This is a genomic window from Flavobacterium sp. 9R (assembly GCF_902506345.1).
Lineage (GTDB): Bacteria > Bacteroidota > Bacteroidia > Flavobacteriales > Flavobacteriaceae > Flavobacterium.
Genome location: NZ_LR733413.1, coordinates 692,057 through 1,340,000, shown reverse-complemented (window position 1 = coordinate 1,340,000; position 647,944 = coordinate 692,057). Strand labels below are relative to the sequence as shown.

Sequence of the window (647,944 nt, the reverse complement as noted above, 5' to 3'; positions counted from 1 at the left end):
GCAAAAGGCACGCCGTCACCCCACAAAAGGGCTCCGACCGCTTGTAAGCGTATGGTTTCAGGATCTATTTCACTCCGTTATTCACGGTTCTTTTCACCTTTCCCTCACGGTACTGGTTCACTATCGGTCTCTCAGGAGTATTTAGCCTTAGCGGATGGTCCCGCCAAATTCAGACAGGGTTTCACGTGCCCCGCCCTACTCAGGATACCACTATCCTTTACATTCATTACTTATACGGGACTATCACCCTCTTTGGTCCTACTTTCCAGTAGATTCTAATTCTTTATGCAAGAAATGTCGTGGTCCTACAACCCCAACATTGCCGTAACAACATTGGTTTGGGCTAATCCGCGTTCGCTCGCCACTACTTACGGAATCACTTTTGTTTTCTTCTCCTCCGCCTACTTAGATGTTTCAGTTCAGCGGGTTTGCCCACCTATCGGTGTACTATGTCTTCAACATAGTGGGTTGCCCCATTCGGATATCTACGGATCAATTCGTGTGTGCCGATCCCCGTAGCTTTTCGCAGCTTATCACGTCCTTCTTCGCCTCTGAGAGCCTAGGCATCCCCCATACGCCCTTATTTTGCTTATTGTACCAATCTTGTTCTTAAAACAAGACCGTTTTTTTTCGATTTACTAAATAAATAGCAAATCAATTTCCTAATCAAGTTAAAATAGTAGTCCCGGGCAGACTCGAACTGCCGACCCCTACATTATCAGTGTAGTACTCTAACCAGCTGAGCTACGAGACTCTGTTTTTTACTTAATTCTTTATTCAATTTCTTTAAATTAACAGCAAGAGTAATATAATCAATACTTCAGAACCAATGAGTGTGATTCTTTTTCCTTAGCGTGCTATAAGCTAACACTAAGGCTCTAGAAAGGAGGTGTTCCAGCCGCACCTTCCGGTACGGCTACCTTGTTACGACTTAGCCCTAGTTACTAGTTTTACCCTAGGCAGCTCCTTGCGGTCACCGACTTCAGGCACCCCCAGCTTCCATGGCTTGACGGGCGGTGTGTACAAGGCCCGGGAACGTATTCACCGGATCATGGCTGATATCCGATTACTAGCGATTCCAGCTTCACGGAGTCGAGTTGCAGACTCCGATCCGAACTGTGACCGGCTTTGTAGATTCGCTCCTGGTCACCCAGTGGCTGCTCTCTGTACCGGCCATTGTAGCACGTGTGTAGCCCAAGGCGTAAGGGCCGTGATGATTTGACGTCATCCCCACCTTCCTCACAGTTTGCACTGGCAGTCTCGTTAGAGTTCCCGACATGACTCGCTGGCAACTAACAACAGGGGTTGCGCTCGTTATAGGACTTAACCTGACACCTCACGGCACGAGCTGACGACAACCATGCAGCACCTTGTAAATTGTCTTGCGAAAAGTCTGTTTCCAAACCGGTCAATCTACATTTAAGCCTTGGTAAGGTTCCTCGCGTATCATCGAATTAAACCACATGCTCCACCGCTTGTGCGGGCCCCCGTCAATTCCTTTGAGTTTCATTCTTGCGAACGTACTCCCCAGGTGGGATACTTATCACTTTCGCTTAGCCACTGAACTTGCGCCCAACAGCTAGTATCCATCGTTTACGGCGTGGACTACCAGGGTATCTAATCCTGTTCGCTACCCACGCTTTCGTCCATCAGCGTCAATCCATTAGTAGTAACCTGCCTTCGCAATTGGTATTCCATGTAATCTCTAAGCATTTCACCGCTACACTACATATTCTAGTTACTTCCTAATAATTCAAGTCTAGCAGTATCAATGGCCGTTCCACCGTTGAGCGATGGGCTTTCACCACTGACTTACTAAACCGCCTACGGACCCTTTAAACCCAATGATTCCGGATAACGCTTGGATCCTCCGTATTACCGCGGCTGCTGGCACGGAGTTAGCCGATCCTTATTCTTACAGTACCGTCAAGCTGGTTCACGAACCAGTGTTTCTTCCTGTACAAAAGCAGTTTACAATCCATAGGACCGTCATCCTGCACGCGGCATGGCTGGATCAGGCTTGCGCCCATTGTCCAATATTCCTCACTGCTGCCTCCCGTAGGAGTCTGGTCCGTGTCTCAGTACCAGTGTGGGGGATCTCCCTCTCAGGACCCCTACCCATCGTAGCCTTGGTAAGCCGTTACCTTACCAACAAGCTAATGGGACGCATGCTCATCTTTTGCCGTTGTGACTTTAATGTGAAAATGATGCCATTCTCACATACTATGAGGTATTAATCCAAATTTCTCTGGGCTATCCCTCTGCAAAAGGTAGATTGCATACGCGTTACGCACCCGTGCGCCGGTCTCTAGTTCCGAAGAACTATACCCCTCGACTTGCATGTGTTAAGCCTGCCGCTAGCGTTCATCCTGAGCCAGGATCAAACTCTTCATCGTATATTGTTTAAGCTGAATGTTATTCAGCTTCTTTTTATTATTCGAATCAGTTACTCTCGGTTTTATTCTAATCTCTCGATTATCTTACTCTTATTTCTTTGTTTCGATTTGCATCGAAACGGCTGTCAATTCAATATGTCTAGGAACGTATTCTTCTTTNTTGGTTTTTTCTTGGCAGCAAACCAATACTGCCATATTGCTTATAAAATCGAACCCATTTACGAATGTTAGACTCATTTAGACCTTTTTGTTTAGAAACATAATTGCACGAATAATGTTTTTCTAATACTAATTTTACGCATTCAAGTTTAAATGAAGCATCATATCTGACTTTTCTTTCCATAAAAATACCCCCAAATAGTGTCTAACTTTTTGGGGGCAGTCTAAGCAATTGGATTTTTTTTATTTTTAATGCATATTAATTATTTTCTTTAATAAAAAAGAGGATAATTATTCCAAAATCAACATTTATTCGTTTTAAAGTGTTAAGTTTTCATTATTATAATTTTATTTTATTACTTTAGTTTTTAAGTTAACCAAAATGAAAGTAAAGCCCCACTTTAAAACAATAAAAATGAAACAAAAATCTTTAGTAATTATTTGCATCGCGTTCAGTTTATCTTTGTTTGCGCAAAAAAGTAATGGTATTTATGGAGACTCTAATTGGATGAACAATTGGACCAATTTTAAACCTGCAACAGCAGAATACCCAGAAACCAATGAGGTATTGCCAGACATTATCAACAAAGACACCAAACTAGTAAGTACCAAAACCTACCTTCTAAACAACAGAGTGTATGTGACCAATAATGCTACACTTACAATTGAACCAGGTACTGTAATCAGAGGAGGTGTAGGAGATATCGACTATTGTGGAACCTTAATCATTACTCAAGGGTCCAAACTTATTGCCGAAGGGACAGAAAAAGCACCAATTGTTTTTACTTCTGAAAAAGCAGCTACAGTAAGAAAACCAGGAAACTGGGGTGGCATCATCATCCTAGGCAATGCACCCGTAAATAAAATTAACAAAGACAACAAGCATATTTTAACAGATTTCAATCTTGATACTACAAAAGCTACCTATGGCGGTGATAAACCAGAAGATAATTCTGGAAGTTTAAAGTATGTTCGCATTGAATTTGCTGGAAAAAAAATAAACGGTTCAAAAGAAATCAATGCCCTTATCTTAGCTGGTGTTGGAAAAAAAACAGCCTTGAGCCATATTCAAGTTAGCTACTCAAATGGAGATGCTTATCAAATAACTGGCGGTGAAGTAGCTATGAATAACGTAATTTCTTTTAGAAATGATGACGATGATTTTGACTTCTCAGAAGGAACTCAAGCAACACTAAATAATAGTATTGCAATTCGTCACCCTTTTTCATCTGGTTCAGGAAATTCAAGATGTTTTGAAATTGATTCGTATGACAAACAAGAAAATGCAGATATGGCTAAAAAGCTTACGAATGTAAAAGCCAACAATATTACATTTGTAAATATTGAAGAAAATAATCAAGGATTGGTTCGTGAAGCTATCTACCTTAAAGAAAACTGCAATTTGACTTTTACAAATAGTATTGTTTCTGGATTTGCACCTTTTGTATTATTAGGTGAAAAAATAACATTATCTCCAGAAAATTTCGCTAAAATCAATTTAAAAAACATCATTGTAAACCGTTGTAAAGAAAACTTAGTGAGCGAAGAACAAAGCTATAATGGAAAACTAAAATACTGGCCAGACCCAGCTTCAATGGAATTTGAAATTGCAACAACTCCAATTATTGACTTGTTTACTTCAATAGATTTGAAAAACAACCCAGATTTTAGAAAAAAACAAAGTGCTATACTAGTAAACAATCGATAATTAAAAAAACACTAGTAAGTGTTTGAAATCTAACAAAAAACAATAAAAAAATACTTTATTTTTTATCTTTTACTTTTGATTAGTTCAAATTCCTTTATATATTTGCTCAACAAAAAAAAATATGAGAACAATAACAAACAATACTTGGTGGTGGAATTCTTTACGTCAAACGTCGTGAACAAAGCTCCTATAGTATTATTTGAACTATTATAAATAAAAGGCTTGTCATCACGACAAGCCTTTTTTTATTGCCTTGTTTTCAGTAAAAAACCAACAACTAAAAGTCTTAATTAAAAAGATATGAAAGCCTATTTATTAAATACCCATTACAAGCAAATCCTTGCCGACACCATTACACCCGTTAGTGTTTATTTAAAAATTAGAGATAAATTCCCTAACAGTTTATTATTGGAAAGTAGTGATTATCATGGAAACGATAACAGTTTCTCCTACATTTGCTGCAATCCTATTGCTTCTTTTAAAATAGAAAACGAAATCATCACTAAGAATTATCCAGATGGAACTTCAGAAACTATTAACATAGATTCTTCTACCAAAATACCTGAGATTATTCAGAACTTTTCAAGTCAATTTGAATCCAAGAAAAATGATTTTAAATTCATAAATAACGGGCTATTTGGTTACATTGCTTATGATGCTGTTCGCTATTTCGAAAAAGTAAGTATTGCAAAAAAAGAAAACAGCACGACTATCCCAGATGTATATTATGCGGTATACCAAAACATCATAGCCATCAATCATTTCAAAAACGAAGCCTATATTTTTTGTCATAGTTTGGATGGAAAAAATAATATTTCTGAAATCGAACAACTCTTGCAATCTCGAAACATTGCTTCGTATAAATTCTCAAAAGAAGGCGAAGGTTTTTCGAACCTTACAGATGAAGAATTCAAACACAATGTGGCATTAGCCAAAAAACATTGTTTCCGTGGCGATGTTTTTCAATTGGTTTTATCACGACGTTTTACACAAGGTTTCAAAGGCGATGAATTTAATGTGTATCGTGCTTTGCGAAGCATTAACCCTTCCCCCTATTTATTCTTTTTTGACTATGGTGATTTCAAATTATTCGGTTCTTCTCCGGAAGCTCAGATTATTGTAAAAAACAGAAAAGCCGAAATTCACCCTATCGCAGGAACATTCAAACGAACAGGCGATGATGAAAAAGATGCTGTTTTAGCCAAAGCTCTTTCTGAAGATAAAAAAGAGAATAGTGAACATGTGATGCTTGTAGATTTAGCCAGAAATGATTTAAGTCGCAACGGACATGACGTTCAAGTAGAAAGATACCGTGAGGTGCAATTTTTCTCCCATGTTATCCATTTAGTTTCCAAAGTTACAGGGTATTTACACGAAAAAGCCCTAACGTTACAAGTGGTCGCAGACACCTTCCCTGCTGGAACGTTGAGTGGCGCTCCAAAACATAGAGCTATGCAATTGATTGAAGAGTATGAAAAAACCAATCGTGCTTTTTATGGAGGTGCCATAGGTTTTATGGATTTTGAAGGCAATTTTAATCACGCAATTATGATTCGAACTTTCTTGAGCAAAAACCATCAATTGCATTCACAAGCAGGTGCAGGAATCGTAGCAAGCTCTGATGAAGAAAGCGAAATGCAAGAAGTTTATAACAAACTTAGAGCCTTAAATACCGCATTGGATTTGGCAGAGACGATTTAAACATTAAAATTAAAAATATGAAAACAACAATCAGTTGCTTACTAATGATTGTCCTTTTTACAGCTTGTAATCTTGCTGAAAAACAAGAAAAGGCAAAGAAAAATAATGGCATTGAAGGCACTTGGCGACTCGTATCGGCAATTAAAATTATAAAAGACAGTACTTTTTCAACCTTCAATCCCAAAACGAAGATGATAAAAATAATTAATGGCACTCATTTTTCTTTCTTCAACCATGATTTGAATAATGGAAAAGACAGTGCAGCAGTCTATTTTGCTGGAGGAGGAAAGTATACTTTAAAAGATAGTCTTTACACTGAAAATCTAGAATACTTTTCACTTAGAGAATGGGAAAACAACAAATTTGATTTTGTAGTAAAAGTTCAAAATGACACTTTAACACAAAAAGGAATCGAAAAAATTGAAAAACTTGGTGTAGACCAAATCATAATCGAAAAATACGTTCGAGAAAAATAATCAAACAATATGAAAAAAATACTAGTCATAGACAATTACGATAGCTTCACGTACAACTTAGTACATTATTTAGAAGATTTAGATTGTGAAGTAACGGTGTACCGAAACGATGAATTTGATTTGGATGAAATCGCTCATTTCGACAAAATTTTATTATCGCCAGGACCAGGTATCCCCGACGAAGCAGGCTTGCTCAAAGCAGTGATTCAAAAATACGGTCCCACCAAAAGCATTTTTGGAGTATGCCTTGGTCAACAAGCCATTGGAGAAGTCTACGGCGGTACTTTGTCCAATTTAGACAAAGTGTATCACGGGGTAGCTACAACGGTAAAAACGATTGTAAATGACGAACTTCTTTTTGACGGATTAGAACCGACATTCGAAGTGGGGCGCTACCATTCTTGGGTGGTCGATGCGAATGTCCCGGATGTTTTAGAAATCACATCCATAGACGAAAACGGTCAAGTGATGTCTTTGCGTCATAAAACCTATGATGTTCGCGGCGTACAATTTCACCCCGAAAGTGTATTGACTCCTGACGGAAAAAAAATGTTAGAGAATTGGGTAAAAAATTAGTGCTCAGTTTTCGGTATTAAGTAAACAGTCCTTTTTGAAAACAAAACTAAGAATCTTAGTTATTTACAAACTTAGTATTTCATAAAAATGAAAAACATATTAAACAGACTCATCAATCACGAAATGCTCTCTAAAGAAGAAGCAAAAAATGTATTGATTAATATATCCAACGGAAGTTATAATCCTAGTCAAATTGCCTCTTTTTTGACTGTTTATATGATGCGCAGCATTAGCATAGACGAGTTAGCTGGTTTCAGAGAAGCATTATTGGATTTGTGTATCAAAGTTGATTTATCCGTCTACAATGCCATTGATTTATGTGGTACAGGAGGCGATGGAAAAGACACCTTTAACATCTCCACTTTAGCTTCCTTTGTTGCAGCGGGAGCAGGAATTAAAGTTGCCAAACACGGCAATTACGGCGTGTCTTCTATTTCTGGTTCCAGTAATGTACTCGAAAAAATGGGAGTCCAGTTTAGTAACGACGCCTCATTTTTAGAAAAATGTATTGACCAAGCGGGTATTTGCGTGTTGCACGCACCTCTTTTTCATCCTGCAATGAAAAATGTAGGACCCATACGAAAAGAACTGGCGGTAAAAACCTTTTTTAATATGTTGGGGCCGATGGTCAATCCTTCCTTTCCCAAAAATCAATTGGTTGGGGTTTTTAATTTAGAATTAGCCAGAATGTATGGCTATTTGTATCAAAACACCGAGGTGAATTTTACTATCCTGCACGCACTCGATGGCTACGATGAGATTTCATTGACGTGTCCAACCAAAACAATTACCAAAACAATGGAAGGTATGTTGCATCCGACTGATTTTGGTGTGTCTCTTTTGTCTCAAAACGAAATCGAAGGCGGAAAAACCATTGAAGAATCAGCAACTATGTTCCATACTATTCTTTCAGGAAAAGGAACGGAAGCTCAAAACAATGTGGTTTGTGCCAATGCTGCTATGGCCATTGCAACCGTTACCCAATGCACTCCTTTAGAAGGATTTCAAATAGCGAAAGAAAGTTTGCTATCTGGCAAAGGCTTGGTAGCTTTGAACAAACTAAAAGAGTTAAGTAACTAAAAATAGTTTAAAAGTTTAAGGTTTAAAGTGGTTGAAATAGTCCACAACTTTAAACCTTAAACAAAGAAAACTTTAAACAAAAAATTAATGAACATCCTAGATAAAATCATCATCGATAAAAAAAGAGAAGTCCTTCTCAAGAAATCCATCATTCCCGTTTCGCAATTGGAAGCTTCTGTATTTTTTGAAAAACAGACGATTTCTCTTAGCCAAAAATTAAAAGAAAGTCCTTCTGGAATTATTGCCGAACACAAACGTCGTTCCCCTTCCAAATCCATCATCAACAATAATTTTACGGTTGAAGAAGTAGTAAAAGGCTACGAAAATGCAGGAGCTTGCGGCATTTCTGTACTAACCGACGGCAAATATTTCGGGGGTTCGCTAGATGACTTACTCTTAGCAAGAGCCTCGGTAAATATTCCGCTTTTGCGAAAAGAATTTATAGTCGATGAATACCAAATCCTAGAAGCCAAAGCCCACGGAGCCGATTTAATCCTACTCATCGCAGCAGTTTTAACTCGTGAAGAAATTCAATCGTTATCCCAATTTGCTAAAAGTTTAGGACTAGAAGTTTTGCTTGAAGTGCATAATTTAGAAGAATTAGAAAAATCGATTATGCCCACACTGGATATGATTGGAGTAAACAATCGCAACCTCAAAACCTTCGAAGTGAGTTTGGATTTTAGCAAAGAATTAGCCTCCAAAATTCCAAATGATTTTGTCAAAGTATCCGAAAGTGGCATTTCGACTGTTGAGGCGATTCAAGAATTAAAACCCTACGGATACCAAGGCTTTTTGATTGGAGAAAACTTTATGAAAACAGATAACGCAGGCGAAGCTGCCACAAAATTTATTGAAGAGCTATTAGCAATTGGCAATTAGCTTTTAGCTAACTATTAACAACTCCATATTTCCAAACCATTAACTGCTAATGGCTAAAAGCCAAAAGCTAAAAGCTAAAAACAATGAAACTTAAAATCTGCGGTATGAAATACCCTGATAACATACTCGAAGTAGCAGCCCTCCTACCCGATTATATAGGATTTATCTTTTGGAAAAAGTCGGCTCGTTATTTTGAAGGACCTATGCCTGACTTACCCAAATCTATCAAAAAAGTGGGAGTTTTTGTCAACGAAAAAAGTGATAGCATCCTAGACAAAGTAGCCCAATACGATTTACAAGCCGTACAGTTACACGGACAAGAATCGGCATCTTTTTGTTTGGAATTAAAAAATAAATTAGGGACTAGTGTCGAAATCATAAAAGTATTCTCAGCAGATGAAACCTTTGATTTTAACCTATTAAAACCCTACGAGCCTGTTTGTGATTTCTTTCTTTTTGATACCAAAGGCAAATTACCCGGAGGCAACGGAACCACTTTTGATTGGACCATTTTACAAAAGTATCCTTCCTCTAAACCATTTTTCCTTAGTGGAGGCATCGGAATTGACGAAATAGCAGCAGTAAACGAAATTTTGAACACCCATTTACCTCTTTACGCCATAGACGTGAATAGTAAATTTGAAATAGAACCTGGATTAAAAAACATCAATCTTGTAAGGACAATTCGCGAATTGTCCCTACGTAAAAAAAATAAAAAAATGTCATACAACGTAAACGAAAAAGGCTATTATGGTCAGTTTGGAGGAGCCTACATTCCAGAAATGTTATATCCTAATGTAGAAGAATTGCGCCAAAACTATTTGGACATTACAGCTACACCCGATTTTAAAGAAGAATTCAACCAGCTATTAAAAGATTATGTTGGGCGTCCAAGCCCATTGTATTTTGCGAAGCGATTGTCTGAAAAATACAATACCAAAGTCTACTTAAAAAGAGAAGACCTCAACCATACGGGTGCACACAAAATCAACAACACGATTGGACAAATTTTAGTCGCCAAAAAATTAGGCAAAAAACGCATCATCGCCGAAACAGGTGCGGGGCAACACGGTGTGGCCACCGCTACCGTTTGCGCCTTAATGGGATTAGAATGCATCGTTTATATGGGCGAAATCGACATTGCTCGTCAAGCACCTAATGTGGCTCGAATGAAAATGTTGGGTGCTACCGTACGTCCAGCCTTATCAGGTTCTCGTACCCTCAAAGACGCTACTAACGAAGCCATCCGCGATTGGATTAACAATCCCGTAGACACGCATTACATCATTGGTTCCGCCATTGGACCTCACCCTTATCCTGATATGGTTACCCGTTTTCAGAGTGTCATTTCCGAAGAAATCAAATGGCAATTAAACGAAAAAGAAGGTCGCGAAAACCCAGACTATGTCGTAGCTTGTATTGGTGGCGGAAGTAATGCTGCTGGGACATTTTACCATTTCTTAGACCAAGAAGAAGTCGGCATTATTGCCGTAGAAGCTGCTGGAAAAGGTGTCGATTCAGGACATAGTGCCGCTACGAGCAAACTAGGAAAAATGGGAATCATTCACGGTTGCAAAACCCTGTTGATGCAAACCCCAGATGGTCAAATTACGGAGCCCTACTCAATCTCGGCTGGCCTAGATTATCCGGGTGTGGGACCTATGCACGCCCATTTGGCTGAATCTGGTCGTGCCGAATTCTATTCCGTTACCGATGATGATGCTATGGAGTTTGGACTCGAATTGTGTAAATTAGAAGGCATCATTCCCGCCATCGAAACCTCGCACGCCTTGGCTATTTTCAAACAAAAACAATTCAAACCCTCAGATATTGTCGTGATTAGCCTTTCAGGACGAGGAGATAAAGATTTAAATACGTATATTGACTACTTTAAATTGTAGTAGGGCGTTACCACAAGGGTCGGGCTGTACGCTATATCTCTAGGGGCGAACCCCGCCCCTAGAGGATGCCGCTCCCATCCCTAACGCAAACCCTGCATCACCAGAAATGAAGTAGTCATCAACACCAAAGTACTATGCAAAAATTATTTACATACGGAACATTACAGCATCCCGAGGTGCAAGAAGATCTTTTTGGAAGAACACTCAAAGGAACCCCAGAAACGCTTTTGGGCTATCGTGTCAAAGAAATCCAAATCGAAGAAGAATTTGGTTTAATCAACTACCCCATCATCGTTGAAACCGAAAATCCTGAAGATACCATTCAGGGTATTGTGTATGACGTGACGACCAATGATCTTCGCCAAGCCGACCTCTACGAAGGAAAGCATTATAAACGTGTAGAAGTAGTTTTGCAATCCAACCAAAAGGCTTGGGCTTATAGTTTGGTGGTGTAGACAAAAAAACAACCGCAAATTCGCAAATTTTAAGGTATTTACTTTTAAAATATCCGCCACAAATTACACGGATAAACACTAATTCAGAACATTTCTATTATTCCACGAATCCTTAAGAACTGTATAATTAGTGCAATTCAACTTCAAAATTGATGATTTAGTGCCAATTTGTGTTTTTCGTGGCTAACATTTTAAAATGGCAATTTGAGGTAAATACAATTTTAAACTTAACTAAAAAGTCTCGCTTGCATTAGATTTGAGACCAAAAAACATAGAATTTTAGATAGAAAGAATAAATTATGAACAGAATCAATCAAAAATTACAAGAAGATAAAAAAATATTGTCCATCTATTTTTCTGCGGGCTATCCTAACCTGAATGATACCGTTCAAATCATTCAAGATTTAGAAAAAAATGGCGTCGATATGATCGAAATCGGATTGCCATTTAGTGATCCTTTGGCAGATGGTCCGACCATTCAGGCGAGTTCAACGCAAGCCTTGCACAACGGAATGACCACTCAAGTATTGTTTGACCAACTAAAAGACATTCGAAAAACAGTCAACATTCCTTTAGTGATTATGGGATACTTTAATCCGATGCTACAGTATGGTGTGGAAAAGTTCTGTGCTACGTGCGCCGAAATAGGAATCGATGGATTGATTATTCCTGATTTACCTGTAGATGTGTATGCTGACGAATACAAAGCAATTTTTGAAAAATACGGTTTAAAAAACATCTTTTTAATCACGCCACAAACTTCAGACGAACGCATCCATTTTATCGATAGTGTTTCGGATGGTTTTATTTATATGGTAAGCTCGGCTAGTGTAACAGGTTCCAGTGCAGGATTTGGAAACACACAAGAAGCGTATTTCCAACGCATCGCTCAAATGAATTTGAAAAATCCTCAAGTTATCGGCTTCGGAATCAACAATGCCGAAACTTTCCAACAAGCTACTCAATTTGCCAAAGGAGCCATTATTGGAAGTGCCTTTATTACTTATTTAAAAGAAAATGGAACTGCTAACATCAAAGCATTCGTGGAATCCATTCGATAACTAGTCATTAAAATGCTACTAAAAAGAACCACATCCAACGATTCTGATTTTCAAAAGCTAGTCTTGCTTTTGGATGAATTTTTACGGTCTAAAGACGATGAAGATCACGATTTTTATGCCCAACATAACAAAACGGATCACATCAAGAATGTGGTCGTAGCTTATTATGAAGATGAAGCCATAGGCTGTGGTGCTTTTAAAGCATTTGACGAAAAAAGTGTTGAAATCAAGCGAATGTTTGTAGTCGCATCTTTCCGAGGCAAACAAGTAGCGCATCATATTATAGCAGAACTTGAGCAATGGGCCAACGAACTACAATACAACAGTTATGTACTCGAAACCGGCACTAATAACCCTATAGCTATCACATTATACAAAAAATTAGGTTACCACATTATTCCCAATTATGGCCCTTATGAAGGGGTAGCTACAAGTGTGTGTCTAAAAAAAGAAAATCAATGCTAAAGCCAACTCTTGTTACTTTACCAGAAACCAAATTGGTTGGTAAAAAAAGAAGTATGTCGTTAATTGACAATCAAACTCAAGCGCTTTGGCAGGATTTTATGCCAAAGCGAAAAGGCATTACCAACAGAGTAGACAACGATTTTTATTCGGTTCAAAACTACAGCACAGATTATTTTGAAAATTTTAATCCCGCTAAGTCTTTTGTAAAATGGGCGGCTGTAGCTGTGGATACTTTTGAAAATATCCCCAACGATATGGAGTCCTTTATCCTACCCACTGGTCTTTATGCCGTTTTTGAACACAAAGGAATAGACACAGCAATTTTTCAGCAAATTTTTACGGAGTGGCTACCTAACTCTACCTATATTTTGGATCATCGCCCTCATTTTGAACTATTGGGCGAAAAATACAAAAATGGAGATCCAAATTCGGAAGAACAAATATGGATTCCGATTCGCCAACAATAATCGATTTCTTTGATTTTGTTAATACTATGTTAAATAAAAATTAAACAATTGTTTAATTTAAACAGTTGTTTAATTTTGTTTAACAAAAATCAAGGTATTGAAAACCGAATTTACCGAAAAACAAATCCAAATACTTGAAGTAGCTGAAACTCTTTTTGCCGAAAAAGGATTTGATGGCACTTCAATTAGGGATATTTCTAAAGTAGCAAAAATCAATGTTGCTATGATATCCTATTACTTTGGATCAAAAGAACGATTACTGCAGTCGCTTATTGTTTATCGAACTACAGATATTAAAACCCAACTCGAACTTTTACTAGAAGAAGATCTTGAACCTATTGAAAAGGTAAATAAATTGATTGAAATTTATATTAACCGCATCAATAACAACAAGGGAATCTATCGCATTTTACATTTTGAACTCTCGTCCAAAAAAAGAGAACAAAATCTACAAGCCTTTACAGAGTTCAGAAAAGGCAATCTCAAATACTTAGAATCCATTATTGAAGAAGGACAACGAAAAGGGGTTTTTAGAAAAGACATCATTATTCCCCTAATTACACCTACCATTTTGGGAACTTTTTTTCATTTTCATATGAATAAAACCTACTTCGAAAATCTATTGAACTTGACTACAGAAGCCTTGTACAACAATTATATCAAGACGAACTTGACTAAGCATATACAACAAACAATTAAAGCCCTTTTGATTTATGAAAATTAGCCCACTATTTGTCTTTGGGATTTTGTGTTGGGGAACTTCGACGGTAAGCGCTCAAGAAAAAACACATCTTAAGCTAGAAGATGCTGTACAATTGGCTTGGACCAAGAGTAACGAAATATCCCTTGCTACTTCAAAAGTAGCTACCAAAAAATACGAGCTACAAGCCAGCAAAAACAATCAATATCCTGATCTAAAACTCTCAGGTCAATACCAGCACCTAACTAGTGCCAAAATTGATATGAAATCCAGTTCAGGTGGAAGCGGCTTAGCAGCTGGTCCTGTAGATCGTTTAATGCTGGGGCAAGTTACGGCCAGTGTACCTGTTTTTGCAGGTTTCAAAATTCAAAATAATATTGCCTTGCACGACAATCTTTATTTAGCAGAAACTGCCAATGCGGTTCAATCTAAAGAAGAGATTGCCCTAAAAGTCGTTAATTATTATGCTAGCTTGTACAAAGCGCAAAAGACAATCGAAATTCTCAAAGAAAATCAAAAACGTGCCAAACAACGCGTAGTTGATTTTATCGATTTGGAGAAAAACGGTATTATTCCACGCAATGATTTACTAAAATCACAATTGCAAGTTTCTAAAATACAACTCGCAATAGACGAAGCAACAAACAATTTGAATATCGTAAACTTTTATTTGGTCAATCTCCTTAAATTGGATACGAATACTCAAATTGAAATCAAAGAAAGTGATTTTGTCAATTTTCAAATGAACAATGTCCCTTCAGATGAGACGCCAGCTTTAGAAAACAGAAAGGATTTAGAAGCCCTTCGTTTTCAATCAAAAGCCAGCCAATCGAATATCAAAATTGCTAGAAGTGCTTATTTCCCTTCAATAGCAATACTAGGAGGTTACACCGCACTTGAATTACACAATGTGGTTAGTGTACAAAACGCAATGAACATTGGTGTTGGTATTTCCTATGACTTTACTAGTTTACTCAAAAATGATGTTTTGGTTAAAGTTGCTGAAAGCAAGGCAATGGAAGTACAAAACGCTGAAGCTATTTTGACCGATTACATCAAAGTACAGGTACAAAAAGCCATCGAAGATTACCAATTAGCCATCAAACAAGATCTTGTTTATGCGGAAGCCATAGACCAAGCTTCTGAAAATTATCGAATCGTAAAAGACAAATACGATAATGGTCTTTCGAATACCAACGATTTACTAGAAGCCGATGTAGATCAACTTACCGCCAAAATCAATAAAGCCTTAGGCAAAGCCAATATCATTCAAAAATATTACGAATTACTATCGGTAACCGGGCAATTAACCTCAACTTTCAACCCATCAAAAATATAAGTACCAGTCCCATGGAAAAGAAAAAAACAAATATAAAGTTCCTAATTATTACAGTATCATTGTTAGTACTCGGCAGTATTTATGGTATTTACAAATACAATCATGCACAATCGCATGAAGAAACAGATGATGCTCAAATTGAGAAAAACATGACTCCAATAATTCCAAGAGTCCCTGGTTATATTAGCAAAGTATATGTAAAAGACAATGACTTTGTAAAAAAAGGAGATACTTTATTTACGATAGACAAAAAAGATTTTCAGGTTAAAATTGAAGAGGCCAAAGCGGCGTTGATTGGTGCTGAAGGTGGTTTTGAAGTAGCCAAAGCGGATATTGGAAGTGCTTTAGCAAGTATTTCGGTTTCTGAAGCCAATGTACTTTCTGCAGGAGGCAACATCGAATCGGCAAAAATCAGGCTTGGAAGAGCTACTAGTGATTTTGCTCGTTACGAAAACTTATACAAGAATCATACAATTACCAAACAACAATACGAACAGGCTTTGGCAACTAAACAAGAAGCTGAAAGTCAATTGAGAGTGTTACAACAACAACAACGCGCCAGTTCTTTTCAGAAATCAGTGATTGAAGCCAAATCAAAAGTTTCGAACAAACAAACAGAAGTTGCTGCTGCTAATATCAAAAGAACTCAAGCTGTGCTAGATGCTGCCAAATTAAATTTAACTTACACTGTTGTTACTGCAGCAATAGATGGTCAAGTGTCTAAAATTGACATACAACCGGGACAATTGGTACAAGCTGGACAGTCGTTATTTTATGTAATCAATAATGATGAAGCTTGGGTTGTGGCAAATTTTAAAGAAACCCAATTGAACAAAATGGTGATTGGTCAAAAAGTGACGATGAAAGTTGATGCTTACCCAGACTATGAATTTGTAGGAGCTATTACTTCCTTTTCTCCAGCTACTGGTTCAAGATTCTCTTTGTTACCACCAGACAATGCTACTGGAAACTTTGTAAAAACCATTCAACGTTTACCTGTAAAAATTAGCTTAAGCAAAGCTAATGATGCCAATAAAATCAAACTTTTGCGTCCAGGAATGAATGTCGAAGTAGACGTTCATTTGAAATAAATAGCTGTTAGTAATTAGTGATTAGTAATTAGCTGTTAGCAGGCAGACTATTAAGGACTCTTCGCCACGCACTATTCACTAATTACTAATCACTAAGGACTAAAAGCTAATCACTAAAAAAACTAAGAACTACAAAAATGGTACAAACAGAAGCGGACGATTTAGTTGAGTACGGTTTTAGACGAGTAATAATTACCATTACTTGTGTGCTGTGTGCGATGCTTGAAGTAGTTGACACGACGATTGTCAACGTTGCGCTCAACAATATGCGAGGTAGTTTGGGAGCTACACTTACTGATGTGGCTTGGGTAATTACAGCCTATGCCATTGCTAACGTAATTATCATCCCAATGACCAGTTGGTTGTCGCAACAATTTGGCCGACGCAACTATTTTGCGGTATCCATTATTATATTTACTGTTTCCTCTTTTTTGTGTGGAAATGCAACCAATATATGGGAATTGGTGGCTTTTCGTTTCATTCAAGGATTGGGCGGTGGAGCTCTTTTGGTAACCGCACAAACGATTGTTACCGAGAGTTATCCTTTGGCAAAACGCGGTATGGCGCAGGCTATTTATGGTATGGGCGTAATCGTAGGTCCAACCTTAGGGCCACCATTGGGAGGTTATATTGTTGACCGATTCTCGTGGCCGTTTATCTTTTACATCAATATTCCTATTGGGATTATTGCGGCATTGCTTACGCTTTCCTTTATAAAAAGTCCAAAATACGGCGTTAAATTAAAGGCCAATCAAGTCGATTGGTTAGGTATCTTTTTTCTATCGGCATTTATTGGTTCTTTACAATTTGTTTTGGAACACGGACAACAAGACGATTGGTTCAACGATTCTCTTATTGTAGCTTTAAGTATTGTTTCGTTCTTTGGTTTGCTTTTCTTTATTTGGCGAGAACTCACCTACGAACATCCGATAGTTAATCTTAGAGTACTCAAAGACTCCAATTTAAGAATTGGAACCATTATGTGTTTTATTCTTGGTTTTGGTTTATACGGTTCTACATTTATCATTCCTATTTATACCCAATCGATTTTAGGATGGAGTGCTACTGATGCTGGATTGTTATTAATTCCAAGTTCGATAACAACAGGAATTATGATGCCTTTTATTGGTAAAATGATTCAAAAAGGAATCCCACAAACGTATTTGGTTGCCGCTGGATTTTTTGTCTTTTTTGCCTTTACGTATTGGATGCATTTAGTCATCACACCCGATTCTGGAGAAGAGCATATGTATTGGCCGTTAATTTTGAGAGGTGTAGGATTAGGACTTTTGTTTGTTCCCATCACTACCCTATCGTTGTCTACCTTAACTGGAAAACATATTGGTGAAGGAGCAGCCTTTACAGGAATGATGCGTCAATTGGGTGGTTCATTTGGAATTGCTATCATCACCACTTATATCGCTCGTATCAATCAAGAACACCGCGTAAATATGATTGGTTATTTAGATAATACTTCATTTGAAGTACAACAGCGAGTGCACCAATTGCAAATGGGATTTATGTCTAAAGGATATGCTATGAACGAAGCCTTAGCAAAAGCCTATAAAACTCTTGAAATGATGGTGACCCAACAAGCCGCAGTACTCACTTTTTCGGATATATTTTTGTATTTGGGGTATCTGTTCTTGTTTTGCATTCCGTTCATTCTTTTAGTCAAAAAAGGGAAAAACAAAATCAATCCCGCCGATGCGATGCATTAATAAAAAAGCCAATTTCTAGTACTGAAATCGGCTTTTTGGTTTAATAATTCTATAGTCTTTAGCTTTTTTATTCGCTTTTAACACGCGTGGAGTGCAGCATATCAAACTTCCAACCTTTGTCGGTTAAAATGGCTGTGGCGCTTTCTAGCCAATGCAATTTTCGAATGATTTTATCGTCAATGGAAATGGTTGCATAGTTGTGATAAGCCACCCAAGCGGTTTTGTTGGTAACTTTGACATCAATAATTTCAATTTTGTTTACTCGCTTTGGAATGGGCAATTTGAGTTTGGCTTTATTCAAATAGGTTGCAATGGTATCGTTATTCCAAACTTCTCCGTGTTCCAAAAGCAGGAAATCTTTGGTATAGTATTTCTCAATGTTTTTAGCTTCTAATTTTGACCATATTTCGTCAAACGATTCTTGTACTAAATTTTGAAACTGTTTTTTATGGGTTTCAATGGAACCTTGAGCAAATGCTATCGTAGTAAAAAATAGCATCAAAAGTAGGGTGTTACGTTTTTTCATTTTGTTGAGATTATACTATTGCGTTTATTTTTGCAAGGGTTGGAACTAATTTTAGGGTTTACCAAATCTTCCAATTTTCCATTAATAATATTACCAAATCCTTTGTCGTAGCTGTTATGTACAACCAAGTACTATAAAAATAATCGCTTATCATGTATCCTTACAGATTTTAGTGTATCTAGGCATATTTTAAAATCAGAATTATTTTCTAAAATTTTAAAAAGTCCATTTCTAAACTTTAGAATATTTTTCTCGGAATTTGTCAGTTTTTCCAGTTCCTTATATTCACCATCAATAATCCTGATAAATGTTTTTTGATTGTTATTTTTATAAATATAAAAAGAATCTCCAAAACTTGGTATTATCATAGGTTCATTTGAATCTTGTACTAAAATATCTTTCCCAAGCTTATCAATGTTGTTTTTAAAAAATAATTGTACAATTTGATTTTCCTCCTGATTACTCAATTTTACTTTGTGAGAGAATTTATAAAAGGCGATTTTAAAATTTCTTGACTTTAAATCAAATTCATAATCTGTTGTTAAAAGTTTAAAATTGTAATTGGCAAAATCTTCAATCGAAAATTTTCTCTGAATATTAGATTCGGTTTTACTCTGCTGACAACTTACGAAAAAAAGAAAAAAAGATAGTAATATTATTTTAGTTCTCATTTTACGGATTTTGATTTGGTTGCTCATAATGTTCCGCTACTACAGTGGTTTGGTGCTAAATTAAGCCCATTATTCGGATTTGCTATCCCTAAACTTCGGGAACCAAATACAAAATCAACTTACTTGTCAGTTAAATGCTTGAATTGTTTAATAGTTTTACTGTACTGCCAAATATTAGCTATATTTTACTTTTTAATATTCTGGTATTTGACATTATCATTTTTTTTAGCAACATTAATACTCTCTATTTTTTGAATTTTTTCATAAATAGTGTCTACTTTTTTTTCTAACTCATCATTATTCGAAAACACAATTGCAACTATTGCAACAACTAATGAAAGTATTGGAGTAAGAACTGTAAATACGTCTTTAATGTTTTCTTTTATATAGTTTATCCATTCACTTCGATAATAACCAAAAGAGTGGGCGATCATACCATCAGGAGTAATTTCATATAGTGTGTTGTATTCTATTCCATTATTATCAACATCAATGAGTGATGTTCTAAGATGATTTCGTGATTTGAGAAATATAATGAGAATAGAAGCAGTTAAAACAGTAATTTTCATTCTCTGAGCAATTTCAGTTGGACGCATTCTATTTATTCTAACTCCTTCTTCCATAGAATCATCGTAAAGAATTCCTAGTAATTCATGTTTTTTTGTAAAGTGACTCATTTTAAAATTGTTTTTTTAAAGTAAGAGGGTTACTAATAAAGTTTAATTGCAATTAAATTTTCACCTTTTCAATAATTTATCCAATAAATTTTCTCTAGTCATGCTAAGATTTTTTTGTTTATCTGAAGAGAAAATATTTTCTTTTTTTGTAGCAATTAGAACTGCAGGATTTTCAGCAACATTGCCATGAACATTGAAATTAAGTTTATATTCTGAAAATTTAAGAGGCGACTGTCGTCCTCCAAAAAATAATACCAAATCAATTTCACCTTTATTTAAATCACCAATATTAAAAAGTATCTTTTGATAAGTTATTTCTGGCGCTCCAAAATGTAAAATTTTGATTGAGTCACTTTTGAACTGATGCCCTGCTAAATCGTAATTCTGTCTAGTAAGAGGATTTGCTGAAGTTGCTCCTTCAAATATTGCAGAACTAATTACTCTATATGTGATATCGTACTCATTTTGCAGTTCGGAAAAATTGAATAGGAGGATTGATATATCTAAGAAATTACGTCCATCTGGATAATTTCCAAAACGATCTAAATTTATAAAAGCTTCAATATTAGGAAACGAAATTTTTTTAAATAGAGCTTCAATCAAATAATGTGGAGCAGGTTTAGTTTGACCATCAAGCCTTGCCCAATATGTATTTTTATATTGATGTGGGGAATATATACTCTTTTGGATTTCAAAAACATACAAATAATTGCCACTTTCCTCAATAATTTTCACATTGACACCAATTGGAAGTGGAGAAATAGAATCTGAAACTTTGCTAATTAACGAATCTTTATCCAATAATTGGTCAACCAATGACAATGCTCCCTGAAATAAAGTTTGATTTTCATTTTTAATACCTAGTGGTGCACCCCATATTAATATACCTCCTTCTGAATTCAAGAATGCACAAATCCCACGGATTACACCTTCTAAGTTCTTATTTAAACTTCCAAAATAGGGGTGGAAGGATTTAAATTCAATTTTATCAGACTCCTCTTTCGCAGTATCAAAATATCCTTTAATATCAGTGATTACTAAATCGTCTAAGTTTTTCGCAAAATATATTTGTGAAAAATGAATCATGCTTAATGAGTTTTAATTATTTAAAAATAGCAAATAATGTTTCCTTGCTTGAGCTTGTAGCGCAAATGGAAAATAAACGAGTAACTTATCGAAAAACGAGCCATAATATTTAGCAAGTGTTAGGAGTGTTCTATTCTTTATCGCTATTTACCAATAAATAACAAGCACCAATTAATATTAAACCAAAGAAAATTGGTGTGTTTGAAGCAGAGGCATTTCCAGATCCAAAGTAAATCCAAAAACCATCTTCTTTCTTCAAATTGAAACAGTCCAATAGTGTTGTGACGGCAGCAAATCCAACTATTATGATTAATGAATATGCTGTAATTTTCTTTAATAGTTTGTTCATTATTTTAATTTTTTATTTTTAGTGTTCATTTTGGGCATTTAACATTAGTTATATGTTATTTATAAATCAAAAATATTAAATAAAGTAAATGTAATATAATAAAATATTTTAGGTCGACCAGTTTGTTTTAAGTTTCATTGAAATAATAACCGGTAACTTTTTTATACACGCTACACTTTAACCTATTATACCTCATATTTTAAAGTAATCATTTATAAATTAGCGTCTTTATTATCCCAAATATATTCTTTTCCTTACTAAAAACATAAAAATTTTCTGAAATATTATTTACGCTTTTGGCACCTTAAACTCCCGTGATTGCCGCGTGAGGGATAGGAATAAACTACCGAAGTAGTATGGATAGCCCGACCGCAGCCAGACAAAGGGGCGAATAACACGTTTGCTATTCGCCCCTTTGGGTGGATGGGGTCACGCCCCAATTATTTTGAAACAGATTTTGAAACGAAGACTACTTAAACCTATAAGTAATCTAAAGTTTTTGATTGAAGTTCATCGTGATTTCAAAAACCCTATAAGGTAAATAAGGCCATAGAAGTAACTGCCGCCAAGCTGAGTTTAGCGATGCTTTTATCGGGTAAAAACGAGTTGGTTGCCTTTAGTTAAATTAGCATCAAAGGCATAGCCCTCGTAATTGAAGCCTTTCAAATCATCGATGGTTTCTGCTTGGGTGTCGAGGATGTAGCGCACCATCATTCCGCGGGCTTTTTTGGCAAAAAAACTAATCATTTTTAGTTTTCCATCTTTGTAATCTTTGAACTCGGGCGTGATTACGGGCACTTTGAGCGCCTTGGCATCTACGGCAGAAAAATATTCGTTGCTCGCCAAATTGACAAACAGTTCGTCTTTTTTGAGTTCTTTGTTCAACGCTTGGGTTAAGGTGGTTTTCCAGAATTGGTATAAGTTTTGGCTCTCGCCTACGGGCATTTTGGTTCCCATTTCTAAGCGGTACGGCTGAATCAAATCTAAGGGTTTAAGCAATCCGTACAAACCCGAAAGGATGCGCAAGCGGTCTTGTAACAAGGGTAATTGGTCTTCGGAGAGCGTGTAGGCGTCTAAACCAGTGTAAACATCGCCGTCGAAAGCGTACACCGCAGGACGGGCATTGGTGGGTTTGAATGGGGTTTTCCAGTCTTTGTTGCGTTGCCAATTCAAGTCGGCCAATTTATCCGAAATCGACATCAGGCTAGCTAGTTCTTTGGGCGTTTTGAGTTGCAATTCGGCGTGCACGATTTTGGATTGCTTTAAAAAAGCAGGCTGTGTAAAAGTTTCAACGGGTAATTCTTTCTCGAAATTTAAGGACTTTGCTGGCGATATAACAATTTTCATATATGACTTTTCTTTGTTTTCAAAAATACAATTTGAATTTTAGATTTCCGAAGCCTAGCATTGATTTGTTTAATAACTGCATAACATTTGCTAATCCACAGGATTGAAATCTAGTCATTATAAAAATGCATTCAAAACTTAACATAAACAAAAATTATCATTGAATGGAAAGGAATCGAATCAGACATTTTACTGTTCACATAGTTAATGTTGACTAGCCACGGATGCGACGGATGCAACAGATTAAAACGGATTTTAATAGAAGTACTTTTCATAAATTGTTTCATTAGGAGAAATTTTTTTAATACCACATAGAACCATAGAATGCAAAGTTTTAAAAGAATGAAATAGACGTTTTTACTATTCACATAGTTAACGTTGACTAGCCACGGATGCGACGGATGAAACAGATTAAAACGGATTTTTAATCATCGAAATGGTAGAATCTGTATTTTTGAGGCTTTCAATATAAAAGCTATGGATTATTTTTTGATTTGTTTGGTGGCGTTTTTGGGTTCGGGATTGACTTTGTTCTCGGGTTTTGGTTTGGGAACCTTGCTAGTGCCTGTTTTTGGTTTGTTTTTCCCTATCGAAATGGCCATCTTATTAACCGCTATCGTGCATTTTTTGAATAATATTTTTAAACTTTTCTTGTTGGGACAAAAAGCCAACAAACAAGCCTTGCTGGCTTTTGGAATTCCGGCTATTCTTTTTGCCTTTGTGGGGGCGTATCTGCTCTCTTTTTTAAATACTATTCAGCCAATTGGCAGTTACACGCTCGGGAGCCATACCTTTACGCTTTTGCCTATTAAACTCTGTATTGGTCTTATTTTGCTATTTTTTGCTATGTTTGAAATTATTCCAAGTTGGTCGCAACTTACTTTTGATAAAAAATACTTGCCTTGGGCGGAGTATTGAGTGGCTTTTTTGGAGGATTATCGGGTATGCAAGGCGCTTTGCGTGCTGCCTTCTTGATTAGAGCAGGACTAACAAAAGAATCTTACATCGGAACAGGCGTCGTTATTGCTTGTTTGATTGACCTTTCGAGAATGGGTGTCTATGTACAAAACTGGTCGCGAAATTCCGAAAATATTGCTTATCCCTTGGTGATTTGTGCCACGCTTTCGGCTTTTTTGGGGGCTTTTATTGGCAATAGACTGTTAGAAAAAGTGACCTTAAAAAGCATTCAATTGCTCGTAGCGCTGCTACTTATGGTGTTTGCTGTACTGTTGGGCTTGGGAATTTTGTAGTTTGAAAAAAGGCTTTGTCTACCCTTATTTTAGCCACGGATGAAACGGATGAAACGGATTAGAACGGATTTTTAAGCAGTACTAAAATGACTTAAATAGAGATGTTTTTTTTTTTTAAACCACATAGAAACATAGAATTTTAAAGTGTCATAAAAGAAAAATTAGACGTTTTACTTTTCACATAGTCTACTATGTGTGAAATAGTGCTATTTCTATTTCATTCCTTTTCAAATTTGCTTTTATCTATGATTCTATGTGGTTATTTTTTCAATTTTATTCAAGCGATTGGTAAAAAATATTGAATTCGAATAAAACTGACTTTTTACTTTTTAATTAAACCAAAAATCCAACGGATAAAACAGATTATTACTGATTTTCTATTTCAAAAAAACATCCCTAAAACAGCTGTACTTTCTGCTAATTCGTGTACTTCGTATTTCCCTTTTCAAAAGTAAATCCTTGGTATTTTAACGAATACGGCTGAAAACTGAGCTTTTTTAACTACTTTTGCACCCCAAATCGACTAAATCTAAAAAGTATGAATAAATTTTCGCTCTTTTTACTTCTTTTAAGTACTGCATTTGGAACGGCTCAAAACGCTGAAACTTATTTTGATAACATCCGAAATAACGAAGCCCAACTTACGGCTTTCTTTTCTCAAATGCCCAAAGGAGGCGATTTGCACCACCACTATTCTGGCTCTGTTTATGCTGAACCGCTAATAGCCTACGCCATCAAAAATAATTTTTACCTCAATTTAGAGACTTTAGAAGTACAACCCCAACGAGGCACCGATGGAATTTGGGAATCTTTTGAAATGATTCAGAAAAATGGAGCATTACCCTTATATCAACAAAAAATCATCGAAAAATGGTCTATCAAAGACTTCAACGGCATAAGTTACCCTTCTGATAAACAGTTTTTTGAATCCTTCGGAAAATTCCAAGCGACCATTGGAGGAACTTTTGAACAAGGCCTTTTGGAACTTAAAAATAGAGCTATCAAAGAACAAGTGAGTTATATCGAAACCCAATTATCAACGATTCCGTGTGATATGAATACCGAGGATTTGGCTCCTTATAACGAAGAACTCCGAAGCTTGGTCGCCAAAAAAGACGAAAAAGCTGTTTTCAAAGCACTGGACCAATTGTTTGCTACTTTCAACAAAAGAGAGGCCGCAAAATACGCTGCTAATTTCAACACCAATTTTGTTGTCAAAATGCATAACGACCTCAAGATTGATGACACTCAATTTACTATGCGTTATCAAAATTTTGTGTTGCGCTTTATGGAGCCGGTAGATTTGTTTAAGAATTTAGTAATTGCTTTTATTTCAGCTGATAACAGTCCACTAATCGATGGCGTGAATATCGTTTCCCCAGAAGATGGCGCTACTGCAATGAAAGATTATGAATTGCATATGTTGCTATATAAATACTGTCACAGCAAATTCCCAAAAGTAAAATACAGTATGCACGCGGGCGAATTGACCCTTGGATTGGTGCAACCCGAAGAATTGACTTGGCACATCAACTCTGCTGTCTACACTGCAGGCGCGAACAGAATTGGACACGGGGTAGATTTGGCCTACGAAAAAAACAACTACGAGTTACTACGCTATATGGCGAAAAACAAAATCGCTATCGAAATCAATTTGACTAGTAACGAGTTTATCCTGAAAGTGAAAGAGAATCGTCATCCGTTTAGTTTGTACAAAGAATTTGGTGTTCCCATCGTAATTAGTACGGACGATGCTGGTATTTTAAGAACCAATCTCACCGAACAATATGTGCTTTTGGCCAAAAGATACCCACAAGTAAGCTACAAAGACATCAAGGAATATGTGTACAACAGCATCCGTTTTAGTTTTATCGAAGCGTCTAAAGTAAAAGAACAATTACTAGACGATTTGGATTACCGATTTAAAAAATTCGAAGCACAATTTAGGCAACAATAAACTCTAGACAATTTAGGAGTTATAATGAAATCGCAACTGTGCTATTTCAAAAATCCATAAAGAAAATACAATAAAAGAAAGAATTTATTTAATTTTAGAGACTATTACTTTCTAAAATCAAATAAATTTATGGAAAACCAAAAAACAATCTTTCGCTTAAGTGCACTGCTCTTAAGCTTTTGTTTACTTCCCTCGCTTTCAATAGAAGCACAAAATACCGCCAAGAAAAAGGACAAAACAGCGGTTTCTTCTGGTAACACTGCTTACTTCAATGGATTAAAATGGCGTAACATTGGTCCGTTTAGAGCAGGTCGCTCATTGGCAGTAGCAGGTCACGCAGACCAACCTTTAACGTATTACTTTGGAGCTACTGGTGGTGGTGTTTGGAAAACCACCGATGGTGGCAACGAATGGCTAGCCGTTTCTGATAGCACTTTTACTTCTTCCTCTGTGGGAGCAATTACAGTCGCACCTTCAGACCCAAATGTGGTGTATGTTGGGATGGGAGAAGCTGATATGCGCTCTAATATCTCCTTTGGAGACGGTATGTACAAATCTGTAAATGCCGGTAAAAACTGGAGCAAAATTGGACTCGACAAAGCCGATGCTATCGGAAACATCGAAGTGCATCCTAGCAATCCCGATATTGTTTTTGTAGCCGCAATGGGTAATCCGTTTCATTCCAATCCAGAGCGCGGTATTTATCGCAGTACCGATGGTGGAAAAAACTGGAAACTGGTATTGTCTAAAAATGACAAAACCGGCGGAATGGTCGTGCGTATCGATACAAATAATCCAAGAGTGATTTATGCGACACTTTGGGAAGCCTACAGAAATGGACATTCTATGTCTTCTGGAGGAACAGAATCTGGTCTTTTCAAATCTACCGATGGTGGTGACACTTGGAACAACTTAAGTACCAAACCCGGAATGCCAGTAGGGCTTTTGGGTAAAATTGGAATCGCCGTTTCACCTGTAAACTCCAACCGTTTGTATGCTTTAGTAGAAAACGACAAAGGTGGACTGTACCGTTCTGATGATGCCGGTGAACATTGGTCACTCATCAACGAAGACAAAAACTTATGGCAACGCCCTTGGTACTATATGAATTTACAAGCCGAACCAAAAAATGAAGACGGTTTGATAGTGTTGAATGTAGACGCTTGGAAATCCTCTGACGGTGGAAAAAACTTCAAAAAGATACCTGTACAACATGGCGATACACATGATGTGTGGATTAATCCGAAAAACCCAGAGAACTTCATTATTGGAGATGATGGAGGGGCTGAAATCACCTTTAACGGTGGTGCCAATTTTTCGGATATTGACATTCCAACGAGTCAATTTTACCACGTATCCTTAGACAATGATTTTCCGTATAACATTTATGGTGCACAACAAGACAATTCCTCTATTAGAATTCCTTCTAGAACCAATGGTTCCAGTATTGACAGAGAAGATTGGTTTCCTGTTGCCGGTGGTGAAGCTGGATACATTCAAGCCGACCCTACCAATTCTGACCTTACCTATGGCGGTGAATATGATGGACAGTTGAGTAAATACAATTCGAGAACCAAACAAGGACAAGATATTTCTCCTTATCCTGAATCCAACATTGGTTCACCAGCAAAAGCCAAAAAACACCGTTTTCAATGGACTTACCCTATCGTTTTTTCTCCGCATAATCCCAAAAGAATGTATGTGACCTCGCAATATGTGTTGGTTACAGAAGACGGAGGCCATTCCTTTACTGCCATAAGCCCAGACTTAACCCGAAATGACCCAAAAACCACTGGAGACACTGGAGGCCCAATCACCAAAGACCAAACGGGAGCCGAAGTCTATGCTACTATTTTTACTTTTTCAGAAGCGCCAACGGAACAAGGGGTGCTTTGGACAGGCTCTGACGATGGTTATATTCATGTTTCTAAGAACAATGGAGCAAGCTGGGACAAAGTCAACATTCCGACTTCAATGTTACCCGAATTCTCTTTGATAAGCATAATTCACACTTCGGAACATACCAAAGGAAAAGCTTATGTAGCTGCCAATAAATACATGTATGGCGACCGTGCTCCTTACCTTTTCAAAACCACAGATTACGGAAAAACTTGGAAGAAAATCACCGCTGGAATTCCTGCTGATGAATATTGTAGAGTGCTACGCGAAGACCCTAACAAACCTGGCCTTTTGTATGCTGGAACCGAAAGAGGTATTTATGTTTCCTTCAACGATGGGGACACTTGGGAAAAACTGAACTTGAATTTACCTCTTACACCTATTCGTGATTTGCAAATTCACAAACGCGATAAAGATTTGGTTGTGGCGACACACGGACGTGCTTTCTGGATTTTGGATGACATTACGCCTTTACACGAAATAATGGACAAAAAGGTAACTAACGAAAAACACCTTTTCCAACCAAGAACCGCCTACAGAACACAAGGTCGTCAAAGCAATACCCAATCATCTGGAACCAATGCTCCTAATGGTGTAATCGTACGTTTCTATCAAAAAACAAAAGCCACCAAAGAATTGGAACTCGAATTCTTGAACGACAAAAACGAAAGCATCATCAAGTATTCTTCGGTTAAAAATACCAAAGGCGAACCACAAAAAGTAGCCAAAGAATTCCACCAAGACACTGAGAAAGAAAAAGCAGGTTATGTGCCTAACAAAGCCGGAATGAACGTATTTGTTTGGAATATGCGTTATCCAAATGCTACCGAAGTGGAAGGCACTAATGTAATGTGGGCTGGTTCTGGAGTGGGTGCCAAAGTACTTCCGGGCACGTACAAAGTTCGTTTTATCGAAGACAAAAAAATCATCGGGGAGCAAACCTTTGACATCAAAAAAGACCCAAGAGCCGAAGGAACCGATGCCGACTTGAAAGAACAATTCGAATTCCACCAAAAAGTAAACAAAAAAGTAAACGAAGCGCACTTGGCCATCAACAAAATCCGCAAGATTAAAGGACAAATCAATGGATATGTTGGAGCAGTGAAAGATTCGGTTATGGTCAAAGAGATGAAAAAAATGACCGAGCCTACCATCAAATCTTTAGAGGAACTCGAAGCTACTTTGATGCAGCCTAAAGCCAAAGCCCCACAAGACGTTCTGGCCTACCCTATTATGCTAAACGATAAAATGGCGGGATTGGGTTCAAATGTTTCTTCAGGAGACACCAAACCAACCAAAGGCGCTTATGAAGTATACGATGATTTGGCTAAAAAAATTGATATAGCCGTAGCAAAAGTCAATGAAATTGCCACGGTCAAAGTACCCGAATTCAATGCCTTTATCCAACAAAAGCAGATTCCTGCCATAGTGATTGAGGATAAAAAATAAAGAACAAACTAAAATCCAAGCCGTTTCTGAAAAGAAGCGGCTTTTTTTTTCCCAAAAAAAGCCCTTTCTTATTTATTTTTTTTACAAAAAAACCGCCAAGCAAAATTATTTTTTACCACATAGAAGCATAGAATTTGTAGATTTTAAATAGAAAGAAATAGACGTTTTACTCTTCATATAGATGAGCTATGTGAAAAATAGTGCTATTTCTATTTATTCTATGTTGATTTACTTTAATACTCGTTGGGTGAAATTATTTTTTACCACATAGAAGCATAGAATTTCTAGATTTTAAATAGAAAGAAATAGACGTCTTACTATTCATATAGACATTCTATGTGTAAAATAGTACTATTTCTATATATTCTTTACTTGTTTGCTATTAATCTATGGACCTATGTGGTTAATTTTTTTTTATCAAAATTCTTCCAATCAAATTATAGGGCTGATTTAAGTACTATAGTTTTAGCCTGCACTCAGCCATCAAATTGCCGCAAAAATAATTATTGGTACAAAAATTCATAAATACTACAAATTAAGTCGATTCCGTTTCAAATTATCATCAAATTCACGGCTACTTTCTCACTTAAATTTTATAGTTTTATAAAGACAAAAAACAAAGCTTTTTTACTTCTCTAAAAATCTTCGTATGAAAATAGCCCTTTACAGTAATGAATTTCCTCCGCACATTTATGGTGGTGCGGGAGTACATATCGATTTTTTAAGCCAAGAACTGGCCAAACTCGCCCAAGTAGAAGTCCGTTGTTTTGGGGCACAATCCGAAACCACCCAAAATATGCACGTGCAAGGCATCACCTCCAGCTTGACCAAAATGGAAGACCCAAGCAATGAGCACATCAAAATGTTTCATAACCTGAGTAAAAATGTCGAGATGGCACAAGCCACGCCCGAGGCCGACATTGTGCACTGCCACACTTGGTACACCCATTTAGCAGGTGTATTTACACGCGAACTGCTACAAGTACCGCTCATTTTGACCACCCACAGTCTCGAAACCCACCGTCCTTGGAAGGTCGAGCAACTCGGCAACGGTTATTTCCTGTCGCGTTGGTTAGAGCAACACGCCTATGCCTCTGCCGATGGAGTGATTGCCGTAAGCGAACAAATGAAAACCGATGTCATCGAAGCCTATGACGTAGCGCCCGAAAAAGTTACGGTGATTCACAACGGCATAGACCCTGATTTTTACCAACCCACTTTTGATGATGCCTTGTTGACCGAATTAGGCATCGACCCCAACATTCCGTTTGTGCTATTTGTGGGTCGCATCACGCGCCAAAAAGGCATTTCGCAACTCATCGCTGCGGCACAACATTTCAATGCCAATTGCCAAATCGTATTGTGTGCAGGCGCCCCCGATACCCCCGAAATCGCCGCCGAAACCGAACAACTCATCGCCGAGCTAAAAGCCACCCGCGAAGGCGTCATCCTCATCTCCGAAATGCTCCCAAGAGAAAAAGTAAAAGTGCTTTACAGCCACGCCCGCGTTTTCGCCTGCCCCTCGCTATACGAACCCTTTGGCATCATCAATCTCGAGGCGATGTCCTGCGAAACACCCGTAGTAGGAAGCGCCGTAGGAGGCATACCCGAAATCATCGTCGAAGGACAAACCGGATTTTTGGTGCCCCTTGCCCCCGTTTCCCGAACCGATTTTAACCCCGCCAATCCCCAAGCCTTCCAACAAGATTTTGCCACCAAAGTCAATCTCTTGCTCGACAACGAAGCCTTGGCCAACCAAATGGGAAAAGCCGGTCGCGAACGCGTACTCAACCAATTCAGTTGGGCTTCTATCGCCAAAACCACCTTGGCCTATTACCAAGAAGTCATTGACCGTTTCGAAAAAGAAAAAGCATAATTGGGGCGTGACCCCAGTACCACAAAGGGGCGAATAGCAAAGGTGTTATTCGCCCCTTTGCGTTCCTGCGGTCGGGCTATACGCGCTACTTTGGTAGCCAGCTGCTATCCCTCACGCGGGCAATCACAGGAGTTAACAGCACCACCACAACAAACCGTAATCGACAAATTAGCAATGAATATTTCAGAAAATATTTATATTTTTAGCAGGAAAAAGGATATATTTGGAATGACAAAAACTCAAGACCAAAGAGAATAAAACCAAAAAAAATAATAGTCTAAAAAAAGTGGCCACTCTATACTCTCTAGAAGGCAAGGATAACGAAAACTCAACATCTATCATTTTATAAGAACATGGAAAATTTAAAAGAAATTCTAGCTACTCCTAAACAAATAGGTCTTTTATTAGGAGCTGGGGTATCTAAAGCATGTGGACTACCCAATATTCAAGATATAACTAAACTAGTATTAAAAGACATTACTAATGTTAACTTCATTAACATGTTAGACGAAAAGGATACTGTTGAAAATATACTGAACAAAACACAGCAGTTAAGAGTTTTACTAAAAACAGGTAAAGAATTTAATGGCTTAAAGGAAAGTGATATCCTTGAAATTGAAAAGACTATAAAGAAAATTATTTTTGACGAATTGTCAATTGAAACTGATACCGAAAATTTTTATAAATTAGTTCTTTGGTTGAATTTCATAAATCGAGATTACGAAAAAGAGATCTTTACTCTTAATTATGATTTACTAGTTGAAAAAGCACTTGAAAAAGCAAGTCTACCATATTTTAGCGGTTTTATTGGAAATGTAAAGCCCTTTTTCATAACAGATTCAGTTGAAGATTTTCAAGGAGTTTATGTTAAGCAAAGCTGGATTAAACTATGGAAATTACATGGATCTTTGAACTTTGTAAAAGATATAAATGATAAAATATATATTGATAATAATATAGGTAATTCATCAGAAAATCTTTTGATATACCCATCAATGGATAAGTACTTATCATCTAGGAAAGCTCCATATATTTCCTATTTGGATAGACTACGCAAATATCTCATCGATAAAGAAAAAATTGTTTTTGTATTGGGATATTCTTTTGGTGATGACCATATAAATGAAGTTATTGTTAATGGGCTTAATAATAATCATCGTTTATCAGTTATTGCTTTTGCTTATGATGATACCACTTTTAAACAAGGAATAAGTTTGTTAGGTAGTTATCCAAACTTTTCTATTTATACTGATAAGAAAAAATATTCTAATCGAAGAGAAAGTATTTTTCATAGTACTTCTAACATAGGTGATTTTAATAATTTAATCTCTTTGATTGATGAGATTACTTTTTCAAAACCAATTGCTCCCGAACCTAACACAATACCTGAACCATAATGTTAAATATCACAAATAGCGGCAAAATTGGTCACGTTATAGAAGTTAACACTGATAGAGTTATAGTTGAAGTCAGCAATGAACTAGACAATTATAATATAATTCTTAATGGAACTTTGTATCGTATTGGTCAGGTTGGTAGTTTTGTAAAAATTATTAACGGCCTTTCTTGTGTTTATTGCGTTGTTGAATCTTTTTCAACTTATATGCAAACAGGTGATATTGCAATCAATAAGAAAGTGATTAATGTCTCATTACTTGGATTTAAAAATTTAAAAGGTGAATTTGAAAGTGGAGCTAAAATAACACCAAGTATTGCCGATTGTGTTTTTTTGATTGATGAAGACGATATAAATGTTATTTTTAAATCAGATGTCAAATTTCCAATTGAAGTTGGGAAAAATTATTTTTCTAATAGTCTACCTGTTTATTTAAATCTTAATGAATTTGTACTCAAACATTCACTTATAGTAGGTAGTACAGGTAGTGGTAAATCAAATACTGTTGCTTATCTATTAAATAATATAACAACAGAATATAAAAATTCTAGGGTTGTAATGATTGATATTCATGGTGAATATATGAAATATCTTGGTGACAATGCAAATGAATTCTCCATTTATGACCCTGCAAAAAAATTAGTAATACCATATTGGATGCTTAATTTTGATACTCTTTGTAAGTTGTTTGGACTTGGGAACAGTTTAACTTCTTCTTCAATCATAGATATATTTAGGGATAGAATTCTTCAAATGAAAAAAGCATTTATTGATGGAGATCTTGAACTCAAGAAAAATATAAAAATTGCAGATATAAATATTAATTCTCCAATTCCTTTTAATATCAAAAATATTTGGTTTGAGTTTTACAATAGAGGTTATGGTACATTTGACAAAGCTACAAGAGAATTTGGTGACTTCGCATACTTAAAAGACGAAGATGGAAATCCTTTAAGTGGAGATGCTGAAAAATTGATTAAACCTCAATTTGAGCCTTATTCTATGGGAGCAAATAGACCATTTAAGTCAAATGAAGTTCAATATAAAAACATAGCAGATAATATAGAGAATTTATTACGTAATGAAGATTTCAAGTTTGTATTTGGTAATGATGAATATATAAAAGGAGATAAAAGCATAGCAGAATTAATTGCATCTTGGATTGAAAATGACAAACAAATAAGTGTATTGAATCTAAGCGGAATACCATATAATATTTTAGATGTGGTTATTGGGGTACTTTCAAACTTACTATTTGACTCCGTTTATTATACTTTAAAAATTGACGCTAATAAATTTGAAGGCAGACCGTTACTTATTTGTTACGAAGAAGCACATCGTTATTTAAATTCTGGAACTCAGAATAGTTTTTCTCAGAATGCTGTCGAACGAATAATGAAAGAAGGAAGAAAGTTTGGCTTGGGAGCAATGATAATTTCTCAAAGACCTGTTGAGATTCCTAATACCATTATATCTCAAGTTAGCACCTTTATTGCTCTTCGTTTAACTAATAGTGAAGATCAGTCAAAAATTATAAGTTTTGCTCCAAACAATTTTTCTATGTTCCTAAAATCTTTGCCTTCATTAGGTAATGGTGATGCATTTGTAATAGGCGAGTCAATGAAAATACCCATGAAAGTAAAAATACCATTATTAGAAACTGTTAAAAACATAAACTTTGCTTCAAAAATTGGAGCATGGAATCAAGAAAAACCAAAAGAATTAAGTTATAGTGAAACAATAATACGTTGGATGCAAAAATAATAAAAGAAATAATTATGGATTTAGAATGGCAAGAAATTGGGTCTGATTCAGACAATATTGACAGAATTGCTCATGATGGAGTAGATATGTATATAGAATTTAAAAAAGGTAACGGTTATAAATTTTCTAATTTACCATATGAAATTTTTGAAAGAATTTTAAATAAAGAAGTTATTAGTAAAAGTGAGGGTAAACCATCATTTGGGGCAACATTTAATATGTTAGTTCTAAAAAGTGGCTATAAAGGTGAGCAGTATAAATAAACCTCCCGCTCCCTACTCTTCGAAGAATACAATCCGCTGAAGTATACTGCACGAACGTCTCCACTTTAGTGCTACAACTTCAGCAGCAACCAAAAACTATACATAATAAAGACTATGACTGAAAAATTCTTAAAAGCAAAGCATTGGCAATTATTCTTACTAACTTTTGGAATACCAATGCTTTTTCAAATCGTGCTGATGATAACTATGTTTGCAAATATCGGCAGTGGTAATAATCCTGATGTTTCATTGCTATTTAATTACTTTATGTTTTTTCCAATAATTATGATTCTTATTGTGGCAACACAATTTGGTTGGTTTTGGTCTGTGGGCATTGGACTTCAGAGTAAAGTTCCCGAAAATGTAAAAATGAAAACCAAAAAATTTAAAATATTTTTTTTCATTCCGTTGCTATATATCATCCTTCTTTCAATAATTTTTAGTGTGTCTGCGAGCGGAATGATGGAAAACGAAACACCTCCAGCCGTTGAACTAATTATGAGCCTTGTTGTAATTATTATACCCTTACATTTGTTTTCAATGTTTTGTATTTTCTATTCATTATATTTTGTAGCCAAAACATACAAAACGGTTGAATTACAGCGTCAAGTGAGTTTTTCTGATTTTGCAGGAGAGTTTTTTATGATTTGGTTTTACCCAATTGGAATATGGATAATCCAGCCGAAACTCAACAAAATTATTGAAAATGAAAGTGCTGCTCCCAACCCACACCAGATTTAAGTAATTGGCTTTCCCGAAGCTTCTCGAAGCAAACAAACCATTAAATTATGCTGCGCGAACGTCTCTGACTTCGCGCTATTTTTAATCAGTTTGTCCTCCGCAAACACGATTAAAGTCTCACCCAATTTTTCCTAAAAAAATAGAAGAAAAATAATGCATAAAGCGAATGGTTTTGGTATTTTAGCACAGAAATGCACCTATACTAATCACCCGAAATAGCGCCTACCTATTTTTATTATCCAAACCGTTATGTTTTAAATACCTACATCCATTTTTAAATTCCCCCTTATAATCTACCTATAACCTAATTCGAATCCCTTATGAGAAAAAAAAATTACCTCTTGCCAATTTGTGCGTGCCTACTCTTGAGCGCCTGTAGCAAAGATGAAGTAGTACACGTAGTAGATCCTGTAAAAAACATAGGAAATCTTTCTGCCTTGACCTTAGATTTAAAAAACGCAGCGACACGAAGAGATTCTGTCATTGCAAAAGTTGCCATTGCAGATATTCACTATGAAAAATTCCTCAATACGCTAACCTATTTTCCTGATAATCCTGCGGATATGACCGCTGCAGACAAAGCCAGATTCGAAGACCCAAATTTTTGGCCAGTGAATTTGTATATTCCTAGTAAAATCCCAGTAAAAGAATTGGGCGCGACTACTTGGTCTTCCGAAAGAATTGAGGTTCCCGTTGAAGTACAAGAATCACTCAGCCGATCGATGAACTTTTTGAGATACATCATTCATACCAAAATGTTTGCACAAGTATTAGGCGATTATCTTATAGCCGATAGAGGCCGATTGGTCGATACCCGCGAACTGTTAATAATCCTCCGAGAAGGATTCAATAGAATCAACCTTGAACTTACAATTGATAAAAACCAAGCTATGAGCTGGCACGGAATGGTGAGAAACGCTCCACCTGTAAGAATTGAAGCCACAGATGCTTCGATTCCAAGTGGATTTACCCCAAAATTATGGGATCGGCAAACCTGTAATACTTTTAACCGACATATCAGTATGGATAAGTTATTGGATAATCTAGATTACAACAACTTTGAGTGGTTTGATTATGGTGTAGGGTTAAACATTGGGGCAATGATGGCACACGAAGTGATCCATAATATGGGCTATACTCATGCCGATGACGTTAATAAAAACAATGTTTACCAATATTTTACGCAAGAAAAAGATAGTGACGGAATCAATTTTATGAAAGAATTCCCTAAAAAAAGAGAGTTTGATGATCCCTCCTATGCCATTCAAAATACCTTTTACAATATGTTTAGTACATACTTTAACCATAGTACTTGGAAAGGAAAATACGAATCAAGAAGAGTGACCATAACTCCAAAAGAAACTGGTGATCAAAATAAATACACCGCTTTTCCCATGAATTTTTACACTCACGCCAAGATTCTTCGATATGATGTAAAATAAGATTGTTTTTAAAAACTGTAAAAATACCAAAAAAGACCTTTGCGCTTTTTTGGTGTTTTTTTAGGTCATAAATCAAGACACTCGAATCAATTCGTAGGTCAAAAAAAGAAACAATCAAAAAAACTTCACGGAGCTGTTTTTTCGATTTTTTTTCTTGTCAAATAAAAAATATTCACCCCAAGAATAAAAGCATTGGTAATGATAACGGGCCAAGAAAAACCCAACATAAAACCATAAATCACAAACAAAAAACATCCTGCAGAATTGATAATCCTCAAGGTGGTGATATTTTTCATCAAAAATGAAACCATCAAAACAAATGACCCCAAATAACCTACCCAATCAGTAAAAGACATATCCATAACGTATCCTTTTTTAAGAACTAAATTTACTCATTATCAAGGTTTTTCAAAACGATTCACAATATTTTTAAAAATATAGATTATCTCGCTCATCGAAGATTAAAAACTGGTAAAGCATACTGCGAGAATGTCTCCGAATTCTAGCTATTTTTAATTAGGTTATACTCCGCAAACACGATAAAAATCGATAGACATTTAGTATTTTTATGTTTTTGAAAAAAAAGTATAAAATCCGCAAAGTAAAGCAGTTTTCGCAACGAAGAAAATCACCGTTAAAATAAATTTATGAAAAAAATAGTTTTAATTATTTTGTTTTATTTCTTTTCAAATTACGCTTTTAGTTGCGTTTGTGGAATCGAAACATTAATTGAGAGATTTCAAAAATCTGAATTTGTTGCAAAGGTCAAAATAGTAAAAATCACCACTATTGAAAATGATTTTGATTACCAAGACGCTGAAATTGAAATATTAGAGCTCTATAAAGGAGAAAAACGACAAACAATTAAGATATTGTACGCAATTAATAGTTCTTGTGCATTTAATGTTCCAGAAAACTCAACTTGGTTAGTTTTTGCTGATACCTATAATGGAAAATTAAGTTTCGGTTTTTGCTCAGGCTCAAAACAGATAGACAGGAATTTTGATGAAAATGAATATCCAAATGCTCAAAAATATCAAAATCAATCCATTCAAAGACAATTATCAATTCTTACTATTTTAAAAGAAAATAAAGTTACTGATTTTAATGAAAATGGCTTGTGGCTTCTTCGCTCAAAAAAATGTGAAAGCGATTTTAAAGGTTTTGAAGTAAATGATAATACAGCCCTTTATGAAATTAAGGTTAATACTAAATTGAAAATAAAAAAAGTCAAAGCTTTAAAAGAATTTGATAATGCTGATTTATCAAAAGCAATTTTAAAATGTTTATCTAATAACTTTATAATTGGCAATGAAAAAATAAAAAAAATAACTAAAAAAACTAAAATTTATGTTGCCTATGTGTACTACAAAAACGACAATAAAAATGAAAGTTTTATGAGTGAAATTGATTTGTAATACAAAAAATTCTACAAGCAAAAATCAATTTGAGGATAAGATTTAATTTAAAATTGATTAACTATTTTGGTCACTTGATTTACCACCTTTCTAGTGGTCGAGTGCCATATCCACTGAAGTAAATAACATTAGCTACAAACTTAAAAAATGAGAACACGGATTTTAATAGCATTTTTTCTATTTTGTATGATTTCCAATCAATCAATTGCTTGCGATTGTAGAGATTCTAAAGATTTAAAAGAAATTCAAAATAGAGAGTTTAGGAATTCAAAGTATATTTTTATCGGAGAAATTTTAAAAATTGACACTAAAAATCACACTTTTGAAGTCAAAGTTATTGAATCGTTTAAGGGAGCAAAAATTGGAAAAGTGTTTAGAGGAGTATACAACAAATTATGCGGTCCAGTAATAGATGAAGTTGGAAAATGGCTGATTTATGGAACTTCGTACTCAGGAAATACCATTAAAGTAAGTGTTTGTGGATTAACTAGAAGTTTTAAAAATCCTGAACATATTTTTTCTGTAACAAAACCACCAAAACCATTGCCTTCAAATGCATCAAAATCTCAAATTGAAAAGGAAAGCATCGCTTGGAAAGAAAGAGCAAAGGCTGATTTAGCAAAGGAAATTGCTGATTTGAGAAAAAGATGTAAATAAAAGCCAATTACCATAAGTAGATACAACGGATTTGAACCATTGACTTAATTAAAATATGGTTTTGTATTTATGATGTTCACTGATAACTAAATAATATATTATACTTTAGTCTCAAAACAATTGTAGTATCGTTACCAATTAACCCATAGTAGATGCAATGAAAAATCGTGAAATTGTAAGTTCTAGAATTTTAAACTCGCCAGTAGAAAAGGTCTATCAAGCTTTCGAAAATCCAAATCATTTAAAAAATTGGTGGGGACCAGAAGGCTTTACAAACACAATACATGCGTTTGATTTGAGACCTGGTGGGAATTGGATACTTACTATGCAGGGTCCGGAAAAAGGGAACTATGAAAATTCATCTGTCTTTACATCAGTTTTACCAAATCAACTGGTAAGCTGGAAGCGAAAATCACAACCATTATTTGATATGGAAATAGCGTTTGAAAAATTAGAAGAAAACAAAACGCAAATAACATTTAGAATGATTTTCGATACCATCGAAGAATGTGAGAAAATGCGAAAGTTCGTTGAACCTAAAAACGAAGAGAACTTCGACAGATTAGAGAGAGAACTTAAAACGATGTAAAAAAAAGCCCGAATAAAAATTCAATTAGAAAAAAAACAAAAAGGCTTTGGCATAACGCTATAAAAAAAGTGGAATTACAATTTTGAAGTTGTAATTCCACTTTTTATTATTTAGAGATATTCAATTGAAATCAAAAAGACCAAAATTAGGTAGTTAAGATTTGAATGAGCAATCTACTTAACTTATACATTAAAACGGAAATGCATTACATCACCATCTTTAACAATGTATTCTTTTCCTTCTACTTTAAATTTCCCAGCTTCTTTGGCCTTAGCCTCTGATCCGTATTGTACGTAATCCTCATAAGATATTACTTCTGCACGAATAAAACCTTTTTCAAAATCGGTATGGATTACACCTGCAGCTTGAGGAGCGGTTGCACCAATGTTTATCGTCCACGCACGAACTTCTTTCACACCAGCTGTAAAATAAGTTTGTTGTTTCAATAACTTATAAGCTGCACGAATCAAGACAGAAGCTCCTGGCTCTTCTAATCCCATATCTTCAAGAAAAACCTGACGCTCTTCATAGCTTTCTAATTCGGTAATATCAGCCTCAGCTCCAACAGAAAGTATGATAACTTCAGCATCTTCGTCTTTAACTAATTCACGAACTTGGTCCACATATTTATTTCCACTTACAGCAGAACTTTCGTCAACATTACATACATACAATACAGGTTTTGTTGTAATCAATTGAAACGATTCCATCAATACTTCTTCATCATTACTTTGTGGCGTTATGGTACGAGCAGATTTTGCTTGCAACAAGGCTTCTCTAATTCGGTCCAACAAGGCTTTTTCAGTTTGTGCCTCTTTATTTCCTGTTTTAGCAGCACGATTTACTTTTTCTAAACGTTTTTCAACCGTTTCTAAATCTTTCAACTGCAACTCAATATCAATAGTTTCTTTGTCACGAATTGGGTTTACATTTCCATCTACGTGTACAATATTATCATTATCAAAACAACGTAAAACGTGAATAATGGCATTACATTCTCTAATGTTACCTAAAAATTGATTTCCTAATCCTTCCCCTTTACTAGCACCTTTTACTAAACCAGCAATATCTACGATATCAACCGTAGCCATTTGTACACGCTCAGGTTTAACCAATTCTTCCAATTTATTAATCCTTGGATCGGGAACGTTTACCACACCAATATTAGGTTCGATAGTACAAAAAGGAAAGTTGGCACTTTGCGCTTTTGCATTTGATAAACAATTGAACAATGTTGATTTTCCAACATTTGGTAACCCTACAATTCCTGCTTTCATTCTATTTTATTTTCGGTCGATCGATGATCAACAGTTCGTATATTTTTTTTGTGACTGCAAATATACATTTTATATGGTTAGCCAAAAACATAGCCGCTACTAATTACAAATATCATATATAAAGCTTTTTAGAGGAATACTGCTCTTCAAGATACAGCTATACTTTCTATCCGTTGCATTTCCTCTCCAATAATCCAACTTCCTCCTAAGTATTTCTACTTGTTTTTAGTTAAAAAGTCAAAAAAGATAACTTTTTGGTACAACATTCAGATGTACATAAAATTTCATTTAGTCATTTTAAAAAAGTCATCTCATAGGTGACAAATTATTAATGAAATTCCACAAAAAAAGACAAAACAGCAACATTAAGTGGCTCAACAAGAGCATTGTCATTAAAATATAACTTTTTGAGATTATTCTGTTATTTTATTTTAGACTTTTTTAAATAAAATAAACCGATTTGTTGCATATGAAACATTAAAAAAAAGCTTTTTTAGTGTTAAAAAAAAGTTATCAAAAAAAAAGAAGACTACAACGTTATAGTGTCACGAAAACGTCTTCGTATGATAAAATGCATTTTTCAAAGTACAATTATTTTATACTTTAGACCAAAATATATTATCCCTAATTTTTTAATTCAAAAAATACATTTATGAAAAATAAACTACTATTATTTTTGGTATTTCATTTTTTATTGGCTTTTACAACCGAAGGAAAGCCAACAAAAAGAAACACCTCTCCAAAATTATTGGTAGTTCAACTTAACAAAAAACCTACACCTTACAAATACGACCCAACCCCCTTTTTTGCCCCCAAAAAAGCGCTTCTTCTACTTCCTCCTACTGTTACAGGAGGGAGTAGTTGCGGCCCAGGAAGTGTAACCTTGACAGCAACTGTAAGCAGTGGCGAAACTGTAGAATGGTTTACTTCACAAAATGCAACTACACCCATTGCTACAGGACCTGCTTTCACTACTCCCCTTTTAACAGTAACAACTACGTATTACGTACAAGCTAAATCAACCACAGATACTAGTACAAGAGTTCCTGTTGTGGCCATCATACAAAACCAACCGCCTAGCGTGACACTAAGTGTTACCCCAGCAAGTAATTCCACAAATCCAATCTGTGAGGGAACATCACTTACTTTTAATGCAATTGGAGGCGGAGATGTTTTTGAGTTTTCTGTTGATGGAACCGTGCGTCAAGCATTTTCTACAAATAGAACTTTTACCACTACTACTATAACTAATAATCAAACCGTAACCGTTCGCACAAGATATGCTGTTACCTACGATGGCGTTATCAATGAAAATGCTTGGGGAACCGGAAGATATGAAGACAACACTCAAAGTGCTGCATTGTCTACTAATGCAATAAATGGCTACATTAACTCATTACGCATTACACCAACAGAGGACAAACTAGTATTTGGTATCACAGGTAAATTAATAAACTATCGAAGAGTTTTAGTTTTCTTGGATACTAAACCCGGAGGATTTAACGTCTCGAATTACGGAGACGAAAACGGTTCACTCCCCTCTGTTAGAGCCTATAATTTTTTCAATAACAATCCAAGCACCTTTGATAGTTATTTTGAAGCAGACTACTGTCTAGCTATTGCAACAGATATTGGAGAAACCAATTATTATGCGGATATCATCGAGTTAAAAAATCCAAACTCCATAAAAACCTATTTAGGAACAGCTGCAACAGGTGTTCCTTCTGCTGTTATGGGTGTTAACAAAAACAATACTGGAATAACAGATTATAGCAATGGTTTTGAAATAGAACTATTAAAATCCCAACTTGGATATACTGGAAATGATATCAAGTTTTTTGCTTTTACAATGCAAGATAATGACGTAAGTAATTACAACGTTACCAACTCCTTCTTAAGTCCAGAACTAACTAAAACAATTGATTTTGGACGAAATGCCGTAAACTACAATAATGAAACTCCAAACCCAGTGATAGTAAGCGCTTCAGCGATGACTCCTTGCTACTCCTCTGCTAGCATAAGTATGCCAATGGCCGCTGCTCCAACCGTTGCTACGACAGGACCAAATCAATCATTATGTAGCTTAACTTCAAATCCTTTGGGAGCGAACACACCACTTTCTGGAGTAGGAATTTGGACTTTAAAAACTGGGCCAGGAACTGTAACCTTTGAAGATAGTAGTTCTCCAAACTCAACCGCAACTGTAAGTTTACCTGGAACATATGTTTTCACTTGGACTATTTCCAATGGGCAATGTCAATCATCAAGTGCAGATATAACTGCTGTTTTTAATCTTACCAATCCACCTGTAGCAGATGCCAATCAAACGTTTTGTAAAATTGACCAGCCTACAGTAGCTAATTTGATGGTTACTGGTAATGCTGTACAATGGTTTTTAAACAGTACTGGCGGCACAGCACTAAACAGTACTACAGCATTAAGCTCACAGACTTATTATGCTGAACAAACTGGCTCAGCTACACTTTGCGTAAGCACAACACGTACTCCAGTAAGTGTTACAGTGCTAGATCCATCAGTACCTATCACAAATGCAACGCAAACATTTTGCAACACTGCTAAAGTATCCGACTTAATAGCCACAGGAACTAATGTAAAATGGTATTTGCAAAGTACAGGTGGCATAGCTCTTGATCCTACTTCAGATCTTACTGATGGCACTTACTATGCATCACAAACTTTGAATAGCGCCATAAGTTGTGAGAGCACCAATAGAGCCAGTACAATAGTAACCATCACAAAAACGCCTGTTCCTAGTGGTTCAGGCAATCAAATCGTTTGCAATAGCGGAACCATTAGTGACTTAATAGCCTCTGGAACTGCCATCCGTTGGTATGTCAATCCGAGTGGAGGAAGCCCTCTTAACCCAACTACAGCTCTAGTGAATGGCACAACTTACTATGCTTCTCAAACCGTAAACTCTTGTGAAAGCAGTAATAGATATCCGCTTGCCGTAACCATAACAGACCCTGCTTTACCACTATCTGCTGGAAATCAGTCCGTGTGTCAAACCAATCCGATTCAAACCCTTATTCCAGTAGCAACTTCACCAGATGGTGGAACTATTACTTGGTATGATGCACCAACTGGAGGTAATCTTATTGCTTCGCCTTCTTGGAATAGCATAGGGTCAACAACTTTTTATGCTCAAAACAACAGCAATTCTTGTACTAGTACAGCAAGAACTCCTGTTGCGCTTGAAATTAAAGCTGCCCCGCTACTAACTATTACCAATACAACTTGTGCTCCTAACCTACTTACCTACTCGGTTACTTTTAATGCCGCTGTAGGAACAAACATTAGCGTTGTTCCAAATGTAGGTACCGTAAGCGCTTCGGGTATTACTAATATTCCTGCCGGAACTAATATTACTATCAATGCCAATGTTGCTGGCGGATGCAATGAAGTGATACCAATTACTGCACCTGATTGTAGCTGTCCAATTGTTGCTACTCCTAGTGCAAGTGCCAACCAAACTATTTGCGAAGGACAAAATAATCCAACGCTAAGTGTGAGTGTAGCCGCACAAGAAACCGCTGATTGGTATACAACACAAACTGGTGGCACTCCGTTTTTGACTAATGCTTTGAATTTTACACCTACCGTAACTGCCGCTGGGACTTACACGTATTATGTTGAAGCAAGAAACACCACTACCAACTGTACTAGTACAACAAGAGTAGCTGTTACACTAACCATAGAAGGTATTGCTGCTCCTAGCGGTACGGCAAATCAAACTTTCTGTCAAATTGATGCACCAACTATTGCTAATTTAGTAGCCAGTGGCACGAACATAAAATGGTACAATTCACCAACAAGCACAACTCCTTTAGTAAATACTACTCCACTTACTGATGCAACTTATTATGCAACACAAACTGCAACTAATGGATTAGGTTGTGAAAGTGTTAACCGATTTGCTGTAGCAGTAACCATCACAAAAACGCCTGCTCCTAGTGGTTCAGGCAATCAAATCGTCTGCAATAGCGGAACCATTAGTGACTTAATAGCCTCTGGAACTTCAATCCTTTGGTACGCTAATGCAACTGGAGGAAGTCCTCTTAACCCAACTACGGCTCTAGTAAATGGTACTACTTATTATGCTTCGCAAACCCTATCCGCTTGTGAAAGCAGTAATAGATATCCACTTGCCGTAACCATAACAGACCCTGCTTTACCACTATCTGCTGGAAATCAGTCCGTGTGTCAAACCAATCCGATTCAAACTCTTATTCCAGTAGCAACTTCACCAGATGGTGGAACTATTACTTGGTATGATGCACCAACTGGAGGCAACCTAATTGCTTCTCCTTCTTGGAATAGTATTGGCTCCACTACTTTTTATGCTCAAAACAATAGCAATTCTTGTACTAGTACAGCAAGAACTCCTGTCGCGCTTGAAATTAAAGCTGCTCCGCTACTAACTATTACCAATAAAGTTTGTGCTCCTAGCTTACTTACCTACACGGTTACTTTTAATGCCGCTGTAGGAACAAACATCAGCATTGTTCCAAATGTAGGTACCGTAAGTGCATCTACCATCACTGATATTCCTGCTGGAACTAACATTACAATTAATGCCAATGTTGCTGGTGGATGTAATGAAGTGATAACAATTACTGCACCTAATTGTAGTTGTCCAATTGTTGCTACTCCAATTGCAGGTACTAATCAAACTATTTGCGAGGGACAAAATAATCCAACACTAAGTGTAAGCGTAGCCGCGCAAGAAACCGCAGATTGGTATACAACACAAAGTGGTGGAACCCCATTCTTGAGTAATGCTTTGAATTTTACACCTACTGTAACTGCCGCTGGGACTTACACGTATTATGTTGAAGCAAGAAACACCACTACCAACTGTACTAGTACCACAAGAATAGCCATTACCCTAACCATAGAAGGTATTGCTGCTCCTAGCGGTGCGGCAAATCAAACTTTCTGTCAAATTGATGCACCAACTATTGCTAATTTAGCAGCTAGTGGTTCGAACATAAAATGGTACAATTCACCAACAAGCACAACTCCATTAGCCACTAGCACTCCACTTACTGATGCTACTTATTATGCAACACAAACTGCAACTAGCGGATTAGGTTGTGAAAGTGTTAGCCGATTTGCTGTAGCAGTAACCATCACAAAAACTCCTGCTCCTAGTGGGTCAGGCAGTCAAGTGATTTGTAATAGCGGAACCATTAATGACTTAATAGCCTCTGGTACTTCAATCCTTTGGTACACTAATGCAACTGGAGGAAGTCCTCTTAACTCAACTACAGCTCTAGTGAATGGCACAACTTACTATGCTTCTCAAACCGTAAACTCTTGTGAAAGTAATACTAGATACGCACTTGCAGTAACCATAACCAATCCTGCTTTACCACTATCTACTGGGAATCAGTCCCTGTGTCAAACCAATCCGATTCAAACTCTTATTCCAGTAGCAACTTCACCAGATGGTGGAACTATTACTTGGTATGATGCACCAACTGGAGGTAACCTAATTGCTTCTCCTTCTTGGAATAGTATTGGCTCCACTACTTTTTATGCTCAAAACAATAGCAATTCTTGTACTAGTACAGCAAGAACTCCTGTTGCACTTGAAATTAAAGCTGCTCCGCTACTTACTATTACCAATACAACTTGTGCTGCTAACCTACTTACCTACTCGGTTACTTTTAATGCCACTGCGGGAACAAACATTAGCGTTGTTCCAAATGTAGGTACCGTAAGCGCTTCGGGTATTACTAATATTCCTGCTGGAACCAACATTACTATCAATGCCAATGTTGCTGGTGGATGCAATGAAGTGATACCAATTACTGCACCTGATTGTAGCTGTCCAATTGTTGCTACTCCAATTGCAGGTACTAATCAAACTATTTGCGAAGGACAAAATAATCCAACGCTAAGTGTGAGTGTAGCTGCGCAAGAAACCGCTGATTGGTATACAACACAAACTGGTGGCTCTCCGTTTTTGACTAATGCCTTGAATTTTACACCTACCGTAACTGCCGCTGGAAATTATACGTATTATGTGGAAGCAAGAAATACCACTACCAATTGTACAAGTACCACAAGAATAGCCGTTACCCTAACCATAGAAGGTATTGCTGCTCCTAGCGGTGCGGCAAATCAAACTTTCTGTCAAATTGATGCACCAACTATTGCTAATTTAGTAGCCAGTGGTACGAACATAAAATGGTACAATTCACCAACAAGCACAACTCCTTTAGTAAATACTACTCCACTTACCGACGCTACTTATTACGCAACACAAACTGCAACTAATGGATTAGCTTGTGAAAGTGTTAGCCGATTTGCTGTAGCAGTAACCATCACAAAAACGCCTGCTCCTAGTGGTTCAGGCAATCAAATCGTTTGCAATAGCGGAACCATTAGTGACTTAATAGCCTCTGGAACTTCTATACTTTGGTATACCAATCCGAGTGGTGGAACTCCTCTTGATCCGACAACTGCACTAGTAAATGGTACTACTTATTATGCGTCTCAAACCCTATCCGCTTGTGAAAGTGTTAATCGATTAAGTGTTTCGGTAATCATCAATCAACCAATAAGTCCAATAATAAAAAATGAAGAATCTTTTTGCGCTTCTGAAAATGCTACTATTACAAGTTTAACCAATCGAGTTACTAACTCTAATACTGTCAATTGGTATTTAACAACTAACAGCACAACCCCTTTATCGACTACAGAAAAATTAGTAAACGGTACAGTTTATTATGCTGCAACCTATACCAATAGCCCCATATTTTGCGAAAGCAATCCCAGAACTTTAGTCAAAGTAAATATCGATGCTCCTTCAAAACCTGATGGAAATTCAAACCAGTTTTTTTGTAGTTCTTCCCTACCAAAAATAAAAGACTTAATAGTAACAAGTGGGGTAAACATAAAATGGTATGACAACAACAACACGATTTTAAGCGATGATTTCGTTCTAATAGATGGAGGAAAATATTATGCTACACAAACAATTGGCATCTGTGAAAGCGTTGAAAGATTTGAAGTAAATGTTACAATTCTATCTCCACCAACACCAACAACAAATGCAACTACTCAGCTTTTTTGTATAGAACAAAACCCAACATTCAACAGTATTGCTATCACAAAATCGAATCCTTTGTCAAATATAAAATGGTATGATAGTTTGATTGGAGGAAATCTATTGCCAAATGATACTGCTTTACTTAATGGGAACTCTTATTATGCGGTTGAGGAGTCTATCAACCCAATTGTATGTCAAAGCAATAATAGGCTTAAAGTAGACATAATAATTGAATCTGCGTCTACGCCAATAGTTAGTGCAATAGAAGCTCCAACTTGTGCTAAAACTACTGGAAGTGTTATCCTTACTGGATTACCAAATGGCAATTGGGAAATTATACCTTCTAGTGGCGCATCTGTTTTAGGAACGGGTGCAACCTATAAATTTGAGAATTTAACAGCAGGTGTTAGCTATAATTTTAAAGTTAAAACCGCTAATCAATGCGTATCTCAAGCCTCTATTGAAGCAATTATACCCGTTGTTCCACTTTATCCTAATGCAGCAACAATTGACATTACACAACCTACTTGTAATCTCCCTTTCGGAAAAATTGAATTTTCTCAACAAACAGGTATGGAATATAGCATCGGCGGTAGTTATCAAACAAACCCAGTATTTGATAATCTTCAACCTGGAAAATACCAAACAAGTATTAGAAATAGCAATAGCATTACGTGTATGATAAATACTGAAGAGATTGTTATCAATCCGATTCCAAAAACTATTGCTTTTGAACTAAAATCATATTGCTTTAAAAATGAGTTTATAGTAGAAATTATTCCTCTTAACAACAGTTTCTCTTTAAACCAAGTTGAAATTACGTGGATAGACAAGAACCAAAACAGTGTCGGAAATGATGCAAAATTGAACGTAACCAAAACTATTGGTGCGATAGATGATTCTATTTATCCACTTGAATTTACTGCCAAAGTAGCCAATACCGCAACAGGATGCGAAACTAGTCAAACCATCAGCCTATCTTCTATTTTTTGTGATATACAAAAAGGGATTTCACCTGACGGAAATGGCTCTAATGAATACTTTGACCTTTCCACTTTTTCAGTAAAAAACATTAGTATTTTCAACAGATATGGAGTTGAAGTATATCACAAGAAAGACTATAAAAACGAATGGAGGGGTCAAACCAATGATGGTACATCTCTTCCTGATGGAACGTATTACTACATCATAACATTTAATGATGAAACCTCAAAAACTGGATGGATTTATGTTACTAAAAAATAATAAAAACAATAAGAAAGTAATGAATAAAATAGCACTCTCATTGTTGTTTACATTAGGTTTTTTCACAAATGGATGGACTCAACAAGATCCTCATTACACTCAGTACATGTACAATATGAGTGTATTTAACCCTGCTTATGCGGGATCCAAAGAGGACTTGTCGATGGGGATTTTATATAGAAAACAATGGGTCAATATTGAAGATGCTCCAACCACATTTTCTGTTTTTGGCCATCAGCCTGTGGGAAAAAATTTGGGAGCTGGCCTTTCTATAGTTAGCGACAAATTAGGACCAATCTCCGAAAAAAACATATATGCAGATTTATCCTATACACTTCAATTGAATGAATCCATGAAGATAGCTGTAGGGATGAAGACAGGAGCTACATTTCATAGTGTTGACTTGTTCTCACAAATTGCTTCTACACTACCCGATCCTAACGAAGGTATTTTTGGTAGAGATATCAATAAAACGTCCTTAAATTTTGGTACTGGCGTTTTCTTTTACACAGACCATTATTACTTTGGTATTTCTATTCCAAACATCTTAAAAACTCCTCATTTTGACTACAATGGCGAGAGTTACGGCACAGAAGTTAGTCATTATTTCATTACAGGAGGTTATGTTTTTGATTTAAATAGTGATTGGAAATTCAAACCTTTTGCTATGGTAAAATCTTCCTTTGGAGCGCCCGTTTCATATGATGTATCGACTAATTTTTTATATAATAATCAAGTAGAGTTTGGGTTAACCTATCGCAAACAAGATAGTTTTGGTGGAATGGTTAATATCAATATTACACCTCAATTAAGAATTGGCTATGCTTATGATAGTATTATTTCAAATCTAAACTATACCACAAACGCATCTCACGAAATTATCCTATTGTTTGATTTGATCAACTATAAAAAAGTTTCTAGATCTCCTCGCTTTTTTTAATTATTAATTATGAAAAAACTCCTCATTATATTCTTCTTTCTTTTGACCTACAACGCAATGACTGCACAAAAGAGTAGTTGCTCCGCATCAGATTTAATTGAAAGATTAGAATACACCAAAGCAATAGAATTACTTTCAAAATGTATTGATGTTTCTTCAAAAAATACGGCTGGTATGCTTCAATTAGCCAATTGCTATTACTATACTTCTAATACAGAAGAAGCCGAAAAATATTATAAATTATCTTACGAAGTTATTAAAGACAAAGCCACACATTTTAACTATATCGATTGCTTACGTTCCAATAAAAAATATGAAAAAGCCAATGCAGAGATGAAAAAATTTGCATTAAAATATTCATCTGATAGCAGAAGTACAACTTTTCATAAAAAGGACAACTATACTGAAGCATTACTAAACCAACAAAAGAAATACACTGTAAAAAAGATTAATATTAATTCCGATCGAAGTGATTTTGGAGGTTTTCTTACAGACAGTACTTTCTACTTTGTGAGCAGTAGAATAGAACAAAACAAAAAATACGGTTGGAATGAAGAACCTTATTTAGATATTTTTTCTAGTATCAGAAAAAATGACACTGTATTTTCTCAACCTGTACCTGTAAAAGAGCTAAATAGTACCTTTCATGAAGGGCCTATTACAATAACTAAAAACGGAAAAAACATCTATTTCTCTAGTGAAAGTTTCACGGTCAATCAATTTGACAAAATCAAAAACAAAAAGTTAAAAAGTGGTCAAGTTCAATTATTTACAGCCACCAATGATAATGGTATTTGGAAAAACGCAAAACCATTGCCTTTTAATAGTAAACTTTATTCAGTAAGTAACCCAAGTGTTAACTCTATCAATACAATAGTATACTTTTCTTCAAATATGCCCGGAGGAATTGGTGGAAATGATATATGGAAAGTAACTATTAATGCAGACGGAACGTATGGTAAACCCGAAAATTTAGGTCCAAGAATCAATACTGAAGGAGACGAATCCTTCCCTTTTATTGATGAAAACAATTTACTCTATTTTGCTTCGAATGGAAGACTAGGACTAGGTGGGCTAGATATTTACAAGTTAGATTTGAACAATGAAAGTGAGGCCGAAAATTTAGGAATACCTGTAAACAGTTCCAAAGATGACTTTGCTTTCTCTACTTTTTACAACCGAAAAATTGGCTATTTATCAAGCAATAGAGAGGGAAATGACAACATTTATTCTTGTATACCAGATTGTACCAATTATTATGCTGCTGTTCTTACAGATGCTTCTACGAATCAACCCCTAAGTAATGCAAAAGTGATCGTAACCGATACCAACGAGAACCCAATAACCACTTTGCAATCTGACAAAAATGGATGGATTGAGTTTAGAATCGCTTGTGAAAAAAAACCTTATCTAAAAATTTTCAAAGACGGCTTTGTTACTAAGCAGGTCGCTATTGCCCCAACTGTTGATCCTAATTTAAGAATTACTATCCCTATTGAACCAATTGCAGAAGTAGTGGTTACCGACACAGAAATCCACTTTAACCCAATTTTGTTTGAGTTCAATAAATATGAAATCACAAAACAATCAAAAACAATCTTAGATAAACTAGTTTACATAATGAATCAAAATGTGGCTATGAAAATTTTTATTAGAGCACATACAGATAGCAAAGGGACTTCGAAGTACAATATGAATCTGTCTGAAAAAAGAGTTCAATCTACTGTAAACTACATCTTGTCAAAAGGGATTAGTACTACTAGAATATCTGGGAAAGGATTCGGCGAATCTGAACCTAAAATAAACTGCGGTGATCAATGTACCGAGGAAGAACACATCCAAAATCGACGTTCAGAATTTCTTATCGTAAAGGACTAACCAAAAACGAAATCATTTAAACCATACTACCCCAAATTTTAATTCTATAATAACTAACCACCATGTTGCAACTTTTTAAAAAAAACTATCCCCTATTCCTTTTGCTACTATTAGGTATAGGGAGTACTTCTAACTTGTTCGCTCAAAATTTAATAACCAATGGTAATTTTGGAACCTTCAATGCAAGTGTACCAAAACCACCAGCAGTTGGTTATCAAAGTAATTATAATCAAATTAATTACAATCAAGGCAATAGTGTACCTAGAGAGTATGCTATAACTAATGATGCCTTTAGTGTCAATACAACAAATTTTATTTCTATTAAAGACCACACAAATGGGAACGGCACAGGAAATATGATGGTTGTAGATGGAGACAGTAATGAAATTTTTTGGAAACAAAATCCCGATAGACAACTCTTAGCAGGACAAGCCTATGTTTTTAGTTTTTGGATTGCCAATGTAGCTATTTCAGGAAACCCTAAAGCTACCATTCGATTTAATCCTAGTGGTTGTTCAAGCTGTAGCTCCAGTACAATTGATTTAAATACGCTTCCTGCTGGCTGGAATAAAGTTAGTTTTACAATAACTCCTTCAACTACACAGTGGGTTCGTATTGAATTATCGACCGTAGGTGCTGGAGGTGGAGGAAATGATTTTGCCATTGATGACATAAGTTTATTTGGACCTCCACTACCTATTGCAATTTCTAGTTCTAAAACTAATCCATCGTGTATTGCTGCAAGTGATGGAGCAATTATCGCTTATGGCGCTGGAGGAATTCAACCTTATACTTATCAACTTAGCGGAACAGCTACAGCAACCAATACAACTGGAATATTTACAGGTCTTACAGGAGGTACCTATACCGCAACTGTAATAGATTCTGACAGTACACCTAAAACGATTAGTACCTCAGTTATCACCCTGACAGAGCCTACACCTGTTACAATTTCTTCTTCTTCAACAGGATGTATTCTTTCGGGAAACTCAGTCAATCTTACTGCAACTGGCGGAATTGCACCTTATACTTGGACAGCCAACATTGGTGGAAATCCAAGCAGTACATCAAATATGATTACGGTCAATCCTACCACAACCACCACTTATAACGTTAGTTCTACAATAAACTCTACATTAACTCCTTCAAATTTGATAACCAATGGTGATTTTGAGAATTTCAATAACGGATTTTCTTCAGAATATGGTTTTTATACCGTTAATCCGCTAGGAGCTCAAATTGCTTATGGTATCAAAAGTGATCCTTCTCAATGGTATTCTAAATTTGGAAAATATACAGACCACACATCTGGTACTGGAAACATGCTAGTTTGTGATGGAGCTACTGATGGGACAAGTGTGGTTTGGTCACAAACTGTAACGGTTAACCCATCAACAGCCTATAATTTTTCTTTTTGGGCACAAAACTTAATTAACTCAAACTATGCAACTTTTAAGGTAACTGTAAATGACATCCCCATAACCATTAGTCCAACATCAGCAACAAATGTTGGCGCGGCAAGTGATGGTTCAACTGTTGGTGGAGGCTGGACAGAACTTAAAGGAATATGGAATTCTGGAGGAGTAAGTTTGGCAACTATAAAAATTATAGATACGAATACATTAAGTGCTGGAAACGATTTTGCCATAGATGATATTGCATTAATCGCTCAAACTCCAATTAATAAATCTTGTCTACTAACTGCCTCTATAACTTTGACTGTTGGAGGAACTTCACCTATTACGAGTTTTAGCTACACGACACCAATCTGTCAAAATGAAGCCAATCCACTACCTATTCTCGCAACAGGATTTAAAACAGGAGGGAATTTTAGCTCAACTTCAGGATTAGCTATTAATAGCACTACAGGTGAAATTGATTTAGCCAATTCAACTGCCGGAACTTACGTGGTAACCTACGCTGTAAACGCCGATGCGACTTTATGCACCACTGCTGGATCCTCTACTTATACAATCGTTATAAAACCTGTTCCAACAATAACAAGTACACAAAACAACAGCCGATGTGGGAATGGTACCCTACTACTTCAAGCAATCGCAAGCAGTGGTAGTGTTCAATGGTACACCAATGCTACTGGTGGAAGTGCTATTGCTACCGGATCTACTTTTACAACTCCTTCTTTGAGCACAACAACAACCTATTATGTTGACGCTGTTGATAATGGTTGTAGTACAAATAGCCGAACCGCTGTTGTAGCTACAGTTAATTCATTACCTGCAATTCCAACTTTTACAAAAACAGAACCCACTTGCTCCACTCCTTCTGGCACCCTTGTAATTACTGGTCCAACACCTTTAACTGATTACCAATTTAGTCTAGATGGAGGTACATTTACATCTGCAACTACCTACTCCAATTTAATCCCTGGCCCTCACACTTTAGAAGCCAAATTAATTACGACATCATGTAGCTCGGGTACAGTGACAGCATACATTGCCCTAATTCCAAGTGGTCCTACTGCAATAGCGTCAACAATAGCCCCTGCTACTTGCGGAAACAGCAATGGTTCTATTTCATTAGGTGCAGTAACAGGAGGAACATCTGGATTTACTTATAGTTTTGATGGTTCAATCTTTACAGCTACACTTAACTACTCAGGCTTAGCCTCTGGAGATCACACATTAGTAATAAAAGATAGTAATGATTGTTTATCACCTGTCATTTTACTAAACGTTCCTTCTATCAGTTCTGCTGCACAGCCAAGTGCTGTTGCTAGTGCACATCCAACTTGTACAAATGCTAATGCGGGAGAAATCACGGTTACAACTGTCGCTGGGCTTACTTATTCTATTGACGGATCTGATTATAGCAACACTAGCGGTATTTTCTCAGGATTAGCTTCAGGTAGTTATTCTGTTACAGCGAAGAACGCAACAGGTTGTATTAGTCCTGCAACAATTGTTGGAATAAACAACCAACCGATAACTCCTGTTTTAGTAATTACAAATCCAAATCCCGTTTGTTCTCCCACAACGATAGACCTAACAGCTGCATCGATAACAGCTGGAAGTACTGGTGGTGGCACACTTTCTTATTGGACCAATGCAGCAGCCTCAACGCCTTTATTAACACCCAACTCAATAACAAGCTCGGGTACCTACTACATCAAAAGTATTGTTGGAGGAATCTGTTACGATATAAAACCAGTAGTAGTTACTATAAGACCGACAGAAACAATCGCTATATCTTGCGGAACCAGCACCATGAATAGTGTAAGCTTTAATTGGAATGCCATAACCGATTGCATTGGTTTTACCTACACAACCACAGTAAATGGGGCTGCTGGTAGTAGCGGAACGCTTATTGCCACTGCAACAAGTCTTACTATATCAGGATTATCTCCAGGTGATGCAGTGCAATTAACATTAACTCCAACAGGAAGTAATTGTGTTCAAGCTGTAACTTCAGCGCCTTGTTTTACATTGGTTTGTCCTCTCCCAACAGTTGACGCCATCTCTAATACTGTCGTTTGTTCAGGTGATACGATTCCAATTCAAGCATTTACGAGTACACCAATAGACCCAACAACAACCTTTAATTGGACTATAACCAATAACATCGGGAATGCATCAGCAACTGGAACGGGTAACATTCCTTCATTTGTAGCTAACAACACAACAAATTCCCCAATTGTGGGAACAATAACAGTTACAGCTTCTCAAGGAGCATGTACTGGTCCAGCAACAACCTACACCATCACCGTGCAACCTCTGCCTGTAGTTACTATTACTACTCCAGCAGCAGTTTGTGCTCCTACAACAGTAGATATTACAACAGCCTTCACGGCAACTGGAGGAGGTACAATTAGCTATTGGAGAGATGCTGTAGCTAGTATTCCGCTAACAAATCCAAATGCTATAGCTGCTTCTGGCACTTATTATATCAAAAGTACTGTTGGCACAAGTACAACCTGTACAGAAATAAAACCTGTTATTGTGACCATCAGACCAACTGAAGTAATAACAATCGCTTGTGGTACTGCAACTTTGAATAGTGTTACTTTCAATTGGAATTCCATATCTGATGCTACAGGATTTTCATACTCCTCTACAATTAACGGAATTGCTGGACCTAGTGGAACTTTAGCAGCAACTGCAACAACTTTAACTATTCCTGGTTTACTTCCAAATGATGCCGTACAACTAAAACTAACCCCTACGGGCAGTAATTGTGTACAACCTGCAACATCTGGAATCTGCAATGCGCTTCCTTGTAATAATCCTGTTGTAACGCCAATGGTAAATCTTGTCGTTTGTTCGGGAGCAAGTATTCCGCAACAAAGCTTTAGCAGTACTCCTTTAGACTTGATTAACACAAAATACCATTGGAGTATGACCAATAGTATTGGAGCCTCAGCACTTTCTGGAATTGGAAACATCCCAAGTTTTACCGCATTAAACAACACCAATAGTGCAATTACCGCAACTATACAAGTGTATGCAGAACAACTTGGTCCTTGTACAGGTCCAATTATGACCTACACTATCACCGTGCAACCTCAGCCTATAATTACTGTTACTAATCCAGCAGCGGTTTGCGCTCCTGCAACAGTAGATATTACTACAGCTTTCACGGCAACTGGCGGAGGGACCATTAGCTATTGGAACGATGCAGCAGCTAGTATTCCGCTAACAAATCCTAATGCTGTAGCCGCTTCTGGAACTTATTATATCAAAAGCACGGTTGGTTCAAGTACAACATGCACAGACATAAAACCTGTTATTGTAACCATCAGACCAACCGAAGTAATAACAATCGCTTGTGGTACTGCAACTTTGAATAGTGTTACTTTCAATTGGAATTCGATATCTGATGCTACAGGGTTTTCATACGCTTCCACAATTAACGGAATTGCTGGACCTAGTGGAACTTTAGCAGCAACTGCAACAACTTTAACTATTCCTGGTTTGCTTCCAAATGATGCCGTACAACTAACACTTGCACCTACGGGCAGTAATTGCGTACAACCTGCAACATCTGGAATCTGCAATGCGCTTCCTTGTAATAATCCTGTTGTAACGCCAATGGCGAATCTTGTAGTTTGTTCGGGAGCAAGTATTCCGCAACAAACCTTTAGCAGTACTCCTGTAGACCTGATTAATACCAAGTACCATTGGAGTATGACCAATACTATTGGAGCCCCAGCACTTTCTGGAATTGGAAACATCCCAAGTTTTACCGCATTAAACAACACCAATAGTGCAATTACAGCAACTATACAAGTGTATGCAGAACAACTTGGTCCTTGTACAGGTCCAATTATGACCTACACTATAACTGTGCAACCTCAGCCTGTAGTTACTGTTACTAGTCCAGCAGCGGTTTGTGCTCCTGCAACAGTAGATATTACAACAGCCTTCACGGCAACTGGCGGAGGTACAATTACCTATTGGAACGATGCCGCAGCTAGCATTCCGCTAACAAATCCTAATGCTATAGCTGCTTCTGGTACTTACTATATCAAAAGTACTGTTGGTTCAAGTACAATATGCACAGACATAAAACCTGTTAATGTAACCATAAACACACAACCATTGGCTAATCAACCAAATGCCCTTACTATTTGTGATGACAATAATGATGGTTTTGGAATATTTGATTTAAGCAACACAACTTTGTTAAATGAAATAAACTCCTCTACAGGAGTAACCATTAGTTTTCATGAAACACAGCAAAATGCTATCAATAATGTATTTGCGTATACTGGTTTGTATAATAACAATGTAAAAGATAATCAAACGCTATATGTGAGAGTGAGTTCTAATAGTACTACTTGTTACGCATTGACAACGCTACAATTAAAAGTCAATGCCAAGCCTCTTGCTACTCTTTTGGCAAAACCATATGAACTATGTGATGATAATCAAGACGGCTTTATGACTTTTAATTTAAGGTCACTAGATTCACAAATACTAGGAGTAAATAATGCTAGTACGCATACTGTTGCCTATTTCAAAAATAGTACAGATGCCATAAATAATACCAATGCAATAAGTAATGCTTCTAACTACACCAACACAATCCCTAACTCTGAAACAGTATTTGCGAGAGTCACTCACAATACACTTGGATGCTTTGATGTAACAAGTTTTACAATTAATGTTATTGCTTTACCTACAGCAATTTTGCCTACAGAATATATGTTGTGCGATGATGCCTCTGGAAATGAGATTGAGCTTTTTGATTTGACAACAAAAATCAATGAAATTACTGGTGGAAATACTAGTTTAAAAGTTCAATTCTTTCGTTTACAATCAGAAGCAATTGCTAACGCCAATCCGATAACAAATATTACAAGTTTTGCGAATACAATCAATTCACAAACCCTTTTTGTAAGTGTGACAAATACTACAACCAATTGTACTAGTTATACGACACTTACTTTGAGAGTTATGCCTTTACCAAAACCAAACACTACTCCTACTACATTGCAATTATGTGATAGTAGTACTAACAATTTAGGTATCGCAACTTTTGATTTGACTTTAGCTCAAAACGAAATCAAAAATGGTGATATGAGTCTTGTACTTGAATACTATACTAATAAAATTGATGCCGATAGCGGGAATACATCCAATAGAATTAGTAACCCTAGCCAATTTACCAACACGACAGTAAATCAAAACATTTATGTAAGAGTAAGTACATCACCTGCTAATCCAAATGATATCAAATGTGCAACTGTAGTTACACTTCCTCTAAAAGTGAATTTATTGCCAGGCTTTAACAATGTCTCTAATTATGTACTCTGTGAGCCCAATACTGATGGATTCATGACTTTTGACTTTTCAAACAAAACAGTAGAGATGTTGAATACCGTTAGCAACCCTAACGACTATAAAATCAGCTATTTTGATAGCCAAGTAAATGCAATCAATAATACAAACCCTCTTTCCAATTTGTATACTAATACAACTGCATTTAGTCAAAACATTTACGTTAGAATAGACAATTTGATTACAAACTGTTCCAGCACCTCTAATAGTTTGCAATTGATTGTCGAAGAGGGAGCGGCAACTACTAGTGTTACCAATGCTCAAAGTAGTTTCTGTGATACAGATGACACTAATGATGGAAAAATGACATTAAATTTGACAGCATTTAACACCATACTTCTAGGAACAAACCCTGTAAGCAATTATCAAATTACATATTTTACAAGTTTAAATGACGCTCAATTAAATAATAATCCAATACCAAATCCATCAAGCTATTTGAGCGCTATCCCTTTTAGCTATATGGTTTACGCAAGAATAACAAATATAGTATCGGCATCTAAATGCACGGCCATAGAAGCCATTACAATTACAATTAATCCACAAGTGCTACCTAAACCTGTCGACGGAATCATATGTGTTGACCCTATTTCTGGCGCTACAATTAGGGATTACATCATTGATTCCACATTACCAACTACTGGTTATACCTACCAATGGAGTTTTAATGGTACTGTGTTACCTCTTGAACAAAACGCAACTTTAGTGGCGAATAAAGCGGGTAGTTATTCCCTTATTGCCACCAACACGCTTACAGGTTGTAGTTCAAAAGAAGTAAAAATTGAAGTTAAATCATCTCAATCTGCCAATGCTTCGTACATTCTTACACGTTCTTTTTCAAAAGAACAAATGTTCACAGTTAGTGTTAGCAATGGCAATGTTGAAGATTATTCGTATCAATTAGACCAAGGAGAGATACAATTGTCACCTATATTCAATGGAGTAACTCCTGGTCCACATCAAATAACAATTAGAGATTTAGACGGTTGTCAAGAAACTATTTTGGACGCTTATGCTCTTGATTTCCCTAACTTCTTCACACCAAACGGAGACGGTTATAATGATACTTGGAATATTAGTGACCTATCAAACCAACCTAATGCTGTGATATACATCTTTGATAGATTCGGAAAACTCTTAAACGAAATTAGACCTCAAGGTAATGGCTGGGATGGAACTTACAATCGAAATGACCTTCCTGCTACTGACTATTGGTTCAAAGTAATCTTTGAAGAAAATGGTAAAATGGTTGAGTTTAAATCTCACTTTTCGCTGAAACGATAAACTCAAAAAACAAAAATTGACAAATTTAACTCCTCAAAAATACAATGAAATTAAAATTCATATTACCACTAGTACTCTTACTAACTCAACTAACAATTGCACAAGAGGGAATTGCTGTCTACAGTGATTACCTCTCAGACAACTATTACTTACTGCACCCATCAATGGCTGGAAGTTCTAATTGTGCAAAAATTAGACTTACAAGTAGACAACAATGGACTTCACAACCAGAATCGCCAAGATTACAAACACTTAGTTTTAATATGGGAGTTGGTGAACGTTCAGGGATTGGTGCAATCGTTTTTAATGATAGAAATGGATACCATTCCCAAAAAGGATTAAAACTAACCTATGCCCATCACCTACCACTCAATGAAAGCGGTCCAGAATTGAATCAATTATCATTTGGAATGAATGCTGGTATCATTCAAAGTAGTCTTGACGAGACCAAATTTAGTCCCATCTTTGACCCTATTACCCAAGCTGGTGCACAATTAAAGGATTCCTATTTTAATCTTGACGTGGGTTTATCCTATCAATATAATAATTTCTATACCCACGCAACAATAAAAAATATTGTTGCCAATCAAAGACAATTGTATACCGATATTGAATCCGATAATCTTAGAAAATATCTTTTTTCCACAGGTTATATCTTTGGTGAAACGGAACTATTACAAGTAGAGCCTTCCGTTTTATTTCAATTGGTGGAAAAAACCCAAGAGAGTTTTGTCGATATTAATTTAAAACTATATAAAAAGTTAAATGAAGGTATATTGTGGGGAGGCATTTCATACAGAAGAAGCCTAGATGGTGCCACTTACGGTACGAATAACAGCCAAAAACTGCAGAACCTTATTCCAATTCTAGGTGTTAATTATAAAAATGTAATGTTTGCCTATACTTATACATCCTTTGTGGGTAACATACAATTTGCTAGCGGTGGTTTTCATCAAATCACTCTCGGATTGGATGTTTTTTGCAAAAAACTACGCTACGATTGTTTTTGTCCTGCGGTCAATTAATAAAATTAAATGCTTTTATAGCTCAATTTTAACTTAAAAATTGGGCTATAAAAGACACTTCAACCAAATAAAGCAATACAAGAACAGCAATCATTCATTGAATTATTATCTAAAAAAACAAAGAAACATTAAATAGTAATCATCAAAAATAAAATTTAAGTAAATAAAATTAAACGAGTTAACATTTATTTTAATACTTTTATAAAAAGATAAAATACTAACTTAACTGAAAATTTATGAAAAGAATAACTTTACTATTTTTTTTACTTTGCTCCTTTATCTCTTTTGCCCAAAGAGAAGTTACTGGTACCATAAAAGATGCCGAGGGTAACCCAATACCTGGAGTCAATGTAATCGAAAAAGGAACTTCAAACGGAGTTTCAACTGATTTTGACGGAAAGTATAAAATCAAAATTTCTGCAAATGGAGTATTGATTTTTAGTTACGTAGGATACAAAACAACTACCAAAACACCATCGGGAGATGAACTCAGCATTACATTAACTAACGATAATGGACAAGAATTGCAAGAAGTTCAGGTGGTAGGTTCAAGAAACTCTAAACGAACCGTTGTCAATTCAGCAGTTCCCATCGACATCATTAGTGTAAAAGATGTGACTACTCAAAGTGGAAAATTAGAAATCAATGAACTTCTTCAATATGTAGCCCCTTCCTTTAATGCCAATAAACAATCCGGATCCGACGGAGCTGACCACGTAGATCCAGCATCGCTCAGAGGATTAGGACCTGATCAAACCTTGGTTTTAATCAACGGAAAACGACGTCATCAATCGTCATTGATCAATCTTTTTGGTACTCGTGGTAGAGGAAATACTGGAACCGATTTAAATGCCATTCCAGCTGCTTCTATCAAAAGAATAGAAATCCTTAGAGATGGTGCCGCAGCGCAATATGGCTCTGATGCTATTGCTGGAGTGATTAATATCGTACTTAACGACAATGTTGATGAAGTAACTGGAATGATTACTTATGGTGCTTATAATACAAATGCCCAAGGAGATTTCCCTAATGGAACTGCCAACACCAAAGGTTTTAGATTGGATCAAAATGGAAACGGAAATAGCTTTGGAAAAGATCAGAATTTTGACGGTGGTTCAGTAAAAATCGCTGCCAATTATGGTCTTTCAATAGGAGAAAAAGGTGGATACGCCAATTTTACTACAGAATATTTGAGTAAAAATAAAACCTTGCGTCCTGGTTTTGACTTCAGAAAAGGATTTGGCGAAGCCGAAATACAAGGTTTCAATTTATTTGGAAATTTAGCCATTCCGGTTTCAGAAAATTCAGAGTTTTATGCTTTTGGAGGACGTAACTTTAGAGATACCGATGCTTATGCTTTTACCAGAAACGATGGCGAACGAGTAGTTGAAACTATTTATCCTGGAGGGTATACCCCAAGAATCACTTCAAACATTGTAGACAATTCTTTTGCTGCTGGTTTTAGAACCAAAACAGCTAGCGGTTGGAAAATCGACATCAGTAATACTTATGGAAAAAATCTTTTCCATTATTATGTAAAAGGAACCATTAATGCTTCGTTAGAGGAAGCCTCTCCTACCGAATTCGATGCAGGTGGACATAGCCTTATTCAAAATACTATGAATTTTGATTTCTCCAAAAATTATGATTCAGTTTTGAGTGGAATGAACTTAGCCTTTGGTGCAGAATACAGAACAGAAAAATTCAACATTTTTGCAGGAGAGGAAGGTTCTTATGCAACATATGACACCAACGGATTACCTATTACTGATCCTACATCGCAATTTGCTCCAATCGACCCTATTTCTGGAGAAGCAAGACCTGGTGGTTCTCAAGGATTCCCTGGCTATAGTCCTAAAAACGAAGTTGATAAAAATAGAACCAATTTATCCCTTTATGCCGATAGCGAATTAGACGTAACCGAAAATTTTCTAATAAGCGGCGCCTTGCGTTTTGAAAACTACAGTGACTTTGGAAGTACTCTAAACGGTAAATTTTCTACAAGAATAAAAGCATCTAAAAACATCAATTTTAGAGGTTCTATAAGTACTGGTTTCCGTGCACCTTCTTTGGCACAAGTGTATTATAACTTGCGTTTTACTAATTTCTCTTCAAGTGGGGCTTCAGAAATTTTACTTTCACCAAACAATAGCCCAGTAACCAAAGCTTTTGGAATTAATAAGTTAAACGAAGAAAAAGCATTGAATGGCTCTTTGGGTTTTACCGCTACTTTTGGAGATTTTACAGCGACAGTAGATGGTTATTTAATCAATGTAAAAGACAGAATTGTACTTACCGGTTATTTTGATGCATCTAGTTTTAATTTGGGAGTTGATGAAGCGCAATTCTTCATTAACGGTGTAGACACTAAAACTACTGGTTTGGACGTTGTTTTATCTTGGAAAAAGAAAATCAATGACAATTCTTTCTCAGCTTCATTAGTTGGAAACATCAACAATATGAAAATTGATAAAGTAAAAAATGGTAGTTTAGACAAAGAAATTTTCTTTGGCGAAAGAGAAAAAGCCTTTTTACTAGCCTCAGCACCTGACAATAAATTTGGATTAAACCTGAATTATGACAGAAAATGGTTTAATGCTGGTTTGGCTTTTACAAGATTCAGCGAAGTTAAACTGCTAGATTATCAAATGTATGAAGATGTGGCGGGTTATGGTTCTTTCGCAGAACAAATTAAAGCAGCAACAGATACTTATGGCGCAAAAATCGTTACGGATTTGACCTTAGGTTTTCAATTACAAAAACATACCAAATTAAGCATTGGTGCCAACAACCTTTTCAACATCTATCCAGATCAACAAGATGACTGGGTGGAAGCTGGTGGCTACTGGGATGCCGTACAAATGGGTTTTAGTGGAGCCTACTACTATGCTAGATTAGGTTTTAATTTTTAGAGAAAAAAGAAGAAAAAAAAACATCTCAAACTTGAGATGTTTTTTTTTTGCTTTTAACTATTTAGTCCTGAAATAGCGATACATAAAAAAATTGAAGCAAATGAAAAGCTACTGTATTATTAGTTATCATTAGTCTCTGCTAATTCGGCAACCAAATCTTCAGCTTCTAAAGCAGAAGTATCATAGGTAGGTACCGTAGATGCTTTAAGTGCATTGAATCGTTCTAGTGCTTCTGCTTCATCCTCATCTCCACTAAAATAAGGAAAGACATCTACAATTGGTGATTCTGAAATTGCAGGGATAGTATATTCTCCCATTGTATTTTTCATCGCAATCAGCGTATTATCAAAAGCTTCTCTAACATCATTGGCTTGCACCAAAAGATACATATTCGATTTACGTTCTTTACCACTTTCTTCATCAAAAGCCAATAATGAAACTTTCGATTTGAACCAGCGATCAGCATTCTCAAACGGATGGATTTCAGCGTAATTCCCTACTTTTATGTTGGTAATTTTGAATTCTTCACTGATGTAAGCTGCCATTTCTTCATTGATTCTTTTTTCGGCCTCCGTATAAGATAAAGCGTCAACCAAATAGGGTTCAGTGGTAATCTTTTGCCCACCTGTTTCATCAGTTTTTCTATACTTTATTTTGCATTCGTACCAAATTGTGCTCATTGTGATTTTTTTAGGGAGCCAAAGATAGATTTTAACGCAAATAAAAGAACAAATTATTCAAATAGATATTCACAATTTTAAAGTAGAGCAATCAATATCCCTATTTCCAACAAGTTAAAAAAATACCACAAAAACAGATTAAAGTAAAAAACACAACTTTCTGTTAATCCAAATTCTTTCTCCCCAAAAAACCACATATATTCGTAATTTTGCCCCTCATTACAAAAGAAAAAAACATACTTATGGCTACATTTAGCAAACAACTCTCTTTTCGTTGGTCCGATTTAGATCCCAATTTTCATATGCGACACAGTGCGTATTATGATTTTGGCGCACAACATCGTATTGAAATTTTAGAAGAATTAGGTCTAACGTTGCGAGTGATGAAAACCGAACATTTTGGTCCTGTTTTATTTAGAGAAGAATGTGTTTTTAGAAAAGAGATTAACCTTTCGGATACCATTGTTATGCAAACGAAAATTGCAAAAATGAAACCCGATGCTTCACGCTGGTCTATCGTACATGAATTTTACCGAGACGAGGTTTTGTGTGCGACTATAACCGTAGATGGTGCTTGGATAGATACCAAATTAAGAAAATTAGCCCAACCCACTCCTCAAATTGTTGTTGATGCATTGAATTCATTTCCAAAAACTTCCGATTTTATTTCACTTTAAACAATACCGTCTATGTTTACAATAGCTCAGATTAAAGAAGCGCATAATAAAGTAAAATCAGGTGCCGATTTCCCAAAGTACATTCAAGATTTAATCAATTTGGGAGTTATAGGTTATGATACTTTTGTTGCCGATGGTCATGTAGAATATTTTGGCAGTAACAACTACAGAACAACTGCAACAGAAACCTATGATACTTTGGCAGTAGCTACTTCCGCAAATAAAGAACGATTTATAGAGTTTTTAGTAATGCATCAAGAAGGTCAAACCGATTATTTGACTTTTTGCCATCAAGCTGCTCAATGCGGAATCGCACAATGGACCGTAAACATCATCGAAAAAACCTGTACCTATCTCGACAAAAACCAAAACAGTATTCTGATCGAGAAAATACCTCTTTAAAAGAAAAAGGACTTGTATTTAAACTACAAGTCCTTTTTCTTTATTATTCTTCGCTAGTTTCGTGCGTCTTGCAGTAATTGCGCCATCTATCAATACAATCCTGAAAATCTGCTGGTATTTCTGTGTCGAAACGCATCATTTCTCCTGTAGTAGGATGTACAAAACCTAATGTTTTAGCATGCAAAGCTTGTCTCGGTAAGGCTTTAAAGCAATTTTCTATAAACTGCTTGTATTTTGTAAACGTTGTACCTTTTAGTATCAAATGCCCTCCATAACGTTCATCATTAAACAACGGATGCCCAATATGTTTCATATGTGCTCTAATCTGGTGAGTTCTTCCTGTTTCTAACTGACAAGAAATCAAAGTAACGTAACCAAAACGTTCCAACACTTTATAATGAGTAATAGCTGGTTTTCCAATTTCTGGATCATCAAAAACAGCCATTTGCATTCTATCTTTTAAGTGACGTGCTAGGTTTCCTTCTATGGTTCCACTTTCAGCAACAACATTTCCCCAAACCAAAGCAATATATTCACGCTCTGTAGTTTTGGCCTCAAATTGTTTTGCCAAATGTGTCATAGCTGCTTCTGTTTTTGCAACTACTAACAATCCTGAAGTATCTTTATCAATGCGATGCACCAATCCAGGACGCTCGCTACTATTCATTGGCAAATTATCAAAATGATGTGCCAAGGCATTCACTAAAGTACCAGTATAATTGCCGTGACCAGGATGTACCACCATTCCTGGATCTTTATTCACCAATAACAAAGCAGCATCTTCATAAACAATATTCAAAGGAAGATCTTCTGGAAGAATATGATTCTCAAATGGCGGATGCGACAACATCACCGTTATTACATCAAAAGGCTTGACTTTGTAATTGGATTTTACAGGAATATCATTTACAAAAATATTCCCATCCGTGGCAGCATTCTGAATTTTATTTCGGGTAGCATTCTGAATTAAATTCATCAAATACTTATCGATTCTCAAAATGGCTTGCCCTTTGGGAACCTCAAAACGATAGTGTTCAAATAATTCGTCTTCTAAATCTAAGGTCTCGATATTATTGTTCATTCACAGGTGTTTCTGATTCTACTGCAGGAGCTTGTAAACTGTCTTTGGCCGCTTCATCTTCATAAGTAGCTTTTCCATCTCCTAAAACCAAATCAATTTTAGAGGCTTTTAAAACTCGATCTCCAGCTTTTAGATTTCTACCTTTAAAACGCATTTCAAGAACCATATCTTTGGCTAAATTTGGTATATAAGTAACCGTTCCAGCTTCTAATCCTAGTGCTTTCAGAGTAGGCACAGCCTCGCGATACGTCTTTTCTATCAAATTTGGAATTCGGATGGAAGAAAAACCAGAAGAATTAATTTTGATGTATACTTTTCGACCTACCTTAACTTTGGTACCTGGCAAAGGATCTTGCTCCACTACACTAAATTTTGGGTAATCGTCTCTATAGTCTACACTATCCAAAAGGACATAATCTAGGTCTAAATCATCTAACTTCTCCTCTACTTGCTCTTCCGTTAATTTAGCTAAATTAGGGACAGCGATTTCATGTCCATGATCCGTTGTAAACGTTAACCAATGCATAAATAAATAGGCCAAAACAGCAATAATAGCAATGGCTGTAAATAATTGCCCGAAAAAAACGCGACTAGTAAGATACTTACGTAAACTCATAAATTAATTTTTAAGAAGCAACAAAGATAAAGGTATTTCGTTTCAAAAAAAATGATAATTTTGTTTTGAATACGTTTAATCTTTTGATCGATTAAACGGTTAACCGATTAAACATTTAAAATGAAAAATATTGCTATCATCATGGGAGGCTATTCTAGCGAATACAAAATCTCTCTAATCAGCGGAAATGTAGTTTACCAAACTCTAGACAAGACTAAATATAACGGATACAGAATACACATTTTTAAAGAAAAATGGGTGTATGTAGATGCAAATGATGCCGAATTCCCAATCGATCGCAATGATTTTTCTGTAACTGTAAATGGAACTAAAATTACCTTCGATTGTGTGTTCAACGCCATTCACGGTACGCCTGGAGAAGACGGTTTACTACAAGCTTATTTTGAACTTTTAGGTATCCCACAAACGGCCTGTGATTATTATCAAGCCGCACTAACCTTCAATAAAAGAGATTTATTATCGGTTTTAAAACCTTATGGAATTAAAACAGCAACTTCTTATTACCTAAACAAAGGTGACCTTATCAACACAGCCGAAATCGTAAAAAAAGTAGGACTGCCTTGCTTCGTAAAACCGAATAAAGCGGGTTCTAGTTTTGGAATTTCTAAAGTAAAAACAGAAGCCGAACTACCTATCGCTATCGAAGTTGCTTATAAAGAAGATAATGAAATCATTATTGAAAGTTTCTTAGATGGAACTGAAGTATCTGTTGGTGTCATCAATTACCAAGGAAAAATCACTGTCTTACCTATTACTGAAATTGTTTCTGATAATGATTTCTTTGATTATGAGGCCAAATATGAGGGAAAATCACAAGAAATTACTCCAGCTCGTATTTCTGATGAAATGACTCAAAAAGTAGGTGACATTGCAAAACGCGTCTATGAAGTTTTGAAAATGAAAGGCTTTTCACGAAGCGAATTCATAATTGTCGATGGCGAACCACACATGCTAGAAATGAACACTATTCCTGGTCTAACTACCGAAAGTTTGATTCCACAACAAGCGAGAGCTGCCGGAATTTCTCTTGAAGATTTGTTTACTAATGCTATTGAGTTAGCACTAAATTAAGTATCTGAGTGGCTAAAAATTATAAGCCACTAGGTTCTTAGCAACACACAACCTAAAAAAATGAAAAAAGCCATATTCCCAGGATCATTTGACCCGATAACCCTAGGTCACGAAGACATCATCAAAAGAGGCATCTCCCTTTTTGATGAAATCGTAATCGCAATTGGTGTCAATGCCGAAAAAAAATACATGTTTTCATTAGACGAAAGAAAACGCTTTATTGAAGAAACTTTCAAAAATGAACCTAAAGTAACGGTGATTACCTATGAAGGATTGACCATCGATTTGTGTCACAAACTTGAAGCCAATTTTATCTTGAGAGGACTCCGCAATCCTGCCGACTTCGAATTCGAAAAAGCCATTGCTCACACCAATCGCCGACTGTCTAAAATAGAAACCGTCTTTTTATTAACAGCAGCTCGAACTTCTTATATCAGCTCGAGTATTGTGCGTGATGTAATTCGAAACCACGGAGAATACGAAATGTTAGTCCCAGACGCAGTAAGAGTAAAATTACACAAATAGCAACAATCCCCCTGACAAGTTGTAGAAGCTAGTAATTAGCCCTATTTTTGCCAAATAATTAAGAATACTAAAAATGAGTATAGAAAGAGAATTAAACAAACGCAGTGGAGGAAAATGTGAACTTTCAGGTGTTACCGAAGATTTAAAAGTATATCAAATTCTTCCCACTCGAAAAGGTGGACTAGATGAAAGTGTTTTAATCAACGCTACGCTTATTGACCAAATAGAAAATCCTGAAAAAATGGATATTAATCTTTGGAGATGCTTGAATGACAGCATGTGGAGCGAGCACCTTCCGGTTCAAGTTCTTTCTTGGCGAATGTTGAGCAGATTGCGCAATCAAGAATTACTAGACCAAATGTACCTAGACGAAGATGATTTGGCATGGGCTCAAGCAACTGGCGAAGGTGAAGAAGATGAAAATAAAATTATTCACAGAGATAGTAATGGCGTAATTCTAGAACACGGTGATTCTGTAGTCTTAATCAAAGATTTGAAAGTAAAAGGTTCTAGTATGGTGGCCAAACAAGGAACTGCTGTAAGAAATATTCGTTTGGATCATGAAAATGCTGAATACATCGAAGGAAAAGTTGATGGTCAACAAATTGTAATCATAACACAATACGTGAAGAAAATATAATCTTAGCAACTTCAACAAACAAAAAAGTCTATTCTTGAGCAGAATAGACTTTTTTATTTCAATCTTGTAAGCTGAATTATGCTTTTTGGAACAGTTTATCAACTTGTTCTGGCGTCAATGGTTCTGAGATATTATTCGAAACACCTTCTTTACTTGAAACCATAAATTGCACAGTAACTTTACCTGGACCACCAACATTATAATGCAACCAAACATAGTTATTAGGCAATTCTAATTTAATGTCACTTAACGGAGAAGCTGAAAATCCATTGGTGATAATGGTATGCAAACTGTTGTAAGCGTTATCAACATCTTTGAATGTAAACTTTTTTACACTAGCTGCTTCTTCTTCATTTTGCATACTAGCATAATAAACAGTGTACTCATCGCCCATTTTTTGAATATAAAAATTAGAATTTACTCTTCCTAATTTTTCTATTGGCACGGTTTGAAGCACCTTGATTTGACCAAAAGTCACTACACTAAACAACAAAACTGCAATCGTAATAATTTTTTTCATAATTAATTTGGGGTTTATTATTCAACCCTAAAAAAACGGAATAATTATTAAAATTTGATGCTCAGAATTTTAATTTATTAACAATAAAAAATAAAAAATCTTAAAAACCTCATAAAAAACTAGAATACAGTAAATTACAAAAACTAATCTTCTTCTTTTTTGATTACTTTTCTAGCCACTTCAATCTTAAACTTTTTACCTTTCATCTTTTCATCTTTCACTAAACGAAGTAAATCTTTGACTTTATTGTATTTTACAGCTGCAAAAGAGATAAAATCTTTGACTTCAATCAATCCTAAATCACCTTTTTCTAGCTTCCCCTTTTGAGAAAAGAAACCAACAATATCAATCTTATTGAGTTTGTTTTTTTTACCTCCGCTAATGTAAATTGTTTGAAACTGTGGTGGTTTTGGTAACGTTGTCGTAGAACTTAGCTCCAAGACCGGCATAGAATAATCAATGTAATCCAGCTTTTTTTCACTTTCGTTTACAATTAAATAAGCCGTACCAGAGGCCAACATACGAGCTGTTCGGCCATTTCTGTGTGTAAACTCTTCTTCCTTTAAAGGCAAATGATAATGAATAACATGCTTCATTTCTGGAATATCCAATCCACGAGCAGCTAAATCGGTAGTAATTAAATAGCTCATACTCCCATTTCTAAACTGAATCAAAGCACGTTCTCGCTCTTCTTGGTCCATACCACCATGATAGTAAGTAGCATAAATCCCTTTTTCATTCAGCGTATCACTAATGCGCTCTGCAGCATCTCGATGGTTACAAAAAATAATTGCTGCTTCGGATTTCAAAGAGCATATCAACTGGAATAAGGTCATCAATTTATCTTTATCCTTTGAAACAATCATTTGAAGAGATAGATTATTTTCCTCTTTATGTTCAGGTATAAAATCTAAAACCAATGGATTAACAACACGAGTGTATTTAGGAATCTCAATACCAGAAGTAGCCGAAACCAACACACGCTTATTGAGTTTAGACAATTTTCCAATCACAAAAGACATTTGCTCGTGAAACCCAAGTTGCAAAGACTTATCAAATTCATCTAAAACTAAGGTTTGGATTTTATCTAAACGAAAAGTGCCTCTATCTATATGGTCTGCAATTCTTCCCGGCGTTCCTATCAAAATAGCAGGCGGATTACTTAAGTTTTTTATTTCAGTATCAATTGAATGACCTCCATAACAAACGTTTACCTTATAACCTGTACCCATTTTTTTCCAAACTTGCTCAATTTGCAAACCTAATTCACGTGAAGGAACTAAAATTAAACATTGAACAGAGAGAATCTCAGGCTGCAAAAGCACGAAAAGAGGCAATAAGAACGCCAATGTTTTTCCCGAACCTGTTGGGGATAACAATAAAACATTATTTTCATTAATAATCGCATCATGCGAGACTTCTTGCATCTCATTTAAGGCTGAAATCCCCAAATTGGAAAGAATCGGATTGAAATTGTGAGTTGTATTCATATTGCAAAAGTAGTCAAAATAGTTGGCAGTGCCTATTTTAAGCCTTTCACACAATAGTTCCAATCAAACTTTGAGAGAAATAAGTATATTTGACTTTTGTTCAAAATAACAACCTAATGAAATCTATCTTCACCCTACTTTTACTATTCTCTCTTTCTGTATTGTCGCAAAAAAACAATAAATACGACACCTTTTTTGAAAAAGGAAATGGAAATCAATCTGCTACCTACGAGGAAACCATTAAATATTACAAACTTTTAGCCAATGACTTTCCAACGATTAAAGTACAAGAAGCAGGAATGACCGACAGTGGTTTCCCTTTACATATTGTAGTTTTTAATCCTGATAAAGAATTCGATTTTAAAAAAATCACTACTACTAAAGCCGTAATCCTTATTAATAATGGAATTCATGCTGGAGAACCCGATGGTATAGATGCCAGTATGCAATTATACAGAGATTTGGCGCTAGGTAAGATTAAAGCACCTAAAAACACCGTTTTAGTCTGTATTCCAGTTTATAACATAGGAGGTGCATTGAATAGAAATTCAACTTCGCGTGCCAACCAAAATGGTCCAGAAGAATATGGTTTTAGAGGCAATGCTAGAAATTATGATTTGAATCGCGATTTCATAAAATCAGACACCAAAAACACCAAAAGTTTTGTTGAAATTTTCCATTTGACAAATCCCGATGTTTTTATTGATAATCACGTCAGTAATGGCTCGGATTATCAGTATAAATTGACATACATTATGACCCAACACAACAAATTAGGGACAGCTTTGGGGAATTTTTTGAATGAAGAAATGATGCCCGCTATTGTAAATGATTTACAAAAAAAGAAAATAGAAAGCACTCCCTATGTCAATACTTTTTCCGACACACCTGATAAAGGTTTTGGGCAGTTTTTTGAAAGTCCACGTTTTGCAACAGGTTACACTTCCTTATTCAATACTATCGGATTTGTTGTTGAAACACATATGCTAAAAAATTACTCCGACAGAGTAAAAGTAACTTATGAATATATGCGTTCAGCCATCGATTTTACTGATACTAATTATCAAAAAATAAAATTGCTACGCGTTCAGAATGAAGCGCAATATTTACCAAATAAAAAGTACACCATCAAATGGGAACTGGATACCACTAAAAAAACGACTATCCCCTTCTTAGGTTTTGAAGCTAGTTACAAAAAAAGCGAGGCAACCACTGGCAATCGTTTGTTTTATGACCGTACAAAACCGTACAAAAAAGAAGTTCCTTACATCAAAGAATTCAAAGCAGTAAAAGAAATTGAAATCCCTAGATATTATATAATTCCTCAAGGTTTCTGGCCTGTGATTGATTTATTAAAACACAACGGAATCAGTATCAAACCAATAAAAAAAGACACCATAATAACCGTAGAACGGTATCGTATTGCGGATTTTAAAACCACACCCAATGCTTACGAAGGTCATTATTTGCATCGTAATACAAATGTAAAGTCAACGATAGAAAAAGTATCTTTTAGAAAAGGAGATTTTTTAATAACTACACAACAAAAAGGAATAAAATACCTCTTAGAAACACTTGAGCCAGAAGGCGTAGATTCCTTCTTTAATTGGAATTTCTTTGATACGCTATTGCAACAAAAAGAAGGCTATTCTGATTATGTTTTCGAAGATACAGCCGCTCAATTACTAAAAGACAATCCCAATTTAAAATCCGAATTTGAAGCCTTAAAAGCAAAAGACCCTGCTTTTAATAAAAATCCAGAAGCACAATTGGACTGGATATATAAACATTCCGACTATTACGAAAAAGCACATCTCAATTACCCAGTATATCGAATTTTATAGCAAAAAAAAGCTCCTATTTTAGGAGCTTTTCTTCTTCAAATAACAATTTTATATTTTCATAGGAATTTTTTAAGGCCTCTTTGATTTCTTCAGGATTCAACCAGGCTACTTTTTCAATACCCTCCTCTAGTTGTCCTTGTGGTGTTCCCTCAAACTTAGACTGCATTTCAAACCAATGGGTCACTTTGAGTTTGTATTTGCCATTTCGCTTAAAAACATGATAAGTTTTTTGTAACTTCTTTACGATTTCTAATTTATTGACACCCGTTTCTTCTTCAACCTCACGCTTTGCGGTAACTTCAATCTCCTCTCCTTTTTCTATTCCGCCTTTAGGCAAATCCCATTTCCCATTTCTAAAAATAAACAAGACTTCCCCTTTTTTATTATAAACCAATCCACCTCCAGCTTTACAAACTGGTATTTTTGCCTTCAATGTTTTCATAATTTCCCTTTCATCAGGGTGATACAAATAGGCTTTCTGGATTTTATTTTGAAAAATTTTAACTATAATTCGCTCTACATCAATACTATCTAGCAGAAATAATTCAAAATCTGTCTCTTTAGAGATTTGATTTGTCAAAAAAAGTGGTTTGTCGTTAACAAAAACTTTATACATTTGTATTATGATTTTTAATAAAGATACTGCCGAAAAAACAGCCGAATTGCTTTTGCAAATAAATGCAATTAAATTGAATCCCGGAAATCCTTTTACGTGGGCTTCTGGCTGGAAATCTCCTATTTATTGTGATAATCGTCTAATTCTTTCATTTCCAGTGATAAGAAATTATGTGAGAGACGAATTTTCTAAACACATCGAAAAACAATTTGGGAAACCAGATGTTATTGCTGGTGTTGCTACAGGTGCCATAGGCATTGGAATGCTTGTTGCTGAAAGTATGGGACTTCCATTCGTATATGTTCGTCCTGAGCCAAAAAAACACGGTAGACAAAACCAAATTGAAGGCTTTTTACAAAAAGGACAAAATGTAGTTATTGTGGAAGACCTCATAAGTACTGGCGGAAGTAGTTTACAAGCCTTTGAAGCACTAAAAGAAGCTGGAGCTGTAGTAAAAGGTATGGCAGCCATATTTACTTATGGATTTGATGTTTCGGAAGAAAATTTCAAAAAAGCCAATTTAGACTTGTATACCTTGAGTAATTATCAAAACTTACTCAACTTAGCTGTGGCCAAGCAATACATTACAGAAAAAGAGGAAAGCACATTAAGAGAATGGAATGCATCACCATCAACATGGGGTGTCTAAAAATAATACAATTTAATAGATAAAATAATGAATTTAGAAAGCCCAAAAGTTGCTGTATCAAAATCTGCTCAAGAACTTTTTGATTTATTGACAGATGTCAGAAACTTTGAAAAATTAATGCCTGATAACATTGCAAAATTTGAAGTAATTGGCGATGACGCTTTTATTTTTGGATTAAAAGGAATGCCTGAAATCAAACTAAAAATGAAAGAAAAAGTTGCTCCAAACAAAGTAGTTCTTGGCGCAGCTAGTGACAAACTACCTTTTACACTTACCGCTTCGATTGATGCCGTTTCTGACAACAACAGCGAAGTAAAACTGGATTTTGTCGGCGAATTCAACCCAATGATGGCTATGATGATTAAAGGACCTATTGGTAAATTCATAGAAACCTTAGCTACAAATATGACCAAATTGTAAATCATATTTAAAAGACTAAAAAAAAGGCAAAAATTAATTTTTGCCTTTTTTTTTAATACAACATCTGTATTTCTTTTATATCAAATTCTGCAATAGTATCGTCTTCCAAAAGCACTTTTAACTTTCCTATATCAGAAACTCCTTGAATAATCCCCATAAAATGAGACTCATTTTCATCTGCAAAAGGCATAGGAATCCCCTTTTTAAAAAGTAAATGAGTATAATCCTTCCAAAACTGAATTTCATATTCCTTCCAATACACAATTTTTTGTTTAAAAGTATCAACAATCAATTGCAACAACAATTCCCTATCGAATTCGACCTCGCAAACTAAAGATAATGATGTGGCCTTGGGTAAATCAATAAAATTGGTTTGATTGACATTTAGCCCTAAACCAATAATGGACTCTATGCTTCCGTCGCTTTTAATACTGTTTTCAATCAAAATGCCACCAATTTTTTTATTGTATGACATTATGTCGTTTGGCCATTTGATACTTAATTCAGGAACCTTATAGCTATTTAAGGCATCAATAACTGCTAAAGAAAAGACAATATTCAAATGAAACAACTCATTAATATCCTTAAAAACATCTTTTAGCAAAACACTCATTATCAAATTTCTACCTGTCTCAGACTCCCATTTTTGCCCCATTTGGCCTTTCCCTTTGGTTTGGGTTTCAGCGGTAACTACAGTAAAATTAACCGTTTCAGGAAGAACAGAAATACCTTTAAGGAAATCATTTGTAGAATCTATGGCATCGAGTTTGATTAACTTCATTTACTATTTTTTAAAAAACATAATTTAATATTATGTTAAGGTTCAAAAATAATCACAAAAAATGGTAACTTTACAAACTTATATTAAAAATAATTCATGGCGAAAAAGACTATTAATAATGATGTTTTACTAGCAAACATCATCAAAGGAATCGAAGAGGTAAAAGGAAATGATATTGATATTCTTGATTTAAGAGAAATTGACACTGCCGTATGTGATTATTTCATAATTTGCAACGGTACTTCTAATACACAAGTAAACGCAATTGTCAATTCAATTCAAAAAACAGTATCCAAAGAACTTAAAGATAAACCTTGGCATGTTGAAGGAACTGACAATGCAGAATGGGTATTGATGGATTATGTGAATATTGTTGTTCACGTATTTCAAAAGCACATTCGCGAGTACTACAATATTGAAAGTCTTTGGGGAGATGCCAAAATAACAACTATCGAAAATAAATACTAAAGAAACTTAACGTCTAATGGCTAAAGAGAATAATCCAAATTCCAATAAATTTAAAATAAGTCCTTGGTTAATTTACGCGGCGATACTTATCATTTTTCTATTAATAAACTTTGCAACTGGAGGTTCTAGCTTACAAGAAGCCTCACAATTGACATCTTCTAAATTCAATGATTATTTAGAAAAAGGTCAAATAGAAAAAGTTATCGTTTACAACAAATCTGAAGCAGAAGTATTCTTGAATGCTGCTGCTTTGAAAGAAGCTACTCATCAAAAAGTATCTAAAGATGTATTTGACAGACCTAACAAAGGACCACATTATACTTTAGAAATTGGTAATGACCAAATTTTCCAAACCAAATTAGAAAAAGCCGTTAAAGAAGGAAAGCTAAAAGACTTTAACTTTTTACAGAAAAACAATTGGTCGGATATTTTGATTAGCCTACTCCCTATCATCATAATTATTGGAGTATGGATTTTCATTATGCGAAAAATGTCTGGCGGAGGAGCTGGAGGTGGTGGACAGATTTTCAATATCGGAAAATCTAAAGCTAAATTATTCGATGAAAAAACAGATATCAAAACCACATTTAAAGATGTTGCTGGTTTAGAAGGAGCAAAAGAAGAAATTCAAGAAATCGTTGAATTCTTAAAAAACCCAGAAAAATACACCAATCTAGGAGGTAAAATTCCAAAAGGAGCTTTATTAGTAGGACCTCCAGGAACAGGAAAAACTCTTTTGGCTAAAGCTGTTGCAGGCGAAGCTCAAGTACCTTTCTTCTCCTTATCAGGTTCTGATTTTGTGGAAATGTTTGTAGGTGTAGGTGCTTCACGTGTACGTGATTTATTCAAACAAGCCAAAGAAAAATCACCTGCAATTATTTTTATTGACGAGATTGACGCAGTTGGTAGAGCTAGAGGAAAAAGCAATATGTCTGGCGGAAACGACGAACGTGAAAATACATTGAACCAACTTTTAACAGAAATGGATGGTTTTGGAACCAATTCAAATGTAATTGTTTTGGCAGCTACTAACAGAGCTGATGTATTAGACAAAGCCTTGATGCGTGCAGGGCGTTTTGATAGACAAATTTTTGTTGATTTACCAGATATCCGTGAAAGAGCAGAAATCTTTGCCGTTCACTTAGCTCCAATTAAAAAGGTAGAAGGATTAGATTTAGACTTCTTAGCTAAACAAACTCCTGGTTTCTCTGGTGCTGATATTGCTAATGTTTGTAACGAAGCGGCACTTATTGCAGCACGTAACAATAAAACAGCGGTAGACCGTCAAGACTTTTTAGATGCTGTAGATAGAATCATTGGTGGTTTAGAAAAGAAAAACAAAATCATCACTCCAGATGAAAAACGAGCAATTGCGATACACGAAGCGGGTCACGCAACGGTTAGCTGGATGCTTGAACACGCAGCTCCACTAATTAAGGTAACAATCGTACCTCGTGGTCAAAGTTTAGGAGCTGCTTGGTATTTGCCAGAAGAAAGACAAATCGTTAGAACAGACCAAATGTTAGACGAAATGTGTGCAACTATGGGTGGTAGAGCTGCTGAGAAAGTAACCTTTGATAGAATATCGACTGGAGCATTGAGTGACTTAGAAAAAGTAACTCGCCAAGCTAGAGCAATGGTAACTATATATGGATTGAATGATAAGATAGGTAACGTAACCTATTACGATTCTACAGGTCAAAATGAGTACGGGTTCTCAAAACCTTATTCTGATGATACCGCTAAAATTATTGACACTGAAATTTCTGAATTAATTGAAGGGCAATACCAAAGAGCTATCAAAATATTAGAAGAAAACAAAGACAAACTCAACCAATTAGCAGATATTCTAATTGAAAAAGAAGTGATTTTCAAAGATGACTTAGAAACAATTTTTGGAAAACGTTCTTTCGATCAAAATCTAGAAGAAACCGTTTCATAGAAAACGAAGACATAAATCAGCTTTTTTTTAAAATCTTAATTCAAAATCAACTTTTGAATTAAGATTTTTTTATCTTTGACCGATTTCCAATAGATTATTAAGAATAGTAACCCAATATGAGTCTTTTCAGAAAATTTTTTAGTTCTGGTCAAACAAATTCAGATGAAGATAAAGAGATCAATAAAACCTCTTTTGATCAAAACGTCCCTGTTGATGAACAGTTCATCTTTAATTTTAAAAGAAACGGTGGTAAATTTCTATATTGCGATTCATTAAACGAGGTAAAAGAACAATTCGAGAATATATTGGAAGAAAATGATTGGTTCGAAAGTGAAGCACTTTGTTTTGAACCAACCTTATTTCCTATGCTTAAAGAAAATAACATTTTCTTTGACAAACCTCAAAACCCTAAATTTTTATTAGCTACTTGTGAAAACTTAGTTTCTGACGAAGGATCTATTTCGTTTTCTTCAAACCAAATCAAGCAAAAAAAACCAAATGAATTACCTGTAAACATGGTAATTATTGCTCACACAAGTCAAATCATCTCTGGCAAAAGCGAAATTCTTAGTGCAATCAAAAACAAGTACAAAAAAGAATATCCTAGTAATATTACAACCATAAAATATTTCGAAAAAGCACAAGAAGAAGATTTTACTCAGTATGGAAGTGCTGCTAAAAATTTATACCTTATACTACTAGAGGATCTATAATAATGAATGAAACGCTTAAACGATCCTTATCTGGAGCGGTATATATAACTTTATTACTCGCTTCAATTCTTTATTCTACTGAAAGTTTTTTTATACTATTTGGTGTTTTTTTGATCATTGCCTTATATGAATTTTGCAATTTGGTTCAAATGAAAGCTGCGTTGCCTATTGTATTAGGAACGCTACTCTACTCGTTTGTAACCTTGGTAAGTCATTATGCTACCGAAACCACAGCATTTATAAATAGAGCTTTTCAAACTCAAATAAATCTTGAAATAAATATTCAGAAATTAGATTTAGCATTATTGGCTGTAACAATTGTTGTATCTATCAAATGCATATTGTTTTTATTTTATGATTCAGTTCAAAAAGTAAGTACTTCGTCCAAATACTTATACCTACTTGGCTACATTACCTTACCTTTTATTTTTATAACTAAAATTTCGTTTGGTATAAATGATTATAATCCAAAAATCATTATTGGTTTATTCATATTGATTTGGACCAACGATACTTTCGCATACATCGTTGGAAAGTCGATGGGAAAACACAAATTATTTGAAAGAATTTCACCCAAAAAAACTATAGAAGGATTCCTTGGCGGAATTGTTTTTGCAGTTTTTGCAGGATATTTAATTTCAAAATTATACATAGAACCCAAACCTGAATTTAGCCAAAAATCAATTTTAATTTGGACTTTTATTGCTTTAATCGTTGGTATAATGGGAACAATTGGAGATTTAATTGAATCTAAATTCAAACGAATTGCCGAAGTAAAAGACAGCGGAAGTATTATGCCCGGACACGGAGGCATTCTAGATCGACTAGATAGTGTTATATTTGTAGCGCCGATTATATTTTTATTTTACCAAATTTTAAATTATGTTTCATAAAGAAGGAACCCCAAGCATTTTATTAGGAACTACTTTTACAGCAGTTGTCTTGTTATTATCTGATTATTTAATTTCTACAAATTGGATTAAAATGACCATACAAATTGCAACTTTGGTTTTTCTAATTATCATTTTGCAGTTTTTTAGAAATCCAAAACGTACCGTAATTTTAAATGAGAATCAAATTCTTGCACCTGTTGATGGTAAAGTAGTTGTAATTGAAGAAGTTTACGAAGGAGAATATTTCAAAGACAAACGTTTGCAAATTTCAATTTTTATGTCTCCTATCAATGTACATGTTACTAGATATGGTTTAAGTGGTATCGTAAAATTCAGCAAATACCATCCTGGGAAATTTCTTGTAGCTTGGCATCCAAAAGCAAGTGAAGAAAACGAAAGAACTACAGTTGTTGTTGAGAACAATACTTTTGGCGCAGTTTTATACCGTCAAATTGCTGGAGCCTTAGCTAGACGAATTGTTAATTATGCGCAAGAAGGCATGCAAGTCGTTCAAGGAACTGATGCCGGTTTTATAAAATTTGGCTCAAGAGTAGATTTATTTTTACCTTTGGGTACACCAGTTAATGTAGTTTTAAATCAAAAAGCTATAGGCGGTAAAACTATTATTGCAACAAAGGCATAATGACCAACGACGAGCTAGACATACAATTTCAAGAAGCATTTGACAAAGCTTCTAATATGACACAACCATTACCTCCAGATGTAATGTTGCGTTTGTATGCCTATTACAAACAAGCTACTTTTGGAACTTCTAATTACAACAGAAATGATAATTTTGATTTAAGAAATGCATTTAAAACAAATGCTTGGATTCAGATAAGTCATTTAACCCAAGAAGAAGCCAAAACGCTTTACATAGAAACCGTAAACGAATTATTAAAAAATAGTGAATCATGAGAAAACCTTTCTTTTTAATACCTTCTTTTTTATTCGTTTTTTTGTTGACTAGCTGTAATAAAAAAGAATTAATTGAAGTAGTTGAAGTCCCTCTTCCTGCTGCAGAACAAAAAATCACCATAGGCAATCCAGAAGATGTAAAAGCGGACGATGGTTCTTTTCAAGTAGAAGCTTTACCCTATAAATATGATGCCTTATCACCATCTATTTCGGCTTTAGCGTTAGAACTCCATTATTCAAAGCATTATTTAACGTATACCAATAATTTAAACAAAGCCATCAAAGGAACTCCTTTGGAAAACTTAACTATTGAAGAAGTTCTAACCAAATTAGATATCAATAATGCAGATATGCGAAATAATGCAGGAGGGTATTATAATCACAGTCTTTTTTGGAAAATAATGGGACCAAAAGCGGGTGGTGTTCCAAAAGATACATTGGCAGGAGCCATTACTAAAGACTTTGGCTCTTTTGAAAATTTCACAACACAATTTAAAAATACTGCTTCAAAGCATTTTGGTTCAGGTTGGGTTTGGTTAGTGGTAGATCGCGAGGGAAAACTCCAAATTACTAGTACACAAAATCAGGACAACCCATTGATGCCTTTAGTTCCTGTAGTGGGTTATCACGGAAAACCTATTTTAGCTTTAGATATCTGGGAGCATTCGTATTATATAGATTACCAATACAAACGAAAAAATTATATCGATGCCTTTTTTAATGTGATTAATTGGAATAAAGTCAACGAAAATTATCAGGCAACCTTTAAGAAAAAATAAATTAGACGTTGTAAGCGAAAAATCTATTCGAGTTTACAAATTAAATTCCATAAAAAATGCTCCTAATAGGAGCATTTTTTTATGAAACAAAACTAACTTTCTATTGCAATTTTAATATGAAAGATTCTGACGGAGCGATGGCTATTGAAGCCCTACCTTCTCCATTGGTCACTTTTAATTCTGTTTTGTATTTACCATACAATTGGTCTACAAGAGTATACGTACCATCTTTTACATTCCACTTTTCAAGTAAATCGGCTGGAACTCTCATCTCATAGTTACTGGCTATAGTCGAAGAAAAGTTAGCAACTACAATCAATTGCTCCTCTTTTGACCAACGTGCAAAAGTGTATAAATCTTTATCATATCCTTGCACTATATTTCTGTTAGCGCCTTGAATTTCTTGATACCCTCCCATCAAAGCTGAACTTTTTAAAGAAAAACTCAAAAGACGTTTATAAAAATCACGTAATTCTTTTTCACTTGAAGACAATTGACCTCCATCAAATTTACCATTATTCATCCAACGTTGATGATGGGGCACTCCTATATAATCAAAAATAGATGTTCTAGAATGCGTTCCAAAACCAGCGTCTTCTTTACCTGGCTCTCCTACTTCTTGACCGAAATAAATCATAGTAGGTGAAGAACTCAATGTAGTTGAAACAACCATTAAAGGCTTTCCTCTTTCGCCACTACCCGCAAATTCAGGACTAGCTAGACGTTGTTCATCATGATTATCCAAGAAATGAAGCATATGATGTTCGATATCCATCATATTATATTGAATTCCCGAAATTTCATCAGACCACGATCTACCTTGAATTACGTCTTTTAATTTATCGTAAGTTTCAACTTTGTCATACAAATAGTCCATTTTACCCAAATGAATATAATTTCTGTATTCTCTTGGATTGTATACTTCTGCCATTAAAAAAGAATCTGGATTAGCCATTTTTATTGCTGAATTCATATAGCTCCAAAATTCGTAAGGCACCATCTCAGCCATATCGTAACGAAAGCCATCAACACCTTTTGCAGTCCAATACAAAGCAATATCCTTGAATTTTACCCATGAATTTGGTACATTTTTATCTGCCCAAAAAGCAAAATGTTCTTTATAATCTTTTTTGTCAAAACCTGCAGGAAGTTCAGGAAAATCTTTTCCCCCATCAGGACGAATACCGTAATTTACTTTTACCGTTTCGTACCAATCATTCTTATCGGGTTTTGCCATTCTTGAGCCGTTTCCTGTCCATTTTGCTGGAAATTCATCAAATTTTCCATCTGCCAATGGATGATTTTCACCATTAAGTGGTTTCGGAGCATCTGGAACTTCAAAACGAGTATTAGGAATGTAATAAAAATTGTTATCTCTTTTGTATTCAACGCTAACATCGTCATCGGCACCAAAATCTTTAACTCCTTTTGGATTGCTTTTTCCTTCATATTTACGCGCAATATGGTTAGGAACAATATCAATAATTACCTTCATTCCTGCTTTGTGAGTTCTTGCTACCAATGCTTCAAACTCGGCTAATCTATTCGCTGGATTGACTGCCAAATCAGGATTTACATTATAATAATCCTTAACTGCATAAGGTGATCCCGCTCTACCCTTTACTACATCTGGATCGTCATTTGAAATTCCATAAGAAGTATAATCTCGAACCAAAGCATGATGTGGCACTCCTGTGTACCATATATGAGTTACTCCTAAATCTTTAATTTCATGCAAGGCTTTATCCGTAAAATCATTGAATTTACCTACTCCATTTTCTTCAATTGTACCCCAAGGTTTATTGGTTGTATTGGTATTCCCAAATAAACGAGTAAATACCTGATACACCACCTTTTTGTGTTCCGTTGTAGTTGCTTTTTTTTCTGAATTCATTTTTACATCTTTTGTTTTGCATCCTGTTGCTAGCAATAGAGCAGTTGCAAAGAAAATTAAGGCTATTTTTTTAATCATGATAGATAAATTTTACTATTTCTTCATAATTATGAAAAACGAAGAAATAACTATTCGAATTTATAAATTTACAAAAAAAGACCTGAAAATATGCCATTTTAATACATCCTTGTGAAATACCCTTCTTGAATTCATACTACTACAACGTGAGAGTAAACAAAAATGTTAGTAATTTAAAGTATAATAAGATGGTGTTTTTAACAGTAATTTTAACAAACACAAATAAATCATAATAAACCTATACTCCATTGGTTTTTTATAAATTTGACAAAAATTTTTCCCATTGAAGAAACTAGTATTTATTATCCGTTTTTGTTTGATAATTAGCATTACTCCTCACCTCTTGGCTCAGGCTCCAAAAAAAATTGTTGTAGAACATTCAGATTTTTTTGCTGTTAACCAAATTGAAGCTCCAGATGCAGCTTTACTCACAGGAAATGTTCGAATGATTCATGATGGTGTAGTTATGACTTGTAACAAAGCCTACTACTTTGAAAAAGAAAATTACATTAAAGCCTTTGGAAATGTACAGTTGGTTCAAGGAGACACACTTTTCTTAAATAGTAAATATGCGGAATATAGCGGCAACGCAAAAAAAGCGTTCGCAACTGGAAATGCTGTTATGAGTTCACCAGACGCAACTTTGGCTACCGATACCATTAATTTTGATCGCAACACACAAGAAGTATTTTATAATACTAACGGAACGATTGTCAACAAAGAAAACACACTCAAAAGTAAATCTGGAAGGTATTATGTAACACAAAAGAAGTTTCAATTCTTGACGGCAGTCACAATTACGAACCCAACTTATGTTATCAAATCCAATCATTTGGATTATTATAGTAACTCTGGGCATTCCTATTTACTGGGTCCATCGACTATTACCAGCAAAGCCAACTATATTTACACTGAAAAAGGATTTTACGACACTAAGAAAAATTTAGCGCATTTTTTAAATAAATCCTATATCAAATACGACGACCGATTAATCAGGGGAGACAGTTTATATTATGACCGAAATAAAGAATTTGCATCCGCAACGCGAAATGTAAAAATAACTGATTCTATCAATCGAGGTATCGTAAAAGGGCATTATGCAGAAGTTTACAAAAAGCAAGATTCTATGTTTGTGACCAAACGTGCCGTAGCGGTTAACTTTGTAGAAAATGACTCTGTCTATATTCACGGAAAAAAATTAATGGTCACAGGAAAAGAAGGCAATAGAATCATTAGAGCTTTCAACAATGTTCGTTTTTACAAAACGGATATGAGCGGGAAATGCGATTCTATCCATTCTAGCACCAAAATAGCATTGACAAAACTCATTGGTAATCCGATTTTATGGAATGCAGAAAATCAAATTACTGGCGACATAATGCATTTAATTGGAGATTCAAAAACAGAAAAATTAGATTCCTTAAAAGTCCTCAATAACACGTTTATTGTCTCGAAAGACACCTTGGGTACTGGTTTCAATCAAGTAAAGGGTCAGGATTTGTTTGGGAAATTTAAAGATGGGAAACTCCACGATATCGATATTATAAAAAACACAGAAGTCATTTACTATATGCGGAATGACGACAAAGAACTCATAGGAATCAACAAAAACAAGAGTAGTAAAATCAATATTATTTTTGATAAAAATGCCATTGAAACCATCACTTTCTTTAAAGATGTAGATGGCGATATTTTTCCAGAAAAAGATCTTCCAGAAAATGGCAGAAAACTAAAAGGGCTCGTCTGGCGAGGAGACGAAAGAATAAAATCCAAAGATGACATTTTTCCTCCCGAAGAAAACATCGATAATGAAAAAATCATTAAGCAAACCAAGATAGCAAATGATCGAGCGGGTGTTCCTATAAAACCCCGGAAAGAAACATTGAATTACGACAAGAAGAAACCTACAGCAAAGACAAAAAAATAGCTGAGGCAGATTTAAGTATTCAAAAAACATCAATAATAAAGAGATTTTATCCTCTTTATTGCAATAACTTAGAATTAAAATGAATACAGATTTCATCAAATACCAAGCACAGACTTCACCTTACCCATTAGGAATGGAAGTTTCGCATGCCATTGGCTCCTACATTTACGATACAAATAATAAGAAATATTTAGATTTTGTAGCTGGCGTATCCGCTTGTACTTTGGGACATCAAAACAAGCGAGTGAACGATGCAATCAAAAATCAATTAGATAAATATTCGCATGTTATGGTTTATGGCGAGTATTCTCAAAGTCCTTCTGTTGCTTTTTGTAAACTATTAGCTGAACAATTACCTGAACCGTTAAAGAAAACCTATTTAGTCAATTCTGGTACAGAAGCTATTGAAGGTGCCTTAAAATTAGCAAGAAGAACCACCGGCAGAAGCCAATTAATCTCATGCCACAATGCCTATCACGGAAACACTATGGGCTCAATGAGTGTTATGGGTTTCGAAGAAAGAAAGCAAGTATTTCGTCCTTTAATTCCAGATGTGGATTTTATTACCTTCAATAACGAAGCCGATTTAGAAAAAATAACTACTAAAACTGCAGGAATCATCCTTGAAACCATTCAAGGTGGTGCTGGTTTTATTCAACCAGAAAATGATTTTCTAAAAAAAGTAAGACAACGTTGCACAGAAGTTGGTGCCATGATGATTGTTGATGAAATTCAACCTGGATTTGGAAGAACAGGCAAATTATTTGGCTTTCAAAACTACGACGTAGTTCCTGATATTGTAGTTATGGGAAAAGGTATGGGCGGAGGAATGCCTGTTGGCGCATTTACAGCAGCACCAGAAATGATGGATTTATTGAGTCATGATCCAAAATTAGGACATATCACCACCTTTGGAGGTCACCCTGTCATTGCGGCAGCTAGTTTGGCCACCTTGCAGGAAATTACCGAGACAAATCTTATGACAGACGCTTTAGAAAAAGAAAAACTGTTTAGAAGTCTTTTGGTACATCCTTTGATAAAAGAAATCAGAGGAAAAGGATTAATGCTTGCGGCAATGACGGAACACGCCGAAATCACCAACGAAGTAATCTTAAAGTGTCAAGACAGAGGATTAATTCTATTTTGGTTACTTTTTGAAGGCTGCGCTATACGAATAACACCTCCGCTAACTATTTCAGAAGACGAAATTAGAGAAGGTTGTGCCATCATTCTTGAGGTTATGAATGAAGTAGCATTTAGCAAAAACATATAGCTTCAAATGGATACCGAAACAGGTCTAGAAAACAAAAAAGGCTTGTTAATTAAATTGTTCACAACAATTTCAAAAAAACCTCACACTAACACTAAGGTTACCTAATTTTAAATTAGGCAAACTCAAAATAAATTAAGTATGCAATTAAGCAACGAAGAAGAAGACTACAGCTTGTCTTTATCCAAATTTGAGTCGATGTTGAAAACCAACAAAGTGTTCTTTTTTGACTCCGAGGAATTCGAAGAAATTATCCTTCATTACCTTGATATTGGAAAAGCTAACTTGGCAAAGAAAGCCTTAAAACTAGCATTGGACCAACATCCAAAATCTACTGGACTTAAACTAGTTCAAGTTGAAATGTTGGTGTACGATGACAAATTAGACCTTGCCGAAAAAATGCTCAACGAATTGTATGCAATTGAGCCCACAAACGAAGAAATATATATCCAAAAAGCCAATATTTGGTCCAAAAGAGACCAGCATGAAAAAGCTGTTGAACAACTCAAAATCGCTTTAAAATATACTGACGATTATGCAGATGTTTACAACTTAATCGGTATGGAGTATTTGTTTATGGACAATTTAGAATTAGCCAAACAAAGTTTCATACAATGTTTAGAAGAAGATATCGAAGACCAATCTGCTTTGTACAATGTAGTTTATTGCTTTGAATTTTTAGACCAAAATCAAGAAGCAATAGCTTATTTAATAAAATACATTGACAAAAATCCTTACAGCGAAATTGCATGGCATCAATTAGGCCGTTTGCATTATAGCGTTAAAGAATACGAAAATGCCATTCGAGCTTTTGATTATGCTACCCTAATCGACGAAGAGTTTTTAGGTGCTTTTATGGAAAAAGCAAAGGCTTTAGAGCGCTTGAAACAATACGAAGAAGCCATCATAAGCTACAGTCGAACTATAGAACTAGACGACGCTACTTCCTATGCTTTGCTTCGTATTGGAAAATGCCACGAAAAATTAGGTAATAAAGCATTGGCGCTTAAATTCTTTAACCAAACAGTACACGAAGACCCCCTTTTAGATAAAGGTTGGATAGCTATTACTGATTTTTATATGCGTCAAAAAAACTTCCAAAAAGCGCTGTTTTTTGTAAATAAAGCTTTGGCAATTGACAATCAAAATCGTTTGTACTGGAAACGCTATGCCACTATCAATAAACAAATGAACTTCTATGAAGAAGCAGAATTTGGATACCGTAAAGCAGTTGAATATGGTGACTATCAATTAGATACTTGGTTGTTTTGGGTTGATATTTTACAATTTTTAGGAGAGTTTGATACTGCGATACAAACTTTACTACAAGCAGCAGAATTTTTCCCTGATGAAAATGAAGTCGAATATCGATTAGCTGGTTTATACATAATGATACAAGAGGAAACCAAAGGAAAATTGCACCTAAGTAATGCTTTGCGACTCAATTTTGATAATTATATTTTAATAGAAGACTTATTCCCAGTTGTTTGGAACCGAAAAATGGTTCAAAACTATATTGCAAAACATAAAAAATAATAATGATTGATTCACTTAAAATGCGTTTTGGATTACTCGGACGCAATATTAGCTATTCGTTTTCTAAAGGTCATTTTACAGAAAAATTCAAAGACCCTATTTTTGAGGGCTATACTTATGAAAATTTTGACATCCAAGACATCAATTATTTTACCGAATTAATCAAAAACAATCCCGATTTAAAAGGGTTGAACGTTACTATTCCTTACAAAGAAGCGATATTGCCTTTTTTGGATAAATTATCAAAAAAAGCTACTTCAATTGGAGCAGTGAACACTATAAAATTCACAAAAAAAGGAAAACTAAAAGGATATAATACCGACTATTACGGATTCAAAAAATCATTAGAACCACTTTTACAACCCCATCACACAAAAGCGCTGATTTTGGGTACAGGCGGCGCAGCAAAAGGCGTTGCTTTTGCCTTAGATGAATTAGGAATTTTGTATACTTTTGTTTCTAGAGAAAACAAAGAAAAAACCATTCGTTACGATTTATTGAATGAAACCGTGTTTGAAAACCACACGATTATCATCAACACAACTCCACTAGGAACAAGCCCTAATACAGATAATTTTCCTGATATTCCCTATGCATTCTTTACCGAAAAACATATTGCATATGATTTGATTTATAATCCAGCAGAAACTGTTTTTCTAAAGAAAGCCAAAAAACGTGGAGCACAAACCAAAAATGGATTAGAAATGCTTATTCTACAAGCCGAAAAAGCTTGGCGAATTTGGAATAAATAAAATCTTCCATTCTTCATAACAAAACATCAAGTGAATTCATTTGGTGTTTTTTTTTATTTTATAAAAAAATTTCCATAAAAACATTCAAAAAATCAACACAACCATCTAACAATCAATATATTTACTAAATTAGCTTAACATAAATTCATCTTTTTATGAGAAAGCTGTTGCTACTTTTGTGTTTTATACTATCCCATTGGGGAATTGTAAATGCTCAAGACAAGAAAACGATTCGAAGTGAACAAAACCCTTTTTCTGAAGCGAGGTTTACTTATTTTAAAGAAACTATCGTTTTGTTTAATGAGTATTTAGATACGAAAAATGGATCATTTAATACCACCAACTTTAGGATTTTAAAGCCCATTGGAAATCGCGCTTGGACTATTCGTTTTGATGCTCCTTTGATCTCTACGAATTCAAATACTATCAATAAGTCTGGACTTGGCGACCTCAGTTTAGCCACTTCATTTATACCCTATTTAACAAAAAAATCAGGTATAGCAACCCGATTAAAAATTACTTCAAATTCTGCCAACAACCCTAACTTTGGTTCGGGAAAATGGGTGATTTCACCAGCCGTTTTTTATGGAACCTACATCGATACTAACAAAAAGCTGTTGTTGATTTCAGATTTAGAGTATCAATTTAGCTTTGCAGGTTCAAAAAATAGAGCTGATATTCGAACAACTGTACTTGAGAGTACTTTAGTCTATTCTTTTGCCAAAAACTGGATCAGTTCAAACGTTGCTTTTCGTTATAACGAAACAAGACAAGGTTTTCAAAATAGTGCATTTGTAGAATTCGGCAGAAAACTTACACCTGATTCTTTATTTTATATTCATCCAAGTGTAGCCTTTGGAGGTCAAAAATCTTATAATTACGGAATAGAACTTGGAGTCGTTATTTTATACTAAAGTAATTTTCAATAAAAATATCACAAAAAGAGATACTTTTTTTAAAGGATAATCGCTATAAACTAAGGAAAAATTTTGCAATTAGCCAATCCTTTAGTACCTTTCGCATTCTTAAAAATTAACCTTAAACATTTCATAAAATGTTAGAAGAAAAGCATGATAACCTGCCCGATGCAGATGGAAGCCAATTATCAGAATCTATTGATAACCAAAACACTATTGAAAATCCTATTGATAGTGATTCAATTCCTGCATCAAGTTCAGAAGATTCCAATACTGAGAATCAAACTATTTTGGATGCCATTGCTAATACCAATGCAGAAGAAAGCGAAGATGAAACGCTAAAAGAGCGTCACGATATTCCTTTGCTAGATTATGAAGCATTGGATATGGAAACGCTTGTGAATGAACTAAAACAATTAGTCACTACTGAAAAAGTAATGTCTATTAAAGAACATGTTGAGGAAATAAAAAAAGCGTTCTTGGCTAAATATCATCATCTTTTAGAAGAGAAAAAAGAAGAATTCCAAGCAGAAAATACAGATCCAAACGAAACTTTTGAATATCATTTCCCTTTAAAAAGCAAGTTTGATCAGTATTACACCCTCTATAAAGAAAATAAAAACACTCATTTTAAGAGTCTTCAAACCAGTTTAAAAGGCAACCTAGAAACAAGATTAGCCATAGTTGAAGAATTGAGAAATTTAATTGATCCTCAAGCCAATATCAAAGACACCCTAAAACATTTTAACGACTTGAGAGAGCGTTGGAAAAATGCAGGGCCAATTCCTAAAGACAAATACAATCACGTTTGGAACAATTACCATTTTCACGTAGAAAACTTTTATGATTATTTGCATTTAGATCGTGAAGCAAGAGATATTGATTTTAAACATAATCTTGATTTAAAACTCAAAATAATTGCAAGAGTAGAAGAATTGATTCACGAAGAAGATGTAAACAAAGCCTTCCGCGAATTGCAAGATTTACACAAAATCTGGAAAGAAGATATTGGACCTGTTTCTAAAGAACACCGTGATGAAATCTGGAATAAGTTTAGTGAATTAACTAAACAAATGCATGACAAGCGCGAAAAATTGTTCGAAAAACAAAGAGGCTCAGAGCTAGAAAACTTAGCAGCAAAAAAAGAAATCATTGCAAAAATCGAACATTTAGCTACAGAAAAAGTTAATGCTCACGCTCAATGGTTGACGCAAATAGAAAAAGTAGAAGCTTTAAGAAATGCTTTTTTTAGCGCTGGAAAAGTCCCTTCAGATGTAAATGAAGCTACTTGGGCCGCATTTAAAACAGCGGTTAGAAATTTTAATAGCTTCAAAAATTCATTCTACAAAGACATCAAAAAAGACCAAACGGAAAATCTTAACAAGAAAATAGCCTTAGTTGCCAAAGCAAAAGAGCTACAAGAAAGTGAAGATTTTGCAACCACTACTCCGATAATGAAACAAATTCAGGAGGAATGGAAACAAATTGGTCATGTTCCAAGAAAATATTCTGATAAAATTTGGAATGAATTCAAAGAAGCTTGCAATCATTATTTTGCTAAACTAAAAGAGCAACGTAATGAGGAAAACTCCGAAGAAATGGCCGCTTTTGAAAACAAAAAAGCGTATCTAGAGATTATAAAAGAATTCCAGCTTGTTGGAGATCACAAAACGGATTTAGATGCTATAAAAAAACACATCGAAACATGGAAAAACTTTGGTAAAGTTCCTTTTCCAAGAAGACATATCGAAGGCAAATTCAATAAAATTTTAGATGCCTTATTCGACAAGTTGAGCCTTAGCAAAAAGGAGACCGATATGATGCGTTTTTCTAACCGTATGGAAAACTTATCCGAAAGTAATGATGTACGTAAACTAGATAACGAGAAGATATTCTTAATGCGTAAAATTGAAGAAGTTCAAAACGAAATTTTTCAATTAGAAAACAACATTCAATTTTTCACCAATACCAAGAATGCTAAGAAAGAGAATTCAATAGTGCTTGAGGTTAGAAAAAATATTGCTATTCATAAAGAAAGTTTAGAAGTTTGGAAAGAAAAACTACATCAGCTGCGAAACTTAAATTTAGAACAATAAAAAAAATCACATCCCCAATCTAATAGACTGAACCCAAAAGTTTGGACAAATTTATAATTAATTTTGATAATGATGAGCTCGATATTTAGTCGGGCTCATTTTGTTTAAATTGGACTTGGTTCTGTCGTTATTGTAATAGTTTATATATTCTTTGATTTCCATTTTTAATTGCTTTATTGAGGTGTATTTTTTTAGATAAAACAATTCTGATTTTAATATTCCGAAGAAGTTTTCAATAATTGCANATTTAGAGAAGTTGCAGTAGCTGTAGTTTCATTATTATCCCAAAGGAAAGTATAGTCTCCGTTTCCACCAGTAGGAGTTACTGTGGCTTGCGCATTGCTATCACCAAAACATTTAGCAGGAGCTACTTGCACCACGCTGCAGGCGAATACATCAGGTTGTGTGATGGTTACCGAACAAGTAGTTTGACACCCTTTGCTATCGGTTACTGTTACCGTGTGTACTCCAGCATTTAAAGAAGTGGCTGTAGCGGTAGTTTCATTATTATCCCAAAGGTAAGTATACCCACCATTTCCACCAGTAGGGGTAACGGTAGCTTTACCATCAGAAAGACCATTTGCAGTAACGGCAGTATCTTGAACAACGGAACAAGCAATAGCTGCTTCAGGTTGCGTAATGGTTACCGAACAAGTAGTTTTGTACCCTAATTTATCAGTTACTGTTACTGTGTGTAGTCCAGCATTTAGAGAAGTTGCAGTAGCTGTAGTTTCATTATTATCCCAAAGGAAAGTGTAGTCTCCGTTTCCACCAGTAGGTGTTACTGTGGCTTGCGCATTGCTATCACCAAAACATTTAGCAGGAGCTACTTGCACCACGCTGCAGGCGAATACATCAGGTTGTGTGATGGTTACCGAACAAGTAGTTTGACACCCTTTGCTATCGGTTACTGTTACCGTGTGTACTCCAGCATTTAATGAAGTTGCAGTAGCGGTAGTTTCATTATTATCCCAAAGGAAAGTATACCCACCATTTCCACCAGTAGGCGTAACGGTAGCTTTACCATCAGAAAGACCATTTGCAGTAACGGCAGTATCTTGAACAACGGAACAAGCAATAGCCGCTTCAGGTTGTGTAATGGTTACAGAATTAGATTGAGAAGAACAAGAATCACTAACCGTTACGGTATAAGTTCCTGCTGGCAAATTGTTTACCGAAGCAGTAGAACCAACTACTGTATTAGAAGCGTTTTTCCAAGAATAGGTTACCGTTCCCACAGCGCCAGTTACAGTTCCCGCAGTTACAGAACCTGTGCTAGCTCCAAAACAAGAAGCATCCGTTTTAGAAGAAGCTGCTAAAGCTAAAGCTGCTGCAGGTTGTCCAATAGTTACTGAATTAGATTGAGAAGAACAAGAATCACTAACCGTTACAGTATAAGTTCCAGCTGGCAAATTGTTTACCGAAGCAGTAGAATCAACTACTGTATTAGAAGCGTTTTTCCAAGAATAGGTTACCGTTCCCACGGCACCAGTTACAGCACCTGCAGTTACAGAACCAGTACTTGCTCCAAAACAAGAAGCATCTGTTTTAGAAGAAGCACCCAAAGCCAATGCCGCTTCAGGTTGTCCAACAGTTACAGAATTAGATTGAGAAGAACAAGAATCACTAACCGTAACAGTATAAGTTCCTGCTGGAAGATTATTTACTGAAGCAGTTGAACCAACTACTGTATTCGAAGCGTTTTTCCAAGAATAGGTTACCGTTCCCACAGCTCCAGTTACAGCACCTGCAGTTACAGAACCAGTGCTGGCTCCAAAGCAAGAAGCATCGGTTTTAGAAGAGGTAGCTAAAGCCAATGCCGCTGCTGGTTGTCCAACAGTTACCGAATTAGATTGAGAAGAACAAGAATCAGTTACAGTTACAGTATAAGTTCCAGCTGGAAGATTATTAACCGAAGCAGTTGAACCAACTACTGTATTGGAAGCGTTTTTCCAAGAATAGGTTACAGTTCCCACGGCACCAATCACAGCACCCGCAGTTACAGAACCTGTGCTAGCTCCAAAGCAAGAAGCATCTGTTTTAGAAGAGGTAGCTAAAGCTAAAGCCGCTGCTGGTTGTCCAACAGTTACTGAATTAGATTGAGAAGAACAAGAATCAGTTACAGTTACAGTATAAGTTCCAGTTGGAAGATTATTAACCGAAGCAGTAGAACCAACTACTGTATTGGAAGCGTTTTTCCAAGAATAGGTTACAGTTCCCACAGAACCAGTCACAGCACCCGCAGTTACAGAACCAGTGCTTGCTCCAAAACAAGAAGCATCGGTTTTAGAAGAAGCTGCCAAAGCCAAAGCAGCTGTTGGTTGGGTGATTGATACCGATAAAACAGCTGTACTACAACCGTTTTTATCAGTAGCTATTACCGTATATGTTCCAGAACTTAGTCCAGTTAGGTTTTGAGTAGTGGCATATGAATTTCCATCTTTTTTCCAATCATAAGTGTATGGAGCAGTCCCTCCAGTAGGATTATTTAATGTTATTGCTCCAGTAGAAGTACCAAAACAGCTTACATTTGTTTGGGAAGCTAATGTAATAATTGGACAAGGTATATTTGTTGCGGATGTTGAAATGTTTAAAGTTGAGTTTTGACAATTAGTATTTCGATAACTTAGAGATGAAGAACTCACAGTTTTACTTCCGCATACATTTGCTTTTGGTGTAAGTTCATATTTTAGGGTGATTGTCTCAACATTCAAAAAGTCGATGTTCCATGAAATCGATTGACCTGAGACAGATGCTGTTCCCTTTGAAGGTGTAACAGCTCCTATTATAAAATCATTACTAACTGACTCTGTTGCAAATGGGGTTCCAGCAATTTGTTGTGCGATCCAAGAAAGTTGAGTAGATATTTGGTTATAAATTCCAGTTAGGTTCGCTGCGTTTTCTGTAAAAAAAGCACCAGCAGTTTGAATATTATTTAAAGTATATTGCGCGTTAGTTTGATCTGTTCCTGATATTGCACCAAATAAACCAACGGCAAAAATTTGATTATTATAGGTTATTCCTGAAACAACTGTGGTTTTAGCATCGTTAGCTGCTGTAATAGCAGCTTGAATACAGGTCCCTTGCTGACCTCCTGTACAATTACTTCCATTAGCAACATTTTGGTTTGCAACACCATCGGTTAGTAGTACAATACTTCTTGATGTAATACAATCAAAAGTACCTTTTGCAGTTAACTCTTGATCCGCTTTTCTAATACCATCTTCAATATTAGTTGATCCGTTAGCTACTAATGCATTAACATCATCAATTAAGGTTTGTTTGCCAGAAGCTAGTGTTAAAGTTCTTACTAACGAACCACTGCTACCATATTTTACTATTGCGATTTTATTTTTTCCAGTGGGATTATTTGCTGGTAAAAACACATTATTAATGAAACTTATAGCTGCATCCTTTGCATAATCTAGTGGTTCTGGTGTTGGACCATCATCCATACTTCCTGAAACATCTATTACTAGAACAACTTCATTTGGCCTTGCAACTGGATTAGAACCTTGCAATTTTAACTCAACATCAATTTTACCACATACTCCAGGTCTTACAGTAACCGTTTTTGTTGGTGTAATTGTTTGTGAGTTTACAAATCCAGCCATTAAAAGAAAAACAATTAATAAAATTGTTTTTTTAATTTCTTTTATAAATTGGTTAGGGTATAGTTGTCTTTTCATCTTAAACTATTTAATAGTGTTATTTTGGTATGAAATGATGTGTAGTTTTTTACTCTTGGTTAGGATCACTAACTAGCGTATGAAGAATAGTTGATACAGAATAGCTTGAACAATCATTAGATGTTGCAATTATTTGAGTGCAATTCCATTTATTGAAGGGAGTGCCAGAGGGTAATCCAATTTTAGCTAAAAAAGATTTTGTCTCTCCCGGATTTAAACTTAACTCGGTTATAGGATTTGAATCTAGATCCGTAAAAAAAATGGTTAAATTCACATTGCCAGAAGTGGAGCTTCCATCATTATTCGAACAAGAAGCATTGATATTTACAGCTTTCAAAGTATAATTGGCACTATTAAAATTGTCATTTGTTAATTCCAATTTGTATTGTGTTCCTTCTGAAGTTATGCTTCTGGAGTTTCTGCTTTTTTCAACTTGTAATTTGGCCTTGCAAGAGCTTTGAGAATATGAAAAAGTAGTGCTTACTATAAGTAATGCAATAATTATTAAGTTCCTGCTTATAGTAAAGTTTAGTCGAGAAGTGATAATGGAATAGAATAACTGTATTTCGTTTGAAGTAGTTTTAAATTTCATTGCATATAATTTTAAGAAACAATTTATATTTTTATTAACTACCTCAAAATTAGATACAAAGAAAATATTCCCTTTTTTTTTTCTATCAATAACCTAAAAACTCGTTAAAAAGCATTTTTTTGTTATATTTTTTGGTTTATTTAACGCTTGTTAAATTTTACATATTTAAATTCCTACGTATAAATTCCTGTAATGAGTTAAAAATCTAGAATTCAGTATTTTGTCATCTTTTATTCTAAAAAGGGTATAGAATAATTCTGATTTTGTAATCAAGAGAAACACTAAACAATTGTTAATTTATATTTAGTTCAATTCAGACTAAAAAAATAAACGTAATTTAAGTGTCTGAAAAATAGATTTATAGGTAAAAATATAGGCCTGTATCTAAAAGTATTTGAACTAAAAAAACGGAAGCATTATGAAAAATTTAATCTTAGTTCGACACGCAAAATCAAGTTGGGAAACCCCCTTAAAAGATAGGGATAGACCTTTGTCTAAAAATGGGCTACAAGCGGCACATCTCGTATCTAGCTATGTTTCAAAGTATTTGCCTAAAACCTATTTGTTTTGGACAAGTGTGGCAGAACGAGCTTCTCAAACTGCTTTAATTTTTGCTCAAAATTTATCCTATCCTATCGAGAGTATTATTTACAAAGAGGAGCTGTATACTTTTGATGAAAACCAATTAGCTAAGGTGATTAAATCTTGTAAAAATGAATTTGATAGTGTAATTCTTTTTGGACATAATGGGGCAATTACAAATTTTGTTAATAAATTTGGAGACGTTTTTATTGAAAATGTTCCTACATCTGGGTTTGTCTCGCTACAATTTGATGTAGACGATTGGAGTGCCATAGAAAAAGGTAAAACTTTAAAAGTAATAGTTCCTAAAGATTTAAAATAAATTAAGTTTTGATACACAAATATATTGATAGAGAAAAGAGTTGGTTAGCTTTTAACGCCCGTGTTTTGCAAGAAGCAGCCGATGATTCGGTTCCTTTATTAGATAGGCTACGTTTTTTAGGTATTTTTTCAAACAATTTGGATGAATTTTTTAGAGTTCGCTTTGCAGCCATCCGCAGATTGAGTCTTTCTGGAATTTCAGGCGAGAAATATTTAGGAGGTGTTTCAGCTCAACAATTGGTTAAAGAAATTACTGAAATTGTAATTGAACATCAAGCCGAGAGTTTGAACATATTAAATGAAATTGAAAGCCAATTGCAAAAAGAAAATATCTACATCATCAACGAGAATGATTTAGATAAAGATCAGGAAAACTATCTAAAAGATTTTTTCATTCAAAGAGTAAGTCCTGAATTGGTGACTATTATTTTGAATGACTTAGCCGAATTTCCTTTGTTAAAAGACACTTTTGGTTACTTGGCAGTGAAATTGGTTATGAAAAAGGAGGAGGAAGTGCGCTATGCTGTTATCGAAATTCCAAAAACAATCAATCGATTTGTTGTATTACCTTCGAAAAATGAAAAGCAATATGTTATTCTGTTAGACGATGTCATCCGACAAAATTTAAGTAGCATTTTTAATATTTTCGACTATCAAAGCATATCAGCTCATATGATAAAAATTACAAGAGATGCCTCGTTAGACATCGATAGTGATTTGAGCAAAAGTATGATTGAAAAAATTGCTTTGAGTGTAAAAGACCGCCGAATTGGAGAGCCCGTTCGTTTTATTTACGACCAAGAAATAGAGGAGGATACGCTCAACTTCTTCTTGGATAAAATGCATATTGTTTCTACGGATAGTATCATTCCGGGTGGACGTTATCACAACCGAAGAGATTATATGGACTTTCCAAACTTGGGTCGTTTCGATTTATTGTATCAATCTAACGTTCCATTACCAATTCCTGGCTTGAGTCTAGAAGGGAGTATGTTGGATAAGATAAGCGAGAAAGATTATTTGTTGAATGCACCGTATCAATCGTTTTCTTATTTGACAAAGTTTTTGAGAGAAGCTGCATTGGATCCAAAAGTGCTTTCTATCAAAATAACTTTGTATCGTCTGGCGAAGAATTCACAGATTATAAGTTCTTTAATCAACGCTGCCAAAAATGGTAAAAAAGTAACAGTACAAATCGAATTGCAAGCTCGATTTGATGAAGCTTCCAATATTTCATATGCCGAACAAATGAAAACGGAAGGCATAGAATTGATTTTTGGAATCAAAGGTTTAAAGGTACATAGCAAAATCTGCGTGATTGAAAGACAAGAAAAAGACAAAATTAAACGTTACGGTTTTGTTTCTACCGGTAATTTTAATGAATCAACAGCCAAAGTTTATACAGATGTAACCCTTTTCACAAGCCATCAGCAGATTTTAAAAGACATCAATAAAATTTTTGATTTCTTCGATGTAAATTATAGAGTACATCGTTACAAGCATTTAATTGTTTCTCCACATTACACCCGAAGTAAGTTTGTGAAATTAATTGATCGTGAAATAACGCACGCTTTGGCAGGTAGAAAAACCTATATAAAATTAAAAATGAATAGTTTGTCTGACTTTGAAATGATTGATAAGTTATATCAAGCTAGCAAAGCGGGAGTCAAAATCCAATTAGAAGTTAGAGGTATTTGTTCATTGATTCCGGGGGTTCCTGGTTTAAGCGAAAACATTGAAGCAATTAGTATTGTTGATAATTATTTGGAACATTCTAGAGTGTATATTTTTGGAAATGCAGGAATTCCTGAAGTATACATTTCATCGGCAGATTTTATGAGAAGAAACCTAGATGCAAGGGTAGAGGTAACTTGTCCTATCTATGACCAAGATATAAAAAATGAATTGATAGATCATTTTGATTTGGGCTGGAAAGGTAATGTAAAAGCTCGTTATCATTCTGAAAATTTAGACAACAAGTACAAAGAAAGAAATGGTGAGCCACTTTTTAGAGCACAAATTGAGACTTATAAATATTATCAAAATAAACTTGAAGTAATTACTGAAGAAGCATAATGTATTGAATTGTGCTGTTATAAATGAATGAGTGAACATATGATTAAAATTAAAAAATATGCTGCTATTGATATCGGATCGAATGCGATGCGTTTGTTGATTGCTAATATTGTTGAACAAGAAGGAAAAGAAACACAATTCAGTAAGAGTTCCTTAGTGCGTGTTCCTATTCGTTTAGGGCAAGATGCTTTTACAGTTGGAGAAATTTCTCCAGAGAATATTGAAAGAATGTGCGATGCTATGAAGGCATTTAATCTTTTGATGAAGGTACACAAAGTAGAGTGTTACAAAGCTTTCGCTACTTCAGCTATGCGAGAAGCCTATAATGCCAAAGAAGTGGTGGCATTGATTAAGAAAAAAGCCGATATCAAAATAGAAATCATTGACGGTAAAAAAGAAGCGGCTATTATTGCTTCTACCGATTTGCATCATTTATTAAAAACAGATGAAACCTATTTATTTGTAGATGTAGGTGGTGGTAGTACCGAGTTTACATTATTTTCTCACGGCAAGATGATTAATTCTCGTTCTTTCAAAGCAGGTACTGTACGTTTACTGAACGAAATGGTACACGATGTCGTTTGGGAAGAAATCGAAAAATGGATTAGAACCAACACTGCCGATTATGATGAAGTTACTTTGATTGGTTCTGGTGGAAATATCAATAAGTTGTTTAAAATGTCTGGAAAACAACAAGATAAACCATTGTCTTATATATATATCAATTCGCAATATGCCTATTTGAGTTCCTTAACTTACGAACAACGAATTTCGCAATTGGGATTGAATTCAGACCGTGCCGACGTAATTGTACCTGCAACTCGCATTTATTTGAATGCTATGAAATGGAGTGGAGCCCGTCAAATTTATGTGCCAAAGATTGGACTTTCGGATGGTATTGTAAAAGCAATGTATTACGGAAAAATCTAAAAACTGAAGAAGCCAACTAAATAATTAGCTGGCTTCTTTTTTATGATTACAAGCATATACTTAGTAAAGGAAGCACTCTTTTTCTTTTACTTCTTCTAACAATTCCATCATAGCCAAATGAAAAGCACTACCACTACAAATAACACCAATTGCACCACCTATTGGATTGATGAATTCATTTCCTGTGAATTTTGAAATCGTTAAAACAAAGAAAAGAACAGTTAGTGAAAGAAATACAAACGGTTTTACGCATCAACGTGTAACCCAAAAGTAGAACACAACAAATCGATGGCGGGATTTATTTCTTTTAATCGATTATAACGGTCTTGGTCGTTTAGGTTTCTTTTGATTTCGATGCTTTCGTTCACAATTACATCAATAGTGATTTCGTGATTGTGCAAATGCCCTTTCAGATGACCTAAAAGTCCGTGTTTCTGACTTTCAAAATCCAATTTGGAACCTTCATTAGGTAATTCAATTGTAATTCTTGTGCCATCTAATTTTGGGTCGTTAATCAACAATAACGATTCCATAATTCTATAGCCTTTACTACCTAATTTTTGGGCATATTTTGTCCATTGCAACAACATTTCGGTTTCTGTAAATGCTTCTGTAGGGGTATGAACCACTTCTTTTACAATCGATTTGCTGCTTTCTTCAAGCGCTTTTTTGGCACGAATACTCGATAACGAAAATGCCGAAATTTTAGGCTTGTCTGTACTTAAAACAGGTGCTATAGGTGCTGCAATTGCTGGCTTTTCTACTGTAGCTTCTGTGTTTTGAGTTGTTTTAGTAACTGGTGGAGCAACTACTGGAATTTCAGGTGTAGTGGCAATAACAGGTTTAACTACTTCGGTTATCGAATAGTCATTCTTACGGAAATAAGTAGGCGGAATTATGAAAGACTCAGCTTTTTTTTTTCTCCATCAAAAGTGATAGAGGCCAATTGCATCAAACAAAGTTCGACTAGTAATCGCTGATTTTGACTGACTTTATATTTCAAATCACAGTCATTGGCAATTTCGATTCCTTTTAATAAGAAGTCGGCACTGCATTTTTGAGCTTGTACACCATAAAGTTGTTGCGCTTGTTCTCCCATTTCTAACAAACTTAGGGTAGAAGGAGTTTTTGCCACCAATAAATCTCTAAAGTGAGAAGCAAGACCCGATACAAAATGATGCGCATCAAAACCTTTGGATAAAATAGTGTTGAAAGCCAATAACAAATCAGGAATTTTATTCTCCAAAACCAAATCGGTAATATTGATGTAGGTTTCGTAGTCTAAAACATTTAGATTTTCGGTTACAGCCTGTCTTGTCAAATTCGAACCACAAAAAGAAACCACACGGTCAAAAATAGACAACGCATCACGCATTGCTCCATCTGCTTTTTGAGCAATAATGTGCAACGCATCATCTTCAAATTGAATCCCTTGACTTTCGGCAACATCAGCCAAGTGTTCTTTGGCGTCTTTTACCGTAATACGTTTGAAATCAAAAATCTGACAACGCGACAAAATCGTTGGAATGATTTTGTGTTTTTCTGTAGTAGCGAGAATAAAAATGGCGTGTTTTGGTGGCTCTTCTAATGTTTTCAAAAAAGCATTAAACGCCGCCGAAGACAACATATGCACCTCGTCGATGATGTACACTTTGTATTGTCCCGTTTGCGGAGGGATTCGAACTTGGTCAATCAAATTTCGAATATCGTCCACCGAGTTGTTCGAAGCCGCATCCAACTCAAATACATTGAACGCAAAATCTTCTTCAGGGTCATCATAACCGGGCTGGTTAATTTTACGCGCCAAAATTCTAGCACAAGTCGTTTTTCCCACACCACGAGGCCCCGTAAACAACAAAGCCGAAGCCAAATGGTTGTTTTCTATAGCATTCAGTAGCGTATTGGTAATCGCTTTTTGACCTACAACATCCTTAAATGTTTGCGGGCGATATTTACGTGCAGATACTATAAATTGTTCCATTGTTGTCCTATGATTCGAAAGCAAATATAGCTTTTTTGTTTATTTCTTGATGTTCAAAATGGTTTATTTGCCAAAAAATCTTTTCATTTTTTGAATATCCCATTGACAATCAAAAAAATAATGAAGTAAACGATTTACCAGCTGATTTTTCTTGCGCATTCTTTAATTTGAAGGATGATTAGGAGAAGCAATTTCCGTTTTCATTCGCGATTCGTCCTGCTCTCCGCTATATCTTTTTTAGTCCACAGGTTACAAAAACCTGTGAACTAAAAAAGGATGCCGCTGCGATCAGGGCTATTTAAGTACTTCTCTTTTTCATAACGCGTTTACAATCTATTTTAATAAACTAAAATTCAGAATTAAAACAACTAGTCGTGCATCAGCAAAGTAATTACCTCCTAGAAAATTGACTTTAACAAGGAAATCAAGTTTAAAAAAGTTACTTTTGCACCGCAGACCGCCTTATCGTCGTTCGCCTAGGCGAAGGGAGGAAAGTCCGGACACCACAGAGAAGCATAGCGGGTAACACCCGTCGGTTTGGTCTTTACGGACTAGATTAGGACAAGTGCAACAGAAAGTATGTACAGGTAATGCTGTAGTGAAACCAGGTAAACTCTATGCGGTGAAATATCAAGTATATCAGCATTTAAGGGCTTCTCGTTCGTTGCTGAAGGGTAGATAGCTTGAGCTTACAAGTAATTGTAAGTCTAGATAAATGATAAGGGTTTCGTTCTGAATTTTCGGGACGAAATACAGAATCCGGCTTATAGGTCTGCATTTTTTATTTTTTTAGATAAAAAATGAAAAAAAATCATTTTTTATCTTCATCAAAATCACATTTTTAATTTTCTATTTTAAATTCTAATCCAATATTCCGGACACTTTCAATGCTTATTCTTGAATCCTCTTTGAAATATTTCCGTATTTTACTGATGTAGACATCCATGCTTCTTCCCGAAAAAAAATCGTCGTTACCCCAAATCGTTTTCAAAATTTGCTCTCTTTTTACCATTTGATTTTTATGAGTATAGAAAAAATGGATAAGAGAAGCTTCCTTTTCAGTGAGTTGCTGTGTTATAGAATTATTTTTTAGACACAAACGTTTGGTATCGAATAAATATGTACCAATTTGTAACTCATCATCTATTTTTGGAAAATGATTTTGTTTGCTTCTTTTCAAAATATTGTTCAGTCGCAAAACAAGTTCATCAGCCTCAAAGGGTTTTACAATATAATCATCCGCACCCAATTTTAGTCCAATGATTTTGTCTTCTTTTAGCTTTCTTGCTGTTAGAAAAACAAATGGAACATCGGGATTGATTTTAATGATTTTTTCTGCAAGAGTAAATCCATCCATTTTTGGCATCATGACATCAAAAACACAAATGTCGAAGTTTTTGGTTTGAAAAATAGCTAATGCTTCTTCACCATTTTCGGTCCAAGTTATCTCAAATTGGTACAATTCTAAGTATTGTTTGAGAACGCCTGCAAAATCAGCATCATCTTCGGTTAAAAGTACTTTTTTCAATTACAAATTATTAGACTTTAAACATAATTTTAAACTCAGACCCCTTACCTAAATCACTTATAACAGCTATTGTACCTTGATGCGCTTTTATGATTTGATTTACATAATAAAGCCCCAAACCTAGTCCTTTTGCATTATGCAGATTGCCTTGTTCAACTCTGTAGAATTTATCAAACAATAAAGAATGTTTGCTTTTTGAAATTCCAATTCCGTCATCTTTGACACTGATATTGAATTGGTTTTTAATTAATTCCGTTTTGATTGTAATAGTATTACTGCCATATTTTACGGCATTTTCGAGTACATTTAAAATGGCTGTAGTCAAATGAAATTTATCTAAAACCAAAAGGGTTTCTTTAGTATTAAAATGAGCTTCAAGAGTCACTTTTGGAAACGCAACCTTAAAATCGACTACAATAGCGTTCAAAAATGACTCAGCAATGATTTTTTCTTTTTGCAGTTCAATATCATTTTCACCCAATGAATTAGCCATTACTTGGTCAATTAAACTTTGCAGACGATTATTTTGACGTGAAACAGTATTTAAAACACTGCTGAATTGCTCTTCATTGGCACGTATATCTTTTCGCTCCAATATTTTTGTCGAAATTCCCAAAGTGGTCAAAGGAGTTTTGAGTTCGTGCGTGATATTATTGATAAAATCCGTTTTGACGTCACTTACTTTCTTTTGCTTAATTAATGCTTTGATAGCAATTACAAACAGCGTTATTAGCGTAAGAATGGATAGAAGCGATAATAGCAAAATCATTTTCATTCTTTCGAAAATTATCATTTCCCAATCGATTACAGAAACATACATAGAGTCTTCGGTAAGCAATTTATACTCTTTTAATGTTTCATTACCATTGGTGGTGCTAACATAATTTCTAACTAAAAAAGCATTGTTTAAAGACTTTAAGTTACCGTATATTTTGTTCTGTATAAGAGGTTTTTTGGAAAAAATAGTATCTACTTTTTTATGACTGTTATAAATGACAAACTTGTTAAGAACAATAGCAAAATCAATTGAAATATCTGGAAATTCACGTTTGAATTTTAGTTGGATTTTTCGAGTTAATTCACTTCCAGATTCATGATCCAGTAAGGTACTTTCTATTTCAAATTTTGGCTTTTTGGTCAAAACATAATTTTGTGCCAATTGCTTATAGAGCATTTCCTTTTTATTGACGTAAGCCGAATCAATATCACTGTAATCATTTGTTATTTGGGCAATTTTATCTTTGATTTCCGTGTGAAATTGGGCTACTTTATAATCGTAAGTTGTTTTTACCAAATAACATTGCACAACTGATAAAACGATCAGAGCAATAACTGAAAAGGCGATTAATAAATTGATTCTTTGTTTCATTTGGTGAAAATTGAATTCAAAAATAATTCTTTTATTATTCAAATTCGTCATTAACTCCGCATTAACCTTCGATTAACTTAGGAAGTAAGTATTTAGAAGCATTTTTGTAATGTTTTAAATCGTATAACTTACTATTAAATGAATACCAATTTAAGAATTCAGAATACATTAAATATAATTTGTCTTATCGTTTCAGGATTTGGTTACGGACAAAATACTACCGAAAACGACAGTATTTCCAACAAATTAACTGAAGTAATCGTCACTAAAGAAAAAAAAATGTTCACCAATAAAAATGGAAATATCAAAGTTGATGTGGCCAATTCAATTCTTAATTCAACCCCAAATACATTAGATTTATTATCCAAATTACCCAATATTACGATCAGTGCCGACAAAGAAAGTATTACGGTCATCGGAAAAGGAAATCCTTTGATATACATAGATAATCAAAAAGTTGGAATGAATGATTTGAATGCTTTGTCTGTTGACGACATAAAAACCATTGAAATTATCAATAATCCATCCTCGAAATATGAAGCAGAAGGAAGGGCCGTTATTTTGATTACAAGGAAATTTAGCAAAAAAGAGGGTTCACAAACAACTGTATCCGAAGTGGCTTCATTCAAAAAAGAATTCAATAATTATTTGGGGATAAATTCAAGTTTCAAGAAGAACAAATTCGAATGGAAAGCAAATTTTAATTACAACAAATTAAGCCCTTGGGAAAGCCATAAGATCGATTATCAAATTCCTGACGAAGACATAATCTCGAATTATAATGTTGCTACCGCAAATACCAAAAGAAAACAATTCATTTTTGGTGGAGGTCTTTTTTATAAAATTAATGAGGATGATTATTTTTCAATTAATCTAAATAGTAAATTACAGAACGAACTTTTTGATATAAATACAACTACTTATAATAAGAATGGAGATTTAGAAAATAATGTTATAACAGATAGTGACAATAAGGATCAGAAGAATTTTATAAACTCTTTTGTCAATTATTCCAAGAAAATAAAACCAATCGACACACAATTATTTGTTGGTTTACAGTATTCTAATTTTGATCAAGATTTAAGTTCATTGGCTCAAAATAATTTTAATGACACACCATTTGAATGGGCACTAAACAGCAATCAAAAATTTAATGTTGGCGTTTTTTCTGGAAGGATTGATCTTGAAAATAAATTTAAAAATGAAATGAAATTGGAAGTTGGAGGTTTGTATTTATCTGCTGACGCAAATACTGATTTTAAAATTTTTAATTTTGCAACAAACACTACAGTCAGTTCAATATATAATTTCGATGAGAAAAACAGCTCAGGTTATGCTCAATTGTCAGGAACTATAAAAAAGATTGTCTATTCTGTAGGTTTCAGAGTTGAAAACACTGATATTCTAGGGAAATTCAAAAATGATAAAGAGCCATTAATCAACAAGAATTACACCGATTTCTTTCCGAAAGTGCAGTTTGATATCCCTATTAACAGTACTAAATCAATAACCTTAAATTATTCTAAAAGTATTTCGAGACCCAATTATTCGTCAACAAGTCAAGGATCCACTTATATAAATCCATATTTTTTATATTCACGAAATATCAATTTAGATCCAACTATTAACAATCAGATTTCGTCTAGTTTTCAATACAAGGATAAATCCGTAAAACTGAGTTATTATAAAAATACGGATCCTGTTTACAGTAGTTTTACATTTGATAACGAGAATAATATATTGATTTTTAAAGAAACTAATTTTGATAAAGAGTCCGGATTTAATTTAGAATTTACGCTGCCTTTTACTTATAAAATTTGGACATCAACCAATAGTTTAAGTTTTATATTAAATAAAATAGAAGATGATTCAGCTCAGTTTATGACATCAAAACCTTATTTGTATTATTATTCGAGCAATGAATTCAAACTTCCAAAAGGGTATGTCATTTCTGTGTCAGCTTGGGGATCAACTGAACAAAAAGAAGGTGTGTTTGAAAGAAAAGCAATATCTATTATTATGGGTTTAGCAGTTTCGAAAACTTTTTTCACCAATTGGAACTGCATCTTAAGTTATAATGATATTTTGAGCAATACGATTTACGCAGAAAAATTTACCATAAATGATATCAGTTCAAAAGCAAGATATTTGGTTGATGCACATGAGTTTTCGATTGCTGTTAAATATTCTTTTGGTAAAATAAAGTCAGCTGAGTTTAAGGAGAAAAATATCGACGATAATTCTAATAGAATAAGATAATAAGGGTAAAACCCTTGCAATGCATGGGCTTTGTTTGTATAAATTCTTTGGCAAATTAACCTTCGTCTTCTTCAGTTTCTTTTCGATTTGACTCATCATCTAACTCTTCTTCATCATGGGTATTGTTGAATTCAAAAAAGCTGAAAAACGAACCACCATAACTTTTTTGAAACGAAAAATTATCCAAATGCTCCATTTTGGTGTATTTAGAATGCTCGATAATCATCATTCCTTCTTCGTTGAGTAAGTTTTTTTCAAAAACCAAAAGCACCACTTTTTCAAAAGTAGCTTGGTCTAAACCATAAGGCGGGTCGGCAAAAATGATGTCGTAAGTGGTTTTGCAGTTTTCTAAAAACTTAAACACATCGCTCTTGGTAGCCGCAATCGTAAAATCATATTCGGCAGCTACTTGTTTGATGAATTTTACACAACCAAAATCACCATCTACTGAAGTAATTGGATAACTTCCTCTTGAGGCAAATTCGTAGCTAATGTTTCCTGTGCCAGAGAATAAATCCAACACTTTCAATCCTTCAAAACTAAAATGATTGTTCAACACATTGAATAAAGCTTCTTTACTCATATCGGTAGTGGGACGCACCGGCAGGTTTTTTGGCGGTTGAATGCGTCTTCCTTTGTATTTTCCTGAAATGATTCTCATGAGTTGAATAGTATAAAATGTTGTCTGTTGATGGCTTCTGAAAAAGAATTACTACGTTGCAAACTGCTCACATCAAAAAGAGATATGTTTCGGATGTATTGGTAAGCTAGTTGATAGTAGGGACTTTCTTCGTTAATATTTCCCATAATTTCCAATGGAAAATTTTCTGGATTTAAACTTAATTGCTCTGCAGTAAAAAGAATATAATACAAGAAATCTTCGGGTGTGGCGTATTCAAACGAATTAAAAAGCAATAGTTGCTGGTTTTGTACCACTATGATTTCAAAATGACCTGTATTGAAATGAACGACCATTTTTTTATTGTCATTATTTTTGGAAGCTTCTAAAATTTTGGTAACCAAAATACTGTTAGCGTGCTTGTAATCAAATGAACCAAATTGGTCAATAAAAAAATTATTGATGTTCACGTACGGAATGTAAACGGTATTCATTTCGTAATTGGCAATGGTATCGTAGGCAAAAAAATCAGTTTCGAACACTTTGGTGTTGTATTGCAAATAACTTCCTAAATAATTTTCATCAAATAGGGCAGTGGGCACAAACGTAGATAAAGTATTGTTGTGAATGACTACGATTTCGTCATAAGTGTCCTTTAATTCTGGAAAATCGCTAAACGCATCGGCAAAAAGTTCTTCGATTTTGGTCGCTTTGTGAAAGGTGTCAAAATGAACTTCGTTGTAAGAAAGGATTTTTTTATTTAAAGTGTCGAAACAACAAAAAGACAAACCTGTCAACGATACTTGAAGTGCTAATTTTTTGTATTTCTTTTCGGTGATACTCATCTTTTTTTGCTTTTTTTCGACTACGCAAACTTACAAATTTTAATAGCAATAACAATAGCCAAATTCAAGGCGAAATGCAATCTTAATGGTAATTATAAAATAAAATTACACAAAATTAAAGGGTTAGAGCTTTTTCAAACAACAAATAAAACTAAAGCATTTGTGGCTGTGACAAAATTGAAATTGCCTTTGAAAATTGTCTATGCAATAGAAAACTTTCCGTTACTTTGTATCCAAATTTCACTCAATGAATTCCTCTCAATTTTATAGTTTTTTACAGAAAAATTTTCCTTTTCAGCCTACGTACCAACAGGATATTTTTTTTCAGAAAATTGCTATTTTTCTAACTGAAATTGAGAACAATACCATTTTTGTCTTGAAAGGCTACGCAGGAACGGGAAAAACTACGGTAATTTCAACTTTGGTGAATAGCTTGACAGGCATCAACAAAAAAGCCGTTTTATTAGCGCCAACAGGTCGAGCGGCCAAAGTAATTGCTAATTATTCTGAAAAACCAGCTTTTACGATTCACAAGAAAATCTATTTTCCTAAAAAAACATCTGGAGGAGGCGTTTCTTTTACCTTGCAACCCAACAAACATAAAAACACCATTTTTATCGTCGATGAAGCTTCTATGATTTCTGATACCAATTCGGATTCGAAATTGTATGAAAATGGTTCACTCTTAGATGATTTGATTTCGTATGTGTATTCGGGATCCAATTGCAAGATGATTCTTTTGGGAGATACTGCACAGTTGCCTCCAGTGAATCTGGATATAAGTCCCGCCTTAGACATTGATACTTTATCGCTTCATTATAATAAAGAAATTGACCATATCGAACTCGATGAAGTAATGCGTCAAGAAGAAAACTCAGGTATTTTATACAATGCAACAGCTTTGCGTGAATTGCTAAACGATGCCTTTGTGACCGAGTATCAATTTGATTTGAAAAAATTCAAGGATATAATCCGACTTGTGGATGGATACGATATTCAAGATGCGATTCATTCGGCTTATAGCAACTACAGCATTGAGGATACCGCTTTTATAGTGCGTTCCAACAAAAGAGCGAATCAGTACAACGAGCAAATTCGAGCCAAAATATTAGATAAAGAAAGTGAATTGGCCACGGGCGATTTCTTGATGGTGGTTAAGAACAATTACTTTTGGTTGAAAGATTCTGACGAAGCTGGTTTTGTAGCAAATGGTGATATTATTGAGGTATTAGAGATATTCGCAATCAAAGAGTTGTACGGTTTCAAATTCGCGAAGGTCAAAATCCGAATGGTCGATTATCCCAACCAAAAACCTTTAGAAACCGTTTTGTTATTGGATACCATAAAAAGCGAATCTCCTTCTTTAACTTATGAAGAATCGAATAGATTGTACCAAGAAGTAATGAAAGATTACGAAGGTGAAACCAAATACAAACAGTTTCAGAAGGTCAAAGAGAATGAGTATTTTAATGCGCTTCAAGTTAAGTTTTCCTATGCTATCACTTGCCATAAATCGCAAGGTGGTCAGTGGAATACCGTTTTTATAGAACAGCCATATTTGCCCAACGGAATCGACACCGATTATATTCGCTGGTTGTACACCGCAATGACACGTGCCAAAAATAAGCTATATTTGATAGGATTTAAAGACGATAGTTTTGTAGACTAAATTAAAATGAAACAAAAAATAGCACATATTGCTTTGTTAGTGGCTGATTATGATGAAGCCCTTTCGTTTTATGTTGATAAATTGCATTTTGATTTGATTGAAGATACTGCCTTGTCTGAAACTAAGAGATGGGTTTTAGTCGCGCCCAAAGGAAGTCAAGATTTTAGTTTATTGTTAGCCAAAGCCGATGGTGCTATTCAAAAACAAAGTATAGGCAACCAATCGGGAGGGCGTGTTTTCTTGTTTTTAAATACAGATAATTTTGATAGAGATTATCAGAATTTAATAAGTAACAATATCGAAATTGTACGTGAACCCAAAACCGAAGACTACGGTAAAGTTCTTGTTTTTAAAGACATCTACGGTAATCTATGGGATTTGATTCAACGAAATAACTAAACGGTATGCGAAATATAAACGATTTAGATAAAATAGCTAGTTCTTTTTCGACTACCGAAAAGATGCCAGTTTTGTTTTTAGGTCACGGCAGTCCAATGAACGCAATCGAAGAAAATCAGTTTGTTACTGGTTTTCGCAATTTGGCCAAAAACCTACCTAAACCTAATGCTATTTTGTGTGTTTCGGCACATTGGTTTACCAAAGGTTCAAAAGTCACCGCTATGGAAATGCCTAAAACCATTCACGATTTTGGTGGTTTCCCAAAAGAGTTGTTTGAAGTACAATATCCCGCTCACGGATGTCCTGAATTAGCTACGATTACTCAAGAATTATTGCTTCCTACAGTGGTTGAATTAGACCATCATTGGGGATTAGACCACGGAGCTTGGAGTGTAATCAAACATTTATATCCAGAAGCCAATATTCCTGTAATTCAATTAAGTATAGATTATTCAAAACCCACTGAATATCATTTTCAATTGGCGCAACAATTGAGTCGTTTGCGTCAAAAAGGTATTTTAATTATCGGTAGTGGTAATATCATCCATAATTTGCGTTTGGTGGATTTTTATAATTTTGAGAAAGATGATTATGGCTATGATTGGGCTATAGAGGCTCGAGCTACCATTAATTCACTTTTACTAGATGGCAATTTTCAACCATTATTGGAGTATGAGAAACAAAGTCAAGCGTTTCAGTTGGCTATTCCAACTCCCGAGCATTTTTTGCCTTTAATCTATACTTTGGGTTTAAAAGACAAAAGCGAAGAAATACAATTATTCAATGATAAGTTAGTAGCGGGTTCGTTAAGTATGACCTCGGTTCGAATTGGCTAAAGTATTTAATAACATTAGAAAGTATGTATTTTATATATTTGTTCAATCAAACTTTAAATTCAAAAAAAACTTCACCTCTTAGCGCCTTTACGGCAATAAAAATAAAACAATGAAAATAATAGCAGTCATTCCCGCTCGATACGCATCCACACGATTTCCTGCAAAATTAATGCAAGATTTAGGTGGAAAAACAGTCATCAGAAGAACTTATGAAGCCGCAATTAACACCCAACTTTTTGATGATGTGTTTGTGGTAACCGACTCCGATTTAATTTATAACGAAATTGTTTCAAACGGGGGAAAAGCAATTATGAGTATCAAAGAGCATGAGTCGGGGAGTGACCGTATTGCAGAAGCTGTTGAAAATCTCGATGTTGATATCGTGGTCAATGTGCAAGGTGATGAACCATTCATAAATGCCGAACCCTTGGCAAAAGTGATTGAAGTATTTAAAAAGGATACCAACCAACAAGTAGATTTGGCTTCGTTGATGCGAGAGATTACAAATGAAGATGAAATCAATAATCCAAACAATGTAAAAGTGGTGGTGGACCAAAATGGTTTTGCTCTATATTTTTCACGTTCTGTAATTCCTTATCCAAGAGAGATTAATGTTGGTGTGCGCTACATGCAGCATATCGGCATTTATGCTTTTAGGAAACAAGCCTTATTGGATTTTTACAGTTTACCAATGAAATCTCTAGAAGCTTCTGAAAAACTAGAACAACTACGTTATTTAGAATTTGGGAAACGAATCAAAATGGTCGAGACTACTCATATTGGTATTGGAATAGACACTGAAGAAGATTTAGAAAAAGCCAAACAGTTACTTCGTGATTTATAATTAAATTTATGTTTTGTTCCTCACGAATCTATTTCTGAGTTCAACTAATTTTATGAAAAAGAGCTACACTATTTTCTTTTGCACACTGCTAACAGTTTTAGTTGGCTGTAGTGGCTTGCGAAACAATCCATTAAGAGAAACCTTAAAAACACCAAAAGGGATTATTCATCAAGTAATGGAAAATCCCGAAGAGTATGAGGTTCAAATCATTTATTCTCAAATTAAACGAGCTGCTAACGGAAAGGTTTCTTTTATTGATTTTAAGTATAATGTAGATGTAAATCAATATTTCTATCCTGCTAGTACCGTTAAATTCCCTATTGCAGTTATGGCTTTAGAGAAGTTAGATGCTATTTCGAATACCTCTGTAAATTCTACATTTTCTATTGGTGATGAAGCAACCCAGTGGAAAGTTTCAGAAGAAGTTTCAAAGTTGTTTGCAGTAAGTGATAATGAAGCCAGTAATCATTTGTTCGAATTTATCGGATTTGATGATTTGAACAATGGTATAAAAAATAAGGGTTTATCTCCATTTAGAATCACTCATCGATTATCGACTGCAAATTCGGGAAGTAGGTTAATACAACCTATCACTTTGTATAAAGACGATGGTACAGTTGTGAAATTTCCATCAATTGAAGCAAAAGCATTTGTTCCCTTGAAGTTAAAAGGAATTCAAAAAGGAAATGGCTATTTAGAAGGCGAGCAAATCATTCAAAAACCATTTGATTTTTCAGAAAAAAACTATTACCCTTTAGAGACATTGCATAATACACTTAAAAGAGTTGTCTTTCCAGAAGCTTTCGAGGAAAATGAGCGTTTCAAGCTTTCAGAAAAAAGCAGAGAATTTATATTGTTTTCGATGCAAAACTTGCCAAGAAATGCAGGTTATGACCCAAAAGAATATTTTGATGGGTATTGTAAGTTTTTTATGTTTGGTGATACAAAAGAATCTATTCCTGATTACATCAAAATTTACAATAAAGTTGGTGAAGCCTACGGAACACTTACGGATTGTGCGTATATCGTTGATTCAAAAAACAATATTGAGTTTTTAGTATCGGCCACTATTTTGGTCAACAAAAACAAAATATTTAATGATGGAATTTACGAATATGATTCGATTGGATTTCCTTTTTTAGCAGAACTCGGCCGACAATTGTATCAAAAAAGCAAGCAATAATCTAGTTTAAGGTCAAGGCTCCTAAAATTTCCTCGAATAAGAAAGGGCCTCCGGGATATTTCGCGGTATAATCCAAATTCATCCATACTTGCCCACGCTCATCGATGTGATAATGCAACTGTTTCTTGGCGCTTTCTCTCGGGAATAGCTCGTTTTTAATTAAATAATTCATTTTTTCTAAGTCTTCCATCGAGCCAATTAAGATTTCAGGATAAATGTGTCCTTTGGTATGAATTAATCTTGGAGTTCCGCCTATCGCTCTAACACAAGCTGCCATAAGAATGGAATGGTCATCACAATCGCCAGAGAAATACATCAAAGATTCTGTTGCTGTAGCAATATAATCGCCTTCTTTAGGGTCGTGAACGTAATTCCAACGCGAATTGATTTCTTTGAAAACAGCAAAACACTGAATAATGGTTCTGTAATCGCTATATCCTTTTAGATTTCGAAAGTGCTTTGTAGTAGCCATAATGGCAAAATTGCGCACTTTTGGATTTTCATATTCAATGGCGCTCAAAATTTTAGATTTATTTGGAAAGGGAAGGAGTTTGGCAATGATAATATCTTGAGGGTAAGGACTGTCAGACATAGTATAGACCATTGAATTGTAATCTTCAACGACGCTATTAAATCCGTAATTTCCAAAAATGCTCCCGTAAATAAGAACAAAAAAATAAATCAGAATGCCAATCATCATAAAGGTTCTCATAGCGTTAAGAACGAAATGAAGAACAATAAAAACTACCAAAAAAATAAGAATTCGGTCTAAATTAAAAGGCCAATTGAAATCAATAACATTGTGATGAATAATGATAAAAACAGGGAAGGTGATGACCAAGTTCAAAAAAGATATAATAATAATGTCCCAAGGTTTCTTGACTTGAAGTTGGGTTTTTAGCTTATTTAAATCAATTTTTTTTGGGTCTATCATATCTTTAAAAAGGAGTACGATTATACCACTTTTACTATTTCAGCAAATGTACTTTTTTTATCAATAATTCCGAGTTCCAACAATTGATTTTGGACATTGTTTAACACATTTTCACTTAATTGATTTTGTGACCATTCGGTTAGAGCCAACCATTTTTCGAGGTCTTCTTCTTTCTGATGAAAACGTACTGCTAGCTTTTCAATGATATTGGGTAACGATTTAAAATTTAGTGTATTGCTGTTAATTACTTTAAGTATTTTTAGAATTGCTTCAGGCTGTTGATCTAAAATTTCGTCTCGAACTGCAATAACAAAACAAGGCCAAGGTGTGGGGCAATCAGCGATTCTTCTGAAAATTCCTTTGTCAACGAGAGGTTGTGTCATGAATCGTTCCCACATAAAATAATCAGCGGTACCTTCTGTCAAAGCAGTAACAGCTCCGTCAATGGTATTTACAATTTCAAACGACAATGAATTTGCATCCCACTTTTGATTACCAGCATTGACATAAGCCATTAATTGGGAACCAGAACCTATTCTTGAGATGGCAGCTTTAGTACCTTCAAGTTGTGCCAAGTTTTCGTATTTGGATTGTGCTGCAACATGAATTCCCCAAATCAAAGGAGTTTCTACATACACTTGAACTATTTTTGAAGGATTGCCAGCGGTAATATCTTTTACGATACCTTCAGTTAAAATAATAGCAATATCCGTACTTCCATCGCGAAGCATTTGGCACATTTTACCGGTGCCTTCTGGAACATCCGTCCATTGCAAATCGATAGCTTCTTTTTTAAAATCTCCATTTTCTATGGCTAAATGCCAAGGCAAATTAAAATGTTCTGGAACACCAGCTATTCGTATTGTTGTCATTTATTTTTGATTTGGATTAAATAGTTGCCACCATTTCCAATTGATGCCATCTTCAGCCGTATATTCTTCTATAAACTGCATTCCGCATTTGCTTAAGATATGATTGGAAGCACCATTTTGAGCGTGGGTGTAAGCATTCATTTCTTGTATCTTCATTTCATTAAAACCATACTCCAGCCAAAATTTTGTGGCTTCGGTGGCGTATCCTTTGTTCCAAAAGCGCTCATCCAAACGGTATCCGTAATCGTAAAAATTAGTATTTCCGTTTTCTATATGGTCGTTGATGAACTTAATACCTGTCCAACCGATAAATTGTCCGTCTTCTTTTAAAAAAGTAGCAAAGCGGCCAATTTTATTAGTTGCATATTGTTTTTGAAGCGATTCAATTACAGGATATATTTCTGTAATATCTTGAACCGGTTTGTTCCATAAATATTTGTGAACAATAGGATTAGAGTCCATAATAAACATAGCTTCGGCATCGTCAATCGTAAAAGGGCGCAGTATTAATCGGTCGGTTTCGAGAAGTATATCCATATTTTGTTATTATTATTGCGCTAGTTTATTCAGGGTATACAAAATAAGTTCGTCTACGGCCTTATAAGGATCTTGGCTAAAAGTACCGTTAGCGCGGTTGGCAATGATGGCATTCATAGATAAGCAATGATGTCCTAGTAACTTACCGAGTCCATAAATAGCACTGGTTTCCATTTCTAGATTCGTAATGCGATGCCCTTCAAAACTAAAGGAATCCATTTTAGAATTCAATGCTGGATCTTGTATTCCTAATCGCAGCACACGTCCTTGAGGTCCATAAAAACCACCAGCGGTTGCTGTAATTCCTTTGTGAATTTGCTCACTTGCAATTAATTGCTCCAACTCAGGGGAACAACCTATAAAATAAGGCGTTCCTTTTTTCAAATCCCAGTTGGTATGTTCGATAAACGCTTTTTCTAAGCGGGTTTCAGCAATAGAATCGATCAAATAGGAGCGAAGCATGTTGTCTAATCCTAGTCCGTATTGGGCCATGACAAAATGATCTACTGGGATATCAGCTTGCAGAGAACCAGAAGTTCCAATTCTGATGATTCTCAATGCTGTTAAGGTATCTTTTACCTTTCTAGTTTTTAAATCGATATTGACTAAAGCGTCTAATTCGTTGAGTACAATATCAATATTATCTGGACCAATTCCAGTAGAAACCACACTAATTCGCTTGCCTTTATAGGTTCCTGTTTGCGTTTTGAATTCTCTTTTTTGAACGGTAAACTCAATAGCATCAAAGTGCTTAGTGATTTTTTCTACACGATCTTGATCACCCACAAACAGAATTGTAGTTGCAATTTGTTCTGGCTTTAAGTTAAGATGATACACACTACCATCAGGATTGAGTATTAATTCGGAATCTTTTATCATAACCTATGTTTAAATTGTTTAAGGTTTAATCGTTTAATGTTGTTAAACTGAGTACTAAAAGCTGCATACTGAACACTCTATTTTAACCTCCAACTCTTTTTGTTTTAAAGCCTTTTTCTTTTAAAAGAGTCATTATTTTATCGCGGTAATCTCCTTGAATGATAATTGCTCCTTCTTTAAAAGTACCGCCCACACTCAATTTTGTTTTTATTTCTTTGGCTAAAATTTTGAAATCTTCATCGGTTCCTTCGTAGCCTTCTATAATAGTGGTAGCTTTTCCTTTTCGTTTTTCATATTTGCAAATCATCGGTTCTTTTTGCACATACAATTCGCGTGCTACTTCCTCAATGGGTTCGTCAGGAAGGGGCTGATGATCTGGAAAAAGATGTTTTAATTGGTCTTGTAAATCCATAAAATTGAACTTTTGAAAAAATCAAATTCCAAATTCCAAGAAGGTAGGCTTTGGAATTTGGAATTACTGATAGTATGTTTATACTTTTACTTTTTGATTAAACCTAAATCTACCAAACGCTCATACAAATAATCGCCAGCAGTGATATCATCAAATAATCTTGGGTGTTGGTCATCGATGCAATTTTCTAAACAATTCAGCTTCATATCGCTGACAGGATGCATAAAAAACGGAATAGAATAACGTGAGGTTCCCCATAATTCTCTTGGTGGATTCACCACTTGATGAATAGTTGATTTCAAACGATTATTGGTATGACGAGATAACATATCGCCTACATTAATCATTAATTCATCAGGTTGTGCCATAGCATCAATCCATTCGCCATCGTGGTTTTGCACTTGTAGGCCTTTTCCTTGAGCACCCATTAGTAAGGTAATCAAATTAATATCTCCGTGAGCTGCTGCACGAACTGCGCCGTCTTTTGGCTCATCTGTGATTGGCGGATAATGAATAGGTCGCAAAATGCTATTACCATCTTTTACGTATTGGTCAAAGTAAAATTCGTCCAAACCAATAAACAAGGCTAATGCTCTTAATACATAAACCCCGGTTTTTTCAAGCATTTGATAGGCTTCTTTACCAACTGAATTAAAATTAGCTAATTCTGAAACTTCCACATTGGCAGGATATTCGCCAGCGTATTTTGAACCTTCGCTTACATATTGGCCAAAATGCCAAAACTCTTTCAAATCTCCAGCTGAGCGTCCTTTGGCATGTTCTTTTCCAAAAGAAATGTAGCCTCTTTGTCCACCAATACCTGGAATTTCATATTTTTCTTTTACTTCGAGAGGAAGTGTAAAAAAGTTACGAACTTCTGTATACAAGTTCTCAACTAATTCGTCATTCAAAAAATGACCTTTTAATGCTACGAAGCCTATTTCTTCGTAAGCGGTTCCGATTTCATTTACAAATTTTTGTTTACGTTTCGGGTCATCCGAAAGGAAATCACGCAAGTCAACACTAGGAATGTTTTGCATATTATTTGAATTTTGATAATTTAGAAGTTTTTTAAAACTTCTAGTTACAAATGTAAAGAATATTTTCAATTCTGACTTTTTAAAAAATCATTTGAAAATCAAAAAATATAACAAAAATAATCAAAACTGTTATATTTTTATATCTTTGAAGCACTCATAAAAATCGAAAACCATGACTTTTGATAGAAAAGAACTTAGCAACGAACAATTAATTAGTCTCTATAAAAAAATACTGCTTCCTAGACTTATTGAGGAAAAAATGTTAATCTTGATACGACAAGGTAAAGTATCCAAATGGTTTTCAGGCATTGGTCAAGAAGCTATTGCTGTAGGTATTACCGCTGCTTTAGACCAAGATGAGTATATTTTACCTATGCACAGAAATTTAGGAGTTTTTACAGGAAGAGATATTCCGTTACACCGATTATTTTCTCAATGGCAAGGTAAAGCAAATGGTTTTACAAAAGGTAGAGATCGCAGTTTTCACTTCGGTACCCAAGAATATAAAATTATTGGAATGATTTCGCACTTAGGCCCTCAATTAGGAGTGGCCGATGGGATTGCTTTGGCCAATACTTTAAAAAAGAATAATAAAATTACAGCTGTTTTTACAGGAGAAGGAGCGACAAGTGAAGGCGACTTTCACGAAGCTTTAAATATTGCGGCTGTTTGGGATTTACCAGTTCTTTTTGTGATTGAAAATAACGGTTATGGACTTTCAACGCCAACGAATGAACAATACCGTTGTGAAAATCTAGCCGATAAAGGAAAAGGTTACGGAATGGAAAGCCATATTGTGGATGGCAATAATATTTTGGAAGTTTTTACTTTGATTTCAGAATTAAAAGCTTCAATGATTGAGCGTCCACGTCCCATTTTGCTAGAGTTTAAAACCTTTAGAATGCGAGGTCACGAAGAAGCAAGCGGTACTAAATATGTTCCTCAAGAATTGATGGATGTATGGGCAGTGAAAGACCCTGTTGCGAATTACAAAGACTTTTTACTTCAAAATGGCATTCTTACAGAAGCAGAAGATGCTGAAATCAAAGCAAAAATAAAACAGGAAATCGATACCGATTGGGCTTTAGCTAATGCCGAACCTGAAATTGAAGCTAGTTTTGCTGAAGAGTTAAATGATGTTTATCAACCCTACGTTGCAGAAATTGTAGAACCATCAGGAGCTAACGAAAATATTCGTTTTATAGATGCTATTAGTCAAGGATTGAAGCAATCTATGCAGCGCTATGACAACTCTGTAATCATGGGGCAAGACATTGCTGAATATGGTGGAGCCTTTAAGATAACCGATGGTTTTGTAGCTGAATTTGGAAAGGAACGCGTTCGTAATACCCCGATTTGCGAAAGTGCAGTTGTCTCTGCGGCTATGGGATTATCTATTAATGGATACAAAGCCATTATGGAAATGCAATTTGCAGATTTTGTGTCTACAGGTTTCAATCCTATTGTGAATCTTTTGGCTAAATCGCATTATCGTTGGTTAGAAAAAGCCGATGTTGTTGTCCGAATGCCTTGCGGTGGTGGAACTCAAGCTGGTCCTTTTCATTCCCAAACCAATGAAGCTTGGTTTACCAAAACACCAGGTTTGAAAGTGGTTTATCCTGCTTTTCCTTATGATGCCAAAGGATTATTAAACGAATCCATTAATGACCCTAATCCGGTTTTATTTTTCGAACATAAATTATTATACCGTTCTATTTATCAAGACGTTCCAAAGGAGTATTACACTATTTCTTTAGGTAAAGCAGCCGTTTTAAAAGAAGGGGAACAAATCACCATTATTGCTTTTGGAGCCACCGTTCATTGGGCATTAGAAACCTTGGGTAAAAATCCACAGCTTAGCGCAGATTTGATTGATTTAAGAACCTTGCAGCCGTTGGATACCGAAACCATTTTTGCTTCTGTAAAGAAAACAGGAAAGGCAATTATTGTTCAAGAAGACAGTCTTTTCGGAGGAATTGCGAGTGATTTGTCCGCATTGATTATGGAAAATTGCTTTGAGTATTTGGATGCGCCAGTAAAACGAGTAGCCAGTTTGGATTCGCCAATCCCTTTTACTAAGGCGTTGGAAGACCAATATTTACCTAAAGGCAGATTTGAAAAAGAATTGCTGGATTTAATAGCTTATTAATAGCAAAAGGGTTGCTTGTATTTTTGAATATGAGCAACCATTTTATTTTAATAAAGACAGAAACTTTTCTTTTATTAAGTTTATTTCAGCCGAATGTTCGTTTTTCTTTCTTGAAGCAAAATAGAGTTTATTTATCAATGGATTATTCCCTTTCCAAATTAATTGAATTGCCCCGTTTTCTATCTCGTTTTTGCAAAGAAAATCAGGGACTACAGCTAAACCAGCTCCTGAACTTAAACAACGTACAATAGAATTGATATTTGGTACAATGTAATTAGGTCTAAAATCAGGATGCTTATTGAAATTTAATTGCCAAAATTTACGAAGATGCTCCATATCGCCAGTAGTGCCATACCATTTTTGCTGTTTTAACCAAGTTTCGATTTCTAACAAATTCTCATTTTTAAGTATTGCATTAAATTCATTACCGTCAGTCTCATTTCCTCCAATAAGAACAATGGTTTCTTTAGAAAACTCTTGATAATCGATTCCGTTTTTAACTACCATTTGTGGCGTTATGATAAGGTCTAAGATTCCTTTTTCTAAACTTTCTATCATCTCAGGATATAATCCAAATTGAATGATAATATTGAAAGGTAAGCTTGAAACAAATTGTTCTAAAGTAATCTGAAAGGTCTCAAAACACATTCCTACGCTTATGGTTGGTGTGTTTTTTTCGGTGCTTCGCTGAAACGTTTTTTCTGCTTCTTCGAGTTTACTCAATGCTTCAACTATAAAATTGTAAAGTACTTTTCCTCTTTCGGTAGGAATCATTTTTCTGCCACTTCGGTCAAATAATTTGTATCCTACATAATTTTCTAAAGCACTTAAATGTAAACTTACTCCAGGCTGAGATATAAATAGCACCTCTGCTGCATTCGTCAAATTTCCTGTTTTATAAATCGCTTTAAAGGTTCGATACCATTCAAAATTCACCATAACTATTATAATTATAATACAAAGGTATAATTTATATTGTTTTTATAATAGTTAAATGCGTTCTAACTTTGCAAAGTCAAAAAATACAACTTATATCATGAAAAAAATATTTATAATCAATGGTGGACAAAAATTTGGTCATTCAGGTGGACGATTCAATGAAACTATTGCAAATGCCTCTTTGGAGTTCTTCGAAAGCAATCCAAATTTTCAAGTAAAAACGACCAATATTAATGATGAATATAATCCTAAAGAAGAAGTAGAAAAATTTGTTTGGGCTGATGTTATTATTTACCATACTCCAATATGGTGGTTTCAATTGCCTCATGGTTTTAAAAAATATATAGACGTTGTTTTTACAGAAGGTCACGCTAATGGAATTTACAAAAGCGATGGTCGCTCTGCCGAAAATCCAACGATAAACTATGGAACAGGTGGTATGCTAATTGGAAAACAATATATGGTTACCACTTCATGGAACGCACCCAAAGAAGCTTTTACTTTACCAGGGGAGTTTTTTAATCAACATTCTGTAGATGAAGGACCGTTATTTGGTTTTCATAGAATGAATGCATTCGTAGGATTACAACCATTACAAAGCATACATTTTCACGATATTGAGAAAAATGCCAATGTTGAAAAGGACTTAGAAAAATATCAAAACCATTTGGAACAACTATTTTTAAATTAATTATGAAAATAAATCTAACAGCAATTTTAAAAAGTAAGCCTGAGAATATTGATGAGCTTCGTCATATTCTTTTGGATATGGTTGATAAATCCAAATCAGAAATTGCTTGTATGCAATATGAATTGCACCAAGACAAGAATGACAAGTCACTTTTTATTTTTTATGAAGTATGGGAAAATCAAATTGGTTTTGAACAGCATAATCAACAAAGTTACATTCAGTCGTTTTTTCAAAATTCAAAATCATTGCTTCAAGAAGAACCCTTGTTATATTTTACCAATCGATTAGCATAAAAATTTGTGCACTCAGGTAGTTTGATTTAATTTTGGCTCTACAAAATATAGTGTGCATGAAACCCATAAAGGAAAAACTATTAATTCAAGATGCTACAATTCATAAAGTGCAATATGATACGGAGTGGTTTTTCAATTTGGAGGACATCACTTTTTATCTAAAAGAAGACCTTTCGGAGGTAGAATGGATTTATTTGCCAATGATGATAGAAGGGGAGCAAGAAATTGTGAAATGCTGCACGTTTGAAGATATTCTGAGAGGTAGAAAAGAACTATAAACAAAAAGGAGGTACTAATTTTACCTCCTTTTTCTTTTTTATCGATTATTTATTTTGGCTTTTTCTTTAATGATATCACTAATTTTTCTGTTTTCAATTTTGCTTTCAAGCCAAGAAATGATATCCAAGTATAAGAAAGCCCTTTTTTCATAAGTGTTCTTGTCGAGTTCTATGAATCGCTCCTTCATTTTTATAAACTCCTTTTTGATATCACTTGGATAAATTGAGTTTAAGTTTTTCATAAAACGAATAATTTCTTTTTGCACTTCATGCATATCATTCATTTTAATCAAAAATTTATAGGTGTTTTTGATTTGGTTTTCGATGTAAAAATCTTTGCCTAGTTCATAATGAGCAATTAAGCATAAAAGTCTAGAAAAACACATCAAATCCTCACGCATCGATAAGTTTTTGTTGTTGATTATTTTTTCAAGATAATTAATACATTCCGCATATTTTTCGTTTCCGAAATAGATTGAAGCTATCTTGTAATAAAACAACATCTCATGGTGCTCATCCAGATGGTCGCTATGAATTTTTAGTTTGTTCAAAATCTCTGGAATCAAATATTCGCTTTCTACAAATGACCCTTCGAGAATATGATAATTGAGCTTGTTATTATACAAATACAAAAACGACAAGCTAGCTATGTTATCATTTATAGGAAAACGAGCATCTTTGATGGTTTCTTCCAATAAAACCAAGTACTTCTTAAACTTTGATTTATACTTCAGCATGTATAATGACTCCAAAAGATAATTATTTCCTTTTAAGAAAAACACAGGATTCAAATAAATCATATTGGGATTGTCATAAAACAAGGTCACCCATTTAAAGGCATATTTATAACTGGCCAAAAAGTCCTGAACCAAGAAACTACGCCATAAATTGGCATTATAAAACCAATATTTTTCTCTGAAACCAAATTTACTTTCGTCTAATTTGGAGATATGTTTTTTGAAATAATCATCAATGTATTTGTATTCGGCATCACTTTTTACATAGCCCGTTTTTAGCATAATACCATATAGCTGCAACGAAAGATTGGATAGCTTACTCGAAATGGTATTACGATAATTCAACTCTTTAGCCTGCACCACTAGTTCATCTGCACGTCCTTGAATACTTCTAGTGATGTATTGTGACTCGATTAGTTTTTCAAATTCTACAATTTCAAAAGCCATATATTTTTCATCATTCTCAATGGCTAAGGCTTTGGTTTTATCTAAAATTTTTAAGCTTTGTTTATACAATCCTTTATTGTATAAAATAACCGCGAAATCAATTTGTTCACGCAATTGATAGCGAATATTTTGACTTGGAATATTTAAGCGAATGCTAACGAGAATTTGCTTGTACAAATACGATTTCAAATTGGATAATTGCACTTTTTTGATTAATCCATTCTTTAAAATCATTTTTTCATCATAGACTTCTGATTTGTCCAAAATATTGAAAAGCTCGATGAATTTAGTATTTGAACTAGTCTCCAATCGACTGGCAAAAATTTTAAATTGACGTTTTTCAGACTTAGAAAGAGACTTAATCAATACAAATAAAAAATCTTTTTGATGGTTAGCCATTGTAAAATAATGTATATTAAACTATTGAAAATCAATTAATTAAAAACAATTAACTGCTTTTATAAAGAGTATATTTGAATATATTGGTTTTTGTGCTTGTGTAACGAAATCTATTTTTGTTTAGAGATGTGAAATTACATTAAATAAATTAAAATGAATAGAGAGAAAGTTCAAATTTTTGACACCACACTAAGAGATGGAGAGCAAGTTCCTGGATGCAAGCTAGATACCAAACAAAAGCTAGTGATTGCAAATCGTTTAGACGAAATGGGAGTTGATATAATAGAAGCTGGTTTTCCGGTTTCTAGTCCAGGTGATTTTTTATCTGTTTCTGAAATTAGCAAAATTGTAAAAAATGCAACGGTTTGTGGTTTAACCAGAGCCGTAAAAAACGATATAGATGTTGCTGCTGATGCTTTAAGATATGCCAAAAAACCTAGAATTCATACAGGAATTGGTACCTCAGATTCGCACGTAATGCACAAATTGAATACGACAAGAGAAGATGTAATCGAAAGAGCAAAAGCTGCCGTTGCCCACGCAAAATCATATGTTGAAGATGTGGAGTTTTATGCAGAAGATGCTGGTCGTACCGACAATGAATTTTTGGCACGAGTCTGTGAGGAAGTCATCAAATCGGGTGCAACAGTTTTAAATATACCAGATACAACTGGTTATTGCTTACCAGAAGAATACGGTGCCAAAATAAAATACTTGAAAGAAAATGTAAGAGGTATTGAAAATGTGATTCTTTCTTGTCATTGTCACAACGATTTAGGAATGGCTACAGCCAATTCAATTTCTGGAGCTATAAACGGAGCAAGACAAATAGAATGTACTATCAACGGTATTGGGGAACGCGCAGGAAACACGGCACTTGAGGAAGTGGTAATGATTTTTAAGCAACACCCTTATTTGAACTTGGATACCAACATTAATACACGACAATTGAATGAAATGAGTCGTTTGGTTTCTGAAAGTATGGGAATGATTGTGCAACCCAATAAAGCAATAGTGGGTGCCAATGCTTTTGCTCATAGTTCAGGAATTCACCAAGATGGGGTAATTAAGAACAGAGCGACTTATGAAATTATGGATCCCTTAGACGTTGGCGTCAATGAATCATCCATTATTTTGACAGCAAGAAGTGGTCGCGCTGCTTTGGCATACCGAGCAAAAAAAGTGGGTTATGAGCTAACCAAAGTACAATTGGATATTGTTTATCAAGAATTTTTAAAGTTCGCAGACATTAAAAAAGAAGTAGTTGATACCGATATTCATCAAATTATAGCTGCTTGCAAAATAGAAAGCGAGCTAGCAAGAAACTAACCAAGACTATTAAGACCAAAAGATTATGAATTTAAAAATAGCAGTACTTTCAGGAGACGGAATAGGTCCAGAGGTAACAATGCAAGCTAAAAAAGCTTTGAACGCTATTGGTGTGGTTTACAATCACGAATTTGTTTTTGAAGACGCTTATATTGGTGCAATAGCCATCGAAAAAACAGGAAAACCACTTCCAGATCAAACTTTGAATTTGTGTAGAAACACAGATTGTATTCTGTTTGGTGCAATCGGAGATCCTATTTATGATAATAACCCTACTGCAAAAGTTCGTCCAGAACAAGGATTATTGAAATTAAGAAAAGAATTAGGCTTGTATGCCAATATTCGTCCAATAAAAGCTTATCCTCATTTAATGAGTTCTTCTCCTATAAAGAAAGAAGTTTTAGATGGAACTGATTTTGTAGTGTACAGAGAATTGAATGGTGGTTTATATTTTGGTAAAAAAACAACCAACGAAACCGAAACGTATGCTTCGGATTTGTGTGAATATAATGAATCTGAAATTGCAAAAATCACACATTTGGCTTTCAAAGCTGCTCAAGCTAGACGCAAGAAAGTAACATTAGTAGACAAAGCCAATGTATTAGAAACTTCACGTCTTTGGAGAAGAGTAGTTACAGAAATTGCTTCGGAGTATCCTGAAGTTGAATTGAATTTCTTGTATGTAGACAATGCAGCAATGCAAATCATTTTAAATCCAAGACAGTTTGATGTTTTATTAACTGATAACTTGTTTGGTGATATTCTTTCAGATGAAGCAAGCGTTATCTCGGGTTCAATCGGGTTAATGGCATCTGCTTCAATTGGAGATTATCATTCATTGTTTGAACCTATTCACGGTTGTTATACCGAGGCTAAAGATAAAAATATTGCTAATCCAATCGCTTCGATTTTGTCTGTAGCAATGTTATTGGAACATTTTGGATTGTTTGAAGAAGCTAAAAAAGTAATCGCTGCGGTAGAAGCTGCCATAAGCAATCAAGTCGTCACGGTAGATTTAAAGGTAGATTCACGATTTGGAACAAATGAAGTTGGTGATTTTATCGCTAATCACATTATGGATGCAGAAGATTTGTACTTCAAAAAAGATTTTGTGCAAATTGGTCGATCAACTATAGTGTAGTTTTTTGACAAAACATTAAAAATAGAGGATTCATTGTTTTTTTGACCAAACTTTTAGTAGATTTGGACTTTAATAAAAAAAACAATGCAAAAACATAACAATACTATTACCTCTATTATTAATGTCATCGTAATTATTACGCAGGCAAGAGGAATGGTATGATAATATGTTATAAACATATATAGAAAAACCTTCCAGATTCTTGGAAGGTTTTTTTTTACACAAATTTTAAAAAATAGATATACATAAAATGGAATTAAATAAATACAGTAAAACAATTACACAAGACGAAACACAACCAGCAGCACAAGCAATGTTGTACGGAATTGGATTAACTGAAGAAGATTTAAAAAAAGCACAAGTAGGAATTGTAAGCATGGGATACGAGGGAAATACTTGTAACATGCACTTAAATGATTTAGCAAAACACGTTAAAAAAGGGGTTTGGAATGCCGATTTAGTTGGCCTAATTTTTAATACGATTGGGGTTAGTGACGGAATCTCTAACGGTACTGAAGGAATGCGTTATTCATTGGTTTCAAGAGATGTAATTGCAGACTCTATTGAAACTGTTATGGGAGCGCAATGGTATGATTCTATGATTGCCATACCAGGATGTGATAAAAACATGCCAGGAGCTTTAATTGCTATGGGAAGAGTAAATAGACCAGCCATTATGGTTTATGGAGGATCAATTCATTCAGGTGAATGGAAAGGTGAGAAGCTTAATATTGTTTCTGCCTTTGAAGCTTTGGGTAAAAAATTACAAAAAACAATTTCTGAAGAAGATTTTAAAGGAGTAATTCAAAATTCTTGTCCTGGACCAGGTGCTTGCGGTGGAATGTATACTGCCAATACTATGGCTTCGGCTATTGAAGCCTTAGGAATGAGTTTACCATACAGTTCATCGAATCCAGCTTTGAGTGAACAAAAAAGAAATGAATGTTTAGATGCTGGTAAATACATCCGATTGTTGCTTGAAAAAGATATCAAGCCAAGGGATATTATGACTAGAAAAGCGTTTGAAAATGCGATTACGATTGTAGCTGTTCTTGGAGGATCTACAAATGCGGTAATGCATTTAATTGCTATGGCACATTCTGTTGATATTGAAATCACCTTAAAAGATTTTCAAAATATTAGTGATAAAACACCTATGCTAGGCGATTTAAAACCAAGTGGTAAATACATGATGGAGAATCTTCATTATGCAGGAGGAGTTCCAGCAGTTTTAAAGTATTTATTGAAAAACGGTTTGATTCACGGGGATTGTATGACAGTAACTGGTAAAACAGTAGCTGAAAATTTGGCCAATATTCCAGACTTAAATGATGGTCAAGATGTAATACACGAAATACAAAAAGCATTAAAACCTACAGGAAATATTCAAATTTTATATGGAAATCTTGCAGAAGAAGGATGTGTAGCCAAAATAAGTGGTAAAGAAGGTGAATATTTTGAAGGAACAGCCGTAGTTTTTGAAAGTGAATTTGAAGTGATTCCCGGAATAGAAGCTGGAAAAGTAAAACCAGGTAATGTAGTAGTCATTAGATATTGTGGTCCTAAAGGTGGTCCAGGTATGCCTGAAATGTTGAAACCAACTTCTGCCATTATGGGAGCAGGCTTAGGAAATTCGGTAGCTTTAATTACTGATGGAAGATTCTCAGGAGGTTCTCATGGTTTCGTTGTAGGTCATATCACTCCAGAGGCTTATGATGGTGGTGGAATTGCTCTAATCGAAGAAGGAGACGTAATTAGTATTGACGCCGTCAAGAATACGATCAACCTTAAAATTTCTGATGAAGAGTTTGCAAAACGAAAAGCCAATTGGGTACAACCACCACTAAAAGTTACAAAAGGGGTGTTACTTAAATACGCTAGATCGGTCTCTAGTGCTTCAACAGGATGCGTAACCGATAAATAACTAGAAATATTTAAAAAATGAAAGCAATTTCATTTCCAAATAATAATACCAATGGTAACAAATAAAATTTCAGGTGCTGAAGCAATCATCAGATGCCTATTAGAAGAAGGTGTAGACATCGTTTATGGATATCCAGGTGGAGCCATAATGCCTGTATACGATGAATTATATAAATTTCAAGATCAGTTGCATCATGTTCTAGTACGACACGAACAAGGAGCAACGCATGCTGCACAAGGATATGCTAGAGCTACAGGAAAAGTTGGAGTAGCCATCGCTACTTCAGGACCTGGAGCAACTAATTTAGTCACTGGAATTGCCGATGCTCAAATCGACTCTACTCCAATGGTTTGTATTACAGGTCAGGTTGGGAAACATTTATTGGGTTCTGATGCTTTCCAAGAAACAGATATTATTGGAATCTCAACTCCTGTAACCAAATGGAATTATCAAGTTACAGAAGCTTCGGAAATTCCAGAAATCATCGCTAAAGCTTTTTACATTGCTCGTTCAGGACGTCCAGGACCAGTTTTGGTAGATATTACCAAAAACGCTCAGTTTGATGAACTTGATTTTAGTTATACTAAATGCAAAGGAGTTCGCAGTTACTTTCCAAAGCCTGTTTTAGATCACCAAAAAGTTGCGGAAGCAGCTGCATTAATTAATGGTGCTAAAAAACCTTATATCGTTTTTGGTCAGGGTGTGATTTTGGGGCAAGCCGAGGAATTATTAAAAGCCGTAATTGAAAAAACAGGAATACCAGCAGCTTGGACGATTTTAGGTCTTTCTGCTTTACCATCAGATCATCCACTAAACGTTGGTATGCTTGGAATGCACGGTAATTATGGACCAAATATATTGACCAATGAATGCGATGTATTGATTGCCATTGGTATGCGTTTCGATGATCGTGTAACAGGTAATTTAGCCACGTACGCGAAACAAGCCAAAGTAATCCACTTTGAAATAGACCCTGCAGAAGTAGATAAAAATGTAAAAACGGATGTGGCTGTTTTGGGTGATGTAAAAGAATCATTGGCAGCTCTTTTACCTTTGGTAGAAGCTAAATCACACGAAGCTTGGCATAACGAATTCAAAGAAAAATATAAGATTGAACTGGAAAGTGTTATCAATGACGAATTAAATCCAAAGGGCGAAGGAATCTCAATGGGTGAAACCATCGAAATGATAAACAAACATTCCAATGGTGATGCTATTATGGTTTCAGATGTGGGGCAACACCAAATGTTTACCTGCCGCTATTCTAAATTCAATCAATCAAAAAGTAACATTACTTCTGGAGGATTGGGAACTATGGGATTTGCTTTGCCAGCAGCTATCGGTGCCAAAATGGGACAACCAGATCGTGAAGTAGTAGCAATCATAGGTGATGGTGGATTTCAAATGACAATTCAGGAATTAGGAACTATTTTTCAAACTAGAGTTCCAGTAAAAATTGTGGTATTGAATAACGAATTTTTAGGAATGGTAAGACAATGGCAACAGTTGTTTTTTGACAAACGCTATGCGTCTACCGAAATGATTAATCCCAACTTTATTGCGATTGCCGAAGGCTATTATATTAAAGCGAAAAAAGTAACCAAAAGAGAGGATTTAGATGCTGCTGTTGCTGAAATGTTAGCTTCAAAAGAAGCCTATTTCTTAGAAGTAATGGTAGAAAAAGAAAACAATGTATTTCCAATGATTCCTACAGGAGCCTCAGTTTCTGATATCAGATTAAGTTAAAAGTTATGGAAAATAAAACATTCACGATTTCTGTATATTCAGAAAACAACGTAGGCTTATTGAATAGAATTTCAGGCATATTTCTGAAACGACATATAAATATTTTGAGTTTGAACGTATCCGAATCAGAGATAGAAAACGTTTCTCGATTTGTAATTGTAGTAAATACAACCGAAAAATGGGTACAAAACATCGTAGGTCAAATCGAAAAACAGATTGAAGTAATTAAGGCTTTTTACCACATCGATGAAGAGACCATCTTCTTGGAAAGCGCTATTTTCAAAATCGAATCCAGTTTACTTTTTGATGAGCGACAAATTCAAAATATAATCAAAGAAAGTAATTCACAAATTGTAACCGTTTCGAGAGACTTTTTTGTGATTTCAAAATCAGGCAAACGATCAGAAATAGAAGAGTTGTATGCTAAACTAAAACCATTTGGAATCATGCAATTTGTGCGTTCAGGTCGTATTTCAGTTTCAAAAACGAAAATGGAAATTTCAGCAATATTAGAGAATTTATAAAGCAAAAGCTTTCGAAATTACCATAACTAGAATTTCAAAACAAAACCAAATAAAACTATTAATTATAAAATTTTACATTCATTAAATATTAAAAAAATGGCAAATTATTTCAATTCATTACCACTTAGATTACAACTAGAACAATTAGGCGTTTGCGAATTCATGGATCAATCAGAATTTGCAAATGGAATAACAGCTTTGGCAGGAAAAAAAGTAGTCATTGTAGGTTGTGGAGCTCAAGGTTTAAACCAAGGTTTAAATATGAGAGATTCTGGTTTAGATATTTCTTATGCTTTACGTGCAGAGGCAATTGCTCAAAAAAGAGCTTCTTATATGAATGCTGCAGATAATGGTTTTAAAGTTGGAACCTATGAAGAATTGATTCCAAGTGCAGATTTAGTTTGTAATTTAACTCCAGATAAACAACATACTGCTGTAGTAAGTGCTATTATGCCATTGATGAAAGAAGGAGCTACTTTAGCTTACTCTCACGGTTTTAACATCGTTGAAGAAGGAATGCAAATTCGTAAAGATATTACAGTAATTATGTGTGCTCCAAAATGCCCAGGATCAGAGGTTCGTGAAGAGTACAAAAGAGGTTTTGGAGTTCCTACCTTAATTGCTGTTCACCCAGAAAACGATCCAAATGGAGTAGGATTAGAGCAAGCAAAAGCGTATGCAGTGGCTACAGGTGGTCACAGAGCAGGTGTTTTGAAATCTTCTTTCGTTGCCGAAGTAAAATCAGATTTGATGGGAGAGCAAACCATTTTGTGTGGTATGCTACAAACGGGCTCAATTTTGTGTTTTGACAAAATGGTAGAAAAAGGAATCGAGCCAGGTTATGCCTCAAAATTGATTCAATACGGTTGGGAAACAATTACTGAAGCTTTAAAACATGGTGGAATCACTAACATGATGGATCGTTTGAACAATCCTTCTAAAATTGAAGCCTATGAATTAGCTGATGAACTAAAAGACATTATGCGTCCTTTGTTTCAAAAACATATGGATGATATTATTTCTGGTGAATTTTCAAGAAATATGATGATTGATTGGGAAAATGACGATATCAACTTATTATCATGGAGAGCTGCTACAGCTGAAACCAATTTTGAAAAAACACAACCAACTGCTGCAACGATCTCAGAACAAGAATATTTTGACAATGGCGTTTTAATGATTGCAATGGTTAAAGCTGGTGTAGAATTGGCTTTCGAAACAATGACAGAGTCTGGAATCATTGAAGAATCAGCTTATTATGAGTCATTACACGAATTGCCTTTGATCGCTAATACTGTAGCTAGAAAAAAATTATATGAAATGAACCGAATCATTTCGGATACAGCTGAATATGGTTGTTATTTGTTTGATCATGCGTGCAAACCTTTGTTGGTAGATTTTATGCAAGCTATTGATACAAATGTAATTGGTAAACCATTTTCAACTTCAAATGAAGTTGACAATGCAGTATTAATTGCTGTTAATAATAGCATCCGTCAACACCCAATTGAAGAAGTGGGAGCTTGGTTGCGTGAATCAATGACTGCAATGAAAAAAATAGGTTAAAAAACAAGGAATTACCACACAGGGAGCGTGTGCTGAAAAACTATCTTATCGATACTCTCATGGTTTTAGTTTGAATTAGTTATTAAATTTTAAAATTGGGCTAAACGATTTGATATAGTCAGGTTCACTTAACTTCGTTGGGGAGTTAAGTGAATGTAATCCGGAAAAAGAATATATTGTTATAATTAGAGTTAAATTGTTATTTAAAAGGGCAAACTGTTAGCAGTTTGTCTTTTTTTTTTAAAATTTATTGTTCATAAATAGGAAAGATTATAGCAACTTAAATATTGGAATTAGTATATTTGATATTCATTTATCAACATAAGAGTATAGAATTAATATCTTCGCAAAAAATTAATAAAGATGAGTTATTTTAAAATCGAAAATTTAGAACAATATTTTAAACATTATAATAAATCGGTTAGAGAGCCTAGAAAATTTTGGGGAAAAATTGCCGAAGAAAATTTTACTTGGTATCAATATTGGGATAAAGTAGTTGATTTTAATATGGCTACTGCTGAAGTAAAATGGTTTACAGAAGCCAAAGTGAATATCACCAAAAACTGCATTGATCGTCACTTAGCCAAGCGAGGCGAAAAGAATGCCATAATTTTTGAACCGAATAATCCAGAAGAAGCTGCACAACATATTACCTATAACGAATTGCATCAACGAGTTTGTAAAATGGCTAATGTTTTGAGAGAACAAGGGATTTCAAAAGGAGATCGTGTTTGTATTTATTTACCTATGATTCCAGAATTGGCTGTTTCGATTTTAGCTTGTGCTAGAATTGGAGCTATTCACTCTGTAATTTTTGCAGGATTTTCTTCTTCTGCTGTAGCATCAAGAATCAATGATAGCGAATGTAAAATGGTCATCACTTCTGACGGTGGATATAGAGGGAATAAAACCATCGATTTGAAAGGAATTATTGACGAAGCATTAGAGACTTGTCCTACAGTACAATCTGTATTGGTTGCCAAGAGAACGGAGACAACAATTACTATGAAAGCTGGCAGGGATCAATGGTTACAGCCTCTTTTGGATCAAGCGTCAGATAACAATGTTGCAGAAATAATGGATGCCGAAGATCCATTGTTTATTCTTTATACATCTGGTTCTACTGGTAAACCAAAAGGAATGGTGCATACTACTGCAGGTTATATGGTGTACACTTCTTATACTTTCAAAAACGTTTTTAATCACGAAGAAAATGATATTTTTTGGTGTACAGCAGATATAGGTTGGATTACAGGGCATTCTTATACACTTTACGGTCCATTGTTAAATGGTGGAACAACCGTTATTTTTGAAGGAATTCCTTCTTATCCAGATTTTAGTCGTTTTTGGGAAACTATTGAAAAACATAAAATTACTCAATTCTACACTGCACCAACAGCAATTCGATCTCTAGCAAAAGAAAGTTTAGAATTTGTTCAGCGTTTTCCTTTAAAGTCTTTAAAAGTTATTGGTTCTGTTGGTGAACCAATTAATGAAGAAGCTTGGCACTGGTTCAATGATCACGTTGGAGATAAAAGATGTCCAATTGTGGATACATGGTGGCAAACTGAAACCGGTGGTATCATGATTGCGCCTATTTCTTTTGTAACACCAACGAAGCCAACCTATGCTACATTGCCTTTACCTGGTATTCAACCTGTATTAATGGATGATAAGCGTAATGAAATAGAAGGGAATCAAGTAGTAGGAAGTTTGTGTATTAAATTCCCTTGGCCTGGTATAGCAAGAACAATATGGGGAGACCATCAACGCTATATTGATACTTACTTTTCATCGTTCCCAGGTAAATATTTTACAGGAGATGGTGCATTACGTGACGAAGTTGGGTATTATAGAATCACAGGTCGTGTAGATGATGTGGTGATTGTTTCGGGTCATAATTTGGGTACTGCTCCAATTGAAGACGCTATCAATGAGCATCCAGCTGTGGCTGAATCTGCAATTGTTGGTTTTCCACACGATATTAAAGGAAATGCCTTATACGGTTACGTTATCTTGAAAGAATCTGGTGAATCTAGAGATAGAGATAATTTAGTCAAAGAAATTAATCAAATCATTACCGATCATATTGGACCAATTGCAAAATTGGATAAAATACAGTTTGTAACTGGTTTACCAAAAACACGTTCAGGAAAAATTATGCGTCGTATATTACGTAAGATTGCTGAAGGTGATTTCTCTAATTTTGGAGATACCACAACTTTGCTTAATCCTGAAATTGTGGACGAAATTAAAAACAATAGATTGTAATTCTCTTACATACACTATTTTATACAACTGCTTTATTTTACCGATAAAGCAGTTTTTTTATAATAAAAGTGTACTTGTTGCTTCAGTACAAAACATTTGACTAAATTTACCAATATGGTATCTACAGAAGTTGTTATTATTGGAGGTGGATTAGCAGGTTTAACTGCTGGAATTCATTTATCTCAAAAGGGAATTTCAGTAACTATTATCGAAAAAAACGAATATCCAAAACACAAAGTTTGTGGAGAATATGTTTCTAATGAAGTAAGAGGATATCTTGAATCCCTTGCTATTCCAATACAAAGTGCAGAACCCACAGCAATTAATCAATTAGAATTTGAAACCCTTTATGGTGCAAGAATACTTCAAAAGCTTCCTTTAGGGGGTTTTGGCATCAGTAGGTTTACCTTGGATTTTATTATGTACAAAAAAGCCATTGAAAATGGTTGTACTATAATAAATCAAACTGTAGAAAATTGCCGATTTGATGAGAATCATTTCATTATTGAAACAATTGAAAAATCAATTTATAAAGCACAAATTGTATTAGGGGCTTATGGCAAAAGAGCCCAATTGGATTATTCATTAAAAAGAACATTTATCATAAAAAAATCACCTTGGTTAGGGGTGAAAAATCATTATAAAGGTCAGTTTTCTGATAATCTTGTTGGTTTATATCATTTCAAAGGAGGCTATTGCGGAGTGTCGAAAGTTGAAAATGACACTATAAACATTTGTTACTTAACTAATTATTCTTCCTTTCAAAAATACAAAAACATTGCATCTTTTGAAAAAGAAGTCCTTTTTAAAAATAAAAGATTGAAACAAATTCTGGAGAATAGCGTTCAAATATTTGAAAAGCCTTTGACTATTAGCCAAATTTCATTTGAGAAAAAAGAACCTGTTTCAGAGCATATGCTGATGATAGGTGATACGGCTGGACTAATTCATCCTTTGTGTGGTAACGGAATGGCAATGGCAATTCACAGCGCGAAAATTGCTTCTGAATTGTGTGTATTATATTTAAATGAGAAAAAAATAAGCAGAAACGAATTAGAAAAACGCTATTCTAAGGCTTGGAATCTAAACTTTAAAAAAAGATTGGCAATGGGAAGAGTATTGAGTACAATCCTTGTGCAACAAACACTAACATTACTTGTTTTACAAATTGTTGTTTTGTTTCCATTTGTTTTAAAACAAATAATAAAACGGACTCACGGTAATCCTTTATAAAATGAAACTCATTGTTCCTACAAAATATAGAACCACATCGGCTGAAATTATGGACGACTTTACTTTAGAAGGTGAAGAACTTCGAGATGCTTTAGATAAAATAGCTGCAATTAACCAACTTTTAGGTGGCAATAAAATTACTTTAGATGGAGTTAATCAACTACTTAAAAAACAAATATTTGAAAGAGAAATAACAATTATAGATATCGGATGTGGGAATGGTGATATGCTGAGAACATTAGCAAATTATGCGCAAAAATTAAACTTAGATTTTAATTTGATTGGAGTTGATGCTAATGCTTTTACTATCAATCATGCAAAAGAATTATCTAGTGCATTTCCAAATATTTCATTTCGTTGTGAAGATATTTTTGATCCATCTTTTAATGAAATGAATTGTGATATTTTTTTATGTACCTTAACACTGCATCATTTTAAAGATGATGAGATTTTAAAGTTGCTTCGTTTGCTTTATAAGAATGCAAAAATAGGAATAGTAATTAATGATTTGCAACGAAGTGGTTTAGCTTATCGATTATTTCAAGTCTTGTGTTTTGTTTTTAGACTAAATACAATGTCTCGAGAAGATGGTTTAACTTCAATTTTAAGAGGTTTTAAAAAAGAAGAACTAAATCATTTTTCAACGCAACTGAATTTAAAAAAATGGTCCATTCAATGGAAATGGGCTTTTAGATACCAATGGATAATTTCAAAAATATGAGTGTAAAAATATGTACTGTAGCCAAACAATTACCTAGTTATTCTAAGGCTACTGAAGAAATTATTCCTTTTTTAGATGCTTGGTTAGAAGGGCAAGACGAACGATTCATTCGAAAAGTTAAAAAAATTTTTGAAGGTGCAGCTGTAGATAAAAGATATTCTATAATGGATCCTGTCGAAGTTTTTACCAAAACCAGTTTTGCAGAACGAAATGCGATTTATGTTCGTGAAGTAATCAATTTGGGTGAAAAAGTACTTCATAAAGCATTGCAACAAGCACAATGGGAAGCTACTGATATTGATTTTATAATTACTGTAAGTTGTACAGGAATAATGATTCCATCACTCGATGCTTATTTAATCAATAGTTTGCGTTTAAGACAAGACGTTGTTCGTTTGCCTGTAACCGAAATGGGCTGTGCAGCAGGTATATCTGGAATTATTTATGCTAAAAATTTTTTAAAGGCCAACCCAGGAAAAAGAGCTGCTGTTGTTGCTGTGGAAAGCCCAACGGCAACTTTTCAGTTGGATGATTTTTCAATGGCAAATATTGTGAGTGCTGCAATTTTTGGAGATGGTGCAGCTTGTGTTTTACTTTCTTCTGACGAACAAGATTTAGGACCTGAAATCATTGCAGAAGAAATGTATCATTTTTATGATGCCATTGAAATGATGGGTTTTGAATTGACCAATTCTGGTTTGCAAATGGTTCTTGATATTGCTGTCCCAGAAACTATTGCGAATCATTTTCCAACTATTATTCATCCATTTTTAGAAAAACATCAGTTAAATATTGCAGATATAGACCATTTAATTTTTCATCCCGGAGGCAAGAAAATTATTGAAACTGTTGAAACTCTATTTGAAGGTCTTGGGAAAAATATAGAGGTAACAAAATCGGTGTTACGTTCTTATGGTAATATGTCAAGTGCAACTGTACTCTATGTCTTAGAAGAAATAATGAATAAAAAACCAATAAAAGGTTCAAAAGGACTGATGCTAAGTTTTGGTCCAGGCTTTTCGGCGCAAAGAGTTTTATTACAATTTTAAAAAATGGGATCACAAGAAATTATATCCAAATTACCCTACAGAAAACCTTTTTTGTTTGTAGATACCATTATTGATGTTAATGAAAATACCATTAAGGGTAGTTATAGATATGAAGAAAATTTGGATTTTTATAAAGGGCATTTTGTAGACAATCCGGTAACTCCTGGCGTTATTTTGACCGAAACTATGGCGCAAATTGGTGTCGTGTGCTTGGGAATTTTTATTCTAAATGATAACTTTACAAAAGAAAGTGTAATTGCTTTAACATCAAGTGAAATTGATTTTTTAAAACCTGTTTTTCCAGGTGAAACCGTAACTGTCTTTTCTGAAAAAATATATTTCCGTTTTGGTAAGTTAAAATGCAAAATATGGATGGAAAATGAAAAACAAGAAATAGTTTGTAGAGGAATTATTTCTGGAATGATTAAATAAATTTTGAGCTAAAATTGCTAAAAATGAAAAGAAGAGTGGTTATTACTGGTCTAGGAGTAGTTGCTCCAAATGGAGTAGGAGTCCAAGCTTTTACCGAAGCCATCAAAAATGGTACTTCAGGAATTAAGCATGACCCTCAGTTAGAAAAGTTGGCTTTTTCTTGTCAAATATCTGGAAAACCTATTGTTTCTGATGAGTTAGCACTTGAGTATTTTACTCCATTAGAACTTAGAAATTTTAAGGCTTCTGGAATTTTATATGGAGTTATTGCTGGAATGGAAGCATGGAAAAATGCTGGACTTCCCATAGAAACAAATGAAATACCCGACTGGGACAGCGGAACTATTTTTGGCACTGGAACATCTGGAATTGATAAATTTAGAGAAAGCATTTATAAAATTGATGACTTGCAAACCCGTCGTTTGGGTAGTACAGCTGTAGCCCAAACTATGAATAGTGGTGTAAGCGCCTATCTTGGTGGTAAATTGGGATTAGGAAATCAAGTAACAACTAATTCATCTGCATGTACAACGGGTGCTGAAAGTATTTTAATGGGATTTGAGCGGATTCAAGCAGGTTTAGCCAAGCGCATGTTAGTTGGTAGTACAAGTGATTCTGGTCCTTACATTTGGGGAGGTTTTGACGCAATGAAGGTTTGTACTTTCAAGTATAATGATAACCCAGAACAAGGTTCAAGACCTTTATCTGCATCGGCTTCTGGATTTGTGCCAAGCAGTGGAGCAGGAGCTTTAGTTATTGAAGATTTAGAATCTGCTTTAGAGAGAGGTGCAACCATTTATGGAGAAATTATGGGAGGGAATTGTAATTCTGGTGGACAAAGAGGACAAGGTTCTATGACGGCTCCAAACGGTATTGCAGTTCAAAAATGCATAAAAGATGCCTTAGAAAATGGTGGTATTACTGCAGGAGAATTAGATTCGATTAATGGTCATTTAACAGCGACCTCTAAAGATGCATTTGAAATTGAAAATTGGTGTACTGCATTGGATTTAAAAGGTAAAGATTTTCCATATATAAATTCATTAAAATCAATGGTTGGACATTGTCTTTCAGCAGCTGGTAGTATCGAGTGTGTTGCTACAGTTTTACAATTGCATAATGATTTTATTTTTCCAAATATAAATTGTGAAGATTTAAACCCTGACATTCTAGATTTAATAGATACGACAAAAATTCCGCAAATTGCAATACTAAAAAAAATGAAGTATATTGCTAAAGCAAGTTTTGGCTTTGGAGATGTTAATGCATGTATAATTTTTAAAAAATGGAATTCTAATTTCTAAAAAAAACACATTTTTATGAATACAAATCAAGACAATAGAATTGAAGAACTTAAAAAAATCATTAAGCCTTACGTTCAAAATCAAGAAGCAATAGAGACTTTAACTAAAGAAACTGATTTTATAAAAGATTTACAAATTAATTCCGCCAATTTAGTTGACATTGTTTTGGACATCGAAGAAAAGTATGAAATTGTTATTGACAACCCATCAATGGAGCGAATGATAAATGTAAAAGCAGCTCTAGAAATTATAGATGCAAAACTAAACGAATAGGTGTAATATTATGATTGGAAACGACATTGTAGATTTAGTCCAAGCGCGTTTGCAAAGTAATTGGAAACGAAAAGGATTTGCAGAAAAAATATTTACTCAAAAAGAACAAGAGTTAATTTTTTCATCCAAAAATCCTGAAAATATGGTTTGGAATCTTTGGACTAGAAAAGAATCTGCATACAAAATTTTTAATCGAAGTACAAATATTCGGGCTTTTATACCTCACTTAATTGAATGCAATCTTGGCAGTGAAGAATTCGACACGGTAACTATTGAGAAGCAAATTTACTACACTCAAACAGTTATAAATGAAGAATCTATTTATACAATAGCTGTTAGCAACAAAAAATATTTCTCAGAAATACTTCCATTATCGAATGATGTTTGTTTTGAAAAAGAAAATGGTATTCCATTTTTAACCGATAGTGTAACAAATAAAAAAAATCCCATTTCAATTACTCATCATGGAAGATATTGGAAAGGAATAATGTTAAAAATTTAAATCTAATTTATTTTTTAACTTCAAAAACAAAAGTGCGATGCGATAAGCATCTTCCGAAGATGAATTCCTATCACTTTTTGGAATTTTATGCAATGCACAAAGCTCGTCCAAAGAAAACTGCTTATCAGTAATATCGTTAAGTTTTCTATACATCACATCTACATCAAGTGCTTGATTTTTTAAGCGACCACAGCCTAATTTATCCAATGCAGCATCAATCATTTCTACATCAAAATCGATATGGTGACCAATAAGAATTGAATTACCAATAAAATCAACAAACATCTGAATAGCATCCATTTCAACGAGTTTCTTCATTTTGCTATCTACAATAAATTCATTTGATAAACCATTATCATGAAAATATTTGTATTGTAACAAAACTGCCTCAAAACTGTCCCCAATGGAAATACTATTATCTTCAATAGCAAAAGATCCTATAGATAAAATAACATCTTTACTAGGATTCATACCAGATGTTTCTGTTGAAAAAACTATGAATTTATTTGATTTACTATCAAATTTAGACAAGTAATTTTTCCAAAAATCAGGATAATCTTTATTGATATTTTTTAGCCAATCTAACATATTATGAAAATTGCGTAAGTTTAAATTTACCTTTAATTAGTTCTTCTAATTCTTTCATTGGGTATAAAGCAGCTTTTAACTTGTCTTTTTCTAGCTTAGACATATCCGTTATTGAGATGTATTGGCCGGAATCATCATTTCTTAAACCTTCAATTGTTCTATATTTAGACAATGTTATAAATGCATCGGCACAATTTAAATAAATCTCTTCATTTTTAGGATCCGTTATAGCAAGCTGTTTGAATCTTAGATAAGTATTATTAATTCCTTTCAAGTTGTAATGCAATGCAAACAAACGTGCTCCATCAATTAAAGGCATTAGCGCACGTGTTTTTATATCAAATTTATTTCGATTTAAAGAGTCTTCCTCAGTTATAAATTTTTTGAAAAAAGTCAAAGGAGCATTCTTTCTTAAAACATCATTCCCTAAAAAATCAAAAAACAGCGTATTGTTTTTAGCATTTTGAAGCACCACATTACTAATCGCTTCTTCGAGTTTATCATCTCCAAACACTAACTCATAGTCAAAAAAGATACTACTCATATCGTTACTGTTTTCCCCTGGTGTATTCATCCAACTATTATATTGCTTAATCCAATCGGATAGTGATTTACACCATTGCAAATTACTGGCCATATGATTTTGTGCACACAACTGATAACCTACTTTCTCTAAGGTTGCGGTAGTACGTTTAGCCAATTTTATAAAATAGTCTTTTACGTCGCGATATTTTTCTGACGGTACATCTTCAAACACAAGCATACTGTCTTGATCAGTATATAATAATTGTTCTTTTCTGCCTTGGCTACCAATACTTAACCAAACAAAACGAGCAGGAGGGGAGCCTAAATCTAAAATAGATAATTCAACACTTCGCTTAACAATAGCTAAATTAATTTCACTTGCAATATTAGCAACATGATATAATGGTATATTTTTATAAATTGAATTTTGAACTAAATCAGTAAGACGTTCACGGATTTGTTTTAAATCTTTTGCAGCTAATGATCTCTTAATTTCTTTAATCATTACACCAGGGTTACTAGCTTGTGCGATGATTAAGTCGTGTTCAGAAATAATGCCTTTTACAACAGATTGAGTTGTTCCATCTATTGTAACACACAGGTGCGTAACATTATGTTTTAGCATAAGTAACTGAGCTTCAGCTAGCGATACATTTTCTACAACAGTAATAACTGGAGAATCCATTATTTTGTCAATGGTGTCCGTTATCAAATACCTTCCGGTAGCAACCTTTGAACGCATATCGCGATCAGTAACTATACCTATAGGCAAATTATTTTCACAAATAAGCACATTATTTACAATCTCTTCTGTCATTAACTGCGCGATATCTTTTATTATAGTTTGTGCAGTAGTTGTAATTGGAGAAGTATTATAAGTTAAAGATTGAAAGTATTGAATTTCAGACTGCTGATCAGGATAAAACACATTATCAGATATTAACTTACCGCCATAATTATCTTTGTCACTTGCATATCTAGAAGTTGCTGCAAAACTTTCCAGTAAAAAGTTTAAAACCAAAGAGTTATTAGCTACAAAAGGTCTAAATGTACTAATTGGAATAGCATAAATAATGCTTTCTTCGCGAGCTTTAGCAGTCATCATATAATTATTTTTGGCAAAGAACGGTCTTAAACCAAAAATATCTCCCTGATGGCATTTATTTAAAAGTGTTTCTTCTGCATCTGAAATTACAGATAAATTAATTGTTCCAGATGCAACGACATAAAAGCTTTCATGAAGTGTATCGTTAATTTGAAATAACGTTTGATGCTTTTCAAGATTGATTACACGAATATTCGAGGCAATTTCAGATAGTTCATTAAAAGTTAAATTATCAAAAGGTGGGTACTCTTTTAGAAAATCAGCAATGCGTTCAGCAATTGTATTCATAATATTAGTGCAGGTTAATACTATAGTAAAAATAGTAAAATTGAAAACAAAACCAATGCAGTTTTTTAATAACTCATTGATTTACAAATATCTTAATTATTTCTTAAAAAAAACCAAAAACCTTATAAAGATAGCTAGAGTTGAATTACTTTTAATCAAAAATTCTTAAAACCTATTCAATTATGAAATTACAACACAAATCATTAGTCTTTTTTTTCTCACTTTTAATGAGCACTTTTTCTTTTGCACAAAAAAAAGTAGCTAGTCCAGCTGAAACCGTAACAGGAAAAATTAATGGTGCCACAATTACAATTAAATACGGAAGTCCATCTGTAAAAGGAAGAGCTATTTGGGGAGCATTAGTACCATATGACAAAGTTTGGAGAGCTGGAGCGAATGATGCAACTACTTTTGAAACAGATAAAGCTATTTCTATAGAAGGAAAACAATTACCAGCTGGCAAATATTCTTTTTTTGTAATACCAAATGAAAAGGAAAGTATTGTCATTTTTAACAAAGAAGCCAAACAATGGGGATCATATGATTATAAAGCCAGTAGTGATCAATTAAGAGTTACTGTTAAAAATGAAAATGGTGATGCATTAGTAGAAAAATTAGAATACAAAATTATGGAAACCCGAATCGAATTACTTTGGGAAAAGTTAATCATAGGATTTGAGGTAAAATAAAATTCGGATATAAAATTTATAAAAGCACCAATTGGTGCTTTTTTTTGTGCTTTATATCAATTTCGTTAAACTTCCGAGATTTTAATATTTCGAGCAAAGAGCAAGTTGTTTTAAAATATTGAAAATTCTATTTTACATAATATAAATTATAGTTCAAATAATGACAATAGCTTTTAACAGTTATAAAATCAATAACTTACTTAGGAACTTCTTCTTTGATTCTTTTATTTGGACGAATAATCATACGCAACGATTGGTCTTTTGAAAAATAGGCAATCATCCAATGATAAAAAGTATTGATACGGTTTCTATAAGTTATCAATGACATTAAATGAACAAAGAGCCAAATCATCCAAGCAAAAAAACCTTTAAAATGAAGACTTGGTTTTGGTAAATCTACAACAGCTTTGTTTTTTCCAATAATTGCCATTGAACCTTTGTCCTTGTAAACAAATGGTTTAAGTGTGTCTTGTTGAAGTATTTTTTTGAAATTATCAGCTAAATTTAAACCTTGTTGAATGGCAACTTGTGCTACTTGTGGATGCCCTTGCGGAAAATTTTCATCCGTTAATTGTAAACAAGTGTCACCTATAGCAAAAATGTTTGTGGTACCGATTACTTTATTAAATGCATCGGTCAACATTCTTTTTCCACGACCATAACTTTCTGCAGGAATGCCTTCGAATTCTCTGGCTGTTACACCAGCAGCCCAAATTAAGTTCTTTGTTTGAATCGTGTTACCGTCCTCAAAAAATACGGTATCGTCTTTGTAGTCAACTACACGAGTATTCAATTTTACAACTACACCAAGTTTTGTCACCGCTTCGAGTGTATCTTGTTGAGAGGCAACACTCATTGGTGACAATAAAGCCTCACCACCATCGACCAAATAAATATTACTGGCAGATGTTTCTAATTCTGGATATTCTTTGATGAGTATACTTTTTCGCATTTCTGCAAACATACCAGAAACTTCAACTCCTGTGGGACCACCACCAGCAACTACAATAGTTAGTAATTTTCTGCGTTTTCGAATGTCCTTACAAATCGCTGCTTTTTCTAGATTTTTTAACAAGGTATTTCGCATCTCAATAGCGTCGTTGAGCGTTTTCATTGGAATGGCATTTTTCCTTACATTTTCCATTCCAAAATAGCTAGTCTCTGCTCCTGTAGCGAAAACCAATTGATCGTAAACTAATTCTCCATTATTTAGAATAACCTTGTTCTCGTTTGATATAACTTCAAGTAACTCACCTAAGCGAAATTGCAAATTCTTTTTTCCTGCAAAAAATTTACGAAACGGATAACTTATACTTGAAGGTTCTAAAAAAGCTGTGGCTACTTGATAAATTAATGGAGGAAAAAAATTGTAGTTATTTTTGTCGACTAATGTGACAGTAATACCTTTTTCATTAGTTAATGCTTTGGCCAAATTAATACCTCCGAAACCTCCACCAATAATTACAATATGCATCTTTTGCTGATTTAGAAGTTAAACTCACAATAGACAAACATTTTACGCTTTCTATGTGTTATTTCTTTTATTTGTACTCAATAAAAATACAACAATAAATCAGCAGAAAAATTTAGTTTTTGAATTTTTTAACAGGCTTTTCTGTAGGTTCTGTTTTGTTTTGTAACCAATAATTGGCGATTAATTTTTCGATCAATTCTTCTTTGGTAAGATGATGAAAAATAGTTTTGATTTTGGTTTTGAATTCAGCTTCTAACTCGTGATTAGGTTTGGTTTTGAAGATTTGTTTTGCCCATAAAAGTGCGTTATTCTCTTCAATACTAGCCGTTGATGGCTTTTGATATTTGGAAAATTGCAAACCTAATTCTCGTTCAAAATCAGCAATTTCTGCTTCTTCTTCAGCTTGTAAAACGGTTAATGAAAGTCCATTAGCTCCTGCTCTAGCGGTTCTTCCACTACGATGTACGTAAGCTTCATACGTATCTGGTAAATGATAATTCACGACATAAGAAATCGCAGCTACGTCTATACCACGTGCAGCCAAATCGGTTGCAATCAAAATATTGATATGCCCTTGACGGAATTGGTCCATAATTCTATCTCTAATTCCTTGTGACAAACTTCCGTGTAAAGCTCCAGATGAAAATTTATTAATGGCTAAGTTTTTAGCTAATTTGTTAACTGCTGCTTTGGTTTTACAAAAAATTATACCGCGCTCTCCTTCTTTTGTATTCAAAAAATGCATTAAAACATCTAGTTTCTCTATTGGATCCACTATGATATACTTATGGTCAATTCCTTGATTACCCATAGTTTCCATACTAGCACTTACTTGGACTACGTTTTTGTTCAAGTAATTTTGGATGAGTTGTTTTATAGTACCAGGAAGTGTAGCCGTAAAAAGATAGGTTTGATGTTTTTTCGGCAACTCAGCAACAATGGTGTCTAAACTATCCTTTAAAATTGAAACCATTTCATCGGCTTCATCGAGAATCAAAAAGGAAGTTGCTTTTAAATCTAGAGCTTTGCGTTCAATTAAATCGATCAAACGACCAGGTGTTGCAATAACAATATGCGTAGGTTGAGACAAACGTTCAACCTGGGGTTTTATAGGAACTCCTCCGCAAGTAACAGCAATTGAAATAGCAGGTTGGTACTTAGCGAATTGTACTAAATTATCAAAAATCTGATTGCCTAATTCTCTAGTTGGCACTAAAATAACGGCTTGAACCGTAGAATTAGTAACATCAATTTTATCTAAAAGAGGTAATCCAAAAGCGGCTGTTTTCCCCGTTCCTGTCTTAGCAATTCCAACTAAATCGGTGGTATTCGCCAAGGCTAATGGGATAATTTCAGACTGAATTTCTGTCGGTGTTACAATTCCCATTTCGGTAATCGCTTTGACAATGGGTGCTGAAAGCCCTAAATCTGAGAATTGTTTTGACATTTTTTCTGTTTTTGAAATTCTTGTTTGTTTCCTTATATAGCCCGGATGGGAACGGCATCCTTTTCTTTTTTTTCTTTAAAAAAAGAAAAGATACAGTGGACAGCCGGAAAAAGCTCCTGAAAATTAATCCAATTCACTTAAGACTTTTTCTCTGTATTTTTTACCTATTAATAAGGTTAGTTTTTGTTTGTAATCATCAACTAGCCATTCGCGGTAGTTTTTACTGCACTGGCTTAGACATTTTGAATAACGTTTGATGCGACATTCAATATCTTCATCCAATTCTTTGGCTAAGGCTCTGGCTTCTTGAGGTAACTCTGCATTGTCAACACACATAGAAGCATGTTGGTCTAGAGATTTATCAAGAACTACTTTTGAACGCAAATTTTGCTTAATTGCCAATTTATGTTCTTCATCAACATCAAAAGTCACATCTGCAGTATTGCTAAATTTGGCTCTTAATTCTGGAGACATTTGGTATTTGAAATGCAACTCGATTTCGTGGTCATCACGCAAGTTTTCAAGATAAAACTCAGGAGATTTGAAGATATGTTGCCAATTTACTGGTTCACTCCAAAGACCAAAACGTGCTGCATTATTACCTAAATCGATAACTGTAAATTCGTCTTTTCCAGGCAATTTTCTTGAACCACGACCAATCATTTGGAAATAAAGCGTCAATGATTTTGTGGCACGATTCAATATAATGGTTTCTACAGTTGGCTCATCAAATCCAGTAGTCAAAATCCCTACTGAGGTCAAAATAGCATCTGGTGTATGCTTGAACCAATGTAAAATTTCTTTTCGTTCCTCGTTATTACTGGTATTGTCTAAATGACGAATCGGATAACCTGCTTCGCGGAAGGTTTCGTAGACGTACAAAGAGGTATTGATACCGTTATTAAAAATTAAGGTTTTCTTGCCTAAAGATTTTTCAGTGTAGGCATGCAATAATTTTTCTTGCATGGCCATATTGGTATATAAATCATCTGAGGATTTTACGGTATAATCTCCATTGATTCCGACCTTTAGAGAAGTTAATCCCACATCATAACTATAAGTAACAGCACGCGCCAAGAATCCTTTATCGATTAGAGAACCAATGGTATCGCCAACGATTAATTCATCATAGCTTTGGTGCATTGGCAACTTAATGTTCGAACTCAATGGTGTAGCCGTAACTCCAAGGATAAAAGCATTTTTGAATGAACTCAATAATTTTCGGAAGGAATTGTAATGCGCTTCGTCAATAATAACCAAGCCAATATTGTCTAAATGTAGTTTTTCGTCATTAATACGGTTTTTCAAAGTTTCAACCATGGCTACAAAACAAGAGTAATCGTTTTGGTCTGGTAATTCTTTTACTTTACTGTTGATGATTTTGTTTTTTACATCAAATCCTTTAAGCATTTTTGAAGTTTGTTTGCACAACTCAATTCTATGCGTTAGTACGACTACTTTTTTGTCATGTTGTGATAAATACCTGCGAACAATTTCAGAAAAAACTACAGTTTTTCCACCACCTGTAGGCAATTGATACAATAAATGATGATTATTTGGAGCATTATCTATTCTTTCAAAAATTGCATCTATATCTCCTTTTTGGTAGGCATAAAGTTCTTTTTTATCTTCAACTCGAATTTCTAAAGTGTCTTCTAACATTGTATTTTCTTGGATTTTTGCAAAAATACACCGAAAAAAGAGTTAATCAACTACTATTAAAATAAAAAATATAGTTTTGATTAAATAATTTTATTTAAGAGGTACTACAAAATGGATATTTTTTCGATTAAGGTTTCAAAATCATAACGATTTTGCCATTTTTTCGACATTGCTTCGGCGCTAATTCCTATAATTCGTTCTTTGAATTCAATAAAAATTCCGTTTGCAACACAATAATTTGTGGCTTGTTCAAAAGAATTGAACATACTTTTGTAAAAAGTGTCGCTCTTAATGGGATTTTCTGCAGCAAAAGTTTGTGCAATTTCTATTGTATACAGCATTAAATCAGCAACTACAAAAGGGTCAACTCCTAAAAGAATAAAATGCTTAATAAACTTCTGAGCTACAGAGCGTCTCATTTTTGCTCTGGGTTTGCTCTTTCTTCCAGGATTTCTAACCGGAAAATATTCATTGGTGACTTTGAGCTTTGCTTCTTGCAAAAGAGTGTCTTCCTTTGGATTAAAGACAAAATTGTAATAGACTTTTACCGGACTGAATTTTTCATACAATTCCATCACTTGTTCTTCCAATTGTTCTTTCGTTAATTGGGCTACATATTTTTTTAATTCGCGTTTGCTCATTTTCAATCGTTAGGAATTGTAAAAGTAAATAGTTTGACTTTACAAATGCTATAATCAACAAGAATCCTTAATTTTGACACAATAAAAATTACTTAAATTTAGAAAATGCTCAAATTATTCAAAATTACTGCCATTTTAGAAGGATGTTCTTATTTAGTTTTATTAGCTAACATGTTGTTTATTAAACCCAACAATATGGATTTATACAAAACGCTCTTGTATCCGATAGGAATGAGTCACGGTGTTTTGTTCATTGGGTATGTAGTATTAGCCGTTCTATTGAAAAATGCCCAAAAGTGGTCCTTCCCTACTTTTGCAATTATTATTTTAGGTTCATTAATTCCGTTTGGTACTTTTTATATTGAAAAGAAATACTTGAGTAATGAATAAAACCTTAGAACAACTCTTTAATTTCCTCTACCCTATTTTTAGAAAATGGGGATTGGGTTATTCGTTTTCTTCTTATTTGAGTTTGGTATTGAACATCATTATTTTGATTGTTCTAACCTATACTATTTATATGTTTTTCAGGTTTTTGTTTGTTACCGCTATGGCTGTCATTGCGCTAAAAACAAAAACCAAGTTCGACGATTTAATTATATCGAACAAAACGGTGATTTACATCGCACAATTAATTCCGTTTACTTTAATTTATAAATCGGTTCCAATCATTTTAGAACGCTATGATTATTGGGAAGATATATTCGGTAAGCTAGTTGGAGTGTATATTGTTTTACTTGTTCTTTGGATTATAAGAACACTTTTGAATACCACTCAAGAATATCTAAAACATATTCCAAGATACAGCGACAAACCGATTGATAGCTTTATGCAAGTAATCATGATTGTGCTTTGGATGTTTGGGATATCTGTAATTATTTCAAAGCTATTTGGCATCAGTCAAAAAGAAATGCTTACCATTCTTGGAGCGGTATCAGCCATCATCATTTTAATATTCCGAGATACAATTTTAGGTTTTGTAGCCAGTGTTCAAGTAGCTATCAACGATATGGTGCGCATAGGTGACTGGATTACAATGGATCGTTATGGCGCCGATGGAGATGTTATTGAAATCAATTTGGCTACCGTAAAAGTTAGAAACTTTGACAATACCACCACTACAATTCCGACGTATAGTTTGAGTTCTGATTCTTTTCATAACTGGAGAGGAATGCTGAAATCTGATGGAAGGCGAATAAAACGACATATTTTGATTAAAGCGAGTAGCATTCGCTTTCTAGAAGACAGCGAATTGGATGAATTGCAAAAAATTGAACTTATCCGTCCTTATATAGAAACACGAAAAGCTGAAATTGACCGGTACAATCGAGCTAATACTGTAGATAAAAGTTTAGCCATCAACGGAAGAAACATGACCAATTTGGGTTTGTTTAGAAAATACATCAATCAATACTTGCATCAGCATCCGGGATTGAATAAAAATATGGTCATGCTTTGTCGACAATTGCAGCTTACTGCTCAGGGCGTACCATTGGAGGTTTATGCCTTTTCTACTGACAAACGTTTTGAAAATTACGAGTACATTATGGCAGACATCTTTGATCACGTCATTGCTTCTGTAAAGTATTTTCACTTGGAAGTATATGAAATGCCCTCAGAAAGCAATTTTCTAGATTACGAAGTACCAGTAAGAAAAACAAAAGGGACACTTTAATTAGTGTCCCTTTTTTTATAGTCTGTTTTTAACATATTCAATTTGAGTTTTCCCATGTGCTTTTGGTTTACCATCAGGCCCAAGGTTTACCATTGTAGTTTTATCAATTGTTAGTATAGTTTCGCGTGTCATCATGTTTCTGGCTTCGCATTTTAAAACTAATGAAGTATTACCAAATTGTATCACATCAATACCTATTTCGATAATATCACCTTGCCGAGCTGAACTTTTAAAGTTAATCTCCGACATGTATTTGGTTACAATTCGGGAATTTTCGAGCTGAATAATCGTGTACAAAGCCAATTCTTCGTCAATCCAAGCCAATAATCGTCCACCAAACAACGTTCCGTTTGGATTTAAATCTTCGGGTTTTACCCATTTTCTAGTATGAAATCTCATTTTGTTAGGTTTATTTTCAAATTTAAGAAATTACCAAACCACTTTTTGATTAACTTTAAAGAAAAAACAATGAATCCAAGAGATCTTCTGCTAAAGGAATTAAGAGGTGAAGCCATTGGCACAATAACTAATCAGTCCTCTAGCGAGGAAGCCTTTCAAAATCAAACACTTCGACCTATTCTAAAACTTCAAAATGATTTATTTCTAGCTTCATTTGAAAATTATATTACTAAAAATAAAAAGGATTTTTATAGTCTATCCACTGAAAAGAAATTGCTTTTGATAGAAAATTCAATTCAAAAGGATATTAAGTTTAGAAACGCTTTAAAAGGAATTATTATTGGTCTTTTTACTTTAGAAGAATACCAAACCTATATTCAAAATTCATCCAGCTTAAACAAACGAATGATGAATATGCTTATTGAACTTCTCAAAAGCCAAATTCAATTGTTTGAAAAAGCAATGTAAAGCATAAAATGTCATTTTAACGCAATGAAATTCTTTTTCAGCTTTTCATTATATATTTTAACAAGTAAAATAGTATGTAAATTGGATTTTCTTGCTTTTGACTAGCCTATTTTAAAAAAGAGTACTCTTAAAAAAATTAATAAATCGTATTCAATATCTCTTACTACTCTAATTCTTTCATCATTTTGGAAAGAAATAAAAATTTTGTTGCTAAATATTCATTAATGACATTAAATTTTTAATATAAAAAAGAATCTGTCATTTTTTTACTTATTATTGTAATACATTGATAATTATGTTTTTTATTACTAATAACCAATTTTTTTAAATAGTATTCAAAATGGACAGAAGAGAAGCATTAAAAAAAGTTGCCTATTTAATGGGAGGAGCCATTTCTGCAACGACAATGGGCGTTTTGTTTGAAAGCTTTACCGTTTATGAACCAGGAAAAAGCCCTTATTTGTATTCCTTTTCAGAAGAAGAAATTTTAGCTGAATTTGCGGATATAATTCTGCCCACTACTTCAAGTTCTCCTGGAGCTAAAGCTGCCGGTGTTGGAGCAATGATTCCATTAATTATTAAGGATTGTTATCCTCCAAAACTGCAAACTATTTTCAAAAATGGGTATGAGGCAATGTTGGCAAAAGCAAAATCAAAATTCAATAAAGAATTCTTGGCTTTGTCAACTGATGAAAAAATCCAATTGATGAATGATTTGAAGCAAGAAGCTATCGATAGCAACAAAGAACCTTCCTTCTTTTTAATTGCTAGAGATTTGACCATTTTATGCTATTTCTCTTCTGAAATTGGTTGTACTCAAGCTCGTGAATATTTACCAATCCCCGGAAAATATGATGGTAGCGCTCCCTATAAACCAGGACAAAAAGCTTGGGCCACATAAAAAGGACTGGAATTCTATTTTAGTATTAATTCAAAAAAAAGTAACTCGTGAATATCAATACCGATTTAAAAAAGCAAAATACTTATGACGCAATCGTTATAGGTTCAGGAATAAGTGGTGGTTGGGCAGCCAAAGAATTAACCGAAAAAGGACTAAAAGTGCTAATGCTCGAACGTGGAAAAAACATTGAACATATCAAAGACTACGATTCGGCTATGAAAGCGCCTTGGGAAATTCCGTATGCAGGCAAAATGACCGAGGAACAAAAACGTACACATCCTGTACAAACTCGTGATTACCCTTATAATCAAGCAACTGAAAGTTGGTGGGTTAATGATTTGGAATGTCCATATACTGAAGATAAACGCTTCGATTGGTATAGAGGTTTTCACGTAGGAGGAAAATCCCTAATGTGGGGTCGTCAGAGTTACCGCTTGAGTGACCATAATTTTGAAGACAATGCGAGAGATGGTCATGGTAATGATTGGCCGATTCGCTATAAAGATATTGCGCCTTGGTATGATTATGTAGAAAAATTTGCTGGAATTAGTGGGCAAAATGAAGGTTGGCCTTTGTTGCCCGACGGTCAATTTTTACCTCCTATGGATTTGAATTGCGTTGAAAAATCGGTAAAAGAACGTATCGAAAAACATTATAATAAATCTAGAATTCTAACGATTGGTCGTACAGCCAATTTGACTGTCCCTCTCAATGGTAGAGGCAGCTGTCAATATCGAAATTTATGCAGTAGAGGTTGTCCTTTTGGGGCTTATTTCAGTACCCAATCTGCTACTTTACCTGCAGCTATGGCAACCAAAAAACTAACCGTTCGCCCCTACTCGATTGTCAATCATATTATTTATGACAAAGACACCAAAAAAGCCAAAGGCGTTATGGTTATTGATGCTGAGACTAATGAAACGATGGAATTCTATGCCAAAATTGTTTTTGTTAATGGCTCTACTTTGGGTTCTACTTTCATTTTATTAAACTCTACTTCAGAAGCACATCCAAACGGTTTAGGAAATAGTAGTGGACAATTAGGTCACAATTTAATGGACCATCATTTTAGATGTGGTGCAGAAGGAACTGCCGAAGGTTTTGAAGACAAATACACTTACGGACGACGCGCCAATGGAATTTACATTCCAAGATATCAAAACTTTAATGGTGATAAACGCGATTATTTGAGAGGTTTTGGATACCAAGGAGGCGCTAGTAGAGGGAATTGGCATAAAGAAGTCGCTGAATTAGCTTTTGGAGGTGATTTTAAAGAAACGATGTCAAGACCCGCTGATTCTTGGACTATGGGTCTAGGTGGTTTTGGAGAAATGTTGCCTTATTACGAAAATAAAGTCTATATCGACCATTCGAAAAAAGACAAATGGGGACAACCAGTTTTGGCTATTGATTGTGAATACAAGGAAAATGAAGCCAAAATGCGTGAAGATATGATGTATGATGCCGCAGAAATGCTAGAAGCTGCGGGGTTAAAAAATATCAAAACTTATGATAATGGTTGTTTCCCAGGTATGGCTATTCACGAAATGGGAACGGCTCGTATGGGGAACGACCCTAAGGAATCTGTTTTGAACAAATGGAATCAGATGCACGAAGTGAGCAACGTATTTGTAACAGATGGTTCTTGTATGCCTTCTGTAGCTTGTCAAAACCCATCATTGACCTTCATGGCTTTGACTGCAAGAGCTTGTGATTATGCCGTAAAAGAATTGAAAAAGAAAAATATATAGAGACCAATTGTCAAGCATGAGAAAATTAAAAATGGGAATGATTGGCGGTGGTAAAAATGCTTTTATTGGAGCAGTACACCGCATTGCCGCCAACATTGATGGTTCAATCGAATTGCATTGCGGTGCGTTTAGCTCTAATCCTGAACTATCGATAGAATCAGGTCAGGCTTTGTTTTTACCAAAAGATAAATGTTACGGTTCTTACGAAGAAATGATTACCACCGAAGCAAAATTACCACCCAACGAAAGAATGGATTTTGTATCGATTGTAACGCCCAATCATGCACATTTTGTCCCAGCTATGATGGCGTTAGATTACGGTTTTCATGTTGTTTTAGACAAACCAATGACACTAACCCTTGATGAAGCCAAGAAGTTAGCACAAAAAGTAAAGGATACAGGATTGCAATTGTGCCTTACACACACCTATTCTGGTTATCCTATGGTGAAACAAGCCAAAAGGATGATTGTCGATAACCAATTGGGCGCTATTCGCAAAATTATGGTAGAATATCCTCAAGGTTGGTTGAGTACTTCATTTGAAAAGGAAGGCAACAAACAAGCCGCTTGGCGCACCGACCCTTCAAAAAGCGGAATTAGTGGCTGTATGGGGGATATTGGAACCCATGCTGCTCATTTAGCCGAATACATTTCAGGATTAAAAATCACCCAACTTTGCGCTGATATCAATACCGTTGTAGCCAATAGACGTTTGGACGATGATGGCAATGTGTTGCTTAAATTTGACAATGGTGCCAACGGAATATTAGTGGCCAGCCAAATTGCAGCTGGCGAGGAAAACAGTCTTAAAATTAAAGTGTATGGTGAAAAAGGAGGCCTTGAATGGCACCAAATGGAACCGAATACTTTAATCGTAAAATGGCTAGATGCTCCAGCACAAATCTATCGAACAGGAAATGGGTATGTATCTTCAATAGCTGCATTTAATACCAGAATCCCAAGCGGACATCCAGAAGGGTACTTAGAAGCTTTTGCTAATTTGTATAAAAACTTCGCCTTAACCCTTCAAGCCCAATTAGAAGGTAAAGAACCTACTGCTGAAATGCTTGATTTTCCAACTGTTTCAGATGGGGTGCGCGGTATGGCTTTTATAGAAAATGTGATTGCCTCTGGGCTTTCGACTCAAAAATGGACCGAATTTAAAATTTAAATCAATAGAAATGACCACAATGCAAGGCCCAGCCGTTTTTTTAGCCCAATTTATCTCGGATGAAGCTCCTTTTAATTCGTTAGACCGTATTTGTCAATGGGCGGCTGATTTGGGATTCAAAGGGATTCAAATTCCAACTTTGGATGCCCGATTTATCGATTTACAAAAAGCTGCCGAAAGCAAAAACTATGCTGATGAACTTACTGGTAAAGTTGCTTCTTACGGGCTAAAAATATCTGAATTATCGACTCATTTACAAGGTCAATTGGTGGCTGTTCATCCTGCTTATGATGATTTTTTTGATGGGTTTGCCCCTGCTCAAGTACGAGATAATCCTAAAGCTAGACAAGAATGGGCCGTTCAGCAAATGCATTATGCCGCCAAGGCTTCTCAAAATTTAGGTTTAGAAGCTCACGCAACCTTTAGTGGTTCTTTGTTATGGCAATATTTTCATCCTTGGCCACAGCGTCCTCCGGGATTAATTGAAGAAGGATTTAAAGAACTGGCCAAGCGCTGGTTACCCATACTAAATTCCTTTGACGAAAATGGTGTAGATGTTTGCTACGAAATTCACCCAGGTGAAGACTTGTTTGATGGCGAAACTTACGAGATGTTTTTGAAAGCCGTTGATAATCACCAACGCGCTTGTTTGTTGTACGACCCTTCGCATTTTGTATTGCAACAATTGGATTACTTGCAGTATATCGATTTTTATCACGAGCGGATTAAAGCCTTTCACGTAAAAGATGCCGAATTCAATTCCACTGGAAAACAAGGCACTTTTGGAGGTTATCAAAGTTGGCTCAATCGTGCGGGGCGTTATCGCTCGCCTGGTGATGGTCAAATTGATTTTAAAACCATTTTTAGCAAACTGGCGCAATACAATTACAAAGGTTGGGCCGTAATGGAATGGGAATGTTGCTTGAAAAATCAAGAAGATGGTGCGAGAGAAGGTGCCGAATTTATCAAAAAACATATCATTAAAGTTACTGATAAAGCTTTTGATGATTTTGCAGCAGTCAGTACCAACACCGAATTGAACAGAAAAAATTTAGGATTATAAATATAAAAGCAAGAAAAATGAAAATTAAAATAATGGCAGCCATCATTAGTGTAAGTGTTTTGAGCGCTTTTTCTGATTATGTAATTATTCCAAAAAGCAAAGTAGTTCCAACGGAGCAACCTTCAGAAGGTGAAAAGTTAATCGCAAAACAAGACTGCGCTACTTGCCATAAAATTGACAAAAAAGTAATTGGCCCATCGTATTTAGATATTGCCAAAAAATATCCAATGAATGATAAAAACATCAATTATTTATCGGATAAAATTATCAAAGGAGGTTCAGGTGTTTGGGGCGCTATTCCAATGGCTGCTCACGGAGCGTTGAAAAAAGACGATGCCAAAAAAATTGCGAAGTACATTTTATCATTGAACAAATAAATTGAAACCCATCTATGGATCAAGATTTTAACCCAAAAAAAGAGCCCGAATCCACCATTCGTAGGGATTTTCTAAAAAAAGGTGCACTAGCAACGGCAGCCTTTATGATTATTCCTCGTCATGTAATGGGAAGAGGTTTTGTAGCGCCAAGTGACCGATTACTTATAGCGAGTATTGGTGTAGGCGGAAAAGGCCAGTCTGATATTGCTTCGTTTGAAAAAAGCGGATTAGCCAACGTAGCTTATTTATGTGATGTTGACACGCGTAGAGCGTCCAATAGCGTAAAGGCCTTGCCAAAAGCAAAATTCTACAAAGATTGGCGTGAAATGCTCGATAAAGAGCATAAAAATTTTGATGCCGTTTCGGTTTCAACACCCGATCATAATCACGCGATTCAAGCGTTTGCAGCCATGCAATTGGGCAAACACGTGTATGTGCAAAAGCCAATGGCACACGACATTTATGAAGCGCACATGATGACTCAGGCGGCAAGCCGCTATAAAGTGGTGACACAAATGGGAAATCAAGGGTCTTCGAATGATGGTACGCGCTTGCTAAAAGAATGGTTTGAAGCCGATTTGATTGGCGATGTACACACCGTTTACGCTTGGACTGATAGACCCGTTTGGCCACAAGGGATTCCGTGGTCTACGGCAAAAGCCGATATTCCAAAAGAATTGGATTGGGATTTGTGGCTAGGGACAGCGCCAAGCAAAAATTATGTCGACAAACTAGTGCCGTTCAACTGGCGTGGTTGGTGGGATTATGGAACAGGTGCCTTGGGCGATATGGGATGCCATTTGCTAGAAGCACCATTCTCTGTATTGAATTTGAAATACGCAAAAGACGTACAATGCAGCGTGGGTTCTGTGTATGTGGATGAATTCAAAAGAGGGTATTTTCCTGATAGTTGTCCACCATCGAGCCACGTGGTATTGACTTTCCCTAAAACGGATAAAACCAAAGGCGATGTCAAAGTGCATTGGATGGATGGAGGCATTCAGCCAGAACGTCCCGAGGAATTGGGTGCTAACGAAATCTTTGGTGATGGCGGAAACGGAACTTTGTTTATTGGAACCAAAGGAAAAATGATTTGCGACACCTATAGTGAAAATCCAAGATTATTGCCTTTGAGTCGCAATGAAAACCTAAAAATCGCCGAGAAATATCCTCGTGTGAAAGACGGAGCCAGTGGCCACCAAAAACAATGGATTGAAGGATGCATTGCTGGTTATGGCAAAAAAGAATTGAGTTCACCGTTTGAGATTGCTGGTCCATTGACCGAAGCTTTGTTGATGGCGAATCTAGCCGTTCGTGGTTATGATTTGTACAAAGAAGTATTAGGAGAAGATGTGTACCCAGGACGTTCGGTAAAATTACTTTGGGACAATACCGCCAAAAAAGTAACCAATGTAGACGAGGTGAACCAATTTGTAAAACGAAATTACAGAGAAGGTTGGAAAAATTTGAGTTTTTAACTTGTAGCCAAGAATTCAAGTTGTGGCTCTCTAGCCCCGATGGCAGCGGCATCCTTTGCTTTTTTACAGAAAAAGCAAAGATATAGCGGACAGCGGGACTTTGACAACAAAAAAGCCTTTTCCTAACCGCTCCAAATAATTAATGAATTAATAAAAAATCAATTGAAATGAAAAAAATAGTAGCAACGCTTATGGTTTTGGTAATCGCTCAAACCGTACAAGCACAAAAAGGATTTAAACCGATTTTTGACGGAAAAACAACAACCGGTTGGCATACTTACGGCAAAACTACCGTGGGTGCTGGATGGAAAGTAGAAGACGGTGTCTTGCATTTTGACCCCGAAGCAGCCAAAAATGGTCAAGGTGGCGACATCGTAACCGATGCGGAATACGAAAACTTTCATTTGAAAGTGGATTGGAAAGTGGCGCCAAAAGCCAACAGTGGAATTATTTTTTACATCAATGAGAATCCACAGAAATACAAAAATACGTATGAAACTGGTTTAGAAATGCAGGTATTGGACAATGACGGTCATCCTGATGGAAAAATAACCAAACACCGCGCAGGAGATTTGTATGATTTGATTCAGAGTAAATCAGAACCCGTAAAACCTGTAGGTGAATGGAATACCGCTGAAGTAGTTTGTAAAAACGGAAAATTAACTTATGTTTTGAATGGAGTAATTGTCGTAGAGACAGTACTTTGGGACGATGCGTTTAAAGCATTGGTAGCAGGAAGTAAATTCAAAGCTTGGCCAGGATTTGGAACCTTCAAAAAAGGAAAAATTGCCTTGCAAGACCACGGAGACAATGTATGGTACCGTAACATTATGATTAAAGAATGGAATACTATGGAAACCACTACTGGCTGTAAATAGCCCTCACCTACTAACCACTAACCCAAAAACCACCTAGAACTATGAATACAACTATTAGAATCAAATTATCGTCCATGATGTTTATTAATTTCTTCATTTGGGGAATTTGGTTTGTTACTATGGGTACTTATTTAACAAAAGGTATTATAGCAGCAACAGGAGCACAAACCGGATTGGCCTATGGAACACAATGTTTGGGTGCGATTATTGCCCCTTTTATTGTGGGGATGATTGCTGATAAATTTTTCTCAGCACAAAAGATTCTAGGAGTTTTGCATATTATAGGCTCGGTGCTACTCTATTTGTTATCGACTAAATCTACGTTTGATTCTTTTTATACCTTGTTATTGCTGTACATGATTCTTTTTATGCCCACTTTAGCCTTGGTCAATTCCATTTCGATGAATCAAATGACGGATTCTGAAAAAGAGTTTGCAAAAGTTCGTGTTTGGGGAACCCTTGGTTGGATTGCCTCTGGATTAGTGATTGGGGCTATGGCTTGGGAAGCTACACCAGACAGATTGAATATCACTTTTTATGTATCAGCCATAGTATCGCTTTTGTTTGGTATATTTTGTTTTTTCTTACCGAATACGCCACCTCCGAAAGCGGGGCAAAAAGTATCAATCGCCGAAACTTTGGGTTTAGACGCTTTGAATGTTTTAAAGGACAAAAATTACTTAGTGTTTTTTATCGCTTCAATTCTTATTTGTATTCCGTTGGCATTTTATTATGGTCAAGCCAATCAATTTTTGAATGAAATTGGTCTTGAAAGCGCAGCAGCCAAAATGACTATTGGGCAAATGTCGGAAACGGTATTTTTGTTTTTAATGCCTTTGTTTTTTGTGCGTTTTGGTATCAAGCAAATGTTGTTAATCGGGATGTTGGCTTGGGTAGTTCGTTATTTATTGTTTGCTTATGGCGATGTAGGACAAAACATTTGGATGATTTATTTAGGAATTGCACTGCACGGAATTTGCTATGACTTTTTCTTTGTTACAGGACAAATTTACACGGATCAAAAAGCGGGTGCTTCTATTAGATCTTCAGCTCAAGGCTTGATTACGCTTGCTACTTATGGCGTTGGAATGTACATTGGCTTCTACGTTGCGGGACAAATTGTAGACCAAAACAGTGCTGGAGAAGGTATTCACAATTGGAATACGGTTTGGATTTTCCCTTGTTTGTTTGCAGCAGGAATTGCGTTGCTGTTTTTTATCTTCTTTAAAGAAAAGCAAAAAATTGCAGCCAATAACTAATACTCTATTCCAAGATGCCTGATCATTTCAATCGAAGAACCGCTATAAAAAACCTAATTGCTGGAACAGTAGCTATGGGAATTCCATCGTCGCTTTCGGCTATGGCGGTGTCTGACGCATCCCATAGTTCCGATTTTATCCCCAAAGGAAAAATAAACCATTCCGTAGCACGCTGGTGTTTTGGCGATATGGAACTCGAAGCGCTTTGCATAGCTGCCAAGAAAATGGGCATTACAGGCATTGATTTGGTCGGTCCAAAAGACTGGCCTATACTACAAAAACACCAATTGGTATCGACGATGTGCAATGGTGCCGAATTGAATCTCGTAGACGGATTCAACGACCCTAAATTCCATGACCAACTTATAAAAAACTACACCGCTATGATTCCGTTAGTGGCTCAGGCGGGCTATAAAAACCTGATTTGCTTTAGTGGCAACCGCAGAGGCAAAACCGATGAAGAAGGCTGGAACAATTGTGTAAAAGGCTTGCAAACATTGATTCCCTTGGCCGAAAAACACCAAATCACCTTGGTGATGGAGTTGCTCAACAGCAAAATCGACCACAAAGATTACCAGTGCGACAGAACCTATTGGGGCGTAGAATTAGCCAAAAGAATCAATTCACCACATTTCAAGCTCTTGTACGACATCTATCACATGCAAATTGATGAAGGCGATGTGATTCGCACCATCAAGGAAAACCATCAGTATATTGCCCACTTTCACACGGCGGGCGTGCCGGGTCGCAACGAAATCGACGAGACCCAAGAGCTTCATTATCCCGCCATTATGAAAGCCATTGCAGCTACTGGTTTTACAGGTTTTGTGGGACAAGAATTTATGCCGAAACAAAAAGATAAAATGGCCGCTTTGCAACAAGCCATCGCCATTTGTGATATTTAACCCCTAAAAACGAACCATCATGATTAAGCGTAGAGATTTCATCATCAATAGTGGGTTGGCCTTGGGCGCCGTTGCCCTAGCTCCTTCCCTAGCCTTTGCGGCAAAACCCAAAAACATCGGAATTCAATTGTACACCTTGCGCGAAGCCTTTTCCAAAGATGTCAAAGGCGTGCTAGAACACGTTGCCAAAGCCGGCTACAAAGAAGTAGAAACCTACGGATTTGCTGGCGAAAAAGGTTTTTTTGGCACCTCGCCCAAAGACTTTAAAAAAATCCTGAACGACAACGGACTCAAAGCGCCGAGCGGACATTATGATTTTAAAACGTTTATCAAAGACAACAATGCCGACTTCCTAAAAGCCTCCATTGAGTGCGCCAATCAGTTGGGAAGCGAATATGTGGTGATTCCGTGGCTAGAAGACGCTTTACGCAGCCAATTGGACGATTACAAACGCATTGCCCAAAAAGCCAACGAAGCCGCACTTTTGTGCAAAAAAGCAGGACTCAAACTCGCCTACCACAACCACGATTTTGAATTCACGAAATTTGGCAATCAAACCGGTTATGACATTTTGCTACAAGAAACCGACAAGAAATTGGTCGATTTTGAATTGGATTTGTATTGGGTAGTGCGCTCCGGCAACGACCCTTTGCAGTTGTTCCAAAACCACGCTGGTCGCTTCACCATGTGGCACGTTAAAGATAGGGACAAAAACAATCCCGCTTGGAATGCCGAAATTGGCGAAGGCAACATCAATTTCAAAGCCATTTTTGCACAAGCCAAAGCCTCAGGCATGCAGCACTTTTTTGTGGAGCAAGAAACCAACTACTCTCCCAACCCTATGGAATCCATCAAAGCAAGTTGCCAGTACGTTAGTAAGCAATTGCTATAAAATAACACCCTTTTTTATTTGGGCATGACCCCGATGTACACGACCGTGCTAAAAACACAACAGTGCTGCATCGGGGTCGCGCTGTACGCTATATCTCTTGGGGCGAACCCCGCCCCAAGAGGATGCCGCTCCCATCGCTCATGCTAAGTAAGAAATTAGAAGTTAGAGATTAGAAGTTAGAGATTAGAAGTTAGAGATTAGAAGTAATGGTAACAACATACAAAAATGACATACTTTTCAGAAAATATTTATATATTTTTGAGAGAAAACGGTTATATTTGGAGATATGAAGTTTTAATTAAGATTAGACCTATCTCTTTATGTTGAAGTTCATGGGGATGAGTTAGTAAGACTTAAATACAAGTAAGTAAGAATTATTATGAAAAATCTAAATAATGAATAAATCGACAAAAGAATTTGAGTTAATTAGACCTTTATATGAGCGATTTAGAATTAAGGCTACATCATTAATAAAAGAATTAATTTCTGAATCAGACATTGACATTGCATCAATAGAAAGTAGAACAAAAGAAATAGAAAGTTTTGATGAAAAAACTTCAAGACCAGAAAAAAATTATAAAGATCCTATTAAAGAAATTACAGATTTATGTGGCATCAGGATAATCACATATTATACTGAGGAAATCTATAAAATTGCAGAACTTTTAGAAAAAGAATTTGAAATAGACACAGGAAATAGTATTGATAAAACAAAAATCAATAGTCCTGACAAATTTGGTTATTTGTCATTACATTACGTTGTTAAATTGGGAAAAAAAAGAAATACATTAGTTGAATGGAAATCATACAAAGACTTAAAAATTGAAATTCAAATAAGAACTATTCTACAACATTCTTGGGCTACAATTGACCATAAACTTAGGTACAAAACTAAAAGAGAAATCCCTAGTATTTTAAAAAGAAAAATATATAGATTAAGTGCGTTACTAGAATTAGCTGATGAGCAATTTTTATCAATAAAAAAGGAAACTGAAAATTTACAGAATGATATTGATACTTCAATAGATAGTGGTAATTTAAAAATTGAAATAAACCTTTTATCAGTAGACTCATTTTTAAATGCTAATCCAAAAGTTGACAAAATTATTGAAATAGCTTTAAAGTGTGGTTACAAAGAAGATGAAGATGAAATTAATTACACCACAGATACTGATCAATATTTTCTTAATAGACTTATTAATGTTATTAATAAGTCTTCAATAAAATCAATTGAGGATTTAGATAAACTTCTTGATTCTGATAGTGATAAAATTGAAAAAGCATTTTTTGAATTTTTAAATTTATTTAAAACCAAAACAAAAGATGATTTTCATACCATAGGAACTGACTTAATAGCCATTTTAATTATAATGTTAGATGATAATATCGACTTTTCAAATCAAATAAGTTTAAAGGATATTGATTGGAAACCATTTGTTGAAACAATACGGGAAATAAAAAAATAAATACGTCTAATAGTAACTATAACGGATTTGGGCAATTGGCTTAATGAAAAATTTGTATTGTATTTAGAGAATAGCAATAACCGAAAAATAAATCTAAGTTTAGTCATAAACCCACTGTAGCTCCAGAACTTTAGTTGAAAGTATAAAAAACAATTTTGCACAATTATTAACATAATAAAAAGCTCAAAATAATGGAGGTTATTAACTCATTCTTTAGCAACATAAAAGACAAACTTACAAATCCATTTTTTGGAACTCTAATACTAGTTTTAGTTTTACATCATTGGGAGTTATGGTATGCTGTTATTAATTTTGATTCAGATTGTACTTTAGATGATAAATTAATTTTTATTAAAAACTATAGCTCAAACAACTTAACATTAAAAGCCTTTATATGGGATATATTACAATCGATTTTATACATGTTTTTAGGATACTTAATAGTTGTTGCAACTCGAAGTTTAGTACTTTGGGTAGAATTTTGGTTAATGCCTTATATTACTGGTAAAATCATTAACAAAAATGTTGTTAGAAAAAGTGAATATGATAATGTGGTAAATGAGCGTGAACAATACTTTGATCAATATGAAGAGCAAAGAAAAAATGTAAGGGTGTTTTCAAAAACAATAGATGAACAAACTGAACAAATCAAGCAAAAAGATAAGGATCTTTTAATTCAGAGTGAAACTATTAGCAATAAAATAAGAGACCTTGATTTAACTAAACAAAAACTAGAAAAATCACAAAAAGATAATGAGGATAATGTTGCTATAAAAAAGCAGTTACAAAGTTCATTAGATCAACTTAAAAAAAATTACAATTTTAAATTAGAAAAGTTAGAAAAATACGAACATCTTTTTTTTGATGAAGAAAATGAAAAATTCTATTTATCACAAGAAAATTTCCCTCCTGAAGTTAACAAAAAAGTAAATGAATTAAAAGATGAAAATAAATGGCTAACATTTTTAACATTAGGAAGATTTTTCGAAAGCGGAGGAAGTCTTGGTGGTGAAGTACTTACTGAGATGATAAAAAAAGGTTTGGCTTATGAAAGAGATAGTCATGAAAATTTCACACCATTAGGAAGAATAATTTGGCGTTACAGAAAAGTCTTTGGTGCTGAGATTTAAATAAAATAACGCATAAATATATTAGCACAACAATGGTATTGAGTAATAGGCTTAATATAAAATGTTTTGTATTTGGGATGATTTTATAATACCTTTAATTATGTGTCAATTTAGAATAAATTATGATTTTACCATCTGACAAGGAATACACACAGACAAAGCGAATAATTCTTGGGATTGAAAAGATGAAAGCGGAATTTAAGCCTCTTGCTGAATGGATAGACGAAACCTATGATGTAAAAACGGTGAACATTATTTACGACACATTAAACAAGAGACCAAGAATTCAAATTTGCTTTGAATTCGAAGAAGAGAAGAATAAATTTTTAACTGAAAATTTTTCATATTTCGATAAAACAAAGCAAAAAGCTATTGGAGAGAAGTTTGCTGAAATAATTAAACACCAAGGGCTTTATAAAAGCAATAACGCAATTTCAAAAATATTCAGCTTAAACAATAACGAAGTTTATTTGACAGATGATGTATTTGTGGTTTATGGTGCATTTGAACCAATTGCTAAAATTGAGGCTACCTATAAAATCACAAAAGAACTGACTGACAAATTCATTGCTTCTTTCCATAATAAAGATATTTGGACAATCTCAATTGGTTTTACCATTCCAACCTTCTTTATGTTCACAAATGAAAAGGTAAAAAAATATGATAGACCTGAAGTCAAAGAACTATGGGTTAAGAAGTATTATGAGTTTATAAAACCATTTGACGAGTTTAATTACTTCAAAAAAGAGAATATTCAGGTTTTGATTGATAGCAAAGAAAACTTTGATACTAACTACGAAAGTAATTGGTATTATTATTACAAATGATAAGAAATCAACTTAAAATAGTTTTACATCGGATTTGAACAATTGGCTTAACTGTAACAATATCACTCCCAATGCAACTAATGGTTAGATACTTTTATCGTACCATTCCTAACCAATCCACTTTGTGAAACCAGCAACATTTTTAAAAAAGCGTATTTATTGTACTATCCTCGTAACAGTGTTCATTTGGGCGCTTTTGCTTTGGGATTATTTTCACGGAGGCGTGCCCAGTCATCATCTTTTGCAAAACAAGGACTTGCCCTCATTTTCGAATTGGTGGGGCGGTATTTTGCTTCCTTTGCTAACTTGGTTCTTGCTGTACCGCTCGCAAGTGCGACTAGCGAAAGAAGCATCGAGTAGTACTTTACCAAGCAGTTTTGTTGCTTATTTTGTAGGCGCTCTGCTTTTTGGGATGGTACTTTCGGTATTTTTTACGCTTGGTATTAAAGATGTGCCTTTTTATATGCTTGTCGGCTTGTTAGTGCTTGCTTTTTTCTTGCCTATCTACCGAGCAGAATGTTTACTTGGTTTTGTAATTGGAATGACCTTTACTTTTGGGGGTGTACTCCCAATTCTTATTGGAACTATTTTAGTACTCCTTTGCAGCGTTCTGTATTTAGCACTTCGACCTATGGCACTCTTTGTTTACACCAAAATTGCCAACCTACTTCATAAATAATACTTTAATCCGTTGGGTGAAATACAAATAAGAAAGAATTAACCACATAGGAGATTCATAGATTAAAGCAAATCAACATAGAAAAAACAGAAATAGCACTATTTCTCACATAGATGCACTATGTGAATAGTAGAACTTCTATTTATTTCTCAAAAAAACTAAAAATTCTATGCTCCTATGTGGTAAAAAACAATTTGATCCATCGGTTTACATTATTACCAACAATAAAAAAAGCTTTCTGAGCTAGTCCTAGACTTCAGAAAGCTTTTTTATTTTTCATTCTTGGAACTATTCCGTTATATTGTAACTGCCCACATAATAGTTGTTATCCACTTCAAGTGTTGGTTTTTCTGTCGTTCCTAAAGGCAACATTTTCCATTCGTTATTCGGTTCCAAAATTTGTGTGGTGCCATTCAGATAAACTTTTACAGGGAGATTGAAATTGGCCACACTATTCGCCCAACGATACCCCAACTGATTGTTTTTAAAGAAATACTCCAAGGTTGGAATACGCGTATCACGCAAATATTGGTTAAAAACAGGCGTCAAATCTCTACCAATTTTTTCGCTCAAATAACTTTCAATTTGCTGTGTCGTCACTGTTTGATGGTAAAAAGTGGCATTCAAACCACGCAAGATTTCACGCCATTTTTCGTCATTATTTACCACTTGTCGCAAGGTATGTAGCATATTGGCACCTTTGTAGTACATATCTCCAGAACCTTCATTGTTTACATCATAAGCTCCAATAATCGGTTTATCATTTTCGATGTTTTTTCGAATACCGCGCACATAGGTGTAGCCCGCTTCTTTACCAAAGTAATATTCCAAAAACAAACTCTCTGAGTAATTGGTAAAGCTTTCGTGAATCCACATATCCGCGATGTCTTTATAAGTAATGTTGTTCGCAAACCACTCGTGACCAGACTCGTGAATAATAATAAAATCAAACTTCATTCCCCAGCCTGTACCACTCAAATCACGTCCTAAGTAACCATTCAAAAATTTATTGCCATAGGTTACACTACTTTGGTGTTCCATACCCAAATACGGAGCCTGCACCAATTTGTAGCTGTCTTCATAAAATGGATAAGGACCAAACCAATGCTCAAAAGCCTTCAACATTTTGGGTACATCTTGAAATTGTTTTTTGGCTTTATCCAAATCATCACGCAATACATAATACGTACAATCTAAGTCGCCTTTTTCTCCTTTGTATTTTTCAGAAAAAGAGACGTAATCGCCAATATTAATATTCACGCCATAATTATTGATTGGATTCTTAACCACCCAATGAAAGGTTTTGGTACCGTCTTTTTCCTTTTGTACGCTTTGCAAGCGACCGTTAGAAACATCCGTCAAATTCCCAGGAACATTTACATTAATTTTCATTCCCTCATCAACTTCATCATACATATGATCTTTGTTGGGCCACCAAACACTGGCTCCCAAACCTTGACAAGAAGAAGCAATAAACGGATTTCCGTTTTTATCCTTTTTCCAAGTAATCCCTCCATCCCACGGTGGATTGACCGCTACTTTTGGTTTTCCGCCATAAAACACCACAACTTCTTTGGTGATGCCTACTTTTTGAGGAGCCGTTAAAGTAATAAAATAGACATTTCCTTCTCGCTTGTAGGTCAACGGTTTTCCGTCTTGGGTTACATTGGTAATGGCCATCGGATTTTGCAAGTCAATTTGCATCACAGAATTTTCCTGAAGCACTTGATAGCGAATCGTATTCGACCCCGAAATAGTGCTATCCGCTGGATTCACTTTGATAGCTAAGTGATAGTGTTTCAAATCCCACCAAGCACGCTCTTTGGTGATGCTACCTCTAAGACTGTCTTGTCGGGTAAAAGTGGTTTCATTTTTATTCAATAATCCTTGGGCTTTAATGATCGAAAACGAAGTCATCAATAGAAGGATAGCTATTTTTTTCATCAGGTATAGTTTTTTTCAAAACTACATACTTTTTTAGATTTTGCAGTAAAAAAGAAACAAGATTTCCTTACTTATTTCTGTCTTCCTTTCAATACTTCCACTACATCATTCAATTGAAAACCTTTAGCTTGCAATAAAATCAAGTAGTGAAAAAGTAAATCGGCGCTTTCGCTCAAGAACAAGTCATCGTTATCATCTTTGGCTTCAATAACCACTTCAACTGCTTCCTCTCCTACTTTTTGAGCAATTTTGTTGATGCCTTTTTCAAACAATGAAGCCACATAACTCTTCTCAGAATCGGCATTTTCACGACGTGTTTTAATGGTCGACTCCAATTGTGAGATAAAGCCATAATTTGCGGAATTCGCTTCTTGCCAACACGTATCAGCGCCAGTATGACAAGTAGGTCCCACTGGTTTTGCCTGAATCAATAAGGTATCGCCATCACAATCATTTTTGATGGAAACCAATTCTAAAAAATTACCACTTTCTTCTCCTTTGGTCCACAATCGTTGTTTGGAACGGCTAAAGAAAGTTACTTTTTGAGTGTCTATGGTTTTTTGAAGCGATTCTTCGTTCATATAGCCCAACATCAAAACATTTTTTGTTTCAGCATCCTGAATAATCGCTGGAATTAATCCGTGAGCACTTTTTATATCTACATTCATTTTTATTAGTATTAAGTATTGAGAATTAAGTACTAAGACTAAATTCTGACTTCTATAGTATTGTTTTTAAGTTCTTTTTTTAGTGTTTTAATTTCAATTTCTTTGAAATGAAAGACACTAGCCGCCAAAGCCGCATCGGCTTTTCCGTCAATAAAGGTGTCTACAAAATGCTGAATATTTCCAGCGCCTCCTGAAGCAATAATCGGAATATTAACCAATTGCGATAGTTGCGCTAAAGCTTCGTTGGCGAAACCATTTTTGGTTCCATCGTGATTCATAGAAGTAAAGAGTATTTCCCCCGCACCGCGTTGTTCTACTTCTTTCGCCCAATCAAACAATCGGATTTCCGTTGGCACCTTCCCTCCTACCAAATGCACCATCCATTCGCCTTCTATTTGTTTGGCATCGATGGCTACCACCACACATTGGCTACCAAATTTCTGCGCCAAATCATTAATCAATTGGGGATTTTTCACTGCCGATGAATTGATTGATACTTTATCAGCACCATTTTGAAGCAACACTTCCACATCTTCAACAGCCGAAATACCGCCACCCACCGTAAATGGAATATTGATGGTAGCTGCAACTTTTCGCACCAAGTCAATCAAAGTGCTTCGTCTTTCCTCGGTAGCCGAAATGTCCAAAAACACCAATTCATCTGCCCCTTCTTGTGAATAGATTTTAGCCAATTCTACTGGGTCACCCGCATCGCGTAAATCGACAAAATTCACCCCTTTTACGGTTCGTCCGTTTTTAATATCTAAGCAAGGTATTATTCTTTTCGTAAGCATATCGTTGTATATTGTTTGTTGTTTTTGGTTAATGGTTCAATTTTTCAACTACAAACCATTAACTATCAACTATGAACTTAAAATAAAATTTTCTAGTTGTTTCAAGCTAATTCTTCCTTCATAAATCGCTTTACCGATTATTGTTCCTTCACAACCTAGTTCGGCTAATTTAGGCAATTCATCAAAAGTAGAAATCCCTCCTGAAGCAATCAATTTTATCCCTTGGGCTTGTTCCAGTATTTTTTGGTACAAATCAAAACTCGGTCCTTCTAACATTCCATCTTTAGCAATGTCGGTGCAAATAACGTACTGAATACCTTTATTTTGATAGTCTTGTATAAACGGAATCAAATCTTCATTAGAATCCTCCAACCAGCCAGAAACAGCCACTTTTTCGTTAGTAGCATCTGCTCCTAAAATGATTTTATCCGAACCATATTCTGAAATCCATTTTTCAAAAATGGCTCGATTTTTTACGGCTATGCTTCCTCCTGTGATTTGGTTGGCACCACTTTCGAAAGCAATTTTTAAGTCGGCATCGGATTTCAAACCACCACCAAAATCAATCTTCAATTTCGTTTTTGTAGCTATTTGTTCCAAAATTTTATAATTGACAATTTGACTCGACTTGGCTCCATCCAAATCAACTAAGTGCAAATACTCAATTCCGTGTGCCTCGAATGATTTAGCGACTTCCAGTGGATTTTCATTGTAAATAATTTTGGTATCGTAGTCGCCTTTGGACAAACGCACACATTTTCCTTCGATGATATCTATTGCGGGTATTATTCGCATAATTTGTTTACAGTTTAAGGTTTAAAAAGTTGTTTAAAATTTGCTCGCCAACATCCCCACTCTTTTCAGGATGAAATTGAGTTCCGAAGAAATTGTCTTTCTCTAAAGCCGACGAATATTCTAATTCATAGTCTGTCGTCGCAATGGTTTCCTTACAAAGTGGCGCATAAAAACTATGTACCAAATACATATATTCGTTCTCGGCAATGCCTTTGAATAAATCCGATTTTAGATTGTAAATCGTATTCCAACCCATCTGAGGCACTTTTACCTTGGAAGAAAATTTGACTACATCCACATCAAAAATTCCCAAACCTTTTGTATTCCCTTCTTCCGAGGATTGACACATCAATTGCATCCCCAAGCAAATCCCTAAAACAGGTTGTTTCAAGGTTGGAATCAAGGTATCCAGTCCGCTTTCTTGTAGCATTTTCATTGCATAACTCGCCTCGCCCACACCTGGAAAAATGACTTTATCTGCTGCTATTATTTCCTCAGGATTGTTACTCAAAACCGCTTTGTATCCCAATCGTTCTATGGCAAACATAATGCTTTGAATGTTTCCTGCGCCGTAATTTATGATTACTATTTTCATTATTTTAAGTTAGATGTCAGAAGTTAGATGTCAGAAGTTTCTAATTTCCCACTTCTAACTTCCCATTTATTTTACAACATTCCCTTCGTACTTGGTAAAATCATTTTCTCTGTATCGCGTTTCACGGCTACTTTAATAGCTTTGGCAAAAGCCTTAAAAATCGCTTCGATTTTGTGGTGTTCATTGGTGCCTTCCGCTTTGATGTTGATGTTCGCTTTTGCCCCATCAGAAAAGGATTTGAAGAAGTGATAAAACATCTCAGTTGGCATTTTTCCTACCATTTCACGCTTGAATTCAGCTTCCCAAACCAACCAATTTCTTCCGCCAAAATCAATCGCTACTTGTGATAGGCAATCGTCCATTGGCAAACAAAAACCATAGCGCTCAATCCCTAATTTATTGCCTAAAGCTTTAGCAAAAACTTCTCCCAAAGCAATAGCCGTATCTTCAATAGTGTGGTGCTCGTCTACTTCTAAATCGCCTTTGACCGAAATTTCTAAATCCATTTGGCCGTGACGCGCAATTTGGTCCAACATATGGTCAAAAAAAGCAATTCCAGTATCAATTTTGCTTTTTCCTGTCCCGTCCAAGTTCAGTTGAATGGTGATATCGGTTTCGTTCGTTTTTCTAGCAATACTAGCCGAACGAGCTTCTAATTTCAAAAACTCATAAATCACTTTCCAATCGGTAGTTTGCAAAGCAATTACGGGGTCTAATTCCTCTTTTTTACTTGATAATTCTGCCGCTCCCAATCCTTCTTCTTGCTTCAAGAAAATGGCTTTAGCTCCTAGATTTTTGGCCAATTCCACATCGGTCAAGCGGTCGCCTAACACAAAAGAATTCGCTAAATCATAATTCGGATTGTTAATGTACTTGGTCAACATTCCCGTTCTAGGTTTACGCGTTGGCGCATTGTCTTCAGGAAATGAGCGGTCCACAAAAATATCATCAAACAAAACGCCTTCGTTCTCAAAAGCTCTCAAAATAAAATTTTGCGTAGGCCAAAACGTATCTTCAGGAAAACTAGCGGTTCCCAAACCATCTTGATTCGTAACCATCGCTAATTCATAATCCAATTCCTTGGCGATTTTTGCCATATATTGAAAAGCCTTCGGGTAAAATTCTAATTTGCTCAAACTGTCCAACTGATACCCTTCTGGTTCTAAAACTAATGTTCCGTCACGGTCTATAAAAAGTACTTTTTTCATCTTATTTTATATTGTTTATTTGAGCGTGCCCCACCTGATACTTCGACAAGCTCAGTAGGTGGGTCGGGCTTCCGTTCCCGCTTTTTTGTAACTCCGTTCCTCCGTTACAAAAAGAGCTCCACTACATCCCTCACGCAATTTACGGTTCTCTACTACTAAATGGCTAATAAAGCTTCTATCAATTTCTTATTTTCTATTTCTGTACCAATCGTCAATCGCAAACAATTGTCGCAAAGTGGTTGTGTAGTTCGGTTACGAATCACTATGCCTTTCGCAATTAACTCATCGTATCTTTTGTTGGCATCATCCACTTTAATCAATACAAAATTCGCTTCTGTGGGATAGACAACTTCAACAAAATTTACTTTAAGTAACGCTTTAAGTAAAAGTTCTCTTTGCGCAATAATCGAAGCAATTTCTAAATCAATTTTAGCTGGTTGTTGCAAACGTTCAATCGCTCTTTGCTGCGTTAATTCATTAACATTGTAAGGCGGTTTGATTTTATTCAACACCCCAATAATAGCTTCTGAAGCATAGCAAATTCCAAGTCGGATACCTGCCAATCCGTAAGCTTTGGACAAGGTTTGTGTAATGACCAAATTAGGATATGCGTCCAATTCGTTAACCCAACTCGCTTTGGTAGAAAAGTCGATGTAGGCTTCATCAATAACCACTAATCCCTTGAAATTATTCAATAAATACACCACACTTTCGTCCGAAAATGAGTTACCCGTTGGGTTATTTGGTGAACACAAAAAGATGATTTTCGTATTGGCATCAACCGCTTCCAAAATAGCTTCTACATTGGGTTGAAATTCATTGGTCAACAATACTTCTTTGTTGGTTACATCATTCAAATTTGCCAAAACACTATACATTCCATACGTTGGTGGCAATGTGATAATGTTATCGATTTTTGGCTCACAAAACCCTCTAAACAATAAATCTAGCACCTCGTCACTACCGTTTCCAAGTAGGATTTGTTTCTTTTGCAAGCCTTTATTTAGCCCTAAAATCGTTTTTACCGATTGTTGCTGTGGGTCTGGATAACGATTTACTCCATTTTCAAACGGATTTTCATTCGCATCCAAGAAAATCATTTGAGCCGTGTCAAAATCTTCAAATTCATCACGTGCGGAAGAATAAGGTTTCATTGCCTTAACATTTTCTCTAGTTATGGTGTTTATATCAAAAGTATTCATAATATGTTTTTTATTCCTGCAAGGTTTCAAAAACCTTGTAGGTATTAGTTAACAAATAGCAATCTAAAATATAGACCTACGAGGTTTTAGAAACCTCGCAGGACTGTAGTCGAAGCGTCACCGCATTTTTATGGGCTTGCAATCCTTCAGCCTCAGCCATTAGTTCAATAGCAGGTCCTATGTTTTGAATGCCCTCAGCTGTAATTTTTTGAAACGTCATCGATTTCAAGAAACTATCCAAATTGACACCACTATAATTCTTAGCATAACCATTGGTTGGCAACGTATGATTCGTTCCCGAAGCATAGTCTCCCGCACTTTCGGGCGTGTAATTCCCAATAAAAACTGAACCCGCATTACCAATGTTATTTACATAAAAATCTTCGTTTTTAGCGCAAATAATGAAATGTTCAGGCCCATATTCGTCAATCAAGTCTATAGCGATTTGGTCATTTTCAACATAAATCAATTTAGAGTTTTCAATGGCTTTTGTTGCAATGGCTTTTCTTGGTAACACTTCCAATTGGGTTTGGATTTCAGTTTCAACCGCGTCAATTAAGTCTTTTGAAGTCGAGACTAAAATCACTTGGCTGTCAGTACCGTGTTCCGCTTGCGACAACAAATCCGAAGCTACAAAGGCCGGAACAGCTGTGTCATCAGCTACAATTAACAATTCTGATGGCCCTGCAGGCATATCAATGGCAACCCCAAACTGAGTAGCTAATTGTTTCGCTACCGTAACAAATTGATTTCCTGGGCCGAAAATTTTATATACTTTCGGAATTGCAGCTGTGCCAAAAGTCAATCCTGCAATGGCTTGAATGCCACCCACCTTCAAAATTTTGGTCACCCCACACAATTGTGCGGCATAGAGAATCGCTGGATTGATCTTTCCTTTTTTATCTGGAGGTGAACACAACACAATTTCCTTGCAGCCTGCAATATTAGCTGGTACAGCCAACATCAAAACGGTCGAAAATAAAGGAGCTGTTCCACCTGGAATGTACAAGCCAATCTTTTGAATCGGACGTTTTTCTTGCCAACACGAAACACCTGAAGTGGTTTCTACGCTTACACGAGTGGTTTTTTGAGCCGTATGGAATTTCTCGATATTAGATTTTGCCAATTGAATAGCGTCTTGTAATTCTTGCGGAATTGATGCAATCGCCTCATTGATTTCTTCTGGAGTAACTTCAAGATTGTCTACTGCAACTCCATCAAAAAGCGAAGTGTATTTGGTGATGGCTTCGTCACCCTTTTTTTGTACTTCTTTAAAAATTTCTTTTACAGTAGCTTCTATATCATCTACTGTTTTCGTGGGTCTTTCTAAGAGGGTTGACCACGATTCTGGTTTTGGATTGTATATTTTGTTCATTTTTATATTTTTAGTAAAATTCCAATTTTTAAAATTCCAAATTCCAATCGCTAAAATTTGGAATTTGGTTTTTCAGTATTGAATTTAAAATTTTATAGCACCATTTTCTCAATTGGGCAAACCAAAATTCCTTCTGCGCCAACTTCTTTCAATTGATCGATTACTTCCCAAAACGTATCTTTATCAATAACTGAGTGTACACTACTCCATCCCTCTTGTGCCAATGGTAAAACGGTTAAGCTCCTCAAAACAGGAAGAATTTTACCCACAGCATCGATTTTATCATTGGGAATATTCATCAAAATGTATTTGGATCTTCTTGCTCGCAACACCGATTCGATTCTGAATTTCAAAGTATCAATGATCTTTTGAGATTCCTTACTTACTTTAGGTGAAACAGCTAAAACAGCTTCGCTTTTGAAAATAACTTCTACTTCTTTCAGATTGTTTTTGAACAACGTGCTACCACTAGAAACAATATCAACAATAGCGTCGGCTAAACCAATATTTGGAGCAATTTCCACCGATCCTGAAATTTGGTGAATATCTACGGTAACACCTTTGGAATTGAAAAAATTAATTACTGTATTTGGGTAAGAAGTAGCAATTCGCATACCTTCCAAATCTTTTACCGAAGTATAATTGAACGACTTTGGAACAGCTACAGAAACTTTGCATTTAGAAAAACCTAACTTTTGAATTACTTCAATATTTTTCCCTTTTTCAACTAACAAATTATCGCCTACAATAGCAATATCTACTACGCCATCCATAAGATATTGAGGAATATCAGAATTTCTCAAATACAATACTTCAAGAGGAAAATTGGAAGCTTCTGCTTTTAATTGATCGATGCCGTTATCTATTGAAATTCCAGCATCTTTTAGGATTTGAATGCTATCTTCGTTTAATCTTCCTGATTTTTGGATAGCAATTTTTAATGTACTCATTTTAGTTTTTTGTTTAGATTGATAAAATTTGAGTACAACTAAGAAGGTATAAAAAAACCCGTTTGAAGTACTCAAACGGGTTTTAAAATATGATGATTTACAAACATACCATTAACACATCGCTTGAGTGCAATAATGTAAATGATGATGATGTAATTGAATTGCGAACATTGGTTTTATTTTTTTAACGATGCAAATATATAGAAATATTTTTTTGTAAAACTAATTATTTTACAACATTGTGTTGTTTAATTGTTAAATCACTGCTTTTCTTTAAAAAGAAACACCCACTACGACAAGCCAAGAGCAAGTGGTAACGAGTGTTTCAAAAAAAAACCAACTTAATTATTATTATAGAATTATTACAGCTATTAAAGTTGTGGTCCAGCAGCTACTAAACGTTTACCTTCTTCGGTATTAGTATATTGCTCGAAGTTTTTAATGTATTTAGAAGACAAGTCTTTAGCTTTAGCTTCCCATTCTGCTTTTTCTTTGTAAGTATCTCTAGGATCTAAGATTCCTTCGCTCACGTTTGGTAAAGCTGTTGGGATAGTTAAATTCAAGAATGGAATTTTTGCTGTCTCTGCGTTATCAATTTCTCCACTAATGATAGCATCAATGATTGCTCTTGTGTTTTTCAAAGAAATTCTTTTTCCTGTACCATTCCATCCTGTGTTCACCAAGTACGCTTTTGCTCCGTGTTCTTTCATTTTACCAATCAATGTTTTAGAGTACATTGTTGGGTGTAAGGTTAAGAAGGCTTCACCAAAGGCTGGAGAGAAAGATGGTTCTGGTGCAGTAATTCCTCTTTCAGTACCTGCTAATTTAGAAGTGTAACCACACAAGAAGTGATATTGTGCTTGATCTTCATCTAAGATTGAAACTGGAGGCAATACACCAAAGGCATCAGCAGACAAGTAAATGATTTTCTTAGCGTGTCCTGCTTTTGAAGGCAATACAATCTTGTTGATGTGATAGATTGGGTAAGAAACTCTTGAGTTCTCAGTGATACTGTGATCATAGTAATCAATATCTCCGTACTCATCCACAATCACGTTTTCTAACAAAGCGTCACGTTTGATAGCTCTCCAAATGTCTGGCTCATTGTTTTCACTTAAGTCGATAACTTTTGCATAACAACCTCCTTCATAGTTAAATACTCCGTTGTCATCCCATCCGTGTTCGTCATCACCAATCAAGTAACGTTTTGGGTCAGCAGATAAAGTTGTTTTTCCAGTTCCAGAAAGTCCAAAGAATACCGCTACATCTCCATCTTCTCCTACGTTTGCAGAACAGTGCATTGAAGCCATTCCTTTTAATGGTAGGTAGTAGTTCATCATCGCGAACATTCCTTTTTTCATTTCACCACCGTACCAAGTTCCACCGATAATTTGAATTTTTTCTGTTAAGTTGAACATTACAAAGTTCTCAGAGTTTAATCCTTGCTCTTTCCAGTTTGGATTAGTCGCTTTTGAACCATTCATTACGATGAAATCTGGTTCTCCAAAGTTTTCTAATTCATAAATAGAAGGTCTGATGAACATATTAGTTACAAAGTGTGCTTGCCAAGCTACTTCCATTACGAAACGTACTTTTAAACGTGTATCAGGGTTCGTTCCGCAGAATGCATCTACTACATACAATTTTGGAGAAGTTGATAATTGATTTAAAACCAACTCTTTACATTCATCATAAATTAATTTTGAAGTAGCAAAATTTACTTTTTCATCCCAGTAAATGGTATCTTTAGTTACATCATCTTTAACAATATATCTATCTTTAGGAGAACGTCCAGTAAAAATACCAGTTTTAACTGCTACAGCACCAGTTGAAGTATTCGCTCCTTTTTCATATCCTTTTCTTTTTAAAGAAACCTCTGCTTGATACAATTCTTCATAAGATGGATTATATACTACTTCATGATAACCAGTGATACCTAAATTGTGTAGTTCCTGAATGATTTTAATGTTTTTCATTGTGATAATTTTTTATTATTTTTTAACCTTATTTTTTTTATAAATCTCTTAATTTTTGATATTCAAATTTACGACTGTTAAACGTGGAAAAAACTGATATTTATCATAAAATACGATAAAAATTTACGAAAACGATTGCAATTTTATTACTGATTATTAGCACTTTACAGCGAAATCGATTTCATAACAAATTTAGGTATTTATTTTAAAAATAACCCAAATAACTGATTTTTATCATAAAAAAAAATCTACAAAATTGATTCATTTACACTACTTTTATTAATACTAAATTTTAACATTATGTTTGAATGGTTTAGAATATTGTTCACTCCGACGGAAGAGCCGGAGATGGCACAGTCACTGATAGTTTTATTTTTGGCAATAAGTATAGGTTTCTTTGCTGGAAGATTAAAAATTGGCAAAGTTTCTCTTGGAGTATCTGCTGTTATGTTCGTTGGACTCTTTTTAGGACACTTAGGGTACAGTATGCAAGCCGATTTGATTCAGTTTGTGAGAGAGTTTGGTTTGATTTTATTTGTATATGGAATCGGAATACAAGTAGGTCCTACTTTCTTTTCTTCCTTTAAAAAAGAAGGTTTAGTTTTCAATGCTTTAGGGGTTGGAACGGTTTTTCTTGGAGGAATCATAGCTTATCTAATCCATATTTTGGCTAATGTAAAAGTAGAAAATGCAGTAGGCTTAATGTCAGGCTCTGTTACTAATACTCCTGGTTTAGGAGCGGCTAAATCCACTTTGATTGAAATTCAAAAGCAATTGAATCTACCGGCTGATCATTTTTCTGATCCAGCGATTGCTTATGCCATCACCTACCCGATTGGAGTTTTTGGAATTATTCTGCTTATTATAGTTGCCAAAAATGCCTTGAAAATTGACCTTGAAAAAGAGGTCATCTTACTCAAAAAGAAGAATAAAGACCACGAGAATGCTATTGTTCGTCAAAAATGTAGGGTCACAAAATCGGAGGTAATAGGTAAAACTTTCAAACAAGTATTCAAAGAATTTCACATTGATAATGTTATCATTTCAAGACAAAAACAAAGCGGAACTAAAGTCGTTTACTCACCTTCATTGGATTCTGTTATAAAAGCCAAAGACGTTTTAATGGTAGTAGCAAAACAGAAAGACATCAACACCTTTATTGATGTGGTTGGTAAAATTTCAACAGATTTGTTTATTGAATCAGAAGAAGATGTGACTACAAAAATTCTTAGTGTGACTCACAAAACAGCTATTCATAAAACATTGGCCGAATTGGATTTATACAATCAATATGACGTAAAAGTTACTCGTGTTATTCGTTCTGGATTAGAAATTTTAGCACAACCTTCATTGGAATTATTCTATGGCGATACTTTGATGGTAGTCGGTAACAAAGAAGCTATTCAGGAAGCCGAAAAAATCATTGGAAACTCTAAGAAAATATTGCTAGAACCCGATTTTCTTTCTTTGTTTGGCGGTTTAATTTTTGGATTAATCATTGGTTCTATTCCAATTGTAATTCCTTCCTTACCCGTTCCTTTAAAATTAGGTTTGGCAGCTGGACCGCTTTTGGCAGCTTTGTTTATCAGTAGATATGGTGGTGTTGGGGTGATTCACTCGTATATCAACAACGGAGCCATTCACTTTATGAAAGATTTAGGAATTTGTATGTTCTTTGCAGCAGTTGGAATCAAAGCGGGGCACGGTTTTTATGAAAATTTTGTAGCAAACAATGGTTGGATGTGGATTTACTATGGCTGTTTTATCACTTTTATTCCATTGACGCTCTTGGTACTTATCAGTCGTTTTGTTTTCAAGCTCAATTTTTATCAAATGGTGGGGATAATGAGTGGCGCTTATACTGATCCTGCAGCCTTAGCTTTTAGCACCAAATACTTAGATTCTGATATCCCTAATCAATCGTATGCTACCGTTTATCCTCTGGTAACTATTAGTCGAATTCTGGTCGCGCAATTGCTTATTTTACTCTTTGCGAGTTAATCCAAATCTATTTATTTCAATTTCAATAAAAAAAGGATGTCAAACTAATGACATCCTTTTTTTTTCGTTAGTATACAATTAAAATTAATCCTTGTCTTCCATTTGAACATCAGCAGGAATCGCTACTGATCTTATCTCTGTATGACGAATCTCTCCACCTGTTGTTCCAGTTTGTTGTCCCAAAAATACGGCTACCACAGCAATAACAAGCGCTACATAAGTTACCAAAACCGATTTAGCTGATTTTTTGTAATTCAAATACAAACCGGCTAAAGAAGTAACTGCTAATACATACAATGCAATGGCTAGTTTTTCCGCCATTTCTTCGTGTTCGTGAATAATATCGTGACCAATAGTAGGCATATCCTCAACCAATTCCTCTGCTCCTTCTCCGGTTGCCATACTCACTGCAGCAAAAATAGCTGCTACAATAAACAGAAAAAATGCCGTATTCTTGACCGAATTGTTTTTTAACAACAACCCAACCACTAAAATTCCTAATCCTAAAATCGTCCCGATAATAGGAAAATGGTTCACCACTAGGTGCAAATGTGCTTCATTCATAAGTTTTATTTTTAAGTTAATTTTTTTATTCTGCTAAATCAAAAACGCCTTTGGTCAAAATTTTAGTAGAAGCGTTGATGGAAGAATTTGGAAGTATTTCACTAAAATCCTCGTTTTGTTCTCCTAAAGATACGGCTAATTTCTTGAAGGCATATCCATTTTTATTGGTAACCAAAGCAAAAACATAATGCTTGTTGTTCTCTTTCATAATGGCTTCAGAAGGTACCGCTAAGCCTTTTTTAGTATCAAAAATAATAGCCGCTTCTACAAACATACCTGTGAGTAATTTTTGCTTGGATTCATCTTCTAAATGTCCGTGAACATTGATGGTTCTGTCATTTCCTTCAATTGATTTCCCTACCAAATGCACTTCTGCATTAAACACTTCCTTAGTCGCTTCAGGAACAGTAAATTTGATTTTTTGCCCTTTAGTTACTTTCAAAATATCTTTTTCAAACACAGCTAATTCTAAATGCAAGTGGTCTGTATCTACAATTTCCAAAATCACATCTTCAGGATTCATCAGCATCCCCACATTGGCATTCATAATTACAATATCTCCAGAAATGGGAGCGTAAATAGTTATTACCGAGGTGAATTTACCTTTCTCCACCTGAACAGGGCTAATATGCATCAAAATCAGTTTTTGTTTCAAACTCTGATAGGTTGCCAAAGCTCTTTTGTACTCGCTTTCAGCCTTGAAATAGTTCTTTTGTGAGGTTATTTTTTCGTCATACAATGTCTTTTGTCGAACAAATTCCGATTTAAGATACTTTAACTGCTCGGCTACTTCTAAATATTCTTTCTGAATATCAATAAATGCAGTATTTTCAAGAGTTAGCAAAGGTTGTCCTTTACGAACTCTGTCTCCCACCAAAAGTTGTGTGCTTTTGACATAACCCCCAATAAAAGTGGTGACTTTTGCTCTATTTTGAGGCGGAACATCAATCTTGCCAGACACTTTTATGGTTTCGTCAAAATCTTTCATTACAGGGTTGCTAATGACCATTCCAGCGGATTGAAATTGAGCCTGAGTAACTCTGACCAAACCATCGTCTTCTGTTGTTGCAGGTGTAGTTTCTTCTTTTTTGCAGCCGATTAACAGGAGTGTAAAAACTAATATATACAGGTGTTTTTTCATATTGATAAACTAATAATTAAGGTAGTGTAATTCTAATTGATTGCTGTTGAATTGCAGCACAGCTTCTACATATTCTATTTTTATAGACAACGCATTTTCTAAACTCTGAATGTATTGAAAAAAATCAATTTCACCATTTTTATAACTGCTATTCGCCACTTTGATGATTTCCTCAGATAATTTTTTCCCAGTGGCGTTGTAATAATTGATACTTTCTTGGTACTTGGCAATTTCATTTTGCTGTTGACGGATAAATTGCGTCATTTTTTGTTCTTGATTAAGCTTTTGCTCTTCCCAACTTTGCGATTCTAGTTGTGCTACTTTGGTTTTAGAAACATTTCCAGAGAATAAAATAGGAACCGCAATACCCACTTGAAAACCATACAAAGATTGCGACAGACCGTTATTTCGTCCCTGAAAATATTCCAAATTCAAATCGGGTAGCCAATGTTGTTTTTGCAAGCTAATTTGAGATTTGTACATTTTGCTAATACTTTCTAAATAAGCAGTATGAATAGCTTTATTTGATGTAGTATCCAAAGTAGCCATTGGTGCTAATTCTTTCTCAAGAATGCTTATTTTTTCGTCGGATTGCACCAAAGCTTGCAAGGATTCGTATTGTGCTTTTTTCTCAAAATTAATTTGGGTGAGTTTGGTTTTAATTTGTCTGTATTTCGATTGTGCTGTAATTTTTTCTAAATAATTAGTTTCTCCCAATTCGAAACGACGGTCGCTGGCTTTAGAAAAATTCTGGTACAAACTATCCAAATAAGAATACAAGCGCTCCTGATGTTGCCAATACACGATTTGCTCATAGGTTTTGTATACTTGCAGTGAAAGTTTATTTTTTTGAAGTTCATAATTGGCCTTCTCTTTCTCAAATTCTGAGGTATTCGCTTTCTTTTGTACGCCATAAACGGTAGGAAACAAAAAGCGTTGCTGCACTCCAAAAACTTTTAGCGGTAGATTGTTCAAGGCCAAATTATTTTGGTCATACGAATAATACACATTGGTTTTTTCGAAGGTAAAACTGCTTTTGATATTTTCTTGCATTTTATTGACTTGCAATGCTGCAGCTTTAATGCCTTTGTTGTTTTCAAGAGCTTTGGTTATTACCGCTTCTCGTGACATATTGGCGTTTTGAGCAAATCCAAAACTACTAGCCAACAAAAGTAAAATAGCAGTTAGGTGCTTTTTGACTTTTTTCAATTTGGGTCTTTTGAATTCTTTTGAATCAAAAACTTTAAATAAAATCGGCAACACAATTAAGGTCAAAACCGTAGCTGTAAAAAGTCCCCCAATTACTACCGTGGCCAAAGGACGTTGTACCTCTGCTCCTGCCGACGACGAAATCGCCATTGGTAAAAAACCTAAAGCAGCGGCGGCGGCTGTCAATAGCACTGGACGCAAACGGTCGGTTGTTCCTTTCAAAATTAAGGCATTCATATCGGTCATTCCTTGATGTTTTAGTTCTTTAAAGTGTTCAATCAACACAATACCATTCAACACAGCGATACCAAAAAGAGCGATAAAACCAACTCCCGCCGAAATACTAAAAGGCAAATCACGAATCCACAATAATAAAATTCCTCCCACTGCCGATAACGGAATTGCCGAATACACCATCAAAGCTTCTTTCATTGAGCCAAAAGCAAAATGCAACAGTATAAATATCAACAATAAAGCGATAGGAACGGCAATAAGCAATCGGGCTTTGGCACTTTCTAAATTTTCGAATTGTCCGCCGTATTGCACATAATAACCCGCAGGTAACTTAATTTGCGTATCTACAATTTTTTGAATATCGGTCACTACACTTTGTAAATCTCTATTACGAACGTTAATTCCAACTACAATGCGTCGGTTAGTATTGTCACGCGATATTTTGGCAGGGCCTTCAGCATATTCAATGGTAGCCAACTCATTCAACGGGATTTGAGCTCCATTGGGAACCGTAACATATAAGTTTTTCAAGTCCTCAATACTTTTTCTGTTGGTTTGGTCTAAACGAATCACCATATCGAATCGTTTTTCGCCTTCAAACACATTTCCCACTACTTTTCCAGCGAAGCTCAGCGCGATGGCATCGTTCAAATCTTCAATATTTAAACCGTAGCGCGCAATTTTGGAACGGTCATATTGCACGTACATTTGAGGTAAACCTTCGGTTTTTTCTATAATAACATCCGAAGCTCCAGGAACTTTTTTGATAGCGCGCTCAATCTCGTGTGCTTTTCGGGCTAAAACATCCAAATCGGTTCCGAAAATCTTAATCGCCACATCAGAACGGGTTCCAGAAATCAACTCATTAAAACGCATCTCAATAGGTTGTGTAAACTCGATTTCCATATTTGGAATTTGGGCGTTTAATGCTTCTTTTATCTTATCGGCCAATTCATCTTTGGAACTGGCAGAAACCCATTCCGACTTTGGTTTTAGTTTCACAATAATATCACTTTCCTCCATCGACATTGGGTCGGTTGGGACTTCGGCAGCACCAATTCTAGATACGACTTGCTCTACTTCTGGGAAATTTTTCAAAATAATTTTCTCCATTTTAGTAGTGGTTTCGATGGTTTTGGTCAAAGAAGTTCCTGTTTTTAAAACGGGTTGAATCACAAAATCTCCTTCGTCTAAGGTGGGAATAAATTCACCTCCCATAGTACTAAATAAAACACCCGAAAACACCAACAACGCTAGTGCTCCGTACAATACTTTTTTGGTATTTCCCAAAGCCCAAGTAATTGAAGGCAGATACCAAGAATTTAATTTTCGGATGAGCTTCTCTGAAATCGAGTTTGGATTTTCTCTTGTTGGTTTTAAAAACATCGAAGCCACAACAGGAACATAAGTAAAACAGAAAATCATCGCGCCCAATAAAGCAAAGCTAAACGTCATAGCCATCGGTTTAAACATTTTTCCTTCGATGCTTGACAAAGACAAAATCGGAATGAAAACAATCAGAATGATTAACTGACCAAAAATGGCAGAATTCATCATTTTGGAAGCGCTTTTATAGGTGATTTGGTCAATTTCAATTTGACGATTTTCTTTGTTTAATCCTGCCAAATGTGCCGAATTTTGGGCGATTTGAAAGGCAATGAACTCCACTATGATTACAGCTCCATCGATAATAATTCCAAAATCAATGGCGCCTAAGCTCATCAAATTGGCATCGATTCCGAAAATATTCATAAACGAAATGGCAAATAGCAAACACAACGGAATCACCGAAGCTACGACCAATCCAGAACGCCAATTACCAAGCAATAAAACCACCACAAAGATTACAATCAAACAGCCTAAAATTAAATTCTCGGCTACCGTAAAGGTGGTTTTCCCAACCAATTCACTACGTTCTAAAAAACCATTGATATAGACTCCTTCTGGTAGTGATTTTTGGATTTCGGCTACTCTGTCTTTGACATCACTAATGACTTGCTTAGAGTTCGCTCCTTTAAGCATCATCACTTGTCCGAGTACCTTCTCTCCTTCTCCATTTCCTGTAATCGCTCCAAAACGATTGGCGTGACCAAATTGTACTTTCGCAATATTTTTAATCAAAACGGGAAGACCATTGGTGTTTTTAACCACAATGTTTTCAATATCCTGAATGCTATTGACTTTTCCTTCGCCACGAATGAAATAACTTTGATTCGTTTTTTCGATATAAGCCCCACCTGCAATGCTGTTATTCTTCTCTAAAGCGGTAAAAATTTCAGTCAAGCTACAATTCATCGCCTTTAATTCCGAAGGACGAATACTGATTTCGTATTGTTTTAAATAACCACCCCAAGTATTGATTTCGACCACCCCATTAATTCCAGACAATTGTCGTTTCACAATCCAATCCTGAATCGTTCTCAAATCGGTTATGGAATAGTTGTTTTTAAACTGAGGTTTTACCTCCAAAGTGTATTGGTAAATTTCGCCCAATCCAGTGGTAATCGGTCCCATTTCGGGTGTACCAAAACCTTCGGGGATTTTTTCGGAAGCCGCTTTTATTTTTTCAGCGATTAATTGACGAGGCAAATACGTTCCCAAATCGTCATCAAAAACAATCGTTACGACCGATAAACCGAATTTTGAAATAGAACGAATTTCTTTTACGCCCGGCAAATTAGCCATTTCAATCTCGACAGGATACGTAATAAATTGCTCAATATCTTGAGTTGAAAGATTGCGTGAAGTGGTAATCACTTGCACTTGATTGTTGGTCACGTCAGGCACAGCGCCAATAGAAATTTGGAATACAGAGAACAATCCGAAACCAAACACGCTCAAAGTAAACAATAATACAATGAGTTTGTTTTGGATAGAAAATGCTATGATTTTATTTAGCATACTAGTAAATTAAAAATTATACGTTTAGAATCATTAGAACACCAATAATTCAGTAAAAAAGTAATTATCAAAAAAGATAAGTAACGATAAAGATAATTTTAAACTAGTTTAGGCGGTTGCCAAATTGAACTAAATACATTAGAAATATACCATTCTTTGTAAATCGGAAGTGATTGATTTACAACTACTCGTATAGGATTTTTTAAAGTAAAAATAGATTGAGGTTCCTCAAAAGCCAAGACAACCGTATCGAGATTGATGGTTTGACTTTTGAAAGGTAAGTTTTCGTGCTTGTCGTGACCATCGGTATCGGCGTGTTTGTTTAGATTATTGTAGTGACTGATGGTAAAATCGATAAACGAAAAGGCTTGTTCTTGGTTGTGATTTTGATGCTCTAAATAATGCTGATACAAATTGGGAATTTTGAATAACTGCCCTATTTCTGTGTTGGAATACACAAAAACAAATAGAAATAAAAGGGTCGTTATTTTTTTGACAGACATATCCAACTACTTCAAATGGTTACAGCATCAAGCTTTGGTACAAAAGTAAGTGGTAAATATATGAAATATCTTAAGAACGGCTTAAAAAGAGATTAATGAAAACTTAAGACTACTTTAGTTCCCTTGCCAGTTTCACTAAAAATTTCGATATCCATAGGGAGTAATTCTGCAATTCGTTTCACTATAGAAAGTCCTAATCCAGAGCCTTTTATCGTAGGATGATTTGTAGCATTTGAACGATAAAAAGGGTTGTAAATTTTATCCAAATCGGCTTTGGCTATACCAATTCCTTGGTCGGTAATGATGCAGTGGGTGCCTTTTTCGTCTTTATTCAAATCAATTGTGACCACAGTATTTTCTCCAGAATACTTGATGGCGTTACTGATAATGTTTCCAATAATTATCGCTACTAAATAATGATCGGATTCAATGTAATAATCAGCAGTAAATTCACTAACAACGGTTGTTTTCTTTGATTTTATCTTCTCTGAATACATCGTCAAAGTATCCAAAATCAATGCGTTCAAATACACCTTTTCAATTTTTAATTGTTGTTTTTGATTTTCGAAACGCGCCAATAACAATAATTGATCCACCAAGTTATTTACACGATTGACTTCTTTAATACTGTATGCAATTTTTTCTTCGTATTCTGCTTGTGTTCTCGGTTTTCGTATCAATACTTCCAAAGTACCTTTCAAAACCGTTAGCGGCGTTCTTAATTCGTGTGAAGCATCCGAAGTAAATTGTTTTTCTCGCTCTACGGCATTTTCTATTCGATCCAGCAAATCATTTATTGTTTTGGAAAGCGTGTAGAGTTCATCTTTGTTTTGAGGTAAAACGATGCGTCCTTTTAGGTTGTCTTTTGTAATGTTACTAGACGTTTCAGTAATGGCGGTGACAGGTTTTATGCTTCGACCTGCAATCAATCGAGCAATCAGGAAAAGCAAGATGAGTATTAAAGGAAAAGAAACAAAAAGAGTATTGCGTAAATTATTCAAAATCATTTGCGCATCATCTAATGACATTGCTACAAACAGATGACCTACAATTTTCTGTTCGTCATACAGCGGAACTTGAATCTGACGAATGGGCTTTTTGTTGAGATATGTATCAATAAATTTGTTGTCAAAAGGAGCTTTATACATCTTGAGCTGAAGCCCTTTTAAATTGGGAGATTTGTCAATTAATTGATTATTGATATCAAAAAACTGTACAAAAACAGGGTTAACATTTACAGTGTTGTGCTCTCTCGCACGCCATTGATCGACTTGAATTAAATAGGTATTGTTGCGATCGATTTCTATTTCTTCTAAATGCTTTTGAACCTCAGTTTGAATGTCTTCATTGATATGCGTGTTCACATTGTATTTCATACTTTGATAAATCACAATGAAAACGACAGAAATTAAGAGCCCAGTGCTCAAAATATAGTTAAAGGCAATTCTGTCTTTGTATGAAAATGAAAACATATTTATGTGAAATTAATCATTAGCAATATAGCCAACGCCACGAATGGTTTTGATGAGATCTTCTTCTTTGTTCAGATTGAGTTTTTTTCGGATGGCGTTCATAAAAACATCAATAACTCCTGTATCGTATTCAAAATGAATATCCCAAACGTCCTCAATGATTTGATTTCGAGTACAAACCTTTCCTTTATTTTTGATTAAATATACTAATAATTCATATTCGCGTTGCGTAAGATTAACTTCTTGATCGCCCAGCAGCACTTGATGTTTGGAAGGATCAATGCTGATGTTGCCTAAAACCAATAGGTCATTGGAAGCTGTATTTCTAAAATGAATTTTAATTCGTTCAATTAATTCATCAAAACTAAAAGGTTTTTTGATGTAATCATTCGCTCCAGCTTTCAAACCTTCTATCGTTTCTTGTACGGTATCTCTAGCAGTCAAAAATAAAATAGGCGTTTGAATATTGGCTTTTCGAATGGCTTTACAAATGTCTATTCCGTGCATTTTTGGCAGCATCCAATCCAATAAAATAACGTTTACTTTTTGCTGCAAAGCCAAGGCTAAACCTGCTTCGCCATCGTAAGCTACTAATACTGAATAGCCCTCTTCTTCTAAACCTTGTTTGAGAAAATCAGCAATTCCAACTTCGTCTTCTACAATAAGAATTTTCATAGTTATTGCATTAAAAACTTGAACCCAAGTGAAACGATATCAGCTTTCAAACCATCACTCCTATCGTAATGATTGTATCTAAAATCAATATTTTTCAAGCCAAATTTCCAAATTTTTGCTCCTGTAAAAATATCGGTATAATTGACCCCAAATCCATACTGATTGGCATCAAAAGCTGACAAATCAAAATCTGAGGTGTAGTATTGATCCGTTGATAAATGCGTATTGATAGGTGCAAAATAGTCTGAAGCCGTTTGTGTATAATAACGATACATAGGAAAAACCGTAAAGCGATCCGTTAGCTTGATTGGCAATTCAATACTAGCGGTATGTGATTGTATTCCCCAGTTATCAGAATAGAATCGATAATAGGTTCGCAACACAAAGCGTTCATTGATGTAATAATGCAACCTTGCTCCTATGGGTAATTTGAATCTTGAATCTGGTAGGCGTTCAATATCATTGGCCAACTGAAAATTATTGATAAAGGAAGCTGCCACATCTTTGAAATACACCCTTTGATACGGCGTAGATAGCAAACCTTGTTGTTGTAACACATCCAAAAACACCGAAGCTTGCAATTTTTTGTTAATCACTTGCGACAAACTTAACGATACAGAATAAGAATTTCTTTTCTTATCCTTATGGAATTCGAATTGACTCGGATTATAAGCTGTATTTCCAGTAATGGTAAAATAATCAAATATTCCACCGTTCAAATTATCTCCATTATTTTTATAATCCTGTAATTCTTTCGGATAAATAGGTTTCCACGTATCCAAATACGCACTGGCAGAAAGGCTTACTTCAGTATTTTTATCATTAAATTCTTTGGTAACTCCACCACCAAATCCAATAGAAGAATAATCATATTCCACCGAACCAGAAACGTGTGCATTCCAAATTGTGTTTCTATCATCAGAACTTGCAGAATACGATAGAGCCAAACTGGTCAATTGGTCTGATTGCGATGCTCCCGAACTAGATTGCCAAGGGTTTGGTGTATTACTATCAAAAGGATTAATATTACTTGATGATGCAGATGAATAAGCAGAAATACCTATGTCAGCCGTAAGTACTTCATCATCGCTTAATGGCATTGCTACCACTATTGCAGCCGTAATATCTGTCAAGTTTTCGGTTCCGCTACCACCAGAAACAGCTGAATGTATCCCATCTTGTTTGTAATAGCTTAACAAGAAATCAACTTCGGTAGTTTCTAATACTCTTTTCTTAAATCCAACTGCTGTAGTGTCTTTCTGTTGCCCATTGGCAAAGAAAACAATACTCAGTAATAGAATGGATAAGGCTTTTTTCATTATCTATATTTCAATTAAATAAATTATTTTGAGGATTTAGTTGCATCCACAACCACCACCAGTTTTTCCTCCATTAGCCCCAGCAGAAGCTTCTCTGTAGACCTGAAAAGTGGTTTCGTAACGTTCTGATGCTCTTGCAGCAAGCTTCATATCAGGGTCATTTATAGCTACTTTTTCATATTCTTTTACAGAAGTACAAGATTGTAAAGCGGCTACTAGTACACTAGCAAAAAGTAATTTTTTCATTAGTTAAATTTTTTAATATCAATATTTTTAGAGGTATGTATTTCCCCTTTATCGTCAACAATTATACATCCAATGCCTTTTAGCTGGTTGACTAAGTTCAAGCCTACATCAACTCCCAAAACAAAAATCCCAGTAGCAAGAGCATCCGCAATTTCAGTTTGTTTAGCAAAAACAGAAACACTCACCACCCCTTGTGCTGGATAACCCGTTCTAGGGTCGATAATATGAGAATAGCGTTTGCCGTCAAAAACCACAAATTTTTCGTAACTACCCGAAGTCTCCACCGAACTATTCTCGAGAGGGAAAGTAGCAAATACTTTATTTTTATTCATTGGGTTAACAATGGCGACTGTCCAAGGTTTACCTGTCGTTTGATAGCCCCAAGCGTTAATATCGCCCGATACATTTACAATTCCAGAGGTACAGCCTTTTGATAGCAATAAATCTTTGATTTTATCTGCAATATAGCCTTGACCAATACCACCTAGACCTAATTTCATTCCTTTTTCCTTCAAATAAATAGTCTGTGCTTTGGCATCTAAAACAATTTTTTGATAGCCAATTCTAGCCACAGATTGTTTGATAGCTTCGGGAGTTGGCATAGCCTTCATACTTCCGTCGAATTTCCAAATTTTATCCATCGAAGCATAAGAAATATCAAAAGCTCCCGAAGTTAGCTGTGATACTTTTATAGCACGTTCTACCAAATCATAGACTTCCTTATCAACTTTTACAGGTTGAATTCCCGAATTTTTACTGACCTGAGATATTTGCGTCGTTGGAATCCAATCTGAAATTAGATTTTCAATGCGCTTCACTTCGGCAACCGCCATATCAATAAAAATGTTGCCTTGAATGGTATCTTTAGCAACGACAGTCATTTCAAAAGGACTTCCTAGCATATACAATTTTCGCTTGTGGGTCACTTGCCCAAAAGCGAAAATGGATGTCAACAGGAATATAAGAGTTACGTTTCTCATTTTTTCTCTAACGAATGAATTAATTGTATATAATCATTGGCAGGAACATTTTTAAAACCCGTCATTCCTAAAACTTTTCCAGTTTTATCAAGCAATACAACCAAAGGAAAACTTCCGCCACGATTGTATTTTTCGGCTAATTTTTGATTAGCAGCGGTTAAATCGGGTGCCAATTGATTGGCTTTTTTCTTCGGAAAATCGGCTTTATAAATGACCCAATTTTTTTCTGCTTCTTGTTTGAAGGCTTCTGATTTCCAAACTACATTATCTAACTTCATACAAGGCGCACACCAATCAGAACCAGAAAATACCAAAACGATATTTTTGTCCTCTTTGGTAGCTTCTGCTTTTGCTTCATCAAAATTGGTTCTCCAGTTTTGAGAAAAACCACTTGCGGTCAAAAAAAGAAATAAAAGTAGCATTGCATTCTTCATATAAACATTTGTTAAATTCATAAAGTAAAAGTATTATATTTATAGTCAAACTCAACTTGTTGTTACTTATTTTAAGGGAATCTTAATTTTAGTTTACTTTAAGCAAATCTTAAGTCAATCTTAAATGAATCTTAAACCAATTGCAGCAAGACAAGTATAATTTTGAATAAAAATAATATAGAATGCCTTTTTTTAAAAAACTTTCCCTGTTTTACTACTTATCTCTTTTTTATCTTAGTATTAGTTTTGTGTTGAGAACTGTTTTGATGGTTCATCCCATTACACAAAGTTCTTTTACTTTTCTAGAAGTAATTAAAATTTATGGACTAGGACTTTGTTCTGATGTGTTTGTATTTATTATAGCCAGTGGATTTCTGTGGCTCTATTTGATTTTTATTTCCAATTCAAAATACAATAAGCCTTATGGTTATATCATTTTTGGATTACTTCTCTCTTTATTAGGTTATGTAACGTTAGTAAATACTATTTTGGATGAATACGGTGGCGCTTTACCCAAAATTGGAATCACCTTTGTTGGAATTAAGACCGTATTCTTTGGTTTGTATTTATTTTTACCTCAATACCGTGAGCGTTTGCGCTTGTGGATGTTTAGTTTTGTTATCTTTTTATATGTTTTACTGCTTTTACAAAACGGTATCAGCGAATACTTTTTTTGGAATGAATTTGGAGTAAAATACAACTTTATTGCAGTCAATTATTTGATTTATACCAATGAAGTAATTGGCAACATTATGGAATCGTATCCTGTGATTCCTATTTTTACCGCTTTATTTATAGTAGTTGGAGGCATTACTTTTTTCATTGTTAAAAGAACCAAAAGTTATTTGGCTAAGCTTCCTACTTTCAAAGAAAAAATAAGTCTGTCTTTGGTTTACTTGAGCTTGTTTGCGCTTTCGTTTTGGGCAATTCCTACTTTAGCAAAAAAAGAAAATTCGACCAATATTTTCACCAATGAACTACAATCTAACGGAATTTACAAGTTCTATTTGGCATTTATGAACAGTGAATTGGATTATTTTAAGTTTTACAAAACATTGCCAAATAACCAAGCATATACCCTATTACACAATTTACTACCAGAAATTAAAGGAACAACTACTCAGAGAACTGTTACTTCTGACAGTTTAGAAATTAAAAAAAATGTGGTGCTTATTACCATAGAAAGTCTAAGTGCAGATTTTATGAAGCGATACGGTAATGAAAAGAACATCACCCCATTCTTGGATAGCTTGGCTGATAAAAGCTTAGAATTTACCAATATGTATGCAGTGGGCAATAGAACTGTAAGAGGCTTAGAAGCTTTGACACTTTGTTTGCCACCAACAGCTGGTGAAAGTGTCGTAAAGAGGAAAGACAATAAAAATAAGTTTACTACAGCTTCAATTTTTAAAAAGAAAGGATACAAAGTAAATTATTTGTATGGCGGAGACGCTTTCTTTGATAATATGGAATCTTTTTTTGGAGGAAATGGGTATAACATTATTGATAAAAAAACATTTACTCAAAGTGAAATTAGCTTCGCCAATGTATGGGGCGTTTGCGATGAGGATATGGCAAAAAAAGCGATTCAAACTATTAATGCTGATGCAAAAACAGGAAAACCCTTCTTTTCACATTGGATGACTGTTAGTAACCACAGGCCTTTTACCTATCCGAATAATAAAATTGATATTCCAGGAGATGCTAAATCTCGTGAAGGCGGCGTAAAATATACGGATTATGCCTTGCGACAATTTTTTGCAATGGCAAAAAAACAGTCTTGGTTTACCAACACCATTTTTGTAATTGTATCCGACCATTGTGCTTCTAGCGCTGGAAAAATTGAATTGCCATTAGATAAATACAGAATTCCAGCTTTTATCTACAATCCGAGTAAACCAAAAGCTGTAAAATACACCCAACTGATGTCTCAAATTGACATTATGCCAACTCTTTTTGGTGTATTGCATTTTGACTACCAAAGTAAATTTTATGGACAAAACGTACTACAACCTAACTATCAACCAAGAGCTTTCATAGCTACTTATCAGGATTTAGGTCTAATAAAAGAGCAAGTATTAACTATTTTGTCTCCCAAACAAAAAGTAAAGCAATTCGATTTAAAAATGATTCTGAATTCAAATGTTCCGAAGGTTTATGAATCGCATTATGACGAAATTATATTAAAAAATCCAAACCAAAAACTCATCAATGAAACCATTGCTTACTATCAAACTTGCTCAGAAATATTAAAAAATAAGCAATATCAAAAAGAATGATTTCTGAAGGGTTTATTGTAAATTTGATAAAAATCAAACTATGTTTCGCCACCAAGGAAAAAGTAGAACATTCAGTCATAATTTACGACTAGCAACCCTACTATCTTTTGTGGCTGGAGTTGTAAATGTAACTGGAGTACTCGAAATTCAAGTACTCACCACAAATGTAACAGGACATTTCGCCTACTTTTCTGAGCAAATAATGGAACATCAATACTTGGCAGCATTTGCTTTTTTTGTATTCATTCTTTTCTTTCTACTAGGAGCTTTTACTTCAAATTTTATTGTAGAATTAATGACTAAGACGAAACCTGAATTCTCGCACGTCATTCCGTTATCGATAGAAATTGTTTTATTATTCATTATTGGATTATTCGGAGGCTCAGCTGATGCGACAAACCTTCAGGGGAAAATAATTGCCTTTACGTTGCTTTTTGCAATGGGACTTCAAAATGCCTTAGTAACTCGAATTTCGCAATCAACCGTAAGAACAACACATCTAACGGGTTTGTTTACAGATTTGGGTATAGAATTGTCTCAATTGTTTTTTTACACCCAAATTGAAGAAAAGAAAAAACTCAAAAGAAACATCTTTCTGAGAGTATCCATTATCACTTTATTTTTCTTGGGTTGTTTTGTGGGTGGCTTGTTGTACCAAATTATAGCATTAAAAACCCTTTTTTTAGGCTGCTTGTTTTTATTAATTGCTTTGTTTTATGACTATTTTCGATTAAAAATTTATTACCTCAATCGAAAGAAAAACTCCTATTTGGAACGTTATGAATGGAATAAAAAAATTAATGAGCATAATTCATAATTACCAATAAAGCCATTCCAGCGATAAAACCCCACAATAGAATCCCTTGCAATAAAGGTTTGATTCCAACTTGCTTTAAACTTGTATAGTTAAGCCCCGCTCCTATTAAAAAGAGAGTGATAGTTAAACCAACTTTTGATACCGATACCAAAAATGGAGCTACTGTAGCAACGGCTGGAACATAAGTATTTACAACCAAAGCCAAGATAAATAAGAAGATAAAATACGGAATGGTTACTTTCTTTTTTCCATTTTTAAATAAATAAGAAGAACCAATGGCTATAGGAATTATCCACAAAGCTCTAGCTAATTTTACCGTAGTTGCGACTTGCAGTGCTTCTGCACCAAATTTATTAGCAGCACCAACAACAGAACTCGTATCGTGTATTGCAATAGCACACCACAATCCAAATTCGTTTTGCGACAATTGTAACCAATGTCCAATAACAGGAAACAAAAACAAAGCCACAGAGTTTAAAATAAAAATAACTCCGAGAGCTACTGAAGTCTGATTTTCTTTAGACTCCACTACAGGCGCTATGGCTGCAATGGCGCTTCCTCCGCAGATTGCTGTACCACAAGAAATTAAATGTGCTATCTTTTTATCAATTCCAAGCCATTTACCTAAAAGAATCCCTAGAAATAAAGTAGAAAAAATAGATACAATAGTAAAAACTAATCCTTCTTTTCCAGCTGCTATAGCACTGTGTAAGTTCATCCCGAAACCTAGTCCGATAACGGATAATTGCAATAAAACTGAAGTCGCTTTATGATTTAAATGCAAAAAAGGATGCCCTGAAAGATTCGCTATTAATAACCCCAGAAGTAATGCAATGGGTGGTGACACAGAAAAAGTTAAACAAACTATTAAGAGTAGAACAAAAAGAATTTGTTGATTCGTTCTAGAAAGATTTAAAAAGTGTGTGGGTGAAACAGCGCTATGTTTTGATGTAGTATCCATCGTAAAGTAGTTTAAAATTACTTTACAAAGGTCTGACGAATGCATTTAAAAAGCCAATACCAAAATACAATTGACTATAACGACAAGTTATAATAGTCTGAAATATTCCGAATGAACAATTCCGATAAAGTATCGGATTTTCCAACTAAAGTGATGCTATAGAAGAATCGTTCGATAATTAAATCTTCTACATCAAAAACAGTTAATTCTTTGTTTTTCAATTCTTTAGAAACAGCGTGAATCGATATAAAAGCAAAACAATCCGAATGCAATAAATAAGACTTAATACTTTCTGTACTACCTAATTGCATCTCGATTTGCAAATCGGATAATTTGACATTTCGTTGTTTTAGGGCATATTCAATAACTTCAAGTGTTCCAGAACCTCTTTCACGAGTTACCAAACGAAGTGTTTTTAAGGTCGCAATAGCGATTTCATTAGTTTGTGCCAAAGGATGATTGGCTCTACAAACCAATACCAATTCATCTTTCAAAAAAGGAACATATTTAATCGACTGATTTTTAGACTGCCCTTCTACTACTCCAACTTCAATTTCCTTATTGATTAATGCGTTTTCAATTTGCTCTGTATTGCCATTAGTCAAATGAATACTTATTCCTTTTTCTTTTTTGTGAAATTGTGCTAAAATTGGAGAAATAACATATTGCGAAAGTGTTGTGCTTGCTCCAAGTCTCAATAATCCTTGGCGTTTCGTCACAAAAGAGCTCATATCAAACTCAATCTCACGATAAATATCAAATATAGATTTGGTATGTTGTAACAAGAGATGACCCGCTGCCGTTAAAGCAATTTTAGAACCATTTCGTTCAAAAAGCTTCGTTTTGTAGGTTTCTTCCAGTTCTTGAATGTGTTTTGAAACGGCTGGCTGACTGATATACAATTCCGCTGCCGCCTTAGTAAAATTAAGTCGAATTGCTACGGTATAAAATACTTTTAGCCTAAAATCCATCTGTTACATTTAAAAAAGTCCATTTAAAACTATAATAGCCCGTGATATTTACGCACAAACCATTCTGATGTTAAACAAAGTGCAATCAAAATTAAAAGCCAAATCCAATCAATCAAAGGTGATTTGATGACATTTTCTTTTTCAATCGCTTTGTACGATTCATCTGCAAGCAATTGTTGTATCAATTGTTCAACTTGTGAAGGAAGGAACACTTTTCCTTTAGTTTGCTCAGCTAATTGTGATAATTTGGTATAATCAGGAGCAACAAATTGTTTTTCGATATCAAAATCTAGAATTTCAAAACGCCCTGAATAACTGGTTTTGGTATTCAATTCTTTTACAGTAAAGGTATAACTTCCAGCGGAAAGTCCATCTAAATTGACTTGATAAGCATTGGTTCCTTTAAGCAAATCATAATTTTTGGTTTGCTTATTTTTTACGTTTGTTACAGAAATAGTTAGTCGTGCATTGTCATCAAACTCATAATTTTTATTAAAAAACTGAGCGGTAATAGCAATTGCCTCTCCTGAATTATAAAAATTTTCGTGAGTAACAACTAAAGATTTTTTTGAACTATTAGAAGCTAAAAACTGAATGGTTTTATCGATAAAAACATCATATTTTTCAAATGATTGCTGGTCCACGTGAGATTGTAATCGCCATTTCCAGCTATTTTCTCCTAACAAATACGCAGCTCGTTTACCTCCTACTTCAGTAAATGCTAACAAAGGCAAACCTGTATCTATACTTCGTATTTTGGAAGAAAGTAAAACCGTAACATTCTCTTTCGCGGTAATGGTACCAAAAGGATGTGCCAAGGGAGGAAAATTGTCAAAACCTATATTATCCAAAGCAAACAAATTGAATTTTGTATTGAATGACGGTAAGAAATCTTCTTTCTGATTGGTGACTTTAAAATCCAAATCATTTTGTTGTTGATTCAAAAAAATAAAATCTGTAGTCATTCCTGTAACAACTAATGTATTAATACCTGCGGCTTTAGCACTATCAAAAATAGATTTGAAACTTGCATTGGGTTGGTAGAAAATCAAAATATTATAATCCGACAATGATTTGATTTCTTGTAGCTTAACAATACTTACTTTACGTTGTGCATTAGTTTCAATAGCACGTTTAAAAGCACTTAAATCAGGATGATTAATTGCCGAAACCAATCCAACAGTTGTTTTTTGGTCCAATACTTCAACAGCAAAATTCTTGGTGTTATTGTAATTGTTTTTTTCTTTTACACCAGCAGTGATGTTGGCTTTGAATAAATGCAAGCCAATTTTATCAGCAGGTAAAAAAACGGTAACTGTCGCGGTTCTTTGTCCAGCAGTAAAACTTACAGCTTGTTTTAAAATCGTGTTTTTTCCTTCTGAAATTGAAAAATTAGCCGCATTCAAACGCTTTCCAGAATATTGAACAAAAACTTCTACTGGGAATTTATTCTTGTAAAATGCATATTTATTAACATTCAACTGGCTGATTTTTAAATCAAAAACAGCAGTGGTGTCCCCCAGAACTACTGGAAAAACACTGTTTTCTGAATCAAAACTATAAACATAGTCATCTCCAGAAGTTTGGTTTCCATCTGTAAGCAACACTGTGGGGTAACGAAGATTTTTATTCAAATTCATCAAATCTTTAGCTACAACATCCAACTGTGTTTGTTTTCCTTTAAAATTAAAGGTATCTGATGGTTGCAAAGTTGCATCAAACAAAAAGGGTTGCACCTCAAATTTATTTTGCAAGTCTTTATTGGAAACCAATGCTTCATAAACTTTTTCGGCTTGTGCATTAGCTTTCAAAAAAGAAATTGAGCTAGAATTATCTACAACGATAGGCAATGGTGTTTTGATAATTTCTAATTCTGTTCTACTGATGATAGGATTTATCAATAACAATAGAAAACCAAAAATCGAAGCAAAACGCAAAAAAGCCAAAAGCCAATACACTTTAGATTGACTTTTGGCTTTATATAGGTATTGAAAATACGACAAAACAGCAGCTATAACTATTGAAAGAATCAGTAATAGAAGGGTGTTTGTTGTCATATTTTAATTATAATTGTAACATATTCTATCAATATTCTGAGTTGTTTTCAGATTCAATACTGAATACTAAAATCTGAATACTGAATACTTTTTCTAGGTAAGCATTCCACCACAAACGTTCAATACTTGACCTGTAATATAAGCACTCATATCTGAAGCTAAGAACAAGCAAGCATTGGCAACATCCTCAGTAGAACCTCCGCGTTTCAATGGAATACCTTCTCTCCAACCTTTTACTACATCTTCACTTAATTTTGCAGTCATTTCAGTTTCGATAAAACCTGGAGCAATAGCATTACAACGAATGTTTCTTGACCCTAACTCCAATGCTACAGACTTAGTAAATCCTATAGCACCTGCTTTAGACGCAGCATAATTGGCTTGACCAGCATTACCTGAAACACCAACAACAGAACTAATATTGATGATAGAACCTGAACGTTGTTTTAAAAATGTTTTTTGAATCGCTTTTGTCATATTGAAAACCGACTTCAAATTCACATCGATAACTAAATCAAAATCAGCTTCAGACATACGCATTAACAAATTGTCTTTTGTGATTCCAGCGTTGTTAATCAAAATGTCAACTGTTCCAAAATCAGCCAAAACAGCATCAACAAATTTTTGTGCTTCTTCAAAATCAGCTGCATTAGACTGATAGCCTTTTGCTTTGATTCCCATTGCGTTCAATTCATTTTCTAAAGCTTCTGCAGAAGCAACAGATGAACTATATGTAAAAGCAACATTAGCTCCGTTTTTTGCAAAAACTTCAGCTATTCCTTTTCCAATTCCACGACTTGCACCAGTAATTATGGCAACTTTTCCTTCTAGTAATTTCATTTTTAGTCAATATTTGTTTTTCGAAAATGGTTCACTCAATTTCTTCTTATTTTTAGAAAAAGCTGATTTCACTTTCAAAAGATTAATTATTTTCAAGAACTATATAATCTTATCTTTTAATAGGTAAGTATCAAAAGTATTTTTGGAGTGCCAAATATAAGATATTTCCTTTTTAAAAAAAATTAGCCTCCATTATAACCATCATTGCAATGCGAACTACAAAAAAAGTGGTTTGCACCACTTCTTGTTTTGAATGAATTATTTTTCTTTTCTTCTTTTTCGCTCTGCTTTTATCATCGACAATTCACGACTGGTTTGTCCAGCCACAGATGTATTTTCTTCTGCACGTCTAATTAAGTACGGCATCACGTCTTTAACTGGACCAAAAGGTAAATATTTAGCAACATTAAATCCGTTTTCGGCAAGATTGTAACTGATGTTATCGCTCATTCCATACAATTGACCAAACCAGATTCGGTTATCATTGCTTTTGATACCCTTTTTCTCCATCAATTCCATCAATTTATAAGTACTCAATTCGTTATGAGTTCCTGCAAAAATCGACATACTATCTAAATGCTCCATCATATAGGTCACCGCCGCATCATAATTCTCATCAGATGCTTCTTTTGACGCACAAATAGGCGTTGGATAATTCATTTCTTGAGCACGAAGATTTTCTTTTTCCATATAAGCACCACGAACTAATTTCATTCCAATAAAAAACTGATCGCGTTTAGCTTCTTCGTGTATTTTCTTCAAATAATCCAAACGATCCCAGCGGTACATTTGTAATGTATTGAAAATAATCGCTTTTTCTTTGTTGTATTTACGCATCATATCGGTAACCAAATCATCTGCTACATCTTGCATCCAGCTTTCTTCAGCATCAATAAGTAAAGCGACATCTTTAATGTAAGCTTCTTTACAAACAGCATCAAATCGTTCAACAACTTTATTCCATTCTATAGTTTCTTCATCTGTCAAAGGCTTTTTCTCACCTAATTTTTCATACAAAGCCAATCGCCCTAAACCAGTAGGTTTAAACACAGCAAAAGGAATGGCAAGTCTTTCCTTAGCAAATTCAATAGTCTTTAAAGTCATTTTTAAAGCAGCATCAAATTGCTCCTCTTCTTCTTTTCCTTCAACAGAATAATCCAAAACAGAAGAAACTCCTTTGGTATACATTTTATCAACAACCGTCAAACAATCGTTTTCATTAACACCTCCACAAAAATGATCAAAAACAGTAGCTCTAATCAAGCTTTCTACTGGTAAATTAGCTTTAATAGCAAAATTTGTAACCGCTGTACCAATTCTAACCAAGGGTTCACTAGCAATCATTTTAAACAAAAAATAAGCTCTATCTAGTTCTGTATCACTTTTTAAAGCAAAGGCAACTTGTGTATTATTGAATATATTTTTCATTATTTGTTAAATTTTAATGCAAATATAGCTAGAGTTTTGAATTCTATTAACTAAAAATTGCCTTATTTTGCTACTCAAATAATTTGAAAATTATGCAAACTATTACAGCCAACAACTACCCTATTTATTTTAATGAAAACGCTTATGAACATTTGAATCTTTTTTTGAAAGAAAACAAATATTCTAATCTTTTTATCATCGTTGATAGCAATACTACCGATAGCTGTTTGCCAAAGTTTTTACCTTATCTAGAAACAGATTTGACAATAGAAATCGTTGAATTTGAAGCTGGAGAGATAAATAAAAACATAGAAACGTGTATTGAAATTTGGAATGTATTGACCGAATTAGGTGCTGATAGAAAATCGTTAGTAATTAATGTTGGTGGTGGCGTAGTGACTGATTTGGGCGGTTTTGTTGCTTCAACTTTCAAGCGAGGTGTTGACTTTATTCATGTTCCAACAACGCTTTTATCTATGGTAGACGCTTCTGTGGGCGGAAAAAACGGTGTAGATTTAGGTAATCTAAAAAATCAAATTGGAGTAATTAATGTACCAAAAATGGTGTTAATCGACACTGCTTATCTTGAAACGCTTTCTCAAAGCGAAATGCGTTCAGGTCTCGCCGAGATGCTAAAACACGGATTAATTTATGACAAAGACTATTGGGAAAAGTTTTTAGACCTAACTTCGATTGATTTTGCTGATTTTGATGTTCTTATTCATCGTTCTGTAGCTATCAAAAACGAGATTGTAATGCAAGACCCTACTGAAAAAGGTATCCGAAAAGCTTTAAATTTCGGTCATACTTTGGGACACGCCATAGAAAGTTATTTCCTTGAAAGCAAAGACAAAACGACTTTACTACACGGTGAAGCTATCGCGATAGGAATGATTTTAGAAAGTTTTATTTCATTGAAAAAAGGGCTAATTTCAACAACCGAATACCAACAAATAAAACAAACGATAAATAGTATCTACGATAAAATTGTTTTTGAAGAAAATGATCTTGATCCAATCTTAGAATTATTGATTCACGACAAGAAAAATGAATACGGAACCATTCAATTCGCCTTAATTGAAGGTATCGGAGCCATAAAAATAAATCAATTGGTTGAAAACGAATTGATTCTTGAAGCCTTCGAAGATTACAAATCTTAATCTTTTTTTTAATAAAAAGCATTGCATTGCGTATATATTATTTTTTACATTTGCATCGATGAAAAAAAATCAAAAAAATAGCAACAACAAAGGGGATAAAAACAAACAAGAACGATTTTTAATTAAATCTTTCCACCGTTTTTATACTATGATTGGTTGCTTTAATTTTGATCCTTTTCAATACATAAAAACAGAAAACGAAAAACTACAGATTAGGTACGCTAACATTAGAGTTTGAACAGCAATTGATTTAGTTTAAATGCTTAATTAATTTCTATAAATATTCAAAACTAATGAATACAAAATATTCCGACTTAATCAATCAAACATACTATTTCCCTCAGGAAGAATTTAAATTAAATAAGGACAATCTACAGTTTCACAATATTGATTTGATGAAATTAGTAGAAAAATATGGCACGCCATTAAAATTCACCTATTTACCTCAAATTTCCAACAACATAAACAAAGCCAAAAGTTGGTTTCGTAAATCGATGGAAAAAAACAAATATGAGGCAAAATACTATTACTGTTATTGCACTAAAAGTTCCCATTTTGAGTACATAATGAATGAAGCTTTTAAGAACAACATTCACATAGAAACATCTTCTGCATTTGATATTAATATTGTTGAAAATTTGCTAGAAAATGGAAAAATCAACAAAAGTACTTACGTAATTTGTAATGGTTTCAAAAGAGACCAATACGTTGAAAACATTGCTCGATTGATTAATAATGGTCATAAAAATACCATTCCAATTATCGATAATTTCGAAGAATTGGATTTGTTGCAATCGCAAATAAAAAACAAGTTCAAAATAGGAATTCGTATTGCAGCCGAGGAAGAGCCTAAATTTGAATTCTATACCTCTAGATTAGGAATTGGTTATAAAAACATAGTTCCTTTCTACAAGAAAGAAATCAAAGAGAATAAAAAATTGGAACTCAAAATGTTGCACTTTTTTATTAATACTGGGATTAACGATAATGCTTATTACTGGAATGAACTAGTAAAGTGTATTAAAGTATATGTAGCTCTTAAAAAAGAATGCCCAACTTTAGATGGATTGAACATTGGCGGTGGTTTCCCAATCAAAAATTCACTGACTTTCGAATACGATTATCAGTATATGATTGATGAAATTATCAATCAGATTAAAATTGCTTGCGAAGAAGCCGAAGTAGATGTGCCAAATATTTTCACAGAGTTTGGTTCCTTTACTGTAGGAGAAAGTGGAGGTGCCATTTATCAAGTATTGTATCAGAAGCAACAAAATGATAGAGAAAAATGGAACATGATTGACTCTTCATTTATCACAACTTTACCAGATACTTGGGCGATTAATAAGCGTTTTATTATGTTAGCCATCAACCGTTGGAATGATACTTACGAAAGAGTTTTACTCGGAGGAATGACTTGTGATAGTGATGACTATTACAACTCTGAGCAAAATATGAACGCCATTTATTTGCCAAAATACAATAAAGAAAAACCACTTTATATTGGTTTCTTTAATACAGGAGCTTATCAAGAAACCATCGGTGGTTATGGAGGTTTGCATCACTGCCTAATTCCGCAACCTAAACATATTCTGATAGATAGAGACGAAAATGGTATTTTAGCTACAGAAGTTTTTTCAGAACAGCAAACTTCTGAAGATGTATTAAAAATTTTAGGATACGGAAAAAAATAAACATAATTTTAATTAATGTCAAACTTATAAATAGTAAAAATATAAATCAATTTTACTATTTTTGACACTCTAACTATTTGAAAATGAGTAAAGGACCTATCAGTCAGTTTATTGAAAAGCATTATTTGCATTTCAACTCTGCATCCTTAGTTGATGCTGCAAAAGCTTATGAGCAGCAATTAGCCAATGGAGCCAAAATGTTGGTAAGTATGGCGGGTGCAATGAGTACCGCCGAAATAGGAAAAATATTTGCCGAAATTATTCGCCAAGATAAAGTTCAAATTATTTCTTGTACAGGAGCAAATCTTGAAGAAGATATAATGAACTTAGTAGCTCACTCACATTACGAAAGAGTTCCTCACTATCGCGATTTAACTCCACAAGATGAGTGGGATTTGCTAGAGAGAGGATTAAATCGTGTGACTGACACTTGTATTCCCGAGCATGAAGCATTTCGTCGTTTACAAAAGCACATCTACAAAATTTGGAAAGATGCTGACGACAAAGGAGAACGCTATTTTCCTCATGAGTTCATGTATAAAATGTTGCTTTCTGGAGTCTTGGAAGAATATTACGAAATTGACTTAAAAGACAGCTGGATGTATGCTGCTGCTGAGAAAAATTTACCTATTATTGTGCCAGGATGGGAAGATAGTACTATGGGTAATATTTTTGCTTCTTACGTAATAAAAGGAGAATTGAAAGCCTCAACTATGAAGTCTGGTATTGAGTACATGACTTTCTTAGCTGATTGGTATTCTAAAAATTCGTCTAACGGAATTGGATTTTTCCAAATCGGAGGTGGAATCGCAGGAGATTTCCCAATCTGTGTAGTACCAATGTTGTACCAAGATATGGAAATGCACGATGTGCCATTTTGGAGTTATTTCTGTCAAATTTCTGACTCAACAACAAGTTATGGTTCCTATTCTGGTGCTGTACCTAATGAAAAAATCACTTGGGGTAAATTAGATATAAACACTCCAAAATTTATAATTGAGTCGGATGCTACTATTGTAGCACCATTAATTTTTGCTTATTTGTTAGATTTATAGAATATTTTATGAAAAGAGTAATTGTTGATTACGCCAAGCTAACTAACGAAATTTTAAATCTTTTAGTTGAGAAATTTCCTGACGGGTATGATGATTCGGATGTAATTCGTTTCAGAAATGCTAAAAATGAATTAGTTGAAGCAGTTGAAGTACGAACAGAAGACACTATTTACCTTGTTAAGGTAAGCACTAAACTTGCAGATCGTATAGAAAACTTTGATGACGACGAAGATATCGATGCAGTTGTTACTCCAATTAGTGGTTTAGAATTAGATGATGACGATGCTGTTTCTGATGATGACGATGAAGATGATAATTTAGACAAACCAGACTTAGATCCTGAGGACGATGAAGATGGTGACACTGATGTTGCTGACGAGGACGATGAGGATGACGAAGATTAGATTTCTCCAAAAAATACAAAGGAGCTCATAACAAGAGCTCCTTTTTTTATACATTTATACTTCAAATATAAATATAAGCCAAAATGACAATTAATTTACACGCCACTCTCAAAGAGAATTTTGGGTTTGAAAAGTTTAGACCCAACCAAGAAGAAATTATCAATTGTATTTTATCTGGACAAGACACACTTGCGATTATGCCTACTGGTGGAGGAAAATCTATTTGTTTTCAGCTACCAGCACTTGTTTTACCGGGAACTACCATTGTTATTTCTCCGTTAATCGCTTTAATGAAAGATCAAGTAGATAGCTTAAAAGCAAACGGAATCAAAGCATGTTTTATAAATAGTAGCCAATCTTCAGATGAACAACAATTTTATATCGATGCTTTACAGAATAACGAATTTAAACTCGTTTATATAGCTCCTGAAAGCCTTTCCTATTTAGACAATGCATTCAATAAACTCACAATCAGTCTTATTGCAATTGACGAAGCGCATTGTATTTCGGCTTGGGGTCATGATTTCAGACCAGCTTACACGAATTTAGGGTATTTAAAAAACCGCTTCCCCTCTACTCCAATTTTAGCCTTGACTGCCACAGCCGACAAAGCTACTAGAACTGACATTTCAGATCAATTGAATTTGGTTAATCCTAAAACTTTTGTGGCTTCTTTTGATAGGAAAAATTTAAGCCTAGAAGTGAGACCTGCTTTGGATCGCGTCAAACAAATCATTGATTTTATAGATACAAAACCAAATGAATCGGGAATTATTTATTGCTTAAGCAGAAAGACTACCGAAGAACTTGCTGAAAAGCTTCAAAAAACAGGAATTAAAGTAAGTGCATATCACGCTGGGTTGGATAATCGTACACGTTCAACAGTACAAGATGCTTTTATTAATGATGAATGTCAAGTAGTCTGTGCTACCATCGCTTTTGGAATGGGTATTGACAAATCAAATGTTCGCTGGGTTATTCACTACAACCTACCCAAAAATATTGAAGGATATTACCAAGAAATTGGTCGTGCCGGAAGAGATGGTTTACCTTCAGAAACGATTTTGTTTGAAAGCTATGGTGATATGATTCAGTTGCAAAAATTTGCTTCTGAAGGTTCAAATGCCGAAGTACAATTGGCTAAATTGGAGCGAATGAAACAATATGCAGATGCTTTAAGTTGTAGAAGAAAAATTTTGCTCTCTTATTTTGGTGAATTGGTTTCTGAAAATTGTGGAAACTGTGATATTTGCAAAAATCCTCCCGCTTTTTTTAATGGAACCATTATTGCTCAAAAAGCCTTGTCTGCTATAGCAAGATTGAAAGAATCAGAACCACTAGCGGTAATTGTTGACTTTTTGCGAGGCTCAAAAAATACTTCTATTTATGACAAAGAGTATCAGTTTTTAAAAACATATGGAATTGGAATTGATATTTCTTGGTACGATTGGAATCAATACATTATCCAATTGATAAATCTTGGTTTTTGCGAAATTGCTTTTCACCAACAAAACAAAATCAAATTAACTCCTTTGGCAAAAAAAGTATTATTCGAAGGAGAAAAGGTACAACTAACCACTGTACAAAAAATTGAAAAAACTAAAACAGAGACTAAGGAACGTAGTCCGAAAACAGCAACCAATTCTTTATTTGAAATTTTAAGAAAACTACGTTCTGAACTGGCTAAAGAAGAAGAAGTTCCTGCTTACGTAATTTTTAACGATGCAACGCTAAGACAATTAGAAAATCAACGACCCATGAGTGATTCAGAATTTTTAGCAATAGATGGAGTCGGAAAAGCAAAATTGGAAAAATATGGAGATATCTTTATAAAGACAATTATTGAGTTCCAAAAAAATAAAACAACAAAAACCAAAAAAGAATCTACTACATACAAAGAAACATTAGCATTGTTTCAGTCTGGTTTAAGTGTGGATATGATTGCAACTAAAAGAAACTTAGGTGTTAGCACTATTGCGTCACATTTAGCAAAACTTTATCTCGATGGACATCCAATTGATATTGAAAGTTACATCAGCACTGAAGAAATTAGCAACATTAAAGAAGCTAAAACCAAACTTGAATCACCAAATGCTTTAAAGCCATATTTTGACTATTTTGAAGAACAAGTTCCTTATGACAAAATAAGATTAGCACTTGCCATTATTGAAAAAGAAAATCAAGAATGACAACAATTGCTTCCTTTGCTCCAATTGTAGATGCTACAACTGAAATCCTAATTTTAGGTTCTATTCCTGGGATAAAATCGTTAGAAAAAGTTGAATATTACGGAAACAAACATAATCAATTTTGGAAAATCATTTGTACAATATTCAATAATGCGGTCGTACCCGATTGTTATAAAAACAAAGTAGATTTTTTACTTCAAAATCGAATTGGACTCTGGGATGTGGTTCGAAATTGCGAGCGAAAAGGAAGTTTAGACATTGCTATCAAAAATCAAGAAATAAATGATTTTGATACTTTTTTAAACGAACATCCAAAAATTACAACACTTCTATTCAATGGAAAAACAGCTTATCAGTTTTTCTATAAAAAATATGGACAAATAAAAGGCATTACGTATTATGTAATGCCTTCTACAAGTCCCGCAAACACAATGACATTCGAAAAAAAATTAAACGAGTGGTCTTTGATTTTGAGCCATTTATAAATATCGCTCTTCGAACACTTTTTGATGGTGCTTTTGATGTCCGATAATAATAAAACCAATGGCTCGAACCGAAATTTCATTTTCGGAAGCTATACCTATCCTAGCCAATTGTTCATCAGAAAAACTTTTGAACAACAACAAAGTAGCATGACGAACAGCTGATAATTCGGTAAGTAATTCCTGCAAACCTCTTTTGTTAGCATTGGTATTATCTACATAATTATTTTCGTCAAAACCTGGCAAAGGTGTTTTGTCATTTCTAGAAATTCGCAAAGCGCGATAACTGAAAACTCTTTCAGAATCAATGATATGCTGAATTATTTCTTTTATCGTCCACTTACCTTCTGCATAACGATAATCAAATTTATCCATAGGGATATTTTGGACAAATCGAATGAAATCGTGTAATGAAATTTCTAATTCATCGATTAATTCTACATTCATAGCTGCATTGATATAAGTAGCTTGAAATTTTGAATACTCATTAACTGGTAACTGATTTGAATTCATAATTAAAAAATTAAGCAGAGTTTCTACTCGCGTTTGTATTTCCGAAAAGAGATCTAGTTACTATTTTTTCATAAACCTTAATAAGTTCATCATTAGGTTGAGTCGCTTTGTTCAATTCGTTAATTCTTAATAAAGCATATTGCTGTATCGTTAAGAGCGGCAATACAATACGCTCTCTCATATCTATTGAAGCTTTACCATCAGGATAATTTTCCATAAGGTCTTTATGCCCTGCAATTTTCAACAACAAACGTTTTGTTTCTAAAAATTCATCGTAAATGATTTGCCAAAACTCACCAAACTCTGGGTCTTTTCGCATATAAGCTGTTAAAGGAAAAAATGATTTTGCCAAAGACATCATACTATTTTCCAATAATGTTTTTACAAATAATGAATTTTTATATAGATTATTAACTTTATCCCATTCGTTATTATCTTCGAAATACTTCAAAGCGGTACCCACTCCAAAAAAACCAGGAACATTTTGTTTCAATTGACTCCAAGAACCCACGAAAGGAATTGCTCTCAAGTCACTAAATTCTAAATTCTCGGATGTGCTTCGCTTAGAAGGACGACTTCCAATATTTGTTTTTGCATAGTATTTTAAAGTACTCATTTGCTCCAAATACGGTATAAACTTAGGATGATTCTTAAAACTCAAGTATTTTTCATATCCTAATTCAGACATTTTATCCAATATTGCTTTATCTTCCTGAGATAACTTGTTTTTGGTATTATTAAATACCTGATTGGTCACTCCAGCACTCAAAAGGTTTTCTAAATTATATCGACAAGAATCTAAGGTTCCAAAATTTGAGCTAATGGTTTGCCCTTGAATCGTAATCTGGATTTCTTTATTTTCAATTTGAGGACCTAACGAAGCATAAAACTTATGCGTTTTTCCACCACCACGAGCAGGAGGTCCACCTCTACCATCAAAAAATATAGCCTGAACATCATATTTTCTGGAGATTTCAGTAAGGGCTTCTTTTGCTTTATAAATACTCCAATTCGCCATTAAATAACCACCATCTTTTGTTCCATCAGAAAAGCCTAACATTATGGTTTGCTTGTTTCCTCTTCGTTTTAAATGTGCAGCATAAGAGGCATTGGTGTATAATTTCTCCATAATTTCATGAGCATGTTGCAAATCGTCAACAGACTCAAAAAGCGGAATAATATCAATAGTTGCTTCTTCCCAATTGCTTAATTTTATCAAAGCAAATGTTTCTAGAACATTCAATGCACTTTCGTTATTACTAATAATATATCGATTGGCACCAAATTCTCCATTGTTTACTTGAATAGTTTTCACAGCTTGTATTGATTCTAATGTTTGTCTTGTGATGACATTATCAAAAACATTTGGATCTAAATCACCACTAACATTTTCAAGTACTTCAAATTTTTCCTGCTCAGAAAGAGTAAAATAGTTATCAGGAAAAACTTCAGTATTTGACTTTAAATAAAAATTCACGACATCTTTAAAAACTGCATCATGTATTTTGCTGTTTTGTCTAATATCTAAAGTGGCGAAATGAAATCCGAATAAATTTACACGTATCAATAAGGCTTCCAAATCATCTAAATACAATGATTGATGTTGTTCAATAATGATGGTTTTGATTTTATGTATTTGCTCCTTGAATTCTTCTAAAGTGATAAAAATTTCCCCTTTGGAATAAAAAACAGAACGATATAATTTTTGCTCTAATTCAGAAATCAACACATCAACTCCAGAGAAAGTAAGTTTTCGTTTTAAATTTCTAATTTCAAAATAGTAGCACTTTAAAATTGAAGTTCTTAAACGCTCAGCTACTTTAATAGTAATTTCAGTAGTAACAAATGGATTTCCATCTCTATCTCCTCCTGGCCAAAAACCAAGTTTTATTAATGGATTTTGAATAGTCGTTCCATCAAAGACATTTTTTTCTAAATAATGAATCATCTCTCCAGATGTATTATAAAACACATTTTCTAGATACCAAATCAAACTAATTGCTTCATCAAACGGATTAGGCTTTTCGTTTTGAATAAATGGTGTTTTACCTAGTTGCGCTAATAACTGCTTAATTTGAATAAGATCATTTTCTCTAATTGCAGCTGTTAAATCATTAATTATTCCCAAAACAGGACCTGGATAGAACTGTGTAGGGTGAGCTGTCAATACAGTACGTACATTAAAGTTTTCTAAAAAAGCAATTAGTTCTTTTTGCTTGTTTTTAGCATCTGTTTTCTCCTTAATATCACGCAATGAACCCCTTCCTTCCATATTATTTACTGAAGAAAAAGCTGCATCTTCAATTGCATCAAACAGTACAATTTGTCTCTCTATATACTGAATGAAACGAAACATTAAATCGATAGCTTCATCCTCTGTAGCGTTGTTTAAATATTTAGCAGAGAAAAAATCTACAATTTCTTTTGGAGTTTGTTGTTTCTTGAAACCTTTTTCACAAATATCTGTAAACAAAGGAAGTAAAACTCCAGTGTTGTCCACAGAATCAAAAGGTAATGTTATAAAAACACTATTATATATATGATATTTAGACAAAACATCTCTATTGAATCGTTCAATTTTTGGGAGGGTATACATAATTAATTTAGTTGTTTATTTTGGCTTAATAGTTGGTTTGTATGGTGAAAAAAATAAAAATATAACATCAAAAATCATTATCAGCTACTAATGTAACAGTAAGCGGCTATTTTGATTCGTTTAAATTATTTTTTCATAAAAAAACCCCAAGAATCAACTTGAGGTTATATTAAAAATATAGCAATCAAGTCATTACATCTCCTTAAAGATGGTATGCATTAAACGCTTCTTATCATTGATACTTTCTTCTAATGAAATCATTGTTTCTGTTCTGTATACACCATCGATATCATCAATCATGAAGATAACATCTTTTGCGTGTTTAGTATCTTTTGCTCTAATCTTGCAAAAAATATTAAATTTACCCGTAGTTACAGAAGCTACCGTTACAAATGGGATTTCATTAATACGCTCTAAAACAAATTTAGTTTGAGAAGTATTATTTAAAAATACACCAACATAAGCGATAAATGAGTAACCCAATTTATCATAATCCAATACCAAAGAAGATCCCATGATAATACCAGCATCTTCCATTTTTTTAACTCTTACATGTACTGTACCTGCAGAAATTAATAATTTTTTTGCGATATCGGTGAAAGGAACTCTTGTGTTGTCAATCAACATATCTAAAATTTGATGATCTACTTCATCCAAACGAAATTTACTCATAATTCTTTAATTAATATTACTGTTTTAAGGCAAGAATGTCTACAAATATAAGAAAAAATCAATATTTTGATAAAAAAATTAAACTTTAATCATTCCATTAACAAAAACAACCGTGTCATCCAATGAAAAATCGGCTATTTGATTAACTTTAGGCAAATTACCTTGGTTGTCTGAATACAAAGCACCTTGTGCATCATATTCGTAATGACCAAAATAAGAGTCTAAATTATCGATTGCTGCGATGTAAGCTTTAAAATTTACTTTCCCATCAATCAATTCTTCCTTATATTGAACAGCAAAATTCGTTATAATTTCATTACCATCATAATTTATTTTGATATTTTTATACATAAAATCATAAAAAACCACTTTATTTTGAGGAATATTCAAATATTGACTTATTTCATTATCAACTACATCGTTTTCGAAAAGTGTAGCAAAACTCACGAGTAAAGAAATGAAGATATACTTTCTCGTTTCTTCACGTAAATAATCGTCAGGAAAATGCCCTGCTTCAAACAAAATTGTCGGAACACCCAAACTTTGAAACGTATCGCCAATACAATTAATATTAAAAGAATCATCAAAACGCCCCACTTGCCCTGGAATATAATTTTGTAAAACGCTATTAATATTGTTTATAACTCTAATAGCATCAAGTCTTGTTGCATTAATATCTCTTTCTTCATTATAAGAAGGAGCTAAAAAAGACACAGTTGCTGGCTTTCCAGAATCAGCAACTCCAAAAATTGTTCTTTGATCATGAAGATTAAAACAATAATCTGGCTGAAAAACCTCAAAAACACCTCTCAAAACTAAACTTTCAGGCTGCGTCAAGTCTTGAGCATCTCTATTTAAATCAACTTTATTGGCATTTTCACGAGTATACAAATATGCTCCATCAGGATTTAAAATTGGAATAGCCAAAAAAGTGAAGGCCTCCAAAAGCATTTTTGCCAACTCCGTTTCGCTATTCAAAAGAGTAATAAAATCCAAAAGTGCTTTTGTGGTCGTGCTTTCATTACCGTGCATCTGAGACCATAAAAAGATTTTTGTCTTTCCTGTACCAATTTGATAGCTATATATTGGCCTTTCTTGAACAGAGTTGCCTACGTGTTTAACTTGATTATTTGTATTATGTTTTTTTAGAATTGGCAAAATTGCTTCCAAAGTCAAATACCTTCCTTGTACCGATTGTTCCTTAAAATTGAGGAATAAATCTAACGCTTCCATATTTTTATTTTTTGTTTTACAAAAATATACATCTTTAAAATTACAATTGTAAACTATTATTTTTTTTTTAAAATACAATCATACAATTAAAACTATTCAATTTCCATCAAATCGTAAGAGAACAATAAAATACACAAATAATCAATTTAATATATTAAATAATCAATTTATTAAATACTATTATCTAAATTAAAATTTTAATAAATATTAAACTATTAGTCACTATTAATATGCTTAATTTGTTTTATGAGAACAATTAATTACATTTGTAAAGACTCATACTGTCAAAATAATTCACAATGGTAAACTTAGATATTTTCATTAAAAGACTAGAATATATCCTTGACTATTACAGTATGAATGCGGCTACTTTTGCCGATAGAATTGGCGTACAAAGATCTAGTTTGTCTCACCTCCTTTCTGGTAGAAACAAACCTAGTTTGGACTTTGTTTTAAAAATAGTAGAAGAATTTCCGGAGGTAAATCTATATTGGCTTCTAATTGGAAAAGGCAGTTTTCCTGATGAACAAAATTCAAATATAGAAAATCATACACCTCCTATTCTACCCAATCCTTCTGGATCAGAAAAAGAAAAATCTAAAATTCAAGAAGAAAACGCGACAAATGAAGTACCGACAAACTTTTCAATAAGTAGTACTTCAAAACAACAAATTGAAAAAATTATCTTTTTTTACAAGAATGGTTCTTTCAAAGTATACGAACAAGATTAATGTTTTTAAAAGAAGAAAAAACTAATTACCAATCATATCCATTTGTTGGAATTTTTCCTTCTACTCCAACGAAGTGTTTTTTTAACTCATTCAAGTCAGCTTCATAATTAGAAGTTGGAAAAAATGGTTCCCCTAAATTTACTTCTTTTTTTCCAAAATCAAATGCTACTGGAACAATAGGCACTCCTGCCTTTAGAGCTATATAATAAAAACCCGTTTTCAATTGAGATACTTTTTTACGAGTTCCTTCTGGAGCAACCGCTAAACGAAATTCATCTCTTCTTTTAAATATAGAAGCTATGGCATCAACTTTATTCAACCCTCCACTTCTGTCTAAGGGTTCACCTCCCATATATCTAAAATAATAATTAAACGGAAACGTAAAAAGCTCTTTTTTGCCAATCCAATTCATTTCTAAACCAACGATACCTCTTGTAAAAACACCTAAATAAAAATCGTGATTACTAGTGTGTGGCATTACCATCATAACACACTTTTTGACCTCATTTTCGATACCACCAACAATCTTCCAGCCCATTAGGTCAAAAAAGATCCACTTATAAATTTGCTTTTTCATTGTTTTATAAATATTGAGCAAAATAAATGATTAAAATGGTATTTTTGAATAAATTTAATTTGAAATGCTAAAAAAACTTTTTAGTTACCTTATCCCTATAAATATTTACAAATCGAAATCATCTGTTAGCAAAAGCATTGAAGTTACATGGACTAATGGTGAGCTACTGATTGATTCTGAAAACACAAACTATTCCTATGGTAGTTTGCAGCGCATCCTTAGAATAGGACTTCGAAAAATTGGTTTCAATACCATTCAATCTATGGATACTATTTTAGTCCTTGGTGTGGCTGGAGGCAGTGTAATTAAAACATTAGTTAATGAAATCGATTTTAAAGGACAAATTACAGGTGTTGAAATTGATAAAGAAATAATTGAAGTTGCAAATTCTTACTTCCAACTTGACCAAATTCCTAATCTAGAAATAAAAATACAAGATGCTCTCGATTTTGTTTTGAAATGCAAAGATCAATACAATTTGATTATCATTGATGTTTTTGAAGATCTTCAAATGCCTAATTTTTTATTTGAACCTTATTTTAGAGACAAAACTTTATCGCTTTTAAAAGACGGCGGCTACATACTTTTTAACACAATGACACTTAACGAAACCGACAATACTAGAAATAAAAAATTTATTGAAGGTTTTAAAAACACTAAATTCAAAATCAACTCCATCCCAAGAATCGAAAGACACAATGAGTTAATTTTAGTACAGCCAATCAACCAAAAGAGATTTCAAAAAAACTAAGCAAACATTTTATTGATCTTCATAAAAAGTAAAGTCCAAGAAACTTGAGAGCTTTCCAAAAAAAACTCCAAAATCTATTGACTTTGGAGTTTATTAAAATCTGTGGGCGATGAGGGGTTCGAACCCCCGACCCCCTCGGTGTAAACGAGGTGCTCTGAACCAGCTGAGCTAATCGCCCTATTGCGTGTGCAAATATACAGCTAGAATTCGTATTTGCAAGACTTTTTTTTAAAAAAAATCAAAAAAATCAAACCTAATTCTATTAAAACCTCACGTACAGCAATTTAGTTTTAAACAGTAAGTCCATTATTTTTTTGAATTCCATTTTCAGAATGGTACATTTGAAACATAAATAAAAACCAATGGGAAGATTTAAAGAAAACGATTTACCAAAAGCTAAAATCACGGCCTCTTCAATAAACAAAGCCAAAATTATTTTCAAATATGCAGGCAAAAATACTTGGAAATTTTACCTCGGATTATTATTCCTTTTACTAACAAGTGTAACAGCACTAGCTTTCCCTAAGTTTATGGGAATGTTGGTAGACTGTGTTAATAAAAAAGATAGCGGTTTGGCTAATCAAATTGCATTAGGATTAGGATTAGTGCTAATTCTACAATCTGTTTTTTCTTTTTTTAGATTGTCACTTTTCGTAAATTTTACCGAAAATACTTTGGCTAATGTAAGATTAGCATTGTATAAGAATTTGGTCAAATTACCAATGTCTTTTTTCTCTCAGAAACGTGTAGGCGAATTGAACAGCCGAATCAGCAACGATATTAGTCAAATTCAAGACACCCTAACCACGACCATTGCCGAATTTTTGCGTCAATTCATTCTGATTATAGGAAGTTTTGTGATGTTGGCTAGTATCAATATCAAGTTGACTATAATGATGATTTCTGTTGTTCCGCTAGTTGGTGTTGCTGCAGTGTTTTTCGGTAGATTTATTCGTAAATATTCTAAAAAAGTTCAAGATCAAGTAGCTGAAAGCCAAGTTGTAGTTGAAGAAACAATGCAAGGCATTAGCATAGTAAAAGCCTTTGCCAACGAATGGTATGAAATTGAACGCTACACTACAAAAATTAGAGAAGTCGTAAAAGTGGCTATAAAAGGTGGACAATTGCGCGGTTATTTTGCTTCTTTTATTATTGTTTGTTTGTTCGGAACAATAGTAGCCGTAGTTTGGTATGGTGTACAATTAAGCATTGCTGGCGAAATCACTGTTGGTGAATTATTCACCTTTATTCTTTATTCGAGTTATGTTGGTGCTTCCTCTGGTGGCATTGCCGAATTGTATGCGCAAATGCAAAAAGCCATTGGTGCTACCGAACGTGTTTTTGAATTATTAGAAGAAATTCCAGAAAAAATCAATAGCACAGAAAATCAAAATTTTCCAAAAATAAAAGGAGATGTATCATTCGAAAATGTTGCCTTCACCTACCCTTCTCGTAAAGAAATTCAAGTCTTAAAAGAAATAAGTTTTACCGCCTTATCAGGTCAAAAAATTGCTATTGTTGGGCCAAGTGGCGCTGGAAAATCTACTATTGCCTCTTTGTTATTGCGCTTTTATGACACTACAGGAGGTAGTATTACCATTGACAACAAAAATATGCTGGATTATGATTTGGAAGCTTTACGTGGCAATATGAGCATTGTTCCTCAAGATGTAATTTTGTTTGGAGGAACCATTAAAGAAAATATTGCTTACGGTAAACCCAATGCTACCGAAGAAGAAATTATGTTGGCCGCTAAACAAGCCAACGCGCTACAATTCATTCAAGGTTTCCCAGAACAATTTGAAACTGTGGTCGGAGAAAGAGGAATTAAACTTTCTGGAGGTCAAAGACAGCGAATTGCTATCGCAAGAGCATTGCTAAAAAACCCAAGTATTTTGATTTTGGATGAAGCCACTTCATCTTTAGATAGCGAAAGTGAAAAATTAGTCCAAGAAGCTCTTGAGATTTTAATGGAAGGAAGAACAAGCATCATTATTGCGCACCGTTTATCAACGATTCGTAGTGCGGATCAAATTTTGGTTTTAGATCAAGGACAAATTACCGAAAAAGGAACCCATCAAGAATTGATTGCCATAGATAATGGTATTTATAAAAATTTAAGCAACCTGCAGTTTAGCGATTTCTAAAAAAACTTCAAAAAAGGTTTATATTTCGATTTAAAAATTTCACTACAAATTAACAAATGTTATCACTTGAAAAACAATTGATTATACGAATTTTGATTCGTTAAAATCAACGCAACGATAACATTTTTAATTTGTAACAAAATGAAAAACTTAGCCTTTTTAACTGGAGTAATAACTGTTTCATTTTTAATTTTCACAATTGCCTTTTGTCAATTTGAAACTTCTTTTACGATTATGAATATTTTGTTCATAATTGGTAATTTTTTAATTGTTTTGATGGTGTATCGAGTACTGAAAAGTATGACTACTACCTCGAAAACCTTTAATGATTGGTATGAAGATCAACCAAAAATGAAAGATTAAACTAAACTATTTTCTATTCGGAAATAAAGCAAATCTTCAGAAGATGTTAAACAGCCATTTTTATGGAAGCATAACTCAATAATAGGTATATTTTACCTTTTTTAACAGCAGTAGCTTTCATCTTTTTACGGTCAATGGAAGAACCTTTTCCTAGAAAATTAACGGGAATTTTTAATTTTTCAATTTCAAAACTCACTTCAACTTTTTGAGGTAAAACGTCTTTTGCTTTTTGATACTCCAACGCCATTTGATACGCGCCATCTTTTTTGGTATTGATTTCAGTGGTATGCAAACGTTTCGCTTTTTGGTCCAACCATACAGTAGCTATCGAAAAATCGGCTTTAGGATCTGTGGGAATAATGTTAAGGACTTTACAGAGTCTGCCGTTTTTTACTTCTTTTCCCCTATCAACAGTGATATAAGGATATTCCGTTAGACTGTTAAGTGAAAAATCCAATCCTCTTTTGGGCAAAAGCACAAAATCTTTTGCATCAATTTTCATTCTCTTACCACGATTATAGTTTAATGTTGCTTGCTTTGTTGGCATATTAATAAAAGAAATATCAACGTCCAAGACCAATTTCGCAGTGAAAGAAGATACAGAATCCATTCGTTGCTTTAACAACAAAAAATCTTTGTCTATTTGTTGTGAAAAACAAGTAAAGCTAGTAATGACAAAAAGGGCAATGAAAAAATACTTCTGCATTATTCTAGGTCTTTTTTAATGAATAAATAACTACCAAAAAGTGCCGTTGCTACTGTATAAATGAACAATAAAACAGTATTAAAACTTACTTGCTCCCATTCCACTTCAGGATAAAAAAAGTATTGCCAACTGTCAATTAGTTTTACATAAGCCCACTGGTTTAAGAAAGTAGAATTTAAATCTATTTTTAGCAATAAATTAGTAAAAACCAGAAAAAAAGTAGCCGCAATCCAAGTGGCTGTGGCTTCTTTTATAATGATTGCCAATGTCATACTCACCACTGTATAAAACAACATTGAAAAACCTCCAGAAATAAAGGCAAAAAGAATACGCTCCTTCGCTTCTTCATTAGTGAAAAAATTAAGTGATTCTAAATACACAATCAAATCACCTTGTCCAAAAAGCATATTAGACAGCAAAACAGAAGTTAAAGCAAGAAAAGACAAAACAAGAATCGTTAGTTGCAATGCAACCAAATATTTAGACAGGATAAAACTCACTTTTTTCACAGGTTGCAAAAAGGTAGCTTGAAGTGTTTTGTCTTTATATTCTGTGGTCATCATTCCAGATACCAAAATCATCAAAATCAAAGGCAAATGAAACCAAAGTGTATTCAATAACAGATAAATCATTAGATTACCATTCAACAGTTTTCCTTTAAAATAAAAGGATTTTCGAAGGTTTTCCAATAACAATTCTATGATTTCTGTCCCTTGAAAATAAGCTCCCACCAAAACCAATCCTTCGATGATCAAAATGGCGGCCAATGCCCAATAGGTTCTTTGCTGTTTAAAAAGTTTAAACCATTCAATTCTCATTAACTGCCACATCATACCTATATTTCAAAAAGTTCTTTCATACTGTAATCAGGAATACAAGATTCTACACTAATACCTTCAATAAGTAAATCTTGCAGTAGTTTGCTAATTTTATCTGAGTCAATGGCTACCCACACCATTTGACCTCGTATCTTGAATGAATAGTTTTTTAGGGCTTGTGCACTACTTATTCCTTTTCCATACAGAGCATATCCAATGGTATGAGTTGAAAGAATGTCTTGGGTAGGACCACTGTGAATCATTTCACCACCTTTGAGCACATACAAACGGTGGCAGCATTTGGCCAATTCTTCAGTGATATGAGAGGATAAAATAATGGCTAGTTTTTTTTCTTCACAGAGCTCTAATATCAAATCACGCAAAGCAGCCACTCCTACTGGGTCTAACCCATTAAAAGGTTCATCTAAAACCAAAACCGCTGGCTGATTTAACAATGCTATTGCAATAGCCAACCTTTGCTTCATTCCCATTGAAAAACGACTTACAGGATCTTTACGTTTAGCATCAAGTCCCACTTGTAAAAGGCATTCATTAACAAAAGCAGTGGTCGCTTTTATCCCTTGCAAACCAGCAAACAACTTGATATTTTCTGCCGCTGAAAGGTATTCATAAAGACCTGGCTTTTCGATAATTCCACCCAATGGTTTTGCGTGATGTTGAGGCAAGGTTACCGTCCCACTATCTGGTTGAATGAGTCCAAAAATAATTTTGAATAAAGTTGTCTTTCCTGCACCATTGGCCCCCAACAAACCAACCATTTCACCTGGTGCACAATGCATAGAAACCCCGCGAAGTACTTCTAAATTACCATACGATTTGTAAATATTTTGTACATCCATTATTGCGAAATGTTCATTTGGATTGTGTTGAAATTAAACTTAGAACGATAACTTGGTTCCAAAAAAGTACGATTCCAAAACTTCTTTTTAAATAGAAACAAAGGATCATTTACCATAAAATAAGGGATAAAATGATACCATTTTACTCCTTTTTGTGTATAATATTCCATTACTTGTTTTTCCAATCCTAACTCTTCAGCAGCTACGAGTGCAGCCATCCGTTGGCATTTTGAGATGATATAGGTATCACAAATACGTCTGTTAAATCCGTGGATAAAAAACTGATCTTTGGCTCTTTTATAGTTTTGAAAACGAGACCAACCATCCGCTAAGACCAAAAAAATATGGAAAAAGGAGAACAAGAAACATGCTATCCATAAAATGATTAACAACAAACCTTGATGTAACAAAGCATAGCGCAATTGCACACCATAAAACCAAGCTTCAAGAACAAAAAGAATCAAAGAATAATACAACAATTTACCCACCTTCAAATAGGAAATAAATAATGGCGGTTGTTTGGGTAAATTTGCTATAATCATAAATTAAACTGAGGATTTATTTTCTTTGAACTCATTAGTATCAATCACCAAACATTTTCTTTATTGAGTTCTAAATAAATACTTTACCAAAATAAGAAAAAACTATTAATTAAAAACGAAATATTTTTTACAATAGAAAATAAAATATCAGCATAAAAAAATCCACTACCTACTTCAAGAGTAGATAGTGGATTGAAAAAATTGTTGATTAGTTTTATCCTCTAATCAATTTTCTGTATTTCAAACGTTTTGGGGTCAAATCGCCACCTAAACGTTTCTTTTTGTTTTCTTCATAATCAGAGAAACTACCTTCGAAGAAATACACTTCTGAATCGCCTTCAAACGCTAAAATGTGTGTACAAATTCTATCTAAGAACCATCTATCGTGCGAAATAACTACGGCACAACCAGCAAAATTCTCTAAACCTTCTTCAAGTGCACGTAACGTATTTACGTCCAAATCATTCGTAGGCTCATCTAAAAGCAAAACGTTACCTTCTTCTTTCAAAGTCATCGCTAGGTGTAAGCGATTGCGTTCTCCACCAGAAAGCATTGATACTTTCTTGTTTTGCTCGCCCCCTCCAAAGTTGAAACGTGACAAATAAGCTCTAGAATTCACTTGCTTACCCCCCATCATAATCAATTCTTGTCCATCGGCAAAATTTTCCCAAATCGATTTATTTGGATCTATATTTGAATGCGATTGGTCAACATAAGCGATTTTTACGGTTTCTCCAACAGTAAATTCACCGCTATCCGTTTGTTGTTCACCCATAATCATTTTGAAAATAGTTGATTTACCAGCTCCATTCGGACCGATAATTCCAACAATTCCTGCTTGAGGCAAAGTAAAGTTCAAGTTGTCGTATAAAAGCTTTTCTCCAAAAGCTTTGGCAACATTTTTCGCTTCAATCACATTAGTTCCTAAACGAGGACCATTTGGAATATAGATTTCTAATTTTTCATCTAATTGTTTTTGGTCTTCATTCAAAAGTTTGTCGTAGTTCTGCAAACGCGCTTTTTGCTTGGTTTGACGACCTTTTGCACCTTGACGTACCCAGTCCAACTCACGCTCTAAAGTCTTTCTACGTTTAGAAGCCACTTTTTCTTCTTGAGCCATACGATTCGATTTTTGATCCAACCAAGAAGAATAGTTTCCTTTCCAAGGAATACCTTCTCCACGATCTAATTCCAAAATCCAACCTGCCACATTATCCAAGAAATAACGGTCGTGTGTCACTGCAATTACAGTTCCTGCATATTGTGCTAAATGTTGTTCTAACCACAATACAGATTCGGCATCTAAGTGGTTGGTTGGCTCATCTAAAAGCAATACATCTGGTTGCTGTAATAACAAACGACATAAAGCTACACGACGACGCTCTCCACCTGAAAGATTTTTGATTGGTGTATCACCTTCAGGAGTACGTAAAGCATCCATGGCGATCTCTAATTTGGTATCGATTTCCCAAGCACCTAAAGCATCGATTTTGTCTTGTAAAGCAGCTTGACGATCCATTAACTTGTCCATTTTGTCTGGATCAGAATAGTTTTCTTCAAGACCAAACAAGTCATTGATTTGGTTGTATTCTTCAAGAACTGCCATAGTTTCAGCAACTCCTTCACGAACAATCTCAATTACTGTTTTGGAATCATCCAAAATTGGTTCTTGCTCTAAATAACCAACGGTATAGCCAGGTTGAAAAACAACATCCCCTTGATAATTTTTATCAACTCCAGCAATAATTTTTAAAAGAGAAGATTTACCAGAGCCATTAAGACCCAAAATACCAATTTTGGCTCCATAAAAGAAACTCAAATAGATGTTTTTTAATACCGGTTTATCTGCACCTTGATAGGTTTTGCTCAATTTCTGCATCGAGAAAATGACCTTCTTATCGTCTGACATATTTTAAGTTTATTTGTTTATTGTTTTATACACGTCCTTTCAAAGAGCTAAAAACCCAAGCATTGGCTAAAAATCCAATTCCAACCGCTGCAAATCCCCATCCAGATACGTCTCTGTAGCGAAAAGCCCCCAATGCTATAAGTAATAATCCCATTAAAATCATTATAAATGTAGCCCATCCTAAGATGGTATTTTTATTCATTCCCATAATCGTGGTATTTTATTTTTTTTCGGAACTGCAAATATCGTTATTTTTTATAGATTTTGGAACAAAATTCTTATTCCTGATATAAAATCATTGCGCTATGAGCAGGTATAGTGACGGTTTGATTTTGAGTATTCTCCCCTGATTTTAGAGAAATTGCTTCACCATTACAAGAAATTGTCCAAGTTCCTTCCAATGCACTTGTTTTTTCAACAGTATCACCATTATAATATACTCTTATATTTTTCCAAGCATCACCATTGGCATAATTTTTTAATGTATAGCCTACTAATAGAGGATCATTTGTACTTAAAAAATCCAAATGCTGTTGTATCATTTTTTCTGTAGTCATTTTAAAAGCGGGATGCGCTTTACGAAGTGCTACTAAATTTTTATAATAGTGATACAATTCTTTGTTTTCATGTTTCCAATTCCAATCGATTTTGTTAATACTATCTGGGGAATTATAGGAATTCTCAACTCCTTTTTTAGTACGTTTCATTTCAACACCCATATGCAAAAAAGGAATACTTTGAGAAGTCAAAACAATAGTATTCGCCAATTTATCCATTACCACCAATTCTTTTTCAGAAGCAGTAGGATTGGCAATTTTTAGCTTATCAAACAAAGTATTATTATCGTGGCAAGAAACATAACCAATAACTTTAGTTGGGTTATCAGCATATGGAAACTGTGCATAACTTCTGCTTTTATCATACTTTATTTGTGGATGATTAGTAGAAGCAACGATACCAAATTCTACTATTTCTTTGAGATTTTTATTCCCACTTACAAATCCTTTATCTTCAACATTAGACCAATGTCCTTTTACCCCATCTCTTATATCATCTGAAAAAACGGCGATATCATTCAACTGCTTCACATGGTTTTTCAAGGCTCTTTTCTCGAAAGGAAGTGGTGAATCTCCTGCCGTCCAGCCTTCTCCGTACAAGAAAATGGTGGGGTCAATTTTTTTGAGTTCTTTTGAAATCAAATTCATAGTTTCGATGTCATGAATAGCCATCAAATCAAAGCGAAAACCACCAACGTGATGTTCCTTTACCCAATATTTTAGCGATGAAAGCATGAATTGACGCGCCATAATTCTGTCAGAAGCAAATTCATTTCCACAAGCCGAAGCATCGGAACGTTTACCATCAGTCCAATTTCTGTAATAATAACCTGGAACCAATTGGTCAAAAATATCAGTGGAGCTAGTGTGATTATATACTACATCCATCACCAATCGAATATTGGCTTGATGCAACGCAAGCACCATTTCTTTATATTCTTTAATCCTCACCAACCCATCAAAAGGATCGGTTGCATAAGAACCTTCTAGAGCATTATAATTTTGTGGATCGTACCCCCAATTGTATTGTGGCTTATCTAAAGTAGCTTCGTCAATAGATTTGTAATCAAAAACTGGAAGCAAATGAAGATGGGTAATTCCCAATTCTTTTAGATGATCTAATCCAGTACTTTCGCCATAACTATTTTTAGTGTTGGTTTCTGTTAAACCAAGAAATTTACCTTTGTTTTTGATACCTGAAGAGGGATCTATAGAAAAATCACGAACGTGAGCTTCATATAAAACAATATCAGCAACAGATTTCAGTTCAGGCTGTTTGTCCTTTTTCCAATCTGTTGGATTTATACTTTTTGGATTAAAAATTAGCCCACGGTTACCGTTAACCCCAACTCCTTTGGCGTAAGGATCGGGCATTTCTTTAGACCATTTACCTTCATTTTTTGCTTGTAAAGTGTAATAGATATTATGGTAATCTCCTTTTAATTCGATTACCCAAACACCTGTCTTGGTTTCGTAAGTTAAATTTTTTGTAGCAATAGCATTGCCTCCATTGCCTTTTGCATAAAGATGTAACTGAACTTCTTCAGCATTAGGACTCCACAGCTTTAAAATCGTCTTTTGGGGAGAATAAGTAATCCCTAAATCCTCTTTTAAATACACTGGATAAGCATCAAATGAGGTGTATTTTATAGTATTCGTTTTAGAATTTTGAGCTTTAGCCCAGGGCATCATTAAAAGTAATCCAATACTCAAAATGATATTTTTTAATAAAGTAGTCATATGTACTTAATTGAAAATTTTATACAACATTTCTTTTAGCAAGTCACCATTCGAAAGTGCATTGGCTCCTACTCCTTTGCTTTTTACATCGATATCTCGTAAAGAGCCAACAATTTGGCTAACTTTTCTCATCGGATAATTTTTAACCGCCACATCATAATCTTTTAAGAAATATGGATTAACACCTAATACAGCCGCTACATTTTTTGGATTTTTATCTTTCAATCCATGATATTTGAGTAGTTGCACAAAAAAACTAAAAATCAATCCTGTTGTCATTACTAAGGGATTGTCTTTGGGATTTTGTGCAAAATTCTCGGCAATGGTATACGCTTTTAGTTGATTCCTTTCTCCAATCGCTTTTCGAAATTCAAAAACATTAAAATCTTTACTTAAACCTATATTCTCCTCAATATGATGCGCTGTAATGGTACTTCCAGCAGGCAATATGATTTTAAGTTTTTCAAGCTCATTGTTGATTCTGCTCAAATCGGTACCTAAAAATTCGACCAACATCGCTGAAGCTTTGGGTTCGATAGCGTATTTTTTTCCTGCCAATACTCTTTTAATCCAATCTCCAACTTGGTTTTCATACAATTTCTTGCTTTCGTACACCAAACCATTTTTAGCCAAAACTTTGGTGACTTTTTTTCGTTTATCTAGTGTTTTATACTTGTAACAAAACACCAAAACGGTTGTAGGCATTGGATTTTCGGCATAGCTTTCTAACTTATCAATGGTTCTCGAAAGTTCTTGAGCTTCTTTTACAATCACCACTTGACGTTCTGCCATCATTGGATAACGCTTGGCGGTACTTACAATATCTTCTACAGAAACATCACGACCATACAAAACCGTTTGATTAAATCCTTTTTCCTCTTCGGTTAAAATTGTTTCCTCAATATAATCAGATAGTTTATCAATATAATAAGGTTCTTCACCCATTAAAAAATAAATAGGTTTAATATTTCCAGCTTTTATATCGTTAACAATCTTTATTACTTCGTCCATTCTATTTTTATTCGAGTTTCTAATTTCAGGCCTTGTTTCAACAACGTGAAACTTTAGACTCAAAACCTAAAACAATTTTATATTTTTGCAGTATGCAAGAACTTAATTTTCCTTCTTACTCTTTCCGATTCAAAAATAGCGAAAATAAAGTGTCTATTTTTGATGAAATACGTAAAAAGTTTATCATTCTTACTCCTGAAGAATGGGTACGTCAGCATGTAGTTCAATTTTTGATGCAAGAAAAAAAATACCCAAAATCCTTAATAAATGTAGAAAAAGTGCTACACGTTAATGGTTTGCGAAAGCGCTATGATATTGTAATTTTTAATCCTAATGGCGCTATTCACGCATTAATAGAATGTAAAGCTCCACATATCACTATAAGTCAAGCTACTTTTGATCAAATTGCACAATACAATATGACATTACAATCCCAATTTTTGATGGTAACCAATGGTTTGAATCATTATTATTGCACAATGGATTTCGAAAATGAAAAATACGAATTCCTAAGATCAATCCCAGAATATGGTCCTATATCTCAACAAACTTCTTAAATTCAACCATGAAATTAGCCGTAGTTATACTTAATTGGAATGGACAATCTCTTTTAGAACAATTTCTTCCAACGATTATTCAATATTCACCAGAAGCCACCATTTATGTGGCTGATAATGCATCTACAGATAATTCTGTGGCTTACGTGAAAGCTAATTTTCCCTCAGTCAAAATCATTATCAATAAAGCCAATTATGGATTTGCTGGGGGCTACAACGAAGCTTTACAGAATGTAGACGCCGATCTGTATGCTTTGGTAAATTCAGATATTGAAGTTACTGCCAATTGGTTACAACCAATTATCGAAACGTTTAAAAACGAGCCCAAAACAGCTATCATCCAACCCAAAATATTAGACTTTAAAAACAAAGAATACTTTGAGTATGCTGGTGCTGCAGGTGGTTTCATTGACAAATATGGTTTTCCGTTTTGCAGAGGACGTATTTTTGATACGCTTGAAAAAGATAACGGACAATATGATAATAGTATCGAAATTTTTTGGGCATCTGGAGCTTGTTTCTTTATTCGCTCAGAAATTTATCACGAATTAAACGGATTTGATTCCGATTTTTTTGCGCATCAAGAAGAAATCGATTTGTGTTGGAGAGCCATCAATTTAGGTCATATTATAAAATATGTTCCAAATTCCGTTGTTTACCACGTAGGAGGAGCAACATTACAACAAGGTAATCCAAGAAAAACAGAATTGAATTTTAGAAATTCATTGTTTATGTTGACCAAAAATTTACCAAAAGCAACTTTATACCAAACCCTTTTTCTTAGAATGGTATTGGATGGAATTGCAGGGCTACAATTTTTAGCAAAAGGTAAGCCTAAACATTTTTTGGCAATTTTGAAAGCGCATTTCGCTTTTTATCAGTATTTTAGCAAGCAATTTAAAAAGAGAGGAGCTTATCAAAAAAAGTCATATTACAAGGTAAATAGCATCGTCTATACTTATTTTATTAAGAATGGCACTGTTTTTGAAAGCTAGTTTAACAATATTTTATACCTAGGTATTCATATTAAGATTTAACTTTGTAAAACATCATTAAAATAAAAATTATGAGAAAAATAGTAATTGCTTTGTCGGTTTTAACTTTGTTAACCTCTTGCGTGTCCAAGAAAAAGTACACAGATTTGGAAGCTAAAAACAAAGAAACTCAAGATTTATTAAATTCTGCTACAGTTAAATTGAACTCTTGCTTAGAAGAGAAAGCAGGTTTAGCAGCTACTGTAGAAGGTTTGAAAGAGAAGAATCAATTATTGATCAATACTTCAAAAGATATGACAGTTCTTACTACAAAAGGAGCTGAAAACATTGAAAAAGCCTTAGAAACAATCAAAGAGAAAGATTTAAAAATTAGTAGAATGCAAGATGCATTAACCAAAAAAGACAGTGTGACACTTGCTTTGGTGACTAGTTTAAAAAGTTCTGTTGGAATTTCTGATCCAGATATTGAAATTAATGTTGAAAAAGGAGTTGTTTTTATTTCTATTGCTGATAAATTATTATTCAAAAGCGGTAGCTATGAAGTAACTGATAAAGCTAAAGCTGTGTTAGCCAAAGTTGCCAAAGTAGTAAATGACAAGCCTGATTTTGAATGTATGGTTGAAGGTCACACTGATAATGTTCCTTACAGAAGTAATGGAGTTTTATTAGACAACTGGGATTTGAGTGTAAAACGCTCTACTTCTATTATTCGTGTATTAACTAATGATTTAGGTGTAAAACCAGCTCAATTAATCGCTGCAGGTAGAAGTTCTTATGTTCCATTAGTAGAAAATGACACACCTGAGAATCGTTCTAAAAATAGAAGAACAAGAATTGTAGTTTTACCTAAAATTGATCAATTCTATGATATGATTGAAAAAGAAATGAAGAAACAACAATAAATGTTTATTCGATACTATTTAAGAGCGTCTTTATAAGACGCTTTTTTTATGCAAAAAAGGCAGGTCTTTCGACCTGCCCATTATGTACCCTCAATATTGTTTTAATAACCAATTAAATATATCAAGAATAACATACTATTGTATGCTTTAATTTATTTCAATAGAATCATTGTAGTAAATATATGAAATATTGCAAAAAAACAAAGTTTTTATTCAATATTTTAAGAAAAATTCGACATTAAAGCCATTCCCTTTTATAAAATATCTAAAGTCCCTTTTCCTTCCCTTACAACAACTGGCTCATAATCAGACAAATCCACAATAGTTGAACCAATATTATCTCCATATCCACCATCAATCACAATATCAACTAAGTTTTGCCATTTTTCAAAAATCAACTCAGGATCGGTTGTATACTCAATAACATCATCGTCATCACGAATGGAAGTAGAAACAATAGGATTCCCCAATTGTCTAACTAATTCTAAAATAATATTATTGTCTGGAACCCTGATTCCAACGGTTGTTTTTTTCTTGAATTCTTTTGGTAAATTATTATTTCCAGGTAAAATAAAAGTATAGGGACCAGGCAAAGCTCTTTTTAAAATCTTAAAAGTAGCTGTATCTATTTGTCTGACATAATCCGACAGATTACTCAAATCGTGGCAAATAAACGACCAATTGGCTTTTTCTAATTTGATTCCCTTAATTTTTGCAATTTTCTCTAATGCTCTTGAATTGGTTATATCGCAACCCAAACCATATACAGTATCTGTTGGATAAATGACTAATCCACCATCACGAAGTACTTTAACTACTTTCGCAATCGCAGCTTCATTAGGCTTATCTTCGTATATTTTAATAAATTGTGCCATCTCGGATTATGTTTTTATTTGAAAAATCGAATTTATACCAGTAATTTACAGATTTAATAAGTAAAAATAGTACAATTTCTTATAAACTTTTAACTGCTTTTATCCGATCACTTCTAATTTTGCGAATCGCAACAATAATTTCTTAATTCCTCCTACTTCAAACTTAATTTCGGCTTTTTTATCTGCTCCAACTCCTTCTAAGTTTAGAATCTGTCCTTTACCAAAACGTTCATGCATTACTACATTTCCAACCACTAATTGATTGTCAAACAAATTGGTGCTTCCAGAGGAAGTTGAAGTTCCCATTGGCTTTAACTTACGAATAACAGCTTCAGGTTTTGGCTCATTACTAGTAATATACTTAGGAGGTGTACCTGCAACGGGTTTAGCTAATCTTAGTTTTGATTTATCTACATCACCAAAAATATCACTATCAATTTGTGGCTTATAGCGATAATTACTCTCAGCTGGAGTTAAATACTCTAGATACTGGCCATCAATTTCCTCAATAAATCGTGATGGTTCGCTATCTGTTAGTTTTCCCCAACGATAACGAGATTGCGCATAAGTCAAATAAGCTTGATGCTCTGCACGTGTTAAAGCCACATAAAACAATCTTCGTTCTTCTTCTAATTCACTTCGAGTACTCATACTCATGGCACTTGGAAACAAATCTTCTTCCATTCCAACTACAAAGACATGAGGAAACTCCAATCCTTTTGCTAAGTGAATCGTCATTAAAGCTACACGATCTTCATCGCTGGTATCTTTATCTAAATCGGTTGCTAAGGCAACATCTTCCATAAATTCAGACAATGCACCACGAGCTCCATCAATTTCTTTTTGCCCTTCGGTAAAATCTTTAATACCGTTTAAGAGCTCTTCAATATTCTGAATTTTAGCCATTCCTTCTGGAGTAGCATCTTTTTTTAATTCTTGAACCAAGCCTGTTTTTTTAGCGACATGATCGGTAATATAGAAAGCATCTTGATTCTCATTAATGACTTGAAAACTCTGAATCATTGTCACAAAATCGGCTAATTTTTGTTTTGTCCCCGAGTTTAATTTCAAATCAATTTTATCTACATTTTGCATGACTTCCCAAATCGAACGCTTGTAATGATTGGCTGCAATCGTCAACTTTTCGATAGTAGTATCCCCTATTCCTCTCGCAGGATAATTAATCACACGAATCAAAGCTTCTTCATCTTTTGGATTAATTACTAAGCGTAAATAACACAAAACATCTTTGATTTCTTTCCTTTGATAAAAAGACAATCCACCGTAAATACGATACGGAATATCTCTTTTTCTCAAAGCGTCTTCCATTGCTCTAGATTGCGCATTTGTTCTATACAAAATGGCAAAAGCACCGTTATGCAACTGATTTTGCATTTTTTGCTCAAAAATAGTACTTGCTACAAAACGGCCTTCTTCTGCGTCAGTTAAACTGCGATTTACTTTTATTTTGGGACCAAAGTCATTGGCTGTCCAAACCACTTTGTCCAACTTGGTTTTATTTTTATCAATGATAGTGTTGGCGGCCTCTACAATATTTCGGGTAGAACGATAATTTTGTTCCAATCGAAACGTTTTTACCCCTTCATAATCTTTTTGAAAATTCAAAATATTATTGATATTGGCACCTCGAAAAGCATAAATACTTTGTGCGTCATCTCCAACCACACATATATTTTGGAATTTGTCTGATAAAGCACGAACAATTAGATATTGTGAATGATTTGTATCTTGGTACTCATCTACGAGTATGTATCGAAATCTATTTTGGTATTTAGCCAAAACCTCTGGGAATCGAGTTAACAACTCATTGGTTTTCAACAACAAATCATCAAAATCCATTGCGCCAGCTTTAAAACAGCGTTCAACGTATTGTTGATAAATTTCTCCCAAGCGTGGTTTTTTCGACATGGCATCGGCTTCCATCAATTCTGGGTTATTAAAATAGGCTTTAACCGTAACCAAACTATTCTTATAACTCGAAATTCGACCCAACACTTGTTTTGGTTTATAAATATCACGATCTAATTGCATTTCTTTAATAATTGCAGAAATCAATCGAGCAGAATCTTGAGAGTCATAAATCGTGAAATTAGAAGGATAGCCCAGATGATCTGATTCTGAACGCAATATTCTTGCAAAAACTGAGTGAAAGGTTCCCATCCATAAATTCTTGGCTTCAGAAGATCCAACAATCTGAGAAATTCTATTTTTCATCTCTCGAGCCGCTTTATTGGTAAACGTCAACGACAAAATATTGAAAGCGTCAATTCCTTGATGCATTAAATAGGCAATACGAATGGTTAGAACCCTTGTTTTTCCAGACCCTGCACCAGCGATGATAATCATTGGTCCATCTTTTTGAAGTACTGGTTCACGTTGGGCTTCGTTAAGCTGATCGATATATTGATGCATGAATGATTTTTATTAAAGATAGGCAAAAATAAGGATTTAAGTAGGAATTCCGAATGGCTCCCAACAATTTACTAAATTTAAAAGTAATGACTTTGAATACAAAAAAAAAGGCGTAACCAAAATAATGGAAATTCAATGCTGAGCGTTTGAGATCCAGCAATAGTAGATAAATCAGTTTAAGATATTTCTTATATGAAATAAAAAAATTACTAATGGTGATTGATAGTATTGGAGAAAATGTAAACAGAATATAAATACTAATGTCCCGTTTCTATCACATCAATTTGATAAACGTACTTAAGATAGAGAAAGAAAAATGCAAGCGAGAGGAATAAAATAGCAAGCCCAATAACTCCAGTATTGATTTTGAGGCCCGTCTGTGAAATTTCAATATTGGTGTTTTCAGATGCTACATCAATAGTTTCAGATTTTGGTTTAGAAATATTAGATTTTATTTGTATTTCCGTGAGCTTAAATTGTTTATACGACAAGATTAGTCCCATAATTACAATAAAAATTACCATAACAAAAATGATAATACTACTATAGAACTGCCAGGCAAAGCTTCGCTGTTGGTGCATAGCGGCAAAATCATACTGTTTTAACTGTCTAAAAAATTGTATGGAATCTCGTACTGAATCTCCAGTTGGGGTTTCCAACGCAAATTCCAGTTTGGGCGGGCTTTCTACAGTTATCTTTTGTTTCTTTATCGAATCATGAGTTGATAAGAATTCAGTTACTATATCATCCTTCGATTCATTTGCTTTTTGTGCTTGCACATTAACAACACTTGCAAAAAATACTAGTAATAAAAAAAATGTGTTTTTAAATTTCATTTCCATACCATATCATATTTTTTCTTGAGAAATTGGATATATTGAATTCTTAAAGTAATCTTTTCATCAATCGTGGGTTTTGTGTAGGCTTTTTTTTCAATTTTCATATAATCCCCTAGAACGTCTGAAGTATATCCCACAGACTTCATTGCGCCACTTAAAGCAGAAGAAATCCAATCAAGTAACTCATCGGCATACTTTTGTTTACTTTCTAAAGATTTTTTTTTAGTGTTGGATAAGTCAGACGGAAATTGAAGCTTTGGAACACCCATAAATTGCAAAAACATTGGAGCTAATTGCTTGAATTTAAATACAATTTTTCCACTTTTTATCTTTTTGAAAATATTGGGATATGCTTTTTTAAGAATAGCATCACCATTATACATTGAGAGTCCAAAATCTTTTACAGGAAAATCATTAAAATATGGATTCATATCATTAGATGAATCAATAAAGATTGTTATTGGAAAATTAGTTCCAGTTGGTGGTATCTCAATGAGTGACCAATCGTCAACTAACCAAACATTACGCATTTTTGATGTAATAAACGGATCTAATTCGGATGTGTCTGGTGTAACTCCAAATTCAAGCTGATCAACTATTTTTCTATATAAATATTGTCTCACACAAAATTCCTCCAACATTTTGTATTCTTGCGTTAAATTCCTCAAATCTCCTTGTGCTTTACCAATTTCATAAGTCAGTTGATTAACCTGAGAATTCAAACTTTCAACTGGGTCAATTGCTTTTATACTATCCAGAAGATTGAGTACGTCTTTGTCGTCAGATTGAGAGAAAGTGACAAGTGAAGATAAAAGTAAAAAAAGGACTAAATATAATTTCATACTAACCTATTTTAGTATTAATAAAAATGTAGGTTATGAATTATTGCTGGGCAGTGTTACGATGCTAAAAAAAACACAAAATACTGTTAATCAATTAGTTCAAATATACAAATTAATATTAAAATCATTTCATCAATCATGATTATATTCTCATAGTATGGTTTTGTACCTAGTATCAAAATACCATTTAGCTATTGTTATAAAATTGAAAAAGAAACAAAACCATATTAGTTAAACAGAATTGTTTAAATTTATCCAAAACAATTATTATCCATCAACTATGACTAAAAAAAGCTTACTATTTGTTGTTGCAATGCTTATGACCTTTTCTGTCCAAGCTCAAAACAGCAACAAAACACTTACGGAAACCGATTATGAACAAGCGGTAAAATATTTAGGATTCAATACCAATAAATTGGTTTTCAATAGCAACGTAAACCCAAATTGGTTAGCCAATGGTGATTTTTGGTATAACAATACTACTCTCAAAGGAAAAGAAATAGTAGTAATCCATACAGTTGATGGCACTCGAAAAACAGGCTCAGATTTAAAATCGTTACTTCCTGAAAACAACACTCCTACTACCCCAACTTATACAGTTACTCCTTTTGAAGTAAAATCTCCAGACGGCAAAAAAGCCGCTTTTATCAAAGATTGGAATCTTTGGGTCAAAGATTTGGCTTCACAAAAAGAAACCCAACTCACCTTCGATGGCGTAAAAGATTACGGCTATGCCACCGATAATGCAGGATGGAAACATAGCAACAAAGCTATTTTATTATGGTCTCCCGATTCTAAAAAAATTGCCACTTTTCAACAAGATCAACGTCATGTAAAAGACATGTATTTGGTTTCAACCAATGTGGGAGCTCCTAAATTAGAAGCTTGGAAATATCCGCTACCTGGTGATGAAAAAATAATTCAAATTGAGCGTGTGATTATCGAAGTCGAAACGCCAAAAGTTATTCGCTTCAATATGGCTCCCGATCCACGAAGAGGAACCTTATGTGATGATATTTCGTGTTCCGGTTCTTTTGATGATAACGAATGGAATGCTGACGGAACAAAATTAGCCTTTGTTTCTACTTCTCGAGATCATAAAGAAGCCAAAGTCAGAATTGCCAATGCACTAACAGGAGCTGTAAAAGACATCTTTGAAGAAAAAGTGGCTACACAATACGAAAGTGGTCAAGGAAAAGTAAATTGGCATTATTTAGAAAGTTCCAATGAAATCATTTGGTACAGTGAACGTGACGATTGGGGACATTTGTACCTGTATGATGCCAAAACTGGTAAATTAAAATCACAAATTACCAAGGGAAATTTTGTAGTGACCCAACTTTTGAAAGTAGACGAAAAAAATCGTATACTTTATTTTAAAGCCAATGGAAGAGAAACGGGTCGTAATCCTTATTTTAGTCATTTTTACCGAATTGATTTCAGTGGAAAGAACCTTCAATTGCTTACTCCAGAGGATGGAAACCACACCATTTCATTATCACCGAATGGAGACTATTTTGTCGATACTTATTCACAACCCAATGTGGCACCCGTTTCGGTGTTGAGAGCTGCTACTGGAAAACTAATTGCAACCCTTGAAAAAGCTGATATCTCAAAACTAGTAGCAACAGGTTGGAAAGCACCCGAACCCATCAAAGTAAAATCAAGAGATGGCAAATGGGATTTATACGGATTGCTCTTTACTCCTACTCATTTGGATGCAACTAAAAAATATCCAGTAGTTAATTACATTTATCCTGGACCTCAAGGTGGCGGTGTAGGTAGTCGTAATTTTTTCTCTGCTAGAAGTGATCATCAGGCTTTGGCCGAGTTAGGTTTTGTAGTCGTGATTATTGATGGAACTTGTAATCCAGATCGTTCCAAATCATTCCACGATGCCTGTTATGGCAATATGGCCGATAACACTTTAGAAGATCAAATTTCGGGGATGAAGCAATTAGCCACTAAATACCCCTTTATGGATTTAGACAAAGTGGGGATTTGGGGGCACTCAGGTGGTGGTTATGCTACAGCGGCAGCCTTATTTAGATATCCTGAGTTTTATAAAGTAGGAATCTCCGAATCTGGTAATCATGAAAACCGAAATTATGAAGATGATTGGGGTGAACGATACATTGGCCTTTTGACTAAAGATGCCAACGGAAAATCAAACTATGAAGATCAAGCCAATGCTAATTTTGCTACAAATTTAAAAGGAAAATTATTATTAGCGCATGGCGGAATGGATGACAACGTACCTCCTTACAACACTTATCTGGTGATTCAAGCTTTACAAAAAGCCAATAAAGATTTTGATTTTATCCTTTTTCCTAATGCTCGTCATGGTTTTGGTGGAGACACTTTTTATATGATGCGCAAACGATGGGATTATTTCGTAACTCATTTGCTGCAAGCACAACCTCCGAAGGAGTTTTTGATTCAACCGAAATAACAATAATGGCTTAGCACCTAGCGACCTTAGTCACGTTTTTGTAGCAACAAAAAACATTTTACCTATTGTAAAGACAAAAGGAAAAAAATAAACCAAAAAAACGCGCTACGCAACTCATTTTATCTGAGTGTGTAGCGCGTTTTGTTATTCTAAAATGATAAGACTCTTCTTAGAACTTATCATTTTTACTTATCGAATTCCTTTTTGGAGTTAAGACTTAAATAACTTGTCAAGTTCAACATAAAACCAATAGTGGTAATTCCGCCAGCAATTAATCCCATTCTTCCTGAATTTGGATATTCTGACAATAGAAAAAAGGCAACGCCTAGTAGTAGCAAACTTATGATGTAGCTAATCGTTCTCATTAAGAGTTTGTTTTAAGGGTTATATTGCATTGGAATTAAAATCACCCATTGAGTTCTATCCATAATTTGATAAAATTTCGTAAATTAGAGCTAAATATCCACAACTAAAAATAAAAAACATGAAAAACAATTTTTGGATTTACATGATCATTTCGTGTTTGGGATTAGCAAGTTGCAAAAAAGAAGGAGACAATTCAAAAGCAATTGAAGAACCACCTTTGCAAGTAGCTTGTTACCAAGCGGTGTATGAAAAGGACACAGTTACTTTAAAACTTAACACCCTAAAAGATGGAACCATCACCGGTAATATGGTGATGAAAGAATTTGACTCTCCTATTAAAGATGGAACTATCACCGGGAAATTTAGCGGAGACACCTTACTAGTTGATTACGCTTATGTCTCCGGTATTACTGACAAAACGATCTTTAAAAACCCCTTAGCCCTACTCAAAAAAGGAAACGAACTCATCCTCGGTAATGGCAAAATAGAAACGTATTTAGGGAAAACGTATTTTGTAAAAGGTCAACCTATCGATTATGAAAAGGTAAAATATAAATTCTCTGAAACGGATTGTAAAGAATAATTAACACAAAAAAGGAGATAAACATCTCCTTTTTTTATTTGTAAAAAACGTCGTAGGCAAATCGGATTAAGGTGCCAATGACTACCACTAAAAAAAAGATACGGATAAAACTATTGCCTTTGTTGATAGCCAATTTGGCGCCCAACCATCCACCGAGGGCATTACTAGCAGCCATAGGAATCGCAATCGCCCAAATGATTTTGCCTTTAAGCATAAACAAGCAAATCGAACCAAAATTGGTCGCTAGGTTGACCATTTTCGCATTCGCGGAAGCGTGCAAAAAGTCGAATCCCATAATAGCAATAAACGCCACAACCAAGAAACTTCCAGTGCCCGGACCAATGAATCCGTCGTACAGACCCACTACAAAACTGATGGCAACAGCATTGAATAGTTGGCGTTTATTAGAAATATTTTTTTCTATTTGCTGTCCAAAATTTTTCTTGGCAAAAGTGTAAACCACCAAAAACGAGAGCACGACCAACAAAAGTGGTTTCATAAAATCATTGCTCACATACGTCAGCAAAGTCGAACCCAAAAACGCAGAAGGAAATGCCAAAAGCATCATAATTCCGAGTAATTTCCAATTTAAATCCACTTTCTTCAAGTACTGAAAAGCTGCAAAAGAGGTACCACTAAAGGCGGGTACTTTTAAGGTTCCAATTACGGTCGCGACTGAAAGACTTGGCAACAGAATGAGTCCAACAGGTGTTTGTATGAGTCCACCTCCTCCTACTATAGCATCTATAAATCCCGCGGCAAAAGCGGCTAAACAAAGTAAAAGTAAAATGGTAACGTCCATTGAGCGGTGGTTTTTTATTGGTTGCGGCAAAAATAGGGGTATCAAATGATTTTGAGTATCAATTGAGGAAGAAAATTTAAATTTTAACCGTTAGATATAAACATATAAGTCATAACAGTTTTTTAAAATACCTATTTATTTTGAACCATATAAGACAAATAAGGACATATAAGTAGCTATCTGTGGAATTTGTGTCTAGTACTTAACCCCAAGGAGCGCAAAGCTTTACGCGAAGGTCGCTAAGAGAATTACAAAACTTTGCGTTTCTTGGTGTTTTCTTTGTGTTCTTAGTTGTAAAAAAAATTAACCGCAAGGAGCGCAAAGTTTAACCAAATTTACAACTGTAAAAATCCGTAGCATCCGTAAAATCCGTGGCTGAATTTAGTACAAAGTTTAACCGATTACCTAGTCAACCAATTAACCAATAATTCAACTAAGCAACTAAACAATTCTAATTCAAAAAAGTTTATTTTTGTGCCCCAAACCCAATTATACTTATGGACGCAACAAGAATTATTGAACTAGCTAGTTACACTTTACCCTCACTAATTACTGGAGTGGTGGCCTATCAATTTTTTAATTTACATACCAAAGACGAGGCGGGACGTCGTCGTTTTTTATTGCATAGAGAAGCTCAAAAAACGGCTTTGCCTCTACGCTTACAGGCGTATGAGCGTATGACTTTGTTCTTGGAACGCATTAGTTTGAATCAGTTATTGATTCGCATTGCTCCTATTTCGACTGAAAAAAATGATTATGAGCAATTGATTATCGCTCACATCGAACAAGAATTCGAACATAATTTGACGCAACAAGTGTATATGTCGGATGAATGTTGGAGTATTATTTTAACTGCCAAAAACGCAACTATTCAAATGATTCGAATGGCTGCCAAAAAAGAATCTATAGAAAACGCCAATCAAATGCGTGAGTTGATTTTGAATGATTTGTTAGAAAAACAATCGCCTAGTAACGCGGCTTTGGCGTTTATCAAACAAGAAGTAAGTGATTTATGGTAAAATGATTTCGCTGTAGTTTTCATTTTTACTTTGGGCATAATCAAAACCTATTTTCCACCATTTATGCATTTCAGTGCTATCAAATACTAAGGCATTGTCGGTAAGTTGTATGGGGGTATAATACAAGTTGAGTTGTACATTTTTGATGGAAGCCATCATTTTACCCAAAGTAATATCATAGCGTTCTATTTGGTCAAGAGTCACTCTAAAAATATCTATTAAAAGTGAAAAAGGGTTTCTTCCAATCCCAATTCGATTGCATTGATGTTCAGATTCCAAGATGATGACATCAATTTCTGTAGCTCCTCTTGCAATAGCTTCATTAATAGGAACCAAGTTAGAAAAACCACCGTCACCATATTCACAACCGTTTTTCTTCACCAAACTCATAAAGGGAATATAATTACAAGAAATCCAAATCCATTCGCAGTATTCTTCATAAGTACATTCGTGAATGGATTTGTATTCTGAGGCGTTAGTTGAAATATTCGTCACAGTAATAACCACATCGGGTTCGCTATCTTTAAGCGTTTGAAACTCTTCGCGAGTTAAATTGTTTTGAATGAAATGCAAGAGGTTTTTACTTTCTCCAAATGTTCGTCTTCTTTTAAGAAATTGAAGCAAAACATTAAAGTGATTGATTGAAACGGAGGTAAAACCTCTTTCTTTTTTGATTTTAAAAGGATTGATATTAAAAATATCGCTCATTCCAACATTAGTGTAAATCTCTTTGATTTTGTCAACTTTTCCAACAGCCAAATGAGAAATCAGCAAACTACCTGTTGAAGTACCAATGTACATATCGTAGTGCTGCTTTTTAATATTCAATAAAAACTCGGCAACTCCTCCTGCGAATGCCCCTTTACTTCCACCGCCAGAAATCACTAATGCCCTCATATTGGCTTATTACTCGTTCAACAATCTATTGATAATTTCTCGTTCTTTTGGTGGCAAATTCAAAGCCACTTCTTGTAAAGCCTTCCTTTTATTTTCTTGTTTGATTTGCTTTCGGATGGCATCTCGAGCGAATTTAGAAAATTGCCATAAATGATGCGTGGTAGCATTTGCTAAATTTTTCCAAATAGTTGTGTTAAATAAATCTAAGTAAATCAAACTCTCTAAAGCATTCTGACGCGTACTCGCTTCAAAATCTAGAGAAGAATACTGAATCAATTCTTTGGACATAGCGGCAGTATCTGCATTGTAATTGGGCGTATTTAAAGCCAAAGCCAACCATAAAATTCTCAAGTTATAATCGTTAAAACCTATCCAATTTTTGGTTTGGTCCAAATAACGAATTCGGTCATTCTCAAAACTGTTCCATAATTGAAACAATGCTATTTCTTGCGTTTGATAAGAAGCATCTGTTAGTAAGGTTTCATAATCGGCTTTGAAGGCTTCTGGAACTTTGGAAAATAGGTTTGCTATTTTCTGTCGGATAGACCAATTCTTTGTCGCCATAGCCACAGCTAACAACTCTTTTATATCCTCATAGGACTCTTTTCGAAGCTGAAAAATTACACTTTCTTTGACCGTATAATAGACATCCGATTGCAAAACTTTCATCAAAAAATCTTTCTTTTCTGCAAAAGGAGTATTACGATATTGGTCTAGTTTCAATTGGATTTTTATAACTGTATTTTTTTTAAGTAAATCATTAGCTTCTAATGCATTGAACTTATAATCCTCAAGCCATACTTTAGAAAATAATTTGGTATCAAAAGCGGCAACTTTTTCAATTTCTGCAAAAAAATCATTGGTATTTACTGTTTGAAAAGCGTGCTTCTTGAGGTAGTTTTTTATTGCTTTTTTAAAAGCCTTATCTCCTATTTTCTGATGCAAAACAAATAAAGCCCAAGCCCCTTTTTCGTAAAAAGTCAAAGAACTCGCTTTTGCATTCAACACCGGAATAGTATCCGTTCGAGAGGCAAATTTAAGTTGTTGTGCTTTTTCGTATAAATAACTATAAAAATAATCTTCACCGTACAATTCCCTCTCAGCCAACAGCGCATAATAAGTCGCAAAACCTTCTTGCAACCAATGATGTTTGCTGCTCTCAGCAGTTACCAAATCACCAAACCACTGATGCGCCAATTCGTGCGCATTGACATTGGTATATTTTCGGTCGTTAAACCCAACAGCATCCACCACATACCGACTCGAAAAAGTGGTTGCCGAAGTATTCTCCATTCCTGCATACAAAAAATCTCTAACGGGCACCTGCTTGTAATTTTCCCAAGGGTATTTAACACCTATTTCTTTTTCCAAAAAATTAAAAATAGCCTCCGAATGGCGATACGTAGGTTCAAAAAACACCGCATCTTTGGGTTCATAATACCATTCTAAAGGCACGCCAGAATTGGATTGTTGCGTTTTTTTATCAAATCTCCCAATAGCCATCATCAACAAGTACGAACTCATAGGCTTTTGCATTCTATAGCGCCAGTAAGTGTTATTGCCATTCGTTATTTTCTCTTTCAAGGTTCCATTGGCAATGACTTGATAGTTTTTATCAAAGACAATCTCCAAGTTAAAAACCACTTTTTCATTTACATCATCAAAACTCGGAAACCAATTGCTGGTGTATTTCCCTTGTCCTTGCGTCCAAATTTGTAAATTGGCGTTCTCTTCAGAACCTATAAAATACAAGGTTTGCTTGGGTTTGGCATCATAAGAAAACTGCACCCATTTTTTTCCTTTTTTAAACGGATAAATTAACAACAGTTGTTTTCCATTGGTAACAAAAGAAACTGGCTTGTCGTTCAATTTCACATTGGTAAACTGCATATTTTGCGCATCAATCTTAATCGTATCGATGGGTCGCAACACATTAAAATGATAGGTAACAGTACCCGAAATCGTTTTATCCTTTGGGTTAACAAACAATTGAACCTTAGCTGTTTTAAAGTCAACCGATTGCGTTTGTTGTGCAAAAATAAATGAGGTTAAAAAAAGAAAAATATATTTCATCTAAACAGATTTTCGATAGGATTTGAATTTCAAAGTTACAACAGGACTTCGGCTTTTAAAAATATCCGCCACGAATTCACTAATGAATCTCGAATTAAAATGTGTTTTAATGACACGAATTATTAATGTTAATTGATTAATTACGAATAAAAAAAATAACCACACAGAATCATCGATTAAAGCAAATCAACAGATTGTACTAGAATTCGAGTAATTTGATTATAATCATAAAAAATTAGTGGCAATTGGTGTAATTAGTGGCTACTTTCTTAATTTTACAACTTACAAAAACAAACCCCAAATTGAAAACAAAAGCTTTATTTAACTGGAGCAGCGGCAAAGACTCTGCACTTGCTTTATACAAAACACTACAAAATCCCGAGTTCGAAATCGACTGTCTTTTGACGAGTGTCAACCAAAAATACCAACGTGTTTCTATGCACGGTCTTCGTGTTGAATTGCTGCACTCACAAGCTGAAAGCATCGGCTTACCACTCGAAATCGTCGAAATTCCAGAAATGCCCACGATGGAAGTTTACGAAAATGCCTTAGCTACAACTTTGAGCCAACTCAAAACCAGAGGCATCACCCACTCGATTTTTGGCGATATTTTCCTTGAAGATTTGCGCCAATACCGCGAGGACAAACTCGCCACGATGGACTTAAAAGGCGTATTCCCGTTATGGAAAATCCCAACAAAAGACCTAATTCAAGAATTTATCGATTTAGGATTCAAAACCATAGTCGTTTGTGTCAACGAACGCTATTTGGACAAAAATTTTGTGAGCCGCATCATTGACCAAGATTTCATCAACGATTTACCAGAAAACGTCGATGTTTGTGGCGAAAACGGCGAATTCCACACCTTTACTTTCGATGGTCCTTTGTTCAAACAGCCCATTGATTTTGAAATCGGAGAAGTTGTCTACCGAAAATACGAAAAACCAGCCACCACCGATACGTCCGATACCGCTTGCGACACCAGCGCCTCAGATGCCTTTGACTATGGCTTTTGGTATTGCGATTTAATTCCTAATTAAGCATTGTATTAGGAGCAGGAAGAATGGGGCTTTTTAGCCATCAATGGTCCCGTGATTCGCTATATCTTTGCTTTTCTAAAGAAAAAAAGCAAAGGATGCCGCTACTCCCGGGGCTAAAAGGTTACATCCGTACTTTTTGGGTAAATAGTCTTAAAAAAAAGAGAACAATAAAGCAAAAGCTCTAGAGTTCTCTTTAAGGTGCCGTCATAATTGAAATTAACCAAAAAATCAAATTATAAACAATTTAAGCTGTAGCCCAAAGTAGTCATTGTGGTAACAATTGTATCCTACTACAAACTGCATCTCTTAGCTTAGATTGTCATAATCGAAAAAGGTTGCGTCAATTATTTTATTTTTTTTTAGATTTTATCTTTCTTCGAACAACTTAAGAAGCTGAGTCACTGTATTCCAGTTTCTTATCGTAGCAATCAGGTTTAATTTTTTTTCAATATATTTTTGGTCGAATCTCGTTTTTCCGGCACCCACAGCGTATTTAATGTAAATTCTACTAGCATCAATCTGTGCTTCGTCGGGTTTCACTTGACTCATTTTTAAATCGTTGATACTGTCACTTTTCAATTCCATCGAAACAAAAGCCACATACAATTTTTTTAAATCCACTTCTTTTTCCTTCAAAAAAGAATTATTGGCAAAACAAGCCTCCAAATCCAATTTTCCTATCACCACCACAGGAACTTCAAGACCAAGCGCTTTAAATAGTTCTTGCTTAATCGTAAAACCAACTTTTGCAGGATTTTCTTCTTCTGTATCAACAAAAACATTTCCAGACTGAATGTAAGTTTGCACGTTCTTAAAACCAACGGCTTCAAGAGTCGTTTTCAAAACCTCCATTTTAATCATATTATGCCCTGAAACATTGATGCCACGGAGGAGCGCTAAGTGTGTTGTCATTCTTTTTTGAATTAAATTTTAACCTTCACCACTACTTTCTTCACCTTCGAAACCACACCAGCTTTTACACAAGGACGGTGCAAATCTTCGGGGAAAAACAAGGTAAACATACCTTCTTCCACTCGTAATAACGAAGTGTCACCTTCATAAAATGTATAATCCTTTTCTAAGTCTTCTTCCACCATTTTCTGGTTGGTCAAAGGCGCAAAACCCATCAACTCTACTCCACTGATGACGTATTGAATATCAATGTATTTGTGATGCCCTTCTAGCACACATTCGGATTCGTATTTCGTATCATATTCTTGTACAATCGCAAATATTTTATCCGAATCAATTTCGTGCTTTCCTGAGGCAATAGCCTTTAAATCGGTGGTAGTTATAAACTCAAAACCTTTGGCCAAACGTTGAGTCAATTGGCTGTATAATCGGTAATTCTCTATTTTATCAATAACCATATTTCTAGTATTTAGTTTCCAAAGATATTGTGAATTGAAGGAATTTCCTAAACAAACCCATTTCCAAATCTAGAAACAATCTAGTATCTTCGCTTTGCGAAAAAAAAATTGAAAGTAACTCATAACTGACAACTCATAACTGATAACCGATAATTCAAAAATGTCCAATAACCTCCTAGAAACTCCCATCGAATACTTAAAAGGCGTTGGCCCCACTCGCGGGACATTACTTCGCAAAGAATTGGGTATTCACAAATTTGGAGATTTGGTCAATTTTTACCCCAATCGCTACATTGACCGTACCCGTTATTACAAAATCAATGAATTGCAAGGCACCACAGCCGAGGTACAGATTGTTGGTAAAATCATCCATATCAAAACGGTGGAGTTTGGTAAAAATCAAAAACGTTTGGTGGCTACTTTCGTTGACGAGACAGGACAAATGGATTTGAATTGGTTCCAAGGACACAAATGGATTAAGGAGAGCTTAAAACTCAATGAAATGTGTGTTGTTTTTGGGAAATGTACCCAATACGGCAGTCAGTTCAGTATAGCGCATCCAGAAATTGAGTTACTCGCTGAGCACCAACAAAGCTTGCGTTCGGCTATGCAACCCGTGTATCCGTCTACTGAAACTTTGACCAACAGAGGAATTAGCAACAGAGTCATCAACAAAATGATGCAGCAATTGTTTTTGGAAACACAGGCTTTGTTTACCGAGACTTTACCGAAATATTTGCTTGAAGAGTTGAAATTGATTCCAAAGAATGCTGCGTTATTCAATATCCACTTTCCCAAAAGTAGCGAAGCCTTAGCCAAAGCGCAATTCCGTCTGAAGTTTGAAGAGTTATTCTACATTCAGTTGCAATTAATAACCAAAAATTTGATTCGCAAACACAAAATCAAAGGTCATCCCTTTTCAAAAGTAGGAGAATTGTTCAACGATTTTTATCAAAATCACCTGCCATTCGATTTGACAAATGCGCAAAAAAGAGTAATCAAGGAAATCCGAACCGATATGGGAAGCAATGCCCAAATGAATCGTCTTCTTCAAGGAGATGTGGGTTCTGGCAAAACAATTGTGGCTTTTATGAGTATGCTTTTGGCTTTAGACAATGGTTTTCAGGCTTGCTTGATGGCGCCCACGGAGATTTTGGCCAATCAACATTTCATTGGACTTTCAGAATTTGCCAATACCTTAAATATTAATATCAAAATCCTAACAGGTTCAACCAAAACTGCAGCACGTAAAATCATTCACGAAGAACTCGAAAATGGAAGTTTACAAATCTTAATCGGTACTCACGCGCTGTTGGAAGACAAAGTGCAGTTTCAGAATTTAGGCTTAGCCGTAATTGATGAACAACATCGTTTTGGAGTAGAACAACGCTCAAAGTTGTGGAAAAAGAACTCCATTCCACCACACGTTTTGGTGATGACGGCTACACCTATTCCTAGAACTTTGGCGATGAGTTTGTATGGCGATTTGGATGTTTCGGTTATTGATGAATTGCCTCCTGGTCGAAAACCCATTCAAACTGTACACCGTTTTGACTCCAATCGATTGAAAGTTTGGAAATTTATACGTGATGAAATCGCTTTGGGACGACAAATTTATATTGTGTATCCTTTAATTCAAGAATCCGAAAAAATGGATTTTAAAGATTTGATGGATGGTTACGAGAGTATTTCGAGAGATTTCCCCCTACCCGACTATTCCATTTCGATTTTGCACGGTAAAATGAAACCTGCAGAAAAAGATGCTGAAATGAAGCGCTTTGCCGAAGGAAAAACAAATATTATGGTAGCCACTACTGTAATCGAGGTAGGTGTAAATGTACCGAATGCCAGCGTAATGATTATCGAGAGTGCCGAACGCTTTGGACTGTCTCAACTCCACCAATTACGTGGTCGTGTGGGTCGTGGTGCAGATCAAAGTTATTGCATCTTGATGACTTCTTACAAACTGACTAGCGATAGTAAAATCAGAATGGAAACTATGGTCAATACCAATGATGGTTTTGAAATCGCAGAAGTAGATTTGAAATTACGCGGACCAGGAGATATAATGGGAACCCAACAAAGTGGGGTTTTAAACCTTCAAATTGCAGATTTGGTCAAAGACAAAGACATATTGCTTTTGGCTAGAAATTACGCTTTCAAAGTATTGAATGACGACCCTTCTATGCAAAAACCAGAAAACACTATCCTTAGAATGGTTTTTATGGAACTCACTAAGAAAAAAAATATTTGGAACTATATTAGTTAAATCTATTATTAAATTCTCTTTGTTTTTAAGAATTTATGATTTAAAACGAAACGATTCCGAGTTGTTTTATTAATTTGTATGTACAAATGTTAAATTATTTTTTCTTATTATCGCTTTCTTACAAATGCTTTACTTTTGTTTTTGAACTTTTTTTTTCAAACCAATTAAACCATTGGTTATTTCTGATGTCTCATCTAATCAATTAATAAAAAAGCAAGTTTAAAATTCAATTTATCTTACTTTAGAAGGTTAAAAACAAACTGCTTTCCACACCCAAAGAATTACCAAAAAAATAAATGACCTTATGAAAATAAAAAACCTTGTTTACACGCTTTTAGTTCTTATCATTGGAGGTTTTATAGCCTACAGAGTAGTTTCGAATTCTAAAAAAGGAGGCGATTCAAAAGACAAAGGAGGAAAAGACAAACCGATGAACGTAAGTGGAATTGTAATCAAAACACAAGTTTTTGAGAACAACTTATCCCTATCAGGTTCAATAGAAGCAAATGAACAAGTCGAAATTCGAAGTGAAGTTTCGGGAATTGTAGAAGCCATTTCGTTTCAAGAAGGAAGTTTTGTAAATAAAGGTCAAGTATTATTTAAAGTAAACGATCTAGAATTAAAAGCCCAACTCATACAAGCGACAACCAAAGAAGGTTTAGCCGCAGAAAATTCGAGAAGAGCTAAATTACTTTTGCAAAAAGAAGCCATCAGCCAAGAAGAATATGATGTCGCAAGAGCCGAGCACAAATCGACGCAAGCACAAGTGCAATTAATTAGAGCTCAAATTGCAAAAACATCCGTAAGAGCTCCTTTTTCTGGAAAAATAGGATTGCGTTCTATCTCTCCAGGAACCTACATTACACCTACTACTCTAGTTGCGAATTTGGTTAATATCGGGAAATTAAAAATTACCTTTTCAGTTCCAGAAAAATATGCTTCTCAAATTAAGTTAAATACCAACATCACTTTTTCTGTTTCTGGTACCACTGAAAAATACCACGGTGTTGTTTATGCTATCGAACCTGAAGTGGCCACTGCAACCCGAACTTTACAAGTTAGAGCTATTGCCGACAACAAAGAAGGAAAGCTTTTCCCTGGGACTTTTGCTAATGTTGAATTGCCTTTAGATGTTATTAAAGATGCGATTGTTGTTCCAACTGAAGCGATAGTTCCGATTCAAAATGGTAAAAAAGTATTCATTTCTGAAAACGGAATGGCAAAAGAAGTAAAAGTAGATGCTTCTACCAGAACAGATGCTTCGATCTTGATTCTTTCAGGATTAAAAGCTGGAGATACATTACTTACCACAGGCGTAATGGCGTTGAAAGATGAAACACCTGTAAAAGTTAAAATAAAGTAGTGTTTTTTAGTAATTAGTAGCTAGTCATTAGTGATTAGTCATAAACAACTGAAGATTAAAAACCAAGAACAAAAGACTAAAGACTAAAGACTAAGGACTGAAGAACTAACCACTAAGGACTTTAAAAGAAAAAATAAAACAAATGAGTTTATCCACCATAAGCATAAAAAGACCCGTTCTAACGATAGTTTTGAATCTAACTATCATTTTGTTTGGAGTCATTGGCTACAGTTTTTTGGGAGTTCGAGAATTCCCTTCTATCGACCCTGCTCAAGTTTCAGTGAGAACGAATTATACTGGAGCGAATTCAGATATTATCGAATCTCAAATTACTGAACCTTTAGAAAAAGCCATAAACTCTATAGATGGTATTCGAAATGTTACTTCTTCGAGTATTCAAGGAAGTAGTAACATTACTATTGAGTTTGATCTGAGCAAAAATTTAGAGGAAGCTGCCAATGATGTACGCGATAAAGTATCACAAGCTGTTCGTAGCCTACCACAAGATATTGATGCTCCTCCAGTTGTTTCGAAAGCTGATGCCAATGGGGAATCTATTATTTCTATGACGGTTCAAAGTGACACGAGAAATGCATTAGAATTAAGTGATTTTGCTGAAAATGTAATTGCGCAACGTCTAGAAACCATTCCTGGTGTAAGTGGTGTACAGATTTGGGGACAAAAAAGATACGCTATGCGTTTGTGGATTGACCCAGTAAAATTAGCAGCTTATGGGTGTACTGTTGCAGAAGTTCGTACCGCTCTTAATAAACAAAACGTAGAATTACCTTCAGGAAAATTAACAGGAAGCAATACTGATTTAACAGTAAAAACAGTTGGTAATCTTTCTAAACCTGAAGAATTCAATAATATCATCATTCGAAGTGAGGGCGATAGAATTGTCCGTTTTAGTGATATTGGAAATGCTGAACTTGGTGCTGAAAATTTAGAGACCAAAATGAGTCAATCAGGGCTTCCGTTATTGGGTGTGGCGATAGTTCCACTGCCAGGAGCCAATTATTTAGATATTTCCAAAGAGTTTTATAAAGTTTACAATTCTTTGCAAAAAGATTTACCAAAGGATATCAAATTAAACATTGCGATTGACAGTACGATTTTCGTAAAAAAATCGGTAGTTGAAGTAGCTGAAACTCTTGGTATTTCTATCATTCTGGTAATTTTAATTATCTATTTATTCTTTAGAGATTGGGCTATAGCCTTTCGTCCGTTAATTGATATTCCCGTTTCCTTAATTGCAACATTCTTTATTATGTGGCTTTTTGGATTTTCGATTAACGTGTTGACGTTGTTGGCAATTGTTTTGGCTACAGGATTGGTAGTTGATGATGGAATTGTAGTAACCGAAAATATTTTCAAAAAGGTAGAAGAAGGAATGTCGCCTATTGAAGCAGCAATAAAAGGGTCGAATGAAATCTTTTTTGCGGTAATTTCGATTTCGATTACGTTGGCAGCAGTATTTCTTCCTGTTATATTTTTAGAAGGCTTTGTGGGACGATTGTTTAGGGAATTTGGAGTGGTCATTGGTGCAGCAGTACTAATTTCAGCTTTTGTTTCTTTGACATTGACTCCAATGCTAAATGCCTATTTAATGAAAGGTGGGGTTCAAAAGAAATCCAAATTCTATTTGATGACCGAACCTTATTTTGAAAAATTAAACAGTAACTATGCAGAATCATTAGGCCGTTTTATGAAAAAGAAATGGTTGAGTTTCCCTATTTTGATTGCTTGTTTTGGATTGATTTACCTTTTCTTTTCGCTTTTGAAAAAAGAAACAGCTCCTTATGATGACAGAAGTGCCATTGTAATGTCAATGACTACTCCAGAAGGCGCTTCTTATGAATATACTGACCGTTTTATGCAGGAAGTCTCTAAAATTGTAGACGATTCCATTCCAGAGAAAAATGTTTCGCTTATCATAACATCACCAGGTTTTGGAGCCTCTACGGTAAACAGCGGACGTGTTCGTATTGCCTTGAAAGCACCAGAAGAAAGAAAGCGTTCTCAAAAGGAAATTGCAGAACAATTAACCAAAATCACCAAACAATTTCCTGAAGCTAAAACAGCAGTTATTGAGCAACCAACAATTGCCGTGAACCGTCGTGGAGGATTGCCTATTCAATACATTATTCAGGCGCCAAACTTTAAAAAATTAGAAGAGAAAATTCCATTGTTTATGGAAGAAGCCGCTAAAGATTCCACTTTTGCGATTACGGATGTGAACCTGAAATTCAACAAACCTGAAGTCACCGTTACCATCGACAGAGAAAAAGCAGAAAGCTTAGGAATTTCGGTTTTGGATATTGCACAAACCTTGCAACTTTCGTTGAGCGGACAACGTTTTGGTTATTTTATGCAAAACGGAAAACAATACCAAGTCATTGGTCAGTTCAACCAAGAAGACCGTACCAAACCACTTGATATTGCTTCTATGTTTGTCAAAAACAACAAAGGAGAATTGATTCAGATGGACAATGTGGTGACCATTCAAGAACAAAGTAATCCACCGCAATTGTATCACAACAACCGTTATATGTCGGCCACTGTTTCGGCGGGATTAGCGCCAGGCAAAAGTTTGGGCGAAGGAATTGAAGCGATGAATAGAATCAAAGCCAAAGTTTTGGACGATACGTTTACTACTGATTTAGGTGGAGAATCTCGAGATTTTGTAGAAAGTAGTTCAAATACTTCCTTTGCTTTTGGATTGGCTTTAATCTTGATATTTTTGATTTTAGCAGCACAATTTGAAAGTTTTATTGACCCGTTTATTATCATTTTGACTGTTCCGATGGCGGTTGCTGGAGCTTTGTTTTCGTTGTGGTTGTTTAATCAAACTTGGAATATTTTCAGTCAGATTGGAACCGTAATGTTGATTGGGTTGGTGACCAAAAATGGTATTTTGATTGTAGAATTTGCGAATCAATTACGAGAACAAGGCAAACCAAAATTTGAAGCGATTATGGAAGCTTCTGAAGCGCGTTTGCGTCCTATTTTGATGACGAGTTTGGCGATTTCGTTAGGAGCGTTGCCAATTGCTTTGTCACTTGGAGCAGCTTCGACTAGTAGAATTGGTATGGGAGTCGTGATTGTTGGAGGAACCATTTTTTCATTGGTGTTGACTTTATTTGTAATTCCAGCGTTGTATTTGATGTGGTCTAAAGCCAGAAAACATTATCCTGAATTTGACCATATTGCAGAATACGAAGCCGAATCGAAATAATTTTGGCTACGTTTTATGAAAATGAAACGTGTAGTCTAGCCCCGATAGCAGCGGCATCCTTTTTTTATTTTTCTTTTCAAAAATAAAAAAAGATATAGCGGATAGCGGGAGGAATCGTGTTTTGATAACAAATGTGGTGCTCCTCAAATAGAAAATTAGAATTTAATTGGTAGTTGAAAATAAGAAATGAAAAAAAATATAATTGCTTTTTTGGTATTGCTTGGTAGTGTTTTAGGAAATGCTCAAGAAGTATTGACGATAAAAGACGCGGTGGCAATAGCCTTGGAGAATAACTTCGAAATAAAAATTGCGAGTAATAACCTAAACATAGACAAAGTCAATATGTCTGAGGGAAATGCTGGTATGTTGCCTACGATAACGGGTTCCGTGGTGGACAATAATAGGGTTCAAAACAGTTCTCAAACCTTGCAAACGGGTCAGGTAAATTCTTTGAAAAATGCCAAAAATAACAGTTTGAATTATGGTGTGAGTTTGGATTGGACCATTTTTGATGGTCTGAGAATGTTTGCAAGATACGATCAATTGAAGGAATTGCAAAAGTTAGGAGAGACAAGATTAAAGCAAACGATTTTGCTAAAAATTGCTGAAGTAAATGCAACGTATTTTGATTTGGTGCAACAACAACAGCAATTGATAGCCATTGATAGTACCTTACTGATTTCATCGCAGCGATTACAATTGGCTGAAAACCGATTCAAAATTGGGAAAGCTTCAAAATTAGAGGTTTTAAATGCTCAGGTAGATTTAAATACCGATAAAGTAACCTTATTGCGACAAAAAGAATTGTATGCCAATACCAAAATTAAATTGAATCAAATTCTGGCTAGAGATGTCAAGAAAGAATTTACGGTTTTGAATGATATCAAAGTGGATAATTCTTTGGTATTACCACAATTGATTGAACTTGCCAAACAACAAAATCCGCAATTGCAAACCCAAATTATTGCCAAAAATGTTTCGGAATTGCAACTCAAACAAGTCAAAGCCGCTAGATATCCTGTAGTGAGTTTGAATACAGGTTACAATTTTCAAAATACCGAATCAAGTTTGGGATTTACTAGAGAATCTTCTGCAAGAGGATTCAATTATGGTTTTTCTGCAACCTTAAATATATTTGATGGTTTTGCTCAAAATAGAAATGAAAAAATAGCCAAGTTTGAATTAGAAAATACAAAACTAGCTATCGAGCAGCAATCTCAAGTATTGGAATCGCAATTGTCTACGTTTTATCAAACCTATTTGACCAATTTAGAATTAATTAATTTGGAGCAAAATAACGAAGCGATTGCCAAACAAAATCTTGCTATTACAATTGATAAGCTAAAAATTGGTACCATAACTACTATTGAGTTCCGTGCCGCTCAGCTGAATTATGTGAATGCAAGAGTAAGAAATAGCAATGCACAATACCAAGCGAAATTATCTGAAATTGCGCTAAAAGAGTTAGCAGGAAACATCACTTTCTAGTTTTTTTAAATTATTATTTTCCTAATTTCTTTTAAATGAAATCATACAACCCCAAGGATTGGTTTGGATTTATTTTCCATTTCAGCAAAGGTGATACTTTTAGAAAACTAGCCCCTGTTATGTTTTTTATTGGTAGTTATTCAGCTGGAGTTGCTTTTTTAGAAATAGAATATTGGCATTTACCAGAAGATAGTCACGTCAAAAACATTTCGATGATGCACAGTATGCTGGGATTTGTAATTTCGTTGTTACTAGCATACCGAACCAATACAGCTTATGACCGCTGGTGGGAAGGACGCAAAATGTGGGGCGGTTTAGTAAACAATAGTAGAAACCTAGCTATTAAATTGTCTGCTATTTTGCAAGACGAGAAGGATAAAGTATTTTTTAGAAAAATGATTCCTGGTTATGCTTCTATTTTGCAAAAGCATCTCAATGACGAAGAAACTGCACAACAACTGTTTGATGATGTAGATTTAGAAATTGACCATCATAGACACCGTCCTAATCAAATAGCACAAATGCTCTTTAAGAAAATCAATGATTTGTATACTTCCAAAAAAATAACTGGTGACCAACTGATTATTCTAAATAACGAAATCCAATCATTTACAGATATCTGTGGTGCTTGTGAACGCATAAAAAACACCCCTATCCCCTATTCGTACAGTGCATTTATCAAGAAATTCATTTTTATCTATGTACTTACTTTGCCTTTTGGCTATGTTTTTAGCTTAGGGTATTATGTAGTTCCTGTAGTCGTTTTTATTTTTTATGTCTTGGCTAGTTTAGAATTGATTGCAGAAGAAATTGAGGACCCTTTTGGTTCTGATGCGAATGATTTGCCAACTGCAAAGATTGCTTCCAACATTAAAAAGCATATTGAGGAGTTGTTGCAGTAGATTTTTTTTTAGTGTGTTTCAAATTTCAAAACTTATTTTCCTTAAATTTAAAGTTCTGTTTTTGAAAGCATTTCTATGAAAACCAATCGAGCCTTATTGATTCCTCCTAGTCTCACGAATGAAAAGTCGCTAAAAACTTTAGTGGAGAATAGAACGGTATATTCCCTTAATCACTGCGAATTAAACATTTTCGAAACGTATGAATCTTCTCAATTGGTTCCTTTAAAATTCAATGATTTGGTTGTAACTAGTATGCTTCGTGGCAAAAAAATTATGCACTTGTTTGATGACCCCAGTTTTGACTATTTACCAGGCGAAACAGTAGTAATTCCGTCAAATGTTGAAATGAAAATCGACTTCCCAGATGCTTCAAAAAACAACCCAACGCAGTGTTTAGCTTTAGCAATTGACCAAAGCAAAATCAAAGAAACTTTACATTTTTTGAATGAGCGTTACCCAAAAGAAGGAAGTAATCAGTTTTGGCAATTGAACTATCAAAACTATTTTTTCTATAATAATATCGAATTAGCTACGACAATCAACAAATTAGTCAAAGAATGTATGAGTACTGCAATCACTAAAGATGTATTGGCAGATTTGACGTTACAAGAATTGCTAATTCGGATTATTCAAACTCAAACCGTAAAATCTTTTGAAGAAGGAAAAATTCAAGACTCCAATAACTCTATCGCGCAAGCAGTAGAATACATTCGATTAAATTTGAATGGCAATATGAGTTTGAAAAAACTCAGCGAACAATCGTGTATGAGCAGTACCTCTTTTTATCGATTATTTAAAAGAGAGTTAGGAATGAGTCCAATAGAATTTGTTTTGAATGAAAAAATAAAATGCGCGAAACAACTACTAAAAAATCAAACCATTCAAATTAATGAAGTTTGCTATTTATCAGGTTTTGAGGACGCTAATTACTTCACGCGACTATTCAAAAAGTATGAAGGAATAACTCCAAAACAATATCAATTGTTATATGCAAACTAGCTTATTCCATAAACCGCAAAGGTTCTAAATTTTGAGTTTCTTCAGCAGTAAAAAGACGGTACTCAATTCGAAATGTCTTTTTCATTGGAGTTTCTAATGAAAATCCTCCAGCACCAAAACCATCAATCAAATCTAGTGTAAAATGTGCGTGTTTCCAGTATTGGAACAAATCATTATCAACCCAAAATTCAGTATTCTCAATAGTTCCAATGCATACATCCCCTGTGCGTAGGTAGAAGCCTCCTTTTTCAAAACACTGAGGTTGTGTCCCTTCACAGCATCCTCCTGCTTGATACAACATAAGTTCACCGTGTTTTTCTTTCAAAATTGCAATCATTTCAATAGCACTTGCTGTAGCCGTAATACGCTTTATCATAATTCATTCATTTAAAGTAAGAAAACCTGACGTTCACAAAAGCAAAACGCCAGGTTTTTTGATTAACCAATAATCACTATTTAATTTATGTAAAAACTAAAAGAAACCTAATTTATTTTTATCATAAGAAATCAGCATATTTTTAGTTTGGCGATAGTGTCCTAACATCATTTTGTGATTTTCGCGACCAATACCTGATTGCTTGTATCCTCCAAATGGCGCTCCTGCCGGATACGCATGATATTGATTTACCCAGACACGTCCAGCTTTAATCGCTCTTGGAACTTGGTAAATTTCATGAGCATCTCTTGTCCACACTCCTGCTCCTAAACCATACATAGTATCATTAGCCAAGGCAATAGCTTCTTCAGTAGTTTTAAATGTAGTTACCGCTAGAACAGGACCAAAAATTTCTTCTTGAAAAATGCGCATTTTATTATGCCCTTTAAAGATAGTAGGCTGAATGTAATATCCGTTTTCAAGCTCTCCTTCTTGCTTGTTCTCATCGCCTCCTATCAAAACTTCAGCGCCTTCTTCCTTACCTAATTTCAAATAAGACATGATTTTTTCTTTTTGAATAATAGAAGCTTGAGCCCCCATCATACTCGATTTATCCAGCGGATGCCCTAATTTAATTGCAGCAGTTCTTTCTATAACTTTTGCAATAAAGCGATCATAAATAGCTTCGTGAATTAGCAATCTGGAAGGACACGTACAAATTTCGCCTTGATTCAAGGCAAACATCACTGCACCTTCTACTGCCTTATCAAAAAACTCATCATCGGCATCAGCCACGGAAGGGAAGAAAATATTTGGAGATTTCCCGCCAAGTTCAAGAGTTACAGGGATAATGTTTTCAGTTGCATACTGCATCACCAAACGCCCCGTTGCAGTTGAACCTGTAAATGCGGCTTTAGAAACTTTTTTGTTTGTGACCAATGCTCTTCCCAACTCAGCTCCAAATCCATTCACTATATTTACAACTCCAGGAGGCAATAAATCCCCAATTAATTCCATAAGTACCATTATAGAAATAGGTGTACTTTCGGCAGGTTTCAAAACTACTGTATTACCAGCTGCAAGTGCTGGAGCTAATTTCCAAACAGCCATCAAAATAGGAAAGTTCCAAGGAATAATTTGAGCAACAACCCCCAAAGGCTCACTTAAAGCTATGGATACCGTTTGTGCATCTAATTCACTAATTGAACTTTCTTCAGCACGAATAACCCCAGCAAAATATCTAAAGTGATCTATGGCCAATGGAATATCAGCAGCAAGAGTCTCTCGTATTGCTTTACCATTATCAATAGTTTCTACTGTAGCTATATATTCTAAATTATCCTCTATAACCTGCGCAATTTTATTCAAAATTATGCTTCTTTCTGTTACAGAAGTTTTTCCCCAAGTTTTAAATGCTTCATCGGCTGCATCAATTGCTAAAGTCAAATCCTCTTTGGTTGAATGTGCCGCTTGAGTAAATACTTTACCGTCTATCGGAGAAATTACATCAAAATAATTTCCAGCTGTTGGAGCAATGAATTTTCCACCAATGTAATTGTCATACTTTGCCTTAAACGTAGGTCTTTGTGCTATATTACTCATAATTAAAAAGTTTAGTTTGTTCAAAAGTAATCCGATTGTCAACACCAGAATAGCACAATTATTTCAAATAGTAGCATAAAATTAGCATATGTGTATTTTTTATGTATTTATTTTTAATTTATCATTTTTTATATATTAATTTTTTATACATATATCAATAAAAACCACATCATTATAACAAACAAAGCAATAGTAAAAACCAAAAAAAATGTTTCTATCTCAAAATAGCAATCCTTATATTTGCAATCTTATTAAAAATGACAAATGAAGATATCATATAATTGGCTCAAACAATTCATTAAGATTGATTGGAATTCTGAAGAAACAGCAGCATTACTAACAGATTTAGGACTTGAAGTAGAAACTGTAGACAAATACCAATCTGTAAAAGGAGGTTTAAAAGGCATTGTAGTAGGACACATACTTACTTGTGTACCGCACCCAGATGCTGATAGATTAAAGGTTACAACAGTAGATTTAGGAGATGGGACACCCGTTCAAATTGTATGTGGAGCAAGTAATGTAGGTGCTGGACAAAAAGTACCTGTTGCAACTATTGGAACGGTTTTGTATGATAAAGAAGGAAATCCATTTACCATAAAAAAGGGAAAAATACGCGGACAAGAAAGCCACGGAATGATTTGCGCAGAAGATGAATTAGGTCTTGGCGAAAGTCATGATGGAATTATGATTTTAGATGAAACTTTGGTTCCAGGAACTAAAGCAGCCACCGTGTTTAAAATTGAAAATGACGAAGTTTTTGAAATAGGCTTAACACCAAACCGTGCTGATGCTATGAGTCATCTTGGAACCGCAAGAGACCTAAGAGCAGGAATGCTACAAAGTGGTGTTAACGTAGAGTTAATCACACCATCTGTTAGTAATTTTAGAGTTGATAAACGCACTTTAAAAATAGATGTTGATGTAAAAGAGAGCAAATTAGTACCAAGATATTGCGGAGTTACGATATCCGGAATTACCGTAAAAACTTCGCCTGAGTGGTTACAAAATCGTTTAAAAGCAGTAGGAATCAATCCGAAAAACAATATTGTTGACGTAACCAATTATGTTTTACACGATTTAGGACAACCTCTTCACGCTTTTGATGCTAACAAAATTAACGGAAAAGTACAAGTAAAAACGTTGCCTACAGGAACAAAATTCACTACTCTTGATGATATCGAAAGAACTTTGCATGAAGAAGATGTAATGATTTGTGATGACAAAGGACCAATGTGTATCGCAGGTGTATTTGGAGGAAAAAATTCTGGTGTATCCGAAAACACAACAGCAATTTTCCTTGAAAGTGCCTACTTTAATCCAGTAAGCGTTCGAAAAACTGCTAAAAGACATCAATTAAACACCGATGCCTCTTTCCGTTTTGAGCGCGGAATAGATCCAACCATCACAGAATATGCTTTAAAAAGAGCGGCACTTTTGATTCAAGAAGTGGCAGGTGGAGAAATCACATCTGATATTGTGGATGTATATCCAAAGAAAATAGAAGACTTTACGGTATTCTTAAACTTTAGCAAAGTTGCTAAAATCATTGGTCAAGAATTACCAAAAGATACCATCAAACAAATTTTGGCTTCTTTAGAAATAAAAGTAAACAGTGTTTCTGATGCTGGTTTGGGATTAACAATTCCAGCTTATCGAGTTGATGTTCAAAGAGAAATAGATGTAATCGAAGAAATTCTTCGCGTTTACGGATACAACAATATTAGTTTATCCAAAAAAATCAATGCTTCTGTAGCCAATTCACCAAGAACAGAAGATTATAAAGTTCAAAACACTATTGCTTCACAATTGAACGCACAAGGCTTTCATGAAATGATGGCCAACTCGTTGACTACTGCTGCTTATGCAGAACTTTCAACTGTACTAAAAGAAGAACACAATGTAACGATGCTAAATCCATTAAGTAGTGATTTAGCAACAATGCGACAATCCTTATTGTTTTCTGGATTAGAAGCATTGGCTTACAACATCAACAGAAAAAATGCCGATTTAAAACTATTTGAATTCGGAAAATCATACCACAACTACCCTTCTGGTTACGAAGAAATCAAACATTTGACTTTGTTCCAAACCGGAAATAGAAATCAAGAAAGTTGGACACAAGCATCACAACCATCCAATTTCTTTTTATTTAAAGGTTTTGTTACTGCAATTTTAGAAAAATTAGGAATTCAAAAAACCAATTGTATTCCCGTAACTTCTGATGTTTTTTCAGAAGGAATTGCTTTTGGATTAGGCCAAGAAACTTTAGTTGAATTTGGTGTAGTTAAAAAGTCAATTTTAAAGTATTTTGGAATTAAACAAGAAGTTTTTTATGCCGATTTCAACTGGGCACTTGTTTTAAAATTAGTGTCAAGCAAAATTAAATTCACCGATATTCCAAAATATCCAGAAGTTCGTAGGGATTTGGCTTTGTTATTAGACAACGAAGTCTCTTACGATGCTATTTATAAAATTGCAAGACAAACTGAAAAATCATTGCTAAAAGAAATCAACTTGTTTGATGTTTATGCTGGGTCAAATTTACCCGAAGGTAAAAAATCATATGCCTTAAGTTTTACAATTCAAGATACTGCAAAGACTTTAGAAGACGCTCAGATTGATAAAATCATGTCTAAATTGCAAAAGAATTTCGAAACAGAACTTGGAGCAGTTTTGAGATAAATAGTCATTATTTCAAAAAAGCCCAATTCTATAGGAATTGGGCTTTTTATTTTCTAAATAGTTTAAAAAAACTATAAAAGCAAAGGAATTACTGCTTAGGCAACACTACAGTATCAATAACATGTATAACCCCGTTTGACTGATTTACGTCAGCGATGGTTACTTTTGATTTGGTGCCATTTTCATCTGATAAGTACAGAGCATTACCATCCATCCATACAGTTAAGGTTCCACCGCTAACAGTTTTTAGCATTGCTTTTCCATTCCCCAATTGAATCGCTTTGGCTATATCAGCAGCATTCATTTTGCCAGCAACTACATGGTAGGTTAAGATAGTTTGTAGCATTTTTAAATTTTCAGGTTTTACTAATGTTTCTACTGTGCCTTTGGGCAATTTATCAAAGGCTGCATTCGTTGGAGCAAAAACGGTGAAAGGTCCTTTACTTTGTAAAGTTTCTACAAGACCAGCAGCTTTAACAGCTGCAACTAAAGTAGTGTGATCTTTAGAGTTGACTGCATTTTCAACAATGTTTTTTGATGGATACATTGGCGCTCCACCCACCATTACTGTTTTTTGAGCAAAAGAAGTAACAGAAACTGCTACAGTAAAAAATGCAACCGATAAAAAATTTCTAGTTTTCATAATATCTATATTTTAAGTTATATAGACATTTACGGAGTAAAGTGGAATATGGTTTTAAAAGAAGCGTTTTTTTTAAAAAAAATAAAAACATCAAAAATAGGTCTAACAAAAAAAGCCTCGCAAATTGCGAGGCTTTTATATTTAGAAAATCTAGAAATTATTTTTTCTCTGATTTTTCCATTTTAGCTTTCAATGCAGCTAATACATCATTGTTATCTCCTAAAGTTGCAGCTGGTGCATTAGTAGAAGCAGATGAAGTATTTTCAGTTGCAGCTTTCACATTTTTCTCTTCTTCTTCACGGAAGATAGCAGTGTGAGAAGCAACTACTCTTTTGAATTCTTTATTGAATTCAATTACTTTGAAATCTGCAGATTCGCCTTTTTTCAATTTCTTTCCGTCTTCTTTTTCAAGGTGACGAGTAGGAATAAAAGCAACGATATCATCTCCAAATTCTACAGTAGCTCCTTTGTCAACGATTTCAGAAATTTCACCATTGTGGATAGTTCCTACAGCGAATGAATCTTCGTATTGATCCCAAGGATTAGCAGTAGTTTGTTTGTGACCTAAAGATAATTTACGTCCGTCAACATCTAATTCTAACACAACTACGTCTAATTTTTCACCAACATTTACAAATTCAGATGGGTGTTTGATTTTCTTAGTCCAAGAAAGGTCAGAAATGTAGATTAATCCATCAATTCCTTCTTCTAATTCTACGAAAATACCAAAGTTTGTAAAGTTTCTAACGATACCTGTATGTTTAGAACCTACTGGGTATTTAGAAGTAATATCAGTCCAAGGATCTTGAGTCAATTGTTTGATACCTAATGACATTTTACGGTCATCTCTATCCAAAGTTAAAATAACTCCTTCAACGATATCTCCTACTTTTACGAAATCTTGTGCAGAACGTAAGTGAGTAGACCATGACATTTCAGAAACGTGGATTAAACCTTCAACACCTTCAGCTACTTCAATGAAAGCACCGTAATCAGCGATAACTACAACTTTACCTTTCACTTTGTCACCAACAGTTAAGTTAGCATCTAAAGCATCCCATGGGTGAGCGTTTAATTGTTTCAATCCTAATTGAATTCTTGTTTTCTCATCATCGAAATCAAGGATTACAACGTTTAATTTTTGGTCTAATTCAAGAACTTCACTTGGGTGGTTGATTCTACTCCAAGAAAGGTCAGTAATGTGAATTAATCCATCAACACCACCTAAGTCAATAAACACACCATAAGAAGTAATGTTTTTAACAACACCTTCTAATACTTGTCCTTTTTGTAATTGACCGATGATTTCTTTTTTCTGTACTTCAATATCCGCTTCAATAAGCGCTTTGTGAGATACTACAACGTTTTTGAATTCGTGGTTGATTTTTACCACTTTGAATTCCATGTTTTTGTTTACGTATACATCGTAATCTCTAATTGGTTTAACATCAATTTGAGATCCTGGTAAGAATGCTTCAATTCCGAAAACATCAACGATCATACCACCTTTAGTTCTGCATTTTACAAAACCAGTAACGATTTCACCTGTTTCGTTTGCAGCAATAACTCTATCCCATGATTTAATAGTACGAGCTTTTCTGTGAGATAATACCAATTGACCAGTTTTGTCCTCACGGATGTCAATTAATACTTCTACTTTGTCTCCAACTTTTAAATTTGGGTTGTAACGGAATTCATTTAATGAAATAACACCTTCCGATTTAGCGTTGATATCAACGATAACGTCTCTATCTGTAATTCTAACAACTACTCCTTCAACTACTTCTTCTTGATCTGTAGCGATGAAAGTTTTTGATACTAGTTCTTCGAATTCTAATAAGTTTTTCTCATCTACTGCATCGATACCTTCTTCGAAGTTATGCCAGTTAAAATTTGCTAAAAACTCTTCTTGTGATTTTAATTGTTCAGACATGCTGATAAAAAATTTGTATTCTGTTTTTCTTGAGTTTCTTAATGCGAGAGAAAAAACAGAAGTTGTTTTACATAAATAGTTGATACCTAAAGGAAACTCTTATTCACCAAAAGGTGTGCAAAAGTAAAACAATTAATCAATATGACAAAATATTTAATCTTAGATGTTTAGTGCATTCTATGAAAGTAAGACAACCTTATGAACCAAAGTAATTTTCAAACACTATTCTTTAAGGATATTTGTTTCAATGTGCACCATAAAACATAACAAATCAATTAATTACATTTTAAAATCGAAACAACCAGAAAACTAGCAAAATTAAAAAATCACATTATCATTAATTTTGTAGTATTGATTTACTGATTTTATTTAGTTTTGCTTTAGGCAAAATTAGTAAATATGGATATCGTTAAATTCAAAATCACACCCAAAACCATTAAAGTAGAGGTTCGTAATTCAAATAATTACGTGTTTAATTTTAACAGTGCTGTAGAAATCGATAAGCAAGACCGAGACGTTTTATTAAAACTATATAACGCATTAGACCTGTTGTTCAAGAAAGAAACTACTAATGACCCTAAAAATTATATTTCGCCAAATCAAACTAACATCTTAGATCAAATCAAGGAAGTTGGTGCTGCTGATGAACAATTGTAAATCAAAATAAATTAACACTTATAACTAACTTAAATTAAAAAATGGGATCAGGTTTTTTTGCACTTTTAGATGATATCGCAGCAATTATGGATGATGTGGCAGCAATGAGTAAAATTGCTACCAAAAAAACAGCTGGAATTTTAGGAGACGACCTAGCTGTTAATGCCGAAAAAGCTTCAGGATTTGTTTCTTCAAGAGAATTACCCGTTTTATGGGCCATTACAAAAGGTTCGTTTTTGAACAAACTAATCATTCTTCCAATAGCCTTTGTGCTTAGTGCTTTTTCGCCTTTGGCTATTAAAGTAATTCTAGTTTTAGGAGGTCTTTATTTAGCTTATGAAGGTGCCGAAAAAATTTATGAATATTTCTTTCCGCATCATCATCACGAAGCTGAAATTTCATTAACCCAATCTTTTACCGAAGAAGAGATTCTTGCACAAGAAAAAGGAAAAATAAAAGCAGCTATTGTTACAGATTTTATCCTCTCTGTTGAGATTGTAATCATTGCCTTAGGAACCGTTTTAGAGAAATCAATTACAACTCAAATTGCAGTAGTATCCATTGTTGCCATTATTGCTACTATCGGTGTATACGGTATAGTAGCTTTAATTGTTCGTATGGATGATATGGGATTCAAACTAATGCAACTAAGCAGTAAAGAAAATGGCTTTTTGACCAAAATTGGAAACTTTTTGGTAAACGCTTTACCTAAAGTCATTAAAAGTTTAGCCGTAATTGGAACTATTGCTTTAATTATGGTAGCTGGTGGAATTTTTGCTCATCAAATCGATTATTTACATCACGTTCTTCCACAAGTTCCTAGTTTCATCAAAGAGCCTTTATTTGGCTTAGTATTTGGTGGAATTACACTACTCGTAGTAACAATCATAAAGAAAATTTTGGGTAAAAAATAAATAACAACCCTATTTTCAATTAATTACAAGTTAGCTTTTGTTTTATTTACAAAATAAAAGCTAACTTTATTTTTTATACTAATTTTAAAGAAAATGGCGCAAAAAACTATCGAAACAGATCAAAGTGTGGCTGATTTTATTGAAAAATTTGCCGATTCAGAACAAAAGAAAAAGGATAGTCATCAATTAATTGAAATTATGCAGGCTGTTTCTGGTTGCAAAGCTACAATGTGGGGAGCATCAATAATTGGCTTTGGCAAATATCACTATAAATATGAAAGCGGACACGAAGGGAATGCACCGCTACTTGGCTTTTCTCCAAGAAAATCTGCAATTTCGCTGTATGTTTTTACTGGACTCGAAGAGCACGAATCTCTTTTAACAAGTTTAGGAAAATTCAAAAGAGGAAAAGCGTGTTTGTATGTAAATAAGCTCAGCGATATCGATTTGGATCAATTGCAAAAAATTATGAAAGCCAATATCGAATACTTAAAAACTCGGTTCGAGTCATAAATCAAGAATTAGAAAGAGCATTTCACGGAAATTAATAGATTATTATACTGATTAGCAACCACCAACCAAACTTAGCGACCTCAATAAATTTTAAACTAGGAAAATAATTTTATTCTAATGAAAAAGCTTTTTATTGTTTTATTATCCATTTTATTTCCTTCAATAGTTTTCAGTCAAAATGAAAATAAAAAAGAAAAAGACAGTTTATACATTGAAGCAGTAGAAAACAAACTACATCCAGATAAAGTACTTCACGCCGAGCCCCTTTATATTGATTTAATTAGAGATTTAGGTGCCCGAAAAGGCGAAAAAGAATGGAACGTAGGATTTGAACTAAAAGACAACAATACATTTGATTCATACAATGGATTTGTAGAATACGAGTGGGCAGTCATTGATCGTTTAGGTTTAGAAATTGAAGTCCCATTCACTTTTTATTCTCCAAACAACAGCGGTGCTACCATTCCAAAAAATGCCATAGATGGATTAAAACTAGCTACACAATACTCATTTTATGTTTCTGAAAAAAACAAAACCACACTAGCAATTGCCTACTTAAACGAATTCGAACTACCCAGTTTTTCAGATTATGGAAAATCGAAAGCCATAATTGGTAATATTTACAATCCTTTTTTTGTTGCCGCAAAACGATGGGGAAACAATTTTCATACTTTACTTTACACAGGACCCGTGATAGAACACGAATTTGAAAACAATCATATCGAAACTACGTGGCAAATCAATACTAATTTTCATTATATGATTCCTGGAACTAGTAACTTTATTGGAATAGAATTGAACAAAGAAATTCATAATGGCGCTTTCGATATGGTTATAAGACCACAAATGCGTGTTGGAATAATTGACAATTTATTAATTGGTATTGTAACTGGAATCCCAATAAGCAAAGAAAACGAACGCTTTAGTACTTTCTTACGACTAATTTATGAACCCAAAGGCATACATTAAAAACAAAAAAAAATGCAATTCAAAACCAAATCCATCCGCCCATTTATAGGATCCAAAAACTTTACGGAATCTAGACAGTTTTATAAAGATTTAGGCTTTAATGAAAGTATTCTCTCAAGCAATATGAGTTATTTCAGTACCGCTAATTTTGGCTTCTACCTACAAGATGCTTATGTAAAAGACTGGGTTGACAATACTATGGTTTTTATGGAAGTTGAAAACGTTGAAGAATTTTGGGAATCATTAGTAGCATTACATCTGACGAAAAAGTATCCTACTGCCAAATTAGTCCCTATTCGCCATCTCGACTGGGGAAAGGAATGTTTTTTACACGATCCTTCTGGCATTCTTTGGCATTTTGGAGCATTTACTCCTCAATAAAAAATAAATTCTATTTACAATTGAACTTCAACAAAACCAATGATAGCTTGATTACAAACTAAACTTTCATTTTACCTCATTAGAACTCTTTAGAAAAAATAACTACTTTTGCACTCTAAATTTTAAGTTATGCCTAATAAAAAATACAAAATAGCGGTTATCCAATTAAACCTCAACGATGTTGCTGAAAACAACTTAAAAAAATGTTTACACTGGGTTCGAGAGGCAGCAAAACAAGGCGCAGAAGTCATTTCGTTACCAGAATTATATAGCAGTCATTATTTTTGTCAAAGCGAAGATGTAGATAATTTTGCCTTGGCAGAACCTTTATACAGCACTTCATTTATTGCTTTTTCGGCATTAGCCAAAGAATTAGGCGTGGTAATCATTGTTCCTTTCTTCGAAAAGAGAATGGCGGGAATTTATCACAACAGTGCTTACATCATTGATACAGATGGAACCGAAGCTGGACTGTATCGCAAAATGCACATTCCAGACGACCCACATTTCTATGAAAAATTCTACTTTACACCTGGCGACATTGGTTTCAAAGCTTTCCCAACTCAAAAAGGAAAAATTGGAACCTTAATTTGTTGGGACCAATGGTATCCAGAAGGTGCACGACTTACTGCTTTGCAAGGAGCTGAAGTGTTGTTTTACCCAACCGCAATTGGATGGCATCCTTTAGAAAAAGAACAATATGGCGAAAACCAACACGGTGCTTGGATGAATGTTATGAAAGGTCACGCGGTAGCCAATGGTGTGTATGTAGCCGCCGCCAACCGTATTGGTTTGGAACAATACATCGAAGGAACAGCTGGAATTGAATTCTGGGGTTCGTCATTTATTGCAGGACCACAAGGCGAAATTTTAGCACAAGCTTCACACGATAAAGAAGAAATACTAATTGCAGAAGTTGATTTGGATTTACAAGAAAATGTACGTCAGAATTGGCCGTTTTTCAGAGACAGACGAATTGATGCTTTTGGGGACATTACCAAAAGAGCAATAGACTAAATTCAAAAAAATCGCTAAAAAATTAAGCGTCTGAAATTCTAAGAATATTTTAAACTTAGAATCTCAGACGCTTTTCTATTGAAAACCTTGAGTTAATTCAATTCAGGCTGGAAAATCTTAACACTTCCATCCCCTTCACTACTTACGATAACCATACTTTTCTTGTTCGGACTTTTAGCTGCTGGAATAAAAGTAAGTCCTTCAGGTGCATCTCCCGTTTTGATGGCTTGTAAAAACTTGGGAGCGGTTGGAGAAGTTACATCATAAATCATCAAAGCATCGGCTCTTTCTAGACCCACAAAAAGAATTTGCTTATTTCCCATTTTGGTTACATAAACCGCCTCAGGTTCTACTCCTTTATCATCACTTCTATTGTCATCATAAAGTCCCAATTCGTGTGCTTTTTTATCCAATTCATTTTTACTATCAAAAACTAAAGCACCGGTATTGCCATTCCAAATCGAAAATGAACGAGCACCAAAACTTACCAATTCATCAAAATCGCCATCGCCATCAGTATCTCCCATTTTGGTATTAATATTCAAACGTCCCAAAACACCATCCACTTTCATAGCAGCCGCCGTTGGAAAAACCGTTGGATCCAAAACCACAGAAGAGTGATTGATTCTTCTAACATCTACAAAAGCACTGTATTCGCTGGCGTCTCCTTCATTGGCAGTAACCAAATAAGGAATGGAATTACTCTCAAAATTAGCAATCGCATCCGGTTGAAACATTCCTTTCACCCTCCAAGTGGCAAAAGCAATTGCTCCGTCTTTATCGCTTACATCTATAGCGTTATCTGCTAAAGAATAGTCTTTATATCCTAATGGAAAAAGTTGTATGTTCTTTTTGCCTGCCAAATCAATTTTAGCAATTCCATTATTTTCTTGCAAAGTAACCCAAGCCGTTTTTGAATCCGAAGAAATCGTAACATATTCTGGTTCAATATCGTTAGCAAAATTATTGGAAACACTTGCTATACGAAATCCTTTGGTTTTTAAATCGGAAAGTTGCGAACTGAATTGAGCAAAATTTAAAGTCGTTACAGCATAATTCGCAGCAACATCTATAATCGAAACAGAACCTTCTGGATCCAATGAATAGGTATCATTAGGCTCACCTTCATTGGCAGTAACAATAAATTTTCCGTCTGGTGAAAAAGTAATCATATCCGGCAAAGCTCCTACGGTGATTTCTTTAATCAAAGCATAAGTCGAAGTATTAAAAACTACCACTTTTCCTGCCTCCTGTTTATTCGATTTAGACTCTAAAGCTACAGCCAGTTTTCCTCCATAAACCGCAACGCTATTGGCAGCACCATTGTAGGTCGCCATATCAATACTCGTTAGCACAACCGGTTTTGTAGGATCGGTTAAATCAATTACATCAATTTTGTTAGTTGAGCTGTTGTTTACGGTAAAAAGCCTTTTCGTAGTTTCATCAAAAGCGCTAATTTCTGCAGCACCAGTTCCACCAATTGTAATCGTACCTACTTCTTTAAATGAAGCTGGGTTTTCATTATATCCTAATTCTGAGCTAGGATTTTCGTCATTGTCATTTTCACAACCCACTAATAAAAATAAGGCTGCAAATACTGCTAGAGTTTTCTTAATCATTGTTTTAAATTTAGTTTTTTTCAAAAATAGCGCGACCTAAAGGCTCAAGCATTACCTAAATATTATATAATCTTTAACATAAAAAACAAACACAGCAAACCAAGCTTTCTAAAATGTATGAACTTCAATTCTATTTTAATTCTTGGGAATGTTTATCTTTGCCCGAAGTAAAATTGGCATCTATTTATGACTACAACCTCAAGAAGATTTCCCGCAGAATGGGAAAAACAACAAGGAATCCTATTATGTTTTCCACATAACGGAAAAGACTGGCCTGGAAAATACGAAGCGGTACAATGGGCTTTCGTAGAATTCATCAAAAAAGTAGCCACCTACGAAACTGTTTTTTTGGTAGTTGCCGATGAAAATCAAAAAGAAAAAGTCACTGAATTGCTAACAATGGCTACAGTAAATTTAGAGCAGATATCCTTCATCATTCATAAAACCAATAGAAGTTGGATGCGTGATTCTGGTCCAATCATTGTGAAGAACGGTAATCAAAGAGAAGCCTTGAATTTCAATTTTAACGGTTGGGCTAAGTATAAAAACATCAATTTAGACAAACACGTACCGAGTAAAGTTGCTGAACATTTACAACTTCCCTTAACTCAAGTGACTTACAAAGGAAAACCCGTAATTGTAGAAGGTGGCGCCATAGATGTAAATGGACGTGGTACCTTGTTAACTTCAGAAGAATGCTTAATGCATCCTACGATTCAGGTGCGTAACGAAGGCTTTACAAAAGAAGATTATGAAGCGGTTTTTAAAGAATATTTAGGTGTGACCAATGTCATTTGGCTTGGAGATGGTATCGAAGGTGATGACACACACGGACACATCGATGATTTGTGCCGATTTATAAACGAGGACACTATTGTCACCATTATAGAGACTAATCCAGAAGACAGCAATTACAAACCTTTGCAAGACAACCTAAAACGTTTACAAAATGCGAAACTAGAAAACGGTCAAGCACCTGTAATTGTTACTTTACCTATGCCGAAACGCATTGATTTTGATGGATTGCGTTTACCTGCGAGTTATGCTAATTTTTTGATTTTAAATAACTGTGTTTTAGTACCTACTTTCAATGATGTAAATGACAGAGTAGCTTTGAATATTCTTTCAGAATGTTTCCCTGATAGAGAAATCATTGGCATTAGCGCTATTGATTTTATTTGGGGATTTGGAACTTTGCATTGCTTGAGTCAACAAATTCCAAAGTAATACTAAACACTATTTCAATACAGTCCAATCGTATTTTTGTCTTATCGAGCGCAGTCGAGATATAACAAAGGTTCTCGACTGCGCTCGAACTGACAAAATGGACTATTTTATATAATTTAGTGGTATAGATACAAATTTAAAGTAAATAAAAAACGACTGTTAGACAAATCTAACAGTCGTTTTCATTTAATGATAATTGATTATTTTTCTTTGGTAAAAGGAATCACTTGTCCGTTTCCTGTAATCACCATATCAAAACCTGTTTTTGCTTCATTGAACTTGAATTTTAATCCAGCCGCAGGAGCCTCAAATGTATTTGCTTCACCAGTTACTGGAGTCGCTGTAAAAGAAGGGTACCCTGATATTTCAACATTCAAAGCACTATTCTTTTCCGTCAAAGTTATTTTCAAAGGCGCATTGGCTGTAGCATAAACCCCTAAATAATCATCAAGAATAACATCTTTTTCTAATTTACCAGTAGCAGCAGTCCAAGTATTATTAGCAGTATTTGAATCTGGGAACACGTGATCTGGATCAATTACAACACTTTCTATTTCTTCGGTAGAATTGTGTTTGAATGACCAATCCTTGTTACGTTGCCAAATTTCAACTGGTAATTTTACTCGAGTAACTTTACCACTTTTGGTTTTAATATCAACAACTATCGGCATCGCCATTTTTTCGAAATTCTCAATAGTGATAATGATTCCTTTTTTCGGGTCATTTTTCACATATTTTACTGAGTTTACACCTTGATCCAAACGCCAGTTGTATTGGAACCAACCTCTCCAAAACCAACTCAAATCTTCACCAGCAACATTCTCCATAGTTCTAAAGAAGTCATCAGGAGTAGGATGTTTGAAAGCCCATCTTTCCACATAGGTTTTAAAAGCCGTATCAAAACGCTCTGGCCCTAAAACTTGCTCTCTCAAAATCACTAAACCAGAACTTGGTTTAAAATAGGCCAATACCCCAATGTTTTTCTCTTTCATATTATCAGGAGAACTCATAATGGTCTCTAGTTTAGGGCTAGTCAGCATTTCGCTAATTTGGTGCAAATCTGATGGTCCATCTTTGTATTCTCCTTTGTTAAAATCAACACCACTTAAGGAATTGATAAAAGTATTGAAACCTTCGTCCATCCAAGCGAATAAACGTTCGTTAGACCCAACAATCATTGGAAACCAAATATGTCCAAACTCGTGGTCTGTCACTCCCCATAAATCTTTTCCTTTGGACTCCCATCCACAAAAAACAATCCCTGGATATTCCATTCCGCCCTCATTTCCTGCAACATTTGTCGCTACTGGATAAGGATATTCTAACCAACGTTTAGAATAATTTTCGATAGAACCTTTTACGTATTCGGTAGAACGTCCCCAAGCCTCGTTGCCTGCAGATTCTACTGGATAAGCTGATAAGGCTAATGCTTTTTTACCGCTAGGCAAATTCATTCTCGCTCCATCTAGGATAAACGCAGGAGAAGAAGCCCAAGACATATCACGAGCGTTTTTAATTTGATAATGCCAAGTTTTTGTAGCTGATGCATTGTTTTTTGCTGTAGCATTTACTTCATCCGCAGAACGAATCACCACCGTTTTATCACTAACTAAAGCTGCTTTGTATTGTTTGAATTGCTCAGCAGTATAAACTTCAGCTGGATTCAGCAACTCACCTGAACACACCACCATATGATTGGCTGGCGCAGTAATTTTAATATCAAAATTACCATACTCCAAGTAAAATTCTGAAGCCCCTAAATAAGGATTCGTATTCCATCCGCGTACATCATCGTACACACACATACGAGGATACCATTGTGCCATTGTGAAGATTTTTCCGTTTTTAGTTTCCAAAACCCCCATACGGTCAGAACCTTCGTTTGGTGCAATAAAAGAAAACTCGATTTTCAATTTCACACTTCCTCCTTTGGCAGCAATAGCTTCAGGAAGAAAAACTTGCATACGAGTATCTGTAATAATAAATTTTACATCGGTTGCTGTTTTGGCTTTTCCAGAGATAGCTTTAACCGATTTAATTTTAAAACCCGCGTCAAAAATTTGTCCTTGACCTCCATTTCTACTTCCTGTCAAAGGAACTAAAGCCGTTCCCCTTGAATCTTGTTTGAACAAATTCTGCTCTAAATTCAACCAAAGAAAACTTAATTTATCAGGGCTGTTATTAGTATAAGTGATTTCATCTGAACCTATGACTTCATTGGTAGCATCATTTAATTTAGCCGTTAACTGATAATCAGCACGGTTTTGCCAGTAAGCAGGTCCAGGTTCACCACTTGCTGAACGCGTAGAAGTACCGTTTTTAGTATAAAAATGCGGTGCAAACGCATCGTGATAATCGTACTTAGAAACTAGTTCTTTTGTTTCAGCTGGAGCAGGTTGCTGACCAAAAACGGAGAGTACTCCGAAAAAAATGCCCAAGCAAGAAAGCCACTTTGTCTTCATAATATCTATAATTTGTGTTAGTGTAAGCACAAATTAAATGAAAAAATAATTATTTATAACATTAGCTCGAAACAAATTAAGATAATTCTTAAGGTTTAGTGTATTCAGCTTCTCTGTTTATAGGAATATCAATATCTTTACCTTTCATTTATAAAATAAAAAAATCGTGACTACAATTTCCATAAATAACGACCAAATAACGGCTCAATTTAAAACACTTGGAGCCGAATTATTTTCTTTAAAAGATAAAAACAACAAGGAATTCATTTGGGAAGGTGACCCTAATTTTTGGGGAAAGCACTCCCCTATTTTATTCCCAATAGTAGGTTCTTTAAAAAACAATACTTTTGAATATAATGGTAACTCCTATTCACTACCACGTCACGGATTTGCTCGTGAATTGACTTTTGAAGTAATAGATAAAAAGGAGGACAGCGTTACTTTTTCATTACAATCCAATGAAGAAACGTTAAAAAAATATCCTTTTTCGTTTGAACTTCAATTGAGCTACACCCTAATTGGTAGTTCATTGCATTTAGGATACAAAGTCATCAATACATCGGATACTGTACTTCCATTCTCGATTGGTGGACATCCTGCCTTTGCTTTACCAAAAGCATTCGATAGTTACCAATTACAATTTGACGGTTTAGACTCTTTAACTTTTAACTTATTAGAAGAAGGGTTGATTTCGGATCAAACGAAAACCATCGAAATCCCAAATCAACAATTGAATTTGGAGTATCCGTTATTTGAAAATGATGCTTTGGTGTTTAAAAATATACCTTCAAAATCTGTAACAATTTTAGAAGAAAACCAACCCATACTCAAAGTAAACTATGCCGATTTTCCAGACCTTGGTGTTTGGACACCAGTAAATGCTCCTTTTATTTGTATTGAACCTTGGTTCGGTTATTCAGACACCCCAAATAATTCAGGAAAAATTATTGAAAAAGAGGGGATTCAAATGGTCGAGCCAAATTCTTTTTTTGAGTCAAATTATACAATAACGCTGCTTTAAATTAAATAAAATGTTAACCATCAACTTCTCTCCTTTTCCGAATTTAGAAACCGAAAGACTCATCTTAAGAAGAGTGCTGCCTTCTGATGTCAAAGAAATGTTCGAATTGCGTTCCAATCCAGAAACTATGAAGTACATCCCAAGGCCTTTGTTAACGAATCACGAAGAAGCCTTAGCTCATATTCAAATGATGGAAGACAAAATTGAAACCAATGAAGGAATCAATTGGGCTATTACATTAAAAGGTGATGATAAGATGCTAGGAGTTATTGGACATTATCGCATCAAACCCGAACATTACAGAGCCGAGGTTGGCTATATGATTTTACCTGAATATCACGGAAAAGGAATTACTTCAGAAGCAGTTCAATGTGTAGTAGATTATGGCTTCAACACTATGCAATTGCATTCTATAGAAGGGGTAATTGACCCTGAAAATGAAGCTTCTCAGAGAGTTTTACAAAAATGTGGATTCGTCAAAGAAGCACATTTTAAAGAAAATGAATACTTTGATGGTAAATTTATTGATGCTGTAGTATATTCGAAACTTAACCCTATTTAGCATTTAATGATACCCAAAAAGAAGCATAAAAAGATTCTCAGTACATACGCAATGGTCGTAATGTACTGTTTGGGTCTTTTTTTTTCTTTTACAATGCTAATTTTACAGGAATGGCAACATATTCATTACCAAAATCAGCTTAACCAAACTGACAAATTTCAATTGCTCCATTTTACTGCAAAAGAATGGGATGCCAAAGACAATAAAAGAGAGTTTCAGATTAATGGTGTATACTACGATGTGCAATCCATCAGCTACAAAGAAAACGGAGTTGTTGCCAAAGTAGTAAAAGATGAGTTAGAAAATGAAATCAGGCTTTTGCTTACTCAAACTTTTCAAAAACAAAAATCTATTCCTGCTCACAAGAAAAAAGGGCATTTTTTATCCGTACACGAACCTACTTCAACCCAATGGAAAATAGAAAATAGTCCCGAATTTTTCATAACTAAAAATTCGATAAACAATAAAAAAAATATCTGCAATTGGCTTTTAAGCCAAAAACTATTTCGTCCACCCTGCTAGTTTAATTTTTAAATAGATTTTTTATAAAATTAAACCAAAGCAACTATGAAGAAAACAATCACTTTGTTGACTTGTCTATGCTCATTTATGGGCTTTTCGCAAGCAACAAAAGACAGCGTGAATGCTGTTGAATTAAATGAACTAGTGGTCAGCGCTAGACGTTTTGCACAACCAAAAAAGAAAATGACACAGCAATTAGAAACGCTGTCCAAAAAACAAATCGAGTTTCAAAACTTTCAAACCAGCGCTGATGCACTTGCGAATTCTGGAACATTGGCGGTTCAAAAATCACAACAAGGTGGCGGTAGCCCAATCATTAGAGGATTTGAGTCAAGTAGAATTTTATTACTCGTTGACGGCATCCGAATGAACAACCTTATTTATCGTGCGGGGCATTTGCAAAATATTATCACCGTTGATAAAAATATGCTAGAAAACATTGATGTGCTCTTTGGCCCTTCTTCTACCGTCTATGGAAGTGATGCAATGGGTGGAGCGATTTTTCTTCAAACCAAAAACGCCCGTTTACTTGACGAAAATGACAATAAAATGTTTTCAGGAAACGTATTATCTTCTTATAGCACTGTAAACGAAGACAAATCAGGACATTTTGATTTTAATTATGCTGGCAATCGATGGGCAAGTCTAACCTCTTTTTCTTATAATGAATTTGGAGATTTAAGAATGGGAAAAAACAAAAATAGAAATAATGCCTTCTTTGGAGAACGCCCTTTTTATGTAGTAACCAATAACGGAGTAGACACTCAAGTGGCTAACACAAATAAATACATTCAGAAATTCTCTGGCTATACGCAATATGATTTTATGCAAAAAGTAGTTTTTAAGCAAAACGAATCTACTAAACATCAATTGAATATTCAATATTCCACTACTTCTGATATTCCAAGATACGACCGCTTAACAGACACCAATACAGCAGGCAAATTAAGGTCGGCAGTTTGGAACTATGGACCACAAGACAGATTTTTATCTGCCTACAAACTTGTAAAGAAAGACATTTTTGGTTCTACAACCTTGAACTTAAACGCTAGTTATCAACGAGTAGAAGAAAGCAGAATTACCAGAAGCTTTGGCAGTGCCAACCAAACTTCAAGAATAGAAAAAGTAAACGTGTATGCTTTGACTTCTGATTTTAAAACTAAAATTGGGAATGGTGATTTGGTATACGGTGCCGACTTTTATTATGATGATTTGCAATCAAAAGGAATTCGTAAAAACATCCTAACTGGTGTCGAATCCGTTACAGATTCACGTTATCCTGATGGAAAAAACAATACACTTAGAGCCGAAGCATTTGCTTATTTCAATAATGACATTACTGATTTGACAACATTCAATACTAGCTTTAGAGGTGGTTATACACAATTGAATAGCGAAGCAGACACTAATTTTTTCAAACTTCCTTACACCACTGTTAAACAAGAAAATTTCACCTACAGTGGTGCCGTTGGAATTGTTCATAACCCTAGTAAGAATGTGAAATTAGTATTCAATTTCGCCTCAGCTTTTCGAGTACCTAATATCGATGATTTGGCTAAAATTTTCGAATCCGTTCCTGGAAGAGTCATTGTACCCAATCAAAACATAAAACCAGAACAATCTGTAACTGCAGATATGGGCATCACCATTTGGGAAGGCAAACGCTTTCAACTAGAAAATACTTTCTTTTATACTAAATTGTATGACGCTATTGTAACTTCGCCTTTTACACTTAACGGTCAAAATAGCATAATTTATGAAGGACAAGTAAGTCAAATCTACGCGAATCAAAATCAAGGAAAAGGCGAAATTGTGGGGCTGTCAACTTCACTCAAATGGTATCTGCTACCAAAATTACTTTTGTATGGTAACTTCAATTATACCAACGGAAAGGTTGAGAATAATTCAGGTCGATTTCCATTAGACCATATCGCTCCAACCTATGGAAAATCTGGCTTGAGTTATGAAGCCGATAAGTGGATGGTGGATGCTTATGTTTTATACAATGGCAAAAAAAGATTAAAAGATTATTCTCCAAGCGGGGAAGATAATTTACAATATGCGCCAGCCAACGGTATGCCTTCTTGGGAAACCTATAATTTAAAAGGAGCTTATAAATTAATAAACAATCTTACTGTTTTTGCTGGCCTTGAAAACCTATTAGACACCCAATACAGAACCTTCGCTTCTGGAATAAATGCCGGAGGACGAAATTTTTACCTTGGCGGAAAGTATACGTTTTAACCAATTGAAATAACAAGTGTTGATTAATTTATATCTAAAAAATCAACACTTGTTTATTATTAATCCATATTCGGCTCAGAATTTTCCCAAAATTAGATTTACCTTTGCCGCAAATTAAACAAATATGAAAAAAATTATTGCTTTAATATTTCTACTAATAGTCTCTACAAGTTTTAGCCAAACCTATATCAAATTTAATGGTGTAACAGCACTAGTTGGAGTTCCTAATATTGGGGTTGAAACAAGCATTGGGAAAAAATTGACTTTTAGTTTTGATGTAATGGCTTCGTTCTGGAAATCCTTTGATGGTCATCATCCGATGCAATTTTACACCTTTACCCCAGAAGTTCGCTACCACTTCAAAGAAAAATATAAGGGTTGGTATTTTGGTGGACATATAGGTCCTGATATCTACAAAATTCAAAAATGGAATTATTGGAATACCAATAAATACGAAGATGGTTTTGGATATAGAATTGGAGCTACAATTGGTTACAATTTCAAAATCACTGAAAAAATTAATCTAGATGCTTTTGTTGGTGGCGGTTGGCATCAGGGTTTTTATAAAGGATACTACAATGATGGTACACCAGGACGCTATGAAAAAGCAGAAAAATACAACAAAAGCGGGGAATGGTTACCATATCGAGGAGGTCTAATGATTACCTACAAATTGAACTAAAACTTTGACAAAGAGCGCAAGTATAGTTCTTCAACTTTTTTTCTAGCCCAATCCGTTTTTCTCAAAAATGCTAAACTAGATTTTATACTTGGATTGGTAGTAAAACATTTAATTTTAACCAATTCACCTAAAGTATCAAATCCATAAAAAGCGATTAATTGCTCTACTATCATTTGTAAAGTAACACCGTGTAGAGGGTCTTTTGATTGTTGTTTCATAAAGCAAAAATACAATTAATGATTCAAAATAAACATAAAAAAGGTGTTTACAATTTGTAAACACCTTTTTACTTTTTAACTAATCTAAAAGAATCATAATAATTCATCAAAAACTTAATAACTCAAATTCAAAACAGTTTATCATTACAATGGAGTAACTCTTACATAAAAATTGTTTTAAGTTGTATGTCAAAAATAGTAACTAATTCTATGGTAATGAATGATAAAAATCAGGTATTAAAAAAAGAACTAAAACTATATTTCCAATATTTTTATTTTTATCCTACATTTGCTGTCCTATGCTAAAATCAGTTAACATTCTCAACAAAAGAGCGCGCTTTGATTATGAAATAATCGAAACCTACACTGCTGGAATTGTACTTGTAGGTACCGAAATTAAATCTATTCGTTTAGGTAAAGCCAATATTACCGAAAGCTTTTGCGAATTCAGTAATAATGAATTATTTGCCATCAATACATATATCGAAGAGTATGCTTTTGGAAACCAATTCAATCACAAAGCCAGAAGTGAACGTAAATTGCTATTGAACAAAAGAGAGTTAAAAACCTTAGCTCGAAGTGTTCAGGCTAAAGGACTAACTATTGTGCCGCTGAAACTATTTACCAACGAGAAAGGTATGGCAAAACTGCAAATAGGTCTTTGTAGAGGAAAGAAAAATTACGACAAAAGAGAATCTCTAAAAGAGCAAGACACTAAAAGAGATTTAGATAGAATAAAAAAAGCGTATTGATTTTTAACTTTTATTAAGTATAATCGTTATTTTTACTGTTAAAACCAAAAAAATAACGATTATGAAATTGTATTTAACTTCCCTATTTTGTATTTTACTTGTTAGCTGTGGTAGCAATACTGCAATTGTAAACAGTTGGAATGACCCAGAAACGACAATCACGCAAGAACAATTCAAAAAAGTTTTAGTAGTAGCTTTAGTAAAAGACGAAGCAACTCGTAGAACAACTGAAAACAGAATTGCTTCAGCAAATCCTATTTTCAAGACTTCTTTTCAATACTTGAATGGCACTAACCTTCAACTAACAAATGAACAGAAATTAAAAATCCTTAAAGACGAAAACTTTGATGGAGTATTAACTATGCGTTTGGTTAGTACAGAAAAAGAAACCAATTACGTTCCTGGCACAAATACTTCCATTTATTATGGAGGAATTGGAGGAATGTATACTGGAATGTATGGATATGGTTTCGGAAATTGGTATGGAATGTATTCCCCAAATTTCTACTCTCCGGGTTACTATCAAGAAACTACGTATTATATGGTAGAAACTAACATTTTTTCTCTGAGCAAAAACAAATTAATTTGGACAGGGACTACAAAATCATCTTACATCACTGATATAGGATTAACAGTTGATGAAATCATGAAAACACTTTATAAAGAAATGATAAAAGACGGTTCTGTAACAAAAAAGTAGCATTTGAATAACCATAAAAAAAGGGATTTGAAAATTATTTTAAATCCCTTTTTCCATTTAATTTTTATCTTCTAATAAAGGGACAAATCGAAACTCTCCAAACTCGTGCTTTTCAAATTGAGTGGCATTTTTCCGAATTAATAATGTCATTATTTGAACATCTTCCCCTAAAGGGATGACTAACCTACCTCCTATCTTCAACTGAGCCATTAAAGGTTTTGGAATAATAGGCGCGCCAGCCGTTACAATTATACTATCAAAAGGTGCATGCAGTGGCAAACCTTTATAGCCATCGCCAAACGACAAATGCTTGGGCCTTAAGCCTAATTTAGGAAACAAAACTGAAGTTTTTTTGAACAATTCATTCTGACGTTCTACACTGTACACTTTTGCTCCCATTGTACACAAAACAGCCGTTTGATATCCTGAACCCGTGCCAATTTCTAATACTTTATCATCTTTTTTAACCTCCAATAATTGGGATTGAAAAGCGACAGTGTAGGGTTGCGAAATCGTTTGGCCAGCTCCGATAGGAAAAGCCTTATCTTGGTAAGCATAATCCTCAAAACTAGAATTCAAAAAAAGGTGTCTTGGTATCTTACTTATTGCATCTAACACGTTCTTATCAGTTATTCCTTTTTGTTGCAAAAGGCTTACTAATTGATTTCGAAGTCCTTGATGTTTGGCAGTATCTTTCAAATCTAAAACAAATTATTTCGGTAAAAATAAACTAAAAATTCAAATTCCAAATGAAAAAGAAAACCAAATAAAAATTAGCTTTTTTTAATAAAAAGAGGCTTTAATTTGGAATTGTAAAAATTGGAAATTCTCATTAAATTGTTATTTTTGTAGAAAGAACATTCTTATGCTAAAAATTGGAGTATTGGGTGCTGGTCACCTAGGAAAAATACATTTGCGTTTGTTGCAACAATCAGAAAAATACGAGTTGGTTGGTTTTTATGATGAAAATCTAGAAAATGGTCAAAAAATTGAAAAAGAATTTGGCTACAAACAATTCAAAACTATCGCTACTCTAATTCATGCTGTTGATGTCATTGATATCGTTACACCAACGCTTTCTCATTTTAAATGTGCCAAAGTTGCCATTAAATCTGGAAAGCACGTCTTCATAGAAAAACCTATTTCTAATACCGTTGATGAGGCTCTTGAAATTATCGCTTTAGCCAAAGAAAATAATGTAAAAGGACAAGTGGGCCATGTAGAACGATTCAATCCTGCGTTTATTGCTACCAAGAACATGATTGAAAACCCAATGTTTATTGAAGCCCATCGCCTAGCCGAGTTCAATCCGCGTGGGACAGATGTACCTGTTGTACTCGATTTAATGATACACGATATTGATGCCATTCTAAGCGTAGTTCAGTCCAAAGTAAAAAATGTAAGTGCTAGTGGTGTATCTGTTATTAGCGAAACTCCAGATATTGCCAATGCAAGAATTGAATTTGAAAACGGTTGTGTCGCCAATTTAACCGCCAGCAGAATTTCGATGAAGAATATGCGTAAATCAAGATTTTTTCAAAAAGACGCGTATATCTCTGTTGACTTCTTAGAAAAAAGATGTGAAGTGGTTAAAATGAAAGATGCTCCGGAAGTTCCTGGTGATTTCGATATGATTTTACAAAATGCAGAAGGAGTAAAAAAACAAATCTATTTTTCTAATCCAGAGGTAGAACAAAATAATGCTATTTTAGACGAATTAAATTCTTTTGCAGACGCAATTAACAACAATACTACCCCAGTTGTTACTTTAGAACAAGCAACAGAAGCCCTAAGTGTAGCCTATCAAATTATTGATTGTTTTAATAAGCAGTAGGCTTTGAATGGAAAACAAATTAGAAATTAAATTCAGAAACCAAAAACAATCCTTTGAAATTATTGAGGAGGAAATTATAGTTGATTTAGAAACTTCAAAGCATAAGTTAAAATACAATATTCCTCTCGAAGAAATTAAGAAAACTCATTTTATAACTAAATCTAAGGAAGACGGATTCTTTTTAATTTGTTTATTTTCTTTTGCTTTAAATTTTCTATTTCTAAGCTATTTCATTATTGACAATTATAAATTGGGAAATGTGTTTTTACAGAGTAGTCTTTTAACAATTTCTCTAGTACTTATAGCGATTATTAAAGCCTTTTTTGATGGACATAATGAAAAACATATAGATGCATCCAAACTTTTGTATTTTATATATACCAAAAAAAATGCTAACGAGGTAGATCAGTTTATAGAATTGATTTATATCAAACAGAAAGACTACTTTAGAAAGAAATATTTTGTAATTGACACAGTACTTCCCTACAACATACAATACGAAAGATATCTTTGGCTATATACCAATAATTACATCAACGATCACGAATACGAAATTATTAAAGAAGACTTAGACAAGTACTTCAATTTTAACCCAACCATTTAATTATGAAAACAATAGCTGTTATAGGTTCAGGAACTATGGGTAACGGAATTGCCCACACTTTTGCACAAAGCGGATTTACAGTAAAATTAATTGATGTTTCTGAAAAAGCATTAGATAAAGGAATGGCAACCATCGCTGCCAATTTGGACCGAATGGTAAGCAAAGGCACCATTACAGAGGAAGACAAAGCCAAGACCATTACCAATATTATTACGTATACAGACATCAAAGACGGAGTCGTTGGTGTAGATTTAGTGGTAGAAGCCGCTACAGAAAACGTAGATTTAAAACTGAATATCTTCAAACAATTAAATGAAGTTTGTTCTTACAACACCATTTTAGCGACCAATACCTCATCAATTTCAATCACACAAATTGGAGCTGTGGTAAGTCATCCAGAGCGCGTTATCGGTATGCATTTTATGAATCCAGTGCCTATTATGAAATTAGTTGAAATCATTAGAGGATACAACACTTCTGATGAGGTTACCGAAATTATCATGAAATTATCTGAAAAACTAGGAAAAGTACCTGTTGAGGTGAACGATTATCCTGGTTTTGTGGCGAACCGAATTTTAATGCCTATGTTAAATGAAGCCATTGAAACTTTGTACAATAAAGTAGCAGGCGTTTACGAAATAGACACTGTGATGAAACTTGGTATGGGACATCCAATGGGACCATTACAATTAGCTGATTTTATTGGTTTGGATGTGTGTTTAGCTATTTTAAATGTAATGTACGAAGGATTCAAAAATCCAAAGTATGCGCCTTGCCCATTATTGGTCAATATGGTACGTGCTGGAAAGTTAGGAGTAAAATCAGGAGAAGGATTCTATGACTACAGTGAGAGCAAAAAAGCTGAAAAAATTTCAAAAATGTTTTTATAATTTTTTATTCTCTAAAAATAACAAACCCCAAAATCATTTGATTTTGGGGTTTGTTTTTATATAAGCTTTCCAGTTTACAATAACGAATGACTTGTCATCACAGCAGGTTTTTCAATACCCATCAATTCTAAAATTGTTGGAGCAATATCACCTAACACACCATCATTAATTTTTTTCAATTCTTTGTCAACTAAAATAATTGGCACTGGATTCGTAGTGTGCGCTGTATTTGGACTACCATCAGGATTAATCATCGTTTCGCAATTTCCGTGATCCGCAATTACGATAGTAGTATAATCATTTGCCAAAGCCGCTTCAATAACTTCTTTCACACAAGCATCTACTGCTTCACAAGCTTGAATAGCAGCACTCATTACTCCTGTATGACCAACCATATCACCATTTGCGAAATTCAAACAAACAAAATCAACTTCACCTTTATTCAATTCAGGAACCAACGCATCTTTCAATTCATATGCGCTCATTTCAGGTTTCAAATCATAAGTGGCTACTTTTGGGGAATTCCTCAAGATACGAGTTTCTCCCTCAAATGGAGTCTCTCTACCACCGGAGAAAAAGAACGTTACGTGTGGATACTTTTCTGTTTCTGCAATACGAATTTGTTTTTTATTCGCTTTTTCTAAAACCTCACCTAAAGTCTCAGTAATATTATCTTTGTTATAAACCACTTTTACATTTTCGTAAGTTTCATCATAATTCGTCAATGTAACATAATACAAAGGCAGTTTATGCATGTTTTGCTCATGAAAATCTTTTTGAGAAAGAGCTTCTGTTAACTCTCGGCCTCTATCAGTTCTGAAGTTGAAAAAGATTACTACGTCATCAGCCTGAATAGTTGCTAAAGGTTGATTATTAGCATCAACCACTACTAACGGATCAATAAACTCATCTGTAACATCTTTTGCGTAACTTTCTTCAATAGACCCAACAGCATCTTGAGTAGGCTTTCCTGTTCCGTTAACTACTAAATCGTAAGCTAATTTTACGCGTTCCCATCTTTTATCACGATCCATAGCATAATATCTACCTACAACAGAAGCTAATTTAGCTGTAGTTGGTGCCATGAAATCTTCTAAATCTTGGATGTATTGTTTTCCTGACTTTGGATCTACGTCACGACCATCGGTAAAAGCGTGTACAAATATATTTTCTAAACCATATTCTTGAGAAGCCGTAATCAATCCGCGTAAATGCGAAGTATGAGAATGTACTCCTCCATCAGAAACTAATCCTAAAAAGTGTACTTTTTTGTTGTTTTCTTTGGCATAAGTAAAAGCATCAATTAGAACAGGTTCCTTTGCTAAAGTATTATTGGCTACAGCCAAATTAATTTTAGCCAAATCTTGATACACGATTCTTCCTGCACCAAGGTTCATATGGCCTACCTCACTATTACCCATCTGACCTTCTGGCAAACCAACGTTTAAACCATCAGTTCTTAACTGTGCACTTGGATAGTTGTCGTATAGACTATTTATAAAAGGAACATTTGCATTGTCTATTGCAGATACTTTAGGATCAGGAGATTTCCCCCATCCATCAAGAATCATAAGTATAACTTTCTTATTCATGATAATTTTTTTATCAAAGATAAAGAATTTTCAAAAGCCGAAAAAGGTTTCAAAATATACCTAAAAATTTCAATCGTTGTAGGGGATAAATAATCACAAATAAATAGCTAAATATTGAATTTAGCTTTTTACAAATTGATTTTTGATTTCGTTGTAATCAATAAAATAGCGAACGCTTACCGAAAGCGTATGTTGTAATTTTTCATTAGTCAAAAGAGCATCAATATTGTCTTTATAATTTTTATTAATGACATTTTCAAAAGTAGCAGAACTATTTCTGTACAAAAATGAAACTTGGCTTCCAGGAGCAAACCACCAAGAATACGACAAGTCCATATTCCATGAATAAAAACTAGAATTTTTATTTTGATTGTATCCCAAATAATCTACCAATCGACCTTTATCTGTCAATGAAAGAATATTTTTATTTTCCGCATAAGACCAATATTGACGAAGTGATAAATTAAAATTCATTTGACTGTTAATTGAATACTTCCCAGAAATAATATGAGCATATGTAACTACGTTTCGATTAGCGAACAATATCACATTGTTGCCCGAAGAGTCAAAAACATTGCCTAAAACATCTATAAAACCTTTATTATTGTTGCGTCTGGAATAACTAAAATCATAAACCATAGCCAATTTATCATTGAAACGATATCTTGGACTAAGAGTAATCCCAATAAAATCTCTCCCCGGCTCATCTGCTTTTGAATATTCTGGATTGATATCAAAGGCAAATTTATAGTTATAGTTACGAGAATAATAAGCCCAAAAACTGTAGCTTGTGGGCGTAATAACAAATCTTCCAGCTTGACGTGGTTCGTAATAATCATAACGTTCAAATGGATTGCAATTGATTCCAAAACCATAAGAATTATTCTTCAACGTTTCAATATTGGTGTTGATGTTGATATTGCTTCCCTGAACTTGCCCCGTTTCTTTGTTAAATTGAATGAAGTTATTATAGTTCACTCTAAAACCATTAAAACGCTTGGTTGGGTTTAGAATTCGATAATTGGCATTTCCATAAAAACTGTAATAATTCGTCTCAAAATTGATTCCCAAATCATTGTTATCAAAATCTTTGGTATACATATCGGCACCTAAACTATAGCGATAGTTCCCAGATGTTTCTGCAAAGTTTAATTGAGTAGCAATACCCGTTTTAATTTTATCTTCATTAACATAACTGTATTTAAAATCGCCAGACAAGTTGTAGGTATTGGCTTTGGTATTCAAGTCCCAAACCAAAGCAGAAACATTCCCGTCTCTAAAATCACCGTTTCTGGTCACATTAGTATTTACAAACGCAATTGACGAATTTTTTCTAAAACGCTGGTCCAAAACCAAGACATTATAATTCGCTAAAGGTTCTACCACTTCTTTGCGTGAATCTCCCGTTACAGTATTTGTAATAGTTGCTGTGGTCTTTTCAGTAACCGCATTCAAAACTCCAATACCAAGACCACCTTTGGTTCTTCCTGATATTTTTAAAGCATTAATCAAGTTTACACTTGCAGGATTATCTGTAATTATTTCATTTGTTCCTGTGATAGGATAATTAGTCGGTGCGCCACCAATTCGTCGAGAATACAACAAATTCCCTTTGCTAAACAAGTCTGTTCCTTCTGTAAAAAAGGGTCTGTTTTCATTGAATTGTTGTTCGAATGGACCTAAATTTAAAATCACATCATCATATTTGGTTTGACCAAAATCTGGAATCAAAATGGCATCAAGCGTAAACGCATCGTTAATTCCGTACTTCAAATCTAAGCCTCCTTTTAAAGTACCTTTCGTTTTTTGTTGGTCATTGGCATTCAAATAAAACGAAGAATACGGTAAAAAGAACAAACGTGTTGGGGTTTCTATATTTGCTATACCCTTTAAAACCCCATTTTGTTGCGTGAACGTTCCTAATTTTGAGTCAATAAAATTCCAAGAATACTTTTGACGGTCTCTACGTATTTCTCTAAAAAAGTTAACGCCCCAAGTTTGCACTTTTTCAGGAGAAAAACGCAACGCGGCATAAGGAATTCGCATTTCAACTACCCAACCAAAATCGGTAATTACGGCTTTACTGTCCCAAACCGCATCCCAAGAATAATCTTCTCCATTTGAATCTGTTGCCAAACAATCGGCTTGTCCGTCGGCGGCATTGACAAAGAATTGAAAATTTTGCTGTCCGTCATTGTAACCGTTAATGAAAATTCCAAAAAAGTCAGCCGTACCAAAATCATCTCTTTTTGAAATTTCTCTCAAGATTTTATTAGGCTCATTATCATACATCTTTGCAGCGATGTAAATAGCTGTATTATCATAAAGTACTTTAACTTCTGTTCTTCTTTCAGGAATAACAGGTTTTCCGTTATCTGGTTGAAACATCACGAAATCGGTAGCAGAAGCAACTTGTTCCCAAGATTGCTCGTTTATTTTACCATCAATTACTATGGGAGTTGTGATAAACTTTGTTTCGAGGTTTTTCTTTTGGCTATAGCCAAAAAAAGTAAATAGAAGTCCACTGATAAGAAGAAAAAATCTCATAGAATCTGATTGATTGATGATGAATGCGTCTGAATTTCATTAATAGACTTACTAAATTAAAGTTTGTTACAGTTTTACAAACTAATTTTCATTTCATCATTTCAAAACGAATCTTGATTATTAAAAAAGTCATTATTTTGGCTACAAAAACTAAAAGCTATTCTTTATGGTATTGTAGTCAATAAAATAACGAATACTTACAGACAGATTAGTGGTCAAATTGTTATTTAAAACATTTTTGAAATTGGTCGAAAAATTCTTTTCAACAGCATCTGTTCTGTCTAAAGCAAAGTTTCTATATAAAAAAGACAATTGACTACCTGGTGCAAACCACCAAGTATAGGATAAATCAAAGTTCCAAGAATTAAAATTTCGATTTTTGTTTTCGTTGTATAAAGTGTTCGGAGCTAACTTTCCGTCATCTTGTAATGTTAGAAATTCATGATTCCTAGCATAAGACCAATAGTAACGTGCTGTTAAATTTACAGTCATTTTCTCGTTTATTGCATACTTACCTGTAAAATCATGTTGAATGTATTCTCTATTGCGTTCAGCAAAAATAATTCCATCAGTTGTAGTGTCTACCCATCCCCTATCATTTTTTTTATTCAAATAATCGACTGCATAAGCCAACGACAATTTATCATTAAAGCGATACTTTGGACTGGCATAAAAACCATAATTATACCTTCCTTCTTCATCAAATTTAGCACCTGAAATGGTTAAATCAAATGTAAAAGGATGATTTCTGTTCATTTCAATTCCAAAATAAGACGATACTCTTTTGGGAATAAAAACATAACGATTGTACTCTCTAGGCTCGTAAAAATCATATGTTACCAATGGATTAGCAACAAAAGCAAACTCAAAATAGTCATTGTTTAAAGTAGTTCCTTTTAAAACCGTCTTATACCAAGCCTCCTGAAGTTTTCCAAATGTATTTTGAATCTCGGCATTGAATTCTTGTTCTACTTTAAAAGTATTGAAGACTTTGGTTGGATTGACAATTCTATAACTTCCATTAGCTAGAAAACCGTGATAATTGGTATAAAAAATAATCCCTAAATCATTGATATCATAATTTTCAGAAATGTATTTACCTGAAAATAAATAGCGATATTTTCCACTAGTTTTGGCAAAATTTATTGCGGTTTTATAACCGTTATAATCTTGAACATCATTAATAGTACTGTACTTAAAATCTCCATATAAATTATACGAATTTGCTTTGGTACTTAAATCAAATAAAAGCCCAGAAACATTGGCATCTCTAAAACCTCCATTTCGTGTAGTATTCGTATTGATAAAAGTTACCGATGAGTTTTGATTAAAACGCTGGTCAAAAACTAAAACATTATAATTCGTAAGAGGTTCGATTACTTCTTTTCTTTGAGAATTGGTGATTGTATCTCTTATAGTAGCAAATGTTTTTTCGGTAACAGCATTCAAAAAACCAACACCCAATCCTTTTTGGGTTCTACCAGAAACTTTTACTGCATTGATTAAGTCTACCGAATTAGGATAATTGGTAATTTCTTCATCTGGATTAAGATTGACCTCGGTTGTAGGTGCGAGACCAATTCTTCTGGAATAAAACAAATTCCCTTTTGTAAACAAATCGGTTCCTTCAGTAAAAAAAGGGCGGTTTTCTTGAAATTGTTGTTCAAAGGGCTCGAGAATCAGAATGGCATTATCAAATTTAGTTTGACCAAAATCCGGAACTAAAATAGCGTCTAAAGTAAAGGAATCATTTATACCATATTTCAAATCCAAACCCGCTTTAAAAGTCGTTTCTGAACCAATGTCATTTCTTTGATTGTATATGGATGAATAAGGGATTAAAAAAAGTCGGGTTGGTGTATCAATATTAGAAATTCCTTCTAATATTCCAGCTTGAGGAATCACTGCTCCAATTTTGGTATCTACTAAATTCCAAGTATATTTTTGAACATCCCTTTTGATTTCTCGCATGAAATTAATTCCCCAAGTTTGCTTTTCTTGATTTGAAAAACGCAAGGCAGCATAGGGTATTTTCATTTCAACAGTCCAACCAAAATCTGTCAGAACGACTTTACTATCCCAAATCGCATCCCACGAAAAATCCTCAAAATCTTCTGTAGCAAGACAATCCATTTGAACTCCAGCAGCACTAACAAAAAATCTAAAATCTTGTTGCCCATCATTAAATCCATTAATAAAAACAGAAAAATGGTCCGAAACTCCAAAAACATCTCTATTGGTTATTTCTCTTTGAATTTTGGCAGGTTCATTATCATACATTGAAGCTGCAATGTAAATTGCATTGTTATCATAAATAATTTTAATCTCTGTTTTCTTATCGGCACTTATTGGCTTACCATTATCTGGTTCAAACATCACGAAATCAGTCGCTACGTCAGCGTTAATCCAAGCTTTCTCGTTAAATTTCCCATCAATAGTTATGTTTTCCGTAGTAGATTTCGTCACTAAAACTTTTTTTTGTGACCAAACTATATTTTTTGAAATAATCAATAAAACAAGTAAAAACAAGTACTTTTTTTTCATTTTGGGGTGCTTATATACAGTAAAAATATAAAATTTAACATATAAACAAGCTAATGTTAACTTTATTTCACAATATTCTTTTGAAAAATACAAATCGATGAAGTGTTAAATTTTATCGACGTACTACACTTTTTTAATCATAAAAGCGTTTTTGTTGTATATTTGCAAACCAAAAACAAGTGATTAATTAAAAGACAATCAATGATTTATAGCGCTTTCCTTACTATTGCCTTATTCTTTTTGAGTTCCTTTTCAATTAACAACTCAGTATCTGAAGAAAATAAAAATCGTAAAAACAAATTTGAGCATGCAACCAACTTAAAATCCAAAGCTGATTTAATAGTTGAGTCTGTCTATCATAATTTAAACGCTAATCAATTTATCCTTCCTCAATTTGATAGCTTTTCAGAAGCATTAAAAGGCTATTATAGACTAAAAGAAAAAGGATTGGTTAAAAAAGAAATTTTAACCTTAGTTGATTTTAGTTTGTCATCAAATACAAAAAGACTTTGGGTAATTGATTTAGCAACAAATACAGTATTATTTCAATCATTAGTAGCACACGGAAGAAATACTGGAGAAGAGTTTGCAACGAATTTTTCAAATAAAACATCTTCTTTCCAAAGTAGCCTTGGCTTTTATGTAACGGGAGAAGTATACAAAGGAAAACACGGATTGTCTCTTAAATTAGATGGTTTAGAAAAAGGGATAAACTGTAATGCACGTTCTAGAGCAGTGGTTATTCACGGTGCTGATTATGTTTCTGAATCTTTTATCAGGCAACACAAAAGATTAGGCAGAAGTCAAGGATGTCCAGCATTACCAAATGATTTAACTTTACCAATCATTAATACTATTAAGGAGCAGTCGATTTTGTTTATTTATCATCCTTCAAGAAAATCTGAAGAGGTAATAGAAAAATTAAGTTCTTAGTTTTTCATACAAAGCAGCGTCATAATCATAAATATCTTTTCTGAATTGAAGCTTACCATTTAAACTCCAAGCTGTCCAATACCAGATATAAAGATTGTATTTTTTCTCAATTTTCACATAATGTGTTTTTCTTGTGGCAACAACAGAATCAATTTTTTCTTTGGACCAACTTTCAGAATGATTCAAAAAATACCCAGCTAATTCAAGCGGTTTTTCTACTCTAATACAACCCGAACTCAATGAACGATTGTTCAAACCAAATAAGTTACGATGATTCGTATCGTGCAAATAAATGCTATGATGATTGGGAAATAAAATTTTCATTTCTCCAAGCGTATTATTAGGACCAGGCTCTTGGACATATCTATAGTTATGAGGTTTAGAGGCATTCCAATTCTCTGGGGAAACTACATTATTACTCGCATCATAGATTTTAATATTCTTATTTGAAAGATAATTACGATTTCTTTTCATAGCCGGAACTACATCTTCTTTCAAAATAGTTGGAGGTATGGTCCAAGTAGGATTTAACACAACTGTTTTTAAATACGAATTCAATATTGGTGTTTTTCTTTTATTTGTACCCACTACAACTTTCTGAGTAATTGTAGTATCGTTATTTTCTACTACAATTAATTTATAATCCGGAATATTAACAACTATATAATCTTCATCTGGAACCATCTGAAACCATCTCCAACGCTCTAGATTAGCCAAAATTTGCTTCTTCCTACTGGATTTAGAAAAATTTAATGCCTCAATTGTTCCTGCTCCAATTACACCATCTGGAGCAAGTCCGTGTCTCACTTGAAAACGTTTCATTGCAGCAACAGTTTTAGAATCATAAATTGCCGTCAAACTATCTGAACTATTCAAATCATTCCAAAATAATAATCTTTTTTTTATGCTTATAATTTTAGGATTAGTATCATTGGCAACTATTTTATCTGTAAATGCAATAGAAGAAAAATCAGAATCAGAAAACTCCTCAATCAACTCTAAAGCTTTTTTTAATTGATTGTAAACTTTTGAATTTGGCTTGCAACTATCAATTGTTGCTACAAAATCTTTTTTAGCAAATGATTCAGCGAGTAATTCGTTTACATCAAAAGGTGCTCTCTCAATATCCCAATTATTGTATATTTTTTTTGGGTCTAACTTTCCTAGTTTTAAATGAGTTAAAAACAATTGAGTATTTAGAGTTAATACTAAATCATAGTTAATCAAATCCTTCTTTTTAAGAAGAGCGTGTTTATTTTCTAATGCTTCTAAAACTTTTATTTTATAATCATCAGGAAACAACCCTTCTTTATGTGAATCCTTTATGGCATTCAAAACGACTTTACGGAGCATATCTGATTGCCATACGGTTTTAAATCCTGTAGCTCTATAAAATTCAAGTAGTTTTTTATTTTCGAAAGATAAAACTACAGCGCTATCAATTTCAATAGCATTACCTTCTACCTTAATTTTCGGTATAATTTCAGCTTTAGTTTTTATTGTTTTTACAGAAGTGTCTGTTTGTTTATTACAACTTAGCAACAATAAAAAAATAAGCAAAAGGTAAAATTGTTTCATATTAATTGATTTAAACACAACAGAACGAGAATCATAATCATAATTCAAATCCCTCATTTCATTTTGATTTAAAATTGATATACTTTGAAATTATGACTATTTAAAATATATGATTACTAAAACAACTTTCGGGAAAAATAAGTTATGCCTAAAAATCATTTCAAGGCAAAAATGGAAAAAAAAGAGATTTCATCTATCATCACTTTCAAAATAACAACATACAATTGACTATTCTTGTCACACTATTTGGGTGTATTGATACAAAAGTAACTGCTAATTCATTGTTTTCTTCTATGTGCATCATTTTTTTTATAAAAAAATAAATGTATAACAATTTAGTTTTAAATTAATTATAAACAACTGCCTTTTTGGGGTGATTTTTTTTTGTTCTAAAATTTGCAAATAAGTGAAATGTTTATCTATATTTGCACCACAATAATGCGAAAGTAGCTCAGTTGGTAGAGCTCCAGCCTTCCAAGCTGGTTGTCGCGAGTTCGAGCCTCGTCTTTCGCTCTAAGTAGAATTCGATTCTATAAGTTCTTATAAAATTTTTAAATTTTAACTTGACATAAGTTTTAAATTTATTTATTTTTGAAAAAAATTAATGCGAAAGTAGCTCAGTTGGTAGAGCTCCAGCCTTCCAAGCTGGTTGTCGCGAGTTCGAGCCTCGTCTTTCGCTCTTTAAAAAGCCGAAACATTTTGTTTCGGCTTTTTTATTTTAAGCTACTCAAGTCAGAACCTGATTCCAACTCAACAGGTTCTTGGTTTTGTAAAAACAAACGAGCCTTTAAATCTCCTTTTAAAGCAACAACATCTCCTTTTACTTCAAGCCAGCTCCCCTCTCTTAAACCTAAAACTGGTATTGCATTAAAAGCATGAAATTCTTTAATTCTAGTTTCACGTGTTTCTCCCATATGAGTAGAACCTTCAATAGGATCTAAATAATGCGGATTAAGATTAAACGGAACAATACCTAACGTTTGGAAACTTGGAGGATAAATAATAGGCATATCATTAGTTGTCTGCATACTCAAGCCACAAATATTACTTCCTGCACTCGTTCCTAAATATGGTGTGCCTTTTTTTACAGTTTCAGACAATAAATGCATCAAATCAAATTTGTACAACTGACTTACCAAAAGAAAAGTATTACCTCCTCCAGTAAAAATACCTTTAGCATCTTGAATCACTTTTTTAGGATTTTCAAATTCATGAATTCCTCTTACTTCAATATCAATTTTAGCAAATGCCTGAGCAACTTTGAGCGTATATTCATCGTGTGTTATACCACTTGGTCGTGCAAACGGAATAAACAAAATACTTTGACATCCAGCAAAATGCAATTTTAAATCAGCCATTAAATAATCCAAATACCCACCACCGTGCAAAGTAGATGTACTAGCTATAATACAATTTCTCATTTTTCTTTTTTTTTAAAGTGATAAAGGTATAAAAACGAATTTTTAATTAACAAATTTTTACCAAGGCCTTAATAATTATTTGGCAACGGATTGAAATACTTTTACCACAATTCAATTTAAAAGCTGGAATGAAATTTTGGTTGACTTTATTTTTTCAAATAGCCATTCTAACTATTGCTAAGGGACAGCAGCAAAAGGAAATAATGCTATCTGGTACTGTCTTCTTGAACAACAAAGAAATTGAAGATGTTTTTGTCAAAAATGAAAACTCAAACGAAACAACAAATTCTGATGCAAATGGACGTTTTACCATCAAATGCCAATTGGGAGATATTTTGAATTTTTCATCAATAAACACAGAAACGAAAAGAAAAAAAATAACTAAAAGCGAGTACCAATCCAATAGTTTAATCGTAACTATGACTTCAAAAACAATAGATTTAAACGAAGTGATTATCAATAAAAATGCAATTACTGCTGAAAAAATTGGTATCATTCCTGAAAATCAAAAAAAATACACTCCAGCTGAAAGACGCTTAAAAACCGCAGGAGACTTTAAACCCATTCATCTTTTGAGTATCTTAGGTGGCACTTTACCATTAGACCCAATTATCAACAAAATAACAGGAAGAACGAAAAAACTAAAGAAAGAACTTGAAATTGAGAAAAAAGAACGTTTATTAGAACGGCTAAAAACACTTTATAAAGATGATTTTTATGTGATGAATTTAAAAATTCCAAAAACATATATAGATACGTTTAGATATTTTTGTATCGAAAATCAATATTTAGTTTCTTATTTAACTTCTGGAAACAAGCAACTATTAGAGCTATTAATGAGTGAATTAGCGGTTACCTTTAACAAAAACCTATCTAGTGAAGAATAATTTTACCTTTTTAATATTACTTTTTTGGACGTCAATCTTCGTGGGGCAAACCCTCAATGAGCGAACAATTCAGGGTAGAATTTCGGTAGAATCTAATTTTATTGATGGCGTAAACATCAGAAACGAAACTACTCGCCAAGCCACTACAAGCAGAATTGAAGGCTACTTCAATATTCCAGCCAAAGAAGGCGATATTATTGCCTTTAGTGCCGTCAATCTTGAAACCTTAACAAAAGTCATTACCAAAGCAGACCTTTCGAATAAAGAGCTAAAAATTGAAATGACCCTAAAAAGTATCGTTTTAAAAAACATAACCATCAATAGTCATCCTGAAATTACCTCAGAAAAACTAGGCATTCCAAGTGCAACCAAACATTTCACACCCGCCGAAAGAAAATTACAAACAGCCACAAAAGGCAGCCTTGACGGAATTTTAAATGGTATTTCTGGAAGAACTGCAATGCTCAAAAAAGAAGTTCAAGTAGAAAGAAAAGAAAAACTCCTTGAAAAAATAGAATACCTTTTTGAAGAGGAATTTTACATACAAAAACTTAAAATTCCCAAAGATTACATCAAAGGGTTTCAACATTATTGTATCGAAGACCAAGCTTTTGTCAACTCGATGAAGACCAAAAACAAAACAATGAGTGAGTTTTTAATTATCAAACTAGCCGAACGCTACAACCAAATCATTTCAGATGAAAATAAATAAAACGAAAACGCTTTTTTTCTTTTTAGCGACTCAATGTATTTTAGGTCAAGCAAAAGAGGTGAAAACAATTAGAGGAAGAATTTTGGCCAATTCAGGTATTTTCACAGAAATTGAAGTAGTCAACTTAAATTCTGAAAAAAGCGCAAAAGTAAATGAAAATGGGGAATTCACTATTGAGGCAGAAATTAACGATGTTTTATTTTTTGCATCCAAAAGTTTTGAAGCCTATCGAAAAGTAATTCAAGCCAATGATTTTTGTGAAGACTTTATTAGCATTGAAATGATTCCAAAAGGCATCGAATTAGACGAAGTAATTATCAATCAATATGCTACTATCAATGCTCGAGACCTTGGAATTATACCCAAAAACCAAAAATCGTATACCGTAGCTGAAAGAAGATTAAAAGCCAACTCAGGCGGCATAGGAGGATTAATCAATATGCTTTCTGGCAGGAAAGAAATGCTCAAAAAAGAACTAGAAGTAGAGAAAAAAGAAACCAATTTAGCCAAATTAAAACGCTTATTTACTAGTGATTTTTACACAAAATCATTTCATATTGCAGCTGACAAAATCAACACCTTTCAGTATTATTGCATTGAAAACAAAAGCTTTGCGAAGTTAATAGAAACCAATAATAAAGCCCAAATGCTGGTGGCTATGCTTCAATTAGCCTCGACTTTTAATGAACTCAATAGCAATGAAGGAAAATTATAGACTAATCTTGTTCTTCTTTTTTGCTTTTGGAGTCGCTTTTTCGCAAGAAAGAAGCAATTTAAAAGGAAAAGTAGCCAATAGTATGGGAGCTGTTGTGAATGGTTCTGTTGTCAATTTGAGTTCCAAAACAAGAACAGCAATTTCAGAGCAAGGCTATTTTGAAATTTTGGCTCAGCCTAAAGACACGTTACTGTTTGCTAGTTTAGCTTGTATGCCAAAAAAAGTAATTCTTAGCAGCAAAAACTTCGAACTTCCATTTTTAGAAATAGAACTTGAATTATTTGATAACGAGTTAAAAGAAGTTATTGTTCTGAATCAAAAAGAGATTCGACCTTTGAATCCCAATCTTCAAAATTATATCGATAGAAAATACTATGATGACGCTCAATCATCACCTACCAATCCTTTGATGCCACCAACAACAATTGCTAACGGAACTGACTTTGTTCGACTTTTTAAGGATGTCAAAAAGTTATTTAAAAAGAAAGCATTACAAAAAGAGAGAGAAGAAAAACCCATCAATTACTATGTAGAAGTAATCAATAGAGTACACACTGACTTCTTTTCAAAAACCTTACAGCTCAAAGAAGAAGAAATTATCTTATTTCTTTCTTTTTGTGAAGCAGATAAAAACGCTGTAGCTATTTTGATTCAAAACGATTCGTTTCAGTTGTATGATTTTTTGATTAGCAAGAACAAAGAATTTAAAAGTTTAACTACTTTTGGAAAATGAAAAAAACTGCTTTATTCTTCGGACTATTCTTCTTAACCATTAGCCTTTCGTCCTTTGAAATGCATAAATTTTATGTGGCTATATTTCAAGTTCAATTTGTTCCTGAAAAGAAGAGAATACAAATCACTTCTAGAATTTTCTTAGATGATTTAAACAAAGCTTTAGAAAAAAAATACCATAAAAGAACTTCTATTGGAATAGGCACTGAAAAACCAGAAGAACTGCTTTTGCTAAAAAAATACTTTTCAGAAAATTTAATTCTAAAAGTAAATGGACAATCTCAATCACTAAACTACCTATCAAGCGAGGTTGAAGAAGATGTTCTGGTTACTTATCTGACAATTAAAGAAATTACAAAAATTCAAAACCTAAACATTCAGAATTCTTTATTGATGGATTGGAACTCAGAGCAACAAAACATCATGCATTTTACAGCAAATGGCACAAAAAACAGCCTAAACTTTAGCGATTCATCAAAGATACAAATGTTAAAGTACTAATAAAAAGAAAGTAGTTCCGTTAAAATTGCTATTTTCACGGACTTAAATTTCTATTTTATTTATGAAAAAAGCTACCCTACTCCTACTCTTTCCAGCAATGCTGTTTGCCCAAGAAAAAACCACCCCAACACCACCAAAACAACAAGGTAAATACGATACCAATAAGTTCAGCCAAATGTATGATTTGTTGGCTACACCTAATATGTTTCGTACTGCAGCAGGAGCCCCAGGCCCAGCCTATTACCAACAACAAGCTGATTACAAAATAGACATCGAATTAGATGATAAAAATTCAAGATTAAGTGGTGCAGAAACCATTACTTATTACAATAATTCTCCAGACAAACTAGAATACCTTTGGTTACAAATGGACCAAAATCAAGCCGCAAAAAACTCTCAATCACCTCTTGCTGAGAGTGAACGAATTGAGACGACTATGGCTCCAAGTAAATTCGCTAATGAGTACTTAAAACAAGGTTTAGATAGAGGATTTAAGTTAGAGTATGTAAAAGATGCGAAAGGCAATCCTATGACATACACTGTAAATCAAACGATGATGCGAATTGATTTACCAACACCAATGAAACCAGGAGAAAAAATCACTTTTTCTGTAAAATGGTGGTACAACATCAACAATTACCAACAAGATGGAGGTCGTTCAGGCTATGAATTCTTTGAAAAAGATGGCAATAAATTGTATGTAATTGCACAATTTTATCCAAGAATGGCAGTTTACAATGACGTTGAAGGATGGCAAAACCAACAATTTTGGGGAAGCGGAGAATTTGCATTGCCATTTGGAAATTTTGACGTAAACATTACTGTTCCCGCTGATCACGTGATGGAAGCAACAGGTGAATTATTGAACCCCGCAGAAGTTTTTACAGCAGAGCAAATGAAACGTTACGAGCTAGCTAAAAAGAGTTTTGATAATCCAGTAGTAATCGTAACACAAGCGGAAGCGGAAGCTGCTGAAAAAGGATTCTCAACCAAAAAAAAAACGTGGAAATTTAGCGCCAAAAACGTAAGAGATTTTGGAATTGCCACTTCTAGAAAATTCATTTTTGATGCAATGGCAGTAAAACTTAGTGAAAAAACTGTAATGGCTACTTCAGTATATCCAAAAGAAGCCAATCCATTATGGGGAGAGACTTCAACTAGAACCGTTGCTCATACTTTAAAAAGCTATTCATCACATACTTTTGATTATCCTTATCCAAAAGCAGTATCTGTTTCTGCAGAAGACCAAGGAATGGAATACCCAATGATTTGTTGGAATTTTGGTCGTCCAGACGCAAATGGCGTAACGAGTCCACAAGTAAAAAATGGAATGATTGGTGTAATTGTTCACGAGGTAGGACATAACTTCTTCCCTATGATTGTTAACTCTGACGAACGTCAGTGGACTTGGATGGATGAAGGATTGAACTCTTTTATGGAATATATGGCGGAGCAAGAATTAGGTACTAATTTCCCATCCAGAAGAGGGCCAGCAAAAAATATTGTTCCTTATATGAGTGGAGACCAAAAATTCTTAGAGCCAATTATGAGTAACTCTGAAAGTATTATTCAATTTGGAAATAATGCTTACGGAAAACCAGCAACGGCATTGAATATTTTGAGAGAAACAGTTATGGGTCGTGAATTATTCGATCATGCTTTCAAAACTTATGCAAACCGTTGGAAATTTAAACATCCAACTCCAGAAGACTTTTTCAGAACGATGGAAGACGCTTCTGCATTTGACTTAGACTGGTTTTGGAGAGGTTGGTTTTACTCAACCGATTTTGTTGACATAGGAATAAATGAAGTAAAACAATATTATGTAACTGATACTCCAACTACCGAATTAAAAAACGCAAAAGTTCGTAGAGGTCGTTTTGGTGAAGAAAAAGGACCATTTGTGTACTTAGTTGAAGGAACAAATGCTGAATTAAAAGAATCAGATAAAAAAGCATTGAAAGTTGAAGAATTCAAGTTACTAGCTGACTATGTAAATGAAAAATTGACTGCAGAAGAAAAAGCAAGTCTAAATGCACCTAAATTCTTTTATGAAGTAGAATTCAACAAGCCTGGTGGGTTGATTATGCCTATTTTAGTAGAATTAACTTATGAGGATGGTACTACTGAAAACTTTAAATATCCAGCACAAATTTGGAGAAAAAATAATGATACTGCCAAAAAAGTATACGCTACTTCAAAAGCAATTAAAAAAATACAAATCGACCCAAAATTAGAAACTGCAGACATTGATGTTACCAACAACAGTTGGCCAAAAGCAGAAGTAAAATCAAAATTTGATTAAGTAAAATATCATAAACTAACAAGCCCGATTTATTCGGGCTTGTTTAGTTTTATAGAACAACGACTGTCTGACAAAAACGATGTGACAAAAAAACCGTTAAAAAAACAATAAATTTCAACAACACATCAAAGAAGATATACCATGCAGGAGGAAAACAAGTATTAATTTAATAAGTTTGCTTAGTGTTCCTAAATTCTGGAAACTTGCTAAAAAGAATTAATACAAAAGAAATGGCAATAGCTGAAAACTTATTAAGTATAAAAGAATCGCTTCCTGAAAACGTTATACTTGTAGCGGTTTCAAAAACAAAACCCGTAACCGATTTAATGGAAGCCTACACAGCCGGGCAACGCATTTTTGGCGAAAATAAAATCCAAGAAATGGTCGACAAGTGGGAACAAATGCCTAAAGATATTGAATGGCATATGATTGGGCATGTTCAAACCAATAAGGTAAAATATATGGCTCCGTTTGTAACATTAATTCATGGAATCGATAGCTTAAAATTATTAGAAGAAATCAATAAACAAGCTCAAAAAAATAACCGAATTATAGATTGCTTATTGCAAATTTATATAGCCGAAGAAGAATCAAAATTTGGTCTGGATGAAGTAGAATTACAAAATTTACTCAACTCCACTTCTTTCAATCAAATGAACAATATTAGAATAGTTGGATTAATGGGAATGGCTACCTTTACAGATAATCAAAACCAAATCAAAAAAGAGTTTACCCATTTGAAATCTATTTTTGATACCCTACAAAAACTGGAGCCTAAAAACTGCCACCTGAATACCATCTCAATGGGAATGTCAGGCGATTATCCATTAGCTATAGCATGCGGCAGCACTATGGTTAGAATCGGAAGTAGTATCTTTGGCGGAAGATAATTATATACCGTCCCTGATTAAAGATTTAAGATTTATAAACTGATTACTAAAAACTGTAAACTGAACACTGAATTTGTACGCAATACTTGACATAGAAACCACAGGAGGGCAATTTAACGAAGAAGGAATCACAGAGATTGCGATTTATAAATTTGACGGACACGAAATCGTAGACCAGTTTATAAGTCTCGTCAATCCCGAAATTCCAATTCAACCCTTTGTAGTAAAGCTTACTGGCATAAACAATGCTATGTTGCGTTCTGCTCCAAAATTTTTTGAAGTTGCCAAACGCATCATAGAAATCACCACAGACTGTGTTTTGGTCGCTCACAATGCCAGTTTTGACTACAGAATCTTAAGAACAGAATTTCGCAGATTAGGGTATGATTTCAATCTAAAAACACTTTGCACTGTTGAATTGTCTCAAAAACTATTACCCGAACAACCTTCTCATAGTTTAGGAAAATTAGTCCGAGCATTGGGAATTCCAATGGCAGATAGACATCGTGCGAGTGGCGACGCTATGGCAACCGTAAAACTCTTTAAGTTATTACTCGAAAAAGATGTCGAAAAAACAATCATAAAAGAGCTAATCAAAACCGAAATCGAAAAAGGAATCGCTCCAAAACTCTTGGATATTGTACAAAGTATGCCTTCTAGAACCGGAATTTATTACATCCATAACGACAAAGGCAACTTAATTTACATTGGCAAAAGCCGAAATATAAAAAAGAGAATCAACCAACATTTTACTGGAAAATCCAATAAGTGCAAAAAAATTCAAACCGAAGTTTTTGCCGTAACTTATGAAGAAACAGGAAGCGAATTGATTGCATTGCTTAAGGAAAGTGAAGAAATAAAAGTCAACAAACCCATATTGAACCGTGCACAACGCAAAAGTATTTTTCAATTAGCACTTTATAGTGAGAAAGATAAAAATGGTTATTTGAATCTAAAAATTCAAAAATACGATGGACGTAAAAAAGAAATCACTTCATTTTCTTCTTTGCAGGAAGCCAAAAATACCTTGTTCAAGATTACAACTAAATATCATTTGTGTCAAAAATTGACAGGCTTGTATCAATCCAAAAAAGAATGTTTTCAATACGGCATAAAAGAATGTGACGGAGCTTGCATAGGAGAAATCACACCCGAGGAATACAATCAAAGGGTACATCAATTCCTCAAAGAAAATGATTTTGAGACGCAAAATATGATTGTAATAGACAAAGGTCGCAACATCAGCGAGCGTTCCGCAGTACTTATTGAAAACGGAATTTACAAAGGATATGCTTTTTATGATTTAAATTATCAGATTACAAATCCAGAAATATTAAAAAATATTTTAGTGCCTATGCAAAACAATCGAGATGCTAAAAATATAATTCAAAGCCAAATTCGAAAAAGTAAAACACTAAAGATTATCCACTTTTAATAAAGAGCTATTCCTGCTGTACATTGCAACTCCTCGCGATTAGAGTAGTTTTTCTAAGGCATAAAAGGAGCTTCCGTTGGTCGCTCTTTTCTACCAAGAAAAACAAACTCCAATCCCTCCGGGGTTTTCATTCCCATCAGGGCTAAAAAAAATGAAACATTTAATTACCATTATAGGACCCACAGCTATTGGCAAAACCGCTTTGAGTATTCAACTTGCGCAGCACTACAATTGCGAAATTATTTCGTGCGACAGCAGACAATTTTTCAAAGAAATGACCATAGGAACAGCCGTGCCTAGCAACGAAGAATTAAGAGCCGCTAAACACCATTTCATACAAAACAAATCCATTTTTGAGAATTATACCGTTGGAGATTACGAAAGAGAAGCCCTTTCTAAAATCAACGAATTGTTTCAAACCAATGATTATGTGGTATTAATTGGAGGCTCAGGCTTATATGTAGATGCTGTTTTAAAAGGTTTTGATGCTTTTCCAGATATAGACCCAAACGTAAGAACGGCTATTCAATCTCATTATGAAACTGATGGAATAAGCTATTTACAAAAGCAACTTAAGGCTTTAGACCCTATTTATTATGAAAAAATAAACAATGAAAATCCTCAAACATTACTCAATCCACAACGAATGATGCGCTTTGTAGAAGTTTGTGTAGGCACAGGAAAACCTTATTCTTCATTTTTAAATCAACAAAAAAACAATAGAAATTTTAACCCAATTCTAATAGGTCTCGAGGCAGAAAGAGCAATCATCTACGACAGAATCAACCTAAGAGTCGATATAATGATACAACAAGGCTTGGTAGAAGAAGCTCATAATTTATACCCTCACAAATCGTTAAACGCCTTGCAAACTGTAGGATATCGAGAACTGTTCAGTCATTTTGATGGCGAATGGGATTTACCTTTTGCTATCGAAGAAATAAAAAAGAACACCCGACGTTTTTCAAAAAGACAACTCACTTGGTTCAAAAGAAACGAACATACTCAGTGGTTTGACTTTAAAACGGCAACAGCAACAATCACTGACTATATTGATTCACAAATTCAACAAAGTATAACCCTTTAATATCTGTACACCCTTTCTAATTATTATGAAATATTTAAAAGTAATACGTTATCAAAACCTGGTTTTATTAGCACTAATGCAATTAATTTTGCGTTTTGGTTTTTTGAACGAACAAAATTGCGATTTAGCATTAACTAATTTTCAGTACATTTTATTGGTAGTGACAACACTTTTGATTGCTGCAGGTGGCTATGTTATCAATGATATTTTTGACCAAGATACCGATGCCATTAACAAACCCGAAAAAGTAATTGTAGGAAAAAGTATAAAAGAAAGTGAAGCATACAATCTGTACGCTGGACTAACGATTACAGGAGTAATGATAGGTTTTTATCTCTCAAATGTGATTGACAAACCTAATTTTGCAGCATTCTTCATATTAATAGCAGCAAGTTTATATTTTTATGCAACAACATTAAAACAAATGCCAGTAATAGGTAATTTAATAGTAGCTTTGATACTTGCTTCAAGCGTGATAATCATTGGTGTTTTTGATATTTTTCCAGTAACTAATGCCGAAAATCAACGCCAAATGGGACAAGTTTTTAGCATACTACTGGATTATGCCGCTTTTGCTTTCTTATTGCATCTGATTAGAGAAATGGTTAAAGATTTAGAAGATATAGAGGGAGATTACCATCAAGGAATGGGTACGTTGGCTATTCGTTTAGGCATTTCAAAAACTATCAAAGTAGTCGCTTTATTGAGTCTTCTTCCTATCGGGTTATTTCTCAATTATATGTATCACTATTTTGTTTTAAACGATTTACAACTCATCACTATTTACAGTTTGGTTTTTATTATTGCTCCTTTTTTATATTGCACTATAAAAATTACGACTGCAAAAACAAAAACCGAATTCCATCACATAAGTACCGTTCTTAAATGGATTGTATTTTTTGGAATTTTTATATTGCCTATTCTTAATTATAATATACAACAAAATGCTTAAATCAAAATTGTCCGCTTATTCAATTATATTGGCTTCTGGTTCTCCAAGAAGGCAACAATTTTTTAAAGACTTAGATTTGGATTTTGAAATTCGGCTCAAAGAAGTAGAAGAAATTTTTCCAGAAACACTAAAAGCTGAAGAAATAACAAATTACCTATCTATACTGAAGGCCAATGCGTTTGAGGACGAATTACAAGATAACGACCTTCTGATTACAAGTGACACAATTGTTTGGCACAAAAATTGTCCATTAGGAAAACCGAAAGATGCACAAGAGGCCTTTGAAATTTTGAAGTCGTTATCAAACAACACACACGAGGTCATCACTTCGGTATGTTTCAAAACAAAAAACAAAACAGAAGTCATTTCGGAGACCACGAAAGTCACATTTAATGCATTGAGTGACGAAGCAATTCAATATTATTTAGACAATTACCAACCTTTTGATAAGGCGGGAGCCTATGGAATTCAAGAGTGGATTGGATTTATTGGGGTATCAAAAATAGAAGGGTCATATACTAACGTAATGGGAATGCCAACCGATAAAGTATTTGACTATCTAAACAAACTTTAAGTTGAAAATTATGGACTTTTTTAATCAATATCTTAAGGAAGAAATTAGTACAGGAATACTTTTACTCCTTGTTTTTCTAGCTCGAACGTTGATTGCAAAACTAATAAGAAAGTATGCAAAAACGAGCGAAATAATTGAGAGAAGAACTAACTTGGTCATCAAGTACATTAATATATTGATTAATATTTTAGCGGTTATTACCTTAATATTAATTTGGGGAGTACAACCCAAAGATATTTTTATTACCATTTCATCAGTAGCAACAGTTATTGGTGTCGCTATGTTTGCACAATGGTCTATTTTGAGCAATATCACTGCGGGAATTATTTTGTTCTTTTCGTTTCCTTTCAAAATTGGTGATATTATTTTAATACACGACAAAGAATACCTCGTTGAGGGAGAAATTGAAGATATTGGTGCTTTTCACGTAACTATCCGGTCCAAAGAAGGTGAAATGGTTATTTATCCCAATAATTTATTTTTCCAAAAAGGAATTTCAATCGTAAAAAAGAGTTCCTCCGATACCAATAATGAATTTACAGATTAAATTATAATGAATATTAACCAAATCTAAATACAATGAAAGCAATTAAATTATTTATTATTGGAATCTTACTCTTTGGAGCAACTGCTACCAAAGCTCAGGTTTCAATTAACGTTAATATTGGTACACCACCGGCCTGGGGCCCTGTGGGTTATGACAACGTAGCTTATTATTTTTTACCTGATATCCAAATTTATTTTGATATTCGCAAAGGAGAATACATTTATTTTGGTAACGGACGATGGATACGTTCACACAGATTGCCAAGCTATTGTAGGAACTATGATTTGTATCGCGGATATAAAGTGCCTTTAACCAATTATAGAGGAAACACTCCTTATGTATATTACAATGCTCACAAAGTAAAGTATTACAAAGGATACAAAGGAAAACCTCAAAAAGCAAGAGGACATTACAAAGAGGAACATCGTTATGAAGAGCGTCATGACAATCGCCGTGATGACCATAATGATAGAGGTCACGGAAAACATCAAGATAAAGAAAATCACGGAAGAGGAAGAGATTAAGATTTCTTCCTATTTAAACTACTATAAAAACAGTACAGACTATGCTTAAGAAAAGAAATTTTGCTTTACTAGTTGTACTGTTTTTTTCATTTCAGTTGAGTTATTCGCAACAAGAAAAACCAAAAGCGGATAGTGCCAAAATTTACAAAAACATCCAACAATTTTCTGAAAAGAAAAAAGCTACTAGTTTTTTGCATCGCTTAATTTTTAGACCCATAAAACCAAAGCTACCCAAAAAAAAGGTTAGCAAAATAAATTATAGTCCGTATCAAGACAAAATAATTAGAAGCATTACAATAACTACTCTTGACCCTTTTGGAAAAAGCGTACAAAATATCGACACAACCACCTCTCAAAAGGTTCTAAATACTGCTGAGGAATGGGGCAACAAATTACACTTAAAATCCAAAGACTATACTATCCGCAAGGTATTGCTTATCAACGAAAATGAACCACTAGATTCCTTAATGGTTAAAGAAAGTATGCGTTTGATTCGAACACAACGCTTTGTCAACAGTGTGGCAATACATATGGAAATTGTAACCGAAAATCCTGAGTTTGTAGATATTTTTATTCAAGTTTTGGATTCTTGGAGTTTAATTCCAAATGCTTCTTTCAGCAATACTGAAACAACCCTAAAACTTAGAGAGCGTAACTTTCTCGGTCAAGGTCACGAAATTCGGGGGGAATATACCAATCGTTTCAAAGATGGTCAAAACGGTCATTTGTTGCAATACACGGTAAATAATTTCCGAAAAACGTTCATCAAATTACAAGCAACCAATCAAAAAGAGGTATCAAGCAATTACAACAGGAGCTTAGAAGCTTCTAGATTATTTGTTTCTCCTTTGACCAAATTGGGAGGCGGTATACTTTACGAGCAACGTTTCATACAAGATACTTTGGCTGATAAAAATGGTATTTTTGCACAACAACGCTTCAAATACAATACTGATGATTATTGGCTTGGACATGCTTTTTCGCTGGATAACGACAATTCAGAAAAAAGTAAAATCACCAACTTGATTGTGGCTGGGCGTTTTCTGAACATCAATTTTTTAGAAAATCCTCTTGTAGCTTATGACAGCATTGGATTTTATACAGACGAAAAATTACTGCTAACAAGTGTTGGTATCAATGCAAGAAACTTTATCCAAGAACGCTATTTATTCAACAACGGAATTATAGAAGATGTACCTATTGGAAAAGCCTACAGTTTGACCACGGGATATCAAAGAAAAAATCATATTGGGCAGTTGTATGTAGGCTCAAGAGCTTCGTTTGGAAATTACTATCGTTGGGGATTCTTTAGCTTAAATGCCGAATGGGGAGCTTTTTTTCAGAATTCCAAAACATCTCAATCAGCATTCACATTTCAAGCCAATTACTTTACCAAATTATACGAAATTGGCGATTGGAAAATCAGACAGTTCTTAAAACAACGAGTCGTCATAGGTAGCCACCGATTGGCGTCAACTGGAGACCAAATCACTTTAAATGGTGAAAATGGAATTCCCGGATTCAACAATGCCTTGTATGGAACCAAAAAGATGGTTTTTAGTGCGCAAACACAAAGTTATTCCCCTTGGAATCTCTGGGGTTTTCGTTTGAATCCGTTTTTTAATTATACCATTGGAGTCATCGGAAATGATAAAAAAACAAACTTGAAGAATCAAACCTACTCTAGTATTGGATTGGGTTTTATCATTAATAACGACTATTTGGTATTTAGCTCCTTTCAGTTGTCGTTTGCTTACTATCCAACTACTTTTGGTCCTGATGATAAAAACCTAAGAACGAATGCTTTTGAAACCGGTGATTTTGGCTTACTTGATTTTGAGTTGAATAAACCTCGAACAGTAATTTACAAGTAAAGAATAATCCGTTGGGTGAAACTCAACTAAAGTAAAAATATAACCACATAGAATCATAGATATAAGTAAAATTGTTAAAGAATGAATAGAAATAGCTTTATTTCACACATAGTATAGCTATGTGAATAGTAAAATGTCTATTTTTTCTTTAATGAAACTATAAATTCTATGTTTCTATGTGGTAAAAATAATTTCACCTAACAGGTTAAATAAAAATCATTTTATAATTTGCTTTAACCACTCAAACAAAGAAAAATATACTTGTTCCCGAACCTGAAGGGGTGACAAAATCAAATCATGCATTCCGCCTTCTATTTCTATGATAGTACGTTTTGGAGCAACAATCCTCTCTGCTCCTGCTTTAATATCTTTTACATTCAAAATGGCATCTCCTTCAAAAAAAGAAGCATTCCAATCATTGCTATAAATCGATTGGTGAGAATGCATCACCAAAATAGGTCGGGTGAGAATTACTCCATTTTTAATTTTTTTATGCCCTTGATGTATTGCACTAATCCAACCTGCATTTAAAGCAGGAACCAAATGCGGTTTCCAAGCCAAATTGTAATCCCATTCTCCTTTCTTTTCACCATGCAGGCTATGACCATACCATTCTGATATTTTTCCAGGAAGTAACACATCTGGAAAATACTTTCCAAAAAGCGCTACCAGAGGAACTAGCAAGCGCTTTTGATAGCCAGGCATATTCATATCATAAAAAGGACTATTACAAAAAATAGCGTCAAATTTTTCATTACCAACTCGTTCTGAAGCATACAAGGTAACCAATAAACCACCTGTTGAATGGCCCGATAACAAAACTTGTTCATTGCCTTCTTGTCGCATTATAGCTAAAGCTTCATCCAAATCGGTAAAATATTCTGTTAAGCTACGCATGTTATTAATCTTTTGATGGTGCAAAGTAGAACGTCCGTATTTACGCAAATCAACAGCATAAAAATGAAATCCTTTTTCATTAAATTTTTGAGCCATCTCCGACTGAAAGAAATAATCATTAAAACCATGTACATATAACACCGCTTTGTTGCTCGGCATACTGCACTGTTTTCTGATTACAGTTGCAACGACTTTACCTTCATAATCATCGGGTTGGTTAATAGTCGCAAACTCAAATCCGTTTCCTAAATAATCTGATTGATACAATATTGTTTTCATAGCATAAATAAGAAGTGACTCTAAAGTAGTGATATTATCAGTAAAAATAGTAATGCGTGGTGTAAAATCATAAATAATCAGCATTAACAAAAATTAACAAAAATTACCAGCTCTTAATTACTATTTTTGAATCGTATCAATAACAAAAAAATTCTATGCAGCAGTCAATAGTTAAAACGGCATTCCTTTTATTACTATCCACTACCCTAGCTTTTGCACAAAAACCTACAAAACCTAACTCGGTTGAAATTTACAACCAAATTCAAAAACTCAATTTTCTGGGTTCCGTACTCTATGTAGCGGCTCATCCAGATGATGAAAATACCCGATTGATTTCCTATTTAGCGAATGAAACCAAAGCCAGAACTGCTTATTTGTCGCTAACTCGAGGCGATGGTGGGCAAAATCTAATTGGTGCACAACTGCGCGAACTACTTGGAGTTATTCGTACTCAAGAACTTATCGAAGCACGAAAAATTGATGGCGGAGAGCAACTTTTTTCTAGAGCCAATGATTTTGGATTTTCTAAAAACCCTACCGAAACCTTGACGATTTGGGACAAAGAAAAAGTCCTAGCCGATGTAGTTTGGGCGATTCGTAAATTCCAACCCGATGTAATCATTAACCGTTTTGACCATCGTTCTCCAGGAACTACTCACGGACATCACACTGCTTCTGCAATGTTGAGTGTGGAGAGTTTTAATTTGACCAACAATCCTTCAGTTTATCCTGAACAGCTTAAATACCTTCAACCTTGGCAAGCCAAACGCCAGTTTTTCAATACCTCTTGGTGGTTTTATGGCTCACAAGAAAAATTTAATGCCGCGGACAAAACCAATCTAATTGCAATGCAAACTGGGGTTTATTACCCAAACATTGGAAAATCCAATCAAGAAATTGCCGCATTGAGCAGAAGTTCCCATCAATCACAAGGATTTGGAAGCACAGGAACTCGTGGTGAAGAAACGGAATATTTAGAGTTTTTAAATGGTGAAAGAGTCCCTGCTAATGGTTCTCTTTTTGATGGAATTGATACGAGCTGGAATCGTGTCAAAGGAGGAAAAGCCATTGGAGAACTTCTAAATTTGATTAGCAAAGAATTTAATCATAACAACCCTGCGGCTAGCATTCCAAAACTAGTCAAAGCCTACCAAATGATGTTACAGTTAGACGAAAATCATTGGTCGAAACAAAAAGCAACCGAAACCAAAAAAATAATTGCAGCCTGCGCTGGATTATACTTAGAAGCCGTTGCTCCAACGCAAGAAACGACACCTGGAAGTAGTTTAAAATTAAAGATAGAAGCCATCAATCGTTCTGCAATTCCGATGGTTTTAAAAAGTGTGACTACATTGCCCAACCAAATCTCAACGGTACAGAATGCAACTTTACAACCTAACAAACTGCTCAACTTTGCCCTTGATTTGCAACTACCAGAAACCATAGCCTACACACAACCGTATTGGTTGGCTGAAGAAGCTACTGTGGGAATGTACACTGTGAGTAATCCAACTGAAATTGGACTACCCGAAAAAGAAAGAGATGCAAAAGTCGTGTTTACTGTAAGCATTGAAGGTGTTGAAATTCCCTTTGAACGTACAGTAGTTTACAAATACAATGATGATGTAAAAGGAGAAATGTACAATTTCTTGGATATCGTTCCAGAAGCCACATCAACCTTTACCGAAAAAGTTTTGTTGTTTACCAATGAAAAAAGCAAAACCGTTGGTGTGAAAGTCAAAGCTGGTAAAGATGCAATAAAAGGAATCGTTCAATTGGATTTAGGAAAAGATTGGAAAATAAATCCCGCTTTTATCGAAGTAAATTTGGATAAAAAAGGGAACGAAAAAACCGTCTATTTTACCGTAACCCCACCTAAAAACAATCAAGAACTGGTAGCCAAAAGCATTATTGTTATTGGAGACAAACAATTGAACAAAAGCCAAATCAATATCGACTTTAATCATATCACTAAACAACAAGTTCTTAAAAATGCCGAGGCTAAGTTCTTGCGTGTAGATTTAAAAACCAATAATGAAAAAATCGCCTACATTATGGGCGCTGGCGATGAGGTTCCAGCGAGCTTAGAGCAAATGGGCTATCAAGTCACTATTTTGAAACCCGAAGAAATTACTCCAGAGCGTTTGGCTACGTTTGATGTGGTGATGACAGGAGTTCGAGCCTACAATACCGTTCAAGCTCTGGCCAACAAACAATCGCTTTTATTTGATTTTGTAAAAGAGGGTAAAACAATGATTGTTCAGTACAACACGACCGATGATTTAGTGACCACCAACCTTGCGCCTTATCCGCTAAAAGTTTCTCGTGACCGAGTAACGGAAGAAGATGCCGAAGTTCGTTTCTTGGCTCCTAATCATCCGATTTTGAATTATCCTAATAAGATTACAGCCAATGATTTCAAAGGCTGGAAACAAGAACAAGGATTGTACTATCCTAATACGTTTGATGCTGCCTTCACTCCTATCTTATCCTCTAATGACAAAGGCGAAACTTCAAAAAACGGGGCTTTATTAGTAGCACCTTACGGAAAAGGCAACTATATTTACACTGGATTAAGCTTTTTTAGAGAACTACCCGAAGGCGTTCTTGGTGCTTTTAAATTGATGGCCAATACCATTTCTGTAAAATCAGAAACCAAAATGCCTGCTCCAAAAATTAACAACTAACCCCGTACTATGGAACCCAATAAAGAAAAAATTTGGAAAAAGGACTACACCTATGTATTGGTGGCCAATATTGTCTACATATTGATTTTTTGTCTCATTATGAAATTATACGCCTAGCTTATGCAAATATTTGATTGGATTATTTTATTGACCACCCTTTTATTCATTGTCATTTATGGCGTTTGGAAAACCAAAGGAAGTAAAAACGTTGAAGATTTCATTTTGGGTAATAACGAAACGCCTTGGCACGTAGTTGGTCTTTCTGTGATGGCAACTCAAGCCAGTGCAATCACATTTTTATCCACTCCTGGGCAAGCGTATCACGATGGTATGGGTTTCGTACAATTCTATTTTGGATTACCCATTGCAATGGTATTAATATGTGCTACCTTCATTCCTATTTATCACAAATACAAAGTCTATACAGCCTACGAGTATTTAGAAAAAAGGTTTGATTTAAAAACACGTTCCTTAGCTGCGGTTTTATTCTTAGTACAACGCGGATTAGGTACAGGATTAACCATCTATGCACCTGCTATTATTTTATCGGCTATATTGGGTTGGAATTTGACCTATATGAACATTTTCATCGGAATTTCGGTGATTATTTATACTTTTTCTGGAGGAACCAAAGCCGTAAACGTGACGCAAAAACAACAGATGTTTGTCATTATGTTGGGAATGTTCAGTACTTTTTTCCTGATTTTACATTATTTACCCAACGATATGACTTTCTCTAGTGCCTTGCACATAGCAGGAGCCAATGACAAAATGAATATTGTAGATTTCTCTTTTGACCCAGAACAAAAATATACGTTTTGGAGTGGAATTACGGGAGGCTTTTTCTTGGCTTTAGCTTATTTTGGAACGGACCAATCGCAAGTAGGACGGTATTTGTCTGGAAAGTCGGTTCGAGAAAGTCAGATGGGGTTGATTATGAATGGGCTTCTCAAGGTACCAATGCAATTCTTTATCTTATTGACTGGTGTTATGGTTTTTGTCTTTTTTCAATTCAATCCTGTTCCGCTTAACTTCAATCCGAATAACAAAACGGTGATTGAAAATTCGAAATACAAAAAGGAATATCAAGCCTTAGAAAACAAACTTAATGCCTTATCAGAAGACAAAAAAGTTATCAATTTATTGTATATCGACCAATTGAATCAGGATTATGACAATCCTACACTACGCAAGGAATTGGTAGCTTTATCAAACAAAGAAAAAGATTTACGCGACCGCGCCAAAGATATTATTACCAAAGCCGACCCCGATAGCGAGACCAATGATAAAGATTATGTCTTTTTCCATTTTGTGCTCAACTATCTTCCCAAAGGTTTAATTGGTTTGTTATTAGCGGTTATTCTTTCGGCGGCTATGTCTTCAACTGCTTCTGGATTGAGTGCTTTGGCTTCAACCACAGCAATTGATATTTACAAACGTAATCTGAAGACCGAAAAATCTGAGACACATTATTTGAATGCTACGAAGTTTTTTACTTTGATGTGGGGAGTAATTGCTATTCTATTTGCTTGTATTGGAACATTATTCGAGAACTTAATACAGTTGGTTAACATCATTGGTTCTATATTTTACGGTACTGTATTAGGGATATTCTTAGTTGGTTTTTATATCAAAAAAGTACAATCACAAGCCGTGTTTTATAGTGCAGTAATCAGTCAAATTACCATATTTATCATTTACTATTTTGCGATTTTCATCTATCCGAGTGGTGAAGAAAAATTAGGGTATTTGTGGTTGAATTTTATTGGTGCATTACTAACTATTGTTCTATCTATTGTGATTCAAATGCTAGTACCAAAAAAAGAAATAGCCATTGAGGGTGAATAGCTAAATGATAAAAAATCATTGGAAGCTATACTTTTTATAAAACAAATTCTATACAGATGAAAGCTATCAAAAAAAAGAAACTATTGGGAATAAGCTTAGTCGTACTGTTTTTGGCTATGGCTCAAAATACTAGAGCACAAGAAAAAAAGCAAATGGTTCGGATTGCAAAAATAAAAGTGCATCCAAGACATCTTAATGCTTATAACAAAGCTTTAAAAGAGCAAATGAATGCGGCCATTAAGCTAGAATCAGGAGTACTAACTTACTATGCAGTTTCGGATAAGAATGCACCAACTAACATTACCATCTTAGAAATCTATGCTGATACAATTGCTTATCAATCTCACATTGAAACAGTTCACTTTAAAAAATATAAAACTACTGTAAAAGATATGGTACAATCGTTAGAACTCGTGGATGTTGACCTTATTGCAGCAGCAGTAAAAAATAAAAAATGAGTTTTTACACGAACTCCAAAAGCAAAAAAATCCCGTTCTTGTCATAAGAACGGGATTTTTTATAAGATAATAATTGCGAGTTATTTTTTACTCCACTCTGCAATACTGTCTTTGTTCATTTTTACGTAATCTTGATTTTTAGCTGCCTCAGCTGCTGCAAGAGATTGTTTTGCAGTTTCGATAGCACCAGCTTTGTCTCCTTGTTTCGCTTGAATCAATGATTTCAAACGCAAGAACCAAAATGGTTTTTCAGTGCTTAATTCTAAAGCTTTGTCCACATACGTTCTTGATTTTGTAATATCTCCATTAGCTTGGAATAAATATTGAGAAGCGGAAAAATAATCATTCGCTGTTGGACCAGCTAATACTTTTTCAATACTTGCTGTAGCTATTTTTTGAGTTGGTACTTCAAATTTCATTGATACTGAAGAATTTTCCCAAGCCATATCCAAATGTCCTGAATTCAAATCTAGATTATTGATTCCGATAGTGAAAGATTCTACTGCTTTTGGCAAAGCTTCTTCTTTTACAGTAGTTCTCAAAGCCACATTAGCTTCTTTGAATTCTTCTGGCAATCCCCAGTTATCAGTAGTCGTGTAGAAAATAATCTCCCAGCTTTCGATTTTTGGAATAGTGTACAAAGCATATTTTCCTTTTTTCAAGGTTTTACCATCAATCACTACATCATCTGAAAATGAAATAATAGTATTGGCATTTGCCCCAGTTCTCCATAATTTTCCAAAAGGAACTAAGTTTCCAAAAACTGGTCTTCCTTTCGCTGCAGGTCTTGAATACACCACCTCAACATCTGTCAAACCTACTGTTTGCATAATGGTCGCTTTCGGGCTTGGCGCTGGTGTTTTTACTTGTGCTTCAATCGTGAAATTAGCAATAAAAATCGCTAAAGCAATAATAATTTTTTTCATCTGTCTTAATTAAGTTAGTGGCTCAAATTTACAAATAAGATTCAAATATTTTCACAATTTAATTTTAAAAACCAAATTTTGAAACAGTTTTTGCATTCAATTCATTAAAATCGTTTATCACAATATCTGCTGTAACTAAATCTTGGTCTTTAGAATAAAAACTCTGATACCCAACACAGAAAATGCCAGCGGCATTGGCGGCTTTCACTCCATTGGTACTGTCTTCAATAACGATACAATTTTCCTTTGGAGCAGTTGATAAACTGGCTGCGTGCTCAAAAATAGCTGGATGCGGTTTGGATTGTGGAAAATCTTCTCCGCTCACAATATGAGAGAAATATTGATGCAAATTGAAACGAGTAAACACCCTATCAATCGTCACTTTTGAAGCTGATGAAGCTACGATTAACTGCATTCCGTTTTGATGCAAATCTTTAATCAAATTTTCTACGCCATCCAATAAAGTCAAATCCTCTTTGGTATCAAAAGCATCATTGAAGCGGTTGCGTTTTCCTTGAATTAAATCTTCTACTTCTTGTTGTAGACTAAACTGATTTTTCAAAAATTGAAACGTATTACGAGTCGAAAAACCAGTAAAAGAAGTATACATTTCCTCGGGAACGGTAATATTTAATTCGTCAAATAATTGGTAATAAGCATAACGATGAACAGGCTCTGTATCTACAATTACCCCATCCATATCAAAAATCACAGTTTGTATCATATTTTTTTAAGTTGCTAAGTTGCTAAGAAGCTAAGTTTCTGAGTCGATTTGTTTGTATTGAACTAATTACTAGGTTCTAAGGACTAATTCTTCAGTAAATGACGAATAACTGTTTCGGCGGCGTGCAAACCAAAAAGACCTGGCATATAACTGTTAGTTCCGTAAAAAGATTTCTTGAAATTAGAACCATCAGTCATTCGTAAGCTATTGGGGTCTTGAATTTCTGAAGAGAAAACTACTTTCAATTTGTTGATTTTCAACTCTTTTAAACGACGTCTTATGGTTTTGGAGAAGTAACAATTCATTGTTTTGGAAATGTCTGTGACTTTTACTTTTGAAGCCAACATTTTTCCTCCTGCTCCCATACTACTGATGATTTTGACTCTGTTTCTTTTGGCAGATAAAATTAAATTCAATTTTGGCGTTACGCTATCGATACAGTCCAAAACATAATCATAATCGGTAGAAACAATTTCTAAAGCGCGCTCTGGAGATAAAAATTCTTGTACTCGGGTAAGATTAAGCGCTGGATTGATGTCCATTAATCGGTCACCAACGACAGTTACTTTGGGTTGCCCAACAGTGGAATGCAAAGCTGGTAATTGACGATTGATATTGGTAATGTCTACCACGTCTCCATCGACAATGGTCATATTCCCTACGCCTGCTCTTGCCAAAAACTCGGCAGCAAACGAGCCTACTCCTCCTAGCCCCACCACTAGTACATTGGCGTTTTGTAATTTTTGTAATCCTTCGGCTTTAAATAAAAGCTCGGCTCTTTCTGTCCACTCTGCCATATTCTTTGTTTAAAGTTATTCTTTGTTATTTGATTATTTTATAAACATTTGAGTCATTTTAGTTTTTGCTACTTATTATTTTAAGCACAATGAAAGTGCATAAAAGTTAAACTTTCAATGACTGATATGTTTCTTTCTTTTTATTTGAATCTATTTTTATTTTTTTAAATGTTTCCAAAAAATCACCAATCTTCCCTCCTAGCCCCGGTAGGAGCGGCATCCTTTGCTTTTTTTCTTTAAAAAAGCAAAGATATAGCGGATAACGGGACTTTGCTGGCTAAAATGCCTATTTTTCTGCTCCTAAAAACTCATTTTATTCTAAAATCAATCGAGAGTTAGCCCAAAAACTCGCTTTATGTTTCCGTTGATTTGTTGCTGTATGGCTTCAACGGTTGTGTTTTTGTACTGGGCGGCCAAAGCGTAGACTTCTTCGATTCCGTTTTCGATGGTATCGGTTTCTAGAAAGAACTGATTGTCTGGCACTTTTTGAAAAACGCTTGCCAAGGCTGGATTTTGAACCAAATACTTCCCAAAAGACAGATAAAATCCGTTATTGAGTAACGATTGTGCCACGGTTTCGTTCTTTGAGAATCCGTGAATGAGTAGCGGAACGCTGATTTTTAGCTTTTTACTACAAGCAATTACCTCCTGATACGCCGCCACACAATGAATCACCACGGGTTTGTTATACTTTTGCGCCAGATGCAATTGTTGTTCAAAAACGGATTGTTGTAGCTCCAACGGAATGGCAATTCGCTTGTCTAAACCGCACTCGCCCAAGGCCAAACAATTGGGGTCTTGGAGTTGTTGCTCAATGATTTCTAAATCGCTTGCTATCCGTTCCTCCACAATATACCAAGGATGAATGCCTATGGAATAATAGGGAAAAGAGTTCTCGAACTCGTTAGGATACTGATTGACCAACTCGATTCGGTTGGGATTTTGGGTGGCTTCGTGCGTATGTAAATTGAAATACTTCATTTAGTCGTGAAACTTTTTTACTCCTGCATTTATGGCTACTGGCACATCATTTTCAAGCGGTACTATGGGGCAAGAATACTTGTGATTGTATGCGCAGTAGGGATTGTAAGCCGTATTGAAATCGATAAAAATGGTTTCAGTTGTTGGGATTTTCAAATCGATGTAACGTCCGCCGATGTAACTTTCTTTACCGCAAGTCAGGTCAGAAAAAGGCAAAAACAAGTAGTCTACATATTCTTTCTTTTTAGAAAGTTCGATGTTTTGATAAATATTTAGCACTAAATCTTTCCCATCGATTGTGAAATGCGCTTCTCCGAATTTAATATACAAGGGTTTTCTTGTCGTAGAGGTTTTCATTTCGAACACTTTTTCATTAGGCGTACGAACGAAACGAGCTTCAATTTGCAAGTTGGGATTGTAAGGAAAAAAATCCAAGCTTTTGAAAACGGCTAAATCCTCTTTGAGCAAAGGACTTTTTTCAGGGGAAGCATATTCTGCATTGAGTTCTTTTTGGAATTTTTCAACGGCTTCGCTACCTTTTTGAGCTTGTCCGAAAGTCCAATTACAAAAAATAATCATCAATACAAGAAGTACATTTTTCATTTTTAATTCGTTTTTGGCAAAAATAACTTAAAGTTAGCAGTCAGCAAAGTGCTTCCAAACAAAGTTACTACCTTTGGCAAAACGAAAAAAAAGATGCTGACCACTGCCATTCAACGCTATTTTGACAATTACCGAGGCTTTTCGAGAGAAATTTGGATACTTACTTTAATGACTTTTATCAATCGAGCTGGAACGATGGTGTTGCCTTTTTTGTCCAAATACTTGAAAGAAGACCTTGGTTTTTCGTTTGGGCAAGTCGGTTGGATTATGGTATGTTTTGGTTTAGGCTCTATGCTCGGTTCTTGGCTAGGTGGAAAACTATCTGACAAGATTGGTTTTTACAAAATAATGATTTTCAGTTTATTTACTACTGGAGTGTTGTTTTTCTTCGTTCAATATGTCACTTCCTTTTGGGGATTGTGCTTCAGTATGTTTTTTATTATGTCCATAGCCGATATGTTTCGACCCGCGATGTTTGTTTCGTTAGGTACTTATGCCAAACCAGAAAACAGAACGAGAGCCTTGACATTAGTGCGATTGGCCGTAAACCTTGGATTTGCAGCTGGTCCAGCGCTGGGAGGTTTAATCATTATGGGGATGGGTTATCAAGGATTGTTTTGGGTAGATGGTACTTCTTGTATTATTTCTATTTTGATTTTTGCCCTTTTGGTAAAGGAAAAGAAAAGCACTATCGACAAAGAAAAACTGAAAGAAATCAATGCTACAAGAATATCTGTATTTAAAGACACTGTTTTTTGGATTTTCTTGTTTGTGTGTTTCATTACGGCGGTGTTATTTTTTCAACTATTTACAACTTTGCCTTTGTACCATAAAGAACAATTTGGATTGACTGAATTTCAAAGCGGTTTGCTATTGTCGTTGAACGGATTGATTATCTTTTTCCTAGAAATGCCTATCGTAAGTGCGTCACAACGCAAAAATGTGAACAAACTCAAAATCATTCTTTGGGGCTGTGTTTGTATGTCATTTAGTTTCCTAGCATTGTTGTTCAATTTTTGGGTTGGCTTTTTAGTGATTAGTTTATTGTTTATCACTTTTGGAGAAATGTTCATTTTTCCTTTTTCGAATTCTTTTGCTTTGAGCCGAGCTCCCAAGGGACACGAAGGGCGTTATATGGCACTTTTTACGATGAGTTTTAGTTTGGCGCATATCGTTAGTTCCAAAACTGGAATGGATATCATCAGTCGATTTGGCTACCAAAACAATTGGATTTTTATGGCTTTCTTGGGTGCGGTATCCATTTTTGGTTGTGTTTGGGTAATGCGATTGGTTAAAAAAGAAAACCAATAACTACCTATTTTACTGCATTTTGCGATAGTAAATTTTTAACTAACTTAAAATTTAGTTAAATAACTATATTTTTAGTTTGTCAACTACAAAAATAGTTGTAGGTTTGTTTTATCATTAAATCAAACCTAATCAAGATGCAAAAATTAACCAACAAGGAAGAAGAAATTATGCACATTTTATGGAAGCTTAAAAAAGCTTTTGTAAAAGAAATTCAAGCAGAAATCACAGAAGAACAACCCCACTACAACACCCTTTCTACCATTGTCAGAAATCTAGAAGAGAAAGGATATGTGTCGCACAACGCTTTTGGAAATACGCATCAATATTTCCCTGTCGTTAAGATTGAAGACTATCGCAAGAAATTTATGTCGAATGCCATAGAGACATTTTTTGGTAGTTCATATAAGAATATGGTTTCGCAATTTGCGAAAGAAGAAAAAATATCTGCTGAAGAGTTGCGAGAAATATTAGCGATGATTGAACAAAAATAAGCGTTATGGAAACCATCTATCCCTACTTACTAAAAGCAAGCGGTTTAATTGCCTTATTTTATTTGGCTTACTATTTCTTGTTACGAAAAGAAACTTTCTTCACAGCCAATCGCTTTTTCTTACTCGCTGGACTTGGAACAGCTGTGGTGCTTCCGTTATTTTACATTACCAAAATCGTTTGGGTAACCCCTACTCCACTCACTTTTCCTATTTCAGACCTGCCGCTGCAGCAAGCCTCTCCTGAGGAAACCTTTGAAATAAATTGGTATTTGACTGCTATTGCCATTTACATAGTAGGCTCTGCTTTGTTTTTCATAAAATTCGGAATGGATTATTGGAGTTTGAATCGCGTTTTATATAAAACGAAAGCACAACAACAAGCCGACTTCAAACTGATTGATGTTCAGGAGAAAATAGCACCGTTCTCGTATTTCAACACGATTGTTTTCAATTCTTCTTTGTATTCGCCATCAGAATTGCAAAGTATTTTAGAACACGAAAAAGTGCATAGCGAACAGCATCACACCATAGATGTTTTGATTATTCGCTTTTTTAGTATCGTATTTTGGTTCAATCCTTTTATCTGGCTGTACCAAAGAGCCATACTACAAAACCTTGAGTTCATTGCTGATAGCGAGGCAACTAAACGACTTAACGACAAAAAGGCCTATCAAATGGCACTTGTAAAAATAACAACACACGAAAATTGTGTTGCCCTTACCAATCATTTTTATCAATCATTAATCAAAAAACGAATCGTTATGTTAAACAAAAATCAATCAAAAAAATGGAATTCGTGGAAGTATGCGCTGATACTTCCAGCATTAATTGCCTTTGTATTTATCTTCCAAATTAAGGTTTTAGCACAGGAAAAAACAGTAACACACACTACAACATCCAAAACAACAACAGAGGACATCATTTTAGTAATAGACAAAAATACTTCTGATGCCAAGTTAAAACAAGAAGCACAATTACTGAAAGACCTGCACGGCATTAACCTAAAAATTTCGAAAGTTAAGCGTAATGCTAATCAAGAAATTACGGGAATCAAATTACAATTTGATGACAAAAACGGTAACAAAGGAACCAATCAGGTTGACAGCGACCGTCCGATTTCACCTATCACTTTTATAAAAAATACCGATAGCAACGGAAAATCAAGTATCGGATTTTATACTGGAAAAGCCAATCCTAAAGGAAAAATCAATAAAAGAATAGTACTAAATTCTTCTGATGATGAAGAATCTAACTTTGCTTTTTCTTTTAGTGATGACGAAGATGATTTAACTCCACCTGACGCTCCAAGTGTTCCTGATGTAGAAGACGCCATAGACGCACCAGATGTGCCAGATGCTCCAAACGCACCAAAAGTTCAAATCCAAAAAAGGGTAATCGTAACCAGAAGTAAAAATGGTGAAAAACCAATAGTTTACATCAATGGAAAAAAAGTGGATTTCACTATGGAAGAATTAAATTCGAAATTAGACCCTAATTCAATCGAAAGAATGGATGTTTATAAAGGAGACATATCTATTGAAAAATATGGAGACGATGGTAAAAACGGCGTAATCGCAATTACAACTAAAGATGGAAGAACTGAGGTAAATGTGAACAAAATAATCAAAAGAGCTCAAGCTGATATAGAACGTTCTTTTAGTGAAAGAGAAAATATGCAAGCCGATATGGAACGTGCTAGAAAGGAAATGGAGCTGTCAAAAATTGAAATACAAAAAGCAAAAATTGAAATTGAGAAAGCAAAACAAGAAATTCAAAAAGCCAAAAAAGAAATAGAAAAGGCAAAAACTGATACTCAGAAAAATCAGAAAAAATAATCTCAAAAGACGGTCTCATTACAAGACCGTCTTTTTTTATATCTTTGAAAAAAATATTTTTATGTACAAAATTTTAGCTCAAATCAACAAAATACTATTACCAAGTTTTACAAAACAACGCTTAGATATTAGCAAAGCTAAAAAATGGCAAATGGCTATAATAGGCTACAGATATTACGTTACCACCAGAGCATTAGATTGCTAATAGCAATAAATGAATTAATAAGTAATCGCAGCAAAAATTTCGTTACTTCCTAATTTTTCTCTTCCGTTTAAGAAAGTGAGCTCCATAATGAAGTTACACTGAACAATTATACCTCCTAATTGTTCTACTAGTTCACAAACAGCCTTCGCAGTTCCACCTGTGGCCAATACGTCGTCGTGAATAAGCACTCGGTCGCCTTTTTGAATTGCATCTGTATGAATTTCTAAGGTGTCTGTTCCGTATTCTAAAGCATAAGAAGCCGCAATTGTATCATAGGGCAATTTATTGGGTTTACGAACAGGAACAAAACCTGCATTTAACTCTTGCGCAAGTAGCGTTCCAAAAAAGAAGCCTCTACTTTCTACTCCAATTACTTTGTTTATGCCTTTATCTCTCAAGTTCGAAACCAAGATATCCAAACATTCTTTTCTTGCAGAGGTATCAATTAATAACGGAGTAATATCTTTAAATAAAATTCCCTCCTTAGGAAAGTCCTGAATATCACGAATGTACTTATCGACTGTCATTTTTTTTTATTTTTATACAATTTTACTCTTGCAAGTTACACATTTATTCCTATATTTGCACCCGCAATAAGGCACTAGTACTTTTTTAAAAAGTCCCCTTATAAAGCAAAAAAGGCCTCGTGGCGCAACTGAATAGCGCATCTGATTACGGCTCAGAAGGTTACTGGTTTGAATCCAGTCGAGGTCACTCTAAAATTAACGTTAAATCATTCGATTTAGCGTTTTTTTGTGCCTTTTTCGTACTTTTTAGTAAGTTTTAATTTATAAATATAGGCGGTTTGGAAATCCAGCCGGGGTGACTACTCAGGATTCAAACCAAATATAAACTGTTGATTTACAGCTAATAAATTATTTTTACTGCCTTTATTTAACACAATTTAGTATTAAAAAGTAAATTTATGGAATTTGTTGATGAAGATAATAAAGGGAAAATTTCACCAAAAAGGAAAACTAATAAAAGCTTATAAAAGAAGAAATAATATTACAGTTATAAATTTTTCATACATCCATATAACAGTAAAAGAAAAAAACAAATTAGCCACTAATATTAAATTATAATACTATTTCAATACTTCGCAACTTTACTGTTGTATTGCTCTTCATTTACTTGTTCCAGCCAAATCGTCTCCCCTTTTTCCCTCCCAGTAATTGCTATCTGGACAAATTTTGTTTCTGGAGAGGCACCATGCCAATGAGGAGTATCCGGAGGGCATCTCACAACATCACCCTTGCGAATAATAATTTTCTCTTTCCCTATTTCCTGATAATACCCAATCCCATCGATAGCCAAAATAATCTGTCCCGCAGGATGCTTATGCCATTTTGTTCTTGCACCCGGTTCAAAAGTTACGCTACCTACCGCATTCTTATTAATACTGTCATCCAGAACTAAATTATTCAACCAAACTGTTCCTGCAAAATTATTATTTGCAACTTTTTTGCCTTTTGGAAAAATCAAACCAGCATCTGATGTCTTGGTATCAGCCTGTTGTTCTTTGCTATTATTACAGGACATCACTCCTATTGAAATATAAGCTATAAAAGCAATTGACACATTTTTTTTAAAATTTATTTTCTTCATTTTTCCTTTAGTTTAATATTTTGAAACAGCAATTTTTATTAAATTAAATCCTAAAGGTCGGTTTGATAAAAACTTACCAATTTAGTCACGATTTGTGATACATATTCTGGTTTCCAATAGCTTTGTATATGAGTCGCGCCATCAATAATAAAAAGCTCTTTAGTTTTTGCATTTGTTGCTTTGGGAAATGCTTCGTCTGTCATATATTTTGTATCTGCTTTACTTCCGGTTATCATCAACAGGGGCTGATTGATTAAATCCATATTAGTGGCAGCATCCCAAGACATTAAATCCATAAGACTGCTCATGGTATATAAAAAAGTTGAATTTGGGTGCGCATGAGTTCTGTAATAGTACTCATATCCCTCGCGATAAAGATCAGTGTTAGTCTTAGCGATTTCTTCATCTGTTATAGTCGCTACTCCTGCATAGATCATTTTTCCACCATTGGCTTCTTGCGCACGGGCATCTGACGCTTTCTTTAAACGCTCCTGTATAGTTCCTAATTGTGAATTTTGAAAGCCATTACGCCTTACCTCACCCGAATTAAACATACTCAAAGTGGCAACAGCCTTAAAACGTTTGTCTGACTGTGCAGCTTTTAGCGTATAGCCGCCGCCGCCGCAAATTCCCAAAACACCTAGTCGGTTTGCATCTACACCTGCATATTGAGAAATAAAATCGGCCATACCACGGATGTCTTCGATACGGTTTGCAGGTTTATCAGTATGGCGCGGTTCGCCACCACTTGCACCCTGATAGGCTGCGTCGGCAGTAATAGTGATATAGCCCGCCTCAGCCAAACGTTGCGAATACAATCCGGCTGTTTGTTCCTTAATACCGCCGTTAGGGTGAGCAACAACTATAGCAGGATATTTTTTTGAGAAATCGTAATTTGCCGGTGTATACACATTGGCAGCGATTTCAATTCCATTGAGTTTATACTTTACAGGATGGATATTTACTTTTCCTTTTTCATTTTTGATTATGGCTCCGTCATATACCAGAGTAAAAGGATTTTGCTCATATCTCTTTTGGATAGATTGTGCATTTGCCATGTTAATAATCATAATTGTTATTATAATTAATGCTATTTTTTTCATCCTTATTATTTTAAATTTTACTTTTTGCTTTTGAGTACTTCGTTCAAAACTTCCTGGGCAGCAATTGCTTCTTCATTTCCGACTGATGATTTTATAACTCCTATAAACTCCTGCAGCTGATTTGGACTCAACCCAACATTCAGGCATATTTTTAGATGCGAATTCAGCATGGGTTCCACCCCACCAATACTGCTGAGAACCGATACTGTAACAAGTTCCCTTTCGGAATAGGTCAAAATATCCCGCTCAAAAATATCAGCAAAAAGATGTTCCTTCAGAAAAACGTCCATCTCGGGAGCAAATGCCGAATAGCCAGATTTTGGACCATCTTGTGATACTCCCGTAAGTTCTTTCAAGATCACTTTTCCGCGTTCATATTTACTGTGTTCTTCCTTTATAGTTGATGCTTCGGTCCCTACTACATCATTAATTCCTTTGGCTTTGCGTTCCTCCAACACAACCATAAAAGTCTGTAGTCCGCGAATGCTTCGTGGAAAACCACAATAAGCATATAAATGCACCAAACTTTCCTTAATCTGGTTGATTGTTAATCTATCATCCAGCCCACTATTAAGTTCAATTTTTAATTTTTCTAAATCTCCTTTCGCTGTAACTGCGGCAATTCTTATGATAGCTTGTTGTTTTTTATTCAGGTTTTGAACTGCTTCAGTCTGTGCATTCACAGTTGAAACATTTGCGATTATGATTACCAACATTATTAATTTTGAGAGTGCCTTCATTCCGAATTTCTTATTTAATTAAACTTAATTCTTTCAGCCAATTTTGGATTTCTACATCAACCTGTTTTTCCTTTTCACCTTCCATTACAAATAAAATTCCATCCCTTTCTACCCCGCCTTTGGTAGAAAACCCCTCCACAACAGTGCTTTTAGGGCAGAGCTCTTTTACCGTTTCAAAGCTGGTACCAATTCCATAACCCGCATTGGTATTAAATGAGACAATTGTTTTTCCTCCTAAATTGTATTGCTTCAAAAAACTTTTCATTGGTGGTGGCAATTGCATTCCCCAAGTTGGAAACCCCACAAATACCACATCGTATTTTTCAATATTGGCAATTTTTGTTTTAAGCGGAGGCAGATAGCCCGTTTCGTTTTCTTTTGCAACCTGACTCACTATCATTTTGTAGTCTTGAGGATATGGCTTTTCCAATTCAAGCTCCACTAATGTTCCTCCGACCTTTTTATGAATAATCTCTGCCACAACTTTGGTGTTTTTAGTTCGTGACAAATAAACAATCAATACATTTTTATCCGTTAGGGATTCATCCTTATTTGGGATTCTCTCTTGCGCTTTACTACAGCCTGAAAACATAAAAACAAGTGCAGTTGTAATAAACCAAAATGTCGTTAGCTTTTTCATTTTATATCTAATTACTTATCCAGTCCTTTTTCTTTTAACCATTTAGACATAAGATCTGCAATTTGAATATTATTCAGATCGGAAAACGGAAAATGGGTATTTCCTTTAATTCCAATTTCAGGAAGATGAACTACAGTAACATCTCCACCATACTTATTTACCTTATCCCTCCACAATTTCGCCATTTCAAGTCGAACCCTCCAGCCATCCTGTCCTGGATTTTTAATAGGGTTTGATGGAATATTGTCGCCATAATAGATAATGATTGGAATTTTAGTAAGTTTCATAAAATCCGACATTGAAATTCCCGATGCTTCAAGTGTTCCGCCTGCGCTGAGTTTTGGAGCAGGGACTTCCCCTTCAGGGAAAAGAAATCCGCTTCCGGGTTCGTAAGAGACTATGGCTTTTACGTTTTGATTTTGAATAGCTGTCAGCCAGCCCATTCCACCCGAATGAGAATGTGTAACAAGAATAGCGGGGCCTATTTTAGTAAATAAAGCAGACGCTGCACTGGTCATAATAGGTATTTCGATTGGTCCAATACTAGGCGTCATTGATCTGAAATATTGATTGAGTGTCGCTGGATCTTTAGCAAACTGAACACCTTCAAAGTAATTTGGGTAAATACCAATTCTAAATATTCCAAACCATTGCTGCTCATCCGGAGTAGCAGTTATTGTTGCTGTTACAGTACTGCGTCCCGCATCTCCTCTTCTTGGCTGATCCATTACATAAACACCAAAACCTCTTCTTAAAAAAATATTCTGATACCCTTCACGCCCATCGGGAGTTGTTTCCCATGTTTTGGAAAATTGACCGATTCCGTGCCACATGACCAAAGGGAATTTTCTCGCGGTAACAGGAATTTGATAAAAAACATAAGCGTGATCTCCTCGCAATGTTTGACCGGTCGGTGTCGGGTTGTATGGATCAAAAGTACCCGGATTCTCAATTATTGTTCCTCCAACAGCAAAACTACCCTGTTGTTCTATAATCAATGGCTTTTGTTTTTCCTGTGCTATAATTGGACCACTGGCCAACATCAATAATAAACAGGCAGTATTCCAGTAATTATTAATTTTGTTTTTCATCTTACTTTCTTTATTTCTATATAAAAATACTATTTTTTATCATCTGCCAGTTCCATGACATCGAGTCGTGCTTTCCTATTGTCTTTAATAATGCCCGCCGATCCATCTTGCCCAAACTCGAACACCTCATTCTTTATTGTGTCGTAAAAAGTCCATTGCGGCAAACCTTTCGCATTTGGATTTCCAGTTTTGGCGAAGTTGACCCAATAGGCATTCATTATTTTTGCAACTTCCTTATCTTTTGGGGAAATTGTATAACCATTGCCTTCGACAAGATTATCAAATACATATGGAATCTCAGATCCATGAGAAGCTCCGTACTTCATCCTTTCTTTCATGGATAAAGGCACGTATGAGAATAAATACAAATAAGCAGGTATTCCTTTATCTGAAAGAGTTCTTGCTGTAAAACGAGCCGGTTCTGCCCAAACTTTATCTGTGTTTACAAGTGTGAGCATCATGCCGAAGTCAGCTTTACCATCAGGATCATAGGCCTTGGAAACCGCATCTTTGTGACTGTCAAAAACTAAAAACAATTCTTCCTTCGTACCAGCATTCACAAAGCCTGCCGGCACTTCTGCACTGTTCGAACCAATAATTAACGGAACTTTATGTTGCCTCCCCGCTTTATAGGAACTCTCAGCTGTTTCCGTTACCAAACGCCCGTCAAGAATAGGTCCCGAATAAGTAGGTATCCCATTAACAGTTTCTTGTCCATCGTCAACAATTTCAGAAGCTGTGAGTAATCGCAATTTCTTTAGTGCTTCAGCATCTGTACCTTCAATATCATATCTTTTAGCAAAATTAATTCCGATACTTTCAGCAGAAACAGGATAATATGGGTCAGCATTTTCTTTGTCAATCGGTCTGGCGGTGAGTACTCCATCTCGGCCACCTCCAGATTCAATAATCGCTTTTTGAAATAATCCTTTTGCTGACGGAATAGTCATTAACGAATGTATGGATACCCCACCTGCGGACTCTCCGAAGATAGTTACGTTCGTCGGGTCTCCACCAAAAACAGCAATATTTTTCTGAATCCATTCCAGTGCAGCAATCTGATCCATGTAAGCATAGCTTCCTTTATATTCATTTGGATTCTCTTTACTTAAAGCAGGAAATGCAAAAAAACCTAAACGACCCAAACGGTAATTGATAGAAACAAGTAGTACGTCTTGTTTTGCAAATGCAGTTCCTGAAAAACCTGCGCCACTCCCAAACACAAATGCTCCGCCATGAATCCATACCATAACAGGTAATTTTGTTTTTTTTGATGTTGTGGCCGGTTTCCATATATTCAAAAACAAACAATCTTCAGAGGAACTTTTAGACATACCAGAACCTCTGGGCCAGCCTGCTTGTGGACAATCTGCGCAAAATTTAGTTGCATCCCGAACATCTTTCCATGGTATTACTGGCTGCGGTGAACGCCAGCGATTTGCACCAACAGGTGGTGCGGCGTATGGAATACCTTTAAAGACACAAACTTCACCTTCTATTATTCCACGTACATTTCCTGAGACAGTCTGGATCTCTATAGGATCGATTGTCTTTTGTTGTGCATTTAAATATAAAGTCATCCAGAGCAAAATAATGCTAGCAAATAGTTTTTTCATATTTTATAATTTAATTATGGAATGACAAGATTAACTTTTAGCCCTTACTGATAATCTGCTCATTTGCCTACTCTATCCTGTAATTGCTGAGGGTAACGAGCACCAACAATTTCTATATTTTTAAGTGCTGAATCAATATTGTCTAATTCTTCTTTGCTCAAATGAATTTCTGCTCCACCAATGTTTTCATGTAAACGATGCAGTTTGGTAGTCCCTGGAATGGGTACAATCCAAGGCTTTTGTGCTAATAGCCATGCTAAAGCAATTTGTGATTGCGCAGCCGTTTTTTCAGCTGCAATTGATTTTACTAAATCTACTAATGTCGAATTAGCCTTTCTATTTTCTTCAGAAAATCTTGGCACTATGTTTCTAAAATCAGAAGCTTCAAATTTTGTCTCCGCATTTATTGCACCAGTTAAAAAACCTTTTCCCAACGGACTAAAAGGCACAAAACCGATTCCCAATTCTTCTAAAACGGGAATAATTTCTTTTTCTGGTTCACGATAGAATAACGAATATTCACTTTGCAATGCTGAAACTGGCTGTATAATGTGGGCTCTGCGGATAGTATCAACACCAGCTTCTGAAAGACCAAAATATTTAACTTTACCTTCCTGAATTAATTCCTTAACCGCTCCGGCAACTTCTTCGATTGGCACATTCGGATCAACTCTGTGCTGATAAAGCAAATCAATACAATCTGTTTTTAATCTTTTTAGTGAAGCATCAACAACAGATTTTATTCTTGCAGGACTGCTGTCTAATCCTTTTGTAGAATCACCATTCTGAAAACCGAATTTTGTTGCAATTACTACTTCTTTACGAAATGGCTCTAAAGCTTCTCCCACTATTTCTTCATTTATAAAAGGACCGTAACATTCTGCAGTATCAAAAAAAGTAATGCCTTTTTCAAAAGCCGCTCTGATTAAAGTTATAGCTTCTTTTTTTTCTGTTGCTTTCCCATAACCGAAACTTAATCCCATACAGCCAAGGCCTAAAGCCGTAACTTCAAGGCCATTATTTCCTAAAATCCTTGTTCTCATTTTTTTATCTGCTTAATTTAATTATTAGGTGTCATTAGCTTAGTAAACGACAATGAGCCCAGTTTCCATCCATTATTTTCTTTTATATATACTTCCGTTACAACAAACGGATTGGTAACTTCATTTCCTCCCACTACTGCTAATAATGTGATTTTGTTTAAAAGTATCGCCGTATTACCGATTATATTTACTGAAACTTCATGGATATCTGCTTTCTTATAATGAATTCCTCCACTTTTAATCACATTAATTTCTTGTGTTTTTCCCCAACTTCCTCCCATATGAACAAAGACAGATTTATCATCAAACAATGGAGTAAGTTTATCGACATTTTTATCGGCCATCCATTGCCATTTATCTTTAGATAGTTGAATAACTTCTTGTTCGGTCGTATTCTGTGCAAAAGTATTAGCTGTAAATAAAGCGAACATAAGTAGTCCGAAAATTGACTTTTTCATAATGTGATTAATTTTTGATTAGTTTATTTTTCCTTTTTTCTATTTCTGAATTTGATGGGTGTCCCGCACACTACTAAATGTTAAGGCTAAAAGTTTCCAATCATTACCATGTTTTTGATAAACTTCCGTTACAGTAAATTCAGTCACCACATCAGTCCCTCGTACATTGGCCTCAAGTGTAATTCGGTTCCATAAGATTGCCATTTTTCCAAAAGTTTCAATTGCTACATCATGGACTTTCGTATTCTTGTACCAAATTCTACCTGTTTTAATGATATCGAGTTCTTCGTCCTTTTTCCAAGTGCCACTCATATGGACAAATTTTGATTTGTTGTCAAAGAGAGGTTCAAGTTTGTCGACATTTTTATCAGCCATCCATTGCCATTTATCTTTAGAGAGCTGAATAACTTCTTGTTCCGCTTTTGTGTAATTCGTAACTACAGTACTTGTTTTATTTTCTTGAGCTGAGGAATATTGAATACTTGCAATTGCAAACAATGCCATAATAAACATCTTCATATAATCTAATTTAAAGTTAAATTGTAATGGTGCGTTTTAATTTTTATTTCTTTAATGGTGCTTCCACATCAGAAAACGCTTGTACAAAGGCGGGCAATCTTTCACCCAAAATTTGAATAGCATCCAATTGTTTATTGAATTCCTTTAATTCATCTGTAGTAAATTTCACATCTGCAGCTCCAATATTTTCCAACATATGAGCCATCTGTGTTGTACCCGGTATTGGAACAATCCAAGGCTTTTGCGCCAATAGCCAAGCCAACGAAATTTGGGCAGGAGTAGCCTGTTTTTGGGCACCCCATTTTTTTATTAAATCTACAATTTTCAAGTTATTCGGTAGATTCTCTGCCGAGAAACGAGACTCATTTCCTCTAATATCACCTTGAGCAAAGTGTGTATCGGCATCAATAGCACCAGTTAGAAAACCCACTCCAAGCGGACTCCAAGGAACGAAACCAATACCAAGTTCCTCACATAGTGAAATAATTTCTTTTTCTGGTCCACGCCATAGCATTGAATATTCATTTTGAATAGCTGCAATGGGATGAATGGCATGTGCTCGTCTTACAGTTTGAGATCCTGGCTCCGACAATCCGTAATGCAATACTTTGCCTTCTTTTATCAAATCCTGAATAGCCCCAACTACATCTTCAATTGGTACTTGCGGATCTACACGGTGTTGATACAATAAATCTATTCGATCAGTGCGAAGACGTTTCAGCATTCCTTCCACCACAATTTTGATGTGTTCAGGACGACTGTTTAATCCCGGTAATCGCTTACCCGTTTCCTGGTCAATATTCCAGCCAAACTTTGTTTCGATAACTATTTTGTCGCGGAAAGGGGCTATACCTTCTCCAAGAATTCGTTCCACTTCGAAAGGGCCGTAAGCTTCCGCTGCATCAAATAGGGTAACTCCTTTATCAAAGGCTGTTCGAATGATGTTGATCATTTCTGGTCGCGAGGGAATTGTAGTTTGATACGTGCGGGTCATGTTCTGAACACCGAGTCCTATGCTTGAAACTTCAAGAGATTTACCAAGTTTTCTCTTGCTAGGAATTGGTTCCAATGAGTTGTCATTATTGAAAGGTTTAGTTTCCGAATTTGAAGATTGAGCGAAAGAAGATAAAGGCACTAATGCACTTCCGGCTATTGCAAGTCCTGCAGTTTTTAATAAATTTCGACGATTCATAATTATGTTTATTAGAATATTTTATAACACTACTTTATATTCGCTCAGCCATTTTACCATATTTGGATCTCTATGGTCAAAAAACAAACTTTCTTTAGTGTCTAGAGTCTGAATTGCCTCAATATTCTCTGTCGAAAGTTCAAAATCAAAAACATTGAAATTCTGAAGCATTCTTTCTTTACGAACTGATTTAGGAATAGCTACAATATTTCGTTGGATTAGCCAACGAAGTATTACTTGTGCTACACTTTTATCATGTTTATTACCAATTTTAGTCAAAAGATCATTATGGAAAATATTATTTTTCCCTTCTGCAAAAGGACCCCATGACTGGATTTGCACATTGTTTTCTTCTAAGAAGCTTTGCGTTGTGTTCTGCTGATTGAATGGATGCGTTTCTATCTGATTAATTGCAGGTGTAAAACCACTATTTATTATCAAATCCATTACTCTATCTGGATGAAAATTGGCTACACCAATAGCCCTTACCTTTCCCTGTTGATACAATTCCTGCATAGCTTTCCAAGATCCAAATACATCACCATACGGTTGATGAATAAGATATAAGTCCAAATAATCTAGTTGCAACTTATCCAAAGATTTTTGAAAAGCAGCTTTTGTCTGTTCATATCCCGCATCCTGAACCCAAAGCTTGGTCGTGATAAACAATTCTTCACGGGCAATGCCACATTTTTTTATTGCTTTTCCTACAGCAACTTCATTTTGATAAGAAGCCGCTGTATCAATTAAACGGTAACCGCTTTCAATAGCATCTATTACAACTTGCTCACATTCAACAGCATCTGGAATTTGAAAAACTCCAAAACCTAAAATTGGCATTTCAACACCGTTATTTAATTTTACATTAAACATATTACAATTACTTTAAAGTTTTAAACAATTCTGTTACAGCAAATTTCAGAACTAAATGCGAGGGCAATGGTATATGGATTACTGAATCTGCTACCAAGATTACTGATTGAACTCAAACTGCTATTAAAACTACGCACAATTACTTAAATTTGTACAACAAACAATAAAAAAGACATGGAACAAGTATTTAATTTTGAGACCATTAGTGAGTACAATGCTTTTAATAATCATGCAACATTGCACCCTTTGGTTAGCATAATTGATTTTTCAAAAGCAAAGGAAAGAACCGGTTCTAAAATGAACTTCGGGCTTTACTGTGTGTTTTTAAAACAAGTGAACTGTGGCGACTTAAAATACGGTCGCAATTATTACGATTATCAGGAAGGAACTTTGGTTTTCATATCACCGGGTCAGGTAATTGATGTAGAAAACAAAATAGACTATTACCAGCCTGTGGGACATGGATTGGTTTTCCATCCTGATCTGATACATGGTACCTCTCTTGCAAAAAGCATTAATGAATATAATTTTTTCAGCTACAACACTAGTGAAGCACTTCATTTATCAGAACAGGAAAAACAGTTGGTGTTTGATTGTTTTGCTAAAATCGAAATGGAGCTAAAGCAATCGATCGACAAACACAGTAAAAAACTCATAGCTTCTAATATTGAATTGTTTTTAAACTATTGTGAAAGATTCTATGACCGCCAATTTATTACAAGGGATAATGCTAATAAAGGAATCGTTGAAAAATTTGAAGAATTATTAAATAGTTATTTTTCATCTGACAAACCGAATATCCTAGGTTTGCCTTCAGTGGCTTATTATGCCGCTGAGCTAAATTTATCTCCCAATTACTTTGGTGACCTTATCAAAAAAGAAACTGGAAAATCTGCACAGGAATACATTCAAAACAAAATTATTGATGTCGCCAAAGATAAAATATTCGATTCCACTAAAACCATCAATGAAGTAGCTTATGAGCTAGGCTTTAAATATCCTCAGCACTTCACTCGCTTTTTTAAGCAACACGTTGGTAATACTCCTAATGAGTATAGGAGTTTGAATTAGACACAAAAAACACGAAAATTAAATAAAGCTTCGTTTCCATGGTAAGGATGAATCGAAATTATAATATCTCACCGTTAAGTTGCATCTGGGTAATCTCTAACTTTTGAAACTGTAAATAGTTAAATCATTTGTCCAGCTTTTAGTCTCTAATGCAAGACATGATAGGACTATTTTAAATTATGCACATTTTGATTCTTTATAATGGGATATTTGAAAAAGTAATAAAAAAATTAAAGTTGTATTTTTTTTTTCAAATACTCATTCTCATATGATCCAAAAAATATCAATCCCCAACAGGACGTCCAAACCAAATTATTGGTACCATTCAAAGACAGACCCTACATATAATAAGCCAATATCTTCAAATCTTCCATAAAATGATTTGAAATTTGTCCTGTAGGGGTCACTAAAAAACGCAATTGTCTCTTGATAATTGCGTTTTTTGCTTTAAAACACTTCCTTTGCGCATGCCAAACTACAATCTAGACCAACATTACCAAAAAATCATTTATAACAGAGACGAATTAAATCACAATGAATTCGAATGTTGCACGTTTGAAAATTGTGATTTTACGGCTTGTAATTTTATGGATGTTACCTTTATTGATTGTGTGTTTACAAAGTGTAATTTTAATGGAGCACACATCAATCACGTGGCGTTACGAACCGTTACTTTTAACCATTGTCAAATCAGAGAGGTTAATTTTGCAATGTGCAATAAATTAATTTTTGAAGTACATTTTCAACATTGTGTATTAGACTTTTCAAAGTTTTATACTTTAAAACTAAAAGGCACCACATTCAATACTTGTAGTTTACTTGCCGTAGATTTTATGGCAACTGACTTAACCGAAAGTATTTTTGATAATTGTGACCTTTACCGCGCTGAATTTGACAAAGCAATTGCCAACAAAGCGAATTTCAAAACAAGTTATAATTACACTATAGATCCTTCCAAAACCAAACTCAAAAAGGCGATTTTCAGTCTCAACGAAGTAAAAGGCTTACTGTATAAACACGAGATTGTAGTAGATTAACTTTTTATGATTCGACCGTCTTGCATAGTTATCGTTCTATCTGAACGCTCTGCAAAATCATTATCATGCGTTACAATCAATAGCGTCTGTTTCTGCTCATGGGTCAATTGCTTAAAAATATCAAACACTAAGTCGCTGTTTTTTTTATCTAAATTTCCTGTAGGTTCATCTCCCATAATGATTAAAGGATCATTGATTAACGCCCTTGCAATAGCTACCCTTTGTTTTTGTCCACCACTCAATTGATTGGGTAACTTCAAAGCATGTTCGTGCATGTCTAATGTTTTCAGATGCTCCATTGCACGATGCTCCACTTCTTTTTCAGAAAATTTAGCCAATTTCAATCCCGGAAGCATCACGTTTTTAAGTACATTATATTCATTGAGCAAATAATGAAATTGAAAAACAAAGCCAATTTTTTCGTTGCGTATCAAAGCCAATTCTTTATCTGATTTTCCAGTAATCAGTTGATTATTCACAAACAATTGCCCGTCATAATCTGTATCCATAGTCGAAAGCAAATACAACAACGTTGACTTTCCACAACCTGATTTACCAACAATTGAAACAAACTCGCCATGATTGATACTCATATCAATTTCCTTCAATACTTGAAATTTTACGGGATCATAAAAATATTTACTCAATCCGATGGTTTGCAGTACTTTATTTTCCATTTTATTTTCCTCTAATAATTTCTACTGGATCTACTTTGCTGGCTTTTAAAGCAGGAAACAAACCTGCAATAGTCGTGGTGAACAAGGCAAATACAATTCCGATGATATAATACAAAATATTGAAATTAATTGGATACGTTTTGACCGTTGGTAAAGCCGCAGTTTCAAAAGGAATCACATCAATAATTGAAGTAAAAATAAAGCCAAAAATGAGACCAAAAATACCTCCAGCCAAACCAATAATTATAGATAACGAAGTAAAAATCCACTTGACGTCATTTCCTGAAAAGCCAGTCGCTTTCAAAATAGCAATACTGTCCATTTTCTCGTAAATCATCATGTTTAGAATATTATAAATTCCAAAACCAGCCACTATCAACAATACAATCCCAACAGCATAAGAGATAATGGTTCGTACTGAACTGCCAGTCTCAAATTGTGAATTGGCTGTTTGATAATCGATAGTATCTAGTTGATAAGTTACCTGCAATTCTTTGGCTACAACAGGTGCAGAAGCCATATCATATAATTTGATTTGAATATCTGTGATGTAGTTTGTGGCTTCTCCCAACATTTTCTGAGCGGTATCTAAAGAAGTATAGGACATCGTATCGTCTATTTCTGCAATACCAATTTGAGAAATCCCGACTACTTTTAAGGTTGCCAAATTCCCTTTGGATGTGGTGACTTTAATTCGGTCTCCAACAATCAATAGCATTTTATCCGCCAATCCTTTACCTATAATAATACTATTGTTTTGCACCAAATCGGTAATCTTGCCTTCAATAATATAATCGCTGGTTTGAAACAATTTTTCTTCTGCCAAAATAGCTATCCCATTCACAACTCCTGAAATCTCAATAGTTCCCGAATTAAAAAAAACAGGAGCCACTACTTTTGGAGCCACATCAATGATTCGTTTGTCTTCCTTAAGAGCTTTGATAATTGGAATTCCGTTATATATTGATTTCCCTCTATCTTTAGGCTTTACCGACCGGATAAAGTTGGTAGTATTTTTATAGCGATTCGACAAATCAATCGGTTGATTAGCCGTAGGTTTTATTTCGTTATACAAGCGAACATGAGGTGTTCTATTTAGCATCAATCCATCTAATAAATCATTGAGCCCGTTCATAAAACTCACCAATGCAATAAACATAGCGATACTAAACGTAACCCCAATTGCTGCCACAATCGTTTGTTTTAAGCGGGCACGCAACAAATGCAAAGCGATGTTTAAGATAAGTTTGTAGTTCATTAGTTCGGTTTATAAAGCGTTTCGTTGGCTTGCAACCCTTCTAAAATCTCTACTTTTTTGTAATCACTTAAGCCGACTTTTACTTTTCGTTTTTCATCTTTATTGACCAAAACATAAGTCCCATCAATTAGATATTCTTTCGGAATAGTGATGGCCTTTTTTTTGGTTTGAATAACGATATTCGCTTCTGCTGTTAAATTAGGATACAACTTGGGTGGAGCTTTTGTAAACTGAGCTTCTATCTTGAAAGTTCTCGAACGCTCATCCATTATGGGATAAATTTTTGAAACTACTGCATCAAAAACAGTTCCTTTGTAACTATCCATAGTAACAACGATATTTTGTCCCAACACCACTCGAACCATATCGTTTTCATCCACATCAAATTCAAGAATGAAAGTATTGCTTTTCCCAATCGTAGCAATTGGTGTTTGGGGTGTCACCAAAGTACCTTCTTTGACAGGCAGGTCGAACAATTGACCGTCAAATTCACTTTTTACAGCAAAATCGCTTTGACTTTTTTGACTAATTTTTAGATTGATTGCATTTTTACTTTGGTCATTTTGCAATTGGCTTTTGAATTGTGCCAATTGTTTTTGTGCCATTTCAAAATTACTTTTCGAGCTTTTATAGGTTTGCACTACTCTATCAAAATCTACTTGGGAAATCCCTTCATACTGCAATGCTTTTTGATTCCTGTGATAAATAGATTCATCCAAAATTAATTTGTCTTTCGCCGCCAAAACTTTCAACTCTAATTCGGCAATTTTATCTTGAATGTAACGACTATCTTTTTTGCTCAATTCATACGCCAATAAAGCGTTTTGAGTATTCAAATCGGCTTTGTCGCTATCTAGCTCAAACAATAATTGTCCTTTGCTGATTTTTTGACCAACTGCCACTTTTGTTTTTTTCAAAATCCCACTTACAGTAGGATAAACAATGTATTGGTCCTTGGCTTTTATTACGCCAGATGCATAAACACTTTCGGTAATATCGCTTATGGTAGGCTGAATTTCTTGAGATTCTTTTTTGGAACAATTTATTAATAGAAAAAAAACACATCCCAATACTAGTATTAATTTTAACCTCATTTTATATTTTTTGAAACTTATTTATACGAAAACTGATATAAATATACGACTTAAAAAAATGTAAAGAAATAATGATTGTTACATAATTACTAGTTAACAGTAGTCTGAAAAATGATTAATATAAAAACCTTTACTTTTCATAAAAAACGCCCCAAATAGTGTCTAACTTTTTGAGGCAAGTTCAAATTGACTTTGATTTTTAGTATTTTTTGGTATACTAAACTAAAGCTTTTTTAACCAAATCTTTTTTATTGCGTGAAACAGGAATTCGAATCTGATCAAAAAGCAGCAAAGTATAGCCCTCTTCTTTTAGCAGGCTTTTTACGTATTTTTTATTTACCAAATGCGATTGATGACAACGAATAAATCCATAAACACTTAACATTTCATCATATTCATAAAGTGGTACCGTCGAAATAATGGTTTCGCCTTCATCTGTAAAAAATAATGTATAGCTATTTTCGCTTTCACATCGGACTATGTTTTTCACATATACAAAACGGGTTTCTTTGAGCGATGAAATAGCTATTCTGTGATCGGAACTATTATTACTTTGTCTTAAGTGATGAAGCAAATTTTGCAATTGCAGATTTTGATTTTTATGTTTTAATCTCTCGCTTGTTTTTACAACTGCTTTTTTTAACTCTTCAATATCAATTGGTTTTAGTAGATAATCAATTGCCGAAAATTTAATTGCCTGAATTCCATATTGACTAAAAGCCGTTACAAATATTACTTCAAAATCATACAAATTAAGTTCCTGCAAAACCTGAAATCCATCCTTGTCAGGCATTTGAATATCTAAAAAAACCAAATCAGGCTGATTGTTTTTAATGAGTGAAATACCTTCGTTAGCATTTGATGACGAAGCAACAATCATCACTTCTGGACAATATTTTTCCAACAATCTACGCAGATTGGTAACATTGTGTGGTTCGTCATCTATGATGATTCCTTTAATCATTTTTAAGCCAGTTTTTATAATAAACAGTTATCTGTGTTCCAGATAAATCACTTTGAATCTTTATGTCAATTTTCATTTTTGCAGAGGATTGATTAAATAACGTAATTCTATCTTTTACCAATTTTAAACCAAAACCCTTTTGCTCCTCTAATATATCAAAACCTTTTCCATTATCGGCTATTTCAAAAATTAAGTCATCTTCTTTTTTTGAAATAGTGAGCGTTATTTCTGCATTTTCTTTATTTGAAATACCATGTTTTATAGCATTTTCTATCAAAGGCTGCATCAAAAGTGGAAGCGTTTGTACTTCGTGAATATCTATTTTTTCATCAATTGTTAAACGATACAAAAAAGGATTTCGCAACTGTTCTAACTCGATATAATTTTTGATGCTTTTTATTTCTACCTCAAGACTCTGCATTTCCTTTTCACTAGAAATAAGTGTATTTCTTAGTAGTGAACCAAAACCAGCCAAATATTGATTTGCTTTTTCTATCTGATTATCGTTAAGCAAGCCCTGAATAGAACCTAAGGCATTGAATACAAAATGTGGATTAAGTTGGGCATACAGCATTTTTATTTTAGATTTTTGCTCTAATCGCTTTCTTTCTGCTATTTTTCTAATCCAGAAAATATAAATAACCGAAAAAATCAAGAGAGAAAACATTCCAATAACAATCTTAAACCAAAGCGTTTGATACCAGTCGGGTTCAGTGTGAAATCTATAAACAGCTACATATTGTGGATTGTCTTTGTACTGGACTTCAAGTTTATATTTTGCTCCAGATTCTTTTAATTCCAAAAAAATGATACCATTCGACTTTGTCCAATCACCAATTTTTGAATTTATGCTAGTGCGGTATTCAAAACTATTATGAGTTCTTTTTTTACCATTTGGCTTTCTAAAAACCAAACAAAACTTTTCATTTTTAAAATGCCTGTTTGTATTTCCTATTATTCTTGGAAAATAATCTTCAGGCCAATCATCATAAAAATTTGATTTATCTAAGAGTCTATCTTTTTGCAATTTCTCTATTGATTCCTGAATAAAGCTTTCAAAACTTTCTGGTTTATTTAAGTCTAACGAAATCGTTTGTATAATAAAAGGTTTTCTAGCGCTTTCTTTTTTCTCAAGATTCAATTTTAGAAAACTTTCCTGTCCTTTTTTTCTAAATAAAATTACTAGCTTATCGCCATTAATTAATGAATCTTCATAAGGAACATAACCCTTCTGAAAATAGTCTCTCCCATCATAAAGAACATTTCTTTCATTATACTTTTTTGACTGAGTGACAAAAGTCCAATTAATTATGGTTTTATTATTTTTTAAAATCTTAATTTCTAGATTTTCAATTCTATATAAATCGTTATTAGCTTTGAGAGAGTCTATATGAAAATATCCTACAAAAAGTGAATTACAATCAGTCGTTATTTTAAGCCTAATTTTTTTACCTAATACTGTAAAATAATACCCTTTATTTGATAAATCAGTGAAGGTTCCTGATTCTTTATTAAGTCCTCCCCTTTTCTCATTTGGCGCAATATATTTATTAATGATAAAATTATTTTCAAATAGAACAGCAGTTTCATTTAAAATAAAATATTCATTCGCTGGGAGATGCTCAATTGTCTCTTCTGATTGGGCTATACTTAATGAAGAAATGAAGAGTAATAAGTAAAAGATTTTTTTCATAGTTTCATTTTTATTGAATAATACATTTTTTTATGAAGCAAATGTAAATGCACTATCTCAATAAAAACTGGAGTTCTTGAATTTGGCAACATCCGTCTTGAATCAAACAAAATACAACAACCTAGAGTTTTTTCTCCATCACATAATCCTCCATCAAGTAGCCATGTTCTAGCTCGATATTTACCTCGCTAGTGATAGAAAAACCCATTTTTTCATAAAACGTAATCGCTTTATTGAAGCGATTGACATTTAGACACAAGGTAAGAGAACCTTGCTTTCTCGCTTCAGTGGCGATATAATCTATAAGTACTTTACCTACTCCTTTACCTTGGGCGGACGGAAGTATATAAATTTTATGAATCTTGGTTTGTTTTTGATTGTCGTAATTCCATTCAAAAGAAGCAAAACCTAAGGTTTGATTTCCTTCATTTGCCAATACAAAATGATGCCCTTTTTGCGACACACTTTCCTTTAACGAAGTATCATTATAAAATGCGCCCAACATATAATCTAACTGAGCTTTTGACAAAATTTCACCATAAGCTATTGGCCATGTTTCGTAGGCAATAGAACGTATGGTGTCAAAATCCGCTGCGGTTGCTGGGAGAACTGTAATCATAAAACGAGTAAATTGGAATTAGACTTAAAAAATGGCTGCTATTATTTAAAAATTAACCATGAATGGTTTCATTCTTTCCATAATTTGATATGACAGATTCTTCAAAAGCCAACCATTCTCTCCAACGTTGCTCAACATCAATGCCGACTCCGTATTTACGAGCATAAGTTATAAAAGTAGTATAATGTCCCGCTTCACTTTCCATTAAATCTCTATAAAAAGAAGCTAATTCTTCGTCCTTAATGTTTTCTGAAAGCACTTTAAATCGTTCACAGCTTCTTGCTTCAATCATGGCAGAAAACAATAATCGCTCAACTAAACCAGAAACGCGACTACCATCTATGCTCTTTTTCATATAAGCATACAGTTCATTAACATAATCATCCTTACGTTCTCTCCCAAGTTTTAATCCTCTTTTAATGATAATGTTATGGACTTGCTCAAAGTGGTCGATTTCTTCTTTGGCTAATGCCAATAAATCTTGCACTAAATCTTGATGCTCAGAGTTATTCGTTATAATTGTAATAGCATTTGTAGCCGCTTTTTGTTCACACCAAGCGTGGTCAGTTAAGATTTCTTCAATATTTTTCTCAACAATATTTACCCATCTAGGGTCTGTTGGCAATTGTAAACGCAGTACTCCCATTATTTTATTTTTTAAAAGTTTAAAAAAATGTTTAAAGCTGTTTTAAAAATGAAAAAAGTTTAAAGTTCAAATTCTTTGTGACAACTTAATGTTAGCACAAACCTTCAAACTTTAAACCTTTAACAATTTATACTTTTAAACCTATTTAGAAAACGAAAATTGCTCTTTCGCTCATCATTTCATTTACTTCGGCTGCTACTTCTTCAATAACATCCTCATTTGTATGATTCATTAATACTTTATCAATCATAGCAACAATAGTTTCCATATCTTCTTCAACTAAACCACGAGTTGTAATAGCTGCAGTACCTACACGGATACCTGAAGTGACAAAAGGAGATTTATCATCAAAAGGAACCATATTTTTATTAACCGTTATTTCAGCTTTTACTAATGCATTTTCAGCATCTTTCCCTGAAATATTTTTATTTCTTAAGTCAATCAACATCATGTGATTGTCTGTTCCACCAGAAATGATTTCGTATCCTCTAGCAACAAATGCCTCAGCCATAGCTTTAGCATTTTTTTGCAATTGCATGGCATAAGTAAAGAATTCATCTTGTAAAGCTTCACCAAAAGCAACTGCTTTAGCAGCAATAATATGCATTAATGGTCCACCTTGATTACCAGGAAAAACAGCTAAATCCAATAAAGAAGACATCATACGAATTTCACCTTTTGGCGTTTTGTGTCCCCAAGGATTTTCGAAATCTTTGCCCATCATAATCAAACCACCACGTGGTCCACGAAGTGTTTTATGAGTAGTAGTTGTTACAATATGACAATGTGGAATTGGGTCGCTCAATAATCCTTTTGCAATAAGTCCTGCTGGATGAGAAATATCAGCCATCAAAATTGCACCAACACTATCCGCAATTTGTCTGAAACGAGCAAAATCCATATCACGAGAATAAGCAGATGCTCCAGCGATGATTAATTTAGGCTGCTCTTTTGTAGCGATTTCTTGAATTTTATCGTAATTCAAACGACCAGTTTCCTTATCTACACCATAAAAAACAGGATTGTACAAACGTCCTGAAAAATTAACTGGAGAACCATGTGTTAAATGTCCACCATGAGACAAATCAAAACCTAGAATCGTATCACCTGGTTTTAAACATGCGTGATAAACAGCTGTATTTGCTTGAGAACCTGAGTGAGGCTGAACGTTAGCATACTCAGCACCAAATAAAGCTTTTGCTCTATCAATAGCAATTTGCTCAACTACATCTACTACTTCACAACCTCCGTAGTATCTTTTACCAGGATAGCCTTCAGCATATTTATTAGTTAAAACAGAACCCGCTGCTTCTAATACTTCATCACTTACGAAGTTTTCTGAAGCGATTAGCTCTAATCCGTGTATCTGTCTCTCTTGTTCTTCAAGAATAAGGTCAAAAATTTGTTCGTCGCGTTGCATTTCTTTGTTTTTCGTTAATATGGTGCAAAAATACAAAAAAACGTTTGGTTAGTACTTAGATTATAATATATTTGATGTGGAATTTTCAACAATATAATTAACACATTATGCCAATAACAGCAAATAATCCAAATAGAAAGTCATGGTTAGACGTTCCTGTTGACAGTGATTTTCCCATTCAAAACATCCCTTTTGGTGTTTTTCTTACCAAAGAGAATATAGTAACAGTAGGAACGCGTATTGGTGATTATGCAATTGATCTTGGTGCGTTACAACAACTCAATTATTTTGAAGGTATCGAATTAACGGACGATATGTTTATGCAAGATACACTCAATGATTTCATATCTGATGGAAAAAAAACTTGGAGGTTAGTAAGAAACAGAATTGCTGATATTTTTGACGAAACCAATCCAAAATTACGTGACAATGAAAAACATAGAGAAGTTGTTGTTTTCAAAATTTCAGAAGTAGAAATGCAACTCCCAGTATTAATCGGCGATTATACAGATTTCTATTCTAGCAAAGAACACGCAACTAATGTTGGGAAAATGTTCCGCGACCCAGAAAATGCACTATTGCCTAACTGGCTTCATATTCCTGTAGGTTATCATGGAAGAAGTTCTACCATAATCCCTTCTGGAATACCCGTTCACCGTCCGATGGGACAAACCTTACCTAATGGAGAAACAACTCCAGTTTTTGGCCCTTCTCGATTGGTTGATTTTGAACTAGAAACCGCTTTCATTACAACCGACGTAAACATTATGGGAGAAAATATTCCTGTTTACGAAGCTGAAGACTATATTTTTGGTATGGTTTTATTAAACGATTGGAGCGCTAGAGATATTCAAAAATGGGAATATGTTCCTCTTGGACCTTTCTTAGCTAAGAATTTTGCATCGTCTATTTCACCATGGATAGTAACACTTGACGCTTTAGAGCCTTTTAGAACCAAAGGACCAAAACAAAATCCTTCACCATTACCTTACCTTCAATTAAAAGGCAAACACGCTTTTGATATCAATCTTGAAGTAGCAATCACACCTAAAAATGGTGTTGAAAACGTAGTCTCTCATACCAATTTCAAATATATGTATTGGACGATGAGTCAACAATTAGCACATCATACTTCAAACGGTTGCCGAATCAATTCAGGCGATATGATGGGGTCAGGAACTATCTCTGGACCAACTCCAGATAGTTTTGGGTCTATGCTTGAATTGACTTGGGGAGGAAAAAATCCTATTCAAATGAATGATGGAAGTGAAAGAAAATTCATCAATGACTACGATACTGTTACCATTAAAGGCTACAGTAAAAACAATGAGGTTCGAATTGGATTCGGAGAAGTTTCAAGCCAATTATTACCACCATTTGTAAGACAATAAAAAAAATAAATCCTAAAAATAAAATCCGACAAATTGAATTGTCGGATTTTTTTTGGCACTATATTTGGCATCTCCAAAAAAGAGCCAAAATCAAACCTTAACCCTAGAAATTACATCAAATATGAAGAAAACTACTCTAATCCTATTCCTCCTTTTTATTATTAGTGGTTGTGGAGTAAAACAAACCCAACAATTAGTTAGCACCGGAAATTATGACGAAGCCATCAACAACGCATTGGCTAACTTAAGAACCAACAAAGACAAAAAGGGAAAACAAGACTACGTTTACCTACTCGAAGAAGCCTTTGCTAAAGCCAAAGAAAGAGATTTGAACAACATTCAAATGCTAAATATTGAATCCAATCCCAATCAAATCGAAAAATTGTACAATTATTACGTGCAGTTACACGACCGCCAAGAAAAGATAAAACCAGTACTTCCTTTGTTTTTAATTAAAGAAGGACGCAATGCTATTTTTCCTTTTGAAAATTACAACAGCCAAATCGTTTCAAGTAAAGCTGCGCTAGCCGAATACTTATACACAAAGGCGCTTCAATTGATGAAAACCAATACCAAAGTAAATTTCAGAAATGCTTTCGATGAATTGACTTATCTCAATAAAATTAGCCCTAACTACAAAGAAGTAAATCGATTATTAGACGAAGCCAAATTCAAAGGAACTGATTTTGTTTTGGTAAAAACTAAAAACGAAACCAATATGATTATTCCAGCGCGTTTGCAAACCGATTTATTGGACTTCAGTACTTATCGTCTGAATAATCCTTGGATTGTGTATCACAATGCACCTGAAAAAGGAACCAAATACGACTTCTCTATGATGATTTTGTTCAGAAACATTTTGGTATCACCAGAACAAATCAAAGAACGCGAATTCATCAAAGAACGCGATATTAAAGACGGTTACAAAAAAGTATTAGACGCTAACGGAAAAGCAGTGTTAGACGAAAAAGGCAAAGAAGTTTTGGTCGATAATTTCAAAAAAGTAACGGTTCAAATCTATGAATACCGTCAACTTAAAACGTGTCAAGTAACGGCTAAAGTAGAATTTGTTACTACAAAAGGCAATCAATTGCTTCAATCCTACCCTGTTACAAGCGAATTTGTTTTCGAAAATATTTATGCCACCTTCAAAGGAGACCGAAGAGCTTCTGAAGAAAGCTATTATTCTAACTTTGACCGCAGAGCTGTTCCATTTCCTACTTCAGAGCAAATGGTGTATGATACAGGAGAGGACTTAAAGTCAAAAATCAAAGATATTATGAATTCTAACCGATTCGAATAAGAAAAGTAGCTTTTGAAAAAACAATTCTTCCCCCTATTACCATAAAAAAAGTGATTTTGACTTTCAAAGTCACTTTTTTTGCTTTAAAAAATAAATTTTGTTGAAATTTAACAATTTTAAGTAAAATTTGATTTTTTATAAAATTTTATATCGTAAATTTGCATCGATGAAAAATACAAGTTTACATATAACTTCTATCTACCGGATAAATTTACTTGCTACTTCTCCCGAAGTGCGGATGCTATGCCTATAGTCTCCAAAAAAGTGTTTTCTATATTTTATCCTTTTTCATTTTACCATTTTGAAATCAAATCCATTTTTTAATGGAGTTTCAAATCTGACTGAAACTCAATATAATTTTATAAGTAACTACATTTCAATTATTTACAATAAAATATTTGAAAAAAATGTGGTACTTTTAATAGCTCATTGACTATGATTGCTTTAAAAAAAAGAACCAAACGATTTTTAACCTCTAAATCGAATTCCGAAATGAATATTTCTATAGTAGTAGCACAAAAAGAGCACTATACATTTGCTGCAGAAATTTGTGATACAATTGAAACCTCGGCCTTACAAAGAGGAACGGGAATAGCCAAAAGAACCCCAGAATACATCCAAAAGAAAATGGAAACCGAAAATGCGGTTATCGCCATAATCGATGGAAAATTTGCAGGCTTTTGTTATATCGAATCTTGGCAACACGGACAATTCGTCGCGCATTCAGGATTGATTGTACACCCTGACTTTAGAAATTTAGGATTAGCTAAAAAAATCAAAACCTTCGTTTTTGAGTATTCTCAACAAAAATACCCAGAAGCCAAGGTTTTCGGTATCACCACTGGATTAGCGGTAATGAAAATCAATTCCGATTTAGGATATAAACCCGTTCCTTTTTCTCAATTGACTACCGACCCTACTTTCTGGAAAGGCTGTCAAACTTGTACCAATTTTGAAATCCTAAAAAGCAAAGACTACAAAATGTGTTTGTGCACAGGAATGCTGTATGACCCCAAAGAAAAACAAAAAAATCCACCAAAACACCCTTTCAATGTCCGGATTTGGAATCGTTTAAAAGAGATTAAACAAGCCCTTTTCTTAAAAAAATAATAGTTCAAAAAATAAAAATCAACGTTTTGTCAGACACAAAACATTAAAATATATACAATGGAAAATAAAAAAGTAGTATTAGCCTATAGCGGAGGATTAGACACTTCGTATTGCCTAAAATATTTAAAAAACGAAAAAGGATTCGAAGTACATACCGTATTAATTAACACGGGTGGATTTGATGAAGCAGAATTAAAAGCCATCGAAGACAGAGCTTACGAACTAGGAAGCGCCAAACACGCCAATCTTACCATTTTAGACAAATATTACGACAAAGCCATCAAATATTTGATTTATGGGAACGTCCTAAAAAACAACACCTATCCTCTATCTGTGAGTGCTGAGCGTGTTTTTCAAGCCATCGAAGCCATAAAATACGCCAAATCCGTTGGAGCCACAGCCATCGCACACGGAAGCACCGGTGCAGGTAATGACCAAATTCGTTTTGATTTAATTTTCCAAACCATCGCTCCCGAAATCGAAATCATCACTCCTATTCGTGATTTAAAACTTTCTCGTCAGGAAGAAGTAGATTATTTAGCCAAAAACGGCGTGCATTATTCTTGGGAAAAAGCACAATACTCTATCAACAAAGGCCTTTGGGGAACCAGCGTGGGCGGAAAAGAAACCTTAACATCGGGACAACCTTTACCAAGCGAGGCCTACCCTTCGCAATTGCAAAAAGAAGGTGAAGAGAAAGTAACTTTAGAATTCCAAAAAGGGGAATTGGTTGCAATAAATGGTAAAACCGACAAGCCTTCGAATAATATTGTAGCCTTAGAAAAATTGGCAAGCGCTTACGCCATCGGAAGAGACATTCACGTGGGCGACACCATTATCGGTATCAAAGGAAGAGTTGGTTTTGAGGCCGCAGCCCCATTAATCATCATCAAAGCGCACCATTTGTTAGAAAAACATACACTCGGCAAATGGCAACAATACTGGAAAGAACAACTGGGCAACTGGTACGGTATGTTATTCCACGAAGGGCAATTTTTAGACCCAGTGATGCGCAACATCGAAACGTTCTTAGAAGACACGCAAAAAACAGTTAATGGAACCGTAACTGTCTCTTTAAAACCGTATCATTTCAGCTTAGACGGTATCGAATCACCAAACGATTTAATGAACACCGGCTTCGGTCAATACGGCGAAATGAACAATGCTTGGACGTCTGATGATGCCAAAGGTTTTATCAAAATTCTAGGCAATGCACAAAACATATTTTCATCTGTGAATCAAGAAACTTACGAATAGTATAGTTACTGATTAGGAGCGAAAGTTCAGGTATTTTTGGAGACATTAGTTCCCGCTATCCGTTGCAATATTTACAGGCTGAACACCAGCCCACAAAGGATTTCCACTACTATCGGGGCTAAAAGAGAAAAAATAGAAACTTTTGAATAACAAACTTACATTCTATAAACAAACCCTTAGCGCTTTGGCGTCTTTGCGGTGAAACAAAATAAAAATTATGATTAATGTTGGAATTATTGGCGGTTCGGGTTATACGGCTGGCGAACTCATCAGAATCTTGATGTTTCATCCCAACGCCAAACTCGACTTTGTGTACAGCACCACCAATGCGGGGAAACCCCTTTCGGTAGCGCATCAAGATGTGTTGGGCGATATCGAAATGAATTTTACAGATACCATCAACCCAAATGTAAATGTTCTATTTCTGTGTCTAGGTCACGGCAAATCCAAAGCCTTTTTATCCGAAAATACATTTGCCAGCCATACCAAAATCATTGATTTAGGCAATGATTTCAGGTTAGAAAAAGACGAAGTGTTTGAGGGTAAAAAATTCATATACGGCTTACCAGAACTGAACAAAAAAGCCATTAAAAACGGGCAATTCATTGCCAATCCCGGTTGTTTTGCTACCGCGATTCAGTTGGCATTATTGCCTTTAGCGAAAGCCAAATTGCTCAATAGCGATGTGCACATCAATGCCACAACGGGAAGTACAGGAGCTGGAGTGAGTCTTTCAGAAACTTCACACTTTAGTTGGAGAAACAACAATATGTCGCATTACAAAGCTTTTGAACACCAACATTTGGGAGAAATAGGCGAGAGTTTACATCAATTGCAGGAAGATTTCAACAACGAATTGCTTTTTATTCCCAACAGAGGGGATTTCCCAAGAGGAATTTTTGCCACCTTGTACACGCATTGTGAGGAAAGCTTAGAAGATATCGTGGCCAAATATAAAGCCTTTTACAAAAATGAACCATTTGTAACCGTTACAACTACCAACATCAATTTAAAACAAGTCGTTCAAACCAATAAATGCATCATTAGTTTGATGAAAAAAGGCAACCGCATTTTGATTACTTCGGTTATTGATAACTTAGTCAAAGGCGCCTCAGGTCAAGCCATTCAAAATATGAACTTGCTCTTTGGACTCGACGAAAGTACCGGTTTGCATTTGAAACCAAGTGGATTTTAAAAAAAGTGGATTCGGTTAATCGTTTATTTGTTTAATCGATTAACCAAATCAACAAATTAACGATTAAACAGCAACCATGAACCTATTCGACGTTTACCCATTATACAACATCACACCTGTAAAAGCAGTAGACTGCACCATTACAGATGAAAACGGTGTGGAATATTTAGATTTATACAGCGGCCACGGAGTCATCTCCATTGGGCACACCCAACCGCATTATGTGGCGAAAGTAAAAGAACAATTGGACAATATTGGATTCTATTCTAATGCCATCCAAAATCCATTACAAGTAGAATTAGCCCAAAAACTAGGTGAATTATCAGGCTATGATGATTACGCTTTGTTTTTGTGCAGCTCAGGAGCCGAAGCCAATGAAAACGCACTAAAATTAGCCTCTTTCCACAACGGAAAATCGAGAGTTATTGCGTTCGATAACTCTTTTCACGGAAGAACATCGGCAGCTGTGGCGGTAACCGATAACAAAAAAATTGTAGCGCCCATTAATGCCCAACAAGTGGTTACTTTTTTACCACTAAACCAAATTGATTTGGTAGAAACCGAATTACAAAAAGGCGATGTGTGCACCGTGATTATTGAAGGCATTCAAGGTGTGGGCGGATTAGATGAAGGAACGACAGAATTCTTTCAAGCCTTAGAAAAACTGTGCAAACAATACGAAGCGGTTTTGATTTTAGACGAAGTCCAATCCGGTTATGGCAGAAGCGGGAAGTTTTTTGCTCATCAATACCATGACATCAAAGCGGATATCATCTGCTTGGCCAAAGGAATGGGCAACGGTTTCCCAATTGGTGGGATTTTGATTGCACCACATTTCAAAGCGAGTTATGGCTTATTAGGTACTACTTTTGGCGGAAGTCATTTGGCTTGTGCCGCTGGAATCGCCGTTTTGGATGTAATTAAGAGTGAGAAGTTAATGGATAATGTAAACGCCGTTAGCGAGTACTTTATGAAAGCCATCCAACAAGTGCCTGAAATTATCAAAGTGAAAGGAAAAGGATTGATGCTGGGCGTAGAATTTGATTTTGATGTGAGTGCTTTACGCAAGAAAATGATTGTGGAAAAACATATTTTCACAGGAAGTGCTAATAATAAAAACCTGTTGAGAATTTTACCGCCCTTGACCATTACCACAGCAGCAATTGATACCTTTATCGTTGCTTTGAAAGAGTCGTTGGCTGAATTGAAATAAGAAACTGCGTGAATATTCCTTGCCAGTCCGCTGCGTGAGGGAGAGCAGTGGAGCTCTCCCGATTTTTCATCGGGAAGCGGGAACGGATAGCCCGACCCGACCTTTTTTGGGAGGGGCACGCCCAAAAAATTAACTAACCAAAAACTATGAATACACTACTAACCATCGAAAAGAGAAACGCCGTTTTAACCACGATGGCGGCTTTGCTAGCGCAGGAACGAACGGCATTGAAAAGTAGTAACCAACAAGATTTAGCCAATTATTCTGGAGAAGATTTGGCGATGGAAAAACGTTTGTTGGTCGATGATGCCAAAATTGACGGTATGATTTTGTCCTTGCAACAATTGGCCAGTCAAGAAGACCCTGTGGGGAAAATTCGCTTTGAATTTGTTCACGATAATGGTCTTAAAATTTATAATAAAACTGCTGCATTTGGCACTATTTTAATTATTTATGAGTCCCGACCTGATGTAACAGTTGAAGCGGGTGGTATTGCTTTTAAATCCGGAAATAAAATCCTTTTAAAAGGCGGCAAAGAGTCATTACTGTCGAATCAAAAAATTGTAAGTCTTTGGCATCAAGCTTTGGAAAGCAATGATGTAGCAACGGATTGGGTGGAATACCTGAATTACGATAGAGCACAAACCCAAGTTTTTTTGGAAAAACCAACTCAAAAGGTTGATTTGATTGTGCCTCGTGGCGGAGAAAAATTAATTGAATTCACCAAAAAACACGCTACTTGTCCAGTGATTGTTAGTGGTCGTGGAAATAACTTTGTGTACGTAAATGCTGATGCTGACTTAGACAAAGCAACAGCAGTGATTATTAATGCAAAGACCTCAAATATATCAGTTTGCAATGCTTTAGATAAAGTAGTAATTGATGTTAATTTACCGAATTGGGAAGTCTTTTCTAACCAATTAATTCGTGCTTTGCAGGAACGAAAAGTGACTGTTTTGGGAGATGCCACAATTGCCAAAACAACTCAAATTTCCCAAATTGATTCAGACGACATTTGGTATGAAGAATTTTTGGATTACAAAATTGTAATTGGCACTGTTTCTTCTAATCAAGAAGCAATAGCTAAAATCAATAAATATTGCGGAGGTCACTCAGCTGCTATCATCACCGAAAGTGAAACAACAGCCCAAGAATTTATGGATAACGTTGATACTTCATCCGTTTATCATAATGCTTCGACTCGTTTTACCGATGGAGGGCAATTTGGTTTAGGTGGAGAACTCGCTATCAGCACAGACAAATTACACCAACGCGGTCCCATTGGTTTACAACATTTGGTCACCAACAAATGGTATGTTTACGGAGAAGGACAGGTTCGGTAGGGACAAGTCGCGACTTGTCCTTACTTGAAATCAATGCACAATCTGTTTGTAAAAAAATACAAAATGACAAAAAAAAGAATATTATTAAAATTAGGCAGCAATACCTTAACCAAGGAAACCAATCATATCTCGAGAGGAAAGATTGAGGATATTGGAATGCAAATTGCCGCGCTACAAGACCAATACGAATTCATTATTGTAAGTTCTGGGGCGATTGCCGCTGCCAAACAGTTTGTTAAGCTAGACAATAATGACCAAGAAGTCTTTGTAAAACAAGCCTTGGCTTCCATTGGGCAACCCCATTTGATGCGTATTTACCACGAAAATTTCAGCGATTTAGGATTGCATATTTCACAATGTCTCCTCTCCTATTCTGATTTTGAAAAAGAACAATCCAAAGTCAATATCGTGAACACCATCAATGTGTTGGTCAAAAACAATTACATTCCCATCATTAATGAAAATGACACGGTGGCTACGGACGAAATCAAGTTTGGTGACAACGATAAATTAGCCGCTTTGGCAGCCGTATTGCTAGATGTCGATATTTTGATTATTGCTACGAATACCAATGGTATTTACACCAAAACTTCTATCAACGATGCACTTCCATCAACGATTGAACTAGTAACGGATTTGTCATTGTTACAAAAAGAAATAGGTGATAAAAAGTCGTCTCACGGAACTGGTGGTATGCAATCTAAAATAGAATCGGCAGCAATTGCCAAAAAAGCCAATATTGAGACTTGGATTGTGAATGGCCTAGAGGATGATTTTATGCGGAAAGCGCTGCGGAATGAAATCCCTTTCACTAAAATTATTTAACTTAGAACCACTAAAAATCACAAACTACAAATCCGCTTATTCAGCATTCTAATAAGATAAAGCTATGAATTACACCTCAATAAAAGAAATCGATTCACTAAAGAAATGGGTAAAACAAGCCCTTAAAATAAAGAAAGACCCATTAAAAAATCAAAGATTGGGTAAAGACAAAACATTGGTTATGCTCTTTTTCAATCCAAGTTTGAGAACGCGTTTGAGTACTCAAAAAGCGGCCATCAATCTAGGAATGAATGTTATGGTGATGAACTTTGGAGCTGAAGGATGGACTTTGGAGTTCGAAGACGGCACAATTATGAATCAAGGCGCCTCCGAACACATTAAAGAAGCCGCCGAAGTCGTTTCGCAATATTGTGACATTATTGCTATCAGAGCTTTTGCGGGACTAACGGATAAAGAAAAAGATAATGCAGAAACCGTTTTGAGTGGTTTTGTAAAATACGCCACTGTGCCTATTGTTAATATGGAAAGTGCTACGGGTCACCCGCTACAATCCTTGGCCGATGCCATTACAATGGCCGAGTTCAAAACCAAACACAAACCTAAAGTAGTACTGACTTGGGCGCCACATCCTAAAGCATTACCTCAAGCTGTGGCCAATTCGTTTGTAGAAATGATGCAACTGCAAAGAGATATGGATTTTGTAATTACGCATCCAGAAGGTTATGAATTGAATCCTGAAATCACCAAGGATTCGGTAATTGAATACAATCAGGACAAAGCTTTTGAAAATGCTGATTTTATTTATGCCAAAAACTGGAGCAATTACAACGAATACGGGAAAGTGACGAATACAGACGAAAATTGGACCGTTACGGCTGAGAAAATGAAATTGACGAACAATGCCAAATTTATGCATTGCCTTCCAGTGCGTCGCAATGTGATTGTAGCCGATGAAGTAATTGATAGCGAAAACTCTATTGTGATTCAGCAAGCCCATAACAGAACCTATTCAGCACAATTGGTTTTACAAAAAATACTGAAAAGATTACCTAATAAAACCAAAAGTTTAGAGTATTAATTCAAAAGAATGGAACAACTAACAATAGTAAAAATCGGTGGCAATATCATCGATAATCCAGCCGAACTACAACAATTTATTACCGATTTTTCAAAAATAGAAGGCTATAAAGTGTTGGTGCACGGCGGAGGAAAATCAGCTACCAAAATGGCGAAAAGTATTGGTTTAGTCCCTCAAATGATTGATGGAAGACGCATCACCGACCAACCTATGCTTGACGTTGTGGTGATGATTTATGCCGGCGAAATCAACAAAAACATCGTAGCACAATTACACGCAAATGGTACTAATGCTATGGGCTTTTCTGGGGCAGATGGCAACTTGATTCAGTCTACCAAAAGAAATCATCCCACGATTGATTACGGTTTTGTGGGAGATGTGCAAAAAGTAAACACCTCGCTGCTAGAAACATTGATAAAAAACGAGATTACCCCTGTTTTTTGTGCTATTACACACGACAAACAAGGACAATTATTGAATACGAATGCTGATACGATTGCCAGTGAATTAGCCATTGCTTTGTCGGAAGTTTTTGAAGTAACTTTAACGTATTGCTTCGAAAAATCGGGAGTTTTGTATGATGCAGAAGACGACACTTCTGTCATTGAAAACATCAATAAAGAACTGTATGACCAATTAAAAACAGAAGGCGCCATACATTCAGGAATGATTCCAAAACTCGACAATTGCTTTAACAGCTTGTCCAAAGGCGTTCATAAAATAAAAATTGGACATCACAGACTATTGAAAGACAACAACATACTTTGTACGAGTATAACATTATAGATTACTAACAACCCTTTCAGAATTCAGAACTTTGAAAGGGTTAAATTAAAAATTTTGAAAACCATAACAACCCTTACACAAGAAGCCATCGCCTTACTAAAAGCATTGATTGCTACTCCTTCCTTTTCTAGTGAAGAAGCACAAACTGCGCTTTTAATAGAACAATGGTTCCAGCAAAATAACATTCCCTTTGAGCGGGAAAACAATAATATTTGGGCGTACAACCAACGCTTTGATGCGGCTAAACCTACCCTTTTACTAAACTCCCATCACGATACTGTAAAACCCAACCAAGGCTATACGAACGACCCTTTTGAACCTATTGAAAAAGACGGGAAATTATTTGGTCTAGGCAGTAACGATGCTGGAGGTTGTTTAGTGGCTTTATTGGCCACTTTTGTTCATTTTTATGCTCAAGAAAATTTGCCTTACAATTTGGTTATGGTGGCTTCTGCAGAAGAAGAAAGCAGTGGCAAAAACGGATTGAATAGCGTACTAAAACATTTACCAGAAATTGATTGCGCCATTGTGGGCGAACCTACCTTAATGCAATTGGCGATTGCTGAAAAAGGACTTTTGGTTTTGGATGTAGTCGTAAAAGGAACCGCAAGTCACGCGGCACACCATAATCCTGACAATCCTATTTACAATGCAATGCCTATCATCAGTTGGTTTAACAGTTACCAATTCGAAAAAATATCAGAAGTTTTAGGGCCTGTAAAAATGACGGTAACCCAAATCAACGCAGGAAAACAACACAATGTAGTACCCGCTGAATGCCATTTGGTAGTCGATATTCGAGTAAATGATTGTTATAGCAATGCAGAAATATTAGACACGGTTCGTCAACTAGTGAAAGCTGAGATTACACCGCGTTCTATGCATCTCAATGCTTCTTCTATTCCTCTTTCACACGGATTAGTACAAGCAGGAATCGCGTTAGGCCGCACCACCTACGGCTCTCCTACGCTTTCGGACCAATCGGTGTTGAGTTGCCAGTCGCTAAAACTTGGCCCAGGAGAAACCCTGCGGTCACACTCGGCTGACGAATTTATTTACATCAATGAAATCGAAGAAGGAATTGAATTGTACATTAAAATATTAACAGATTTTTTTAGGAGCTAATCCCGCTATCCGTTACAATCTTTTATGGCGAACCCCGCCATAAAAGGATTTCCACTACTATCGGGGCTAGGAATAAAATAAAACGAGAACATAAATCTAATAAAGACACTTTGCGAACCTCTGTTCACTTTTGTAGTGCTTTGTGAAAAATAAAACAATATGAAACTCTGGGAAAAAGGAATACCAACCGACAAACAAATCGAACATTTTACGGTAGGAAATGACCGTGAATTGGATTTGGTTTTGGCTAAATACGATGCTTTAGGCTCTATCGCTCACGCTAAAATGTTGGCTCAAATAGGATTATTGGATGCTACAGAAGCTAATGACTTAGTTTTGGCCTTACAAGATATAATTACAACTATTGAAAAAGGAGATTTCGAAATCGAAGACAGCTTTGAAGACGTACATTCCAAAATAGAATACTTATTGACAGAAAAACTAGGCGACGCTGGTAAAAAAATACACACGGCACGTTCTCGAAATGACCAAGTATTAGTAGATGTCAATTTGTATTTAAAAGATGTGGTTATAGCCCTCAAAGAACAAGTAAAAACGCTTTTCGATTTGTTGATGGAATCCGCTGAGCAGTATCAAAATGTACTGTTACCTGGCTATACGCATTTACAAATCGCTATGCCATCTTCCTTTGGTATGTGGTTTTCTGCTTACGCCGAAACTTTGATAGATGATATCACGATGTTGAATGCAGCATTGAAAGTGGTAGATCAAAATCCGTTAGGTTCAGCCGCAGGATATGGCAGCTCCTTCCCTATCAACCGAACCTTTACCACTAAGGAATTAGGCTTTGCTACCTTAAAATTCAATTCGGTAGCAGCACAAATGAGCCGTGGCAAATCCGAAAAAACAGTCGCTTTTGCTATGAGTAGCGTGGCTGCAACTTTAGCAAAATTCTCTATGGACGTGTGTCTATATATGAGCCAAAACTTTGATTTTATTAGTTTACCAGCGCATTTAACTACTGGTTCAAGCATTATGCCTCACAAAAAGAATCCAGATGTTTTTGAATTAATTCGTGGGAAATGCAATAAAATTCAAGCTTTACCTTATGAAATCACTTTAATCACAAACAACCTTCCTAGTGGCTATCACCGTGAATTTCAATTGTTGAAAGAAGGATTATTTCCCGCTATACAAAATCTGAAAGCCTGTTTGGATATTGCCATTTTTTCCATCAAAGACATCAAGGTAAAAGACAACATTCTAGCCGACCCAAAATACAATTACCTATTTACCGTAGATACTTTAAACGAAATGGTAGTTGCAGGAATGCCTTTTAGAGATGCCTATAAAGCGGTAGCGGAACAATTAGAAAATGGCACGTACCAATCACCAAAAGCCACCCAACACACACACGAAGGAAGTATCAATAATTTGTGTTTGACTGAAATTAAAGAAAAAATGCAAAACGCTTTTTAAAAGAAATATGCAAATAGCTAAAGCCGTTCTACTTTCTGTTGGAACGGCTTTTTTTTTGGTTCATTGTAAAAAAAGAAAGAATAAGAAGACTTTTAATGTGACTTCAAAACAAATATCTTATTTTTGATTAAGCCAGAATCCAAATTATGAAAACAAAAACTTACAAGAGTAAAATCGCAACTGCTTTGCTAGAAAAAGGCTTTATGACCAATAAACAGCTAGATACCATTGAAGAGTATCAAAAACTTGGCATTTTTTCTTTGCATACTGAATTAAGACTTCTGCTTTATTTATCAGTACTTCTTTTTACCTCAGGTGTTGGAATACTAATTTATCAAAACATTGACTCTATTGGTCACGATGCGATAATCATCTGTCTTTTTTTGCTAATTACCGTTTGTCTTTATTTTTGTTTCAAAAAAGCAAAAGGATTTCATAAAGAAGAAATTGCCTTTGATAATCCAATCTATGACTATTTAGTCTTGCTTGTTGCCATTCTAAGTTGTATTTTCATCGGGTATTTACAATTTCAATATACGCTCTTTGGTGAAAATTATGGAATAGCCACACTTGTCCCAACTATTCTTAGCTTTTGTTATGCCTATTATTTTGATAACAAAAGTGTCCTTAGCATTGCAGTTTCTGGTCTCGCAGCTTGTATCGGTCTGACAGTAACTCCACAGAAAGTTCTTGATACCGAATTTTATTCCAATGACACGCTAGCATTTTCTGCCATAGGTTTAGGGTTATTGCTTATTTTATGGACCATTTACAGTTCAAAAATTAAATTGAAAATGCATTTTAATTTGATTTATCTCACTTTCGCTCTACATCTAATTTGTATTGCTACAATTAGCAAACTTTCAGAAAAAGAAGTTCCAATATGTTTTCTATTTGCCTTGCTTTTAGGAGGAGTAACTTATTATTTTTACAAAATGAGTAAAGAATATGATGCCATTTCACTTTTTGTATTCGCTTTACTTTACGGTTATGTAGGCTTCAATGTGCTTTTATTCGAAGTAATTGATGCTATTAATTTTAATGGATTATGGGAGCTTTTGATTTATTTGTTTCCTGCTTACTTCATCGGCTCTATCTATTTATTCATTCAATCTGTAAAAAAGTTTAATCAACAAAAAAACGAGTAAAATGAGAGCTTACAACGAAAATAAATTAACAAACATCGTTTTAATTGAGGAAGCTGATACTTTTTTGAATGCTGATTTTATCACTCAAGAACAAGCGCATAGTATAAAATACAATTTACCCGTTTTTAAGACACAAAACAACCTACTCCTTCGCCTGGCATTTTTTATACTTGGAAGCCTGCTTTATGCTTCAATTTGTGGCACCATCTCAATCATTGGAATGCAAATTGGAGAATCCTATTTTCAGTTTTGTTTTTACTTATTTGCAATTATAGGATGGACTGCTGCTGAGTTTTTGGCTCGAGAAAACTACAAAAATTATGGTGTTGACGACGCGTTTATTTTAGGAAGTATTTTAAACCTTGCTATTGCTATTGGAATCAATTCAGAGTCTTTTGAACTTCTAATTGCATTCTTTGTTTCAATTAGTGCCTTAGTAATGTATAAAAGATTTATACACAACATATCCCTCCTACTATTTTGCTTAGCAACAACGGCAACCTTATTCTATACTTTGTTAGAAATAGGTACTATTGGCAAGACCATTTTACCTTTTGCAACCCTTATCTTTGCGGTTGTGTGCTACTTTTTTACTAAAAGAAAACTGACACAACTAAAAGAGCTCTATTATCACGAAGGATTAGTAATCGCAAATAGTTTTTACCTCATCTTAGCCTATCTTTCTTGTAACTATTTTGTAGTTAGAGAACTCTCTTCTGAATTACTAGGCATAAATTTAAAACCAAATCAAGACATTCCATTTGCTATTTTCTTTTACTTTTTTACAATAACAGTTCCGATTGTTTATGTTATGACTGCATTAAAAACAAAAGATCGCTACTTGTTATGGATTGGTGCTTTGTGTATAGGATTTTCCATTTTTACTATTCGCTATTACCACTCAATTCTACCAGTTGAAGTTGCTATGACTTTGGGCGGAATACTTCTTTTTATCATTTCTTATTTTTCAATTCAAAAATTAAAAGATAAAACAAGTGGAATCACATTTGAACTAGATCGACTAACTCAGAAAAAAGATCTTAAAAGTACTGAAGCCCTAGTGGCTGTTACAGCTTTTGGCATAAAACCAGAAACCAAAATAGAGGAATCGCCTATGAAATTTGGAGGAGGTGATTATAGCGGTGGTGGCGCTTCTGGAAGTTTTTAAAGACAAACTTTGCAAAAAGAAACAACTTTATCTCATTCTAAAAACGGTGTTTAAAATATCATTCCATTAATATGTAAAAACAAAAAAAGAGTACATCAATGTACTCTTTTTTATTCATTATTACTTATTCGTCATAGCAAACAAAAAGTAATTATACAGTTAGATGTATTAGAAAGCTACATTCCATCTAGGAAGTTTTCCGTTTTCATCTAAAAAGTTTTGCAAAACTTGCCCTTCAACACTTGTTGGAATCCCTTTTACATCTGCGTTAAAAGTTTCGTACCAAACGACTTCAAGAGAAGAAATACCTTCTAACTTCATTTGAGCAGGCCAAGAATACTTTCTTCCTGTTTTAGCAAATTGATGTCCTTCAACAATTTTATCTGCCAAACCTCCATTTTTTATTTTGAGAGTTCCATTGTTTTGAACGGTTCCTGTAGAACCCACCATAATTAGTTCTTTAGCTGTGGTCAAATCATAAACCAAAAATACTCCACAACCTTCAGATGCATTGCAAACTTGCTCTAAACTATCCTCTGGAGAAAACACAAAACTGTTGGTTACTTTAAACTTTTCTAATTCTTTATACATATCTTTTTATTTAAACAAAATGCCTCACAAAATCGTGAGGCATTTTGAGATTTATAATTTTGAAATCAGGAAATTATCCTAAAACTTCTTTTACTTTTTTACCAATTTCGGCTGGTGAATCAACAACGTGAATACCGTTATCTCTCATAATTTGTTTTTTGGCAGCAGCAGTATCATCAGATCCTCCAACAATTGCTCCAGCATGCCCCATTGTTCTTCCAGCTGGTGCAGTTTCTCCAGCAATAAAACCTACAACTGGTTTACGGTTACCGTCTGCTTTAATCCATTTAGCAGCATCAGCCTCTAATTGGCCACCAATTTCACCAATCATAATGATAAGTTCAGTCTCTGGATCATTCATTAATAACTCAACTGCTTCTTTTGTAGTAGTTCCAATGATTGGATCTCCACCAATTCCAATAGCTGTAGTGATTCCTAATCCTTGTTTCACAACTTGGTCAGCTGCTTCATAAGTTAAAGTACCAGATTTAGAAACAATCCCAACTGTACCTTTTTTGAAAACAAAACCTGGCATAATCCCAACTTTAGCTTCTCCCGGAGTAATAACACCTGGACAGTTTGGTCCGATTAATCTAGCATTTCTTTCTTTTACATAAGCATTAGCTTTGATCATATCTGCTACAGGAATTCCTTCTGTAATTGCAATGATAACTTTAATACCAGCATCTGCAGCTTCCATAATAGCATCAGCAGCAAAAGCGGGTGGAACAAAAATAATTGTAGTATCAGCACCTGCTTGTTCTACAGCATCTTTTACTGTATTAAAAACTGGCAAATCTAAGTGTGTAGACCCACCTTTTCCTGGAGTTACACCACCAACAACATTTGTTCCGTATTCTATCATTTGAGAAGCGTGGAAAGTTCCTTCGCTACCTGTGAATCCTTGAACAATAATTTTAGAATCTTTATTAACTAAAACACTCATGATATATTTTTTATGTAGTTTTTAAAATTGTGTTGCAAAAGTAAGGTTTTTGAAATTATTTCAAACCCATTTAGTATCAAATTATTTAGGATACTTGACTCATTTGATAACCTCTGTAAAGTTTATCATCTTTAATCTCCCAAATCATCATAAAATGAGCCAATAACATTTCTTCTCTAGGGTTTTCTATCGTTTTCACAAAATGAGAATATCGTACAGAAATTAGATTATTTTCTTCAATAATATGACTAATTCGCACCTTAGACCTTACATAAGCTTTATGCAACTCATCCGCTAAATTAATCAAGGAATTATAGTTCATTTGAACATAGCCTTCTGTAGAATACCAATCAATTACAATCTCTGGATGAATAAATTCCTTTAAAATTGTACTATCAATCAAAGCATCCGATTTGTAAAATGCTTTAACAAAATCTTTTGCAGACATATTATTTTAATTTGTTTAAAATTTCTGGAATCTTTTTGATATTAGCTAACTGTTTCAACTTCTCTCTTGATTCTTGGATTGGAGTACCAAAATATGATTTACCACCTTCAACAGACTTAGTAACACCAGTTTGGCCCATTACAACCGCTTTAGATCCAATGGTTATTCCACTTGTTGTTCCAACCTGACCCCATAATGTTACTTCATCTTCAATAATCACGCAACCTGCAATACCTGTTTGAGAAGCAATTAGACATTTTTTACCAATAACAGTATCGTGTCCAACATGTACTTGATTGTCTAACTTAGTACCTTCTCCAATTCTTGTATCACCTGTAACACCTTTATCTATAGTGCAAAGCGCTCCTATTCCAACGTTACTCTCAATAACTACTCTTCCTCCAGAAATTAATTGATCAAACCCAGTGTCTCTTTTTTTATAATAAAAAGCATCGGCTCCCAAAACAGTACCAGAGTGAATAATAACATTATCGCCAATAACGGTGTGGTCATATATAGCAACATTAGAATGAATCAAGCAATTATCTCCAATCACAACTTCATTTCCAATAAAAACGTTTGGTTGAATTACAGTATTAACTCCAATTTTTGCTGACAAACTTATGGTAACATTTGAAGCTACAAAAGGCTTAAAATGTCTTGTCAACTTATTAAAATCTCTAAAAGGATCATCAGAAATCAAAAGTGCTTTTCCTTCTGGACACGCAACTTCTTTATTAATTAAAACAATAGTAGCTGCAGATTGCAAAGCTTTGTCGTAATACTTTGGGTGGTCAACAAAAACAATATCTCCAGGTTCAACCACATGGATTTCGTTCATACCCAAAACAGGAAAATCAGGGGCACCCACAAATGAGCACCCGATTAATGAAGCGATATCTTGTAAAGCAATTTCTTTATGGAATTTCATAACATATTAGTTTTTAATCACAGTTTCTAGTAGCAGTTTTCAATCATCAATGCACTGACTAAAAACTAAAAACTTATAAAAACTATTCTTTTACACGCTCCATGTAAGAACTAGTAGCTGTATCAATCTTAATTTTATCACCTTCATTAATAAAAAGAGGCACGTTGATTGTAGCACCTGTTTCAACTGTTGCTGGTTTTGTAGCATTTGTTGCCGTGTTACCTTTAACACCAGGCTCAGTGTAAGTTACTTCTAATACAACAGATGGCGCCATATCAACAGAAAGAGGTAAATCAGTCTCTGTATTAATTTGAATCATTACATTTTCTCCTTCTTTTAATAAATCTGGAGCATCCAAAACGTTTCTGTTTAATGTAATTTGTTCGAATGTTTCAGCATTCATAAAATGAAATTCATTTCCTTCTGGATACAAAAATTGAAAAGTATGTGTTTCAACACGTACAACATCGATTTTATGTCCCGCAGAAAAAGTATTATCTAAAACTTTACCATTAGTAACAGACTTTAATTTCGTTCTAACAAAAGCAGGACCTTTTCCTGGTTTAACATGAAGAAATTCAATGATTTTATATATATCGTGATTATGTTTTATACAAAGTCCGTTTTTAATATCTGAAGTAGATGCCATTTTTTTTTATTTAATATTGTTACTTTTTTAATTCTTATACTGATAAACTGTTTTTTCTAAACAATTGAATCAATATGTTACTTGTTTTTAATAATTCCCAGAATAGCCTTTCATAACTCCTCTAGATGAATTACGAATAAAATCTATAATCTCATCACGTTCTGGTGTAGCTTCCATCTCTGCTTCGATAATTCCCAAAGCTTGAGTAGTGTTATAATTTTTTTGATACAAAATTCTATAAATATCTTGTATCTCTTTGATTTTTTCGGTAGTAAAACCTCTTCTTCTTAGACCAACTGAATTAATCCCCACATAAGATAAAGGTTCTTTAGCTGCTTTTGTAAAAGGAGGCACATCTTTTCTTACCAAAGACCCACCTGAAACCATTGCATGATCACCAATATGAATAAATTGATGAACTGCAGCTAATCCGCCTATTACAGCATATTTTCCAACAATTACATGACCTGCTAGAGCAACTCCATTTACTATAATCGCATTGTCACCAATATGACAATCGTGGGCAATATGAGCAGTTGCCATAACTAAACAATTATTACCTAAAGTCGTTTGACCTGAAGCAATAGTTCCTCTATTGATGGTTACACATTCTCTAATTGTACAATTATCTCCAATGATGGCCAAAGAATCTTCTCCTCCAAATTTTAAATCTTGAGGCACTGCTGAAATAACTGCCCCTGGAAAAATATTGCAATTTTTACCAATTCGAGCACCTTCCATAATTGTGACATTCGAGCCTATCCAAGTACCATCGCCAATCACAACATTATTATGAATTGTTGTAAAAGGTTCTATCACAACATTTTTGGCAATTTTTGCCCCAGGATGTACATATGCTAATGGTTGATTCATTTTTTCTATTTAATCGTTAAGCTGTTTAATGATTATGGAGTATACCATTTAATCATATAAACAAAGAAAATTATTGTTTTCTAGCAATTTGAGCCATTAATTCTGCTTCAGCTACTAATTTACCATTAGCATAAGCATTAGCTTGCATATGACATATTCCTCTTCTGATAGGTGTAATCAAATCACATTTAAAAATTAAAGTATCTCCTGGAAGTACTTTATGCTTGAATTTAACTTTATCAATTTTCATAAAGAAAGTCAAATAATTTTCAGGATCTGGAACTGTACTCAATACTAAAATTCCTCCTGTTTGAGCCATAGCTTCAACAATTAAAACTCCTGGCATAACTGGAGCGTCTGGAAAATGGCCTACAAAGAAATTTTCATTCATTGTTACATTTTTCATTCCAGCTACATAAGTATCTGTCATTTCAATAATACGATCAATCAACAAAAATGGAGGTCTATGAGGTAAAACCGACATGATTTTATGAATGTCCATCAAAGGTTCTTGATTCAAGTCATAAACAGGAACAAAATTACGTTGTTCAATTTTAATCAATTTTGCCATTTTTTTAGCAAATTGAGTATTTACGTAATGACCTGGTTTATTTGCGATAACTTTTCCTTGAATTTTTGTTCCAATAAGCGCTAAATCTCCAACTACATCTAATAATTTATGTCTTGCTGCTTCGTTTGGATAATGCAATGTTAGATTGTCTAGAATTCCATTTGGCGTTACAGAGATAGAATCTTTACCAAAAGCAACTTTAAGATTTTCCATAGTACTTGCAGAAATTTCTTTATCTACATACACTATCGCGTTATTAAGGTCTCCTCCTTTAATTAATCCATTATCTAGAAGAGATTCTAATTCATGTAAAAAACTAAAAGTTCTTGATTCGCTAATTTCAGTTTTGAAATCAGCTATGCTTTTCATAGTAGCGTTTTGGGTACCTAAAATTTTAGTTCCAAAATCTACCATAGTTGTTACTGAATAGTGATCATTTGGCATTACAAGAATTTCACTACCAGTAGCTTCATCAGTAAATGAAATAATTTCTTTTACCACATACACATTACGTTTGGCATTTTGTTCTTCAATTCCAGCTTTTTCAATTGCTTCAACAAAATACTTTGAAGAACCGTCCATAATTGGTAACTCAGAAGCATTCAATTCGATAATAATATTATCTAAATCGCAACCTTCCAATGCCGCCAAAACATGTTCAGGAGTTTGAATTTTAACCCCTAATTTTTCAAGATTAGTTCCTCTTTGTGTATTTACAACATAATTAGCATCTGCTTCTATGATTGGTTGCCCTTCAAGATCAACTCTAACAAATGTAAAACCATTATTTACTGGAGCAGGTTTAAAAGTCATAGTAACTTCTTTCCCTGTATGCAATCCAACACCAGTTAAGGAAATCTCCGTTTTGATGGTTTTTTGTTTAACCATTATTTCCATTTTTTTGATTTATTATTTTTTTTAATTCTTCTATTTCTGCCACTAACTGTGGTAACTTTTTAAAATAAACATACGACTTATTAAAATCATTGTATGTAAATGCTGGTGTACCTTGAATAACCTCATCGTCTTTGACATTTCGTGTCACACCTGATTGGGCCTGAATTCGAACATTATCTCCAATAGCTAAGTGTCCAACTATACCCACTTGACCACCCAACATAGAATTTTTTCCCACTTTTGAAGATCCTGCAATACCAGTTTGAGCTGCAATAACAGTGTTTTCACCAATCTCAACATTGTGAGCAATCTGAATTTGATTGTCTAACTTAACTCCTTTTCTTATTATTGTTGAACCTAAAGTAGCTCTATCAATCGTTGTGTTTGCTCCTACGTCTACTCCATCTTCTAGAATTACATTCCCTATTTGCGGAATCTTATCAAAAGTACCGTCTGGTCTTGGCGCAAAACCAAATCCGTCTGAACCTATAACAACTCCAGAATGGATAACGCAATCATTTCCTATTATGGTTTCAGAATAAATGTTAACGCCGGCAAAAATAGTAACATTATTGCCAATCACAACATTATCACCAATAAAACTATTAGGATATATCTTAACATTTGTACCAATCACAACGTTTTGTCCGATATAACTAAAACTTCCCAAATACAAATTATCCCCGTATTTTACATTTTCGGAAATAACAGATGGTTGCTCAATTCCTGATTTATTTCTTTTTACTTCGTTATAAAACTCAAGCAATTTGGTAAAAGAAGCATAAGCATCTTTTACTTTAATAAGTGTAGTAGTTATTGGAGACTCTGGTTCAAAGGTTTCATTGACAATAGTTATTGACGCTTGAGTCGAATATATGTAGTTTAAATACTTAGGATTAGACAAAAAAGTCAACGACCCTTCTGTTCCTTCTTCAATTTTTGATAATCTAGACACCGATGTATTTGGATCACCAACCACTTCTCCTTCTAAAATACCTGCTATTTGTTCTGCTGTAAATTTCATCCCGACAAAAATATAAAAAATAGGTTTTAATTGTTAAAAATTATAACAGTTGTTTTGGAAAACAGATGTAATACTTTGTAACAAACTTAGATACAGATTTAAAATTCAATTGATCAGAGGCTTCGACAATATCTTCAATTGTCTTGTCTTTTTTGAGAATACGTATAGGCTCAGCTTCTTTACTATAGGCTTGATTTTTGATTTTTCCTCTAAAAATAAAGTAATTAGCCTCAGCTAATGTAATCCCATTTTCTAACACAAATCGCTCTTTGAGTGGCAACAATTCTTCGCTAGCAACTTTTTCACTGCTCAACTTTATTTTCAATAAATCGCGATTAATAATCATTTTACTCAATGACGATAGAATAAAATCGGGATGGTCTTGCCAAGATTTCAAAGCGCTGATAATGTCAAAATCATCTAATTTAGAAAACAAATTCAAGGTATCAGCATCAAAAGTTTCCATTGTAACCTTATTATGCATAAAAAAAGACAATGGTGAACTTGCCGTTAACTCCTCACCTTTTAAAGTAAGCTCCTTTGCTCTTTTTAAAATTTTTGTCAAAATAGACTCAGCAACCAAACTCGTTTTATGCAGATACACTTGCCAATACATCAATCGACGAGACATTAAAAACTTTTCTACAGAATAAATCCCTTTTTCTTCAATCACTAAAACGTCATCGACCACATTCATCATTTGGATAATTCGCTCAGAATTAACATTTCCCTCTGAAACTCCAGAATAAAAACTATCTCTTTTTAAATAATCCATTCGATCCATATCCAATTGACTCGAAATCAATTGCAACATAAACTTGCGATGGTATTCACCTTTGAACACTTGTATAGCTAAACTCAATTTACTATCGAATTCTTTGTTCAATTGCTGCATAAACAACAAAGAGATTGCCTCATGATGAACATCTTCTACAATACTACTTTCCATTGCATGAGAAAAAGGTCCGTGACCAATATCGTGCAATAATATAGCTATATATAAAGCGTTTTCTTCTTCGGGAGATATAACTACTCCCTTAAAACGAAGCGACTCAACAGCCTTTTGCATAATGTGCATACAACCTAATGCATGATGAAAACGAGTATGATTGGCTCCTGGATAAACAAGATAAGATAGCCCCATTTGAGATATACGACGTAATCTCTGAAAATAAGAATGCTGAATTAAATCATAAATTAATTCATTCGGAATAGTAATAAATCCGTAAATAGGATCATTGAATATTTTGAGTTTGTTGATTTGGCTCACGTCAAGTTTCTTTTTAAGGAGAACAAATATAACTAATTTAGACTTTACAAGATTTTAAGACAAGCATTTAATAAATTCAAACACAAAGTTAGACTTAACATTGAAGTCCTTTAATTAAAAAAATATTAGCTAAAAAAATCACAATTGTACTATACTGCCTTATATATTTAATTAATTTGGCTAAAAGTTTTATTAATTTTGAACGTTTTAACACCAAATATGGACACAATAAAAATTCTTTGGGTAGATGACGAAATCGATTTACTCAAACCACATATTCTCTTTATAGAAAAGAAAAACTATAGCGTAACCACCTGTAATAACGGTCTTGACGCTATAAGTATTTTTGAAGAAAACAATTTCGACATTGTTTTTTTGGATGAAAATATGCCTGGAATGAGCGGATTAGAAACCCTTTCTGAAATGAAAGAGAAAAAATCTGCCATACCAATGATTATGATTACCAAAAGTGAAGAAGAATACATCATGGAAGAAGCAATTGGTTCTAAAATTGCCGATTATTTGATTAAACCCGTAAATCCAAATCAAATCTTATTGAGTTTAAAGAAAAATTTAGATCACTCAAGACTAATTTCTCAAAAAACCACCCTAGATTATCAGAAAGAATTCAGGAAAATTTCTACTGAAATGGCGATGGTTAATTCTCATGAAGAATGGATTGAATTATATAAAAAATTAATCTTTTGGGAGCTTGAATTAGAGAATATTGACGATCAAAACATGATTGAAATTCTAGAGTCACAAAAAATTGAAGCCAATTCTCAATTCGGAAAATTTATAGAACGTAATTACGAAGATTGGTTTGCTCCTAAAAGCGATAAACCCATACAATCCCACAATTTATTCAAAGAATTAGTGGTCCCTGAAATACAAAAAAAAGACAGACCTATTCTTTTTATTGTAATCGACAACCTAAGATACGACCAATGGAAAGCTTTTGAAAATGTTGTTGCTAATTATTACAAACTAGAAAAAGAAGTTCCTTACTATTCTATACTTCCAACAGCAACCCAATATGCTAGAAATGCGATTTTTTCAGGCTTAACGCCATTAGAAATGGAAAAAAAATTTCCTCAATATTGGAAAAATGACCCCGACGAAGGAGGTAAAAACCTATATGAAGCAGAATTCCTAAGCGCACAATTAAAAAGATTAGGACTAAACTTAAAGGAAGATTATTTCAAAATAACAAACCTCGCTGGTGGAAAAAAACTAGCAGAAAGTTTTAAATCATTAAAAGAAAATGATCTTGTAACCATTGTTTATAATTTTGTAGATATGCTATCACATGCAAAAACCGAAATGGATGTGGTGAAAGAATTAGCATCAGATGATAAAGCGTACCGCTCACTAACATTAAGTTGGTTTAAGAATTCACCTTTATTAGAGATTATTCAACAAGCTCAAAAATTAGGTTTTAAATTGATTTTAACAACCGACCACGGTACAATAAATGTCAAAAACCCATCTAAAGTTGTAGGTGATAAAAACACGAGTTTGAATTTAAGATACAAAACAGGAAGAAGCTTGACTTATGAGCAAAAAGATGTTTATGCAGTAAAAGACCCAAAAGAGATTGGACTACCTGCTATAAATATGACTAGTTCGTATATTTTTGCAAAAAATGATTTGTTTTTGGCCTACGTTAACAATTATAACCATTACGTGAGTTACTATAAAAACACCTATCAACACGGCGGAATTTCATTAGAAGAAATGATTATTCCATTTTTAGTTTTTAATCCAAAATAATTTATGCCTAATAGTTTATATTAAAATAGTAAAGTGAAACTATAATCAATAAAAGGCATTCAGCAATCCGTAAATTTTTCAAGAATGACAATCACATTTTCAATCGAACAACTTGACCAAGTTGCTAAACAGCTACTAGAGCAAAACCCAAATAAAGTACTATTATTCAATGGGGAAATGGGTGCAGGAAAAACTACCTTGATAAAAAAGCTTTGTGAAAATTTAGGAGTCAACGAACCAACAAGTAGCCCAACCTTTTCTTTAGTTAATGAGTACTATACCACTAACAATCAATATATCTATCATTTTGATTGTTATCGATTAAAGACAGAAATCGAAGCACTTGATATGGGAATTGATGAATACCTATATTCTGGACATTGGTGCTTTATCGAATGGGCTGAAAAAATCACTAATCTAATTCCAGAACAACATTCAGTAATTACGATAGAAGTACTTGCTGACGGAAATCGAAAACTGGTTTTAGAATAAAGAGCAGTATCCAAAATGAAAAATCCAAAAACCAAGATAGATATCATCCCTTTTTCGCTAACCCACAAAGAATCCATTAAAACATTAAATTTAGAATGGTTGCAAAAATTTTTCAAAGTAGAACCTAAAGACGAATTGGTTCTAAGTAACCCTGTTGAAGAAATAATAAATAAAGGCGGAAAAATATATTATGCTCAACATTTAGATGAAATAGTAGGGACTGTTTCATTATTAAAAATTGACACTACTACTTTCGAATTATCCAAAATGGCAGTCACCGAAAAAGTTCAAGGATTAGGAATTGGTAGACAACTAATAGAATTTTGCATAGAGGAAGCTCAAAAACACGGTATTCAAAAATTAATTTTATATTCCAACCGGCAATTAAAATCTGCACTGCACTTGTATGAATCATTTGGTTTTGAGGAAATTCCAGTAGAATCTGGTGTATACGAAAGAGCCGATATCAAAATGGAACTCCTTTTGTCTCAGTGAATAAGAGTTCCTGCATTCTAAACCCAAAAAACTTAAATACTTTTTGTAAATTGTACGCTTAAATTTTTAACAATTATGTCGATTAGCCCATTCACCAAACAACAGTTGATGCCCCAAGAAGAGAAATTGGAAGTTGCAAGACATAAAAGTGAGCTTTTCATTGGGATTCCTAAAGAAACCAGCTATCAAGAAAAACGAATTTGCCTAACTCCTGACGCTGTTAATTCGCTAACCTTTCAAGGGCATCGCGTAATGATTGAATCGGGTGCTGGCGAAAGTTCAAGCTACAGTGACAAAGAATATTGTGATGCGGGTGCCGAAGTAACTAAAGATACTGCCAAAGTCTTTAGTTGTCCAATGATTTTAAAAGTTGAACCACCTACTCTAGCAGAAATAGAAATGCTCAACAATAAAGCGATTGTTCTCTCTGCTATTCAATTAAAAACAAGACAAAAAGCTTATTTTGAAGCTTTAGCCAGAAAAAAAATTACAGCTTTAGCCTTCGAATATATTAAAGATGAAGACGGTTCCTACCCAGCCGTAAAATCCTTGAGCGAAATAGCTGGAACCGCTTCCATACTCATTGCCTCAGATTTAATGATTACTACAGAGTTTGGTAAAGGTTTATTATTTGGCAATATCACAGGTGTACCTCCAACCGAAGTAGTGATTCTTGGCGCGGGAACTGTGGGTGAGTTTGCAGCCAAAACAGCCATTGGACTTGGTGCTAATGTAAAAGTCTTTGACAACTCAATTACCAAATTAAGACGTTTACAAAACAATTTAAACCAACGCATATTCACTTCTACCATCCAACCCAAAGCATTATTAAAAGCATTAAGAAGGTGCGATGTAGCTATCGGAGCTATGCGTGGCAAAGAACGCTGCCCAATTGTGGTAACAGAAACTATGGTCGAGCACATGAAGAAAGGTGCAGTAATCGTTGATGTAAGTATTGATACTGGTGGTTGTTTTGAAACCTCCGAAATAACAAGTCACGAAAAACCAACGTTTATTAAAAGCAATGTCTTGCACTATTGCGTTCCTAATATTCCATCTCGATATTCTAAAACTGCTTCCCTTTCTATTAGCAACATCATTACACCTTATTTACTTCAAATCGCCGAAGATGGTGGTTTAGAGAGCGCTATACGTTGCAACAAAGGTCTAAAAAACGGAGTGTATTTGTACCACGGCATACTAACTAACAAAGCCATTGGTGATTGGTTTGACATTCAAGATAACGATATTAATTTAATTGTTTTTTAAGCTAAGTTTCAATTACCTTTGCAAAAAAAATACTTCATGAAGTTTACATATCGTTTCGCTTATTATTTGATTGGTCTATTGATGGGATTATTTGTTGTAGCCGCTATCTTTTCTGGCAAAGACACCCGATGTAATTATTTTCCAAACGCCCGTGTGTTGAATGACTTAAGAAATAAACCTTTTGTTTACTCAGACAAAGCTTCTCAAATTCTAAACGAAAAATGGGTAGACACCGCAGATATTAAAAATACTTTACAATTTGGAGACGTCGATTTTGATAAAAGTAATATTAGTGTCGAAAAAGGAAAGCTATATACTGTTTACGGAAAAACTGCCAAAAATCAAGAAATCACAGTAGAAGTAATTAATTACTCAGACAAAGCAGTTTTAAGAGATATTATCAAGAGATAATTACAACCAATCAATAGGTTGCAACCCTTTTGAAGTTAAATAGGCATTGGTTTGTGAAAAATGTTTATTTCCAAACCATTTTCCTTGGTTAGCACTCATTGGTGAAGGATGTCCCGATTCTAATACAAAATGTTGATTTCGGTCAATTTTATTGCCTTTCTTTTGTGCAAAACTTCCCCAAAGCAAAAAAACGAGCTGCTTTTTTTCAGAAGCTAATTTTTCGATAACTGCATCTGTAAATCGACTCCAAGCTAAGTGTTTGTGGCTATTGGGACTGTCTTTTCGAACACTCAAAGTTGCATTCAACAACAAAACTCCTTGTTTTGCCCAAGCCTCTAAATTTCCCGAAGTAGGCATAAAAATAGCGCCCAAATCATCTGTTAGCTCTCTATAAATATTGCGCAAAGACGGTGGAATTTTAACTCCATCATTCACCGAAAAACTCAAACCATTGGCCTCGCCCTCTCCATGATAAGGGTCTTGACCAATGATAACCACTTTTACATCTTCTAAAGCACAATGATTAAAAGCGGAAAAAATCAAGTCTTTTGGCGGAAAACAGATATAATTGTGATATTCTTCATCGACAGCTTGCATCAAATTCAAGAAATAGTCTTTTTCAAGTTCTTCTGATAAAAAGGTTTGCCACGAAGGATTAAGATTGGATAGCATATTCAAAATTTATTCTACAAATATACACTAAGAATCAGAAAAAGGCTCCGATAAAATACGATACAGCATAACGTAGTAACTTTGTGAAGCTGCGTGAAATAACATTATGTTTCTCCTTGAAATAGTCTTATTTTTGCATACCAAAATTAAACGATTTCATGATTGCTATCACCGAAAAAACATTACAAGATTTACAATTTCCCACTGTACTCGAAACCCTATCGGATATTTGTAATACCGATATTGGTAAAGAGAAAGCATTAAAAATAACGCCTTTCAGAGAGAAAGAAACGTTGATGGAAGCTTTGTTGCAAACTTCAGAGTATGTTTCTTCTTTTCAAAATAACAATGCCATTCCCAATCACGGCTTTGACGCCATTACTTATGAAATCAAATTTCTTGGAATTGAAGATAGCTTTCTTGAAGTAGGAAGTTTCAGAAAAATTGCTACACTCTCCAGCACTAGTAATTTCTTGCTGAATTTTCTAAAAAAATTCGAAGACTATTATCCTAACTTGAATGCTAGAGCCGCTAGAGTAGAATACACCAAAAATATTATTACGCTAATTGATGAAGTCGTAGATAAATATGGAGAAATCAAAGAAAATGCTTCTCCAGATTTACTCAATATTCGAAGAAATATGAATGTGGTACGCGGTAAGGTAAACCAAAGTTTTGGCGTTGCCTTATCGCAATACAATGGTTTGGGATATTTGGATGACATCAAAGAGAGTTTTGTTCAAAATCGTAGAGTTTTGGCCGTTTTGGCGATGTATCGTCGTAAAGTAAAAGGAACCATTTTAGGAAGTTCGAAAACAGGCAGTATTGCTTATATCGAACCAGAAGCTACTTTGAGATATTCACGTGAATTAAGTAATCTCGAATATGAAGAAAAGGAAGAAATCACCCGAATCTTAAAGCAATTATCAAATGCTATTCGTCCCTATTTGCCTTTACTTATCGAGTATCAAGAGTTTTTGAGTGATATTGATGTTATTGCAGCCAAAGCCAAATATGCCAACAAAATCAATGCTATCTTACCTCAAATCAGTGAAGAAAGAAGATTATTTCTAAGAGATGCTTACCATCCTATTTTGTATTTGAACAACAAACAAAAGAACGAAGTTACCCATCCACAAACTATAGAACTGAACCAAGATAACCGAATCATCGTTATTTCTGGACCCAATGCGGGTGGAAAAACCATTTCCTTGAAGACCGTTGGCTTATTGCAATTAATGTTGCAATCGGGTATGTTGATTCCGGTACACGAACGCAGTGAAACCTTTTTGTTTGACCGAATCCTAACGGATATTGGCGACAATCAATCCATAGAAAATCATTTGAGTACATACAGTTATCGTCTAAAAAACATGAATTATTTTCTAAAAAAGTGCAATAGAAAAACCATGTTTTTGATTGATGAGTTCGGTACGGGTTCTGACCCTGACTTGGGTGGAGCACTTGCCGAAATTTTCTTGGAAGAATTCTACCATCGTGAAGCTTTTGGAATTATTACGACCCACTACTCCAATTTAAAGATTTTGGCTAATGAATTGCCTTGTGCACAAAATGCCAATATGCTTTTTGACGAGAAAACATTAGAGCCGTTGTACAAACTCGTTTTGGGTCAAGCAGGTAGTTCTTTTACTTTTGAAGTAGCACAGAAAAATGGAATTCCGTTTGGCTTAATAAATCGTGCTAAAAAGAAAATCGAAACCGGAAAAGTACGTTTCGACAAAACCATTGCCACCTTGCAAAAAGAACGTTCCAAACTCGAAAAAACCTCTCAAGTACTAAAAGAAGAAGAATCGAAAGCTAGAGAGGAAAGCAAAAAAATGGAAAACATCAATGTGAAAATCAAGCAAAAACTGGAAAGCTATCAGGAATTGTATGATAGCAACCAAAAAACGATTTACATTGGACAAAAAATAGAAGATATTTCAGAGAAGTATTTCAACAATAAGAACAAAAAAGAACTTATCGGAGAGTTTTTAAAAATAATTGAAATAGAAAATTCTAAGCGTAAAAAGATTTCGGCCAAAGAAGCCAAAGTCATCACCGAAAAGAAAAAAGAGATTATCAAAGAGGTTGAAGTGAAGGTAGAGGAAATTAGAGCAATTAAAAAAGAAAAAAAACTGAAACCCGTTGTTGAAAAACCAAAACCTATTCTAAAATTAGGTGACCGCGTACGCATGGCTGATGGAAAAGCGGTGGGAACGATTGATAGTATTGAGAAAAATAAAGCTACTGTTAATTACGGTATTTTCACTTCGAAGGTAAGTTTAGACGAATTGGAATTAGTTGAAGCAGTAAAAAAATAAAAAAATGCAACACTCGCTATCGCTTCCTGAAAACAAAAAAATCATCCTATTTGATGGCGTTTGCAATTTGTGTAATTCTGCCGTACAAACCATTATACAACACGATAAAAAAGACGTGTTTCGATTTGTGGCTTTACAAAGTGAATTGGGTACAGCCATACAAAAACATATTGGGATTGATACCCGAAAAATAGACAGTCTTGTTTTTTATGCGCCTGGGGTTTCGTATTCTTATAAATCGGAGGCGGTTTTGGACATTGCGAAGGAGGTTGGCGGAATTTTTAGTTTGGCTATTGTTTTTAAAATCCTTCCTACTCCCCTTTTGAATTCCGTTTATGATTATGTAGCCAAAAACAGGTACAAATGGTACGGTCAACAAGAACATTGCTGGATGCCTACTCCTGAATTGAAAGCAAAATTTCTTTGATTCCAGAATAGTACTTATGAAAACGCTTGCGTGAGTGATGGCAGTGGAGCTCTCCCGATTTTTTCTATCGGGAAGCGGGAACGTACAGCACGACCTCCTCTAGCCTTTTTCTGGCTAGAGGAGGGCACGCCCAAATAAAAAAAATCGTTTATAAAACACTAGGTCTTACAAACGATTTTAATTTTTATATGCTGTATTATTTCATTTTGAACACTGAAATCGCCAAAGGAGGCAACGTTAGTGCAATTGAATAATCTCTGCCATCATAAGGCGTGGCTTCGACTTTTAACTTTCCGTTTTGTTGCACGCCACTACCGCCAAATAACTTGGAATCGCTGTTGAATATTTCGATTAACTCGCCTTTTCTAGGAATCCCAATGCGATAGTTTTCACGAACTACTGGCGTGAAATTGCAAATCACAATCAAATCATTCTTTGAGTCATTTCCTTTTCGGATGTAAGTCATAACTGCATTCTCGTGGTCGGAATAGTTAATCCATTCAAATCCCTCGGGACTAAATTGCTTTTCGTGCAAAGCAGGCTCAGACTTATATATTGTATTCAAAGCAGTAATCACGGCTTTGATTCCTTGATGAAAAGGATATTGTAATAAATGCCAATCTAAACTCGCTTCAAAATTCCACTCAGCACTTTGCCCAAACTCACTACCCATAAACAACAGTTTTGTTCCTGGATGTGTAAACATATAACCATACAACAAACGGAGATTCGCATACTTTTGCCATTCATCGCCCGGCATTCTTCCTGCTATAGAATGTTTTCCATACACCACTTCGTCATGAGAAAGTGGCAACATAAAATTCTCTGAAAAAGCATACGTCATAGAAAAAGTCAACTCATTTTGATGGTATTTTCTATAAACCGTCTCTTTTTGAAAATAATGCAAGGTATCGTGCATCCAACCCATCATCCATTTCATTCCAAATCCCAATCCACCAGCAAAAGTTGGTCGAGAAACCATAGGAAATGAAGTGCTTTCCTCTGCTATGGTTTGTACGCCTTCGTAATTGGCATAAACGGCTTCGTTAAAATCTTTAAGAAAGCTTATTGTATCGAGGTTTTCGCGTCCACCAAAAATGTTTGGTTCCCATTCCCCATCGTTTCTAGAATAATCTAAATACAACATAGAAGCCACAGCATCAACTCGCAATCCATCCACATGATAGTGGTGCAACCAAAACAAAGCATTACTTATCAAGAAAGAACGCACCTCGTTACGACCATAATTGAATACCAGACTTTTCCAATCGGGATGATAGCCTTTTCTGCGATCAGGATGTTCAAACAAGTTAGAGCCATCAAAAAATCCTAGCCCGTGCGCATCATCTGGAAAATGAGACGGTACCCAATCCAAAATTACCCCAATTCCTGCATCATGTAAACGATCCACGAGATACATAAACTCTTGAGGGTTTCCAAAGCGAGAAGTTGGCGCAAAATACCCGACCAACTGATAACCCCAAGAAGGATCGTAGGGATATTCCATAACGGGCATAAACTCAACATGTGTAAATCCTGTTTCTTTGACATAAGCCACAAGGTCTTCGGCCATTTCAGTATAACTTAAAAAACTATTATCATCCGTATGGCGTTTCCAAGAACCCAAATGCACTTCATAAACAGAATAGGGTTTATCTAGCGCATTGTGCTCTTTTCGAGACTTCATCCATTTGTCATCATCCCATTTATAATCCAAATCCCAGATTACTGAAGCGGTGTGTGGTGGCTTTTCGCAATAAAAAGCAAAAGGATCCGCTTTCTCAGTAACTATTCCGTTGTTGGATGACTGAATTTTATATTTATAAGTTGTTCCTTTAGTGATATTTGGAATAAAACCTTCCCAAATACCTGATGCATCCCAACGCACATTCAACTCATGATTGCCCGCTATCCAATAATTAAAATCTCCAATCACAGAAACTGACTCCGCTGAAGGTGCCCAAACGGCAAAATATACTCCTTTCACTCCATCCACTTCAATGGGATGTGCTCCTAATTTTTCATAGAGACGAAAATGCTTCCCAGCTTTAAATAAATCGATATCAAATTCAGTGAAAAGAGAATGTACTTGTACTTTATTCATTTTTTATTTTTTAAACTGATTACTCAGTACTGTAATTTATTTTGTTTTAAAATTCATTATACTCGCAATTCCTGTCAGTGGAATTACGGACCAACGAGGTCTTGAATTCAACTCATACCCTAATTCATAAACTGCTTTTTCTAGCAAACAATATTTGAGTAAAAAATCAATTTCATTTTTGTAACCAATGTTAAGATTACCTGCTTGAGCTACTTCAGTATACGTTTGCAAAAAGATTCCAACAAAGTATTTATACAACAACTCTCCTGCCATAAACAATTCAGATTGCTCATAATTGTACTTGTCTTTATTATTGAAAATGGTTGCATAGATGGCATAATGAAAGGAACGAAATATTCCAGCAACATCTTTCAAAGGTGGCTGTTTTACTTTTCGATCGCGAATGGTACTTTCTGGTTCTCCTTCGAAATCTAAAATGAAGAAATCTTCTCCGTTGACTAATACCTGTCCTAAATGATAATCACCGTGTATTCGTATGCGCTCAGATTTCATTTTGGTCCAATCAAAATCTAAGAAAACCTTACGAATGTTCTTTTTTTGATCCAAAAACTGATTGGCCAATTCAAGTGCCAAACCATCCAATTTGTGTAAGTTGTTTTCTAGAATATTCAATCGGTTTTGAAATTGATAGGTTAATCGGTTCTTTAGCCAAACTGAATAATCACTATTATACGTTATTGGTGTAAATGCGGTTTCATGAATATCGCTCCCTAAGGCAATGTGCATTTCGGCGGTACGCGTCGCCAATGTTCTAATGCGTAAAAAAATCTTTAACCCTGCCCAATCGATAATTTCATGTGGAATATCATTCAATCGTAGTCTCGAAAATAATTCGACCTCGGGTAACTTGTCAATTTTAATTTTGCGATAGCTCAAGTTTTCGAAAATGCGGTCTACTTCTTCGAGCATAAATTTCCAAGCATCACCTTGATTTGGCACCAACTCTTGCATTAACCCCAAAGTGATATTTCCTTCGGTCAAAATAACGCTGATACTTCCTGTATAGGCTGGTGAATTTTCAAAATGCATACGCTCGGTTAAAAAACGGCTTATCTCATAATCTGGATTCATATTGATATAAATCCTTCTGAAGATTTTTAAGACCAAAGTATCATTATAAATTATAGAGGTATTGCTTTGCTCCACTCCCATAAATTTAGAGCTCTGATAGGTCTTTTGGGTTAATTTAGAACCACAATGAAAATTTAATTTAGCATCTAACTTACTATTAGAATGCACTATATTGTCAAACAATAATTTACGAAAATCTTCCTGATGAAGCGCATCAACCAAATAGCCTTGAACGCCATTCATTATTACTGGAGCGATTACCGTATTGGTTTCTAAATCGACTTCAGACATGAATGAAATAGGCATAAAATAATGTTGGTAGAAAGCTTCTTTAAAATTAACTTCAAACAAAACCCCATAATAAGTATGCTTTTTTGAAGAAATTTGAAAGGATTCTACAATCTCAATATACTTTAGCGTACTGGCTTTTCCGCCATACCAACGTTTATTGATTATGTAATTCTCGAGTATATCCGAAGAAAATACTTTGACAAAATCTTCTTCAGCAAAAGCGTTTTTCCAATCAATATTGAAAACAAACGGATTTTGGAATTCGTCTTCGTTAATTTTATCAACCATTACTTGATTATTTTAAATAAATGAAAAGGTACATTAGGCCCTAATTCTATAAAATTCCATTCGTTTTCCCAGTAGTAAGTGGCATCTGTAATTAAATCGTGTACACGAATGGGTTGATTTCCTAACTGCGGATAAGGCAATCGCACCATAGCTTGAACCACATGTTGATCGTTTAAACTAACAACCATTAAGGTTTCATTTTGTTTGTTGTCATCGTATTTATAGTAAGCAATAACTTGATCATTATTGGTCTCACAAAAAACAATGTTATTGGTTTGTTGCAACGAATTTTGTTCTTTTCTAATCGCATTAATTTGGGCTATTCTGCGGGTCAAATTGTTTTGAATACTCCAATCCCACTTTACAAACTCATATTTTTCAGAATCTAAATACTCTTCTTTTCCTGGAGCCATTGGAGCGCTAATCATATATTCAAAAACAGGTCCATAAATTCCCACATTAGAACTTAAAGTAGCCGCCAAAAAGTACTTTTGCAAATGAATCGATTCATTTCCTCCTTGTAAGGCTAACGGGTTAATGTCTGGCGTATTAGGCCAAAAGTTAGGTCTATAAAACTCTTTTTGAGAAGATTGCGTTAGCTCCGTAACATACTCTATTAACTCGGCTTTGGTATTTCTCCAAGTAAAATAAGTATACGATTGGCTAAATCCTTGTTTGGCCAACTCATTCATTATTTTAGGACGAGTAAAAGCTTCGGCTAAAAACAATACATCAGGATGTTTTTTCTTGATTTCACCAATCAACCATCCCCAAAAATAAAACGGTTTGGTATGTGGATTGTCTACGCGATAGACTTTGATATTGCATTCTTCAATCCAAAACAAAGCCGCATCTAACAACTCTTTCCAAAGGTTTTTCCAATCTTTACTTTCAAAATATATTGGTTGAATGTCTTGGTATTTTTTGGGCGGGTTTTCAGCATATTGTACTGTACCATCAGGTCTCCACTTGAACCATTGAGGGAAATCTTTAACATAAGGATGATCGGGAGCCGCTTGCAAGGCATAATCCATAGCCACCTCAATGCCTAAATCTTGGGCTTTTTTTACTAAAGATTTAAAATCTTCTATAGAACCCAACTCGGGATGAGTCGATTTATGTCCACCATATTGAGAACCAATTCCCCATGGAGAACCAACATCACCTTCTTGTGCATTGGTAGTGTTGTTTTTTCCTTTTCGATTGATTTCTCCAATAGGATGAATGGGTGGAAAATACAAGGTATCAAAACCCATAGCAGCTACTCTAGGCAACAATCTTTCACAGTCTTTAAAAGTACCGTGTTTCCCTTGTTCTTCAGATGAAGATCTTGGAAAAAATTCGTACCAAGTACTAAACAACGCTTTTTTTCTATCTACATAAACCTTTAATTCCAAAGATTTATTTTCAATGTAACGAACAGGATATTTTTTAAAAATACTTTTTAATTCATAGGAAGTAGCCTCTTTGACGGCTTCATCGTAATCCGCTTCGGACTTGAAAAGTTGAATTAACTTTTTTAGATAGTCTTTCTCAGAAGCACCGACCTTTTTTACAATGGCTTCTATATACTCTGCTCCTTCAAGTAATTCAGATTTTACATATTGATGGTCTTGAATTTTACGCTCGGTACCGTGCTGCCAATTCAGAGCATAATCAACCCAACCTTCTACGAAATAGCTATAAAAGCCTTGTTTTTCAACTTTAAAACTTCCATTCCATTCATCATTATGAGTAGGCCACATTCGTACTTCCTGCCATTTTTTTTCAGATTCGTGTTTGTATTTAATACAACATTCAATTACATCATGTCCATCCGAAAAAACATCTGCTGTAAGATGTATAGTTTGCCCCACTATTCTTTTGATAAAATGAGCCCCACCATCTAATTGAGGCATTACATTTTCAATAACAATTCGAGTTTGCTTTTGCATAATATTTAAAAAAATTAAATCACTTTCCATACTATAGAAACTGATGCTACATCCATTAGGTTGAAAATTACACTTCTGTAATAATCTATTCTATTCTAAAATTATCTGGTAAGGTTTTCCCTTTTTTAATTACTACAATACCATCTTTGATACAATACAATTCCTCAGAACAATTGGCAAGATGTTTACCTCCATTGATATAAACGTCATTACCTATTCGGCAATTCTTATCAACTAAAGCGTGGTTAATAAAACAACGCTCTCCAATACCAATTAGTTGATTGTTATTTTCAATATCATCTTTCATATCGGAAAGACTTTGATAAAAATCATTACCCATAATATAACAGTTTTCAATTACGGTACCTTCACCTATTCTAGAACGATTACCAACCACAGATTTTTTGATTGCTTTCGCATTGATAATGCAACCTTCAGAAATCAAGGAATTATCTAAATGAGTGCTTTTAAACTTTGATGGTGGTAATAATCTAGGTCTAGTGTAAATTTTATTATCGTTATCAAATAAATTAAAGTCGGGTATATCATTTGTTAATCCAATATTAGCATCAAAAAAAGATTCAATATTTCCAATATCTGTCCAATACCCTTCATACTGATAACTAAGAATTTTTTGCTTACCAACAGCTTGAGGAATAATCTCTTTACCAAAATCCTTTGTTTCAGGATTTTTCATCAACTCAATCAATAGTTTTTTATTAAAAATATAAATCCCCATTGAAGCCAAATAGTATTTGCCTTGTTGTTTCATTTCGTCACTTACATCAGACTCCCATTGGGGCAAAAGTTCAGCGGAAGGTTTTTCAATAAAAGCCTCAATAAAACTAGCATCATTTGTTTTTAAGATACCAAACTCAGGAGCATCTTTTGCATTTACAGGTAAAGTTGCTATTGAAATATCCGCACCATTATCAATATGAGCTTCAAGCATTTCATTAAAATCCATTTGATACAGTTGATCACCTGATAAAATCAAAGCATACTCAAAATCATGATTCAAAAAGTGAGGCATACATTGTCTAACGGCATCAGAGGTTCCTTGAAACCAAGTAGGATTATCCGGAGTTTGCTCAGCAGCTAAAATATCAACAAAAGCATGACTGAAAATACTAAAATTATAGGTGTTTTTAATATGAGCATTTAAAGATTTGGAATTGAACTGCGTCAAAACAAACATTCTAAAAATATCCGAATTCATACAATTCGAAATAGGGATATCAACTAAGCGATATTTCCCACCAATAGGTACCGCCGGTTTTGAACGAAACTCAGTCAATGGATACAATCTAGAGCCTTGACCCCCGCCCAAAATAATAGCAATTACATTCTTTTTTTGCTGTTTCATTTTCTTTTAATTAAAAACATTACACCTAATTAACACTTTAATAAGAAATTAATAATATGAACAAAAAATAATATAAATCCTAAAAATCCATACATTAATCAAAAAATTGAGCTATAAAATAGATTTTATATTACTTTTATGTTTCTTAAATTTAGTAAAAAAGAACGTCACTACAACTTTTTAATAAAAATTAGTAAAATGCCAAAAACAAAGACTAGTTCGCCAAAAAATTTGCGAATTCCAAAAGTAATTTTAATAACCGCTAAAATATTCGCTTTTATTTCGACAAAATTAGTCACCCGATTCGCAGCAAAACTTTTTGTAACCCCCATCAAACATAAGACTCCGAAAAGAGAGTATGAAATGGAATCAAAATCAAAAAAACAATTCATAAAAGTTACAGCAATCAATAAAAAAATAATGACGTATCATTACGGAAATTCAGATAAAAAAATACTGTTGGTGCACGGATGGTCAGGCAGAGGTACACAAATGTATAAAATTGCAGATGAATTAATAAAGAACAAATATTCTACAATAAGCTTTGATGCACCAGCTCACGGAAAATCACTAGGCCAAACCTCAATTATGACCGACTTCATTGAATCTATACTGGAAATCGACAAACAGTTTGGTCCATTTGAAGCAATAATTGGTCATTCTTTAGGTGGAATGTCAACACTGAATGCATTAAATAAAGGACTAAAAGTAAAAAATGCAACCGTTATTGGGAGTGGTGATGTTGTACAAGATATAGTTGATGATTTTGTTTTTAAACTAAAACTAAATCCAGAGATAAGTAATCATCTTAGAGCTCATTTTGAAAAAAAATATGGTAGTATTATGGATGATTATTCTGCCTACAAAGCTGCAGCTAATATCAATGTTCCAATATTGGTTATTCACGATCGTAATGATGTTGAAGTACCCGTTTCGGCAGGTATTCATATTCATGAATATTGCAAAAATGGAACACTTTTACTTACCAATAACCTTGGACATCGTAAAATTTTAGGAGATAAAGATGTTATTGAGGCTACTACTAATTTTATATTAAAAAATTAATTGACTGAATAAAATTACGACTGCTTCTGATTTATAGTAAAAGCTATACACAAAATACATTATAAAACTTAGTAAATTTTTCCAAACAATACTCAATTTTAAAAAATCTATTCTTTTCTGAATTCACTACTTAAAATGAATCAAAAAAAGACTGCCTGTAAGACATAAAAAAGGTTGAATAATTAAATAAAGTCAACATTTAACGACATTCTTGTAAAATCTACGCATAGATACTCACATATATCCTCATTGAGCCTAATTACAAATAACATTTACTATCAGCTACTGAAAACAACAACGCACAAAAAAACCCTTCATTTTAGATGAAGGGTTTTAATAAAGAAAGGCGGCGACATACTCTCCCACAAATTGCAGTACCATCTGCGCAGGCGGGCTTAACTTCTCTGTTCGGAATGGGAAGAGGTGAGCCCCGCCGCAATAACCACCTTAAGGTCGTTAATTGCACGAATAATGTTTTTCTAATACTAATTTTACGCATTCAAGTTTAAATGAAGCATCATATCTGACTTTTCTTTCCATAAAAATACCCCCAAATAGTGTCTAACTTTTTGGGGGCAGTCTAGATAAACGGAGTTTTTTTTTTGATTGATGATTGCTGTTATTAACGCTGAGCCACTGCGTTTTCTTTGTTCAATTGAAGAAAAACATAGGCTTCTTTTGCATTGGATAATTGTGCATATTTCAAAGCATCTGCACCAAAAGTAGTTTTTTCTTCCACTTTTGCTCCTTTAGCAATTAGTAGTTTCATGATTTCGACTTTGTTGTAGCGAGCTGCGATCATTAAAGGAGTTAAACCGTATGATTTTTCATTAACGTCAGCTCCAAAGTCGATTAATTTTTTGATGAATTCCAAATCACCTTTATAAATTGCAACGTGCAAAGGTGTTGCTTCTCCATATGTAGGAGTCATAACTTCTACTTTAGCAAATGATTTAACGTTTGCCGCTTCTACTTTTGTAGCAAAACTTGACAGTACTACTACTAAACCTAAACAAATGATTGTTTTTTTCATGATGATTGTGATTTTTGATTATTGATTGATGATTTAAATTCTATTCAAATGTACTTCTTTTTTATTTATATGTATTACAAGGTACTATTTATTAACCTATATTTAACTTTGTATTTAACATCTTGATTTCTAATACATTTCAAAGTTACAACACTTTACTACTATAGACGTTATAGAAAGGTTATTGTTACATTACATGACTATAATTAACAATTAATTTGCAATTTGGAATAAGTAGTTGATCCACAAACACTACTATTTGCATACTACCAAAAATTACATTTTATTCGCTTATCATATGCTGTGGCGTTACGATAGGTTCGTCAAACATTTGCAAAGTATCAATCCATTTAAAATCTAAAGGCTGTTCTGATAAGGCACTATCCTCTCCTATTATACTGAAGTTTAATGTATTGCTTTCCTTAGTTGAAGAAGGTAAAACTATAGCTTCATCGTACATTGTTAACGTATTGATCCAATTAAAATCTAATGTTCTACTTTCGCTCTCTTCATTTTCTTCAATGATTGCATTTTGTTGACGTACTATATCATCAACAGTAGTCTCTTTCTTTGCCACTACAGGTAATTCAATTGCTTCTTCATTAGGCGAAACAGAATTGCTTTCGATATCAACTAATGTTTGCGTTTCCTCACTATCATTTTCTTCAATGATAGCACTTTCAAAAGACCAACTTTTTTCTGTTGAAGAAACTAAGGTAAAAACAGAAGGCGTTTCTTCTAAAACAAGTTCTGGTTTTGCTATTACTAAAGCACTTTTCTTTTTGTCGTCTGAATTTGTTTTAGCTACTTGAACTTTGGTAAAATCTACTGTTGCATTTTGGTTTTCATTTGAATTGAAGATTGGATTCATTTTGATTGCTCTCCTACTACCTATTTTACCAAGACTATTATTCTCCAAGCGAATTTCCAAAGTTGAAATTAAAACTACTGATACTGCTACTGTGTAAATGATTGATGCTTTCATGATTTTTATTTTTTTAGTTTTTTGATTTGTTGTTTTAAATAATAATATCCTATGCAAATATATATCTTTTAAACAGTATCTTGTTTTACATAGTACTTATTTTTAACAAATAATTAACAAAACACAAGAGATAAACCCCTAAAAACAAGGAAATTGAAGTATTTACAAACGAAAAAGCCTCCTACTATTTTCATAGTAAGAGGCTTTAAAGAATATGTTTTAGTAGTGGTTTATCCTTTTAGATACTCCAAAACATTGTTTTCGATACGTTCATTAATATTTGTAATATCAGCTTTCACGAACTTTTCGCCAATAATATTTTCATACAATTCAATGTAACGATCAGAAACGGATTCGATATATTCCTCAGTCATTTCAGGAATTTGTTGTCCTTCTTTACCTTGAAAACCATTTTCAATTAACCAACGACGTACAAACTCTTTGGACAATTGTTTTTGTTCTTCCCCTTTTTCTTGTCTTTCTTGGTAGCCTTCAGCATAAAAGTAACGAGAAGAATCTGGTGTATGGATTTCATCTATTAAAACAATTTGTCCTTCTTTTGTTTTACCAAACTCATATTTGGTATCTACTAAAATCAAGCCACGGCTAGCTGCTATTTCAGTACCACGTTGAAACAATGCCCGTGTATACTTTTCTAATACAAGATAATCTTCCTCGGTCACGATACCGTTTGACAAGATCGCTTCTCTTGATATATCAGCATCATGTTCACCGTTATCTGCTTTTGTTGTTGGCGTAATTATTGGTTCTGGGAATTTATCGTTCTCTTTGAGTCCTTCCGCCATTGTTACTCCGCAAAGGGTTCTTTTACCAGCGGCATACTCACGAGCGGCGTGACCCGATAGGTATCCTCTAATTACCATTTCTACTTTAAAAGGAGTACACAGATGACCAACAGCTACGCTTGGGTCTGGAGTGGCCACTAACCAATTAGGAACAATGTCTTTTGTCAATTCCATGAACTTAGTAGCAATTTGATTTAGAATTTGTCCTTTGTATGGAATTCCTTTAGGCAATACTACATCGAATGCTGAGAGTCTATCCGTTGCTACCATTACTAAAAGTTCATCGTTTATATTGTAAACTTCACGAACTTTTCCTCGGTAAAGGGATTTCTGATTCGGGAAACTAAAATTGGTTGTTGTAATCGTTGTACTCATTGTGTTGTAAGTTGTGTCATTTTTAAGAACGCAAATTTAAAACTATTTCTAGGAGGAAGCAAAGAAAAGCCTTGGTATAATTTACTTGGTCTCTTTTTTTCCGATGGTTGCTTCGAACAATTGCAAAATTCTGCTGTATTCGTCTATCCAAGAATAAGTCTCTCTAAAGCCATGGGCTTCTACTGGGAATGAAGCCAAGCTCCAATTCTTTTTCCCTAGTTCAATAAATCTCTGGGAAATTCTAACGATATCTTTATATTCTACATTATCATCAACCATTCCGTGAAGCATCAACAGATTTCCTTCCAATTTATCTGCGTAATATATTGGAGAGCTTTTTTGAAAAGCAATAGGATCCGTTTCAGGGAAATTCAAAATATTACCTGTATAGCCATGATTGTAATGTGCCCAATCGGTTACAGAACGTAAAGCTGCTCCAGAAGCAAACTCTTTTGGAGTCGTTAGCATCGCCATCAAAGTAATAAAACCTCCATAAGATCCACCATAAATCCCTACCCTGTTTGGGTCAATTCCGTATTTGTCTACTAAAACTTTTTTTCCATCTATATGATCTGAAAGGTCTTTTCCTCCCATAAAACGATAAATACCCGTTCTTACATCTCTTCCATACCCATCACTACCTCTATAGTCTATATCCAATACGGTATAACCTAAATCCGTCAACAAGTTATGGAACATGTATTCTCTGTGGTAATTGCTCCAATAATTGTGGGCGTTTTGCAAATAACCCGCGCCATGTACAAAAATTACTGCTGCTTTATTTGCTTTAGCTTCTTCCGGTTGGTATACTCTTGCGTAAACAGTAGCCCCGTCTTGTGCTTTATAGGTAATCACTTCTGGTTTTCTCCATTTGTAGCTTCTGAAAGCTTCGGTAGTAGAACTTGTAATAGGACTAAGTTTTGCGTTTTTTACATTAGAAGCTACGTACAATTCCCATGGTTTATCTTTATAAGAATAACGAACCAATAATGTAGCTTCATCAGGAGATATGCTTACTTCATGCGCTCCATCGGCAGTCAATATTGGTTGCAGAACGGTATCATTGACATTTAATTTATAAAACTCACGATTTCCAGGATGCGTTGTATTAGTTGACAAATAGAATGTTTTCTTATCTTTTGACAAGGTAACGTCTCGCACTTCCCATTTGCCAGTTGTTACTTGTGTTTTCTTTTTTGTCTTCAAATTATAGGTATACAAATGAGAAAAACCAGTAGCTTCCGATTGGAAATAAATGGTTTCATTGTCATACAAAAAGCCCAAATTACCTGAACCAAAGGAATAGGAAGGAATGCCAGGTCCACCAATCCAAGCCTCGTCATGTTGGTGGTCTATCTCTTCGAAAGTACCGTTTTCTAGATTGAGATTCACCAACCAACGCTCTTTGTTGTCTTGGCTTCGGATTTCTACCACCGCAAAGGAACCCGTTTCGTTATACACTGGGTCTTGCGCAATAATTAATTTTTCTTCTTTGTCTTTCTTTTTCAGATTATCATATAACGCATAATATTCTGGTTGGTCTTTGATATGTGATAATTTTGAAAAATTGATTATGTATACCGTGTCTTTGGCTACATTATAAATTCCCATTTTCGAATTCACTAAATTTTTGACAGACACTTTTTCTTTAGTCTCAGGTGATTGGTTGTAACCGTCGGCAGTGATAAACACTTCCATTTTTTCACTTTTGTTTTTTGCTTCTTCGGTGAGTCTAAAAGTAGCGAATCGGCCATTTGGATTCATTTTAAAAGCCTCTAAATTATCGTCTCCATACCAGTATTCCTTTGGAAAATCCGATTTAATGGCTTTAGCTCTTTCAGCGTTCCATTTCTTTTTCGCCTCTTGGTCTCTAATGAACTGAAACAATTCTGTTTGTTGCGTTTTTAGAAATGATTTATCGTCCTCTTTTTTGTTTTTAGAGGTTCCTTTTTTGAAATTAGTGAGTTGAAGCAAGGTTCCTTCTTTAGTATCCAACTGCATCAAGTTATCATTTTGAACAAAAAACAAAACCCCTTCCCTACTTCCTAATTCTAAATTGGTAATAGAAGCAGTTGTGGCATATAGTTTTTTGGTTGCTTTGTCTTTTAATGCATATGAAAAAATAGCGCCTTTATTACTATAGTAACCTATGGTGCCACTTTTGTTGATTTTGATATTGTATCGAGAGAAAGCAGCTTCTTCAGGAGAAGCTAATTTTGGCGCTGTGGCCCCTTTTTGCCAGAAATACGTACTTGCTCCCCATTCTTTGTTGGGATTCCATTCAAAAAAAACTTTTTGGCCGTCTGGGGACCAACGCGGATTTTCGGGTTGCCAACCAATGAAATCATTTCCTTTCATGATTTCTTCCAATTTAAGCTGTTGTGCTTGAATAAAAGAGGTAGCCAATAAGGCAAGAGCGAGTAAACTGTTTTTAATCATTATGAATTGTTTTTAGTCAAATTTATAGGTTTATAAAAGAAGGCAGCAACCTAAAAATGGGGCTATTTAAAAAAATGGTTCGTAATATACTTTGCGACAGCGTTACTATCATTCGATTCGATTACTTCCAAATGATGTAGTTTGTTCTTTAAAGCAGCGGGAGCATTTTCCATTATTAACCCTTTGGCCACAGCCGCTAACATTCTTTCATCATTAAATCCGTCTCCAAAGGCAATGGCGTTTTCAAAGGTAAAACCTTCTTTATTTAGAATTCTTTCAATGGCGACACTTTTATCTACTGACTTATCCATGAACTCTAGGCAAAAAGGTAAACTAAAGGCGTGAGAGAGCACATCGGAATGTGTATCTAGAATTTGGTCTTTTAAAGCTACTAGAACTTCGTGACTTTCGTGCGTAAAGAATAGTTTTATAGCACTATAATCCCTCAAACTACTAAAATCAACTACTTCTGGTGGGTAGGACAAGTCTCTTTGAAAGCTATTTATCTTTTTATTGGTTTTGGATGTTAGCCAAACTTCTTCTTTAAAGAGCACAGTAGTGATGGTAGGGTCAATGTCTAATTGAAAAACAGAGGCTACTATTTCGCTTTCTATATCAAAAGAAAACAAGAGTTCATTATTAGGACTATGAATTCTTGCCCCGTTTGACGTTACTAAATACAAAGGAAAATCCAGTTCCTTTAAGATTGCCTTAGCATCAATATGGTGTCTCCCAGTCGCAATGATAATGGTATATCCTTTTTGGTACAATTGATGGAATACCTCTTTGGTCTTTGCTGTGATTTGGTGATTTGAATTGAGCAAAGTACCGTCTAAATCAGAAATAATTACTTTTATATCTTGATGCATCTTGTTCATTTAACTTGAATTATTTCCTTTTTTTGCCATTAACAAAAATAATAAAGCGAAAAGTGAAGCTTAACATGAGCTGCAACTTTTCGCTTCTTTAACTAAATTTAAAAGCTAATAATCATTGTTTTCAATCTGTTTGTAGGCATCGATTACTTTTTTGACCAGTCGATGACGTACAATATCTTTGTCGTCTAAATAGATGATTCCAATGCCTTCAATGTCTTTCAAAACGAGTAAGGCTTCTTTGAGTCCAGAAATAGTTCTTCTCGGCAAATCCACTTGTCCTGGGTCACCAGTGATCATGAATTTGGCACATTTTCCCATACGGGTGAGGAACATTTTCATTTGGGAGTGCGTGGTATTTTGTGCTTCGTCCAATATCACAAAAGCGTGATCCAGCGTTCTTCCTCTCATGAATGCCAAAGGAGCGATTTGAATGATTCCTTTGGTAATATAATCTTCCAATTTTTCGTTGGGAAGCATGTCACGTAGCGCATCGTATAAAGGTTGCATGTAAGGATCCAATTTCTCTTTCATGTCGCCTGGTAAAAAACCTAAATTCTCTCCAGCTTCTACAGCGGGACGTGTCAAGATTATTTTTTTTACTTGTTTTTCTTTTAGCGCTTTTACGGCCATGGCAACCCCTGTATAAGTTTTACCCGTACCTGCAGGTCCAACTGCAAACACCATGTCGTTTTTGTTTAAGGTATCCACCAACAATTGCTGATTGGGCGTCATGGCTTTGATGATCTTACCTCCTACTCCGTGTACCAGAATTTTGTCGTAATCAGCCATTTTTCGATTGTCTTGAGCATCATTCATGATTACTCGTTCAATCACATTTAAGTCGATATTGTTGTATCTTGTAAAATGTAGCATGAGTCTTTGGAACTGTTTTTCAAATTCATCTAAGACTTCTTTTTCCCCAAAAGCTTTTAAAGTTGAGCCACGAGCCACGATTTTAAGCTTGGGATAATATTTTTTAATCATTTCAAGATGAGTATCTTGAGCGCCCCAAAACTCTTTTGGAGCAATATCAACAAGCTCGATGGTTCTTTCGTTCAAAATGGAGTAGTTTTTAATTAAAAAATAATAGCTGAAATTAGTAGCTTTGCATATCTCAAATTTAAGCAAAATAGCTTTAAATTGCCTGAAATAGTTATAAACAAAATTATGTCAATAATTACTCTTACTACCGATTACGGCTTAAAAGACTACTTTGTAGGCGCTCTTAAGGGTAAGATATTAACGACAAATCCAGAGGCAACAATTGTCGATTTATCGCATGATATTGACCCTTTTAATATCGTAGAAGCCAGTTATGTACTTAGTGCGGCTTATGCCAATTTTCCAAAAGGGACAGTACATTTAATTGGCGTAGATATTGAGTTAAACAAAGAAAATCAGCATATTGCCATTCAGTGGAACGACCATTATTTTATTGCCGCCGACAATGGTATTTTGAGTATGTTGTGTCAAAAAATAGTCCCACAAAAAATGGTTGCCATCAACATTCACGATCGATTGCATCATGGTGCTACCGATATGGATGTCTTTGTACAGGTAGCTTGCCATTTGGCCAAAGGAGGACTACTTAATGTCATAGGAAAAGAAATACCTGCGATTAAAGAAATAACCGAAATGCAAGTTGCTTTGAATGATCAAGGCAATCAATTAACGGGTTCGGTTATGTATATCGATCATTTTGGCAATGTGGTAACTAACATTAGTAAAGCTCAATTTACGGAAGCCGCCAAAGGTCGTGCCTACGAGATAATTTTACGAACCAAAAGTATTAAGACCATAGTTTCCAATTATTCGGCTATTGCGGTTTCAGACAAGTATCCTATCAAGTATTATGAAGGTGAAAAGTTGGCCTTGTTCAATGAAGCAGGTTATTTAGAAATTGCGATTTACAGAAGTAATCCATCAAAAGTAGGTTCCGCTCATAGTTTATTGGGATTGAATTATAGAGATACCATAACTATCAAATTTTCATAATATAAAAACACCATCAAAAATTACTAAATTTTAATATCTATACTTTAAATGTTTGTACGAATTGTAAAGTTGAGTTTTCATCCAGAACATTGTGCTGCCTTTTTGGCCAATTTCGAATTGATGAAGCAACAAATCAGAAATGCTCCTGGCAACCGTTTATTAGAATTGTATCAAGACAAAACAAATTCTAATGTATTTTTCACCTATAGTTATTGGGAAACTGAGGACGATTTAGAAAACTACAGACAATCGGCCTTATTCAATGAAGTATGGACCTTTACCAAACAATTATTTAATGCCAAACCTGAAGCTTGGAGTGTAGATAAAATAGCTGTTTTACCCTAATTCTTTTTGGTTAAAAAAAATATTTAAAACGATTCAACACATTAAAACAAAGTAACAGAAATGAAATCAATCGTATTACGAGAAATAAAATCCTTTTTTGGCTCACCCGTTGGCTATTTGGTCATTGCCTTGTTTTTACTAATTAATGGGTTATTCCTGTGGTTATTTGAGGGCGATTATAACATTCTCAATTCGGGTTTTGCAGACATGACCCCTTTTTTCACTCTATCTCCTTGGATCCTTCTTTTTTTAATTCCAGCAGTTACAATGAGAAGTTTTTCCGATGAAAAAAGACAAGGCACACTAGAATTGCTTTTGACCAAACCTTTGAGTATTTGGGAGATTGCTACAGGTAAATTTTTGGGAGCCTTGTTCTTAATTGTAATCGCCATAGTACCCACCTTCCTTTATGTATATGTTATTTCTAGTCTGGGATTTCCAGAAGGCAATATTGATATGGGAAGTACCATTGGCTCTTATTTTGGCTTACTTTTTCTGATCAGTGGTTATACTGCGATTGGTATTTTCACTTCTACCCTTTCTGAAAATCAGATTGTAGCCTTTATTATTGCCGTTTTTTTATGTTTCGTTTTCTATTTTGGATTTGACGGTTTAGCCACTCTTTTTAATGAATGGAGCACCTCTATTACCGTTTTTGGTATGCAAGATCACTTTAAGAGTATGAGTCGTGGCGTTTTGGATACTCGAGACATTCTTTATTTTGTCAGCCTTACCCTTTTATTTTTATCCTTTACCGTTTATAATCTAACCTCTTTTAAAGCATAATGAAGGCTTCTATAAAAAACAATCGTAAACAGCTGCTCTATACTTTTGGGGTAGTATTGGCTTTGCACCTATTAGGTTCCTTTTTCTTTTATCGTTTTGATTTGACAAAAGACAAAAGATACACCCTTTCTGCTACTTCTTTACATATACTTAAGGAAGTTAAAAATCCACTCTCCGTTAAGATTTATATGGCGGGAGATTTACCTGCAGAATTCAAGCGTTTACAGCAAGAAACCAAACAAATTCTGGAAGAATTTCAGGCTTACAACAGCAATATTGTTTTTGAATTTGTTGATCCGATGGAAAATCAAGAAGAGAATATGGCTCTCGTTAAAGATTTGTACCGAAAAGGATTGACTCCCATTAACATCACTGTGGATGACAAAGGAAAACAATCCCAAGCTTTGGTTTTTCCTTGGGCGATTGCCACTTATGACAACAAGGAGGTTTCGATTCCCTTACTTAAAAACCAAATGGGAACCTCTACTACTCAAAAAGTAATTGGTTCGGTTCAGCATTTAGAATATTCCTTTTCGGATGCTTTTAATAAAATCACCAAAGCCAAACAGAAAAAAGTTGCCATTATCAAAGGAAATGGTGAGCTAAAAGAAGCCTTTATTGCTAAATTTTTATTGCAAGTAAGAGAGAGCTACTTCATTGCCCCATTTACACTTGACTCAGTAGCAAAGAATCCTGAAGGAAGTTTGCAAGCCCTCAAAGAATATGATTTAGCTGTAATTGCTAAACCAACAGAAGCTTTTAGCGAAAGCGAAAAACAAGTTTTAGATCAGTACCTGATGCATGGCGGAAAAACGATTTGGTTGGTCGATCAGGTTGTTGCAGAAATGGATAGTCTTTACAATCCATCAGGAGCGAGTCTTGCCTACCCAAGAGATTTGAATGTCAATGATTTATTCTTTAAATATGGCGTTCGTCTTAACCCTGATTTGGTAAAAGACGAGCAAGGAAGTCCAATACAATTGGCTTCAGGAGAACCTGGTAGTGCTACCCGCTTTCAACAATTCAATTGGAAATACGCGCCATTGGTTACTCCAACGAGCAAGCATCCCATTGTAAAAAACTTAGGCGGTATCAAATTTGATTTTGCGAATTCAATTGACACGCTCAAAAACAAAATCAAAAAAACGGTTTTATTGCAATCGTCTCCCTATTCTAAGCGCATAGGAACCCCAACTCCCATTAACTTATCAATGGTTTCCGAAAGCACTAGCCCGGCAGACTATCCCAATACAGGAGGAATTCCGATGGCGGTTCTATTAGAAGGCTCTTTCCATTCTGTTTTCGAGAATCGCGTAAAAGCTTTTGAACAAGCTAATTTTCAATCCACTAGCCAACCTACTAAAATGATTGTGATCTCAGATGGCGATATCCTTAGAAATCAATTGGATAAAAATCAGCTCCCCGTAGAGTTAGGTTATGATCAACGCTCGGGAAATCTCTACGATAACAAAGATTTTCTGATGAATAGTGTCAATTATTTATTGGACGATAGTGGACTTATTAACATTAGAAGCAAAGATTTAGCCCTTCCTCTATTGGATAAAGAAAAAGTATATACCAATTACAGTACAATTCAAGTCCTAACTATCGGGCTTCCAATTCTAATTTTAGGTATTTTCGGACTAGTGTTTACCTATGTCCGCAAACGCAAATACGCCCGCTAAGTGTTAATAAAAAAATTGAAAATGTAAACTAGTTTAAGATATATTTGTATTCAGGTATTCTAACCTGGTTTTTATAGAATCCAAAAAAAATAAATCAATACACATGAAATTTATAGTATCGAGTTCGTACTTATTAAAACAGTTGCAAGTATTAGGTAATGTAATCAACAGCAGCAATACCTTACCCATTTTAGATAATTTTTTATTTGAATTAGACAATAATCAATTAACCGTATCTGCTTCTGATTTAGAAACTACAATGTCAGCTTCGTTAGCGATAGATTCAACCAGCAAAGGAAGTGTTGCAGTACCGGCTAAATTGCTTTTGGAAATCTTAAAAACGTTTCCTGAGCAGCCGTTAACATTTACAGTAGAAGAAAATAGTACTATAGAGATTAGTTCTAATTCAGGGAAATATGCTTTGGCTTATGCTCCTGGCGAAGAGTTTCCTAAAGCCGTTCAATTGGACGAACCTTCAGTAACACTAGTTCCTGCCGATGTACTAGCTACTGCTATTAGCAAAACTATTTTTGCAGCAGGTAATGATGATTTACGTCCAGTAATGTCTGGAGTATTTTTTCAATTTTCACCACAAGGATTGATTTTTGTAGCAACAGATGCCCATAAGTTGGTAAAGTACGCTCGTACAGACGTTACGGCTTCTGAAGTAGCCGATTTCATTATGCCTAAAAAGCCATTGAATATTTTAAAAAGTATTCTTTCTTCTTCAGATGCTGAAGTAAAAATTGAATACAACGATAGCAATGCTACTTTCTCTTTTGACAATTACATTTTGATGTGTCGTTTAATTGACGGAAAATACCCAAATTATGAAGCCGTTATTCCAAAAGAAAACCCAAACAAGTTAATCATCGACCGTACATTGTTCTTAAGTTCAGTACGTCGTGTGGCTATCTTTTCTAACAAAACAACACACCAAATTCGTTTGAAAATTGCTGGTGCCGAATTGAACGTATCCGCAGAAGATATTGATTACTCCAACAAAGCCGAAGAGCGTTTGACTTGTGATTATCAAGGAGACGATATGCAAATTGGCTACAACTCTCGATTCTTAACCGAGATGTTGACCAATCTTCAATCAGATATGATTATGCTTGAAATGTCTTTACCAAACCGTGCTGGAATTTTAACTCCAGTAGATGGCTTAGAAGAAGGCGAAACCGTTACTATGCTTGTAATGCCAGTAATGCTTAACAGCTAATCAACACCCTTTTAAACTAACCAAAACCAATACTATTTCTTGAATCCGTAATTCCTAACCAGTTTTACGGATTTTTTTTTTTTGGAGCAGAAAGAATGGGATTTTCGACAAGCACCGTCCCGCTCTCCGCTGTAATCTTTGTTGCCGAACCCCGGCAACAAAGGATTTTCACTACGATCGGGGCTAAAAGTAATGATTTGGCTTCTTTGCATCACTTCAAAAAAACTGTTGTTTTAACCTAAACAACCTGCAAGGTTTTCAACAACTTTATAGGTCCTAATCTATAACCATACTTTCCGAAATACCTACAAGGTCAAAAAAGACCTTACAGGAAATTCAGAAGAAAACTATTGACTAAATGACCCCCATCTTTTTCATCAAAAAGGTAGCACTCTTGTTTTGGCAGATACCTTCTCGCAATTGGTAATCGAAATGCAATTCGTCGTTTTTAATTTCGACTTCGAAACATTTATTCGTTAAAATTTGAGGAAATTCGTTGGTAGTCAAACACACTTCAATATCGTGGGTCGCAATTGCTCCAATCGCTTTCTTTGCAATTACTTTTTTGACCACCTCAATAGTTCCGCTTCGCTTATCATCGGAATTCGTACCACGTAAAATTTCATCCAATAAAACAAAGGCAGGACTTTCGTCCAATCCATCCATAATTTGCTTGAGTCGCTTGATTTCGGCAAAAAAGTAGGATTCACTGTCCGATAACGAATCCGATAATCGCATCGATACTAACACCGGCAAAGGATGTACATTCGCTTGTGTGGCACAAACAGGCGCTCCCATTCCCGCTAAGACCATATTGACTCCCAAGCTTCTCAAAAAAGTACTTTTGCCCGACATGTTAGAGCCTGTCAAAATTATAAAGGATTGAGGATGAAAAGCTATTGTATTCCCTACTCTAGTTTTCGGATTCAATAGCGGATGACTCAAACTTTCGAAAGCAATTTTATACTCCTCATTCAATTTTGGAAAAGCAAAATCAGGATTATTGAAGGAAAAATTACCTAGGCTGTTGAGCATTTCAAACTCACCAATTACATTCAAATCGTTTTCAAGATTCGTAGCATGTTCTTTTTTCCACTGCAAGCACGCTTTTAAGATATGAATGTTAAAAAGAAACAATCCATTAAAAAGAACCGAAACTACCAAATTGTTGGTACTATCTAAGTTCGAAAAAATCGAGGATAATGTCTTTATTTTAGCACTAACTTGAATCCCATCCACCGTCAAAACCTGTTGCAACTGTTTGCATTTACTAGCACTAAAATCTTCATTTTCTATTTTCAAGAAAAGCTGACTATAATTGTCTAGCATTGTATTGATTTCAGAAGAATGTGCATTTTCAGCCATGATTCTTTTCACATAGCTACCAGCAAGTACCAAGTTCACCACAAATAAAAAGGAAAAATACTTCAGCCAAATAGGGTTGAAAGTAAGAAGGTAACCCATTACAAATCCGATCAAAACAATGGGTAAAACATACGATAACACCGTTGTAATTTTAGAAACTGCCTTAGTATTAAAACTGCACCATTGCAATAATCGAGTATAACTACTTTTATTGTCTTGTCCTACTCTAGCTGTGGCCAAAAAAGATTGGCGCCAATCCAACTTCTCGCGTAACTCCTTAATCGCTGCTTGTATGTGTGGAATTTCATCGGCTTTAGTATTGGCTAACAGATGCGCCGCTAACCTTTTTTTTCCCATAAATGTACCGGTACGGTTTAGACTTTGAAACAAGGAATTTGGACCAAAAATATCTAAATCATAGGCATAGGGATGCTGAAAATCATTGTATTCGGCACCATTTTCAAAAGGAATGCTTTTACGTTCCAAAAAAGCAATCTCATCGGCATTGCAATCGACAATAGCTTGCGAAAGTTTCTTTTGATAAGCCACACGGGTATGCCAACGCATGAGCACAAAAAAACCAACAAATGCACAAGCTCCTATATAAAGTAAACTTGCATTGTTGGTTTTTTGATAATAATAAAGAGCGAACAGTATCACTACAACTGTTAACAAACGCCCAAAACTGATTTGATTGTATTGTTTTTGAAGTTGTTTTACTTTCTGTTCATTACTTGCTTTCTTCTGTATGTAAATTTCCATTTATCGATTCTTCAATGAACCACAAATATAAAGGTTCCTTGAGTATCCAACTGGATTTCTTAGAAAAAAACAAGCACAAATTTAAACAGTACCCCTCGAAAAACAGGAAGCGTTTATCTTCCTGCACCTTTAAAAGGAGTTAACAAAGTACTCTTTTGTAAAACTTACATTAGCTTATTTCTTGTAATACTTTTTGTATTTAGGGTAAGTAAGCAATCCTATCAAAGAGAAAGCTCCTAATGAATACCAAATCCAGCTTAAGGATTTTGCTTCACCACTCGCATAAGAATGCAAACCAACTAGGTGAAAGTTCACCCCATAGTACGTGAACAAAATGGAAAGAAAAGCAAACAAACTCATTAAATTGAACACCCATTTTCCTCTCAATGAAGGAACGAATCGCATGTGAATTACAAAAGCATACACCATAATACTGATCAAAGCCCAAGTTTCTTTTGGATCCCAACCCCAGTAACGTCCCCAGCTTTCATTGGCCCATTGTCCTCCCAAGAAATTCCCAATCGTTAGCATTACCAAACCTATTGTCAATGCCATTTCGTTGATATAAGTCAACTCTTGGATGTTCAAATCCATTTTTTCTTTGTTCTTATCGTTGGTAAAGAAAATCAACAACAAAGAAACAAACCCTAGAATCATACCTAGCGCAAATGGTCCATAACTCGCTACAATTACCGCAACGTGAATCATTAACCAATACGAATTCAAAACTGGTTGTAAGTTGGCTATCTCTGGATCAATCCAATTCATATATGCTGCAGCTAAAATCATAGCCGTAACAAATGCTGATGAAGCTACCGTTAGTTTTGATTTTCTATCAAAAGCCAATCCAAAGAACATAGTGGCCCAAGCAATATAAATGATGGATTCGTATGCATTACTCCAAGGTGCGTGTCCAGAAATGTACCATCTGGCAATCAAACCTAGCGTATGAAGAGCAAACAAAAGTCCAATAAAAATATGGAATCCATTAATAACTATGCGTAACCCCTTTCTATCTTTAAATATTTGAATGATGGTAAAAATCAACATCATAATCGCCCCAAACAAATAGGCATAAGGTAATTTTTGAAACACATCATACTTATTGTAGGCAATTTCAAGGTCAATCTTTTCCTCTGAAGGTCGAACTTTTGCACCAAATTTCTTTTGATACCCATTGATACTTTCTAACAACTCATCAGAAGTGTCATAGGATTGGGTTTTAATGGCATTATTAAGTGTTCCAAAATACAGGGGCAAAATGCTCTTGGTATAAGTAGAATCCATTCCTTTTAGCCCAGCTTCATTCAATTCTAAATAGGAAACCCATTTTGAATTTTCATGATTAGGAATCGGGAAAATTTTCAGGATACGTCCACTTAATGCCGATTCCATCAAATTCACTTTTTTATCCGTTTCGATGAAATCTTTTTCAAATTGATTTGGATTCGCTGCTTTGTATGCTGCGTCCAAATAAGGAGACAATTTGTAGTTCCCTTTTTCATCAAAAAATGAAATAAAAGGTGCAAACTTGGCTTTACTGTCTATACCAATGATTTTGCGGATACTATCGTTTTTTGGCGTAATATAAATCAAAGGCACTTCCAACCAAATATTCGCAAATTGCGTCATCGATAAGAAAACCTGATCCGAATTCATTCCTTTAAAGGTATTTTCATGACTCACTTTTCGCAACAATTCAGATGAAAAAGTATTGATAGGTTTCATCCTTCCACCGGCATCTTGAATAATCAATCGCCCAAATTTAGCCGCGTGTTCTGCTTTGACCGTATTGGTTTTTAACAGCTCATCCAATTCGGCTTCCGTTGGCGCTTTTCGGGTATGCACCACTGCTTGTTCGTGATTATGCCCATCACCTTCGGTATGATTATGCCCTTCGTGCGTTTGTGCAAATCCTTGTACACCAAAAAACAACAAGAAGATAGCCAATAACTTAGCTTTCTTGTTTTTTATTACATCTAGTTTTCTTTTTAAATCGCCAAAACGAGAATGTTTTGTAAATAAGATTGCCATCATGGCAAAATACAATAGAAAGTATCCTAAATACGTAATGTTTGTTCCCCAGAAATCATGGTTTACCGAAAGAATGGTTCCTTTTTCATCAGGATCGAAACCCGATTGAAAGAAGCGATATTGCTTGTGATCCAAAACATGGTTCATATAAATACGCGCGTCAAAATTTTCTTTGCCATCCAAAACAGTGACTTGACTTTCGAATGCGGAATAACTTTTTTCAGTCCCTGGATATTTGGTAGCTATAAAATCGTTTAATTTAACTTTGAACGGCAATTGGTATTCTTTACTACCATAGAAAATAGCAAAATCCAATTTTCCAATCTTTACCGTTTTAACATCCCCTACTTTTCCTTTAGACCCCAAGACCGTAACTTTTTCCGTTTTACCTTGTGAGGTAATGCTCACTTCAAGAGCATCTTCATGGTTTTTAGCTTTAAAATCATTGTTTGATTCGTAAGCAATTACCCCTTTAACAGCAGGCTCTGGGAAAACAATTCGTTTTTCTCCAATAGAATAAAGAGAACGAATCATTAAGGGTTGCACCACGTCTTTGTTTACTTTTCCTTGTAACTTATCCGCCATACGCATAAAATTTCCTTCAAATGGTGTTTGTATGGTGTAGTTTTCTCCAGTCGTTGTTATGTTTATCGCACCTTCTGTGAATTTATTCAATGCGTACAAAACATTGTGTATATTTTGCACTTCACCTTCTTTTAAAAAATGTTCTTCTCTTCCTCCTTCACCCGCTTCCACTATTTTTAAATACAGTGTTCCTTTTGGATCAGGCTTGATGTATTTTTTTGCTCCCATAATGAAGTTTTCGTATTTCACTTCGAAAGGGATATCTGCAAAATTATTGGCGATGGTAAAATCATTAGAAGTAACTGGTGATAATAGCACTGCTTTTTCAAAAGTTCGGCGTCTAGGTTGTCCTTGGTATTCTCCATCGACAAAAACCGTCAAAAAGGTTTTGTCAGAATAGATTCGGCTTTCTGTAGCACCTTCTCTAATTGGCATCATGCCTTCGTAGCTAATATAGCGTGTAATGAATGCGCCGATTATAATAAAAATGAAAGCCAAATGCAGCAATAAAGTTGCCCATTTTTCTTTTTTCAACAATTGGTATCTTTTGATGTTTCCAAAGAAATTAATCAAGAAAAACACATGAATAGCCTCAAACCACCATGCGTTATAAATCCAAATTTTTGCCGTGTCAGTATTGTATTTGCTCTCGATAAATGTTCCAGTTGCCATTGCTACTGCATAGGCAATAAAAAGGATTGCCATTAATCGTGTTGAAAATAAAAAGGAGTAGTATTTTTTATCCATTTATAGTATCCATTGGTTTTGAAAAGTGTCGCAAAAGTACTTAAATATTGTTGATTTGAAACTTCCACCCTTGTTAATTTAATCTAAAATTAAGTGAGCAAAAACAATATAAAAACGTTTGACTAAGCGAGTCGTGAAGAACAGAACCTAAAAAGCCAAAGCCTTTTATAGCACTAAAAAAATCACTAATTTTGCGAAATGATTAAAGTAACACTTATTGGTGCAGGTAACGTTGCGCAACATCTTATTTCAACCTTTCTTTCGGCTTCGAATATTGAAATCGTGCAAGTTTTTGCTCGAAACAGCGCAACCACAATTGATGGAATTGCGCCTCACAAAATTATAAGCCGTTACAGTGATTTACAAGTCTCAGATGTTTATATAATTGCTGTATCTGATGACGCTATTGCTACCGTTTCAGAACAATTGCCATTTGAAAACCGCTTAGTAGTACATACCTCTGGTGCAGCCCCATTGGATTCCTTAAACGATAAAAATCGCAAAGGTGTTTTTTATCCTTTACAAACCTTTACCAAAGGAAAAAAAGTTGATTTCAAAACCATCCCAATGTGTATTGAGGCCTTGGAAGCAACTGATTATGTGCTTTTAGAAAAAGTAGCTAACTCCATTTCTGATGCTGTTCATGCTATCAATTCACACCAAAGAAAGGCGCTACATGTGGCCGCGGTATTTGTGAACAACTTTACCAACTATTTGTACCAACTTGGCAATGAAATTTGCCTAGAAAACCACGTTCCATTTGATATTTTAAAGCCGTTAATTTTAGAAACAGCCGAGAAATTATTGACCCTTTCGCCAAAAGAGGCACAAACTGGACCCGCTAAGCGCAATGATGTTTCCACCATTGCTGCACATGAATCCTTTTTGTCTAATGAAAATCAATCTACCATTTATAAAATCCTAACTCAATCCATACAAAACCATGGCAAAAAGCTATAAAGAAATAATGAATACTATAACTACGTTTGTTTTCGACGTAGATGGGGTGCTTACAGACGGGTCTGTGTTTGTCAACAACAGTGGCGAAATGCTACGAACAATGAATATACGTGATGGCTATGCACTTAAAACGGCAATAGACTGCGGCTATAATGTTTGCATCATTTCAGGAGGAAGCAATGAAGGAGTTCGAGTACGTTTGCGAAATTTAGGAATTACAGACATTCATCTTGGGACTCCAGATAAAGTTGCCACATTTGATGAATATACCGATGTTTATTCCATTCAACCCGAACAAGTGTTGTATATGGGAGACGATATTCCAGATTATCATGTGATGCAACTCGTTGGTTTACCCACCTGTCCACAAGATGCCTGTCCAGAAATAAAAGGCATTTCAAAATACATTTCACATAAAAATGGCGGAAAAGGTGCTGTTAGAGATGTGATAGAGCAAGTTATGAAAGTACAGGGCAAATGGATGGAAAGCTTTGATGGAAAACACGATTAAAAATCATGTATTTACAGCGGTTACTACAAGTTTTGAAATTTAAAAAACAACTTGTTTTACCAAGACGCTATTGCGTTTAAATCGGTTCCTTCAGAAAGAAGCAATCAAAAAACACTAGCAAATTGCTATTCAACTATTACAATACAACAATGCCTATATCTCCTAATTTCACTTCGATTTTATCCAAAAACTGGGAAATCAATTTTACGCAATGTGCACCCAATGGGTATTTAAAATATACCGAATTGTGTAATTTGCTCCAATTAACCGCTGCAGCCCATTCTGAACTTGGAGGCATCAGCTTTGCCGATATGCAAGAGTTCCATCAAGCGTGGGTTTTGAGCAGAATGCGAGTAGAAATCGAGGCGTTGCCTAAATGGGGAGATACCGTTACGGTGACCACTTGGATTAATTCTTTGGAAAACTCACGTTCGATAAGAGCTTTGGAAGTACATGTAAATGGAAAAAAAATAGTGGGTTCTGAGACATTTTGGGCGGTATTTAATACGCAAAAAAGACGTCCAGAGCCACTTGCTTTACCTTATGAACATTTTGAATTGTATCCAGATAAGAAAGCAACTGCAACCAGCTTTTCTAAAATAGACCTTACGCATGCGAAGTCGGTCCTTTTTGAAAAAAAAGTAAGCCTTTCTGACTTAGATATCGTGAACCACGCCAACAATGTAAAGTATCTAGAATGGTGTTTGGATTTGGTTGACCCAAAATTATTGTTGCAGCAAAAAGTAGAAAGTTTTGAAATGAATTTTTTAAAAGAGCTATCACTGAATGACAGTGTGCAAATTCATGAAAACATAGAAGAAAAAGACACCATTTTCAGCATAACAAAAGAAGACAAAACTTGTTTTGCCCTGCAATTGCATTTTAACTAAAATAAAAAAGCTTCGAAAAATTCGAAGCTTTTTTATTTGTGATTATTAGGCTGTAGTACTACTTTTTACTACCAATCTGAATCCTTCACCGTGGATGTTCAAGATTTCAACATCTTCGTCTGGTTTTAGGTATTTTCTCAATTTGGCGATGTACACATCCATACTTCTTGAAGTAAAATAATTGTCATCTCTCCAGATTTTAGTCAACGCTAATTCTCTTGGCATTAAATCATTTTCGTGAAGAATAAGCATTTTTAGCAATTCATTCTCTTTTGGAGACAATTTGATTGGTTCTTCATTTTGGAAGGTCAAAAATCTCAATTTAGAGTTCAAATGGAACTTCCCGATGTTGAATTCAAACTGCACTTGGTCTGTTTTCACTTCAGAAGATTTTCTTTGAATGATGGCTTTGATTTTCATCAACAACACTTCTGAATCAAAAGGCTTGTTTAGATAATCATCAGCACCTGCTTTATAGCCTTTCATTACATCTTCTTTCATCGTTTTTGCGGTTAAAAAGATGATTGGCACTTCGCTGTTTTTCTCACGAATTTCTTTGGCTAAAGTATATCCGTCTTTGTAAGGCATCATAACATCTAAGATACACAAATCGTAATTGTCCTTCTTAAATTTTTCAAAACCTTCCATTCCGTTTTTTGCTAGCACAACATCAAAGTCATTTAGCATCAAATAATCTTTTAAAACCGCTCCAAAATTCAAATCGTCTTCTACTAGTAGAATCTTTTTATTTACATTTTCCATTCGCTAATTTATTAGTGGTATTTTTATGATAAAGGTACTTCCTTTACCCTTTTCGCTTTCTACATAAACTTGACCGTTATGGTCTTCAACTATTTGTTTTACATATGCTAATCCAAGACCGTGACCTTTTACATTATGTAAATCTCCAGTGTGTTCTCTATAAAATTTTTCGAACACTCTTTTTTGAGCAATCTTACTCATTCCCAAACCATTGTCCTTCACTTTTATCAAAAGCATGTCTTTGATATTTTCAGTATAAATGTCAATTTTAGGAATGCTCGGTGTGTATTTTATGGCGTTTTCTAATATATTAACAATTACATTTGTAAAGTGAAAATCGTTTAATAGAACTGTTGTTCTAGAGGCTTCAAAATGCAAATCAATTTTTCCTTCTCTATCTTCTAAAATTAAATTTACGTGCTCTATTGCGTCCTCTATAACTTCTTCTACATTTTTAGACTCTTTGATAATGTCTAATTCTTTCTTCTCCAGTTTAGAGATTCTTAACACATTCTCAACTTGAGCATGCATTCTTTTGTTTTCTTCTCGAATCATTTCGAGATATTTAAACACCTTATCTTTATCTTCAATGATTTTTGGGTTACGTATCGCATCTAAAGCCAAATTAATCGTAGCAATAGGTGTTTTGAACTCATGCGTCATGTTGTTGATAAAATCCGTTTTAATCTCAGAAATTTGACGTTGTCTAATCAACTGATTCAAAGCAGAAGTATAGGCAATTAAAATAATCAAAGTGAAAATGATGGACAAAACAGTGATACTTACCAAATCCGACAACAAAAATTTCTTTTTGTATGGGAAAGTAACTAGTAGTTTATATTTTTCTGTTCCTTCATTATCAGTAAAGATGGGTGTCGAATACGTAGCATCTTTGTCATAGCTAAAGTTTTCAGAACGAATTTTTGTTGCCAAACCGTTACTGTATACTCCAAACTCAAAATGCGTATTTACTCCATTTTCATCTAATTCTTTTTTTATCAACTTATTAAGAACGTCATTGGATACTCTTTCTTGTATAGGCATTGCAGAAGCAATGTCTTTGTATGAAATTTCAAATTGTACGTTATCAAGAATGTCTAAATTTCCTGATTTTTCAATTTTCACATCTGGTATCAAGCTTTTCTGATAACCAGAATTATCAATACTGTTGTTATTATAAATCTCGGTGGTTCTCTTTGAGTTAAAATTCTTAAATTTTAAATCGTCTTTTTTCTTACTTGAGAACGACGGGTTAATTTTATAATCTTCAGAAATGATACTATTGGAATATACAATGGTTTTATTGGTTTTCTTATTTTTCTGAACCAATGTGAACTCCATTATGTCCTCACGTTGTGGAATTCTACCCGTACTATCTTTTAGTTTATTGTATCTGTCATAAAAATTATATGCTTCTTGTTTTTCCAGTTTTTCAGCAACATTGCCAATAACTTGTTTAACATGAAATTTGAATTGTTCATCATTATTGTTAAAAGAGGAATTGAACCAATAAACTTGTACAAGAATTATACCAATTAGGGACAAACTCATTAACAGCACTAATAATCTAAAAAACATCCTATTCATGTCACAAAATTAACATTTTAACAATATAATAAATAATGCATTAACCAAATATTAACATTATATCCTCAAATTGTTTTATCTATAAAATTTTAAGAATTTTAACAACTTGTGATTTTGTCTTTTCTAAATCGATGTTTTCAATTACAAAGTCGCTTTTCGCAACACGCTGATCGTCTGACCATTGGGATTTCATTCGCAAAAGAACCTGCTCTTCAGTAGCAGTATCGCGCGTCATCACACGCTGTAACTTAACGGATAAGGGAGCAGTAACCGTAATTATTTTATTACATTTTTCATTTCCTTTGCTTTCAAAGAGAATTGCAGATTCATAAATAATAAAAGGAAATTGTTGGTGATTGGACAACCAAAGTTTGAAGTGATTTGCTACGGCAGGATGCACAATAGCATTTAGTTGTTGTAATTTTTCTTGATCTGCAAATACAATAGCTGCTAATTTTTGTCTATTGAGTATCCCTTTTTCGACTATTTCTTCGCCGAAGGCAGCTTTGATTTCAGAAAGAATGGTTTGGGATTGCATGACTTCTTTGCCAGCATCATCGGCTATATAAACAGGAACACCCAATTCTTTGAAAAAATTTGCCACAGTAGTTTTACCACTACCAATACCACCTGTTAAACCAATGATAGCCGTCATTTATACTTTGAAAAATAATTCAGGAAAGACTTCTTGGGGCTTTTGCTTCAAAAGTATGACTTTTATAAAGGACAGTAAAAAACCGGTTCCGTATCCCCAAAACTGCTTCCATACTGCTATCATGGAAAGATATCCGACTTTTATATTTTTATTTTGAATAGAAGACGTAATAAAAATTAGAATAAAATAGATGAAATACAATTGCAGTAAAAAATCAAAATTTTGGCTAAACAAATACATAAAAATAGAGAACCCTAGTCCAAGAATAAACAAAGTCGGAAAGAAGAAAGTTGGTTTACTGTATTTTGGGTACCAACTGTTTAAAATAGGTCTTGCCTTACCAAATTTATTCACTTGAATAGCAAACTTTTCCCAATCGATTCTTCTTTTGTGGTACACATAGGCCTCAGGAATTAATCTCGTTTCAAACCCTAATTCCCATAATCGTATTGACAAATCAGGATCTTCCCCTGGGTGAATGTTTCCAAATCCTTTTGAAACTTCAAAAGCTCTACGAGACAATCCCATATTAAAACTACGCGGTTGGAATTTACCAATTTTCTCAGACCCCCCACGAATACCGCCTGTAGTCAAGAAAGAAGTCATCGCAAAATTGATGGCCTTTTGAATGTCCGAGAAGCTATCCAAAGCTTTATCGGGTCCACCAAAACAATCGACATAGGTTTCTTTTAAGGCTTTTTCTACTTCAATTAAATAGTTTGCAGGAATAATACAATCTGAGTCAAAAATTATAAAATAATTCCCTCTTGCTTTTTCCATACCAAAATTTCTAGAATCACCAGGACCCGAATTTGGTTTGAAATAATACGAAATATTTAATTTGTCAGCATACTTTTCTAATACCTCTTGGCATTTGATAGTCGATCCGTCTTCAATAATTACTATTTCATATACATCATGATACTCCATTTGAGACAAACTCATCAATAGTTCATCTACTTCATCCGGTCGGTTATATACTGGAATAATTAAAGAAAAAAACATAGTAAACAGGGTGGTATTAATATTAGTATTTTCAAATTGTTGCGCAAAGATACTATTTATTCAAACATTTCCATTATTTCTTGGCTTACCCCTACGTTGGAGAAACCACCATCGTGCATTAAATTTTGCAAGGTTACTTTGCGTGTCAAATCAGAAAACAAGGTAACGGTATAATTGGCACAATCTAAAGCAGAGGCGTTACCAAGTGGCGCCATTTTTTCGGAATAATTGATAAAACCATTAAATCCTTTCACACCATGTCCCGCCTTAGTAGCGGTAGGAGATTGAGAAATCGTATTTACTCGTACTTTTGATTTTTTACCAAAGAAATACCCGAAGCTTCTCGCTATCGATTCTAAGAAAGCCTTGTTATCGGCCATATCGTTGTAATCTGGAAAAACACGTTGCGCCGCCATATAGGATAGAGCAACAATACTTCCCCATTCATTCATAGCGTCTTTTTTGTATAACACTTGCAGTACTTTGTGAAATGAAACTGCCGAAACATTCCATCCCTTTTCTGTAAAATCGTAATTTTGATTGGTGTAATGATTGCCTTTGCGCACATTTACCGACATTCCGATTGAATGCAATACAAAGTCGATTTTTCCTCCCAGAATAACCATGGCTTCATCGACTAATTTTTCTAGATCAGCTACGGAAGTGGCGTCGGCAGGAATGACTTTTGCACCAGTTTTGCTTGCTAACTGATCAATGTTTCCCATTCGGATAGAAGCTGGAGCATTTGTTAAAACAAAAATCCCACCTTCTTCATGCACACGTTCAGCTGTTTTCCAAGCAATAGAATTTTCATCTAAAGCACCAAAAATAATTCCTTTTTTTCCTTTTAGTAAATTGTACATTGTAACTATCTCTTTTTTATCAATAAAAAAACACCTCATTTTAATTTTTACTGTACATAAAATTAAAATAAGGTGTTCTTGTTTTTTTCTATTAAACTATACTAGGTACGCTTACCAACTCGTTGGCTTCGGCTTGATAATTTACCCCGTCGAACTCAAATCCAAAAAGGTTGTAGAAATCATGACGGTATCCCGCTAAGTCTCCAATTTCCGCTAGATTTTCAGTTGTAGCTTCTGGCCATAACTTAGCCACTAATTCCTGAACATCCTCTCTCATTTCCCAGTCATCAATACGAATTCTGCCTTTGTCATCTGTAGCGATTCCCTCGTTGCTGTACAAACGTTCGCTGTACAAACGTTGAATTTGTTCTATACAACCTTCGTGAATTCCTTTTTCTTTCATGATTTTGTACAACAATGAAATATACAATGGAATTACTGGAATAGCTGAACTGGCCTGAGTAACCAATGCTTTGTTAACAGAAACAAAAGCTTTTCCGTTGATTTCTTTCAAACTATCCGCAATAGAAAATGCTGTTGCTTCTAGATGGTCTTTAGCTCTTCCTATGGTTCCTTTTCTATAAACCGCTTCTGTCAATGAAGGGCCGATATAAGAATAAGCGACAGTCATTGCTCCTTCGGCTAATAAGTTTTCAGCTTTTAAAGCGTCCATCCACATCGCCCAATCTTCCCCACCCATTACAGCCACGGTGTTTTCAATATCATCACCTTCACAAGGTTGGATTGAAATATCGGACACTTTACCAGAATGAAAATCAACCGTTTTGTTTGTATAAACCCCTCCAATAGGTTTTAAAGTAGAACGATGCAATACACCAGTAACTGGGTGTTGACGCACTGGAGAAGCCAAACTATAGACTACTAAATCAACTTGACCTAAGTCTTTTTTTATCAAATCAATCGTTTGTTGCTTCACTTCATTAGAAAAAGCATCACCATTAATACTTTTCGCATACAAACCGGCTTTGTGCGCTTCTTTTTCAAAAGCGGCAGAATTGTACCAACCTGGAGAAGCTGTTTTTCCTTCAGCAGCAGGTTTTTCGAAGAAAACACCAATAGTTGCAGCATTCGATCCGAAAGCACTAGTGATTCTTGAAGCCAACCCAAATCCAGTAGAAGCACCTATCACTAACACTTTTTTAGCACCTTCAATAGTTCCTTTTGATTTGATGTATTCTATTTGATTTTTCACATTTTGTTCGCATCCATCTGGGTGAGATGTCAAACAAATAAATCCTCTCATTCTTGGTTCTATAATCATAGTATCGAAATTTCTTTTTTTAAAGTAAAAAAAACTAGTATTAATATTGATTTAATTATTTAATCGACAAATATAGCCCATTTTTTTAGTTCAGCAAGGCTTTGGCGTGATTTAAGGCTGATTCAGAAACGACAGTTCCAGAGAGCATTTGCGCAATTTCAAGCACTCTTTCCTCCTCGGTTAACAACTTCAATTCCGAGTTAGTCACCTCTCCTACAGTACTTTTAGCTACTTTAAAATGCGAATCTCCTTTGGCAGCAATTTGGGGTAAATGCGTAATTGCAAAAACTTGCATGTTAGCACTCATTTGTTTCATGATTTCTCCCATTCGAATAGCAATTTCACCAGAAACACCTGTATCTATCTCGTCAAAAATCAAGGTCGGTAACTTAGAGTATTGTGCCAAAATTGCTTTGACCGCTAACATAATACGGGACATTTCACCGCCAGAAGCCACTTTTTTAAGCAAACCAAAATCTCCACCTTTATTGGCCGAAAACAAAAAATTTAATTCTTCTTTGCCGTTGGCAAAATACGTTGCTACTTGATTTAAATCAATCTTGAAACGAACATTGGGCATTCCTAAATTCTCAAGAATTTGCGTCATTTTAGAAGTCAAAACTGGTATTGACTGAAGGCGTTTTTCGTGAATCACCATTGCCACCCCATCTAGCTCTTGCTCTTGACTAGTGATTTCAGCTTTTATTTTTTCGATTTCAGCATCGAGGTTACTAATTGATAGTAATGATTGGTCTAAATCGTTCTCAATCTCCAACAGTTCTGCCACAGATTTCACTTGATGCTTTTTTTGAAGCGTATAGATTAGTTGCAATTTTTGATTCGTGTATTCTAATTTCTCAGGATCACTCAACACCAGTTCGGCATGTTGGTTTAATTCTGAACAAATATCATCAAATTCAATAATCACACTATTTATTCGCTCTTGCAACTCTTGGTATTTAGCGCTAAAAGGAGTAATCCGTTGAAAAGTGCTTTTAATTTCTTTCAAATGATGCAAGACTCCAATTTCTTCTTCATTTGCAATGGCTAGCGATTTGTCAATTGCTTCCTTTATGGTCTCCACATTATTCAATCGTTCAAAGTCCTCTTCTAGTTGTTCTTGTTCCCCATCCATAAGTTTGGCTGACAACAATTCTTCTAATAAAAAAGTATGGTACTCTTGTTCTTTAATTGACTCCCCTTGTTTTTTTATCAAAGAAGCCAATAGCGCTTTTTCTGTTTTGTATTTTTTTAACCCCTCTTGGTATTTCAGAAGTTCCGATTTATTCTCAGCAATTGCGTCAATAATTTTAAATTGTACCGCCTCATCAGACAATTCTTGGGTTTGTTGTTGCGAATGGATGTCGATTAAGTACAGGCTTAGTTCTTGCAATTCTTGCAGATTAACTGGGCTATCATTGATAAAAGCTCTTGATTTACCTGAAGGCAAAATTTCTCTACGAATAATGGTATCCGCTTCATAATCCAAATCATTGTCCTCAAAAAAAGCTTGCAAATTGTATTTAGAGATCTCAAAATGTGCTTCGATAACACATTTTTCCTCCGTGTTTTTTAGAGAAGACAAGTCTGCTCTTTTTCCTAAAACTAATCCTAAAGCTCCAAGAATTATAGACTTACCCGCTCCCGTTTCACCCGTAATGATAGATAACCCTTTTGTAAAATCAATAGTTAGTTGATCTATTAAAGCAAAATTTTTGATAGAAAGTGACGTAATCATTAAAATGTATTTTAAATAAAGCTACTAATATACGGCAAAAATAGAGGAGTTATTAGTATTTAACTTGACTCCATTTACTAGCATTCATTGGAGAGATTTTGTTTAAAGTTTCGACTAAATCGGCAATAGTAATGCTAGGTCCTCCAGAAAAGATTGAAGCAATTTCATCGGCTTTGGCATCAAAGAAGACCCTAGTCAAAAAGGCATTTGGTCGGGTTTGGTTTATTTTTGATAAATTTAGAATAGCCGCTTTAATTTTTTCTTTGGCCGCTTTCAAATCTGTGCTCATTTGATCAAGTCCTTGATGGTACTCGGCTAAAGCTTGACGATACGGTGCAAAAGTTGGAGAAAGTAAATCATTGGTCAAGAAAAAGCGATTCTGTATCCCGTCCGATTGACTCCAGCCCTTGTAACCGCCTTGTTGGGCTACATTTAGGATGTTCTGAGCAGTTTCTAGATGGGTATTTCCTCCAAATGGCACAAATGTATCCAGATTCAGCCCTAATATTATATAAGAGTAATAGGCTAAAACAGAAACCAAATTGGATTCAAAAACTGAGGGGTTAAAGATTAAATTTTCAAATTCAACATATCTGAAATTAAAATCTTTATCATTAAAATTAAAAACTGGCGAACTGTAAGTAGAATTGTAAATTAATCGTGACGATTGCACTTGAATGGTGCCCGAAAATTGATCTGAATTGACTGAAGAAAGCGTAATAAACATGGAACACTTAATTCTTTCATTTTGTTTTAGCGTTTGTCCCGTCCAATCGGTTTTATTTACAAATTCATTAAGAGCTATTTCTAAATTCTTAATTAATTGTTGATTGGTATTCGTAACTTTTTGTGCATTGACAACTACAGAACAATTTAGCTGTTGGGCATAAATAAAGCAATTGCTGAGCACTATTAAAAAAAACACGCTTATACATCTATACATAATCAAAACATTTGTTGATTGAAAACGGCGAATACAAAGGAAAAGTATCTTTTATTTAAAATCTATATGACTTAGTAAAAAAAGCACAAACTTTATCTAGGATATCAGTTGCTACCGCCGCTTTGGATTTTAACTCCATTGGTTCTACTACAAAATTCTTGTCAATAAAGGTAATCTTATTCGTTGATTTTCCAAACCCAGCGCCTTCATCTTGCAAAGAATTCAGCACAATTAAATCTAAATTCTTTCTTTGAATCTTACTTTTGGCGTTTTCAATTTCATTTTCCGTTTCTAACGCAAATCCGATTAAGAATTGCTGTTTTTTTTCTGCACCCAGAGAAGCCAAAATATCTTGTGTTTTTTCTAATTCGATGACAAAATTTTCTGCTGCTTTTTTTATTTTCTGATGGGCAACTGCTTTAGGTCTGTAATCGGCAACAGCGGCAGCAGCGATAGCCACATCCATTTTATCATACAATTCGATACATTGCTCATACATTTGCTTTGCTGAAACAACCGGAAAGACTTGAATAGAAGTGTAAAGCGGTTTACAATGTGTAGGCCCTGTTACCAAAAAAACATTGGCACCTAATTCGGCTGCCCTATTGGCAATATCAAAGCCCATTTTTCCAGAAGAATGATTTCCTATAAAACGAACAGGGTCGATAGCCTCGTAAGTAGGTCCAGCGGTAATCAAAATTGATTTGCCGTATAAAGGCAATTGCTGTTGCATGTGCGCCTCCATAAAAGCAATGATGTTTTCTGGTTCCGCCATTCTGCCTTCGCCTGAAAGTCCACTTGCTAATTCACCGCTTTCTGCAGGAATCATTATGTTACCAAACTCGAGAAGTTTTTGAAAACTATTAAGCGTGGAAGGATGTTTGTACATGTCTAAATCCATTGCTGGCGCAAAATAGACAGGGCATTTAGCAGATAAATAAACTGCTAAAAGCAAATTATCACAAACACCATTTGCCATTTTAGACAAGGTATTTGCAGTAGCTGGGGCGATAAGCATTATATCGGCCCATAGTCCCAATTCTACATGATTGTTCCACAACTCTTTTGCTTCCTCTGAAGGAGCTAAAGAATCGGCAACCTCTTTATCGTAAAAAGTAGAATAGACGGGATTTTTTGATAAAACGGATAATGTTAATGGAGTTACAAAATCCTTAGAAGCAGGTGTCATAATCACTTGGACCTGAGCACCTGCCTTTATAAATAGACGTACTAACGAAGCGGTTTTATAGGCAGCAATTCCACCAGAAATACCTAGTACAACCTTTTTGCCATTTAAAACAGACATCAATACTTAATTATTTGTTTGCGTCTCTATGGTAGATTTTACCATCTAACCATTCTTGAACAGCAAGAGCGTGCGGTTTTGGTAATTTTTCGTAAAACTTAGAAACTTCAATTTGTTCCTTATTTTCAAAAACTTCTTCAAGACTATCATTATAAGTAGCAAACTCTTCTAATTTTTCAGTCAATTCTTTTTTAATTTCAGAATTGATTTGGTTTGCTCTCTTAGCCATAATGGTTATTGCTTCATATACATTACCAGTTGGTTCTTCAATTACAGTTTTGTTGTAGGTAATTGTATTTACTGGAGCATTCGTCTTCTTTAAATCCATGACTTTATTTATTTAGTAAATTTTTGTAAATCTGTTTCAATTTTCGCCAACATCGAGTCAGCTTTTTCTTTGTATTCGGTATCCGCTTTGTAACGAATTAAGGTTGTGTAGGCTAATTTAGCTACTTGTAAACGCTCTTCCATTTTTTCAGGAACACTGTTAATTGCCAAGTGGTAAGCAGAATCCAATTTATAATACAACGCTTTTTCTTTTAATGCCGTTCCAGGATAGTCGGCTATGAATAAATCAAGGGCAATTAGTGCCGATTTGTAATCCATAATGGTATTGTAACCAATAGCATTCTCGTAGACTTTTTTCTCAATTTTATCATTTAAAACACGCATCGTCTTATTTGCTTCCGGCAAATATTCAGAATTAGGATAGGTATCTATAAAATTTTGAAGTTTTTCTATGGCTTTGAAAGTATCCACTTGGTCTAGACTGTACACTGGAGACAACATAGAGTAGCATTTTGCTCCTAAATAGGCAGCTTCTTGCACTTTTTCGCTTCTTGGGTAGTTGGAAGCAAAACTTTCAAACTGGTATCCTGCTAAATAGTATTGTTTGGTTTTATAGTACGCTTGAGAATACATATAGAACATTTTCTCTGCTTGAGGTTTTCCTCTGTATGCCGGTGCTATTTGTTCAAAAAGTCGAATTGCTTTACTGTATTTCCCTGCATCATAGAGCTTTTCAGCCAACTCATACTTAACAGCTACATCTTCCGATTTTAATGCTTTTTGATATTCTCCGCAAGAACCTAAAGCTAGCGTTAGTAGTAACAATGCAACTAATTTCTTCATTTATTTTACTTTTATTACAATTTAGCACCAAATAGTTATAAATCCAACTTAACTTTGGGTGGCAAATTTAGTTATTAATTTAGCGACTACAAAATATATTTTTATTTAAAAAAAAGCTTACGTTTTCAGCGTCTTTTTCTAAAAATTTTTAACAAAGTGTTGGATTCTTTCAGAAAGTGCATCATCAACAGGAACTAGTGGCAGACGTACTACATTTTCAGCCAATTTCAGCGTTTTGAATACTTCTTTTATTCCAGCAGGATTTCCTTGTTCAAAAATCATATCAATACTATCTGCAATTTTGTATTGAATTTCGAAAGCGGCGTCTACTTTTTTATTCAATCCAAGGCGAATCATTTCTGAAAATTCTTTTGGAAAACCTTGACCAATTACAGAAATCACCCCTGCTCCACCTGCCAAAACCATTGGTAAAGCAATCATGTCGTCTCCAGAAATAACCAAAAAATCTTTCGGTTTGTGTTGCATGATTTTCATCGCTTGCACTAAATCGCCAGCAGCTTCTTTGATACCAACAATATTAGAAAAGTCATTTGCCAAGCGAAGTACCGTTGATGGTAACATATTACTTGAGGTTCTTCCTGGAACATTGTACAAAACTACTGGGATTGGAGATGCCTCTGAGATTGCTTTAAAATGCTGATAGATTCCTTCTTGAGTCGGTTTATTATAATAAGGAGAAACAGACAAAATAGCATCAAAAGCCGAGAAATCTCTTGTTTTCAATTCGTTTACCACTTGTAAGGTATTGTTTCCTCCTACACCAAGAACCAAAGGAAGTCTTCCATTGTTAACTTCAACTACAGTATTGATAACTAGTTCTTTTTCTTCTGCACTTAGGGTCGCATTTTCTGCAGTTGTCCCCATTACAACCAGATATTCGATTCCATTTTCTATAGAAAAATTAACTATATTTTTCAACGCCTCGGTATCAACTGAAAAATCTGATTTAAAAGGTGTTACTAATGCAACTCCTGTGCCTATTAATGCTTGCATAACGGTATTAAATTTTATTAAATAAATGTAAAATTCGAACAAATTCTTGAACGAATTGCTTGTAATTTTGTGTCACAGTATTTATTAGTATGTGATTCAAACGTTTATCAACACTAAAGAATCCAACTTTAAAACTTGCTTTCGATTGGTATGTTATCCATTGTAAGAAACTGTTATTCGTATCATAATAACTCACTAATACATCGAAAGGGTTTTGAATGAAATCTAAGACCGAAGCTTCTTGGATTTGAAAACTCCAATTGATGTGTTCCCAACTAAAAACAGGATAATTACTGACCTGATTATTTTTCACATCCGCTTTGAAGGCTAGAATTGCAATGTTTTTTTCCAAAAAATCAGCATTAACCAATGCTTCTTTTAATGCTAGTGTCTGAAAAAAAGCAGTTTCATCTACGAGTATACCAACTGTTTGAACCTTATTATCAGATGTTACATCAGCCACATTTGATACGTAGTTTTTTAATTTCTTTTTTAAGAAATAATCTTTAAAATAATTCAAAAACATACTACTTTTACTGAGGTTCAAAATTAATTAATTAAGTCGCATTACAAATGGTAAATTTAAAAAAGTATAATGGTGTTTTAAAACTTTTTGTTATATTCTTAACATTTTTTTTAATTCTTTCATGTGCTTCCACTCCGTATTCCGTTACAAAAATCGAAGGAAAACGCCTTCCAATAACTAACAAATATGCTACTACAACTAGTATAGAGCAGTATATTGCACCTTATCGAGAGAAAATTGATGCTGATTTGAATTCGGTTATCGCCTTTTGTCCAGAAACTATAGACAAAAGTACTGGGAAATGGCAATCTACCTTAGGCAACTTAATGGCAGACGCTTGTGTAGCTCGAGGCAATACCATTTTGTATGCTCGCGAAAAAAAGAAAATAGATATTTGCATCCTGAATCACGGTGGTATTCGTGCTGCCTTACCTAAAGGTGATGTAACGCCTCGTACCGCTTTTCAAATTATGCCTTTCGAAAATAGTTTGGTAGTCATTGCCATGAACGGAGAAACAGTAATGGATATGATTCGTTATTTTATCAAAACACAAAAGGCACAACCTCTAGCTGGTTTAACTTTTACTATCGATAAAAACAACCAAGCCAAAGACATCAAAATACAAGGAAATCCCCTTGAAATCTCAAAAGTTTATTATGTAGCCACCAATGATTATTTGGCTAATGGAGGAGACGATATGACTTTTTTCCAAAAAGGAACGCAAACCTATGATTTGGATTACAAACTGCGCAATGTATTGATTGACTATTTCAAAGAAATAAAAACCATACCTGTTCTAAAAGAAGTTCGAATTGCAGTAGAATAAATTAAAAAAAACAAAGATCCTTTACGACGTAAAAAAATATAAAATGAAAAGAAGAGATTTTATTCAAAAAACCGCTGCTAGTTCTGCTTTATTAGCTTTACCAAGTTTGCCTCTAATGAGTTTTACAAAGCCAGAAATAAAAAAAATAACTATACTACATACGAATGACGTTCACAGTCACATTGACCCCTTTCCGGCAGATGATCCAAGGAATGCCAATATGGGAGGTGTATCAAGAAGAGCTGCTTTAATCGAATCGATTCGAAAAGAAAATCCAAACGTTTTATTGTTGGATGCTGGAGATGTTTTCCAAGGAACGCCCTATTTTAACTACTACGGAGGAGAATTGGAGTTGAAATTAATGAGTATGATGCACTATGATCTCGCTACATTAGGTAATCATGATTTTGACAATGGTATTGAGGGCTTTTATTCCCAATTGCCTCATGCTAATTTTGATTTTGTTTCAGCCAATTACGATTTCAAAAACACCGCCTTAGACACTCACATCAAACCTTATAAAATCTTTCACAAAGACGGAATCAAAATTGGTGTTTTTGGATTAGGAATCGAATTGCAAGGTTTGGTAGATAAAAAGAACTACAAAGAAACGGTTTACCGCGATCCGATAGAAATTGCTCAGGATATGACTCGCATCCTAAAAAAAGAGGAGAAATGCGACTTGGTAATTTGTTTATCGCATCTTGGGTATGACTATAAGAAAAGTGACGAAAACAAAGTGTCTGATTTGAAATTGGCTCAAAAAACACAAGACATTGATTTGATTATTGGCGGCCACACCCACACTTTTCTAGACAAACCAACTGTTGTAAAAAACGTTGCAGGCCAAGAAGTTTTAGTCAATCAAGTCGGTTGCTATGGTATTCACCTTGGAAGAATCGATTTCTATTTTGACAATAACAAACAAAACATCGCCAAAGGAAAAGCTATTATGGTATAAAGACAACTATTTTCAGTAGGTTTCTAAAATTAAAAATAAAGCAAGATAACTTTTAATAAGGCGGATTACTTTCATAATCCGCCTTATTTAATTGTCAACTTTTATAAATTCTTCTTTTTTATTTCTCTCCAAAAAGTAATTCAGCATTAGATAATACCCCAAAACTTGCGACAGATTTCCTCCAATTCTTAGAAAAGCAAGCTTTATAAAATAATTATTCAGCAGGAACGACAAATCTGAAATAAAAACACTAAGACCAAAAAGCACTAAATACAAGCTGCTCTTTTGATGGGTTTTTACAAAATTAGCAAAGGACAAAATAAACATGACAACGAAAACTATACTGTAAATAATATACAAAACAAAATTCACATTGGTATGTTTCAAATCCAAAGACAAAATAATATATACAAAAGCACCCAATAGTCCCATCAACACCACTAGCTTAAAAAACTCGGCTTGGCTCCATTCCTTTTCCTTAACATCCAACCAAGAAAGTACCAAGAAAATTAAATTTATACATAGAAAAAGTACAATAGGAATAGTTTCGGTATAGGATTTAACATAGAGATAATAGGTTTCTCCAAAAAAAGATAGTAAAAGTAGGGTTGCAACGACCGGGCTAAATTTTGACTCTTGAACAAAAAAAATGAGTGCTACTACCAGAACAATTGCGCCTTTTAAATAGAGTATAATCTCGCCCAAGCGAAATATACTCAATACCCCCACCATACAACACAAAACAAAATACAGTACAACTAATATCCTATCAATCTTCATTAAGCATCCTTTTAAAATCTTGCTCCGACAAAATCGGTATACCTAATTTGGTTGCTTTTTCTAATTTAGAAGGCCCCATATTATCTCCCGCTACCACAAAATTGGTTTTGGACGAAATAGAACTTCCTACTTTCCCGCCATTGTCTTCAATTGCTTTCTTTAAATCATCTCTAGAAAATTCTTCAAAAACACCAGAAACTACAAAGGTTTTTCCTAAAAACTTAGTTGTCGCATTAGGATTCACTTTTTCAACTATTTCCAATTGAACACCGCGCAATCTTAATCGTTCAATAATTGCTCTATTTTCTTCATTTGCAAAAAATTCGATTACGCTTTTGGCGATACGTTCTCCTATTTCATCCACCAAAATCAAATCCTCAAGAGTAGCTTGCTCTAAAGCCGTAATTGTTTTGTAATGCTTGGCCAATTTTTTGGCAACCGTTTCACCTACAAAGCGAATTCCCAAAGCAAACAAAACACTTTCAAAAGGAATCTCCTTTGATTTAGCTACACCATTCACTAAATTCTCTGCAGATTTTTGAGCCATTCTTTCCAGCGGCAACACTTGCTCCACTGTCAAATCATATAAATCGGCATAGTTATGAACCAAACCGTTATTGTACAATAAAGCCACTGTTTCTCCTCCTAAACCTTCAATATCCATTGCCTTACGAGAAATGAAATGCTGAATTCTACCAATGATCTGAGGGGGACAACCATAAAAATTTGGGCAATAATGATTCGCTTCCCCATCAGAGCGCACCAAAGCCGTTTGGCATTCAGGGCAATTTGCAATATACTGCGTTACTTCTGAATGTTCAGGACGCTTCTCTAAATCAACAGCAATGATTTTAGGGATAATCTCCCCTCCTTTTTCTACAAAAACCGTATCTCCAATTCGGATATCCAATTTTTCTATCTGGTCGGCGTTGTGCAAGGAAGCGCGTTTGACAACCGTTCCTGCCAATTGCACTGGCTCTAAATTGGCAACTGGTGTAATGGCACCTGTACGCCCTACCTGATAGGAAATTGAATTTAATTTGGTACTAACTTGTTCTGACTTGAATTTATAAGCAATGGCCCAACGAGGAGATTTTGCAGTATAGCCTAGCTCGTCTTGATACGACAAAGCATTTACTTTGATTACTACCCCATCTGTTTCATAAGGAAGTTGATGGCGATGTGCGTCCCAATAGTCAATGAATTCAAAAACTTCGTCTATATTTTTGGCTAGTTTGGCTTCTTTTGGTGCCTTGAACCCCCAATCTCTAGCAGCTTGTAATCCCTCAAACTGTGATTGCAACGGCAAATTGTTACCCACTAATGCGTACAGTAAACAATCTAATGGTCTCTTAGCTACTTCTGAACTGTCTTGCAATTTCAAACTTCCAGAAGCGGTATTTCTGGGGTTGGAATAAGGTGTTTCTCCAATTTCAATCAACTCTTGATTCATTTTTTCAAAACCAGCGAAAGGCAAGATGATTTCACCGCGAATAGCAAAATGAGCAGGATAATTTCCTTTCAATTGCAAAGGAATTGATTTAATGGTTTTGATGTTATTCGTTACCTCGTCGCCCTGAATACCATCACCACGCGTAACTGCTCGAGCTAGCTTTCCGTTTTCATACGTAATACTAATAGAGGCGCCGTCATATTTTAATTCGCAAGTATATTCGATAGGAACGTTACCTAAAACTTTCTGAATACGTGCTTCCCAATCCACTACATCTTCTTTAGAATATGAATTATCTAAAGAATACATACGGTAATCGTGAACTACAGTTTGGAAGTTTTTAGTGATTGTTCCTCCCACTCTTTGGGTTGGCGAATTGGCATCGAAAAACTCGGGATGCGCAGCTTCTAACGTTTGCAGTTCTTTTAATTTTTGGTCAAATTCGAAATCCGAAATTTGAGGTTGGTCCAACACGTAATAGTTGTAATTGTGTTGGTCTAATTCGGAGCGCAACTGCTGAATCGTATCTTGAATATTCATGAAATAAAAATGGCTATTTTAGTTTTTCAAATAAGGTACTAAAATAGCCAATTTATACTTTATAAAATAGTTTTACGATTCTATAATTGAATTAATTTGATTGAACAATTGTCCATCGCTTAGAAAAGCACCTTGTTGGATTAATTGAAATAGGGAATAATTTCGTTCCTCGGTAAATACTTTTTTACCCACTTTCATTTCAATTGTTTCTGTAAACATGTTATCAGAAAGCCATTGTAATCCTTCTTTGGTCAAAAAATCAACTTCTGGAACCAATGATTTTAGAACAATTGATTTTACTTCCGTATCAAAGCATTGAAATAGGAAAATATGATTTTTAGAAAAATGTTCTAAAAACTGCGCTTTCGTTAGTACCCCTTCCCAAATTAAATCTGAAAAAACGTCCAGTTCTTGTTCGGCCACCTCAGGTTTTTCTTTTTTAATGGTATCCCATTCCGCTTTATCAATCGACTGAGTTGCCAAAAAAGTCGTAAACTCTTGGTGTAACTCTTCGAACTGTTCTTTTGTAAGTCTTGTATATTTCATTTTATTATGATTTAACCTAAAACACTTTTACTTCGTATCCGCTCTATAAAATAAAAAAAATCCCGATTCCGTTAATAAAACGTATCGGGATTTTATAATTATAAATCTGAAATTATGCTTTCTCAGGAACGATTTCGTAAGGAATTTCAACAATTACATCTCTGTGTAAACGGATAGATGCAGTGTATTTTCCGATACGTTTTACGATACCGCTAGTGATGAATTTACGATCAATTTCTTGACCTGCATTCGCTAAAGCTGCAGCAATGTCAATGTTTGTGATAGAACCGAATAATTTTTCACCACCTGCTTTTGCAGCAATTTTAATTTCTAATGCTTTCAATGCTTCAGCAGTAGCTTTAGCATCAGCAACGATTTTAGCTTCTTTGTGCGCTCTTTGTTTTAGGTTTTCAGCCAATACTTTCTTTGCAGAAGAAGTTGCTAAATGTGCAAATCCTTGAGGAATCAAGTAATTACGTCCGTAACCATTTTTTACTGTTACGATATCATCTTTAAAACCTAAGTTTTGTACGTCTTTATTTAAAATAAGTTCCATGTTGTTGTCCTTATATTTCAGAAGTTAGGTTTCATTTGACCGAAAACCAACAACTATTAATTAATTATTATTTTAGTAAATCAGCCACATATGGCATTAAAGCTAAGTGACGAGCTCTTTTCACAGCTACAGACACTTTTCTTTGGTATTTCAAAGAAGTACCAGTTAAACGACGAGGTAAGATTTTACCTTGCTCGTTTACAAATTTCAATAAGAAATCAGCATCTTTGTAGTCTACATATTTGATACCTGATTTTTTGAAACGACAATACTTTTTAGTTTTGTTGATTTCTATGTTCAAAGGCGTTAGATATCTGATATCTCCGTCTTTTTTTCCTGAAGCAGATTGTTGTAATGTTGCCATGATAATTAAGCTTTAGTAGATTTAAGTTTTGCTCTTCTTCTTTCAGCCCAAGAGATAGCATGTTTGTCTAGAGCAACAGTTAAGAAACGCATAACACGCTCGTCACGTCTAAATTCAGTTTCGAATGGAAGTAAAACTTCACCAGCTACTTTGTACTCGAATAAATGGTAAAAACCACTTTTTTTGTTTTGAATTTCGTAAGCCATTTTTTTAAGACCCCAATCTTCTTTCGATACCATTTCAGCTCCTCTACTAGTAAGAAATTCTTCAAATTTGCTTACTGTTTCCTTCACCTGAACCTCAGATAAAACGGGATTTAAAATGAAAACAGTTTCATAATGATTCATAAATAATATATTTATTTGTTAAATTGGGTGCAAAAGTAGTTTTTTTATTTGAATACACAAATGAATATTTGAAATAATCGACAAAGTGCAAAAATAATGTTTGCAAATTTGCTTTGCTACTCAAAAAAAAATATATTTACCTAACCAAATTTAAAAAGCTTAATTATGAAACTAAACTGTGTTGTTGTTGATGATAGCTCCATCCAACGAATGATCATAGCTAAATTAGTTAATAATCATCAACATTTGCACTTGATTGGGGACTTTTCTAATGCAATTGAAGCTAAAAACTGTATGTCTATACACGCAGTTGATTTGATTTTTCTTGATATTGAAATGCCCGTAATCAGTGGGTTTGATTTTTTAGATGGATTAAAAACGAAGCCTCAAATCATTTTCATCACTTCAAAAGCAGAATATGCGATGAAGGCATTTGATTATGATGCTACCGACTATTTACAAAAACCTATTGCTCTTGAGCGTTTTAATGCTTCTGTGAAAAGAGCCATTGATTTGCATTTACTTAGAACTGACAACAAAGAAGAAGAAGGGGAACACATTTTCATCAAAAGTAATTTGAAAAAATTGAAAATTTTCACTTCTAAAATTAAATGGATAGAAGCCTACGGTGATTATGTTAGAGTCGTTACTGAAGACGACAGTAATTTAGTGCTTTCTACAATGAAATCCTTTGAAAACGATTTGAGCAAAGAAAAGTTTATTCGTGTTCACAAATCCTACATTGTTAATATTGATAAAATTGACCGTTTCAATAGCAAATTTGCTGAAATTGGGATTACTAAAATCCCTTTAAGTCGCAACAAAAAAGAGGATTTAATTAGAGCCCTTTCCATTTCATAAAGGCATTGTTCTTAATAGAAATCTACATTTACCCCTACTTTTATCGCTCTATAATTTGCTACAGCTTCAAAACTGTTGAGTACCTTTTGTAGTCTAGTTTTTGTGCTGCCAATGGGTTGTGTGTGGGGAATTTTTACCATAATGGTCCTGATGTACTCGTTTCTGATTCTGTTGATAGCAGGCTCTTCTGGACCTAAAACCGGCATATCCAATGCTTGACTCATCACTTGATACAGCCACATAGCGCCTTCCTTTAGCTTGTCAAAATCTCGATGTTTGAGTGTTATTTTTATCAATCTAAAGTAAGGAGGGTATTTATAAATCTGTCTCTCATACAACTGTTCCTTAAACATTCCTTCGTAATCGTTTCTGGTTACTTGCTGTATGGTATTGTGCAAAGGGTTATAGGTCTGAATAATCACCTTACCCTGCTTTTCTGAACGTCCAGCTCTACCTGCTACTTGCGTCATCATTTGAAAACTACGTTCGAACGCCCTAAAATCGGGATGGTACAACATCGTATCCGCATTCATAATACCCACTAAGCTCACATTGTCAAAATCCAATCCTTTGGCTAGCATTTGGGTACCCACCAAAATATCAATTTCTTGATTTTTGAAACTGTCTAATATCTTTTCGAAACCGTATTTCCCTCTTGTGGTATCTTGGTCCATTCTCCCGCATTTGGCATTTGGAAATAATGACAGCAACTCGAGTTCTATTTGCTCGGTTCCAAAACCTTTAGTCGTCAAATCGATACTAGAACATGCATGACAATTGGAAGGCTTACCCATTGCATATCCACAATAATGACAACGCAACTGACTTTTGAATTTGTGATAGGTCAAACTCACGTCACATTGGGGGCACTGTGGAATGTGACCGCACGTCATACACTCTATCACAGGAGCAAATCCTCTCCTATTTTGAAACAAAATCACTTGTTCTCCCAAGGACAAAGCTGTGGTTATTTCAGCTATCAGAGTATCGCTAAAATGTCCTTTCATTTGCTTGCGCAAATATTTATCTTTAATATCCACCAGTTCGACTACAGGCATTTGCACTCTTCCAAACCTTTCTTTAAGCGTAACCAAACCGTATTTGGCTGATTGGGCATTATAGTAGGTTTCTAAACTTGGCGTAGCTGACCCCAAAAGGACTTTTGATTTGTGGTAATTGGCTAAAACAATGGCTGCATCACGAGCGTGAAAACGCGGAGCAGGGTCCATCTGCTTGAAGGTTTGCTCGTGTTCTTCATCTATAATAATCGCTCCTAACTGCTGAAAAGGAAGAAACAGTGCAGAACGTGCCCCAATAACAATTTGAGCCTTTTCAGCATTTTGCAGGACTTGGTACCATACTTCTACTCGCTCGTTGTTGTTGAACTTTGAATGAAAAACTGCCACTTTATCACCAAAATGCAATCGCAAACGGCTAACTAATTGCGTCGTTAAAGCAATTTCTGGCAACAAATACAGCACTTGCTTTCCTGTTGCTAGAAAAGTTTCTATCCATTTTATGTATATCTCTGTTTTCCCACTAGAGGTTACTCCGTGAAGCAAACATACCTCTCTATTCGAGAATTGGTTTTGTATGGCATCAAAAGCTTCTTGTTGTGCATTACTCAACAGCAACTCCTTTTTAGTAGCCTCACCCGAGTACATTACTCGGTCTTGTTGAATGTAGTACTCCTCAAAAATCTCTTTATCAATTAAAGCCTTTACGACAGCTGAAGTTACGTTAGCCGATTCAACCAATTTTTTCACTGGAATTGGCTTTTTTTCAGTAGCATTCAATTGAAAATAATGGAGTACAATTTCTTTTTGTTTGCTTGCATTTTTCAATTGTTCTAGCAAAGCACCTAAACCCTCTTGCGAATTGTACTGCGGGTGCAAACGAACATATCGCACCAACTTTGGTTTGTACCCCTCTGCTATTTCTTCTTGTAAAAAGACTATTTTTTTATCAATCAGCTTATGAATGATTGGAAAAACATTTTTCTTATTTACAATTGCGATAATATCATCAATTTTTAGTGAGCTCTGTTGCTGTAAAGCTTGATAGACAAGGTACTCCTCGTCTGACAAGTCCGTTTCATTGTGAAAAGAAGATGCTTGAGCCGTCACTACCGTTTCGCTTTCTAAAAGTAAAGCAGAGGGCACAGCATTTCTGTATACCTCACCAATAGCACACATATAATAGGAAGCAATCCAAAACCAATGTTGCAATTGAACGGCTGTAACCATTGGTTCGTGGTCCAAAATTTGATGAATTTCTTTGGCTTGGTATAAGGTAGGTTCGTTGCGATGTAACTCGATAGCAATAGCCGTGTAGATTTTACTTTTACCAAAAGGCACCGCCAATCGCATACCTTTTTTTATGAAATGGTATTCGGTTTCAGAGACTTGATAAGTAAAGGTTTTAGCTAAGGCTAATGGCAAAATTACTTCAACAAAAAACATGGGATACTTGGTTTTGTCAAGCGACAATTTTTGAATGGTTACTGTATTGGGCTAGGCATCAAAAATAATAAAAAAATACCCTTAGAACTCTATTTCAAATTATAATCAGAAATTTGAGTTGTAAGGGTATCGCTTATAAGTAAAAAACTATTTTACTCTATGCCAGTATTGCGTTCTTCCGATTAAAGCAAAGCCGATGTAGCCTCTAACTTTTAATTTGTCTTTGCCTTCAAGCGTAATGAAACATTTGTATTTCTTTCCTGTTACTGGGTCTGTAATGCTCCCTCCGTTGAATTCTTCAGCGTCTTTTTGAAGCCCTTTGACGATAACCATTCCTAAAACGGGTTTGTTTTTCTCATCACCTGTACACTCAGTACATAGCTTGTCTTTTTTTTGTGGGTCTAGTATATCCACAATTTTACCATATATCTTGCCTGACTTTTCATAAACCTCTACAATAGATTTTGGTTTACCAGTTTCGTCATCGATGGTTTTCCATTTACCAACTACAGATTGGCTACGAACGGTTGTCACTACAGCAAAACATAAAACACTTGCTACTAGAATGATTTTTCTCATTTGTTATTTATTTCTTGGTTTTTTATTTTTTCTAGCCCTGATGGAAGCGGCATCCTTGGTAGGTCTCTTCTTTAGAGAGCAAGCAAGATATAGCGTACAGCAGGACACAAGCATCGCGAACTGGCGAAGCAAATAGCTCCAAAAAGAACATTTTCATATTTGCAAAAAGGACTTTTGGAGTTCCAAATTTATTCAAAAATAAAACAGTTTGTCTTATTTATAACACAACTATAACGTTTTTTTTGATTTTATTTGGTTGCGATGGGACTGAATAATTGCATTGAGTTCAAAACCAAGCAAGAGCAACATGCAGTTAATCCAGATGTAAAACATCAGAATTAAAAGTGTACCGATAGAGCCGTACAATTCGTTGTATTTGGAAAATTTCACTACCCAAATTCCAAAGCCGTAAGAAGAAATAATGATTAAAATAGTAGTAAAAACAGAACCTACTGAAATGAATTTAGGTTTGTGTCTTTGTTTGATTCCGAAGCGCAATAAAATAGAAGTGGTAAACAAAATCATTAATGAAAGGAACAAGTAACGTCCGAGTTGAATGAGCGGAATATTGTCACTTAGCACATCTTGTATTTTCGATTTTTGGATGAAAACTTCGAAAACTACTATAATGGCCACTGTAAAAATCAACAGAAATGACAAGAAAATGGACATTCCAATTGCCACAAGGTACTGGTCAATAAAACCACGTTTCTCAGTTACGTGTCTTGATTCTTCAAAGCCTCCTAGGATAGCATTTAAACCATTGGCCATTAAAAAAATAGATAAAATAAAACCTGAAGAAAGTAAGCCAGAGTGACTGTTATTCAAGATATCATCAATAATTCCAGCAATCGCATCATAGGTATTGGGCGGCACGCTTTGTTCTACAAATCGCAAAAAATCGGTTTGAAAACCTTGAATTGGTATGTATGGAATTAGGTTCAAAATATAAAGTGCAAACGGAAACAAGGCCATAAAGAAACTAAAGGCAATGGCTCCAGCTCGAACCGATAATTTTCCGTTTAAAATACCCAAAACATAAGAATGCAAGAAGTCATATAGAGAAACCTCTTCGAGCCAAAGGAGTTTTTGGCTTTGCAAGAAATGAATCAATTTACGAACCAAGCCATTCGCTTTGATTTTGTTTTTGACTAAAATTTCAAAAGGAACTTTATTTGTTGGGGTCATTTGAATATCTTTTTTATGCAATCAAATGGCTTTTAAACTCAAATCCATATTGTACACTGAGTGCGTTAAGGCTCCAGAAGAGATAAAATCCACTCCACAGGCAGCATATTCACTTATAGTCGTTTCGTTGATATTCCCTGAAGATTCGGACTGGCATTTGCCGTTAATCATTGCCACTGCTTTGCGGGTATCCTCGTAATTAAAATTGTCTATCAAAATTCTGTAAACACCCTCAGACTTTAAAATTTCTTCAATTTCAGCTAAATCTCTAGCTTCAACAATGATTTTTAAATCCAAGTTGTTTTCCTTTAAATAGGCTTTTGTTTTGTCGATAGCTTTTGTGATGCCTCCAGCAAAATCAATATGATTATCTTTGAGCATAATCATATCATATAAAGCAAACCGATGATTCACTCCTCCCCCAATGGTTACTGCCCATTTTTCGGCAGCACGAAATCCTGGTGTTGTTTTACGAGTATCTAAAATTTGGGTTTTTGTACCTTCTAGCAAACGAACATAGCTATTGGTTTTCGTGGCAATAGCTGACATACGTTGCATCGTATTCAACACCAAACGTTCTGATTTTAATATCGATTGCGAACTACCCGATATGTGAAAAACCACATCACCATAGCGCACAGGCGTTCCATCTTGTATAAAGGTTTCTATTTGTAAGGATGGGTCAACATAATTGAAAATCATTTTTGCCAAGGCAACACCCGCGATAATCCCATCTTCTTTTACCAGCAATTTTGCTTTTCCTGTGGCCGTTGACGGAATACAAGCTAAGGAGCTGTAATCTCCTGGGCCAACATCTTCACGAATACCATTGGCAATAAACAATTGTAACTCTTGTTGAAACTGTGCTTCTGAAATCATTCTCTTCTTTTTTTGTGGTGCTAAATTAATCAAAAACGATGGCAAAAGCTAGTCTAAAAACCAAAATAAACTATCAAAATTCCTCGAAAAAAAACCAGCAAAAACAAGGGTTTTCATTAGGCGTACCCCATTTTTTAAATCCCTCACTTTCACTATTTTCTGAATTACCGTTTTTATTTAAATAAATAAAAATAATAAATTTTTATTGTTTATCAATAAATTTTTATTATTTTTGAATCAACAAATCTAAAAAAACAAACTTTTATGGAAATCAGAATTAGCACCGAACAGCTACTCAAAATTCTATTTTATGTAGCCCTTTTCCTTTTTGTTGGCATTTGCATTGAGTCGGGAATGTACATTTTTAATGGCCTCTACACCTTCACTATCAATTCGTACAACGCCAATTTTTTGAGTCTAAAAGCACTCTATCAATTTGACCCTGGACATTATGGTGTAGTGATGCTGCTGTTAAGCATCGTTACCACTTTAAAAGCCGTACTCTTTTTTGTTATCGTAAAACTATTGCACGATAAAAACCTGAACCTTTATCAGCCCTTCAGCACAAAAATGTATCATTTTCTCTTAACCTTAAGCGGTTTAAGTGTCGTAATCGCCTTTTTCTCTAATTACGGTCTCAACTACTTGAAGTGGTTGCAAGAAAAACCTATTGCCCTTCCTGACTTGAGTACATTCGCAGTAGGCGGAGGCGATGTTTGGTTTTTTATGGGCATCATCTTATTTCTGATAGCAAAAATCTTCAAAAGAGGCATCGAAATCCAATCCGATAACGAATTAACCATATAATTATGCCTATAGTAGTCAACCTAGATGTAATGATGGCCAAAAGAAAAATGTCCCTCAACGAGCTTTCCGAAAAAGTAGATTTAACGCTCTCCAACCTTTCGATTTTAAAAACAGGCAAAGCAAAAGCCATTCGTTTTAATACCCTCGAAGCCCTCTGCAAAGCCTTAGAATGCGAGCCAGGCGATTTACTGGAATACAAAAAATAGATCAGTTGAAAGAAATACAAATAAATCAAAAAAATTAACCACATAGAAAATCATAGACAAACGCTAAATAAATAAAGAAACCAATAGAAATAGCACTATTTTACACATAGACCAGCTATGTGAATAGTAAAACGTCTATTTGTCCTTTTAAAAAGCCACATATCCTATGCTTCTCCTATGTGGTAAAAATTAACAACAAGAAGAAGCTTAGAAAAAATAACCGTTCTCAAACCATCACAAAACCTCGACTTATATATACAACAAGTCGAGGTTTTCAATTTTTAGAAGCACAAAACAAAAGGCTTATTTGTTAGTAGGGTACTTGCTCTCCGCTATATCTTTGTCTTTTTAAAGAAAAAAGACAAAGGATGCCGCTGCGATCAAGGCTAAGGAGCAGCATTGTTGCTTTTTTGGTTTCCAACCTACTAAATAGCACCATAGCTTTTTGATATTTTTAACGCAGCTTCATTACAGAAATAGTACCTTTGCAAAAAAATTGAAAGATGTCAAATAGTTACATAGGATACCATTTTACTATTGAACCCAAAGAATTAGGTTCAGAAATTCTAATTGCCGAGTTGGGCGAAAAAGCATTCGAAAGCTTTACTGAAACTGAAACAGGAATTGACGCCTTCGTTCAAAAAGACCTTTGGGAGGAAACTATTTTAGAGGATATTTTTATTCTACAATCCGAAGAGTTCAAGATTAGCTATACCTTCGAAGAAATCGAACAAATCAATTGGAATGAAGAGTGGGAAAAAAACTTTGAACCTATAGATGTAGATGGAAACTGTCACGTTCGCGCTCCTTTTCACCCAAAAACCGATGCCGAATTTGATATTGTCATCGAACCGAAAATGAGTTTTGGTACAGGCCATCACGAAACTACCCATATGATGATTCAGCATTTACTAGATATGGATGTTGCCGGTTTAAAAACACTAGATATGGGATGTGGTACTGCTATTTTGGCCATTTTAGCCGAAATGAAAGGAGCTCAACCTATTGATGCCATTGATATCGATAATTGGTGTTATTTGAATTCAATAGAAAACGCACAACGCAATAATTGTGAACACATTAGCGTTTACGAAGGAGATGCCGCTTTACTTGCAGGCAAACAATACGATTTGATTATTGCCAACATCAACAGAAACATTTTATTGAACGATATGCAAAGTTATGTTGATTGTTTGAATCCAAAAGGAACCTTATTATTGAGTGGTTTTTACGAAGAGGACATTCCGTTCCTAGATGCCTCTTGTACTGAAAAAGGACTAACTTTTGTAAAAAAACTACAAAGAAACAATTGGGTTTCGCTTAAATATAACAAGTAATCATTTTACACCATTCATAGTATAAAACATACCATTATGAGTACTAAAGAAAAAGTAAGAGAAAAAGTCAATATCAAGGAATTGCTAGGGCTCAACAATGAAATTATAGTATACAATGACGATGTTAACACTTTTGACCACGTAATTGAGACTTTAATTCGAGTTTGCGACCACACCCCTGAACAAGCAGAACAATGCTCGTTAATCATTCACTATAACGGAAAATGTACTGTAAAAACAGGGCCTTATGACAAATTGAAACCACAATGTACTAAGCTATTGGCCGCGGGTTTAAACGCTGAAATAGTCTAAGAAAAAAACTTTCATAAAAAAGCAGAATTATCAATACAATTGGTAGTTCTGCTTTTTCTTTTTTATATATTTGGTAAAAAAAAAGTACTTTATGGAAGAATACGGCAAAATATTGGTGTTTGTAATGCCTATATTTTTACTACTCATTGCGATTGAAAAAATTTACGGTCATTTTAAAGGTCAGGACACTGCACCCTATATGGATACGGTATCGAGTGTAAGTTCAGGAATGACCAATTCGGTCAAAGATGTTTTGGGGATTAGTGTTTCCATTCTAACTTATGAATGGCTTGAATCCCATATTGCCTTATTTCATTTGGAAGCCACTGTTTGGGCGTATATCATTGCTTTTATTTGTATTGATTTTTACGGATATTGGTCGCATCGTTGGGCACATCAAATTAATTTTTTATGGAACAAGCACGCTATTCATCACAGTAGTGAGGAATTCAATTTGGCTTGTGCGTTACGTCAAACCATTTCAAGTTTTGTCAATCTTTTTACGTTTTTGTTGATTCCAGCAGCAGTTTTAGGAGTTCCCTCAGTCGTAATTGCTATTACCTTACCCATTCATTTGTTTTTGCAGTTTTGGTACCATACCAAACACATCAAAAAAATGGGCTTTCTAGAAAAAATCTTAGTAACACCTTCTCACCATAGAGTGCATCACGCCATCAATCCAGAATATATTGATAAGAATCATTCCCAAATCTTCATTTTTTGGGACAAACTCTTTGGCACCTTCCAAGAAGAATTGGATGCAGTACCTCCTGTTTTTGGGATTACCCGACCAGCACAAACTTGGAACCCCATTAGAATTAATTTTCAGCATTTAGGATTGTTGATTTCAGATGCTTGGCGTGCCGAAAACTGGAAAGATAAACTCACCATTTGGTTCAAGCCTACAGGTTGGCGTCCAGAAAATTTTGAAGAAAAATATCCCGTTACTAAAATTAGCGATGTCTATCATTTTGAAAAATACGGCACACAGCATTCTAAAAAATTAATGTATTGGTCTATTTTTCAGGCCTTGGTTACTTTGCTTTTGATTACTTATATGTATGATTCTATAGGTACGATTGGCTTACCGCACGTGTTTGTGTATGGTGCCTTTATCTTTGTAACCGTATACAGTTACACAGAATTGATGGATGCCCGAAAAACGGCTGTCTTTTGGGAGGCTTTACGATTCCTTTTTGCAATGGGACTGCTCTATTTTTATGGTGATTGGTTTGGATTGACCCATTTATTACCCTTGAGTACCTTCATTTTAATCGGGTATTTTTCGATTTCCCTTGCTATGAGTATTTACTTTGTGGCTGTTGATTTTGAAAAAGAAAAAATAGCACTCGCCTAGTTGCTTTAACATATTTTAACCCGTTGGGTGAAATTCTAATTAAACAAAATTTAACCACATAGGAGCAGCATAGATTAAAAGCAAATCAACTAAGAAAAAACAGAAATAGCACTATTTCCCACAATAGATAAGCTATGCAATTAGTAAAACGTCTATTTATCTTTCTAAAAACTATAAATTCTATGCTTCTATCTAGAACTGAAGCATAGAAGTGTTAAAAAACAATTTCACCTAATGGTTTTATTCCAAACATATTTAATCTTTATTAAGTGGTCGTTTGACTGCTAACTACTTCTTGTGTCTTATGAAAACAAACAGCATCCTTAACAGCTACCTTATTTTTAGCCTACTCTACTTAGTATTACCTTTTATAGGACTAGATACTGTTAACTGGTATTTAAAGCCTTTTTTGTTGCCCTTTTTGCTAGGAACTGTTCTCCTTACAGCCGATTTCCAAGGCAAAAAATTATTGCTTAGCGCTTTATTGTTTTCTTGGATAGGAGATATCATTTTGATGTTTGCAGACAAAGCCGAAATTTATTTCATTTTAGGATTGGTTTCCTTTTTACTTTCTCACATCCTGTACATTGTCCTTTTTATCAGACAACCCAAATCAGCGATTAAAGGTAGTTCCGTTGCTTTGTATCTAGGAGCTATCCTGATTCTTGGTTACTTCTTTGGTATGGTTGGTCTATTGTTTCCGAAATTAGGTCCTTTGCAAATCCCTGTGATGGTTTACGCTGCAGTTATTACTACAATGCTCTTTGTTGCTTATAAAGGAAGTTTGACTTGGGAAAAACCAGCTGCTTATTTTATCCTAACAGGTGCCATTTTCTTTGTGCTTTCGGACAGTATTTTGGCTATTAATAAATTTTACCAACCATTAGCTCAATCTGGTTTTTGGATTATGAGCACTTACATCTTGGCACAGTTCTTTATTGTTTCAGGTATACTTCGCCTAAACCAAAAAAAGTAGTCTTTTCAGCATAGAAAAGACTACTTTTTTTATCAATTTTTAACTAAAATTCTATTCAGAAGCTTAATGAGGTAGTTTGTCTTTTGTCAATCCATAGACAAAAGTTCCTAAAAGTGCTCCCAATAGCACTAGCACCACTGGGAAAAAGCCAGCGCCTAGTAATATAAAGATAGGTCCAGGACAACAGCCTACAAGGGCCCATCCTAAGCCGAAAAGAATGCCTCCAATCCAATAGCGAGCTGACCCTTTTTCTTTGTCTTCAACTTGCATAAGAGTCCCTTTAATATTTTTGATTTGAAACCGTTTCACCAATTGCATTCCGATTAATCCAGTGGCTACGGCAACGCCAATTATACCATACATATGAAAGGATTGAAAGTGAAACATTTCGTAAATGCGGTACCAAGAAACGGCTTCCGATTTCGTTAAAACAATTCCGAATAGAAATCCAACGAGAAGGTATTTTAAAGCTTTGAACATATCGTAATTATTTTAAAAGTAAAGGCAACAAGAGATGCGCCATAATTAAACCACCAATAAAGAACCCAATTACCGCTTTTAGCGAAGGCAATTGCAAATTGCTTAAGCCTGTAATGGCGTGTCCTGAGGTACAGCCACCGGCATAACGAGAGCCAAAACCAATTAAAAACCCACCTAAAAGCAAAAGTGCTATTCCTTTTGGAGATTGAAACACCGAACTGCTAAAAAGCGCATCAGGGACTAATTTCCCAGCTGGAGCATCGATTCCTAATATTGCCAATTGCTCGACAGTCTGAGGATTGATTGCTACGTTGGTTGGAGCGCTCATATAATGCACCGCCACAAATCCACCTAGCATTGCTCCTAGTACCACTACTAAATTCCAGCGGGAAGCTTTCCAGTCAAAATCAAAGAAAGGCACTTTTTTGCCCGCACCAGCCAAGGTACATAAAGAACGAAGGTTAGAAGACATACCAAATGTTTTTCCAAAATAAACCAAAAGAAGCATGACGCATCCGATGATAAAACCAGAAACGTACCACGCCCAAGTTTGAGAAATAAAATCCATATACACTGTTTAATTTTCGGCAAAGATAGTAAGCAAATCTAAGTTTCATACAAAAAGTGCTTTTTTGAATTAAAATCGCATCTTGAAAATTCTGAGCGTAATTCAAAACAAAGTTTGCCTACCCTACATTTACTGTTTTTACTCTACTGCAAAGTAAAGGCTCGAAAATAGCGGAGATTTGGCCTTTATTGCCCTAGAAAACCTTTTATTGCTTCTAAAAATATGACATTTTATAAACTTGAAATTCCTACTCTCAACAACAGAAATAATCTCGAGTAGTAAAGTGTAAAGTGTTTATATTTGCTTTTGAAAAGCATTACAAAAGTTGGTATCATTCTTGTTTGACCCAAACAGCGTATCTACCCGAAACACTTGAAAAGAATACAAAATAATAACTTCTGACTATGAAAAAAATCTTTGGACTAGTAGCTAGTCTTTTTCTATTTGCCTCCTGCATCAGTACCAAATCGACTTTGAAAAATGTGGACAACAATGCGCCAGTTCCGCAACTTACCAAAAACAATACGTTTGTCATTACAGCCTTTAGTAAAGACAAAAAGTATGGGTATGACAAAGATTACCCTATCAATATCTTTTATCGTGGTACCAAAGACGATGTCATCAATCAGCAGCGCTTTTTGAATGCTTTGGCTGGGCCAAACGGGGAAGCGATTACTTTTTCGAAACTAGAAAGTTGTTGTCCTTTTCCTTCAAAAAATACGGAAATGGGTGCTGGATTTCTAGATGTCTATGAAATAAAATGGGAAGGACTTAAAAAACCTATATTGTTGTATTTGAACATCTATGAAAGAGGCCAATTGATGGTTCCTGTTGGCTTTAGCTTGAAGAAAAGTTAGGTTGCGTTTGCTGCAATGCTTAAGACTTTCTTAAATACTATGCTAAAAACACTATTTTAGTTCTTATTTATAATCAAAAATCGCAAAAGCTAATTACCTTTGCACACAAAATTTAAAAAAATGAACATACAACATATCCCGCAAATTAAGCATACCGATAGTGGTAATTTTTTTGTATTAGCTGGTCCTTGCGCCATTGAAGGAGAAGAAATGGCTTTGCGTATCGCAGAGCGTTTGGTTGGCATCACAGACAAATTGCAAATTCCATACGTATTCAAAGGTTCTTTCAAAAAAGCCAACCGTTCTAGAATTGATAGTTTTTCTGGAATTGGAGACGAAAAAGCCTTAAAAATTCTTCAAAAAGTTTCTGAAACGTTTGGCGTTCCAACCGTTACAGATATTCATACTAATGAGGATGCGGCTATGGCTGCTGCTTATGTAGACGTGTTGCAAATTCCAGCTTTTTTGGTAAGACAAACTGACTTGGTTGTGGCTGCTGCCAAAACGGGAAAAGTAGTCAACTTGAAAAAAGGACAATTTATGAGTCCAGAGAGTATGAAACACGCCGTACAAAAAGTATTGGATTGCCAAAACGAAAATGTAATGGTTACTGACCGCGGTACTATGTTTGGTTATCAAGACATGATTGTAGACTATAGAGGTATTCCAACGATGCAGCAATACGCTACAACGGTTTTGGATGTTACGCATTCTTTACAACAACCCAACCAAACCGCTGGTGTAACTGGAGGTCGACCAGATATGATAGAAACTGTTGCCAAAGCTGGAATTGCAGTAGGTGTAGACGGTATCTTTATTGAAACTCATTTTGACCCAGCTAATGCTAAAAGTGATGGCGCGAATATGTTGCATTTGGATTATTTTGAAGCTTTAATGACCAAACTTGTGGCTATTAGACAAACTATCAATCAATTTTAATTTATTTTATTTACTAGCCCCTTGAAAACATCGTATTATTATTTCGTTCTTTTTTTAACGAGTACAATTGCCTTTGCACAAGAAAGCACTCCTATAAGATACACTGCTCACAATAAAGGAAAGTTCTTTATCTCGTGGGGAGGAAACAGAGAATCCTATACCAAATCGGATGTTACCTTTACTGGTAAAGATTATCGTTTTACGGTAGCGGATATGAGAGCTCACGACAAACCCAAAGGTTGGCATATCGACTACATTAACCCTACCAAAATGACGATTCCACAAACGAATTTACGTTTAGGGTATTTTTTCTCAGATCATTATAGTGTGGCTATTGGTGTGGATCATATGAAATATGTGATGACCCAAGATCAAACGGCCAATGTAACAGGAACCATCAATTTACCTGCATCGGACCCTGGATCTGTGTTTAACGGTACTTACAATAACACTCCGGTTAACTTTACTGATGAACAGTTTTTAACTTACGAGCATACTGATGGTTTGAACTATATCAATACCGAAGTTTCCCGTCATGATGATATTTCTAAGTTATTCAAAATTGGGAATACGGACAAAATTCAGGTTAACTTGACAGAAGGAATTGGTTTTGGGGTATTGTATCCAAAAACAAATACCAAATTACTTGGAAAAGAACGTCATGATGATTTTCACGTATCCGGTTTTGGAACTTCCTTGAAAGCGGGTTTGAATATTACTTTCTTTAAATATTTCTATATTCAAGGAGAATTTAAAGGCGGTTATATCAACATGCATGACATCCGAACTACAATGAGTACGGACGACAAAGCATCACAAGATTTATTTTTTTTTCAGAGAATACTTGCTGTAGGAGGAAAATTTAGAATCTAAACTTTTACCGCAAAATGATATAAAAAAAATCTCCTTTTCAGGAGATTTTTTTTTATAATAACAGAATGGGCTAAAGCCCATTCCTATTCATTTTTTGTATAAAAATAACAATCCATTAAGGTTACAATGCTTTGCCTCTGCAATAATAGAATGGGCTAAAGCCCAATACATAACTCATTTTAATGAATGGGCTAAAGCCCATTCCTATTCAATTATTACAAAAAAATAATAATTAAATACGGCGATAAAAGGATGGGCTAAAGCCCATTCCTATTCAATTATTACAAAAAAAAATAATCGAATACGGCGATAAAAGGATGGACTAAAGCACATTCCTATTGATTTTTTTTTGCATAAAAAACAATAATCGATCACAATAGCAGAACGGGCTAAAGCCCATTCCTATTCATTTTTTTTGCATAAAATAACAATCCAATAAGGTTGCAATGTCTTGCCTTTGCAATAATAGAATGGGCTAAAGCCCAATACATAACTCATTTTAATGAATGGGCTAAAGCCCATTCCTATTCAATTATTACAAAAAAAATAATCGAATACGGCGATAAAAGGATGGACTAAAGCACATTCCTATTGAATTTTTACGAAAAAATAATAATACAACGGGCTAAAGCCCATTCCTATTCATTTTTTGCATGAAAATAACAACCCAATAAGGTTACAATGTCTTTGCTTCGGTAATTACGGCTAGTAAAATGTCGTGGTCGATATTTTCTAGGTTAAAATAACGTAACGATTTTACCGTATTTCGCTTCTCGCCAATCAAATGGGACTGATTTTGTTGCAATTGAAAACCTTTGGCGAAACCCAAATCGACAAATCCTTTCTTGTGATTGGGAGCGAGATAGCAAAAGGGTTTCTTTTTATAATACACATAAGGAATGCCCCATTTGAACAACACTTCACTTTCGGGTAGTTGTTGCTGAATCACCTGAAGTAAATGCAACATAATACTCTGGTACAAGTGCGGCTGATTAAAAATATAGGCTTCAGCGGGTTTCATCTTACAATCCTTTTTGATCCATCAAATACAACAAAGAAGCCATCGTAGCTGTTCCCAATTCCAATTCTCTTTTGTTGATGGCATCAAAGGTATCGTTAGCCGCGTGATGGTAATCAAAATAGCGTTGAGAATCGGGCTTGAGTCCTGCTTTGACGATGTGTTTGGATGCCAATGGGCCAATATCTGTTCCGCTATGCCCTTTTACAAAACTATGAATCAAATAAGGCTCAAATAACCCTTTCCAACTGCTAATTTTAGCAAACTCCTCGTCATTGCATTCGAATGAGAAACCTCTTGGCGAAAAGCCTCCCGAATCGCTTTCTAGTGCAAAAACGTGATTTTCTTTATTGGTTTGTGCCAATTCTGCATATTTTTTCCCTCCGCGGTTGCCATTCTCTTCGTTCATAAACAACACTACACGAATCGTGTTTTTGGGTTTAAAATTCAGCTGCTTCAAAATGCGTAAGGCTTCCATACTTTGCACCACTCCTGCTCCATCATCGTGAGAACCATCGGCTAAATCCCAAGAATCCAAATGACCGCCCACTACCATAATGTTTTCGGGGGTTTCACTTCCTTTCAATTCGCCCACCACATTATAAGACAACACATCGGCCATTTGTTCACAAGATTGTTTAAAATAGAATTGCAGTTGTGGGTTTTCTTTTAACTTCTTGCTTAACAAGTCCGCACCATTGGTACTGATGGCTGCTGTAGGAATCCATTGTGCTTGTGGTAAGTCGCCATAGCTTTGGTTACCAGTATGCGGAAAATCATCCAAACGCAAATTCATAGAACGTACAATCGTTCCCACCGCACCATACTTTGCTGCTTCTCTAGCGCCCGAAGAACGCTGGTCCACACAATGTCCGTAAGCTTTAAACGTTTCGATTTGTTCTGCGTCCATTGGGCGGTTATAAAAGACTATTTTTCCTTTCAAAGCCGTTCCCAAGCTTTCTAATTCTTTGATACTATGCACTTCGATTACGGGAGCTAGCAACCCCTTTTTAGGTGTAGCAATCGACCCACCCAAAGCACAAATTGGCACTTCAATTTTGTTTTTTCCATCTTTAATATAAGCGGTTTCTTTAGCACCACGCACCCACTTTGGCACCATTACTTCCTGCAAAAACACTCTATCTAACCCTAAGGTTTCTAATTGTGCTTTGGTGTATTGTACCGCTTTTTCAGCATTATCAGAGCCTGATAAACGGTGTCCGATTTGGTTAGAAAGATGGTCCAGCCATTGGTAGCCTTGCCCTTTGGTCAATGCGGATTGGTAAATGGCTTTGAGTTGCAACTCATCTGATGATTGCGAAAAAACGACTCCACCAAGGCTTAGCAATAGGGCTGTAAAAAAAGTTTTCTTCATAGTTATAGGTTGGTTTTGGAACATTATAGTTGATGGCAATTTCGGGAAAGTTTATGAATTATGAGGTAGGTTGGTTAAAGTTTAATCGGTTAATTGGTTAATCGTTTAGGGTTTGGGGTTGTTTAAGGTGGTTTAAGGTGGTTTAAGATTGTTTAAGATTGTTTAAAGTTTAATCGGTTAATTGGGATAATCGTTTAGGGTTAGGGATTGTTTAAAGTTGTTGTGGGTTGTGGGTTATCGGTTATCGGTTATCGGTTTTTAGAGCCTTCGGCTCTTTTCGATTTGCTGTTTGTGGACTGGACTGAAGTCCAGCCTTACAAAATGGGGCGAGCTTACGGCTCTTTATCGAATGTATAAGTTCCGTTGGAACGGAATTTAATACGTTGCGTTGAGCTAAATTATTTTCTTTGGGTTTCCTGCAAGGTTTTTTTCAACCTTGTAGGTATATGAAATACTTATAAAAACCTACACTATCTTGAAAGACCAAGCAAAAATAACTTCTGAAAAAGCGGTTAATGAAATTATTTTTACCACATAGAGTCATAGCATTTATAGTTTATTAAAAGAAAAAATAGACGTTATACTCTTCACATAGCTAACAAGGAGTGAAAATAGTGCTATTTCTATTATCCTTTAGCTGTATCTTGTTAATCTATGGCTCTACCCTGTACTTTAGCATCGAAGTGTCGTTGCCTTTTTTTATATCTCTGCAAGGTTTTTTTTAAAACCTTGTAGGCATAAGAACTAATTAGGAAAACCTACAAGGTCTAGAAAAAGACCTTGCAGGTTGGTAAAGTGATACTTCATTTTTAAATCGGTTTTTTTCAAAACTTCTTATGAAAATAAAACGTCTTACCTAGCCCCGATTACTATGATATATACAAACTAAAAATTTATTTATTTTTTAGTTTAAAAAAAAGACATAACAAGCCTTCGAATAAGAATTACACGAAGGTTTGTTGTGCCTTTCATAAGTTATTTTTAAAAAATACAGGTAATGTTACCTTAACTAATGTAGTGGTAACTGATAACAATGCTGTGGTAACTGGTGGTCCTATTGCAACTCTTGCTGTGGGTGCAACAGATAGCACTACCTTCTCAGCTTCACATACCATTACTCAAGATGATATCAATGCAGGATTTGTTTACAACTTGGCTTTGGTAACTGCTAAAGACCCAAATGACAAACCTGTAACTGATACTTCTTCTGACCCTACTCCTTGCATTACTTGTCCTAAAAATCCTGAGTGTACTGATTGTACTATTACTGAATTGAATCAAAACCCAAGTATTGACATCACAAAAGATGGTGTGTATGTAGATAGCAACAATGATGGTAAAACCAATGTAGGCGATATCGTTTCGTACAACTTTGTAATTAAAAATACAGGTAATGTTACCTTAACTAATGTAGTGGTAACTGATAACAATGCTGTGGTAACTGGTGGTCCTATTGCAACTCTTGCTGTGGGTGCAACAGATAGCACTACCTTCTCAGCTTCACATAGCATTACTCAAGATGACATCAATGCAGGATTTGTTTACAACTTGGCTTTAGCAACTGCTAAAGATCCAAATGACAAACCAGTAACTGATACATCATCTGACCCTACTCCTTGCACTACTTGTCCTAAAAATCCAGAGTGTACTGATTGTACTATCACTGAATTGAATCAAAATCCAAGTATTGACATCACAAAAGATGGGGTTTATGTAGATAGCAACAATGATGGTAAAACCAATGTAGGCGATATCGTTTCGTACAACTTTGTAATTAAAAATACTGGAAATGTAACTTTAACTAATGTAATAGTTACTGATAATAATGCTATAGTAACTGGTGGTCCTATTGCAACTCTTGCTGTAGGTGCAACTGATAGCACTACATTCTCAGCTTCACATAGCATTACTCAAGATGACATCAATGCAGGATTTGTTTACAACTTGGCTTTGGCTACCGCTAAAGATCCAAATGACAAACCAGTAACTGATACTTCTTCTGACCCTACTCCTTGCACTACTTGTCCTAAAAATCCAGAGTGCACTGATTGTACTATTACTGAATTGAATCAAAATCCAAGTATCGACATCACAAAAGATGGTACTTATGTTGACAGTAACAATGATGGTAAAACCAATGTAGGTGATATTGTTTCGTACAACTTTATAATCAAAAATACAGGTAATGTAACCTTGACTAATGTAACTGTAACTGATAATAATGCTGTGGTAACTGGTGGTCCAATTGCAACACTTGCTGTGGGTGCAACAGATAGCACTACATTCTCAGCTTCACATACCATTACTCAAGATGACATCAATGCAGGATTTGTTTACAACTTGGCTTTGGCAACTGCTAAAGATCCAAATGACAAACCAGTAACTGATACTTCTTCAGACCCTACTCCTTGCAGTACTTGTCCTAAAAATCCAGAATGTACTGATTGTACTATCACTGAATTGAATCAAAATCCAAGTATCGAGGTGGTAAAAACTGCAATTACAACAAGTTTTGCAAAAGTTGGAGATGTAATCAATTATATAATTACAGTTAAAAATACTGGAAACGTTACTTTGAACCAAGTAATGGTTAAAGACCCATTGACAGGTTTAAATGCAACCATTGAAGTATTAGCTACAGGTGAAACTAGAGAGTTTCCTCAAAGCTATACGGTAACACAAGAAGATTTGAACAAAGGCTCAGTGCTTAATGTGGCATCAGCTACTGGCAAAGATCCAAAAGGAGGTACTGTTTCTGATGAAGACAGCGAAATAGTTAGCGAAAAAGAAACTCCAATTGATGCTGTAAATGATACAGCTGGACCAATCGTAGGAATAAATCAAATTACAACTAATGTAATTAATGTTTTCACTAATGATACATTAAACGGAACTGCTGTTAATCCAAATGATGTGATACTTTCAACAGACAATTCTAACCCATACTTATATTTAAATGAAGATGGTTCAGTTGATGTATTAGCAAATGCACCAGAAGGCACTTTGACACTAACCTATCAAATATGTGAAAAATTGAACATCAGCAATTGTGATACTGCAACAGTAACTATTACAATTGTAAAACCAATTATGACGGTTAATGCAGAAGCTATTTGTATCAATGATGTGCCTTATTTAAAATACACTGCAACAGCAGTAAACTTTACTCCTACTAACGGTGTTACATTAACTTGGGTAGATGGAACTAACAAAATCGTTAGTACAATGGAAAATTTACCATTGAGCGGTCAAGTTTTATGGCCTGGTGCTACCGTTGACTCAAATGGTGTAGGAACAGATTGGCCTGGTTGGTTACTTGTTGATAATAAATGGATTCAAGGAGCAGATGGATTCGAAAACATTAGACCAACAGCATCTGTAACTTTTGCATTAAATCCAGAAGTAACTGTTATCGTAAATTATCCGCCTGCAGATCCATTCTGTACTTCAAGACCAACGTTTAAAATCGATGCTGTTGATGATACAGCTGGTCCGATAAATGGATTCTATGGAGAAATTAATGTGTTAAATGTTTTCACCAATGACACATTAAATACTGTTGCGGTAAATCCAAATGATGTTAATTTGAAAGAAATAGCCAACAGTTCTAATGGTCTATTAACCCTTAATGAAGATGGAACTGTAGATGTTAAACCAAATACACCTACAGGAACTTACACATTAACTTATCAAATTTGTGAAAAAGCAGATGCTAACAATTGTGATACAGCTGTGGTAACAGTAACTGTTGTTAATACGCCACCACCAGCGCCACCAATTCCTATATTTGCAGAAGATGATTTGGTATTAAATGTAAATGGTGCTTCAGGAGCTACAAACATTTTAAATGTTCTTACCAATGATTTCTTGGATAACAAAACACCAACGTTAAATACTGTTATCTTAACTCTTGTTACTCCAGACCCAACAGGAAGTTTAACATTAAACCCTGATGGTACTATAGATGTAAAACCAGGTACACCAGCAGGGACTTACACTTTTGTGTATCAAATATGTGAAATCGGTAAGCCAACAAATTGTGATACAGCTACGGTAACAGTAACTGTTATATGTAATGATTTCACCAAAGTTTATGGTAAAGTTACCAATGTAGATACAAATACTCCATTGGCTAATGTACCTATTACCTTAAAACCATTAAATGGAACTCCTGGACCAGTACTTTTCAGAGTTACTAAAGCAGACGGTTCTTACTCATTTGACAATATGGTAGCTGGAGAGTATGTTTTGCAAGTTCAAGATGCCAACTTGAATAGTGCTTACGAGTTATTCAACACTACTCCTAGTTTCTTGATTATTAAAGTTGAAAAATGTAATTACCTAATAAGAGACTTTGGCTACGGCAAAACAGATCTTCCTGTTTTAGGCGATTTTGTTTGGTATGATTTGAATAATAATGGTAAACAAGATGAATGGTATGATGCTAACAATGATAATTTGGTAACTCAAAATATTCCTGACGCTAATGGTGTAATTGACTACAGTAAATGGGAATGGATTGATTTCAACGGTGATGGAAGTTACAAAGGAGTTCAAAATACAGGAGAATTAAACGCTGCTGGTTTTGGAAACGGAACAACCGATATTCCTAACATTTATATCACTGGGCCTAATGGTTTTTCAAGAACTGTAACGATGGGAATTCTTGGATATTGGAGAACACGACCAGCAGCAGGAGCCTATGGTGAGTATAGAATTGAAATCAAAGAAGAACCTTTGTTGGAAGCAGCCTCACAAGCTATGGCTGCCACTGGTCTTGTAAAAGTATTACCATCAACAAGTAATAAAGAAATTAATCCAAAGCTATACAAAGCAACTAGTTATATTGATTGTGGTACTACAACAAACAATGTTCTTTTTGCTACGCTTACTGATCAAAAACTTGTAAATCTTGATATTGATTTTGGAATTAGCTGTAAAACTTTTGCAGGATTAGATGCTGTTGATGATACCTATAGCTTTGTACAGTGCAGTCAAACCGGTGTAATTGGAAATGTAATCACGAACAATGATTTGTTAAACGGAATTAAAGCTACTTCTACTGATGTTAACTTTAAAATCTTAACTGGTTCCAATCCATTCATCACTTTTGATAGTATTGGTAATGTGACTATCTTAAATGGAATAGCAGTTGGAAAATATGTATTTACTTATCAAATATGTAATAATCAATTCCCAACAGATTGTGATACGGCTACCGTTACCATAGAAGTAACTCCAATTGCTTCAATAACTATCAATAGTACTGCTTGTAATGCTGATACGTCTGTGATTGATTTGAATACCTTGCTTCCAACCAATATTCCTTCAGGTGGAGCTTGGATTGATTCAAGTAATTCATCTGCACTAAATGGAAGCATTTTTTCTCCTTTTGAACTAGCACTTGGAAATTATCAATTTGAGTACAAAATTACTAATGGAGATTGCCCACAAAGTGTTGTTATAGATATGAATGTTAATTTTGATTGTAAAGTTTTAGGATGTGGAACTGTAATTGTTCACAATGCCTTTACTCCAAATGGTGATGGTTTAAATGAGGTCTTTAAAATTGACAATATTGATGATACAATCTGCTATCCAGAAAATAGTATTGAAATATATAATCGTTGGGGCGTGTTAGTTTTCGAAACCAAAAACTACAACAATACATCTAATTATTTTGATGGTATATCTCGAGGAAGAACAACAATTAGCCAGTCATCAGGTTTACCAACAGGAACTTATTTTTATATCTTGAATTACACTTCTTTTGATTTAAACGGAAATCCAATTCAAAATAAAAAAGATGGTTATTTGTATTTATCAAAATAAATATGTAATTTACTCATAATTAAATACATAATATTATTTAAAAACCTATTAATCTACTGATTTCCTATTAAATCTAATGCTAAAAAAATAGCTGTTATGAAAACAAGAATAATTTCCTTCATTACGATGTTACTAGCAATAGTGAGTTATGGTCAACAAGATGCACAATTCACCCAGTATATGTATAACACTATCAATATTAATCCTGCCTATGCGGGAAGTCGAGGGGCAATGAGCATTTTTGCGCTACATCGTACACAATGGGTAGGTTTAGACGGTGCACCTACAACAAATACTGCATCAATTAATACTCCAATAAACAACAGTAATTTAGGATTAGGTGTTTCATTTGTAAATGATAAAATAGGCCCAACAAATGAAAACACAATTTCAGCTGACTTATCATATACCATTCCTACCTCAGAGAATTTTAAACTTTCTTTTGGAATGAAAGCAACAGCAAATTTATTCAATCTGAATGTCGATAAACTTAATCCAGCTGATCAGGGTGATCCACAATTTCAAAACTTACGAAACGTATTTACGCCTAACATTGGAGCAGGAATATATTATCACTCTGATAAAGCTTATTTAGGATTATCGGTACCCAACTTTATTCAAACTAATCGATATGACGATAATGATGTAGCTATTTTCAAAGAAAAAATCAATTATTACTTAATAGGGGGGTATGTATTTGATCTGACAAATGATATTAAATTCAAGCCAGCATTCTTAACCAAATTAGTCGAAGGTTCTCCATTACAAGTGGATGTATCAGCCAACTTTATGTTCATAGAAAAAGTAGTAGTTGGTGTAGCATACCGATGGAGCGCGGCTATGAGTGCTATGGTTGGATTTCAGGTTACAGATGGTATGTACATTGGTTATGGATACGATTTAGAAACCACTAATTTAGAAAACTATAATTCAGGATCACATGAAATCTTCTTGCGTTATGAAATCTTCAAAAACAATGAAAAAATTGTTACCCCAAGATTTTTCTAAAAATGAAAGTTAGGATAGCCATAGTAGTAATTATTTTTTTAAAATATAGTTGGCTGTATAGCAATTTAATTTATCAAGAAAATAAAAATAATACAACTAGCTCTTCATTTGATGACAAAATTATTTGGTACGAGGTTACGGAAACTACAAATATGCCTTTTGGCAAATCCACTATTATCTATACTGTAAGTAACAAGAATTTAATTAGTACAAATAATTTAGGTCCAAATAATACAAGAGTTGTAATAGAAAAATCGAAATCTAAAGCTAAAAAAGAAATTGATAGTCATAAAACAAATAGTAGTCTAAATACTAATACATCAACTGATGGCAATTTAATTACTAGTGAAAAAAAAGCAATAAAAACTGTTTACATAAATCCAATTGAAACCTATGAAAGAATGGCTGAAAAAGGCATTAAATCAGTTGAGATATTTAAAAGTTTAGGTGATTCTTATTATTATAAAAACGAATATGCAAAAGCGATAAAATACTACGAAGCACTATTTAAAATGACTCATGATCTTAATGCAGAATATTATTTAAGATATTCAAATGCATTAAAAAATATGGGTCAAATATCGTACTCGGAAGAAATATTTGAAAAATATAAATTACTTATAGCTAAGCAAAAAAACTAAAAGTTACAAGATTTAAAAAAATAGATCATGAAAAAAAAGTACATCCTTTGCCTTGCTATCATTTTCCTTTTTTTGAGCCATAGTTTTGCTCAAAAAGGTAAGATAGCTTCTGCTGATAAAAAATACAATAGCTATGCTTATGTTGATGCAATACAAACCTATGAACGTATTGCAGCAAAAGGATATCAATCAGCCGAAATGTTCGAAAAATTAGGTAATGCTTATTATTTCAATTCTGATTTTGAAAAGTCTGCACATTGGTACGAACAATTATACCAACTCTCACCAGAATTAGATCCAGAATATTACTATCGTTATGCTCAATCTCTGAAGGCAATAGGAAAAGAATCAGAAGCAGTTGCTGTTCTGAATAAATTTGAAAGCAAATCCAATCAAGATAGCAGAAGTAAACTATTGAAAAAAAATAATAATTATTTGAATGAAATAAAAGCTAATATTGGCAGATATACAATTGAAAATACAGGTATTAATTCAAAATATTCAGATTATGGTAGTACCATAGTTGATAATAAATTAATTTTTACTTCCGCCAGAGATACAGGAGGAGTTAGTCAACGGATTCATACTTGGACAGGAGAACATTTTACAAATCTATATTCAGCGAATGTTGACGGAGAACTAACACCAAGTGCTCCAATGAGATATGATGCTAATGTTAACTCAAAATTTCATGAAGCTTCACCAGTCTTTACAAAAGACGGAACTACCATGTACTTCACTAGAAACAACTACTTAGATGGCAAAAAAGGAAAAGACACGAATAAAGTTACATTGCTTAAAATTTATAAAGCAACATTAATAAATAATCGATGGACTAATGTAACCGAATTACCTTTTAATAGTAGCAATTTTAGCACGGCACACCCTGCGTTAAGTCCTGATGAGCAAACAATGTACTTTGCTTCAGATAGACCCGGTACTATAGGACAATCTGATTTGTATAAAGTATCAATCAATGCTGATGGAAGTTTTGGAACACCAATAAATTTAGGCAAAGAGATTAATACCGAAGGGAGAGAAACTTTCCCTTTTGTAACCAAAGATAATCAATTGTATTTTGCATCAGATGGACATCCTGGGCTTGGAGGATTAGATATTTTTACTGCTAAAATTAATAATGATGGTACTATTGGAACTGTTGAAAACGACGGAGCTGAAGTTAACTCACCAAAAGATGATTTTGGATACTACAGAGATAGTGCAATTAATAAAGGTTTTTTTACTTCCAATCGTGATGGAGGAATAGGTTCAGATGATATATATAAATTTAATTTCAAGCCTAGTTGCAAGCAAATTTTAAAAGGGACAATTACTGATGCCAGTACTGGATCAGTTTTAGCTGGAACTGTGGTTACATTGATAGATAGTCAATACAATACCATTGCTTCGATTACTACAGATGCTTCAGGAAACTACAGTTTTGATGTGTCCTGTAATAAAAACTACAGTGTACGCGCCATCAAAACCGATTATACTCCAAAAGAAGTTAAAATTAGCATTCCCTCCACAACAGGAGAAACAAAACTTGATATTCAGTTAGAAAGTAGTATTTGTAAAGTGGCTATTGGTGATAATCTAGGAAAATGTTTCGGTATCACAATGATATATTTTGATTTGGACAAATCGAATATTCGTAAGGAAGCTGCATTAGATTTAGCTAAAATACTAGACGTATTGAACCAAAACCCATCAATGAAATTGGATATACGTTCTCATACAGATTGCAGACATACCGCAAAATACAATATGGCATTGTCAGAACGAAGAGCAAAATCAACTATAGCTTGGTTAGTATCAAAAGGAATAGATCCGTCAAGATTGACTGGACGTGGTTATGGAGAGTCACAACTAATCAACGATTGTGGTTGTGAACCTACAAATGCTTCAAACTGCACCGAAGAACAACACCAAATGAACAGAAGAAGTGAATTTATTATAACAGCACTCTAATTATTTTTTCAAAACTAAAAAAGCTACTTATTGATAAGTAGCTTTTTTTTGAGATAATCCAAAAAGTAAATTTAAATCTTCGCAAAGATATTTACATAATATTTTTTTCCAGTAGCTGCATCTTGTCGGATTGATATTCCAAAATGTGTAAAATCACCTACTATGTTTTCTTTATGGCTTGGACTCTTTAACCAAGCGTCAAATGCTCCAGATGGCGTTTGATAATTATAAGCAATATTTTCTGAAACATTTCTTGCACCTAAAACTCTAATTATCTCGTTGGATCTAGAAACAAAATCATTATGATTAACAACATTATTTGCAATCATATAATTAACATGTTCTTCAGATTTTAAAGAAATGAAGTTTATTTTAACAAGTGTATTTAATCCAATTGATTTTCTATAATTATTGATTAAATCTAGAGTTTCAATCTCAGTAGCACTGTAGTTATAGACAGCAGAATTGTCAATTACAGTTTTTGTATCAGAAAGAGTTGTTTCTTCAGGCTCAGTTGAGCAAGAGGTCAAAAATAATAGACCTAAAACAACAAACGATACTATGCGATTTGTAGTTTTCATAATAATGGTAGTTTAAGATTAAAGTAGATTTGGGTAAAACTGCTTTAAATATTTTTGGTGTTAATTATTATGTAAATTTAATAATAACATCGGCAAACTACCAAATTTTATCGACGAACTACATGATTACTATGTATTTATAGTTATATTCTTATACTATGGTGAAAGTCTATTTATACTCCATGAATAGTCTTCTTGCAGTAAATATTGAATCCTATCATGTAAACGATTGGGTCTTCCTTGCCAAAACTCGACCTCGTGAGGAACAACTAAAAATCCTCCCCAAAAATCAGGTCTTGGGATTTCTTTTCCTTCAAATTTTCGTTCAAGTTCTTTCAAGTTATTCTCTAAAAAAGTTCTTGATGGAATTACTTCACTTTGATTAGAAACGATTGCTCCTAATTTACTTCCATCAGGTCTAGAATCAAAATAGCCATCAGAAACTACTTCACTTGTTTTTTGAGCACGCCCTTTGATTATAACTTGTCGTTCCATGCTGTGCCAAAAAAAAGAAAGACAAACATTTGGATTTGCTGCTATTGCTCTCCCCTTTTGAGAATTATAATTGGTATAAAAAACAAAACCTTCTTCATTAAATTTTTTCAACAATACCACTCTAGATTTTGGAAATCCATCTAAACCAATGGTAGCAACAGTCATAGCATTAACTTCATCTACACCACCAAAATCCTCTACTTCATGAAACCATCGGTTAAATAAATTAATAGGATCTTCGGGAATATTGTTTTCTAATAATTCACTTTTATCATAGGACTTTCTGTAATTACTTAAATCTTTCATGGCTTTCAATTTTAAAAAATATAACAAATTTAAAAAACATCCTTTGTAGTTATTTAATGTCAAAAAATCTTAACTATATCTCAAAGGACTTTCCATCATCTGCCAATTGCACATTAGAAAAAACAGTTAAGGCTTCCTCTTTAAACGAAGAAATACTTTCGTATCGTGTAGAATAATGTCCCAATAGCAACGATTTAACATTTGCTTTTGACGCAATAGTCGCTGCTTGAATAGCAGTAGAATGCATCGTTTTAGCAGCCAATTGTGACTCGCTTTCTAAAAAAGTACTTTCGTGATATAACAAATCTACTTCTTGTACTAAAGGAATTATTGACTCTGTATAAGCTGTGTCAGAACAAAAAGCATACGATTTTGTAGGCTCTCCTGAAAAAGTAAGCTGTTCATTCTCGATAACTTGTCCATTTTCTAGCGTAAGGTTACCTCCTTTTTTAATCTTCTTATAATAACAAACATCAATAGCTAATTCTTGAATAGCATCAATATTCAATTTCCTATCTCCTTCTTTCTCCCGAAATAAAAAGCCATTGGTATATACTCTATGTTTTAATGGAATAGTGCGAACTGTAACTTTTTTATCTTCAAATATCAATTCACTTTCTTTGGAATCTAACTCATGAAAATGTATTTCATAAATGGTCCACGAGTGTGAAAGCTTTAACTGTAATTGAATAATTTCTTTCAAGCCTTTGGGACCATAGATATGCAAATCTGCCACTCTTGATAAAAGAGAGAAAGAAGAAATTAAACCGATAAGGCCATAAAAATGATCTCCGTGTAAATGAGAAATAAAAATATGACTGATTTTGGTAAACTTAATTTTGTTTTTACGCAATTGCACTTGAGTTCCTTCACCGCAATCAATTAAAAAACACCTGTTTTTTACTTCCAACAATTGAGCTGTTGGATTTGTAAAAGTTCGAGGTGTTGCAGCATAGCAGCCAAGTACGGTTAATTTCAAAGTAAAGCGTGTTGGTAGTAAATTATCTAGATACCTTATTAAAAACCTAAATCTCTTTCAATTTCTTCCATTTCAATGATATCATTTGCTTCTAACAAAGAGGGAACTACAGTTATGGTTTGTGGAACCGCATTAAAATCAATAGCATCAGCAACAATAACCAAAGACTTTTTAGCTTTTTTATGAGCTTTAGCCAAAGGCAAAAAAAGTTTTATTGAAGCAATATCGACTGTTTTATCATTGGATACATCCAAAATCAAATTAAAATCTTTGAAACTGGCATATTGATTCGTTACTTTTTCAATAAAAGCAGTTACAACACCTTCAGTATCTTTAATAGTTATTGTATGTCCTTTAGTATCTACTTTCATCTTATTGAATTTTTGAAGCTAATAAATAAATCACTGCCATTCGAATGGCTACTCCATTCTCTACCTGATTCAAAATAACAGATTGTTGAGAATCTGCCACATCAGAAGTAATTTCAACTCCACGATTGATAGGTCCTGGGTGCATAATTACTATATCTTTACTTAACGAATCTAATAAATTTTTATCGACTCCATATTGTTGTGCATATTCTCGTGTAGAAGGGAAAAAGTTAACATCCATTCGTTCATTTTGAACTCTCAGCATATTCGCTACATCACACCATTCCAATGCTTTACGTAAATCTGATTCAACTGTTACTCCAAGTGATTCGATATATCTAGGAATCAATGTTTTTGGACCACAAACTTTAACTTCTGCCCCTTGCATTTGCAAAGCATATATATTAGATAAAGCTACTCGCGAGTGTAAAATATCTCCAACAATAACTACTTTTTTTCCTCCTACATCACCTAATTTTTCTCTTATAGAATAACTATCTAACAGCGCTTGTGTAGGATGTTCATGAGCACCATCTCCCGCATTTACGATACTTGCTTTTACATTTTTTGACAAAAAATAAGCAGCTCCAGGATTTGCATGACGCATAACAACCATATCCACCTTCATTGATAAAATATTATTAACGGTATCAATTAACGTCTCCCCTTTTTTCACAGAAGATTGAGCGGCAGAAAAACTAATTACATCTGCAGATAAACGTTTCTGGGCCAGTTCAAACGATAGTTTTGTTCTGGTACTATTTTCAAAAAAAATATTGGCTATGGTAATGTCTCGTAAAGAAGGAACTTTTTTAATGGGTCTATTGATAACTTCTTTAAAATGATCAGCTGTTTCAAAAATAAGGTCAATATCGTTTTTGGTGATATATTTAATTCCTAATAAATGATTTACGCTTAACTCGCTCATTTTTTATACTTATTGATTATTATTGATTAAAAAAACACCATCTTCTCCTCCTTGTTCAGCCCAAGTAACTTTTACTTTTTCGTCATTAATTGCATCGACTTGTCGTCCGCGATAATCCGGCTGAATGGGTAAATCACGACTGAATCTTCTATCGATTAAGGTCAAAAGTTCAATACCTGATGGTCTTCCAAAGGATTGAATTGCAGTTAAAGCAGCTCTAATACTTCTTCCCGTGTACAAAACATCATCTACAAAAATTACTTTTTTATTTTCGACCAAAAAATCGATTTGTGTAATATTGGCTTCCAACGGTTTATCGGTTCTTCTAAAATCATCTCTAAAAAAAGTGATGTCTAAAAACCCTATTTTTATGTTGGAAACTTGGTAGTCGTTTTCTAAAATACTTTTTAAACGTTTGGCCAAAAATGTACCTCTAGGCTGAATTCCGATTAAGATGGTTTCAGAAAAATCAAGATGTTTTTCGATTAATTGACAAGCCAAACGATTTAGGATGATATTGACTTCTTTGGAAGTGAGCAATACTTTTTGATTCATGGTATAGTTTTGTTTGGTGTACAAATATACAAATTTCGATTTAGCAATAAACTAGGATTAGTGATAAAAGTAAAACTCACATAAAATAAATCAAAGGCTTTTCGGATTAAGATGAAAACAAAAAAACCTTTCAAAAGAAAGGTTTTTGTTGAATTATAGTTTATACATTTTAACTCTCAATTCTTGTATTTTATCGTCATCTAAATATTCGTCAAATGTCATGTAACGGTCAATGGCTCCATTTGGAGTAAGCTCTACTACTCTATTACCAACAGTTTGTGCAAACTCGTGGTCATGAGTGGTAAAAATAACTGAACCTTTGTAGTTTTTTAATGAATTATTAAAAGCTGTAATAGACTCCAAATCTAAGTGATTGGTAGGTTCGTCTAACATTAAAATGTTAGCACGTTCCATCATCATTCTAGACAACATACAACGCACTTTTTCTCCCCCTGATAAAACTCTACTCGTTTTCAAAGCTTCTTCTCCAGAAAAAATCATTTTTCCAAGAAAACCTCTGATAAATACTTCATCACGCTCTTCTTCAGTTTTTGCATATTGACGTAACCAATCTACTAAAGTTAAATCATTTTCAAAGAAAGAATGATTTTCACTTGGTAAATAGGCTTGATTCGTTGTAACTCCCCAATCAAATTTACCAGAATCTGCAACTTGATTGCCATTTAAAATTTCATAAAAAGCAGTTGTTGCACGAGAATCTTTAGAAAAAAGCACAATTTTATCTCCTTTGGCCATATTCAAATCTACGCCTTTAAACAAAAGCTCTCCATCTACAGAAGCACTCAAATCTTGTACATTCAAAATTTGGTCACCTGCTTCACGATCTTGATCAAAAATAATAGCAGGATAACGACGGCTAGAAGGTTTGATTTCAGAAATATTCAATTTAGAAATCATTTTTTTACGAGAAGTTGCTTGTTTCGATTTAGCCACGTTAGCACTAAAACGACGGATAAATTCCTCCAATTCTTGCTTTTTCTCCTCGGCCTTTTTGTTTTGTTGTGCACGTTGTTTCGCCGCTAATTGGCTAGATTCGTACCAAAACGTATAGTTACCAGAATAATGACTAATTTTATTAAAATCAATATCAGAAATATGCGTACAAACTGCATCTAAAAAGTGTCTGTCGTGAGAAACTACAATCACTGTGTTTTCATAATTGGCTAAGAAATTTTCTAACCAAGCAATGGTTTCAAAATCCAAGTCGTTGGTAGGCTCATCCATAATCAACAAGTCAGGATTTCCGAATAAAGCTTGTGCCAAAAGGACACGTACCTTCATTTTTCCTTCCAAATCGGCCATCAAAGTATAATGATTGTCTTCTGTAATACCAAGATTTGACAACATAGCTGCTGCATCAGAATCAGCATTCCATCCATTCATTTCTTCAAATTGCACTTGCAATTCTCCAATTCTGTCAGCGTTTTTGTCATTATAATCCAAATAAAGTTCGTCCATTTCTTTTTTGACAGCATACAAAACTTTATTACCCATCATCACCGTTTCAAGTACCGTGTGTTCATCAAACATGTTGTGATTTTGGTTCAGCACTGACATTCTTTTCCCTGGTTCTAAATGAATATGTCCAGAAGTTGGGTCCATTTCACCAGAAATTATTTTTAAAAAGGTAGATTTTCCAGCACCATTGGCTCCGATTACTCCGTAAACATTACCGTGAGTAAATGTAGTGTTTACTTCGTCGAATAAAATTCTTTTACCAAATTGAACTGATAAATTATTAACTGTTAACATGAATTGCTTTTTTAAAAATTTTTTGCAAAAATACAAAAAAATACTGATTTAATTTTGCAGAAATAAATCAGTATTTTCGGAAATAAACTAATTGTACTTAATTGATTCGTTTTACTTTATCAATCGCTTCTACCATTCCGTCTTGGTTTTTGTCCAAAATCAATTCCCAAAACATGATTCCACCAAGCTTCTTCTTAATAACATAGTTTGTTTTAACTGCTACCGACTTAAGATCATCGCCAGTTGCAAACAATTGCTCTTTTTCATTGTACCAATAAGGAGCTTGAGCTTTCTCGTCCCAAAAATAATTCCAGCCTTTTTCCTTAGTTAATTTAGTTTCAAAATCTTTAAAATCTATTCCGTTTGTAGCGGCACCTGATTGATACAAACCGCTATTGATAGAAGCGACATCTTTCCAAATACGAGTATAAAAAGCCGCCCCAATAACAAGTTTTTTAGCTGGTACACCCAACTTTAAAAGGTAGTCAACAGCTTTGTTTGTTGATTCGTCTTCTATTCTAGAACTATATAAAGGCGTATGGTGACCTGTTACGACGGCATAGCCATTTACTAAATCATAGCTCATAATATTTACTCTATCTACCAACGGAATAATCGCTTTCCAATCTACAGCTTCTTTCAAATACTTCATAAACCCACCTGCGGCAAAACTCAGTTCATTTTTTGGTCCTAAAGCATTACGTAAGGCAACTACAAGAGCTGTAAAATTTGATTTATCTTGAGGTTGAAATTTGTGTCCAGGAAAACCTTCTATTGTAGGGTACTCCCAATCTAAATCCAATCCATCACATTTAAAATAGGTATTTACTTCTTGTACGGACTTTGCAAAAACAGCAATTTTCTCAGCTGAATCAAAGCCTTCCGAACAAGGTTCACAACCTCCCCAACCTCCAAGAGAAAGCATCACCTTTAGCTTTGGGTTTATTGATTTTAGAGAAACCAAATGCTTAATTGCAGCTGAATCTTTAGCCGTATCAACATTTAATTTTCCCTCTTTTAAATGACAAAAGCTATAAATAATATGAGTCAATTTTTTAACATCATAAGTATCGATTTGCTTATTATCGCCAGTATAGTAGGCAATCACAGAAAAATCTTTATGCTTTTGTGCTGCAGCAAAAAGAGAAAACAAAAGGAAAACAATTAAAAATTTACAATCTTTCATCGATATTTTAATTTAAATTAAAGACACTACTATTTACAAAAAAACCTGGTAAAATTACCAGGTTTTCTAAATTAATTTCTCAAAAAACAATAACCAAATTGAAAAGAAATTAACACCAATTCAAATATTAATAGAAACTAAATAAACCAAACTTAATCAAACTAAACACTATTAATAATTGAACGAAAAATTATAATTCTACCATTTTTTTTAATCCTAAATAAACCGCCAATTCAACATCTGCGTGTGCTTTGGAGTTGCATTTTTCTAATAACTCTTTCGCTGTAACAGCGTTATAACTAGAATTCTTTTGCAACTTATAAAGCAATTGTTCTGAAATGTCTTGCAATGCTTTGGATAAAGGTAAAAGAGGTTGTACCAATGGCGCATTTTGACTTAACACCTCTAATTCTTTATGATTTTGTATCCATTTGTTTAAAAATAAAGCAATCTCTTTCTCTGATGATACTTCTTTATTTTTTACATATTCTTCAACCAATCCATTAAAAACCAATGCATCTTCAGCATCAGGAGTACAAGCATCAGCAAACAAAGTAAACGGAGAATACATTTGATATTCTGTTCCTCCCGCATTACGGGAATAAATTTTTAAAGGTTCACAAACTGCTGAAAAAGTTTGCAAAGCAGTTGTATTTTGGTTGTTACTGATATTTCTTAACAACACTTCTTTATTTTTTATATGCGTAATTCCTAATTCTTCCAATCGAAAAGAAATGACTTTCAATCTTTTTCGCATACTTGCCAAATCCGTTACATTAGCATCAGACCAAAGTCTTTCAGCAATAGCGGCAGTTCTTGGCCAAAGTCTAGAATCAATTGTCTCGGGAGTAACCAATTCGCTCCACATGGTAGCTTCGCCTCCTAAAATTCTAGCTTTATCTTCTGATGAAAGTGAGGCATTTTTAGGCATTGGATCATTCAAATAATGATTCTCAACTCCTTGAACCAAGTCCACATAAAAACCATTGGACAAAACTGTTTTATAACCATTTGTTGCAGCTGCAATCAATGAACCACCAGCAGCTACACCTTCGTTTGGTCCTTTCCAAGAATGAATAATGGCTTCTTTGGACATGTTTTTGGTCATTATTTCCTCCCACCCCATCAATTCCTTCTTATGCTTTTTTAACATCGGAATTAACTGCATGGTAAAATAAGTCTGCAATTCATGATTGTTGGCTAACTTATTCTTCTTCATAAATTCCTGAATCTTAGGATTAGCATCCCAATCTTTGCCTTCGTTTTCATCACCACCAATGTGGAAATATTTCCCAGGAAACAATGGACAAACTTCATCAAAAATTTCACCTAACAACTGATAGGTTCTTGGATTAGTAGGGTCTAATGTAGGTGTAAAAATACCTGCATTTCTCTCTAACGAATACGTTACTAGACCTGAAGCTTTCTGCGTAGTTTCAGAAGATCCTTTATTTATCGTCACAACTTTACTTCCTATTTCTGGAAAAGCTGTTAAAATTGCAGAAGCATGACCAGGCACATCAATTTCAGGTACCACAAGGATACCCCTATCAGCAGCATATTTTACGATACCTTTAATTTCTTCTCGAGTGTAAAAAAGGCCATCAGAAGCTTTATCTGTAAGCACTTTATGCTTTTTCATTTCTATTCTCCAACCTTGATCGTCTACCAAATGCCAATGAAAAACATTCATTTTCATAGCAGCCATAGCGTCTAAGTTTCTTTTAATAACATCAACAGGTTGAAAATGTCTTGCAGCATCAATCATTAGTCCACGCCAAGTAAAACGAGGCATATCTGTTATGGTTACGTTAGGAAAATAGAAAGAAGTAGCATTATTTTGAAGCAATTGCAAAAGAGTTTCCAATCCATGCATCGCACCTAAATCTGAGGAAGCATTGATTGAAATTGTATTCGATTGTATCGTCAATTGATAACTTTCATCTTCATACAAGCCAATTTTTCCAGCTTTTACACAATTGATTTGCAACTGTGCATCAGGAAATTCATTGGTTGAAGTCACAAAACCTTGCTTAAAAAACAACCCAGTTCTACCATCCAATCGTCTTAAAAAATTAGAAGTAGCTACAAAAATTCTCGAATTAGGTTGCCCAGTAACGTTTACTTTAAAAGATGAATTTAAAGCAAAATTTCCAGACTTTAATTCAATTTTTTGCGGCCAAGGCATTAAATTTAAAGACTCATTGCTAACTTGAGCTGTCGTAGCTAATGTTACAAAAAACAGTATAAAAAGGTATTTCATAAGTGGTTTTGGTATATAAAATCTTCAATCAGGTGGTTAATCCTAATGTTGAGAAGAACCATTCGGCCGAATACACAACCGAATGGATTTTTAATTCTTAATAGTCAAATCGTTTAAACGCCTCGATAGCTTCATATTCTGCTAACCCTAAATCATCGTATAACTTGGCAGTATTTTTATTGCGGTCTTCAGCACGTACCCAAAATTCTCTTGAGTCATTACCTTGGAACATCACGCGATCTTTTTGAGATTGGTGGAATAAAATCGCTTGTCGTTTTAACAATACTTCGTCTGGACTTAAAGGAACAGCCATATCAATTTCGTGTAAATCCCATTCGTGCCAAGCCCCTCTGTATAACCACAACCAACAATCTTTCATATAAGGTTTACCTTTTAATTGTTTCAAAGCGGCAAAAATTGCATTCAAACATACTTCGTGAGTTCCGTGTGGATCAGCTAAATCTCCAGCTGCAAAAACTTGATGCGGTTTAATTTTAGCGATGATATCAGCTACAATTTCAATATCTTCAGTTCCAAGCGGGTTTTTCTTTACCTGACCAGTTTCGTAAAAAGGCAAATCCAAGAAGTGAACATTTTCATCTTTCAACCCAATGTAACGCACTGCTGCATACGATTCTCTTCTTCTAATTAGACCTTTTAATTTTCTAACTTCTAAAGAATCGATTTGATTGTCGTTCTTATTTTTTAAGAAATCAATTACGGCTTGGAAATTAATTTTACTACTATCTTCTCCAACAAAATCATTACATACTTCTGCAAATTTCAAGGCCTCATCATCGGTTACAGCAATATTTCCTGAAGTTTGATATACTACATGAACTTCATGTCCTTGCTTGATTAATTTAGCAAAAGTACCTCCCATTGAAATCACATCATCATCTGGGTGAGGGCTAAATAAAATCACTCTCTTTTTAGCTGGATTAGCTCTTTCTGGTCGGTGTGCATCATCCGCATTTGGTTTTCCTCCAGGCCAACCTGTAATGGTATGCTGCAATACATTGAACATGTTAATATTCAAATCATAAGCTGATCCTTCTTGCGCTAACAAGTCAGACATACCGTTGTTGTTGTAATCTCTATCGGTAAGTTTTAAAATAGACTGATTTGTTTTTTGGCACAACCAAACAATCGCTTTACTTTTTAGTTCTTGATTCCAAATACATTCCCCTACTAACCAAGGCGTTTCAAAACGAGTTAGTGCAGAAGCAGCCGATTGATCCAAAACAAATGTTGCGTTAGGATGATTTTGCAAAAAAGTCGCAGGTACTTCTGAACTAATCTCACCTTGAATGGTTCTTTTGATTACGTCCGCTTTATTTTGCCCCCATGCCAATAAAACGATACGTTTAGAACGCATAATGGTTGAAACTCCCATAGTAATTGCACGTTTTGGAACATTTGCAATTCCGTTAAAATCAGAAGATGCATCTACTCTAGTAATATGATCCAAAGTAATGATTCGAGTACCTGAATTGATGTGCGATCCTGGCTCATTAAAACCAACGTGACCTGTACGACCAATTCCTAGTAATTGAAAATCAAGACCTCCTGCATTTTTAATGTTCATTTCATAATCAATACAGTATTGATTCAATTCATCGATAGCTACGGTTCCATCTGGAATATGAACATTATCTGGATGAATATCAATATGATTGAAAAGATGTTGATGCATAAAATAGTGATAGCTCTGCTTGCTTTCTTTGTTCATTGGATAATATTCATCCAAGTTAAAAGTGATCACATTTTTAAAGCTTAAGCCTTCTTCTTTATGCATACGAACCAACTCTTCGTATACTTTTATCGGTGAAGAACCTGTTGCAAGACCTAAAACACAGTTTTTGTTTTCTTCTTGTTTGGTTCTAATCAAAGTGGCAATTTCTTCGGCTACAATTTTTGAGGCTTCAACTGAATTTTTAAAAATTTCGTTATGAATTTTTTCAAATCTAGTTTCTTCAAATTTACCAGCACTTTTGTAACTAATATCCGGTTTTATCTCTAAAGCATTTTTCATTGTACTATAATTTTAAATTCTAAAAGTTTTTTTTTGGTTTTCTTGCTAAATAGTCTGTTTTATTTCTAAAACAACATTGAGGATTTATTATCTTTAAATTACTGATATATTTCGATTTACATCTTAAAAATCTCAATATAATTTTAAATATACCTCAAATGTAGGCCTATTATTTGTCGCAAAAAAATAAAAAAAACAAACGGTCAGAGTTTATATACCAACGACATTATTTAGTCAATAAAGTGCGTTTTTGGTATCTATATTTCAGAAAAACCTCATTTATTCAATATAAAATTGTTTTTCAATTTCTTCTTAACACTACCAAAAAAGGAAGAAAAAATTGCATAATTTATATAGTACAGCAAAATATAAATTATGCAATTTGTAATAAAAAGGAATAAGTAATGTAAAAATTACTTATTCCCTTTTTAAAAAAATTAAAAGTTAGGTCCTGTAGTATCCCACCACAATCTTGTTCCACCTGTATCAGGTCCACCCAGTTTTGCTAAACCTGTAGCAACACCACCAGCATTACCATCTTTTTCAGATTGCACGAAGTTTACTCTACGTACACCTAAAGCAGTAGATATTTTTCCTCCACTAGTGTTTTTAAGTACAGGTAACAATTTTGGATAACCTGTTCTTCTGTACTCAGACCAAGCTTCTTGTCCTTCTGGGAAACCAGCAATCCATTTTTGAGTGATAATTTTTTGCAATTTCACTTCATTAGAAGTAGCTGCATCCCAAGCAACAGTAACTTTATTTAGTGCAGCTCCATTATTTACTGGGAAATTTGGATCTACATAATCTTTGGCTGTTTTAGCATTATCAGCAATGTAAGCAGCCACACCTGAAACTCCATGTTGAGCAAAAGAGTTTGTGATTCCTAATTCATACAAACTTTGAGCTGTTCCTCCCATATTCCATCCTCTTAATGCTCCTTCAGCTCTTAATAAATAAACTTCAGCAGTTGTCATTAATACAATTTCTTTAGAATTAACGATTGGTCCAATCTCAGAAAAATCTACGTGATCAGCTTTTGCTGCAATTTCGATACCAGTTCTAACACCTTTGAATTGCCCAGGAAACTGTGCAGATGTTTTGAAAAACACAGGAAGTCTTGGATCTTCATATCCTCCCATAATTGACTCCATATCTGCCGACATTCTGATATCTCCCCAAGCACCACTAATAGTAGCAATTGGATTAGTAAAGTTTGGAGAAACTACTTTGAAGATATCATCATTAGTAGTCATCACACCGAATTTATGTGCCAAAGCCTTCTCTGATTCAGCTTTAGCCAAAGTTGGATTTTTCTTCACAATTCGCATGGCTAAACGCAAACGTAAAGAGTTAGCAAATTTTACCCATTTTTTGTAATCCCCTTTGTAAGCAGTCAAATCAGTAGTTGTAAATGTAGAAGCTTCTCCTGCGTCAACTCTTTTTGTTAAATCGGTAACTGCAAAATCTAATTCTTTGAACATCAAGTTGTACACTTCTTCTTGTGAATCGTACTCAATTGTTTTGTCTGTAGTACCAAATTTAGAATACACAATTGGACCATAGGTATCCGTAATTCTATGCATTCCTTCTACTTTCAAAATTAAAGCTAAAGCATAGAATTGATCGTATTTCCCTTTTGCTTTTTGCTCTACTGAATAAGCATTGTACATTACGTCACCGTAAGCAGCACCCCAAGCAAAACCATTCCAACCATCTACTAAGTCATAAGTAGTATTGTTTGTACCTCCTCTAAAGGCAGTTCCAGTCGCCATATAACCAGACCAAATATCTCCTTGAAGTCCTTGTTGAACTTGGTATTTCCATTCTGGAGTCAAGACAATAATATTGTTAAACATTGGAGCAAAAGCACCTTTGATATTATTAAAATCTTGTTCGTATTGTGCCTCAGTAATACCCGTTGGATTGGTATTAATTTCCTCAAAATTGTCTGTGCAACTTACTGCTGCGAGTAAGGAAACACAAATAGCTGTTTTTTTAATTGTATTTAGTTTCATGTTTTTTTAATTAGAAAGTTACGTTTAAGTTAAGACCGATACTTCTTGTAGATGGCATTCCATAAACATCTATACCTTGTAAACCTTCACCAGTACTTAATGAAATGTTTGGATCAAAAGGAGCATCTTTGTAGATAAATCCTAAGTTTCTAGCAATTAAAGACAAGCTTGCAGATTGTAAAAATGGTAACTTTTTAGTATTGAATGTATATCCAATAGAAACCTCTCTTAAACTTACATTTGTAGCATCATATACATATTCTCCAGTTGCTCCAGCTCTACCACCAACTTGTTTGTAATAACTTTCTGCAGGATATTTACCTGCATAGGCTGTTCCATCAGGGTAAACCGCATTAATAGTTACACCACCTGCATTTCTAGCATCGCCCGTTGCTTTTGAAACTCCAAACTCATCATTTGTTGCTTCTGTCAAACTCATTACATCTCCTCCAAATCTAGCATCAATCAATACATTTGCAAAGAAAGAACCAACTTTAAATGAGTTAGAAAAACCCAACATAAAATCAGGATTAGAATTACCTACTTCTTCAAATTCTGTTTTTTGAATAGTTCCGTCAGCATTTAAAAGTACTCTACCTTGTGCATCTCTCTTAATGTTTACACCTTCAATAACACCAAATGGTTTACCTTGTTGTAAAACATATCTGTAGTTATTCACTCCAGCTTCTGTCAAAATTACTTTTCCTCCTAATTCAGCAGGAATTTCTTCAACTTTGTTGATGTTTTTAGAATAGTTTACTGTTGCATCCCAAGAGAACTTATCTCCTTTGATGATTTTTCCTGTAACTACTGCTTCAAAACCTTTGTTAGAAATACTTCCAGCATTAATTCCGTAATATTTAACTCCTAATGGATTTGTTGGTGGAGCTAAAACTTGTAAATATTGGTGTTTTGTATCTGAATTATAGTAAGACAATTCAAATCCTAAACGACTGTCAAACATTCTCCACTCTGTACCAATCTCAATCTCTGATTTTAACTCAGGACGTAAAGAAGTTCCAGGTTGTGGAGCAACTGTTGCTGGTTTATTACCTTCAGCTGTAAAACCGTAAGTTGGTGAAGTTACGAATGGAAAAATATCATTACCTACTTGAGCATAAGTAGCACGAACTTTACCATAATTGATGAAATCTGGCATTTTTACCATTTCACTAAGAATAGCCGTTACCCCAACAGATGGATAGAAAAACCCTGTATTATCAGTATTTGCCAATGTTGATGACCAGTCATTTCTAGCAGCTAAGTCCAAGAATAACATCTCTTTGTAACCTAAAGTTGTAGCTGCAAAAACAGATTGTACTTCTTTTCTTGAATCAACTGTTTGTAAGTTCAAAGCATTATTTACAAAGTTTCCTAATGTGAACCAGTTAGCGATTTGCAAACCTCCACCAATTCCTGAATCTAATGTTGTTCTTTTGTTTGCCAAAGTATTAGTAATACTTGTACCAATGTTAGCATTAAAACTAAAGTCATCATTGAATTTTGTATTGATAGTAGCAATCAAATCACCATAACGTTGTGTACTTAAGTTGTTAATATCAATATATCTACCATTGATATGAGATAATGTACCTTGAGTAGTAGCAAAAATTTCTTTTGTAAATCCACTTTCGATTCTATTATAGCTATATCTTGCTGCAATAGACAACCAATCTGTAGCTTTATAATCTAAAGCTAAGTTTCCATTGAAGAAGTTATTTGTATCTTCTGATTGATTTCTGTTGATTCCCCAAAATGGATTTTGCATAATATCTCTATCAGTCATCCAATTTTGAACATACATATTTCTAACTGGATCAAATACTTCGAAATTCTTTTTATAATCGTTAAAATCATTCCCTCTTGGCATTAAATAAACACCTGTCAATGGGTTAAAGTATAAACCATTTACTGGTCTGTTGTTTACTGTTCTAGTTGTATAGTTTGCATTAGCAGCAACTGTTACTTTATCAAATAATTTACCAGACTGACGGAAACCAAAGTTATTTTGTTTTAAACCGTTTCCAGGAATAATTCCTGATGCTGTAGTATTAGAATAAGACAATGAAGTAGAAGCTACATCAGAAGCAGTTGTAAAATTCAATGATGAAATTTGAGTACTTCCTGTTTCAAAGAAACCTTTTACGTGATCATTTACTTTTTGCTTAGCTCCCCAAGTTTCTTCACCACCAGCAACAGCTGCATAATCACTTTGGAATTTTGGCAAAAATGCTGCAGACTCAAAAGTTGTTACAGAAGAAGCTTTTAATTGAGATTTTCCTTGTTTAGCTTTTTTAGTTGATAACAACACAACACCATTTGCTCCTTGAGAACCATACAATACAGAAGCCGCTGCACCTTTCAATACAGTCATTCCCTCATAGTCATCTGGATTAATCAAAGAAACTACGTCACCACCATCACGATTTCCTCCTGCAGTATCACCAAAAGCATTGTTTGGCTGACCTGAAGTACCATTGTACAAAGGAATACCATCTATAACATATAACGGTTGGTTGTTACTTACAGAAGAGTTACCACGAATAACTACTTTAGTTGATCCACCAGTTCCACCTGAACTTCTTGTTACAGCAACACCGGCAATTTTACCAGCTACAGTATTAATAATGTTAGCATCTTTTACTCTTGTGAATTCCTCTCCTTTCAACTCTTGAGCGGCATAAGTAATAGATTTTCTAGTTTTCTTAATACCTAATGATGTAACTACTACCTCAGTCAATGCAGTAGTAGATTCACTTTTCAAAATCACTTTAATTGTATCTTCATCACCAACTACTACTGATTTTGATTCGTAACCCAAGTAAGTTACCATTAAGGTTTTTCCTTTATTCACTTTGATAGTAAAAGTTCCATCAAAATCAGTTGATGTTCCATTTGACTCTCCTTGTACTTGAACATTAGCAGCAGGTATTGGAGCACCGCTACCATCCACTACCGTTCCTTTGAGCGTTTTTACTTGCGCAAATGAGAGTTGCGAAGCAAAAATAATCATAACGATTAATAAAATTTGTTTCATTTTTTTAAATGTATTTGTTAGTTATGATGTAAACTTATCCTTAAGGGATTGTTAAAAAAAATAAATTATACCAACAGTCACTTTTTTTAAACCAACGACATCTTTTGTTCAATAATATGTTTTGCGAAAACGTTTTCTTGTTTTGTAATTTATTAGCTTTTCTGTTTTTACTTCCTTTTTTACTCGAAAAAGCTTGTTTTTATTGACAAAATGATTAAAGTTGCATGTTCAAAGAAAAAAAGACAAAAGTAATCATCATAATACTTTCCAACCATAAATTTGTATGAGCAAAATAAAAGACATGAATTTCGATATCAAAATCCAGAATCATTTTTGGTTTTGGGGATTGTACTTTTTATTAAACTTTCTGCGTTGGGGAGCATATTTTAATGACTACGAGTACTCCTTTAAATCAAACCTAATAGAATTTGCTTTACATATTCCATTGGTGTATTTCAATCTATTCGTATTGGTTCCAAGATTGGTTTTAAAATCAAAATACTCACTCTATACTTTTGCTCTCTTAATTAGTTTAGGTTGTATTTATATTTTAAAAACGGGTTTGACTTATTTTTTAATTTCAAAAAACATCTGGCCAGAAGCTAATAGAGATTATCAGCCCTTCGAAATCAATCATATTCTAGCTGTTTGTATAGGAGAACTATATGTCTTAGCTATGGCATCATCTGTATACTTAACACTAACTTGGCTTAGAGAACGGGAGAGAAACAGAATATTAAGAGAAAACCAATACAAAATCAAGCTCGAATATTTGAAAAATCAAATTCAACCCCACTTTTTCTTTAATACCTTAAATAACCTGTATGCACTTTCGCTTGAAGCTTCAGACAAAGTGCCCAATGTAATTATCAAACTATCCCATTTGATGGAATACGTACTTTATGATATAGAAGGAACTAAATTTGTTCCTTTAATAAAAGAACTCGACTATATCCATAATTATATCGAAATAGAAAAATTACGTTTTGAAAACGCAACCGTATTTATTAATCTCGAATCCAACATTGACCAAGTAAGTGTCCCTCCACTATTATTAATTTCTTTGATTGAAAATGCTTTCAAACACGGAGGAATCAACAACAAGGACTTAAAAATTAAAATCAATTGCAAAGTTAGCTCTCAAAATACCCTAGATTTTGAAATAATAAATAATTTTGTACTTTCACAACATGAAAAATCAAAAAAAGGAATTGGGTTAACCAATACCAAAGAAAGATTGAATTTAATATTTAAAAACGATTATCAATTAAGCCATCAAGTCAAGTTTAATTTCTACATAATTCGTTTACAAATCCCTATAAGCAATGAAGATTAAGTGCGTATTGATTGATGATGAACCGTTAGCGATTAAGGTTTTGCTAAATTATTTTCAAAATTTTCCTGAGTTTGAAATTATTGGCACCTTCAATAATTCTATAGAGGCACTTGACTTTTTGAACAACAATACTATCGATGCCTTATTTCTTGACATTAATATGCCTTTAATGTCAGGTTTTGAATTGATTCAATTGTACAAAAACAAATCGAATACCAAAATTATAATCACCACTGCCTTCCGAGAATTTGCTGCAGAAAGTTATGATTTAGACGTTTTAGATTATTTGGTTAAACCCATACCATTACCACGTTTTATAAAATGTATTTCGAAAATAACTGGTGAGTTTCAAAACCGAATGATTTCCAAACAAGACAGTCATCGTGTAGAACCTCATATTTTTATCAAAGTCGATAAAAAAATGGTTAAGATTAACATTGATGAGATTCTTTTTATCGAGGGAATGAAAGAATACATCAAAGTGGTAACTCCAGAAAAAACCTATATCACGCATAAATCCCTTTCTTCATTGACTGAAGAACTCCCCGAAGAACGTTTTATTCGAATTCACAAATCCTTCACCATCGCCTTAGATAAAGTAAAAACTATTGAAGGAAATAGAATACAAATCACTTCTTACACATTACCAATTGGCCGAAATTACAGTAAAGAAGTGAAGAGTAAGATATTAGATTAAAATCTTACTTTTTATAAATTTAAAAATTAGCTTTTTGTAGAAAAAAACAGGCTGTTGGTTTAAAAGTATTGATTTTTCATCGAAATAATTTTTTTATCTGTTAGTTAAGAAATACATTTACGGTATTGCAGCAACAATTATTTTACTAACCTATTAATTAAATTTAAATTATGAATTCTGAAAATTTAAAAACCAATTGGGGGCAATTTATTCCCCTAGTAACTGTCTTCTTCTTTTGGGGATTTGTCGCTGCAAGTAATGACATCTTAATCCCTGTTTTCAAAACCGCATTCAATTTATCACAAGGTGAAAGCCAATTAGTTGCTTTTGCATTTTATATTGCTTACACCGTAGGCTCATTGATCTATATGGGAGTTTCCGTAGCAATCAAAGAAGATTTAGTAAACAAAATCGGCTATAAAAATGGTCTTTCTTTAGGACTATTAATCTCTGCGTTAGGAACCCTTTTATTTTATCCAGCAGCGAATACAGGTTCTTTTCCTTTAATGCTCGCTGGTCTTTTTATTGTTGGTTTAGGTTTTTCATTGCAACAAACTGTTGCTAATCCTCTTGCAATTGCTTTAGGTCCCATCACAACAGGTTCACAACGTCTTACTTTAGCGGGTGGAATAAACAATTTAGGAACAACAATTGGGCCGCTTATTGTTAGTTTTGCTATTTTCGGTTCAAGTACAAATGCCAATACAAGTGCAAGTATCGAAAGTGTAAAAATTCCTTATTTAGTATTAGGTGTTGCATTCTTGTTAGTAGCAATACTTCTAAAATTTTCATCTTTACCAGACAAACCTGCTTTGGTTGAAGAAACAGAAGCTCACGATGGAGTTCTTGCAAAAAAATCAGCTTTGCAATACCCTCAGTTAGTAATGGGTATGATTGCAATTTTCTTGTATGTAGGAGTTGAAGTTTCTACAGCAAGTAACTTACCAGCTTATATGGAAAGCAAATTAGGCTTTTTAACTAAAGATGTAGCACCATACATTTCTTTATATTGGGCAAGTTTGATGATTGGTCGTTGGACAGGAGCTGTTGAAGCTTTTACAGACAATATGAGTTGGCAAAAAATATTGAGATTTATCGCGCCTTACCTAGCTTTTGGTGTGTTTTTAGGTGTAAACGCAATTGCGAAACACGACTTGACTCCTTTCTACATTTACGGATTAGTAATTATAGTTCTTATTGCTGCTGATATGGCCAGTAAAGGAAACCCAGCTAGAATGTTATTGATTTTTTCAACGCTTGGAATAATAGCGACAGCTATAGGAATGACAACAAGTGGAATGATAAGTGTTTATGCTTTCACAAGCGTTGGTTTGTTTTGTAGTACGTTATGGCCTTGTATCTTTACTTTAGCAGTAAGTGGACTCGGAAAAAACACTAGCCAAGGAAGTAGTTTCTTGATTATGATGATTATGGGTGGTGGTTTTATCAGTGTATTACAAGGTAAAGTAGCTGAAGGAATCGGAATACAAGAAAGTTATATTGTTGGAATTCTATGTTTTGCTTACTTAGCTTTTTATGCTTGGAGAGTTAGTGGAATCCTTAGAGCTCAAGGCATAGATTTTGATAAGAAAATTGCTGGAGGACATTAATTTGTCTATTATATTTTTAAAAAAAATCTCATTCTTACTAGAATGAGATTTTTTTTTTTGATAGAGTAAAAGCTAAATATATTTCTTCAGTTCATCCGCTTGAATATCGCTGTGCGAAGCGTCATAAAGCACCTTTCCTTCTTTTATCAAAAGAAGTTGCGGCGATTGGTGCAAAATTCCAAAGCGGCTTGCAATTTCATTTGAAATAGCTCTAAACTCCAATAAATCTAGAAAATAAGCATCTACCTGATTGTGCAAATCAAATTCATTTTCAAATTGCTTCAATGCAAATCTACTAATACTGCAGCGAGTACTATGCTTAAAGATTAGAACTGGTTTTTCATTTGATAAAGCAATTAATTCATCCAATTGCCCCATCAATTGCAATGGAATCCAATTGACACTGCTAAGCTTTTCTTTTTTTTCATCAGAACTACCAAAAATGGAATTAAATAGGCTCATATTGTCTCTTTTTATGACTTTTTGTCGTTAAATGTTTTAAAAATTAATTAGAAATAGGTCAAAATGTCGTTGATTTTATATTGGAATACCATTTGACGTCTACTCAACAAAATTAACTAATAAATAGTTATTAATCATCAAATCTACCAATCATGAATAGTAATAAATTTACAATCAAATCCCAAGAGGCAATTCAGCACTCACAACAACTGGTGCAAAGTCTAGGGCAACAACAAATAGAAAATGAACACATCTTCAAAGCAATTTTTGAAGTTGATGAAAATGTAGCACCATTTATCTTAAAGAAACTACAAGTAAACGTTCCGCTATTTCTTCAATTATTGGATAGCGTTATAAAGAATTTCCCAAAAGTTTCTGGAGGTGAAATTCAATTGTCTAGAAGTGCCAACACCGCACTCAACGAGGCTGAAATTATTGCTAAGAAAATGAATGATGAATTCGTTGCAATAGAACATTTACTACTTGCAATTTTTAACACAAAAAGTAAAGTAGCGCAAATTTTAAAAGACCAAGGAGTAACTGAAAAAAACTTAAAAGCTGCAATTGATGAATTACGAAAAGGTGAAAGAGTAACCTCTGCTTCCGCAGAAGAAACCTATAACTCTTTGAATAAATATGCAAAAAACCTTAATGATTTAGCAAAAAACAGCAAACTCGATCCTGTTATTGGTCGTGATGAAGAAATTCGTCGCGTACTTCAAATTTTGACTAGAAGAACCAAAAATAATCCTATGCTCGTAGGAGAACCTGGTGTAGGTAAAACCGCTATTGCAGAAGGTCTTGCACATAGAATTGTTGCTGGAGATGTTCCTGAAAATTTAAAGAACAAAATCATTTTCTCACTCGACATGGGTGCTTTAATAGCGGGCGCTAAATATAAAGGTGAATTTGAAGAACGTCTAAAATCTGTGGTCAAAGAAGTGATATCTTCTGAAGGTGATATCGTTTTATTTATCGATGAAATTCATACTCTTGTAGGTGCTGGAGGTGGCGAAGGAGCAATTGATGCCGCTAATATTTTAAAACCTGCATTAGCACGTGGAGAACTACGTGCCATTGGAGCCACAACTTTAGACGAATACCAAAAATACTTTGAAAAAGACAAAGCATTAGAACGTCGTTTTCAGAAAGTAATGGTTGAAGAACCCGATACGGAGAGCGCTATTTCCATCCTTAGAGGTATTAAAGAAAAATATGAAACGCATCATCAAGTACAAATTAAAGACGAAGCAATTATTGCATCAGTAGAATTATCACAACGATACATTACCAATCGTTTTTTACCAGATAAAGCCATTGATTTAATGGACGAAGCCGCTTCTAAACTGCGTATGGAAATCAATTCTAAACCCGAAGAACTTGATGTTTTGGACCGTAAAATAATGCAGCTTGAAATTGAAATTGAAGCAATTAAAAGAGAAAAAGATGAAAGTAAACTAAAAGTTTTGGGCTTAGATTTAGCCAATCTAAAAGATGAACGAAACGAAATTTTTGCCAAATGGAAATCTGAAAAAGACATTGTAGATAGTATTCAATTTACAAAAACTGAAATTGAAAACTTTAAATACGAAGCCGAGCGTGCCGAACGAGAAGGCGATTATGGTAAAGTTGCAGAAATTAGATATGGAAAAATTAAAGAAGCACAAGAGAAATTATCAGAACTTACGCATCAGCTTCAAGAGAATCAATCTGGAGGAACTTCATTAATAAAAGAAGAAGTAACTCGAGAAGATATTGCAGAAGTTGTTGCAAAATGGACAGGCATACCCGTTGTAAAAATGCTCCAAGGTGAAAGAGAAAAACTTTTAAAACTCGAAGATGAATTGCACAAAAGAGTTGTTGGACAAGAAGAAGCCATTGAAGCTGTAAGTGATGCAGTTCGCAGAAGCCGAGCAGGCCTTCAAGATATGAAAAAACCCTTAGGTACTTTTCTTTTCTTGGGAACTACAGGAGTAGGAAAAACAGAATTAGCAAAAGCATTAGCTGAGTATTTATTCGATGATGAAAATGCCATGACTAGAATTGATATGAGTGAATACCAAGAACGTCACAGCGTGAGTAGATTAGTAGGAGCGCCTCCTGGTTATGTAGGATATGACGAAGGTGGACAATTGACAGAAGCTGTTCGTAGAAAACCATATTCAGTCATTTTGTTAGACGAAATCGAAAAGGCGCATCCTGATACGTTCAATATTCTACTTCAAGTGTTAGATGAAGGTCGATTGACAGACAATAAAGGACGTTTGGCTGATTTTAAAAACACAATTATTATCATGACCTCAAATATGGGTAGTCAAATCATTCAAGATAAATTTGAAAACTTAAAAGGAAGTATTGATGCTGCTACAGAAGCTGCTAAAATTGAAGTGTTAGGTTTGCTAAAGCAAACAGTCCGTCCTGAATTTATCAATCGAATTGATGAAATTGTAATGTTCACGCCATTAACAAGTGCAAATATTGCGCAAATTGTAAGCTTTCAATTGAAATCAGTGACAAAAATGTTAGCACAACAAGGCATTGTTATGGATGCTACTCCTGAAGCTATTGTTTACTTGTCCGAAAAAGGATATGACCCACAATTTGGAGCAAGACCTGTAAAACGTGTTATTCAACGTGAAGTTCTCAATGAACTTTCAAAGGAGATTCTATCAGGAAAAATTACTGCTGATAGTATCATTTTAATTGATGCTTTTGATGGTAAATTAGTTTTTAGAAATCAAAGTGAATTAGTTAGTTAATTTCTAATTTATTCGAATACAACCCTTTTAAAAATCAAAAATTTGAAAGGGTTGTTTCTTTAAAATAAGTAAGTAGAAAAAAAATGCCCCAAAAAGCTAAGTTCTTTTTGGGGTATTTTGTTAAAGAATATAACATTCATCAATATGGCAAAATATTTAACCCTAGATGTAGTCAACTAAAATCATAAGAATAAATAAAACTATTTAGAAGCGAAAGAATCGGCATTTTACTTGGAAGAATCCCTCTATTTATGCACTTAGAGACATACAGCTTTATCAGAACAATTTCTTACAAATTACATATATTTGTAAAAAAAAGTTTATGTACAATTCGTTTCAAATTTTTATCCCAGATTACAACAAATTTACACTTTCCATTAACTTGGTATACTATCCACTTTTGGCAGTATTTATCATCTTGTTTTTAAATTTACGATTAGAACCATATCATAGTATTATTAATTTCATATTGATATTTTTTGCAATAATTTACATTTATTTGGTTGCTACAAGAACATTTAGAACTAAACCAATCAAAGGAAAATTAGAAGGATTAATTCTTTTTGAAAAAGAAAGCCTTGTAGTAAATAATATCAGAATTGATATATCTGAAATTCAATCTATTGAACTATCGGTTGGGGATTTTATGGGAGAACTTTATAGATATAATCATCGCAGTCCTAATTTAAATGGAGTAGCTTCAAACGGAACAAATAATTGGATTGAATATTGCTTAAAAAATGGCGTCAATAATAAAATCTTTTTCAGAAAAGAATTTGAGGCGCAACATGAGACAATATATCCATTCTTGAAAACATTAATTAAAAGAAATATCTTAACACTGGAACAAGTACTAACTATTATAGATTTCGAAAGTGAGTATAATATCCAATGTTTTAAGGACTCCTTAAACAAATAATTAATTTGAAATTATAAAAAAACCGAGAACATTTCTTTGCTCCCGGGTTTATAGTATTGATATATTATTTAATGGCTTGCGTTTTCTACATCCAAAGGATGATGTTCATGTTTAAACAAGACCGCAAACGCAATAGCTATAATCAAAGAATAAATAGCAAAAGCTAACCATATTTGATGCCAATCTTTCATCAATAAAGCAGAATCTAACAAACCATCTGCTGTTACTTGCTTGCCTTGTGCCCCAATGAACTCCATCATCTTAGGGTTTGTTGTTTCTGTTTGCAAAAAACCAGCTAAATCAGTAGTGCTTGTAAATGATTTAGTAAAAAACTGGTCTATAGCCCAACCCGATGTAAAACTTCCTAAAATAGCACCAATACCATTAGTCATCATCATAAACAAACCTTGTGCAGAAGAACGATTCTTAGAATCCGTATTGGTTTCAACAAACAACGAACCTGAGATGTTAAAAAAGTCAAAAGCCATTCCGTATACTACACACGATAAAATAATCATCCACAATCCATTCACTGGGTCTCCAAAAGCAAACAAACCAAATCGCAATACCCAAGCCAACATACTAATCAACATTACTTGTTTGATTCCAAAACGCTTTAAAAAGAATGGAATAGCTAAAATAAACAAGGTTTCAGATATTTGAGAAATCGACATAATGATGGTGGAATACTTTACCACAAAAGAATCGGCATATTTTGGAAAGTGCTTGAATTCATCTAAAAACACATCTCCATAAGCATTGGTTAACTGTAAGGCTGCTCCCAAAAACATTGAGAATATAAAAAATAAAGCCATTTTATAATTGGCAAACAATTTAAATGACTCCAATCCCATTAGCTCCATAAAAGAAGCGTTTTCTTTGGTTAAATTCTGTGGTTTGCATTTTGGTAATGAAAAAGCATACAATCCCAATCCAATGGCAGCAACTCCCGCAATATAAAACTGGTAAGCCGATGCTTTATTCCCTGTTAAATTGGTAATCCACATCGCTACAATAAAACCAATGGTTCCAAAAACACGAATCGGTGGAAAATCTTTAACTACATCACAATTGTTTAGTTTTAAAGCATTATATGAAATTGAATTACTCAAAGCAATGGTTGGCATATAACAACACATCGCCAAAAGCATCACATAAATAAAGTTATCAGGAGTAGTAATTTGAGGTAAATAAAATAAAACTAGAGCGTATAAAATGTGTAAAATACCATAAAGTTTTTCAGCATTTACCCAACGGTCTGCAAGAATACCTGTAAGAGTTGGCATAAACAATGAGGCGATTCCCATTGTACTGAAGACTAATCCAAATTGTGTTCCGTCCCAGCTTTTTGTGCCAAACCAAAAATTGGCAATAGTAATGAGCCAAGCTCCCCAAACAAAAAATTGAAGAAAACTCATTATAATCAATCTAATTTTAATTCCCATATTGTTGAATTGAAGTAGTAAATATAAGTAAGCGGTAAATCTACTATTTTAAAAAGAGATTTACAAAACTTAGATGGCTTTAATCACATCATTTACTAAATCTAAAACAATGGTAAATTGTTCTGCTTTACTAAGTTCAGAATTATCAATTTCTATTGCGTCATCAGCAATTACAAGCGGTGAATCCTCCCTGTGTGTATCAATATAATCGCGCTCTTCAACATTTTTAAGCACTTCTTCATAGCTTACTTCGTCTCCTTTTTGTTGCAACTCAGCAAAACGTCTTTGGGCACGAGTGGCTGCGCTTGCAGTCATAAAAATTTTAAGTTCCGCTTCAGGAAAAACTACGGTTCCAATATCACGCCCGTCCATAACGATTCCTTTGTTTTTTCCCATTTCTTGCTGTTGCTCAACCAATTTCGCTCTAACTTCTGAAACCTCGGCCACTTTACTCACATAATTAGACACTTCAATAGTTCTGATTTGAGTTTCTACATTTTCATTGTTCAAATACATTTCAGCAAAGCCTAATGTTTCATTGAATTCAAAAGACAATTGAATAGTAGGAAGCGCTGCTATCAACGCTGATTTATCAAAAGTTGATGAAGTGATGAATCCTTTTTGCATAGCAAAAAACGCAACAGCTCGGTACATTGCTCCTGTATCTACATAAATATATCCTAAATGTTTAGCTAATTGTTTTGCTAAAGTGCTTTTACCTGTAGACGAGAATCCGTCAATAGCGATAGTGATTTTAGTATTCAAAATGAAGGCGATTTTTTGCAATCTTCCCAATGAGAAAATTGCTGATTTTTAATAATGGACAAAGTTAACAAACTCTTATTGCAAGTTCAACGTCAAACCAAACAAACTTGTGTTTGCCGCCAAGGTATATCGAGAGTAGGAATAATTGAATTTTAGTCGGTTCATTTTCAAACCAAAACCAACAGAAATCCCAGAGAAATGACGTTTATCAACTACACGTAATTCTTCTCCACGTCTAAAATTATAACCAAGTCTTACGTTAAAAGCTCTTTTGGGAAACAATTCAACTCCAAAAATAACGTGCCTCAACGCATTATTTACAAAAGAAACTTTCTCCTGGGTCTCGGTTCCATCAATAGACGTTTCTCCTCGAACTGGGTTTGAAAAACCAACATTCCATTGTTGTAAATTTTCTAATGTCAAATGCCATCGAATGGGAACATTGTCTAATTCTTGGGAAACACCAAGTAGCACTTCTAAAGGCAATTTTTCACGAACCCCTGAATAAGTAGTGAATTGTGTCCCTATATTTCTTATCACTAAAGCCCAGTTCACATCGTTGCGTTCATCTATGTAAACCGCACCTATATCCAATGCGCCACCTAATGAATTATAGTTTTCTAAAACAGATGAGATTAGTTTGGCATTGGCACCAATATGTAAACTTGTAAAAGGGATATTATAAGCGTATCCCAAAGAAACCGCTACTTCGCTACCGGTAAAAGAGTTGGTTGCTTGACCATTTTCGTCATAACCTTCAAATTTACCATAATTGATATAATTGATTCCTGCTTGAAAAGTTTGTAGATGCCTATCATAAGTGTACGCATAGGACGCTGTACCATAACTGACTTCTCCGAAATAACTTCCGTAATTGAGCGCCAATTGATTATGCATTTTTGGATTAATCGAAGCTGGATTAAAATGCGCCTGATTGACATCTTCGTCATAAATCGTTACCGTTTTTCCACCCAAAGCAGCTTGACGGGGAGAAGTAACTAAATTCAAAAACTGATAGGTATACCTTCCTCCTATTTGCCCAAAAACAGGCAAACAAAGTAAAATTATGAGTACAACTAAAAACTTTTTGAATACCCTCAAGACGGTGTTTTTTTGATTAACTAGAACGATAAAACGAAGATAAAATTATATCCAATAAAAAAATGCTTTTCTGTATAAAAAAGAAATTCCAAATTCCGAACTTGATAAACAGCTGGAATTTGGAATAACAATAAACCTTAGCTTTATTTTAAATCTTTGGCGTTTTTCACTTTTTGATTTGTAATAGCGATAGCTAAAACTTCACTCATTTCTTTCACATAATGAAACGTAAGTCCTTCTAAATACTCCGATTTAATTTCATCAATATCACTTTTATTTTCGTGACAAAGAATAATTTCTTTGATATTCGCTCTTTTGGCAGCCAATATTTTTTCTTTGATTCCACCTACAGGCAATACTTTACCACGTAAAGTTATTTCGCCAGTCATCGCTAAGTTTTTCTTCACTCGCTTTTGTGTAAACAAGGATACCAAAGAAGTCAACATTGCAATACCCGCACTTGGACCGTCTTTTGGTGTAGCTCCTTCAGGAACGTGCAAGTGAATGTTGTATTTAGAAATGATTTCAGGGTTCAAGCCCAACAACTCAGCGTTAGCTTTGATGTATTCTAAAGCAATCGTAGCCGATTCTTTCATCACATTACCTAAATTCCCAGTAATCGTCATACTTCCTTTACCTGGAGAAATCAATGATTCTATGAATAAAATATCACCACCAACACTAGTCCAAGCCAAACCTGTAACAACTCCTGCTACATCATTGCTTTCATATTTATCGCGCTCCAATCTTGGAACACCTAATACTTTCACGATGTCTTCGTCGGTTACTTTTTTGTTGTACTCCTCCTCCATCGCAACAGATTTCGCGGCATTTCGAACAATTTGAGCAATTTTATTCTCCAAACCACGCACTCCAGATTCTCTAGTGTAACCTTCAATGATTTTTTCTAGTTGTTTTTTTCCAATAGTCAAATCTTTAGAAGTCAAACCGTGAGCCTCAAGTTGTTTAGCAAATAAATGCTTTTTGGCAATTTCAACTTTTTCTTCAATTGTGTATCCCGACATTTTTATCACCTCCATACGGTCACGTAATGCGGGTTGAATAACCGACATATTATTGGAAGTAGCAATAAACATTACTTTAGACAAATCATACCCCATTTCTAGGAAATTATCATAAAAAGCATTGTTTTGTTCAGGATCCAAAACCTCTAACAAAGCCGAAGAAGGATCTCCGTTATGACTACTTGACAATTTATCGATTTCATCTAAAACAAAAACTGGATTAGATGTACCCGCTTTTTTCAAACTTTGAATGATACGCCCAGGCATTGCTCCAATATAGGTTTTTCTGTGACCACGAATTTCTGCTTCGTCACGCAAACCACCCAACGAAATACGAACATATTCTCTTCCTAAAGCTTCTGCAACCGAACGACCAATTGAAGTTTTTCCAACACCCGGAGGTCCTGTTAAACAAATAATTGGAGACTTCATATCATTTCTTAGTTTAAGAACTGCCAAATGCTCTATCATTCGTTTTTTTACTTCCTCTAATCCAAAATGGTCTTTGTCTAAAACTTTTTGAGCGTGTTTTAAATCAAAATTGTCTTTTGAAAACTCTCCCCAAGGAAGGTCTAAAAACATTTCTAAATAGTTTCTTTGAATACCAAAATCTGGAGCTTGAGGATTCATTCTACGCATTTTGGACAACTCTTTTTCGAAGTGTTGTTGCGTTTTTTCGTCCCATTTTTTTGTTTTGGCTTTTTGACTCATTTCGTCCATTTCTTCCTCTTGAGAAACGCCACCCAATTCTTCTTGAATGGTTTTCATCTGTTGGTGCAAGAAATATTCTCTTTGTTGTTGGTCTAAGTCAAAACGAACTTTGGATTGAATATCGTTTTTCAACTCTAACTTTTGCAATTCAACATTCATAAATCGCAAAGTTTCTAACGCACGCTCCTTTAAACCATTAATGGCTAATAAATCTTGTTTTTCTTTTACAGAAAGATTCATATTGGAAGAAACGAAATTGACCAAAAACGATTGACTTTCGATGTTTTTGATAGCAAAAGTGGCTTCGGTTGGAATATTTGGACTTTCTTGAATAATTTTTATTGCCAATTCTTTTATTGAATCGATAATCGCAGAAAATTCTGAGTCATTTTTTCTTGGTCTTTTCTCAGTAACTTCTTTTATGGTAGCTGTTAGATAAGGTTCTTCAGCTACAACTTCGTCGATTTCGAAACGCTTTTTACCTTGCAGAATTACGGTAACATTACCGTCAGGCATTTTTAAAACACGTAAAATTTTGGCAACAGTACCAATTTTATTGATATCGTTTTTAGAAGGGTCTTCGTCAGCTTCGTTGATTTGAGCCACAACTCCAATAACTTTTCCTGAAGCATTGGCATCATTGATTAATTTAATGGATTTATCTCTTCCTGCAGAAATTGGAATCACTACTCCAGGAAACAAAACGGTGTTGCGCAAAGGCAAAATTGGTAATGTCTCTGGCAATAGTTCGTTGTTCATTTCCTCTTCATCCTCGGGAGTTAAAAGCGGAATTAAATCTGATTCGGAATCAAATTCTTGAAGTGACAAGTTGTCAATTGTAAGTATTTTGTGATTTGACATATCGTTATTAAGTCATTTTGTCATTAAATGAAAAGTCATTCAATGCAAAGTTAATGATTTATACTTTTTATTTATCTGGAATTCAATACTTATGCCGTTTGGCGTTGTATTATTCACACTAGCAAAGACAATCTTTGTGCCAGAGCTTTTAAAACGAAAAAGGTTAAGGTATATTTTACAGTTTGCCAGCAAAAGAAAAACAATACTAACTGCTAGCCCCGATGGTAGTGGCATCCTTTGCTTTTTTTCTTTATAAAAGCAAAGATAGAACGAACAGCGGGACTATGTCTACAAAAAAGCCAAATCTTTCTGCTCCAAAAGAAAAGAACGAAATTGAAAATGAAGCTTTTCGTCCTAAATAGCTTTATTTTGATACCTTTAAATATATTTTTTTTTCAAAAACTGTAACACTACAAAAAAAGGAACGTCTTTCATTAAAACGATTACTAGCTACTTGTCATATCAACAATTACATATCGAAGAATTGGTAACACTTTGCCAAAAACAAAACCAAAAGGCTCAATTTGAAGTCTACAATAGGTATTGTAAAGCAATGTATAATGTCGCTTTTCGAATTGTAAAAGATGAACATTTTGCCGAAGATGTGATGCAAGAGAGTTTTTTGAAAGCTTTTACTAAGATAGATTCTTATAAAAAAGAAGTTGCTTTTGGCGCGTGGCTAAAACGAATCGTTATTAATTACAGCATTGATTTTTGCAAAAAAAACAATAAGCTAAAAGCAGATGATTTTGAAAAAAACCTACACAAAGTTGAAGATAAAGAAGCTGAATTTACTGAAGAAATAAACTTTGACGAGATTAAAGTCAAACAAATTTTGAGTGCAATTCAATCTTTAAAAACAAACTATAGCACGGTTTTGACTTTATTTTATATTGAAGGTTACGACCAAGAAGAAATAAGCGAAATCCTAAAAATAAGCTACGCGAATTGCAGAACAACTTTGAGTAGAGCCAAAGAAAGTTTAAGAAATAAATTATGCGAAATATGAGAAATGAAGAGGAAAAATTAGAGCAATTATTTGCAAAATTCGATTCAGATTGGGATGTTGTTGAATTACCCAAAAATCACGAGAATCGATTTATGGATAAATTGAGCAATAAAGCGATTAAGAATAGAAAACGAAATTTATACACTACGATTTCTATTGCGGCAACAGTGTTAGTAATGTTTAGTTTGTCATTCTTTTTTAAACCTGAGGCAAAAACGAACAAGCTCACTTTTGCTTCAAAAGAAACCAAACAAACGGATTCGATTTTTAATGTTCTTATTAAAAATGAACTGAACAAACTCAAGGAAAAAGAATCTCCTCAGAATCAAAAAATTATTGCTGATGCTCTACAGCAAATGAAGGTCTTGGATAATGATTATCAAAAAATCATTAAAGAGATTGCTAGAAATGGAGAAAACAAGCAAATTATTTATGCGATGATTAGCAATTTGCAAACTCGAATTTCATTTCTGCAAAATGTATTAAACCAAATAGAAACAACAGAACAACTTAATATTCGGAATGATGAAAAAACTTTATAAAACAATTATTGTATTGCTGCTTTCACCAATTATTGGTTTTGCGAATGATGATGCAATAATCACAAAACAAAAAAATATTAAGAAAGCATTTATTGTAAACGCTGATGCTGGTATTAACATCACCAATTCATACGGGACGGTATTTGTTACAACTTGGGATGAAGACAAAATTGAGCTTGATATTTTAATAAAAGTAAGTGGTGATAGCGAAAACTGGGTTAACCAGCGCTTAAACGACATAACAGTTGACATTATTGGACTAAAATCACTAGTTACTGCAAAAACGCAAATCGAAAACAACAATTATCGCTCAAAAGGAAGAAATAACAGTTTTGAGATTAATTATGTTATCAAAATTCCAAAAAATGGTAGCGTAACGATTGATAACAAATACGGAAACATCTCCACCACCGATTTGAACGCTGCTACAAATATCCTTTGTAAATATGGAAAAATTACTATGGGAAGATTGAATAGCAATAAAAACAACATCACTATAGAATATTGCTCCAACTCCAGCATTTCTTATTTAAAAAATGGCTACATTACAGGTCGTTACTCAGGACTTAGTATTGATGCCCTTTCGAAAATAGATTTAATTTCTGACTACACAGACACTACGATTGGCGATGCAGGCGATGTAAAATATACCAGCAAGTATGGAACAGTGAAAATCAAAGAAGTGAATTCGCTTGAAGGAATCGGGAACTATTTGACCATTAAAGTGGGAACTTTGAACAATCAGCTAAAATTACAAACCAAATACAGCAGTGTAGATGTTGGATTAGTGCAAGCCAAGGCCAATTCGATTGCTATCAATGCTGGATATACTGGAGTAAAAGTAGGTTTTAGCCCCAATTATGCTTTCGATTTTGATGTAACCCTTCGTTATGCCGACTTCAGATACGATAGCGATTTTGAATTATTAAACAAAGCTGAGACCAATTATACCAAAAATTTTAATGGCTATTACAAGAAAAAAGGAATGAATACGGTTGTAATAACCTCTGAATACGGAAATGTCGCATTAACCAAAAAACTATAACTATAAAAAAACAATACTTATGAAAAGTCTATCTATTGCGAGTGTTTTATTGCTGTCTTTTAGCTCTTTCCTATCCTATGGACAATGGAATATGGGAAAACAAATTAAAGGTAACGGGAATGTGATTACAGAAACCCGAACTACTACAAGTTATGAATCCATAAAAGTTTCTGGCTTTTTTGATGTGGATTTAGTATCTGGAAAAGAAGGTAGTATCACCATCAAAGGAGAACAAAATATTTTGGATTATATTGATGTAGAAGTAGTAGATAATGTCTTAAAAATTGGAACTGAGAAAGGATACAACTTTAAATTATCTCCAGGAAAATCAGTTCATATTACCATTCCTTTTGAATCCATTAATGGTTTAGTATTAAGCGGTTCAGGCGATATTGTTAGTAAAGATGTTATCAAAACTGATGCTTTCGACGCCAAACTTTCTGGTTCTGGTGATTTAAAACTAGCTGTAGATGCTCAAAAATTCAATATGAGTTTGAGCGGTTCTGGAGACATCGTTTTAAGCGGAACTGCCGATGACTTCTCTAGCAGTATTTCAGGTTCAGGAGACATTAATGCTTCCAATTTAAAATCAAAAACAGCCTCAATCAGCATTTCAGGTTCTGGTGACACTAAAGTAAGTTGCTCTGAAAGCCTTTATGCAAGAGTATCTGGTTCAGGCGATATCGTTTATTTTGGAAATCCAGCCAAAAAAGACACTAAAGTGAATGGCTCAGGTGAGATTTCTAAAGGTTAATTATTTTTGTTTTTAGTCACTAAAAGCGTCTTTATTAAAGACGCTTTTTTTAATGGTACACGTTTTAATAAAAGAACCGCGATGAAAAAGAATAAAGCCAAAAAAACAATCGCAAATCTTGGACTTCCAGTCACTTGGTCGATTATACCATACACGCACATTCCGATTACGATACCTACTTTTTCAGCCACATCATAAAAACTAAAAAAGGAAGCGGTATCGGTAGTTTCTGGTAAATATTTTGAATAAGTTGAACGTGATAAGGCCTGAATTCCTCCCATTACTAAGCCTACAAAAGCAGCCATAATATAGAATTGGTCAGGAGAAGTAATTATAAAAGCACCAATACAAAGTAATAGCCAGAAACTGTTAATCACAATCAAGGTCTTGATATTTCCGAATTTTTCAGAAGCTTTTGATGTCAAATAAGCACCAAGAACTGCAACCAATTGAATTAACAGAATGCATATAATCAATCCTGTAGTGCTGTCTTCCTTCGTTTTCCATTCGATTTCTTGAGCACCAAAATAAGTAGCGACCAACATTACTGTTTGCACCGCCATACTTGAAACGAAAAATCCATACAAATAACGTTTCAACGGCAAATTTTCACTCAGAATAAGCCATACTTTTTTTAGCTCTTTGAATCCATTGAAAATAATATCTTTATTTATAGCTTCTCCAGTTTTTTTATTTCCTTTAGGCAAAAAATAGTAAGTATACTGACTGAATAAAATCCACCAAACTCCAACCATCACAAACGAGTAGCGCATTGCTTTCATTGCAGCTTCACCATCAGTCCCTGTGATTCCAAATAATTTTGGCTTCATAATCATTGCCAAATTGATAATCAATAAAATCACACTACCTATGTATCCTAAAGAGTAACCTTTAGCACTAATCGCATCTTGTTGTTCAGTAAAAGCAATATCTGGTAAATAGGAATTATAAAAAACCAAACTTCCCCAATACCCTAGTAATCCAAGAAAATAAAATAATAACCCACTGTAAATTGAATCTAAATCAAACCAATACAATCCCATACAAGACAAAGCTCCTAGGTAGCAAAAAAACTTCATAAAGCTTTTTTTATTCCCCACATAATCTGCAATTCCAGATAACAAAGGAGACATAAAAGCCACTACCAAAAAAGCTAAAGCCGTAATAAAACTTATCAAAGCTGAGTTTTTTAAATGCATTCCAAAAACGTCAATATAGTGACTCTTATCGGTAAACAAAGCCTCATAAAATATTGGAAAAACAGCCGATGCAATGGTTAAAGTATATACCGAATTTGCCCAATCATAGAAAGCCCAAGCATTCAGTAATTTTTTATCTCCTTTAGGTAAGTTTGCCATATGTTTTTGATTGTTTTTAAGTAATGTAAAAATATCTTTTTTCTTCAATTAAGAAAATAAAACCGCTTTAAATTATAGTCAAAAAAAAAACCAAGCTGAAACTTGGCTTTTTAATCTATTCCTAAATATTCAATTTAATATACCTTTCCGAATTTAGCTGCAATGGCTTTTGCTTCTGGTACAAGATTTTGTAAGTTAGCAACTCTCGTCGCATCTGAAGGGTGAGTACTCATAAACTCTGGTTGTGATTTTCCACCAGATTGTGCTGCCATTCGTTTCCAAAAAGCAATTGCTTCTTGTGGATTATAACCCGCTATTGCCATTAAAGTCAAACCAATTTTATCAGCCTCACTCTCATGTCCTCGGCTAAAGGGAAGCATTACTCCTACTTGAGAACCAACTCCGTATAATTGTTGCCACATATACTGACTTTCTGCCGATTGACCTCCAGTTAAAACCGCTAATCCAACAGCTCCAACACCTTGCAACTTAGCAGCACTCATACGTTGTGCACCATGATTGGCTAATGCATGAGAAACTTCATGAGCCATAACGGTAGCTAATCCAGCATCGTCTTTTGTTACAGGCAAAATACCTGTGTAAACAACAATCTTTCCGCCAGGTAAGCACCATGCATTTACATCCTTACTATCTACCAACTTATATTCCCAACGATAATCATTTAAATATTGATTCTGACCAATAGAGGTTAAATATTTCTCAGCAGCTTCTTTTATTTTGATACCAATATTTTCAACCCTTTTGGCATCTGCGGTACCTTGGATTACTTTATTTTCTTTCAAGAATTGACCGTATTGCTGAAATGAAGCTGGAAACAACTCGCTATTGGAAACAAGATTCAAAGTTTTTTTTCCAGTCATTGGATTAGTAGCGCACGATAAAAAAAACATCATACTTAAAAACGTAATAAAACCGAAACAATTTCTCATATATCATTTTTTAAATTAAGTAAATACATCAATTTCTATTTCCTTTTTATTTAAGGCTTAAGTTATTATTTTTTTTCTAAAACTTAAACTTAAGCATAAAGTATAATACAAATTTAGACTATCAAATTATAGTAAGCCAAAAAGTCTCATTCCAAGAATGAAATGAGACTTTTTTGTAACTAAAATTGATTCAAATTATTATCAAATATTGATAAAATAAATCAATTTTTATTTATTTCCTTTTTCAAAATCAGCAACAAATTGCGCTAATCCAATATCAGTCAAAGGGTGTTTTAATAAACCGTAAATAGCAGAAAGTGGACCAGTCATAACATCAGCACCAATTTTAGCACAGTTCACAATATGCATAGTATGACGAACTGAAGCAGCCAAAATTTGAGTTTCGTATCCGTAGTTATCATAAACCAAACGAATTTCTTCAATCAAATTCAATCCATCAGTAGAAACATCATCTAAGCGACCAACGAAAGGAGAAACATAAGTAGCTCCAGCTTTTGCAGCCAAAATTGCTTGCCCAACAGAGAAAACAAGAGTAACATTTGTTTTGATACCTTTATCAGAAAAGTATTTTGCTGCCATTACACCTTCTTTGGTCATTGGTAATTTTACGACAATTTGCTCGTGCAATTCAGCTAATTCTTCACCTTCTTTAATCATTCCATCATAATCCAAGGCATTTACTTCAGCACTAACATCGCCTTCAACTAGATTGCAAATATCTACGTAATGCTTTAAGATGTTGTTTTTCCCAGTAATTCCCTCTTTCGCCATTAAAGATGGATTGGTAGTTACTCCATCCAAAACTCCTAATGCTTGAGCTTCTTTAATTTGACTTAAATTAGCTGTGTCAATAAAAAATTTCATAATTGATTTATATTTAATTGTGTGTTTAAATTGCTTGCAAAATTACAATTTATAATGATTCATAAGCATTTTTTCATAGACTTTATCAGGAAGTATTCGCTTTAAAACAATAGAAAACTTTTGCATAAAAGCCCCAACTTTATAATGTATTTTTGGTGAAGGAGTTTCGATAATTTTGTAAACTGCTTCTGCCATTTCGAGAGGGTTGCTTCCACTATCCACATGTTCATTCATAGCTTGAAGTATATTACCATAAACCACTTCATAATCAGAACCTTTAATAATAGGAGCGTGATATCTTCCTGCTGCAATATTTGTTGCAAAATCACCAGGTGCAATGTTTGTAATTGTTATACCAAAAGATTGTACTTCCATACGTAGCGCTTCTGTAATGAGTTCCAAAGCACCTTTAGAAGCGGAATACACACTTCGATAAGGCAACCCCATATACCCAGCAATAGAAGTTACATTGATAATTAATCCTGATTTTTGAAGACGCATTTGTGGTAGAACTGCCTTCATAACTTCGATGGGACCGAATAAATTGGTTTCGAAATTATTTTTTATTTCTTCTGATGGAATCTCTTCTAAAGGCCCTGTAATACCAACCCCTGCATTGTTAATTACTACATCTATTTTTCCAGAAGTAGTAATAATATAATCCACAGCTTCTTTAATTGATGCTACATCTCTAACATCAAGTTTGATTAAAGGAAAAACAGAATCCTTATTCAAAGCAGGATTTCTACTTGTACCGTAAACAACAAAACCTTTTTGTTGTAAATAAATACCAATTGATTTACCAATACCCGAAGACCCGCCTGTTATCAATACAACTTTACTCATTATTTTATGTTTATTATTTACCAATATACTTGGTAAAATCATTTTAAAGTTAAAACCGCTTTGGGTAAAAATAAAAAAATCTTCCAAGAGGAAGACTACATTTGATAAAAAGAAATAAAAAAAGGCAAGCGACCTACATCGCACCGCTCAACCGCTTACCCTTGCTGCGTTCCCACCCTGGGGGAGTCTGCAGGAGCTGGTCGTGTAGGACTTGCCGGTGCAAATATACAATCTTTTTATATTTTTGCAAGAGCTTTGACTCTTAAAAATATCGTTGTATATTGGCTTAATTAAAAAAATTAGAAATGAAAAAACTCAACCTCCTTTATATCATTTTATTAGGAATTATTTTAACCAACTGTGGTAACACAAAAAATGGTGAAAATTCTATTTTTACTATTGATAATTCTACTTTTAAACCTTTTTACACAACAAAAGATGTCTTAAAAGTTGGTGTTTTGAATCCAAATTCTAAAACAATTGACAGTATTGTATATTACATTAATGATGTCAAAATCTCCACTAGTAAAGGAAATGCAGGTCTTGATTTTCCATTCAACAATCAAAAATTAGGCTACCAAAACATTAAAGCCTTGGTTTATTTTGGAGGAGATAGTTCTGAAGCAACCGCTAGAATAGAATTGGTTTCTGATGTGCAACCAAAATTATTAAAATACACCATCGTCAATACATTTCCTCATGATGTAAAATCTTTCACCGAAGGATTAGAGTTCTATAAAGATACACTGTATGAAAGTACTGGTCAAAAAGGTTCCTCTTATATCAGAAAATATGACTATAAAACTGGAAAAATATTCAAGCAAATTGATTTAGACCCAGCTTATTTTGGTGAAGGTATCACAATTTTGAATAATAAAATTTACCAACTAACTTGGCAAGAGAAAACTGGTTTTATTTATAATGTTAATACTTTCAAACTAGAAAAAAAATTCACCTATGATAAAGAAATTGAAGGATGGGGAATGACCAATGATGGAAAAAACATATTTCATACTGATGGTACTGAAAAAGTATGGACTTTAAACCCTTCAACTCAAAAGTTAGAAACAAATATCAATGTATATTCTGGTACTTCTAAAATAAAAAGTATCAATGAACTCGAATATATAAATGGCAAAATATATACTAATGTTTGGTTAAAAGATGCCATTGCAGTTTTCAATCCAGCAAACGGAGCAGTTGAAGGAGTTTTGGATTTATCAAAATTAAGAAAAGAATTAAAAAGCCCTACAGCAGAAGCGTTAAATGGTATAGCATACAACCCAAAAACCAAAACCATCTTTGTTACAGGTAAAAACTGGGATAAAATGTTTGAGATTAAAGTCTCTGAATAATTTTTTTTAAAACAAACACACAAGTTTCACAGATTTCATGAATCTATTCATGATTATTTGTGAAATTTGTGTTTACACACATCATATTATGACTACATTAATCACCAACATAAAAGAACTTTTGCAAGTACGAAACTCTGATATTTTAAAAGTTTCTGGAGCAGAAATGGCTATTTTACCAACCATCAAAAATGCGTATTTAGTTATCCATAATGATTTGATTGCTGATTTTGGTTCAATGGAAAACCTCCCTAATTTAAAGGCCTATAAAACAATTGATGCCAGTGGTAAAATTGTACTCCCTACTTGGTGTGATAGCCATACACATATTGTTTATGCTGGAAATCGGGAACAAGAATTTGTAGACAGAATCAACGGTTTGACTTATGAAGAAATCGCAAATCGTGGTGGTGGTATATTAAATTCAGCTCAAAAATTAAACGAAACCTCCGAAGAAGAATTGTATCACCAATCAGAAGAAAGACTTAAAGAAGTAATACAATTGGGAACTGGTGCCGTAGAAATAAAATCGGGATACGGATTAACCGTAGAAGGTGAGCTAAAAATGTTGCGTGTTATAAAAAAATTGGCCAGCAACTACCCTATTGCAATTAAAGCTACTTTTTTAGGAGCACACGCCTTCCCTAGCCTATTCAAAGACAATAAAGAAGCCTATATTGATTTAATTATTAATGAGATGCTTCCTGAAATCGCTAACGAAAATTTAGCTGATTTTATAGATGTTTTTTGTGAGAACGGCTATTTTACGGTAGCACAAACCGAAAAAATTATTGCGGCTGGAATTCAATATGGATTGCAACCAAAAATCCATGTCAACCAGTTCAATTCTATTGGTGGAATTCAAGTTGGAGTTCAAAATAAAGCGCTTTCTGTTGACCATCTTGAGGTAATGAAACCCGAAGATATAGAAGTACTAAAAGGAACCGTAACAATGCCAGTTGCTTTACCGTCTTGCTCTTATTTCCTGAGTATTCCTTACACTCCTGCACGTGAAATGATAAAAGCAGGGCTTCCGCTAGCTCTAGCCACAGATTTTAACCCTGGCTCTACGCCGTCTGGGAATATGAACTTTGTTGTCGCAACAGCTTGTATCAAAATGAAAATGACTCCTGAAGAAGCTATAAATGCTGCTACGCTCAACGGCGCTTACGCTATGGGAATCAGTTCTACTCATGGAAGTATTACTATAGGAAAAAAAGCCAATCTTATCATCACAAAACCTATCCCTTCCTATTATCAAATACCCTATGCTTTTGGAAGTAATCTCATAGAAAGTGTACTATTGAATGGCAAGCTTTACCAATAAAAAAAGGAGGAATTTACATTCCTCCTTTTTTATAAAAATCTAAATTTTCTTTATTATCTCAAAGTAAAACTTGTTTTAGAAACCAATACGTCTTTATCGAAAATATTGATAAAATAAGCTCCTTTTTCAAAGTTTTTCCCTGGTAAATCTTCAGAAACATTTACCGTTTTATTTTCATATGTTACTGTTGTAGCAAAACTGTAAGTCAAAGTGTTTTCTCCAAAAGTTTCAGTTTGTTTTTCTCCCAAAACATTGTTTTTACTATCAATAACCTGAACATAATAAGTTTTATCACCAGATTTTGCAATTTGATTCTCAGCAATAGTAAAACTAATTTTTAAGATATCTGCTCTACTTGCTTTATCTGTTTCAATTTGTTTTCCAGAGCTTCTCAATTTATAAGCTGATGTTTTGGTATTCAAAATAGTTAATTTCGCACCTTTTTCAACGGTTTTAGAAAGTTCTTCGTTTTGACCAACTAAAACCTCGTTAAACTTTTTAGACTCACCTAAAACTACTACAGTACTGTCTCTTTGAGCAGTTACTTTTTCATTCGCTATTTTCAATCCTTCATTTTCTGTCATCAAAGCTTTCATTTTGTTTTGTAAAGCTGATAATTGTGTCTTGAATTTTGAAACATCGCCTTTAGATTGATTTAACTCGTCCATAAGAGCAACGATTTTGTCTCTTTCTTGGATTAATTCTTCAGACATTGAAGTGTTTTCAGCAATTGCTGCGTCATAAGTTGTTTTTAACGTTTGTAGATCCTTCATTACAGATTCTTTCTCCGTTAAAGTCGTTGTTAATTCCGATTTAACCACCTCTGCGTCGGAGGACATTTTGAAAATATATACTAAACTACCTACTAATAATACTGCTAAAACGGCAATAATTGCCTTTAGACTTGAATTGTTTTGTTGTTTTTCCATGCTTTTTTAATTTTTATTCAAATTTAGGGATATAATACAAAGATATAACGTCTGTTAACATATTTATAGTATTTTTGAAATAAAAAAAATGGAAAAATTAATCCAATTCACCGCAAGTGATCTGGCTAAAATTACCAATCATAGAAGTGGGGAAATTAAGTTCGGTGAAAAAATGGTTACCATACCAAAGGGCACAGATCTTAATTCCTTTATTAAAACTACTGAGGCAAAATATGTTTTATTAGGAATTCCTGAAGACATAGGGATTAGAGCCAATTATGGCAGACCCGGAGCAGCATCAGCATGGGAAAGCGCTATTAAAAGTATTGCAAATATCCAGCATAATCGTTTTTGCAAGGGCAGCCAAATTCTTGTTTTGGGACAAATAGATGTCCAAGAACAAATGAATGAAGTAGAAAATCTAGACTTCAATGATGTAGATGACCGATCAAAACTCAGTCAATTAGTAAAGAAAATAGATAAAGAAGTATCTTATATTGTTTGTAAAATTATTCAAGCGGGCAAAATACCTATTATCATTGGCGGTGGACACAACAATTCCTACGGAAACATAAAAGGAACCGCATTAGCAAAAGGAAAAGCAATTAATGCTGTTAATTTCGATGCTCATTCCGACTTCAGAATTCTTGAAGGAAGGCACAGTGGCAATGGTTTTTCCTATGCATTTGAAGAAGGTTTTCTTAAAAAATACTTCATTTTTGGCTTGCACGAAAATTATACCTCAAAAAGTGTACTAGACATTATTAAGAAACTTGAAGATCGCGTTCGCTATAATACATATGATAGCATTAATATTAGGAAAGAAAAAGACTTCAGACAAGAAATGGCTGTAGCACTAGATTTTATTAAAAATGACCCCTTTGGAATAGAAATTGACTTGGATGCAATTCCAAATATTGCCAGTAGTGCAATGACTTTGAGTGGTTTTTCTATAGAAGAATTAAGAAGTTTTATTTCCTTTTTTGCTAAACAAAAAAACACTTCTTATATTCATATTTGTGAAGGTGCTCCAGATTTAGATCAAGAAAAAAACAATCACTTAATTGGAAAATTAATTGGTTATTTAGTAACCGATTTCATAAAAGGATACAACTTAAACTTATTGTAGAGCATCAACAAAACCTATCGATAATTTAAAAGAAAAACCTTCGATTATTAAATAAAATAGGCAACAAAAATAATAACACTATCTTTGTTGCCTTATTCTTTGTACTATACAAAGAATTTAAATTTCAAAAAATATGTTATTCGAAGATTTATCCCTTTCAAAAAGTATACAAAAAGCAGTGTTTGAAGAAGGCTATACAGAGCCAACTCCAATACAAGAACAATCGATTCCGTTAGTTTTGTCTGGTAGAGACTTAGTAGGTTGCGCACAAACAGGAACTGGAAAAACAGCTGCATTCGCAATACCTATTATCCATCAGTTACACCGAATCGTAGGGTCATCAAAAAAAGCCAAGGTCGTTAGAGCCCTTGTAGTAACTCCTACTAGAGAATTAGCTGTTCAAATTGGACAAAATTTTGACACCTATGCAAAATATACTAATCTAACGCAATTAACTATTTTCGGAGGTGTCTCACAAAATCCTCAAGTTGACACCTTAAGACAAGGAGTTGATGTTTTAATTGCTACTCCAGGAAGACTATTAGACCTTCACAAACAAGGTTTTATCAACTTAGATCATTTACACACTTTAGTTCTAGACGAAGCAGATCAGATGCTGGATATGGGATTCGTAAATGATGTAAAGAAAATCGTTAAGCTAACTCCAAAAAATAGACAAACACTTCTTTTCTCCGCAACAATGCCAATTGCAATAAGAGAATTGGCAGAAATGTTTTTAACTGATCCTGCTACGGTTACGGTTTCTCCCGTATCCTCTACAGCAGAAAAAGTGGAACAACGCTTGTATTTTGTTGAGAAATCAGAAAAAAGAAACCTTTTATACCATTTAATTAAAAATGAAAATCTAACTGATGTTTTAGTGTTTTCAAGAACAAAACATGGTGCAGACAACGTTGTAAAAGCATTACGTAAAAAAGGTATTCCAGCCGAAGCAATTCATGGCGATAAATCACAAAATGCTAGACAAAGAGTTTTAGATGCTTTCAAAAAAAAAGAAGTTGGTGTTCTTGTAGCTACTGATATTGCTGCAAGAGGAATCGACATTGATCAATTGCCTTTTGTAATCAACTTTGATTTACCCAATATTCCCGAAACCTACGTTCATAGAATTGGACGAACAGGTCGTGCAGGAAATGGTGGGATTGCCATTTCTTTTTGTGGAAAAGATGAGCACCCTTATTGGAAAGACATTCAAAAGCTAATTAAGGTTGATGTTAAAACTATCAGTGATCATCCCTATCCATGGCAATCGGGAAATCCTGAAACACCAAATGAAAAACCAAAAAATTCAAACAGAAGTGGTGGGGCACACAAATCAAGAAAATCTGCAAATGCAAAACAAAATAAAAAACGTTGGTACTAACCAACGTTTTTTGCATCATATATTAATGTACTCATTGCTTTGAAAAGCTTCGATTGATCAAATGGTTTGATAATTATATCATTCATTCCTGCAGAAATAGCCTCTTCAGAAATTTCCTCTTTATCAAAAGCCGTTAAAGCAATAATTGGAGTGGTAATATTTTTATTTCTTATCAAACGGGTAGTTTCAAACCCATTCAATAATGGCATATTAATATCCATTAAAATAATATCAAAAATTTCGGTTTCAAGAATTTTCAAAGCTTCATATCCATCATCAACGACAAAACATTTATAGAGATTTTTCTCCATTATCTTTTTAGTTACCAATTGATTTATTCTATTATCCTCAACGACCAATACTTTGAAGATTTGACTGGTTGACAAATCAACTCTAATATTATTAATCAAATCATTCGTTTTATCAAGATCACTTTCAAAAGGTATGCTAAAACTAAATGTTGTTCCTTCTCCAAGGGCACTATTTAAAGTGATTTCGCTTCCAAATAGATGTAATAATCGCTTAACAATAGACAATCCTAGTCCAGTACCTTGATAATCTGTATCATTTCGACCTACTTGAACAAATTTATCAAAGATTTTATCTTGGTCTACAGCAGCAATTCCCACTCCAGTATCTTTTATTTTAAAACCAATATGATTTATTTTTCCTTCCTTCTTTTCTAAAACAACGTGTATTGAAATTACTCCGTTTTTTGTAAACTTCAACGCATTGCTTACTAAATTCATAATAATTTGAGAGAAACGTAACTTATCTCCAATCACGTATTCTGGGATTTTGGGGTCAACCAGCAACTCCACTTTATTTTTATTGTTTTGAGACAAAAAGGACAGAGAACGAATAATCATTTCTATTTCATCATAAATATTAAAAGTCATACTCTCAAGCACTACCCTATTTTCTTCTATTTTATTAATTTGTAAAATATCGTTCACTAGAGAAAGTAAATATCTTGCAGAAAACTTTAAGGAACTTAAATGCTGACTTTTGGATAAATCTTTATATTCATCAATAAGCATGTTTGTGATTCCAATTACTCCATACAAAGGCGTTCTTAATTCATGACTAATAGTAGAGACAAATTGAGATTTCATTTGCGAAGCTTCTTCAGCTTTTTCTTTAGCCAATAACAAATCATTATTTGCAATGGTCAATTCTCTATTAACTTTTCTTTTAAAACTATTGTTTCTTATCAAAGTAAAAATCAACATTAGTAAAACAAAAAGAACTATTACAAATAAAATAACAATAATTTTAGATTTTCTAAGGTTTTGATTTTGAGCTTCTTTTATAAGCTCAATTTTTGTTAACTCCCTTTTGTATTCATCAAGTTCAAGATTTAAGCCAGCTATAGAAGCTTTAAAGAGTTTATCTTCATTGTAAATTTTATCTTTAATTTCATTGAATTTATTCAAATGAATATAAGCTTCTTTGTAATTACCCATTCTAAAAAGCATTTTTGAAAACTCATTATGTGCATAAGAAACATCATTCAACTCATTGAATTCGTATCCTAACGAAATTGCTTTTTCAAAAAACACTCTTGCCTTTTTGTAATTACCAATATGAGAACTATACATGCCATTAATCATTTGGTAAACAACGCTCAAAGCATCATTTCCATATTGCTTAAAATTGGCATTACAATAATTTAAAAACAACAAACCTTCTTCAAAATTTGAATTATCGAAATAAGCCCATGTAAGATTTAAGCTAGTAAGTAAAGTGTAGGTATGATTGGAAATGTTTTGGCTATGAAAAATAGCTTTTTTATAATGCTTAACTCCTAGCTCATATTGTCCCTTTTCAAAACAATATAAATTTCCTAAATTATTATTAGCCTTAAATTTTAGGCTATCATTTGTAGTTTTGTTAGCATAAAACAATGCTTTCTTATAATATTCAATCGATTTATCAAACTCCGAAAATTCATTGTAATTAGAACCAATAGTATTGTAAGAAGCAGCTATCAATATACTATCATTCATTAATAATGCTTTTTTCAAAACCTCTCTTGATAGCAATAGAGACTTTTCAAAATCTTGTTCCCTGAAGTATTTAGTCGCCTGTCTTGATTTTTGTAAAAGACTATTTCTTACAAAATCAGCATTTTGAGCAGTTAAAAAAGAATTTAAGCTGAAAAATAAAACAAAGAATAATACAACTCGATTTGGGAACATAACCGCTCATTATTTATTCAAATATACATTTATATATAAATAAATAATCATTTAATTTTAGAAATTTATTGAAGTAATTTAAAAATTATCACAATTTAACACGTATAATGCTATTTTATTAAGACTAAAAAAACCTACTTAATTTACTAAGCAGGTTCTATTAAAAAAATATGATTCTATTTTATTTATCTTCTTCCCATTTTCCAACTACGGAAGTAGCCAATGCATTTCCTAATACATTTGTAGCACTTCTAAACATATCGCAAAAATGGTCTATTGGAAGAATTAAAGCAATTCCTTCTACAGGAATATCAAACATTCCACAAGTAGCAGCTACTACTACCAAACTAGCTCTTGGTACTCCAGCAATCCCTTTACTAGTCAACATCAACACAAACAACATTGTAAATTGAGTTGGCAAATCCAAATGAATCCCATATGCCTGAGCAATAAAAATACCAGCAAATGTCATGTACATCATACTTCCATCAAGATTAAATGAGTAACCAAGTGGTAGCATAAAAGAAACGATTTTATCTTTTACCCCAAAATTCTCTAATTCTTCGGTTAATTTTGGAAAAACAGCTTCAGAACTTGTAGTACCAAATGCAATAATCAATGGACTAACTATTCGTTGCAACAAAACTTTCATTTGTTTTCCCAAGAAGAAATAACCAACTAAAATAAGTATAACCCACAAAGTACTTATTCCAATCAAAAACGAACCGAAAAACTTAAAATAAGTAATCGCTAGTTCATTAAAATCTCTTACAGCAAAAACACCCGCAATTGCACCAAAAACACCAATAGGAGCAAAATTCATCACAAAATTCACCATTTTTAAAACAATATGTGAAATCTTATCCATTGCATTAACAATAGGTTTTGCAGTTTCTCCTAATGAGGCAGCAGCTAATCCAAAAAATATTGAAAAGACAACAATTTGAAGTATTTCATTTGTAGCCATCGCTTCAAAAATACTTTTAGGAACAATATGCTCGATGAAATTATTAAAGGATAAACTTTGTGTTTTTGAAGTAACATCAGATACTGAAGCAGCATCTACATTTGAAAGATTCAATCCAACACCAGGTTCTAAAATATTCACATAGAACATACCTATTAAAAGAGAAATAAAAGAAGCAGTAAAAAACCATCCTAAAGCCTTTCCACCAATTCTTCCAACTGCCTTTATATCACCCAATTTTGCTATTCCTACAACAAGAGTTGTAAAAACTAATGGAGAAATAATCATTTGAACCAAACGAATAAATACGGTAGCCAAAATCTTTATTTTGTTACTAAATTCTTGGGCTGCTTCTGTCGATGCAGAATTATGTATTACTACACCTAATACAGCACCCAAAAGCATAGCAATTAAGATTTGTCCTGTTAGACTTTTGAAAAAAGGTTTCTTAGAAGTTTGGTTTGATTCCATCGGTTGTTTAAATATTAATTTGAAAGTATTTAGCTCGTTAAAATACTAAAATATAATTTGAATCTATAAATAAGTCTTGTTTAACAAATAGAAATCTGCCAAAACAATTGCTGCCATTGCTTCAACAATTGGAACTGCTCTTGGAACAACACAAGGGTCGTGTCTTCCTTTTCCAGTCATTTCTACTATATTTCCTTGATTATCTATTGTTTCTTGCATTTGCATAATTGTCGCAACAGGCTTAAAAGCTACTCGGAAATAAATATCCATTCCGTTACTAATACCACCTTGAATTCCACCAGATAGATTTGTTTTTGTGGTACCATCTGCATTATACAAGTCATTGTGTTCGCTACCTTTCATTTTAGCTCCGCAAAAACCACTTCCATATTCAAAACCTTTAACGGCATTAATAGAAAGCATGGCTTTTCCTAACTCAGCATGCAATTTATCAAAAACTGGCTCTCCTAATCCAACAGGGACGTTTTGAATTACACAAGTCACAGTTCCACCAACGGTATCCCCTTGTTTGCGAATATCTCTTATATACTCTTCCATTTTCGCTGCCATCTCTTCATCAGGACAACGAACAAGATTACTCTCAATTTTAGAAAAATCAATGTCTTGATAAGGTTTTTCTAGAAAAAGAGGCCCTACTGAAGATACGAAAGCATTGATTTTAATATTGGAAAGCATTTGTTTTGCAATAGCACCAGCCACAACTCTACTAGCTGTTTCTCTAGCAGAACTTCTTCCTCCGCCTCTATAATCACGTGCACCATACTTTTGGTCATAAACGTAATCCGCATGGCTAGGGCGATAATTATCTTTTATATGAGAATAATCATCAGACTTCTGATTCGTGTTGGGAATAATAAAACCAATAGGAGTACCTGTAGTTTTTCCTTCAAAAATTCCAGATAAAAACTGTACTGCGTCTGGTTCTTTTCTTTGAGTTACAATAGCTGACTGACCTGGCTTTCTCCTTGCCATTTCTAATTCTATCGCTTCAAAATCAACTGTGATTCCTGGAGGACAACCATCAATGATTCCGCCAAGTGCTTCTCCATGTGATTCTCCAAAAGTAGTTATCTTATATAATGTTCCGTAACTATTTCCTGCCATCTTAAAATATTTTAAGCAAATGTAAGTTTTAAGAATTAAACAAAAAAATTTCGTTGATGTTATATTTTGATATTTTTAATACAAAACAATGTTTTTTAGTTAAATTTTTTCTTTTTAAACAATAATAAAAATAAATTTCAACTATAAACCTTTTTAAAAAGTCAATACAAATAAAACAAAAAGACAACTTGATGTAAAAACAGCCATAAACAACTTAAAAAATAAAAACAAGAAGATGAATTCTTTTATCGTTTAAGCATCTTTATATTGTTAAAAAATTAAAATAAATTATGACTACTTATATTTTTTTTAACTTTACCTACGTTAACAGCATAAATACTAATTATTTAAATTACAAATTATGAAAAAATTACTTTTAGGAATGTTCTTTTTGGGCTTAACGCATTTTGCTAGCGCACAAGAAATTGGGGTTAGATTTGGTGATGTAACAGGCAATGATGTTGCCGTTGATGCGGTATTTTCTGCTGGTAAATTCAGCCGCATACACGCTGATGTTTCTTTTGGAAATGGAGGCGTTGGTGTGGAAGCTCTGTATGACTTTATCTACAGACCACTAGGAGGTGAATCTTTTAATTGGTATTTAGGTGTTGGACCTTCTGCTTTTATTGGAGATGATTTCTTATTAGGCGCAAGTGGTGAAATTGGTCTTGAATACAAATTCAAAGGAGCTCCAATAGCCTTAGGTTTAGATTGGAGACCTACACTTTGGATTGTCGAAGAAACCGACTTTCACGCGGGAGGATTTGGTCTTAACTTAAGATATGTATTTTAATCTTTATCAAACCAATAAAAAAGGGAAGCAAAACTGCTTCCCTTTTTTATTGGTATTTTTGAATTGCTCGCTGATAGAGATCTTCATATAAGGGCAAGATTTTCTTTATATCAAATTTTTCAGCAATACTTAAAGCATTCCTCTTAAATTTATTTAAAACATCATCATCTTTTAAGATTGTTAAGGCATTTTTAGCCATTTCATCAACATTTCCAACATCACTTAAAAAACCTGAGAAGCCATCAAAATTAACTTCAGGCAAACCACCAGAATTACTAGAAATAACAGGCACAGAACAAGCCATAGCTTCAAGAGCTACTAATCCAAAACTTTCGGTTTGTGAAGGCAACAAAAACAAATCTGTAAGGCACAAAATTTTATCAATTTCATTACTGTTCCCAAAAAAGATTACTTTGTCTTGAATTCCTAACTCAAAACAAAGTTCTTCGGCTTTTTCTTTTTCAGGCCCATCCCCAACCATCATTAATTTGGCAGGTATCTCTTTTTGAATTTTATAAAATATCTTAACAACATCAGGAATTCTCTTTACTCCTCTAAAATTACTAATATGAGTAATTATTCTTTCATCAGCTGCCGCCATTACGGATCTATGACAAGGGGTATTTGGGTCTTTTTTTTCTTTATCTAAATCAATAAAATTAGGAATCACCTGAATTTCATTTTTAATAGAAAACAATTTAAGGGTATCCGCTTTTAGACTCTCAGAAACCGAAGTTACAAAATCAGATTTATTGATACTAAAAGTAACAGCTGGTTTATAAAAAGGATGATTTCCAACCAAAGTAATATCAGTACCATGTAATGTTGTAACCATAGGTATATTTATACCCTCGTCTTTAAGCATTTGTTTAGCCATATAACCTGCATAAGCATGAGGAATGGCATAATGCACATGAAGCACATCTATTTTGTATAGCTTTACCATATCAACTAGCTTACTGGAAAGCGCAAGTTCATACGGTTGATAATGAAATAATGGATATTCTGGAACATTTACTTGGTGGTAATGCACATTTGGATTTAAAAGTGCTAAACGAACTGGTTGACTATATGTTATGAAGTGAATTTCATGCCCTCTTCTTGCTAGTTCAAGACCTAATTCTGTTGCTACAACACCACTTCCACCAAATGTGGGATAACAGACAATTGCTATTTTCATGAATTTATTTTAGGGTAACGAATTTACTCAAAAATGAGTTATTAAAAGTTAAGAAAAGTTAAAAATCAACTATAATTGTTCTTTACTTCTTTTCTTATTCAACCATTTATTGATTTTATAAGTTAGATAAGCTGAACCACTACCAACAAGAGCTCCAGCTATAACATCTGTAGGATAATGAACACCCAAATGCATTCTTGAATAGCCAACAGCAGATGCCCATACAAAAGATGGCGCAATAACATACCATTTGGGATAAGCAATACTCAAAGAAGTAGCTGTCGCAAAAGCAATGGAAGTGTGTCCTGAAGGCATAGAATATCCGCCAGCAGAACTTAATTTTTCAATTTCTGGATAGGTGACAAAAGGTCGATCTCTTTTAATAGCTTCTTTTAAGACAATGGTCACAAATACTGAAGCGGCAACCGATTCTCCAATAAAAATGGCATCTTTTTTTAATTGTTCATCTTTATTAATTAGTCCAACTGCATACATTGTAAGAGGTGTACCAATACTAACAATAGCATAACTATTGGTAATATGCTTAAATGTAGGGTCTAAATTCTCATTGCGATTCAAATTGACTGAACGCAAAGTATTGATATCCCAGTTTTGGGAAAACAAACTTGATGTCAAGAGTAGCAAAAAGAAGGAAAAGAAATACTTCGTCATGTAAAATAAGGAATAGATAAAAAAAAACTAGATTAAGCATACTCTATAATCTAGTTTTTTAAATAATTTTAAAAGAATCGACTGTGCCAACTATCGGCTGCGGGAACTTCCCATGATTCATTAAACTCTTGAATATTATTGACTAAATTATTAAAAACAATAGTGTTCTCAGTTACCGCTTTATCTTTTACCATTTTCTTGAAATCAAGTAATGGTTTATGCGCAACATGTTCACCTAATTTGAATGTAACATTCATCTTATCCAATAAATCTACATCGTATTTCTTTTCTAAACTTTGGATGAATTCAACAGAGCTATCAATTGAACAACCCGTTGCAGCTTGAACTTCTTGGTTTACTGCAATAATTATAAAACGATTGTATTTTAAAAGATAAGATGACTCCAAACTTGTACCATGAGCGGCCCAATCTTTCAAAAAAGCTTGTAATGATTCTTCTATTTCGGTCATTTCAGCATCAGAAAACTTTCTGTTAGATTGATAAATCCATATTCTAGATTCCTCAGGTAAACTTTCAAAGGGTACGTACATAGTTTTGAATTAAATTCTATTATAAATCTTGAGCGTTAGCAATAAGTTCAGCAATGTCTAACACTTTTACATCAGCTTCTTTTTCTTTATTCTTTATACCATCAGTAAGCATCGTATTACAGAAAGGACATCCAGCAGCAATAATACTTGGTTGTACTTCTAAAGCGTCTTCTGTTCTTTCGATATTAACTTCTTTATTACCAGGCTCAGCATCTTTAAACATTTGTGCACCACCAGCACCACAACATAATCCATTGGCTTTTGAACGCTTCATTTCAACTAACTCAGCATCTAACTTTTGGATTAAATCTCTTGGCGCTTCATAAATTTGATTCGCTCTTCCTAAATAACAAGGATCGTGGAACGTGATTTTTTTACCTTTAAATTGACCTCCTTCAATAGTCAAACGACCATCGTCAAGCAAGGATTTTAAAAATTCAGTATGATGCACTACCTCATAGTGACCACCCAATTCAGGATATTCATTTTTTAATGTATTAAAACAATGAGGACAAGCAGTTACGATTTTTTTAGCTTCGTATGCATTCAAAACCTCAATATTCATCATCGCTTGCATCTGAAACAGGAATTCGTTACCTGCTCTTTTAGCTGGATCTCCTGTACAACTTTCCTCTGTACCCAATACGGCAAAAGAAACGTTAGATCGATTTAAAATTCTAACAAATGCTTTAGTTATTTTCTTGGCTCTATCGTCAAAACTTCCAGCACAACCTACCCAAAACAATACTTCGGGTTGTTTGCCTTGAGCTAACATTTCGGCCATTGTAGGCACTACTAAATTTTCTGACATTGTATTTTGGTTATTAGTTAATGGGCTAAGAACTTAACCGATTAAAAATTTAAACTTTTTATTATATTTCGTTTTTCCAATTCAAACGGTCTTGTTGATTGTATTGCCAAGGAGCACCGTTGTTTTCAATATTGGTCATCATTGCATTCAAAGGCATTGGTGCAGCACTTTGCTCCATAACCAAATAACGACGCATATCCAAAATGATTGATAATGGACTAATATTCACAGGACATTCTTCAACACAAGCATTACAAGAAGTACAAGCCCAAAGTTCTTCGGCTGTAACATAATTATTCAAAAGAGAAATAGAATCTGGAACAAAAACACCTTTATTTTTGTCAATATTTCTTCCCACTTCTTCCAAACGGTCTCTCGTATCCATCATAATCTTACGTGGAGACAACTTCTTACCCGTTTGATTTGCTGGACATGAAGAAGTACAGCGCCCACATTCTGTACAAGTGTAAGCGTTCATTAACTGTACCCAATTCAAATCCATTACATCGCTGGCGCCAAATTTACTTGGAGCTGCATTAGCATCAGCAGGAGCTGCAAAAGGATCTGCATTTGGATCCATCATTAACTTCACTTCATTTGTAACTGAAGCTAAATTATCAAATTGACCTTGAGGTTTTAAGTTGGCAAAATAAGTATTGGGGAAAGCCAAAAGAATATGTAAGTGTTTTGAAAAATATAAATAATTCATAAAAATCAAAATACCAACAATATGCAACCACCAAAAAGCTTCTGATAAAAGCATCACCAATTCGTTAGACATTCCATTGAAAATAGGCTCTATAAATTGACTGATTGGAAAGGAACCCGCTTTGATGAAATGAGAAAAGCCTCCCGGTACTTGTTGCAAATGCAAATCGGATGCATTCATCAACAAAAACAAAGACATCAAAACTACTTCAAAATATAAAATATAATTCGCGTCATTCTTAGGATATCCATTCAAGTCTGAACTTATAAAACGCTTTAAACGAATAATATTTCTTCTGGTCCAAAAAGTAAAAACAGCTAGTAATACTAAAACCGCTAAAATCTCAAAAGAACCAATAAGGAAATCGTAAGTTCCGCCCAAAAAAGCAAAAACACGATGCGTACCAAAAAGCCCATCAATTATGATTTCTAATAATTCTATATTAATGATTATGAATCCAAGGTAAACAACAATATGTAAAATTCCAGCAACTGGTCTTTTTACCATTTTTGATTGTCCTAAGGCAATCATTGCCATATTTTTCCATCGCTCTTTAGGATTATCACTTCGGTCAACTGCAGTACCTAACTTAATGTTTCGAATGATTTTTTTGACATTCATAAAGAAATATCCAAAACCAATTGCCAAAACGATGGCGAACAATACATTGTCTAAAAAATTCATATAATTAGTTATTAGCTTTTACTATTGAATCAGCAGCAGGAGCTACATAAGGTTTGTTTTTCTTTCCAAAGACAGAAACATTAACGTATCTCGTAGGGTTCAAGCGAACATCTTGAAGTAACAATTCCAACTCTTTTGATGTTTTTGATAAATTAGCATAAAGTACTTCATCATTAAGTAATTTACCCATAGTTCCTTTTCCTGATTGCAAATTACTCATTAACTTGTCTACATTAGCCAAAGTTCTATTCAATTCTTTTACTGTTTTTCCTAAATCAGCTTTTTGCAAAGAATCTGAAATTTTAGAAAAATCACCAGAAACTTTATTAAAATTAGTTACTATGCCATTAATTTTAGACTTATTCGTATCTAAAATTCCATTAACACTAACCGAAGCTTTATGAAATTGCTCCATAATCTTACTCAATTCAGCCAAGCTGTTTTTCAAATCAGCTTGTCCTTTTTGATCTAAAACAGTATTGATTCCGTTAATCATTTGATCAGCACTTACCAATAATTTTTCAATTTTTTGCTGAACTGGAACTAGTTTTTCGCCTACACTTGCAGCCATACCTAATTCAATGTCACCTTTTATAGTTGCACCATCTTCAATTAAGGATGTATCATTAAGATTTGGATGAATAGCAATTTGCTTACCTCCTATCAATCCCGGCTCATAGATAACGGCAGTACTGGTTTTAGAAATTGGAAAATCTGTATTTATTTGTAATTCAACTTGAAGTTTTCCTGTAGTGTTGTTAATGGTAATACTGGCAACTTTACCAATTACTAATCCATTTAACGTTACTGCAGAAGAAGGAGCTATCCCTTCTACATTACTATACTCTACAAAATATGTCTTATAGTTAGTAAAAAGATCTCGGCCTTTTAAAAAGCTATAACCCCAAATAAATAATAAAATAGCAGTAATTACTATAATAGCTGTTTTGATTTCTCTTGTTAGTTTCAAAATATAAGATTTTGCGCAAAAATAATATAAAAATTTAACTTCAATGAATTATTTAGTCGCTTCTTGAATACTAATTTTCTTTCCATTTTTATAAGCTATCAGAAAAGCAGAATCAAAGCCTTTAGCTTTAGCCATTTTTAAGTTTTCTTTGGCAACATTATAATCTGTTGTTTCGCCATAAAAATATTTATACAAATTATTTTCGCGCTCCATTGAAATAAAATTTAATCCTTTAAAATTTTTAGGTTGCAACTCTAGCTGAATATAACTTGCGGACAATTGTACTTTAAAAATAGTTCCTGTAGTTGGTACTGTAGCTACCTTAGGGGCTTCATGAAAATCAGAGGTGTCTTTAGGTTTTATGACTTCTTTTTTTTCAGTAGAATCAATTTTTGGTGTGGAATTATCAAAAAACTCATTTTCGAAAAAATTGTTTTTATATCTTATTATCGCTTTGGCAATTGCTTGTGCTATATCATTTTGACCTTCTTCAGAAACTAAAATAGCACCCTCTGCAGGATTAGAAATAAATCCCATCTCTACCAAAACTCTTGGCATATAAGCTTTATGCAAAACCATATAAGGCGCTTGTTTTACTCCTCCTCCACGTATCTTTTTTCCTAAATTTTGAAATTCATCTTCAATGTTTGAAGCTAAAGAAATACTATTATCTAAATATTCCTCTTGCATCAAAGTCATACCAATCATAGTCTCCGGAGAGTTAGGATCAAAACCCTCATACTTTTGCTTGTAATCTTTTTCTAAAGTAATTACAGAGTTCTCTTTTTTAGCAGCTTCCAAGTTTGAGGCAATTTTAGTCATCCCCATAACATAAGTTTCAGTACCGTCTGCTGCTGTATTTTTATTGGCATTGCAGTGTATAGAAACAAATATTGAGGCTCTAGCTCTGTTAGCAATATTTGCTCGTTCTATTAAATCAATAAAAACATCCGTTTTACGTGTATAAATAACTTCAATTTTTTTTGACTCTTCAAGAATTTTTCCAACTTTCAAAACTACAGCTAATGCAACATCTTTTTCAACTCGGCCGCTGTATTTTGCACCTGCATCATGACCTCCGTGTCCCGCATCTAAAGCCACACGAAATACTTCGGATTGACTGTAAGAAAAAAAAGAAAAAAAGAAGAAGGTAATAATAAACATTACTTTTAGACAAATCTTTGTATTCATAAATTTAAAAGTTAATTTTTATTAGGAGGCGTCCGCTATAATTTTGTTAATTGATTATTTTTGCAAAAAAATATATGTAAGTTTGGTGCTTCAAAAAGCAAGCCATCATTTTTACAAAAATAGCATTAAAACCTTTGCATACAAACTTATTTCATATCGTTTTAATATCATTTTTTCTTACACTAGGAACTACTAGTGCTTATTCGCAAGATATAAAGAAAAAAAATACAACTATTCCTCCAAAAAAGGAAACTACAAAAGCAAAAGAAGACAAAAGTAAAAACATTGCCCCTACTCCAACTAAAGATTCAATCAAAGTGGATACGGTCAAAGTAAAAAAGGCTTTTTTGGAAGGAAAAGTAACTTACAAAGCACAAAATTACACCAAAATAGACCAAAAAAAGAAGCTGATTACACTTTATGATAAAGCTGAATTATATTACCAAGACATTGAGTTAAAGTCTGGAATTATAGTTATGGATTATGAGAAAAATGAAGTATATGCTGGACGAATCAAAGATTCTACTGGTAAATACACCCAATATCCCAACTTCAAGCAAGGGACTAATGTAGTAGAACCAGATTCTATACGTTTTAATTTTAAAACCAAAAAAGCATTGATTTGGAATTCAAGAACTGACCAAGGTGAATTTAAAATCAAAGCTGCTATTACCAAAAAAGAAAATGATTCGGTTTATTTTCTAAAAGGAGCACGATTTACCACTTCAAAAGATGTTGACAATCCGGAATACTATTTTCAAACGAATAAAGTAAAATTTATTCCGGGGAAAAAAGTTATTACTGGATTAACCAATATGGTCATTGCCGATGTGCCAACACCAATCGGTCTTCCTTTTGCTTATTTCCCGATGAGCAAAGAAACCAGTATTTCAGGTATCATTTTACCAAACTACAACGACTCCAATGCCCGTGGTTTTTCATTACAAAATTTTGGATATTACTTTGCTTTGAGTGATCATTACGATTTAACTGTACTTGGCGATTATTACACCAACGGTAGTTATGGAATGCGGGTAGAATCAAGCTATGCAAAACGATACAATTATAGAGGAAATTTCAATTTTAGATTCGAAAACCTAATCAACAGTGAAAGAGGTTATCCTGATTATTCTAAACAGACAATTTACAATATTCAATGGTCACATTCCAAAGACTCAAAATCAAACCCTAATTCTACTTTCTCAGCTTCAGTAAACTTAGGTAGTAGTAAATATTTCCAACAATCTATAAATGTGGTGAATTTAGGATCCAATCTCAACAATACATTGAGTTCTTCGGTTTCGTATTCTAAAACATTCAACTCTATTCCGCAAGTAAGAATGTCGCTATCCGCCACACATTCGCAAAACACTCAAACCAGCGAAATCAATATGACTTTGCCGACGCTTCAGTTAAGTGTAGATAGAGTTTTTCCTTTTGCAAAAGGAGACGGCATCAAGAAAGGTTTTATCAAAAACATCAATTTACAATATAACTTAAACGGAAGAAATAGCTTTGTAACTACCGACTCTTTATTCTTTAAACCTGAAATGTTTAAAAATGCTCAAGTTGGTATGCAACACAGTATTCCTATTAGCACCAACTTTAAGTTATTCAAATATTTTAGTGCTTCGGCTTCGGCAAATTATAACGAGGTTTGGTATTTAAAAACAATTAGAAGATTTTATGATACCAATCAAAGTAAAGTCGTTGACGAGACCGTAAACGGTTTTGATGCTTTTAGAACTTATACTTTGTCTAGTAGTATTGGAACCACAATCTATGGTACTTTTAACTTTGGTAAAGACAAAAAAATAAAATCCATTCGACACGTCATGCGTCCTTCTATTTCGTATGGCTACACTCCTAGTTTTGAAAAATACTACGACACCTATGCCGCTGATGCAAGTGGTACCATGATAAAACCTTACACCCGTTTTGAAGGCGGAATCTATGGAGCGCCAGGTATTGCCAATTCTAATAATATAGGGTTTGACTTAAGCAATACTTTTGAAGCTAAAGTAACTGATAGCGATACCACGAAAGTAGAACCTAAAAAAATCATGTTATTAAACAATTTCAACCTATCAACAAGCTATGATCTTAATGCCGATGGCAAGACAACTTTGGCTTGGTCACCTGTACGTGTGAGTGGAGGAACTCAATTGTTCAAAAACAAAATGAATGTGAATTTTGGAGCCACCTTAGACCCTTATGCAATTGACAATTCTGGTACCCGAATCAATATGTATAATATAAACAATGGTGGAAGTTTATTCAGAATGACGAGCGCCAATATGACTTTAAATTATTCTATTTCGAGTAGTGAATTTGATGATAAGAAAAAAGATGACGATCAGGTTAAAAGAAATGGCGGAAGAGAAGATGATTTGTTTGGAAAAAGCAGGGATATACTAAATCAAAAAAGTCAATTTGACGACAAAGATGATTCTAAAGACGAAGATGCTATTACAACTTTATTCAAATCTAAATTGCCTTGGGATATGACTTTTGCTTACTCCCTAACCTACGGAAACAACAATCGTGAAAAGAAAATCATCAATAACTCCATTATGATTTCTGCCAATGCTGATTTAACACCAAAATGGAAAGGTGGAATCTCCACGGGTTATGATTTTGTACAAAAAGGAGTAACTTTTACACAAATACGTTTTGAAAGAGATTTACTAAGCTGGAGAATGGACTTCAATTGGACACCTTTTGGTGACTATTCGAATTGGAATTTCTTCATCGGTATTAAATCAGGCGTATTAAGTGATATTAAGTGGAATAAACAAAGAGTAAACGACAGAACCATACGATAACAACTTTTTTTATGAAAAAAATAATTTTTACAGACAAAGCACCTTCACCAATTGGACCTTATAATCAAGCCGTTTTAAAAGGTGATACATTATACACATCTGGACAAATTGCCATTAATCCGGCAACTGGTAATTTAGTTACCGATTCTATCCAAGCAGAAACAGAACAAGTTATGCAAAATATGAAAGCGGTTTTAGAAGCAGCAAATATGACGTTTGAGAACGTAGTAAAAACCAGTATCTTCATTATGGATATGAATGATTTTGGTGCGATCAATGAAGTATACGGTTCTTATTTTAACGAAAAAACCGCTCCAGCACGTGAAACGGTTCAAGTGGCATGTTTGCCAAAAAATGTAAATGTAGAAATATCTATGATTGCTGTGCTATAGCATTTAGTAACAACTGAGCAGTAGCTCCATTCGTTGCCAAAGGTACATTGTGTACATCACAAACCCTGATCAACATATTAATATCTGCCTCGTGTGGGTGACTGGACAACGGGTCTTTAAAAAAAAGTACCATATTCGTTTTCCCTTCACCTACTCTTCCGGCAATTTGAGCATCACCTCCAAGCGGTCCCGAAAGCATTTTTTTAACTTTGAAACCAGCCTCTTCAGCTTTCCCTCCAGTAGTTCCAGTTGCAATTAACTTGATATTTGAAGAATCAAGAATCGCTCTATTTTTGATTAAAAACTGAACCAATTCTGATTTCTTCCCATCGTGTGCAATAATAGCTATTTCCATTATATTAACTATTAGCAACGTGATATGCAATTAAACCATCAATTGGTCTACGCAACACATTACCTAATTTCATTTCATATTTATCAAAAGTCACTTGTAATTCTTCTTTCAAATAGAAAGCAATAGAACCTACAAAATGAACAGGAACTTCTTGATAATTATCAAATTGCTTGATATAATTTTTTACGAAAGACTTCATTCCTTTGTAAATAATTTTTTTGCAGAATTCTTCTTCTTTATGTTTGATTAAAAACTTTGCAAATGTTGCCAAATACGCATTCGGATTAGGCTCTTTGTATAATTTGCTTTTAATAAAATCAGGATCCACATTGTATTCCTTTTCAAACTCTTCTGCAATGTGTTTTGGCATTTTATTAAAATAGTACTTTCTAATTAGTTCCTTACCAAAAACATTTCCACTACAATCATCCATAATAATATATCCTAATGATTGCACTTTTTGATGCAATTTTTTACCATCAAAATAACTACAATTTGAACCTGTCCCCAAGATGCTTACAATAGCTTCTTCTCCTTTAGGAGTAGTAGCATACACCGCTGCATAAGTATCTTCTTCAACTGATACAATTGCATTTGGGAAATAGTCTTGAAAAATAAGAGTTAAGGACTCTTTCATTCGAGCTGTTCCGCAACCTGCACCATAGAAAAATAAATGAGTTGCAGTTTTTTTGTTTTGTAAAATATCGAAACGATCGTTCAAACGATCAATAATTTCGTGACCTTCTAAAATTTCAGGGTTTAATCCAAGCGTTTGGGTTGTAAATAGGACTTTTCCTTTGTCATCAATTGCAATCCAATCTGCTTTTGTTGAACCACTGTCTACTATTAATTTCATATACTTTTTTTTGAATTTGGTTTTATATACAAAAATACACAAGAAATGGATTAAACCTTCTTGTGTTTTTTTGTATAAACAAAAAGATTCCAAAAGCTATTGCTTCTGGAATCTTGCTTATTTTCTTATTTTAAACCTGCAATATGAACAGACAAGTCAATCAATTTGCTTGAATATCCATACTCATTATCGTACCAAGATACTAGTTTAAAGAAAGTAGAATTTAAACCAATTCCTGCTGTAGCGTCAATGATTGACGTTCTTTTATCAGAGATGAAATCCTGAGAAACCACTGCATCTTCAGTGAATCCCATAATTCCTTTCAATGTAGTTTCAGAAGCTAATTTCAACGCAGCCATAATTTCTTCGTATGAAGTTTCTTTAGCCACTTTTACCGTTAAATCTACTACAGAAACGTCTGCTGTAGGAACACGGAAAGCCATACCAGTTAATTTTCCATTTAATGCAGGGATAACTTTTCCAACAGCTTTTGCAGCTCCAGTTGAAGAAGGAATGATGTTAATTGCAGCAGCACGTCCACCTCTCCAGTCTTTTCTTGAAGGACCATCAGCAGTCATTTGAGTTGAAGTTGTAGCGTGAACTGTAGTCATTAATGCTTCTTCAATTCCGAAATTATCGTGAATAACTTTAGCTAAAGGAGCTAAACAGTTTGTAGTACAAGATGCATTTGAAACAACTAAATCAGAAGCTTTTGCAGTTTCGTGGTTTACTCCCATTACAAACATTGGTGCATCAGCAGATGGAGCAGATATGATTACTTTTTTAGCACCACCTTTAATGTGCTCAGTTGCAGTTTCGATAGTTGTAAAAATACCTGTACATTCAGCAACTACATCAACATCTACTTCATTCCATTTTAAGTCAGCTGGGTTTCTTTCAGCAGTAATACGGATGTTTTTTCCATTTACATATAATTTTCCTTCTTTCACTTCAACAGTTCCGTCAAAACGTCCGTGAACAGAATCATATTTCAATAAGTAAGCTAAGTGATCAACGTCTAATAAATCATTGATTGCTACTACTTCTACATTATCTCTATTGAAAGACTCTCTAAAAACAATTCTTCCAATTCTTCCAAAACCGTTTATTCCTAATTTTACTTTTGACATTTTTACTTAATTTAAATTATTTTTTATTTTTATTTGTTTCTATTGAATACTAAATTGACATAATATCAGATACACGTAGTAACTCTCTATCAATTTCTGTATGTCCTTTAATTGCTTGTTCTAGTGGAGTTAATTCAATTTTATCATTTAATAATCCCACCATAAAATTTGTTTTTCCTTCAAGAATAGTTTCTACAGCTTTCACACCAAGTCTACTAGCTAAAACTCTATCAAAACAAGAAGGAGCTCCACCACGTTGCATATGACCTAAAACCGAAACACGCACGTCGTATTCAGGAAAATTAGATTCTACATAATCTTTTAGTTCAAAAACGTTTTTACCTGTTTTATCACCTTCAGCAATTACAACAATACTTGACGTTTTACCTGTAGATTTGCTTTTCTTTAAAGAATCTAACAATCTTTCTAAGCCTAAATCTTCTTCAGGAATTAAGATCTCTTCTGCTCCAGCTCCAATTCCAGCATTCAAAGCAATATGTCCAGCATCTCTCCCCATTACTTCGATTAAGAATAATCGATTGTGTGAACTTGCAGTATCACGAATTTTATCAATTACTTCTACTACTGTATTTAAGGCAGTATCATAACCTAAAGTATGGCTAGTCCCATATATATCATTATCGATTGTTCCAGGAATCCCGATAACAGGAAAGCCATATTCGGTATTGAACAAAAGTCCACCAGTAAAAGAACCATCACCTCCAATAACTACCAAGGCTTCAACACCTTCTTTAACTAAATTATCATACGCTTTTTTGCGCCCTTCAGGAGTTTTAAATTCAAGCGAACGAGCTGACTTTAAAAAAGTACCTCCTTTATTGATAATGTTATTAACGCTTCTAGGACCTAATTCTTTGAAGTCTCCTTCAATCATTCCTTGATATCCTCTATAAATACCTACACACTCAATATTATGAAATGCACAAGTTCGAACAACAGAACGTATTGCAGCATTCATTCCTGGCGAGTCACCTCCAGAAGTAAGTACACCTATTTTTTTTATTGTTTTTGACATTTTTTAAGTATTAATATGTAAATTTAATAAACATAGACTACTTTTAATAATATCTTATTATATTTTTAATAAAAGAGCCGAAATTCAAACGTTTTCGTTGATAAGTTTTGGTTTTAGCAAAAAAAATTCATTAATTTTCAACAAAAACCAATAAAATAGTTTTTTTTTGCATTATTGTCAAAATTTAGAAAAACAACACTAATTGATTCACTTACAATTATTTATAAAAGAGTGCAAAAAACTATTTATTAATGAATTATTTTGAGTCTTAAAAATAAAAAAGCCAGTTGAAATAAAATGTACAACTGGCTTTTTGTCGATTTAATATTCTTCTTCAGGAATAAGTCCTTCCTGATTTTTTTTAGGTTTTTCAGGAACTGGTTTTTTTGATTTATTAAAATTAATATAATCAGGAGTCATAGAAGAATCATTATCTACATCAATAGTAGAAGTTGGCATAACTAATTTTCGTTTTTTAAAAATTTGTTGAACGAACTCTTTAAATGTATCAAAATCTACATCATACGATATACCGATACCTTGCGTATAACCAATCCCTTGACCGATATAATTGATATCATTTTCTTTATTGAAAAGTCTCAAATTAAAATTACCTGCTTCATTTACACGGTACAAAATTTCAACATCACCTATAACGGCTGATTCATTAACTCCTCCAAAAGGAACACCTACTTTACCATTAAATGTAATTCTCTCATTAAGTTGTGAGGAAACTGTAGCCACAAAACGACCATCTGTCTCTCTACCCGCTCTTCTGTCGGCGGTAATAACATTCATTCCAAATTTAAACTTATCATTATCAGATTGAATAATATCACCTAAAAGACCAGTAGCTGTTTCAAATAAACTTGTAGAAAAATCAGATTGACTAATTCCTTCGGCACTTAAGAAACTTCCTGACGACAATAAATATAGTGCTTGGGTTTGTCTTGTGTCTTTGTCATTCAATTTATATTGAATTTCTGATTCTAAAACTGAACTTACCGTTGGAAAAACAATATTAAAATCAGGTTCTGGACGAGCCAAATCACCTCGAATCCCAACAACAACTTCTACTGGAACCTTAGTATTTAGAGAAGAATTTTCTAGTAATACAGATGGATTGGCAGATGTTTTATAGACAGCTTCAAGGTTTAGTTGGGCTTTCATTGGATTACCTTCCCAAATAATTGAGCCTCCTTTTTTTACAACAAACTTTTTGTCAATAAGACCTCCATATTTAAAGTTATAAGTCCCTTCATATGCCTGAAAATCTCCCCACATATTGAATTTACCCAATGTATTGATTTTAAACAACAACGAACCATATCCTTTTCCTTTCATTCCATGACCAGTATTTCTATCCAAAATCACTTCCACTTCTGCATTAGGATTGATATCAAAATCAAATTCTAGCTCAAGGCCATTATAATCTCTTGCTCTCTCAATTAAACCATTCTTACTATTATTTTTTTCCTTTGCAGTAATAAAATGTATAAAACCATTTTCGCTTACACTTTCTGCATTGTTTATAGGGATTTTAACAGAAGTTCCTTTTTCTGATTTTGCGTCAACTTTTATAAAAAGCCCTGCAACAGGACCTTTTATAGAGGCTGAACCATCTATAAAAGCAGTACCAAAATAGGCAGCATCTTCAGAATCTTTTGTATCTAAAGCAAGAAAACGTTTAGAGCTTATATTTAAGTCTAACTTCCAATCCGAAAACTGATTGTGTTCGACTACACCATTTAAAATCCCTTTTGTATTGTATTTTGTGTCAAAAATTGAGTTATTTCTAAACAAAAACTTTTCATTTGATAAATCAACGATTGTTCTGTCACTCAATTCATAATCCACATTAAGATAAGGTATAACCATTCCCGCACCTTCTAGATATAAACGTCCATTTATATCAGGTTTTGCAATTGTTCCTTGTATTTTTGTATTACCAGAAACAAGCCCTCTAATATTTGTAAGTACATCACCACCAACAGGAGTTAAAAAAGCAAGATTAAATTTATCTAACTTGACATCTAAATCCAATAAAGTTTCATTATTTACAACTTCAAAGTTCCCATTTGCACTAAAAGATTCAAAACTATCATTCTCTAAATTAGAATGTATTGTGAATTTTTTAAAACTTTGATCTCCCTCAATTCCAAGATTTAAATTTCCAAAAAAAGTATCATTTATTTTTAATCGATCAACATAAATAGATGCTGTAGGTTTGTAAACTTGTCCTTCTTGTTCAAAATTAACTTCCCCACTAATATTTCCATTAAAATTAAATTGGTCGTTTGAAGGCGTTATTTTTTTCAAATCAACACCTTTAAAATTAAGGTGCAAATCTTTATAACTGTTCCCTTTGATTAAACCACTTAAATCAATTTGTTGGTTTTCATGAGTCAGTACCACATCGTTGATTGCAATATTCTTGAATGCTCTATCAAAAATTATTTGATTACTCTTGGTATCTACTTCATTCAAATTCCAAATGTAATCTTTGAACTTTATTTCAGATTTACTAAAACCAACAACATTATTTTTATTCTTATCTATAGTATGATACAAATTAAGATTATACAAATCCTCACCTTTATCTCCTCCTTTAAATTCGGTTCTTACTTTTAAAGAATCCTTCATTGTTACATTTATAAGACTAAAGTCTCTAATCTTATAAAAACTTGTTTTAATACTATCTAGTTCTACATATGTATTATATAATGGATTCTTATTATCTATAGACAATCGAATATTATCCATCGTGGTTCCGGTGGCAGTAATTCTTTCAGAATTAAATTTCATTTTAAATTCTCGATCATCTGAATCAATCTCACCTTTTATTTTGGCATCAGAAGAAAGGATTACGTCATGAAAAAGAGCTTCGACAATTTTATTGTGTATTGTAAAATCAAATTTCAGGTATTGACCTTTGGTAACAACTAACGGCTTATAATTTCCATAAAGGCTTCCCAAGGAATTTTGAACCAAAGCTTCTAATTGGTTAAATTTAAATTTACCAACTACTTTGCCCTGACCTACATCAGTAGAATTTAATGTAATTGTACGAACATTTTTTTCATCAAATGTAGAAGTCACATTTACATCATCGAAAGAATATGTTTTTTTGGAATTATTGTATACTGCATTTTTTACAAAAACATCTCCAACAACATTATCAATTGAATTCCCTGAAGCATTAACAACAATATCTCCTTTTAGATTTGAAATGGGTTCCTTATCAAAATGCAATTCATGCAAATGTGCTTTATCTATTGATACATGAAAATCATATTTATTTTGTTTTCCACTTAAATCAATAAAACCATCAAAATCTAAAGCTAAATTTGGGTCTTTAATTTTTGCTTTTCCTTTATAAATAGGCATCTTAAAATACCCATCGAGCTCAATATTATTATAGGTATAGTTATTATAATTAATTTTGAAAACCTCTCCTTTGACTGAAGTATTTAAACTCTTTTGATCAAAACCAACACCGTCTACTGCAAATTTTAAATTGGTTTGTCCTAGATCTTTTGTATCAAATAAAACACCTAAATTAAAATTTAACAAATCAATAGTGCCTTTATATTTAGCTTTATTTACTTGATTCATATCAAGAATAACCAAATCGGATGTTATATTTCCGATATCCGTTTTCATTGTAAAGTCAGCTTGAATATTTTTTGTAGTCAATTCCGTTGTCCCTACCAAATCAACTTTTCCAGCTTTCTTCAGAATTTCTGGTAAACTTTCGCCTAAAACATTTGGCAAAATAGCTACTAAATGATCATATGTTGTAGTTAACGAGCGGAATTTTCCGTTCATATAGAATTCCTGTGATTTTGAAGGAAATAAATTTTTAAAATTAATACTACCAATAATCTTAGATCCTTTTCTATCAAAAAGTACTAGATCCGTTAATTTTAAATTATTTAGCGTTCCTTCAATCCTTGAACGTGCATTAAAAAACAAATTTTTACCCAATTCATCATAAAAACATCGAATATCATTTGAAGCAATTACAGAAGACTTTAATTTTATATCAAATTTCACCTTGTTGTTAAAATCAGAAAAATCTTCGATTGTATATTTTAACTGCACATCTCCTTTTAATATGGATTCAGAAGTTGCTAATTCTAAATTTTTTAATCGGATACGTTTTTTATTATAGCTAAACTTAGCACTCAATTTTTTCAAAAAAATACCTCTATGATCTTTAAAAGAAAGTTGATTAATGTTGGTTTCAACCTCGGGTCCTAGAATTTGGAAGTTGCTAATTTGGGCGTTAATTTTTGTAAAATCAACATCTTTTGGATTTTGTCTATTTTCGTCTATCAACAAAAAATGTCCGTTAGAAATAAAAGCCTCTCTAACCGTCATTAAAAAAGGTTTTGTTGAAGGTTTACCCGTTTCAAAAGCTTCTATAAAAACATCTAAATTGGTTAACTTTTCCTTTTTATAAGTTTTGAGATTGAACAATAAACCATCTAAATGAATACTATTAAAAATTAAATCTCCATCAATTACTTTTTTTATACCAATCAGGTTAGTTTTAATTCGATTAGCATAAATTAAAGTATCCCTATGATGATCTTTAATCAGAACTTTTTTTAGTTTAACACCTCCAAAAATGGAAATTGCAACTTCATCAATTTCAATTGAAGTTCCATAAGAAGTATTGATTTTTGTCATCAACTCTTGGGCGATTCGAGTTTGAACTGCAGGTAAAGAAAGTGCTATTCCTGCTACTAATAAAAGTAGAAGAAAAAGTAACAATGAACGTAATAGTATTTTTTTTATTTTTTTAATAATAGAAAGAGTTAAGTATTAGTTGTAAATCAAAATGTAGTAGCATAGTGTCATCAAGCAAGTTAATCAATCAATCTATAAAACTAATCCTATCAGGTGCTATTTGATAAAAAATAGCTAATTTTGACCAAGCTGTAAAATTAAAGAATTTTACGACCATTAATCAAATAAATTTCAATTTTGTCCCTTTTTATGCGAAATCAAGGTGTTTTTATTCTTGCCATTGAAAGCTCTTGTGATGATACAGCAGCCGCGGTTCTTTATAACGATAAAGTATTGTCAAATGTTGTAGCCAATCAACTGATTCATAATCAATACGGCGGAGTTGTTCCAGAATTGGCCTCAAGAGCCCATCAGCAAAATATTGTTCCAGTTATTGATGCTGCATTGAAAAAAGCAGACATAACTAAAGAACAACTTTCTGCCATTGCCTTTACACAAGGACCTGGATTAATGGGTTCTTTACTCGTTGGTAGTTCCTTTGCAAAGTCTTTAGCTACTGCACTGAATATTCCATTAATAGCTGTAAATCATATGCATGCTCACATCCTAGCTCATTTTATAGATGAAGAAGGATATGAAAAACCTGAATTTCCTTTTTTGGCTTTAACCATCAGCGGCGGTCATACACAGATTGTTCGCGTAGATGGTTTTTTTGATATGACTATCATAGGTGAAACTACAGATGATGCAGTAGGTGAAGCATTTGACAAGAGTGCCAAAATCCTTGGATTACCTTACCCAGGAGGACCGTTAGTTGACAAATTAGCCCAAAGTGGTAATCCAAAAGCATTCGCATTTACTAAACCAAAAGTAGCTGGACTAGATTTTAGTTTTTCTGGATTGAAAACTGCAATTCTTTATTTTATACAAAAAAATCAAAAAGAGAATCCTTCTTTTATTGAAGAGAATAAAAATGACATTTGTGCTTCTATCCAACATACCATCATTGAAATTTTAATGGATAAAGTAAAACAAGCTGTTAAAGAAACTGGAATAAATCAAATTGCAATTGGAGGTGGCGTTTCTGCAAATTCAGGAATTAGAAACACTTTAAAAGAAGCAGAAAAAAAGTATGGCTGGAAAACTTTTATACCCAAATTTGAATACACAACAGATAATGCAGCTATGATAGGAATCGTTGGTTATCAAAAATATTTATCTCAACATTTTGAAACTTCCTCAGTAGTTTCAAAAGCAAGAATCCAATTTTAAATATGCAATTATTTTATAGTTCTCTCATAAACGAAACCAGTACTTCATTTGTTTTTGACAAAGAAGAAAGCAAACATATAATTAAAGTTTTACGTAAAAAAGATGGTGACATACTATTTGTTACTAATGGATTAGGGGATTTATTCAAAACAGAAATTTCTCTTGCTTCTGATAGTAAATGTACCGTTTCAATATTATCTTTTGAAAAAAAAGAACCAACAAAGCATCCTTTACATTTAGTAGTGGCACCAACCAAAATGAATGATCGTTATGAATGGTTTTTAGAAAAAGCGACCGAAATTGGAATTCAAGAAATCACACCCATAATCTGTGATCGCTCAGAAAGAAAAGTCATCAATAAAGAGCGTTTTGAAAAAATAATTTTGACAGCAATGAAACAGTGTAATCAATTTTATTTACCAAAACTAAACGATGCCATAACTTTTAAAAATTTCATTAAACAACAACACCAAGGACAATTACTGATTGCTCATTGCGAAGAGACGGATAAAAAATCATTAAAATCTGTTTTGAATACAAATACAAAAACTACAATTCTGATTGGTCCAGAAGGTGATTTTTCAGAAAAAGAAATCGAATTAGCTTTAGATCACAATTTTATACCCGTCACCCTTGGAAATACTAGATTAAGAACAGAGACCGCAGCAGTTGTGGCTTGTCACAGTGTAGTGTTTTTTAATGAGTAAAACCATTAATTTATTATAAATCAACTTCATAATGATAAGAAGTCTTTTATTTTTTGTTTTTTTTATTTCTTCTGTAAGTTATGCTCAAGAAATTGCTTTATTAAAATATAATGGAGGTGGCGATTGGTATGCTAACCCTACTTCCCTTCCTAATTTAATTAAATTCTGCAATTCAAATATAAATACGAGAATTAAAGCAAAACCTGCAACAGTAGAACCAAGTAGTCCTGATTTATTTTCATATCCTTTCATACACATGACAGGGCATGGCAATGTAGTCTTTAGTGATAATGACAGAGACAATTTAAAAAAATATTTAGAAGCAGGAGGATTTCTTCATATCGATGATAATTATGGAATGGATCAATACATAAGAAAAGAAATAAAAAAACTTTTCCCGAACAATGAATTAATAGAGATACCATCAAACCATTCTATTTTCCAAAAGCCCTATATTTTTACATCGGGTCTTCCTAAAATTCATGAGCACGATGGCAAAAGACCACAAGCCTTTGGCGTTTTTATAGAAAATCGTTTAGTCCTATTATATACTTATGAATGCGATTTAGGAGATGGTTGGGAAGATGCAGAAGTAAACAATGACCCAATTGAAGTACGCCAAAAAGCATTAAAAATGGGCGCTAACATTATTCATTATATTTTTAATAATTAAATCCTCCTTCATGCAGTTAAATCATGAATCGGTACCTTTCGTTACTAGGCAATTTCCAATAACTTTAGTTTGTGATTCGATTGTTTTTCAACCTAACATAGGCTCACTTTTTAGAATTTGTGAGGCATTTGGTGTAGAAAAAATAATTTTTCTAGGCATAGGCAATCAAATGAATCATAGGAAGATTAATAAAACGTCCCGTAATACTCATCTTCACGTCCCATACCAATTATATGAAACCAAAGAAGAAGTAATGGCTTTTTTAATTGAAAATGAATATGAAATCATCGCATTGGAAATTACTTCAAATAGTATTCCTATAGAAAACATTGAAATTGAAAAAAACAAAAAAATTGCTCTCCTAATTGGAAATGAAATTGAAGGCGTTTCAGATTGTTTTTTAAAAAAATCCCATCAAATCACTCATATTGAAATGTTTGGAAAAAACAGCAGTATGAATGTCGTTCAGGCCACTGGAATTGCGCTGTACGAGCTTACCAGAAAAATGAGATAACATTTAAACAACTGAATGACAAACAATTATTTTAAAATATTTCATAAAAAAAATTGGTAGTTTAAAAAAAATGTTATAAAATTGTTAATGAATTAACCAAATTAACTTTTTTATAACAATTTAACAAAACCCAAATTATGAAAAAAATTTTATTGAGTGCAGGGCTTATTCTAATGCTTTTTTCTTGTCAAAATGAAGAAACATTAAATTCAAATTCAACTGAACAAGCCGTTGCAAGAAGAGGTTGCGCAACAAATGAAGTATTTCAAGCACAATTAGCAGCCGACCCAACTTTAGCAATTCGTATGAACCAAATCGAAGAGTTTACACAAAAAGCTAGATTAACAGGTAGATTAGTAAACGGAAAAGTAGTTATTCCTGTTGTTGTAAATGTACTATATCGTACTGCAGCAGAAAATATTTCTGACGCCTTGATTCAATCTCAAATTGCTGTTTTAAACAAAGACTTTACTGCAACAAATGCTGATTTCTCAAGCACTCCTGCTCTATTTGCTGGTGTTGCCGCAAATGTTGGGATTACTTTTGAATTAGTTAAAATCAACCGTAAGTCTACAACCAAAACATCTTGGGGAACAAGAGATGCTATGAAAAAAACCAAACAAGGTGGTATTGCACCAACTTCTCCATCAAACACTCTAAACTTATGGGCTTGCACTATAGGTGGCGGAATTTTAGGATATGCACAATTTCCTGGTGGAGCAGCTGCAACAGATGGTGTGGTAATAGATTCTAAATATTTTGGAGTAACAAGCAACACAGGAGCAAGCTATCCTTACAACTTAGGAAGAACAGCGAGCCACGAAGTAGGACACTGGATGAACCTTAGACACATTTGGGGTGATGCTACATGTGGAAGTGATTTAGTTGCTGACACACCTACTCACAATGCTGCAAACTACGGAGTTCCTGCTTATCCACACTTAAGTACTTGTACTGGAACACCCGTAGAAATGACTATGAACTACATGGATTACACTGACGATAGAGGAATGTATATGTTTACTAATGGACAAAAAGCTAGAATGGCTGCTCTATTTGTAAGTGGTGGAGCTAGATCTGGATTCGGAATCTAATCTTTAAAAAAATGATTGCAATTAAAACTCGCTAGACATAGCGAGTTTTTTTTATATATTTATGAACTAAATCGACCATATGATAACTTCAAAATTAATTGCAAACGGAATAATTAGAGCAATAGTAATTATTGTAGCCTCAGCATTAGGTATTTACTTTTTATATCAAATACAATCTGTTTTAATTTACCTTGTGGTTGCTTTAATTTTGACCTTGATTGGCAATCCTTTTTTAGATTTTTTCAAAAAAAGATTAAAGTTTTCACACAACCTAGCAACTATTACAACAATAGCAATATTTATAGCTATAATCTTTGGAATACTAATTTTATTTGTTCCTTTAATCACTTCACAAAGTCAGAATCTTTCACTTTTAAATACGAAAGAAATAGAAAAAAATGCCATCGAACTCATTAACCAAATCAATGCATTTTTAGAAAGCCATCACATCAATGCAAAAAAGCTACTCAATTTCAACAACATCACTTCAAAAATAAATTTTGGAATCATTCCTAATTTTTTAAATTCTATTTTAGGTGTTGTCAGTAGTTTTGGAATGGGATTGGCTTCGGTTTTATTCATCACTTTTTTTTTCTTAAAAGATCGTGTACTTTTTATCGTGGGAGCCAAAAAATTAATCCCAGATAGTCATGAAGAACAAATATTGAATTCATTAGAAAAAATCAACCATTTGCTCTCTCGCTATTTTATTGGCTTATTACTCCAACTCTTTATTGTGTTTCTTCTGTATTTAATCGTTTTATTAATTTTCGGTATTCCAAATGCCATCATCATTGCTTTTCTATGTGCTGTATTAAATATCATTCCATACATTGGACCACTGATTGCGTCTGTTTTAGCAGCAATTCTTTCTATGATTAGCCATCTTGGCAGCGATTTTCAAACCGAAATTCTACCTACTACTATTTACGTTTTGATTGGATTTTGGATTGTACAACTTATAGACAACAACCTATCACAGCCAATTATTTTTTCCAAAAGTGTAAGTTCACATCCCTTAGAAATCTTTTTAGTCATCCTTATTGCAGGCTTTTTATTTGGAATATTAGGAATGGTAATAGCTGTACCTTTGTACACTATTTTGAAAGTAATAGGAAAAGAATTTTTTCCAGATAATAAAATTATTCAATTGTTAACCAAAGACATTTAAACTTGAATTTCGACTTTTTAAACATTGACGTTCAAAATTTCATAAACGATCAATTAGACCAAAACATAACTAAACTCGCTTTACAAAAAAATCCATTTCCAAATATTGAATGGAAAACAATTATAGGCCAAATAGAAAGCAAAGCCAAAGCTAAAGAAAAACTTCCTACTTGGTTTTCAACGACAAACATCGTATACCCACCCAAAATTTCAATAGAGCAAACTTCTTCTGAAATTACTGCTTTATATAAATCTAATTTAATTACAGGAACCAACTTAATAGATCTAACTGGCGGATTAGGTGTTGATGATTTTTATTTTGCTAAAAAGTTCAATAAAGTGGTTCATTGCGAAATTAATCCTGAGCTTTCAGCAATTACAGCTCACAACTTTAAACAATTAAAGGCTGCAAACATTGAATGTAAAACTGGTGATAGCCAAAACACTATTTGTTCTATTGAGCAAACTTGGGATTGGATTTATATTGACCCCTCTCGAAGAAGCGAAAGCAAAGGAAAAGTTTTTATGTTAAAAGATTGTCTTCCTAACGTACCAGAGAACATTGATTTGTATTTTTCAAAATCAAAATCAATTCTAATAAAAACTGCACCACTATTAGACATAACAGCAGGTTTATCAGAATTAAAAAATGTAAAATCTATACATATCGTCGCCTTAAACAATGAAGTAAAAGAACTATTATGGGAACTTCATAAAGACTATACGGGGCACGTTTTCATAAAAACTGTAAATCTCCTTAAAAATAAAGAGGAAAAATTTGAGCTTCCTACATTTGACTGCGAGCCAACTTATGGTTTGCCAGAAGAATACCTTTACGAACCTAATAGTGCAATAATGAAATCTGGAGGTTTTGATGCCGTTAGTTCCGTTTTTAAGTTGAATAAATTACATCTAAATTCACATTTGTATACTAATTCAGAATTGATTGACTTTCCTGGAAGAAGATTCAAAATCAACAAAAAACTGAATTACAATAAATTAGAATTAAAAACGAATTTAGTGAATCAAAAAGCAAATATTACTACTCGAAATTTCTCAGAAAGTGTGGAAAACATTAGAAAAAAGTGGAAAATAAAAGATGGAGGAAATAGTTATTGTTTTTTTACAACAGATATAAATAATAACAAAATAGTTTTAATTTGCAGCAAAATTTAAAACAACATGAAACAACTATTACTTATCATTTTTACCCTCACAAGCTTTTCATTATTTGCACAAAAACAATGTGAATACAGCACCAATGTAGTAGACTCTATTGGAAGTTATAAAGTCACAAAAGAATACATGATTAGCGAAAAAAACTTTGCTGGTACCTCAAGCTATATTTTCTTTTCACTAGCTCTAACCGATGGTGTTCCTACTTTAAACATACAATTAATACAAAAAAGTAAAGGCTTCATAAAAGCCAATTGCTTTGATAAAAACTCAAAATTATTTCTTCAATTAAATGATGGAAGCATTATTTCTTTAATCCACAAAGACCAAGAAAACTGCGGAACACTTTTAAGAGACGATAAAGGTTTTGACAATAGAGTAACTACTGGAGAATTTTACTTTTTAAAAGATAGTTTTGAGAAGTTAAAAAGCTCACCATTATCACTAATGCGAATAAAATATTTGACAGATGTAGAAGATTACATTATAAAGAAAGAATTCACGTCCGAATTGGACAATAAAGTTTACCAACCTGAGAACTATTTCATCAAGAATATTGCTTGTATTGAAAATTAATTACATTCCCATTTTGTATTGGCTACTTTATCAGTCATTGCAGAAGCTAAATTGTAATGCCACCATTCTGATTCAAAAGCTTTAAATCCATTTTGAAGCATTATTTTCTTGAGCATTTTGCGGTTATCCATTATTTTTTTATCAGAAAATGGATAACTGTGACTTGCTTCTTTTCCAAAGAAATCAAAAGGCGTTCCCATATTAAGTTCTATTCCTTCTAGAGTGACAAGAGTCAAGTCAACTGCCCCTCCTCGATTATGTATAGAACCTTTAGCAGGATCTGCAACATATTCTGGATTTGAAACTAATTCCCACATCTTTTTCTGAATATCTAAGGGTCGGTAACAATCAAAAAGTTTTATTCTATACCCCTTTTTGATAAACTTATCATTGGCTTTAATTAAAGCTTTTACCGTTTTTAATCTCAAAAAACATTCTGCACAATCATACACTTTTGATTTTAAAAAGTTATTGGTTGTTGCATACTTCATATCATATACAAATTCAGTGCTATAATCTTTCAAATTCACAAATGTAGTATCTGAAATTGATGCTTTTAAACCATTTTTAGTAGCTAATTGCTTTTCAGAGGACTGGCTATAAATTATAGGAGAAAAAAAGAGAGAAAAAACAGAAAGAAGTAGAAAACGCATGATCAAAAGTTTTTATAAATATATACTATTTGAATCAAAAAAAAACATTGTAAAACAAAAAAACGATACTATTTCTAGTATCGTTTTAAGTGAACGCAGAAGGATTCGAACCTTCGACCGCCTGCTTAGAAGGCAGGTGCTCTATCCAGCTGAGCTATGCGTCCATTGTTGTCGGGGTGGCAGGATTCGAACCTGCGACCTCCTGCTCCCAAAGCAGGCGCGATAACCGGGCTACGCTACACCCCGAGTGTAAGCGGAGAGACAGGGACTCGAACCCTGGCGACGGTTACCCGTCGACAGATTAGCAATCTGCTCCATTACCGCTCTGGCACCTCTCCTAAAACAAGAAAACTATCTCGTTTTGCGGTTGCAAATTTAAGTTAACTTTACGTTTCTCACAACTATTTTGTAGCTTTTTTTTAAATAAAATTCAATAAAAATCAAAAACACTTCACAATCAAACAAATAGAATAAAATAGTCTTTCACAAATCTCAAATTATTCCATATTATTTGATAAAAATATGAAATAGCGCCAAAAAAGATTAAATTTGCTAAACAAATCAACATATTTTTACATTATGAATAAGAAAGTAGTCATAGTCTCTGCCGTAAGAACTCCAATTGGCAGTTTTATGGGAGGTTTATCAAGTATTTCAGCCCCAAAACTTGGAGCGGCTGTAATTAAAGGGGCTTTGGAAAAAATTCAATTAGACTCCAATTTAGTCGATGAAGTTTATATGGGAAATGTTGTTCAAGCAGGTGTTGGACAAGCACCCGCTAGACAAGCAGCAATTTTTGCTGGATTATCAAATGAAGTAGCTTGTACTACAATCAATAAAGTTTGTGCTTCAGGTATGAAAGCAGTAATGCTTGCATCACAAGCTATTCAGTGTGGTGATGCCGACATTATTATTGCTGGAGGAATGGAAAATATGAGTTTAATTCCTCATTATATGAATCTTCGATCTGGAACAAAATTTGGTCCTAGCACAATGGTCGATGGAATGCAAAAAGATGGACTTACCGATGCTTATGACAATAACGCGATGGGTGTTAGTGCTGATTTATGTGCAAAAGAATATAATATTTCAAGAGAAGAGCAAGATGCATTTGCAATTCAATCTTACAAAAGATCTACAGAAGCATGGAAAGAAGGTAAATTTGATAATGAAGTAGTATCAGTTTCTGTACCACAAAGAAAAGGGGATCCAATAATTATTAGTAAAGATGAAGAATTTTCTAATGTTAATTTAGACAGAATACCTAGCTTAAATCCAGCATTTACTAAAGATGGCACTGTAACTGCAGCAAATGCCTCAACAATCAATGATGGCGCAGCTGCACTGGTACTTATGAGTGAAGAAAAAGCATTATCTTTGAACCTGAAACCTTTGGCCTATATTAGAAGTTATGCAGATGCCGCACAGGAACCTAAATGGTTTACAACTAGCCCAGCAAAAGCATTACCTATTGCACTAAAAAAAGCTGGATTAACCACAAATGATGTTGACTTCTTTGAATTTAATGAAGCGTTTTCAGTTGTAGGATTAGCAAATTCAAAAATACTTGGATTAAACAATGACAAAGTCAATGTTAATGGAGGAGCTGTATCATTAGGACATCCTCTAGGTTGCTCTGGTGCTAGAATAATTGTTACATTAATTAATGTTCTAGAACAAAACAATGGAAAAATTGGAGCTGCAGCAATCTGCAATGGCGGTGGAGGCGCATCAGCAATAGTAATTGAGAGAATATAAACAATAAGCACAATTGAGGTTTAAACTTTTTAAACCTCAATTTATAAATTCAAGATAATGTTTGGAATCTGTAATTTAGCTATTATACCCCTTCGATCTGAATCAAGTGATAAAAGTGAGATTGTTTCGCAAGTTCTTTTCGGAGAGCATTTTCAAATCATAGAAACCTATAATCAATGGTCAAAAATAAGATTGCAGTATGATGATTACGAGGGATGGGTTGACAGCAAACAATATCAATTGATTAGCGAAGAAAACTTTAAGCATTTATCAAATGACAGCATTATATTAAGTGCCGATTTAATTGAATATATTACTGATTCAAATAGCTTATTAATGCCAATTCCACTCGGCTCAAGCCTTTCTTTTTTAAACTACAATGAGATCAATACTAAAAAATTCAGCTTCGAAGGCACAAAGATCAGCGGCATCAAAGAGAAAAACAACATCATAAAAACTGCTTATATGTATTTAAACGCTCCTTATTTATGGGGTGGAAAAACGCCTTTTGGTATTGACTGTTCAGGTTTTACGCAAATGGTTTATAAATTAAATGGATACCATTTAAAAAGAGATGCTTCACAACAAGCTTTTCAAGGAGAACCACTTAGTTTTATTGAAGAAAGTGAACCAGGAGACTTAGCGTTTTTTGATAATGAAGATGGAAAAATAATACATGTCGGAATTATTATGTCTGACAATTACATAATTCATGCAAGTGGAAAAGTAAGAATTGACAGACTCGATCATTTAGGAATTTACAACACCGAAACTCAAAAACACAGCCACAAATTAAGAGTCATAAAAAAAATCATTTAAGCAAAAAAAAATGTTCCTCAATTGGGAACATTTTTTTTGTTAAGATTTATATTATCCTTTAGCTTTTAAAGCCTCATATTTATCTGTCATATCTAAGGAACGGTATAAATTGAGTAATAATTTTGATATATCTTTATTACTAGGATCCAAAGTCAATGCTTTTTCAAGATAACCAACAGCAACTTTAACTTCCTCATCTTTCTTAATTTTCAACTCATCATACTTTTTCATATCCTCAGGAGACGTTCCAAGTAAAGCCATTTTGTCTGATATCTCCTTTTTTCTATCTAGTTTAACGTAAGCCAAATCTACATAACTCTCTACATCATTGGGGTTAATTGCTATAATTGCTTTATAGTTACTTTCCGCACTAGCTACATCCCCTTTTTCAGTAAAAATAAATGCTATTTTCTTTAAAATATCAGATCTTTTCGATTTAGCTTTAACATTTCTTGGTTTTATGTGTGAGCCTTGCTTTACACCCAAATCTCTATTCATCGCAGAAACAAAAAGCTCCTCCTGATTTGTTGACTTGTTTGTAGCATAATACTCCATTCCATTACCTGAAAATTTTATGTTTTTTAATAGTTCAAAATTTTTCAAGGCTAAATCATACTGTTTTGCATTAAAATAATTGGAAGCGGCATTATATAAGTTCATTGTATCTTTTTTATCCATTTCATACAAATAAAACATTTTATTTGCAGCATCTCCAAAGCGTTGTGCATTGTTATCTTCAATTGCACTTCTATCTAAAACACTTTTTAATTCTTTAACAGATTCTCTTGCTTGAACCGCATACTTTAAATTACCAGAATCAACTTCATTTAAAATTAATTCATTGTAGCAAGCAACTGCAAGTGACATATTTTTTGGACCTTCAACTTTTTTATCTGCTAAAGCCGTATACGTTTTTGCTTTTGTAAAATAATAATCCGATTTATCATCGTCTTTCGCATTAGTAATTAAATACTCAATTTCATTCAAAATAGTCAAAGAAGCCTGAGCATTCCCCTTGGCTAGTTCTGCTTGAGCAGTCTTAATTTGCTCTTTTTGAGCCATACTTGAAAAGGTAACGCTAAGCATAATTAGCGCAAAAAAGTACAATTTCTTCATAGCAGGTATTTTTTTGGTAAGATTAGGTTTGATAATTTTTTTTGGTTTTTTTAACTAAATTAATAATATATTAAGATAGCCAAAATAGAATAATATTTTGATTTTACAAATACTTAGCACAAAAAAAAACTATATAATACCCAAATAAATAAAAATTAATGAATTCATCAATTTTTTAACAGTCATATCAATTATAGCTGTTTTTAGGATAAAAAAAAACCATTTAAATTAATAAATGGCTTTTTTTTAACATTTTTATAAAAATTTATTGGATTTTTGCTTTTAGCTCTTTGTATTCAGCAGTCATTTCTAATGCACTGTATACATTCATAAGTGTTTTGGCTACATCAACATTTTTAGGATCTAATTCTACTGCCTTTTTTAGGAAAGGAATAGTACTTTTGAATAATTCTTCACGTTTTTTCTTTAACACATCATAACGCTTCATGTCATTAGTCGAAGTACCCAATTTATTCATCTCATCAATAATAGGTTTTTCATTTTCTAATTTCAAAGCAGCAATATTTATATAAGCATTTGTATAAGCGGGATTTATTTCAATCACTCTACTATAATACTTTTCAGCATCTACACTATTTTTTGCATTTGCACTAATTACACCTAAATTAAAAACTAAATCCGCGTCATTAGGGTTTTTAACCAAAATATCAGCTACTAATTTTTTATAAGTATCATAATCTTTTGCTTCCAAATATAAATTTGCTTCGGTCAAAGCTAATGAAGTATCTTCTGGATTAGCTGTTCTCGCATCAGCAACAGCTTGTTGTGCTTCTTTTGATTTACCTTGTTGTACTAAAATCAAAGCAACATTTTTATAAATCTCCCCTCGTTTAGATGGAATAACCTCTGTTCTAGGTTTTTCGTGAGTTCCTAATTTAATCATACGATCTCTTTCGGCAGCAGTTAAATACATATCTTCTTGAGAAGTTAATTTATTTACTGCAAAATAATTAGTTCCTTTTCCAGAATAGTTTAATTTCTTTAACTCATCATAATTCTTAAGAGCAGCATCGTAATTTTTTGCATTTACATAAGTTGAAGCTGCATAATACAAGTTAATCGTGTCTTTTTTATCTAATTGATACGCATCATACAATTTTTTAGCAGCTACTTCATACTTATCAGCTTTTGAATCAGCAATTGCCTCATTAATCAATTTGTATTTAATATCTATTACAGATTTTGTAGCTTGTGCTGTATATTTTGATTTACCAGAAGCTTTCTCAACTTCAATCAACTCTTGATATGCAGCTGCTGCTAATGATAAATTAGCATCTTTATCTACACTTTTGTTAGCTAAATCTAACATTACGTTACCTTTAACAAAATAATATTGAGCCTTTTCAGCCTCAGTAGCATTTGTAATTACAGATTCAGCATCTAACAAAATTGTTTTTGCTTCATCGGATTTACCTGCTTTTAATGCTTTTTCAGCAGCTTTAATTTGATCTTTTTGTGCAAAAGTGGCTACTGATATCAACATTGTTGATGCAAGTAATACATATTTACTTTTCATGGTATTCTATTTTTATTTAATTATTTATTAATCTTCATCATTTACTTCATCCTCCTCTTCGTTGTCATCCTCAATTACTTCATCATCTTCATCCTCATCATCTTCTTCAACTGAATCATCTTCAAGAACTTCAAGTACAGGTTTTACACGTTCAACAGCTGAATCTTCAGAATTACCATTTTCATCTGCCTCATCTTTCATTACTTTTGTTACCGCTGCAATCGAGTCATTCCCTTTTAAATTAATCAGTTTAACCCCTTGAGTGGCACGTCCCATAACACGTAAATCCTCAATAGCCATTCTAATGGTTAAACCTGACTTATTGATAATCATCAAATCATCAGCATCTGTAACCGCATTTATAGAAATCAAATTTCCTGTTTTCTCGGTAATATTAAGCGTTTTTACTCCCTTACCTCCACGGTTAGTAATTCTGTACACGTCTTCTCCGTCCTCATCAACTAATTTTGTACGTTTACCATAACCGTTTTCTGTTACAACTAAAATTTGAGAATCATTAATATTTTCTTTGTCTACAGTAACCATACCGATAACTTCATCAGTATCATCTTTTAGTGTAATTCCTCGAACACCAGAAGCTGTTCTACCCATTGGTCTTGTTTTAGTTTCCTCAAAACGAACAAGCTTACCAGACTTAACAGCTAAAATAATCTGGCTTTCACCATTAGTCAATTTTGCTTCTAATAACTCATCTCCTTCTTTAATTGTAATGGCTGCTACTCCATTAACACGAGGTTTTGAATATTTTTCTAAAGAAGTTTTCTTTACTTGACCTTGTTTAGTAACCATTATTAAATTATGGCTATTTATGTAGTCTTTGTCTTTTAAATCTTGAGTACAAATATACGCTTTAACTTTGTCATCACTTTCAATATTGACTAAATTTTGTATTGCTCTTCCTTTAGCAGTCTTGGTTCCTTCAGGAATTTCATACACTCTCATCCAGAAACATTTACCTTTTTGAGTAAAGAACATCATATATTGATGATTTGTTGCAACAAACATATGTTCCAAGAAATCTTGATCTCTTGTACCAGCACTTTTTTGTCCAACTCCTCCTCTATTTTGTGTTTTATACTCACTAAGATTAGTACGTTTGATGTATCCTGCATGAGAAATGGTTACTACCACGCTCTCATCTGCAATTAAATCTTCAATACTCACATCACCACCTGAATACTCAATTAGAGAACGACGATTATCACCGTATTTATCTCTAATTTCAATCAATTCTTCTTTTATCAAAGCGATACGCAAATTAACATCAGCCAATAAAGCACGTAAATGGTCAATCAATTTCATGATTTCTTCGTACTCCGCTCTCAATTTATCTTGTTCAAGACCTGTTAACTGTCTTAATCGCATTTCAACAATTGCACGAGCCTGAATATCTGAAAGTTTAAATCTTTCAATCAATTTTTCTCTTGCTTCTTCTGTATTTTTAGAAGCTTTAATCAGTGCAATTACTTCGTCTATATTATCAGAAGCAATGATTAATCCTTCTAAAATATGCGCTCTCTCTTCAGCTTTTCTTAACTCGAATTGTGTTCTTCTAATTACAACATCATGACGATGCTCAACAAAATAATGAATCAAATCTTTAAGATTCAACATTTGTGGACGACCATTCACTAAGGCAATATTGTTTACACTAAAAGAGGACTGCAATTGTGTATACTTATACAACGTGTTTAGAACCACATTTGGCGTCGCATCACGTTTCAAGATATAGACGATACGCATACCATTTCTGTCCGACTCGTCACGGATATTAGCAATACCGTCAATTTTCTTTTCATTTACCAAGTCAGCTGTACGTTTAATCATATCAGCTTTATTAACTTGATAAGGAATTTCGGTAACAATAATAGATTCTCTACCATCAACCTCTTCAAAACCAACTTTGGCACGCATTACAATACGTCCACGACCAGTTTTGAATGCTTCACGAACTCCTTCGTAACCATAGATTATACCACCTGTTGGAAAATCAGGCGCTTTTATATGTGTAATTAATTCGTCAATTTCAATATCATTATTGTCTATATAGGCTAAAGTTCCATTGACAACCTCAGTAAGATTATGAGGAGGCATATTTGTAGCCATACCTACCGCAATTCCTGTTGCACCATTAATTAATAATGTAGGCACACGAGTCGGCATAACTTTAGGCTCGTATAAAGTATCGTCAAAGTTCAATTGAAAATCTACTGTTTCTTTTTCGATATCTGCCATAATCTCTTCAGATATCTTACGCATTCTTGCTTCAGTATAACGCATTGCTGCAGGACTATCACCATCTACAGAACCAAAGTTACCTTGTCCATCTACCAACAAATAACGCATACTCCATTCTTGAGCCATACGAACCATTGCATCATAAACAGAAGTATCTCCGTGTGGGTGATACTTTCCTAATACTTCACCGACAATTCTCGCCGATTTTTTATGGGCTTTATTTGAAAAAACTCCTAAATCATACATTCCGTATAGCACTCTACGATGTACGGGTTTTAAACCATCTCTAACATCAGGAAGCGCTCTGGATACAATTACTGACATCGAATAATCGATGTAAGCTGATTTCATTTCATCTTCTATGTTAATAGGAATTAACTTTTCTCCTTCAGACATAAGTTGTTATATTAAATAATTATATTAATTTCAAAACGTGCCAATATACGGCTTTCTGAACTTTTTTTTGGTATTTTAACAGTCTAATTTTTCTAATTTATTAACAATAAAAAAACCTGTAATAGTTAATAAATTCCGATAATTTTAACTTTGATTCTTCTATTTTTTTTGTCACTTAGCTGACAGCTGATATTAGTAGGAATGATTTTTGTTTATAAATACTAAATCATTAAATTTACATATATAAAAAGATACTACATGGATGACAATTTTTCCCCTAGAGTAAAAGATGTTATTACTTTCAGTAAAGAAGAAGCCTTACGTCTAGGCCATGACTTTATTGGAACAGAACATCTTATGTTAGGCATTTTGAGAGATGGAAATGGAAAGGCTATCCATATTTTAAACAATTTGGATGTAGACTTAGAACATTTACGAAGAAAGGTTGAGATTCTTAGCCCAGCTAGCCCGACCAGCCTTGAAGTTAACCTAGAAAAAAAGAACCTACATCTAACTCGACAAGCCGAAAGAGCTTTAAAAACAACATTTCTTGAAGCTAAAGTATTTCAAAGTACTTCAATAAGTACAGCACATTTGCTATTATGCATTTTGAGAAACGAAAACGACCCTACAACCAAGCTATTGAATAAACTAAAAATAGATTATGACATAGCCAAAGAACAATATTTGAATATGACTCCAAATGACCAAGAATATATGGACAACTTACCAAAAAACGAATCATATAATGATGATTCAGGACAAGATGACAGTCTTAAAGAAGGAACCTTCAACAATCCTGTAAATAAATCCAACAAAAAATCTAAAACACCAGTTTTAGATAATTTTGGTAGAGATTTAACAGAAATGGCCGAAGAAGGAAAATTAGACCCAGTCGTAGGTCGCGAAAAAGAGATTGAGCGTGTGTCTCAAATTCTAAGCCGACGCAAAAAAAACAACCCGCTTTTAATTGGTGAACCTGGAGTTGGAAAATCTGCCATTGCTGAAGGACTAGCTTTAAGAATAATTCAAAAGAAAGTTTCTAGAATCTTATTCAATAAGCGAGTAGTTACTCTTGATTTAGCCAGCCTTGTAGCAGGAACAAAATATAGAGGACAGTTCGAAGAACGTATGAAAGCCGTTATGAATGAGTTGGAAAAAAACGATGATATTATCTTGTTTATAGACGAAATTCATACGATTGTTGGTGCAGGTGGAGCAACAGGTTCATTGGACGCATCAAATATGTTCAAACCTGCCTTGGCAAGAGGTGAAATTCAATGTATAGGTGCAACTACATTAGATGAATATCGCCAATACATAGAAAAAGATGGCGCTTTAGAAAGACGTTTCCAAAAAGTAATTGTAGAGCCAACTTCGGTTGAGGAAACCATTACTATTTTAAATAATATCAAAGACAAATACGAATCCCATCACAATGTAACGTATTCTCCTGAAGCCATTGAAGCTTGTGTAAAACTAACTGACAGATATATGTCGGAACGCTTTTTACCAGACAAAGCTATTGATGCTTTAGACGAAGCTGGTTCAAGAGTTCATATCACCAATATTGATGTTCCAAAGCAAATTTTAGATTTGGAGCGTCAATTAGAAGACGTACGTGAGTTGAAGAATTTGGTTGTCAAAAAGCAAAAATATGAAGAAGCAGCTAAATTACGTGATGATGAAAAACGAATAGAAAAAGATTTAGCTATTGCACAAGAGCAATGGGAAGAAGATTCTAAAAACAACCGAATCAATGTTACAGAAGACAATGTTGCTGATGTTGTTTCTATGATGACTGGCATTCCTGTTAACCGAATTGCACAGACTGAAAGCAATAAATTAGCTAAATTACCAGAGCTTATTCAAAATAAAGTAATTGGACAAAATGAAGCAGTTTTGAAAATTGCTCGTTCAATCCAAAGAAATAGAGCCGGTTTAAAAGACCCAAACAAACCGATTGGTTCCTTTATTTTCTTAGGTCAAACTGGTGTAGGAAAAACACAATTAGCTAAAGTACTTGCAAAAGAATTGTTTGATTCTGAAGAAGCCTTGATAAGAATCGACATGAGTGAATATATGGAAAAATTCGCTATTTCAAGATTAGTTGGAGCGCCTCCGGGGTATGTTGGCTACGAAGAAGGTGGCCAATTGACAGAAAAAGTAAGAAGAAAACCCTATTGTGTAGTGCTTTTAGATGAAATTGAAAAAGCACATCCAGACGTATTCAATATGATGTTGCAAGTATTAGACGATGGGTTCTTGACAGACAGTTTAGGTCGCAAAATCGATTTTAAAAACACAATTATCATTATGACCTCAAATGTTGGCGCTAGACAGCTAAAAGATTTTGGTCAAGGTGTTGGATTTGGTACCGCAGCAAAAATTGCGCAAGCCGAGGATAATTCAAAAAGTATTATTGAAAATGCATTGAAAAAAACCTTTGCACCTGAGTTTTTAAACCGAATCGACGATGTTATTGTTTTCAATTCATTAGAAAAAGAAGACATCAACTTGATTATCGAAATTGAATTAAAAAAACTATACGCTCGAATCAAAGATTTAGGATACACCCTGAATCTTTCTGATAAAGCAAAAGCATTTATTGCAGACAAAGGTTTTGACAAACAATTTGGTGCCAGACCATTAAAAAGAGCTATCCAAAAGTATGTAGAAGATGCTCTAGCCGAAGAAATTATCACTTCAAAAATTAATGCTGGCGACGAAATCTTTATGGACATTGAAGAAGGTGCTACTGAGTTAACAGTGAATGTCAACAAAGCAGAAGAACCTACAAATCAATAGATTAAAACAAATTATTTATTTTAGCCCGTTATGTTTTTTTACTACATAACGGGCTAATTCTTTATATTAATTTAACTTTTTTAAAAAACAAAAAGTTACTTTTGATGTTTTATTAAACAAATTGCTGTATGCTACAAAACAAAGTCATCTTAGGAAGCGAAGAATGGTGCTCTTTCCCAGACCTAAATATTCCTACTATCAAAGCTAGAGTCGATTCTGGAGCTAAAACTTCGGCTTTGCACGCTATAAATATTGCCCCTTTTATCAAAAATGATAGCAATTGGGTAAAATTCGATATTAATCCCATCCAAAATAACAACAAAACTGTTATTCATTGTGAGGCGCCATTAGTAGACAAACGAATTGTAAAAAGTTCTAGTGGGTATAGAGAACAACGTTATGTTATTCAGACTTTACTAAAAATTGGAGATGATACTTGGAACATAGAAATGACATTGACCAACAGAGATTCAATGGGATTTCGAATGCTTTTAGGTCGTGAAGCGATGAGTGGACGTGTTTTGGTAGACCCTGAGCAAAAATACTTATTAGGACAGCCTACGGTAGACAATCTAAAAGAACTATACAAGAATGCAGAAAAAGCAAGTTCTGGTTTACGTATTGGCGTTTTGGCCAGCAACCCTGAATTGTACAGCAACAAACGAATTATGGAAGCTGGTGAAATGCGAGGACATGAAATGCATTTTTTGAACATTAAAGAATGCTATATGAAATTGGATGCTAAAACACCTGAAATTCATTATAGAGGTGGAAAAATACTCAATCAATTTGATGCTATTATTCCAAGAATACGTCCAAGTATTACATTTTATGGTTGTGCTTTGACCCGTCAATTTGAGGCCTTAAAAGTATTCTGTCTTAATTCATCAACGGCAATAACACAATCTAGAGATAAGCTCTTTTCTTTACAATTATTACTAAACAATGGCGTTGACATTCCAACCACTGGATTTGCAAATTCTCCATTAGATACCAACGATTTAATAAAAATGGTAGGTGGCCCTCCTTTAATTGTAAAATTATTAGAGGGAACACAAGGCAAGGGAGTCGTTTTGGCAGAAACTAAAAAAGCTGCAGAGAGTGTTATTAATGCATTCAAAAGTTTAAATGCTAATATTTTAGTTCAGGAATTCATTAAAGAGGCAAATGGAAAAGATATTCGTTGTTTTGTAATTGATGGGAAAGTCGTTGCTGCCATTCAACGTGAAGCAATGCCTGGTGAATTCAGAGCTAATATTCATCTTGGTGGAACAGCTTCAATAATCAAGGTCACTAGCGAAGAAAAAAGAATCGCTATTAAAGCGGCTAAAGCTATGGATTTAAAAGTAGCTGGTGTAGACATCATTCGCTCTTCTAAAGGGCCTTTATTGCTCGAAGTAAATTCGTCTCCAGGATTGGAAGGAATTGAAGGAGCAACCAACAAAGATATTGCTGGCGAAATGATTAAAGCCATCGAGAAAAACTTTAAAAGCAAAGTAGTTTTGTAAAAGAAACTAAAAAATAAAGGGTCTACTATAAATTTCTTATAAAAAATTTCAAGTAGACTCATTGTTTTAGGGCACCCTAGCTAAAATTTAATCAAAAAACAATGTTTTTTTTAAAGAATTACAAAATAACCATCGAATATTATGAGATAGATGTTTTGTAAAAATAAATAAAGCAAAAAAAAAGACTTGAATTTCTACCAATTCTGAGGTCTTTTTAATGAAAACAAAAACATTTGACACTTTTAATTTCGCCTTGTTTTTCAAGGCTTTTTTTTCGTAAATTTGAATGTATTCATTTAACTAAGTAGGTGATTACAAGTATTTTAAGAACATTGAAAAAAATTAATGAAATGGAAATTGTAACAAATACAGCAACGTTTAAAAAAGGAAATTGGACTACAACGATTGATGTTTATGATTTTGTAGTAAAAAACATAACTCCGTATGAAGGAACAGCAGATTTTTTAGTTGGACCTTCAAACAAAACCACAAAATTATGGGAGGCATGTAAACAACAATTATTAAAAGAAAGACAAAATAACGGTTGTTTAGCCATCGATACCGAGACCATCTCTAATATTACAGCTTTTGGTCCTGGATATATTGATAAAGAAAATGAAGTGATTGTTGGTCTTCAAACTGATGTTTTACTCAAAAGAGCGATGAAACCTTTTGGCGGAATTAAATTAGTAGAGTCAGCAGTTAAAGAAAAAGGACTACAAGTGTCAGAAAGAGTTTCAGATATCTTTAATTATGCAAAAGACCATAATCAAGCTGTTTTTGACGCTTATGATGCAGAAATCAAAATGTATCGCTCTAAACACGTTTTAACAGGATTACCTGATAATTATGCTAGAGGAAGAATTATTGGTGATTTTAGACGTTTACCTCTATATGGAGCTGATGCATTAATTGATGTAAAAAAAGCTGATTTTGCAAATGTTGCTGGAGAAATGAGCGAACACAAAGTGCGTTTACGTGAAGAAATCACGAGCCAAATCAAAGCATTACAAGATATGAAAACTATGGCATTATCTTATGGTGTCGATGTTTCTAAACCTGCTACTACTGCTTATGAAGCTGTTCAATTCACTTATTTAGCTTATTTAAGCGCCGTTAAAGAACAAGATGGTGCAGCAATGTCACTAGGCAACGTTTCGTCATTCTTGGACATTTATATTGAACAAGATTTAAAAAGTGGCTTAATTACTGAAGAAGAAGCTCAAGAATTTATTGATCAATTCGTTATGAAACTTCGAGTTGTTCGTCATTTACGTCCAGGTGCTTATGATGAAATATTTGGTGGCGATCCTACATGGGTAACTGAAGCTATTGGAGGACAATTCCACGATGGTAGAACAAAAGTTACTAAAACTTCATTCCGTTTCTTACAAACCCTTTATAATTTAGGTGCTTCACCAGAACCTAACTTAACTATTCTTTGGTCACAAAACCTTCCAAAAGGTTTCAAAGATTTCTGTGCTCAAGTATCTATCGATACTTCATCTTTACAGTATGAGAACGATGATTTGATGAAAGCTAACAGAGGTTCTGATGACTACGGAATTGCTTGTTGTGTTTCTTATCAAAAAATTGGTAAATCAATTCAACATTTTGGAGCACGTGCCAACCTACCTAAAGCTTTATTAATGGCTTTAAATGGTGGACGCGAAGAAGACAAAGGTGCTTTAGTCATCAATAAAATTCCAGAAATGAATGATGAAGTACTGGATTATGATAAAGTAATAACTGCTTTCAAAGCAACTCTAGCCGAAGTAGCTCGTGTATATGCTAAATCAATGTTTATCATTCATTATATGCATGACAAATACTATTATGAAAGAGCTCAAATGGCTTTAATTGATAGTGATCCTGCTATTGATATTGCTTACGGTGCTGCTGGTATTTCAATCATTGCCGACTCATTATCTGCAATAAAATATGCAAAAGTACAACCTATCAGAAATGAACAAGGATTAACTGTAGATTTCAACATTGAAGGTGACTTCCCTAAATTTGGTAATGATGATAACCGAGTAGATGATATCGCTATAGAAATCACAAGCTTATTCATTGAGGAATTAAGAAAACACAAAACATATAAAAATGCTACTCCTACACTTTCTTTACTAACAATCACATCTAACGTGATGTATGGTACAAATACTGGAGCTACTCCTGATGGAAGAAAAGGTGGTGAATCATTTGCTCCTGGAGCTAATCCAATGCACGGAAGAGATGTAAATGGAGCTATCGCTTCTTTAAACTCTGTAAGTAAACTGAAATACAATGATGCTCAAGATGGTATTTCTTATACCTTTTCAATGATTCCTAAGTCATTAGGATCTACAAAAGAAGATCAAATCTTGAACTTAAAAACTACTCTTGACGCTTACTTTGGAAGAGATGCACATCATTTGAATGTCAATGTTTTAAATAGAGAAACTTTGATGGATGCATATGAACACCCAGAAAATTATCCTCAATTAACAATTCGTGTTTCTGGATATGCTGTAAACTTCGTTCGTTTGTCTAAAGCACATCAATTGGAAGTAATTAGCAGAACTTTCCACGATAGAATGTAATTAAGCATTAAATTCAATGTGAATGATTAACTTTAAAACCTGTTTAGAACCTATACTCTAAACAGGTTTTTTTTAATAAATTTCTTTTTGCCTATGTATTTTCCTGAACAATCCCAACATGATGAAGCCTTAAATAATGCAGATATTGATTTGCTACGTATACATTCTTTAGAAACTTTTGGTACACATGATGGTCCTGGAATTCGAATGGTGATTTTTGTTCAAGGTTGCCAATTTAGATGTTTGTATTGTCAAAATCCAGATACATTAGATGTTTATGGAGGTTCTTTTATTCCTATTGATGATTTGGTTCAAAAAGCAATCAATCAAAAACTCTTTTTTGCAGAAACTGGAGGTGTAACCGTTTCTGGAGGAGAACCTTTACTTCAAAGAGCTAAATTGATTCCTTTTTTTGAAAAGCTCCATCTCAATGAGATCTCAACTTGTTTAGATTCCAATGGACGTGTTTTAGACGAACAAACAAAAGAATTACTAGATAAGACCGATATTCTATTGCTAGATGTTAAGCATATCAATAATGATTGGCATAAAAAACTCACTGGGTTAAAAAATAAAACTACATTAAAAGTTGCCAAATACCGTGAGCATACTGGAAAAGCAATGTGGTTACGCTATGTTTTGGTACCTGGCTGGACTGATCAAGAAGAATATTTGCATGAATGGGGACACTACTTTACTGATTTCAAAACAGTCGAAAGAGTAGAAATCATCCCGTTTCATCAAATGGGAAAACACAAATGGGATTTATTAAATTTCGAATATGCTTTTGCAGATGTAACATCACCAACAGAAGAAATTATCCAAAAAACAACCGCTATTTTTCAACAATACTTCGAAAATGTTGTGGTGAAATAAACTAAAATTTTTCAAAATAATTATATAAAATGTCAAAAAATAAATATTTAATGGTAGTTGCAGGAATGATTATGCAACTGTCAATAGGCTCTATCTATGCCTACAGTAAATGGATAGAACCTTTATCCAAAGAGTTGAATTGGGATGCGCACGACACTAAAACAGCTTTTAGTTTAGCTATTTGTTTCCTTGGACTTACGGCAGCATTTATGGGCAAGTTTGCTCAGAAAATTGGACCAACCAAAGCTGGTAGCATTGGAGCTATCTTTATCGTAATCGGTTTAATTGGAAGCAGTTTTGCTATAAAGTGGAGTTCTATTGAACTATTCTACCTAACTTTTGGTGTTCTACAAGGAATAGGCTTAGGATTTGGTTATGTTGTTCCAGTCTACACAGTTGTAAAATGGTTTCCAGACCGACCAGGTCTAGCCTCTGGTATAATTATTATGTCTTTTGCTTTGGGGTCTTTGTTGGCCTCTTTTATAATTAATCCATTGTACACTTCAGTTGGTTTATCGAATGCTTTTTTAATTTTAGGCATTGTATATGGAATCTGTATGTTATTAAGTGCTTTTTATTTAGCAAATCCACTAGCCGAAAATACTTCAAAAGAACATTCTACAATATTAACAGCAAGAGAAATCATTCAAGACAAGCGTTTTATTGCACTATGGTTATTACTATTTTTAAATGTTTGTGGTGGTATTGCAATTATTTCAAAAGCAGCAATATTAGGTGAAGAAGTAGTAGGAATGACTGCTACTCAAGCTACTTTATTTGTAGCCATCATAGGACTATTCAATGGTTTAGGACGTCTGTTTTGGTCCAGTATCTCGGACAAAATTGGTTGTTGGTCAACCTTTATGGTTTTTTTGACTGTAAATATGATTTGTTTTGCTTTGATTCCTATTGTAGCTACTAATAGTACCTCCTTTCAAGTAGTCACTTATATCATTATTGCTGGTTATGGTGCAGGTTTTTCTACTATGCCATCGTTTGTAAAATCAATCTATGGTGCAGATAATTATGGACAAGTTTTTGGATACATTTTAACCGCTTGGTCAGCTGCAGCTTTTGTTGGCCCAATACTCTTGGGATTGACTCATGAAATCACGATTTTTTATTTATTCTCGCTTCTAATCGGAATAGCTTTATTGGTTGGATTCTGGCTAAAAAAAATGCTTTAAAGAATTAAAAAAACAAAAGAGCTCAAAGTCAAAAGACGATGAGCTCTTTGCATAAAAAAATAAGGCAAACTATTTTTTTACAATCTTGTGAAATACCTCTTCACCATTTTCTAGTTGCAATTTCACAAAATACATTCCAGCACTTAAACTAGTCATATCTATCGTGCTATCTTTCAAATTCCCCTCTAAAACCACAGCCCCTTGCGAAGAAATCACGCTATATCTTAAGACACTTGAAGCAGAAGATACTTGCAATGATTCTTGAACTGGATTAGGGTAAACGATAATTTCATTGGTTATAGAAGGCTTCTTTGCATCTTGAACTTTTAATGTTGAACCCCAAATATAACTAAATCCATTAGTCTTGTTCAACAAATCAGGCGTTTGATTTGCTGTTCCACTTGAGCCATTATTAAAAATAATATTTACTGACGTAGGTCCTACAATGGTATATTTATAGAAACCATTGGTATCCAAAGTCATATTTACACCAGGCCAAGTAGTATTTGTTGCACTTCCAGCAGGAACAGCATTCCAATAATGAATTTTTGGTGTTGTTGTCCAATTTGTTGGAGGTTTAAAATAAACTGTCATCGTTGTTTGAACAGGACAACGATTCGCTGGCTCTCCAGCCAACCAAGCACCATCATAATATCTAATTCCTGCTGTAGCAGTTAAATCACCAGTTTTGAGCGTTCCATCATTGAACAATAAATTAGAAGCACTAACTGTTGATGGGAAAGTATAACTGTACCAATCTCCACAATCTTTGGTCATAGCAACTCCAGGCCAAGCAACTGTTGGTGCTGTTCCTGTTGTACCCCAATAGTATACTCTTACAGCAGCATTCCAATTTGCAGGCTTTTTGAAATATACAGTAAACGTTGTTGGAGTAACAAAAGTATAGGTCTCTGTTTTGATAGCAGAACTAACTCCAGTTGTATTAACCGCGAACGCTCTTAAAGTAGTATTACTTGAAATAACAAGACTCTTTGCTCCAACAGCTGATGCAGATGCTGTAGTTGGTATAGTTCCATCTAAAGTATAATACACTGTAGATGTTGTCTCATTGGCTTTTATTTCTACATTTATTGAAGTACCAGTAGCAAAAGTTCCTCCTACTGGCGTAAAAGTAACATCAGGAGCAATACTTGGACAACGATTTGCTGGCTCAGTTGCTAACCAAACACCATCATAATATCTGATTCCTGCAGTTGCAGTTAAATCAGCTGTTTTTAGGGTTCCATCATTAAACAATAAATTTGAAGCACTAACTGTTGATGGGAAAGTATAACTGTACCAATCTCCACAATCTTTGGTCATAGAAACTCCAGGCCAAGCAACTGTTGGTGCTGTTCCTGTTGTACCCCAATAGTATACTTTTACTGCGGCATTCCAATTTGCTGGTTTTTTGAAGTATACCGTAAATGTAGTTGGAGTAACGAAAGTATAGGTCTCCGTTTTTATTGCTGAACTAACTCCAGTAGTATTAACCGCTATGGTTTTTAAAGTTGTATTAGTAGTAATTGTTAAAGATTTTGTCCCAATAGCTGATGGAGAAGCAGTAGTTGGTGTAGTTCCATCTAAAGTATAATACACTGTAGAAGTTGTTTCGTTCGCTTTCACTTCTACATTTACTGTACTGCCTGTTGTAAAAGTTCCTCCTACTGGCGAAATAGTAACCTCAGGTGCAATACTTGGACAACGGTTCGCAGGTTCTCCAGCTAACCAAGCACCATCATAATATCTTATCCCTGCTGTAGCAGTTAAATCGCCAGTTTTGAGTGTTCCGTCATTGAACAACAAATTAGATGCACTAACTGTTGATGGGAAAGTATAACTGTACCAATCTCCACAATCTTTGGTCATCGAAACTCCAGGCCAAGCTGCAACTGGTGCTGTTCCAGTTGTACTCCAATAGTATACTTTTACAGCAGCATTCCAATTTGCTGGTTTTTTAAAATATACTGTAAATGTTGGTAGCGTACCAAAAGTATAAATTTCTGTTCTGATTGTAGAGTTAACTCCCGCTGCATTTCTTACAAAAGCGTTAAGCGTTTTAGTAGTATTTATAGAAAGAGTAACCGAACCAACAGCTGATGGCGATGCAATAGTTGGTGTTGTACCATCGAGTGTGTAGTATATAGTAGAGGTTGGATTATTAGCTGTTAAAGTGGTGCTAACTGTAGTTCCAGTTGTAAAAAAACCACCTACTTGACTTACCGTTAGGCTTGGTACGTCCACAGCACCTAATTTATCCCAAATAGCAAAATTATTACCAGAAATCTTTAATGTCCAACCTGTTCCCGAAGGAGACCAATTATCAGAACCTAATTTCATAGCTACTTTATCGTCAATAATAGCAGCATAAAGATTATTGGTTGCAGCAACAATATTCAAAGTTGAAGTACTGCTTAACAAGTTATCTTTTCTCAATTTAATCATTTTGTCGATTTCGGTTCTGATTCCCCAATCGAAGTAATGAGGCCACCAAACCATTGGAGTTCCGGGATGCGTCAAAATATAAGCATAACCATTCAATAATTTAGAACCCGGAAAAATCCACAAATCCTGACCATAAGGTACTGGTCCTGTATCGTGGTTATCTAACATTGTTACGGCTTTATCTGGCCAAACACCAATTAATCCAGAAGCTTTTCCTGAACCATCTTTCAAATAACTTAAATTATTATCATTAAATGCGTTTTGCAATGCACTTTTAGTAGCAAAATCAAAAGCGGTAGAAGAAGCAGTATTAGTTCCAGCCTTAGTGTAATCTAACCATTTTACGATTCTATTTCTGTCACCTTCTAACAATTCACCAACTGAAAAATAAGGTGAAGTTGCATCATTATATTCTTTAATGTATTTACCATCAAATCCGTGAACAAAGTCATATCTCCAACCATCAAATCCAATTTCATTTTTCAACCAAAGCATCCAAGTTTTGATTCCGTTTCTCACTTCCACATTGGAGTGGTCCAAATCTCTTGCTGCAGTAAACAACCCAGTTGTCCCTGGAGACTTTAGTCCAGCTTGTGCAGGGTCATAATCTGGATTTCCAGTTCCTTTTTGACCAGAGGCACTAATATTAGAATTGCTACAAATAGACCAAGTCTGTACAGGAGTATTCCAAGAAGGGGTAGAAAAATCATACCATCCTAAAGTTCCTCCTCTGTGATTAACCACAATATCTGCAAGAACTTTTATATTCTTATTATGTAGTTCAGTAATCAAGGATACCAATTGTGCTTGTGTACCTTGAGCATTATTCAAATCGTACCAAACGGTTGGTATATAGCCCATCCCGCCTGTTGATTTACTTGGTGGAGGAAGCCAAATAGCATCAAAACCTGCGTTTTGCAAATTGGCTGCATTGTTTTTTACTACGTCATACCATTTGGTGGTCGACGCATCGGTTGTCCAATGAAATCCTTGTATCATTACTTCTCTTCCATTTGCGACGTTCTGCGCAAAAAGACTGGAAATAAAACAAGAAAACAGTACTAAAAGTAACGTAATTTTTGTTTTCATTTTGTAGGTTAAATTTTGGTTAATGAGTGTGAATTTTTTATGAAATTACTAATTATTGTTGATTTTTTTTACACTAATACTTTTAATAAAGTGATATTTTTATATAATACTCAACTTAAACGTTGTAGTTGCTTAAATTGTTAATAAATTTTCAAGTGCTTAAAAAACAATAAATTCGCGACTAACATTTTTACATTTTAGCACAAAAAAAGAAGAAGTACTCATTACAAAGCAAAAAAAAACTACCCCAAACAGAGGTAGCTTTTACATAGACATAATTAAAATAAAATCACCAACTTTTAAACGGATGCTCACTCAAATAGCCGTTGTAATAGCGGACATCATTGGTAACTTCTTCTCCTAACCATTCAGGTTTAAGAAACATTTCTGTTTCAGATGATAGTTCTATTTCCGCAATTATTAAGCCTTCATTTTCTCCATAAAAAACGTCCACTTCAATGACGTGATTTCCGGATTGTATTTCATAGCGCGTTTTATCAATGGTTCCTTTCTCGCACAAATGCATCAATTGCTGTGCTTCTTCAACAGGAATTTCTTTCTCCCATTCAAAACGCGACAAACCACTTTCATTACCTTTTCCTTTGATGGTCAAAAAACCTTTATCTCCTTTTATTCTGACGCGAACTGTTCGCTCTGGATTTTTGCTAATATATCCCTGAGCTATTCGATTATGAGCAAAAGCTTGAGATATAAAATCAGTGGAGGTTACTAGAAATTTTCTTTCGATTTCTATCATTTGGAATATTTTAGTTATGAAAAAATAGCTTTATCAAAATGCCAATCTGAATTTTTTCTGTACCAAAGCTGCCCCTTTTCGACTTCCAAAGGACAATCAAAATTATTGGTATACAAAGCTCCAGTTCCTAAACCCTGAGGCATTTTTGAATTTTGAAGATATGTCCATTGCGCAATCGCATTCAAACCAATATTACTCTCTAAAGCTGATGTTATCCACCAACCAATTTTATATTTATCAGCTAGATTAATCCATTCTTGAGTTCCTCTAAAACCACCCACAAAACTAGGTTTCAAAATAATGTATTGCGGTTGAATATCTTTTAGCAACTGCTCTTTATCAGCAAAGGAAAACACACCTATGAGTTCTTCGTCTAAAGCAATAGGAAATGGAGTGATTTTACATAACTCTGCCATAGTGTCAGCGTTATTCTTCGCTATCGGTTGTTCAATACTATGTAATTTAAAATCAGATAATTGATTTAACTTACATAAAGCTTCATTTGAATCAAAAGCGCCATTTGCATCCACTCGAATTTCAATTTGATTTTCAGAAAAATGAGTGCGAATATACCCCAATAAAGCCAGCTCTTTATCAAAATCAATGGCTCCGATTTTAAGTTTTATACAACTGAAACCTTGTGCAATTTTTTCTTCGATTTGGGCTTTCATAAACGAAGGTTCCCCCATCCAAACGAGTCCGTTTATCACAATAGATTGAGAACCATTAGTAAAATTCGAAGGAAAAAGTAAAAATGGATTTTCGCTTTTGAGCGACAAAAAAGCCATTTCGACCCCAAATTGAATGGAAGGAAATTCCATTAAAGCTTCCCACAAAGCAGTTTCACCTAAGTGAATATTGTCGCAAACCCAATGCAATTTCATTTCATAATCGGGACGGTCATCGGCACTTAAACCTCTAAGAATGCCGCACTCTCCTATTCCCCATTTTCCATCTTCTTCCAACACCAAAAACCACGTTTCCTTAGTGGTCATAACGCCGCGTGACGTTCCTGATGGACGTTTAAAATCAAGTAAGTATTTATGATAGGTTGCTTTCAAAATGGTATGTTTTAATAGTTTGTGGAATTATTCTTTACAATCTTGCTAGCTTCAATTTTGATGATGGAAAACAAACAAGACGCACTAGGCGAATTTTCACTTGTTTTAATTTAAAAATCCGTTTAATCCGTGTCATTCGCGTTCCAACAATAGGATATTTTTTAATTATACAAACTCAATACTCTCTCAAAATCATCAGATTTAATTCCTAGTTTTTGAAAGGTTTCGAAATCCACTTTGGTCTTTTCAACCCAACTCAAACTATCGGTGACATTTTGATTTTGGTATTTTTTGTAAATCGCTTTTGCTGACTTGTAGTTGTCGTTTAACAAATAAGCGTGGGCTAAATTCAACTTAATCAACAACTCGGCATCGTCTATGCGTTCGCCGTCTTGCAAAAATTTAATGGCTTTACCGTATTGTTTGGTCAACAAATAACTGGTTCCAATAGCATTATAATCTTGTACTTTGCCCTTGCCATCATTGATAATCATTTTTAGCTTGGTGATAGCTTCGCCGTGTTTCCCTTGTTTGGCTAATTGGCTCGCCTGCTTCCTTGCGTCTGCATAGGTTGTATTAGACACGCTAGATTCACCAAAACAGCTGTTGCCAAAATCTTTAAAAGCTTTGTTACGCTCTTCTTTTAATAGCTTTTGAAACTCGGTGTGGGTGTATTTGTTTTGGATTTTGTCTAAAACACAAACACAAAAGTCGTCCGAATTGGTCATTTTTTGTGCCATTGTGGAGGTTTTACATTGCTCGATAATGTTTTTTCGATTGCTTGCGCTCCAGCCGCGACTCAATTTATAATCGACCCAAGGCACAACCTCTAGCACTATTTTTTGCTTCATAATCCAATTCTTGCTTTCGAAGCCAAACCAAATGGCATTGGATTGCAAGCAAGTTGATTTGTCTGTCGATAATCGTTTGGCGTCTTTACTCAAAGGGGTTTCTTGTAAAAAACAAGCCTCTGTAGTACTCCCCGTTTTTTGATAGGTTGTAGCTGCAGCATTGGAAGAAAAAATAGCGTATTGGCATTTATCATCACCAGAGATTTTAGACAAGATAAACACCGCACCCGCAGAACCTTGACTAATTCCAGTAGGGTCTGGAATGGATTTTAGTACTGAAACCAAACTTCCCGCCATTTGTTGGTTTTCGTCTAGTAACGTAATGCGATACACGACTTCGGTAGTTCCGACAGGTAAGTCTTCTGTTTTGATGATGATTCGGTCTCTTGCGGAAACTATAATTTCTTTAGAAGTTGCTCTTTCTTTGTCCCAATAGCCCGTTTTTTGAGCTAGAAGTGATGGAGAACAACAAAATACTGTAAAAAGTAAAAGGAATGTTTTTTTAATCATAATTAAAATATAAAAACAAAGCGTGATGAATGCACTAGACCCTAGCCCTGATGGGAACGGCATCCTTTACTGCCGGGGTTCGGCAGTAAAGATATAGTGGACAGCAGGAAACAGCTCCTAACTCTTACTATATCAAATGAACTACAATTCTATCGATTCGCCAATGGATAAAAGCATTAGGTCTTTTCCTTTGTCGAAAAACTTCTTGATGGCTTGTTCGTGATTGATTTCTATAAAACCAAAAGTATCAAAATGACAGCCCAGTACTTTATCACATTCTACAAAATCCGAAGCAATAATAGCGTCTTCTATATCCATCGTGAAGCAATCGCCAATTGGGAAAATCGCCAAATCTAATTTGGTACGCATTGGGATTAATTTCATATCCATTGTTAGTGCTGTATCGCCAGAGATGTAGATATTTTTGTGTTCTCCTTCGATTACAAATCCACCAGGATTTCCTCCGTAAGTTCCGTCTGGGAAGGCGCTTGAGTGAACCGCAGCAACATATTTTACTTTTCCGAAATCGAAAGTCCAGCTTCCGCCGTGATTCATCGGATGGAATTTTAGTTCTTTGGCACCATAATAATTAGCAATTTCCCAATTAGAAACAATCACAGCATCCGTGCGTTTAGCAATAGCCTCGACATCTTGCACATGGTCAAAATGAGCATGGGTAATCAAAATGTAATCTGCTTTTAGTTCATTTATATTTATATGGCTAGCTTTTGGGTTTCCTGTGATAAATGGATCGACCAAGATATGTTTACCTGCCACTTCAATTCCGATACAAGCGTGTCCGTAGAATGTAATTTTCATAATTTAATAATTAAAGATTGAAAGAAGCCTTTTATCGGCCACCCATAAAAGTATTCACAATAACGTCTGAAAAGAAATAAATCATGCACAATGAAAAAAGAACTGACAAAAAGAAAGTACTTAAGGCTACTTTTTTCAGTTCAGGATCTAATTCTTTGGGATTGGTGTTCTTTTTAACCGTGTCCAAATGTTTTACCAAAGGGTAATAGGCTACTAAAAACAAGTATTGATCGATATTAAAATTATTGAGTAAAGCAAAGACAACAAAGACTACCATTGAAGTGATAATTAGGAAATAATGGTATTTTTTGGCCTTTTCGCCGCCCATTTGTACCACGATTGTATTCTTTCCAGATTTTCTATCCGAGGCTTCGTCTCGCATATTGTTTAAGTTAAGTACTGCAACACTCAATAATCCGATACCAATTGCAGGCAAAAACAAATCGAAATCCAATTGTTTAGAATACAAAAAGTTAACTCCTAGCGTACTTACCAAACCGAAGAATATAAATACAAAAACGTCTCCATATCCGCGATATCCATAAGCAGATGTCCCGACTGTATATTTGATTGCTGAGGCAATAGCCAAAACACCAAGTACTAAATAGAACAACGAATACACAAAATTGGTATCTCCAAAAGCAATATAAATTAATGTAATGGCTGATAAAAGTGTAAGTATAGAAGTGATGATTATGGCACGCTTCATCGCTGGCGCAGAAATCACTCCACTTTGAATGGCACGTTTAGGCCCTACTCTATCTTCGTTATCGGTGCCTTTTACGCCATCTCCATAATCGTTGGCAAAGTTTGACAATACTTGCAGCCCCAAAGTGGTAAGCAAAGCAAAGCCTAAAATAGACCAATTGAACACTTCGGTTGGTGTTAAAATAGCTTCTGTTGGATGCGCTAAGGCATACATACTCCCCACAATTATTCCCGATACGGATAATGGTAAAGTTCTTAATCGTGCGGCTTGAATCCAGTGTTTCATTTCTTATTTTTTGTTTTTAAAATGTTTAAAAGTTTAAGGTAGTTTACAAGGTTTAAAGTTGTTTAAAGGTTTAAAAAATAATGTAAAATGTTCTCTATTAAACAATTTTAAACAACCTTAAACTATTTCAAACAAATTTAAACCATTGAACAACTATAAACTTTTAAGGTAACCATTTCTTTTCGAAGTTAGGTTTGCGTTTTTCTAGGAATGCATTTCTACCTTCTTTGGCTTCTTCTGTCATATAGGCTAAACGAGTGGCTTCTCCGGCAAAGACTTGCTGTCCTACCATACCGTCATCGGTTAGATTCATAGCAAATTTTAGCATTTTGATAGCCATTGGTGATTTTGCCAATACCTCTTGTGCCCATTGATAAGCCGTTTCTTCTAATTCATCGTGTGGAATCACAGCATTGACCATACCCATTTCAAAAGCTTCTTGGGCAGAATAATTACGTCCTAAAAAGAATATTTCACGGGCTTTCTTCTGACCTACCATTTTGGCCAAGTACGCTGAACCATAACCGCCATCAAAACTCGTTACATCGGCATCTGTTTGTTTAAAAATAGCGTGTTCTTTACTAGCTAAAGTCATATCGCAAACCACGTGCAAACTGTGTCCGCCACCAACAGCCCATCCTGGTACTACTGCAATAACAACTTTTGGCATAAAACGGATTAGACGTTGTACTTCTAAAATGTTCAAACGATGTTGACCATCATCTCCCACATAGCCTTGATGTCCTCTTGCATTTTGGTCACCACCACTGCAGAATGAATACACTCCATCTTTGGTAGAAGGCCCTTCGGCAGACAACAAGACTACTCCAATAGAAGTATCTTCTTGTGCATCATAAAAGGCTTGGTATAATTCGGAAGTTGTTTTGGGTCTGAAAGCGTTGCGAACATTAGGTCTGTTAAATGCAATTCTAGCTACACCATTGCATTTTTTATAGGTAATATCTTCAAATTCTCTAGCGGTAATCCATTCCATTAGTTACAATTTTAAATTTTAGTGTAAAAATAAAGCATTTTTCTATTTTAAACTATTCTTATTGAATAAGCTTTGATAATCCTAATCTGACGAATCTTTTTGAAGTGTTAAAATTGGTTAGAAAATCAGATTTTTAACAAAGAGGAGTCAAAAAAATAAGTACTTTTAATTATTGCTAATCAGCGTTGTACTTCTTTTTTTTGAGCTTAGATTAGCGCGGATTTTTTCACTGAATTATTAACCTTAAAAAATGAAAGCTTTTGAAATTAGTTAAAAAAAATGTCGCTCAATTTTTTTCGGAAAGAATGATAAAATCTACTTCAAAAACAATTGGGCAAATGGATGATTCGTTTGCAAAGTATTTTAGAACATAATAGTAGCACCTACAGTCAACAATAAGTGTTTTCAATTTGGTTGCCTAAAAGAAATAAGGGAGTTTAACTGAAATTGAATCCTTACAATATATATAATAGACTAATGGTTTTATTGCAAGGTTAATTCTAGTATTCTGAACCAATCGAAAATTCCATTTAAAGACAAAACATTCAACAGGTATTTTACACTTAAGTTAATCTATTACAAGCAGTTCCTTTATATTAATAACTGTTGTTTTTCAGGTGATACAAAGACCTTATGAATGCATCCTTTTTGAAGACAATCTTGTCATCAAAAGAGAAAAGGCTAACCGTATATCGATTAGCCTTTTTTTTATTTTATGCCGTTAGAATTATTCTTGAATCAAATAAATTCCGTCTTCTTTAATCTCAATTACTTTATCTCTGTACAAAGCACCAATGGCTTTTTTGAATGTTTTTTTACTCATCTTCAAAACCGTTTTGATGTCTTCTGGATGAGAATTATCATTTAAACGTAAGAAACCGCGACTTGCTCTTAATTCATTCAAAATCTTTTCAGCATTGGGTTCAATATTTTGATACCCTTGAATTTGCAACGAAACATCAATCTTATTATCAGGACGAATATTTTTGATGTAGCCTCTCATTCTGTCCCCAGTTCGAATAGCATCATCGTATACTTCATCTTTGTAGAGTAATCCTTTATGTTTTTCGTTGATGATTACGTTAATCCCAATTTCGGTAATATGCGAAACGATTAAATCTACTTCTTCTCCTTTTTCAACTGTAAGCACATCATTACTCAAAAACTGATTGGTTTTACTAGAAGCGACCAAACGATTTGTTTTTTCATCCATATACAAATACACTAAATAACGCTTTCCTTTTTCCATAGGACGCGCTTGCTCTTTGAAAGGAACCAAAATATCTTTCTCCATTCCCCAATCCATAAAAGCACCTACTTGGTTGATGTAATTTACTCGCAATAAAGCAAATTCATTCAATAAAATATAAGGCTCTAAAGTGGTGGCAACTGGTCGTTGTTCGTGGTCTAAATACACAAAAACTATCAATTCCTCTCCAATTTCAAATTCGTTTGGAACATATTTGTTAGGCAAAAGAATATCGTGTATTCCTTCTGGGTCTTGCTCAGGGTTGCCTAAAAACAAACCTACTTTGGTATCTCTTAAAATGGTTAGGGTATTGTATTTTCCTATTTGAATCATTTTCTTCTATTTTCTATGGCGCAAAGGTACAAAGACTTTGCTTTATTCTAGAGCTAAGCGTTGAGATTCTTCGATGTATCTTGTGAAGCGCATCATTGTACAAGTGTTAATCTCTAAATCAAAATACCTAAAACTATTTTAATTGTTTAAATTTGAAAAAATCAAACTAACTCCAATGAAACCAACTTTACTTTTTCAACTCTTTTTACTACTCTTTGTAGTTCCAAATTTACACTCTCAAATCACAACTTCCGACCCAGAAATCTTGAAAATGGTGAATGAAGTCAAAACCGAAAACCTAGAAGCCATTGTAAAGAAATTAGTTTCTTTTGGTACGCGACATACTTTAAGTGACACTAAAAGTAACACACGCGGAATAGGTGCTGCTCAGCGCTGGGTAAAATCAGAATTTGACAAATATGCATTAGCTTCTAATGGACGATTGACTTCTAAAATCGACTATTTCACCATCAAAGCCGATGGCAAACGAATCGCTGTGGATAGTGAACTAGGCAACGTAATGGCAACCCTAAAAGGAACTGACCCAACCGATAATCGTGTATTAATAATTAGTGGGCACTTGGATTCTCGTGCTTCTGATGTAATGGATGCCAAATCAGATGCGCCAGGAGCCAATGATGATGGTTCTGGAGTAGCTTGTGTGATGGAATTAGCCAGAATCATGAGCCAAAGAGAATTTCCGTTTACCCTCATATTTGTTGCTGTTGTTGGAGAAGAACAAGGATTATATGGAGCAAAACATTTGGCCGATATAGCCAAAGAACAAAAATGGAACCTAATCGCAATGCTCAATAATGATATGATTGGCAATAGCTTATCAAGTGGTACCCAACTTCGCGACAACACTCAAGTTCGCGTATTTAGTGAAACGATTCCTTATACCGAAACGGAGGCCGAAGCGAAAATGAGAAAAGCTACTAACCGAGACAACGATAGTCCTTCCCGACAATTGGCACGTTATATCAAAACAGTGACCCAACAATATGTGTCTCAATTAGACATTCAATTGGTGTATAGAAATGACCGCTTTTTAAGAGGTGGTGACCACACTCCCTTTAGCCAAAATGGATTTACTGCCATACGTTTTTGTGAAATGAATGAGAACTATGACCATCAACATCAAAACGTACGCAAAGAAAACAACATTCAATATGGTGATTTACCCGAGTTTATGGACTTTGAATATATGCGCAAAGTAACCTGCTCTAATTTGGCTACTTTCAGCAATTTAGCTTGGTCACCAAAAGCACCAGAAAACGTCGGAATTGAAGTTAAAGAACTAACCAATTCGTCTGTATTAGTTTGGCAAGCTCCACAAGGAAAACCTGTTTTTGGATACACCATTTTAATAAGAGAAACGAGTGCTTCACATTGGCAAAAAGCAATTTTCACAAAAGAAAACAAAATAGAAATCCCCTATTCAAAGGACAATTATTTCTTTGCCGTACAGTCAGTAGATGCTTTAGGCCATGCTAGTTTGCCCGTATTTCCAATTCCGATTCGTTAAAATACGCATCGCATAGCTCAAAATCAAAAAGTTTTGATATTTTTGAAAACAACAAAAAAAACAATCATGAGAAATTCAAAATACTTAAAAGTAGTAGTAATCATTTTAGTAGTACTGTTTCTTGTAGCTAGCGTTGTATAAGTTAGTAAACACTACCATTAAAAACAAAAAAAGCGCAATTAGCGCTTTTTTTTATGCCAATCAAAACCACAAGAAGCCAAAGTCTTTTTTGAAAGAAACAATTGAATCCTCTAAGCAATTACATCTCAAATAAAATACTCTATTTGACACTATATATTTTTAATGTTGAAGGAGCAGCACTTTTTTTGCGCACCACACGATTTGTCCCGCTGTCCGCTATATCTTGCTGTGCGAACCCCGCACAGCAAGGATGCCTCTCCCATCCTTTAGATTTGCTAAATAAATTTAAAGTACTTTTAATCAACAACCAAACTGACAAAGTGAACCTTCTCTTCGATCAAAGTTAGCTACTTATGCCCCGATTAGGACTTTGTCAGTTTTATTGAATAATCTTCAGAATAGTAATTAAGGATATAATNCACTATTAAAAAAGTTTTGAGAGTTAACGATTCCGAAATCTATATTTTGGATAATAAAAATCAAACTTGGAAAACAAGTATAAACAAAAAAGGCGTCACATAACAGCTACTACAACAGATTTGGGCATTGGCCTTAATTGGAAAATGGTTTTGTATTTGAATGTTTAGTGACAACCGAAAAATAAATCTTAATTTAGAACCCAAACCCGCTGTAGTACCAGAACGTTATGTGATACCAAACCAAAAAACGACTAAAATAAAATTTAAGATATATGAGTTTTTTCAAAAATTTATTCGGTGGAAGAAAGAAGGAAGTTGAATTGCCGACAAGAGAATTTACAGAAGAGGAATACAATAAAGATTACGAATTAAAAGAACAAGGATTAGAAAGTGTTTTAGGTAAAATGCACGGAATTGTTGGACACGCAATAATTCCTTTTTCAGTTGGAGGTGCAGTTGATATGTACTATTTCAAAAATCATATTAAGGGGACTGGATTTGCAACAATGGAATTACTAAATCCTGATGGATATGGACCAAAACCGAACAGAATTGGAACTTATGAATTAGTTGGTTTTACTAAATTGGATTATAATGAAAATGAAGAAAACCAAACTGAATTTAATACAATCGAAAGACGCTTTTGCGGAATATTTACAACTATTGCAAATTATGCTTCGCAAGCAATTTTAAATCCGAATGAAACAGTTGAAGTTCCAAATGGAACGGACGAGAATAATTGTCTGATATTAGATAATTATAGACCTGACAACAAAGAATTTAAAATCGGGGATAGAAGTCATCACTTATTGTTATGCTTAGAAGTTTTTAGAAGCGAAATGGAATTTGCTAGAAAAAATGGAAGTGACAAATTAATCAATTTGCTAAAAGAAAAAGGATTTTATCCATATAGCGATTTAGATAGAAAACCCGTTGTCTAAATTGGCATCACATAACAGCTACTACAACGGATTTGGGCAATTGGCTTAATGGGAAGTTGATTTTGTATTTGGCAGTTTAGTGCTAACCGAAAAATAAATCTTAATTTAGAACCCAAACCCGCTGTAGTACCAGAACGTTACCTGCAAGCGAAAATCACGTTTATCTTTAAAGAGAACTATGGAAATCGGAAAACAATTTAATTGCCTAAGTTTTGAAGAATATTTCTTCTACATTGAAAATCATAAAAATTATTCTGACTTTAATACTTTAGGTCTTTATCGTTCTATTACAGAGAATGAAAAAATAACCATTGAGGAAAAAATTAAGATTCGAGAATTAGCCAACAGCATTTTTCAAAAGACATTTGATTTTCTCCAAATAAAAGATCCTTGGACTTATGTGAAAGTATTAACTTTAGGATTGGAGCTCACAGAAGGTGATAAAGCAGGTTTGTGGAAAAAAATATTTATAGCCCAAGAAAAAATATTAAAAGATAAACGAATAAAACACCGGAATTTCGGTGAATATTCAAAACATAACTGTGGTTATGAAAATTGCCCAATGAATGGAATAATGATAAAACAAGGCTCCCAATTTGCAGAATATGAAATGTGTGTTGGAAATGTAAATAAGTATATTCAGAAACAGAAATCAGAAAGGCGAAAATCTGACCGAAAAAGCGAAAATCAAATCATTGAAAAAGAACTTGACTTAGAATAAAGGTCGCCTGCAGGTAACACACGCTACAAGCAATTTGGGTATTAGGCTTAATTTAAATATGGTTTTGTATTTGGATGATTTGGCAAATCCGAATAATGGGCTTAATTTAGTCCCAAACTGCGTGTAGCGCGGGGACGTTATAGGTTATTTTATGAACAGACAGTAACAAGAACCACCACTACAAAACATATAAAATGCGATACATAATCACAGTTACCTTACTTACATTTGCTTGCAACATTTTGGTCGCCCAAAATTCACAGTTAGAAATCTTCGAGAAAGATAGTTTAATCGTAATTGAAAAAAAACCATCGAAAAATTTTTTTAATAATTACATCCTGTTCATTCCCAAAGGCACAAAACGAAATAGCAAAACATTTCTGCTCGTTGAGCCAAACAACACTGGAAAACCATCGGACAGTATCGAAGTACACAAAAAACATGCTATTGATTTAGCAGCTGTTAGTTCAGTTGGTAACAATATTTCTACCCAATTACGCATACCTTTTCTAGTTCCTATTTTTCCAAGACCCGCATCAAAACCTTTGACCTACACACACGCTTTGGACAGAGATGTAATGGTAGAAAAATCAAACGAGTTAAAACGACTTGACTTGCAGTTATTAGAAATGATAAGAGATGCCAAAAACATTTTAAAAGCATTGACTATTGAGGTTGAAGACAAAATATTTATGAGTGGTTTTTCTGCTTCTGCCACTTTTACAAATCGTTTTTCATTTTTACATCCAGACAAAATTCAAGCATTGGCTATTGGTGGTTTTAACGGAGAGCTTATGTTTCCTCAAAATGAAATTAACAGTCTAAAAATCAACTATCCAATTGGAATAAATTATTTTGAAAAACTATTCAACCAAAAATTTAACTTTGAGACTTACAAATCCATTCCTCAATTAATTTATATGGGTCAATTAGACGAGAACGATGCTGTTCAATATGATGATGCTTATAATAAAAAGGAGAGGAAAATAATCAATGATAATATTGGCGCGACAGTTCAAAAAAGGTATTTAGAATGTCAAAAAGTTTATTTGAAAGCTAATATCAATGCGACCTTCAAAACATATGAAAATGTTGGACATTGGACAACATCTAATATGAATTTAGAGGTTATAAAATTCTTCTTAGCACAAATGAAACAGAGTAAAAAATAAAAAAAACCTATAACAACAGTTTGCAGAAATGTCGGGTTTTAGGCTTAATGTAAAGTTGGTTTTGTAATTGCAAAGGAAGTGTTAAACCGAAAGTTTAGGCTTCCTTAATCCGCCACTTCTGCAAGCTGCGAAACGTTGGCGGTCAGTTGAAACCGAACTTATCCAGAAAAACACTTTGTAAAGTTTGATTTTCGTTACGCAGGAAAACTAGGAAATGACAGCCTGAAAAACAAAAACGTAAAAGTTTGAGTTTGCCGACTACAATTTGAAAAGCGTTTTTAATAGTATTTTCGTTTAGCCAAAAATAATCTGCTTTTAAACCAGAAAACCACTTGAAGAGTAGAAAAATTGACTTATACAATCAAACTTTATTATTAACTTTGAAATTTAACGGTATGATACAGAAAATGAAAAACTTATTCAAAATCAGAATTCTCTTATTTGGATTTTCATTATTAATATTAGTTGTTCTAGAGATAATCCCTCTGATGTTGAACTAACAGAAATCCAACAAATACAAAGTGAATTCTCCCTTGAAAACTTTAATGATGATTTTGTCAAAAACAATCTTATTATTGATTGGACTCAATACAACATAAATGAACAAAATGACAGCATACCATTGACTTATGAATTTAACACTACTTTTAAAATAAAAGAAATATTGAAAAATGGAAAGCAGGCTTTAGACGTACAATATAAACTACTTGTCTCTAAAGGAAACACCAATTATTGGTCATTTGAAATCATTAAATTACTGCCCAATAAAACGGAAAAACAGACTAATACAAATTACTTCTCCATTACTTCCTTTTCTGGCACGCTTTATCATTACAATTTGAAAGGTGAAAATACTAAGATAAAAGCTTTTAAAAACGGAAAATTGTTGAATGTGTTTTCAGATAAAGAAAAAGGAACTATAAGTCGAACATCAAAAGTTCCCCCAATTGGTGAAGACACTAATGGCTTTTGGTTGTACACAAGAACCCAACATTATACCGATTGGTACAGGTCAAACGGATCTGGAGGTTGGACATATACACACTCTGTTCTTAATTATACTACTTCCGAGTATGTTTGGGTAAGCACTGGCGGTAGTACTAATGCTGAATATCATGGCCATTCCCCATCTGGTACTTTTAGTCCTACTGATAATCATCCTGTTGAAGTAATTGTTAATCTTACAGGCAAAGCATTATGTGTGTATAATAAATTAAACTCTTTAAGTTCAGGTTTTGCAAATGCTATTAAAAAATTTGATGGAGAATTTCCAGTAAGTCACTTAAAATTAACAATTAACAATACATTAGCTTCAAATGTATATGGAGAGACTCAACCTCCTGTTGATTTTGTCACAGAAATACAATTCAATGAAAATAGCTTTGCTTCTTTATCAGATTTAGGTATAGCAACAGTATTTGCACACGAGATTATTCATGCTGAAATTTTTAGAAAAATGTTATCAGCTGCTCAAAGAGGTACTCTAAACTCAAACACTCCAGAAGAACAAGTAATATTAGTGAACTCTTTAAAAAATAATTTTCCAGGATTATATGACTACTATGAAAGAAGATGGAAGCCAACTTGGAATCATGAAATGATGGCAAACCATTACAGAAGTACAATTGCTGATGTGATACAACAATTTGATAATAATCGTCTTCCCCGATCTACCTATGAAGCTGTAGCGTGGGTAGGTTTGGGTAAACTTGACAAAAATGTAACTACAATTGCTTGGGATAATTTACCTCCAGATGTAAAAGCCTCAATTGATATATTAATCAGAGATAATTTTTATAACGGACCAAAAAATTGCAATTAACCATGAAAACAATTATTTACACATTACTATTAAACGTAAGTTTTATATATTCCCAAAATCTAAAAGCGGATTTTGATAATTTTTATAGAGGAGAAAATGAAAGAGAAAAACCAAAAAAGTATATTTTATTCGAAAATGAAAATAGTACGAAACAAAAAAGTGAAGATAAAAATGTAACTTACTTTTACATAGAAAAAGAAAGATTTGTTTTTAATAAAGGAAGACACAAAATCGATACATGCTCAATTAGAATCCTAAAAAAAATTAAGTTAGAAAACACAGGAAATTTAGAGGCAGAAGAAGTCAATTACTTTAGAAAAAAAGTTGAAAAATTCAAAAAAAAAACAAATCAAAAAGTTCCAAAATCAATGCCTATATCGCGCATTCATAAATATCTCAAGGTATATATCCTTGAAAAAACGGATAATGATAAGATAATTAAGTACGAGGTGGACTGGGAATCAAGTAGTTTTTGAAAGAAATTGCAATTTGGATAATCTCAAACAACCTATGTGTTCGCAAAACACAAATTTAGCGACAATTATATGGAATAATTTATATCTTAAAAGAAAAGTCTACATTGATGTATTAATCAGTGATAATTTTTATAACGAACCAAAAAATTGTAATTAATTATGAAAAACTACATTTGCATATTTTTTCTTACAGTTTCGACATTTATTAATGCACAAACAAAAGAAAGCGATTACTTTAGATTTTATAAAGATGGGGAGAAGTATTTAAAATTAATAAAATATGTGTATTTTGACTCAACCTCTTCTTATAATCAAAAGATACGTAGTGAACAAAAAATATACTTTTATATTGATGGAGAAAGGTTCTCGCATAAAAAAAATCATAAAACAGATACATGTTCAATTGCTTTTTTACAAAAAATAAAGATAAGCAAACCTTCTAGTTTGCAACAGGATACATATTATTATTTCAAGAAAAAGAAAAAAGAACAAGAAAAAATAATAAATAATAAATTTCATTTATTATTTCCTGTTACGGGGTTTCAGAATTACGTTAAAGTATATATTTTGGAAAAAACAAAGAACAAAAAATTGCTAAAATATGAAGTAGATTGGGAATATTCTATGTTTTAATCATAATAAAGTAATACAAACGACAACTCTGAATATAGTTAATGGTGGCTATATTTAAGCCGTAAGTTTAGGGATACAAATCGCCAAAAATAATATGTGAGAACGTTAATGGTCAGTTGTGGCTGAACTTAACCAAATAAAAACATTGAAAGAATTGGTTTTCTTTACGTAAGAAAATCCGAATTAGTAAGTGTAAACATATGAACGTGAAAAGCAGAAACTTGAAAAATTTGAGTTTCCTGACGGCAATTTGAAAAGTAGAAATGAAAAAAATGGGTTCTTAATCGAAATTTAGACTAAAAGCAACCGAACCGCCAACACACGCTACAAGCAATTTGGGTATTAGGCTTAATTTGAAGTTGGTTTTGTATTTGGCAGATTTGGCAAATCCGAAAGATTACGCTTCCTTAATCCCAAACTGCTTGTAGCGCGGGAACGTAAGCGTTAATAATTTAACGAAAATTGCGTAAAACCAAAATATTGTACATACATTTGTACAAATTATAATAATTATGTTAGTAGCAAATATTTCAGATTTCAGAAAAGATATTAAATCTTACTTTGATAGAGTAGCAATAAACTTTGAAACTCTAATTATAAATCGTGGAAAAGATTCTGGGATTGTTGTTATTTCACTTGAAGAATATAATTCACTGATTGCAACAAATTATGAATTATCAAACAGAACTAACGAAAGTAGGTTAGATTCTGCTATTGATAAACTTAAAAGTGGTAAGTCATTTTCTAAAGACTTAATTGAGGATTAAAATGAAATATGTATTTGTTGATGAATCTTGGGAAGATTATTTGTATTGGCAAAAAATTGACAAAAAGAAAGTTAAAAAAATAAATGATCTACTCAAAGATATTTCAAGAAATCCTTTTGAAGGAGTAGGAAAACCAGAACCTTTGAAGCATAAGTATGCAGGATTTTGGTCAAGAAGAATTGATGATGAACATAGATTAATTTACAGGTTTATTGATGATGAAATTCAAATTGTCAAATGTAGACATCAGTACGACTAATATCACTACCGCCAACACACACTACAAGCAATTTGGGTAATAGGCCTAATTTCAAAGTCGGTCTTGTATTTGGAGGATTTACTTCAGCAATTCGCTAACGCTCGGTTAGCAAATCCGAAAACAGAGCTTACTTAAGTCCCAAACTGCATTTAGCTCTGGAACCAAATATGAAAAAATCAGTTCATTTAACAAAATTTATTATTTACCCATTAACAATCCTTACATTGTTGTTGGGTTGTAAAACAGTTGCTGTGCTTCCAAGCGTAAAGCACAATCAATATGATTATCAAAAATGGTTTAGTTACAATAAAGACACCTTAACTATTAAGTTAGGTAATCCTTTACATTGTCCACTTAGAGTATATTTTTTTTCTTCTGACGAACAGTTGCAAAAGGAATTTGATAAAATAGTTCCAATAACAGTAAATGCTGTGAGTGACACAGTTTTGACTTTTCTAAACATTCAAAGAAAAGTCGAAGAAATTAAATTTAGTTCAAGATTAGGAGACCTTTCTAAAAAAATTGATACTATAGAACTTGAATTACCATTTCTTAAAAACAAAAAATTCACCATTATTCAAGGGAACAATACAAATTTCACACATAATTCAGACTGGTCAAAGTATGCATTGGATTTTGATCTTAAAACGAATGATACCATTTGTTCAGCAACAGATGGATTTGTTGTGGGAGTAGTAGATAAATACAGACATTCTTGAAAGGGTCCAGAATGGAAACCTTTTGGAAATTATTTGACAATGTACGACCCAAATTCAGGTGTCTTTACGCAATACGTCCATTTAGTAGAAAATGGAAGTCTAGTAAAAATTGGAGACAAAGTATATAGAGGACAAAAAATTGCATTATCAGGAAATACTGGACAAAGCACTGGAGAGCATTTGCATTTTAGTTGTCTTGTTCCTGTAAATAGTGAAGATGGTTTAAAGTCAATCCCTATTGAATTTGTTGGTGGAATAAAAGCAATAAACCTAAAAAAAGGAGACCTATTGAAAAAATAACTGGCCACAACATACTACAAGAGATTTAAGTAATAGGCTTTATTTGAAAATTAGTTTGCATTTGGCAATTTAATGATTACCGAGAAATAAATCGTACTTTAGTCTCAAACACGGTGCAGTAACAGAACGTTGACTTTAATTTCACCTCAGAACCTAAAGATTTTTTTAAAATAAATAGAATGGAAAAAACGTATAAGTTACTCTTTTTACTCATTTTAATTACAAGCATTAGTAATCAAGTTTTCTCACAAAATAGTATTGAAGAATACTACCAAAAGAAAAATGATAGCATAAGAATTGGAACTGGTGAGAAAGATTTTTTACCATTTATCCAAAAAGGCTACACACTAATGCTGCCTAAAAAGAAAGATATAAAAGGTGTATTACTATTTCTTGAAGATTCGGGATATGACAAAAAGAATAAAATTTCAAAGCAGATTTATAGTAATGCTTCTAAAAATGGCTTCGCAGTTTTATCCGTTTCAAGTGAAATTCCTTTTGATTTTTATTTTTCTAAAAACTCTGCAATTTCTTCCCACGAAATAATCACTAAAGTATTTGAAAAGTACAATTTGCCCAATAAAAACATCTTTTTTATTGGAGTTGCCTTGTCTGGACATCGAGCAATGAAACATATCCAATTTATGAAAGAAGATAATTATCCCTTTCAATTGAACATAAAAGGAATCGTTCTCTGCAATACAAAATTGGATTGGGCTATGGAATGGTATAAATATGATAGAGAAAAAAGAAACAAACGAAATGATTTGTGGGAACCAACATTTGCAAATTACATGTTAGAAACAAATCTTAATGGAACACCCAAAACTAATGTAGAGCGTTATTATGACTTTTCAACGTATAGTTACTTTGACGAGAAAAAAGAAAACATCAAGTTTTACACTACCTATTCTGTAAGAGCCTATATTGAACCCGCAATAAAATATTGGCTAAAAAGACACCTCAAAACAATGTATGATAACAATTCGCCAGATTCGGTGGGACTTTTGGCTGAATTAGAACTTGCAGGTAATCAAAAAACTGAATTAATTGTTTTCGAGTCAGACGATGATAAATCAAAGAAAAAGAATTCGGATTCAATTTGGGAAAGAATAAACAAAAAAGAATTAATGCGTTGGATTAAAAGCCAATCGGAATAAAAATACTACACACATTACTGCTTTTAGGCTTAATTTGAAATTGGTTTTGTATTTTTCAAGTCTCACAATAAAGTCACAGAATACAATCAAAACACCGTAACTATTTTTAGATTTTCCAAAAGGTAATAAACAGTACCAAGCCTAACTTAAAAAAAAAACTTCAAAAAAAGCGGGCTATATATATGCGCTACTGCGTTTGTTTAAAAAAATGTAAGTGAAGACTTTGTACTAATTATACAACATTCACTTTTAATTATATAAGCGTCTGAACCCTAATAGTTTTCACCTTTGTGTTGTTGTGAAACGCATTCACAATGAAAAAAAATTAGGATGAAAACAAATGCAGAATTACAGACAGATGTTCAAAACGCCATTAAATGGGAACCGTTATTGAATGCAGCAGAGATTGGAGTTACAGCAAAAGATGGTGTAATTTCTTTGACGGGCGTGGTAGATAGCTATGCAAAAAAAGTGGAAGCAGAAAATGCTGCCAAAAAAGTAATTGGTGTGAAAGCACTAGTTGAAAAAATCGATGTCAAATTCCCGAGTTCGTTCGTAAAGACCAGCTTAGAAATTGCCAATGAAGTGTTGGCGGCACTAAAATCAAATTGGTCGGTTCCAGAAGACAAAGTTACCGTTAAAGTCGAAGACGGCTGGGTGACTCTTGATGGCGAGTTGCCTTGGAATTACCAAAAAGAAGCCGCAAAAAGTGCTACAACTTTTCTTGCTGGTGTAAAAGGCGTAACCAACAACATAAAAATCAAATCCGAAAGCCATGATGCTATCGAAAAGAAAGAAGTCGAAAAAGCCATTGGCAGAAGCTGGTCTGTAGACGATAGCGATATTGCTGTATCGGTTTCCGGCACTACAGTAACTCTCAAAGGAACTGTAGGCTCTTGGTATCAAAAAGAAGAAGCCGCTCGTATTGCTTGGAATACGCCTGGTATTTGGCATGTAAAAAATGAATTGGAAGTAGATTATTATTATAGTTTAGTGAACTAAATCCAATTTTAAAGCGGTAAAAGCACTTGCTTTTACCGCTTTTCCTCTTTTAACACACTTTACTTCTCAGTTTCATTTTTCTAGACACTGGCTCAATTTAAGAACACTTCATACCCTACTCCTACCTTACTGATTGGGTAGCAAATAAAATTTTGAAGATGAGATTTTTAATTACTAATAATTAAATAACAAACTATGGCTTTTCAAACCATTAATCCAACCACCAACAAACTCGTACAATCCTTTGACGCCATGATTGCCGCTGCTACAGATGATGCAATAGCAAAAGCTGCAACTACATTCGACGTATGGAAAACAACAGACTACGCTGTAAGAGCTCAATTGTTGTATAAAATTGCTGGGCTTTTAAGAGCACAGAAGCAAGAACTTGCGCAAATAATTACCCTAGAAATGGGTAAACTTTTGAGTCATGCTCAAGGTGAAATAAAACTGAGTGCCGAAATATTTGACTATTACGCCAAAAATTCAGAAACTCTTTTGGCCGACAAAATCTTGAATCCTGTGCATGGAAAGGCCTTCATCAGGTCTAGTCCAATTGGGATACTGTTAGGCATACAGCCTTGGAATTTCCCCTTTTATCAAGTCGCACGATTCGCGGCACCCAATATTATGATTGGCAACACAGTGCTCGTCAAACACGCTTCGAATGTGCCCCAATGCGCTCTAGCATTGGAAAGAATCTTTATAGAAGCTGGAGCTCCACTAGTACTTTACACTAATTTGATGGTGTCGCACGAACAAATAATCGATTTGGTTTCCGACAAAAGAATTAGAGGAGTTTCGCTTACAGGTAGTGAATCACCTTGGGCTAATATAGCAACCGTAGCTGGCAAAAACATCAAAAAATATGTATTAGAATTAGGCGGAAGCGATGCCTTTATTGTACTAGAAGATGCGGATATTGACCAAGCGGTAGATTGGGCTGTCGTGGGACGCATCAACAATAACGGACAGTGTTGTGTGGCTTCCAAACGTTTTATTGTGGTAGCCGAAATTGCAGACGTCTTCTTGGAAAAATTTAAAACTAAACTAGCCGAATTGGTTGTAGGCGATCCAGTAGACACTAGAACACAGTTGGGACCACTCTGTACGGAAGAAGCCGCTACTAAAATAGCCAATCAAGTCGAAAGAGCTGTTGATGGAGGTGCCAAAATTATTTTGGGAGGAAAACGAGTAGCTAGAATTGGCGCCTTTATGGAGGCAACCATTCTTACCGATGTGACGCAGAATAATCCTGTTTTTTATGAAGAGTTTTTTGGTCCAGTAGCCTTATTTTTCAAAGTAAAAAATGAAGAAGAAGCTATTGCATTGGCTAATAATTCGCCCTACGGTTTAGGCGGTTCCGTATTTACACAAGATATAGAAAGAGGAAAACGCGTCGCCAACCAAATAGATACGGGAATGGTGTTTATCAATCACCCAACTTGGACACAAGCGGATCTTCCGTTTGGTGGTACCAAAAATTCAGGCTATGGAAGAGAAATGGCCGCACTAGGTTTAGAGGAATTTGTCAACAAAAAACTCATCCGAATTAGTGAGCTAAGTGATCCTTTTTAGTCTTAAAAAAACAGTCAAAAGACAAAAGATTAATCAAAAAACACTTTAACAAAAAGTAACAATATGAAAACAGCCATAGGAATATCAGAATCGCATCGACAAGCCGTTGTCAATGAATTGTCTAAAATTTTAGCAGACGAAACGGTACTTTACATCAAAACTAAAAACGCCCATTGGAATGTAGAAGGTATCGATTTTTATGACAAACACAAATTTTTCGAAACTCAGTTTGGTCAATTGGATGAAATAATTGATAGTGTGGCGGAACGTATTCGTTCTATTGGTCACTATCCTCCAGCTACTCTAAAGTCCTATCTTTCATTAACACATCTTACAGAACAAGATAGATCACAAAATGATAGTCTAGGATTCATTAAAGAACTTTTAACCGATCACGAAAGTATCATCATCATTTTGAGAGCGCATATCAAATCTTTTGCGAATGAGTTCCATGATTTGGGTACTAGCGATTTTATAACGGGATTAATGGAAACGCACGAAAAAATGGCTTGGTTTTTACGATCTCACTTAAAAAATTAAATTATGTATTACGAAAACTATAATTTTTGGGGAATGCACTTTTTTTGGTGGCTGATTTGGTTTCTTTTTCTCCTTTGGATATTTGCCACGCCTTATGCTATTCCGGGACAAAGAACAAAGTCAAATACGCCTCTGGGAATACTTAAAAAAAGATTGGCTTCTGGAGCAATCAATACAGAAGAATTTCAACGATTGAAAAAAACACTAGAAGAATAGTAACCAAAAAGTGGGCCTACAAGCCCACTTTTCTTTGTATCATAAAAATGAACAAGCTGTACTCCACTTTTGGAATAGAATCTCGCCAAAACCATTCTTTTTTTGCTACCTTGGCTTCTAAGTAGCGTGGTTTAGGTCGAAAAACTATTTAGTAACTGAACCTAGTACCTCATCTTCGAGTAACAGAAACCTGAAAGAAACAAAATTAAAAATGAGAACAATAGTTATACTTTTACATCTGATTCTTTTAGTACAACTTAAAGGAAATTGCCAAACTAAAATAGAAAAACCAAAGAAAGTAGTAACAGCTGAATTTGGAAACATTTTAGATAGCTTACAAGTGAAAGGCTCAATTTTAATTTATGATGCAAAAAACAAAGTATTCTATTCTAATAATTTCTCTTGGGCAAAAACTGGAGTAATTCCAGCATCAACATTCAAAATTCCAAACTCAATTATTGCCTTAGAAACTGGAGTAATCAAAAATGATTCTGTACTATTTAAATGGAACGGTGAACAACGAAGATTTAAAAAATGGGAAGAAGATTTAACGTTCAAAAAAGCATTTCAAGTTTCTTGCGTTCCTTGTTATCAAGAAATTGCTAGAAAAATTGGTGTAAAGAGAATGAAATCTTATTTGAAAAAATTGAATTACAACGGAATGGTTTTCGACACTTTAACCATAGATAATTTTTGGTTACAAGGAAAATCGAAATTTTCACAAATGCAACAAATTGACTTTTTAGAAAGACTGTATTTCTCAAAATTACCGATTTCAAAAAAAACTGAAACTATAATGAAAGACATAATGCTGCTTGAGAAAACTGAAAGTTATGTTTTAAGCGGTAAATCAGGTTGGGGAATGCGAAATGAAATCAATAATGGTTGGCTTGTTGGATATTTAGAAACGAATAATGCTGTTTATTTTTTTGCAACAAACGTAGAAAAAGAAGCAACAACTATGGATGAATTTCCAGTAATTCGTTTAAATGCAACTAAAGAAGCCTTTAAAAAACTGCAGCTGATTAAATAAAAATTGGCTCTAAAACAATTGTTCACAAGATGTAAAAAGAAAAATTAATGACAAAACAGCACAAGCTCACCATCCTAATTTTTTGCATAATAAAACTGTTCCTTCATTTAATTGCTGATTATCATTCGGGTTTTCAAGGCGACGAATTGTTACATATCGAAACGGGAAATCATTTGGCATTTGGTTTTATGGAATTCCCGCCATTAATTGGAGTTGTAGCATTTATCCAAAATCTTTTCGCTTCCAATTCTGTTTACATTCATCATTTATTTTCCCATATTTCTAGCATTTTAATACTCATCTATGTGGCAAAAATCACGATAGAACTAGGCGGAAAGAACAGAGCTTTATTTTTAGCTTTATTGTGTATTATTATTGCCCCAGGATTTGGTCGTTCTCAACAACTTTTTCAACCTGTTGTTTTTGGTCAACTATTTTGGGTTTTGGGTTTTTACCAATTAGTGCGTTATACCAAATATCTTGATAAAAAGTATTTGACTTATTTATCAATTGTTGCAGTAGTTGGGGTTCTCTTTAAATACGATGTATTGTTTTTTGTTTTTGGATTGTCATCCTTATTTTTCTTTAAAAGAACAAGAACAACCCTTTTAAAACAAAATATCGGTATCTATCTTACAATTTGTTTTTTATTTCTGCTACCCAATTTGTATTGGCAATTCGCCAATAACTTTCCAGTATTGCAAATGTTTAGTCGATTGTATGAAACCCAATTGGATAAACTTTCGAGAATAGAAAATTTAAAAAATTTAATCCTTGCCATCAATCCAATTTCGCTGATTTTGGTTGCTCCAGCATTACTTCAACTGTTCAAATTTTATACAACCGAACTTTATAAACCAGTAGTAGGTTCTATAGTTCTCTCCTTTTTGCTCTTGTTATTTTGCAATGGAAAATCCTATTACTTTTTCCCCATCGTTTTAACAATCTTGCCTTTTGGTGCACTATTTTGGGAACAAAGCGTAATTCAAAAAAGAAATTGGGTTATGTATCCAATTGCAATACTATTATTTCTGGGTGCTCTATTAATTCCATTTGGAATGCCTGTTTATTCCTTCAACGAAATGCTAAATTCCATACAAAAATACGAGCATCAAAAAGTGGAAGGCGGAAAATATGCCGTTCGCTATGATGAATATTACTCAAAAGAAAAGTGGGAAACAACGATGACTGAATTGCAACTAATTTATGACCGTTTACCCAAAAACGAAAAACCAAACTGCTTGATTTGGGGAAAACATTATGGACAAGCGGGTGCTGTAAATCTTCTCGGAAAAGCATACCATTTGCCAAAAGCATTCTCTTATCACGGAAGTTTTTACAGTTGGGCACCAAACGGAGCAATGCCGAATACTGTCATTGCCTTAAGTTATCAAATAGGCGATTTTTTTCATCCCTATTTTTCGGAAGTAACTCTTGTGAAAACTATTTATAATCCCTACGCAGACAACGAAGAAGAATTGTATCAGAAAATATATATTTGCAAAAAGCCAAAACAGCATTTTGAAAAAATGAAAGAACTATTTAAACATCGAATATTTGAGTAAGCTAAACAATAATGCTCACGAATCGCTACTGATATTATACTATTTTTGCTCTATAAAAATCTAATTAAATACAATCAATATAAAATTTAATGCTATGAAAATAAAAGTACTTACTTTACTTCCTATGTTTCTTCTACTCTTTGGATGTACTAACGAAAATGATGCAACACCTGAAAAAGAACCATTGAAAAGTATTACTTATGAAGTTTTATTATTTGAATTTACCCCTGACACAGGTAATAATTCATCCCGTTTACACTATGAAATAAAATATACTAACCCAAACAATGTTGCCATAAAAGGATTTTCTAAAATAACTTCAAATTACGACGGATTGATACTAACTCCTATCAAAAAAATTCCGCCCTATATTGAAATTGGAGCAAAATCAAGCTTTACAGAAGTTTATAATGTAGAAGAACCTTTTAATCTAGCAGTAGGAAAGACAAAATCAGTAAAATTAGTCTCTGTTGAATTCATAATCGTTGATTGATAATAAAACGAATAAACGAGCTGGCTTTCATTCTAACTGATAAATGATTTTAATTTAGTCCCAAACTGCTACTTGCAAGGCTACTTCCTAAAAAATAACTACAATGGAAAATATAATCACGAAAAGAATAACTTTAGACGACTTGGAAAAGTTGCAAAAGATTGGACGAGCAACTTTTGAAGAAACGTTTTCAGAATCAAATTCTGAAGAGAATATGAAAAGCTATCTAGAAGAAGGTTTCTCGAAAGAAAAACTAACAGCAGAATTGATTGCTACTGACTCTGAATTTTATTTTGCACTATTGAAAGAGGAAGTTATTGGTTACTTAAAGGTAAATTTTGGAGCATCACAAACCGAATTGAAAGACAACAAAGCACTTGAAATTGAACGAATATATGTTTCAAAAGCATTTCACGGCAAAAGCGTTGGACAACTACTTTACGATAAAGCAATTGAAATTGCGAAAGAGAAAGGTTCGGAATACATTTGGTTAGGAGTTTGGGAAGAAAATCCAAGAGCGATACGTTTCTATAAGAAAAATGGTTTTGTTGAATTCGACAAACACATCTTCAAATTGGGAGACGATGAACAGACGGATATAATGATGAAGTTACAACTAACAGAATAATAAAAAGTAGCTACTAACTCGACAAACCAATTGAGCCATAAAAGAAGTTATGAAATAATCTTAGTGTAACTAAAGAAACATTTCGAATGAAAAACTTCTCAACTACAATTCAACCGCAAACCTATTGCTAAAGAGATATTTGATGTGCTGTTTTAGGTCTACTCCCCTTTCTCTAAAGCTAAAAAAGCTTTCCCAAGATATTTGATAATGGTCGAAGCAATAAAAGATTGATAACCTGTTTTGGGTAAAGCGATATCAGCTGTTAAGCCGTGCAAATAAACACCTAAAATTGCCGCATCAATTGGAGCATACGATTGGGCTAGTAAACTCGTGATTATTCCAGTTAGGACATCGCCACTTCCTGCAGTAGCCAAAGCTGGATTGCCAGTAGTGTTTTCATAAAAGTCTTTTCCAAATACGATTTGGGTGGGTGCGCCTTTTAATATCACTATTATTTGATAATGCTGCGCAAAAGCAATGGTTTTGGTTAGTTTCTCCTCTTGATTCTGCCACTTTCCTATCAAGCGTTCGAGTTCTTTGGGATGAGGCGTCAGTATCGATTCGGGTGGAAGAAGCGTTAACCAAGTTGGATGTTGTGCCAAAATATTGAGCGCATCGGCATCAACAACTAGCGGTTTTGTAGTAGTGGAAAGGAATTTATGAAATGCTATTTGAGTCGCTGCTTCTTGCCCTAAACCCGGACCAATTCCGATAGCGTTAGGTACTAAACTGAATGCTATTTCTGAAAGGTACTTTTCGTTTGCATCTGTGAGCACCATCACCTCGGGATTTGCGATTTGCAGGATTTCATAGCCACATTTTGGTACTAAAGCAGTCACTAAGCCACATCCCGTTTTCAAAGCCGCTCGAGAAGCTAAAGTAATAGCGCCTATTTTACCATAACTTCCGCCAATAAGCAACGCGTGTCCCTGAATGCCTTTGTGAGTATCCGACGGAATGACGTGGTATCTTTTTCGAGCTTCGGAAAGGTTAACGTAAATAGGTGCTTTCATTGGGCTTGGATTTGTCTTAAAGATACGAAAGCCCAAAGAATTTATTGCTATGAATAGTAACTCCTATAAAAAAACAACAAGTATTTAGGGATTACACAGATTTGTCATCCCTAATAGTAGAAAAAAGAATGAAATGAATCAACACAGATTCCACAGATTAACACATTTGTGTTGCCAAATAAAATAAAAAAACGCTCAGTCTCGTTTTTTCGACAAGACTGAGCGTTTCGCACTAACAACTAATTTTATAATTTATTTTCCGTGTCTGTGAAGTTACCTGTAATTTTCACATTACTTCCTTTGGTCACTTTTCCATAAATGGTAATGGAAGAGCCTGAACCAACGAAAGTCAAATTGGAATTACTGTTTAAAACCAAATCTCCATAAATCACTACAGCTCCAGATACTTTCATTTCGGCATTACTGTTAATTGTTAATCGGGTATTTTGTCCATAACGCCCTTGGCTTAATGTACCACTCATTTCGAAAGTACCGTTACTATTGAGGGTTAAATCATTTTGAACTGAAAGTGCACCACAATGAATCAAAGTTGCCTTAGAATTGACAATGATTGATGCTAAAGCAGTACTTCCTGAATAAGAAGCTTTTTCATTAGAATTCAATATCAAATTGGAATTCCCAGTGTATGTTGGATATCCGGCGCAAGCAATTGGCTTGGATTTCCCTTCCATTTTTATAATTTTCAATCCTCCTTTTCCGCTAGCTACATAAATATAGTCTCCTTTTGTTTTTACATAATTAGAAGAACCAACAATATCCATTTTACCTAACCAATCCAATTTATCGTCTATTTTGTAAACTGAAATTCCAGCGGCTCCATTGGCCACAAACGTTTTTTCATCATTAACAGAAACGGCATTGGTTACCACATCATTTGGGTCGAATACTCCTCCAATACCCGATACAATTGGAAGCGTTTGCAACTTTTGACCAGTAGTTTTGTTATACACTCCAACCCCACTAAATCCCTCGGCTACAATTATTTTTTGTTCATAAATATCCATAGTACGCTTAGCTTCTGGAACATCTACTGTGGTGGTAAAAGAGCGCAGTAAACTAGCATCGGATTCTTTGTAAACGCTTATCCCTTTGGTGCCACTTAAAACAAACAACTCATTTTGATCTAGTAATACTGAACGTAAATCTTGTTGCGCCACACTCGCTACTAGCTGATTGGATCCAATCGTATTTTTAAAAACTTTACCGTTATCGCCAGTAACAGAGAAAAACGCATTACTATTCGCCACTATATCTGTTGTTACTTGACCTTCAAGAGGTACTATAGTGTAATTTTCTGTAAGCAATCCATTGTTGAGTTGCATTACAATAACAATTGACGGACTTGTAAGGTTAGGATTTTTATCAACATCTGTCGCTCCAGCTAAATACAATTTCCCGTTGGCATAAGTAAGCGAAGTGATATCGGTATTTTTGATTAAAGCTGAGGTAATAATTTTAGGTTTATAAGGATCAGAAACATCTATAACGTCTACCGCTCCAGAATATACTTCTCCTTGAGAAGTATACGCTACATAAGCAAACTTATCATTTACAGCTACGTGATTGGCTTGTAATTGTCTTCCTGATTCGTCTTTTGGCGCATTAACCTCAGCAATTTGAACCAAAGGAAAATCATTACTTTCACTTAGTTTTTTACCAACTGCAGTTGCTTTATTTATACTAACAACGCCTGAGTTTTCAAGACTTATTCTTTTGCTCAACTCGGTGGTACTATTATTAACATCGATTATGGAGTTGGAAGAACCATTCGAATTATCATCATCACTAGAGGAACATGAAACAAAAAAAAGGACAGCTACTATTGCTACAATGGATAGTCTTGATTTCATAATTTTTTAAATTTAAATAGTGGTAGGTTTTATTTTGTTTTTCAGTTTTACAACTAAAAAACTTAATACTCTGATTTTAAATTATTTGCAATTTACAAAACCTAATTGTAATATGTTTTTGATTTAACATTATTAACTAAATGCTATGTTCTTAAAGCAATTGTGTTAAAGAAATCGAAATATTTTATATTCTTTTAAGAAATGTGATTTGAAAATAATGACTTGTAGTATAGCCCTGATCGCAATGGCATCCTCTTGTAGCATTTCTTTAAGCTACAAGAGATATAATGGAGAGCAGGACAAAACGTGAATAATAGCACGATTGTCTGCTCCTAACAAAGAGAATAAATGTTAATTTTATGCATTGAAGAAACCAACTGTAATTTATCTTTATCAAAAGAAATGAGTAAAAGTATCACCGCGCAAATCGCATTACACTTGCAGCAAGTGTATTTTGGTGGGAATTGGGCCACCTCAAATTTTAAAGACCAATTGGCTGACGTGAGTTGGCAAGAAGCCAATTTTGCCCTGAAAGAAGGGAATAGCATCGCCACCTTACTGTTTCACTGCAATTATTACATAGCTGGATTGATTCCGGTTTTGCAAGGTGGAAGTCTCGATATTAAAGACAAATTTAGCTTTGACAGCCCGAAAATTACTTGCGAAGCCGATTGGGAACAATTGAAAAATAAATCGTGGGAAGAAGTACAGCTTTTTGCGACATTGATAGAACAATTGCCTGATAGTTGTCTTTTTGAGGATTTTGTAGAAGCAAAATATGGAAACTACTACAGAAACTTAATCGGTGTAATAGAGCATTGTCATTATCATTTAGGGCAAATTGCATTGCTAAAAAAGGAAGTAAAATCATAAAAAAGGCAGTGAACGGAATCCATTCACTGCCTTAAGCTTAAAGTCATTTATCTTATTTCGTCCAAATTCCTCCTACTCCAGCTTCCCATAATTTTTTGTTGAAAGCAGGTAATTCTTGATTGAGGATTTGATTGCCTTCGGTTTTTAATTGTTGCCATTTGGTTTGGTATTCCTTCCACAAGTCTTTTACGGGTTGTGTCACCTTAGGAACAACGCTTTCGGATTGATTGATTAGGTATAAGAAATCGGCATTGAACTTATTGGGAAAGTTTTCTACATCATCATAAGCCTTTGATTTTCTTTGCACCATCAATTCATCCCAAGTTTTCATTTTCTGAAGCACTTTTTTTCCTTCTGCTAGTGTTGCAGCTTGTTCGGGATGCGCGGCCAATTGCGCAGTTAATGTGGCTAATTGCTGTTGTTTCGCATACAACGTATTGATTAACGTTTGCATCTCATTGAACTCTTGTTCCATCTCGAATTTAATCGCGTGGTATTCTTGGTAGGCTTTGTCTGTAGCATCAAACAAAGGATTGGCCAAGACTTTTGCTTGAGTATTCAATTCTTGCGTTGGTGTTTTGATAGTAATGGTATACTCACCAGGACCAACTTTATGCCCCTCATAACTACCTTCAATATATACATTTGGATTTCCTAGTAATGCTGTATATCGCAAGTCCCAAACGAATCGGTTGAGGCCTTTATTTTTAGACAGTACAGCATCCGCTTTTGGACCACCATCATAGGATTTGAATTCAGCATCCGCTTTTGAGCTGAAGGTTCGAATCACATTACCCGTTTTATCTTTTATTTGAAGCTGTACCGTTTCGGTTTCTTTCAACTCAGGTAATTGATAATACAGCACCACTCCAGAAGCTGGATTTACGCCTCGAGTAGTTCCCATACCTGTAAACTCAGCATCGGTTTGATCCAATTCGCTTCCGCTATTGGTTAAATAGGTTGGATTAGGAGTGAAAATTTTGAAAGTGTCATTTTGGGTATTCCCTGATGTATTATCTTTTGCAAATTCACGGATTAGGTTCAAATCGTCCAAAATCCAAAACCCTCTTCCAGAAGTTGAAGCAATCAAATTGTTTTGATGCACTTTTAAATCAGTAATAGGTGTTAACGGCAAATTTCCTTGAAAAGACTGCCAATGCAATCCGCCATCCAACGAAACAAACAAGCCTAATTCGGTCCCAGCATACAATAAGTCTTTTACGGTATCATCTTCGCGAACGACACGGGTAAAAGCATTTGCTGGAATTCCCTCATTGATTTTTTTCCACGTTTTACCATAATCTGTGGTTTTGTACAATCCTGGTGCATGATCATTGAATTTGTATCGCGTTGTAGCCACATAAGCAGTGGCTTTATCAAAAGGAGACACTTCAATGGCGTTGATTAGGCATTCTGCCAAATTAGCTGGAGTTATATTTTGCCAAGTTTTACCTCCATCTTTAGTAATATATACCAAACCATCATCACTACCTGTATATATCACCCCTTTTTCTAGTGGGGATTCTTGAATATAACTTAGTGTTCCGTAGTTTTCAGCTCCAACGGCTTCATTAGTAAAAGGGACTCCTGGTTTTCCTTGTTTGCTTTTCTCGTTTCGGGTCAAATCAGGAGAAGCTTCTGTCCAACTTTGTCCTAAATCTTCCGTTTTTAAAAGCAATTGGGATCCGTGATAAAAAGTATTGGGTTCATGCATGCTTCTAATTATAGGCGCATTCCAATTGAAGCGGTATTTCATGTCTTTGGCATCGCGTCCTAAATACAAAATTGGCGCTGCCATAACGTTGGTGCTGGTTTTGGTTTGTGTATCCAATACTTCGATGGTTCCTTGATAACTTCCACCCAAAACAAACCTTGGATTGGCAGGATCAAAAGCCAAGAAAGCACTTTCACCACCAGCAGAAGCAGTCCATTCTTTTTCGGATATGCCATAGCCACTTAGGTTTCGACTGGCAATTTTTACCGAGGTATTGTCTTGTTGCCCTCCATAAATATTGTATGGAAACTGGTTGTCTACCGCTATTCGGTAAAACTGACCTGTGGGATAGATGTTTTGACTACTCCAGGACTTGCCTTTGTTGAAACTAATGGCAGCTCCGCCATCGTCGGCAATAATCATGTTATTGGAGTTTTTAGGATTGATCCATAAATTGTGATAATCCCCATGGGTTTTGGAAATATCCTCCCAAGTTTTTCCACCATCAGTAGAGCGCATCGCTGGAGCACTCATTACGTAGATTGTATTTTCGTTATTCGGATCGATAAACAACTCGATATAATACCAAGCCCTTTGGATCAATCGATGATCTGTAGTCACCTGAGACCAAGATTTCCCAGCATCATTAGAGACGTACAATCCACCAGCTTCTTTTTCCCAATCGCTTTCAATTAGCGCGTACACTTTTTCGGGATTGGAAGGAGCTACAGCTATTGCCATTTTTCCCATTGCCGCTGGAAGTCCTTCTTTTAAAGGAGTCCAAGTAAGTCCACTATCGACTGATTTATAGAGACCACTACCTGCTCCACCACTTATCACTTGCCAAGGCTTACGTCCATGTTCCCAAAGAGCTGCATACAAAATCCTTGAATTAGTAGCATCCATAGAAAGTTCAACAGCACCCGTTTGATCGTTTTTAAACAATACTTTTTGCCAAGTGTTTCCGCCATCTGTTGTTTTATAAACTCCTCTCTCAGAAGATTTTCCGTAAAGCGCCCCTTGAGCCGCTACATAAACAATATCTGGATTTTTAGGATCAATACAAATTCGAGAAATATGCTGCGTAGCCTCTAGTCCAATTTTCTTCCATGTTTTCCCGACATCAGTACTTTTGTACATTCCATCACCATGATGCGTCATCACTCCCCTTACGGCGTGTTCGCCCATCCCAACATAAATCACATTAGGATCACTTTCTGCCACACTAATGGCCCCTACCGAAGTCGTTTTAAAAAAGCCATCCGAAATAGGAAACCAACTTACTCCCATGTCTTGTGTTTTCCATAAACCACCTCCTGTGGTACCCATATAATAGGTCGATGGATCTGATGTAACTCCAGTAGCTGTTACTGATCGGCCACCACGAAAAGGACCAATGGAACGCCACTTGGCTGCTTTAAAATGAGCGTTTAAATCGGTTGAGACTGCTGTATTCCCTTTTTGTGCCGATACAGAAGTACCAAAAACTAAGGAAAGAATTCCTAAAAGAAGCTGTTTGTTCATACTAGATATGTAATGTGATTTCTCAAAAATAAACATTGTTTGGAGAACTATTGCATACTTGCTAAAAATCCTTTCTTTGCTGTCTTTTAAATTTAAGCCTGAGGTAACAGTGAATTCCTAAAAAACCTATATTTGAACTTTCTAAAACGATACTATAATGAAAGCGTCTTTTTCTCTATTACTTTTGTCTTCTTTGGTTCTTTTTTCATGTAAAAAAGAAGAAGAAACTTCTGCTACCAACGAAAGAACCAATGTAGTTCCTTTTACACAAATGGCTGCCGCTCCTGCGACTGCTACTCCACCAGCTACTTCAAGCAACACTGCTTATGTTGGAAAAGAAGAAAAAAAGGAAAGTGTCATGTATCAGTACAAATACACTATGGTGAAGAATCCAAATGCGGTTGCTACAACGACCAAAATAGTTACTCCTCCTGGTATGAATCCTCCTCACGGACAACCAAAACATAGATGCGATATTCCCGTAGGTGCGCCATTGAACTCTCCAGTAGCCAAAACTGCTGCCGCTCCCAAGACCACCGTTGTAACCACTCCTGCTGTAGCTAATGGCAGCAATGTACCACCGCTTTTAGCGACTACACCAGAGGCTGCTCCAACTCCAGAAGGTATGAATCCACCACATGGTCAACCAAAACACCGCTGTGATATTGCTGTTGGCGCTCCTTTACCCAAAGAATAATAATTCAAATATTAATTCCAACTCATGATTACTCAAGCTACTATAGCAGATGCTGCTGAATTATCGGCACTAATAAACTCGGCCTACCGTGGAGAAAGTTCCAAAAAAGGATGGACAACTGAGGCTGATTTGCTTGAAGGTACACGGACATCAGAAGAAGAATTAATTAGCATTATTACTTCTCCCAATCATTATTTATTGAAATTTACCCGTGATGAAAAAATCATTGGAAGTGTCTTACTAATTGCAAAAAAAGAAATGTTGTATTTGGGAATGCTTACCGTTTCACCAGAATTGCAAAATAGTGGCATTGGCAAACAATTGCTACAAGCTGCTGAACAACTCGCACAGCAACTTGAACTTTCAAGAATTCAAATGACTGTAATTGGCATCCGAAAAGAATTGTTGGCCTGGTATGTTCGAAACGGTTATGAAGATACAGGGTTGCGAGAACCTTTTCCTTTTGGTGAAGGAGATAAAGCCCTTACTTCGGAACCATTGGACTTTATGGTTTTGGAAAAAAAACTAACTTTTTAGAACAATTTATTTGGGGTTCTCAATTAGCGTAAAAAGGATTTACTGTACAAAATACATGTTCATTTTTCCTCGATTCTTAACTTCGATTGCTCCTCTGTATTCAAACTGAAATTGTTCTTTTACTAAGTCAAAAGTATTTTGAGATATATTGATTTTTCCAGGTTCAGAATTGGATTCCATCCGTGACGCTGTATTTACCGTGTCGCCCCAAATGTCATAAGCAAATTTTTTGGTTCCTACTACCCCAGCCACAACAGGTCCCGTGTTGATGCCAATTCTGATTTGGAAATGATTTTGATCTTGTGTTTCTTTAGCAATTGCCGAAACAAATTTGATAATCTCTTGTGCAGCAAGAATCATTTTGTAAGCATGATCCTGTGTTTCAAATGGCAAACCGCCAGCGCACATGTAAGCATCTCCAACGGTTTTTATTTTTTCTAAATCATATTTTTCTATGATTTCGTCGAATTTTGAAAAATAAAAATCAACCCGCTCTACTAACTTTTCAGGAGGTAATTTTTCTGCATAAGCAGTAAATCCGACGAAATCTGTAAATAAAACCGTAACCGATTCAAACTTTTTTGCCAATACTTTTCCCGATGCCATTAATTCACTAGCGGTTTCTTCGGGTAAAATATTTAACAACAAGGCATTGGATCGATTTTTTTCATTTTCAATAATTGCTTTTGTCTTTTTAATGAATTGGTATCTTCTAAAAAGACCAATTACAAGCATAATTATCAAAACAATCGCAACAACAGTAGCGTAGATAATATTCTGTTGCTTTTTGGCTTTCAGTTGTTGAATTTCGGTTTCTTTCTCTAGCAGGTTCACTTGAGCTTGCTTTTTTGATACTTCAAAATTGGTTCTTAAATCGGCTAGTTCCTGTACTGTCTTAACATTGGTTACACTGTCTCTGTAAGCTACATGAGCTTTAAAGAATTCTAAAGCTTTGGGAGAATTATTTATTTTCTCATACAAGTCAGACAATTGCAAGTTGGAAGTACTTATTTGATCTTTGTATCCGTTTTTTTGAGCTAATTGCAAACTTTTGGAAGCGGCTTTAAGCGCTAAATCCCATTTTTTTTGTTTTTGATAAACAGTAGATAAATGAATCAAATACTCCGATATCCCATAATAATCTTCAATAGGTTCCAATAAATGAATGGCCTTTTTTAAATTATTGACAGCCATTTCATCTTTTCCAAGTTGAAAGTAAATCACTCCCATACTTCCCAAAGTATAAGCAATACCGCTAGTGTATTTTTCTTCTTCGAATAATTTTCCCGATTCATAAAAACAAGTCAACGCCTTGTCTAATACGTTGTTTTTTAAGTATTCATCCCCAAGATTTGACAAAGCCGAGGCTAATTTTAATTTGTCATTTGATTTTCGCAAAATTGCAATAGCCTTGTTATAATAAGCATAGGCTTTCTTGGTTTCTTTCATAACCGAAAAGACATTCGCCATCTCCATGTACGAAATCCCTTCTCCAACAGTATTGGCTGAGGCTTGCGCTATCTTAATCGAAACCATAAAATCGCTTAATGCCTCTTGTAAATCGCCTTTTAGTTTTTGCTTATGCCCTCTTAGGTAATACCCTCTGAATAAATACAAATTGTCTTTCTCTTTTTTGGACAAAGCAATTAACTCATTGGAATACTTGATGGATAATGAAAGATCATTAAGTTCGTTAAAAGCTAAATTGCGAAGTAGTTCTAATTGAACTGCTGCGGTAGCCCCTCCTTTTTTGTAAATCGTGGCTAAACTATCGGCTGTTTTTTGATCCTGAGCCGTGAGAGTAGTAACTATCAAAAGAACAGCTATGAGAATACCTCTTGCCTTTAGTAGATTTTTTGACAAAATATAAAATAATTGAATTAAGGATTGATGGCTACTTTTGGATCAATTAAGTATGACTTTGATTCCTCTTTGTAATGAACGGTAAAGTGAATTTTGTAGATATTTTGTTTTCCAATTAAGCTTTCGCGGTCCTTTACAGTGGCTACAACATTTCCCGAAATACCTCCTTTGCCTTTGATAACATAATCATCTGATTTGTCATTACCAAAGCACATTTCGGTGTCATTATTGTTTAGATCTAAATCGTAAACAATACTATCAATGGCTATAGAATACCATTTATCATCGGTAATCCCTACCCATTCAACTTCCTGAGACAGGTAAACATTTGATAGAAAATCTTCTATTTTTCCGTTAGCAGTAAATCCATCATTATCATCCGATAAAGAACAACGCTCGTGAATATCCGCTTGAGAAGGATTGGTCATTTGGAATAACCGACTAGCTTCTACATTCAACTCAATTTTAACTCTTCGCCCCATGGTAATTCAATTTTATATTAAACATAATTAGAATCCAAAATGCAGTAAGAAAACAAATTAAATGGTTGATTTTGAGGTAAATAATAAAATCAAAGATACATTTTTTACAAATAGCTTGCTGCTTTACTACCAAAAAACATTAGCAATGAGTAAACAACGACTCATAAAACAATCAAAAATAAAAATAAACAATTGAAAATGAGTTGTTTAAAATATAAATAATTAAATTTATCCATAAAAAATGAATAACCTATGAATCATAATCCAAATACAATTGATTGGAAAGAAATTTTTCATCCAAAAAATATTGTCCTTAATTTAATTGGAGTTGCTTTTATTATTTTGGCACTCAAAGGTTTTATGATTCCCAATAAATTTTTGGATGGTGGTGTCATTGGCGTTTCGATTTTGATTCATGAAATTACACATTGGCCCTTTGGAATATTGGTTTTATTGCTCAATATTCCTTTTCTTTTTTTAGGAAATCGCCTATTGGGAATCACTTTTGCGATACAAAGCCTTATTACTTTTTTGCTCATCGCAATTGGAATGACTTTTTTTCATTTTGATGCCGTCACCTCAGATCCGTTGTTAATTGCTTTATTTGGCGGATGCTTAATTGGGGTTGGTATGGGGTTGTGCATTCGTAGTGGCTCTGTTGCAGATGGTATTGAAATATTGGCTTTACTAACCACTCGCAAAATTGGTTTAAATGTTTCTGAAGTTATTTTTGCAATGAACACTTTATTGTTTTTGGCCGCCGCTTGGACATTCGGAATCGCCACAGCTTTGTATTCAATTGTGACCTATTTTTCGGCAGTCAAGGCATTGGATTATATTTCACATGGCGTAGAACAATATACGGCTCTGCATATAATTTCTTCAAAAAGTCAAGAAATAAAAGAATTAATCGTAAAGAAATTCGGTAAAGGAATTACTGTCATAAAGGGAGAAAGAGGCTATTTACCAGAGAGTTTTGATGTAAAAGTAGATTGTGATGTAATTGTCACTATTGTTACCCGACTAGAGTTACTTCGCATCAAAGACGAAATAGAAATCATTGACCCTCATGCTTTTACTTACATTCAATTTATCAAAGAAGCCAGCGGCGGTATCTTAAGAATTAGAAGAAAGCATTAAATCATTTCATAGATTGTTCAAAACTGAGATAAAATCTAGTTATTTGGTATATATTTACTGTTCAACTTAATGCAATATGATTACTTCATCAATCGTATTTTATCTGCTGCACAATGAAAAAAACAATCAAGGATCCTTGGATAAAAATAGGTTACGATTTATTTGCTCATGAGGGCCCTAATGGCTTAAAAATAGAATTATTGGCTAGAAAAGTAGCCAAAAACAAATCTTCATTCTACCATCATTTTGCCGATGTTACCATTTTCACAGAAGAACTATTGCAATATCATTTGGTTCAATCCAAAATTATAGCCCAAAAAATAGCGCAGTGCAAAAGCATCAATCCTGATTTAATCGCAGTACTTCTCGAAGTCAAAACCGATATTTTATTCAATCGTCAATTGCGAATTCATAGAGATGTCCCTAGTTTTCAAAACTGTTTTATTGAAGCGAATCGTCCAGTCGAAGCCGCTTTTTTAGACATTTGGGCTGAAGCGCTTGGATTAAAAACGAACCCTGCACTCGCCAAAATGATACTGAATTTGACCATAGAGAATTTTTACCTTCAGATTACTGAAAAGAATTTAAATGCTACTTGGCTTATTAATTATCTCAACGAAATTAGAGCGATGGTGCTTGCATTGGACCCAAAATCATAACTTTTAAACGGTAACGTCTAAAAAACCATTAAAAATTACACCAAGTTTGTATACTATTCAATCCTTTCCTGTGAACTATGAAAAATACCAACTGGACCTATTTATTTGTATACATTACCCCTATTGTAGTACTCCTTTCGTTATCGTCAACAACGTATTGGTCTTTTTTTGCGGTGTTTTTTGTATTTGTTCTTGTTCCTTTTTTTGAATTATTTACCAAAGCCAGTAGCCAAAATCTCAACGAAGAACAAGAAATCAATGCTGCTAAAAACAAATTCTATGACTGGATTCTCTTGGGTTTGGTTCCGTTACAATACTTCATTTTAATGTACTTCTTAGAAAAAGTAAGTACTCCCAATCTCACTTTACTTACTCAATTTGGCCTGACTTCTGCCTTTGGTATTTCCTGTGGTGTTCTTGGTATCAATGCCGCTCATGAACTTGGACACCGAAGTTCTAAAACAGCACAAACATTGAGTAAATTATTATTGGCTACTACGCTATACATGCACTTCTTTATTGAGCACAATCGAGGCCATCACAAAAATGTAGCAACAAACGAGGACCCTGCTTCTAGTAGGTATGGGGAAACAGTTTATGCTTTTTACCTAAGGTCCATTTACAAAGGTTGGCTATCTGCATGGGGGTTAGAAAAGAAAAGATTGCAACTCAAGCAGCAATCGTTTTGGAGTTTTCATAATGAAATGCTCTTATTTCAATTGATACAACTCACTTTTATCCTTTTGATTGTTTTCATTTATGGTATTCAGACTGCTGTTTTTTTTACAATAGGTGCTTTTATTGGTATACTGCTTTTAGAAACCGTAAATTATATCGAGCACTATGGTCTTAGACGTTTACGTAAAGGAGAACGCTATGAGCGAACGCTTCCCGTACATTCCTGGAATTCTAATCATCCGTTGGGCAGGATTTTATTATTAGAATTATCCAGACATTCAGACCATCACTATATAGCAAGCCGAAAGTATCCGCTATTACGGCATCACGAACAAAGTCCACAGATGCCAACGGGTTATCCTGGAATGATGTTACTTTCCTTCATTCCACCGCTATGGTTTCTAGTCATGCACAAGCAACTGCAACATTTTGCTAATCAACAAATAAAGTAATTATGAAAGAGCAATCGCTGTCACAAAAATTGGATTGTGATTATGTAGTTATTGGTAGTGGTTTTGGCGGATCTGTTTCAGCCTTGCGACTAGCCGAAAAAGGGTATAAAGTTATCGTAATCGAAAAAGGAAAATGGTTCAACAAGCCCGAAGATTTCCCTAAAACCAATTGGAATCTCAAAAAATGGCTGTGGTTGCCCCAATTGCGTTGGTCGGGATTATTGAAATTAACTTTTTTTAGACATGTTGCTGTTCTGAGTGGCGTTGGAGTTGGTGGTGGTTCTTTGGTTTATGCAAACACGTTACCTGTGCCCAAAAGCCCATTTTTTAAATCGGGTAGCTGGAACACTTTATGCGATTGGGAACAAGAATTGGCTCCTTTTTACACTTTAGCAAAAAAAATGTTAGGAGCAGAAAAACATCCATATACGAGCAAAAGTGAAGTTGTCATGCAAGAATTGGCTAACGTACTGAACCAACCTTCCGCTTTTGAAAAAACAGATGTTGCAGTATACTTTGGTCAACCCAATGTTACACAACCGGACCCTTATTTTGACGGAAAAGGACCTGATAGAACTGGATGCATTCAATGTGGAGGATGTATGTTGGGCTGTAGACATAATGCCAAAAATACCTTAGATAAGAACTATTTGCACCTTGCTCAACACTATGATTGCAATATAATAGCCAAAACATTAGTCTATGATGTTATTCCTTTAAATGCTGATGGCAGTGACGGATATGAAGTGCTTTGCAAAGATGCACTTTCAGCGTTCCCAAAGAAGAAAAAAATTAGAACAAAAGGTGTGGTTTTTGCAGGAGGAGTTCTTGGTACTTTAGGTTTATTACTACGTCTACAAAGCACTTCCCTCCCCAACTTATCAAAAACAGTAGGCAAAGGTGTTCGCACCAATTCGGAAAGTTTAATTGGTGTAACTACTTTTGACAAAGCAACAAATTTCTCTAAAGGAATTGCAATTGGCTCTATCGTACACCTAGACGAAAACCGACATATAGAACCTGTAAAGTATTCTGAAGGCTCTGGCTTTTGGAGATTACTAATGGCTCCTATGATTCAAGGTACTACATTGCTTAGTAGAATTTTTAAAATGGTTAAAGCAATTTGTCTTGAGCCAATAGCTTATCTAAAGACGTTCTTCGTGTCCGACTGGAGCAAACGAACACAAATATTGCTTTATATGGAAAGCATTGATTCTACCTTAAAAATGCAACGTTCCAAATTCGGCTTGCTAAAAACAACTATAGATGAAGGCAAGCCACCCACTGCATTCAATCCTATTGCACAAACCTTAGCCAAAGAAGTAGCAACTATTGTAAACGGCAAAGCAATGGTAATAAGTACCGAAGCCTTGTTCGGAATTCCGACCACAGCACACATATTAGGAGGCGCTTGTATGGGCAAGGATGCTGAAAATGGTGTGATTAATCAAAACAATCAGGTATTCAATTATAGTAATATGCTCGTTTGTGATGGCAGTATGATTTCTGCTAATATTGGTGTCAATCCTAGTTTGACGATTACAGCTATTACAGAAAGAGCTATGAGTACAATACCTCCAAAGCAAACAAATAATAGCTTTTAAGTTAAATCATTAAGATATTAAAACAAATTAACATTTTTTACTTATTTTAGCAATAGAAGTTTCCACTATTTTATGTTAAAAATTCAGGAAAAATGAAATTTTATTGCTCAATTCTTTTTTTACTTTTCGCCATAAATACCCAAGCACAATTTTTTCGGAAAAAGAAAAAAAAGACCATACAATACGAGAATATTATCATTAGTGATTCTGCCACACAACACCTAGTTAATGCCATCCAGTTTGAGACCGTCTCCAAAAGAGATTCCTTGACCTTTTATAACACTGAGTTCAAAAAATTCAAAGCTTTTCTCAAAGCAACCTATCCATTGGTTTTTGAAACCTGTACCGAAATCCCCTTCAACTCCCACTCCATTCTATTAAAATGGGAGGGTATGAATCCCGAATTAAAACCAGCTTTGTTTATGGCGCACCAAGATGTTGTGCCTGCAAAACATCAAAAAAACAAATGGCAATTTCCACCATTTGGTGGAGTAATCAAAGACGGAAACATTTATGGAAGAGGAACTCTTGACGACAAATCATCTTTGATAGGATTATTGGAAGCAGCAGAATATGCTTTGAAAAACAATTTTGAACCCCAAAGAACCACCTACTTTGTTTTTGGAGATGATGAAGAAACCTATGGTAATGGCGCTAAAGAAATTGCCGATTGGTTTATAAAAAACAAAATTGAATTTGAATTAATACTCGACGAAGGACCAGGAGTTGGGATGGACATCATTCCAGAAGTACCTAAACCGATTGCGTTTATTGGGATTGCCGAAAAAGGATATGCCACAGTTGAACTTACTGTAAATCAAGAAAGCGGTCACTCATCCATGCCTTCAAAACATACTGCTATAGGAATATTAAGTCAAGCAATAGCCAATATAGAGAACAAGCCTTTTAGGGCGCATTATCATGGATTGGCCAAGAAAATGTTTGATGAAATAGCCCCTGAAATGGATTTTTCAAAAAAAATAATTTTTAAAAACAGTTGGCTATTTAGTGGGATGATAAAAAAAGAATTGTCAAAAAAATACTCGACCAATGCTTTGATTAGGACTACTGCAGCAACTACTATGTTTTCTTCTGGCGAGTCCGAAAATGTCCTTCCACACAAAGCTTCTGCAACTATAAATTTTAGATTGATTCCAGGTGATTCTATCAAAGATATCATGCCATATCTAAAAAAAGTAATCAACAATCCTAAAGTAAAAGTAAGCTTTAAAGGAGAAGCTGTTAATGCTTCACCCATTGCCAAAAAAAAATCTGTTGGTTACCGTGCATTGGAGAAAAGTTGTAACGAAATTTTCCCTAAAACCATAGTAGCTCCTGTTTTGGTCATTGGTTCGACAGATTCAAGACATTTTAATCTTACTTGCAACAATATTTTACGTTTTATTCCAATGCGTTTTAAAAATGCAGATTTAGAGCACATTCATGGTTTTGACGAACATGTTGAAATAGAAAATTACCACAATATGATTCGATTTTACATACGATTATTTCAAAATCTTAATGATTTTTAATTTTATTGCTAATAATTTAAAACTTAGACCAAATTCGTTGATTGAATATCCGTAGCAATTCTTTGCCACGAGAAATAAAATCAATAAATTAGCCCCACTAAATTTTATATAAAAAACACAATGAAAAATACCGCGCTTACGCACATACACGAAGGTTTAGGAGCAAAAATGTTGCCTTTTGCAGGATACAATATGCCAATTCTTTATGCAGGAGTAAATGTAGAACACGAAACCGTTCGTAACGGTGTAGGTGTATTTGATGTTTCGCATATGGGTGAATTTATGCTTTCAGGACCTAATGCTTTGGCTTTGATTCAAAAAGTAACTTCAAATGATGCCGCTACCTTAACCATAGGTAGAGCTCAATATTCTTGTTTACCTAACAATGATGGTGGAATCGTAGATGATTTAATCATTTACAAAATGGAAGAAGAAAAATACCTTTTGGTAGTGAATGCTTCAAACATCGACAAAGATTGGGATTGGATTTCCTCTCATAACGACCTTGGCGTAACAATGGAAAATCTATCTGATGATTATTCATTATTAGCCATTCAAGGACCAAAAGCGGTTGAAGCCATGCAATCATTGGCTACAATTGATTTGTCTGCGATTGCTTACTATCATTTTGAAGTAGCTGAATTTGCTGGATTCCAAGATATAATCATTTCTGCAACAGGATATACTGGTTCAGGTGGATTTGAAATCTATTGCAAAAATGAACAAGTGGAAGCCATTTGGAACAAAGTCTTTGAAGCTGGAGCTGCTTTTGGTATACAACCAATTGGTTTGGCTGCAAGAGACACTTTGCGTTTGGAAATGGGATTTTGCTTGTACGGGAATGACATCAACGACACTACTTCTCCTCTTGAAGCTGGTTTAGGATGGATTACTAAATTCACTAAAGAATTTACCAATTCTGAAAACTTAAAAAAACAAAAAGAAACAGGAGTATCCAAGAAGCTAGTTGCTTTTGAAATGCAAGAACGTGCTGTTCCAAGACACGATTATGAAATTGTTGACGCGTCTGGTGCTGTAATTGGTGTTGTAACCTCGGGAACAATGTCTCCTTCTATGAATAAAGGTATTGGTCTAGGCTATGTAACTACTCCAAATAGCGCTGTTGATAGTACTATTTATATCCGAATCAGAAAGAATGATGTTCCTGCAACAGTTGTAAAACTTCCTTTCTACAAAAAATAAACAATTATGAAAAAAATTTTACTGGTAGCCTTACTTGTTGGTGGTCACTTAATGGCTCAAAATAACGCCTCACCATGTAAAATTCTTTCCAAAATAAATGCTTTAATTCAACAAGAGCATGTACATCCAAAACCGGTAGACGACAGTCTATCGGTTTTTATTTTTGACAATCTAATTAACGATTTAGATTCCGGAAGAAATCTATTTTATAAGTCGGAGTACGATAGTTTATCAAAAAATTACCGTTTACAAATTGATAATTTAGTACAAAAAGAGGATTGTCAGTTCATTGCTACCTTTGAAGACATTTATCAAAAAGCGCTTCTTCGCAACAAATTGCTATTAGAAAAACTCAACAAAGATTCTCTAAATTTCAATACTGCGGACACCATCAGGATGTACAAAAAAGCCTTTCCTGTTTATATGACTGAAAAGGAGTTTGAAAAAATTTGGAGAAAAAAAATTCGCTTTGATGTCCTGAATGAAGTTGCTGCAAGCAGTAAAAATCTTGATTCTATTCGAATAAATTTAAAATCACTGACCAATTACTATAAAGAAATTGCTATTCAAAATGAACTATGTAAGATTAGCGCGCAACTAAAGAAAAAAAGCACTATTTCTGAAAAAGTATATGGTTTCTTTTGCACGTATTTTGACCCACATACCAATTATTTTAGTGTCAATAGCAAATCGAATTTCGTTTCTTCTTTATCAAAAGAAAAGCTTTCTTTGGGTTTTTTAGTGTCTTTGAATGAAAAAAATCAAATCATAATTGATGATATAGACCCCAATGGGCCAGCTTTTAAAAATGGAAAACTAAAAAAAGGCGACCAAATCATTTCCATTGCCAATGAACAGGAAACGCTAAAAGTCACTTGTGCCTCTTTAGAAGAAATAGGAGATTTAATTGTGTCTGATGCTAACAAAATCATCACCCTCACCATCAAAAGAAAGGGTGAAAAAAACTTTAGTGTCACCCTTGAAAAAGAAGTTTTAAAAGACGAACAGAATAGTGTCTATAGTTACCTTGTTGAAGACAAAAATAAAATTGGCTATATCAAAATTCCAAGTTTCTACTCCAATTTTGAAAGTAATGACAAAAGTGGTTGTGCTGAAGACGTAGGTACCGAAATTGTAAAACTACAAAACGATGACATAGATGGATTGGTCATTGATTTGATGGATAACGGCGGAGGCTCTATGGAAGAAGCCATCAAATTAGCTGGTTTATTTGTTCACCACGGTCCTATTTCTATAGTAGTAGACAAAAGTCAAAAACAACAAATCATTCAAGACCCTTATCGAGGCTACTTATACAAGGGTCCCGTGATTATTTTAGTCAATGGTAATACAGCCTCAGCCAGTGAATTTTTTGCCACTATACTGCAAGATTACAACAGAGCTATGGTTATTGGAAGCAGTACCTTAGGAAAAGCAACAATGCAAACCATACTCCCAACAGATAGCAATGAAGAGAATTTTGTAAAAGTAACGATTAACAAATTTTACCGCATTACTGGCAAAAGTCATCAAAGTATTGGTGTACTTCCTGATGTTCAAGTACCCGTACTTTATGAATCCATAATTCAAAAAGAAAGAGATTATCCCACAGCATTTAAAAATGATGTTTTACCAACCTCAATTCCATTTACTCCCTATGTAAAGAATAAATTGATTCATCATTTGACAAAAAACAGTCAAAAACGAGTAACGGCAAGTTCCTATTTTAACAATGTCGTTAGTATGAATAAAAGAATAGATGAATTGATTAAAAATCCGAAAACTATAATTCCAATGCAAATTGAAACTGTCTTTGAGGAACAAAAATTGGTCACTACATTATGGGAAAGCATCAATTCTTTCAAAGATGAAAGTATTAGTTTGAATGTAAAAAACTCTTCGTTTAACGAATCGCTATTAAAAGTATATCCTTCTGAAAGAGCGTTCAAAGAGACACAAATCTTGGCTTTGAAAAACAATCACTACTTAAACGAAGCCATACAAATCATCAATGATTATTTTGTGCTAAAATAATATGGTGCCGACTAAAATTACAACAAAAGAATTGAAATCAATTTGGTAAAATAAGGAATAACTGTATTTTTGCAGTTCAAAATATTTATAGAAATGGGAAGAGCTTTTGAATTCCGAAAAGGTAGAAAAATGAAACGTTGGTCTGCAATGGCCAAAGCCTTTACTAGAATTGGTAAAGATATCGTAATGGCAGTAAAAGAAGGTGGTCCAAACCCTGATGCCAATTCGAGATTAAGAGCCGTAATACAAAATGCTAAGGCAGCTAATATGCCCAAAGACAATGTAGAACGTGCGATAAAAAAAGCAACTGATAAAGACACTGCTAACTATAAAGAAGTGCTTTTTGAAGGTTATGCACCTCACGGCATTGCTCTTCTAATAGAAACGGCTACTGACAATAATAACAGAACTGTTGCTAACGTTAGAAGCTACTTCAACAAATGCAATGGTGCACTTGGTACACAAGGTTCGGTTGAATTCATGTTTGACCACACTTGCAACTTTAGAATTCCAAAAGAAGGAATTGATGCCGAAGAATTAGAATTAGAATTAATTGATTTTGGTGCAGAAGAAGTTTTTGAAGACGAAGACGGAATATTGATTTACGCTCCTTTTGGTAGCTTTGGAACTATTCAGAAAGAATTAGAAAACAGAAACTTAGATATTTTATCATCTGGTTTTGAGAGAATCCCTCAAATCACCAAAAAACTTACTGAAGCTGAAATGGCTGATGTAGAAAAATTGATTGAAAAACTAGAAGAAGATGATGACGTGATGAACGTTTACCATACTATGGAAGAATAGCTTCCTATAGATTCAAAAAAAAACTCCATTTTAATAAATGGAGTTTTTTTTTGCGGTAAGATTATTAAAATTATTTAACAAACTCTATTTTTTGCTCTTCTTCTTCGTTGACACTATCAAAAAAGCCCTGATCGTTCATCCAATCATCACTAAACACTTTACTCATGTATCTAGATCCGTGGTCTGGAAAAATAGCAATAACATTACTATCCTTATCAAACTCACCTTCTTCTGCATATTGCTTTATAGCTTGCATAACAGCTCCAGAAGTATACCCTACAAAAAGACCTTCTTTTCTAGCCAATTCTCTAGTTGAATGAGCACTTTCCTCATCTGTTACTTTCATGAATTTATCAATAACATCAAAATCTGTAGCGGTTGGAATTAGATTTTTACCCAATCCTTCAATACGGTAGGGATAAATCTCACTGCTATCAAATTCTTTAGTTTCGTGGTATTTCTTTAGTACAGAACCAAAAGCATCCACTCCTAAAATTTTAATTTCTGGATTTTGCTCTTTTAAATATTTTGCTGTTCCAGAAATTGTTCCTCCTGTACCGCTACACGCAACTAAGTGGGTAATTTTACCTTTGGTTTGTTTCCAAATTTCTGGTCCTGTAGACAAATAATGCGCGTCTATATTTAATTGATTGAAGTATTGATTAATATAAACCGACCCTTTTGTTTCTTCATGAAGCCTTTTAGCAACATTATAATAAGAGCGTTCATCGTCTGCTGAAACGTGTGCTGGACAAACATATACCTTTGCGCCTAAGCTTCTCAGCATATCAATTTTATCTTTTGACGATTTGGAGCTCACCGCAAGAATACAACTGTAGCCTTTGATAATACTAACCATGGCTAAACTAAATCCGGTATTTCCTGAAGTAGTTTCAATAATTGTATCTCCTGGTGATAGAATGCCTTTTCGTTCAGCTTCTTCGATTATGTATAATGCAATTCTGTCTTTTGATGAGTGTCCTGGATTAAAAGCTTCTACTTTTGCATAGAAATTACCTTCTAATTCCTGAGTAACTGTATTTAGCTTAATAAGTGGAGTATTACCTATTAACTCTAAAACATTATTGTAAGCATTTATTTCTTCTTTCATAAAAAAATAGTTAATCTAAGCTGTTAGCAACCCCTTAGATATGTTGCAAAACTAACAAAAAAAATCCAATTACTTTTTAATTTTCTCCAAATCTAACAAAAAACTAAACTCTCTGGCTAATTCTTTTAAAGATTCAAATCGACCTGAAGCTCCTCCATGACCAGCATCCATATTAGTCACTAAGTACAAAACTGTATCGTCATTTTTCATTGTTCTTAATTTAGCCACCCATTTTGCTGGTTCCCAGTATTGTACTTGCGAATCATGCAAGCCCGTTGAAACAAACATATTAGGATACTTTTGCTTTCTCACATTATCATAAGGAGAATAAGACAACATATAATCATAGTACTTTTTGTCGTTTGGATTTCCCCATTCGTCGTATTCTCCCGTTGTAAGCGGAATACTATCGTCTAACATAGTTGTTACAACATCAACAAAAGGAACTTGAGCGATTACTCCATTGTACAATTCTGGAGCCATATTTACTACTGCCCCCATTAATAATCCACCAGCGGAACCTCCTTCAGCATACAAATGCTCTGGAGAGGTATATTTTTGTTGGATAACAAATTTTGAACAATCAATAAAATCAGTAAAGGTGTTTTTCTTTTTTAATAGTTTCCCGTCTTCATACCATTTTCTTCCTAAATCCTCACCTCCACGTATATGAGCTATAGCATATACAAATCCTCTATCAAGTAAGGATAATCTTGTAGAAGAAAAATAAGGTTCCATCGTATTTCCATAAGAACCATAAGCATATAATAACAAAGGATTTTTACCATCCTTTTTTATTGATTTATGGTATACCATCGAAATTGGAACTTTAGTACCATCTGCTGCAGTTGCCCAAACACGTTCTTCTATGTAGTTATTTTTGTCAAACTTGCCGCCCAATACCTGTTGTTCTTTTAATACTTCTTTGGTTTTGGTTGCCATATTAAAATCGATAACCGAAGAAGGCGTTGCCATTGATTGGTAACCATATCTAAGAATATCAGTATCAAAATCAACATTTGTGGTGGTATAAGCACTGTAGGTTTCGTTGTCAAAAGGCAAATAATAATCTCCTTTTCCGTTCCAAGGCATGATACGAATATGATTTAAACCATTAGAACGTTCTTCAACAACTAAGTAGTTTTTAAATATTTCGATACCTTCTAATAAAACATCCTTACGATGCGGAATTAAATCTTTCCAATTTTCTTTTGAAGTAGCGTTTTCAGGCGTTTTCATCAATTTAAAATTGGTTGCCTTGTCCTTATTGGTCAAAACATAGAAAGAATCTCCATAATGAGAAATGCTATACTCCAAACCACGAACTCTTGGTTGGAATACTTTGAATTCTCCTTCAGGTTGGTCTGCATTCAAAATCCTGTACTCACTCGTTAGCGTACTTCCTGAACCAATTACAATATATTTTCTTGATTTTTCTTTACTCACATAAACATTGAAAGTATCGTCTTTTTCATCAAAAATCAAGACATCATTTTTAGCATCAGTCCCTAATTTATGTCTAAAAACCTTATCTGCTCTTAAGGTAACTTTGTCTTGTTGGGTATAAAAAATAGTCGCATTATCATTGGCCCAAACAGACCCTCCAGTAACGTTTTCTATTTTATCTGAAAGAATTTCCCCTGTCTCTAAATTCTTAACTTGAATGGTATAAATTCTTCTTCCTTTAGTATCTACTCCAAAGGATGCATATTTATTATCAGGACTGATACTCATCCCTCCTAACTGAAAATAGGATTGTCCTTTGGCTAATTCATTACAGTTAAAAAGAATTTCTTCAGCAGCAGTTAAACTCCCTTTTTTTCTAGCATAAATAGGATAATCTTGCCCTTTTTCGTAACGTGTTATATAAAAATATCCGTTGTAAAAATAAGGAACCGACTGGTCATCTTCTTTGATTCGAGCTTTCATTTCTTCAAAAAGCTCTTTTTGAAATTCCTTCGCATCTGCTGTTTTAGCATTGTAATACTCATTCTCCTGATTCAAATAAGTTATTACTTCAGGATTTTCTCTTTCGTTTAACCAAAAGTAATTATCAATACGGGTATGATTATGTTTTACTAGTGTTTTAGGAATAATTTTAGCTATAGGTGCTTGTATATTTTTAGCCATTTTTTGTGCGTTTGCCATTGAAATTGTTAATGCAAAAATAACACAAAGCAAACCCAATCGTATCGATTTTTTCATTATTTTTTTATTGATTATCAGTCAGCAATATAGTAAATTTGCCTCAACAATTTAAAAAAAATCAAAAATGGATTTAATGGGAATGATGGGTAAGTTAAAAGAAACCCAACAAAAAATAGAGGACACAAAAAAAAGATTGGACACCGTTTTGATTGATGAACAGAGCTCAGATGGTTTATTGAAAATTACGGTTACAGCGAATACAGCTGTAAAATCAATCACAATAGCTGATGAATTACTAGAAGACAAAGAACAACTGGAAGACTATTTGATTTTGGTACTCAATAAAGCTATCGCAAGAGCCAATCAAGTAAATCAAACAGAGCTAGATGCAGTTGCAAAAATGGATATGCCGATGATTCCAGGAATGGACAACTTATTCAAATAAGAACACAAAAAAAGGATTTATAGTTTTATAAATCCTTTTTTTTATGCTACAAACAAACGTTGCAAGGTTTCTATTACGTAAGAATGCATTACTTCTCGGTAATCTAAATGCGTCACAATTCTGAGCTTTCCTTTTCCAAGTGAACTAATTGCTATGTTTTTTTGACGTAATTTTTCAATTAAAAGTGCATCGCTCAAACTTGGAATCACTTTAAAAATCAAGATATTCGTCTCAACAGGCTCAACTGATTCTACCCAAGGAAGCCTGCTCAGTAGCAGCCCCAATTCTTTGGCTCTGCGATGGTCTTCTGTCAATCGCATAATATTATTTTCTAAAGCATAAATTCCAGCTGCCGCTAAATATCCTACTTGACGCATTCCGCCTCCTAAAATTTTGCGCACTCGCAAGGCTCTATGAATGGTTTCTTTATCAGCCAACAAAACCGAACCTATTGGAGCTCCCAATCCTTTGGACAAACAAACTGAAATGGTATCAAACAACTTTCCGTATTCCTTAGGATTTTGTCTTTTGGCTACCAAAGCATTCCAAATTCTGGCGCCATCCATATGAAACTTTAAATTATTGCTATCGCAAACTTGCTTAATTTGCTGTAAGGTTTCGAGGTCATAACAGGCTCCGCCACCTTTATTGGTGGTGTTTTCTACACACACCAAACTTGTTTTTGGGCTATGATAAAATTCAGGGTCATTGATAGCTTCAGCGACTTGATTGGCTGTTATCATTCCTCGATTTCCGTCTAATAAACAACAAGAAACGCCGCTATTAAACGAAACTCCACCTCCTTCATAATTATATACATGGGCATATTTGTCAGCAATTAACTGCTCACCAGGTTGGGTGTGTAATTTTATAGCTGTTTGATTCGCCATAGTACCTGAAGGAAAAAACAACCCAGCCTCCATTCCAAACATTGCGGCTACACGTGCTTCTAATTCAATTACTGTAGGATCTTGTTTGTAAACATCGTCACCAACAACTGCTCTAAACATATATTGCAACATTTCTGGAGAAGGTTTGGTCACAGTATCACTCACTAAATTAATTTCCATAAGTAGTATTTATATCAGCCACAGCAAGCCCTTAGCTTGTGCTGTGGTATTTTTTTTATATTTTTGCAAAACAAAATTAATAATAATTTATGACAACTACCGAACAAATTAAAGGTATTGTGGAGCGCCTTGGTGCGTTGAGGAGGTATCTTTGACGTTGATGCTAAACTCATTGAAATCACCAACGAAGAAGAAAAAACGTTTGCTCCTGACTTTTGGAATAATGCAAAAGAAGCAGAAATCATTGTAAAAAACTTACGTAATAAAAAGAAGTGGATTGAAGATTATGACAAAGCGGCTTCTCTTACTGAGGAATTGCAGCTTGCTTATGATTTTTATAAAGAAGGTGAACTAAGTATTGAAGAACTCGATGAACAATACACTTTAGCTGAAAATCATATCGAAGCTATTGAGTTTAAAAATATGCTTTCGGATGAAGGAGATACCCTAAGTGCTGTTTTGCAAATCACTGCAGGGGCCGGTGGAACCGAAAGTTGTGATTGGGCCGAAATGTTGATGCGAATGTACATAATGTGGGGCGAGAAATACGGTTACAAAATTAAAGAACTGAATTTCCAAAAAGGCGAATCGGCCGGAATCAAAACCGTAACTTTAGAATTTGAAGGCGATTATTCATTTGGTTACTTAAAAGGAGAAAATGGTGTACATCGTTTGGTTCGTATTTCTCCTTTTGATAGCAATGCCAAAAGACATACTTCTTTTGCTTCGGTATATGTATATCCTCTCGCAGATGACACAATTCAAATTGAAATTAATCCCTCCGATATTTCATGGGAAACCATGCGTTCCAGTGGTGCTGGAGGACAGAATGTAAATAAAGTGGAGACCGCAGTACGTTTGCGTCACCACCCAACTGGAATTATTATTGAAAATTCAGAAACACGTTCTCAATTAGATAATAAAACCAAAGCCATGCAATTGTTGAAATCGCAATTGTATGAAATTGAATTAAAAAAGAAGCAAGCGCTAAGAGATGAAATCGAAGCTAAAAAAATGAAAATTGAATGGGGTTCGCAAATCAGGAATTATGTGATGCATCCCTATAAATTAGTTAAAGATGTTCGCACTGGACATGAAACAAGTGATGTTGACAGTGTTATGAATGGCAATATCGACCCTTTTTTAAAAGCTTTTTTAATGATGATGGGACAAAAAGAAGAAGAATAATTCTTCGTTACAATCATAAAACGACTACTTTTAGAGGTAGTCGTTTTTTTTATGCCTTTTCATACAATAGCATAATTTTTCACAACATCCCTTTCTAATACGTTAAAAAATTAGGTATCGAGACTGTAATTTACTTTATTTGGAAAATAATATCATAAAATTCACTTCTCATTTAATGAAAACCTATTCCATTCAAGAAATTAATAATGTTCTAAAAGGCTCTCTAATTGGCACATTATCCCAAAACATCACTTCGCCAGAACAATTAGAACTTGCCTCAGAAAATCAAATTTCTTTTATAGGTAATAAAAAATACGAAAAGTATTGGATCACCTCAAATGCAAGTGCCGCTATTGTAAATGAAGATATCAGCATTGAACCAGGCACAAACAAAGCCTTCATAAAAGTGAAAAATGCCGAATTGGCCATGTCTCAATTATTGGCTCTTTTTGCTCCACCGCTTCCACAATTTGATTTTGATGTACACCCAACTGCTACTATAGATGATAGCGTAATATTGGGTAAAGGTGTCAAAATTGGAGCTGGATGCTATCTTGGTCCCAATGTAATTATTGGCGACAATGTTACTATTTACCCCAATGCAACGCTTTTAGATTTTACAAGCATAGGTAGCGGAACTACCATTTGGTCAGGAGTTGTAATTAGAGAACGTTGTCATATTGGTACTAATTGCATACTTCATCCTAATGCTACTATTGGTGCTGATGGATTTGGTTTTAGCTTTTGCAATGAAAAAGGACTAGTAAAGATTCCACAAATAGGAAATGTTGTAATTGGCAATAATGTAGAAATTGGAGCGAATTCATGTGTCGACAGAGGCAAATTCAGTTCTACTATCATAGGCGACGGCTGTAAGATAGATAATTTAGTTCAAATTGGTCATAATAGTAAATTGGGACGTTTTTGCATAATGGCAGGTCATAGTGGTCTTGCTGGCTCTGTAACTTTAGAAGACGGAGTTGTCATTGGCGGGAGTGCCTCTATTAAGGACCACACTACAATTGGCGCTGGAGCTACTGTTGGTGCTGGCTCTGGAGTAACTTGCGATGTGCCTGCAGGTAAAGTTGTATTAGGTTATCCTGCGATTGCAGCCAAAGACACCCTAAGACAATGGGCTTTATTAAAACGATTAGTCAACGACACTAGGAAATAGACTCTATTTTGAGTAATTCTTAAAAAAGCAGATTTAATTTTCTGCTTTTTTGCGTTATACACAAAAAAAGCATTTATTTTCTAACCAAATCATCTGTATCCTATACTATATTTCAATCCTTTTCGTAAATTAGCTTTCTTAAAAAAAACCAGCCACTACCATTATGGATTTAACCTTTAACCAAAACGAAGACCACAATAAGTTATTGTTGTCGCAATTGAAGCATAAATTTGCCAAAATCAAATTAGGAGGAGGTGAAAAAAGAATTGAAAAACTCCACTCCGAAGGCAAAATGACCGCCAGAGAACGAATTGATTATTTATTTGATTCCTCAAAACAAAGCATCGAAATAGGCGCATTTGTTGGAGAAGGAATGTACGCAGAACACGGAGGTTGCCCTTCAGGAGGAGTAGTAATTAAAATTGGATACATACAAGGCAAGCAATGTATAGTTGTAGCCAACGATGCAACAGTTAAAGCTGGTGCTTGGTTTCCGATAACTGGTAAAAAAAATCTAAGAGCGCAAGAAATCGCGATGGAGAACCGACTTCCTATTATTTATTTAGTGGATAGCGCTGGTGTTTATTTACCCCTTCAAGATGAAATTTTTCCAGACAAAGAGCATTTTGGACGTATTTTTAGAAACAATGCACAAATGAGTAGTATGGGCATCACACAAATTGCTGCAGTAATGGGAAGTTGTGTTGCAGGAGGTGCTTATTTACCCATAATGAGTGACGAAGCATTGATTGTTGACAAAACCGGCAGTATCTTTCTAGCAGGTAGTTATTTGGTCAAAGCCGCCATTGGCGAGAATATAGACAATGAAACATTAGGTGGAGCTACAACACATTGTGAAATTTCTGGAGTTACCGATTATAAAGCCAAAGATGACAAAGACGCACTCGATAAAATCAAAAATATAGTTGGTAAAATTGGTGATTACGAAAAAGCTGGATTCAACCGTATTAAATCTGAGCGACCCGCATTGGACGAAAAAGAGATTTATGGAATTTTACCAAAAGCTCGTAACGAACAATACGATATGTTGGAAATTATCAAACGTCTTGTAGATAATTCTGAATTTGAAGCTTACAAAGAGGGTTACGGACAAACCATCCTAACCGGGTATGCAAGAATTGATGGCTGGGCAGTAGGCATTGTAGCCAATCAACGTAAAGTTGTCAAAAGTAAAAAGGGAGAAATGCAATTTGGCGGCGTTATTTACTCTGATTCAGCAGACAAAGCAACCCGATTCATTGCGAATTGCAACCAAAAGAAAATCCCATTGGTTTTCATTCAAGACGTTACAGGATTTATGGTTGGCTCAAAATCCGAACATGGCGGTATCATAAAAGATGGAGCCAAAATGGTTAACGCGGTATCCAATTCAGTAGTGCCAAAATTCACTGTTATTGTTGGTAATTCTTATGGTGCAGGGAACTATGCTATGTGTGGGAAAGCCTATGACCCTAGACTTATTTTTGCCTGGCCAAGTGCAGAATTAGCTGTTATGGGTGGAACGCAAGCTGCAAAAGTATTGGCTCAAATTGAAGCCTCTTCATTGAAAGCAAAAGGAGAAGTCGTAGATACTGAAAAAGAAGCTGAATTATTCGAAAAGATAAAAGCCAAATATGATGAACAAGTTTCCCCATATTATGCTGCTTCACGATTATGGACTGATGCAATCATTGACCCTTTAGATACCCGAACTTGGATTTCAATGGGAATTGAAGCTGCTAACCATTCCCCTATTGAGAAAAAATTTAATTTAGGTGTCATTCAAACATAAAAAAAAGAGCTGATTTTCAGCTCTTTTTTTATTTATAAAAAATCAATTCATTTACAACGAATCAATACTTTCTTTACGAACTATTTTACCAGTTGCGGTAACTGTAAACTTAGGAATAAAAACGATATTTTTTGGTTTTTCATATTTATCCAAAACACTAAAAACTTCTTCATCAATTGCAATTGGTTCTCCTTCAACGTAAAGAACCACTTTTTCGCCCAACACATCATCAGCTTGTCCGTAAACAAAATAACGTCTTGGAATATGTGTTGACAACTTCTCTTCGATTTTTTCAGGAATCAGTTTAATTCCTCCACTGTTAATCACGTTATCAAAGCGACCTAACCAAACAAATTGTTTGTCTGATACAACTTCAACAATATCATTGGTAACAATAGGTTCAGGGTTTATCTTTTTAGCATGCACCACCAAACAATTGTTTTCATTGCTAGAAACGGTAACGTTTGGCAATACCGTAAACGCTCTTTCTCCTACTCTTTTAGCAGCAATATGCGTTATGGTTTCTGTCATACCGTAGGTTTCATAAATTTCATTTGGCAATTTTACCAATTCTTGCTCTAATGACTTATGAATTTTTACACCACCAATTATGATTTTCTTGATGTTCTTTAGTTTATCCAAAGAGTTTTTGGCCTGTAAAGGAACCATTGCAGCAAAATCATATTTAACATCATTATATTCTAATGGATGAGAATTCGGCTCTACAAAATCCATATCTAAACCAAGTATGAATGAGCGCACAAACATCATTTTCCCAGCCACATAATCAACAGGCAAGCAATGCAAAACTTTATTTCCTGGATTCAAATCAAAAAAATCTCCAGTTGACAAAGCAGAACTTACCATTGCTTCTTTTTCAACTCGAATCAATTTTGGTGCCCCAGTAGTCCCTGAAGTATTCATTTCGATATAGGTTTTATCATCAAACCAATCAATCAAAAAATCTCCAAGTGCTTTTTGAAAATCGGCCCCTTCTTTAATAAAAGAATAGGCAACCATACATAGCTGTTCACGGTCTAAGTGAACACCATTAAATTTAAAATGATTATGTACATTCTTATATGTTACTGTTTTCATAGTAGTAGTAATTTATTCTAGTATATATTAAATTTTTATATTACCTGTAAGTTTTTCTTTCCAATTATTCCATTTGTATTTCCTCCCAAAGATAAGCAAAAGTATCGGGTATATTAGTATTACGGGCAAGATAACATCAAAACCTAAGGTAGGTTCTGAAACATCTTTTAATATCGAATTGGTTTGAAAAGCTGTCCAATCAGAAGTGACCAACAAAGCTCCTATCAAGTTATTTGCGGCATGAAATCCAAGAGCTAATTCCATACCATCATCCATTAAGGTAATAACACCGAGAAACAAGCCTGTCCCAATGTAAAAAATCATAATGGAGTTTCCCATTTTTCCAACTTCGGGATTAAACCAATGCAGTAAACCAAAAATAAGAGAAGTCATAAGTAAAGGTGCCCATTTATTGCGAAACAAATTAGCAAAACCTTGCATTAAGTATCCTCTAAAGATATATTCTTCTGTTGAAGTTTGAATTGGAATCAGTACAATACCAATTAAAAATAGAACAATGAACGCGTCGAAATTAAAATTTACTTGAAAGAAACTAGGATTCAAATACCATTCAATTCCTGTAGTTATAACTCCTATTACTGCCCATAATCCAAAAGAAAAAAATACACGTTTCCAATCTATTTTTGGTCTCGTTGTAGTTACAGATTGTATGGTCTGATTATGATACAATCGAATTATTAAAAACATAGCGCCTAACGCAAAAACGAAAGAAATCAACATTAAAAATAAAGTTGTATTCGAAGAAAAGAAATGCATGACCTCTTCATTTGTAGAAGGAAAAGCGACCTCTTTATTAACAGCTTTAAAATAGATTGCTATCAACATAGGCAATTGACCAACTGATGATGCTATAATCACAGCAAGTGACCCTAGTAAGTACTTATAGAAATGATTTTGGGGAGTAACTCCTTGTTCTAAAAACATAGTATTAACAGTTTGTTAAATAGATTTACAATATAGTTAGCATACATTTGCACTCCCTAAAAGTACCTATTTATTTTGCATTAACTATACAAAAAAATCAAAAAAATGTTACAAATTTTTCATAACAATCGCTGTGGCAAATCCAGAAAATGCCTATCAATGCTTGAAACTTCTGGAAAGGAATTCGAAATCATCCCGTATTTAACAACGCCTCCAACAGCAGAAGAATTGCAAGAGGTATTAGAAAAGTTAAACTTAAACCCTATCGATTTGGTTCGACAAAAAGAAAAAACTTGGATTGACAATTTCAAAGGGAAAGACTTTACAGACGAAGAGCTCATTAAAATAATGATTACCAACCCAATACTAATAGAAAGACCTCTCTTAATTTCTGAAGAAAAAGCAATAATTGCCCGTGATGAAGAGAATATCATCAACTTTCTTAAAAAATAATCTCTTTTTTTAACAAATTTTTACCATTTGTAAATGAAACCTATTACTCTTTTACTAGTCTAAAGGTGTAAACAAAAAATAAAAAATGAAAAAACTTACCAGTACCATTACCCTATTATTGTTCTGTTTTAGCTTATTGGGCTACGCACAACCAGGCAAAGCCAAACTAAAAGTTACAGGAAAAGTAATAGAAAAAAATTCTAAGCAACCCCTTGAATACGCAACAATTACTTTAAAAAACACCACCAATCCAAAAATGATTGCAGGTGGAGTAACCAACAATAAAGGTGAGTTTACCATAGATGTAAGCTCTGGAACTTATGACATCATTGTTGAGTTTATCTCGTTCAAATCAACTACCATTAAAGAAAAGAACATAACAGAGAACCTTTCATTAGGCACAATTGGTTTAGCAGAAGATGCCGCACAATTGAACGAGGTAGTAGTTCGTGCAGAAAAAACAACTGTGGAAATTAAATTGGATAAAAAAGTATACAACGTAGGTTCTGATTTAATGGTAAAAGGAGGAACAGTAAGCGATGTGTTGGACAATATACCTTCTGTAGCAGTAGATGCTGAAGGAAACGTAAGTTTGAGAGGAAATGAAAACGTAAGAATCCTTATTGATGGTAGACCTTCCAATGCTATTAATATTACAGAAGCATTACGATTAATTCCTGCTGATGCCATCGAAAAAGTAGAAGTTGTAACCAATCCTTCTGCTAGATACGATGCTGAAGGTGGTGGTGGATTACTGAACATTATCTTAAAAAAAGGAAAAAACCAAGGCTTCAATGGAACTTTTATAGCCAATACTGGTTACCCAGATAACCATGGTATAAGCGGAACTTTGAATTACAAAACAGAAAAATTCAATCTGTTTACCACTCAGGGTTACAATTACAGAAACAATCCTGGTAATGGATTAACCAATGCAAAATACTTCAATACCGATGGTAGTGTAAAAAACTACGTTTATGAAGACAGAAGTAATGACCGTTTTAATAATGCCTACAACGGTACTGCAGGTATAGAATGGTACATTGACAAATCAACTTCTTGGACCAACAGCATCAATTACCGAAAAAGTAATGGTAATAATGAAGATAATGTATTCCAAGATAATTACGACAAAGATTTTATATATGAATTTACTCGTAACCGTTTAAACAAAGAAGATAGCGATAGCGAGAATTTTGAATTCGCTTCTAATTTTATTAAAAACTTCAAAAAAGAAGGACATAAGTTGAGTGTTGACATCTCTATTTCTAGCAATAAAGATTTGAATTCGGCTTTAATTAGTGATAAAACAACGATTGACCCAGTTGCTAAATTGGATGATTCCCAAAATAATCAAGATCAGAAAAGAAACTTATTTGTGGTTGATTATGTTTTACCATTAGGAAAAGGACAACAATTTGAAGCGGGTTACCGAGGTGACTTTACAAATTTAAACACCGATTATGCCGTAACTAGCAATGGCGTTCCTGTTGATATTTTTACTAATTTTTTAGAGTACAAAGAAAGAATAAACGCTTTCTATACGCAATATGGTGTAAAAGTAAACAAACTCTCAATGCTTTTTGGTTTGCGATATGAAGATTCAAATATTGACATCAATTTCCTTAAAACAAATGATTTCAATACAAAAAAATACGGTAATCTCTTCCCAAGTGCGTTTTTCACTTATGAATTGTCCGATAAAAGTAGTGCTTCTATTAGCTATAGTAAACGAATTCAAAGACCAAGAGGTCGTTTCTTAAACCCTTTTAACAACTTCTCGAGTAACATTAATATTTTTGTTGGAAACCCTGATTTAGATCCTGCGCTTACTGATGCAATTGATTTTGGTTACATCAAAAGATGGGAAAAGTTAACTTTAAGCACATCATTGTATTATAACACTACTAAAGATGCCTTCCAATTTGTTAGACGTGACTCTGGGAAAACTGTTAATGGTATTACAGTAATTGAATCATCTCCAATTAATCTTGGTACAGAAATGAGAACTGGTTTTGAAGTTAACTTAAATTATTCCCCTTACAAATGGTGGAAGTTGAATAGTAATTTTAACTTCTTTGCAGTGCAAACCCGTGGCGATTATGAATACACAACTTCAAATGGAGAGATAGTTGTTCAAAACTTTGATTTTGATGCCACTTCTTGGTCTACCCGATTGACTTCTAAAATTACTTTACCATCCAAAATAGACTGGCAAACCAACTTAACGTACAACGGGCCACAAGATAATGCACAAGGAAAAAGATTGGGAATATTGGCTATGAATTTAGGTTTTAGTAAAGATATTTTAAAAGACAAAGCTACGGTTGCCTTTAACGTAAGTGATGTTTTCAATAGCAGAAAAATGATGTCTGAAATTCAAATTCAAAGAGTTGAATCCTATTCAGAAATGCAGTGGAGAGAAAGACAGTTTACATTGTCATTTACCTATCGTTTCAACAAACCTAAAAACGAAAGAGAAAAGCCTAAGAGAAATATGAACGAAGGCGAAATGGAATTCCAAGGTTAAACCCAGATTTCGCATTAAAAAAAAGACTCGTGAAAACGAGTCTTTTTTTTGTTTACCGTTCAATCGTATGCATAAAAAAAAGGACTCGTTGCGGAGTCCTTTTTTATAGAGATAATTAGATTACACTAATTCTTCTTCTTGCTTCTGTTTTGCTTTTTTCTCTTTGTATGCTTCCCAAGATGCTCCACCTACCCAATAGGAAATGAAACCAACTAAGAAAAACATTAACCAAAATCCCATTGTTAGGATGGTTAAGAAAAGTAAGAAGCCTAAATACTGTGAAAATTCAAACATGTTTTCCGGAATTTTGAATGTTGCGACAAATATAGTGGGAATATTTTTTTAAACCAATAAAATCCTTAAAAACTCCACTATATTTTTAAATCCATTTTGCCTTAACTCAGGATCATGTTATTATACTACTATACATCTACAATCAATTACTTTTTTGCAACGTAGTCTTGCAAATAACTAAAACGTTCTGTTAATTCCCCATTTTGAGTCATTTTAGCTCGCTCTAAAATTCCATCAGCATCATTATTAAAAAATGCTGGAATTACGTGTTGCGTAAACATTTCACCAAAACCTTCACTCGCATCTTTGGGCAATTCACAAGGCAAATTATCCACTGCCATTACCACAATTGCGGCAGGATGAAATACATCCACTTCTTTGTTTTCAATTGGCAAATAGCCATACAAAGGCTCTTCTATAGTAGAAGCTCTCAAGGTACAAGCAATTGGGCCATTTACATCACAAGATACATCGGCTACAATCTTAATCGCACAATCACTGGCTTGTAACATTTTTTGAGATAGAATTTGAGGAGCAGCATTTGCGTGAAAATGGCCTGAAATATAAATATCTGCTACTTTCGTAAAACGCTCAAAATCGGATTCGTATTCTGATGGGTTTTTATAAAAATCTTTAGTATCTAATTTTTGACCATCAATTCTTTTATTGTACTCTAAAACATCTATTTGAGTAAATACCGGTTGCGTAAATTTTTTGGTTAAAAAATTTTCAACAGAAACCTCTTTGATTTTCATCTCTAACAGCATCTCCTTCACTCCACCCCCCACTTTTCCTGTACCCGTAACTACAATTTTTATAGGAGGAATGATTTGTCTTTTTACTTGCTGTACCAAAGCTTCTCTCCCTTTCAAAGTAGATGCTTTTGGCATTTTAAACAATTCGAATTTAATTCCAAAAGCACGAATTGCGTTATACGCTCCTACTATACCTGCATAACGTCCAAAACCAATCAGTCTTTTATTAGCCGCATCAACGATAGTTTCATGATCGTATAATTCTATGTTTTTCTCTAAAACGGCTTGCAATAATTTTTGATTGTAAGGTTGTTTTTTGATGGTATGAGAAAAAAAGAAGTATTTTTTATTAGGAATTAAAGCTTCTACAGGAACTTCTTTGACACCAAATAAGACTTCGCAGTCGGACAAATCATCAGTAACTTCGATTCCCAAGTTTTGATATTCTGCATCCGAAAAAATACGAATATCAGAAGGTTCCACTTTAAAAGATACTACAGGAAATTGTTCTTGAATGGTTTTGATTTCATTGGGAGAAAAAACAACTCTTCTATCTGGTGGGTTTTTTCTTTCTTTGATAATTCCAAACTTCATTTTTATAGTATTTAAATTACGTTATTATTTAACTTTATTGAATTTATTTGTTACAAATATAACAATATAATCGAAAAACAAGCATTTTCCATCTATTATTGTCAAAAAGCATTTACATTAATTATTGAACTCCAATACTCTAAACTGAAGCCTTATTTTTATGAGGATGAAAAGTGAGATATTTTGAAAAAAACTAGAATTAAAAAGCAATTGATTCTATATATTTGTTTTTTTCAATTTTCCAACAAATGACTCTTATTAAAAAAGCAAATATAGCACAATTACTTGTCCTTTCTTTGGCAATTACCTCCTGTGCAAAAGAAATAAAAAAAGTAGAATTAACCGATGCACAGCTCCCAAAAAACGTACTTCCGATACTCAAACCAGCTGCAAAAGATAGTACTGAATTAACAGCCTCTTATATTCAAGAAAAAAGAGCAAAAATTGACGCTTTTTACAAAAAAAACTGGCCCAATAACACTATGAACGGAAGTTTTTTAGTGGCGCAAAATGGCCAAATTATTTATGAAAAATACAATGGATTAGCGAACCTTAGGGATAAAGATACAATTACAAGCGAAACCCCATTGCACATAGCTTCAGTAAGTAAAGTTTTGACTGCGACAGTTATTTTGAAATTGGTGAATGCAAAACGATTGGATTTAGACCAAAAAGTAACCACTTTGTTAGATCGATTTCCTTATCCTGATGTTACCATAAGAACCTTATTAAATCACAGAAGTGGGATACGCAACTATTCGTATTTTACAGACAGAAAGGCCAATATTTGGGACCGACACAAAACGTTGACCAATCAGGATTTATTGGATTTGATGGCGACCAAAAACATAGGTTTAGAATTTAGAACAGACAGTCGTTTTGCATATTGCAACACTAATTATGCGATGCTTGCTTTAATTATAGAAAAAGTTACCAAACTTTCTTATATAGAAGCTATGAACAAAATGCTGTTTCAACCTTTGGGAATGACACATTCCTTTGTTTGTGACATAAAAAAAGACAAGAAAAGAATTGTACCTTCTTACAAAGCGAACAAAGTAGAAATCGGAATCGATTATTTGGATGGCGTTTATGGAGATAAAAACATTTATTCCACTCCGAGAGATTTACTCAAATTTGATTTGGCAAGAAATGCTAAAAACTTCTTGGAGCCTGGATTATGGGAACAAGTTTTTAAACCGTATAGCAATGAGCGAAAAGGAACCAAAAACTATGGCCTTGGGATTAGAATGATCAATTGGGAAACCGGTCAGAATTTTTATTTTCACAATGGTTGGTGGCATGGGAATACCTCTTCCTACATAACTTTGCCAAAAGAAAAAGTTACTATTATTGCTTTATCCAATAAAATGACTAAAAACACCTATGCGGTTAGAAAATTAGCAACTTTGTTTGGCGATTATCCTTTCAAGTTAGACGACATAGAGTAAAAAAAGCCTCTTTTAAAAAAAATGAACCCCCTTCAGAGATCAAATGAAGGGGGTTCTTTTGCAAAAAACTAATTCAATTACTAATTCGAAATGATCATTTTTGAAGTAAGCACTTCACCGGATCTTATCACTTTCACAATATAATGGCCAGGAACCAAACCATTGGTTGTTGTTCTAATTCTATTCGCCCCTTTTTCAGATTTCACTTCTATATTTTTCTCTTCATTGCCACTTAAAGAAAAAATGTGAATCGATACCTTGTCCTCTTTTTTACTATCAAACTCAATATTAAAATCTTCTCTTGCAGGGTTAGGATACACAGCTATTTTTTTGGAAGTTGCATCATTCTCAACCACAACAGTATCTTCATTGATTGCCTCTTTCAAGGCTATAGCTTTGGCTGCAGAAGTAGTAATGTTTAAGGTGTAATCTTCTGTCTCACCATAGTTGTATGTCCCACAAGGAGAGGTAATCGAATTGTAACTAACAATAACTCGCATTCTTACTGCACCTGTAACCGCAGAAGCAGGAGCTGTAATTGATGGGGTAAGTGTACTACTGCTATAAACACTGTATACTTCCTCACCTGCATCTGTGAATTGACCATTATTGTTATAATCTACAAACACTTTCCAATACAAACTTCTAGTTGCACTAAAACCTGGGGTTAAAGTTAATGTAGCTGCAGTTCCTTTAGTTATTGTGGTCGATTGTGCAGAAAAATCAGCGTAACCACCATTTTTTCCCGAAGTATTAGAAATTGTTCCTATAGCCACTTTGGATATCCATTCGCTAGTAGCGCTATTTCCTTTTGAGGCACAATAGGTAGCTGGAGGAGTAGTTGTCCCTCCTACATTTAAAGTATAATCCTCTGTTTCACCATAATTATAAGTTCCACAAGGTGAAGTTATAGCATTATAACTCACAATAACACGCATTCTTATTGGACCTGCTACTGCTGAAGCTGGAACTGTAATTGAAGGAGTAAGTGTGCTGCTACTAAAAACACCATACACATCTTCACCCGAATCAGTAAACAATCCATTATTATTATAGTCAATATATACTTTCCAATACAAACTTCTGGTTGCACTAAAACCAGGCGTTAAGGTCAATGTTGTAGCAGTACCTTTAGCAATTGAAGTTGATTGTGCAGAGAAATCAGCATAACCACCGTTTGCTCCAGATGTATTATTAATTGTTCCAATAACTACTTTACTAATCCACTCAGTAGCAGCACTATTTCCTTTAGAAGCACAATAAGTTATAACTGTTGTTCCTCCAGTAGTTATAAATTGAGCAGTTCCTGCAGTAGAAGCACCCGAAGTACAATTTCCAATTACCTCAACATTATAGGAAGTTCCCAAAGTAAGCCCCGTTAGCGCTGATGATGTAGAAGTGGTATTGGGTAATGTAGTCCAAGCAGTTGCAGCTGTTGTTTTGTAACGAACCGTGTAGCTAGTTGCTGTAGTAGATGTCCAAGATATTGTTGCACTTGTATTAGTAATTGCACTAGCCGTTACCCCTGAAGGTGTAGCACAAGAAGGCGTCCCTCCTGGAGGTGTACCGCCTAGTGTTTCTGTCAAAGTACCGCTAATTACTTTGATGTTACCCCAAGAGATTCCACTACCAGAAGTAGTCGTCCAATTGTTTAAATCGAAAGTATTGGAACCAGCGGTATTACCCGGAATCTTAACAATCTTAACTCCTTTTCCGGCATTATTCCAAGTTAAAGGCGTTCCCGAAACAACCGTTTCTGGAGTAGAATTCGATTCGATTTGGTAGAAATAAGCAAAGCTAGCTGTTGTTGGAGCAAAAACACGTGCCAATCCGTTTTGGTCGATACACACTGCTGTTTTTTCAAATACTCCAATCCCTTTTGCATTCAATCCAGCGCCTAAATCCTTCCACATTCTTGCTAAAAAAGCAGTTTGTCTTCCTCTACGATCAGGATTATCATAATGGGTATCCGTAATCACATTAGCCAAATAAGGGCTAGATAAAAAGTCATTGACACCTATGGTAACCCCAGTAGCATAGGGATTAGCCAATGCATCAGCAGAAACAATACTTGTATTGGCAGCGCTATAGTAAAATTGCCCTAAAATAGCACAACCCGCACTAGTTCCGCCAACTGGTACTTTTTTGGTATTGATTAAATAATTGATTGCGTCTTCTACTGGGGTATCTTTCCAATAGGAAACATAAGTCGCTTGGTCGCCTCCCGAAATAAACAAAGCTTCCGCATTTCTGATTTTTGTAGCTATCGCTGCAATACTTGCTTTTGCTCTAGTATCTATAATTATCGTCTCTACTGAATTTACCGGCACACCCAACTCAGAATACATATAAGTATTATAACCATCGGTTCCCGCGGAACGCAAAACAACCACATCTCCTCCTCCTGCTTTTTGAAACATCCATTTGATGGCATCATCGTTATCTATTCCTCCACCCATCAAACACATACCGCCAGTAGTTGTTGTTGTAACATCTGTGGTACTACCCACTTTCCAGCTTGTATAGGTTTGTGCTTGAACAGTTACTCCTAAACACAAGGCAAAACACAGTTGCCGAAGATTCTTAAATGTAAAATAATTTTTTCTCATAATAAATGGTTTTTGGTTAATAATTTTGATAAATATAGCAACAAAAAACACATATTAACTTTTTTTACATAAAAAATAAGTCAATTTTACTAATTTTTATTAATTTAATAATTAATAATCTCTTGAACACTACTTTCATTTTCACATTCTTAATAAAACTAAATAAATTTGCACAATTTCCTATAAACAACCATTATTTGTTAATTATTTAATTTTTAAACGGATTAAAAAAAAAATATTTCTTTATTTTAACCATAAAAAGTCAATTAAATTATTGATAGTTTTTATTTAGTTTTACTGATAAATTGCTAATTTCAGAAAACAACAACAAACTTAAAAAGGGTTCAAACACAAAAATAAGCAGTTGTAAAAAGTCTGAATCAAACAATAATTGATCTCTACAGTTTCAAAAAAAACAAATAACCAGATACTTTTTCAAAGAGGAATTTATCAATTGAGAGCAATCCTATGCTCACGGGAGTAATTCAAATTAAATATTCATAAGAATAGTTTTTTATTTCTTAATCAATAGCAGTATATTTGCACCACTTTATTGGGGTCGACTGGTTTTGACAGCAAGTCGAATTGAAAAGTAAGCACGTCGAGCATTGAGACCTTGCTCGTAAATATAAGATCTCACACTTTTACACGGCGAAAATAACTACGCTTTAGCTGCATAATCCGAATTATAGTACGATTGCGCCACGTTCCTACAAGGTAGGAAAGCTGGATTCTCCTTGAAAGCCTTGGTTTGTGGCGGTCAGTACAGGGGAACCGTAAAAATAAACCTAGATTTCCATAAGCTTCGGGTGGATTTCGAAACTAAGAAGATAAGTGTTGAGTGGTTGTTTCTGACCTAGCTCAACATCGAAAACCCAATCAGGAAATAAGCGTGTAGAAAGCCTTTTAGTTGCTTGTTTGGACCCGAGTTCGATTCTCGGCGACTCCACTTTTACAATTTCAAATCAGAGCAAAAGCCTGTAAATCGTAGGATTTACAGGCTTTGTTATTTTAGTTACTACTCATCTTTGGCAATCGTAAAGTTTAACTCTCCTACTCTACTAGTACGCATTAGCAAATCAACAACAATCGGTATTCGCCATCATTTTCGATTGGCGCTCTGTGAATACAAGGAAGCACTTGTTGTTTGGGATGATCTACAGCCAATCGCCAAAGATGTCCCACTCCTAGATTTACAGCTTGGGCTAAAGGTTTGGCTTGATAATGCAAATCAAAAAAATACTCCTTTAAAAAGGATTCAAATTCCTCTTCTGGACCTTGATGTAATGCTTTTAGCTTATTTCTAATTTCAGGAATTAGAATTTTTTGTTCCGCTTGATCGTTAGCGATAATGTCACTAGCCTCTCCATGATACGTACATAAAAAAGTATCCGTTGCAATTGGAGAACGATCTACATGATACGAATAGACATCAGTTGAGATGAAATCGAATGCATCATCACGCTCGTAGCATTTCAATAAATTAAGAGAAGGTGAAGCTCCAAAATCGGTCAATACGCGTAAATCTTCTAGAATAATAGCTCTTGCTTTAATCCCCATTTCAGACAGTTGTAGCGCCAATAAATCCTCTCGAGACACTTCTGTAATGTCTTCTTTTAATTGCAATTGACTAACGATTTCTTTAAAATCACCTTCTAAATTTCTGTACCAGCATAAGGCATTTTGTTTTCCTTCAAATTCCGTTTGTACAAGTTCAGAAAAAGTAGCCACTGTTCCAATTTGATCGTTATCAAAAAATGTAGTACTCATAGAAGTATTTTAAAAAGCGAGTAAAAGCTTCGCAGTACAAAATTATACAATTGAATGGATATGTCTCCAAAATCTTGAAGAGGAATTTTGTTTATTCGTAAAAGCTTTTATTTAATTCGTTCCCTTTATAAAAGAACGAACACTTTTAGCTTTCTGTATTTATCAAAACCTTCTTGTATTACAATAAAGAGGAATGAAATACGAATTGGTTGCGTAAGAAAGAAAGGATTATTGGATTAAAAAAAATAAAATATTAAAAATTAACGTATTAAAACAGAGACTTAATGCCTAATTACTTGTTGAAAGGCAATTATCGTATTCATTGTAATAATTTGACAAACTGTCAAATTACAATAAAAAAACTCCATAAAAATTTGAAAATGCCCCAAAATCTAGGCAAGATTTGGGGCATTTTTTTATGGAAATAAAAGACATTTATGATAGTGCCTTTAAGTTGTAATGAGGAAAATCACTTTAGAAAAAAGTATTAATAAAACTACTTTTAGTCAAAAAACTTAATGAATCAAAAATTCTAAAATATAAAGTCTGACAGAGGGTTAACCTTTTAACCACAATTGATTTAAAGCTTGTTTGGACGTATCTGTATAGCGGAATCCATCGCCTTCAGATGTATTTAATTTTACTGACCCACTCAATTGTTTTTCGCTACCATTTCGAATAATTTTCGCCTTAAATGGTGCTCCTACTTCTAACCCATAAACAGGCATCAGTAATTTATTGATGTCTTCTCCGTTTACTGGGATTCCATTTAATTCCATTACTTGGTCATTATTTTCAAAACCAATTGCTTTGATAAACTCATTTGAGCCGTCTTTGGCATCTATATAGACATTTTTCTTTTCATCCATTTTTAAGAACATCTTATTGTCAAAATAGAATGCGATTTTAACTGGTATTTGGACTTTAATGGTAGATACCCCAACTTTTGACAAGTATTCGTTATAATTGATAGGCACTCCTTTTACAATGTGTGTTTGCAAAAACTCCCCTACTTCTGGATAGGTAATTTTTGTGAACTCTGCTATAAAGGCATTGTCGTCGAAGGGTCTTGTTGGTCCGTATATTTGTGATAATTCACCCATAACGCTTAGGATTCCTCGTTTACCGTTACTTTTATCTCTAATAATAACATCCAAGCACATGGCCATCAGCGCTCCTTTTTCGTAGACGTTGGGATATTGTTTTTTCATTGCAGGAACCAAAACATTTTTACTCATTTCAGTAAACGACAAATCGTCTTTGAAGTAGGTTCTTGAATTCAATAACTTTTCGCTCATCGTATTATAAAAAACAGCGGCATCAATCAAACCTTCTTTTACTTGGAATAGATTGGCGAAGTATTCTGTAAAACCTTCATACATCCACAAATGTTGTGACATCTGCGGTTGATTAAAATCAAAATCGTGTATTTCTTTCGAATGTACTTTAAGCGGTGTTAGTGTATGGAAAAACTCATGAGAAATAACGTGAATCAATTCCGTTATTTTCATATCATCCTTAAAAGTGGCCGTAGTTGAAGTATTATGTTCTAAAGCCCCCAAACCTTTAGCATCATCGTTGTTCATTGAGGTGATATATACAAGGATTGCATACTTTTTAGTGGTATTAATCTTGCCCAAGAATTTTTTCTGTGCAGTTATCATTTTCTTGATATCGGGTAGCAGCGCTTGTGAATTAATGCTTTTATTTCGTGGAGAGTATACGTGCAAATACACATCCATTCCGTCTACAGAAAATGAAGACACATCTGGTTTGGCATACATAATTGGACTGTCTACTACTTCGGCGTAGCGCGACAATTGAAAAATGTCATTTGTATCACTTTTATCCGTATCGATTAATGCAGTTGTTCCCACTAAATCTTTTGGGTGATTTACTGTTAGTTTATAAGTAAAGTCTTTTTGGTTATCAAAATACCCCACAAATCCACAAAGGTTCAGCATAAAATTTTCACCTTGTAAAATATTAGTTCCCGCTGGAGAGAAAATGGTGGTAGAATTTTCGGCAAATGCTTGCCCTTCTTCAGAATCATAGGTGTCGTTAACTAGGTATTCTACACGGTCCAATTGATTGGCATTAGAGATTGTCCAGGTATTCACATCTTTTTTAGTCACTGTAAGTTCTTTTCCTGACGCATCATAGGCCTTGAAATCATCAACATAACGCCCATAATCAGCAATTGCATACGTACCGGGAATAATCTTGGCTAATTGATACGAAATTGTTGTTGCCGTAATTTGTGCTGGCTTTACCGTCACTTTTACTTTATCATTAGACACATTCACTAAATCTAATGTAGCTTTTACTTCGTTTTTAGAAGAACGAACTGTATCCTTAGTAGTTGAACAACTCCATATTACTAATTGTAACAAGAGTAGCAGTAATAAATGCTTTTTCATAGTAAAAAATTTTAGAGATAAATTAAGTCGACTGTATTATTAAAATAAATGAAACTAGGAAGTAAATTTCTATTTTCAATAGTAGTAAATTTAACATATTATTCTCAATATTAACAAATTAGATAAAAAAAAAAAAAAAATAATCCAATGATAGTTTTTTAAACTATATCCATCTTATAAAACCTCATAAATCTTGGTTTTTTTGCAATTTCTATCCAGAAAATAAACAGTACTGTATTTACTTTTTCCCAAAAACAAGCTGTGCATCTGACTAACAACAACTTAACATTAAAACAGTTTTAATTTTAATCTGAATAAAGTTGTGCATCCTATTAAAGCTTCTTGATTTTATTTTTAAGTGCTACAACTTATATTTATGTAGTTTTTTATAACTTACAACAACTTAATTCTACCCAATCACTATGTCAAGACGAGATAGATTAGAGCAAATGCCATTGTACCAAAAAGCCCTTCAAATTTTAAAAATTACGATGGGTTTAGTAGAAATTGTTCCAAAAGACAATGAATACCTTCAAGAAACCACCGTGCGTTTTATGATGGAAAACGCGATGTTGCTAGCGCCAAAAATAGCAGGAGCTAGCGCTATTGATTTGTACGATTTAAAGATGGAAAATGCTACCCTTGTTCGGAAGGCAGCTAGAGATTTGTATGTACAAGCAGGAAGTTTACGCTATGAAGAAAATATTCCCGACCAAGATTATATTCGGTTATTGAGAAGTGAAATCGAAGAGTTCCGGCTTTTATTTGTGGACTGGGTTGAAAACTTTGACCAATGGAATTACATCAAAGACGATTGGGGATTGTTCAATCCGCCTGGAGTAAGCGCACACGACAAAGACCCTGATGAAGATATTCCGTTTAATCCTGATGCTTTTTTTGAAAATATGGGAGATGATGAAGACGATGATGAGGAATGAAAATGGTGTTGATTCCCCAATTCTGTCAAGGATAGCAACGGAAAGCCCGTAAAGGAAGCCGTTCTTTTTATAAAACAAACCCCAAAAGAGCGACCAGCGGAAGCTCCTTTTGGGGTTATGTTTTATGAACGGGTTCCTGCGGACTTGCAGTGGATAGCCTGCCCGGACAGCCTAATTTGCATTGTCTACCTACTCTGAAAAAGCGGTTTTCTATTTTTTATTGTTGCGTTACCAAAGAGGCAATCGTAATTTGTTGCATGGATTTTAGCGTTTCTTCACGAACTGAGATTAGGCCGTGGCGCAAGTGGCAAGTGGCTTCGTCTGCGCAATCCGAACAACGCTCGTAGAAATTGAGCGAAGCACATGGCAATAACGCGATGGCCCCATCGAATAAACGATGTATGTCGGCCAAAGTAATTGCATCTTTGGATTTCAAAAGGTAATACCCTCCTAATTTTCCTTGTTTACTACCAACAAAATGAGCGCGTTTTAAGTCTAATAAAATTTGCTCTAAGAATTTTTTGGGGATGTTAGCTCCTTCAGAAATAGCTATCGTTTTGGCTATTTCACCTTCTTTTTGTTGTGCCAAATAAAGCAGTGCCTTTAAGGCATATTTGGTTTTTTGTGATAGCATTTTGATTATTTTTTGCTAAAATACAAAAAAAACAACTAGAGCAAAGAGAAATAAATAGCATCGGATTTTAGGAAGTTAGCCACTATAAGAGTGGTTAAATGCAATGCAAAAAAAGGACCTCTTCAGCATCACTAAAGCGGCCCTTTCAAACAAACCCTTGTTTGGATACTAGAATTACTTTAAATGGTAAAACAATTTGAGCATAAAGTTCACCAACCAATACACTAGTACACCTATAACAAATCCAGAAATTAAAAATGCTAAAAGATTAATTATTGCGTTAGGAAGCACTCGCCATCGTAGCGGCAAATATTTAGGTTCACGATGCAATTGTTGCTTAACCTTAGTGGTCGCTATTTTTAGTTTCTTTTTGATAATAACTAGTGGCTATCTTATTTTTCAAGTTCTCTTATGTAATTCACCAATTCCCAGCGTTGGTCTTCGGTTAATAATTCTTCGTAAGAAGCCATTGGGGGTTTTCCATTGGTGATTTTCCAAAAAATCACACCGTCTGATTCTTTTTTAACTTTGAAGGCTAAGAAGTTAGCTGGTTTTTTATCCAAAGTAAGTCCAGCTTCTCCATTTCCTTTTCCTTTTATTCCGTGACACAGTACACACATTTGTTCGTAAATACGTTTTCCTTCAGCGGTAGCCTTTGTATTGCCTTTGAAAGGATTTTTGAGTGCATCGGCAGTTTTTGGGGCTTTCCAATCTGATTCTTGAGCAGAAACAAGATGTCCTCCGATGATGAATAAAACCATAACTAATAAAAAAGAAAAATTGGTTTTCATGGCGAAATCGATTTAGTATTGTTACTCAAATTTATAACAATTGCTCGTTGAAAAAACTGATAAATATCATTTATCACCATTTTTGCAAAAAATCATAACATTTTGACTACTAAAACGCATAAAAAAACGCCTCAAACATAAGAATGAGGCGTTTAAGTAAGTAAAAATTGTTTTTACAATATGTAATCTGTATTGATAAAATTAGATTCTTTGCTATTTAATAAATCTTGCAGAATCGCATTATTGTAAGCATTGTCTTTTGACGCTACAAAAGTTCTGATAGAGAATGAGCGCAACGCATCATGAATACTCAATGTAGCAACAGCAGAATCTTTTCGTCCAGTAAACGGGAACACGTCTGGTCCTCTTTGGCAAGAGCTATTTAAATTTACTCTACAAACCAAATTGACCAAAGTATCAATTAGTGGCGCAATGGTTTTGATATCTTTTCCAAACAAACTTACTTGCTGTCCGTAATTGGATTCCGCCATATCATTCAACGGCTCTTGAATGTCTTTGAAAGTCAAAATAGGAACGATTGGTCCAAATTGCTCTTCATGGTACACCCGCATGTCTTTATTTACTGGAAAAACAACTGCAGGAAAAATTGAATTTTCGGTTTTTTGCCCACCTTTCGCATTGATAACTTTTGCTCCTTTTGCGACAGCATCATCAATTAATTCTTGAATATAATTTGGTTTTTCAACCTCTGGAAGTGGGGTAAGCATAACGCCTTTTTCCCACGGGTTTCCGAATTTCAATTCATCAACTTTTGCTGCAAAACGCGTATTGAATTCACTTGCAATCGATTCGTGAACATACAATACTTTCAAGGCAGTACAACGTTGTCCATTGAACGAAAGAGAACCTGTGATACATTCTTGAATCGCCAAATCCAAATCGGCATCAGGTAAAATGATTGCTGGATTTTTGGCTTCTAATCCTAAAATCAAACGCAAACGGTTTTTATTCGGGTGCTGGTCTTGCAAAGCAATGGCCGATTTACTGTTACCTATCAAGGCCAATAAATCTACTTTTCCAGATTGCATTACTGGAGTCGCTACCTCTCTTCCACGTCCATATAAAATATTGATGGCTCCTTTTGGAAAACTACTTCTAAAAGCTTCTAATAAAGGAGAAATCAATAAAACACCGTGTTTTGCAGGTTTAAAAATTACTGGATTTCCCATAATCAAAGCGGGAATCAGCAATGAAAAGGTTTCATTTAAAGGATAATTGTAAGGTCCTAAACAAAGTACAACGCCTAATGGACCACGACGCACCATGGCATGAATTCCTTGTACTTTTGAAAAATGAGCACTACGACTGTTTAATTCTTTCAAACTTTCGATAGTATCATAAATGTACTCAACGGTTCTGTCAAATTCTTTTTCGGAATCGCCCAAAGACTTTCCTATTTCCCACATCAACAATTTTACCACTTCTTCTCTTGTTGACTTCATTTGAGAAACGAAGTTTTCCATACATTTGATACGATCCGCTACTTTCATTGTAGGCCATAAACCTTGGCCATTATTGTAAGCATTGTGTGCCGCTTCTACCGCTTCTAAAGCTTCGGCTTCACCCATAAATGGGATAGAACCTAATAAAGTTGGAGCATAATCTGCAGTAGAGGAAATAGTTGAATATACAGGGGTTGTTTTTCCTGTCCACTTTTTCAACTCACCATTTACGAGATAAGTATCTTGATTGACAAGAGTATGTATTTGATATTCTTGAGGTATTACTTCCATTGATAACAATTTAAAAATTAATAATAGTCTTATTGTAACATTAGTCTGGCGCTACAATTTCACCGTTCCAGGCCAAAATACCTCCTAATAAGTTATAGGCATTTTCAAAACCCAATTCATTCATGATTTCACAAGCTTTTGCACTTCTTGCACCAGAACGACAGTACACATAATAATTTTTAGACTTATCCAACGCTTCTATAGCTGAGATAAACGCTGGACCTTGGTGAATATCAATATTTAAGGCAGATGCGATAATTCCATCATTGTATTCGTCTTCAGTTCTTACATCAAGTATAACTGCATTTGAATCGGCTTCTAATTGCTCAATCCAATCTTCTTGTGTTAAATTCATAGCTTCTTTTTTTGTAAAATTACGATGTTTTACAGAAACAAAAAGGCGTAAAAATGTTAAATGGATAATATTTCGTAGAAAACGATATCGTAAATTACAAAAAACAACAAAATTGCATTTTTACAAAATATTCACTAATAAAGCATCATATTTCATAATTAATTAAATAGTATTTTAAATAATAACATAAAAAACAACAATTAATCAACAAATAGAATACACCTCATCCTATCGATTTTGTGCTATATTTGTAGTAGTAACAACTACTAAATTTCATCAGAAATGAACCCATCCATAAAACAATCTTTTCCCTCTTTTTCGAATACGCTAATCGATGCTATTGACCAAAATGCCAATGAACAATTTATTCCAGCTGGCACAGTTATTATGCGCACCGGACAGTACATCAAAAATACGATGCTAGTAATTAGCGGGAAGATTAAGATTTATCGTGAAGACGAAGATGGTGGAGAATTTTTTATGTATTATTTACAACCGGGTCAAGCTTGCGCACTCTCTATGGTATGTGCCACCAGAAGTGAAAAAAGCCAAATTATGGCCAAGGTGGTAGAAGATGCCGAATTGATTTCGGTGCCTTTAGCATTGATGGACAAATGGATGATGGAGCACCGTTCGTGGTATGAATTTGTAGTTGCTACGTACCGCAATCGTTTTGAAGAAGTCCTAGAAGTATTAGATAGTGTAGCATTTAGAGCCATGGACGAGCGTTTAGAATTTTATTTAAAACGTCAAGTAGCATCATGTGGTTGCAAAGATTTAAAATTATCCCATCAAGAAATTGGGATGGATTTAAATACTTCTCGAGAAGTGATTTCGAGACTCTTAAAAAAAATGGAACAAAGAGGTTTAGTAAAATTGCATCGCAACCATATCGAAGTTTTAACTAAGTAAATTTTAAAACAACCTCAACTTGCTACTCTAAATTAAAATATTGTGACTAAAAATTCGAATGTGACTAAAATTACCAAAGACTAAAAAGTAAAGTCACATCTTTGCAGCACAAAAAAAAGAAACATGGAATATATTGGTTACTTTGCTTCAATTATTATTGGTCTATCATTGGGACTCATTGGTGGTGGGGGTTCTATCTTGACGATTCCAATTTTGGTTTATTTATTCAAAATAGACCCAGAATTGGCCACTAGCTATTCCTTATTCATCGTTGGATTATCGGCTCTATTTGGTTGTTATAGTCATTACAAAATGGGGAATCTAAAAATAAAAGCCGCTTTATATTTTGCAATCCCTTCTGTATTTTCGATACTAATTATTAGAGAAGTTATTTTTCCGCAGATTGCTTCTACCCTATTTTCTATTGCTAGTTTTCAAGTATCGAAAGACTTTTTGATAATGATTGTCTTTTCGGTTTTGATGATATTAGCTGCTGTCTCAATGATAAGAAGAAAGTTGCCTGAAATTGTATCCACGTCTACCAATTATGTTCAATTGGGAGTTATTGGATTTGTCGTTGGAATCATTACTGGTTTCTTGGGTGCAGGTGGTGGTTTTTTAATTATTCCAGCCTTGCTCTTTTTTGCCAATTTACCAATGAAACAAGCTGTTGGCACATCACTTTTAATCATTTTTATCAATTCGGCTATTGGTTTTGGCGGCGATCTATACATCGGAACCCCAATCGACTATACTTTTTTACTCACGATAGCCGCCATGGCTTTTATCGGAATTCTAATTGGTATTCAGCTTTCTAAAAAAATTGACGGAGCCAAACTCAAACCTCTTTTCGGTTGGTTTATTTTGGTAATGGGGATTTATATCATTACCAAAGAAGTCTTTTTTTAGTCCATAAATATGTAACATTTATCACTTTTTCTATAAAAAATCAATAGTACCTTTGTGTACTCAATAAAACAAAATACCATGCAAATAGAACAAATATATACAGGTTGTTTGGCTCAAGGAGCCTACTATATTACTTCAAATGGAGAAGCGGCTATAATTGACCCTTTGAGAGAAGTACAGCCGTATTTAGACCGTTTGGAACGAGATAACGTTCGCTTAAAATATATTTTTGAAACGCATTTCCATGCAGATTTCGTTTCGGGTCATTTGGATTTGAGCAAATCCACTAATGCTCCCATTGTATATGGCCCAACAGCAAAACCTGAATTTGAAGCTATTGTAGCTACAGATAATCAGATTTTTGAAATTGGAAACATCAAAATTAAAGTATTGCACACTCCAGGGCACACTATGGAAAGTACCACCTATTTGTTGATTGACGAAACAGGTAAAGAATATGCTATATTTTCTGGAGACACCTTATTTATTGGGGATGTAGGACGCCCTGATTTAGCACAAAAAGCCGCTGGAATGACACAGGAGCAATTGGCAGGAACATTATTTCATTCGTTAAGAGATAAAATCATGACACTAGCCGACGATGTAATTGTATATCCTGCGCACGGTGCTGGAAGTGCTTGTGGTAAGAACATGAGTAAAGAAACGGTTTCTACAATTGGACAACAAAAAGCTACCAATTACGCTTTGAGAGCCAACATGACCGAAGCCGAATTCATAAAAGAAGTAACCGACGGTTTGCTTCCTCCTCCAGCCTATTTTGGAATGAATGTGGCAATGAATAAAAAAGGCTACGAAAGTTTTGAAAAAGTTTTACATAACGGTATGCAAGCGCTCTCGGCAACTGATTTTGAAAGAATTGCCGATGAGACTGGCGCCTTGGTTTTAGATACACGCAATAGTGGTGATTTTTACAACGCTTTCATTCCACAATCTATTAATATTGGGATTAATGGTGATTTTGCCCCATGGGTAGGCGCTATGATTGCCGATGTGCAACAACCGCTTCTTTTGGTCACCGAGAAAGGACGTGAAGAAGAAACCGTAACCCGATTGAGCCGTGTAGGATTTGACCATATTTTAGGGCATCTTGAAGGTGGTTTTGAGTCATGGACAAAAGCGAATAAAGAAATTGACACCATCCATAGAATTTCAGCTGCTGAGTTCGAACAAAAGGTAAACACTGATAAAGATGTTATCATTGATATTAGAAAAGAAAGTGAATACAGCGCAGAACACGTAGCTGAAGCATATAATAAACCCTTATCCGCTATAAATGACTGGATAACCACTATTGACCCGAAACAACATTTCTTTATGCATTGTGCAGGTGGATATCGCAGTATGATTGCGGCTTCTATTTTGCAAGCGAGAGGGTTTAGAAATTTCACAGAAATTGAAGGCGGTTTTGGCGCTATAGCAAAAACAACAGTTCCTAAAACTGATTTTGTGTGCCAAAGCAAAGTGTTGAAATAAGGTAGAGATTAGAAGTTAGAAGTTAGAGGTTAGAAGTTTTGCGTTCTTTGCGTAATCCTTAGCGAACCTTGCGGTTAGAAATACAAGAAGTAAAATAATACTTGAAAAAGACAATTCTTGAACAAATAGTACATTAACAACTAAAATTAATCATTATGAAAAAAAACATGGGTGTTACCGACAAAAGAATTCGAGTTTTTATAGCCGTCTTGCTTTTTGCTTTATACTATTTCAAAGTAATTGAGGGAACTTTGGGGATGATTGGATTAGGATTAGCTTTGATATTTGTGATAACGAGTTTTATTAGTTTTTGTCCGTTGTATGCTCCATTTGGAATTACAACTTGTAAAAGAAAATAAGAATGGAAGGTATTACTTGTTGTGTAAAGAGTTGCGAGAAACCATTAGACCAATCCTATTGGGATTTACAATACCAATCTGAAACTACAGGTTGGGATTTGGGAACGATTTCCCCACCAATCAAAGCGTATGTTGACCAATTGAAAGATACTACAATTTCGGTATTGATTCCGGGTTGTGGGAATACGTATGAAGCGGAATACCTTTTAGAAAAAGGGTTTACCAATATTACTGTGATTGATATTGCTCCTACGCTCGTTGAAAAATTAAAAGAAAAATTCAAAAATACTAATGCTATTCGTATCATTCAAGGGGATTTTTTTGAACATAAGGGTAGCTATGATTTGATTTTAGAACAAACTTTCTTTTGTGCTTTGCCTCCGCAAATGCGTCAAAAATACGTTTGGAAAATGCATCAATTGTTATCCAAAAATGGGAAAAAAGCGGGACTACTTTTTAATCGCAGTTTTGAGGTAAGTCCGCCTTTTGGTGGAAGCAAAACCGAATACGAACAGTTATTTTCAGAAGCTTTTCATTTTAAAATTCTAGAAACATCCTATAACTCGGTTACGCCAAGAGCGCAATCGGAATTGTTTTTTGTTTTTGAGAAAAAACCGGAAGTGATTGTGCAATGTTTCGCTTTGAGTGGCATCACTTGTTCGAATTGCACGAAAACAGTACTTCAGAAAATAGGTGCAATTCCAGAAGTAATTAATGCACAAATCAATAGTACTTTTACTGATTTGATTGTTATGAGTACCAACGAAATTTCTCTGGGACAATTGAAAGAAGTACTCGCTTATGAACCAGAGTACAGTATTGCGCTTGTTGATTAAACTTTCGTACTGTGCAGAAAGAAGATGATTTTTTTTTAAAGTTAAAAGTATTTAAAATATACCTACAAGGTTTCGAAAACCTTGCAGAAAATTGAACGCGGGTTTGCAAAATAAAGAATAGCAACAATGAATACTAAGATGCAAATTGCTGCTCCTTAACCCCGATAGCAGCGGCATCCTTTGCTTTTTTTCTTTAAAAAAGCAAAGATATAGCGGATAGCGGGACGGTGTTTCCTGAAAAGCCCATTTGTTACTGTTCCTAAAAATAATAATACATCAAAATTATAAACACGAAAATGAAAACACTTTTATTTACCAATTGGCATTTGATGCGCTGGATTCGGCTGGCTTTTGCCCTATTCTTATTTGGAGAGGCTTATGCTACTCGAGAATGGTTTTTTATTGTTTTTGGTTTGTTTTTCTTGCTACAAGCTTTGTTTAACTGGGGTTGCGGGGCAAATGGTTGCGCTATTCCTAAAAAATAAATAGACTATGAATGCTTTTCAACAATTGATACAGAAAGACCAACCTGTTTTGGTTGACTTTTTCGCCACTTGGTGTGGTCCTTGCCAAATGCTCGCTCCTGTTCTAAAACAAGTAAAGGAAAGCCTTGGTGAACGTATCACAATTATCAAAATCGATGTGGACAAAAATCAAGCGATTGCGGCTCAGTACCAAGTACGCGGGGTGCCCACCATACTTTTGTTTCAAAACGGGAAACAATTGTGGAGACAATCTGGGGTGGTGAGCAAAGATGAATTGATCAAAATTATCGTTGAAAAAAGCAACTCATGAATAAACAAGGCATTATAGTAACTGCGGTTGGAATCACCATTGGATTACTCGCGGGATATTGGTACTACGCAGCCATTGGTTGCTCGTCTGGAAGCTGCGCTATTACCTCAAAACCAATCAATAGCACTTTATACGGTGGGTTATTGGGAGGATTAATTGGCAATTTGTTTGAAAAGAAGTCCAAAAAATAGCTCCAATTTTATCTTCAACAAAAGTTACTTTTTTGATAAATGGCTAAAAAAAGTGGCAATATTTGGTTGAAGTCAACTAAATTTGTAGGACTACTAAACCCACTATCATGGATGTTGAAATATTAGCTCGAATCCAGTTTGCTTTTACCGTTGCTTTTCATTATATCTATCCGCCTTTGAGCATAGGCATTGGATTGCTTATCGTACTTTTTGAAAGTATTTATATCAAAACTGGCAATAAAGAATACGAAACCCTTACTCGTTTTTGGATTAAAATTTTCGCTTTAACTTTCGGAATTGGTGTTGCCACAGGCATCATTATGGAATTTGAATTTGGCACCAACTGGGCAGTATATTCGCGTTATGTGGGTGACATTTTTGGTAGTGCACTTGCTGCTGAAGGTCTATTTGCTTTTGGGCTAGAAAGTACCTTTTTGGGTGTATTGCTCTTTGGTTGGAATCGCGTAAAACCTTGGGTGCATTTGGTTTCTACCATTGGTGTATTTTTAGGTTCTATGTTTTCGGCGGTTTGGATTGTTGTGGCTAATTCTTGGCAACAAACCCCAGCAGGCTATCATATCGTAGGTGAAGGCTTGCACGCTCGCGCTGAAGTAACCGATTTTTGGGCGATGGTTTTTAATCCTTCAAGTGTAGACCGATTGATACATACTTGGCAAGGTGCTTTTTTGGCAGGAGCGTTTTTAGTGTTGAGTGTTCATGCTTACTACTTGAAAAAAGGACGTTTTGTTGCCATTTCTAAAAAAGCCTTTCCGATTGCGTTGGGAGTGGCTACTTTCTTTTCTTTTACACAATTACTTTCTGGACACAGTTCTGCTGATGGAGTGGCCGTGAATCAACCAGCAAAACTAGCCGCTATGGAAGGTCATTTTGAAAAAAATGCTCCCGCAGATTTATACCTTATGGGGTGGGTGAATAAAAAAGACCAAACCGTAACAGGCATAGGTATTCCCGGTGGCTTATCGTTCTTGGTTCATCAGGATTTTAAAGCGCCTATCAAAGGTTTGAATGACTTTCCAGAACAAGACCGTCCTAGCCAAATCAATGCAGTGTTTCAATTTTACCATATTATGGTGGCTATTGGTTTGTTTTTGATTGCGCTTACTTTTTATGCCAGTTTCTTGTGGTTCAAAGGCAAATTGTTCGAGACCAAACGGCTATTGACTATTTTCTCTTATTCGGTGCTACTGCCTCAAATAGCCAATCAGGTGGGATGGTTTACGGCCGAAATGGGCAGACAGCCTTGGGTGGTATATGGTCAGTTAAGAACGAGTCAAGCTTTCTCTCAAGAAGTTTCGGCTAACCAAATTGTATTTTCATTGGTGCTTTTTACGCTAGTTTATTCTTTACTTTTGGTTTTGTTCCTTTATTCTGTCAATAAAAAAGTAAAACATGGTCCTTATGATTCATCCGACGCTGTTTTAAACTGATTTACTTACCCACAACTTTACACTTATGGAGTATTTTTTAGGCATAGATTATCCCACACTTTGGTATTTAGTCATTGGACTCTTGTTCTCAGGTTATGCGATTTTAGAAGGATTTGATTTTGGTGCAGGTGCTTGGCATTTGTTTTTTAGAAAAGACTTGAGTCGTCGTATTGCTATTAATGCCATTGGTCCAGTTTGGGATGCCAATCAGGTTTGGTTGGTTATTGGTGGTGGCGCGTTGTTTGCAGGCTTCCCTGTAATGTATGCAACTATGCTTTCTGCCATGTATGTGCCGTTTATGATATTTTTGTTTTTTAATGTGCTTCGTGCGGCTGCTATCAAGTTTAGAAGTGCAGAGGAAATGGTGTGGTGGCGCAAAACTTGGGATATAGTTTATAGCACTTCGAGTATAATGATTGCGTTTTTGTTGGGCGTTGTATTGGGTAATATTCTTCAAGGCTTTGCTTTGGGGCCTAATTTTAGTTACAAAGGAGGCATCTTTTTTTCCTTTCTTAATCCTTATGCGATTATGGTTGGATTTACTACCCTATCGCTTTTTATGACTCAAGGTGCGATATACTTATTATTAAAAACAGAAGGAACCTTACACCAACGTTTGACTTTCCTACTCCGAAGAGGCATGATTTTTTTCATTGTTAGTTTTGGAATCACTTCGCTATACACGCTAATATTTATTCCTGGTGTGACTGAGAATTTCAGAAGTAATCCTATTTATTTTGCGGTTCCTGTAATTTCTTTTTTGGCAGTAGCCAATGTACCAAGGCTTGTATCCAAAAAACAATATATGCGCGCTTTGATTTTCTCGTCTTTAACTATGTCGCTTTTACTGATTTTGGTTGCCTTGCATTTGTACCCTACACTATTGATTTCTACAATAAACCCTGAGTATAGTGTTACGATTTACAATGCTGCTTCTTCGCAAAAATCATTAGGAATTATGCTAACTATTGTGGCTATAGGTGCGCCATTATTGGGGGCTTACTTTTTCTTTTTGTATAAAACATTTAATGGCAAAGTAAAATTAGACGATACTAGTTATTAAAAAATTAGTCTTTAATCAACACCCATTTTTGAATCATCTCCTGTAAATCTTTGGCAAGAATAGGTTTTGACAAATAATCGTTCATTCCGAATTCTAAACACTTTTCTCTTTCCCCATTCAGAATTCCTGCGGTTAGAGCGATAATAGGAACATTTTTGTATTTCGGAATTTTTCTGATTTCAGTGGCTGCTTCGTACCCATTCATAATTGGCATTTGAATATCCATTAAAATTAGATCAAAGCACTGATTGTCTATAGCTGCAATAGCTTCTTCTCCGTTTTTCGTCTCAATAATCGCTGCATTTGGAATAATTCTTTTGATTAGAGTAACGGCTAAAAAGCGGTTTACCGAATTGTCTTCAACAATCAAAACACTGAGATTATCTCCATTCAATTCTTGTTGTACTTCTACTTCAATTGTTTTTTCCTTGGTTTTCATTTTTAATGAGTTGATTTTTTCAAAGGTAATAGAAAAATAAAAATCGCTTCCTTCACCTTGTTGGCTTTTCAGATGCAATTCGCTTTTCATTAATCCTAGCAATTGATTTGAGATTGTCAATCCCAAACCTGTTCCTCCAAATTGTCTAGAAGTTGTCGTATCTTCTTGAACGAAGGATTGAAATATTTTCTCTTGATTTTTTGGTTTTATACCAATTCCAGTATCTTTTACTGAAAACTGAATCGTATGGAATTGATTTCGAACCTGTACCACCTTCAAATCCAAATTAATTTGACCAAATGAAGTAAATTTTAATGCATTATTGATCAAGTTAACAAGTACTTGTTTAAGTCGCAAAGAGTCTGCTAAAATGTATCTTGGCACTTCTTCTTGAAAAGTTAGCGTCAAATCAATTTGTTTTTGTTGGGCTTGAAATTTGAACAAATGAATGGTTTGATGCACCAATTCATACAAGTCTACTTCTTCGATATTCAGTTCTAACTTTCCAGCTTCGATTTTAGAAAAATCCAATATATTATTGATAATCCCCATCAATGTAATAGCCGATTCATGAATAATGTCCATGTATTCCATCTGATTTTTATCGAGATGGGTAGCCGATAATAAATCTGAAAAACCAATAATTCCGTTTAGAGGTGTACGTATTTCATGACTCATATTGGCCAAGAATTCCGTTTTTGCTTTATTTGCTTCTTCTGCTTTTTCTTTGGCTTTTATCAATTCTATTTCTAGTAGCTTTCTTTCCGTCACATCACGAATTGTTCCTACTAAAACAGATGGCTTTCCTTCATTATCAAATTTTAAAGAACCATTTCCGTGCAACCATCGTTCCTCACCATCATTGGCTCTTATGATTTTATACTCTTTATTGAAAGCTTGCTTTTTTTCCAATACTTCCTCAGTGATGTATTTCACCATGATTTCCTTATGGTCTGGGTGCACTAAAGAAAGCCAAGAATAAGAATTAAAATCATCTGAAGATTGTATGCCAAAAATTACATCCAAAAGCTTAGAGCGAGTCCAAACATCAGTATTCAAATTGATACTAAAGGTTCCGATATTAGCTATACGTTGGGTTTCAAGTAAAAATTGTTCATTTTCAATCAATAAGGACTCAGCGCTTTTTCGTTCTGTGATGTCTCGTACAATCGTCAACACAGTACCATCGTGTAACAACTTAGAAATGAGTTCGACATAGAGCACTTTATTTTCATTCAGCAGAATTTTTCGCTCAGATTGAACTGACAATCCCTTATGCAATTTTTCAAATTGCAGCGGTTTTATTAAAACCTGATCATTGGATACAAAATCATAAATGGATTTAGTCAGTAATTCCTCTTCAGTATAGCCAGAAATTTTACAGGCGTTCTCATTTACACTTAAGATTCGCCCATCAGTAGTCGAAATAACAATAGCATCCACCATTTGTTTGACCAAAACTCTGTAACGCTCCTCACTTTCTTGAACTTCTTTTTCTATTTTCTTTCTATCAGTAATGTCTTTTACAAAACCTAAATACGCAGAATTGTTTAGTTTTATGGCGTCCAACGACCACCATCTTAAACTTCCGTTTTTTTGGATAAACTGTAAATCGATTTTACAACTGCCTAAGTTCTTTACCTCATTTAAGGCTTGATAGCATCGTTCAGGTGCTTCTGGATCTGTAAAATCAGAGGTACACATTTCGAGTAATTCTTCTTTAGAAAATCCAGTTATTTTGCTTGCGGCAGGATTCACTTCTATAAAATGTCCTTTTTCGTTGGTAACAAAAATACCATCAGGCGCATTTTCGATGTAACTTCTAAACTTGCTATTACTTTTTTCTTCTAAAGCTTTGATTTGATTTTCCTTTTCTACTTTTTCTTTTGCTTTGATAAGTAATTCAAATTCTTTCTTTTTGGTAATATCTTGAGCGATTCCTTTTAGTCCAATAATCTTATTTTCTTCATCTATTATTGGCATACCCGTTCCATAAAGCCATTTCTTACGCTTGTCAGGAAAGTGAATTTCGTGTTCAATTTCATACGGTATTTGGGTCTTTACAATACCATCCAATTTCCTATTCAATAGATCCAAATCTGCCAACGACAAATGCGATAAATAATCTGCATATAGGTCTTTTGTAGTTTTATCGATTTCAAAAATAGCATACAATTCGTCAGACCATGTCAACTCTTCTGTTTCAAAATAAAAAACCCAATTTCCAGTTTTGGCCAACTTTTGGGCATCATTAAAAAATAACTTCGTAGCTAAACATTCTTGTTTACTAATTTGAAATTCATTTACGTCAAATGCATAAGCGTGAAATAAATTAGATTGTGAATCAAACCAAAAGCGCCATTGGTAATAAGACGATTGTGCAGAACTATCTAAAACTTTACTAATGATAGTTGAAGTACTACCCGATTCTTTTGAGGAATGAATACAACTTTTTGTGCCCTCAACATCTGCTGTAGTAATTAATTGAAGAAAAGCTACACCTTCTAATTGATTGTTATTGTAGCCTAAATTTAAAAAACTTGGGCTGAATGAAATAATCTTTCCCTGAAGATCAAAAGTGCAGAATAAATCACTGTTTTGTTTGATAAAAGAATCATAAGAACTGTAAAAAAGAAGCTCTTTTTTTAATTGCTCAATTTCTTCTCGTTGATTTGATGAACCGGACCCCATACACTTACGTTTAGATAGCAACTCTTGACATTCTTTATTTTGTTTATTACAATTAAAAGTACGCTAATTTTTTCATAAAAAACAACAACTAAAACATTATAATTCACAAAAAAACAACAAATAATCGAGTTTTAAAAAAAATTACAACTTTTTCACTATTATACAAAATGATTACCAATAGCTTTTAAAATCTATTCACACTACTATTTGCTTACTGACAATTATAATTCATAAAATAAGACTGTGTGATAATAGTTACAGACTTTGCCTTTTTCAGAACTTACTTTTGCTTCATCAAATTGTAAAAAAAATGAAAAAAACAAAGTTATATGCAGCTATTGCCCTAGTACTCACCCAAACTATAAGTTGGGCTCAGGATACAATTGTGATTTCAAAAAAAGAAATCATCAATAAAGCCGCCGATAAAAATCTTCAAATCAAAATAGCCGACCAATCCTTCAAAGCGGCACAAGCAGATTATAGACAGTCGAATGCATTATTCTTACCAAGCATCACTGCTTCACATACTGGAATATCGACAACTAACCCTTTGATGGCTTTTGGTTCAAAACTAAATCAAGAAATACTAACCGCTGCTGATTTTGACCCAGCATTACTCAACAACCCAGCAAGAACTCAAAATTTTGCTACCAAAATAGAAATCCTGCAACCTCTTATCAATGTAGACGGCTATTATGGTAGACAAGCTGCTAAAGCCAAAATGGAAGCCTTTCAACTGCAAGCTGAACGTACAAAAGAATACCTTCAATTAGAAATCAATAAAGCTTATATGCAATTACAGCTCGCTTATAAAGCTGTTAGTGTTTTGAATAAAGCCAACACCACGGCTACTTCCAATTTGCAAGTGGTAAATAACTATTTCAAACAAGGTATGCTGCAAAAAACAGATGTTTTGACTGTTGAAGTTAGAGTAAATGAAGTTAAAAATCAATTGCAATATGCTAAAAGTAACGTTCAAAACGCCTCTGACTATCTGGCTTTTCTGATAAATGAAGACCTAAGTAATTCGGTTTTTAAGCCCATCGAAGCGCTTGAAAACAGCATAAACACAATAGCAACCAATCCTTTATTGTCGGGAGACAGAAAAGACCTTTTAGCTATGGATCAAACGGTTAAAGCGTATGAAAAGATGGCACAATCTAGTCAAATGAATTTCTTACCCCGTTTGAATGCTTTTGGGAGTTATGAATTGTATGATAAAAATTTACTAGGTATGGGCGCAAGCGGTTATTTAGTAGGCGCTCAATTGTCTTGGAATGTTTTTGATGGTTACAAATCAATTGGAAAAATGGAAAAAGCCAAAGCAGAGCATCAAAAATCAAGCATTGAAAACCAACAATACAAAGCACAAAGTCAAATAGAATTGAATAAAACCAACCGTCAGCTAAAAGACAGCGAAAACAAAGTAGGTTTGGCTCAATTAGCCCTTCAACAATCTGAAGAAGCATACCGAATTCGTAACAATCGCTTCCAACAAGGACTGGAAAAAACCTCCGATTTATTGCAAGCAGCAACCCAAATGTCTCAAAAAGAATTAGAACTTCTGCAAGCCGTTTTTGAATACAATCTCACAAAAGAATACTTGCATTTTTTGACTCAATAAAAATAATCCGAAACGAATCTATAAAAAAATCATTCTTCACTATTACAACAACTATCACATGAAAAAAATAATCATCCCTTTTATAGCCCTAATCGCTTTAGTTTCATGCAAAAAAGAAGCAACTGAAACCCTACCCACAGAAAAGCCTATTGTGGTAAAAGTGAGCGGAATTTCCGCAGGTACCAATAGTTCTTTTGTTAGTGCTAGCGGTAAAATTGAAGCTGAAAATTCAGCTAATCTGAGTACAAGAATGATGGGCTTTGTAACCAAACTTCACGTACAAGTTGGACAAAAAGTAACGACTGGGCAATTAATCGTTAGTATTAATAATACCGACTTACAAGCAAAAAAAGCGCAAGTAGACGCTAGTATTCTGCAAGCTACTGCAGCTTACAACAATGCTAAAAAAGATTACGATCGTTTTACCAATTTGTTCAAACAACAAAGTGCTTCTCAAAAAGAATTGGACGATATGACCGCTCGTTACGAAATGGCAAAAGCGAGCTTGCAAGGAGCCAAACAAATGCGAAACGAAGTAGTAGCACAATTCTCATATGCTAACATAACAGCTCCTTTTAGTGGTGTAGTCACCAATACCTTTGTAAAAGAAGGCGATATGGCTAATCCTGGAATGCCATTGGTAAGTATCGAAGGCGCTTCTAAGCTACAAGTAACGGCTATGGTTAGCGAAAATGATATTACCTCAATACGTAACGGAATGCTTGTAGACATTTTAGTAAAATCGAATGCAACGAGCCTTAAAGGAAAAGTAAGCGAAGTAAGCGCCTCAGCCAAAAACACAGGCGGACAGTATTTAGTAAAAATCAATTTAGAACCAACGAAAGCGAAAGTGTTATCTGGAATGTTTGTTAATGTTCAGTTTCCTATTGAAAGCAAAACGATTTCGGAGCCAAGTGAACGAATGCTTGTACCAGAAAGTGCTTTGATACAGCAAGGTCAACTGACTGGAATTTACACTGTTGGCAATGGAAATGTTGCGATTTTGAGATGGTTGCGCGTTGGTAAAAAATTAGGCAACCAGGTAGAAGTTTTATCTGGACTTTCGACCAAAGAACACTATGTCGTTTCGGCAGAAGGAAAATTGTACAACGGAGCTTTGGTTACAGTACAGTAAAAGAAGTTGTTAGTGGTTCAGCTTCGTAGTATTCAGTTGCTGTATGCTGACAATTAGTATTGAATTCAAGTTGTTTCAATAAATATAGAAATCATCATTAATCATGCGTGAGGGATAGTAGTGGAAATCCTTTTTATTCTAAATCCCGATAGGGTTTGGAATAAAAAGATTGCAACGGATAGCCCGACCCGACCTTTTCGGGAGGGTCACGCCCAAATAAATAAAAGAAATTATGCAAGAAGGTATTTCAGGCAAAATTGCCCAAGCATTTATGAACTCCAAATTAACGATATTGTTAATGATTGGGTTGATGATTATTGGGGTATACAGTTCGTTTCTAATTCCAAGGGAAGAAGAACCGCAAATCAATGTTCCGATGGCTGATATTATGGTTGGCTATCCTGGAGCAAGTCCAAAAGAAGTGGAAAGCCGTGTCGCCAAACCACTAGAGAAAATTATCTCTAATATTAAGGGTGTAGAACACGTGCATACTATGGCTATGAACGGTCAGGCGATGCTGATTGTACAATTTTATGTAGGGCAAGATGTAGAGCGCTCTTATGTAAAACTCTATGACGAATTGGCCAAACACGAAAATATGTTCCCTCAAGGTGTGTACAAACCTATGGTAAAAACTCGTTCTATAGATGATGTTCCTATGCTTGGAATAGCCCTTTGGAGCGAAAAACAAGATGATTACCAATTGCGTCAAATTGCAGAAGAAGTAACTTCTGAAATAGAAAAAGTAAAAGATGTAGCCATTACCAAAGAAATTGGCGGCAATAATCGAGAACTTAAAGTTATTCTCGACAAAGATAGAATGTCCGAAAATGGTGTGGATGCTTTAGGAATCATGCAAATGATTCAGGCCAATAACGGCAGTTCGCAATCGGGGAGTTTTGTTGAGAACGATGAAGAATTTTTGGTTACTACAGGACAATTTTTATCGAATGCTGAAGATGTAGAAAACTTAGTGGTTGGTGTCAACAAAAATATGCCTGTCTACTTAAAACAAGTAGCTACAATCACAGATGGACCTTCTACTCCCAGAAGCTATGTTTCATTTGGTTATGGCAAAGCCAATGAACAATTCAAAACGGCAAAATCAGAATATCCTGCTGTTACCATTTCTGTTGGAAAAGTAAAAGGTGCCGATGCTATGAAAATATCGGATAAGATTTTGACCAAAGTAGAGCAACTTAAAAAAACCATCATTCCAGACGATGTACACGTTGAAGTGACTCGTAACTATGGGGAAACTGCATCGCACAAAGTGGGTGAATTATTACTTCATTTGGGAATTGCGATTATTGCGGTTACTGTTTTGGTAATTCTAGCTATGGGATGGCGTGGTGGATTGGTTGTGTTTTTCTCTGTGCCGCTCACTTTTGCGTTAACGCTATTTGCTTATTATTTGTTGGGTTACACACTCAATAGAATTACACTTTTTGCCCTTGTTTTTGTAGTTGGAATTGTGGTTGATGATAGTATTATTATTGCCGAAAACATGCATAGGCACTTCAAAATGAAGCGACTTCCCTTTAAACAAGCCGCAATTTATGCGATTAATGAAGTGGGGAATCCTACAATTTTGGCCACGTTTACAGTTATTGCCGCAATTCTTCCTATGGCTTTTGTATCTGGAATGATGGGGCCTTATATGAGTCCAATGCCTATTGGAGCCTCTATTGCTATGTTATTGTCTTTATTTGTTGCTTTAACGGTAACGCCTTATTTAGGTTATCATTTGCTACAAGAAAAAGAAGAACAAGCACACAAGCATGCCGAAGGATTAGAAACAAATTTAATTTATAAAATATACAGCAAAATAGAGCGTCCGTTTCTAGACAATAGTTTCAAGAGAAGACTTTTGTTGGCTGGAACTGTGGTCTTATTGATGGGTTCGATTTTGATGTTCTTTACCAAATCGGTGGTCGTAAAAATGTTGCCATTTGATAACAAAAATGAATTTCAAGTAGTGATTGACATGCCTGAGGGAAGTACTTTGGAAAGAACCTCGGCAGTTACTAGAGAAATTGCTCAATATGTATCGACTCAACCCGAAGTAGTCAATTATCAAAACTATGTAGGTACCTCTGCTCCTATTACTTTCAATGGTTTGGTACGTCATTACGATATGCGTGGTGGTAGTAATATGGCCGACATTCAGGTGAATTTGTTACATAAAGAAGAACGTGATTTACAAAGTCATGACATTGCCAAAGCCATGCGTCCAGAGATTCAAAAAATCGCCAAAAAATATGGTGCCAATGTAAAACTGATTGAAGTACCTCCAGGGCCTCCTGTACTGTCTACTTTGGTCGCAGAAATTTATGGCCCTGATTATGAAGAACAAATTAAGGTAGCCCAACAAGTACAAACCATTCTGCAAAACACGACTGATATTGTAGATATCGATTGGATGGTAGAAGACCATCAGACGGAGTACCGCCTTGAAGTTGATAAAGAAAAAGCCATGCTCAATGGTATTGCTCCTCAACAAGTAGTAGGGAATCTTACGTATTTATTGAAGGAATATCCTGTTTCTAATTTATACGACGAAAACTCAAATGACAATGTTAGTATCGTTCTTTCGTTAAACGACAAAGACAAAACCAGTTTGCAGGATATCCAAAACTTAAAAATAAAAGGAAATCAAGGGAACATGATTCCGATTAGCGATTTGGTAAAAGTTAAAAATGACACACTTCAAAAAACCATTTACAGAAAAGATCAAAAACGTGTGGTGTATGTTACAGCCGATATGGCGGGCACATTAGAAAGTCCAGTTTATGCAATTTTGGGAATGAATGAAAAACTCGCAAAAATGAAAATCCCACAAGGCTATAAGATTAATGAATTGTATATGGAACAACCTACAGATGAAAGTGATTTTACAGTAAAATGGGATGGTGAATGGCAAATAACCTTAGAGGTATTTCGTGACTTGGGAGTTGCATTTATGGTTGTGATTGTAATTATTTATATGCTAATTGTGGGTTGGTTTCAGAACTTCAAAACACCAATCGTTATGATGTTGGCTATTCCGCTTTCACTGATTGGAATCGTTTTAGGTCATTGGATGCTAAATGCCTATTTCACTGCAACTTCTTTTATTGGAATGATTGCTTTGGCAGGGGTTATGGTTCGAAATTCAGTTTTACTTATTGACTTTATCGAAATCCGACTGAATGACGGTGTACCTTTAAAACAAGCCATTATAGAAGCTGGAGCTGTCCGCACCACTCCTATTCTATTAACCACCGGTGCAGTTGTAATTGGAGCATCAATTATTTTGTTTGATCCGATTTTTCAAGGATTAGCTATTTCACTTGTAGCTGGTGCTATTGTTTCTACAGTTTTGACGCTAATTGTCGTGCCTTTGATTTATTATATTACTGAGAGAAAAAAATGGGAAACAAATAGTCTCTCCAAAAAAGAGGAATCAGGAGCTGCTAATCAATAAAAATTAGTTTCAAGTTTAAGGTTTCCACTTTTAGAAACCTTAAACTTTTAAACCTTTAAACCTAAAAAAATGAAATTACTACTCATCGTTGCCGTCAAAGCTTTCCAAAAAGAAATCCAACAGCTATTGAAGAAGGCCAATATTAGTTCATATTCCTATAAAGAAGTAACGGGCTACCAAAACAGTTCAGAAGAATTGATAGAAGAAAACTGGTTCGCCACCAATAGTATCGAAAATGAATCCGTTTTATTTTATGTTTTTGCTCATGAAAAAAAAGTAGATCCACTATTTGAAAATGTAGCAGCATTTAATGCCAAACAAGAAACGCTATCACAAATTCATTTGGCTGTTTTATGTATAGAAAAATCCAATTAACCTCAAAAATCAAGCAATGAAAAACAGAATTATAAGAGCTATAGCAGGAACTTTTGTGTTACTAAGTGTCGTATTATCTATCTATGTTGATCAAAATTGGTTGTGGTTCACCGCCTTTGTGGGTGCTAATCTACTGCAATCGTCTATTACCAAATGGTGTTTGATGGAAGACATTCTAACTAAATTAGGGATAAAAGACTAAATGATTTAAAATATACATTTCAACACATTACAAGCCGTGAATTAGTACTTCACGGCTTTTTTATGACCTTATTTAATCCTTTAAGATGTGAAATAACTGTTAAATTTAAAACATTTGTATATACATATAAAAAAAGTGTTACATTTGTATCGACAAATAAAGTAATTACAAACATGAAAATAGAAGAAGTTTTAAAAAGCACTATCGATTACAACGAATCGACACGAGCGATTTTAAATATCATGTATACTCAAATTGTTCTGTCTGAGAATTTCAATGAAATTTTAAAACCTCACGACATTTCTGGAGAACAATACAATGTACTTCGAATCCTAAGAGGTCAAAAAGGAACACCAGCGAATATGTGTGTGATTCAAGAACGCATGTTAGCAAAAACAAGCAACACTACACGATTAGTTGACAAACTATTATTAAAAGATTTTGTAACAAGAAACGTTTGCCCTGACAACAGAAGAAAAATAGAAGTACTAATTACCGAAAAAGGCTTGTCGCTACTAAAAGAATTAGAACCACAGTTGAAAGAGCATGAAGAATCTTTTGCCAACAACTTAAGCGCTGAAGAATTACAACAACTGAATTACTTATTAGAAAAATATAGAACTAAATAAATATAAATACATCATGAATACATTTTTAGAAAATCAAAACTGGAGATATGCTACCAAAAAATACGATGCTAGCAAAAAAATAACAACAGAAGATTTAAATACTTTAAAAGAAGCTATCCGATTGAGTTCTTCTTCTTATGGATTGCAATTGTACAAGGTTTTTATTGTAGATAATCCTGAATTAAGAGCACAATTACAACCTGCAGCTTGGGGACAAACTCAAATTACAGAGGCTTCACACCTATTTGTTTTTGCTAATCAAACAACTGTTGATGCCGAAGATATCGAAGGATACTTAAAAAATGCAGAACAAACCAGAAGTTTACCAGAAGGGACTTTGAATGGTTATGGTGATTTTATGAAAGGAAGTCTTCTTAATCTACCTGAGGATGCAAAAAAAGTATGGACTGCAAAACAAACCTATTTAGCTTTAGCCAATTTGTTGAATGCTGCTGCTGAATTAAAAATTGATGCTACTCCTATGGAAGGATTTGATCCTGCTCAGTTTAATGCTATTTTAGGTTTAGACAAATTAAACTTAAATGCTGCTGTAGTAGCCGCAGTTGGATACCGTCATGAAGAGGACGACACCCAACATTACAAAAAAGTTAGAAAATCTAACGAAGATTTATTCATTACTTTATAATTTTACAACTCAAATATTAATCTAAAAACCAATTTAAACATGAAAAATTTAAAATCAATTGCATTAGCATTAGTGGCATTCGCTACAATTTCAATGACAGCTCAAACCAAAAAAATTGATGTTGCAGGAAGTAGCATCGAATGGTTAGGAAAAAAAGTAACAGGACAACACAATGGTACTGTAAACTTTAAAGAAGGAGCTTTAGTATTCAAAGGAAAAGCATTAAAAGGAGGTTCTTTTACTGTTGATATGAATTCTTTAACAGCAACTGACTTACAAGGAGAATACCAAGGAAAATTGAATGGTCACTTAAAAGCGGATGACTTTTTTGGAACAGCAAAATTTCCTACTGCTACTTTAGTATTCAAAAAAATTGGTTCTAAATCTAAAGATGTTTACGCAGTAACAGCTGATTTAACTATCAAAGGAATTACTAAACCAGTTACATTTGATTTAACTGTAAACGGAAACACTGCTACTACAACTTTCAACGTAGACAGAACTAAATACGATATTAAATATGGTTCAAAATCATTCTTTGACAGTATTGGAGATAAAGCCATCAACGACGAATTTGAATTGAAAGTTACTTTGAAATTCTAATATCAAATACCACTTTGACAAAGCCTCAACTTAGTTGGGGCTTTTTTTATGATAAAAAAAACCAACCTTTTTCTAGTTACCAAATGGTTACTAAACCGTAAAATATGTCCCGAATCAGTTATTTTTAGTAATAAAATCTTAACATAAATTCACAATTACCTTTAAAGACTGCTACTACTTTTGATTAGTCAAAACAACAAAACAATAATAGACGTAGTTTAAACAAAAGTAAAAATGAAACAAAAAGTAGTACTTATCATTTTTGTCTTGAGCTTTTTATCTTCATCAGCTCAACAAGTAAAAGGAATTTATGGCGACACTAATTGGATGCTAAATTGGACCAATTTCAAACCCGCTACAACAGAATACAAAGAACCCAATGCTATTTTATCTGGAGTAATCGATAAAGACACCAAACTTAGTAGCGACAACACCTACCGACTGGAAGGAACTGTATATGTTACCAATAATGCAACCTTAACTATAGAAGCTGGAACAGTAATTAGAGGAGACGAAATGACCTGCGGTACGCTTGTAATTACCAAAGGAGCCAAAATAATGGCTGAAGGAACCGAGAAAAACCCTATTGTATTTACTTCAAACAAAGTGACTACCGTCAGAAAACCAGGAGACTGGGGCGGAATCTTAATACTTGGAGATGCGCCAATCAATAAAACAGGAATCAATGGTCAAGCCTTATTGGATTTTAATTTAGACACCTCCAAATGTTCTTATGGCGGACAAAATCCAGAAAGCAATTCTGGTGCACTAAAATATGTCCGAATTGAATATGCTGGAAGAAAACTAAATGCCTTAAAGGAATTAAATGGTTTGTCACTTGCAGGTGTTGGAAATAAAACAACCCTCAGTCACATTCAAATTAGTTACTCAAACGACGATTCTTTTGAATGTTATGGTGGTGAGGTGAAATTAGACCATTTGATATCCTACCGAACTACTGATGATGATTTTGATTTTACCCAAGGCGTACAAGCTACTATAACTAATAGCATAGCGATTCGCCATCCATTTTCGTCGGATGCCGCAGGTTCCAGATGTTTTGAATTAGATTCGTATGACAAATTTGAGAATTACGATCCAACCAAAAAACTTAGCAACATACAAGCCAATAACATCACTTTAGTAAATTTAGAAGAAAATAATCAAGGATTGATAAAAGAATCCATTTATATAAAAGAGAAATGCTACTTCTCCTTAAAAAACAGTATTGTCTCTGGTTTTGCTCCATTTTTATTGATGGAAGGCAAAATTGGGTTAAACCCAGATAACTTAGCCAAAATATCACTAAAGGATATTATCGTAAACAACTGCAAAGGATCAATAGTTAGTGAAGAAACCAGTCATAATGACAAACTAAAATATTGGCCAGATCCTTCGTCAATGGGAATCGAATTTTCATCTATTGCAATTAACGATTTGTTCAAATCATCTCAAATAAAATTTAACCCAGATTTTAGAAAAAAAGAGAGTGCCGTTCTAGTTAGTACTAACTAATTTTTTACGAAAAAATTCACAAGAAAAACCAACTATTTTATACAATAGTTTAAAAAATCCAATTGCAAAGCATAGACTGAACCCAAAAGTTTGGACAAATTTATAATTAATTTTGATAATGATGAGCTCGATATTTAGTCGGGCTCATTTTGTTTAAATTGGACTTGGTTCTGTCGTTATTGTAATAGTTTATATATTGGTCAATGCCTATTCGAAATTGGGGAGTGGTTTTAAACCAATTTACCCTTATATTTGAAAAAAGGCTCCGATTATAAAAACCGAAGCCTTGACTTTTCAACTTACACACTTTTTGAGATAGTGTCTTCCTAATAAATCTAAAATTTTATTTTGTCTTTTTTAATAATTAATTTTGTATTCTAAGTCAGCCATAGAGCTAGACTGTATAGCGTGTTTATGCCTTTTGTGCTAACACGCTATTTTTTTGTTCATAATCTCTATCATAGACTGTTTTATTTTTGTAAAGTACATAAATTAATTCCAGTAATTTCCTTTGAACCGCTACACATCCTTTCATTTTAATTCCGTGTTTTACCACTATTCTGGCATATTGATTTCGAAAATTATCATCCCATTTTATAGTACTAAGTGCTGGTAAATGAAGGCAACTTCTTAAATATCGGTTACCTTTTTTTGATATTGTAGGCTTGCCTTTTACTGAGGTTCCCGAGAGTTTCTCTTTTACATCCAATCCCGCATAGCTGGTCAGCTGCTTTTTACTTCGTATCAATTCAAATCCATTAGTTTCTCCAATAACAGTCGCTGCCGTCAAAATTGATACACCTGGAATTGTACAAATGTTATCAATGTCTGCAATAAGGTCTTTGTGCTCTTTGATATAAATTTTGATTTCATTCTTAATTTCTTTTTCAAGGGTGTTTAAGAACAATATCCTTCTTTTTAAACGTTGTATACTTGAAAGGTGTGGAATTGCCTCTGTTTGTTCAGCGTGTAATTTATTTTTTACTATTGTCCTTTCATCTGTTATTTGACGACGTTCACGTGTGAGTTGTTTTAACACACTATAGACTTCTTTTGGCTTTACCCAATTATCTAATTTCCTTTCAAGCCCAAATCTCGCAATTCCCTCTGAACAGGTTTTATCTGTGATTGTTTTAATATCTAAAGTCCTCATATAATTGCTTATTTTGTTAGGTAAAACAATACTTAAGTCTTCTTTCTTTGCTTCAAGATAATAAGCGAATTTTTGATGATAAACTCCTGTAGCTTCCATCACATAACGAACTTTTATCTCTTTATCGGCTAGCTTATTAACCCACTCCGTTAATTTTAAAAAACCTATTTCTGTATTTTTAAAAACACTATAAGCGTATAATTCGATTGTTAAATCATTATGCATTCTACCTAAAGTAACCACCAATTCTTTTTGAGCTACATCAATTCCTAATACTTGTTTTAATAGTTTCATAACTTTTGAGTTTTAAAAATAATAGTATAAACTGATGAATCTCCCTTCGTCTTTTCTCCTATTTGGATATTCTGGATAATACGACATGCGTAGTTCCTTACATTCTGTTCAGACTCTAAAAGATAAAAAAGAATGAGGACATATCTTTGCGACAATGTACTTCATGAGTCATTTGAGCGCGAATCGACTCTCATTCTCTTTCACTTTACCAAACCAAATTTAAAGCTTTGATGAAAGATTTTATAACTAAGCAAACATAGGAGAACGCAATGTTTTACGCAAGGGGCGCAAAGAATAAACGATTAAACAATTAACCGATTAAACAGTTAAACAATCAATAAAAAAAAGCGCGACCCTAAGAATCGCGCTTTGTAGTCTAAGATAAATAACGGCTAGTTCACCAAGAACAAAGCATTGCTGAAGAGTAAATTTCCGTTTTCCCAGAATGCTCTAAACAATGGATTATCTACCATATAAATCACTTTTCCAGAACCTTTGTAGTCTATAGCAAAATTTACCGTTTCGGGTAATTCTTTACCAATTTCATGGCCTACGAAACCATAGCTTTTGTAGCCTTTAGGAACATAAGCAATATTTGAAGCATTTTTCAATAAAGCATAATGACGGCTATCGGTTTTTAAACTGAAATATTTTTTACCTAAACCAAATGCCATTGGATGAGTAACATCCAAAACATTCTCTATAATCGCACCTGGAATGGCATCCGACATAGCACGACGCTCTTCGTTCGCCGAATCTAAGAAACGTTTTTTCAATTCTTTTTCTTTGGTCGCTTTTTCTGCTTTTTGCTTGTCATCATCGGTCGCGTGAGCATTCAATGCAAAACCATCTTTTCCGTCAAAAATATCCAAAGCTCCGTTCATAGCAATGATTTTTCCACCACTACTCACCCATTCGTTGATACGTTTTTGTTCTCCATCAGAGAAATCATAATTACCATCCGCCAAAATCAAAGTATTGAATTCTTGCAATTTCACTCTTCGGAAACGGTCCAAATCTACAATACTTACTGGATAGCCAATGGTCTCTTCTAAATAAAACCAAACCGAACCAAAGTCAGTAGAATTTACTCCTCTTCCAGATAAAAACAAGATTTTCGGAGCCGTCAACAACGGGAAATTTTCTCCTCCTAAATCTCTTGCGTTTTTTGAAAAACCACTTGAAATCACAGAGAAATCGGACTTCTTCTTCACGATTTCACCCACTACTTTTTCAAAATCAACCACCTTTGGGTTATCGCCTTTGCTCACGATTAATCCCCCAGGTTCTACAGTAGTGCTTCCAAAAACTGATTGTTTCATCGCTGAACGTACTTTGATTCCTTTTTGATGCAATAGCGCTACCACTTGAGCCGAAGTACGATTGTTCCAAGGAATATGAAACGCATACACTGAACTCGGTATAGAAGATGAAGTCGTTTCAATCGTAGGTTTTGTTTTGATATTGATGGCATTTTTCAAAGCATAGCCTTCAACTCCATACGCTAGTGGCAACGCCCAAGCCGTAATGTCATAAGACAAACTATCATTCAATTTGTGATTGGGTTCGAACAAAATTTGAGCAAAAACGGCTTTTTGTTGATCCACTTTTACAATCATATCATTAGGCTCGATGGTAAAGCTGTTCTCTTTTTTCGTTTGATAATTAAAACCACTTGCTGATTGTTTGGCATCGGCATACGAAAATTCGATTTTGTTTTTTTGTAACAAATCGGCCAATTGCTCTAGTTTTGGGTTGTTTTTCATCACGTAGGTCGCATACTTCCCTTTCATTGTTTTTCTAGAAGTATTCATAAATCCTCTAAACCCTTTCAACAAAGGATCTACTTGAGAAGCAGCCGATTCCACTATCGTTAAAACAGTGGTAGCGTGATGTGTCAAACGGTCCTTGATGGTTACACTTACACCGTTTTCCATAGTCACTTCTCTTCCTGCTCCAATTCCGCCTTGCTCTACCGTCATTCCAACAGCACCATTATAGGTTGGATAGGTATCTCCATAACTTGGGTAAAACAAATCGAAACGCTCACTAGTGTTGTATAACCAATTTTGAGCATCGAATTTAGCCGATATATTTTTTCCTAACAAAGCGTGAAAATCCCTTTGATATGGCTCAATAAACTCATGCAAAGGTTCTGCAGATGGCGGGAAAAAGTAAGGTGAATTATAACCTTGTTCGTGAACGTCTGTATGTACTTGAGGCATCCATTGGTTGTACAAGGCGATACGTTGTTGGCTTTCTTTTTGGGTTTGCCAAGCCCAATCTCTATTCAAATCAAAAATGTAGTGATTGTAGCGTCCGCCTGGCCATTCTTCCATGTGCTCTCTATCGGTAAGACCTGGATGCGTGTTTTTTCCAGCGATTTCGTGCAACCAATTTCCGTATCTTGAATACCCATCAGGATTCACACAAGGGTCAAGAATTACCACGGTATTTTTCAACCATTCTTTGGTCGTTTTATTTTCTGGATTGGTCAATTCGTAGGCAACAGTCAAAGCACTTTCGGTTCCTGCCCATTCGTTTCCGTGAACGTTGAAACTCAACCAAACAATTAGTTTATCGCCTACAGTTTTGGATTGATTGGGTGCCATACCAATGGCTGCTAAATTGTTCAAACGAATTTCCTCCAAATTGGCTAAATTCTCAGGAGTAGAAATATAAAACACATTCAAGTTGCGGTGCTCTGCCGTTTGTCCGTATCTATAAGGTTTGATGTAGGACGTTTGTGCAACCAAATGCTCAAAATAATCTTCAACTTGATGATAAAAAGTAATGTGTTTGCCATAATCAGGAATGAACTGAGAAGGACTTTTTACTTGGGCCGAAACCCAAGCAGTGGTGACTAAAAATAAAGATAGAATTAGTTTCTTCATACTGTTTTTGGTTTATTAGAATTCAAAAATAAGGAAACCATAGATATTGACCTAAATAAATTACAAACTAACCCATAAGCCGATTTTGAACGACTTTTTAGCTAGAAAAACAAAAAAAACATTGATATACAAGGCTTTAAAAAATCACAATTAAAAACAATCGGTATTATTTTATTTTCATACAATAAATTAAAAAAGTAAATTTGAGTGAAACTATTGAAAAACAACCGCTTAAAAACTTTCTAAAATCAGATATCCATGAGCAAAGAAGAAAAACCAAAGAAAAAAAAGCTCCTTTTTGAAAAATTAAATCCAAAAGAACGAATCGAAAGAGCCAAGCAATTTTCAACACAATTTAAAGTACCCGAAGAAGGTTCTTTTCAATTATCGGATTATAAAACCGATATGGAAGTTGAAATTAGCAACAAAAAATTGGCTAAAATTTTGGCCTTAGGTGTCGACGCATTGGCTGATATGCAAGAAATTCTATATGCTCAGGACAAATGGTCGTTATTACTCATTTTTCAAGCGATGGATGCTGCTGGAAAAGATGGCGCCATCAAACACGTGCTTTCGGGCGTCAATCCACAAGGGTGCCAAGTCTCTTCTTTCAAAGCACCAAGTTCCGAAGAATTGGACCACGATTTTCTTTGGCGTTGCCAAAAACACTTACCTGAACGTGGTCGTATAGGTATTTTCAATCGTTCGTATTATGAAGAAGTATTGGTCGTTCGGGTGCACGAACAAATTCTGAAAGCCCAAAAACTTCCTCAAGAATTGGTTACAGAATCCATTTGGGAAGAACGTTTTGAAGACATTCGCAATTTTGAAAAATACCTGAATCGCAATGGAACTATCGTGATTAAATTTTTCTTGAATGTATCCAAAGAAGAACAAAAAAAACGTTTCATAGAGCGCATTGACGACCAAGATAAAAACTGGAAATTTAGTACATCCGATGCCAAAGAAAGAGGTTTTTGGGATGATTATATGAATGCCTATCAAGATTTGATTCAAAAAACAACTACCACGCACTCTCCTTGGTATGTGGTGCCAGCTGATAATAAATCGTATGCGCGCATTGTCATTGCTTCGGCCATTATCAATGCTTTGGATGAAATGGGATTAGAATACCCTAGAGTAAGTCCAGAAAAAGTAGCCGAATTGCAAGAAATTAGAAAGGCTTTACTAGAAGAATAGATAACTCATTGGGTGAAATTCTTTTTTACCACACTTCGATACCTCAGTGCAGGCTAGATGCATAGAATTTGTAGATTTTAAATAGAAAGAAATAGACGTTTTACTATTCACATAGCTCATCTATGTGAAAAATAGTGCTATTTCTGTTTTTTTCTATGTTGATTTAGTTTAATCTATGATTCTATGTGGTTAATTCTTTTTTTTTATTTGTATTTCACCCAACGGGTAATAGATAGTATTTCTTTGCTAAGTCCTATAAATGTCTTGACAAAGGATTTTTTTTGGTGTTATTGATTTTCAGTTTCTAGCCAAGTTTGAAATAGTTTATAGCCTATGGTTAAAACTACTGCTCCCAAAAACAAGCCCAAAAATCCGCTAAATATAAAGCCTCCAATGGAACCAATAAAAACAACTGGCATTGGAACTGGTGCATTTTTACCTAACAAAATTGGTTTTAAAATATTATCAGATATCATAATGATGACAAACCAAATCGATAGTAAAATTGCTGTGGTTGAATCTGAAACGGCAAACATATAAATGGCAATGGGAATAACAATAGGTCCCACACCAATTTGCACAATAGCCAAAATCAAACAAGCAACTGCCCATAAACCTGCAAAAGGAACACCAGCAATAAAAAAGCCAAGACCCGCCATAACTGATTGAATGATAGCAACACCCAAAAATCCTTTTACTACATTCTGTATCGTCTGCACCGTTACAGTTGCAAAATGCCCTCCGTGCGCTCCAGCTAACTTTTGAAAGATTTTATTGGAAACTATCTTCAAATTCTCTGAATACGCCAATATAAATCCTGCAATAATGATGGAGATGTTGAATTGTAAAATTCCTTTGCCTACACCTGCTAGTGCCGACAATAACCAAGTTCCAACAGTAGTTACTTGTTCCGAATATTGTAAAACAGTTTCCTGAAGATTGTCCGAAGCGTGTTGCCAAATATCTAAGATGGGTCTAGCAAATGAAGGCCAATTGGCTGTAGTTTCGCCTGGAGGTGGAATTAATGGTTTCCCTGCTTGATAGGTTTTGGTCAAATAAGAAACCCCTTCATATAGTGATTCGGTAACCAAAGTACTTGGAATGATAATCACACTCAAAAGCACTAATGTCAACAAAAAAACAGGGAATTTTTTCCTTCCTCGCATCAGTTTCACAAACGATTTGTAAACGGGATACATCGCAATGGCTATTACAATGGCCCATATTAAAATCAAAATAAATGGTTGTAAAATAGCAAAACACCAAAACAAAATAATGGCTAATGCGCCTAGTCGAATAATGATATCGGTAATCTTTTCGAATTGATTTTCTTCAGAATTGGATTGTTGTTCTTCCATATGTTTCTTAATTTATAAAGTAAATATATCAATTTTAAAACATTTTCCCTTTCAAAGCTATTGTAAAAATACCCCCAAAGCGCACAAGAAAAGTAATAAGGAACACAAAAGTTGGTTCCGTTAAACAAATAATCAGCTACCCATTTTAACAGAATATTAAAAAATAATTAATATGATTATGATTTAAAAAGAATTCAACAATAGAAAACTTATTTTGATATAAAATTATGCAGATTTAGCATTGATTCGTTTATCTTTGTTTTACAAATTTTACTCTAGAATTATGGAAGAATGCATTTCTGTTTTTGATATGTTAAAGATTGGCGTAGGGCCATCTAGTTCTCATACCTTAGGTCCGTGGCGTGCTGCCGAACGTTTTCTTGAAGAATTACGTCAGGATTTTGATTTGGCCAGTATCACCAGAGTGAAAGTAGATTTGTACGGTTCGTTGTCTTTGACAGGAAAAGGACACGCCACCGATTTGGCCGTGATGTTAGGTTTAAGTGGTCAAGACCCAGAGTACATTCCGGTACAAGATATTGACGGCATCATCAAGGCCATAGAAAACAATAATTTGATTCAATTAGGCAACGAGAAAGCGCTACCTTTTTATATTTTACAAGACATTATTTTTCATAAAGAGTTTCTTCCTTTTCACGCCAATGGATTAACCTTTACCGCTTATTTTGAAAATGAAACCGAATATGCTTCCACTTTTTATTCCATTGGAGGCGGGTTTGTAGTAAAAGAAGAACGTAGCAATGCCAAAAAGAAAATCGCTATAAAATGTGCTTTTCCCTTCCCTATCAACAATGCCGCAGAATTACTAGACTACACCCAAAAAGAAAACAAAAGCATCTCTGAAATTGTATATGCCAACGAGATTTCAATGCGTCCTGAAGCTGAAGTGCACAGTGAGCTATTGCGCATTTGGCACACGATGCTAGAATGTATGTACATTGGCTGTCATTCAGAAGGCATATTGCCTGGCGGACTCAATGTTCGCAGAAGAGCTTTTGATATGCATCAAAACTTGATTGGATTATCGAATTATAATTCGCCACAATCTTGGCTAGAAGAAATTCGTAAAACCGAAGTAAAGTTTCGTCAAATTCTGAAATGGGTAAGCTGTTTTGCCTTAGCAGTAAACGAAGTAAACGCTGCTTTAGGACGTGTCGTAACAGCGCCAACCAACGGAAGTGCTGGGGTTATTCCAGCCGTATTGATGTATTATATGGTGATTGAAAACCACCAAGCCGACGAAAAACAAATCAAACAATTCTTGATGGTAGCGGGTGAAATTGGAAGTATTTTCAAAAAAGGAGCCACTATCTCGGCCGCAATGGGTGGTTGTCAAGCCGAAATCGGTGTGTCATCCGCTATGGCTGCGGGAGCTTTATGCGAAGTAATGGGCGGAACCCCAGCACAAGTATTGATGGCTGCCGAAATTGCGATGGAGCACCACTTGGGCTTAACTTGTGACCCAATAGGTGGTTTAGTTCAAATTCCGTGTATTGAGCGCAATACGATGGGCGCTATAAAAGCCATCAACGCAGCAGAATTGGCACTCGAAACCGATTCTAAAAACGCCAAAGTTCCCTTGGATAAAGTAATTGATACAATGTGGCAAACCGCAAAAGATATGAACTCAAAGTACAAAGAAACCTCAGAAGGTGGATTGGCTATAGCGGTTAATATGGCGGATTGTTAATACAAATGAAACCTCGTTTCGTATACTTTATTCTTGCCCTTCTCACGATTGTATTGGGAATTTCTTCCCGAAAAATAGTGGGTATTCCCTTGTTTATGGGTGATATTTTGTATGCCTTAATGGTCTATTTTGGTTTTCGGTGGATGTTTCTGAAAAGTAAAATACTTTGGCAAATTGGACTTCCTTTACTATTTTGCTTCGCGGTAGAAATCCAACAACTTAGTACAGCCGCAGCACTAGTGGCGATTAGAGAAACTACGTTAGGACATTATGTTTTGGGGCAAGGTTTTTTGTGGAGTGATTTGTTGTGCTACACGATGGGTATTGGGTTAGCCTATGTTGTAGACCGATTTTATATCGAAAGAATTGTGACTTAATCCTAAACTTTCTCGAAATAACGACTGCCCTAGCCCTGATGGGAACGGCATCCTG

General features: G+C 34.5%; 556 protein-coding genes, 8 tRNA genes, 3 rRNA genes, 3 other RNA genes and 2 pseudogenes (1 of these 572 only partly in view). 312 read left to right on the top strand and 260 right to left on the bottom strand.

The annotated features are described in order from the left end of the window. From FLAVO9AF_RS05935 to FLAVO9AF_RS05920, 4 genes are all read right to left on the bottom strand, one after another. Positions 1–595, bottom strand: a 23S ribosomal RNA gene (locus tag FLAVO9AF_RS05935) (it extends 2,289 nt beyond the left edge of the window). An 85-nt stretch (positions 596–680) separates the two neighbouring features. Beyond that, positions 681–754: transfer RNA gene (locus tag FLAVO9AF_RS05930), tRNA-Ile, on the bottom strand. Positions 755–882: 128 nt separating this feature from the next. Further along, positions 883–2,396, bottom strand: a 16S ribosomal RNA gene (locus FLAVO9AF_RS05925). Together the 16S and 23S rRNA genes with 1 tRNA gene alongside form the textbook arrangement of a ribosomal RNA operon. 160 nt (positions 2,397–2,556) lie before the next feature. Then, the coding region (locus FLAVO9AF_RS05920) for a transposase (RefSeq protein WP_236552285.1) at positions 2,557–2,739 on the bottom strand (183 nt) is incomplete at its 3' end. Positions 2,740–2,970: 231 nt separating this feature from the next. Here FLAVO9AF_RS05920 and FLAVO9AF_RS05915 point away from each other — a divergent pair. From FLAVO9AF_RS05915 to FLAVO9AF_RS05845, 16 genes and pseudogenes are all read left to right on the top strand, one after another. After that, positions 2,971–4,263, top strand: a complete 1,293-nt coding sequence (locus FLAVO9AF_RS05915) for a hypothetical protein (protein ID WP_159685680.1) — start codon at positions 2,971–2,973, stop codon at positions 4,261–4,263. Between the two features lie 300 nt (positions 4,264–4,563). Then, positions 4,564–5,964 (top strand): anthranilate synthase component I family protein, encoded by a 1,401-nt coding sequence (locus FLAVO9AF_RS05910; RefSeq protein ID WP_159685678.1) that lies wholly within the window; start codon positions 4,564–4,566, stop codon positions 5,962–5,964. A 17-nt stretch (positions 5,965–5,981) separates the two neighbouring features. Beyond that, complete coding sequence (locus tag FLAVO9AF_RS05905; RefSeq protein ID WP_159685676.1) at positions 5,982–6,440, top strand: hypothetical protein; 459 nt, start codon at positions 5,982–5,984, stop codon at positions 6,438–6,440. 9 nt (positions 6,441–6,449) lie between these two features. Continuing rightward, on the top strand, positions 6,450–7,016 hold the full coding sequence (locus FLAVO9AF_RS05900; RefSeq protein ID WP_159685674.1) for an aminodeoxychorismate/anthranilate synthase component II: 567 nt from the start codon (positions 6,450–6,452) through the stop codon (positions 7,014–7,016). A gap of 87 nt (positions 7,017–7,103) precedes the next feature. Beyond that, positions 7,104–8,096, top strand: coding sequence for an anthranilate phosphoribosyltransferase (trpD, locus tag FLAVO9AF_RS05895; RefSeq protein WP_159685672.1), 993 nt, complete (start codon positions 7,104–7,106; stop codon positions 8,094–8,096). A gap of 87 nt (positions 8,097–8,183) precedes the next feature. Then, positions 8,184–8,978, top strand: a complete 795-nt coding sequence (gene trpC, locus FLAVO9AF_RS05890) for an indole-3-glycerol phosphate synthase TrpC (RefSeq protein ID WP_159685670.1) — start codon at positions 8,184–8,186, stop codon at positions 8,976–8,978. Between the two features lie 83 nt (positions 8,979–9,061). Continuing rightward, positions 9,062–9,652 (top strand): annotated as a pseudogene (locus FLAVO9AF_RS15765) (phosphoribosylanthranilate isomerase); the annotation flags it as partial. 45 nt (positions 9,653–9,697) lie between these two features. Next, positions 9,698–10,879 carry a tryptophan synthase subunit beta gene (trpB, locus tag FLAVO9AF_RS05885; RefSeq protein ID WP_315173700.1) on the top strand — a complete coding sequence of 394 codons (1,182 nt, stop codon included), beginning with the start codon at positions 9,698–9,700 and terminating at the stop codon, positions 10,877–10,879. A 134-nt stretch (positions 10,880–11,013) separates the two neighbouring features. Next, positions 11,014–11,334 carry a gamma-glutamylcyclotransferase family protein gene (locus tag FLAVO9AF_RS05880; RefSeq protein ID WP_078211750.1) on the top strand — a complete coding sequence of 107 codons (321 nt, stop codon included), beginning with the start codon at positions 11,014–11,016 and terminating at the stop codon, positions 11,332–11,334. 299 nt (positions 11,335–11,633) lie between these two features. After that, positions 11,634–12,395, top strand: a complete 762-nt coding sequence (gene trpA / locus FLAVO9AF_RS05875) for a tryptophan synthase subunit alpha (protein WP_159685666.1) — start codon at positions 11,634–11,636, stop codon at positions 12,393–12,395. A 12-nt stretch (positions 12,396–12,407) separates the two neighbouring features. Then, positions 12,408–12,860, top strand: a complete 453-nt coding sequence (locus tag FLAVO9AF_RS05870) for a GNAT family N-acetyltransferase (RefSeq protein WP_159685663.1) — start codon at positions 12,408–12,410, stop codon at positions 12,858–12,860. Beyond that, on the top strand, positions 12,854–13,327 hold the full coding sequence (locus FLAVO9AF_RS05865; RefSeq protein ID WP_159685660.1) for a GyrI-like domain-containing protein: 474 nt from the start codon (positions 12,854–12,856) through the stop codon (positions 13,325–13,327). The genes FLAVO9AF_RS05870 and FLAVO9AF_RS05865 overlap by 7 nt, the downstream gene beginning before the upstream one ends. Before the next feature lie 97 nt (positions 13,328–13,424). Continuing rightward, positions 13,425–14,051 carry a TetR/AcrR family transcriptional regulator gene (locus tag FLAVO9AF_RS05860; protein WP_159685658.1) on the top strand — a complete coding sequence of 209 codons (627 nt, stop codon included), beginning with the start codon at positions 13,425–13,427 and terminating at the stop codon, positions 14,049–14,051. Next, positions 14,041–15,366: a TolC family protein gene (locus FLAVO9AF_RS05855; RefSeq protein ID WP_159685655.1), complete on the top strand. Its 1,326-nt coding sequence runs from the start codon at positions 14,041–14,043 to the stop codon at positions 15,364–15,366. The genes FLAVO9AF_RS05860 and FLAVO9AF_RS05855 overlap by 11 nt, the downstream gene beginning before the upstream one ends. Positions 15,367–15,377: 11 nt before the next feature. Further along, positions 15,378–16,457 (top strand): HlyD family secretion protein, encoded by a 1,080-nt coding sequence (locus FLAVO9AF_RS05850; RefSeq protein WP_159685653.1) that lies wholly within the window; start codon positions 15,378–15,380, stop codon positions 16,455–16,457. A gap of 137 nt (positions 16,458–16,594) precedes the next feature. Next, the gene (locus tag FLAVO9AF_RS05845; protein WP_159685650.1) at positions 16,595–18,178 is read left to right on the top strand and encodes a DHA2 family efflux MFS transporter permease subunit; all 1,584 of its coding nucleotides are present in this window, start codon (positions 16,595–16,597) and stop codon (positions 18,176–18,178) included. A 67-nt stretch (positions 18,179–18,245) separates the two neighbouring features. On the opposite strand, the gene FLAVO9AF_RS05840 is transcribed toward FLAVO9AF_RS05845, so the two are convergent. From FLAVO9AF_RS05840 to yaaA, 6 genes are all read right to left on the bottom strand, one after another. Further along, positions 18,246–18,704 (bottom strand): DUF4440 domain-containing protein, encoded by a 459-nt coding sequence (locus FLAVO9AF_RS05840; RefSeq protein ID WP_236552283.1) that lies wholly within the window; start codon positions 18,702–18,704, stop codon positions 18,246–18,248. Between the two features lie 131 nt (positions 18,705–18,835). Beyond that, entirely contained in the window at positions 18,836–19,375 is a 540-nt protein-coding gene (locus FLAVO9AF_RS05835; protein ID WP_159685648.1) for a hypothetical protein, read from the bottom strand. A 185-nt stretch (positions 19,376–19,560) separates the two neighbouring features. Continuing rightward, positions 19,561–20,052 (bottom strand): hypothetical protein, encoded by a 492-nt coding sequence (locus FLAVO9AF_RS05830; RefSeq protein ID WP_159685645.1) that lies wholly within the window; start codon positions 20,050–20,052, stop codon positions 19,561–19,563. 60 nt (positions 20,053–20,112) lie between these two features. Next, positions 20,113–21,138 carry a helix-turn-helix domain-containing protein gene (locus FLAVO9AF_RS05825; RefSeq protein ID WP_159685643.1) on the bottom strand — a complete coding sequence of 342 codons (1,026 nt, stop codon included), beginning with the start codon at positions 21,136–21,138 and terminating at the stop codon, positions 20,113–20,115. A gap of 130 nt (positions 21,139–21,268) precedes the next feature. Next, entirely contained in the window at positions 21,269–21,487 is a 219-nt protein-coding gene (locus FLAVO9AF_RS05820) for a hypothetical protein (RefSeq protein WP_159685640.1), read from the bottom strand. A 588-nt stretch (positions 21,488–22,075) separates the two neighbouring features. Further along, a complete protein-coding gene (gene yaaA, locus FLAVO9AF_RS05815; protein WP_159685638.1) occupies positions 22,076–22,834 on the bottom strand; it encodes a peroxide stress protein YaaA in 759 nt (252 codons plus the stop codon). Between the two features lie 477 nt (positions 22,835–23,311). Between yaaA and FLAVO9AF_RS15715 the strand changes: the two genes are divergently transcribed. The 10 genes from FLAVO9AF_RS15715 (at position 23,312) to FLAVO9AF_RS05770 (ending at position 36,871) form a co-directional block, all read left to right on the top strand. Beyond that, positions 23,312–23,752, top strand: a complete 441-nt coding sequence (locus FLAVO9AF_RS15715; RefSeq protein WP_255478091.1) for a TSUP family transporter — start codon at positions 23,312–23,314, stop codon at positions 23,750–23,752. Beyond that, entirely contained in the window at positions 23,737–24,084 is a 348-nt protein-coding gene (locus FLAVO9AF_RS15710) for a TSUP family transporter (RefSeq protein ID WP_255478090.1), read from the top strand. Before FLAVO9AF_RS15715 ends, FLAVO9AF_RS15710 begins: the two co-directional genes overlap by 16 nt. 538 nt (positions 24,085–24,622) lie before the next feature. Next, positions 24,623–26,041 carry an adenosine deaminase gene (locus FLAVO9AF_RS05805; protein ID WP_159685635.1) on the top strand — a complete coding sequence of 473 codons (1,419 nt, stop codon included), beginning with the start codon at positions 24,623–24,625 and terminating at the stop codon, positions 26,039–26,041. A 129-nt stretch (positions 26,042–26,170) separates the two neighbouring features. Beyond that, positions 26,171–29,389, top strand: coding sequence for a glycosyl hydrolase (locus FLAVO9AF_RS05800; protein ID WP_159685632.1), 3,219 nt, complete (start codon positions 26,171–26,173; stop codon positions 29,387–29,389). 649 nt (positions 29,390–30,038) lie between these two features. Then, the gene (gene glgA, locus FLAVO9AF_RS05795; RefSeq protein WP_159685630.1) at positions 30,039–31,265 is read left to right on the top strand and encodes a glycogen synthase; all 1,227 of its coding nucleotides are present in this window, start codon (positions 30,039–30,041) and stop codon (positions 31,263–31,265) included. Between the two features lie 353 nt (positions 31,266–31,618). After that, the gene (locus tag FLAVO9AF_RS05790) at positions 31,619–32,662 is read left to right on the top strand and encodes an SIR2 family protein (RefSeq protein ID WP_159685627.1); all 1,044 of its coding nucleotides are present in this window, start codon (positions 31,619–31,621) and stop codon (positions 32,660–32,662) included. After that, positions 32,662–34,425 carry an ATP-binding protein gene (locus tag FLAVO9AF_RS05785; RefSeq protein ID WP_159685625.1) on the top strand — a complete coding sequence of 588 codons (1,764 nt, stop codon included), beginning with the start codon at positions 32,662–32,664 and terminating at the stop codon, positions 34,423–34,425. Before FLAVO9AF_RS05790 ends, FLAVO9AF_RS05785 begins: the two co-directional genes overlap by 1 nt. Positions 34,426–34,439: 14 nt before the next feature. Further along, the gene (locus FLAVO9AF_RS05780; RefSeq protein WP_159685622.1) at positions 34,440–34,688 is read left to right on the top strand and encodes a hypothetical protein; all 249 of its coding nucleotides are present in this window, start codon (positions 34,440–34,442) and stop codon (positions 34,686–34,688) included. A gap of 114 nt (positions 34,689–34,802) precedes the next feature. Then, on the top strand, positions 34,803–35,429 hold the full coding sequence (locus FLAVO9AF_RS05775; RefSeq protein WP_159685619.1) for a hypothetical protein: 627 nt from the start codon (positions 34,803–34,805) through the stop codon (positions 35,427–35,429). A gap of 320 nt (positions 35,430–35,749) precedes the next feature. Next, entirely contained in the window at positions 35,750–36,871 is a 1,122-nt protein-coding gene (locus FLAVO9AF_RS05770; protein WP_159685617.1) for a hypothetical protein, read from the top strand. 125 nt (positions 36,872–36,996) lie between these two features. Here FLAVO9AF_RS05770 and FLAVO9AF_RS05765 read toward each other — a convergent pair whose 3' ends face one another. Next, positions 36,997–37,233: a YgjV family protein gene (locus FLAVO9AF_RS05765; protein WP_159685614.1), complete on the bottom strand. Its 237-nt coding sequence runs from the start codon at positions 37,231–37,233 to the stop codon at positions 36,997–36,999. A gap of 285 nt (positions 37,234–37,518) precedes the next feature. Here FLAVO9AF_RS05765 and FLAVO9AF_RS05760 point away from each other — a divergent pair, with 285 nt between their 5' ends. The 3 genes from FLAVO9AF_RS05760 to FLAVO9AF_RS05750 all read left to right on the top strand — a co-directional run bounded on the left by FLAVO9AF_RS05760 (position 37,519) and on the right by FLAVO9AF_RS05750 (position 39,535). Further along, positions 37,519–38,289 (top strand): hypothetical protein, encoded by a 771-nt coding sequence (locus tag FLAVO9AF_RS05760; RefSeq protein WP_159685612.1) that lies wholly within the window; start codon positions 37,519–37,521, stop codon positions 38,287–38,289. A 147-nt stretch (positions 38,290–38,436) separates the two neighbouring features. Continuing rightward, positions 38,437–38,946, top strand: coding sequence for a hypothetical protein (locus FLAVO9AF_RS05755; RefSeq protein WP_159685609.1), 510 nt, complete (start codon positions 38,437–38,439; stop codon positions 38,944–38,946). A 157-nt stretch (positions 38,947–39,103) separates the two neighbouring features. Beyond that, positions 39,104–39,535: an SRPBCC family protein gene (locus FLAVO9AF_RS05750; protein ID WP_159685606.1), complete on the top strand. Its 432-nt coding sequence runs from the start codon at positions 39,104–39,106 to the stop codon at positions 39,533–39,535. Positions 39,536–39,717: 182 nt separating this feature from the next. On the opposite strand, the gene ychF is transcribed toward FLAVO9AF_RS05750, so the two are convergent. After that, complete coding sequence (gene ychF / locus FLAVO9AF_RS05745; protein WP_159685604.1) at positions 39,718–40,812, bottom strand: redox-regulated ATPase YchF; 1,095 nt, start codon at positions 40,810–40,812, stop codon at positions 39,718–39,720. A gap of 652 nt (positions 40,813–41,464) precedes the next feature. On the opposite strand from ychF, the gene FLAVO9AF_RS05740 reads away from it, so the two are divergent. The 6 genes from FLAVO9AF_RS05740 to FLAVO9AF_RS05715 all read left to right on the top strand — a co-directional run bounded on the left by FLAVO9AF_RS05740 (position 41,465) and on the right by FLAVO9AF_RS05715 (position 63,974). Then, complete coding sequence (locus FLAVO9AF_RS05740) at positions 41,465–49,138, top strand: gliding motility-associated C-terminal domain-containing protein (RefSeq protein ID WP_159685601.1); 7,674 nt, start codon at positions 41,465–41,467, stop codon at positions 49,136–49,138. Beyond that, positions 49,122–50,078 carry a type IX secretion system membrane protein PorP/SprF gene (locus FLAVO9AF_RS05735; RefSeq protein ID WP_370516449.1) on the top strand — a complete coding sequence of 319 codons (957 nt, stop codon included), beginning with the start codon at positions 49,122–49,124 and terminating at the stop codon, positions 50,076–50,078. The genes FLAVO9AF_RS05740 and FLAVO9AF_RS05735 overlap by 17 nt, the downstream gene beginning before the upstream one ends. A 9-nt stretch (positions 50,079–50,087) precedes the next feature. Then, positions 50,088–51,956 carry an OmpA family protein gene (locus FLAVO9AF_RS05730; protein ID WP_159685596.1) on the top strand — a complete coding sequence of 623 codons (1,869 nt, stop codon included), beginning with the start codon at positions 50,088–50,090 and terminating at the stop codon, positions 51,954–51,956. Between the two features lie 101 nt (positions 51,957–52,057). Next, positions 52,058–60,037 (top strand): T9SS type B sorting domain-containing protein, encoded by a 7,980-nt coding sequence (locus tag FLAVO9AF_RS05725; protein ID WP_236552282.1) that lies wholly within the window; start codon positions 52,058–52,060, stop codon positions 60,035–60,037. Positions 60,038–60,081: 44 nt separating this feature from the next. After that, the gene (locus FLAVO9AF_RS05720; RefSeq protein WP_159685591.1) at positions 60,082–61,062 is read left to right on the top strand and encodes a type IX secretion system membrane protein PorP/SprF; all 981 of its coding nucleotides are present in this window, start codon (positions 60,082–60,084) and stop codon (positions 61,060–61,062) included. Between the two features lie 236 nt (positions 61,063–61,298). After that, entirely contained in the window at positions 61,299–63,974 is a 2,676-nt protein-coding gene (locus tag FLAVO9AF_RS05715; RefSeq protein WP_159685589.1) for a TonB-dependent receptor, read from the top strand. Between the two features lie 119 nt (positions 63,975–64,093). Here the strand turns inward: FLAVO9AF_RS05715 and FLAVO9AF_RS05710 are convergent, their stop codons facing one another. Beyond that, positions 64,094–64,654, bottom strand: a complete 561-nt coding sequence (locus FLAVO9AF_RS05710) for a DUF4494 domain-containing protein (RefSeq protein WP_159685586.1) — start codon at positions 64,652–64,654, stop codon at positions 64,094–64,096. Between the two features lie 242 nt (positions 64,655–64,896). On the opposite strand from FLAVO9AF_RS05710, the gene FLAVO9AF_RS05705 reads away from it, so the two are divergent. Then, positions 64,897–65,331, top strand: a complete 435-nt coding sequence (locus tag FLAVO9AF_RS05705; RefSeq protein ID WP_159685584.1) for a thioesterase family protein — start codon at positions 64,897–64,899, stop codon at positions 65,329–65,331. A 12-nt stretch (positions 65,332–65,343) separates the two neighbouring features. Next, a complete protein-coding gene (locus tag FLAVO9AF_RS05700) occupies positions 65,344–65,733 on the top strand; it encodes a DUF1398 domain-containing protein (protein ID WP_159685581.1) in 390 nt (129 codons plus the stop codon). 43 nt (positions 65,734–65,776) lie between these two features. On the opposite strand, the gene FLAVO9AF_RS05695 is transcribed toward FLAVO9AF_RS05700, so the two are convergent. Further along, the gene (locus tag FLAVO9AF_RS05695; RefSeq protein WP_159685579.1) at positions 65,777–66,814 is read right to left on the bottom strand and encodes an RluA family pseudouridine synthase; all 1,038 of its coding nucleotides are present in this window, start codon (positions 66,812–66,814) and stop codon (positions 65,777–65,779) included. Then, positions 66,804–67,430 (bottom strand): PASTA domain-containing protein, encoded by a 627-nt coding sequence (locus FLAVO9AF_RS05690; protein ID WP_159685576.1) that lies wholly within the window; start codon positions 67,428–67,430, stop codon positions 66,804–66,806. The genes FLAVO9AF_RS05695 and FLAVO9AF_RS05690 overlap by 11 nt, the downstream gene beginning before the upstream one ends. Positions 67,431–67,550: 120 nt before the next feature. Between FLAVO9AF_RS05690 and FLAVO9AF_RS05685 the strand changes: the two genes are divergently transcribed. From FLAVO9AF_RS05685 to FLAVO9AF_RS05675, 3 genes are all read left to right on the top strand, one after another. Next, positions 67,551–68,522, top strand: a complete 972-nt coding sequence (locus FLAVO9AF_RS05685; RefSeq protein WP_159685574.1) for a D-alanine--D-alanine ligase — start codon at positions 67,551–67,553, stop codon at positions 68,520–68,522. Positions 68,523–68,582: 60 nt separating this feature from the next. Then, entirely contained in the window at positions 68,583–69,047 is a 465-nt protein-coding gene (coaD, locus tag FLAVO9AF_RS05680) for a pantetheine-phosphate adenylyltransferase (protein ID WP_159685571.1), read from the top strand. Positions 69,048–69,120: 73 nt separating this feature from the next. Then, the gene (locus FLAVO9AF_RS05675) at positions 69,121–69,687 is read left to right on the top strand and encodes an alkylphosphonate utilization protein (protein ID WP_159685568.1); all 567 of its coding nucleotides are present in this window, start codon (positions 69,121–69,123) and stop codon (positions 69,685–69,687) included. A gap of 76 nt (positions 69,688–69,763) precedes the next feature. Here FLAVO9AF_RS05675 and FLAVO9AF_RS05670 read toward each other — a convergent pair whose 3' ends face one another. Continuing rightward, on the bottom strand, positions 69,764–70,207 hold the full coding sequence (locus FLAVO9AF_RS05670) for a hypothetical protein (protein WP_159685566.1): 444 nt from the start codon (positions 70,205–70,207) through the stop codon (positions 69,764–69,766). Positions 70,208–70,350: 143 nt separating this feature from the next. After that, the gene (locus FLAVO9AF_RS05665) at positions 70,351–71,697 is read right to left on the bottom strand and encodes a DEAD/DEAH box helicase (protein WP_159685563.1); all 1,347 of its coding nucleotides are present in this window, start codon (positions 71,695–71,697) and stop codon (positions 70,351–70,353) included. A 116-nt stretch (positions 71,698–71,813) separates the two neighbouring features. On the opposite strand from FLAVO9AF_RS05665, the gene FLAVO9AF_RS05660 reads away from it, so the two are divergent. Continuing rightward, positions 71,814–73,541: a M14 family metallopeptidase gene (locus FLAVO9AF_RS05660; protein WP_159685561.1), complete on the top strand. Its 1,728-nt coding sequence runs from the start codon at positions 71,814–71,816 to the stop codon at positions 73,539–73,541. Positions 73,542–73,554: 13 nt separating this feature from the next. On the opposite strand, the gene FLAVO9AF_RS05655 is transcribed toward FLAVO9AF_RS05660, so the two are convergent. Next, positions 73,555–74,157, bottom strand: a complete 603-nt coding sequence (locus FLAVO9AF_RS05655; protein WP_159685558.1) for an NUDIX hydrolase — start codon at positions 74,155–74,157, stop codon at positions 73,555–73,557. Positions 74,158–74,164: 7 nt separating this feature from the next. On the opposite strand from FLAVO9AF_RS05655, the gene pyrE reads away from it, so the two are divergent. Then, positions 74,165–74,806 carry an orotate phosphoribosyltransferase gene (gene pyrE, locus FLAVO9AF_RS05650; RefSeq protein WP_159685556.1) on the top strand — a complete coding sequence of 214 codons (642 nt, stop codon included), beginning with the start codon at positions 74,165–74,167 and terminating at the stop codon, positions 74,804–74,806. A gap of 27 nt (positions 74,807–74,833) precedes the next feature. After that, positions 74,834–75,226 carry an SRPBCC family protein gene (locus FLAVO9AF_RS05645; RefSeq protein WP_159685553.1) on the top strand — a complete coding sequence of 131 codons (393 nt, stop codon included), beginning with the start codon at positions 74,834–74,836 and terminating at the stop codon, positions 75,224–75,226. A 52-nt stretch (positions 75,227–75,278) separates the two neighbouring features. On the opposite strand, the gene FLAVO9AF_RS05640 is transcribed toward FLAVO9AF_RS05645, so the two are convergent. Then, positions 75,279–76,007: a biotin--[acetyl-CoA-carboxylase] ligase gene (locus FLAVO9AF_RS05640; RefSeq protein WP_159685550.1), complete on the bottom strand. Its 729-nt coding sequence runs from the start codon at positions 76,005–76,007 to the stop codon at positions 75,279–75,281. Positions 76,008–76,103: 96 nt separating this feature from the next. Between FLAVO9AF_RS05640 and rsfS the strand changes: the two genes are divergently transcribed. From rsfS to FLAVO9AF_RS05605, 7 genes are all read left to right on the top strand, one after another. Next, positions 76,104–76,475, top strand: coding sequence for a ribosome silencing factor (gene rsfS / locus FLAVO9AF_RS05635; protein WP_064714671.1), 372 nt, complete (start codon positions 76,104–76,106; stop codon positions 76,473–76,475). A gap of 16 nt (positions 76,476–76,491) precedes the next feature. Continuing rightward, positions 76,492–78,417, top strand: a complete 1,926-nt coding sequence (gene ftsH, locus FLAVO9AF_RS05630; protein ID WP_159685548.1) for an ATP-dependent zinc metalloprotease FtsH — start codon at positions 76,492–76,494, stop codon at positions 78,415–78,417. A 116-nt stretch (positions 78,418–78,533) separates the two neighbouring features. Continuing rightward, on the top strand, positions 78,534–79,130 hold the full coding sequence (locus FLAVO9AF_RS05625; RefSeq protein ID WP_159685545.1) for a lactate utilization protein B/C: 597 nt from the start codon (positions 78,534–78,536) through the stop codon (positions 79,128–79,130). A gap of 2 nt (positions 79,131–79,132) precedes the next feature. Beyond that, positions 79,133–80,023, top strand: coding sequence for a phosphatidate cytidylyltransferase (locus FLAVO9AF_RS05620; protein WP_159685541.1), 891 nt, complete (start codon positions 79,133–79,135; stop codon positions 80,021–80,023). Further along, positions 80,013–80,666 carry a phosphatidylserine decarboxylase family protein gene (locus FLAVO9AF_RS05615; protein WP_159685538.1) on the top strand — a complete coding sequence of 218 codons (654 nt, stop codon included), beginning with the start codon at positions 80,013–80,015 and terminating at the stop codon, positions 80,664–80,666. Before FLAVO9AF_RS05620 ends, FLAVO9AF_RS05615 begins: the two co-directional genes overlap by 11 nt. Then, on the top strand, positions 80,666–80,941 hold the full coding sequence (locus FLAVO9AF_RS05610) for an acyl-CoA-binding protein (RefSeq protein WP_159685536.1): 276 nt from the start codon (positions 80,666–80,668) through the stop codon (positions 80,939–80,941). Before FLAVO9AF_RS05615 ends, FLAVO9AF_RS05610 begins: the two co-directional genes overlap by 1 nt. Further along, positions 80,938–81,720: a superoxide dismutase gene (locus tag FLAVO9AF_RS05605; RefSeq protein WP_159685533.1), complete on the top strand. Its 783-nt coding sequence runs from the start codon at positions 80,938–80,940 to the stop codon at positions 81,718–81,720. The genes FLAVO9AF_RS05610 and FLAVO9AF_RS05605 overlap by 4 nt, the downstream gene beginning before the upstream one ends. A 100-nt stretch (positions 81,721–81,820) precedes the next feature. Here the strand turns inward: FLAVO9AF_RS05605 and FLAVO9AF_RS05600 are convergent, their stop codons facing one another. Continuing rightward, positions 81,821–83,692 carry an alpha-amylase family protein gene (locus FLAVO9AF_RS05600; protein WP_159685531.1) on the bottom strand — a complete coding sequence of 624 codons (1,872 nt, stop codon included), beginning with the start codon at positions 83,690–83,692 and terminating at the stop codon, positions 81,821–81,823. A 283-nt stretch (positions 83,693–83,975) separates the two neighbouring features. On the opposite strand from FLAVO9AF_RS05600, the gene FLAVO9AF_RS05595 reads away from it, so the two are divergent. The 6 genes from FLAVO9AF_RS05595 to FLAVO9AF_RS05570 all read left to right on the top strand — a co-directional run bounded on the left by FLAVO9AF_RS05595 (position 83,976) and on the right by FLAVO9AF_RS05570 (position 92,190). Beyond that, on the top strand, positions 83,976–85,619 hold the full coding sequence (locus tag FLAVO9AF_RS05595) for an OstA-like protein (protein WP_159685528.1): 1,644 nt from the start codon (positions 83,976–83,978) through the stop codon (positions 85,617–85,619). 79 nt (positions 85,620–85,698) lie between these two features. Continuing rightward, on the top strand, positions 85,699–86,892 hold the full coding sequence (locus FLAVO9AF_RS05590; protein WP_159685525.1) for an aspartate aminotransferase family protein: 1,194 nt from the start codon (positions 85,699–85,701) through the stop codon (positions 86,890–86,892). A gap of 138 nt (positions 86,893–87,030) precedes the next feature. Then, positions 87,031–88,425, top strand: a complete 1,395-nt coding sequence (locus tag FLAVO9AF_RS05585; RefSeq protein WP_159685523.1) for a tetratricopeptide repeat protein — start codon at positions 87,031–87,033, stop codon at positions 88,423–88,425. Between the two features lie 2 nt (positions 88,426–88,427). Then, positions 88,428–89,177 carry a shikimate dehydrogenase gene (locus FLAVO9AF_RS05580; protein WP_159685520.1) on the top strand — a complete coding sequence of 250 codons (750 nt, stop codon included), beginning with the start codon at positions 88,428–88,430 and terminating at the stop codon, positions 89,175–89,177. 155 nt (positions 89,178–89,332) lie between these two features. Next, a complete protein-coding gene (locus tag FLAVO9AF_RS05575; RefSeq protein WP_159685518.1) occupies positions 89,333–90,091 on the top strand; it encodes a lipid A phosphoethanolamine transferase in 759 nt (252 codons plus the stop codon). 140 nt (positions 90,092–90,231) lie between these two features. Then, the gene (locus FLAVO9AF_RS05570; RefSeq protein ID WP_159685516.1) at positions 90,232–92,190 is read left to right on the top strand and encodes a DUF349 domain-containing protein; all 1,959 of its coding nucleotides are present in this window, start codon (positions 90,232–90,234) and stop codon (positions 92,188–92,190) included. 57 nt (positions 92,191–92,247) lie between these two features. On the opposite strand, the gene FLAVO9AF_RS15760 is transcribed toward FLAVO9AF_RS05570, so the two are convergent. From FLAVO9AF_RS15760 to FLAVO9AF_RS05555, 3 genes are all read right to left on the bottom strand, one after another. Beyond that, a complete protein-coding gene (locus FLAVO9AF_RS15760; protein ID WP_370516464.1) occupies positions 92,248–92,427 on the bottom strand; it encodes an IS3 family transposase in 180 nt (59 codons plus the stop codon). A gap of 8 nt (positions 92,428–92,435) precedes the next feature. Continuing rightward, on the bottom strand, positions 92,436–95,879 hold a 3,444-nt coding region (locus FLAVO9AF_RS05560; protein ID WP_236552281.1), incomplete at its 3' end, for a VWA domain-containing protein. A 49-nt stretch (positions 95,880–95,928) separates the two neighbouring features. Further along, a complete protein-coding gene (locus FLAVO9AF_RS05555) occupies positions 95,929–96,471 on the bottom strand; it encodes a hypothetical protein (protein WP_159685512.1) in 543 nt (180 codons plus the stop codon). A gap of 418 nt (positions 96,472–96,889) precedes the next feature. On the opposite strand from FLAVO9AF_RS05555, the gene FLAVO9AF_RS05550 reads away from it, so the two are divergent. Genes FLAVO9AF_RS05550 through FLAVO9AF_RS05540 form a run of 3 tightly spaced genes read left to right on the top strand, consistent with a single transcriptional unit; the run spans position 96,890 to position 100,380 of the window. Beyond that, a complete protein-coding gene (locus tag FLAVO9AF_RS05550; protein WP_159685510.1) occupies positions 96,890–97,375 on the top strand; it encodes a histidine phosphatase family protein in 486 nt (161 codons plus the stop codon). A gap of 8 nt (positions 97,376–97,383) precedes the next feature. Further along, positions 97,384–99,450: a polyphosphate kinase 1 gene (ppk1, locus tag FLAVO9AF_RS05545; protein ID WP_370516448.1), complete on the top strand. Its 2,067-nt coding sequence runs from the start codon at positions 97,384–97,386 to the stop codon at positions 99,448–99,450. 39 nt (positions 99,451–99,489) lie between these two features. Next, positions 99,490–100,380, top strand: coding sequence for a Ppx/GppA phosphatase family protein (locus tag FLAVO9AF_RS05540; protein ID WP_159685508.1), 891 nt, complete (start codon positions 99,490–99,492; stop codon positions 100,378–100,380). 60 nt (positions 100,381–100,440) lie between these two features. Here the strand turns inward: FLAVO9AF_RS05540 and FLAVO9AF_RS15755 are convergent. The 3 genes and pseudogenes from FLAVO9AF_RS15755 to dnaX form a co-directional block, all read right to left on the bottom strand. Continuing rightward, positions 100,441–100,605 (bottom strand): annotated as a pseudogene (locus tag FLAVO9AF_RS15755) (hypothetical protein); the annotation flags it as partial. 20 nt (positions 100,606–100,625) lie between these two features. Continuing rightward, entirely contained in the window at positions 100,626–101,009 is a 384-nt protein-coding gene (locus tag FLAVO9AF_RS05530) for a DNA polymerase III (protein ID WP_236552280.1), read from the bottom strand. A gap of 266 nt (positions 101,010–101,275) precedes the next feature. Continuing rightward, positions 101,276–102,361 (bottom strand): DNA polymerase III subunit gamma/tau, encoded by a 1,086-nt coding sequence (gene dnaX / locus FLAVO9AF_RS05525; RefSeq protein WP_159685506.1) that lies wholly within the window; start codon positions 102,359–102,361, stop codon positions 101,276–101,278. 449 nt (positions 102,362–102,810) lie between these two features. Here dnaX and rnpB point away from each other — a divergent pair. Next, positions 102,811–103,144: RNase P RNA component class A (gene rnpB, locus FLAVO9AF_RS05520), an RNA gene on the top strand. Between the two features lie 58 nt (positions 103,145–103,202). Here rnpB and FLAVO9AF_RS05515 read toward each other — a convergent pair. After that, the gene (locus FLAVO9AF_RS05515; RefSeq protein ID WP_159685504.1) at positions 103,203–103,889 is read right to left on the bottom strand and encodes a response regulator transcription factor; all 687 of its coding nucleotides are present in this window, start codon (positions 103,887–103,889) and stop codon (positions 103,203–103,205) included. A gap of 10 nt (positions 103,890–103,899) precedes the next feature. Beyond that, positions 103,900–105,258, bottom strand: a complete 1,359-nt coding sequence (locus FLAVO9AF_RS05510) for a sensor histidine kinase KdpD (RefSeq protein ID WP_159685502.1) — start codon at positions 105,256–105,258, stop codon at positions 103,900–103,902. A 138-nt stretch (positions 105,259–105,396) separates the two neighbouring features. Between FLAVO9AF_RS05510 and FLAVO9AF_RS05505 the strand changes: the two genes are divergently transcribed. Continuing rightward, positions 105,397–107,517: an outer membrane beta-barrel protein gene (locus FLAVO9AF_RS05505; RefSeq protein ID WP_159685500.1), complete on the top strand. Its 2,121-nt coding sequence runs from the start codon at positions 105,397–105,399 to the stop codon at positions 107,515–107,517. A 55-nt stretch (positions 107,518–107,572) separates the two neighbouring features. Here FLAVO9AF_RS05505 and FLAVO9AF_RS05500 read toward each other — a convergent pair whose 3' ends face one another. Continuing rightward, the gene (locus tag FLAVO9AF_RS05500) at positions 107,573–108,178 is read right to left on the bottom strand and encodes an RsmD family RNA methyltransferase (RefSeq protein WP_159685498.1); all 606 of its coding nucleotides are present in this window, start codon (positions 108,176–108,178) and stop codon (positions 107,573–107,575) included. Next, positions 108,175–108,981: a DUF3822 family protein gene (locus tag FLAVO9AF_RS05495; protein ID WP_159685496.1), complete on the bottom strand. Its 807-nt coding sequence runs from the start codon at positions 108,979–108,981 to the stop codon at positions 108,175–108,177. Before FLAVO9AF_RS05495 ends, FLAVO9AF_RS05500 begins: the two co-directional genes overlap by 4 nt. A gap of 247 nt (positions 108,982–109,228) precedes the next feature. Between FLAVO9AF_RS05495 and FLAVO9AF_RS05490 the strand changes: the two genes are divergently transcribed. The 5 genes from FLAVO9AF_RS05490 to FLAVO9AF_RS05470 all read left to right on the top strand — a co-directional run bounded on the left by FLAVO9AF_RS05490 (position 109,229) and on the right by FLAVO9AF_RS05470 (position 113,912). Further along, positions 109,229–110,650, top strand: a complete 1,422-nt coding sequence (locus FLAVO9AF_RS05490; protein ID WP_159685494.1) for an ATP-dependent RecD-like DNA helicase — start codon at positions 109,229–109,231, stop codon at positions 110,648–110,650. Between the two features lie 6 nt (positions 110,651–110,656). Continuing rightward, on the top strand, positions 110,657–111,049 hold the full coding sequence (locus tag FLAVO9AF_RS05485) for a VOC family protein (RefSeq protein ID WP_159685492.1): 393 nt from the start codon (positions 110,657–110,659) through the stop codon (positions 111,047–111,049). 5 nt (positions 111,050–111,054) lie between these two features. Continuing rightward, positions 111,055–111,885: a 4,5-DOPA dioxygenase extradiol gene (ygiD, locus tag FLAVO9AF_RS05480; RefSeq protein WP_159685490.1), complete on the top strand. Its 831-nt coding sequence runs from the start codon at positions 111,055–111,057 to the stop codon at positions 111,883–111,885. A gap of 109 nt (positions 111,886–111,994) precedes the next feature. Further along, on the top strand, positions 111,995–112,729 hold the full coding sequence (kdsB, locus tag FLAVO9AF_RS05475) for a 3-deoxy-manno-octulosonate cytidylyltransferase (protein WP_159685488.1): 735 nt from the start codon (positions 111,995–111,997) through the stop codon (positions 112,727–112,729). Positions 112,730–112,781: 52 nt separating this feature from the next. After that, positions 112,782–113,912 carry a serine hydrolase gene (locus FLAVO9AF_RS05470; protein ID WP_159685486.1) on the top strand — a complete coding sequence of 377 codons (1,131 nt, stop codon included), beginning with the start codon at positions 112,782–112,784 and terminating at the stop codon, positions 113,910–113,912. Position 113,913: 1 nt separating this feature from the next. Here FLAVO9AF_RS05470 and FLAVO9AF_RS05465 read toward each other — a convergent pair whose 3' ends face one another. From FLAVO9AF_RS05465 to FLAVO9AF_RS05440, 6 genes are all read right to left on the bottom strand, one after another. Then, entirely contained in the window at positions 113,914–114,846 is a 933-nt protein-coding gene (locus tag FLAVO9AF_RS05465) for a transglutaminase (protein WP_159685484.1), read from the bottom strand. 20 nt (positions 114,847–114,866) lie between these two features. Further along, complete coding sequence (locus FLAVO9AF_RS05460; protein WP_159685482.1) at positions 114,867–115,718, bottom strand: substrate-binding domain-containing protein; 852 nt, start codon at positions 115,716–115,718, stop codon at positions 114,867–114,869. Continuing rightward, positions 115,719–116,255 carry a GNAT family N-acetyltransferase gene (locus FLAVO9AF_RS05455; RefSeq protein WP_159685479.1) on the bottom strand — a complete coding sequence of 179 codons (537 nt, stop codon included), beginning with the start codon at positions 116,253–116,255 and terminating at the stop codon, positions 115,719–115,721. Positions 116,256–116,267: 12 nt separating this feature from the next. Next, the gene (locus tag FLAVO9AF_RS05450; RefSeq protein ID WP_159685476.1) at positions 116,268–117,134 is read right to left on the bottom strand and encodes a nucleoside phosphorylase; all 867 of its coding nucleotides are present in this window, start codon (positions 117,132–117,134) and stop codon (positions 116,268–116,270) included. 82 nt (positions 117,135–117,216) lie between these two features. Beyond that, on the bottom strand, positions 117,217–117,546 hold the full coding sequence (locus FLAVO9AF_RS05445) for a translation initiation factor (RefSeq protein ID WP_159685474.1): 330 nt from the start codon (positions 117,544–117,546) through the stop codon (positions 117,217–117,219). Between the two features lie 86 nt (positions 117,547–117,632). Further along, positions 117,633–118,586 carry an isopenicillin N synthase family oxygenase gene (locus FLAVO9AF_RS05440; protein WP_159685471.1) on the bottom strand — a complete coding sequence of 318 codons (954 nt, stop codon included), beginning with the start codon at positions 118,584–118,586 and terminating at the stop codon, positions 117,633–117,635. Between the two features lie 172 nt (positions 118,587–118,758). Here FLAVO9AF_RS05440 and FLAVO9AF_RS05435 point away from each other — a divergent pair, with 172 nt between their 5' ends. Next, entirely contained in the window at positions 118,759–120,735 is a 1,977-nt protein-coding gene (locus FLAVO9AF_RS05435) for a thiamine pyrophosphate-dependent enzyme (RefSeq protein WP_159685469.1), read from the top strand. Between the two features lie 42 nt (positions 120,736–120,777). On the opposite strand, the gene FLAVO9AF_RS05430 is transcribed toward FLAVO9AF_RS05435, so the two are convergent. Next, the gene (locus tag FLAVO9AF_RS05430; protein ID WP_159685466.1) at positions 120,778–121,674 is read right to left on the bottom strand and encodes a LysR family transcriptional regulator; all 897 of its coding nucleotides are present in this window, start codon (positions 121,672–121,674) and stop codon (positions 120,778–120,780) included. Between the two features lie 97 nt (positions 121,675–121,771). Here FLAVO9AF_RS05430 and FLAVO9AF_RS05425 point away from each other — a divergent pair, with 97 nt between their 5' ends. The 3 genes from FLAVO9AF_RS05425 to FLAVO9AF_RS05415 are packed head-to-tail and all read left to right on the top strand — an operon-like array spanning position 121,772 to position 122,936. Next, a complete protein-coding gene (locus tag FLAVO9AF_RS05425) occupies positions 121,772–122,365 on the top strand; it encodes an NAD(P)H-dependent oxidoreductase (protein WP_159685464.1) in 594 nt (197 codons plus the stop codon). Between the two features lie 2 nt (positions 122,366–122,367). Beyond that, positions 122,368–122,658 (top strand): putative quinol monooxygenase, encoded by a 291-nt coding sequence (locus FLAVO9AF_RS05420; RefSeq protein WP_159685461.1) that lies wholly within the window; start codon positions 122,368–122,370, stop codon positions 122,656–122,658. 56 nt (positions 122,659–122,714) lie between these two features. Further along, positions 122,715–122,936 (top strand): hypothetical protein, encoded by a 222-nt coding sequence (locus FLAVO9AF_RS05415; protein ID WP_159685459.1) that lies wholly within the window; start codon positions 122,715–122,717, stop codon positions 122,934–122,936. A gap of 38 nt (positions 122,937–122,974) precedes the next feature. Here FLAVO9AF_RS05415 and FLAVO9AF_RS05410 read toward each other — a convergent pair whose 3' ends face one another. Beyond that, the gene (locus FLAVO9AF_RS05410) at positions 122,975–124,519 is read right to left on the bottom strand and encodes a hypothetical protein (RefSeq protein WP_159685456.1); all 1,545 of its coding nucleotides are present in this window, start codon (positions 124,517–124,519) and stop codon (positions 122,975–122,977) included. Between the two features lie 153 nt (positions 124,520–124,672). Between FLAVO9AF_RS05410 and FLAVO9AF_RS05405 the strand changes: the two genes are divergently transcribed. The 14 genes from FLAVO9AF_RS05405 (at position 124,673) to FLAVO9AF_RS05340 (ending at position 140,534) form a co-directional block, all read left to right on the top strand. Next, positions 124,673–125,848 carry a 2-isopropylmalate synthase gene (locus tag FLAVO9AF_RS05405; protein ID WP_159685454.1) on the top strand — a complete coding sequence of 392 codons (1,176 nt, stop codon included), beginning with the start codon at positions 124,673–124,675 and terminating at the stop codon, positions 125,846–125,848. A gap of 25 nt (positions 125,849–125,873) precedes the next feature. Next, entirely contained in the window at positions 125,874–126,989 is a 1,116-nt protein-coding gene (leuB, locus tag FLAVO9AF_RS05400) for a 3-isopropylmalate dehydrogenase (protein ID WP_159685451.1), read from the top strand. Positions 126,990–127,239: 250 nt separating this feature from the next. Further along, the gene (gene ilvD, locus FLAVO9AF_RS05395; protein ID WP_159685449.1) at positions 127,240–128,913 is read left to right on the top strand and encodes a dihydroxy-acid dehydratase; all 1,674 of its coding nucleotides are present in this window, start codon (positions 127,240–127,242) and stop codon (positions 128,911–128,913) included. Between the two features lie 51 nt (positions 128,914–128,964). After that, positions 128,965–130,659, top strand: a complete 1,695-nt coding sequence (ilvB, locus tag FLAVO9AF_RS05390; protein ID WP_159685446.1) for a biosynthetic-type acetolactate synthase large subunit — start codon at positions 128,965–128,967, stop codon at positions 130,657–130,659. A 5-nt stretch (positions 130,660–130,664) separates the two neighbouring features. Next, the gene (gene ilvN, locus FLAVO9AF_RS05385; RefSeq protein ID WP_159685444.1) at positions 130,665–131,183 is read left to right on the top strand and encodes an acetolactate synthase small subunit; all 519 of its coding nucleotides are present in this window, start codon (positions 130,665–130,667) and stop codon (positions 131,181–131,183) included. Between the two features lie 96 nt (positions 131,184–131,279). After that, a complete protein-coding gene (gene ilvC / locus FLAVO9AF_RS05380) occupies positions 131,280–132,749 on the top strand; it encodes a ketol-acid reductoisomerase (protein WP_159685441.1) in 1,470 nt (489 codons plus the stop codon). A gap of 363 nt (positions 132,750–133,112) precedes the next feature. Beyond that, positions 133,113–135,020 carry an acetate--CoA ligase gene (gene acs / locus FLAVO9AF_RS05375; RefSeq protein WP_159685439.1) on the top strand — a complete coding sequence of 636 codons (1,908 nt, stop codon included), beginning with the start codon at positions 133,113–133,115 and terminating at the stop codon, positions 135,018–135,020. 114 nt (positions 135,021–135,134) lie between these two features. Further along, entirely contained in the window at positions 135,135–136,253 is a 1,119-nt protein-coding gene (locus FLAVO9AF_RS05370; RefSeq protein ID WP_159685436.1) for an NAD(P)/FAD-dependent oxidoreductase, read from the top strand. Between the two features lies 1 nt (position 136,254). Next, on the top strand, positions 136,255–136,974 hold the full coding sequence (locus tag FLAVO9AF_RS05365; RefSeq protein WP_236552279.1) for a methyltransferase domain-containing protein: 720 nt from the start codon (positions 136,255–136,257) through the stop codon (positions 136,972–136,974). Then, on the top strand, positions 136,971–138,023 hold the full coding sequence (locus FLAVO9AF_RS05360; protein WP_159685433.1) for a type III polyketide synthase: 1,053 nt from the start codon (positions 136,971–136,973) through the stop codon (positions 138,021–138,023). Before FLAVO9AF_RS05365 ends, FLAVO9AF_RS05360 begins: the two co-directional genes overlap by 4 nt. Positions 138,024–138,026: 3 nt before the next feature. Beyond that, on the top strand, positions 138,027–138,455 hold the full coding sequence (locus tag FLAVO9AF_RS05355) for a 3-hydroxyacyl-ACP dehydratase FabZ family protein (protein ID WP_159685431.1): 429 nt from the start codon (positions 138,027–138,029) through the stop codon (positions 138,453–138,455). A gap of 23 nt (positions 138,456–138,478) precedes the next feature. Then, on the top strand, positions 138,479–139,759 hold the full coding sequence (locus FLAVO9AF_RS05350) for a beta-ketoacyl synthase (protein ID WP_159685428.1): 1,281 nt from the start codon (positions 138,479–138,481) through the stop codon (positions 139,757–139,759). 15 nt (positions 139,760–139,774) lie between these two features. After that, a complete protein-coding gene (locus FLAVO9AF_RS05345; RefSeq protein ID WP_159685426.1) occupies positions 139,775–140,032 on the top strand; it encodes an acyl carrier protein in 258 nt (85 codons plus the stop codon). A gap of 10 nt (positions 140,033–140,042) precedes the next feature. Continuing rightward, on the top strand, positions 140,043–140,534 hold the full coding sequence (locus FLAVO9AF_RS05340) for a 4'-phosphopantetheinyl transferase superfamily protein (RefSeq protein WP_159685423.1): 492 nt from the start codon (positions 140,043–140,045) through the stop codon (positions 140,532–140,534). On the opposite strand, the gene FLAVO9AF_RS05335 is transcribed toward FLAVO9AF_RS05340, so the two are convergent. Together FLAVO9AF_RS05335 and FLAVO9AF_RS05330 are read right to left on the bottom strand one after the other, a co-directional pair. Beyond that, positions 140,523–141,122 carry a 3'-5' exonuclease gene (locus FLAVO9AF_RS05335; RefSeq protein ID WP_159685421.1) on the bottom strand — a complete coding sequence of 200 codons (600 nt, stop codon included), beginning with the start codon at positions 141,120–141,122 and terminating at the stop codon, positions 140,523–140,525. The genes FLAVO9AF_RS05340 and FLAVO9AF_RS05335 overlap by 12 nt on opposite strands. A gap of 1 nt (position 141,123) precedes the next feature. After that, the gene (locus FLAVO9AF_RS05330) at positions 141,124–143,040 is read right to left on the bottom strand and encodes a DUF294 nucleotidyltransferase-like domain-containing protein (protein WP_159685418.1); all 1,917 of its coding nucleotides are present in this window, start codon (positions 143,038–143,040) and stop codon (positions 141,124–141,126) included. A 182-nt stretch (positions 143,041–143,222) separates the two neighbouring features. Here FLAVO9AF_RS05330 and FLAVO9AF_RS05325 point away from each other — a divergent pair, with 182 nt between their 5' ends. After that, entirely contained in the window at positions 143,223–143,729 is a 507-nt protein-coding gene (locus FLAVO9AF_RS05325; RefSeq protein ID WP_159685415.1) for a DUF2911 domain-containing protein, read from the top strand. A gap of 196 nt (positions 143,730–143,925) precedes the next feature. Here the strand turns inward: FLAVO9AF_RS05325 and FLAVO9AF_RS05320 are convergent, their stop codons facing one another. From FLAVO9AF_RS05320 to FLAVO9AF_RS05305, 4 genes are all read right to left on the bottom strand, one after another. After that, the gene (locus tag FLAVO9AF_RS05320; RefSeq protein WP_159685413.1) at positions 143,926–145,203 is read right to left on the bottom strand and encodes an NAD(P)/FAD-dependent oxidoreductase; all 1,278 of its coding nucleotides are present in this window, start codon (positions 145,201–145,203) and stop codon (positions 143,926–143,928) included. Positions 145,204–145,315: 112 nt separating this feature from the next. Beyond that, on the bottom strand, positions 145,316–146,650 hold the full coding sequence (locus FLAVO9AF_RS05315; protein ID WP_159685410.1) for a DEAD/DEAH box helicase: 1,335 nt from the start codon (positions 146,648–146,650) through the stop codon (positions 145,316–145,318). A gap of 123 nt (positions 146,651–146,773) precedes the next feature. Further along, positions 146,774–148,312 carry a DEAD/DEAH box helicase gene (locus FLAVO9AF_RS05310; RefSeq protein ID WP_159685407.1) on the bottom strand — a complete coding sequence of 513 codons (1,539 nt, stop codon included), beginning with the start codon at positions 148,310–148,312 and terminating at the stop codon, positions 146,774–146,776. Between the two features lie 104 nt (positions 148,313–148,416). Then, positions 148,417–148,953: a DUF6155 family protein gene (locus FLAVO9AF_RS05305; RefSeq protein ID WP_159685405.1), complete on the bottom strand. Its 537-nt coding sequence runs from the start codon at positions 148,951–148,953 to the stop codon at positions 148,417–148,419. 105 nt (positions 148,954–149,058) lie between these two features. Between FLAVO9AF_RS05305 and FLAVO9AF_RS05300 the strand changes: the two genes are divergently transcribed. Beyond that, positions 149,059–149,343: a DUF3817 domain-containing protein gene (locus FLAVO9AF_RS05300; protein ID WP_159685402.1), complete on the top strand. Its 285-nt coding sequence runs from the start codon at positions 149,059–149,061 to the stop codon at positions 149,341–149,343. Continuing rightward, entirely contained in the window at positions 149,336–150,628 is a 1,293-nt protein-coding gene (locus tag FLAVO9AF_RS05295) for a mechanosensitive ion channel family protein (RefSeq protein ID WP_159685400.1), read from the top strand. Before FLAVO9AF_RS05300 ends, FLAVO9AF_RS05295 begins: the two co-directional genes overlap by 8 nt. 15 nt (positions 150,629–150,643) lie before the next feature. Here FLAVO9AF_RS05295 and FLAVO9AF_RS05290 read toward each other — a convergent pair whose 3' ends face one another. Next, positions 150,644–151,027, bottom strand: a complete 384-nt coding sequence (locus FLAVO9AF_RS05290; RefSeq protein ID WP_159685396.1) for an acyl-CoA thioesterase — start codon at positions 151,025–151,027, stop codon at positions 150,644–150,646. A 69-nt stretch (positions 151,028–151,096) separates the two neighbouring features. Here FLAVO9AF_RS05290 and FLAVO9AF_RS05285 point away from each other — a divergent pair, with 69 nt between their 5' ends. From FLAVO9AF_RS05285 to FLAVO9AF_RS05215, 15 genes are all read left to right on the top strand, one after another. Continuing rightward, entirely contained in the window at positions 151,097–151,495 is a 399-nt protein-coding gene (locus FLAVO9AF_RS05285; RefSeq protein ID WP_159685393.1) for a glyoxalase, read from the top strand. A 340-nt stretch (positions 151,496–151,835) separates the two neighbouring features. Further along, positions 151,836–152,396 (top strand): gluconate 2-dehydrogenase subunit 3 family protein, encoded by a 561-nt coding sequence (locus FLAVO9AF_RS05280; protein WP_159685390.1) that lies wholly within the window; start codon positions 151,836–151,838, stop codon positions 152,394–152,396. Between the two features lie 47 nt (positions 152,397–152,443). Continuing rightward, positions 152,444–154,147, top strand: coding sequence for a GMC oxidoreductase (locus FLAVO9AF_RS05275; RefSeq protein WP_159685388.1), 1,704 nt, complete (start codon positions 152,444–152,446; stop codon positions 154,145–154,147). Between the two features lie 16 nt (positions 154,148–154,163). Further along, complete coding sequence (locus FLAVO9AF_RS05270; protein WP_236552278.1) at positions 154,164–155,318, top strand: Gfo/Idh/MocA family protein; 1,155 nt, start codon at positions 154,164–154,166, stop codon at positions 155,316–155,318. A 10-nt stretch (positions 155,319–155,328) separates the two neighbouring features. Further along, complete coding sequence (locus FLAVO9AF_RS05265) at positions 155,329–156,381, top strand: sugar phosphate isomerase/epimerase (RefSeq protein ID WP_159685384.1); 1,053 nt, start codon at positions 155,329–155,331, stop codon at positions 156,379–156,381. Between the two features lie 17 nt (positions 156,382–156,398). Beyond that, a complete protein-coding gene (locus FLAVO9AF_RS05260; RefSeq protein WP_159685382.1) occupies positions 156,399–156,758 on the top strand; it encodes a c-type cytochrome in 360 nt (119 codons plus the stop codon). Positions 156,759–156,772: 14 nt separating this feature from the next. Next, the gene (locus FLAVO9AF_RS05255) at positions 156,773–158,236 is read left to right on the top strand and encodes a Gfo/Idh/MocA family protein (protein ID WP_159685380.1); all 1,464 of its coding nucleotides are present in this window, start codon (positions 156,773–156,775) and stop codon (positions 158,234–158,236) included. Positions 158,237–158,403: 167 nt separating this feature from the next. Beyond that, positions 158,404–159,114, top strand: coding sequence for a DUF1080 domain-containing protein (locus FLAVO9AF_RS05250; RefSeq protein WP_159685377.1), 711 nt, complete (start codon positions 158,404–158,406; stop codon positions 159,112–159,114). A 41-nt stretch (positions 159,115–159,155) separates the two neighbouring features. Further along, positions 159,156–160,373, top strand: a complete 1,218-nt coding sequence (locus FLAVO9AF_RS05245) for a nucleoside permease (protein ID WP_159685375.1) — start codon at positions 159,156–159,158, stop codon at positions 160,371–160,373. A gap of 14 nt (positions 160,374–160,387) precedes the next feature. Continuing rightward, positions 160,388–161,278, top strand: coding sequence for a hydroxypyruvate isomerase family protein (locus FLAVO9AF_RS05240; protein ID WP_159685372.1), 891 nt, complete (start codon positions 160,388–160,390; stop codon positions 161,276–161,278). 19 nt (positions 161,279–161,297) lie between these two features. After that, positions 161,298–162,170 carry a sugar phosphate isomerase/epimerase gene (locus FLAVO9AF_RS05235; protein ID WP_159685369.1) on the top strand — a complete coding sequence of 291 codons (873 nt, stop codon included), beginning with the start codon at positions 161,298–161,300 and terminating at the stop codon, positions 162,168–162,170. A 395-nt stretch (positions 162,171–162,565) separates the two neighbouring features. Next, on the top strand, positions 162,566–163,636 hold the full coding sequence (locus tag FLAVO9AF_RS05230; protein WP_159685367.1) for a GTP pyrophosphokinase family protein: 1,071 nt from the start codon (positions 162,566–162,568) through the stop codon (positions 163,634–163,636). Between the two features lie 191 nt (positions 163,637–163,827). Beyond that, positions 163,828–164,766: a hypothetical protein gene (locus FLAVO9AF_RS05225; RefSeq protein ID WP_159685364.1), complete on the top strand. Its 939-nt coding sequence runs from the start codon at positions 163,828–163,830 to the stop codon at positions 164,764–164,766. A gap of 122 nt (positions 164,767–164,888) precedes the next feature. Beyond that, entirely contained in the window at positions 164,889–165,593 is a 705-nt protein-coding gene (locus FLAVO9AF_RS05220; RefSeq protein WP_159685362.1) for a hypothetical protein, read from the top strand. 124 nt (positions 165,594–165,717) lie between these two features. After that, on the top strand, positions 165,718–166,272 hold the full coding sequence (locus tag FLAVO9AF_RS05215) for a hypothetical protein (RefSeq protein ID WP_159685359.1): 555 nt from the start codon (positions 165,718–165,720) through the stop codon (positions 166,270–166,272). 288 nt (positions 166,273–166,560) lie between these two features. Here the strand turns inward: FLAVO9AF_RS05215 and FLAVO9AF_RS05210 are convergent, their stop codons facing one another. From FLAVO9AF_RS05210 to pckA, 10 genes are all read right to left on the bottom strand, one after another. Further along, the gene (locus FLAVO9AF_RS05210) at positions 166,561–168,216 is read right to left on the bottom strand and encodes a M1 family metallopeptidase (RefSeq protein ID WP_159685356.1); all 1,656 of its coding nucleotides are present in this window, start codon (positions 168,214–168,216) and stop codon (positions 166,561–166,563) included. A 71-nt stretch (positions 168,217–168,287) separates the two neighbouring features. Continuing rightward, complete coding sequence (hisIE, locus tag FLAVO9AF_RS05205; RefSeq protein WP_159685354.1) at positions 168,288–168,884, bottom strand: bifunctional phosphoribosyl-AMP cyclohydrolase/phosphoribosyl-ATP diphosphatase HisIE; 597 nt, start codon at positions 168,882–168,884, stop codon at positions 168,288–168,290. A gap of 38 nt (positions 168,885–168,922) precedes the next feature. Beyond that, entirely contained in the window at positions 168,923–169,678 is a 756-nt protein-coding gene (hisF, locus tag FLAVO9AF_RS05200) for an imidazole glycerol phosphate synthase subunit HisF (protein WP_159685351.1), read from the bottom strand. A gap of 69 nt (positions 169,679–169,747) precedes the next feature. Beyond that, a complete protein-coding gene (gene hisA, locus FLAVO9AF_RS05195; RefSeq protein ID WP_159685349.1) occupies positions 169,748–170,473 on the bottom strand; it encodes a 1-(5-phosphoribosyl)-5-[(5-phosphoribosylamino)methylideneamino]imidazole-4-carboxamide isomerase in 726 nt (241 codons plus the stop codon). Between the two features lie 7 nt (positions 170,474–170,480). Beyond that, the gene (gene hisH / locus FLAVO9AF_RS05190; RefSeq protein ID WP_159685346.1) at positions 170,481–171,068 is read right to left on the bottom strand and encodes an imidazole glycerol phosphate synthase subunit HisH; all 588 of its coding nucleotides are present in this window, start codon (positions 171,066–171,068) and stop codon (positions 170,481–170,483) included. A gap of 71 nt (positions 171,069–171,139) precedes the next feature. Beyond that, positions 171,140–172,276 carry a bifunctional histidinol-phosphatase/imidazoleglycerol-phosphate dehydratase HisB gene (gene hisB, locus FLAVO9AF_RS05185; protein WP_159685344.1) on the bottom strand — a complete coding sequence of 379 codons (1,137 nt, stop codon included), beginning with the start codon at positions 172,274–172,276 and terminating at the stop codon, positions 171,140–171,142. Positions 172,277–172,431: 155 nt separating this feature from the next. Continuing rightward, a complete protein-coding gene (gene hisC, locus FLAVO9AF_RS05180) occupies positions 172,432–173,478 on the bottom strand; it encodes a histidinol-phosphate transaminase (protein WP_159685342.1) in 1,047 nt (348 codons plus the stop codon). A gap of 76 nt (positions 173,479–173,554) precedes the next feature. Beyond that, entirely contained in the window at positions 173,555–174,853 is a 1,299-nt protein-coding gene (hisD, locus tag FLAVO9AF_RS05175; protein WP_159685339.1) for a histidinol dehydrogenase, read from the bottom strand. Positions 174,854–174,945: 92 nt separating this feature from the next. After that, a complete protein-coding gene (hisG, locus tag FLAVO9AF_RS05170; protein WP_159685337.1) occupies positions 174,946–175,803 on the bottom strand; it encodes an ATP phosphoribosyltransferase in 858 nt (285 codons plus the stop codon). A 371-nt stretch (positions 175,804–176,174) separates the two neighbouring features. Next, positions 176,175–177,779 carry a phosphoenolpyruvate carboxykinase (ATP) gene (pckA, locus tag FLAVO9AF_RS05165; protein WP_159685334.1) on the bottom strand — a complete coding sequence of 535 codons (1,605 nt, stop codon included), beginning with the start codon at positions 177,777–177,779 and terminating at the stop codon, positions 176,175–176,177. Positions 177,780–178,079: 300 nt separating this feature from the next. Here pckA and FLAVO9AF_RS05160 point away from each other — a divergent pair, with 300 nt between their 5' ends. Then, on the top strand, positions 178,080–179,780 hold the full coding sequence (locus FLAVO9AF_RS05160; protein WP_159685332.1) for a putative transporter: 1,701 nt from the start codon (positions 178,080–178,082) through the stop codon (positions 179,778–179,780). Positions 179,781–179,864: 84 nt separating this feature from the next. Here FLAVO9AF_RS05160 and FLAVO9AF_RS05155 read toward each other — a convergent pair whose 3' ends face one another. The 10 genes from FLAVO9AF_RS05155 to FLAVO9AF_RS05110 form a co-directional block, all read right to left on the bottom strand. Then, positions 179,865–180,344: a DUF2231 domain-containing protein gene (locus FLAVO9AF_RS05155; RefSeq protein WP_159685329.1), complete on the bottom strand. Its 480-nt coding sequence runs from the start codon at positions 180,342–180,344 to the stop codon at positions 179,865–179,867. A 25-nt stretch (positions 180,345–180,369) separates the two neighbouring features. Next, entirely contained in the window at positions 180,370–181,485 is a 1,116-nt protein-coding gene (locus tag FLAVO9AF_RS05150; RefSeq protein ID WP_159685327.1) for an efflux RND transporter periplasmic adaptor subunit, read from the bottom strand. A 9-nt stretch (positions 181,486–181,494) separates the two neighbouring features. Further along, complete coding sequence (locus FLAVO9AF_RS05145; protein ID WP_159685324.1) at positions 181,495–185,829, bottom strand: CusA/CzcA family heavy metal efflux RND transporter; 4,335 nt, start codon at positions 185,827–185,829, stop codon at positions 181,495–181,497. A 98-nt stretch (positions 185,830–185,927) separates the two neighbouring features. Further along, entirely contained in the window at positions 185,928–186,332 is a 405-nt protein-coding gene (locus FLAVO9AF_RS05140) for a hypothetical protein (RefSeq protein WP_159685322.1), read from the bottom strand. 92 nt (positions 186,333–186,424) lie between these two features. Continuing rightward, positions 186,425–187,804 carry a HAMP domain-containing sensor histidine kinase gene (locus tag FLAVO9AF_RS05135; protein WP_159685319.1) on the bottom strand — a complete coding sequence of 460 codons (1,380 nt, stop codon included), beginning with the start codon at positions 187,802–187,804 and terminating at the stop codon, positions 186,425–186,427. A gap of 12 nt (positions 187,805–187,816) precedes the next feature. Further along, the gene (locus FLAVO9AF_RS05130; protein WP_159685317.1) at positions 187,817–188,479 is read right to left on the bottom strand and encodes a response regulator transcription factor; all 663 of its coding nucleotides are present in this window, start codon (positions 188,477–188,479) and stop codon (positions 187,817–187,819) included. 2 nt (positions 188,480–188,481) lie between these two features. After that, positions 188,482–189,798, bottom strand: a complete 1,317-nt coding sequence (locus tag FLAVO9AF_RS05125) for a DUF3570 domain-containing protein (protein WP_159685314.1) — start codon at positions 189,796–189,798, stop codon at positions 188,482–188,484. 36 nt (positions 189,799–189,834) lie between these two features. After that, positions 189,835–190,044 carry a DUF4266 domain-containing protein gene (locus tag FLAVO9AF_RS05120; RefSeq protein WP_159685311.1) on the bottom strand — a complete coding sequence of 70 codons (210 nt, stop codon included), beginning with the start codon at positions 190,042–190,044 and terminating at the stop codon, positions 189,835–189,837. After that, complete coding sequence (locus FLAVO9AF_RS05115) at positions 190,044–191,024, bottom strand: FAD:protein FMN transferase (RefSeq protein ID WP_159685309.1); 981 nt, start codon at positions 191,022–191,024, stop codon at positions 190,044–190,046. Before FLAVO9AF_RS05115 ends, FLAVO9AF_RS05120 begins: the two co-directional genes overlap by 1 nt. Beyond that, positions 191,021–191,479, bottom strand: a complete 459-nt coding sequence (locus tag FLAVO9AF_RS05110; protein ID WP_236552276.1) for a thioredoxin family protein — start codon at positions 191,477–191,479, stop codon at positions 191,021–191,023. The genes FLAVO9AF_RS05115 and FLAVO9AF_RS05110 overlap by 4 nt, the downstream gene beginning before the upstream one ends. Positions 191,480–191,640: 161 nt before the next feature. Here FLAVO9AF_RS05110 and FLAVO9AF_RS05105 point away from each other — a divergent pair, with 161 nt between their 5' ends. Beyond that, positions 191,641–193,737: an LTA synthase family protein gene (locus tag FLAVO9AF_RS05105; protein WP_159685306.1), complete on the top strand. Its 2,097-nt coding sequence runs from the start codon at positions 191,641–191,643 to the stop codon at positions 193,735–193,737. A 40-nt stretch (positions 193,738–193,777) separates the two neighbouring features. After that, positions 193,778–194,554 carry a YoaK family protein gene (locus tag FLAVO9AF_RS05100; RefSeq protein WP_159685304.1) on the top strand — a complete coding sequence of 259 codons (777 nt, stop codon included), beginning with the start codon at positions 193,778–193,780 and terminating at the stop codon, positions 194,552–194,554. On the opposite strand, the gene FLAVO9AF_RS05095 is transcribed toward FLAVO9AF_RS05100, so the two are convergent. From FLAVO9AF_RS05095 to FLAVO9AF_RS05075, 5 genes are all read right to left on the bottom strand, one after another. Beyond that, positions 194,535–195,515 carry a YeiH family protein gene (locus FLAVO9AF_RS05095; protein WP_159685301.1) on the bottom strand — a complete coding sequence of 327 codons (981 nt, stop codon included), beginning with the start codon at positions 195,513–195,515 and terminating at the stop codon, positions 194,535–194,537. The two genes, FLAVO9AF_RS05100 and FLAVO9AF_RS05095, sit on opposite strands and share 20 nt — an antisense overlap. A gap of 74 nt (positions 195,516–195,589) precedes the next feature. Then, on the bottom strand, positions 195,590–196,486 hold the full coding sequence (locus FLAVO9AF_RS05090; RefSeq protein ID WP_159685298.1) for a LysR family transcriptional regulator: 897 nt from the start codon (positions 196,484–196,486) through the stop codon (positions 195,590–195,592). A 29-nt stretch (positions 196,487–196,515) separates the two neighbouring features. Continuing rightward, a complete protein-coding gene (locus tag FLAVO9AF_RS05085; protein WP_159685295.1) occupies positions 196,516–198,543 on the bottom strand; it encodes a hypothetical protein in 2,028 nt (675 codons plus the stop codon). A 93-nt stretch (positions 198,544–198,636) separates the two neighbouring features. After that, positions 198,637–199,383 (bottom strand): 3-oxoacyl-[acyl-carrier-protein] reductase, encoded by a 747-nt coding sequence (fabG, locus tag FLAVO9AF_RS05080; RefSeq protein WP_159685293.1) that lies wholly within the window; start codon positions 199,381–199,383, stop codon positions 198,637–198,639. A 258-nt stretch (positions 199,384–199,641) separates the two neighbouring features. After that, the gene (locus FLAVO9AF_RS05075) at positions 199,642–200,811 is read right to left on the bottom strand and encodes a proline dehydrogenase family protein (RefSeq protein WP_159685289.1); all 1,170 of its coding nucleotides are present in this window, start codon (positions 200,809–200,811) and stop codon (positions 199,642–199,644) included. Positions 200,812–200,903: 92 nt separating this feature from the next. On the opposite strand from FLAVO9AF_RS05075, the gene aroB reads away from it, so the two are divergent. The 6 genes from aroB to FLAVO9AF_RS05045 all read left to right on the top strand — a co-directional run bounded on the left by aroB (position 200,904) and on the right by FLAVO9AF_RS05045 (position 207,798). Beyond that, positions 200,904–201,971: a 3-dehydroquinate synthase gene (gene aroB, locus FLAVO9AF_RS05070; protein ID WP_159685287.1), complete on the top strand. Its 1,068-nt coding sequence runs from the start codon at positions 200,904–200,906 to the stop codon at positions 201,969–201,971. 293 nt (positions 201,972–202,264) lie between these two features. Beyond that, entirely contained in the window at positions 202,265–203,665 is a 1,401-nt protein-coding gene (locus FLAVO9AF_RS05065) for an arginine decarboxylase (protein ID WP_159685284.1), read from the top strand. Positions 203,666–203,748: 83 nt separating this feature from the next. Continuing rightward, complete coding sequence (locus FLAVO9AF_RS05060) at positions 203,749–204,720, top strand: deoxyhypusine synthase family protein (RefSeq protein ID WP_159685281.1); 972 nt, start codon at positions 203,749–203,751, stop codon at positions 204,718–204,720. An 8-nt stretch (positions 204,721–204,728) separates the two neighbouring features. Beyond that, positions 204,729–205,124, top strand: a complete 396-nt coding sequence (locus tag FLAVO9AF_RS05055; protein ID WP_159685279.1) for a DNA primase — start codon at positions 204,729–204,731, stop codon at positions 205,122–205,124. A gap of 83 nt (positions 205,125–205,207) precedes the next feature. Continuing rightward, positions 205,208–207,313: a DNA helicase RecQ gene (gene recQ / locus FLAVO9AF_RS05050; protein ID WP_159685276.1), complete on the top strand. Its 2,106-nt coding sequence runs from the start codon at positions 205,208–205,210 to the stop codon at positions 207,311–207,313. Further along, positions 207,310–207,798 (top strand): DNA-deoxyinosine glycosylase, encoded by a 489-nt coding sequence (locus FLAVO9AF_RS05045; protein WP_159685273.1) that lies wholly within the window; start codon positions 207,310–207,312, stop codon positions 207,796–207,798. Before recQ ends, FLAVO9AF_RS05045 begins: the two co-directional genes overlap by 4 nt. Here FLAVO9AF_RS05045 and FLAVO9AF_RS05040 read toward each other — a convergent pair. The 4 genes from FLAVO9AF_RS05040 to FLAVO9AF_RS05025 form a co-directional block, all read right to left on the bottom strand. Further along, on the bottom strand, positions 207,793–208,308 hold the full coding sequence (locus tag FLAVO9AF_RS05040; RefSeq protein ID WP_159685271.1) for a DinB family protein: 516 nt from the start codon (positions 208,306–208,308) through the stop codon (positions 207,793–207,795). The genes FLAVO9AF_RS05045 and FLAVO9AF_RS05040 overlap by 6 nt on opposite strands. A 10-nt stretch (positions 208,309–208,318) precedes the next feature. Next, positions 208,319–210,904: a phosphoenolpyruvate carboxylase gene (locus FLAVO9AF_RS05035; RefSeq protein WP_159685268.1), complete on the bottom strand. Its 2,586-nt coding sequence runs from the start codon at positions 210,902–210,904 to the stop codon at positions 208,319–208,321. A gap of 192 nt (positions 210,905–211,096) precedes the next feature. Continuing rightward, positions 211,097–211,576, bottom strand: coding sequence for an Lrp/AsnC family transcriptional regulator (locus FLAVO9AF_RS05030; protein ID WP_159685266.1), 480 nt, complete (start codon positions 211,574–211,576; stop codon positions 211,097–211,099). Positions 211,577–211,654: 78 nt separating this feature from the next. After that, a complete protein-coding gene (locus FLAVO9AF_RS05025; RefSeq protein WP_159685263.1) occupies positions 211,655–212,809 on the bottom strand; it encodes a M14 metallopeptidase family protein in 1,155 nt (384 codons plus the stop codon). Positions 212,810–213,108: 299 nt separating this feature from the next. On the opposite strand from FLAVO9AF_RS05025, the gene FLAVO9AF_RS05020 reads away from it, so the two are divergent. Continuing rightward, positions 213,109–213,540 (top strand): helix-turn-helix transcriptional regulator, encoded by a 432-nt coding sequence (locus FLAVO9AF_RS05020; protein ID WP_159685261.1) that lies wholly within the window; start codon positions 213,109–213,111, stop codon positions 213,538–213,540. Positions 213,541–213,565: 25 nt separating this feature from the next. On the opposite strand, the gene FLAVO9AF_RS05015 is transcribed toward FLAVO9AF_RS05020, so the two are convergent. Continuing rightward, the gene (locus FLAVO9AF_RS05015; RefSeq protein WP_159685258.1) at positions 213,566–214,117 is read right to left on the bottom strand and encodes a 1-acyl-sn-glycerol-3-phosphate acyltransferase; all 552 of its coding nucleotides are present in this window, start codon (positions 214,115–214,117) and stop codon (positions 213,566–213,568) included. Positions 214,118–214,181: 64 nt separating this feature from the next. Between FLAVO9AF_RS05015 and FLAVO9AF_RS05010 the strand changes: the two genes are divergently transcribed. Continuing rightward, complete coding sequence (locus tag FLAVO9AF_RS05010) at positions 214,182–214,868, top strand: spermidine synthase (protein WP_159685255.1); 687 nt, start codon at positions 214,182–214,184, stop codon at positions 214,866–214,868. 103 nt (positions 214,869–214,971) lie between these two features. Here the strand turns inward: FLAVO9AF_RS05010 and FLAVO9AF_RS05005 are convergent. Next, a tRNA-Val gene (locus FLAVO9AF_RS05005) sits at positions 214,972–215,046 on the bottom strand. A gap of 184 nt (positions 215,047–215,230) precedes the next feature. Here FLAVO9AF_RS05005 and FLAVO9AF_RS05000 point away from each other — a divergent pair. Then, positions 215,231–217,015 (top strand): ABC transporter ATP-binding protein, encoded by a 1,785-nt coding sequence (locus FLAVO9AF_RS05000; RefSeq protein ID WP_159685253.1) that lies wholly within the window; start codon positions 215,231–215,233, stop codon positions 217,013–217,015. A gap of 141 nt (positions 217,016–217,156) precedes the next feature. Then, on the top strand, positions 217,157–217,378 hold the full coding sequence (locus tag FLAVO9AF_RS04995; RefSeq protein ID WP_159685250.1) for a hypothetical protein: 222 nt from the start codon (positions 217,157–217,159) through the stop codon (positions 217,376–217,378). Positions 217,379–217,424: 46 nt separating this feature from the next. Here FLAVO9AF_RS04995 and FLAVO9AF_RS04990 read toward each other — a convergent pair whose 3' ends face one another. From FLAVO9AF_RS04990 to holA, 8 genes are all read right to left on the bottom strand, one after another. After that, positions 217,425–218,084, bottom strand: coding sequence for a hypothetical protein (locus FLAVO9AF_RS04990; RefSeq protein WP_236552275.1), 660 nt, complete (start codon positions 218,082–218,084; stop codon positions 217,425–217,427). After that, a complete protein-coding gene (locus tag FLAVO9AF_RS04985; protein WP_236552274.1) occupies positions 218,084–218,917 on the bottom strand; it encodes an ABC transporter permease in 834 nt (277 codons plus the stop codon). Before FLAVO9AF_RS04985 ends, FLAVO9AF_RS04990 begins: the two co-directional genes overlap by 1 nt. Positions 218,918–218,919: 2 nt before the next feature. After that, complete coding sequence (locus FLAVO9AF_RS04980; RefSeq protein ID WP_201296278.1) at positions 218,920–219,762, bottom strand: ABC transporter ATP-binding protein; 843 nt, start codon at positions 219,760–219,762, stop codon at positions 218,920–218,922. Beyond that, positions 219,762–220,304, bottom strand: coding sequence for a hypothetical protein (locus FLAVO9AF_RS04975; protein ID WP_159685248.1), 543 nt, complete (start codon positions 220,302–220,304; stop codon positions 219,762–219,764). The genes FLAVO9AF_RS04980 and FLAVO9AF_RS04975 overlap by 1 nt, the downstream gene beginning before the upstream one ends. A 214-nt stretch (positions 220,305–220,518) precedes the next feature. Continuing rightward, entirely contained in the window at positions 220,519–222,213 is a 1,695-nt protein-coding gene (gene ettA / locus FLAVO9AF_RS04970; RefSeq protein WP_159685245.1) for an energy-dependent translational throttle protein EttA, read from the bottom strand. A 25-nt stretch (positions 222,214–222,238) separates the two neighbouring features. Next, positions 222,239–222,421 carry a CAL67264 family membrane protein gene (locus FLAVO9AF_RS04965; protein WP_159685243.1) on the bottom strand — a complete coding sequence of 61 codons (183 nt, stop codon included), beginning with the start codon at positions 222,419–222,421 and terminating at the stop codon, positions 222,239–222,241. A gap of 70 nt (positions 222,422–222,491) precedes the next feature. Then, positions 222,492–224,510: a type I pullulanase gene (gene pulA, locus FLAVO9AF_RS04960; RefSeq protein ID WP_159685239.1), complete on the bottom strand. Its 2,019-nt coding sequence runs from the start codon at positions 224,508–224,510 to the stop codon at positions 222,492–222,494. Between the two features lie 6 nt (positions 224,511–224,516). Further along, positions 224,517–225,521, bottom strand: coding sequence for a DNA polymerase III subunit delta (gene holA / locus FLAVO9AF_RS04955; RefSeq protein WP_159685236.1), 1,005 nt, complete (start codon positions 225,519–225,521; stop codon positions 224,517–224,519). Positions 225,522–225,613: 92 nt separating this feature from the next. On the opposite strand from holA, the gene FLAVO9AF_RS04950 reads away from it, so the two are divergent. From FLAVO9AF_RS04950 to FLAVO9AF_RS04940, 3 genes are all read left to right on the top strand, one after another. Continuing rightward, on the top strand, positions 225,614–226,078 hold the full coding sequence (locus FLAVO9AF_RS04950) for a type I restriction enzyme HsdR N-terminal domain-containing protein (RefSeq protein WP_159685233.1): 465 nt from the start codon (positions 225,614–225,616) through the stop codon (positions 226,076–226,078). Positions 226,079–226,086: 8 nt separating this feature from the next. After that, a complete protein-coding gene (locus tag FLAVO9AF_RS04945; RefSeq protein ID WP_159685231.1) occupies positions 226,087–227,073 on the top strand; it encodes a glycosyltransferase family 2 protein in 987 nt (328 codons plus the stop codon). 71 nt (positions 227,074–227,144) lie between these two features. After that, on the top strand, positions 227,145–227,975 hold the full coding sequence (locus FLAVO9AF_RS04940) for an OmpA family protein (protein WP_159685228.1): 831 nt from the start codon (positions 227,145–227,147) through the stop codon (positions 227,973–227,975). A gap of 254 nt (positions 227,976–228,229) precedes the next feature. Here FLAVO9AF_RS04940 and FLAVO9AF_RS04935 read toward each other — a convergent pair whose 3' ends face one another. The 4 genes from FLAVO9AF_RS04935 to FLAVO9AF_RS04920 all read right to left on the bottom strand — a co-directional run bounded on the left by FLAVO9AF_RS04935 (position 228,230) and on the right by FLAVO9AF_RS04920 (position 232,964). After that, positions 228,230–228,850: an L-threonylcarbamoyladenylate synthase gene (locus FLAVO9AF_RS04935; RefSeq protein ID WP_159685226.1), complete on the bottom strand. Its 621-nt coding sequence runs from the start codon at positions 228,848–228,850 to the stop codon at positions 228,230–228,232. A gap of 99 nt (positions 228,851–228,949) precedes the next feature. Continuing rightward, a complete protein-coding gene (locus tag FLAVO9AF_RS04930; protein ID WP_159685223.1) occupies positions 228,950–231,283 on the bottom strand; it encodes an ATP-dependent helicase in 2,334 nt (777 codons plus the stop codon). 257 nt (positions 231,284–231,540) lie between these two features. Further along, entirely contained in the window at positions 231,541–232,125 is a 585-nt protein-coding gene (locus FLAVO9AF_RS04925; protein ID WP_159685221.1) for a hypothetical protein, read from the bottom strand. Then, positions 232,116–232,964 carry a hypothetical protein gene (locus tag FLAVO9AF_RS04920; RefSeq protein WP_159685218.1) on the bottom strand — a complete coding sequence of 283 codons (849 nt, stop codon included), beginning with the start codon at positions 232,962–232,964 and terminating at the stop codon, positions 232,116–232,118. The genes FLAVO9AF_RS04925 and FLAVO9AF_RS04920 overlap by 10 nt, the downstream gene beginning before the upstream one ends. Before the next feature lie 280 nt (positions 232,965–233,244). Between FLAVO9AF_RS04920 and FLAVO9AF_RS04915 the strand changes: the two genes are divergently transcribed. Then, on the top strand, positions 233,245–235,416 hold the full coding sequence (locus FLAVO9AF_RS04915; RefSeq protein WP_159685215.1) for a S9 family peptidase: 2,172 nt from the start codon (positions 233,245–233,247) through the stop codon (positions 235,414–235,416). A gap of 185 nt (positions 235,417–235,601) precedes the next feature. On the opposite strand, the gene FLAVO9AF_RS04910 is transcribed toward FLAVO9AF_RS04915, so the two are convergent. Next, the gene (locus FLAVO9AF_RS04910; protein ID WP_159685212.1) at positions 235,602–235,781 is read right to left on the bottom strand and encodes a hypothetical protein; all 180 of its coding nucleotides are present in this window, start codon (positions 235,779–235,781) and stop codon (positions 235,602–235,604) included. Positions 235,782–235,900: 119 nt separating this feature from the next. Between FLAVO9AF_RS04910 and FLAVO9AF_RS04905 the strand changes: the two genes are divergently transcribed. Beyond that, positions 235,901–236,365: a hypothetical protein gene (locus FLAVO9AF_RS04905; protein ID WP_159685209.1), complete on the top strand. Its 465-nt coding sequence runs from the start codon at positions 235,901–235,903 to the stop codon at positions 236,363–236,365. A 34-nt stretch (positions 236,366–236,399) separates the two neighbouring features. Here FLAVO9AF_RS04905 and FLAVO9AF_RS04900 read toward each other — a convergent pair whose 3' ends face one another. Next, entirely contained in the window at positions 236,400–237,167 is a 768-nt protein-coding gene (locus tag FLAVO9AF_RS04900; RefSeq protein ID WP_159685206.1) for a TSUP family transporter, read from the bottom strand. Between the two features lie 497 nt (positions 237,168–237,664). On the opposite strand from FLAVO9AF_RS04900, the gene FLAVO9AF_RS04895 reads away from it, so the two are divergent. Then, positions 237,665–238,186 carry a hypothetical protein gene (locus FLAVO9AF_RS04895; protein ID WP_159685203.1) on the top strand — a complete coding sequence of 174 codons (522 nt, stop codon included), beginning with the start codon at positions 237,665–237,667 and terminating at the stop codon, positions 238,184–238,186. Here the strand turns inward: FLAVO9AF_RS04895 and FLAVO9AF_RS04890 are convergent. Further along, on the bottom strand, positions 238,178–239,083 hold the full coding sequence (locus FLAVO9AF_RS04890; RefSeq protein WP_159685198.1) for a patatin family protein: 906 nt from the start codon (positions 239,081–239,083) through the stop codon (positions 238,178–238,180). The two genes, FLAVO9AF_RS04895 and FLAVO9AF_RS04890, sit on opposite strands and share 9 nt — an antisense overlap. 9 nt (positions 239,084–239,092) lie before the next feature. Continuing rightward, a complete protein-coding gene (locus tag FLAVO9AF_RS04885; RefSeq protein WP_159685195.1) occupies positions 239,093–241,156 on the bottom strand; it encodes a M1 family metallopeptidase in 2,064 nt (687 codons plus the stop codon). A gap of 302 nt (positions 241,157–241,458) precedes the next feature. Between FLAVO9AF_RS04885 and FLAVO9AF_RS04880 the strand changes: the two genes are divergently transcribed. Further along, positions 241,459–242,196 carry a diphthine--ammonia ligase gene (locus tag FLAVO9AF_RS04880; protein ID WP_159685192.1) on the top strand — a complete coding sequence of 246 codons (738 nt, stop codon included), beginning with the start codon at positions 241,459–241,461 and terminating at the stop codon, positions 242,194–242,196. 366 nt (positions 242,197–242,562) lie between these two features. Here the strand turns inward: FLAVO9AF_RS04880 and FLAVO9AF_RS04875 are convergent, their stop codons facing one another. Together FLAVO9AF_RS04875 and FLAVO9AF_RS04870 are read right to left on the bottom strand one after the other, a co-directional pair. Beyond that, positions 242,563–243,108 (bottom strand): DUF1697 domain-containing protein, encoded by a 546-nt coding sequence (locus FLAVO9AF_RS04875; RefSeq protein WP_159685189.1) that lies wholly within the window; start codon positions 243,106–243,108, stop codon positions 242,563–242,565. Between the two features lie 11 nt (positions 243,109–243,119). Continuing rightward, positions 243,120–243,566 (bottom strand): YhcH/YjgK/YiaL family protein, encoded by a 447-nt coding sequence (locus FLAVO9AF_RS04870; protein ID WP_159685186.1) that lies wholly within the window; start codon positions 243,564–243,566, stop codon positions 243,120–243,122. Between the two features lie 160 nt (positions 243,567–243,726). On the opposite strand from FLAVO9AF_RS04870, the gene recG reads away from it, so the two are divergent. The 6 genes from recG to FLAVO9AF_RS04840 all read left to right on the top strand — a co-directional run bounded on the left by recG (position 243,727) and on the right by FLAVO9AF_RS04840 (position 253,825). Continuing rightward, the gene (gene recG, locus FLAVO9AF_RS04865; protein ID WP_159685183.1) at positions 243,727–245,835 is read left to right on the top strand and encodes an ATP-dependent DNA helicase RecG; all 2,109 of its coding nucleotides are present in this window, start codon (positions 243,727–243,729) and stop codon (positions 245,833–245,835) included. A 304-nt stretch (positions 245,836–246,139) separates the two neighbouring features. Continuing rightward, complete coding sequence (locus FLAVO9AF_RS04860; RefSeq protein ID WP_159685180.1) at positions 246,140–247,198, top strand: efflux RND transporter periplasmic adaptor subunit; 1,059 nt, start codon at positions 246,140–246,142, stop codon at positions 247,196–247,198. A gap of 142 nt (positions 247,199–247,340) precedes the next feature. Continuing rightward, positions 247,341–250,436, top strand: a complete 3,096-nt coding sequence (locus FLAVO9AF_RS04855) for an efflux RND transporter permease subunit (protein ID WP_159685177.1) — start codon at positions 247,341–247,343, stop codon at positions 250,434–250,436. 186 nt (positions 250,437–250,622) lie between these two features. Then, positions 250,623–251,924 carry a TolC family protein gene (locus tag FLAVO9AF_RS04850; protein ID WP_159685174.1) on the top strand — a complete coding sequence of 434 codons (1,302 nt, stop codon included), beginning with the start codon at positions 250,623–250,625 and terminating at the stop codon, positions 251,922–251,924. 35 nt (positions 251,925–251,959) lie between these two features. After that, entirely contained in the window at positions 251,960–252,826 is an 867-nt protein-coding gene (locus tag FLAVO9AF_RS04845) for a bestrophin family protein (protein ID WP_159685171.1), read from the top strand. 75 nt (positions 252,827–252,901) lie between these two features. Further along, positions 252,902–253,825, top strand: a complete 924-nt coding sequence (locus FLAVO9AF_RS04840) for an AraC family transcriptional regulator (RefSeq protein ID WP_159685168.1) — start codon at positions 252,902–252,904, stop codon at positions 253,823–253,825. Position 253,826: 1 nt separating this feature from the next. Here FLAVO9AF_RS04840 and FLAVO9AF_RS04835 read toward each other — a convergent pair whose 3' ends face one another. Together FLAVO9AF_RS04835 and FLAVO9AF_RS04830 are read right to left on the bottom strand one after the other, a co-directional pair. Beyond that, positions 253,827–254,201 (bottom strand): DUF779 domain-containing protein, encoded by a 375-nt coding sequence (locus FLAVO9AF_RS04835; protein WP_159685165.1) that lies wholly within the window; start codon positions 254,199–254,201, stop codon positions 253,827–253,829. Positions 254,202–254,297: 96 nt separating this feature from the next. Then, entirely contained in the window at positions 254,298–255,803 is a 1,506-nt protein-coding gene (locus tag FLAVO9AF_RS04830) for an aldehyde dehydrogenase family protein (protein WP_159685162.1), read from the bottom strand. A gap of 264 nt (positions 255,804–256,067) precedes the next feature. Between FLAVO9AF_RS04830 and pheT the strand changes: the two genes are divergently transcribed. Then, positions 256,068–258,488 carry a phenylalanine--tRNA ligase subunit beta gene (pheT, locus tag FLAVO9AF_RS04825; protein WP_159685159.1) on the top strand — a complete coding sequence of 807 codons (2,421 nt, stop codon included), beginning with the start codon at positions 256,068–256,070 and terminating at the stop codon, positions 258,486–258,488. A gap of 88 nt (positions 258,489–258,576) precedes the next feature. Here pheT and FLAVO9AF_RS04820 read toward each other — a convergent pair whose 3' ends face one another. Beyond that, on the bottom strand, positions 258,577–259,131 hold the full coding sequence (locus tag FLAVO9AF_RS04820) for a fasciclin domain-containing protein (protein ID WP_159685156.1): 555 nt from the start codon (positions 259,129–259,131) through the stop codon (positions 258,577–258,579). A gap of 157 nt (positions 259,132–259,288) precedes the next feature. Continuing rightward, positions 259,289–261,064 carry a 30S ribosomal protein S1 gene (rpsA, locus tag FLAVO9AF_RS04815; protein ID WP_159685152.1) on the bottom strand — a complete coding sequence of 592 codons (1,776 nt, stop codon included), beginning with the start codon at positions 261,062–261,064 and terminating at the stop codon, positions 259,289–259,291. Positions 261,065–261,463: 399 nt separating this feature from the next. Here rpsA and FLAVO9AF_RS04810 point away from each other — a divergent pair, with 399 nt between their 5' ends. The 6 genes from FLAVO9AF_RS04810 to FLAVO9AF_RS04785 all read left to right on the top strand — a co-directional run bounded on the left by FLAVO9AF_RS04810 (position 261,464) and on the right by FLAVO9AF_RS04785 (position 265,515). Beyond that, complete coding sequence (locus tag FLAVO9AF_RS04810; RefSeq protein WP_159685149.1) at positions 261,464–261,721, top strand: hypothetical protein; 258 nt, start codon at positions 261,464–261,466, stop codon at positions 261,719–261,721. 41 nt (positions 261,722–261,762) lie between these two features. Beyond that, complete coding sequence (locus FLAVO9AF_RS04805; protein WP_159685146.1) at positions 261,763–262,635, top strand: DUF808 domain-containing protein; 873 nt, start codon at positions 261,763–261,765, stop codon at positions 262,633–262,635. A gap of 93 nt (positions 262,636–262,728) precedes the next feature. Continuing rightward, positions 262,729–263,148 (top strand): DUF1801 domain-containing protein, encoded by a 420-nt coding sequence (locus FLAVO9AF_RS04800; protein WP_159685143.1) that lies wholly within the window; start codon positions 262,729–262,731, stop codon positions 263,146–263,148. A gap of 117 nt (positions 263,149–263,265) precedes the next feature. Then, on the top strand, positions 263,266–264,117 hold the full coding sequence (locus FLAVO9AF_RS04795; RefSeq protein WP_370516447.1) for an HAEPLYID family protein: 852 nt from the start codon (positions 263,266–263,268) through the stop codon (positions 264,115–264,117). A 12-nt stretch (positions 264,118–264,129) separates the two neighbouring features. Next, positions 264,130–264,498 carry a glyoxalase gene (locus FLAVO9AF_RS04790; protein WP_159685140.1) on the top strand — a complete coding sequence of 123 codons (369 nt, stop codon included), beginning with the start codon at positions 264,130–264,132 and terminating at the stop codon, positions 264,496–264,498. A gap of 129 nt (positions 264,499–264,627) precedes the next feature. Beyond that, positions 264,628–265,515 carry a carbon-nitrogen hydrolase gene (locus FLAVO9AF_RS04785; RefSeq protein WP_024980785.1) on the top strand — a complete coding sequence of 296 codons (888 nt, stop codon included), beginning with the start codon at positions 264,628–264,630 and terminating at the stop codon, positions 265,513–265,515. A gap of 92 nt (positions 265,516–265,607) precedes the next feature. On the opposite strand, the gene FLAVO9AF_RS04780 is transcribed toward FLAVO9AF_RS04785, so the two are convergent. Beyond that, a complete protein-coding gene (locus tag FLAVO9AF_RS04780) occupies positions 265,608–267,134 on the bottom strand; it encodes a choice-of-anchor I family protein (protein WP_159685137.1) in 1,527 nt (508 codons plus the stop codon). Positions 267,135–267,320: 186 nt separating this feature from the next. Here FLAVO9AF_RS04780 and FLAVO9AF_RS04775 point away from each other — a divergent pair, with 186 nt between their 5' ends. After that, complete coding sequence (locus tag FLAVO9AF_RS04775; protein ID WP_159685134.1) at positions 267,321–268,361, top strand: agmatine/peptidylarginine deiminase; 1,041 nt, start codon at positions 267,321–267,323, stop codon at positions 268,359–268,361. Positions 268,362–268,561: 200 nt separating this feature from the next. Here FLAVO9AF_RS04775 and FLAVO9AF_RS04770 read toward each other — a convergent pair whose 3' ends face one another. Further along, positions 268,562–270,823 (bottom strand): M1 family metallopeptidase, encoded by a 2,262-nt coding sequence (locus FLAVO9AF_RS04770; protein WP_159685131.1) that lies wholly within the window; start codon positions 270,821–270,823, stop codon positions 268,562–268,564. Positions 270,824–270,989: 166 nt separating this feature from the next. Here FLAVO9AF_RS04770 and FLAVO9AF_RS04765 point away from each other — a divergent pair, with 166 nt between their 5' ends. The 5 genes from FLAVO9AF_RS04765 (at position 270,990) to FLAVO9AF_RS04745 (ending at position 275,854) form a co-directional block, all read left to right on the top strand. Next, positions 270,990–271,844: an aldose 1-epimerase family protein gene (locus FLAVO9AF_RS04765; protein WP_159685128.1), complete on the top strand. Its 855-nt coding sequence runs from the start codon at positions 270,990–270,992 to the stop codon at positions 271,842–271,844. A gap of 10 nt (positions 271,845–271,854) precedes the next feature. Then, entirely contained in the window at positions 271,855–272,406 is a 552-nt protein-coding gene (locus tag FLAVO9AF_RS04760; protein WP_159685125.1) for a GNAT family N-acetyltransferase, read from the top strand. A 93-nt stretch (positions 272,407–272,499) separates the two neighbouring features. After that, positions 272,500–272,928, top strand: coding sequence for a hypothetical protein (locus FLAVO9AF_RS04755; protein ID WP_159685122.1), 429 nt, complete (start codon positions 272,500–272,502; stop codon positions 272,926–272,928). Between the two features lie 45 nt (positions 272,929–272,973). Beyond that, positions 272,974–275,172 carry a TonB-dependent siderophore receptor gene (locus FLAVO9AF_RS04750; RefSeq protein WP_159685119.1) on the top strand — a complete coding sequence of 733 codons (2,199 nt, stop codon included), beginning with the start codon at positions 272,974–272,976 and terminating at the stop codon, positions 275,170–275,172. Between the two features lie 124 nt (positions 275,173–275,296). After that, positions 275,297–275,854 (top strand): DUF3575 domain-containing protein, encoded by a 558-nt coding sequence (locus FLAVO9AF_RS04745; RefSeq protein ID WP_159685116.1) that lies wholly within the window; start codon positions 275,297–275,299, stop codon positions 275,852–275,854. Here the strand turns inward: FLAVO9AF_RS04745 and FLAVO9AF_RS04740 are convergent. Beyond that, a complete protein-coding gene (locus FLAVO9AF_RS04740; protein WP_159685113.1) occupies positions 275,851–276,072 on the bottom strand; it encodes a VF530 family DNA-binding protein in 222 nt (73 codons plus the stop codon). The genes FLAVO9AF_RS04745 and FLAVO9AF_RS04740 overlap by 4 nt on opposite strands. A 299-nt stretch (positions 276,073–276,371) precedes the next feature. Between FLAVO9AF_RS04740 and smpB the strand changes: the two genes are divergently transcribed. After that, positions 276,372–276,824, top strand: coding sequence for an SsrA-binding protein SmpB (smpB, locus tag FLAVO9AF_RS04735; protein WP_159685110.1), 453 nt, complete (start codon positions 276,372–276,374; stop codon positions 276,822–276,824). Positions 276,825–276,885: 61 nt separating this feature from the next. Beyond that, complete coding sequence (locus FLAVO9AF_RS04730) at positions 276,886–277,524, top strand: hypothetical protein (protein WP_159685107.1); 639 nt, start codon at positions 276,886–276,888, stop codon at positions 277,522–277,524. 57 nt (positions 277,525–277,581) lie between these two features. Here FLAVO9AF_RS04730 and FLAVO9AF_RS04725 read toward each other — a convergent pair whose 3' ends face one another. Further along, a complete protein-coding gene (locus tag FLAVO9AF_RS04725) occupies positions 277,582–278,223 on the bottom strand; it encodes a protein-L-isoaspartate(D-aspartate) O-methyltransferase (protein WP_159685104.1) in 642 nt (213 codons plus the stop codon). 166 nt (positions 278,224–278,389) lie between these two features. On the opposite strand from FLAVO9AF_RS04725, the gene FLAVO9AF_RS04720 reads away from it, so the two are divergent. The 3 genes from FLAVO9AF_RS04720 to FLAVO9AF_RS04710 are packed head-to-tail and all read left to right on the top strand — an operon-like array spanning position 278,390 to position 280,852. Next, positions 278,390–279,358: a Gfo/Idh/MocA family protein gene (locus FLAVO9AF_RS04720; protein WP_159685101.1), complete on the top strand. Its 969-nt coding sequence runs from the start codon at positions 278,390–278,392 to the stop codon at positions 279,356–279,358. A 7-nt stretch (positions 279,359–279,365) separates the two neighbouring features. Further along, positions 279,366–279,962, top strand: coding sequence for a hypothetical protein (locus FLAVO9AF_RS04715; RefSeq protein ID WP_159685098.1), 597 nt, complete (start codon positions 279,366–279,368; stop codon positions 279,960–279,962). 2 nt (positions 279,963–279,964) lie between these two features. Then, positions 279,965–280,852, top strand: coding sequence for a 3-hydroxyacyl-CoA dehydrogenase family protein (locus FLAVO9AF_RS04710; protein ID WP_159685095.1), 888 nt, complete (start codon positions 279,965–279,967; stop codon positions 280,850–280,852). Positions 280,853–280,926: 74 nt separating this feature from the next. Here the strand turns inward: FLAVO9AF_RS04710 and gpmI are convergent, their stop codons facing one another. From gpmI to FLAVO9AF_RS04695, 3 genes are all read right to left on the bottom strand, one after another. Then, a complete protein-coding gene (gene gpmI, locus FLAVO9AF_RS04705; RefSeq protein WP_159685092.1) occupies positions 280,927–282,444 on the bottom strand; it encodes a 2,3-bisphosphoglycerate-independent phosphoglycerate mutase in 1,518 nt (505 codons plus the stop codon). Between the two features lie 120 nt (positions 282,445–282,564). Further along, entirely contained in the window at positions 282,565–284,991 is a 2,427-nt protein-coding gene (locus FLAVO9AF_RS04700; RefSeq protein WP_159685089.1) for a DUF5916 domain-containing protein, read from the bottom strand. A 150-nt stretch (positions 284,992–285,141) separates the two neighbouring features. Next, positions 285,142–287,535 (bottom strand): DUF5916 domain-containing protein, encoded by a 2,394-nt coding sequence (locus FLAVO9AF_RS04695; protein WP_159685086.1) that lies wholly within the window; start codon positions 287,533–287,535, stop codon positions 285,142–285,144. Positions 287,536–287,736: 201 nt separating this feature from the next. On the opposite strand from FLAVO9AF_RS04695, the gene FLAVO9AF_RS04690 reads away from it, so the two are divergent. Continuing rightward, positions 287,737–288,468 carry a murein L,D-transpeptidase catalytic domain family protein gene (locus tag FLAVO9AF_RS04690; protein ID WP_159685083.1) on the top strand — a complete coding sequence of 244 codons (732 nt, stop codon included), beginning with the start codon at positions 287,737–287,739 and terminating at the stop codon, positions 288,466–288,468. Here the strand turns inward: FLAVO9AF_RS04690 and FLAVO9AF_RS04685 are convergent. Further along, positions 288,457–290,046 (bottom strand): murein L,D-transpeptidase, encoded by a 1,590-nt coding sequence (locus FLAVO9AF_RS04685; protein ID WP_159685080.1) that lies wholly within the window; start codon positions 290,044–290,046, stop codon positions 288,457–288,459. The two genes, FLAVO9AF_RS04690 and FLAVO9AF_RS04685, sit on opposite strands and share 12 nt — an antisense overlap. A gap of 440 nt (positions 290,047–290,486) precedes the next feature. Here FLAVO9AF_RS04685 and FLAVO9AF_RS04680 point away from each other — a divergent pair. Beyond that, positions 290,487–290,559, top strand: a tRNA-Gly gene (locus FLAVO9AF_RS04680). A 93-nt stretch (positions 290,560–290,652) separates the two neighbouring features. After that, positions 290,653–290,725, top strand: a tRNA-Gly gene (locus FLAVO9AF_RS04675). Positions 290,726–290,759: 34 nt separating this feature from the next. Here the strand turns inward: FLAVO9AF_RS04675 and pepE are convergent. Further along, a complete protein-coding gene (pepE, locus tag FLAVO9AF_RS04670; protein ID WP_159685076.1) occupies positions 290,760–291,467 on the bottom strand; it encodes a dipeptidase PepE in 708 nt (235 codons plus the stop codon). A 128-nt stretch (positions 291,468–291,595) separates the two neighbouring features. On the opposite strand from pepE, the gene FLAVO9AF_RS04665 reads away from it, so the two are divergent. From FLAVO9AF_RS04665 to FLAVO9AF_RS04600, 14 genes are all read left to right on the top strand, one after another. Further along, a complete protein-coding gene (locus FLAVO9AF_RS04665; protein WP_159685072.1) occupies positions 291,596–292,354 on the top strand; it encodes a carboxypeptidase-like regulatory domain-containing protein in 759 nt (252 codons plus the stop codon). Then, a complete protein-coding gene (locus FLAVO9AF_RS04660) occupies positions 292,344–293,066 on the top strand; it encodes a carboxypeptidase-like regulatory domain-containing protein (RefSeq protein ID WP_236552273.1) in 723 nt (240 codons plus the stop codon). The genes FLAVO9AF_RS04665 and FLAVO9AF_RS04660 overlap by 11 nt, the downstream gene beginning before the upstream one ends. Further along, complete coding sequence (locus FLAVO9AF_RS04655; RefSeq protein ID WP_159685069.1) at positions 293,053–293,781, top strand: hypothetical protein; 729 nt, start codon at positions 293,053–293,055, stop codon at positions 293,779–293,781. The genes FLAVO9AF_RS04660 and FLAVO9AF_RS04655 overlap by 14 nt, the downstream gene beginning before the upstream one ends. After that, the gene (locus FLAVO9AF_RS04650) at positions 293,750–294,514 is read left to right on the top strand and encodes a hypothetical protein (RefSeq protein ID WP_159685066.1); all 765 of its coding nucleotides are present in this window, start codon (positions 293,750–293,752) and stop codon (positions 294,512–294,514) included. Before FLAVO9AF_RS04655 ends, FLAVO9AF_RS04650 begins: the two co-directional genes overlap by 32 nt. Then, positions 294,511–295,014: a DUF6702 family protein gene (locus FLAVO9AF_RS04645; RefSeq protein WP_159685063.1), complete on the top strand. Its 504-nt coding sequence runs from the start codon at positions 294,511–294,513 to the stop codon at positions 295,012–295,014. The genes FLAVO9AF_RS04650 and FLAVO9AF_RS04645 overlap by 4 nt, the downstream gene beginning before the upstream one ends. Before the next feature lie 61 nt (positions 295,015–295,075). After that, positions 295,076–297,319, top strand: coding sequence for a M1 family metallopeptidase (locus FLAVO9AF_RS04640; protein ID WP_159685060.1), 2,244 nt, complete (start codon positions 295,076–295,078; stop codon positions 297,317–297,319). A gap of 230 nt (positions 297,320–297,549) precedes the next feature. After that, positions 297,550–298,209: a YggS family pyridoxal phosphate-dependent enzyme gene (locus FLAVO9AF_RS04635; protein WP_159685057.1), complete on the top strand. Its 660-nt coding sequence runs from the start codon at positions 297,550–297,552 to the stop codon at positions 298,207–298,209. Positions 298,210–298,282: 73 nt separating this feature from the next. Further along, positions 298,283–299,644 carry an exonuclease domain-containing protein gene (locus tag FLAVO9AF_RS04630; RefSeq protein WP_159685054.1) on the top strand — a complete coding sequence of 454 codons (1,362 nt, stop codon included), beginning with the start codon at positions 298,283–298,285 and terminating at the stop codon, positions 299,642–299,644. A 151-nt stretch (positions 299,645–299,795) separates the two neighbouring features. Then, a complete protein-coding gene (gene miaA, locus FLAVO9AF_RS04625; protein WP_159685051.1) occupies positions 299,796–300,731 on the top strand; it encodes a tRNA (adenosine(37)-N6)-dimethylallyltransferase MiaA in 936 nt (311 codons plus the stop codon). Between the two features lie 25 nt (positions 300,732–300,756). After that, complete coding sequence (locus FLAVO9AF_RS04620; protein ID WP_159685048.1) at positions 300,757–301,683, top strand: geranylgeranylglycerol-phosphate geranylgeranyltransferase; 927 nt, start codon at positions 300,757–300,759, stop codon at positions 301,681–301,683. Next, positions 301,676–302,257: a Maf-like protein gene (locus FLAVO9AF_RS04615; protein ID WP_159685045.1), complete on the top strand. Its 582-nt coding sequence runs from the start codon at positions 301,676–301,678 to the stop codon at positions 302,255–302,257. Before FLAVO9AF_RS04620 ends, FLAVO9AF_RS04615 begins: the two co-directional genes overlap by 8 nt. A 10-nt stretch (positions 302,258–302,267) precedes the next feature. Beyond that, positions 302,268–302,804 (top strand): mechanosensitive ion channel family protein, encoded by a 537-nt coding sequence (locus FLAVO9AF_RS04610; RefSeq protein WP_159685042.1) that lies wholly within the window; start codon positions 302,268–302,270, stop codon positions 302,802–302,804. Positions 302,805–302,836: 32 nt separating this feature from the next. After that, positions 302,837–303,328 (top strand): hypothetical protein, encoded by a 492-nt coding sequence (locus FLAVO9AF_RS04605; protein WP_159685039.1) that lies wholly within the window; start codon positions 302,837–302,839, stop codon positions 303,326–303,328. A gap of 41 nt (positions 303,329–303,369) precedes the next feature. Next, entirely contained in the window at positions 303,370–305,202 is a 1,833-nt protein-coding gene (locus FLAVO9AF_RS04600) for a hypothetical protein (RefSeq protein ID WP_236552272.1), read from the top strand. A 216-nt stretch (positions 305,203–305,418) separates the two neighbouring features. Here FLAVO9AF_RS04600 and FLAVO9AF_RS04595 read toward each other — a convergent pair whose 3' ends face one another. Next, positions 305,419–306,462: an alpha/beta hydrolase gene (locus FLAVO9AF_RS04595; protein WP_201296277.1), complete on the bottom strand. Its 1,044-nt coding sequence runs from the start codon at positions 306,460–306,462 to the stop codon at positions 305,419–305,421. Between the two features lie 71 nt (positions 306,463–306,533). On the opposite strand from FLAVO9AF_RS04595, the gene FLAVO9AF_RS04590 reads away from it, so the two are divergent. The 3 genes from FLAVO9AF_RS04590 (at position 306,534) to FLAVO9AF_RS04580 (ending at position 311,371) form a co-directional block, all read left to right on the top strand. After that, complete coding sequence (locus tag FLAVO9AF_RS04590) at positions 306,534–309,065, top strand: PIG-L family deacetylase (RefSeq protein ID WP_159685036.1); 2,532 nt, start codon at positions 306,534–306,536, stop codon at positions 309,063–309,065. Positions 309,066–309,185: 120 nt separating this feature from the next. Then, complete coding sequence (locus tag FLAVO9AF_RS04585) at positions 309,186–310,913, top strand: sodium:solute symporter (RefSeq protein ID WP_159685033.1); 1,728 nt, start codon at positions 309,186–309,188, stop codon at positions 310,911–310,913. 56 nt (positions 310,914–310,969) lie between these two features. Beyond that, entirely contained in the window at positions 310,970–311,371 is a 402-nt protein-coding gene (locus FLAVO9AF_RS04580) for a putative quinol monooxygenase (protein ID WP_159685030.1), read from the top strand. An 80-nt stretch (positions 311,372–311,451) separates the two neighbouring features. Here the strand turns inward: FLAVO9AF_RS04580 and FLAVO9AF_RS04575 are convergent, their stop codons facing one another. The 5 genes from FLAVO9AF_RS04575 to FLAVO9AF_RS04555 form a co-directional block, all read right to left on the bottom strand. Beyond that, positions 311,452–312,297 (bottom strand): DUF2911 domain-containing protein, encoded by an 846-nt coding sequence (locus FLAVO9AF_RS04575; RefSeq protein ID WP_159685027.1) that lies wholly within the window; start codon positions 312,295–312,297, stop codon positions 311,452–311,454. A gap of 64 nt (positions 312,298–312,361) precedes the next feature. Beyond that, complete coding sequence (locus tag FLAVO9AF_RS04570) at positions 312,362–313,021, bottom strand: HAD family phosphatase (protein WP_159685024.1); 660 nt, start codon at positions 313,019–313,021, stop codon at positions 312,362–312,364. 83 nt (positions 313,022–313,104) lie between these two features. After that, complete coding sequence (locus tag FLAVO9AF_RS04565; protein WP_159685021.1) at positions 313,105–313,818, bottom strand: ThiF family adenylyltransferase; 714 nt, start codon at positions 313,816–313,818, stop codon at positions 313,105–313,107. 324 nt (positions 313,819–314,142) lie between these two features. Then, entirely contained in the window at positions 314,143–314,799 is a 657-nt protein-coding gene (locus tag FLAVO9AF_RS04560; protein ID WP_159685018.1) for a TatD family hydrolase, read from the bottom strand. Next, entirely contained in the window at positions 314,800–315,402 is a 603-nt protein-coding gene (locus FLAVO9AF_RS04555) for a DUF1684 domain-containing protein (protein ID WP_159685015.1), read from the bottom strand. Between the two features lie 93 nt (positions 315,403–315,495). Between FLAVO9AF_RS04555 and FLAVO9AF_RS04550 the strand changes: the two genes are divergently transcribed. The 4 genes from FLAVO9AF_RS04550 to FLAVO9AF_RS15670 all read left to right on the top strand — a co-directional run bounded on the left by FLAVO9AF_RS04550 (position 315,496) and on the right by FLAVO9AF_RS15670 (position 319,244). After that, positions 315,496–316,713 (top strand): MFS transporter, encoded by a 1,218-nt coding sequence (locus tag FLAVO9AF_RS04550; RefSeq protein ID WP_159685012.1) that lies wholly within the window; start codon positions 315,496–315,498, stop codon positions 316,711–316,713. Positions 316,714–316,847: 134 nt separating this feature from the next. Continuing rightward, positions 316,848–317,204, top strand: coding sequence for a BlaI/MecI/CopY family transcriptional regulator (locus FLAVO9AF_RS04545; RefSeq protein WP_024982158.1), 357 nt, complete (start codon positions 316,848–316,850; stop codon positions 317,202–317,204). Between the two features lie 5 nt (positions 317,205–317,209). Continuing rightward, the gene (locus FLAVO9AF_RS04540; protein ID WP_201296276.1) at positions 317,210–319,039 is read left to right on the top strand and encodes a M56 family metallopeptidase; all 1,830 of its coding nucleotides are present in this window, start codon (positions 317,210–317,212) and stop codon (positions 319,037–319,039) included. A gap of 61 nt (positions 319,040–319,100) precedes the next feature. Further along, entirely contained in the window at positions 319,101–319,244 is a 144-nt protein-coding gene (locus FLAVO9AF_RS15670; RefSeq protein WP_159685009.1) for an SsrA-binding protein, read from the top strand. Positions 319,245–319,258: 14 nt separating this feature from the next. Here FLAVO9AF_RS15670 and FLAVO9AF_RS04535 read toward each other — a convergent pair whose 3' ends face one another. Then, positions 319,259–319,771 (bottom strand): adenine phosphoribosyltransferase, encoded by a 513-nt coding sequence (locus FLAVO9AF_RS04535; RefSeq protein ID WP_159685006.1) that lies wholly within the window; start codon positions 319,769–319,771, stop codon positions 319,259–319,261. A 113-nt stretch (positions 319,772–319,884) separates the two neighbouring features. Here FLAVO9AF_RS04535 and FLAVO9AF_RS04530 point away from each other — a divergent pair. Next, positions 319,885–319,958 (top strand) — tRNA-Arg (locus tag FLAVO9AF_RS04530). Between the two features lie 378 nt (positions 319,959–320,336). On the opposite strand, the gene FLAVO9AF_RS04525 is transcribed toward FLAVO9AF_RS04530, so the two are convergent. From FLAVO9AF_RS04525 to FLAVO9AF_RS04475, 11 genes are all read right to left on the bottom strand, one after another. After that, positions 320,337–320,852, bottom strand: a complete 516-nt coding sequence (locus tag FLAVO9AF_RS04525) for a cupin domain-containing protein (protein WP_159685003.1) — start codon at positions 320,850–320,852, stop codon at positions 320,337–320,339. A gap of 50 nt (positions 320,853–320,902) precedes the next feature. Then, positions 320,903–321,955 carry an alpha/beta hydrolase gene (locus FLAVO9AF_RS04520; protein WP_159684999.1) on the bottom strand — a complete coding sequence of 351 codons (1,053 nt, stop codon included), beginning with the start codon at positions 321,953–321,955 and terminating at the stop codon, positions 320,903–320,905. Positions 321,956–321,972: 17 nt separating this feature from the next. Beyond that, positions 321,973–322,695 (bottom strand): carboxymuconolactone decarboxylase family protein, encoded by a 723-nt coding sequence (locus FLAVO9AF_RS04515; protein WP_159684995.1) that lies wholly within the window; start codon positions 322,693–322,695, stop codon positions 321,973–321,975. Between the two features lie 10 nt (positions 322,696–322,705). Then, positions 322,706–323,215, bottom strand: coding sequence for a flavodoxin (locus FLAVO9AF_RS04510; RefSeq protein WP_255478114.1), 510 nt, complete (start codon positions 323,213–323,215; stop codon positions 322,706–322,708). Between the two features lie 131 nt (positions 323,216–323,346). Next, entirely contained in the window at positions 323,347–324,378 is a 1,032-nt protein-coding gene (locus FLAVO9AF_RS04505; protein WP_236552336.1) for an alpha/beta fold hydrolase, read from the bottom strand. 77 nt (positions 324,379–324,455) lie between these two features. After that, positions 324,456–326,042: a carboxylesterase/lipase family protein gene (locus FLAVO9AF_RS04500; RefSeq protein WP_159684986.1), complete on the bottom strand. Its 1,587-nt coding sequence runs from the start codon at positions 326,040–326,042 to the stop codon at positions 324,456–324,458. Between the two features lie 59 nt (positions 326,043–326,101). Continuing rightward, the gene (locus FLAVO9AF_RS04495; RefSeq protein WP_159684983.1) at positions 326,102–327,085 is read right to left on the bottom strand and encodes an aldo/keto reductase; all 984 of its coding nucleotides are present in this window, start codon (positions 327,083–327,085) and stop codon (positions 326,102–326,104) included. Positions 327,086–327,102: 17 nt separating this feature from the next. Beyond that, positions 327,103–327,543 (bottom strand): nuclear transport factor 2 family protein, encoded by a 441-nt coding sequence (locus FLAVO9AF_RS04490; RefSeq protein ID WP_159684980.1) that lies wholly within the window; start codon positions 327,541–327,543, stop codon positions 327,103–327,105. Positions 327,544–327,582: 39 nt separating this feature from the next. Then, the gene (locus tag FLAVO9AF_RS04485) at positions 327,583–328,062 is read right to left on the bottom strand and encodes a nuclear transport factor 2 family protein (RefSeq protein ID WP_159684977.1); all 480 of its coding nucleotides are present in this window, start codon (positions 328,060–328,062) and stop codon (positions 327,583–327,585) included. 43 nt (positions 328,063–328,105) lie between these two features. Then, a complete protein-coding gene (locus FLAVO9AF_RS04480) occupies positions 328,106–329,254 on the bottom strand; it encodes an aldo/keto reductase (protein WP_159684974.1) in 1,149 nt (382 codons plus the stop codon). 21 nt (positions 329,255–329,275) lie between these two features. Beyond that, a complete protein-coding gene (locus FLAVO9AF_RS04475; protein ID WP_159684971.1) occupies positions 329,276–330,127 on the bottom strand; it encodes an aldo/keto reductase in 852 nt (283 codons plus the stop codon). A gap of 174 nt (positions 330,128–330,301) precedes the next feature. On the opposite strand from FLAVO9AF_RS04475, the gene FLAVO9AF_RS04470 reads away from it, so the two are divergent. Both FLAVO9AF_RS04470 and FLAVO9AF_RS04465 read left to right on the top strand, forming a co-directional pair. Continuing rightward, complete coding sequence (locus tag FLAVO9AF_RS04470) at positions 330,302–331,198, top strand: AraC family transcriptional regulator (RefSeq protein WP_159684968.1); 897 nt, start codon at positions 330,302–330,304, stop codon at positions 331,196–331,198. Between the two features lie 467 nt (positions 331,199–331,665). Further along, positions 331,666–332,235, top strand: coding sequence for a pentapeptide repeat-containing protein (locus FLAVO9AF_RS04465; protein ID WP_159684965.1), 570 nt, complete (start codon positions 331,666–331,668; stop codon positions 332,233–332,235). On the opposite strand, the gene FLAVO9AF_RS04460 is transcribed toward FLAVO9AF_RS04465, so the two are convergent. The 8 genes from FLAVO9AF_RS04460 to glyA all read right to left on the bottom strand — a co-directional run bounded on the left by FLAVO9AF_RS04460 (position 332,232) and on the right by glyA (position 340,606). After that, positions 332,232–332,912 carry an ABC transporter ATP-binding protein gene (locus FLAVO9AF_RS04460; protein WP_159684962.1) on the bottom strand — a complete coding sequence of 227 codons (681 nt, stop codon included), beginning with the start codon at positions 332,910–332,912 and terminating at the stop codon, positions 332,232–332,234. The two genes, FLAVO9AF_RS04465 and FLAVO9AF_RS04460, sit on opposite strands and share 4 nt — an antisense overlap. Position 332,913: 1 nt before the next feature. Further along, positions 332,914–334,170 (bottom strand): FtsX-like permease family protein, encoded by a 1,257-nt coding sequence (locus FLAVO9AF_RS04455; protein ID WP_159684959.1) that lies wholly within the window; start codon positions 334,168–334,170, stop codon positions 332,914–332,916. Further along, a complete protein-coding gene (locus FLAVO9AF_RS04450) occupies positions 334,170–335,264 on the bottom strand; it encodes an efflux RND transporter periplasmic adaptor subunit (protein ID WP_159684956.1) in 1,095 nt (364 codons plus the stop codon). Before FLAVO9AF_RS04450 ends, FLAVO9AF_RS04455 begins: the two co-directional genes overlap by 1 nt. A gap of 217 nt (positions 335,265–335,481) precedes the next feature. After that, on the bottom strand, positions 335,482–336,228 hold the full coding sequence (locus FLAVO9AF_RS04445; protein WP_159684952.1) for a LytTR family DNA-binding domain-containing protein: 747 nt from the start codon (positions 336,226–336,228) through the stop codon (positions 335,482–335,484). After that, complete coding sequence (locus tag FLAVO9AF_RS04440; RefSeq protein WP_159684948.1) at positions 336,221–337,921, bottom strand: sensor histidine kinase; 1,701 nt, start codon at positions 337,919–337,921, stop codon at positions 336,221–336,223. Before FLAVO9AF_RS04440 ends, FLAVO9AF_RS04445 begins: the two co-directional genes overlap by 8 nt. Before the next feature lie 121 nt (positions 337,922–338,042). Further along, positions 338,043–338,540 (bottom strand): GNAT family N-acetyltransferase, encoded by a 498-nt coding sequence (locus tag FLAVO9AF_RS04435; protein ID WP_159684945.1) that lies wholly within the window; start codon positions 338,538–338,540, stop codon positions 338,043–338,045. A 52-nt stretch (positions 338,541–338,592) separates the two neighbouring features. After that, complete coding sequence (locus FLAVO9AF_RS04430; protein ID WP_159684942.1) at positions 338,593–339,186, bottom strand: tRNA-(ms[2]io[6]A)-hydroxylase; 594 nt, start codon at positions 339,184–339,186, stop codon at positions 338,593–338,595. A 145-nt stretch (positions 339,187–339,331) separates the two neighbouring features. Continuing rightward, on the bottom strand, positions 339,332–340,606 hold the full coding sequence (glyA, locus tag FLAVO9AF_RS04425; RefSeq protein WP_159684938.1) for a serine hydroxymethyltransferase: 1,275 nt from the start codon (positions 340,604–340,606) through the stop codon (positions 339,332–339,334). Between the two features lie 107 nt (positions 340,607–340,713). Between glyA and fahA the strand changes: the two genes are divergently transcribed. The 14 genes from fahA (at position 340,714) to FLAVO9AF_RS04355 (ending at position 356,949) form a co-directional block, all read left to right on the top strand. Then, positions 340,714–341,997 (top strand): fumarylacetoacetase, encoded by a 1,284-nt coding sequence (fahA, locus tag FLAVO9AF_RS04420; RefSeq protein WP_159684935.1) that lies wholly within the window; start codon positions 340,714–340,716, stop codon positions 341,995–341,997. Between the two features lie 121 nt (positions 341,998–342,118). Further along, entirely contained in the window at positions 342,119–343,300 is a 1,182-nt protein-coding gene (locus tag FLAVO9AF_RS04415) for a hypothetical protein (RefSeq protein WP_159684932.1), read from the top strand. Positions 343,301–343,792: 492 nt separating this feature from the next. Continuing rightward, a complete protein-coding gene (locus tag FLAVO9AF_RS04410; RefSeq protein ID WP_159684929.1) occupies positions 343,793–344,410 on the top strand; it encodes a GNAT family N-acetyltransferase in 618 nt (205 codons plus the stop codon). A 57-nt stretch (positions 344,411–344,467) separates the two neighbouring features. After that, positions 344,468–345,667 (top strand): argininosuccinate synthase, encoded by a 1,200-nt coding sequence (locus FLAVO9AF_RS04405; RefSeq protein ID WP_159684926.1) that lies wholly within the window; start codon positions 344,468–344,470, stop codon positions 345,665–345,667. A gap of 217 nt (positions 345,668–345,884) precedes the next feature. Next, the gene (gene argC, locus FLAVO9AF_RS04400) at positions 345,885–346,862 is read left to right on the top strand and encodes an N-acetyl-gamma-glutamyl-phosphate reductase (RefSeq protein WP_159684923.1); all 978 of its coding nucleotides are present in this window, start codon (positions 345,885–345,887) and stop codon (positions 346,860–346,862) included. A gap of 76 nt (positions 346,863–346,938) precedes the next feature. Further along, entirely contained in the window at positions 346,939–348,075 is a 1,137-nt protein-coding gene (locus FLAVO9AF_RS04395; RefSeq protein WP_159684920.1) for an aspartate aminotransferase family protein, read from the top strand. Positions 348,076–348,221: 146 nt separating this feature from the next. Beyond that, positions 348,222–349,418, top strand: a complete 1,197-nt coding sequence (locus tag FLAVO9AF_RS04390; protein ID WP_159684916.1) for a glutamate-5-semialdehyde dehydrogenase — start codon at positions 348,222–348,224, stop codon at positions 349,416–349,418. Positions 349,419–349,481: 63 nt separating this feature from the next. Continuing rightward, entirely contained in the window at positions 349,482–350,243 is a 762-nt protein-coding gene (proB, locus tag FLAVO9AF_RS04385; RefSeq protein WP_159684912.1) for a glutamate 5-kinase, read from the top strand. A 64-nt stretch (positions 350,244–350,307) separates the two neighbouring features. Beyond that, a complete protein-coding gene (locus tag FLAVO9AF_RS04380) occupies positions 350,308–351,282 on the top strand; it encodes an N-acetylornithine carbamoyltransferase (RefSeq protein WP_159684909.1) in 975 nt (324 codons plus the stop codon). 9 nt (positions 351,283–351,291) lie between these two features. Beyond that, on the top strand, positions 351,292–352,068 hold the full coding sequence (argB, locus tag FLAVO9AF_RS04375; protein ID WP_159684906.1) for an acetylglutamate kinase: 777 nt from the start codon (positions 351,292–351,294) through the stop codon (positions 352,066–352,068). Between the two features lie 54 nt (positions 352,069–352,122). Continuing rightward, positions 352,123–353,193, top strand: coding sequence for a M20 family metallo-hydrolase (locus tag FLAVO9AF_RS04370; protein WP_159684903.1), 1,071 nt, complete (start codon positions 352,123–352,125; stop codon positions 353,191–353,193). A 159-nt stretch (positions 353,194–353,352) separates the two neighbouring features. Further along, complete coding sequence (gene argH / locus FLAVO9AF_RS04365; protein WP_159684900.1) at positions 353,353–354,633, top strand: argininosuccinate lyase; 1,281 nt, start codon at positions 353,353–353,355, stop codon at positions 354,631–354,633. A gap of 146 nt (positions 354,634–354,779) precedes the next feature. Further along, on the top strand, positions 354,780–355,781 hold the full coding sequence (locus tag FLAVO9AF_RS04360) for a DUF2157 domain-containing protein (protein ID WP_159684897.1): 1,002 nt from the start codon (positions 354,780–354,782) through the stop codon (positions 355,779–355,781). Position 355,782: 1 nt separating this feature from the next. Continuing rightward, a complete protein-coding gene (locus tag FLAVO9AF_RS04355) occupies positions 355,783–356,949 on the top strand; it encodes a hypothetical protein (protein ID WP_159684894.1) in 1,167 nt (388 codons plus the stop codon). Between the two features lie 168 nt (positions 356,950–357,117). Here the strand turns inward: FLAVO9AF_RS04355 and FLAVO9AF_RS04350 are convergent, their stop codons facing one another. The 9 genes from FLAVO9AF_RS04350 to FLAVO9AF_RS04310 form a co-directional block, all read right to left on the bottom strand. Further along, positions 357,118–357,540: a hypothetical protein gene (locus tag FLAVO9AF_RS04350; RefSeq protein ID WP_159684891.1), complete on the bottom strand. Its 423-nt coding sequence runs from the start codon at positions 357,538–357,540 to the stop codon at positions 357,118–357,120. Between the two features lie 73 nt (positions 357,541–357,613). Then, entirely contained in the window at positions 357,614–358,486 is an 873-nt protein-coding gene (gene sucD, locus FLAVO9AF_RS04345; protein WP_159684888.1) for a succinate--CoA ligase subunit alpha, read from the bottom strand. A gap of 85 nt (positions 358,487–358,571) precedes the next feature. Further along, on the bottom strand, positions 358,572–358,934 hold the full coding sequence (locus FLAVO9AF_RS04340) for a nuclear transport factor 2 family protein (protein WP_159684885.1): 363 nt from the start codon (positions 358,932–358,934) through the stop codon (positions 358,572–358,574). Position 358,935: 1 nt separating this feature from the next. Then, the gene (locus FLAVO9AF_RS04335; protein WP_159684882.1) at positions 358,936–359,865 is read right to left on the bottom strand and encodes a UDP-3-O-(3-hydroxymyristoyl)glucosamine N-acyltransferase; all 930 of its coding nucleotides are present in this window, start codon (positions 359,863–359,865) and stop codon (positions 358,936–358,938) included. 82 nt (positions 359,866–359,947) lie between these two features. After that, entirely contained in the window at positions 359,948–360,514 is a 567-nt protein-coding gene (gene efp / locus FLAVO9AF_RS04330) for an elongation factor P (RefSeq protein ID WP_159684879.1), read from the bottom strand. Between the two features lie 87 nt (positions 360,515–360,601). After that, the gene (gene lpxA, locus FLAVO9AF_RS04325) at positions 360,602–361,387 is read right to left on the bottom strand and encodes an acyl-ACP--UDP-N-acetylglucosamine O-acyltransferase (RefSeq protein WP_159684876.1); all 786 of its coding nucleotides are present in this window, start codon (positions 361,385–361,387) and stop codon (positions 360,602–360,604) included. Between the two features lie 70 nt (positions 361,388–361,457). Then, positions 361,458–362,846: a bifunctional UDP-3-O-[3-hydroxymyristoyl] N-acetylglucosamine deacetylase/3-hydroxyacyl-ACP dehydratase gene (locus FLAVO9AF_RS04320; protein WP_159684873.1), complete on the bottom strand. Its 1,389-nt coding sequence runs from the start codon at positions 362,844–362,846 to the stop codon at positions 361,458–361,460. Next, a complete protein-coding gene (gene lpxD, locus FLAVO9AF_RS04315; RefSeq protein ID WP_159684870.1) occupies positions 362,839–363,879 on the bottom strand; it encodes a UDP-3-O-(3-hydroxymyristoyl)glucosamine N-acyltransferase in 1,041 nt (346 codons plus the stop codon). Before lpxD (FLAVO9AF_RS04315) ends, FLAVO9AF_RS04320 begins: the two co-directional genes overlap by 8 nt. 40 nt (positions 363,880–363,919) lie before the next feature. After that, the gene (locus FLAVO9AF_RS04310) at positions 363,920–365,149 is read right to left on the bottom strand and encodes an HD domain-containing protein (protein WP_159684867.1); all 1,230 of its coding nucleotides are present in this window, start codon (positions 365,147–365,149) and stop codon (positions 363,920–363,922) included. A 219-nt stretch (positions 365,150–365,368) separates the two neighbouring features. Between FLAVO9AF_RS04310 and FLAVO9AF_RS04305 the strand changes: the two genes are divergently transcribed. The 5 genes from FLAVO9AF_RS04305 to FLAVO9AF_RS04285 all read left to right on the top strand — a co-directional run bounded on the left by FLAVO9AF_RS04305 (position 365,369) and on the right by FLAVO9AF_RS04285 (position 369,589). Then, positions 365,369–366,922, top strand: a complete 1,554-nt coding sequence (locus FLAVO9AF_RS04305) for a bifunctional response regulator/alkaline phosphatase family protein (RefSeq protein ID WP_159684864.1) — start codon at positions 365,369–365,371, stop codon at positions 366,920–366,922. An 84-nt stretch (positions 366,923–367,006) separates the two neighbouring features. Beyond that, positions 367,007–367,414 carry a tRNA (adenosine(37)-N6)-threonylcarbamoyltransferase complex ATPase subunit type 1 TsaE gene (tsaE, locus tag FLAVO9AF_RS04300; RefSeq protein ID WP_159684861.1) on the top strand — a complete coding sequence of 136 codons (408 nt, stop codon included), beginning with the start codon at positions 367,007–367,009 and terminating at the stop codon, positions 367,412–367,414. 15 nt (positions 367,415–367,429) lie between these two features. Beyond that, entirely contained in the window at positions 367,430–367,909 is a 480-nt protein-coding gene (locus FLAVO9AF_RS04295) for a GNAT family N-acetyltransferase (protein ID WP_159684858.1), read from the top strand. 75 nt (positions 367,910–367,984) lie between these two features. Beyond that, positions 367,985–369,178 (top strand): alanine dehydrogenase, encoded by a 1,194-nt coding sequence (locus tag FLAVO9AF_RS04290; protein WP_159684855.1) that lies wholly within the window; start codon positions 367,985–367,987, stop codon positions 369,176–369,178. A gap of 36 nt (positions 369,179–369,214) precedes the next feature. Next, positions 369,215–369,589 carry a DUF4258 domain-containing protein gene (locus tag FLAVO9AF_RS04285; RefSeq protein WP_159684852.1) on the top strand — a complete coding sequence of 125 codons (375 nt, stop codon included), beginning with the start codon at positions 369,215–369,217 and terminating at the stop codon, positions 369,587–369,589. On the opposite strand, the gene ung is transcribed toward FLAVO9AF_RS04285, so the two are convergent. Continuing rightward, on the bottom strand, positions 369,590–370,261 hold the full coding sequence (gene ung / locus FLAVO9AF_RS04280; RefSeq protein ID WP_159684850.1) for a uracil-DNA glycosylase: 672 nt from the start codon (positions 370,259–370,261) through the stop codon (positions 369,590–369,592). Between the two features lie 158 nt (positions 370,262–370,419). On the opposite strand from ung, the gene FLAVO9AF_RS04275 reads away from it, so the two are divergent. Next, positions 370,420–372,585, top strand: coding sequence for a DNA mismatch repair protein MutS (locus FLAVO9AF_RS04275; protein WP_159684847.1), 2,166 nt, complete (start codon positions 370,420–370,422; stop codon positions 372,583–372,585). Between the two features lie 4 nt (positions 372,586–372,589). Continuing rightward, positions 372,590–373,012 carry a thiol-disulfide oxidoreductase DCC family protein gene (locus FLAVO9AF_RS04270; RefSeq protein ID WP_159684844.1) on the top strand — a complete coding sequence of 141 codons (423 nt, stop codon included), beginning with the start codon at positions 372,590–372,592 and terminating at the stop codon, positions 373,010–373,012. A 196-nt stretch (positions 373,013–373,208) separates the two neighbouring features. On the opposite strand, the gene glgB is transcribed toward FLAVO9AF_RS04270, so the two are convergent. The 4 genes from glgB to FLAVO9AF_RS04250 form a co-directional block, all read right to left on the bottom strand. Beyond that, positions 373,209–375,116, bottom strand: coding sequence for a 1,4-alpha-glucan branching protein GlgB (glgB, locus tag FLAVO9AF_RS04265; protein WP_159684841.1), 1,908 nt, complete (start codon positions 375,114–375,116; stop codon positions 373,209–373,211). A gap of 36 nt (positions 375,117–375,152) precedes the next feature. Further along, positions 375,153–376,787, bottom strand: a complete 1,635-nt coding sequence (locus tag FLAVO9AF_RS04260) for a trehalose synthase (RefSeq protein ID WP_159684838.1) — start codon at positions 376,785–376,787, stop codon at positions 375,153–375,155. Further along, complete coding sequence (locus FLAVO9AF_RS04255; protein WP_159684835.1) at positions 376,787–378,721, bottom strand: alpha-1,4-glucan--maltose-1-phosphate maltosyltransferase; 1,935 nt, start codon at positions 378,719–378,721, stop codon at positions 376,787–376,789. The genes FLAVO9AF_RS04260 and FLAVO9AF_RS04255 overlap by 1 nt, the downstream gene beginning before the upstream one ends. Positions 378,722–378,806: 85 nt before the next feature. Beyond that, positions 378,807–380,087 carry a glucose-1-phosphate adenylyltransferase gene (locus FLAVO9AF_RS04250; RefSeq protein ID WP_159684832.1) on the bottom strand — a complete coding sequence of 427 codons (1,281 nt, stop codon included), beginning with the start codon at positions 380,085–380,087 and terminating at the stop codon, positions 378,807–378,809. 363 nt (positions 380,088–380,450) lie between these two features. Between FLAVO9AF_RS04250 and FLAVO9AF_RS04245 the strand changes: the two genes are divergently transcribed. Continuing rightward, positions 380,451–381,152 (top strand): alpha/beta fold hydrolase, encoded by a 702-nt coding sequence (locus FLAVO9AF_RS04245; RefSeq protein ID WP_370516446.1) that lies wholly within the window; start codon positions 380,451–380,453, stop codon positions 381,150–381,152. Positions 381,153–381,493: 341 nt separating this feature from the next. Here the strand turns inward: FLAVO9AF_RS04245 and rrf are convergent. The 7 genes from rrf to FLAVO9AF_RS04210 form a co-directional block, all read right to left on the bottom strand. Beyond that, positions 381,494–381,602: ribosomal RNA gene (gene rrf, locus FLAVO9AF_RS04240) — 5S ribosomal RNA — on the bottom strand. Positions 381,603–381,774: 172 nt separating this feature from the next. Then, positions 381,775–382,185: an ankyrin repeat domain-containing protein gene (locus tag FLAVO9AF_RS04235; protein WP_159684826.1), complete on the bottom strand. Its 411-nt coding sequence runs from the start codon at positions 382,183–382,185 to the stop codon at positions 381,775–381,777. A 283-nt stretch (positions 382,186–382,468) separates the two neighbouring features. Next, entirely contained in the window at positions 382,469–383,170 is a 702-nt protein-coding gene (locus tag FLAVO9AF_RS04230) for a hypothetical protein (RefSeq protein ID WP_159684823.1), read from the bottom strand. A gap of 230 nt (positions 383,171–383,400) precedes the next feature. After that, complete coding sequence (locus FLAVO9AF_RS04225) at positions 383,401–384,351, bottom strand: phosphoribosylaminoimidazolesuccinocarboxamide synthase (RefSeq protein ID WP_159684820.1); 951 nt, start codon at positions 384,349–384,351, stop codon at positions 383,401–383,403. Between the two features lie 81 nt (positions 384,352–384,432). Then, positions 384,433–386,790, bottom strand: coding sequence for a prolyl oligopeptidase family serine peptidase (locus FLAVO9AF_RS04220; protein ID WP_159684816.1), 2,358 nt, complete (start codon positions 386,788–386,790; stop codon positions 384,433–384,435). A 62-nt stretch (positions 386,791–386,852) separates the two neighbouring features. Further along, entirely contained in the window at positions 386,853–387,659 is an 807-nt protein-coding gene (locus tag FLAVO9AF_RS04215) for a Cof-type HAD-IIB family hydrolase (RefSeq protein ID WP_370516445.1), read from the bottom strand. Between the two features lie 114 nt (positions 387,660–387,773). Further along, complete coding sequence (locus FLAVO9AF_RS04210; protein WP_159684812.1) at positions 387,774–388,727, bottom strand: PhoH family protein; 954 nt, start codon at positions 388,725–388,727, stop codon at positions 387,774–387,776. Between the two features lie 108 nt (positions 388,728–388,835). Here FLAVO9AF_RS04210 and FLAVO9AF_RS04205 point away from each other — a divergent pair, with 108 nt between their 5' ends. The 5 genes from FLAVO9AF_RS04205 (at position 388,836) to dnaN (ending at position 393,701) form a co-directional block, all read left to right on the top strand. Further along, positions 388,836–389,663 (top strand): S-adenosyl-l-methionine hydroxide adenosyltransferase family protein, encoded by an 828-nt coding sequence (locus FLAVO9AF_RS04205; protein ID WP_159684810.1) that lies wholly within the window; start codon positions 388,836–388,838, stop codon positions 389,661–389,663. A gap of 48 nt (positions 389,664–389,711) precedes the next feature. Then, positions 389,712–390,008, top strand: a complete 297-nt coding sequence (locus tag FLAVO9AF_RS04200; RefSeq protein ID WP_159684808.1) for a putative quinol monooxygenase — start codon at positions 389,712–389,714, stop codon at positions 390,006–390,008. A gap of 60 nt (positions 390,009–390,068) precedes the next feature. Next, positions 390,069–390,794, top strand: a complete 726-nt coding sequence (gldF, locus tag FLAVO9AF_RS04195) for a gliding motility-associated ABC transporter permease subunit GldF (protein WP_159684806.1) — start codon at positions 390,069–390,071, stop codon at positions 390,792–390,794. Further along, positions 390,794–392,479: a gliding motility-associated ABC transporter substrate-binding protein GldG gene (gldG, locus tag FLAVO9AF_RS04190; protein WP_159684804.1), complete on the top strand. Its 1,686-nt coding sequence runs from the start codon at positions 390,794–390,796 to the stop codon at positions 392,477–392,479. The genes gldF and gldG overlap by 1 nt, the downstream gene beginning before the upstream one ends. Positions 392,480–392,582: 103 nt before the next feature. Then, entirely contained in the window at positions 392,583–393,701 is a 1,119-nt protein-coding gene (gene dnaN, locus FLAVO9AF_RS04185) for a DNA polymerase III subunit beta (protein WP_159684802.1), read from the top strand. A gap of 354 nt (positions 393,702–394,055) precedes the next feature. On the opposite strand, the gene FLAVO9AF_RS04180 is transcribed toward dnaN, so the two are convergent. Together FLAVO9AF_RS04180 and ccsA are read right to left on the bottom strand one after the other, a co-directional pair. Beyond that, complete coding sequence (locus FLAVO9AF_RS04180; RefSeq protein WP_159684800.1) at positions 394,056–395,828, bottom strand: DNA mismatch repair protein; 1,773 nt, start codon at positions 395,826–395,828, stop codon at positions 394,056–394,058. A 174-nt stretch (positions 395,829–396,002) separates the two neighbouring features. Continuing rightward, on the bottom strand, positions 396,003–399,194 hold the full coding sequence (ccsA, locus tag FLAVO9AF_RS04175) for a cytochrome c biogenesis protein (protein ID WP_159684798.1): 3,192 nt from the start codon (positions 399,192–399,194) through the stop codon (positions 396,003–396,005). Between the two features lie 198 nt (positions 399,195–399,392). Here ccsA and FLAVO9AF_RS04170 point away from each other — a divergent pair, with 198 nt between their 5' ends. From FLAVO9AF_RS04170 to FLAVO9AF_RS04160, 3 genes are all read left to right on the top strand, one after another. Continuing rightward, the gene (locus tag FLAVO9AF_RS04170; RefSeq protein WP_159684796.1) at positions 399,393–400,154 is read left to right on the top strand and encodes a Rossmann-like and DUF2520 domain-containing protein; all 762 of its coding nucleotides are present in this window, start codon (positions 399,393–399,395) and stop codon (positions 400,152–400,154) included. After that, positions 400,138–400,665, top strand: coding sequence for an HAD family hydrolase (locus tag FLAVO9AF_RS04165; protein ID WP_159684794.1), 528 nt, complete (start codon positions 400,138–400,140; stop codon positions 400,663–400,665). Before FLAVO9AF_RS04170 ends, FLAVO9AF_RS04165 begins: the two co-directional genes overlap by 17 nt. Before the next feature lie 149 nt (positions 400,666–400,814). Continuing rightward, positions 400,815–401,555, top strand: coding sequence for an acyl-[acyl-carrier-protein] thioesterase (locus FLAVO9AF_RS04160; RefSeq protein WP_159684792.1), 741 nt, complete (start codon positions 400,815–400,817; stop codon positions 401,553–401,555). A gap of 45 nt (positions 401,556–401,600) precedes the next feature. Here the strand turns inward: FLAVO9AF_RS04160 and FLAVO9AF_RS04155 are convergent, their stop codons facing one another. From FLAVO9AF_RS04155 to FLAVO9AF_RS04095, 13 genes are all read right to left on the bottom strand, one after another. Next, the gene (locus FLAVO9AF_RS04155) at positions 401,601–402,317 is read right to left on the bottom strand and encodes a response regulator transcription factor (RefSeq protein WP_159684790.1); all 717 of its coding nucleotides are present in this window, start codon (positions 402,315–402,317) and stop codon (positions 401,601–401,603) included. A gap of 3 nt (positions 402,318–402,320) precedes the next feature. Further along, entirely contained in the window at positions 402,321–403,904 is a 1,584-nt protein-coding gene (locus FLAVO9AF_RS04150; protein ID WP_159684788.1) for a sensor histidine kinase KdpD, read from the bottom strand. A 79-nt stretch (positions 403,905–403,983) separates the two neighbouring features. After that, the gene (gene coaE / locus FLAVO9AF_RS04145) at positions 403,984–404,559 is read right to left on the bottom strand and encodes a dephospho-CoA kinase (RefSeq protein ID WP_159684786.1); all 576 of its coding nucleotides are present in this window, start codon (positions 404,557–404,559) and stop codon (positions 403,984–403,986) included. Then, the gene (locus FLAVO9AF_RS04140) at positions 404,560–405,564 is read right to left on the bottom strand and encodes a glycosyltransferase family 2 protein (RefSeq protein WP_159684784.1); all 1,005 of its coding nucleotides are present in this window, start codon (positions 405,562–405,564) and stop codon (positions 404,560–404,562) included. 56 nt (positions 405,565–405,620) lie between these two features. After that, positions 405,621–406,427 carry an enoyl-ACP reductase gene (locus FLAVO9AF_RS04135; protein WP_159684781.1) on the bottom strand — a complete coding sequence of 269 codons (807 nt, stop codon included), beginning with the start codon at positions 406,425–406,427 and terminating at the stop codon, positions 405,621–405,623. A gap of 91 nt (positions 406,428–406,518) precedes the next feature. Next, on the bottom strand, positions 406,519–407,709 hold the full coding sequence (fabV, locus tag FLAVO9AF_RS04130) for an enoyl-ACP reductase FabV (RefSeq protein WP_159684778.1): 1,191 nt from the start codon (positions 407,707–407,709) through the stop codon (positions 406,519–406,521). An 85-nt stretch (positions 407,710–407,794) separates the two neighbouring features. After that, positions 407,795–409,447, bottom strand: coding sequence for a DNA repair protein RecN (gene recN / locus FLAVO9AF_RS04125; protein WP_159684775.1), 1,653 nt, complete (start codon positions 409,445–409,447; stop codon positions 407,795–407,797). Positions 409,448–409,499: 52 nt separating this feature from the next. Next, a complete protein-coding gene (locus FLAVO9AF_RS04120; protein ID WP_159684772.1) occupies positions 409,500–410,390 on the bottom strand; it encodes a DUF4835 family protein in 891 nt (296 codons plus the stop codon). A 55-nt stretch (positions 410,391–410,445) separates the two neighbouring features. After that, positions 410,446–411,696: a bifunctional phosphopantothenoylcysteine decarboxylase/phosphopantothenate--cysteine ligase CoaBC gene (coaBC, locus tag FLAVO9AF_RS04115; RefSeq protein WP_159684769.1), complete on the bottom strand. Its 1,251-nt coding sequence runs from the start codon at positions 411,694–411,696 to the stop codon at positions 410,446–410,448. 10 nt (positions 411,697–411,706) lie between these two features. Further along, positions 411,707–412,024, bottom strand: coding sequence for a DNA-directed RNA polymerase subunit omega (locus FLAVO9AF_RS04110; RefSeq protein ID WP_116761231.1), 318 nt, complete (start codon positions 412,022–412,024; stop codon positions 411,707–411,709). Positions 412,025–412,032: 8 nt separating this feature from the next. Then, complete coding sequence (locus tag FLAVO9AF_RS04105; RefSeq protein WP_159684766.1) at positions 412,033–412,827, bottom strand: outer membrane protein assembly factor BamD; 795 nt, start codon at positions 412,825–412,827, stop codon at positions 412,033–412,035. A gap of 138 nt (positions 412,828–412,965) precedes the next feature. After that, positions 412,966–413,841, bottom strand: a complete 876-nt coding sequence (gene dapA / locus FLAVO9AF_RS04100; RefSeq protein ID WP_159684763.1) for a 4-hydroxy-tetrahydrodipicolinate synthase — start codon at positions 413,839–413,841, stop codon at positions 412,966–412,968. Positions 413,842–413,848: 7 nt separating this feature from the next. Beyond that, positions 413,849–414,388: a hypothetical protein gene (locus FLAVO9AF_RS04095; RefSeq protein WP_159684760.1), complete on the bottom strand. Its 540-nt coding sequence runs from the start codon at positions 414,386–414,388 to the stop codon at positions 413,849–413,851. A 26-nt stretch (positions 414,389–414,414) separates the two neighbouring features. On the opposite strand from FLAVO9AF_RS04095, the gene FLAVO9AF_RS04090 reads away from it, so the two are divergent. After that, positions 414,415–415,194, top strand: a complete 780-nt coding sequence (locus tag FLAVO9AF_RS04090) for a 5'-nucleotidase C-terminal domain-containing protein (RefSeq protein ID WP_159684757.1) — start codon at positions 414,415–414,417, stop codon at positions 415,192–415,194. Between the two features lie 43 nt (positions 415,195–415,237). Further along, the gene (locus FLAVO9AF_RS04085; RefSeq protein ID WP_159684754.1) at positions 415,238–416,155 is read left to right on the top strand and encodes a bifunctional UDP-sugar hydrolase/5'-nucleotidase; all 918 of its coding nucleotides are present in this window, start codon (positions 415,238–415,240) and stop codon (positions 416,153–416,155) included. Positions 416,156–416,242: 87 nt separating this feature from the next. Here the strand turns inward: FLAVO9AF_RS04085 and FLAVO9AF_RS04080 are convergent, their stop codons facing one another. The 6 genes from FLAVO9AF_RS04080 to rpsF all read right to left on the bottom strand — a co-directional run bounded on the left by FLAVO9AF_RS04080 (position 416,243) and on the right by rpsF (position 420,741). Then, positions 416,243–416,935, bottom strand: coding sequence for a lysoplasmalogenase family protein (locus FLAVO9AF_RS04080; RefSeq protein WP_159684750.1), 693 nt, complete (start codon positions 416,933–416,935; stop codon positions 416,243–416,245). Beyond that, the gene (gene ligA, locus FLAVO9AF_RS04075; protein ID WP_159684747.1) at positions 416,925–418,928 is read right to left on the bottom strand and encodes an NAD-dependent DNA ligase LigA; all 2,004 of its coding nucleotides are present in this window, start codon (positions 418,926–418,928) and stop codon (positions 416,925–416,927) included. The genes FLAVO9AF_RS04080 and ligA overlap by 11 nt, the downstream gene beginning before the upstream one ends. A 72-nt stretch (positions 418,929–419,000) precedes the next feature. Then, a complete protein-coding gene (locus FLAVO9AF_RS04070) occupies positions 419,001–419,474 on the bottom strand; it encodes a DUF6495 family protein (RefSeq protein ID WP_159684744.1) in 474 nt (157 codons plus the stop codon). Between the two features lie 112 nt (positions 419,475–419,586). Then, on the bottom strand, positions 419,587–420,030 hold the full coding sequence (rplI, locus tag FLAVO9AF_RS04065) for a 50S ribosomal protein L9 (RefSeq protein ID WP_159684741.1): 444 nt from the start codon (positions 420,028–420,030) through the stop codon (positions 419,587–419,589). Positions 420,031–420,097: 67 nt separating this feature from the next. Beyond that, positions 420,098–420,394, bottom strand: a complete 297-nt coding sequence (gene rpsR, locus FLAVO9AF_RS04060) for a 30S ribosomal protein S18 (protein WP_159684738.1) — start codon at positions 420,392–420,394, stop codon at positions 420,098–420,100. Positions 420,395–420,399: 5 nt separating this feature from the next. Continuing rightward, positions 420,400–420,741 (bottom strand): 30S ribosomal protein S6, encoded by a 342-nt coding sequence (gene rpsF / locus FLAVO9AF_RS04055; protein ID WP_159684735.1) that lies wholly within the window; start codon positions 420,739–420,741, stop codon positions 420,400–420,402. A gap of 165 nt (positions 420,742–420,906) precedes the next feature. Between rpsF and FLAVO9AF_RS04050 the strand changes: the two genes are divergently transcribed. After that, positions 420,907–421,602 (top strand): LytTR family DNA-binding domain-containing protein, encoded by a 696-nt coding sequence (locus FLAVO9AF_RS04050; protein ID WP_159684732.1) that lies wholly within the window; start codon positions 420,907–420,909, stop codon positions 421,600–421,602. A gap of 11 nt (positions 421,603–421,613) precedes the next feature. On the opposite strand, the gene priA is transcribed toward FLAVO9AF_RS04050, so the two are convergent. From priA to nadC, 4 genes are all read right to left on the bottom strand, one after another. Continuing rightward, positions 421,614–424,064 (bottom strand): primosomal protein N', encoded by a 2,451-nt coding sequence (priA, locus tag FLAVO9AF_RS04045; protein WP_159684729.1) that lies wholly within the window; start codon positions 424,062–424,064, stop codon positions 421,614–421,616. 147 nt (positions 424,065–424,211) lie between these two features. Further along, positions 424,212–424,643 (bottom strand): DUF2147 domain-containing protein, encoded by a 432-nt coding sequence (locus tag FLAVO9AF_RS04040; RefSeq protein ID WP_159684726.1) that lies wholly within the window; start codon positions 424,641–424,643, stop codon positions 424,212–424,214. Positions 424,644–424,871: 228 nt separating this feature from the next. Beyond that, entirely contained in the window at positions 424,872–425,831 is a 960-nt protein-coding gene (locus tag FLAVO9AF_RS04035; RefSeq protein WP_159684723.1) for a YihY/virulence factor BrkB family protein, read from the bottom strand. A 21-nt stretch (positions 425,832–425,852) separates the two neighbouring features. Beyond that, positions 425,853–426,710: a carboxylating nicotinate-nucleotide diphosphorylase gene (nadC, locus tag FLAVO9AF_RS04030; RefSeq protein WP_159684720.1), complete on the bottom strand. Its 858-nt coding sequence runs from the start codon at positions 426,708–426,710 to the stop codon at positions 425,853–425,855. Positions 426,711–426,974: 264 nt separating this feature from the next. Here nadC and FLAVO9AF_RS04025 point away from each other — a divergent pair, with 264 nt between their 5' ends. The 6 genes from FLAVO9AF_RS04025 to FLAVO9AF_RS04000 all read left to right on the top strand — a co-directional run bounded on the left by FLAVO9AF_RS04025 (position 426,975) and on the right by FLAVO9AF_RS04000 (position 431,705). Continuing rightward, a complete protein-coding gene (locus FLAVO9AF_RS04025; protein WP_159684716.1) occupies positions 426,975–427,517 on the top strand; it encodes a DUF2975 domain-containing protein in 543 nt (180 codons plus the stop codon). A gap of 2 nt (positions 427,518–427,519) precedes the next feature. Next, the gene (locus FLAVO9AF_RS04020) at positions 427,520–427,723 is read left to right on the top strand and encodes a helix-turn-helix transcriptional regulator (RefSeq protein ID WP_159684713.1); all 204 of its coding nucleotides are present in this window, start codon (positions 427,520–427,522) and stop codon (positions 427,721–427,723) included. A 503-nt stretch (positions 427,724–428,226) separates the two neighbouring features. Further along, the gene (gene prmA, locus FLAVO9AF_RS04015; RefSeq protein WP_159684708.1) at positions 428,227–429,060 is read left to right on the top strand and encodes a 50S ribosomal protein L11 methyltransferase; all 834 of its coding nucleotides are present in this window, start codon (positions 428,227–428,229) and stop codon (positions 429,058–429,060) included. A gap of 36 nt (positions 429,061–429,096) precedes the next feature. Then, positions 429,097–429,372, top strand: coding sequence for an ATP-dependent Clp protease adaptor ClpS (locus FLAVO9AF_RS04010; protein WP_159684704.1), 276 nt, complete (start codon positions 429,097–429,099; stop codon positions 429,370–429,372). Between the two features lie 91 nt (positions 429,373–429,463). Beyond that, positions 429,464–430,729 (top strand): sterol desaturase family protein, encoded by a 1,266-nt coding sequence (locus FLAVO9AF_RS04005; RefSeq protein WP_159684698.1) that lies wholly within the window; start codon positions 429,464–429,466, stop codon positions 430,727–430,729. Positions 430,730–431,033: 304 nt separating this feature from the next. Beyond that, the gene (locus FLAVO9AF_RS04000) at positions 431,034–431,705 is read left to right on the top strand and encodes a lysoplasmalogenase (RefSeq protein ID WP_159684693.1); all 672 of its coding nucleotides are present in this window, start codon (positions 431,034–431,036) and stop codon (positions 431,703–431,705) included. A 63-nt stretch (positions 431,706–431,768) separates the two neighbouring features. On the opposite strand, the gene FLAVO9AF_RS03995 is transcribed toward FLAVO9AF_RS04000, so the two are convergent. Both FLAVO9AF_RS03995 and FLAVO9AF_RS03990 read right to left on the bottom strand, forming a co-directional pair. After that, positions 431,769–432,185: a DUF6691 family protein gene (locus FLAVO9AF_RS03995; RefSeq protein ID WP_159684690.1), complete on the bottom strand. Its 417-nt coding sequence runs from the start codon at positions 432,183–432,185 to the stop codon at positions 431,769–431,771. Positions 432,186–432,192: 7 nt separating this feature from the next. Then, entirely contained in the window at positions 432,193–432,753 is a 561-nt protein-coding gene (locus FLAVO9AF_RS03990; protein ID WP_159684687.1) for a YeeE/YedE family protein, read from the bottom strand. Between the two features lie 404 nt (positions 432,754–433,157). Here FLAVO9AF_RS03990 and FLAVO9AF_RS03985 point away from each other — a divergent pair, with 404 nt between their 5' ends. The 3 genes from FLAVO9AF_RS03985 to FLAVO9AF_RS03975 all read left to right on the top strand — a co-directional run bounded on the left by FLAVO9AF_RS03985 (position 433,158) and on the right by FLAVO9AF_RS03975 (position 435,422). Then, positions 433,158–433,610, top strand: coding sequence for a 2-dehydro-3-deoxyphosphooctonate aldolase (locus tag FLAVO9AF_RS03985; RefSeq protein ID WP_159684648.1), 453 nt, complete (start codon positions 433,158–433,160; stop codon positions 433,608–433,610). Between the two features lie 120 nt (positions 433,611–433,730). After that, the gene (kdsA, locus tag FLAVO9AF_RS03980; protein ID WP_159684644.1) at positions 433,731–434,549 is read left to right on the top strand and encodes a 3-deoxy-8-phosphooctulonate synthase; all 819 of its coding nucleotides are present in this window, start codon (positions 433,731–433,733) and stop codon (positions 434,547–434,549) included. A gap of 21 nt (positions 434,550–434,570) precedes the next feature. Continuing rightward, a complete protein-coding gene (locus FLAVO9AF_RS03975) occupies positions 434,571–435,422 on the top strand; it encodes a hypothetical protein (RefSeq protein WP_159684640.1) in 852 nt (283 codons plus the stop codon). A 676-nt stretch (positions 435,423–436,098) separates the two neighbouring features. Here the strand turns inward: FLAVO9AF_RS03975 and FLAVO9AF_RS03970 are convergent. After that, positions 436,099–436,443: a DUF1801 domain-containing protein gene (locus tag FLAVO9AF_RS03970; protein ID WP_159684636.1), complete on the bottom strand. Its 345-nt coding sequence runs from the start codon at positions 436,441–436,443 to the stop codon at positions 436,099–436,101. Between the two features lies 1 nt (position 436,444). Next, positions 436,445–437,815 carry a M20/M25/M40 family metallo-hydrolase gene (locus FLAVO9AF_RS03965; RefSeq protein ID WP_159684631.1) on the bottom strand — a complete coding sequence of 457 codons (1,371 nt, stop codon included), beginning with the start codon at positions 437,813–437,815 and terminating at the stop codon, positions 436,445–436,447. 1,017 nt (positions 437,816–438,832) lie between these two features. Between FLAVO9AF_RS03965 and FLAVO9AF_RS03960 the strand changes: the two genes are divergently transcribed. The 4 genes from FLAVO9AF_RS03960 to FLAVO9AF_RS03945 all read left to right on the top strand — a co-directional run bounded on the left by FLAVO9AF_RS03960 (position 438,833) and on the right by FLAVO9AF_RS03945 (position 447,267). Beyond that, a complete protein-coding gene (locus FLAVO9AF_RS03960) occupies positions 438,833–443,647 on the top strand; it encodes a gliding motility-associated C-terminal domain-containing protein (RefSeq protein ID WP_159684628.1) in 4,815 nt (1,604 codons plus the stop codon). Between the two features lie 96 nt (positions 443,648–443,743). Beyond that, positions 443,744–444,655: a type IX secretion system membrane protein PorP/SprF gene (locus tag FLAVO9AF_RS03955; RefSeq protein WP_159684625.1), complete on the top strand. Its 912-nt coding sequence runs from the start codon at positions 443,744–443,746 to the stop codon at positions 444,653–444,655. Positions 444,656–444,657: 2 nt separating this feature from the next. Beyond that, positions 444,658–445,296 carry a tetratricopeptide repeat protein gene (locus FLAVO9AF_RS03950; protein WP_159684620.1) on the top strand — a complete coding sequence of 213 codons (639 nt, stop codon included), beginning with the start codon at positions 444,658–444,660 and terminating at the stop codon, positions 445,294–445,296. A 27-nt stretch (positions 445,297–445,323) separates the two neighbouring features. Beyond that, positions 445,324–447,267, top strand: a complete 1,944-nt coding sequence (locus tag FLAVO9AF_RS03945; RefSeq protein ID WP_159684617.1) for an OmpA family protein — start codon at positions 445,324–445,326, stop codon at positions 447,265–447,267. A 71-nt stretch (positions 447,268–447,338) separates the two neighbouring features. On the opposite strand, the gene FLAVO9AF_RS03940 is transcribed toward FLAVO9AF_RS03945, so the two are convergent. The 12 genes from FLAVO9AF_RS03940 to FLAVO9AF_RS03885 all read right to left on the bottom strand — a co-directional run bounded on the left by FLAVO9AF_RS03940 (position 447,339) and on the right by FLAVO9AF_RS03885 (position 463,794). Continuing rightward, the gene (locus FLAVO9AF_RS03940; protein ID WP_159684614.1) at positions 447,339–447,848 is read right to left on the bottom strand and encodes a CAP domain-containing protein; all 510 of its coding nucleotides are present in this window, start codon (positions 447,846–447,848) and stop codon (positions 447,339–447,341) included. A gap of 156 nt (positions 447,849–448,004) precedes the next feature. Continuing rightward, the gene (gene pdxH / locus FLAVO9AF_RS03935) at positions 448,005–448,649 is read right to left on the bottom strand and encodes a pyridoxamine 5'-phosphate oxidase (RefSeq protein ID WP_159684611.1); all 645 of its coding nucleotides are present in this window, start codon (positions 448,647–448,649) and stop codon (positions 448,005–448,007) included. A gap of 73 nt (positions 448,650–448,722) precedes the next feature. Next, positions 448,723–449,628: a ribonuclease Z gene (locus FLAVO9AF_RS03930; protein WP_159684608.1), complete on the bottom strand. Its 906-nt coding sequence runs from the start codon at positions 449,626–449,628 to the stop codon at positions 448,723–448,725. Between the two features lie 38 nt (positions 449,629–449,666). Then, positions 449,667–449,999, bottom strand: coding sequence for a ribonuclease Z (locus FLAVO9AF_RS03925; protein WP_159684605.1), 333 nt, complete (start codon positions 449,997–449,999; stop codon positions 449,667–449,669). Between the two features lies 1 nt (position 450,000). Beyond that, positions 450,001–450,927: an aspartate carbamoyltransferase catalytic subunit gene (locus FLAVO9AF_RS03920; protein ID WP_159684602.1), complete on the bottom strand. Its 927-nt coding sequence runs from the start codon at positions 450,925–450,927 to the stop codon at positions 450,001–450,003. A gap of 9 nt (positions 450,928–450,936) precedes the next feature. Further along, positions 450,937–451,482 (bottom strand): bifunctional pyr operon transcriptional regulator/uracil phosphoribosyltransferase PyrR, encoded by a 546-nt coding sequence (gene pyrR, locus FLAVO9AF_RS03915; RefSeq protein ID WP_159684599.1) that lies wholly within the window; start codon positions 451,480–451,482, stop codon positions 450,937–450,939. 153 nt (positions 451,483–451,635) lie between these two features. Continuing rightward, positions 451,636–453,255 carry an ABC-F family ATP-binding cassette domain-containing protein gene (locus FLAVO9AF_RS03910; RefSeq protein WP_159684596.1) on the bottom strand — a complete coding sequence of 540 codons (1,620 nt, stop codon included), beginning with the start codon at positions 453,253–453,255 and terminating at the stop codon, positions 451,636–451,638. Between the two features lie 97 nt (positions 453,256–453,352). Then, positions 453,353–454,441 (bottom strand): glycoside hydrolase family 18 protein, encoded by a 1,089-nt coding sequence (locus FLAVO9AF_RS03905; protein WP_159684593.1) that lies wholly within the window; start codon positions 454,439–454,441, stop codon positions 453,353–453,355. 190 nt (positions 454,442–454,631) lie between these two features. Further along, positions 454,632–456,704 carry a beta-N-acetylhexosaminidase gene (locus tag FLAVO9AF_RS03900; RefSeq protein WP_159684590.1) on the bottom strand — a complete coding sequence of 691 codons (2,073 nt, stop codon included), beginning with the start codon at positions 456,702–456,704 and terminating at the stop codon, positions 454,632–454,634. A gap of 97 nt (positions 456,705–456,801) precedes the next feature. Then, positions 456,802–458,739 carry a glucosamine-6-phosphate deaminase gene (nagB, locus tag FLAVO9AF_RS03895; RefSeq protein ID WP_159684587.1) on the bottom strand — a complete coding sequence of 646 codons (1,938 nt, stop codon included), beginning with the start codon at positions 458,737–458,739 and terminating at the stop codon, positions 456,802–456,804. A 437-nt stretch (positions 458,740–459,176) separates the two neighbouring features. Further along, positions 459,177–460,757: a RagB/SusD family nutrient uptake outer membrane protein gene (locus FLAVO9AF_RS03890; protein ID WP_159684584.1), complete on the bottom strand. Its 1,581-nt coding sequence runs from the start codon at positions 460,755–460,757 to the stop codon at positions 459,177–459,179. A gap of 10 nt (positions 460,758–460,767) precedes the next feature. Then, on the bottom strand, positions 460,768–463,794 hold the full coding sequence (locus FLAVO9AF_RS03885) for a SusC/RagA family TonB-linked outer membrane protein (RefSeq protein WP_159684581.1): 3,027 nt from the start codon (positions 463,792–463,794) through the stop codon (positions 460,768–460,770). 283 nt (positions 463,795–464,077) lie between these two features. Between FLAVO9AF_RS03885 and FLAVO9AF_RS03880 the strand changes: the two genes are divergently transcribed. The 3 genes from FLAVO9AF_RS03880 (at position 464,078) to FLAVO9AF_RS03870 (ending at position 467,437) form a co-directional block, all read left to right on the top strand. Then, positions 464,078–465,130: a sensor histidine kinase gene (locus tag FLAVO9AF_RS03880; RefSeq protein WP_159684578.1), complete on the top strand. Its 1,053-nt coding sequence runs from the start codon at positions 464,078–464,080 to the stop codon at positions 465,128–465,130. Further along, positions 465,120–465,827 carry a LytTR family DNA-binding domain-containing protein gene (locus FLAVO9AF_RS03875; RefSeq protein ID WP_159684575.1) on the top strand — a complete coding sequence of 236 codons (708 nt, stop codon included), beginning with the start codon at positions 465,120–465,122 and terminating at the stop codon, positions 465,825–465,827. The genes FLAVO9AF_RS03880 and FLAVO9AF_RS03875 overlap by 11 nt, the downstream gene beginning before the upstream one ends. 170 nt (positions 465,828–465,997) lie before the next feature. Then, positions 465,998–467,437: an MFS transporter gene (locus FLAVO9AF_RS03870; protein WP_159684571.1), complete on the top strand. Its 1,440-nt coding sequence runs from the start codon at positions 465,998–466,000 to the stop codon at positions 467,435–467,437. Between the two features lie 72 nt (positions 467,438–467,509). Here FLAVO9AF_RS03870 and ytxJ read toward each other — a convergent pair whose 3' ends face one another. Beyond that, positions 467,510–467,899: a bacillithiol system redox-active protein YtxJ gene (gene ytxJ / locus FLAVO9AF_RS03865; RefSeq protein ID WP_159684568.1), complete on the bottom strand. Its 390-nt coding sequence runs from the start codon at positions 467,897–467,899 to the stop codon at positions 467,510–467,512. Positions 467,900–468,051: 152 nt separating this feature from the next. Between ytxJ and clpB the strand changes: the two genes are divergently transcribed. Next, positions 468,052–470,658 carry an ATP-dependent chaperone ClpB gene (gene clpB, locus FLAVO9AF_RS03860; protein WP_159684564.1) on the top strand — a complete coding sequence of 869 codons (2,607 nt, stop codon included), beginning with the start codon at positions 468,052–468,054 and terminating at the stop codon, positions 470,656–470,658. Positions 470,659–471,157: 499 nt separating this feature from the next. Then, complete coding sequence (locus tag FLAVO9AF_RS03855) at positions 471,158–471,577, top strand: hypothetical protein (RefSeq protein WP_236552270.1); 420 nt, start codon at positions 471,158–471,160, stop codon at positions 471,575–471,577. 68 nt (positions 471,578–471,645) lie between these two features. On the opposite strand, the gene FLAVO9AF_RS03850 is transcribed toward FLAVO9AF_RS03855, so the two are convergent. The 4 genes from FLAVO9AF_RS03850 to lon all read right to left on the bottom strand — a co-directional run bounded on the left by FLAVO9AF_RS03850 (position 471,646) and on the right by lon (position 477,485). Beyond that, positions 471,646–473,022 (bottom strand): nucleoside permease, encoded by a 1,377-nt coding sequence (locus FLAVO9AF_RS03850; RefSeq protein WP_159684558.1) that lies wholly within the window; start codon positions 473,020–473,022, stop codon positions 471,646–471,648. Between the two features lie 69 nt (positions 473,023–473,091). Beyond that, positions 473,092–473,787 carry a (d)CMP kinase gene (cmk, locus tag FLAVO9AF_RS03845; protein WP_159684554.1) on the bottom strand — a complete coding sequence of 232 codons (696 nt, stop codon included), beginning with the start codon at positions 473,785–473,787 and terminating at the stop codon, positions 473,092–473,094. A 75-nt stretch (positions 473,788–473,862) separates the two neighbouring features. Beyond that, entirely contained in the window at positions 473,863–474,888 is a 1,026-nt protein-coding gene (gene porQ / locus FLAVO9AF_RS03840) for a type IX secretion system protein PorQ (RefSeq protein WP_159684549.1), read from the bottom strand. 143 nt (positions 474,889–475,031) lie between these two features. Further along, positions 475,032–477,485, bottom strand: coding sequence for an endopeptidase La (lon, locus tag FLAVO9AF_RS03835; protein ID WP_159684546.1), 2,454 nt, complete (start codon positions 477,483–477,485; stop codon positions 475,032–475,034). Between the two features lie 454 nt (positions 477,486–477,939). Here lon and FLAVO9AF_RS03830 point away from each other — a divergent pair, with 454 nt between their 5' ends. From FLAVO9AF_RS03830 to FLAVO9AF_RS03815, 4 genes are read left to right on the top strand one after another with little or no spacing between them, the layout of a single operon-like run. After that, a complete protein-coding gene (locus FLAVO9AF_RS03830; RefSeq protein WP_159684543.1) occupies positions 477,940–478,494 on the top strand; it encodes an RNA polymerase sigma factor in 555 nt (184 codons plus the stop codon). Next, entirely contained in the window at positions 478,491–479,036 is a 546-nt protein-coding gene (locus FLAVO9AF_RS03825) for an anti-sigma factor (RefSeq protein WP_159684540.1), read from the top strand. The genes FLAVO9AF_RS03830 and FLAVO9AF_RS03825 overlap by 4 nt, the downstream gene beginning before the upstream one ends. Then, positions 479,017–480,081, top strand: a complete 1,065-nt coding sequence (locus tag FLAVO9AF_RS03820; RefSeq protein WP_236552269.1) for a hypothetical protein — start codon at positions 479,017–479,019, stop codon at positions 480,079–480,081. Before FLAVO9AF_RS03825 ends, FLAVO9AF_RS03820 begins: the two co-directional genes overlap by 20 nt. 19 nt (positions 480,082–480,100) lie before the next feature. Further along, positions 480,101–480,835, top strand: coding sequence for a head GIN domain-containing protein (locus FLAVO9AF_RS03815; protein WP_159684534.1), 735 nt, complete (start codon positions 480,101–480,103; stop codon positions 480,833–480,835). Here FLAVO9AF_RS03815 and FLAVO9AF_RS03810 read toward each other — a convergent pair. The 5 genes from FLAVO9AF_RS03810 to ffs all read right to left on the bottom strand — a co-directional run bounded on the left by FLAVO9AF_RS03810 (position 480,832) and on the right by ffs (position 485,091). Beyond that, a complete protein-coding gene (locus tag FLAVO9AF_RS03810; protein WP_159684531.1) occupies positions 480,832–482,193 on the bottom strand; it encodes an MFS transporter in 1,362 nt (453 codons plus the stop codon). The genes FLAVO9AF_RS03815 and FLAVO9AF_RS03810 overlap by 4 nt on opposite strands. A 134-nt stretch (positions 482,194–482,327) precedes the next feature. Continuing rightward, the gene (locus tag FLAVO9AF_RS03805) at positions 482,328–483,143 is read right to left on the bottom strand and encodes a M48 family metallopeptidase (protein ID WP_159684528.1); all 816 of its coding nucleotides are present in this window, start codon (positions 483,141–483,143) and stop codon (positions 482,328–482,330) included. 228 nt (positions 483,144–483,371) lie between these two features. Further along, entirely contained in the window at positions 483,372–484,028 is a 657-nt protein-coding gene (fsa, locus tag FLAVO9AF_RS03800; protein ID WP_159684525.1) for a fructose-6-phosphate aldolase, read from the bottom strand. A gap of 42 nt (positions 484,029–484,070) precedes the next feature. Beyond that, on the bottom strand, positions 484,071–484,874 hold the full coding sequence (locus FLAVO9AF_RS03795; protein WP_159684522.1) for an SDR family oxidoreductase: 804 nt from the start codon (positions 484,872–484,874) through the stop codon (positions 484,071–484,073). 119 nt (positions 484,875–484,993) lie between these two features. Continuing rightward, positions 484,994–485,091: signal recognition particle sRNA small type (gene ffs / locus FLAVO9AF_RS03790), an RNA gene on the bottom strand. Between the two features lie 88 nt (positions 485,092–485,179). Here ffs and FLAVO9AF_RS03785 point away from each other — a divergent pair. Both FLAVO9AF_RS03785 and hutI read left to right on the top strand, forming a co-directional pair. Then, positions 485,180–486,229 (top strand): glutaminyl-peptide cyclotransferase, encoded by a 1,050-nt coding sequence (locus FLAVO9AF_RS03785; RefSeq protein ID WP_159684519.1) that lies wholly within the window; start codon positions 485,180–485,182, stop codon positions 486,227–486,229. An 88-nt stretch (positions 486,230–486,317) separates the two neighbouring features. Continuing rightward, positions 486,318–487,556 carry an imidazolonepropionase gene (gene hutI / locus FLAVO9AF_RS03780; protein WP_159684516.1) on the top strand — a complete coding sequence of 413 codons (1,239 nt, stop codon included), beginning with the start codon at positions 486,318–486,320 and terminating at the stop codon, positions 487,554–487,556. A 53-nt stretch (positions 487,557–487,609) separates the two neighbouring features. Here the strand turns inward: hutI and FLAVO9AF_RS03775 are convergent, their stop codons facing one another. Then, the gene (locus FLAVO9AF_RS03775; protein WP_159684513.1) at positions 487,610–488,485 is read right to left on the bottom strand and encodes a hypothetical protein; all 876 of its coding nucleotides are present in this window, start codon (positions 488,483–488,485) and stop codon (positions 487,610–487,612) included. A gap of 88 nt (positions 488,486–488,573) precedes the next feature. On the opposite strand from FLAVO9AF_RS03775, the gene FLAVO9AF_RS03770 reads away from it, so the two are divergent. Further along, positions 488,574–489,614, top strand: a complete 1,041-nt coding sequence (locus tag FLAVO9AF_RS03770; protein ID WP_159684510.1) for a formimidoylglutamase — start codon at positions 488,574–488,576, stop codon at positions 489,612–489,614. 133 nt (positions 489,615–489,747) lie between these two features. Further along, positions 489,748–490,998, top strand: a complete 1,251-nt coding sequence (locus tag FLAVO9AF_RS03765; RefSeq protein WP_159684507.1) for a DEAD/DEAH box helicase — start codon at positions 489,748–489,750, stop codon at positions 490,996–490,998. On the opposite strand, the gene FLAVO9AF_RS03760 is transcribed toward FLAVO9AF_RS03765, so the two are convergent. From FLAVO9AF_RS03760 to aroC, 3 genes are all read right to left on the bottom strand, one after another. After that, the gene (locus FLAVO9AF_RS03760; RefSeq protein ID WP_159684504.1) at positions 490,995–493,199 is read right to left on the bottom strand and encodes a response regulator; all 2,205 of its coding nucleotides are present in this window, start codon (positions 493,197–493,199) and stop codon (positions 490,995–490,997) included. The genes FLAVO9AF_RS03765 and FLAVO9AF_RS03760 overlap by 4 nt on opposite strands. A gap of 181 nt (positions 493,200–493,380) precedes the next feature. Further along, entirely contained in the window at positions 493,381–494,637 is a 1,257-nt protein-coding gene (locus tag FLAVO9AF_RS03755) for a dicarboxylate/amino acid:cation symporter (protein WP_159684501.1), read from the bottom strand. A gap of 63 nt (positions 494,638–494,700) precedes the next feature. Continuing rightward, a complete protein-coding gene (gene aroC, locus FLAVO9AF_RS03750; protein WP_159684498.1) occupies positions 494,701–495,762 on the bottom strand; it encodes a chorismate synthase in 1,062 nt (353 codons plus the stop codon). Between the two features lie 361 nt (positions 495,763–496,123). Between aroC and FLAVO9AF_RS03745 the strand changes: the two genes are divergently transcribed. Then, a complete protein-coding gene (locus FLAVO9AF_RS03745; RefSeq protein WP_159684493.1) occupies positions 496,124–496,555 on the top strand; it encodes an outer membrane insertion C- signal in 432 nt (143 codons plus the stop codon). A 46-nt stretch (positions 496,556–496,601) separates the two neighbouring features. Here FLAVO9AF_RS03745 and bshA read toward each other — a convergent pair whose 3' ends face one another. The 7 genes from bshA to FLAVO9AF_RS03710 form a co-directional block, all read right to left on the bottom strand. Next, positions 496,602–497,735, bottom strand: a complete 1,134-nt coding sequence (bshA, locus tag FLAVO9AF_RS03740; protein WP_159684490.1) for an N-acetyl-alpha-D-glucosaminyl L-malate synthase BshA — start codon at positions 497,733–497,735, stop codon at positions 496,602–496,604. 69 nt (positions 497,736–497,804) lie between these two features. Next, a complete protein-coding gene (locus tag FLAVO9AF_RS03735; RefSeq protein WP_305069202.1) occupies positions 497,805–498,407 on the bottom strand; it encodes a phosphatase PAP2 family protein in 603 nt (200 codons plus the stop codon). Positions 498,408–498,475: 68 nt separating this feature from the next. Further along, the gene (locus FLAVO9AF_RS03730) at positions 498,476–498,958 is read right to left on the bottom strand and encodes an ABC transporter ATPase (RefSeq protein ID WP_159684486.1); all 483 of its coding nucleotides are present in this window, start codon (positions 498,956–498,958) and stop codon (positions 498,476–498,478) included. 19 nt (positions 498,959–498,977) lie between these two features. Continuing rightward, positions 498,978–499,769: a (Fe-S)-binding protein gene (locus tag FLAVO9AF_RS03725; RefSeq protein WP_159684482.1), complete on the bottom strand. Its 792-nt coding sequence runs from the start codon at positions 499,767–499,769 to the stop codon at positions 498,978–498,980. Between the two features lie 61 nt (positions 499,770–499,830). Then, positions 499,831–501,162, bottom strand: coding sequence for a (Fe-S)-binding protein (locus FLAVO9AF_RS03720; protein WP_159684478.1), 1,332 nt, complete (start codon positions 501,160–501,162; stop codon positions 499,831–499,833). A 4-nt stretch (positions 501,163–501,166) separates the two neighbouring features. Then, on the bottom strand, positions 501,167–502,132 hold the full coding sequence (locus FLAVO9AF_RS03715) for an MlaD family protein (RefSeq protein WP_159684474.1): 966 nt from the start codon (positions 502,130–502,132) through the stop codon (positions 501,167–501,169). Between the two features lie 48 nt (positions 502,133–502,180). Further along, a complete protein-coding gene (locus FLAVO9AF_RS03710; RefSeq protein ID WP_159684469.1) occupies positions 502,181–503,323 on the bottom strand; it encodes an N-acetylmuramoyl-L-alanine amidase in 1,143 nt (380 codons plus the stop codon). Positions 503,324–503,457: 134 nt separating this feature from the next. Between FLAVO9AF_RS03710 and FLAVO9AF_RS03705 the strand changes: the two genes are divergently transcribed. Further along, complete coding sequence (locus FLAVO9AF_RS03705) at positions 503,458–506,148, top strand: putative LPS assembly protein LptD (protein WP_236552268.1); 2,691 nt, start codon at positions 503,458–503,460, stop codon at positions 506,146–506,148. Between the two features lie 11 nt (positions 506,149–506,159). Further along, positions 506,160–506,540, top strand: a complete 381-nt coding sequence (locus FLAVO9AF_RS03700; protein WP_159684466.1) for a RidA family protein — start codon at positions 506,160–506,162, stop codon at positions 506,538–506,540. On the opposite strand, the gene FLAVO9AF_RS03695 is transcribed toward FLAVO9AF_RS03700, so the two are convergent. The 5 genes from FLAVO9AF_RS03695 to FLAVO9AF_RS03675 all read right to left on the bottom strand — a co-directional run bounded on the left by FLAVO9AF_RS03695 (position 506,521) and on the right by FLAVO9AF_RS03675 (position 514,696). Continuing rightward, positions 506,521–506,895, bottom strand: coding sequence for a methylglyoxal synthase (locus FLAVO9AF_RS03695; RefSeq protein ID WP_159684463.1), 375 nt, complete (start codon positions 506,893–506,895; stop codon positions 506,521–506,523). The two genes, FLAVO9AF_RS03700 and FLAVO9AF_RS03695, sit on opposite strands and share 20 nt — an antisense overlap. 4 nt (positions 506,896–506,899) lie before the next feature. Next, positions 506,900–507,751 carry an N-acetylglucosamine kinase gene (locus tag FLAVO9AF_RS03690; RefSeq protein ID WP_159684460.1) on the bottom strand — a complete coding sequence of 284 codons (852 nt, stop codon included), beginning with the start codon at positions 507,749–507,751 and terminating at the stop codon, positions 506,900–506,902. 125 nt (positions 507,752–507,876) lie between these two features. Then, positions 507,877–508,881, bottom strand: coding sequence for a type I glyceraldehyde-3-phosphate dehydrogenase (gap, locus tag FLAVO9AF_RS03685; RefSeq protein WP_159684457.1), 1,005 nt, complete (start codon positions 508,879–508,881; stop codon positions 507,877–507,879). 49 nt (positions 508,882–508,930) lie between these two features. Next, positions 508,931–509,917 carry a 6-phosphofructokinase gene (gene pfkA, locus FLAVO9AF_RS03680; protein WP_159684452.1) on the bottom strand — a complete coding sequence of 329 codons (987 nt, stop codon included), beginning with the start codon at positions 509,915–509,917 and terminating at the stop codon, positions 508,931–508,933. 321 nt (positions 509,918–510,238) lie between these two features. Then, entirely contained in the window at positions 510,239–514,696 is a 4,458-nt protein-coding gene (locus FLAVO9AF_RS03675; protein WP_370516444.1) for a translocation/assembly module TamB domain-containing protein, read from the bottom strand. Positions 514,697–514,921: 225 nt separating this feature from the next. Between FLAVO9AF_RS03675 and tsaD the strand changes: the two genes are divergently transcribed. The 8 genes from tsaD to FLAVO9AF_RS03635 all read left to right on the top strand — a co-directional run bounded on the left by tsaD (position 514,922) and on the right by FLAVO9AF_RS03635 (position 521,854). Further along, entirely contained in the window at positions 514,922–515,944 is a 1,023-nt protein-coding gene (tsaD, locus tag FLAVO9AF_RS03670) for a tRNA (adenosine(37)-N6)-threonylcarbamoyltransferase complex transferase subunit TsaD (RefSeq protein WP_159684448.1), read from the top strand. 2 nt (positions 515,945–515,946) lie between these two features. Beyond that, entirely contained in the window at positions 515,947–516,651 is a 705-nt protein-coding gene (locus FLAVO9AF_RS03665) for a 16S rRNA (uracil(1498)-N(3))-methyltransferase (RefSeq protein ID WP_159684445.1), read from the top strand. 31 nt (positions 516,652–516,682) lie between these two features. After that, the gene (locus tag FLAVO9AF_RS03660) at positions 516,683–517,324 is read left to right on the top strand and encodes a DUF4159 domain-containing protein (protein ID WP_159684441.1); all 642 of its coding nucleotides are present in this window, start codon (positions 516,683–516,685) and stop codon (positions 517,322–517,324) included. 10 nt (positions 517,325–517,334) lie between these two features. After that, complete coding sequence (locus FLAVO9AF_RS03655) at positions 517,335–517,838, top strand: TrmH family RNA methyltransferase (protein WP_159684438.1); 504 nt, start codon at positions 517,335–517,337, stop codon at positions 517,836–517,838. A 137-nt stretch (positions 517,839–517,975) separates the two neighbouring features. After that, positions 517,976–518,932: a zinc metalloprotease gene (locus tag FLAVO9AF_RS03650; RefSeq protein ID WP_159684435.1), complete on the top strand. Its 957-nt coding sequence runs from the start codon at positions 517,976–517,978 to the stop codon at positions 518,930–518,932. Positions 518,933–519,011: 79 nt separating this feature from the next. Beyond that, positions 519,012–520,103, top strand: a complete 1,092-nt coding sequence (locus FLAVO9AF_RS03645; protein WP_159684430.1) for an AI-2E family transporter — start codon at positions 519,012–519,014, stop codon at positions 520,101–520,103. Positions 520,104–520,105: 2 nt separating this feature from the next. Beyond that, complete coding sequence (locus FLAVO9AF_RS03640; protein WP_159684427.1) at positions 520,106–521,278, top strand: class I SAM-dependent methyltransferase; 1,173 nt, start codon at positions 520,106–520,108, stop codon at positions 521,276–521,278. Between the two features lie 6 nt (positions 521,279–521,284). Further along, positions 521,285–521,854 carry a hypothetical protein gene (locus FLAVO9AF_RS03635; protein WP_159684423.1) on the top strand — a complete coding sequence of 190 codons (570 nt, stop codon included), beginning with the start codon at positions 521,285–521,287 and terminating at the stop codon, positions 521,852–521,854. On the opposite strand, the gene FLAVO9AF_RS03630 is transcribed toward FLAVO9AF_RS03635, so the two are convergent. The 4 genes from FLAVO9AF_RS03630 to FLAVO9AF_RS03615 all read right to left on the bottom strand — a co-directional run bounded on the left by FLAVO9AF_RS03630 (position 521,851) and on the right by FLAVO9AF_RS03615 (position 522,845). Beyond that, positions 521,851–522,507: a M15 family metallopeptidase gene (locus FLAVO9AF_RS03630; RefSeq protein ID WP_159684420.1), complete on the bottom strand. Its 657-nt coding sequence runs from the start codon at positions 522,505–522,507 to the stop codon at positions 521,851–521,853. The two genes, FLAVO9AF_RS03635 and FLAVO9AF_RS03630, sit on opposite strands and share 4 nt — an antisense overlap. A gap of 90 nt (positions 522,508–522,597) precedes the next feature. Then, positions 522,598–522,671: transfer RNA gene (locus FLAVO9AF_RS03625), tRNA-Arg, on the bottom strand. 7 nt (positions 522,672–522,678) lie between these two features. Continuing rightward, positions 522,679–522,753, bottom strand: a tRNA-Pro gene (locus tag FLAVO9AF_RS03620). Between the two features lie 8 nt (positions 522,754–522,761). Then, a tRNA-Ser gene (locus tag FLAVO9AF_RS03615) sits at positions 522,762–522,845 on the bottom strand. 241 nt (positions 522,846–523,086) lie between these two features. On the opposite strand from FLAVO9AF_RS03615, the gene FLAVO9AF_RS03610 reads away from it, so the two are divergent. Both FLAVO9AF_RS03610 and FLAVO9AF_RS03605 read left to right on the top strand, forming a co-directional pair. After that, a complete protein-coding gene (locus tag FLAVO9AF_RS03610; protein WP_159690854.1) occupies positions 523,087–524,265 on the top strand; it encodes an acetyl-CoA C-acyltransferase in 1,179 nt (392 codons plus the stop codon). A 57-nt stretch (positions 524,266–524,322) separates the two neighbouring features. Further along, entirely contained in the window at positions 524,323–525,084 is a 762-nt protein-coding gene (locus FLAVO9AF_RS03605; protein WP_159684417.1) for a C40 family peptidase, read from the top strand. A 51-nt stretch (positions 525,085–525,135) separates the two neighbouring features. Here FLAVO9AF_RS03605 and FLAVO9AF_RS03600 read toward each other — a convergent pair whose 3' ends face one another. The 3 genes from FLAVO9AF_RS03600 to gyrA form a co-directional block, all read right to left on the bottom strand. Beyond that, positions 525,136–526,200, bottom strand: coding sequence for a hypothetical protein (locus tag FLAVO9AF_RS03600; RefSeq protein WP_159684414.1), 1,065 nt, complete (start codon positions 526,198–526,200; stop codon positions 525,136–525,138). Between the two features lie 265 nt (positions 526,201–526,465). Next, positions 526,466–527,737 (bottom strand): hypothetical protein, encoded by a 1,272-nt coding sequence (locus FLAVO9AF_RS03595; RefSeq protein WP_159684411.1) that lies wholly within the window; start codon positions 527,735–527,737, stop codon positions 526,466–526,468. 27 nt (positions 527,738–527,764) lie between these two features. After that, a complete protein-coding gene (gene gyrA / locus FLAVO9AF_RS03590; protein ID WP_159684408.1) occupies positions 527,765–530,392 on the bottom strand; it encodes a DNA gyrase subunit A in 2,628 nt (875 codons plus the stop codon). Between the two features lie 258 nt (positions 530,393–530,650). On the opposite strand from gyrA, the gene FLAVO9AF_RS03585 reads away from it, so the two are divergent. The 5 genes from FLAVO9AF_RS03585 to FLAVO9AF_RS03565 all read left to right on the top strand — a co-directional run bounded on the left by FLAVO9AF_RS03585 (position 530,651) and on the right by FLAVO9AF_RS03565 (position 539,356). Continuing rightward, positions 530,651–533,200 carry an ATP-dependent Clp protease ATP-binding subunit gene (locus tag FLAVO9AF_RS03585; RefSeq protein ID WP_159684405.1) on the top strand — a complete coding sequence of 850 codons (2,550 nt, stop codon included), beginning with the start codon at positions 530,651–530,653 and terminating at the stop codon, positions 533,198–533,200. 128 nt (positions 533,201–533,328) lie between these two features. After that, positions 533,329–534,708 carry a 30S ribosomal protein S6--L-glutamate ligase gene (gene rimK / locus FLAVO9AF_RS03580; protein WP_159684402.1) on the top strand — a complete coding sequence of 460 codons (1,380 nt, stop codon included), beginning with the start codon at positions 533,329–533,331 and terminating at the stop codon, positions 534,706–534,708. A gap of 350 nt (positions 534,709–535,058) precedes the next feature. Next, positions 535,059–537,293: a formate C-acetyltransferase gene (pflB, locus tag FLAVO9AF_RS03575; protein WP_159684399.1), complete on the top strand. Its 2,235-nt coding sequence runs from the start codon at positions 535,059–535,061 to the stop codon at positions 537,291–537,293. A 93-nt stretch (positions 537,294–537,386) separates the two neighbouring features. Then, the gene (pflA, locus tag FLAVO9AF_RS03570) at positions 537,387–538,169 is read left to right on the top strand and encodes a pyruvate formate-lyase-activating protein (RefSeq protein WP_159684396.1); all 783 of its coding nucleotides are present in this window, start codon (positions 537,387–537,389) and stop codon (positions 538,167–538,169) included. 29 nt (positions 538,170–538,198) lie between these two features. Further along, positions 538,199–539,356 carry an OFA family MFS transporter gene (locus FLAVO9AF_RS03565; RefSeq protein WP_159684393.1) on the top strand — a complete coding sequence of 386 codons (1,158 nt, stop codon included), beginning with the start codon at positions 538,199–538,201 and terminating at the stop codon, positions 539,354–539,356. A 69-nt stretch (positions 539,357–539,425) separates the two neighbouring features. Here FLAVO9AF_RS03565 and FLAVO9AF_RS03560 read toward each other — a convergent pair whose 3' ends face one another. The 8 genes from FLAVO9AF_RS03560 to FLAVO9AF_RS03525 form a co-directional block, all read right to left on the bottom strand. After that, positions 539,426–542,890: a starch-binding protein gene (locus FLAVO9AF_RS03560; RefSeq protein WP_159684390.1), complete on the bottom strand. Its 3,465-nt coding sequence runs from the start codon at positions 542,888–542,890 to the stop codon at positions 539,426–539,428. Positions 542,891–543,179: 289 nt separating this feature from the next. After that, on the bottom strand, positions 543,180–543,647 hold the full coding sequence (locus FLAVO9AF_RS03555; RefSeq protein WP_159684387.1) for a CYTH domain-containing protein: 468 nt from the start codon (positions 543,645–543,647) through the stop codon (positions 543,180–543,182). Positions 543,648–543,661: 14 nt separating this feature from the next. Further along, on the bottom strand, positions 543,662–544,708 hold the full coding sequence (locus FLAVO9AF_RS03550) for an o-succinylbenzoate synthase (RefSeq protein ID WP_159684384.1): 1,047 nt from the start codon (positions 544,706–544,708) through the stop codon (positions 543,662–543,664). Between the two features lie 161 nt (positions 544,709–544,869). Continuing rightward, positions 544,870–546,069 carry a tetratricopeptide repeat protein gene (locus FLAVO9AF_RS03545; RefSeq protein WP_159684380.1) on the bottom strand — a complete coding sequence of 400 codons (1,200 nt, stop codon included), beginning with the start codon at positions 546,067–546,069 and terminating at the stop codon, positions 544,870–544,872. Positions 546,070–546,210: 141 nt separating this feature from the next. Then, complete coding sequence (locus FLAVO9AF_RS03540) at positions 546,211–546,888, bottom strand: metal-dependent hydrolase (RefSeq protein ID WP_159684376.1); 678 nt, start codon at positions 546,886–546,888, stop codon at positions 546,211–546,213. A gap of 31 nt (positions 546,889–546,919) precedes the next feature. Continuing rightward, complete coding sequence (gene menA, locus FLAVO9AF_RS03535) at positions 546,920–547,882, bottom strand: 1,4-dihydroxy-2-naphthoate octaprenyltransferase (protein WP_159684373.1); 963 nt, start codon at positions 547,880–547,882, stop codon at positions 546,920–546,922. Between the two features lie 163 nt (positions 547,883–548,045). Further along, positions 548,046–548,876, bottom strand: a complete 831-nt coding sequence (locus tag FLAVO9AF_RS03530; RefSeq protein WP_024982521.1) for a 1,4-dihydroxy-2-naphthoyl-CoA synthase — start codon at positions 548,874–548,876, stop codon at positions 548,046–548,048. 727 nt (positions 548,877–549,603) lie between these two features. Beyond that, the gene (locus FLAVO9AF_RS03525; RefSeq protein ID WP_159684370.1) at positions 549,604–550,458 is read right to left on the bottom strand and encodes a S1 RNA-binding domain-containing protein; all 855 of its coding nucleotides are present in this window, start codon (positions 550,456–550,458) and stop codon (positions 549,604–549,606) included. A 175-nt stretch (positions 550,459–550,633) separates the two neighbouring features. Between FLAVO9AF_RS03525 and FLAVO9AF_RS03520 the strand changes: the two genes are divergently transcribed. The 20 genes from FLAVO9AF_RS03520 to FLAVO9AF_RS03425 all read left to right on the top strand — a co-directional run bounded on the left by FLAVO9AF_RS03520 (position 550,634) and on the right by FLAVO9AF_RS03425 (position 568,571). Continuing rightward, the gene (locus tag FLAVO9AF_RS03520) at positions 550,634–551,986 is read left to right on the top strand and encodes a M28 family metallopeptidase (protein WP_159684366.1); all 1,353 of its coding nucleotides are present in this window, start codon (positions 550,634–550,636) and stop codon (positions 551,984–551,986) included. A gap of 832 nt (positions 551,987–552,818) precedes the next feature. Continuing rightward, the gene (locus FLAVO9AF_RS03515; RefSeq protein ID WP_159684364.1) at positions 552,819–553,487 is read left to right on the top strand and encodes a suppressor of fused domain protein; all 669 of its coding nucleotides are present in this window, start codon (positions 552,819–552,821) and stop codon (positions 553,485–553,487) included. A 178-nt stretch (positions 553,488–553,665) separates the two neighbouring features. Beyond that, complete coding sequence (locus tag FLAVO9AF_RS03510; RefSeq protein ID WP_159684360.1) at positions 553,666–554,208, top strand: hypothetical protein; 543 nt, start codon at positions 553,666–553,668, stop codon at positions 554,206–554,208. Positions 554,209–554,402: 194 nt separating this feature from the next. Further along, a complete protein-coding gene (locus FLAVO9AF_RS03505; RefSeq protein ID WP_159684355.1) occupies positions 554,403–555,380 on the top strand; it encodes a hypothetical protein in 978 nt (325 codons plus the stop codon). Between the two features lie 664 nt (positions 555,381–556,044). Next, positions 556,045–557,202 carry a hypothetical protein gene (locus FLAVO9AF_RS03500; RefSeq protein ID WP_159684351.1) on the top strand — a complete coding sequence of 386 codons (1,158 nt, stop codon included), beginning with the start codon at positions 556,045–556,047 and terminating at the stop codon, positions 557,200–557,202. Between the two features lie 2 nt (positions 557,203–557,204). Then, a complete protein-coding gene (locus tag FLAVO9AF_RS03495) occupies positions 557,205–557,678 on the top strand; it encodes a hypothetical protein (protein ID WP_159684348.1) in 474 nt (157 codons plus the stop codon). Positions 557,679–557,837: 159 nt separating this feature from the next. Beyond that, positions 557,838–558,311, top strand: a complete 474-nt coding sequence (locus FLAVO9AF_RS03490) for a hypothetical protein (protein ID WP_159684345.1) — start codon at positions 557,838–557,840, stop codon at positions 558,309–558,311. Positions 558,312–558,823: 512 nt separating this feature from the next. After that, a complete protein-coding gene (locus tag FLAVO9AF_RS03485) occupies positions 558,824–559,078 on the top strand; it encodes a type II toxin-antitoxin system Phd/YefM family antitoxin (protein ID WP_159684340.1) in 255 nt (84 codons plus the stop codon). A gap of 1 nt (position 559,079) precedes the next feature. Beyond that, complete coding sequence (locus FLAVO9AF_RS03480) at positions 559,080–559,337, top strand: Txe/YoeB family addiction module toxin (protein WP_159684335.1); 258 nt, start codon at positions 559,080–559,082, stop codon at positions 559,335–559,337. A 167-nt stretch (positions 559,338–559,504) separates the two neighbouring features. Further along, a complete protein-coding gene (locus FLAVO9AF_RS03475) occupies positions 559,505–560,056 on the top strand; it encodes a hypothetical protein (RefSeq protein ID WP_159684331.1) in 552 nt (183 codons plus the stop codon). A 33-nt stretch (positions 560,057–560,089) separates the two neighbouring features. Continuing rightward, positions 560,090–560,356 (top strand): M23 family metallopeptidase, encoded by a 267-nt coding sequence (locus tag FLAVO9AF_RS03470; protein WP_370516443.1) that lies wholly within the window; start codon positions 560,090–560,092, stop codon positions 560,354–560,356. Between the two features lie 179 nt (positions 560,357–560,535). Then, the gene (locus tag FLAVO9AF_RS03465) at positions 560,536–561,516 is read left to right on the top strand and encodes a hypothetical protein (protein ID WP_159684322.1); all 981 of its coding nucleotides are present in this window, start codon (positions 560,536–560,538) and stop codon (positions 561,514–561,516) included. Between the two features lie 330 nt (positions 561,517–561,846). Further along, entirely contained in the window at positions 561,847–562,518 is a 672-nt protein-coding gene (locus FLAVO9AF_RS03460; RefSeq protein ID WP_159684319.1) for a BON domain-containing protein, read from the top strand. Positions 562,519–562,713: 195 nt separating this feature from the next. Continuing rightward, positions 562,714–564,096, top strand: coding sequence for an NAD-dependent succinate-semialdehyde dehydrogenase (locus FLAVO9AF_RS03455; RefSeq protein ID WP_159684316.1), 1,383 nt, complete (start codon positions 562,714–562,716; stop codon positions 564,094–564,096). 63 nt (positions 564,097–564,159) lie between these two features. Beyond that, positions 564,160–564,636, top strand: a complete 477-nt coding sequence (locus tag FLAVO9AF_RS03450; protein ID WP_159684314.1) for a Dps family protein — start codon at positions 564,160–564,162, stop codon at positions 564,634–564,636. A 3-nt stretch (positions 564,637–564,639) separates the two neighbouring features. After that, entirely contained in the window at positions 564,640–564,852 is a 213-nt protein-coding gene (locus tag FLAVO9AF_RS03445) for an SHOCT domain-containing protein (protein ID WP_159684311.1), read from the top strand. A 211-nt stretch (positions 564,853–565,063) separates the two neighbouring features. Continuing rightward, a complete protein-coding gene (gene blaOXA / locus FLAVO9AF_RS03440) occupies positions 565,064–565,885 on the top strand; it encodes a class D beta-lactamase (protein ID WP_159684307.1) in 822 nt (273 codons plus the stop codon). Between the two features lie 47 nt (positions 565,886–565,932). After that, complete coding sequence (locus FLAVO9AF_RS03435; RefSeq protein ID WP_159684304.1) at positions 565,933–567,450, top strand: glycosyltransferase family 39 protein; 1,518 nt, start codon at positions 565,933–565,935, stop codon at positions 567,448–567,450. Between the two features lie 94 nt (positions 567,451–567,544). Continuing rightward, positions 567,545–567,943, top strand: a complete 399-nt coding sequence (locus FLAVO9AF_RS03430) for a hypothetical protein (RefSeq protein ID WP_159684301.1) — start codon at positions 567,545–567,547, stop codon at positions 567,941–567,943. A 103-nt stretch (positions 567,944–568,046) separates the two neighbouring features. After that, entirely contained in the window at positions 568,047–568,571 is a 525-nt protein-coding gene (locus FLAVO9AF_RS03425) for a GNAT family N-acetyltransferase (protein ID WP_159684298.1), read from the top strand. Positions 568,572–568,729: 158 nt separating this feature from the next. Here the strand turns inward: FLAVO9AF_RS03425 and FLAVO9AF_RS03420 are convergent, their stop codons facing one another. Together FLAVO9AF_RS03420 and FLAVO9AF_RS03415 are read right to left on the bottom strand one after the other, a co-directional pair. Beyond that, complete coding sequence (locus FLAVO9AF_RS03420; protein WP_159684295.1) at positions 568,730–569,584, bottom strand: NAD(P)H-hydrate dehydratase; 855 nt, start codon at positions 569,582–569,584, stop codon at positions 568,730–568,732. A gap of 245 nt (positions 569,585–569,829) precedes the next feature. Then, positions 569,830–571,455, bottom strand: a complete 1,626-nt coding sequence (locus tag FLAVO9AF_RS03415; protein WP_159684292.1) for a hypothetical protein — start codon at positions 571,453–571,455, stop codon at positions 569,830–569,832. 402 nt (positions 571,456–571,857) lie between these two features. Between FLAVO9AF_RS03415 and FLAVO9AF_RS03410 the strand changes: the two genes are divergently transcribed. Then, on the top strand, positions 571,858–572,328 hold the full coding sequence (locus FLAVO9AF_RS03410; RefSeq protein WP_159690851.1) for a DUF1572 domain-containing protein: 471 nt from the start codon (positions 571,858–571,860) through the stop codon (positions 572,326–572,328). A gap of 52 nt (positions 572,329–572,380) precedes the next feature. Here the strand turns inward: FLAVO9AF_RS03410 and FLAVO9AF_RS03405 are convergent, their stop codons facing one another. Continuing rightward, positions 572,381–575,566 (bottom strand): glycosyl hydrolase, encoded by a 3,186-nt coding sequence (locus FLAVO9AF_RS03405; protein ID WP_159684289.1) that lies wholly within the window; start codon positions 575,564–575,566, stop codon positions 572,381–572,383. Positions 575,567–575,723: 157 nt separating this feature from the next. Here FLAVO9AF_RS03405 and FLAVO9AF_RS03400 point away from each other — a divergent pair, with 157 nt between their 5' ends. Beyond that, on the top strand, positions 575,724–576,263 hold the full coding sequence (locus tag FLAVO9AF_RS03400; RefSeq protein WP_159684286.1) for a hypothetical protein: 540 nt from the start codon (positions 575,724–575,726) through the stop codon (positions 576,261–576,263). Between the two features lie 24 nt (positions 576,264–576,287). Continuing rightward, a complete protein-coding gene (locus tag FLAVO9AF_RS03395; RefSeq protein WP_159684283.1) occupies positions 576,288–576,800 on the top strand; it encodes a GNAT family N-acetyltransferase in 513 nt (170 codons plus the stop codon). Between the two features lie 39 nt (positions 576,801–576,839). Here FLAVO9AF_RS03395 and FLAVO9AF_RS03390 read toward each other — a convergent pair whose 3' ends face one another. Beyond that, on the bottom strand, positions 576,840–578,663 hold the full coding sequence (locus FLAVO9AF_RS03390) for an adenylate/guanylate cyclase domain-containing protein (RefSeq protein ID WP_236552267.1): 1,824 nt from the start codon (positions 578,661–578,663) through the stop codon (positions 576,840–576,842). Positions 578,664–578,680: 17 nt separating this feature from the next. Then, the gene (locus tag FLAVO9AF_RS03385) at positions 578,681–579,145 is read right to left on the bottom strand and encodes a hypothetical protein (protein WP_159684281.1); all 465 of its coding nucleotides are present in this window, start codon (positions 579,143–579,145) and stop codon (positions 578,681–578,683) included. Positions 579,146–579,397: 252 nt separating this feature from the next. Here FLAVO9AF_RS03385 and FLAVO9AF_RS03380 point away from each other — a divergent pair, with 252 nt between their 5' ends. The 8 genes from FLAVO9AF_RS03380 (at position 579,398) to FLAVO9AF_RS03345 (ending at position 589,251) form a co-directional block, all read left to right on the top strand. Continuing rightward, positions 579,398–580,285, top strand: a complete 888-nt coding sequence (locus tag FLAVO9AF_RS03380) for a YitT family protein (protein WP_159684278.1) — start codon at positions 579,398–579,400, stop codon at positions 580,283–580,285. Between the two features lie 113 nt (positions 580,286–580,398). Beyond that, positions 580,399–580,944: a TetR/AcrR family transcriptional regulator gene (locus FLAVO9AF_RS03375; protein ID WP_159684275.1), complete on the top strand. Its 546-nt coding sequence runs from the start codon at positions 580,399–580,401 to the stop codon at positions 580,942–580,944. Between the two features lie 77 nt (positions 580,945–581,021). Next, entirely contained in the window at positions 581,022–582,074 is a 1,053-nt protein-coding gene (locus FLAVO9AF_RS03370) for an alkane 1-monooxygenase (protein WP_159684271.1), read from the top strand. A 2-nt stretch (positions 582,075–582,076) separates the two neighbouring features. Next, positions 582,077–583,678, top strand: coding sequence for a GMC oxidoreductase (locus tag FLAVO9AF_RS03365; protein WP_159684267.1), 1,602 nt, complete (start codon positions 582,077–582,079; stop codon positions 583,676–583,678). Between the two features lie 92 nt (positions 583,679–583,770). Beyond that, positions 583,771–585,210, top strand: a complete 1,440-nt coding sequence (locus FLAVO9AF_RS03360) for a M20/M25/M40 family metallo-hydrolase (protein WP_159684265.1) — start codon at positions 583,771–583,773, stop codon at positions 585,208–585,210. A 120-nt stretch (positions 585,211–585,330) separates the two neighbouring features. Beyond that, positions 585,331–586,413 (top strand): glycine cleavage system aminomethyltransferase GcvT, encoded by a 1,083-nt coding sequence (gene gcvT, locus FLAVO9AF_RS03355; protein WP_159684263.1) that lies wholly within the window; start codon positions 585,331–585,333, stop codon positions 586,411–586,413. 6 nt (positions 586,414–586,419) lie between these two features. Further along, positions 586,420–588,447 carry a S41 family peptidase gene (locus FLAVO9AF_RS03350; protein WP_159684260.1) on the top strand — a complete coding sequence of 676 codons (2,028 nt, stop codon included), beginning with the start codon at positions 586,420–586,422 and terminating at the stop codon, positions 588,445–588,447. Between the two features lie 93 nt (positions 588,448–588,540). After that, complete coding sequence (locus FLAVO9AF_RS03345) at positions 588,541–589,251, top strand: YebC/PmpR family DNA-binding transcriptional regulator (protein WP_159684256.1); 711 nt, start codon at positions 588,541–588,543, stop codon at positions 589,249–589,251. A gap of 70 nt (positions 589,252–589,321) precedes the next feature. Here the strand turns inward: FLAVO9AF_RS03345 and FLAVO9AF_RS03340 are convergent, their stop codons facing one another. Continuing rightward, complete coding sequence (locus FLAVO9AF_RS03340) at positions 589,322–590,362, bottom strand: PLP-dependent cysteine synthase family protein (RefSeq protein ID WP_159684254.1); 1,041 nt, start codon at positions 590,360–590,362, stop codon at positions 589,322–589,324. Between the two features lie 69 nt (positions 590,363–590,431). After that, positions 590,432–592,492 carry a S9 family peptidase gene (locus tag FLAVO9AF_RS03335; protein ID WP_159684250.1) on the bottom strand — a complete coding sequence of 687 codons (2,061 nt, stop codon included), beginning with the start codon at positions 592,490–592,492 and terminating at the stop codon, positions 590,432–590,434. 142 nt (positions 592,493–592,634) lie between these two features. Between FLAVO9AF_RS03335 and FLAVO9AF_RS03330 the strand changes: the two genes are divergently transcribed. Further along, positions 592,635–592,955, top strand: coding sequence for a YbaB/EbfC family nucleoid-associated protein (locus FLAVO9AF_RS03330; protein WP_159684247.1), 321 nt, complete (start codon positions 592,635–592,637; stop codon positions 592,953–592,955). Positions 592,956–592,996: 41 nt separating this feature from the next. Here the strand turns inward: FLAVO9AF_RS03330 and FLAVO9AF_RS03325 are convergent, their stop codons facing one another. Next, positions 592,997–594,025 (bottom strand): low specificity L-threonine aldolase, encoded by a 1,029-nt coding sequence (locus FLAVO9AF_RS03325; RefSeq protein ID WP_159684243.1) that lies wholly within the window; start codon positions 594,023–594,025, stop codon positions 592,997–592,999. 89 nt (positions 594,026–594,114) lie between these two features. On the opposite strand from FLAVO9AF_RS03325, the gene prfB reads away from it, so the two are divergent. The 3 genes from prfB to FLAVO9AF_RS03310 all read left to right on the top strand — a co-directional run bounded on the left by prfB (position 594,115) and on the right by FLAVO9AF_RS03310 (position 598,179). Beyond that, positions 594,115–595,213, top strand: a protein-coding gene (prfB, locus tag FLAVO9AF_RS03320) for a peptide chain release factor 2 (protein ID WP_159684240.1) whose coding sequence is annotated in 2 segments (ribosomal slippage) — positions 594,115–594,177 and positions 594,179–595,213 — 1,098 coding nt in all. Because the reading frame shifts where the segments join, the coding sequence is not laid out codon by codon here. A 175-nt stretch (positions 595,214–595,388) separates the two neighbouring features. After that, a complete protein-coding gene (lpxD, locus tag FLAVO9AF_RS03315; RefSeq protein WP_159684237.1) occupies positions 595,389–596,387 on the top strand; it encodes a UDP-3-O-(3-hydroxymyristoyl)glucosamine N-acyltransferase in 999 nt (332 codons plus the stop codon). Positions 596,388–596,550: 163 nt separating this feature from the next. Then, complete coding sequence (locus FLAVO9AF_RS03310; protein ID WP_159684234.1) at positions 596,551–598,179, top strand: acyl-CoA carboxylase subunit beta; 1,629 nt, start codon at positions 596,551–596,553, stop codon at positions 598,177–598,179. 51 nt (positions 598,180–598,230) lie between these two features. Here the strand turns inward: FLAVO9AF_RS03310 and FLAVO9AF_RS03305 are convergent, their stop codons facing one another. Beyond that, the gene (locus tag FLAVO9AF_RS03305; protein ID WP_159684231.1) at positions 598,231–599,277 is read right to left on the bottom strand and encodes an AMP-binding protein; all 1,047 of its coding nucleotides are present in this window, start codon (positions 599,275–599,277) and stop codon (positions 598,231–598,233) included. A gap of 27 nt (positions 599,278–599,304) precedes the next feature. Next, positions 599,305–600,222 (bottom strand): CPBP family intramembrane glutamic endopeptidase, encoded by a 918-nt coding sequence (locus FLAVO9AF_RS03300; protein WP_159684228.1) that lies wholly within the window; start codon positions 600,220–600,222, stop codon positions 599,305–599,307. Positions 600,223–600,327: 105 nt separating this feature from the next. Between FLAVO9AF_RS03300 and FLAVO9AF_RS03295 the strand changes: the two genes are divergently transcribed. After that, positions 600,328–600,675 (top strand): ArsC/Spx/MgsR family protein, encoded by a 348-nt coding sequence (locus FLAVO9AF_RS03295; protein WP_159684225.1) that lies wholly within the window; start codon positions 600,328–600,330, stop codon positions 600,673–600,675. Between the two features lie 85 nt (positions 600,676–600,760). After that, a complete protein-coding gene (locus tag FLAVO9AF_RS03290) occupies positions 600,761–603,205 on the top strand; it encodes a TonB-dependent receptor domain-containing protein (protein WP_159684222.1) in 2,445 nt (814 codons plus the stop codon). Positions 603,206–603,325: 120 nt separating this feature from the next. Here FLAVO9AF_RS03290 and FLAVO9AF_RS03285 read toward each other — a convergent pair whose 3' ends face one another. Both FLAVO9AF_RS03285 and FLAVO9AF_RS03280 read right to left on the bottom strand, forming a co-directional pair. Beyond that, entirely contained in the window at positions 603,326–603,499 is a 174-nt protein-coding gene (locus FLAVO9AF_RS03285) for a hypothetical protein (RefSeq protein WP_024981741.1), read from the bottom strand. Between the two features lie 146 nt (positions 603,500–603,645). After that, positions 603,646–604,848 carry an NAD(P)-dependent oxidoreductase gene (locus FLAVO9AF_RS03280; protein ID WP_159684219.1) on the bottom strand — a complete coding sequence of 401 codons (1,203 nt, stop codon included), beginning with the start codon at positions 604,846–604,848 and terminating at the stop codon, positions 603,646–603,648. 248 nt (positions 604,849–605,096) lie between these two features. On the opposite strand from FLAVO9AF_RS03280, the gene FLAVO9AF_RS03275 reads away from it, so the two are divergent. Then, on the top strand, positions 605,097–606,299 hold the full coding sequence (locus tag FLAVO9AF_RS03275; RefSeq protein WP_159684216.1) for a serine hydrolase: 1,203 nt from the start codon (positions 605,097–605,099) through the stop codon (positions 606,297–606,299). An 80-nt stretch (positions 606,300–606,379) separates the two neighbouring features. Here FLAVO9AF_RS03275 and FLAVO9AF_RS03270 read toward each other — a convergent pair whose 3' ends face one another. Further along, positions 606,380–608,908: a GEVED domain-containing protein gene (locus FLAVO9AF_RS03270; protein WP_159684213.1), complete on the bottom strand. Its 2,529-nt coding sequence runs from the start codon at positions 608,906–608,908 to the stop codon at positions 606,380–606,382. A 555-nt stretch (positions 608,909–609,463) separates the two neighbouring features. Here FLAVO9AF_RS03270 and ssrA point away from each other — a divergent pair. Continuing rightward, positions 609,464–609,860, top strand: a transfer-messenger RNA (tmRNA) gene (gene ssrA / locus FLAVO9AF_RS03265). Between the two features lie 119 nt (positions 609,861–609,979). Here the strand turns inward: ssrA and FLAVO9AF_RS03260 are convergent. Together FLAVO9AF_RS03260 and FLAVO9AF_RS03255 are read right to left on the bottom strand one after the other, a co-directional pair. After that, entirely contained in the window at positions 609,980–610,678 is a 699-nt protein-coding gene (locus FLAVO9AF_RS03260) for a DUF1826 domain-containing protein (RefSeq protein ID WP_159684210.1), read from the bottom strand. A 557-nt stretch (positions 610,679–611,235) separates the two neighbouring features. Then, a complete protein-coding gene (locus tag FLAVO9AF_RS03255; protein ID WP_159684207.1) occupies positions 611,236–613,098 on the bottom strand; it encodes a peptidase M61 in 1,863 nt (620 codons plus the stop codon). Between the two features lie 422 nt (positions 613,099–613,520). On the opposite strand from FLAVO9AF_RS03255, the gene FLAVO9AF_RS03250 reads away from it, so the two are divergent. Next, on the top strand, positions 613,521–614,036 hold the full coding sequence (locus FLAVO9AF_RS03250; protein ID WP_159684204.1) for a hypothetical protein: 516 nt from the start codon (positions 613,521–613,523) through the stop codon (positions 614,034–614,036). Between the two features lie 217 nt (positions 614,037–614,253). Here FLAVO9AF_RS03250 and FLAVO9AF_RS03245 read toward each other — a convergent pair whose 3' ends face one another. The 4 genes from FLAVO9AF_RS03245 to FLAVO9AF_RS03230 form a co-directional block, all read right to left on the bottom strand. Beyond that, complete coding sequence (locus tag FLAVO9AF_RS03245; RefSeq protein WP_159684201.1) at positions 614,254–614,670, bottom strand: Rrf2 family transcriptional regulator; 417 nt, start codon at positions 614,668–614,670, stop codon at positions 614,254–614,256. Positions 614,671–615,062: 392 nt separating this feature from the next. Further along, complete coding sequence (locus FLAVO9AF_RS03240) at positions 615,063–615,461, bottom strand: cytochrome c (RefSeq protein ID WP_159684198.1); 399 nt, start codon at positions 615,459–615,461, stop codon at positions 615,063–615,065. Between the two features lie 173 nt (positions 615,462–615,634). Next, entirely contained in the window at positions 615,635–617,215 is a 1,581-nt protein-coding gene (locus tag FLAVO9AF_RS03235; protein WP_159684195.1) for an NADP-dependent glyceraldehyde-3-phosphate dehydrogenase, read from the bottom strand. A 40-nt stretch (positions 617,216–617,255) separates the two neighbouring features. Beyond that, positions 617,256–617,570, bottom strand: a complete 315-nt coding sequence (locus FLAVO9AF_RS03230; protein WP_159684192.1) for a rhodanese-like domain-containing protein — start codon at positions 617,568–617,570, stop codon at positions 617,256–617,258. A gap of 282 nt (positions 617,571–617,852) precedes the next feature. On the opposite strand from FLAVO9AF_RS03230, the gene FLAVO9AF_RS03225 reads away from it, so the two are divergent. From FLAVO9AF_RS03225 to cydB, 10 genes are all read left to right on the top strand, one after another. Beyond that, a complete protein-coding gene (locus FLAVO9AF_RS03225) occupies positions 617,853–618,482 on the top strand; it encodes a Crp/Fnr family transcriptional regulator (RefSeq protein ID WP_159684188.1) in 630 nt (209 codons plus the stop codon). 123 nt (positions 618,483–618,605) lie between these two features. Beyond that, the gene (locus FLAVO9AF_RS03220; protein WP_159684185.1) at positions 618,606–619,391 is read left to right on the top strand and encodes a sulfite exporter TauE/SafE family protein; all 786 of its coding nucleotides are present in this window, start codon (positions 618,606–618,608) and stop codon (positions 619,389–619,391) included. A 78-nt stretch (positions 619,392–619,469) separates the two neighbouring features. Next, on the top strand, positions 619,470–620,885 hold the full coding sequence (locus tag FLAVO9AF_RS03215) for a rhodanese-like domain-containing protein (RefSeq protein WP_159684182.1): 1,416 nt from the start codon (positions 619,470–619,472) through the stop codon (positions 620,883–620,885). Positions 620,886–621,040: 155 nt separating this feature from the next. Next, positions 621,041–621,244 (top strand): DUF2892 domain-containing protein, encoded by a 204-nt coding sequence (locus FLAVO9AF_RS03210; protein WP_159684180.1) that lies wholly within the window; start codon positions 621,041–621,043, stop codon positions 621,242–621,244. A 2-nt stretch (positions 621,245–621,246) separates the two neighbouring features. Then, positions 621,247–622,080, top strand: a complete 834-nt coding sequence (locus FLAVO9AF_RS03205) for a methyltransferase domain-containing protein (RefSeq protein ID WP_159684177.1) — start codon at positions 621,247–621,249, stop codon at positions 622,078–622,080. 296 nt (positions 622,081–622,376) lie between these two features. Continuing rightward, positions 622,377–622,565: a hypothetical protein gene (locus FLAVO9AF_RS03200; protein WP_159684175.1), complete on the top strand. Its 189-nt coding sequence runs from the start codon at positions 622,377–622,379 to the stop codon at positions 622,563–622,565. Positions 622,566–622,572: 7 nt separating this feature from the next. Next, on the top strand, positions 622,573–622,875 hold the full coding sequence (trxA, locus tag FLAVO9AF_RS03195) for a thioredoxin (protein WP_159684172.1): 303 nt from the start codon (positions 622,573–622,575) through the stop codon (positions 622,873–622,875). Then, positions 622,872–623,066, top strand: a complete 195-nt coding sequence (locus FLAVO9AF_RS03190; protein ID WP_159684169.1) for a hypothetical protein — start codon at positions 622,872–622,874, stop codon at positions 623,064–623,066. The genes trxA and FLAVO9AF_RS03190 overlap by 4 nt, the downstream gene beginning before the upstream one ends. Positions 623,067–623,173: 107 nt before the next feature. Further along, on the top strand, positions 623,174–624,514 hold the full coding sequence (locus FLAVO9AF_RS03185; protein WP_159684166.1) for a cytochrome ubiquinol oxidase subunit I: 1,341 nt from the start codon (positions 623,174–623,176) through the stop codon (positions 624,512–624,514). Positions 624,515–624,539: 25 nt separating this feature from the next. Further along, complete coding sequence (gene cydB / locus FLAVO9AF_RS03180; RefSeq protein WP_159684163.1) at positions 624,540–625,577, top strand: cytochrome d ubiquinol oxidase subunit II; 1,038 nt, start codon at positions 624,540–624,542, stop codon at positions 625,575–625,577. Positions 625,578–625,581: 4 nt separating this feature from the next. On the opposite strand, the gene FLAVO9AF_RS03175 is transcribed toward cydB, so the two are convergent. Continuing rightward, entirely contained in the window at positions 625,582–628,707 is a 3,126-nt protein-coding gene (locus FLAVO9AF_RS03175; RefSeq protein WP_159684161.1) for a PAS domain S-box protein, read from the bottom strand. Positions 628,708–629,017: 310 nt separating this feature from the next. Here FLAVO9AF_RS03175 and FLAVO9AF_RS03170 point away from each other — a divergent pair, with 310 nt between their 5' ends. From FLAVO9AF_RS03170 to FLAVO9AF_RS03130, 9 genes are all read left to right on the top strand, one after another. Beyond that, the gene (locus FLAVO9AF_RS03170) at positions 629,018–630,331 is read left to right on the top strand and encodes a TolC family protein (RefSeq protein ID WP_159684159.1); all 1,314 of its coding nucleotides are present in this window, start codon (positions 629,018–629,020) and stop codon (positions 630,329–630,331) included. Positions 630,332–630,389: 58 nt separating this feature from the next. Continuing rightward, the gene (locus FLAVO9AF_RS03165; RefSeq protein ID WP_159684156.1) at positions 630,390–631,466 is read left to right on the top strand and encodes an efflux RND transporter periplasmic adaptor subunit; all 1,077 of its coding nucleotides are present in this window, start codon (positions 630,390–630,392) and stop codon (positions 631,464–631,466) included. Positions 631,467–631,698: 232 nt separating this feature from the next. Further along, entirely contained in the window at positions 631,699–634,932 is a 3,234-nt protein-coding gene (locus tag FLAVO9AF_RS03160) for an efflux RND transporter permease subunit (protein ID WP_159684154.1), read from the top strand. A gap of 69 nt (positions 634,933–635,001) precedes the next feature. After that, on the top strand, positions 635,002–635,307 hold the full coding sequence (locus tag FLAVO9AF_RS03155) for a hypothetical protein (RefSeq protein ID WP_159684151.1): 306 nt from the start codon (positions 635,002–635,004) through the stop codon (positions 635,305–635,307). 16 nt (positions 635,308–635,323) lie between these two features. Then, positions 635,324–635,509 (top strand): DUF2892 domain-containing protein, encoded by a 186-nt coding sequence (locus FLAVO9AF_RS03150; RefSeq protein ID WP_159684148.1) that lies wholly within the window; start codon positions 635,324–635,326, stop codon positions 635,507–635,509. A 173-nt stretch (positions 635,510–635,682) separates the two neighbouring features. Continuing rightward, positions 635,683–636,138: a MarR family winged helix-turn-helix transcriptional regulator gene (locus tag FLAVO9AF_RS03145; protein WP_159684145.1), complete on the top strand. Its 456-nt coding sequence runs from the start codon at positions 635,683–635,685 to the stop codon at positions 636,136–636,138. A gap of 13 nt (positions 636,139–636,151) precedes the next feature. Continuing rightward, positions 636,152–636,784, top strand: coding sequence for an NAD(P)H-dependent oxidoreductase (locus FLAVO9AF_RS03140; RefSeq protein ID WP_159684142.1), 633 nt, complete (start codon positions 636,152–636,154; stop codon positions 636,782–636,784). Between the two features lie 39 nt (positions 636,785–636,823). After that, positions 636,824–637,387 carry a YceI family protein gene (locus FLAVO9AF_RS03135; RefSeq protein ID WP_159684136.1) on the top strand — a complete coding sequence of 188 codons (564 nt, stop codon included), beginning with the start codon at positions 636,824–636,826 and terminating at the stop codon, positions 637,385–637,387. Between the two features lie 234 nt (positions 637,388–637,621). Further along, positions 637,622–638,902 (top strand): hypothetical protein, encoded by a 1,281-nt coding sequence (locus FLAVO9AF_RS03130; RefSeq protein ID WP_159684131.1) that lies wholly within the window; start codon positions 637,622–637,624, stop codon positions 638,900–638,902. Between the two features lie 106 nt (positions 638,903–639,008). Here the strand turns inward: FLAVO9AF_RS03130 and FLAVO9AF_RS15750 are convergent, their stop codons facing one another. The 3 genes from FLAVO9AF_RS15750 to FLAVO9AF_RS03115 all read right to left on the bottom strand — a co-directional run bounded on the left by FLAVO9AF_RS15750 (position 639,009) and on the right by FLAVO9AF_RS03115 (position 643,243). Further along, positions 639,009–639,209, bottom strand: a complete 201-nt coding sequence (locus tag FLAVO9AF_RS15750; RefSeq protein ID WP_370516442.1) for an IS3 family transposase — start codon at positions 639,207–639,209, stop codon at positions 639,009–639,011. A gap of 105 nt (positions 639,210–639,314) precedes the next feature. Continuing rightward, positions 639,315–640,349 carry an IS110 family transposase gene (locus FLAVO9AF_RS03120; protein WP_159684128.1) on the bottom strand — a complete coding sequence of 345 codons (1,035 nt, stop codon included), beginning with the start codon at positions 640,347–640,349 and terminating at the stop codon, positions 639,315–639,317. A 392-nt stretch (positions 640,350–640,741) separates the two neighbouring features. After that, positions 640,742–643,243 carry a M14 family zinc carboxypeptidase gene (locus FLAVO9AF_RS03115; protein WP_159684124.1) on the bottom strand — a complete coding sequence of 834 codons (2,502 nt, stop codon included), beginning with the start codon at positions 643,241–643,243 and terminating at the stop codon, positions 640,742–640,744. A 258-nt stretch (positions 643,244–643,501) separates the two neighbouring features. On the opposite strand from FLAVO9AF_RS03115, the gene FLAVO9AF_RS03110 reads away from it, so the two are divergent. Further along, the gene (locus FLAVO9AF_RS03110) at positions 643,502–644,443 is read left to right on the top strand and encodes a polyphosphate kinase 2 family protein (RefSeq protein WP_159684121.1); all 942 of its coding nucleotides are present in this window, start codon (positions 643,502–643,504) and stop codon (positions 644,441–644,443) included. Between the two features lie 287 nt (positions 644,444–644,730). Here the strand turns inward: FLAVO9AF_RS03110 and FLAVO9AF_RS03105 are convergent, their stop codons facing one another. Beyond that, positions 644,731–645,801 carry an AI-2E family transporter gene (locus FLAVO9AF_RS03105; protein ID WP_159684118.1) on the bottom strand — a complete coding sequence of 357 codons (1,071 nt, stop codon included), beginning with the start codon at positions 645,799–645,801 and terminating at the stop codon, positions 644,731–644,733. Positions 645,802–646,084: 283 nt separating this feature from the next. Here FLAVO9AF_RS03105 and FLAVO9AF_RS03100 point away from each other — a divergent pair, with 283 nt between their 5' ends. After that, a complete protein-coding gene (locus tag FLAVO9AF_RS03100; protein WP_159684116.1) occupies positions 646,085–647,512 on the top strand; it encodes an L-serine ammonia-lyase in 1,428 nt (475 codons plus the stop codon). A gap of 5 nt (positions 647,513–647,517) precedes the next feature. Then, positions 647,518–647,889, top strand: coding sequence for a DUF2809 domain-containing protein (locus FLAVO9AF_RS03095; RefSeq protein WP_159684114.1), 372 nt, complete (start codon positions 647,518–647,520; stop codon positions 647,887–647,889). The last annotated feature ends 55 nt before the right edge of the window (positions 647,890–647,944 follow it).

Coding starts and splice junctions, on each gene's coding strand:
- FLAVO9AF_RS05915 (WP_159685680.1), top strand. CDS start 2,971: ATGAAACAAAAATCTTTAGTAATTATTTGCATCGCGTTCAGTTTATCT.
- FLAVO9AF_RS05910 (WP_159685678.1), top strand. CDS start 4,564: ATGAAAGCCTATTTATTAAATACCCATTACAAGCAAATCCTTGCCGAC.
- FLAVO9AF_RS05905 (WP_159685676.1), top strand. CDS start 5,982: ATGAAAACAACAATCAGTTGCTTACTAATGATTGTCCTTTTTACAGCT.
- FLAVO9AF_RS05900 (WP_159685674.1), top strand. CDS start 6,450: ATGAAAAAAATACTAGTCATAGACAATTACGATAGCTTCACGTACAAC.
- trpD (WP_159685672.1), top strand. CDS start 7,104: ATGAAAAACATATTAAACAGACTCATCAATCACGAAATGCTCTCTAAA.
- trpC (WP_159685670.1), top strand. CDS start 8,184: ATGAACATCCTAGATAAAATCATCATCGATAAAAAAAGAGAAGTCCTT.
- trpB (WP_315173700.1), top strand. CDS start 9,698: ATGTCATACAACGTAAACGAAAAAGGCTATTATGGTCAGTTTGGAGGA.
- FLAVO9AF_RS05880 (WP_078211750.1), top strand. CDS start 11,014: ATGCAAAAATTATTTACATACGGAACATTACAGCATCCCGAGGTGCAA.
- trpA (WP_159685666.1), top strand. CDS start 11,634: ATGAACAGAATCAATCAAAAATTACAAGAAGATAAAAAAATATTGTCC.
- FLAVO9AF_RS05870 (WP_159685663.1), top strand. CDS start 12,408: ATGCTACTAAAAAGAACCACATCCAACGATTCTGATTTTCAAAAGCTA.
- FLAVO9AF_RS05865 (WP_159685660.1), top strand. CDS start 12,854: ATGCTAAAGCCAACTCTTGTTACTTTACCAGAAACCAAATTGGTTGGT.
- FLAVO9AF_RS05855 (WP_159685655.1), top strand. CDS start 14,041: ATGAAAATTAGCCCACTATTTGTCTTTGGGATTTTGTGTTGGGGAACT.
- FLAVO9AF_RS05850 (WP_159685653.1), top strand. CDS start 15,378: ATGGAAAAGAAAAAAACAAATATAAAGTTCCTAATTATTACAGTATCA.
- FLAVO9AF_RS05845 (WP_159685650.1), top strand. CDS start 16,595: ATGGTACAAACAGAAGCGGACGATTTAGTTGAGTACGGTTTTAGACGA.
- FLAVO9AF_RS05840 (WP_236552283.1), bottom strand. CDS start 18,704: ATGAAAAAACGTAACACCCTACTTTTGATGCTATTTTTTACTACGATA.
- FLAVO9AF_RS05835 (WP_159685648.1), bottom strand. CDS start 19,375: ATGAGAACTAAAATAATATTACTATCTTTTTTTCTTTTTTTCGTAAGT.
- FLAVO9AF_RS05830 (WP_159685645.1), bottom strand. CDS start 20,052: ATGAGTCACTTTACAAAAAAACATGAATTACTAGGAATTCTTTACGAT.
- FLAVO9AF_RS05825 (WP_159685643.1), bottom strand. CDS start 21,138: ATGATTCATTTTTCACAAATATATTTTGCGAAAAACTTAGACGATTTA.
- FLAVO9AF_RS05820 (WP_159685640.1), bottom strand. CDS start 21,487: ATGAACAAACTATTAAAGAAAATTACAGCATATTCATTAATCATAATA.
- yaaA (WP_159685638.1), bottom strand. CDS start 22,834: ATGAAAATTGTTATATCGCCAGCAAAGTCCTTAAATTTCGAGAAAGAA.
- FLAVO9AF_RS15715 (WP_255478091.1), top strand. CDS start 23,312: ATGGATTATTTTTTGATTTGTTTGGTGGCGTTTTTGGGTTCGGGATTG.
- FLAVO9AF_RS05805 (WP_159685635.1), top strand. CDS start 24,623: ATGAATAAATTTTCGCTCTTTTTACTTCTTTTAAGTACTGCATTTGGA.
- FLAVO9AF_RS05800 (WP_159685632.1), top strand. CDS start 26,171: ATGGAAAACCAAAAAACAATCTTTCGCTTAAGTGCACTGCTCTTAAGC.
- glgA (WP_159685630.1), top strand. CDS start 30,039: ATGAAAATAGCCCTTTACAGTAATGAATTTCCTCCGCACATTTATGGT.
- FLAVO9AF_RS05790 (WP_159685627.1), top strand. CDS start 31,619: ATGGAAAATTTAAAAGAAATTCTAGCTACTCCTAAACAAATAGGTCTT.
- FLAVO9AF_RS05785 (WP_159685625.1), top strand. CDS start 32,662: ATGTTAAATATCACAAATAGCGGCAAAATTGGTCACGTTATAGAAGTT.
- FLAVO9AF_RS05780 (WP_159685622.1), top strand. CDS start 34,440: ATGGATTTAGAATGGCAAGAAATTGGGTCTGATTCAGACAATATTGAC.
- FLAVO9AF_RS05775 (WP_159685619.1), top strand. CDS start 34,803: ATGACTGAAAAATTCTTAAAAGCAAAGCATTGGCAATTATTCTTACTA.
- FLAVO9AF_RS05770 (WP_159685617.1), top strand. CDS start 35,750: ATGAGAAAAAAAAATTACCTCTTGCCAATTTGTGCGTGCCTACTCTTG.
- FLAVO9AF_RS05765 (WP_159685614.1), bottom strand. CDS start 37,233: ATGGATATGTCTTTTACTGATTGGGTAGGTTATTTGGGGTCATTTGTT.
- FLAVO9AF_RS05760 (WP_159685612.1), top strand. CDS start 37,519: ATGAAAAAAATAGTTTTAATTATTTTGTTTTATTTCTTTTCAAATTAC.
- FLAVO9AF_RS05755 (WP_159685609.1), top strand. CDS start 38,437: ATGAGAACACGGATTTTAATAGCATTTTTTCTATTTTGTATGATTTCC.
- FLAVO9AF_RS05750 (WP_159685606.1), top strand. CDS start 39,104: ATGAAAAATCGTGAAATTGTAAGTTCTAGAATTTTAAACTCGCCAGTA.
- ychF (WP_159685604.1), bottom strand. CDS start 40,812: ATGAAAGCAGGAATTGTAGGGTTACCAAATGTTGGAAAATCAACATTG.
- FLAVO9AF_RS05740 (WP_159685601.1), top strand. CDS start 41,465: ATGAAAAATAAACTACTATTATTTTTGGTATTTCATTTTTTATTGGCT.
- FLAVO9AF_RS05735 (WP_370516449.1), top strand. CDS start 49,122: ATGTTACTAAAAAATAATAAAAACAATAAGAAAGTAATGAATAAAATA.
- FLAVO9AF_RS05730 (WP_159685596.1), top strand. CDS start 50,088: ATGAAAAAACTCCTCATTATATTCTTCTTTCTTTTGACCTACAACGCA.
- FLAVO9AF_RS05720 (WP_159685591.1), top strand. CDS start 60,082: ATGAAATTAAAATTCATATTACCACTAGTACTCTTACTAACTCAACTA.
- FLAVO9AF_RS05715 (WP_159685589.1), top strand. CDS start 61,299: ATGAAAAGAATAACTTTACTATTTTTTTTACTTTGCTCCTTTATCTCT.
- FLAVO9AF_RS05710 (WP_159685586.1), bottom strand. CDS start 64,654: ATGAGCACAATTTGGTACGAATGCAAAATAAAGTATAGAAAAACTGAT.
- FLAVO9AF_RS05705 (WP_159685584.1), top strand. CDS start 64,897: ATGGCTACATTTAGCAAACAACTCTCTTTTCGTTGGTCCGATTTAGAT.
- FLAVO9AF_RS05700 (WP_159685581.1), top strand. CDS start 65,344: ATGTTTACAATAGCTCAGATTAAAGAAGCGCATAATAAAGTAAAATCA.
- FLAVO9AF_RS05695 (WP_159685579.1), bottom strand. CDS start 66,814: ATGAACAATAATATCGAGACCTTAGATTTAGAAGACGAATTATTTGAA.
- FLAVO9AF_RS05690 (WP_159685576.1), bottom strand. CDS start 67,430: ATGAGTTTACGTAAGTATCTTACTAGTCGCGTTTTTTTCGGGCAATTA.
- FLAVO9AF_RS05685 (WP_159685574.1), top strand. CDS start 67,551: ATGAAAAATATTGCTATCATCATGGGAGGCTATTCTAGCGAATACAAA.
- coaD (WP_159685571.1), top strand. CDS start 68,583: ATGAAAAAAGCCATATTCCCAGGATCATTTGACCCGATAACCCTAGGT.
- FLAVO9AF_RS05675 (WP_159685568.1), top strand. CDS start 69,121: ATGAGTATAGAAAGAGAATTAAACAAACGCAGTGGAGGAAAATGTGAA.
- FLAVO9AF_RS05670 (WP_159685566.1), bottom strand. CDS start 70,207: ATGAAAAAAATTATTACGATTGCAGTTTTGTTGTTTAGTGTAGTGACT.
- FLAVO9AF_RS05665 (WP_159685563.1), bottom strand. CDS start 71,697: ATGAATACAACTCACAATTTCAATCCGATTCTTTCCAATTTGGGGATT.
- FLAVO9AF_RS05660 (WP_159685561.1), top strand. CDS start 71,814: ATGAAATCTATCTTCACCCTACTTTTACTATTCTCTCTTTCTGTATTG.
- FLAVO9AF_RS05655 (WP_159685558.1), bottom strand. CDS start 74,157: ATGTATAAAGTTTTTGTTAACGACAAACCACTTTTTTTGACAAATCAA.
- pyrE (WP_159685556.1), top strand. CDS start 74,165: ATGATTTTTAATAAAGATACTGCCGAAAAAACAGCCGAATTGCTTTTG.
- FLAVO9AF_RS05645 (WP_159685553.1), top strand. CDS start 74,834: ATGAATTTAGAAAGCCCAAAAGTTGCTGTATCAAAATCTGCTCAAGAA.
- FLAVO9AF_RS05640 (WP_159685550.1), bottom strand. CDS start 76,007: ATGAAGTTAATCAAACTCGATGCCATAGATTCTACAAATGATTTCCTT.
- rsfS (WP_064714671.1), top strand. CDS start 76,104: ATGGCGAAAAAGACTATTAATAATGATGTTTTACTAGCAAACATCATC.
- ftsH (WP_159685548.1), top strand. CDS start 76,492: ATGGCTAAAGAGAATAATCCAAATTCCAATAAATTTAAAATAAGTCCT.
- FLAVO9AF_RS05625 (WP_159685545.1), top strand. CDS start 78,534: ATGAGTCTTTTCAGAAAATTTTTTAGTTCTGGTCAAACAAATTCAGAT.
- FLAVO9AF_RS05620 (WP_159685541.1), top strand. CDS start 79,133: ATGAATGAAACGCTTAAACGATCCTTATCTGGAGCGGTATATATAACT.
- FLAVO9AF_RS05615 (WP_159685538.1), top strand. CDS start 80,013: ATGTTTCATAAAGAAGGAACCCCAAGCATTTTATTAGGAACTACTTTT.
- FLAVO9AF_RS05610 (WP_159685536.1), top strand. CDS start 80,666: ATGACCAACGACGAGCTAGACATACAATTTCAAGAAGCATTTGACAAA.
- FLAVO9AF_RS05605 (WP_159685533.1), top strand. CDS start 80,938: ATGAGAAAACCTTTCTTTTTAATACCTTCTTTTTTATTCGTTTTTTTG.
- FLAVO9AF_RS05600 (WP_159685531.1), bottom strand. CDS start 83,692: ATGATTAAAAAAATAGCCTTAATTTTCTTTGCAACTGCTCTATTGCTA.
- FLAVO9AF_RS05590 (WP_159685525.1), top strand. CDS start 85,699: ATGAATACAGATTTCATCAAATACCAAGCACAGACTTCACCTTACCCA.
- FLAVO9AF_RS05585 (WP_159685523.1), top strand. CDS start 87,031: ATGCAATTAAGCAACGAAGAAGAAGACTACAGCTTGTCTTTATCCAAA.
- FLAVO9AF_RS05580 (WP_159685520.1), top strand. CDS start 88,428: ATGATTGATTCACTTAAAATGCGTTTTGGATTACTCGGACGCAATATT.
- FLAVO9AF_RS05575 (WP_159685518.1), top strand. CDS start 89,333: ATGAGAAAGCTGTTGCTACTTTTGTGTTTTATACTATCCCATTGGGGA.
- FLAVO9AF_RS05570 (WP_159685516.1), top strand. CDS start 90,232: ATGTTAGAAGAAAAGCATGATAACCTGCCCGATGCAGATGGAAGCCAA.
- FLAVO9AF_RS05555 (WP_159685512.1), bottom strand. CDS start 96,471: ATGAAATTTAAAACTACTTCAAACGAAATACAGTTATTCTATTCCATT.
- FLAVO9AF_RS05550 (WP_159685510.1), top strand. CDS start 96,890: ATGAAAAATTTAATCTTAGTTCGACACGCAAAATCAAGTTGGGAAACC.
- FLAVO9AF_RS05540 (WP_159685508.1), top strand. CDS start 99,490: ATGATTAAAATTAAAAAATATGCTGCTATTGATATCGGATCGAATGCG.
- dnaX (WP_159685506.1), bottom strand. CDS start 102,361: ATGGAACAATTTATAGTATCTGCACGTAAATATCGCCCGCAAACATTT.
- FLAVO9AF_RS05510 (WP_159685502.1), bottom strand. CDS start 105,258: ATGAAACAAAGAATCAATTTATTAATCGCCTTTTCAGTTATTGCTCTG.
- FLAVO9AF_RS05505 (WP_159685500.1), top strand. CDS start 105,397: ATGAATACCAATTTAAGAATTCAGAATACATTAAATATAATTTGTCTT.
- FLAVO9AF_RS05500 (WP_159685498.1), bottom strand. CDS start 108,178: ATGAGAATCATTTCAGGAAAATACAAAGGAAGACGCATTCAACCGCCA.
- FLAVO9AF_RS05495 (WP_159685496.1), bottom strand. CDS start 108,981: ATGAGTATCACCGAAAAGAAATACAAAAAATTAGCACTTCAAGTATCG.
- FLAVO9AF_RS05490 (WP_159685494.1), top strand. CDS start 109,229: ATGAATTCCTCTCAATTTTATAGTTTTTTACAGAAAAATTTTCCTTTT.
- FLAVO9AF_RS05485 (WP_159685492.1), top strand. CDS start 110,657: ATGAAACAAAAAATAGCACATATTGCTTTGTTAGTGGCTGATTATGAT.
- ygiD (WP_159685490.1), top strand. CDS start 111,055: ATGCGAAATATAAACGATTTAGATAAAATAGCTAGTTCTTTTTCGACT.
- kdsB (WP_159685488.1), top strand. CDS start 111,995: ATGAAAATAATAGCAGTCATTCCCGCTCGATACGCATCCACACGATTT.
- FLAVO9AF_RS05470 (WP_159685486.1), top strand. CDS start 112,782: ATGAAAAAGAGCTACACTATTTTCTTTTGCACACTGCTAACAGTTTTA.
- FLAVO9AF_RS05465 (WP_159685484.1), bottom strand. CDS start 114,846: ATGATAGACCCAAAAAAAATTGATTTAAATAAGCTAAAAACCCAACTT.
- FLAVO9AF_RS05460 (WP_159685482.1), bottom strand. CDS start 115,718: ATGACAACAATACGAATAGCTGGTGTTCCAGAACATTTTAATTTGCCT.
- FLAVO9AF_RS05455 (WP_159685479.1), bottom strand. CDS start 116,255: ATGGATATACTTCTCGAAACCGACCGATTAATACTGCGCCCTTTTACG.
- FLAVO9AF_RS05450 (WP_159685476.1), bottom strand. CDS start 117,134: ATGATAAAAGATTCCGAATTAATACTCAATCCTGATGGTAGTGTGTAT.
- FLAVO9AF_RS05445 (WP_159685474.1), bottom strand. CDS start 117,546: ATGGATTTACAAGACCAATTAAAACATCTTTTTCCAGATCATCAGCCC.
- FLAVO9AF_RS05440 (WP_159685471.1), bottom strand. CDS start 118,586: ATGCAAAACATTCCTAGTGTTGACTTGCGTGATTTCCTTTCGGATGAC.
- FLAVO9AF_RS05435 (WP_159685469.1), top strand. CDS start 118,759: ATGACTTTTGATAGAAAAGAACTTAGCAACGAACAATTAATTAGTCTC.
- FLAVO9AF_RS05430 (WP_159685466.1), bottom strand. CDS start 121,674: ATGGTGAATTTTGAATGGTATCGAACCTTTAAAGCGATTTATAAAACA.
- FLAVO9AF_RS05425 (WP_159685464.1), top strand. CDS start 121,772: ATGAAAAAAATATTTATAATCAATGGTGGACAAAAATTTGGTCATTCA.
- FLAVO9AF_RS05420 (WP_159685461.1), top strand. CDS start 122,368: ATGAAAATAAATCTAACAGCAATTTTAAAAAGTAAGCCTGAGAATATT.
- FLAVO9AF_RS05415 (WP_159685459.1), top strand. CDS start 122,715: ATGAAACCCATAAAGGAAAAACTATTAATTCAAGATGCTACAATTCAT.
- FLAVO9AF_RS05410 (WP_159685456.1), bottom strand. CDS start 124,519: ATGGCTAACCATCAAAAAGATTTTTTATTTGTATTGATTAAGTCTCTT.
- FLAVO9AF_RS05405 (WP_159685454.1), top strand. CDS start 124,673: ATGAATAGAGAGAAAGTTCAAATTTTTGACACCACACTAAGAGATGGA.
- leuB (WP_159685451.1), top strand. CDS start 125,874: ATGAATTTAAAAATAGCAGTACTTTCAGGAGACGGAATAGGTCCAGAG.
- ilvD (WP_159685449.1), top strand. CDS start 127,240: ATGGAATTAAATAAATACAGTAAAACAATTACACAAGACGAAACACAA.
- ilvB (WP_159685446.1), top strand. CDS start 128,965: ATGGTAACAAATAAAATTTCAGGTGCTGAAGCAATCATCAGATGCCTA.
- ilvN (WP_159685444.1), top strand. CDS start 130,665: ATGGAAAATAAAACATTCACGATTTCTGTATATTCAGAAAACAACGTA.
- ilvC (WP_159685441.1), top strand. CDS start 131,280: ATGGCAAATTATTTCAATTCATTACCACTTAGATTACAACTAGAACAA.
- acs (WP_159685439.1), top strand. CDS start 133,113: ATGAGTTATTTTAAAATCGAAAATTTAGAACAATATTTTAAACATTAT.
- FLAVO9AF_RS05370 (WP_159685436.1), top strand. CDS start 135,135: ATGGTATCTACAGAAGTTGTTATTATTGGAGGTGGATTAGCAGGTTTA.
- FLAVO9AF_RS05365 (WP_236552279.1), top strand. CDS start 136,255: ATGAAACTCATTGTTCCTACAAAATATAGAACCACATCGGCTGAAATT.
- FLAVO9AF_RS05360 (WP_159685433.1), top strand. CDS start 136,971: ATGAGTGTAAAAATATGTACTGTAGCCAAACAATTACCTAGTTATTCT.
- FLAVO9AF_RS05355 (WP_159685431.1), top strand. CDS start 138,027: ATGGGATCACAAGAAATTATATCCAAATTACCCTACAGAAAACCTTTT.
- FLAVO9AF_RS05350 (WP_159685428.1), top strand. CDS start 138,479: ATGAAAAGAAGAGTGGTTATTACTGGTCTAGGAGTAGTTGCTCCAAAT.
- FLAVO9AF_RS05345 (WP_159685426.1), top strand. CDS start 139,775: ATGAATACAAATCAAGACAATAGAATTGAAGAACTTAAAAAAATCATT.
- FLAVO9AF_RS05340 (WP_159685423.1), top strand. CDS start 140,043: ATGATTGGAAACGACATTGTAGATTTAGTCCAAGCGCGTTTGCAAAGT.
- FLAVO9AF_RS05335 (WP_159685421.1), bottom strand. CDS start 141,122: ATGTTAGATTGGCTAAAAAATATCAATAAAGATTATCCTGATTTTTGG.
- FLAVO9AF_RS05330 (WP_159685418.1), bottom strand. CDS start 143,040: ATGAATACAATTGCTGAACGCATTGCTGATTTTCTAAAAGAGTACCCA.
- FLAVO9AF_RS05325 (WP_159685415.1), top strand. CDS start 143,223: ATGAAATTACAACACAAATCATTAGTCTTTTTTTTCTCACTTTTAATG.
- FLAVO9AF_RS05320 (WP_159685413.1), bottom strand. CDS start 145,203: ATGCATATTGTAATTATTGGTGGAGGTTTCGGAGGTATTAATTTGGCC.
- FLAVO9AF_RS05315 (WP_159685410.1), bottom strand. CDS start 146,650: ATGTCAAAACAATTCTCAGATTTAGGGCTTTCAGCACCCATTGTCAAA.
- FLAVO9AF_RS05310 (WP_159685407.1), bottom strand. CDS start 148,312: ATGTTAGAAGACACTTTAGAAATTCGAGTTGAAGATAAAAAAGAACTT.
- FLAVO9AF_RS05305 (WP_159685405.1), bottom strand. CDS start 148,953: ATGAGCAAACGCGAATTAAAAAAATATGTAGCCCAATTAACGAAAGAA.
- FLAVO9AF_RS05300 (WP_159685402.1), top strand. CDS start 149,059: ATGCTCAAATTATTCAAAATTACTGCCATTTTAGAAGGATGTTCTTAT.
- FLAVO9AF_RS05295 (WP_159685400.1), top strand. CDS start 149,336: ATGAATAAAACCTTAGAACAACTCTTTAATTTCCTCTACCCTATTTTT.
- FLAVO9AF_RS05290 (WP_159685396.1), bottom strand. CDS start 151,027: ATGAGATTTCATACTAGAAAATGGGTAAAACCCGAAGATTTAAATCCA.
- FLAVO9AF_RS05285 (WP_159685393.1), top strand. CDS start 151,097: ATGAATCCAAGAGATCTTCTGCTAAAGGAATTAAGAGGTGAAGCCATT.
- FLAVO9AF_RS05280 (WP_159685390.1), top strand. CDS start 151,836: ATGGACAGAAGAGAAGCATTAAAAAAAGTTGCCTATTTAATGGGAGGA.
- FLAVO9AF_RS05270 (WP_236552278.1), top strand. CDS start 154,164: ATGAGAAAATTAAAAATGGGAATGATTGGCGGTGGTAAAAATGCTTTT.
- FLAVO9AF_RS05265 (WP_159685384.1), top strand. CDS start 155,329: ATGACCACAATGCAAGGCCCAGCCGTTTTTTTAGCCCAATTTATCTCG.
- FLAVO9AF_RS05260 (WP_159685382.1), top strand. CDS start 156,399: ATGAAAATTAAAATAATGGCAGCCATCATTAGTGTAAGTGTTTTGAGC.
- FLAVO9AF_RS05255 (WP_159685380.1), top strand. CDS start 156,773: ATGGATCAAGATTTTAACCCAAAAAAAGAGCCCGAATCCACCATTCGT.
- FLAVO9AF_RS05250 (WP_159685377.1), top strand. CDS start 158,404: ATGAAAAAAATAGTAGCAACGCTTATGGTTTTGGTAATCGCTCAAACC.
- FLAVO9AF_RS05245 (WP_159685375.1), top strand. CDS start 159,156: ATGAATACAACTATTAGAATCAAATTATCGTCCATGATGTTTATTAAT.
- FLAVO9AF_RS05240 (WP_159685372.1), top strand. CDS start 160,388: ATGCCTGATCATTTCAATCGAAGAACCGCTATAAAAAACCTAATTGCT.
- FLAVO9AF_RS05235 (WP_159685369.1), top strand. CDS start 161,298: ATGATTAAGCGTAGAGATTTCATCATCAATAGTGGGTTGGCCTTGGGC.
- FLAVO9AF_RS05230 (WP_159685367.1), top strand. CDS start 162,566: ATGAATAAATCGACAAAAGAATTTGAGTTAATTAGACCTTTATATGAG.
- FLAVO9AF_RS05225 (WP_159685364.1), top strand. CDS start 163,828: ATGGAGGTTATTAACTCATTCTTTAGCAACATAAAAGACAAACTTACA.
- FLAVO9AF_RS05220 (WP_159685362.1), top strand. CDS start 164,889: ATGATTTTACCATCTGACAAGGAATACACACAGACAAAGCGAATAATT.
- FLAVO9AF_RS05210 (WP_159685356.1), bottom strand. CDS start 168,216: ATGAAAAAAATAGCTATCCTTCTATTGATGACTTCGTTTTCGATCATT.
- hisIE (WP_159685354.1), bottom strand. CDS start 168,884: ATGAATGTAGATATAAAAAGTGCTCACGGATTAATTCCAGCGATTATT.
- hisF (WP_159685351.1), bottom strand. CDS start 169,678: ATGCTTACGAAAAGAATAATACCTTGCTTAGATATTAAAAACGGACGA.
- hisA (WP_159685349.1), bottom strand. CDS start 170,473: ATGCGAATAATACCCGCAATAGATATCATCGAAGGAAAATGTGTGCGT.
- hisH (WP_159685346.1), bottom strand. CDS start 171,068: ATGAAAATAGTAATCATAAATTACGGCGCAGGAAACATTCAAAGCATT.
- hisB (WP_159685344.1), bottom strand. CDS start 172,276: ATGAAAAAAGTACTTTTTATAGACCGTGACGGAACATTAGTTTTAGAA.
- hisC (WP_159685342.1), bottom strand. CDS start 173,478: ATGAATACTTTTGATATAAACACCATAACTAGAGAAAATGTTAAGGCA.
- hisD (WP_159685339.1), bottom strand. CDS start 174,853: ATGAACAAAATATACAATCCAAAACCAGAATCGTGGTCAACCCTCTTA.
- hisG (WP_159685337.1), bottom strand. CDS start 175,803: ATGAGTACATTAAAAATTGCTATCCAAAAATCAGGAAGATTAAACGAA.
- pckA (WP_159685334.1), bottom strand. CDS start 177,779: ATGAAAAACATTAAAATCATTCAGGAACTACACAATTTAGGTATCACT.
- FLAVO9AF_RS05160 (WP_159685332.1), top strand. CDS start 178,080: ATGTTTGAATGGTTTAGAATATTGTTCACTCCGACGGAAGAGCCGGAG.
- FLAVO9AF_RS05155 (WP_159685329.1), bottom strand. CDS start 180,344: ATGAATGAAGCACATTTGCACCTAGTGGTGAACCATTTTCCTATTATC.
- FLAVO9AF_RS05150 (WP_159685327.1), bottom strand. CDS start 181,485: ATGAAAAAACACCTGTATATATTAGTTTTTACACTCCTGTTAATCGGC.
- FLAVO9AF_RS05145 (WP_159685324.1), bottom strand. CDS start 185,829: ATGCTAAATAAAATCATAGCATTTTCTATCCAAAACAAACTCATTGTA.
- FLAVO9AF_RS05140 (WP_159685322.1), bottom strand. CDS start 186,332: ATGTCTGTCAAAAAAATAACGACCCTTTTATTTCTATTTGTTTTTGTG.
- FLAVO9AF_RS05135 (WP_159685319.1), bottom strand. CDS start 187,804: ATGTTTTCATTTTCATACAAAGACAGAATTGCCTTTAACTATATTTTG.
- FLAVO9AF_RS05130 (WP_159685317.1), bottom strand. CDS start 188,479: ATGAAAATTCTTATTGTAGAAGACGAAGTTGGAATTGCTGATTTTCTC.
- FLAVO9AF_RS05125 (WP_159685314.1), bottom strand. CDS start 189,798: ATGAAAAAAGCCTTATCCATTCTATTACTGAGTATTGTTTTCTTTGCC.
- FLAVO9AF_RS05120 (WP_159685311.1), bottom strand. CDS start 190,044: ATGAAAAAATTACTTTTTGCTAGTGTACTAGTAGCCGCTTTACAATCT.
- FLAVO9AF_RS05115 (WP_159685309.1), bottom strand. CDS start 191,024: ATGAGAAACGTAACTCTTATATTCCTGTTGACATCCATTTTCGCTTTT.
- FLAVO9AF_RS05110 (WP_236552276.1), bottom strand. CDS start 191,479: ATGAATTTAACAAATGTTTATATGAAGAATGCAATGCTACTTTTATTT.
- FLAVO9AF_RS05105 (WP_159685306.1), top strand. CDS start 191,641: ATGCCTTTTTTTAAAAAACTTTCCCTGTTTTACTACTTATCTCTTTTT.
- FLAVO9AF_RS05100 (WP_159685304.1), top strand. CDS start 193,778: ATGTTTCGCCACCAAGGAAAAAGTAGAACATTCAGTCATAATTTACGA.
- FLAVO9AF_RS05095 (WP_159685301.1), bottom strand. CDS start 195,515: ATGGATACTACATCAAAACATAGCGCTGTTTCACCCACACACTTTTTA.
- FLAVO9AF_RS05090 (WP_159685298.1), bottom strand. CDS start 196,486: ATGGATTTTAGGCTAAAAGTATTTTATACCGTAGCAATTCGACTTAAT.
- FLAVO9AF_RS05085 (WP_159685295.1), bottom strand. CDS start 198,543: ATGACAACAAACACCCTTCTATTACTGATTCTTTCAATAGTTATAGCT.
- fabG (WP_159685293.1), bottom strand. CDS start 199,383: ATGAAATTACTAGAAGGAAAAGTTGCCATAATTACTGGTGCAAGTCGT.
- FLAVO9AF_RS05075 (WP_159685289.1), bottom strand. CDS start 200,811: ATGAAAAATATATTCAATAATACACAAGTTGCCTTTGCTTTAAAAAGT.
- aroB (WP_159685287.1), top strand. CDS start 200,904: ATGCAAACTATTACAGCCAACAACTACCCTATTTATTTTAATGAAAAC.
- FLAVO9AF_RS05065 (WP_159685284.1), top strand. CDS start 202,265: ATGAATACAAAATATTCCGACTTAATCAATCAAACATACTATTTCCCT.
- FLAVO9AF_RS05060 (WP_159685281.1), top strand. CDS start 203,749: ATGAGTAAAGGACCTATCAGTCAGTTTATTGAAAAGCATTATTTGCAT.
- FLAVO9AF_RS05055 (WP_159685279.1), top strand. CDS start 204,729: ATGAAAAGAGTAATTGTTGATTACGCCAAGCTAACTAACGAAATTTTA.
- recQ (WP_159685276.1), top strand. CDS start 205,208: ATGACAATTAATTTACACGCCACTCTCAAAGAGAATTTTGGGTTTGAA.
- FLAVO9AF_RS05045 (WP_159685273.1), top strand. CDS start 207,310: ATGACAACAATTGCTTCCTTTGCTCCAATTGTAGATGCTACAACTGAA.
- FLAVO9AF_RS05040 (WP_159685271.1), bottom strand. CDS start 208,308: ATGAATTCAAATCAGTTACCAGTTAATGAGTATTCAAAATTTCAAGCT.
- FLAVO9AF_RS05035 (WP_159685268.1), bottom strand. CDS start 210,904: ATGTATACCCTCCCAAAAATTGAACGATTCAATAGAGATGTTTTGTCT.
- FLAVO9AF_RS05030 (WP_159685266.1), bottom strand. CDS start 211,576: ATGAGTAAATTTCGTTTGGATGAAGTAGATCATCAAATTTTAGATATG.
- FLAVO9AF_RS05025 (WP_159685263.1), bottom strand. CDS start 212,809: ATGGAAGCGTTAGATTTATTCCTCAATTTTAAGGAACAATCGGTACAA.
- FLAVO9AF_RS05020 (WP_159685261.1), top strand. CDS start 213,109: ATGGTAAACTTAGATATTTTCATTAAAAGACTAGAATATATCCTTGAC.
- FLAVO9AF_RS05015 (WP_159685258.1), bottom strand. CDS start 214,117: ATGAAAAAGCAAATTTATAAGTGGATCTTTTTTGACCTAATGGGCTGG.
- FLAVO9AF_RS05010 (WP_159685255.1), top strand. CDS start 214,182: ATGCTAAAAAAACTTTTTAGTTACCTTATCCCTATAAATATTTACAAA.
- FLAVO9AF_RS05000 (WP_159685253.1), top strand. CDS start 215,231: ATGGGAAGATTTAAAGAAAACGATTTACCAAAAGCTAAAATCACGGCC.
- FLAVO9AF_RS04995 (WP_159685250.1), top strand. CDS start 217,157: ATGAAAAACTTAGCCTTTTTAACTGGAGTAATAACTGTTTCATTTTTA.
- FLAVO9AF_RS04990 (WP_236552275.1), bottom strand. CDS start 218,084: ATGCAGAAGTATTTTTTCATTGCCCTTTTTGTCATTACTAGCTTTACT.
- FLAVO9AF_RS04985 (WP_236552274.1), bottom strand. CDS start 218,917: ATGATGTGGCAGTTAATGAGAATTGAATGGTTTAAACTTTTTAAACAG.
- FLAVO9AF_RS04980 (WP_201296278.1), bottom strand. CDS start 219,762: ATGGATGTACAAAATATTTACAAATCGTATGGTAATTTAGAAGTACTT.
- FLAVO9AF_RS04975 (WP_159685248.1), bottom strand. CDS start 220,304: ATGATTATAGCAAATTTACCCAAACAACCGCCATTATTTATTTCCTAT.
- ettA (WP_159685245.1), bottom strand. CDS start 222,213: ATGTCAGACGATAAGAAGGTCATTTTCTCGATGCAGAAATTGAGCAAA.
- FLAVO9AF_RS04965 (WP_159685243.1), bottom strand. CDS start 222,421: ATGGGAATGAATAAAAATACCATCTTAGGATGGGCTACATTTATAATG.
- pulA (WP_159685239.1), bottom strand. CDS start 224,510: ATGACTACTTTATTAAAAAATATCATTTTGAGTATTGGATTACTTTTA.
- holA (WP_159685236.1), bottom strand. CDS start 225,521: ATGGACGAAGTAATAAAGATTGTTAACGATATAAAAGCTGGAAATATT.
- FLAVO9AF_RS04950 (WP_159685233.1), top strand. CDS start 225,614: ATGCAAGAACTTAATTTTCCTTCTTACTCTTTCCGATTCAAAAATAGC.
- FLAVO9AF_RS04945 (WP_159685231.1), top strand. CDS start 226,087: ATGAAATTAGCCGTAGTTATACTTAATTGGAATGGACAATCTCTTTTA.
- FLAVO9AF_RS04940 (WP_159685228.1), top strand. CDS start 227,145: ATGAGAAAAATAGTAATTGCTTTGTCGGTTTTAACTTTGTTAACCTCT.
- FLAVO9AF_RS04935 (WP_159685226.1), bottom strand. CDS start 228,850: ATGGCACAATTTATTAAAATATACGAAGATAAGCCTAATGAAGCTGCG.
- FLAVO9AF_RS04930 (WP_159685223.1), bottom strand. CDS start 231,283: ATGCATCAATATATCGATCAGCTTAACGAAGCCCAACGTGAACCAGTA.
- FLAVO9AF_RS04925 (WP_159685221.1), bottom strand. CDS start 232,125: ATGGAAATGAAATTTAAAAACACATTTTTTTTATTACTAGTATTTTTT.
- FLAVO9AF_RS04920 (WP_159685218.1), bottom strand. CDS start 232,964: ATGAAATTATATTTAGTCCTTTTTTTACTTTTATCTTCACTTGTCACT.
- FLAVO9AF_RS04915 (WP_159685215.1), top strand. CDS start 233,245: ATGACTAAAAAAAGCTTACTATTTGTTGTTGCAATGCTTATGACCTTT.
- FLAVO9AF_RS04910 (WP_159685212.1), bottom strand. CDS start 235,781: ATGAGAACGATTAGCTACATCATAAGTTTGCTACTACTAGGCGTTGCC.
- FLAVO9AF_RS04905 (WP_159685209.1), top strand. CDS start 235,901: ATGAAAAACAATTTTTGGATTTACATGATCATTTCGTGTTTGGGATTA.
- FLAVO9AF_RS04900 (WP_159685206.1), bottom strand. CDS start 237,167: ATGGACGTTACCATTTTACTTTTACTTTGTTTAGCCGCTTTTGCCGCG.
- FLAVO9AF_RS04895 (WP_159685203.1), top strand. CDS start 237,665: ATGGACGCAACAAGAATTATTGAACTAGCTAGTTACACTTTACCCTCA.
- FLAVO9AF_RS04890 (WP_159685198.1), bottom strand. CDS start 239,083: ATGAGGGCATTAGTGATTTCTGGCGGTGGAAGTAAAGGGGCATTCGCA.
- FLAVO9AF_RS04885 (WP_159685195.1), bottom strand. CDS start 241,156: ATGAAATATATTTTTCTTTTTTTAACCTCATTTATTTTTGCACAACAA.
- FLAVO9AF_RS04875 (WP_159685189.1), bottom strand. CDS start 243,108: ATGACAACACACTTAGCGCTCCTCCGTGGCATCAATGTTTCAGGGCAT.
- FLAVO9AF_RS04870 (WP_159685186.1), bottom strand. CDS start 243,566: ATGGTTATTGATAAAATAGAGAATTACCGATTATACAGCCAATTGACT.
- recG (WP_159685183.1), top strand. CDS start 243,727: ATGTCCAATAACCTCCTAGAAACTCCCATCGAATACTTAAAAGGCGTT.
- FLAVO9AF_RS04860 (WP_159685180.1), top strand. CDS start 246,140: ATGAAAATAAAAAACCTTGTTTACACGCTTTTAGTTCTTATCATTGGA.
- FLAVO9AF_RS04855 (WP_159685177.1), top strand. CDS start 247,341: ATGAGTTTATCCACCATAAGCATAAAAAGACCCGTTCTAACGATAGTT.
- FLAVO9AF_RS04850 (WP_159685174.1), top strand. CDS start 250,623: ATGAAAAAAAATATAATTGCTTTTTTGGTATTGCTTGGTAGTGTTTTA.
- FLAVO9AF_RS04845 (WP_159685171.1), top strand. CDS start 251,960: ATGAAATCATACAACCCCAAGGATTGGTTTGGATTTATTTTCCATTTC.
- FLAVO9AF_RS04840 (WP_159685168.1), top strand. CDS start 252,902: ATGAAAACCAATCGAGCCTTATTGATTCCTCCTAGTCTCACGAATGAA.
- FLAVO9AF_RS04835 (WP_159685165.1), bottom strand. CDS start 254,201: ATGATAAAGCGTATTACGGCTACAGCAAGTGCTATTGAAATGATTGCA.
- FLAVO9AF_RS04830 (WP_159685162.1), bottom strand. CDS start 255,803: ATGAGTAATATAGCACAAAGACCTACGTTTAAGGCAAAGTATGACAAT.
- pheT (WP_159685159.1), top strand. CDS start 256,068: ATGAAGATATCATATAATTGGCTCAAACAATTCATTAAGATTGATTGG.
- FLAVO9AF_RS04820 (WP_159685156.1), bottom strand. CDS start 259,131: ATGAAAACTAGAAATTTTTTATCGGTTGCATTTTTTACTGTAGCAGTT.
- rpsA (WP_159685152.1), bottom strand. CDS start 261,064: ATGTCTGAACAATTAAAATCACAAGAAGAGTTTTTAGCAAATTTTAAC.
- FLAVO9AF_RS04810 (WP_159685149.1), top strand. CDS start 261,464: ATGGATATCGTTAAATTCAAAATCACACCCAAAACCATTAAAGTAGAG.
- FLAVO9AF_RS04805 (WP_159685146.1), top strand. CDS start 261,763: ATGGGATCAGGTTTTTTTGCACTTTTAGATGATATCGCAGCAATTATG.
- FLAVO9AF_RS04800 (WP_159685143.1), top strand. CDS start 262,729: ATGGCGCAAAAAACTATCGAAACAGATCAAAGTGTGGCTGATTTTATT.
- FLAVO9AF_RS04795 (WP_370516447.1), top strand. CDS start 263,266: ATGAAAAAGCTTTTTATTGTTTTATTATCCATTTTATTTCCTTCAATA.
- FLAVO9AF_RS04790 (WP_159685140.1), top strand. CDS start 264,130: ATGCAATTCAAAACCAAATCCATCCGCCCATTTATAGGATCCAAAAAC.
- FLAVO9AF_RS04785 (WP_024980785.1), top strand. CDS start 264,628: ATGCCTAATAAAAAATACAAAATAGCGGTTATCCAATTAAACCTCAAC.
- FLAVO9AF_RS04780 (WP_159685137.1), bottom strand. CDS start 267,134: ATGATTAAGAAAACTCTAGCAGTATTTGCAGCCTTATTTTTATTAGTG.
- FLAVO9AF_RS04775 (WP_159685134.1), top strand. CDS start 267,321: ATGACTACAACCTCAAGAAGATTTCCCGCAGAATGGGAAAAACAACAA.
- FLAVO9AF_RS04770 (WP_159685131.1), bottom strand. CDS start 270,823: ATGAAGACAAAGTGGCTTTCTTGCTTGGGCATTTTTTTCGGAGTACTC.
- FLAVO9AF_RS04760 (WP_159685125.1), top strand. CDS start 271,855: ATGTTAACCATCAACTTCTCTCCTTTTCCGAATTTAGAAACCGAAAGA.
- FLAVO9AF_RS04755 (WP_159685122.1), top strand. CDS start 272,500: ATGCTAATTTTACAGGAATGGCAACATATTCATTACCAAAATCAGCTT.
- FLAVO9AF_RS04750 (WP_159685119.1), top strand. CDS start 272,974: ATGAAGAAAACAATCACTTTGTTGACTTGTCTATGCTCATTTATGGGC.
- FLAVO9AF_RS04745 (WP_159685116.1), top strand. CDS start 275,297: ATGAAAAAAATTATTGCTTTAATATTTCTACTAATAGTCTCTACAAGT.
- FLAVO9AF_RS04740 (WP_159685113.1), bottom strand. CDS start 276,072: ATGAAACAACAATCAAAAGACCCTCTACACGGTGTTACTTTACAAATG.
- smpB (WP_159685110.1), top strand. CDS start 276,372: ATGCTAAAATCAGTTAACATTCTCAACAAAAGAGCGCGCTTTGATTAT.
- FLAVO9AF_RS04730 (WP_159685107.1), top strand. CDS start 276,886: ATGAAATTGTATTTAACTTCCCTATTTTGTATTTTACTTGTTAGCTGT.
- FLAVO9AF_RS04720 (WP_159685101.1), top strand. CDS start 278,390: ATGCTAAAAATTGGAGTATTGGGTGCTGGTCACCTAGGAAAAATACAT.
- FLAVO9AF_RS04715 (WP_159685098.1), top strand. CDS start 279,366: ATGGAAAACAAATTAGAAATTAAATTCAGAAACCAAAAACAATCCTTT.
- FLAVO9AF_RS04710 (WP_159685095.1), top strand. CDS start 279,965: ATGAAAACAATAGCTGTTATAGGTTCAGGAACTATGGGTAACGGAATT.
- gpmI (WP_159685092.1), bottom strand. CDS start 282,444: ATGAATAAGAAAGTTATACTTATGATTCTTGATGGATGGGGGAAATCT.
- FLAVO9AF_RS04700 (WP_159685089.1), bottom strand. CDS start 284,991: ATGAGATTTTTTCTTCTTATCAGTGGACTTCTATTTACTTTTTTTGGC.
- FLAVO9AF_RS04695 (WP_159685086.1), bottom strand. CDS start 287,535: ATGAAAAAAAAGTACTTGTTTTTACTTGTTTTATTGATTATTTCAAAA.
- FLAVO9AF_RS04690 (WP_159685083.1), top strand. CDS start 287,737: ATGATTTATAGCGCTTTCCTTACTATTGCCTTATTCTTTTTGAGTTCC.
- FLAVO9AF_RS04685 (WP_159685080.1), bottom strand. CDS start 290,046: ATGAAACAATTTTACCTTTTGCTTATTTTTTTATTGTTGCTAAGTTGT.
- pepE (WP_159685076.1), bottom strand. CDS start 291,467: ATGAGAAATTGTATTATAGCTAGTACATCTACTTTGCACGGTGGTGGG.
- FLAVO9AF_RS04665 (WP_159685072.1), top strand. CDS start 291,596: ATGAAATTTTGGTTGACTTTATTTTTTCAAATAGCCATTCTAACTATT.
- FLAVO9AF_RS04655 (WP_159685069.1), top strand. CDS start 293,053: ATGAAAATAAATAAAACGAAAACGCTTTTTTTCTTTTTAGCGACTCAA.
- FLAVO9AF_RS04650 (WP_159685066.1), top strand. CDS start 293,750: ATGAACTCAATAGCAATGAAGGAAAATTATAGACTAATCTTGTTCTTC.
- FLAVO9AF_RS04645 (WP_159685063.1), top strand. CDS start 294,511: ATGAAAAAAACTGCTTTATTCTTCGGACTATTCTTCTTAACCATTAGC.
- FLAVO9AF_RS04640 (WP_159685060.1), top strand. CDS start 295,076: ATGAAAAAAGCTACCCTACTCCTACTCTTTCCAGCAATGCTGTTTGCC.
- FLAVO9AF_RS04635 (WP_159685057.1), top strand. CDS start 297,550: ATGGCAATAGCTGAAAACTTATTAAGTATAAAAGAATCGCTTCCTGAA.
- miaA (WP_159685051.1), top strand. CDS start 299,796: ATGAAACATTTAATTACCATTATAGGACCCACAGCTATTGGCAAAACC.
- FLAVO9AF_RS04620 (WP_159685048.1), top strand. CDS start 300,757: ATGAAATATTTAAAAGTAATACGTTATCAAAACCTGGTTTTATTAGCA.
- FLAVO9AF_RS04615 (WP_159685045.1), top strand. CDS start 301,676: ATGCTTAAATCAAAATTGTCCGCTTATTCAATTATATTGGCTTCTGGT.
- FLAVO9AF_RS04610 (WP_159685042.1), top strand. CDS start 302,268: ATGGACTTTTTTAATCAATATCTTAAGGAAGAAATTAGTACAGGAATA.
- FLAVO9AF_RS04605 (WP_159685039.1), top strand. CDS start 302,837: ATGAAAGCAATTAAATTATTTATTATTGGAATCTTACTCTTTGGAGCA.
- FLAVO9AF_RS04600 (WP_236552272.1), top strand. CDS start 303,370: ATGCTTAAGAAAAGAAATTTTGCTTTACTAGTTGTACTGTTTTTTTCA.
- FLAVO9AF_RS04595 (WP_201296277.1), bottom strand. CDS start 306,462: ATGCTGATTATTTATGATTTTACACCACGCATTACTATTTTTACTGAT.
- FLAVO9AF_RS04590 (WP_159685036.1), top strand. CDS start 306,534: ATGCAGCAGTCAATAGTTAAAACGGCATTCCTTTTATTACTATCCACT.
- FLAVO9AF_RS04585 (WP_159685033.1), top strand. CDS start 309,186: ATGCAAATATTTGATTGGATTATTTTATTGACCACCCTTTTATTCATT.
- FLAVO9AF_RS04580 (WP_159685030.1), top strand. CDS start 310,970: ATGAAAGCTATCAAAAAAAAGAAACTATTGGGAATAAGCTTAGTCGTA.
- FLAVO9AF_RS04575 (WP_159685027.1), bottom strand. CDS start 312,297: ATGAAAAAAATTATTATTGCTTTAGCGATTTTTATTGCTAATTTCACG.
- FLAVO9AF_RS04570 (WP_159685024.1), bottom strand. CDS start 313,021: ATGATACAAACTGTGATTTTTGATATGGATGGGGTAATTGTAGATACA.
- FLAVO9AF_RS04565 (WP_159685021.1), bottom strand. CDS start 313,818: ATGGCAGAGTGGACAGAAAGAGCCGAGCTTTTATTTAAAGCCGAAGGA.
- FLAVO9AF_RS04560 (WP_159685018.1), bottom strand. CDS start 314,799: ATGAAGTATTTCAATTTACATACGCACGAAGCCACCCAAAATCCCAAC.
- FLAVO9AF_RS04555 (WP_159685015.1), bottom strand. CDS start 315,402: ATGAAAAATGTACTTCTTGTATTGATGATTATTTTTTGTAATTGGACT.
- FLAVO9AF_RS04550 (WP_159685012.1), top strand. CDS start 315,496: ATGCTGACCACTGCCATTCAACGCTATTTTGACAATTACCGAGGCTTT.
- FLAVO9AF_RS04545 (WP_024982158.1), top strand. CDS start 316,848: ATGCAAAAATTAACCAACAAGGAAGAAGAAATTATGCACATTTTATGG.
- FLAVO9AF_RS04540 (WP_201296276.1), top strand. CDS start 317,210: ATGGAAACCATCTATCCCTACTTACTAAAAGCAAGCGGTTTAATTGCC.
- FLAVO9AF_RS15670 (WP_159685009.1), top strand. CDS start 319,101: ATGTACAAAATTTTAGCTCAAATCAACAAAATACTATTACCAAGTTTT.
- FLAVO9AF_RS04535 (WP_159685006.1), bottom strand. CDS start 319,771: ATGACAGTCGATAAGTACATTCGTGATATTCAGGACTTTCCTAAGGAG.
- FLAVO9AF_RS04525 (WP_159685003.1), bottom strand. CDS start 320,852: ATGAAGAAAATAAATTTTAAAAAAAATGTGTCAATTGCTTTTATAGCT.
- FLAVO9AF_RS04520 (WP_159684999.1), bottom strand. CDS start 321,955: ATGAAAAAAATAGCATTAATTATAATAACAATTATGATTATTAACATG.
- FLAVO9AF_RS04515 (WP_159684995.1), bottom strand. CDS start 322,695: ATGAAGGCACTCTCAAAATTAATAATGTTGGTAATCATAATCGCAAAT.
- FLAVO9AF_RS04505 (WP_236552336.1), bottom strand. CDS start 324,378: ATGTTGGCCAGTGGTCCAATTATAGCACAGGAAAAACAAAAGCCATTG.
- FLAVO9AF_RS04500 (WP_159684986.1), bottom strand. CDS start 326,042: ATGAAAAAACTATTTGCTAGCATTATTTTGCTCTGGATGACTTTATAT.
- FLAVO9AF_RS04495 (WP_159684983.1), bottom strand. CDS start 327,085: ATGAGAACAAGGATTTTAGGAAATAATGGCCTTGAAGTTACGGCTTTA.
- FLAVO9AF_RS04490 (WP_159684980.1), bottom strand. CDS start 327,543: ATGAAAAAGTCAATTTTCGGACTACTTATGTTCGCTTTATTTACAGCT.
- FLAVO9AF_RS04485 (WP_159684977.1), bottom strand. CDS start 328,062: ATGAAGATGTTTATTATGGCATTGTTTGCAATTGCAAGTATTCAATAT.
- FLAVO9AF_RS04480 (WP_159684974.1), bottom strand. CDS start 329,254: ATGAATCGTCGAAATTTATTAAAAACTGCAGGACTTGCAATAGCCGGA.
- FLAVO9AF_RS04475 (WP_159684971.1), bottom strand. CDS start 330,127: ATGTTTAATGTAAAATTAAATAACGGTGTTGAAATGCCAATTTTAGGT.
- FLAVO9AF_RS04470 (WP_159684968.1), top strand. CDS start 330,302: ATGGAACAAGTATTTAATTTTGAGACCATTAGTGAGTACAATGCTTTT.
- FLAVO9AF_RS04465 (WP_159684965.1), top strand. CDS start 331,666: ATGCCAAACTACAATCTAGACCAACATTACCAAAAAATCATTTATAAC.
- FLAVO9AF_RS04460 (WP_159684962.1), bottom strand. CDS start 332,912: ATGGAAAATAAAGTACTGCAAACCATCGGATTGAGTAAATATTTTTAT.
- FLAVO9AF_RS04455 (WP_159684959.1), bottom strand. CDS start 334,170: ATGAACTACAAACTTATCTTAAACATCGCTTTGCATTTGTTGCGTGCC.
- FLAVO9AF_RS04450 (WP_159684956.1), bottom strand. CDS start 335,264: ATGAGGTTAAAATTAATACTAGTATTGGGATGTGTTTTTTTTCTATTA.
- FLAVO9AF_RS04445 (WP_159684952.1), bottom strand. CDS start 336,228: ATGATTAAAGGAATCATCATAGATGACGAACCACACAATGTTACCAAT.
- FLAVO9AF_RS04440 (WP_159684948.1), bottom strand. CDS start 337,921: ATGAAAAAAATCTTTTACTTATTACTCTTCATTTCTTCATTAAGTATA.
- FLAVO9AF_RS04435 (WP_159684945.1), bottom strand. CDS start 338,540: ATGATTACAGTTCTCCCAGCAACCGCAGCGGATTTTGACACCATACGT.
- FLAVO9AF_RS04430 (WP_159684942.1), bottom strand. CDS start 339,186: ATGGGAGTACTGCGTTTACAATTGCCAACAGACCCTAGATGGGTAAAT.
- glyA (WP_159684938.1), bottom strand. CDS start 340,606: ATGCAACGCGACGAACAAATTTTTGACCTTATTCTTGAAGAACAAGAG.
- fahA (WP_159684935.1), top strand. CDS start 340,714: ATGCCAATAACAGCAAATAATCCAAATAGAAAGTCATGGTTAGACGTT.
- FLAVO9AF_RS04415 (WP_159684932.1), top strand. CDS start 342,119: ATGAAGAAAACTACTCTAATCCTATTCCTCCTTTTTATTATTAGTGGT.
- FLAVO9AF_RS04410 (WP_159684929.1), top strand. CDS start 343,793: ATGAATATTTCTATAGTAGTAGCACAAAAAGAGCACTATACATTTGCT.
- FLAVO9AF_RS04405 (WP_159684926.1), top strand. CDS start 344,468: ATGGAAAATAAAAAAGTAGTATTAGCCTATAGCGGAGGATTAGACACT.
- argC (WP_159684923.1), top strand. CDS start 345,885: ATGATTAATGTTGGAATTATTGGCGGTTCGGGTTATACGGCTGGCGAA.
- FLAVO9AF_RS04395 (WP_159684920.1), top strand. CDS start 346,939: ATGAACCTATTCGACGTTTACCCATTATACAACATCACACCTGTAAAA.
- FLAVO9AF_RS04390 (WP_159684916.1), top strand. CDS start 348,222: ATGAATACACTACTAACCATCGAAAAGAGAAACGCCGTTTTAACCACG.
- proB (WP_159684912.1), top strand. CDS start 349,482: ATGACAAAAAAAAGAATATTATTAAAATTAGGCAGCAATACCTTAACC.
- FLAVO9AF_RS04380 (WP_159684909.1), top strand. CDS start 350,308: ATGAATTACACCTCAATAAAAGAAATCGATTCACTAAAGAAATGGGTA.
- argB (WP_159684906.1), top strand. CDS start 351,292: ATGGAACAACTAACAATAGTAAAAATCGGTGGCAATATCATCGATAAT.
- argH (WP_159684900.1), top strand. CDS start 353,353: ATGAAACTCTGGGAAAAAGGAATACCAACCGACAAACAAATCGAACAT.
- FLAVO9AF_RS04360 (WP_159684897.1), top strand. CDS start 354,780: ATGAAAACAAAAACTTACAAGAGTAAAATCGCAACTGCTTTGCTAGAA.
- FLAVO9AF_RS04355 (WP_159684894.1), top strand. CDS start 355,783: ATGAGAGCTTACAACGAAAATAAATTAACAAACATCGTTTTAATTGAG.
- FLAVO9AF_RS04350 (WP_159684891.1), bottom strand. CDS start 357,540: ATGTATAAAGAATTAGAAAAGTTTAAAGTAACCAACAGTTTTGTGTTT.
- sucD (WP_159684888.1), bottom strand. CDS start 358,486: ATGAGTGTTTTAGTTAATAAAGATTCTAAAATTATTGTTCAAGGATTC.
- FLAVO9AF_RS04340 (WP_159684885.1), bottom strand. CDS start 358,934: ATGTCTGCAAAAGATTTTGTTAAAGCATTTTACAAATCGGATGCTTTG.
- FLAVO9AF_RS04335 (WP_159684882.1), bottom strand. CDS start 359,865: ATGAAATTCCATAAAGAAATTGCTTTACAAGATATCGCTTCATTAATC.
- efp (WP_159684879.1), bottom strand. CDS start 360,514: ATGGCATCTACTTCAGATATTAAAAACGGACTTTGTATAAAACATAAT.
- lpxA (WP_159684876.1), bottom strand. CDS start 361,387: ATGAATCAACCATTAGCATATGTACATCCTGGGGCAAAAATTGCCAAA.
- FLAVO9AF_RS04320 (WP_159684873.1), bottom strand. CDS start 362,846: ATGGTTAAACAAAAAACCATCAAAACGGAGATTTCCTTAACTGGTGTT.
- lpxD (WP_159684870.1), bottom strand. CDS start 363,879: ATGAAATTTACAGCAGAACAAATAGCAGGTATTTTAGAAGGAGAAGTG.
- FLAVO9AF_RS04305 (WP_159684864.1), top strand. CDS start 365,369: ATGGACACAATAAAAATTCTTTGGGTAGATGACGAAATCGATTTACTC.
- tsaE (WP_159684861.1), top strand. CDS start 367,007: ATGACAATCACATTTTCAATCGAACAACTTGACCAAGTTGCTAAACAG.
- FLAVO9AF_RS04295 (WP_159684858.1), top strand. CDS start 367,430: ATGAAAAATCCAAAAACCAAGATAGATATCATCCCTTTTTCGCTAACC.
- FLAVO9AF_RS04290 (WP_159684855.1), top strand. CDS start 367,985: ATGTCGATTAGCCCATTCACCAAACAACAGTTGATGCCCCAAGAAGAG.
- FLAVO9AF_RS04285 (WP_159684852.1), top strand. CDS start 369,215: ATGAAGTTTACATATCGTTTCGCTTATTATTTGATTGGTCTATTGATG.
- ung (WP_159684850.1), bottom strand. CDS start 370,261: ATGCTATCCAATCTTAATCCTTCGTGGCAAACCTTTTTATCAGAAGAA.
- FLAVO9AF_RS04275 (WP_159684847.1), top strand. CDS start 370,420: ATGATTGCTATCACCGAAAAAACATTACAAGATTTACAATTTCCCACT.
- FLAVO9AF_RS04270 (WP_159684844.1), top strand. CDS start 372,590: ATGCAACACTCGCTATCGCTTCCTGAAAACAAAAAAATCATCCTATTT.
- glgB (WP_159684841.1), bottom strand. CDS start 375,116: ATGAATAAAGTACAAGTACATTCTCTTTTCACTGAATTTGATATCGAT.
- FLAVO9AF_RS04260 (WP_159684838.1), bottom strand. CDS start 376,787: ATGGTTGATAAAATTAACGAAGACGAATTCCAAAATCCGTTTGTTTTC.
- FLAVO9AF_RS04255 (WP_159684835.1), bottom strand. CDS start 378,721: ATGCAAAAGCAAACTCGAATTGTTATTGAAAATGTAATGCCTCAATTA.
- FLAVO9AF_RS04250 (WP_159684832.1), bottom strand. CDS start 380,087: ATGAAACAGCAAAAAAAGAATGTAATTGCTATTATTTTGGGCGGGGGT.
- FLAVO9AF_RS04245 (WP_370516446.1), top strand. CDS start 380,451: ATGGAATCAAAATCAAAAAAACAATTCATAAAAGTTACAGCAATCAAT.
- FLAVO9AF_RS04235 (WP_159684826.1), bottom strand. CDS start 382,185: ATGAAAAAAACAATCATTTGTTTAGGTTTAGTAGTAGTACTGTCAAGT.
- FLAVO9AF_RS04230 (WP_159684823.1), bottom strand. CDS start 383,170: ATGAAAGCATCAATCATTTACACAGTAGCAGTATCAGTAGTTTTAATT.
- FLAVO9AF_RS04225 (WP_159684820.1), bottom strand. CDS start 384,351: ATGAGTACAACGATTACAACAACCAATTTTAGTTTCCCGAATCAGAAA.
- FLAVO9AF_RS04220 (WP_159684816.1), bottom strand. CDS start 386,790: ATGATTAAAAACAGTTTACTCGCTCTTGCCTTATTGGCTACCTCTTTT.
- FLAVO9AF_RS04215 (WP_370516445.1), bottom strand. CDS start 387,659: ATGCATCAAGATATAAAAGTAATTATTTCTGATTTAGACGGTACTTTG.
- FLAVO9AF_RS04205 (WP_159684810.1), top strand. CDS start 388,836: ATGTCAATAATTACTCTTACTACCGATTACGGCTTAAAAGACTACTTT.
- FLAVO9AF_RS04200 (WP_159684808.1), top strand. CDS start 389,712: ATGTTTGTACGAATTGTAAAGTTGAGTTTTCATCCAGAACATTGTGCT.
- gldF (WP_159684806.1), top strand. CDS start 390,069: ATGAAATCAATCGTATTACGAGAAATAAAATCCTTTTTTGGCTCACCC.
- gldG (WP_159684804.1), top strand. CDS start 390,794: ATGAAGGCTTCTATAAAAAACAATCGTAAACAGCTGCTCTATACTTTT.
- dnaN (WP_159684802.1), top strand. CDS start 392,583: ATGAAATTTATAGTATCGAGTTCGTACTTATTAAAACAGTTGCAAGTA.
- FLAVO9AF_RS04180 (WP_159684800.1), bottom strand. CDS start 395,828: ATGGAAATTTACATACAGAAGAAAGCAAGTAATGAACAGAAAGTAAAA.
- ccsA (WP_159684798.1), bottom strand. CDS start 399,194: ATGGATAAAAAATACTACTCCTTTTTATTTTCAACACGATTAATGGCA.
- FLAVO9AF_RS04170 (WP_159684796.1), top strand. CDS start 399,393: ATGATTAAAGTAACACTTATTGGTGCAGGTAACGTTGCGCAACATCTT.
- FLAVO9AF_RS04165 (WP_159684794.1), top strand. CDS start 400,138: ATGGCAAAAAGCTATAAAGAAATAATGAATACTATAACTACGTTTGTT.
- FLAVO9AF_RS04160 (WP_159684792.1), top strand. CDS start 400,815: ATGCCTATATCTCCTAATTTCACTTCGATTTTATCCAAAAACTGGGAA.
- FLAVO9AF_RS04155 (WP_159684790.1), bottom strand. CDS start 402,317: ATGGAAAATGTAAATAAAAAGATTCTACTAGTAGAAGACGATTTGAAT.
- FLAVO9AF_RS04150 (WP_159684788.1), bottom strand. CDS start 403,904: ATGAATAGGATGTTTTTTAGATTATTAGTGCTGTTAATGAGTTTGTCC.
- coaE (WP_159684786.1), bottom strand. CDS start 404,559: ATGACGGCTATCATTGGTTTAACAGGTGGTATTGGTAGTGGTAAAACT.
- FLAVO9AF_RS04140 (WP_159684784.1), bottom strand. CDS start 405,564: ATGTTTTTTTCTTTAATTATTCCAGTATATAACCGACCGGATGAAGTA.
- FLAVO9AF_RS04135 (WP_159684781.1), bottom strand. CDS start 406,427: ATGTACAATTTACTAAAAGGAAAAAAAGGAATTATTTTTGGTGCTTTA.
- fabV (WP_159684778.1), bottom strand. CDS start 407,709: ATGATTATAGAACCAAGAATGAGAGGATTTATTTGTTTGACATCTCAC.
- recN (WP_159684775.1), bottom strand. CDS start 409,447: ATGATTACGTCACTTTCTATCAAAAATTTTGCTTTAATAGATCAACTA.
- FLAVO9AF_RS04120 (WP_159684772.1), bottom strand. CDS start 410,390: ATGTATAGATGTATAAGCGTGTTTTTTTTAATAGTGCTCAGCAATTGC.
- coaBC (WP_159684769.1), bottom strand. CDS start 411,696: ATGTCTGTTTTAAATGGCAAAAAGGTTGTACTAGGTATTTCTGGTGGA.
- FLAVO9AF_RS04110 (WP_116761231.1), bottom strand. CDS start 412,024: ATGGATTTAAAGAAGACGAATGCTCCAGTAAATACAATTACCTACAAC.
- FLAVO9AF_RS04105 (WP_159684766.1), bottom strand. CDS start 412,827: ATGAAGAAATTAGTTGCATTGTTACTACTAACGCTAGCTTTAGGTTCT.
- dapA (WP_159684763.1), bottom strand. CDS start 413,841: ATGCAAGCATTAATAGGCACAGGAGTTGCATTAGTAACACCTTTTAAA.
- FLAVO9AF_RS04090 (WP_159684757.1), top strand. CDS start 414,415: ATGGTAAATTTAAAAAAGTATAATGGTGTTTTAAAACTTTTTGTTATA.
- FLAVO9AF_RS04085 (WP_159684754.1), top strand. CDS start 415,238: ATGAAAAGAAGAGATTTTATTCAAAAAACCGCTGCTAGTTCTGCTTTA.
- FLAVO9AF_RS04080 (WP_159684750.1), bottom strand. CDS start 416,935: ATGAAGATTGATAGGATATTAGTTGTACTGTATTTTGTTTTGTGTTGT.
- ligA (WP_159684747.1), bottom strand. CDS start 418,928: ATGAATATTCAAGATACGATTCAGCAGTTGCGCTCCGAATTAGACCAA.
- FLAVO9AF_RS04070 (WP_159684744.1), bottom strand. CDS start 419,474: ATGAAATATACAAGACTTACAAAAGAACAGTTCGAAGAGTTACACCAA.
- rplI (WP_159684741.1), bottom strand. CDS start 420,030: ATGGAACTTATTTTAAATAAAGACGTACAAAACTTAGGTTTTAAAGAT.
- rpsR (WP_159684738.1), bottom strand. CDS start 420,394: ATGGCAACATTACAACAATCTGCTTCAGGAAAAAAAGACGGAGATATC.
- rpsF (WP_159684735.1), bottom strand. CDS start 420,741: ATGAATCATTATGAAACTGTTTTCATTTTAAATCCCGTTTTATCTGAG.
- FLAVO9AF_RS04050 (WP_159684732.1), top strand. CDS start 420,907: ATGAAACTAAACTGTGTTGTTGTTGATGATAGCTCCATCCAACGAATG.
- priA (WP_159684729.1), bottom strand. CDS start 424,064: ATGTTTTTTGTTGAAGTAATTTTGCCATTAGCCTTAGCTAAAACCTTT.
- FLAVO9AF_RS04040 (WP_159684726.1), bottom strand. CDS start 424,643: ATGAGAAAAATCATTCTAGTAGCAAGTGTTTTATGTTTTGCTGTAGTG.
- FLAVO9AF_RS04035 (WP_159684723.1), bottom strand. CDS start 425,831: ATGACCCCAACAAATAAAGTTCCTTTTGAAATTTTAGTCAAAAACAAA.
- nadC (WP_159684720.1), bottom strand. CDS start 426,710: ATGATTTCAGAAGCACAGTTTCAACAAGAGTTACAATTGTTTATTGCC.
- FLAVO9AF_RS04025 (WP_159684716.1), top strand. CDS start 426,975: ATGGAAATCAGAATTAGCACCGAACAGCTACTCAAAATTCTATTTTAT.
- FLAVO9AF_RS04020 (WP_159684713.1), top strand. CDS start 427,520: ATGCCTATAGTAGTCAACCTAGATGTAATGATGGCCAAAAGAAAAATG.
- prmA (WP_159684708.1), top strand. CDS start 428,227: ATGTCAAATAGTTACATAGGATACCATTTTACTATTGAACCCAAAGAA.
- FLAVO9AF_RS04010 (WP_159684704.1), top strand. CDS start 429,097: ATGAGTACTAAAGAAAAAGTAAGAGAAAAAGTCAATATCAAGGAATTG.
- FLAVO9AF_RS04005 (WP_159684698.1), top strand. CDS start 429,464: ATGGAAGAATACGGCAAAATATTGGTGTTTGTAATGCCTATATTTTTA.
- FLAVO9AF_RS04000 (WP_159684693.1), top strand. CDS start 431,034: ATGAAAACAAACAGCATCCTTAACAGCTACCTTATTTTTAGCCTACTC.
- FLAVO9AF_RS03995 (WP_159684690.1), bottom strand. CDS start 432,185: ATGTTCAAAGCTTTAAAATACCTTCTCGTTGGATTTCTATTCGGAATT.
- FLAVO9AF_RS03990 (WP_159684687.1), bottom strand. CDS start 432,753: ATGGATTTTATTTCTCAAACTTGGGCGTGGTACGTTTCTGGTTTTATC.
- FLAVO9AF_RS03985 (WP_159684648.1), top strand. CDS start 433,158: ATGAAAAAAATCTTTGGACTAGTAGCTAGTCTTTTTCTATTTGCCTCC.
- kdsA (WP_159684644.1), top strand. CDS start 433,731: ATGAACATACAACATATCCCGCAAATTAAGCATACCGATAGTGGTAAT.
- FLAVO9AF_RS03970 (WP_159684636.1), bottom strand. CDS start 436,443: ATGAAACCCGCTGAAGCCTATATTTTTAATCAGCCGCACTTGTACCAG.
- FLAVO9AF_RS03965 (WP_159684631.1), bottom strand. CDS start 437,815: ATGAAGAAAACTTTTTTTACAGCCCTATTGCTAAGCCTTGGTGGAGTC.
- FLAVO9AF_RS03955 (WP_159684625.1), top strand. CDS start 443,744: ATGAAAACAAGAATAATTTCCTTCATTACGATGTTACTAGCAATAGTG.
- FLAVO9AF_RS03950 (WP_159684620.1), top strand. CDS start 444,658: ATGAAAGTTAGGATAGCCATAGTAGTAATTATTTTTTTAAAATATAGT.
- FLAVO9AF_RS03945 (WP_159684617.1), top strand. CDS start 445,324: ATGAAAAAAAAGTACATCCTTTGCCTTGCTATCATTTTCCTTTTTTTG.
- FLAVO9AF_RS03940 (WP_159684614.1), bottom strand. CDS start 447,848: ATGAAAACTACAAATCGCATAGTATCGTTTGTTGTTTTAGGTCTATTA.
- pdxH (WP_159684611.1), bottom strand. CDS start 448,649: ATGAAAGATTTAAGTAATTACAGAAAGTCCTATGATAAAAGTGAATTA.
- FLAVO9AF_RS03925 (WP_159684605.1), bottom strand. CDS start 449,999: ATGAAAGTAGATACTAAAGGACATACAATAACTATTAAAGATACTGAA.
- FLAVO9AF_RS03920 (WP_159684602.1), bottom strand. CDS start 450,927: ATGAGCGAGTTAAGCGTAAATCATTTATTAGGAATTAAATATATCACC.
- pyrR (WP_159684599.1), bottom strand. CDS start 451,482: ATGAATCAAAAAGTATTGCTCACTTCCAAAGAAGTCAATATCATCCTA.
- FLAVO9AF_RS03910 (WP_159684596.1), bottom strand. CDS start 453,255: ATGTTAACAGTTAATAATTTATCAGTTCAATTTGGTAAAAGAATTTTA.
- FLAVO9AF_RS03905 (WP_159684593.1), bottom strand. CDS start 454,441: ATGAAAGATTGTAAATTTTTAATTGTTTTCCTTTTGTTTTCTCTTTTT.
- FLAVO9AF_RS03900 (WP_159684590.1), bottom strand. CDS start 456,704: ATGAAATACCTTTTTATACTGTTTTTTGTAACATTAGCTACGACAGCT.
- nagB (WP_159684587.1), bottom strand. CDS start 458,739: ATGAAAAATGCTTTAGAGATAAAACCGGATATTAGTTACAAAAGTGCT.
- FLAVO9AF_RS03890 (WP_159684584.1), bottom strand. CDS start 460,757: ATGAAACTAAATACAATTAAAAAAACAGCTATTTGTGTTTCCTTACTC.
- FLAVO9AF_RS03885 (WP_159684581.1), bottom strand. CDS start 463,794: ATGAAACAAATTTTATTAATCGTTATGATTATTTTTGCTTCGCAACTC.
- FLAVO9AF_RS03880 (WP_159684578.1), top strand. CDS start 464,078: ATGAGCAAAATAAAAGACATGAATTTCGATATCAAAATCCAGAATCAT.
- FLAVO9AF_RS03875 (WP_159684575.1), top strand. CDS start 465,120: ATGAAGATTAAGTGCGTATTGATTGATGATGAACCGTTAGCGATTAAG.
- FLAVO9AF_RS03870 (WP_159684571.1), top strand. CDS start 465,998: ATGAATTCTGAAAATTTAAAAACCAATTGGGGGCAATTTATTCCCCTA.
- ytxJ (WP_159684568.1), bottom strand. CDS start 467,899: ATGAGCCTATTTAATTCCATTTTTGGTAGTTCTGATGAAAAAAAAGAA.
- clpB (WP_159684564.1), top strand. CDS start 468,052: ATGAATAGTAATAAATTTACAATCAAATCCCAAGAGGCAATTCAGCAC.
- FLAVO9AF_RS03850 (WP_159684558.1), bottom strand. CDS start 473,022: ATGGGAATTAAAATTAGATTGATTATAATGAGTTTTCTTCAATTTTTT.
- lon (WP_159684546.1), bottom strand. CDS start 477,485: ATGTCAAATCACAAAATACTTACAATTGACAACTTGTCACTTCAAGAA.
- FLAVO9AF_RS03825 (WP_159684540.1), top strand. CDS start 478,491: ATGAGAAATGAAGAGGAAAAATTAGAGCAATTATTTGCAAAATTCGAT.
- FLAVO9AF_RS03820 (WP_236552269.1), top strand. CDS start 479,017: ATGATGAAAAAACTTTATAAAACAATTATTGTATTGCTGCTTTCACCA.
- FLAVO9AF_RS03815 (WP_159684534.1), top strand. CDS start 480,101: ATGAAAAGTCTATCTATTGCGAGTGTTTTATTGCTGTCTTTTAGCTCT.
- FLAVO9AF_RS03810 (WP_159684531.1), bottom strand. CDS start 482,193: ATGGCAAACTTACCTAAAGGAGATAAAAAATTACTGAATGCTTGGGCT.
- FLAVO9AF_RS03805 (WP_159684528.1), bottom strand. CDS start 483,143: ATGAGAAATTGTTTCGGTTTTATTACGTTTTTAAGTATGATGTTTTTT.
- fsa (WP_159684525.1), bottom strand. CDS start 484,028: ATGAAATTTTTTATTGACACAGCTAATTTAAGTCAAATTAAAGAAGCT.
- FLAVO9AF_RS03795 (WP_159684522.1), bottom strand. CDS start 484,874: ATGAGTAAAGTTGTATTGATAACAGGCGGGTCTTCGGGTATTGGTAAA.
- FLAVO9AF_RS03785 (WP_159684519.1), top strand. CDS start 485,180: ATGAAAAAACTCAACCTCCTTTATATCATTTTATTAGGAATTATTTTA.
- hutI (WP_159684516.1), top strand. CDS start 486,318: ATGACTACATTAATCACCAACATAAAAGAACTTTTGCAAGTACGAAAC.
- FLAVO9AF_RS03775 (WP_159684513.1), bottom strand. CDS start 488,485: ATGGAAAAACAACAAAACAATTCAAGTCTAAAGGCAATTATTGCCGTT.
- FLAVO9AF_RS03770 (WP_159684510.1), top strand. CDS start 488,574: ATGGAAAAATTAATCCAATTCACCGCAAGTGATCTGGCTAAAATTACC.
- FLAVO9AF_RS03765 (WP_159684507.1), top strand. CDS start 489,748: ATGTTATTCGAAGATTTATCCCTTTCAAAAAGTATACAAAAAGCAGTG.
- FLAVO9AF_RS03760 (WP_159684504.1), bottom strand. CDS start 493,199: ATGTTCCCAAATCGAGTTGTATTATTCTTTGTTTTATTTTTCAGCTTA.
- FLAVO9AF_RS03755 (WP_159684501.1), bottom strand. CDS start 494,637: ATGGAATCAAACCAAACTTCTAAGAAACCTTTTTTCAAAAGTCTAACA.
- aroC (WP_159684498.1), bottom strand. CDS start 495,762: ATGGCAGGAAATAGTTACGGAACATTATATAAGATAACTACTTTTGGA.
- FLAVO9AF_RS03745 (WP_159684493.1), top strand. CDS start 496,124: ATGAAAAAATTACTTTTAGGAATGTTCTTTTTGGGCTTAACGCATTTT.
- bshA (WP_159684490.1), bottom strand. CDS start 497,735: ATGAAAATAGCAATTGTCTGTTATCCCACATTTGGTGGAAGTGGTGTT.
- FLAVO9AF_RS03735 (WP_305069202.1), bottom strand. CDS start 498,407: ATGACGAAGTATTTCTTTTCCTTCTTTTTGCTACTCTTGACATCAAGT.
- FLAVO9AF_RS03730 (WP_159684486.1), bottom strand. CDS start 498,958: ATGTACGTACCCTTTGAAAGTTTACCTGAGGAATCTAGAATATGGATT.
- FLAVO9AF_RS03725 (WP_159684482.1), bottom strand. CDS start 499,769: ATGTCAGAAAATTTAGTAGTGCCTACAATGGCCGAAATGTTAGCTCAA.
- FLAVO9AF_RS03720 (WP_159684478.1), bottom strand. CDS start 501,162: ATGAATTTTTTAGACAATGTATTGTTCGCCATCGTTTTGGCAATTGGT.
- FLAVO9AF_RS03710 (WP_159684469.1), bottom strand. CDS start 503,323: ATGAATACAAAGATTTGTCTAAAAGTAATGTTTATTATTACCTTCTTC.
- FLAVO9AF_RS03700 (WP_159684466.1), top strand. CDS start 506,160: ATGAAAAAAATAATTTTTACAGACAAAGCACCTTCACCAATTGGACCT.
- FLAVO9AF_RS03695 (WP_159684463.1), bottom strand. CDS start 506,895: ATGGAAATAGCTATTATTGCACACGATGGGAAGAAATCAGAATTGGTT.
- FLAVO9AF_RS03690 (WP_159684460.1), bottom strand. CDS start 507,751: ATGAAATTAATAGTAGACAGTGGTTCAACAAAAGCAGATTGGATTGCA.
- gap (WP_159684457.1), bottom strand. CDS start 508,881: ATGTCAAAAGTAAAATTAGGAATAAACGGTTTTGGAAGAATTGGAAGA.
- pfkA (WP_159684452.1), bottom strand. CDS start 509,917: ATGTCAAAAACAATAAAAAAAATAGGTGTACTTACTTCTGGAGGTGAC.
- tsaD (WP_159684448.1), top strand. CDS start 514,922: ATGCGAAATCAAGGTGTTTTTATTCTTGCCATTGAAAGCTCTTGTGAT.
- FLAVO9AF_RS03665 (WP_159684445.1), top strand. CDS start 515,947: ATGCAATTATTTTATAGTTCTCTCATAAACGAAACCAGTACTTCATTT.
- FLAVO9AF_RS03660 (WP_159684441.1), top strand. CDS start 516,683: ATGATAAGAAGTCTTTTATTTTTTGTTTTTTTTATTTCTTCTGTAAGT.
- FLAVO9AF_RS03655 (WP_159684438.1), top strand. CDS start 517,335: ATGCAGTTAAATCATGAATCGGTACCTTTCGTTACTAGGCAATTTCCA.
- FLAVO9AF_RS03650 (WP_159684435.1), top strand. CDS start 517,976: ATGAAAAAAATTTTATTGAGTGCAGGGCTTATTCTAATGCTTTTTTCT.
- FLAVO9AF_RS03645 (WP_159684430.1), top strand. CDS start 519,012: ATGATAACTTCAAAATTAATTGCAAACGGAATAATTAGAGCAATAGTA.
- FLAVO9AF_RS03635 (WP_159684423.1), top strand. CDS start 521,285: ATGAAACAACTATTACTTATCATTTTTACCCTCACAAGCTTTTCATTA.
- FLAVO9AF_RS03630 (WP_159684420.1), bottom strand. CDS start 522,507: ATGCGTTTTCTACTTCTTTCTGTTTTTTCTCTCTTTTTTTCTCCTATA.
- FLAVO9AF_RS03610 (WP_159690854.1), top strand. CDS start 523,087: ATGAATAAGAAAGTAGTCATAGTCTCTGCCGTAAGAACTCCAATTGGC.
- FLAVO9AF_RS03605 (WP_159684417.1), top strand. CDS start 524,323: ATGTTTGGAATCTGTAATTTAGCTATTATACCCCTTCGATCTGAATCA.
- FLAVO9AF_RS03600 (WP_159684414.1), bottom strand. CDS start 526,200: ATGAAGAAATTGTACTTTTTTGCGCTAATTATGCTTAGCGTTACCTTT.
- FLAVO9AF_RS03595 (WP_159684411.1), bottom strand. CDS start 527,737: ATGAAAAGTAAATATGTATTACTTGCATCAACAATGTTGATATCAGTA.
- gyrA (WP_159684408.1), bottom strand. CDS start 530,392: ATGTCTGAAGGAGAAAAGTTAATTCCTATTAACATAGAAGATGAAATG.
- FLAVO9AF_RS03585 (WP_159684405.1), top strand. CDS start 530,651: ATGGATGACAATTTTTCCCCTAGAGTAAAAGATGTTATTACTTTCAGT.
- rimK (WP_159684402.1), top strand. CDS start 533,329: ATGCTACAAAACAAAGTCATCTTAGGAAGCGAAGAATGGTGCTCTTTC.
- pflB (WP_159684399.1), top strand. CDS start 535,059: ATGGAAATTGTAACAAATACAGCAACGTTTAAAAAAGGAAATTGGACT.
- pflA (WP_159684396.1), top strand. CDS start 537,387: ATGTATTTTCCTGAACAATCCCAACATGATGAAGCCTTAAATAATGCA.
- FLAVO9AF_RS03565 (WP_159684393.1), top strand. CDS start 538,199: ATGTCAAAAAATAAATATTTAATGGTAGTTGCAGGAATGATTATGCAA.
- FLAVO9AF_RS03560 (WP_159684390.1), bottom strand. CDS start 542,890: ATGAAAACAAAAATTACGTTACTTTTAGTACTGTTTTCTTGTTTTATT.
- FLAVO9AF_RS03555 (WP_159684387.1), bottom strand. CDS start 543,647: ATGATAGAAATCGAAAGAAAATTTCTAGTAACCTCCACTGATTTTATA.
- FLAVO9AF_RS03545 (WP_159684380.1), bottom strand. CDS start 546,069: ATGATTAAAAAAACATTCCTTTTACTTTTTACAGTATTTTGTTGTTCT.
- FLAVO9AF_RS03540 (WP_159684376.1), bottom strand. CDS start 546,888: ATGAAAATTACATTCTACGGACACGCTTGTATCGGAATTGAAGTGGCA.
- menA (WP_159684373.1), bottom strand. CDS start 547,882: ATGAAACACTGGATTCAAGCCGCACGATTAAGAACTTTACCATTATCC.
- FLAVO9AF_RS03530 (WP_024982521.1), bottom strand. CDS start 548,876: ATGGAATGGATTACCGCTAGAGAATTTGAAGATATTACCTATAAAAAA.
- FLAVO9AF_RS03525 (WP_159684370.1), bottom strand. CDS start 550,458: ATGATTCAAATAGGAAAATACAATACCCTAACCATTTTAAGAGATACC.
- FLAVO9AF_RS03520 (WP_159684366.1), top strand. CDS start 550,634: ATGAAACCAACTTTACTTTTTCAACTCTTTTTACTACTCTTTGTAGTT.
- FLAVO9AF_RS03515 (WP_159684364.1), top strand. CDS start 552,819: ATGAGTTTTTTCAAAAATTTATTCGGTGGAAGAAAGAAGGAAGTTGAA.
- FLAVO9AF_RS03510 (WP_159684360.1), top strand. CDS start 553,666: ATGGAAATCGGAAAACAATTTAATTGCCTAAGTTTTGAAGAATATTTC.
- FLAVO9AF_RS03505 (WP_159684355.1), top strand. CDS start 554,403: ATGCGATACATAATCACAGTTACCTTACTTACATTTGCTTGCAACATT.
- FLAVO9AF_RS03495 (WP_159684348.1), top strand. CDS start 557,205: ATGAAAACAATTATTTACACATTACTATTAAACGTAAGTTTTATATAT.
- FLAVO9AF_RS03490 (WP_159684345.1), top strand. CDS start 557,838: ATGAAAAACTACATTTGCATATTTTTTCTTACAGTTTCGACATTTATT.
- FLAVO9AF_RS03485 (WP_159684340.1), top strand. CDS start 558,824: ATGTTAGTAGCAAATATTTCAGATTTCAGAAAAGATATTAAATCTTAC.
- FLAVO9AF_RS03480 (WP_159684335.1), top strand. CDS start 559,080: ATGAAATATGTATTTGTTGATGAATCTTGGGAAGATTATTTGTATTGG.
- FLAVO9AF_RS03475 (WP_159684331.1), top strand. CDS start 559,505: ATGAAAAAATCAGTTCATTTAACAAAATTTATTATTTACCCATTAACA.
- FLAVO9AF_RS03465 (WP_159684322.1), top strand. CDS start 560,536: ATGGAAAAAACGTATAAGTTACTCTTTTTACTCATTTTAATTACAAGC.
- FLAVO9AF_RS03460 (WP_159684319.1), top strand. CDS start 561,847: ATGAAAACAAATGCAGAATTACAGACAGATGTTCAAAACGCCATTAAA.
- FLAVO9AF_RS03455 (WP_159684316.1), top strand. CDS start 562,714: ATGGCTTTTCAAACCATTAATCCAACCACCAACAAACTCGTACAATCC.
- FLAVO9AF_RS03450 (WP_159684314.1), top strand. CDS start 564,160: ATGAAAACAGCCATAGGAATATCAGAATCGCATCGACAAGCCGTTGTC.
- FLAVO9AF_RS03445 (WP_159684311.1), top strand. CDS start 564,640: ATGTATTACGAAAACTATAATTTTTGGGGAATGCACTTTTTTTGGTGG.
- blaOXA (WP_159684307.1), top strand. CDS start 565,064: ATGAGAACAATAGTTATACTTTTACATCTGATTCTTTTAGTACAACTT.
- FLAVO9AF_RS03435 (WP_159684304.1), top strand. CDS start 565,933: ATGACAAAACAGCACAAGCTCACCATCCTAATTTTTTGCATAATAAAA.
- FLAVO9AF_RS03430 (WP_159684301.1), top strand. CDS start 567,545: ATGAAAATAAAAGTACTTACTTTACTTCCTATGTTTCTTCTACTCTTT.
- FLAVO9AF_RS03425 (WP_159684298.1), top strand. CDS start 568,047: ATGGAAAATATAATCACGAAAAGAATAACTTTAGACGACTTGGAAAAG.
- FLAVO9AF_RS03420 (WP_159684295.1), bottom strand. CDS start 569,584: ATGAAAGCACCTATTTACGTTAACCTTTCCGAAGCTCGAAAAAGATAC.
- FLAVO9AF_RS03415 (WP_159684292.1), bottom strand. CDS start 571,455: ATGAAATCAAGACTATCCATTGTAGCAATAGTAGCTGTCCTTTTTTTT.
- FLAVO9AF_RS03410 (WP_159690851.1), top strand. CDS start 571,858: ATGAGTAAAAGTATCACCGCGCAAATCGCATTACACTTGCAGCAAGTG.
- FLAVO9AF_RS03405 (WP_159684289.1), bottom strand. CDS start 575,566: ATGAACAAACAGCTTCTTTTAGGAATTCTTTCCTTAGTTTTTGGTACT.
- FLAVO9AF_RS03400 (WP_159684286.1), top strand. CDS start 575,724: ATGAAAGCGTCTTTTTCTCTATTACTTTTGTCTTCTTTGGTTCTTTTT.
- FLAVO9AF_RS03395 (WP_159684283.1), top strand. CDS start 576,288: ATGATTACTCAAGCTACTATAGCAGATGCTGCTGAATTATCGGCACTA.
- FLAVO9AF_RS03385 (WP_159684281.1), bottom strand. CDS start 579,145: ATGGGGCGAAGAGTTAAAATTGAGTTGAATGTAGAAGCTAGTCGGTTA.
- FLAVO9AF_RS03380 (WP_159684278.1), top strand. CDS start 579,398: ATGAATCATAATCCAAATACAATTGATTGGAAAGAAATTTTTCATCCA.
- FLAVO9AF_RS03375 (WP_159684275.1), top strand. CDS start 580,399: ATGAAAAAAACAATCAAGGATCCTTGGATAAAAATAGGTTACGATTTA.
- FLAVO9AF_RS03370 (WP_159684271.1), top strand. CDS start 581,022: ATGAAAAATACCAACTGGACCTATTTATTTGTATACATTACCCCTATT.
- FLAVO9AF_RS03365 (WP_159684267.1), top strand. CDS start 582,077: ATGAAAGAGCAATCGCTGTCACAAAAATTGGATTGTGATTATGTAGTT.
- FLAVO9AF_RS03360 (WP_159684265.1), top strand. CDS start 583,771: ATGAAATTTTATTGCTCAATTCTTTTTTTACTTTTCGCCATAAATACC.
- gcvT (WP_159684263.1), top strand. CDS start 585,331: ATGAAAAATACCGCGCTTACGCACATACACGAAGGTTTAGGAGCAAAA.
- FLAVO9AF_RS03350 (WP_159684260.1), top strand. CDS start 586,420: ATGAAAAAAATTTTACTGGTAGCCTTACTTGTTGGTGGTCACTTAATG.
- FLAVO9AF_RS03345 (WP_159684256.1), top strand. CDS start 588,541: ATGGGAAGAGCTTTTGAATTCCGAAAAGGTAGAAAAATGAAACGTTGG.
- FLAVO9AF_RS03340 (WP_159684254.1), bottom strand. CDS start 590,362: ATGAAAGAAGAAATAAATGCTTACAATAATGTTTTAGAGTTAATAGGT.
- FLAVO9AF_RS03335 (WP_159684250.1), bottom strand. CDS start 592,492: ATGGCTAAAAATATACAAGCACCTATAGCTAAAATTATTCCTAAAACA.
- FLAVO9AF_RS03330 (WP_159684247.1), top strand. CDS start 592,635: ATGGATTTAATGGGAATGATGGGTAAGTTAAAAGAAACCCAACAAAAA.
- FLAVO9AF_RS03325 (WP_159684243.1), bottom strand. CDS start 594,025: ATGGAAATTAATTTAGTGAGTGATACTGTGACCAAACCTTCTCCAGAA.
- lpxD (WP_159684237.1), top strand. CDS start 595,389: ATGAAAACCTATTCCATTCAAGAAATTAATAATGTTCTAAAAGGCTCT.
- FLAVO9AF_RS03310 (WP_159684234.1), top strand. CDS start 596,551: ATGGATTTAACCTTTAACCAAAACGAAGACCACAATAAGTTATTGTTG.
- FLAVO9AF_RS03305 (WP_159684231.1), bottom strand. CDS start 599,277: ATGAAAACAGTAACATATAAGAATGTACATAATCATTTTAAATTTAAT.
- FLAVO9AF_RS03300 (WP_159684228.1), bottom strand. CDS start 600,222: ATGTTTTTAGAACAAGGAGTTACTCCCCAAAATCATTTCTATAAGTAC.
- FLAVO9AF_RS03295 (WP_159684225.1), top strand. CDS start 600,328: ATGTTACAAATTTTTCATAACAATCGCTGTGGCAAATCCAGAAAATGC.
- FLAVO9AF_RS03290 (WP_159684222.1), top strand. CDS start 600,761: ATGAAAAAACTTACCAGTACCATTACCCTATTATTGTTCTGTTTTAGC.
- FLAVO9AF_RS03285 (WP_024981741.1), bottom strand. CDS start 603,499: ATGTTTGAATTTTCACAGTATTTAGGCTTCTTACTTTTCTTAACCATC.
- FLAVO9AF_RS03280 (WP_159684219.1), bottom strand. CDS start 604,848: ATGAAGTTTGGAATTATCAAAGAAAGAAAAAACCCACCAGATAGAAGA.
- FLAVO9AF_RS03275 (WP_159684216.1), top strand. CDS start 605,097: ATGACTCTTATTAAAAAAGCAAATATAGCACAATTACTTGTCCTTTCT.
- FLAVO9AF_RS03270 (WP_159684213.1), bottom strand. CDS start 608,908: ATGAGAAAAAATTATTTTACATTTAAGAATCTTCGGCAACTGTGTTTT.
- FLAVO9AF_RS03260 (WP_159684210.1), bottom strand. CDS start 610,678: ATGAGTACTACATTTTTTGATAACGATCAAATTGGAACAGTGGCTACT.
- FLAVO9AF_RS03255 (WP_159684207.1), bottom strand. CDS start 613,098: ATGAAAAAGCATTTATTACTGCTACTCTTGTTACAATTAGTAATATGG.
- FLAVO9AF_RS03250 (WP_159684204.1), top strand. CDS start 613,521: ATGTCAAGACGAGATAGATTAGAGCAAATGCCATTGTACCAAAAAGCC.
- FLAVO9AF_RS03245 (WP_159684201.1), bottom strand. CDS start 614,670: ATGCTATCACAAAAAACCAAATATGCCTTAAAGGCACTGCTTTATTTG.
- FLAVO9AF_RS03240 (WP_159684198.1), bottom strand. CDS start 615,461: ATGAAAACCAATTTTTCTTTTTTATTAGTTATGGTTTTATTCATCATC.
- FLAVO9AF_RS03235 (WP_159684195.1), bottom strand. CDS start 617,215: ATGGAAGTAATACCTCAAGAATATCAAATACATACTCTTGTCAATCAA.
- FLAVO9AF_RS03230 (WP_159684192.1), bottom strand. CDS start 617,570: ATGAATTTAACACAAGAAGATTGGATTGAGCAATTAGAAGCCGATTCA.
- FLAVO9AF_RS03225 (WP_159684188.1), top strand. CDS start 617,853: ATGAACCCATCCATAAAACAATCTTTTCCCTCTTTTTCGAATACGCTA.
- FLAVO9AF_RS03220 (WP_159684185.1), top strand. CDS start 618,606: ATGGAATATATTGGTTACTTTGCTTCAATTATTATTGGTCTATCATTG.
- FLAVO9AF_RS03215 (WP_159684182.1), top strand. CDS start 619,470: ATGCAAATAGAACAAATATATACAGGTTGTTTGGCTCAAGGAGCCTAC.
- FLAVO9AF_RS03210 (WP_159684180.1), top strand. CDS start 621,041: ATGAAAAAAAACATGGGTGTTACCGACAAAAGAATTCGAGTTTTTATA.
- FLAVO9AF_RS03205 (WP_159684177.1), top strand. CDS start 621,247: ATGGAAGGTATTACTTGTTGTGTAAAGAGTTGCGAGAAACCATTAGAC.
- FLAVO9AF_RS03200 (WP_159684175.1), top strand. CDS start 622,377: ATGAAAACACTTTTATTTACCAATTGGCATTTGATGCGCTGGATTCGG.
- trxA (WP_159684172.1), top strand. CDS start 622,573: ATGAATGCTTTTCAACAATTGATACAGAAAGACCAACCTGTTTTGGTT.
- FLAVO9AF_RS03190 (WP_159684169.1), top strand. CDS start 622,872: ATGAATAAACAAGGCATTATAGTAACTGCGGTTGGAATCACCATTGGA.
- FLAVO9AF_RS03185 (WP_159684166.1), top strand. CDS start 623,174: ATGGATGTTGAAATATTAGCTCGAATCCAGTTTGCTTTTACCGTTGCT.
- cydB (WP_159684163.1), top strand. CDS start 624,540: ATGGAGTATTTTTTAGGCATAGATTATCCCACACTTTGGTATTTAGTC.
- FLAVO9AF_RS03175 (WP_159684161.1), bottom strand. CDS start 628,707: ATGGGGTCCGGTTCATCAAATCAACGAGAAGAAATTGAGCAATTAAAA.
- FLAVO9AF_RS03170 (WP_159684159.1), top strand. CDS start 629,018: ATGAAAAAAACAAAGTTATATGCAGCTATTGCCCTAGTACTCACCCAA.
- FLAVO9AF_RS03165 (WP_159684156.1), top strand. CDS start 630,390: ATGAAAAAAATAATCATCCCTTTTATAGCCCTAATCGCTTTAGTTTCA.
- FLAVO9AF_RS03160 (WP_159684154.1), top strand. CDS start 631,699: ATGCAAGAAGGTATTTCAGGCAAAATTGCCCAAGCATTTATGAACTCC.
- FLAVO9AF_RS03155 (WP_159684151.1), top strand. CDS start 635,002: ATGAAATTACTACTCATCGTTGCCGTCAAAGCTTTCCAAAAAGAAATC.
- FLAVO9AF_RS03150 (WP_159684148.1), top strand. CDS start 635,324: ATGAAAAACAGAATTATAAGAGCTATAGCAGGAACTTTTGTGTTACTA.
- FLAVO9AF_RS03145 (WP_159684145.1), top strand. CDS start 635,683: ATGAAAATAGAAGAAGTTTTAAAAAGCACTATCGATTACAACGAATCG.
- FLAVO9AF_RS03140 (WP_159684142.1), top strand. CDS start 636,152: ATGAATACATTTTTAGAAAATCAAAACTGGAGATATGCTACCAAAAAA.
- FLAVO9AF_RS03135 (WP_159684136.1), top strand. CDS start 636,824: ATGAAAAATTTAAAATCAATTGCATTAGCATTAGTGGCATTCGCTACA.
- FLAVO9AF_RS03130 (WP_159684131.1), top strand. CDS start 637,622: ATGAAACAAAAAGTAGTACTTATCATTTTTGTCTTGAGCTTTTTATCT.
- FLAVO9AF_RS03120 (WP_159684128.1), bottom strand. CDS start 640,349: ATGAAACTATTAAAACAAGTATTAGGAATTGATGTAGCTCAAAAAGAA.
- FLAVO9AF_RS03115 (WP_159684124.1), bottom strand. CDS start 643,243: ATGAAGAAACTAATTCTATCTTTATTTTTAGTCACCACTGCTTGGGTT.
- FLAVO9AF_RS03110 (WP_159684121.1), top strand. CDS start 643,502: ATGAGCAAAGAAGAAAAACCAAAGAAAAAAAAGCTCCTTTTTGAAAAA.
- FLAVO9AF_RS03105 (WP_159684118.1), bottom strand. CDS start 645,801: ATGGAAGAACAACAATCCAATTCTGAAGAAAATCAATTCGAAAAGATT.
- FLAVO9AF_RS03100 (WP_159684116.1), top strand. CDS start 646,085: ATGGAAGAATGCATTTCTGTTTTTGATATGTTAAAGATTGGCGTAGGG.
- FLAVO9AF_RS03095 (WP_159684114.1), top strand. CDS start 647,518: ATGAAACCTCGTTTCGTATACTTTATTCTTGCCCTTCTCACGATTGTA.